This is a genomic window from Serratia sp. JSRIV006 (assembly GCF_019968685.1).
GTDB lineage: Bacteria > Pseudomonadota > Gammaproteobacteria > Enterobacterales > Enterobacteriaceae > Chania > Chania fonticola_B.
The window spans coordinates 4421698-5344443 of sequence record NZ_CP074137.1 but is presented as its reverse complement, the minus strand read 5'-3'; the positions used below and the strand labels follow the sequence as shown (position 1 = coordinate 5344443).

At 53.5% G+C, this 922746-nt stretch carries 821 protein-coding genes, 8 tRNA genes, 4 rRNA genes, 2 other RNA genes, 15 pseudogenes and 2 riboswitches (2 of these 852 cut by a window edge); of the genes and pseudogenes, 539 read left to right on the top strand and 311 right to left on the bottom strand.

The window, feature by feature from the left end; translation table 11 throughout:
- The 4 genes in view from dam to trpS are tightly spaced (at most 26 nt apart) and all read left to right on the top strand, a layout consistent with a single transcriptional unit that may run on beyond the window.
- Positions 1-565, top strand: the 3' portion of a protein-coding gene (dam, locus tag KGP16_RS24770) for an adenine-specific DNA-methyltransferase (protein WP_021807471.1). It extends 257 nt beyond the left edge of the window; only the last 565 of its 822 coding nucleotides appear in the window; its start codon lies beyond the left edge, outside the window; it ends in the stop codon at positions 563-565.
- Positions 566-591: 26 nt separating this feature from the next.
- The gene (rpe, locus tag KGP16_RS24765; RefSeq protein WP_024482734.1) at positions 592-1269 is read left to right on the top strand and encodes a ribulose-phosphate 3-epimerase; all 678 of its coding nucleotides are present in this window, start codon (positions 592-594) and stop codon (positions 1267-1269) included.
- Positions 1262-1960, top strand: a complete 699-nt coding sequence (locus KGP16_RS24760; RefSeq protein ID WP_223500497.1) for a phosphoglycolate phosphatase — start codon at positions 1262-1264, stop codon at positions 1958-1960. The genes rpe and KGP16_RS24760 overlap by 8 nt, the downstream gene beginning before the upstream one ends.
- Positions 1961-1962: 2 nt before the next feature.
- A complete protein-coding gene (trpS, locus tag KGP16_RS24755; protein WP_021181695.1) occupies positions 1963-2967 on the top strand; it encodes a tryptophan--tRNA ligase in 1005 nt (334 codons plus the stop codon).
- A 125-nt stretch (positions 2968-3092) separates the two neighbouring features.
- Here trpS and cysG read toward each other — a convergent pair whose 3' ends face one another.
- From cysG to nirB, 4 genes are all read right to left on the bottom strand, one after another.
- Positions 3093-4496 carry a siroheme synthase CysG gene (gene cysG, locus KGP16_RS24750; RefSeq protein ID WP_223500496.1) on the bottom strand — a complete coding sequence of 468 codons (1404 nt, stop codon included), beginning with the start codon at positions 4494-4496 and terminating at the stop codon, positions 3093-3095.
- A 53-nt stretch (positions 4497-4549) separates the two neighbouring features.
- A complete protein-coding gene (gene nirC, locus KGP16_RS24745; RefSeq protein WP_218520181.1) occupies positions 4550-5350 on the bottom strand; it encodes a nitrite transporter NirC in 801 nt (266 codons plus the stop codon).
- A 71-nt stretch (positions 5351-5421) separates the two neighbouring features.
- Positions 5422-5751 carry a nitrite reductase small subunit NirD gene (gene nirD / locus KGP16_RS24740; protein WP_115159411.1) on the bottom strand — a complete coding sequence of 110 codons (330 nt, stop codon included), beginning with the start codon at positions 5749-5751 and terminating at the stop codon, positions 5422-5424.
- Positions 5748-8297 carry a nitrite reductase large subunit NirB gene (gene nirB, locus KGP16_RS24735; protein ID WP_021807477.1) on the bottom strand — a complete coding sequence of 850 codons (2550 nt, stop codon included), beginning with the start codon at positions 8295-8297 and terminating at the stop codon, positions 5748-5750. Before nirB ends, nirD begins: the two co-directional genes overlap by 4 nt.
- Before the next feature lie 286 nt (positions 8298-8583).
- Between nirB and KGP16_RS24730 the strand changes: the two genes are divergently transcribed.
- Complete coding sequence (locus KGP16_RS24730; protein WP_223500495.1) at positions 8584-9867, top strand: cytosine deaminase; 1284 nt, start codon at positions 8584-8586, stop codon at positions 9865-9867.
- Between the two features lie 55 nt (positions 9868-9922).
- Here KGP16_RS24730 and tsgA read toward each other — a convergent pair whose 3' ends face one another.
- The 6 genes from tsgA to KGP16_RS24700 form a co-directional block, all read right to left on the bottom strand.
- Positions 9923-11107 carry an MFS transporter TsgA gene (gene tsgA / locus KGP16_RS24725; RefSeq protein WP_021181688.1) on the bottom strand — a complete coding sequence of 395 codons (1185 nt, stop codon included), beginning with the start codon at positions 11105-11107 and terminating at the stop codon, positions 9923-9925.
- 233 nt (positions 11108-11340) lie between these two features.
- A complete protein-coding gene (locus tag KGP16_RS24720; RefSeq protein WP_071681335.1) occupies positions 11341-12321 on the bottom strand; it encodes a LacI family DNA-binding transcriptional regulator in 981 nt (326 codons plus the stop codon).
- A gap of 89 nt (positions 12322-12410) precedes the next feature.
- Complete coding sequence (locus KGP16_RS24715; RefSeq protein WP_115159413.1) at positions 12411-13721, bottom strand: 6-phospho-beta-glucosidase; 1311 nt, start codon at positions 13719-13721, stop codon at positions 12411-12413.
- On the bottom strand, positions 13718-14056 hold the full coding sequence (locus KGP16_RS24710) for a PTS lactose/cellobiose transporter subunit IIA (protein WP_037411230.1): 339 nt from the start codon (positions 14054-14056) through the stop codon (positions 13718-13720). The genes KGP16_RS24715 and KGP16_RS24710 overlap by 4 nt, the downstream gene beginning before the upstream one ends.
- 25 nt (positions 14057-14081) lie before the next feature.
- On the bottom strand, positions 14082-15407 hold the full coding sequence (locus tag KGP16_RS24705; RefSeq protein ID WP_094981654.1) for a PTS sugar transporter subunit IIC: 1326 nt from the start codon (positions 15405-15407) through the stop codon (positions 14082-14084).
- Between the two features lie 16 nt (positions 15408-15423).
- Positions 15424-15729, bottom strand: coding sequence for a PTS sugar transporter subunit IIB (locus KGP16_RS24700; protein ID WP_037376515.1), 306 nt, complete (start codon positions 15727-15729; stop codon positions 15424-15426).
- Positions 15730-16040: 311 nt separating this feature from the next.
- On the opposite strand from KGP16_RS24700, the gene ppiA reads away from it, so the two are divergent.
- The 3 genes from ppiA to btsR all read left to right on the top strand — a co-directional run bounded on the left by ppiA (position 16041) and on the right by btsR (position 19188).
- A complete protein-coding gene (gene ppiA / locus KGP16_RS24695) occupies positions 16041-16610 on the top strand; it encodes a peptidylprolyl isomerase A (protein WP_021181682.1) in 570 nt (189 codons plus the stop codon).
- 167 nt (positions 16611-16777) lie between these two features.
- Positions 16778-18463, top strand: coding sequence for a sensor histidine kinase (locus KGP16_RS24690; protein WP_021807483.1), 1686 nt, complete (start codon positions 16778-16780; stop codon positions 18461-18463).
- A complete protein-coding gene (btsR, locus tag KGP16_RS24685; protein ID WP_021181680.1) occupies positions 18463-19188 on the top strand; it encodes a two-component system response regulator BtsR in 726 nt (241 codons plus the stop codon). The genes KGP16_RS24690 and btsR overlap by 1 nt, the downstream gene beginning before the upstream one ends.
- A gap of 498 nt (positions 19189-19686) precedes the next feature.
- Here btsR and KGP16_RS24680 read toward each other — a convergent pair whose 3' ends face one another.
- Positions 19687-20862 carry an IS4 family transposase gene (locus KGP16_RS24680; RefSeq protein WP_059199164.1) on the bottom strand — a complete coding sequence of 392 codons (1176 nt, stop codon included), beginning with the start codon at positions 20860-20862 and terminating at the stop codon, positions 19687-19689.
- A 205-nt stretch (positions 20863-21067) separates the two neighbouring features.
- Between KGP16_RS24680 and KGP16_RS24675 the strand changes: the two genes are divergently transcribed.
- From KGP16_RS24675 to KGP16_RS24665, 3 genes are read left to right on the top strand one after another with little or no spacing between them, the layout of a single operon-like run.
- A complete protein-coding gene (locus tag KGP16_RS24675; protein WP_223500494.1) occupies positions 21068-22594 on the top strand; it encodes a helicase HerA-like C-terminal domain-containing protein in 1527 nt (508 codons plus the stop codon).
- Positions 22595-22601: 7 nt separating this feature from the next.
- Positions 22602-24431: a hypothetical protein gene (locus KGP16_RS24670; protein WP_223500493.1), complete on the top strand. Its 1830-nt coding sequence runs from the start codon at positions 22602-22604 to the stop codon at positions 24429-24431.
- Entirely contained in the window at positions 24424-25056 is a 633-nt protein-coding gene (locus tag KGP16_RS24665) for an N-acetyltransferase (RefSeq protein ID WP_223500492.1), read from the top strand. The genes KGP16_RS24670 and KGP16_RS24665 overlap by 8 nt, the downstream gene beginning before the upstream one ends.
- A 314-nt stretch (positions 25057-25370) precedes the next feature.
- On the opposite strand, the gene KGP16_RS24660 is transcribed toward KGP16_RS24665, so the two are convergent.
- Together KGP16_RS24660 and KGP16_RS24655 are read right to left on the bottom strand one after the other, a co-directional pair.
- Positions 25371-25694 (bottom strand): DNA-binding transcriptional regulator, encoded by a 324-nt coding sequence (locus KGP16_RS24660; RefSeq protein ID WP_021181678.1) that lies wholly within the window; start codon positions 25692-25694, stop codon positions 25371-25373.
- Positions 25678-26037 (bottom strand): type II toxin-antitoxin system RelE/ParE family toxin, encoded by a 360-nt coding sequence (locus KGP16_RS24655; RefSeq protein ID WP_223500490.1) that lies wholly within the window; start codon positions 26035-26037, stop codon positions 25678-25680. The genes KGP16_RS24660 and KGP16_RS24655 overlap by 17 nt, the downstream gene beginning before the upstream one ends.
- Positions 26038-26253: 216 nt before the next feature.
- On the opposite strand from KGP16_RS24655, the gene KGP16_RS24650 reads away from it, so the two are divergent.
- Both KGP16_RS24650 and KGP16_RS24645 read left to right on the top strand, forming a co-directional pair.
- Positions 26254-26829 (top strand): aminodeoxychorismate synthase component II, encoded by a 576-nt coding sequence (locus tag KGP16_RS24650; protein WP_059199470.1) that lies wholly within the window; start codon positions 26254-26256, stop codon positions 26827-26829.
- A 94-nt stretch (positions 26830-26923) separates the two neighbouring features.
- Entirely contained in the window at positions 26924-28141 is a 1218-nt protein-coding gene (locus KGP16_RS24645) for an aspartate aminotransferase family protein (protein WP_024482717.1), read from the top strand.
- A 31-nt stretch (positions 28142-28172) separates the two neighbouring features.
- On the opposite strand, the gene KGP16_RS24640 is transcribed toward KGP16_RS24645, so the two are convergent.
- The gene (locus KGP16_RS24640; protein ID WP_223500489.1) at positions 28173-30248 is read right to left on the bottom strand and encodes a YccS/YhfK family putative transporter; all 2076 of its coding nucleotides are present in this window, start codon (positions 30246-30248) and stop codon (positions 28173-28175) included.
- A 56-nt stretch (positions 30249-30304) separates the two neighbouring features.
- A complete protein-coding gene (gene crp / locus KGP16_RS24635; RefSeq protein ID WP_005969523.1) occupies positions 30305-30937 on the bottom strand; it encodes a cAMP-activated global transcriptional regulator CRP in 633 nt (210 codons plus the stop codon).
- A gap of 381 nt (positions 30938-31318) precedes the next feature.
- Here crp and KGP16_RS24630 point away from each other — a divergent pair, with 381 nt between their 5' ends.
- Positions 31319-31726, top strand: coding sequence for an OsmC family protein (locus KGP16_RS24630; RefSeq protein ID WP_021181673.1), 408 nt, complete (start codon positions 31319-31321; stop codon positions 31724-31726).
- A 2-nt stretch (positions 31727-31728) separates the two neighbouring features.
- Here the strand turns inward: KGP16_RS24630 and KGP16_RS24625 are convergent, their stop codons facing one another.
- Complete coding sequence (locus KGP16_RS24625) at positions 31729-32637, bottom strand: LysR substrate-binding domain-containing protein (RefSeq protein ID WP_021808048.1); 909 nt, start codon at positions 32635-32637, stop codon at positions 31729-31731.
- A gap of 192 nt (positions 32638-32829) precedes the next feature.
- Between KGP16_RS24625 and KGP16_RS24620 the strand changes: the two genes are divergently transcribed.
- Positions 32830-34020 carry an MFS transporter gene (locus KGP16_RS24620; RefSeq protein WP_223500488.1) on the top strand — a complete coding sequence of 397 codons (1191 nt, stop codon included), beginning with the start codon at positions 32830-32832 and terminating at the stop codon, positions 34018-34020.
- A 5-nt stretch (positions 34021-34025) separates the two neighbouring features.
- Positions 34026-35204 carry an amidohydrolase gene (locus KGP16_RS24615; RefSeq protein ID WP_094981642.1) on the top strand — a complete coding sequence of 393 codons (1179 nt, stop codon included), beginning with the start codon at positions 34026-34028 and terminating at the stop codon, positions 35202-35204.
- Between the two features lie 36 nt (positions 35205-35240).
- Here KGP16_RS24615 and KGP16_RS24610 read toward each other — a convergent pair whose 3' ends face one another.
- The 3 genes from KGP16_RS24610 to KGP16_RS24600 all read right to left on the bottom strand — a co-directional run bounded on the left by KGP16_RS24610 (position 35241) and on the right by KGP16_RS24600 (position 37472).
- Positions 35241-36110 carry a phosphoribulokinase gene (locus tag KGP16_RS24610; protein WP_021808045.1) on the bottom strand — a complete coding sequence of 290 codons (870 nt, stop codon included), beginning with the start codon at positions 36108-36110 and terminating at the stop codon, positions 35241-35243.
- A 151-nt stretch (positions 36111-36261) separates the two neighbouring features.
- A complete protein-coding gene (locus KGP16_RS24605) occupies positions 36262-36495 on the bottom strand; it encodes a YheU family protein (RefSeq protein ID WP_021808044.1) in 234 nt (77 codons plus the stop codon).
- Positions 36492-37472 (bottom strand): hydrolase, encoded by a 981-nt coding sequence (locus tag KGP16_RS24600; RefSeq protein WP_021808043.1) that lies wholly within the window; start codon positions 37470-37472, stop codon positions 36492-36494. Before KGP16_RS24600 ends, KGP16_RS24605 begins: the two co-directional genes overlap by 4 nt.
- 117 nt (positions 37473-37589) lie before the next feature.
- On the opposite strand from KGP16_RS24600, the gene KGP16_RS24595 reads away from it, so the two are divergent.
- From KGP16_RS24595 to tauD, 6 genes are all read left to right on the top strand, one after another.
- Entirely contained in the window at positions 37590-38192 is a 603-nt protein-coding gene (locus KGP16_RS24595; RefSeq protein ID WP_021808042.1) for a LysE family translocator, read from the top strand.
- Between the two features lie 10 nt (positions 38193-38202).
- A complete protein-coding gene (locus tag KGP16_RS24590) occupies positions 38203-38985 on the top strand; it encodes a PhzF family phenazine biosynthesis protein (RefSeq protein ID WP_209555022.1) in 783 nt (260 codons plus the stop codon).
- Positions 38986-39129: 144 nt separating this feature from the next.
- Positions 39130-40125 (top strand): taurine ABC transporter substrate-binding protein, encoded by a 996-nt coding sequence (gene tauA, locus KGP16_RS24585; RefSeq protein ID WP_021181660.1) that lies wholly within the window; start codon positions 39130-39132, stop codon positions 40123-40125.
- Between the two features lie 10 nt (positions 40126-40135).
- Positions 40136-40903: a taurine ABC transporter ATP-binding subunit gene (gene tauB, locus KGP16_RS24580; protein WP_021808035.1), complete on the top strand. Its 768-nt coding sequence runs from the start codon at positions 40136-40138 to the stop codon at positions 40901-40903.
- The gene (tauC, locus tag KGP16_RS24575) at positions 40900-41733 is read left to right on the top strand and encodes a taurine ABC transporter permease TauC (protein WP_021181658.1); all 834 of its coding nucleotides are present in this window, start codon (positions 40900-40902) and stop codon (positions 41731-41733) included. Before tauB ends, tauC begins: the two co-directional genes overlap by 4 nt.
- Entirely contained in the window at positions 41730-42578 is an 849-nt protein-coding gene (tauD, locus tag KGP16_RS24570) for a taurine dioxygenase (protein WP_021808034.1), read from the top strand. Before tauC ends, tauD begins: the two co-directional genes overlap by 4 nt.
- Before the next feature lie 3 nt (positions 42579-42581).
- Here tauD and KGP16_RS24565 read toward each other — a convergent pair whose 3' ends face one another.
- Entirely contained in the window at positions 42582-43301 is a 720-nt protein-coding gene (locus KGP16_RS24565) for an NUDIX domain-containing protein (protein ID WP_021808033.1), read from the bottom strand.
- 192 nt (positions 43302-43493) lie between these two features.
- Between KGP16_RS24565 and prs the strand changes: the two genes are divergently transcribed.
- Positions 43494-44354 (top strand): ribose-phosphate diphosphokinase, encoded by an 861-nt coding sequence (gene prs / locus KGP16_RS24560; RefSeq protein ID WP_223500486.1) that lies wholly within the window; start codon positions 43494-43496, stop codon positions 44352-44354.
- Between the two features lie 10 nt (positions 44355-44364).
- Positions 44365-45855, top strand: coding sequence for a nicotinate phosphoribosyltransferase (locus tag KGP16_RS24555; protein ID WP_094981638.1), 1491 nt, complete (start codon positions 44365-44367; stop codon positions 45853-45855).
- Between the two features lie 37 nt (positions 45856-45892).
- On the opposite strand, the gene KGP16_RS24550 is transcribed toward KGP16_RS24555, so the two are convergent.
- Positions 45893-47812, bottom strand: a complete 1920-nt coding sequence (locus KGP16_RS24550; RefSeq protein ID WP_115159427.1) for an ABC transporter ATP-binding protein — start codon at positions 47810-47812, stop codon at positions 45893-45895.
- 134 nt (positions 47813-47946) lie between these two features.
- On the opposite strand from KGP16_RS24550, the gene kefG reads away from it, so the two are divergent.
- The 4 genes from kefG to slyD all read left to right on the top strand — a co-directional run bounded on the left by kefG (position 47947) and on the right by slyD (position 51212).
- Complete coding sequence (gene kefG, locus KGP16_RS24545) at positions 47947-48501, top strand: glutathione-regulated potassium-efflux system ancillary protein KefG (RefSeq protein ID WP_223501566.1); 555 nt, start codon at positions 47947-47949, stop codon at positions 48499-48501.
- Positions 48501-50312: a glutathione-regulated potassium-efflux system protein KefB gene (kefB, locus tag KGP16_RS24540; RefSeq protein WP_021808028.1), complete on the top strand. Its 1812-nt coding sequence runs from the start codon at positions 48501-48503 to the stop codon at positions 50310-50312. Before kefG ends, kefB begins: the two co-directional genes overlap by 1 nt.
- A 14-nt stretch (positions 50313-50326) precedes the next feature.
- Positions 50327-50530, top strand: a complete 204-nt coding sequence (locus KGP16_RS24535) for a YheV family putative zinc ribbon protein (protein WP_037376686.1) — start codon at positions 50327-50329, stop codon at positions 50528-50530.
- Between the two features lie 94 nt (positions 50531-50624).
- Positions 50625-51212 (top strand): peptidylprolyl isomerase, encoded by a 588-nt coding sequence (slyD, locus tag KGP16_RS24530; RefSeq protein WP_021181645.1) that lies wholly within the window; start codon positions 50625-50627, stop codon positions 51210-51212.
- Positions 51213-51257: 45 nt separating this feature from the next.
- Here the strand turns inward: slyD and KGP16_RS24525 are convergent, their stop codons facing one another.
- Entirely contained in the window at positions 51258-51485 is a 228-nt protein-coding gene (locus KGP16_RS24525; RefSeq protein WP_021808027.1) for a SlyX family protein, read from the bottom strand.
- Between the two features lie 317 nt (positions 51486-51802).
- On the opposite strand from KGP16_RS24525, the gene fkpA reads away from it, so the two are divergent.
- From fkpA to KGP16_RS24320, 41 genes are all read left to right on the top strand, one after another.
- Positions 51803-52681, top strand: a complete 879-nt coding sequence (fkpA, locus tag KGP16_RS24520) for an FKBP-type peptidyl-prolyl cis-trans isomerase (protein WP_223500483.1) — start codon at positions 51803-51805, stop codon at positions 52679-52681.
- Positions 52682-53007: 326 nt separating this feature from the next.
- Positions 53008-53730, top strand: a complete 723-nt coding sequence (locus KGP16_RS24515; protein WP_021181642.1) for a transcriptional regulator — start codon at positions 53008-53010, stop codon at positions 53728-53730.
- A complete protein-coding gene (tusD, locus tag KGP16_RS24510) occupies positions 53730-54119 on the top strand; it encodes a sulfurtransferase complex subunit TusD (protein ID WP_021808025.1) in 390 nt (129 codons plus the stop codon). The genes KGP16_RS24515 and tusD overlap by 1 nt, the downstream gene beginning before the upstream one ends.
- Before the next feature lie 9 nt (positions 54120-54128).
- On the top strand, positions 54129-54488 hold the full coding sequence (gene tusC / locus KGP16_RS24505) for a sulfurtransferase complex subunit TusC (protein WP_021808024.1): 360 nt from the start codon (positions 54129-54131) through the stop codon (positions 54486-54488).
- A gap of 9 nt (positions 54489-54497) precedes the next feature.
- Complete coding sequence (gene tusB, locus KGP16_RS24500; protein WP_021181639.1) at positions 54498-54785, top strand: sulfurtransferase complex subunit TusB; 288 nt, start codon at positions 54498-54500, stop codon at positions 54783-54785.
- 144 nt (positions 54786-54929) lie between these two features.
- The gene (gene rpsL, locus KGP16_RS24495) at positions 54930-55304 is read left to right on the top strand and encodes a 30S ribosomal protein S12 (RefSeq protein ID WP_021181638.1); all 375 of its coding nucleotides are present in this window, start codon (positions 54930-54932) and stop codon (positions 55302-55304) included.
- A gap of 91 nt (positions 55305-55395) precedes the next feature.
- Positions 55396-55866, top strand: coding sequence for a 30S ribosomal protein S7 (rpsG, locus tag KGP16_RS24490; RefSeq protein ID WP_021181637.1), 471 nt, complete (start codon positions 55396-55398; stop codon positions 55864-55866).
- A gap of 90 nt (positions 55867-55956) precedes the next feature.
- The gene (gene fusA / locus KGP16_RS24485; protein WP_021181636.1) at positions 55957-58071 is read left to right on the top strand and encodes an elongation factor G; all 2115 of its coding nucleotides are present in this window, start codon (positions 55957-55959) and stop codon (positions 58069-58071) included.
- Positions 58072-58142: 71 nt separating this feature from the next.
- Entirely contained in the window at positions 58143-59327 is a 1185-nt protein-coding gene (gene tuf / locus KGP16_RS24480) for an elongation factor Tu (protein WP_046808053.1), read from the top strand.
- Between the two features lie 133 nt (positions 59328-59460).
- Positions 59461-59655: a bacterioferritin-associated ferredoxin gene (gene bfd, locus KGP16_RS24475; protein ID WP_024485620.1), complete on the top strand. Its 195-nt coding sequence runs from the start codon at positions 59461-59463 to the stop codon at positions 59653-59655.
- A gap of 74 nt (positions 59656-59729) precedes the next feature.
- A complete protein-coding gene (bfr, locus tag KGP16_RS24470; RefSeq protein ID WP_021182231.1) occupies positions 59730-60209 on the top strand; it encodes a bacterioferritin in 480 nt (159 codons plus the stop codon).
- Between the two features lie 473 nt (positions 60210-60682).
- Positions 60683-60994 (top strand): 30S ribosomal protein S10, encoded by a 312-nt coding sequence (rpsJ, locus tag KGP16_RS24465; RefSeq protein WP_001181005.1) that lies wholly within the window; start codon positions 60683-60685, stop codon positions 60992-60994.
- Between the two features lie 31 nt (positions 60995-61025).
- The gene (rplC, locus tag KGP16_RS24460) at positions 61026-61655 is read left to right on the top strand and encodes a 50S ribosomal protein L3 (RefSeq protein WP_004956193.1); all 630 of its coding nucleotides are present in this window, start codon (positions 61026-61028) and stop codon (positions 61653-61655) included.
- Between the two features lie 10 nt (positions 61656-61665).
- A complete protein-coding gene (rplD, locus tag KGP16_RS24455) occupies positions 61666-62271 on the top strand; it encodes a 50S ribosomal protein L4 (protein ID WP_021182230.1) in 606 nt (201 codons plus the stop codon).
- A complete protein-coding gene (gene rplW / locus KGP16_RS24450) occupies positions 62268-62570 on the top strand; it encodes a 50S ribosomal protein L23 (RefSeq protein ID WP_021182229.1) in 303 nt (100 codons plus the stop codon). The genes rplD and rplW overlap by 4 nt, the downstream gene beginning before the upstream one ends.
- An 18-nt stretch (positions 62571-62588) precedes the next feature.
- Positions 62589-63413, top strand: a complete 825-nt coding sequence (gene rplB / locus KGP16_RS24445; protein ID WP_021182228.1) for a 50S ribosomal protein L2 — start codon at positions 62589-62591, stop codon at positions 63411-63413.
- Between the two features lie 14 nt (positions 63414-63427).
- Complete coding sequence (gene rpsS / locus KGP16_RS24440; RefSeq protein WP_004929772.1) at positions 63428-63706, top strand: 30S ribosomal protein S19; 279 nt, start codon at positions 63428-63430, stop codon at positions 63704-63706.
- Positions 63707-63720: 14 nt separating this feature from the next.
- Positions 63721-64053 carry a 50S ribosomal protein L22 gene (rplV, locus tag KGP16_RS24435; RefSeq protein WP_004391423.1) on the top strand — a complete coding sequence of 111 codons (333 nt, stop codon included), beginning with the start codon at positions 63721-63723 and terminating at the stop codon, positions 64051-64053.
- A 17-nt stretch (positions 64054-64070) separates the two neighbouring features.
- Complete coding sequence (gene rpsC / locus KGP16_RS24430) at positions 64071-64769, top strand: 30S ribosomal protein S3 (RefSeq protein ID WP_004956187.1); 699 nt, start codon at positions 64071-64073, stop codon at positions 64767-64769.
- Between the two features lie 12 nt (positions 64770-64781).
- A complete protein-coding gene (gene rplP / locus KGP16_RS24425) occupies positions 64782-65192 on the top strand; it encodes a 50S ribosomal protein L16 (RefSeq protein ID WP_004929764.1) in 411 nt (136 codons plus the stop codon).
- On the top strand, positions 65192-65383 hold the full coding sequence (rpmC, locus tag KGP16_RS24420) for a 50S ribosomal protein L29 (protein ID WP_002218942.1): 192 nt from the start codon (positions 65192-65194) through the stop codon (positions 65381-65383). Before rplP ends, rpmC begins: the two co-directional genes overlap by 1 nt.
- A gap of 1 nt (position 65384) precedes the next feature.
- Positions 65385-65639 (top strand): 30S ribosomal protein S17, encoded by a 255-nt coding sequence (rpsQ, locus tag KGP16_RS24415; protein WP_021182227.1) that lies wholly within the window; start codon positions 65385-65387, stop codon positions 65637-65639.
- Positions 65640-65805: 166 nt separating this feature from the next.
- The gene (gene rplN / locus KGP16_RS24410; protein WP_020837240.1) at positions 65806-66177 is read left to right on the top strand and encodes a 50S ribosomal protein L14; all 372 of its coding nucleotides are present in this window, start codon (positions 65806-65808) and stop codon (positions 66175-66177) included.
- 10 nt (positions 66178-66187) lie between these two features.
- Positions 66188-66502, top strand: coding sequence for a 50S ribosomal protein L24 (gene rplX, locus KGP16_RS24405; protein ID WP_021808126.1), 315 nt, complete (start codon positions 66188-66190; stop codon positions 66500-66502).
- Between the two features lie 14 nt (positions 66503-66516).
- The gene (gene rplE, locus KGP16_RS24400; RefSeq protein WP_021808125.1) at positions 66517-67056 is read left to right on the top strand and encodes a 50S ribosomal protein L5; all 540 of its coding nucleotides are present in this window, start codon (positions 66517-66519) and stop codon (positions 67054-67056) included.
- Between the two features lie 13 nt (positions 67057-67069).
- Complete coding sequence (gene rpsN / locus KGP16_RS24395; protein WP_021182224.1) at positions 67070-67375, top strand: 30S ribosomal protein S14; 306 nt, start codon at positions 67070-67072, stop codon at positions 67373-67375.
- A 30-nt stretch (positions 67376-67405) separates the two neighbouring features.
- Positions 67406-67798, top strand: coding sequence for a 30S ribosomal protein S8 (rpsH, locus tag KGP16_RS24390; protein WP_021182223.1), 393 nt, complete (start codon positions 67406-67408; stop codon positions 67796-67798).
- 14 nt (positions 67799-67812) lie between these two features.
- Positions 67813-68346, top strand: a complete 534-nt coding sequence (rplF, locus tag KGP16_RS24385; RefSeq protein ID WP_021182222.1) for a 50S ribosomal protein L6 — start codon at positions 67813-67815, stop codon at positions 68344-68346.
- Positions 68347-68355: 9 nt separating this feature from the next.
- Positions 68356-68709, top strand: a complete 354-nt coding sequence (gene rplR / locus KGP16_RS24380; RefSeq protein ID WP_021182221.1) for a 50S ribosomal protein L18 — start codon at positions 68356-68358, stop codon at positions 68707-68709.
- Between the two features lie 14 nt (positions 68710-68723).
- Positions 68724-69224 carry a 30S ribosomal protein S5 gene (gene rpsE / locus KGP16_RS24375; RefSeq protein WP_021182220.1) on the top strand — a complete coding sequence of 167 codons (501 nt, stop codon included), beginning with the start codon at positions 68724-68726 and terminating at the stop codon, positions 69222-69224.
- Between the two features lie 6 nt (positions 69225-69230).
- Positions 69231-69410, top strand: coding sequence for a 50S ribosomal protein L30 (rpmD, locus tag KGP16_RS24370; RefSeq protein WP_004956161.1), 180 nt, complete (start codon positions 69231-69233; stop codon positions 69408-69410).
- 3 nt (positions 69411-69413) lie between these two features.
- On the top strand, positions 69414-69848 hold the full coding sequence (gene rplO, locus KGP16_RS24365; protein ID WP_021182219.1) for a 50S ribosomal protein L15: 435 nt from the start codon (positions 69414-69416) through the stop codon (positions 69846-69848).
- Positions 69849-69856: 8 nt separating this feature from the next.
- Positions 69857-71188: a preprotein translocase subunit SecY gene (gene secY / locus KGP16_RS24360; RefSeq protein ID WP_021182218.1), complete on the top strand. Its 1332-nt coding sequence runs from the start codon at positions 69857-69859 to the stop codon at positions 71186-71188.
- Positions 71189-71221: 33 nt separating this feature from the next.
- Complete coding sequence (gene rpmJ, locus KGP16_RS24355) at positions 71222-71338, top strand: 50S ribosomal protein L36 (RefSeq protein WP_002227352.1); 117 nt, start codon at positions 71222-71224, stop codon at positions 71336-71338.
- 146 nt (positions 71339-71484) lie between these two features.
- A complete protein-coding gene (rpsM, locus tag KGP16_RS24350) occupies positions 71485-71841 on the top strand; it encodes a 30S ribosomal protein S13 (RefSeq protein WP_021182217.1) in 357 nt (118 codons plus the stop codon).
- A gap of 16 nt (positions 71842-71857) precedes the next feature.
- Positions 71858-72247: a 30S ribosomal protein S11 gene (gene rpsK / locus KGP16_RS24345; RefSeq protein ID WP_004929731.1), complete on the top strand. Its 390-nt coding sequence runs from the start codon at positions 71858-71860 to the stop codon at positions 72245-72247.
- A gap of 33 nt (positions 72248-72280) precedes the next feature.
- The gene (gene rpsD / locus KGP16_RS24340) at positions 72281-72901 is read left to right on the top strand and encodes a 30S ribosomal protein S4 (protein WP_021182216.1); all 621 of its coding nucleotides are present in this window, start codon (positions 72281-72283) and stop codon (positions 72899-72901) included.
- Positions 72902-72927: 26 nt separating this feature from the next.
- Positions 72928-73917, top strand: coding sequence for a DNA-directed RNA polymerase subunit alpha (gene rpoA / locus KGP16_RS24335; RefSeq protein WP_002919219.1), 990 nt, complete (start codon positions 72928-72930; stop codon positions 73915-73917).
- 40 nt (positions 73918-73957) lie between these two features.
- Positions 73958-74347, top strand: a complete 390-nt coding sequence (gene rplQ, locus KGP16_RS24330) for a 50S ribosomal protein L17 (RefSeq protein ID WP_004929726.1) — start codon at positions 73958-73960, stop codon at positions 74345-74347.
- 151 nt (positions 74348-74498) lie between these two features.
- Positions 74499-74930: a Zn(2+)-responsive transcriptional regulator gene (gene zntR, locus KGP16_RS24325; protein WP_037376737.1), complete on the top strand. Its 432-nt coding sequence runs from the start codon at positions 74499-74501 to the stop codon at positions 74928-74930.
- 80 nt (positions 74931-75010) lie between these two features.
- Positions 75011-75217, top strand: a complete 207-nt coding sequence (locus KGP16_RS24320) for an alternative ribosome-rescue factor A (protein ID WP_021808122.1) — start codon at positions 75011-75013, stop codon at positions 75215-75217.
- 51 nt (positions 75218-75268) lie between these two features.
- Here KGP16_RS24320 and mscL read toward each other — a convergent pair whose 3' ends face one another.
- The 5 genes from mscL to def form a co-directional block, all read right to left on the bottom strand.
- Positions 75269-75685 (bottom strand): large-conductance mechanosensitive channel protein MscL, encoded by a 417-nt coding sequence (gene mscL, locus KGP16_RS24315; protein ID WP_021808121.1) that lies wholly within the window; start codon positions 75683-75685, stop codon positions 75269-75271.
- 139 nt (positions 75686-75824) lie between these two features.
- A complete protein-coding gene (gene trkA / locus KGP16_RS24310) occupies positions 75825-77201 on the bottom strand; it encodes a Trk system potassium transporter TrkA (protein WP_021182211.1) in 1377 nt (458 codons plus the stop codon).
- Positions 77202-77271: 70 nt separating this feature from the next.
- Entirely contained in the window at positions 77272-78561 is a 1290-nt protein-coding gene (gene rsmB / locus KGP16_RS24305; protein ID WP_094983206.1) for a 16S rRNA (cytosine(967)-C(5))-methyltransferase RsmB, read from the bottom strand.
- Positions 78562-78633: 72 nt separating this feature from the next.
- Positions 78634-79578 (bottom strand): methionyl-tRNA formyltransferase, encoded by a 945-nt coding sequence (fmt, locus tag KGP16_RS24300; protein WP_071683074.1) that lies wholly within the window; start codon positions 79576-79578, stop codon positions 78634-78636.
- Between the two features lie 17 nt (positions 79579-79595).
- The gene (def, locus tag KGP16_RS24295) at positions 79596-80105 is read right to left on the bottom strand and encodes a peptide deformylase (protein WP_021182208.1); all 510 of its coding nucleotides are present in this window, start codon (positions 80103-80105) and stop codon (positions 79596-79598) included.
- 132 nt (positions 80106-80237) lie between these two features.
- On the opposite strand from def, the gene dprA reads away from it, so the two are divergent.
- The 5 genes from dprA to aroE are packed head-to-tail and all read left to right on the top strand — an operon-like array spanning position 80238 to position 83782.
- Positions 80238-81359 carry a DNA-protecting protein DprA gene (gene dprA / locus KGP16_RS24290; RefSeq protein WP_059199488.1) on the top strand — a complete coding sequence of 374 codons (1122 nt, stop codon included), beginning with the start codon at positions 80238-80240 and terminating at the stop codon, positions 81357-81359.
- Positions 81331-81804, top strand: a complete 474-nt coding sequence (locus tag KGP16_RS24285; RefSeq protein ID WP_021182206.1) for a DUF494 family protein — start codon at positions 81331-81333, stop codon at positions 81802-81804. Before dprA ends, KGP16_RS24285 begins: the two co-directional genes overlap by 29 nt.
- A gap of 25 nt (positions 81805-81829) precedes the next feature.
- Positions 81830-82375, top strand: a complete 546-nt coding sequence (locus KGP16_RS24280) for a type I DNA topoisomerase (RefSeq protein WP_021182205.1) — start codon at positions 81830-81832, stop codon at positions 82373-82375.
- A 7-nt stretch (positions 82376-82382) separates the two neighbouring features.
- The gene (tsaC, locus tag KGP16_RS24275) at positions 82383-82952 is read left to right on the top strand and encodes an L-threonylcarbamoyladenylate synthase type 1 TsaC (RefSeq protein ID WP_021808117.1); all 570 of its coding nucleotides are present in this window, start codon (positions 82383-82385) and stop codon (positions 82950-82952) included.
- Between the two features lie 11 nt (positions 82953-82963).
- Positions 82964-83782, top strand: coding sequence for a shikimate dehydrogenase (gene aroE / locus KGP16_RS24270; RefSeq protein WP_179249392.1), 819 nt, complete (start codon positions 82964-82966; stop codon positions 83780-83782).
- A 33-nt stretch (positions 83783-83815) separates the two neighbouring features.
- Here the strand turns inward: aroE and KGP16_RS24265 are convergent, their stop codons facing one another.
- Positions 83816-84358, bottom strand: a complete 543-nt coding sequence (locus KGP16_RS24265) for a gamma carbonic anhydrase family protein (protein ID WP_021808115.1) — start codon at positions 84356-84358, stop codon at positions 83816-83818.
- A gap of 516 nt (positions 84359-84874) precedes the next feature.
- On the opposite strand from KGP16_RS24265, the gene KGP16_RS24260 reads away from it, so the two are divergent.
- The 10 genes from KGP16_RS24260 (at position 84875) to aceK (ending at position 96584) form a co-directional block, all read left to right on the top strand.
- Positions 84875-86415 (top strand): 16S ribosomal RNA (locus KGP16_RS24260).
- A gap of 205 nt (positions 86416-86620) precedes the next feature.
- Positions 86621-86696: transfer RNA gene (locus tag KGP16_RS24255), tRNA-Glu, on the top strand.
- Positions 86697-86939: 243 nt separating this feature from the next.
- A 23S ribosomal RNA gene (locus KGP16_RS24250) occupies positions 86940-89847 on the top strand.
- A 104-nt stretch (positions 89848-89951) separates the two neighbouring features.
- Positions 89952-90067: ribosomal RNA gene (gene rrf / locus KGP16_RS24245) — 5S ribosomal RNA — on the top strand.
- A 13-nt stretch (positions 90068-90080) separates the two neighbouring features.
- Positions 90081-90156 (top strand) — tRNA-Thr (locus tag KGP16_RS24240).
- A gap of 52 nt (positions 90157-90208) precedes the next feature.
- A 5S ribosomal RNA gene (gene rrf, locus KGP16_RS24235) occupies positions 90209-90324 on the top strand.
- Together the 16S, 23S and 5S rRNA genes with 2 tRNA genes alongside form the textbook arrangement of a ribosomal RNA operon.
- Before the next feature lie 195 nt (positions 90325-90519).
- Positions 90520-91449, top strand: a complete 930-nt coding sequence (gene metA, locus KGP16_RS24230; RefSeq protein WP_059199050.1) for a homoserine O-succinyltransferase — start codon at positions 90520-90522, stop codon at positions 91447-91449.
- A 375-nt stretch (positions 91450-91824) separates the two neighbouring features.
- Complete coding sequence (aceB, locus tag KGP16_RS24225) at positions 91825-93423, top strand: malate synthase A (RefSeq protein WP_094982862.1); 1599 nt, start codon at positions 91825-91827, stop codon at positions 93421-93423.
- Positions 93424-93469: 46 nt separating this feature from the next.
- Positions 93470-94777 carry an isocitrate lyase gene (gene aceA / locus KGP16_RS24220; RefSeq protein WP_021180852.1) on the top strand — a complete coding sequence of 436 codons (1308 nt, stop codon included), beginning with the start codon at positions 93470-93472 and terminating at the stop codon, positions 94775-94777.
- 61 nt (positions 94778-94838) lie between these two features.
- Positions 94839-96584 carry a bifunctional isocitrate dehydrogenase kinase/phosphatase gene (gene aceK / locus KGP16_RS24215; protein ID WP_223501565.1) on the top strand — a complete coding sequence of 582 codons (1746 nt, stop codon included), beginning with the start codon at positions 94839-94841 and terminating at the stop codon, positions 96582-96584.
- Between the two features lie 33 nt (positions 96585-96617).
- On the opposite strand, the gene edd is transcribed toward aceK, so the two are convergent.
- The 3 genes from edd to iclR all read right to left on the bottom strand — a co-directional run bounded on the left by edd (position 96618) and on the right by iclR (position 100126).
- Positions 96618-98432 carry a phosphogluconate dehydratase gene (gene edd, locus KGP16_RS24210; RefSeq protein WP_223500481.1) on the bottom strand — a complete coding sequence of 605 codons (1815 nt, stop codon included), beginning with the start codon at positions 98430-98432 and terminating at the stop codon, positions 96618-96620.
- A gap of 65 nt (positions 98433-98497) precedes the next feature.
- Positions 98498-99037, bottom strand: a complete 540-nt coding sequence (gntK, locus tag KGP16_RS24205; protein WP_059199047.1) for a gluconokinase — start codon at positions 99035-99037, stop codon at positions 98498-98500.
- Between the two features lie 258 nt (positions 99038-99295).
- On the bottom strand, positions 99296-100126 hold the full coding sequence (gene iclR, locus KGP16_RS24200) for a glyoxylate bypass operon transcriptional repressor IclR (protein WP_024484007.1): 831 nt from the start codon (positions 100124-100126) through the stop codon (positions 99296-99298).
- 275 nt (positions 100127-100401) lie between these two features.
- Between iclR and metH the strand changes: the two genes are divergently transcribed.
- The gene (metH, locus tag KGP16_RS24195; RefSeq protein WP_223500480.1) at positions 100402-104082 is read left to right on the top strand and encodes a methionine synthase; all 3681 of its coding nucleotides are present in this window, start codon (positions 100402-100404) and stop codon (positions 104080-104082) included.
- Between the two features lie 37 nt (positions 104083-104119).
- Entirely contained in the window at positions 104120-104686 is a 567-nt protein-coding gene (locus KGP16_RS24190; protein WP_071681639.1) for a glycerol-3-phosphate responsive antiterminator, read from the top strand.
- A gap of 34 nt (positions 104687-104720) precedes the next feature.
- Here KGP16_RS24190 and KGP16_RS24185 read toward each other — a convergent pair whose 3' ends face one another.
- Positions 104721-106169 carry an FGGY-family carbohydrate kinase gene (locus tag KGP16_RS24185; protein ID WP_021180846.1) on the bottom strand — a complete coding sequence of 483 codons (1449 nt, stop codon included), beginning with the start codon at positions 106167-106169 and terminating at the stop codon, positions 104721-104723.
- A 20-nt stretch (positions 106170-106189) separates the two neighbouring features.
- Complete coding sequence (locus tag KGP16_RS24180) at positions 106190-107470, bottom strand: nitrate/nitrite transporter (RefSeq protein ID WP_071681657.1); 1281 nt, start codon at positions 107468-107470, stop codon at positions 106190-106192.
- Positions 107471-107934: 464 nt separating this feature from the next.
- Here KGP16_RS24180 and KGP16_RS24175 point away from each other — a divergent pair, with 464 nt between their 5' ends.
- The 5 genes from KGP16_RS24175 to KGP16_RS24155 all read left to right on the top strand — a co-directional run bounded on the left by KGP16_RS24175 (position 107935) and on the right by KGP16_RS24155 (position 113385).
- A complete protein-coding gene (locus tag KGP16_RS24175) occupies positions 107935-108720 on the top strand; it encodes an SDR family oxidoreductase (RefSeq protein ID WP_071681636.1) in 786 nt (261 codons plus the stop codon).
- 70 nt (positions 108721-108790) lie between these two features.
- Positions 108791-110245: an FAD-binding oxidoreductase gene (locus KGP16_RS24170; RefSeq protein WP_094982857.1), complete on the top strand. Its 1455-nt coding sequence runs from the start codon at positions 108791-108793 to the stop codon at positions 110243-110245.
- A 54-nt stretch (positions 110246-110299) separates the two neighbouring features.
- Positions 110300-111634, top strand: coding sequence for an MFS transporter (locus KGP16_RS24165; protein WP_223500478.1), 1335 nt, complete (start codon positions 110300-110302; stop codon positions 111632-111634).
- Between the two features lie 12 nt (positions 111635-111646).
- The gene (locus tag KGP16_RS24160; protein ID WP_223500477.1) at positions 111647-112450 is read left to right on the top strand and encodes a hypothetical protein; all 804 of its coding nucleotides are present in this window, start codon (positions 111647-111649) and stop codon (positions 112448-112450) included.
- A complete protein-coding gene (locus KGP16_RS24155; RefSeq protein WP_223500476.1) occupies positions 112447-113385 on the top strand; it encodes an electron transfer flavoprotein subunit alpha/FixB family protein in 939 nt (312 codons plus the stop codon). Before KGP16_RS24160 ends, KGP16_RS24155 begins: the two co-directional genes overlap by 4 nt.
- Here the strand turns inward: KGP16_RS24155 and KGP16_RS24150 are convergent.
- Positions 113382-113654, bottom strand: a complete 273-nt coding sequence (locus tag KGP16_RS24150) for a 4Fe-4S dicluster domain-containing protein (protein ID WP_059199039.1) — start codon at positions 113652-113654, stop codon at positions 113382-113384. The two genes, KGP16_RS24155 and KGP16_RS24150, sit on opposite strands and share 4 nt — an antisense overlap.
- Positions 113651-114904 carry an FAD-dependent oxidoreductase gene (locus KGP16_RS24145; RefSeq protein ID WP_223500475.1) on the bottom strand — a complete coding sequence of 418 codons (1254 nt, stop codon included), beginning with the start codon at positions 114902-114904 and terminating at the stop codon, positions 113651-113653. Before KGP16_RS24145 ends, KGP16_RS24150 begins: the two co-directional genes overlap by 4 nt.
- A gap of 320 nt (positions 114905-115224) precedes the next feature.
- On the opposite strand from KGP16_RS24145, the gene KGP16_RS24140 reads away from it, so the two are divergent.
- Entirely contained in the window at positions 115225-116874 is a 1650-nt protein-coding gene (locus KGP16_RS24140) for a Na/Pi cotransporter family protein (protein ID WP_094982851.1), read from the top strand.
- Positions 116875-116940: 66 nt separating this feature from the next.
- Here KGP16_RS24140 and panS read toward each other — a convergent pair whose 3' ends face one another.
- Together panS and lysC are read right to left on the bottom strand one after the other, a co-directional pair.
- The gene (gene panS / locus KGP16_RS24135) at positions 116941-117861 is read right to left on the bottom strand and encodes a ketopantoate/pantoate/pantothenate transporter PanS (protein WP_223500472.1); all 921 of its coding nucleotides are present in this window, start codon (positions 117859-117861) and stop codon (positions 116941-116943) included.
- Positions 117862-118120: 259 nt separating this feature from the next.
- Entirely contained in the window at positions 118121-119488 is a 1368-nt protein-coding gene (gene lysC / locus KGP16_RS24130) for a lysine-sensitive aspartokinase 3 (RefSeq protein ID WP_166733547.1), read from the bottom strand.
- A 110-nt stretch (positions 119489-119598) separates the two neighbouring features.
- Positions 119599-119792, bottom strand: a riboswitch (Lysine riboswitch).
- Positions 119793-120128: 336 nt separating this feature from the next.
- On the opposite strand from lysC, the gene pgi reads away from it, so the two are divergent.
- Complete coding sequence (gene pgi, locus KGP16_RS24125) at positions 120129-121775, top strand: glucose-6-phosphate isomerase (RefSeq protein WP_059199036.1); 1647 nt, start codon at positions 120129-120131, stop codon at positions 121773-121775.
- Between the two features lie 62 nt (positions 121776-121837).
- Here pgi and KGP16_RS24120 read toward each other — a convergent pair whose 3' ends face one another.
- On the bottom strand, positions 121838-123274 hold the full coding sequence (locus KGP16_RS24120; RefSeq protein ID WP_223498557.1) for a capsule assembly Wzi family protein: 1437 nt from the start codon (positions 123272-123274) through the stop codon (positions 121838-121840).
- A 224-nt stretch (positions 123275-123498) separates the two neighbouring features.
- On the opposite strand from KGP16_RS24120, the gene psiE reads away from it, so the two are divergent.
- Entirely contained in the window at positions 123499-123906 is a 408-nt protein-coding gene (gene psiE, locus KGP16_RS24115; protein WP_021180827.1) for a phosphate-starvation-inducible protein PsiE, read from the top strand.
- A gap of 88 nt (positions 123907-123994) precedes the next feature.
- On the opposite strand, the gene malG is transcribed toward psiE, so the two are convergent.
- The 3 genes from malG to malE form a co-directional block, all read right to left on the bottom strand.
- Positions 123995-124885 (bottom strand): maltose ABC transporter permease MalG, encoded by an 891-nt coding sequence (gene malG / locus KGP16_RS24110; RefSeq protein WP_223500470.1) that lies wholly within the window; start codon positions 124883-124885, stop codon positions 123995-123997.
- Positions 124886-124897: 12 nt separating this feature from the next.
- Positions 124898-126472, bottom strand: coding sequence for a maltose ABC transporter permease MalF (gene malF / locus KGP16_RS24105; protein ID WP_218520213.1), 1575 nt, complete (start codon positions 126470-126472; stop codon positions 124898-124900).
- A 93-nt stretch (positions 126473-126565) separates the two neighbouring features.
- Positions 126566-127762, bottom strand: coding sequence for a maltose/maltodextrin ABC transporter substrate-binding protein MalE (gene malE / locus KGP16_RS24100; protein ID WP_371822650.1), 1197 nt, complete (start codon positions 127760-127762; stop codon positions 126566-126568).
- Positions 127763-128116: 354 nt separating this feature from the next.
- On the opposite strand from malE, the gene KGP16_RS24095 reads away from it, so the two are divergent.
- The 6 genes from KGP16_RS24095 to ubiA all read left to right on the top strand — a co-directional run bounded on the left by KGP16_RS24095 (position 128117) and on the right by ubiA (position 134246).
- A complete protein-coding gene (locus tag KGP16_RS24095; protein WP_223500469.1) occupies positions 128117-129091 on the top strand; it encodes an alpha-amylase family glycosyl hydrolase in 975 nt (324 codons plus the stop codon).
- Positions 129084-130199, top strand: coding sequence for a maltose/maltodextrin ABC transporter ATP-binding protein MalK (gene malK / locus KGP16_RS24090; protein WP_059199032.1), 1116 nt, complete (start codon positions 129084-129086; stop codon positions 130197-130199). Before KGP16_RS24095 ends, malK begins: the two co-directional genes overlap by 8 nt.
- A 29-nt stretch (positions 130200-130228) precedes the next feature.
- Entirely contained in the window at positions 130229-131524 is a 1296-nt protein-coding gene (locus KGP16_RS24085; protein ID WP_141234374.1) for a maltoporin, read from the top strand.
- A gap of 112 nt (positions 131525-131636) precedes the next feature.
- Positions 131637-132539: a maltose operon protein MalM gene (malM, locus tag KGP16_RS24080; protein ID WP_094982846.1), complete on the top strand. Its 903-nt coding sequence runs from the start codon at positions 131637-131639 to the stop codon at positions 132537-132539.
- A 301-nt stretch (positions 132540-132840) separates the two neighbouring features.
- Positions 132841-133362 carry a chorismate lyase gene (gene ubiC, locus KGP16_RS24075; protein WP_223500467.1) on the top strand — a complete coding sequence of 174 codons (522 nt, stop codon included), beginning with the start codon at positions 132841-132843 and terminating at the stop codon, positions 133360-133362.
- A 17-nt stretch (positions 133363-133379) separates the two neighbouring features.
- Positions 133380-134246 (top strand): 4-hydroxybenzoate octaprenyltransferase, encoded by an 867-nt coding sequence (gene ubiA / locus KGP16_RS24070; protein WP_209523945.1) that lies wholly within the window; start codon positions 133380-133382, stop codon positions 134244-134246.
- Between the two features lie 69 nt (positions 134247-134315).
- Here ubiA and plsB read toward each other — a convergent pair whose 3' ends face one another.
- Positions 134316-136781 carry a glycerol-3-phosphate 1-O-acyltransferase PlsB gene (plsB, locus tag KGP16_RS24065; protein WP_209529597.1) on the bottom strand — a complete coding sequence of 822 codons (2466 nt, stop codon included), beginning with the start codon at positions 136779-136781 and terminating at the stop codon, positions 134316-134318.
- A gap of 322 nt (positions 136782-137103) precedes the next feature.
- On the opposite strand from plsB, the gene KGP16_RS24060 reads away from it, so the two are divergent.
- The 4 genes from KGP16_RS24060 to KGP16_RS24045 all read left to right on the top strand — a co-directional run bounded on the left by KGP16_RS24060 (position 137104) and on the right by KGP16_RS24045 (position 140172).
- Entirely contained in the window at positions 137104-137472 is a 369-nt protein-coding gene (locus tag KGP16_RS24060; protein ID WP_021180816.1) for a diacylglycerol kinase, read from the top strand.
- 123 nt (positions 137473-137595) lie between these two features.
- Positions 137596-138204: a transcriptional repressor LexA gene (lexA, locus tag KGP16_RS24055; RefSeq protein WP_021180815.1), complete on the top strand. Its 609-nt coding sequence runs from the start codon at positions 137596-137598 to the stop codon at positions 138202-138204.
- Positions 138205-138315: 111 nt separating this feature from the next.
- Entirely contained in the window at positions 138316-139656 is a 1341-nt protein-coding gene (gene dinF / locus KGP16_RS24050) for an MATE family efflux transporter DinF (RefSeq protein WP_223500465.1), read from the top strand.
- Between the two features lie 306 nt (positions 139657-139962).
- Positions 139963-140172 carry a CsbD family protein gene (locus tag KGP16_RS24045; protein ID WP_024483982.1) on the top strand — a complete coding sequence of 70 codons (210 nt, stop codon included), beginning with the start codon at positions 139963-139965 and terminating at the stop codon, positions 140170-140172.
- A 115-nt stretch (positions 140173-140287) separates the two neighbouring features.
- Here the strand turns inward: KGP16_RS24045 and zur are convergent, their stop codons facing one another.
- Positions 140288-140797, bottom strand: a complete 510-nt coding sequence (gene zur, locus KGP16_RS24040; RefSeq protein WP_024483981.1) for a zinc uptake transcriptional repressor Zur — start codon at positions 140795-140797, stop codon at positions 140288-140290.
- A gap of 220 nt (positions 140798-141017) precedes the next feature.
- On the opposite strand from zur, the gene KGP16_RS24035 reads away from it, so the two are divergent.
- The 3 genes from KGP16_RS24035 to pspG all read left to right on the top strand — a co-directional run bounded on the left by KGP16_RS24035 (position 141018) and on the right by pspG (position 143131).
- Positions 141018-141590, top strand: a complete 573-nt coding sequence (locus tag KGP16_RS24035) for a sugar O-acetyltransferase (RefSeq protein ID WP_059199028.1) — start codon at positions 141018-141020, stop codon at positions 141588-141590.
- Positions 141591-141743: 153 nt separating this feature from the next.
- Positions 141744-142754 (top strand): tRNA dihydrouridine(20/20a) synthase DusA, encoded by a 1011-nt coding sequence (dusA, locus tag KGP16_RS24030; RefSeq protein WP_024528008.1) that lies wholly within the window; start codon positions 141744-141746, stop codon positions 142752-142754.
- A 158-nt stretch (positions 142755-142912) separates the two neighbouring features.
- Positions 142913-143131: an envelope stress response protein PspG gene (gene pspG, locus KGP16_RS24025; protein ID WP_021180810.1), complete on the top strand. Its 219-nt coding sequence runs from the start codon at positions 142913-142915 to the stop codon at positions 143129-143131.
- Positions 143132-143426: 295 nt separating this feature from the next.
- Here pspG and KGP16_RS24020 read toward each other — a convergent pair whose 3' ends face one another.
- Positions 143427-144416 carry a quinone oxidoreductase gene (locus KGP16_RS24020; RefSeq protein WP_223500464.1) on the bottom strand — a complete coding sequence of 330 codons (990 nt, stop codon included), beginning with the start codon at positions 144414-144416 and terminating at the stop codon, positions 143427-143429.
- A 167-nt stretch (positions 144417-144583) separates the two neighbouring features.
- Here KGP16_RS24020 and dnaB point away from each other — a divergent pair, with 167 nt between their 5' ends.
- Together dnaB and alr are read left to right on the top strand one after the other, a co-directional pair.
- The gene (dnaB, locus tag KGP16_RS24015; RefSeq protein WP_024483977.1) at positions 144584-145996 is read left to right on the top strand and encodes a replicative DNA helicase; all 1413 of its coding nucleotides are present in this window, start codon (positions 144584-144586) and stop codon (positions 145994-145996) included.
- Positions 145997-146013: 17 nt separating this feature from the next.
- Positions 146014-147093 (top strand): alanine racemase, encoded by a 1080-nt coding sequence (alr, locus tag KGP16_RS24010; protein WP_094982842.1) that lies wholly within the window; start codon positions 146014-146016, stop codon positions 147091-147093.
- A 74-nt stretch (positions 147094-147167) separates the two neighbouring features.
- Here alr and KGP16_RS24005 read toward each other — a convergent pair whose 3' ends face one another.
- The gene (locus KGP16_RS24005) at positions 147168-147935 is read right to left on the bottom strand and encodes a transporter substrate-binding domain-containing protein (protein ID WP_021180806.1); all 768 of its coding nucleotides are present in this window, start codon (positions 147933-147935) and stop codon (positions 147168-147170) included.
- A gap of 224 nt (positions 147936-148159) precedes the next feature.
- Between KGP16_RS24005 and KGP16_RS24000 the strand changes: the two genes are divergently transcribed.
- The 4 genes from KGP16_RS24000 (at position 148160) to KGP16_RS23985 (ending at position 151286) form a co-directional block, all read left to right on the top strand.
- A complete protein-coding gene (locus tag KGP16_RS24000; RefSeq protein WP_161739182.1) occupies positions 148160-148627 on the top strand; it encodes an Lrp/AsnC family transcriptional regulator in 468 nt (155 codons plus the stop codon).
- 74 nt (positions 148628-148701) lie between these two features.
- Positions 148702-149895: an amino acid aminotransferase gene (locus KGP16_RS23995; RefSeq protein ID WP_179249245.1), complete on the top strand. Its 1194-nt coding sequence runs from the start codon at positions 148702-148704 to the stop codon at positions 149893-149895.
- A 245-nt stretch (positions 149896-150140) separates the two neighbouring features.
- A complete protein-coding gene (locus KGP16_RS23990; RefSeq protein ID WP_021180803.1) occupies positions 150141-150494 on the top strand; it encodes an MmcQ/YjbR family DNA-binding protein in 354 nt (117 codons plus the stop codon).
- A 372-nt stretch (positions 150495-150866) separates the two neighbouring features.
- Entirely contained in the window at positions 150867-151286 is a 420-nt protein-coding gene (locus KGP16_RS23985) for a DUF1090 domain-containing protein (RefSeq protein ID WP_059199022.1), read from the top strand.
- 218 nt (positions 151287-151504) lie between these two features.
- Here the strand turns inward: KGP16_RS23985 and uvrA are convergent, their stop codons facing one another.
- On the bottom strand, positions 151505-154333 hold the full coding sequence (uvrA, locus tag KGP16_RS23980) for an excinuclease ABC subunit UvrA (protein WP_223500463.1): 2829 nt from the start codon (positions 154331-154333) through the stop codon (positions 151505-151507).
- Positions 154334-154620: 287 nt separating this feature from the next.
- On the opposite strand from uvrA, the gene ssb1 reads away from it, so the two are divergent.
- On the top strand, positions 154621-155163 hold the full coding sequence (gene ssb1 / locus KGP16_RS23975) for a single-stranded DNA-binding protein SSB1 (RefSeq protein WP_024483970.1): 543 nt from the start codon (positions 154621-154623) through the stop codon (positions 155161-155163).
- A 58-nt stretch (positions 155164-155221) separates the two neighbouring features.
- Here ssb1 and KGP16_RS23970 read toward each other — a convergent pair whose 3' ends face one another.
- Both KGP16_RS23970 and KGP16_RS23965 read right to left on the bottom strand, forming a co-directional pair.
- Entirely contained in the window at positions 155222-155971 is a 750-nt protein-coding gene (locus tag KGP16_RS23970) for a 3-oxoacyl-ACP reductase family protein (protein ID WP_059199020.1), read from the bottom strand.
- A 196-nt stretch (positions 155972-156167) separates the two neighbouring features.
- Complete coding sequence (locus tag KGP16_RS23965; RefSeq protein WP_021180798.1) at positions 156168-156428, bottom strand: YdgH/BhsA/McbA-like domain containing protein; 261 nt, start codon at positions 156426-156428, stop codon at positions 156168-156170.
- 211 nt (positions 156429-156639) lie between these two features.
- Here KGP16_RS23965 and KGP16_RS23960 point away from each other — a divergent pair, with 211 nt between their 5' ends.
- The 5 genes from KGP16_RS23960 to KGP16_RS23940 all read left to right on the top strand — a co-directional run bounded on the left by KGP16_RS23960 (position 156640) and on the right by KGP16_RS23940 (position 161567).
- A complete protein-coding gene (locus KGP16_RS23960; RefSeq protein ID WP_314733075.1) occupies positions 156640-156864 on the top strand; it encodes a lipocalin-like domain-containing protein in 225 nt (74 codons plus the stop codon).
- Positions 156861-157529, top strand: a complete 669-nt coding sequence (locus KGP16_RS23955) for a glutathione S-transferase family protein (protein ID WP_059199019.1) — start codon at positions 156861-156863, stop codon at positions 157527-157529. Before KGP16_RS23960 ends, KGP16_RS23955 begins: the two co-directional genes overlap by 4 nt.
- A gap of 46 nt (positions 157530-157575) precedes the next feature.
- Entirely contained in the window at positions 157576-157983 is a 408-nt protein-coding gene (locus KGP16_RS23950) for a VOC family protein (protein WP_021180795.1), read from the top strand.
- Between the two features lie 388 nt (positions 157984-158371).
- Positions 158372-159733: an NCS2 family permease gene (locus tag KGP16_RS23945; protein ID WP_039995975.1), complete on the top strand. Its 1362-nt coding sequence runs from the start codon at positions 158372-158374 to the stop codon at positions 159731-159733.
- Positions 159734-159917: 184 nt separating this feature from the next.
- A complete protein-coding gene (locus KGP16_RS23940; RefSeq protein WP_021180793.1) occupies positions 159918-161567 on the top strand; it encodes a Na+/H+ antiporter in 1650 nt (549 codons plus the stop codon).
- Positions 161568-161603: 36 nt separating this feature from the next.
- Here the strand turns inward: KGP16_RS23940 and KGP16_RS23935 are convergent, their stop codons facing one another.
- Positions 161604-163331 (bottom strand): SulP family inorganic anion transporter, encoded by a 1728-nt coding sequence (locus tag KGP16_RS23935; protein ID WP_223498546.1) that lies wholly within the window; start codon positions 163329-163331, stop codon positions 161604-161606.
- Positions 163332-163583: 252 nt separating this feature from the next.
- Positions 163584-164468, bottom strand: coding sequence for a LysR family transcriptional regulator (locus KGP16_RS23930; RefSeq protein WP_094981540.1), 885 nt, complete (start codon positions 164466-164468; stop codon positions 163584-163586).
- Between the two features lie 134 nt (positions 164469-164602).
- Here KGP16_RS23930 and KGP16_RS23925 point away from each other — a divergent pair, with 134 nt between their 5' ends.
- Both KGP16_RS23925 and KGP16_RS23920 read left to right on the top strand, forming a co-directional pair.
- Positions 164603-165025 (top strand): CidA/LrgA family protein, encoded by a 423-nt coding sequence (locus tag KGP16_RS23925; protein ID WP_059199016.1) that lies wholly within the window; start codon positions 164603-164605, stop codon positions 165023-165025.
- Positions 165018-165707: an LrgB family protein gene (locus KGP16_RS23920; protein WP_021180789.1), complete on the top strand. Its 690-nt coding sequence runs from the start codon at positions 165018-165020 to the stop codon at positions 165705-165707. The genes KGP16_RS23925 and KGP16_RS23920 overlap by 8 nt, the downstream gene beginning before the upstream one ends.
- Before the next feature lie 30 nt (positions 165708-165737).
- Here KGP16_RS23920 and KGP16_RS23915 read toward each other — a convergent pair whose 3' ends face one another.
- A complete protein-coding gene (locus KGP16_RS23915) occupies positions 165738-166427 on the bottom strand; it encodes a CTP synthase (RefSeq protein ID WP_094981542.1) in 690 nt (229 codons plus the stop codon).
- Between the two features lie 131 nt (positions 166428-166558).
- On the bottom strand, positions 166559-167479 hold the full coding sequence (gene lpxP / locus KGP16_RS23910; protein ID WP_223500461.1) for a kdo(2)-lipid IV(A) palmitoleoyltransferase: 921 nt from the start codon (positions 167477-167479) through the stop codon (positions 166559-166561).
- A gap of 363 nt (positions 167480-167842) precedes the next feature.
- Here lpxP and KGP16_RS23905 point away from each other — a divergent pair, with 363 nt between their 5' ends.
- The gene (locus KGP16_RS23905) at positions 167843-171160 is read left to right on the top strand and encodes an autotransporter domain-containing protein (RefSeq protein WP_223500459.1); all 3318 of its coding nucleotides are present in this window, start codon (positions 167843-167845) and stop codon (positions 171158-171160) included.
- A 79-nt stretch (positions 171161-171239) separates the two neighbouring features.
- On the opposite strand, the gene fis is transcribed toward KGP16_RS23905, so the two are convergent.
- The 8 genes from fis to KGP16_RS23865 all read right to left on the bottom strand — a co-directional run bounded on the left by fis (position 171240) and on the right by KGP16_RS23865 (position 178306).
- Complete coding sequence (fis, locus tag KGP16_RS23900) at positions 171240-171536, bottom strand: DNA-binding transcriptional regulator Fis (protein ID WP_000462905.1); 297 nt, start codon at positions 171534-171536, stop codon at positions 171240-171242.
- Positions 171518-172522 carry a tRNA dihydrouridine synthase DusB gene (gene dusB / locus KGP16_RS23895; protein ID WP_059199012.1) on the bottom strand — a complete coding sequence of 335 codons (1005 nt, stop codon included), beginning with the start codon at positions 172520-172522 and terminating at the stop codon, positions 171518-171520. The genes fis and dusB overlap by 19 nt, the downstream gene beginning before the upstream one ends.
- Before the next feature lie 355 nt (positions 172523-172877).
- Positions 172878-173612: a carbonic anhydrase gene (locus KGP16_RS23890; RefSeq protein ID WP_059199011.1), complete on the bottom strand. Its 735-nt coding sequence runs from the start codon at positions 173610-173612 to the stop codon at positions 172878-172880.
- A gap of 192 nt (positions 173613-173804) precedes the next feature.
- Complete coding sequence (prmA, locus tag KGP16_RS23885) at positions 173805-174686, bottom strand: 50S ribosomal protein L11 methyltransferase (RefSeq protein WP_209524129.1); 882 nt, start codon at positions 174684-174686, stop codon at positions 173805-173807.
- Between the two features lie 10 nt (positions 174687-174696).
- Positions 174697-176142, bottom strand: a complete 1446-nt coding sequence (panF, locus tag KGP16_RS23880; RefSeq protein ID WP_094981536.1) for a sodium/pantothenate symporter — start codon at positions 176140-176142, stop codon at positions 174697-174699.
- Positions 176132-176374, bottom strand: coding sequence for a YhdT family protein (locus KGP16_RS23875; RefSeq protein WP_094981535.1), 243 nt, complete (start codon positions 176372-176374; stop codon positions 176132-176134). The genes panF and KGP16_RS23875 overlap by 11 nt, the downstream gene beginning before the upstream one ends.
- A 131-nt stretch (positions 176375-176505) precedes the next feature.
- Positions 176506-177465: a sugar kinase gene (locus KGP16_RS23870; RefSeq protein WP_094981534.1), complete on the bottom strand. Its 960-nt coding sequence runs from the start codon at positions 177463-177465 to the stop codon at positions 176506-176508.
- A gap of 10 nt (positions 177466-177475) precedes the next feature.
- Positions 177476-178306, bottom strand: coding sequence for a DeoR/GlpR family DNA-binding transcription regulator (locus KGP16_RS23865; RefSeq protein ID WP_223500458.1), 831 nt, complete (start codon positions 178304-178306; stop codon positions 177476-177478).
- A gap of 401 nt (positions 178307-178707) precedes the next feature.
- Here KGP16_RS23865 and KGP16_RS23860 point away from each other — a divergent pair, with 401 nt between their 5' ends.
- The 6 genes from KGP16_RS23860 (at position 178708) to gatZ (ending at position 185560) form a co-directional block, all read left to right on the top strand.
- Entirely contained in the window at positions 178708-179562 is an 855-nt protein-coding gene (locus KGP16_RS23860) for a tagatose bisphosphate family class II aldolase (RefSeq protein ID WP_021180778.1), read from the top strand.
- A gap of 68 nt (positions 179563-179630) precedes the next feature.
- A complete protein-coding gene (locus KGP16_RS23855) occupies positions 179631-180521 on the top strand; it encodes a substrate-binding domain-containing protein (protein ID WP_098929671.1) in 891 nt (296 codons plus the stop codon).
- Positions 180522-180708: 187 nt separating this feature from the next.
- On the top strand, positions 180709-182202 hold the full coding sequence (locus tag KGP16_RS23850; RefSeq protein WP_218520221.1) for a sugar ABC transporter ATP-binding protein: 1494 nt from the start codon (positions 180709-180711) through the stop codon (positions 182200-182202).
- Complete coding sequence (locus KGP16_RS23845) at positions 182202-183191, top strand: ABC transporter permease (RefSeq protein WP_059199005.1); 990 nt, start codon at positions 182202-182204, stop codon at positions 183189-183191. The genes KGP16_RS23850 and KGP16_RS23845 overlap by 1 nt, the downstream gene beginning before the upstream one ends.
- A 34-nt stretch (positions 183192-183225) precedes the next feature.
- Positions 183226-184185 carry a sugar kinase gene (locus tag KGP16_RS23840; protein WP_218520222.1) on the top strand — a complete coding sequence of 320 codons (960 nt, stop codon included), beginning with the start codon at positions 183226-183228 and terminating at the stop codon, positions 184183-184185.
- A gap of 85 nt (positions 184186-184270) precedes the next feature.
- On the top strand, positions 184271-185560 hold the full coding sequence (gene gatZ / locus KGP16_RS23835; RefSeq protein ID WP_218520223.1) for a tagatose-bisphosphate aldolase subunit GatZ: 1290 nt from the start codon (positions 184271-184273) through the stop codon (positions 185558-185560).
- An 84-nt stretch (positions 185561-185644) separates the two neighbouring features.
- On the opposite strand, the gene accC is transcribed toward gatZ, so the two are convergent.
- From accC to KGP16_RS23805, 6 genes are all read right to left on the bottom strand, one after another.
- Positions 185645-186994, bottom strand: coding sequence for an acetyl-CoA carboxylase biotin carboxylase subunit (accC, locus tag KGP16_RS23830; protein WP_021180772.1), 1350 nt, complete (start codon positions 186992-186994; stop codon positions 185645-185647).
- 11 nt (positions 186995-187005) lie between these two features.
- Positions 187006-187470: an acetyl-CoA carboxylase biotin carboxyl carrier protein gene (gene accB, locus KGP16_RS23825; protein ID WP_059199002.1), complete on the bottom strand. Its 465-nt coding sequence runs from the start codon at positions 187468-187470 to the stop codon at positions 187006-187008.
- 32 nt (positions 187471-187502) lie between these two features.
- Positions 187503-187955 carry a type II 3-dehydroquinate dehydratase gene (aroQ, locus tag KGP16_RS23820; RefSeq protein ID WP_021180770.1) on the bottom strand — a complete coding sequence of 151 codons (453 nt, stop codon included), beginning with the start codon at positions 187953-187955 and terminating at the stop codon, positions 187503-187505.
- A gap of 276 nt (positions 187956-188231) precedes the next feature.
- Entirely contained in the window at positions 188232-188840 is a 609-nt protein-coding gene (gene msrQ / locus KGP16_RS23815) for a protein-methionine-sulfoxide reductase heme-binding subunit MsrQ (protein WP_218520224.1), read from the bottom strand.
- Positions 188841-189842: a protein-methionine-sulfoxide reductase catalytic subunit MsrP gene (msrP, locus tag KGP16_RS23810; protein WP_218520225.1), complete on the bottom strand. Its 1002-nt coding sequence runs from the start codon at positions 189840-189842 to the stop codon at positions 188841-188843.
- A gap of 135 nt (positions 189843-189977) precedes the next feature.
- Entirely contained in the window at positions 189978-190958 is a 981-nt protein-coding gene (locus KGP16_RS23805; protein WP_059199000.1) for an MDR family oxidoreductase, read from the bottom strand.
- Between the two features lie 295 nt (positions 190959-191253).
- Between KGP16_RS23805 and csrD the strand changes: the two genes are divergently transcribed.
- The 9 genes from csrD (at position 191254) to tldD (ending at position 204991) form a co-directional block, all read left to right on the top strand.
- Positions 191254-193185 (top strand): RNase E specificity factor CsrD, encoded by a 1932-nt coding sequence (gene csrD / locus KGP16_RS23800; RefSeq protein WP_021807014.1) that lies wholly within the window; start codon positions 191254-191256, stop codon positions 193183-193185.
- A gap of 322 nt (positions 193186-193507) precedes the next feature.
- On the top strand, positions 193508-194551 hold the full coding sequence (gene mreB, locus KGP16_RS23795) for a rod shape-determining protein MreB (protein ID WP_021180765.1): 1044 nt from the start codon (positions 193508-193510) through the stop codon (positions 194549-194551).
- A 96-nt stretch (positions 194552-194647) separates the two neighbouring features.
- Positions 194648-195640, top strand: a complete 993-nt coding sequence (gene mreC, locus KGP16_RS23790; RefSeq protein WP_021180764.1) for a rod shape-determining protein MreC — start codon at positions 194648-194650, stop codon at positions 195638-195640.
- On the top strand, positions 195637-196125 hold the full coding sequence (mreD, locus tag KGP16_RS23785) for a rod shape-determining protein MreD (RefSeq protein WP_021180763.1): 489 nt from the start codon (positions 195637-195639) through the stop codon (positions 196123-196125). Before mreC ends, mreD begins: the two co-directional genes overlap by 4 nt.
- 10 nt (positions 196126-196135) lie before the next feature.
- Positions 196136-196720, top strand: coding sequence for a nucleoside triphosphate pyrophosphatase (locus KGP16_RS23780; RefSeq protein ID WP_021180762.1), 585 nt, complete (start codon positions 196136-196138; stop codon positions 196718-196720).
- An 85-nt stretch (positions 196721-196805) separates the two neighbouring features.
- Positions 196806-198275 (top strand): ribonuclease G, encoded by a 1470-nt coding sequence (gene rng / locus KGP16_RS23775; RefSeq protein WP_021807013.1) that lies wholly within the window; start codon positions 196806-196808, stop codon positions 198273-198275.
- Between the two features lie 602 nt (positions 198276-198877).
- Entirely contained in the window at positions 198878-202684 is a 3807-nt protein-coding gene (gene yhdP / locus KGP16_RS23770) for an AsmA2 domain-containing protein YhdP (RefSeq protein ID WP_223500457.1), read from the top strand.
- The gene (nit1, locus tag KGP16_RS23765; RefSeq protein WP_223500456.1) at positions 202681-203538 is read left to right on the top strand and encodes a deaminated glutathione amidase; all 858 of its coding nucleotides are present in this window, start codon (positions 202681-202683) and stop codon (positions 203536-203538) included. The genes yhdP and nit1 overlap by 4 nt, the downstream gene beginning before the upstream one ends.
- 7 nt (positions 203539-203545) lie before the next feature.
- On the top strand, positions 203546-204991 hold the full coding sequence (tldD, locus tag KGP16_RS23760; protein WP_223500455.1) for a metalloprotease TldD: 1446 nt from the start codon (positions 203546-203548) through the stop codon (positions 204989-204991).
- Positions 204992-205077: 86 nt separating this feature from the next.
- Here the strand turns inward: tldD and KGP16_RS23755 are convergent, their stop codons facing one another.
- The 9 genes from KGP16_RS23755 to KGP16_RS23715 form a co-directional block, all read right to left on the bottom strand.
- Positions 205078-205536 (bottom strand): GNAT family N-acetyltransferase, encoded by a 459-nt coding sequence (locus KGP16_RS23755; protein WP_223500454.1) that lies wholly within the window; start codon positions 205534-205536, stop codon positions 205078-205080.
- Positions 205537-205743: 207 nt separating this feature from the next.
- Positions 205744-206904, bottom strand: coding sequence for a sugar diacid recognition domain-containing protein (locus KGP16_RS23750; protein ID WP_172413920.1), 1161 nt, complete (start codon positions 206902-206904; stop codon positions 205744-205746).
- A 219-nt stretch (positions 206905-207123) separates the two neighbouring features.
- Positions 207124-208308 (bottom strand): thiolase family protein, encoded by a 1185-nt coding sequence (locus KGP16_RS23745; RefSeq protein WP_094981520.1) that lies wholly within the window; start codon positions 208306-208308, stop codon positions 207124-207126.
- Between the two features lie 10 nt (positions 208309-208318).
- On the bottom strand, positions 208319-209056 hold the full coding sequence (gene fabG, locus KGP16_RS23740; protein WP_223500453.1) for a 3-oxoacyl-ACP reductase FabG: 738 nt from the start codon (positions 209054-209056) through the stop codon (positions 208319-208321).
- A gap of 65 nt (positions 209057-209121) precedes the next feature.
- Positions 209122-210699, bottom strand: coding sequence for an acyl CoA:acetate/3-ketoacid CoA transferase (locus KGP16_RS23735; RefSeq protein ID WP_223498537.1), 1578 nt, complete (start codon positions 210697-210699; stop codon positions 209122-209124).
- A 51-nt stretch (positions 210700-210750) separates the two neighbouring features.
- The gene (locus KGP16_RS23730) at positions 210751-212106 is read right to left on the bottom strand and encodes an MFS transporter (protein ID WP_209529563.1); all 1356 of its coding nucleotides are present in this window, start codon (positions 212104-212106) and stop codon (positions 210751-210753) included.
- Between the two features lie 140 nt (positions 212107-212246).
- A complete protein-coding gene (locus KGP16_RS23725) occupies positions 212247-213788 on the bottom strand; it encodes a class I adenylate-forming enzyme family protein (RefSeq protein WP_223500452.1) in 1542 nt (513 codons plus the stop codon).
- Between the two features lie 808 nt (positions 213789-214596).
- The gene (locus tag KGP16_RS23720; RefSeq protein WP_223500451.1) at positions 214597-215151 is read right to left on the bottom strand and encodes a hypothetical protein; all 555 of its coding nucleotides are present in this window, start codon (positions 215149-215151) and stop codon (positions 214597-214599) included.
- Positions 215152-215153: 2 nt separating this feature from the next.
- A complete protein-coding gene (locus KGP16_RS23715; protein ID WP_223500449.1) occupies positions 215154-215735 on the bottom strand; it encodes a ComF family protein in 582 nt (193 codons plus the stop codon).
- A gap of 207 nt (positions 215736-215942) precedes the next feature.
- On the opposite strand from KGP16_RS23715, the gene KGP16_RS23710 reads away from it, so the two are divergent.
- Positions 215943-216236 (top strand): hypothetical protein, encoded by a 294-nt coding sequence (locus KGP16_RS23710; protein WP_223500448.1) that lies wholly within the window; start codon positions 215943-215945, stop codon positions 216234-216236.
- Between the two features lie 302 nt (positions 216237-216538).
- Here KGP16_RS23710 and KGP16_RS23705 read toward each other — a convergent pair whose 3' ends face one another.
- The 14 genes from KGP16_RS23705 to KGP16_RS23640 all read right to left on the bottom strand — a co-directional run bounded on the left by KGP16_RS23705 (position 216539) and on the right by KGP16_RS23640 (position 228232).
- Positions 216539-217498: a DUF523 and DUF1722 domain-containing protein gene (locus KGP16_RS23705; RefSeq protein ID WP_021806994.1), complete on the bottom strand. Its 960-nt coding sequence runs from the start codon at positions 217496-217498 to the stop codon at positions 216539-216541.
- 12 nt (positions 217499-217510) lie between these two features.
- A complete protein-coding gene (locus KGP16_RS23700; RefSeq protein WP_059198995.1) occupies positions 217511-218041 on the bottom strand; it encodes a DUF3833 domain-containing protein in 531 nt (176 codons plus the stop codon).
- Positions 218038-218565 carry a YajG family lipoprotein gene (locus tag KGP16_RS23695; protein WP_223500447.1) on the bottom strand — a complete coding sequence of 176 codons (528 nt, stop codon included), beginning with the start codon at positions 218563-218565 and terminating at the stop codon, positions 218038-218040. The genes KGP16_RS23700 and KGP16_RS23695 overlap by 4 nt, the downstream gene beginning before the upstream one ends.
- Entirely contained in the window at positions 218562-219047 is a 486-nt protein-coding gene (locus tag KGP16_RS23690; RefSeq protein WP_094981515.1) for a DUF2878 domain-containing protein, read from the bottom strand. The genes KGP16_RS23695 and KGP16_RS23690 overlap by 4 nt, the downstream gene beginning before the upstream one ends.
- Entirely contained in the window at positions 219044-220264 is a 1221-nt protein-coding gene (locus KGP16_RS23685; protein WP_223500446.1) for a cyclopropane-fatty-acyl-phospholipid synthase family protein, read from the bottom strand. Before KGP16_RS23685 ends, KGP16_RS23690 begins: the two co-directional genes overlap by 4 nt.
- 5 nt (positions 220265-220269) lie before the next feature.
- The gene (locus tag KGP16_RS23680; protein ID WP_223500445.1) at positions 220270-220983 is read right to left on the bottom strand and encodes a DUF1365 domain-containing protein; all 714 of its coding nucleotides are present in this window, start codon (positions 220981-220983) and stop codon (positions 220270-220272) included.
- A 1-nt stretch (position 220984) separates the two neighbouring features.
- Positions 220985-222244 (bottom strand): NAD(P)/FAD-dependent oxidoreductase, encoded by a 1260-nt coding sequence (locus tag KGP16_RS23675; RefSeq protein WP_071681512.1) that lies wholly within the window; start codon positions 222242-222244, stop codon positions 220985-220987.
- Entirely contained in the window at positions 222241-222960 is a 720-nt protein-coding gene (locus tag KGP16_RS23670) for an SDR family NAD(P)-dependent oxidoreductase (RefSeq protein WP_179248543.1), read from the bottom strand. The genes KGP16_RS23675 and KGP16_RS23670 overlap by 4 nt, the downstream gene beginning before the upstream one ends.
- Complete coding sequence (locus tag KGP16_RS23665) at positions 222957-223391, bottom strand: nuclear transport factor 2 family protein (RefSeq protein ID WP_094981511.1); 435 nt, start codon at positions 223389-223391, stop codon at positions 222957-222959. The genes KGP16_RS23670 and KGP16_RS23665 overlap by 4 nt, the downstream gene beginning before the upstream one ends.
- Positions 223392-223559: 168 nt before the next feature.
- Positions 223560-223970: a hydroxyisourate hydrolase gene (uraH, locus tag KGP16_RS23660; protein ID WP_037376255.1), complete on the bottom strand. Its 411-nt coding sequence runs from the start codon at positions 223968-223970 to the stop codon at positions 223560-223562.
- A 97-nt stretch (positions 223971-224067) separates the two neighbouring features.
- On the bottom strand, positions 224068-224796 hold the full coding sequence (locus tag KGP16_RS23655; protein WP_223500444.1) for a MerR family transcriptional regulator: 729 nt from the start codon (positions 224794-224796) through the stop codon (positions 224068-224070).
- Between the two features lie 102 nt (positions 224797-224898).
- On the bottom strand, positions 224899-225843 hold the full coding sequence (locus KGP16_RS23650) for a nucleoside hydrolase (protein WP_021806983.1): 945 nt from the start codon (positions 225841-225843) through the stop codon (positions 224899-224901).
- Between the two features lie 132 nt (positions 225844-225975).
- On the bottom strand, positions 225976-227319 hold the full coding sequence (locus tag KGP16_RS23645) for an APC family permease (RefSeq protein WP_223500443.1): 1344 nt from the start codon (positions 227317-227319) through the stop codon (positions 225976-225978).
- 10 nt (positions 227320-227329) lie between these two features.
- A complete protein-coding gene (locus tag KGP16_RS23640; RefSeq protein ID WP_094981509.1) occupies positions 227330-228232 on the bottom strand; it encodes an acetamidase/formamidase family protein in 903 nt (300 codons plus the stop codon).
- Between the two features lie 13 nt (positions 228233-228245).
- Between KGP16_RS23640 and KGP16_RS23635 the strand changes: the two genes are divergently transcribed.
- On the top strand, positions 228246-228536 hold the full coding sequence (locus tag KGP16_RS23635; RefSeq protein WP_141234336.1) for a hypothetical protein: 291 nt from the start codon (positions 228246-228248) through the stop codon (positions 228534-228536).
- 104 nt (positions 228537-228640) lie between these two features.
- Here KGP16_RS23635 and aaeR read toward each other — a convergent pair whose 3' ends face one another.
- Positions 228641-229552, bottom strand: a complete 912-nt coding sequence (gene aaeR / locus KGP16_RS23630; protein WP_024483740.1) for an HTH-type transcriptional activator AaeR — start codon at positions 229550-229552, stop codon at positions 228641-228643.
- A 327-nt stretch (positions 229553-229879) separates the two neighbouring features.
- Between aaeR and aaeX the strand changes: the two genes are divergently transcribed.
- The 5 genes from aaeX (at position 229880) to KGP16_RS23605 (ending at position 233962) form a co-directional block, all read left to right on the top strand.
- A complete protein-coding gene (gene aaeX, locus KGP16_RS23625) occupies positions 229880-230083 on the top strand; it encodes a p-hydroxybenzoic acid efflux pump operon protein AaeX (RefSeq protein WP_021180732.1) in 204 nt (67 codons plus the stop codon).
- A 7-nt stretch (positions 230084-230090) separates the two neighbouring features.
- Complete coding sequence (gene aaeA, locus KGP16_RS23620) at positions 230091-231026, top strand: p-hydroxybenzoic acid efflux pump subunit AaeA (RefSeq protein ID WP_021806979.1); 936 nt, start codon at positions 230091-230093, stop codon at positions 231024-231026.
- Positions 231026-233002, top strand: a complete 1977-nt coding sequence (gene aaeB / locus KGP16_RS23615) for a p-hydroxybenzoic acid efflux pump subunit AaeB (RefSeq protein WP_021806978.1) — start codon at positions 231026-231028, stop codon at positions 233000-233002. The genes aaeA and aaeB overlap by 1 nt, the downstream gene beginning before the upstream one ends.
- 206 nt (positions 233003-233208) lie before the next feature.
- Positions 233209-233658, top strand: a complete 450-nt coding sequence (locus KGP16_RS23610; protein WP_021806977.1) for a ribonuclease — start codon at positions 233209-233211, stop codon at positions 233656-233658.
- A 4-nt stretch (positions 233659-233662) separates the two neighbouring features.
- Positions 233663-233962: a barstar family protein gene (locus KGP16_RS23605; protein ID WP_021806976.1), complete on the top strand. Its 300-nt coding sequence runs from the start codon at positions 233663-233665 to the stop codon at positions 233960-233962.
- Between the two features lie 33 nt (positions 233963-233995).
- On the opposite strand, the gene yjgA is transcribed toward KGP16_RS23605, so the two are convergent.
- On the bottom strand, positions 233996-234544 hold the full coding sequence (gene yjgA, locus KGP16_RS23600) for a ribosome biogenesis factor YjgA (RefSeq protein WP_021180727.1): 549 nt from the start codon (positions 234542-234544) through the stop codon (positions 233996-233998).
- 201 nt (positions 234545-234745) lie between these two features.
- Between yjgA and pmbA the strand changes: the two genes are divergently transcribed.
- A complete protein-coding gene (gene pmbA, locus KGP16_RS23595; RefSeq protein WP_021806975.1) occupies positions 234746-236086 on the top strand; it encodes a metalloprotease PmbA in 1341 nt (446 codons plus the stop codon).
- 280 nt (positions 236087-236366) lie between these two features.
- Positions 236367-236753: a cytochrome b562 gene (gene cybC / locus KGP16_RS23590; RefSeq protein WP_094981506.1), complete on the top strand. Its 387-nt coding sequence runs from the start codon at positions 236367-236369 to the stop codon at positions 236751-236753.
- Positions 236754-236819: 66 nt separating this feature from the next.
- Here cybC and rnk read toward each other — a convergent pair whose 3' ends face one another.
- The gene (rnk, locus tag KGP16_RS23585; protein ID WP_021180723.1) at positions 236820-237230 is read right to left on the bottom strand and encodes a nucleoside diphosphate kinase regulator; all 411 of its coding nucleotides are present in this window, start codon (positions 237228-237230) and stop codon (positions 236820-236822) included.
- Positions 237231-237696: 466 nt separating this feature from the next.
- Between rnk and KGP16_RS23580 the strand changes: the two genes are divergently transcribed.
- The 10 genes from KGP16_RS23580 to KGP16_RS23535 all read left to right on the top strand — a co-directional run bounded on the left by KGP16_RS23580 (position 237697) and on the right by KGP16_RS23535 (position 246815).
- Positions 237697-237999 (top strand): glycine dehydrogenase, encoded by a 303-nt coding sequence (locus KGP16_RS23580; protein WP_370572534.1) that lies wholly within the window; start codon positions 237697-237699, stop codon positions 237997-237999.
- A gap of 37 nt (positions 238000-238036) precedes the next feature.
- Positions 238037-238402 (top strand): glycine-rich SFCGS family protein, encoded by a 366-nt coding sequence (locus tag KGP16_RS23575; RefSeq protein ID WP_021180720.1) that lies wholly within the window; start codon positions 238037-238039, stop codon positions 238400-238402.
- Entirely contained in the window at positions 238402-238698 is a 297-nt protein-coding gene (locus tag KGP16_RS23570) for a DUF4312 family protein (protein ID WP_021180719.1), read from the top strand. The genes KGP16_RS23575 and KGP16_RS23570 overlap by 1 nt, the downstream gene beginning before the upstream one ends.
- 86 nt (positions 238699-238784) lie before the next feature.
- The gene (locus KGP16_RS23565) at positions 238785-239561 is read left to right on the top strand and encodes a DUF4311 domain-containing protein (RefSeq protein WP_021180718.1); all 777 of its coding nucleotides are present in this window, start codon (positions 238785-238787) and stop codon (positions 239559-239561) included.
- 11 nt (positions 239562-239572) lie between these two features.
- Positions 239573-240223: a DUF4310 family protein gene (locus tag KGP16_RS23560; protein ID WP_037376237.1), complete on the top strand. Its 651-nt coding sequence runs from the start codon at positions 239573-239575 to the stop codon at positions 240221-240223.
- Between the two features lie 54 nt (positions 240224-240277).
- Entirely contained in the window at positions 240278-241417 is a 1140-nt protein-coding gene (locus KGP16_RS23555) for an amidohydrolase/deacetylase family metallohydrolase (protein WP_223500442.1), read from the top strand.
- Positions 241401-242519, top strand: a complete 1119-nt coding sequence (locus KGP16_RS23550; protein WP_223500441.1) for a DgaE family pyridoxal phosphate-dependent ammonia lyase — start codon at positions 241401-241403, stop codon at positions 242517-242519. Before KGP16_RS23555 ends, KGP16_RS23550 begins: the two co-directional genes overlap by 17 nt.
- Positions 242516-243256, top strand: coding sequence for a KDGP aldolase family protein (locus KGP16_RS23545; RefSeq protein WP_094981504.1), 741 nt, complete (start codon positions 242516-242518; stop codon positions 243254-243256). The genes KGP16_RS23550 and KGP16_RS23545 overlap by 4 nt, the downstream gene beginning before the upstream one ends.
- A 362-nt stretch (positions 243257-243618) precedes the next feature.
- Positions 243619-244848 carry a lactonase family protein gene (locus tag KGP16_RS23540; protein ID WP_223500440.1) on the top strand — a complete coding sequence of 410 codons (1230 nt, stop codon included), beginning with the start codon at positions 243619-243621 and terminating at the stop codon, positions 244846-244848.
- A gap of 50 nt (positions 244849-244898) precedes the next feature.
- Positions 244899-246815: a transcription antiterminator gene (locus KGP16_RS23535; protein WP_223500439.1), complete on the top strand. Its 1917-nt coding sequence runs from the start codon at positions 244899-244901 to the stop codon at positions 246813-246815.
- Positions 246816-246981: 166 nt separating this feature from the next.
- Here KGP16_RS23535 and KGP16_RS23530 read toward each other — a convergent pair whose 3' ends face one another.
- The gene (locus tag KGP16_RS23530; protein ID WP_223500438.1) at positions 246982-248109 is read right to left on the bottom strand and encodes an iron-containing alcohol dehydrogenase; all 1128 of its coding nucleotides are present in this window, start codon (positions 248107-248109) and stop codon (positions 246982-246984) included.
- 286 nt (positions 248110-248395) lie between these two features.
- Here KGP16_RS23530 and KGP16_RS23525 point away from each other — a divergent pair, with 286 nt between their 5' ends.
- The 4 genes from KGP16_RS23525 to KGP16_RS23510 all read left to right on the top strand — a co-directional run bounded on the left by KGP16_RS23525 (position 248396) and on the right by KGP16_RS23510 (position 252474).
- Positions 248396-249163 (top strand): response regulator transcription factor, encoded by a 768-nt coding sequence (locus KGP16_RS23525; protein ID WP_223500437.1) that lies wholly within the window; start codon positions 248396-248398, stop codon positions 249161-249163.
- A 99-nt stretch (positions 249164-249262) separates the two neighbouring features.
- Positions 249263-250564: an FAD-binding oxidoreductase gene (locus tag KGP16_RS23520; RefSeq protein WP_223500436.1), complete on the top strand. Its 1302-nt coding sequence runs from the start codon at positions 249263-249265 to the stop codon at positions 250562-250564.
- A 30-nt stretch (positions 250565-250594) separates the two neighbouring features.
- Positions 250595-250960 carry a cupin domain-containing protein gene (locus KGP16_RS23515; RefSeq protein WP_021806963.1) on the top strand — a complete coding sequence of 122 codons (366 nt, stop codon included), beginning with the start codon at positions 250595-250597 and terminating at the stop codon, positions 250958-250960.
- A 20-nt stretch (positions 250961-250980) separates the two neighbouring features.
- A complete protein-coding gene (locus KGP16_RS23510; RefSeq protein WP_021806962.1) occupies positions 250981-252474 on the top strand; it encodes an aldehyde dehydrogenase family protein in 1494 nt (497 codons plus the stop codon).
- A gap of 39 nt (positions 252475-252513) precedes the next feature.
- Here KGP16_RS23510 and npr read toward each other — a convergent pair whose 3' ends face one another.
- The 11 genes from npr to KGP16_RS23455 form a co-directional block, all read right to left on the bottom strand.
- On the bottom strand, positions 252514-252786 hold the full coding sequence (npr, locus tag KGP16_RS23505) for a PTS phosphocarrier protein NPr (protein ID WP_021180705.1): 273 nt from the start codon (positions 252784-252786) through the stop codon (positions 252514-252516).
- Entirely contained in the window at positions 252783-253640 is an 858-nt protein-coding gene (gene rapZ, locus KGP16_RS23500; RefSeq protein ID WP_021180704.1) for an RNase adapter RapZ, read from the bottom strand. Before rapZ ends, npr begins: the two co-directional genes overlap by 4 nt.
- A 129-nt stretch (positions 253641-253769) precedes the next feature.
- Positions 253770-254231 carry a PTS IIA-like nitrogen regulatory protein PtsN gene (gene ptsN / locus KGP16_RS23495; protein ID WP_024483720.1) on the bottom strand — a complete coding sequence of 154 codons (462 nt, stop codon included), beginning with the start codon at positions 254229-254231 and terminating at the stop codon, positions 253770-253772.
- Positions 254232-254449: 218 nt separating this feature from the next.
- On the bottom strand, positions 254450-254737 hold the full coding sequence (gene hpf, locus KGP16_RS23490; protein ID WP_021180702.1) for a ribosome hibernation promoting factor: 288 nt from the start codon (positions 254735-254737) through the stop codon (positions 254450-254452).
- A gap of 23 nt (positions 254738-254760) precedes the next feature.
- Positions 254761-256197 carry an RNA polymerase factor sigma-54 gene (rpoN, locus tag KGP16_RS23485; protein ID WP_021180701.1) on the bottom strand — a complete coding sequence of 479 codons (1437 nt, stop codon included), beginning with the start codon at positions 256195-256197 and terminating at the stop codon, positions 254761-254763.
- Between the two features lie 50 nt (positions 256198-256247).
- Positions 256248-256973, bottom strand: a complete 726-nt coding sequence (lptB, locus tag KGP16_RS23480; RefSeq protein ID WP_021806959.1) for an LPS export ABC transporter ATP-binding protein — start codon at positions 256971-256973, stop codon at positions 256248-256250.
- A 6-nt stretch (positions 256974-256979) separates the two neighbouring features.
- Entirely contained in the window at positions 256980-257519 is a 540-nt protein-coding gene (gene lptA, locus KGP16_RS23475) for a lipopolysaccharide ABC transporter substrate-binding protein LptA (protein WP_223500434.1), read from the bottom strand.
- Positions 257488-258066: an LPS export ABC transporter periplasmic protein LptC gene (gene lptC, locus KGP16_RS23470; RefSeq protein WP_021806958.1), complete on the bottom strand. Its 579-nt coding sequence runs from the start codon at positions 258064-258066 to the stop codon at positions 257488-257490. Before lptC ends, lptA begins: the two co-directional genes overlap by 32 nt.
- Positions 258063-258617: a 3-deoxy-manno-octulosonate-8-phosphatase KdsC gene (gene kdsC / locus KGP16_RS23465; protein WP_223500433.1), complete on the bottom strand. Its 555-nt coding sequence runs from the start codon at positions 258615-258617 to the stop codon at positions 258063-258065. The genes lptC and kdsC overlap by 4 nt, the downstream gene beginning before the upstream one ends.
- 17 nt (positions 258618-258634) lie before the next feature.
- Positions 258635-259621 carry an arabinose-5-phosphate isomerase KdsD gene (kdsD, locus tag KGP16_RS23460; RefSeq protein WP_021806957.1) on the bottom strand — a complete coding sequence of 329 codons (987 nt, stop codon included), beginning with the start codon at positions 259619-259621 and terminating at the stop codon, positions 258635-258637.
- 15 nt (positions 259622-259636) lie between these two features.
- A complete protein-coding gene (locus KGP16_RS23455) occupies positions 259637-260614 on the bottom strand; it encodes a calcium/sodium antiporter (RefSeq protein ID WP_021806956.1) in 978 nt (325 codons plus the stop codon).
- Positions 260615-260993: 379 nt separating this feature from the next.
- On the opposite strand from KGP16_RS23455, the gene mlaF reads away from it, so the two are divergent.
- The 14 genes from mlaF to KGP16_RS23385 all read left to right on the top strand — a co-directional run bounded on the left by mlaF (position 260994) and on the right by KGP16_RS23385 (position 275102).
- Entirely contained in the window at positions 260994-261809 is an 816-nt protein-coding gene (gene mlaF / locus KGP16_RS23450) for a phospholipid ABC transporter ATP-binding protein MlaF (protein ID WP_021180694.1), read from the top strand.
- Positions 261810-261813: 4 nt separating this feature from the next.
- Positions 261814-262596 (top strand): lipid asymmetry maintenance ABC transporter permease subunit MlaE, encoded by a 783-nt coding sequence (mlaE, locus tag KGP16_RS23445; protein ID WP_021806955.1) that lies wholly within the window; start codon positions 261814-261816, stop codon positions 262594-262596.
- A 4-nt stretch (positions 262597-262600) separates the two neighbouring features.
- Entirely contained in the window at positions 262601-263152 is a 552-nt protein-coding gene (gene mlaD / locus KGP16_RS23440; RefSeq protein WP_021806954.1) for an outer membrane lipid asymmetry maintenance protein MlaD, read from the top strand.
- A 14-nt stretch (positions 263153-263166) separates the two neighbouring features.
- Positions 263167-263796, top strand: a complete 630-nt coding sequence (mlaC, locus tag KGP16_RS23435; protein WP_065684741.1) for a phospholipid-binding protein MlaC — start codon at positions 263167-263169, stop codon at positions 263794-263796.
- Positions 263796-264098, top strand: coding sequence for a lipid asymmetry maintenance protein MlaB (gene mlaB / locus KGP16_RS23430; RefSeq protein WP_024530624.1), 303 nt, complete (start codon positions 263796-263798; stop codon positions 264096-264098). The genes mlaC and mlaB overlap by 1 nt, the downstream gene beginning before the upstream one ends.
- Before the next feature lie 155 nt (positions 264099-264253).
- Positions 264254-264508, top strand: coding sequence for a BolA family iron metabolism protein IbaG (gene ibaG, locus KGP16_RS23425; protein ID WP_021180689.1), 255 nt, complete (start codon positions 264254-264256; stop codon positions 264506-264508).
- Positions 264509-264561: 53 nt separating this feature from the next.
- Entirely contained in the window at positions 264562-265821 is a 1260-nt protein-coding gene (gene murA / locus KGP16_RS23420; RefSeq protein WP_021180688.1) for a UDP-N-acetylglucosamine 1-carboxyvinyltransferase, read from the top strand.
- 344 nt (positions 265822-266165) lie between these two features.
- On the top strand, positions 266166-266882 hold the full coding sequence (locus tag KGP16_RS23415; protein ID WP_223500432.1) for a DUF4123 domain-containing protein: 717 nt from the start codon (positions 266166-266168) through the stop codon (positions 266880-266882).
- Positions 266883-266903: 21 nt separating this feature from the next.
- Complete coding sequence (locus tag KGP16_RS23410; RefSeq protein WP_179250573.1) at positions 266904-268001, top strand: hypothetical protein; 1098 nt, start codon at positions 266904-266906, stop codon at positions 267999-268001.
- A gap of 12 nt (positions 268002-268013) precedes the next feature.
- A complete protein-coding gene (locus KGP16_RS23405; protein ID WP_223500431.1) occupies positions 268014-272084 on the top strand; it encodes an RHS repeat-associated core domain-containing protein in 4071 nt (1356 codons plus the stop codon).
- Positions 272085-272087: 3 nt separating this feature from the next.
- Positions 272088-272432: a hypothetical protein gene (locus KGP16_RS23400; protein WP_223500430.1), complete on the top strand. Its 345-nt coding sequence runs from the start codon at positions 272088-272090 to the stop codon at positions 272430-272432.
- A gap of 62 nt (positions 272433-272494) precedes the next feature.
- Positions 272495-273718: a tetratricopeptide repeat protein gene (locus KGP16_RS23395; protein ID WP_223500429.1), complete on the top strand. Its 1224-nt coding sequence runs from the start codon at positions 272495-272497 to the stop codon at positions 273716-273718.
- A 208-nt stretch (positions 273719-273926) separates the two neighbouring features.
- Positions 273927-274598, top strand: coding sequence for a hypothetical protein (locus KGP16_RS23390; RefSeq protein ID WP_223500428.1), 672 nt, complete (start codon positions 273927-273929; stop codon positions 274596-274598).
- Between the two features lie 105 nt (positions 274599-274703).
- On the top strand, positions 274704-275102 hold the full coding sequence (locus KGP16_RS23385; protein ID WP_223500427.1) for a hypothetical protein: 399 nt from the start codon (positions 274704-274706) through the stop codon (positions 275100-275102).
- Positions 275103-275208: 106 nt separating this feature from the next.
- On the opposite strand, the gene degS is transcribed toward KGP16_RS23385, so the two are convergent.
- The 3 genes from degS to zapG form a co-directional block, all read right to left on the bottom strand.
- On the bottom strand, positions 275209-276267 hold the full coding sequence (degS, locus tag KGP16_RS23380; protein ID WP_223500426.1) for an outer membrane-stress sensor serine endopeptidase DegS: 1059 nt from the start codon (positions 276265-276267) through the stop codon (positions 275209-275211).
- 89 nt (positions 276268-276356) lie between these two features.
- Positions 276357-277730: a serine endoprotease DegQ gene (degQ, locus tag KGP16_RS23375; RefSeq protein ID WP_223500424.1), complete on the bottom strand. Its 1374-nt coding sequence runs from the start codon at positions 277728-277730 to the stop codon at positions 276357-276359.
- A 199-nt stretch (positions 277731-277929) separates the two neighbouring features.
- Positions 277930-278328 (bottom strand): Z-ring associated protein ZapG, encoded by a 399-nt coding sequence (gene zapG / locus KGP16_RS23370; RefSeq protein WP_021180680.1) that lies wholly within the window; start codon positions 278326-278328, stop codon positions 277930-277932.
- Between the two features lie 230 nt (positions 278329-278558).
- On the opposite strand from zapG, the gene zapE reads away from it, so the two are divergent.
- From zapE to sspB, 5 genes are all read left to right on the top strand, one after another.
- Positions 278559-279689, top strand: a complete 1131-nt coding sequence (gene zapE / locus KGP16_RS23365) for a cell division protein ZapE (protein WP_021180679.1) — start codon at positions 278559-278561, stop codon at positions 279687-279689.
- Between the two features lie 297 nt (positions 279690-279986).
- Positions 279987-280415 (top strand): 50S ribosomal protein L13, encoded by a 429-nt coding sequence (rplM, locus tag KGP16_RS23360; protein WP_021180678.1) that lies wholly within the window; start codon positions 279987-279989, stop codon positions 280413-280415.
- A 15-nt stretch (positions 280416-280430) separates the two neighbouring features.
- Positions 280431-280823 (top strand): 30S ribosomal protein S9, encoded by a 393-nt coding sequence (rpsI, locus tag KGP16_RS23355; protein ID WP_021180677.1) that lies wholly within the window; start codon positions 280431-280433, stop codon positions 280821-280823.
- A 388-nt stretch (positions 280824-281211) separates the two neighbouring features.
- Entirely contained in the window at positions 281212-281853 is a 642-nt protein-coding gene (gene sspA, locus KGP16_RS23350) for a stringent starvation protein SspA (RefSeq protein WP_021180676.1), read from the top strand.
- Positions 281854-281858: 5 nt separating this feature from the next.
- Entirely contained in the window at positions 281859-282362 is a 504-nt protein-coding gene (gene sspB, locus KGP16_RS23345) for a ClpXP protease specificity-enhancing factor (protein WP_037376229.1), read from the top strand.
- A 135-nt stretch (positions 282363-282497) separates the two neighbouring features.
- Here sspB and KGP16_RS23340 read toward each other — a convergent pair whose 3' ends face one another.
- Complete coding sequence (locus KGP16_RS23340) at positions 282498-283916, bottom strand: glutamate synthase small subunit (protein WP_021806948.1); 1419 nt, start codon at positions 283914-283916, stop codon at positions 282498-282500.
- Between the two features lie 11 nt (positions 283917-283927).
- Positions 283928-288388, bottom strand: a complete 4461-nt coding sequence (gltB, locus tag KGP16_RS23335; RefSeq protein WP_021806947.1) for a glutamate synthase large subunit — start codon at positions 288386-288388, stop codon at positions 283928-283930.
- Between the two features lie 695 nt (positions 288389-289083).
- On the opposite strand from gltB, the gene KGP16_RS23330 reads away from it, so the two are divergent.
- The 4 genes from KGP16_RS23330 (at position 289084) to mtgA (ending at position 294083) form a co-directional block, all read left to right on the top strand.
- On the top strand, positions 289084-290010 hold the full coding sequence (locus KGP16_RS23330; RefSeq protein WP_209529542.1) for a TIGR01212 family radical SAM protein: 927 nt from the start codon (positions 289084-289086) through the stop codon (positions 290008-290010).
- Between the two features lie 114 nt (positions 290011-290124).
- Positions 290125-292464 (top strand): aerobic respiration two-component sensor histidine kinase ArcB, encoded by a 2340-nt coding sequence (gene arcB / locus KGP16_RS23325; RefSeq protein WP_021806945.1) that lies wholly within the window; start codon positions 290125-290127, stop codon positions 292462-292464.
- A 237-nt stretch (positions 292465-292701) separates the two neighbouring features.
- The gene (elbB, locus tag KGP16_RS23320; protein WP_021806944.1) at positions 292702-293355 is read left to right on the top strand and encodes an isoprenoid biosynthesis glyoxalase ElbB; all 654 of its coding nucleotides are present in this window, start codon (positions 292702-292704) and stop codon (positions 293353-293355) included.
- A complete protein-coding gene (gene mtgA, locus KGP16_RS23315) occupies positions 293352-294083 on the top strand; it encodes a monofunctional biosynthetic peptidoglycan transglycosylase (RefSeq protein WP_059198977.1) in 732 nt (243 codons plus the stop codon). Before elbB ends, mtgA begins: the two co-directional genes overlap by 4 nt.
- Positions 294084-294138: 55 nt before the next feature.
- Here mtgA and dolP read toward each other — a convergent pair whose 3' ends face one another.
- Genes dolP through KGP16_RS23295 form a run of 4 tightly spaced genes read right to left on the bottom strand, consistent with a single transcriptional unit; the run spans position 294139 to position 297729 of the window.
- Positions 294139-294714: a division/outer membrane stress-associated lipid-binding lipoprotein gene (gene dolP, locus KGP16_RS23310; RefSeq protein ID WP_021180667.1), complete on the bottom strand. Its 576-nt coding sequence runs from the start codon at positions 294712-294714 to the stop codon at positions 294139-294141.
- A gap of 10 nt (positions 294715-294724) precedes the next feature.
- Positions 294725-295315, bottom strand: a complete 591-nt coding sequence (gene diaA, locus KGP16_RS23305) for a DnaA initiator-associating protein DiaA (RefSeq protein ID WP_021806942.1) — start codon at positions 295313-295315, stop codon at positions 294725-294727.
- A gap of 51 nt (positions 295316-295366) precedes the next feature.
- On the bottom strand, positions 295367-295720 hold the full coding sequence (locus KGP16_RS23300; protein WP_172414006.1) for a YraN family protein: 354 nt from the start codon (positions 295718-295720) through the stop codon (positions 295367-295369).
- On the bottom strand, positions 295717-297729 hold the full coding sequence (locus tag KGP16_RS23295) for a penicillin-binding protein activator (protein ID WP_223500423.1): 2013 nt from the start codon (positions 297727-297729) through the stop codon (positions 295717-295719). Before KGP16_RS23295 ends, KGP16_RS23300 begins: the two co-directional genes overlap by 4 nt.
- A gap of 62 nt (positions 297730-297791) precedes the next feature.
- Here KGP16_RS23295 and rsmI point away from each other — a divergent pair, with 62 nt between their 5' ends.
- Together rsmI and rnpB are read left to right on the top strand one after the other, a co-directional pair.
- Complete coding sequence (rsmI, locus tag KGP16_RS23290) at positions 297792-298655, top strand: 16S rRNA (cytidine(1402)-2'-O)-methyltransferase (RefSeq protein ID WP_021180663.1); 864 nt, start codon at positions 297792-297794, stop codon at positions 298653-298655.
- A gap of 41 nt (positions 298656-298696) precedes the next feature.
- Positions 298697-299075: RNase P RNA component class A (rnpB, locus tag KGP16_RS23285), an RNA gene on the top strand.
- Positions 299076-299129: 54 nt separating this feature from the next.
- Here the strand turns inward: rnpB and KGP16_RS23280 are convergent.
- Positions 299130-299831 carry a pirin family protein gene (locus KGP16_RS23280; RefSeq protein WP_021806939.1) on the bottom strand — a complete coding sequence of 234 codons (702 nt, stop codon included), beginning with the start codon at positions 299829-299831 and terminating at the stop codon, positions 299130-299132.
- Between the two features lie 107 nt (positions 299832-299938).
- On the opposite strand from KGP16_RS23280, the gene KGP16_RS23275 reads away from it, so the two are divergent.
- A complete protein-coding gene (locus KGP16_RS23275; protein WP_021180661.1) occupies positions 299939-300844 on the top strand; it encodes a LysR family transcriptional regulator in 906 nt (301 codons plus the stop codon).
- 75 nt (positions 300845-300919) lie between these two features.
- On the opposite strand, the gene KGP16_RS23270 is transcribed toward KGP16_RS23275, so the two are convergent.
- The 11 genes from KGP16_RS23270 to KGP16_RS23220 form a co-directional block, all read right to left on the bottom strand.
- Positions 300920-301906, bottom strand: a complete 987-nt coding sequence (locus tag KGP16_RS23270; protein WP_223500422.1) for a glutathione S-transferase family protein — start codon at positions 301904-301906, stop codon at positions 300920-300922.
- A gap of 76 nt (positions 301907-301982) precedes the next feature.
- The gene (locus tag KGP16_RS23265; RefSeq protein ID WP_024528174.1) at positions 301983-302378 is read right to left on the bottom strand and encodes a DoxX family protein; all 396 of its coding nucleotides are present in this window, start codon (positions 302376-302378) and stop codon (positions 301983-301985) included.
- Between the two features lie 278 nt (positions 302379-302656).
- A complete protein-coding gene (locus KGP16_RS23260; protein ID WP_021180658.1) occupies positions 302657-302944 on the bottom strand; it encodes a YqjK-like family protein in 288 nt (95 codons plus the stop codon).
- Complete coding sequence (locus KGP16_RS23255) at positions 302922-303341, bottom strand: phage holin family protein (RefSeq protein WP_021180657.1); 420 nt, start codon at positions 303339-303341, stop codon at positions 302922-302924. The genes KGP16_RS23260 and KGP16_RS23255 overlap by 23 nt, the downstream gene beginning before the upstream one ends.
- Positions 303342-303343: 2 nt before the next feature.
- A complete protein-coding gene (locus tag KGP16_RS23250) occupies positions 303344-303649 on the bottom strand; it encodes a YqjD family protein (protein ID WP_021180656.1) in 306 nt (101 codons plus the stop codon).
- Between the two features lie 164 nt (positions 303650-303813).
- A complete protein-coding gene (locus tag KGP16_RS23245) occupies positions 303814-304185 on the bottom strand; it encodes a DUF1090 domain-containing protein (protein WP_021806937.1) in 372 nt (123 codons plus the stop codon).
- Between the two features lie 227 nt (positions 304186-304412).
- Positions 304413-304784 carry an EnvZ/OmpR regulon moderator MzrA gene (gene mzrA, locus KGP16_RS23240; RefSeq protein WP_037376329.1) on the bottom strand — a complete coding sequence of 124 codons (372 nt, stop codon included), beginning with the start codon at positions 304782-304784 and terminating at the stop codon, positions 304413-304415.
- The gene (locus tag KGP16_RS23235) at positions 304784-305458 is read right to left on the bottom strand and encodes a DedA family protein (RefSeq protein WP_021180653.1); all 675 of its coding nucleotides are present in this window, start codon (positions 305456-305458) and stop codon (positions 304784-304786) included. Before KGP16_RS23235 ends, mzrA begins: the two co-directional genes overlap by 1 nt.
- Before the next feature lie 130 nt (positions 305459-305588).
- Positions 305589-306038, bottom strand: a complete 450-nt coding sequence (locus tag KGP16_RS23230; RefSeq protein WP_094983177.1) for a hypothetical protein — start codon at positions 306036-306038, stop codon at positions 305589-305591.
- 187 nt (positions 306039-306225) lie between these two features.
- On the bottom strand, positions 306226-307002 hold the full coding sequence (gene exuR / locus KGP16_RS23225) for a transcriptional regulator ExuR (RefSeq protein WP_223500421.1): 777 nt from the start codon (positions 307000-307002) through the stop codon (positions 306226-306228).
- 117 nt (positions 307003-307119) lie between these two features.
- Entirely contained in the window at positions 307120-308418 is a 1299-nt protein-coding gene (locus KGP16_RS23220) for an MFS transporter (RefSeq protein ID WP_021180651.1), read from the bottom strand.
- 397 nt (positions 308419-308815) lie between these two features.
- Here KGP16_RS23220 and uxaC point away from each other — a divergent pair, with 397 nt between their 5' ends.
- The 3 genes from uxaC to KGP16_RS23205 all read left to right on the top strand — a co-directional run bounded on the left by uxaC (position 308816) and on the right by KGP16_RS23205 (position 312415).
- On the top strand, positions 308816-310228 hold the full coding sequence (gene uxaC / locus KGP16_RS23215) for a glucuronate isomerase (protein ID WP_223500420.1): 1413 nt from the start codon (positions 308816-308818) through the stop codon (positions 310226-310228).
- 20 nt (positions 310229-310248) lie between these two features.
- A complete protein-coding gene (locus KGP16_RS23210; RefSeq protein ID WP_223500419.1) occupies positions 310249-311739 on the top strand; it encodes a UxaA family hydrolase in 1491 nt (496 codons plus the stop codon).
- A 76-nt stretch (positions 311740-311815) separates the two neighbouring features.
- Positions 311816-312415 (top strand): YgjV family protein, encoded by a 600-nt coding sequence (locus KGP16_RS23205; RefSeq protein WP_059201904.1) that lies wholly within the window; start codon positions 311816-311818, stop codon positions 312413-312415.
- Positions 312416-312638: 223 nt separating this feature from the next.
- Here the strand turns inward: KGP16_RS23205 and sstT are convergent, their stop codons facing one another.
- From sstT to KGP16_RS23185, 4 genes are all read right to left on the bottom strand, one after another.
- Complete coding sequence (sstT, locus tag KGP16_RS23200; protein ID WP_218520252.1) at positions 312639-313874, bottom strand: serine/threonine transporter SstT; 1236 nt, start codon at positions 313872-313874, stop codon at positions 312639-312641.
- A gap of 293 nt (positions 313875-314167) precedes the next feature.
- Positions 314168-314905, bottom strand: coding sequence for a glutamine amidotransferase (locus KGP16_RS23195; protein WP_218520253.1), 738 nt, complete (start codon positions 314903-314905; stop codon positions 314168-314170).
- Between the two features lies 1 nt (position 314906).
- Entirely contained in the window at positions 314907-315887 is a 981-nt protein-coding gene (locus tag KGP16_RS23190) for a Gfo/Idh/MocA family protein (RefSeq protein WP_218520254.1), read from the bottom strand.
- An 89-nt stretch (positions 315888-315976) separates the two neighbouring features.
- Positions 315977-316483, bottom strand: a complete 507-nt coding sequence (locus tag KGP16_RS23185; RefSeq protein WP_021806929.1) for a M48 family metallopeptidase — start codon at positions 316481-316483, stop codon at positions 315977-315979.
- A gap of 149 nt (positions 316484-316632) precedes the next feature.
- Here KGP16_RS23185 and rlmG point away from each other — a divergent pair, with 149 nt between their 5' ends.
- Positions 316633-317772 (top strand): 23S rRNA (guanine(1835)-N(2))-methyltransferase RlmG, encoded by a 1140-nt coding sequence (rlmG, locus tag KGP16_RS23180; RefSeq protein WP_024483083.1) that lies wholly within the window; start codon positions 316633-316635, stop codon positions 317770-317772.
- Between the two features lie 42 nt (positions 317773-317814).
- Here the strand turns inward: rlmG and KGP16_RS23175 are convergent, their stop codons facing one another.
- Complete coding sequence (locus tag KGP16_RS23175; protein WP_223500418.1) at positions 317815-319836, bottom strand: NADPH-dependent 2,4-dienoyl-CoA reductase; 2022 nt, start codon at positions 319834-319836, stop codon at positions 317815-317817.
- 286 nt (positions 319837-320122) lie between these two features.
- On the opposite strand from KGP16_RS23175, the gene KGP16_RS23170 reads away from it, so the two are divergent.
- The 4 genes from KGP16_RS23170 (at position 320123) to KGP16_RS23155 (ending at position 326706) form a co-directional block, all read left to right on the top strand.
- Positions 320123-321742: an ABC-F family ATP-binding cassette domain-containing protein gene (locus KGP16_RS23170; RefSeq protein ID WP_223500417.1), complete on the top strand. Its 1620-nt coding sequence runs from the start codon at positions 320123-320125 to the stop codon at positions 321740-321742.
- 74 nt (positions 321743-321816) lie between these two features.
- Positions 321817-323523 (top strand): amidohydrolase, encoded by a 1707-nt coding sequence (locus KGP16_RS23165; RefSeq protein ID WP_209529611.1) that lies wholly within the window; start codon positions 321817-321819, stop codon positions 323521-323523.
- A 304-nt stretch (positions 323524-323827) separates the two neighbouring features.
- Positions 323828-325168, top strand: coding sequence for an APC family permease (locus KGP16_RS23160; RefSeq protein ID WP_021806924.1), 1341 nt, complete (start codon positions 323828-323830; stop codon positions 325166-325168).
- A gap of 383 nt (positions 325169-325551) precedes the next feature.
- Positions 325552-326706, top strand: a complete 1155-nt coding sequence (locus KGP16_RS23155; RefSeq protein ID WP_371822648.1) for an IS481 family transposase — start codon at positions 325552-325554, stop codon at positions 326704-326706.
- Positions 326707-326713: 7 nt separating this feature from the next.
- Here the strand turns inward: KGP16_RS23155 and KGP16_RS23150 are convergent, their stop codons facing one another.
- Entirely contained in the window at positions 326714-328243 is a 1530-nt protein-coding gene (locus tag KGP16_RS23150; RefSeq protein ID WP_223500416.1) for a PLP-dependent aminotransferase family protein, read from the bottom strand.
- Between the two features lie 120 nt (positions 328244-328363).
- Here KGP16_RS23150 and KGP16_RS23145 point away from each other — a divergent pair, with 120 nt between their 5' ends.
- Both KGP16_RS23145 and KGP16_RS23140 read left to right on the top strand, forming a co-directional pair.
- Positions 328364-329629: a 4-aminobutyrate--2-oxoglutarate transaminase gene (locus KGP16_RS23145; RefSeq protein ID WP_166733462.1), complete on the top strand. Its 1266-nt coding sequence runs from the start codon at positions 328364-328366 to the stop codon at positions 329627-329629.
- A gap of 12 nt (positions 329630-329641) precedes the next feature.
- Positions 329642-331096, top strand: a complete 1455-nt coding sequence (locus KGP16_RS23140) for an NAD-dependent succinate-semialdehyde dehydrogenase (protein ID WP_021180637.1) — start codon at positions 329642-329644, stop codon at positions 331094-331096.
- A 110-nt stretch (positions 331097-331206) separates the two neighbouring features.
- Here the strand turns inward: KGP16_RS23140 and yfcF are convergent, their stop codons facing one another.
- From yfcF to KGP16_RS23120, 4 genes are all read right to left on the bottom strand, one after another.
- On the bottom strand, positions 331207-331842 hold the full coding sequence (gene yfcF, locus KGP16_RS23135) for a glutathione transferase (RefSeq protein ID WP_218520259.1): 636 nt from the start codon (positions 331840-331842) through the stop codon (positions 331207-331209).
- Between the two features lie 168 nt (positions 331843-332010).
- Positions 332011-332292 (bottom strand): type II toxin-antitoxin system RelE/ParE family toxin, encoded by a 282-nt coding sequence (locus KGP16_RS23130; protein ID WP_021806920.1) that lies wholly within the window; start codon positions 332290-332292, stop codon positions 332011-332013.
- Complete coding sequence (locus KGP16_RS23125; RefSeq protein WP_021806919.1) at positions 332282-332533, bottom strand: type II toxin-antitoxin system Phd/YefM family antitoxin; 252 nt, start codon at positions 332531-332533, stop codon at positions 332282-332284. The genes KGP16_RS23130 and KGP16_RS23125 overlap by 11 nt, the downstream gene beginning before the upstream one ends.
- Before the next feature lie 64 nt (positions 332534-332597).
- Positions 332598-333251 (bottom strand): Qnr family pentapeptide repeat protein, encoded by a 654-nt coding sequence (locus tag KGP16_RS23120; protein WP_021806918.1) that lies wholly within the window; start codon positions 333249-333251, stop codon positions 332598-332600.
- A 193-nt stretch (positions 333252-333444) separates the two neighbouring features.
- Here KGP16_RS23120 and KGP16_RS23115 point away from each other — a divergent pair, with 193 nt between their 5' ends.
- The 11 genes from KGP16_RS23115 (at position 333445) to KGP16_RS23065 (ending at position 346240) form a co-directional block, all read left to right on the top strand.
- Complete coding sequence (locus tag KGP16_RS23115) at positions 333445-334089, top strand: thermostable hemolysin (protein ID WP_021806917.1); 645 nt, start codon at positions 333445-333447, stop codon at positions 334087-334089.
- A complete protein-coding gene (locus KGP16_RS23110; RefSeq protein WP_094983167.1) occupies positions 334086-335525 on the top strand; it encodes an AMP-dependent synthetase/ligase in 1440 nt (479 codons plus the stop codon). The genes KGP16_RS23115 and KGP16_RS23110 overlap by 4 nt, the downstream gene beginning before the upstream one ends.
- Positions 335522-336178 carry a TenA family transcriptional regulator gene (locus KGP16_RS23105; RefSeq protein WP_021180630.1) on the top strand — a complete coding sequence of 219 codons (657 nt, stop codon included), beginning with the start codon at positions 335522-335524 and terminating at the stop codon, positions 336176-336178. Before KGP16_RS23110 ends, KGP16_RS23105 begins: the two co-directional genes overlap by 4 nt.
- Positions 336175-336984: an SDR family oxidoreductase gene (locus KGP16_RS23100; RefSeq protein WP_223500414.1), complete on the top strand. Its 810-nt coding sequence runs from the start codon at positions 336175-336177 to the stop codon at positions 336982-336984. The genes KGP16_RS23105 and KGP16_RS23100 overlap by 4 nt, the downstream gene beginning before the upstream one ends.
- Positions 336981-337592, top strand: coding sequence for a hypothetical protein (locus KGP16_RS23095; RefSeq protein ID WP_021180628.1), 612 nt, complete (start codon positions 336981-336983; stop codon positions 337590-337592). Before KGP16_RS23100 ends, KGP16_RS23095 begins: the two co-directional genes overlap by 4 nt.
- A gap of 27 nt (positions 337593-337619) precedes the next feature.
- Entirely contained in the window at positions 337620-338309 is a 690-nt protein-coding gene (locus tag KGP16_RS23090; RefSeq protein ID WP_037376223.1) for a VIT family protein, read from the top strand.
- Positions 338310-338721: 412 nt separating this feature from the next.
- The gene (locus KGP16_RS23085; protein ID WP_209529758.1) at positions 338722-339804 is read left to right on the top strand and encodes a type I restriction endonuclease; all 1083 of its coding nucleotides are present in this window, start codon (positions 338722-338724) and stop codon (positions 339802-339804) included.
- Between the two features lie 198 nt (positions 339805-340002).
- Positions 340003-341460 (top strand): EmmdR/YeeO family multidrug/toxin efflux MATE transporter, encoded by a 1458-nt coding sequence (locus KGP16_RS23080; RefSeq protein WP_223500413.1) that lies wholly within the window; start codon positions 340003-340005, stop codon positions 341458-341460.
- A gap of 103 nt (positions 341461-341563) precedes the next feature.
- Entirely contained in the window at positions 341564-344329 is a 2766-nt protein-coding gene (locus tag KGP16_RS23075; protein WP_223500412.1) for a DUF2339 domain-containing protein, read from the top strand.
- A complete protein-coding gene (locus tag KGP16_RS23070) occupies positions 344326-345702 on the top strand; it encodes a DUF3999 family protein (protein WP_223500411.1) in 1377 nt (458 codons plus the stop codon). Before KGP16_RS23075 ends, KGP16_RS23070 begins: the two co-directional genes overlap by 4 nt.
- A 238-nt stretch (positions 345703-345940) precedes the next feature.
- Positions 345941-346240 (top strand): DUF1889 family protein, encoded by a 300-nt coding sequence (locus tag KGP16_RS23065; protein ID WP_217497037.1) that lies wholly within the window; start codon positions 345941-345943, stop codon positions 346238-346240.
- A 418-nt stretch (positions 346241-346658) separates the two neighbouring features.
- Here KGP16_RS23065 and KGP16_RS23060 read toward each other — a convergent pair.
- A tRNA-Ile gene (locus tag KGP16_RS23060) sits at positions 346659-346735 on the bottom strand.
- Between the two features lie 148 nt (positions 346736-346883).
- Here KGP16_RS23060 and mug point away from each other — a divergent pair.
- A complete protein-coding gene (mug, locus tag KGP16_RS23055; RefSeq protein WP_071682895.1) occupies positions 346884-347372 on the top strand; it encodes a G/U mismatch-specific DNA glycosylase in 489 nt (162 codons plus the stop codon).
- Between the two features lie 49 nt (positions 347373-347421).
- Here mug and rpoD read toward each other — a convergent pair whose 3' ends face one another.
- The 3 genes from rpoD to rpsU all read right to left on the bottom strand — a co-directional run bounded on the left by rpoD (position 347422) and on the right by rpsU (position 351519).
- On the bottom strand, positions 347422-349260 hold the full coding sequence (gene rpoD / locus KGP16_RS23050) for an RNA polymerase sigma factor RpoD (protein WP_021179483.1): 1839 nt from the start codon (positions 349258-349260) through the stop codon (positions 347422-347424).
- Between the two features lie 157 nt (positions 349261-349417).
- Complete coding sequence (gene dnaG / locus KGP16_RS23045; RefSeq protein ID WP_223500410.1) at positions 349418-351166, bottom strand: DNA primase; 1749 nt, start codon at positions 351164-351166, stop codon at positions 349418-349420.
- A 137-nt stretch (positions 351167-351303) separates the two neighbouring features.
- The gene (gene rpsU, locus KGP16_RS23040; protein ID WP_001144069.1) at positions 351304-351519 is read right to left on the bottom strand and encodes a 30S ribosomal protein S21; all 216 of its coding nucleotides are present in this window, start codon (positions 351517-351519) and stop codon (positions 351304-351306) included.
- A gap of 324 nt (positions 351520-351843) precedes the next feature.
- Between rpsU and tsaD the strand changes: the two genes are divergently transcribed.
- The gene (gene tsaD / locus KGP16_RS23035) at positions 351844-352857 is read left to right on the top strand and encodes a tRNA (adenosine(37)-N6)-threonylcarbamoyltransferase complex transferase subunit TsaD (protein ID WP_115159962.1); all 1014 of its coding nucleotides are present in this window, start codon (positions 351844-351846) and stop codon (positions 352855-352857) included.
- A gap of 31 nt (positions 352858-352888) precedes the next feature.
- Here the strand turns inward: tsaD and plsY are convergent, their stop codons facing one another.
- Positions 352889-353527 (bottom strand): glycerol-3-phosphate 1-O-acyltransferase PlsY, encoded by a 639-nt coding sequence (plsY, locus tag KGP16_RS23030; RefSeq protein ID WP_021179487.1) that lies wholly within the window; start codon positions 353525-353527, stop codon positions 352889-352891.
- A gap of 107 nt (positions 353528-353634) precedes the next feature.
- Here plsY and folB point away from each other — a divergent pair, with 107 nt between their 5' ends.
- Both folB and bacA read left to right on the top strand, forming a co-directional pair.
- Entirely contained in the window at positions 353635-353994 is a 360-nt protein-coding gene (folB, locus tag KGP16_RS23025) for a bifunctional dihydroneopterin aldolase/7,8-dihydroneopterin epimerase (RefSeq protein WP_021806879.1), read from the top strand.
- 140 nt (positions 353995-354134) lie between these two features.
- On the top strand, positions 354135-354962 hold the full coding sequence (gene bacA / locus KGP16_RS23020; protein WP_071682113.1) for an undecaprenyl-diphosphate phosphatase: 828 nt from the start codon (positions 354135-354137) through the stop codon (positions 354960-354962).
- Between the two features lie 165 nt (positions 354963-355127).
- Here the strand turns inward: bacA and KGP16_RS23015 are convergent, their stop codons facing one another.
- Complete coding sequence (locus KGP16_RS23015) at positions 355128-355277, bottom strand: type II toxin-antitoxin system CcdA family antitoxin (RefSeq protein WP_371822721.1); 150 nt, start codon at positions 355275-355277, stop codon at positions 355128-355130.
- 331 nt (positions 355278-355608) lie between these two features.
- On the opposite strand from KGP16_RS23015, the gene lldP reads away from it, so the two are divergent.
- Genes lldP through lldD form a run of 3 tightly spaced genes read left to right on the top strand, consistent with a single transcriptional unit; the run spans position 355609 to position 359200 of the window.
- Positions 355609-357264, top strand: a complete 1656-nt coding sequence (gene lldP, locus KGP16_RS23010; protein WP_218520275.1) for an L-lactate permease — start codon at positions 355609-355611, stop codon at positions 357262-357264.
- Entirely contained in the window at positions 357261-358043 is a 783-nt protein-coding gene (gene lldR / locus KGP16_RS23005; RefSeq protein ID WP_223500409.1) for a transcriptional regulator LldR, read from the top strand. The genes lldP and lldR overlap by 4 nt, the downstream gene beginning before the upstream one ends.
- A gap of 17 nt (positions 358044-358060) precedes the next feature.
- Entirely contained in the window at positions 358061-359200 is a 1140-nt protein-coding gene (gene lldD, locus KGP16_RS23000; RefSeq protein ID WP_021806874.1) for an FMN-dependent L-lactate dehydrogenase LldD, read from the top strand.
- A gap of 28 nt (positions 359201-359228) precedes the next feature.
- On the opposite strand, the gene KGP16_RS22995 is transcribed toward lldD, so the two are convergent.
- Complete coding sequence (locus tag KGP16_RS22995; protein ID WP_223500407.1) at positions 359229-360464, bottom strand: multifunctional CCA addition/repair protein; 1236 nt, start codon at positions 360462-360464, stop codon at positions 359229-359231.
- A gap of 108 nt (positions 360465-360572) precedes the next feature.
- Entirely contained in the window at positions 360573-361190 is a 618-nt protein-coding gene (locus KGP16_RS22990; protein WP_021179496.1) for a TIGR04211 family SH3 domain-containing protein, read from the bottom strand.
- A gap of 278 nt (positions 361191-361468) precedes the next feature.
- Between KGP16_RS22990 and KGP16_RS22985 the strand changes: the two genes are divergently transcribed.
- The 4 genes from KGP16_RS22985 (at position 361469) to yjeH (ending at position 368529) form a co-directional block, all read left to right on the top strand.
- Complete coding sequence (locus tag KGP16_RS22985) at positions 361469-362776, top strand: inorganic triphosphatase (protein WP_223500405.1); 1308 nt, start codon at positions 361469-361471, stop codon at positions 362774-362776.
- 47 nt (positions 362777-362823) lie between these two features.
- The gene (gene glnE, locus KGP16_RS22980) at positions 362824-365661 is read left to right on the top strand and encodes a bifunctional [glutamate--ammonia ligase]-adenylyl-L-tyrosine phosphorylase/[glutamate--ammonia-ligase] adenylyltransferase (protein ID WP_115159744.1); all 2838 of its coding nucleotides are present in this window, start codon (positions 362824-362826) and stop codon (positions 365659-365661) included.
- 114 nt (positions 365662-365775) lie between these two features.
- Positions 365776-367206 (top strand): bifunctional D-glycero-beta-D-manno-heptose-7-phosphate kinase/D-glycero-beta-D-manno-heptose 1-phosphate adenylyltransferase HldE, encoded by a 1431-nt coding sequence (hldE, locus tag KGP16_RS22975; protein WP_021179499.1) that lies wholly within the window; start codon positions 365776-365778, stop codon positions 367204-367206.
- 69 nt (positions 367207-367275) lie between these two features.
- Positions 367276-368529 carry an L-methionine/branched-chain amino acid transporter gene (gene yjeH, locus KGP16_RS22970; RefSeq protein ID WP_094983157.1) on the top strand — a complete coding sequence of 418 codons (1254 nt, stop codon included), beginning with the start codon at positions 367276-367278 and terminating at the stop codon, positions 368527-368529.
- A 30-nt stretch (positions 368530-368559) separates the two neighbouring features.
- Here the strand turns inward: yjeH and KGP16_RS22965 are convergent, their stop codons facing one another.
- The gene (locus KGP16_RS22965; protein ID WP_021806869.1) at positions 368560-368835 is read right to left on the bottom strand and encodes an accessory factor UbiK family protein; all 276 of its coding nucleotides are present in this window, start codon (positions 368833-368835) and stop codon (positions 368560-368562) included.
- A 147-nt stretch (positions 368836-368982) separates the two neighbouring features.
- Positions 368983-369144: riboswitch (FMN riboswitch) on the top strand.
- 111 nt (positions 369145-369255) lie between these two features.
- Here KGP16_RS22965 and ribB point away from each other — a divergent pair.
- On the top strand, positions 369256-369909 hold the full coding sequence (gene ribB / locus KGP16_RS22960; protein WP_021179502.1) for a 3,4-dihydroxy-2-butanone-4-phosphate synthase: 654 nt from the start codon (positions 369256-369258) through the stop codon (positions 369907-369909).
- A 58-nt stretch (positions 369910-369967) separates the two neighbouring features.
- Here the strand turns inward: ribB and zupT are convergent, their stop codons facing one another.
- Positions 369968-370735, bottom strand: coding sequence for a zinc transporter ZupT (gene zupT / locus KGP16_RS22955; RefSeq protein ID WP_021806868.1), 768 nt, complete (start codon positions 370733-370735; stop codon positions 369968-369970).
- Positions 370736-370943: 208 nt separating this feature from the next.
- On the opposite strand from zupT, the gene ygiD reads away from it, so the two are divergent.
- The gene (gene ygiD, locus KGP16_RS22950) at positions 370944-371726 is read left to right on the top strand and encodes a 4,5-DOPA dioxygenase extradiol (protein WP_059201847.1); all 783 of its coding nucleotides are present in this window, start codon (positions 370944-370946) and stop codon (positions 371724-371726) included.
- Between the two features lie 57 nt (positions 371727-371783).
- Here ygiD and KGP16_RS22945 read toward each other — a convergent pair whose 3' ends face one another.
- Positions 371784-372944, bottom strand: coding sequence for a glutathionylspermidine synthase family protein (locus KGP16_RS22945; RefSeq protein WP_223500403.1), 1161 nt, complete (start codon positions 372942-372944; stop codon positions 371784-371786).
- 3 nt (positions 372945-372947) lie between these two features.
- A complete protein-coding gene (locus KGP16_RS22940; protein WP_021179506.1) occupies positions 372948-373607 on the bottom strand; it encodes a DUF1190 family protein in 660 nt (219 codons plus the stop codon).
- A 339-nt stretch (positions 373608-373946) separates the two neighbouring features.
- Here KGP16_RS22940 and KGP16_RS22935 point away from each other — a divergent pair, with 339 nt between their 5' ends.
- The 4 genes from KGP16_RS22935 to dhaM are packed head-to-tail and all read left to right on the top strand — an operon-like array spanning position 373947 to position 378240.
- Positions 373947-375047, top strand: coding sequence for a glycerol dehydrogenase (locus KGP16_RS22935; protein WP_094983156.1), 1101 nt, complete (start codon positions 373947-373949; stop codon positions 375045-375047).
- A 50-nt stretch (positions 375048-375097) separates the two neighbouring features.
- On the top strand, positions 375098-376165 hold the full coding sequence (gene dhaK, locus KGP16_RS22930; protein ID WP_021806863.1) for a dihydroxyacetone kinase subunit DhaK: 1068 nt from the start codon (positions 375098-375100) through the stop codon (positions 376163-376165).
- 9 nt (positions 376166-376174) lie between these two features.
- On the top strand, positions 376175-376813 hold the full coding sequence (gene dhaL, locus KGP16_RS22925) for a dihydroxyacetone kinase subunit DhaL (protein WP_021179509.1): 639 nt from the start codon (positions 376175-376177) through the stop codon (positions 376811-376813).
- Positions 376810-378240 carry a dihydroxyacetone kinase phosphoryl donor subunit DhaM gene (gene dhaM / locus KGP16_RS22920; RefSeq protein ID WP_094983154.1) on the top strand — a complete coding sequence of 477 codons (1431 nt, stop codon included), beginning with the start codon at positions 376810-376812 and terminating at the stop codon, positions 378238-378240. The genes dhaL and dhaM overlap by 4 nt, the downstream gene beginning before the upstream one ends.
- Here dhaM and dhaR read toward each other — a convergent pair.
- Both dhaR and tolC read right to left on the bottom strand, forming a co-directional pair.
- A complete protein-coding gene (dhaR, locus tag KGP16_RS22915; protein ID WP_115159740.1) occupies positions 378237-380186 on the bottom strand; it encodes a dihydroxyacetone kinase operon transcriptional regulator DhaR in 1950 nt (649 codons plus the stop codon). The genes dhaM and dhaR overlap by 4 nt on opposite strands.
- Positions 380187-380347: 161 nt before the next feature.
- Complete coding sequence (gene tolC, locus KGP16_RS22910; RefSeq protein ID WP_037376203.1) at positions 380348-381769, bottom strand: outer membrane channel protein TolC; 1422 nt, start codon at positions 381767-381769, stop codon at positions 380348-380350.
- A 283-nt stretch (positions 381770-382052) separates the two neighbouring features.
- Here tolC and nudF point away from each other — a divergent pair, with 283 nt between their 5' ends.
- The 6 genes from nudF (at position 382053) to KGP16_RS22880 (ending at position 387513) form a co-directional block, all read left to right on the top strand.
- Positions 382053-382685, top strand: a complete 633-nt coding sequence (nudF, locus tag KGP16_RS22905) for an ADP-ribose diphosphatase (protein ID WP_021806860.1) — start codon at positions 382053-382055, stop codon at positions 382683-382685.
- Positions 382686-383111, top strand: a complete 426-nt coding sequence (locus tag KGP16_RS22900; RefSeq protein ID WP_021179514.1) for a DUF1249 family protein — start codon at positions 382686-382688, stop codon at positions 383109-383111.
- Positions 383112-383138: 27 nt separating this feature from the next.
- Positions 383139-383966, top strand: a complete 828-nt coding sequence (cpdA, locus tag KGP16_RS22895) for a 3',5'-cyclic-AMP phosphodiesterase (protein ID WP_021806859.1) — start codon at positions 383139-383141, stop codon at positions 383964-383966.
- A complete protein-coding gene (gene yqiA, locus KGP16_RS22890; protein ID WP_021806858.1) occupies positions 383966-384541 on the top strand; it encodes an esterase YqiA in 576 nt (191 codons plus the stop codon). Before cpdA ends, yqiA begins: the two co-directional genes overlap by 1 nt.
- Before the next feature lie 89 nt (positions 384542-384630).
- A complete protein-coding gene (parE, locus tag KGP16_RS22885; protein WP_021179517.1) occupies positions 384631-386526 on the top strand; it encodes a DNA topoisomerase IV subunit B in 1896 nt (631 codons plus the stop codon).
- A 90-nt stretch (positions 386527-386616) separates the two neighbouring features.
- Positions 386617-387513: a LysR family transcriptional regulator gene (locus KGP16_RS22880; RefSeq protein ID WP_024529150.1), complete on the top strand. Its 897-nt coding sequence runs from the start codon at positions 386617-386619 to the stop codon at positions 387511-387513.
- Between the two features lies 1 nt (position 387514).
- Here KGP16_RS22880 and KGP16_RS22875 read toward each other — a convergent pair whose 3' ends face one another.
- Together KGP16_RS22875 and KGP16_RS22870 are read right to left on the bottom strand one after the other, a co-directional pair.
- Positions 387515-387820: a putative quinol monooxygenase gene (locus KGP16_RS22875; RefSeq protein WP_021179519.1), complete on the bottom strand. Its 306-nt coding sequence runs from the start codon at positions 387818-387820 to the stop codon at positions 387515-387517.
- A gap of 45 nt (positions 387821-387865) precedes the next feature.
- Positions 387866-388447: an NAD(P)H-dependent oxidoreductase gene (locus KGP16_RS22870; protein WP_059201833.1), complete on the bottom strand. Its 582-nt coding sequence runs from the start codon at positions 388445-388447 to the stop codon at positions 387866-387868.
- A gap of 278 nt (positions 388448-388725) precedes the next feature.
- Here KGP16_RS22870 and parC point away from each other — a divergent pair, with 278 nt between their 5' ends.
- The 3 genes from parC (at position 388726) to ftsP (ending at position 393535) form a co-directional block, all read left to right on the top strand.
- Entirely contained in the window at positions 388726-390999 is a 2274-nt protein-coding gene (parC, locus tag KGP16_RS22865) for a DNA topoisomerase IV subunit A (RefSeq protein WP_094983151.1), read from the top strand.
- A 290-nt stretch (positions 391000-391289) separates the two neighbouring features.
- On the top strand, positions 391290-392021 hold the full coding sequence (locus KGP16_RS22860; protein WP_021806853.1) for a 1-acylglycerol-3-phosphate O-acyltransferase: 732 nt from the start codon (positions 391290-391292) through the stop codon (positions 392019-392021).
- A 98-nt stretch (positions 392022-392119) separates the two neighbouring features.
- A complete protein-coding gene (ftsP, locus tag KGP16_RS22855; RefSeq protein ID WP_021179523.1) occupies positions 392120-393535 on the top strand; it encodes a cell division protein FtsP in 1416 nt (471 codons plus the stop codon).
- Here the strand turns inward: ftsP and KGP16_RS22850 are convergent.
- On the bottom strand, positions 393532-394446 hold the full coding sequence (locus KGP16_RS22850; protein ID WP_021179524.1) for a LysR family transcriptional regulator: 915 nt from the start codon (positions 394444-394446) through the stop codon (positions 393532-393534). The two genes, ftsP and KGP16_RS22850, sit on opposite strands and share 4 nt — an antisense overlap.
- 133 nt (positions 394447-394579) lie before the next feature.
- On the opposite strand from KGP16_RS22850, the gene xapA reads away from it, so the two are divergent.
- Both xapA and KGP16_RS22840 read left to right on the top strand, forming a co-directional pair.
- Positions 394580-395401: a xanthosine phosphorylase gene (gene xapA, locus KGP16_RS22845; RefSeq protein WP_179248501.1), complete on the top strand. Its 822-nt coding sequence runs from the start codon at positions 394580-394582 to the stop codon at positions 395399-395401.
- 72 nt (positions 395402-395473) lie between these two features.
- On the top strand, positions 395474-396733 hold the full coding sequence (locus KGP16_RS22840; protein WP_065684661.1) for a nucleoside permease: 1260 nt from the start codon (positions 395474-395476) through the stop codon (positions 396731-396733).
- Between the two features lie 36 nt (positions 396734-396769).
- Here KGP16_RS22840 and KGP16_RS22835 read toward each other — a convergent pair whose 3' ends face one another.
- The 3 genes from KGP16_RS22835 to KGP16_RS22825 are packed head-to-tail and all read right to left on the bottom strand — an operon-like array spanning position 396770 to position 400118.
- Positions 396770-397699 carry a PfkB family carbohydrate kinase gene (locus KGP16_RS22835; RefSeq protein ID WP_021806849.1) on the bottom strand — a complete coding sequence of 310 codons (930 nt, stop codon included), beginning with the start codon at positions 397697-397699 and terminating at the stop codon, positions 396770-396772.
- Complete coding sequence (locus KGP16_RS22830) at positions 397696-399093, bottom strand: cytosine permease (RefSeq protein ID WP_021806848.1); 1398 nt, start codon at positions 399091-399093, stop codon at positions 397696-397698. Before KGP16_RS22830 ends, KGP16_RS22835 begins: the two co-directional genes overlap by 4 nt.
- Positions 399094-399101: 8 nt before the next feature.
- Entirely contained in the window at positions 399102-400118 is a 1017-nt protein-coding gene (locus KGP16_RS22825) for an ADP-ribosylglycohydrolase family protein (protein ID WP_179251952.1), read from the bottom strand.
- A gap of 215 nt (positions 400119-400333) precedes the next feature.
- On the opposite strand from KGP16_RS22825, the gene KGP16_RS22820 reads away from it, so the two are divergent.
- Together KGP16_RS22820 and KGP16_RS22815 are read left to right on the top strand one after the other, a co-directional pair.
- A complete protein-coding gene (locus tag KGP16_RS22820) occupies positions 400334-401068 on the top strand; it encodes a GntR family transcriptional regulator (RefSeq protein WP_021179530.1) in 735 nt (244 codons plus the stop codon).
- Between the two features lie 87 nt (positions 401069-401155).
- Positions 401156-403321, top strand: a complete 2166-nt coding sequence (locus KGP16_RS22815) for a YgiQ family radical SAM protein (RefSeq protein WP_021179531.1) — start codon at positions 401156-401158, stop codon at positions 403319-403321.
- A 131-nt stretch (positions 403322-403452) separates the two neighbouring features.
- Here the strand turns inward: KGP16_RS22815 and KGP16_RS22810 are convergent, their stop codons facing one another.
- The 4 genes from KGP16_RS22810 to yqhD form a co-directional block, all read right to left on the bottom strand.
- Positions 403453-404058, bottom strand: a complete 606-nt coding sequence (locus tag KGP16_RS22810) for a transglycosylase SLT domain-containing protein (protein ID WP_021806846.1) — start codon at positions 404056-404058, stop codon at positions 403453-403455.
- 139 nt (positions 404059-404197) lie between these two features.
- Positions 404198-405013, bottom strand: a complete 816-nt coding sequence (gene dkgA / locus KGP16_RS22805) for a 2,5-didehydrogluconate reductase DkgA (RefSeq protein ID WP_021806845.1) — start codon at positions 405011-405013, stop codon at positions 404198-404200.
- 87 nt (positions 405014-405100) lie between these two features.
- Complete coding sequence (locus tag KGP16_RS22800; protein WP_094983148.1) at positions 405101-406147, bottom strand: NAD(P)-dependent alcohol dehydrogenase; 1047 nt, start codon at positions 406145-406147, stop codon at positions 405101-405103.
- A gap of 156 nt (positions 406148-406303) precedes the next feature.
- Positions 406304-407467, bottom strand: a complete 1164-nt coding sequence (gene yqhD / locus KGP16_RS22795; protein WP_094983147.1) for an alcohol dehydrogenase — start codon at positions 407465-407467, stop codon at positions 406304-406306.
- Between the two features lie 221 nt (positions 407468-407688).
- On the opposite strand from yqhD, the gene KGP16_RS22790 reads away from it, so the two are divergent.
- Positions 407689-408573: an AraC family transcriptional regulator gene (locus KGP16_RS22790; protein WP_223501563.1), complete on the top strand. Its 885-nt coding sequence runs from the start codon at positions 407689-407691 to the stop codon at positions 408571-408573.
- Here the strand turns inward: KGP16_RS22790 and KGP16_RS22785 are convergent.
- Entirely contained in the window at positions 408570-409592 is a 1023-nt protein-coding gene (locus tag KGP16_RS22785; RefSeq protein WP_021806841.1) for an NAD(P)-dependent alcohol dehydrogenase, read from the bottom strand. The genes KGP16_RS22790 and KGP16_RS22785 overlap by 4 nt on opposite strands.
- 105 nt (positions 409593-409697) lie before the next feature.
- On the opposite strand from KGP16_RS22785, the pseudogene KGP16_RS22780 reads away from it, so the two are divergent.
- A pseudogene (locus tag KGP16_RS22780) lies at positions 409698-410602 on the top strand (LysR substrate-binding domain-containing protein).
- Here KGP16_RS22780 and KGP16_RS22775 read toward each other — a convergent pair.
- Complete coding sequence (locus KGP16_RS22775; RefSeq protein ID WP_223500401.1) at positions 410597-412177, bottom strand: MFS transporter; 1581 nt, start codon at positions 412175-412177, stop codon at positions 410597-410599. The pseudogene KGP16_RS22780 and the gene KGP16_RS22775 overlap by 6 nt on opposite strands.
- On the opposite strand from KGP16_RS22775, the gene KGP16_RS22770 reads away from it, so the two are divergent.
- Complete coding sequence (locus KGP16_RS22770; protein WP_021806838.1) at positions 412178-413071, top strand: LysR family transcriptional regulator; 894 nt, start codon at positions 412178-412180, stop codon at positions 413069-413071.
- 51 nt (positions 413072-413122) lie between these two features.
- On the opposite strand, the gene KGP16_RS22765 is transcribed toward KGP16_RS22770, so the two are convergent.
- Positions 413123-413779 carry a DedA family protein gene (locus KGP16_RS22765; protein WP_021806837.1) on the bottom strand — a complete coding sequence of 219 codons (657 nt, stop codon included), beginning with the start codon at positions 413777-413779 and terminating at the stop codon, positions 413123-413125.
- A 569-nt stretch (positions 413780-414348) separates the two neighbouring features.
- Here KGP16_RS22765 and exbB point away from each other — a divergent pair.
- The 3 genes from exbB (at position 414349) to cui (ending at position 416549) form a co-directional block, all read left to right on the top strand.
- Positions 414349-415341 carry a tol-pal system-associated acyl-CoA thioesterase gene (gene exbB, locus KGP16_RS22760; RefSeq protein WP_081050685.1) on the top strand — a complete coding sequence of 331 codons (993 nt, stop codon included), beginning with the start codon at positions 414349-414351 and terminating at the stop codon, positions 415339-415341.
- A 3-nt stretch (positions 415342-415344) separates the two neighbouring features.
- Entirely contained in the window at positions 415345-415767 is a 423-nt protein-coding gene (gene exbD, locus KGP16_RS22755; protein ID WP_021179543.1) for a TonB system transport protein ExbD, read from the top strand.
- A 257-nt stretch (positions 415768-416024) separates the two neighbouring features.
- Positions 416025-416549 (top strand): colicin immunity protein Cui, encoded by a 525-nt coding sequence (cui, locus tag KGP16_RS27735; protein ID WP_218520282.1) that lies wholly within the window; start codon positions 416025-416027, stop codon positions 416547-416549.
- A gap of 17 nt (positions 416550-416566) precedes the next feature.
- On the opposite strand, the gene KGP16_RS22745 is transcribed toward cui, so the two are convergent.
- Positions 416567-417412 carry a colicin-like pore-forming protein gene (locus KGP16_RS22745; protein WP_223500399.1) on the bottom strand — a complete coding sequence of 282 codons (846 nt, stop codon included), beginning with the start codon at positions 417410-417412 and terminating at the stop codon, positions 416567-416569.
- A gap of 501 nt (positions 417413-417913) precedes the next feature.
- Between KGP16_RS22745 and KGP16_RS22740 the strand changes: the two genes are divergently transcribed.
- Positions 417914-420103: a TonB-dependent siderophore receptor gene (locus KGP16_RS22740; protein WP_223500397.1), complete on the top strand. Its 2190-nt coding sequence runs from the start codon at positions 417914-417916 to the stop codon at positions 420101-420103.
- A 42-nt stretch (positions 420104-420145) separates the two neighbouring features.
- Here KGP16_RS22740 and KGP16_RS22735 read toward each other — a convergent pair whose 3' ends face one another.
- From KGP16_RS22735 to KGP16_RS22720, 4 genes are all read right to left on the bottom strand, one after another.
- A complete protein-coding gene (locus KGP16_RS22735) occupies positions 420146-420964 on the bottom strand; it encodes a shikimate 5-dehydrogenase (RefSeq protein ID WP_223500396.1) in 819 nt (272 codons plus the stop codon).
- Between the two features lie 119 nt (positions 420965-421083).
- Positions 421084-422610 carry a p-aminobenzoyl-glutamate transporter gene (gene abgT, locus KGP16_RS22730; protein ID WP_021806831.1) on the bottom strand — a complete coding sequence of 509 codons (1527 nt, stop codon included), beginning with the start codon at positions 422608-422610 and terminating at the stop codon, positions 421084-421086.
- Between the two features lie 91 nt (positions 422611-422701).
- The gene (locus KGP16_RS22725; protein WP_223500395.1) at positions 422702-424153 is read right to left on the bottom strand and encodes a M20 family metallopeptidase; all 1452 of its coding nucleotides are present in this window, start codon (positions 424151-424153) and stop codon (positions 422702-422704) included.
- Positions 424150-425466: a M20 family metallo-hydrolase gene (locus KGP16_RS22720; RefSeq protein WP_021806829.1), complete on the bottom strand. Its 1317-nt coding sequence runs from the start codon at positions 425464-425466 to the stop codon at positions 424150-424152. Before KGP16_RS22720 ends, KGP16_RS22725 begins: the two co-directional genes overlap by 4 nt.
- A gap of 272 nt (positions 425467-425738) precedes the next feature.
- On the opposite strand from KGP16_RS22720, the gene KGP16_RS22715 reads away from it, so the two are divergent.
- The gene (locus KGP16_RS22715) at positions 425739-426635 is read left to right on the top strand and encodes a LysR family transcriptional regulator (protein ID WP_021806828.1); all 897 of its coding nucleotides are present in this window, start codon (positions 425739-425741) and stop codon (positions 426633-426635) included.
- 18 nt (positions 426636-426653) lie between these two features.
- Here the strand turns inward: KGP16_RS22715 and KGP16_RS22710 are convergent, their stop codons facing one another.
- The gene (locus KGP16_RS22710; protein ID WP_037376198.1) at positions 426654-427130 is read right to left on the bottom strand and encodes a hypothetical protein; all 477 of its coding nucleotides are present in this window, start codon (positions 427128-427130) and stop codon (positions 426654-426656) included.
- Between the two features lie 4 nt (positions 427131-427134).
- Positions 427135-427950: a winged helix-turn-helix domain-containing protein gene (locus tag KGP16_RS22705; RefSeq protein ID WP_021806827.1), complete on the bottom strand. Its 816-nt coding sequence runs from the start codon at positions 427948-427950 to the stop codon at positions 427135-427137.
- A gap of 778 nt (positions 427951-428728) precedes the next feature.
- Between KGP16_RS22705 and KGP16_RS22700 the strand changes: the two genes are divergently transcribed.
- The 9 genes from KGP16_RS22700 to KGP16_RS22660 all read left to right on the top strand — a co-directional run bounded on the left by KGP16_RS22700 (position 428729) and on the right by KGP16_RS22660 (position 437579).
- Entirely contained in the window at positions 428729-429328 is a 600-nt protein-coding gene (locus KGP16_RS22700) for a LuxR C-terminal-related transcriptional regulator (RefSeq protein ID WP_021806826.1), read from the top strand.
- Between the two features lie 218 nt (positions 429329-429546).
- A complete protein-coding gene (locus KGP16_RS22695) occupies positions 429547-431721 on the top strand; it encodes a hypothetical protein (RefSeq protein WP_223500394.1) in 2175 nt (724 codons plus the stop codon).
- Positions 431691-432467, top strand: coding sequence for a DUF3142 domain-containing protein (locus KGP16_RS22690; protein WP_223500393.1), 777 nt, complete (start codon positions 431691-431693; stop codon positions 432465-432467). Before KGP16_RS22695 ends, KGP16_RS22690 begins: the two co-directional genes overlap by 31 nt.
- The gene (locus KGP16_RS22685; RefSeq protein WP_223500391.1) at positions 432460-432714 is read left to right on the top strand and encodes a type II toxin-antitoxin system Phd/YefM family antitoxin; all 255 of its coding nucleotides are present in this window, start codon (positions 432460-432462) and stop codon (positions 432712-432714) included. Before KGP16_RS22690 ends, KGP16_RS22685 begins: the two co-directional genes overlap by 8 nt.
- Positions 432715-433081: 367 nt before the next feature.
- Positions 433082-434128: a LacI family DNA-binding transcriptional regulator gene (locus tag KGP16_RS22680; RefSeq protein WP_179248398.1), complete on the top strand. Its 1047-nt coding sequence runs from the start codon at positions 433082-433084 to the stop codon at positions 434126-434128.
- Between the two features lie 123 nt (positions 434129-434251).
- The gene (locus KGP16_RS22675) at positions 434252-435559 is read left to right on the top strand and encodes an MFS transporter (protein WP_209529861.1); all 1308 of its coding nucleotides are present in this window, start codon (positions 434252-434254) and stop codon (positions 435557-435559) included.
- Between the two features lie 35 nt (positions 435560-435594).
- Entirely contained in the window at positions 435595-436359 is a 765-nt protein-coding gene (locus tag KGP16_RS22670) for an SDR family NAD(P)-dependent oxidoreductase (protein WP_021806802.1), read from the top strand.
- 91 nt (positions 436360-436450) lie between these two features.
- The gene (locus KGP16_RS22665) at positions 436451-436876 is read left to right on the top strand and encodes an RbsD/FucU domain-containing protein (protein WP_021806801.1); all 426 of its coding nucleotides are present in this window, start codon (positions 436451-436453) and stop codon (positions 436874-436876) included.
- 130 nt (positions 436877-437006) lie between these two features.
- Positions 437007-437579, top strand: a complete 573-nt coding sequence (locus tag KGP16_RS22660; protein WP_098929790.1) for a type 1 glutamine amidotransferase family protein — start codon at positions 437007-437009, stop codon at positions 437577-437579.
- A 32-nt stretch (positions 437580-437611) separates the two neighbouring features.
- On the opposite strand, the gene KGP16_RS22655 is transcribed toward KGP16_RS22660, so the two are convergent.
- Both KGP16_RS22655 and KGP16_RS22650 read right to left on the bottom strand, forming a co-directional pair.
- Positions 437612-438391: a helix-turn-helix transcriptional regulator gene (locus KGP16_RS22655; RefSeq protein WP_021806799.1), complete on the bottom strand. Its 780-nt coding sequence runs from the start codon at positions 438389-438391 to the stop codon at positions 437612-437614.
- 115 nt (positions 438392-438506) lie between these two features.
- Positions 438507-438827 (bottom strand): FaeA/PapI family transcriptional regulator, encoded by a 321-nt coding sequence (locus KGP16_RS22650; protein ID WP_024529112.1) that lies wholly within the window; start codon positions 438825-438827, stop codon positions 438507-438509.
- Positions 438828-439589: 762 nt separating this feature from the next.
- Between KGP16_RS22650 and KGP16_RS22645 the strand changes: the two genes are divergently transcribed.
- The 8 genes from KGP16_RS22645 to KGP16_RS22610 all read left to right on the top strand — a co-directional run bounded on the left by KGP16_RS22645 (position 439590) and on the right by KGP16_RS22610 (position 446747).
- Positions 439590-440129 carry a fimbrial protein gene (locus KGP16_RS22645; RefSeq protein ID WP_021179563.1) on the top strand — a complete coding sequence of 180 codons (540 nt, stop codon included), beginning with the start codon at positions 439590-439592 and terminating at the stop codon, positions 440127-440129.
- Between the two features lie 69 nt (positions 440130-440198).
- Entirely contained in the window at positions 440199-440735 is a 537-nt protein-coding gene (locus KGP16_RS22640; protein WP_223500390.1) for a fimbrial protein, read from the top strand.
- 122 nt (positions 440736-440857) lie between these two features.
- Positions 440858-443434: an outer membrane usher protein gene (locus KGP16_RS22635; protein WP_371822647.1), complete on the top strand. Its 2577-nt coding sequence runs from the start codon at positions 440858-440860 to the stop codon at positions 443432-443434.
- 8 nt (positions 443435-443442) lie between these two features.
- The gene (locus KGP16_RS22630) at positions 443443-444192 is read left to right on the top strand and encodes a fimbria/pilus periplasmic chaperone (RefSeq protein ID WP_021179566.1); all 750 of its coding nucleotides are present in this window, start codon (positions 443443-443445) and stop codon (positions 444190-444192) included.
- A gap of 64 nt (positions 444193-444256) precedes the next feature.
- Positions 444257-444793, top strand: a complete 537-nt coding sequence (locus tag KGP16_RS22625; protein ID WP_223500389.1) for a fimbrial protein — start codon at positions 444257-444259, stop codon at positions 444791-444793.
- A 13-nt stretch (positions 444794-444806) separates the two neighbouring features.
- Positions 444807-445295, top strand: a complete 489-nt coding sequence (locus KGP16_RS22620) for a fimbrial protein (RefSeq protein ID WP_021806797.1) — start codon at positions 444807-444809, stop codon at positions 445293-445295.
- A 14-nt stretch (positions 445296-445309) separates the two neighbouring features.
- Entirely contained in the window at positions 445310-445840 is a 531-nt protein-coding gene (locus KGP16_RS22615; RefSeq protein WP_094983130.1) for a fimbrial protein, read from the top strand.
- Between the two features lie 79 nt (positions 445841-445919).
- A complete protein-coding gene (locus tag KGP16_RS22610; protein WP_223500388.1) occupies positions 445920-446747 on the top strand; it encodes an adhesin in 828 nt (275 codons plus the stop codon).
- A 440-nt stretch (positions 446748-447187) separates the two neighbouring features.
- On the opposite strand, the gene KGP16_RS22605 is transcribed toward KGP16_RS22610, so the two are convergent.
- Both KGP16_RS22605 and KGP16_RS22600 read right to left on the bottom strand, forming a co-directional pair.
- Positions 447188-447475, bottom strand: coding sequence for a PapB/FocB family fimbrial expression transcriptional regulator (locus KGP16_RS22605; protein ID WP_051363740.1), 288 nt, complete (start codon positions 447473-447475; stop codon positions 447188-447190).
- A 139-nt stretch (positions 447476-447614) separates the two neighbouring features.
- On the bottom strand, positions 447615-448280 hold the full coding sequence (locus KGP16_RS22600; protein WP_223500387.1) for a DUF3313 domain-containing protein: 666 nt from the start codon (positions 448278-448280) through the stop codon (positions 447615-447617).
- A gap of 1339 nt (positions 448281-449619) precedes the next feature.
- Here KGP16_RS22600 and KGP16_RS22595 point away from each other — a divergent pair.
- The 8 genes from KGP16_RS22595 (at position 449620) to KGP16_RS22560 (ending at position 457690) form a co-directional block, all read left to right on the top strand.
- Positions 449620-450300 (top strand): hypothetical protein, encoded by a 681-nt coding sequence (locus tag KGP16_RS22595; protein ID WP_152525728.1) that lies wholly within the window; start codon positions 449620-449622, stop codon positions 450298-450300.
- Positions 450301-450410: 110 nt separating this feature from the next.
- Positions 450411-450716, top strand: coding sequence for a PapB/FocB family fimbrial expression transcriptional regulator (locus KGP16_RS22590; RefSeq protein WP_051363739.1), 306 nt, complete (start codon positions 450411-450413; stop codon positions 450714-450716).
- Positions 450717-451134: 418 nt separating this feature from the next.
- Positions 451135-451656, top strand: a complete 522-nt coding sequence (locus KGP16_RS22585; protein ID WP_037376178.1) for a hypothetical protein — start codon at positions 451135-451137, stop codon at positions 451654-451656.
- Between the two features lie 69 nt (positions 451657-451725).
- Positions 451726-454203 carry a PefC/AfrB family outer membrane usher protein gene (gene pefC / locus KGP16_RS22580; RefSeq protein WP_021806794.1) on the top strand — a complete coding sequence of 826 codons (2478 nt, stop codon included), beginning with the start codon at positions 451726-451728 and terminating at the stop codon, positions 454201-454203.
- A 28-nt stretch (positions 454204-454231) separates the two neighbouring features.
- On the top strand, positions 454232-454894 hold the full coding sequence (locus KGP16_RS22575) for a fimbrial chaperone (RefSeq protein ID WP_223501559.1): 663 nt from the start codon (positions 454232-454234) through the stop codon (positions 454892-454894).
- A 369-nt stretch (positions 454895-455263) separates the two neighbouring features.
- Positions 455264-455461: a hypothetical protein gene (locus KGP16_RS22570; protein WP_223500386.1), complete on the top strand. Its 198-nt coding sequence runs from the start codon at positions 455264-455266 to the stop codon at positions 455459-455461.
- Positions 455462-455657: 196 nt separating this feature from the next.
- On the top strand, positions 455658-456836 hold the full coding sequence (locus KGP16_RS22565; protein ID WP_223500385.1) for a hypothetical protein: 1179 nt from the start codon (positions 455658-455660) through the stop codon (positions 456834-456836).
- A gap of 158 nt (positions 456837-456994) precedes the next feature.
- Positions 456995-457690: a LuxR C-terminal-related transcriptional regulator gene (locus KGP16_RS22560; protein ID WP_037376175.1), complete on the top strand. Its 696-nt coding sequence runs from the start codon at positions 456995-456997 to the stop codon at positions 457688-457690.
- Positions 457691-457892: 202 nt separating this feature from the next.
- On the opposite strand, the gene KGP16_RS22555 is transcribed toward KGP16_RS22560, so the two are convergent.
- Entirely contained in the window at positions 457893-458840 is a 948-nt protein-coding gene (locus KGP16_RS22555) for a LysR family transcriptional regulator (RefSeq protein WP_021806789.1), read from the bottom strand.
- 308 nt (positions 458841-459148) lie between these two features.
- Between KGP16_RS22555 and KGP16_RS22550 the strand changes: the two are divergent.
- The 5 genes and pseudogenes from KGP16_RS22550 to KGP16_RS22530 all read left to right on the top strand — a co-directional run.
- Positions 459149-459506: pseudogene (locus KGP16_RS22550) on the top strand (transposase); the annotation flags it as partial.
- 888 nt (positions 459507-460394) lie between these two features.
- Positions 460395-461504 (top strand): macrolide transporter subunit MacA, encoded by a 1110-nt coding sequence (gene macA, locus KGP16_RS22545; protein ID WP_223500384.1) that lies wholly within the window; start codon positions 460395-460397, stop codon positions 461502-461504.
- Positions 461504-463450, top strand: a complete 1947-nt coding sequence (macB, locus tag KGP16_RS22540; protein ID WP_223500382.1) for a macrolide ABC transporter ATP-binding protein/permease MacB — start codon at positions 461504-461506, stop codon at positions 463448-463450. The genes macA and macB overlap by 1 nt, the downstream gene beginning before the upstream one ends.
- Positions 463451-463619: 169 nt before the next feature.
- Positions 463620-482981, top strand: a complete 19362-nt coding sequence (locus KGP16_RS22535) for a non-ribosomal peptide synthetase (protein ID WP_223500381.1) — start codon at positions 463620-463622, stop codon at positions 482979-482981.
- Between the two features lie 69 nt (positions 482982-483050).
- Complete coding sequence (locus tag KGP16_RS22530; RefSeq protein ID WP_223500379.1) at positions 483051-483710, top strand: 4'-phosphopantetheinyl transferase superfamily protein; 660 nt, start codon at positions 483051-483053, stop codon at positions 483708-483710.
- Positions 483711-483759: 49 nt separating this feature from the next.
- On the opposite strand, the gene KGP16_RS22525 is transcribed toward KGP16_RS22530, so the two are convergent.
- Positions 483760-485151 (bottom strand): Xaa-Pro peptidase family protein, encoded by a 1392-nt coding sequence (locus tag KGP16_RS22525; protein ID WP_223500377.1) that lies wholly within the window; start codon positions 485149-485151, stop codon positions 483760-483762.
- 420 nt (positions 485152-485571) lie between these two features.
- Between KGP16_RS22525 and KGP16_RS22520 the strand changes: the two genes are divergently transcribed.
- The 4 genes from KGP16_RS22520 to KGP16_RS22505 all read left to right on the top strand — a co-directional run bounded on the left by KGP16_RS22520 (position 485572) and on the right by KGP16_RS22505 (position 489328).
- Positions 485572-486375: a histidine phosphatase family protein gene (locus KGP16_RS22520; protein ID WP_223500375.1), complete on the top strand. Its 804-nt coding sequence runs from the start codon at positions 485572-485574 to the stop codon at positions 486373-486375.
- 531 nt (positions 486376-486906) lie between these two features.
- Positions 486907-487641 (top strand): nucleoside recognition domain-containing protein, encoded by a 735-nt coding sequence (locus KGP16_RS22515; RefSeq protein WP_155621780.1) that lies wholly within the window; start codon positions 486907-486909, stop codon positions 487639-487641.
- A gap of 16 nt (positions 487642-487657) precedes the next feature.
- The gene (locus KGP16_RS22510; RefSeq protein ID WP_115159346.1) at positions 487658-488119 is read left to right on the top strand and encodes a YjiG family protein; all 462 of its coding nucleotides are present in this window, start codon (positions 487658-487660) and stop codon (positions 488117-488119) included.
- A gap of 96 nt (positions 488120-488215) precedes the next feature.
- Positions 488216-489328: a M20 family metallopeptidase gene (locus tag KGP16_RS22505; RefSeq protein WP_223500374.1), complete on the top strand. Its 1113-nt coding sequence runs from the start codon at positions 488216-488218 to the stop codon at positions 489326-489328.
- Between the two features lie 281 nt (positions 489329-489609).
- On the opposite strand, the gene KGP16_RS22500 is transcribed toward KGP16_RS22505, so the two are convergent.
- The 18 genes from KGP16_RS22500 to KGP16_RS22415 all read right to left on the bottom strand — a co-directional run bounded on the left by KGP16_RS22500 (position 489610) and on the right by KGP16_RS22415 (position 499913).
- Entirely contained in the window at positions 489610-489885 is a 276-nt protein-coding gene (locus KGP16_RS22500; protein WP_024531262.1) for a type II toxin-antitoxin system RelE/ParE family toxin, read from the bottom strand.
- On the bottom strand, positions 489885-490166 hold the full coding sequence (locus KGP16_RS22495) for a CopG family ribbon-helix-helix protein (protein WP_024531263.1): 282 nt from the start codon (positions 490164-490166) through the stop codon (positions 489885-489887). Before KGP16_RS22495 ends, KGP16_RS22500 begins: the two co-directional genes overlap by 1 nt.
- A 106-nt stretch (positions 490167-490272) precedes the next feature.
- On the bottom strand, positions 490273-491130 hold the full coding sequence (locus tag KGP16_RS22490) for a DUF4942 domain-containing protein (protein WP_024531264.1): 858 nt from the start codon (positions 491128-491130) through the stop codon (positions 490273-490275).
- Positions 491131-491206: 76 nt separating this feature from the next.
- Complete coding sequence (locus tag KGP16_RS22485; protein ID WP_024531265.1) at positions 491207-491593, bottom strand: type IV toxin-antitoxin system YeeU family antitoxin; 387 nt, start codon at positions 491591-491593, stop codon at positions 491207-491209.
- A gap of 79 nt (positions 491594-491672) precedes the next feature.
- On the bottom strand, positions 491673-492008 hold the full coding sequence (locus tag KGP16_RS22480; protein WP_051372474.1) for a TA system toxin CbtA family protein: 336 nt from the start codon (positions 492006-492008) through the stop codon (positions 491673-491675).
- Positions 492009-492021: 13 nt separating this feature from the next.
- Positions 492022-492507 carry a hypothetical protein gene (locus KGP16_RS22475; protein WP_024531267.1) on the bottom strand — a complete coding sequence of 162 codons (486 nt, stop codon included), beginning with the start codon at positions 492505-492507 and terminating at the stop codon, positions 492022-492024.
- Between the two features lie 62 nt (positions 492508-492569).
- On the bottom strand, positions 492570-492887 hold the full coding sequence (locus tag KGP16_RS22470; protein WP_024531268.1) for a DUF5983 family protein: 318 nt from the start codon (positions 492885-492887) through the stop codon (positions 492570-492572).
- Positions 492887-493261, bottom strand: a complete 375-nt coding sequence (locus KGP16_RS22465; protein ID WP_024531269.1) for a hypothetical protein — start codon at positions 493259-493261, stop codon at positions 492887-492889. The genes KGP16_RS22470 and KGP16_RS22465 overlap by 1 nt, the downstream gene beginning before the upstream one ends.
- A gap of 34 nt (positions 493262-493295) precedes the next feature.
- Positions 493296-493781, bottom strand: a complete 486-nt coding sequence (gene radC / locus KGP16_RS22460; RefSeq protein ID WP_024531270.1) for a DNA repair protein RadC — start codon at positions 493779-493781, stop codon at positions 493296-493298.
- A 10-nt stretch (positions 493782-493791) separates the two neighbouring features.
- Positions 493792-494244: an antirestriction protein gene (locus tag KGP16_RS22455; RefSeq protein WP_371822646.1), complete on the bottom strand. Its 453-nt coding sequence runs from the start codon at positions 494242-494244 to the stop codon at positions 493792-493794.
- Positions 494245-494362: 118 nt separating this feature from the next.
- Positions 494363-494611, bottom strand: coding sequence for a hypothetical protein (locus KGP16_RS22450; RefSeq protein WP_024531272.1), 249 nt, complete (start codon positions 494609-494611; stop codon positions 494363-494365).
- Entirely contained in the window at positions 494611-495435 is an 825-nt protein-coding gene (locus KGP16_RS22445) for a DUF932 domain-containing protein (protein WP_024531273.1), read from the bottom strand. Before KGP16_RS22445 ends, KGP16_RS22450 begins: the two co-directional genes overlap by 1 nt.
- A 121-nt stretch (positions 495436-495556) precedes the next feature.
- Entirely contained in the window at positions 495557-496009 is a 453-nt protein-coding gene (locus tag KGP16_RS22440) for an IrmA family protein (RefSeq protein WP_024531274.1), read from the bottom strand.
- Positions 496006-496458 carry a YfjS/YafY family lipoprotein gene (locus tag KGP16_RS22435; protein WP_024531275.1) on the bottom strand — a complete coding sequence of 151 codons (453 nt, stop codon included), beginning with the start codon at positions 496456-496458 and terminating at the stop codon, positions 496006-496008. The genes KGP16_RS22440 and KGP16_RS22435 overlap by 4 nt, the downstream gene beginning before the upstream one ends.
- 38 nt (positions 496459-496496) lie before the next feature.
- Complete coding sequence (locus KGP16_RS22430; protein WP_080673423.1) at positions 496497-497066, bottom strand: hypothetical protein; 570 nt, start codon at positions 497064-497066, stop codon at positions 496497-496499.
- Positions 497066-497770, bottom strand: coding sequence for a transcriptional regulator (locus KGP16_RS22425; protein ID WP_071784493.1), 705 nt, complete (start codon positions 497768-497770; stop codon positions 497066-497068). Before KGP16_RS22425 ends, KGP16_RS22430 begins: the two co-directional genes overlap by 1 nt.
- Before the next feature lie 202 nt (positions 497771-497972).
- Positions 497973-498848, bottom strand: a complete 876-nt coding sequence (locus tag KGP16_RS22420) for a GTPase family protein (RefSeq protein WP_024531278.1) — start codon at positions 498846-498848, stop codon at positions 497973-497975.
- 108 nt (positions 498849-498956) lie between these two features.
- Positions 498957-499913 carry a hypothetical protein gene (locus KGP16_RS22415; RefSeq protein ID WP_051372476.1) on the bottom strand — a complete coding sequence of 319 codons (957 nt, stop codon included), beginning with the start codon at positions 499911-499913 and terminating at the stop codon, positions 498957-498959.
- A gap of 565 nt (positions 499914-500478) precedes the next feature.
- On the opposite strand from KGP16_RS22415, the gene KGP16_RS22410 reads away from it, so the two are divergent.
- The 11 genes and pseudogenes from KGP16_RS22410 to KGP16_RS22365 all read left to right on the top strand — a co-directional run bounded on the left by KGP16_RS22410 (position 500479) and on the right by KGP16_RS22365 (position 508462).
- Positions 500479-501057 (top strand): inovirus-type Gp2 protein, encoded by a 579-nt coding sequence (locus tag KGP16_RS22410; protein WP_029712164.1) that lies wholly within the window; start codon positions 500479-500481, stop codon positions 501055-501057.
- Positions 501058-501165: 108 nt separating this feature from the next.
- Positions 501166-501372: an AlpA family transcriptional regulator gene (locus KGP16_RS22405; RefSeq protein ID WP_024531281.1), complete on the top strand. Its 207-nt coding sequence runs from the start codon at positions 501166-501168 to the stop codon at positions 501370-501372.
- Positions 501373-501469: 97 nt separating this feature from the next.
- Complete coding sequence (locus tag KGP16_RS22400; protein ID WP_024531282.1) at positions 501470-502066, top strand: hypothetical protein; 597 nt, start codon at positions 501470-501472, stop codon at positions 502064-502066.
- A 237-nt stretch (positions 502067-502303) separates the two neighbouring features.
- Positions 502304-502753: an inovirus-type Gp2 protein gene (locus tag KGP16_RS22395; RefSeq protein ID WP_200866168.1), complete on the top strand. Its 450-nt coding sequence runs from the start codon at positions 502304-502306 to the stop codon at positions 502751-502753.
- Positions 502636-503790: an IS481 family transposase gene (locus KGP16_RS22390; RefSeq protein WP_371822645.1), complete on the top strand. Its 1155-nt coding sequence runs from the start codon at positions 502636-502638 to the stop codon at positions 503788-503790. Before KGP16_RS22395 ends, KGP16_RS22390 begins: the two co-directional genes overlap by 118 nt.
- Positions 503791-503843: 53 nt before the next feature.
- Positions 503844-504104, top strand: a pseudogene (locus tag KGP16_RS22385) (hypothetical protein); the annotation flags it as partial.
- 144 nt (positions 504105-504248) lie between these two features.
- The gene (locus tag KGP16_RS22380; RefSeq protein WP_024531417.1) at positions 504249-504794 is read left to right on the top strand and encodes an inovirus-type Gp2 protein; all 546 of its coding nucleotides are present in this window, start codon (positions 504249-504251) and stop codon (positions 504792-504794) included.
- 553 nt (positions 504795-505347) lie between these two features.
- Complete coding sequence (locus KGP16_RS22375) at positions 505348-505944, top strand: cytochrome b/b6 domain-containing protein (RefSeq protein ID WP_223498438.1); 597 nt, start codon at positions 505348-505350, stop codon at positions 505942-505944.
- Positions 505945-506364: 420 nt separating this feature from the next.
- Entirely contained in the window at positions 506365-506673 is a 309-nt protein-coding gene (locus KGP16_RS22370) for a hypothetical protein (RefSeq protein WP_152529993.1), read from the top strand.
- 246 nt (positions 506674-506919) lie between these two features.
- A complete protein-coding gene (locus KGP16_RS27610; protein ID WP_256444949.1) occupies positions 506920-507051 on the top strand; it encodes a hypothetical protein in 132 nt (43 codons plus the stop codon).
- A 517-nt stretch (positions 507052-507568) separates the two neighbouring features.
- Positions 507569-508462, top strand: a complete 894-nt coding sequence (locus KGP16_RS22365) for an alpha/beta hydrolase (protein WP_024531319.1) — start codon at positions 507569-507571, stop codon at positions 508460-508462.
- Between the two features lie 115 nt (positions 508463-508577).
- Here the strand turns inward: KGP16_RS22365 and KGP16_RS22360 are convergent, their stop codons facing one another.
- On the bottom strand, positions 508578-509063 hold the full coding sequence (locus tag KGP16_RS22360) for a hypothetical protein (RefSeq protein WP_024531320.1): 486 nt from the start codon (positions 509061-509063) through the stop codon (positions 508578-508580).
- Between the two features lie 1586 nt (positions 509064-510649).
- Here KGP16_RS22360 and KGP16_RS22355 point away from each other — a divergent pair.
- Positions 510650-511579, top strand: coding sequence for a carbapenem-hydrolyzing class A beta-lactamase SFC-1 (locus KGP16_RS22355; protein WP_024531321.1), 930 nt, complete (start codon positions 510650-510652; stop codon positions 511577-511579).
- Between the two features lie 179 nt (positions 511580-511758).
- Here KGP16_RS22355 and KGP16_RS22350 read toward each other — a convergent pair whose 3' ends face one another.
- Positions 511759-512367 carry a TetR family transcriptional regulator gene (locus KGP16_RS22350; RefSeq protein WP_024531322.1) on the bottom strand — a complete coding sequence of 203 codons (609 nt, stop codon included), beginning with the start codon at positions 512365-512367 and terminating at the stop codon, positions 511759-511761.
- Between the two features lie 131 nt (positions 512368-512498).
- Between KGP16_RS22350 and KGP16_RS22345 the strand changes: the two genes are divergently transcribed.
- The 10 genes from KGP16_RS22345 (at position 512499) to KGP16_RS22300 (ending at position 522469) form a co-directional block, all read left to right on the top strand.
- A complete protein-coding gene (locus KGP16_RS22345; protein ID WP_024531323.1) occupies positions 512499-513998 on the top strand; it encodes a SmvA family efflux MFS transporter in 1500 nt (499 codons plus the stop codon).
- Positions 513999-514407: 409 nt separating this feature from the next.
- Positions 514408-514617: a DUF1471 domain-containing protein gene (locus tag KGP16_RS22340; RefSeq protein WP_024531324.1), complete on the top strand. Its 210-nt coding sequence runs from the start codon at positions 514408-514410 to the stop codon at positions 514615-514617.
- Between the two features lie 202 nt (positions 514618-514819).
- On the top strand, positions 514820-515278 hold the full coding sequence (gene tnpA, locus KGP16_RS22335) for an IS200/IS605-like element IS1541C family transposase (RefSeq protein ID WP_024531425.1): 459 nt from the start codon (positions 514820-514822) through the stop codon (positions 515276-515278).
- Positions 515279-515711: 433 nt separating this feature from the next.
- Positions 515712-516281, top strand: coding sequence for a fimbrial protein (locus KGP16_RS22330; protein WP_223500372.1), 570 nt, complete (start codon positions 515712-515714; stop codon positions 516279-516281).
- Positions 516282-516352: 71 nt separating this feature from the next.
- A complete protein-coding gene (locus KGP16_RS22325) occupies positions 516353-516892 on the top strand; it encodes a fimbrial protein (protein WP_371822215.1) in 540 nt (179 codons plus the stop codon).
- 152 nt (positions 516893-517044) lie between these two features.
- Positions 517045-517689, top strand: a complete 645-nt coding sequence (locus KGP16_RS22320; protein ID WP_223501557.1) for a fimbria/pilus periplasmic chaperone — start codon at positions 517045-517047, stop codon at positions 517687-517689.
- A 131-nt stretch (positions 517690-517820) separates the two neighbouring features.
- Positions 517821-520406: a fimbrial biogenesis usher protein gene (locus tag KGP16_RS22315; protein WP_223500371.1), complete on the top strand. Its 2586-nt coding sequence runs from the start codon at positions 517821-517823 to the stop codon at positions 520404-520406.
- Between the two features lie 5 nt (positions 520407-520411).
- Positions 520412-520942, top strand: coding sequence for a fimbrial protein (locus KGP16_RS22310; protein ID WP_223501556.1), 531 nt, complete (start codon positions 520412-520414; stop codon positions 520940-520942).
- A 13-nt stretch (positions 520943-520955) separates the two neighbouring features.
- Positions 520956-521471 (top strand): fimbrial protein, encoded by a 516-nt coding sequence (locus KGP16_RS22305; protein WP_223500370.1) that lies wholly within the window; start codon positions 520956-520958, stop codon positions 521469-521471.
- 23 nt (positions 521472-521494) lie between these two features.
- Positions 521495-522469: a fimbrial protein gene (locus tag KGP16_RS22300; RefSeq protein WP_223500369.1), complete on the top strand. Its 975-nt coding sequence runs from the start codon at positions 521495-521497 to the stop codon at positions 522467-522469.
- A 103-nt stretch (positions 522470-522572) separates the two neighbouring features.
- Here KGP16_RS22300 and KGP16_RS22295 read toward each other — a convergent pair whose 3' ends face one another.
- On the bottom strand, positions 522573-523268 hold the full coding sequence (locus tag KGP16_RS22295; protein ID WP_223499797.1) for an IS6 family transposase: 696 nt from the start codon (positions 523266-523268) through the stop codon (positions 522573-522575).
- 107 nt (positions 523269-523375) lie between these two features.
- Between KGP16_RS22295 and KGP16_RS22290 the strand changes: the two genes are divergently transcribed.
- Complete coding sequence (locus KGP16_RS22290; RefSeq protein ID WP_223500368.1) at positions 523376-524185, top strand: fimbrial protein; 810 nt, start codon at positions 523376-523378, stop codon at positions 524183-524185.
- 257 nt (positions 524186-524442) lie between these two features.
- On the opposite strand, the pseudogene KGP16_RS22285 reads toward KGP16_RS22290, so the two are convergent.
- From KGP16_RS22285 to KGP16_RS22265, 5 genes and pseudogenes are all read right to left on the bottom strand, one after another.
- Positions 524443-524628, bottom strand: a pseudogene (locus tag KGP16_RS22285) (IS3 family transposase); the annotation flags it as partial.
- Between the two features lie 190 nt (positions 524629-524818).
- Positions 524819-525760, bottom strand: coding sequence for a hypothetical protein (locus KGP16_RS22280; protein WP_223500367.1), 942 nt, complete (start codon positions 525758-525760; stop codon positions 524819-524821).
- 169 nt (positions 525761-525929) lie between these two features.
- Positions 525930-526199, bottom strand: a pseudogene (locus tag KGP16_RS22275) (IS6 family transposase); the annotation flags it as partial.
- Between the two features lie 70 nt (positions 526200-526269).
- Positions 526270-528366 carry an autotransporter outer membrane beta-barrel domain-containing protein gene (locus KGP16_RS22270; protein ID WP_223500366.1) on the bottom strand — a complete coding sequence of 699 codons (2097 nt, stop codon included), beginning with the start codon at positions 528364-528366 and terminating at the stop codon, positions 526270-526272.
- The gene (locus tag KGP16_RS22265) at positions 528305-529297 is read right to left on the bottom strand and encodes a hypothetical protein (RefSeq protein ID WP_223500365.1); all 993 of its coding nucleotides are present in this window, start codon (positions 529295-529297) and stop codon (positions 528305-528307) included. Before KGP16_RS22265 ends, KGP16_RS22270 begins: the two co-directional genes overlap by 62 nt.
- A gap of 1003 nt (positions 529298-530300) precedes the next feature.
- Between KGP16_RS22265 and KGP16_RS22260 the strand changes: the two genes are divergently transcribed.
- From KGP16_RS22260 to KGP16_RS22235, 6 genes are all read left to right on the top strand, one after another.
- The gene (locus tag KGP16_RS22260) at positions 530301-530855 is read left to right on the top strand and encodes a fimbrial protein (RefSeq protein ID WP_223500364.1); all 555 of its coding nucleotides are present in this window, start codon (positions 530301-530303) and stop codon (positions 530853-530855) included.
- A 69-nt stretch (positions 530856-530924) separates the two neighbouring features.
- Positions 530925-531476, top strand: a complete 552-nt coding sequence (locus KGP16_RS22255; RefSeq protein WP_223500363.1) for a fimbrial protein — start codon at positions 530925-530927, stop codon at positions 531474-531476.
- A gap of 10 nt (positions 531477-531486) precedes the next feature.
- Positions 531487-531705: a hypothetical protein gene (locus tag KGP16_RS22250; protein WP_223500362.1), complete on the top strand. Its 219-nt coding sequence runs from the start codon at positions 531487-531489 to the stop codon at positions 531703-531705.
- A gap of 2 nt (positions 531706-531707) precedes the next feature.
- Positions 531708-532106, top strand: a complete 399-nt coding sequence (locus tag KGP16_RS22245) for a fimbrial protein (protein ID WP_245398411.1) — start codon at positions 531708-531710, stop codon at positions 532104-532106.
- 162 nt (positions 532107-532268) lie between these two features.
- The gene (locus KGP16_RS22240; protein ID WP_223500360.1) at positions 532269-533306 is read left to right on the top strand and encodes a fimbrial protein; all 1038 of its coding nucleotides are present in this window, start codon (positions 532269-532271) and stop codon (positions 533304-533306) included.
- A gap of 243 nt (positions 533307-533549) precedes the next feature.
- Positions 533550-534512: a fimbrial protein gene (locus KGP16_RS22235; RefSeq protein ID WP_223500358.1), complete on the top strand. Its 963-nt coding sequence runs from the start codon at positions 533550-533552 to the stop codon at positions 534510-534512.
- A gap of 215 nt (positions 534513-534727) precedes the next feature.
- Here KGP16_RS22235 and KGP16_RS22230 read toward each other — a convergent pair.
- Positions 534728-535836 (bottom strand): IS3 family transposase gene (locus KGP16_RS22230; RefSeq protein WP_223500356.1). Its coding sequence is split into 2 segments (ribosomal slippage): positions 534728-535587 and positions 535587-535836, totalling 1110 coding nucleotides; the frame shifts between segments, so codons are not numbered across the junction.
- A gap of 116 nt (positions 535837-535952) precedes the next feature.
- Complete coding sequence (locus KGP16_RS22225; RefSeq protein WP_223500354.1) at positions 535953-536843, bottom strand: helix-turn-helix domain-containing protein; 891 nt, start codon at positions 536841-536843, stop codon at positions 535953-535955.
- Between the two features lie 545 nt (positions 536844-537388).
- On the opposite strand from KGP16_RS22225, the gene tssB reads away from it, so the two are divergent.
- The 22 genes from tssB (at position 537389) to KGP16_RS22115 (ending at position 563830) form a co-directional block, all read left to right on the top strand.
- Entirely contained in the window at positions 537389-537874 is a 486-nt protein-coding gene (gene tssB / locus KGP16_RS22220; RefSeq protein ID WP_021806331.1) for a type VI secretion system contractile sheath small subunit, read from the top strand.
- Positions 537874-539355 (top strand): type VI secretion system contractile sheath large subunit, encoded by a 1482-nt coding sequence (gene tssC / locus KGP16_RS22215; protein ID WP_223500353.1) that lies wholly within the window; start codon positions 537874-537876, stop codon positions 539353-539355. Before tssB ends, tssC begins: the two co-directional genes overlap by 1 nt.
- Before the next feature lie 26 nt (positions 539356-539381).
- The gene (locus tag KGP16_RS22210) at positions 539382-539864 is read left to right on the top strand and encodes a hypothetical protein (protein ID WP_021806329.1); all 483 of its coding nucleotides are present in this window, start codon (positions 539382-539384) and stop codon (positions 539862-539864) included.
- Between the two features lie 43 nt (positions 539865-539907).
- Positions 539908-540318, top strand: coding sequence for a GPW/gp25 family protein (locus KGP16_RS22205; protein ID WP_223500352.1), 411 nt, complete (start codon positions 539908-539910; stop codon positions 540316-540318).
- Entirely contained in the window at positions 540315-542111 is a 1797-nt protein-coding gene (tssF, locus tag KGP16_RS22200) for a type VI secretion system baseplate subunit TssF (protein WP_223500351.1), read from the top strand. Before KGP16_RS22205 ends, tssF begins: the two co-directional genes overlap by 4 nt.
- Positions 542102-543037, top strand: coding sequence for a type VI secretion system baseplate subunit TssG (gene tssG / locus KGP16_RS22195; protein ID WP_223498381.1), 936 nt, complete (start codon positions 542102-542104; stop codon positions 543035-543037). Before tssF ends, tssG begins: the two co-directional genes overlap by 10 nt.
- A 3-nt stretch (positions 543038-543040) precedes the next feature.
- The gene (locus tag KGP16_RS22190) at positions 543041-544939 is read left to right on the top strand and encodes a type VI secretion system Vgr family protein (RefSeq protein WP_223498380.1); all 1899 of its coding nucleotides are present in this window, start codon (positions 543041-543043) and stop codon (positions 544937-544939) included.
- 9 nt (positions 544940-544948) lie between these two features.
- Positions 544949-545416 carry a hypothetical protein gene (locus KGP16_RS22185; RefSeq protein ID WP_223498379.1) on the top strand — a complete coding sequence of 156 codons (468 nt, stop codon included), beginning with the start codon at positions 544949-544951 and terminating at the stop codon, positions 545414-545416.
- Positions 545416-545715: a PAAR domain-containing protein gene (locus tag KGP16_RS22180; protein WP_200863884.1), complete on the top strand. Its 300-nt coding sequence runs from the start codon at positions 545416-545418 to the stop codon at positions 545713-545715. Before KGP16_RS22185 ends, KGP16_RS22180 begins: the two co-directional genes overlap by 1 nt.
- 3 nt (positions 545716-545718) lie before the next feature.
- A complete protein-coding gene (gene tssA, locus KGP16_RS22175; protein WP_223498378.1) occupies positions 545719-546798 on the top strand; it encodes a type VI secretion system protein TssA in 1080 nt (359 codons plus the stop codon).
- The gene (locus KGP16_RS22170; RefSeq protein WP_223498377.1) at positions 546795-547433 is read left to right on the top strand and encodes a type VI secretion lipoprotein TssJ; all 639 of its coding nucleotides are present in this window, start codon (positions 546795-546797) and stop codon (positions 547431-547433) included. The genes tssA and KGP16_RS22170 overlap by 4 nt, the downstream gene beginning before the upstream one ends.
- Positions 547434-547443: 10 nt before the next feature.
- The gene (gene tssK, locus KGP16_RS22165) at positions 547444-548817 is read left to right on the top strand and encodes a type VI secretion system baseplate subunit TssK (RefSeq protein ID WP_223498376.1); all 1374 of its coding nucleotides are present in this window, start codon (positions 547444-547446) and stop codon (positions 548815-548817) included.
- On the top strand, positions 548814-549428 hold the full coding sequence (locus tag KGP16_RS22160; protein ID WP_024530838.1) for a DotU family type IV/VI secretion system protein: 615 nt from the start codon (positions 548814-548816) through the stop codon (positions 549426-549428). The genes tssK and KGP16_RS22160 overlap by 4 nt, the downstream gene beginning before the upstream one ends.
- 6 nt (positions 549429-549434) lie before the next feature.
- On the top strand, positions 549435-552986 hold the full coding sequence (locus KGP16_RS22155) for a type VI secretion protein IcmF/TssM N-terminal domain-containing protein (RefSeq protein ID WP_051372440.1): 3552 nt from the start codon (positions 549435-549437) through the stop codon (positions 552984-552986).
- 684 nt (positions 552987-553670) lie between these two features.
- A complete protein-coding gene (locus KGP16_RS22150) occupies positions 553671-554411 on the top strand; it encodes a molecular chaperone (protein WP_029711893.1) in 741 nt (246 codons plus the stop codon).
- 448 nt (positions 554412-554859) lie between these two features.
- The gene (locus KGP16_RS22145; protein ID WP_024530842.1) at positions 554860-555336 is read left to right on the top strand and encodes a hypothetical protein; all 477 of its coding nucleotides are present in this window, start codon (positions 554860-554862) and stop codon (positions 555334-555336) included.
- A 63-nt stretch (positions 555337-555399) separates the two neighbouring features.
- A complete protein-coding gene (locus tag KGP16_RS22140; RefSeq protein ID WP_024530843.1) occupies positions 555400-555879 on the top strand; it encodes a hypothetical protein in 480 nt (159 codons plus the stop codon).
- Positions 555880-556158: 279 nt separating this feature from the next.
- Positions 556159-558684, top strand: a complete 2526-nt coding sequence (locus tag KGP16_RS22135; protein WP_029711895.1) for a fimbria/pilus outer membrane usher protein — start codon at positions 556159-556161, stop codon at positions 558682-558684.
- Positions 558685-559057: 373 nt separating this feature from the next.
- Positions 559058-559591, top strand: coding sequence for a fimbrial protein (locus tag KGP16_RS22130; protein ID WP_152529983.1), 534 nt, complete (start codon positions 559058-559060; stop codon positions 559589-559591).
- Between the two features lie 51 nt (positions 559592-559642).
- A complete protein-coding gene (locus KGP16_RS22125) occupies positions 559643-560305 on the top strand; it encodes a molecular chaperone (protein WP_223500350.1) in 663 nt (220 codons plus the stop codon).
- A 29-nt stretch (positions 560306-560334) separates the two neighbouring features.
- Complete coding sequence (locus KGP16_RS22120) at positions 560335-562767, top strand: fimbria/pilus outer membrane usher protein (RefSeq protein ID WP_029711898.1); 2433 nt, start codon at positions 560335-560337, stop codon at positions 562765-562767.
- Between the two features lie 112 nt (positions 562768-562879).
- Positions 562880-563830, top strand: a complete 951-nt coding sequence (locus KGP16_RS22115) for a fimbrial protein (protein ID WP_080673407.1) — start codon at positions 562880-562882, stop codon at positions 563828-563830.
- A gap of 281 nt (positions 563831-564111) precedes the next feature.
- Here the strand turns inward: KGP16_RS22115 and KGP16_RS22110 are convergent, their stop codons facing one another.
- The 5 genes from KGP16_RS22110 to KGP16_RS22090 form a co-directional block, all read right to left on the bottom strand.
- Positions 564112-564648: an NADPH-dependent FMN reductase gene (locus tag KGP16_RS22110; RefSeq protein ID WP_024530846.1), complete on the bottom strand. Its 537-nt coding sequence runs from the start codon at positions 564646-564648 to the stop codon at positions 564112-564114.
- Between the two features lie 268 nt (positions 564649-564916).
- Complete coding sequence (locus KGP16_RS22105; protein ID WP_223500349.1) at positions 564917-566164, bottom strand: pyridoxal phosphate-dependent aminotransferase; 1248 nt, start codon at positions 566162-566164, stop codon at positions 564917-564919.
- 1 nt (position 566165) lies between these two features.
- Positions 566166-567899 carry a pyridoxal-dependent decarboxylase gene (locus KGP16_RS22100; RefSeq protein ID WP_223500348.1) on the bottom strand — a complete coding sequence of 578 codons (1734 nt, stop codon included), beginning with the start codon at positions 567897-567899 and terminating at the stop codon, positions 566166-566168.
- A 118-nt stretch (positions 567900-568017) separates the two neighbouring features.
- A complete protein-coding gene (locus KGP16_RS22095; RefSeq protein ID WP_024530851.1) occupies positions 568018-568269 on the bottom strand; it encodes a hypothetical protein in 252 nt (83 codons plus the stop codon).
- Between the two features lie 32 nt (positions 568270-568301).
- Positions 568302-568892, bottom strand: coding sequence for a helix-turn-helix domain-containing protein (locus KGP16_RS22090; protein WP_024530852.1), 591 nt, complete (start codon positions 568890-568892; stop codon positions 568302-568304).
- Between the two features lie 648 nt (positions 568893-569540).
- Here KGP16_RS22090 and kefF point away from each other — a divergent pair.
- From kefF to KGP16_RS22070, 4 genes are all read left to right on the top strand, one after another.
- On the top strand, positions 569541-570098 hold the full coding sequence (kefF, locus tag KGP16_RS22085) for a glutathione-regulated potassium-efflux system oxidoreductase KefF (protein ID WP_024530853.1): 558 nt from the start codon (positions 569541-569543) through the stop codon (positions 570096-570098).
- Positions 570091-571917 (top strand): glutathione-regulated potassium-efflux system protein KefC, encoded by a 1827-nt coding sequence (kefC, locus tag KGP16_RS22080; RefSeq protein WP_029711900.1) that lies wholly within the window; start codon positions 570091-570093, stop codon positions 571915-571917. The genes kefF and kefC overlap by 8 nt, the downstream gene beginning before the upstream one ends.
- 48 nt (positions 571918-571965) lie before the next feature.
- Positions 571966-572589, top strand: coding sequence for a glutathione S-transferase family protein (locus KGP16_RS22075; protein ID WP_024530854.1), 624 nt, complete (start codon positions 571966-571968; stop codon positions 572587-572589).
- 284 nt (positions 572590-572873) lie between these two features.
- The gene (locus KGP16_RS22070; protein ID WP_024530855.1) at positions 572874-573398 is read left to right on the top strand and encodes a LuxR C-terminal-related transcriptional regulator; all 525 of its coding nucleotides are present in this window, start codon (positions 572874-572876) and stop codon (positions 573396-573398) included.
- A gap of 316 nt (positions 573399-573714) precedes the next feature.
- Here KGP16_RS22070 and KGP16_RS22065 read toward each other — a convergent pair whose 3' ends face one another.
- On the bottom strand, positions 573715-574350 hold the full coding sequence (locus tag KGP16_RS22065; RefSeq protein WP_024530856.1) for a TetR family transcriptional regulator: 636 nt from the start codon (positions 574348-574350) through the stop codon (positions 573715-573717).
- A 617-nt stretch (positions 574351-574967) separates the two neighbouring features.
- Here KGP16_RS22065 and KGP16_RS22060 point away from each other — a divergent pair.
- The 4 genes and pseudogenes from KGP16_RS22060 (at position 574968) to KGP16_RS22045 (ending at position 578173) form a co-directional block, all read left to right on the top strand.
- The gene (locus tag KGP16_RS22060) at positions 574968-575573 is read left to right on the top strand and encodes an isochorismatase family protein (RefSeq protein WP_223498360.1); all 606 of its coding nucleotides are present in this window, start codon (positions 574968-574970) and stop codon (positions 575571-575573) included.
- Between the two features lie 203 nt (positions 575574-575776).
- Entirely contained in the window at positions 575777-576307 is a 531-nt protein-coding gene (speG, locus tag KGP16_RS22055; RefSeq protein WP_029711902.1) for a spermidine N1-acetyltransferase, read from the top strand.
- A gap of 68 nt (positions 576308-576375) precedes the next feature.
- Positions 576376-577181: pseudogene (locus KGP16_RS22050) on the top strand (IS5 family transposase).
- A gap of 731 nt (positions 577182-577912) precedes the next feature.
- Positions 577913-578173 carry a fimbrial protein gene (locus KGP16_RS22045; protein WP_071784475.1) on the top strand — a complete coding sequence of 87 codons (261 nt, stop codon included), beginning with the start codon at positions 577913-577915 and terminating at the stop codon, positions 578171-578173.
- Between the two features lie 360 nt (positions 578174-578533).
- Here KGP16_RS22045 and KGP16_RS22040 read toward each other — a convergent pair.
- Together KGP16_RS22040 and KGP16_RS22035 are read right to left on the bottom strand one after the other, a co-directional pair.
- Positions 578534-578824, bottom strand: a pseudogene (locus tag KGP16_RS22040) (DDE-type integrase/transposase/recombinase); the annotation flags it as partial.
- Positions 578825-578870: 46 nt separating this feature from the next.
- Positions 578871-580369 (bottom strand): IS3 family transposase gene (locus KGP16_RS22035; RefSeq protein ID WP_371822720.1). Its coding sequence is split into 2 segments (ribosomal slippage): positions 578871-579937 and positions 579937-580369, totalling 1500 coding nucleotides; the frame shifts between segments, so codons are not numbered across the junction.
- 126 nt (positions 580370-580495) lie between these two features.
- Between KGP16_RS22035 and KGP16_RS22030 the strand changes: the two genes are divergently transcribed.
- Positions 580496-580936, top strand: a complete 441-nt coding sequence (locus tag KGP16_RS22030) for an IS91 family transposase (RefSeq protein ID WP_024530862.1) — start codon at positions 580496-580498, stop codon at positions 580934-580936.
- A 212-nt stretch (positions 580937-581148) separates the two neighbouring features.
- Here KGP16_RS22030 and KGP16_RS22025 read toward each other — a convergent pair whose 3' ends face one another.
- Positions 581149-581481, bottom strand: a complete 333-nt coding sequence (locus tag KGP16_RS22025; RefSeq protein WP_024530863.1) for a multidrug efflux SMR transporter — start codon at positions 581479-581481, stop codon at positions 581149-581151.
- Between the two features lie 333 nt (positions 581482-581814).
- Between KGP16_RS22025 and KGP16_RS22020 the strand changes: the two are divergent.
- Together KGP16_RS22020 and KGP16_RS22015 are read left to right on the top strand one after the other, a co-directional pair.
- Positions 581815-582089, top strand: a pseudogene (locus KGP16_RS22020) (IS1-like element transposase); the annotation flags it as partial.
- 688 nt (positions 582090-582777) lie between these two features.
- Positions 582778-583416: pseudogene (locus tag KGP16_RS22015) on the top strand (IS3 family transposase); the annotation flags it as partial.
- Between the two features lie 94 nt (positions 583417-583510).
- Here the strand turns inward: KGP16_RS22015 and KGP16_RS22010 are convergent.
- The 3 genes and pseudogenes from KGP16_RS22010 to KGP16_RS22000 all read right to left on the bottom strand — a co-directional run bounded on the left by KGP16_RS22010 (position 583511) and on the right by KGP16_RS22000 (position 586769).
- Positions 583511-583987 carry a hypothetical protein gene (locus KGP16_RS22010; RefSeq protein WP_024531409.1) on the bottom strand — a complete coding sequence of 159 codons (477 nt, stop codon included), beginning with the start codon at positions 583985-583987 and terminating at the stop codon, positions 583511-583513.
- Positions 583988-584417: 430 nt separating this feature from the next.
- Complete coding sequence (locus tag KGP16_RS22005; protein WP_024531408.1) at positions 584418-585167, bottom strand: molecular chaperone; 750 nt, start codon at positions 585165-585167, stop codon at positions 584418-584420.
- A 370-nt stretch (positions 585168-585537) separates the two neighbouring features.
- Positions 585538-586769 (bottom strand): annotated as a pseudogene (locus tag KGP16_RS22000) (IS91 family transposase).
- Between the two features lie 319 nt (positions 586770-587088).
- Here KGP16_RS22000 and KGP16_RS21995 point away from each other — a divergent pair.
- Positions 587089-587783: pseudogene (locus KGP16_RS21995) on the top strand (IS1 family transposase).
- A 241-nt stretch (positions 587784-588024) separates the two neighbouring features.
- Here the strand turns inward: KGP16_RS21995 and KGP16_RS21990 are convergent.
- From KGP16_RS21990 to KGP16_RS21970, 4 genes and pseudogenes are all read right to left on the bottom strand, one after another.
- The gene (locus KGP16_RS21990) at positions 588025-588786 is read right to left on the bottom strand and encodes a subclass B2 metallo-beta-lactamase SFH-1 (RefSeq protein WP_071766619.1); all 762 of its coding nucleotides are present in this window, start codon (positions 588784-588786) and stop codon (positions 588025-588027) included.
- An 892-nt stretch (positions 588787-589678) separates the two neighbouring features.
- A pseudogene (locus KGP16_RS21980) lies at positions 589679-590545 on the bottom strand (IS481 family transposase); the annotation flags it as partial.
- Positions 590546-590697: 152 nt separating this feature from the next.
- On the bottom strand, positions 590698-591951 hold the full coding sequence (locus KGP16_RS21975) for an integrase arm-type DNA-binding domain-containing protein (protein ID WP_024531366.1): 1254 nt from the start codon (positions 591949-591951) through the stop codon (positions 590698-590700).
- 196 nt (positions 591952-592147) lie between these two features.
- Positions 592148-592223 (bottom strand) — tRNA-Phe (locus KGP16_RS21970).
- Positions 592224-592617: 394 nt separating this feature from the next.
- Between KGP16_RS21970 and KGP16_RS21965 the strand changes: the two genes are divergently transcribed.
- From KGP16_RS21965 to KGP16_RS21940, 6 genes are all read left to right on the top strand, one after another.
- Positions 592618-593799: a NupC/NupG family nucleoside CNT transporter gene (locus KGP16_RS21965; RefSeq protein ID WP_223500344.1), complete on the top strand. Its 1182-nt coding sequence runs from the start codon at positions 592618-592620 to the stop codon at positions 593797-593799.
- Positions 593800-593867: 68 nt separating this feature from the next.
- Positions 593868-595811: a bifunctional 2',3'-cyclic-nucleotide 2'-phosphodiesterase/3'-nucleotidase gene (locus KGP16_RS21960; RefSeq protein WP_371822719.1), complete on the top strand. Its 1944-nt coding sequence runs from the start codon at positions 593868-593870 to the stop codon at positions 595809-595811.
- A 17-nt stretch (positions 595812-595828) separates the two neighbouring features.
- Positions 595829-597130, top strand: a complete 1302-nt coding sequence (locus KGP16_RS21955) for a pyrimidine-nucleoside phosphorylase (RefSeq protein ID WP_037375733.1) — start codon at positions 595829-595831, stop codon at positions 597128-597130.
- Positions 597131-597247: 117 nt separating this feature from the next.
- Positions 597248-598594 carry an OprD family outer membrane porin gene (locus tag KGP16_RS21950; protein WP_223500338.1) on the top strand — a complete coding sequence of 449 codons (1347 nt, stop codon included), beginning with the start codon at positions 597248-597250 and terminating at the stop codon, positions 598592-598594.
- Between the two features lie 484 nt (positions 598595-599078).
- The gene (speF, locus tag KGP16_RS21945) at positions 599079-601241 is read left to right on the top strand and encodes an ornithine decarboxylase SpeF (RefSeq protein WP_059202092.1); all 2163 of its coding nucleotides are present in this window, start codon (positions 599079-599081) and stop codon (positions 601239-601241) included.
- A 117-nt stretch (positions 601242-601358) separates the two neighbouring features.
- Complete coding sequence (locus KGP16_RS21940; protein WP_021806302.1) at positions 601359-602471, top strand: GGDEF domain-containing protein; 1113 nt, start codon at positions 601359-601361, stop codon at positions 602469-602471.
- Positions 602472-602519: 48 nt separating this feature from the next.
- Here KGP16_RS21940 and mltC read toward each other — a convergent pair whose 3' ends face one another.
- The 3 genes from mltC to mutY all read right to left on the bottom strand — a co-directional run bounded on the left by mltC (position 602520) and on the right by mutY (position 605031).
- On the bottom strand, positions 602520-603596 hold the full coding sequence (gene mltC / locus KGP16_RS21935; RefSeq protein WP_021806301.1) for a membrane-bound lytic murein transglycosylase MltC: 1077 nt from the start codon (positions 603594-603596) through the stop codon (positions 602520-602522).
- A gap of 65 nt (positions 603597-603661) precedes the next feature.
- A complete protein-coding gene (locus KGP16_RS21930) occupies positions 603662-603934 on the bottom strand; it encodes an oxidative damage protection protein (RefSeq protein ID WP_021179657.1) in 273 nt (90 codons plus the stop codon).
- On the bottom strand, positions 603931-605031 hold the full coding sequence (gene mutY, locus KGP16_RS21925) for an A/G-specific adenine glycosylase (protein WP_021806300.1): 1101 nt from the start codon (positions 605029-605031) through the stop codon (positions 603931-603933). The genes KGP16_RS21930 and mutY overlap by 4 nt, the downstream gene beginning before the upstream one ends.
- 180 nt (positions 605032-605211) lie before the next feature.
- Here mutY and trmB point away from each other — a divergent pair, with 180 nt between their 5' ends.
- The 4 genes from trmB (at position 605212) to KGP16_RS21905 (ending at position 608018) form a co-directional block, all read left to right on the top strand.
- On the top strand, positions 605212-605931 hold the full coding sequence (gene trmB, locus KGP16_RS21920; protein ID WP_021806299.1) for a tRNA (guanosine(46)-N7)-methyltransferase TrmB: 720 nt from the start codon (positions 605212-605214) through the stop codon (positions 605929-605931).
- Positions 605931-606257 carry a YggL family protein gene (locus KGP16_RS21915; protein ID WP_021806298.1) on the top strand — a complete coding sequence of 109 codons (327 nt, stop codon included), beginning with the start codon at positions 605931-605933 and terminating at the stop codon, positions 606255-606257. Before trmB ends, KGP16_RS21915 begins: the two co-directional genes overlap by 1 nt.
- 80 nt (positions 606258-606337) lie before the next feature.
- Positions 606338-607261 (top strand): glutaminase B, encoded by a 924-nt coding sequence (gene glsB, locus KGP16_RS21910; protein ID WP_094981501.1) that lies wholly within the window; start codon positions 606338-606340, stop codon positions 607259-607261.
- 40 nt (positions 607262-607301) lie between these two features.
- The gene (locus tag KGP16_RS21905) at positions 607302-608018 is read left to right on the top strand and encodes a DUF2884 domain-containing protein (protein ID WP_059201775.1); all 717 of its coding nucleotides are present in this window, start codon (positions 607302-607304) and stop codon (positions 608016-608018) included.
- Positions 608019-608192: 174 nt separating this feature from the next.
- Here KGP16_RS21905 and hemW read toward each other — a convergent pair whose 3' ends face one another.
- The 6 genes from hemW to KGP16_RS21875 all read right to left on the bottom strand — a co-directional run bounded on the left by hemW (position 608193) and on the right by KGP16_RS21875 (position 612416).
- Positions 608193-609344 (bottom strand): radical SAM family heme chaperone HemW, encoded by a 1152-nt coding sequence (gene hemW, locus KGP16_RS21900; RefSeq protein WP_021806295.1) that lies wholly within the window; start codon positions 609342-609344, stop codon positions 608193-608195.
- A complete protein-coding gene (rdgB, locus tag KGP16_RS21895) occupies positions 609334-609930 on the bottom strand; it encodes an RdgB/HAM1 family non-canonical purine NTP pyrophosphatase (protein ID WP_021806294.1) in 597 nt (198 codons plus the stop codon). The genes hemW and rdgB overlap by 11 nt, the downstream gene beginning before the upstream one ends.
- 16 nt (positions 609931-609946) lie before the next feature.
- Positions 609947-610237, bottom strand: coding sequence for a DUF167 family protein YggU (gene yggU / locus KGP16_RS21890; RefSeq protein ID WP_021179665.1), 291 nt, complete (start codon positions 610235-610237; stop codon positions 609947-609949).
- Positions 610234-610788, bottom strand: a complete 555-nt coding sequence (locus KGP16_RS21885; protein ID WP_021179666.1) for a YggT family protein — start codon at positions 610786-610788, stop codon at positions 610234-610236. Before KGP16_RS21885 ends, yggU begins: the two co-directional genes overlap by 4 nt.
- Positions 610789-610870: 82 nt before the next feature.
- A complete protein-coding gene (gene proC, locus KGP16_RS21880) occupies positions 610871-611692 on the bottom strand; it encodes a pyrroline-5-carboxylate reductase (protein ID WP_021806293.1) in 822 nt (273 codons plus the stop codon).
- A 10-nt stretch (positions 611693-611702) separates the two neighbouring features.
- On the bottom strand, positions 611703-612416 hold the full coding sequence (locus KGP16_RS21875; protein WP_059201772.1) for a YggS family pyridoxal phosphate-dependent enzyme: 714 nt from the start codon (positions 612414-612416) through the stop codon (positions 611703-611705).
- A gap of 20 nt (positions 612417-612436) precedes the next feature.
- Between KGP16_RS21875 and KGP16_RS21870 the strand changes: the two genes are divergently transcribed.
- From KGP16_RS21870 to KGP16_RS21850, 5 genes are all read left to right on the top strand, one after another.
- The gene (locus KGP16_RS21870; protein WP_223500337.1) at positions 612437-613429 is read left to right on the top strand and encodes a type IV pilus twitching motility protein PilT; all 993 of its coding nucleotides are present in this window, start codon (positions 612437-612439) and stop codon (positions 613427-613429) included.
- 177 nt (positions 613430-613606) lie between these two features.
- Positions 613607-614239 carry a response regulator transcription factor gene (locus KGP16_RS21865; protein ID WP_021806290.1) on the top strand — a complete coding sequence of 211 codons (633 nt, stop codon included), beginning with the start codon at positions 613607-613609 and terminating at the stop codon, positions 614237-614239.
- 73 nt (positions 614240-614312) lie between these two features.
- A complete protein-coding gene (locus KGP16_RS21860; RefSeq protein WP_223500336.1) occupies positions 614313-617747 on the top strand; it encodes an ATP-binding protein in 3435 nt (1144 codons plus the stop codon).
- Between the two features lie 122 nt (positions 617748-617869).
- On the top strand, positions 617870-618313 hold the full coding sequence (locus tag KGP16_RS21855; protein ID WP_021806288.1) for a DUF1090 domain-containing protein: 444 nt from the start codon (positions 617870-617872) through the stop codon (positions 618311-618313).
- Between the two features lie 83 nt (positions 618314-618396).
- Positions 618397-620565 (top strand): fimbria/pilus outer membrane usher protein, encoded by a 2169-nt coding sequence (locus KGP16_RS21850; RefSeq protein WP_223500335.1) that lies wholly within the window; start codon positions 618397-618399, stop codon positions 620563-620565.
- Here KGP16_RS21850 and ruvX read toward each other — a convergent pair.
- From ruvX to KGP16_RS21820, 6 genes are all read right to left on the bottom strand, one after another.
- The gene (gene ruvX / locus KGP16_RS21845) at positions 620528-620950 is read right to left on the bottom strand and encodes a Holliday junction resolvase RuvX (RefSeq protein WP_021179674.1); all 423 of its coding nucleotides are present in this window, start codon (positions 620948-620950) and stop codon (positions 620528-620530) included. The two genes, KGP16_RS21850 and ruvX, sit on opposite strands and share 38 nt — an antisense overlap.
- Positions 620950-621513: a YqgE/AlgH family protein gene (locus KGP16_RS21840; protein WP_021806286.1), complete on the bottom strand. Its 564-nt coding sequence runs from the start codon at positions 621511-621513 to the stop codon at positions 620950-620952. The genes ruvX and KGP16_RS21840 overlap by 1 nt, the downstream gene beginning before the upstream one ends.
- Positions 621514-621578: 65 nt before the next feature.
- Positions 621579-622529 (bottom strand): glutathione synthase, encoded by a 951-nt coding sequence (gene gshB, locus KGP16_RS21835; RefSeq protein ID WP_024484034.1) that lies wholly within the window; start codon positions 622527-622529, stop codon positions 621579-621581.
- A 32-nt stretch (positions 622530-622561) separates the two neighbouring features.
- Complete coding sequence (gene rsmE, locus KGP16_RS21830) at positions 622562-623293, bottom strand: 16S rRNA (uracil(1498)-N(3))-methyltransferase (protein ID WP_059201752.1); 732 nt, start codon at positions 623291-623293, stop codon at positions 622562-622564.
- Positions 623294-623361: 68 nt separating this feature from the next.
- Positions 623362-624060, bottom strand: coding sequence for a deoxyribonuclease I (gene endA, locus KGP16_RS21825; protein WP_223500334.1), 699 nt, complete (start codon positions 624058-624060; stop codon positions 623362-623364).
- A gap of 114 nt (positions 624061-624174) precedes the next feature.
- The gene (locus KGP16_RS21820; RefSeq protein WP_021806282.1) at positions 624175-624675 is read right to left on the bottom strand and encodes a SprT family zinc-dependent metalloprotease; all 501 of its coding nucleotides are present in this window, start codon (positions 624673-624675) and stop codon (positions 624175-624177) included.
- A gap of 146 nt (positions 624676-624821) precedes the next feature.
- On the opposite strand from KGP16_RS21820, the gene KGP16_RS21815 reads away from it, so the two are divergent.
- From KGP16_RS21815 to KGP16_RS21805, 3 genes are all read left to right on the top strand, one after another.
- Entirely contained in the window at positions 624822-626783 is a 1962-nt protein-coding gene (locus KGP16_RS21815; RefSeq protein ID WP_223500333.1) for a U32 family peptidase, read from the top strand.
- A gap of 354 nt (positions 626784-627137) precedes the next feature.
- Positions 627138-628784: a class I fumarate hydratase FumA gene (fumA, locus tag KGP16_RS21810; RefSeq protein ID WP_021806280.1), complete on the top strand. Its 1647-nt coding sequence runs from the start codon at positions 627138-627140 to the stop codon at positions 628782-628784.
- 159 nt (positions 628785-628943) lie between these two features.
- Positions 628944-629834 (top strand): helix-turn-helix domain-containing protein, encoded by an 891-nt coding sequence (locus tag KGP16_RS21805; protein ID WP_223500332.1) that lies wholly within the window; start codon positions 628944-628946, stop codon positions 629832-629834.
- A gap of 54 nt (positions 629835-629888) precedes the next feature.
- Here KGP16_RS21805 and KGP16_RS21800 read toward each other — a convergent pair whose 3' ends face one another.
- The 3 genes from KGP16_RS21800 to KGP16_RS21790 all read right to left on the bottom strand — a co-directional run bounded on the left by KGP16_RS21800 (position 629889) and on the right by KGP16_RS21790 (position 633100).
- Positions 629889-631283, bottom strand: coding sequence for a sugar porter family MFS transporter (locus KGP16_RS21800; protein WP_037375723.1), 1395 nt, complete (start codon positions 631281-631283; stop codon positions 629889-629891).
- Positions 631284-631544: 261 nt separating this feature from the next.
- Positions 631545-632519 (bottom strand): XdhC family protein, encoded by a 975-nt coding sequence (locus tag KGP16_RS21795; RefSeq protein ID WP_021806277.1) that lies wholly within the window; start codon positions 632517-632519, stop codon positions 631545-631547.
- A complete protein-coding gene (locus KGP16_RS21790) occupies positions 632519-633100 on the bottom strand; it encodes an NTP transferase domain-containing protein (RefSeq protein WP_021806276.1) in 582 nt (193 codons plus the stop codon). The genes KGP16_RS21795 and KGP16_RS21790 overlap by 1 nt, the downstream gene beginning before the upstream one ends.
- Positions 633101-633355: 255 nt before the next feature.
- Between KGP16_RS21790 and KGP16_RS21785 the strand changes: the two genes are divergently transcribed.
- From KGP16_RS21785 to KGP16_RS21775, 3 genes are read left to right on the top strand one after another with little or no spacing between them, the layout of a single operon-like run.
- Entirely contained in the window at positions 633356-636145 is a 2790-nt protein-coding gene (locus KGP16_RS21785; RefSeq protein ID WP_223500330.1) for a xanthine dehydrogenase family protein molybdopterin-binding subunit, read from the top strand.
- Complete coding sequence (locus KGP16_RS21780) at positions 636142-636693, top strand: (2Fe-2S)-binding protein (protein WP_021806274.1); 552 nt, start codon at positions 636142-636144, stop codon at positions 636691-636693. Before KGP16_RS21785 ends, KGP16_RS21780 begins: the two co-directional genes overlap by 4 nt.
- The gene (locus KGP16_RS21775; RefSeq protein ID WP_223500328.1) at positions 636693-637934 is read left to right on the top strand and encodes a cytochrome c; all 1242 of its coding nucleotides are present in this window, start codon (positions 636693-636695) and stop codon (positions 637932-637934) included. Before KGP16_RS21780 ends, KGP16_RS21775 begins: the two co-directional genes overlap by 1 nt.
- 55 nt (positions 637935-637989) lie before the next feature.
- Here KGP16_RS21775 and KGP16_RS21770 read toward each other — a convergent pair whose 3' ends face one another.
- Positions 637990-639369 (bottom strand): amino acid permease, encoded by a 1380-nt coding sequence (locus KGP16_RS21770; RefSeq protein ID WP_021806272.1) that lies wholly within the window; start codon positions 639367-639369, stop codon positions 637990-637992.
- Positions 639370-639974: 605 nt separating this feature from the next.
- On the opposite strand from KGP16_RS21770, the gene pdhR reads away from it, so the two are divergent.
- The 4 genes from pdhR to lpdA all read left to right on the top strand — a co-directional run bounded on the left by pdhR (position 639975) and on the right by lpdA (position 647114).
- Positions 639975-640739, top strand: coding sequence for a pyruvate dehydrogenase complex transcriptional repressor PdhR (gene pdhR / locus KGP16_RS21765; protein WP_021179689.1), 765 nt, complete (start codon positions 639975-639977; stop codon positions 640737-640739).
- Between the two features lie 165 nt (positions 640740-640904).
- A complete protein-coding gene (aceE, locus tag KGP16_RS21760) occupies positions 640905-643568 on the top strand; it encodes a pyruvate dehydrogenase (acetyl-transferring), homodimeric type (protein ID WP_021179690.1) in 2664 nt (887 codons plus the stop codon).
- A 13-nt stretch (positions 643569-643581) separates the two neighbouring features.
- Positions 643582-645456: a pyruvate dehydrogenase complex dihydrolipoyllysine-residue acetyltransferase gene (aceF, locus tag KGP16_RS21755; RefSeq protein WP_074029642.1), complete on the top strand. Its 1875-nt coding sequence runs from the start codon at positions 643582-643584 to the stop codon at positions 645454-645456.
- A gap of 233 nt (positions 645457-645689) precedes the next feature.
- The gene (lpdA, locus tag KGP16_RS21750; RefSeq protein WP_021806270.1) at positions 645690-647114 is read left to right on the top strand and encodes a dihydrolipoyl dehydrogenase; all 1425 of its coding nucleotides are present in this window, start codon (positions 645690-645692) and stop codon (positions 647112-647114) included.
- Positions 647115-647212: 98 nt separating this feature from the next.
- Here the strand turns inward: lpdA and KGP16_RS27605 are convergent, their stop codons facing one another.
- Entirely contained in the window at positions 647213-647335 is a 123-nt protein-coding gene (locus tag KGP16_RS27605) for a hypothetical protein (RefSeq protein WP_021179693.1), read from the bottom strand.
- Between the two features lie 687 nt (positions 647336-648022).
- Here KGP16_RS27605 and acnB point away from each other — a divergent pair.
- The 9 genes from acnB (at position 648023) to mdcH (ending at position 658000) form a co-directional block, all read left to right on the top strand.
- Positions 648023-650620, top strand: coding sequence for a bifunctional aconitate hydratase 2/2-methylisocitrate dehydratase (acnB, locus tag KGP16_RS21745; protein WP_223500326.1), 2598 nt, complete (start codon positions 648023-648025; stop codon positions 650618-650620).
- Between the two features lie 220 nt (positions 650621-650840).
- Positions 650841-652502 carry a malonate decarboxylase subunit alpha gene (mdcA, locus tag KGP16_RS21740; RefSeq protein ID WP_021179696.1) on the top strand — a complete coding sequence of 554 codons (1662 nt, stop codon included), beginning with the start codon at positions 650841-650843 and terminating at the stop codon, positions 652500-652502.
- Entirely contained in the window at positions 652502-653356 is an 855-nt protein-coding gene (locus tag KGP16_RS21735) for a triphosphoribosyl-dephospho-CoA synthase (RefSeq protein WP_021179697.1), read from the top strand. The genes mdcA and KGP16_RS21735 overlap by 1 nt, the downstream gene beginning before the upstream one ends.
- 21 nt (positions 653357-653377) lie before the next feature.
- On the top strand, positions 653378-653677 hold the full coding sequence (locus tag KGP16_RS21730) for a malonate decarboxylase subunit delta (protein ID WP_021806268.1): 300 nt from the start codon (positions 653378-653380) through the stop codon (positions 653675-653677).
- Entirely contained in the window at positions 653670-654506 is an 837-nt protein-coding gene (locus KGP16_RS21725; RefSeq protein ID WP_021806267.1) for a biotin-independent malonate decarboxylase subunit beta, read from the top strand. Before KGP16_RS21730 ends, KGP16_RS21725 begins: the two co-directional genes overlap by 8 nt.
- Complete coding sequence (mdcE, locus tag KGP16_RS21720) at positions 654503-655309, top strand: biotin-independent malonate decarboxylase subunit gamma (protein ID WP_021806266.1); 807 nt, start codon at positions 654503-654505, stop codon at positions 655307-655309. Before KGP16_RS21725 ends, mdcE begins: the two co-directional genes overlap by 4 nt.
- 166 nt (positions 655310-655475) lie before the next feature.
- Positions 655476-656435, top strand: coding sequence for an AEC family transporter (locus KGP16_RS21715; RefSeq protein ID WP_021179701.1), 960 nt, complete (start codon positions 655476-655478; stop codon positions 656433-656435).
- A gap of 12 nt (positions 656436-656447) precedes the next feature.
- A complete protein-coding gene (locus KGP16_RS21710; RefSeq protein WP_223500324.1) occupies positions 656448-657071 on the top strand; it encodes a malonate decarboxylase holo-ACP synthase in 624 nt (207 codons plus the stop codon).
- Positions 657071-658000 carry a malonate decarboxylase subunit epsilon gene (gene mdcH / locus KGP16_RS21705; protein ID WP_021806263.1) on the top strand — a complete coding sequence of 310 codons (930 nt, stop codon included), beginning with the start codon at positions 657071-657073 and terminating at the stop codon, positions 657998-658000. Before KGP16_RS21710 ends, mdcH begins: the two co-directional genes overlap by 1 nt.
- Here mdcH and KGP16_RS21700 read toward each other — a convergent pair.
- Positions 657997-658917 carry a LysR family transcriptional regulator gene (locus tag KGP16_RS21700; RefSeq protein ID WP_024484333.1) on the bottom strand — a complete coding sequence of 307 codons (921 nt, stop codon included), beginning with the start codon at positions 658915-658917 and terminating at the stop codon, positions 657997-657999. The genes mdcH and KGP16_RS21700 overlap by 4 nt on opposite strands.
- A gap of 208 nt (positions 658918-659125) precedes the next feature.
- On the opposite strand from KGP16_RS21700, the gene yacL reads away from it, so the two are divergent.
- From yacL to KGP16_RS21685, 3 genes and pseudogenes are all read left to right on the top strand, one after another.
- On the top strand, positions 659126-659488 hold the full coding sequence (gene yacL, locus KGP16_RS21695; protein WP_223500322.1) for a protein YacL: 363 nt from the start codon (positions 659126-659128) through the stop codon (positions 659486-659488).
- Positions 659489-659498: 10 nt separating this feature from the next.
- Positions 659499-659782 (top strand): annotated as a pseudogene (locus tag KGP16_RS21690) (DeoR/GlpR transcriptional regulator); the annotation flags it as partial.
- 159 nt (positions 659783-659941) lie between these two features.
- Positions 659942-661012, top strand: a complete 1071-nt coding sequence (locus KGP16_RS21685; protein ID WP_094981438.1) for a hypothetical protein — start codon at positions 659942-659944, stop codon at positions 661010-661012.
- On the opposite strand, the gene KGP16_RS21680 is transcribed toward KGP16_RS21685, so the two are convergent.
- The 6 genes from KGP16_RS21680 to KGP16_RS21655 are packed head-to-tail and all read right to left on the bottom strand — an operon-like array spanning position 661000 to position 666761.
- Entirely contained in the window at positions 661000-662436 is a 1437-nt protein-coding gene (locus KGP16_RS21680; RefSeq protein WP_223500321.1) for an amidase, read from the bottom strand. The genes KGP16_RS21685 and KGP16_RS21680 overlap by 13 nt on opposite strands.
- The gene (locus tag KGP16_RS21675; RefSeq protein ID WP_021179710.1) at positions 662429-662638 is read right to left on the bottom strand and encodes a hypothetical protein; all 210 of its coding nucleotides are present in this window, start codon (positions 662636-662638) and stop codon (positions 662429-662431) included. Before KGP16_RS21675 ends, KGP16_RS21680 begins: the two co-directional genes overlap by 8 nt.
- A 3-nt stretch (positions 662639-662641) precedes the next feature.
- Complete coding sequence (locus KGP16_RS21670; RefSeq protein WP_223500320.1) at positions 662642-664252, bottom strand: DUF4910 domain-containing protein; 1611 nt, start codon at positions 664250-664252, stop codon at positions 662642-662644.
- A 42-nt stretch (positions 664253-664294) separates the two neighbouring features.
- Positions 664295-665467, bottom strand: coding sequence for an MFS transporter (locus tag KGP16_RS21665; protein WP_094981441.1), 1173 nt, complete (start codon positions 665465-665467; stop codon positions 664295-664297).
- Positions 665467-665790, bottom strand: a complete 324-nt coding sequence (locus KGP16_RS21660) for a hypothetical protein (protein ID WP_021179713.1) — start codon at positions 665788-665790, stop codon at positions 665467-665469. Before KGP16_RS21660 ends, KGP16_RS21665 begins: the two co-directional genes overlap by 1 nt.
- Positions 665787-666761, bottom strand: a complete 975-nt coding sequence (locus KGP16_RS21655) for a hypothetical protein (protein WP_094981442.1) — start codon at positions 666759-666761, stop codon at positions 665787-665789. Before KGP16_RS21655 ends, KGP16_RS21660 begins: the two co-directional genes overlap by 4 nt.
- Positions 666762-667613: 852 nt before the next feature.
- On the opposite strand from KGP16_RS21655, the gene KGP16_RS21650 reads away from it, so the two are divergent.
- The 10 genes from KGP16_RS21650 to KGP16_RS21605 all read left to right on the top strand — a co-directional run bounded on the left by KGP16_RS21650 (position 667614) and on the right by KGP16_RS21605 (position 678464).
- Positions 667614-667823: a hypothetical protein gene (locus KGP16_RS21650; protein ID WP_094981443.1), complete on the top strand. Its 210-nt coding sequence runs from the start codon at positions 667614-667616 to the stop codon at positions 667821-667823.
- Positions 667824-667917: 94 nt separating this feature from the next.
- Positions 667918-669186: a hypothetical protein gene (locus KGP16_RS21645; RefSeq protein WP_094981444.1), complete on the top strand. Its 1269-nt coding sequence runs from the start codon at positions 667918-667920 to the stop codon at positions 669184-669186.
- Between the two features lie 60 nt (positions 669187-669246).
- Positions 669247-669930 carry a Thymidylate kinase-like protein gene (locus KGP16_RS21640; protein WP_021179717.1) on the top strand — a complete coding sequence of 228 codons (684 nt, stop codon included), beginning with the start codon at positions 669247-669249 and terminating at the stop codon, positions 669928-669930.
- Between the two features lie 23 nt (positions 669931-669953).
- Positions 669954-670886: a putative PEP-binding protein gene (locus KGP16_RS21635; protein ID WP_021179718.1), complete on the top strand. Its 933-nt coding sequence runs from the start codon at positions 669954-669956 to the stop codon at positions 670884-670886.
- A 23-nt stretch (positions 670887-670909) separates the two neighbouring features.
- Positions 670910-673072, top strand: coding sequence for an FAD/NAD(P)-binding protein (locus KGP16_RS21630; protein WP_223500319.1), 2163 nt, complete (start codon positions 670910-670912; stop codon positions 673070-673072).
- Positions 673056-674111 (top strand): hypothetical protein, encoded by a 1056-nt coding sequence (locus KGP16_RS21625; RefSeq protein ID WP_094981446.1) that lies wholly within the window; start codon positions 673056-673058, stop codon positions 674109-674111. The genes KGP16_RS21630 and KGP16_RS21625 overlap by 17 nt, the downstream gene beginning before the upstream one ends.
- Positions 674108-675208: an aminotransferase class I/II-fold pyridoxal phosphate-dependent enzyme gene (locus KGP16_RS21620; RefSeq protein ID WP_223500318.1), complete on the top strand. Its 1101-nt coding sequence runs from the start codon at positions 674108-674110 to the stop codon at positions 675206-675208. Before KGP16_RS21625 ends, KGP16_RS21620 begins: the two co-directional genes overlap by 4 nt.
- Complete coding sequence (locus tag KGP16_RS21615) at positions 675195-676412, top strand: nucleotidyltransferase family protein (protein WP_115159310.1); 1218 nt, start codon at positions 675195-675197, stop codon at positions 676410-676412. Before KGP16_RS21620 ends, KGP16_RS21615 begins: the two co-directional genes overlap by 14 nt.
- Positions 676405-677721, top strand: coding sequence for an LLM class flavin-dependent oxidoreductase (locus tag KGP16_RS21610; RefSeq protein WP_181817536.1), 1317 nt, complete (start codon positions 676405-676407; stop codon positions 677719-677721). The genes KGP16_RS21615 and KGP16_RS21610 overlap by 8 nt, the downstream gene beginning before the upstream one ends.
- 50 nt (positions 677722-677771) lie before the next feature.
- Entirely contained in the window at positions 677772-678464 is a 693-nt protein-coding gene (locus KGP16_RS21605; protein WP_094981449.1) for an O-methyltransferase, read from the top strand.
- A 75-nt stretch (positions 678465-678539) separates the two neighbouring features.
- On the opposite strand, the pseudogene KGP16_RS21600 reads toward KGP16_RS21605, so the two are convergent.
- From KGP16_RS21600 to KGP16_RS21570, 7 genes and pseudogenes are all read right to left on the bottom strand, one after another.
- A pseudogene (locus tag KGP16_RS21600) lies at positions 678540-678932 on the bottom strand (S-adenosylmethionine decarboxylase); the annotation flags it as partial.
- 31 nt (positions 678933-678963) lie between these two features.
- The gene (locus KGP16_RS21595; RefSeq protein ID WP_223499771.1) at positions 678964-680535 is read right to left on the bottom strand and encodes an IS66 family transposase; all 1572 of its coding nucleotides are present in this window, start codon (positions 680533-680535) and stop codon (positions 678964-678966) included.
- Positions 680536-680554: 19 nt separating this feature from the next.
- Positions 680555-680902 (bottom strand): IS66 family insertion sequence element accessory protein TnpB, encoded by a 348-nt coding sequence (tnpB, locus tag KGP16_RS21590; RefSeq protein WP_223499772.1) that lies wholly within the window; start codon positions 680900-680902, stop codon positions 680555-680557.
- Positions 680899-681516 carry an IS66-like element accessory protein TnpA gene (tnpA, locus tag KGP16_RS21585; protein WP_223500317.1) on the bottom strand — a complete coding sequence of 206 codons (618 nt, stop codon included), beginning with the start codon at positions 681514-681516 and terminating at the stop codon, positions 680899-680901. Before tnpA (KGP16_RS21585) ends, tnpB begins: the two co-directional genes overlap by 4 nt.
- Positions 681517-681584: 68 nt before the next feature.
- Positions 681585-681992: pseudogene (locus tag KGP16_RS21580) on the bottom strand (S-adenosylmethionine decarboxylase); the annotation flags it as partial.
- Positions 681993-682017: 25 nt separating this feature from the next.
- On the bottom strand, positions 682018-682881 hold the full coding sequence (speE, locus tag KGP16_RS21575) for a polyamine aminopropyltransferase (protein WP_021806257.1): 864 nt from the start codon (positions 682879-682881) through the stop codon (positions 682018-682020).
- A gap of 153 nt (positions 682882-683034) precedes the next feature.
- Entirely contained in the window at positions 683035-683382 is a 348-nt protein-coding gene (locus tag KGP16_RS21570) for a YacC family pilotin-like protein (protein ID WP_037375824.1), read from the bottom strand.
- A 171-nt stretch (positions 683383-683553) separates the two neighbouring features.
- On the opposite strand from KGP16_RS21570, the gene cueO reads away from it, so the two are divergent.
- Positions 683554-685170: a multicopper oxidase CueO gene (gene cueO / locus KGP16_RS21565; RefSeq protein WP_094981450.1), complete on the top strand. Its 1617-nt coding sequence runs from the start codon at positions 683554-683556 to the stop codon at positions 685168-685170.
- A gap of 120 nt (positions 685171-685290) precedes the next feature.
- On the top strand, positions 685291-685827 hold the full coding sequence (hpt, locus tag KGP16_RS21560; protein WP_071681992.1) for a hypoxanthine phosphoribosyltransferase: 537 nt from the start codon (positions 685291-685293) through the stop codon (positions 685825-685827).
- A 41-nt stretch (positions 685828-685868) separates the two neighbouring features.
- Here hpt and can read toward each other — a convergent pair whose 3' ends face one another.
- Positions 685869-686528, bottom strand: a complete 660-nt coding sequence (gene can / locus KGP16_RS21555; RefSeq protein WP_024484342.1) for a carbonate dehydratase — start codon at positions 686526-686528, stop codon at positions 685869-685871.
- A 199-nt stretch (positions 686529-686727) separates the two neighbouring features.
- Here can and KGP16_RS21550 point away from each other — a divergent pair, with 199 nt between their 5' ends.
- From KGP16_RS21550 to KGP16_RS21540, 3 genes are all read left to right on the top strand, one after another.
- Positions 686728-687651 (top strand): ABC transporter ATP-binding protein, encoded by a 924-nt coding sequence (locus KGP16_RS21550; RefSeq protein WP_021806255.1) that lies wholly within the window; start codon positions 686728-686730, stop codon positions 687649-687651.
- A complete protein-coding gene (locus KGP16_RS21545; RefSeq protein WP_021179732.1) occupies positions 687648-688418 on the top strand; it encodes an ABC transporter permease in 771 nt (256 codons plus the stop codon). Before KGP16_RS21550 ends, KGP16_RS21545 begins: the two co-directional genes overlap by 4 nt.
- 174 nt (positions 688419-688592) lie before the next feature.
- The gene (locus KGP16_RS21540) at positions 688593-689885 is read left to right on the top strand and encodes a polysaccharide deacetylase family protein (RefSeq protein WP_021806254.1); all 1293 of its coding nucleotides are present in this window, start codon (positions 688593-688595) and stop codon (positions 689883-689885) included.
- 32 nt (positions 689886-689917) lie between these two features.
- On the opposite strand, the gene panD is transcribed toward KGP16_RS21540, so the two are convergent.
- The 3 genes from panD to panB all read right to left on the bottom strand — a co-directional run bounded on the left by panD (position 689918) and on the right by panB (position 692142).
- Positions 689918-690298 (bottom strand): aspartate 1-decarboxylase, encoded by a 381-nt coding sequence (gene panD / locus KGP16_RS21535; protein ID WP_024484346.1) that lies wholly within the window; start codon positions 690296-690298, stop codon positions 689918-689920.
- Positions 690299-690434: 136 nt separating this feature from the next.
- Positions 690435-691289 (bottom strand): pantoate--beta-alanine ligase, encoded by an 855-nt coding sequence (panC, locus tag KGP16_RS21530; protein WP_024528321.1) that lies wholly within the window; start codon positions 691287-691289, stop codon positions 690435-690437.
- A gap of 58 nt (positions 691290-691347) precedes the next feature.
- Entirely contained in the window at positions 691348-692142 is a 795-nt protein-coding gene (gene panB / locus KGP16_RS21525) for a 3-methyl-2-oxobutanoate hydroxymethyltransferase (protein WP_021806252.1), read from the bottom strand.
- 162 nt (positions 692143-692304) lie between these two features.
- Here panB and qseB point away from each other — a divergent pair, with 162 nt between their 5' ends.
- Together qseB and qseC are read left to right on the top strand one after the other, a co-directional pair.
- A complete protein-coding gene (qseB, locus tag KGP16_RS21520; RefSeq protein ID WP_223500316.1) occupies positions 692305-692967 on the top strand; it encodes a quorum sensing response regulator transcription factor QseB in 663 nt (220 codons plus the stop codon).
- The gene (gene qseC, locus KGP16_RS21515; protein WP_223498327.1) at positions 692964-694349 is read left to right on the top strand and encodes a quorum sensing histidine kinase QseC; all 1386 of its coding nucleotides are present in this window, start codon (positions 692964-692966) and stop codon (positions 694347-694349) included. The genes qseB and qseC overlap by 4 nt, the downstream gene beginning before the upstream one ends.
- Here the strand turns inward: qseC and folK are convergent.
- The 6 genes from folK to thpR form a co-directional block, all read right to left on the bottom strand.
- Complete coding sequence (folK, locus tag KGP16_RS21510) at positions 694334-694828, bottom strand: 2-amino-4-hydroxy-6-hydroxymethyldihydropteridine diphosphokinase (RefSeq protein WP_021179739.1); 495 nt, start codon at positions 694826-694828, stop codon at positions 694334-694336. The genes qseC and folK overlap by 16 nt on opposite strands.
- On the bottom strand, positions 694828-696144 hold the full coding sequence (gene pcnB / locus KGP16_RS21505) for a polynucleotide adenylyltransferase PcnB (protein WP_021806249.1): 1317 nt from the start codon (positions 696142-696144) through the stop codon (positions 694828-694830). The genes folK and pcnB overlap by 1 nt, the downstream gene beginning before the upstream one ends.
- A gap of 293 nt (positions 696145-696437) precedes the next feature.
- Positions 696438-697349, bottom strand: coding sequence for a tRNA glutamyl-Q(34) synthetase GluQRS (gluQRS, locus tag KGP16_RS21500; RefSeq protein ID WP_209522785.1), 912 nt, complete (start codon positions 697347-697349; stop codon positions 696438-696440).
- Between the two features lie 73 nt (positions 697350-697422).
- Positions 697423-697878 (bottom strand): RNA polymerase-binding protein DksA, encoded by a 456-nt coding sequence (gene dksA / locus KGP16_RS21495; RefSeq protein ID WP_021179742.1) that lies wholly within the window; start codon positions 697876-697878, stop codon positions 697423-697425.
- A 207-nt stretch (positions 697879-698085) separates the two neighbouring features.
- The gene (sfsA, locus tag KGP16_RS21490; RefSeq protein ID WP_021806247.1) at positions 698086-698793 is read right to left on the bottom strand and encodes a DNA/RNA nuclease SfsA; all 708 of its coding nucleotides are present in this window, start codon (positions 698791-698793) and stop codon (positions 698086-698088) included.
- The gene (gene thpR, locus KGP16_RS21485) at positions 698790-699332 is read right to left on the bottom strand and encodes an RNA 2',3'-cyclic phosphodiesterase (protein ID WP_223500315.1); all 543 of its coding nucleotides are present in this window, start codon (positions 699330-699332) and stop codon (positions 698790-698792) included. The genes sfsA and thpR overlap by 4 nt, the downstream gene beginning before the upstream one ends.
- Before the next feature lie 67 nt (positions 699333-699399).
- On the opposite strand from thpR, the gene hrpB reads away from it, so the two are divergent.
- The 8 genes from hrpB (at position 699400) to KGP16_RS21445 (ending at position 711852) form a co-directional block, all read left to right on the top strand.
- A complete protein-coding gene (gene hrpB / locus KGP16_RS21480; RefSeq protein ID WP_223501554.1) occupies positions 699400-701850 on the top strand; it encodes an ATP-dependent helicase HrpB in 2451 nt (816 codons plus the stop codon).
- Between the two features lie 220 nt (positions 701851-702070).
- Complete coding sequence (mrcB, locus tag KGP16_RS21475; RefSeq protein ID WP_223500314.1) at positions 702071-704572, top strand: bifunctional glycosyl transferase/transpeptidase; 2502 nt, start codon at positions 702071-702073, stop codon at positions 704570-704572.
- Between the two features lie 256 nt (positions 704573-704828).
- Positions 704829-707030, top strand: a complete 2202-nt coding sequence (gene fhuA, locus KGP16_RS21470) for a ferrichrome porin FhuA (protein WP_223500312.1) — start codon at positions 704829-704831, stop codon at positions 707028-707030.
- A 47-nt stretch (positions 707031-707077) separates the two neighbouring features.
- Positions 707078-707875: a Fe3+-hydroxamate ABC transporter ATP-binding protein FhuC gene (gene fhuC, locus KGP16_RS21465; protein WP_223500310.1), complete on the top strand. Its 798-nt coding sequence runs from the start codon at positions 707078-707080 to the stop codon at positions 707873-707875.
- On the top strand, positions 707875-708780 hold the full coding sequence (gene fhuD, locus KGP16_RS21460) for a Fe(3+)-hydroxamate ABC transporter substrate-binding protein FhuD (protein WP_223500309.1): 906 nt from the start codon (positions 707875-707877) through the stop codon (positions 708778-708780). Before fhuC ends, fhuD begins: the two co-directional genes overlap by 1 nt.
- Positions 708777-710765 (top strand): Fe(3+)-hydroxamate ABC transporter permease FhuB, encoded by a 1989-nt coding sequence (gene fhuB, locus KGP16_RS21455; protein ID WP_223500307.1) that lies wholly within the window; start codon positions 708777-708779, stop codon positions 710763-710765. The genes fhuD and fhuB overlap by 4 nt, the downstream gene beginning before the upstream one ends.
- A gap of 305 nt (positions 710766-711070) precedes the next feature.
- Positions 711071-711223 (top strand): Hok/Gef family protein, encoded by a 153-nt coding sequence (locus tag KGP16_RS21450; protein WP_037375722.1) that lies wholly within the window; start codon positions 711071-711073, stop codon positions 711221-711223.
- A 476-nt stretch (positions 711224-711699) separates the two neighbouring features.
- A complete protein-coding gene (locus KGP16_RS21445) occupies positions 711700-711852 on the top strand; it encodes a Hok/Gef family protein (protein WP_024484362.1) in 153 nt (50 codons plus the stop codon).
- Between the two features lie 180 nt (positions 711853-712032).
- Here the strand turns inward: KGP16_RS21445 and tnpA (KGP16_RS21440) are convergent, their stop codons facing one another.
- Positions 712033-712491, bottom strand: a complete 459-nt coding sequence (gene tnpA, locus KGP16_RS21440) for an IS200/IS605-like element IS1541C family transposase (protein ID WP_032908551.1) — start codon at positions 712489-712491, stop codon at positions 712033-712035.
- 194 nt (positions 712492-712685) lie between these two features.
- Positions 712686-713840, bottom strand: a complete 1155-nt coding sequence (gene metK / locus KGP16_RS21435) for a methionine adenosyltransferase (protein ID WP_021806239.1) — start codon at positions 713838-713840, stop codon at positions 712686-712688.
- Here metK and KGP16_RS21430 point away from each other — a divergent pair.
- The 20 genes from KGP16_RS21430 to KGP16_RS21335 all read left to right on the top strand — a co-directional run bounded on the left by KGP16_RS21430 (position 713839) and on the right by KGP16_RS21335 (position 733500).
- Positions 713839-713985 (top strand): hypothetical protein, encoded by a 147-nt coding sequence (locus tag KGP16_RS21430; RefSeq protein ID WP_021179752.1) that lies wholly within the window; start codon positions 713839-713841, stop codon positions 713983-713985. The two genes, metK and KGP16_RS21430, sit on opposite strands and share 2 nt — an antisense overlap.
- Before the next feature lie 749 nt (positions 713986-714734).
- A complete protein-coding gene (gene speA / locus KGP16_RS21425; RefSeq protein WP_021806238.1) occupies positions 714735-716711 on the top strand; it encodes a biosynthetic arginine decarboxylase in 1977 nt (658 codons plus the stop codon).
- Between the two features lie 227 nt (positions 716712-716938).
- The gene (msrB, locus tag KGP16_RS21420) at positions 716939-717439 is read left to right on the top strand and encodes a peptide-methionine (R)-S-oxide reductase MsrB (RefSeq protein WP_223498321.1); all 501 of its coding nucleotides are present in this window, start codon (positions 716939-716941) and stop codon (positions 717437-717439) included.
- Positions 717440-717459: 20 nt separating this feature from the next.
- On the top strand, positions 717460-718182 hold the full coding sequence (gene msrA, locus KGP16_RS21415; RefSeq protein WP_223500306.1) for a peptide-methionine (S)-S-oxide reductase MsrA: 723 nt from the start codon (positions 717460-717462) through the stop codon (positions 718180-718182).
- 193 nt (positions 718183-718375) lie between these two features.
- Positions 718376-719296: an agmatinase gene (gene speB, locus KGP16_RS21410; protein ID WP_021179757.1), complete on the top strand. Its 921-nt coding sequence runs from the start codon at positions 718376-718378 to the stop codon at positions 719294-719296.
- Between the two features lie 111 nt (positions 719297-719407).
- A complete protein-coding gene (rluF, locus tag KGP16_RS21405; RefSeq protein ID WP_166733296.1) occupies positions 719408-720280 on the top strand; it encodes a 23S rRNA pseudouridine(2604) synthase RluF in 873 nt (290 codons plus the stop codon).
- A gap of 246 nt (positions 720281-720526) precedes the next feature.
- Complete coding sequence (locus KGP16_RS21400; RefSeq protein ID WP_021179759.1) at positions 720527-720844, top strand: non-heme iron oxygenase ferredoxin subunit; 318 nt, start codon at positions 720527-720529, stop codon at positions 720842-720844.
- Positions 720845-720846: 2 nt separating this feature from the next.
- Complete coding sequence (locus KGP16_RS21395) at positions 720847-721155, top strand: recombinase-like helix-turn-helix domain-containing protein (protein WP_021806235.1); 309 nt, start codon at positions 720847-720849, stop codon at positions 721153-721155.
- Between the two features lie 20 nt (positions 721156-721175).
- A complete protein-coding gene (locus tag KGP16_RS21390; RefSeq protein WP_021806234.1) occupies positions 721176-722219 on the top strand; it encodes an aromatic ring-hydroxylating dioxygenase subunit alpha in 1044 nt (347 codons plus the stop codon).
- Positions 722216-722971: an SDR family oxidoreductase gene (locus KGP16_RS21385; protein ID WP_223500305.1), complete on the top strand. Its 756-nt coding sequence runs from the start codon at positions 722216-722218 to the stop codon at positions 722969-722971. Before KGP16_RS21390 ends, KGP16_RS21385 begins: the two co-directional genes overlap by 4 nt.
- A 37-nt stretch (positions 722972-723008) precedes the next feature.
- Positions 723009-723803 (top strand): IclR family transcriptional regulator, encoded by a 795-nt coding sequence (locus KGP16_RS21380; protein ID WP_021806232.1) that lies wholly within the window; start codon positions 723009-723011, stop codon positions 723801-723803.
- Positions 723804-723941: 138 nt separating this feature from the next.
- On the top strand, positions 723942-724883 hold the full coding sequence (locus KGP16_RS21375) for a VOC family protein (protein WP_021806231.1): 942 nt from the start codon (positions 723942-723944) through the stop codon (positions 724881-724883).
- Positions 724880-726091: an NAD(P)/FAD-dependent oxidoreductase gene (locus tag KGP16_RS21370; protein WP_223500304.1), complete on the top strand. Its 1212-nt coding sequence runs from the start codon at positions 724880-724882 to the stop codon at positions 726089-726091. Before KGP16_RS21375 ends, KGP16_RS21370 begins: the two co-directional genes overlap by 4 nt.
- Before the next feature lie 24 nt (positions 726092-726115).
- Positions 726116-727378, top strand: coding sequence for an MFS transporter (locus KGP16_RS21365; protein WP_021806229.1), 1263 nt, complete (start codon positions 726116-726118; stop codon positions 727376-727378).
- Positions 727379-727398: 20 nt separating this feature from the next.
- A complete protein-coding gene (locus KGP16_RS21360) occupies positions 727399-727923 on the top strand; it encodes a cupin domain-containing protein (RefSeq protein ID WP_021806228.1) in 525 nt (174 codons plus the stop codon).
- On the top strand, positions 727923-728741 hold the full coding sequence (locus KGP16_RS21355; protein ID WP_223500303.1) for an alpha/beta fold hydrolase: 819 nt from the start codon (positions 727923-727925) through the stop codon (positions 728739-728741). Before KGP16_RS21360 ends, KGP16_RS21355 begins: the two co-directional genes overlap by 1 nt.
- A complete protein-coding gene (locus KGP16_RS21350) occupies positions 728738-729532 on the top strand; it encodes an SDR family oxidoreductase (RefSeq protein WP_223500302.1) in 795 nt (264 codons plus the stop codon). Before KGP16_RS21355 ends, KGP16_RS21350 begins: the two co-directional genes overlap by 4 nt.
- 13 nt (positions 729533-729545) lie before the next feature.
- Positions 729546-730340 (top strand): aspartate dehydrogenase, encoded by a 795-nt coding sequence (locus KGP16_RS21345; protein WP_223500301.1) that lies wholly within the window; start codon positions 729546-729548, stop codon positions 730338-730340.
- Positions 730341-730356: 16 nt separating this feature from the next.
- Positions 730357-731826: an aldehyde dehydrogenase gene (locus KGP16_RS21340; protein ID WP_218518929.1), complete on the top strand. Its 1470-nt coding sequence runs from the start codon at positions 730357-730359 to the stop codon at positions 731824-731826.
- A gap of 36 nt (positions 731827-731862) precedes the next feature.
- On the top strand, positions 731863-733500 hold the full coding sequence (locus KGP16_RS21335) for a thiamine pyrophosphate-binding protein (RefSeq protein ID WP_021179772.1): 1638 nt from the start codon (positions 731863-731865) through the stop codon (positions 733498-733500).
- A 56-nt stretch (positions 733501-733556) separates the two neighbouring features.
- Here the strand turns inward: KGP16_RS21335 and KGP16_RS21330 are convergent, their stop codons facing one another.
- Entirely contained in the window at positions 733557-734309 is a 753-nt protein-coding gene (locus tag KGP16_RS21330) for a M48 family metallopeptidase (RefSeq protein ID WP_021179773.1), read from the bottom strand.
- 225 nt (positions 734310-734534) lie between these two features.
- On the opposite strand from KGP16_RS21330, the gene tkt reads away from it, so the two are divergent.
- The 4 genes from tkt (at position 734535) to KGP16_RS21310 (ending at position 741164) form a co-directional block, all read left to right on the top strand.
- Positions 734535-736529 carry a transketolase gene (tkt, locus tag KGP16_RS21325; RefSeq protein ID WP_037375718.1) on the top strand — a complete coding sequence of 665 codons (1995 nt, stop codon included), beginning with the start codon at positions 734535-734537 and terminating at the stop codon, positions 736527-736529.
- A 275-nt stretch (positions 736530-736804) separates the two neighbouring features.
- Entirely contained in the window at positions 736805-737869 is a 1065-nt protein-coding gene (locus KGP16_RS21320; RefSeq protein WP_371822718.1) for an ABC transporter substrate-binding protein, read from the top strand.
- Positions 737870-738331: 462 nt separating this feature from the next.
- Positions 738332-740101: an iron ABC transporter permease gene (locus KGP16_RS21315; protein ID WP_074029700.1), complete on the top strand. Its 1770-nt coding sequence runs from the start codon at positions 738332-738334 to the stop codon at positions 740099-740101.
- Positions 740094-741164 (top strand): ABC transporter ATP-binding protein, encoded by a 1071-nt coding sequence (locus KGP16_RS21310; protein WP_115159292.1) that lies wholly within the window; start codon positions 740094-740096, stop codon positions 741162-741164. The genes KGP16_RS21315 and KGP16_RS21310 overlap by 8 nt, the downstream gene beginning before the upstream one ends.
- Before the next feature lie 69 nt (positions 741165-741233).
- On the opposite strand, the gene KGP16_RS21305 is transcribed toward KGP16_RS21310, so the two are convergent.
- Positions 741234-741521, bottom strand: coding sequence for a putative quinol monooxygenase (locus KGP16_RS21305; protein WP_021806219.1), 288 nt, complete (start codon positions 741519-741521; stop codon positions 741234-741236).
- 459 nt (positions 741522-741980) lie between these two features.
- Between KGP16_RS21305 and epd the strand changes: the two genes are divergently transcribed.
- From epd to fbaA, 3 genes are all read left to right on the top strand, one after another.
- The gene (gene epd, locus KGP16_RS21300) at positions 741981-742997 is read left to right on the top strand and encodes an erythrose-4-phosphate dehydrogenase (RefSeq protein ID WP_059201700.1); all 1017 of its coding nucleotides are present in this window, start codon (positions 741981-741983) and stop codon (positions 742995-742997) included.
- Positions 742998-743069: 72 nt separating this feature from the next.
- Complete coding sequence (pgk, locus tag KGP16_RS21295) at positions 743070-744233, top strand: phosphoglycerate kinase (protein ID WP_037375818.1); 1164 nt, start codon at positions 743070-743072, stop codon at positions 744231-744233.
- 155 nt (positions 744234-744388) lie between these two features.
- Positions 744389-745468, top strand: coding sequence for a class II fructose-bisphosphate aldolase (gene fbaA, locus KGP16_RS21290; RefSeq protein WP_223500300.1), 1080 nt, complete (start codon positions 744389-744391; stop codon positions 745466-745468).
- A gap of 92 nt (positions 745469-745560) precedes the next feature.
- On the opposite strand, the gene KGP16_RS21285 is transcribed toward fbaA, so the two are convergent.
- On the bottom strand, positions 745561-746229 hold the full coding sequence (locus tag KGP16_RS21285) for a DUF1345 domain-containing protein (protein ID WP_037375815.1): 669 nt from the start codon (positions 746227-746229) through the stop codon (positions 745561-745563).
- Positions 746230-746459: 230 nt separating this feature from the next.
- Here KGP16_RS21285 and mscS point away from each other — a divergent pair, with 230 nt between their 5' ends.
- Complete coding sequence (gene mscS / locus KGP16_RS21280) at positions 746460-747329, top strand: small-conductance mechanosensitive channel MscS (protein WP_223500299.1); 870 nt, start codon at positions 746460-746462, stop codon at positions 747327-747329.
- Positions 747330-747369: 40 nt separating this feature from the next.
- Here the strand turns inward: mscS and KGP16_RS21275 are convergent, their stop codons facing one another.
- Positions 747370-748569: an NAD(P)/FAD-dependent oxidoreductase gene (locus tag KGP16_RS21275; protein ID WP_209522761.1), complete on the bottom strand. Its 1200-nt coding sequence runs from the start codon at positions 748567-748569 to the stop codon at positions 747370-747372.
- A 230-nt stretch (positions 748570-748799) separates the two neighbouring features.
- Between KGP16_RS21275 and KGP16_RS21270 the strand changes: the two genes are divergently transcribed.
- On the top strand, positions 748800-749306 hold the full coding sequence (locus KGP16_RS21270) for an Rrf2 family transcriptional regulator (RefSeq protein ID WP_021806214.1): 507 nt from the start codon (positions 748800-748802) through the stop codon (positions 749304-749306).
- Between the two features lie 124 nt (positions 749307-749430).
- Positions 749431-750054: an arginine exporter ArgO gene (gene argO / locus KGP16_RS21265; RefSeq protein WP_021806213.1), complete on the top strand. Its 624-nt coding sequence runs from the start codon at positions 749431-749433 to the stop codon at positions 750052-750054.
- Positions 750055-750213: 159 nt separating this feature from the next.
- On the opposite strand, the gene cspA is transcribed toward argO, so the two are convergent.
- Positions 750214-750426 carry an RNA chaperone/antiterminator CspA gene (cspA, locus tag KGP16_RS21260; RefSeq protein WP_021806212.1) on the bottom strand — a complete coding sequence of 71 codons (213 nt, stop codon included), beginning with the start codon at positions 750424-750426 and terminating at the stop codon, positions 750214-750216.
- A gap of 1344 nt (positions 750427-751770) precedes the next feature.
- Between cspA and KGP16_RS21255 the strand changes: the two genes are divergently transcribed.
- Entirely contained in the window at positions 751771-752502 is a 732-nt protein-coding gene (locus KGP16_RS21255; RefSeq protein WP_021179787.1) for an oxidative stress defense protein, read from the top strand.
- Between the two features lie 37 nt (positions 752503-752539).
- Here the strand turns inward: KGP16_RS21255 and KGP16_RS21250 are convergent, their stop codons facing one another.
- The gene (locus KGP16_RS21250; RefSeq protein ID WP_021179788.1) at positions 752540-753433 is read right to left on the bottom strand and encodes a LysR family transcriptional regulator ArgP; all 894 of its coding nucleotides are present in this window, start codon (positions 753431-753433) and stop codon (positions 752540-752542) included.
- 216 nt (positions 753434-753649) lie between these two features.
- On the opposite strand from KGP16_RS21250, the gene rpiA reads away from it, so the two are divergent.
- Together rpiA and serA are read left to right on the top strand one after the other, a co-directional pair.
- A complete protein-coding gene (gene rpiA, locus KGP16_RS21245; protein WP_037375716.1) occupies positions 753650-754309 on the top strand; it encodes a ribose-5-phosphate isomerase RpiA in 660 nt (219 codons plus the stop codon).
- A 426-nt stretch (positions 754310-754735) separates the two neighbouring features.
- On the top strand, positions 754736-755974 hold the full coding sequence (serA, locus tag KGP16_RS21240; RefSeq protein ID WP_021179789.1) for a phosphoglycerate dehydrogenase: 1239 nt from the start codon (positions 754736-754738) through the stop codon (positions 755972-755974).
- A 47-nt stretch (positions 755975-756021) separates the two neighbouring features.
- Here the strand turns inward: serA and KGP16_RS21235 are convergent, their stop codons facing one another.
- The 3 genes from KGP16_RS21235 to zapA all read right to left on the bottom strand — a co-directional run bounded on the left by KGP16_RS21235 (position 756022) and on the right by zapA (position 757237).
- Complete coding sequence (locus KGP16_RS21235; RefSeq protein WP_021806210.1) at positions 756022-756630, bottom strand: 5-formyltetrahydrofolate cyclo-ligase; 609 nt, start codon at positions 756628-756630, stop codon at positions 756022-756024.
- A 52-nt stretch (positions 756631-756682) separates the two neighbouring features.
- Positions 756683-756866, bottom strand: a non-coding RNA gene (gene ssrS, locus KGP16_RS21230) — 6S RNA.
- A 41-nt stretch (positions 756867-756907) separates the two neighbouring features.
- Positions 756908-757237, bottom strand: coding sequence for a cell division protein ZapA (gene zapA, locus KGP16_RS21225; protein WP_021179791.1), 330 nt, complete (start codon positions 757235-757237; stop codon positions 756908-756910).
- Positions 757238-757532: 295 nt separating this feature from the next.
- Here zapA and KGP16_RS21220 point away from each other — a divergent pair, with 295 nt between their 5' ends.
- The 8 genes from KGP16_RS21220 to KGP16_RS21185 all read left to right on the top strand — a co-directional run bounded on the left by KGP16_RS21220 (position 757533) and on the right by KGP16_RS21185 (position 768036).
- Positions 757533-758111, top strand: coding sequence for a YecA family protein (locus KGP16_RS21220; protein ID WP_024486381.1), 579 nt, complete (start codon positions 757533-757535; stop codon positions 758109-758111).
- 90 nt (positions 758112-758201) lie between these two features.
- Positions 758202-759515 carry a Xaa-Pro aminopeptidase gene (pepP, locus tag KGP16_RS21215; protein WP_223500298.1) on the top strand — a complete coding sequence of 438 codons (1314 nt, stop codon included), beginning with the start codon at positions 758202-758204 and terminating at the stop codon, positions 759513-759515.
- A 1-nt stretch (position 759516) separates the two neighbouring features.
- Positions 759517-760695 carry a 2-octaprenyl-6-methoxyphenyl hydroxylase gene (gene ubiH, locus KGP16_RS21210; protein ID WP_059201696.1) on the top strand — a complete coding sequence of 393 codons (1179 nt, stop codon included), beginning with the start codon at positions 759517-759519 and terminating at the stop codon, positions 760693-760695.
- 228 nt (positions 760696-760923) lie between these two features.
- A complete protein-coding gene (gene ubiI / locus KGP16_RS21205; protein WP_059201695.1) occupies positions 760924-762126 on the top strand; it encodes an FAD-dependent 2-octaprenylphenol hydroxylase in 1203 nt (400 codons plus the stop codon).
- A 510-nt stretch (positions 762127-762636) separates the two neighbouring features.
- Complete coding sequence (gene gcvT, locus KGP16_RS21200; RefSeq protein WP_223500296.1) at positions 762637-763734, top strand: glycine cleavage system aminomethyltransferase GcvT; 1098 nt, start codon at positions 762637-762639, stop codon at positions 763732-763734.
- A 29-nt stretch (positions 763735-763763) separates the two neighbouring features.
- Entirely contained in the window at positions 763764-764150 is a 387-nt protein-coding gene (gene gcvH, locus KGP16_RS21195) for a glycine cleavage system protein GcvH (protein WP_021806203.1), read from the top strand.
- An 85-nt stretch (positions 764151-764235) separates the two neighbouring features.
- Entirely contained in the window at positions 764236-767115 is a 2880-nt protein-coding gene (gene gcvP, locus KGP16_RS21190; RefSeq protein WP_223500294.1) for an aminomethyl-transferring glycine dehydrogenase, read from the top strand.
- A gap of 174 nt (positions 767116-767289) precedes the next feature.
- On the top strand, positions 767290-768036 hold the full coding sequence (locus tag KGP16_RS21185; RefSeq protein WP_115159283.1) for an SDR family oxidoreductase: 747 nt from the start codon (positions 767290-767292) through the stop codon (positions 768034-768036).
- Positions 768037-768069: 33 nt separating this feature from the next.
- Here the strand turns inward: KGP16_RS21185 and KGP16_RS21180 are convergent, their stop codons facing one another.
- On the bottom strand, positions 768070-768678 hold the full coding sequence (locus KGP16_RS21180) for an HD family hydrolase (protein ID WP_094981477.1): 609 nt from the start codon (positions 768676-768678) through the stop codon (positions 768070-768072).
- Positions 768679-768914: 236 nt separating this feature from the next.
- Between KGP16_RS21180 and KGP16_RS21175 the strand changes: the two genes are divergently transcribed.
- Together KGP16_RS21175 and KGP16_RS21170 are read left to right on the top strand one after the other, a co-directional pair.
- Positions 768915-769589, top strand: coding sequence for a hemolysin III family protein (locus KGP16_RS21175; RefSeq protein ID WP_037375710.1), 675 nt, complete (start codon positions 768915-768917; stop codon positions 769587-769589).
- A 231-nt stretch (positions 769590-769820) separates the two neighbouring features.
- Positions 769821-770318: a DUF2165 family protein gene (locus KGP16_RS21170; RefSeq protein WP_021806198.1), complete on the top strand. Its 498-nt coding sequence runs from the start codon at positions 769821-769823 to the stop codon at positions 770316-770318.
- Between the two features lie 39 nt (positions 770319-770357).
- Here KGP16_RS21170 and ygfZ read toward each other — a convergent pair whose 3' ends face one another.
- A complete protein-coding gene (gene ygfZ / locus KGP16_RS21165) occupies positions 770358-771350 on the bottom strand; it encodes a tRNA-modifying protein YgfZ (protein WP_223501552.1) in 993 nt (330 codons plus the stop codon).
- Between the two features lie 300 nt (positions 771351-771650).
- Between ygfZ and sdhE the strand changes: the two genes are divergently transcribed.
- The 5 genes from sdhE to creD all read left to right on the top strand — a co-directional run bounded on the left by sdhE (position 771651) and on the right by creD (position 775922).
- Positions 771651-771917 (top strand): FAD assembly factor SdhE, encoded by a 267-nt coding sequence (gene sdhE / locus KGP16_RS21160; protein WP_021179805.1) that lies wholly within the window; start codon positions 771651-771653, stop codon positions 771915-771917.
- Positions 771898-772320, top strand: a complete 423-nt coding sequence (locus KGP16_RS21155) for a protein YgfX (RefSeq protein WP_071681918.1) — start codon at positions 771898-771900, stop codon at positions 772318-772320. The genes sdhE and KGP16_RS21155 overlap by 20 nt, the downstream gene beginning before the upstream one ends.
- Positions 772320-773015, top strand: a complete 696-nt coding sequence (creB, locus tag KGP16_RS21150) for a two-component system response regulator CreB (protein ID WP_021806195.1) — start codon at positions 772320-772322, stop codon at positions 773013-773015. The genes KGP16_RS21155 and creB overlap by 1 nt, the downstream gene beginning before the upstream one ends.
- Entirely contained in the window at positions 773012-774430 is a 1419-nt protein-coding gene (gene creC, locus KGP16_RS21145) for a two-component system sensor histidine kinase CreC (protein WP_021806194.1), read from the top strand. Before creB ends, creC begins: the two co-directional genes overlap by 4 nt.
- A gap of 103 nt (positions 774431-774533) precedes the next feature.
- Complete coding sequence (gene creD / locus KGP16_RS21140) at positions 774534-775922, top strand: cell envelope integrity protein CreD (RefSeq protein WP_223500291.1); 1389 nt, start codon at positions 774534-774536, stop codon at positions 775920-775922.
- Positions 775923-775957: 35 nt separating this feature from the next.
- Here the strand turns inward: creD and fldB are convergent, their stop codons facing one another.
- Complete coding sequence (gene fldB / locus KGP16_RS21135; protein WP_021179810.1) at positions 775958-776476, bottom strand: flavodoxin FldB; 519 nt, start codon at positions 776474-776476, stop codon at positions 775958-775960.
- Between the two features lie 93 nt (positions 776477-776569).
- Here fldB and xerD point away from each other — a divergent pair, with 93 nt between their 5' ends.
- The 7 genes from xerD to KGP16_RS21100 all read left to right on the top strand — a co-directional run bounded on the left by xerD (position 776570) and on the right by KGP16_RS21100 (position 784633).
- Positions 776570-777469: a site-specific tyrosine recombinase XerD gene (xerD, locus tag KGP16_RS21130; RefSeq protein ID WP_021179811.1), complete on the top strand. Its 900-nt coding sequence runs from the start codon at positions 776570-776572 to the stop codon at positions 777467-777469.
- Positions 777470-777496: 27 nt separating this feature from the next.
- Entirely contained in the window at positions 777497-778210 is a 714-nt protein-coding gene (gene dsbC, locus KGP16_RS21125; RefSeq protein WP_021806191.1) for a bifunctional protein-disulfide isomerase/oxidoreductase DsbC, read from the top strand.
- Positions 778211-778216: 6 nt separating this feature from the next.
- Positions 778217-779950, top strand: a complete 1734-nt coding sequence (gene recJ, locus KGP16_RS21120; RefSeq protein ID WP_115159279.1) for a single-stranded-DNA-specific exonuclease RecJ — start codon at positions 778217-778219, stop codon at positions 779948-779950.
- A gap of 196 nt (positions 779951-780146) precedes the next feature.
- A protein-coding gene (prfB, locus tag KGP16_RS21115) for a peptide chain release factor 2 (RefSeq protein ID WP_098929871.1) occupies positions 780147-781245 on the top strand; the annotation gives its coding sequence in 2 pieces (ribosomal slippage) (positions 780147-780221 and positions 780223-781245; 1098 coding nt in all).
- Between the two features lie 9 nt (positions 781246-781254).
- Positions 781255-782772, top strand: coding sequence for a lysine--tRNA ligase (gene lysS / locus KGP16_RS21110; RefSeq protein ID WP_021806189.1), 1518 nt, complete (start codon positions 781255-781257; stop codon positions 782770-782772).
- A 157-nt stretch (positions 782773-782929) separates the two neighbouring features.
- Positions 782930-783003: transfer RNA gene (locus KGP16_RS21105), tRNA-Gly, on the top strand.
- 229 nt (positions 783004-783232) lie between these two features.
- Positions 783233-784633, top strand: coding sequence for an HdeD family acid-resistance protein (locus tag KGP16_RS21100; protein WP_223500290.1), 1401 nt, complete (start codon positions 783233-783235; stop codon positions 784631-784633).
- Between the two features lie 3 nt (positions 784634-784636).
- On the opposite strand, the gene KGP16_RS21095 is transcribed toward KGP16_RS21100, so the two are convergent.
- The 4 genes from KGP16_RS21095 to KGP16_RS21080 all read right to left on the bottom strand — a co-directional run bounded on the left by KGP16_RS21095 (position 784637) and on the right by KGP16_RS21080 (position 786889).
- Positions 784637-785149: a DUF3828 domain-containing protein gene (locus tag KGP16_RS21095; RefSeq protein WP_223500288.1), complete on the bottom strand. Its 513-nt coding sequence runs from the start codon at positions 785147-785149 to the stop codon at positions 784637-784639.
- Positions 785150-785197: 48 nt separating this feature from the next.
- Positions 785198-786139, bottom strand: coding sequence for a hypothetical protein (locus KGP16_RS21090; protein WP_209528718.1), 942 nt, complete (start codon positions 786137-786139; stop codon positions 785198-785200).
- A 193-nt stretch (positions 786140-786332) separates the two neighbouring features.
- Complete coding sequence (locus KGP16_RS21085; RefSeq protein WP_059201684.1) at positions 786333-786668, bottom strand: low molecular weight protein tyrosine phosphatase family protein; 336 nt, start codon at positions 786666-786668, stop codon at positions 786333-786335.
- Between the two features lie 2 nt (positions 786669-786670).
- On the bottom strand, positions 786671-786889 hold the full coding sequence (locus tag KGP16_RS21080; RefSeq protein ID WP_021806176.1) for a hypothetical protein: 219 nt from the start codon (positions 786887-786889) through the stop codon (positions 786671-786673).
- Positions 786890-787071: 182 nt separating this feature from the next.
- Here KGP16_RS21080 and KGP16_RS21075 point away from each other — a divergent pair, with 182 nt between their 5' ends.
- Complete coding sequence (locus KGP16_RS21075) at positions 787072-787983, top strand: EamA family transporter (RefSeq protein ID WP_059201683.1); 912 nt, start codon at positions 787072-787074, stop codon at positions 787981-787983.
- A gap of 245 nt (positions 787984-788228) precedes the next feature.
- Positions 788229-788450, top strand: coding sequence for a hypothetical protein (locus KGP16_RS21070; protein ID WP_021179822.1), 222 nt, complete (start codon positions 788229-788231; stop codon positions 788448-788450).
- Positions 788451-788491: 41 nt separating this feature from the next.
- Here the strand turns inward: KGP16_RS21070 and KGP16_RS21065 are convergent, their stop codons facing one another.
- The 3 genes from KGP16_RS21065 to KGP16_RS21055 form a co-directional block, all read right to left on the bottom strand.
- The gene (locus tag KGP16_RS21065; protein WP_021806174.1) at positions 788492-788866 is read right to left on the bottom strand and encodes a lysozyme inhibitor LprI family protein; all 375 of its coding nucleotides are present in this window, start codon (positions 788864-788866) and stop codon (positions 788492-788494) included.
- Between the two features lie 119 nt (positions 788867-788985).
- On the bottom strand, positions 788986-792066 hold the full coding sequence (locus tag KGP16_RS21060; protein ID WP_223500286.1) for an efflux RND transporter permease subunit: 3081 nt from the start codon (positions 792064-792066) through the stop codon (positions 788986-788988).
- On the bottom strand, positions 792066-793151 hold the full coding sequence (locus KGP16_RS21055; protein WP_059201682.1) for an efflux RND transporter periplasmic adaptor subunit: 1086 nt from the start codon (positions 793149-793151) through the stop codon (positions 792066-792068). The genes KGP16_RS21060 and KGP16_RS21055 overlap by 1 nt, the downstream gene beginning before the upstream one ends.
- A 1360-nt stretch (positions 793152-794511) precedes the next feature.
- Here KGP16_RS21055 and KGP16_RS21045 point away from each other — a divergent pair.
- From KGP16_RS21045 to KGP16_RS20960, 18 genes are all read left to right on the top strand, one after another.
- On the top strand, positions 794512-795180 hold the full coding sequence (locus tag KGP16_RS21045) for a DsbA family protein (RefSeq protein WP_179248339.1): 669 nt from the start codon (positions 794512-794514) through the stop codon (positions 795178-795180).
- Positions 795180-796127 (top strand): ABC transporter, encoded by a 948-nt coding sequence (locus KGP16_RS21040; protein WP_115159255.1) that lies wholly within the window; start codon positions 795180-795182, stop codon positions 796125-796127. Before KGP16_RS21045 ends, KGP16_RS21040 begins: the two co-directional genes overlap by 1 nt.
- A 24-nt stretch (positions 796128-796151) precedes the next feature.
- A complete protein-coding gene (locus KGP16_RS21035; protein ID WP_223500284.1) occupies positions 796152-798299 on the top strand; it encodes a peptidase domain-containing ABC transporter in 2148 nt (715 codons plus the stop codon).
- Positions 798299-799474, top strand: a complete 1176-nt coding sequence (locus KGP16_RS21030; protein WP_166733267.1) for an efflux RND transporter periplasmic adaptor subunit — start codon at positions 798299-798301, stop codon at positions 799472-799474. The genes KGP16_RS21035 and KGP16_RS21030 overlap by 1 nt, the downstream gene beginning before the upstream one ends.
- A complete protein-coding gene (locus KGP16_RS21025) occupies positions 799467-801422 on the top strand; it encodes a MacB family efflux pump subunit (RefSeq protein WP_021806167.1) in 1956 nt (651 codons plus the stop codon). The genes KGP16_RS21030 and KGP16_RS21025 overlap by 8 nt, the downstream gene beginning before the upstream one ends.
- Positions 801419-802813 carry an efflux transporter outer membrane subunit gene (locus KGP16_RS21020; RefSeq protein WP_223500282.1) on the top strand — a complete coding sequence of 465 codons (1395 nt, stop codon included), beginning with the start codon at positions 801419-801421 and terminating at the stop codon, positions 802811-802813. Before KGP16_RS21025 ends, KGP16_RS21020 begins: the two co-directional genes overlap by 4 nt.
- 4 nt (positions 802814-802817) lie before the next feature.
- Positions 802818-804068 (top strand): beta-ketoacyl synthase, encoded by a 1251-nt coding sequence (locus tag KGP16_RS21015; protein WP_223500280.1) that lies wholly within the window; start codon positions 802818-802820, stop codon positions 804066-804068.
- Complete coding sequence (locus KGP16_RS21010) at positions 804065-804874, top strand: MaoC/PaaZ C-terminal domain-containing protein (protein WP_223500279.1); 810 nt, start codon at positions 804065-804067, stop codon at positions 804872-804874. Before KGP16_RS21015 ends, KGP16_RS21010 begins: the two co-directional genes overlap by 4 nt.
- 15 nt (positions 804875-804889) lie before the next feature.
- Positions 804890-805138 carry an acyl carrier protein gene (locus KGP16_RS21005; protein WP_209554722.1) on the top strand — a complete coding sequence of 83 codons (249 nt, stop codon included), beginning with the start codon at positions 804890-804892 and terminating at the stop codon, positions 805136-805138.
- Between the two features lie 4 nt (positions 805139-805142).
- On the top strand, positions 805143-805877 hold the full coding sequence (locus KGP16_RS21000) for an SDR family NAD(P)-dependent oxidoreductase (RefSeq protein ID WP_223498295.1): 735 nt from the start codon (positions 805143-805145) through the stop codon (positions 805875-805877).
- 592 nt (positions 805878-806469) lie between these two features.
- Positions 806470-807018 carry a tyrosine-type DNA invertase gene (locus KGP16_RS20995; RefSeq protein ID WP_021179836.1) on the top strand — a complete coding sequence of 183 codons (549 nt, stop codon included), beginning with the start codon at positions 806470-806472 and terminating at the stop codon, positions 807016-807018.
- 499 nt (positions 807019-807517) lie between these two features.
- Positions 807518-808042, top strand: coding sequence for a fimbrial protein (locus tag KGP16_RS20990; protein ID WP_021806160.1), 525 nt, complete (start codon positions 807518-807520; stop codon positions 808040-808042).
- Positions 808043-808141: 99 nt separating this feature from the next.
- Positions 808142-808816 (top strand): molecular chaperone, encoded by a 675-nt coding sequence (locus KGP16_RS20985; protein WP_021806159.1) that lies wholly within the window; start codon positions 808142-808144, stop codon positions 808814-808816.
- A 104-nt stretch (positions 808817-808920) separates the two neighbouring features.
- Positions 808921-811473: a fimbria/pilus outer membrane usher protein gene (locus tag KGP16_RS20980; RefSeq protein ID WP_223500278.1), complete on the top strand. Its 2553-nt coding sequence runs from the start codon at positions 808921-808923 to the stop codon at positions 811471-811473.
- The gene (locus KGP16_RS20975) at positions 811464-812609 is read left to right on the top strand and encodes a fimbrial protein (RefSeq protein WP_037375677.1); all 1146 of its coding nucleotides are present in this window, start codon (positions 811464-811466) and stop codon (positions 812607-812609) included. The genes KGP16_RS20980 and KGP16_RS20975 overlap by 10 nt, the downstream gene beginning before the upstream one ends.
- A 71-nt stretch (positions 812610-812680) precedes the next feature.
- Positions 812681-813220: a fimbrial protein gene (locus KGP16_RS20970; protein WP_021806156.1), complete on the top strand. Its 540-nt coding sequence runs from the start codon at positions 812681-812683 to the stop codon at positions 813218-813220.
- Between the two features lie 359 nt (positions 813221-813579).
- On the top strand, positions 813580-814173 hold the full coding sequence (locus KGP16_RS20965) for a response regulator transcription factor (protein WP_021179842.1): 594 nt from the start codon (positions 813580-813582) through the stop codon (positions 814171-814173).
- A gap of 66 nt (positions 814174-814239) precedes the next feature.
- Complete coding sequence (locus KGP16_RS20960; protein ID WP_021806155.1) at positions 814240-814905, top strand: response regulator transcription factor; 666 nt, start codon at positions 814240-814242, stop codon at positions 814903-814905.
- Between the two features lie 166 nt (positions 814906-815071).
- On the opposite strand, the gene KGP16_RS20955 is transcribed toward KGP16_RS20960, so the two are convergent.
- Positions 815072-815623: a tyrosine-type DNA invertase gene (locus tag KGP16_RS20955; RefSeq protein WP_021806154.1), complete on the bottom strand. Its 552-nt coding sequence runs from the start codon at positions 815621-815623 to the stop codon at positions 815072-815074.
- 506 nt (positions 815624-816129) lie between these two features.
- Here KGP16_RS20955 and KGP16_RS20950 point away from each other — a divergent pair.
- Entirely contained in the window at positions 816130-817782 is a 1653-nt protein-coding gene (locus tag KGP16_RS20950) for a multidrug ABC transporter permease/ATP-binding protein (RefSeq protein WP_223500277.1), read from the top strand.
- Positions 817783-818148: 366 nt separating this feature from the next.
- On the opposite strand, the gene KGP16_RS20945 is transcribed toward KGP16_RS20950, so the two are convergent.
- A complete protein-coding gene (locus tag KGP16_RS20945; protein ID WP_094981495.1) occupies positions 818149-819363 on the bottom strand; it encodes an MFS transporter in 1215 nt (404 codons plus the stop codon).
- A 696-nt stretch (positions 819364-820059) separates the two neighbouring features.
- On the opposite strand from KGP16_RS20945, the gene agaR reads away from it, so the two are divergent.
- Genes agaR through agaF form a run of 6 tightly spaced genes read left to right on the top strand, consistent with a single transcriptional unit; the run spans position 820060 to position 824740 of the window.
- Positions 820060-820836: a transcriptional repressor AgaR gene (gene agaR / locus KGP16_RS20940; RefSeq protein WP_037375671.1), complete on the top strand. Its 777-nt coding sequence runs from the start codon at positions 820060-820062 to the stop codon at positions 820834-820836.
- 20 nt (positions 820837-820856) lie between these two features.
- A complete protein-coding gene (locus tag KGP16_RS20935; RefSeq protein ID WP_094981496.1) occupies positions 820857-822140 on the top strand; it encodes a D-tagatose-bisphosphate aldolase, class II, non-catalytic subunit in 1284 nt (427 codons plus the stop codon).
- 1 nt (position 822141) lies between these two features.
- Complete coding sequence (gene agaV, locus KGP16_RS20930; RefSeq protein WP_021806150.1) at positions 822142-822618, top strand: PTS N-acetylgalactosamine transporter subunit IIB; 477 nt, start codon at positions 822142-822144, stop codon at positions 822616-822618.
- A 14-nt stretch (positions 822619-822632) separates the two neighbouring features.
- Positions 822633-823412 (top strand): PTS N-acetylgalactosamine transporter subunit IIC, encoded by a 780-nt coding sequence (gene agaW / locus KGP16_RS20925; protein ID WP_021179850.1) that lies wholly within the window; start codon positions 822633-822635, stop codon positions 823410-823412.
- A complete protein-coding gene (locus tag KGP16_RS20920; protein WP_024485029.1) occupies positions 823402-824295 on the top strand; it encodes a PTS system mannose/fructose/sorbose family transporter subunit IID in 894 nt (297 codons plus the stop codon). The genes agaW and KGP16_RS20920 overlap by 11 nt, the downstream gene beginning before the upstream one ends.
- A gap of 10 nt (positions 824296-824305) precedes the next feature.
- The gene (agaF, locus tag KGP16_RS20915) at positions 824306-824740 is read left to right on the top strand and encodes a PTS galactosamine/N-acetylgalactosamine transporter subunit IIA (protein WP_094981498.1); all 435 of its coding nucleotides are present in this window, start codon (positions 824306-824308) and stop codon (positions 824738-824740) included.
- A 464-nt stretch (positions 824741-825204) separates the two neighbouring features.
- On the opposite strand, the gene KGP16_RS20910 is transcribed toward agaF, so the two are convergent.
- The 3 genes from KGP16_RS20910 to KGP16_RS20900 form a co-directional block, all read right to left on the bottom strand.
- On the bottom strand, positions 825205-826938 hold the full coding sequence (locus KGP16_RS20910; protein WP_021806147.1) for an ABC transporter ATP-binding protein/permease: 1734 nt from the start codon (positions 826936-826938) through the stop codon (positions 825205-825207).
- 237 nt (positions 826939-827175) lie between these two features.
- Positions 827176-827814: a DsbA family protein gene (locus tag KGP16_RS20905; protein ID WP_218518952.1), complete on the bottom strand. Its 639-nt coding sequence runs from the start codon at positions 827812-827814 to the stop codon at positions 827176-827178.
- Positions 827815-827832: 18 nt separating this feature from the next.
- Positions 827833-828717 carry an MBL fold metallo-hydrolase gene (locus KGP16_RS20900; RefSeq protein ID WP_021806145.1) on the bottom strand — a complete coding sequence of 295 codons (885 nt, stop codon included), beginning with the start codon at positions 828715-828717 and terminating at the stop codon, positions 827833-827835.
- A 109-nt stretch (positions 828718-828826) separates the two neighbouring features.
- Between KGP16_RS20900 and KGP16_RS20895 the strand changes: the two genes are divergently transcribed.
- Positions 828827-829735: a LysR family transcriptional regulator gene (locus tag KGP16_RS20895; RefSeq protein ID WP_021179856.1), complete on the top strand. Its 909-nt coding sequence runs from the start codon at positions 828827-828829 to the stop codon at positions 829733-829735.
- On the opposite strand, the gene KGP16_RS20890 is transcribed toward KGP16_RS20895, so the two are convergent.
- A complete protein-coding gene (locus KGP16_RS20890) occupies positions 829732-830655 on the bottom strand; it encodes a LysR family transcriptional regulator (RefSeq protein ID WP_209522713.1) in 924 nt (307 codons plus the stop codon). The genes KGP16_RS20895 and KGP16_RS20890 overlap by 4 nt on opposite strands.
- Positions 830656-830777: 122 nt before the next feature.
- Here KGP16_RS20890 and lysA point away from each other — a divergent pair, with 122 nt between their 5' ends.
- Positions 830778-832034: a diaminopimelate decarboxylase gene (gene lysA / locus KGP16_RS20885; RefSeq protein ID WP_021806142.1), complete on the top strand. Its 1257-nt coding sequence runs from the start codon at positions 830778-830780 to the stop codon at positions 832032-832034.
- Here lysA and KGP16_RS20880 read toward each other — a convergent pair.
- Positions 832031-833038 carry a LacI family DNA-binding transcriptional regulator gene (locus KGP16_RS20880; protein WP_209522711.1) on the bottom strand — a complete coding sequence of 336 codons (1008 nt, stop codon included), beginning with the start codon at positions 833036-833038 and terminating at the stop codon, positions 832031-832033. The genes lysA and KGP16_RS20880 overlap by 4 nt on opposite strands.
- Positions 833039-833220: 182 nt before the next feature.
- On the opposite strand from KGP16_RS20880, the gene KGP16_RS20875 reads away from it, so the two are divergent.
- Positions 833221-833676: a GNAT family N-acetyltransferase gene (locus KGP16_RS20875; protein WP_021806140.1), complete on the top strand. Its 456-nt coding sequence runs from the start codon at positions 833221-833223 to the stop codon at positions 833674-833676.
- On the opposite strand, the gene galR is transcribed toward KGP16_RS20875, so the two are convergent.
- On the bottom strand, positions 833673-834692 hold the full coding sequence (gene galR / locus KGP16_RS20870; protein WP_021179861.1) for an HTH-type transcriptional regulator GalR: 1020 nt from the start codon (positions 834690-834692) through the stop codon (positions 833673-833675). The two genes, KGP16_RS20875 and galR, sit on opposite strands and share 4 nt — an antisense overlap.
- A gap of 471 nt (positions 834693-835163) precedes the next feature.
- On the opposite strand from galR, the gene aas reads away from it, so the two are divergent.
- Positions 835164-837320 carry a bifunctional acyl-ACP--phospholipid O-acyltransferase/long-chain-fatty-acid--ACP ligase gene (gene aas, locus KGP16_RS20865; RefSeq protein ID WP_223500276.1) on the top strand — a complete coding sequence of 719 codons (2157 nt, stop codon included), beginning with the start codon at positions 835164-835166 and terminating at the stop codon, positions 837318-837320.
- Positions 837317-838507 carry a lysophospholipid transporter LplT gene (gene lplT, locus KGP16_RS20860; RefSeq protein WP_161738716.1) on the top strand — a complete coding sequence of 397 codons (1191 nt, stop codon included), beginning with the start codon at positions 837317-837319 and terminating at the stop codon, positions 838505-838507. The genes aas and lplT overlap by 4 nt, the downstream gene beginning before the upstream one ends.
- 44 nt (positions 838508-838551) lie before the next feature.
- On the opposite strand, the gene KGP16_RS20855 is transcribed toward lplT, so the two are convergent.
- From KGP16_RS20855 to mutH, 3 genes are all read right to left on the bottom strand, one after another.
- Entirely contained in the window at positions 838552-839592 is a 1041-nt protein-coding gene (locus KGP16_RS20855) for an NADP(H)-dependent aldo-keto reductase (RefSeq protein ID WP_021179864.1), read from the bottom strand.
- Between the two features lie 197 nt (positions 839593-839789).
- On the bottom strand, positions 839790-840008 hold the full coding sequence (locus tag KGP16_RS20850) for a YgdI/YgdR family lipoprotein (protein ID WP_059201658.1): 219 nt from the start codon (positions 840006-840008) through the stop codon (positions 839790-839792).
- A 126-nt stretch (positions 840009-840134) separates the two neighbouring features.
- The gene (gene mutH, locus KGP16_RS20845) at positions 840135-840815 is read right to left on the bottom strand and encodes a DNA mismatch repair endonuclease MutH (protein WP_021806136.1); all 681 of its coding nucleotides are present in this window, start codon (positions 840813-840815) and stop codon (positions 840135-840137) included.
- A 696-nt stretch (positions 840816-841511) separates the two neighbouring features.
- Between mutH and rppH the strand changes: the two genes are divergently transcribed.
- From rppH to dinQ, 13 genes are all read left to right on the top strand, one after another.
- The gene (gene rppH, locus KGP16_RS20840; protein ID WP_021179868.1) at positions 841512-842039 is read left to right on the top strand and encodes an RNA pyrophosphohydrolase; all 528 of its coding nucleotides are present in this window, start codon (positions 841512-841514) and stop codon (positions 842037-842039) included.
- Positions 842040-842051: 12 nt separating this feature from the next.
- Entirely contained in the window at positions 842052-844301 is a 2250-nt protein-coding gene (ptsP, locus tag KGP16_RS20835; protein WP_094981685.1) for a phosphoenolpyruvate--protein phosphotransferase, read from the top strand.
- 195 nt (positions 844302-844496) lie between these two features.
- Positions 844497-845369 (top strand): prolipoprotein diacylglyceryl transferase, encoded by an 873-nt coding sequence (gene lgt, locus KGP16_RS20830; RefSeq protein WP_202672079.1) that lies wholly within the window; start codon positions 844497-844499, stop codon positions 845367-845369.
- Positions 845370-845375: 6 nt separating this feature from the next.
- The gene (gene thyA / locus KGP16_RS20825) at positions 845376-846170 is read left to right on the top strand and encodes a thymidylate synthase (RefSeq protein ID WP_021179872.1); all 795 of its coding nucleotides are present in this window, start codon (positions 845376-845378) and stop codon (positions 846168-846170) included.
- Between the two features lie 206 nt (positions 846171-846376).
- The gene (locus tag KGP16_RS20820; protein ID WP_094981700.1) at positions 846377-846880 is read left to right on the top strand and encodes a prepilin peptidase-dependent protein; all 504 of its coding nucleotides are present in this window, start codon (positions 846377-846379) and stop codon (positions 846878-846880) included.
- Positions 846868-847440: a prepilin peptidase-dependent protein gene (locus KGP16_RS20815; protein ID WP_223500275.1), complete on the top strand. Its 573-nt coding sequence runs from the start codon at positions 846868-846870 to the stop codon at positions 847438-847440. The genes KGP16_RS20820 and KGP16_RS20815 overlap by 13 nt, the downstream gene beginning before the upstream one ends.
- Before the next feature lie 2 nt (positions 847441-847442).
- Positions 847443-847889: a YgdB family protein gene (locus KGP16_RS20810; RefSeq protein WP_223500274.1), complete on the top strand. Its 447-nt coding sequence runs from the start codon at positions 847443-847445 to the stop codon at positions 847887-847889.
- Positions 847879-848232: a prepilin-type N-terminal cleavage/methylation domain-containing protein gene (locus KGP16_RS20805; protein WP_223500273.1), complete on the top strand. Its 354-nt coding sequence runs from the start codon at positions 847879-847881 to the stop codon at positions 848230-848232. The genes KGP16_RS20810 and KGP16_RS20805 overlap by 11 nt, the downstream gene beginning before the upstream one ends.
- A 258-nt stretch (positions 848233-848490) precedes the next feature.
- Positions 848491-851862 (top strand): exodeoxyribonuclease V subunit gamma, encoded by a 3372-nt coding sequence (gene recC / locus KGP16_RS20800; protein WP_223500271.1) that lies wholly within the window; start codon positions 848491-848493, stop codon positions 851860-851862.
- A gap of 292 nt (positions 851863-852154) precedes the next feature.
- Positions 852155-855046, top strand: a complete 2892-nt coding sequence (ptrA, locus tag KGP16_RS20795; protein ID WP_223500270.1) for a pitrilysin — start codon at positions 852155-852157, stop codon at positions 855044-855046.
- Entirely contained in the window at positions 855043-858591 is a 3549-nt protein-coding gene (gene recB / locus KGP16_RS20790; protein ID WP_223500269.1) for an exodeoxyribonuclease V subunit beta, read from the top strand. Before ptrA ends, recB begins: the two co-directional genes overlap by 4 nt.
- Positions 858588-860438 (top strand): exodeoxyribonuclease V subunit alpha, encoded by a 1851-nt coding sequence (gene recD, locus KGP16_RS20785; RefSeq protein WP_223500268.1) that lies wholly within the window; start codon positions 858588-858590, stop codon positions 860436-860438. Before recB ends, recD begins: the two co-directional genes overlap by 4 nt.
- Positions 860439-860843: 405 nt before the next feature.
- The gene (gene dinQ, locus KGP16_RS27730) at positions 860844-860942 is read left to right on the top strand and encodes a damage-inducible type I toxin DinQ (protein ID WP_371822644.1); all 99 of its coding nucleotides are present in this window, start codon (positions 860844-860846) and stop codon (positions 860940-860942) included.
- 74 nt (positions 860943-861016) lie between these two features.
- Here dinQ and argA read toward each other — a convergent pair whose 3' ends face one another.
- The gene (gene argA / locus KGP16_RS20780; RefSeq protein ID WP_021179881.1) at positions 861017-862342 is read right to left on the bottom strand and encodes an amino-acid N-acetyltransferase; all 1326 of its coding nucleotides are present in this window, start codon (positions 862340-862342) and stop codon (positions 861017-861019) included.
- 228 nt (positions 862343-862570) lie between these two features.
- Here argA and amiC point away from each other — a divergent pair, with 228 nt between their 5' ends.
- Entirely contained in the window at positions 862571-863821 is a 1251-nt protein-coding gene (gene amiC / locus KGP16_RS20775) for an N-acetylmuramoyl-L-alanine amidase AmiC (protein WP_021179882.1), read from the top strand.
- Positions 863822-863926: 105 nt separating this feature from the next.
- On the opposite strand, the gene KGP16_RS20770 is transcribed toward amiC, so the two are convergent.
- The 3 genes from KGP16_RS20770 to KGP16_RS20760 form a co-directional block, all read right to left on the bottom strand.
- Positions 863927-864003, bottom strand: a tRNA-Met gene (locus KGP16_RS20770).
- A 63-nt stretch (positions 864004-864066) separates the two neighbouring features.
- Positions 864067-864143, bottom strand: a tRNA-Met gene (locus KGP16_RS20765).
- Between the two features lie 65 nt (positions 864144-864208).
- A tRNA-Met gene (locus KGP16_RS20760) sits at positions 864209-864285 on the bottom strand.
- A 237-nt stretch (positions 864286-864522) separates the two neighbouring features.
- Between KGP16_RS20760 and mltA the strand changes: the two genes are divergently transcribed.
- Together mltA and tcdA are read left to right on the top strand one after the other, a co-directional pair.
- Positions 864523-865668, top strand: coding sequence for a murein transglycosylase A (gene mltA / locus KGP16_RS20755; RefSeq protein WP_021179883.1), 1146 nt, complete (start codon positions 864523-864525; stop codon positions 865666-865668).
- Between the two features lie 78 nt (positions 865669-865746).
- Positions 865747-866553, top strand: a complete 807-nt coding sequence (gene tcdA / locus KGP16_RS20750; RefSeq protein WP_021806123.1) for a tRNA cyclic N6-threonylcarbamoyladenosine(37) synthase TcdA — start codon at positions 865747-865749, stop codon at positions 866551-866553.
- Here tcdA and csdE read toward each other — a convergent pair.
- Both csdE and csdA read right to left on the bottom strand, forming a co-directional pair.
- Positions 866544-866978 carry a cysteine desulfurase sulfur acceptor subunit CsdE gene (gene csdE, locus KGP16_RS20745; RefSeq protein WP_021179885.1) on the bottom strand — a complete coding sequence of 145 codons (435 nt, stop codon included), beginning with the start codon at positions 866976-866978 and terminating at the stop codon, positions 866544-866546. The two genes, tcdA and csdE, sit on opposite strands and share 10 nt — an antisense overlap.
- A gap of 19 nt (positions 866979-866997) precedes the next feature.
- Positions 866998-868203 (bottom strand): cysteine desulfurase CsdA, encoded by a 1206-nt coding sequence (gene csdA, locus KGP16_RS20740; RefSeq protein ID WP_024529486.1) that lies wholly within the window; start codon positions 868201-868203, stop codon positions 866998-867000.
- Positions 868204-868396: 193 nt separating this feature from the next.
- On the opposite strand from csdA, the gene KGP16_RS20735 reads away from it, so the two are divergent.
- The 4 genes from KGP16_RS20735 (at position 868397) to rlmM (ending at position 871591) form a co-directional block, all read left to right on the top strand.
- Positions 868397-868621 carry a YgdI/YgdR family lipoprotein gene (locus tag KGP16_RS20735; protein ID WP_021806121.1) on the top strand — a complete coding sequence of 75 codons (225 nt, stop codon included), beginning with the start codon at positions 868397-868399 and terminating at the stop codon, positions 868619-868621.
- 508 nt (positions 868622-869129) lie between these two features.
- Positions 869130-870047, top strand: a complete 918-nt coding sequence (locus tag KGP16_RS20730) for a transcriptional regulator GcvA (RefSeq protein ID WP_021806120.1) — start codon at positions 869130-869132, stop codon at positions 870045-870047.
- A gap of 52 nt (positions 870048-870099) precedes the next feature.
- Positions 870100-870495: a DUF423 domain-containing protein gene (locus KGP16_RS20725; RefSeq protein WP_024484299.1), complete on the top strand. Its 396-nt coding sequence runs from the start codon at positions 870100-870102 to the stop codon at positions 870493-870495.
- Positions 870488-871591, top strand: a complete 1104-nt coding sequence (gene rlmM / locus KGP16_RS20720) for a 23S rRNA (cytidine(2498)-2'-O)-methyltransferase RlmM (RefSeq protein ID WP_021179890.1) — start codon at positions 870488-870490, stop codon at positions 871589-871591. The genes KGP16_RS20725 and rlmM overlap by 8 nt, the downstream gene beginning before the upstream one ends.
- 30 nt (positions 871592-871621) lie before the next feature.
- Here the strand turns inward: rlmM and xni are convergent, their stop codons facing one another.
- The 3 genes from xni to queF all read right to left on the bottom strand — a co-directional run bounded on the left by xni (position 871622) and on the right by queF (position 874832).
- Positions 871622-872380 (bottom strand): flap endonuclease Xni, encoded by a 759-nt coding sequence (gene xni / locus KGP16_RS20715; RefSeq protein WP_021806119.1) that lies wholly within the window; start codon positions 872378-872380, stop codon positions 871622-871624.
- Positions 872381-872438: 58 nt separating this feature from the next.
- Positions 872439-873803, bottom strand: a complete 1365-nt coding sequence (gene ppnN / locus KGP16_RS20710) for a nucleotide 5'-monophosphate nucleosidase PpnN (RefSeq protein ID WP_021179892.1) — start codon at positions 873801-873803, stop codon at positions 872439-872441.
- Between the two features lie 183 nt (positions 873804-873986).
- The gene (gene queF, locus KGP16_RS20705; protein WP_059201647.1) at positions 873987-874832 is read right to left on the bottom strand and encodes an NADPH-dependent 7-cyano-7-deazaguanine reductase QueF; all 846 of its coding nucleotides are present in this window, start codon (positions 874830-874832) and stop codon (positions 873987-873989) included.
- A 63-nt stretch (positions 874833-874895) separates the two neighbouring features.
- On the opposite strand from queF, the gene syd reads away from it, so the two are divergent.
- A complete protein-coding gene (syd, locus tag KGP16_RS20700; protein ID WP_021806117.1) occupies positions 874896-875444 on the top strand; it encodes a SecY-interacting protein in 549 nt (182 codons plus the stop codon).
- Between the two features lie 621 nt (positions 875445-876065).
- Here syd and KGP16_RS20695 read toward each other — a convergent pair.
- Positions 876066-877304, bottom strand: coding sequence for an MFS transporter (locus KGP16_RS20695; protein ID WP_021179895.1), 1239 nt, complete (start codon positions 877302-877304; stop codon positions 876066-876068).
- A 152-nt stretch (positions 877305-877456) separates the two neighbouring features.
- Between KGP16_RS20695 and KGP16_RS20690 the strand changes: the two genes are divergently transcribed.
- The 4 genes from KGP16_RS20690 (at position 877457) to pbpC (ending at position 886834) form a co-directional block, all read left to right on the top strand.
- Positions 877457-877783 (top strand): YqcC family protein, encoded by a 327-nt coding sequence (locus KGP16_RS20690; RefSeq protein WP_021179896.1) that lies wholly within the window; start codon positions 877457-877459, stop codon positions 877781-877783.
- Between the two features lie 122 nt (positions 877784-877905).
- The gene (locus tag KGP16_RS20685) at positions 877906-878349 is read left to right on the top strand and encodes a hypothetical protein (protein ID WP_021806116.1); all 444 of its coding nucleotides are present in this window, start codon (positions 877906-877908) and stop codon (positions 878347-878349) included.
- Positions 878350-878418: 69 nt separating this feature from the next.
- Entirely contained in the window at positions 878419-884415 is a 5997-nt protein-coding gene (locus tag KGP16_RS20680) for an alpha-2-macroglobulin (protein ID WP_223498283.1), read from the top strand.
- Positions 884416-884470: 55 nt separating this feature from the next.
- Positions 884471-886834: a penicillin-binding protein 1C gene (gene pbpC, locus KGP16_RS20675; RefSeq protein WP_179253219.1), complete on the top strand. Its 2364-nt coding sequence runs from the start codon at positions 884471-884473 to the stop codon at positions 886832-886834.
- Between the two features lie 173 nt (positions 886835-887007).
- On the opposite strand, the gene KGP16_RS20670 is transcribed toward pbpC, so the two are convergent.
- Entirely contained in the window at positions 887008-888327 is a 1320-nt protein-coding gene (locus KGP16_RS20670) for an alpha/beta fold hydrolase (RefSeq protein ID WP_094981695.1), read from the bottom strand.
- A gap of 287 nt (positions 888328-888614) precedes the next feature.
- Positions 888615-889649, bottom strand: a complete 1035-nt coding sequence (locus KGP16_RS20665; RefSeq protein WP_037375665.1) for a linear amide C-N hydrolase — start codon at positions 889647-889649, stop codon at positions 888615-888617.
- 264 nt (positions 889650-889913) lie between these two features.
- Here KGP16_RS20665 and truC point away from each other — a divergent pair, with 264 nt between their 5' ends.
- Together truC and KGP16_RS20655 are read left to right on the top strand one after the other, a co-directional pair.
- Positions 889914-890672, top strand: a complete 759-nt coding sequence (gene truC, locus KGP16_RS20660; RefSeq protein ID WP_059201640.1) for a tRNA pseudouridine(65) synthase TruC — start codon at positions 889914-889916, stop codon at positions 890670-890672.
- 33 nt (positions 890673-890705) lie between these two features.
- Positions 890706-891155, top strand: coding sequence for a flavodoxin (locus KGP16_RS20655; RefSeq protein WP_021806110.1), 450 nt, complete (start codon positions 890706-890708; stop codon positions 891153-891155).
- A gap of 648 nt (positions 891156-891803) precedes the next feature.
- On the opposite strand, the gene KGP16_RS20650 is transcribed toward KGP16_RS20655, so the two are convergent.
- The 4 genes from KGP16_RS20650 to map form a co-directional block, all read right to left on the bottom strand.
- A complete protein-coding gene (locus KGP16_RS20650; RefSeq protein ID WP_021179904.1) occupies positions 891804-892193 on the bottom strand; it encodes a DUF3461 family protein in 390 nt (129 codons plus the stop codon).
- 186 nt (positions 892194-892379) lie between these two features.
- Positions 892380-893204 carry a 2,3,4,5-tetrahydropyridine-2,6-dicarboxylate N-succinyltransferase gene (gene dapD / locus KGP16_RS20645; protein ID WP_021179905.1) on the bottom strand — a complete coding sequence of 275 codons (825 nt, stop codon included), beginning with the start codon at positions 893202-893204 and terminating at the stop codon, positions 892380-892382.
- 42 nt (positions 893205-893246) lie between these two features.
- On the bottom strand, positions 893247-895910 hold the full coding sequence (glnD, locus tag KGP16_RS20640) for a bifunctional uridylyltransferase/uridylyl-removing protein GlnD (RefSeq protein ID WP_223500267.1): 2664 nt from the start codon (positions 895908-895910) through the stop codon (positions 893247-893249).
- A gap of 60 nt (positions 895911-895970) precedes the next feature.
- Positions 895971-896765, bottom strand: a complete 795-nt coding sequence (gene map / locus KGP16_RS20635; protein ID WP_223500266.1) for a type I methionyl aminopeptidase — start codon at positions 896763-896765, stop codon at positions 895971-895973.
- Positions 896766-897125: 360 nt separating this feature from the next.
- Between map and rpsB the strand changes: the two genes are divergently transcribed.
- The 21 genes from rpsB to cadB all read left to right on the top strand — a co-directional run.
- Positions 897126-897851: a 30S ribosomal protein S2 gene (gene rpsB / locus KGP16_RS20630; protein ID WP_021179908.1), complete on the top strand. Its 726-nt coding sequence runs from the start codon at positions 897126-897128 to the stop codon at positions 897849-897851.
- Between the two features lie 117 nt (positions 897852-897968).
- Complete coding sequence (tsf, locus tag KGP16_RS20625) at positions 897969-898823, top strand: translation elongation factor Ts (RefSeq protein WP_021179909.1); 855 nt, start codon at positions 897969-897971, stop codon at positions 898821-898823.
- A 134-nt stretch (positions 898824-898957) separates the two neighbouring features.
- Positions 898958-899683, top strand: coding sequence for a UMP kinase (pyrH, locus tag KGP16_RS20620; protein WP_021179910.1), 726 nt, complete (start codon positions 898958-898960; stop codon positions 899681-899683).
- 126 nt (positions 899684-899809) lie between these two features.
- On the top strand, positions 899810-900367 hold the full coding sequence (gene frr / locus KGP16_RS20615; RefSeq protein WP_021179911.1) for a ribosome recycling factor: 558 nt from the start codon (positions 899810-899812) through the stop codon (positions 900365-900367).
- Between the two features lie 158 nt (positions 900368-900525).
- Positions 900526-901722: a 1-deoxy-D-xylulose-5-phosphate reductoisomerase gene (ispC, locus tag KGP16_RS20610; RefSeq protein WP_059201637.1), complete on the top strand. Its 1197-nt coding sequence runs from the start codon at positions 900526-900528 to the stop codon at positions 901720-901722.
- 370 nt (positions 901723-902092) lie between these two features.
- On the top strand, positions 902093-902851 hold the full coding sequence (ispU, locus tag KGP16_RS20605) for a (2E,6E)-farnesyl-diphosphate-specific ditrans,polycis-undecaprenyl-diphosphate synthase (RefSeq protein ID WP_021179913.1): 759 nt from the start codon (positions 902093-902095) through the stop codon (positions 902849-902851).
- Positions 902852-902860: 9 nt separating this feature from the next.
- Positions 902861-903709 carry a phosphatidate cytidylyltransferase gene (gene cdsA, locus KGP16_RS20600; protein WP_021179914.1) on the top strand — a complete coding sequence of 283 codons (849 nt, stop codon included), beginning with the start codon at positions 902861-902863 and terminating at the stop codon, positions 903707-903709.
- A gap of 32 nt (positions 903710-903741) precedes the next feature.
- The gene (rseP, locus tag KGP16_RS20595) at positions 903742-905097 is read left to right on the top strand and encodes a sigma E protease regulator RseP (protein ID WP_021179915.1); all 1356 of its coding nucleotides are present in this window, start codon (positions 903742-903744) and stop codon (positions 905095-905097) included.
- A 35-nt stretch (positions 905098-905132) separates the two neighbouring features.
- Positions 905133-907559: an outer membrane protein assembly factor BamA gene (bamA, locus tag KGP16_RS20590; protein WP_021179916.1), complete on the top strand. Its 2427-nt coding sequence runs from the start codon at positions 905133-905135 to the stop codon at positions 907557-907559.
- 163 nt (positions 907560-907722) lie between these two features.
- Entirely contained in the window at positions 907723-908220 is a 498-nt protein-coding gene (gene skp / locus KGP16_RS20585) for a molecular chaperone Skp (RefSeq protein WP_021179917.1), read from the top strand.
- Between the two features lie 4 nt (positions 908221-908224).
- Positions 908225-909247: a UDP-3-O-(3-hydroxymyristoyl)glucosamine N-acyltransferase gene (gene lpxD, locus KGP16_RS20580; RefSeq protein WP_021806107.1), complete on the top strand. Its 1023-nt coding sequence runs from the start codon at positions 908225-908227 to the stop codon at positions 909245-909247.
- Positions 909248-909408: 161 nt separating this feature from the next.
- Positions 909409-909864 carry a 3-hydroxyacyl-ACP dehydratase FabZ gene (fabZ, locus tag KGP16_RS20575; protein ID WP_021179919.1) on the top strand — a complete coding sequence of 152 codons (456 nt, stop codon included), beginning with the start codon at positions 909409-909411 and terminating at the stop codon, positions 909862-909864.
- A 3-nt stretch (positions 909865-909867) separates the two neighbouring features.
- Complete coding sequence (lpxA, locus tag KGP16_RS20570) at positions 909868-910656, top strand: acyl-ACP--UDP-N-acetylglucosamine O-acyltransferase (RefSeq protein ID WP_021179920.1); 789 nt, start codon at positions 909868-909870, stop codon at positions 910654-910656.
- 3 nt (positions 910657-910659) lie between these two features.
- Positions 910660-911808, top strand: coding sequence for a lipid-A-disaccharide synthase (gene lpxB, locus KGP16_RS20565; RefSeq protein ID WP_059201635.1), 1149 nt, complete (start codon positions 910660-910662; stop codon positions 911806-911808).
- The gene (rnhB, locus tag KGP16_RS20560; protein WP_021806105.1) at positions 911805-912410 is read left to right on the top strand and encodes a ribonuclease HII; all 606 of its coding nucleotides are present in this window, start codon (positions 911805-911807) and stop codon (positions 912408-912410) included. Before lpxB ends, rnhB begins: the two co-directional genes overlap by 4 nt.
- A gap of 139 nt (positions 912411-912549) precedes the next feature.
- Positions 912550-916038: a DNA polymerase III subunit alpha gene (dnaE, locus tag KGP16_RS20555; protein WP_071682796.1), complete on the top strand. Its 3489-nt coding sequence runs from the start codon at positions 912550-912552 to the stop codon at positions 916036-916038.
- A 12-nt stretch (positions 916039-916050) separates the two neighbouring features.
- The gene (gene accA, locus KGP16_RS20550; RefSeq protein ID WP_021806103.1) at positions 916051-917010 is read left to right on the top strand and encodes an acetyl-CoA carboxylase carboxyl transferase subunit alpha; all 960 of its coding nucleotides are present in this window, start codon (positions 916051-916053) and stop codon (positions 917008-917010) included.
- A 114-nt stretch (positions 917011-917124) separates the two neighbouring features.
- The gene (locus tag KGP16_RS20545) at positions 917125-919263 is read left to right on the top strand and encodes a lysine decarboxylase LdcC (protein WP_021806102.1); all 2139 of its coding nucleotides are present in this window, start codon (positions 917125-917127) and stop codon (positions 919261-919263) included.
- Between the two features lie 16 nt (positions 919264-919279).
- Positions 919280-919669, top strand: a complete 390-nt coding sequence (locus KGP16_RS20540; protein WP_059201632.1) for a VOC family protein — start codon at positions 919280-919282, stop codon at positions 919667-919669.
- Between the two features lie 89 nt (positions 919670-919758).
- Positions 919759-921309 (top strand): lysine decarboxylation/transport transcriptional activator CadC, encoded by a 1551-nt coding sequence (gene cadC, locus KGP16_RS20535; protein WP_223500265.1) that lies wholly within the window; start codon positions 919759-919761, stop codon positions 921307-921309.
- Positions 921310-921728: 419 nt separating this feature from the next.
- A protein-coding gene (gene cadB, locus KGP16_RS20530) for a cadaverine/lysine antiporter (RefSeq protein ID WP_223500263.1) crosses the window boundary here: on the top strand, positions 921729-922746 show its 5' portion. The gene runs 329 nt beyond the window's last position; only the first 1018 of its 1347 coding nucleotides appear in the window; it begins with the start codon at positions 921729-921731; its stop codon lies off the right edge, out of view.

Here is a 922746-nt window from a genome sequence, read left to right as displayed (position 1 = left end):
TAACTCAGAGCAGTTCTACCTGCTGCGCGAAGAGTTCAACACCACTGCCGATGAGTATCGGCGCGCGCTGCTGTTCCTGTATCTGAACCGCCACTGCTATAACGGCCTGTGCCGCTATAACCTGCGTGGTGAGTTCAATGTGCCTTTTGGGCGTTACAAGAAACCTTACTTCCCGGAAGAAGAGCTGTATTGGTTTGCTGAAAAATCACGCAATGCTACTTTTGTCTGCGAGCATTATCACGATACCATGGTGAAGGCGACCCAAGGTGCGGTGGTCTATTGCGATCCGCCTTATGCTCCTCTGTCGGCAACGGCGAATTTTACCGCTTATCACACCAACAGCTTTAGCCTGGCCGATCAGCAAGGGCTGGCGCGCATTGCGCATCAGCTGTCGGTTGAAAGCCAGGTGCCGGTGTTGATTTCCAACCATGACACCGAGCTGACGCGTGACTGGTATCAGCATGCTTCGCTGCATGTGGTGAAGGCTCGTCGCACCATCAGCCGCAATATTTTAGGCCGCAGTAAAGTGAACGAACTTCTGGCGCTGTATAAAAAAGCGGAATAACTCGACCCCTACGTTTGGAGAAGCGGATGAAAAAGTTTTTGATTGCCCCGTCCATTCTGTCTGCAGATTTTGCCCGCCTGGGTGAAGATACTGCCAAAGTGTTGGCCGCCGGTGCCGACGTGGTGCATTTTGACGTGATGGATAACCACTACGTGCCTAATCTGACGATCGGGCCAATGGTGTGCGAAGCCTTGCGCAATTACGGCATTACCGCACCGATTGACGTCCATCTGATGGTAAAACCGGTCGATCGCATCGTGCCGGACTTTGCCAAGGCAGGGGCAACCTACATCTCTTTCCATCCCGAAGCTTCTGAACACGTCGACCGTACCATCCAACTGATCAAAGAGAACGGCTGCAAGGCGGGCCTGGTGTTTAACCCAGCGACACCGTTGAGCTATCTCGATTATGTGATGGACAAGATCGACGTGATCCTGCTGATGTCGGTCAACCCTGGTTTTGGTGGTCAATCCTTTATCCACGGTACGTTAGACAAGCTGCGTCAGGTTCGCAAACTGATCGACGAAAGCGGCCGCGACATTCGCCTGGAAGTAGACGGTGGCGTGAAGGTAGACAATATTGCCGAGATCGCAGCGGCGGGCGCGGACATGTTCGTGGCAGGCTCGGCCATCTTTGGCAAGCCGGATTACCGCGCGGTGATTGATCAAATGCGCAGCGAGCTGGCCAAGGTGAGTCATGGCTGATTTTAGCGCTATCCGTGGTCTGGCCTTCGATCTCGACGGCACGCTGGTAGACAGTGCGCCGGGTTTGGCGGCGGCCATCGATATGGCGTTGGCGGAAATGGGTCTGCCGCAGGCCGGCGAGGCCCGTGTTGGCACCTGGATTGGTAACGGTGCCGATGTGCTGGTCCAGCGTGCGCTGCGCTGGGCAGAGGTGGAAGCCACGCCAGAGCTGTGCCTGCAAATGCGTCAACGTTTCGACCATTTCTATGGGCAAACCGTAGAAAGCGGCAGCCGCCTGTTTCCACAGGTAATAGAGACGCTGGCCCAGTTGGCCGAGCTTGGCTACCCGCTAGCGCTGGTCACCAACAAGCCGACGCCCTTTGTGGCCCCTTTGCTGACGTCGCTCGGCATTATCGACTTTTTCTCGCTGATCATCGGCGGTGACGACGTGGTGGAGAAAAAGCCACATCCTGCCCCGCTGTATCTGGTATTCGGCAAACTTGGCCTGCGGGCCGGTGAAGTACTGTTCGTCGGAGATTCGCGCAATGATATTCAGGCGGCGCAGGCGGCAGGTTGCCCGAGCGTCGGCCTGACTTACGGATATAACTACGGTGAAGCGATCGCCCTGAGCCATCCCGACCGCGTGTTGGAGCGCTTCGCCGATTTGTTGCCCGCACTTGGGCTGTCATCTTTAGAAGATCGGGAAATTTAACTATGAGTAAGCCCATCGTTTTCAGCGGCGCGCAGCCGTCCGGTGAACTGACTATCGGCAACTACATGGGGGCGCTGCGCCAGTGGGTGCAGCTGCAGGACGAGTTTGATTGCATCTACTGCATCGTCGATCTGCATGCCATCACCGTGCGTCAGGATGCACAACAGCTGCGTAAAGCCACCCTGGATACGCTGGCGCTGTACCTGGCCTGTGGTATCGATCCAGAGAAAAGTACCATCTTCGTGCAGTCCCATGTGCCGGAACATACGCAACTGAGCTGGGTGCTGAACTGCTACACCTATTTCGGTGAACTGAGCCGCATGACCCAGTTCAAAGACAAGTCGTCGCGCTATGCGGAAAACATCAACGCCGGTCTGTTCAGTTATCCGGTGCTGATGGCGGCAGACATTCTGCTGTACCAGACCAATCAGGTGCCGGTCGGTGAAGACCAGAAGCAGCATCTGGAACTGAGCCGTGACGTTGGCCAGCGCTTCAACGCGCTGTATGGCGACGTGTTCAAGGTGCCGGAGCCGTTTATTCCGAAATCTGGCGCGCGCGTGATGTCGCTGCAAGAGCCGACCAAGAAGATGTCCAAGTCTGACGATAACCGTAACAACGTGATCGGCCTGCTGGAAGATCCGAAGGCGGTGACCAAGAAGATCAAACGTGCGATGACCGATTCCCAGGATCCGCCGGTCATTCGTTACGACGTTGCCAATAAAGCGGGGGTGTCCAACCTGCTGGATATCCTTTCCGGCGTGACCGGCAAGAGCATTGCCCAACTGGAAGCCGAATTTGAGGGCCAGATGTATGGTCACCTGAAGGGCGCCGTAGCAGAGGCCGTGTCTGGTATGTTGGTCGAGCTACAAGAGCGTTATCACCGTTTCCGCAACGATGAGGCGCTGTTACAGCAGGTGATGCGTGATGGTGCGGCGAAAGCCCGTGCTCGTGCGCAGGAAACCTTGGCGAAGGTATATGAAGCCGTAGGTTTTGTACCGCATCCTTAATGGATGTAGACAGAGCCTCAGCCAGTAGGGGCGCCGCATGCGGCCCCCCTGGGATCGAACCTGTTTGGTAACGACAAACTTAGCAACATTACTACCTATCTGAAGCGGCCAAAGGGTCGCTTTTTTTATGCTATTTTGCTCAAATCTGCTGGTGTTTCCCGGCAGGCATTCCAGTTCAGCTTGCTGCGCAGGCTGACGACGCTGCCAACGATAATCAGGCTTGGGCTGGCAGCCTGTTTGGCTAGCTCACCCAGTTGCGCCAGCTCGCCTTCTATCACACGTTGGCGAGTTGAGGTGCCGTTTTCGACCAGAGCTACGGGCATTGAGGCAGCCATACCGTGAGCGATCAGCTGCTGCTGGATTTCTGCCGCCTGAGTTAGCCCCATATAGAACACCAGCGTCTGCTGTTTGGCGGCAAGCTGTGCCCAGTCTAATCCGCCGTCGGCCTTGGCGTGGCCCGTCACCAAACGCACGCTTTGCGCGTGATCGCGGTGGGTGAGGGGGATGCCGCTGTAAGCCGAACAACCCGAAGCCGCAGTGATCCCCGGTACTACCGAGAAGGGAATATTCGCTTCGGCCAGCGTTTCCAGTTCTTCGCCACCCCGGCCAAAGATGAAGGGGTCGCCCCCTTTTAGCCGGACGACACGCAGGCCTCGTCTGGCCTGCTCCACCAGGATCTGATTGATGCGTTCCTGAGGTACGCAATGGTATCCGGCACGCTTGCCTACAAAGATACGCTCGGCATCGCGGCGCACCAGGGCCATAATTTCTTCAGAGACCAGGCGATCGTAAACGACAACGTCAGCCTGTTGGATCTGCTGCAGACCTTTCAGCGTCAGCAGGCCAGCATCGCCGGGGCCTGCGCCTACCAGCACCACTTCGCCCTGTTCTTCAGGCCGATCGGCGAACAGCTTTTCAACCTGCTGGTTGGCCTGCGGGGTATCGCCGTTGGCCAGGGACTGCGCCAGCCTGTCGTGTACGAACAATCTTTCCCAGAAGCGGCGACGAGCGCCAATGCTGCCAAACTCCTGCTTCACCCGCTGGCGCAATGAACCCGCCAACTGAGCCAGTTGACCCAGGTGCTGCGGCAGAATGGCTTCCAGTTTTTCCCGTAGCAGACGTGCCAGCACCGGGGCTTTGCCCCCGGAAGAAACGGCCACCATAATCGGCGAACGATCGATAATCGAAGGCATGATAAAGCTGGCGCGTTTGGGGTCGTCCACCACGTTGCAGAACACCTGCCGTTGGTTGGCGCACTGATAGACCAGGGCGTTGACTTCCACCCGATCGGTGGCGGCAATCACTAACCATTTTTCTGCCAGCAAGTCGGCAGAAAACTCACTTTCTACCAGAGTCACCTGGCCCTGTTCGGCCCAGATCAGGAATTGCTCACTGAATTCGAGCGAGTTGACGGTTAACTGCGCACCGGCGTCCAGCAGCAGGCGAGCCTTACGTTCAGCGACTTCCCCGCCGCCGACCAGCAGGCAGGCTTTGTGTTGCAGTTGGCAGAAAATGGGTAAGTAATCCATCGGCAATCCTCGGAGAAGTGGCTAACGGGGGCGATTGCTCACCCCAAAAATCATTATGCGGTTTGGCGAGCGGCGGCAATCTCAGCCTGTGGACGTTGGGCACGTGGTGTGGCATACCAGTAACCGAGGCCCATAAACACGGCACCAGAGAACATGTTGCCCAGAGTCACCCACAGCAGGTTATGACCGATACCGCTAAGGGTATAGGCTTCGCTGTGGTGGCCGAACCAGGACAGGGCAAACAGCGTCATGTTAGCCACCGAGTGTTCGTAACCGGAAGCGATAAACGCCAGCAAACACCACCAGATGGCGATGAACTTGGCCGCGCCTTCAACGCGCAACGCCATCCAGATCGCCAGGCAAACCAGCCAGTTACACAGTACGCCTTTGAAGAACAGCACTTCTGCAGGGGCGGTGGTTTTGGCCAGCGCTACGGTATGCACCAGGCTGGTATCCATCGGCAGCAGGCTACCACCGCCGTAGTAATACATCAGCGCGACCAGCACCGAACCAAGCAGATTTCCTAGCCAGGTTTGTGGCAGTACGGCCCACATCTGGCGGTGCTTGATGGTACCGGCCTTGACGCCCAGCATCAGAAACATGGTGTGGCCAGTGAACAGCTCTGAACCGGCGATGATCACCAGCGTCAGTGCAATACCGAAGGTGGCACCCATGACCAACGGACGGATAGACGGATCCACCAGGTTGCCGAGGGTAAAAATCAGGATAATACCAAGGCCGACATAGGCCCCGGCCATAGCGGAACTGATCCAGAAGCCGAGCGGACTCTCTTTGGCCAGTTTGACGATGCGTGCCGCGTTGGCAGCACATTTGTTGATGGTGTCGGTGAACATAAATTTCCCTGGGAAGTAATAAAAATTGGTGCCGTGCCCCTTGGTTAACCTTAACCAAGGGGCATCGTGTTTTATTGCATTGCCACCTGAACCAGGCCGTCGACTACCCGGCTGGTGAAGCTGGCCACGGAGTGGCTCTCATCTTCCAGACAGAAACCGTCGCGCAGGCGGAAATGCTGTTTTTTCAGCGGGCTGGCGACCCACAATTCACCCTGATGCTCGGCAATCAGTCCGCGAGAGAGCACGCTGGCCTGGGCAAACGGGTCGATATTGCTGATGGCAAACAGCCGTTCGTCGGCATAGGGGCGGAATATCGCCACCTGCTGGGTACCGATCAGCGCACACACGCCGGTCGCGGGCAGAATATCGGCGATGGGGCAAACGGTGATCCACTGGCTCATGCGTTGTTCTCCTCGGTTTCCAGCAAGGTGACGGGAATGCGTTCATCCGGGCGAGCTGGGCGATGTTGCTCGCGCTCGGCCACGACCTGCACGTTAGGATCGCGCTGGCTGTTGTTAATAAAGTGAGCGAAACGCACCTGCGATGCAGGATTTTCGACAGTTGCTTTCCATTCGCAGATCACTGCTTCGCGCAGGCGGGCAATTTCGGTTTCCAGCTGTGCGTTGATGCCCAGCTTGTCGTCGATAATCACCTTGCGCAGATAATCGATGCCGCCTTCCAGGCTTTCCAGCCAGACCGAGGTACGCTGCAGCTTATCGCCGGTGCGGATGTAGAACATCATGAAACGGTCGAGGTAACGCATCAGCGTTTCGTTGTCGAGATCGGCGGCCAGCAAATCGGCATGGCGTGGTTTCATCCCGCCGTTGCCGCAGACGTACAGGTTCCAGCCGTTCTCGGTGGCAATAATGCCGACGTCTTTCCCCTGCGCCTCGGCACACTCGCGGGTACAGCCGGAAACGCCAAACTTCATCTTGTGCGGGGTACGGATGCCTTTGTAACGGTGTTCAAGCTGCACGCCGAAGCCAACGCTGTCACCCACGCCATAACGGCACCAGGTGCTGCCGACGCAGGTTTTTGCCATCCGCAGCGCTTTGGCGTAGGCGTGGCCGGTTTCGAAACCGGCGGCGATCAGCTTGCTCCAGATGGCGGGCAGATCGTCTTTCTGCGCACCGAACATGCCGATACGCATCGAGCCGGTCATCTTGGTGTACAGGTTGTATTCTTTGGCAATCTGGCCGACGGCGATCAGACCTTCCGGCGTGATTTCACCACCGGCAGAGCGTGGGATCACCGAGTAAGTGCCGTCTTTCTGGATGTTGCCCAGGAAGTTGTCGTTGGTGTCTTGCAGCGGCGTGTGCTGCGGTTTGAGCACATACTCGTTCCAGCAGGAGGCCAGCAGTGAACCGACGGTCGGTTTACACACTTCGCAGCCGTAACCCTTACCGTATTTCGCCAACAGCTCGTCGAAGGTCTTGATGCCTTCAACCCGGATCAGGTGGTACAGCTCCTGGCGGGAATAGGCAAAGTGTTCGCATAGGTGATGGTTAACCTCGATGCCCTGTTTGCTCAGTTCGGCATTCAGCACCTGGGTGATCAGTGGAATACAGCCGCCGCAGCCGGTACCGGCCTTGGTCTCGGACTTGATCGCCGCCACGGTATGGCAGCCCATATTCACCGCTTTGATGATATCGCCCTTGCTGACGTCGAAGCAGGAACAGATCTGTGCGGTTTCTGGCAGCGAATCTACGCCGATGGCAGGCTTGCTGCCGGCATGGGCTGGCAGGATCAGGCTGTCCGGGTTTTCCGGCAGTTCGATATTATTCAGTGCTAGCTGCAGCAGGTTGCCGTAGTCGCTGGTATCGCCGACCAACACCGCGCCGAGCAACGTTTTGTTGTCCGCGCTGACGACCAAACGCTTGTAAACCTCTTTGCTTTCATCCAGATAGACGTAGCTGCGGGCGCCTTCGGTACGCGCATGCGCATCGCCAATGCCCCCAACATCGACCCCCAGCAGCTTCAGTTTGGCGCTCATATCGGCACCCTGGAAGCTGTTTTCACGGCTCAGCAGATGGTCGGCGGTGACCTGAGCCATCTTGTAGCCCGGCGCGACCAAGCCGAAAGTGCGCTGCTGCCAGGAGGCGCATTCGCCAATGGCGTAAACGTCCGGATCGGAGGTCTGGCAGTTATCGTTAATCGCAATGCCGCCGCGTGGGGCGGTAGCCAGCCCGCATTGGTGAGCCAGTTTGTCCTGCGGGCGGATACCGGTGGAGAAGACGATAAAGTCGACTTCCAGCTCGCTGCCGTCGGCAAAGTGCATGGTTTTGCGTGCGCTTTTGCCGCCGTTGATAATTTCGGTGGTGTTCTTGCCGGTGTGGACTTTGACACCCATGCGCTCGATCTTGCGGCGCAGCTGGTCGCCGCCCATTGGATCGAGCTGTTCTGCCATCAACATCGGCGCGAACTCGATCACGTGGGTTTCCACGCCCAGGCTTTTCAGTGCGCCAGCCGCTTCCAGGCCGAGCAGGCCACCGCCTACTACCGCGCCACGTTTACTGCGGCGGGCGCAGGATTCGATAGCGTTGAGATCTTCAATGGTGCGGTAAACGAAGCAGTCCTGAGTCTCTGAACCTTTGATCGGCGGGATCCACGGGTAGGAGCCGGTCGCCATGATCAGCTTGTCGTAATACACCGTGCGGCCGGTATTGGAGTGGATCACTTTCTCTGCGCGGTTAATGGTGATCGCGCGCTCGCCTACCAGCACTTTGACGCCCTGTTTTTCGTAGAAGCCTTCGCGGACCAGCGAAAGCTCTTCGGCAGTGTGGTGGGAGAAATAGGAGGAGAGATGCACGCGGTCGTAGGCGATGCGCGGCTCTTCACAAAAGATGGTGATGTCGAACTGGTCTTTGTCTGCCTTTTCCAGCAGATCTTCGATAAAGCGGTGGCCGACCATGCCGTTGCCGATAACCGCGAGTTGGACTCTGCTCATTATTGCCTCAAAATTCTGATTTCCTGGATGTACCTTATTCCTCCCAGAAGGCAATTTATTGATACAGGTCAAGCTAGCCCCTATATACCTCTAAGGTGGTATATCTATGATTTTTATCGATATTTGATAAGTTGCGGTTTTTACTCAACTTTAGCTGAATCGAGCCAGTTAATGGAAAAAATACTCCTTGGGGAGTAGCGAAAGGGGAGAGGCACCAAGCGGCGATTTTGTCAGCTCGTCATTGCCCAGTATGATGAAAGAAATGGTGAGCCGAGCAGAGGAAAAAATGGCGAACAATCCGGTCAAGTTTATCGATAACCTGCGCCTGAGCGGGCATGAAGGGCTATGGCAACTGGCTATTGAGCAGGGGCGGATCGCGCATATCATTCCACAGCCTGAGGGGCTGGAGTGGCGCAGCGACGTGTTGGATGCCGAAGGCGGGCTGGCGCTGCCGCCGTTTATCGAGCCGCATATCCACCTGGATACCACGCAAACCGCCGGGCAGCCCGCATGGAACCAGTCCGGCACGCTGTTTGAAGGTATTGAGCGCTGGGCGGAGCGCAAAGCACTGCTCACCCATGAGGACGTGAAACAGCGCGCCTGGCAGACGCTGAAATGGCAAATCGCCAACGGCGTGCAGCATGTGCGCACCCATGTCGACGTCTCCGATCCTACGCTGACCGCGCTGCGCGCCATGCTGGAGGTCAAGCAGGAGGTCGCTCCTTGGATCACGCTGCAGATCGTGGCCTTCCCTCAGGAAGGGAGCATGTCATATCCCAATGGGGAAGCCCTGCTGGAGGAGGCGTTACGGCTCGGGGCGGATGTGGTCGGTGCTATCCCGCATTTTGAATTCACCCGCGAATACGGCGTAGAGTCGCTGCACAAGGCCTTTGCTCTGGCACAGAAATACGATCGGCTGGTGGACGTGCACTGCGACGAGATTGACGACGAGCAGTCCCGTTTTGTGGAGACCGTGGCCGCGCTGGCATTGAAGCTGGAGATGGGCGCCAAGGTCACCGCCAGCCACACCACCGCGATGCATTCCTACAATGGGGCCTATACCTCAAGGCTGTTCCGGCTGCTGAAAATGTCCGGTATCAACTTCGTGGCCAACCCGTTGGTGAATATTCACCTGCAAGGGCGTTTCGATACCTATCCTAAACGGCGTGGCATCACACGGGTGAAGGAGATGCTGGAGGCGGGCATCAACGTCTGCTTTGGTCATGACGACGTGTTTGACCCCTGGTATCCGCTGGGCACCGCCAATATGTTGCAGGTGCTGCATATGGGGCTCCACGTCTGCCAACTGATGGGTTATGGCCAGATCGATGACGGTTTGAATCTGATCACCACCCACAGCGCACGAACTTTGAACCTGACGGATTACGGTTTGCGTGCAGGCAATAGTGCCGATTTGGTGATCTTACCCGCAGACAGCGGTTTTGACGCAGTACGCCGCCAGACGCCGGTACGCTATTCGATCCGTGCGGGTGCGGTCATCGCGGCCACCCAGCCTGCGCAAACCACGCTGTATCTGGAGCAGGAAGAGCAGGTCGACTTCAGGCGTTAGACATAAAAAAAGGGTTCTGCGTTGGCAGAACCCTCATGGGGAAAACGAACAACAGTTAGTGCGTGGTATGCCCATGGTTGCGGTGCTTGGTCACAAAGCCGAGCAGCAGACACATCACAAACACGGCCAGATACAGGCCGTTGGCCGTAGTCAGTGCGGCATGGACCCCGCTGCTGGCAACGATCGGGCCGGTGACCACGAAGGTCAGCATGGTACCGATGGTGCCGCAGGTCAGGATAAAGTTGACCAGTTTCGGTGAGGAAACCTTGGTTTGCTGCGAACCGAGCGTGATCAGCGTGGTGTAGATCGCGCTGGAGACGAAGCCCAGAGCCATGATGTAGTAGCTCAGGTACTCAGGATTATCGGTGCTGATAAACAGGTACATGGCACCCGTTGCCAGAGCGGCCAGCACGGTGACGATGCGTTGCAGGTCAAAGAAGCGCAGCACGAAGCTGAACACCCACATACCGATCATGTAAGAAGTCCAGAAGTTGCTGACTACCTTGCCCGCCTGATCGATATTCATGCCGAAGGTTTTGGTGGCGTATTCCGGCACCCATTGGATAAAGCCCAACTGGCCAAGGATGTAGCACAGCGCGGCGATAGCCAGGAACAGCACGCCGATGCCCCATTTCTCTTTCACCACCGGCTCGCTGCTTTTCTCCCCTTTGTCACCCAGAACCGGGAACTCGGAACACAGCGTCAGCACGAAGATGGCCAGGTACAGCACTCCAATGCAGGCGTAAACCCAGTACCAGCCAATGCTGCGCGCCAGCAGCATTGCGGCGATGATTGGGAAGATCATCCCGGCCATGCTGAAGAAGGAGTCGGTAAACAGCAAGCGTGAACCACGTTGGCGGCCCGCATACATATGGGTGATCAGGAAGGTGCCGATCGACATGGTGATACCGCTGACCACACCGAGCACAAACATGCACAGCGAGAACAGGGTCAGGCTTTTGCCCACCATCAGCCCGGCGATGGCCAGCAGCATCAGGATAAAGCCAAAGATCAGCTGACGTTTCAGCGGAATGATTTCCATCAGCCAGGCATTGAGGAAGATTGAAATCAAAATACCCGCGTTAAGGAAGGTAAAGGTATTGCTCATGCTGGAAACCGGCAGATTGAAATACTCTGCGATGTTTCCCATCACCATCCCTGTGACGATCACTAATGCACCGGTCAGCGCATAAGAGAAGAAGCTGATCCAGGTTAGCCGGATGCGGTTGCTGTCATTCATGTATATAGGCCTGATTATCTTTGTTGTGGTTTATACCCGTGGGCTGTCAGGACGTAACCTGAGATCCCTGGGGTTTAAAGCTGGCATAAGGCCGCAGGTTTTTCCTGCTAAAAACTGGAAAAGATCCCGATCAGGCCACCAGGAGGCGGATCCTAGCATAGACAACGGGAGTTTATGTGACGAGCATCGATTTTTTGATGCAAGAGATGAAAGGTTTTTAGATTTTTATGTGATCAGCTACCGGGTGTGGCGATCGAATCGCGCTGGATGATGGTCGGCTCAAAGCTCACCGGTGCGGTCAGTGGATCTATCAGCAGACGAGCGGCATATTGCGCCATTTCGGTAATAGGGAAATGCACGCTGGTGAGCGCCGGGCGGACAAAAGGCGCTCGTTCGCCACTGTCATAACAGATCAATGAGATATCCTGCGGTACACGCAGATGCCGTTCATTAATCGCCAGCAAGGCACCAATCGCCATTTCTTCGTTGCAGCAGTAGATCGCCGTAGGCAGCGCTTTGCTGCGCAGCAACTGGTCAGCGCACTGGTAGCCGCTTTCCAGGTCATAGACCCCTTCCGGGCAGCCTAGCGGTTGCAGGTTGGCGGCCTGCATCGCATTGAGGAACCCTTGTAACCGCTGTTGGCTGGAGGCTCGTTGGGCTGGGCCACTGATACAGGCAATGCGCCGATGGCCGGCATCGATGAGCTGCTGGGTAGCAAGCTGGCTGGCATAAACGTGATCGAAGGTAACACAGCGATCTTCCAGGCCAGGGACCAGGCGATCCAGCAGCACAAAGGAGCGCTGTTCGGCCGCCAACTGACGCAGCCGATCGTCGCTGAGGCAGCGCACGTGGAGGATCACTCCGTCGCAACGCAGGCTGAACAGGCGTTGGATCGCCAGCAGTTCATTTTCCGCACTGTTGCGGCCTTGGGTTACCAGCAGTTGTTTACCGTTGGACTCGGCTTCGGTTTGGACGAAATCCATCAGGGCACCAAAGAAGCCCCCTCGGTATGAGGTGGTGACCAGGCCCAAGGTATTGCTTTGGCTGGATGCCAACGCCCTGGCCGCGGGGTTGGGGGTATAGCCCAGTTCGGCCACCGCCCGTTTGACCTTCTCGCGGGTGAGCGCTTTGACCTTGTTGTCGCCGTTGACCACGCGTGACACAGTCGCGCGGGATACGCCCGCTATCGCTGCGACATCTTCCAGTGTCACCATTTTACTGCTCCTGATTACGGGCTTATCCCCCCACTTGATCAGATTACAGGAGATAAGTGGGTCCGGCGAGCCGAACCCAATGTTGATGGTTATGCGTTAAACTGCGGCAAATAGGCTTTATTTACCTCCAGCACTTCTTCCAGCAGCGGCTGGGCAATTTGGGCGTTGGCGACCAGAGGATTGGTGACCAGTGCCAGCAGCCCACTGCGGCGATCGCCATGCACGGCGGCCTCTATCGTCAGGCGTTCATAGGCTTTAACCTGCTGGGTCAGCGCATGCATCGAATCCGGCAGTTGGCCAAACGTCAGCGGATGGGCACCCTGAGCATCGACGATACAGTTGGTTTCTATCACAGCATCGTCTGGCAAACCGCGAATAGCGCCACGGTTTGCGGTATTGACCACTAATTGCGTGCCGAGATTATTGTGAATGGCACGGATCAGCTCTAACGCCACTTCGGAATAGAAGGAACCACCACGGAAACTGAGCTGCTCGGGCTTGCTGTCGAGATGTGGGTCTGCATACAGCTCGAACAATTCCTTCTCTACTTTCATCACCTGTTCGGCACGGGTACCGCGTTCGGCTGCGGCGGAAATCTCCTCTGCCAGCATCTCTTTGGTCTGGTAGAAATAGCGGTGATAAGGGCAGGGGATCGCCCCTACGGCGCGCAGGAACTCTGGTGGCCAAGGCTCTTCCTTGATGTTGTTCATGGTCAGCGCGGCACCGTCACACAGCATGTCGAGTACCTTGTCGGTCACGTCCTTGCCGTTTTGCAGCACCTGGTGGACCCACACCATGTGGTTCAACCCCGCGAATTGCAGCTGTACCTCGGCGTAAGGGGCCTTCAGCATATTGGCGATCATGTGATGCATGCTGATCGGCACGTTACACAGGCCGATAATTTTCGCCTTGGTATAACGCGAAACGGCTTCGGTCACGATACCGGCCGGGTTGGTAAAGTTGATGATCCAGGCATCGGGTGCCAGCTGTTCTACCTTGCGGGCGATATTCAGCATCACCGGAATGGTGCGCAGCGCCTTGGCAAAGCCGCCAACGCCGGTAGTTTCCTGGCCGATCAGTTGGTATTTCAGGCCCAGGCGCTCGTCGGCTGCCCTGGCAGGCAACTGACCCACGCGGAACTGGGTGAGAACGAAACTGGCACCGCGAATGGCCTCGTCCAGATCGAAATGCACGCTGACCTTCACCTGCTCCAGGCCGTTACGGGCCAGCATACGCTGGGTTAATGCGGCAATGATCTCGACCTTCTCCCGGCCAGGCTCAACGTCCACCAACGCCAGTTCGGTCACCGGCAACTCTTCAATTCGCAGGATCAGGCCTTCCACCAGCTCCGGCGTGTAGCTGCTACCGCCGCCAATAATGGCGATTTTTAATGCGCTCATGAGCGGGCCTCCAATTGTACCTGACGGCGATAAAGTTCGATCATGTCGTCGGCCAGATCCTGAATGACCATGGCGTTCATCAAGTGATCCTGTGCGTGTACGGTGATCAGGGTGATGGCCAGTTTGCCGCAGCCTTCGTCCATGCCGATCAACTGGGTCTGAATGCGATGCGCCTGTTTCACCGCCTGCTTGGATTCGGCCATATGTTCGGCGGAACCGGTGAAATCACCGGCACGGGCCTGTTGCAAAGCCATCAGCGCGCTGCTGCGGGCGCTACCGGCAAATACCAGCAGCTCCATAATGGTGCTTTCAAAATCCTGGCTGACTTCAGCCATCAGTTCAGTCACGTTATCTCTCCTGTTACTGTGCGGTGGCGGCGTTGCTGGCTTCGCGTTCAGCCTCGGCCTGCTCGTGTTCCTGCGCCAGTAGTTGTTTTTCATACACCTTGAAGAACGGCAGCCAGATCGCCAGGTCAATCACCATCAGCACCAGCACCAATACGGCGGCACGGATATCCCAGGAGGCGGAGATCATCGCTCCCAGCGGTGCCGGGGCGGTCCAGGGGGCCATCGCCACCATTTTCTCCACCATGTCCCAGTGCAGGGCGAAATAAGCCAGAGTGGCGTTAACCATCGGCACCACAATCAACGGGATAAACAGCGTTGGGTTCATCACCACCGGCGAACCGAATAGCAGCGGTTCATTGATATTGAAAGCCGCCGGGACCACGCTCAGCTTGCCGATGGTGCGTAGATGAATGGAACGGCTGCGCAGATAAAGGAAGGCCAACACCAGCGTGGAGCCTGAGCCGCCGATACAGACATAGAATGACCAGAATGGCGCGGTTAGCGTTTGGGTCATGGCTGCACCGTTGGCGACCAGCGCGGCGTTAGTGGCCAGGTTAGCCATAAAGATCGGGTTCAGCAGGCCGGTCACGATGTTGTCGCCGTGAATACCGGCAAACCACAGCAGGTTGGCAATCAGCACCGCCAAAAGGATGGCTGGCAGCGTATCGCCGACGGAAATCAGCGGCTGGAACACCTGCATAATCGCAGCGGGCAGCAGCAGTTGGAATTCGCTCTGCATCAGGAGGCTGATGGGGTAGACCGTCAACAGAATGCCGACCACTGGGTACAGCAGTTCAAACGAGCGGGCAATGGCAGGGGGAACCTGCTCTGGCATGCGAATGGTGATGTTGTACTTTTTCAGCAGGCGGATCAGTTCGACCGACCAAATGGCGCAGATCAGAGCGGTGAATACCCCCTGGCCACCCAGAAAATCGAGGGACATCTTGTTGTCGACCTGTGGCGCGGAGGCCAGCAGGAATGCCATCAGCGACAGCAGCGCAGCGGTCAGCGCATCCATTTTGTAGTGCTTTGCCAGACTGTAGGCGGTACCAATAGAGACAAATACGCTCATCAACCCCATGGTCATAAAGAACGGCATGGTGATGGTGTCCCAGTGCTTCTTGGCGAACCCTAACCAGGCTTGCCCAAAGCTGGAGGTGGTGGTCGCGTCAAACGGCGGGTTGGCGACGATCAGCATGATACTGCCGACGATCAAAAATGGCATAGCGCTGATAAAACCGTCACGAATGGCAATAATATGGCGCTGGCTACCGATCCGGCCAGCCAGTGGCGCGATATGGCTTTCGACCACGCGCATTAGGGAAGCGTATAGGCTCATGGGGTTCTCCGCGGCGTCAGGCGATCAGGCTGAGGGCTTGGTCTAATACCTTGTCACCGCGCAGGGTGCCGTAATCCATCATGTCGATGACGGCAACCGGCAGGCCATGCGGCCCGGCAAGCTGGCTGAAGCGGGCCAGTTCGTACTTTACCTGTGGCCCCAACAGCACCACGCTGGCAGTTGGCAACTCAGCTTCGAAATCCGCAGCCGGTACCGCTACAATCTCCACGGCCAGTTCGCGCTTTTGCGCTTCGGTTTGCATACGTTTGACCAGCATGCTGGTGGACATCCCCGCGGCACAGCACAGCACTATCTTCTTCATCATTGCTCTCCAGTATTATTATGGTTATCAGCGCAAATGAGAGCGCTCTCATTTATTTAGCCTAGCTGGATTGCAGAACCAAACCGGGATTTGTGTCGCAAAAACCGATGAAGGGCGAAAATCGGCAAATAATGCGTGATCGGCTTGGCAAAAATCAGTACGGGGATCATACTGTCGGCAGGAAAAAACCGGGCGCACTCAGAAACGTCCGGCAATTGAGTAAATATAGGTAAATGGCTGGCGCTGCCGGGCGCAGCTCTTTAGAATCAAAGCGCTTTCCGTTGTTTGTATCTCAAAGAAAGGACCCGTTCATGTTCAAACGTACTTTAGTGACCTTCGTTGCGCTGTGTTCACTGACAGCCATGGCACCCGCCGCATTAGCCGCCGGTGAAACCCACGTCATGCTGACCACCTCGGCAGGGAATATCGAATTGGCGCTCGACAGTCAGAAGGCACCGGTCTCAACCAAGAACTTCATTGACTACGTGAACAGCGGTTACTACAACAACACCGTTTTCCACCGCGTGATCCCGGGTTTCATGGTTCAGGGTGGCGGTTTTACTGCGGATATGCAGCAGAAAACCACCAATGCACCGATCAAAAACGAAGCTGATAACGGCCTGCGTAACCTGCGTGGCACCATTTCCATGGCGCGTACCGCCGATAAAGACAGCGCCACCAGCCAGTTCTTCCTGAACGTGGCAGACAATGCGTTCCTCGATCATGGCCAGCGTGATTTTGGCTACGCGGTATTTGGCAAAATCGTTAAAGGTATGGACGTAGTAGATAAAATCTCCCAGGTACCCACTGGCAACGTCGGTCCTTACCAGAATGTCCCGAGTAAACCTATCGTGATCCTGTCGGCCAAAGTGCTGCCATAAATCACCCAAGCCGGTCTCTAGCTGGGGGCCGGCCTGCTTTTCCCTCCTGAATGTTTGCCTGCATCACTGTTTTTTTCGATCCCACGTGATTTAATTGCCCGCCTAAAACCAGACCGGATACCCGGCACTTTTTTGATCGCCCCCGTTGTTCAGGATGAGCCGTTTTTATGTACGAATTTAACCAGGTGTTACTGCTGTTACAGCAGATGTGCGTGTATCTCGTCATTGCCTATCTGCTGAGCAAGACGCCGCTGTTTATTCCGTTGATGCAGGTGACCATTCGCCTGCCGCACAAGTTGCTGTGCTACGTCATTTTCTCGGTGTTCTGCATTATGGGCACCTATTTTGGCCTGCATATTCAAGACTCCATCGCCAATACCCGCGCTATCGGCGCCGTGTTGGGCGGGCTGCTGGGTGGGCCCTCCGTCGGTTTCCTGGTTGGCCTAACGGGCGGCTTGCATCGTTATACACTGGGGGGCATGACAGACGTCGCCTGTGCGATCTCCACGGTGGCCGAAGGTCTGGTTGGCGGTATTGTGCACAGCATTGCCATGCGGCGCGGGCGTATCGATCTGCTGTTCAACCCGCTGTTTGTCGCCGGGATTGCGTTGGTGGCCGAAGTGCTGCAAATGGCGATTATCCTGATCGTCGCGCGTCCGTTCCCCGAAGCGGTGCTGCTGGTGGAACACATCGTCCTGCCAATGCTGATCGCCAATACCATCGGTGCCGCCATGTTCATGCAGATCCTGCTTGATCGGCGGGCGATGTTTGAGAAATACACCAGCGCCTTCTCCTCCAAGGCGTTGAAGATAGCCGAACGTACCGAGGGTATTCTGCGCCAGGGGTTTGACCAGGAAAACAGCATGAAGGTGGCGCGGGTGGTCTATCAGGAGCTGGGCATCGGCGCCGTGGCGATCACCGATCGTGACAAGCTGCTGGCCTTTATCGGCATTGGTGACGACCACCATCTGCCGGGCACGCCGATCTCCTCGGTCCACTCCCATCGCGCCATCGATAACAACGAGGTGGTGTATGCCGACGGCAATGAGCTGTCTTACTGTTGCTCCATCAACGGCAATTGCAAACTAGGTTCGACACTGGTGATCCCGCTGCGTGGTGAAAACCAGCGAGTGATTGGCACCATCAAACTGTATGAACCCAAGACCAAGCTGTTTAGCACCATTAATCGCACGCTGGGGGAAGGGATTGCCAGCCTGCTGTCGGCGCAAATCATGGCCGGGCAATATGAGCGCCATAAACAGCTGCTGGCCCAGTCGGAAATCAAACTGCTGCATGCGCAGGTGAACCCGCATTTCCTGTTCAACGCCCTGAATACGCTGGTGGCGGTGATCCGCCGCGATGGTGACCGGGCCTGCGAACTGGTGCAGTATCTGTCGACCTTTTTCCGTAAAAACCTCAAGCGCTCCGACGATGAGGTGAGCCTGGCGGACGAGATCGAACATGTGAACGCCTATCTGCAGATCGAAAAGGCCCGTTTTGCCGATCGGCTGGAGATCACCGTTTCGCTGCCGGAAGAGTTGCTGGCAGTGCGTTTACCTGCGTTCTCGCTGCAGCCGATTGTGGAAAATGCCATCAAGCACGGTACTTCCCATCTGTTGGGGATTGGCCGTGTCGATATTGGTGCTCGTCTGGAGGGCGATCACTTGCTGTTGCAGGTGACGGATAACGCCGGGCTGTTCCGTCAGCAGACTGGTGGCAGCGGGTTGGGGATGAACCTGGTCGATCGGCGTATCCGCGTGCGCTATGGTGAAGATTATGGCGTGCAGGTCACCTGCGAACCTGAAGCCTATACTTGCATCACCCTTAACGTTCCCTTGGCGAGGGCTGCTTGATGTTGAACGTACTGATTGTCGATGACGAGCCCTTTGCCCGCGATAACCTGCGCCACCTGCTGGAAGAGGAAGAGGGTATTACCATTATTGGTGAATGTGCCAATGCCATTGAGGCCATCAGCCAAATCCACCGCTTGCAACCGGACGTGGTGTTCCTGGACATCCAGATGCCGCGTATCAGCGGATTGGAAATGGTTGGCATGCTCGATCCGAACCGTATGCCCTACATCGTGTTTCTGACGGCCTATGACGAATACGCGGTGCAGGCCTTTGAGCAGCATGCGTTTGATTACCTGCTGAAACCGGCGGAGCCGAATCGGCTGAATAAAACCCTGCAGCGCCTGCATCAGCGCCGTGCTCCGCAGAATATTGCGGCGTTGGATGAAAGCGCGGGCTACCTGAAATACATTCCCTGCACCGGCCACAGCCGGATTTACCTGCTGCGTTTCGACGAGGTGATCGCTATCCGCTCACGCTCGACCGGAGTGTATGTGGTGCGCAATGACGGCATGGAGTGTTTTACCGAACTGACGCTACGCACGCTGGAAAGCCGCACGCCATTGGTGCGCTGCCACCGGCAATATCTGGTGAACCTTGAGCAGGTCAAAGAGATCCGTTTTGAAGAAAGTGGCACGGCGGAAATGATTATGTCGGTGGGGGAGCCGGTACCGGTCAGCCGCCGCTATCTCAAATCGCTGAAAGAAGAGCTGGGGTTACGCGGATAACGTTAAGCGACTCGGTTTGGCATCAGAGACTCTAATGTGCCACAGATTGACTCCTACGATAGATATCGGTTCCGCATCAGCTCCCTCTTACTAAAGGAAGGGCTGGTTGCACGTCCCGCGATACGGTTTGGCATGAGGGACCCTAATGTGCCACAGATTGACTCCTACGATTGATATCGGCTCCGCATCAGCTCCCTCTCCCTAAAGGAAGGACTGGTTGCACGTCCCGCTATACGGTTTGGCATGAGGGACCCTAACGTGCCACAGATTAACTCCTACGATTGATATCGGCTCTGCATCAGCTCCCTCTCACAAAAGGAAGGACTGGGTGCACGTCCCGCGATACGGTTTGGCATGAGGGACCCTAATGTGCCGCAGATTGACTCCTACGATTGATATCGGCTTGAAGAGTTTGTTGAGGTGACCTCTTTCACTTGCAAAAGAGCAGGGGCTAATAGCTCCCTCTCCCTGTGGGCTGAGTGATCCCCAGTAATATGGTCAGCATCCCATGACCATATTACTGTACTCATTCCCTAACTTTTTCAGCATATTAACTATATTCATCCGTCTCACTATTCCCGCTCTGTCTCTCAGGACCTCACCAGCAAGCCTCAGATACGACAGGATCCGTCTCCCTTTCTCACTATTTGCCTGATAATGCCTATGAAGTTGTTTCTTTTCCGCCATATACCCCGTCAGCCACATCACCAGGCTGGCCATCGCTGCCACTACACTCAGAACCGCCAGGCGACCCCAGCCCTGGCTGCGGCTTAGTCTCAGCCCATATCCGAAGCGCGGACTTTTTTCGTCGCGGAAGTTCTGCTCTATCTGCATCCGACGACTGTACAGGGTCATTATCTGATGAGGCTCCAGGCCTTCAACATTACTGAACAGCAACCACGGTTCCTGAGCGCTACTTCGATGCTCTTTCTCCGTTTTTGACCGTCTGCCTTTTCCGTGACGTCCCGCCGATGGGCGCTTTTGCAGATAAAAGCTACCGTAACAAGGCATCCTCGGCTTACGAGCAAGTACACCGTAACCGACTTTTATGGGAGTGCTCTCCGCCTGCAAGTCACTGATTTTCATCCAGCGGGTGCTTCCTTCCAACTGGAAGCAGACGAGCCCTCTGACCCTGCCCGTAAAACACCAGCCCAGTTGGCTTATGTGCCTGAACCAGTCAGTTCTGAAGCCCGCATCCGTGATTATTGTGACGGGTTTTCCGTCGGGAATGGCCGCGTGGAGACGGTCAAGGAAGGCGCACTGAACCTGGCTGTTTTGTGCCAGCCAGGCGGGCACCACTTCGCTCATCAGAGGGAGGGAACGGCCATTACAGACTAGGCTTGCTCGCAGCAGATGCCAGTTTTTGTCATGCCATCCGCTCCAGTCGACAGCAATAACGCAGAACGGCATCAGTGAGGTGATAGACCGCGTAAGCATCTGTTGAATAAGGGGAAGTTCGTGATGAATAGCGGTATTACCGAGGGCCCGATCGACACGTTTAATTTTATTTTTGACGTGAGCTCTGCCTGGAAGCGAACGGCCGAGACTGGTTAGCGTCAAGTCAGCGCCGTTGCAAAGTGCAATGGCCATAGAGATAAGTACATTGATCCGAAAGGAATGAATACCACGTAAAGACGCGGAGAAAAATTTCTGGCAAACTGTTTGTAAAGGCACGATGAGGTCTCTTCTGTTTTGTTAGCGCAACCAGTAGATCACACTTCATCGTGCCTTTCATTTTTTTGTGGGGATTCCTCAGCCCTGTGGGAGAGGGTTGGGGTGAGGGGCCCTTTTGTTTGTCCTTGACGGGTTTACGTCTCGCTTATAGCCTTGATGATATCAACGGGCGCATTCGCGCCGTACAGGGTTATAGGAACAGAAAATGAGCGAAGCACGGATTATTGCCAAAGCGATGAAAGACGGGAAACCGGCGCAGGAACTGGTCATTTTGCCTGCCCTGGCTAACCGCCACGGGTTGATCACCGGGGCGACCGGTACGGGCAAAACGGTCACCCTGCAAAAGATGGCGGAGCAATTCTCGCGCATTGGCATTCCGGTATTCCTGGCGGACGTTAAAGGCGATCTGTCGGGCATTGCGGCCGAAGGTATTCCCTCCGAGAAGTTGCAGGCGCGGTTGGCGGCAATTGGCGTTACCGGCTGGCAACCCCAAGCCTGTTCAATGATCCCTTGGGATATTTTTGGTGAAAAGGGCCATCCTATCCGCGCCACTATTTCCGATCTTGGCCCGCTGCTGCTAGGCCGCCTGTTGGATCTGAATGAGGTGCAGAGCGGCGTGTTGCAGTTGGTGTTCAAGATCGCCGATGACAACGCCTTACTGTTGCTGGATATGAAAGACCTGCGTGCGATGGTGCAGTACGTCGGGGATAACGCCAAACAGTTCCAAACCCAGTACGGCAACATCTCTTCGGCCTCGGTCGGGGCGATCCAGCGTGGTTTGCTGACGCTGGAACAGCAGGGTGCCAATCAGTTCTTTGGCGAGCCGATGTTGGATATCAACGATCTGATGAGAACCGATGCCAACGGGCACGGCATTATCAACCTGCTGGCGGCGGATAAGCTGATTAACCAGCCGAAGCTGTATGCGGTGTTTTTGCTGTGGCTACTGGCGGAGCTGTTTGAGCATTTGCCGGAAGTGGGCGATCCGGAACAGCCAAAGCTGGTGTTTTTCTTCGACGAAGCCCACCTACTGTTTAACGATGCGCCACCGGCATTGCTGACCAAAATTGAACAGGTGGTGCGCCTGATCCGTTCCAAAGGCGTGGGCATCTACTTTGTCACCCAGAATCCGTTGGATATCCCGGACAGTGTCCTGGGCCAGCTGGGTAACCGTGTCCAGCACGCGCTGCGGGCCTTTACACCACGCGATCAGAAAGCGGTGAAGGCGGCGGCACAAACCATGCGCGCCAATCCAGACTTTGATGCGGAAATGGCAATCACTGAGCTAGGCGTGGGCGAGGCACTAGTCTCCTTCCTGGATGAAAAAGGGCGGCCGAACGTGGTGGAGCGTGCGATGGTGATCGCTCCGGAATCGAAAATGGGCATGCTGGGGGCCGAAGGGATGAACAGCGCCATCAATAAATCCCCGCTCTACGGACGCTATGAGGATATGGTGGATCGTGAATCTGCCTATGAAAAACTGGCCGCAGGTGGTTTTGCCACTGTGGGTACGCCACAGCCTGGGCAACCGGCTCAGAAACCGGCCGCAGGGCAGGAAAGCGGCGGTGGCTTGATGGGCGGCTTGAACGAGATCCTGTTTGGTTCCACTGGTCCACGCGGCGGTAAACACGACGGCATCGTACAGACCGCCGCCAAGAGCATGGCGCGCGATCTGGGCCGCCAGATCCTGCGCGGCGTTTTAGGCTCGATCATGGGTGGCCGTAAGAAGTAGACCTGCGATGAAAGGAATGACCACCAGGCCTGATAATCCCGCGGAGGGGCTGTGCCAGGAACGCATCGATGCCTTTACTGACGATTCACAGCGCTTACGCCGCCGACAACGTTATGTGGAGCTTGGCCGGTTGTTGGTGGCGCTAGTTTTGCTGGCGCCGATCAGCGGTCTGTGGTCAGACCCAAAACAGGGTTTTTGGTGGGGGTTGTTGGGTGTGGGTGCCGGGATATTCGTTGCCTTGGTGATCTGGCACCGTCGGTTGGCGGCTCAATTACAGCACTGCCGCACTTTGGTGACTCTAAATCAGGAGAGCCTGGCTCGCGTTAGGCGGGACTTTTCGGTGCTGCTACCTTGCCCTGCCAACCTCGCCGACTCTTTCAGTGAGCAAGACCGGGATCTGAATCTGTATGGACATGCATCACTTGGACAACTCCTGTTCAACCTGTCCACCAGCTTAGGCGATAAGCGGCTGGCCGAGTGGCTGAGCCGGGGAAGTCCGATGCTCGAACAACATCAACAAGCGGTTCGGGAACTGGCTCCTCAGTTGGACTTACGCCAGCGGCTGTATGCTTACGCACGGGACCAGCAAAATATGGCTGGTCATCGGCTAGAGCAGTTCCGAGCCTGGGCAACGGATACTTCAGAACCTCTTGTAACGCCAATTAAGCAACGGATCGGTTGGCTTCTAAACGTTATATTCATTATCTGTCTGCTACTGGTGGTGAGCAAACTCGTGACCGTATGGATCCTCGCCTTGCCGCTCTTGTTGAATCTGGTGTTTCTTGGTTTTAACGCTCAACGGTTTAGGCACTGTTTCGAACAGGCAGATTTGCAATCCGAGGCATTGAACAGCTTGTCACGAATAGTCGAACTCATCGGTAGCGACGAGTTTCAGTCTCAACCTTTACAGCAGATCCGTGAGTCGTTATTGCAGTCGCCGCAACGGCCAGGGGCCGCTCTGCGCCAGTTGTCGGCCATAGTGCATCATTCGCGACTACGTTTTAATCCGGTGCCCTATATGTTCCTGCAGCTCTGCTTGTTGTGGGATTTTCATGTGGCTTTCAAACTACAGCAGTGGCGTAGACAGTTCGCTGTGCATGTGGCCGATTGGTTGGAAGCTATCTCGCATTTTGAAGCCATTAGCGCCTTAGCCAATTTGAGCTTCGAAAACCCGACCTGGGGCTTCCCCGTTTGTAGCAAGGAGCCTGGGATTTCTGCCCGCCAAGCTGTTCACCCGTTGCTACCACCTGGCATAGCGGTAGCCAATGATATTGTGTTGGCTCCCGCACAGGTGACTATTATTACCGGTTCTAATATGTCGGGTAAAACCACCTACATGCGCACGCTGGGTCTCAACCTTAAACTGGCCATGGCCGGGGGGCCTGTGGCCTGTGCTGAAATGCGTTTCCCTCCCTGCGAGTTATATACGGCTATCTCCAGCCGTGATTCGTTGGAGCAGGGGATATCGTACTTTATGAGTGAGGTCGTGCAGATCAAGCACGTGCTGGAAGGTGTCGAACAATGTCATCTACAGCCAGTATTTCTGCTGGATGAACTGCTTAAGGGAACGAATGAACGGGAGCGCAACCTCGCCATTGTTGCACTACTTAAAAAGCTCTGCACCCAACGAGCGATGGGGCTGATGACGACACATAATGTCGCCCTTGCGACGCATCCAGAGCTGCAATCGTTATGTAAAACCATCTATTTTGAGGAGGATATAGATGAACAACTGCCGGAAAAAGTGGTGTTCAACTACCGCCTCAAAGAGGGAGTCTCCACTCAGACCAATGCCCTAAAATTGCTAAGAATGCTGGGTGTAAGTCTATATGATTAAGTATCCCTGTGAGGACCTTCAGTATTGCACTGCGACCGCAGAATATGCTGAGCAGGTCGTTGGCTTGTTGGGCAACATCGATCTGCACACCCAACGTTATATATATGGTCCCAAGGGGCAGCGCAATGCTTACTTGAAGCATGCCTTTCGCTGTGACCTAGGATATTTCGGCTATTCAAGACATCGTCTAGCGCTCCTTGGAAACCGTTGCATCGGTATGGTTGCCGCTTTTGAACGGCGGGAGCACTGGCTGTTGGATATTTACACTCTGAGATCACTTTTTCATGTCTATCCTCTGTTTCAAGCTTTGAAGTGTCTATATCGGCTGTTGGTCTCCACCGCAGCCAGTCCTAAACCACACCGAGGTATTTACTTTCTTTACAATTTTTCCATCGACCAGACATTGGCCGGTCAAGGGGTAGGTTCTTGGTTATTGCAGCAGGAAATTATTCGGGCACGACAACGTGGTTGCCATTACATTGAATTGGATGTTGCTACGACTAATCACCGGGCCATCCGCTTCTATGAACACAATGGTTTCGTGGTCAGTCAACACATTACCAATCGACACTGTATAAAGGGATTTCATTTCGATGAGTATTGGCGCATGTCTCTTGGGCTATAGTCTGAAGCCTACTTACCGTTTGTGGGCCAGAAGCTAGTCGAGAGGTGCTCGGGGACCTCCAGCCTCGTAATCAACTATCGCAGAGAGTTCGAATGTGGCTATAGGTGTAACGGCGAAGTATCGCTGATTGAGTCCGCTGGGCTCACATTTCGCAGGCAGTGTCTGCGAAATGTTGCCTCAGAGAATTCATTCGACTTCGCAGTATTAACCAAAGGCTTTCCGTTGTCTTGGTCGGCTGATGCGAACCATTGCCGGTTAAAACCCTGCTGGGTGTGAGCTTGGATGACTGAATGTTACATTTGCGTTATCAGGTATTAAATCAACACCTTAAGCCCATGTTTCAGGACCACGGTAAGTAACTTCAACGACAGGCCACTGGGGCGTTTTGCGCCGCTTTCCCATTTTTGTACTGTAGAAACGCTGGTGTTTAGATAACGGGCAAAGACTGGCTGGCTGACATTGAGTTTTTCCCGCAATGCTTTGATTTCAAGTGGTTGAAGATCTTTGACGCTGCTGATGCAGGCTTGATCGAAGCTACGCATCGTCTCCTGCGGGATGGCATCGACGCTGAATAACCCAGAAGCTGCACTATGGATGGCTTCAAACGCAGGACTTTTGAATTTACTTTTTGCGGTCATGACAAATCTCCACCAGCTCTTTATTTGTAATCAATGCCATAATCTTTTCATCTGCAAGTACCGCATAGTACTTTGCTAACTCTCGAAATCCAGCAAGTTCACGTTTATCGATGTTGGCCATATCCTGTTTAGCATACAGGAACGTGTAAAACCAATGCACTCCGCCTTTGGCTAATATTATGGCGCGATCACGATTCTCCCTTAGGCGCTTCTTGTATACTCCGCCTCCGAGGTCATCGGCCTTCCCTTCTATCACTGCGTCAATAGCCCGGCATAATTCCCTATCTTTGATGCCATGAGATTCGGCCGTTTTGGCAAACCATTTGGTTTTAAATACGCGCATTAGGTTGACATCCTGTTACCTTAACTATAGCACTTAGTGCTACATTACTCTCTTTTTGGGCTGATTCAACGTTTTCCAATCAGCAAAACTGGCCGTCTTTATGGGTTACTGTTCGAATGTGGCTATAGGTGTAACGGCGAAGGTTAGTTAAACTCGGCTATCTAGCTATTTGATACGGGCGACCGTAACGATCCTTCATACTAAGTTCATTTAAACATGCTGCTGCTGATCGATAACTACGACTCTTTTACCTACAACCTCTATCAGTACTTCTGCGAACTGGGTGCAGAAGTGCTGGTGAAGCGTAACGATGAACTGCAACTGGCCGATATTGAGCGGCTGGCACCGCAACATCTGGTGATCTCCCCTGGCCCCTGTACGCCGAACGAGGCGGGCATCTCGCTGGCTGCCATTCGCCATTTTGCTGGTAAGCTGCCGATCCTTGGGGTCTGCCTAGGTCACCAGGCGTTGGGCCAGGCGTTTGGCGCCGACGTGGTTCGCGCTCGAGAGGTGATGCATGGCAAAACCTCTGCTATCCGCCATCAAAATCTCGGCGTGTTCAAGGGATTGAATAATCCACTGACCGTCACCCGCTACCATTCACTGATCCTGGACGCGGCGACGTTGCCGGAGTGCTTTGAGGTGACCGCCTGGAGCGAACGTGACGGGGAACGGGATGAGATCATGGGGATCCGCCACCGGACGCTGGCGTTGGAAGGCGTACAGTTCCATCCTGAGAGCATTCTCAGCGAACAGGGGCACCAACTGCTGGGTAATTTCCTTGGAAGTTAGCCGTTAGTGGTTTTTTAAGCTTGCCCTTGATTGGTTTTTTATGCATATTTTGTGATTATATTTTCACTTGATAGTTAGCCGCCTGGAGCCAGTAATGACCGAAAAAACCGCAGTTACCCGCAGCACCTTTGATCAGGTTATCCTGCCTGTTTATGCACCTGCCCAGTTTGTGCCGGTGAAGGGCAAGGGGAGCCGCGTATGGGACCAGCAGGGGAAAGAGTATATCGACTTCTCTGGCGGCATCGCGGTGACTGCGTTGGGGCACTGCCATCCGGCACTGGTTGAGGCTCTAAAGCAGCAGGGCGAAACCTTGTGGCATACCAGCAACGTATTCACCAATGAGCCCGCGCTGCGCCTGGCCAGTAAATTGATCGCTGCCACCTTCGCCGACCGGGTGTTTTTCGCCAACTCGGGTGCGGAGGCTAACGAAGCGGCTTTCAAGCTCGCTCGTCATTACGCCATCACCCGTCATAGCCCGTATAAAACCAAGATTATCGCGTTTAATAACGCTTTCCATGGCCGTACGCTGTTCACCGTTTCCGTGGGCGGGCAGCCAAAATATTCCGACGGCTTTGGGCCGAAACCGGCCGATATCGTGCATGTACCTTTCAACGATCTGGCCGCGGTGAAAGCGGTGATGGACGATCACACCTGTGCGGTAGTGATGGAGCCTATTCAGGGTGAAGGGGGCATTACCGCCGCCGATCCTGTCTTCCTCAAGGGCGTACGTGAACTTTGCGACCAACATCAGGCGCTGCTGGTGTTTGATGAAGTGCAAAGCGGTATGGGCCGTAGCGGCAAGCTGTTTACCTATATGCATTACGGCATTACGCCAGACATCCTCACCACCGCTAAAGCGCTGGGCGGCGGTTTCCCGGTGAGCGCGATGCTGACCACCGAAGAGATCGCCTCGGTGATGCAGGTTGGCACCCACGGCACCACCTACGGCGGCAACCCACTGGCCTGTGCAGTGGCAGAGGCAGCGTTGGACGTGATCAACACGCCAGAGGTGCTAAGCGGGATTGAGCAGCGTCGTGGGCTGTTTGTTCAGGCTTTGCAGGAGATCGGTAAGAAATACGATGTGTTCAGCGATATTCGTGGCATGGGGCTGTTGATTGGCGCGGAACTGAAGGCGGGCTATCACGGCAAAGCGCGTGATTTCCTCACTGCCGCTGCTGCACGTGGTTTGATGATCCTCAATGCCGGGCCAAATGTGATCCGTTTTGCCCCTTCGTTGGTGGTTGAGCTGAAAGATATCGACGAGGGCATGGCGCTGTTCGAATTGGCCGTACAGGATGTGATTAACGGCTAATCAAGTTTGCGGGGCTGCGGTCCCGCTAACCTCAGCTTTCCCGCAGTTTGCGCTTCAGCCAGATCCCATGATGTGGGCGCTGGCGCCATGCCAATGACGAAATGGTATGCATCACGGTCAGGTGAGAAAGGATCCGCCTCAAGTGGCGTTCCATCTCGGTGATCGGCATATCTGGATGCAGGTCCGGTGGCTGCATGATGCTGTTGCTGGTACTCGGGCCGTCATATTCCAACCGCTGCTGACAGCTCTGTAAGGCGATCTCACAGGTTTGCAGATACTCCTGAGCCAGCTTTGGCGTCAGCATATAGTGCTCGCGCGCCAGAATGGTCATCGCATTCAGGTGTTCAACAATAAACTGGTTATGGGTGATCCACAGCCGCATATCAGCCAGATAGTTCGATTCAAACCCCGGTTCCTGCATCGCCTGATTGAGCGAGGTAAACAGGGCGTTATGCGCCTGATTGACCTGCATGCGTGTGTAGGCCAGTTCGCTGGGGTCGGGTTCCTGTTCTTCCAGCAATAAACGCAGTGCAGTCTGATCGTGCTCCAGAGCCTGATGGGCGTTTTTACGCAGCATGCCGCTCTGCCACTGCGGCCATAGCCAGATTGTGCCACCAAACACCAGTACGCAGCCGATAAGGGTATCGATCAGGCGGGGGACCAGGAAATGGGTACCGTTCAGCGCCAGGAGCTGCAAGGTGTAGACGGCGGTCACGGTGAAGCCCATCACCGCCAGCCCGTAGTTTTTCCGCAGGATCAGATAGGCCGCCAGGGTGATGGCCAACATGATGCTCAGCGTCACGTTCTCCGGCATCTGTAGTTGCAACAGTCCAGCGGCAATCACCAGCCCGGCCAACGTGCCGAGGGCACGGTGCTGGATCCTCACCCGCGTGGCGTTATAGCCGTTTTGGCTGACCAGCATGATGGTCAGCAAGATCCAGTAGGGTTTTGGCAGATTGAACAGCATGCCAAGGCTGCTGCCTGCCGCCAGAATGACCCCCAGTCTGGCGGCGTTACGCAAGGCGTTGGATTTGAACGATAGATAGCTCACCACTGCAGGCCAGAACGGCAGGCGTGACTGATTGGCCATCAGATTACGGCGGTAAAGTGGGTGCTGAGTGCGCAGCAGGCGTGCGATGCGACTGAAGTGGTAATAGCAGAACTGGCCAACCGGATTATCGGCGTGCTGTGAGGCCACTTTTTCCAGCGCCGCCAGCTCATTCTTCATGCTGAAACGCGAAGAGTGCCGATGATAGAGAATATCGTCGGCCACCACCCGCAGGCGCGTGGCGATCACCTGGGCGTTGCGGCGGATGATCGCTTCGGCCTGGCTTTGCTCCACCAGCTTTTGCACTTCTTCCGGCAGATGCAGGCTGACGGTGATGTGCTCTTGCAAATCGAGCGCCACCTGAAACGTACGCCGCAGGCGCTTTTGCTCCAGGTTATTGGCATGGGGCAGGAAATTAAGCTGTTGGTATAGCAGACTGATCAGATCCATGACTTTCTGCTGGCGTTGCAACAGCGGCGGCAGGGCAGTTTCAGGATCGGTATGCTGCGTCAGTAATGAGTATTTGGCTTCAAAATAGTCGGCCAGCTGCATATACAGCTGGCTTAGAGATTCGCGCATCGGCTGCTCTTTCCACAGCTTGAACCAGGCCCAGGTAAACAGCCCGTACCAGGCGGTGCCGACGATATACAGCAAAGGGGCATGCCAGATTGGCACGGTGCCTACCATGCTGAGGGAAAAGATGGCGGCGACCAATGCGGCTGGTAGCAGGCGTGCGTGCAGCGGGCTGATCTCACCGCTGACGCCGAGCAACAGCGCCATTGCCAGCATCAGCAAGGGTAACGGCAGATCCCACAGCAGGGCTTGTTGCAGCAGAAGGCTGCTGAGTGCGAACAGGGAGCCGCCTACGACCAGGCGTTTGAAAAAGCGTTTGTGCGGCGTATCCAGCCCGGCAATGTTGCAGCAGGCGGGCACCAACGAGAACAGCATGCCGAGTTGCAGGTTGCCAATCAGTAAACCAAACGCCACCGGCAGGCACAACACCAGCGTTTGCCGCAGTGCGTAGTTGACTTCCGGGTGGTAGATCAGGCGGCGCCACATGGTTGGCTATTCAGCAGGTAAAGAAACGGCGCATTGCTGCACCGTTTCCCTGGGGATTAACGCGTACCGTACACGACAATGGTTTTGCCGTGCGCGGAGATCAGGTTTTGATCTTCGAGCATTTTCAAAATACGACCGACGGTTTCACGTGAGCAACCGACGATTTGGCCAATTTCCTGGCGGGTGATTTTGATCTGCATGCCGTCTGGGTGAGTCATGGCATCAGGCTGTTTTGCCAGGTTCAGCAAGGTCTGTGCAATGCGGCCGGTTACGTCAAGGAAGGCGAGGTTACCCACTTTCTCTGAGGTGACTTGCAGGCGGTTAGCCATCTGTGCGGACAGGCGCATCAGGATATCCGGGTTAACCTGGATCAACTGGCGGAATTTCTTGTAGGAAATTTCAGCCACTTCACAGGCGGTTTTGGCCCGTACCCAGGCGCTACGCTCCTGGCCTTCTTCAAATAATCCTAGCTCGCCGATGAAATCCCCCTGGTTAAGGTAGGACAGGATCATCTCTTTGCCTTCTTCATCTTTAATCAGCACCGCGACGGAGCCTTTGACGATGTAGTAAAGCGTTTCGGCCTTTTCACCTTGGTGAATAAGCGTACTCTTCGATGGATATTTGTGGATATGGCAATGAGACAGGAACCATTCGAGAGTCGGGTCTGTTTGCGGTTTGCCGAGAACCATTCGCTGTTATCCTCTGTTGTTATCGCTGCCTTGTATCACAGGGGTCAGAGTTCCCTGTAAAACGTGCTTATAGCCCGGTGTTTTAATTGTGGCTATCAACAGGTTTTGAGGCGTGTTATAGAAATACGCTTGTGCTCTAGCATATTAACTTGCAGGGAGAGCTGCAAGCTACATTCTGTTAACAAACCAATATAGGGGCCTTTCCTTGGACATATCCCTGAAATCGGTGACCTGGAAAGAGTTATTGCGGCTCTGTTTGTAGCACAGAGTGAGGCGGGTGTCTTGTGTTGTCTCGCTTCAGCATGATTAGCGTCAGGTTACGTTGCCAGAATGTATGCGAAAGCGTACCCTGTTTTTAAGAAATTAACCGGAGTGTGTAACATGCAGGCAAGAGTTAAGTGGGTAGAAGGGCTGACATTCCTGGGTGAGTCTGCGTCTGGTCACCAGGTTTTGATGGATGGCAACGCTGGCGATAAAGCGCCAAGCCCGATGGAAATGGTGTTGATGTCCGTCGGCGGCTGTAGCGCCATCGACGTAGTGTCGATCCTGCAAAAAGGGCGTAACGATGTGCGTGACTGTGAGGTAAAACTGACCTCCGAGCGTCGTGAAGAAGCACCGCGTCTGTTTACCCATATCAATCTGCATTTTATCGTCACCGGCAAAGGGCTGACCGATAAGATCGTCGAGCGTGCGGTGGATCTTTCCGCCGAGAAATACTGCTCCGTCTCCTTGATGCTGGGTAAAGCCGCCAGCATTACCCACAGCTTCGAAATCCGCGAAGTGGCCTGATCCTACCAAGGGTAGCGCAGGCAGTGGGCACGCAATAAATCAAGAAATCGCCGTGCCGTCACGGTTAGCGGCGATTTCTGTGAATACAGCACGCAATATTGCGCTTGTGGCAACGTGTCGATAGGCAATGCCACCAGCCGACGCTGCAAATAGAACGGTGCACTCATCGCCCGCGCCACGATAGTCAAATAATCCGCCTCCAGCACCATATTCAAGCCACAGGTCACAGAGTCCGAGCGAATGGGCGAACGACTCAATTGCTGATAGAAGGTGCCTAACACCGCACGCAACTGCTGGTAGTAACCCATATCGGTTTCCGGTAATAACCACTTGGCCTCACGCAATTCGTCCAACGAGGTGGCCTGCGCCAGTGGGTGCCCCTGGCGTGCGATAATGCAAAAAGAGGCGTTGAACAGCGGTTCACGCACCAGATCCTCCAGCGGAAGTTCCGGGCTGACGGTACCCACGGCAAAATCCAGGCGGCCTTCGCGCAATGCTGGCAGTAGCGTAGAAAGCTGCGCCTCGCGGATCAGCAGATTGGCCTGTGGAAACGGCTGTTTGAAGGCCTCGACCAGTTCCGGTAATACCGTCAGGGCGAGTAGCGAAGAGCAACCAATGGCGACGTTACCTTGCGAATGCTGATTCAACTGCTGGATCTCGTCGGCGGCGCGCTGCAATTCCTCCAGGATCAACTGCATTCGCAGGGCGAAGGCGCGGCCGGTTTCGGTCAGCGTCATTCCCTGACTGCTGCGATTGATCAACTGGGTTTCCAGGATCTGTTCCAGTTCACGGATGGTGCGGCTCACCGCCGGTTGAGATTGCTCAAGCGCGCGTGCCGCCCCGCGAATACTGCCGCTGCGGATCACCTGCTGGAAGACTTTCAACTGTTGTAACTTCGGTAAATAGCGCATTCCCCACCCTATCAATAAAAAGCATCACCCCTTACAAAATTGTATCTTATGCCGCTCGGCAAAAGGCGATAATTTCAGCATGTTGCTGTAAGTGACTGTTATTAAAACTATAAAGTGACCTGGATCACATTATTAAACTACGCCCGTCACGCTGGTGGGCAGCCTGGGTGATAACTTAAAGGAATATCGGCGATGAAAAATCGTTCGCTAATGATTTTTTTGCTGTTTGTGGGCTATGTCGTGGTGTACATCGATAAAACCGTGATGGGTTTTGCGCTGTTACCTATCGAACGCGAGTTCAATCTACAGCCGGAACAGCTGGGCTACATTACCGGGATGTTTTTCCTGGCGTATTCCCTGTTCCAGATACCGGCGGGCTGGCTCAATGACCGCTTTGGCTTTAAGAAAGTGCTGTGCAGTTCGTTACTGCTGCTGGGGGGATTCGCCCTGTGCTTCGGCATTCTGGGGTTCGGCCTGGGCCTGCTGGTGACGTTCCGCTTCCTGTCCGGCATTGGCCACTCCGGCTATCCGTGTTCCTGCGCCAAGGCGGTGGTGGCGAATTTCCCACTGGAACAGCGCACCTTCGCGCAGTCCATTCTGCTGTCCTCCGCCGGGTTGGCGATGACCGTCGGGCCGCTGGTCGCGGTCTATTGCCTGGATCACATCGGCTGGCGTGGGTCGTTCTCTGCGCTTGGCCTGTTAGCATTCTTGATTGCCGCCTGCATCTTGTGGCTGGTGCCAAATCCGCCACAGGTGGCGCCCGCCAAAGCTGGGGCAGCCGCAGCCAATTATAAGGCCCTGCTGAAAAACCCAATTGTGTTGCTGCTGTTTGTGGCGATCTTCTGTATCAATATCCCGTCGTATGGCCTGATGGCCTGGCTGCCGAAATTCCTGGTACAGCAGCGCGGAATGCCGCTTGACGTCTCCAGCATGGTGGTGGCCGCCGGCGGTCTGGGGATCTGGATCTCCTCACTCGGCACCGGCTGGCTGGTCGGGCGCTACCTGCAAGGGCATGAGCCGTGGGTGATCTTCTTCAGTTCCCTGATCAGCGCCTTGTGCATCTGGCTGGTGTTTACCAGCGAATCGGCTCTGACGGCCAGCCTGTTCTTGTTCCTGGGTTATATCTTCCTGATGGCCTCGTTCGTCACGGTGTTTACCTTGCCTATGAAGCGCTTGCCGACGGAAGTGATGGGGGCAGCGATGGGGCTGATTAACACCGGCGGCACCTTGGGTGGCTTTGTGGCCCCTATTGCCATGGGGTATCTGATCACCATCAGCCACAACTACATGACGACGTTTATCTTTTTGGCACTGGCTATGGTGGTTTCCGGGCTGGTGATCCTGCCATTGGCGGGTAGAGCACGCCAACCGGCACTGAATTAAGGAGTATGAACATGAACATTGAACAGCTGATTGACGGTGTGGAACAACAGGTATTGCAGTGGCGGCGTCATATCCATGCGAATCCGGAGTTGTCATTTCAAGAGGCGCAGACGGCAGATTACATAGCCGGACAACTAGCCAGCCTTGGTCCGTTGAAGATCACCCGTCCTACGCCGAATAGCGTGGTTGCCGAATTGCAGGGCGCAGCGCCGGGGCCGTGCTATGCCTTGCGCGCCGATATTGACGCCTTGCCGATCCAGGAGGAAAGCGACGAGCCTTTCTGCTCGACCCGGCCAGGGGTGATGCATGCCTGCGGCCATGATGCCCACAGCGCGATGTTGCTGGGCGCGGCCAGCGTGTTGTGCCAGTTGCAGGCCCAGCTGCAAGGCTCGGTGCGTTTTATCTTCCAGCATGCCGAAGAAGTGCCACCGGGCGGAGCCCAACAGCTGGTAGACCTGGGTGTTCTGGATGGCGTGAAGATGATCTTCGGCCTGCATGTCATGCCCAACTTCCCGACCGGTGAGGTGGGCTTGAAGCAGGGCGTGTTCAGTGGCTCCAGCGATAACTTCGACATCGTGCTGCAGGGTAAGGGTGGACATGGCTCGATGCCGCATCTGTGTATCGATCCGGTGCCGATTGGTGCGGAGATCGTTAGCGCATTACAGCAGATCGTGGCACGTAAACTTGATCCGTTAAATGCCCCGGTGTTGACGGTGGCAACCTTCCAGGCAGGAGACAGCTATAACGTCATTCCAGACACTGCCCGGTTGGCAGGAACGTTACGTACTCATAATCAGGAAGTCCGTGATCGGGTGCCGCTGTTGGTAGAGCAAACCGTTGCTGGGATCAGCCAGGCGCACGGTGCCAGCTATAAGGTTGACTGGACGCGTGGCTATACCATCGGTAATAACCACCCTGATGCCTGCGTTATTGCGCGCGAGGTGGTGGCCGAAGCCGTGGGGCCACAGGCGTTGCGGGAATTGACCAGCGCGATGTTTGGCAGCGAAGATTTCTCCTCCTATCAGGAGAAAGTGCCGGGGTGCTTCCTGTTTATCGGCAGCGGTAACGAGGCGATCGGTGCCACCTACGGCGTGCATAATCCCCGTTTTAAACTGGACGAGGCGGCGATGCAGATTGGGGTGAAACTGCACGTCGGTTTTATCCGCCATCTGTTGATGCGTTAACAACGGTGGGCGCGGAGATTAGCCGCGCCCGATAACTTATTCGATCTTCTTGCCTTCCATCAACCGCTGCACCAGCGGTGCCATAATCAGTTCCATTGCCAGCCCCATCTTGCCACCCGGTACCACCAGCGTATTGATATGCGAGATAAACGATCCTTGCAGCATTGCCAGCAGGTAGGGGAAATCGATCTGATCCAGGCCCCGGAAGTGGATCACCACCAAGCTTTCGTCGAGTGAGGGGATTGCCTTGGCGGCAAACGGGTTGGAGGTATCTACCGTCGGGACGCGTTGGAAGTTGATATGGGTGCGCGAGAACTGTGGCGTGATGTAGCTGATGTAATCCTCCATCGAACGGACTACCGAGTCCATCACCGCCTCACGGGAATGGCCACGCTCGCCGGTATCGCGGATCAGCTTCTGGATCCACTCCAGGTTGACGATCGGCACCACGCCGACCAGCAGATCGACATGTTTGGCTACGTCGATCTGATCGGCCACTACGCCGCCGTGCAGCCCTTCGTAGAACAGGACATCCGTGGGGGCGGGCAGTGGCTCCCAAGGCGTGAACGTGCCAGGAACCTGGTTGTAAGGCACCGCCTCGTCGTAGGTATGCAGATATTTACGTGAGCGGCCGGTGCCGTTCTTGCCGTATTCGATAAAGCTTTGCTCAAGCAGGCCAAAGTCGTTGGCTTCCGGGCCGAAGTAGCTGATATGGCGCCCCATATCGCGGGCTTTACGAATTGCCGCATCCATTTCCGGCCGGGTGTAACGGTGGAAGCTGTCGCCTTCCAGCTGGGCGGCGCGCAGGTTTAGCTGCTGAAAAATCTTGCGGAACGCCAGGCTGGTGGTGGTGGTGCCGGCTCCGCTGGAACCGGTCACCGCGATAACGGGATGTTTGGCAGACATGGTCGAGGGTCACTCCGTATTAAATGCGCAGGCTCAGAATGAGATTTTTAGTATGGCTGATACCCTTTCGCCCAAGGCGAAATTGTGCGCGTTGGTTTGCAATACTGCATTGTTACCTGATTTTTTCCCTCAGTCATAGCGCGCAATAAGACTAAATTTCCTCCTGCCCGGCGCGGATCTGCCCGCGAGGCATGATGTTGACGGTTTCATGTAGTTCTGACCACACCAGCACCACTTCGCCGCTTTTCAACTGGCGGCGCACGTCGTCGACCTTCTGTTCCAGCGAACGTTCGTGCTCGCCGTAGTCGGTTCCTTCGCGTAATACAAAGGATTCGATCAGGCTGTTGAGAGTCTCTTGTTCAATTTCTTGCCAGGGAATAATCACTTGGTGGGTTCCAAAAAAGAAGAAAGCCAGGCCGGGATTCGTTGCTCCAGCCACATTTGTGGTTTTTTCAAGGTGCCGCCGACAAAACCGACGTGGCCACCGCACTCCGTCAGCTGATATTCGATATTAGGCGGCAGGCTGGCGAGATCGGGTATCACCGCATCGGTCATAAACGGATCGTCTTTAGCGTGAATGATCAGCAGTGGCGTGGTGATCTGCGGCAACAGCGGTAGGGCGCTGCAACGGCGATAGTAATCGACCGCGTCGCTGAAGCCGTGAATGCGCGAGGTGATCACATCATCAAACTCACGAATGCGCCGCAGCTTGTTCAGTTGCGACAGATCCAACGGCAAGGTGCCTGGATAGTGCAGCAGCTTGCGGGTGGCATTTTGCTTGAGTTGGCCCAATAGGTAGCGCTGATAAACGCGGGAGAATCCCTGCTCCATGCGGATTGAGCATGGCTCCAGCATCAGCGGGGCAGAAACGACCACTGCCGCTTGTAGCAGGCTGTCATTGCCCTGCTGGGCCAGATAATAGGCCAGCATATTGCCGCCAAGGGAAATCCCAACCGCTGCCGTTGGCACTTCGCCAAAGCTGTCACGCAACCAGCGCAGGAAGAAGCGGGCATCTTCCGTTTCGCCGGAATGATAGATGCGTTGCTTACGGTTAGGCACGCCGCTGCAACCACGGAAATGCATCACCACGCCCAACCAACCTTGCTCGCGCCAGGCATTAAGCAGCCCATGTGCGTAAGGGCTGTAGAAATTACCCTCTAACCCATGGAACAGCACCACGCGCGGTTTATCGCGCGCCAGTTGCGGATCTTCACTCCAGGCCAGATCGACGAAATCGCCGTCCGGCAACTCCAGCCGCTGCCAATGGGGTTGTAGCCGTATGCGGCGGCGCACCAGCCGTGGCAGCAGGGTTTGCAGGTGTGGATTACTGGCCCCGGTCAGGGGGCGAAAGGATTCATACATAATGAATAAAATTCTTGTTGGCGGCTATTGTGTGATCCGAACCGCACTGTTAGCTTCAAACACATGTATTAGCAATCATACTGCAAAAATGTCATTTGGGTGAGGAGCACCCGCTTCATGGAACTGAGTTTATTTCTTTCGATGCTAGGCTTCCTGTGGGTGGCCGCGATCACCCCTGGCCCCAATAATATGTTGCTCACCACCTCAGGGGCCAATTTCGGCTTTATGCGTTCATTATGGCTGATGATCGGCATCATGCTGGGTATGCAAAGTATCTTGGTGCTGGTGGCATTTGGCGTTGGTGGGTTGATCCTGATTTATCCTTCATTGCACCTGATCCTGAAAATCCTCGGTAGCCTTTATCTGTTGTGGCTGGCGTGGAAAGTGGCGACGGCGGCCTATGAAAAGCTGGAAACCGACGCGCCGCCACCAAAGCCGGTGCGCCTGTACCAAGGCTGGCTGTTGCAATTCCTCAACCCCAAGGCCTGGCTGATGGCGCTTGGGGCAGTGGCGAGCTTTAGCCTGGCGGGAGATAAATACAACCACTCGATTCTGGCCATCGCCTTCGGTATCTTTGCCGTCAACATCGTTGCCGGGATCATCTGGTTGGGTTTTGGTACGGTGATTGGCCGCCTGCTGCGCAGCAAGAAAGCCTGGATAATCTTTAACGTGTCGATGGGGTTGTTAACCGCCGCCTGTGTATTACTGATTTGGCATTGAGGGAACGCTGATGAACGAAAACTATTTCCATGTGGATGCCTTTATCGGCGAGGGACTGCGGGGCAACCCGGCCGGTGTCTGCCTGCTGCCACAACCGCTGGAGGCAGCGCAGATGCAGGCCATCGCCAATGAACTGAACCTGCCGGAAACCAGCTTTGTCTGGCAGGATGGCGACATGTATGCGATCCGCTGGTTCACGCCGACGCGGGAAGTGGATCTGTGCGGGCATGCTACTTTGGCTACGGCGCACGTGTTGTTAAACGTGGTCAACCCGGGGTTGAGCGATATCCGTTTCCGTTCCGCCAGCGGTGAACTGTATGTCAAACGTGATGCGGCCGACGGTGAACGGCTGATCCTGGATTTCCCTTCTCGCCCACCACAGAAAATTGCTGAACCGCCACAGTTGGCTGCTTTGCTCGGTGTGCAACCGCAGGAAGTGTGGCGAGCCCAGTCGCTGATGGCGGTATTGGCCGATGAATCGCAGGTCAGGGCGGTGCAGCCTGCGATCGCCGAGCTGATCGACCATCTCGGTTGCGGCGTGATCGTCACGGCTCCGGGTGATGAGGTGGATTTTGTCTCGCGCTATTTCTCAATGGATCGCAGCGAAGATCCGGTCACCGGCTCCGCCCATTGCATACTGATGCCTTACTGGACGGCGCGCCTTGGCCGCCACGTATTGCATGCTAAGCAGCTGTCATCACGCGGCGGCGAGTTGTTCTGCGAGCAGCAAGGAGAACGTACGTTGCTGGGTGGCTACGCGCGCATCTTCTTGCGTGGTTCTCTTTCAGGTTAAAGTCTGGCCTAGCACGTCGGGGATGAGTAGGTAGTGTAGATATCGCCATAAGTAATAAAGAAGATTTTTTTATTCTTTTATTGCCGAGCGTCGCTCAGATAAAACTGTTGGTCACAGCACAGAATTTTATCAACGGAGCGGATCATGGCGAGCAAACTTTTCTCATTACGCAGTGCAGTATTGTTGGCTTTATCGCTCGGTGCGGCCAGTGCCCAGGCAGTGGACGTCACCGTGGCGTACCAGACCTCCGCCGAACCCGCCAAGGTGGCGCAGGCGGAAAACAGCTTTGCCAAACAGTCTGGCGCGACCGTTGACTGGCGCAAGTTCGACAGCGGCTCCAGCGTGTTGCGTGCGCTGGCCTCTGGCGACGTGCAGATTGGCAATATCGGCTCCAGCCCACTGGCCGTGGCCGCCAGCCAGAAGCTCCCTATCGAAGTGTTCCTGATCGCCTCGCAGTTGGGTAGTTCCGAAGCGCTGGTGGTGAAAAAGGACATTAAATCTCCCCAGGATCTGATCGGTAAGCGCATTGCGGTACCGTTCATTTCCACCACTCACTACAGCCTGCTGGCCTCTCTGAAACACTGGGGCATCAAACCTGACCAGGTGCAAATTCTCAACCTGCAACCGCCAGCCATTGCGGCGGCCTGGCAGCGTGGGGATATCGACGGGGCTTACGTATGGGCTCCGGTGGTCAATGAACTCGCCAAACAAGGCAAGGTGCTGACCGATTCCGAGCAGGTTGGCCAGTGGGGCTCACCAACGCTGGACGTGTGGGTAGTGCGTAAAGACTTTGCCAAGCAGCATCCGGAAGTTGTCACCGCGTTTGCTGCCAGCGCCCTGCAAGCACAGAAGGCCTACCTGGCACAGCCGGAGCAGTGGCTGAAAGACCCAAGTAACCTGAGTACGCTAGCTCGCCTGAGTGGAGTGCCGGCAGAGCAGGTACCGGAACTGGTGAAGGGTAACCGTTACCTGCCGGTCGCCGATCAGATCACTCAACTGGGCCAGCCGGTAGATAAAGCTATTCGCGATACCGCCGAGTTCCTTAAGCAACAAGGCAAGATCCCGCAGGTGGACAGTGATTACAGCGCCTATGTGACCGACCGTTTTGTCAAACAGCTGCAGGCTGCGCCGCAGTCGTAAGGGATCCGCCATGCTAAACGTTAACCATCTTTCGGCCGATTATCAGGGGCGTGTGGCGCTGCGCGATGTATCTTTCCAGATAGCCAGAGGGCAACTGGTGGTGGTGTTAGGGCCTTCTGGCTGCGGCAAGACCACGCTGCTGAATTTGATCGCCGGGTTTATTGAGCCAACGGCAGGCAGCATTACGCTGGATGATGTCCCCGTCAAAGGCCCGGGTGCCGAGCGGGGCGTGGTCTTCCAGCATGAAGGCTTACTGCCGTGGCGCAACGTGGTGGATAACGTGGAGTTTGGCTTGCAACTGGCCGGTGTGGCCAAACTGCAGCGCCGCAAGGTGGCGCAGCAGATGTTGCAACGCGTTGGGCTGGCCGGCTATGAGCAACACTTCATCTGGCAACTGTCCGGTGGGATGCGTCAGCGGGTGGGTATTGCTCGCGCCTTGGCAGCCGACCCTCGGCTGTTGCTGCTGGATGAGCCTTTCGGGGCACTGGACGCATTCACTCGCGAACAGATGCAGGAACTGCTGTTAAATATTTGGCGTGATACCGGCAAGCAGGTGCTGTTGATCACCCATGACATCGAAGAAGCGGTATTCCTGGCCAGCGAGCTGTTACTGCTTTCTCCTGGTCCTGGGCAGGTGGTGGAGCGTTTATCGCTGAATTTTGGCCAGCGCTATGCCGCCGGAGAGGCTTGCCGCGCCATCAAGTCCGATCCTGAGTTTATCGCCCTGCGTGAATACGTGCTGGGCCGGGTGTTCCAACAGCGCGAGGCCTTGCTATGAGCCTGCATTCTGTTCTTAAAGCCGCAGTACCGACAGCGGTGCGCCAATCTCGTTTCACGCTGCCGCGCAGCCTCAAGCTGAGCACGGCAACCTTGCTGGTGGTGTTGGCGGTTTGGTGGGCAGTAACTACCTTGCAGCTGATCAGCCCGTTATTTCTGCCCGCACCGCAGCAGGTATTGCATCAGTTGGTGGTCATTGCCAGCCCACAAGGCTTTATGGATGCCACGCTATGGCAACACCTAGCCGCGAGTCTTGGGCGGATCCTGGTGGCATTACTGGCTGCTGTGGTCATCGGCGTCCCGGTGGGCATTGCGATGGGGCTGAGTGAGACCGTGCGCGGCCTGCTTGATCCCCTGATTGAAATTTATCGTCCGGTGCCGCCGCTGGCCTATCTGCCGCTGATGGTGATCTGGTTTGGCATCGGTGAAACCTCGAAAATCCTGCTGATCTACCTGGCGATTTTTGCCCCGGTGACGCTTTCGACCGTGGCAGGTGTACGCAGCGTAGCGCAGGTGCGCATTCGTGCTGCACAAGCTTTGGGGGCCAACCGCTGGCAACTGCTGCGCTTTGTGGTGTTGCCCAGCGCGCTTCCGGAAATTCTGACCGGCATCCGTATTGGCCTGGGCGTCGGCTGGTCTACGCTGGTGGCCGCTGAACTGATTGCTGCCACGCGCGGTCTGGGATTTATGGTGCAGTCCGCCGGTGAGTTTTTGGCGACCGACGTGGTCATCGCCGGTATCAGCGTGATTGCGATAATTGCATTTGGTCTGGAGCTGGGGCTGCGTGCCTTACAGCGCCGTTTGACCCCCTGGCATGGAGTACAGCAATGAACGAACGTTTAGCAATTACCCCGTTGGGGCCTTATATCGGCGCGCTGGTGGAAAACGTCAATCTGGCGCGGCCATTGGGCGACGGCCAGTTTGAACAGCTTTACCATGCTTTGCTCAAGCATCAGGTGCTGTTCCTGCGCGATCAGCCCATTACGCCATTACAACAGCGCGAGCTGGCAGGGCGTTTCGGCGATCTGCATATTCACCCGGTGTATCCGCATGCTCCCGATGTGGAGGAGATCATCGTGCTGGATACCCATGACGATAATCCGCCGGATAACGACAACTGGCATACCGACGTCACCTTTATCGAAAACCCGCCGCAGGGGGCGATTTTAGCCGCCAAGCAGCTGCCGACGACCGGTGGCGACACGCTGTGGGCCAGCGGGATTGCCGCGTATGAGGCGTTGTCCTCACCGCTGAAAAAGTTGTTGGTCGGGTTGCAGGCAGAGCATGACTTCACCAAGTCGTTCCCCGAATATAAACATCGTGGCAGCGAGGAAGAGCATCAGCGCTGGCAGTTGGCCGTGCAGAAAAACCCACCGTTATTGCATCCGGTGATCCGCACCCATCCGGTGACCGGCAAGCAGGCGCTGTTCGTTAATGAAGGATTTACTACGCGGATTGTCGATCTGGCGGCGAAGGAGAGTGATGCTCTGCTGAACTTCCTGTTTGCGCATATCACCAAGCCGGAGTTTCAGGTGCGCTGGCGCTGGCAGGCCAATGATATTGCCATCTGGGATAACCGGGTGACGCAGCATTACGCCAATGCGGATTACCTGCCGCAGCGGCGCATTATGCACCGTGCGACCATTTTGGGGGATAAGCCGTTCTATCGCGCCTGAGGATCACTCCACCATCAGGTTTCTGGAAAAGTTTCTCATATCTACCCCCGCTTTCCTGCGGTACAGGCGTGCCTTGCGTGCGCCTGTTGCCACTCTCTCGCCGGTTTCCTCAAACATTTCCGAAGCGTCAAAACGCCGCATCAGGCTTTTGCGCTGCACCGTATGCGACAAAATGATCTCAATCACTTCCTGCAATTGGGAAAGCGTGAACTCCGCTGGCAGGCAATAGACCGGCAGCATGGAGTAAGCCGTTTTTTGCCGTAGCCGCTGAAGTGCCGCTTCCACGATCGTTTGATGGTCGAAAGCTAACTGCTGTGTTTGCAGGTTGTCCAATGGCACCCAGGCGACGTCATTCACGTCGGCGATATGCGGCTGGCAATCGGCATGGGCGATCAGAGCAAAGTAGACCGTGGTCAGGCTCCAGCCACGCGGATCCCTTTCCGGGCCAGAAAAACTGGCCAACTGCGCCAGATAGGGCGGTACCACACCGGTTTTTTCCCTCAGTTTACGTTCGGCCGTCGCTTGCGTTGAGGTGTCGCGCTGCAAATCGATAAACCCTCCGGGCAATCCCCATTGATTGAGGAAAGGGTGATTAGCGCGCTTGGCCAACAGCACGCACAGTTTCCCGCCGTGCACGGTAAACAGCACGCTGTCGACGGTGACAAGCGGTGAGGGGAAGAGGCGCGGATCGTAGTTTTTCAGGTACTCGGCTTGGGTGGTCATGCTGGCGCTCGGCTAAAAAGGTCTTTGGGACAATATAACAATAGCTGCCGGCTAATGATAATTATTAAAAGCTCAAATAAACAAATGGTTAAGCGAATTTGCTGCGATTAAGACATTTTTTTGCTTGCCAATAAGTGTCTCTTGGACAATTATATAATTGTCCTAGGGACACTAATTGATGGAGGGAAGAATATGAGCGCACAACTGCAGTTTTTTTTGAACGACATTGAAGTGAAGTTGACAACCGGACAGTTTCCCGATGGGGCGGTGTATGCCCGGTTTGCACAGCCTGAAACAACGGGGACTTCGCAGATGCGTATTCGTGCCAGCGCAATGCGCAGCATGGATGACTTCATGCTGTTGGCACAGTTGACGCAGGCGGTACGCCACCAGTTTCTGATCAAAGAAAGCCTGCTTGAGTTGCCTTATCTGCCCTACGCCCGCCAGGATCGCCATATGGCCTCCGGCGATAGCTTTGCGCTCAAGGTTTTCGGCCAATTACTCAACACCTTGGCGTTTGACCGTGTGACGGTGCTGGATCCACACAGTGAAGTAGCTGCCGCTGTGATCGACAACATGCACATCATCACTCAGCAACAGTGCATGCAGCACAGCAGCAGACTGACCAGTTTACTGACCCAGCAGCAGCTGTTCCTGGTGGCACCGGATGCCGGAGCGCTGAAAAAAATTCACGCGGTAGCGGCCCACTTTGGCATCGCGCAATACGGCATCCTGACCAAACACCGGAACGTGTTCAGTGGCGAACTGACGGGCTTTGAACTGCTGGCTGGTGATGTGCAGGGCAAAGATGTGCTGATTGTGGATGACCTGTGCGACGGTGGCGGCACCTTTATCGGCTCGGCCCAGGTGTTACGCCAGGCGGGGGCACGTACGGTCAGCCTATATGTCACCCACGGGGTATTTTCCAAAGGTACCGCGGCTTTGCTGAATCAAGGCATTGATAACATCTATACCACCACTTCCTATGCTGCGGCGGAACTCGCTGAGCAACGTGTTGAACTGATTGATATTGCGCGTATCTACGCTCACTAAGGAACCGACTATGTTAACCAATCCTATTCTGGCGATTGATGGCTACAAAGTGTCACACCGTGAGCAATATCCGCTGGGTACTACGCGGATCTACTCCAACTTCACGCCGCGCAGCGATCGGTTCTTTGCTTCCCCGTTGCCGGACGGCCAACTGGTGTTCTTCGGTTTACAGGGCTTTTTACAGTGGTTCATGGTGGATCTCTTCAACCAGCAGTTTTTTGCCCAACCGGAAGAGCAGGTAGTGGGGGAATATAAAACGCTGATGGATAGCTACATTGGTCAGGATCGGGTCTGCGTGGAGCATATTCGCGCCCTGCATCGGTTGGGTTATCTACCGCTGCATATCAAAGGGTTGGACGAAGGCAGCAAGGTGAGGATGAAGGTACCAGTGCTGACCATTACCAATACGCGTGAGGAGTTCTTCTGGCTGGTCAACTACCTGGAAACGGTGATCTCGGCCGAACTGTGGAAGGCTTCCACCAATGCCACCCTTGCCCATCATTATCGCAAGATCTGCCAGATGTGGGCGGATAAAACCTGCGATGACCTGGCGCATCTGGATTTCCAATGCCACGATTTTTCCTTCCGCGGCATGTCAGGGATGCATGATGTCGCGCAGGCCGGTACCGGGCATTTGCTCAGCTTCAAGGGCACCGACAACATTCCGGCGGTGCTGTACGCACAGAGGTATTATCCAACCGCAGAAGATTACTTCGTGGCTGGCAGCATCCCCGCCACCGAACATAGCGTGATGTGCATGGGAGAGCAGGCAACGGAGATCGAAACGTTCCGCCGTTTGATTGAAGATCTCTACCCAAATGGATTGGTTTCCATCGTGTCGGATACCTGGGATTACTGGCAGGTGCTAACGGAGTTTACCCGTGAGTTGCACAGCAAAATCATGGCGCGCGATGGCAGGGTAGTCTTCCGCCCAGACAGTGGCGATCCGGTGGCTATTCTTTGTGGAACCGGCAACGACAGCGATCGCAGTGCGCAACGCAGCGCCGAAGAGAAAGGCTCGGTGGAAGTGTTGTGGGAAATCTTTGGTGGCACGGTTAACAGCAAGGGCTACAAAGTGTTGGATCCCCATGTCGGGTTGATTTATGGCGACTCCATTACTCTGGAACGCGCCCAGGAAATCCTGCAACGCCTGGAAGCGAAAGGTTTTGCCAGCTCTAACGTAGTGTTTGGCGTGGGTTCCTTTACTTATCAGTATAATACCCGCGATACCTTTGGTTTCGCGATGAAGGCCACCTACGGTGAGGTGAACGGGGTGGGGCGTCCCATCTTCAAACAACCGAAGACCGACAGCGGCCTGAAACAATCTGCACGCGGTTTGTTGCGGGTGATCCGCGATGGGGAAGGAGAATATCAACTGCTGGATAATCAGGACTGGCAGCAGGAGCAGCAGGGTGAACTGAAAACGCGCTTCCTGGATGGCAAACTCTATAACCGGGACTCACTGGAACAGATCCGCCAGCGCATTGCCTGCTACAGATAAAGGTTGCCCCCTCTCAGTAGAAAAGGGGCAACTATGATTAACTCTCCGACTCAAACGCCTGGGTCAGATTTTCCAGCTGTTCCTGGGCATCCAGCCAGGTCATTTCCGTTTCTTCCAGAGCGGACTTGGCCTGGCTTTGCTTTTGCAGGCAGGCGGTCAGATCGGCTTTACGGCTGATGTCGTACAGCGCCGAGTCTGCCAGCTGTTCTTCCACCGCGGCCAATTCGGCACCCAGCTTATCCATCTGTTGTTCCAGCTTGGCGATCTGCTTACGCAGTGGTTGGGTTTGCGTACGGAATTCGGCTTCACGGCGCTTTTGGTCTTTACGCGCCTGGGCGCTGTTGCCGTTATCCTGCTTTGGTGCGGCATCCTGCTGTGCCTGCTGCTTTTGCAGATCGCTAAGCCACTGCTGGTAATCGTCCAGATCGCCCTCGAACTGCTCCACCTGGCCATCGTGCACCAGATACAGATCGTCGGTGGTAGAACGCAAAAGGTGACGGTCGTGCGAAACCACCACCAACGCCCCCTCGAAATCGATCAGCGCTTCAGTCAACGCCTGGCGCATATCCAGATCCAGGTGGTTGGTCGGTTCATCGAGCAGCAGCAGGTTAGGGCGCTGCCAGACGATCAGCGCCAGCACCAGCCGTGCCTTTTCACCGCCGGAGAAACGTTCGGTGATTTCGGTGACCTTATCGCCCTGGAAGCCGAAGCCGCCAAGGTAATCGCGTAACTGCTGTTCTAATACGCGAGGGGCGATGCGGCTCAGATGCTGCAGTGGCGACTCATCGGCGCGCAGGAACTCCAACTGATGCTGGGCGAAGTAACCCAGTTTGATGCCCTTTGCCAGCCCGATCTCTCCGCTGAGCGGCTCCAGTGTGCCGGCCAGCATTTTGATCAGCGTTGATTTACCGGCACCGTTACGCCCCAACAGGCCAATACGTGAGCCGGGTACCAGGTTGAGCTTGATTGACTGCAAGATCACTTTGTCGCCATAGCCTGCGCTGACTTTTTCCATCCGCAGCAATGGATTCGGCAGGCTTTCGGGTTGGCGGAAGCTAAACGTGAACGGGTTATCGACGTGCGCAGGGGCAATCAGCTCCATCCGCTCCAGCATCTTGATGCGGCTCTGTGCCTGTTTGGCCTTGGTGGCCTGAGCACGGAAACGGTCAATGTAGCTTTGCAGATGCGCCACTTTCTCCTGTTGGCTCTGATACAGCGATTGCTGCTGTGCCAGTTTGGTGACGCGCTGGCGCTCGAAGGAGGAATAGTTGCCGGTATATTCGTTGATGGTCTCATTTTCGATGTGCAGGATCTTGTCGACGATAGGGTCGAGGAAATCACGGTCATGCGAAATCAGCACCAGGGTACCCTGATAGCTTTTCAGCCAGCGTTCCAGCCAGATCACTGCATCCAGATCCAGGTGGTTGGTGGGTTCGTCCAGCAACAGCAGATCGGAACGGCAAACCAAAGCCTGAGCCAGGTTGAGGCGCATACGCCATCCGCCGGAGAAGGCACGCACCGGACTTTGCAGCTGTTCGTTGGAAAAGCCTAAACCGTGTAACAGGCTGGCGGCACGGGAACGGATGGTCCAGGCATCCAGAGCATCGAGCTTGCCGTGCAGCGTGGCGATGGCGTGGCCGTCGTTGTTATCGTTTGCCACCTGTAATTCGGCTTCCAACTGGCGGAATTCCCGATCGCCATCGATAACATACTCAATGGCAGGCACTTCCAGTGCCGGTGTTTCCTGATTCACCCAGGCCAGCGCCCAGTTGTTTGGAAAGGTGTAGCTACCACCGTCTGCGGCGATCTCACCTTTCAACAGGGCCAGCAGCGTGGATTTCCCACAGCCGTTCTTACCCACCAGGCCGACCTTCTGACCTGGATTAACCGTCGCCGTGGCGTTGTCCAACAGGACGCGGGTGCCGCGTCGGATTTGTAGCGAGGAGAAAACAATCATAAAGCGCCGTTTGTTCAGAGTATGTTAAATTGAATTGAGTTTACGTTAACAGGACGCGTAGCAGTCCTATTATTAGTCTTTGCGTTGCATGGTAACGGAAATCCGCCACCCTGACGACGCTTTGGAGGGGAATGATGTCACAGCCGCCGAAGGTTTTGCTGCTGTATGCCCATCCGGAATCCCAGGACTCGGTAGCGAACCGGGTTTTGTTACAACCGGCACAGCAGTTGGAACATGTTACCGTGCACGATTTATACGCGCACTATCCGGATTTCTTTATTGATATCCATCACGAACAACAACTGCTCCGCGACCATCAGGTTATCGTTTTCCAACACCCCTTATATACCTATAGCTGCCCGGCTTTGCTGAAAGAATGGCTGGATCGTGTGCTGTCCCGCGGGTTTGCCAGTGGTATCGGCGGTAATGCGCTGGCGGGCAAATACTGGCGTTCGGTGATCACCACTGGGGAACCGGAAGGTGCCTATCGCACTGGCGGTTACAATCGTTATGCGATCGAGGATATTCTGCGCCCTTTTGAGCTGACCGCGGCCATGTGCCATATGCACTGGCTGACGCCGATGATCGTTTACTGGGCGCGCCGTCAGAAACCGGAAGTGCTGAACAGTCACGCCAGCGCTTATGGCGACTGGCTGCGTAACCCGTTGCCGCACACCGGGAGGCACTGATGGAAGGTTCCTCGCTATTAACCGCCATATTGCTGTTCCTGTTTGCTGCGGTGTTGACGGTGCCGATCGCCCGCCGTCTTGGGATCGGAGCTGTTTTAGGCTATCTGATCGCCGGTATTGCCATTGGCCCGTGGGGATTGGGATTCATCCGGGATGTGGATGAAATTCTGCACTTCTCCGAGTTGGGCGTGGTGTTCCTGATGTTTATCATCGGGCTGGAACTGAACCCGGCCAAACTGTGGGAACTGCGTCGCTCGATCTTTGGTGTCGGTGCCGGGCAGGTATTGGTCACGGCGGCCGTGCTCGGTGCGCTGCTTTACTTCAGCCATTTTGCCTGGCAGGCGGCGGTGATAGGTGGCATTGGTCTAGCCATGTCATCGACAGCCATGGCGCTGCAACTGATGCGTGAAAAAGGCATGAACCGCAACGAAGGGGGGCAGTTAGGCTTCTCGGTGCTGCTGTTTCAGGATATGGCGGTGATCCCGGCGCTGGCGTTGATCCCGATCCTGTCCGGGGGAGCGGGTACCAGCGACGATTGGGCGAAAATCGCCATGAAGGTCGCGGCCTTCGGCGGCATGCTGATCGGGGGGCGCTTCCTGTTACGCCCGTTATTCCGTTATATCGCCTCATCTGGGGTGCGTGAAATATTTACCGCCGCCGCGCTGTTGGTGGTGCTGGGGGCTGCGCTGTTTATGGATGCCCTTGGCCTGTCGATGGCATTGGGGACCTTTATCGCCGGGGTGCTGCTGGCAGAGAGCGAATATCGCCATGAACTGGAAATCGCCATAGAGCCTTTCAAAGGGCTGCTGCTCGGGTTGTTCTTCATCTCGGTAGGCATGGCGCTGAATATGGGGGTGTTGTATACCCATCTGCTGGAAGTACTGCTGGGCGTGGTGATCCTGGTGGCGGTGAAATCGGGTGTGTTGTACTCGCTGGCGCGTATCTTTGGCCTGCGGCGCTCGGTACGTCTGCAATTTTCCGGGGTGCTGAGCCAAGGCGGTGAGTTTGCCTTCGTGCTGTTCTCGGCGGCTTCGACGCAGCATATTTTCGACGACGATCAACTGGCCTTGCTGCTGGTCGTGGTGACGCTCTCAATGATGACCACGCCGCTGCTGATGCAGATTATCGATCGCATTCTGGCCCGCCGCTATAACGCCAAAGATGAGGATGAAGAGGCGCCCTACGTGGCAGATGACGATCCACAGGTCATTATCGTCGGTTTCGGCCGCTTCGGGCAGGTGATTGGCCGCTTACTGATGGCTAATAAGAAGCGTATCACCGTGCTTGAGCGGGACGTTAGCGCGGTTGGCGTATTGCGCCGATACGGTTACAAGGTTTACTACGGAGATGCCACGGAACTGGAGTTGCTGCGGGCAGCCGGTGCGGCAAAGGCCAAATCTATCGTCATTACCTGTAATGAGCCGGAAGATACCATGGCCATCGTCCATCTGTGCCAGCAGCACTTCCCCAACCTGTCCATTTTGGCGCGGGCGCGGGGGCGTGTGGAGGCGCACGAGTTGTTGCAGGCTGGCGTAAAACAGTTTAGTCGTGAAACCTTCTCCAGCGCCCTGGAGCTAGGGCGCAAGGCGTTAACGGAGTTGGGGATGCACCCGCATCAGGCTTATCGCGCTCAGCAGCATTTTCGCCGTCTGGATATGCGCATGCTGCGTGAATTGATGCCACCGCATCTGGGGGACGTGGCTCAGATTTCCCGCGTGAAAGAAGCCCGGCGCGAGCTGGAAGAACTTTTCCACCGCGAAATGCAAAAAGAAAAACGGCAGTTCGACGGCTGGGATGATGAATACGAATAATTCGGAGCACAATGATGTCTGCAACTCGTAAAAGATTTATCGCCGGGGCGGTTTGCCCAAGCTGTAACGCTATGGATACGCTGGCGGTTTGGCGTGAAGACCAGGTTGAAGTAGTGGAGTGTGTCAAGTGTGGCCACCATCAGCGCCAGACCGAGCAACAGGTGGAAAAACACGTTCGCCCGCAGGAGCAGGTGATCGGTATTTTTCACCCAGAGTAGCGTTATCTGCCGTGATTTTTTATGCTGAAGGGTACAGCGCTGGAGATTTCCGCTACAATCTCCACCGATTTAGTTTCCAACGGTAGGAGATATCATGAAAGTAACAAAAGACTTGGTGGTCAGCCTGGCTTACCAAGTACGTACAGAAGACGGTGTTTTGGTTGATGAGTCTCCGGTGAGTGCACCGTTGGACTATCTGCACGGGCATGGCTCTCTGATCGCAGGTCTGGAAAAAGCACTCGAAGGTCACGAAGCGGGCGATCGTTTCGACGTTCATGTCGCCGCTAACGAAGCTTACGGCAACTACGATGAAAACCTGGTGCAGCGCGTTCCTAAAGACGTCTTTATGGGCGTTGATGAACTGCAGGTAGGCATGCGCTTCCTGGCTGATACCGATCAGGGCCCGGTTCCGGTTGAAATCACCGAAGTTGATGGTGACCACGTAGTGGTTGATGGTAACCACATGCTGGCTGGCCAAGACCTGAACTTCCACGTAGAAGTTGTGGCGCTGCGTGAAGCGACTGAAGAAGAACTGGCCCACGGCCACGTTCACGGTGAGCACGATCATCACCATGAACACGGTGACGGCTGCTGTGGCGGTCATGGCCACGATCACGACCACGATCATGACCACGGCAAGAAAGGCGGCTGTGGTGGCAACGGTGGTTGCGGCTGCCACTAATCCTGGTGCTGTAACTGCAACAAAAGGTCGCTTCGGCGGCCTTTTTTAGTAATGCGGGGGAGGTGTCTCTTCCGACTGCGAGGCGATCATCGAAGGTTGGCTGGCGCGCAGTTTGTCGGTCAGCAGCCGCAGATGTTCTTGTATCTTCAGCATTTCAAGCTGATGCTGTACCACGGTTTGATTGAGTTCCTCAATCGTCACTTCCTGAAAGGCCTGGCGGCTTTCCATCTCTTCCAACCGCTGCAGCAGGCTGTCGTAGTTTTGCTCGTGCATGATGTTACCTCTGGCACTGTTAAATCCGGGATTCTGGCACTATGTTATCAGTAGCGCTCGGCTTTGTGCCTGCCAATTTCGGCAAGCGGTTTATCACTGCTGCAAGGCGGGCAATTCAACTCGCAAGGCCGTCAAATAAAGGTGTTAATTATCAATGCGATAATTATTTTTCTTGAACTTTGCTACCAATATGAGGTCACATCTTGACTCGATTGGTTACCTGTGTGACTGTTTTGTTTTGTTTCAGGCAGCTATAGTAGCCCGGTTAACTTACTTAATGATGGTTTGAGGCACCGCTTCAGACACTGGAGAAATGGATGAAATCTTTGTTTAAAGTCACGCTTCTGGCAACCACTATGGCGCTTGCTCTGAATGCGACCCAAGTTATGGCAGCCGATGCAGCCAAACCTGCTGATGCAGCTACCGTTACCACTACCGGTGAGGTTGCGCCTGCTGCTGAAGCGGCTAAACCTGCAGAAGCACCAAGCATCGGTAAGTTCAAGAATGACGATGAGCAGGTTGCTTACGCACTGGGTGTTCAACTCGGCCGCTACATGGAAAACTCGCTGGATGAACAGGAAAAGCTGGGCATCAAGCTGGACAAAGACGTGATGCTCGGGGCTGTTAAGGACGCGTTTGCCAAGCAGAGCAAGCTGAATGACTCTGACATCGAAAAAACCCTGCAAGGTTTTGAAGTGCGCGTGAAGGCTTCTGCTCAGGCGAAGATGGAGCAGGACGCGAAAGAAAACGAAGCGAAAGGCGTTAAATACGCTGAAACCTTCGCCAAAGAAAAAGGCGCGAAGAAAACCGAATCTGGTCTGCTGTACAAAGTAGAGAAAGAAGGGACCGGTGAAGCACCGAAAGACAGCGATACCGTAGTGGTAAACTACAAAGGTACCCTGACCGACGGCACCGTGTTTGACAACTCCTACGATCGCGGCGAGCCATTGTCATTCCGTCTGGACGGCGTGATCCCTGGCTGGACTGAAGGCCTGAAGCACATCAAGAAAGGCGGCAAGATCAAACTGGTTATCCCACCGGCACTGGCCTACGGTAAAAATGGCGTTCCAGGGATCCCTGCCAACTCCACGTTGGTGTTTGATGTTGAACTGTTGGATGTGAAACCAGCAGCCAAGGCTGACGACAAAACAGAAAAAGCGGCTGATGAAGCTGCTGTAGACGCTAAAGCCAAGTAAGTCTAAGATTTTCCCAACCGCCGCGAATGTCCTTCGCGGCGGTTTTCATTTCTGCGCTACCAAGAATGCAAAATATCCTGCAACTTTACTCCCTGTCTTTACTGATCGCTTGACGCCTGCCGGGCATCGGGCTTAACGTCAATATCACGCGCAAATGTAAGAACCAGCATCTGACCGTTTTGCTAGACTCTGGGTCTGAACTTATGAATCATGCGCCTGCCCCTTAGGGCGTGTACCTAAAACTGCTCCCGGCAGCGATTGTCTCCTGCACGAGCCGTTTTAGTTGCGTCCCCTGGCACAGGCGATCTATGTAGGTGGTATCTTCGATGTCAAATTCGCTTTTATCCAGCGAAGCCAGCGAACTTGATTTGCTGAATGAGCGTCCGTTTAGTCAGACGGACCATGAAATCCTGAAGTCGTATGAAGCCGTGGTCGATGGGCTGGCGATGCTGATTGGTGGGCACTGCGAAATCGTGCTGCACTCCCTGGAGGATCTGAAATGCTCCGCCGTGCGTATTGCCAATGGTGAACACACCGGGCGTAAAATCGGTTCGCCGATCACCGATCTGGCACTGCGTATGCTGCATGATATGGCGGGCGATGACAGCAGCGTCTCCAAAGCCTATTTCACCCGGGCCAAAAGTGGCGTGTTGATGAAGTCGGTAACGATTGCCATCCGCAATCGCGAACAGCGGGTGATCGGCCTGCTGTGTATCAACATGAATCTCGATGTGCCGTTCTCGCAGATTATCCAGACCTTTATGCCGCCGGAAACGCAGGAGGTGGCTTCCTCGGTCAACTTCGCCTCCTCGGTTGACGATCTGGTGGCGCAGACGTTGGAGTTCACCATCGAAGAGGTGAATGCCGATCGCAACGTGTCCAATAACGCCAAAAATCGCCAGATCGTACTCAACCTGTACGAGAAAGGCATTTTTGATATCAAAGACGCGATCAATCAGGTTGCCGATCGCCTGAATATCTCCAAGCATACCGTCTACCTGTATATCCGCCAGTTCAAGAGTGGCGATTTGCTGGGCAATGAGCGCTGATGCTTAACTACTGCCTATTGGTCACCGGCCCGGCTTATGGTACTCAGCAAGCGAGCAGCGCCTGGCAATTCGCCCAGGCCCTGTTGGCGGCAGGCCACCGCATTACCAGCGTTTTTTTCTATCGTGAAGGGGTGCTGAATGCCAACCAACTGACCTCTCCAGCCAGCGATGAATTCGATCTGGTGCGGGCGTGGGTGGCTCTGGCGCAGCAACATGGCGTGGAGCTTAATGTCTGTGTGGCGGCAGCTTTGCGCCGTGGCGTGACCGATGAGCAAGAAGCCGCACAGTTGGCGTTGGTGGCTGCCAACCTGCAGCCGGGGTTTACCCTCAGCGGTTTGGGCTCATTGGCCGAAGCGGCGCTGAGCAACGATCGCCTGATACAGTTTTAAGTGAGCAGAATGAAGCGAGTTGCGTTTGTATTTACCCAAGGGCCACATGGCAGTGCGGCTGGCAGGGAAGGGCTGGATGCGGTACTGGCGACGTCGGCACTGAGCGAGGATATCGGCGTATTTTTTGTCGGCGATGGTGTGTTGCAACTGCTGCCGGGCCAACAACCCGAAAAGATCCTGGCCCGCAATTACATCGCCACTTTTGGCGTATTGCCGCTGTATGACGTTGAAAACTGCTATCTCTGCGCAACGGCCATCCAGGAGCGCGGCCTGCAACAGGTCACCGACTGGGTGCTGAAGGCCGAAACTCTGCCGCCAGATACTCTGCGCCAGAAACTGGCCACTTACGATGTGGTCATGACTTTCTAGGATACTTTGATGCTGTATACCCTCAGCCATTCCCCAACCCGTTGCGACCTGCCTGCGTTGTTAAGGCTCACCAGAGAAGGTGATGCTCTGTTGTTGTTGCAAGACGGCGTACTGGCCGGCCTGTCCGGTAGCGCCAGCCTTGATTTATTGCTCAATGCCCCCATATCCCTTTATGCGCTGCAGGACGATCTGGAAGCCAGAGGCCTGTCTGTTCATTTTTCACCCAAAATCACGCTAATCGGTTATACTGACTTCGTTGTGTTAACCGAGAAACACCACAGCCAAATGGCATGGTAATGCGGGTGATGTTGTATATTTCTTGACACCTCTACCAGTCAGCCATAAAATTCTGCGTCCTCGTACTGTGCCAAAAGTGCATACGGGGGATTTATCACATGTTTACGAAGCAAAAAACGAAGCAAAACCCAGGAGCTTTTTTTAATGACTACGATTAATCAGCTGGTTCGCAAACCACGCTCTGTGAAGGCTGCTAAAAGCAACGTTCCAGCGCTGGAAGCCTGCCCGCAGAAACGTGGTGTATGTACTCGCGTATATACCACCACCCCGAAAAAACCAAACTCCGCACTGCGTAAAGTTTGCCGTGTGCGTTTGACTAACGGTTTCGAAGTGAGTTCTTACATCGGTGGCGAAGGCCACAACCTGCAGGAACACTCCGTAATCCTGATCCGTGGCGGTCGTGTTAAAGACTTGCCAGGTGTGCGTTACCACACCGTTCGTGGTGCACTTGACTGCTCCGGCGTTAAAGACCGTAAGCAAGCTCGTTCCAAGTACGGCGTGAAGAAGCCAAAGGCTTAATGGTTCTCCGTTAAGTAAGGCCAAACATTTTAATGTCAAAATAAACTCGTAGAGTTTTGGACAATCCTGAAATTTTCAACGGAGTATTTCCATGCCACGTCGTCGCGTAATAGGCCAACGTAAAATCCTGCCAGATCCTAAGTTCGGATCCGAGCTGTTGGCTAAATTTGTAAACATTCTGATGGTAGATGGTAAGAAATCTACTGCAGAAGCAATCGTCTATACCGCGCTGGAGACCCTGGCTCAGCGTTCTGGTAAAGGTCACCTGGAAGCTTTCGAAGTCGCTCTCGACAACGTGCGCCCGACTGTAGAAGTTAAGTCTCGCCGCGTTGGTGGTTCTACTTACCAGGTACCAGTTGAAGTTCGTCCGGTTCGTCGTAATGCCCTGGCAATGCGTTGGATCGTTGATGCAGCTCGTAAACGTGGTGATAAATCCATGGCTCTGCGCCTGGCGAACGAACTGTCTGATGCAGCAGAGAACAAAGGTTCTGCTGTTAAGAAGCGTGAAGACGTTCACCGTATGGCAGAAGCCAACAAGGCGTTCGCCCACTACCGCTGGTAATCCACGCAGTAGTTATGCTAACCAAGTGGGCGCTTCAAGAAGCCAACCCGCTTGGTTTCACCGAACCGCCTAAGGCAATAGAGGAATCAAATGGCTCGTACAACACCCATTGAGCGCTACCGTAATATCGGTATCAGTGCTCACATCGACGCCGGTAAGACCACAACTACCGAACGTATCCTGTTCTACACCGGTGTAAACCACAAAATCGGTGAAGTTCATGACGGCGCCGCCACCATGGACTGGATGGAACAAGAGCAGGAGCGTGGTATTACCATTACTTCTGCAGCGACAACTGCTTTCTGGTCTGGTATGGCCAAGCAGTTTGAGCCGCACCGTGTAAACATCATCGACACCCCAGGGCACGTTGACTTCACCATCGAAGTAGAACGTTCCATGCGTGTGCTTGATGGCGCGGTAATGGTTTACTGTGCTGTTGGTGGTGTTCAGCCACAGTCTGAGACCGTATGGCGTCAGGCTAACAAATATAAAGTGCCACGCATCGCGTTCGTTAACAAAATGGACCGTATGGGTGCCAACTTCTTGAAAGTTGTTGGTCAGCTTAAATCTCGTCTGGGCGCAAACCCGGTTCCATTGCAGCTGGCAATTGGCGCAGAAGAGAAATTCACCGGTGTTGTTGACCTGGTGAAAATGAAAGCCATCAACTGGAACGAAGCTGATGCAGGCGTGACCTTCGAATACGAAGAGATCCCAGCTGACATGCAAGAACTGGCTGCTGAATGGCACCAGAATCTGGTTGAGTCTGCAGCAGAAGCCTCAGATGAGCTGATGGACAAATACCTGGGCGGCGAAGAGCTGACCGAGGAAGAAATCAAGAAAGCTCTGCGTCAGCGCGTGCTGAACAACGAAGTGATTCTGGTAACCTGTGGTTCTGCCTTTAAAAACAAAGGCGTACAGGCAATGCTGGATGCGGTTATCGAATACCTGCCAGCGCCAAATGACGTTGAAGCTATCAACGGTATTCTGGACGACGGTAAAGATACCCCGGCTGTGCGTCATTCTGACGACTCAGAGCCGTTCTCTGCACTGGCGTTCAAAATCGCTACCGATCCATTCGTGGGTAACCTGACGTTCTTCCGTGTGTACTCTGGCGTTGTTAACTCCGGTGACACAGTTCTGAACTCCGTTAAGGCCGCGCGTGAGCGTCTGGGCCGTATCGTTCAGATGCACGCTAACAAGCGTGAAGAGATTAAAGAAGTTCGTGCAGGCGACATCGCTGCAGCAATCGGTCTGAAAGACGTAACTACCGGTGATACGCTGTGTGATCCTGCTAGCCCGATCATTCTTGAGCGTATGGAGTTCCCTGAGCCGGTAATCTCCGTAGCGGTAGAACCAAAAACCAAAGCTGACCAGGAAAAAATGGGTCTGGCTCTGGGCCGTCTGGCGAAGGAAGACCCATCATTCCGCGTATGGACTGACGAAGAATCAGGTCAGACCATCATCGCAGGTATGGGTGAACTTCACCTGGATATCCTGGTTGACCGTATGCGTCGTGAATTTAACGTTGAAGCGAACGTGGGTAAACCACAGGTTGCTTACCGTGAAGCGATTCGCGCGAAAGTTACTGACATCGAAGGTAAACACGCCAAGCAGTCTGGTGGTCGTGGTCAGTATGGTCATGTTGTTATCGACATGTACCCACTGGAGCCGGGCTCAAATCCGAAAGGTTACGAGTTCATCAATGACATTAAAGGCGGTGTGATCCCAACGGAATACATCCCTGCCATTGATAAAGGCCTCCAGGAGCAACTTAAGTCTGGTCCACTGGCCGGTTATCCGGTAGTTGATCTCGGTGTGCGTCTGCATTTCGGTTCTTTCCACGATGTTGACTCCTCCGAATTGGCGTTTAAACTGGCCGCGTCTATCGCCTTTAAAGATGGCTTTAAGAAAGCAAAACCTGTTTTGCTTGAGCCTATCATGAAGGTTGAAGTTGAAACGCCGGAAGAGAACACTGGTGACGTCATCGGTGACCTTAGCCGTCGTCGTGGTCAACTGAAAGGTCAGGAATCCAACGCTACTGGCGTTCAGATTCACGCTGAAGTTCCGTTGTCCGAGATGTTTGGATACGCAACTCAACTGCGTTCTCTGACCAAAGGCCGTGCTTCTTACTCCATGGAGTTCCTGAAGTACGATGATGCGCCGAACAACGTCGCTCAGGCCGTTATTGAAGCCCGTGGTAAATAAGCTTTCGGGTTTAACACATTGATCAGTGCTCCCTCCATGAGGGGGGAGCAAAAGAGTTAAGGAATATAGCCGTGTCTAAAGAAAAATTTGAACGTTCCAAACCGCACGTTAACGTTGGTACTATCGGCCACGTTGACCACGGTAAAACTACCCTGACCGCTGCAATCACTACCGTTCTGGCTAAAACCTACGGTGGTTCTGCACGTGCTTTCGACCAGATCGATAACGCGCCAGAAGAAAAAGCTCGTGGTATCACCATCAACACTTCTCACGTTGAATATGACACCCCGACTCGTCACTACGCGCACGTTGACTGCCCAGGACACGCCGACTACGTGAAAAACATGATCACCGGTGCTGCTCAGATGGACGGCGCTATCCTGGTTGTAGCTGCGACTGACGGCCCTATGCCTCAGACTCGTGAGCACATCCTGCTGGGTCGTCAGGTTGGCGTTCCTTACATCATCGTATTCATGAACAAATGCGACATGGTTGATGATGAAGAGCTGCTGGAACTGGTAGAAATGGAAGTTCGTGAACTTCTGTCTGCTTATGACTTCCCTGGTGATGACCTGCCGGTTGTTCGTGGTTCAGCGCTGAAAGCACTGGAAGGCGAAGCTGAGTGGGAAGCTAAAATCATCGAGCTGGCCGGTCACCTGGATTCTTACATCCCAGAACCAGAGCGTGCTATCGACCAGCCGTTCCTGCTGCCAATCGAAGACGTCTTCTCCATCTCCGGTCGTGGTACCGTAGTTACCGGTCGTGTTGAGCGCGGTATCGTTAAAGTTGGCGAAGAAGTTGAAATCGTTGGTATCAAAGACACCGTTAAGTCTACCTGTACCGGCGTTGAAATGTTCCGCAAACTGCTGGACGAAGGCCGTGCTGGTGAGAACGTTGGTGTTCTGCTGCGTGGTATCAAGCGTGAAGACATCGAACGTGGTCAGGTACTGGCTAAACCAGGTTCCATCAAGCCACACACTCAGTTCGATTCAGAAGTGTATATCCTGAGCAAAGAAGAAGGTGGTCGTCATACTCCATTCTTCAAAGGCTACCGTCCACAGTTCTACTTCCGTACAACTGACGTGACCGGTACCATCGAACTGCCAGAAGGCGTAGAGATGGTAATGCCAGGCGATAACGTGAACATGGTTGTTACCCTGATCCACCCAATCGCTATGGACCAAGGCTTGCGTTTCGCAATCCGTGAAGGCGGCCGTACTGTAGGTGCGGGCGTTGTTGCTAAAGTTATCGCTTAATCGCGAATAATTTATAAGCACTAAAAGAGGGCACTTCGGTGCCCTTTTTTTATACAATTTTTTACCAATCTTAATTGAAATAAAAACGATTCTTATTTAGACTTACTGCATTGGTTAAGAAGTGAGTCTCTCTATGTACGTATGTTTGTGTAATGCTGTGTCCGACAAAGCGATCCGCAAAGCGGTGCGTCAGCACAATCCCCATACCATGAAGCAACTGCGTGAGCTGGTGCCGATTGGAACCGACTGCGGTAAATGCATTCGTCAGGCAAGGCAAATTATGGTGGAGGAACGGGCAACCCTGATTCATATGCACGAAGTCGCCTAATAAATAGTAGGGTTATTTTTTGACTCTTGGCCCGCAGCTTCTACACTTTTAGAACTGCCCAGGAGGATTTACCTATGAAAGGCGATAAAAAGATCATTGCTCACCTCAACAAGCTGCTCGGTAACGAGCTGGTTGCCATCAATCAATACTTCCTGCACGCGCGTATGTTCAAAAATTGGGGCCTGATGCGTCTCAATGAGAAGGAATATCACGAGTCGATCGATGAGATGAAACATGCCGATCGCTACATCGAGCGTATTCTGTTCCTTGAAGGGCTACCGAACCTGCAAGATCTTGGCAAGCTGAATATCGGCGAAGATGTCGAAGAGATGCTGAGGTCCGATTTGGCTCTGGAACTGGATGGTGCCAAGAACCTACGGGAAGGTATCGCCTATGCCGACTCTATCCATGATTACGTTAGCCGCGATCTGATGAAAGAGGTGTTGGCCGATGAGGAAGGGCATATCGACTGGTTGGAGACTGAGCTGAGCCTGATCGAGCGGCTTGGCATCCAAAACTATTGCCAGGCGCAAGTGCTGGAACGTAAAGACTGACATCACGGCCCCTCACCCTAGCCCTCTCCCACAGGGAGAGGGGACAGCCCGTGCCACAACTTAACTACGATATTCATCCTTTACATTCCACTATCACATACCAGCTTTAACCCCATACCAATCCTCACATTCCCCTGTTACAGATTATCTTCTGAACTTGCTAACAGCGCCGATCGGCTCCCTCTCACTAAAGGAGAGGGTTGGGGTGAGGGGTAAAACGCATTAAATACCGCTCATTCTGAGCATATTTCCATCCGTGGCTTGCAACCTGGCCTGGTTTGCGTATAATGCGCGGGCTTACCTAATCTTGGTAAGCCTGATTTTAGCGAATCAGTCGATTGGCAAGAACGTTTTGCCCTTCGAACAATACTCCCGATATGGGGGTTATATGTTGACGATTACACTCCCCCATCAATCGAAATGGGTGTGAGGAGTAATTATTTACGTTTATAAATAATTGGAGCTCTGGTCTCATGCAGAACCAAAGAATCCGTATCCGCCTGAAAGCGTTTGATCATCGTCTGATCGATCAATCAACTGCGGAAATCGTCGAGACTGCCAAGCGCACTGGTGCGCAAGTCCGTGGTCCGATCCCGCTGCCAACTCGCAAAGAGCGCTTTACCGTTCTGATCTCCCCGCACGTCAACAAAGACGCGCGTGATCAGTACGAGATCCGCACTCACAAGCGTCTGGTTGACATCGTTGAGCCAACTGAGAAAACCGTTGATGCTCTGATGCGTCTGGATCTGGCTGCCGGTGTAGACGTGCAGATCAGCCTGGGTTAATCAGGTCATTGACGATTGAGAGGTTGAAACAATGATTGGTTTAGTCGGTAAAAAAGTGGGCATGACTCGTATCTTCACTGAAGATGGCGTTTCTATCCCAGTAACCGTGATTGAAATTGAAGCGAACCGCGTGACTCAGGTTAAAGACCTGGACAACGACGGATACCGTGCCATTCAGGTCACTACCGGTAGCAAAAAAGCTAACCGTGTGACCAAACCGGAAGCGGGTCATTTCGCTAAAGCTGGCGTCGAAGCTGGCCGTGGTCTGTGGGAATTCCGCCTTGAAGAAGGTCAAGAGTTCGCTGCAGGTCAAGAAATCAGCGTAGAAATCTTCGCTGACGTTAAAAAAGTCGATGTTACCGGTACTTCCAAAGGTAAAGGTTTTGCTGGCACTGTAAAGCGCTGGAACTTCCGTACTCAGGATGCAACCCACGGTAACTCCTTGTCTCACCGCGTTCCGGGTTCTATCGGTCAGAACCAGACTCCGGGCAAAGTGTTCAAAGGCAAGAAAATGGCTGGCCACCTGGGTGACGAGCGTGTAACCGTTCAAAGCCTGGACGTAGTACGTGTTGACGCTGAGCGCAACCTGCTGCTGGTTAAGGGTGCTGTACCGGGCGCAACCGGTGGCAACCTGATCGTTAAACCAGCTGTGAAGGCGTAAGGGGATAGCAATGGAATTAGTATTGAAAGACGCGCAAAGCGCGCTGACTGTTTCCGAAACTACCTTCGGTCGTGATTTCAACGAAGCGCTGGTACACCAGGTTGTTGTTGCTTATGCAGCAGGTGCCCGTCAAGGTACCCGTGCTCAGAAGACCCGTGCTGAAGTGACTGGTTCCGGTAAAAAACCGTGGCGCCAGAAAGGTACTGGCCGTGCGCGTTCAGGCACTGTAAAGAGCCCGATCTGGCGTTCTGGTGGTGTAACCTTCGCTGCGAAGCCACAAGACCACAGTCAGAAAGTAAACAAAAAGATGTACCGCGGCGCGCTGAAAAGCATCCTGTCCGAACTGGTACGTCAAGATCGTCTGATCGTTGTCGAGAAGTTCTCTGTAGAAGCGCCTAAAACTAAGCTGCTGGCACAGAAACTGAAAGATATGGCCCTGGAAGATGTGCTGATCGTGACCGGTGAACTGGATGAGAATCTGTTCCTGGCAGCTCGTAACCTGTACAAGGTTGACGTGCGCGATGTAGCAGGTATCGACCCAGTTAGCCTGATCGCCTTCGACAAAGTGGTTATGACTGCTGATGCTGTGAAGCAAGTTGAGGAGATGCTGGCATGATCCGTGAAGAACGTTTGCTGAAAGTGCTGCGTGCACCGCACGTATCTGAAAAAGCATCCGCTGCGATGGAAAAAAGCAACACCATCGTACTCAAAGTTGCCAAAGACGCGACCAAAGCAGAAATCAAAGCTGCAGTGCAGAAACTGTTTGAAGTCGAAGTCGAAGACGTTAACACCCTGGTAGTAAAAGGGAAAGTGAAGCGTCAAGGTCAGCGTGTTGGTCGTCGTAGCGACTGGAAAAAAGCTTACGTCACCCTGAAGGAAGGCCAGAACTTGGACTTCATCGGCGGCGCAGAGTAAGTCGGAGGAGTAAGAACAATGGCAATTGTTAAATGTAAACCTACATCTCCGGGTCGTCGCCACGTTGTTAAAGTGGTTAACCCTGAGCTGCACAAGGGTAAACCTTATGCCCCGCTGCTTGAGAAACTGAGCAAAAGCGGTGGTCGTAACAACAATGGCCGTATCACCACCCGTCATATCGGTGGTGGCCACAAGCAACATTATCGTCTGGTTGACTTCAAACGCAACAAAGATGGTATCCCTGCTGTGGTTGAGCGTCTGGAGTACGATCCGAACCGTTCCGCGAACATCGCGCTGGTTCTGTACAAGGACGGCGAACGCCGTTACATCCTGGCGCCGAAAGGCCTGAAAGCTGGTGACCAGATCCAATCTGGTGTTGATGCTGCAATCAAAGCGGGTAACACCCTGCCTATGCGCAACATCCCAGTAGGTTCAACGGTTCATAACGTAGAAATGAAACCAGGTAAAGGCGGCCAGCTGGCTCGTTCTGCTGGTGCCTACGTTCAGATCGTCGCACGTGATGGTTCCTACGTAACTCTGCGTCTGCGCTCTGGCGAAATGCGTAAAGTTCCAGTTGATTGCCGCGCCACCCTGGGTGAAGTCGGTAACGCTGAACATATGCTTCGCGTTCTGGGTAAAGCAGGTGCTGCACGTTGGCGTGGTATTCGTCCTACCGTTCGCGGTACGGCGATGAACCCAGTCGATCACCCGCACGGTGGTGGTGAAGGTCGTAACTTTGGTAAGCACCCGGTAACTCCGTGGGGCGTTCAGACCAAAGGTAAGAAGACCCGTAGCAACAAGCGTACTGACAAGTTCATCGTACGTCGCCGTAGTAAAAAATAATTAGAGGATAAGCCATGCCACGTTCTCTCAAGAAAGGTCCTTTTATTGACCTGCACTTGCTGAAGAAGGTAGAGAAAGCGGTGGAAAGCGGTGACAAGAAGCCTTTGCGCACTTGGTCCCGTCGTTCAACGATCTTTCCTAACATGATCGGTTTGACCATCGCTGTCCATAATGGTCGTCAGCACGTACCAGTATTTGTTTCCGATGAAATGGTCGGTCACAAACTGGGTGAATTCGCGCCGACTCGTACTTATCGCGGCCATGCGGCTGATAAAAAAGCTAAAAAGCGCTAAGGTAGGAGGAAGAGATGGAAACTATCGCTAAACATCGCCACGCTCGTTCTTCTGCTCAGAAGGTTCGCCTTGTTGCAGACCTGATCCGCGGTAAGAAAGTGTCGCAAGCTCTGGAAACTCTGGCCTACACCAACAAGAAAGCTGCTGGTCTGGTCAAGAAAGTGCTGGAGTCTGCCATTGCTAACGCAGAACACAACGATGGCGCTGACATCGATGATCTGAAAGTCACGAAAATCTTCGTAGACGAAGGCCCAAGCATGAAGCGCATTATGCCTCGTGCAAAAGGTCGTGCAGATCGCATCCTGAAGCGCACCAGCCACATTACTGTGGTTGTGTCCGATCGCTGAGACTCTGGAGACTAGCAATGGGTCAGAAAGTACATCCTAATGGTATTCGCCTGGGTATTGTCAAACCTTGGAACTCTACTTGGTATGCGAATACCAAAGAATTCGCTGACAACCTGGACAGCGACTTTAAAGTTCGCCAATTCTTGACTAAAGAACTGGCGAAAGCTTCCGTTTCTCGCATCGTTATCGAGCGTCCAGCGAAGAGCATCCGTGTGACTATTCACACCGCTCGTCCTGGCATCGTTATCGGCAAGAAAGGTGAAGATGTCGAAAAACTGCGTAAGGTCGTAGCGGATATCGCTGGCGTTCCTGCGCAAATTAACATCGCCGAAGTCCGTAAACCGGAACTGGACGCAAAATTGGTTGCTGACAGCATCACTTCACAGCTGGAACGTCGCGTTATGTTCCGTCGTGCTATGAAGCGTGCTGTACAGAACGCAATGCGTCTTGGCGCTAAAGGTATCAAAGTTGAAGTAAGCGGCCGTCTTGGCGGTGCTGAAATCGCGCGTACCGAATGGTACCGTGAAGGTCGTGTTCCGTTGCATACACTGCGTGCGGATATCGATTACAACACATCTGAAGCGCACACCACTTATGGTGTAATCGGCGTTAAGGTATGGATCTTCAAAGGTGAGATCCTGGGTGGTATGGCTGCAGTTGAACAACCGGAACCGGCTGCTCAACCTAAAAAGCAGCAGCGTAAAGGCCGCAAGTAAGGAGAGTCGCTGATGTTACAACCAAAGCGTACAAAATTCCGTAAGGTGCACAAGGGCCGCAACCGTGGTCTGGCGCAAGGTACGGATGTTAGCTTCGGCACTTTCGGTCTGAAAGCTGTTGGCCGTGGCCGTCTGACTGCTCGTCAAATCGAAGCAGCTCGTCGTGCAATGACTCGTGCAGTGAAGCGTCAAGGTAAGATTTGGATCCGTGTATTCCCGGACAAACCAATCACCGAGAAGCCTCTTGAAGTGCGTATGGGTAAAGGTAAGGGTAACGTGGAGTATTGGGTTGCCCTGATCCAACCTGGCAAAGTCCTGTACGAAATGGACGGCGTTCCAGAAGAAGTCGCCCGTGAAGCGTTCAAGCTGGCAGCAGCTAAACTGCCGATCAAAACCACCTTTGTAACTAAGACGGTGATGTAATGAAAGCACAAGAGCTGCGTGAAAAAAGTGTTGAAGAGCTGAACACTGAGCTGCTCAACCTGCTGCGTGAGCAATTCAACTTACGCATGCAGGCGGCGAGTGGCCAACTGCAACAAACTCACCTGTTGAAACAAGTGCGTCGTAATGTCGCACGCGTTAAGACTTTACTGACTGAAAAGGCGGGTGCGTAAAATGACTGATATTATCCGTACTCTGCAAGGTCGTGTTGTTAGTGACAAAATGGAGAAATCCATGGTTGTTGCTATCGAACGTACGGTGAAGCACCCGATCTACGGGAAATTCATCAAGCGTACGACTAAGCTGCATGTACATGATGAGAACAACGAATGTGGTATCGGTGACGTGGTAGAAATCCGCGAATGCCGTCCACTGTCCAAGACTAAGTCATGGACGTTGGTTCGCATTGTAGATAAAGCGATTCTGTAATAGAGTAGCTGACTCTAACTTAATAAACGGCTCAGAAAGTGAGCCGTTTATTTTTTCTACCCATACTCTGGAAGCGGTGTTATAATGCTGCGCCCTCGGTTATGGGGCTTTTCAACGACCTAGTAATAGGTCCTAAAGTTGTAGTTGACATTAGCGGAGCACTAACATGATCCAAGAACAGACTATGCTGAACGTGGCCGACAACTCCGGTGCACGTCGCGTAATGTGTATCAAGGTTCTAGGTGGCTCGCACCGTCGCTACGCAGGCATCGGCGACGTCATCAAAATTACCATCAAGGAAGCAATTCCGCGCGGTAAGGTGAAGAAAGGCGATGTGCTGAAGGCGGTAGTGGTGCGCACCAAGAAGGGTGTACGTCGCCCGGACGGTTCTGTCATTCGCTTCGATGGTAATGCATGCGTTATTTTAAACAATAACAGCGAGCAACCTATCGGTACGCGTATTTTTGGGCCGGTAACTCGTGAACTGCGTAATGAGAAGTTCATGAAAATTATCTCTCTGGCACCAGAAGTACTCTAAGGAGCGAACCATGGCAGCGAAAATCCGTCGTGATGACGAAGTTATCGTGCTTACCGGGAAAGACAAAGGTAAACGCGGTAAAGTAAAAAATGTCCTGTCTGCTGGTAAGGTCATTGTTGAAGGTATCAACCTGGTTAAGAAACATCAGAAGCCGGTCCCGGCCCTGAACCAACCAGGTGGCATTGTTGAAAAAGAAGCTGCTATTCAGGTTTCCAACATTGCGCTGTTCAACTCGGCTACCGGTAAGGCTGACCGTGTAGGCTTTAGATTCGAAGACGGCAAAAAAGTCCGTTTCTTCAAATCAAATAGCGAAACTATCAAGTAATTTGGAGTATGACGATGGCGAAACTGCATGATTACTACAAAGACGAGGTAGTCAAACAACTGATGTCTCAGTTTGATTACAACTCTGTCATGCAAGTCCCTCGGGTCGAGAAGATCACCCTGAATATGGGTGTTGGTGAAGCGATCGCTGACAAGAAACTGCTGGATAATGCAGCAGCTGACTTGGCAGCAATCTCCGGTCAAAAGCCGTTCATCACCAAAGCACGCAAATCTGTTGCAGGCTTCAAAATCCGCCAGGGCTATCCGATCGGCTGTAAAGTAACTCTGCGTGGCGAACGCATGTGGGAGTTCTTTGAGCGTCTGATTTCCATTGCTGTTCCACGTATCCGTGACTTCCGTGGCTTGTCCGCTAAGTCATTCGATGGCCGTGGTAACTACAGCATGGGTGTGCGTGAGCAAATCATCTTCCCAGAAATCGACTACGACAAAGTCGATCGCGTTCGTGGTTTGGATATTACCATTACCACTTCTGCGAAATCTGATGATGAAGGCCGCGCGCTGTTGGCTGCTTTTAACTTCCCGTTCCGCAAGTAAGGCAGGGTTACTAATGGCTAAGCAATCAATGAAAGCACGCGAAGTCGTTCGCGTGAAACTGGCTGACAAGTACCGCGCTAAACGCGAGGAATTGAAAGCTATCATTTCTGGTGTGAACTCTTCTGACGAAGATCGTTGGGATGCTGTTCTCAAGCTCCAGTCTCTGCCGCGTGATTCCAGCCCGTCTCGTCAGCGTAAACGCTGCCGTCAAACTGGCCGTCCACATGGTTATGTGGGCAAATTCGGGTTGAGCCGTATCAAGCTACGTGAAGCCGCTATGCGCGGTGAAGTACCAGGCTTGAAAAAGGCTAGCTGGTAATTACCAATTGAATCACGGGAGTAAAGACAGATGAGCATGCAAGATCCGATCGCGGATATGCTGACCCGTATCCGTAACGGTCAAGCCGCGAACAAAGTTGCGGTCACCATGCCTTCCTCCAAGCTGAAAGTGGCAATTGCCAACGTGCTGAAGGAAGAAGGTTTTATTGAAGATTTCAAAATTGAAGGCGACACCAAGCCTGTTCTGGAACTGGTACTGAAGTACTTCCAGGGCAAGGCAGTGGTAGAAAGCATTCAGCGTATCAGTCGTCCAGGTCTGCGCATCTACAAGAAAAAAGATGCACTGCCAAAAGTTATGGCCGGTCTGGGTATCGCTGTTATTTCTACCTCTAAAGGTGTTATGACCGATCGTGCAGCTCGCCAAGCTGGTCTTGGTGGCGAGATTATCTGCTACGTAGCTTAATTCGGGAGGAAAGAATGTCTCGTGTTGCAAAAGCACCCGTCGTCATTCCTGCCGGCGTAGAGGTAAAACTCAACGGTCAGGTTATTTCGGTTAAGGGTAAGAACGGCGAGCTGACTCGTACAGTCCATGACGCCGTTGAAGTGAAGCAAGAAGCTAACGCACTGACTTTCGCCCCGCGCGAAGGTTTTGCTAACGCATGGGCCCAAGCGGGTACCACGCGCGCTCTGCTGAACGCAATGGTTGTCGGTGTTACCGAAGGTTTCACCAAGAAGCTTCAACTGGTAGGTGTTGGTTATCGTGCTGCTGTTAAAGGCAACGTGGTGAATTTAGCCCTGGGCTTCTCTCACCCAATCGATCACCAGCTGCCAGCAGGTATTACTGCTGAATGCCCAAGCCAAACTGAAATCGTGCTGAAAGGCGCTGATAAGCAGGTTATTGGCCAGGTTGCTGCAGATCTGCGTGCCTACCGCCGTCCTGAGCCTTATAAAGGCAAGGGTGTCCGTTACGCCGACGAAGTCGTGCGTACCAAAGAGGCTAAGAAGAAGTAAGGTAACACTATGGATAAGAAATCTGCTCGTATCCGTCGTGCGACCCGCGCACGCCGTAAGCTCAAAGAACTGGGTGCAACCCGCCTGGTGGTACATCGTACCCCGCGTCACATTTACGCACAGGTCATTGCTCCTAATGGTTCTGAAGTTCTGGTAGCCGCTTCTACTTTAGAAAAAGCTATCACTGAGCAATTGAAGTACTCCGGTAACAAAGACGCAGCAGCAGCCGTAGGTAAAGCTCTGGCTGAGCGCGCGTTGGAAAAAGGGATTGCGAAAGTATCCTTTGACCGTTCCGGTTTCCAATATCATGGTCGAGTCCAGGCACTGGCAGATGCTGCCCGTGAAGCTGGCCTTCAGTTCTAAGGAAGAGGTTTAAGATGGCTCACATCGAAAAACAAGCTGGCGAACTGCAGGAAAAGCTGATCGCGGTAAACCGCGTATCTAAAACCGTAAAAGGTGGCCGTATTTTCAGCTTTACCGCACTGACAGTAGTTGGTGATGGTAACGGTCGCGTTGGTTTTGGCTACGGCAAAGCACGCGAAGTTCCAGCAGCGATCCAGAAAGCGATGGAAAAAGCCCGTCGCAACATGATGAATGTCGCGCTGAACGGCGGCACCCTGCAGCACCCTGTTAAAGGTGCTCATACGGGTTCCCGTGTGTTCATGCAGCCAGCTCATGAAGGTACCGGTATCATCGCGGGTGGTGCAATGCGCGCCGTTCTCGAAGTTGCTGGGGTGCACAACGTACTGGCTAAAGCTTATGGTTCCACCAACCCGATCAACGTGGTTCGTGCAACTATCGACGCTTTGGCTAATATGAAGTCTCCTGAAATGGTCGCTGCCAAGCGTGGTAAATCCGTTGCAGACATTCTGGGGTAATTGACCATGGCTAAGACTATCAAAGTTACACAAGTTCGCAGCTCCATTGGCCGTCTGCCGAAGCATAAAGCTACACTGCTCGGTCTGGGTCTGCGTCGTATTGGTCACACCGTAGAGCGCGAGGATACTCCTGCTGTACGCGGTATGATCAACCTGGTTTCCTACATGGTTAAGGTTGAGGAGTAACAGATGCGTTTAAATACTCTGTCTCCGGCTGAAGGTGCCAAGCATGCGCCTAAGCGTGTAGGTCGTGGTATTGGTTCTGGCCTGGGTAAAACCGCCGGTCGTGGTCACAAAGGTCAGAACTCACGTTCTGGCGGTGGCGTACGTCGTGGGTTTGAAGGTGGTCAGATGCCTTTATATCGTCGTTTGCCGAAATTCGGCTTCACCTCTCGCAAAGCTATGATCACGGCAGAAGTTCGTCTGTCTGAACTGGCTCTTGTTGAAGGCGACGTAATCGACCTGAACACGCTGAAAGCCGCTAACGTTGTTGGTACCCAGATCGAGTTCGCGAAAGTTATGCTTTCTGGCGAAATCACTCGTCCGGTTACCCTGCGTGGTCTGCGTGTCACCAAAGGCGCTCGTGTTGCTATCGAGGCTGCTGGCGGTAAAATTGAGGAATAAGTAAGCTGATGGCTAAGCAACCAGGATTAGATTTTCAAAGTGCTAAAGGCGGACTCGGCGAGCTGAAGCGCAGACTTTTGTTTGTTATCGGCGCGCTGATTGTTTTCCGCATTGGCTCTTTCATTCCGATTCCTGGTATCGATGCCACTGTGCTTGCCAAACTGCTCGAACAGCAGAGAGGCACCATCATTGAAATGTTTAACATGTTCTCTGGTGGTGCTCTCAGCCGTGCTTCTATTTTTGCTCTGGGGATCATGCCGTACATTTCGGCCTCGATCATTATCCAGTTACTGACGGTGGTTCACCCAGCGTTGGCGGAAATCAAGAAAGAAGGGGAGGCTGGCCGTCGCAAGATTAGCCAGTACACCCGCTACGGTACGCTGGTGTTGGCCATATTCCAGTCGATCGGTATTGCTACCGGTCTGCCGAATATGCCTGGTATGCAGGGCCTGGTGTTAAACCCAGGCTTTGCATTCTACTTTACTGCGGTTGTGAGTCTGGTTACCGGGACAATGTTCCTGATGTGGCTGGGTGAGCAGATTACTGAACGTGGTATCGGTAACGGTATCTCAATCATTATCTTCGCGGGTATTGTGGCGGGTCTTCCGCCGGCAGTTGGCCATACTATTGAGCAAGCTCGGCAAGGCGACCTGCACTTCCTCTTGTTGCTGTTGGTTGCAGTATTAGTGTTTGCAGTAACCTTCTTCGTTGTTTTCATTGAACGTGGTCAACGTCGTATCGTCGTTAACTATGCGAAACGTCAACAGGGTCGTCGTGTTTACGCAGCACAGAGCACACACTTACCGTTGAAAGTGAATATGGCAGGGGTAATCCCGGCAATCTTCGCTTCCAGCATTATTCTGTTCCCTGCCACGATTGCATCATGGTTTGGGGGTGGTACCGGTTGGAACTGGCTGACAACGATTTCGCTGTATTTGCAGCCTGGACAACCGCTTTATGTGTTACTCTATGCGTCTGCAATCATCTTCTTCTGTTTCTTCTACACGGCGTTGGTTTTCAACCCGCGTGAAACAGCAGATAACCTGAAGAAGTCCGGTGCCTTCGTACCAGGAATTCGTCCGGGAGAGCAAACGGCGAAATATATCGATAAAGTGATGACGCGTTTAACCCTGGTGGGCGCGATGTACATTACTTTCATCTGCCTGATCCCGGAGTTCATGCGTGATGCAATGAAAGTACCATTCTACTTTGGTGGTACCTCGCTACTGATCGTGGTTGTCGTCATCATGGACTTTATGGCTCAAGTGCAAACTCTGATGATGTCAAGTCAGTACGAGTCTGCATTGAAGAAAGCAAACCTGAAAGGCTATAACCGCTAATCTGGTGCGTTTGAGAAGTTACGGAGAGTAAAAATGAAAGTTCGTGCTTCCGTCAAGAAATTATGTCGTAACTGCAAAATCGTTAAGCGTAACGGTGTCGTTCGTGTGATTTGCAGCGCCGAGCCGAAGCATAAACAGCGTCAAGGCTGATTATCTCGCATATTTTTCTTGCAAAGTTGGGTTGAGCTGGCTAGATTAGCCAGCCAATCTTTTGTATGTAGCTGCAACATTATTTGAGTATCCTGAAAACGGGCTTTTCAGAATGGTGTTGCCGTAAAAATTAGTAGGAGTGCATAGTGGCCCGTATAGCAGGCATTAACATTCCTGATCATAAACATACCGTTATCGCGTTAACGTCGATCTTCGGAATCGGCAAAACTCGTTCACAGTCTATCTGTGCTGAGACGGGTATTGCTGAAAATGTTAAGATCAGTGAGCTGTCTGAAGAGCAAATTGAACAACTGCGTGAAGCAGTTGCCAAATTCACTGTTGAAGGTGATTTGCGTCGTGAAGTTACCCTGAGCATCAAGCGTCTGATGGATCTTGGTACATACCGTGGTTTACGCCATCGTCGTGGTCTGCCAGTTCGCGGTCAGCGTACTAAGACCAACGCACGTACCCGTAAGGGTCCGCGTAAACCGATCAAGAAATAATCGGGGTGATTGAATAATGGCAAAGGCACCTGTTCGTACACGTAAGCGTGTAAGAAAACAAGTCTCTGACGGCGTGGCTCATATCCATGCTTCTTTCAACAACACCATTGTGACTATTACCGATCGTCAGGGTAATGCTTTGGGTTGGGCAACAGCCGGTGGTTCCGGTTTCCGTGGTTCTCGTAAGTCAACTCCGTTTGCAGCTCAGGTTGCAGCCGAGCGTTGTGCTGACGCAGTTAAAGAATACGGTATCAAGAACCTGGAAGTTATGGTTAAAGGACCTGGTCCTGGTCGTGAGTCTACTATCCGCGCTCTGAACGCGGCTGGTTTCCGCATCACTAATATTACCGATGTGACTCCGATTCCTCATAACGGTTGTCGTCCACCGAAAAAGCGTCGCGTGTAACGCCCCTGCTTTTCGGATTGTTGGAGAAAGAAAATGGCAAGATATTTGGGTCCTAAGCTCAAGCTTAGCCGCCGCGAGGGCACAGACCTGTTCCTGAAGTCTGGCGTTCGCGCGATAGATTCAAAGTGCAAAATTGAACAGCCACCTGGTCAACACGGTGCGCGTAAACCGCGTCTGTCTGACTATGGTGTACAGTTACGTGAAAAGCAAAAAGTTCGCCGTATGTACGGTGTTCTGGAGCGTCAGTTCCGTAACTATTACAAAGCAGCAACCCGCCTGAAAGGCAACACCGGTGAAAACCTGTTGACCCTTCTGGAAGGTCGTCTGGACAACGTAGTTTACCGTATGGGCTTCGGCGCCACTCGTGCAGAATCACGTCAGCTGGTTAGCCATAAAGCCGTTATGGTAAATGGTCGCGTTGTTAACATCGCTTCTTATCAGGTATCTCCGAATGACGTAGTCAGCATCCGCGAGAAAGCTAAAAAGCAGTCTCGTGTTAAGGCTTCTCTGGAGCTGGCTGAGCAGCGTGAAAAGCCGACTTGGCTGGAAGTTGATGCTGCGAAGATGGAAGGTGTGTTCAAACGTATTCCTGAACGTACCGATCTGTCCGCCGACATTAACGAACACCTGATCGTCGAGCTTTACTCCAAGTAAGGCTTGAGTTTCAAAGAGAGGACACAATGCAGGGTTCTGTGACAGAGTTTCTAAAACCGCGCCTGGTAGATATCGAGCAAGTCAGTTCGACGCACGCCAAGGTGACCCTTGAGCCGTTAGAGCGTGGCTTTGGCCATACTCTTGGCAACGCACTGCGCCGTATTCTGCTTTCATCTATGCCGGGTTGCGCGGTGACCGAGGTTGAGATTGATGGTGTACTACATGAGTACAGCACCAAAGAAGGCGTACAGGAAGATATCCTGGAGATCTTGCTCAACCTGAAAGGGCTGGCGGTGAGAGTTCAAGGGAAAGATGAAGTTATTCTTACCCTGAATAAATCTGGCATTGGCCCTGTGACCGCTGCCGACATTACCCATGATGGTGATGTCGAAATCGTCAAGCCGCAGCACGTTATCTGCCACCTGACCGATGAGAACGCTGCTATCAGCATGCGTATCAAAGTTCAGCGCGGTCGTGGTTATGTGCCGGCTTCTGCCCGAATTCATTCGGAAGAAGATGAGCGCCCGATTGGTCGTCTGTTGGTTGACGCCTGCTATAGCCCTGTAGAGCGTATTGCCTACAATGTTGAAGCAGCGCGTGTAGAACAGCGTACTGACCTGGACAAGCTGGTCATCGAGATGGAAACCAATGGTACGATCGATCCTGAAGAGGCGATCCGCCGTGCGGCCACCATTCTGGCTGAACAACTGGAAGCTTTCGTTGACCTACGTGATGTACGTCAGCCGGAAGTGAAAGAAGAGAAACCAGAGTTCGATCCGATCCTGCTGCGCCCTGTTGACGATCTGGAATTGACTGTCCGCTCTGCTAACTGCCTTAAGGCAGAAGCTATCCACTACATCGGTGATCTGGTACAGCGTACCGAGGTTGAGCTGTTGAAAACGCCTAACCTGGGTAAAAAATCTCTTACTGAGATTAAAGACGTGCTGGCTTCCCGTGGACTTTCTCTGGGCATGCGCCTGGAAAATTGGCCACCGGCTAGCATTGCTGACGAGTAACCGGATCACAGGTTAAGGTTTTACTGAGAAGGATAAGGTCATGCGCCATCGTAAGAGTGGTCGTCAACTGAACCGTAACAGCAGCCATCGCCAGGCTATGTTCCGTAACATGGCCGGCTCTTTGGTTCGTCATGAGATCATCAAGACGACCCTGCCAAAAGCGAAAGAGCTGCGTCGCGTTGTTGAGCCGCTGATTACTCTTGCCAAGACCGACAGCGTTGCTAATCGTCGTCTGGCATTCGCCCGTACTCGTGATAACGAGATCGTGGCAAAACTGTTTAACGAGCTAGGCCCGCGTTTTGCGAGCCGTGCCGGTGGTTACACTCGCATTCTGAAGTGTGGCTTCCGCGCAGGCGACAACGCGCCGATGGCATACATCGAGCTGGTTGATCGTGCTGAGTCTCAAGCAGAAGTAGCAACTGCAGAGTAATCTGTGGAAGCGTAAAAAAACCGGGCTTGCCCGGTTTTTTTACATCTGTAGCTCGCCAAACGTGCTCTTCCCTCCCGGCAATGCTTAAGATCCCTCCCCATATTCGCTATGCTCAGGCTATCAGTGATAAGTGCAACACGGAGAAGTCATGATGTTCAAGATTGGGCAATTAGCCAAGCTGGCTGGCGTAACGCCAGATACTGTGCGCTATTACGAGAAGCAAGGCATGATGGATCATCATGTTCGTACCGAGGGCGGTTACCGGCTGTATAGCGATCAGGACTTACAGCGTCTGCGTTTTATCCGCTACGCAAAACAGCTGGGCTTTACGCTGGAAACTATTGCCGAGTTGCTGTCTATCCGTGTAGATCCAGAGCATCACACCTGCGAAGAGTCGAAGTCCATCGTTGATGCGCGCCTGCATGAGGTTGAAAGCAAACTGACCGAGTTAACCAGAATGCGTGAGTCGCTGAAAAGGCTCAGCGATGCCTGCTGTGGTAGCGAACACACCAGCAATTATTGTTCGATCCTGGAGGCTTTGGAGCAGGGAGCCAGCGAAGAGAAAGCTAAAAGTGCGGTTTAACGGCGTATGGGGCTTTAATTTTTATCTGGCCAGCAGTATTATCGGCGCGTTTATTATCACCAACCAACAGGAAGACCATGATGACTCAATATCGTCATACCAAAGGCAAGATCCAGGACAATGCTATTGAGGCGTTGCTACATGACCCTCTTTTCCGCCAACGGGTAGAGAAGAACAGTAAAGGGAAAGGCAGCTACCGGCGTAAAGACAAACATGCAAAAGGCGGTAACTGGGAGGCCAGTGGTAAATTGCCCAACGACAATTTACCACTGGCCTTCTGGTTTTAACCCACAAAAAAGCCATCTCGTAAGATGGCTTTTAGCGTTATAAGCGGTGAATTACAGCTTCGGCTGCTGTTGCTGACTCAGCAGATCGCGGATTTCTGTCAGCAGCTTCTCTTCTGCGGTTGGCGCAGGCGGTGCGGCTGGCTCTTCAACTTCTTTACGGCGCATTTTGTTCATCAATTTGATGGCCATAAAGATCGCAAAGGCGACGATCACGAAATCAAAGATATTCTGCAGGAAGGAGCCATAGTTCATCACTACCGCTGGGACATTGTCTTTGGCTTCACGCAGTACCAGATGGAACTGTTTGAAATCAACGCCACCGATCAACAGCCCCAAAGGTGGCATGATGATGTCGGCAACCAGAGAAGACACGATTTTACCGAATGCCGCGCCAATGATCACACCTACTGCCAGATCGACCACGTTGCCACGCATGGCAAATTCGCGGAACTCTTTTAACATACCCATCAGAACACCCCTCAAAAAATTAGTAACGCAATTTTAACAAAGCAATTCCCCTTTGACACAATCAGTATAGGAAAATTTTTTGTTTTTCCTAATCCTCGACTTGGGATGTGTCAAAAAATCATTCGCATGATTTAAGTATCTATAAGAAGAACGGGCTTGGTTGGAACAGGCGTTCAACGTCTGGCACAAATTTCTTATCGGTAATAAACATGATCACGTGGTCGCCTTGCTGGATCCTGCTGTTGCCGTTGGCAATGATCACATCATCGCCGCGCACGATCGCGCCAATGGTGGTACCTGGCGGCAGCTTAATCTCTTCGACCATACGGCCTACCACCTTGGAGGTGCTTTCATCGCCATGGGCAATCGCTTCAATGGCTTCGGCAACGCCGCGGCGCAATGAGGAGACGCTGACAATATCGGCTTTACGTACGTGCCCCAGCAGCGCGGAGATGGTGGCCTGCTGTGGCGAAATTGCGATATCAATCACGCTGCCCTGGACCAGATCGACATAGGCACGGCGCTGGATCAATACCATCACCTTTTTGGCCCCCATGCGCTTGGCCAGCATGGCAGACATGATATTGGCTTCGTCATCGTTGGTGATGGCAATAAATACGTCCACCTGCTCGACATGCTCTTCGGCCAGCAGTTCCTGATCGGAGGCATCACCGTAAAATACGATGGTATCGTGCAGTTGCTCTGCCAGTTCGGCGGCACGTTGCTGGTTTTTCTCAATCAGCTTCACGTTGTACGATTTTTCCAACCGATGCGCCAGTCCGGCACCTACGTTACCACCGCCGACGATCATGATGCGTTTGTAGGGCTTTTCGAGCCGTTGTAGTTCACTCATTACCGCGCGGATATGCTGTGATGCGGCAACGAAGAACACCTCATCGCCGGCTTCGATTATGGTCGAGCCTTGCGGGCGTATCGGGCGGTCATGGCGGAAAATAGCCGCCACGCGAGTATCGATATGTGGCATATGCTCGCGCATAGCAGACAGCGCATTCCCCACCAGTGGGCCGCCATAATAGGCCTTCACTGCGGCGATGCTGACTTTGCCATCGGCAAAGTTCACCACCTGCAAAGCGCCAGGGTATTCGATCAGCTTGTAGATGTAATCGATAACCAACTGCTCGGGTGAGATCAGGTGGTCGATGGGCACCGCTTCTGGATGGAATAGCTTCTCGGACTCACGGATATAATCTGGCGCCCGGATCCGTGCAATACGGTTCGGGGTATTAAACAGCGTATAAGCGATCTGACAGGCGACCATATTGGTTTCGTCAGAGTTGGTGACGGCAACCAGCATATCGGCATCTTCGGCACCGGCTTCGCGTAATACGCGCGGATGGGAACCGTGCCCCTGGACGACGCGCAGGTCAAACTTGTCCTGCAACTGGCGTAGGCGCCCGGTATCGGTATCGACCACGGTGATATCGTTATTTTCACCCACCAGGTTTTCAGCCAGTGTTCCGCCTACTTGTCCTGCGCCAAGAATAATTATTTTCATCGATTTCTCTGCTCGATCTGCGACGGCCGTAGCCGATAGTTGAGAACGCCCGCGGGCGCTCCCTGAACAGTTATATTTTAATCAGCTTAGCGTAAAAGAAACCATCGCCATCCTCAGGATGAGGAAGATTCTGTTTACCTGGTGATTGTACATCGCCGGTTTCAACCAGCTTGGCATCGCCGTGACGTTGCAGGAACGCGGCTATCTGCTCGCTATTTTCCTGCGGCAGAATAGAGCAGGTGGCATAGACCATCACGCCGCCGGGTTTCAGGCGTGGCCAGATGGCTTCCAAAATCTCACTCTGTAAGGCGGCCAGCTCGGCGATATCGCTGTCACGACGCAGCCATTTGATATCCGGGTGGCGGCGAATAACGCCGGTGGCGGAGCAAGGGGCATCCAACAGGATACGATCGAACTGTTGGTCACCGCACCATTCCTGCGGGGTGCGGCCATCACCCTGGCGAACTTCTGCATGCTGGCGCAGGCGCTGCAGGTTTTCTTTCACCCGGCTTAAACGCTGTTCGTCAATATCCACGGCGAGCACGTGAGCTTTAGGAGCGGCTTCCAGAATATGGGTCGTTTTGCCGCCGGGGGCTGCGCAAAGATCGAGGATCTGTTCGCCGTTTTGCGGATCCAGCAGATCAACGCAACCTTGAGCGGAGGCGTCTTGTACCGTTACCCAGCCCTCGGAGAAGCCGGGCAAGTCCGTTACTGGGCACGGGGCCAACAAGCGCACTGCGTCGCGATACTCCGCATGAGGCTCGGCAGCAATGCCGGCCTGCTGCATAAGCTGCAGATAATCTTCACGGGTATGGTGCAGACGATTAACGCGCAGCCACATTGGCGGCTTCTGATTATTGGCATCAACGATCTGTTCCCACTGTGCCGGATAAGCCAGTTTGATGCGTTTAAGCAACCAGCTAGGGTGCAGATAGCGGCTTTCGTTATTGGCTGCACGTGCCAGCAGTTCTTCTTGCTGGCGTTGGAACTGGCGCAGTACACCGTTAATCAATCCTTTCAGCTGTGGGCGCTTCAAGGCGACCGCGCCTTCAACCGTTTCGGCTAACACTGCGTGCGGTGGAATACGGGTATACAGCAACTGATACAGGCCAACCATCAGCAAATAGTGCAGTGGGCGCTGTTTACCGGTCATAGGCTTTGCCATTAACTGCTGGATGCACCATTCGAGCTGCGGCAGCACCCGCAGCGTACCAAAGCAGAGCTCCTGCAATAGCCCACGGTCTTTATCAGAAATGTTTTTTTGTAATGCGGGCAAAATGGTGCTGAGCGACTGCCCTTGATCCAGTACCTGGCCGATGGCCTTGGCAGCAATGCTTCGGAGATTGTAATTGTTTTTCATAGGCTAAGGCGGATTACGATCGGCATTAAGAAACGAACAGCCCGGCAACAATGGCCGGGCAATGGGAGTGGCTTATAACCGGTTGCCCGGCGTGAACCATTCGCGGCGAGAATTCAGTAAATCTTGTGCCGACATCGGTTTTTTACCGGCAGGCTGGAGCTGCGTGAGGTTGAGAATACCTTGCGCGGTAGCCACCTGAATGCCGTGCTTGTCGGCGTGCACGATAGTACCCGGTTCTGCGTTGGCGGTTTCCGCCAGCACGGTTGCCTGCCAGACTTTCACCGGTTGATCGTCGATGGTGAAATAGCTGATTGGCCAAGGGTTGAAAGCACGAATACAGCGTTCCAACTGTTCGGCAGAAAGGCTCCAATCCAGGCGTGCCTCTTCCTTGCTCAGCTTTTCTGCGTAGGTCACCAGCGCTTCGTCTTGAACTTCTCGCTGCACCGTACCCGCCGCCAATTGCTGCAAGGTAATCAACAGCCCTTGTGGCCCCAGTTCTGCCAGCTTGTTGTACAGGCTGGCACTGGTATCCGTGGCTTCGATCGAGCAAGCGATCTTGTGCATCATGTCGCCGGTATCGAGACCCACGTCCATTTGCATGATGGTTACGCCAGTTTCGCTATCGCCAGCCCACAAAGCGCGTTGGATCGGTGCCGCACCGCGCCAGCGTGGCAGCAGAGAACCATGAACGTTGATACAGCCCAGGCGAGGCATATCCAGCACGGCTTTCGGCAGGATCAGGCCATAGGCTACCACCACCATCACGTCCGCATTCAGGTCGGCAACCAGATGCTGATTCTCTTGCGGGCGCAGTGACTTAGGCTGGAAAACGGGGATTTGATGCTGTTCGGCCAGCACCTTGACCGGGCTTGGCGTCAGTTTGTTACCGCGGCCTGCGGGGCGATCGGGCTGGGTGAAGACGCCGACCACCTGGTGCCCAGATGACAACAGCGCGTCTAGGTGACGCGCTGCAAAGTCTGGAGTTCCGGCAAAAATAATCCGTAAAGAGTCAGACACGTTGATTTCCTGATCGGTTAGGCGCGAGCTTCAAGCTTGGCCATTTTTTCCAGTTTCTGACGGATACGTTGGCGTTTCAACGGCGACAGGTAATCGACAAACAGTTTGCCAACCAGATGATCCATTTCGTGCTGGATACAGATTGCCAGCAGGTCATCGGCCTCAAGCTCAAAAGGTTGTCCTTCACGATTGAGGGCGCGGATCTTCACTTTCTCTGCGCGTGGCACCAAGGCGCGTTGCTCAGGGATGGAAAGACAGCCTTCTTCGATACCGGTTTCACCGCTTTTTTCCAGCAGTTCCGGGTTGATCAACACCAGGCGTTGATCGCGGTTTTCAGAAACGTCGATGACGATAATGCGCTGATGAATATCGACCTGTGTCGCAGCCAGGCCAATGCCTTCCTCTGCGTACATGGTTTCAAACATATCATCCACGATGCGCTGGATATCTGCATTGACTTCTTTTACCGGGGCCGCAATTTTGCGTAGCCGCTCGTCTGGGAAATGTAATACCTGCAAGACTGACATATATCTTAAGATCTGTATCCGAGTGATGAACAGTGATTAGCTTCTATTCTAGACATTTCTTGGCCTGATTGACAGCATCCCAGACCAATTGCACGAATTGGTAATCCCCTAATTGCAGCGAGGGAATGCTCCATGCGGCCAGAAGAAATCGCTCTACGTATGCATGCGGTGACAAAGATCGACGCCCCGCAGGCCAGCCAGATTATCGATCGCCTGATTGCCGAAGGCGGCGATCCTTATCGGTTGCTTAAGCCCCTGGGGCTGAATGACCAGCAGCAAAGGCAGTTTCGGCGGGGGCATGGGCAATATCTCAAGGCAACGCTCAACTGGCTGGAGCAGCCGGGCAATCAGATGGTGCGATACGGTGAGCCAGCGTATCCCGAACTCTTGGCGCATATCGATGACGCGCCGTTATTACTGATGGTGCAGGGAGATATAGAGGTTTTGCAACAGCCGCAAATCGCTATGGTGGGTAGCCGTCAGTTCAGCCACTATGGCGAGCAGTGGGGCAGTTACTTTGCCAGCGGGTTGGTGCATTGCGGTTTCGCCATCACCAGCGGCTTGGCGATTGGCATTGACGGGATCTGTCACCGTGCCACTTTGGAGGCTGAAGGGGTCACCATTGCGGTATTGGGTAGCGGTCTGGCAAATATCTACCCACGCCGCCATCGCCGGCTGGCGGAGCAAATCATTGAGCAGGGTGGCGCGGTGATTTCCGAGCATCTGGCTACCGATTTGCCGCTGGCGGCTCATTTCCCGCGTCGTAACCGTATTATTAGTGGATTAAGCGCGGGTGTGGTGGTCATAGAGGCTTCATTGCGTAGCGGGTCGCTGATCACCGCGCGCTATGCGTTAGAACAGGGGCGCGAAGTGTTTGCCCTGCCGGGAGCATTGGGTAACCCGATGAGCGAGGGAACTCATTGGCTGATCCAGCAGGGGGCCAGCCTGGTCACCGGCCCAAAAGATATCGCAGAACAGCTGGGAAGTGGTCTGCAATGGCTGTCCGTGAGCGAAAATACAACTATTTCTGCATCAGAGGCCGAAGTTGAATTGCCATTTGCCGATGTGTTGGCTAACGTAGGAGATGAGGTGACACCTGTTGACGTCGTCGCTGAACGTGCCGGCCAACCTGTGCCAGAGGTAGTAATCAAATTACTCGATCTGGAGTTAGCAGGTTGGATCGCAGCTGTACCCGGCGGCTATGTCCGAATAAGGAGGGCATGCCATGTTCGACGTACTCATGTATTTGTTTGAGACCTATATCCACAATGAGCCAGAGATGCACGTTGATCAGGATACCTTGACCGACGATCTTACCGAAGCAGGATTTGATCGTGATGATATCTTCAACGCGTTGAATTGGCTCGAAAAGCTTGCAGACCTCCAGGAAGGCGAGAATGCCCCTTATTTTATGGATGCCGATCCGCTGGCTATGCGGATCTACACCGAAGAAGAGAGCGTGCGTTTAGATGCCGGTTGCCGTGGTTTTCTCCTGTTCCTAGAACAGATCCAGGTATTGAACCTCGAAACCCGTGAAATGGTTATCGATCGTGTTATGGCTTTGGATAATACGGAATTTGATCTCGAAGATCTGAAATGGGTAGTGCTGATGGTGTTGTTCAATATCCCCGGATATGAGAGCGCCTATCAGCAGATGGAAGAACTGTTATTTGAAGTAAACGAAGGTTACCTGCACTGAGTAGGTAACAGGCATAGAAGACGTTATGACAAAACCAGCGATTTTTGCCGCGAGGCAAAATGAACCCTGTCCGGAATGCGGGGCCGAGTTGGTGATCCGCAGTGGTCGCCACGGCCCCTTCCTCGGCTGTTCTCAATATCCGCAGTGCGAGTATATCCGGCCTTTGAAAGCGCAGGCGGATGGCCATATCGTCAAAGTGCTGGAGGGCCAGCAATGCCCGAAATGCCAGGCAACGCTGGTGTTGCGCCAGGGACGTTATGGCATGTTTATCGGTTGCAGCCATTATCCCGACTGCGATCATACTGAAGTGATCGACAAACCGGATGAAACCAGCATCGCCTGCCCTCAGTGTGGCCAAGGCCAACTGCTGCAGCGCAAATCTCGCTATGGCAAGGTGTTCCATTCCTGCGATCGCTATCCGGAATGTCAGTTTGTACTCAATTTTAAACCCGTCGCCGGTGAGTGTGCTTACTGCCACTATCCATTACTGATGGAAAAGCGCACGGCAAAAGGCCCAACGCTTTGCTGCGCCAGTAAACTGTGCGGAAAACCCGTCGCTATCTCAGAATAATCAAGCTATGAACCCAGAACAAACTTCCGCATTCGCGCCTATTATTGCCGCGCTGGAAAACCAGCAAGTAATCGCTTATCCAACAGAAGCGGTATTCGGTCTGGGGTGTGACCCAGATAGCGAACAGGCCGTCAGACAGCTGTTGGCCTTGAAACAACGTCCGTGGGAAAAAGGCTTGATCCTGATCGCTGCCGATTATGCTCAGCTAGCGCCGTATATTGATGATGGCGCATTGAACGAGCAGCAGCGTGCCACGATCTTTGCCAGTTGGCCTGGCCCGGTAACCTGGGTGATCCCGGCAAAACCGCAAACGCCAGCCCTGCTGACAGGCCGCTTTAGTTCGTTGGCCGTGCGCGTTAGCGATCATCCTTTGGTGCAACAGCTGTGCCGCCAGTTCGGTAAGCCGCTGGTGTCAACCAGTGCCAACTTAAGCGGTGAGGAGCCGTGCCGCACCGTAGCCGAAGTGATACAGCAGTTTGGTGACGCTTTCCCGGTGCTGGCAGGTAACGTGGGTGGCCGGTTAAACCCTTCTGAAATCAGAGATGCTTTGACCGGTGAGCAGATCCGTCAGGGCTAGAGGCTAGATCTATGGAGAAGTTCGCGGTATTCGGTAACCCGATTGCTCATAGCAAGTCCCCACGCATCCACGCGCTGTTTGCGCAGCAAACCGGGATCGAACACCCCTACGGCACGGTACTGGCTCCGTTGGACGGATTTGTACCTACCTTGCAACGGTTTATTGCTGCTGGTGGTCAAGGGGCCAACGTCACCGTCCCTTTTAAAGAATGTGCCTATGAGGCAGCAAGCGAACTTAGCGAAAGGGCGGCAATGGCCGGTGCGGTGAATACGCTAAAGGTATTGCCCGATGGAAAGCTGCTGGGGGATAACACCGACGGTATCGGTTTGCTGTCTGATCTTGAACGCCAACGGTTGATTCTGCCAAGTGACCGCGTGTTGCTGGTTGGAGCCGGTGGTGCTGCGCGCGGCGTGATCCTGCCATTGCTCTCTTTTGGTTGTGAAGTGGTGTTGACCAACCGCACCTTCAGCCGTGCCGAGGAGTTGGCAGCGGCGTTCCGGCATCTGGGGGAGATCGCTGCCTTGCCGCTGGATCGGCTGGATCAACAGCATTTTGATTTAGTGATCAACGCGACTGCTTCAGGATTCAAGGGGGAGATCCCGGCACTGCCTGACAGTATTATCCACAGCACGACCCGGTGCTATGACATGTTCTACCAACAGGGCAGCACCCCATTCCTGGCCTGGGCTCAGCAGTTGGGGGCGCAACATTATGCGGACGGTTTAGGCATGCTGGTGGGGCAGGCTGCCCATGCTTTCTTTTTATGGCATGGCGTGATGCCGGAGATCGAACCGGTATTGCAGCAATTACGTCAGGAAATGGCGGTGTGAGGGGGCCCCGCTCTGGCAAGCAGGGCGGGGCAGTTAGATATCTTCACTGAGATATTCGTCTTTCCAACGTACATAGTTATTGGCCGAATAGCGTAGCCCTTCCAGTTCCGCCGGGGTCAAGGCTCTAACCCGGCGTGCAGGGCTGCCTACATATAAGTAGCCACTCTCCAGATGCTTGCCGGGTGCGACCAGGCTACCTGCACCAATCATCACATCATCTTCTATTACGGCACCGTCGAGCAGAATGGAGCCCATCCCCACCAAAACGCGATTACCGATGGTACAACCATGCAGCATGGCTTTATGCCCAACGGTGACATCCTCGCCGATCAGTAAAGGGTAACCCGCCGGATTATAATCGGATTGATGGGTGACATGCAGAATGCTGCCATCCTGGATATTACTGCGTGCGCCGATCTTTACCGCGTTGACATCACCGCGGATGGCAACCAAGGGCCAAACGCTGACGTCATCAGCCAGATCAACGTTGCCGATCACTACGCTGGAAGGATCGATCATGACGCGTTGGCCAATTTGAGGGGAGTAATGCAGATAAGGACGCACTGAATTGGACATGGGATTGCCTCGTATAAGGATCTTATTACCGGCAATACTAGACTTTGACGATGGAATTACAACCAGTTAACACGGGGGATCGTCGGTAAAACGACCTTGATCGGGCAAGATCCGTGCGAAAGGGCGGAAAAGTGCGCAGTCGGTAAGAAAAGATCTAAAAAGGGGTTGTGGAAAAAAATGGGATCCCTATAATGCGCCTCCATCGACACGGAACATGTGAACAACTTCACAGAGTCTCCAGGGGTCGCAGAGAAAAAACCTGAAATTAAGGTTGACTCTGAAAGAGGAAAGCGTAGTATACGCCTCCTCGAGTTAGCAAGCGAAAGCGCGTAACTCACTGCTCTTTAACAATTTATCAGACAATCTGTGTGGGCACTCACAAGACGATATCCAGCTACTTCGGTAGCAAAAAAATATCAAGTCTTGAAGAGTGACCAAGCAGTCATTCATGCGAATGAATGATTACGAAAGTTAATTTTCGAGCATCGCTTCACGAGTTGAAGCAAATCAAGCTTTTAATTGAAGAGTTTGATCATGGCTCAGATTGAACGCTGGCGGCAGGCCTAACACATGCAAGTCGAGCGGTAGCACAGGGAGCTTGCTCCTGGGTGACGAGCGGCGGACGGGTGAGTAATGTCTGGGAAACTGCCCGATGGAGGGGGATAACTACTGGAAACGGTAGCTAATACCGCATAACGTCTTCGGACCAAAGTGGGGGACCTTCGGGCCTCACACCATCGGATGTGCCCAGATGGGATTAGCTAGTAGGTGAGGTAATGGCTCACCTAGGCGACGATCCCTAGCTGGTCTGAGAGGATGACCAGCCACACTGGAACTGAGACACGGTCCAGACTCCTACGGGAGGCAGCAGTGGGGAATATTGCACAATGGGCGCAAGCCTGATGCAGCCATGCCGCGTGTGTGAAGAAGGCCTTCGGGTTGTAAAGCACTTTCAGCGAGGAGGAAGGGTTCAGTGTTAATAGCACTGTTCATTGACGTTACTCGCAGAAGAAGCACCGGCTAACTCCGTGCCAGCAGCCGCGGTAATACGGAGGGTGCAAGCGTTAATCGGAATTACTGGGCGTAAAGCGCACGCAGGCGGTTTGTTAAGTCAGATGTGAAATCCCCGAGCTTAACTTGGGAACTGCATTTGAAACTGGCAAGCTAGAGTCTTGTAGAGGGGGGTAGAATTCCAGGTGTAGCGGTGAAATGCGTAGAGATCTGGAGGAATACCGGTGGCGAAGGCGGCCCCCTGGACAAAGACTGACGCTCAGGTGCGAAAGCGTGGGGAGCAAACAGGATTAGATACCCTGGTAGTCCACGCTGTAAACGATGTCGACTTGGAGGTTGTGCCCTTGAGGCGTGGCTTCCGGAGCTAACGCGTTAAGTCGACCGCCTGGGGAGTACGGCCGCAAGGTTAAAACTCAAATGAATTGACGGGGGCCCGCACAAGCGGTGGAGCATGTGGTTTAATTCGATGCAACGCGAAGAACCTTACCTACTCTTGACATCCACAGAACTTTCCAGAGATGGATTGGTGCCTTCGGGAACTGTGAGACAGGTGCTGCATGGCTGTCGTCAGCTCGTGTTGTGAAATGTTGGGTTAAGTCCCGCAACGAGCGCAACCCTTATCCTTTGTTGCCAGCGCGTCATGGCGGGAACTCAAAGGAGACTGCCGGTGATAAACCGGAGGAAGGTGGGGATGACGTCAAGTCATCATGGCCCTTACGAGTAGGGCTACACACGTGCTACAATGGCATATACAAAGAGAAGCGAACTCGCGAGAGCAAGCGGACCTCATAAAGTATGTCGTAGTCCGGATCGGAGTCTGCAACTCGACTCCGTGAAGTCGGAATCGCTAGTAATCGTAGATCAGAATGCTACGGTGAATACGTTCCCGGGCCTTGTACACACCGCCCGTCACACCATGGGAGTGGGTTGCAAAAGAAGTAGGTAGCTTAACCTTCGGGAGGGCGCTTACCACTTTGTGATTCATGACTGGGGTGAAGTCGTAACAAGGTAACCGTAGGGGAACCTGCGGTTGGATCACCTCCTTACCTAAAGATATGCAGTTGAGTGCAGTGTCCACACAGATTGTCTGATGAAAAGTAATGAGCAAACAAAACCTTGTGGTATAGGTAAGTGCCGGGAAGTTTGTGACTGTCTAGTGCAGTGACAAATAACAATGGCGCTCGATTTTTCACGAAAAATCTCACCTTTACCCGAAATTATCGAATCAGTGATTCGATAAGCAAATTTCGGGTCCCCATCGTCTAGAGGCCTAGGACACTGCCCTTTCACGGCTGTAACAGGGGTTCGAATCCCCTTGGGGACGCCATACGATAATGAGTGAAAGACATTATCACCGGTCATTCGTGACTGATTATCTTAAAGATGACTCTTGCGAGTCGTGTTTAAGATATTGCTCTTTAACAATCTGGAACAAGCTGAAAATTGAAACATGACAGCTGAAACTTATCCCTCCGTAGATGTACTGGGGTAAGGATTAACCTGTCATAGAGTCTCTCAAATAAACAGCACGACAGTGTTCTCTGTTTACAGAAACACCTTCGGGTTGTGAGGTTAAGTGACTAAGCGTACACGGTGGATGCCTAGGCAGTCAGAGGCGATGAAGGGCGTGCTAATCTGCGAAAAGTGTCGGTAAGGTGATATGAACCGTTATAACCGGCAATACCCGAATGGGGAAACCCAGTGTGTTTCGACACACTATCGTATGGTGAATACATAGCCATACGAGGCGAACCGGGGGAACTGAAACATCTAAGTACCCCGAGGAAAAGAAATCAACCGAGATTCCCCTAGTAGCGGCGAGCGAACGGGGAACAGCCCAGAACCTGAATCAGTTCTTGTGTTAGTGGAAGCGTCTGGAAAGTCGCGCAGCAAAGGGTGATAGCCCCGTACACTAAAATGCATTAACTGTGAGTTCGATGAGTAGGGCGGGACACGTGACATCCTGTCTGAATATGGGGGGACCATCCTCCAAGGCTAAATACTCCTGACTGACCGATAGTGAACCAGTACCGTGAGGGAAAGGCGAAAAGAACCCCGGCGAGGGGAGTGAAATAGAACCTGAAACCGTGTACGTACAAGCAGTGGGAGCACCTTCGTGGTGTGACTGCGTACCTTTTGTATAATGGGTCAGCGACTTATATTTTGTAGCAAGGTTAACCGTATAGGGGAGCCGTAGGGAAACCGAGTCTTAACTGGGCGAATAGTTGCAAGGTATAGACCCGAAACCCGGTGATCTAGCCATGGGCAGGTTGAAGGTTGGGTAACACTAACTGGAGGACCGAACCGACTAATGTTGAAAAATTAGCGGATGACTTGTGGCTGGGGGTGAAAGGCCAATCAAACCGGGAGATAGCTGGTTCTCCCCGAAAGCTATTTAGGTAGCGCCTCGTGAACTCATCTTCGGGGGTAGAGCACTGTTTCGGCTAGGGGGCCATCCCGGCTTACCAAACCGATGCAAACTCCGAATACCGAAGAATGTTATCACGGGAGACACACGGCGGGTGCTAACGTCCGTCGTGAAGAGGGAAACAACCCAGACCGCCAGCTAAGGTCCCAAAGTCATGGTTAAGTGGGAAACGATGTGGGAAGGCATAGACAGCCAGGATGTTGGCTTAGAAGCAGCCATCATTTAAAGAAAGCGTAATAGCTCACTGGTCGAGTCGGCCTGCGCGGAAGATGTAACGGGGCTAAACCATGCACCGAAGCTGCGGCAGCGACGCTCAGGCGTTGTTGGGTAGGGGAGCGTTCTGTAAGCCGTTGAAGGTGAACTGTGAGGTTTGCTGGAGGTATCAGAAGTGCGAATGCTGACATAAGTAACGATAAAGCGGGTGAAAAACCCGCTCGCCGGAAGACCAAGGGTTCCTGTCCAACGTTAATCGGGGCAGGGTGAGTCGACCCCTAAGGCGAGGCCGAAAGGCGTAGTCGATGGGAAACAGGTTAATATTCCTGTACTCGGTGTTACTGCGAAGGGGGGACGGAGAAGGCTAGGCTAGCCGGGCGACGGTTGTCCCGGTTTAAGCGTGTAGGGGGGTGTTCCTGGTAAATCCGGAACGCTACCAACCCTGAGGCGTGATGACGATGCACTACGGTGCAGAAGTAGTTGATGCCCTGCTTCCAGGAAAAGCCTCTAAGCATCAGGTAACATCAAATCGTACCCCAAACCGACACAGGTGGTCAGGTAGAGAATACCAAGGCGCTTGAGAGAACTCGGGTGAAGGAACTAGGCAAAATGGTGCCGTAACTTCGGGAGAAGGCACGCTGGCGCGTAGGTGAAGAGACTTGCTCTCGGAGCTGAAGCCAGTCGCAGATACCAGCTGGCTGCAACTGTTTAATAAAAACACAGCACTGTGCAAACACGAAAGTGGACGTATACGGTGTGACGCCTGCCCGGTGCTGGAAGGTTAATTGATGGGGTCAGCCGCAAGGCGAAGCTCTTGATCGAAGCCCCAGTAAACGGCGGCCGTAACTATAACGGTCCTAAGGTAGCGAAATTCCTTGTCGGGTAAGTTCCGACCTGCACGAATGGCGTAATGATGGCCAGGCTGTCTCCACCCGAGACTCAGTGAAATTGAACTCGCTGTGAAGATGCAGTGTACCCGCGGCAAGACGGAAAGACCCCGTGAACCTTTACTATAGCTTGACACTGAACATTGAGCCTTGATGTGTAGGATAGGTGGGAGGCTTTGAAGTGTGGACGCCAGTCTGCATGGAGCCAACCTTGAAATACCACCCTTTAATGTTTGATGTTCTAACTCGGCCCCGTAATCCGGGGTGAGGACAGTGTCTGGTGGGTAGTTTGACTGGGGCGGTCTCCTCCCAAAGAGTAACGGAGGAGCACGAAGGTTAGCTAATCACGGTCGGACATCGTGAGGTTAGTGCAAAGGCATAAGCTAGCTTGACTGCGAGAGTGACGGCTCGAGCAGGTACGAAAGTAGGTCTTAGTGATCCGGTGGTTCTGAATGGAAGGGCCATCGCTCAACGGATAAAAGGTACTCCGGGGATAACAGGCTGATACCGCCCAAGAGTTCATATCGACGGCGGTGTTTGGCACCTCGATGTCGGCTCATCACATCCTGGGGCTGAAGTAGGTCCCAAGGGTATGGCTGTTCGCCATTTAAAGTGGTACGCGAGCTGGGTTTAGAACGTCGTGAGACAGTTCGGTCCCTATCTGCCGTGGGCGTTGGAAGATTGAGAGGGGTTGCTCCTAGTACGAGAGGACCGGAGTGAACGCACCACTGGTGTTCGGGTTGTCATGCCAATGGCACTGCCCGGTAGCTAAGTGCGGAAAAGATAAGCGCTGAAAGCATCTAAGCGCGAAACTTGCCTCGAGATGAGTCTTCCCTGGGCCTTTAAGGCCCCTGAAGGAACGTTTAAGACTAAGACGTTGATAGGCTGGGTGTGTAAGTGCAGCGATGCATTGAGCTAACCAGTACTAATGATCCGTGAGGCTTAACCTTACAACACCAAAGGTGTTTTAGAGTAGACGACAATTTTCAGCGAAGTTCCGAGATTGGTTTCGATGGCGACACGAGAGTGAAGCAGTTGGAATGAAACGAATTTGCCTGGCGGCAATAGCGCGGTGGTCCCACCTGACCCCATGCCGAACTCAGAAGTGAAACGCCGTAGCGCCGATGGTAGTGTGGGGTCTCCCCATGCGAGAGTAGGACACTGCCAGGCATCAAATTAGCGTGCTGATATGGCTCAGTTGGTAGAGCGCACCCTTGGTAAGGGTGAGGTCCCCAGTTCGACTCTGGGTATCAGCACCACTTTATTTAAGTGGTTTAGAAGTTCGGCAGAAAAAAGAATCAAAAGAATTTGCTTGGCGGCAATAGCGCGGTGGTCCCACCTGACCCCATGCCGAACTCAGAAGTGAAACGCCGTAGCGCCGATGGTAGTGTGGGGTCTCCCCATGCGAGAGTAGGACACTGCCAAGCATCAATTAAGCCAAGAGGCCATCCGCAAGGATGGCCTTTTTGCTTTTGTGCGGTTTGAAATTCCCCATACTGGCTGACAGCCTGGCGATGAAACATTTTCACCTTCCCGTTGAATCCTCGACATGACGCTAAAAAAGCGCTATCTTCGGGCATCTAGAAGTCTAAACGTATAAACGGATGTGTGAGGGTTAAGCAATGCCGATTCGTGTTCCTGATGAGTTACCTGCGGTCAATTTCTTGCGTAATGAGAACGTGTTTGTCATGACATCCTCACGCGCAAAAACACAGGAAATCAGGCCGTTAAAGGTACTTATCCTCAACCTGATGCCGAAAAAGATCGAAACGGAAAACCAGTTTCTGCGTTTGCTTTCCAACTCGCCATTGCAGATCGATATTCAGCTACTGCGCATCGATAGCCGTGAGTCGAAGAATACGCCCACGGAGCACCTGAATAATTTCTACTGTAACTTTGAAGATATCCAGAATGAGAACTTTGACGGGCTGATCGTCACCGGCGCTCCGCTGGGCCTGGTGGACTTCTGTGATGTTGCCTATTGGCCGCAGATCGAGCGAGTGATCGAGTGGGCCAAGGATCATGTGACTTCAACCCTGTTTGTCTGCTGGGCAGTGCAGGCCGCGCTAAACATCCTGTACGGCATTCCAAAGAAGACGCGTGAGGTGAAGCTCTCCGGAGTGTACCAGCATCGTACGCTGCACCAACATGCCTTGCTGACCCGAGGTTTTGATGAAACCTTCCTGGCTCCTCACTCCCGCTATGCTGATTTCCCAACCGAGATCCTGCGGCAGTACACCGATCTGGATATCCTGGCTGAATCAGAACTGGCTGGCGCCTATCTGTTCGCTACCAAGGATAAGCGCATGGCCTTTGTCACCGGGCATCCGGAATATGACGCCCTGACGCTAGCGGGTGAGTATTGTCGTGATAACGATGCAGGCCTCAACCCGAGCGTACCGCTAAATTATTTCCCCGATGACAACCCCGAATTGCCCCCCGCAGCTTCATGGCGAAGCCATGGTCACCTGCTGTTTTCCAACTGGTTGAACTACTACGTTTACCAGATCACGCCGTTCGATCTGCGTCATATGAATCCTACCCTCGAGTAACATTTTTCTCTGCACCGGGTGGCTGAATCGAGGCCGCCCTGGTTTACCCTGCCGTTTTTCCTGCCAAACCTGCAACGTTTCAGCATCGATAACTTATTTAAAAACAATGTATTACCGGCATTCCTTTATCGTAATGGAACCGGTTTCCTGGTTAGCTATAAATGATAAATAATCTAATCAATTGATAATAAAAGGTTAATAAAATATTTATTAAAAAAATGGAAATCGTTTTTGATTTTTAATTTTTGTTGGTTATTCTAGGATCCTGCGGGATGACATCTGACCAGTTGGCGGTCTTTTTTTCACCCGATTTCCGACAACAATGCTTCGCCTGGCCTGCAATGGCGGCGTGGAATGATGGAAAGGATCAAGACAATGACGCAACAGATGGTAGGCACAGAATTAGCGTTTACACAGGCTTTCGGCTCTGCAGAGCGGCAGATACTGACGGATGACGCGGTCGAGTTCCTGGCTGAACTGGTGGGGAAATTTACGCCGCAACGCAACAAACTGTTGGCGGCACGCGCCAGCTGGCAAGAGAAAATCGATCGTGGCGAGCTGCCTGGATTTATTTCGGAAACGGATTCCATTCGGCAGGGTGACTGGCAGATCCGCGGCGTTCCCGCTGACTTGCGCGACCGTCGGGTTGAGATTACCGGTCCGGTTGAACGCAAAATGGTGATCAATGCCCTCAATGCCAACGTCAAAGTGTTTATGGCCGACTTTGAAGACTCACTGGCACCCAGCTGGGACAAGGTTATCGACGGGCAGATCAACCTGCATGATGCGGTCAACGGCACCATCTCTTACACCAATGAAGCCGGCAAGATTTACCAGCTCAAACCCAACCCGGCGGTGTTGATTGCCCGCGTACGTGGCCTGCATTTGCCGGAAAAACACGTGCAGTGGCAGGGGGAAGCGATCCCTGGCGGGTTGTTCGATTTTGCACTCTATTTCTTCCATAACTATCGCCAACTGCTGGCAAAAGGCAGCGGCCCGTATTTCTACCTGCCGAAAACCCAGTCCTGGCAGGAGGCTGCCTGGTGGAGTGAAGTCTTTAGCTTTACCGAGGATCGCTTCGGGTTGCCGCGCGGCACCATCAAGGCCACGGTATTGATTGAAACCTTGCCTGCGGTATTCCAGATGGACGAGATCCTGTATCACCTGCGCGATCATATCGTCGGGCTGAACTGTGGCCGTTGGGACTACATCTTCAGCTATATCAAAACGCTGAAGAACCATGGCGATCGGGTGCTACCGGACCGTCAGTCCGTCACTATGACCCAGCCTTTCCTCAGTGCTTATTCTCGCTTGCTCATCAAGACCTGCCACCGCCGCGGTGCTTTTGCGATGGGGGGGATGGCGGCGTTTATCCCCAGCAAAGACGCCGAGCAAAACGCGGTGGTGTTGGGCAAGGTGCGTGCGGATAAAGAACTGGAAGCGACCAATGGCCATGACGGGACTTGGGTGGCACATCCAGGTTTGGCCGATACGGTGATGGAAGTGTTCAACCGCATCCTGGGGGAGCGGCAGAATCAACTAGAGGTGCTGCGTGAGAATGATGCACCTATCACGGCGGCGCAACTGCTGGAACCGTGTGACGGTGAGCGTACCGAAACTGGCATGCGCGCCAATATCCGCGTAGCGGTGCAATACATTGAAGCCTGGATCTCCGGCAATGGCTGCGTACCGATTTATGGCCTGATGGAAGATGCCGCTACTGCCGAGATTTCACGTACCTCAATTTGGCAGTGGATCCATCACGAGAAAAGCCTCAGCAATGGCCAACAGGTAACCAAGGCCCTGTTCCGCCAGATGCTGCAGGAAGAGATGCAGGTCGTTCGTAAAGAACTGGGTGAAGCGCGTTATCACGCAGGCCGCTTCGAAGAGGCGGCACAGCTGATGGAGCGTATCACCACGCAAGATGAATTAATCGATTTCCTGACCTTACCCGGCTACGAATTACTGGCCTGAAACCGTTCCTGACCTTTAACCCTACAGTATTGAAAAGGATAAAAATATGACGACCTCTCGTACCCAACAGATCCAACAGCTGGAACAGGAATGGAAATCAGCACGCTGGGAGGGCATCACCCGCCCTTACAGCGCCGAAGACGTGATCAACCTGCGTGGCTCGGTCAATCCGGTTTGCACGTTGGCGCAAAACGGTGCAGCGAAACTCTGGGAACTGCTGCATGGCAAATCCCGCAAAGGGTACGTGAACAGCCTTGGGGCGCTGACCGGTGGCCAGGCGCTGCAACAGGCGAAAGCCGGTGTCGAAGCGATCTATCTGTCCGGTTGGCAGGTAGCGGCTGATGCCAATACCGCTGCTGCCATGTATCCCGATCAATCACTGTATCCGGTCGACTCGGTCCCGACGGTGGTTGAGCGCATCAATAATACCTTCCGTCGGGCGGATCAGATCCAGTGGGCAAACCAGATTGAACCCGGCAGCAAAGGCTATACCGATTACTTCCTGCCGATCGTGGCGGATGCTGAAGCCGGATTTGGCGGCGTGCTGAATGCCTTTGAACTGATGAAGGCGATGATCGAAGCCGGTGCGGCCGGGGTACATTTTGAAGACCAACTGGCGGCAGTGAAGAAGTGTGGCCATATGGGCGGCAAGGTCTTGGTACCGACCCAGGAAGCTATCCAGAAGCTGGTTGCGGCGCGCTTGGCGGCTGACGTTCTCGGTGTGCCAACCCTGTTGATTGCCCGTACCGATGCCGATGCGGCGGATTTGCTGACCTCCGACTGCGATCCGTATGACAGTGCCTTTGTGTCTGGCGAACGCACCGCCGAAGGTTTCTACCGCACCCATGCTGGTATTGAGCAGGCCATCAGCCGTGGCTTGGCTTATGCCCCTTATGCCGATCTGGTGTGGTGCGAAACCTCAACGCCGGATCTTGAAGCAGCTCAACGCTTTGCCGATGCGATCCATGCCAAGTTCCCGGGCAAGCTGTTGGCCTATAACTGCTCACCGTCGTTCAACTGGAAGAAGAACCTGGACGATCAGACTATCGCCCGCTTCCAGGATGCACTGTCCGCCATGGGCTACAAATACCAGTTCATCACGCTGGCCGGTATCCACAGCATGTGGTTCAACATGTTCGATCTGGCACATGCTTATGCGCGTGGCGAAGGCATGAAGCACTATGTTGAAAAAGTGCAGCAGCCGGAATTTGCCGCAGTCGAGCGTGGCTACACCTTTGCTTCGCATCAGCAGGAGGTGGGGACCGGCTACTTCGATAAGGTAACCACCATTATTCAGGGGGGCGCTTCCTCGGTAACGGCACTGACCGGTTCCACCGAAGAACAGCAGTTCTGATCCCCAAGGGGCCTGGCATGGCGCCAGGCTCTGGTTTCATTCCTGAATGGCAGAGGCAAAGATGGCGGAAAAACTGGAGCTGTTGATTGCACAGACGATCCTGCAGGGCTTTGATGCGCAATATGGCCGCTTTCTTGAAGTCACGGCCGGAGCACAGCAGCGTTTTGAGCAGGCAGACTGGCCCGCCGTACAACAGGCGATGAAACGACGTATCCATCTTTACGATCATCACGTCGGTCTGGTGGTAGAGCAACTGAAATGCATCACCGGGCAGAAATATTACGATGCGGATTTCCCTAATAGGGTGAAGGCGGTTTATACCGAACTGTTGCCCGACTACCCGCGTTTTGAGATTGCCGAAAGCTTCTTTAATTCGGTTTACTGTCGGCTGTTCAAACATCGGGATTTAACCCCGGACAAGCTGTTCGTTTTCAGCTCGCAGCCCGAACGGCGCTTTCGTGATATTCCCAGGCCGTTGGCACGTGATTTTACTCCCAATGGTGATTTGGCTGCCATGCTGCATAGCCTGTTGATCGACTTGCCGCTGCGCCTGCCGTGGGAAGACCTGCCACGCGATATTCGCTATATCACCCAAGCCTTACTACAGACCTTCAGCTCCCAACAGCTAGCTAGAGCGACGTTCCAAATCGGCAATGAGCTGTTCTACCGTAACAAGGCGGCCTGGTTGGTCGGTAAGCTGCGCGTGGCCGACGGGGTTTACCCGTTTCTGTTGCCGATCCACCACAGCGAGTCCGGCGCGTTGTTCATTGATACCTGCCTGACCAGCAAGGCCGAAGCCAGCATCGTGTTTGGCTTCGCCCGTTCCTACTTTATGGTGTATGCCCCATTACCAGCGGCGATGGTCGAATGGTTGCGGGAGATCCTGCCGGGTAAAACCACCGCCGAACTGTATATGGCGATCGGCTGCCAGAAGCATGGTAAAACCGAATGCTACCGTGAATACCTGAATTTTATGGCGCAGTCGCAGGAGCAATTCATTATTGCGCCGGGCGTGAAAGGCATGGTGATGCTGGTGTTTACGCTGCCGTCCTTCGATCGGGTATTCAAAGTGATCAAAGACGAATTTGCGCCGCAGAAAGAGGTCACACAGGCACAGGTGATGGCCTGCTACCAACTGGTAAAAGAGCACGATCGCGTCGGGCGGATGGCCGATACCCAGGAATATGAGAATTTTGTGGTGGATAAGGCGCGTATCAGCCCGCAACTGTTGGCGGAGTTGCAGCGTGAAGTGCCGGAAAAGCTGGAAGATCTCGGCGATCGGGTGGTCATCAAGCATCTGTATATGGAGCGGCGGATGACGCCGTTAAATCTGTATCTTGAGCAGGCAGACGAACGGCAAATGCATGACGCCATTGAAGAATATGGTAATGCGATCAAACAGCTGGCTGCGGCCAATATCTTCCCAGGCGATATGCTGTTCAAAAACTTCGGCGTGACGCGCCATGGGCGCGTGGTGTTTTACGACTACGACGAGATTTGCTACATGACCGAGGTGAACTTCCGTAATATCCCGCCGCCGCGCTACCCGGAAGATGAACTGGCCAGCGAACCCTGGTACAGCATTTCACCTAACGATGTTTTCCCCGAAGAGTTCCGCCATTTCCTGTGTGGCGACCGGCGCATCCGCAAGGTCTTTGAGGAGATGCACAGCGATCTGTTTGAAGCGGACTACTGGCGAGGGTTGCAGCAGCGTATCAAGGAGGGGCACGTCGAGGATGTGTTTGCCTACCGTAAAAAGCGGCGTTTCAGCCAGAGGCTACCTTCGGGGTACGCGCAGGCTGGCTGATAGCAGGCCCAGCAGGCTGGGCCATGGTCAGGATTAAAACGTGATGCAGCAGGCGCCCTGTTCGGCCCCGGAAAGCTGGCTGCGTAACGCGCTGAACAGCTCACGGCCACAGCCGTTCCTTTCACCGCTCAGATCGGGTTGATAGGGAATGCGCTGGGCCAGCTCTGCTTCCGCAACCAGCAGTTGCAGCTCGCCGGTGTGTCCATTCACCCGGATCATATCGCCGCTTTGTACTTTGGCCAGCATACCGCCGGTGTACGCCTCCGGGGTGACATGGATCGCCGAAGGAACCTTGCCGGAAGCGCCGGACAGGCGGCCATCGGTCACCAACGCCACCTTGAAGCCGCGATCCATCAATACCCCAAGCGGTGGCATCAGCTTATGCAGTTCAGGCATGCCATTGGCCTGTGGCCCCTGGAAACGCACGACCACCACGCAGTCCCGATCCAGTTTGCCTGCTTCGAAGGCGGGGACGATATCGTGCTGGCTTTCGAATACGACCGCCGGGGCTTCGATAATCTGATTTTCGGCAGGCACCGCAGACGTCTTCATCACCGCACGGCCCAGATTACCGGCCAGCACCTTGGTGCCGCCATGGTGCTCGAACGGTTTGGCTATGCTGGCAATCACGTTAGCGTCCAGCGAACTTGCTGCCCCGTTGCGCCAGGCCAACTGGCCATTGTCCAGCCAAGGCTCCTGAGTGTAGCGCTCCAGGCCGAAACCGGCGACGGTATGCACATCCTGATGCAACAGGCCGTTGTTCAACAGCTCACGCACGACCAATTGCACACCGCCCGCCGCCTGGAACTGGTTGATATCCGCCGGGCCGTTGGGGTAGATGCGGCATAGCAGTGGCACTGCATCGGAAAGCTCAGAGAAGTCGTCCCAGTTGATGATGATGCCCGCTGCGCGAGCCATGGCTACCATATGCATCGTCAGGTTGGTGGAGCCCCCGGTGGCCAGGAGCGATACGATGCCGTTAACCACCACTTTTTCATCCACCAATTGGCCTATCGGCAGGTAATTACCGGCGGTTTCTGTCAGGCGGGTGACTTGGCGAGCGGCGGCATCATTGAGCGCATCGCGCAGTGGCGTGTCTGGATGAATGAAAGAGGCGCCGGGTAGATGCAGGCCCATCACTTCCATCACCATCTGGTTGGTGTTGGCCGTGCCGTAGAAGGTGCAGGTACCAACGCCATGATAAGAGGCGGCCTCGGCTTCCAGCAGCGCGTGGCGATCGGCTTTGCCCTCGGCATACAGCTGGCGCACACGTACTTTCTCTTTATTAGGTAGGCCGCTGCTCATCGGCCCGGCAGGCACAAATACGGCAGGCAAATGGCCGAAGGACAAGGCGGACATTACCAGCCCTGGCACAATCTTGTCACAGATACCCAGAAACAATGCGCCGTCGAACATGTTATGGGAAAGGCCGATGGCTGCGGACATGGCTATCACATCGCGGCTCATCAACGATAGCTCCATGCCGTCCTGCCCCTGCGTCACGCCGTCGCACATGGCTGGCACACCACCTGCGACCTGGCCAACGGCGCCAACGCTGTGTAACGCCTGCTTTAGCCGTTGTGGATAGTTTTCATAAGGTTGGTGGGCAGAGAGCATATCGTTGTAGGCGGTGATGATGGCGATATCGCTGCGCACCATGTTTTTCAGGGCGGCTTTATCGTCGGGCTGGCAGGCGGCAAAACCGTGGGCCAGGTTGCCACAGGCTAGCTGCGAGCGGTGTACCGTCTGCGTGCGGGCTGCGCTAATACGTGCCAGATAGGCAGCTCGGCTCTCTTTTGAACGTTCAATAATGCGTTGTGTTACACGTGCCAGGGTGCTGTTAATCATATCATCCTCACAATGCAGCCCTAATGCGCGCGGCGAGGGCCAGTTATGTCGTTCAGAACATCTCGTTATGCACAGGCTTCTTGTGGTTGGAAACTCTGGATATGCCGCACAGTGTCGGCAATCACCGCATCCAGTGACTGATCGATATCGATGGCCTGGACGTCAATTTCATCTTGGCCCGGCTGCTCCAGCGTGGCGAACTGGGTCACCAGCATTTGGGGTTTGAAGAAATGCCCCTTGCGGGCAGCCAGCCGAGCCTCGATCACCGGGAAGTCGCCGTGCAGATAGATGAATGACAGATTGTCATTACCGGCACGCAGCCGATCGCGATAATGTTTTTTCAGTGCAGAGCAGACGATGATCGAGACCGCATTGGTACGCTGCATAGCGAAAGCCGCGTCGTTCAGGGCGGCCAACCATGGTGCGCGATCGTCGTCATTGAGCGGTTCGCCTGAGGCCATTTTCTGGATATTGCAGCGCGGATGGAGAAAGTCACCGTCCAGGAAGTTGGCGGATAGCCGTTGGGCCACGGCATTGGCGACGGCAGACTTACCGCTGCCGGATACGCCCATAATGACGTAAACACGATTCTGATTATTGATCATGGTTTGGTTCCCCCACCTGCGAGTCATAGTCTGCTGCGGCTATATTATTTTACGAATGATTGTTACCGGTAACATGTTATCGGTAACATTGTCAGGGGAAGCGCCAAAGGTTGCAATCGGCTTTCGGTGGCAAGATCGCTAATTGTGATCGAATTCATACTTTTCGCGGGAGGCGAAACAAAGTCTCTACAGCGCGATACAGAAAAATAACAGCGGGAATTTGCTCAGGGCTTAGGGCGCAATGCTGCGCCCGTCTAATCACCGTACGCCGCCGTACTCCAGGCTGATTTCTTTTGCCGCATGGATCACTAGCGCACCCAGTTCGGTAACGCGATCGTCGGTAATGCGTGATACCGGGCCGGAGATGGAGATGGCGGCAAAGGCTTCGCGGTGTTCATCAAAGATGCAGGCGGCCAGACAGCGTAGGCCCAGGGCATGCTCTTCATCGTCGAACGAGAACCCCTGCTTGCGGATCACCGCCAACCCTTCTTTCAGGTTATGTGGCGTGAGCGTGTGTGGGGTATAGGTGTGCATGCCTTTTTTATGCAGCAACCGGGTTACCTCATCGTCCTGCATGCTGGCCAGAAAGGCTTTGCCAGCGCCAGAGGCGTGCATCGGCAGCTTGCCGCCAATCGGGGCTGACATGCGCATCAACGCGGTGCATTGTACCTGATCGATAATCACCGCCTGATCCTCGGCTTTGTCCATCACCGCCAGATTGACCGTTTCCCCCGACTCTTCCATCAGGCGGCGCAGCGTTGGGTGCACCATCGCCAGCAGGTTACGGCTTTGCAGGAAGCTGCTGCCCACCACAAACGCATGTGCTCCCATGGTCCACAGGCCAAGATCGCCCACCTGACGGACAAACCCCTGCTGTTGCATGGTCGTCAGCAGGCGATGGGTAGTGGAGTTGGGCAACCCGGCTTGCTGGGCCAGATCGGTTAGCGCTACGTTGCCCTGCGCTTCGGCAATATATTCCAATAGTTTCAGGCCACGGGTCAATGACTGGACCTGGCCGGTCGCCGTGCTGGTAGCGGGTGCGGCGGCGCGGGGTTTTTTACCGCGTTTGGCGGGAACGGGAGTGGCCATGATTCACCTTGTGCTTTCCGTATGATGGAATTCATTTTCGTTTTTTGAGTATGAATTGCAAGTTGCTTCTCCGCTCATCGGATCTGTTGTTCGGCGAACCTGAAAAACTCTCAATACCCGCTCGCATCTTTGCCGCCATAACCTGTGCTAGGATGTCAGACCCTCCATCTTTCAAGTTGCAGGATGCATGACGGGCGCAGCGTGCCGCGCCGCTACAACATTGGGATGTGGGGTAATAAGTCGTCGGGCGGATAATCGGGTGTGAAGGGGCTACAGTGACAAATCGAGTGGAACAACTGCGTCAGCAGCTATCGCAGCGTATTTTAGTGTTGGACGGCGGTATGGGCACCATGATCCAGAGCTATCGGCTGGAGGAGGCAGACTACCGCGGTGAGCGTTTTGCCGATTGGCAAAGCGATCTGAAAGGCAATAACGACCTACTGGTGTTAAGCAAGCCGGAGGTGATCACTGCGATCCACAACGGTTACCTGGAGGCGGGGGCCGACATCCTCGAAACCAACACCTTCAACTCGACCACTATCGCGATGGCCGACTACCATATGGAGTCGCTGTCCGCCGAAATTAACTACCAGGCCGCCTTGCTGGCGCGCGCTTGTGCTGATGAATGGACGGCACGCACCCCGGAAAAACCGCGCTACGTTGCTGGCGTACTGGGCCCAACCAACCGTACTGCCTCCATTTCCCCTGACGTTAACGATCCGGCCTTCCGTAATGTCTCTTTTGACCAATTGGTAGAGGCCTATCGCGAATCAACCCGCGCGCTGGTGGAAGGGGGCGTCGATCTGATCATGATCGAAACCATCTTCGATACCCTGAATGCCAAAGCGGCGGCCTTTGCGGTCGAAACCGAATTTGAAGCGCTGGGCGTGACCTTACCGATCATGATTTCCGGCACCATCACCGACGCCTCTGGCCGCACTCTTTCCGGCCAGACTACAGAAGCGTTTTACAACTCGCTACGTCACGTTAAGCCGCTGACCTTTGGCCTGAACTGTGCGCTCGGCCCGGATGAGTTACGCCAATACGTGGCGGAGTTGTCTCGCATCTCTGAAAGCTATGTTACTGCTCACCCAAACGCCGGTTTACCCAATGCCTTTGGTGAATACGATCTCGATGCCGAAGAGATGGCCAAACAGGTGGGCGAATGGGCGCACGCCGGTTTCCTCAATATCATCGGTGGCTGCTGTGGCACCACTCCGGCGCATATCGCCGCAATGGCTAAAGCGGTCGAGGGCGTACCGCCACGGCAGTTGCCAGAGTTACCGGTAGCTTGCCGCCTGTCCGGCCTGGAACCGCTGAATATTGATGCCAAATCGCTGTTCGTCAACGTGGGTGAGCGTACCAACGTGACCGGCTCGGCCCGATTCAAACGGTTGATTAAAGAAGAAAAGTATAACGAGGCGCTGGCCGTGGCCCGCCAACAGGTGGAGAGCGGCGCCCAGATCATCGACATCAACATGGATGAAGGGATGCTTGACGCCGAAGCGGCGATGGTGCGTTTCCTCAGCCTGATCGCCGGTGAGCCGGATATCGCCCGTGTTCCGATCATGATCGACTCCTCCAAATGGAGCGTGATCGAAAAGGGCCTGAAATGCATTCAGGGTAAAGGCATCGTCAACTCGATCTCGATGAAAGAGGGCGAAGAAGCCTTTATCCACCATGCCAAACTGGTGCGCCGCTACGGTGCCGCCGTGGTGGTGATGGCCTTCGATGAAGTTGGTCAGGCAGATACTCGCCAACGCAAATTTGAGATTTGCCGCCGTGCTTACCAGATCCTGACCGAGCGCGTGGGTTTCCCGCCGGAAGATATCATTTTTGACCCGAACATTTTTGCCGTCGCGACCGGTATCGAAGAGCATAACAACTATGCCGTCGACTTTATTGAAGCCTGTGCCGACATCAAAACCCACCTGCCGCATGCGATGATTTCCGGCGGTGTGTCCAACGTCTCCTTCTCGTTCCGTGGCAACGATCCGGTGCGTGAAGCGATCCACGCGGTGTTCCTGTATCACGCCATTCGCAACGGCATGGATATGGGGATCGTCAACGCCGGGCAGTTGGCGATCTATGACGATCTCAGCACTGAACTGCGTGAAGCAGTTGAGGATGTGGTGCTCAATCGCCGTCAGGACGGCACCGAGCGTCTGCTGGAACTGGCGGAAAAATACCGGGGCAGCAAAGACAATGAAGTGGCGGTGCAGCAGGCCGAATGGCGCGGCTGGCCGGTAGTGAAGCGCCTGGAGTATTCGCTGGTTAAAGGTATTACCGAATTTATCGAGTTAGACACCGAAGAAGCGCGCCAGCAGGCGGATCGCCCGATCGAAGTGATCGAAGGGCCGCTGATGGCTGGCATGAACGTGGTTGGTGACCTGTTTGGCGAGGGCAAAATGTTCCTGCCGCAGGTAGTGAAATCGGCCCGCGTGATGAAGCAGGCGGTGGCCTATCTCGAACCTTACATTGAGGCCAGCAAACAGAAAGGCACCACCGCCGGGAAAATTCTGCTGGCGACGGTGAAGGGCGACGTGCACGACATCGGCAAAAACATCGTCGGCGTGGTGCTGCAATGTAACAACTACGAAATTATCGATCTGGGCGTGATGGTGCCGACGGACAAGATCCTGAAAACCGCCCGCGAACAGAACGTGGATATTATCGGTCTGTCTGGCCTGATCACCCCGTCACTGGACGAAATGGTCAACGTGGCAAAAGAGATGGAACGCCAAGGCTTTACCCTACCGCTGCTGATCGGTGGGGCAACCACCTCCAAGGCTCATACCGCAGTGAAGATTGAGCAGAACTACAGCGGCCCGACTACCTACGTGCAGAACGCCTCGCGTACCGTTGGTGTGGTTGCGGCGCTGCTGTCAGACACTCAGCGGGACGAGTTTGTCGCCCGTACCCGCAAAGAGTACGAAACTGTGCGTATCCAGCACGGGCGTAAAAAACCGCGTACGCCGCCGGTCAGCCTGCAACAGGCACGGGATAACGCCTTGGTGCTGGACTGGGAAAACTACCAGCCTCCGGTGCCGAACAAACTTGGTGTGTTCCCGGTTGAGGCCAGCATTGACACGCTGCGTCACTATATCGACTGGACGCCGTTCTTTATGACCTGGTCACTGGCGGGCAAGTATCCGCGCATTCTGGAGGATGAAGTGGTAGGGGAAGAGGCCAAGCGCCTGTTCCAGGATGCCAACGAAATGCTGGATATGCTGGCCGCTAACGGTAGCCTCAACCCGCGTGGCGTCTATGGTCTGTTCCCGGCCAACCGCGTCGGGGATGATGTGGAAGTCTACCGGGATGAAAGCCGTGAAGAGGTGCTGGTGGTCAGCCGTCATCTGCGTCAGCAAACGGAAAAGACCGATTTCCCTAACTACTGTCTGGCCGACTTTGTGGCCCCGAAAAGCAGCGGCAAAGCCGACTATTTTGGCGCATTCGCAGTCACGGGCGGCTTGGAAGAGGATGCTTTGGCGGCGGCTTATGATGCCAAGCATGACGACTACAACAAGATCATGGTCAAAGCGTTATCCGATCGTCTGGCAGAGGCCTTTGCCGAATATCTCCACGAGCAGGTGCGCAAGCTGCACTGGGGCTTTGCCGCCGATGAAAACCTGAGTAACGAAGAGCTGATCCGTGAGAATTATCAAGGTATTCGCCCGGCCCCCGGCTATCCTGCTTGTCCAGAACATACCGAAAAAGCGGAGATCTGGCAGTTGCTGGACGTTAACCGCCATACCGGCATGGAACTGACCGAATCCTTCGCCATGTGGCCTGGGGCAGCGGTATCCGGCTGGTATTTCAGCCATCCGCAAAGCAAGTACTTTGCCGTGGCCCAGATCCAGCGCGATCAGGTCGAAGACTACGCGCAGCGTAAGGGGATGAAGATCGGTGACGTAGAGCGCTGGCTGGCCCCGAATCTGGGATACGATGCAGATTAATTTTCAGCCAGCAGGCTGAAAGAGACAGGGGAACAACGTGTCTATCGAAGAACTGTTAAAGCTGCACCCGGTGATCGCAGCGGTAAAAGATAATGAGAGCCTGCAGATCGCGGTCAAGTCGAACTGCCAGATCATCTCGGTGCTGTACGGCAATATCTGTAATATTGGGCGCATCGTGCAGCAGGTGAAGGAGGCTGGCAAATACGCTTTTGTGCATGTTGATTTGCTGGAAGGCAGCTCCAACAAGGAGATCGTGATTAATTTCCTGAAAATCGTCACGGCGGCGGATGGCATTATCAGCACCAAGGCCTCGATGGTGAAGGCGGCGCGTCAGCAAGGCTTCTACACCATTCACCGGCTGTTTATCATGGACTCGATTTCCTTCCACAATATCGACAAGCAGGTGGCGCAATCGACGCCGGACTGCATCGAAATCTTGCCGGGTTGCATGCCTAAGGTGCTCGGTTGGGTGGCAGAAAAGATCGACTTGCCGATTATTGCCGGTGGCTTGGTGTGTGATGAGGATGATGCGCAAACCGCGCTGAATGCCGGGGCCATCGCTGTTGCCACCACCAATCACGACGTATGGAAGTTGAAATTGTAATGATAAGGGCACCGAAGGCCGGTGCCCCTGCCAGTTAGTCGACCAACGGACTGAGTGCCTGTAGCAGCGGGTCCAGATGTTGGTTTACCCGTTGATACACCTGCTGATTCAACTGATTGTAGAACCGATGATTAGCCATATTCGGTGTAAAACTGTCCCCCATTCGTACCAGCTTCTGCGCGGCCTGTTCGTAATCGGTAAAGACGTTCACCGCCATCCCGGCGTTGATGGCACAGCCCACCGCTGCCGAACCTTTCATCACGTTACGGCTGGTGGGGATGCCAAACACGTCGGCAAAGATCTGCATAAACAGATCGCTGTTGGCCCCGCCGCCGGAAATAATCAGGTGCTTGAACGGGGTTTTCAGCTCCAGCGCCATCTTGTCCATATGGTTTTTCATGGTGAAGGCGATGCCCTCCAGCACCGAACGGTACATATGGGCACGGGTATGGCGGCCATCGAAGCCAATCATGGCCCCTTTACGGAATTCCGCTTCTGACGGTGGTGCCCAGTCGTGTACGGTGATCAGGCCTTCACAACCCGCAGGAACGCGCTCTGCTTCCTGATTCAGTAACTCCTCAATGCTGGTTCCGGCGTCATGGGCATCCGACAGTGCGGCCGCGCCAAACTGATCGCGGAACCAACTGATGGTCCACATGCCACGGCGCACGCCCATGCACTCATACAGGTAACGCCCTGGGATAGAAGCCTGGAACGGCCAGAAGTTTTGCGCGTCCTTCACGTTGGCATGGCCGTGTACCATGGCACCGATATAGGTACCGAGGGAAATCAGCGCGACGCCTTCATCCAGTGAACCGGCACCCAGTGCTTCCACCGCTTTGTCATGTGCGGTAGCCACCACCGGAATACCTGCGGGGATGCCAAGCTGCTGCGCTACCTGCTGGGTGATATGGCCGAGGATTTCACCGGGTTTCACCACGTCCAGTACCATGTCGCGCGTCAGGTTGCAGCTTTGCCAGGCGGCGGGATCGGTGCTCCAATCGAGGCTGTCGTTGTCCATCGGCCACCAACCGATGTAGTTGGCACAGGTGTCTTTGAACTCACCGGTCAGGCGATGGGTGATGTAACCCGAGGTGGTCGTCACATAACGTACGCCCTGATAGGCATCGATATATTCGTAAGGTTTGTTCAGGCGCTTATCCATCCAGTTGATTACCGGATAGGCCAGCTCACCATTGTCCTTCAGCAGCACCCGGCAACAGCGGACGATGCAAATGCCCATCGCCAGAATGTCCTGCGGCTTGCCACCACGTTCGCCAAAACGCTGCATGGCGCGGCGGAAAGCCACCTTAAGTGAATCCCATAGATCGTCGTCCGGGTGTTCTGCCAGCAGCGGGGCTGGGATATCCATCTTGCGTAACTGCTGTTTCCCTTCGCAAATGGCGTTGCCGTCCAGATCAAAAATCACCACTTTGGCGCTCTGGGTGCCCACGTCCACACCCATCAGGTACTTGCTCTTCATGTCGCAACTCCTTGAGATAATTATTCGGTGACCGGCTGTGTTGTTGTGTTTTTGGCGCCGGCGCGCTTGATGTTGTTAAACAGCAGGAAGGTGAACACCACGACCAGGCAGGTTGCCCCTAACCCCATCAGCCACATATTGTGATAAGCCTCGGCGGCGGGCAGCGTGTCCTGCCAATGGCCGATAACCGGGTAAACAAACACGTCGGGCAGGAAGCCGATCACCGAGCAGATCCCCACGGTGGTGCCCATAATGTATTTTGGCGTTCTGGCTTCGCCGATACAGGCAAAGTACAGCCCACGTGACGCGTAGCAGGTGAAGGCCAGCAACAGGATCAGGCCAATCCCCACGGCGACCGAGGTCGGGTTCTGGTTGGTGATCAGCAAGACGGCCAGGGTGGCCAGGCTGACTAACGCCAGTAACTGAATAGCTCGCGTGGGTGATTTCAGCCGGGTGTAAGTGGTGATGATCCCACCGAGTGGCCCGCACATGGCCCGGAAGATTTTGTTGATCACAATCCCCATATAGCTGGCGGCGACCAGGGTCATACCGTACATTTCGGTCAGGTAGTTGGTGGAGTAGCTGAGGATGGCGTAGATGGTATAGACGCCAAAGATAATCATGCTGCAATACCAGGTGGTGCTGATTTTGAGCACCGAGAGAATATCCCCCAGGCTGAATTTATGCGGTTTTTCGCTCTCGTCACTGGTGACAAAGCCGTCTGTAACAAAGAACCAGCAGAGAATGCCCAACAGGATATATACGCCGCTGTAGATCAGGATCACCGCCTTCAGGCTGTTGGGGTTTTCCGGCGCGAACAGCGAGAAGATCCACATGGTGAATACGGCCAGGGCCATCACACCCACGCCGCGTAGCCCCTCCATCCAACCCATGATTTTGCCCTGCTCTTCATGGTTGCCGAGCAGCGAGGCCGCCTTGATCGAAACCGACCACAACAGCAGGATAGTGGTGATCGCGAAGGCGACCTGGATCAGGATCATCACCCAGAACGGTGGATAGACTGCCATCAGCAACCCCAGCAGGCCAGTGGCGATCATCGCGAAAGTCATCATCTTTCTATGAGAGAACTTATCGGCAACGATCCCGCTAGGGGCATACAGAATAATCGCGGTGATGCCGAAAGTACTCATAATCAAGCCGATCTCGGTATTGGAGAACCCCATAAACTTGGCCATCGGGATTTGGTAAATATAACGCAGATAGGCGAGATCGAAACTTACTCCGCCGCTGATACTTATTATTGCCAGCGTTAACCAACGGTGGGAATTGTTTTTTTCCATGGTGAAGTTCCGCATAAATACACCCATTAATGGTTAATGTTTGGAGTGACTCCCTTCTTTTAACCGTTATTGGGTACATCGCGTTAAACAAAAAAAGAGAAAAGCAAGCTTCCCGCAGTGCAGGAAGTTACTTTTCTCTTCGTCTCTTTCAGTAACTGCGGTAATAAATAGCACGGCAACCTATAATTCATCTGTGAGAGTTATCACAAAACCGAAGTAGGGAACATTAGACGGGATCTGATTGCATAGTAATTCACCGAGTTAGTGCGAAATAAATAAGTTTTAATATCAATCCGACCTGGCAAGAAATGAAACTGTGATAGGCATCACGGAATAGCCTTGACCCTATGTGTTACTTTTTTTGCCAGTTACTAGAGATGAAGAGAAAAGTAACTTCTCTGCCAAGCGCAGGGAGGTTGCTTTTCTCTTTTTTTTGCGTTTTTTCCAGACCAAGGGGCAAAATCATGTCAATAAACGCGTTAAATGAGTTCTCGTTAGATTTCTTCTCGCTAAAAGGCAAAACCGCCATCGTCACCGGTGGCAACAGCGGTCTGGGGCAGGCATTTGCCATGGCGTTGGCCAAAGCCGGTGCCAACCTGTTCATCCCAAGCTTTATCATGGATAAGGGCGAAACCCGCGAAATGATTGAGCGGCAAGGGGTGAAGGTTGAGTTTATGCAGGTGGACATTACTGAGAAAGGCGCGCCTGCCAGAGTGATTGCCCAGTGTCTGGAGACCTTCGGTTCGGTGGATATCTTGGTGAACAACGCCGGTATCTGTAAGCTGAATAAGGTACTGGATTTCGGCCGCGAAGACTGGGATCCGATGATCGATATTAACCTGACCGCAGCCTTTGAATTGAGCTATGAAGCAGCAAAAATCATGATCCCGAAAAAACAGGGGAAAATCATTAATATCTGTTCCCTGTTCTCTTATTTGGGCGGCCAATGGTCACCGGCGTACTCGGCCACTAAACATGCGTTGGCCGGTTTTACCAAGGCCTATTGCGATGAATTAGGGCAATACAATATTCAGGTTAATGGTATTGCGCCAGGCTATTATGCGACAGATATTACGATCGAAACGCGTAAAAACCCAGAAACCAATAAGCGCGTTCTTGACCATATTCCGGCTAATCGTTGGGGTGAAACGCAGGATCTGATGGGCGCGATGGTATTTTTAGCCAGTCGAGCCTCTGATTATGTTAATGGTCATTTGTTGGTTGTCGATGGCGGTTATTTGGTTCGCTAAATTAATGGGTGGTTCCTTTTAATTTTACTTAAGCCGATTTTATCTATTCTTAATTTAGGAAGGGTTATTTATGTCTCTGTCCCGTGAAGAAATTGTCGTCCAGTTAAAAGAACTTGTTGGCCCAGAGCGGGTGATTACCGACGAAAAAGTGCTGCAGAAAAACAGCGTAGACCGTTTCCGCAAATATGCCGATATTCATGGCGTGTTTACCCAGCCGCTGCCTGCCGCCGTGGTGAAATTGGCCGACACCCAGCAGGTGTCCGATGTGCTGGCGTTCATGAATAAGCACGGCATTACTGGCGTACCGCGCACCGGGGCTTCGGCCACCGAGGGCGGGTTGGAAACGGTAGTGAAGAATTCCGTGGTGCTGGATGGCTCGGGAATGAATAAGGTCATCAACATTGATATCCGTAATATGCAGGCCACGGCGCAGTGCGGCGTACCGCTGGAAGTGCTGGAAAATCAATTGCGTGCCCAGGGTTATACGACCGGCCACTCTCCGCAATCCAAGCCGTTGGCCCAGATGGGAGGCCTGGTGGCAACACGTAGTATCGGTCAGTTCTCTACGCTGTACGGCGCGATTGAAGACATGGTGGTTGGGCTGGAAGCGGTGTTCCCGAACGGCAACATCACCCGCATTAAAAACGTACCGCGCCGTGCCGCTGGCCCGGATATCCGCCACGTGATTATCGGTAACGAAGGGGCGCTGTGTTTTATCACCGAAGTGACGGTGAAAATCTTCAAATACATGCCGGAAAACAACCTGTTCTACGGTTACATCCTCGATAACATGGCAACCGGTTTCGACATCCTGCGGGAAGTGATGGTCGAAGGCTATCGCCCTTCCATTGCCCGCTTGTATGACGCGGAAGACGGGACCCAGCATTTTACCCACTTTGCCGAAGGCAAATGCGTGCTGATCTTTATGGCCGAAGGAGCCAAAGGGATCGCGCAGGCGACCGGCGCGGGGATTGATGAGATCGTTAAACGCTATCCGGAATGTAAAAAGGTCGACAGCAAGCTGATTGAAACCTGGTTCAACAATCTGAACTGGGGCCCGGAAAAAGTGGCGGCAGAACGTGTACAGATCATGAAGACCAACAATATGGGCTTCACCACCGAGGTTTCCGGCGACTGGGGCTGCATCAATGCGATTTACGAGAATGTGATCCGCCGCATCCGCGATGAGTTCCCACATGCCGGTGATATCACTATGCTGGGCGGCCACTCGTCACACAGCTATATCAACGGCACCAATATGTACTTTGTGTACGACTACAACGTGGTGGACTGCAAGCCGGAAGAAGAGATCGACAAGTATCACAATCCACTGAATAAAATCATCGTGGAGGAGACCATCAAGCAGGGTGGTTCGATGGTGCATCACCATGGTATAGGTAAGCACCGTGTGCACTGGACCAAGGATGAACACGGCAGTGCCTACTATATCCTCAAGGCGCTGAAAGAGGTGTACGACCCGAATGGCATCATGAATACCGGCACCATTTATCCGATTGAAAAATAATGTTCCTGTCTGGCCCGGCTTGCCGGGCCTTTTGCGCTGGAATAGGGGGTAACGATGACAACACGGCTGCCTCGGCAAGTGCGCATGGATGATATTCCGCTCAACGCTTTTCACTACAAAATGGCGGGGCTGACCTTTGGCGCTCACCTCACCGATGGCTATGTACTGGGCGTGATAGGCTTTGCGCTGGCCCAGCTCAAGCCGCAGATGGGGTTGACGCCGTTTTGGGAAGGAATGATTGGCAGCTCGGCGCTGATTGGCCTGTTCCTGGGCAGCCTGGTATTGGGTTGGGTTTCCGACCATATTGGCCGTCAGAAAATTTTCAGCTTCAGTTTTGTCATCATTACGTTGGCTTCCGTGATGCAATTTTTCGCCACTACGCCGGAACAGCTGTTCTGGCTACGGGTATTGGTCGGGATCGGGCTAGGGGGCGATTACGCCGTAGGCCATACCATGCTGGCCGAGTTTGCTCCGCGTAAACATCGCGGCATCCTGCTGGGATCCTTTAGCGTGATCTGGACGTTAGGCTACGTCGCCGCTGGCTTTGCTGGCCATTTCCTTGCCGATCTGGGGCCGGAGTCCTGGCGCTGGCTGTTGGCTTCCAGCGCCGTGCCTGCGTTGATGATTATGCTTTTACGCATCGGTACGCCAGAGTCGCCACGCTGGCTGATGCGCAAAGGGAGGATCGCCGAGGCTCATCTGGTAGTGCTGCGCTGTTTTGGCCCGCAGGTGATCCTCAATGACGAAATCCCGGTAGAAACCGCACGCCATATGCACACCTTATTTTCACCGCGTTACTGGCGGCGTACCGCGTTCAACAGCCTGTTCTTTGTCTGCCTGGTGATCCCTTATTTCGCCATTTATACCTTCCTCCCCTCGATCCTGACCACCCTGGGGCAGAACCAAAGCTTTGCGACCGATTTGCTGCTTAATGGCTTGCTGATGGTGGGGGCGGTGATGGGAATTGCCCTTACCCAATGGTTGCCGCGCCGTCGCTTCCTGATCGGCGCGTTCTGGATCCTGGCTGTCAGCCTGGGGGCATTGGCCTTTGTGCCTCCGGGTCAGGGAGCCATGTTAATGCTGTTTGCTCTGTTTACGCTGACGATTTCGGCGGTCAGTAACCTGGTCGGGGTATTCCCGGCGGAAAGCTTCCCGACCGATATTCGTTCACTGGGGGTCGGTTTTGCCACCTCGATGAGCCGGCTTGGCTCGGCCATCGGCACCGCTTTGCTACCGGTGTCGATGCTTTCACTGGGTCTGCAAGGCACCATGCTGATCCTGACTGGCGTATTGGTGCTGGGGGCGGTGGTCTCGATCATGTGGGCGCCGGAAACCAAGGATATGACGCTGGTGGGCGCCTCCTCGGTAAAGCCGTTAATCGCCCACTGACAGGAGAAACGGATGAATCTGCTGTTGGCGATTAAGGTCGCACCGGATCTGGGCATGTTGGCAAAAAGCGATTGGCAACCCGATGGGCGGTTGCAGATTGATACCCGCTTTGCCCGACGTCTGTTAAGCGGCTATGACGAAAGCGCGGCGGAAATGGTGCTGATGCTGCGTGATGCGAGGGAACTTAACCTGAGCGTCGTGACGGTGGCCGATGCTATGGCCGAACCGGCGCTGAAGCAACTGATGGCGCTGGAATATCAGCAGGCGGTACGCATTGAACCTCCTGCGGAGTGGGATCTGCGTTTTAACCCTGCAACGGTTGCCGCCCTGATCGCGGCCTATCAGCAGCATATGGGATCCCAACAGGTGATCGTCATGGGCGCGCAAAGCCTGGAAGGGCAAAATAGCCAAACGCCTTTGCTGTTGGCAGAGCGCCTTGGCTGGCCTTGTATCACCGGCGTTTGCCAATTAGCTGCGGCAGAAGAAGTGGGGGCCTTAAGGGTTACCCGGCAAACCGCTTACGGGCAGGAGGTGATGACGGTGATGCCTCCTTTGGTGCTGGTGGTGGGGAACTCGCAACAGGCGAGTGCATTACGTGTTCCTACGTTGCAGCAGAAGCTGGCGGCGGGTAAACGGCAGATCCAACGTCTGTCACCTGCCGAGCTGGCGATGACCGAACAGCTTGCCGGTGATGTGCGGCTGTGTGGTTTAAGCTATCTGGAGCATCGTCGCGCCGGGATAGTGATTGAGGGGGACAGCGTGGAGCAGAAAGTGCAGCGGTTGTGCCGGGATTATCTCGGTGAAAGGTGGCCATGATGAATATTGCACTGATATTGGATGCAGATGCCCCTAACTTTGCTACGCAGGCCAGTCAGATTAATCAGTTCTTGCGGCTGAGCGAGCTTACTGCAGAGAGCCTGGAGCTGTGGTTATTCAGCAACGGGGTACCGCAGAGTCTGCCACGCCTGGACGGTGAGGTAGTAGAAATACGTTGGGTTAGCGCTCCCCGGCTGGCAGAGACGCGATTAGCGGTATTGGAGCAGATGCGGCAAGCTTTCACACCCCGATTACTGCTGTTTGCTGGAGATGAAGGCGGCGAGTTGGCCACGCGACTGGCCTGCCGGAGTGGTGGTTCTGCCTGCTGTGCGGTAGAACGGGCGCACATTAACGGCAGCGAATGCCGGGTAACCAAAGCTATCTATGGCAATCATCTCACCGCCAAGCTGGTGATGATGCGGGAGCCTTGGTGCCTGAGCGTGGCCCGCAGCGGTGCGGTAAGCATGGAAATAGTGCCAGGCCCGGTGATAGCCAAACGCTTTGAGCCAACCAATATTCCTGATGCCGAGTGGATACTGGCCTCGGCGTGTTCACCACAACCCGCAGCGTCACCGCTGAGCCAGGCGCGCTACGTGCTGGCCATCGGGGAAGGGGTTGGCAGTGCCGGGCAGGTTGCCCATATGCAGCAGTTAGCTATCCGCATAGGTGCGGAGCTGGCAGCCAGCAGACCAGTAGTAATGAACGCCTGGTGCGAGATGGATCGCTTACTGGGCATGTCCGGTGCCATCATTGCCCCTGAGGTGTGTATTGCTGCCGGGATTTCCGGTGCTCCGGCGTTCGCCATCGGTATTCGCCATAGCAAGCTGATTGTGGCGATCAACCAGGATCCACAGGCGGCTATTTTTGCCCAGGCAGACGTAGGGATTGTGGGGGACATGCACGAGGTGCTAGAGGCTCTGGCCCACGCCCTTTAACCGAAGCGGAACTCAATCCCGTTGCCTGCCTGCGGATAGCGCCAACGGGTAATGGTTTCTTCCCCACACAGCAGGCGGCAGGTGCCGCATTCCAGGCAACCCTGAACGTCGAAACGCAGGCTGCCGTCCGGCTGGAACTGGTACAGCCCGGCGGGGCAGGCGATCACCAAACGCATCAGCATCGTCCGATCCTGTGCATCGGCCAGGATGATGTGTGGATTGGCGTGATCCCCCTGATAATGGTTGTGGCTGAGATCGGGCTGGTTCATAGGCTGCGCATTCCATTGACGGTATCTTTCAGTAATTGCTTCAGACCGATGCGGCGCGCGTGGCGCCATAGTAGCTTGCGCAACGGCGTAGGGGCATTTCCATTGACCTCAAACATCTCTTGCAGCACGTCGGCAGCCAACTGCGGGTAACGGCTAAACCAATGGGGCGACTGCAACATCATCTCCGGCAGACGCCGATACTGCTGGATCAGCGCCCAGAGCGAACTTTGCTGTAACCGCAGGGGGTAATGCTGCAACTCTTGCCCGGCAATCAAGGTTTCCGCTGCCGCCTGTGCCGATAGCATCGCCAGATCCATACCCCGCACGGTATGCCCGGTATTAATACATAACCTCGCGGCATCGCCGACCAGCAGATAGCCAGGACCAAACAGCGGTGGCATGCTTTCCACCCCGCCTTCGGGGATCAGATGGGCGCTGTATTCCCTTAACTCGGTATTTTTCAGCAATGGCCGCACGGCAGGGTGTTGTTTGAACTGTTGCAACATCTGCGGCAGGGCGATTTTACTCTCAGTGAGGCTGGAAAGATTACATACTACGCCGAGCGACAGGCTATCGCGGTTGGTGTACAGGAAACCACCGCCGACTTTCCCCTGCGTGGGCTGGCCAGCGAACAGCCAGGCGCAACCTTGGTTATCCTCCAGTGCGAAACGATCTTCCAACCGCTCGCGCGGCAGTGCCAACACCTCTTTCACGCCGATCGCCATCGTTGCTGCTGGTGGCTTTGGCTGCAATCCGGCATGCTCACCAAGCAGCGTATTGGCCCCTTCTGCCAGGATCACCGTATTGGCGTATAACGCTTCACCCGCCGCCATAACGCCGACCACCCGGCCTTGCTGCACGATCAGCTCATCGACCAAGGCACCGGTCAGGCATTGTGCCCCGGCGGCTTCCGCCTGTGCCATCAGCCAGGGATCGAAACGGGCGCGCAGTAGGCTGTAGGAACAGGGCAAGGCATGGCGATAATCTAGCGTCACCGCGCTATTGCCGCTCACCATTGAGAGCCTTTCCTGGGTGATATGGCGTTCCAGAGGGGCGGTAGCGGCAAAATTTGGCAGCAGATTGGCCAAAACATGGGTGTATAACCTGCCACCGCTAACGTTTTTACTGCCCGCCTGAGTACCCCGTTCCAGTAACAAAGTATTGATGCCCGCGCGTGCCAACAACAGCGCCGCGGTGCAGCCCGCAACGCCGCCGCCAACGATAATGGCTGCAAAACCAGGATGTTCCATCAGCTCTGTTTACCAAGGGGTGAAGTGTGACGATTAGAATAACACTCGTGTGCCAGAGTTCATTGATATTGCACAGTTTTTGCGCGCTCGTGGCCGATTTTCGCCCGAGAGCAGCCAAATTAGGCTACAATTGGAAACTGTTATATTCCGGGTAGTTGCATGATTTCACTGTCGCATTGATTGATAATGCATGGTGCGCTCTCCCTCTAGAGTATTCCTTCTTGATAGCAATAAGCGATTTGCCGCTGTCCTGCTTAACTGGCGTCTGGCAGGCGGGATAGCCTGTGGTGCCTGCCGGGCGTCAATGGAGCGAGCCTTCCGTGTTGACCCTTCTTAATCTGCTTTCCGCCATTGCCATGCTGGTGTGGGGAACCCATATCGTCCGGACCGGCATCATGCGGGTCTATGGCGCCAATTTGCGCCAGGTTCTGAGCAGCAGCATAGAGAAAAAGCCGCTGGCCTTTGTGGCAGGTATCGGTGTAACCGCGTTGGTGCAAAGCAGCAATGCGACGGCGTTGCTGGTTTCTTCTTTTGTGGCGCAAGGGCTGGTGGGGCTTGGGCCTGCGCTGGTGATTATGCTGGGGGCCGATGTTGGCACGGCGATCATGGCGCGGGTGCTGACGTTCAATCTCTCCTGGCTTTCGCCGCTGCTGATTTTTGTCGGCGTGATTTTATTCCTCAGCCGTAAGCAAACCCGCGTAGGCCAGATGGGGCGCGTCGCCATTGGTCTTGGCCTGATTGTATTGGCGCTGGAACTGATTGTGGCCGCCGCTACGCCGATCACTCAGGGCTATGGCGTCAAAGTGATCTTCTCGTCGCTGACCGGCGATGTGATGCTCGATGCGCTGATCGGTGCCCTGTTTGCCATTATCAGCTATTCCAGCCTGGCTGCCGTGTTGTTGACCGCGACGTTGACCGCCTCGGGAGTGATTTCTCTACAGGTGGCGCTGTGCCTGGTGATTGGTGCCAACCTGGGCAGCGGCCTGTTGGTGATGTTAAACACCAGCGGCCAGAATGCCGCAGGCCGTCGCGTGGCGTTGGGGAGCCTGTTGTTCAAACTGTTGGGCAGTGCGCTGGTGCTGCCGTTTGTTTCCCTGATTGCGCACGGTATTGAGCGGTTGCCTGGTAATACAGAAGAGTTGGTGATCTATTTCCACATGTTCTACAACCTGGTGCGTTGTCTGCTACAGGTGCCGTTGTCAGGGCCGATGGCGCGCCTGTGCGAAACGTGGATTGTCGATGCTCCGACAGAGGATCCCCGTTTGCGGCCACGCCACCTCGACGTCAGCGCGCTGGATACGCCAAGTTTGGCACTGGCCAATGCGGCGCGGGAAACCCTGCGGATGGGGGATGTGATAGAGCATATGATGATCCTGCACCATGAGGTATTGCATGGTAAGCGCATCCAGGCCAAAGAAGTTCGTCGTCTGGACGATGACGTTCACGTGCTATACACCGCGATCAAACTTTACCTGGCGCAGATCCAGAAGGAAGACCTGGGAGAGGCGGATTCGCGCCGCTGGGCGGAGATCATCGAAATGGCCCTCAACCTGGAGCAGGCTGGCGACATCATCGAACGTATGGCTAGTGATGTGGCGGATCAATCGCATGGCGCGCGCAGTTCGTTCTCCGCCGAAGGTCTGGCTGAACTGGACCAATTGCATGAAAAGTTGACTGACAATCTGCGCCTTAGCCTATCGGTATTCCTCTCTGGGGATATCACCAGCGCCAAGCGGTTACGCCGTTCCAAACACCGTTTCCGTATTCTGGATCGTCGCTATGCCCATGCGCACGTCGATCGCCTGCATCAGCAAAACGTGCAAAGTATTGAAACCAGTTCGCTGCACCTGGCCCTGTTGGGGGATATGAAGCGGCTTAACTCGCTGTTCTGCGCGGTTGCTTATAACGCGCTGGATCAAGATGAGAAAGATGACGACCGTGATTGGGAGGAAAGCCCTAGAACGCCGTAATGAATGAAGAACAATACCTGCGTAGGGGCGCTGCACATGCCGCGCCCCTTATGAACCTATTTGCTGTTAATCCACTTTCTTGATCGGGCGGCCAGACCAATAGCCTGCCAGCAGTGAACCGGACAGATTGTGCCAAACCGAGAACAGCGCACCCGGCAGTGCGGCCAGCGGTGAGAAGTAAATCTTGCCCAGCGTTGCCGCCAGACCGGAGTTTTGCATACCGACTTCAATAGCCAGCGTACGGCAGGTAGATTCGTCGAAGCCGAGCATTTTTCCTCCCCAGTAGCCCCCGAGCAGCCCGATCCCGTTGTGCAGGATCACCGCAATAATCACCACAAACCCGACCGAAGCAATATGGCTCTGGCTACCCGCGACCACCGCACTGATGATAGCCACAATACACACCATCGACAGGGCTGGCAGATAGGGCTCAATCCGCTTGACGGTTTTGGTAAAGCTGTGGTGGACGATCAGGCCCAGCCCAATAGGGATCACCACGATCTGCAGAATGCTGAATAACATCCCCATGATATCCACGCTGATCTCGGCATCGACATACAGGCGTGTCAGCAACGGGGTGGCAAAGACACCAACCAGAGTCGAAACGGCGGAAATAGTCACCGACAGGGCAACATCGCCTTTAGCCAGATAGATCATCACGTTGGAGGCAGTGCCGCTGGCTACGCTGCCAACGAGTACCATACCGGCGGAGAGATCCGGCGGCATACGGAACAGCATCGCCAGCAGCCAGGCGGCCAGCGGCATAATCAGGTAATGCAGGAAGATCCCCGCCGCTACCGGGCCGGGGCGCGACAGCACGCGCTTGAAGTCATCCAGGCGCAGGGTGACGCCCATGGCAAACATGATCAGCATCAGCAGCGTACTGACGTAAGGGCTGATACCGGTAAAGGTCGACGGGGTGTAATAGGCCGCAATAGACAGCAGCACGGCCCATAATGGGAATAAGCGTGTGATTTTTGCCAGCATGAGAGAGGTTATCCTTTGCCAATATTGAACGGGTGTGGTGGTGTGTGTTGTGGTGGGCTCAGTTTGCTGAGCCTCTGTAGATTCAGTTAAGGCCAATCAATTTCCCTTCACCCCAGCCCTCTCCCGATATGGCGTCCAGGGATGCCTGTTGAACTGTGGTGGGGAGAGGGGGCGAGTCCGGAGCTACAGGTAGGTGCAGATAGTAACCTGTGGCACGTTCAGTCCCCTCTCCCTGTGGGAGAGGGTTAGGGTGAGGGGCTTACTCAAACAGATTGTGATGCAGCGTTTGTACCACGCGCTCCGCATCATCACCCGGTACCAGGAAGCACAGGTTATAGCTGCTGGCTCCGTAACAGATCATGCGGATATTGAACGGATCCAGCACGCCGAACACCTCTTTACCGACGCCGCAAGCTTGGGAGAGCTTGTTGCCGATCAGGGCGACCAGCGCCAGATTTTCTTCCACTTCTACCCGGCACAGCGAGGACAATTCGGTAAGTAGGGAGGTGGTTAACAGACTGCCGCCGGTGGTGGTGGAACCGGTGGTATCCATGGTTAATGCCACGCTGACTTCGGAAGTGGTGATCAGATCGACCGAGATATTATGCCGGGCCAGAATGTTGAACACTTCGGCCAGGAAGCCGCGTGCATGCAACATGTTCAGGCTGTGCAGCGTCAGTAGGGTTTGCTTGCGACGTAAGGCCAGCGCGCGGAACAGCGGCGGGTTTTCCGTGGTATTGCACACCAGCGTGCCACCCGCAGCAGGATCTTTGCTTGAGCCGACGAAGACCGGGATGTTGCTGCGCACGGCAGGTAGCAGAGTGGCCGGGTGCAGCACTTTGGCACCGAAGGTGGCCATTTCCGCCGCCTCTTCAAAGGCAATTTTATCGATACGTTTGGCGGCAGGCACCACGCGTGGGTCGGTGGTATAAATACCCGGAACATCAGTCCAGATATCCACGCGGCTGACGTTTAACGCTTCACCCAGCAGGGCCGCAGTAAAGTCACTGCCGCCACGGCCCAGCGTAGTGGTGCGGCCTTTGGGTTCGCAGCCGATAAAGCCCTGAGTGATCACCAACGCATGTTGCAAGCGGGGCTTCAACAGGGTTTGAGCCAACTCGGTCAGCGCAGCGCTATCCGGTACGGCGCGGCCGAAATGGTCGTCGGTACGCATCACTTTACGCACATCGAACCATTCTGCCTGAACCTTACGGTCGCGCAGAATTTCCACAAACAGCAGGGTAGACATCAGCTCGCCATGGCTGACCAGTTCATCGGTCAGTGCGGCAGAGGTGGCCAGCGCAGCGGCCTCCGACAGCGTGGTGATATTTTCCAGCATACGGTCGATTTCTTCGCGGATCACCATCGGGTTCTCGAGGCGATCGAGAATGGCGTATTGAATGCGGCGGATTTCGGCCAGCTGTTCGTTGCGCTTGTCGGCGTCGCAACCCTCGGCCAGGGCTACCAACAGGTTGGTGATGCCGGCAGAGGCGGACAAAACCACCAAGCGAACTTCAGGATTAGAAAGTACCACGTCGGCGCTGCGGTTCATCGCCTCGAAATCGGCCACGCTGGTGCCGCCGAATTTGGCTACTACGGTTGCGTTTTGGGGTGCTGCTTGAGTCATGTAAAACCTCGTGTCAGGGACGCCATTCAAATTGGCATTTAATTTCCATAAGCCTTGGCACAAGGGAAGAGCGGTAAACAGGGAGCAGGCGTAGAGGTTGAGGCTACGATACACCCAGAAGCGCCCCACCTTGCTGACTGCTCACACAGAGCAGCCCATGGTGACAACTCAGGGGATTCAGCCCCTGTAGCCGACGTGATGATTGCCGTAAGCATCTCGCCTCGGCGTCGCTCCCCCTCCAGTGCCGTCATCGGATAATGGCTCCTCTGACACTCTACCTGGGCGACGCGCCTCTTCTGGCTTGCACAGTGGATGTGCAAGTAGGTGATTAGGAATAACGGGTTTATTGGCTACTGTCAACGGGTAGACGCTGAGGGATTTTCATCTGCGCTCTGGAAGAAGCAGAGCGACCGAATATTGCGGACTGCGCATGAAGAGAAAAGCGTGATGAGAAGGACGTTTCAGCGTCGTGATAACAGGCTGTTAGGTGAAATATCAGCAGATTGTTGTGGAAAGGTAAAAATGGAGTGCGGCGGCCTGAGAGTTAACGCCTATCGCAAGAAAAGAGATCATAATCACAGTCGAACAGGCTACAATCGGTCCATTACCTCCTATTCATTCTCAAGCATAAGAGCGCGCTATGAAAAATATCAATCCTAGTCAAACCGCTGCTTGGCAAGCCCTGCAGCAACATTTCGAACAAATCAAAGACGTCCAGATCCGTGACCTGTTTGCTCAGGATAGTGAGCGTTTCTCCAAGTTCTCTGCCACTTTCAACGATCAGATGCTGGTGGATTACTCCAAAAACCGCATCACCGCAGAAACCCTGGAGAAGCTGCAGGCACTGGCGAAAGAAACCGATCTGCAAAGTGCGATCAAATCGATGTTCTCCGGTGAGAAAATCAACCGTACTGAAGATCGCGCCGTGCTGCATGTTGCCCTGCGTAACCGCAGTAACACGCCAATCATTGTTGATGGCAAGGACGTGATGCCGGAAGTCAATGCGGTGCTGGCGAAGATGAAACAGTTCTGCGACCGTGTCATCGGTGGTGACTGGAAAGGTTATACCGGTAAACCGATTACCGACGTGGTCAACATCGGCATCGGCGGCTCAGACCTCGGCCCTTATATGGCAACCGAAGCGCTACGCCCGTATAAAAACCACCTGAACATGCACTTTGTTTCCAACGTAGACGGCACCCATATTGCCGAAACGCTAAAACCGTTGGATCCGGCGACGACCCTGTTCCTGGTGGCGTCTAAAACCTTCACGACCCAGGAAACCATGACTAACGCCCTCAGCGCGCGCGACTGGTTCCTGAGCACTGCTGGCGATCAGCAGCACGTCGCGAAACACTTCGCCGCGCTGTCTACCAATGGTAAAGCGGTAGCCGAGTTTGGTATCGACACTGACAATATGTTCGAATTCTGGGACTGGGTGGGTGGCCGTTACTCTCTGTGGTCGGCAATCGGCCTGTCTATCGCGCTGTCTCTGGGCTTTGAAAACTTCGAGCAGCTGCTGAGCGGCGCGCATGAGATGGACAAACACTTTGCCCAGACGCCTGCTGAGCAAAACCTGCCGGTGCTGTTGGCGCTGATCGGTATCTGGTACAACAATTTCTTCGGCGCAGAAACCGAAGCGATCCTGCCGTACGACCAGTATATGCACCGTTTTGCCGCTTATTTCCAACAGGGCAACATGGAGTCAAACGGCAAATACGTTGACCGTAACGGCAACCCGGTAGATTACCAGACCGGCCCGATTATCTGGGGTGAACCAGGCACCAACGGCCAACATGCGTTCTATCAACTGATCCATCAGGGGACCAAACTGGTGCCTTGTGACTTTATCGCTCCGGCCATCAGCCATAATCCACTGAGCGACCACCACGCGAAACTGCTGTCGAACTTCTTCGCACAGACGGAAGCGCTGGCGTTTGGCAAGTCACTGGACGTGGTTGAGGAAGAGTTCGCCGCACAGGGTAAAACGCCGGAAGAGGTCAAGCACGTTGCTCCATTCAAAGTGTTTGAAGGCAACCGTCCAACCAACTCCATCCTGCTGCGCGAAATCACTCCGTTCAGCCTGGGTAGCCTGATTGCCCTGTACGAGCACAAGATCTTCACCCAAGGCGCGATCCTCAACATCTTCACCTTCGACCAATGGGGCGTAGAGCTGGGTAAACAGCTGGCTAACCGTATTCTGCCGGAACTGGCGGGTAAAGAAGCGGTGACCAGCCACGACACCTCAACCAACGGCTTGATCAATCGCTTTAAAGCCTGGCGTTAAGTTGCTCTGAATTGCAGCCAATAAAAAACCCGCCGCGGCGGGTTTTTTGACATCTGCAGGGATTACAGATTGATCGGTACTGCCAGGCTGACACCGGCACCCACGTCATCGGCGGTGCTGTTGTTGTTATCGGTGTACCACAGGCTGGTATCAAATTTCACTTGTGAAGCGAAGTTATAACCCCAACCCAACTGAATGCCTTTCAGCGTGTCAGATTTCGGGAATGCCTGGTTAATGCTCTGGTTCAGCGGGTTCACCTTGGCATACACCAGGCGAGTGCTCCAGCGCTGGCCATCGTCCAGCACCAGCTCGACACGGCCGGACAGCATTTGCCCGTCACCGCCCATAGCGTGACCCAGCGGGTAACCCTGCTGGTAGTAGCCGTCTTTATAGGTATGATGTGTATAAACATAACCCTTACGGCTCATATCGGCGCGAGTATCAGCCCCTTCGATATACCAGTTGATAACGGTTGGGCCCCACTCTGGGTGACCTTCCAGGCCGAGCAGGTAGGTGTTTTGTGATGGCAGGTAGCCGGCCTCATCTTCCCCCACCAACTGGCCATACAGGCTGACCGGCATACCGATCAATGGCTGCATTTTCAGCTTGAAGTCGAAACCGGCAAGCTGGTTGCCCGGATCGTTACCTTGGCCGGAGTCGTCGTTATCGCGGCCAGCAAAGGCGTCCCAGAATGAGCTGAAGGACTGCGGACGACCATCGCCACCCCACTGCATAATGCGTGAGGCACCCAGTTCCAGGAAGTCGGTTGGCATCATGGTCAGACGGCCACCGATCAGTTTGGTGTTAGGTACTGCGGTATATTGTGACAGTTGACCTGCGGTGATCTGATATTGCCAACGACCAATCCAGGACAGCCAAGGCGTTTCAAACGGGGATTGATCGGCACGTTGCAGCATAAAGCCAGCCACCGGGCGTGCCGCGTCGGAACGGATCAGGCTGCCGTCATAGCCAGGGCCCCACCATTGAGAGACTTCACCGAATGACAGCCACTGGTTCCACACTTTGATGGCACCGTATGAGCCGTTCAGGTTGAATTTGGAACCATCAGAGACGCGCTGATCGCCTTCCACGGCACCTTGCAGGCGCACGTCCCAGAACTCACCGTTGGCACCGGCGCCGATGGTCAGGCTGCTGTCGGCATAGTGACTTTGGCCGAAGCCCTGCGGCGTGCCCGGTTTGTCGGTAGAGGTATAACCGGTGACGGTAATATTGGCTTTTAAGTCACCCACCCGGCGTTGTACGCGGTCAATGACGGTTTTTTCTGTGTTGGTCACCGGCTTGGCTTGCGCCAGCACCGAGTTGATCTCTTCCTGACTTAGCGGCCAGGTAGACAGGCTGACGTTAATCACACCGCGATCGGATAACCAGGCGAGGTCATTGCGCAGATCGTTATCAGGAGTCACCAGTCCGCCGGCGTAGCTGGCAAACGAACAGGTGAAAAGGCCTGCCGCGACCAGTGCGTGGAGTTTAGCTCGCATGAAAGTTCCTTTCTAGATTACGGGAATTTGGAGGCATAATGCCTGAGACTACGCCCATGATAGAGGACATTTCAATTTGCTACAAATATATACAAGCGTAATCAATTCACACAACTAATTGAAAATAGGGAAATTCGCCTGAAGATAAACCCTCAGGGCAACTTTAGGAAAAAGCCCATTAGGCATTTTCTGCACTAATAACTGGCCGAACGACGGGAGAAGTCATGGCAAAAACATCACGATCATTGATGATCGCCAAAGGGTTACAGCGGGTACTGAACGTGGGGTTGCTGCTATTGGCGGCGATTCTGGTAGTTTTTTTGGTCAAAGAAACCTTTCATTTGGCGAAAGTATTATTCGTCAGCAACGAGGAGTCTTCTTCGTATCAGCTGATTGAAGGGATTGTGATTTATTTCCTCTACTTCGAATTTATCGCCTTGATTGTTAAATACTTTGAGTCGGGTTATCACTTCCCGCTACGCTACTTTATCTATATTGGCATTACCGCGATTATTCGTTTGATCATCGTTGATCATGAAAACCCTTTCGACACGCTGGTTTATTCCGGCGCCATATTATTACTGGTAGTGACCTTGTATCTGGCCAACACCGATCGGCTGAAGCGGGAGTAAAAATAAAAATGGCGGCCCAGCGAAGGCCGCCAAAGACACAGTTCATAGAGAGAAGCAAAGTACATCAAACGTATTGCAGTGGCATAAATTAACCTTTCACCCCTCCCGCCGTCAGGCCACCGACCAACCAGCGCTGTGCCAGCAGGAATACGGCGGTGATCGGAATGGCGGACAGCACAGCGGCGGCGGCAAAGTCACCCCACAGGTAGTTCTGCGGATTGAGGTATTGCTGCATGCCGACGGCCAGCGTGTAGCTGTTCACGTCACGTAACAACAGTGAAGCCACAGGCACCTCGGTGATCGCCGCGATAAACGACAGAATAAACACCACCGCCAGGATCGGAACTGAAAGGGGCAGCAGCACCAGGCGGAACGCTTGCCAAGGTGTGGCACCGTCCAGGGCGGCGGCTTCTTCCAACGAGTTATCGATGGTTTCGAAGTAGCCTTTAATGGTCCAGACGTGCAGCGCAATACCGCCCATATAGGCGAATATCACACCGCCATGGGTATTGAGGCCGATAAACGGAATGTACTGCCCCAGGCGATCGAACAGGGCGTACAGCGCAACCAAAGACAGCACCGCCGGGAACATCTGGAAGATCAGCATGCTTTTCAGCAGGGTGCTTTTGCCACGAAAACGCATGCGGGCAAAGGCGTAGGCACAGGTGGTAGAGAGCGTCACTATTCCCACGGCGGTGATCGCCGCGACTTTAATCGAGTTCCACAGCCATAACAGCACTGGGAAAGGCGGTGGGGTGATACTGCCATCCGCCTGGGTGACGCTCATCCCCAGCGCCAGCCGCCAGTGGTCCCAGGAGATCTGATCCGGGATCAGACTGCCGGTGGCAAAGTTACCGGAGCGTAGCGAAATCGCCACTACCATCAGCAACGGGAACATGATCAGGGCAATAAAGCTCAGCATCAGAATATGGGTGATCCACAGGCGTACGCGCTGGGATTTGGGTTGCACCATGGCCATTGTCGTTCTCTCTTAGTCAAAGTTCATCTTGCTGGCTTTCAGGTTCAGGATCGCCAGTGCGCCAACCAACAGGAAAATCAGCGTGGCAATGGCCGCCGCCAGCCCGAAGTCCTGACCCCCACCGCCTTCAAACGCGATGCGATAGGTGTAGCTCACCAACAGATCGGTATAGCCGGCCGGTGTGGTGGTGCCGATCATGTCTGGCCCGCCGCGGGTCAGCAGTTGGATCAGCACGAAGTTGTTAAAGTTGAAGGCAAAGCTGGCAATCATCAGCGGAGTCAACGGCTTGATCAGCAATGGCAGGGTGATACGGAAGAAATTCTGCATCGGGCTGGCGCCGTCCATTGCCGAGGCTTCATACAGATCGTCGGGAATGGCTTTCAGCAGGCCCATGCACAGGATCATCATGTACGGATAACCCAGCCAGGTATTGACGACCAGGATCATGCTTTTGGCGGTGAGCGGATCGGTAAACCAGGCCGGTTTAATGCCGAACAGCGCGTTGAGCATCAGGTTGATTTCACCGAAGCTCTGGTTAAATAACCCTTTGAAAATCAGAATGGAAATAAACGAAGGCACTGCGTAAGGCAGGATCAGCAACACCCGATACACCGCTTTGCCTTTCAGCGCTTCCCACTGCACCACGCAGGCCAGCACCATGCCTACGGCCACGGTGAGGATCACGGTCATCACCGAGAAAATAATGGTCCAGACAAAGATGGAGATAAACGGCTTCTGGATGCCTTCATCGTTGAGCACCCGTAAGAAGTTTTTCCAGCCGATGGTGACGGTATAACCCGGGCTGAGGGTGTCGGTGGCCCAATTACCCTCGGCATTGATGGCCTGATAGAAACCGATATCCGGGTTAGGGCGATACTGTACCTGGGTCTGGTTATCGGTCAGCGTGCCGTCTTTGCCTAGTGTGTATAACGGGCTGGTGCCGGAGAACTGGCGCAAGGAACTCATGCGCAGCTCGCCACCTTCCGGCAGGATGGCGACAAGCTGGCTCAGCGTCTGGCGATTCTGGGTGATCACGCGCAGCGTAGCACGCTCACCGGCAGGCTCTGTGCTTTCGACCGCCAATTTCAATGTTTGTGGCTCGGTGGCGTTGAGGCTGAACGGTTCGGAAATCAGTAACTGACCGCTGTCCGGATGAGTTAATTGCAGACGCCACTGTTGGTTTTCTGCCGGATACAGCCCAAAGGTGAAGGTTTTACCGGTCTGGAACTGGCGTTGCATCAATACCGACTGAGCGCGTTCAAAGGTCAGTTGGTTGGTGCTGCTGTAGTTGGTAAAGGCGATAGCGATGGTACAAATCAGCGGGAACAGGACGAACAGCCCCATCCCGGCGACGCCTGGATAGACATAGCGCCAGGCATAGGCACGACGGTTGGCAAACACGTAGAGCCCGGCACTGACCAGCACCAGCGTCAGGATGGCGAACAGATATTCTCCCTGTGCATACATCACCACAATCAGATAGCAGGTCACCAGGCTGAACAGGCCGACAATCAGCCATTTCAGTAGGTCACTCTGCCACCACTTCGATTTTTTTCGCGCGGGTGTTCCGGCGTGAGCAAGTTGCATAGGGCTTTCCTTTCAGGTGTTACCGCGAGAGACCAACGGCCTCTCACACAGCAGGGCAAAGGCGGGCATCACAGCCCGCCAATGGCCAGGGTCTTACTTGGTGATACGGGTATGAGCATCTTCCAGTGCGGCTTTCACCGTCTGGCGGCCAGTGATGGCGTTGATCACGGCGCTACGCATCGCATACCAGAAGGTACTCATCTGCGGGATGTTTGGCATGATTTCGCCGTTTTGCGAGTTCTGCATGGTGGCGGCAATCTTCGGATCTTTGGCCAACTGTTCCTGGAACGATTTCAGCGCCACGGCACCCAACGGTTTGTCTTTGTTAACGTCAGCCAGGCCCTGATCGGTGATCAGGTAGTTTTCCAGGAACTCGGTCGCCAGCTCTTTGTTCGGGCTGGCGGCGTTGATGCCCGCGGTCAGCACGCCAACGAACGGCTTGGACGGCTTGCCCTGGAAGGTTGGCAGCAGCGTGACGCCATAGTTGATTTTGCTTTGCTCGATGTTGGTCCAGGCCCAAGGCCCGTTGATGGTCATCGCCGTCTGGCCCTTGTTGAAAGCGGCTTCGGCAATCGAGTAGTCGGTATCGGCGTTGATGTGCTTGTTCTTCACCAGATCGACGATGAACTGCAGGCCAGCCTGTGAACCGGCGTTGGCTACGCCCACGTCTTTGATGTTGTATTTGCCATCTTCAAACTTGAAGGCATAACCGCCATTGGCGGCAATGACTGGCCAGGTGAAGTAGGGTTCTTGCAGGTTCCACATGATGGCGCTTTTGCCTTTGGCGCGCAGCTCTTTATCCAGCGCCGGGATCTCTTCCCAGGTTTTTGGCGCTTCTTTGATCAGGTCTTTGTTATAAATCAGCGACAGGGCTTCCACCGCGATCGGGTAACCGATCAGCTTGCCGTCAAAGCGTACCGCATCCCAGGTGAACGGATAGATTTTTTCCTGGAAGGCTTTGGAAGGGTGGATTTCTGCCAACAGGCCCGATTGCGCGTAGCCCCCGAAACGGTCGTGAGCCCAGAAGATGATGTCCGGACCGTCACCGGTAGCGGCAACCTGCGGGAACTTCTCTTCCAGTTTGTCCGGATGTTCAATGGTCACTTTGATACCGGTGTCTTTCTCAAACTTTTTACCCACCTCGGCCAGGCCGTTATAGCCTTTATCGCCGTTGATCCAGATAACCAGTTTGCCTTCTTCTATTTTGGCGAAAGCGGAGGAGGAGAGCACCAGCGTTGTTAATGCTGAAAGCGCAAGCCGGCGTACGGTTGTTGTCATTATGCGATTCATAAATCCAATCCTTCTGTGGGGACTGCGGTAAGGAGAGCGGTTACGCGCTAATAGTGGGTCACAACCCGCTGTGTTCTCATCCTCCCCCCGTCTACGCCCCATGCCTGAGTAGTGTGATCCAGCTAGCAAACCGCCCTATTCTGTGGTGTCGGACACGAAAAGACAGGGCTATTTTTGCAAGGAAGATCACAGATTTGCCTTATGCCGGGAACTTTCGCCGCGCATCGTCGTTCTCTCATCCTCCCATCTCCTCCCCCATGAAAAATTCTGTTACGGATGATTACCCCTTCTTGCCGTTACCCCACTATTGGCAACATTGATTTTTACCGCCTAACGCTGCAGGAACCCGGACCTATGTCACCAGTGCGTACCGCCACTCACCCCACGCTGTACCGGATCCATCCGGTCAGTTTCCGCGATGGAAACGGCGATGGTGTGGGCGACATGCACGGCATGATGGCGGCGCTGCCCTATCTGAAAGCACTGGCGGTGGACGGGCTGTTATTGCCGCAGGCGTTATCGCCAGAGGCTGGAGCGGAAGTCGCCGGGCACGGGCTGGTACTTTGGCACAGTGAAGGCTCTCAGCGTATCTGCCGCAGTGCCGCTCCCGAACAGCACTATGTCCGCAGCGCGTTGGCGCTGGAAGTGGTGCCGTTCAGCTGCGAAAAGCTGGTGGAGGTGTTGCATACCCATCGTCACCAACTGGGCGAAAAAGTCTGGAGCACCGGCGAAATCGATCAGCCGCGAGTGGTCAGCCATTGGGGGCAAGGCGATCTGCGTTCTGCACAGGCTTTCCTGACCCTGTTGGCATTACTGCCCGCACCTATCTGCTTGTATCAGGGCGAAGAGCTGGGCTTGCCACACGCGGCGGATCTGCAAGAACCGCAGGGGGCACAAACCCCGATGCCTTGGCATGAAGCGCCGGAGCAGGTCACCGCAGGAGAGATCCATTGGTATCAACAGGTGGCGATAGAACACCGTGCGCTGGCCATCAGCCGCCAGCAACACGACCACCATTCAACCTTACGTTACTGCCAGGCTCTGTTGGCCCTGCGTCAGCACCCGGTGATCCAATGTGGTGTTCTGAACCAGATCAGCCAGGAAAATGGCGTTATTCGCTTACTTATTACCCATCAGGATCAATGCCTTGAAGCGCTGATCAACCTACAGCCTTATACTCAGCCGGCCGCACCGGCTGAGGCGACCAAGCCTATGGCATGGCAGTACGGTGCGCAGCAAGAGGGTCATCAATGGGTCTTGGCGGGCTTCGGTTCCGCCATCTTTACACGAAATGTTAACTGCGAAAGCAGGGGAGTTACGCATGGCTAGCGTCACACTGCGCAGCGTTTATAAGGCCTTCGGCGAGGTCGTGATTTCCAAAGACGTCAATCTGACTATCGATGACGGCGAGTTTGTGGTGTTTGTCGGGCCATCCGGCTGCGGTAAATCAACGCTGCTGCGCATGATCGCCGGGCTTGAGGATATTACCTCTGGCGATCTGTTCATCGGTGAAAAACGGATGAATGAGGTACCGCCTTCTGAGCGCGGTATCGGCATGGTGTTCCAGTCTTACGCGCTGTACCCACATCTGTCCGTGGCCGACAACATGTCGTTTGGCCTGAAGTTGGCTGGTGCTAAAAAAGCGGAAATCAATCAGCGGGTTAATCAGGTGTCTGAAGTGCTGCAATTAGCGCATTTGCTGGACCGACGCCCAAAAGCCCTGTCCGGTGGACAGCGTCAGCGTGTGGCGATTGGCCGTACGCTGGTGGCTGAGCCGGATGTGTTCCTGCTGGACGAACCGCTTTCCAACCTGGATGCCGCACTGCGGGTGCAGATGCGCATTGAGATCTCACGTCTGCACAAGCGGCTGCAGCGCACCATGATTTACGTCACTCACGATCAGGTCGAAGCGATGACGCTGGCCGACAAAATCGTGGTGCTGGACGCCGGGCGTGTAGCCCAGATCGGTAAGCCGCTGGAACTCTATCACTACCCGGCCAACCGCTTTGTCGCGGGCTTTATCGGCTCGCCAAAAATGAATTTCCTGCCGGTGAAAGTGACCGGTGTGGAAGCGCTGCGGGTACAGATCGAACTGCCGATGCCCAATCGCCAATTGGTATGGCTGCCGGTTGAGGGGGAGGGCATTGAGGTTGGGGCCAACCTGTCGTTGGGGATCCGCCCAGAACATCTGTTACCGAGTTCCGAGTCTGAAGTGACATTGATGGGTGAAGTACAGGTGGTGGAGCAGCTCGGCAACGAGACGCAAATCCATATCCAAATTCCGGCAATTCGTCAAAACCTGGTTTACCGCCAGAACGACGTGGTGCTGGTAGAAGAAGGTGCAACATTCGCCATCGGCCTGCCGCCACACCGTTGCCACCTGTTCCGCGAGGACGGGACGGCGTGTAAACGGCTGCATCAGGAACCGGGTGTTTAAAGCATCAAGGTCTGTATAACAGGAGAATAATGATGACTACTCTGCGCAAACTTCCTCTGACTCTGGCTGTCGCCGCCGGTGTCTTATCCTCATCAGCGATGGCGGTGGATTTCCACGGCTACGCACGTTCCGGTATCGGTTGGACCGGGAGCGGCGGTGAGCAACAGTGTTTCCAGACCACCGGTGCCAGCAGTAAGTACCGTCTGGGTAACGAATGTGAAACCTATGCGGAACTGAAACTGGGCCAGGAAGTGTGGAAAGAGGGCGACAAGAGCTTCTACTTCGACACCAACGTGGCCTATTCCGTGTCGCAACAGTCTGATTGGGAATCGACCAATCCGGCCTTCCGTGAAGTGAACGTGCAGGGTAAAAACCTGATCGACGCGTTGCCAGGTGCCAACATGTGGGCCGGTAAGCGCTTCTATCAACGTCATGACGTCCATATGATCGACTTCTACTACTGGGACATCTCAGGTCCTGGTGCCGGTCTGGAAAATATCGACCTGGGCTTCGGCAAGCTGTCTGCTGCCGTGACCCGTAACACCGAATCCGGTGGTTCCTTAGGTTATATCGACAATCAACGTGACGAGCGTCCAACCGTCAACGATACCTACGACCTGCGTTTGGCTGGCCTTGAGCTGAATCCTGGCGGTACGTTGGAACTGGGTGTGGATTATGGCCGTGCCAATGAGCAAGACGGTTACCACCTGGTCGACGGGGCAAGCAAAGACGGTTGGATGTTTACCGCGGAACATACCCAGAGCATCCTGGGCGGCTTCAACAAATTCACGGTACAGTACGCCACCGATTCCATGACTGCGCAGAACAACGGCCGCAGCCAAGGTTCTTCCATTGATAACAACGGCAAGATGATCCGCGTGCTGGATCACGGTGCCATCGACTTCAACGATGATTGGGCAATGATGTATGTTGCCATGTATCAGGACGTTAACCGCGACAATGACAACGGCACCACCTGGTACACCGTGGGCGTGCGCCCAATGTACAAATGGACGCCAATCATGAGCACCTTGATGGAAGTTGGCTACGACAACGTGAAGTCGCAACGTACTGGCGATCGCAACGGCCAATACAAAGTCACCCTGGCACAACAGTGGCAAGCGGGTAACAGCATCTGGTCACGTCCGGCGATCCGTGTCTTCGCGACCTACGCCAACTGGGATGAGAAGTGGGGCTACGCAAACAACGATTCCGGTGCGGGCTACAACGCAGGTACGGCTTATAACGATACCAGCATGCATACCTTCAGCCGTGGTAAAGACAGCGAAGTCACCTTCGGTGCCCAGATGGAAATCTGGTGGTAATACTGGCTTGACGGGAGGGCGCCTGTACGCCCTCCCTCTTACCGTTTAACCGGCAGTATTGCGCTTGCCTGCCCGCTGCCGGGATACACGCTCAAAGCGAGAGGGTATAACAATGAAAAAAAATCTACTGTCACTCTGCCTGTCTCTGGCGTTGACCGTCGGCGCACCGCTGGCGACCTATGCCGATACTCCGGCCAACGTTTCTGTCGCACCGGCCATCAGTGCCACTACCCTGCAAAGTTTGCCTTGGCAGCCGTTGGTACCGCCGGTGACCCAGGATGTCCAACTTAATAATGTCAGCCCACAGATCAACCAAGGCCAGATCCAGGGAGCCGTTGCTGCATTTGCGCTGCCGGCCGATCGGGGATCGCTGGAAATCCAACTGAGCAGTCTGGCCAATAAAAACTCAATCTATGCTCCAAGCGTATTGGTGCTGGATGAACATATGCGCCCGGCGGCCTATTATCCGAGCAGCTATTTCGCTTACCAGCCACCGGGCGTGATGTCTGCCGATCGGTTGGAGGGCACATTGAAACTGACCCCTGCGCTGGGGCAAAAACAGATCTATCTGTTGGTGTACACCACCCAGCAGGATCTGGCTAAAACCACCATCCTGACCAACCCGGCCAAAGCCTACGCCCAAGGGGTGGGTAACGCGGTACCGGACATCCCGGATCCGATCGCCAGCCACAGCACTGGCGGCACGTTGAAGCTGAAGGTGACGGCAGAACAAGGGGCCAGCAACATCATGATTGGCATGCTGCAATCGGCTCCGGCAACGCCACCGGTCGTGGTGGGTGCCACCGCTCCGGCAGTTGCGGCTCCAGCACCGGTTGCCAGCGCACCGGCAGAACCGATGCTCAATGACACCGAGGCTTACTTCAATAACGGCATCAAACAGGCGGTCAAGGCGGGCGATATCGATAAGGCGCTGAAACTGATGAATGAGGCCGAAAAACTGGGTTCCACCACCGCTCGTGAAACGTTTATTGGCAGCGTGAAAGGCAAGGGGTAATCCCCCACGCTACCGATGCTGGCTTGATGATTGGTGCGTTTCGGCGCACCTTTTTTCATCTGCCCACCCGCGTTTCCCCACTGATACCGAGCAGAGGGGGACAGCGTGGCGCCAACAGTACGAACTCTCTCGCGTTATGACATCTTCCACTACGACAGCCTGCCGTTTTACCCCCTGATAATGGGGGATGCGTTACGTCACGAATCTGCCTGCCGCTTTTGCGTTTCTGCGTTACAATGGATTTCTGTTAACAGTTTGTATGGCTTGGCGCGGCACGCAGCCTCCGGCCTGGAGTAGCATAATGTCTGACATTAGGGAGCCTATCCTGCCGCCTATTGAGTGGCTGTCTGAACATTCCTCAATACCTGCCGCCGTTAGCGATTGGCTGATGGAGTTAGGTTCCATGACCCGCCGTTTTGAGCGCCATTGTGGCCGTGTGCAGGTAGAACCACAGCGTGAATGCTTCATCACTCGTGACCAGCTTGCCGAAGAGGCGGTTCATCTGCCACACAGCGAGCGCTATTGGCTGCGAGAGATCGTCTTACTGGGTGACGGCGAGCCTTGGCTGCTGGGGCGTACGGTGATCCCACAGGAAACGCTGACCGGGCCGGATCTGGCGCTGGTCGACCTGGGGACGTTGCCACTGGGCCGTTATCTGTTCAGCAGTGAAAGCCTGACTCGTGATTTTATCCATGTTGGCCAGCAGAAGGATCTGTGGGCGCGGCGTTCTCGCCTCCGTCTGGCGGGAAAACCATTGTTACTGACGGAACTGTTTCTACCGGCCTCTCCACTGTATGCGGTGGAAAAGGGCACTCCGGCATAATTAGGGGAGAAAGAACTTTGGAAGGGAGCGTGATTCAAAGCAAATGGCAGGCCTATTGCCATCTGATGCGCATCGATAAGCCGATTGGCACGCTATTGTTGCTGTGGCCCACCCTGTGGGCATTGTGGTTGGCAGGGGGGGGAGTTCCTTCGCCGTCGGTATTGCTGGTATTTGTGCTTGGCGTTTTCCTGATGCGTGCTGCGGGTTGCGTGGTGAATGACTATGCCGATCGCGCTTTCGATGGGCATGTGAAACGCACCGCAGGCCGCCCAATGCCGAGCGGCCGCGTCAGCGAAAAAGAGGCCAAGATCCTGTTTGTCTCGCTGGTGCTGGTTTCCTTTGCGCTGGTGCTGACGTTGAATGCGATGACCATCTGGCTGTCGCTGGCGGCTCTGGCGCTGGCCTGGGTTTACCCGTTTATGAAGCGGGTGACCAATTTGCCTCAGGTGGTGCTGGGGGCGGCGTTTGGCTGGTCGATCCCGATGGCCTATGCCGCTGTCAGCGAGTCGCTGCCACTGAGCTGCTGGTTGCTGTTTCTGGCCAATATCTGCTGGACGGTGGCTTACGATACCTTGTATGCCATGGTCGATCGTGATGACGATGTGAAGATTGGGATCAAATCCACCGCGGTGCTGTTTGGCCGCCATGACAAGCTGATCGTAGGGCTGTTGCAGTTTGCTACGCTGTTACTGATGTTGTGGGTAGGTTATCTGATGCAGTTAGGGGGCGCGTTTTACTGGTCGCTGTTGCTGGCCGGGGCGTTGTTTATCCATCAGCAAAAGCAGGTGGCTGGCCGCGATCGCGATGCCTGCTTCCGTGCCTTCCTGAATAACAACTACGTCGGCTTGGTGTTGTTCATCGGTATTGCGCTTAGCTACGTATGATTTGCCCAACGCAAAAAGTAAAAAGGCATCCATTATCGGATGCCTTTTTCGTGGTAACTGGCCTGTAAGTTACTCGTCTTCTTTTACGACTTCAGCTGTCAGCGCTGGGGTATTGGTTTCTTCCGGCATGCTGACGCTTTCGATGGTCAGCTTGATTTCCGGGGTGATCAGATCGCTCAACATGGTGTAAACCTCCATGGTGTGCTCGCGGATCGCATCGCCAATATCATTGATAAAGCCTTCTTCACGCAGCGTCGCCACCAAGGTGGAGAACACCGCCTTATCGAAGAATTCCGGCGCGTTGATGCCGTGCAGCACCGACAAACGCTGGGCCATAATGCGGCTCTCTTTCTCCAGGGCACCCCGGTTGATACTTGGGTTGGCGCTGAGGATCGACATGGTGATGGCATAGCGTTGCAGGGTTTCACGCACCCCGGCGGCCAACAGCTGCAACGGACGGATGCGCGCAGGGTTCAGCACCAGCTCATCGCCTTTGCTACAAATCAGCTGCTGGCGTATCAACTCTTCGATCAGCGGTTGCAGCACGTCGGCTAGCTGTTCTTTGTCGTAACGCAGGAACAGCTCGGCCTTCAGCATCGGATAGATCAGGCTGACCTGACGCAACAGCTCAACGCGCGACACGCGGCGGTGATGCATCACGATAGAGGCGATCAACGAAGGCAGTACCAACATATGATGGATATTGTTGCGATAGTACGTCATCAGCACCGCCTGCTCGCGCGGCAGAATGATGATGTCGCCGATGTTGTCCTTCTCCACTTCAAACTTGTTCATGTTTAAAGCGTGATCCAGCAACTGGTCTGGCGTTTGCGCGGGTACGGTGGCGTCCGGTGCATACGGCACGTTACGCATTAACTGTAAGTAGCATTCCAACTGCTCAAGCAACTGCTCACGGGTCAGCGAACGTTGGCGTGAGGCCAACAGCGCGGTGGAACACAGGTTCATGGCGTTGGCGGCGGCAGCGTTGTTGATACGCACCATGATCTGAGCCGCCAGATCGTTGACCGCAGGCGTCAGCCAGCTTGGGCGCTGTGCTTCGATCGGGTCGATAGACTCACGCCAATGCGGGACGTTTTGGTTCAGGTACGTAGTCAACGGCAGCGGTTCACCAAAGTTTACGTAGCCCTGGCCGAGGTTGCGTAGCTTGCGCAAGCCACGCACCATTTGCAGCAGACTCTCTTTCTCTTTGGTCGCGCCACGCAGCTCTTTGGCGTAAGTACCTACTTCCATCACGTGCTCGTAACCGATATAAATCGGCACAAGGGTGATCGGACGTGTACCGCCACGCAGCATGGCCTGGATGGTCATCGACAGGGTGCCGGTTTTCGGTTCCAGCAGGCGGCCGGTACGGGAACGCCCGCCTTCAACAAAGTATTCTACCGAGTAACCACGGGTGAACAGCTCACCGAGGTATTCACGAAACACGGTTGAATAGAGTTTGTTGCCCTTGAAGGTGCGGCGAATAAAGAATGCGCCCAGGCGACGGAAGATCGGCCCGGCAGGCCAGAAGTTCAGGTTAATACCCGCTGCGATATGCGGTGGCACCAGCCCTTGATGGTAGAGCACATAGGACAGCAGCAGATAGTCCATATGGCTACGGTGACACGGCACATAGACGATCTCGTGGCCATCCTGCGCCAGCTGACGCACACGCTCGGCGTTGGTGACGTTGATACCCTGATACAGCCGGTTCCAGGTCCAGCTCAACACGCGGTCGGACAGGCGCACCGTTTCATAGGAGAAATCGGCGGCAATCTCTTCCATCAGCGCAATTGCGTTCTGCTGGGCCTTTTCGTGGGAGATCTTTTTGCTGCGCGCTTCATCTTCGATCGCTTTTTCAATCGCCTTGGAGGCCAGCAGCTTGTTGAACAGATCCTGACGGGCTGGCAGGCTTGGCCCAACGGCGGCCAGGCGCTGGCGTGCAAAGTGCATACGTGCGACACGGGCCAGTTTTTGCGCGATGGTCTTATCGGTGCCGTGCTCTGTCGCCATCCGGCGTAGCGACACGGTGTTGGAGAAACGGACAAAGCTGTCACGCCCCAGCCACAGTACAGCGAAGAACTTCTGTACGCCGTTTAGCAGGCGCAGGTGCGGCGTGCCGTGGCCTTCGCGCCCTGGGGAGCGGCCAAACATCACCGATACCGGCAACATCTGAATATCGAGATCCGGGTTGCTGCGGTGCAGATCCAGATAATCGTGAAACAGTTTTACCGATTCTTCTTTGGGGGTGTAATAGCGGAATACGCGTGGGCCATCGTGGATAAACACGTAGCTTGGCAGCACGGTGCCATCGATTTCCAACGGGTTAAGGGGATCGGGCAGATCTTGCGCCAGACACTGGGTGCGCAAGGTGAGTAAATCCGCCTTGGAATTATAAGGTAAAACATACAAAATCGGTCGTGAGGGATCCAACCCTAACTCCGTGACCGGATCTGTTGGGATAACCTTACTTCTTACCAACATTTTTAGTGGTAAGTTCAATATCTTATAATAGATTTTACGCCAACCTGACATGACAACGTGAAGCCTCTTGTTAGCAATTCGCCGCAAGCATACCAGAAACCGGGTAGCAGATCTGTGGCGTTGGGAAATCCACGGCCATTCACGGCAATGGAAGTACATAGTTGAATTATACCTGATGGATATCAAATTGGCCGCTCTAGCGCACTCATGCGCGCGCGGCATTGGTACGACATAGCTAGGTGATTAAGGTATTCCAACCTTGCTGTATACTGCGCTGCGATAAAAATGTGATTGGGCTGGCAAATCTGTCTGGAACGTTGCGGCTGCAACACGACGGGTACATGATCCATCTTGGAGAAAGGCGTTCTTAACTATGGCAAATCAAGCAACTGGCCTGACGCGTATCATTAAAGCGGCAGGCTATTCCTATAAAGGTTTAACCGCTGCCTGGCAGAACGAAGCCGCATTCCGTCAGGAACTGGTGGCGACGGTGGTGGCTATCATCGTGGCGGTTTGGCTGGATGTGGGAGCGATAGCGCGCATCTTGTTGATCGGCTCGGTGCTGCTGGTGATGATTGTCGAAATCCTCAACAGTGCGATTGAGGCCGTTGTCGATCGCGTGGGGACGGAATATCACGAGCTTTCCGGGCGGGCCAAAGATATGGGCTCGGCGGCGGTATCGCTGGCAATCATTCTGGCGCTGTTCGTTTGGGCTTCGGTACTTTGGCAGCATTTGGCGTGAAAACCAGCGGGTATCGTTGCGATCACGCTCGCTACCTGCTGATTTTTATTTATTCTTCGGTTCCCAATCCAGACTTAGCTGTATATACTCACAGCAAGACTGTATAAACAAACAGGGGGCGGAATGAAAGCACTAACTACCAGACAGCAAGAGGTCTACGACCTGATTCGCGATCATATTTCGCAAACGGGCATGCCACCGACGCGTGCCGAGATCGCAATGCGCCTGGGGTTCCGCTCACCAAATGCTGCAGAAGAGCACTTGAAAGCACTGGCTCGCAAAGGCGTTATCGAGATCATCTCCGGTGCATCACGCGGTATCCGCTTGCTGATGGAAGATGAAGAGGGGTTACCTCTGGTGGGCCGTGTGGCTGCCGGTGAACCTCTGTTGGCTCAGCAGCACATTGAAGGGCACTATAAGGTGGACCCTTCACTGTTCAAGCCTAATGCCGATTTCCTGCTGCGCGTTAGCGGCATGTCGATGCGCGACATCGGCATCCTGGATGGCGATCTGCTGGCAGTGCATAAGACTCAAGACGTACGCAACGGCCAGGTCGTCGTCGCCCGCATTGAAGACGAGGTCACGGTCAAACGCCTGAAGAAACACGGTAACGTTGTCGAACTGCTGCCAGAAAACAGCGAATTCCAACCGATCGTGGTCGATCTGCGCCAGCAGAACTTCACCATCGAAGGCCTGGCGGTGGGTGTGATCCGCAACGGCGACTGGATCTAACCGTTTTACCTCGTATTACAGCCCTTTAAAACGGCAAACCTCGCCCCAACTCTGGGGCGATGTCATTTCTAAGCTACGCTAAAATCCATGCTTGTACGGGAACATATCGCCATGCGCCTGCTTTCTGCCTTCACCAGTGACACCGACAAAGCTCTGTGGCGTCTGGCGTTGCCGATGATCTTCTCCAATATTACCGTCCCCTTGCTTGGCCTGGTGGATACCGCCGTTATCGGTCATCTCGATAGCCCTAGCTACCTTGGCGGGGTCGCGGTGGGATCAATGGCCACCAGCTTCCTGTTTATGTTGTTGTTGTTCCTGCGTATGAGCACCACCGGGCTGACGGCGCAGGCGCTGGGTGCGCAAGATCCCTACCGGCTGGCTCGCGCATTTATGCAGCCGTTATTGTTGGCGCTGGTGGCCGGGCTGGCGATTGTGCTGTTGCGAGCCCCGTTGATCACCTTGGCGCTGAACATTGTGGGGGGCGATCGGGAAGTATTGGTTCAGGCCAGGCTATTTTTGGAGATCCGCTGGCTGAGTGCCCCGGCGGCGTTGGCCAATATGGTGTTGCTCGGTTGGTTGCTGGGAGTTCAATACGTGAGGGCGCCGGTGATCCTGTTGATTGTCGGTAACCTGCTGAACATCGTGCTGGATATCTGGCTGGTAATGGGGCTGGGTTGGAACGTGCAGGGGGCCGCAACTGCCACGGTGATTGCGGAGTACGCCACGCTGTTGCTGGGTTTGTGGTTAGCATGGCGGGTACTACGCATGCGGGGGATTTCGCTGACAATGCTGCGAACCGCGTGGCGTGGGGATATGCGCCGCCTGTTGGCACTTAACCGCGACATCATGCTGCGTTCGTTATTACTGCAACTGTGTTTCGCTTCGTTGACCATTCTGGGAGCCCGCATGGGCGGAGAGGTGGTGGCGGTGAATGCGGTGCTGATGAATCTACTGACCTTTACCGCCTATGCTCTGGATGGTTTTGCCTACGCGGTGGAAGCCCATTCCGGCCACGCCTATGGTGCGCGGGACGGGCGGCAACTGCGTAAAGTATGGCGTGCCGCCTGTCGGCAGGCTTGCCTGGTTGCCTGTGGTTTTGCCGTTATTTATCTGTTCGCCGGGCAGCAGATTGTGGCGGGCTTAACCTCGCTGCCGGAGTTGCGTGCGCTGGCAAATCATTATCTGCCCTGGCAGGTGGTGCTGCCTCTGGTGGGGGTTTGGTGCTATCTGCTGGATGGCATGTTTATCGGCGCCACCCGTGGCGCAGAAATGCGTAACAGCATGGCGGTAGCCGCAGTGGGCTACGGGCTGACGTTGTTCACCCTGCCGGAATTGGGCAACCACGGTTTATGGCTGGCTCTGGCGGTATTCCTGGCACTGCGCGGGGCTGCTTTGGGCTGGGTTTGGCACCGTCATAGCGTGCAAGGCACCTGGTTTTCATCCCCTAACTAGCGATACATAGGCCAGACTAGTTGATGATTCTGGATGGGTATTCACATTTGGTTACATGTGTTGAGGGCTGTTTTGCTTCGCTTGCTTACTGTTTTAACGGTGTTTTTTGCTATTAAGACTTTTCCTAACCCTATTTCATGCTGCTTTTCGGGTGCTTTTCGTGATGGGTGACTATAGTTAATCACGTGGCTGGCGAATTAAGCCCGCGCTTAATTGGCAACGGACGCATTAGATAACCTTAAATTTGACTCAGTTAAGTCCAGCCAGATTTATCTAAAACTGACAACCAAGAGTAACGGAGAGATTATGAACAAAGATCAAGCCGACGGTAACTGGAAGCAGTTTAAAGGTAAAGTGAAGGAAAAATGGGGCAAGCTGACCGATGACGATATCACCGTGATCGAAGGGAAACGCGAACAGCTGGTCGGTAAAATCCAGGAACGCTATGGCTACCAGAAAGAGGCAGCCGAAAAAGAAGTCAAAGCCTGGGAAGAACACAGCAAGTATCGTTGGTAGCGCGATGAGCCGCTGAGTATTGCGGCGCTACGACACCATCCGGCCTGGCAGATTTCCCCCCTGCCACGGCCACGGGAACAAGGATGTACCCGCTCCCTCCTGCAACCCAATCCGCTTATTTTTTCTTCACCACAATGCTGTGGTCATGATCGCAATCGTGTTGGTTTTCACAATTTTCTACCACCACACAGGCAGAACACAGACCGTGGGCTTCCACTACGCTGTGGCGCAGCACAAACCCTGATTCTTGAGCCAGTTTCTGCAAGGTTTCTTCCACCCCTTCGGTAGTACGCTCCGTGACCTGTCCGCAGCGATCGCAGATAAACAGGGCGGAGGTATGCATCGGCTGTTCGAAGTGGTGGCACAGCACATAGCTGTTTGCCGATTCAACGCGGTGGATAAATCCCTGTTCCAGCAAGAAATCCAGTGCACGATAGACCGTAGGTGGTTTGGCCTGCGGCTCTGCCACACGCAGTAAATCCAGCAAATCGTAAGCGCTGATGGCGCCGGGTTGCTCAGCCATCAGGCGTAACACTTCCAGCCGTTGCGGGGTCAGTCGCACGTTGCGTTGCTGACAGAGTTGTTCAGCCTGCGCGAGCAGCTTTTCCTGGTTGGTTGAGTTCATGGCAATTATCCGGCTATGCAAAGAAGCCGATTTTATCATGTTTCAACGCAATCGCCGAGGGTTGCCCCGCTTTCCCTGGATAACGCAGCAAATCGGGCGATTTTGCGCAGCAAGACTAGGCACAATGAGATGTGGATCACGATTTGCCGCTTTATGTCATAGGCTCCACTCGGGCACGGCGGTATAACCCGTAAGGTGTCAAACCTTTCAGGAGCCTGGGATGTCAGAAAGAGAGAAATTGCTGCGTGGTGAGGTATATAACAGCCGTGATGATGAGCTGATTGCCATGTACCATCGGGCGAGGAGCCTGACTAAACAGCTCGCAGCGTTGGACTCACCTCAGTCTGAAGAGAAACAGCGTCTGTTGCGTGAGTTGTTTGCAGCATGGGGTGATGACAGCTGGATTGAATTACCGTTCTGGTGCGACTATGGCCAGCATATCAGCATTGGCAGGAATTGCTTTATCAACGTCAATGCGGTGTTTCTTGACTGCAACACCATCACCATTGGTGATAACACGCTGATTGGCCCAAACGCGCAAATCTACACGCCAAGCCACCCGCTCAAGGCCAGCGAGCGGTTTACCGGCAATGCCGATTTTCCGTTCCATACCTCAGCCAAGCCGGTGGTGATTGGCAGTAACGTCTGGATTGGCGGCAACGTGGTGATCCTGCCTGGCGTCACCATTGGTGATGGCACTACCATCGGCGCAGGCAGCGTGGTGACCGAGGATATTCCGGCTAACGTGTTGGCGCTTGGGCAGCCGTGTCGCGTGATCCGACAATTGGAATAGGGCCGAGAGAAAACGTTACCGCTCTGAGATCCTAATCAGAATGAACGACGGTTTCCCCAAGACCGTCGATTGCCGTTATAATAGCCATTTGCGGCATCGGCACAACGCGCTGATTGTCGAGTCCCGGACTTATCAGGTAGCCAGTAACTCAGCATGACGAAAGATATTAATAATACCCAATACGCCGCCAATCGTTTTTCCATTGCCCCTATGCTGGACTGGACCGATCGCCATTGCCGTTACTTCCATCGCCTGCTGAGTAAGGAAACGCTGCTGTACACCGAAATGGTGACCACCGGCGCGATCATCCACGGTAAAGGTGACTACCTGGCATACAGCGAGGAAGAGCACCCCGTGGCTTTGCAGCTAGGGGGCAGCGATCCGGCAGCACTGGCGCACTGTGCCAAACTGGCGGAACAGCGTGGCTATGACGAGATCAACCTTAATGTCGGTTGCCCGTCGGATCGGGTACAAAACGGCATGTTTGGTGCTTGTCTGATGGGGCAGGCGACCTTGGTGGCCGACTGTATCAAGGCGATGCGCGACGTGGTGTCGATCCCGGTGACGGTAAAAACCCGTATTGGCATTGATGATCAGGACAGCTATGAGTTCCTGTGCGATTTTATCTCTACCGTTGCCGGGCGTGGGGAATGCGATATGTTCACCATTCATGCCCGTAAAGCCTGGCTTTCCGGCCTGAGCCCGAAAGAAAACCGTGAAGTCCCTCCGTTGGACTATCCGCGTGTTTATCAGTTGAAACGTGACTTCCCGGCGTTGACCATTGCGATCAACGGCGGCGTGAAAACGCTGGAAGAAGCCCAACAGCACCTGCAGCATCTGGACGGTGTGATGATGGGGCGCGAGGCGTACCAAAATCCTGGCATTCTGGCGCGGGTGGACAGCGAGATTTTCGGCCGCCAGAGCGAGGTGATGGACAGCGTGGCGATTATCGAATCGCTGTATCCGTACATCGAGCGCGAGCTAGCGAACGGAACCTATCTGGGTCACATCACTCGCCATATTCTTGGCCTGTTCCAGGGCATTCCTGGCGCGCGGCAGTGGCGCCGCCATCTGAGTGAAAATGCCCATAAGCCAGGGGCCGATGTGCGCACCGTCGAACAGGCTTTGGCATTGGTGCGCTCACCTCGCACTGAAATGGCATAATCGGCAAAAAATTTGACTAAAAGTTGGTTTTTTTGACCAATGGCGCCACCGGTTGTGGCGCTATTTTTATATAATTTCAATAAGTTATCATTGACTTCAAGTTGGCACGTTTCTTGTAAAGAACAAGACAGACCTATTGTTTTGCCAAGGAGCAACCCATGTTAGAACTGTTCTTTCTGATCGGCTTTGTCGCCATGCTGCTGGTAACGGGTATTTCACTGCTGGGCGTGATGGCTGCGTTATTTGTGGCCGCGGCTTTTATGCTGCTGGGCGGGCTGTTTGCCATGGTGTTTAAACTGCTGCCGTGGCTGATCCTGGCGGTGGTTGGCGTGTGGATATACCGTTCTATGCAGAAACCACAGATACGGCGCTATTAATATTTTTTGCCGAAATATCAGTCAGTCACGCTGAAACTCACTAGGCAGATTGCTTGCCAGTGTGGCGGGGATCACAGCTTGATGTTTTAAATGCGAATGCGGCACATTAATCATATTTTTTACTTATCGAGGCTGCTAGGATGGCTCCGCAGCAGTGATGCTAATCATTTTCATCACCGCGAGAGCTGACAAGAGTGTTGCTTGAAGCAACCCCCATCTCTGGCGGACTCTGCTCTACCCCTACAAAGCGCTGTAAACTAGAAAGGGCCCCTTATGAGGCCCTTTCTTTTTGCTGCTACAGGACAGGGATCAGCAGGCTGGAACCGCTGGTCTGGCGGCTTTCCAGGATCTGGTGTGCCCGCTGGGCATCTGCCAACGCAAACTTTTGTGTTTCCTTCACGTCAACGTTGATCGCACCACTGCCTATCAGCGAAAACAGCTCGTTACTGGCAAACTGCAATTCCTGGCGGTTGGTGATGTAACCGTTGAGTGAAGGGCGGGTGACGTACAGCGAGCCTTTCTGATTGAGTAACGCCAGATCGACGCCGGTAACCGGGCCGGAGGCATTACCAAAGCTCACCATCAGCCCGCGGCGCTTCAGGCTGTTCAAAGAGTCCTGCCAGGTACTTTGCCCTACGGAGTCATAGACCACGTTAACCTTTTCGCCGTTGGTCAGTTCAGCTACGCGCTGGGCAATGTTTTCCTGGCGATAATTGATGGTAGCCCAGGCTCCGGCACGCAAGGCAAGCTCTGCTTTTTCATCTGAACCCACGCTGCCGATCAGTTTGGCACCCAACGCTTTGGCCCACTGACAGGCAATCAGCCCGACGCCCCCTGCGGCGGCATGGAACAGGAACACCTCTCCTGGCTTGATCTCATAGGTTTGTCGCAGCAGATAATGTACGGTCAACCCTTTGAGGAACGAGGCAGCACCCTGTTCGAAAGTGAGGTTATCCGGCAGGATAGCTATCTTTTCCAGCGGGACGTTGTGAACTTCGCTATAGGCACCCAGTGCGGACTGGGCATAAACCACGCGATCGCCCGGTTTGACCGCGCTGACACCTGCCCCGACCTTGATGACTATCCCAGCCGCTTCGGTACCTAACCCGCTAGGGAAGTTTGCCGGTGGGTACAGGCCGCTACGTACGTAGGTATCGATATAGTTGATACCGATCGCCTTGTTCTCGACCTGAACCTCCCCCGCAGCGGGATCGACAGGAGTAAAATCAACATACTGCAGCACTTCTGGGCCGCCGGTGGCGGAGAATTGGATGCGTTTTGACATGTTGCTACCTCGTTTAAATGGCTGTTTTCACCCTACGCTTATCAGCCCACACTATCTAGCTCGTTGCGCAGTGATTAATCCTTTTTTGCGCAGGGAATCATGACTGAAAATCACGTATACTCTTGCGTCAGCTACCCCCATTCGCAACTGAATAAAGAATAGGCTTCATGGCAGGCAAAAAACCAACCAACAAGACAAACACGTACGAACCCAGAGACCGCCAGATGGAAGGGCTGAAGATGCCGCCACATTCGCTGGAGGCGGAGCAGTCCGTGTTGGGCGGTTTGATGCTGGATAACGAACGCTGGGATAACGTGGCGGAGCGCGTGGTCGCCAACGACTTCTTCAGCCGTCCACACCGCCTGATCTTTACCGAAATGCAGCGTCTGCTGGAGATGAGCCGGCCCATCGACCTGATCACGCTGTCCGAATCGTTGGAACAGAGGGGCGATCTGGAAACGGTGGGCGGTTTTGCCTATCTGGCAGAATTATCGAAAAACACCCCAAGTGCGGCCAACATTGGTGCATATGCCGACATCGTACGTGAACGTGCGGTAGTTCGTGAAATGATCTCCGTCGCCAACGAAATCGCCGATGCGGGTTACGATCCGCAAGGGCGCAGTAGCGAAGATCTGCTCGATCTGGCGGAATCCCGGGTATTCCAGATCGCGGAAAACCGTGCCAGCAAAGATGAAGGCCCCAAAGGTATCGAACGTATTCTGGAAGATACCGTCGCCCGCATTGAACAGCTCTATCAGCAGCCGCACGACGGTGTTACCGGCGTAGACACCGGCTATCACGATCTCAACAAGAAAACCGCCGGTCTGCAAAAGTCTGACCTGATCATCGTCGCGGCCCGTCCGGCAATGGGTAAAACCACCTTCGCGATGAACCTGTGCGAACATGCCGCGATGACGCAGGATAAACCGGTGCTGATCTTCAGCCTGGAGATGCCCTGCAACCAGATTATGATGCGTATGCTGGCCTCGCTGTCGCGCGTGGATCAGACCCGTATCCGTACCGGCCAACTGGATGACGAGGATTGGGCGCGGATCTCGAGCACCATGGGGATCCTGCTGGAGAAGCGCAATATGTATATTGACGACTCCTCTGGCCTGACGCCTACCGAAGTGCGCTCCCGCGCGCGGCGTATTTTCCGTGAACATGACGGGATCAGCCTGATCATGATCGACTACCTGCAGTTGATGCGCGTGCCGTCACTCTCCGACAACCGTACCTTGGAGATTGCTGAAATTTCCCGCTCGCTCAAAGCGTTGGCGAAAGAGCTGCAGGTGCCGGTGGTGGCACTGTCGCAGTTGAACCGTAGCCTGGAACAGCGCGCCGATAAGCGCCCGGTTAACTCCGACCTGCGTGAATCTGGCTCCATCGAGCAGGATGCCGACCTGATTATGTTCATCTACCGTGATGAGGTTTATCACGAGAACAGCGATCTGAAAGGGATTGCCGAAATTATTCTGGGTAAGCAGCGTAACGGCCCGATTGGTACCGTACGCCTGACTTTTAACGGCCAGTGGTCACGCTTCGATAACTATGCGGGGCCACAATATGATGACGAATAATCAGCTAAGGAATTGAAATGAAAGCGGCAACTGCTGTTATCGACCGCCGCGCCCTGCGACACAACCTGCAACAGATCCGTCGCCTGGCGCCGCAAAGCCGCCTGATTGCCGTGGTGAAAGCCAACGCCTATGGACATGGCCTGTTGGAAACGGCTCATACCTTGCAAGATGCCGACTGTTACGGCGTAGCGCGTATCGGCGAAGCATTGATGCTGCGTGCCGGTGGCATCGTTAAACCGATCCTGCTGCTGGAAGGTTTTTTCTGTGCTGAAGATTTGCCCGCGCTGGTGGCGAATAATATCGAAACCGCCGTTCACAGCATCGAACAGCTTGAAGCGCTGGAGCAGGTTGAACTGGCGCACCCGGTATCGGTATGGATGAAGCTCGATAGCGGTATGCATCGTCTGGGCGTGCGTCCGGAACAGGCAGAGGCGTTCTACCAGCGTTTGAGCGCCTGTCGCAACGTGGTTCAGCCTGTCAATATCATGAGCCACTTCAGCCGCGCCGACGAGCCCTTGGTGGATGCTACCGAAAAGCAAATCAGCTGCTTTGAGCATTTCGCCAACGATAAGCCGGGCCTGAAGTCGATCGCGGCTTCCGGTGGGATCTTGCTGTGGCCACAGGCTCATCGTGACTGGGTACGCCCGGGGATTATCCTGTATGGCGTATCCCCGTTGGAGAAGCCCTACGCCGATCATTTTGGGCTGCAACCAGCCATGACGCTGAAATCCAGCCTGATCGCGGTGCGTGAGCATCGAGCTGGTGAACCGGTGGGCTACGGCGGGCTATGGGTGAGTGAACGAGATACCCGCCTGGGCGTAGTGGCGATGGGCTATGGCGACGGTTATCCACGCAGTGCGCCTTCTGGCACGCCGGTATGGCTGAACGGACGTGAAGTACCGATCGTCGGCCGCGTCTCCATGGATATGATTTCCGTCGATCTGGGGCCGGATGCCAGCGATAAGGTGGGTGACGAAGTGGTGCTGTGGGGTAATGAACTGCCGGTTGAACGGGTGGCTGCCTTTAGCGGCATCAGCGCTTATGAACTGATCACCAAGCTTACCCAGCGCGTCACGATGGAATATATAGGCGAGTAACTTCCCCAAGTCTCACACTACTGCGTAAGGGCGCCGCATGTGCGCCCGCTTAACGTATTAGGTGAGGAGGAGCTTTACTTCTTCACTGCCAGCCACTGGCCGATAATCTTCTGATACTCCCCGCTGGCCTTGCTCAAGTGCAGCCACTGATCGACATACAGCTTCCAACTCATATCATCACGCGGCAACATATAGGCCTTCTCACCGTACTGCATCGGCTTATCCGGGTTCACCGCACACAGCTTGGGATAACGTTTCTGCTGGTACAGGGCTTCGGAGGCATCGGTGATCATCACGTCGGCCTTGCGATCCACCAACTGCTGGAAAATGCCCATATTATCGTGGGACAGCGTCAGGTTGGCCTTGGGCAGATGAGCACGGACAAAGGCTTCGTTAGTGCCACCGGCAGGCTCGATCAGCCGCACCGCAGGTTTGTTAATCTGCTCAATGGTGCGGTATTTTTTCACGTCGGTACAACGTACCAGCGGGATCTTGCCGTCGGTATCAAGCCGCTCGGCAAAAAACACCTGCTTCTGGCGTTCCAGCGTCACTGAGATCCCCCCCATGGCGATATCACATTTCCCGGCCACGAAGTCAGGCGTCAGGGTTTTCCAGGTGGTTTTTACCCATTTCACTTTGGCCCCCAGACTGTTGGCCAGCGACTCGGCCATAGCGATATCAATGCCTTCGTAGCTGCCATCCTCTTTCAGGAAGGTGTAGGGCTTGTAATCGCCGGTGGTACAGACCGTCAGCGTTTTTTGCTGCAATACCTTGTCCAGATTGGATTGTGCGCTGGCGCTCCCGGTGGCGACCAGCAAGGCGAGAGGCAATAGTTTTTTCATCAAATTTCCTTTTCATGTCGACAAATACATTTGTGGTTTTATGCGCGGTTTTGCCGTTAATTGTTGTTGGTTTGCGTAATTTGGCCGTTTTTTATGCCATTTCTGAGCAAGGAAGCTGGCTTTGCTGCTATGTCTCTCACAACCCGCCAGCACCGATGGTTGCAAGACTAAAAAAGCTGCTAGTCTGTAGCGTCAACATTTATTAACACATTTTACAGGTGGCTATGTACAACATTGACGATTTTGATATGAAAATCCTGACGCTGTTACAGGCCAATGGCCGTCTGACCAATCAGGAACTGAGCGAACTGGTCGGGCTTTCGGCCTCGCAATGCTCGCGCCGCCGTATCAGCCTGGAGCAGGCCCAGTTGATCAAAGGGTATCACGCCAGGTTGGCACCGGAGGCGATGGGATTAGGACTGGTGGGGCTGATAGAGGTAAGCCTGCTGACCCATACCCAAGAGCAGATCGACAGTTTCCATCAGATGCTGGCAGAAGTGGACGCAATTGTTGACGTTTATAAAACTACCGGCGATGCCGACTACCTGCTGAAAGTGGCGGTAGCAGACCTGCCAGCGTTAAGTGAGTTTATCAGCCAGAAGCTTTCCCGCCATAAAAGCGTCGGGCATATCAAAACGGCGGTGGTGCTGGAACGGATCAAAGAAAACGGTTTGCTTCCGGTGACCAGATAAAGCTAAAACCCAACGCCGATTTGTGGCTATATTAGGGACTGTGCCCGAACAACCAAAATCAGGAGAACCAACCCGTGTTCCAGAATGTTGAAGCCTATGCAGGTGACCCGATCCTGTCGCTGATGGAAAAATTCAAAAAAGATCCCCGTGCGCACAAGGTGAACCTGAGTATTGGCCTTTACTACAATGAGCAAGGCATCATCCCACAGATGAAGGCCGTTGCCGCTGCTGAAGCCCAACTTAACAGCGTTGAACAGGGGGCCTCGGTCTACCTGCCGATGGAAGGCCTACAGCCTTACCGTAGCGCAATCCAGCAACTGTTATTTGGTGCTGAACACCCCATGCTGCAACAAGGGCGCATTGCCACCGTTCAAACCGTGGGCGGTTCTGGTGCGTTGAAAGTGGGGGCTGACTTCCTGAAAAGCTATTTCCCGGACTCTCAGGTTTGGGTCAGCGATCCGACTTGGGAAAACCACGTGGCCATCTTTGGTGGCGCCGGTTTCAAAGTGAATACTTACCCCTATTTCGACGGTGAAAAACTGGGGGTGAAATTTGATGCCATGCTGAGCACGCTGCAACAGCTGCCGGCCAAGAGCATTGCCCTGCTGCATCCTTGCTGTCATAACCCGACCGGTTCCGATCTCACCAATGCCCAGTGGGATCAGGTGGTTAAAGTGATCGCCGAACGTGAACTGATCCCGTTCCTCGACATCGCCTATCAAGGCTTTGGCGGCGGAATGGATCAGGATGCCTACGCCATTCGCGCCATTGCGGCTGCCGGTTTGCCGTGCCTGGTGAGCAACTCATTCTCGAAAATCTTCTCACTGTACGGTGAGCGCGTGGGTGGGCTTTCTGTGGTGTGTGAAAGCAGCGAAGCCGCCGAGCGTGTGCTGGGGCAGCTGAAAGCGACCGTGCGCCGTAACTACTCCAGCCCACCGAACTTCGGTGCTCAGGTGGTGGCAAAAGTGCTGAACGATGCGCAGTTGAAAGCGCAATGGTTGGCCGAAGTGGAGTCCATGCGCAACCGTATTCTGGAGATGCGTAAAGCGCTGGTCGAAACGCTCAAGGGCGCGTTGCCACAGCGTAACTTCGATTACCTGCTCGAGCAGCGCGGCATGTTCAGCTACACCGGCTTCAGCGCGGCTCAGGTTGACCGGCTGCGTGAAGAGTTCGGTGTCTATCTGATCCACAGCGGTCGTATGTGTGTGGCGGGCCTGAACCACAATAACGTTCGTCAAGTGGCCGAGGCCTTTGCCGCGGTGCAGTAACGACCTGAATGCATTGATTTTAGGGGCGATAGCGATATCGCCCCTTATTGTTTCTGCGTGTTGGCGGTTGCCGCCAACTGGATAAAGAATATACTGTCTGAGAGCGCTAAGACTTTTCGCAAGCGCCATCAAGCCTTGCTTTCAGCGACCAGGCGCGGTTCTCTATCTGACTGGCAGGGTATCTGGCTGGTAACAGCATACTCACAGTGGTTCGCGCCGCATTGTGTCTTTCGGGAAATAACCCAATGAATAACTCAGCACTGCTGGAATACTGCATGGCGAAACCTGGCGCACACCAAAGCGATCAAAACCAATGGCAGGCCAGCCAGATCAAGGTGGGTGATGTCATGTTCGCTATGGTGTGTGAAGTGCAGGGTCGCCCAGCGTTGGCGATCAAAAGCAGCCCGGAGCTGGCAGAAAGCCTACGTGAGCAGCATCCGGAAATCGTCCCCTGCGAACATTTGAATAAAGCCCATTGGAACGCGGTATTTCTGGACGGCAACTTGCCCAATTCGCAGTTTTATCATTTGATCGACAGCTCATATCGTTTGGTGCTGGAAGGGTTGCCCGATCAGGTGCGCCAAGAGCTGCGCATTTGAATTTATAGGTGGCCAGGCCTGTTGGCTCAAGAGTGGCGACAGGCCAGAGGACGACGCCCCCGATACCTATGGGGAAATTTTATTTTGTAGGCCAATATCGTTTACTGCGTTATTTAGTTCTGAGAAACAGGATTGGCAAGGTTTTTTTTGGTTTAATTCCACTAATTAGATTATTTTCTATTAATTGGCGCATATTTAAATTTTGATAAAAATAGGGTTATAATTTATTTTAAATACACGGAACTGTTAATTAAGAGAGTTCTCATTGGAATTTAAATTATGACTGTGTTATTAATGCGTCTATATCAATCTGCTTAAAGGCAAATAAGGATAAGGGATCCGTAGGGGAACCTACTAAAAGGAAATTTAATTATGAAACTGCATCATTCAATATTTCTCGTACTGCCACTGCTCGTTTATTCCTCATTATCATTGGCGGCGCCAAATTGTGCAATAAAAGAACAAAAACTGCGAGAGCAGCTCGAGTACGCGACGCGTTATGGCAATGTCCATCGTGTTGAGGGGCTGAATCGGGCCTTGGCCAATGTGCAGACCTACTGCCACGGTGGTTACAAAGGCCGTTATAATAGATACGATTATGCACCTGCCACTCAGCCGTTCGAATTCGATCGCCAGTATGAAATTGCCAAGAAGCAACGTAAGGTAGAGAAAAGAAAACAAGAGCTATATGAAGCACAGCTCAAAGGCAAACCGAGCAAAATTGCTAAGCGACAGAGAAAATTAGCTGAGGCCGAATTTGAACTGAAGCAGGTGGAGTCATGGGGAAGGTAGCCTTGCCGATATGAGTATATTTTAGCTGCAGATAAATAATGCTGAATTTGGGTGGTGAGAGTTATTTCACCACTGCGCGGCACTTACATATCCGTGTGATAGTTAAAACCCCAAATCCGCTCCTGCCATTCTAAGGTGGAAACTTATTGCTGTCCCTAGGTTGCGCCGTAATAACGGCCAACATGCCGAGCTTGGTGTTCGGAATGTTGGCCACGGTGTTATCTCTGCAACATCGGTTTCAGGAACCGCGCGGTATGAGACTCTTTACAGTTGGCCACGGTTTCCGGCGTGCCGGACACCAGGATCTCACCGCCGCCGCTGCCGCCTTCTGGCCCCAGATCGACGATCCAGTCCGCCGTCTTGATGACGTCCAGGTTGTGTTCAATCACCACGATGGTGTTGCCCTGATCGCGTAACTGATGCAGTACCGCCAGCAACTGCTGGATATCGGCGAAGTGTAGGCCGGTAGTAGGCTCATCGAGGATATACAGCGTCTGACCAGTACCCCGTTTCGACAGCTCACGCGCCAGTTTCACACGCTGCGCTTCACCACCGGAAAGGGTGGTGGCCGACTGCCCGAGGCGGATATAGGAAAGCCCAACCTCCATCAACGTTTGCAGCTTACGCGCCAAGGCGGGCACGGCATCGAAGAAGTCACGGGCTTCCTCAATGGTCATTTCCAGCACTTCATGGATGTTTTTACCCTTGTACTTCACTTCCAACGTTTCGCGGTTATAGCGTTTGCCTTTGCACTGATCGCAAGGCACGTAGATATCCGGCAGGAAGTGCATCTCTACCTTGATCACGCCGTCGCCCTGGCAGGCTTCGCAGCGGCCGCCCTTGACGTTAAAGCTGAAACGGCCCGGCGTGTAGCCACGGGTACGGGATTCAGGTACTCCGGCAAACAGCTCGCGCACCGGGGTGAAGATCCCGGTATAGGTGGCCGGGTTAGAGCGTGGCGTACGGCCAATTGGGCTCTGATCGATATCGATCACCTTGTCGAAATGTTCCAGGCCGGTCACTTCGCGGTAAGGAGCCGCTTCGGCAATGGTTGCACCGTTGAGCTGGCGTTGGGCGATCGGGAACAGCGTATCGTTGATCAGCGTTGACTTGCCGGAACCGGAAACGCCGGTAATGCAGGTAAACAGCCCGACAGGCAGCGTAAGCGTCACGTCCTTCAGGTTGTTGCCGCGTGCGCCGCTGAGTTTCAGCACTTTGCTCGGATCCGCGGGCACGCGTTCGGCCGGAATGGCGATTGAGCGCTTGCCGCTAAGGAACTGACCGGTCAGTGAATCCGGTTGGGCCATGATGTCATCGACGGTGCCTTCCGCTACCACCTGGCCGCCGTGAACACCAGCACCAGGGCCGATATCGATCACGTGGTCGGCTGCGCGGATTGCATCTTCATCGTGTTCTACCACGATCACCGTGTTACCCAGGTTACGCAGGTGGATCAGGGTTTCCAGCAAGCGTTCGTTATCGCGCTGGTGCAGGCCAATGGATGGCTCATCCAGCACGTACATCACGCCTACCAGACCAGCACCGATCTGGCTTGCCAGGCGAATACGCTGGGCTTCACCGCCGGACAGCGTTTCCGCAGAGCGTGACAGTGAAAGGTAGTTCAGCCCGACGTTAACCAGGAACTTGAGACGATCGCCGATCTCTTTCAACACCTTCTCGGCGATCTGGGCACGTTGACCGCTCAGCTTCATATTCTGGAAGAAGGTCATGGCATGGCCGATGCTGAGCTCGGAGATCTCCGGCAGCGTAGTATCTTCCACGAACACGTTACGGGCTTCTTCACGCAGGCGGGTGCCACGGCACGAGGCGCAAGGGCGGTTGCTGATAAATTTGGCCAGCTCTTCACGCACCGCGCTGGATTCGGTTTCTTTGTAGCGGCGCTCCATATTATGCAGCACGCCTTCAAACGGATGGCGGCGCACGGTGGTGTCACCGCGATCGTTGATGTATTTGAATTCGACCGACTCTTTGCCCGAACCGCTCAGTACCGCTTTCTGCACGTTGGCATCCAGGCTGCTGAACGGGGCTTCCACATCAAAGCTATAGTGCTCCGCCAGCGAGCGCAGCATCTGGAAATAATAGAAATTACGGCGGTCCCAACCGCGGATAGCGCCACCGGCCAGAGAAAGCTCGGGGTTCTGAACCACACGCTCAGGATCGAAGAACTGCTGCACGCCCAGTCCGTCACAAGTAGGGCAGGCGCCGGCCGGGTTGTTGAACGAGAACAGCCGGGGTTCCAGCTCGCGCATGCTGTAGCCGCAGATGGGGCAGGCAAAGTTGGCGGAGAACAGCAGTTCATCGGCCTTTTCGTCATCCATATCGGCGACGACGGCGGTACCGCCGGACAGTTCCAATGCGGTTTCAAACGATTCGGCCAAACGCTGTGCCAGATCGTCACGCACTTTGAAACGGTCCACCACTACTTCAATGGTGTGTTTCTTTTGCAGTTCCAGCTTTGGCGGATCGGAGAGATCGCACACTTCACCGTCGATACGCGCGCGGATATAGCCCTGGGTTGCCAGGTTTTCCAGCGTCTTGGTGTGTTCACCCTTACGATCTTTAACTACCGGTGCCAACAGCATCAGGCGTTTGCCTTCCGGCTGGTTGAGCACGTTATCCACCATCTGGCTGACGGTTTGTGCCGCCAGCGGAACGTGGTGATCCGGACAACGCGGTTCGCCGACGCGGGCAAACAGCAGGCGCAGGTAATCGTGGATCTCGGTGATGGTCCCGACCGTGGAGCGCGGGTTATGCGAGGTCGATTTCTGCTCGATGGAGATCGCCGGGGATAGACCTTCAATATGGTCGACGTCCGGTTTTTCCATCAGCGAAAGAAACTGGCGAGCGTAGGCAGAGAGCGACTCAACGTAGCGCCGCTGCCCCTCGGCATACAGGGTATCAAAAGCCAGTGAGGACTTGCCTGAACCTGATAAACCGGTGACGACGATCAGCTTGTCGCGCGGGATAATCAGGTTGATGTTTTTGAGATTGTGGGTTCGAGCACCACGAACTTCGATATTGTCCATTTACACTTCCCGTCTTGATGATACACCGCGCCTGTCTGCGTTCTTTTGTGGGCGATTATGTGATCTATTGCGCAAAAAAACGGCTCGGCCAGTACGAAACGCATAATTATGGCACAAAAAAACCTGAATGAATATCCAGTATACGAATGCAACAAGGTCGATCGCCGGGACATTTTTGGAAGGCACTTCGCAGGTATAATCTAAGCAGGTGGCATGCTACAATTTGTGGTTTAGACTATCCAAAATGTGGTCTGAATCCACTTAAATGACTCATCGGGAGATCGAACATGGCCAGCAGAGGCGTAAACAAAGTAATTTTGGTCGGGAATCTGGGTCAAGACCCTGAGGTCCGTTACATGCCTAATGGCGGCGCAGTTGCCAACATTACCCTGGCGACCTCCGAGAGCTGGCGTGACAAGGCTACTGGCGAGCAGAAAGAAAAAACGGAATGGCACCGCGTGGTGTTGTTCGGCAAGCTGGCAGAAGTGGCGGGTGAATACCTGCGTAAAGGTTCCCAGGTTTACATCGAGGGTGCATTGCAGACCCGTAAATGGACCGATCAGGCGGGCGTAGAAAAATACACCACCGAAATCGTGGTCAACGTGGGTGGCACCATGCAGATGTTGGGCGGCCGCCAAGGTGGTGGTGCTCCAGCAGGCGGCGGCGCTCCAGCGGGTGGCCAGCAGGGCGGTTGGGGTCAACCTCAGCAGCCACAGGGTGGCAACCAGTTCAGCGGTGGTCAACAGCAGCAGGCTCGCCCAGCGCAAAACAGCGCACCAGCGGCCAGCAACGAACCACCAATGGACTTTGACGACGATATTCCGTTCTGATTGTCCTCAGGTTCAAAACGAAAAGCCCCTTTTTGGGGCTTTTTTGCTTTAGAGGGCATTACGCTGAGAAGCCACCGTCAATCGCCAGGCTGGCACCGGTGATATATCCCGCCTCCGGCCCCGCCAGATAAGCCACAAAGCTGGCAATCTCTTCATCCTTACCATAACGGCCAACGGCCATCATCGGTTTCAACTGTTCGGCAAAATCGCCATCTGCCGGGTTCATATCGGTATCTACCGGGCCGGGCTGGACGTTATTGACGGTAATGCCGCGTGAACCCAGATCGCGAGCCATGCCCTTGGTTAAGCCGACCAGCGCCGACTTGCTCATGGCGTAGATCGCTCCACCGGCAAACGGCATACGCTCGGCGTTGGTGCTGCCGATATTGATAATGCGACCATTATCATTCATATGGCGGGCGGCCTCCTGGCTGGCAACAAATACGCTGCGGACGTTAACGGCCAGCGTGCGATCCAGATCTGCTAACGACAATTCCTCCAGGTTACCCATTGCCAGCACGCCCGCGTTATTCACCAGAATATCCAGCTTGCCGAAGCTGTTTACCGTCTGGCGTATAGCCTGTTGCAGAGCCTCTGCGTCGGCACTGTCTGCACGGATGGCAATGGCTTGACCGCCAGCCGCCGTAATGGCTTCAACCACCTCATCGGCTTTATCGGGGGAGGAAACGTAGGTGAATGCGACGGTAGCGCCTTCACGTGCCAGGCGTTTAACGATGGCGGCACCGATACCGCGTGAACCACCTTGGACAAAAGCTACTCGGCCAGACAGAAGTTGGGTTACCGACATGATATCTCTCCAAAAGTTGTAATGGTTATAAATAGCAACTGCAGTATCTGGGAAAACGCAGGCAGGGGATTGCCAAAATGGGCCATGTGCCGGTTGGCTGGCGGGGATGGGTTACATTATAGAGTAGTCTGGTTGTTCCGGTTTGTATTACCGGTTAAAACGCGAAAAGCCCCTTGCGGGGCTCATAATCTGACGATTAGTTAAAAATTTCTGCTGTGCCGTAAAGCTTGTTCTGGCCACCGGCGGAAACGATACGGTAAGAGTTGGCACCGGATGCGGCCGCTTTGCTTGCCAGTTCGGCTTCCAGAGCGCTCAGGTTGCTGGCACCGCTTACGGAAACCACACCGATTTTCTGTGAGTCGGCAGTTGGCTGGCTGGTGACCTGGTCAGCGGCAATGCTGGCGAAAGAAGCGGAAGTTAACAGTACAGCGGTAGCAAAAATTTTGATGCTTTTCATAATTCAATCCTCAGGGGTTTTGTTAGGTGAGAGGCCGTTGTCTCTCGATGTGTTGAATGATAGGCCACTTGGCGGTAATGGAAAATCGGAGAGTTTTGAGTATCTACATCAAATAAATTGAATTATACGTAGGGTTGGCGATAGTTGAAATCACAACTACCTTTTAACCTGGGCGTCAAGGGAGCGAATGTGATGACAACGAATCAGTTTATTGGCAGTTGGCCACTATCGGATTGATGAAGATAAACAGTGCGTCATTCATCGGGTCGAGGGGTGTTCGTTCCCCAACTGGCTGGGTAGCCAGCAGATCCGCTTCTACAGTTTCACTGGCGAGACACTCACATTACGCACCGTGCCGTTGCAACTGGACAACAGCGTGCAAATTGGCGAATTGGTGTGGCAACGGCTCCAGGCCGCTGAGGGAGAAAAATCATGATTATCGTGCATCATCTGAACAACTCGCGTTCGCAGCGCATTTTATGGTTTCTGGAGGAGCTCGGTGTTCCCTATCAGGTTCTGCGTTATCAACGCGATAAAACCACCATGCTGGCACCGCCCGAATTGAAAAAGATCCACCCGTTGGGCAAATCGCCGGTAGTGGTAGACGGCGATCTGACACTGGCCGAGTCGGGCGCCATTATTGAATACCTGCAGGAAGCCTATGACGCACAAGGGTTATTCACGCCCACGGATTTTCACGCTCGCCAGGAGTATCGCTATTGGCTGCACTATGCAGAAGGGTCGTTGATGCCGCTGCTGGTAATGAAACTGGTGTTTAGCCGTTTAGGACACCCGCCGATCCCATGGGTGATACGCCCGATTGCCGGGGCGATCGGTAAAGGGGTACAGAGAGAGTATCTGGATAAGCAGATTGTCACGCATCGCGATTATCTGGAGCAACACCTGAATAAAAGTACCTGGTTTGTAGGCAATGAATTCAGCGCTGCGGATATCCAGATGAGTTTCCCTGTGGAGGCGCTAGCTGGGCGAGGCGGGCTGGAGGGGTGCCCGAAACTGCAAGACTACCTGCAACGCATTCACGCGCGTCCTGCATATCAACGGGCTCTGGAACAGGGGGGGCCGTTTAGCGTGCTGGGGTGAAGGCTTGAACTATACTCGATAGGGTCACTTTCATAGGAGGTAGCCCATGGCTACGCAAATTTTTGTTAACCTGCCCGTCAGCAATTTGCCCGCTTCTATCGAGTTCTTCCGCCAACTGGGGTTTATCTTCAACCCGCAGTTTACCGATGACACTGCCGCCTGCATGGTCGTGAGTGAGAGTATTTACGTGATGTTGCTGACTCACGAGAAATTCCAACTGTTTACCCCCAATCCCGTCAGCGATGCCAACAAAGCGACGGAAGTGCTGATTTGCCTGTCGCAACCCAGCCGTGCTGCGGTAGACGCGTTGGTACGCAAAGCCATTGCCGCCGGTGGCAATACCTATAATCAGCCACAGGATTACGGCACTATGTATGGCCATGGCTTCCAGGATTTGGACGGTCATATCTGGGAGTTGATGTACATGGATGAGCAGGCGATGCAATCGCAATAATCTTTTCCGCCCCAAGCTGTCGGGGCGATCTCTCCTCTTCAAGTCGTAATGTGATAAACCTCACATCTTCAACAATGAGCGATCCCAATACGTTTTCGCATAAATTGTCGCGATCTTTAGTTGATCAGACGGCATAGAAGGCTAGATAATCGTTTGCCTTGAAAATCCCACCCGGTAGCGTTTGGGATTTTTGGGGATAAGACCATCATAAATCACCCGCTGCATGCGATGAGAGTTAAACGTTTGCCTTTTACACGGTGTCTGTTGCCGCGTTCCTGAAGGGTAAGGAAGCGAACGTGACGGAAACGGTTTCGTAATGACCATGCATCAGTGGGATAACAAGCCACTTCATCCAGGCTGGCAGCAATGAAAAACAGGGGACAGCAACATGTCGAATTCTCAAGCAAATAACGCCGTGACACCCAAAGGCGGGCTTGATGCGTACTTTAAACTTACAGCACGGGGTACCAACGTGCGTCAGGAAGTGGTGGCAGGGCTAACCACCTTCCTGGCGATGGTCTACTCGGTGATCGTGGTTCCCAGCATGCTGGGTAAAGCCGGTTTCCCACCGACTGCGGTATTCGTTGCCACCTGCCTGGTTGCCGGTTTGGGGTCGTTGCTGATGGGCTTGTGGGCCAACCTGCCGATGGCGATTGGTTGTGCCATTTCACTGACGGCGTTCACCGCCTTTAGCCTGGTGCTGGGTCAGCAGATCAGCATTCCCGTGGCGCTGGGCGCGGTATTCCTGATGGGGATCCTGTTTACCATCATCTCGATTACCGGTATCCGCTCCTGGATCCTGCGTAACCTGCCAATGGGAGTGGCGCACGGCACCGGTATTGGTATCGGCCTGTTCCTGCTGTTGATCGCGGCTAACGGTGTCGGCCTGGTGGTGAAAAATCCGCTGGATGGTTTGCCTGTAGCGCTGGGAGCATTTACCTCGTTTCCGGTGGTGATGACGTTAATCGGCTTGGCGGTGATCTTCGGCCTGGAAAAACTGCGTGTACCTGGCGGCATCTTGCTGGTCATTATTGCCATTTCGGTTATCGGCCTGATTTTCGACCCGGCGGTGAAATACCAAGGGTTGTTCGCCATGCCTAGCCTGGCGGGGCCGGATGGCAAATCGCTGATCTTCAGCCTGGATATCATGGGGGCGTTACAACCGGTGGTGTTGCCAAGCGTGTTGGCATTGGTAATGACTGCGGTGTTTGACGCCACTGGCACCATCCGTGCGGTCGCCGGGCAGGCCAATCTGCTGGATAAAGATGGCCAGATCATTAACGGTGGCAAAGCGCTGACCTCTGATTCCCTGAGCAGCATTTTCTCCGGGCTGGTTGGGGCTGCACCTGCCGCGGTTTATATCGAATCTGCCGCAGGTACGGCGGCGGGCGGTAAAACCGGCCTGACGGCCACCGTAGTTGGGCTGTTATTCCTGCTGATCCTGTTCCTGTCGCCGCTGTCCTATCTGGTGCCAGTGTACGCCACCGCTCCTGCGCTGATGTACGTTGGCCTGCTGATGTTGAGCAACGTCACCAAGCTGGATTTCGACGACTTTGTCGACGCCATGGCCGGTTTGCTGTGCGCGGTGTTTATCGTGCTGACCTGTAACATTGTGACGGGCATCATGCTGGGCTTCAGCTCGCTGGTGATTGGCCGCGTGTTCTCTGGTGAATGGCGTAGGCTGAATATCGGTACCGTGTTAATCGCGGTGGCGCTGGTGGCATTCTATGCGGGTGGTTGGGCAATTTAAGCCTTTCTTCTACGGGGCCATCCTCCGGCCCCGTCGTTCATTTCCTTAAGACTATTCTTCCCCTTTTCTGCGACGTGTTTTGAAAGGCACAACAAGCTTTATAACTGAGAAAAAAAGTGATCTACTATTCGGACACTGTTACCCGCGCGCTTTGGTGATCTGAACTTAAGAGTCTAAGGAAAGCATGGAAATATTTTTTACAATCCTCATTTTGATCCTGGTGGTCTCCCTGTCTGGGGTGGTAACACGCATGTTGCCGTTCCAGATCCCGTTACCCTTGATGCAAATTGCCATTGGGGCCTTGCTGGCCTGGCCGCATTTCGGGTTGCACGTTGATTTTGACCCCGAACTGTTTTTAGTGCTGTTTATTCCACCGTTGCTGTTTGCCGACGGATGGAAAACGCCTACCCGTGAATTCTTGCACCACGGGCGTGAAATCCTGGGGTTGGCCCTGGTGTTGGTGTTGATCACCGTTGTCGGCGTGGGTTATCTCATTTACCTGATGGTACCAGGGATCCCGCTGGTCGCCGCGTTTGCGCTGGCGGCAGTATTGTCTCCTACCGATGCCGTGGCTCTGGGCGGTATCGTCGGTAAAGGGCGTATCCCAAGAAGTATCATGAGTGTGCTGGAAGGTGAGGCGTTGATGAATGACGCTTCTGGCCTGGTATCGTTAAAATTTGCCATCGCGGTGGCAATGGGGACCATGGTGTTTACCGTCGGTGGCGCCACTATGGAGTTCCTGAAGGTGGCAATCGGTGGCCTGCTGGCCGGTGTGGCGGTGACGTGGACCTACAGTAAATCGCTGCGCGTGATGAGCCGTTGGAGCGGAGACGATCCGGCCACGCAGATTGTGCTGCTGTTGCTGTTACCCTTTGCCTCCTATTTGATTGCCGAACATATCGGCGTGTCCGGCATCCTGGCTGCCGTCGCGGCGGGGATGACCATCAGCCAGTCTGGCGTGATCCGTAACGCACCGCTGGCCATGCGTTTGCGCGCTAACAGCGTCTGGGCGATGCTGGAGTTCGTGTTCAACGGCATGGTGTTCATCATGTTGGGGCTGCAACTGCCGGGGATCTTGGAAACCTCGATTGTGCAGGCTGAACTGGATCCGACTATCGAGACCTGGTATCTGTTCACCGACGTGGCGATTATCTACGCCGCGCTGCTGGTGCTGCGTTTCAGCTGGCTGTGGGTAATGAAAAAGGCCAGTAATCGCTTTATGAAAAAGCGCCCTCTACAGTTTGGCGATTACAGCATACGTGAGCTGTGGGTTGCTTCTTTCGCTGGCGTGCGTGGGGCGATTACGCTGGCTGGTGTGCTCTCTATCCCGCTGTTACTTAGCGATGGCACCGCCTTCCCGGCGCGCTATCAGCTGGTGTTTATCGCCGCCGGGGTGATCTTGCTGTCACTGATCGTTGGCGTACTGGCGTTGCCGTTATTGCTGCGCGGGGTGCATGTCGCAGACAAGAGTGCCAGCAAGACCGAAGAGCGCATGGCGATTGCCATGGCTGCCGAGGTGGCGATTGAGAGCATCAACAAGATGGAAGAGCGGCTGGTGGCCGACACCGAGGAAAACCTCGATCCGCAGGTGCTCAAAGAGGTCAGTTCCAGGGTGACCGGAATGTTGCGGCGGCGTATTGCCAGTAAAGACGATATCGAAAATGCGCTGGCGTTGGAAAATCTCGAGCGGCGTTTCCGTTTGACCGCCTTGCGGGCGGAGCGTGGTGAGCTTTATCATCTACGCGCTACGCAAAAAATCAGCAACGAGACGCTGCAAAAACTGCTGCACGATCTCGATCTGCTGGAAGCCTTACTGGTTGAGCGAGAAGGCTAACCACATCTTTACGGGGGCCGCTATGCGGCCCCTATCTTATTCAGCCAAGGCTTCGGCATCTCGATCCCCTTGCGCTTTACTCTCCTTGCTTTGGATCAGCTTCAACGCCAGATACAGATCGGGAACCAGGATCAGTTTATTCTCCTTGCTGCCGGAGCGATCCAGGCGAAACCAGCGTGTCAGCTCGGTACGGCGGCCTGCGAGCACCAGGCCGATCCCCCGTAGTTGCAAATCCCGCTTCAATTCCTCGATAGCGGCTAACACGCTAATATCCGCATGGGTGAAGCTGGCCACCGCGTCAATAACCACCCAACGTGGATGGCCCGGAGCCCCATTTACCAGAGTGGTGATCCGCCGCTTGAAGTAGGCAACGTTAAAATAGGTCAACGGCGAATTAAAGCGGTACATAATGACGCCATCGACAGGCTGGACGCCGTTGCTCTTACCCAGCGAATGGATCATACCGTCTGCATTGACCCCCAGTAGCTGTTCGGTTGGCCGGAAAACCGTCTGTAGAAACTGCAACAGACCCAGCAGCACCGCCAGCCCAATGCCGGGAATGATCCCTACCAGCAGCACGCTCAAGAAAGTAAACAGCGCCAGATAGAACGCGGGGCGGTTGCGTTTGCGCAACCGGAAAATGCTGCGCATATCCAGCAGTGACCAAGAGGCGTAAATCAGCACCACGCCGAGCACCGGGATGGGGATAAACTGCAGCGGCTCGCTAAAAAATGCCACTACCAAAGCGATCGCCAGCGCGGCAATCACCGAGACCAACTGACTTTTTCCGCCGTTGGCATCATTAACGGCGGTACGAGAGTTGGCACCGCTGATGGCAAACCCCTGCGAAAGCCCGGAGACGATATTCACCAGCCCCAGTGCGCGAAACTCGCTGTCGGCGTCAACCTCGTAGCCATTCTTTGCCGCAAAGCTCCTGGTGGTCAGCATCATGCTGACAAAGCTGACTACGGCAAGGTTGAGCGCCGGGATCACCAGATCGCGCAGCAGCCCGGGTTTAAAATCAGGCCATGACACCATGGGCAAACCGCCACCGGTATAGCCCCCAACCGTTTCAATGCCAAAATGCGGCAAATTAGCCGCCCAGGTCAACGCCGTTGTCAGCACTACGGCGAACAGCGGTGCAGGCCAGTTAGGCCGGGTGTAGTGGACGCCAAGCAGGATCAGCAGCGTCAGCAGTGACATAAGCACCGTGGGCCAATGGCTGTTGAGTAAGTTAACCGGCAGTGCGTAAATACGTTCAATCAGCTCGCTGGAGGACGAGGCAAACCCGAATATCTTGCTGATCTGATTGACGATAATCGTAAGCGCCACGCCGTTGAGCAATCCATTGAGGATCGGGCGTGACAGCAGGTCTGCAATGGCTCCCAGCTTGAAGCGGCTGGCAATCAGGCACCAGGTTCCCATCATCAGGGTCATTACGATGGTCAATTGCCAGTGCAGCTCGGTATGGCCAGCCGCTAGAGGAGTGACTACTGCGGCGATGACCGCGCAGGTGGCTGCATCAGGCCCGACGATCAGCTGACGCGATGAGCCAAAAATGGCGTAGGCGATCATCGGTAGAATACAGGAGTAAAGCCCGACGATGGCGCTCACGCCAGCCAGCTCGGCGTAGGCAATCGCCACCGGTAATGCCACTGCTGCCACCGAGAGGCCAGCGCGGATATCAGGTTTCAACCAGCTACGATCGTAAGCGAGCAGGTTCATCAGGCCAGGCGCGATACTCTGGAGGGATTTCCGCTGCATATCATTTCCATCCGGCTGAATAAAGGGGCATGCTGTCTCTTTCGTTGGCCGGAAGAGTAAATCAGCGGTTTTTTTGTGATTTTGGGTGAGCATTAGCCGAAGTATAGCAGGGGATTATGACGTGAATTTGCTACCGTTATGCAATGAGAGGGACTTTACGGGCCACAGATTGATCACGCTACTTGATAGGCGCTCTGAATCGGCTCCCTCGCCCTTTGGGAGAGGGTTGGGGTGAGGGGAAACAGAAGACTATCAAGGCTGAGGCCAGTACTCCCGGCAGCAGGCAATCCAGGCCTGGGCGCTGTGGGAAAGATAGCTGCCCTGGCGCCAGATCAGCCCCACTTGCCACTCCATACGTGGCTCCAGCGGCAGCCAGATCAGGTTTTCTTTATCCAGCCATTGGCAGACTGGCTCCGGTAAGGTGGCAATTCCCACTCCGGCCTGCACCATCGCTGCCAGAAAATCCCACTGGCCGCTGCGTACGGCAATCTTGGGTTCGAAGCCCGCCTGCTGAAAGGCTGCCATCAGCATTTTATACAGCGTGAAGTCTTCGTTATAAATCAGGATTGGCCACTCGGCCAGCTCATTGATCGCGATGCTGGTGCGGTTGAGCCAGTGTGCCGTCTTTGGCACAACTACGCACATCGGGTGGCTTAGCAGGGGCAAAAAGGTCAACGGCTGGTCAGAGACTGCGGGCAGTATCGTCATCGCCAGATCCAATTCTCCGGTTAACACCGCCTGTTCGACCGAAAGGCCGCCCAGTTCGGAGATCTTCAGTTCGATCCCCGGATAGGTCTGGCGGAACTGACGGATCAAACCGGCGATCTGCCTGCCGACCATCGGTGGAATACCCAGCCGCAGCACCCCCTTTTTCACCGAGCTGATGTCCTCCAGTTCGGCCTCCAACTGGCGGAACTCATCGAGGATCGCCAGGCCGCGCTGATAAACCGCCTGCCCGCTGTCGGTGAGGTGCAGCTTGCGCCCTTCACGTACCAGCAGTGTGCACTCCAACTCATCTTCCAGATGGCGCAACATCTTGCTGATGGTGGGTTGGGTAACAAACAGCTTCTCGGCCGCGCGGGTGAAACTTTGCTGGCGGACCACTTCCACAAAATAACGCAGGGTGCGGACATCCACTTTGGGCTCTCCTGAAGGCGGTGCCGCCGGGAAACTATTCCCTTACGGCATGATGTTGATAATTTTAATTCATTTCAGGCAGGGTTTCCCGGCTGCGTATACTGTAAGCCTTGATTTTTTCTGAGGTTGCTTTCATGTCTCTGGCGTTACGCCGTGCTGCGCCTGCTTTGCTGACTCGCTTACAGGTGCCGATCCAGGTAGTGCTATATGCCTTGTTATTCCTGCTTGCCGATCGGCTGGTGCAACTGTTTCATCTGCCTTTGCCCGCCAATATCGTGGGGATGTTGATGATGTTGGCGCTGATCCTGCTGCGCATTTTGCCGCTCAACTGGGTAAAAGCGGGATCGCGTTGGTTACTGGCCGAAATGCTGCTGTTTTTTGTGCCAGCGGTGGTGGCGGTGGTGAACTATGCCCAACTGTTGATGGTGGAAGGCTGGAAGATTTTTCTGGTGATTGCCATCAGCACCATGCTGACGCTGGGAGCGACCGGGTTGGTGGTGGATCGCGTTTATCGCTTCGAGATCTGGCTGCAACGGCGGAAAATGCGTAATGAATGACGTGATCCTCAGCATCACCTGCCTGGTGGTGACATTGGTACTCTACTTTGCCAATAAACGGCTCTATCGCCGTCGCCGTAGCCTGCTGTTGATGCCATTGGTGCTAACGCCGATGGTATTGGTGCTATTGCTGGTGGTGACGCATATCTCGTATCAGAGCTATATCGGTGAAACGCACTGGCTGCTGTGGCTGCTTGGCCCAGCAACCATCGCTTTTGCCGTGCCGGTATATGAAAACCTGCATATTATCCGCCGCCATTGGCTTTCTCTCAGCGCCGGGGTGCTTACCGCAGTGGTGGTAGCCGTTTACAGCTCGGTGTGGCTGGCCCGTTGGTTGACGTTACCGGATGAAGTGCAGCGCAGCCTGGCGGTGCGTTCTATCACTACGCCGTTCGCGCTGGAAGCGGCGAAGCAGATGGGGGGGCAACCCGATTTGGTGGCACTGTTTGTGGTGATTACCGGCGTGTTTGGCATGGCGGTAGGCGATATTCTGTTCCTGCGCCTGTCGGTGCGCAGCGGTCTGGCGAAAGGGGCGGGGTTTGGTGCTTCTTCCCACGGTGCCGGTACCGCCAGAGCCTATGAGATAGGCCAGCAGGAAGGGGTGGTGTCTAGCCTGGTGATGATGTTGGCGGGGATTATCACGGTGATCGGGGCACCCTTGATTGGCCGGTTAATGTGGTAATCAGGGGGCTGGGTTAGCCCCCGGCAAGGCTTATCGAGCGGCCTGGATCAGGGCCACAATCAGTGGGGAAAGATCCCCACGTAACGCTGCACGTTCTGACTGGAATAGGGTAGCGGCATAAAAACGGTGCCCTGGCAGTTCCACCGAGCGCACATCGCCTTCAATGTCATGCCCACTAATGATCAGTGGGTGTTGCTCCAAATCCGCCACAAATTCAGGGTTAACACCAAAGTTACAGTGATAGCCTTCGTGAGTCTCCAGCTTGCCATAGGCGCGGGCGATCAGCGTGTTTGGCTGAAACAGGATGGTGCCGGTTTTCTCAACCAGTGAACAGCTCAGCGGTGCGATCACCAAGCGGCCCCCGCTATCGGTCTCCGCGTGGCCAGCATCGTGCCAACCCATCACATTGCGTGCATATTCCACCACCGCATATTGAAACCCACCGCAAGACCCTAGAAAGGGGATGTTCTGCTCGCGAGCATGGCGGATCGTCATAAAGACGCCGCCATCGTTGCGATAGGGGCTGCCAGGGACCACCCAGATAGCATCATAATCCTGCAGGACAGAGACATCGGTCAAAGATTCTGTGGGGAGCCACTGGGATTGGATATCAATATCGAGGTGTGAGGCGGTAAGTTGGAGAGCGACGGGGATGGCCTGGTGGGCAACGGCTTCGCTGCGGTAATCACCAATCAGAGCAAGACGAACCTGCGTTTTCATCATTTCTTTTCCTGAGCGGGTAAAAAAGGATGTTACAGCAGAGTTAAAAACGGGTCTGTGAATTTTTCAAAAGAGAGCACAAAATGCGCGAGGGGGATGGGGTACCAGAAGTGGCACCCCTGAAAGCGAGTTTAATACAGTGAAGGCGAACCCGTAGGGCGCGTTTTGAAGCGGCGATGCAGCCACAGATATTGCTCTGGAGCGCGCATGATCTCTTTTTCTACCACTTTATTCATGTAGGCGGCGGCGGCCACTTCATCGTCGATTGGGTAGTCTTCTAACGCCGGTTGGATCAATAGATCGTAACCACAGCCTTTCGGGCGACGGATCAATACTACCGGTACCAGGGCCGGTTTAGCCATGCGGGCCAGCATAAATGTCCCGCTGGTGGTGGCGGCCTGATCGACGGCAAACAGCGGGGCAAACACGCTGCCACGTGGGCCGTAATCCTGATCGGGAGCGAACCATACGGCTTCGCCGCGCTTCAGGGCTTGCACCATGCCGCGCAAATCCTTGCGATCCAGCATGGCTTTGTTCGAGCGCATGCGGCCTTTGGTCTGTGCCCATTCCATCGCCTTGTTGTTGTGTGGGCGATACATGGCCATCATCGGCTGACACAGGCCCATCGCCCGGCCGCCCAACTCCAGCGACATGAAATGCACGCCAATCACCAGCACCCCACGGCCATTTTGCTGGGCTTGTTTCAGGTGGTTGATGCCGCTCACGTTGAACCAGCGTTTCACGCGTTTATCTGACCAGAACCAGGCCATGCCGGTTTCCAGCAGGCCCATGCCGAGGGATTCGAAATTACCGATAATTTGACGTTCGCGCTGTGCTTCGTCCATCTCCGGGAAGCACAGTTCAAGATTGCGGCGGGTGATCGACACGCGGCGTTTCAGGAAGTGCATAGAGGTGCGGCCCATCCAGCCACCGAGCTTGTGCAGCAGGGGATAGGGTAGTTGAACCAGCAGGAACAGTACCGCCAGACCAAACCAGGTAAGCCAGTAGCGAGGGTGCAGTAATGCACGTTTAAAAGTTTGTGGACGCTTCATATCAACTCTGTATGCGAAATGGGGTAGAAACCTGTAGCGCATAAAGAAGCGACTCAATAGCGATACCATACTCTGACACCCAGTCATGACGATCGTTTAGCCGTTGACTAAACCTTTACATTCGAAGGGCGGTTCGCACTGCTATCAGACTTCGGAAGGACGGCTGCTCGCCAGCGAAGGGGGCTCTCGTACTCACGATTATACCACACAAAACGTGGGCGTGAGAGTGGGGGGGTGATACGTCCACAAAGGGTTATCCGGGGGCTATTTGGGTATTTCTTGTTAGTTATGTTGATTCTTTGTTTAAACGAGGTATGTCCTTCTATACTGGAAGGAAATATTTCCTTTCATTTGTACACAAGGATGGTTAATTTGAAAAAGCTTTTGATCACCGCGGCGTTAACCAGTTTTTTCGCCAGTCACCCTAGCTACGCCGCAGACAGTTACCTGGTTTATAACACGAATAATGTTGCCGTCTTCCAGGTACGTTTCTTTGATGTGGGTGATGGCCCTTTTATGCCGGACTATCCACAGCCAATTGAGTCCACCTGGGATCTGAATTACCAGCAGAAAGCAAAAATACTGGATGCCATGCGGTATTGGGCTGAAGTCATTACCCCCAGACCCGATCAATTGCCTGCCATCATCAACGTAGGTACTTTTGATGAGGTGAACGCTGCAGGCTCCAGCGAATCGGTCACCGATGGTGTAATCACCATTACCCAATTGCAGGGGGCTTTGAACGGTATTGATACCGGCGAGTTAACCTTCGGTTCTCATGGCCAATTTATCATGGGAAAAATGGATTTTGACCATATTCCCTATGTCCCTGCGCAATTACCTCGCTCCGGAAAAACGGATCTGGTCAGCGTTGCCGTTCATGAACTGGCTCATGGGCTGGGTATTTCTAATATGGCCACCGATTGGGCTGGGGAAGGGACATTTACCCCAGCTTTTGACACCGATATGCCTTTCGGTTCCTGGACTGCACATCTGCGCGATGACAATGGAAATCCGGCACGCCCCGGTCAGGTCATACTTTGTGAAGGGTGCAATAACGCCTGGGATCCGCAAGGTTTTGATGTGCGCCTTGATAAGGGGTATTTCGCAGGTAAACACGTGGATGAAGTGCTGGCGGGGGCCATGCCTGGTATTCCGGTGAGAATGTTGGCTGACGATGGCTCGGTTGACGATAACTATATGAGCCACATTGAGCTGAAAAACAGCATGATGAGCCATCAGAATTACCGCAACTACACCACGTTTATGGAAGCCGAGTTGGCGTTATTGCAGGACATGGATTATCAGATCGATCGGCGTAATTTCTTCGGCTTTTCGCTCTACGGTGATGGGCAGACGCTGGTTAATCGACACGGTTACTTTTTACGTAACAAGCAGGGCGATGGCTACATCACGGGGAAGTATAATACCGCGACATTGGGCGTTGGCTTACATGTTTACGGCAGTAACAATCACATCTCCCAGCAAGCGGATCTGTTAACGCAGGGCGCCGGTGGGGCAGGTATTCGTATCGATGGGCAAAACAACACGCTGAACGTTGAGCCTGGCACTCGCGTCTACGCCGACGGGATGAATGGCCGCGGCGTGATGTTTGCTTATGGTAAGAACCATAATCTAATTCAGCGAGGCGATGTTCAAGCGCTAGGCGCTAATGGCGTTGCCCTCAGTTTTGATTTTGGCAACAACCTGCTGGGCAACGATGTGGATTACCGGGGCTCCTGGATACATTATGTTGGCGGGGAGGCTGCAACATTATTGCCAGAGCTACAGGGGGCGCTGGTCAATAATGCGGATATTAGCGGCCGGGTTGCCGCTAAAGGTGCGGCGATGTATATCTCGCAAAACGCGTTGGTCAACCATATCAATCTGTTAAATGGTGCCCAGTTGGAAGGGAATATCTACTCGGATTATAACCAGTTGGATGATCATGGCCAGCAGCGCCTGACCCAGTTTACCTTTGGGCGCCTGGCCAATTTGCAAGGGCAGGCCACCGATCAGGCAGACCCCAGTTTCCGGTTCAACTATCGGGGAAATATTGAAGGTATCGACAATCTGGCGCTGAGCACTCGCGGGGGGATAACTTCGCTTAATGGCCACCACCAGATTTACAGCATGTCTATCGCACCAGGCTCCACGCTGGCTGGCAACAGCGATTATACCTTGAACCCGGCGGGCCGCTTTGTGAATGACGGTATCCTCGCGCCAGGTAATTCGCTAGGGCAAATCGAGGTCACGGGTCTCTATCAACAGGGCGAGAATGGGCAGTTGCTGTTAGAGGTCGATGGCCGTGGTGGACACGATACCTTGCAGGTAAATGGCCATGCTGAATTTAATGGTCAACTGACGTTCGCACCGCAGCCAGACTGGTATGCAACAGACTGGCGGCTGGATTCGGGCGAGATGCTGAAAGCCACCTCGCATAGCGGAGAATTCCGCACGGTGAACGGCTTACTCAGTTCGCCTACGCTGACCTTGCAGGCAACGCCGCAGGGTGAGGATCGTTGGCAACTTGCGATGCTGCGCGCTGACAACGCCTACAGTCAGTATGCGCAGGACAACAATGCTCGGCAGGTCGGCCAGGCGTTGGACCATATCGTTTCGGGCGCGGGTGCAGACATCCAGCCGCTGTACCGTACGCTGGACTTTTCTGCCGCCGACGGTGGGAGCATCAGCAGCGCTTTGCCGCAGCTTTCGCCCGCAGCCTTCAGTGCGATGTTCGCCAGCTCTCTTAATCGCGAACAACAGATTACGCGGATTGTCAGCGGATCTCATCCCTCTACGCCAGAGCAGCAGGTTGCAGGCGAATGGCATAGTTTTGCCATACCCTTTGGTGGCGGTTTCTGGCAGCAGCGCCAGGGGAGTCAGGTTGGCTATGATGCCAGCAGCTACGGCATAGTCTTTGGTGCAGACAAGCGCAGCGAACAGAATAGCGACTGGGTTTATGGCTTCCATGGTGCGGTCAGTGGACAATCGGTAACGGTCAAATCACCGGAGAACGCCAGCGGTAAAACCACGGCTTTCGATCTGGGTATCCAGGCTCGTTATGCCGCCGATCGGCAAGCGGGGATGTATTTATTCGGCAATGGCCGGTTTGGCATTGAAGATAGCCGTTTGGATCGCAGCATCAGCGTCGAGACTTATCAAGCGAGCCAACATGCCAGTTGGACCGGCCTGGCGGGTTCTGTTGCTGCTGGTGGCGGTTATCGTTGGGCGTTGAATGACCAATGGAGCGCTGGCCCTGTGGCCGCACTGAATTACACAACCCTGCATCGCCCAAGCGTGACGGAAACGGGCAATGACAGTAGCCGCCTGGCGCTAGGTTCGAGCACTTATGATTCTCTGCGCTCCAGCATTGGGGTCAACAGCAGTTGGGATCTTCCGCTCTCTTCGGGCGCGGCTATTGCTGCCGATCTGCAACTTACCTGGGATCATGAGTTGTTGGATGGCGATGTGTCGCAAGAAGCCTCTTTCGCCAACTATCGGGCGGCAAGCTTCAGCAACCAGAATCAGGTGACTGGGCGTGACTCCATGGGGGTGAAAGCCGGGGTTCGTTACCAAATCAATAGGGATGTGGAGCTGGGCTTGGGGGTAGAGAGCGATCTGTTCCGTTCTGGCTATGACTCGGTAGCAGGTAACCTGTCGGCCACCTGGCGTTTCTGACAGGCCGGTATGATAAAAGAAAAAGGCGCTTACCGAATGAGGTAAAAGCGCCTTTTTTCAACATCTTAACTGATTGTTATCAGTTCATGCCGTATTTTTTCAATTTCTTACGCAGTGTACCGCGGTTGATCCCCATCATCAGGGCAGCGCGGGTCTGGTTGCCACGGGTGTACTGCATCACCATGTCCAACAGTGGCTGTTCAACTTCAGCCAGTACCAGCTCATACAGATCGTTAACGTCTTGACCGTTCAGTTGAGCAAAATAGTTCTTCAGTGCTTGCTTAACCGAGTCACGCAGAGGCTTTTGAGTCACTTGGTCCTGTGAGTTCACGGTTGAAACGGTCAGTACGTCAGAATTTACGCGTTGTTCGAACATAGTTCTGTCAGCTCTTTTTTTACGCTAAGATTTTCGAAATATGCCTCCAACGCCTCCAGCTGTTCGCTGGCATCCTCTATGGCGTTGAATGTGCGCCGAAACTGGTCATTAGGGGCATGCTCCTGTAAGTACCAAGAGACGTGCTTTCGAGCAATCCGGAATCCCTTGCCTTGGCCGTAAAAGCCGTGCAATTCCCGAATATGCCCTATTAACAAGCGCTTCACTTCGCCAAGTGGCATCGGTGGCAGCAGCTCCCCAGTGTCCAGATAATGCTGGATTTCCCGGAAGATCCAGGGTCTCCCCTGAGCAGCACGGCCTATCATCAGGGCATCAGCCCCAGTGTAGTCGAGCACTGCTCTGGCTTTATGCGGGTCAGTAATGTCGCCATTCGCGATAATCGGAATGGAAACATTCTGCTTAACTGCCCGAATGCTGTCGTACTCCGCGTTGCCGTTGAACAGGCAGGCACGGGTTCGGCCATGAATCGTCAGGGCCTGTATACCACAATCTTCGGCCAGTTGGGCAATTTCTACACAGTTACGGTTCTCTGGTTCCCAGCCGGTTCGGATCTTAAGTGTTACCGGCACATCCACCGCGTTAACCACCGCGAGGAGGATCTGTCTAACCAGATCCGGGTACTGCAGTAACGCAGACCCTGCAAGCTTCCGGTTCACTTTCTTGGCTGGGCACCCCATATTGATGTCGATGATCTGTGCACCGCTGGCCACATTAATGCGCGCCGCGGCGGCCATATCATCAGGATCACATCCGGCTATTTGCACGGAACGGATCCCTGGTTCATCGCTATGTACCATACGTAGACGTGACTTATCCGTGCGCCACACCTCCGGGTTGGAGGAGAGCATTTCGGATACAGCCATCCCAGCACCCATTGCATGACATAAGGTTCTGAATGGGCGATCTGTGATGCCGGCCATCGGGGCCGCAATCAGGCAATTTGTTAACTGGTGGTGTCCAATGCGCATAGACAAAGACTGACCATACTGTGTCCGCAAGGGCGCGTATATTACGCATTTTTTCATTCAGATGAAAGGCCAAACTTTAACCAATCGACAGTTATTGGGCAATAAAAGTGCGCTTATCCTCCATTGGTAAAAATATTATGTTTATTTAACAATTGGTTGTGTGATTTTGCTTGATTTTTGTGCGCTAAAATATTCCACTAACGACAGGATTTTATCTTTACGCGCCGGTAATAACAGATCGTAACATCAGGTTATTTGTAACATTGTCAGCTTAATACTTTGACAAATCGGCAAGAATGATGCTGGAAATTACCGCCACCCCAGTGAGGGCAGCGGTAGTTGTCGCAGGCAAGAATCAATCGACGATGACGCGGCCGTTGAGCGGCTGTACCGGACGATTGTTGTTATGGTGCACTACCGAGTGGAATTGACTAATCTGTTCGGCAGAAGCGCTTACAGGCTGATCTAGCACCAACCAACTGACCCCTTCGGAGCAGGGGGGCGTCGTCAGTGAACCGCTGAAGCGGTAGAAGTTAAACTGTTTCGGCAGCAGCGCTTTGATATCCAACGGCTTGTTCAGCACGGCGGTCTGATCGACGGCGGTAGGCATTTGTTGCCAGGCCTGCGCCAGTTGCGGATTGGCTTTACCTTGCTGGAACATCAGGGCCAGCACCGCCAGGGCACCGTCTTTGTCCTTGTAGACAAAGTGCGCTTCCAGTGGGAACTGCTTGCCGTCGATCTCGTTTTCGCTAGGGGCGTGGAAATGGAACTGCTGCAGCGTGAAGGTGTCGTTATCCAGCCGTAGGGTGTTACCTTCGCTGACGTTGACTTGAATGGTGTGCCCGTTGTTGACGATTTGCTGTTTGCCCGGCTGGAAAGCCAGCTCAAGTTTGCCGTGCTGGGTTTTCAGCGCGCCCTGGATGTTGACCGGGGACTGGTTTTTACCGGTTTCACACAGTGAAAAATCGGGTGAAAGCTTGCCCCAATGCGCCGGGTCTTCCTGGCCTTCATAGCCCCAATGAGCATGCTCTGCGGCACCGATAGAGAAGCTGGCGGCCAACAGGGCGGCAAGCAACATTTTTCCTTTCATTTCCTAATCCTTGTCCAATGAAAATACCAATTATCCTGGGTGGGCGGCTCATATGCTGCGGGCTACCTTCACTCCGAGCAGGAGAATACCCCCAGCAAGTGCCGGGATAAACTGGCGGATCCTTAGGAAAAGAACAAAACCACCGGAACTGATTAAATTTCCGATGGTTTTTGGCAGGCGGGGAAAATGTAACTAGTTGCGTTGGCCGGTGATGCGGCACCACTCTTCGCGCTCGGCCACCGGGTCGAGAGTGAATTTATCCTGATAGGCTTCGGCTACGCTGGCGGCTTGAGTCGCCAGTACGCCTGACAGGCCCAGATAGCCGCCGGATTTTGGCAGGTCGCTGATTAACGGTGCCAGTTCGCGCAGCGGGCCAGCGAGAATGTTTGCCACCACCACATCGGCCAGCAGGTCGGCTGGCTGGTCTTTTGGCAGATACAGCTCCAGACGCTCTGAAACGCCGTTACGCTGCGCGTTGTCGCGGCTGGCCTGAATGGCCTGGGGATCGATGTCGATACCAATGGCGCGGGCGGCACCGAGTTTTAACGCGGCAATCGCCAGGATGCCTGAGCCACAGCCGAAGTCGATGACGGTTTTACCGGCCAGATCCAATCCATCCAGCCATTGCAGGCAAAGCGCGGTGGTCGGGTGTGTGCCGGTACCAAACGCCAGGCCTGGGTCTAACATGACGTTCACCGCGTCTGGATCGGGCACGTCACGCCAGCTTGGGCAAATCCACAGGCGCTCGCCAAAACGCATCGGGTGGAAGTTATCCATCCACTCACGTTCCCAGTCTTTATCTTCCAACTGTTCGATTTTGTGGCGGAAACCGTTGCCCAGCAACGGGTGCTGTTCCAGTATGGCGACCACTTCGGTCATATCGGTTTCGGCATCATACAGGCCGATCACATCGGTATCGCCCCACAGCAGGGTTTCGCCTGGCAGAGGTTCAAATACCGGGTTGTCGTGGGTGTCCTGAAAGGTGACCGACACCGCGCCGCTTTCAACCAACGCATCGCTCAGGTCTTCTGCCTGGCTGCCGGTGGTGTTCAGTTTTAGTTGGATCCAAGGCATAACAATTCTCTCAAGAAGATAAGGACGACGCCAACTGGCGTTTTTCGCCGTAGACGTTACCGAGATAAAACGCCAACAGGCTGAGTAACAGCGAAGGCACAATAGGATGCAATCCGGCCAGTTGCAGGCCGAAGCTGGCTAATAGCGTATAGCATAACGCACCGGTGACCATTGAGCTAAGGGCACCTTGCGCGTTGGCACGTTCCCAGTACAGGCCCAACACCAACGGCCACAGGAATACGGCCTCCAGGCCGCCGAATGCCAGCAGATTCAGCCAGATGATCATTTCTGGCGGACGCCATGCGGCCAGCAGCACCAGCAATCCGAGGATCAGCGTAGTCAGGCTGGAGAAGCGTTTGATCATCTTCTCATTGTTCATCTGCAGAGGACGTACGCCCAGATAGAGGTCTTTGATGATCGTGGCTGAGGATTGCAGCAGTTGCGCATTAATGGTCGACATGATCGCTGCCATCGGTGCGGCCAGGAAGATCCCTGCGGCGTACGGTGGCAGCACGGTGATCATCAACGTTGGGATCACCTGATCGGGGATCTTCAGATCTGGCAGTACCGCACGGCCCAGGGCGCCAGCAAGGTGCATACCAAACATCAGAATTGCCACCACGATGGTGCCGAGGATAATGCCACGGTGCACGGCTTTGCTGTCTTTATACGAGATACAGCGCACGGCGGTGTGCGGCAGGCCAATTACGCCAAAGCACACCAGGATCCAGAACGAAGCCATAAACGGCAGGCTGAGGATCTGATCGCCGCCTTGCGGTGAGACCAACGCCGGATCGATCTGTTGCAGCTTATCAACCGCGCTGTGCAAGCCGCCCGCCGCGTGGATCACCGCAACCAGCAGTAATATCGTGCCTATCAGCATCACCAGCCCCTGCATGGCATCGTTCAGTACGCTGGCACGAAAGCCGCCAAACGCGGTGTACAGCGCAATGCTGATACCAAATATCAGCAGGCCGGTGTCGTAAGGAATGCCCGCCGCAGTCTCGAGCAGACGTGCGCCGCCGATAAACTGGACCGTCATCGCCCCAAGGAAGGCGACCAACAGACTTAGACTGGCTAGCCACACCAGCAAACGGCTCTTATAGCGAGCGAACAGCATATCGTTAAGGGTGATGGCATTGTAGCGCCGCGCCAGAATGGCAAACTTTTTCCCCAGCACGCCAAGTGAAAGCCAGACGGCGGGCAGTTGGATCATCGCCAGCAGCACCCAGCCAAGGCCGTATTTATAGGCGGCACCCGGTCCACCAATAAACGAACTGGCGCTGATATAGGTGGCGGTCAGCGTCATGGCCAGCACAAAGCCACCCATCGAACGGTTGCCGAGGAAATATTCACTCAGGAAGTTACCGCTTTGGCGACGGGTATAGGCATACACCGAAAGGCCAAACACCAGCAACAGATAGGCAACCAGCGGCAGAATGACCTCAGTTTGCATCGCTATCCTCCAGGGGGATATCGCGGAAGATGCCGCGTACCATCAGCCAGCACAGGCCTATAAACAGCAGCGGTACCAGCAGGCAGGCCATTTCGAACCAGTGTGGCAGCCCGGTGATCCCGGCGTTGCTGTCTGGCAGATAGGCCGCCAGCGACCAGGCCAGCAGGTAAAGCAGCGTCAGGCCCAGTGCCCAGCGTGCTTCGCGGTTAGCTTGAATAAAGCGTTGTTCCATCCGTGCCTCCAAGGGGTTTACGGTTATGGATTGGCAAAGGAGGGGATTTTACGACAAGGGACGGTTTTGCCAAGCCGTTATGTGGGCAATCGGGATAAAAAACCGGCCAAAGGCTGGCCGGTTGATGGGATTTACGCCTGTTGTGCAATAAAGTGCTCGATCTGCGCCAGGCTGGATAACCCTTCCATCGGCCCCTTATGGGAAACCGCCAGGGCACCGCTGGCATTGGCATACTGCAACGCTTTTTCTGCGCTAAAGCCGGACAGGAACAGGCTGACAAAGGTAGCGCCAAAGCAGTCGCCCGCTCCGGTCGGATCGACCATCTTGCTACTATAGCCTGGAGTGTGTAGCTCCCGCGTCTGGCCGTTCTGTTGCTGGTAATGGCTGGCCCCTTTCTGGCCTCGCTTGATCACGATATGGCTCACGCCGCTGGCCAACAGTTCCTGCACGATATCCGCTTCCTGCTGATTTTTGCTGCTGGCAAAGTGGTGCACTTCTCCCTCGCTCGGCAGGAAGATATCGGTATATTCGAGGATGTAATCGAAGGCCTGGCTCATCTCCGGGATATTGAGCATCTCTTTGCGAATATTGGGATCGAACGACACCGTCCCCTTATTGGCCTTGACGATCTGGATCGCCCGGCGCATGGCATCGATGATGCGGAATGAGAACAGCGAAGAACCCATAATGTGGAAATGTTGGCACTGGTTCAGCAAGCCCAGATCGATATGGTCGGCGGTAAAGAAGCCGCAGGCGCTGTTGGGGATATTGAAGATAAAATCGCGATCCAGCGGGTTGCGATAGCTGACAAATGCCGTGCCGGTCGGGGCCTTGTCGATCACGCTGATGCCGTCGGTGATCACGCCTTCCAGACGCAGGCGCTCGATATTCAAACGGCCAAAATCGTCGTTGCCCACGCAGCCAAACAGCGTGGAGCCAAAGCCAAGCCGCGCCACCTGAGCGGCATAGATAGCCGGTGCCCCGCTGGGGAACGGCCCAAGAAACTCGCCTGGCTGAGTGAATCCCTGATTATAATTTTTTGAAAGGAATTCAACCAGTAACTCACCCATCGTGCAGATGCTAACTGACATAAGTGCCCCTTTATTCCCCGATCGTTTCCCGGTTGGCCCAGGTAAAACATTCGTTATTGGTGTAGCGGATGCTGAAGTCGGATTCGAATAATTGCTGCTGATAATGTTCATTCACGCCACGGTTGGTCACCAGATTATCCACCTGGCTGAGGTGGCCGATAGTCCCGATCGCACTGGCCTGAATGGGCAAATGGGTAATGATGGCGGTTTTATTCTGCGCCTTGTCCAGGCAGCGCTGGTAGTGGGACGCCAACAGCGGCTGGTCGATATTCAGGATGCCGGAGCTGTCCGTAATGCTGGCCTCGAGAATGCAGTGGTTGATGGTGAACTGTTGGATCACATTATCCAGCGCTTTACCGCTGAGCGCGGTATGTGAGCGGATCAACTCCCCACCTGCGACGATAATTTCACCGTCCAAAAACTGATCGGCCAGGATCGCATGCTGTAGGTCATTGACGATCAGCCGCAGCTTTTTCAGGCTGCTCAGGAACGGGATGATTTTGCGGCAGATGTCGCCGTGGCCGAGAAACAGCGTATCGCGATCGGCAATCATCCTGGCGCAGTGGCGGGCGATTTCCAACTGGTTAGCCAGCGTGAGCGGGGGCAGGGCGAGCCCTGGGTCGATCGGCGCCGCCAACGGCTGTGTTGGGGTTGCAATGGCTCCGCCAAAGGATCGCTTGAGGTAGCCTTGTTGTTCAAGGTAGCTGAGATCGCCACGGATCGTCACGCCGGAAACCCCCAACTGGGCAGAAAGATCTTCGACCTTGATCTCCCCCTGCAGGCCGACGATTTCAGCAATTTTCAATCTGCGTTTCAGCAGGTTAGATGACTTTCTGGGCACATTTGCCCCCATCGTTAAACGGTAATAGGGGCTACTATATCCTTCATACTTTCTAATTGAAAGTAATACCCACGCAGGCTTTCGTTATTTTGAAAGTCTGCGATGGGTGAACGAACAAGCATATATTTTTACTATTATTCATATTGTTAGATGCTATTTTCGGGTGGGGTATACTCGTGGCATGGCGATCTTAAGCGCGCAAATACCGGAACATGCCTTATGTTTCATAATTACCATCTTGTTAAGTTACGTTTTGAAAGTTATTTGATAATCTTCGATCCCTGTCACGCTTTTTTGCGCATTTTATCTCTATATTCGGTTTCACTTGGAAAGTTTGTATAACTAAATTTTCATTTTGTAATTACCGACTGCGGTATCAGATGCGGGATCGAGGAGAATCGATGTACATCATTTCAAGCAAAAACATGCTGCAGAAAGCGCAGCAGCAAGGGTACGCGGTGCCGGCATTCAACATCCACAACCTGGAAACCTTGCAGGTGGTGGTCGAAACCGCTGCACAGTATCGTTCGCCGGTGATCCTGGCGGGAACGACCGGCACTTACCGCTACGGCGGGCTGGAAAACATCATCATGATCGTCAAGGCGCTGGCGCACGAGTATCAGATCCCGCTGGCGCTGCATTTGGATCATCACGAAGAACCCGCCGATATCTTCCATAAGATCAACGCCGGGATCCGTTCCGTAATGATCGACGGCTCTCACTTTCCTTTTGAAGAAAACGTGGCACTGGTCAAACAAATCGTAGAGTACAGCCACCGCTACGACGCTAGCGTTGAGGCAGAGTTAGGCCGCCTGGGGGGCCAGGAAGACGATCTGATCGTGGAGGGGAAAGACGCTATCTACACCTCTCCAGAGGCGGCGGTGGAGTTTGTTGCCCGTACCGGGATCGATTCGCTGGCGGTGGCTATCGGTACCGCGCATGGCCTGTACCAGTCCGAACCCAAGCTGGATTTTGCCCGCCTGGAACAGATACGCGATCGCGTTGAAGTGCCGCTGGTGTTGCACGGGGCTTCCGGCCTGAGCGATAGCGATATCCGCCGCTGTATCAGTTTAGGCATCTGCAAGGTCAACGTGGCGACCGAGCTGAAAATCGCTTTCTCGGATGCCCTGAAAGCGTATTTCCACCAGCATCCTGATGCCAATGACCCGCGCCATTATATGCAGCCAGCGAAAAGCGCCATGCAACGGGTGGTGGAAAAAGTGATTGGCGTATGTGGTTGTGAAGGTCAGCTGTAAATATTAATAAGTTCCCTACAAAACAGTAAGAAAAACCAAGCAGCAATAATAAAAACTGAGGATAGATCATGCATAAATTAAAGGTATTAGGCTCCGTGCTGGCCATCGGTCTGGCCGTATTTTCGCAGGCAACGTTAGCCAAGGAATATAAAATTGGCGCATCGCTGCTGACGCAACAGCATCCATTCTATATTGATCTGGCCGACGCAATGAAAGCGGAAGCCAAGAAAGACGACGTGGTGCTGAATATTTCCATTGCCAATCAGGACCTGAATAAACAACTCTCCGACGTAGAAGACTTTATTACCAAGAAGGTCGACGCCATTATTATTTCCCCGGTGGATTCCAAAGGCGTACAGGCGGCGATTATCAAAGCGGAGAAAGCCGGTATTCCGGTGATTACCGTTGATGTGGCCGCCGAGGGCGTGCCGGTGGTCACTCACGTGGCTACCGACAACTACGCCGGTGGTGTCGAAGCGGGCAAGCTGATGGGCAAACTGCTCAACGGTAAAGGCAAGGTAGCGATTATCGATTACCCAGCGCTGCAATCGGTAGTGGCACGTGTGGACGGCTTCAAGAAAGGGCTGGCCGATACGCCTGACGTGAAGATTGTGGCGATCCAAACCGGCATCACCCGGGCGGAAGCGTTAACCGTGGCGCAGAACATGATGCAGGCACACCCGGATCTGAACGGCCTGTTTGGTTTTGGTGATGATGCCGCGCTGGCTGCGGTGATCGCCGCCAAATCCGCGCGTAACGACAATATCAAGATCATCGGTTTCGACGGGATGAAAGAGGCTCGCGACGCCGTCGACAGCGACAAGACCTTCGTGGCAGTTATCCGCCAATACCCAGACCAAATGGGAGCCAAGGCAATTGATGCCGCCGTCGACCATTTGAATGGTAAACCTGTAGCGAAAATGATCCCGGTCGCACCTGGTGTTTACACCGGTAAATAGCCCCTCACCCCAGCCCTCTCCCACAGGGAGAGGGCGCTGTCCGGAGTATGCAGTTAGCCCATACAGCTTCGGAAAGTAGGGAGTAATAAGAAAGGCAGGGTATTACGCAGAGAAATCAGCGAACTCGATCGGTCCCCTCTCCCTGTGGGAGAGGGTTAGGGTGAGGGCTATTTGGGTGGAGGAAATCATGACGGATACGGTGCTGGCGGTAACGGATATAGCCAAAAGTTTCGGCCATGTTCATGCATTAAAAAATGTCAGCCTGAAAATACGCAAAGGTAAAGTCCATACGCTGCTCGGCGAAAATGGCGCCGGTAAATCCACGTTAATGAAAATATTGGCAGGCATTTATCCGCCGACCAAAGGAGAAATACGACTCAAAGGGCAGAGCGTCACTATTGCCAACCCCCAGCATTCCAGAAAGTTGGGTATCGCGATTATTTTTCAGGAGCTGAGCCTGAGCAATAATATGAGCGTAGCAGAGAATATCTATGCCAATAATGAGCCAACCCGTTTTGGTTTTATTAACGATGGTCAGATGGTGAATGATTGCCAGCGCCTGCTGGCGGACTTGGCCATTCCGCTCGATCCGCAGCAAATTGTCGGCACCATGTCGATGGCCCAGCGCCAACTGGTAGAGATTGCCAAGGCGCTGAGTTACCCGGCGGATGTCGTGATCATGGATGAACCCACGTCGTCCCTGAGCGATAACGAGGCGGACATCCTGTTTGGCATTATCGACAAGCTGAAACAGCGCGGCTGCGCGGTGATTTATATCTCGCACCGCATGGATGAGATCATGCGGGTATCTGACGATATCTCGGTGCTGCGTGACGGCGAGTTCATCGCCACCCATGATAAACACCAAACCGATATTCACCGGCTGATTGCCCAGATGGTTGGCCGCGAAATGACCAATATCTACCCGCCACGCATCGGCGAACCTCCTTCAGCGGAGCAAGTGCCGGTGCTGGAAGTCAGGCAATTTTCGCAGGACAAACTGTTTCACGATATCCATTTCTCACTGCGTGCAGGTGAAGTGCTGGGCTTTTTTGGGCTGGTGGGATCGGGGCGTTCAGACGTGATGAAGGCAATTTTTGGCCTGACTGGCTATCAAGGTGAAATTCGCATCGATGAGGCGGTAGTCACTATTCGCAATCCAAAGCAGGCGATAGAGCATGGCATCGCCTTCGTGACGGAAAACCGCAAGGAGGAGGGGTTGGTGCTGATGCATGACGTGAGCATGAACACCCATCACGTGGCCTTTCAGTATGCGGGCTCCAGCCTGATCAACCATAAGCACGAAGAGGTGAAAACCCAGCAGGCAATCCGGCGGATGAACATCAAGGTCAGCTCGCCACATCAACTGGTCAGCACCCTGAGCGGGGGCAATCAGCAAAAGATCGTGCTGTCGAAATGGTTGGAAAAGGTGCCACGCATCTTAATTCTCGACGAGCCAACGCGCGGCGTGGATGTTGGCGCCAAGTTCGAGATTTATAACGTCATACGCCAGCTTGCTGCACAGGGCACTGCCATTATCTTGATCTCTTCCGAACTGCCGGAAGTCATGGCGCTCAGCGATCGGCTGGTGGTGATGCGCGCCAAGCAGATCGCCGACGTTTTTGCCACCGATGGACTCACGCAAACCCAGGTCATGACCGCAGCAACAGGAGTGAAATAATGAGCGATAAAGTGCTGGCCGCCGAGGGCCATTCGGCGTTCAACGGGCCAGGGAAACTGGCAAAAGCCGCCAAACAGTACGGCGGCATACTGGCGGGCCTGGTGGCCTTGGTGATCCTGTTCAGCGTGATCAACGACAGCTTCCTGAGCGTAAATAATATTACCAATATTATTTTGCAGGTCTCGATCATTGCCATCACCGCCTATGGCATGACTTACGTGCTGTTGCTGGGGGATATCGATCTTTCGGTGGGGTCAACCATTGCACTGGTGGGGACCTTTGCCGCACTCGGCCTGTCGTTTGGCATCCCGTTTATTCTGGTGATCCCGCTGTCGATTATGGCCGCGCTGGTGTTGGGCCTGGTTAACGGTAGCCTGACTGCGATGGCCGGTATCCCGTCGTTTATCGTTACCGTCGCGACGATGGGCATTTTCCGGGGCATCGCCTATATCGTCACCGACGGCACGCCGATCATGATCAAAAACGAGGCGTTTCTGGCGCTGGGTAACGGCGAGTTCCTCTATATCCCGATCCCCATCTGGATCCTGTTGGTGTTGCTGATCGTCAACCACTTCATCCTGTCGAAAACCACCTTTGGCCGCAAAATTTATATCACCGGCGGCAATAAAGAGGCCGCGATCTATTCGGGGATTAACGTTTCTGCGCTGAAAATAAAGGTCTTTATGATCACCGCCGTGATGGCGGGCATCAGCGGCATGATCCTGGCTTCACGGCTGTATTCCGGCCAGCCTAACGCCGCGCTGAGCTATGAGCTGGATGCCATTGCCGCCGCCGTGTTGGGGGGCACCAGCCTGAATGGCGGCTACGGCACGGTGATCGGCACCATGATCGGCGCGCTGACCATCGGGGTCATCAACAACGGTATGAATTTAATGAACGTGCCTTATTTCTATCAAATGGTGGTGAAGGGGCTGGTGATCCTTATCGCGGTGTATGTCGACGTCAGAAACAAGAAGAAACGTGGCTAACGATCACAGGCAGATTTGTATAAGGAACGGGACAATGAGAAAAATTTATACCATCGGCGAGATCCTGGTTGAGATCATGGCCGATAAGGTTGGCCAATCTTTTACCCATCCAGGCTTATGGAATGGTCCTTTCCCCAGTGGTGCCCCGGCGATTTTTATCGACCAGGTGACCAAGCTGGGCGGGCAGTGCGGCATTATCAGCTGCGTGGGTAACGACGGCTTCGGCACGCTGAATATCGAACGCCTAAAGGCTGACGGAGTGGATACGCGAGGCATCCGTGTGTTGCCGCATGAGACGACCGGCAGCGCCTTTGTTACCTACCACTCCAACGGCGATCGCGATTTTATTTTCAATATCAAGAACGCAGCCTGTGGGAAATTATCGGCCGAGCATGTGAATGCTGAACTGCTGCAGGACTGCCAGCACTTCCACATCATGGGTTCATCGCTGTTTTCCTTCCATATGGTGGATGCGGTGAAGAAGGCGGCGGGGATCGTCAAAGCGAACGGCGGCACCTTGTCTTTCGATCCGAATATCCGCAAGGAAATGCTCAATATCCCCGAGATGCGTGATGCGCTGCATTACGTGCTGGAGCTGACCGATATCTATATGCCGAGTGAAGGCGAAGTGATGCTGCTGTCCTCCCAAACCACGCTGGATGAGGCGATTGCTCGCTACCTGAAGGACGGCATTAAAGAAGTGGTGGTGAAACGCGGCAGTAAAGGGGCGAGCTATTATTCCGCGGATGAAACCCTGCATGTCGACAGCTATGCCGTAGACGAGGTTGATCCGACCGGGGCGGGCGACTGCTTTGGCGGCGCTTACATTGCTTGCCGGTTTCAGGGGCACAGCGTTTCCCAGGCGCTGCGCTATGCCAATGCCTGCGGCGCGCTGGCGGTGACCCGGCGTGGACCAATGGAAGGAACCTCTACCTTCGCTGAAATCGACGCTTTCTTGCAGCAGCAACGGACCGTGCCGGTCGGCGCGCTGTAAGTAACATTCCAACGTCCTGAATATTCAGTTCAGGACATTGCTTACCCTGTGACTTGAAAGGCGACGGGTAAATGAGGCCAAAAGTATGAAATCTATTATTAAGCAGCATAAAAGCGGCAAGCATATTGGCATCTGTTCGGTTTGCTCGGCACATCCGTTGGTGATCGAGGCCACGTTGCGTTTTGACCTGGCTAGCCAGCGTAAGGTATTGATTGAGGCCACCTCCAACCAGGTGAACCAATTCGGCGGTTACACCGGAATGAAACCGGCGGATTTCCGCGAGTTTGTGTATGCCATTGCCGCCAAGGTGGGGTTCCCACAATCACGGTTGATATTGGGGGGTGACCATCTTGGGCCTAACTGTTGGCAGGATGAACCGGCTGGGCTGGCGATGGAGAAAGCCGAACGCCTGATTGCCGATTACGTTCAGGCCGGGTTCAGTAAAATTCATCTGGATGCTTCCATGTCCTGCGCGGACGATCCGGTTCCTCTGCCGCCAACGGTGGTGGCAGAGCGTGCGGCACGGCTATGTGCGGTGGCTGAAGCTGTGGCCACTCCTGAGCAGCGGCAGGCGCTGAGCTACGTGATAGGTACGGAAGTGCCGGTTCCCGGTGGCGAAAGCCACGCTATCGCTCAGGTACACGTCACGCGGCCACAGGATGCCGCCGAGACCATCGAGACGCATCGGCAGGCGTTTGCTCGCTTAGGTTTGGATCAGGCCATGGGAAGGGTGGTGGGGCTGGTGGTACAGCCGGGAGTCGAGTTCGACCATTCCACGGTGATCCACTACCAGCCGGAACAGGCGCGCCAGCTTTCCGCCATGATTGAGTCAACGCCGTTGGTGTTTGAGGCCCATTCTACGGATTATCAAACCCCGAAAGCGTTCCGCCAGTTGGTGCGCGATCACTTTGCGATCCTGAAAGTCGGCCCGGCGCTGACCTTTGCCCTGCGTGAGGCGATCTTCAGCCTGGCGCTGATCGAGAAGGAGCTGATCGCCGCAGAACAGCAGAGCCACGTGCTGGCGGTGATCGACAGCGTGATGCAGGATGAGCCCAAGTATTGGAAGAAGTATTACGATCCGCGTCATTCGAAGGCGATGATCGATCTGCACTACAGCCTGTCCGATCGGATCCGCTATTACTGGCCTGAAGCGCGCATCAGCGCGGCCATCGACAAGCTGGTGGCAAACCTGAGCGGGGTAACCATTCCGTTGGGTATGCTGAGCCAGTATTTTCCGCTGCAATTTCCACGCCTGATGGCTGGCGAGTGTGCTGGTGACCCACATAGCCTGATGATCGACAAGATCCAGGAAGTATTGCGTGCGTATGCCTATGGGTGTAATGAGCGGCAGGAAGAGGCGCTAAACGTGCTTTGAGGCAGAGACCCCAGCCCCAATAAAAAAACACCGCAGAAGTTCTCATGCGGTGTTTTTTATTAGCCCGATATCGTTAACCGATAATCAGGTTTCCTGCAGACCCAGCTTCTTCTCCAGATAGTGGATGTTGGTGCCACCATGCTGGAAGTTTTCGTCGGTCATGATCTTCTGCTGCAGTTCAACGTTGGTTTTGATGCCATCGATGATCAGCTCAGCCAGGGCGTTCTTCATGCGGGCAATTGCCACGTCACGGTTTTCACCGTAGGTGATCAGCTTGCCAATCATGGAGTCATAGTACGGCGGCACGGTATAGCCAGCGTAGATATGAGATTCCCAACGCACGCCGAAACCACCAGGAGCGTGGAAGCGGGTGATCTTGCCTGGGCTTGGCAGGAAGGTGTTCGGGTCTTCGGCGTTGATACGGCATTCCACCGCATGACCTTGTACCTTCACTTCGTCCTGTTTGATCGACAGCGGTTGACCGGCAGCGATACGCAGCTGCTCTTTGATCAGATCCACGCCGGTGATCATTTCGGTAACCGGGTGTTCCACCTGGATACGGGTGTTCATTTCAATGAAATAGAACTCGCCGTTCTCATACAGGAACTCAAAGGTACCCGCACCGCGATAGCCGATTTCCACACAGGCTTTTGAGCAGCGCTCGCCGATGTAGCGGCGCAGCTCTGGGGTGATCCCCGGTGCTGGTGCCTCTTCGACCACTTTCTGGTGGCGGCGCTGCATGGAGCAGTCACGTTCAGCCAGATAGATGGCGTTGCCCTGACCGTCTGCCAACACCTGAATTTCGATGTGGCGTGGGTTTTCCAGGTACTTCTCCATATACACCATGTCGTTGTTGAAAGCCGCTTTGGCTTCCGCTTTGGTCATGGAGATGGATTGCTCGAGATCTTTGTCGCCGCGCACAACGCGCATGCCGCGACCGCCGCCGCCACCGGAAGCCTTGATGATCACCGGATAACCTATGCGCTTGGCGAAGGCACGGTTTTTGTCCATGTCATCGGTCAGCGGGCCGTCGGAGCCTGGTACGCAAGGTACGCCGGCTTTTTTCATCGCGCTGATGGCAGAAACCTTGTCACCCATCAGGCGAATGGTTTCGGCGCGTGGGCCGATGAAGATAAAGCCAGAGCGCTCTACCTGCTCGGCAAAGTCGGCGTTCTCGGACAAGAAGCCATAACCCGGGTGGATCGCCACGGCGCCGGTAATTTCGGCGGCGGAGATGATGGCCGGGATGTTCAGATAGCTTTTAACTGACGGTGCAGGGCCGATACAAACGGTCTCATCCGCCAGCAGAACGTGTTTCAGATCGCGGTCGGCACTTGAGTGAACGGCAACGGTTTTGATGCCCAGTTCTTTACAAGCGCGCAGGATACGTAGCGCGATCTCGCCACGGTTGGCGATAACAATTTTATCTAGCATGGTGCGCCTCGTTATTCGATGACGACCAGTGGCTCGTCAAATTCAACCGGTTGGCCGTTTTCTACCAGGATCGCTTTAACCACACCGGATTTGTCAGCTTCAATCTGGTTCATCATTTTCATGGCTTCAACGATGCACAGAGTATCACCAGCATTCACTTTCTGGCCCACTTCCACGAAGGCTTTCGCGTCCGGGCTTGGGGTGCGGTAGAAGGTCCCTACCATTGGTGAACGAACGGTATGGCCACTCATGGCCGCTGGTGCTGCTGGGGTTTCTGCTGCAGCAGGGGCAACGGCGTTGGCCAGAGCAGGTTGCTGCTGCTGGGCTGGCATTGCGTACTGTTGCATCATTGGGTAAGCCTGCACCGGTGCGGCACGGCTGATGCGAACCGACTCTTCGCCTTCAGAGATTTCCAGTTCAGAAATGCCTGATTCTTCAACCAGTTCGATCAGTTTCTTGATTTTACGAATATCCATGAGTGTGATTCCGTACTCTTTTTGTGTAGCAATTAGTGGGTTTTTGACAAACGGCGAACCGCTGCCTGTAAAGCAAATGTGTAGCCATCCGCGCCGAGGCCACAGATCACGCCTACCGCGATATCAGACAGGTAGGAGTGATGACGGAAAGGCTCACGAGCGTACACGTTGGACAGGTGGATCTCGATAAACGGGATCTGTACTGCCAACAGTGCATCGCGCAACGCCACGCTGGTGTGCGTGAATGCGGCAGCGTTAATCAGGATAAAATCCGTATTGCCGCGTGCCTGATGAATGCGTTCGATGAGCGCATGCTCGGCGTTGGACTGCAGGTGACTCAGGGTGATATCTAGCGCGAGCGCCTGGTTTTCCAATCCGTTAACAATCTCTGCCAGCGTAGCGCTGCCGTACTTTTCCGGCTCACGCGCCCCCAGCAGATTGAGATTGGGGCCGTTCAGAAGCAAAATGTGAAACTTATCCGCCATTGTGCTGGTATCTCCGGCAATAAAACCATCATCGTAGAAAATAACCCGATGTCACCGATTTGTCACCTGTTACGCGCAGATTTTACAGCTGCGACAGGGACAAGGTCGGGCATTATAACGATATCGTGGCAATTCGCAGCTAAATACTGGTCTTATCAGCGAAGATATTCAACCCTAAATCAGCAAACACCAAGTGCCGCTATTGGATTATGAGGGGTAGAACACAGAAAAGTTCCGCTCCCCGACCTGGGATTTTTACCGTCAATCTTGCCGGTTTTAGCGCGGTTTACGCCACCACGAGCGGAATTTCTTGTAACGCAGAGCTAACAGCAGCAGCGCCAGCGACGCATAAATAAAAGGCTGCGGTGACAACGTTTTTACCGACCAAAGGTAGTGGATCGGTGCCAGGATCGCCACCAGATAGACGAAGTTGTGCAACTTCTGCCAGTTGGCCCCCAATTTACGCTGCGCCCATAGCGTTGAGGTGGCCGCCAGAGCCAGCAAAATCAACCAGCAGAGGATACCTAGCGTCAGATAGGGGCGGGTTACCAGTTCGCGCCCCAGCAAGCCAATATTGCTCAGCCCCAGTTCCAGCGTCGAGTAGCTTACCAGATGCAAGGTTCCCCAGGCAAAACACCACAAACCCAGCAGGCGTCGGCAACGGATCAGCAACGGCTGGCGTGCGTAGCGGGCCAATGGAGTGACGAGCAGGGTGGCCAGCAGCAATTTCAACGTCATCCTGCCGGTAAAATGCTGGATATCCTTGGCCGGATCGGCGCTCAACCAGCCCTGTTCGACGGACAACACCAGCCACAGAAAGGGCAGGAATGCCGCCAGGTAGATGGCAACTTTTAGCCAGGTGATCTGCTTGGGGGTTAAGCGCACTCAGAAGTTCTCCCGTAAATCGAGGCCGCGATAGAGCGAAGCCACCTGATCGGCATAACCGTTAAACAGCAGCGTCGGCTGGCGTTTCACATCCAGAATGCCGCCGGAACCGATAAAGCGTTCGGTGGCCTGCGACCAGCGCGGATGATCGACATGGGGATTCACGTTGGCGTAAAAACCATATTCGTTGGGCGCAGACAGATTCCAGGTGGTTGGCGGTTGTTCGCGGGTCAGGGTGATCTGTACGATAGACTTGATGCCTTTGAAGCCGTACTTCCATGGGGTGATCAGGCGCACCGGAGCACCGTTTTGCGGTGGCAGCATCTTGCCATACACGCCCACGGTCAACAGAGCCAGTGGATGCATGGCTTCATCAAGGCGCAAACCTTCGACATAGGGATACTTGAGGCCACCACCAATAAAGCGATCTTTCTGGCCTGGCATCTGCTCTGGATCGTACAGCGTTTGAAAAGCCACGTAACGCGCATTGCTGTTGGGTTCCGCCAGATTAAGCAGTTTGCCCAGCTCAAAGCCGATCCACGGCACCACCATCGACCAGGCTTCGACGCAGCGCATGCGATAAATGCGTTGCTCCAGCGGGAAACGCTTGAGTAAATCGTCGATGTCCAGCGTTATAGGCTTGCCGACTTCGCCGTCGATTTTCACCTTCCAGTCCGTCGTTTTCAGGGAGCCTGCGTTGGCCGCGGGATCGGCCTTATCCAGGCCAAATTCGTAGAAATTATTGTACCCCATGACTTTTTCTTCCGGTGTCAGCTCCAGCTTGGCTTGCCAGGCTTCGGGCTTGCTGAAGTCTAGCGGTTTGCCTGCTGGAGCCGGGGGCCGATCGTTACCTTTGAACCAGGAAAGCAAGTCGGCCTGTGCCTGGATGGGCAAAGCCAGTGAGGCTGCCGTGATCCCTAGCGCCTGGAGCACCTTGCGCCGCTGATAGAACACGCTTTCCGGCGTGACATCGGCTTCGGTCAGTTTTCGCTGTTGTTTCATTTTTTATCTCCGCAAGTGATGGTGTAAGCATGGCGTGAAAGCCAACTTTCTGCGAGAGGGGGGATGTAAAGAGAGGTAAACGAGAGGTAATTTCTTGTGGGGAAAAAGCGGGCGCCGGATGCGGCGCCCCACAGATTATGAACGGATTTTTACCAGGGTGCGGCCAGTGATCTGATTGTTCATCAGCGCGGTAGCCGCGGCAGGCACGTCTTCCAGCTGAATTTCCTGGGTGGCTTGATCATAGAAACTTTCTGGCAGAATACCGGCCAGACGTTCCCAGGCGGTTTGGCGACGATGCAGCGGCGTCAGCACCGAATCAACGCCTTGCAGACGCACGTTACGCAAGATAAACGGCATCACGGTAGTCGGCAACTGATAGCCTCCCGCCAGGCCGCAGGCGGCAACGGTGCCGTTATAATTCATCTGCGCCAGCACGCGAGCCAGCAATTTGTCGCCGACGGTGTCGATGGCGCCGGCCCACAGCTGTTTCTCCAGCGGGCGCGGTGTTTCAATATATTCGCTACGGGGCAGCACGGTTTTGGCACCGAGGGATTTCAGATAGTCGGTATTGCTGTCGCGCCCGCTGATGGCGGTGACGCTATAGCCCAGTGCGGACAGTAGGGCGACCGCCGTGCTCCCCACGCCGCCGCTGGCTCCGGTGACCAGCACGTCGCCGTCCTCCGGTTTCACTCCGCCTTCTTCCAGTGCCATCACGCACAGCATGGCGGTAAAGCCGGCGGTGCCGAGGATCATCGCTTTGCGTTCACACAGCCCTTTTGGCAGTGGTACCAGCCATTCGCCGCTAACGCGGGCCTGTTCGCCCAACCCGCCCCAGTGATTTTCGCCAACGCCCCAGCCGGTGAGTACTACGCTCTGGCCTGGTTTAAAACGCGGATCTTTGCTGCTGTGTACCAGGCCTGCAAAATCGATACCAGGCACCATTGGGAAGTGACGAATGATTTTCCCCGTGCCGGTGATCGCCAGGGCATCCTTATAGTTGAGGCTGGACCAGTTGACGTCGACCGTCACATCCCCTTCTGGCAACTGCTCACTATCAATATTCTTGACTTGTGCCAGGGTTTTTTCGCCATCTTGTTCCAATAATAATACGCGCATGCATCGCTCCCCGCTTTTTCATATATTATATGAATGTATGGTTCAGTATTGTCTGACTATATGCATAATAAAAAAGCCTGTCCTGATAAAGGACAAAAAAAGAGTGTTTAATGGTTTTCTTCGTCGGTCAGGCTTGATAGCTTTGTATGAGCTAACCTGATGCTTGGCAAAGAAATTGAAGTCGCTTCATGATTTTTAATATCAGGGTATTGCGTTGTTTTCAATCGAGCAGGAACGGGGCCTTGGAACTTCAAAAGGTGGCTCTTCATTTTATCATCGCGCAGAAGGCACAGGGATGAGATTTACAACCAAACTCTCTGCACTAATCACCCTGCTCGTCGCATTGGCTATGTTTTTGATGCTGATGGGGTGTTCATACAGTTTCTTTTACGTGACTCAGGAGCGCCTAGAGCGCCGTTTTGAAGCCCTGGCCACCTCCATCGATCAGGCAATGCTGCTGCAACCGCTGCAGGCTCAGGATAACTGGCTGCCCCTGGTGATGCGGCCGCTAGGCATCGTGGCGATTAATGTCGATACCGAAACCAGCAACCTTTTCTCCTACAGCCTACCGACCATCAAAGCCCCCTGGGCATCGCTGGCTGGCTACCGCCAAACCTCGTTGACCATGATGCATCACCCCGGCACCCGGGTAAGTGTCACCTACCTCGATCCGTTCGCCAGCGACGTGCGTTCATTGCAGTCCACGGCGGCGGTCACGCTGTCGATCGTCATCATGGTGGTGATACTGCTGTTCAGTTTACGCTGGCTGCGTGAACAGGCGGTAGGTGAAGATCGCCTGGAACGCCGGGCGCGGCGCATTCTCAACGGCGAACGTGAACAGGTACTGAAGGGAGACGTTCGCGAATGGCCCGCCAGCGTCAGCGGTGCGTTGGATCGGCTGCTGGCCGATCTGGCCGAAGCGCGTGAGGAGCGCAGCCGGGTAGATACCCTGATCCGTGCTTTTGCCGCTCAGGATGCGAAAACCGGCCTCAATAACCGGTTGTTCTTTGATAACCAGCTCACCACTCAGTTGGAAGATGTCGGGTCACACGGCATCGTCATGATGGTGCGCCTGCCAGATTTCGATACCCTGCGTGAAATTCACGGCAATGCCGCGGTGCAGGAGCTGATGTATTCGTTGGTCAACCTGCTGTCCACCTTTGTCATGCGTTACCCTGCCGCTTTACTGGCCCGTTATTTCCACAGTGATTTTACCGTTCTGCTGCCACACCGCACGCTGAAAGAAGCGGACGGCATCGCGGCGCAACTGGTCAACGCGATCGACTCCTTGCCCTCAACGGCGCTGATTGACCGTGAGGCTTTCCTGCATATCGGTATTGTGGCCTATCGCAGCGGGCAGACCCCGGAAGAGATCATCGATTACGCCGAACAGGCAACCCGTCATGCCGTACTGCAAGGCGAAAACGGCTGGTACGTCTATGACAGCAATGTGCCGGAGAAAGGGCGCGGCAGCGTTAAATGGCGCACTCTGCTGGAACAGGTGCTGGCGCGCGGTGGCCCTCGTTTATATCAAAAACCGGCGGTGACGGTGGAAGGCGATGTGCATCACCGCGAAATCATGAGCCGGATTTATGATGGCGCACAGGAACTGTTGCCCGCCGAATATATGCCGCTGGTCAATCAGCTTGGCTTGGCGGAAAGCTATGACCGCCAGCAGATGAATCGGATTATTCCTTTATTGGCGCTGTGGCCGGAAGAGACGCTGGCGTTTCCACTATGCGTTGATTCATTATTGCAGCGCAGTTTCCAACGTTGGCTGCGCGATACCCTGTTACAGTGTGAAAAAAGTCACCGCAGGCGAATTCTGATTGAACTTGCAGAGGCAGATGTGTGTCAACATATCGACCGTTTGCGTCCGGTGCTGCGATTGCTGACCGGATTGGGCTGTCGTCTGGCGGTTTCTCAGGCCGGGTTGACGGTGGTGAGTACCTCTTATATCAAGTCGTTACCGGTGGAGATCGTCAAGCTTCACCCAGGGTTGGTAAGGAGTATTGACCGGCGGGATGAGAACCAGCTGTTCGTTCAGAGCTTGACCGGTGCCTGCGAAGGCACTCAAGCGAAGGTTTTTGCCGCCAGCGTGCGTACGCGCAACGAATGGCAGACGCTGAAAGAGCGCGGGATCCTTGGTGGGCAGGGGGACTTTTTCGCTTCGCCAGAGCCGATCGATATAGCTCGCAAAAAATATTCGCGTCGATATCGTGTTTAACCTGATGACCGGGCAAAAATTAACGTAGAATGGCCCGTCTTTTCCTGTGGGCGTCAGTAGGTGCTTACCACCGGTGACAATCAGGAAAAATGTTAGATTTTATGAGCTGTGTTACTGCCGTTTGGTACGTTGATTTGGTGGCTAGCTGAGCCTTTGTTGAGGGATATCAGGCCCCATTCGCTTTCCGTGCATTCGGTCACAAATAACGCAGACTAATTTTCACCGAAGTAGGACGTTTTTGCGCCTTGTCGCTGCTTCGTGTGGTTGGTAAAGTAGGCGGATTTTATTTTCCGCCCCCAGCTTGCAGGATTATCCTTTCGTTATGTTTAAGAAATTTCGTGGCATGTTTTCTAATGACTTGTCCATCGACTTGGGTACCGCCAATACCCTGATTTATGTTAAAGGACAAGGCATTGTACTGAATGAACCGTCGGTGGTTGCCATTCGTCAGGATCGTGCCGGCTCACCCAAGAGCGTTGCGGCCGTAGGTCATGATGCCAAGCAAATGCTGGGGCGTACGCCTGGCAATATCGCGGCTATTCGCCCAATGAAAGACGGCGTGATCGCCGACTTCTTTGTCACCGAAAAAATGCTGCAGCATTTCATCAAGCAGGTTCACAGCAACAGCTTTATGCGCCCAAGCCCGCGCGTACTGGTTTGCGTACCTGTTGGTGCCACCCAGGTTGAACGCCGTGCGATCCGTGAGTCCGCTCAGGGCGCAGGCGCGCGTGAAGTCTTCCTGATTGAAGAGCCTATGGCTGCGGCGATCGGTGCGGGTCTGCCAGTATCGGAAGCCACTGGCTCCATGGTGGTTGATATCGGTGGTGGTACTACTGAAGTGGCGGTGATCTCGCTTAACGGCGTGGTGTACTCCTCTTCCGTGCGTATCGGCGGTGACCGCTTTGACGAAGCCATCATTAATTATGTGCGCCGTAACTACGGTTCACTGATCGGTGAAGCTACCGCAGAACGTATCAAGCACGGTATCGGCTCGGCCTATCCGGATGACGAAGTGCGTGAAATTGAAGTGCGTGGCCGTAACCTGGCAGAAGGTGTGCCGCGTGGCTTCACCATGAACTCCAATGAAATTCTCGAAGCTTTGCAGGAACCTCTGACCGGTATCGTCAGCGCGGTCATGGTTGCGCTGGAACAGTGCCCGCCGGAACTGGCTTCCGATATCTCCGAACGCGGTATGGTGCTGACCGGTGGTGGCGCATTGCTGCGTAACCTGGATCGCCTGCTGATGGAAGAGACCGGTATCCCGGTAGTGGTGGCTGAAGATCCTCTCACCTGTGTGGCTCGCGGTGGTGGCAAGGCGTTGGAAATGATCGACATGCATGGCGGCGATTTGTTCAGCGAAGAATAGTGAGCAGCCCCAGAATGGAGGGATCGTAGCGGATGACGGCATTAACCTGGCATCTGGTGCGTTCCCCTTTCTGTTGTCGAGGAACGTGCATAATTTATGAAGCCGATTTTTAGCAGGGGGCCTTCCCTGCAACTACGACTTTTCCTGGCAGTGATCGTGGCGATTGCGCTGATCGTTGCCGACAGCCGGCTCGGTACGTTCGTTAAAATACGAAACTACATGGACACCGCCGTCAGCCCTTTTTACTTCTTGGCTAACGGGCCGCGTAAAGTTTTGGACAGCGTATCGGAAACGCTGGCTACCCGCCAACAGCTAGAGCTGGAAAACCGTGCTCTGCGGCAGGAACTGTTACTCAAAAACAGCGATAATCTTCTTCTTGGCCAATTCAAACAGGAAAATGCCCGTTTGCGTGAGCTGCTAGGCTCGCCGTTGCGCCAGGACGAACACAAAATGGTCACTCAGGTGATCTCCACCGGTTCAGATCCCTATAGCGATCAGGTAGTGATTGATAAAGGGTCGGACAACGGGGTTTATGAAGGCCAGCCGGTTATCAGTGATAAAGGCGTGGTCGGGCAGGTGGTGGCGGTGGCTAAAATGACCAGCCGCGTCCTGCTGATCTGTGATGCTTCCCATGCGTTGCCGATCCAGGTATTGCGCAATGATATCCGGGTGATTGCCGCAGGCAGTGGCTGTACGGATGACCTGCAGCTGGAACATCTGCCGGGCAATACCGATATCCGCGTCGGGGATGTGCTGGTCACCTCCGGTTTGGGCGGGCGCTTCCCGGAAGGGTATCCGGTCGCTGTGGTGTCCTCGGTAAAAGTGGATAACCAACGCGCCTATACCGTGATCCAGGCGCGGCCAACCGCTGGTCTGCAACGCTTGCGCTATCTGTTGTTACTATGGGGTGCCGATCGCAACGGCACCATGCCGCTGCCGCCGGAGGAAGTTCACCGCGTTGCCAATGAACGCCTGATGCAGATGATGCCGCAGGTATTGCCACCGGCTGATGCCATGGGCCCACCGGCTCCGCTGCCGGCTCCCGCTACCGGTACCGTTCAGCCGCCACCGGTGGGGGCAACCCGATGAATCGCTATCGCAGCAACGGGCGCTGGATTATCTGGCTGTCATTCCTGGTAGCATTAGTGCTGCAAATCATGCCGTGGCCGGACCAAATCTACATGTTCCGGCCATCCTGGCTGCTGCTGATCCTCACTTACTGGGTGATGGCGTTACCCCATCGGGTTAACGTCGGCACCGGCTTTATCCTGGGGTTGATCATGGATCTGATCCTGGGTTCCACGCTCGGCGTGCGTGCGCTGGCCATGGGCATCATCGCCTATCTCGTCGCGTTCAAATTCCAATTATTCCGCAATATGGCCCTGTGGCAGCAAGCGCTGATCGTCGTGCTGCTATCATTGGCCATGGACGTGGTGGTGTTCTGGGCGGAGTTTTTAGTGATCAACGTCTCTTTCCGCCCCGAGGTGTTCTGGAGTAGTGTGGTCAACGGCGTGCTTTGGCCGTGGTTATTCCTGCTGATGCGCAAGATCCGCCGTCAGTTTGCCGTACAATGAGGTTATAACGATGTTTTCGCTCTATCTTGCTTCCGGTTCTCCCCGTCGCCATGAACTGCTGACTCTGCTCGGCGTACCGTTTGAAGTGATTCTGACGCATACTGAAGAGCAGCGGCAGGAAGGGGAAGCGGCGGAAAATTACGTTCGCCGTCTGGCGCAGGATAAGGCCAGGGCAGGTGTAACTCTGGCGCAACAGGATTGGCCCGTGCTGGGTGCAGATACTATCGTGGTGTTGAACGGCCAGGTGTTGGAAAAACCGCGGGATGAAGAGCATGCGGCGCAGATGCTGGCAGCCTTGTCCGGGAAACAGCATCAGGTGATGACCGCCGTGGCGATTGCCGATAAACAGGGCGTTTTATGCCAACTGGTGGTCACCGACGTGACGTTCCGCAATCTGTCACCACAGGATATCTGCGACTATATCGCCACAGGCGAACCGATGGATAAAGCGGGCGCTTACGGAATTCAAGGTAAGGGTGGTTGTTTCGTCAGAACGATAACCGGAAGTTATCACGCGGTGATGGGGTTGCCGCTGGTCGAAACACATGAGCTGCTCAGTCATTTTGTCGCATTACGAGAGGTAAGAGCCGGCTGATGCCACCACTAGATTTCCCGTCGCCGCCATAGCGTGAGCACAGGAAAGATAAGGGCAGGCGCTACACCGGCTCTGAGGAGAAAGCATGACAGCTGAGCTACTGGTAAATATTACGCCGTCGGAAACGCGGGTTGCCTATATTGACGGCGGCATTCTGCAAGAGATCCATATAGAGCGCGAAGCCAAGCGTGGCATCGTGGGCAATATCTACAAAGGGCGTGTCAGCCGCGTGTTACCCGGCATGCAGGCGGCCTTTGTCGATATTGGCCTGGATAAAGCGGCCTTCCTGCACGCCTCCGATATCATGCCGCACACCGAGTGTGTTGCCGGTGATGAACAAAAGAATTTCTCCGTGCGTGATATCGCCGAACTGGTGCGGCAGGGGCAGGATCTGATGGTTCAGGTGGTGAAAGATCCGCTTGGCACCAAAGGTGCACGCCTCACTACCGATATCACTCTACCTTCGCGCTACCTGGTCTTTATGCCGGGCGCAGCACACGTGGGGGTTTCCCAACGCATTGAAAGTGAAGCCGAACGCGAGCGTCTCAAGCGTGCCGTGGCGGGATATTGCGACGATCTGGGCGGCTTTATCATCCGCACTGCGGCTGAAGGGGTAGGTGAAGAAGAGCTGGCGCAGGATGCTGCCTTCCTCAAGCGTTTGTGGACCAAAGTCATGGAGCGCAAAAAGCGCAACCAGACCAAATACAAACTGTATGGCGAACTTGCGTTGGCGCACCGTATCCTGCGCGACTTTGCCGGGGCGGCGCTGGATCGTATCCGCGTCGACTCGCGCCTGACGCATGACCAATTGGTGGAATTTACCGGCGAGTACATCCCGGATATCACCAATAAGCTGGAGCTGTATACCGGCAGCCAGCCGATCTTCGATCTGTACGACGTCGAGAACGAGATCCAGCGGGCGCTTGAACGCAAGGTTGAATTGAAGTCCGGCGGTTACCTGATCATCGATCAAACCGAAGCCATGACCACCGTGGATATCAACACCGGGGCCTTTGTCGGCCACCGCAATCTTGATGAAACCATCTTCAATACCAACATCGAAGCGACGCAGGCCATTGCCCGCCAGCTGCGGTTGCGCAACCTGGGCGGCATCATCATCATTGATTTCATCGATATGAACAATGATGAACACCGCCGTCGGGTATTGCACTCGTTGGAGCTGGCACTGAGTAAAGATCGGGTAAAAACCACAATCAATGGTTTCTCTCAACTAGGCTTAGTGGAGATGACGCGTAAACGCACGCGTGAAAGTATTGAGCATGTGCTGTGTAACGACTGCCCGACCTGCCAAGGGCGCGGAACGGTGAAAACGGTGGAAACCGTCTGCTATGAGATTATGCGTGAGATCGTGCGCGTACATCATGCTTACGATTCCGATCGTTTCCTGGTCTATGCCTCTGCGGCCGTGGGTGAAGCGCTGAAAAGTGAAGAGTCACACGCGCTGGCGGAAGTGGAAATCTTCGTTGGCAAACAGGTCAAGGTGCAGATCGAACCTTTATACAGCCAGGAACAGTTTGACGTTGTGATGATGTAGTACCCCTCACCCCAACCCTCTCCCATGGGGAGAGGGAGCTGTTAGTTCCTGCTCTTTTGGAGGTAAAGAAGTGATTTGGGCACCGTGATCGCCCCCTCATGCAGGTGGAATAGCCGGTGCTTATGAAGGGTCACAACCCTCTTTCGCGGGGAGAGGGAGCTGTTAGTTCCTGCTCTTTTGGAGGTAAAGAAGTGATTTGGGCACCGTGATCGCCCCCTCATGCAGGTGGAATAGCCGGTGCTTATGAAGGATCACAACCCTCTTTCGCGGGGAGAGGGAGCTGTTAGTTCCTGCTCTTTTGGAGGTAAAGAAGTGATTTGGGCACCGTGATCGCCCCCTCATGCAGGTGGAATAGCCGGTGCTTATGAAGGATCACAACCCTCTTTCGCGGGGAGAGGGAGCTGTTAGTTCCTGCTCTTTTGGAGGTAAAGAAGTCATCTAGGCAACCGTGATCGGCTCCGCATCCAAGGTGGATCATCCGGTGCTCATGAAGGATCACAATACTTTCAGCCTAACTCGATCGGTCCCCTCTCCCTGTGGGAGAGGGTTAGGGTGAGGGGCACAAGCGTTAGGTTATATATTTGGTCATTAAGGAGAAATGCGTGAGGCGACTGCCCGGGATCCTGTTAGCCACAGGCGCCATTTTGATTGTTGTTGTGGCGTTGCTGATCAGCGGGTTGCGTCTGGTGCTGCCTGAGCTTAACCACTATCGCCCGCAATTGCTGGAGAAGGTGCAGGCGATCGCCGGGGTGCCCGTCGAGGCCGACTTTATCCAGGGCAGTTGGGAAACCTTTGGCCCCACGCTGGAGGCCCGCAACATCCGTTTGGCCCTGCCAACAAGCAAAATCCAGATCGAGCGCGTCACGCTGGCGCTGGACGTGTGGCAATCCCTGCTGCATTGGCGCTGGCAGTTCCGCGATCTCACCTTCTATCAGTTGCAGCTTGATCTTGACGCGACGCTCGGGGGGGAAGGTAGCAATGGCCTTACCCCGAACGGAGTCAGCGATCTGTTCCTGTATCAGTTGGATCACTTTGATCTGCGCAACAGCCGCCTCTCGTTCCTTACCCCATCAGGCTCGCGTGCTGAATTTCATATCCCGCAAATGACCTGGCTCAACAGCTATAACCGCCATCGCGCGGAAGGTCAAATCAGCCTGACCAGCCTGAATGGCCAGCACGGTGCGGTACAGTTACGCCTGGATCTGCGGGATGAGCAGGGGTTGCTCAATACCGGCACCATCTATATGCAGGCCGATGAAATCGACATGAAGCCCTGGTTCAGCCGCTGGCTGAAAACCAATACCGGTCTCGAAAGTGCCGATTTCAGCCTGGCCGCCTGGCTCAATATCAAAAATGGCGCAATCTACAGCGGTAATGCCCTGCTTAATAAAGGCACCGCCAGTTGGTTGGCGGGTGGCGATCAACACCGGTTGGACGTCGATAATCTGGCGCTGGCACTGAGCCGTGAGGGCAACGGCTGGCAGGTGCATGCACCTGCCCTGAACCTGAAAACCGATGGCCAAGCCTGGGCACCCGGAACCCTTACTGCGCTGTGGTTGCCGGAAAATACCCAATTTATCGGGCCAAACCAGAGTGAAGAACTCCGTATCCGTGCCACCGGCATCCAGTTGGAACGTTTGGAAGCGTTGCTGCCTACCTTCTCGTTCCTCAGCCCGGAAGTGCTGGAGCACTGGAAAGACTTACAACCTCGCGGCATGCTTAGGGCGCTGGCGTTGGATATCCCGCTGCAACAGCCGGAAAAAACCCGTTTTCAGGCGTGGTGGCAGGATCTGAGCTGGCAACACTGGAAACTGTTGCCGGGCGTCGATCACTTTTCCGGCGCGTTAACCGGGGGCGTGGAAAACGGCCGTCTGACGCTGGGGCTGAATAACAGCACGCTGCCTTATGGCGATATGTTCCGGGCACCGTTGGAGATCGGCCGTGCAAGCGGGGCGTTGACCTGGCAAAACAACGCTCAAGGCTGGCAATTGGCAAGCCAAAGTCTGGATGTACAGGCCAAATCCCTGTGGATTAACGGTGATTTCCGCTATCAGCAACCGGCCAACGGCGAGCCTTGGCTGGATATTCTGGCTGGCATCCGTTTGTATGATGCCGCCGATGCCTGGCGTTATTTCCCTGAACCGCTGATGGGTAAACATTTGGTGGATTATCTCAGCGAGGCGATCCAGGGTGGGCAGGTTGATAATGCTTCCCTGATTTATGCGGGCGATCCGCAGCACTTCCCGTATGAGAAGAACGAAGGGCAGTTTCAGGTGTTTGTCCCACTACGCCACGCTACCTTCCAGTTCCAGCCGGAATGGCCAGCGCTGGACGATCTGGCGATCGACCTCGATTTTGCCAACAATGGCCTGTGGATGAATGCGCCGCAAACCAAACTGGGCACTGCGACGGGCAGAAATATTAGCGCCGTCATTCCGGACTATAGCAAACAACGCCTGTTGATTGATGCCGACGTTGCGGGTACCGGGCAAGCTATCCACGACTATTTCATGCAGACCCCACTGGATGACTCTGTCGGGGCGGCGTTAGATGAGCTGCAGGTGGGTGGCAATGTAAGTGGGCGCTTACATCTGAATATTCCGTTGGACGGTGAGCTGGTTAACGCCAGCGGTGAAGTGACGCTGAATAACAACTCGTTGTTGGTCAAGCCGCTGGAGAGCCAGCTAGAGAGAGTAAGCGGCAAGTTCCGTTTCGACAACGGCAACCTGCAGAGCGATACCCTGACGGCCAACTGGTTTGGGCAGCCGCTGACGGTCAACTTCGATACGCTGGAAGGCAAACAGGATTATAAGGTTAACGTTGGGCTGAAAGGCGATTGGCAACCGGCCAAGGTTGAAGGCCTGCCGCCAGAGTTTGCCAAAAAGCTGGCAGGCAGCGCCGCCTGGCAGGGTAAAGTGGCCATCAACCTGCCGCATAAAGGCGAGCCGAACTATGAGATTGGTGTGAATGCCGATCTGAAAAAAGTAAGCAGTCACTTACCTTCTCCCCTGAATAAAGCCGCAGGGGAAGCGTTACCCGTTAACGTAAAAGTGAACGGCGGTCTGCAAGGATTTATGCTCAATGGCAGTGCGGGCAAGCAAAACCACTTCAACAGCGAATGGCTGTTGGCCAAACAGCAGGTGACGCTGGCACGTGGCGCTTGGCAAACCGGCGGTTCCGCTACCCCAACGTTACCCAAAGATAAATCCCTGGTGCTCAATCTGCCCGCGTTGGATGGCGAGCAGTGGCTGGGGCTATTGGCACCGGCGATGAAGCAAAGCAGCGGTGCAGGCAAGGTGGGCAGCTTTGTGTTCCCAACCAGCGTAACGCTCGAAACCCCACAGCTGACGCTGGGCGGACAGGCGTGGCATAACCTTCAGCTGGCGGTCGTGCAGCAGTTGGCGGGAACGACCGTCACCGCCAAGGGTAAAGAGATTGATGGTAGCCTGTCGATGCCGGATAAGGGCGTGTGGCGTGCGGATCTCGGCTATCTTTACTACAACCCGCAGTTTGCCAGCGGCGACGGCAGTGCTGGTGGAACCAACCCGTTGGACTCGAAGGAGCGGATCTCGTTCCAGGATTGGCCTTCGCTGATGTTGCGTTGTAAATCCTGCTGGGTGATGGGGCAGAATCTTGGCACGGTGGAGGCCGATCTCAAACGTGAGGGGGATTCTCTGGTGCTAAGCCATGGCCTGGTAGATACCGGCTATGGCCGTATGAGCGCCACCGGCCTGTGGAAACAGAACGCTCAGGAAGAGCGCAGTGCGTTAAAGGGCAAACTGCTGGGCAGCAAAATCGATCGCACCGCCAGTTTCTTCGGCGTGATCATTCCATTAAAAGACGCGCCTTACGATATCGATTTTGATCTGCACTGGCATGGGCAGCCATGGAAACCGCAGATCAACACGCTCAATGGCACCATGAAGGTCGATCTGGGCAAAGGCGAGATTGACAACGTCGGCGGTGGCCGGGCTGGGCAGTTGTTACGCCTGGTCAGCTTTGATGCCCTGCTGCGCAAATTACAGTTCGACTTCCGTGATACCTTCGGTAATGGATTTTACTTTGACTCCATACGCGGCACTATCTGGGCGAAAGATGGCATAATGCATACAGATAACTTTTTGGTGGATGGGCTGGCGGCGGATATCGCCATGAGCGGCCAGATCGACCTGGTGAAACGCCAGATTGATATGCAGGCCGTGATAGCGCCAGAGATCTCGGCGACGGTCGGAGTGGCGACCGCGTTTGTGATCAACCCGATTGTGGGGGCGGCGGTGTTTGCGGCCTCGAAAGTGCTGGGGCCGTTGTGGAGCAAGATCTCGTTTATCCGCTATGACATTACCGGCAGCCTGGACCACCCAAGTATTCATGAGGTGTTGCGTAAGCCAAAAGAGGATAAATCGCCATGAAAAATGCTAACGTTGCGTTATTACAGCTGTGTAGCGGTGAGCAGATACGGGACAACCTGGCCCAGATTGAGCAGCAGATCAAGCAGCTTAATCCCGGGATAAAGCTGGTGATGACTCCGGAGAACGCCTTACTGTTTGCCAACTCGGCCGCCTACCGTGAACATGCGGAAACGGAAGGTCACGGGCCGCTGCAGCAGGCGGTGCGCGATATGGCTCGCCGTTATGGGGTATGGTTGCTGGTTGGCTCTATGCCATTGATCAGCCGCGAAGATCCGACGCGCATCACCACCAGCAGCCTGCTGTTTGACGATCAGGGTGAAATCCGTGGTCGTTACGACAAACTGCACATGTTCGACGTAGATATCAATGATATCCACGCCCATTACCGCGAGTCAGATACCTATCAGCATGGCCAGCAATTAACGGTGATTGATACGCCGGTTGGCCGCTTGGGGATGACGATATGCTACGACCTGCGCTTCCCTGGCCTGTATCAGGCGCTGCGTGCGAAAGGTGCGGAGCTGATCTCGGTACCCGCCGCATTTACCCGCGTGACCGGTGAGGCACACTGGGAAATTTTGCTGCGTGCCCGCGCTATCGAGAACCAGTGTGTGATCCTGGCTCCCGCGCAGGTAGGCCGCCACGGGGCAACTCGCCGTACCTGGGGACATTCCATGGTGGTAGACAGCTGGGGCAATGTGCTGGCAGAAAACCCCGACGCCGTGTCCGCGCTGAAAGTGCGCGTAAATACCGGCAAGTTGCATACGGTACGCAAGCAGATGCCGGTAATGCAACATAACCGATTCCAGCCGACGCTGATTGCGCCGGTTGAAAACTCCGCCAATAAAGAGTGAAAAAATTATGAGCCTGTCGTTTGTCAGTGAGCAGTTACTCGCTGTGAATAAGCTGAGTCATCAAGACCTGTTCTCCGTATTGGGTCAACTGGCCGAACGCCGCCTCGATTACGCCGACCTCTATTTTCAGTCCAGCTACCACGAAGCCTGGGTGATTGAGGATGGCATCATCAAAGATGGCTCGTACAATATCGACCAGGGCGTTGGCGTGCGCGCGGTCAGCGGTGAAAAGACCGGCTTTGCCTATGCGGACCAAATCACCCTGAACGCCCTGAACCAAAGTGCACAGGCTGCTCGCAGCATTGTGCGTGACAGCGGCAATGGCAAAGTCCATACGCTGGGTGAGATCGGCTACCAGGCGCTGTATCCTTTGCTCGATCCGCTGCAAAGCCTGCCGCGGGAAGAGAAGATCGCGCTGTTGCACCGGGTAGACAAGGTCGCGCGTGCTGAAGACAAGCGCGTGCAGGAAGTGACGGCCAGCATTACCGGCGTGTATGAGCAGATACTGGTTGCGGCAACGGACGGCACCCTGGCGGCGGACGTTCGCCCGCTGGTGCGTTTCTCCGTCAGCGTGCTGGTGGAAGAAAACGGCAAACGTGAGCGCGGAGCCAGCGGTGGCGGTGGCCGTTTTGGCTATGACTACTTCCTGGAAGTGGTGGACGGTGAAGTGCGTGCCGATGCTTTTGCCAAAGAAGCGGTGCGTATGGCGCTGGTCAACCTCTCTGCCGTGGCTGCCCCTGCGGGCACCATGCCTGTGGTACTGGGCGCGGGTTGGCCGGGCGTGTTGCTGCATGAAGCGGTCGGTCACGGGCTGGAAGGCGACTTCAACCGCCGTGGTACCTCGGTATTCAGCGGCCAGATGGGCCAGCTTGTGGCTTCTGAACTGTGCACCGTGGTGGATGATGGCACCTTGCAAGGCCGCCGTGGTTCACTGGCGATCGATGACGAAGGCGTACCGGGCCAATACAACGTGCTGATTGAGAACGGCATCCTGAAAGGCTACATGCAGGATAAACTCAACGCACGGCTGATGGGCGTTGCGCCTACCGGCAACGGCCGCCGCGAGTCTTATGCTCACCTGCCGATGCCGCGTATGACCAACACCTACATGCTGGCGGGCAATTCAACGCCAGAAGATATTATCGCCAGCGTGGAGTATGGCCTGTATGCGCCAAACTTCGGCGGTGGTCAGGTTGATATCACCTCCGGGAAATTTGTCTTCTCCACCTCTGAAGCCTATCTGATCGAAAATGGCCGCGTCACCAAACCGGTGAAGGGTGCCACGTTGATTGGTTCAGGTATTGAGGCGATGCAGCAGATTTCGATGGTGGGTAACGATCTGGCGCTGGATAAGGGCGTAGGCGTGTGCGGTAAAGAAGGGCAGAGCCTGCCGGTAGGCGTTGGTCAGCCTACGCTGAAGCTGGATTCACTTACCGTGGGCGGCACGGCGTAATAAGCGCGGTTTAATGTATCAAGCCCTGACCCTTGGTGGGTTGGGGCCAAAGCTAATTTGTGAAACCGGATAAGACCCGGCTTGGCTTACGCCTCCGTATACTCCATATCCTTATGGGGTATGCCATCATCAAGGTATTCGCCGGATACCGTTTTGAAACCGAATCCTTCATAGAATTTGACGAGGTGAGATTGTGCCGAGAGCTTTATCGCCTTGCCTGGTGCATCGCCGAGGATTAAGGACATCGTTTTTTCCATCAGCCTGACCCCCAGCTTCTGACCCCTGACGGAATCATCAACAATCACTCGCGTGATTTTGGCCGCATCCGGAGAATCATCCACGTGCAGCACTCTCGCGTAGGCGATAAGCTTACCGCCGCTGTATCCGGCAACGTGAAGGGTGCTATTAAGCAAATCCTGTCCATCAATATCCTGAAACGGGCACGTCTGCTCGACGACAAACACCGCCATGCGCAGCGCCAGAATATCATGCAACTGCTGCGCACTGAGGACGTTGCCTTTCAATGCCTGCCAGCTTATTTCCATCTTTAACCCTTACTTTTTTTGTTAACCATGAAATGACGGCCCTGGGCTGATGACGGCCAGAATGGTGATAACAGCTAGTCATTCAGTCATAATATCACTCCATAACTTAATGAATATACTGAATTTTACTATGCGATTAGCTGGATGAATCAGGAAGTTTTCTGACAAAGAGGGTGAGTCTGGATCGTAGCAACCTCTCCAGACACATCATTGGGGATCGTTGGTGACAGCCGTCGCATTAGACAGCGGGGTCCCCTGATGATAGTAAAGTGCAATCATCAGTTGGCTAAGTTCCTTGAAATTAAAGGGATCCAACGACGTCGCTTCTTTTATCTGGTTAAGCCGGTAGGTGAGCGTGTTGCGATGTACCCCAAGTTCCCGCGCAGCGTTTGCCAGTTCGGCATTGTGTGCGATATAGGTACTTAACGTGTTGAGCAGCATTTGACCCGTGCTCAGCATCAGTAATTTATCGATTCTCTGTTTGAAATAAAGGGTAAATGAGCTGCTGCTGGCTTCATTCAACAACCCGCTGAAGGCAAATTGCTGGCCGTTAATGACCCGCGGTTGTGGTAACGACTCCCGAGCATGTTCTATCATCTCTTTGATCATAAATACCGATTGGCGGAAAATCCCAGCAGAGCCAGACTCTACCCCAATGCCAATAGTGTAATGGCTCAGCTGAGTTTCCATAAAGGCGTTCATAGCTTTAACCGTGGCTTCGGTCTGTTCGATCGCGGTAATAATTAACAGGATCTCATCATTGCTGAGCAATATTACCCGTTGGGATTTTAAAATATGTGAGAGTTTATTGAGGATGTGATCGATGGTTTGCCCCAATAAATGCCCGCCGGTTTCAATATTGATCAATACCGGCAACAGGGGTTGTGACAGGTCGATCTCTTGCTGTACCAACTGGTGAAGTATTTCCTTACCTTTGTCAGTATCGCCCACTTCAAGATACTGTTTTAGCAACAGATCTCTGATGCGGTATTGCCAGTTCATTTCCCGGATAGCTAAAGACTGTTTGATCAACAGCTCCGCCGCCAGAATCGCCAGCTCGGCATAACGCGCAATCGCGGCAGGATTGCCACTGATACCTATCACCATAACTACCTGATCATCCACGATAATCGGATGATTGATACCGGGTTGCACATTTCGGTACCTGGCCGCCTGCTGAGCATTTTCTATCGTCATCCGCTGGCGGCTCTTTATCACCTCAAATGCCACTTCATGCCGTTCACCGATCCTATGTGGTTCGCCCGAAGCGATAATTACGCCCTGATGGTCAATAACATTAACATTATAATGGATAATACTCATCGCTCGTTTCACAATGGTATTAGCCAGCTCTAAGGTGATCAGCATACTCATACCTTTATGATATAAAACCTCTATTGTAGTGAGGGGGGATAAATATAATATCGAATGTTTCTTGCCAATTTCACGGTAAGCTTATTGACCCATCAACCGATCTACGTAGTAAACTTAATACAATTCAGGTAACTCAATGCGTAAGCCGATGTTTGCCATCCGACCCTCTCTTTGTCAGAGGGCCGGAAATATCTATTGCGCTAACTTAAGAGACTACCTTTCCCGCTCAAACAGCATTGAGATCCCTTGCCCTCCACCGATACACATGGTGGCTAAACCGCTATTGACGCCACGGCGCTCCATCTCATACATCAGTTTTACAGCGATGATGGCACCGCTGGCCCCAACAGGATGCCCCAGCGCAATGGCTCCCCCGTTGACGTTCACTTTCGCCGGATCCAACTCCAGATCGTTAATCACCGCCAATGATTGGGCGGCAAAGGCCTCATTAAGCTCGATAAGGTCGATATCGTGCACCGACATATTCAACTTTTGCATCAGTTTACGAGTTGCCGGTGCCGGGCCAAAGCCCATGATTTCTGCCTCACAACCTGCCACTGCCCAGCCTCGGATCACCATCCGGATGGGTAGCCCCAGTTTTTCCGCGTTGGCACGGGTAGTGACAACCAGTGCGGCGGCCCCATCATTGATACCTGATGACGTTGCTGCTGTGACCGTGCCGTCTTTTTTAAACGCCGGCTTCAACTGCGCATACTTTTCTTTCGGCGTATCCCTTGGGTGTTCATCGATGGCAAACAGACGGCTGTTCTTGCCTTCACGAACCTCCAGCGGCAGGATTTGCGAGGTAAAATGCCCCTCTTTGATGGCTGCCAAGGCTTTTTGCTGACTGCACCAGGCAAACTCGTCCATCGCCTCACGGCTGATGTTAAAACGTTCCGCGACGAACTCGGCGGTCATACCGTTGTGATAAGGTCCTTCCGGCCAGGTCAAGATAGAGACAATGCCATCTTCCAATTCTCCGTGCCCAAGACGATAACCATAACGAGCCTTGCGAATATAGTGGGGCAGTTGGGTCATATTCTCTGTCCCACAGGCGACGGTGATCTCGGCGTTACCGGTTTGCAGTTCCAGCATGCAATCGACAATCGCTTGCAGACCCGAACCGCACTGGCGGTTCACCGAATAGGACGTTGTTTCGTTCGGTAACCCCGCGCGCAGCTGACAAATACGGGCGATAAAACCACTCTCCGCGATTTGCCCTACGTTCCCTACCACCACTTCATCAATTTGTGCGGGTTGCAGCCCGGCACGGGCCACGGCCTCACGGATCACCGCTGCGCCCAAATCATGCTGGTGCGTATCTTTAAAGCTACCGCCCATGGTACCGATCGCCGTGCGTACGCCGCTGACGACGACAATGTCATTTGCATTTTTCATTCTATTCTCCTTACAGCACCATGCCGCCGCCGACGTTGATCACTTCGCCATTGATATAGCGTGCCTCGTCGGAAGCCAGGAAGGCGACGCAATGGCCGACATCAACCGGATCGCCAGCGAAACCTGCGGGAATTTTGCCGATCATGATGTCCCAGACTTTTTCCGGCACCCCACGAGTCATATCGGTTTCGATAAATCCTGGGCAGATGGCGTTAACGGTAACCCCTTTTTTTGCCAGCTCCCGGCAGGCCGTTTTGGTCAGGCCGATCACCCCGGCTTTTGAAGCGGCATAGTTGGCTTGCCCAACATTGCCTAACCAGCTGGCCGACGAGATATTGATGATCCGCCCGCTGGCACGCTCGCGCATCCGCACGGCGGCTTCTTGCATGCAGTGGAAGGTTCCTTTCAGGTTGATATCTATCACCAGATCCCAATTCTCTTCCGTTAGCTTGTGTAACATGGCATCACGGTTAATCCCGGCGTTATTGACCAGAATATCTATCGGCCCCAGCTGCTGCTCAGCCGCAATAAATAACTGGTTAACCTCTTCGCGGTTGGCAATATTACAGGCGATGAAAATGGCTTTATGGCCCGCGCTCACCAATTCGGCGGCAGTTTTATTGCCACCTTCCTGGTCGACATCACAAATGACTATCGCGGCCCCTTTCTCAGCCAATACCTGGGCAATGCCTCGCCCAAGACCACGGCTGGCCCCGGTGACGATAGCTACTTTATTCGTTAAACACATAGGGTACTCCTTATTATTTTAATTCCTGACCACGCTGAATTAGCGCAGAGATAACAAATATGTTTTTACTGCCTGGCCAGCATTTCCTTCAGGCCAAAAGGGGCGTCACAAAATAGTGCCGCGTCCATTTGTTTTAATGAGGGGGAAATAAGTGGCATAAATTCCATTTGTTGCAGGATGTCCCGCTCAAGATCGACGCCGGGGGCGATTTCTATCAGCATCGGGCCCTGCGCCGTCAGTTCAAATACTGCTCGTTCAGTCACCAAATGCATTTTTTGTTTTTTCTGGCGGGCTATTTCGCCGTTATAGGAAATCTGGTTAATCGACCGTACCAGTTTTTTAACCGAGCCTTCCTGCAGGATGGTTAATTGCCCTTGCTGGAATGCCACCTCCAACCCCTTGGCGGTAAAGGTGGAGCAAAACACCACGTGGTGTGCATTTTGGGTTATATCGATAAACCCTCCCGCCCCGGTACAGCGGTCCCCCATGCGGGTGGCGTTGATATGCCCGTTGGCGTCCATCTCGCCTGCACCCATATAAGTAATATCCACACCGGCCCCGTTGTAATACAGCATCTGTTCCTGATGGTTAATCATGGCGGTCAGGTTTTTACCGATGCCAAAATCAACGCCACCGGCCTGTACGCCGCCGTAGATACCTGATTCAACGGTGATGGTGACCGCTTCGCTCACCCCCTCTTCATGGATGATGGTGCCAATAACATCGTTGGGAATACCGGTGCCCAGATTGATCACACAGTCCGGGGATAGGAATTGGCAAGCGCGGCGGCCAATCACCTTGCGGATGTTCAGCGGCAGCGTTTCCACTTCGCTGGCAGGAGTCACCAGGTTGCCGCAATAGGCCGGGTCATAGAACCAGGAGGAGGTCTGACGGTGGTCTTGCTCGGGGTCTTCACATACCACAATGGCATCAATAAAATTCCCCGGCACCACGATCTGTTTTGGGTGCAGACTCCCTTTTTCCGCCAGATTTTTCACCTGGGCTATCACCTTGCCACCAAAGCGTTTCGCCGCCAGTACCGCCTGCAGGATCTCCAGCTTCATGGCCTCTTCCTCACAGGTGAGGTTGCCAGCGGTATCCGCCGTAGTGCCACGAATGATCACCGTATCCAGCGGGAGTGCCGGATAGAACAGATATTCCTCCTCGCGCAGGCTGACCACTTCCACCAAATCTGGCAGGGAGCGGGTCAACGCATTCATTTTGCCGCCTTCCAGGCGGGGATCGATAAAGGTACCCAGCCCGACTTTGGACAGATACCCGGCCTGACCTGCCGCCATGGCTGTATACAGATGGACAATCTGCCCCTGCGGTAAACAGAAGGCTTCAACCTCGTTGGCGGCAATCTTTTCCATCCACTTGGGTGCCAGCCCCCAGTGCGAACCAATAATGCGTTTTACCATCCCTGGGGGAGTAAAATGCTGATTGCCGCGCTCACGATTCGACTGCCCCGCAGAGTGAATATAGGTCAGCCCGTGCGGTGCCCCTGTTGCAAGAAAGCGATTTTCCAGGGCCTTCAAGATCGACTCCGCGGCCCCGATCAATGTCATGCCGATGGTGCACAGGGTCGAGCCGTTATTCACTAACTCTGCGGCCTGCTGAGCCGAAATGACTTTATTTCTCATATTGCTACCTTACGTCTGTGCGGCGGTGCACCATGGCACCGCGTTTAGGCTTTATTTCTCAATCACGCTATTCATTGCTGCCGGGGGGCATTGATTGGCCGGTTTATCTTTACTGCCTGCGGGTTGTTTCACCCTCGCAGCCCCGATGATGGCAAGGGTCTGCAGCACGATGGCAAACCACAGGCCTGCACTAGGTGACCCCGTTCTATCCTCCAGGAGACCGAACACATATGGCCCGAAGAACCCGCCGGTGATGCCAAGGCAAGCCAGTAATCCCAGCCCACCAGCGAGCATAGGGCCGCTCATCAGCGTGGCCGGGTAGGTAAAGATGATGGATTGCACGACGAAGAACATCGAGGCACCGATACAGAAGCCGATCAGCCCTAATACTGGGCCACCCAGCACGCCAATCAGGAAACCGACGGCCATCGACATAAAGCCGGACACCAGCATGATGCGTGAACGAGAGGCGGTATTGGCATATTTGGGCAGGAAGAAGCCACCCAAGGCTGCCGCGATCCACGGAATGGCAGTTAACAGGCCGAGCATCAAGGTGCTCATTTTGCCGTAGCTGTTAATAATGCTTGGCAGGAAATAGGTCAGGCTGTAGACCGAAATCTGATGGGTGAAATAAATCGCCACGATCAGCATGAAAGTTTTATTGGTAAACGCCGTTTTAAAGGAAAACTTCTGGTTCTTATCCACCCCAACCGGTTGCTCCGCGGCCAGCTTGTTTTCAATATACTCAATGTCGGTTTTGGTCAGCCATTTGGCATCGCGGGGCTTATTGGGTAGTACGGCATACACATAAAACGCCAGCAGCACTGCCGGGAGCCCTTCTATGATAAACATCCATTGCCAGCCGTGCAGTCCACCCAGGCCATCCAGCATCAGCAATGCGCCGCCCAATGGCGCCCCGACAATATTGGCGATACAGACACCGAGCAGGAACATGCCGACGGCTCTGGCGCGATCTTCACGGCCAAACCAGTAGGTAAGGTACAGGATGATACCGGGGTACAATCCGGCTTCTGCCGCCCCTAGTAACAGGCGCATGACATAGAAAGAGGTGGGACCGGTGACGAAGGCCATACCGGCGGAAATCACCCCCCAGGTGAACATGATGCGGGTGATCCAGAAGCGGGCCCCGACCCGCGCCATGATCAGATTGCTGGGGATCTCCATGGTGGAATAAGTCAGAAAGAACAGACCTGCTCCCAACCCATAGGCGGTAGCGGAAAGCCCAAGATCGATGGACATCGAGGCTCGGGCAATGCCGATATTGGTTCTGTCAATAAAGCTGATGATATAAACAATGATCAGTAACGGCATCAGGTGTTTATATATTTTTGCATTCGTTATTGCCGCCTGGCTTTTCGATGCAATATCTAACGGTCGATTTGACATAATAAGGACTCCTCCTCATGATGAGGCGATTAAACAGGGCAGAGCTGTTCTGTATTGTTAGAGGTACAGGTGCTCTATTATTTTAATGATTGCGCTTTAGGTTTCCTGACGTTGGCGCGTTTATTGGGTAACGCTTGTTTTTATATTGGTGGTGTCAATTTTTGTCGTAAAGCTAATTTGTCTATTTTGCCATTGGCATTTTTCGGTAATTCTGCTGTAAAGACGATCTTTGAGGGTATTTTAAATTTGGCAATTTTATTGGAGAGCCAATGAGTGATATTATCGCTCACCAAGGGTTTATTCCGGTGCGCCACAATAAAAGCGACAGCTTCTTCTCCGTAGATTTCGCTGCTGCTGGGAACTATGGCAATTTCCTTGACGCCAGGGTAATTCGAGATCAGGTTTTCCACTTCAATGCAGTATATTTTTTCACCACCGCGGTTGATCATGTCCTTGCTGCGATCTTTGATATACAGGTAGTTATCCTGATCGAGGCAGGCGATATCGCCGGTGTAAAACCAGCCGTCGTGGAAGAACTGCTGATTGGCCGCCGGGTTCTTCCAGTACTGGCTCATGACCACTGGCCCTTTCAGCCATAGATGACCAATCTGACCGGCAGTAAGCACCTGGTGATTATCGCCGCGAATTTGGCAGCTTAGGCCGGGAATGGGTAAGCCAGAACTGCCTATCTTATCGCTGCTGCGCACATCGACCGGAAAAATGCTGGCTGGTGAAGAGGTTTCTGTCAGCCCATAGATCGGCCTGATTTCCGTGGCTGGGAACAACTGCGCGAGCCTTTCGATAATGCCCACGTTCAAATGCCCGGCACCACAAGCGATCATCCGCAAGCTGGTGTAGTTGCCCACCTGTGGATACTTTTCCGCTTCTTGCAACAGTAGGATAAACACCGTTGGCGAACCATGCAGGAAGGTAATGTTATGGCTGCTGACGGTTTTCAAAATCTCTTCTGCATTGAATCTTTGCTGCAAATGCAACGTACCGCCAAGGTGAATAAACAGGCAGAGTAAAGCTGACAGGCCGGTAATATGGCAGATAGGGATCGGCAAGATGGCGCTGTCTTGCTCGGTTAACTTGAGAGCCTGTTGGTAAGCCGTGATAGCCGCAATAAAGTTACCGTGAGTGAGCGCTGCTCCTTTCGGTGAGCCAGTGGTGCCGGAAGTATAAATAATTGCGGCAATGTCATCCGCTACGATGGCGGCAGGCTCTACGGGTTGGATCACCTTTTGGTCATCTGCATTACTGAGCATCAGTTGCCAATCGGCCAGCGACACCACATGGCTTTGCTTCACGGGTTCCAGCGTCGCCATCCACGGCTGGCTGTTGGGATCGTAAAAAACCGCCTTGGCATTAACACTGGACAGGATGATATGGCTGTCTTGCGATTTTAACTTGGTGCTTAACGGCACCACGATAATCCCCAGCGCCATTGCTGCATAAAACAGCGAGCAGAATTCAGGCCGGTTACCCAAGGCCAAGACGATCACATCGCCTTTGACGAGGTTAAAACTTTCTTTCAGGCAGGCGGAAGATAAATTAACGTTATGATTTAACTGATTATAACTGTATTTATGGCCTTCAAAGAACAGGGCGGTATGCTCAGCCCGGCGGTTAACGCTCTGCTGTAAACTCTGATAGAGGTGTGTGATTTTTGCCTGCTGCATAGGTTGCCCCTTCACCGACATTTACTGATGGTGGTGAGTATAGGGAAAGGCAACGGTGCAAGAATGCGCAAAATTTCACATCTTTCTTCGGCCAACAGGGCTGACGCTTTGTATAAAATGCCAACCCTGGGAGGACAAAAAAATCGATGTTATGACGTGCTGGTTAGCAAATGTTATCGAAAATGATAAAAATTATGATGAAAAAGGTGAGTAAGGGGTTTTGCTTTTATGCAGATGCATAAAAAGAAGGGGGAGGGGATGACGCTCGGGCTAATCAGATACGTCGCCTCGTCAGCCAGAGTTACGGGAGAAAGAGGAAGGGCAAAGTCGGTTGGCGGGCGTTGGCCAACCGACTCTGAAGCTGGATTCTCTTACTGTGGATAGCACGACGTAATAAGCGCGGTTTAATGTATCAAGCCCTGACCCTTGGTGGGTTGGGGCCAAAGCTAATAGCCTAATGTGATCGTCAACTAAGAGCGAGGAGCGGACATCGGCTTGATGTCAGAAATGAAATTTTGTCGTTGAACCTCGCCATATTGAACTCTGCAATAAAGGAAGAAAAAACTCCGCTGGCGCAAAATCTGATTGGGAGAAACTGACGCGTTCTACCTTGGTGTTGGCTCACCGATTCGCACGCACCAACTATATGTGGTATCGATATGGGTAATAAAGTTACAATATATAGAATTTTCAGGTGTAACGGCGGGACTACTGGCGCGATTCGATCTTATGGGCGTTTTGCCGAGTCCCTAGAGAAAGGCGTAAAAAAACCGCCTGGCGGCGGTTTAGTGTGAATGGAAGTCTATGATTACAGCAAAGCCATCTGATTGTTTTTTAAACGTGCCAGCTTGCCGCTTAAACTAATTTTGTCTTCTGCCTTTTCCAGGTCGGTCGTTTTCATCATTTTTATCAGCGTATCAATGTCGTCAGGTGTTTTCACTTTAACAAAGTCCCGCATTTTGTTGATGAACACCACCGAATACTTATTTCGCAGAAGCAGCTCTACTACGTTGTTTAGCGTACCAGGACTCTTGCAGTCCCAAACCATCAGACCACAGTCAGCCTTCTCGGCCATCTGGATATCTTTAGCTGTGTAAAACTCACGTGTTCCGCGCTTGTAATCTGTTTTGACAACATTCACGGGCCACGCGCCTAAGTTGTTTCGCGGCTTTGCCGAACTGCTGAAAACTGTGGTGGTTTCACAATTCAACGCCATGAGCGCTCGCTGAACTGATGAATCTACGCCGTTAGCGTCACCAACAACCACACGATATTTTTTGTCTACAATCTTCTTCAACCGCTCAATGATGAGCGGATCAAGTTCTTTGATGGTTATAGAGCCAGCAACGAAAATCGTCGTCATGGTTATCTCCAAGTAAGAGTCGCAACGTAAATATTATTGATTTTATTATAGCCGCGTAGCGCCGCACAAGCAGCCTCCATTGATGCTCCCGTATGGTATAGGTCATCAATCACTAAAACGTTCCAGCATCCTTGATTGGTAATAATAGGGTTTACGGAAAAGCTGTTCCCAATGGCTTCAACTTTTTCCTCTTTGGTATGCAGATTCTTAAGTGAAACACCGCCAGGAGCTTTCAACAGGAGATTGTCAATGCAGGGGACACCGGCTAAGTTTGCCAGTGCTTGAGCAATCTCTGTAACAGGCTGTCGTGCACGGACATTAGAAGCGGCCATAGGAAGGATGAACCCAACATTTTCAAACAGTGGATATGCTTCATCATAAAGGCATTGAGCCAACGGCTGAACCTGACTCCAATCAGATCTGTACTTAAGCAGAAAGAGGGCTTCGCCCACTTCAGTACGAGTAGTGTCGTAAATGTTATGGCCCCACTCGTTTTGCCCTGTCACCACGCTGAACTTACTGTGCTTGTCCAGTACCACACCACGATTCCAGTTACCCGCAATGTCTTTGATATTCACTTCCATCGGTGTTTCCCTCACTCGTTACAAGATATGAATGAAGATACGCTCGTTAAATACCTTCTTAAAGGGCACGTTTTGATAATTGTGCTGAAACGCAGGGGGGGGGCTTTTGGCGTTTTACCGAATAGAAAAAATTGACGTTGAAAAAAGATATGTTAAGACAGACAAGGGTTCACTTTGAGCCCGTCTGTTTTGAAATCAGGAGGCCGTATGGCTAACAATAAAAGAATACTGAATGGTTCGAATCGTTCACGCGCAGCTAAAGAAATCAAAGCCCTTCAACGCGCAGAAAAAGCTGGGATAACAATCCCGCAGATTGCCCAAGCGATGCAGCCAGCTGTGATGGAGCCTAATACAACCAATGGATTACGTGAAGCTTGCGGAAGAATCGATCAGATGCTGGATATCGCAGCGGGTAAAACAGTAATTACCGATGCGGTAGACTCACTTCTCAAGCCTTCTCCGGGTGGTGCGCCCGCAACGGGAGAGCTAAAACCTGCATAAGCTTACGGGCTTACAAAAAAAGCTACTTTAGCCGCTGTGTCGTTTGCAGCGGCATTTTTGTCTTTTTTTCATAAGGCCAAGCCTGCAATCTTCCTATGGTTTATCAGGTTCGGCAGAATAGGCTTTTAGTCGAATGTTCACTATTGAAGCAAAGTCCAATAGCTAGTGTCCGCTCCTGGCTCGGAGCAGACTATCAAAACTAGATTAGCGTTAGTGGGGGGGTAACCTGGTTAGATCCCCCTTGAGCATGCTCATATCTATGGCCGAAAAACGCGAGCAGTTCGGCCACAAATCATACGCACTTAATTAACCATTAGCCGCAAAGCCAAATTATGCGGATAGGGGTCAAAGTATTTTTGCGTCAGCAGGTAGCTGTCTGGGTATTCGCCCAGGTAATGCTTCAGCAGCGTCAAAGGCGCGAGTATTGGCAGCAGCCCCTCGCGATAATGGAGGATCACGTCATTCAGCTCGCCGCGCTGACGTGAGTTCAGCTGGTTACGAAAGTACCCCTGAATGTGCATCAGCACGTTGGTGTGGTTCTTGCGCGAGGCGGGTTTTTTCAAGATCGTCATCAGTTTTTCGCGATAAGCCACGAAGAATGCATCCAGGTCTTCCCACTCATGCAACGAAGCGACAAAGGGGCCAATTTCGCGGTAGCCCGCTTGGTGGTGCGCCAGCAACTGCAATTTATACCGGCTGTGGAAGTCCAGCAGCGCATGGCGGGTGAGGCCGTTGGCCTTCAGGGTGTTCAACTCGTGCAGGGCGAAGATGCGCTCGACAAAGTTTTCCCGCAGCACCGGGTCGTGCAGGCGGCCATCTTCTTCCACCGGTAACCACGGGTATTTCTCCAACAGCGCTCTGGTAAAGATGCCTACGCCCTCTTTACGCCCGCGATTGCCCTTTTCATCGTACAACCGTACGCGTTCCATACCGCAGCTCGGCGATTTGGCGCAGACGATAAAGCCCGACAGTTCGTCAAGACGTGAGAGATAGGAATCCGTGAATGCGGTCATTTTCTCCGTCACATCGTCGTGCGGCGCTTGGCTGAAGTGCATCCGGAAATCCCCTTCGGCGGTCTGAACCAGGCGTAGTGCCGGACGAGGAGAGGGCAGTCCGATGGCCATCTCCGGGCAGACGGGTTTGAAGGTCACCCACTGCGCCAGCCCGTCCATGACAAAGCCCATGCGTTTATGTCCGCCGTCAAACCGAACGGTCGCGCCGGTTAAACATCCGCTGATCCCAATGACGGGTTGCTTATTCATATCGCGATCCTCTTACTGTTCTTTTCGGGTGAAGAAAAGCGTTACCTGGCCGACGGTGATGCCGAACTTTTTCATCTCTGTTTTATTAAAAAGATGCGTGTCATCTTGCAGATACATCCAGTCATCAAAGTGAAGTAGCCAGGTACTGCCATTGGCTTTCACGTTCATGCTGTAACGCCAGTTAAAGGCGTTGCCTTCTGCCACGCCGCTGGCCACACCTTCAATATCGCCTGCGGTGCCTTCGTAGCGATTGGTGCCGACGCGCCGGATATGCCACACCCGTTGCTGCTTCTCGCCATCGTCATAGACAAAGTGTTCATTTAGCGTCAGCGTGTCGCCGATGACGTTGCCGCTGATTTCCACGTGGAAGCGGCGCAGCTGTTTTCCGCTGCGGTCCTGTACCATACCCCATGCCTCGGTTTTCCCCTGGAAGTAGTGGAAGATATCGAGCGGCGGTTGTTGATGCCGGTAGTCGCTGATGTCTGTGCTACAACCCACCAGAAGCATCATCAGCGCCAGGCCAAGTGTCAGAATGCGTTTCATTTTTCACCTCCGAGCAACTGCTGACGCAGTTCGGGATATTGCGTACGTAGATCGAGCCAGATGGCCAGAAAGTTTGTACTGAAGGCGGCAGACTGGCTGGGGCCGAGCGGGATAAAGCTTTTTTCTACCGCCGAGGCGCGATACCAGAACTGCCCCTGCTTACCCTTGAGAACAAAGGTAAGCTGCGAGCCCGGCGTGACGTCCGGCCAGAGTGACTGCAGCATGCGCAGCCAGGCTTCGCTCTGTGGTTCTCGCTCCAGGATCCCCTGAGCCTGCCACTGGTCACGGGTGGCTTCGACCAACTGGTCACGATCGATGTCGCGTTTGTAGGTAATAATCAGCGCCTGATCCTGTTCCGGCCCGTGATACCGACCGTCCGGCGTGCTCAGTTGGGAGGTATAAACGGTAAACGGCCCCCATGTCAGGCTGGCATCACCCACTTTGCGCCAGCTTAACCAGTCGGCGGCATGGGCGACGGGCGCGATGGCCGCCAACCACAGCAGCATCAGTAAAGAGGTTTTCATTGTTGCCTCCCCGTCAGAATATGGAACAACAGCATCAGAACCAGCCAACCCAGAGCCATCCAACTGACGACGATAAAGGTCGGCTCCCGGAAAGTCATGGCACCCAGACGTTCGCCAATCACATATGCTACGGGACCGCCAACGGTTGCCAACAGAGCCAGGATCCATCGCGGCAGCGTGGTCGTGAGGATCAAGTGGGTCCAGACGGTAGCAAACATCAGCCACAGCGCCATCATCCACAGGGGCAGCAGTGCGTCACTGTTAAAGCCGATCTGCCCCGTCAGCACCCAGAGGGCATCCAGACCGCAGCCCGCCGCGGCCAGCAGTAGGGCATAAACACGGTGTGCAGGCGACAGCATCAGACAGGCCAGGATCGCCAGGGCGAGCCACAGGAACAGGCCGCGTTCGCGAAACAACACTACCAGCGTCCAGTAGAGATCGAACGCGAGAGCCATCAGCACGACCTGCACAGAGCGGTTCATACGCGCTCTGCGGTCAGTTGCACCACGCTGATGGTGCGTGCGTTAAAACCGGCTTCGCAGTAGCCAAAGTAGTAGAGCCACATACGGCGGAACCTTTCATCGAAACCGAGCTTTTCAATGTCCTGCCAGGCGTGCAGAAAACGCTGCCGCCAGTGAGCCAGCGTGCGGGCGTAGTCTGGCCCCATATCGAACAGATTACGGACGACAAAATCGGTGTGACGCGTCATCAGTTCACTCATTGCCGTGATGCTCGGTAGGAACCCGCCGGGGAAGATGTAACGCTGGATAAAATCGACGCTTTTGCTGTAGTCGCGGTAGCGCTGATCCTGAATGGTGATGGCCTGAATCGCCATTTTGCCGCCCGGGCGCAGGCGCGCCTGACAGGTGCGGAAGAAATCCGGCAGGTAGCGTTTACCCACGGCTTCAATCATCTCAACCGATACCAGTTTGTCGAATTGCCCGGTCAGGTCGCGGTAGTCGCACAGCAGAACCTGAACTCTGTCCTGTAATCCCGCGCGGGCAATACGCTCTGTAGCCCAGATGTACTGCTCTCGCGACAGCGTCGTGGTAGTGACGCGGCAGCCGTAGTGACGGGCGGCGTATTCCGCCATTGCCCCCCAGCCGGTGCCGATTTCCAGCAGGTGATCGCTTGCGGTCAACGCCAGTTGTTCGCACAGGCGCGCCATTTTTGCCTGCTGGGCTTGAGAGAGAGCCTGGTCGTCGGCGGTGAACAGCGCGCTGGAGTAGAGCAGATCTTCATCGAGAAAGTGCGCATAGAATTCGTTACCCAGATCGTAATGGGCGGAGATGTTTTCCCGCGCCTGTTTGCGGTAGTTACGCCGCGTCCAGTGGCGAAGCCGCTCCATAGGATTGCCCAGCAGGCGAAAGCCACTTTCCAGCCTTCCCAGTACCTTGCCGTTGAGGGCCAGGATCTGCAAAAGCGGGGTTAACTGATGCGTCTCCCACTCACCCTCCATCCAGGATTCGGCCGCGGCGAGGCTGCCGCCGGTGAGCAGACGCCAGTAAACACCCGACGCGAGGATCTGCACTTCAGCACGCAGCGCAGAGGACTCATCGCCAAAATGGAGGGTCTGCTGTCCTTCACGCACGGTGAGCAAGCCCTCGCGGATACCGCTCAGCAAACGAAAGAGTAGCCAGCGCGCGATACGGGCGTTACGAGGGATATCGGATTCAAGCGCAAAGGCAGGATCGGTCATGAGCGCTAACTCCTTCTGACGGGATGGTTGTACAACGGCACGCGTTTAAGCCACAGCCGTAACGCTTGCCAGTAAATTGCCAGGACGGTTTTCAGGGTCATCATCGGTATGCGCAGCAATATCGATCTCAGGGTCGCGCGCGTTAGGTGCTCACGGCGAAGCGCGAGCGTGGCGTCGAACACCTTCGACTCCTGATGATTTTCGATATGCATATGCAGCGTTTTACCGGGGGCGTTGAAGCGCCAGTGATAGACCATATCCATCGGATTAAACGGGGAGACATGGAAGGCTTTCTGCTGCGGGCGAGCCGCCTGGCCATCCACCGCATAGTAATGGCGCTCGTTCCACGGAGTGTTGCGCACTTCGGCCAGAACCCAGCGCAGCATGCCCGTACTGTCATAGCAGTAGTAGAGATTGATCGGATTAAAATGGAAGCCGAAATAACGAAGCTGGGTCAGGAGCATGACGCGGCCATCGGGACGTTCCCCGGTCAGGGTTTGCAGCCGGTCGAGGGCGTTCTCTTTAAGCGGTGTGCCGAGTGGGTAATCCGCATCATGGAAGGCGGCCGCGGCAAATCGATTACGGCGGATACCCGCCGACGGCAGCGCATCCAGCTCGTCCAGATCGATCCAGGCCATAAACACGTTATAGCGAAAATGGTGTGATTTCGGCTGGAAGCGACGATGGCGTAACACACCCTGGTAAAGGCAACTGTTCATCTTACAGGTCCTCCCCTGCAGCGATCCCTTTCACCACGTCCAACGCGCTGCGTACCCCATCCTCGTGAAAACCGTTGTACCAGTAAGCTCCGCAGAACCAGCTCCGTTGGTGGCCGTTAATCTCGCCGCGGCGCGACTGGGCGCGCCAGCTTTGCGGGTTAAACATCGGGTGCTCGTAGACAAAGCGTTTCCAGACGTAGCGATCGTCTACCGGCGTTTCCGGGTTCAGGGTGACGCAGAACAAGGGGCTACCCTCAGGTAATCCTTGTAAGATATTCATGTTGTAGGTGACGCAGGCGCTGGCCTGGTCCCGTTCGCTCAGGCGATAGTTCCAGCTTGCCCAGGCACGCTCGCGCACCGGTAGCCAGCGTGGATCGCTGTGCAAAACCACCTCGTTATGCTGCCAGCCAATATCGCCCAGAACCTCGCTTTCTGCAGGAGTAGGATGAGCAAGCATCGCCAGCGCCTGTGAGGAATGGCAGGCGAAGATCACCTGGTCGAACGAGTGATTCGACTGCGCAAGCTGGATTTCAACGCCGCCGTTGTGGCGGATGACCTGCTGCACCGGAGCGTTGAGGTGCAGGGTCAGGCGGTCCCCCAACTGGGCCAAAATGGCGCGGACGTACTCGCGAGAACCGCCGGGCACCACATACCACTGCGGACGGTGGGTAACGTCCAGCAGGCCGTGATGCTCAAAGAAGCGCAAAAACAGCGGAAGCGGGAAGCGGCGCATCTCCTGCAGTGACGAGGACCAGATGGCGGCCCCCATCGGCAGGATATAATGACGCGCGAAAAACGCGCTGAAGCCGTGCTGTTCGAGAAAAGTCTCCAGCGTGGCGTTTTCGTTAACGTCGCCTGCCAACGCCTCTTTTGCCAGGCGGTTGAAGCGAACAATATCTCGCAGCAGCCCCCAGAACGCCGGATTAACCAGGTTACGACGCTGTGCAAACAGCGAGGTGAGGGTGTGGCCGTTATACTCAAGCCCGCTTTGCGGATTATGCACGGAGAAGCTCATCTGCGTTTTTTGCCCGCTGATGCCCAGCTCGCTGAGCAGGCCCATAAAGCGCGGATAGGTACGGTCATTGTAGACGATAAACCCGGTATCGATGGCATACGTCCCCTGCGGCGTGCTGACATCCACCGTGGCGGTATGACCACCCACAGTGGGTTCCGCTTCGAAAAGCGTGACCTGATGATGCCCGGCCAGCCGCCAGGCACAGGTGAGTCCTGCAATACCGCTGCCGATAATGGCGATGTTCATGAGCGAACCATCCTGCGCAACAGCCTGCGCTGAAGAAAATTGGGGAGCCCTGAAAGCAGCTTCATGACCAGGCTGAATCCGGTGGGAAAGGCGATGTGTTTTTTCCCTTTCGCCAGCCCGCGACGGATCGCCTTCACGGCATCGTCGACGCTCACCTGGCCGGGCATGGCAAAATCATTTTTACGGGTAAGCGGCGTGTCTACAAAGCCCGGTGAGACAACCGTGACGGCAATGCCTTTGGGCTCCCAGTCAAGGCGCAGACTATTGGCAAACCAGGTGAGGGCGGCTTTTGACGCGCCATACGCCTCTGCTCGTGGGAACGGCAGCCAGTGCGCCATCGAGCTGACCAGCGCCACGCGACTTCCTGGAAGGAGCTGGGTCTGAAGTGCGGCCAGACAGTTCACTGGCCCCTGGAAGTTGGTACTCATCACACGTTCCACCAGAGCGGCATCCACCACACCCTGATCCAGGTATTCGCAGGTTCCCGCACAAAGAACGGTCAGGTCGGCAGTGCAATCTGCAAGCGCCAGACGGCAGGCCTCCCTGTCCGTCATATCGAACACGCGTAACGTGATATTCGGGCTGTACTGTTGCAGTGCTTCCAGCCTGGCCCTGTCTCGCCCGCAGGCAATGACTTGGCAGCCGTCATCGGCCCAGGACTTCGCGAGCCCGGCACCAATGCCGGAGCTTGCGCCGGTGATGAGGACGGTCATCATGAGCGGATTCTCCTTTTTACACTTCGCACCGCCCAGCCAAGAAGGGGAAGATGTTCGTAGATCATCTCCCCGGCATCGTAGTAATCGCGCTGGCGAATAATCAGGTTGTCCTGCACATCGACAATTGAGCATCCTGCGAGGACTAGTGTTTCTCCCCCTGCAATCCGTGGGTGAGACCAATGCATTGCCCAAGTTACGGCAAAACGATGGCCTTCGCAGAGGGGGGAGTCGATGGTAAAGCGGCAATGCTTTACGTTGGCCAATAGATGAGTGAAGTAACGCTGGATCGCCAAAAGACCCTGATGCTCACCAAACGGGTCGCTCAGACTGGCATCAGCATGATAGATCTCCGCCAACGCAGATGGCGGCTGGTTATCCAGCTTGCTGTAGTAATCAACAAACCGGTTGATGATGGATGGCATAGAGCTCATGAGTCTCACCTGAGAGTGAACAACCTAGCGTTATTGCATAGTTAAAACTTACACAATTATTGTAGTTTGTCCAACTTTGGCGAGGTGATAATTATTTTCTCATTCGCTTCAACGTATTAAGTTTGCCAGCTCATGCTGTTAACTGTGCAACATGAGCTGGCTTTATCTTCAACTTCCTCTGTAGGTAGAGTATCCATACTGGCTTAACAGCAAGGGGATGTGCAGTTTTTCATTGGTCTTGGTGACGGTGAACATCACCGGGATCTCCGGGAAGAACGACGTTTGCTGCTGTTGGTGGAAATAGTCACCGGTTTTGAAGGTCACTTTGTAAATTCCCGGCAGCATATCCTGGTCCTGTGGATAGAGAGATTTGATACGCCCGTCTTCGTCCGTTTTACCGCTAGCCAGCGTGACCCAGCTGTTTTGCTGCTCTTTTTCAAGCGTGACGGTGACATTCGGCGAGGGGATCCCTGTCTGCTGGTTCAGAATATGGACGCTCAGCGTGCCAGCAGGGGCACTGAATGCGGCAGGAGCCATTGCCAGAGAGGTTAGCAGAATAAGACCGGTAGCTTTTTTCATCATGATTTCCTGTAGGGGTTAAACAAACAGGAAAAAGGTAGCATCCCGGTGAAAAATAAATATTCAACCTTTTGTGATAATTAACGCAAGCACAACGTCAAAGAGTAATGACCTCAAGAGACATCACCTGTTGTTGCCACAGTTCAATCTGTTGTTTGCGGATGGGGGTGAGTTTACCTGTCATGACCAGCAACCATTTTCGTTCAGGAAATAGCTCTGGAGCCAGACTGGCAGGCGGAACGGGAAGGACATCAATGTGCTGCCCTTGACCCGTACGCTTGAGGGCTTCCAGCCAGATTTCACACGGGTCTGACAGGTACCAGCCGGTGATCAGATAGTTATCCCCTGCCGCTTTTTTGTCCCTTTCGAGGCAAAATGAGGTATAGGAAATGATAATGCCATCCAGGATCTCGCGCAGGGTCATCATCGCCGGAATATTGGCAGAGAATTTACCGCGCAGCGGGCGCAGCAATTCCGTGACCAACTCCGGGCGAGGATATTCGCGGCCAGAAACGTAAATCTGCTGGCGCAGCGATTCGATTTTTCCCTCTTTGAGCAACTGCAGCATTTTTTCTTGCAGAGTAAGCCAGTTGTTTGTCGGACCTTCTGCCGGGCGCGCGAGCAGGGGTTTTACCTGGCTGATGGTTACCCCTTTTTTTACCCAGTCGAGAATTTTGAGCGCCTGCTGGACATCATCATCGCTGTACTGGCGATGTCCACCATCGGTGCGCATCGGTTTAAGCAGGCCGTAACGACGCTGCCAGGCGCGCAATGTGGTTGCGTTTATTCCGCAAAGCCGGGCAAATTCGCCGATAGAGTAAGCCATGAGAGACATCCGATAACAAAGAACACTTTCAATATACTACGCATAATGCCGGCTTGAATGAAGTGTCGGGCGTTTGCACGACACTTTACTCCCAACCGTGCCTCAAACCTCAACTTCACCAATTCTTTCCAACGCATCCACAATCAGATCCCAAAAGGCGGTTTCATCAAGCTTCACTGCCACCTGAGTATGGCAATCCGCCGGGGCCGGGAAGCGGAAGTCCGCGACCGTCATCCCCAGCGTCAGGGTACCGGTCAGCTCAATATCGATGGGCACCTTACGCACCGTCATCACGTTGGGGTTGATCACATAGGCGACCGCGCAGGGATCGTGTACCGGTGGCGAAGTGAAACCCTGCGCCTGCTTATACATATGACCGAAGAACTCGAGCAGTTCGACGACAAATTTCGCAGGGCCGGTGCCAATAGCGGCGATGCGCGCGCTAACTTCTGGCGTGGCCAGCGCCTGATGCGTCAGATCCAACCCAACCATGGTTAACGGCCAGGGTTCGTTGAACACGATATGCGCGGCTTCCGGATCGATTTTGATATTGAATTCAGCCACTGCGCTCCAGTTACCTACGTGGTAACCGCCGCCCATCAGCACCACTTCCTTCACGCGTGTGGCAATGCGGGGCTCTTTGCGCACCGCCATGGCGATGTTGGTCAGGCCTGCGGTGGGCACCAGCGTTACGGTGCCTGGTGGGTGTGCCATGATGGTATCAATGATCAGGTCGACGGCATGGATATCGGCCAATTGCAGAGTGGGTTCCGGTAAAACGGGACCATCGAGTCCCGATTCGCCGTGGATGTCGGGGGCGACTTCAATTTGCCGTACCAGCGGCCGCGAGCAGCCAGCGGCAAAGGGCACGCCGGTGATGTTGGCAATGCGCGCCACGGCCAGCGCATTGCGCGTGACCTTCTCCAGCGTCTGGTTGCCGACGACGGTGGTGACGGCCAGCAGTTCAATATCTGGGTTGCCCCATGCCAGCAGCATCGCGATCGCATCGTCATGCCCCGGGTCGCAGTCCAGTATGATTTTCTTCATGATTTTTCCTGATGCAGGGGAATTTTTTCGAGCATAACCTAGAGGTGGGCAGAGGGGTATGACCAGCGGGCCGTTTTGTTAACGTCATCAAAGGATTGAATAAATCTGCCCCGGAAGGGGCAGATTGCTGGCTTAGTCTTCCAGCTTCAGCACCGGCTCTCTCTTCAGCACTACGCGCAGCACAAAGTAATACACGATGCCGATCGCCAGCCAGCTAAGGCCGAGGATTTTGGCTTCGATATCCATCTCGTACAGTACAAAGGCGATGATCGACAGGCCGATCAGTGGGAACAGCAGGTGTTTTACCCAGGCCTTGGACTTCTGGCGGATGATGTAGTGGTTAATCACCGACAGGTGCAAGATCAAAAAGCCCATCAGCGCCCCGAAGTTGACCAACCGGCTCAGGTTGTCGATGCTGCCGTTGAAGTACAGCCCGGAACCGAGGGAGATCACCGCGACCAGCAGGGTGCTGACGTAAGGGGTTTTAAAGCGTGGATGTACCTTGGCCAGGATCTTCGGCAATTGGCGGTCTCGCCCCATGGCGAACAGAATGCGGGAGATGGCGGCCTGCGCGACTAACGCATTGGCAATCCCCCAGGAGAGCGCCGTCGCCCAGATGGTCGCCTGCTTTAACCAGGAACCGCCCGCCAGATTGGCGGTATCGTAGAACGCGGTATCCAGGTTAGTGAAGTTTTGGCCCGCAGCCAGATCGGCGGCAATCCAGGTTTGCAGAATAAACAGCGACCCTACCAACAGCAGTGCATACAACGAGGCTTTCCCCACGGCATCGGCCCCGCCTTTACTCTCTTCGGACAGCGTCGAAATACCGTCAAAGCCCAGGAATGACAGCACCGCGATAGATACCGCACCCATCACCAGCGGCAGGCTGAATTTCTCGGCGTTGTAGAGCGGGTTCAGCGTCAGGCCACCGGAACCTTCGCCGGAATACAGTGCCGTCAGACCCATTACCACAAAGATGGTCAGGATCACGATCTCCGCCACCAGGATGTAGCGGTTGGCATTGGCGGTGAACTGGATCCCCACCAGGTTGATCGCACTGTTGATCACGATAAAGGTCACGATCCACACCCAGGCGGGTACTTCTGGCAGGATCGGGCCGAGCGCCGCCGCGCTGACGATATACAGCAACGACGGCACCAGGATGTAATCGAGCAGGATCAGCCAACCGGCAAAGAAGCCGACGGTTTCATGGATGCCGCGCTGGGCATAGGCATAGACCGAGCCGGAAACCGGGAAAGCGCGGGACATTGACCAGTAGCTCATGGCGGTGAAGAACATCGCCACCATGCCGATCAGATAGGCCAGCGCCACCATGCCCTGTGCGCCTTCCCACACGTAGCCAAACACGCCAAACGGCGCGATCGGCACCATAAAGATCATGCCGTAAATCACCAGATCTTTCAGGGTGAGGGTACGGTGCAGTTCCTGCTTATAACCAAATTGTTCTACAGACATGGCGCTATCCCTAATCCAACTGGAGGTTTAACTGCTCGGCAACGCTGCGTGGCAGCGCGAAACGGCAGGTTTTCAGCGGATCGACCACCTGACAGATTTGCAGATCGCCAGTGATGCTCAGCAGATTGATGGCGTCGGCCAGCGAGACCTGGCTATAGTCCGCCACGAAGTGTGCCATATTGCGGGTTGCCAATTCGGCCGCTTCGTCCAGCGTTTTGGCGGATGCCAGGGTATAGAGCGTATCAATGGTGCTCATCATCGGGGTGGGCAGCGCGCGGTTTTTGACTACGCTCAGGTTCACCACCACTTCGCCGGGAATTTCCAGCCCGCATACCGAGACTTCACCATCGCCCATTGCGGCATGCAGATCGCCGAGCGCAAACAGCGCGCCGGGAACGTTAACCGGCAGCCACAGCGTGCAGCCTTCGGTGATGATTTTGCAGTCCATGTTGCCGCCGTGGGCATCTGGAGTGCCGCAGGGGATCGGATCTTCGGCTGGGGCGACGCCAATGACGCCGATCATTGGTTTTAACGGCCAACGCACGCCGCCAGGCAGCAGGGCGAAGCCGTCTTCCAACGGCACGGTGCGGATCTGTGGCTGTTGCAGCTCATCGCCAATGACGCCCAGGCCTGGAGCGGTGACCATGACTGCCTGATGGCTGGTTGGGGTAATACGTTTAATCTCTACCCGTAACACATCGCCGGGGTTCGCATCCTGCACGTAAACCGGCCCGGTAGCCGGGTTGATGCGGCTCCAGTCCAGTTCGGTGAAGGCGGCCTGTTCGGAGGCGATTTGATCTTCGAAGCAGTCACAGGTTTCAAAACAAACGTCGCTGCCGCTGGCAACTGTGGCCACAGGGGTGTTATCGCGCGACATGGCATATACCACGTGCGTACGTGAGATCTTTTCCATGGTGATTCCTATAATGAATAATGAAGCCTGGTTTTTATTATTTATGGCGATAATGATAATTGGGCGCACCAGCGCCAATTCATCAATAAATCACACCCGCAGGGGCGTAAGCAAGCATGCGAAAGCGGTAGCAGAATGGGCATTTTGGTTGGATTGGCAGGATATGCTTCAAACAATTATCGCGGTGGTTTATTACCCGCAACTATGGCGGAAATTTCCGCATAACCGATCGGTTAAGCCGAATGAATACAGCAGAGTTCTCAGTAGAGAATGGGAATCAAATGAAGGTAAATACTTTCGATAATTAGCATTAATAAAATGATTAACCGTTTTTATAGCAGTAAACGCTATATATCAGCTAGAGCAAACTTATTACCCTGGAGTGAACTCCAGGGATAAAGGGGAGCCTCAGCGATAGCCCTGATACACTTCCGCCACGCGTTTAAAGTATTCCGTCAGATAATTAATACACACCTGCACCTTGAGCGGCAGCTTGTCCTTCTCGGTGTACAGTGCGTAAACCGGACGGGGTTCTGAATGGTAGCGCTTGAACAGGATCTCAATCTCGCCGCGTTTGATCTCTTCGATGACCCACATCAGTGGCGCATAGGCAATCCCGGCCCCGGCCTTGAGCCAACGGATCATGGTTTGTGAATCGTTGGTCACGAAGCGCCCCTGCGGGGAAATACGCGTACTGATGCCTTCGGGAGCCATCAATTCAAACTCACTGTCGGGCCGTACGCTGTATTCCAACCAGGAAAAATTCACCATATCCGCCGGTTTTTGCGGTGTCCCATGTTGAGTCAGGTAGCTTTTGGCGGCGCAGACCACCATCGGCATCGAGCCCAGACGTTTGGAAAACAGGCTGGAATCCTGCAGTTCGCCGGTGCGGATCACTACGTCCAGGCCGTCGGCAATCAGATCCGGGGCCGGAATGCCGGTGACCAGATTAACCGTCAAACCAGGATACTCTTGCAGCATATCGGCGGTCATGGTCGCCAGGACGTTTTGCGCCATAGTGGACGAACTGCCGATGCGCAGCGTGCCTATGGGCGTATTGTTCAGCGCATAAAGCTGCTCATGGACCTCGGCGGCTTCCTGCAACATGCGGCGGCAGCCCTGATAGTAGATTTTACCCGCTTCGGTCAGGCCGATACTGCGCGTGCTGCGGTTAAGCAGCTTCACCTGTAGATCATTTTCCAGTTTGGACACTGTCTGGCTGATGGATGAAACGCTCATGTCGAGCTGGCGTGCTGCCGCGGTAAATGACCCACATTCAACGACTTTGGCAAACACGGACATCCGTTTTAGTCTTTCCATTGTTCACTCTGGCTTAAAAGTGATTTAGATCACAGATTATAGATGAGTTGATAGTAAGCAGGCTAATATAACGCGTCGGGTGTAAAGATCTTCTGAACGCTTGAGCGTGGTCAGCTATGCCGCGGTTTACTGCCGTGGCCGCAAGATCCCTCCGGTTATCCATACATTCCCTCTCGCGGAAGCCTGCTGTTAGCTTAACCCTTTTTCAGGTTTATGGCCTGGTCAACTACCAGATCATAACGTTTGGCGTCCGTGCGCTAGAATGTAAATGGAATGTGAAATCAGCAGGGAAAACCCCCGGTGTAGTAAACAATTAAGGATAAAGTGATGAGTTTGCTTCCGGTTATGGTCATTTTTGGACTGTCGTTCCCACCGGTATTTTTTGAGCTGTTAGCGTCGTTGGCCTTGTTCTTCGTCATACGCCGCCTGTTGCAGCCGACCGGGATTTACGATTTTGTCTGGCATCCGGCGTTGTTCAATACCGCGCTGTATTGCTGTTTGTTTTATCTGATTTCGTGTCTTTTCGTTTGAGGCTGCTGTGAAAACTCTGTCATTAAAAATACTCCGCATCGCCATCACTTTGCTGCTGGTTCTGTTGGCGGCCATTGCCGTGTTCAAGGCGTGGGCGTTTTACACCGAATCGCCTTGGACGCGTGATGCCAAATTCACCGCCGACGTGGTGGCGATTGCTCCAGATGTCAGCGGTTTGCTGACCGACGTGCCGATCACCGACAACCAGTTGGTGAAACAGGGCCAGATCCTGATGGTGATCGACCAGCCACGTTACCAACAGGCACTGGCCGAAGCCAACGCCGATGTGGCCTATTATCAGACGCTGGCGGCCGAGAAGAAGCGTGAAGCGGGCCGCCGTGTGCGCTTGGGGATCCAGGCGATGTCACAAGAAGAGATCGACCAATCCAATAACGTGCTGCAAACCGTGCAGCATCAGTTGGCCAAGGCGATCGCCGTGCGCGATCTGGCGCAGTTGGATCTGGAACGGACCACGGTGCGTGCGCCAGCAGACGGTTGGGTCACCAACCTGAACGTCCACGCAGGGGAATTTATCACCCGTGGTTCTACAGCGGTGGCGCTGGTGAAGAAAAACAGTTTCTATGTCATCGCCTATCTGGAAGAAACCAAGCTTGAAGGGTTGAGCAAAGGCGATCGTGCCGAGATCACCCCGCTGGGCAGCAACCGCATTATGCACGGCACCGTCGATAGCCTGGCCGCGGCGGTGAATAACAGCAGCAGTACCCCAAACAGCAAGGGGCTGGCGTCGATCGACAGCAATCTGGAGTGGGTGCGTCTGGCACAGCGCGTGCCGGTGAAAATCATCCTCGATGAGAAAGATCAGCAACACTCTTACCCGGCGGGTACCACCGCGACCGTGGTCATAACCGGCAAGAACGATCGTAGCATCGACAGCGGCTCGCCGTTTATCCGGCTGATGCATCGGTTGCGTGAGTTCGGCTAATGAACAGCCCAACCTTTCTGCGGCTGCGGTTTGCCTGCAAGCTCAGCTTTGCGATCGTCTTCGCCCTGTTTGTCGGTTTTCACCTCAATCTGGAAACCCCGCGCTGGTCGGTGCTGACAGCGGCCATTGTGGCTGCCGGCCCGGCCTTTGCCGCCGGGGGGGAACCTTTCTCTGGCGCGATCCGCTATCGTGGCTGGCTGCGTATTATCGGCACCTTTATCGGCTGCTTTGTCGGCTTGCTGATTATCGTTACCTGTGCCCGTGCGCCGGTGGTGATGCTGATGCTTTGCTGCGTCTGGCTGGGAGTCTGTACTTGGATCTCCTCGCTGGTGAAGGTCGAAAACTCTTATGCCTGGGGGCTGGCGGGCTACACGGCGCTGATTATCATCGTCACCTCCGCAGCCACTACAAACACCACAACCTCACTGTTGGACGCGCCACAGTTCGCCGTAGAGCGCTGTAGCGAGATCGTGCTCGGTATTCTCAGTGCGGTACTGGCCGACCTGCTGTTTTCCCCGCGTTCGATCAAACAGGATATCGATCGTGCGGTGGATCAACTGCTGGTGGGGCAGTACAAGCTGATGCAAATGTGTATCAGCGATGCCGGCAAGGAAGATATCGACCGCGCCTGGAGCGATCTGGTTAAAAGCACCACCGCCATCAACGGGATGCGCAGCAACCTGATGTTGGAATCATCGCGTTGGCAGCGGGTTAACAGCCGCTTGCATGCGTTACATACGCTTTCGCTGACGTTGATTACCCAGGCCTGTGAAACCTACCTGATTTTGCTCAATCACCCGGATGCGGTGAAGGAAAATATCCGCGAGCTGCTGATGGTTCCAGCGGAAACCGCGCAGGAAGTGCATAAACGCCTGAAGCTGGTGCGCCAGGTGCTGGCAACCAACCGTAGCGATGAACATCTGCAAACGGTCACCGGCTGGGTGGGCGCAGCGACGCGCTATTTGCTGGTGGCAAAAGGCGTGCATACCAACAGCGGCATCAACGCGGTAGAAAACGAGATACTGGCCGGGGAAGTGGTGGTGAAGAGGCCGTCGGCGGAAGGCCACCATGCCATGATCAACGGGCTGCGAGCCTGGGCGGCGACCTCAATAGGCTGCCTGTTCTGGCTGTGGACCGGCTGGACGTCCGGCAGCGGCTGTATGGTGATGATCGCCGTCGTGACCGCATTGGCGATGCGTACGCCAAATCCAAAAATGATGGCGCTCGACTTCCTGCTGGGCGTGCTGGTGGCGTTGCCGCTCGGTGCGCTGTTTTATATGTTTATTCTGCCGGAAACCCAGCAAAGCATGTTCTTGTTGTGTCTGAGCCTGGGCATCATGTCCTTTGTCATAGGGATCGAAGTGCAGAAACGCCGTTTGGGATCGCTAGGCACCCTGGCGAGTACTATTAACATCATCGTGTTAAGCAATCCGATGAGTTTCCATGTCTCCTCGTTTATCGACAGCGCCATCGGCCAGATTATCGGCTGCTTTGTGGCGATGATCGTGCTGTTCCTGATCCGTGATACCTCACGTGAGCGCACCGGCCGCACGTTGATGAATCAGTTGGTCAGCAGCGCCGTTTCGGCGTTGACCACCAAGGCGGCGCGCCGTAAGGAAAACCATCTGCCTGCGCTCTATCAGCGCCTGAACCAGCTGCTGATGATGTTTCCGAACGATATTGCCAAATACCGGCTGGCGCTCAACCTGATTATTGCCCACCAGCGGATGCAGATGACCGAGATCCCGGAGCGGGAAGAGCTTTCGGTGTTCCACAAGCAGATCCGCAGCACCGCCGACCACGTGGTCACCGCCAAGAACGATGTGAAGCGGGCTTACTACTACGATCGGTTACTCAAAGAGATGAATGAATATCAACAAAAGCTGGTGGATAACCTCGCTCCGCTTAGCGTCACCGGGCCGGTAAAACGCCTGGCCGATATGCTGCATCGCTACCGTCACGCGCTGATTGATTGATATTTTCACTTTCCCGTCAAAGGCTATACTGCATGGTTTACGTCTCCCGACTACGGGGGCTAAAATGCATGCAGGAAGGCCTCACAAACCATAATAATTCCGTATCAATTGCGGTTTTTGCTCGAGCGTCAGGCCTTTTGGATGCGAAATGGTTACATCTTGGTCATCTTTGATTCATTAATTTTTGCTATATATGCAGGGACAGTATGAATAAACGTACGCTTATTGCGATGCTGATTGCTTTGCTGGTGGCGGGGTTTAGTGCGCTGCAGGGGGATGGCGATCGGGCTCTGACCAATGATTCGACCCCGGCGGCAGAGAGCATTGAACAACTGACGCAGCAGCAGCGAGTGGTCAGCTATGTGCAACAGCACCAGCGTCTGCCTGATTACTACATCACCAAAAAGCAGGCTCGTGAGCAGGGTTGGGATGCGCGTGACGGTAATCTGTGCAAGGTATTGCCGGGCAAGGCCATTGGCGGCGACCGTTTTTCCAACCGTGAAGGGCAATTACCGACCGCCAACAACCGGGTATGGCGCGAAGCGGATATCAACTACCAATGCGGCCGACGCGGTGCCGATCGGCTGTTGTATTCCAGTGACGGTCTGATTTATGTCACACGCGACCATTATAAGAACTTCATGCGGATGGAGTGAGCCGATGGGGAAAATAGAGTTCGATTTTAACCAGATAGCGGACTTGCCAGCGTTCTATCGCCACTTTGCCGAGCGGTTTGCACTGGGTGAAGGATTTGGCGCCAACCTGGACGCGCTGTGGGACGTGGTGACCGGCGACATCAGCCTGCCGGTCGAGATTGAATTTCTCAATCTCAACGCCCGCAGCAAACGCCGCTTTGGTGCCATTATTCTGTTGTTTGAAGAAGCGGAGGAGGAGCTGGAGGGCAACCTGCGGTTCAATATCCGTGAAACGAGCAGCGCAGCGACGCATCAGCGGGGATGAACGGGGTCCATCCCGCAGCGATGCCGCTGACGATCACTGTTGTGCCTCTGCCAGCTCTCGCAAGTACTGGAAGATTTGGCGGAATGATTTTGGCGGCTTGTTAGCGGCCTGCTCTTTCTGCGCATTACGTATCAGGGCACGCAACTGTTGGCGATCGGCTTGTGGATACAGATCCAGCACGGACGGGATCGCGTCATCACCTTCAGCTACCAGACGATCGCGCAGCGCTTCCAGCTTGTGGAACAGCGAAACCTGTTGGTTATGGCGGTTCTTCAACTTGTCGAGCGCGGTCTGGATCGGTTCGACATCGCGAGCACGCAGCATTTTACCGATCAGTTGGATCTGGCGGCGGCGGCCTTCTTTCTTGATCTTTTGCGCCAGTTCGATGGCGGCACGCAGATCTTCATCCAGCGGGATGCGTTCCAAGGCGTTTTTACCCAGTTCAACCAGTTCGGTTCCCAGGTCTTTCAGCGCTTCGGCATCACGTTTAATTTCACTTTTACTGACCCAGATAATCTCGTCATCGTCCTCGTTTTCGTTCTCCGGGACTTCGTCGAGCCAGTCTTCAGGCTGTTTGTTCATGGTAGGCTCCGTTAAAAAGAGGCTAATCCTAACAGGTTGCCGGCTTTATGCGAAATTCCACGCGGTTCCTGTTAGACTCAAAAGTACATCGGGCTGTGGCCAGCGGGCGCAGCCTGAAATTATTTTGGCGCGTTATTGCGCGCAAAACCATGCCGACACGGCACTTTTCTCAACGATTTTCTGATTAACTATGGCCGATTGATGAAAGTAGTCACCCAAGTTGCAGAGCAGCGCAAAGCGCTGGAAAACGCCGTTTCACAGGCGCTGGAGCTGGCACGCGCCGGTTCCGATGCGGCAGAAGTTGCCGTGAGCAAAACCACCGGTATCAGCGTCAGCACCCGCTTCGGTGAGGTGGAGAACGTCGAATTCAACAGCGACGGCGCGTTAGGTATTACCGTCTATTATCAAAACCGCAAAGGCAGTGCCTCTTCCACCGATCTTAATCCAGATGCCATTGCCCGTACCGTTCAGGCGGCGCTGGATATTGCTCGTTACACTTCACCAGATCCCCATGCTGGCCCGGCGGAAAAAGATCTGCTGGCGTTTGACGCGCCGGATCTGGACCTGTTCCACCCCACCGAGCTGGATGCTGAACGTGGTATCGAGCTGGCAGCCCGTGCCGAACAGGCTTCGCTGGCGGCCGACAAGCGGATTACCAATACCGAAGGCGGCAGCTTCAACAGCCATTACGGTATCAAGGTCTTCGGCAACAGCCACGGCATGCTGCAAAGCTATTGCTCCAGTCGTCACTCGCTCTCCAGCTGTGTGATCGCCGAACATGATGGCGATATGGAGCGGGATTATGCCTACACCATTGGTCGGGCTATGGGCGATATGGCCAGCCCTGAGTGGGTTGGCCAGGAATGCGCCCGCCGCACGCTGGCGCGTCTTTCCCCACGCAAGCTGTCAACCATGAAAGCGCCGGTGCTGTTCGCCTCAGAAGTGGCTACCGGTCTGTTTGGCCACCTGGTTGGGGCTATCAGCGGCAGCAGCGTTTATCGCAAATCCACCTTCCTGCTGGATTCGTTGGGTAAACAGATCCTGCCGGAGTGGATGACCATTGAAGAACATCCGCACTTGTTGAAAGGGCTGGCCTCTACGCCGTTCGACAGTGAAGGCGTACGCACCCAGCGCCGCGACATCGTCAAAGACGGCGTGCTGGAAACCTGGCTGCTGACCAGCTACGCCGCGCGTAAACTGGGGCTGCATAGTACCGGTCATGCGGGCGGGATCCATAACTGGCGCATTGCCGGTCAGGGCGATGACTTTGCGGGCATGCTCAAACAGTTGGGCACCGGTCTGGTGGTCACTGAGCTGATGGGGCAGGGCGTCAGCGGGATTACCGGCGATTACTCACGCGGAGCTTCTGGCTTCTGGGTTGAAAACGGTGAGATCCAGTATCCGGTCAGCGAGATCACTATTGCCGGCAACCTGAAAGATATGCTGCGCAATATCGTCAGCATCGGCAGCGATATTGAGCTGCGCAGCAATATCCAGTGCGGTTCCGTGCTGCTGCCGGAAATGAAGATCGCAGGGCAGTAATCCCCCCTCACCCCAACCCTCTCCCACAGGGAGAGGGAGCTGTCCAGAGTATGTGGTTGGTCCTTACTGCTTCGGAAAGTCGGGAGTAAGAACAAAGAAAGCAAGGTATTACGCAGAGCAATCAATGAACTCGATCGGTCCTCTTTCCTTGTGGGAGAGGGCTGAGACGCTCCTCCCCACTTCTCCGCTTCAACCTTCCTTACAAATATCAGGTATCGGTTTTACCGTTCCATGCCTATGTTTATAACGGGTTAACTAAAACAATAACGGGAAGGTGAGCATGAAGAAGACATTGAAAGTGTTGGCAGCACTGACGCTGCTGGGAGCCAGTTCATGGGTGATGGCAGCCGAACTGGCTGATGACATGGATACCCTGGCCGCCAATTACAAAATTGTATTGAAAACCGACTCCACCGATACCTTCAAGCAGAGCCTGCAGAATATGCGTGCTGCGGCTACGGATGCCCAGAAAGGCACACCGCCGAAGTTGGAAAACAAAGCGCCAGACAGCCCGGAGATGAAGGAGTTTCGTCAAGGGCTGGCGACGCTGATCGGGCAGATCGATCAGTCAATGGCGCTGGCGAATCAGGGCAAACTGGAGGACGCGCGTAAAGTGGCGCAGGGCTTCAAGCAAACCCGCGATGCCAATCACAAGAAATTCCGTTAAGCGTACTGCGGCAATCAACGTAGCGTTGACAAAAAGGGCGGCTGAATGGCCGCCCGGAAACCTGACTTAGCGGTGATACTCGCCCGCAGCCTCAGGTTGATACAGCAATTCCAACACTTCAATGCGGGCTTCTTCGCCGTTTGGCAATTGCCAATTGATCTGTTTACCCACGTGCATTCCCAGCAGTGCTGCACCCAGAGGTGCCATCACCGACAGCTGTTCAGCGCTGTCTTTGAGAGAAGCAGGGTAAACCAGCGTGCGCACATGTTCTTCTGAAGTATGCAGATCGCGAAAACGTACGCGGCTGTTCATGGTGACGACGTGTGCAGGGATCTGCGATGCCGGCACAATGTCAGCGCGATCCAGTTCAGCGTTCAGCGCGGCGGCGACGTCAGTATTGGCAAAGGCTGGCTGTGCCAGTAGCGCATCCAGGCGTTCCGCATCCAGCTCATTAATGGTAATGGTTGGTTTGGTCATTCCACTCTCCAGTCCAATCAAAGGGCGCCCTTTCTGCGCCATAAATTCGGAAAACAACACAAAAGCAACACCCCCGCACCTTTGGGCGCGGGGGTGTGAAAAATGTCGGTTTGTCCTACTGATAGTAGGCTGTTAGGGCCGGAAAAGAAAGAGATCTCGATCACGAAGTTTTTTGCGCCGCGCTGCCAACTGGCAACTCTGCGTTGCAAACTCTTTTTGCAATCTCATTTACTTAGCGTAAAAACCCCCGATTTTGCGAAATGGATCCCTTGGCGTCACTTAATTTCCAGTTCGAACTGGAAAAAAACGCGCTACACAAGCAATGCACCAAGGGTTAGGGTAAAGACATCAAAGAAAGCGGGTAAAGGTAAAGCGCTTTACCGTTAACGGATAAATAGCTGGATCCAGAGGTGACTGCAAAGTGAATGACGGAACTGCTTCGGTAAGTAACAGGGAACAGACTGACATCAGTGAGGCCGCAGCGATTACTACTCAACTGTTGGCCGATATTACCGCCATGTTGGGTGAAGAGAATATTTACACCAATGCGGTGCAACAACAAATGTTGGAATCCCATATCCGCGCGATGGTGTTGCGCTCAATAACAGGTGAGCCCTTGCCGGAAGTTGATAAATCACTGTTTGATGAAATTTCTGCCGGATCGATGCAACTGGCAGAGCGAGTGGTAAATAAGTTTGCCACGTTACCGATTGAAGAGGCGTATCTGCTTTCGGTTCATTTTGAAGTGGCTAAAGATAACGACCAATAACGTTTAATTGATTAAAATTATTCAGGAGAAAAACCCCATGGGACAAATTACCGTAGTGATCGGCGATCGGCTGGGTAAAGGCCAGAAAGTGGGCCAAGGCGTTGAAAATGCAGGTGCCAAGGTGATTGTGATCCCTGGCATGGCTGCGGATATGAAGCTGGGTGACGTGATGAAAGCAGAGAATGCGCAACTGGGCATTTCCTTCTGCGGCAGCGGTGGCGCTGGAGCGATCACCGCACAAACCAAATATGGTTATAAATCCAGATATGGTATGCGTTCTATCGAAGAAGGCGTGACGGCAATTAACGAAGGCTGCAATGTATTAGGCTTTGGCTTTATGGATAAAGAAGAATTAGGCCAGCGGCTAGTGGAAGCTTATGTCAAAAAATACGGCAATCCGTAATGAAAGAAACTTATACTACCTCGGTTAACGTGGAGGGCAAAGGCGATAGTAAAGCTAAAGCCTTTGCCGGTGCATTAGCCAATGTACAGGGCGTGATTTTAAAATCCACCAATAATGTTCTGCTGCGTATCGAACCGCAGGATGTCAAAATAGTAAAGGCGGAAGAGAGAACCACCAAAGAAAAATTTCTTTTCTTCTTCCTGGCGCGTGAAAGAAAAAGCTATGCCGTTTCATTAGAAATAACCGTGAACGTGACGATCATCAATACCGAAAAGGTGGTCTTCACCCAGAAATAAAAACGTTATATCCGTCGTGTTTCAAGCTGTAGCCGCTATGGCTGCGTCTTGGGATCCACTGGGCATGACATAAGAAGGATATTCTGATGTTTTTAATCATCTTATTTAAGTCGATTATTATCGGCGGGCTGGTTGGCGTCGGTGTAGGGGCCGGTGCTGCACGTATGTTCCACGCACCGACGACGCAGGGTATGGGAGCGTTCCGTACCTTGGGTGAGCTGAACTCCTGCGAAGGCGATCCGGCTTCTCATTTCTCATTTGGTCTGGGCTTCTTCTTCAACGCCTGGGCGTCTTCAGTGGCGGCGGGTGCCTTCACGCAGGACGTTGACCATCGCATCATTCCTAACTGGGGCGCAGCAGCCCTGATGATCAAAAACCGCAACGTCGCGGAAACCATGCACGATCCAAAAAAGATGGCCATCGCTTGCGGCATTATCGGCATTTTGGTCGTGGCCTTCCTTAACACCACCGCTTCGGCAGTGCCAGCAGCCTTGCAGGTCACGGCCATCAAAGTGTTGGTTCCAGCGGCCAACCTGCTGGTGAACACCGTCATGCCGGTGATCTTCTGGCTGGCGGCGATCGAAGCGGGCAAACGTTCTGGCTTCTGGGGCACCATCTTCGGTGGTCTGGCACAGCTGATCATGGGTAACGCCGTACCGGGTCTGGTGCTGGGTATCCTGATTGGCAAGGGCGTTGAAGAAAGCGGCTGGAACAAAGTCACCAAAATCATGATGGTGGCGATTGTGCTGCTGTTCGTGCTGAGCGGCTTCTTCCGCGGCTTTGATATGAAAGTTCTCGAATCCTTCAGCCTGGGCGTGCCTGGCTGGCTGGATGCCATTCATAACACCCTGAGCGGAAAATAAGGAGCTGAATGATGGAAGCACAAGCAGACAAAGGCTTCTGGTATGCCGACTGGTCGTTCCCGATTTTTGTTGGCCTGCTCTCGTCCGGCGTGTTTGCCGGGACACACATGTATTACCTGTATGGCATAGGCGCGTTTAACGAAGTGGCCTTCGTTTCCATGCTGCGTGCCGGGATGGACACCGGAGTTTACGGTGCGGTGGCGGCGTTCGGTGCCAGCTTCCTGTTTGCCCGCATTATCGAAGGTTCTCTGGTGGGGATCCTGGATATTGGCGGGGCGATCCAGACCGGGGTTGGCCTGGGTGTTCCTGCGCTGTTGCTGGGGGCGGGGATTGTCTTCCCGGTAGCCAACTTTGCCGCCTCGCTGGTTACTGGCCTGGTCATTGGCCTGGCGATTGGTTACCTGATTATCCTGGCGCGTAAATTTACCATCAGCCAGAGCGACTCCACCTACGGGGCGGACGTGATGATGGGGGCAGGTAACTCTTCCGGGCGTTTCCTTGGGCCGTTGATCATCCTGTCTGCCATGGCCGCTTCGATCCCGATCGGCCTGGGTTCCCTGCTGGGTGCGCTGCTGTTCTACATCTGGGGCAAGCCGATCACCGGCGGCGCGATCCTGGGGGCCATGATCTTGGGGGCATTCTTCCCGGTAGCCATTTCTTAATCAAGTCCCAAGCCCTGGGTCAACCGCCCAGGGTTTGGCAAGGAGTAGCGAAGTATGTATGACCTAATCATCCGGCGCGCCAGGCTGGTGGACGACACCCTGGCCGATGTGGCTATTGAGGCGGGCAAGATTGCCGTCGTCGGGCAGTTGGCGGCTGATGCCCGTGCCCACAAACAACTGGATCTGGCGGGGAACTACCGCCTGAGCGCTGGCTGGATCGACTCTCACGTACACTGTTATCCCTCTTCACCGATTTATCATGACGACCCGGACCTAGTGGGCGTGAGCAGCGGCGTCACCTCGGTGGTGGATGCTGGCAGCACCGGCACTGACGATATCGATGAATTCTATGCCCTGACGCGCAGCGCCAAAACCAACGTCTTTGCCTTCCTCAATATCTCGCGTATCGGTCTGCTAAGGCACAATGAACTGGCTGATATGGCGGATATCAATAAGCAGCAGGTCAAACAGGCCATCGACGGCAAGCCGGGGTTTGTCATTGGTATCAAGGCGCGCATGAGCAGCAGCGTCGTGGGCCAGAACGGCACCAAACCGTTGGTGTTGGCCAAAGAGATCCAGCAGGAAAACCAGCAACTGCCGCTGATGGTACACATCGGCAATAACCCGCCGGATCTGGACGAGATCGCCGATCTGCTGACCCAGGGCGACATCATCACTCACTGCTACAACGGTAAACCGAACCGCATTCTGACCCCGGCAGGTACGCTGCGCGAGTCGATCCAACGTGCGTTAAAACGTGGCGTGCTGCTTGATGTGGGCCACGGTTCGGCCAGCTTCAGCTTTGAGGTTGCCCGTCAGGCCATCGCGCTGGGGATCTTCCCACACACCATCAGTTCCGATATCTACTGTCGCAACCGTCTGGCTGGCCCCGTGCACAGCCTGGCGACGGTGATGTCCAAATTCTTTACCGTTGGGCTTTCTCTGGCGCAGGTCATTGGCTGCGTAACGGAAAATGCCGCTGCGGCGTTGCGCCTGACTAGCAAGGGGCAGCTGAAACCCGGCTTTGATGCCGACCTGACCATTTTTGATCTCCGCCAGGGGCCGCAGGTGTTTGCCGACTCCGAAGGGGAGTCCGTGAATGGCGAACAACTGTTGGTGCCGCTGGCCGCCGTGGTAGCCGGGGAAGTCCTATTAACCGAACAAGGGAAAGCCGCTCATGTCTTCACTCTATGAAAAATATAATTTAAAGCAGGTGATCAACACTTCTGGTCGCATGACCGCACTTGGCGTTTCTACGCCACGCCAGGAGGTGGTTGATGTGGTGAATTATGGCCTCAACCATTACTTTGAAATCAAAGATCTGGTCAACAAGACCGGAGCCTATATTGCTGGCCTGCTGAATGTGGAAGACGCGGTGATTGTTTCCTGCGCTTCTGCCGGTATTGCCCAGTCGGTGGCGGCGGTGATCGTCAAGGACAACGCCAACCTGTTGGTCAACCTGCATTCCGCTACGGTGAACGAGCCGCGTGAGATCGTGTTGCCGCGTGGCCATAACGTCAACTTTGGTGCGCCGGTGGATACCATGGTCGCCCTTGGCGGCGGTAAGGTGGTGGAAGCAGGTTATGCCAACGAATGTTCCCCTGAACAGATTGAAGCCTGCATCACCCCGCAGACCGCGGCCATCCTGTACGTCAAGTCTCACCACTGCGTGCAGAAAAGCATTCTCTCCGTCGAACAGGCAGCCGTGGTGGCACGTAAGCATAACCTGCCGCTGATCGTCGATGCTGCTGCCGAAGAAGATCTGATGTGTTACTACCAGATGGGGGCCGATCTGGTGATCTACAGCGGTGCCAAGGCTATTGAAGGGCCAACCAGCGGGCTGGTGATCGGCAAGAAGCAATACGTAGAGTGGGTGAAGCAGCAGTCAGGCGGTATTGGCCGGGCGATGAAGGTGGGTAAAGAGGGCATCCTCGGCCTGACGCAGGCGATTGAAAGCTACCTGACGTCGGAGAAAACCACCGGTGCGCAAATGGTAGAGCGCATGACGCCGTTTATCAGCCAACTGAATACCCTGAATGGCATCAGTGCCAAAACCGTCTGGGACAGCGCAGGGCGCGATATTGCCCGCGTTGAAATCACCTTTGATGAAGCGGTGTTGGGGATGTCGACTGTGGAAATCGTCCAGCGGCTGAAAACCGGTGATATCGCCATCTATTTCCGTGGCTACAAGGCCAACGAAGGCAAGATTGAGGTGGATGTCCGCAGCGTGAACGAGCAGCAGCTGATGACCGTCTTTACCTGTATTAAAAATTTGTTTACGGAGAACCAAGCATGAAGCTGAAGCCTAATTACTATAAAGACCGCGTTTGCCTCAACGTACTGGCTGGCTCAAAAGCCAACGCGCAGGACATCTATAATGCGGCGCAGGGGCACGTGCTGGTGGGCGTTCTTTCCAAAAACTATCCAGACGTTGAGAGTGCCGTGGCGGATATGTCGCGTTATGCACGCCTGATCGAGAACGCGCTTTCCGTGGGCCTGGGAGCTGGCGATCCCAAGCAGTCGAATATGGTCAGCCTGATCGCCGAGCATGTCCAACCCCAGCATGTGAACCAGGTATTCACCGGCGTCGGTGCCAGCCGTGCATTGCTGAAGCAAAACCAAACCGTGGTGAACGGCCTGGTCTCCCCAACCGGTCGCGTGGGCTGGGTGAAGATTTCCACCGGGCCACTGAGTGCTCAGGCAGCGGATGGCATAGTGCCGGTAGAGACCGCGATTGCGTTGTTGAAAGACATGGGCGGCAGCTCGATTAAGTATTTCCCGATGGGCGGCCTGAAGCATCAGGACGAATATGAGTACGTGGCGAAAGCCTGTGCCGAGCATGACTTTATGCTGGAGCCGACCGGGGGTATCGATCTGGAAAACTTCGAACCGATCCTGGAGATTGCGTTGAAAGCCGGTGTGAAGCAGGTGATCCCGCATATCTACAGTTCCATTATTGATTCCACCAGTGGTGATACTCGCCCGCAAGATGTCAAAACGCTGCTGGAGATCACCAAGCGGCTGGTGGGGTAAATCCGCGGCCCCTCACCCCAACCCTCTCCCACAGGGAGAGGGAGCTGTCCGGAGCTGTTATCAGGTGCAGGAGTGAGTCTGTAGCTTGTTTAACTCTCTTGAGGCGGGGGACGGTGTTGTAGTTAGGTGTGGCGGTTGGATACTGAGGTTAAGTTGTGGCACGTTCTGTCCCCTCATCTTTCGGGAGAGGGAGCTGGTACGGAGTTGTGGTTAGGTGTGGTGTAAAGCAGTTGCATGTTCGATTTGATGTGGCGGTTGGATACTGGAGTTAAGTTGTGGCACGTACGGTCCCCTCTCCCTTCGGGAGAGGGTTAGGGTGAGGGGCATCTTTTTGTCCCTATCTATCGGTCAAAAGGATAACTATGCGAAACTGGCAGGCTTCGAAATTACGAATCGCTCCGCTGTGGAGCGCGCTGTCCCTGGCGTTGTTGGCTATCGCCAGCCCGGCGTTACATGCTGAGGATGCAATGAAACCCACGTCGTCTCATTTTGCCTATATTGGTACTTATAACCCGAACGGTGAGGGAGTTTATCGCATGCAGGTGGATGCGAAAACCGGGGCGCTGAGTGCCAAGACATTGGTCAGCAGCCTGCCTAATCCGGCCCAACTGGTCACCGATGCCAAAGGACAGACGCTGTACGTTGCCAGCGAGGTGGCAGATTTTAATGGCACCCAGCACGGGGGCATTGTCGCCTATCGCATCAATCCTCAGGACGGCAGCCTGAAGCCGCTTAATCAGGTGGATTCACAAGGCGCGGGGCCGGTTTACCTTTCTCTGACGCCGGATGGCCGTCATCTGCTGGTGGCTAACTATGTCAGCGGCAGCGTTGCGGTGTTCCCGATCGACAGCGAAGGCAAGTTGGGAGCCGCCAGTTCTGTGCAACAAGATATTGGCCCTGCGGGCGCGGCCAAACCCGCCGCCGCGGTGGAAGGCAGCTTTGCCATCAGCGATCACAATGGCCCGCATGCGCATATGATCGCCAGCGATCCGAGCGGCAAGTTCGTGTTCTCTACCGATCTGGGCCTGGATCGTATCTACCAGTGGCGTTTCGATGCCGCCAGCGGCAAGCTGACGCCAAACGATCCGCCGTGGATCGCCGCCTCTTCCGCCGGAGCTGGCCCGCGCCACTTCATATTTCATCCAAATGGTAAAATTGTCCTACTAATCAACGAGGAAGCATCTACACTAACCAGCTACCGCTTTGATAGCCAAAATGGGACGCTGAAACAGTTACATGCAGTTTCAACCCTGCCTGCCGATTATAAGGGGACCAGCTTTGCCGCTGGCATGGCCTTGGCTGCGGATGGTAAAAATCTGTATGTCGCCAATCGTCTGCACAACAGCATTGCGCAGTTCAGCGTAAGCGGCGAGGGCGAACTGAAACCGGTGGCAGAGACCTGGACGCGAGGCGACTATCCGCGCACTATCACCTTGGATCCGAGTGGCCGTTATCTGTATGCCATGAATCAGCGTAGCGATAACGTAACCCGCTTTAGCGTAGACCAGCTCAGCGGCAAGCTCAGTTTTGTTGAAGGCTACACCCCGGTGGGCAGCCCTTCACAAATGGTGTTCTTGCCAGCTGCGAAGTAACCAGTTGCCCGCTTGACCCCTCAGGCGGGCACGTTCATAACGGAAAGAGAATGGTGAGATTTCCCTACCCACGTTTGGCATCGCTGTTCGATGCTTTGCAGTCTGAAACCTTGCCGCAGGACGAGCTGGCAAAGCGTTTTGCCGTGTCTACCCGCACGGTACGCGCCGATATCACCGCGCTGAACGATATCCTGGCCAGTTTTGGTGCGCAGTTTGTCCACAGCCGCGGGGCCGGATATCGCCTGCAGGTTGATGATGAGGCCCGGTTTAGCGCACTCCAGCATCGGGAACGTAAACAGCACGCCACGCCGCGCAGCGCGCAGGAGCGGGTGCATTATCTGTTGATTCGCTTTTTGACCTCAGCCTTCTCGATGAAGCTGGAAGATCTGGCCGATGAATGGTTTGTCAGCCGAGGTACGCTGCAAAACGACATGGCTGAGGTGAGAGAGCGCCTGGCGCATTACCAGTTAACCATCGAGACCAAGCCGCGCTATGGTATGAAGCTGTTTGGTGCGGAAATGGCAATCCGCTCCTGCCTGACCGATCTGCTGTTTCAACTGCATCTGGCGGATGCGGAAAATCCATTGCTGAACAATGACATCCTTCATCAGCCGCAGGTATTGACCTTTGCCGGGTTGCTGCACCCACTGCTGTCGCAATATGCCATTCGTCTGACCGATGAGGGTGAGCAATACCTGATCTTCTACTGTGCCGTGGCGCTGCGGCGCATTACGGACGGCTATCCGTTGCAGGATTTTGACGTGGAAGACGGTGATGATGCGGTGCGCAAAGCGTCAACCTGGCTGGCGGGTGAACTGAGCAAGGCCACGGGTAAAGAGATTGCGGCGGCGGAAGAGGCCTATTTGCGGGTCAACATTGCTGCCAGAAGAGTGCAGGAAGTACAGCCGACCAAAATCAACGCCGATGACGAAGAGGCGCTGGTGGATTACATCCTGTCCTACATCAACTCGCACTATAACTACAACTTGCAGAACGACAAGCAGCTGCGGGCCGATCTGCTCACCCATATCAAAACCATGATCACCCGGGTGAAATACCAGATCAATATCCCGAACCCGCTGTTGGCCAATATCAAGCAGCATTATCCGATGGCCTATGATGTGACGCTGGCGGCGGTCTCGAGCTGGGGTAAACACACGCCTTATACCCTGAGCGAGAACGAAATCGGCTACCTGGTGCTGCATATTGGCGTCGGCCTGGAGCGGCACTACAACATTGGTTATGAGCGCCATCCGCAGGTAATGCTGGTGTGCGATACCGGTAACTCTACGGTGCGGATGATCCAGGCGCAGATTGCGCGCAAGTACCCGCAACTGGTGGTGACGCGCATCGTTTCGCTGCGTGATTACGAAATTCTCGCCAGTATCGACGAAGATTTTATCATTTCCAATGCGCGCATCAGCGAGAAGAACAAGCCGGTCGTCGTGATGTCGCCGTTCCCAACGGAGTATCAGCTAGAACAGTTGGGCAAGCTGGTGCTGGTCGATCGCACCAAGCCGTATATGTTGGAAAAATTCTTTGATGCCAACCACTTTATGATCGTCAACGAGCCGCTAACGCAGGAGCAGCTGTTTAGCAAAGTTTGCGCTCAGTTGGAGCAGGAAGGCTATGTGGGCAGTGATTTTTACCCTTCGGTCGTTGAGCGGGAGGCCATCGTTTCTACCTTGCTGGGGGAGGGGATTGCTCTGCCGCACTCTTTGGGGCTGTTGGCGAAAAAGACCGTGGTGGTCACGCTGCTGGCACCGCAGGGTATCCCGTGGGGAGAAGGTGAGGTGGCACACGTCATTTTCTTGCTGGCGATCAGCAAAAGCGATTACGAAGAAGCGATGGCGATCTACGATCTGTTCGTCACCTTTGTGCGCGAACGTTCGATGACCCGCCTGCTGGGCAGTGACAATTTCGACAGCTTCAAAGCGGTGGCGTTGGACTGCCTGAGCCGCATTTAACGGCTTCCCCCTCTGAATGCAGAGGGGGCACCGTATTAATCGTCTTTCTTCTTGCCGAATATCTTCATCAGCGCGCCGACGATCAGCCCCAGGGCGATACCGCCTAAAATCCAGTCAACCAAACTCATTGTTGTGCTCCCGCGATCCTATAGTGCTGATTATATTATCATTCAATCAAGAACGCCCCATCGATCATTAATCTCCGTTGCTCGGTAGTGTAGCTGAGCCAGGAATTCTTGCTGTTGGACTTCTCCAGTACGATGGCCAGTTCCGCCTGGCTAAGGAATAGCTCGTCCTGCCAGAACGGGGCGATGGCGTGGCGCGTGATAAAGTCGATCAAAAAGCGCGCCGGACTGTCCTGTTCTTCAGGGAATAGCCGCAGGGCCAGTTCGATCATTAATGCACGTTGTTGCGGCTGATCGCTTTCTCCCAGCAATTCAAGGAACGGCAGCAGCAGGCGGCCGCACACCTGGCCGTGGTGGTAATCACGCAATGCCCCAATCTCGCCCGCGATGCCGTGGATCACACCCAGGCCCGCCATACTCAACGTCAGACCACCCAGGTAGGAAGCCTGCATAATCGCTTCGCGGGCCTCATCGCTCTGTTTCAGCACCGGCCAGGCGCACAGGAAATGATGGATGCCACTCAACGACAACTCGCGCGACAGGCTGCTGGCCGTCTTGGAAAGGTAGGCTTCAAACAGATGGGTGAAGGCATCGATAGCGCAATAGGCCAGTACATGGTCTGGCGCTCCTTTCAGCAGCTCAGGATCGAGGATCGCCACCTGTGGCACAAAGTTACTATGCCGCAAAGAGGCTTTCACCTTGGTGACCTGAGTATCGGTGATCACTGCGTTTTGGGTTACTTCGCTACCGGTGCCTGCGGTGGTGGGTATGGCTATCAACGGCAGCGTTGCGCCACTGATTTTGCTGTCACCCACTTTTTCCATGTAACGCAGGGTTGGCAGCGGGTGTTCGATCAGGGCAGCGAACGCCTTGGCGGCATCCAGCACGCTACCTCCGCCGATGGCTACCACTCTTTGCACCTGGCCTCGCCATCGCGCTACCCATTGGTCGATTTCTTGCGGGGAGGCCTCATGGGCGACAATTTCTTTGCCTACCAGCAACGGCGTCAGCGCTGGGGCCAGTTCAGCATAGAGGGTCCCGTTAAGGAACGATCGGCAGGTGAACAGCAGCGTGGTCTGCGGCTCTGCCTGGAGCAGTGGGATCAGGTGCTGGATGCTGCCCTTGCCAAACCAGGCCTGCCGGTTGGCGATCATCAGACTAGTGGTCATGCTCTCTCCTTGGCGCATTTGGGCATTGAAACCACAGCATAGTTCAGCCTACCTGGGCAAACCAACGCTTTTCCTCCGTATAACACGAAATTGTTAAGATATTAACCAAATCGGATTGTGTGGGTAATCGTTGTAAGGGCCCAACTTGTGATTTGATTAACATGTAAACAGTAATGCCCTTGCATTCTGGCCAATTGAATGCTTTTTATAGCCTATTGGCCCAATATCGGTCGCTGATTCGTTGGGAAAGGTTGATTGTTAATTTATTAATGATTGTGGGGGCGAAATGAGTATTCAGGTCGAAAGATTATCGGCGGTGATCGACGCAGTCGCTACCCGCCAATTCTATGCCAGCCTGCTGGGTTATCTGGAGGGCTTTTTCGCCTTTGATAATGCCATCGTCTATGCCTTCGAATATGGTCAGGCACCGCGCTGCCTGATGAAAACCGAGAAAGAAAACAGCGATGCGGTAAACCAGATTTACCAGCAGGGTGCTTACCTTGAAGATCCCTTTTACCAGGCGCTGAACGGCGGCGGCCATGGCGATGTGTTTACGCTGCGGCAACTGGCCCCCTGTGGTTTTTACCAGACGGATTACTACCGTAACTTTTACCGTAAAACCGGCTGGCACGACGAGGCTGGCGTGTTGCTGCAACTGACGCCGGAACGCGGACTAGGCATATTTTTTGGCTCGGCCCGGCAAACGGTCGGCGTGCGTTATCCCCAACTGGCTGACCTGCGTGGCGCGTTGACGCTGGTAAAAAGCGTGGCACGGCTGCATGGGGAAGTAGTGGTCGCGGCTAATGTGCCCACTCCCTCCGCCCCGCTGGTAGATAGCGCAGCTCAGGCGCGCTATGCGTTAAGCCCGCGTGAACGTGAGATCGTCGATCTGATCCTGAGCGGCAACGGATCGCAGCAGATCGCCGAACGGCTGTTTATCAGCCTGGGCACGGTAAAAAATCATCGCAAGAATATTTACGGCAAGCTGAATATTGGCTCTCAGGCCGAGTTGTTCAGCCTGTTCTTGAGTATCCCCCTGCGCCGTACGGCATAATGTTAAAAAAGTGTTGCGAATATCCCTAAAGGGACATAGCCGCCCGTCCACGCTCTGCTGATAATCCAGGCTGAGGCAATGGGTAAAGGGAGTGCAGCAATGAATAATCAAATTGAATCGTTAACCTACTACGCGGCGACCAAGAAATACGATCTGCGCTTCCCCACGCTGGAAGAGGATCTGGATGTTGATGTGGTGATCATCGGCGGTGGCTTCTCCGGCATTAACACAGCGCTGGAACTGGCGGAAAAAGGCATCACCAATATCGCTATTCTGGAGGGCCGCCATCTGGGCTACGGCGGGACGGGTCGCAACGGTGGTCAGGTGATGGCCGGGATCGGCCACGATCTGGAGAAGATCAAACGCCACGTTGGTCCGGCAGGGTTAGAAACCATCTTCAAGATCAGCAACCTCGGTGCCGGGATTATCCGCGAGCGGATTAAAAAGTACGCCATCGACGCCGATTTCTGCTTTGGCTATGGCTACCTCGGTAGCAATGCCAGGCAGGAAAAGACCCTGCGTTCCTGGCTCAAAGAATTCAAAGCGGTCTCACCGGATGAAGAGATCGAGCTTTATACCGGCTCCGAAGTGAAACAGGTGGTGGGGTCTGATGCTTATACCTGTGCGCTGAAACACATGGGCGGTGGCCACGTTCATTCTCTCAACCTGTTATTGGGAGAGGCGCAGGCGCTGAGTGGTTACGGGGTGAAAATCTTTGAAAACAGCAACGTGCTGAATGTGGAATACGGTCCGCGTATTACCGTGCGCACCGCCATGGGATCGGTACGCGCCAACAAGATGCTGTGGGCCTGCAACGGCTTTCTCAACGGCCTGGATCCCTTTATCTACAAAAAGACCATCAATACCTACGCCTTCCAGTTGGCGACAGAACCGCTGTCTGACGAGCTGATCCGCCAGATCAGCCCGATCCGCGGGGCTTACAGCGATATCCGGCCGGTGATCGACTATTACCGCGTCACTAACGAGAACCGCCTGTTGTTCGGCAGCGCTACCCGGCTGGTCGAATATATTCCTTCAGACCTGAAGGCCTGGAACCGTAACCTGATGCTGAAAGTTTTCCCGTATCTGAAGGACGTGAAGATCGACCTGGCCTGGGGCGGGCCGCTGTGTTGCAGCGCCAACCTGTTCCCGCAGATCGGCACCCTACCGCAGCACGATAACGTGTTTTACGTGCAGGGCTATTCCGGCTTTGGGGTGACACCGAGCCATATCGTTTGCAAGGTGTTGGCGGAAGGAATGAGTGAGGGATCCGATCGCTATGACCTGATGAGTTCGATCCCGCACGTGGATATTTTTGGTAAAGACAAGCTGCGCCGTGTGATGACCACCGCGGGCAAGGTTTGGCACCAGACTTCCGGCTACTGGAAGGGGCGTCGTTAATTCTGACCACTAATCTAACAGGAAAAAATCATGAAACCATTACTGCTTAAGCAAGCGCTACCAGAACTGCAACAAATTGGCAGCGTCAGCAACCTGGGGGCCACGGTGGTCGCCGGTGAACCCAACGTCGGCGTGGCGATGATTTTTGGCGCGCCAACGGACAACCTCAACTGCGGTGTCTTCAGCTGTACCCGTGGCACCTTCGTGATGGAATACCCGTTTGCGGAACATGCCACGGTATGGGAAGGCACGGCAACGCTGACCAATGAGAACACCGGCGAGTCGGTAAAGTATCAGGCCGGAGATTCCTGGTTTGTTGAGAAGGGCACCCCGGTGCGCTGGGAAATCACCTCCGATCGTTTTGTGAAGCACTATCTGGCGATTGTCGAAGGCTAACCCGCAAGGAGGGCGATACGATGACGGATATCACACTGTTGCCACAGGTCACGGCCTTTCTGGACCGCCAGCAGGGCCATTACATTCACGGCCAAGCGGTGGCTGGAGCAGGCGTAGAAAGGTTTGCGGTGGTTAACCCGGCAACCGGGCTGGCCATCGCGCAGGTGAATGAAGGCGGCCAGGCTGAAGTTGACGCGGCGATGCAGGCGGCCTTTGACGCTTTCCACGGTAGCTGGGCACAGGTTTCCCCTTTGGAGCGGGGCAACTGCCTGACGCGCCTGGCCGATCTGCTGCAAACCCATCGTGAGGAACTGGCGCAGCTGGAAAGCCTGTGTTCCGGCAAAACCATTCAGCTGTCTCGCGGGCTGGAAATCGATATGGCCTCGCAGTTCCTGCGCTACTTTGCCGGTTGGTCGAGCAAAATCAGCGGGGAAACGTTGAACGTTTCATTGCCTTCCTTCCAGGGGGAGCAATACAGCGCATTCACCCGGCGTGAGCCGTTGGGCGTGGTGGTCGGCATCATTCCGTGGAACTTCTCGATCATGATCGCCATCTGGAAGCTGGCTGCGGCGCTCACCTGTGGCTGTACGGTAGTGCTCAAGCCGAGTGAGTATACGCCGCTAACCATGCTGCGGGTGGCGGAATTGGCAACGGAGGCGGGCATCCCGGCTGGTGCACTCAACGTGATCAACGGCTCAGGCGCACGCCTTGGCCCTATGCTTATCGCCCATCCGCGCTGTGCCAAAGTGACCTTCACCGGCTCGGTGCCTACCGGGATCGCGGTGGGGAAAGCGGCGATGGAGCAAGGGATTGTGCGTACCACGCTGGAGCTGGGGGGTAAGAATGCCGCCGCGTTTCTGGCGGACGTCTCGGTCGACAAGATGGTCGACGGGATTATCGAGGCGGGCTACCTGAACCAAGGTCAAATCTGTGCCGCAGCAGAGCGTTTCTACCTGCCTGCCAGCCATATCGATGAGGTACTGGCAAAGCTGACGCAGCGCTTGGCGGCCATGAAGGTGGGCTCACCGCTGGATGAGAGTACCGAAGTGGGGCCATTGGCCAACGAGGCACATTACCGCAAGGTACTGGCGCTGTTTGACAAGGCACGGGCTGATGGCAGCCAGATCGTCTGCGGCGGTCAGGCGTTGGCAGGTCCAGGCTTCTTTGTTGCGCCGACGGCGATCCGCGCTAATGGGCCGCATGATGCGTTAATGCGTGAGGAGACCTTTGGCCCGGTGGGCACTTTCCTGGCCTATGAGGATGAAGAGCAGATGATCGCCATGATCAACGATTCGCCTTATGGCCTGGCCGCCAGCCTGTGGACCAACGATCTCAGCAAGGCGATGCGCATGATCCCGCGGATTGAAGTGGGCACCTTGTGGATCAATATGCACACCTTCCTCGATCCGGCGTTGCCATTCGGTGGGGTGAAATCGTCGGGGATGGGCAGAGAGTTCGGCAGCGCGTTTATCGAGCATTATACCGAGTTGAAATCGGTGATGGTCAGATACTGATTGCCGTTGTTTTTTAGGGGCGGAGGATCTCCGCTCCCGTTAATCTTCGTCGAAGCCGGAATTAAACAGCTCAATCACCGCTGCCAGTGCCTGTTCTTCCTGCGGCCCGGTGGCTTCAATTTCGATCTGGCGGCCCTGGGCTGAATCCAGCATCAGCAGCGCGATCACGCTGCTGGCTTCCGCTTCGGTGCCGCTGTCATTACGCAGCAGCACTTCGGCGTCAAAACTCTGCACCAGCTCAAACAGCTTCATAGCCGGGCGGGCGTGCATGCCCAGCTTGTTCTTGATCTCAACCGTCTGCTTGACCGTCATTGTTGTTTACGCTTTTCCAGTGTGCGGTGACGGGATTGCACGTTCTTGCCGCGTGAACGGAAATAATCCGCCAACTGTTCAGCCACGTACACCGAACGGTGCTTACCGCCGGTACAGCCAATGGCGACGGTCAGATAGCTGCGATTGTTGGTCTCCAGCATCGGCAGCCACTGTTCCAGATAGCTACGAGTCTGGTAGATGAAGTTGTGCACTTCGGTGTGGCGATCGAGGAACGAGGCCACGGGCTTGTCCAGGCCGGTCATCGGGCGCAGTTTAGGGTCCCAGTGCGGGTTTGGCAGGAAGCGTACGTCAAACACGTAATCGGCATCGATAGGAATGCCGTGCTTGAAGCCGAAGGATTCGAACACCATCGTCAGCTCGCGTTCGCGTTTGCCCAACAGACGGGTACGCAGCATTTCCGCCAACTCGTGCACCGACATTTCCGAGGTATCGATAATCAGATCGGCACGGGAACGCAGTGGCTCAAGCAGATCGCTTTCTTCATCGATCGCGCTTTCCAGCGACAGGTTCTTGGCAGAGAGAGGATGCAGGCGACGGGTGTCGCTGTAGCGGCGGATCAGGGTGTTGCGATCGGCATCAAGGAACAGCAGCTGCGGCGTGAAGCTCTCCGGCAGCTGGGTCATTGCATATTCAAACACTTCCGGCGATTCCGGCATGTTACGGACGTCGATGCTTACCGCAGCGGAGCTATTACGTTCGGCCAGCGTCTGGGCCAGCTGTGGCAACAACACCACGGGCAGGTTATCAACGCAGTAAAAACCCATGTCTTCCAACGCCCGCAAGGCGACGGATTTCCCCGAACCGGAACGGCCGCTGACAATCATCAGCACCATGTGGTAACTCCCCTGGCATCTCAATGGCGCTCATCGCCACCGTTAGGATCTATTATCCGGGCCACGGCCCGGATATATCGTAAGTAAAACAGTAGCGTTTTCATGGCGGAAAGTCACGCCAGCCGCTGGTTACTCGGTGATGATCTGATACAGCTCTTCGTCGCTCAGCGCTGCGCGCAGGCGGCGGCACACGGTTTTGTCGGCCAGCCGTTTGGCAACCAGCGACAGCGTATGCAAGTGAGTTTTACATTGATCGGCCGGTACCAGCAAGGCGAACAGCAGATCGACCGGTTGATTATCAATGGCATCAAAGGCGATAGGTTGCTCAAGGCGGATAAACACGCCAACGGCCCGCAAAGTGTCCTCTTCCAGTTTGCCGTGTGGGATCGCGATACCGTTGCCGATACCGGTACTGCCCATACGTTCCCGGGTGAGTACTGCGTCAAACACCACCTGCGAAGGTAGGTTGAGCTGCTTGGCCGCCAGCTCGCTGATAATTTCCAAAGCCCGTTTCTTGCTGGTGCAGTGTACCGAGCTTCTGGTGCACTCGATGTTTAACACCGAGCTTAATTGCATTATTTCGTTGTTCATCTCATCTTCACTTAAAACCGCGTCCTGTCGCTTTATTGCAAGCCTGCTTTACCATTGGAAAGCAGGCTTGCGCTGATAACCTTCATGAAACGGTTTTTCGCCTGTTTAACCCTGATGGCTTATCGGCGCATACCTATACAGGTGCTGCGCCGAGGGTTGCCGTGTAGCCAATACGACTACGATGTGGGCCATTACGCATCGCATAACGGCCCAGAATGTCAGTGTTGCTTTAGTTTGTCTTTATGTTTGTTCAATTGACGCGCCAGTTTGTCGATCAGGCAGTCAATTGCGGCATACATATCTTCTTTTTCCGAGGTGGCGTGCAACTCGCCCCCATTCACATGCACCGTTGCTTCCGCAATCTGCTGCACTTTTTCCACACTGAGTACGACATATACCTGGTTAATGCGGTCAAAATACTGCTCGAGTTTGGCAAACTTGGTGTTGACGAACTCACGCATTGGTTCGGTGACTTCGACGTGGTGTCCGGTAATGTTGAGCTGCATAATGTCTTCCTTCTCTATAGAGGTCAAACCAACTGTTTACGCTGGTTGGACGGCGGGATGGACAAAGACTCTCGGTACTTGGCAACGGTGCGCCGCGCCACCATGATCCCCTGATCGGAAAGCATGGTGGTCAGCTTGCTGTCGCTAAGCGGTTTGGCAGGGTTTTCCGCCGCGATCAATTTCTTCACTAACGCCCGGATCGCCGTAGAGGAGGCTTCGCCACCGCTGTCGGTATTCACATGGCTGGAGAAGAAATACTTCAATTCGAAAATACCACGCGGGCTATGCAGGAATTTCTGCGTCGTCACGCGTGAGATTGTCGATTCATGCATTTCCACGGCCTGGGCGATATCCGCCAGCACCATGGGCTTCATAAATTCTGCACCCTGTTCAAAGAACGCCTCCTGCTGTTCGACAATACAGCGGGTCACCTTGAGCAGCGTGTCGTTCCGGCTTTCCAGGCTCTTGATCAGCCACTTCGCTTCCTGCAAATTGCTGCGGATATACTGGCCGTCGGCATCGTTGCGCACCGTGTTGCCCAGTGCCGCATATTGCTGGTTGATTTTCAGCCGTGGGATGCTGTCTGCATTAAGCTCTACCACCCACTTGTCCTGCACCTTGCGCACCAGCACGTCCGGGATCACATACTCGGATTCACCGGTATTGATCGACTGCCCAGGGCGCGGATCGAGCGAGTGGATCAACACCATCGCTTCTTTCAGTGTATCTTCTTTTAAGCGAGTTGTTCGCATCAGGCTGCGAAAGTCGTGGTTGGCCAGCAAATCCAGATGCTCGCTGACGATCAGACGTGCTTCAGCCAGATAGGGCGTGTCTTTGGCATACTGGGAAAGCTGGATCAGCAGGCAGTCACGCAGATCGCGCGCCGCGACGCCGACCGGATCAAAACGCTGTACGCGCTTCAATACCGCTTCGACCTCGTCCATCGTCACGTTATCGTCACCCATACTCTCCAGAATGTCTTCCAGCGGTACGGTGAGATAGCCGGTGTCATCGACAGCGTCGACGATCGAGGTGGCGATGGCGGCATCGGTGTCAGAGAACGGCGTCAGATCCACTTGCCACATCAGGTAGTCCTGCAGCGTTTGCGTGGTTTCGCCCTGATAGACCGGCAGTTCGTCATCGCCATAGTCGGTACCGGTGCCGGACGGGGTGCCCGCGGTATAGATCTCATCCCAGGTGGCATCCAGAGGCAGCTCTTCGGGCATGTCCTTCTGTTCCAGCGCTTCGCGGGTGTCTAGCCCTTCGGTCTCGACGCTTTCTTTGGTGTCGATCTCTTCGTGCTGATCTTCGGTCTGTTCAAGCAGCGGGTTGCTCTCTAGTGCCAGTTGGATCTCCTGCTGGAGCTCAAGCGTGGACAGCTGCAACAGGCGGATCGCCTGCTGAAGTTGGGGGGTCATGGCCAGTTGCTGGCTGAGCCTGAGTTGCAAACCTTGCTTCATAATCTTCTGCTACTTCCGTTAACGGCGGCCTGCTGGCCTGCCGCTGGAACCTACAGGCGGAACTCTTCGCCCAGATAAACGCGTTTCACCTGCTCATCGGCCAGGATGGCGTCCGGCGTGCCGTGGGCAATCAGCTTGCCCTGGCTGACGATATAGGCACGTTCGCACACGTCCAGCGTCTCGCGCACGTTATGATCGGTGATCAGCACGCCAAGGCCGCTGTCGCGCAGGTGCTCGATGATTTTCTTGATATCGATAACGGAAATCGGGTCAACCCCGGCGAAAGGTTCATCCAGCAGGATAAATTTCGGGTTGGCGGCCAACGCACGGGCAATCTCCACGCGGCGGCGTTCACCACCGGAAAGCGATTGGCCCAGGTTGTCACGCAGGTGGGAGATATGAAACTCTTCCAGCAGCTCGATAGCCCGATCGTTGCGTTGCTCACTGGTGAGATCGTTGCGGATCTCCAGCACCGCCATCAGGTTGTCGTAAACACTCAGGCGGCGGAAGATAGAGGCTTCCTGCGGCAGGTAACCGATACCGCGGCGTGCGCGGGCGTGCAGCGGCAGGATACTGATATCTTCGTCATCGATCACGATGCGCCCGGCGTCGCGCTGAACGATGCCGACCACCATGTAGAAAGTGGTGGTCTTACCGGCACCGTTTGGCCCCAGCAGGCCGACGATCTCGCCAGATTTCACTTTCAGGCTCACGTCTTCAACGACTTTGCGGCCTTTGTAGGCTTTCGCCAGGTTTTCTGCGATGAGTGTTGCCATAAGTAATTAGTTACTCTTCTTTTGACCGTTTTTGTCTTGCAACTGTGATGGCACCAGAACCGTGGTCACGCGTTTGCCTTTATCGCTGAACGCCTGCATCTGCTGTTGTGGCACCAGATAGGTAATACGGTCGCCCTTCACGTTGCTATCGAGCTGTTCCAGATAGGCGTTGCCAGTGAGGGTGATCAGCTGCGGCGCGACGTCGTAACGAACTTTCTGCGCATGGCCTTTCACCGGCTTGCCGTTGTCCTGCATCTGGTAGAAGGTTACCGGATTGCCGAACGCTTCAATATAGGTTTTATTCTGATCGCCACCCGGGCGCGTGACCACGACCTTATCGGCCTTGATCTCGATGGTGCCCTGCTTGATCACCACGTTGTCGGTAAAGGTGCTGACGTTGCTCTGCATATCCAGCGACTGTTTCAGCGAGTCGATACTTACCGGTTGGTCAGAGTCGGATTTCAACGCCAATGTGGGGGAGCTGGCGGTCAAAACGAGGCTGACGATCAACAGATTACGGAGTTGGCTTTTGGTTCTGAATTTCATAGTTGGTCTTGACCTTATCAATCAGCTCAGCGGTTTTGTTCCGCAGATTACCACGCATTTTCATGCCGTTAGAGGTGAAATTCGTGCCGAACAGGGTGACTTCATCATCGGAAGAAACGTCCTGGGTGACCAGATTAATCTGGGCATTATCGGTTTTAATTTTTTCCAGCTGTGAGGTGGTTGTCAAACTGTTCACCTCTACGTGGCCGTACAGATACAGCATGCGGTTTTTGGTCAGCTTGGCGCGATCGGCGCGTATTGACCAGGTGGCCACGGCATGCTCATCAAACAGCGTCATCACCGGCTGGGTGAACCAGCTTAACTCATCAGCGGTGTAATATTTAACCTCTTCTGCCACCAGCTTATAGCTTAGCTGCCCGGCCGGATTGTATACCACGGTCACGGTATGCTGGCTCTGATAGGTCGGGTCTTGGTTGTTGACCGGTACCGAATTGTCGTCATCGCTGAAATCGGCCATGTTCCAGCCAATCAGCGCCAGCGCGATCACGGTCAGCAAGAGGGTGATCCAAAGTTTGGTTTTACTCATATTGACAGCCCTTTGGCGTCCTCCAGCTTGTTTTGCGCCAGCAGGATCAGGTCGCACAGCTCGCGCACCGCACCACGACCACCGTTGATACGGGTGACATAATGGGCGCGAGGTAACAATAATGGATGCGCATCGGCCACCGAGACGGCCAGACCGACTTCGGCCATGACCGGCCAGTCGATCAGATCGTCGCCGATGTAGGCGATTTCATCTGGCATCAGGGACAGTTTATCCAACAGTTCACGGAAGGCCAAAAGCTTATCGGACTGCCCTTGATACAGATGGGTGATATCCAACGTTTTTGCCCGGTCTTCCAGCAGTTTGGCCGAACGCCCGGTGATGATGGCCACCTCGATACCCGAGGTTTTCAGGCAGCGGATGCCGTAGCCGTCACGGACGTTGAAGGCTTTCAGCTCTTCACCGTTATTGCCCATGTAGATCAGGCCATCTGACAGCACGCCGTCGACATCACAAATCAACAGGCGGATTTTCCCGGCGCGGACCATGACTTCTTCAGCTACCGGCCCGTAACAGGTTTCAACCAGACTCATGCAGTTCGTTCCTTTCATTAAACGACGCCAGCGCGCAGCATGTCATGCATATGTACCACACCCAGCAATTGGTCGCCATCGGCAACCAGCACGGCGGTGATATGGCGTTGCTGCATCAGATTGAGCGCATCGACCGCCAGCAGGTTCGGGCGCACCCGGATACCGCCCAGCGTCATGACGTCGGTGATGTTGGCATTATTCAGATCGATGCCCATATCGAACACCCGGCGTAAGTCACCGTCGGTAAAAATACCGGCGATCTTCATCAGATCGTCGCAGATCACCGTCATGCCCAGGTTTTTACGGGTGATTTCCAGCAGCGCGTCGCGCAGCGAGGCATCGGGGCTGACGTGCGGAATTTCATCGCCGCTGTGCATGATATCACTAACGCGCAGCAGCAGGCGGCGGCCCAAAGCTCCACCTGGGTGGGACAGGGCGAAATCTTCCGGGGTGAAACCCCGGGCCTTCAGCAGCGCTACGGCTAATGCATCGCCCATGACCAATGTGGCGGTGGTGCTGGTGGTGGGGGCCAAACCCAGAGGGCAAGCCTCCTGCGGTACCTTGATGCACAGATGTACGTCTGCCGCCTTGCCCATCGAGCTTTCCGGGTTGTTGGTCATGCAAATCAGTGGGATCTGCTGGCGTTTCAACACCGGGATCAGCGCCAGAATTTCGTTCGACTCACCGGAGTTGGAAATCGCCAGCACGATGTCCTGTGTCGACACCATGCCCAGATCGCCGTGGCTAGCCTCCGCGGGATGCACGAAGAACGCTGGGGTTCCGGTACTGGCCAGCGTGGCGGCAATTTTGCAGCCGATATGGCCGGATTTTCCCATGCCCATGACCACGACTTTACCGCAGCATCCGGCGATCGCTTCACATGCCCGGGTAAAATCGGCATTGATGTACTGATCGAGCTGGGCCAGGCCATCACGCTCAATCTGAAGCACTTCTTTGCCGGCCTGCTGAAAGTCAAAGCCCGGTTGCAACTGGTTAGATGACATACTCATTCTCAACGGTTAGCCGAACGTACTGAAAGGGTTAAAGAACAGCACTGCAAGATACGCAATAAAGCCACATAATAACAGAGCTCCTGCCAGATGACCGATACGATGTTTGCGGCCAATACACAGGGCAGCAAGCAGGATACCGGCCGCCAGCATGACCCAGTAATCGCGCTGGAAGGCTGCGGGATCGATACTGCCCGGCGATAGCAGGGCAGGGACGCCCAGCACGATCACCGTGTTAAAAATCGTCGAGCCGATGATATTCCCTACCGCCATATCATCTTCGCCTTTTAGTGCTCCGGCGATCGAGGTGGCCAGTTCGGGCAGGCTGGTGCCGATGGCGATAATCGTCAGGCCAACCACCAGTTCACTCAGGCCAAAGTAGTGGGCAATCACCGAAGCGTTATCGATGATCATCCTTGATGACAGCGGCAGAATAATGAAGGCCAGCACCAGCCAGAGAATGGCCACGGTGTTGCTGCTGTCCTGCGGCAGTTCGGCGAGTTGCTCCACCGTCAGGCTGTCGTTGCCTTCACGTTGCGCCAGCCTGGCGATTTTCAGCATCAGCAGAATAAAACCGGTGGCGGCCAACAGCAGCAGTACGCCATCGAAGCGGCTCAGGGTGTTATCCATCAGCACATAGCCGCACAACAGGATAACCCCCAGCATCAGCGGCAGTTCACGCCGTAACACTTCGGAGCGAACCGACAGCGGATGGATCAGGGCCGCCACCCCCAGGATCAGTAAAATATTGGTGATGTTGGAGCCAATCACGTTGCCCACCGCCAGGTTGGTCTGCCCATTAAGGGCGGCGGTGACCGATACGATCAATTCTGGCAGTGACGTGCCGATACCGACTATCGTCATGCCGATAATCAACGGGGGAACCCCCAGCGAACGGCTAATCACCGCCGCACCATAAACTAATCTATCCGCCCCATACACCAGTAAAAATAAACCAACGATCAACAGCACTATCGCGAGAAACATTCAGGGTCCTATATTGGGGTATCATCCCGGTTCGTTGGTTAAAGACCATCATCGGCCAGCTTGCTTACCCTACGTTGTGCAAAACAACGAATTTCCCGGTAAAAGATCGAACCATAAGACTGCGACTAATCCTGATGAACTGGCTTTGAAGGGGCGCCGCATGCTGCGCCCTCAGAAACATTCTCAGTTTGTCATCAGTCAGACTTTATTTTTTTGCGTTATTTCCTAATTTTGACCGTCTGGAGCCTAAAAGTAAAACCTATGGCATCATTGGTAGCGCATTGTGGGCAAGTTTCGGTAAAAATAGGACGTATTGCCCCTATTGCTTTACCATCACGGATGATTTGGCAAAAAAATAGCCTGTACAGGATCAATAAACATGCACCAGAAGGCAGATAATCTGGTCGAAGTGCGCGGCATGAGCTTCTCTCGCGGCGATCGGCTGATATTCGAAGACATCAACCTGACGGTTCCCCGTGGCAAAGTGACGGCCATCATGGGGCCGTCCGGCATTGGTAAAACCACGCTGTTACGCCTGATAGGTGGCCAGTTGACCCCAGACTGCGGTGAGATCTGGTTTGATGGGGACAACATCCCGGCGCTGTCGCGCCATCAGCTGTATGAGTCACGCAAAAAGATGAGCATGCTGTTTCAGTCGGGAGCGCTGTTCACCGATCTGACGGTATTTGAGAACGTGGCCTACCCGCTGCGTGAGCACAGCCGCCTGCCGGAGCCAATCCTGCGCAGCACGGTGCTGATGAAACTGGAAGCCGTAGGGCTACGTGGCGCTGCAGATCTGATGCCGAACGAGCTTTCCGGCGGGATGGCTCGGCGAGCTGCCCTGGCGCGAGCTATTGCGCTGGATCCGACATTGATCATGTTCGACGAACCCTTCGTTGGCCAGGATCCGATCACCATGGGCGTGCTGGTCAAGCTGATCGATGAGCTGAATAACGCGCTCGGGATCACCTGCATCGTGGTATCCCATGATGTGCCAGAAGTCTTGAGTATCGCGGATTACGCCTATATTGTGGCGGATCACCATGTGATTGCCGAAGGCTCGGCAACGCAATTACAGAACAATCCTGATGCGCGAGTGCGTCAGTTTCTGGATGGTATTGCCGATGGGCCGGTACCGTTCCGTTACCCGGCCGGTGATTATCAGACAGAGCTTTTAGGGGAAGGGAGTAAATAACCTCATGTTTTTAAAGGCGTTAGCGTCGTTAGGACGCCGTGGCATCAACACCAGCGCAGCCTTTGGACGCGCCGGGCTGATGCTGTTCCACGCGCTGATCGGGCGCCCGGAGCCGCGTAAACAATGGCCGCTACTGCTCAAACAGCTACACAGCGTGGGCGTTCAGTCGCTGCTGATCATCATGGTTTCCGGCTTGTTTATCGGCATGGTGTTGGGGTTGCAAGGTTACATCGTCCTCACCACCTACAGTGCCGAGGCCAGCCTGGGCATGATGGTGGCGTTGTCATTGCTGCGTGAGCTGGGGCCGGTAGTGACCGCTCTGCTGTTCGCTGGCCGCGCCGGTTCGGCTCTGACGGCCGAAATCGGTCTGATGAAGGCCACTGAGCAGCTTTCCAGCCTGGAAATGATGGCTATCGATCCGCTGCGGCGTATTGTTGCCCCACGTTTCTGGGCCGGTCTTATCAGCATGCCGCTGCTGACGATTATTTTCGTGGCCATCGGCATCTGGGGCGGCGCGATTGTTGGCGTGGACTGGAAGGGGATCGACAGTGGTTTCTTCTGGTCGGCGATGCAAGGGGCCGTTGAATGGCGTCAGGATTTACTTAACTGCCTGATCAAGAGCGTGGTGTTTGCCATTACCGTTAGCTGGATTGCGATCTTCAATGGTTACGATGCCGTACCGACCTCTGAAGGGATTAGTCAGGCAACGACAAGGACCGTGGTACATTCGTCACTGGCTGTGTTGGGATTGGATTTCGTGCTGACTGCACTGATGTTTGGGAATTGATGTGATGCAAACGAAGAAGAGTGAAATCTGGGTTGGGGCGTTTATGCTGATTGCGCTGTGCGCCATCATCTTCCTCTGCCTCCAGGTGGCCAATATTAAATCGATCGGTAATGAACCGACTTACCGTATCTACGCCACCTTCGATAATATCGGTGGTTTGAAAGCGCGTTCACCGGTGAAGATTGGTGGAGTGATGATTGGTCGGGTTGCAGCTATCTCGCTCGACCCGAAGACCTACACGCCACGCGTGGCGTTGGATATCCAGCAACAATACAACCAGATCCCGGACACCAGTTCGCTGGCGATCCGCACCTCCGGCCTGCTGGGTGAACAGTATCTGGCGCTGAATGTCGGTTTTGAAGATCCCGAGATGGGCACGACTATCCTTAAGGATGGTGGGACCATTCAGGACACCAAATCAGCCATGGTGCTGGAAGACTTGATCGGCCAGTTCCTCTATAAGAGCGGTGGTCAGGATAGCCCGAACTCACCAGACGCTGCAGCAGCACCTACATCAGTTCCGGATGCCGCTGCGCATTCCGCTACAAGTCATTAATCGAGGAAACCTGCATGTTTAAACGTTTTTTAATGGTTGCCCTGCTGGTGGTTGCACCGCTGGCTAATGCGGTCGATCAGACTAACCCATACAGCCTGATGCAAGACGCTGCGCAGAAAACCTTCACCCGCCTGAAAAGTGAGCAGCCAAAAATCAAGCAGGATCCCAACTACCTGCGCACCATCGTGCATGAAGAGCTGATGCCGTTCGTGCAGGTGAAATATGCCGGTGCGTTGGTACTGGGCCGTTACTACAAAGACGCTACGCCAGCCCAGCGTGAAGCTTATTTCAACGCCTTCCAGGCCTATCTGGAGCAGGCGTATGGTCAGGCGTTAGCCATGTACCAGGGCCAGACCTATCAGATCGAACCGGAACAGCCCCTGGGCAATGCCGATATCATCGCGATCCGCGTGACCATCATCGATAAAGGTGGCCGCCCGCCGGTGCGTCTGGATTTCCAATGGCGCAAGAACAGCAAAACCGGTTACTGGCAGGCATATGACATGATTGCCGAAGGCGTCAGCATGATCACCACCAAGCAGAATGAGTGGGCATCGACTCTGCGCCTCAAAGGCGTAGACGGCTTGACCCAGCAGCTGCAAGCGGCCGCCAAACAGCCGATCACCCTGGATCAGAAAAACTGATGGCCGCAGCGCTGAGCTGGGTATCACAACAGCAAACGCTGGTACTGAGCGGCGAGCTGGATCGTGAGACGTTATTGCCGCTGTGGCAGCAACGTGAGACGCTGTTGGCAGATAAAACCGTGATTGATGTGGCTCAACTGCAGCGCGTGGACTCTTCCGGTCTGGCCCTGCTGCTGCATTTACGTGAGCAACGGAGCCAGCAGGGAATTGAGATAAAAATTTCCGGCATTACCGATCGGTTGCAAACGCTGATCACGCTCTACAATTTGTCAGCAATAATGCCTGTCGAAACCGCTAGTTAGCCACATTTTCGGCGGGTTGACCGGAAAAAATTAGTTAAAGGCCCCTGTTGCTCAGGGGCTTTTTCTTTGGTTTAAGAAAGCGGCGGATTCCACTAAGATAGACGCCAAGAAGTCGCCACGGGTGACAATGATCCTTCGATGCAGAATTGGATACTATGGAAAATAGCGAAATTAAAGACGTGCTGATGAAGGCGCTGGCACTGGAAGAAGCGCATGTGACCGGCGATGGCAGCCATTTTCAGGTGATCGCCGTGGGTGAACTGTTCGCCACCATGAGCCGCGTCAAGAAACAGCAAGCCGTCTATGCGCCGCTGATGGAATACATCGCGGACAACCGCATTCATGCTTTGTCGATCAAGGCATATACCCCAGAAGAGTGGCAGCGGGATCGCAAACTCAACGGATTTTAAGGCTGTTTGCCCAGCGGGCAGGCAGCTCAGAACAGATAACAGAGAGTAGTTAAATGGATAAATTTCGTGTGCATGGTCGGACCCGTCTTAGCGGTGAAGTGACCATTTCCGGGGCGAAAAACGCCGCCCTGCCGATCCTGTTTGCCGCCTTGCTGGCGGAAGAGCCTGTCGAACTGCAAAACGTCCCGAAGCTGAAGGACATTGACACCACCATCAAACTGCTCAGCCAGTTGGGTACCAAGATCGAGCGTAATGGCTCGGTCTATGTTGATGCCAGCGGCGTGAACGAGTTTTGTGCTCCTTACGATCTGGTGAAAACCATGCGTGCCTCCATTTGGGCATTGGGGCCGCTGGTAGCGCGCTTTGGCCGTGGCCAGGTATCACTGCCAGGTGGTTGTGCCATTGGCGCACGTCCGGTTGACCTGCACATTACCGGCCTGGAGCAGCTGGGTGCGGAAATCAAACTGGAAGAGGGCTACGTCAAGGCCTCTGTGGAAGGGCGCCTGAAGGGCGCACATATCGTGATGGATAAGGTCAGCGTAGGCGCGACCGTCACCATCATGAGTGCTGCAACCCTGGCGACCGGTACCACTATCATCGAGAACGCGGCACGTGAGCCGGAAATCGTCGATACCGCCAACTTCCTCAACACGCTGGGTGCTAAAATCAGCGGCGCCGGCACGGACAGGATCACCATCGAAGGCGTTGAACGCCTGGGTGGCGGGGTTTACCGTGTGCTGCCAGACCGTATCGAAACCGGTACCTTCCTGGTTGCCGCTGCCGTTTCCGGTGGCAAGGTGCTGTGCCGCAATACCCGTCCAGATACGCTGGATGCGGTGTTGGCCAAACTGCGTGAAGCAGGGGCCGATATCGAAGTGGGTGAAGACTGGATCAGCCTGGACATGCATGGCAAACGCCCGAAAGCGGTAACCCTGCGTACGGCTCCACACCCTGGTTTCCCAACCGATATGCAGGCGCAGTTCAGCCTGTTGAACCTGGTAGCGGAAGGGACCGGCGTGATCACCGAGACGATCTTCGAAAACCGCTTTATGCACGTCCCTGAGCTGATCCGTATGGGCGCACACGCGGAAATCGAGAGCAACACCGTGATTTGCCACGGCGTAGAGCAGCTTTCTGGTGCACAGGTGATGGCGACCGATCTGCGAGCCTCTGCCAGCCTGGTATTGGCCGGTTGTATTGCCGAAGGCGTAACGGTGGTGGATCGTATTTATCACATCGACCGTGGCTACGAGCGCATTGAAGACAAACTGCGTGCGCTGGGTGCCAATATCGAACGTGTGAAAGGCGAGTAATCGCAATAGCTAATCACCTATGCCCCTGCTGTGGGGCGTAGGTGCTTCAACATCTTAGTGCCTCTCTCCAATCTTTTCTTGATTGCCCGATCTAAACCATTAATCAGGTTTATGATTAAAGTTTTATTATAAAAAATTGTAATGTTTACAACGACATTTTTGCTAATAAGTGTCTGGAAACATTGATATCGGCTCTTATCCTCATTACTCTACGCTCGCGACAAATACTCCAGTCATGCTAATGGTATTCCCGCTAAACGCGCCAGATCGGTCGTGTTTTACTCGGGAAAGATGCGGCATTGCTATGCCACACTCATTATTTGCGTCGTCAAGGAAGAACAGACATGCAACAGACCTTAACGGGCTGGCTGAGGAACACGACTAGCACGCCGTTATACGCCGTTCTGGCCAATACCAACGGTGCTGAAGGCATCAAAGCCTATTACCGTGAGGACGGCAGCCGCACGCCTTTCGGGCTTTATGCCAACACGCAATATGCCAACTGGTTTGAAGTGATGCCGGTGCTGGTGCAAATCAATGAAGGTAGCCCATTTCTGCGCTGGGTGGCAGAGACGCCCCTGCGCAACTGGGGGTGGCTGGCGCGTTCGCCGCTGTCTCAGACTACCATTACGGACCATCTTCGTGGCCTGACCCAAGTGATCATGCCTTCGGGTAAAGAGGTGTTTTTCCGTTATTGGGATGGCCGGTTTCTCCCCACCTACTTTGATTATTACGGCGATCACTGGGGCGAGATCCTGCCGGTCTTTTCCGCTTATTGGGTTAATGGCCAAGCTTTCACCTGCCCGGTAATACCTGATGCGCCGTTACAGGCGTTCCCTTGGTGGCGAGTCCCTCAAGGTGTAGTGGATGCACAGCTGGATAAGGACGTATTGCCTCTGGTGCTTAATATCTGCCAGATCCTGCGGCGGGACTACGCCGATATGGTTGCCCGCTGGCCTGAGGCGATACTGGAGAAAAAAATACGCCGCCTGCTTACCCCGCAGCGACGTCACGATCCCCAGATCTTGGCCGAGATCCTGCGTACCCTCGCACACGCTTAATTATCATGGAGAGCCAATATCATGAGTAATCTTCAGGAAGAGCTTCGCATTCATGAAGATCAGATGCGCAGATTGAAGGGGCTACCGCGGCTCCGACCACCGAAGCAGTCCTTAGCCGATAAAGATGAGGATGTTAAGAATATCCTGTCGGAGTTTAGGCTGGTGATGGCGAACTACAAGAAGGCCAATGCAGACTGGTGGTATGGCTCGCTGCTGAACATGAAACAGCAATTCATGCTTGGTGATATGGAGCGTGAGTCCGCTCCTCTGGAGGACAAAGCGGTAGATATCGCTATGAGTTGCAGCATTCAACCCAAGAGCATTACCGTCACCCACGGTTTTCGCTCCACCCGTTACGTTCCCATCTCCAATTCGAGCTTTATCGTGGTTAAACGCCCGGTCATCAAGCATCACATGGCAGCTCGGCCTATGGTTCTTCCTGGCAATTGGGTCAAACCAAAAGATATACCGGTCGGCATAGAAGGTAAGTTTGATGACCAGGGTATGGCCAAGGTGGAGCTACCCACTTGCGAGGCGGGCTATAACTACCGCATGCTGATTAATACCGATATTAGCCAGGAAGACGTGGATGCGTTGCATGACTCTTATCAAAGGGTGATTGATAGATACGCAACCTGGCTGAGTGAAAAATGGAACGGGCAGCAAAGGGCTGCCTGGGAGGTTTATATCGCGACGGGTCTCGATCTGACACAGGCAGCCAATGCCTTTCTCAAAGGGATGCTGTCGCAGATCAAGCTGTTGTATGACACGGTCCAAGAGATCTGGAAGTGGATCAACAACGTAGATAAATATGCCGACAAACTGGCCAAGTTTATCAAAGAAGATGGCGTTAAGGAGCTCAAAGCCCTGGTAAAAGAGGGCGGTCAGGCGTTGGAGAAAGGCCTGACGCTGCTCAGCGATGAAATCCTCGTTTTCATCCTGGCAGCTGTGCTTAAAAGCTATTTTCAGCTCCTCACTCCACAACAAATCGTTGATTTTGTCGCCGATGCGTTTGGCAGCCTGGTGACAATGATTGTGCTGTATCTGGTGCTACCTGGAGGCGTGGGTAAGCTGGTATTGGATGGATTGGATACTCTCAGCGTAGCCGTACAGGGATAAGGAACGTTACCGATGGCAAAGACACCCAAAATCACTCATCCTGCTAAAAATGCCCATGAGGTGCCAACAGGCAAAGGCATAATTTCCGATGTGAAAGAGATCATCGGTATGGCCAACGCACCTGAAGGGCACCCCGTGCTGGCAAAATCTCGGGCGGACGTTCCAATCAATCCCGAGGCGCAGGTTTCGGTGAGTCAGAAAGAACTGGGCCATATCGAAAATAATATTTCGGTGGGGGGTGGGCCAGTGCCGGTTAACAAAGTCGATATTGTTAGCTCCGCACCCAACCACAATGCGAGCGCGGTGACCCCCAATGGCAAGCCCTCTCAACCCGCCGAAGTGGCAGAGTTCCATGGCGATCCGGTGTCGTTGTTCTCCGGTGAGGAATTGCTGACCCTGACGGATTTCACCCTGCCCGGCGTTCTCCCCTTTGCCTGGCGGCGGCTCTATCGTACCAGCGCCGTAGAACAACGTGCTGGGATGGGGCCGGGCTGGACCCATAGCGCCAGCCCTTATCTATTCTTTGATCGTGATGGCCAGAGCCAGGAAGAGATCGTTTGGTTCTTCGACGATGAAAGCCGCGGCACCCGTTTCCTGCTGCCCACGCAGAAGGATCCGGTAGTCACCAACCGCGCAGGCGGCGGGGTGATTAGCTTGAAAATGGATGAGTTCAGCAACGAATACTGCGTCCAGTTTGCCGGGGGACAGGGCACCTACCATTTCCTACGCGACGGCGACATGGCCTGGTTGCGCTGCATTCGCGATCGCCACGACAACTCCGTTGACGTTAGTTACGACAGCGAAGGCCGTCTGGCTGCGATCGGGCACGACGATGCTCGGCTTTGTTTCAGCTATGACGACCCCGCGTACCCGAAAGGGATCAGCCAAGTGCTGTTACAGGCGCGCAATCCTGGCAGTACCAGCGCAGAGACTCACTGGCAACGCGGCGTGGTGGTGGCACACTACTGTTACAACGAACACCAGCAGCTGATTAGTGCCACCAACGCCGCTGGCGACACCGAGCATTACCGCTACCGCGACGATCATGTGATCCTCTGTCGTACACTGGCTGGCGGGGCTGAATTTCATTGGGAGTGGCAGGGGGAAGGTAAAGACGTTCGCTGCCTGCGTCAGTACGGCAACTTTGGTCAATTGGATACGCGTTACCATTGGGACGAGGCCAGCCACAGTGTCACGCTGACCCATCAGGATGGCAGCCAGCAACGTTACCGACACTCGGCACAGGCGCTACTGTTGCTGGAGAAAAACGCCGACGGAGCTGAAACCCACTATGAGTACAACGATGACGGTGCCTGCATTCGGGTCACCGATGCGCTGGGCTATCACACCGACTCGGTGTACGGTAATGACGGCGCGTTACAGTGTGTTATCACGCCGGATGGTCAAGTCACCAGCTATGACTGGCTGTTTGACCAGCTCTTTAGCCGGACGCAGGGGGTCGGTGACGAGGCGCAGATCTGGCGTTATACCTATTACCCTGATGGAGCATTAAAGAGCGAAACTGGCCCTGCGGGCACCACTACCTATTACAGCTACACGCCTCGTGGGCAAGTCAGCCAGATCCGCTTTCCTGATGGCAGCGAACAGCACCTGCAATGGGATACGTTGGGCCGTCTGCTCAGTGATACCTCGCCACAGGGCAGCCGCCAGTTACGCTATCAGGGGCTACAGACTCAGCCCAGTGAAGTGAAAGAGAACGACCAGATCACCCGCTACCAGTGGGATGAACTAGACCGGCTGATAAAAATCACCCATCCGGATGGTAGCACCCGGCAATATCAGTACAATGCCTATGGCAAAGTGACGCAACTCACCGATGAGGCCGGGCGCGTCACGCAATATCACTATGCAGCCCCCCTGCATCTGCTGACAGAGAAACGTCTGCCGGACGGCGGTAGCCTGCGTTATCGTTACGATAACGTACATCTGCAAGTCAGCGAGATAGAGAACCAACACGGCGAGAAGTACCGCCTTGGCTACACCGGCAGCGGACTGCTGAGTGAAGAGGTTGGTTTCGATAACAGTAAGACTACCTATCACTATGACGCCTGCGGTCGCCTGAGCGAAAAGCACGAATACGGCAACGACCACCAAAGCCCGCCATTCATCACGCAATACCAGCGCGACCCGCTGGGCCGACTGACGCGTAAAATCCTGCCCGATGGCAAAGAGGAAGAATACCGTTACGACGAGGCGGGCCGACTGAGTGAGGTATTGGATGATGAAAACCCGCTAGCCTGGCAATATGACGCCGCCGGACGCCTGGAAGCTGAACATCAGTCCTGGGCGACGATGCGTTACCGTTACGATGAAGACACGGGACGTCTGAACGGCATCAAACAGCCCAACGGGCAGTGGCAGGAATTTCATTACCAGCATGGCAAGCTGCAAGCCTCCAGCTTGGAAGGCCAGCCGCTGACGGCCTACGGTTACGACCATCACCAGCGGCTGCAACAGCTGCGGCAAGGTAACCGACTGGTCAATCGCTTCCAGTATGACCTACTGGGCCGACTGAGTCTGCACAGCCTGCGTGAGCCGGGCATAATACCGGAAGAGGATCGGCTTCACTGGCAGCAACAGTATGCCTATCAGGCGGACGGTGAACTGGCCAGCATTGAGGGCAACGATGCGCGGCAGTATCACTACAATACCACCGGGGCATTAACCTCGGTCAGCTACCTGAACCCGCAGTCAATCATTCCCCCTGCACGGCAGCCGGTCCATCGTTTGCCACAATTTCAACCCGCTGCCGCTGCAAAGGAACAGCACCATGCTAACCCGAACGAGAGCTTCCGTTGGGACCAGCGTGGCAACCCTGTCAGCGATCTCCAACAGCATAGCGTACCGGGCAACCGGCTGGCGTTTTATGCCGATCGCCATTTTGAGTATGACCGTTTTGGTAACCTGACTGCGGAGCGGCGGGGTAAAGCACAGCGGTTGGTAACCCGCTATGAATATGATTGCCGCCATCGATTGATCCGTCATGAAACCCCAGACGGCAGCGTGAGCACCTATAGCTACGATGCCTTTAACCGTCGTCTGAGCAAAACCGTTAACGGCAAGCTGCTGGAGTTTGTCTGGCGTGGCAATCAACTGGTGGCAGAAACCGATGGTAAGGGCTATTGGCAGAGCTATCTGTATGAGCCGGGTAGCTATCGCCCGATGGCGCTGGTGGTAGGAGAACCTTCACGGGATCCAAAGGACAAGCCCCCAGCCATTTACTGGTATCAGAACGACCATCTGGGTACCCCTCACGAACTGACCGACTGGAATGGCAATTCGGTCTGGAAAGGCCGTTTCAGCGCTTTTGGGCAGATAAGGGAAGAATGGCAGGCAGAGGATGCGTCTGCGATTAATCAGCCACTGCGGTTCCAGGGGCAGTATGCGGATAAGGAGAGCGGGCTTTATTACAACCTGAACCGGTATTATGATCCGGGAGTTGGGCGATATCTGACGGCGGATCCGATTAAGCTGGCGGGTGGGTTGAATGCCTACCAATATGTTTACGGGAATCCAGCAAACTGGATAGATCCTACTGGTCTGACAGGAATGCCTAGAGCGCCGGGACAAATTTATAAAGATCCGGTAACGGGGGTAAATACTGTTCATATGGGTAATGGCCCGATAGGTCAATCAGATCTGGACAGGCTGGCTTTTGATACAGCAAAGGGGAAAAATATTTTTCATGAGGCGGAAGCTGCGATCGGGTTAGAAAAGGCTTACGGAGGAGTATTAGAGCGTATTCCCAGCACTGTTGATGCGAATGGTAAAACAATCCCTGATGCTGATTTTATTTTTGCAAGTGGGCCAATGCAAGGTAAAAAAATTGACTTTTTGTGGACGTTAGATAATCCAGGGTCTGTTCAAAAAATGAACGAAATGTTTCAGAAACCTAAGTTCTTAAGGATGAATGAAGGGCAACTTTTAGGCCATCTGGAAAAGGCTGATATAGTTCCGTTGGATTATAGAAATCTTACGCCAAATAATCAACAGATTGTAAATCAATGGATTTTAAAGTTGGAGCCAATCCAAAAGAGTCAAATTTTAATTATGAAGGATTAAATTATGAGTACCTTTTTTTATATAAGTGAAAGTCTAAATATTGGAATTCATTCAGGGGCATCCTATTGTATTCTAGAAGGGACAAGGAGTTTATTTGACTCTAACCATGAAGAATGTTTACGTGAAATATATGAAGGTTATGATGTTGGTATGGGGGGAGTAACTCTCGAAGAATTAGACGAGTCTTGTTACAACTATTTTTATCAAAAATGTAAAGCTGCTATGAATAGTTTCCCTGACAGCGAACATGCAGGTGGCATGGCACCCAATCTTATTGCTGGAATCATGGCTAAGTGGGTAGAGTTGCTAGAAATACTCCGAAAAGATCCACGTTACAAGGCTGGTTAAAAATTTCAGGGTGTAGAGGTTTTAAACCATCAAGTTCTGAAATTATAATTGTGAGGGATAACATGTTTTTGACTGTACGTCAGTTTTTTATTCTGGGGATTATCTTCCTATGGTGGTCTACCAGTGCTTTGGCAAGTTATGAAGAAGGGCGAAAAGCTTATGGCAATGGCAACTACGCTGAAGCATTAAAACAATTTCAGCCTTTGGCGCAACAAGGTGATGCGTATGCACAGCACAGTTTGGGCACTATGTATAGCAACGGTTATGGCGTAGAAAAAGACGATGTACAGGCGATAGAATGGTATCGCAAAGCGGCAGAACAAGGTTTTTCTTATGCCCAATTTAACCTGGGAGTAATGTATGATTATGGTGCGGGCATTGCAGAGGATCTTGCGCAGGCAGTGGTTTGGTACCGCAAAGCGGCAGACCAGGGTTTGGCTGATGCCCAATATAGCCTCGGCGTAATGTACGCTACTGGCAGAGGTATCGCAAAGGATCATGTTCAGGCGATGGCTTGGTTCCATAAAGCAGCTAATCAAAAATTTGATAAAGCTCAATATGCCTTAGGTTACAAATATGCCAATGGTGACGGCGTGGAGAAAGATGAAGCTACGGCTGTATTCTGGCTTCGTAAGGCAGCCAATCAAGGTTATATTTCAGCAAAAAAAGCGCTTGAAGAAATAAAAGCGAAGGAGGATATGTCGATTACTCCATCCCTGCCTAAACCTACTGAGGTAAAGGCGGCCATTCAGCGAGCAGTGGATTTCATCGACATTGAGACCTTCGATGCGAAACTGTTGATTATAAGTAAACTGCGCTCTGCCGATGTGCTTAAGGTCCCAGGATGTATCTATGAAAGCAAGCGAAAAGTGAATTGCATTATACAACTGGATTTTGGCATGGATAATGTGATGTATATGCAACTTCCATTAGAGTATCGATATAGCCACTGGGAGGCTCCTATTTTGGAAAAGGTTGGGCAGGAAAATATTACCAATCCTTCTGTGCCATCCCCAACAGTTGAGCAGGCACAACAGGCGCTTGAGCAATTTGCTAAAAATAAGACGGATGAAACAAGCGAACTTATAACCTCTGGCCTAATAAAACTTGTTTCAATCAAACAGGATTGTAAATTGAACGAGGATTATGGAATGGTGAATTGCAGTACGCAAGTGTCAAAGCGTGATAAAAATAATCAGCAAGAAGAAATTCTTGATTTGGACTTAGATTTTCACCTAAAAGATAGTGAATGGCAATATGGCCCATCGGAGAACACAGAGAGATAGTGTTAAAATTGACAAACACCATGTGAATGCGCTTTGGTAATATGGTGTCTAGGCGATTTTACTTAATTTATGTTAGTTTAATTATTGCAAGAAACACTATTTATGGTATTTTTCAAGTTCGAAATTTACGTTTGTAATATTGAAAGGTAAGCAATAATTCATGACATGAATTTTATTGTTGTAATTATCAATTAGGATGATACAAAGTATGAAAATTTTCCGCCACACTCTTGCACTTTGCTCTCTGATGGTCGTGCCATTTATGGCGAGTGCAATCCCCTCCCTGCCTCAGCCTCAAGATGTTAAAACCGCCATCGAGCGTGCACTGGATTCGATCGAATTAGTGGAACCCACGTCTGGCAATCGAGAGGAAAGAAATCAATTTCTGATACAAAGATCATCCATCAAATCGATACGCTCTTCGGATGTGTTAAGCGTTCCTGGCTGTGTAATCGAAAGTGAGCAGAGCGTAAGTTGCATCATCGAAATGGACCGTGGCATGGGAAAGATAGGTTATATCAATGTGCCACTGGAGCACCAAAGCAAACGGTGGGAAGCGCCTTTTATGGCAAAGATTTTTGATAAAGAAGTAACGATGCCGGCTGTTCCGTCCCCAACTCTGGAGCAGGCCCAAAAAGCGATAATTCAATCTGCTGAAAATAGCGACGATGAAGGCGCCAAGCTGGTACAAACTGGCTTGCTTAAGCTCATCTCCATTCAGCCCAACTGTGAACTCGACCCTTATAATGGAAACATTATTTGCAAAGGTAAAATATCAAAGCAAGCAACAAAACAGCAGAAAGTGGAGATTATTGACGTAGACAGAATGCATTTTCACTTAAAAGGCAGTGCTTGGGTTTATGGTCGGGTACCGAGTTAAATATCTAGTTAATTTTATTTTGAGCGACTAATCCATTGATTTTTCGCTCAAGATGATTAGTTGGCTCTGATTTTTAAATGAAAATAAACATTAGGTGACTAAACAATGGATTGTGAACATAAAGCCATATCTATCAATCGCTCTGGCATCATGCAAACGGCAGATATTTATTATAGCAGAGGAAAAGACTGGTCTTTAAAAGTAGTCTTTAACGACCAAACCGAGTATGAAGTAATCAGTGGCGATGTGTTTTCTTGTTTTTGTGAAATAAGAAATCATTTTTCTGATGTTGTGTTTATGTGCAAAGGTGCTAAACGTAATGTCTATCCTTCCAGTATGTGCAGAGATATGTCTGGTGGGTTGATTGCCTATGAATTCCATGAGGGCAAGCACGCGACATCTGAGGATATAGTTCCTATTTTCCATTTTGACGATGAAGATTTAGTGTCCCCGGCAGAGCAAAAGCAGCATTTTTTATCTTGGGCACAATCTGAGCGATGCTGAGCTATATATCATAACTGCGTTTAATACCGCTTCACCTGTTGCGTCATTAGACGCAGCCGTTAAGAACGAGTAATAGACCACCGTCTTGCTCGGGTGTTCCCTGCTGTTAGTTATTATCCTCCGGGAATTCCCCCACTGCCATATGCAGCGTAATGCGTTGCCCATCGCGCAACACCACTACCGGGATTTCCGTCCCTGGGCGGATCTCCGCCACCTGATCCATCGTCTCCAATACCGACACCGCCGGTTTGTTATCGACGTTAATGATGATGTCATTAATATGGAATCCCGCATTGGCGGCCGGGCCGTTAGGGGTAATTTCGGTCACGATGATCCCCTGCAGGCGATCGATGCCGGTCGCCGAGGTGCGCACCGGGATAATCTCTTTGCCCTGAATACCAAAGTAGCCGCGGATCACCCGGCCATCACGGATCAGCTTATCCATGATCTTGGTCGCCAGTTCTACCGGGATGGCAAAGCCTAGCCCCTCTGGCGTTTCGCCATCGGTGATCTTGTCGTAGGTCAGCGTGTTGATGCCCATCAGCTCACCCAGGGAGTTAACCAGCGCACCGCCGGAGTTACCCCGGTTGATGGAAGCATCGGTTTGCAGGAAGGTTTGGCGCCCGGTGGTACTCAGGCTGATACGCCCGGTAGCGCTGATAATACCCTGGGTAACGGTTTGCCCAAGGTTGTACGGGTTACCGATCGCCAGCGCCACATCACCGATGCGTGCGGGGCGTGCGGTATTGATTGGGATCACTGGCAAGTTGCCCGGATCGATTTTCAGCACGGCCAGGTCGGTCAGGCTATCGGAGCCGACCAATAACGCCTCATAGCGGCGGCCATCTTGCAGTACGGCGGTGATCTGCTGGGCGTCTTTGATCACGTGGCGGTTGGTAATGATGTAGCCGCGATCGTTCATGATCACACCGGAACCCAGGGAGAGCACGTTGGTCGCGCCGCTGATGTTGCGGTTGTAGATGTTGACGACGGCAGGAGCAGCCCGGCGCACGCCGGTGTTATAGCTGGCCGGCGTTTGATCGCTGGTATTCTCAGATTTGCTGGCGAATATGTTATTGGTAGAACGCAATACGGGCAGGGCAGCCAGCAGTATACCGGCAACGACCAAACCAATAACAATAGAACGCAAGAGCTTAGCAAACATAGAGTTTTAGTTAGTGTTGAGGAAGATGAACGGAGGATAGCACGAGTTAACCGGGCGCAGTATGCTGACGCGCCCGGTTTCGCAACAAATTAACGCAGCAACAGATAAATGTTTTCGTCGCCACGTACGATGTTCAACGCCATCACCGCCGGTTTAGCTTCTAGCAGTTTACGCAGTGCGTTGATGTTTTCAACGCGCTGACGGTTGACGCCGATGATCACATCCCCTTTCTGCAGGCCAAACTGCGCCGCCGGAGTGCCTTTATCCACCTTGTCGATCTTCACGCCTTTATCACCGTTTGGCAGCGCACCGTTGGTGAGGGAGGCACCTTGCAGCGCAGGCGACAGCGTTTCGGCATTGGTTGATACGCTTTCGCTGTTATCCAGGGTGACGGCAACGTCCATGGGTTTGCCTTCACGCAGCAGGCCTATTTTAACGGTAGTGCCCGGTGCGGTGGTACCCACTTTGGCACGCAGCTCGGCAAAGCTACTGATCGGCTTGCCATCCAGGGAGACCAGAATATCGCCGGCTTTGATCCCGGCTTTGGCTGCGGCGGATTTTGGCATTACTTCACTGATAAAGGCTCCGCGTTGGGCATCCGTATTGAATGCTTTCGCCATATCGGCGGTCATTTCACTGCCTTTGATGCCCAGCAGGCCGCGCTTCACTTCACCAAACTCAATCAGCTGCTTGCTCAGGCTCTGTGCCATGTTACTTGGAATGGCGAAGCCGATACCGATGTTGCCGCCGCCCGGTGCCAGGATCGCGGTGTTGATACCGATCAGCTCACCGTTCAGGTTCACCAGCGCGCCGCCGGAGTTGCCACGGTTGATGGAGGCATCGGTCTGGATGAAGTTTTCCAACCCTTCCAGGCTCAGGCCGCTACGGCCCAGTGCGGAGATGATGCCGGAGGTTGCCGTCTGACCAAGGCCGAACGGGTTACCGACGGCTACGGCGAAGTCACCAACACGCAGCTTGTCGGAATCGGCGATTTTTACCGCCGTCAGGTTTTTGACATCGCTGACCTGCAGCAGGGCAATGTCAGACTGTTCGTCGCGGCCAATCAGCTTGGCGTCATATTCGCGGCCATCATTGAGCTGCACGCTGATCTTGTCGGCGTTGTTGATGACGTGGTTGTTGGTAAGGATGTAGCCCTTCGCCGCGTCGATAATCACACCGGAACCCAGCCCTTCAAACGGGCGAGTGCTTTCTTTCGGTGTAGGGATGTTCGGGCCAAAGAAGAATTTAAACTGCTCTGGCAGCTGTGGCTGGCGTTGTACCTGGGTGCCTTCTACACGCACGCTAACCACGGCGGGCAGCACTTTTTCCAGCATGGGGGCCAGGCTCGGCAGCGATTCACCCGCAACGGCGGTCGGCATGGCTGCGTTGGCTGCCGGGACGGAGGCAAATGCCAGGCTAATGCTCATTGCTAATGCACTAAGAATTAAAGATCTTTTCATCATTGGTTATAGCTCTCTCAAAATCTGCCGGTGAAATTTTTTACGATACTGCCATAGCAATACCATTTGTGTAGTCTAGGACAATGAATTTACGCGAAAAGTTCACTTAATCGTCAAGAGTAAGCATGGTCAGGGCGGGGAATTAGGGACGAACAAAGTGAACAACCCGTGGGATCGCCCCACGGGTCAGTATAACGGGGAATCAGTTACCGCGTGGAGCGCCGCGCAGCAGGCCGGAGGCCCCTTCGGAGTAATCACGTGGCATTTCCACTGGCGCCTGATCGTTATCCGCTTCCGCTTCGGTCAGACGATAGCGGAACGGGTTGTCCTGCATCGGCAGATCCGGCAGCAGGTTGTTGGAGCTTTTCGCCATATGCTGATACAGCTGACGATAGTCGCGCGCCATGTTATCCAGCAGTTCAGCACTGCGGGCAAAATGGCCAACCAGCTCCTGACGGTACTCTTCAAGCTCGGTTTTGCTTTTATCCAGTTCGTTTTGCAGCACCTGTTGCTGACGTAATTTACTGTTACCAAAACGCATCGCTACCGCACCGATCACGATACCGACCACCAAACCAATCAGCGCATACTCCCAGGTCATGATGACTCCTATTTTGACTTCGTTGTTCCGCAGGGATTTTTCACTTAATAATATCCACTATAACCGTTAACCTTGTCCGAGTGGAATCCTGATAAGCCAATACCTGCAGTTTGCAGGGGTTTTCTTGGGGTACAACGCCGATAAATGTGGCGATCAGGGTGCGAAGCGGCTGCCATCCGCCGCGAAAATTGGATAAATAAATTCTCAGCGTTGTTAGGGATTGCGAATACATGCAGGCACAGTCACCGTTATCACGCTACCAGCAGGCGCTGGATGCGGGGGAATATCAGGCCGATGCGGTTCAGCGCCAGGCCGTCACGCAGTTGGATCAGATCTATCAGGCGTTGCAGCAGCTCCCGGCTCCTGCCGCCGCTAACGCTGGCAAGCGTCGTAACCTGCTTAGCCGTTGGTTAGGTAAGAGTGAGGAAACCACCACGCAGCGGCCGGTGCAGGGGCTGTATATGTGGGGCGGCGTTGGCCGGGGTAAAACCTGGCTGATGGACCTGTTTTTCCACAGCCTGCCCGGCGATCGCAAACTGCGGCTGCACTTTCACCGCTTTATGCTGCGGGTGCACGAAGAGCTGACGGAGCTGCAAGGGCAGGAAAACCCGCTGGAGATCGTCGCAGACGGCTTCAAGGCGCAAACGGACGTGCTGTGTTTTGACGAGTTCTTTGTCTCCGACATTACCGACGCCATGCTGCTGGCAACGCTGTTGCAGGCGCTGTTCGCTCGCGGTATTACGCTGGTGGCTACCTCTAACATTATTCCGGACAATCTGTATCGTAACGGGCTGCAACGCGCACGCTTCCTACCGGCGATCGATTTGATCAACGAGTATTGCGACGTGATGAACGTGGATGCGGGCATCGATTATCGCTTGCGTACCCTGACGCAGGCCCATCTGTATCTGACCCCGCTCAACCAGCAAACGCAGGACACGATGGACCACATCTTCCTCAAGCTGGCGGGCCACGCCGGGGAAGAAGCTCCGGTGCTGCAAATCAATCACCGGCCAATGCCCACCTTGCGCGCGGTGGAAGGGGTATTGGCGATCGATTTTCATACCCTGTGTGAAGAGCCGCGTAGCCAACTGGATTACATCGCGTTGTCACGCCTCTATCACAGCGTGATGCTGTATAATGTGCGCATTATGGGGCCGCTGAAGGAAAACACCGCCCGCCGCTTCCTGGCGCTGGTGGACGAATTCTACGAGCGCCATGTCAAACTGGTGATCGCCGCCGAAGCCTCGATGTTCGAGATCTACCAGGGTGAACAACTGAAGTTCGAGTTTCAGCGTTGCCTGTCCCGCCTGCAGGAGATGCAGAGCGAGGAGTATCTGAAGCTGCCTCATCTGCCGTAAACAGGCGTTCGGGCCTGGCTTTCAGGCCCAGTTTCGCCCCCGATTATCGTTGCCAAATCGGTCCCCTGCGCTAAATCCGTTTTCCCGGTAAAAACAGGTCGACCTTTGTGAGCGACTTCTCTATAATCTTGCGACCCCACGTTACAACAAAGTTTTTTTCCCAAAACTTTGTATAGTGCCGGCAATGGCTATTCGAAGGGGTAGGTTTGCTGGACTTGTATGGTCGTGTGAGCCTCAACTGTTTTCGAGCGTTGGGTGAACACCTACGTGTAACTAAATTATTGGGTAAGCTTTCTAATGAAAACTTTTACAGCTAAACCAGAAACCGTAAAACGTGACTGGTATGTTGTTGATGCAGACGGTAAAACTTTAGGCCGTCTCGCTACTGAACTGGCTCGTCGTCTGCGCGGCAAGCATAAAGCGGAATACACCCCGCACGTTGATACCGGTGACTACATCATCGTTCTGAACGCAGAAAAAGTTGCTGTAACCGGCAACAAGCGTACAGACAAGGTGTATTACCACCACACCGGCCACATCGGTGGTATCAAGCAAGCGACCTTTGAAGAGATGATTGCCCGCCGTCCTGAGCGCGTGATTGAAATCGCGGTTAAAGGCATGCTGCCAAAGGGTCCGTTGGGTCGTGCAATGTTCCGTAAACTGAAAGTTTACGCGGGCACCGAGCACACTCACGCGGCACAGCAACCGCAAGTTCTTGACATCTAATCGGGATTATAGGCAATGGCTGAAAATCAATACTACGGCACTGGTCGCCGCAAAAGCTCCGCCGCTCGCGTTTTTATCAAGCCGGGCAGTGGTAACATCGTTATTAACCAGCGTAGCCTGGAACAGTACTTCGGTCGCGAAACTGCCCGCATGGTAGTTCGTCAACCGCTGGAACTGACCGACATGGTTGGCAAATTCGATTTGTACATCACCGTTAAAGGTGGTGGCATCTCTGGTCAAGCTGGCGCTATCCGTCACGGTATCACCCGTGCACTGATGGAGTACGACGAGACTCTGCGTGGTGAATTGCGTAAAGCTGGCTTCGTCACTCGTGACGCGCGTAAAGTTGAGCGTAAGAAAGTCGGTCTGCGTAAAGCACGTCGCCGTCCGCAGTTCTCCAAGCGTTAATTTTTTCTGCTTCGGCAGGACGATTTACGCGAAAAACCCGCCTCTTCGGCGGGTTTTTTTATGCCTGCAATCAGATTAAACTTTATTAAAATCAGTGGGCTAGGTGATAAATCAACGCATAGCCACCACAAAACAGTCAAAATCTGGTAAACTATCACCCACTTTTGCGCCTGTTCGCCGTGCAGTGCTGTCAGTCTACCTCCGAGGCCGTTTTCCAGACCTAAGGTTTATCTGTGAGCTGCGGGCTTGCGGTCACGATTATTCAGGATAGCAGCCTGAGATACCCAATCAATTTCACGTCGTAGCCAGGCGGCAACAACGCAATGGCTCGTGGAGTGATGGATATTTTGGCTATTCGCCGTATTTTCTAGATAACTTGGAGGTTTTCATGGCTGTCGCTGCCAACAAACGTTCGGTAATGACGCTGTTCTCTGGCCCGACCGACATCTTTAGCCATCAAGTACGTATCGTACTGGCGGAAAAGGGCGTCAGCGTCGAGATCGAGCAGGTAGAACCCGATAATCTGCCGCAGGATCTGATCGACCTCAACCCATACCAAACGGTACCGACGTTGGTCGATCGCGAGCTGACGCTGTATGAATCCCGTATCATCATGGAATACCTTGATGAGCGTTTCCCTCACCCGCCGTTGATGCCGGTGTATCCGGTGGCACGCGGTGAAAGCCGTCTGATGATGCTGCGTATCGAGAGAAACTGGTACACGCTGATGTACAAAATCGAGCAGAGCAGCGGCCAGGAAGCTGAATCAGCACGCCGCCAACTGCGCGAAGAACTGCTGGCGATTGCGCCAATCTTCGGCCAGACCCCGTATTTCATGAGCGAAGAGTTCAGCCTGGTAGACTGCTACCTGGCCCCGCTACTGTGGCGTTTGCCGCAGCTGGGTATCGAACTGAGCGGTGCTGGCTCCAAAGAACTGAAAGGTTACATGACCCGCGTCTTCGAGCGTGATGCATTCCTGGCCTCTCTGACCGAAGCCGAGCGCGAAATGCGCCTGCAGACTCGGGGCTAAGCATCATGGATATGTCTCAGATGACCCCGCGCCGTCCTTATCTTTTGCGGGCATTCTATGACTGGCTGTTGGATAACCAACTGACTCCGCATCTGGTCGTGGACGTGATGCGCCCAGACGTGCAGGTTCCGATGGAATTTGCACGCGATGGTCAGATTGTGCTGAACATTGCTCCGCGTGCCGTAGGTAACCTGCAATTGGGCGACGACGAAGTGACCTTCAACGCGCGCTTTGGTGGCGTTCCTCGTCAGGTGCTGGTGCCAATGGCGGCCGTGCTGGCGATTTATGCGCGGGAGAACGGGGCTGGTACCCTGTTTGAACCGGAAGCCAAGTATGAAGATGAAGGGGCTTTCGAAGGGCTGGAAGAGGTGTCTAGCCCTACGGGTAGCCTGATGTCAGTGGTTGATAGCGATCGTCAGGATAGCTTGGAAGACGATAACGGCCCTGATGATGAACCGCCTCAGCCGCCACGCGGTGGTGGACGTCCGGCGTTGCGTGTCGTGAAGTAAGCTACGGCAGGCAGGGAAAAAGGTGCAACTCAGGTTGCGCCTTTTTTATTGTCTGTCGATCGGCAAGTTGGGAATCTGGAAGGTAAAAGCAAAGGGCCGGCAAGCCGACCCTTTGGGAGAACGTAGAGGTTTAAATCACACTTCCAGATAACACATGATGCCTTCGGCAGCTTTGCGCCCTTCGGCAATCGCGGTAACCACCAGATCGGAACCGCGAACCGCATCGCCACCAGCGAAGATTTTCGGATTGCTGGTCTGGAAGGCGTTATCGACCGATTCCGGTGCGACGATGCGGCCCTGCTTGTCCAACTGCACATCGTGCGCGGCCAACCAGTCCATCTGGTGTGGGCGGAAGCCAAAGGCCATCACCACCGCATCGGCGTCGATCACGTGCTCGGATCCAGGTACCTGTTCGGCAACCTGGCGGCCATTGGCATCCGGGGCACCCAACTGAGTGCGCACCATCTTGACGCCAGCAACGCGCCCCGCGCTGTTAAGCTCAATGCTCAACGGCTGTAGGTTGAACTGGAACTCGACCCCTTCCTCACGCGCATTCTTCACTTCGCGTTTGGAACCCGGCATGTTCGCTTCATCCCGGCGATAGGCACAGATGACCTGAGTCGCGCCCTGACGAATGGAGGTGCGTACGCAGTCCATGGCGGTGTCACCACCGCCCAGCACGACCACACGCTTGCCTTCCATGCTGACATACGGCTCGTGTTGTTCTGGTTGGTAGCCCATCAGCTGCTTGGTGTTGGCGATCAGGAACGGCAGCGCATCGTACACGCCAGGTGCATCTTCGTTCTCCAATCCACCACGCATTGATTGGTAGGTACCTACGCCGAGGAACACCGCATCGTATTCGCTCAATAGCGCATCCATGGTGATGTCTTTGCCGACCTCGGTATTGAGTTGGAACTCGATACCCATCTCGCTGAAGATGCCACGGCGTTTTACCATCACCTCTTTTTCCAGCTTAAAGGCCGGGATGCCGAAGGTCAGCAAACCTCCGATCTCTGGATGACGATCGTAAACCACCGCTTTGACGCCGTTACGGGTCAATACGTCCGCACAGGCCAGGCCCGCTGGGCCAGCGCCAATAACGGCTACCCGCTTACCGGTTGGGTGCACGTGGGACATATCCGGCTTCCAGCCCATCTCGATGGCTTTATCGCTGATGTAACGCTCGATATTGCCGATGGTCACCGCGCCAAACTCGTCGTTCAGGGTACAGGAACCTTCGCACAGGCGATCTTGCGGACAAACGCGGCCACACACTTCCGGCAGGCTGTTGGTCTGGTGTGCCAGATCCGCCGCCTCCATGATGCGACCTTCATTCGCCAGCTTCAGCCAGTTCGGAATATAGTTGTGAACCGGGCATTTCCATTCGCAATAGGGGTTGCCGCAGGACAGACAACGGTCGGCTTGCGATTTCGCCTGGGTTTCCGAAAAGGGTTCATAGATCTCTACAAACTCAATTTTGCGGATCTTCAGCGGTTTTTTTGGCGGATCAACGCGCTGCAGGTCGATAAATTGATAAACGTTCTGACTCATTCAATGACCCCTTACTGCGCCTGAACCCGCAGCTCGGCTGCGGAACGACTACGGTGACCCAACAATGCTTTGACATCACTGGACTTCGGTTTGACCAGCGCAAACTTCGGCGCCCAAACCGGCCAGTTAGCCAAGATCTCTTCTGCCCGTGATGAACCGGTCAACTGCACGTGTTCGGTGATCAAACCGCGCAGGTGCTCTTCATGGATCGCCAGTTGATCGACGTCCAGCACTTCCACCAGTTCCGGGTTGACGCGTTTGCGGAACTCGCCATCTTCATCCAGTACATAGGCGAAGCCGCCGGTCATACCCGCACCAAAGTTGATGCCGGTCTTGCCCAAGACGCAGACGATGCCACCGGTCATGTATTCACAGCCGTTATCGCCAATGCCTTCAACCACGGTAATTGCCCCGGAGTTACGCACGGCGAAACGCTCCCCGGCACGGCCTGCAGCGAATAGCTTGCCACCGGTTGCGCCGTACAAGCAGGTGTTGCCGATGATGCTGGCTTCGTGGCTGCGGAAGGCAGAGCCCACCGGAGGACGCACGGCGATACGGCCACCGGCCATCCCTTTACCGACATAGTCGTTAGCATCGCCGGTCAGGGTCAGCTCAACGCCGCCGGCATTCCACACGCCGAAGCTCTGGCCTGCGGTTCCGGAGAAATGCGCCTTGATCGGATCGGCGGCCATCCCTTGGTCGCCATGCAGGGTGGCAATGGCTCCTGACAAGGTCGCGCCGACGGAACGATCGGTGTTACGGATATCGAAATAGAAGGTCTTGCTGTGCTTGGCCTCAATATGCGGTTGCGCCTGTGCCATCAGCTCCTTGTTCAGCACGCCCTGATCGAACGGCGGGTTGCTGCTTTCGGTGCAGTGCAGGGCTTTACCCGCGTGCGGTGTGGCAGTTTTCAGCAATGGAGACAGGTCCAGCTTGTTCTGCTTGGCGGAGATCCCGTCGAGCTCGGTCAGGAACTCGGTGCGGCCAATCAGATCGACCAGTTGGCTGACGCCGAGCGTAGCCATGATCTCGCGGGTTTCCCGAGCGATAAACTGGAAGTAGTTGGTCACGCGCTCTGGCAGGCCGTGATAGTGATCGCGGCGCAGTTTTTCATCTTGAGTTGCTACGCCGGTCGCGCAGTTGTTCAAGTGGCAGATACGCAGGTATTTACAGCCCAGCGCCACCATCGGGCCGGTGCCGAAGCCAAAGCTCTCTGCACCCAGAATGGCTGCTTTGACAATGTCCACGCCGGTTTTCAGGCCACCATCCACCTGCAGGCGGATCTTGTGGCGCAGGCCGTTGGCCACCAGTGCCTGCTGGGTTTCTACCAGGCCAAGCTCCCATGGGCAGCCAGCATATTTAACTGAAGATAACGGGCTTGCACCGGTGCCACCGTCGTAACCGGCAATGGTGATCAGATCGGCATAGGCTTTCGCTACGCCGGTGGCAATGGTGCCCACGCCCGGCTCGGAAACCAGCTTCACCGAAATCATTGCCTTCGGGTTCACCTGTTTCAGATCGAAAATCAGCTGTGCCAAATCTTCAATCGAATAGATATCGTGATGCGGCGGAGGTGAGATCAGGGTCACGCCCGGCACCGAATAACGCAGTTTGGCGATATACGGTGTGACCTTATCGCCAGGCAACTGACCGCCTTCACCCGGCTTGGCACCTTGGGCGACCTTAATCTGGATCACGTCGGCGTTCACCAGATAGGCTGGCGTCACGCCGAAGCGGCCAGAGGCCACCTGCTTGATCCGGGACACCTTGTTGGTGCCGTAGCGCGCCGGATCTTCACCGCCTTCACCGGAGTTGGAGAAACCGCCCAGGCTGTTCATGGCAATCGCCAGCGACTCATGAGCCTCCGGGCTGAGTGCCCCGATGGACATGGCGGCGGTATCGAAGCGTTTGAACAGTGATTCGGCGGGCTCAACCTGATCGACCGGGATCGGCGCGCCTTTCGGGGTGATCGCCAGCAGGTCGCGCAATGTAGCAATCGGGCGCTCGTTCACCAGCTTGGCATAAGCCTGGTAATCGCTGTATTCACCGCTGTGCACCGCTTTTTGCAGCGAGTTCACCACGTCTGGGTTATACGCATGGTACTCGCCGTTGTGGACGAACTTCAGCAGGCCACCTTGATCCAGCGGCTTGCGTTTCAGCCAGGCGCGTTTGGACAGGTTTTGCAGATCCTGCTGGAAGTCGCTGAAGCTGGCACCGCCGATGCGGCTGACCACGCCCTGGAAGCAGAGATCGGACAGGTCACGGTGCAGGCCAACGGCTTCAAACAGTTTGGAACAGCGGTAAGAGGCGATAGTCGAGATGCCCATTTTGGACATGATCTTGTACAGCCCTTTATTGATGCCGTTACGGTAGTTCAGCATCACGTCGCGGTATTTCTTGTCGATCGCCTGGCTGTCGACCAGCTTGGCCAGCGTTTCGTAGGCCAGATACGGGTAGATGGCGGTGGCACCAAAGCCCAGCAACACGGCGAAGTGATGCGGGTCGCGGGCGCTGGCGGTTTCAACGATGATGTTGGCATCACAGCGCAGGTTTTTGTCCACCAGGCGGGTCTGGATTGCCCCCACCGCCATTGGCGCCGGCACCGGCAGGCGCTGGTTGCTGATGGCACGATCGGACAGTACCAGCAACACTGCGCCGTCACGGACTTTACGTTCCGCTTCGTTGCACAGGGCATGGATGGTCTGTTCCAGATCCTGCTCCGCCGGATCGAAGGTCAGATCGAGCGTGTCGGCACGATAATATTCGCCTTCTAGCGTAGTGAGCTGCTTGAAGTCTGAATACAGCAGGATCGGCGATTTGAAGCTCAGACGATGCGCCTGGCCTTCGGCTTCGCAGAATACGTTCATCTCGCGGCCGATGCTGGTGGCCAGAGACATCACGTGGGCTTCACGCAGCGGATCGATCGGCGGGTTGGTGACCTGAGCGAACTGCTGGCGGAAGTAGTCATAAATGATGCGTGGACGGCTGGAAAGCACGGCGAATGGGGTATCGTCACCCATCGAACCGGTGGCTTCCTGGCCGATCTCGCCCAGTACGCGGATCACCTGGTCCAGCTCTTCGCTGCTGTAGCCGAACTGCTTCTGGTAGGTTTCCAGCGTGGCGTCATCCAGCTCGCGGCTGCCCACCTGATCTTCCGGCAGGTCTTCGAACGGCACCAGACGCTTAACGTTCTTCTCCATCCACTCTTTATACGGGTGGCGGCTTTTCAGATCGTTGTCGGTTTCGGCTGAGTGCAGGATCTTGCCGCTGCGGGTGTCGATCACCATCAGCTCGCCTGGCCCGACGCGGCCTTTTTCGATGACTTCATCCGGCTGGTAATCCCAGATGCCGACTTCTGAGGCACAGGTGATCAGCTTGTCTTTGGTGATGACGTAGCGCGCCGGACGCAGACCGTTACGGTCCAGGTTACAGGCGGCGTAGCGGCCATCGGACATCACGATGCCCGCCGGGCCGTCCCACGGCTCCATGTGCATCGAGTTGAAGTCAAAGAAAGCGCGCAGATCGGTGTCCATATCCGGGTTGTTCTGCCAGGCCGGTGGCACCAGCAAACGCATGGCACGGATCAGATCCATACCGCCTGCCAGCAACAGTTCCAGCATATTATCCAGTGAGCTGGAGTCGGAGCCGGTTTCGTTAACGAAAGGTGCGGCGGCCTGCAAATCCGGGATCAACGGGGTCTGGAACTTGTAGGTACGAGCACGTGCCCACTGGCGGTTACCGGTGATGGTGTTGATCTCACCGTTGTGCGCCAGATAGCGGAACGGCTGTGCCAAAGGCCAGCGCGGCACGGTATTGGTTGAGAAGCGCTGGTGGAACAGGCAGATGGCCGATTCCAGCCGCAGGTCGGCCAGATCCAGATAGAAGCGTGGCAGATCGGCTGGCATGCACAGACCTTTGTAGATCGTCACCAGGTTGGAGAAACTGCACACATAGAAGCTGTCATCCTGGACGCGCTTCTCGATACGGCGACGGGCTACAAACAGGCGGCGCTCCATATCGCGTGGACGCCAGCCCGCAGGGGCGTTCACGAAAATCTGTTCAATACGCGGCAGGGAAGAGAGGGCGATCTCACCCAGAACGTCCGGGTTGGTAGGAACTTCGCGCCAGCCGACGATCGACAGCGTTTCGTTCTGCAGCTCTTCTTCAACAATGCGGCGGCTGGCACGGGCTTCCTCTTCGTTCTGGCTAAGGAACATCATGCCAACGGCGTAGTTCTTGGCTAAACGCCAGCCGCGCTCTTCCGCCACCATGCGGAAAAAGCGATCGGGCTTTTGCAATAACAGGCCGCAACCGTCGCCAGTCTTGCCGTCAGCAAGAATTGCACCACGGTGTTGCATGCGGGCCAGTGCGTGAATAGCGGTCCTCACCACTTTGTGGCTAGGTTCGCCTTCTATGTGGGCGATCAGGCCGAAACCACAGTTGTCCCTCTCATGGGATTTATCGTACAGCATATCAGTGAACCTCCCCAGGCTCTGTGTGACTCTTACAACCCACTGCGAAGGGCCTGCTCAATTTCAGGCAGAAGTCCAATCAGCAAGGTTAATATCGCCAATCTGCTTTTCCGCCCTCCATCAATGGCCTCTCGTGACGGTTCTCACAAGTGGTAAATGACTTGTTTTAAGAGGGAGTCTTAAATTACTGCATAATTATGACGAGACGTTTGCCCGTCCAGAAAGCTTCCAGCGGACCTCCAACTTAGCGAGAAAGAATACGCAGGTCAAATATGGGCTTAACAGGGATTTTGATGGCTTGCATGAGGTTTATGATGATGAAAAATAAGTTTTTTCAGACGGTTTTGGCTCGATGGAAAGGCAGGGGGAGTGCCGCAAAAATGTGAGCTGTCTCACTATAGTGCAATGCCTGAATCTCTGCACCATGCTAGTGCTGGCGGCAATGCCAGAGTTTTATTCTGGTAAATTTATATTTATTGTTGTTTATAACTATTTTTCACCGCTTTGTCATAAAGCTGTTAACAGTGCGCTGAGGATTAGAAACTTTCATCGAGATAAAAATGATTTTATTTGCACTAATAATGAATAGTTATGCCTACGGCGGCCTTTGGGGAAAAGCGTTGATCCCTGTCATCGCGGGAAAAGCCGTTTCTTATTAGCATAACGGCCTTCAAACACAGAGAGACACCAAGATTATGCAGTTGCCGCAATTAGTCAATATGTTTGGTAGCGATCTTCAGCGCCGTTATGGGGAGAAGATCCACAAACTCACGCTGCACGGTGGGTTTAGCTGCCCGAACCGCGACGGCACGCTGGGGCGCGGTGGCTGCACTTTCTGCAACGTGGCCTCTTTTGCCGATGAACAGATGCAGCAGCAAAGCATTGCGGAGCAACTGGCCATTCAGGCGCAGAAGGTTAACCGGGCCAAGCGCTATCTGGCCTATTTCCAGGCCTATACCAGCACTTATGCCGAAGTCGAACTGTTGGCCAACATGTATCGGCAGGCGCTGACGCAGGCCGAGATGGTGGGTATCTGTGTCGGCACCCGGCCAGACTGTGTGCCGGAAGCGGCGCTCGATCTGCTGGCAGGCTACCGTGAGCAGGGCTTCGAGGTGTGGCTGGAGCTGGGGCTGCAAACGGCGCACGATAAAACACTAAAGCGCATCAACCGTGGCCACAATTTCTCCTGTTACCAGCAGACCAGCCGCCTGGCGCGGGAGCGCGGCCTGAAGGTATGCAGCCACCTGATCGTTGGCCTGCCCGGTGAGACTTATCAACATCATCTGGCTACGCTGCAAGCGGTGGCTGAGAGCGGGGTAGACGGCATCAAGCTGCACCCGCTGCATATTGTCACCGGTAGTACCATGGCGCGAGCCTGGCAGGCGGGGCGTTTACCCGAGCTGTCGCTGGAAGATTACGCATTCAGCGCCGGGGAAATGATCCGCCATACGCCGAAGGAGATTATCTACCACCGCATCTCGGCCAGCGCCCGTCGGCCCACCCTGTTGGCACCATTATGGTGCGAAAACCGTTGGAACGGCATGCAGGCCGTCGGCGGCTATCTTCAGCGGCATGGTGGTCAGGGTTCGGCTTTGGCAGTAGGCCAGCAATACCAGCCTTAAAACCCTGTTCTCAGGTTGCGAATTGCAACCATTCCCACAGTTCACAGTAAGGTTTCTTATCTTAACCGCATTTTACGGTATGATTTGAGAGATTATGTCTGTTGGGAATGGCTCATGAAGCAAATCCGGGTGTTAGCCCAGTACTACGTTGATTTGATGGTAAAACTGGGGCTGGTGCGCTTTTCACTGTTGCTGGCTTCAGCGCTGGTGATACTGGCGATGGTGGTGCAGATGGCGGTCACCATGCTGTTGCGTGGTGAAGTGGAAAGCATCGACGTGGTGCGCTCCATCTTCTTCGGTCTACTGATCACGCCGTGGGCGGTTTATTTCCTTTCGGTGGTGGTAGAGCAACTGGAAGAGTCGCGCCAGCGCCTGGCTCGGCTGGTGGATAAGCTTGAGGAGATGCGCAATCGCGATCTCGCGCTGAACCAGCAGATGCAAGAGAACATCAGCCAGCTCAATCAGGAAATTGCCGACCGTATCAAGGCGGAGCAAGATCGCCAACAGGTGATGGATAAGCTGACCGAAGAGATGGAGCAGCGCGAACAGGCGCAGGTGGAGTTGGGCCAACAATCAGCATTGCTACGCTCTTTCCTCGATGCCTCCCCCGATCTGGTTTACTACCGCAACGAAGAAAAAGAGTTTTCCGGCTGCAACCGGGCGATGGAACTGCTGACCGGCAAGAGTGAAAAACAGCTGATCGGCCTGACCCCCTTTGATGTCTACAGCAAAGAGATCGCCGAAAAAGTCATCGAAACCGATGAGAAAGTATTCCGCCATAACGTCTCCCTGACCTATGAACAATGGTTGGTGTACCCAGACGGTCGCAAGGCCTGTTTTGAATTGCGCAAGGTGCCGTTTTACGACCGCGTGGGCAAACGTCACGGGCTGATGGGCTTTGGCCGCGATATAACCGAGCGTAAGCGCTATCAGGACGCGCTGGAGAACGCCAGCAGGGAGAAGACTACCTTTATCTCAACGATCAGCCACGAGCTTCGTACGCCGCTTAATGGCATCGTCGGCCTGAGCCGTATTCTGCTCGATACCGAACTGAACGATGAGCAACTGAAGTATTTGAAAACCATCCACGTCAGTGCCATCACCCTGGGTAATATTTTCAACGACATCATCGAGATGGATAAACTCGAGCGGCGTAAGGTCCAGTTGGACAATCAGCCGGTCGACTTTACCGGCTTCCTGGCGGATCTGGAGAACCTCTCCGGCCTGCTGGTACAGCCGAAAGGGCTGCAGTTCGTGATGGAGCCCGAGTTACCGCTACCGGAGAAAATCATCACGGACGGCACACGCCTGCGTCAGATCCTGTGGAACCTGATCGGCAACGCGGTGAAATTCACCCAGCAAGGCCAGATCGTGGTGCGCGTCAGGCGCGAAGAGCAGGAACAGATCGTGTTTGAGGTTGAAGACTCAGGCATGGGGATCCCGCAGGATGAGCAAGACAAGATTTTCGCCATGTATTATCAGGTCAAAGACCAGAACGGCGGGCGTCCGGCGACCGGCACCGGGATCGGTCTGGCGGTCTCCAAACGGCTGGCGCAGAGTATGGGCGGAGATATCACGGTAAACAGCGCACAAGGGCACGGTTCTTGCTTCACCTTGACCATCAAGGCGCCAGCGGTGGACGAAGTGGTCAATGAGGTCCAGGCGGTGGAAGAAATGCCGCTACCGGCGTTGCATATCCTGCTGGTGGAAGATATCGAACTGAACGTGATCGTGGCCCGTTCGGTGTTGGAGAAGCTGGGTAACAGCGTTGCGGTAGCCATGAACGGCAGCGATGCGTTAGCCATGTTCGACCCGGACGAGTTCGATCTGGCTCTGTTGGATATTCAATTGCCGGACATGAGCGGGCTGGATATCGCCCGTGAGCTGCGCGAGCGTTATGCGGGCCGCTCGCTGCCGCCGTTGATTGCGTTGACAGCTAATGTCCTGAAAGACAAGAAAGAGTATCTTGAAGCGGGCATGGACGATGTGCTGAGTAAGCCGTTGTCGGTACCGGCCTTGACCAAGATGATCAAACATTACTGGGATCATCAACCCCAACATACCACAAAGAAAACGGAGCAAAAGTCGATGCAGATTAATGAATCGTTGTTGGATACCGCAATGCTGGAGCAGTACATGGATCTGGTGGGGCCGCAGCTGATCCATCAGAGCCTGGCGATGTTTGAACAGGTTATGCCGGGGTATCTGGCGGTGCTGGATTCCAACATGACCGCGAAGGACGAGAAAGGGATCACCGAAGAAGGGCACAAAATCAAGGGTGCCGCTGGCTCCGTCGGGCTAAAACATCTGCAACAGCTGGCCCAGCAGATCCAGACGCCAACGTTACCAGCCTGGCAAGACAACGTGCAAGAGTGGGTCGATGAGCTGAAGCAGGAGTGGCGCAATGACGTGGCGGTGCTGCGAGCTTGGGTAGAGAACGCTGAAAAAAAATGACCCCAGCCGAGGCCGGGGTGCGCGAATATTGCGCCAACACCAGGGAAATCATTAACCTGCGTATTGGTTTTTAGCGTTCTGGTAGAGCAGGTGGTACGAAATTCGTATACATCATACAGCGAACAACATAGCAAATGTAAGCGCTCTTGTTAGAAGAATCATTAAAATATGTGATGTAGTTAGTATTTGTCGCCTCTGGGCCTGCCTTTGCCGGCGGTCCTGGCTGGGAGAATGTCGATGAAACAGGTCGCTGTAGTGCTGAGTGGTTGTGGTGTTTATGACGGGGCAGAAATCCATGAGGCGGTGCTCACCTTGCTGGCTCTGGATCGTGCCGGTGCGCAAGCGGTCTGCTTTGCACCGGATAAGGCACAACTACATGTTATTAATCATTTATCCGGCGAAGAAATGCCAGAGAGTCGCAACGTTTTGCTGGAGTCGGCGCGCATCGCTCGTGGCAAAATTCAGGCGCTTTCACAGGCCGATGCCGAGCAGTTGGATGCCCTGATTGTGCCCGGTGGATTTGGTGCGGCGAAGAATTTGAGCAGCTTTGCCACGCAAGGGGCGGAATGTTCAGTGGACCCCGATTTGTCTAAGCTTATTCTGGAAATGCATAAGAGAAACAAACCAATGGGTTTGATGTGCATTGCGCCCACGCTGTTGCCGAAAGTGCTCGATCAACCGTTGCGATTGACCATTGGTAACGATCCCGACCTGGGGGAAGTGATTGATGCCATGGGCGGTGAGCCGGTGATCTGCCCGGTAGATGACATCGTAGTTGATATTGAAAACAAGGTTGTCACGACCCCGGCCTACATGTTGGCCCAGTCGATCGGCGAGGCAGCGCAGGGAATTGATAAGCTGGTGTCACGAGTGCTGGATCTGGTGGAATGATAAGGTTTTCTCGTAAATCGTGGATTGTTCGCCTGTGGTTTTGGTTTAAACGAGGCGTTCTTGCGGTTATTGGCCTGTGGCTGGTGGGGATCATTCTATTCGCTTTTCTGCCGGTGCCGTTTTCTGCGGTGATGGTGGAGCGGCAGCTCGGTGCCTGGCTGAGTGGGGATTTCGGCTATGTGGCGCATTCCGACTGGGTAGCGATGGACGATATTGCCCCCTCGATGGCGCTGGCGGTGATGGCGGCAGAGGATCAGAAATTCCCCGATCACTGGGGGTTTGACGTGGCGGCTATTGAAAAGGCGATCAGCCATAATGAAAAACGGCCAACGCGCATCCGTGGTGCTTCTACCCTTTCCCAGCAAACGGCAAAGAACCTGTTTTTGTGGGATGGGCGCAGCTGGCTGCGCAAGGGGCTGGAGGTTGGGCTAACGGCAGGTATTGAGCTGGTATGGACCAAACGGCGTATTTTGACGGTGTACTTGAATATCGTCGAGTTTGGTGACGGTATCTTTGGCGTGGAAGCGGCGGCTCAGCACTTTTTCCACAAGCCGGCAAGCCGTCTGACGGCCTCGGAAGCGGCCCTGCTGGCGGCGGTGCTGCCTAATCCACATCGTTTCAAGGCCGGTGCCCCTTCGGGGTACGTGATCCAGCGCCAACAGTGGATTATGCGTCAGATGCGCCAGTTGGGTGGCGAAGGATTTCTCAAGGCGAACGATCTGAAGTGATCGTGATACAGGGTCTATGGGGTATCTGGATCACCCCAAGACCCGACTCACGAGATTATTTAACGTAGGTAAACGCCGTTGTCACGTGCTTCACGCCGCTAACCTGGCTGGCGATCTGCGCCGCAGACTGGCCTTCCTGCTGTGTCACCAAACCTAGCAAGAACACTTCGCCATTTTCGGTAGTGACCTTCACGTTTGAAGATTTGACGGTATCGCTGGTCAGGATCTGCGAACGCACCTTGGTGGTGATCCAGGTATCGGAAGAGGCGGTGCCCAGGCTGACCGGCGTGCCCTGGCGAATTTCGTTATACACCTCAGCGGCACCATCGACGCCAAGTGCGATCTGTTTCGCCCGGCTGGCGAGCTCGGTGGTAGGAGCCTGGCCGGTCAGCAGCACTTTGCCCTGATAGGCGGTGGCTACGACACGGGCTTCTTTCTTCAGTTGCTGATCTTTGCTGATGGCATTTTCGACCCGGGCTTCCAACGTGCCGTCATCGACCTGTGTGCCTACGGTGCGTGGATCGGTCGCCGTTTTGGTGGCAACCGCGGCGCTGCCAACGACAACGCCCGCGACGCAACCCTGCAACAGTAGGGCGCTGAACAGCACTGCAAATGTGGCTCTTAGCTTCATCTCAGTTCCTTTAATCGTCCTGGTGGGGGAACAATGTGTTATCAATCAGGTCGCATAGGCAATTGACGGTAAGCATATGCATCTCCTGAATGCGTGCACTGCGGTGAGAGGGGATACGTATCTCCACATCCTGCTGGCCGAGTAAACCCGCCAACTCTCCGCCATCGTAGCCGGTAAGCGCAACAATGGTCATATCACGCGTTACCGCAGCTTCGACCGCTTTTACAATATCACGGCTATTGCCGCGGGTGGAAATCGCCAGCAGTACGTCACCGGTGTGGCCGAGTGCCCGCACCTGTTTGGCATACATTTCATCATGCAGACGATCGTTGCCGATGGCGGTCAGCACCACGTTATCGGCGTTTAGCGCGATCGCGGGCAGGCTGGGGCGTTCGGTTTCAAAGCGGTTGATCATGCAGGCGGCAAAATGCTGAGCGTTAGCCGCCGAAGTGCCGTTGCCACAGCACAGGATCTTGTTGCCGTTCAATAACGATTGAACCAGGGTCATCGCGGCACGGGATATCGCGTCAGGTAAGGCTTCCGCCGCCGCAATCTGGGTTTGGATACTCTCGGTAAAACAGACTTTGATTCTATCCAGCACGTTGTTTTAATCCACTAGGTCAAAGGGCCGGTATACACCGGTCAACAGGGTTTAATCCGCATTGAAGGCATTGGGTATCCATTCTAACTGGCTACCGGTAATGGCTAAAACATCAAAACGGCAAGATGATGTGTCAAAACTGGCTCCTCGCCCTGCCAGCCAAACGGCGGCGGCATGCAGCAATCGCCGTTGCTTGCGGTAAGTCACGCTGGCCGCTGCGTCACCAAAGGCGGCGTTGCGGCGGTAGCGGACTTCGACGAATACCCAGGTTTGACCATCACGCATGATGAGATCGAGCTCACCCCCACGTACCACCACGTTGGCGGCGGTGAAGGTAAGCCCCGCGCGCTCCAGGTATTGGCGGGCCTGGAACTCATAGCCCGCCCCCTTGGCGCGTTGACTCAGGAGACCGGAACGACCGAGCCCTGGCGGTATTGCAGCCAAGTCAGTTTCCTGGTGATCACACAGTTAGGTGAAGATGTCAGCACACCGGTGGTGCCTGAAATCTGGAATCCTGGCAACTGGCGCATTTGAGCAAAGTGGTTGGCCAATGTCCAGGCATCCATCCCCATGGCGTAGAGGCGCACCAGGGAATAGTCGTTACGGAATTTGGCGGTGGCTTGCTGCTGCAACTGTGGATTGGCCCCTGCCAGCAGAGGAATATCACTGAATTGCAGGCCTTCCATTTCCAGACGGAAGTCCGGGCCAGCACCGGCCTGATAGCTGCGTGAACTGGCAAACATGGCAGGTTTGCTACGAGAGCTGGTGGTCATGTCGATCATCGGCTTGATCAGCGTCAGCTGGTCCTGCGTGGCGACAATATACACCGAGTCCACGCCACCGCCGGTAGAGGCCGGGATATCGCTTGGTGGCGCTGGAATAGTCAGACCAGCGATAGTCACCGACTGCTGCGCCGGAGCCTGTGAGGCCACCGGGGTGCCGCTCATGCGAATGCCGCCGCTGTTGACCATCTGGCGTAGCTCACCGGCAGAACCGATCCCTTGCTGCAGCACGGTCTGGCCGCCGAGTTTCTGCCACTCTTCGGTGAAGGCTTTGGCAATGCGATCGCCAAACGAGCCGCGTGGCAGCAGCAGTAACGGCTGGCGTTTTTGCTGTTCCCAGATATGGCGGGCGGCGTCACGGGCTTCATCTTCCGGTGACAGGGCGAAGTAACAGATATTCGGGCTGTCCTTCGGTTGCTCAGGCTGGTTGAGTGCCAACACGTTCAACGTCGTCGAGGTAGTGGCGAGTTGATCGACTTCGGCCTTCAATAGCGGGCCCACGACCAGGGTAGCGCCATCCTGCTGGGCTTGAGCCAACAACGCTGGCAGAGGCTGACTGGTGGTGTCGTAGACCTTCACCTGCCCGCCGGTTGCCGGGGCTGGAGTGACGGGTACCGGAGCAGGAGTAGCGGGTTGTACTGCGGCTACCTGAGTTGTATCCGCCGCAGGGGCTGAAGTGCTTACGGCACCGTTGGCATTGTCTGGCGTTGCTGCCGCGGTCTGGTCAGGGTTATTGGTCGGCTGCATTGCCTGAACGGGCGCAGTGAGTGCGATGCCACTTTGCGCAGCGTTAAAGCCCTGCTGGATCGCATCGGCAAACACCTTGGCCTGGCCGTTCAGCGGCAGCAGCAGGGCGATATGCGACGTTGAAGCCTGGGTGAAATTCAGCACCTGATTCAACTGCGTTGGCAGGCTTTTCGCCGCCGGATTTTGCGGATAGCGGTTCTGCCAGTCTTTGATCCCGGCCTTCAGCAGATCGGGATCCTGACGGTTGTCCTGATAGACTCGTAACAGATCCAGCCAACCTTGCAGCACGTTTTCGTTGGCGTTAATCACCAGGCTGTTCATGTCGGCCGGCTTCAGGCCAAGCAGCGTTTGCCAGGTTTTATCCAGGTTTTCCTGATGAGCCTGGCCGCTTAGTAACGGCTCCTGGGCAATATAGGCGCGGATCAGCGGCAGTGAGGCTTGGCCCTGATTTGCCGCGATCTGCGCCTGATACAGGCGAACCAGCTGATTTGGTGACAGCGCGCTGCTGTCGATGTTATTCAGCGCATCGCGGGCTGCGCTCAAATTCTTGTTGGCCACCTGCAGTTCTGCGCTCAATAGCTGGCGCTCAAGCTGTTGTGTAGCCGTCAGGTTTTGCGGCAAGGTGCTCAGTTGCTCGTTGGCCTGCGGCAGCTTGCCTTCGCGAGTTAATGCGCGAATCGCAAGTAATTGCCAGTCAGCCTTGTTATCATCGCTGCTTTGCTGCAACTGTTGCAGATAGTAATCAGAGTTGGCACTGGCTTCGTCCTGGATATTTGAGGGCGGAGTTTGTGGAACCTGACTTGGACAACCAGCTAACAGCAAGGCTGCCAGTACAACAGGTACTAATCGCCCTGCTTTGGTACGAAGGAATGTTGAGGAAAGCATACTGTATCCAGTGATGTTTTTTTCAAGATGCTCAATATTAAATCGGCAATCCGGATGAAACAATGAATCAACACCAACAATCAGCTATTTCTGCATCGACACTGTACGTGGTGCCCACCCCCATCGGTAACCTGGGGGATATGACTCATCGGGCCATAGAGGTACTGAAAAGCGTCGATCTGATTGCGGCGGAAGATACGCGCCATACCGGGTTGCTGCTGCAACACTTTGCTATTAGCGCGCGGTTGTTTGCGCTGCACGACCATAACGAACAGCAGAAGGCGGACCAACTGCTGGCAAAACTGCAGGAAGGCCAAAGCATAGCACTGGTGAGTGACGCAGGCACGCCACTGATTAACGATCCGGGTTATCACCTGGTGCGCCGTTGCCGCGAAGCGGGGATCCGCGTCGTGCCGCTGCCGGGTGCTTGTGCTGCCACCACCGCGCTGTGTGCCGCCGGTGTGGCTTCCGATCGTTTCTGCTACGAAGGCTTCCTGCCAGCCAAAACCAAAGGCCGTAAGGATACCCTGCTGGCGCTGGCAGAGGAACCGCGAACGCTGATTTTCTACGAATCAACCCACCGTTTGCTGGAAAGTTTGCAGGACATGGTCACCGTGTGGGGGCCACAGCGCTACGTGGTGCTGGCGCGTGAACTGACCAAAACCTGGGAATCGATTCACGGTGCCCCGGTGGGGGAACTGCTGGCCTGGGTGCTGGAAGATGAGATGCGCCGCCGGGGGGAGATGGTGCTGATTGTGGAAGGGCACAAGGCGCAGGAGGACGATTTGCCGCTCGAAGCGCTGCGTACCCTGGCTCTGCTGCAAAAAGAGCTGCCGTTGAAAAAGGCGGCGGCGTTAACTGCAGAGATCCACGGCGTGAAGAAAAATGCGCTGTATAAACATGCGCTAGAGCAGCAGGAACAGTAAAGCGGTTGACCTGCTGGCGCAGCAACGCTACTATCCGCGCCGGAGTTGACTAGACAGTCGCCGCTTCATTGCCGTCCTCTTCGGGGGAGACAGATGGAGGGGAGGAAAGTCCGGGCTCCATAGGGCAGGGTGCCAGGTAACGCCTGGGAGGCGCAAGCCTACGACTAGTGCAACAGAGAGCAAACCGCCGATGGCCCGCGCAAGCGGGATCAGGTAAGGGTGAAAGGGTGCGGTAAGAGCGCACCGCGCGGCTGGCAACAGTCCGTGGCACGGTAAACTCCACCCGGAGCAAGGCCAAATAGGGGTTCACATGGTACGGCCCGTACTGAACCCGGGTAGGCTGCTTGAGCCAGTGAGCGATTGCTGGCCTAGAGGAATGACTGTCCACGACAGAACCCGGCTTACCGGTCAGCTCCCTCTATACAGATAACCCCGCGTGACGAGAGTCGCGCGGGGTTTTTCTTTATCTGTATCCTACACCGGCAAATCAATCAGCAGCGCACGTAGCGGCGCTTCGGCCTGGATGGTGAGGCGGTTTTCCTCGCGGATAAACGCACCGTCTCCACAGGTCAGGCGCTGGCTCTGGTGATGGTCGCCATTGACCTCAACGGTACCGTGGATCGATTGCAGGTAGGCTCGTGGCCCATGCAGAGTAAGCGTCTGCCGTGCTCCCGCCGGTAAGTTCAAATGATGTATCCAGACCTGTTGGCGCAGTTGCAGGCTGCCTTGGGCACCATCTGGTGAGGCCAGTAGCGTATAGGGCTGATCTGGCAGGCTCAAACGCTGCACACGTTCGTTACTGCGCTCCGGACAGGCATCCAGCCACAGCTGCATCCGGGTCAGTGGCGTGCTGCTGCTGACGTTCTGTTCGCTATAGCTAAGCCCCGGTTGCGTAGCCAGCAATAACGCCTCTCCTGCACCCGCGCGTACGGTATTGCCGTCGCTGTCCCGGTATTCGGCTTCACCTTGCAGGATCAGATTCAGGATATCTACGTTGGGATAGGTGCGTGGCTGGAAGGCGGCACCCGGTGCTAATACCTCTTGGTTCAGTACCCGCAGCGACGCATAGCCCATCAGCTTGGGATCGAAGTAGTGGCCAAAGGAAAAGGTATAACGAGCCTGCAGCCAACCAAAGTCAGCTTGCCCGCATTGTTGTGCTGTTCTGCATGTGATCATGGCAATCGGCTCTCTAAATTCAATCTCTTGATGGTAAGCATCTGGACGGCGGATTGTTAGCCAGTTAATCTGGTCGGTATATTCAAATTTCCTGATAGAGAGTTTCGATGGCCAGAGATCGGGCGTTAACGCTTGAAGCGCTTAGGGTTATGGATGCGATCGACCGCCGTGGCAGCTTTGCCGCCGCCGCCGATGAACTGGGGCGAGTGCCTTCGGCGCTCAGCTACACCATGCAAAAATTGGAAGAAGAACTGGATGTGGTGCTGTTTGACCGATCTGGGCATCGCACCAAATTTACCAACGTTGGTCGCATGCTGCTTGAGCGTGGCCGCGTACTGCTCGAGGCGGCGGACAAGCTGACGACCGATGCAGAAGCATTGGCGCGGGGGTGGGAAACCCACCTCACCATCGTCAGCGAAGCGCTATCTCCTGCCTATAAGCTGTTCCCTTTGGTCGATAAGCTGGCGCTGAAAGCCAATACTCAGGTTTCGATCTTTACCGAAGTGTTGGCTGGGGCATGGGAGCGGCTGGAGCAAGGGCGGGCCGATATCGTTATTGCGCCGGATATGCACTTTCGCGCCTCTTCTGAAATCAACACCCGCAAGCTGTATAAGGTGATGAGCGTGTACGTTGCCGCACCGGAACATCCGATCCACCTGGAGCCGGAGCCGCTGTCGGAGCTGACGCGGGTGAAATACCGTGGCATTGCGGTGGCGGATACCGCGCGGGAGCGGCCAGTGTTGACGGTGCAATTGCTGGATAAACAGCAGCGCCTGACGGTGAGCACCATCGAAGATAAGCGCCGCGCTTTGCTGGCCGGACTGGGAGTGGCCACCATGCCTTATCAGATGGTGGAGAAGGATATCGAGCAGGGGCGTTTACGTGTGGTGGGGCCGGAATATAGCCGTGAGGCAGACATTATCATGGCCTGGCGGCGCGACAGTATGGGCGAGGCTAAATCCTGGTTCCTACGCGAAATCCCGCGTCTGTTTGCACGCGAGGAGAATCAGTAACTTCTTCGCATTTTCGCCTTGTGTGAGTCAGGGGAACTGCGATTGCCGGCTCCCCTGACTCGCAGCAATCTGCAATCAACCAAAACGTACATCGCGCCCGTGGGGTTCATCCAGATCCTGTGCAGGGCCGATCGAAATGATCCCGTGCGGATTGATGGTGGCATGGCTGCGATAATAGTGGTTGCGGATATGCGCCATATCGACCGTTTCGGCAATCCCTGGCATCTGGTAGATATCGCGCAGGAAGCCGTACAGGTTGAGATAGTCGCTGATGCGGCGCTGGTCGCATTTGAAATGAGTGACGTAGACCGGATCGAAACGGATCAGTGTAGTCCACAGGCGGAGATCGGCCTCGGTAAGTCGATCGCCGGTCAGATAACGGTGCTGGCCGAGGATCTGCTCCAACTGCTCCAAAGAGGCAAACACGCCGTTCACCGCTTCGTCATAGGCCTCCTGGCTGGTAGCAAAACCGGCCTTGTACACCCCGTTGTTCACCGAATCGTAAATCCAGTCGTTGAGCGAATCGATCTTTTCACGCAGCTCTGCCGGATAGTAATCTCCAGCTCGTGCGCCGACGGCGTCGAAAGCGCTGTTGAACATGCGGATGATATCGGCAGACTCATTGCTGACGATGGTCTGCTGCTGTTTATCCCACAGCACTGGCACGGTAACGCGGCCGCTGTACTGCGGATCGGCCCGTAGATAGAGCTGGTAAAGAAAATCGGAGTGATACAGCGCATCGCCGGTTGCTGCAGGGAAATCCTGGCCGAAGGTCCAGCCGTTTTCCAACATCAGCGGATGCACCACGGAAATCGGGATGGTTTGCTCCAGCCCTTTTAGCTTGCGCATCAGCAGGGTACGGTGTGCCCAAGGGCAAGCCAGGGAAACGTACAGATGGTAGCGATCTTGCTCGGCTTTAAAACCTGCCTTGCCATGTTCTCCCGCAGCGCCGTCCGGCGTGACCCAATTGCGAAACTGAGAGGTTGAACGTTTGAAACGGCCCCCGGTGGATTTGGTGTCATACCAGGTGTCTTGCCAAACGCCATCAACGAGTTGTCCCATGAGATCCTCCAATGTGTCTGAGAGAAAAAGTCAAAAGGCCCGGCGTTGAGCCGAGCCTTTCGTCGATACTATAAGCTTACCACTTTTTGTTCAAAATGCGGTCAATGCTGAAGCCACCAGGGCCTGCAACCGCCAGCACGATGAAGCCACCGGCAATGGTCAGGTTTTTCATAAACATCAGCTGGTTCACGCCTTCGGCAAAGTTGGTGTGGAACAGCAGAGCGGTCAGAATGGTGAAACCGGCCGTGAACAGCGCCACGGTACGGGTCAGGAAGCCGAACAGGATTGCCAGGCCACCGCCGAACTCCAGCAGGATGGTCAGTGGCAGCAAGAAGCCAGGTACGCCCATCGACTGCATGTATTGTTGGGTGCCAGCATAGGCATCACCCATTTTGCCGTAACCTGCAACGATAAACAGGATTGGCATCAGAATACGAGCAACCAGCAAACCTGCATCTTCTAATTTCTTCATCATTAACTCCAAAAAGTGTTGTTGCTTGCCAATCTTGGCATTGGTACCGCCAGGGGGCCTGTAGCCGCCATGTCCGGTTGATGGAGTGAATGTTAGACGGGAATGCTGCGGGTTGTTAGCAAGTAAAACTGTCGTAATTTTTCAAAAAATCTGAATATTAAAAAATCGATAAAAGTAGTTATAAATCATTTAATTAACGATTGTTAAGGCATGCTTGGATAAAATCCACGTAAATAAAAGGGATTACCAACGGGATAATTGAACCTGTTACGGCGCGGTTATTTTTTGGGAAGGGTGTTACGGATCAGACGAACGGTGCCCCAGACGCTGAGCGCCCGCCGTGACCAGCGGATCAATTTGCTAGGATGGCGTATGCCGTACAGCGCAATCACGCTGGAGCCAATAGCCATATATTTACGCAGCCCATATAAGGTCTGCCAGCTGCGATCAAAGGATTCGGTCTTTTGCAGCCACTGGCTTTTGTTGGCGGCCAGATCCAGACGTTGTTGCTGGATCTGCCGGATGAGTTGCTCTTTTCTGCGTTCACGGTACTGGCGGCGATTCATGTTTCTCCTCCAGTTCAGCACGGTCGAGTTCCAATTGCTGACGTGTTGCCCCTAACAGTGTCGAACGGCGAGCCTTGGACAGTGTCCAGACAAGCCCCACAACGGCCAGGAACAGCAGAACGGCGGTAGTGGTGCCCAACGCCATCAGGCGATAAGCGGGGTCGATGGCCCAGAAGATGAGGATTAACAGGCTCATCAGGCCGAATGCGGTAAACAGCAGGGTAAGCCCCGCCATCATCAGCAACTGAATGAGGTTGGCTTTCTCCTCTTCCAGCTCGATAACGGCCAGACGCACCCGGGTTTCCACCATGCCGACCATAATGGTGACAATCCGTTGGGCGATATCCAGGACCCCTTTACCGGGGCCCTGAGCGCGCGTTTGCGGCTGCTCTGCCATAATCAGCGGCGCGCGAGCAGAACGCCTAACACCACGCCAACCGCGGCGCCGATACCGATACCGGTCCACGGGTTTTCACGCACGTAATCATCGGCCTGGCCAGCCATCTGCTTGGTTTGGTGAGCCAGTTTGTCACCAGCATCGCTCAGACGGGCACGGGTTTCTTTCAGTGCGCCTTCTGCTTTGGAGCGCAGTTTGTCCAGTTCAGCTTTAGGTTTATCGGTGGAAGAGTTCAGCACTTCTTCCAGCGTATCGGCCAGGGACTTCAGTTCAGCGCGTAAATTTTCTGCATGTGAATCATGTGCCATTTCGATAACTCCTTAACATTAACTTCGACAGACTTTTAACATAGCGGATTTATTCACTTAAGCAAAGGGCTTATCCCCGGTGGATATCACTAACCAATGTCATTATAGGCTGGTAAAATCCCGCCAGATGGGGCTCTTAGCGATAAATCCGCTAATATAAAAAATTATTCGGCCTGCGCGGCTTTCAGCTCAGCCTGAGCTTCTGCCAGCTTTCTCTGTTTGTTGGCGATTTTATCTGCCTTGCCGGTTTCCTGAGCCTCTTTCAGCTCCTGCTCACGCTCGGCCACTTTCTCCTGCTTATCAGCAATCTTCTTCTGGCGATCGGCTTGTAAACCGGACTCGGTGCAGTGGGTTTGTACTTCGCTCAGGGCTTTTTGCAGGCCTGCCACGCGGTGGCTGTTGCCGTGTTTAGTGGCATAATCGATCTGGGTCTGGATCTCCTGGGCTTTGCTGGCACAAGTCTCGGCCGCTGCCTGTGAAAGCGCAGAAAAAGTGAACAGGGGAATAGCCAGTAACAAAGTGTGGCGCAATTTCATGATTTCAATTCCTTAATGCTGGGAGATAACAAGGATGCTCCCGGTTTCCTGCTGCCCAAGGGGCAGTGCGATAGGCGGCCTACGCGACCGACCCATGCAGACAAACAGCATAGTCATAAATTGCGTAGAACCCCAAAAGTTGAGACTGCCGGTATTTCTCATTCGGCTCAATGTGAAGGGGCGCTGTATGCCGCGCCCGCTAAGGCAATCCCTGCAATGTGAAGGGATTATCCCAGATCAAGTGGCGTACGTGCAAATTTACGCACCCAGCGGCCGGGGAAAGGAGACTCGTTCAGGGCAATGGTATAACCGGGGGGCAGGATGTTTTCCAGGGCTTCGCGGGCCAGCAACTGTTGCTCAGGGGAATCCAGACGGATCACAAGGCCATCGCCCTCAGGCGTAATGCTTTTGATGCGGATACCGCGTTCATCCAGGCGCTGATAGACGTAAAAACCATCTGGCAACGATAGACCCTGCTGAGCCGCATGAATACGCAGCTCGTTTTCCGTACGTAAAATGTATGGCGCCAGCACGGCGGCCAATGCCAGCAATAGCAATGAAAGCAGCAGTGCGTATTGCCAGCGGGGGCGTTTGGCTATCACGCGTCTTTCCCTGCACGGTCGGCGCGCTTTTTACGCCACAGTACCACCAGAGAACCGACTAGCCCGGCGACCAATAGCACCAGTGGCAGCATCATCAGGCCGAACATCAACTGGTCTTCATACTTGCGGAACATCGGGGTTTTCCCGAGGGCAAAACCGACCGATACCAGGATCAGAACCCACAGCAGGCCGCTCATCCAGTTAAAGAACTGGAAGCGTGCGTTGCTCAAACCAGACAACCCGGCAATGGTAGGCAACAGCGTACGGACGAAAGCCAGGAAACGGCCAACCAGCAGGGCCGACAGGCCATGACGGTGGAACAACTGGTGGGCACGCTGATGGTAATGGGCCGGTAGATGAGCTAGCCAACCCTGTACCGTAGGCGTATTGCCTAGCCATCGGCCTTGTATGTAGCTAACCCAGCACCCCAGGCTGGCTGCGGTGGTCAGGATAAGAATGGTCACCGGGAAATTCATGGTGCCTTTGGCGACCAGGACGCCGACCAGGATCAGCAGGCTATCACCCGGCAGGAAGGCGGCGGGCAGCAGGCCATTTTCCAGAAATAAAATCATAAACAGCAAGACGTACAGCGTCCAGACCAACGAGGGGTTGGCCAGCGTTTCAAAGTCTTGCTGCCATAAGGCATCCAATAGTTGCTTAATGATATCCATCCGGTGTTCCTAAAAACGTCATTGTTATTTTCGTTCAGCGGCTGGGGGCGGTAAGCTCGCGGAGGCCCTGGCTGCTGAAGATGATGAACGGTGTTGCTTTATTCTTTGGTTCTAATGGGGCGACACCGGATCATGAGTGATACGTTAGCGAGCCACGGTAAAGTATGTTGCTTTCTTTCCAACCCCCGAGCCTGCTTTGCTGCTGCGGGAAGTTCAGCGTCCAATTGACCTGCCGCAACCGGTTAGGGGCTGGGTTATCTGCCTGCGGTTGAGGCCACAGGCGGTAGCCCAGATCCGTTGCTAAAGTATAGGCCGGAACCGACTGGGACGGGGCCTGCAACGAGCTGGGGTAGGAATGCATCCGGGGCAAAGACAGCAGTAGTTTGCTGAGGGGCTTGCGGCGGAGTTCACTGTGCGGACGGTAATCCTGATCGTAGGGGGAAACCACATGCTCATCAAGTAATGCCTGAGCATTTAACGCGGAGGCTAAGGCTGTGGTTTGTGCTGCATAGAGCTTTGGGCCGGAGACCGAACCGGTCCAGCAGGAAAGAGCAATAAGCATGGCAAACAACCAGCGCATGTATTCGCGTTCCACCCCAAAGTCAGTCGATAAAAAAGTGGGCTAACTCTACCAAAATAGCACGATTGGCAACAGGGAAATCTACGCGGTCGCTGGGGAAATATCGCGCAGTGGGCGGCTGTACCGGGATCGATTCAGCCGTTTTTACAATACCTGACATTCGGTACGATTTCTTGACGCCAAAATCCTATTTGGTGGGGGTGGCCATGTTATCCAAATGGATCACCGGATTCTCGGCAAACAGGTAGCGATCGGCGTTGTATTCGAAATCGTCGGTGGTGGCATTGAACAGCATCTGCTTGGTATTTTCCAGATGTTGCCACATGGCCAGTTTGGCACCGTGAGGATCTTTACGTATCAGCGCTTTAAGGATCTCATCGTGATCGTCGCACCAGCTGGCAATGGAACGCTCATCGATGTGTTCGTGCAGTTTGATCCAGTAAGGGTTGCTGACACGCTGAGCCCACATTTTTTCCACTATGGTGGCCATGGCGGTATTCTGGGTCGCCAGCGCGACCTGCACATGGAATTTGAGATCCCACTGCGAATCGCGGAAGCGATCCTCTTTGCGCGCTTGCTCCTGGATCTCCATCAGTTGGACGATATCCTGCTTGGTCACCTGGGTGGCGGCGAACTCGGCGATGTTACTTTCGATCAACTGGCGGGCCTGTAGCAGTTCAAAAGGCCCAGACGTAGCGAATTCGAGGCTTTCGCCCGGTACCACCAGGTGCTTCTGCTGGTTGGAGATCACATGGATGCCCGAGCCTTTGTGCACTTCTACGTAACCTTCTACCTCCAGCATGATGATCGCCTCACGCACCACGGTGCGGCTAACGTTCATCTCTTCTGCGATATAACGCTCGGCTGGCAGTTTCTCACCGACAGGGTAGACCCCGCCCTCAATGCGCCGTTTTAGTTCGGCGGCCAATTGCTGATAAAGGCGTCTGGTTTCAGTGAATTCCATAGTGAATACTCGGTGGTAGAAGGGCGTGATGCCATAGGACCTGTTATACCACTTATCCGTTGTGGCTGCTAGCGAGTCAGATGCGAAAAGCCCGGCACAAAGGCCGGGCTGTGGGGGTTAACTGCTGGCATTTGCCGTTTGTAATCGCTCCTGTTCCAGCTCGGAAACCGGCTTGTTTTGCAGCACGGTCCAGATCACGATGGCGGCCAGAATATCGAACACCGACAGGGCGGCGAACAGCGGACTGAAGCCTATGGTGTCAGCCAATGCGCCGACCACCAGAGCGAACATGGTGCTCGCCGTCCATGCAGCCATACCTGTCAGCCCGTTGGCGGTAGCGACTTCGTTGCGGCCAAAGACGTCCGACGACAGGGTGATCAGCGCGCCGGACAGTGCCTGGTGGGCAAAGCCCCCGATGCACAGTAAGGCGATGGCGACATAAGGGCTGGTGAACAAGCCGATCATGCCTGGGCCAATCATTAGTACAGCGCCCAGGGTGACCACCAGTTTGCGTGAGACGATCAGGTTGACGCCGAAATGCTTTTGGAAGAATGGCGGCAGATAGCCACCCAGGATGCAGCCGAAATCGGCGAACAGCATCGGCATCCAGGCGAACATGGCAATTTCTTTCAGGTTAAAGCCGTAAGCCTTGAACATGAACAGCGGGATCCAGGCGTTGAAGGTCCCCCAGGCGGGCTCTGCCAGGAAACGCGGTAACGCAATACCCCAGAACTGGCGGTTACGCAGGATCTGCCAGGCGGACATCTTCTTGGCATTGCTGGTCTGGTGGTGCGCTTCCTGACCATCCAGAATGTAGCTACGTTCTTCGGAACTGAGTTTCTTCTGGTCTTTCGGGTGTTTATAGAAGATCAGCCAGCAGATGGCCCAGATCAGGCTCAGGACACCGGTAATGATAAACGCCATTTCCCAGCTATGTGCCACAATCGCCCAGACCACCAAGGGGGGAGCAAGCATCGCGCCCACCGAGGAGCCGACGTTAAAGTAACCCACCGCAATGGAGCGCTCTTTGGCCGGGAACCATTCGCTACTGGCTTTCAGCCCGGCAGGGATCATCGCCGCTTCGGCCATACCAACCGCACCACGGGCCATCGCCAGACCGACCCAACTGTTGGCCAGCGCGGTGCCCATACAGAAGATGGCCCACAGGATGGCAAACATCGCATAGCCGATTTTAGTGCCTAGCACGTCGAGGATATAGCCTGCAACGGGCTGCATCAGGGTATAGCAGGCTGAATAGGCGGCAACAATATAGGAATACTGTTGGGTCGTGATCCCCAGTGAACCTTCCAGCGAGGGGGCGGCGACGGACATCGCATTGCGGGTCAGATAACCGAGCACGGTGCCGATAGTCACCAGGCCGATCATATACCAGCGTAAGCCTTTAATTTTACGCATCCCAAATCTCTCCCAGTCTTAATATTTCGGCCACCGGCAAGCCCGCGGCGGTCATGGTGGTGATTCCCTTTCATCTGGTTGCCGGTATTCCGCTTACCGACGCCGCCCTGCGCGTTGTCATCGAACCGTGGTTATAAACCAGTAGCAGGGTGGCGAGAAGATAACTTGTCATACAGATTTAAAAGTTGAGTGATATCACAAAAACCATTATTTTTTTAAGTGATAATGCTTGGCATCATATGGCATTGATTTAATGGTGTCCGTCTGGATAGGTGTTTAGAGGCCGTAATAATGGCCATCCAAGGTGAAAATCCGCTAGACTCCGCATTAAATTGGTGTGATAACTTTTCGCGAGTTGACAGCAAGGTTAGCCAGGACAAAAGGTGAGGAACCCACTATGGCCACGTTTTTGAGCGATGATTTCTTGTTAGACAGTGAATTTGCCCGCCGCCTATATCATGACTATGCGGCGGATCAGCCTATTTTCGACTATCACTGCCATTTGCCACCGCAACAGATTGCCGATAATTATCGTTTTAAAAACATGTACGATATCTGGCTGAAGGGCGACCACTATAAGTGGCGCGCGATGCGTACCAACGGCGTGGCTGAACGCCTGTGTACCGGCGATGCTTCTGACCGGGAAAAATTTGATGCCTGGGCGGCAACGGTGCCACATACCATTGGCAACCCGCTGTATCACTGGACACACCTGGAACTGCGCCGTCCGTTTGGCATCACCGGTAAGCTACTCTCCCCGACTACCGCAGATGAAATCTGGCAGCGTGGTAATGAACTGCTTTCGCAGGAAGCTTTCAGCGCTCGCGGCATCATGAAACAGATGAAGGTGAAAATGGTGGGCACCACCGACGATCCGATCGACGATCTGCGCCACCATCAAGCCATCGCCGCCGACAGCAGCTTCGATATCAAAGTATTGCCAAGCTGGCGCCCAGACAAGGCCTTCAATATTGAAGCCGCCGGGTTTAATGACTATATGCGACAGCTGGAAGCCGCCGCAGACACGTCCATCAGCCGCTTCAGCGATTTGTGCGATGCGTTGAAAAAACGCCTGGATCACTTTGCCGCTCACGGTTGCAAGGTTTCGGATCACGCGTTAGACGTGGTGATGTACGGCGAGGCCGATGAGGCAACCCTAGACAAGATCCTGGCCCAGCGCCTCAGCGGAGAGTTGCCAACGCCACAGCAGGTTGCCCAGTTCAAGACCGCCGTCCTGCTGTTCCTGGCTGCTGAATATCAGCGCCGCGAATGGGTGCAGCAATACCACATCGGCGCATTGCGTAATAACAATAGCCGGATGTTCACTACTATCGGCCCGGATATTGGCTTCGATTCCATTAACGATCAGCCGGTAGCCGAATCACTGTCGCGCCTGCTGGATGCTCAAGCCAAGCAGGGGGCGTTGCCGAAGACCATTCTTTACTGCCTGAACCCACGGGATAACGAAGTGATCGGCACCATGGTCGGCAACTTCCAGGGGGAAGGTACGCCGGGCAAGATCCAGTTTGGTTCAGGCTGGTGGTTTAACGATCAGAAAGACGGCATGCAGCGCCAGATGACGCAGTTGGCGCAGCTTGGGCTACTTAGCCGCTTTGTGGGCATGCTGACCGACAGCCGCAGCTTCCTTTCCTACACGCGTCACGAATACTTCCGCCGTATCCTGTGCCAGATGATTGGCCGCTGGGTGGAAGATGGCGAAGCACCGGCGGATATTGCGTTGCTGGGTGAGATGGTGAAAAACATCTGCTTCGATAATGCCAAACACTATTTTGCTATCGAATTAGCGTAGTTACAGCTCGAGGTTGGTTTATGCAAAGCATCATAAAAATCCATGCAAAAGATAATGTGGCGGTTGCACTGTGTGATTTGGCGGCTGGTGACCAGCCTGTCTGGGAAGGGCAGGCGATCACACTGGCGCAAGACGTTGCTCGGGGGCACAAGTTTGCCCTTGAACCGATCGCTGCCGGTGAGATGATCGTCAAGTATGGCTTGCCGATCGGTTATGCGCTGGAGGCCATTGCTGCGGGCGAACATATTCATTCGCAAAATGCCAAAACCAACCTGAGCGATCTCGATAGCTACCAGTATCAACCGGAGTTCCAGACCTTACCGGCGCAGGCGGCAGATCGTGACGTACAGATTTACCGCCGCAGCAACGGTGAGGTAGGGATCCGCAACGAACTGTGGATCATCCCGACCGTGGGCTGTGTAAACGGCATCGCCCGTCAGATCCTGCAGCGTTTTCTGAAGGAAACCGGGGAAGCAGAAGGGATCGACGGCGTGCATCTGTTCAGCCACCCCTTCGGCTGCTCACAGCTCGGGCAGGATCATGAAAATACCCGTACCATGCTGCAAAATATGGTGCGTCACCCTAATGCGGGTGCGGTTCTGGTGATTGGCCTGGGCTGTGAGAACAACCAGGTGGATGCCTTCCGCAGTACCCTGGGTGAGTTTGATGAGCAGCGCGTACGCTTTATGGTCTGCCAGCAACAGGATGATGAAGTTGCCGACGGATTGGCACATTTGCATGCGTTATACCAGATTATGCGCGACGATCGTCGCCAGCTGGGAAAACTCAGCGAGCTGAAGTTTGGCCTGGAATGTGGGGGATCGGACGGTTTATCGGGGATCACGGCTAACCCGTTATTGGGCTGCTTCTCGGATTATGTGATTGCCAACGGCGGCACCACGGTGCTGACCGAAGTACCGGAAATGTTTGGTGCCGAGCGCATTCTGATGAGCCGCTGCCGTGATGAAGAGACCTTTGAAAAAACCGTCAGCATGGTCAACGACTTCAAACAGTATTTTATTGCCCACAACCAACCGATTTACGAGAACCCTTCGCCGGGCAACAAGGCGGGTGGCATCACCACGTTAGAAGAGAAATCTCTGGGCTGTACCCAAAAAGCCGGGCAGAGCCAGGTGGTGGACGTGTTGAAATACGGTGAACGCCTGCGTCTGCCGGGGCTGAACCTGCTGAGTGCGCCGGGCAATGATGCGGTCGCTACCAGCGCGCTGGCGGGAGCCGGGTGCCATATGGTGCTGTTCAGCACCGGGCGGGGGACACCTTACGGTGGCTTTGTGCCAACGGTAAAGCTGGCGACCAACTCGGAGCTGGCGGCGAAGAAACCGCACTGGATCGATTTTGACGCAGGCCGCCTGATCCACGGCTTGCCGATGTCGCAGATGCTGGAGCAGTTTGTCGATCTGATCGTGGACATTGCCGATGGGGCACCGGCGCGTAATGAAGTGAATGATTTCCGCGAGTTGGCGATCTTTAAAAGCGGTGTCACGTTGTAAAGCCTAGCCGGCGGGAGTAGCATAAAACGGCGTTTTGTTTTAAACGCCTTGCTACTACCGCCCCAGGATCTCCCTAATGACGTTTTATTGGTTTGCGCAGTCTGTTGGCGTGCTGGCTTTTTTGGTCGGTATCACCAGCTTTTTTAATCGCGATGACCAGCGTTTCAAACTGCAACTGTCGGGCTACAGCCTGATTATCGGCATTCACTTTATCCTGATGGGAGCGAATGCCGCAGGGAGTAGCGCACTGCTTAGCGCCTGCCGCAACCTGGTTTCGATGAAGACTCGCAGCCTATGGGTGATGTGGATCTTTATCTCCCTTACGCTGATCATTGGTTTATCCCGCTTCCACCACTGGATCGAACTGCTACCGATTTGCGGCACGACCGTCAGCACCTGGGCCTTGTTCCGCACCCGGGGTTTGACCACCCGCTGCGTAATGTGGTGCTCAACGGCCTGTTGGGTCACCCACAACATCTGGCTTGGCTCGATCGGGGGTTCGCTGATTGAAGGCAGTTTCCTGCTGATGAACGGTTTCAACATTATCCGCTTCCGCCGCCTGCAATTGCGCGGCATCGATCCTTTTGCGGTCGAAAAAAAGGCGTCTGATGAAGAGTGCCAGACCCCTCACCCTAACCCTCTCCCACAGGGAGAGGGAACCGATCGAGTTCGTTGATTGCTTTGAGTACTACCTTGCCTTTCTTGTTCTTACTCCTGGAGTTGAAATAGTAGGGGCTATCAGTTCCCTTTCGCACAAGGGGACCGATCGAGTGGATTTGAAATTGTAGTGACTCATTGGATGAGGGGGGATCGAGTTTGCTGAGATTGCCTTTCTACTTGCAAAAGAGCAGGGACTAACAGCTCCCTCTCCCTGTGGGAGAGGGTTGGGGTGAGGGGACTTAGCGAATTTTCAGCGGATCTTCATTGGCCAAACGCTGGTCTTCTGCCTGACAGGCTGCTGCGGTAAACAGCACGTCGGTGGAGGAGTTGAGCGCGGTTTCAGCCGAGTCCTGCAGTACGCCGATGATAAAGCCGACGGCAACGACCTGCATTGCAATTTCATTGGGAATACCGAACATGTTGCAAGCCAGCGGGATCAACAGCAGTGAACCACCGGCCACGCCGGAAGCCCCACAGGCGCAGATCGCCGCAACCACGCTCAGCAGCAGTGCAGTCGGCACATCTACAGGAATGCCCAGCGTATGAACCGCCGCCAGCGTCAACACGGTGATGGTGATCGCGGCACCGGCCATGTTGATGGTCGCCCCTAACGGAATAGAAACCGAATAGGTATCTTCGTTCAGATTCAGCTTTCTGCTCAGTTCCATATTCACCGGAATGTTGGCTGCGGAGCTGCGGGTAAAGAAGGCGGTAACGCCGCTTTCGCGCAGGCAGGTGAACACCAGTGGATAAGGATTACGGCGGATCTTCCAGTAAACGATCAGCGGGTTCAGCACCAACGCCACCAGCAGCATACAGCCGATCAGCACGAACAGTAGTTGAGCATAGCCCCACAGTGCGCTGAAGCCGGTATCGGCCAGGGTCGATGCCACCAGGCCAAAGATACCCAGCGGCGCAAAGCGGATCACCGCACGAACCACCATAGTCACGGCATGGGACATATCGGTGATTAACGATTTGGTGTTATCAGAGGCATGGCGCAGCGCCAGCCCCAGACCCACGGCCCAGGCCAGGATGCCGATATAGTTGGCGTTGATCAGCGCATGGAATGGGTTCGCCACCACGCTCATCAGCAAGCCTTTGAGCACTTCAACGATGCCACCCGGCGGATTGATGTCGGTGGTGCCCACGGCCAGCGCCAGCGTTGAGGGGAAAATAAAGCTGATCACCACGGCGGTCAGCGCGGCGGCAAAGGTACCCAGCAGGTAGAGGAACAGGATGGGGCGGATATTGGTTTTTTGGCCCTGCTTATGGTTGGCAATGGAGGCCATGACCAACACCAGTACCAGCAGCGGTGCCACCGCCTTCAGCGCGCCAACGAACAGCGAGCCGAGCAGGCCAACGGCTGCCGCTGCGGCTGGCGAAACCAGTGCCACCACAATGCCCGCTGCCAGGCCGATCAATATTTGTTTAACCAGGCTGCCCTGAGTGATGCGTCGTAATAGTTTATTCATGATGCGCTTGCGTTTCCGCTCCCTGAGAATGTGATGTACAGATTGCTGCGCCTCGGCTGAAACGTGGCCGGGCAACTTATCGTCATATCTGTAACTAAGTATGTTTGCCATGCCAGTATTCAGTAAACGGGGGATCTTGGAAAGGGGAGAAGATGAAATTACCTGCATGGATCAATGATTGATAACATGCTGTTTACATTTGTGTGATCGTCATAACATTTGGCGTTTATGGCTATTTGCCAAATAATCGCGGGGCGTCTAGCGCCCCGGATAACAGATTATGGTGACTAACCTCAACCGACCCCGGCCAATGGCTGCTGGGCCCCGAGGCTGGCGACAAAGTCCTGCAGCAACAACTGGCTGAACGGGGTATCGCTAACCTGTTGTTGTTTAAGCTGATAAATTTGCTGTTTGGCCGGTTCCAACTCGCTGAGCCAGCTCAAGTAGCGCTGCATGATCGCCCCGTTAAACTCCGGGTGGAACTGGGTGGTCAGAGCGTTATCGCCGTAACGCAGGATTTGGCAGGCGTCCTGTTGCGAGCGGGCCAGCACTTCAGCCCCTGGCGGCGGCGTTAGTACGCTTTGCGCATGGATCAGGTTCACGTTGAAGCGCGCAGGCAGGGTGGCAAGACGCTTATCTGAGCGGGCAGCGGGTAATAACTCGATCTCGAGAGTGCCAACCTCCATGCCCTGCGGGTGGTAGCCCACCTCGCCGCCCAGCGCATAAGCCAGAAGCTGGTGGCCGTAGCACACGCCAAAGATCGGCAGATTGATTTGCATTGCCTGGCGCAACCATTCTGCCGCCCGTTCGCTCCAGGGAAGCCGTTCGGTCACCATCGCGGCTGAACCGGTGATCACCACGCCGCAGTAATCTTCCGGAGGCAATGGCGTCTCACCGGCGAGAACGTGCACGATATGTACTCGATCTGCGGCGATATTCCCCTGTCGCATGAACATCTGCTCAAAGTTGGCCTGCTCCTGCTGGATCATCTGCGGTGCATCACCGGTTTGCATCAACAACAGCGGTTTCATCTCATTCTCCGTCAGCGGGGAACACTACGCCGGTCTGGCGGCGGATCTCCGTCAGCAGGCTGGCGACGATCAGGGAATTTTCCAGGCCCTCATGCTCGACCTGCCGTTTTTCCACCAGTTCGGCAAACACTTGCGCTTCATACAGCATGGTATTGATGTGTTGTGGCTGGGTCAGCACCTGGCTATTTTCACCGCGCGGCGTCAGCACCACGCCTTGGGCTTCGGAGATTTTTTCGATCACCAGCGTACCTTCTTCGCCCTGGATCTCACTCGGAATGTCAGAGTTGCTGACCTTGGAATGGCTGATCACCACGTCAAAGTCACCATAGTTCAGGCACACGCTGCCGTGGGCATCGACCCCGGTATCGAGCAATGTTGCGCTAGCCAATACCGACTGCGGTGCACCAAACAGCGCCACGGTGCTGGCCACGCAGTAATAGCCAATGTCCATGATCGAGCCGTTGGAAAAGTGTGGATTGAAGGTGTTTGGATTTTCACCGGCCAGGTAACGGGGATAGCGAGAGGAGTATTGGCAATAGTTGATAAATGCCTTACGCAGTTTGCCAATCTTCGGCAATGCCTGTTGCAGGATAAGAAAATTGGGCAAGTGGGCGCTTTTGAACGCTTCAAACAGCACTACCTGATGTTCCCGTGCGCAGGCCACCAGCTGTTCCACTTCGCGCAGATTTGACGCCAGCGGCTTCTCGCAAATCACGTGTTTTTTATGGCTGAGGAATAGCATAGATTGTTGGCAGTGCAGAGAGTTGGGGCTGGCAATATACACTGCATCAATCACGTCGGATTGCGCCAGCGCTTCCAGTGAGTCAAAGAAGTGTTCGACCGGGTAGTTGGCGCCAAAGGCCTGCGCTTGTTCGAGCTTACGCGAATAGATGGCGGTCAGCCTCATCTTGCCGCTTTCGTGAGCCGCATCGATAAAACGTTCGGTGATCCAGTTGGTGCCGACAACAGCAAAGCGAATCATGGGTGACTCCAGTTTCCACAGGAAGATAGCTCAGGGGACCAGATTATCACGCCGCAAAGATTAGGCGAATATTTGCTTAAAAAGGCTGATTATTCATAGAGTTCACCAAACAAGGAAAGATGGGTCAGATACAGACGGGTATCAAACTCCAACTGGTGATAGCTGGGTTCCATATGGCAGCAAAGGCTGTAAAACGCCTTGTTGTGGTCTTTCTCTTTCAGGTGCGCTAATTCGTGGACCACGATCATGCGCAGGAAAGGTTCCGGGGCATTTTTAAACACCGTCGCCACGCGGATCTCGGCTTTGGCTTTCAGCTTGCCACCTTGCACCCGGGAAATGGCGGTATGCAGCCCCAAAGCGTGCTTCATCACCTGGATTTTGCTGTCGTAGGCCACCTTGCTCAGCGGTTGAGCATTACGCAGATACTGATTTTTCAGATCGACGGTAAACTGATAAAGCGATTTGTCGGTGGTGCAGCCATGAACCTGCGGATAGCGTTGCAACAAAACCTCGCCCAGACGCTGTTGCTGGATGAGTTGTTGCACCTGCATTTGCAGATGATCGGGGTAGCCTTGCAGGTAGCTCAGTTCAGACATGTTATTCAGTATTCAGTGGTAAACCGGGGTGAGCATTGTATGACGTTTTCTTGCTCAAATCCCTTAAAGGGTAATTAATCCCAAAAAACATTTTACTGCCGAGCGTTTTTAGGGGATAAACAGCCCAAATTTATCATTCAGGAGGGGCAATGAGCCAACTCGATCTGGGAACACAGCAACTTGAGCTGGAGCGTTATCCCCAACAGGAAGAAGCCACCCAGCTGCAGGCGTGGGAAGCGGCGGACGAATATCTGCTGCAACAGTTGGAAAATGTCGACATCGGCGAACGCCCGGTACTGATTTTCAACGACAACTTTGGCACGTTAGCCTGTGCTCTGCATGGCTATAAGCCTTACAGCATCAGCGATTCTTACATGAGCCAGTTGGCGACGCGCCATAACCTCAAGCTCAATGAGCTCGATGTTGAACAGGTCACCTTGCAAGACAGCCTGGCCGAACTGCCTGCCAACCCGGCGGTGGTATTGATCCGTATCCCGAAAGCGCTGGCGCTGCTGGAGCAGCAATTACGTGCCCTGCGTGACGTGGTGGCACCCGATACGCTGATCGTGGCCGGTGCCAAAGCGCGTGACGTGCATACCTCGACCATGCAAGTGTTTGAGCGGGTGCTTGGCCCAACCCGCACCAGCCTGGCCTGGAAAAAGGCCCGCCTGATTTATTGCCAGGTCGCTGACATCGTGCCACCGGCAGCGCCGGAAACCACCGACTGGCTGCTCGATGGCACGGACTGGCTGATCCACAACCATGCCAACGTGTTCTCACGCGGTAGCCTGGATATTGGCGCACGCCTGTTCCTGGAAAATCTGCCGAAGGATTTGCAGGGCCATATTGTCGATCTCGGCTGTGGCAACGGCATTATCGGGATGCGAGCTTTGGTGCAAAACCCGCAAGCGCAGATGACCTTCGTCGATGAGTCTTACATGGCGGTGGCGTCCAGTGAACTGAACGTGGCACACAACCTGCCGCAAGAGATGGATCGCTGTCAGTTTGAAGTGAACAACTCGCTGGCGGGCATTGAGCGTGAAAGCCTGCAGGCGGTACTGTGCAATCCACCGTTCCATCAGCAGCATGCGATCACCGATCACACCGCCTGGCAGATGTTCTGCGACGCCAAGCGCTGCCTGCAAGTAGGTGGTGAGCTGTGGATCGTGGGCAACCGCCATCTGGATTACTACCAGAAGCTGAGGCGTTTATTCGGCAACTGCACCACCGTGGCCTCCAACCAGAAGTTCTTGATCCTCAAAGCGGTCAAGTCTGGCGCGCGCTATTGATGTAGGGGCGCAGCATTATACTGCGCCCGTCTAATCAATGGGTTACAGAGCCATTGCCAACCGCGTGCCCTGATCGATAGCGCGGCGGGCATCCAGCTCGGCGGCCACGTCGGCACCGCCAATCAGATGCACCGTTTTCCCCATCTCCAGCAGCGGTTGCTGCAATTCACGGCGCGGTTCCTGCCCAGCACAAATCACCACCGTATCCACCGGCAAGCAGCTTTCCTGCTCGGCGCGCAGGATATGCAGCCCTTCATCGTCAATGCGTTGATAGCTCACGCTATTGAGCATTTTCACGCCACGTACCGCCAGGCTGGTGCGATGGATCCAACCGGTGGTTTTACCCAGCCCTTCACCTACCTTGCTGGTTTTGCGTTGCAACAGGAATATCTGGCGTGGTGAGGCTGGCACTTCCGGCCCTTGAGGGCTGAGGCCCCCGCGCTGCTCGAGCTGCGAATCGATCCCCCATTCGCGGTTAAACGCTGCCGGATCCAGGCTACTGGAGGTGCCGTGCTGGCTAAGGTATTCGGCGACGTCGAAGCCAATTCCCCCGGCCCCGATGATGGCGACCCGTTGCCCAACCGGCTTTTTATCGCGTAAAACATCGAGATAGTTCACCACCTTGGCGTGCTCGATGCCCGCAATGGCTGGCATACGCGGCACGATGCCACAGGCCAGGATCACCTCATCGAAATCCGCCAGATCCTGCGGTTGCACCTGCTGCCCCAGCTTCAGCTCCACTTCATTGAGCGCCAACTGACGGCGGAAATAGCGCAACGTCTGGTGAAACTCCTCCTTGCCGGGGATTTGCTTGGCGATATTGAATTGGCCACCGATCTGCTCGGCGGCGTCAAACAGGGTTACCTGATGCCCACGGCTGGCGGCGGTGGTGGCAAACGCCAACCCGGCTGGCCCGGCCCCCACCACGGCCAATTTTTTAGGCGTTGCCGTGGCGATCAATGGCATTTCGGTTTCGCGACAGGCGCGAGGGTTGACCAGGCAGGAAGTGAGCTTGTGATCGAAAATCTGATCCAGACAGGCCTGATTGCAGCCGATGCAGGTGTTGATTTCGTCCGCACGGCCTTCTGCGGCTTTCTGCACGAACGCCGCATCCGCCAGGAACGGGCGTGCCATGGACACCATGTCGGCACAACCATCGGCCAACACCTGTTCCGCCACCGCAGGATCGTTGATGCGGTTGGTGGTGATCAGCGGGATCTTCACTTTGCCCATCAGCTTGCGCGTCACCCAACTGAACCCGGCGCGCGGCACCATGGTGGCGATGGTGGGAATACGCGCTTCGTGCCAGCCGATGCCGGTGTTGATCAGCGTTGCGCCAGCCTGTTCAATCGCCACGGCAAGCTGTTCGATCTCCTGCCAGTTGGAGCCATCCTCCACCAGATCGAGCATCGACAGGCGGTAGATCAGAATAAATTCCGGCCCGGTTGCCTCGCGCACGGCCCGCACGATTTCCACGGCGAAACGCATGCGGTTGCTGAAACTGCCGCCCCATTGGTCGATGCGCTGGTTGGTACGAGACACCAGGAACTGGTTAATCAGATAACCTTCAGACCCCATGACTTCCACGCCGTCATAGCCAGCCTGCTGAGCCAAAGCCGCGCAGTTGGCGAAGTCGGTAATAGTCTGTTCGACCTCTTGATGGGTGAGCGCTGCTGGGCTGAATGGGTTAATCGGTGCTTGCAGCGCAGAAGGAGCTACCGGCTGTGGCTGATAGCTATAGCGCCCGGTATGCAGGATTTGCAGGGCAATCTTGCCCCCAGCCTGATGGACTGCCTCAGTCACGATCCGGTGATGGGCAACCTGCTGTGGCTGGTTCAGAACCGATGCTCCACGATACACCACGCCTTTCTCATTAGGGGCAATACCGCCGGTCACGATCAGGGCGACACCGGCAGCGGCCCGCTCGGCATAGAATGCCGCCATACGCTCGGGGCCCTCAGGCAGTTCTTCCAGGCCGGTGTGCATCGAGCCCATCAACACCCGATTTTTCAGGGTAGTGAAGCCGAGATCCAGCGGCGCAAGCAGGTTGGGGTAAGCACGCATTGCAGTCTCCACAATATTTATCGTTATAGTTTTGGACGACCACTCAAGTGGTCGGATGAGATAAATCTAGCCGTTGTTGGCGCACTTGGGAAACGCGGATGTGCTGAATGTGATAGACCTCATGTTTGCAATCGGTATAAAAGATCGGCTAACATCGGCTCGCTTTATCCCTTTTCTCTCTGCGGAGCCATTACCGAAAATGAACAACCACACCTGCTGATATCTGGCCCTATACCGAGCACGCCCGTGCCGTATGGGGATGTTTTGATTTCATACAGGAGTGTTTATGGCTCATTTTGCGCAGTCCCCTTATTTCGTTTTACATCAATTAACCTGTCAGTTTGCCAATGGCGAAACGCTGTTTGGCCCGCTTAATCTGGCCGTTGAACAGCAGCACTGTGGCCTGGTGGGGCGTAACGGCGTGGGAAAAACTCGCCTGCTACGTCTGATTGCCGGGCTGGATCAACCCGCCTCAGGCCATATTGAAACGCAGGCAACCTTTGCCTATGTGGCGCAGCAGCCGCACTTCACCGAACAGACAACCCTGGCTACGCTGCTGGGCTACGGCGAGGTGTTTGCCGCCCAGGCCCGTCTTGAGCAAGGTTGCCCACGGCTGGACGATATCGATCGTCTTGAGGGCCAGTGGGATCTGGGGGATCGCCTGAGCACGGTTTTTGCGGCGGCTAGATTGCCTGATTTTGACCCGCAACGGCCAGCCGGAGCGCTGAGTGGCGGCGAGCGTATGCGTGCGGCTTTGTGTGGTGCGTTAATGTCGGGGGCCGATTTCCTGTTGCTGGACGAACCGACCAATCACCTCGATAGCACGGGCCGCGAATGGCTGTATCAGCAATTGGCGCAGTGGCGTGGTGGCCTGTTGATTGCCAGCCACGATCGGCAACTGCTGGCACGGATGCAGCGGATCGTCGAACTGACTCCCGAAGCACTGCGCAGCTACGGCGGCAATTATCACGAATACCATCGGCTGCGGGAGCAAGAGCAACAGGCGGCGCGTGCCCAACTGGAACATGCGGCGTTGGAAAGACGGCGCGTCCGCGCCCGCCAGCAGAAAGAACATGACAATTACCAGCGCCACTCCGCCCGTACGCTGAGAACCGTGGACTCGCTGAATATCGCCTCTTTTGAAAAAGCGGCCCTCAAAGGGGCTGCGCGCGACACGATGGGTACCTTGCGTAAACAGCATCAGGGGCAAAAGAACACACTGGATGAAGCGGTGCGCGAGGCGAGGGAACGGGTTGAAGAGGATAACCCGGTGATGCTGACTTTACCGGGCAGCACGGTGGCTGCAGGTAAGCAGGTGCTGGTACTGGAACAGTTACAGCTGCCGTTTGTCAGCTTACCGCCGCTCGACTGGCGGATGGATGGCCCGATGCGCGTCGCCATCACCGGCCCGAACGGTTGTGGCAAATCCACGCTGTTGAAGGTGATCCTGGGGCAACTGGCTGCCAGCGCTGGTTACTGCCATTGCTCGGTATCGCTGGCCTATCTCGATCAAAACCTGTCCCAGCTCGATCTGACGCGTTCGGTGGTCGATCATCTGGGTTTACAGGATACCCCGCTGGCCGAAGGAGTATTGCGTAGCCAACTGGCGCAGCTGCAACTGAATGCCGACCGGGTCACGCTGCCGTTGGCGGCATTGAGTGGTGGAGAGCGGTTGAAAGCGGCGCTGGCCTGTGTGCTGTGGCGGCATGAGCCTGCGCAACTCCTGCTGCTGGATGAACCGACCAACCATTTGGATCTGGCCTCATCGCAGGCAATTGAAGCGGCCTTGGCGGAGTTTCCTGGTGCGATGCTGGTGGTGTCGCACGATGAGGACTTCTTACAGGCGCTGCGATTGACCCATCGCTTGTCTTGGTCGGCAGCGGGTTGGTGCTTTCAAGCAATGTAACCCCGCCTGAGGGGCCAAGCTGGGGAGTTTTTGGTATACTTAAGGTCATTTTGTGAGGTTTCGAGACAATGACTATGACTCCAGTGGCAACAGCAGCCGAGGTAATTTATTACAACGGCACTATCTTCACCGCAGATGCGGAAAATCGTGTTTGTAGTGCGTTGGCGATAGGGCAGGGATACATTCTTGCGGTAGGGACTGATGAGCAGGTGCTTGCGCTGGCGACACCCACCACCGAACGCATCGATCTGCACGGTAAAATGATGATGCCGGGCCTGATCGACAGCCATATGCACCCATTCTGGGGGGGCAAACAGCTTAAGGGATGCAGCCTGCACTATGCGGCGCTGACGGTAGAGCAGACCTTGCAGCATATACAGGACCATCTGGATAAATATCCGGCTGGCGATGACGAATGGCTGACGGTGCGCGCCTGGCAGCGTCAGGCGATGATCCCGGTGGGGGCGGACATGAGTCGTGCTCTGCTGGACTCTCTGAACACCCGCCGCCCGGTAGCGTTGTTCGCTAACGATTGCCACACGCTGGCAGCTAACAGCCGTGCGCTGGAGATGTTGGGCATTGATGAAAATACGCCAGTGCCGCCAGATGGCAAGATCGCCCGCGATGCCGATGGTCAACTGACCGGGATCCTGGAAGATGCTCCGGCCATGCGCGCCTTCGACAGCATTCCTTCCGGCACGGCGGAACAGAACGTGCAGGTGGCGGCTCATGTGCAGCAGGTACTGCATGAGCAGGGCGTAACCACGGTGATGGACACCCGCGTGTTTGCGGAGCAACTGGAGGCTTTCGCCGTACTGCGCGATAGCGGTGAGCTGACCTTACGCGTGTTGGGGGCCAAAGAAGTCACGCCAGACAGCGTGCAAGGGCCGGAAGACGCTGCCCGTGCGGTGCAGGAAGTTGTCGCCTTTGCCGAACAGTGGAGCAGCCAGCCTTGGACGCCGCAGGCCGGGATCTCTGTTGACCATCTCAAGCTGTTCGTTGACGGCGTGTTGCAGCCACCGACCATGACGGCGGCGCTGCTGGAGCCTTACCGTGAACATCATGGGGAAGCCAAGAGTGAGCGTTATGGCGATCTCTACTTCACCACGCCGGTGCTGAACGCGCTGATCGTCGAGTGTGGCCGCGCTGGCCTGCATCCGCATACCCACACGGTAGGCGATGGCGCAATCGAGCAGGTGCTGGATGCGGTTGAGCTGATGCGAGCGGCCTGCCCGGGCAAGGATATCCGCCCAGGGTTGGCCCATAACGAACTGGTTGCGCCGCATCAGTATGCGCGTTTTGCCTCTTTGGCGGCAACGGCAGTGCTTTCGTTCCAGTGGGCCGGTTTACCGGGCGTACTGATCGATGAAGAGCGCGAGATGCTGGGTGAAGCCCGTTTCCCTCACCTGGAGCCCGCGGCACGCTTCCTGGATGCCGGTGCGCGGCTGGCCTATGGCAGCGACTGGCCAATCGATCGCCTGGATGAGTGGTATAACCTGCAGGTGGGGATGACCCGCCGGGCCTGGGATAGCGAAGGTAATCCTGCCGGGCCACGCCTGGACAACGATCGCGATCTGACCCTGATCGAAACGCTGCGCGCAGCCACCATCGATGCGGCCTACATGATCGCCAAAGAGCAGTATATTGGCTCGCTGGAAGTGGGCAAATTTGCTGATGCGATCGTCCTGCACCATAATCTGTTTGAGCAACCGGCAGAGAAACTGTACCAAACCCGCATCGAGCGGACGTTGGTGGGTGGGAAGATCAGCTATCAATCCTGATAGCAATGTGAATTAAGCGGTCATTTTTACCTGGAGGCGTTGCATGCAGCGCCTCGACAAATTCGGCAACATTGCCATGAAGGGTAATTTTTACCGCTTTTCCTCATCCTGCAAACAATAAATCAACGGGTTATGCCCCAGTTCTTTACCTATTGCCACCTGGTTTTCTGAAAGCGGATTGTTAGCTTCCCCGGCAGCCTAACTTGTGCCAGAATCCGTCCCCTTGTTTTTACCGCAGCGAATCAAATAGCCTATTGGGATTGGCCCTGAATAGCGCTGAGCTGCGCCAGGAGATGATACGGTAATGCCGCAAAACATTCGGTTGCAACGAGTTCTTAAAACCCCCGCCCTGGTTGCGTTTGGCCTTGCCTATATGGTGCCACTGGGCGTGTTTACCACCTACGGTCAGGTTACCGTGTTAAGCCAGGGCCACTTACCCATCGCTTATCTGGTTACCATCGTGACCATCCTGTTTACCGCCCTGAGCTATTGCCGGATGACCAACGCCATGCCGTTGGCAGGTTCGGCCTATTCCTACGTACAGCGCAGTTTTGGTGGTAAAACCGGTTTCCTGGTAGGTTGGGCGCAGATCCTCGATTATCTGTTCCTGCCAATGCTTAACTATCTGGTTTTAGGTATCTTCTTGCACGAGGCATTCCCGTCGATCCCTGCTTACGTGTTTATTCTTGGCTCCATTGCCAGCGTCAGCGCGCTGAATATTCTGGGCGTGCGCCTGCTTAGCTCGGTGAACTTCACGCTGATTGCCTTGCAGATGGTGTTCATCGTGCTGTTTATTGTACTGGCATTTAGCGAGGCCGATCTCAGCCCGGCGTCATTGATGAAACCGCTGTTGGTGGATGCTGGTGACTTCTCTGGTCTGATCGCCGGGGCTGCGGTGCTGTGCCTGGCCTTCCTGGGTTTTGACGCTATTGCCACCATGGCCGAAGAGGCCGCCGACGCCAAACGTACTCTGCCGCGCGCGATCCTGATTACCGTGATCTGTGCCGGTGGCATCTTTGTTGCCGTCTCCTACGCCGCGCATCTGGCCTATCCTGACTGGCAATCGCTGATCCCGCATCAGGACACCGCCAGCCTGATTATTTCGGAGCACGTGGGTGGCAAGTGGATGTACAACTTCTTTATGGCCACTTACCTCACTGGGGTGTATGCCTCCTCCATGTCTGCGCAAACCGGCGTCTCACGTATTTTCTACGCCATGGGGCGTGAAGGCGTATTGCCGCGCAAGGTGTTCTACCATCTGCACCCTCGTTTCCGCACCCCGTGGCGCGCGATCGTGTTTGTTGCCATCATCTCGCTGCTGGCGCTGTGGATGGATTTGAGCATGGTAGTGTCGATGATCAGCTTTGGCGCACTGGGGGCATTTACCTTCGTTAACCTCAGCGTGATCAAACACTTCCTGATTAACCAAAAACGCCGTGGGCTGAACGCGATGTTCAAATACGGTCTGCTGCCGCTGATTGGCTTCGGTATGTCGGTGTGGCTGTGGGTCAACCTGGATCCCGAAGCGCTGAAAGTGGGCTTCACCTGGCTGTTTGCCGGCTTTATTTATCTGCTGTGGCTGACCAAGGGGATGCGTCAGGATCCCCCATCCACCCAGGATGATATCAACCACCTGCTGGATTGATGGATTGCCCCTCACCCCAACCCTCTCCCACAGGGAGAGGGAGCTGTTAGTCCCTGCTCTTTTGGAAGTAAGGCGGTAATCTCAGCCAACTCGATCGTCCCCTCATCCAAGGTGCATCACCGAATTTTCAGGTTTACTCGACCAATGTCCCACAGGGAGAGGGAGCTGTTAGTCCCTGCTCTTTTGGCAGTAAATAGGCAATCTCAGCAAACGCGAATGTCCCTTCAACCAAGGCGAATCAGCCGGTGCTCATGAAGGATCACGATACTTTCAGCCCACTCGATCGGTTCCCTCTCCCTGTGGGAGTGTACAGACCGGGGACATCATGAACACTTGTTCGGGGACATGGTAGACACTTACAACATAGGTATGAGTACTTCTGAGTGGAGTTGCTTATGCCGTGGGATGAGAGATCTGCCATGTCATTACGTACCGAGTTTGTGCTTTTCGCCTCGCAAGAAGGCGCTAATATCCGTGCGCTATGCCGTCAGTTCGGCATAGCGCCTGCTACCGCATACAAGTGGTTACATCGCTGGCACTCTGATGGGCGCGCCGGTCTGAACGAACGTTCTCGAGCGCCACACCATTCCCCCAGCAGAACCTCTGACACCGTTGTCCAACATCTCCGCGCTGCACACCTGGCCCATCCGATGTGGGGCGCACGCAAGCTCAAGCGGTGGCTCGAGATGCAGGGGCATACGTTACCGGCCGCCAGCACCGTGCATAACCTCATGCGCCGCCATGACCTGCTACCGGGCGGTCCGTCACCGGCGCCCACCGTCGGACGCTTTGAACATGACGCCCCGAACCGACTCTGGCAGATGGACTTTAAAGGCCACTTCCCCTTCGCCGAAGGGCGTTGTCATCCGCTGACCTTGCTGGATGACCATTCGCGCTTCTCGCTCTGTCTGGCGCACTGCCCGGACGAGCGACGTGTCACCGTGCAGTCACAGTTGATAGCGGTGTTCGAACGTTATGGCTTGCCGGAGAGAATGACCATGGATAATGGTGCCCCCTGGGGCGACACGACGGGCAGTTGGACCGCGCTGGAACTGTGGCTGATGCGTCAGGGTATCCGGGTGGGTCACTCTCGGCCTTATCATCCTCAGACTCAGGGTAAGCTGGAGCGCTTCCACCGCAGCCTGAAGGCAGAGCTCCTGCAGGGACGGTGGTTTACCCATGCCGCGCAGTTGCAGGAGGTGTTCGACGCCTGGCGAGATACCTACAACCTGGAACGCCCACACGAAGCCCTGTCAATGGCGGTGCCAGCGTCCCGTTATCAGCCTTCATCGCGACAGTACAATGGCAATCCGGCGGCAGCCGAGTATGACGAGGGGGTCCTGGTCAGGAAAGTGGATGTCAGTGGAAAACTAAGCCTGAAAGGGATGGGTCTGAAAGTGGGCAAGGCCTTTATCGGTGAATATGTCGGGCTGAAGGAAAGTGAGAGAGAGGGCTACTACGAGATATGGTGGTACAGCACGAAAGTGGGGATGATCGACCTGAGAAATAGGTCGATCATCATGGGTAAAGGATGTTAAAAAGTGTTCACCATGTCCTTGAACACCTGTCTACCATGTCCCCGGTCTGTACAGGGAGAGGGTTAGGGTGAGGGGAACCTATACACTCCAACAACACGTCAAACGCCGCCGCCATCTGCTCTTCGGGCACGCAGGCAAAGCCCATCAACAGCCCGCGTCGCGCATTTGGTAGCATGTAATATCGTGACAACGCTCTTACCAGCACTCCACGTTCATTGGCTGCCGCAGCGATGGCGACATCGTCGGCATCATTTGGCAGGTTGAGCACCAGATGCAGCCCAGCGTTGCTGTTGAACTCGCTCAACGCCTGCTTACCCAGATGCTGTTCAATCAACGCGGTAAGGAACCCGCGCCGTTTGGCATACAATAACCGCATGCGGCGGATATGTGCCGTATAGTGGCCTTCCTGAATAAACTGCGCCAGCGCCGCCTGGATGATCAAATGGCCACCACGATAAAGCTCGGCGTGAGCCGTTTTTAACTCGTCCATCAATGGCTTGGGAAGCACTACATAACCTAGCCGCAGGGCCGGATAGAGCGTTTTGCTGAAGGTGCCAATGTAGATCACCGGCGCATCGGCTTCCAACCCCTGCAGGGCCGGGATCGGTTGGCCGGAGAAGCGGAATTCGCTGTCATAATCATCTTCCACGATCCAGCCGCCAGCCGCACGGGCCAAGGCTAGCAGCCGTTGCCGACGTGCCAGGCTCATCACCGATCCCAACGGGTATTGATGCGAAGGAGTGACAAAAATCAGCCGTGGCAAGGCCGCCGGTTGTTCTGGTGGCACCATCCCGGCTTCATCCACCGCCCAAGGGCAGATATTGACGCCGTTCATGCGCAGGATATTGCGGATCCCCCAATAACCGGGTTCCTCGATCCAGGCGTCATCTCCTGGATTACACAGCATGCGAGTGACCAGATCGATCGCCTGATGAATGCCTTCGGTGATCAGGATCTGTTCTGGTGAACAGCGCACCGAACGTGACACCCGCAGATAGTCCACCAGCGCATGCCGCAGCTCCGGGCTGCCGCCCTGGTTGCTGTAAGTCAAACGCTGTGAGGTTGGGCGGCGGCTGATGCGTGCCTGGAGTTTGCTGAAGATGTGATGCGGGAATGCATTCACGTCGGGGACGCCGGGGAGAAAGGCTCCCCACTGTTTAGGGCTGGCGCTGGCGTGTTGCAGTAGCGTGGTGCCACGTTGTGACAGCTCGGCACGCCGTGGCTCACCGTCACCGCCAATCGGCTGGCTGGCGGTGGATAAACAGCTGTCGGGTACCGTTTCTGCGACGAAGGTTCCACTTCCCTGGCGCGAAAACACATATCCTTCCGCCAGCAATTGTTCATAAACGGTTAAAACCGTATTACGTGAGAGACCCAGCTCTTGTGCCAGATCGCGTGACGCCAGCAGGCGGCTGGAAGGGGGCAGGCTGCCGTCCAGAATACTGGTACGAATGGCATTGTATAACCGCTTGTGCAGTTTATCATCGGGCTGCTCGCCGAGGCGTTGCAGCAGCAGGTCACCACTCAATGAGCGCAATTGGATCCCTCAATTAATCGTAACTGGCACTCGATTATAGGGCCACATCAGGTGTAAATAAACGCAATGTTTCACGTTTGTGAACAAAACCGATAACTGGTCCCGCCCGGAGAGAACAGCATGAAAAACGCAGAACTGAATCAACGTCGTCTGGCCGCTACCCCAAGAGGGATTGGCGTGATGTGTGGTTTTTACGCCGAGCGTGCAGAAAATGCCACCCTGTGGGATGTAGAAGGCAATGAGGTGATCGACTTTGCCTCAGGCATTGCGGTGCTCAATACCGGCCACCGTCATCCCAAGGTGATCGCCGCCATTGAAAAGCAACTGCAGGCGTTTACCCATACGGCATACCAGATCGTGCCTTATGAGAGCTATATTTCGCTGGCAGAGCGTATCAACCAACGTGCTCCAATCGAAGGCACCTGTAAAACCGCCTTCTTCACCACCGGTGCAGAAGCGGTAGAAAATGCGGTGAAGATCGCCCGCGCATACACCGGGCGTCCAGGCCTGATCACCTTCGGCGGCGGATTCCATGGCCGTACCTATATGACCATGGCGCTGACGGGCAAAGTGGCCCCTTACAAGTTGGGCTTTGGCCCGTTCCCTGGCTCCGTGTACCATGGCCAGTATCCGAATGCGCTGTATGGCGTCAGCACCGAAGATGCCATGAACAGCCTGGAGCGCATCTTTAAAGCCGATATCGATCCCAAGCAGGTTGCCGCGATAGTGCTGGAGCCGGTGCAGGGGGAAGGGGGCTTTAACGTGGCTCCGGCAGAATTCATGCAGGCGCTGCGTACGCTGTGTGACCAACACGGTATCCTGCTGATCGCCGATGAAGTGCAAACCGGCTTTGCCCGTACCGGCAAGCTGTTTGCAATGGACCACTATGCGGTGAAACCGGACCTGATCACCATGGCGAAGAGCCTGGCTGGCGGTATGCCGTTGTCTGCCGTGGCGGGCCGTGCTGACGTGATGGATGCCCCCGCACCTGGTGGCCTTGGCGGTACCTACGCCGGTAACCCATTAGCCGTTGCTGCCGCTCTGGCGGTCTTGGACGTGATTGAAGAAGAACAGCTGTGCCAACGCTCCCAGCGTTTGGGGCAACATTTGGTGGAAGTGCTGCAACAGGCACGCAGCCACTGCCCGGCGATTGTGGATATTCGCGCGCTGGGTTCCATGGTGGCAGTAGAATTCAACGACCCGGCAACCGGTAAACCGTCGCCGGAGTTTACCCGTCAGGTACAGCAAAAAGCCCAGGAAGAAGGACTGTTGCTACTCAGCTGTGGGGTGAACGGTAACGTGATCCGTTTCCTGTACCCGCTGACCATTCCTGATGCCCAGTTTAACCAGGCGCTGGCAATCCTTTCCCGCGCGCTGGCCCAATAAGGAGCAATATCCATGAAACTGCAAAATCCCGATCTGCTGCGTAGCCAATGCCTGATTAACGGCGAGTGGTGCGATGCCCGCAGCGGCAAACGTGAAGCCGTGATCAACCCGGCCAACGGTGTGGAGCTGACAACGGTGCCTCTGGTGAGCGCAGAGGAAACCCAGCAGGCAATTAACGCCGCACAGCAGGCACAAATCGGCTGGAAGCAACAGACCGCCAAGCAGCGTTCCGTATTGCTGCTGGCCTGGGCTGATAAAATCATGGCGGCACAGGAAGATCTGGCGCAGCTGATGACCGCTGAGCAGGGTAAATCGCTGGCGGAAGCGCGTGGCGAAGTGGCCTATGCCGCCTCATTTATTACCTGGTTCGCCGAAGAGGCCAAGCGTGTCGACGGTGCCGTATTACAGGCCCCACAGGCTTCGCAACGTCTGGTGGTGGTGAAACAGCCGATCGGTGTCTGCGCGGCGATCACGCCGTGGAACTTCCCGGCAGCGATGATCACCCGTAAGGCGGCTCCTGCGCTGGCCGCAGGCTGCACCATGATCGTCAAACCGGCTGAGCAAACGCCGCTGACCGCATTGGCACTGGCCAAACTGGCGCAGGATGCCGGTATTCCCGCAGGCGTATTGCAAGTGGTAACCGGCGAAGCCGCACAGGTGGGTAAAGTGCTGTGTGACAGCCCGGTAGTGCGCAAGCTGAGTTTTACCGGCTCGACCGAGGTTGGGCGCATCCTGATGGCCCAATGTGCGCCAACCATTAAAAAGCTTTCGCTGGAACTGGGCGGCAACGCTCCGGTGATCGTGTTTGACGATGCCAATCTGGACGCGGCCGTTGCCGGTATTATGGCCTCCAAGTTCCGCAACAGCGGGCAGACCTGCGTTTGCGCCAACCGTATTTACGTTCAGGACGGCATCTACGATCGCCTGGTGGATAAGCTGGTGGCCGCGGTTGAGCAACTGAAAGTCGGTGATGGCACACAAGAAGGGACGACGCAGGGGCCGCTGATCGATGAGGCCGCAATAGAGAAAGTGCAGAGCCACATTGATGACGCACTGATCAAAGGGGCACAGATCGCCACCGGCGGGCAGCCGCATGCGTTGGGCCGTACTTTCTTCCAGCCGACGGTGGTTACCGGTGTGACCCAGCAGATGCGCTTTGCCAAAGAAGAAACCTTTGGCCCGGTTGCGCCGCTGTTCCGTTTCCATGACGAAGCGGAAGCTATCGCGATGGCCAACGATACCGAATTTGGCCTGGCCGCTTACCTGTTTACGCAAAACGCCGCTCGTCAATGGCGGGTGCCAGAGGCGTTGGAATACGGCATGGTGGGTATCAATACCGGTTTGATCTCCAACGAGGTAGCGCCTTTCGGCGGTATCAAACAGTCTGGGCTGGGGCGCGAAGGCTCTCGCTACGGTATTGAAGAATATCTGGAACTGAAATATCTGTGCATTGACGTGAGCTGTTAACCCTCAAGACTTGAACGCTCCCCGGTGGCCTACGCTGGGGAGCGCTTCCTCCGAGCAAGAAGTGATGTTTCTCACCGTTGAGAACGGCGGCGTCGTGGCCGCCGGTTTTTTTAGCTCCGCATTTTCTCTGGTAATGCCAACCACGCCTGCACCGATGGGCGCTGCCACTGTTTTTGTGCATAGTGGCGCAGCGGTTCCGGTACCTGATCGCCATGCATCACCAGCCGGTTGAGCATCAGGGCCAGGTCGGTATCGGCGATGCACCATTCCTGAAACAGATGATCCTGGCCATGGCTCAGTAACTTTTCCGCCGCAGTCAGCAGTTTGTTGGTTGCCCGTTGGGCATCTGCACTCAATGGGGCAAATTTGACCGCGCTGAAAATCACCTCGGTTGGGCGTTCGGCCCGCAGCGGTAAAAGATCGCTACGTAACCATGCCTGGATCTCACGGGCTTTGGCGCGCTGTTTGATATCACGCGGATAGAGCGGATGGGCTGGGTGGAGTTCTTCCAAATATTCCTCAATGGCGGAAGACTCGGAAAGCTGGAAGCTGCCCATCACCAACGTCGGCACCCGCAGCGTTAACGACAGGCTGCCGTAGGCCTGGCTTTGCTGTTCTCCCAGTGAGAGATCTACCGGCTTGACGGTAAACGGCATGCCTTTCTCCGTGAGCGCCACAAAGGTCGACATGGCATAGGGGCTGAAAAAGTTGCTATCAGTGTAGAGAACAGTGGCCGATGAGTTCATACGGATCCTTGGGGATGGGAAAGGTATTTGGGATCATTGGCGAACGGCGCAATAAAATCAAGGCGATGGCCAATGATTAAGCGTAATGGCGTATTAGGCCTAGTAATACCTTAATTGGCTTTCAAGCCGGTTTTGTTGATTTGTGAAGGGGATACTCAGTGATTAATTCTATCGCTTATCGGCAGCAAAATAGACTTCCTCCCCAGCTCGTTTTCCAACGGCGATCACCAATAGAACAATTTCATTATCACGTACTTCATAAACCAACCGATAGCCTGATGAGCGCAGTTTGATTTTGTAACGGTTCGGGCGGCCACTTAGGCGGGATGCCGGCACATGCGGGTTTTCTAAACGCTCGGCCAGCTTCTTTTTCAGTTGTTCCCGAACGGGATAACCCAGCTTTTCCCATTCCTTCAGTGCGCGCTTTTCAAATTTGAGCTTATAAGTCATTAAGATCTACGCTCACAAACTCCGCATCTTCCATGCGTTCATCTGCAATACGGTTTAATTCTGCATCTTCGGCAAGCTCCCGATAGTATGCATACAGCTCAGGGGGCACGCAGTAGAAAGCCGGTTCGTTACGATTCAGGATGGCAACCGCTTCACCTTCTCCGTCTGCAACGGTTCCCATCGGGTTCTTTTTCAGGTCGGTGATGCTGGCAGCGATAGTGGTTAAAATTTGAAAGGCCATGGTGATCTCCTGTTTGGAATATCGACAATAGCACCTTTAAAAGTGCTATTCAATGACCTATTCGTCAATCATCACTGACCAGGATTATCCCCAGCCGATCGATTAGCCCAACGACCTGCTGACTATCCAGCTGTACCCCCTCCAGATCAACCTGGCGGATATCCATCTCCCCCAGCTCTGCGCCGGTCAGATTGCAGTGGTTGAAGGTGGCGGCCCGCCAGTCAAACTGGTTGAACTCGCCGCCGGACAGATCGGAGCCAATAAAGCTGGCACCCAGCACGTTAGCGCCACTCCAGCGGTTTTCCCACAGCTCACATTTCTCCAGCACCACCTTGGAGAAATTGCTGTAGCTCAGATTGCTTTTGATGATAAAGGCGCTGCAAAAATAGCTGCGCTGCGAAATCATGTTCATGAAGCTGGCGCCACGAAAATCGGCCCCCTGTGCCTTGCATTCGCGGATCTCCAAGCCGAGGGCCTGGGCATTTCTGAAATCGGCCAGCGAGAGATCGCAGCTTTTAAAGCTGGCATCTTTCAACACCGCGCGGCTGAAGTTGCAGCCGAGTTGGGTCTCTTCGTCATAGAAAACGCAGCCGATAAACTGGGTATCGGTCAAATCGGCGCCGGAAAAATCGCAGTTCAGAAACTTGCCATTGGTGATGGTTTCACCGCGGAATTGATCATGGGCAATTTTGACGGATTGCAGCAGTAAAGGTTGCATATAATTACCTGTTTTTTTATACAGCTCATGGTGATACTACCTGAGGAAGACAGGGAAGGGAAATAGCGTGTAAGACAGTCATGTTGCTTGATGGCCACGGGCTTTTTAAATAGCGGTCTGTGCTCTCATTGCCTTAACTCTTTCTTAAGCTTATATCGCTACACTGCTCATTATCAGTCAGAGGGGCGCGATTATGAGTATACATATCCAGGCACCGTACCAGCTGTCGTTTGCTGAGGATCATGACCATAGGGCCTTATTGCAGGCTTATATACAGCACGAATACGGTCGGCAGTTTAATGCGCTCATTCCTCACTTTCTGCCTTACCTGTTAGGTATGTACCGCGCTGACGGCGTTCTGGTTGGTGCCTGCGGTCTGAATCGTGCTGATAATGCGCCGCTGTACCTTGAGCGTTATCTGGATGCGCCGATTGAAGAGGTGGTCGCCACTCAGACGGGAACAATCTTGCCACGTAACCGCCTGGTTGAAATAGGAAACTTTGCCTGCTCTGAATCTGGAAATGCCCGGATCATGTTTGCGGCAATTTGTCGGCTACTCTGCGAAAACCAACTCGACTATGTGGCATTTACCGGGACCAAAAAGTTGAGAAATATCTTCCACCGGTTGCACCTGACCCCTCTGGAACTGGCCCCTGCATTGCCGGATCGAATGGGTGAGGATGCTCAGGCCTGGGGAGAATATTATCAGGGGCAGCCCTGCGTCATGGTTGGCGATCTTAAACAAGGCCGCCAAATTCTGAGTGAAACCAGCTTATTGCTTTCATTGTTTGGCCCCATGCCGGATATATTTCCCGTGCAAATGAGCGTGCAGCTATGATCCTTTTTGAGCGTATTGAACACATTGCGGTGACAGATGGCTCTCGCCCTGCGTTATGTGATAGTCAGCACAGCATCAGTTACGCTGATTTATTGCGGCAAACCACCTCTCTGGCTGAGCAACTCAGTAATGAGAAAATATCGCGGCTGGCCCTGTTTTTGAATAATGGCCTGGAGTGGGCCATGATCGATCTGGCTTGCCTGTTAGCCAATATTGTCATTATACCGGTGCCCGTTTTTTTCAGTGCTGAACAGCAAGACTGGTTGCTGGAAAGTAGCGGTGCCGATGCCTTGATTGGGCCTGCCCGGCAAGGGTGGATAACGATCCCTTTCCTTGATTACCCTTTGCAACGTCGGCAGCCACTCTCTGTTGCTGAATTACCCGCTAATACGGCCAAAATCACCTATACATCAGGGACAACCGGGCATCCCAAAGGGGTATGTCTGAGTCAGGAGCATTTGATGCAGGTCAGCCTGGCGCTTGCCGAGCGGGTTGCTGCGGCAAACATACAGCAGCATCTGACCTTGCTGCCACTGTCGACCTTGCTTGAAAACATTACCGGGCTCTATGTTCCGTTGCTCAGTGGCGTATGCAGCCGTATCCCCTCGCTGGCTGAAGTGGGACTGACAGGATCTAGCCAGTTCTCCGCTCAGATCCTGGCCCAAGCCATTGCACAATGGCGGCCGCACAGCCTGGTATTGGTGCCTGAATTGCTGCGTCTATTCGTCATGTTATGCACCCAGAACCCAGGGCTTGCGGAGAGCCTGCGTTTTGTCGCCGTCGGCGGGGGAAAAGTTGCTGCGGATATAGTGGTTAAATCGCACCAGTTGGGTTTGCCGGTTTTTGAAGGGTATGGCTTATCAGAATGCGGCTCGGTTGTTGCTCTCAATGCGCCGGGGCGCGCTTTGCCTGGCTCGGTGGGTGAACCACTACCGCACTGCCAGATAGCCATCGCACCGGATGGGGAGATCTTGATTTCTGGCGCGACAATGCTGGGATATCTGGGGGAACCCGCTGCAAAACCCCCGGTGGCAACCGGCGATCTCGGTCATTTTGATGCCCAAGGCTTCCTTCATATCACTGGCCGCAAAAAGAATATTCAGATCACCGCCTTTGGCCGCAATTTTTCACCGGAATGGATTGAGGCGGAAGCGCAGCTTTTTCCGGCAATATCCCGCATGGTCATCTTTGGTGATGGATTACCCGTAAATGTTGCGCTGATCCAAGTGACACCCGGTTATGAAAGTAGCCTTGCCGATCAGCTATGCCAACTTAATGGGAGGCTACCTGATTATGCACGGATCCATCATTATTTTTTGGCACAGTTAACGGTTGAAAACGGTTTATTAACCACTAATGGACGTCCGAAAAGACAGCAGATTCTGTCCACCTATCATACACGTATTCATCAGTTAATCGCGGGAGATACCCTATGAGTTTTTATCAATTATTACAGCGAGAGACGGCGGTGGACAGAGAGAAGCTCCTTTCCGCCCCGGTCATAGAGGCTTGCCGCTGCGGAAATATTAATGCTGAAATGTATATCGCCTTTTTGACACAGGCTTTTTATCACGTCAGCCATACCGTGCCTTTATTGATGACTGCGGGGGGCCGGATGAACTCAGAGTATGAATGGGTTCGCGGAGCCATTGCCGAATATATTGATGAAGAGTATGGCCATCAGGAATGGATATTAAATGATATCAGGACGTGCGGCGGAGATGCCGAGGCGGTTCGTCATGGTCAGCCGGTATTGGCAATCGAGTTGATGATTGCATTCCTCTACGACCACGTCTCTCGCCTCAACCCGATGGGTATTTTCGGTATGGTACATGTCCTTGAGGGCACCAGCGTCGCCATTGCCACCACCGTTGCCGAGCAGCTCAAGCAGGGCCTGGGATTACCGGAGAAAGCCATGAGCTATCTCAGCTCGCATGGTGAACTGGACAAAGAACATCTGGCCTTTTTTGCATCATTAATGGACCAGGTGGAAAAAAGTGAAGATCGTGCCGCGATTATCCATACTGCCAAAGTGGTCTACCAACTTTATGGCGACATGCTGCGTGGGCTGATGGAGCCAGCGCAATGAGGCTCAACAACAGCCGTATTTTGCTGACCGGTGCCAGCGGTGGTATTGGCCAGGCACTGGCTCATGCTTTGGCAAAGCAGGGGGCTTGTCTGATATTACATGGGCGTAATGAAACGGCGCTCACCACGCTGGTTAATACATTGCCTCACCCGGAAAATCATCAGGTTTGGATCGCCGATCTTGGCGATTTTACGCAATTGACAAAGCAAGTTGAGCTACTTTTCCAACAGCAGAATATTGATATCCTGATCAATAATGCCGGCGCCAATCATTTTGCCTGGCTTGAGGATCAAAGCGAACAACAAATAATACAGCAGTTAGCCATAAATATTCAGGCTCCAATATTACTGACCCGGGCTTTGCTACCTTATATAGACCGACCCGGCATCATTATGAATATCGGTTCCAGCTTTGGCAGTATTGGTTATGCTGGCTATAGCGTGTATTGCGCTAGCAAGTTTGCTCTGCGTGGCTTCAGTGAAGCTCTCGGCAGGGAACTTGCCGGCTCATCGATAAACGTGCTCTATTTTGCCCCCCGGGCGACACAAACCACGCTTAACTCTGCGGCTGTTAATGCCATGAATGCTGAATTAGGCACCAAAAGTGACAGCGCAGAAAGGGTCGCTGATGAGGTGATTGTTGCGCTGAACAAACAGATAAAACGACGATGGCTGGGATGGCCAGAGCGGTTCTTTGTCAAACTGAATGCACTGTTCCCCGCAGTGGTCGATAAAGCGCTGGCTAAACAGCGGCATATTATTGCCCGCCATGCCAAAGCTGCCCTTGAGAAGAAGGACTCACGATGAAAAAGTTATTGTTGGTGTTGACGCTCTTTGGTAGTACAACCGCTATTGCCCAGAGTGATTTGGCCGATATTCAGAACCAATGGGCGGTTTGCCAGTATCAGGTGGCGGCGAAACAGAAAGAAAGCTGTCTGGAGCAACTTAGCGCCGTTGCGGATAAAGCCAGTTCAGCTAACGGTTCACGCGCAGATCTGCTGATCTGGTCTGCGATCGTCAAGAGTAGTTGGGCCGGTGAGAAGGGGGGGCTGGGGGCTTTGGAACTGGCCAAACAGGCGAAAATGAAGCTGGAACTGGCAATAAAGTTGGATGCCAAGGCGCTGGACGGCTCCGCCTATACCAGTCTAGGCGCCCTCTATTATCAGGTTCCTGGCTGGCCGATTGGTTTTGGTGATGACAAGCAGGCTGAGCTGTTGTTGAAACAGGCTTTACAGATTAATCCAACGGGTATCGATCCCAACTATTTCTACGGTGACTTTCTGATAGATCAAGGGCATAAGGCACAGGGCAAGCTCTACTTACAGAAAGCACTGGCGGCTCCGGCCCGTCCAGGCAGAGAATTAGCCGATAAAGGCCGCCATCAGGACATTCAACAACGACTCGATAAACTTTGAGACTACGGGTCCATAAAGGGAAACAAAATGCACCGGGAACGACACAGCATGGAAAAAATAGGCTGGCTGCGGGCTGCCGTTCTCGGGGCTAATGACGGGATAGTGTCTACCGCCAGTCTGCTGTTGGGCGTAGCGTCGGCTAACGTCACTCAGCAAAGTTTGCTCTTGACCGGGGTGGCGGGTTTGGTGGCTGGTGCGATGTCGATGGCCACCGGTGAGTATGTTTCAGTGTCTTCCCAGGCTGATACTGAAAAGGCCGCGCTGGCTGAAGAGCAAGCTGAGCTGAATAGCGATTTTCAGGGAGAACACCGCGAGTTAACCTCGATTTATGTCCATCGGGGGCTTGATTTGGCTCTGGCTAAACAAGTGGCAGAAAAACTGATGCACCATGATGCGCTAGGCGCCCATGCGCGTGATGAACTGGGGATCTCAGAAATCACCACCGCGCGTCCTTTACAGGCCGCGTGGGCTTCAGCGTTGAGTTTTGCTGCCGGGGCAATATTACCGCTATGTGTAGCGGCCATCGCGACAACGGAATGGGCCATCCCCGCCATTGCCTGCTCAGCATTGATCTCACTGGCAGTACTTGGGGGCGTTTCGGCCAAAGTGGGCGGTGCACCCATCGGCCCTGGAGTGATGCGTATTACTTTCTGGAGTGCACTGGCCATGGGGATGTCCTCGGGGATCGGGGCGTTATTTGGTTTGGTTACGGGATAAGTGTTAAACCAATAGCAGGATGTTTTCTCTGAGTCGCAGTCACTCATAAGTACGGCCTTTCTCAAAGGTATAATCCCTGTTGATGGTGTTCATAAAAGGGATCTGTATGCCAAGGTCACGTAGAGTTCCATTTAATTGTGATTGAATATAATACCAATTATCTATTATTACTATATTAATAGTATCAAAACTTAATTATTATAAATTGAAGTGACTTAACTGATAACTTACAGAGCAGTTTTTAATAGAGTTTATGCATTATTCATAGTCTAATTGATTTAATTGGTTTAGTATCTTTTTGAAATTAAGTGATCGCTGTCTTGTTCTGAAAATAAAAAAGGACAACAGCGGTTTTTTTATATAAATTAGATAACGTGAAGAAACTATAACTATTTGACACGGAGGGTTTTTTATGGAGCTTTTAGACGAGCTACAAAGTCTTTCAGCTAAGATCAAACAACAGGCTGCAGTTATTCAAACTGAAGAGGCTACAAAAAGCGCTTTCGTGATGCCATTCATTAATAAAGTGCTTGGTTATGATGTTTTTGACCCAACGGAGGTTACCCCGGAGTTTATCTGTGATGTTGGGATAAAAAAAGGTGAAAAAATAGACTACGCCATTTTGAAAAACAATGAGATTCAGATACTTGTTGAATGTAAAAAGATTGGTGAGCCGCTGAACGTTAACCATGCTTCGCAATTATTTAGGTATTTCCATGTGACTAATGCGAGGATATCCATTTTAACTAACGGGCAGATATATAAATTTTTCACCGATCTTGATGCTCCTAACAAAATGGATGAAAAGCCATTTCTTGAACTAGACTTGTTGGATATTGATGAAAATGTGGTGCCGGAGATAGCCAAGCTAACCAAGTCAACATTTGATGTAGAGTCAATAGTCAATGCGGCTGGTGAATTAAAGTATGTAAGTCAAATTAAGAAAATAATTTCAACTCAGTTTAACAATCCTGAAGAAGATTTTGTAAAATTCTTTGCGTCTAGAGTCTATGATGGAATTTTAACACTAAAAGTACGTGAACTCTTTACCTCTTTGACAAAAAAAGCGTCCAGTCAGTGGTTAAATGACCAGGTAAATGAAAGGCTTAAGTCTGCAATCAGTGGGGCTCAGCAGCAGCCTTTAGCAATCGAACCTAAGGAGGAGATTGTTGAGCAAGCGTTAGTACCTATTGAAGATGATGATGGTATTGTAACCACTGAAATTGAGATTGAGGGTTTTCATATCGTTAAATCTATAATTCGTACTGTTGTTGAGCCAAGTCGAATTACTTATCGCGATACTAAAAGTTATTTTGGTGTGTTGCTTGATGATAATAATAGAAAACCTATTTGTAGACTTCATTTTAATCGGAGTCAGCTGTATGTCGGTTTGTTTGATTCTGATAAGAAAGAAACTCGTTATCCTATAGAAGTATTGGATGATATCTACCAACATGCAGAACAACTTAAAATCACAGCGGAAGGTTATAATTAATTAGTGAAGAGTGGCTATGTTCAACATGGCCACTTATTTATAGTATGCATGAAAAATTATTTTTATTAATTTCTTGGGATTTGACCTAATCAACGCATTGTTGCTGTTTTATACCGATAGTGAAAAAATGCCTTGCAGAATAAGCGCTGATAAATCATCATTTGAAACGACGTTTCACTTCCTTGCTACAGGCCAATCTTGAACTTACACGGGCTACTGCCCCAGCACGTTGCCAAGACGCATTGGTATGCCAAGCGAAAAAGCTATCGGGTGCTTTTTTGGCGGGAGATCACGCCACTGGCAGTTCCGATCTTTCTAGAGAACACCTGCGTACTGCTGATGGGGGTGCTCAGCACCTTCCTGGTGAGCTGGCTCGGCAAAGAGTCGATGGCGGGTGTTGGCCTGGCAGACAGTTTCAACATGGTCATCATGGCCTTTTTCGCGGCGGTGGATCTGGGTACCACGGTGGTGGTGGCCTTTAGCCTTGGCACTCGCGATCGTAAACGAGCGCGGGCGGCGGCACGCCAGTCGCTGGTATTAATGACCGTGCTGGCGGTGCTGCTGGCGGTTGGGATCCATTTGGCCGGGCAACAGATCATTAACGTGATCGCCGGTGAAGCCACGCCCGAAGTCAAATCGCTGGCGCTCTCTTATTTGCAAACCACCGTCTGGAGCTACCCGGCAGCCGCCATTGCCCTGATTGGTAGTGGTGCCCTGCGTGGGGCGGGCAACACCAAGATCCCGCTGCTGATCAATGGCGGCATGAATATCCTCAACATCCTCATCAGCAGTACGCTGATTTATGGGGTATTTAGTTGGCAAGGGCTGGGTTTTGTTGGCGCGGGGCTGGGGCTGACCATTGTCCGCTATATTGGCGCGATCGCCATTATTGCGGTTCTGGCGGTGGGCTTTAATCCGGCGCTGCGTATTACGCTCAAAAGCTATTTTACGCCGCTCAACAGCAGCATCCTGCGTGAGGTGCTGGGGATTGGCATTCCCGCCAGTATCGAATCGGTGCTGTTCAACGCTGGCAAACTGCTGACACAAATGTTTGTCGCCGGGATGGGGACCAACGTCATCGCCGGTAACTTTATCGCTTTCTCTATCGCGGCCCTGATTAACCTGCCGGGGAATGCCTTGGGATCTGCTTCGACCATTATCGTCGGCAAGCGTCTGGGGAAAGGGCAAATTGCTCAGGCCGAACGGCAGATGAAGCACGTCTTTTGGCTGGCAACGATTGGCCTGACGGTGATTGCCTGGGGAACCGCTCCCTTTGCGGGGCTGTTTGCCTCATTTTATACCCAGGAAGATGATGTTAAAGAGGTGGTCAAAATCCTGATTTGGCTCAATGCCGCGTTTATGCCGATCTGGGCCGCGTCCTGGGTGTTACCCGCTGGGCTGAAGGGCGCGCGTGATGTCCGATTTGCGATGTGGGTGACGATGTTGGGTATGTGGGGCTGCCGAGTAGTCGCCGGTTATATCCTGGGCATCGTGCTGGGCATGGGCGTAGTGGGCGTCTGGCTGGGGATGTTCTTGGACTGGGCCGTTCGCGGAGTTTTCTTCTATTGGCGTATGGTCAGCGGGCGCTGGCTATGGAAATATCCACGGCTCAGAAAAAACCAGCCTGAATCAGCCGAAGAACAGTCGCCAAGCTAACGGTATTTTATTGGACTGAGCCGGGTTGGCAGTATCAATCCATTGTCGGCGGTTATGTTTTGGTGTAAGACTGATGCCACGATAAATGATCTAAAGGTGCACCATGGATGGATTGATATTTATCGCTGGTTTGGCGTTGTTCCTGTGCCTAGTGGTATTACCTATTTCTGTGGTGGTATCGCTCGGCCGTGGCAACCGCAACCAGCGGGAAATTGCCCAACTGACACTGACCATCACCCAGTTGCAAAAACAGGTGGATGATCTCCGCTTCGAGGAAACCGGGAGATCACGGCCGCCGCCAACTCCCCAGGTGCCACCTGTGGCTGCGAAGACAACGCATGACTTTGCTGCGCAGGCTGCCCAACAGTCTGCCGTGCAGCCAACTGCTGAAATAGCCGTGCCTCCACCGGTTAAATCCGCCTGGGAGCCCGCAGTTCCAAAACCAGCCGCATCAGTAACAACCATTCCTCGCCCGCCTATTGCTGATAAACCTGCCATTGATAAACCACAGCAACCGAAAAACGACCTGCTCAGCGGGCTGGTGGGCTGGTTTATGCAAGGTAATCCGCTGGCGAAGCTGGGTGTCTTGCTGCTGTTCTTCGGTTTGGCCTACCTGATGAAATACACCGTTGAACGTGACATGCTGCCTATTGAGTTCAGGTTAATGGGCGCGGCGGTAGCTAGCGGCGTTTTACTGTGGTTTGGCTGGCGTCTGCGTGTTAAACAGACGATGTATGCCCTGATCCTGCAAGGGGGCGCGGTTGGCGCGCTCTATATCACCGTATTTGGTGCCTTCCGGCTTTATCAACTGTTGCCACATATGCTGGCATTTGGCCTGATGCTGGTGATCTGCGCCGCCAGCGTGGGCTTGGCCGTATTGCAGCGTGCCCTCAGCCTGGCGATGCTTGCCAGCATTGGCGGCTATCTTTCACCTTTGCTGTTGTCCGCCGGTGGCGGCAGTTATATCGCGCTATTCTCCTATTATCTGCTGCTCTCGCTGGGCATTCTGGCGATCAGCGTCTGGCAGCCATGGCGGCCACTTAACCTGCTGGGCTTTGTTTTTTCCTTTGGCGTCGCTGGGCTGTGGGGAGTAAACAACTACCTGCCGGAATACTACCTGGGCTGCCAGCTGTTCCTGATTGCCAATATCGTGACTTTTGGCGTGCTATGCCTGGCGTTGACTCTACGTGCACAGTTGCCTGGCGAGAAGATTATCGATGGCGCGCTGCTGTTTGGCCCACCGTTAATCGGTTTCGGCATGCAGTATCTGATCGTTCGCCAGTGGGAGTTTGGCCCGGCGTTCTCGGCGCTGGGCTTCGGTTTGGCTTACCTGTTACTGGCCTGGGCCGCATTGAAGCGCTACCCATCCCTGGGCCGCATGTTGGCGGTTTCCGGTTTGGCACTAGGCGGGGTGTTCACTACGCTGGCTATCCCATTGGCACTGTCTGCTGAGTGGACATCCATGGCTTGGGCGCTGGAAGGGCTGGGCATTCTGTGGCTTGGTCGTGAGCAAAAGCAAATCCGCATGAGCCTCAGCGGTTCTGGCCTGCTGGTGCTGGCCTTGGCTTCCGCCCTGGTGGCTCTTGGCGCTGGAATGACGACGCTCTCCTTCACGCTGGTGTTCGCCGTACTGGCATTAACTTGGCTAGCGGTGGCATTCCTCTGGCGCGATCTGGAGAGCGAGGCTGCATTCAGGCTGGTTGTCAGCCGCTCCTTCCTGGCTGGCGGCATCCTGCTCTGGCTGGTTTGCCTGCTCGGTTTTGCCGGGCGATTGCCGCTTGATTATGGCTACGGGGCTTTCCTGGCGTTGCTCTTGTTGACGCTATCCGTAGTGCTGTGGCGTTGGGTGGCACAAAGGCTGGCCTGGCTCGAACTACGTTATAGCATTTGGCTACTGTGGCCGGGTATGTTGGCCATGCTGTTGTTCCAATTGGTCGACTTTGATTCTTTATTGTCCTTCGGCTGGCCGAATCTGGTCTGGTTACTGGCCTTGCCGGTGGCGTACTGGCTGCTGAAGCGCGAAGCGGGCTCCCTGCCGTTACTGCGCCTGCAGCAAGGATTACACCTGTCTCTGTTCTGGATGGTGGTGTTTGCGCTGGGTTATGAAGTCTTTTGGCGCACGATGCGCTTGCCGTGGGGCATGGATGAATGGCAATTGGGCCTGCAAATGGGCTTCCTCTCCCTGATCATCTTGGCTACACATGGTGCGCTGCGCAAAGGATGCTGGCCGTTTGCCGAACATCGTCAGCTGTATGGTGCGATTGCCTTGGCCCCATTGGCGGCGTTGGCTTTGCTGCTGTTGCTGGTAGGCAACGTGTTCGATGGGGTCAGTCTAGGCTGGCGTTATTTACCACTGTTGAACCCGTTGGAAGAGGGGGCTGGTTTTGCACTCTTGGCACTGGTGACTCTGGGGCTGTTTGTCCGGCGGGAATACCCGCAGTTTGCTGCATTGCTGAAACAGGCGCTACCGCTGTTTACCCTCGCGATGCTGTTCTGGTGGGGCAATGGGGCGGTCCTGCGTGCGCTGGCCTATTACGCCGATATTGCCTGGCGGGTTGATACGCTCTGGGGCTCCCGCCTGGTGCAGACCACCTTCGCTTTGCTGTGGATGCTGATAGCGCTGATCGTCATGGTGTTGTCAACTCGCCGTGGGCAGCGTGAGGTCTGGTTTGGCGGTGCGGCGTTGCTCGGTATCGTCATTGTTAAGCTGATGCTGGTTGATAGCGCCCGGGGTGGGGGATTGGCGCGTGCCATCTCGTTTATCGGCGTGGCGATACTGGTGTTGATCGTGGGATATTTTTCCCCATTGCCACCCAAAGCGGTGCGCGGTAAGGAACCCAATGTGGCAAGCGAACGAGGGAATGTATGAAAGTAAAACTGAATAACTGGTTGCTGCTGGGGTCGCTTTGTCTGGCCGGTGCGGCCAATGCGGAGCCGGTGGCTGAAAAACCGCAAGATTTCGCCTATGGCATCTCGCTAACCACTGAAGGCAGCGCGCCATTTTTCCGTATTGAACTGCCTGAGGCAGTGTATACCGAGAGCGTTTGGCCGGATCTGCGCGATGTGCGGGTGTTCAACAATCAGGGGCAGGCCGTCCCCTTTGCATTGGCCGCGAACGTCACTACTCAGGACAATAGCCAGACTTTCCCTCTGCGCCTGTTCCCGATGAAGGGTAAAAGGGTCACTAATCAGGAACAACAGGTGATTTCGTTAAAATCCGCAGGTGGTGTTGAAGTTACCTTGCCTGTGGATAGCGACCAGCCAATGGGGAACACCTATCTGCTGGAGATCCCGCAGCATGAGGGCAACTATCCCCGTCTGACCCAGTTAAAACTGGCCTGGGAGCGTCTGCCCGAGAATTGGCAGACCCGCGTTAGCCTGTTTTCTAGCCGCGATTTAAAAGACTGGTCGAGCAGCGCTGAGGATGTGCCCTTGATGGATCTGGTTTCTGGCAGCGATCGGTTGCTGTTGGATACCATCGATCTTGATGACTATGCCAGACCTCGTTATCTGCTATTGGTGTTCAACGATGCCAAAACGGCCCCTGATTTGAAGATCCAGTCAGTGCAGGGGATTGCGGCGTCCAGACACACCGAACAGCAAAGGATCGGCCTGACCTTCAACCAAAAAGCCATTTCGGCCAGTGAGGCGGAATATAGCTGGCCGAATCCTCAACCCTTGAACAATATCAGCATTCGGCCGACGCAGAGCAATACGGTACTGCCACTCGAGATCGATTACCGCAGCGCAGCCAGTGACAGTTGGCACCCTCTGACCAAGCAGGTGGTGTTCTCGGTGAATGGCCGCACCGCTGAGGCAATCCCGCTGAACGGCTTGCTGGTGCAGGGTATCCGCTTAAAAGGCATCAACCAGCAATGGGGCGATTCACTGCCAGAAGTCTCGGCACAGCGCGATAGTCAAACCTTGATATTCAATGCCCAGGGAACCACGCCATTCCTGCTGGCGTGGGGAAATAAAGCGGCCCAGCCTCAGGCGATCCCTTTAGATAGCCTGATCCCGGCAGAGCTGCGTAAAACGATAGATGCCGATGCGTTGCCAGAAGCTGGGTTGCAATCCCAAGTGACCCTGGGCGGCACCGAACGCTTGAGCGCGGTAGATGCCGCAGAAGAGGCCAGTATGTGGAAGAAAGGCCTGCTCTGGCTGCTGCTGGTTGTGGGGGCGGGGGGATTGGTGTTGCTGGCGCTGAAGTTGTGGAAAGAGGTTCAGCAGAAGCCGCAATAGGGCGGGCAGGTGGGATAGAAAACAAGGGGTGATGCTGAATGTGTTGCCCTTTGGTGGTTGATTCAGTTGGTAGATGTCATCTCTGAAGGGATCTATACCGACGACAACAAGTAATCCTCCCTCAATTGTTTGACCGCGCGAAAAATGAAAGAAAGTTAATGATCCCTATGACATCACGGCTTGTTTGGGTTCATATTATAAACTTGTTTATTACGTGGTTAATTTTAAGGATAAGAGTATGTCAACAGTAATAGATAAAGCACTGGACTTCATTGGCGGTATGAACACATCAGTACCCACACCGCATCCCATGGATGAAAGTACCGCTAAGGGAATACTTAAGTATTTGAGAGAATTAGGTGTGCCGGCTAGTGCAGCCGATGTCACTGCACGAGGTATTAAAGAGGGGTGGGATACCGGGTTCACGAAAAAAGTGGCCGGGTGGGCTGATAAAATTCAGTCTGGTGGTCGTGTTGTTATTAAAAATCCTGAATACTTTTCTTCGTACATGCAAGAAGAACTCCGGGCACTAGTTTGAGTTAACCGTTAGCAAATGGGTTAAGTACTCTAGGCGCTTTCACTATCAATGTGGGAGCGTTCCATCTATCAATCACACATTACGAGTGGTATTCGTTATACCAGTTTAAAGAATCCATAATTTCTCTCATTAGGCTATCGGGAAGAATAGATTCATCATCACTGTTAGCCAGTTCGAGTATTTTCCTCGGAGTAAGCCCCACATCGGCTAATAGCGGCCATCTGGTCTGCACATTCTGGACCGTTACAGCATCAGGAACATCATGAAGATTAAAAGGTATGCCCATAATGGCACGTCTGAGCATGCAATTTTTTGTTTCTTTAATGACCAATCCCCCCGGTAAAACTCGCTTATACTTCGTTGCGGTATCCTGAAAAAACAAAGGACTCACGTTTTTAGCGTAAGTCCTTGTTATATTTGGTGGCCCCTACTGGACTTGAACCAGTGACCAAGCGATTATGAGTCGCCTGCTCTAACCAACTGAGCTAAGGGGCCAGGCGGCGTGATTATACGGTAATCATGGGATGCAGGTCTACACCCATAAAACCATATGATGTTTTTATGCACAGTTCTAGCCTGTTGTAATTGCAGGCAGATTTTGCGATAACCGCGGTTAATTCCTTTTAACGGACTGGTGATACTCATGGAACTCTTGGCGCCAAACCTACAGGTGGTGTTCTGCGGCATCAATCCTGGCCTTTCCTCTGCCCATCAGGGCTATCCTTTTGCCAATGGCAGTAACCGTTTCTGGAAGGTGATCCATCAGGCGGGCTTCACCGATCGCCAGTTGGCCCCGGAACAATGGCTACAACTGCAAGAAAACGGTTGTGGGATCACCGCTCTGGTCGCGCGCCCAACGGTGGCGGCCAGTGAACTTTCACGCGATGAACTGCGCGGTGGCGGTGAGGTGCTCAAAGAAAAAATTCTGCGTTACCAACCTCGTGCTTTGGCGATCCTGGGCAAACAGGCGTTCAGCAGTGCGTTTGGCGTGCGTAATGCCGCTTGGGGGCGTCAGGAGATGATGCTGGGTAAAACTGAGGTGTGGGTATTGCCTAATCCCAGTGGATTGAATCGTGCCACGCTGGAGCAGCTTACCGAGAGTTACCGCGAGCTATTCCTGGCGTTAAAATAAGGCATAAAAAAACCCCGGCGAGCCGGGGTTCTTACGAGGTTGTTAAACCTTAGTCATCCAGGAAGCTACGCAGCACTTCTGAACGGCTTGGGTGGCGCAGTTTACGCAACGCTTTGGCTTCGATCTGACGAATACGCTCACGGGTAACGTCGAACTGTTTGCCCACTTCTTCCAGCGTGTGGTCAGTGTTCATATCGATACCGAAACGCATACGCAGCACCTTCGCTTCACGTGCGGTCAGGCCAGCCAGGACGTCATGTGTGGCAGAACGCAGGCTTTCAGAAGTGGCAGAATCCAGTGGCAGCTCGAGGGTGGTATCCTCGATGAAATCGCCCAGATGTGAATCTTCATCATCACCAATCGGCGTTTCCATGGAGATCGGCTCTTTGGCGATCTTCAGTACCTTACGGATTTTGTCTTCTGGCATCAGCATACGCTCGGCCAGCTCTTCCGGCGTTGGCTCACGGCCCATCTCTTGCAGCATCTGGCGCGAAATACGGTTGAGCTTGTTGATCGTCTCAATCATATGCACCGGAATACGGATGGTACGTGCCTGGTCGGCGATAGAGCGGGTGATAGCCTGACGGATCCACCAGGTGGCGTAAGTCGAGAACTTGTAGCCACGACGGTATTCAAACTTGTCTACCGCTTTCATCAAGCCGATGTTGCCTTCCTGGATCAGATCCAGGAACTGCAGGCCACGGTTGGTGTATTTTTTGGCGATCGAGATAACCAGACGCAAGTTGGCTTCAACCATCTCTTTCTTCGCGCGGCGGGCTTTCGCTTCACCGATCGACATACGACGGTTGATGTCTTTCACCTGCTCGATGGTCAGGCCGGTTTCTTCTTCGATCTGACGCAGTTTTTGCAGGCTGCGTTGAACATCTTCATTAACGTCTTTCAGCTTCTCTGACCATGGTTTACCCATTGCCAGTGCCGCTGCGAACCAGGTGTCGCTGGTTTCGTTGCCGGCGAACAGGGTGACGAAGTTTTTCTTCGGCATTTTGCACTGCTCAACGCACAGCTTCATGATGATACGTTCTTGCGTACGAACGCGATCCATCATGGTACGCATGCTGTTGACCAGGAAGTCGAACTGTTTTGGCACCAGGCGGAACTGCTTGAACACTTCAGACAGCTTCAGGATCTCTTCTGCTGCGCTGGCGTGGCTGCGGCCGTTCTTTTTGATAACCAGACGAGTGGCTTCGTACTGATCGCGCAGATCGGTAAACTTCTGGCGCGCCAGTTCAGGATCGATGCTGTTGTCGTCTTCAGCTTCGTCTTCTTCATCTTCGTCTTTGTCGTCGTCGTCCTGCTCTTCGGTGGTTAATTCAGAACCGATGTGAGTAGCGGTAGGGGCGATGTCTTCTTCCGCGTTAGGATCGACGAAGCCGGTGATCAGATCGGACAGGCGTGCTTCGCCAGCCTCGACACGATCGTACTGCTCCAGCAGATAGGTGATGGCTTCAGGGTACTCAGCAACCGAGCACTGCACCTGGTTGATGCCGTCTTCGATACGCTTGGCGATGTCGATTTCGCCTTCACGCGTCAGCAATTCAACGGTACCCATTTCACGCATGTACATGCGCACTGGGTCAGTGGTACGCCCGATTTCAGATTCTACGCTGGACAGCACCTGAGCGGCAGCTTCTTCCGCATCTTCGTCTGTGCTGTTGGTATTTTCAGCCAGCAGCAGGTCATCGGCGTCCGGTGCTTCTTCCATCACCTGGATGCCCATGTCGTTAATCATCTGGATGATGTCTTCGATCTGATCGGAGTCGACGATATCTTCCGGCAGATGGTCATTGACCTCAGCATAGGTCAGATAGCCTTGCTCCTTACCACGTTGGACAAGAAGTTTAAGCTGTGACTGCGGGTTTTGCTCCATAAGACGGTATCCACACTTCAGAGTATTTGGGTTGGTGTCGGTCGGCGAAACCGCCAACAATAGCATTTGGGGCGTTTTTGTTGTTGCCGCGGCCCACTGTGGCGGCATATTGCAGGGCTCTGCCCTCGCATTTATCGGCACTTAAGCCGTTTGGTATTCAGTTTTTCTTCGCCAATGCCAGTTGTAATGACCAGAGTTCCTTGCGTTCGTCTGCATTCAGGCCATGCGTTCTGTCACGTGCAATCAAATCTTCCTGACGTTTCTCCAGCACCGAGTCATAGAGATTCGTCAGAGTATCTAAAAAGTGTTGCTCAACTTGTTCCTCAACGATCATATGGTTCCATGTCGCCAAGGTTTCAAGCTGCTGGCTCAATTTGTTATCTCGGTACAGCTCCAGCAACTGGCCGGTAGTCAGACCCGGCTGCGCTAAACAGGTCTGCACCAGTTCAACAAATAGCGGTAAACCCGCCTGTTTAGTCTGCTCGAGCCCTTCCAGAGAAGGGATAAGTGTAGCCAAACGCGGATTTTGCACCAGTAATCCTATCAGTATACGCATGGTTGTGCGTTTTAGCTGGGGCGCCTGATAAGTATTCGCATTTTCCGCCTGTTTGGGCATCAGCTTGTCGAGCTGGCTATCGTCCAGCAGGCCCAGTTTGCTGCCTAGCTGTTGGCGCAGGTAGAGACGTAATGTCTCGCCCGGCACCTGAGTGATCAGCGGTAGCGCTAAGGTACTCAGTTTGGCACGGCCATCCGGGCTGCTCAGGTCGACCTGTGGCATCAACGTTTCGAACAGGAAAGTGGAAAGCGGCTGCGCCAGCTCCATTCGCTGTTCGAAGGCGTCTTTGCCTTCTTTACGGACCAGGGTGTCCGGGTCTTCACCGTCTGGCAAAAACATAAACCGTAACTGGCGCCCGTCGTTCAGATAGGGCAGTGCGGTTTCTAACGCGCGCCAGGCGGCTTCACGGCCAGCCCTGTCGCCGTCGTAACAGCAGACAACGTTATCGGTAGCGCGGAACAGCAGCTGAATATGTTCAGCCGTTGTCGAGGTTCCGAGTGAGGCAACGGCATAATCAATGCCATATTGCGCTAACGCCACCACGTCCATATAGCCTTCGACCACCAGCAAACGTTGCGGGTTGGCGTGGCTCTGCTGTGCTTCATACAGGCCGTACAACTGACGGCCCTTGTGGAATACTTCGGTTTCCGGCGAGTTCAGGTACTTGGGCATACCGTCGCCCAGTACGCGTCCACCAAAAGCGATTACCCGCCCGCGTTTGTCGCGGATGGGGAACATCACACGCTCGCGGAAGCGATCGTAAGTGCGCCCTTGATCGTTAGTCACCAACATTCCGGCATCGTTCAGTGCTGCCCGGCTGTCGGTATCACGCCCGAAACGTTTTAACGCATTATCCCAACCGGCAGGTGCAAAGCCGATGGCAAAATGGCGGATAACGTCGTCACTCAATCCGCGCTGTTGCAGGTAGTTGCGCGCCTGCGTCCCGTTGGATTGATGCAGTGACTGTTGATAGAACGCGCTGAGCTGTTCCATCAGTTGATATAGGCTTTGACGCTGATGGCGTTCGATTGGCGTCGGTCCGGTGCCTGCCTCGTAAGGCACTTCCAGCCCGTGCATGGTGGCCAGTTCCTCGATGGTTTCGACAAACTCGAGTCTGTCGTAATTCATCAGGAAGTCGACGGCGTTACCGTGCGCTCCACAACCAAAACAGTGATAAAACTGTTTGTCGCCATTAACGGTGAATGAAGGCGTTTTTTCGTGGTGGAACGGACAGCACGCGTGATAGTTTTTGCCCTGCTTTTTAAGCTTTACCCGGGCGTCGATCAGATCGACGATGTCGGTGCGAGCCAGCAAGTCATTGATAAATACACGCGGAATTCGTCCAGCCATAAGCCCCTGTTACGATTGCCTATAAACGAGAACAAGCCGCGCATTCCTTTCGGAAAGCACGGCCTTCGTATGCAACTACTCGGTCTGCGTGTTCTTGAAAAAGAAAAAAATCACGCGGTGGGGTTACCCCCGAAGGATTAATACAGACGAGTGCGGCGTGCGTTTTCGCGAGCCAGTTTCTTCGCGTGGCGTTTTACTGCAGAAGCTTTAGCGCGTTTACGTTCGGTAGTCGGTTTTTCATAGAACTCACGACGACGAACTTCAGCCAAAACACCCGCTTTTTCGCAGGAACGCTTGAAACGACGCAGTGCAACGTCAAATGGCTCGTTTTCACGTACTTTAATTACCGGCATGTGCCTCTCACCTCAATAGAATTCGGTTTGCTGCTGGCCAAGCGCCAGCCTTTTCAAAATGGTGCGGAATTTTACTTCAATGGATGCTGCTTTGTAAAGCACCATAGCAAATTGAAACACGCCGCGTTCCGGCAAACTCGCGCAATTATGCATCGGCCGCCGATTATAGACTAATCAGAAAAAATTGCTCGTTTTTAATCACCCGGCGGGCAACCTTGTGAATCATCGACATAGCGCACCATCGCGGCCAGGGTGCTGCAGGCTGGCGGTAAATGGCGTTGATTGTGATAAACTGGCGGCCGCACGTGAATGATGGGAAATGTAATGCGCGTATTGGGTATAGAAACGTCCTGCGATGAAACCGGTATTGCAGTGTATGACGATCAAGCCGGTTTGTTAGCCAACCAACTCTACAGCCAGGTGAAACTGCATGCCGATTACGGCGGCGTGGTGCCAGAACTGGCTTCCCGCGATCACGTGCGCAAGACAGTGCCGCTGATCCAGGCCGCACTGAAAGAGGCGAACCTGAAGCCTACCGATATCGATGGCGTGGCGTATACCGCCGGGCCGGGTCTGGTGGGGGCCTTGTTGGTTGGGGCAACCATTGGCCGCGCGTTGGCGTTTGCCTGGGGCGTGCCTGCGGTGCCGGTGCATCATATGGAAGGCCACTTGCTGGCACCGATGCTGGAAGACAACCCTCCGGAGTTTCCGTTTGTGGCACTGCTGGTGTCTGGCGGCCATACCCAACTGATCAGCGTGACCGGGATCGGTGAATATACTTTGCTGGGGGAGTCGGTTGACGACGCCGCTGGCGAAGCGTTCGACAAAACGGCCAAGCTGTTAGGGCTGGATTATCCCGGCGGGCCGATGCTGTCGAAAATGGCGCAGCAGGGCACTGAAGGGCGTTTTACCTTCCCACGCCCAATGACCGATCGCCCAGGGCTGGATTTCAGTTTCTCCGGCCTGAAGACCTTTGCCGCCAATACCATCCGCTCTAACGGCAACGACGATCAAACCCGTGCCGATATTGCCCGTGCTTTTGAAGATGCGGTGGTGGATACGCTGGCGATCAAATGCAAACGCGCGCTGGAGCAGACCGGGTTTAAACGCCTGGTGATGGCCGGTGGCGTCAGCGCCAACCGCACGTTGCGCAGCAAGCTGGCAGAGCTCATGAAAAAACGCGGTGGTGAAGTGTTCTATGCCCGCCCGGAATTCTGCACCGACAATGGGGCCATGATCGCTTATGCCGGGATGGTTCGAATGAAGAACGGGGGTAACCCGGAGTTGGGCGTTACCGTACGCCCACGTTGGCCGCTGGCAGAGCTGCCTGCGGTGTAAAAGCCAAGGGCCGGAATTTCCGGCCTTTCAATCATTCTTCTTTGTGTTCTTCCTGTTCTAAAACACCGTCTTTCTTCTTGCGGAACTTACCCCAGATCTTCCCTTCCTGGCCGCGCCATAGGCGCTGGATATTGTCGTGATGACGCATCAGGATCAGGCAGGAGAGCATCGCCACCGGGAAGGTAAACTGCGGTTTGAACCACCAGACGTAGAACGGTGCAATCAGTGCGCTGACGATCGCCCCGAGCGAGGAATAGCCGCTCAGTAGCACGGTCAACAGCCAGGTCCCGGTCATCAGGCCGGTGAGATCCCAGCCGATCGGCGCAATGGCACCGAACGCCGTCGCCACGCCCTTGCCTCCACGGAAGTGGAAGAACACCGGGTAGATATGCCCAAGACAGGCGGCGATTGCCGTCAGGCCCAGATACAGCGGTGGGACGTTGAACGCATAGGCCAACCAGACTGGCAGCATCCCTTTTAGTATATCGAACACCAACACCGTAGCCGCCGCCAGGCGGCCGCCGATACGCAGGACGTTGGTCGCCCCTGGATTTCCCGATCCATGTTCACGCGGATCCGGTAGCCTGGCGATCCGGCAAACCAGGATCGCGCTGGAAATTGAGCCACACAGATACGCGAAGATAATCATGCCAAGCGCGGTAGCACTCATAACGCGGTTCCGTCTAATAATGGTCGTTTTACTCGCAACATCTATGGATAATACGCATATTCCGTCGGAAGTGGTATCCGGCAAGGCCAAAAACTGAGAATGACGTGATGGATATCGTATTTATTGAAGAGCTTACCGTGATCACCACCATTGGCGTTTATGATTGGGAACAAACCATTGCGCAAAAGCTGGTGTTCGATATCGAAATGGCGTGGGACAACCGCCAGGCAGCCGCCAGCGATGATGTGAATGATTGCCTGAGCTATGCCGATATCAGCGATGCGGTCATCCAGCATGTGCAGCCCAATCGTTTTGCGCTGGTGGAGCGTGTCGCAGAGGAGGTATCCGAAATTTTGCTACGGCGCTTTAAATCTCCCTGGGTCCGTATTAAGGTCAGCAAGCCGGGTGCAGTCGCGCACGCCAGCCGGGTTGGGGTGATCATCGAACGCGGTCAGCGCCCAGCCTGACAAGTTGTCACCAATATGCAACTAAAGACCGATATGCTGGTCTGTAACTAGAATTGTTTAAGCGGCAAGGTATTGAACACTGCCGCTTTTTTGTGCTCGTACCTTTAATAGCGTTAAATTTGAAATGGGGTAGTGGTCTGATGGCGGACATGCATTCATTGTTTGTGGCATTCGTGCTTGGGGTAGTCGAAGGGCTGACAGAGTTCCTGCCGGTTTCCTCTACCGGGCACATGATTATCGTTGGTGAGTTACTGGGTTTTACCGGCGATAAGGCGAAAACCTTCGAAGTTATTATCCAACTGGGTTCGATCCTGGCGGTGGTAGTGGTGTTCTGGCGCCGTCTGTTTGGCCTGATCGGCATTCACTTTGGTGGCAAACCTGTTCCTCATGAAGGACAGACGGCAGGGCAATTGAAGTTGGGCCATATCCTGCTGGCGATGATCCCGGCGGTAGCGCTGGGGTTGCTGCTCCACGATATGATCAAATCGCTATTTGAACCGAAAAACGTGATGTATGCGTTAGTGGTCGGGGGCCTGTTGCTGTTGGCCGCCGAATGGCTGAAACCGAAAAAACCAAGCGCGGTCGGGCTGGATGATATTACCTATCGGCAGGCCTTTTTGATCGGTTGCTTCCAGTGTCTGGCGCTGTGGCCTGGTTTTTCCCGTTCCGGCTCTACCATTTCGGGGGGCATGCTGGTGGGCGTGAGCCGTTTTGCGGCCTCGGAGTTCTCCTTTATTCTGGCAGTGCCAATGATGATCGGGGCCAGCGGCCTGGATCTGTACAAGAGCCTGCACTTCCTGACGCTCAGTGACCTGCCGATGTTTGCCGTCGGTTTCGCTACCGCGTTTGTGGTAGCGCTAATCGCCATCAAGACCTTCCTGCAGTTGATCAAGCGTATCTCGTTTGTGCCTTTCGCCATCTACCGCTTTATCGTCGCGGCGGCGGTCTACATGGTGTTTATTAATTAATTCTGGCACCAGCTCGAACGTTTTCTCTTCTCCAATAGTGGGCTCTTGGCCCACTATGTTCATATTACTTGTGTTGGCGCATTCGATTGGTCGCTACCAGTGGCTTCAAATTCCATCAATGAGGAAATCTATTGCCGTTTTTGCAGTAGACGGTGAATTGCATTGTTAAAACGTTCTGTACTCATCGCTGAAACAGCCGTGTTCATCATGAAAACGATTTAATGCCTCGAGAGTTCCCTTGTTTTCTTCCTGCCATTTTTTCGTTGCGTGATTATGTAGTTTGGCAGCAAAGCTGGCGTTAAGGTTAATACCCATATTATTAATAAGTCTATTATTTACTGTCATGTATGTACTCCTGCTGTTGTCTGCACCACATCATACACATATTTAAAAAGGCGATAGCGCGAGGGGTCCCCAAATAATGGTGCTGCTTAATCTTGCTCATTTAGCACCCCTTCTCCCCACTTTTGGTCCGACCAATGCCGGAAAAATGTGAACCTCTGGCACATAAACGGCAAAAACCCAAACAGACACATTGCATGTTTTTAACAGTAAGTTAACTATCGGTTATCAATCATATGACTTCGCCCTGTTAGTACGACCCATTAAGCGGAGGAGTATGTAAATAATCGCGGGAGTTATCTACATGGAAGTCTGGCAACAAGTTTATGATCCCATTGGTAATATCTGGCTATCAAGTGCGGTCGCGGCGCTGCCCATTGCGTTTTTTTTCTTGGCGTTGATTAAACTGAAGCTCAAGGGGCATATTGCAGCAACGTTAACCGTTGGTATAGCTTTGCTGGTGGCGTTATTCCTCTACCGGATGCCCATCGATCGAGCGCTCGCTGCGGTGGTTTATGGTTTTTTCTATGGGCTGTGGCCGATAGCCTGGATCATTATTGCCGCAGTATTTGTCTACCAGATTTCGGTGAAAACCGGGCAGTTTGACATCATCCGCTCTTCCATTCTCTCTATCACCCCCGACCAACGTTTACAGATGCTGATCGTTGGCTTCTGTTTTGGTGCCTTTTTGGAAGGTGCCGCCGGGTTTGGCGCACCGGTAGCCATTACCGCCGCCTTGTTGGTTGGGCTGGGATTCAATCCGTTGTATGCCGCAGGGCTTTGCCTGATCGTCAACACTGCACCGGTGGCTTTCGGCGCTATGGGCATCCCGATTATCGTTGCGGGCCAGGTGACCGGGTTGGACAGCTTTGCAATTGGGCAGATGGTCGGGCGCCAATTGCCGTTCCTGACGATTATCGTGCTGTTCTGGATCATGGCGATTATGGACGGTTGGCGCGGCATTAAAGAAACCTGGCCTGCGGTGGTCGTGGCGGGGGGCAGCTTTGCCTTGGCGCAGTATCTCAGCTCTAACTTTCTTGGGCCAGAGTTGCCAGACATCATCTCCTCGCTGGTTTCACTGGTATGCCTGACGCTGTTTCTGCGGGTTTGGCAGCCAAAACGCCTGTTCCGATTTGATAATGCCGAGGGGGCCGTCGCCGACCAAACGCTGGTGCAGCAGCACTATGGTTTAGGGCAGGTTATTCGCGCCTGGATGCCGTTTATTTTCCTGACCGCTACGGTCACCCTGTGGAGCATCCCGCCGTTTAAAGCATTGTTCGCGCAAGGTGGTGCGCTGTACGAGTGGGTGTTCTCTATTCCGGTGCCTTTTCTGGATAAGTTGGTGGCCAAAATGCCGCCGGTGGTGGCAAATATCACGCCTTATGTCGCCGTTTTCAAACTTGACTGGTTCTCTGCCACCGGCACCGCCATTATGGTTGCTGCGATCGCCTCTGTGATTTATTTGCGCATGAAGCCCAAAGACGCGCTCACCACGCTGGCTGAAACGCTAAAGGCGTTGATGTTGCCCATTTATTCCATTGGCATGGTGTTAGCCTTTGCCTTTATTTCCAACTATTCCGGCCTGTCGGCAACCTTGGCGTTGGCATTGGCACATACCGGCAGCGCGTTCACCTTTTTCTCACCGTTCCTTGGCTGGTTGGGCGTGTTCCTGACCGGCTCAGACACTTCGTCCAACGCGTTGTTTGCCGCTCTGCAGGCCACCACCGCCCAGCAGATTGGCGTTTCGGATGTGCTGTTGGTTGCGGCTAACACCACCGGCGGAGTCACAGGCAAAATGATTTCACCACAGTCTATCGCGATTGCCTGTGCCGCCGTGGGGTTGGTGGGGAAAGAGTCTGATCTGTTCCGCTTTACGGTAAAACACAGCCTGATCTTCACCTGTATGGTGGGGGTTATTACTACGCTTCAGGCTTACTGGCTGACCTGGATGATCCCATGACTGTAAATCTTCAACCTACTGATCCACTCCGCTCGGCCGATCGTTTGGTTGAGCGTATCAAGGTGATGATCCGTGAACGCCAACTGGAAATGGGGATGCGCTTGCCCGCCGAGCGCCAGTTGGCCAACGAGTTGGGCGTCTCGCGTTCCTCTTTACGTGAGGCGATTCAAAAGCTGATTGGTGAAAAAGCGCTCATCAGCCGACGTGGCGGCGGAACCTATATCTGCGACGAGCTTTCCCCCTGGTCGGAGCAATGCATCGTGGAACCGCTAAGAACCTTGGTTGCCGACGATCCTGACTATCGTTATGACATTCTGGAAGCTCGCCACGCCATTGAGGCCAGCACCGCCTGGCACGCGGCAATGCGCGCCACCGCCGCAGACAAAGAGAAGCTACAGGCTTGCTTTGACGCCATGTTGGCGCTTCAAGAGAGCGATCATCCTGAACTTGCCGCTCAGGCGGATGTGCGCTTCCATTTGGCGATTGCCGAGGCTTCACACAACGTGGTGTTGCTGCAAACCATGCGCGGCTTTTTCGATTTAATGCGTTCCTCCGTCATGCATAGCCGCCAGCGTATGTACACCCAGCCAACGATCTTCACCCGTCTGACTGAACAGCACGAGGAACTGCTGCTGGCGATCCTGGCAGGCGATCCTGAACGGGCGGGTAAAGCGGCCAAATCTCACCTGGGATTCGTGCATTCCACCATTAAAAATCTGCATGAAGATGAGGCCAGGCAGGCGCGTATAACCCGCCTTCCTGATGACAATTCACCGTAACAAAGGGAGATCGTTTGATGATTATCTCAGCAGCCACGGATTATCGCGCTGCGGCACAACGTAAACTGCCGCCGTTTCTGTTTCACTACATTGATGGCGGCGCTTATGCCGAACACACTTTACGGCGTAACGTGGAAGATCTGGCTCAGGTCGCATTGAGGCAGCGTGTTCTTAAGAACATGTCGGCGCTCAGCCTGGAAACCAAACTGTTTAACGAAACTTTGGCCATGCCTGTTGTCCTTGGCCCGGTAGGGTTATGTGGCATGTATGCCCGCCGTGGGGAGGTGCAGGCCGCGCGCGCCGCAGAACAACAAGGCATTCCGTTTACGCTTTCCACCGTATCGGTGTGCCCAATCGAAGAGGTGGCGCCGGCCATCAAGCGGCCCATGTGGTTCCAGCTGTATGTGTTGAAGGATCGTGGATTTATGCGTAATGCCTTGGAGCGGGCGAAAGCCGCGGGCTGTACCACCTTGGTCTTCACCGTGGATATGCCGACACCAGGCGCCCGTTACCGCGATGCACATTCGGCAATGAGTGGCCCCTATGCCGCCCAGCGGCGCTATTGGCAAGCCGTTACCCATCCTGCCTGGGCGTGGGATGTTGGCCTGAATGGGCGCCCGCACGATCTGGGCAATATTTCCGCTTACCTCGGAAAGCCCACCGGACTAGCAGATTATATCGGGTGGCTGGGGGCCAACTTTGACCCTTCGATTTCATGGAGTGATTTGGAATGGATCCGTGATTTCTGGCAGGGACCGATGGTGATAAAGGGCATTCTCGACGCCGACGATGCGCGTGATGCCGTGCGTTTTGGTGCTGACGGGATTGTGGTTTCCAACCACGGTGGTCGCCAACTGGATGGGGTACTTTCTTCTGCTCGTGCGTTGCCGATGATTGCCGATGCGGTGAAAGGGGATATCACCATCCTGGCAGACAGCGGGATACGTAGCGGATTAGACGTGGTGCGCATGATCGCGCTTGGGGCGGACAGTGTGTTGCTTGGGCGTGCTTATCTCTATGCGCTGGCGACAGCAGGCCAGGCTGGGGTGGAAAATCTGCTCGCATTGATCAAAAAAGAGATGTGCGTAGCGATGACGCTCACGGGGGCGAAAAGTATCGCTGAAATCAGCCGTGATTCGTTGGTGCTGGAGGGGTAGGTAGGGGCGCATACCGCGCCCGTTTTACCTAAGGCTGAGGTTCTTGCTGTTTCTTCCAGTCCGCCAACGCCTGCTGACGGCGGCGTTTGACCTCGTCGCGGATCGCCAGCCCTTGCAGGCCACTTTCCACCACCTCTTTGACCGAAACCGCGTTGGCGACCTGATAGGCCTGGCGCAGGTAATCGCCCTGCGGATAAGGGTTGTTTTCAAAACCGGTACGCCCGCGGGCATCGGCTTCGCTGGTGAGGATCATCTGCTCCAGCCGCTGCGGTTTACGCCACACGTCGATGGCATCAAACAGTTTTAACAGCGTTTCTGGCCGCAGTTTATTGGCCGTGTGGATCAGGTCGTGGTACTCCGCTACCAGCTTCGCCAGCTCACGTACTGGATTAGGAACACGCAGCCGTTGGCAAAGCTTCTCTACCAGCCTGACGCCCGCAGGGCCATGGCCATAGTGGTGTGGCCAGAGTTCTTGCGGCGTGATGCCTTTCCCGAGATCGTGGCACAGCGCCGCGAAGCGGATATCTACCTCGGGGCTGAGCTGGGTGGCAATCGCCAGCGTCATCAGTGTGTGTACGCCAGTATCAATTTCCGGGTGCCATTTCTCTGGGGCTGGCACGCCAAACAGGGCGTCGATTTCCGGGAACAGCACTTTCAACGCTCCGCAGTCGCGAAGCACCTGGAAATACACCTGCGGGCTCTGGCTCTGTAATGCCTTCTCGGTCTCTTTCCACACGCGCTCCGCCGTCAGGGAGGCCAGTTCACCGCTTTCGGCCATCTGTTGCATCAGCGCGCTGGTTTCAGGGGCGACGGTAAAACCCAGGGAGGCAAAGCGGGCGGCAAAACGCGCCACGCGTAACACTCGCAGCGGATCTTCGCCAAAAGCGTCGGAGACATGGCGTAACAGGCGGGCGTCGAGATCGGCCTTGCCGTTATAGGGGTCAACCAGTACTCCATCATCACCCCGCGCCATGGCGTTGATGGTGAGATCGCGCCGCAGCAGATCCTCTTCCAGCGTCACGTCCGGGGCGGCGTAGCAGGTAAATCCGGTGTAACCCTGGCCGGATTTGCGCTCGGTGCGGGCCAGCGCATACTCCTCATGAGTTTGCGGGTTGAGGAATACCGGGAAGTCTTTACCCACCTGCTGATAGCCAAGAGCCAATAGGTCGGCAGGCGTTGCGCCGACCACCACCCAGTCGTGATCCACTACCGGTAAGTTAAGCAGGGTGTCACGGACGGCACCGCCGACCAGGTAAATTTTCACGGTTTAACTCCTATCAATAGCTCGTTTGATCAGATTACATCAATTGGGCAACGGATGCGTCAGGCAATAAAAAAGCGCCCGAAGGCGCTTAAACTGGCGGAACCGCAATCAGTTCATCCAGCGGTTATTCTTGCGGCGTGGGATCAGGTGCGGCAACAGCAGGCCGAGCAGCAAACCAACGCCGGCAACGCCGCCGCCGTACATGAACCATTGCAGAATAATGGTGCGCTGTTTGTCATCAAGTTGCAGATTCACCGCGTTCACCTTCTTCTGCGCCACAACCAGCTGATTTTTCAGATCCTGGTTTTCCTGCTGCAGGCCGCTGATGGTGCTATCGCTGGCGGCCACTTTCTGCTGCATTTCGGCGGTGCGCTGGTTCCAGCTATTATCAATATTGGCCAGCTTGTCGGTCAGGGTTTTCACCTGCTGTTCCAGCTCTGGCACCTGGGTGCGCAGGCTTGGCGTCTGGCTCAGCTGATCCAGCGGGATCCAGACGCTGCGTCCTTTGGAATCGCGGATCTGGCCGTAGCTGGTGCTGTCATTGACGCTCAACAGCGTGACTTCTTCACCGGCATTCAAGGTGCCGACGATACGGTATTGGTTACCTGGGCCGCTATGGACATAAGTATTTAATTCATCGGAGATATAGCGTTTATCTTCGGCATGTGCGCCCCAAGTGATGCTAAAACTCAGCACGGCAAGGCAAATCAGGCGTAATTTCTGCATTATGTCATCGTTTCTGCGTGGATTTATGGAACGATAGTAGAGCGTTCAGTCTGACGGCGCAACGCCAAAACCGGAATGGGAACTATCTTACTATGCTAAATCCCGTCAGTTGCGCAGCATTCTATAACGTAACAGGTTTTTTCTGCAGTTGGCAGAGTCAAGTCAGGGGGAATCGCGGTAAGATACTCTCACTGTGCGTCGTCGGGCTGAGTGCGGCCGGCAGACTCCGCCGCCGTGAAGACTCACGCGAATGCCTAACCTATTGGTGTAAAAGAACTATGAGCGTTGAAATAGAACTGAAGTTTATTGTTTCCCCCGCAGCGATTGCCAGCCTACCGGAGCGGATTGCCGCCTGGCCTAATCAGCATTCTGCGCCGCAGAAGCTGACCAATATCTACTATGAAACCGCCGACAACTTCCTGCGCAACCATGATATGGGCCTGCGTATTCGCGGTTTTGACGATAGCTATGAAATGACCATCAAAACCGCCGGTTCGGTTGTGGGGGGGCTGCACCAGCGGCCGGAATTTAACGTCGCCATCGCCAAACCCGCGCTGGCGCTGAAAAAATTCCCGGCGGATATCTGGCCGGAGGGCTGCAAGCTGGCCCCGTTGCAAAAGGCGTTGCAGCCGCTGTTCCGTACTGACTTTGTGCGTGAAAAGTGGGTGGTCACTTTCGGCGCAAGCGAGATTGAGATTGGCCTCGACCAGGGTGAAGTGCGCGCGGGTGACCTCGCTGAACCGTTATGCGAGCTGGAACTGGAGCTGAAAAGCGGTGAGACTGCTGATTTGCTGGCATTGGCAGCCGCATTGGCGGAACAGGGTGGTTTACGCCAGGGTAGCCTCAGTAAAGCGGCTCGGGGCTATCATCTGGCGCAGGGCAATGCCGAACGTGAGTTACGCCCATTAAGCGTGATGAAGCCTGCACCTAAGTCCACGGTAGAACAAGGCATGGTTGCCGCTTTCGAGCTGGCGCTGAGCCATTGGCAGTATCACGAAGAGCTGTGGCTGCGTGGCGACAAGCAGGCACGCCGTGCGGTAATGGAAGCCATCGGTCTGATCCGCCAGGCGCTGGTGATCTTTGGCGGCTTGGTTCCGCGCAAGGCAAGCACCGATCTGCGCGCTCGGCTGACGGCTTTGGAGCCTTTGCTGGTGGATAAAACCACCCAGCCGCAGGAGCTGTGCTACGGCACGGAGTATCTGCAATGTAAGTTGGCACTCACATCGTGGTTGATCACCGGCGCATGGCGGCCGTTTATCGATGCCAAATCGCAGGCTAAGCTGGATGGTTCATTCAAGCGTTTTAGCGATATCATGCTGGGCCGTAGCGCCGCAGAGCTGAAAGAAGCCTTTACGCGCACCCTGAATGAAGATGAATATCAAGAGCAACTGCCACGCCTGACGCGCCAGGTGCTGGCGTTTATCCTGCTTTCTGGTGCCTATCCAGATAGCGAAACCGGGCCGTATATCGACAGTTGGCGCGAACTGCAATCAGCCATTGCCGAGCGTCGTCAGGGTTGGTACGAAGCCAGCCGCAAACAGGCATTATCCCATGCGCCATTCTGGTTAAACGGCGCGGTTCGTTAACTCCAGCGGGCCTGCCGGGCTGCAGGCCATAGAACGGGTCATTCACTATGTTGCCACTCTCTGCTGCGTTACAGCTTCAGGCACAGAACATCGTGCAGCGATTTCAGGAAACTCAGGGCGCGGAGTTAATGCTCAGCGCCGCAGAACAAAGCGTTCTGGCGTCGAGTGATTTTGTCAGCGACATGTTGCTCGGCCATCCTGAATGGTTGGTAACGTTACGCCAGCAGCCGCCGGTGGCCGATGAGTGGCAGCACTATGCCGCCTGGTTGCAGGATGAGCTTGAAGAGGTGCAGGACGAAGCGCAGCTAATGCGCGTGCTGCGCCTGTTTCGCCGTGAGAGCCTGGTGCGTATTGCCTGGGCGCAGGCTCAGCAGCTATGTACCACGCAAGAAACGCTACAACAGCTGAGTGCTCTGGCAGAAACGCTGATCGTCAGCGCTCGTGACTGGCTCTATCAAACCTGTTGCCGCGAGTGGGGCACGCCTTGCAATGCCGATGGCGTGCCGCAGCCTTTGCTGATCCTGGGGATGGGCAAACTCGGCGGTGGTGAACTGAACTTCTCCTCTGATATCGATCTGATCTTTGCCTATCCGGAAAACGGCCACACCCAAGGCGGGCGGCGTGAGCTGGATAACGCCCAATTCTTTACCCGCCTGGGGCAACGGCTGATCAAAGCGTTGGATCAGCAAACCATCGACGGCTTTGTCTACCGCGTCGATATGCGTCTGCGGCCGTTTGGCGATAGCGGCCCGCTGGTGATGAGCTTTGCCGCGCTGGAAGATTATTATCAGGAGCAGGGGCGCGATTGGGAACGCTACGCGATGGTCAAGGCGCGCCTGATGGGGGGGCATGAAGATGCCTACAGCCAGGAGCTGCGTAAGACATTGCGGCCATTCGTGTTCCGTCGCTATATCGATTTCAGCGTGATCCAGTCGCTGCGTAATATGAAGGGCATGATTGCCCGCGAAGTGCGGCGGCGGGGGCTGAAGGACAACATCAAGCTGGGTGCCGGTGGCATCCGCGAAATCGAATTTATCACCCAGGTCTTCCAACTGATCCGTGGTGGGCGTGAGCCCAGTTTGCAGGGGCGATCACTGCTGCCGACGTTGCAGGCGGTGGGTGAACTGGGGTTGTTGACCGCGCAGCAGGTCGCAGAGCTGAGTGACGGCTATCTGTTCCTGCGGCGGCTGGAGAATCTGTTGCAGGCGATTGCCGACCAGCAGACCCAGACCCTGCCGCAGGACGAGCTGGATCAGGCGCGACTGGCCTGGGGAATGGACCAGCCGGACTGGCCGTCGTTGATGATGGTGCTGGACGAGCACATGCGCCAGGTCCGTACGGTATTTGATGACCTGATTGGCGACGATAGCCCAGACGTAGGCGAAGATCCCAACTACCAGCATTACCACAGCCTGTGGCAGGATGCGTTGGATGAGAGCGAGCTAGAGCCACTGACGCCCCATCTGGACGAAGAGGCGCGGCGGCAGATGCTGCGTTCCATCGCCGACTTCCGCCACGACGTGGACAAACGCACCATTGGCCCGCGTGGCCGTGACGTGCTGGATCAACTGATGCCACGCTTGCTGGCCGAAGTGTGTTCGCGCGTGGACGCTGCCACGGCTCTGACGCGCCTGACCCAGCTGTTGCTAAGCATCGTGACCCGCACCACCTACCTCGAGCTGCTGGTGGAATACCATGCCGCTCTCAGCCACCTGATCCGCCTTTGTGCCGCATCCCCGATGGTGGCCAGCCAACTGGCGCGTTACCCACTGTTGCTCGACGAGCTGTTGGATCCGGCCACGCTGTACCAACCGGTGGCTCCGGATGCCTATCGTAGCGAACTGCGCCAATACCGCCTGCGGGTGCCGGAAGACGATGAAGAACAGCAGTTGGAAGCGTTGCGGCAGTTCAAGCAGGCACAACACTTGCGCATTGCCGCTGCGGATATCGCCGAGGTGCTGCCGGTGATGAAAGTGAGCGATCACTTAACCTATCTGGCCGAGGCGATCATTGATGCGGTGGTGCAGCAGGCGTGGAAAGACATGGTCGCGCGCTACGGTCAGCCGACTCATCTACATGAGCGGGAGGGGTTAGGGTTCGCGGTGATCGGCTACGGTAAGCTGGGGGGCTGGGAACTGGGCTATAGCTCGGATCTAGATCTGGTGTTCCTGCTGGATTGTCCACCAGACGTCATGACGGATGGCGATCGCTGCATCGATGGCCGTCAGTTCTATCTGCGCCTGGCGCAGCGGGTGATGCATTTGTTCAGCACCCGCACCTCTTCCGGCATTCTCTATGAGGTGGATGCCCGTCTGCGTCCTTCCGGAGCTGCCGGGATGCTGGTCAGCACCGTCGAAGCCTTTGCCGATTATCAGCGTAACGAAGCCTGGACCTGGGAGCATCAGGCTCTGGTGCGGGCGCGCATCGTGTATGGCGATCCGGCGCTGCATCAGCAGTTCGATGCGATCCGCCGCGAAATTTTGTGCAAACCGCGTGAAGTGAACAAGCTGCAGCAGGAGGTGCGTGAAATGCGCGAGAAAATGCGCAACCATCTGGGCAGCAAACAGCGCGATCTGTTTGATATCAAAGCGGACGAAGGCGGGATCACCGATATCGAATTTATTGCCCAATACCTGGTCTTAGGTTATGCCGCGGGTGAACCACGCCTGACGCGTTGGTCGGATAACGTGCGTATCTTTGAGCTGATGGCTAATTACGACATCATGCCGGAAGACGAGGCCCAGGCGTTGACCCAGGCTTATGTCACCATGCGTGATGAGATCCACCATCTGGCGTTACAGGAACACTCCAGCAAAGTCAGCAGCGAGCTGTTTGCTGCCGAGCGTGAGCAGGTGCGCGCCAGTTGGAGCAAATGGCTGGGCTGAGGGAGACGTATTGTTTGCCTAAGCATTGAGCTGGTAGGCAGTTTTTACGGGTATTGCGGGCTATTATGCTAATATCTGCCGAATTTATTTTTATGACTTGTTTGGAGTTATCGGATGAAAGTTACACTACCTGATTTTCGCCGCGCCGGTGTGTTGGTGGTTGGTGACGTCATGTTGGATCGCTATTGGTATGGGCCGACCAGCCGTATTTCACCGGAAGCGCCGGTGCCGGTGGTCAAGGTTGAAACCATCGAAGAGCGTCCCGGTGGTGCGGCTAACGTCGCGATGAACATCGCCTCGTTAGGGGCCAATTCGCGCCTGGTGGGTCTGACGGGGATCGACGACGCGGCGCGTGCGCTGAGCGCCAAGCTCAACGAAGTTAACGTGCGCTGTGACTTTGTCTCGGTCCCTACGCACCCGACCATCACCAAGCTGCGCGTACTTTCCCGTAACCAACAGCTGATCCGCCTGGACTTCGAGGAAGGTTTCTCCAACGTCGATCCGCAGCCGATCATGGAGCGTATCCAGCAGGCATTGCCGCAGATTGGCGCACTGGTACTGTCGGATTACGCCAAGGGCGCGCTGAGCAAGGTGCAAGGCATGATCGCATTGGCGCGTGCGGCGAAGGTTCCGGTACTGATCGACCCGAAAGGCACCGATTTTGAACGTTACCGTGGCGCCACGCTGCTGACCCCAAACCTGTCCGAATTTGAAGCCGTGGTCGGTCATTGTCAAAGTGAAGAAGAGCTGGTGACGCGTGGGATGAAGCTGGTGGCGGACTTTGAACTGTCTGCACTGCTGATCACCCGTTCCGAGCAGGGGATGACGTTGCTGCAACCGGGCCGTGAGCCGTTGCATCTGCCAACCCAGGCGCAGGAAGTGTTCGACGTGACCGGTGCCGGTGATACGGTGATCGGTGTGCTGGCCACCGCCCTGGCGGCGGGTAATACTCTGGAAGAGTCCTGCTTCTTGGCTAACGCCGCCGCCGGTGTGGTGGTGGGTAAGTTGGGCACCTCGACCGTCTCGCCAGTCGAGCTGGAAAACGCCATTCGTGGCCGCGCCGAAACCGGCTTTGGTGTAATGACAGAAGCCGAGCTGAAAAAAGCAGTAGCACAGGCGCGCCAACGCGGCGAGAAAGTGGTGATGACCAACGGCATCTTCGACATTCTGCACGCAGGCCATGTCTCGTACCTGGCGAATGCGCGCAAATTGGGCGATCGCCTGATCGTGGCGGTGAACAGCGATGCGTCAACCAAACGCCTGAAAGGGGAAACCCGCCCGGTTAACCTGTTGGAAAACCGTATGGTGGTGTTGGGCGCGCTGGGAGCCGTGGATTGGGTAGTGCCGTTTGAAGAAGATACGCCGCAACGCCTGATCGCCGAAGTTCTGCCAGATCTACTGGTGAAGGGCGGTGACTACCAGCCGCATGAGATTGCTGGCAGTGCTGAAGTCTGGGCCAACGGTGGCGATGTGCGGGTACTGAACTTTGAAGATGGGTTATCCACCACCAACATCATCAAGGCCATCAAGGATGGGCGCGGTTAATATTTTTTGACTGTAGGGGCGCTGAGCACTGCGCCCGAAAAAGACGACGGGTAAACAGGGTGGTTTGCAGTGAGTGGACTTAAGCAGGAGCTGAGTTTAGCGCAGGGCGTTGGGCTATTGTCCACTTCACTGCTGGGTACAGGGGTCTTTGCCGTTCCGGCATTGGCGGCGCAGGTGGCGGGGGGCGACAGCCTGTGGGCCTGGCCAATACTGATTGTGCTGGTATTCCCGATCGCCATCGCTTTTGCGGCGTTGGGCCGCCATTTCCCCAGTGCCGGTGGTGCCGCACATTTTGTCGGCCTGGCTTTTGGGCCACGCATGGCAAAGGTAACCGCTTGGCTGTTCCTCTCTGTGATCCCCGTTGGCTTGCCTGCCGCATTACAAATCGCCGCAGGATTCTGGCAGGCCACCTTTGGTTGGGATGCCAACGGCCTGTTGCTGGTGCAAATTGTCACGCTAGTGGTGATTTGGCTGCTTGGCACACGCAGCGCCGGTTCCAGTGCCAATATTCAGACCTTGATTGCCCTTCTGGTGATAGCTCTGGTGGGGGCTATCTGGTGGCAAGGCGGCATTACCCCATCCCAAATCCCATGGCCTGCGGTCAGCGATATTTCTCCTCCTAATATGTTTAACGCGTTGGCGGTGATGTTCTGGTGCTTTGTCGGGCTGGAGGCTTTTGCTCATCTGGCGACCGAGTTTCGCCATCCAGAGCGGGACTTTCCGCGTGCGTTAATGCTCGGGCTGTTGGTGGCGGGGGCGGTCTATTGGGGCTGTACCGTAGCGGTGCTGCACTTCCATGCTTACGGCGAACATCAGGCGGCGGCCGCTTCGTTGCCGGGGATTGTGGTGCAACTGTTTGGCGAGCATGCGCTGTGGATTGCCTGCATCATCGGCTATCTGGCCTGTTTTGCCAGCGTGAATATCTACACCCAGAGCTTTGCCCGCCTGGTCTGGTCACAGGCCCAGGAAAAGCCTGCTAGCGGCTTAGCCAAACTCTCTGCGGGTCAGGTGCCGGTCAATGCATTGAGCGCAGTGGTAGGTTGCTGCCTGCTGTTCACTTTGCTGATCTATACCCTGAAGCTGCCGCTGGATACGTTGCTGGTGTATGCCAATGGCATTTTCGTGCTGATTTATCTGCTGTGTATGTTGGCGGGTTGGCGGATCTTGCAGGGGCGTTCGCGGCTGATGGCGATCGTCGGATCCGCTTTGTGCTTGTTGTTACTAGTGATTATCGGCTGGAAAAGCCTGTATGCGCTGGCGATGTTGGTGCTGATTTGGCTGGTGCTGCCGCGTAAAACGCCGGCGGTGGTCTCCAAGCAATAAGGGCGCATTGATGCGCCCCTTACAATAAACTTATTCGTCTGCTGGCTTGGCTACCGGTGCGGTATCCAGCTTGCCTTCCAATTCAGTCAGGCGCTGTTCCAGCAATGCCAGCTTCTCGCGGGTGCGCAGCAGGACTTGAGTCTGCACGTCAAATTCTTCGCGGTTAACCAGATCCAGACGGGTCAACTGCGCTTGCAGTACCTGGCGGATTTTTTTCTCAACGTCTTCCCCGAATTCACGTACGCCTTTAGGCATCGACTCTTGGACCTGGCGTGCGATCTGTTCAATTTTTTTCGGGTCAATCATGGCGTTTCCCTTTCTGATATTTGGTGGCAGATGCCTAGTGTAATGCGAGTTGCTCGCCGGATAAACCATTACCGTGTTTGCTGCGCGATCCCTCATTACGTGACCGGATGGCTTGAAACGCTAAAGCGATGGGGTTATAGTCGAGATGCTTATTCTCAGGGCGGGGTGCAAGTCCCCACCGGCGGTAAATCACCATTCACGGTGAAAGCCCGCGAGCGCTCAGCCTATCTCTCAGGAGTGGGTTAGAGGTCAGCAGATCCGGTGTAATTCCGGGGCCGACGGTTATAGTCCGGATGGGAGAGAGTAACGACACCTGTCGGGCGTATGCCCCGCTTGCGTTATTTTTTTGGCTATTGGCATAGCCACTCCTCAAGATCGCCCTGGTTCTGGTAATCCATAATTTTAATGAGGTTTTTTACCATGAATCAGACTCTACTTTCAGATTTCGGCACGCCGGAAGAACGCGTTGAACGCGCTCTTGATGCACTGCGCAACGGGCGCGGTGTGATGGTGCTTGATGATGAAAACCGTGAAAACGAAGGTGACATGATCTTCGCCGCAGAAACCATGACCGTTGAACAGATGGCGCTGACCATTCGCCACGGTAGCGGCATTGTTTGCCTGTGTATCACTGAAGATCGTCGCCAGCAGCTTGAGCTGCCGATGATGGTCACCAACAACTCCAGCCAGTTCCAGACTGCCTTTACCGTGACGATTGAAGCGGCGCAGGGCGTGACCACTGGCGTATCGGCTAGCGATCGCCTGACGACCATCCGTGCGGCCATTGCAGACGGTGCCAAGCCGAGCGATTTGAACCGCCCAGGCCACGTGTTCCCGCTGCGTGCTCAGCCTGGTGGCGTATTGAACCGCCGTGGCCACACCGAAGCGACCATCGATCTGGTCTCAATGGCCGGTTTCAAACCCGCTGGCGTGCTGTGCGAGCTGACTAACGATGACGGCAGCATGGCGCATGCGCCAGAAGTGATCACCTTTGCCAAGCAGCATGACATGGTGGTGCTGACTATCGAAGATCTGGTGGCCTATCGCCAGTCGCACGAAAAGAAAGCCAGCTGAGTCGCTGACTGAAATGAAAAAGCCGCTGATGAAGCGGCTTTTTTGTGCTTAAAATTCTTTATCCGATGCCGCCGCTTTGCAACAGCGTCAGGCTAAATCCCATCACCGCCATGCCGCACAGCACGCCATAGCTTGGATTATTATGTGGATCGATCTCTTTGGCCAACGGCATTAATTCATCTACCGACAGCGCCACCATAATCCCGGCCACCGCAGCCATAATCGACGCCATCACCACCGGTGAAACCATCGGGCCGAGCACCAGGAAGGCCAGTACGCCCCCCAGAATTTCTGCCATGCCGGAAATACCAGACCACAGCAGCGCCTTGGTTTTGGAGCCGGTTGCCGCATACACCGGCCCGGCGACCGCCAATCCTTCTGGAATATTGTGGATGGCGACCGCGAGCGCAATGCCCATCCCCAGTTCCAGATCGGCGCTGGCGGTGACAAAGGTAGCAATCCCTTCCGGGAAGTTGTGCAGGCTGATGCCGAGCGTCAGCAGCATTGCGGTGCGTTTCAGGTTATGGGGCTTGATGGGCTTTTGCACCAGGTCTTGCGGATGCTGGTGTGGCAGCATGCGATCCAGCGCAAAGTAGCCTAACAGCCCGAGCATAAACATGCCGTAGCCAAGCATGGGCGACATGCCGACGGTGTGCAGCGCAGCGGGCAGCATTTCCATCAATGAAATTAACAGCATAATCCCTGCGGCAAAGCCGAGCGCAAACGCCAGCAGGCGGTTGGAGGGCTTCTGGCCAATAATGCCGAGCAGGGCACCGACAAAGGTAGCGCCCCCGGCTAACAAGGTCAGGATCAGCGGTACAGACATGCATTCTCCTTGTATGCTAATGAAAATATACCCATTTCCGATACTAACAGAGCCAAGGCATAAATCGAGTGGATTTGGCTGATGGTTTCAATCGCTCCAGCCATTCAAATTTCTTGACGATCACCATCAGGGTTATCCGGCTGCCTTGGTTGGGTAAACAGCGTAATGTAGTCAGCAGAACACTTGTCACGCTAACCAAGGATATTTTATGACCACCTCTCGTATGCCTGCACTCTTTCTTGGCCACGGAAGCCCGATGAACGTGCTGGAAGATAACCGCTATACCCAGGCCTGGCGTGCGTTGGGTGAGCAATTGCCACGGCCAAAGGCGATCGTTGCTGTGTCTGCCCACTGGTACACTCGTGGGACGGCAGTGACGGCGATGGAACATCCAAAAACCATTCACGACTTTGGCGGCTTCCCGCAGGCGCTGTTTGATACGCAGTATCCGGCACCGGGTTCACCGGAGCTGGCGGCAGAGCTGCAAAGCCTGTTGGCCCCGGCGCAGGTGATGGCCGATACCAGTGAGTGGGGGTTGGATCACGGTAGCTGGGGCGTGCTGATCAAGATGTATCCGCAAGCCGATATCCCGGTGGTGCAGCTGAGCATCGATGGGACTCAGCCAGCGGAATACCATTTTGAGCTGGGCCGTAAGCTGGCGGCGCTGCGCGATCGGGGGATCATGATCGTGGCCAGCGGCAACGTGGTGCATAACCTGCGCATGGTGAAATGGCAGGGTGACACCAGCCCGTATCCTTGGGCGGAGTCATTCAACCAGTACGTACGTGATAACCTGGACTATCAGGGCGAACATCACCCGCTGGTGAATTTTATGCAGCATGAAGGCGCAGCGTTGTCGAACCCGACACCAGAGCATTATCTGCCGTTGCTGTATGTATTGGGCGGCTGGGATGGTAAAGAGCCGATCTCAGTACCAATCGATGGGATTGAAATGGCCGCGCTGAGCATGCTTTCGGTGCAGGTTGGTTGAATAAAAAAGGCGCGAAAAATTCGCGCCTATACGATCGAATAGGTTCGACCCTACGGATTAACCAAGAATAATATGCGGATAGAAGCGCGACAGATCCTGGGTGATCAACTCGCGATCTTCACGCAGGCCAATACCGCAAGGCTGATCGTTGACCAGCCAGCTGCCGATCAGCGTATAGCTGCCTTCAAACTGTGGCAACGGATGGAACTGCTGCACAATCATGCCTTCTTCGCCATATGGCCCATCTACGCGCGCCACTTCCTGACCGTTCTGGACGATCTGGATGTTGGCACCCTCGCGTGAGAACAGCGGCTTGGTGACGTAATGATCCATCTGCGGGTGATCGTCCTCGGCAAAGTAGGCTGGCAGCAGGTTTGGATGATCCGGGAACATTTCCCACAACAGCGGCAGCAGAGCCTTGTTGGAGATAATGCTCTTCCAGGCTGGTTCCAGCCAGCGTACGCCAGCGTCTTCCAGCTTGGTGGAGAACATCTCGCGCAGCATAAATTCCCACGGATAGAGCTTGAACAGGTTACCGATCACCTGATTTTGCAGATCGGTGAACTGGCCTTTCTCGCCCAGGCCAATCTCTTCCATATACAGGAATTCGGTCGGCAGGCCCGTTTCCAGCGCGCAATCTTGCAGATATTGCACCGTACCGCGATCTTCCTCGCTGTCTTGGCAGCAGGCCAGATGCAGCAGGCCAAAGCCGTGGTTGGCTTGCAGATCGGCGAAACGCTCAATCAGTTTTTCTTGCAGGCTGTTGTACTGGTCCGCGGCGGGATCCAGCTTGCCGGCATTGATCTGATCTTCCAGCCACAACCATTGGAAAAATGCTGCCTCATACAGTGAGGTTGGCGTATCGGCGTTATTTTCCAACAGTTTGGGCGGATTGATGCCGTCATAGGCCAGATCGAGGCGTGAATACAGCGAAGGCTGATTAGTGCGCCAGGAGCTGCGAACAAATTCCCAGGTGTGCTTGGGGATGCAGAATTTGGTCATCAGTTGATCGCTGTTGACCACCTTATCTACCACCTTCAGGCACATCTGGTGCAGCTCGGCGGTGGCATCTTCAATCTCTTCGATCTGCGCCAATGTGAATTGGTAATAGGCATCTTCACACCAGTAAGGTTCGCCGTACATGGTGTGAAAGGCGAAACCAAATTCGGTGGCTTTTTCGCGCCAATCTGGGCGCTCGCTAATCGCAACGCGTTTCATGCATTAACCACCCATGCTGCGTGAGCTGCTGGAAGTGGCGCTGCTGCGCTGCATGCTGGTCTGTTTGGCCACGGATTCACCGAAACCGCCACGGGTAACGGTATTGGTCACCGCTGGTTTAGGTGCCATGGCGGTTTTAGGTACCGTCATGGAGCGGCCGCCTGCGGTTGCCGGACCATAGCTTTTACCGCTAGCGTCAACAAACTTGCCGTTTGCCGGGCTGGCGGCGTTTTTAGAGGTAAACAGCGGCTGTTGAGCGTAGCCCCCGCCACCCATCATACGGCCCATCATGTAGCCCGCCATCAGCGGCATCCACATGCTGCCGCTGCTTTGTGATTCTGCGGCCATGCCAGCCTGTGCTGGAGCCTGAGTACATTGCGCTTCACCGAATTCGGCGACGCAGTCTTCACGAGTGGCGTATTTAGGCGCGGTTTTTTCCGCTTCCTTCAGCGCGTTGTTATACGCGGTGGTGCACTGCTCGCTCATCGACGGGTTGGAGGTTGAACAATCGTCGGCATTTTTATACAGGGAAACCGTCTCATCCGCCTGTTCGCAGCCGGCCAGCATAAACACTGCGCTGATCGCCAAAGCTACGGGAGCAACACGGTAGCTGCGCCAGGATTTGCGGAAGGTGTCTTTGTTGATGTTTTTGGTCCGTTTCATCGATATCTATCCCATCATGCGGGCTGTATTCGCCCTTGCCCAGTAGTGGTCGATAGGATAGGGGAAAGATGCTCAAAATTAAAGCTGAAACACCCGCAGGATCCACTCTTTACGCACTTATACGTTACGGTGTGCGCCAGTTCGCTTTACGGAGCATAACTGCAGCAAAAGCGTTACATAATGGAACGTTTTGTCCGAAGCTACGTTCCATTATGTAACGTTTTTTTCCTTACTCGCCAAGCAGTCGGCAGGTCGTATAGTCAGCAATAGAATAATACGTCGATATCATCCTCTGAAATCTGAACGTTACTGGGTTAACGTCCCTACAAGGAGTCAGTTATGTTGAGAATCATTCAATCCCCAAGCAAATACATCCAAGGTGCCAATGCGTCGGCCTCCGTGGGCGAATATGCCAAAGCCCTTGCCGATCATTACTTTGTGATCGCCGACGATTTCGTCATGAAACTGGCGGGCGATACTGTGATGGGCAGTCTGCATCAGCACGGAGTGAAGTATCACGCTGGTACGTTTAATGGCGAATGCTGCCGCAAGGAAATTGACCGCCTTGGTCAGGAACTGAAAAGCCACGGCTGCAAAGGCGTGATCGGTATCGGTGGTGGTAAAACGCTGGATACCGCCAAGGCGATCGCCTATTACCAGCATGTGCCGGTGGTGTTGATGCCGACCATTGCTTCGACGGATGCGCCTACCAGCGCGTTGTCGGTGATCTACAGCGAAAGCGGCGAGTTTGAAGAATACCTGATATACCCCGCCAACCCGAATATGGTGGTGATGGACAGCGCGATTATCGCCAAAGCGCCGGTACGCCTGCTGGTGGCGGGTATGGGTGACGCGCTCTCCACCTATTTTGAAGCTCAGGCCTGTTTCGATGCCCAGGCCACCAGCATGGCGGGCGGCAAGTCTACGCTGGCGGCGCTCAATCTGGCACGTCTATGCTATGAAACGCTATTGGCTGAAGGGGTTAAGGCCAAGCTGGCGGCGGAGTCTGGTGTGGTTACCGAAGCGGTGGAGCGCATCATTGAAGCTAACACCTATTTGAGCGGTATCGGTTTTGAAAGCAGCGGCCTGGCGGCGGCGCACGCCATACACAACGGTTTTACCGTGCTGGAAGAGTGCCATCATCTGTATCACGGGGAAAAAGTGGCGTTCGGCACCCTGTCTCAACTGGTGCTGCAAAACAGCCCAATGGCGCAGATTGAAACGGTGTTGAACTTCTGCCAGCAGGTCGGGCTGCCGATTACCCTGGCCCAAATGGGCATCACCGGTGAACTGACAGAAAAAATCGGCAAGGTGGCAGAGGCCAGCTGTGCCAAGGGTGAAACCATCCACAACATGCCGTTTAGCGTGACGCCGGAAAGCGTACAGGCGGCCATCCTGACGGCGGATAAACTGGGCAGCGCCTGGTTGCAACGCGTATAAATCATCGGGCGCGGTTAGCGCGCCCGCTGTTTCCTACAGAGGAATTAACCGTGAAAAAGCTAATCAATCAGGTCGATTCGGTACTCAATGAACAACTACTCGGCATGGCTGCCGCTCACCCGGAACTGCGGGTGCATCAGGATCCGGTGTTTGTGACCCGCACGGCGGGGCCGATCCCAGACAAAGTGGCGATCCTGTCAGGCGGTGGTAGCGGCCATGAGCCGATGCACTGTGGCTTCGTGGGCGAGGGAATGCTGGATGGTGCCTGCCCAGGGGAGATTTTCACCTCGCCGACGCCGGATAAAATGTACGACTGCGGCCAGGCCATCGACGGCGGTGCCGGGGTATTGCTGATTATCAAGAACTACACCGGTGACATCCTCAACTTTGAAACGGCGACCGAATTGCTGCATGACAGTGGCGTGCCAGTGGCAACGGTGCTGGTGGATGATGACGTGGCGGTGAAAGACAGCCTGTTTACCGCGGGCCGACGTGGGGTTGCCAACACGGTGCTGATGGAAAAACTGCTCGGCGCGGCAGCAGTACGGGGCTTTGATCTGGACGCTCTGGTCACGCTGGGGCACAAAATCAACAACCAAGGCCACTCGCTAGGGATTGCTCTGGGCGCTTGCACCGTGCCTGCGGCAGGTAAACCGTCGTTTACTTTGGCGGATAACGAGATGGAGTTTGGCGTTGGCATCCACGGCGAACCGGGGATCGAACGGCGGACGTTCACCACCCTCGATCAAACGGTAGATGACATGTTCCATACCCTGATCGATCACGGTGATTATCAGCGCTCGATCCGCGTTTGGGATCGTCAGCAGGGGGAGTGGCGTGAAGAGAGCCAGAGCAAACGAGCTTTGACGCAGGGCGATCGGGTGATTGCGCTGGTCAATAACCTTGGGGCGACGCCGCTTTCCGAACTGTATGGGGTTTACCACCGTTTGGCGCAGCGTTGCGCCGCAGCCGGGATCGTGATCGAGCGTAACCTGGTGGGATCATACTGCACCGCATTGGATATGCAGGGGGTTTCCATCACCTTGCTGCAAGTGGATGACGAGTTGTTATCGCTGTGGGATGCGCCGGTGAACACGCCAGCGCTGCGTTGGGGCTGAGGAGGGATCATGACATTAAGCAAACAGCAGGTCGTTGAGTGGTTGATGCGTTGTGGTGAGGTCTTTACCCGCGAACGCGATTTCTTGACTCAGTTGGATAGCGATATTGGTGATGGCGACCACGGCCTGAATATGAACCGTGGCTTTAGCAAGGTGGTAGAAAAGCTGCCTTCGGTGGCGGATAAGGACATCGGCTTTATTCTCAAGAACACCGGTATGACGCTACTTTCCAGCGTTGGCGGTGCCAGTGGTCCACTATTCGGCACCTTCTTCATCCGTGCGGCTCAGGCGGCCAATGCCAAGCAGAGCCTGGATCTGGCGGAATTGAAGCAGGTGATCCAGGAAGGCGCGGAAGGCGTAGCGATGCGCGGCAAGGCAGAACCGGGCGATAAAACCATGTGTGATGTCTGGGGGCCGGTCGTTGCAAGCCTGGGCGAGTCGCTACAGCAGCAGCTCAGCGTGACCCAGGCGCTACAACAGGCCGCCGTTCGGGCGGAGCAGGCCGCACAGGCCACCATTGTGATGCAGGCCCGTAAAGGGCGCGCCAGCTATTTGGGCGAACGCAGCATCGGCCACCAGGATCCGGGCGCAACCTCCGTCATGCTGATGATACAAACACTGGCCCAGGTGGTCGAGGAGGCAGGATGATCAACATCGTTGTGGTTTCGCACAGTGCACAGCTGGCGCAGGGTGTTGAGCAACTCGCCCGCCAGATGATGCGCGGCGAGGGGTGCAAACTGGTGCTGGCGGCGGGGGTCGATGATGAGCTCCACCCGATCGGCACCGATGCGGTGAAAGTGATGGAAGCGATCGAATCCGTGGCGGACGGAGCGGGGATCGTGGTGCTGATGGATCTCGGTAGCGCATTATTGAGTGCGGAAACCGCGCTTGAGCTGCTCGACCCAGAGGTGGCGGCCAAGGTGGTGCTGTGTGCGGCACCGTTGGTGGAAGGCACGCTGGCCGCGGTCGTAGCGGCTAACGCGGGCGGTAGCCTGGAGCAGGTACTGGCAGAGGCACAAGGAGCCTTGCAGGTCAAGCAGGCACAGCTTGGTGAGGAGATACCCGCCAGCAAGCCACTGAATTTGCCGCTGAGCCAGGGGAAAAGCCTGAGTTGGACGGTACAGAATCCGCACGGGTTGCACGCTCGCCCGGCGGCGCGTCTGGCAGAGGCTCTGGCTCCTTTTGCAGCGGAACTGGTGCTGGAAAAGCATGGCCAATGCGCCAACCCGCGCAGCCTGAATCAACTAGCTTTGTTGCAGGTTCGCCACGGTGACACTATCCGCCTGATTGCCGATGGCGCGCAGGCCGATGAGGCCCTGGCAGCTTTCAAGGCGTTGGCAGAGCAGCACTTTGGCGAAACCGTATCTGAGCAGCAATTGCCTTCACTGCACGGTATTCCCGTGGAGGAAAGCGTCAGCAGTGGTCCGATATTCCAGGTGTCGAGCTTCTGGCCGCAAACGGAAGAACGCCAGCTAGGGGCCGATGACGTGCTCAATGAACAGCAGCGCCTGCGTATCGCATTACAGCAGACGTTAGACGATCTGAACAAGCTGGCGGATCGCACCGGCAATCTGATCGGCAAACCGCAGGCGGCGATCTTCGGTGCGCACAGCATGCTGCTAGACGATCCCGACCTGCAACAGGCCGCCTTTACCCGTATCGCCCAACAGCAATGCAGCGCGGAACAGGCGTGGCGGCAGGAACTGGAGCAGATTGCCGACGATTATCGGGCGCTAGATGATGAGTATTTGCAGGCGCGGGAACTGGACGTACGTGACATGCTGCGCCGTACGCTGAGCCATCTGGCACGGCAGCCTATCCCGGCGATCGTGCTCAATGAGCCTGCGATCCTGGTGATGGATGAGCTGATGCCTTCCGACGTCGTGATGCTCGATCGGCGCATGGTACTCGGTATTTGCCTGAGCGGCGGCAACGCCTTGTCGCATACCGCGATCCTGGCCAAGGCGATGGGGATCCCGATGGTGGTCGGCATGAGCGAATGTATGAGCAAGACCCGCAACGGCCAGAAAGCGATGCTGGATGCGGCACGTGGCACCTTACAACTCAGCCATTAACCCCGCAGCTTGAACTGGCTGATATCGATATTCAACTGTTTGACTTTACGCCACAGCGTGGTGCGGCTGATACCCAGCAGCTGCGCCATCTCGTTAAGCTGCCCGTGGCTGACGTTGGCCACGCGGATAATCGCCTGCACCTCCATTTCCGCCAGCGTCAGCAGCGGCATGGCTGGTTGAGTGTCGCTTTCCACTAGCGGCTGATGACTGAGCAAGTGAGAGGGCAGATCGGCCAGTTGAATATGATGGCCGTGGCAAATCATCGCGGCGCGCTCTATCACTCCTTTCAGTTCCAGATCGTTACCCGGCCACAGGTACAGGCCAAGCTGGGTCATTACCTCGTCGTCTACCCGGAAGCGGCACTGGAAGTGTTGCTCCAGAGCGCGCAGATGGTGCTGAACCAGCAAAGGGATGTCACTGAGGCGCTGGCGTAGCGGCGGAATTTGGATCTCGAAGGCCTGCAGGCTATAGAACAACTGGCGACGAAAACGATTCTGTTGCACCAGCAGTGCCAGGTTGGCGGCGCTGGTAGCGATCACCCGCACGTTCACCGGGATCACGCGGCTGGAATTCATACGCATTACCACGCCGGTTTTTAGCACCTGCAACAGGGCGGACTGCATGGCCAGCGGCAGGTATTCGACCTGTTCAAGATGCAGCGTACCGCCGTTGGCCAGTTCGAACTTGCTGAGCTGGCCCGCCTGTTCTTCGTTGGCATCACTGCCGAGTAACTCCTTCAACCCTTGTGCCTCGGGCAGCAACTGGCAGTTCAAGGCGATATAAGGCCCGGCGGCACGTTCGCTGGCATTGTGGATGGCCTGGCTGAGCAGCTCTTTCCCCACCCCTTCTTCACCGCACAGCAAAATCGGGTGATGGCCCTTCGCCGCCTGCTGGCCATAGCGGATCAGGCGGCGCATTTCCTGTGTGCCTGAAGGCATCTGTTCGAAGGTGTGGCTGACCCGGCCGATCTGGCTACTGACGTATTGATGCAGCCTTTCCAAGGGATGCAGCAAGGCGATGAAGCTACAGTGCTCACCGTCCAATATCGGTTTGAGGGTGAGCAGCGCGGCGATAAACTGGCCCTGGCTTTCAAAGGTGACTTCCACATGCTGTAACGGCTGGCGTTGGCTGATGGCGCGGTTAAGCAAGGCCGGTAACGTCAGCAACTGTGCCAGTGGTTTGCCTTGGCTCTGCTGTTCATGAAGCTTGAGCATAGTGGCGGCGCGCGGGTTGATATATTGCAGATAACCCCGGTGATCCCAGGCCATAACGCCGTCGTCTACGCTGTCCAGTAGCCCGTTGAGCTGATTGAGATGGCGATTGGATTCGGCCAGCAAGCCGTCGGCGTTCAGGGCATTGCCGATCTCTCGGGCGATCGCCAGGATCAGGGAAAGATCGCCCGCATTGCAATCGGCCAACTGGCAACCCAAAGCCAACATACCACGCTGGCGGCCGCTATTGTCATGTACCGGTGCGGCGCAGAATGACCAGCCATGCAGCGCCTGGCGCACGTGTTCATCGCTATGGATCTGTACCGGATGGCCCTCGGATGCGGCCAGGGAAGGGGCATTGGTGCCGATATCGCCTTCTGCCCAATAAGCACCGGGCGCAAAACCCAGTTCGAGCAGCTGTTCGCCGGTCGCCTTGTCGCCGCATTGCCACAGCGTGCAGCCGCTTTCGTCGAGGATCAGCAACACGCATTGGCGCTGCTCCATATATTCCCAGGCATCTTCCAACGCCGCCTGGCCGAGCGTAATGAAATCATCCTTACGCCGGCAGATAGAGTCGAAGGTAGTGCCCAGGGCGCGATGTGGGGCTTTCCACACGGCGGGTTGCATCAGATGGCTGCAGCGTAGCCAGGAGGCATAAATGGCCGGGGAGGGGCGCAGCTGTGGCGGTAACGCGCCTTCGGTGATCAACCGTTGCCAGAGTGAAGCGTTGTCCATCAGATCCCGTTCAGCAGATAAACCCCAATAGGGAGCCAATCATAACATTAACCTGTTTAGAGAGGCTGTGAGGTGAGGGGCAGATGCGGGATTATTGGATAAAAAAACGGAGCGCGGCAAATGCCGGGCCCCGCTATTCGGTAGCTCAAAGCTGGAGCAGGTTATCTGCTAGCCGTTGGCCGAGTGGTGCTGGAACCGTCAACATAGGCATCTTGCGCCGCTGTTGGGGGGGCTACCACATCTGGCGCGGTGGAGATTGGCTTGCCTAGTGTTCCGTTAAGCATCATCAGATCGTTTTCGTTCAGCGTGCCGAGCGCCGATTTGATGTTCAGCTGGTTGATCAGGTAAGAATAACGCGCATTGGAAAGCTGTTGCTTGGCGTTATACAGCGTGGTTGTCGCATCCAACACGTCAACGATGGTACGGGTACCTACTTCGTAACCGGCTTCGGTCGCATCCAGAGAACTCTGGGCAGAAACCACCGCTTGTTTATAAGCGCTGATGCTGCTGATGGACGCAGAAACGTTGTTGAAGGAGGAACGCACGGTTTGCACCACGCTGCGGTGGGCGCTTTCCAACTGCTCACTGGCACCGACGAAGTTGTACTGCGCCTGTTCTACCCGCGAGTTGGTTACGCCGCCGTTGTACAGCGGCACGCTAACGCTGATGCCGACCTGGTTCTGGCCATTAATCGAGTCGTTGCCACTGGTCCCTGTGTTAGCTCTGGAACCGCTGTATTTGGAATTGGTGATCCCGGTAGAAGCATTTAAATCAACCGTTGGCATATAGCCGGTTTGTGCCGATTTGATCTGCTCACGGGCCAGATCCTGGTTCAGGCGGGCAGACAGCAGGCTCAGGTTGCGGCTTTCCGCTTCTTTCAACAGGCTGTTGACGGCATCCGGGCGCTTGGTGCTGAACTTGTTGGTATCCAGCGAGGCCAGTTCCGGGTAGAAGGTGCCGGTAATTTGGCGTAACGATTCTACCGCGTTATCCAGGTTGTTACGGGCAGTCACTTCGTTGGCCAGCACGGTATCGTAGTTGGCACGGGCGTTCTGCACGTCGGTAATGGCAACCAGGCCCACGTTAAAACGTTGGGTGGTCTGATCCAGGGTACGGTAGACCGCTTGTTTATTCGCCTGGGTATAGGACAGGGCGTCGATCGCCTGCAGAACGTTGAAATAGGCGGTGGCCGTATCCAGGATCAATTTCTGGGATGACGTCTGGAAAGTGACATCGGTAATACCGGCGGTCTTTTCCTGCAGCGTCAGCGCGCGCCATTTGGACATATCAAAGATAGTCTGGGTCAGCGCGAGCGAGCCTTGGGTGGTATTGCTGTTAAGCCCATTGGCATCGCGGAAGCCGTTGTTATAGGTATAACCAGCAGATAAGCCAAGCTGCGGCAGCAACGGGCTGCGTGCTTCGTTGATTTTTTCAAACGCCGCATCACGATCGGCAGCGGTTTTACGCAGATCCGGGTTACTTTCCCTGGCCTGTTTGTAAACCTGCAACAGGTTCTCTGCCTGGCTCATGGTGCTGAAGCCAGCGAGGCTCAGACCAATAAGAAGGGGGAGCAGTTTCTTCATTTGCATTCCTTGTTGTGCAGCAATATTGCTATGTTAGCGCTGACGATAGACGAATAGTTGCCAATTCTAGCAGAGTCTGCCGAGCGCTGAGGGTGGCTTAATGTGCCATCTCACAGAACTTTTACCTTGGTGTACGCTACGTTTACTGACACTGGGCTATTTGCATCGGCGCTACCTGATATCATGGTTCACAATCTAACACAAAGCGGGTGAAGATAATCCCGCCGTTTCTGTCATCAAATCCCTTTATTTTGCCGGCATAATCACACAGGAGAATTCGTAGATGAACCGCTCGCAACCTTCACCCGTTACTTTCGACAAAAATGATGTAGAAATTATTGCACGAGAGACGCGATACCGTGGTTTTTTTTCACTCGACTTATATCGCTTTCGCCATCGTTTGTTCAACGGTGAGATGAGCGGTGAGGTCACGCGCGAAGTTTTTGAGCGCGGCCATGCGGCGGTGTTGCTACCCTATGATCCAATCAGAGACGAAGTGGTGCTGGTTGAACAACTGCGGATCCCGGCCATCGATAGCTCAGCTTCTCCCTGGCTGCTGGAAATGGTTGCGGGTATGATCGAAACGGGAGAAAGCGTTGAGGACGTGTGCCGCCGCGAAGCGTTGGAAGAGGCTGGCGTGGTGGTCGGGCGCTGCAAGCCGGTGCTGAGCTATCTGGCCAGCCCTGGTGGCACCAGCGAACGTCTGTCTATTATGGTCGGTGAGGTTGACGCCCTGACGGCCGAAGGGATCCACGGATTGCCCGAAGAGCATGAAGATATCCGTGTCCACGTGGTCAGCCGCGAACAGGCTTACCGCTGGGTTGAAGAAGGCGCGATTGATAATGCCGCATCAGTGATTGCATTGCAGTGGCTGGCGTTGCACCATGAATCGCTTAAAGCAGAATGGGCCAACTAAATGCAAAAGCGCTATACCCCTGACTTCCCCGAAATGATGAGATTGTGTGAAACCAACTTCGCGCAATTGCGGCGTTTGATGCCGCGCAACGACGAAGTTGATGAAACCGTCACTTATCAGGTGAATGGCGCCCATTATCGTCTGACTATTGTTGAATCTACCCGTTACACCACGCTGGTGCAGATTGAACAGACTGCGCCTGCGGTCAGCTACTGGAGCCTGCCCGCGATGACGGTGCGGCTGTACCACGACGCGATGGTTGCGGAAGTGTGTTCCAGTCAGCAGATCTATCGGTTTAAAGCGCGTTATGATTATCCGAACAAAAAGTTGCATCAACGCGACGAAAAGCATCAAATTAACCAGTTTCTTGCTGATTGGTTGCGCTACTGTTTAGCGCATGGAGCAATGGCGGTTCCGGCTTGTTAGGTCGACGGAGATAACAAAGGACACCATTTGGAAAGCCTGTTTAGACTGCCCGTGGCGAGTGGGGCCAAGGTCAGGATCTTACAAATAACAGATACCCACCTGTTTGCTGGCAAGAGTGAGACCTTGCTCGGCATCAATACCTATGCCAGCTATCACGCGGTGCTGGATGCGGTGATCGCGCAGCAGCGTGAGTGCGACCTGATCGTGGCAACTGGCGATCTGGCGCAGGATCACTCCCAGGCGGCATACCGGCACTTTGCCGATGGCATCACCCGTTTACCCGCGCCCTGTGTCTGGCTGCCGGGGAACCACGATTTTCAGCCTGCGATGGTAGATGCGCTGGCCGCAGCCGGTATCTCACCTTCCAAGCAGGTGCTGCTGGGGGACAACTGGCAGGTGTTATTGCTGGATAGCCAGGTGTTTGGCGTGCCGCACGGCGAGCTGAGTGAATACCAGCTGGAGTGGATGGAACGTTGTCTGGAAGCTCATCCAGAGCGCTACACGCTGCTGTTACTGCATCACCATCCGTTGCCTTCCGGCTGCACCTGGCTGGATCAACACAGTCTGCGTAACCCGCATACGCTGGCGGCCGTGCTGTGGCGCTATCCGAAAGTGAATACCCTGCTGTGCGGGCATATCCACCAGGAATTGGATCTGGGCTGGCACGGGCGTCGGCTGTTGGCTACGCCGTCCACCTGCGTACAATTCAAGCCGCACTGCACCAATTTTACCATCGACGACGTTTCCCCAGGTTGGCGCTATCTTGACCTGTTGCCGGATGGCCGGGTGGAAACCCAGGTATTCCGGCTGGAAAACGATGACTTCCGCCCCGACATGGATTCGGACGGCTACTGATGCCTTCAACCTTACTTTACCTGCACGGTTTCAACAGCTCGCCGCTTTCGGCCAAGGCCACGGCTTTCAAAGCCTGGCTGGCGGAACATCATCCCCATATCGACATGCTGGTACCGCAGTTGCCGCCTTACCCGGCGGAGGCGGCGGAAATGCTGGAAGATTTGGTGATGGCGCGGGCAGGCCAGACGATGGGCGTGGTAGGCTCCTCGTTGGGCGGTTATTATGCCACCTGGTTATCGCAGTGTTTTGCGTTGCCAGCGGTAGTGGTAAACCCTGCGGTGAAGCCGTATGAGCTGCTGATCGACTATCTGGGAAGCAACGAGAACCCCTACACCGGGCAGCAATATGTGTTAGAGTCACGCCACGTTTATGATCTGAAAGTGATGCAGGTCGATCCCTTGGAGTCGCCGGATTTAATCTGGTTGCTACAGCAAACGGGCGATGAAATTCTCGATTACGGTCAGGCAGTGGCTTATTACACCGCCTGCCGGCAAACGGTGGAGTCGGGCGGAAACCACGCTTTCGTCGGTTTCGAGCACTACTTCCCCCAGATTGTGGATTTTTTAGGGCTATGACGCCGCAGCAACTTCAGCTATCACAGATATACTGAACAGGCAGCGGGCGATTTCGGCACCTTCCCTCAACCACGAAAAAATAATCAACGATGACTCAATCCAGCTATAACGCTGATGCCATTGAAGTACTCAGCGGTCTAGAACCAGTGCGCCGTCGTCCCGGTATGTATACCGACACGACGCGTCCGAACCACCTCGGTCAAGAGGTGATAGATAACAGCGTCGATGAAGCGTTGGCGGGCCATGCCAAGCGTATCGACGTGATCCTGCACGCCGATCAGTCACTGGAAGTGATCGACGACGGCCGCGGCATGCCGGTGGATATCCACCCTGAAGAAGGCGTACCGGCGGTTGAGTTGATCATGTGTCGTCTGCACGCGGGCGGTAAATTCTCCAACAAGAACTACCAGTTCTCCGGCGGCCTGCACGGCGTGGGGATTTCGGTGGTTAACGCCCTGTCCAAACGGGTGGAAGTCAACGTCAAGCGCGACGGTAACGTCTATAGCATCGCTTTTGAGAACGGCGACAAGGTGCAGGATTTGGCGGTGACCGGTAGCTGCGGCAAACGCAACACCGGCACCAGCATTCACTTCTGGCCTGATGAGCAGTTCTTCGACAGCCCGCGCTTCTCGGTTTCCCGCCTGTCGCACCTGCTGAAAGCCAAAGCGGTGCTGTGCCCCGGCGTTGAAATCTACTTTATCGACAAGCTGAACAATACCGAGCAGCGCTGGTGCTACCAGGATGGCCTGACTGATTACCTGATGGAAGCGGTGAACGGCCTGATCACCCTGCCGGAAAAGGCGTTTGTTGGCAATTTTGCCGGTGATACCGAAGCGGTGGACTGGGCGCTGCTGTGGCTGCCGGAGGGCGGGGAACTGCTGACGGAGAGCTACGTCAACCTGATCCCCACCATGCAGGGCGGCACGCACGTCAACGGCCTGCGCCAAGGGCTGCTGGATGCGATGCGCGAGTTCTGTGAATTCCGCAATATCCTGCCGCGCGGCGTGAAGCTGTCTGCGGAAGATATCTGGGATCGCTGTGCCTACGTGTTGTCGGTGAAAATGCAGGATCCGCAATTCGCGGGCCAGACCAAAGAGCGGCTCTCTTCCCGTCAGTGCGCGGCGTTTGTTTCCGGCGTGGTGAAAGATGCCTTCAGCCTGTGGCTGAATCAGAACGTTCAGGCGGCCGAGCAACTGGCCGAACTGGCGATCTCCAGCGCTCAACGTCGCCTGCGTGCGGCGAAGAAGGTGGTGCGTAAGAAGCTGACCAGCGGGCCTGCGTTACCGGGCAAGCTGGCGGACTGCACCTCGCAGGACCTGAGCATGACCGAACTGTTCCTGGTGGAAGGGGACTCGGCGGGCGGCTCGGCCAAGCAGGCGCGCGATCGCGAATATCAGGCGATCATGCCGCTGAAGGGCAAGATCCTCAATACCTGGGAAGTTTCCTCAGACGAAGTGCTGGCTTCGCAGGAAGTGCATGATATCTCGGTAGCGATCGGCATCGATCCCGACAGCGAAGATCTCAGCCAACTGCGCTACGGCAAAATCTGTATCCTGGCGGATGCGGACTCCGACGGCCTGCACATCGCCACGCTGCTGTGTGCGCTGTTTGTTCGCCACTTCCGTTCGCTGGTAAAGGGTGGCCATGTGCACGTTGCGATGCCACCGCTATACCGTATCGACCTGGGTAAAGAAGTCTATTACGCCCTCGACGAGGAAGAGAAAGCCGGCGTGCTTGAGCAGTTGAAGCGTAAGAAGGGCAAGCCGAACGTACAGCGCTTTAAAGGGTTGGGTGAAATGAACCCGCTGCAACTGCGTGAAACGACGCTCGATCCAAACACTCGCCGTCTGGTGCAGTTGACCATCGATGACGAGAATACCGATCAAACCATGGCCATTATGGACATGCTGTTGGCGAAGAAGCGTTCGGAAGACCGCCGCAACTGGCTGCAAGACAAGGGCGATACCGCCGAGCTTTCAGTCTGATGCCTGTGGGGCCGCAACCGCGGCCCCAAGTTTTTACATTGTGCCATCCCTGGCGCACTGCGTGCTGCGCCCGATAACCCAGGGCGGAATATGAAAATCACCCTCGAAGAACTCTTGGCCTATACCTCCGTAATCGACAGCGGCTCTATCACCGCCGCCGCCGAGCAGCTTGGCCAAACCACCTCTGGCATCAGCCGGGCGCTGAGTCGTCTGGAAAAAAAACTCGATACCACCTTACTGCGCCGCACCACACGTCGTCTGGAGTTGACCGAAGAGGGGCAGAGCTTTTTGGCCCATGCGCGGGAAATTATCAACTCGGTGGAACATGCCGAAGAGCAGATGGCGCTGCGCCGTCTGAACCCGGCGGGCAGGCTGCGCGTCAACGCTGCCGCGCCCTTTATGGAACATGTGATCGTGCCGTTGGTCGCCGGTTTCCGCCAACGTTTCCCACAGATTGAGCTGGAGCTGAACACCGATAACCTGATTATCGATCTGTTGGAGAAGCGCACCGATATCGCCATTCGTATTGGCGCATTGCGAGACTCCACCATTCACGCGCGCCTGCTGGGGGCCAGCCGGTTACGCATCCTTGCCAGCCCGGACTATATTGCCCGCTTTGGAGCACCGCAGAGTGTCGAAGAGCTTAACCACCATAGCCTGCTGGGCTTTACGCAGCCCGAGTCGCTCAATCTGTGGCCGTTGCGCCATCGGCAGGCGGAGCGCTTTGCCATTACCCCAACGCTATCGGCCTCCAGCGGCGAAACGCTGCGGCAACTGGCGCTACGCGGGGAAGGGATTGCCCAATTGGCCGATTTTATGACGCGGGAAGATCAGCGGGAAGGGCGTCTGGTTCAGCTGCTGGCGGCCGAAACGTTGGATGTCCGCCAGCCGATTAACGCGGTGTATTATCGCAATGCCCAGTTGGCCGCACGGATCACCTGTTTTCTGGACTATGTCAGCGCGCATATCACCGATGCACAGATGTGAGTCAGGCGTTATCCAGCACGTAAATGGTTGTGTCCAGCACGCTGTCCTTGATGGTTTCACGGTGCTTGAGCATGTGATCCATCTGCAGGTGCTGTTCCAGATGCGCCTGGCTCTGCCACTTCTCCAGCATAAAGATGGAATCCGGCGAACGCTTCTGCCACGGTGCCTGGGTGTCGGCGTCGATCATTGGCTGATAGCCGCCACAGCCTTCTTCCGCCAACACCGCTGGTAACAGCTTTTCAATCGCTTGTAATACGCTTTCACGATGACCCGGTCTGGTTCTGATTTCTGCAATTACGGTGATCATAATGGCCTCACTGGTTAACGGTATGATTTATAAAACCCATCACAGTTAAGCAAACACTTCGCCCAGATGTGCGCGCAAACGTGCGATATCGCTGGCGATATCCGGTTGTTTAATCACATCGTTACAGATAAAGGTCGGCAGTGCTTCCATTCCGAGGAACTGGTTGGCCTTGTGGAAGTGCAGATAAACGCCGTCTACGCCCACGCCGTGGAAGAACTGGTCAGGGTCGGTAAAGGCTTCCAACGGGGCATTCCAGGTCAGGCTCAGCATGTAGGTCTTGCCTTGGATCAGCCCGCCAGAACCGTATTTTTTGCTGGCATCGGAACGGGTGCGGCCGTCGCTGGCATACAGGCTGCCGTGGCCAGCGGTGAACACTTCGTCGAGGTATTTTTTCAGGATCCAGGGCTCGCCCATCCACCAGCCTGGCATCTGGTAAATCACCGTGTCGGCCCACAGGTATTTCTGCACTTCGGCGTCGATATCATAGCCGTCATCGACTACGGTGACCTGTACATCGTGCTTGGCATCGCGCAGGAAACTTTCCGCTACGTCGCTCAGGGTCTGGTTCAACTCACCGTTGGAGTGGCCGAATTGCTTCTTGGCGTTAATAATCAGGATGTTGCTCATGGATACTGGGTTCCTGTCAGAATGTAGAATGTGATGGCCGTAAGGCATATCGTTGAAACGGAGTGTAATCCTTCTTGCAGCAGGGAAAAATGCGATCTAGCGCACAACAGTGTTGACTGTGAGTCAAGAAAGGCAGCCACTGATGGCAAAATTTCGCATAAACCGGGGAGATCGCCAGCATCAATGGCCGATCCACGCAGCATCTGTGACAGCCACCCCGCAGATGAGTTACTATCGCGGGCAGAATCGACCCTTTGTCGTCTGAGGATATCTGAGTAATGAGCGAACTGACTCATGACGGTGTTGAGCGTCTACCGCTGCACACATTCACTGAAAACGCCTATCTGAACTATTCCATGTACGTCATCATGGATCGGGCGCTGCCGTATATCGGCGATGGTTTAAAGCCGGTACAGCGCCGCATTATCTATGCCATGTCGGAGCTGGGGCTTAGCAACAACGCCAAATTCAAAAAATCTGCCCGTACCGTCGGTGACGTATTGGGTAAATATCATCCGCATGGCGATAGCGCCTGTTATGAAGCTATGGTGCTGATGGCGCAACCCTTCTCTTACCGCTACCCGCTGGTAGATGGCCAAGGGAACTGGGGGGCACCGGATGACCCTAAATCTTTCGCCGCGATGCGTTATACCGAATCGCGCCTGTCGAAATACGCCGAAGTGCTGCTGGGCGAGCTGGGCCAGGGCACCACGGATTGGGTGCCCAACTTCGACGGCACCATGCAAGAACCGAAGATGCTGCCTGCACGCCTGCCGAACATCCTGCTCAACGGGACAACCGGTATCGCGGTAGGGATGGCAACGGATATTCCACCGCATAACGTGCGTGAAATTGCCGCCGCGGCAGTAGCCCTGATCGACAAACCAGGCTCATCGCTCGACGATTTGCTGGAGTTTGTGCAGGGGCCGGACTTCCCGACGGAAGCGGAAATTATTACCCCGCGTGAAGAGATCCGCAAAATTTACCAGAATGGCCGTGGCTCGGTACGCATGCGTGCCATCTGGAAGAAAGAAGACGGCAGCGCGGTGATCACCGCCTTGCCGCACCAGGTTTCCGGTGCCAAAGTGCTGGAGCAAATCGCCAGCCAGATGCGCGCCAAAAAGCTGCCGATGGTGGAAGACCTGCGCGATGAATCCGACCACGAAAACCCGACCCGTCTGGTGATTGTGCCGCGCTCGAACCGTATCGATCTGGATCAGGTGATGAACCACCTGTTTGCCACCACCGATCTGGAGCGCAGCTACCGCATCAACATGAACATGATCGGTCTGGACAACCGCCCGCAGGTCAAAGGGCTGGTGGAGATCCTTGCCGAATGGCTGGTCTTCCGCCGGGATACGGTGCGCCGCCGCCTGAATTACCGCCTGGAAAAAGTGCTCAAACGGCTGCACATCCTGGAAGGTTTGCTGGTTGCGTTCCTCAATATCGATGAAGTGATCCATATCATTCGCAGCGAAGATGAGCCGAAGCCGGTGTTGATGCAGCGGTTTGGCCTCTCCGATACCCAGGCCGAAGCGATCCTCGAGCTGAAGCTGCGCCATTTGGCCAAGCTGGAAGAAGTGAAGATCCGTGGCGAGCAGGATGAGCTGGCAAAAGAGCGCGATCATCTGCAGGCGCTGCTGGCTTCCGAGCGCAAGCTGAACAACCTGATCAAGAAAGAGATCCAGGCCGATGCGCAGGCTTATGGCGACGATCGTCGTTCACCGCTGACCGAACGTGAAGAAGCCAAGGCCATGAGCGAGCACGATTTTGTGCCTTCAGAGCCGGTGACGATTGTGCTGTCGCAAATGGGCTGGGTGCGTAGCGCCAAGGGCCACGATATCGATCCGAGCGGCCTGAGTTACAAGGCTGGGGATAGCTTCCTTGCCGCCGCACGCGGCAAGACTAACCAGCCGGTGGTGTTCATCGACTCAACTGGCCGCAGCTATGCGCTCGATCCGCTGACCTTGCCTTCGGCACGTGGCCAGGGTGAACCGTTAACCGGTAAGCTGACGCCACCGCCAGGTGCCACCATCGAGCAGGTGCTGATGGCTGCGGACGATCAGAAACTGCTGATGGCTTCCGATGCTGGCTACGGCTTCGTGTGTACCTTTAACGATCTGGTTGCACGTAACCGCGCCGGTAAGGTGATGATCACCCTGCCGGACAACGCCAAGGCACTGCCGCCGATGGAAATTCACGGCAGCGACGATATGCTGCTGTCTATCAGCACCGCTGGCCGCATGCTGATGTTCCCGGTCGCCGATCTGCCACAGCTGTCGAAGGGTAAGGGCAACAAGATTATCTCGATACCGTCGGCGCAGGCTGCCAGTGGGGAAGATAAACTGGCCTGGCTGTTCGTACTGCCGCCGCAGACCTCGATCACCCTGCACGTAGGCAAGCGCAAGCTGAAACTGCGCCCGGAAGATCTGCAGAAATTCCGCGCCGAGCGTGGCCGTAAGGGCACGTTGTTGCCACGTGGCCTGCAGCGTATCGATCGGGTTGAGGTGGATATGCCAGAGCGCGAATCGTTGGGTGATAGCGAAGAGTAAAGCGGTGATATACCCTGCTTGGGCGCAATAAACTGCGCCCAAGCGATCGCAGGTATTCTTACGTAGGGGCGCTGCATGCTGCGCCCGTACCCGTTCAGGGCTTTTTTATCCTGATCTTTTTTTTAAGTGAGTTAATTTTTCCGGCTATAAATTTATTGTGCCGATCGCTGGCTGGCGGGAAAATAGAGAACTTAGAAGCGCCGCGCGTTCTTCAGCCTGCGCTCCTCATACAAAAAGAAATCTTCCCTGCCGTTCAGCGGCCGGGTTGGCAGTGTGCTAATGAGGTTGTTATGTTATTGATATTACGTGCGATCATTGTCACGGTCTATTGCCTGTTGGTGAGTTTTTTCGGTTCGCTTTACTGCTTGTTCAGCCCGCGTAACCCCCGCCATGTAGCGACCTTTGGCCATCTGTTCGGCCGCCTGTCGACAGTGTTCGGCATCAAGGTTGAACTCCGTAAGCCTACTGGCGCGGACAACAACGGCAAATGTATTTACATTGCCAACCATCAGAACAACTACGACATGGTGACGGTTTCTAATGCGGTACAGCCACGCACCGTGACCGTGGGCAAAAAAAGCCTGGTGTGGATCCCGTTTTTCGGCCAGCTTTACTGGTTGACCGGTAACCTGCTGATCGACCGGGATAACCGCGCTAAAGCCCATGGCACCATTGCTCAGGTAGTAGATGCCTTCAAGAAACAGGACATCTCGATCTGGATGTTCCCGGAAGGAACCCGCAGCCGTGGCCGTGGTTTACTGCCGTTTAAAACCGGTGCGTTCCACGCGGCGATCGCTGCCGGTGTGCCGATTGTGCCGATCTGTGTTTCTTCTACCGACAAGATCAAGCTGAACCGTTGGAACAACGGCCATGTGATTGTGGAGATGCTGGAACCTGTCGATACCAGTCATTACAGTAAAGAACAGGTGCGTGAGCTGGCGGCCCATTGCCGCGAGCTGATGAAGGCGAAGATTGACCAGTTGGATGCGGAAGTCGCCAAGCTAGACGCCGCCAAAAAATAATAGAACGCAGTTAGCTATTTTCATACGGCCTCATGCCGTTTATGCCCCGCTTTAGCGGGGCTTTGCACACGGTTCAGCTTTGTTTTCATGGAGAAGATATGTCACTCAGTCGACGTCAGTTTATTCAGGCATCGGGCTTGGCGCTATGCGCAGGAACCGTGCCGCTGAGGGCCGAAGCGAGCGGGATGCCAACTCCGTTACCGATCCCGCCACTGCTGGAATCCCGCCGTGGCCAGCCGCTGTTTTTAACCCTGCAACGTGCCCATTGGGCCTTTATGGACAACCGCAAAGCGTCCGTCTGGGGCGTCAACGGTATGTATCTGGGGCCGACGGTGCGTGTCTACAACGGTGACGACGTCAAACTGATCTACAGCAACCGCCTGCCCGAGCCGGTATCGATGACCATCAGCGGGTTACAGGTGCCAGGTACCCTGATGGGCGGTGCGCCGCGCATGATGTCGCCCAACGTTGACTGGTCGCCGGTTATCCCTATTCGTCAGGCGGCGGCCACCTGTTGGTATCACGCCAACACGCCGAACCGTATGGCACCACACGTTTACAACGGCCTGGCTGGCCTATGGCTGGTCGAGGATGAAATCAGTAAGAACCTGCCGCTGCCGAACCATTACGGCGTCGATGATTTCCCGCTGATCATTCAGGACAAGCGCCTGGATAACTTCGGTACGCCGGAATACGATCCTCCGGCGCAGGGGGGCTTTATTGGCGATACGCTGTTGGTCAACGGCGTGCAGAACCCGTTTATCGAAGTCTCACGTGGCTGGGTTCGCCTGCGCCTGCTGAACGCCTCGAACTCACGGCGCTATTCGTTGCAGTTGAGCGACGGGCGGCCGATCAACGTGATCGCCAGCGATCAGGGATTCCTGCCTGCACCGGTTGCGGTACAACAACTTTCTCTGGCTCCAGGTGAGCGCCGCGAAGTGCTGATCGACATGTCGCAGGGGGCCGAAGTGACCCTCACCGCCGGTGAAGCAGCAGGGATCATGGATCGTTTGCGCGGTCTGTTTGAACCTTCCAGCATGCTGGTTTCCACCCAGGTACTGACGTTGAAACCGACGGGCCTGTTGCCGTTGGTCACCGACAATCTGCCAATGCGCCTGCTGGCGGATCAACTGCTGGATGGTAACGTCAGCCGCTCGCGTGAATTCCGTCTGGGAGACAAGATGGCTGGCATCAACGGGGCCATCTGGGATATGAACCGCATCGACGTACAAACGATGCAGGGCACCTGGGAGCGTTGGACCATTCATGCCGATACACCGCAGGCGTTCCACATTCAGGGCGTGCAGTTCCTGGTGAAACGCGTCAATGGCGCGCAGCCGATGGCGGAAGATCGCGGCTGGAAGGATACCGTCTGGGTCGACGGTGACGTGGAGCTGCTGGTGTACTTCAACCAGGTTTCCTCGGAGCACTTCCCGTTCCTGTTCTACAGCCAGACGTTGGAAATGGCCGATCGCGGTTCGACCGGCCAGTTTGTGGTCCAGGCTTCCGCTTAAACAGCCCCGGGCGTTCGCAGCATTTTCAGGAACGCCTTCACCACCGGAGTGGCACTTTCGGCGTGGTAGATCGCATACAGATCCGCCGAAGGGGCCGCCTGCAACGGGCAGAAACGCACGCCGGGCCACGGTATGCGCCCGTAGCTATCCGGCAGTAACGTAATGCCAAAGCCTTCCGCCACCAGCGCCATCAAGGTTTGCGGTTCATTGACCTGATGGACGATGTCTGGCGCAAAGCCATGTTGCAGACACAGGTTGTGCAGATACAGCCCCAGGCTGGCCTCGTTGGGCGGCAGCACGATAAATTTGTCATGCTTCAGGGCGGGGAGTTGGATTTCCTCCCCCGTTGCCAGTGGATGCCCCTCCGGCAGCACCACCGAGATCTTCTCCCGCGCCAATAATTGACAGGCCAGCCCCGGCAGGGCCTGTTGTTTTGCCTCACGCCAGACCCCGATATCGATATGTCGCTTCTGCAATGAGACGATCTGCTGGCTAGGCGTTTGCTCATTCAACGTCCAGGTGACCTTCTCTTCCTGCCCGGTAAAGCGTTTCAGTGCCGGGATCAAACCGCCCCAGACCGAAGTGCCTACCATGCCAATCACCATATGGCCGGCCTCGCCACGGCCCAGTTGCTGTACCTGATTGAGTGCATTGCCCGCCTGATCCAGCAACGTTTCGACGTTATGGAACAGCGTGCGTCCAGCCTGCGTCAGCGCCATGGAGCGGGTGGTGCGTTTGAACAGTTCCACCCCCAACTGGTTTTCCAGCTCTTTGATATGTTTGCTGAGCGGCGGTTGGGACATGTTCAGCCGCTGTGCGGCCTGGGTAAAGTTCATCTCCTCTGCCACTACGCGGAAATAGTGCAGCAGGCGAAAATTGATCCGGCTAGGGTCGGGTAGTGGCTTTTTCATGGTTGTTCGGGCCTCCCGATGCGGGGTATTTATAGGTAAACGGAATAAATCAGCGGGCAACAATGTATTGGTCGCCACCCGCCGTCGCTCTCTACTATGGGAATTAAATTATCCCCCTACAGAAGAGAATACTATGTTTAATCAAGACGATGCTTTTTCTTGTGCCGATGTGCTGCGGACCAGACTACCAGGCTTTCAACCCCGCGCCGCACTGATTCTGGGATCGGGACTGGGGGCGCTGGCAGACGTAATGACCGACGCCGTAACCATCGACTATACCGAATTACCAGGTTTCCCGGTGAGCGGCGTAGTGGGCCACGCAGGGCAATTAGTGGCGGGCTGGCTGGAAGGCGTGCCGGTACTGTGCATGAAAGGGCGCGGGCATTTCTATGAGGGCCGTGGCATGCAGGTGATGACCACTGCCGTGCGCACCTTCAAACTGCTGGGCTGTGAATTCCTGTTGGCGACCAATGCTGCTGGCTCACTGCGTAAATCGGTCGCCCCGGGTAGCCTGGTGGCGCTGACCGACCACATCAACTTTATGCCGGAATCCCCGCTGGTGGGGGCCAACGACGAGCGTTTTGGCCCACGCTTCTTCAGCCTGGCTAACGCCTACGATCGTGACCTGCGTGAGCAGCTGGCGGCGGTAGCGGCCAAGGCCGGTATCCCATTGGCTGAAGGGGTGTTTGCCGCCTACACCGGCCCGAACTTCGAAACCCCGGCCGAGATCCGCATGATGCAGACGCTGGGCTGCGACGTGGTGGGGATGTCGATCGTGCCAGAAGTGCTTTCGGCCCGGCACTGCGGCCTGAAGGTGTTGGTGGTCTCGGCGATGACCAACTATGCCGAAGGGTTATCCGATACGCCGCTTTCCCATGAGCAGACGCTGAGCTGCGCTGCGCTGGCGGCAGACGACTTTATGCGCCTGATCCGTGAGTTCTTCAAAACGCTGTAATTCTTATTTCCATCCGACTACCCCGCGGCAAGCCCTACCTTGCCGCGTAAATCACAACAATAGGTGATGGTAATGGCAATAAAAACACGATTGAAGGTGATGATTTTTCTACAGTTCTTTATCTGGGGCGCCTGGTTGGTGACGTTGGGATCCTACATGATCAACACCCTGCACTTCAGCGGGGCGCAGGTAGGCATGGTGTACAGTTCGAAAGGGATCGCCGCGCTGATCATGCCAAGCCTGGCAGGGATCATTGCCGATCGCTGGATCAAGGCCAACCGTCTGTATGGCCTTTGTCATCTGCTGGGGGCGGTGGCGTTGTACTACGCCGCACAGGTCGATCAGCCGATGGTGATGTTCTGGGTCATGCTGTTCAACGCGATGGTCTATATGCCCACCATGGCGCTTTCCAACGCCATTTCTTACTTCTGTCTGGAAAAGCACGGTTTTGATACGGTCAAGGATTTCCCGCCGGTGCGGGTTTATGGCACCGTGGGCTTTATTCTGGCGATGTGGTTGATCAGCTTTAGCCGCATTGAATTGAGCAATATGCAACTGTATCTGGCTTCCGCGGTGTCGCTGCTATTGGCCGTCTACTCCCTGACGCTGCCAAATTGCCCGACCAACAAGGTGAAACGCTCGCAAAGTTGGGTCAGTATGTTGGGGCTGGATGCGTTCGTGCTGTTCAAGCAAAAGCGCATGGCGGTGTTCTTCCTGTTTGCCATGTTGCTGGGGGCGGCGCTGCAAATCACCAATACCTTCGGCAACCCGTTCCTGCACGATTTCTCTCTTAACCCGCTGTATCAGGACAGCCTCAGCGTGCGCTATCCTTCGGTGCTGCTCTCCCTGTCGCAAATCTCTGAGGTGTTTTTCATCCTCACCATCCCGTTCTTCCTGCGTAGATACGGCATCAAGCAGGTGATGCTGATCAGCATGGCGGCCTGGACGCTGCGTTTCCTGTTCCTGGCCTATGGTACGCCTGCCGGGTTCGGCTTCCTGCTGCTCCTGCTTTCAATGATCGTTTACGGCTGCGCGTTTGATTTCTTCAATATTTCCGGTGCCATCTTTGTGGAGAAAGAGACCGACCACCGCATTCGTGCCAGCGCTCAGGGGCTGTTTATGACCATGGTTAACGGTGCAGGGGCTTACGTTGGTGCCATTGCCAGCGGCGAGGTCGTGGACTTCTTCACCCATAACGGGGTGAAAGATTGGCAGAGTATCTGGCTGGTGTTTGCCGCCTATACGTTGGTGCTGGGGGTGATTTTTGCCCTGTCTTTCAACTACCAGCATCGGCCGGAAGAGATGAGCGGCGAGCTGCAGAAGGCACATTAAGGTAAAACACAGGGGCTGAGTTCAGCTCCTGTGATATCAGGCAGGAAAACGCTGTTGCAGCTGTTGCCAGTCTGGTGCTCCGGCGGCACCACGGCTGGCCACCACGCAGGCGGCCACGCGGTTGGCAAGATCGACCGCTTGCACCAGCGGCAGGCCAGCGGAAAGCCCGGCTAGCACACCCGCGCAGTGGGCATCCCCCGCACCGATGGTATCGACGACGTCAACCGGGTAAACGGGCACATGCTGCGGCTCATTGCGGCCATCACAGACCCAGGCACCGTCACGATCCAACCGGCAAATCAGGGTAATGTTATGCGCTGTGGCATAACGTTGCGCAGCGCTGACAGCATCACCTTCCCCACACAAGATCGCAACTTCGTCGCGGTTGAGGGTGAGCAAGGTGTGGCTGTCGCTAAGCATGGCGAAAAACTCTTCACCCAGTTGGCCGACACGCGGGCCGGGATCCAGTAACCGCCACTGATCGAACGGCAGTCGGGTAAGCCAGTCGCGCAGTGCTTCACCAGGTTCCCCCACCAGTTCATAGCCGTTGGCATAGACCACCGTTTCCGGCGTTAGCGGCAGGGTAGCCAGCTGCGCCTTATTCCAATGGGCTTCACAACCGGTCACGGTAACAAAAGTACGTTCACCGTTGGGTTCCACCAATGCCAGACACCACCCATTATCCAACTGGCCATGGCGTAACAGCACCGGCAAATCCAGCTCCTGCATGGCGGCTTCGATGGCCGCTCCCCAGTCTCCGTTGCCCACCGGCATACCGTTAATCACGGGGACATCCAGGCGGCGTAGTGCCCGCGCTACGTTGAAGGCACAACCGCCAATCTGACGCTCTTGCGGCTGCGCTTCGATATCTTCACCGCTGACCGGCAGCTTTGGCAGCGTGAGGACCACGTCTCCCACGGCTCCGCCTACCACCAGAATAGGTTTTACTGCGACAAATTCACTCATTGATGTCCTTTGTTGCTTGCCAGATAGAGGCCATAGGCAACCAGGCTGACCAGGAAGGAAACGAACAGCCCCAGGCTGGAATCAGCGAACAGGCCTTTTGCCAATGGGCCATCGATAAAGCCGGTTTTGGTCACCAGCAGCCCGCACAAGGCGCCGAGGAACCAGCAGAATAGTGGCACCTTACGCACGCCGCGGTTCTGGCCGTTCAGGCCGTACAGGGCATTACCGTCGTAACCATGATGACGGCGCACTTTAGCATAATCGAGAATGAAAATGGCTTCCCAGGCGGCAAGGAATACCCCGCAGAACACCAGGAAAGAGATAAATGGCCCCATAAAGTCGCCAGAGATAAACAGCACATAGATGGCGATGCCAAGGATGACCACGGCGTCAATGGAGACGGCCAGAGACTGTTTCACCTTCACGCCTAGCGTTAGCAGGTTAAGGCTGGCGGAGTAGAGACTGAGCACGGCAATAGTGACGATACCGGCGGTCGCAGCCAGCAGATAAGGGATAGCCATCCACTTTGGCAGCACCGAACCGATTAACGCAATCGGGTTGGCGGCGCTGGCCAGATCCGGCAGCTGTACCGAAAGCAGAATGCCGGTGAACATCAGCAGGATCAGAGGCAGGCAGGCACCGCCCACCACGGCGGCAAAGATGCTTTTATCTGAAGATTCTGGGCTTTGATAACGGCTGTAATCGGCCCCGGCAATGGCCCAACTGATCCCGGTACCGGCGGCGATCACCGAAACGGCGGGCAGGAAGCCGGTCAACCAACTGCCGGAAGGCAGTGACAGCACTTTGCCCCATTCGGTGGTGAAGACGATATATAGCACCACAATCAGCGTCATGGTGCCGAATATCCGGCTGAACCAGCTCTGCATCCAGACTACCGTGTTCTGGCCCAGCAGGCTGACTACGATGGTCAAGCCACCAAACAGCAACAGGCTGAAAGCGGTAAGGGAGTGGCTTTCACTCAGGCCTATGGCCTGGAACAGCGCGGCCAGGGTGAGCGTGCCGGTGATGACGTTCACTGCTTCCCAACCCATCAGGTTGATCCAGCTGAAGGTGGTGGGCGCGATGTTGCCCTTCAGGCCAAAAATCACCCGCGATAAGGTCAAAGTAGAGGTGCGGCCACGTTTCCCGGCGAAGCTGGTGTAGCCTACCAAAGCAAAACTGGCTACGCCGACCAATGCGGCCAGGATTGACTGGATAAAGGACAGGCCGAACGCGACAATAATTGCCCCGTACACCACGCCGAGAATACCGATGTTGGCGGCAGACCATATCCAGAACAGCTCGAGCGGTTTACCGGTCTGCTCTGCATCCGGCACGCGATCGATCCCCGTGCTTTCTACTTTCCATGTCTCACTGCGGTTGATTTCACTCATGGTGCGATTTATTCCTGTTTGCGCAGCCTGAGGAGAGCGGCCGCGTAGGGCTCAAAATCTATTTGATTGGCGCTATTGATCGTGGCAATCCACTCCGCCGGGAAGGCGGCTATGCCGCGTAAGGCTCCGCAGATCGCCGTTGCCATGGCGCCAATGGTATCGGTATCTCCACCCAGATTGGCGGCCAGGATCGCACAACGTTGCGGATCGGTGTCTGCCAGTTCAACCAGCGCCAATGCCATTGGGATCGACTCGATAGTGTCCATCCCGGCACCGACGGTATGGTAAAGCTCCGCCAATGCTTCGCTATCCGGCAGATGGCCCAGGTTAGCGGTGAACTCCAGCGCCCAAACCAGACGGCGACTGAGCGAAGGGCTGAAGGTGGTGATATGTTGCTGTTGCACCTGCTCCACATGTGCGGGCAGTTCTTGCTTGATGGTGGCCCAATCCGCGCCTTCGACAGCCCGGCTAACGGCCCAGGCAATGGCAAAAGCGCCAGCCACGGCGATATCCGACTTGTGGGTCGGGCTGCAAGACAGCCTTACCGCTGTGATAAAGGCTGGCAAATCGCTACTTGGCAGCAGGCAACCTAACGGAGCTATACGCATGGCCGCTCCATTGGTCACGCCGTTAGCGGCGATCTCTGCCACCGGTGTACCGGCGCGGAACGCCAACAGCGCGGCTTTGGAGCTGGGGCCGAGGATATTTTTCTCAAAGGCTCCGATCCGTTCTGCCCACAGCATGATGTGGTGAGCAATACGTTCCGGCTCGACCCGGCCCTCGGCGGCCAAGAGCGCATCCATCAAGGCCACGGCCTGCTGGGTGTCGTCCGTGTATTCCCCGGCGATAAAGCCGTTTGCTGCAATATTTTCTGCCGGGCCAGGCAGGAAGCTGGTGATCCAACCAAAATAATCACTAACCTGTTGTAAAGGCCACAGTTCTGACGGCATCCCCATCGCATCGCCTACGGCTTGCCCATAGAGCGCCCCGAGTATGGCGTGGTGAGGATTTTTTATATTTTTCATTTATATGGGTGTTCCCTGGTGTTGGTGCTAACCGATGTAAAACATCAGTGTTGCTAATGTTAGTCGTAAAATGGATCCAATTAAAGTCCAATAGTCGAAAAATGTGACTCCAATCTAAGTCCAATGCAAGTGCGCATGGTGTAATTACCCTGAATGTGACAAATATGGTAAAAACGAGGCGGTTGAGGAATGCGAACAAATCAGAGGTGGGTCCGATGAATGATTTTATTGCCTGGCTGCGTCAGCAGCTTTCACAGGCAGCGGCGGCACCACGTTACATCCAACTGGCGAATTCCCTGGAAATTGCCATCAAGCAGCGTGTGCTGGGCGTCGGCGATTTTTTACCGCCGGAACGCGTGTTGGCTGAAGCATTGGATTTGTCACGCGTTACGGTCAGTAAGGCGATGAGGTTGCTGGAGGAACAAGCGCTGGTCTCACGCCAACAGGGCATTGGTACTCGAGTGGCCATGCACATCGGTTATTCCCTCAATCAGGATAGCGGCTTTACCGCGCAGGTTTTGCGCAGTGGCAGCAGCGTCAGCAACCAATGGCTGTTGCGTTCCTGCATAAAGGCACCCAGTGAGGTAGCCAAGGCGCTGGAGTTGGCAAGCGACAGTATCGTGGTCAAGCTACGCCGCCTGCGGTTGATGGATGGCAATCCGGTATCGTTGGAGACCACCTATATCCCGACCCGTTTTTTGCCCGATCCCGAAGAGCTGGAACACTCGCTGTATGCACTATGGAAGTCGCGAGGGATTGTGCCAGAGGGCAGGCATTTTTTATTGAAAGCGGTTGCCAGCAATGATGAAAACGCCAGCTTGCTCAATGTGCAAAGCGGCACGCCGCTGTTACGCATTGTCCAGATCAGCCGCAACGTTCAGGGCGAAGTGCTGGAGTTCAGCGAAACGCTGTGCCGCAGCGATGTGTACGAGTTTGAGGTCAAAAGCTGAGTAATCTGAGAAATAACCATGCTCTTTTGGCGGCGAGTGCGTATAATCGCCGCCCGGCGATAAATTAACCTGCACAAGAGCACCCGAATGAGCACTACCAGCCTGATCCAACCCGAACGTGAATTGTTCTCCTATGAGCCTTATTGGGCCGAATGTTTTGGCCCCGCGCCGTTTTTACCGATGTCGCGTGAGGAGATGGACCAATTAGGCTGGGATAGCTGCGATGTGATTGTGATCAGCGGGGATGCTTACGTCGATCACCCAAGCTTTGGCATGGCGATTGTGGGCCGCATGCTGGAGGCTCAGGGCTTCCGCGTGGGGATCATTGCCCAGCCGGACTGGAGCAACAAAGAAGACTTTATGCGTTTGGGCAAACCGAACCTGTTCTTTGGTGTGACCGCCGGCAATATGGATTCGATGATCAACCGCTATACCGCCGATCGTAAGCTGCGTCATGACGATGCCTACACCGCCGGTAACGTGGGTGGCAAACGCCCGGATCGCGCGACGCTGGTCTATAGCCAACGCTGTAGAGAAGCCTATAAAGATGTTCCGGTCATCCTGGGCGGTATCGAAGCCAGCCTGCGCCGTATTGCCCATTATGATTACTGGTCGGATACCGTGCGCCGTTCGGTGCTGGTGGATTCCAAGGCCGATATGCTGATCTACGGCAACGGCGAACGCCCGCTGGTGGAGTTGGCGCATCGCCTGGCGGCGGGTGAAAAAATTCAGGACATCCACGATATCCGTAACACCGCCGTGATGCGTAAAGGGGCCATGCCGGGCTGGAGCGGGGTGGATTCTACTCGCTTGGACAAACCGGGCCGCATCGAGCCAATCCCTAATCCTTACGGTGAAGATTTGCCCTGTGCCGATGGCAGCACGCCAGAGCCAGAGGCCAAACCCGTCACCGTGCGTGCCGCCAAACCCAAACCGTGGGAAAAAACCTATGTGTTGCTGCCTTCCTTTGAGAAGGTAAAGGCGGACAAGGTGCTGTATGCCCATACTTCGCGCATCCTGCACCATGAAACCAACCCGGGCTGCGCGCGTGCGTTGATGCAAAAACACGGCGACCGCTACGTGTGGATCAACCCACCGGCGATCCCGCTCACCACGCCGGAAATGGACAGCGTGTTTGCCCTGCCGTACCAGCGTGTGCCGCACCCATCCTATGGCGAAGAGCGTATCCCGGCCTACGATATGATCCGTTTCTCGGTGAACATTATGCGTGGCTGCTACGGCGGCTGTTCGTTCTGTTCAATCACCGAGCATGAAGGGCGCATTATCCAGAGCCGTTCGGAAGACTCGATCGTGCGTGAAATCGAAGAGATCCGCGACAAGGTGCCGGGCTTTACCGGGGTGATCTCCGATCTGGGTGGTCCAACGGCCAACATGTATATGTTGCGCTGTACCAACCCGCGTGCCGAGCAAACCTGCCGTCGCGCCTCCTGTGTGTATCCGGAAATCTGTACCTATATGGATACCAACCATGAGCCGACCATCAAACTTTACCGCCGCGCCCGTGAGCTGGAAGGGATCAAGAAGATCCTGATCGCCTCCGGGGTGCGTTACGATCTGGCGGTTGAAGATCCGCGCTATATCAAGGAACTGGCGACCCATCACGTGGGCGGCTATCTGAAGATCGCGCCGGAGCATACCGAAACCGGGCCATTGTCCAAGATGATGAAGCCGGGGATGGGCAGCTACGATCGCTTCAAGCAGCTGTTCGACCAGTATTCCAAACAGGCAGGTAAAGAGCAGTATCTGATCCCTTATTTCATCTCCTCGCATCCGGGTACCCGCGATGAGGACATGGTGAATCTGGCCCTGTGGCTGAAGAAAAACCGTTTCCGTCTCGATCAGGTACAGAACTTCTACCCGTCGCCAATGGCGAACTCCACCACCATGTATTACAGCGGCAAGAACCCGTTGGGTAAGGTGGGGTATAAGAGCGAAGACGTGTTTATTCCGAAGGGCGATCGCCAGCGCCGCCTGCATAAGGCATTGTTACGCTATCACGATCCGCTCAACTGGCCGCTGATCCGCACCGCGTTGGAAGAGATGGGGATGAAGCACCTGATTGGTGGCCGTCGCGAATGCCTGGTGCCAGCACCGAGCATTGACGAGCAGCGCGAGGCCAAGCGCTTACAGCGGCATACCCGCCCGGCGTTGACCAAGCACACGGACATTACCCGCCAGCGCACGCCGTCCAACAAGCCACCGCGCAAGCCTATCCGCAACGGTAAGGCCTGATAGAGCAGGGAGCCCAAGTGGCTCCCTTTCTTTTATCCCCTCTAGGGGATATTCCATAAATTATCCCTTGGTGAGGATATTATTTTGTTATCCCTTTCAGGAAAGACGCTATGGAGCTAGCTATTGCCAGGCTACAAACTGTTATACGCCGCCTCGACCTTCAGCATATAGCGCGGTGCCTGCGGTGAGGGATGGTACTGGCGCACATGCCAGTGAAAGGCCTCGGGTGACAGGTTGTTGATCATTCTGATGGCTTTTTTGCGATCGCTGGAGAAGGTACGTAGCAAGGCTCCTGCGCCGTTGGCATAGGCCACTTCAGTGGCATAGCGGCGGGTCACCGGATCGTCAATCCACTTCAGTTGCTGCTGTTGCAGCGCACCGATATAGGCTGCCCCCAGATCGATATTGGTTTCTGGATCCAACAGATCGTCATCATCCGGGCAGCCGCGTTTGCCTTTAAAGCGGTAGGCATCACAACCGGCGGTATTCGCCTTGAGCTGCATCAGGCCGATGGCGTTGGAAGGGCTGACAGCCTTGGGGTTAAAGCCGGACTCTACCTGAATAATGGCGGCGATCAGCTTTTCATCGACATCATACTCGTCGGCCGCGTCTTCGATTTCATCGTCATAGGCGTGAGGATCGTGGCTAGTACGCTGATGCTTACTGGAACAGCCCGCCAGCACCAACAGCATTAACACCATGGTCAGGCGCGGCAAAGATGAGAAAGAGAAGGTCATGAAACTCCAAGCTGCTGTGATCGGATCGCTGCGCCATATCATAGCGCCAGTGACCGATAAGATCTTGGGTTAAAAGCCAATTAACGCGAGAGGCTGCCAATAATAAAGCAACGGGGCCGACAGTGCGACCCCGTGATGTTTACAGAGAGTCTGGATCCGGCCCCAGGCGGTTACCGATATCCAGCTTGGTGATTTCGCCCAGTTCGTCCTTATCCAGTTTGAAATCAAACACCTCAAAGTTTTCACGAATGCGCGCGGGCGTAACCGATTTCGGGATCACGATCAGGCCGCTGTCCAGATGCCAGCGCACGACGATCTGTGCCGGCGTCTTGTTGTACTTCTCCGCCAGCTTCTTGATCAGAGGTTGATCGAAGACGCCTTCACCCCCTTGCGCCAATGGGCTCCAGGATTCGGTGGCTATGTGATGAGTCGCGTTCCAGGCGCGCAGCTGGCGCTGTTGCAGCAGCGGGTGCAGTTCGATCTGGTTGATCACCGGCGCGACGCTGGTTTCATCCAGCAGGCGTTGCAGGTGTGGCGTGTGGAAGTTACAGACGCCGATGCTTTTCACCAGCCCTTGCTCACGCAGTTTGATCAAGCCGCGCCAGGCTTCGACATACCGATCCTGTGCCGGTTTCGGCCAGTGGATCAGGTAGAGATCGACGTAATCCAGCTTCAGCTTTTTCAGGCTGGTTTCCAGTGCTGCCTGCGGATCGCCCTGATCGTCGTTCCACAGCTTGGTGGTGATAAACAGCTCTTCACGTGGGATCGCGGTGGCTTGCAGCGCGGCACCCACCCCTTCCTCGTTTTTGTAAATCGCGGCGGTGTCGATGGAGCGATAGCCGACTTCCAGCGCCTTGGTGACGGCCTGCGTAGTTTCTTCAATGCTGGCTTGCCATACGCCGAGTCCCAACTGCGGCATCAGATTACCATCGTGGAGTTTGATGATGGGTTGCATGCGCTATCTCCTTATGACTGCTTTCAGGCCAAAGCCTGCTTACATGAATTTTAGTTCGCCACCTCAGCGCTTGCCGAGTTTGCGAGCTCAAGCGTGCATATCCAGTACGATACGATAACGGGCCTTGCCCGCTTCAAGATGCGCGATGGCATCGTTGACCTTGCTCAATGGGAAATGCTCCACCTGCGGCTCAATGCCATGCCGGGCGCAGAACGCCAGCATATCGGCCAGGCGTGAAGGGGCACCGGTAGGTGAAGCGGAAAGTTCAGCCTGTTTGCTGATAAACGAGAATACCTGAACCGGCACCGGGTCGGGGATCGCCCCAACGAAGTGCAGGCGGCCTTTCGGGGCCAAGGTGCCGATAAAGGCATCCCAATCTAAAGAGGCGCTGGCGGTGACCAGAATAAAGTCGAGCTGATTGGCGATGGCCTGTAATGCGGCGCCGTCATTGCTGGCCACCACGCGGTGTGCACCCAACGAAAGCGCTTCGTCACGTTTGCTGTTGGACGAGGTGAAGGCGGTAACTTCACAGCCCCAGGCATGCATAAAGCGGATCGCCATGTGGCCCAGGCCGCCGATACCGACCACGCCAACGCGCTGTGTCGGGCGGACATCGTACTGCAATAGCGGGTTGAACACCGTGATCCCGCCGCAGAACAGCGGCCCGGCGCTGGTCACGTCAACGCCTTCCGGCAGTGGGATCGCCCAGGCCCAGTGGCTGCGGATGCGATCGGCAAAACCGCCGTGGCGACCAATGATGGTAGGTTGTACCTCGTTGCACAGATGCTGATCGCCAGACATACAGGGGTGGCAGTGCATACAACTGCCGCGGTTCCAGCCAACGCCCACCACCTGGCCAATCTTCAGCCCTTTGTTCTGCGCATGGGCACCGAGCTTGGTGACTTTGCCCACCACCTCATGGCCGGGCACGAACGGATAGTGGGTCATGCCCCATTCATTATTGAGCATGGAGAGGTCGGAGTGGCAGACGCCACAGTAGTCGATAGCAACTTCAATTTCTTCGTCGCCTAATGCACCGGCGTCGAAGGTAAAGGGTTCAAGCGGCTGTCCCTGGCCGGGCGCGGCCCAGGCACGAATGCTATTGTCAGATACGGAGCTGGATTGGTTCGCCATAAAATTCTCCCATGAGTTAACGAGACGATGTTATGCGATGCGATCGAAAGCGCGGACAAGGCGCACAACCGTGCCCGATGATCGGTCGGGCACGGTAAGTAGAAACTAAAGCCTAGCAGGAAACTGTGATGTTGCGATGAAATCGTGCGCCAGCAATTAGCGTGCCGCTTGATAAATGCGTTGGCTGACTTCCAGCGTAATGTCCCCATGCTCGCCCAGAGCGGTCATGCCGTGCTGGTGCAACTTGTCGAGCAGCGCAGGGATGGAGCTACCGTCGAGTTGATAATCAGACAAGCGGGTTGGCACGCCCATTTGCTCAAAGAAGGCACGGGTGGCGGCAATCGCGCCGTCGATACGGCTTTCTTCGGAACCCTCACGCAGACCCCAGACGCGATCGGCGTACTGCAGCAGTTTTTCGCGCTTCTGGGCTTTTTTCTCTACCAGCAAGGCAGGCAGGACGACGGCCAGGGTTTGCGCATGATCCAGACCGTGCATGGCGGTCAGCTCATGGCCGAGCATATGCGTTGCCCAGTCTTGCGGCACACCGGCACCGATCAGGCCGTTCAGCGCCATGGTGGCACTCCACATCACGTTGGCACGTACCGCATAGTTTTCCGGTTCGGCCAGCGCACGTGGGCCATCTTCCAGCAGCGTTAACAGCAGGCCTTCGGCAAAGCGATCCTGCACCTTGGCATCGACCGGGTAAGTCAGGTATTGCTCAATGGTGTGGACAAAGGCGTCCACTACGCCGTTGGCGATCTGGCGCGGTGGTAACGAATAAGTCACCACCGGATCGAGCACGGCGAACAGAGGCTGCACCAGCGGGGAGAAGAAGTGCTGTTTGTCGCCGCTGCTCTTACGGGTGATCACCGCGCCGCTGTTGGACTCGGAGCCGGTCGCTGGCAAGGTCAGTACGCAACCCATCGGTACTGCGCTGACGATCTCGCTGCCCACGGTTTTCAGGATATGCCAAGGATCGCGATCGGCCTGGTAGTCGGCCGCTGCCGCGATGAATTTGGTGCCATCAACCACTGAACCGCCGCCGACCGCCAGCAGGAAGTCGATCTTTTCTGCCCGCACGACTTCCACCGCTTTCATCAGGGTTTCATAGGTCGGGTTAGGCTCGATACCGGAGAACTCCTGCACGTTGCGGCCAGCCAGCGCGGCATAGACCTGATCCAGCACGCCGTTGTTCTTCACGCTGCCACCGCCGTAGGTGATCAGGATGCGGGCGTCTGCCGGGATTTGTTTGCCTAATTCGGCAATCTGGTTTTTACCGAACAGGATTTTGGTTGGGGTATGGAGGATGAAGTTTTGCATTATCGTATTCTCTTTTCGGATCAGGGAAGCGCCAACGGCGCAAAATAACTGGGGTCTATTGTCGGCAACCTGGCACGATCGCACAATGCACATTCCTGTCGGTGTCTTGCCTATTCCTACACTACACTGTAGAAAATGCATGTTTATGGTTATTATCCGTGTCGAATTATTCAGACGACCAGAGGGGCTTGCTGATGGAGAACGTTGAACTACGTAGCCGTATGGCGCGCCAGGCGATGCGCTTTGCCACTGCCAAAGGCTATAGCCCAACGCCCGTACCCATGGTGAAGGTGCTGTATTCCGACGAATATTACCCGCGTCAGCCGGTGATGTATGAGCCAGGCATTGTCATCATCTTTCAGGGTCATAAGGTGGGCTACTGTGGCAGCAAGGTGTTTCAGTACGATCCGCGCAATTACCTGCTGATGACGGTGTCGCTGCCGTTTGAGTGTGAAACCTTTGCCAGCCCGGAACAGCCGCTGGTGGGGCTGGCGGTCAATATCGACACCCAGATGCTTCAGGATCTGCTGATCGATATCGGTGATGACGATTACCTGATGCAGCCTAGGGGTGAAAGCTGCGGCGTTAACCTCTCGGTGCTTAGCGATGAAATGCTGTGCGCCACCGAACGTCTGTTGGACGTGATGGAGAAACCGTTGGATGCGCGGGTGCTGGGGCCACAAATCGTGCGTGAGCTGCTTTATTACGTGCTGCGTGGCAGCTGCGGTGCTTCGTTGCAGGAGCTGGTTAACCGGCATACCCATTTCAGCCAGATCGCCAAGGCGTTACGGCGGATTGAGAACCAGTATGCCGAGAACCTCAACGTCGAACAGTTGGCGTATGAAGTGAACATGAGCGTGTCGGCGTTTCACCATAACTTTAAGGCGGTGACCAACACCTCGCCGCTGCAATATGTGAAGTCGTATCGTCTGCACAAGGCGCGTTTGCTGATGCTGCATGACGGTCTTAAGGCCAGCACGGCGGCGATCCGCGTGGGTTACGAGAGCGCTTCGCAGTTCAGCCGCGAGTTTAAGCGGCTGTTTGGCATTACGCCGAGCGATGAAATCGCCCGGCTGCGGGACAATAGCGCCATCATGCAGGGTTAGCGCGTCAGGACGATTTTTCCGAACGGACCGCGATCTAGGTGATCGAGCGCCGCGTGTAGCTGATCGAAACGGTAACGCTGGTCGATGACGGGCTTGATGCCGTTGGCGTCGACGGCGCGAACCAGATCTTCCAATGCGCGGCGATGGCCGACGGCAATCCCCTGGATCTGTGGCGACTTCAGCAACAGCAGGCCTGCGGGGATGGCGATCTCCGCGCCTTCCAGCATGCCGATCACGGAAATACGCCCGTGGATCGCCACCGCACGTAGGGAGTTGAGCAGATTGCTGCCACCCACGGTTTCGACAATATGATCGATACCGCGATCCTGCGTCAGTTGATAGATCGACTCCACCCAATCCCCTTGCAGGCGATGAATGCCGTGATCGGCCCCTAACGCCTTGGCACGTAGCAGTTTCTCTTCGCTGCCGGAGGTGATAAAGACCTGCGCTCCGTGGGCTTTGGCAATCTGTAGCGCGAACAGGGCAACACCACCGGTGCCTTGCACCAATACCGATTCACCAGCACGCAAATGGCCGCGTTCTGCTAAGGCGAACCAGGCCGTCAGCCCGGCGCAGGGCAGGGTACTGGCTTGGGCATCGTCTAGTGTGGTAGGTGACGCGCTCAGCCAGCTCTCATCAACCACCACGTATTCCGCCAGCATCCCTTGATAAGTACCGCCTGATGCACGATAAGGCGGAGTGCGGGCATCACCGTCAGGTTTTCCGTCGATCCAGTCTGGGCTAAAGGTAGAGATCACCCGATCGCCAGGGCGAAAACGCGTGCTGCCGCTTCCCACCGCGTCTACCACGCCAGCCATATCCGAGGCAGGGGTAAACGGCAGCGGCAGATCCAACGGCATGGTGCCTTCTATCACCATCTTATCGCGGTAGTTCAGCGCCACGGCGTTCACTTTTACCCGTACCTGATGTGGGCCCGGCTGTGGAATAGCGCTTTCGGTTAATTGCAGATGCTCACGCCCTACGGCGTTCATCGTCCAACGTTGCATGGTATCGGCCATGTGGTGCTCCTGATGGGTTGAGGATATTCACAGATAATAACGTTGATTTAAAATCACCAGTGGCGATAATTTTTCCCAATATTGTTTCCTAAAAGGCTACAAAAAATGAGCGACCGATTAAGCGGTATCTCGGTATTGGTCAGCGTGGTGGAGGCGGGCAGCTTTGCGCTGGCGGCCAACAGGCTGCATCTTTCCCGTTCGGCGGTGGGTAAAACTATCGCCCGGCTGGAACAACGGCTGGGCGTGCGGTTGTTTCACCGCACCACCCGCAGCCTGAATCTGACTGACGATGGCGCGCTGTTCTATGAGCGTTGTTTACGGGCGTTGGAGGAGATCCGCGTCGCAGAGAACCTGCTGGAAAGCGGTAAGCGGCAGGTCAGTGGTCGGTTGCGGGTCTCGATGCCAGTGCTGATTGGCCGCCTGTGTATCGCGCCGGTGCTTACCGCGTTGGCGCGTGAGCATCCAGGATTGGAACTCGATCTGTCATTCAGCGATCGGGTGGTGGATGTGGCGAGGAAGGATTCGATCTGGCGGTGCGTAACGGCCCATTGCCAGACAGTGCCGGGCTGGTGGCTAGAAGGCTAGGGGATAACCGTATGACCCTATGCGCCTCGCCGGATTATCTGGCTCGCTGTGGTGCCCCAGACAGCATTGAGGAACTGCCCCAGCACGATGCCATCGCTTATCGCTACGCCGCAATGATACGTAGCTGGTTGATCCCGCAGGCAGACGGAACAATGCGAGAAGTGATGCCTAAACCCCGTTTGTTGATGGACGATCTGCAGGCGATTGCCGACGCGGCGGTGGCCGGGTTTGGCATTGCCTGGCTGCCATGCTGGCTAATCCGTGATGCCTTGCTGGAAGGCCGATTGCAGCAGGTATTGGGGGAGGTACCGGGGAAAGACTTTGAGGTGCATGCCGTCTGGCCGCTTACGCCGCATTTACCCTTGAAAGTGCGGCTGGCGGTGGATGCGCTGGTCAGCCACCTGCCCGCGAGGATGGCGCTATAGCCGCGCCTTTCGGCTCAGCAAAAAGAATGCCGCGCCAGCTGAAATAATAGTAAAGAGCGTGAGTATCAACATTAGGGCGCTAAAGCCTTCCTGGTATGCGGCCATTACCAGAGCAGGGTCTAGGTTTTGAGAGAGGCTCATATCCCCCATAACCAGGCGTTGGACAAGCTCGCTATTATTACTCTGCGGTTGCAGACGAAGGAGGCTGCTGTTGACCAGGGTTATGAGCATGGCAATGGAGATCGCAAGAGCCATGCCTTCACCTGCTACACGGGTCGTGTTAAAAACTCCAGCCGCCATGCCCGCTTGTTCTTTGGGCACCACACTTACCGCTAGCCCATCCATCAGTCCCCAGGGAAAACTTGTTCCTATACCGATGATCAGCATGGACAAGATTAGCTGCAGATGATCGCCAATGGGGACGCGACTGAGGATGTACAGCCCTGAGGCTGCCAGCAGAAAACCGACGCCAGAGAGGGTTCCAGCAGTGATCCAACGGGTTAACCAAGCGGCCAGTAATGGCACCACCAGCATTGGCGTCGAAAGTGCCAGCATGACCAGGCCACTTTGGATGGGGGAAACGCCTTCAACGCCGATCAGCCTGAATGGCAGCAGCACTATCAGAACGATGTAGCAATAGCAGGTTCCTAAAGGAAGTATCTGGACACCGATGAAACGTGGGTGCCTGAGCAGGCTGAGTTCGAGCATCGGCTCCTTTGAGCGTAGCTCAATAACCACGAACGCTATCAGGCAAGTCAGCGCGCTGATAAGTATGCCCACGATCAACGATGAACCCCATCCCGCTTGTGGGGCGAGGATGATCCCGGTGGTGAAAAGTACGAGCATCGCTGAAAAACTCGCCAAACCGGGGAGATCCAGCTTTTGAGCCTGCTGATTCTTACTTTCGTGCATCTGTGAAACGGAGGTGATGAGCGCCGTTGCAGCGAGTATTGCGGTGGTAATGAAGATCGAGCGCCAGCCGAACTGTTCAATCAGCGCACCAGCAATCATTGGGCCAAATGCCAAGCCTAGGCCAAAGGTCGTTCCCAGCAGGCTAAAGGCTCGGGTTCTATCGTATCCTTCAAACTCTTGCGCCAAAGCGGCCGAACCGCTAGCGAGCGCTGCTGCAGCGGCTATCCCTTGAACTGCCCGCAATATATCCAGCCAGACAATGCTGGTAGCACTGGCCAGAAGTAAGCTTACGATGAGGAATAGCAGAAGGCCCCAGGTGAATAAGCGTTTACGTCCGTAAATGTCTGAAAGTGTTCCGGCGGCCATAAGTAGGCTACCGAAACTCAACATGAATGCGTTGGTTACCCAGGCTTGGGCAGATGGGCCGGCGTTGAAAACCTTGCTGATGGTTGGGGTAGCGACGGCACCCCCGGTGAAGCTCAGCGGTAATACCAGAGCGGCTAGGCAAATAGCGCCTAGAACGTAGTAACGGCCTTTGGAATTGTTACCCATTGCGTAATCCCTCATTTTTATAGCAATCTGGGAAACTAAATCTATAGAGGTCGTAATGTTGAATAAATGGGTTAAAACTCCTCTTATAATGAACAAAAAGGTCTTAATCATATGGAGAGTCTCACCGGCATCCTCTCGTTCGTGAAAACCGCAGAATCGTTGAGCTTCGTCTCTGCCGCACGTGCCATAGGCATTTCCGCGACGGCGGTTGGAAAGAATGTTGCGAGGCTGGAGGCCTCTCTGAACGTTCGCTTGTTTCAGCGTAGTACCCGTAAGGTTAGCCTCACTGTTGAAGGCGAAATGTTCTACGAACGATGCCGGAAAATCCTTGATGACTTACAGGACGCTGAGGCTATGCTGTCGCATGCGGTTCAAGCTCCCCGAGGTCGCTTGCGGGTCAGTCTGCCCACTATCGGGTACCGCTTTCTGTTACCAATAATGCCTGACTTTCGCAAAGCCTACCCGGAAGTTGAGTTAGAGTTGGATTTCAACGATCAACTTGTTGATCTCATCGATGATGGGTTTGATGTGGTGATACGAAGCGGTGACCTTGTGGACTCGCGGCTGATGTCGCGTAGGCTTGGGCCTTTCCGTTTTGTTCTTTGTGCCGCCCCTGCTTATCTGCAACGTAAAGGGCGACCTGAGAAATTGCCCGATCTGGAGTTGCACGATTGCCTTCGTTACCGTTTTGTCACGACAGGTAAAATCATGGACTGGACATTAACGGCAGACCCCGAAATAACCCGGTTGCGCCTAAATTCTTCCCTGACGTTGAATAACATGGAGGCAATGCTGATGGCGACCATTGACGGGTATGGCATTGCTTACATGCCTGATTTTTTAGTCAAGGAGGCGTTGGCCATGGGCGATCTTGAGACGTTGCTTGATGCTCACACCAAGGAGCAAGGGCTCTTTTGGGCGCTCTGGCCTTCAAGTCGGCATCTATCACCAAAGATCCGCGTATTTGTAGATTTTATCTGCGCCCAACTTTATAAGCAGGTGTAAGAGGCATCTTGATATTGGTTACCGTGGCGGTGGGCAAAACCGCCACCCGATTCAGGAAGCGCGTTTTTTACGCCAAACGACCAGCATCACGCCCAGCAGCCCAACGACCAACAGCACCATCGGCAGGATCATCAGCCCGGCCATCACCTGATCTTCGTGGCGTTTCACCAGTGGGATTTGGCTAAAGGCATAGCCTAGCGTGACTACCGAGCCTACCCACAGCAAGCCGCTGAGCCAGTTAAAGATTTGAAAACGGGCGCTATTGAGGCCCGAGATACCGGCCATGGTAGGCAACAGGGTGCGTACAAACGCCAGGAAACGGCCAATCAGCAAAGCGACCAAGCCGTGGCGGTTAAACAGCATGTGCGCACGCTGGTGGTATTGCGCTGGTAGCTGTAGCAACCAGCCTTTCACCACCGAGGTATGGCCAAGCCATCGCCCTTGCAGATAGCTGAGCCAACAGCCAAGGCTGGCGGCGACCGTCAGAATAATCAGCGTGGGGATAAAGTTCATCACGCCTTTGGCGATCAAGGCACCGGCCAACAGCAGTAAGCTATCTCCGGGCAGGAAGGAAGCGGGCAACAAACCGTTTTCCAAAAACAAGGTGGTAAAAAGGACGGCATAAACCACCCAAATCACGCTGGGATCGGCAAGTGCAGTAAAGTCTTGCGTCCACAGTGCGTGAACAATTTCTCTTAATACATCCATTCTTTATCCTGGGGTGCCTGGGCTGACTTTCTATAGGCTACCGTGCTGTTATAGCCATGCTCACCGGTAAATATAGGCCACACACGGCGGTGAGGCCCTTGAGCACCATATAGTGTACCGCTATTAGCTTAAGCGGACATTAAACAGAGCATAGAAAATGTGGTAAAGGCCGTAAAACTCGGAAAAAGTACAGGCGACCGTCGGTATGGCCAAGTAAAAACGCCGTAAAACCTTGTACCTTGCTGTGTGATTTTATCTAGCCCTTACGTAGGGGAATGCATGCCTCGCTTGCAGACGTTTTCCCGCAGTGATGGCTGAGCTATTCACACCGTTTGAGGCCTGTTGGGGTAAAAAGCAGCATTTTGAGTGATGATTTTGTTAGCATTATGGGGGGGCAATGTTATGCCAAACGACGCGCAAACCCTGATAGTGACTGGGGTTGTATCATTTTTTGCTCGTCGATGCGTAATTCTTCAAATAATAATGATAACTACTATCAATCCCTGATTGGTTTGATATGATCGCACGCTGAATTCTTCCTTCAATGTTGAAATGGGTGGAGGCACAGCGTGAAAACGGCTGGCAAAATGACAAATCAAAGTGCTCAGGGCGCAGGCCGTGGGCAATGGGGCGCATTGGGGCGCAGTGTGATCGCCTCACTGGTATTGGTGGTGGGGTTGGCGGGCAACGCTCAGGCGGCACCGGCCACTGCACCAGCAGTCGCTGAAAGCGTTGGCGCGGCAACGACACCGGCCACACCAACAGCGGTAACCCCAGTGGCGGGTACCCCGGAAAATATCACCCCGGTTAATCCTGAACCGACCATCCAACCGCCTGAAACGCGCGGCATGGACCTTTCCGTCTGGGGCATGTATCAGCACGCCGACATCGTGGTGAAAATCGTGATGATTGGCTTGGTGCTGGCGTCAATTGTCACCTGGACCATTCTGTTTGCCAAAGGCAGCGAGCTGTTTCGTTCCAAGCGCCGTCTGCGCCGTGAGCAGTTGGCGCTGGCCGACGTGCGTTCGCTGGACGATGCCTCCGAACTGGCGCAAGATTTCTCACAAGAGAGCATCACTGCGGTGCTGCTGCAAGACGCGCAGAACGAACTGGAACTGTCGGCGGCCTCTAACGACAATAACGGTATTAAAGAGCGTACCGGTTTCCGTCTGGAACGCCGTGTAGCGGCCTACGGGCGTCAGTTGGGGCGCGGCAATGGCTTCCTGGCCACCATCGGCGCCATTTCACCGTTTGTCGGCCTGTTTGGTACCGTATGGGGCATCATGAACAGCTTTATCGGCATTGCCCATTCGCAAACCACTAACCTGGCGGTCGTTGCCCCGGGGATTGCGGAAGCCTTGCTGGCCACTGCGCTCGGTCTGGTTGCAGCAATCCCTGCGGTAGTGATCTACAACATCTTTGCTCGTGTCATCGGCGGCCACCGTGCTCAGGTGGGCGATGTGGCGGCACAGGTGCTGCTGCTGTTGGGCCGCGATCTGGATCTGGCGGCCTCGGCCGATGCCAAACGTTCGCAGCATGCGCACCAACTGCGGGTGGGGTGAGTTATGGCGATGCGCTTAAATGAAGATCTGGACGACAGCGGCGAACTGCATGAAATCAACGTGACGCCGTTTATCGACGTCATGCTGGTGCTGTTGATCATCTTTATGGTGGCTGCGCCGCTGGCAACGGTAGATATTCGTGTCGATCTGCCAGCTTCTTCCGCTAAACCGCAGCCGCGTCCGGAAAAACCGGTGTTCCTGTCGGTGAAGGCAGACAAGCAGCTGTACGTGGGCGATGAGCCGGTGACGGCGGAACAGCTGACGGCGGTGCTGGATCAACGTACGCAGGCGAATAAAGAAACCACCATCTTTTTCCAGGCGGACAAGACCGTAGATTATGAAACGCTGATGAGCGTGATGGATACGCTACGCAAAGCCGGCTACCTGAAAGTGGGGCTGGTGGGAATGGAAGGTGTGGCCAAGTAACGCTTAACACCGCTGTTAAAAACATCTGAAGGGGCTGTTTAGCCCCTTTGTCTTATCTAGATACCAACCTGAAAATTCCTACGCTACTCAGTGATTGCGCTTCAATAGCCTGAATGGTGCCTGTGGTATTCCGGCATTGAACATTTCTTGCAGAAATTCTGGCATGTTACAATTGATAATGATACTCTTTATCAATTGAGTGTATTCAAGAATGGTATAGAGAATAATTAGTATTAATTGCAAAATTTGGGGGCGTGATGCGGGAAGGGGAAAGCGGTATCGCTGAGCGAAAACTGTTTATGACATTAGCTGTTGGGCTATGTCCCTTGTTTTTACTTTTCTGTTACTTTAAATTAAACCCAACTGCCCAACTATTTGAACTTGGCGTTGAGATAACTAAAATTCACCCGATAAATATATCCTCTGATAATATTTTATTAAGTTCAGTCTTAGGATTGTATTGCAAGTTAGCGTTATTTTTTGCCTTTTACTTTGTCATTAAATACAGAAGTCATCTAAGGCTTAAGCTTAGTGGTGTCGGTTTGTATTCGATAATAGTCAGATTTTTTCTCTTCTCTATCGTTTACGCTATATATATTTATATGTTTATTTTTTGCTCACTTGATGTATCACATGGAAACAGACTGCTTAAATTCTTATCTTCTAATGATTATTTTCTTTTTGTCTATTACGTGATTACTTTTACTGGGATATATTTATTTACTTCACTTTTCCTATGGTTTTTGGTGAGGTTCCCATCAGAGTACGCAACCCGACGATAAGAGTGCCGGGCTTTATATCAATTTAATAACTCTATGATTTTATTGTTCAGTGTTTCGGCAAGTGACGCGTCAATAAAAGATGACGCAATGCTAATTACCAGGATGGCGGCTATTACTGGTAATACAGACATTGAAAATAAAGAGAGTATTCCAGTCACTATTGCCAAGGCAACACTAGACGCTACCCCACTCAACACCATGCCCTCAACCTCTAACATCAGTGGCTTCCAATTCCCAGATTCGTAGCCCTCTATACTTTTTTCGCGTATTTTCTCAGCCTTAATCACCAGATCTGCGACTTTAAAGAATCGGCCAAAATTACTGAGCTTGTTTGCCATGTCGTTAACATTCGTATACCTCCAGGCATGAATAATAGCATCTCTGTCTCCTTTGTTGATTTTCATACCAGGGGTTGACATAATTTTATTTAAAGATGCCATTGCATCATTAAAGTTTCTTATTCTCTTTCCTTGGAAATTTTTAATGTTATTGGCAATTTCATCAGCAGCAAGTTGGTAATTTTTACCCAAACGTTTACTGATCCCTTCTGCTGAGCTGGAAACAATGGTAGAAATGTTTAGCAAAAACGCTTTTTCTGCTTTGGCCTTTGCCTCCTTTTGTTTTTTAAGTGCCTCTTTAAATGTGCCCTTATTCATTCCACCAAATTGAGCAAATCGAGTCATGTATACTTTTTTGGCTAAAGGCATATTACCTTTGCTCAATGCACTTCTGAGCTCTTTATAATCTTTTCCATTCTTTATATAGGGACAGTTTTTCTGTCCGCAGCGCAGGCAAATATTATTGTCTAATAACTCCTTGGTTTGGTCAGATACTGAGTTATCTCCTGCAGGCCAAACAATCATTAGATCGCCAGAGTCAATACCTGTTGTAGGCCAACCCCCAAGCGCCACCGTCCCATGCTAGTCCCGGTTCTGGAGCTACTCCATTATTCCAACTGTAGGGATCGTAGCCAACAATTTCATCAATCATATGAGTTCCTCTTCTTGTTCACAATTAGGTTGAGCTCTGTATATGTGTTTATATACAGTATTGAGAATGATATTCGTTTCCAGTGAGCAACTCAGTGAATGATAATGATTCTCAGTTGTGCCGTAACTGACACAAAACTGACAAGTGTTGGCTTTGCCAGCTATCCTCGCTGCTCCCTGATGTGCCGCCTGTTGCATAACCCTCGATAGCCATATTTGCCATTCTTCCGCTTAAAAAATAACCCGCCAGAAGTATGGAGAAATTGTGAATTTACGCTTTCCTGCGTTTAAGTGGTAATAATTATCATTACAATTCGCAATTACAAAAATGGTTACAATTATTATTATCTACTTTAAATAAAAGGGATTATTACGATGGTTATACCTAACAACAGCAGACTGCGACCTTGTGCGATCTTGTTGGCGGGGCTTTTCAGTAGCGGTGGGATGGCGGCAGAGGAGGTGCCAGCAGAAGACAGCGAGACCATGGTGGTGCGTGCCACCGCGGCGGAAGAACTGAAACAACAGCCCGGGGTTTCGATTATCACCGCCGAGGATATACGCAAAACGCCACCGGTCAACGACCTCTCCGACATTATCCGCAGAATGCCAGGCGTCAACCTTACCGGCAACAGCGCTAGCGGTAGCCGAGGTAATAATCGGCAGATTGATATAAGGGGAATGGGGCCGGAAAACACCTTGATCCTGATCGACGGTGTCCCGGCAACCTCACGTGATTCAGTGCGTTATAGTTGGCGTGGCGAAAGGGATACTCGTGGCGATACCAACTGGGTACCCGCAGAAATGGTTGAACGCATTGAGGTGTTACGTGGCCCGGCGGCAGCCCGCTATGGTTCGGGTGCAGCTGGCGGAGTAGTTAATATCATTACCAAACGCCCAACCAAAGATTGGCATGGCACGCTTTCGCTGTTTACCAACCAGCCTGAAAACAGCAAGGAAGGGGCGACCAACCGCGCCAACTTCAGTTTAAGCGGCCCGCTGGTCAGTGACGTGCTGACCATGCGCCTGTTCGGTAACCTCAATAAAACCGATGCCGATGCCTATGACATCAACACCCAGCAGAACGGTTCCTATGCCGCAGGGCGTGAAGGCGTCAGAAACAAAGATATCAATGCCTCACTCTCCTGGAGAATAGACCCGCAGCAGATCCTCGACTTTGACTATGCCTACAGCCGCCAAGGCAATATCTACGCGGGCGATACCCAATACAGCAATGGCAATCTCAGCCCAGGCGGTCTGGTGGCTTCGCTGTACGGCCAGGAAACTAACCGCCTGTATCGTCAGAGCTACGGCATTACCCATAATGGCATCTGGGACTGGGGCCAATCCCGGCTGAACTTTAACTATGAGAAAACCAACAATACCCGTCTGGCGGAGGGCACAACTGGCCGCATCGAGGGGATGATCAACGACGATACTTACAACACCAGCCGGCTGGAGAATTATCGCACCGGCGGTGAGCTGAATATCCCGCTGGATCTGCTGTTTGAGCAGAACGTCACGCTGGGTGCCGAGTGGAACCGTGAAAAGCTCAACGATCCGGCATCCATGCAGATGACCGACTCCAGTGGCATCATCATCGGCGGCGTCTCTGGCGATCCCTCCGAGCGCAGCGCTAAAAATAGCGCCGACATCAGTTCACTTTATTTTGAGGATAACATCGAGCCGCTGGCGGGAACCTTTGTGATCCCTGGGCTGCGCTTCGACTATCACAATAAATATGGCGCTAACTGGAGCCCAAGCCTGAACATTTCGCAGGAGCTTGGCGAGTATTTCAAACTGAAGGCCGGTATTGCCCGAGCCTTTAAAGCGCCAAACCTATACCAGTCCAGCGAAGGCTATCTGTTATCCACCCGTGGTAACGGGTGCCCGAAGGACATAGTTTCAGGCAGCTGCTATCTGCTGGGGAATAACGATCTGGATCCGGAAACCAGCGTTAACAAAGAGATCGGCCTGGAATTTACCTGGGCAGGTTACGATGCAGGCATCACCTATTTCCGCAACGACTATAAAAACAAGATCGTGGCGGGCACCGAGATTGTTGGCTATGCCTCTAACGGTTACAACATCTTGCGTTGGGAAAACGGCGGTAAAGCGCTGGTCGAAGGGTTGGAGGGTAACCTGGTGGTGCCATTGGTTGAGGACATGCTCACCTGGCGCACCAACGCGACCTATATGATCACCTCCGAAAACAAGGATACCGGTAATCCTCTGTCGGTGATCCCCAAGTATACGGTGAATACCCTGCTGGATTATCAGGTCACCGATAAGCTCTCCACCAACCTGAATTGGACGATGTATGGTCGGCAAAAGCCGCGCGAATATGCGGAGATCCGTAACGAAGCCGGCACGCTTTCCACTCAGGAAGTCGGGGCTTATTCGGTGGTGGGCATTGGCGTCAATTACGATCTGATGAAGGATCTGAGCCTGAAAACCGGCGTCACCAACCTGTTCGACAAGCAGATCTACCGTGAAAATGAAGGGGCTTCGACCTACAACGAACCGGGCCGGGCCTATTACGCGGGCCTGACCCTGTCGTTCTAATCGCTGCTGGTATGACGTATCCCCTCTGGTGAGGGGATACCATTAGCCACGAGCATGTGCCGCAGCGCGAGAGATTTGCTCATCGGAAGGACGCACGCCGGTGTACAACACAAACTGCTCCAAAGCCTGTAAAGCGATCACTTCTGCACCGGTCACCACCTGCAAACCCTGCTCCCGTGCATAGCGGATCAGCGGGGTTTCTGCTGGCAGTGCAACCACGTCGAAAGCGATCTTGGCAGCCTGAATGGTGGCTGGTTCAAAGGCCAACTGCTTGGCTTCGCTACCGCCCGCCATGCCGATCGGCGTGACGTTAATCACCATCTCAACCTGTAAATCGCCCACTTCTGGCAGCCACTGATAACCATACTGCGCTGCCAGCGCCTGGCCCGCCTGTGGGTTGCGCGCAATGATATGGCCGTTCTTGAACCCTGCATCGCGCAGGGCGGCGGTCACCGCTTTGGCCATACCGCCGCTACCACGCAGGGCAAACGAGGTGGCCGGGGGGATCTGGTATTTCGCCAGCAGTTTGGCGATGGCGATATAGTCGGTGTTATAGGCCCGCAGGAAGCCGTCGTCGTTGACGATGGTATTGACTGACTCAATGGCCGTGGCCGATGCATCCAGCTCATCAAGGAACGGAATACAGCTCTCCTTGAACGGCATGGAAACCGCACAGCCGCGAATACCCAAAGCGCGCACGCCGCCGACCGCTGCCTGAATATCTTTGGTGGTGAACGCCTTGTAGATGAAGTTCAGATCCAGTTCCTGATACAGATAGTTGTGGAAACGGGTGCCGAAATTGCCTGGCCGACCGGCCAGTGACATACACAGCTGCGTATCTTTGTTGATTTCACGACTCATAGCAGGCCCTTAGCGCATTGAAATAAGTGTCCCCACCGGCTGGCAAGCATCCGGCGGGGATAATCGGTTCAGCTTACGCCAAAAGACGGGGTATTGAGCACAATTTTTTCGGCATTGGTTTACCCCATTTTCGGGTAGACCCCAGGCCCGATAGGCAGCCCCAGCATGTACCACACCACCAGCAGCAGGGTCCAGACGGCGAAGAACACCAGCGGATAGGGCATGATCAGCACGTAGTAGGTGCCGAGTTTGGCGTCTTTCAGGTAGCGTTGCAGAAAGCCAAGGAATAGCGGCAGGAATGGCGACATCGGTGCCAGCGGCAGCACGGATGAGTCTGCGATGCGGAAAATCATCTGGGCGAAGGCCGGGTGAAAGCCCAACAGCATAAACATCGGCACGAAGATCGGGGCCAGGATCGACCAGATGGCGGAGCCGCTGGCAATAAACATGCACAGGAAGGCAGACAGGAACATCAGGCCGAGGAACGCAGGAGCACCGCTCATTCCGGCCGCCTCCAGCAGATCCGTCAGGCCGATGGCCATAAACTTGCCCATGTTGCTCCAGTTGAAGAACGCTACAAACTGCGACAGCGGGAACACCATGACGATAAAGCCCGCCATGTTCTTCATCGGCTCCACCAGCTGGTTGGGGATATCGTCCGGGCGGCGGATGGTCTTGGTGACGACGCCGTAAGTGATGGCGACGGTGAAGAAGAACAGGATGATGATCGGCACAATGCCTTTAATAAAGGGCGAGGGGATCACCGAGCCGGTTTGCGGATCGCGCAGCGGGGCACCCTCCGGCACCACCAGCGCTGCCATCACGGCGATAAATACCAGCGCGGCGATCCCGCTCATCATCAGGCCACGGTTTTGTAATGGAGTGAGCACCTCTAGCTTGTCTTCGGCGGTGCCTTGCCATTTTGGTAGCCGTGGCTCGATAAACTTATCCGTTAGCAACGCGCCGGTAATGGTCAGGACGATCACCGAGGTGGCCATAAAGTACCAGTTGTCGATCACGCTGACGTGGATTGCGCCGTCAACCGCTTTGGCCGCTTCGGTACTGATGCCGGAAAGCAGCACATCGGTGGTGACAATCAGCAGGTTGGCGGTAAACCCCGAGCCGACACCGGCGATCGCCGCCAGTAGCCCGGCAATGGGATTACGCCCGACGGCCAGGAAGATCAACGCCCCCAGCGGCGGCATTACCACCAGTGCGGCATCGGAGGAAATATGGCTGAAGAAGGCGATAAACAGCACCATATAGCTGGCGTAGCCGGCGCTGACGTGTGAGGCCATTTTGTACATCAGCGCCTGCAACAGGCCGACCTTTTCCGCCAGACCGGCACCGATCACCAGCGCCAGGATCGCCCCCAATGGCGCAAATCCGCTGAAGTTGTGGATGATGTTGGGGAGGATCCATTGTATTCCCTCCACGCTCAGCAGATTTTTTACCTGGATCATCTCCCCGGTAGCCGGGTTTTTCACCACCAGACCCAACCAGGAAATGAGCGCGGTGGCGAGCATTAACACCACGATTAAATAAACGAATAACAGGAAGGGATTGGGGATTTTATTACCGATACGTTCTACCCAGTAAAAAATACGCCCGGGGCTTTTATTGGCGGATGATGCTATCTCACTCATGATATTACCCTCTTGTCCGTCATCAGATTTTTATAGTTTTATGGGTCGCTATGGAGTCCTGGCTCGGAACGGGAGCCAGAACGGTCGGGATTTACTTCAATGGGGAAGGTTTCACCCCCGCAGGGATGGGGCATTGATAAGGCTGTTCGGCACGTTGCTGGCGGAACTCCTCGCGGCAGGCGTTCAGCAAAGCGTTATCGCTCAGTAAGGCGACGGCGGTAGCGGCCATCACTTTACCTGCCAGACACATGCCCTTATGGGCTATTGAAGTGCGGCCCTGGGCGACCAACTGCCAGGTATGCAGCGGCGTGCCCAGAGCAAAGCAGGGGCTGAAGCACTGAGCCGTTGGCGTGACCCAACTAACGTCGCCGACGTCGGTAGAGCCGTACAGGATTTCTTGTGACTCTACGTAGGGAGCGACCTCGTCCATCAACACCTTATCGCCCAACTGCTTTACCCATTCCTGCCCAGCGACCCCACCAGTGCGTGAAATATTCAGTTTGGCATTGCGCAGGTCGTCCTTGCTGAGCGTTTGGCGGATCTCCGTGGCAAACCGCCGCTCTTCGTCGCTGTAATCCGGTAAGCCGAAATCGCACACGTATTGATACATCGCCTTTTCCAAGCGGCGATTGGGGATGTAGTTGGAGCAGGCTTTTTCAAAGTGCACCGTCATCTGTGTGTCGGTCATCAGCGCTGCACCTTTGGCAACGTTGACCAGGCGCTGGTAAATATCCTGCACCTGATCGAGTTGTGGAGCTCGCACCAGGTAAAGCACTTCGGCATCGGCCTGCACCACGTTGGGGGAGCTGCCGCCGGTATTGGTGACCGCATAATGCAGCCGGGCTTCCTGCACGATATGTTCACGCAAGAAGTTGGCTCCGGTGTTCATCAGCGTCACGGCATCCAGCGCGCTGCGGCCGAGATGCGGCGAGTTGGCCGCGTGAGCGGCGACGCCCTTGAAGCGGAACGCGGCCTGAATATTGGCCAGGCTGCTGGTATTGAACATGCCGCTGAAGCCTTCCGGGTGCCAGGTGAGGGCGGCATCCACATCGGCGAACAGCCCTTCACGCACCATAAAGGTTTTACCAGAGCCGCCTTCTTCTCCTGGACAGCCGTAAAAGCGTATCGTGCCGGTTAACTGTTGTTGTTCCATCCAGGCTTTAACCGCAAAGGCCCCGGCCAGTGCTGCGGTGCCGAGCAGGTTATGCCCACAGCCGTGACCATTGCCGTTTTCCACCAGCGGAGACGGGGTGGCACAGCCCGTCTGCTGGCTCAGACCGGCCAATGCATCGTATTCACCCAATAAGGCGATCACCGGATGGCCGCTACCGAAGCTGGCGATAAACGCCGTTTCAATGCCGCCAACGCCGCGTTCAACCGCAAAACCCTCTTGTTCCAAGGCGTTTGCCAGTAGTTCGGCGGAGTGGGTTTCGGTAAAGCGAGTTTCTGGGTGATCCCAGATCTCATCGCTTAAGGCACTGAAGTGGGCCTGATGGCTATCGATGTAATGATGAATAAAAGAGACCAGTTCCGGCTGTTTCATACTGCGCTCCCAAAAGTCGGTAGGTTCAGTGCCAGGGTAGCCAGCGTTTTTACCGCCACGGTGAGTACCTGCTCGTCAAAATCGAATTTCTCGTTGTGATGCCCGGCGCTGAGTTCGCAACCGAAAATCACATAGGATGCTTGCCCACCGTGAGATTTCACCCGTTCCATCATGTAGGTGGCATCCTCTGAGCCCGCAGCCTGCTCGCGGCGATCGACTACTGAAGCAAGCTCGCCGATGCTGAGTGCCTGGCGGTGGATGTAATCCACCCAAGGTTGCGTCGGCTGGCTGCTTTGCGCCGCGCCCATCAGGGCGATGTCGTATTCCACCCCCTGCATGGTGGCGGCTCCTTGGATGACGTTGAGCGCCTGCTGGTAGACAAACTCGTTGATCTCATTGGTGGCGCCGCGAGTCTCTACCTTCATAAAGGCGGAGTCTGCGATCACGTTACGGCCGGTGCCCGCTTGCAACACGCCAACGTTTATACGTGAGCTGCCTTCGCTGTGACGAGGGATGGCATACAGCCCAATGCTGGCTTGCGCCGCTGCCAGCAGGGCATTGCGGCCATCCTCCGGTTTGGCACCGGCATGGGATGCCACGCCACGGAAAGTGACGTCCAGCTTGGTGGTAGCCATAAAGCTGTCGCTGCCGCACACCAGTTCCCCGGCCGGTACGCCGGTGCCGATATGCACGGCGGTAAAGAAATCGACGTCATCGACCACGCCAGCTGCCACCATCGATTTGGCCCCGCGGGTACCTTCCTCGGCCGGTTGGAATATCAGCTTGATGCGGCCATGCAGTTGTGGCTCCAGGCTCTTGAATACCCGCGCCAACCCCAGGCCGATGGTGGTATGCCCATCGTGCCCGCAGGCGTGCATCATGCCGCTATTGCAGGAGGCGAAACCTTCACGGAACGGCAGATGGTCGGGATGCAGTAGTTCATTGAGATCGAGTGCGTCCATATCGACGCGAAAGGCGATGGTGGGGCCAGGGCGGCCGGTATCCAGCGTGGCGACAATGCCGGTAAAACCACCGGAAAAGAAGGGGAGCCACTTCGCCAGGGCACCTTGTTCGATGGCTCGTTGTTCTTGCGCCGCCAGGATTTGTGACGAGGGTAGCCCCATGCGGGCTTCGGCGTTAATCACCTCGCGGCCGAGTTGCAACTGATAACCTAATCGATCCAACTCTTCCGCCACCAGCGAAGCGGTACGGAATTCAAGCCAGCCAGATTCGGCATGGTGGTGGAAGTCACGGCGCCAGGCTTGCAGCTGCGGATACAGTTCGGTCACTAACGTTGAAAGCGGAGTGTTCATAGCAGTTTTCCATTAGTTATCACGCCTTGAATAAAATTCAGGCAGATGTGGTGCACTGACGAGGATCAGGCAATTAAATTAAAATTGAATATTTATGTAATTAGTTGCTAAAAAGCCGTGAAAGGCGCCTATTGAGCGCAATACTGCGTGTAAATAAGCGAAATGATGATTGGGTTATTTATTTTGTTTTTTTCGAATGTACACAATGGTATCGGGTTAAATAAGATGCCAATATCTTGCTACTGATAAACAACGGTTATCGCAAATCGCCTATGCCAGCCTCGATAAAATTGCACCAGTTACGCGCCTTTGTGGAAGTCAGCCGCCAGGGCAGTATCCGCGCCGCCAGCCGTACCTGTAACCTTTCCCAGCCTGCGTTGACCAAGTCGATTCAGGAGTTGGAAGAGGTGCTCGGCGCCAAGCTGTTTGTCCGCCGCAGCAAAGGGGTGGTATTAACCGACTGCGGCGATAACTTTTTTCAGCATGCCAGCCTGATCCTCGAAGAGCTGCGGGTAGCGCAGGAAGATATTCAGCAGCGGTTGGGGCTAGCGGGCGGCTCGGTCAATATCGGCGTTGGTGGCAGCGTTGCTCGCACGGTAATGCCGAAAGTGATCACCCAGTTTCACCGCGAATATCCCAATGTGAAGGTGCGCATCGTGGAGGGGCAACTGGTCTCGATGATCCCGGAGCTACGCCAGGGGGAGTTGGATTTTACCATTAATACCTACTACCCCAGCAGCATGGACAATGAGTTGAGCTTTGAGCGGCTGATGGAAAGAGAATACAAGGTGGTGGTACGCAAAGGGCACCCTTGTGAGAACGCCCGCACGCTCAAAGAGCTGCAACATTGCGATTGGACTATGCCAACCCCTAATGGCAGCTACTACCGCCTGCTACATGAACTGTTTGGTGATATGGGGATGGCTCCGGCGATCAGCGTCACCTGCGAAACCTTTATGGCCTGTACCAGCCTGGTGGCGCAGAGTGACTTTGTCAGCATTCTGTCGGTTGATGTGATTTCCGATCCTATCCTGGGCCGCCATCTGGTCGCGTTGGAATTGGACGAAGCCTTACCAAAAGCGACCTTTTACCTGATCCAACGCAAGGATACGACGCTCACGCCGATGGGCGCCTACCTGGCCCGCCTGTTCAGGCAGCATTGCCGGTAGCAGCTTCTCCGGGGGGCGTTAGCGGCGAATGCAGACGATCAGAGGATTAGTAAACCCTTTGATAATAATGGCATCTCTATCTAAATCCCTGATCTTTGAGTAAAACCCGATGCCAGGGGTTTGCGGTAACACTCTGTTTTGCCAAAGGTCTGCTGGCGTATTATCCGTAGGGTGGCTCTCTGTACGGGTAAAGACGATTTCGTTCACGTTTTCCAGCTCCGACGGGGCGACGGTAAAGTAGACGGTCCTTCTCAGGATATAGTCATGGCCCTTATTCTTGATTGAGCCGGAAAATTTCAAAATCCCGTCATAGGCCGACCTAAAAATGACGTCGACATGGGTGTTGACCTCAACTGCGTCAGCTTCATTGATTCTGAGGTGCGCGAACAGCTGAGCATCACAATGGAACGGCTTGCGGGACTGCACCTGATAAATATAAAAAAGGGTTGAACATAAACTAATAATCAACAGCAGGGCTACGACGATTTTTTTCATGTTATTACTCTACTGTTTTGTAATTTAGACAATTTTTATAGCTGGTTGCGTCAATTTTACTGCAGGCAGCGAGCAGCCGGACTCTGAAACGGTCGTTATTAGGGTGTGCTTCTGCATAAAAAACATCCAGATCTTCCCGCGAACAGTCTATGCCTTCCGCTGCTATCTCCTGGACGATTTTAGCCGTAAACTCTTTATTTGGCTTGTCGTCATTTAAGTTATAGATACTGCATTTTTCATGAGTCACCACGAAGTTCACGCTCTCTTTTTTGCTGTGTCTCAGCATGGTCGTGCCCGTTACCGTGGTCAGTAACAGTAAAAGAGCAAGTATGTAGATTATCATCTTGTGTTTTTTTAACGATAAATAGATAGATTGATGCTCTCCTTCCTCGGTCATTGTCGGTGGTAGGGTTTCTGAAGAGGTATTGGACTCCTCAGTGACAGGAACCCCGGTTACCGGTGCTTCTTCTGTTATTCCCTGCTCCGATTTTTGTATCGGATGGATTTCTGCATCCATTCTAAAACCGACGCGGGGAACGGTGGAAATGATATCCTTACTCACGCCGAGATTAGTGAAAGCTTTGCGTAACTCACTAATATGGTTGTTCAGGCTGGCATTCGACGGTGAAAAGCCATAGTCCGCCCAGACGTTTTTTAGCAGATCATCGCGAGCAAGGTTGACCCTATTGTTGTTAATCAACTCACTGAGTAATCGGGTTGCTGGCTTTGATAATTCAACAGATTGCTGAATGTCATTTTTAACCGTCAATATTCTATTGTCAGGATCAAAGATAATATTAAGGTTTATTATATATTTCATGGCGATAACCGAGCATCCTTGGTGTTAGTGTTGAACTGCGTCCAGTAATAAGAATAGTCTTAATGGCTTGACTGTGCGTAGGAATTTAGTGGTAACCCGCTACCGTAGTCAACCCTGATTTGAACTATTTTTTCAGCAATAATAACTAGTTGAATTCAAGACAGTATTACCTACTCGCTTATCGGTTTTTTTTTGCCCCAAACAGCATTAAATATATTAAAATCGATAATTTTAAGTCATTAAATCTAATTTTTATGTATTAAGTAGGTTATTTTGCTTGTTCGTTATCTGTTCATTAAGATTTATCGCAACGCCAAACCACTGGCAAAAGCGTTTAAAGAGTGTACGTAACGGTGAAATCGGTAACGAGCCAAATGCCACGAGTAAAGTGACGGTATCCTTCAATGGTAACGTAGCTGCCGTCGCAGGCCCTTGGATATTGCGGGCTAGCCTCGTCATTGAGGGTGCTAGCGGTCCCATTAAGCTGACTGAGCCAACCACCATCCAAAAGCTGCCAAAAGGCATAATCCCCTGAACTTCAGTGTCTATCTGCAGGGTGATGGTGCGTTTGCCACTGTTACCAAAGGTTAATTCAAGGCGGTTGCCAGCTTCACTTTAGCTGGCCAGTAATTAGCTACGTCATTATAGGAATAACCTATTTTAGGCATGCGGAGGTATCCGCACCCCTTGTTTGAGGGCAATAGCGTCAAGGATTATTTGCCATATAAACGAAACCCATATTATCGCGTGTTTTCTTGCCGATTCATAAGGAACTAAAATGACACCACATATTGTTATCACTATTCAGGATAGCAACCGTTATTTTGCTCTGGGCATTCAACATATTTTGCAGGACTATTTTCTAGCTAAAGGCTGTACATGGAGTTTTGTGCCGGTTGCGTCTGGGATCACGATCGACCTGATGGTTTGTGTCAACCCCTTTGGCTGGTCATCGCGGTTCAATGCTCGCCGGGAAAATCCGGTGAATCGACGGCTTGGGACGATTATCATAAATGATACGGCCGCTGAGAATGTAATACGTCAGCATGAGCCCGCACGATTAGGTCGCAAGGAACGGCCTGATGCCGTGGTGCGTTTGGTCGAGGAGATGTTTGAGCAGGCAAGTCAGTCGTCTTTGACAGACAATACGGTAAGTGTGTGTCGGCATTTGCATTTGACCCCGCGCGAGCGCGACGTTCTGCAAGGGATCTCACAGGAATTAACACCTGACGAGATCGCGAGTAAACTTTCGCTTAGCGTCAAGACCGTCAGCACCCATAAACTCACGGCGATGCGCAAGCTCGGTTTCAAGCGTAATGGCGAATTATATTACTGGCTGCGGCAAGGTGGCCTGTGGCAGGGAAATAGCCTGCAATAAACCAAATACAGGCGCTGGTATGGCAACCTCCGTAGCCAGCGGTTGGAGAGCGGAGCCTTTTGTTGAGCCCTATGGCACCAAGGTGATTATCGGGTTCGATAATTCCTAATTATGCCGACTTGTTTGCGCCGTATTGTTTTTTCTCAATGCTTACGACACTATCTCAGGCAAAATTCTCTCGGGATGAGAGTGACCACTGGAGATAAGTAAGAATAACGATGAAAAAACTTATAATAGCCGCGGTAGTCTCAACCATCGCTGGTACCAGCCAGTTCGCACTGGCCTCTTCCGATGAAACTGGCTGCCGCTGGAGCGATTATTGCGCAATGAGTGGTGTGCCCTACCTGGCCGCCGATAATGACACCCGCGTCAATCTGCTGATGCTGGCAGCGGGAATGCGCAATCTACCCGTAGCACTATCGTCGTTGCCGCAGGATATTAGCCGCAGCAGAGGATACACGTTTGGCGTGTTCCCTGGGGAAACCGCGCCTGCAACCGATCAGCCCACCGCACCAGGCCAAACGGCACCACAGGACGATCCTCTTGATGCGCTAGCATTAAGCCTGGGCATTAAACCGTCGGGGTTGACCGGTTTTTCAGCCGAATATGAAGGCCGCTGGATCTCTAATAATCCGCTGTCACTCAGCCAATTTTTCCAGACCCTGCTGGCAGACCAACAGCTAGATCATGCCGAACGCGATTTACTGGCGTTGCGCCGGGCCAAAATTTATCGGGGTGAAGCGCAGCCGGAGCAATTTTTACCGTTGATGGCAAACTATGCCGCAGGTTCCCATGCGGCGGCGTTCAGAGATTATCTCACCAGTGCGGAACAATTTTATCAGGGGCAGTTTACCGATGCGGATACCGGTTTCCAACGGCTTAAAGAGTCAGATCAGCCATGGGTAGCAGAAACCGCCGCTTATATGCTGTTCCGCGTGGCCTTGAACCAGATCACTGAAAATGCCACGGATCAGTACGGCATGTTCGATCCGCAGCGGGCCGATAAAGAGGCGGGCGCCCTGGCATTGCAACGTGCGCAGGCCTATCTGGCCGCTTATCCCAAAGGCGAATATGTGGCTTCCGTGCAGGGACTGCAGCGCCGGGTGAATTGGTATCTGTCCGACTGGCCGCGTTTGGCACAGCTGTATGAAAGCGAGATCACCGCCGCCACCGATATCAATACGCTTGGCGCGATGATTGATGAAGGGGACCAAATTCTGCTGAGCCGCAACATTCCGTATGACAGTGCAGAGCCACCTTTTGTCAGCAGTGCCGATGCCCCGTTGTTGACCTTCACCCAAACCATGAAGTGGCTGCGCAAATACAATCTCGATAACCCGTCGATGCCGAAAGTGACCGATGAGATGCTGCAGGGGTACAAACCGATGTTTGTTGCCGCCAATCAGTTGCCGCTCTGGGAATATATGCATAATGCCTGGCTGTTCTATCAGCAAAAGGATTATGCCGCGGTCACCAAGGCGATCCAGCCAGCGGCACAGCTGGCAGCAAACGATCTCATCGCGTTCAGCCAGCAACTCCTTTACGGCGATGCCCTGGTGATGCAGGAAAACTGGCAGGGTGCAGAAGCCCATTGGCGTCATCTGCTTGGTATGAAACTTGCCCCTTATCAGCAACAGTATCTGCAACTGATGTTGGCCACCGCCTTGGTGCAGGAAAATAAAACCGCGGCTATTTTTGCCCCAGACAGCCCAATCAATAATCTGCGTTACCGCTCAGTGGTGCTCAAAAGCCTGGCCAATAAAGCGTTGTTGCAACAGCAGGCCGCTGGTGCGCCTAACGATGAAGAAAAGACCATCGCACTGCATACGCTGTTGTTCAAGGATTTGATGGTGGGCGACTATCAGGGGTTTATTGACGACAGCCAACTGAAAAAACACATCAAACAGAAGCCTGAGCCGCAGGTATTTGGTGATGTCGCACTCAGCGTTTTCGATTGGGATGGCAGCCGGACCGAACCTGGCTATTTCTGTTCATCTTTAGACGCTAACGTTGCCGTGTTGGCGAAGAACAAGAGCGATCCACATGCCATGAACTGCGTGGCTGAGTTCTTGCGTACCACCTTTGCCGATATCAGCACCGAAGCGGAAATGGGGGGCAATGAACAGTTGGATGACTTGGCTGGGGCCGAACTGAGTAAAGATAAAGCGCATGGCAGATTAAAATATTATCAGCAAGTGATCGCCGATCCCAAGGCCGAACCGGAAGATAAAACCTATGCGCTGTACCGGGCGGTGATGTGTTTCTCTCCTTCCGGCTACAACAGCTGCGATCGGCAGGAGATCTCGCAAAAAACTCGCCAACGCTGGTTTAACCTGTTGAAGAGCCAGTATAAAGGTAACCAATGGGAACAAAAGCTCAAATACTATTGGTGATGCGTTTTTTGCTGCTGCTGTGGTTGCCGATCTTTGCAACCGCCGCAGCGGCGGATAACGCAGCTGGCCGATATGTGAATGCGCATGATTACCGCGCATTCTGGCTTTGGTCCGGCGTTTGGCCGCAGCCTGCGTTGCAGCAGGCCGATCTGCTCTATCTCCATCAGGGTGAAATCGTGAACGGCCGCCAGGGCGCTCGTTTTCTGAAGTTGGGGTTGCCGTTGAGCAAGCTCCAGGCACCCGCCATCTGGATCACCGTACGTGTCGCAACCCTGGATATGTCTGACGAGGTATTGGCCTCGGCGGTGCGCATGCCTGCCCGTTGGGCTGCGGCAGGCAATCGGGTGGTAGGGCTACAGATCGACTTTGATGCGGCAACCTATCAACTGGATAAGTACTCGGAGTTTCTCGACAAGCTGCGCGGTCGGTTACCCAAAGAATATGCTTTGGGAGTGACTGGCCTGCTCGATTGGGCAAAGACCGGCAACGTCAGCCAGTTGAATGCGTTGCCAATCGATGAGTTAGTGATCCAAACCTATCAGGGGCGGCGCACGGTCACGGAATATGAACGCTATCTCCCCGCGCTGCTTAAGCTGCAAATTCCCTTCAAAATCGGTCTGGTGCAGCAGGGTGACTGGAACTCCGAGTGGCAACGGCGGCTGGCCACATCGCCTTATTATCGCGGTGAGGTGGTTTTTTTGTTGAATACCATTAGGAAAACGTCCTTAGGAGATAACAATGATTAACTTTACGGCCAGTCAGGCCAAAACCCAGTTTAAACAAATGATGGCTACAGCCCAGCGTGAACCAGTTTGTATCACCCAAAACGGTAAACCCTCCGTAGTGGTCATGCCTGTTGAGGACTACAATACGTTTGCAGAGTTTAAGCTACAAAACCTGTGCGCCAAGCTTGAGCACTCTATTAATCAAGCCAAACTAGGACGGTTACATGATGGGGAGTTGGTATTTGACGAACTGATAAACGATATATGATGGGTTAGTAGCCTACTTCAATCGACCATTATATGTGAGGCGCTGCATGCCGTACCCATCCAAATCCCGTACCAGCCTTTAACCCCACCACTAAACACTGACTAAACAGCCGGGGATTTTACCCGTGTTTAGTAATGCCATGGCGCTGGGCTTGATAGCTTTCACAAAAGCATCACGCAACTGCGGCACGGCCAGTAAAGTCGCTTGATTGAGTGATATCTCCGCTATAAATTGATCTGCATCGTTTCACTAAAACGATACAGATAATGCCAGGTCACATATTTAATATGTTGATTATACAGTTATTTAATGGCATTCCGTGCGTAAGTTAACCAATTAACGTTAGCACCGGAGGGGGAGCGAAAACATGGCCAACATTCGTGATGTCGCGCATCTCGCCGGTGTTTCCGTGAGCAGCGTTTCCAACGTGTTAAATGGGCGCAGCAATCAAATGCGCCCGGAAACCCGACTGCGTATCGAACAGGCGATGCGCGAATTGAACTATCAGCCCAACAGAGTGGCGCAGCAGTTGAAAACCGGGCATGCCCGGATGATCGGTCTGCTGGTTCCCTCGATCGTCAATCCCAGCTTTTCTGCCCTGGCTCGCGAGGTTGACCTGGCGGCTAAAGAACACCGCTATCGGGTGTTGTTGGGCAACACCTATCGGCAAGAAGATGAAGAGCGCACCTTTATCGAAGATATGTTCGCCCATGGGGTGCGCGGCATTATCGTTGCGGCGAGTGATATCCGTAAGACCCATTTTGCACAGGCTGCCGAAATGGGAATGATGATCGTCAACTACGATAACCGCATGGCGGGGAGCTTTACCGCTGATGCCCGGTTATTCGACAGCGTCTCAATGGACAACGTAGAGGCCGGGCGATTGGCGGCTCAACACCTGATCGAACGCGGTTGCCGCAATATCGTCTTTGCCACCGAGGCCAGCCTGACCATGAGCCGCAGCCATAAGATTGAAGGATTTCTCACCGTGGTGCGTAATCATCGGCTGCCCGCTCAGCAACGGCTAATAGAAGGCAAAGCTAGCGGAGAGTATGGCGATACCGAGATGGCCGAACTGGGTTTTACCCTGGCCGCTCAGGTACTTGCTCTTTCTCCGCGCCCAGATGGCGTAGTGGCTATCAACGATGCTCTGGGGATCGGCCTGCTGGCAGGGCTGCGGGAGGCTGGAGTGGCGGTGCCTGGTGAGATATCGGTAGTGGGTATCGACAATATTCCGCTCTCGGGGCTGGTGTGGCCAGCGCTGACCTCCGTCATGCCACCGCTTGCCGAGATGGCTCAGGTGATGGTCGAGCGCTTATTGCAACGCGTAGGGGATCCTACATTAGTCCCTGAAGAGTTTATTTTCCCGCCGACGTTAGTCAGCCGCCAGTCGGTAATAACCATTACGCCATAACGCGAATAGCGTAACGAGAACGATGAAATAGCATTACTTATTATCAGGTAAATATACCTGTATCCATCAGGCATGCCTGTAGCAGATTATTATTCCGATTAACAACATTGGAAGTATTCTATTATGCAAAAAAGAACGCCTCAGGAAATTGAACGCAGTGCCATCAGGAAAATGACGCTGAATATTGTCCCATTAATGATCTTATTATACTTTCTGGCTTTTTTGGATCGTAATAATATGGCCTATGCGGCAATTGCTCTGGAAGATAGCCTGGGGTTAACCGCCTCGGCCTTTGGCTTTGCCTCTGGGATATTCTTTATCGGCTATTTTATGTTTGAGATCCCCAGTAATGCGGGAACCATCAAGTTCGGCCCACGTATCTGGTTTGCCAGGATCCTTATCACCTGGGGGATATTTGCCGTGCTGATGGGGTTTGTCCGCACGCCGATGGAGCTGTATATCTGTAGGTTTATGCTGGGAGTCTGTGAGGCGGGATTTTTCCCCTCGGTCGTCTATTACTTCACGGTATTTTTCCCGGAGAAGTACCGTACCAAGATCCTCGGCATGTTTATCATCGTACAGCCGTTGTCGAACGCTATTGGCTCACCGATTTCCGGGCTGATCCTTAACATCGAACATGGCTGGTTTGGCCTGGAACCCTGGCAGTGGCTGTTTATCCTCGAAGGTGTTCCGCCGGTGATTATTGGCCTGCTTATTCCTTTTATTATCAAGAACTCACCGAAGGATGTGGGCTATCTCGATGTGGAAGAGAAAGCCTGGCTAATGGACAATGCCACCCGCAGCAAATCGGGTTCCAAGGTCAAGCTGTCTGATTTCGTGCAGGGGATAAAAAATAAAAAGTATCTGTTATACGCCATGTTGAATTTTGGCATGGTGTGTGGGATCTACGGCTTCGGGATGTGGCTGCCCTCCATCATCACAGCTATCTCCGGGGATGATATTTTCCACGTGAGCCTGATTGCCTTTATTCCCTACGGATTGGCCGCCTTGCTGGTTTATCCGTGGAGCCTGTGGGCCAGTAAAAGCAAAAAAATCGGCGTGTTTGCCGGCATCAGCATGATTGTCGCCGCCTTTGGCCTGATAGGTGCCGTGGTATTCTTTAACTACAACGTATTTGTCGCGCTGATGTTCCTGAGTGTTGCTGCGATAGGTATCTATACCTCGGTTCCTTCATTCCTTTCCATGCCCGCCAATATTTCAACCGGGGCGGCGGCAGCGGCCGGACTTGCGGTGGTGAGCTGTATCGGCAATATCGGAGGTTTTGTCGCGCCTTACGTGGTCGGGTTATTAAAGGACGTCACTAACAGTAATACTCCGGGGCTGGTTTTCCTGTCGCTGTGTTTATTGGTTACCGGATTGATCTGCATTTTTTACTGCGCCAAACAGCGTGAAGGCGTTATTCGCTCATAACTGGTTTTATCTACAAATAATCGAGAGGCAATAAAATGGGAAATCTAACGGGTAAGAAAGTGTTTATTACCGGGGCCGAGCAGGGGATTGGCAAAGCTACCGCAGAGCAGTTGATTAACGCCGGGTGTGACATCTACATCCACTATTTCAGCGGTGAAGAGGGGCCAAAGGAACTGGCTGACTTAGCCCATTCGCGCGGTCAACGCGCCGCCTATGGTTATGCAGATTTAACCGATACCGCAGATACCCAGCGATGCGTCTCTGCCGCCGCCGAGTTTTTGGGGGGGATAGACATACTGATCAATAACGTGGGCGGCATTATCGCCCGTAAATGGTTAGGCGAGATCGACCGTCAATTCTGGCAGACGGTGATTGATGTCAATATGACGACCATGCTGAACGTCACGCAAAGCGCGCTACCTTACTTAAAAAGCGCCAAGGACGGAGCCAGCATCGTCAATCTGGCCTCACTGGCTGGTCGTTCCGGCGGGCATTCTGGTTCACTGGTTTACTCCATGGCCAAAGGGGCGGTATTAACCTGGACCCGCTCCCTGGCGGCGGAACTGGGAGAACATGGCATCAGGGTCAACGCCGTAGCGCCGGGGCTTATTCTTGGCACTCGCTTCCATAACCTGCATACCAGTAAAGAATCTGCCGATGAAACCATCCACGGCATTCCCCTTGGCCGCGCGGGGAGCCCGGAGGACGTTGCTCGGGTGATTAAATTCCTCGCCTCGGAATATGACGGCTTCGTCTCTGGCGCCACAATTGATATTAACGGCGGCATTTACCGTATGTGAGCCTACCCAGCCGCTGATAAACCGCATCAGATTCATTACATAGGGGCGCTGCACATGCTGCGCCCACCTGTCTTCCCTACTGGAAAGCACTATGATCAAGGCCGACATTATTCATCCGCAACTGTTGTGCGCCCTGGCGCTGTGCGGGCATAAAACCCAGATCCTCATCGCCGATGGTAACTATTCGTTCGTCACCAACTCGTCGAAAGAGGCCACCATTGTCTATCTGAACCTGGCCCCAGGAATGATCGCCAGCAGCGTGATATTAGATAAAGTGCTCAAGCACATTAACGTGGAACACGCCTCAATGATGGCCTGGCCGCAGGACTTCACTAACACCATCGCTACCGAATATCAGCAACTGCTGCCTGACGGTTGTCCCATCGATTACCTCAACCGCGAGGCTTTCTATCATGCGGCAAAATCACAGGAGACATTACTGGTGATCGCTAGCGGTGAGATGCGGCGCTTTGCCAACCTGCTGCTGACGGTGGCACCGGTTTCTCTGGCTGATTGAATGCGGGTTATCTTTGCGGGAGGGGCCTCTGTTGGCTACTGACAGAAACTGTCAACAGTGCAGGTTACTCTTGGTTTTTGTGGGTAGGAAAATCCTGAAAATTGCCCCTGATACTGACAAGGACACTCCGATGATACGTGCTATTACCCTCCTGACTGAAAACTTTTCCGATTGGGAAACCGCGTTGATCAATTCGACGGGGCGTGGGTACTACGGTTTTGACTGCCGTTTTGCCACTCCTGGCGCAGCCCAGGTCATCTCTTCAGGTGGCATGCTGGTTACCCCCCATCTGGCAATAGAAGCCATTCAGCCTGATGAAGTCGATCTGCTGATTGTCTGCGGGGGCACTATCTGGCAAACCGCACAGGCACCGGATATCACCGCCTTGGTTGCTGCGGCTTATCAAAGTCACGCTATCGTCGCGGGGATTTGCGATGGCACTCGCGTTTTAGCGCAGGCGGGCGTGCTTGATGAGGTACGCCATACTTCCAATTCGGCAGAAAACCTGTTGAGCCTGAACTATGGCGGTGCGCAACACTATCAGGATGTGCCTTATGCCATCGCCGATCGCCGCGTTATCACGGCACCAGGTACCGCACCGGTCAGCTTTATGGCCGCAATCTTGCGTACTCTGGGTCTGGGGGATGAAAACCTCAATGCCTATCTTGCGATGCATGCTGCGGAGCACCGCAAGCCAGGCTAGTCCACTGTTATAAATAGCCTCCGAGAACCCCCTCACGTTGAGACCGGCTCTCTCTGGACGAGGGGGTCTGGTTGTTTGTGCGCAGACAAGGCCGCATAAGGGCGGTCTTTTCTCTGCCGTACCACTAACTGTGCCGGAGAGATGAGAGTGGTTTCTGCGGGCACCTTTGGTTGCAGTGGCAAACGTGGCAGATTGATTGACGACCGTTCGTTCAGATAGTGTCCTCCCCCCTGCAGCAGCCATTGATACAGCTCCTGATTGCATCTGAAATTGAGCTTGCGCATGGCGTTCTGCTTATGGGCATTGGCGGTTTTATTGCTGATTTGCAAATAGTTGCCGGTATCCTGCCCGTTCATTCCCATGTGTATACAGCGCAACACCTCCTCTTCCCGCGACGTCAAAGGAGTCATACATGTGCAATCGTGGCTTGATGCTATTAGCGATGCGAAGGGCGAAAACAGCACGCTATCCAACCGCTCGTATAATGAGGATAACGGCTGGTGGCGGTACAGCGCCCTGGTATGGCATTGTTCGCAATGCACTCTTGGCTTGAGCTGGTTTTTGTTGCGCCCCTGCTCAGTGATAAAGAATACCATCGGATGATTTTTCCGCTGATGCAAGCGGTAATGCCATGGGTAGCTAGTGACCAGATCGCCCAGGAAAATGATGTCGATATCGCTGCCAACCTGTGTTTCCTCAAGCAGACGGATGTCCTGCTGATGGGCCTGAAAATAGGCTTGCAGCCCCAAGCCCAGACCATAGGTAAAATAACGGTCAGCATCGATTATCATGATGGACAGAGGTTGTTTCATGGCATGAGTTCCTTTCAACCGGCGTGTCTGCCTTACGTGAAACACCATGGCAGACACGGGATAGATAAATGTCAGTAGAAAAAAATCAAACACAAGTCAGAAGGGGGAGGCGTATTTAGCCTTCCGCCGCAACGGGCTGCGCTTCCCTTTTTTCATGATGTTTAGGTGATGGCGAGGGTTCAGCAATATACCAGCGTAAACTGTTATTGACAGCGCCAGAGGTAACATAAGCTTTTTTGTTTTCAACTAATCGCAGCAGATAGTAACGAGCAAGGTATATTGTTGTCTCGGAGTATTCTGCGATTTCCCGTGTCTTGGGCCATTGAACCTGCGGGGGAACGCCTGTGTGATGAATGTCGCGCTTGCAAAGGGTTTGTAGGGCAATAAAAACATTATTTAGCTGCTTTTCCCTTTCTTTATTGGTGCGATAAGACATGTCACTACCTCCTTTTAATGCGTCTTGATGGGTGCTATTCGGAATGGAATAATCCTATGCTGCTGTCTTTTGTTGCTAACTTTTCTAGGTGATCACAGGGGAATACTGTCAGAATCATAACCCCCATTTCTTCCTTATGAGGCGTCAGTTTACCATTCTAAGCTATCATGGACTATTGTTTCGTGAAAACCAAATTTACGATCAATGAGTTCGCAAATATCGCGTTTTGCAGCATAAAATACTAAGTAATTCGTTTTTGCGACCGTAGTCGTCGCAATAAGAATATTCTTGCATATAAATAAGGTTTTTATGGCGAAATTGCTCCATTTGGAAAACAACACTTTCAAAAATTATAGGTATTTGCAATAATTTTTTGGCGACAGGAGATGAGGTTGTCCGATGGAGAAGGTGCGAGAATTGTCTTATCATAAATGCCCGGATCAATGAAAAAATTGGTGCGTGGCTGCTTTATGGTTGAAGTTCTATCTATTCAGGGCTGTCGCATAAAGTTGTATTTTAATAATTCGCTTTATTCATCGGATGAAGCGCCGGGAGAGCCTTGTCTTTTCTGGTGATATGCCCCTTCGCAAATAAAGGGGAAGGAAAGGGATGCCTTCTTTTATACCAAATGAAAGGATGCTGCCGGGTATATCCATTACCGCCAAATAAAACAGCGTTGTTCTGATAGGCACCGTTTTAATTGTGTCGGGGTAGGTATGTCTGGATTTCTCGTTAAATTAACGTTTTAAGGATAAAGAAAACATGAAACTGACTAACATTGCGCTGGCTACGGTTCTGTCTCTGGGTATGGTCTCTCTGGCAAATGCTGATGCGGGTTCGGGCAAGGTAAATTTCGAAGGTAAAATCATTGATGCACCTTGCTCTATCGCTCCAGAAAGTATTGACCAGACCAAGAGCTTTGGCCAGGTGGCTAATGTGGAGCTGGTGAATGGTGGTAAATCTACTAACGTGGTGAACTTTGATATCAAACTGCAAGGTTGCGATATCTCTAGCAAGAACAAAGTACAGGTCACCTTCGCTGGTCCAAATGGCGGCGCAACTGGCACCACCAACACCCTGCTGGCCATCACTGGCGCGGCAAAAGGTGCAAGCATCGCGATGTTTGATGGTTCTAACCAACCGATCACCCTGGGTACTGCAACTACCGTGCAGAACCTGATTGCGGGTAACAACACTCTGAGCTTCACCGCCTTCCTACAGGGGCATGCCGGTACTACGTTGACCGATATCGTAGAAGGTGACTTCACCTCTACCACCAACTTTACCATGGCATACAACTAATAGTGGATGTTACTGCATGCGGTTTCCGCATGCAGTTTTTGCTGTCCTTGCTGATTACGGGAGCCAGGGATGTCGGTGAATAGTTTTGCGGCTACCTCGTTGTTTTTACTGGTGGGAGCTGTCACGGCGCTGCCGGTTTGGGGGGAAGGAAGCCAACTCAGCATGAACGGGGCGATAGTGGCTACCGCCTGCGATATTGACACCACCAGCCGAGACCAGACCGTTGATATGGGCACGCTGCCCTTTGATCGGATTATTAATGACAGTCAGGCATTGTCGCGGCCATTCAGTATCCGGCTGGTGAACTGCACGCTTAAGCACAGCAACAATAATATTCTGGGCAAGCAGCACTTTCGCGTCACGTTTGACGGTCGCAATGAAGATGGGCGTTTCGGCGTAGAGGGGCAGGCACGCGGCGTAGCGCTGGTGGTGAACGATGCGTTGGGGAATGAGGCCGTTCCAGGTAAGGCGTTGCCGCCGCAGACGCCGGTGTTGCAGGGCAAAGAAATGCTGCTGCATTACACCGCACGTATGGTCGCCAACAACCAGCCGTTGCAGACGGGCACCTATAGCGCTCAGGTGCGCTACCAGCTGGAATATCACTGAGCTGCAGGCTGACATGATAACGGATAGTCAGCACGCCTAGACAGATTTACTTCTCCGGCAGGGCATTCCCTTTAATAACAACCATAACGCCCGGGAAAGTTTTAACGCATAAAGGTCAATGGATGATGAGCACCCCACTTGTAGGAGTACAGGTTCCGCGCACCCGCTTGTTGCCGCTGTTGATTGCGCTGGCACTGGTGAATGGCCAGGTTTCTGCCGCTAAACCCATCGAATTCAATACCGACGTGCTCGACGTTCAGGAGCGCGGCAATATCGATTTGGGACGTTTTTCCCGCAGTGGTTACGTGATGCCGGGTGAATACAGCCTGCTGATTAACGTCAACCAGCAAGAACTGCCTGAACAGACGATCCCATTTTATCCCACGGACAAAGATCCAAACGTGACCGAAGCCTGTTTGTCTGCCGCTCTGGTGGAACAAATGGGGCTGAAAGAGGAATTTACCCGCGATCTGGCCTGGTGGCACAACGGGCAATGCTTGGTGATCGGTAGCCTCGAGGGGATGACGGCGCGCCCCGAGCTGGGCAGCAACACACTCTATCTCAGCGTTCCGCAGGCTTACCTGGAATACAGTTCTCCCGATTGGGATCCTCCCGCACGTTGGGATAACGGTATTCCCGGGCTGCTGCTGGATTACAACCTCAATGCTCAGAGTCAACGTCAGGATCAAAACGACGGTGTCGAGAAAGGCTATAACCTGAGCGGCAACGGGGTGGTGGGCGCCAATGCGGGAAGCTGGCGGCTGCGTGCCAGTTGGCAGACGCAAATTGACCATCAAACCGGCTCTGGGCAGTCCAGCCAGCGCAACTTTGAGTGGACACAGTATACCGCCTACCGGGCGATCGCGCGGCTCCGTGCCAAATTGACGGTGGGTGAAGACTTCCTCAATTCCGACATTTTCGACAGCTTCCGCTACACCGGGCTAAGCCTGGTAAGCGACGACGCGATGCTGCCACCGAACCTGCGCGGCTATGCGCCAGAGGTGAGTGGCGTGGCACGCACCAACGCCCGTGTGGTGGTCAGCCAGCAGGGGCGAGTGTTGTATGAATCTCTGGTGCCCGCTGGCCCGTTCCGTATTCAGGATCTGAGCAACGCGGTATCGGGACTGATGGACGTGCGGATCGAAGAGCAGGATGGAAGCGTCCAGGCGTTCACTATCAGCACGGCCAGCATCCCTTATCTGACCCGCCCGGGAATGGTGCGCTACAAGCTGGCGAGCGGGCGGCCAACAGACTGGCGGCACCGTACGCAAGGGCCGCTATTCGGTAGCGGTGAATTCTCTTGGGGCGTCAGCAATGGTTGGTCACTGTTCGGCGGTGGCGTGGTGGCCGGTGATGAGTACAACGCGTTGGCGGTGGGGATTGGCCGCGACCTGATGGCGTTTGGTGCACTGTCGTTTGACGTGACTCAGTCGCGGGCGAGTTTGCCGCAGGGGGACACGCTAAGCGGGGGATCCTATCGTCTGCGCTATTCGAAGAACTTTGACCAGATTGGTGGCCAGGTGACCTTTGCCGGCTATCGTTTCTCGGAACGTAACTTTATGTCGATGGGGGAATTCCTGGAGGTACGTAACCTCGGAACCCGCAGCCAGAGCGGCAAAGAGATGTACACGGTGTCCTACAGCCAGCAATTCCGCGAGATAGGGCTGACGGCCAACCTGAACTATGACCATCAGACCTATTGGGATCGGGACGCCAACGATCGCTACAGCCTGTCGCTGATGCGCTACATGGATATTGGCCGCTTCAAGAACCTCAGCCTGTCGATGACTGGCTACCGTAACCAGTACAACGGGCAGAATGACGACGGGGTGTTCCTGTCACTGTCGCTGCCTTGGGGTAACAGCGGTTCGATGAGCTACAGCGGCACGCTGGATCGCAATGACAACACCCACCGGGTCAGCTACTCAGACCGGGTCGGGGATCGTGGCAGCTATCAGGTGAGCACCGGCTTTACTCGCAAAGGGCCATTGGCCAGTGGTTTCTATAGTCACGAGGCGGATTGGGCGCAGATTAACGCCACCGCCAGTGCTCAATCCGGGAGCTACAGCACGGTGGGGTTGGCATTGCAGGGCGGGGTAACAGCAACTGCAGAAGGTGCAGCAATGCATAGGGTCGCTATTCCGGGCGGCACCCGTTTGCTGGTCGACACCGATGGTGTAGCCAATATCCCGATCCGTAACTACGGTGCCCCAGTGCGCACCAACCGCTACGGCAAAGCCGTGGTGGCTGACATGAACAGCTATTACCGCAACCGGGTGAATATCGATTTGGATAAGTTGCCGGATAACGCCGAAGCGATGAAGTCGGTGGTGCAGGCCACGCTGACGGAAGGCGCGATAGGCTATCGCCGGTTTGACGTGATAGCGGGTGAGAAGGCCATGGCGGTGATCCGTCTGGCAGATGGCACGATGCCGCCGTTTGGGGCAACGGTGCAGAACCTGAAAAAACGCGATGTGGGGATCGTCAGCGACGCCGGCAGCGTATACCTGAGTGGTATTGAGCGCGGTGAAACGATGACGGTTCACTGGGATGAACAGGCGCAGTGTGAACTGACATTACCGGCGGTATTGCCAGCGAACGGCATGGCTGAGCTCTTGCTGCCTTGCCGGGCGATAACCGCGAAAAAAGACACCACAGACCTGGCCGCAATACAGAAAAAGGCTGAGACAATACAATGAGATACGAAATGACGAAAACCAATACGGGGATGGCGCTGGTCGCCGCAACCTTACTGTGCGCGCTGACCACGCAGGCCCAGGCGGCGATCGCGCTAGATCGTACCCGGATCATCTTTCCTGGCGGCGATAAGTCGGTGAGCCTGAACGTCAACAATGACAACCCGCAATTGCCCTATCTGGCTCAGGGCTGGATAGAGGATACCAAGGGCAACAAGGTGACCAGCCCGTTAACGGTACTGCCGCCGGTACAGCGCATCGAACCGGGTGCCAAGAGCCAGGTGAAGGTACAGGCGTTACCGGTGTTGAGCCAACTGCCACAGGATCGGGAAACGCTGTTCTACTTCAACCTGCGTGAAATCCCGCCGAAGAGTGACAAGGCTAACACCTTGCAACTGGCGTTGCAGACGCGCATCAAACTGTTCTATCGGCCAAAAGCGCTGGTGAAAACGGTCACCGAGATGGCGACGCCGTGGCAGGACCAACTGACGTTGACTAAGCAGGGCGACAAGTATGTGGTGAACAACCCGACGCCGTACTACGTGACGCTGGTGGATGCGGGCAGCAGAAAGGGCGTCAGCGCAACGGGTTTTGAGCCGCTGATGCTGGAGCCGAAAAGTAGTGCTCCTTTAGGTATTAGCGCGTCGGTATTAGGGGGATCGCCAGTGCTGACCTACGTCAACGATTATGGCGGCCGCCCAGTGCTGACGTTCCGTTGCGGCGGATCGGACTGTCAGGTGGAACCGGCGAAGAAGAGTTAATTGAAACCGGTCGTGCCAGGTTACAGGGAGAGGGCGCGGGGTCAGGTCTGCAAGGAGAGAACGTATGCAACAATATTATCCTGTTCCTGGCAAACATCGCCGGGGGAGCATGAGATCGAGGGCCTCAGGCTATTGCCTTGCCGGGGTGCTATTCAGTGCCTTGCTGACCACTGTTCCGGTCAGCGCAATGCCGGTGAATATCAGGGGAACCGTTATACTGCCACCGCCCTGTACGATTAATAATAATCAAACCATTTGGGTGGACTTTGGCGATGAGGTGATGACCACCCGGATTGATGGCGTCAATTATAAGCAGACTATTGCCTATAGCCTGAGTTGTGACATCCAGAAATCCAACGATCTCAAAATGAGGATTCAAGGCGGCACGGCGGGCTTTGGGACCGGATTATTGAGCACCAATAAAGGTGATTTGGGTATCGCTTTGTACTATGGGACGCAACGGTTAAATATCAATACCTGGTTTAACTACACCTATCCCAATCAACCGGTGCTGTATGCGGTGCCGGTCAAGCGTAGCGGGGCCACCTTGACGGGGGGCGAGTTTACCGCCTCCGCCACGTTATTAATTGATTACCAGTAAGGGAGCACAAGACATGCGAATTCTACTGTTATCCCTACTGACCGCGGGTATAAGTGGCTTGTTATCTACCGCATTTGCCGCAGGGGGCGATATGAGGTTTCGAGGAACGCTGCTCGAACCACCGCCTTGTAGCATTAATAGCGGTAATAATATCATCGTTGATTTTGGCCTGAAGGTGGGTGTCAAAAAAGTGGATGGCGTTAACTATATGCAGAACATTAATTATGATCTGGTTTGTGAGCCAAATACCCATGGTTGGGCGTTAAAATTGAAGCTTACGGGGAACCCCGTTTCTTTTGATAACGCCGCGGTGCGAACCAATATTAACGGGCTGGGGATTAAAATCCTGCGAGACGGTCAACCCTTTGTTATTGGCAGTGAAATAACCATCACGCCGACCAGTAAACCCCAGCTTAAAGCCGTACCGGTGCAGCAGGTGGGCATAACCCTAACGGAAGGCGCGTTTGAAGCAATGGCAACGCTGCAGGCTGATTATCAATAACAGGGAGATATATCATGCGATTTTCGGCACTGTTACTATCCCTGACTGTAGGGTTTTGCGGTTTATCCAGCGTATCACTGGCGGTTGATAACGTACGCTTTAGAGGCGCTTTGGTGGCTGACCCTTGCACATTGCGAGTCACGGATGAAAATATCAATATCGATTTTGGTTCCATCGTTGAGAAATACCTTTATATCAACACCCGTACGCTAGGGGTGCCGTTGGTATTACATCTCGATGATTGCGATCTTAGCCTGGGAAATATGGTGAAGCTGACCTTTTCCGGTACGGAAAATAGCAGATTGAACGGTCTGTTGGCGATATCCGGGGCGAGCCAGACCAGCGGTATTGGCATAGGTATTGAAACGCAGCAGGGAAATAAGGTCGCGATCAATACCGGTCGCTATAACCAAGGGCTGATCGCGGGCAATAATACCATTAGCCTGCGGACCTATGTGCAGGGTGAACCCGATGCGATTAGCCAAAAAACCATTAACCCTGGCGACTTTACCGCCAGCGCGACGTTTTTATTGGAATACGAGTAGCCCGTAATACGGCTTACCCTGAAATCGATGGCGCGACTAATAAGTCCGCGGTAGATAAGGGATGATCACAGGGGTAGTTATGCAAGCCATTAAAGCGATACTTTTTGCTGTCACGTTGCTGACAACGTATAGCGCCAATAGCGCGATTTATTCTTATATTACCCGTAGTGAGGGGACACCCGAGAACGCCAAATATTGGTGGACTATTGAATACTGGGATACCGTTGATGCCACACCAAATCCGTGTTACGGGTGGGGGCAATGTACGGTATTTATTGGCCACCGGCACAGTGATGCTGGAGAGGCCGGTCCTGGTGTTTCAGATGGTGGCGAATACCTTGACGGTATCCAGAATTTGCGCACGGTAGGCGACGTAGGGGCGGCTTTTCAGCGTAAGTATTCGCTACCACGCAGTGGAACTCAGAATCACGTTGGCCCAGCGGTGACGCAGGAATGTGTAGGGATGTACTATAAAACGACAGCTGGAACCTCCAGTGCCGGTGGCAGCACCATGATGCCCAGCAGCCTATGCGGGATTGTACCGCCGCCGGTGGGTAAATGTGAATTTACTGAAACCAGCGTTGAACTGATCCACGGCCAGGTTCAATTGAGGGACATTGAAGGACATCAAGCCCGGCAGACTGGTTATGTCCGTTGCACGCAAGAAATGGACGTGATGGTTTACCTTGCAGGGTCGGCCGGAAACGGTATGGTCAATCTCAGAAGCGACGGTAGCCTGCAAACCCGCTTGACGATTGATGGAGTGAGTGGCTCAACCGGGGTCAGGATACATGCTTTGGCGTCGACCAAGATGCCGCTGGAGTTCGTCTCTACGCTGACTAAGGTGGGAGCCGTGGAAGCCGGTGATTTCTTCGGATCGGCCACCGCAATACTGACTATGCCTTAGTGACTGATATCGGGCGCGGCATGCGGCTGCTTCAACCGGCCCCATGCTGAGCCCAGCGAGTGGAAAAAGGCCAGTATCAGACGATGGCTACCATAAACAGCGATTCTTATGAGCAAGTGATGCTGACAGGTATTAATGAATGAGTAAAAAATAATTATATGTGCCTTTGCCCCGCTTTAGTCATCCAGATAGTGGATACAAAAAAGAATACACTCCTCTTATATATGACGATACGCAATCATATCCTCTGGTGGATTAAACGAGTGAGCTACTCCAGTTATGCGATAACGATAGGTTGTGATGTTTTTTATGTAAAACTTTCTCCGCTTGGCAAGCCGTAAGTGTTTGTTTGAGTATTGTTTTTATGGTTTGTTGTAAGGTGTTATGTTTTATTTATGGCAGTATAATATTTTGACGATTAAGTTGGGCGACTCTCATTCCTACTGCTGAGTACTAGCATTCAGTAATCCGGATGAGTACATCAGGGCAATGGTTCGATTCACTGTTTGCATATGGTGGTATTTCACCGAAAAATAACTTTGTGACACACTATGTTTCTCACAGGCTTTTTGGCGAGGGAGGCCATTGACTAACACATCCTCAAGAGCGTTCCTCATACTTTCACTCCGTAGAGTACAAACAGTTGCCAGAAGCAGGAAATATTCCTGGGCTACTTTCCCTGGGACCAGCGTACTGGGTAATTGGCGGTTGTTTTTTAATGCGTCCATTTGTCTTCCTTTAATAGTTGTGGAATAAATATCTTTATTAACTGTCGACTAAGTTATGAGTACTAAAACTAGTAGTGCAGTATCTTTTGACTCAGGGAGCGTCACTCCTGTTCCTCAGACGACAAAGTTAAAGAAATATTTACTGATTACTCTTTCCATAAAGAGATAGATCATTTACCAGTTCATCAATCGCTTCTTTCGCCTCTCCTACGGTCAGTTGTTTATGAGAGTTGCTGATGGTTGCTGATTGGCTCCGACGTACAGCCGTAATAAGCGGAATATGCGTTAGTGAATCACTCACTTCAATTTCGAAATAGAATGTGACATCCAGTGTCCGGTAGCCAGTAAGATACTGCGTTCCAGCTATCAGTACGGAGACTGGCATGATCTCCCACACATTCAGCCCCTGCTTTTGCAAATCCACAGCCGTTATCGCTGGGCGAAGCGTTAAGGTCCGAGCGCCAGGTCTATCAACAACGGGAACGCTGCTCTTGAGCGTTTGATGGAGTTTGGTATTGGTATAATCCAGAATAGCCTGAATTTTTTCTCTTTTTGCCTGTTCTAAAATAGGAATGTCGGGCCAGAAAGTAACTGGGGCAATATAGACAGAATCATAATCGCTCGTTTTATAACTCGATGAGGTCCAACGAAGAACAGGAACGCCAGACGCTGACCGTTCTGGTTGCAGATGACTGTAATCGTTTAGAAAATCGGAATATCGATTTGGTTCAGTGTATTTACCCGCGCATCCAGATAATGCTACAGCTAAAAGAAAGCAAAGAACAAATTGAAGTGTATTTTTCATTACTTGGATGTCTACCTTGATAGTTATACGACGGTCATAAAAAGAATCAGTTCACTGCCATTTACAGTGTTTTAAGATTTATGCTAAATGTGTTTCATTAGCATGGTTATTATTTTCTCGTTAAGATTTTATCTACCTCACATCTTTTTACCATGAGTAAGGTGAAGTTCATTAACATTAGCATCCATCCCCAACGAATTTTTCGATATCTCACAACAGACAGCCATTTAACACCTCTTCCAATTTTAATTATTGTCTATTAAGAAAATATACCTCCATTTTGTTTATGAGTTGAAAGTATTACATCTAAAATAAAACTTCAATGCACTGCATTGAAATAAATTTCGATTAAGTTAAAAAATCGATTTAATACAGTGGTTTGCTATATATATTGTTTTTTATATAAATAAATACAAAAATATCCTTCCCACAACTGAACTGTGTAATACCGATATTTGTTCACGTTATGCGCAATGAAGGAGTGGCAAGTTTTTATCCTGGCGACAACAGAATGGCACACTACGGCGATGTTGAAGGTACTTGATTTTTTGCTAGCTGTGTTCTCGGCGGAACACGGGATGTTAACCAAAATCCGATTGACCTAGAGAAAGAGACGGACATCATACTATCTATAGGGTGAGCTTTCTTGCCTACTCTGCTTAATGGCTACACACCGGTAAGAGGTAAACCGCCAGGTGTTATTTCCTCTCAACCGGTGTATCCATGTACGCCGCAAGGCACTAGTCATGGGCTAGGCGCGGTAGGAGATATCCGTTGTTGCCATTAACAGTGCTTATCTGGAGTAAATGATACAGGCGGGAATCAATGAGGCGAACAAAAACATCCTCACCTACGTTTACTTTGGTTCGGACATTCTGATCATGGCCGTAAACTTTTCACTGGTTCATCATTAGTAAGAAAGATTCTGAATTTTGTAAAGATATCGCACGATTCAACCTGTCTAATGTTACCGGTAAAGTCAATTTAATTGACATCTTTTCCCAAGTGGATACTTATCTTCTGTTTTTTTGACCAATAAAACAACTCTATGTATTGATTGGTTTTTACAATTAATTTATATTTCAATTTAATTGTAATTGATTTTTTTAACTATATGAGTTTGTGGATATTTATAATTAAATTGTAAATCCAAGATCAATGATAATTATCTAAAAGCAAGCTAATGCTTTTAATTGTCAATATTTCTATATATTAGTGAAATTAATCAACAGGATTAAAAAATTTTGTTTTTGAGATTATTTGTCGGGCGCTATTATTGCCCACATCAAAAGCAGGGGGTATCCTGTATCAGCATGTATAGATAAGCCTGTTTTATGGGTTGGGAAATAAATTTATAAATATTATTGTGTACTCAAGGAATACGGTTACTGGCGTCGCGCTTGAATACTTGTGTCAGCCAAAATCAGGCTGTGATGTTTATGTTGAAAGAACATGCAGTATCGACATTTTATTTGAAACCCTATCTGCCACTCGACCGGACTTACTCATTATTGATGGCGCACCGAGGCGTCATTTCAACCTTATTCGTGAGTTACGTGCGAACTGGCCAGCATTGTCATTAATGGCGACGCAACACTATTTTTTATTTTCAGACAGAATGATGCAGGAGTATTTTGGGCTTCTATTTCTGAAGGAGTATGATGCCTTGTTGGCTGGTTTTCCCAATATATCTGCTACAGAACACGTCGGCAAAGAATTTGCGGGGCCGGAATGGGCAGGGTGTCAGAGATCATCACTTGCAGAAATTCCGCGAGAGGTAGTTCTTACAGAGATTAATCAGTGGTTGCGTCAGCGACTTGCCGGTGTGGTTACCTCCCCAAAGGCTAGGGCTGTTGCGATAGACTTGCTGTCCCAAGGATATACGCCAGCAGAGGCTGGAAAGTTGCTCGGACGAAGCCATAAAGTCATCTACCACCATCGCCAAGTGATAGAGAAAGCGCTGAGGCTGAAGAATCCGGCAATGGAGCTAATACCTTCGTTGACCTTCAGTGATGCCTGAAACATCATCACTTATCAACTGGAGGGTTTTTCATAATAAGTTATAGTGCAAGTTGCTTTGTCGACAGCTAATAAAAATATTTGTGTTTAATAATTACTAAAGGCAGATAAATGTGTGCATTATACAATAACCGCCAGTTACCCAGTACGTTAGTCCCAGGGGAAGTGGCGGAGAGATATTTTCTGCTGCTGGCAGCCGTTTGTACCCTACGGGGGAAAAATATGCGAAACGCCCTTAAGGATGTGTTAGTCAATGGCCTGTCTCGCCAGGAGGCCTGTGAGAAACATAGTGTTTCGCAGAGTTATTTCTCGGTGAAATACCACCATATGCAAACAGTGAGTCGGACTATTGCCCTAATGTATACGCCTGAGTCTATGACTCAAGCCGAATCGCAGGAGGAGAGCAAGAGTATCTGAATAGTAAAGCTGATAGGGAAACTAAAAATGGAGTGAAAGGAGAGAATAAAGATACGGCTTAGTTAAGATTACGGATGCTCTACCAATCTGTGCCCCTCAATTTCCTGAAGGTTAGAATAATTATATCTTGAGCGCTTTTGTCTGTGGTTCTTGGTGTTAATGAGAATATATTGTTATCTCCTTGGTTTGTATTTAATGTCAATAGAGTTTTGATACCGGGGTGCTGTGATTTCGCCATTGCCAAAAATGGCGAAAGTAACACCTCGTGTTATCACGTAGTAATCATAGGGCACCTTGTAATTAAATTTAACTTTATATCTCAAGTGGAATTAACTGATTTATATCATTAGGTGTCTCTAAGTCGAAGTAGTGCACGAAACCTTTTAATCATTATTTATTAACTAGTAAAGGAAACAACATGGGAAAATTATTGGCCATCTCTGCTCTTGTTTTGGCAGTTACGTCTGGTGCAGCTGTGGCTGCTAATGGCGAAGTGCAGTTCCTGGGGGTAGTCACCGACACCACCTGTGACATCTTGCCGATTGTTGGTGGCGGTACTGTAAACAACTTGGTCCAACTGGGTACTGTGAGTACAAACGGCACGGGCGCCGCCGTCCCGTTTGCTTTGAAGGCCGATATGACCCAGGTCGGTTGCCAGAGTCTGACTGCTTCCAGCACAGCAACCATCGGCTGGAATGGTGCATTTGATACCAACGGCCTGAAAGCCCAGTCTGGTGCAGCTGTGAATGCTTGGGCTGCTATTGATACTGTTAACGCGAGTGTCACGCCAGCTCAAAGTATCAAGAGTTCCAATCTATCCGCTGATTTCTCTGGGGACGTACTGATCACGACGGGCGCAATGTTCGAAGCAACCTTGCACGGTGGTGACACTGCGGGTGACTACAGATCTGTTGCAGCTTTTGTTGTGGCTTACAACTAACAAGCCTGTTGGCCAGCTGGCAGCTACTGCTGGCCAACCGCTCTCTCTTTTCTCTGAAGGCAGCTTAACGTGAACACCAGACTACAATATCCTGCACTGCCATTGTCTGCGTTGAGCATCTTCTCTTCTCTGGGATATGCCGACGAAATCAACACAGCATTTATGCAAGGTATGACAGAAGTCCCCTCCATCTTAAGGGGCGAGGTCAGATATCCGGCAGGGCAGTATTATGTCGACGTGATGTTGAATGGCTCCCGCACCGGCCGTTTGGCTTTGAGCGTGGGCAGCGATGATGAAAAAAACAATCATCTGTGCCTTACTCCTGAGTGGCTGAAAAGCGCCAGTATCTTCTTCCTGCCCGAAGCCTATGCGAAGACTTTTGATAAGGTCCGTGGCTGCTACGTCCTGAGTCGTAAGGAAAACACTCACGTTGATTTTGACCTTGGTGCTCAGACGCTTGATTTTGGCATTCCCCAGGCCTGGCTGCTGGAGAAGAACGATGCCGCCCACTGGGACTACGGCATCAACGGTCTGCGTATCACCTACAGCGGCAACTTTAACAAGAACATTCAGAGCGTTAATACGGATTACAGTACTAATGAAAGTCTTAATGCCTTCGGCAGTCTGAAAACCAGCCTGAACCTCGGGCGTTGGATATTATCCGGGAATATTAACGCCACGCGAAATACCTGGGGCACTCAGGTCAACTCGAGCGACCTGACCCTATCAACGGCTATCAGTCAGATTAAGGGGGATCTGATGTTGGGTCGTTCGCAAACTCGCACAGAACTGTTCTCTGACTTCAGTTTTTACGGGGCCGCCATTCGTTCCAATAGTAACATGCGCGCCTGGCAAACCCGCGGATATGCTCCGCTTATTACTGGGGTAGCAGTAAATACCTCACGTATCACGGTTAGCCAGGGCGGATACACCATTTATTCCCGAGTCGTGCCGCCGGGCCCATGGAGGCTGGATGACATCACCTCCATCAGTAACGGTAACCTGATAGTGACCGTAGAGAATAATAGTGGCCAGAAAACGGTCACTGAATACCCTGTGGCAACCCTGCCGTCGCTGCTGCGTTCAGGGGATTACAATTATAACGTTGCCGTGGGACAGCGTAATGACAGCAACCGGATTGAGGATGCGTTCTCCTCCGGCAATGGCGCCTTTGCACTGACCAGTTTCGACTGGGGCCTGCCAGCAGGAACGGTCAACATGGCCACTCTTGTGCACGGCGGTTATCAAGCGGCCGGCCTCGGCTTTACCAAGCCTCTTGGGAAGTGGGGGGCTCTGTCTGCCAATCTGAACAGCTCGCGAGCGAAGTACGATGACGGTTCAGAACGTCAGGGGGTGAGTACCACCCTGAAGTACGCGAAAAGTTTCAGCAACAATACTGATATCCAATTGCTTACATATCGCTACCAAAGTCCAGGATATACCGAGTTTGCCAACTGGGAACCGCGGGAGCAGTACCGACGTAAAATCTATCTTACGGACAATCAGGATAGTCCGTACCGCTATGTCTATTTTGATGGGCGAGAGAAAGCGCGTTACGAGGCCCGAGTGAACCAGCGGGTCGACAATGTCTGGCTGAGCGGATCCTTCTGGCAGCAAACCTACTGGAATCGTGACCGGGATGCATTTGGTACAGGTCTATCAGCAAGCACCACTGTACTGGATGGGATCTCGCTCTTCATAAATGCCAACTGGTCACGCAATGCCTGGTCCACACAGGACGACTATTCGGCTTCGCTGGGGGTGAGTATTCCGTTCTCATTCAGGGGGATCCGACATTACGCCAGTAATACGATGGGTTACAACCGTTACAATGGGGCCTCGTTTAACACCAGCGCCTCGGCGACGGTGAACAATCGCCTCAACTACAGTGTGAGCGCTGGAACTGACGAGAAGCATAACAACACGGCAAGTGCTTCTGCGAGCTACGCCTTCGAGCGCATGCAGACCAACCTGGCCGTGTCACAGAACCGCAGTACCACCACTCTGTCTGGCAATTTGTCAGGGTCGGCTATTGCTACTGCCGAGAACGGTCTGTTGCTGACGAAAGAATCAACGGAGACCGTGGCTGTTCTGAAAATTAAAGATACCCCTGGAGTGACCTTTGGTGGCACATCCCTGCCAACCAATAGTAACGGTAGTACGGTGATGTTCCTATCGGCCTATAGCCCGACCACTATCAGTATTAACCCAGAAAACGTACCGGACAGCGCTGAGCTGCTAAACACGTCATACAACGTGGTGCCGACAGAGCGAGCCATTATCTATCGTGAATTTGATTACCAGAAAGTACAGCGTTACATCCTGCGTGTACGTGACGCGCAGGGGAACATTATGACTGGTGGCAGTGCCACCACGGAACAGGGGGTAGACGCTGGTTTCATCACTAACAATGGTGTGTTGCTGATGAACCTCTTATCTGCTCCGAAAACTATCTCCGTAGGTCGGACTGACGGAAAAACATGTCGTTTTGACGCCACCGGTCTGAAGGGCGGGGCAATTACAGTTCAGGAAACTCGTTGTGAATAGAAAAAGTGTATTACTGAGTATCACCCTTATGGTGGTACTGGTTACCGCTGCGGTCACCCCGGCGATGGCGGCATTTGTCCTTAACGGGACCCGATTTATTTATGAAGAAAGCAAGAAGAACATCTCACTGGAGGTAACCAACAACGCAAAGGGCACCTGGGGGGGGCAGGTGTGGATAGATAACACCACCCAGAACGGAGCGGACGTTTTTATGGTGCCTTCTCCACCGGTGTTTAAGGTGGATGCAGGGAAAAAGCAGGTGGTCCGCTTGATGAATGTCAACCCAGCCCTTCCAGCAGACCGAGAGTCACTGTTCTGGCTGAATGTCCAGGAATTGCCACCGAAACCGAAACAGGTGGATGGGAGTACCATTGCGATAGCCATGAATACGCGAGTGAAGTTGATATACCGGCCAAATGCCCTGACTGAAGGGCGTAAAGATGCCGAGAAGAAGCTGATCAAGCAGCGACGGGATAATGAGGTTTGGTTGAAGAACCCGACACCGTACTGGTTTGCGGTGACGGGCCTGAAACTGAACGGTAAAGAAGTAACGATACCGAAAGCAAAGCGCCAGGCACTGGCCCAACTGCCGCCGTTCAGTGAGGTGGACACCGGACTGCGTGGTGACGGGCAACTGACCGTACAGGCAATCAATGACTGGGGGGGTGGGCAGGATTATGACGTCCAGTAACACAGAGCAGAGAATAATATCATGAAGCGCAGGCTAGTATATTTCATGTTGCCAGCAGCGCTGCTGTTGTGTACCACCATGTTACCGGGGGCTAATGCCGTAAGCAACACGGATACTATTACTGTGACCGCAAGCTTCACGGCTCCACCATGCACGGTAGATATAGATGGCGCAGACAGCAAGACGGTCTCCCTCGGCGTGTTACATCTGGGAACCCAGGTTACAACTCCATTTAACCTGAACATCACCTGCAGCTATACCCGAATATCATCTGTCTATGCGGAAGTAGTGACCGGGATGGTGAACACTACCAACCCCACAGCAATAAACATGGTTAACGACGGTGACCTAGGTAATGCAGGAAGCCCAGTGCTTTTGAACTTATCTACGGCGGATAAACCTGACGGGATACTTTACGGCATTGACGGAGTCACCGACGTTATGCGGCAGTTCTGTTCAGGGACGGACACGCGTATCTGCACAGTGATACCCGCTACCACCGTCAATATCGGTACTAAACCCGGTAACGTGGTTGCTGCCATCCGGTTTACCATGGTCAACCCGTGATCAGATTGGGGTAACTGACACCGTTAGCCTGGTAGAGAAAATTATCGTCAGTTGATGAGGAACAACAGTGACCCTCAGCGAAAGGTATCGGATGTGTTGATTGGGTCATCCGTACCTCACAGGGTGAAGGTCCTGAGGTGTTTTACGACTCATATATCATTGACGAAAATAGAAAAGGAAGTTAAAGGAAAATAACATGTTCAGATTTGGCCTGATGACAGGCAGCGTTAAAAACTATTTGATGTACTACATTTTTCATAGCTTTCATGGGTGTGTCACGAATAACAAGCAGAACATAGGACGAAATAAAAGCCTCTCCACAGATACGTACTGTCATTTTAGCGTTGTGCTCTTCTTATTGGGGATAAGCCCAATGGGAATTGCATCAAGCCCTTGGACTTATCAGTGTTCAATTGAGAGTAATATGTCAACATATACATCATCATGGTATAATACGGTAGACCCAACACATTTTGATTTCCGGTTATTGGCTAGCACTCGGGAAATGACCGCTATTGATAATCATGGGCTTGAAAATAACGCACTGATCAGAAATGTAGAAGTTCTGAAAAATAGTCTTTATGACCTGATTCAGGTTCAGTTCATCAATGCCAGTGCAACAGCAACTGTCTATGGTTCAGCACTTTATGGAGATGAGCATACTTTCACTGGGTACGGGGTTCAGCCCCCTGAATCAACCAATTCTAATTTGATAAATTATATTCTTAACTGTAGCGGATACACCCATTGCATCACTATTCTGACACCGGTGAACGGCGTGTTGAGTTTTCAGATAAACAATAAACTGTCTTTCAGTTCGGCATTTTCAACTCCTCAACTTTCTATTTCTCTGAATCTGCCTGAAGGACCAAAAAATGAATACCAATCGCATAGCATGACTTTTACGGATACGCTGCTGGCGATTGGATATGGTATCTCCAGCCCGGTCGGGATCAATCTAGGGTCTGGAAGCTACTATTCAGCTCCCTCCCAGGTGTATCCCTTCAGAATTACCTGCAACAGAGAGGCGACTCCACTTACCGTAACACTCAATGACGGTAGCCCAGTCATCAGCTTTGGCACCGTATTGCTTCGACAGGATACAGTCGTCCGGCCACTCACCTGGAAAACATCGGGAAGCGGGCAGGCTGATATTTGGACTTTAACCTACGATAGCCCAACAAAAACCGGCGATACACTGTTACTGGGGGATGTCATGATCACTATCAAGGATGAATTGGGGAATATCATCCCCCTTGGAACACCAGTAACTATTAGGGGAACAAGTGGTGAACACACTTTGAGTCTGGATCCCAAAACTGACATGACGGGACTGCAGAGCACGAATCTTTCTGTAACTCTTACAGCCAACTGACAGACACCATAAATCAACATGCTTTACGGGATACTGTCCGAGTTTACCGTCTCTGTAGAACGGTGATGCAGCCAGCCTTTAATGCACGATTACCGATGGAGCCTGCGTTCTTGATAAGGGCTGAGGGTGATGTGAAGCCCATAATAAGTGAGCGAGAAATGGAAAATATTGTTCTGCTGTGTGAATGCGGTTTTACCCGCACAGCGTTGGAGGTGCTGTTGAAACCCCAAGCCCAGGTTTTCGGTGCTGCTGACGTTGAGCAGTGCCGGTTGTATATGTCGCGTTCTCTGGATGGTGAAGTAGACCTGGTTATCTTGTCAGTCAGCAATTACAGAATTGATGCCCTGCTGCGCCTGGCAACCTCGATACGTCGCTACCATCCCTCTTGCCAGGTACTGATGGATCCCGGTTCGGCCAGTATTCCGCTGCTGCGTTTTTATCTCAACTGTTTGAATAGCCATGCCGGGCTAATTGATTTAACCCAGACACTTCTGGTGCTACAGAGTTTCATTGGGCAGGTGATGCGCGGCGAGAAGGTGTTATCAACCAGAGAGATTATCTGTGGGGAACGACTGAGCGGGCGCGAGCGCAATGTTCTGCAGTGCTTGATGGAAGAACTTAATGCGCAAGATATTGCCAAGACTTTGGCGCTCAACGTCAAGACCATCAGTCATTACAAGCGCTCCGGGTTAAGCAAGTTGGGCGCTCGTAATATTCAGGACCTGTTGATACCTGCAGCTGACAGTTACCCCGACGTCAGTGCCACGATACAGTTACAGAATATTACTGATACTCTGACATATCAGAAGGCGACTACAGATTACCCGGTTAATAGGAATAATGAGTGCTCCTAACAGGACTAGGTGTAGATGTGGCAAGTAACAGCGGCAAATCGGGCATGTTCGGCAACAAGAGTGCTATGCAAATCGCGTCAGTTACTGTAAGTAAAAAGACCCTAGCCATCTACACCGCCCTGGCGGAGATAATGCCATTTCTGAGCTAATTCAGCAGTTTATTCTCCCCCAGAACTTGCGTTAATTTGCAGCAGCATACTAACTACTCACGGTTTACATCTTGCTCGATTTGCCGCCGAAGGGTTTCGAGTACGCTATCTAGTACATATTGAACACGCCATGGCTGGAACTCACGTTTACGAAAGATAGCTATCAGATCCAGCCGCCACTCATACTTGTGGTTAAAACAGGGAAGTAAAATTCCTTGTTGAACATATTGTTGAAGGTTCCCTTTTGGTGCCAAAACTATTCCCAAATTATTTCGTGCAAGTTCAAGAGCTATTTGTGAATTATCGCAGATATAATTCCCCGTAGCTCTGAACTCACGAAGCTCATCAAACTCATGATGATAAAAACGCCAGATATTGGCATCATCAATCATCATTGAGTCGATAAGAATACAGGAGTGATTCACCAACTCTTCGGGGCTGTTTATTGGATGCCTGTTTAAATACTCCTGTGTTGCATATGCGGTGACGGCATATTTCGTTAAATAACTGGCAACTAAACTTTCATCTTTTGGTAGCGTGTTTGTGATCAATATATCGCAATCGGCTGGAAACTCGGCACCTTCGAAGAACTCATGGCGATTGAGATTGTATGTCTTCAAATGAATGTGAATGTCATCAATGTTCTTTATTTCATGAATAACACTTTTGGAAAGATAGGAAATAATCCCCGTTGGCCCATAGATAGTCACTCGCCCACGTTTTTCATGCTTATAATCAGAAATAAAATTAGCTAGATCTTCATGTTTTTCCAAGGTCGCGTTAATATAAGGAACAAGGGTTTCGCCAAACTGAGTAAGAGCTAGGTATCGGGTAGTACGTTCAAAGACTTTTAAACCGATACGGGCTTCGAAGTCAGAGAGGTGCTTGCTGACATTTGCCTGAGCGATCCCTAGCAATGTAGCTGCATCTCCAATACTACGAGTTTCGGCGATGACAGAAATTATTTTTAAATCTCTAAGTTTAAACTGTAGTTCTTTCATTACTTTCTGCCATTCTGCAAGGTTTAATTTAATATTATGTAGCCATTTTCACTTAACTGGCAAGTTATAAATTACTTAGCTAATCTCGTGATACTGGTTAAAGTGATGGGGATTATTCATCACACTTATCGCGTCTGGCTTCTAAAAAAGGTTGGGCAGCATGATTTTAGTTATAAGAAGGCATAAGGTGTTCCCTATAAATTTGATACTGAGAAAAAACTTAATCTATGGAGCATTTCAGTGAATTAAAAGCCATTACTAGGCATTGAGCCCGTTTTATTTATTGATTTGGTTCTTCCGACGAACAGATCATCAGTATTCTCGGCGAGGCTGAAGCCGGGGTTTCGGCCCGTGGACTCTGCCGTAAGCATGAAATCTCCGACGTTAGTTCCTAAACATGGCGCAAAAAGTTTGGCGGTGTGGATGTGTCGGAAGTTAAGCGTATGAAAAATATCGAATAAGAGAACTTCGTCTGAAGAAACTACTTGCCGAAGCCATGCTGGATAAGGAGGCGCTTCAGATGGTTCTCAGGCAAAAAGCACTGACGACAGACCAGAAGCGGGAAGCTGTAGTAGTGATGTGTAACACGACGAGCTTATCACAACACCGTGCAGGCAGGCTTGTTTGTCGCTGTCAATATGCCGTTATGAGGAACAGCGCCTGGCAGTTTGATGTTCGTTTATCCTGACGTATCACTGAACTGGTACTCTGGTTTGAGATAATGCAGGTCGTAATGAGGTTCGGTGACGCCGGTGATCTCTGGCATCGCGAGAGTAATAGGCGAGGAAGATAAGTCTGTCATTGGGACAGACTTTGTCTGGAGTTGCCGCAGGAACGTTAGCTTGCTCCCACTGAACATCCCACCAAACCTCCTTTTTTGTTTCTCAAGCAAGAGTCGGTGCCGGATAATTTGAAAAACGGGATTCAGCTCACTCTTATTCACCCTGTAAAGGGGCTTTCATCTCAACTCAAATGCTTGGTTGAGGTCTGCATCGCGTTGGCATCAATGGTGCCAATAGATAACCCTATTAATAATTATCCTGAATACATCAATTGATAACCAATCATATTGTCTTATGTTTAAGTAAGATGCTTCTTGTTTTGTTTTAAGTAATAACTTAGATATTAAGAATATACGACTGTGAATACAGGATTATTTGCCTGTTTGAGAGAAAATTCCATTTGAACTATCAGAAAGATTAATCAATAATGGTTGCCATTCAAAATTTCAATCAGTTCTATTATCACTCATGTCAATTTAAACGTATCGGCCCACTACCGGTTCGGCACACGATAGGGGGATCAGCGGCTTTGCTATCGGTCCTGCGCCATTGTGTTTTGATAAAAGCCATTCCCGAAGGGGGGGTAAATGGTTTTATTTATAGCTTAAGCATTATAAAACAGAGGTAAGTTATAAGTAATATCAATAATAGGCTCGCTGCACATATTGGCCTTGCTGGAGGGGTATGTATTCACGTGATGGTTTATTTCGATGGCGGCTTTGCGGCTAGAAATTGGCAGGAATAGACGAAATAGTTAGGGAAAAATATCCATATGTTAAAAGGACGAACAAAACGTAAGCTGCTAGGGGGAGGCGCTTTAGTGGCGATTGCCATAGTGGCTTATTGGCATTTCAGCCAACCGCTACCTGCGGAGTTTAAAACGGTTAAGGTTACCCAGCGTGATTTTCAACAGAACGTTTTGGCGACCGGCCAACTGGATGCGGTACGCAAGGTTGATGTGGGAGCTCAGGTCAGCGGACAGCTAGAGAGCCTGAAGGTCGAGATTGGCGATAAGGTGCAAAAAGGCCAACTGCTCGGCGTGATCGATCCCCAACAGGCACGAAACAGCATTCGTGAAGGCGAGGCCACGCTACAGCAACTGCAAGCCCAACTGCAACAGGCACAGGCGGAGCAGCAACTGGCAGAGGTCACCTTGCAGCGTAACCGCGAACTGGCCAAGGTGCAGGCGGTATCGCGCCAGGATCTGGATAAATTGACCACCGAGCTGGCGGTGAAAAAGGCGCAGGTGGCAAACACCCGGGCGCAGATCGCCAAGAATCAGGCCAGCCTGGATACCGCCAAGATCAATCTGGCCTATACCCGCATTGAAGCGCCGATGGACGGTGATGTGGTGCAGATCACCACCTTTCAGGGCCAAACGGTGATTGCCGCGCAGCAGGCACCCAATATTCTGACGCTGGCAGATATGAGCACCATGCTGGTGAAGGCCCAGGTTTCCGAGGCGGACGTCATCCACCTCAAGCCGGGGCTGAAAGCCTGGTTTACCGTGCTGGGCGATCCGAACAAACGCTTTGAGGGCGTGCTGAAAGACATCCAACCTACCCCAGAGAAGGTCAATAACGCTATTTTCTATTACGCGCGTTTCGAAGTGCCAAATCCGCAGGGATTGCTGCGCCTGCAAATGACCGCGCAGGTGCATATCCAACTGGCTGGCGCCAGCGATGCGCTGGTTATTCCGCTGGTAGCGTTAGGGGAGCAGATCGCCGATAACCGTTACCAAGTGGCGGTGCTGCAACAGGGCCAGAAACAGCTGCGGGAGGTAACGATCGGCATGCGTAACAACCTGGATGTGCAAATTGTCAGTGGATTGACAGCCGGTGAAGAGGTGATTGTCAGCCTCGGCGGCGTGGAGGACAGCTGATGGCCGCACTGTTGGAACTGAGTGATATCCGGCGTAGTTATCAATCCGGCGATCAGACCCTGGAGGTATTGAAAAGCGTCAGCCTGCGGATAGAGGCCGGTGAGATGGTGGCGATCATCGGGGCTTCCGGCTCCGGTAAATCGACGCTGATGAACATTCTCGGCTGTCTGGACAAACCCAACAGCGGCATTTACCGCGTGGCCGGGCAGGACGTGGCCACGCTAAATGGCGATGCATTAGCCCAACTGCGGCGCGAGCATTTCGGCTTTATCTTCCAGCGTTATCATCTGCTGCCACATCTGAGTGCGGCGCATAACGTGGAGGTGCCTGCCGTTTACGCTGGGATGAATAACTCGGCACGGCATGCCAGGGCGGCGGCCTTGCTGCAACTCCTTGGGTTAGGGGAACGAATTGCCTATCGGCCAAGCCAGCTGTCCGGTGGGCAGCAGCAGCGTGTCAGCATTGCGCGGGCATTAATGAACGGTGGCCAGGTGATCCTGGCGGATGAGCCAACCGGTGCGCTCGATAGCCACTCGGGTAAAGAGGTAATGACGATCCTCAAGCAGCTATGCGAGCAGGGGCATACCGTGATCATCGTTACCCACGATCCGGCGGTAGCGCAGCAGGCCGAGCGGATTATCGAAATCCACGATGGCGAAATCATTGGTGATTCTCGGCCACAGGGGCAGGGCAAGGCACAGGCCAAATCGTTGGAACTGGCCACGCCAGCCCCGTCCTGGCAGCAGATGGCCGACCGTTTCCGGGAGGCGTTGTCGATGGCCTGGTGGGCGATGGCGGCCAACAAGATGCGCACCTTGTTGACCATGCTGGGGATCATCATCGGCATTGCCTCGGTGATCTCGATCCTGGTGATAGGCGATGCAGTCCAACAGCAGGTATTGGCCGAGATCAAATCCATCGGTACCAACACCGTGGACGTCTATCCCGGTAAGGATTTTGGTGACGATGATCCAACCCTCCGCCAGGCGTTGAAATATGACGATCTGAGCGCATTGCATGCACAACCTTATATCAGCGCGCTTTCTCCCATGACTCGCAGCAGCATGCGTCTGCGCTTTGGCAATATCGATGTGGCGGCTAATGTGGCGGGCGTCAGCGAGCAGTTTTTCCGGGTGTACGGTATGGAGTTTTCTCAGGGGGCGGCAATTGATGTCCGGCAGGTAGAGTCCCAGACGCAGACGGTGGTGATCGATACCAACACCCAGCGCCGTCTGTTCCCGCAACAAAAAAACGTGCTGGGTGAGGTGATCCTGATAGGCAATATGCCTGCGACCGTGGTGGGGGTGGCGAAGGAAAAGCAAACCATGTTTGGCAGCAGCAAGATGCTCCGCGTCTGGGTGCCTTATACCACGATGGCCAATCGCCTGATGGGCAACGACTACTTCGATTCGATCACCGTGCGTATCCGCGATGGCTATAACAGCCAGGAGGCGGAACAGCAACTGACGCGTCTGTTGACGCTGCGCCACGGCAAGAAAGACTTCTTTACCTACAACATGGATAGCCTGGTGCAAACGGCGGAGAAAACCACCCGTACGCTGCAACTGTTCCTGATCCTGGTGGCGGTGATTTCGTTGGTGGTGGGTGGGATTGGCGTGATGAATATCATGCTGGTCTCGGTCACCGAAAGAACGCGTGAAATCGGCATCCGCATGGCCGTAGGCGCTCGTTCCGGCGACGTCCTGCAACAGTTCCTGATTGAGTCGGTGCTGGTCTGCCTGGTGGGGGGGATTTTAGGGATCGCGCTGTCGTTCACCATCGGCTTACTGGTGCAGTTGGCGATGCCGGGCTGGCAGATCAACTTCCCGCCGGTGGCTCTGCTGAGTGCGTTCCTGTGTTCCACCGGTATTGGTGTCGTGTTCGGTTATCTGCCTGCGCGCAGCGCTGCGCGGCTCGATCCCATTGACGCATTGGCACGGGAATAATCAGCCAAACCCTAATTTCACCCTGATCCGCGAGCACTGCCGAACCCTCGGCACAATAACGTTCAGGTGATACCTATTGCTGTGAGTCGATACTCACGGTGTTGGCCGTGCTATGACTCAAACCAGCCAAAATATTTATAAATAGAATATCTCAAGGAGTAAAATAATTATGGCGAATAATATGGAAATAACGCTCACCCCTTATCAGACAATTTTTTATTATGAGTGGCTACAAGATCCCGAGCGCAGTGATTACAATATTGTGATCGACAATACTATTGTCGGCGAAATAGACAAAAAAAAGTATAACGATAGTTTTGAACAACTGCTCAACGAGCATTTTATTACCCGTCATAACATTGAAGACGGACCTGATGGAGCCTTTTGGGTACCGAGAGAGCCCGTTTTCAATTTAGTCACCTATCACGACACCGCGTTAACTGATGAAGAAATTTATGCGTTAGTCTCTGCCCCCTTTGACTTAAGAAATGGCCCGCTGGTACGGATACATTTGATTTCTCTTGGGGCAGAACGCTACCGTACCTTGTTTATTTTTCACCATATTGTTGTCGATGGCATCAGTACCGAAGAGGTCTGGGACAAGTGGCGTAAACGCTATAATGGCATCGACTATCAGCTGCCATCGCTGCAGGATCAAGGGGTTATGCACCAGCAGCTTTGCCATAATTTCGCCACGCTTCTGCAAGAAAAAGGCGAACAAATGCGTGAGTTCTGGCGCGAGCGTCTGTGCGATCTTGAAGGCGTTGATTTACGCTTTTTACAAACGGGCCGCCAGCTTGCAACCGCGACAACCCGGCGTCAGATCGACGAGTTACTGTTTGGTTTTGATGAAGATATCAGCCGACGTGTAAAGCTGTTACTGCGCAAGTATAAGTTGACCACCTACCTGTTCGGGCAAATGGTCATGGCCCTGCTGTTGCACAAAATGTCAGGGCAAAAAGCCGTTGCGCTCGCTTTCCCGGTAGCGATCTCTGAAGGTAAGGAGCTGTTGTATGGCGCACATATCAATACCTTGGCTATCGATTATCGCTTTGCGGATGATGCGTCGATCCGTAGCGTTATTGCCAGTGTTCATCGTTATTACAAATCATTAAAACAGACAAAAGCCAAATATTTACCTGTCCATGAGATCCTGGCTTGCGGTGATGCCACCGGCGTACTGGATGTTGCTTTTGCCCAAACGTTCCTGCGTGATCATCAGACCCATTTTAGTGGCATCGTCGATGAGTCGGCCAATCACGACTTTCATATTGACCTGGTGAATCAACTGCTGTTTGAACAGGAGACGTTAGCGAATGGTATCAACTATCGCGTCAGGTTTGATCGCAACGTCCTTGATGTCGCATTGGTTGAGAATTTTATTGAGCTCTATAAAGATCTGTTTATTAACATGCTTGATAGGCTGCTTGCGGGTGAAGTAGACACACCAATAAATTCCATCACGCTTATTGCGCAGCCGCCACACCACACCCAGCACGTATGCGCTGGCGCTAAAGTCCCTCAACATTCGATTGTCGAACAATTTGAGCGTATGGCCGCGACTTACCCAGCCCGCAACGCCGTTGTCTATGGCAATCAAACGCTGTCCTATCAACAGCTTAATCAACAGGCCAACCGTCTGGCTGATTACCTGAGGTGTGAACTGCGGATCAAGAGCGGCGATTTCGTCGCCCTGTGCCTTGAAAAGTCGGCAGCAATGCCCGTATGTATTCTTGCCGTACTCAAAACGGGGGCTGCCTATGTTCCGCTTAACCCTGGCGAGGCCGGGAACAGATTAAGTTTTATTCTGCAGGACACACAAGCTAAAGCCATCTTGGGCGATAGCGCCAGCGTGAACTATCTCAATGAGATTGCAGAGCTGCCGCAGGTGCCAATTATTGCCGTTGATAACCCGCAGTTTCAGCGCGATCTGGTTGCTAAGCAGCAGCCAGAGAACCTTGATATCGCCATATATTTGGACCAGTTAGCCTATATTATTTATACCAGCGGCACGACAGGTAAGCCAAAAGGCGTCATGATTGAACACGCGGGATTAATCAATCTGGCGCTGGTTCAGGGCGAAGCGTTTGGTTTGGCACCTGGCGAGGAGTCGGTAAAGCAATGTCTTTGGTATGCCGCCTATGTTTTTGATGCCCATGTCTCTGAGCTCTTTACGGCGATTGCCAATGGCCATGTGATACATATTTTGCCGGAAAATAAGCGCAAGGATTTTGACGCGTTAGCGGAATATATTGCCGATGCTCGCATTGATATTGCCACTATTCCCCCGGCATTATTGGATAAACACTCCCTTTTAGCGCTCTCTACTCTGGTTGTTGCTGGTGAACCTTGTAATCGTGAGATCATGCAACGTTATCGTGCGCAGGGAACAACGGTTATCAATGCCTATGGCCCGACGGAAAGCAGCGTCTGTGCGACGTTGCACTATTACGAAAATGGCGATAGCAACCTCAATATCGGTCTGCCGCTACTGAATCTTGATGTGCATGTTTTAGATCAACACCTGACACCAGTCCCCGTCGGTGTGATCGGCGAGCTTTATATCAGTGGTGTTGGCCTGGCTCGGGGTTATCTGAATGATACGCAGCAGACCGAGCGCGCCTTTATCACCAATCCCTTCCAGAGCGACGAGCAAAAGCAGCGCAATGAAGCGGCACGGCTGTATAAAACCGGCGATCTTGTCCGCCGCTTGGCCGACGGTCACATTGAGTATGTCGGCAGGCGAGACTCCCAGCTGAAGATCCGCGGTTTCAGAATTGAATTAAGCGAAATTGAAATGCAACTGGTGCAAATTCCGCAGATTATCCAATCGGCGGTCATTGCACATAAGCTCCCGACGGGAGCGCTGTCGTTAGTTGCCTACTATGTTGCGGATGTTGCCGTGGGCAAAGAGCAGATTATTGGGCACCTGGCGGATGCTTTGCCTGACTATATGATCCCGATGGCCTATGTTCACTTAACGGCGTTCCCGATGACGGTTAACGGTAAATTAAACCGTAAGGCATTACCGCTGCCCGATCTGAGCGGGCAGGATGACTATGTCGCTCCTGCCGATGAGATGGAAAGGGCGCTATGCCAGATCTATGGTGAGATATTAGGTCAGGAGCCGGGTCATGTCGGAGTAAATGACGATTTCTTTAGGCTGGGCGGCGACAGTATCAGCGCCATTCAGATGGTGAGAATGATCCGTCAAAGGCTAAAAGGGACGGCCAGCGTAAAAGATATTTTCGACTGCAAAACCGTTCGTTTACTCGCCCGGACTATTGTGATGGACGGCGATGAATGTCATATCAAACATCTCTCCGAGTCGGGGATGTTGAGCGGCCCTGCACAGTTGCTGCCGATCCAGCAGTGGTTCTTCGATCGGGTCAAACTGGGCACTTTTTCTGCTTATCAGCACTGGAACCAATCCTTTGTCCTGGATGTCCCCCAGCTGGATATTGGCATACTCAACAAGAGCCTGGCGCTGTTATTTGCCTATCATGATGCCCTGAGACTGGTCTTTACGCATGACGGTAACGGGGGGTACAGCCAGCACTATCAATCAGAAGTCGGCGAAATACCGCTGTCGGTTATTGATGAACCCATGGGTGCCGAGCAACAAATCGCGCTATTTGATCGGTGGCAAAGTGAGTTTGATATCTTTGGCGGCAAGCTGTGCCATATTGGCTATATCACAAGCGAAAATGCGCCACGGGCGAAGCTGCACTTTGCTTTCCATCACCTGATTATGGATGCGGTGAGTTGGCATATCATCAAACAGGATCTGGAAAGGATTTATCGCGCGCTGGAAGGAAACGCGGCGGGTATTAGCGATCCCGTTGAGATTTTGGGTGATAAACCCACCAGTTATCGTCAGTGGGCTGCCCAGGTACAGGATTATGCCAACCATCAGGGAGCCAATGAGGAAACGCTTTATTGGCGTACTGTTATTGGCGGCCTAGGTGACTATCGCCAACGGATAGCGCCGCTTTTCACCTCGCCATCGTTGAGCCAACGCGAGTTATCGTTAAACAAAACCTTAACGCAGCATCTGCTGGGTGGGGTACATCATGTGTTCAATACCCAGGTTAACGATCTTCTGTTAGCCAGCTTCGTTGAGATCCTCAATGAGTTTACCGGGCTGCATACCCAGTACCTGACGTTGGAAGGCCATGGCCGAGAAGCGCTCGATACCAGCGTTGATATCAACCGTACGGTAGGCTGGCTGACCACTATGTACCCGGTCCGCTTGACCAGCGAGGGGGACTGGCGTCAACGGATCGTGACCGTCAAAGAGACCGTTGGCGGGATCCCGCGCCGGGGCGTTGGATTTGCGCCGTTGATGGGGTATGACGCCGACAAGCTGCCACCGGTTAGCTTTAACTATTTAGGGCGCTTTGATGAGGTGCAGCAGGAGGGATGGTGCTTCAGCCCGACAAACAGCGGACAAACCGTTGCGCATGAGAATGGCGAAGCGCATCTGCTCAGCGTCAACTGTGGTGTAGTTGGGGGGGAACTGAGAATACGCTTCTCCGGTTACCTGGCTGACGAAGTATTGCAACACCTGGCGAGCCGTTACCAGGGGGCGATTGCAGGCGTTATTGAGCGCTTGCTGGCGGAAAGCCGCACTTATCTGACTGCACGAGATATCGACGGGGTAATACCTCAAGCAACACTTGATGCTCTGCAGCGTGATACCGAGCTGGAGTCGGTCTATCTGGCCAATAGTTTGCAGGAAGGCTTTATTTACCACGCGCTATCGCAGGGTGAAGTCGACGATGCCTACCATACCCAGATGTTCTGGGACTATGACAATGCGCTGGATATCGCCTGTCTGAAGCAGGCATGGTTGCAGGCGCAGCAGCATTATCCAACGCTCCGCCTGCGGTTTAATTGGGATGAAGAGTTGGTACAGATTGTTGATGCCCATGCTGCACTGAACTGGCATTTCTTTGATCTCAGTGAAAAAAGCGAGCACCAACAGCAAGCCTTCTTCTCTGATTTATCTGCTCAGGATCGAGCTCGGCCTTACGATTTGTCGATCAGCGGGATCTTCCGTGTCTATGTGGTCAAAAATGCGGATGAACGTTACCGCTGCATTTTCAGCTGCCACCACGCCATCATGGATGGCTGGAGTAACCCGCTACTGATTGAAGCGGTGCATAAATTCTATCTGGCGTTATTGCGTGGTGAAACATTACCGCAGGCATGTGACCACGGTTTCCATCAGGTTCAGCGTTATATACAGTCGCACAAAAGCGAGCATTTACCGTACTGGCGGGACTATCTGGCAGCGCAGGATGAACCCGAAGATTTAAATATCTTGCTGTGCGGGCAGGCGAAGCACGTTCAGTTAAATGAATATAAGCACATTAAAACGTCGAAAACACAGCAGCTGATGTTTGATGAACCTGGTTACCAACAGCTGAAATCGTTCACCGCCGAGAACGCGATAACCCTTAATGCGCTATTGCAATATTGCTGGCACAAAGTACTCAGTATTTATTCTGGCAATGCGGCCAGCATCGTTGGCACGGTGGTTTCAGGCCGTAACCTGCCCGTGGATGGTATTGATCAAACGGTAGGATTATTGATCAACACACTGCCGCTGATCGTCGATCATCAGGCTTCTGTGTCGGTCCTCACGGCGATTCAAAACCTGCAGGACGCGATCAACGAGGCAAATACCCGCAGCCATGTCAATCTGGCTCAGCTACAACCGGCAGGAAAACGCCTGTTTAACTCTTTGTTTGTCTATGAAAACTACCCGATGCCCAGTGGGGACATCGATAGCGATTTACGGCTACGTTTCGCCAGTGCTAACGAGAAACAAGATTATCCGTTGGTGGTGACCGTGCTGGAACAGCAGCACCTGGCGTTGAGCCTGCATTATGCCGGTGAACTGTTTGACGATGTGCTGATCGAACAGTTGCTGAACACCATGAGGACGCTGGTAGAAAATATTGTTCAGGGTGCCTCTCAGTCTCAAAGCGAGTTGCCTTATCTGCAGGCGGCGCAGTATCAAACGATGATCCACCAGTGGAATGATACCCGCAGGCCCTACGAGCATGATAAAACTCTCGCCGCGCTGTTTGAAGCACGCGTGGCCGCCTCACCAGACAGCGTCGCCGTAGAATTTAACGACGTGGTGTTAACGTACGCACAGTTAAACCAACAGGCGAACCAGCTAGCGCATTATTTGCAGCAATGTTGCCAACTGCGCGCCAACGATCTCGTGGGTCTCTATCTTGAGCGCAGTGAGCAGTTGGTCATTGGCATTCTGGCCATACTGAAAGCGGGCGCGGCCTATGTGCCGATGGATCCGGACTCCCCCGATGAGCGCAATGGCTATATTATCGCGGATGCCAAGGTAAAAGCGGTGCTTTGCCAACGGCAGGCTTTGCAAAGGGTAGACCTGATGGCACCCGGCGCCATGCTTATCCCTCTTGACGCACCAGAAACCACCGCGCGTTTGGCGCGCTGTGCAACAGATAACCCATGCAGCAATACCGGCCCCCACGATCTGGCGTACGTCATTTATACCAGTGGCACGACGGGATATCCTAAAGGGACGCTGATAGAGCAACGCTGTGTGAATCGGCTGGTGATTAATGCCAATTATGTTGAGATCGGTGAACAGGATCGCATTCTTGGTATTTCAGGCTATCAGTTTGATGCCTCCATTTATGACATCTTTGGGGCGTTGTTAAATGGTGCCGCGTTGGTGATTGCCGATAAGCCAAATATCCTGGACTTGGACCGTCTCTCTCAGCTTATTGTCGATCGTCAGATCAGCAATTTCTTTGCCACGACCGCCTTCTTTAATACGTTGGTGGATGCTGAACTGCCTGGTTTGCAGCAGTTGAACTACCTGCTGTTCGGCGGTGAGCAGGTGTCCGTTAACCATGTTAATCGTTTTAGAACGCTTTACCCTCAGGTCAAGTTGGTGCATGTTTACGGGCCTACGGAAACGACAACCTACGCCACGGCCTATTTGACCAACACGGCGTCGCAGACGTTTGATTACACTGTTCCCATCGGTCGACCAATTAGTAATACCCAGCTGTATATACTCGACGAACAGCTGCGCCCCGTCCCACAGGGGGCGATCGGTGAGCTGTATATCGGTGGCGCTGGCGTTGGGCGCGGCTATCTGAATAATCCGCAGGCGACAGCGGACGCGTTTATTGCCAATCCGTTCCGCAGTGACGCTGAACGCAACCGTGGTGAAAACGCCCGCCTTTATAAAACCGGGGATCAAGGCCGTTACCTGCCGGACGGTAACATCGAATACCTGGGCCGCAATGACTTCCAGGTTAAGATCCGTGGCTTCCGTATTGAGCTGGGGGAAATCGAAGCCCGGCTGATCGACCATCCTGCCATCCAGCAGGCACTGGTCCTGGCGAGCACTAACCCGGCGGGGCATACCTATCTGACGGCGTACTACGTCGCACAGGATCCCTTGGAGCAAGATGTGTTGCGCGCCCATCTGCAACAGGTTCTGCCGGACTACATGGTACCGTCGGTCTTGGTTCACCTGCTATCGCTACCGATGACCGTCAACGGCAAGGTCGATCGCGCCGCCTTGCCTGTCCCCACGTTTGAGGCGCAGGCAGACCGCGTGGCACCAGAGACGGCGACCGAGCAGCAACTGGCCGAGGTCTTCGCCGAGCTGCTCGCCATCCCGCAGGACAGCCTCAGCGTGCTGGACGACTTCTATCGCCTGGGGGGCAACAGCATTCTGGCGATCAAGCTGGTGGGCCGTTTGACCCGCGCGTTAGAAAAAAGCGTGCATGTCTCTGATCTGTTCCGCCTGAGATCCATCCGGGCACTGGCGGCATTTATTGACGGCGAAGCGCAAGGCTGCCAGGTCATCCAGGCACCGTCGATCGCCCGGCCTGAGGAACAGCGGCTGTCGTTTGCCCAGGAGCGCCTGTGGTTTATCGACCGTTATGAAGAAGGCAGCAACGCCTACAACGTCCCGCTTACGCTCAAGCTGCAGGCCGGAACCGATCCGCAGAAAGTGGCCCAGGCCCTGATGAAGGTGGTTGAGCGTCACGAAGTGCTGCGCACCCTGATCCTGTGCGATGACGACGGGCAGGGGTATCAACATATTCTGCCAGCCGAGACATTCTCACTGAGCATATCGCACGAAACATGCGACAGCGTGCAAGCGCTGCATGCACGACTGCACGAGCATCAACACCGGGTGTTTGACCTGGCGCAGGAGTGCCCGATTGCGGCCAGCAGTTATACGCTGGCGGGAGCCCACTACTTCAGCATCGTTATTCATCACATCGCGTTTGACGGCTGGTCGGTGGATCTGCTGTTAAAAGAGTTACTGCACTATTACCGCGTGTTCACCGGAGAGGCCAGCAATGAACTCCCGGCACCGCCGGTGCAGTACCGGGAATTTGCGCTGTGGCAACGCCAACACCTGCAAGGTGCCACGCTGGACAGGCAACTGGCCTACTGGCATGGGCAACTGGCGGACCATGAACCGCTCAACCTGCCGACGGACCATGTGCGTCCACTGCAGTTGGATTATCGCGGCGACGATATCACCTTCCAACTGGATGCGGCGACCAGTGCCGAACTGCGGGCGTTGGCCGCCTCGTTGAACGTCAGCCTGTATACGGTCTTGCTGAGCGGCTATTACCTGCTGCTGGGGGTTTACAGTAACCAGCAGGATATCGTGCTGGGTACGCCGATAGCGGGCAGGCATTACCCTGGGGTGGAAGACACCATGGGGCTGTTCGTTAATACGCTGGTCCTGAGACGGCAGATAGACGTCAGCCAAACGGTCAGAGAATTTATTGGCGAAACGGGGCAGCAGGTCAGTGAAGCGCATACCCATCAGGATCTGCCTTTTGAAAAACTGGTTGAAGTGCTGAAAACGGAAAAGGACAGTTCAAGGCACCCGATATTCCAGGTGATGTTCAGTCTCCAATCGTTTGGCGCCACAGGACGTACCGAAGGAGAAAGCCTGTTTGAGCAGTATGACGCGCAAGAAGGGGCGTATCGGGCGGCGAAGTTCGATTTGACCGTGATGATGGACGACAGTGAAGAGGCGATCGGCGGCGTCTTCAACTATGCGACGGCCCTGTTCAACGGGCAAACGATGCGGAACTACATCGCCACCTACCAGCATATCCTGCGCCAACTGGGTACGCTGTGCAGTCAGGGGCGTTCCCTTGCGGAGCTTCAGTACCTGGATACGGCACAATACGAGCAAATCATCTGCCAGGGGAACCGCACCGAATGCGACTACCCACGGGAGATGACGATCCACGAAATGTTCGAGGCGCAGGTAGAGAGAACCCCAGAGAATATCGCACTGGTGTTTGAGGGGGTGAGCCTGACCTATCGGCAGTTGAATGAACGCGCCAACCGGTTGGCGGCTTACTTGAGAGCGCAGTTTGTTTTACAACCGGACGATCTGATCGGGCTTTGCCTGGAAAGATCGGAGCGCATGATCGTGAGTATCCTGGCGGTGTTGAAGGCTGGTGCTGCCTATGTACCGCTTAGCCCCGATATGCCCGCGGAGAGAATGCTCTGGACGATAGAAAATATCCACTCCCGCGTTATGCTGACGGAGTTGGGAGCGCAAGAGACGCTGGCCACACTGATTGATCCACAAAAGACGGCGCTGCTGTGCGTGGACGATCCTGAGTTGTTAGCGCAGGTTGCCAGCCACCAGGTGGTTAATGTGGCAACCCGAACCAGACCTGACAATCTGATTTATGTCATCTATACCAGCGGGACGACGGGAACCCCTAAAGGAGTGATGATTGAGCATCATTGTGTCGCCAATCTGGTTGAGGCGCAGCGGAGTATCTTTGGCACGGAGATCTGTCAGGTCGGAGAGCCGACAAAAAGTTACCTCTTCTATTCAAATTATACCTTTGATGCGCATGTCCTGGATGTGTTCAGCCCGCTGCTGACCGGCCATTGCTTACATGTCTTGTCTAAAGAGATACGTTTGAATTTCGCTGCGCTTGCTGCATACATCAAACAACATGCCATTGATATCGGCTTTGTGCCTCCTGCGCTGCTAAATAACAATGAAACATTGGCGCTTTCCACGCTAATCCTGGGTGGAGAGGTAGCCAGTAGCAGCGTGATAGAACGCTATAGCGCTCAGGGGGTCAAAATAGTTAACTGCTATGGCCCAACGGAAACCACGGTCTTTGTCACCAGGAACGTTTACCAAGCGGGCGATAGCAATACCCTCATTGGCCAGCCGATAGGCAATGCTGGCGCTTATATTCTGGACAGTTGTCTACGGCCGCTCCCTGCGGGTGCCGTGGGTGAGCTCTATATCAGTGGAGACTGCGTAGGCCGTGGCTATTTAAATAACCCAGAGGCGACTCATCAGGCGTTTATCGTCAATCCATTGCAAAGCGAAGAAGATAAAGCGCGAGGACGTCACGATCGGCTGTATAAAACGGGGGATTTAGTCCGTTACCTGAACGACGGTAAGATTGACTATATTGGGCGTAATGATGCACAGGTGAAGATCCGTGGCTTCAGGATCGAATTGGCCGAAATCGAAAGCTGTCTGACCCACTATCCACAGATTGAACAGGTTGTGGTCCTGGCGCTGGAGCATGACTCGGGGCAAAAGTACCTGGTGGCCTATTATGTTGCGCCAGACGCATTGCCAGCAGATGTGCTGTCTGAGCATCTGCAACAGCGTTTACCTGCCTACATGATCCCCACAGCGTTTGTTCATCTAACGGCATTGCCCATGAACATGAACAATAAGTTGGATCGCAAAGCCTTACCTCTGCCGATATTAACGGATGAGGTGAACTACGTGGCCCCAGCCAACGAGAGTGAAATGCTGATCTGCCGCGTATTTGCGGAGGTATTACAGCTGAAGGATTATGCGGTGGGGGTCACCGATGATTTCTTCCGTTTAGGCGGGGACAGTATCAGCAGTATCCAACTGGCGAACAAACTCAAAAAGTTATCTGGCCACCATCTCACGGTGAAAGACATCTTTGCCCACAGAACGCCCAAGGCATTGAGCACTTACCTGCTGCAACGTCAGGGTGACAGTTTGCCGGTTATCCAGTCAGAGGCGGGTATGCTGGCGGATGAGCTCCCCTTGGCGCCGATCCAGCGCTGGTTCTTCCAGGCCGTAGAGTCAGGGAAGTTGCCTGATGCTGGGCATTGGAACCAGGCATTTATGGTTAAAGTGCCAACGTTAAACGTTGAGTTACTGCGTTTGAGCGTGGCTAAACTGGTTGAATACCATGATATTTTGCGGGCCGTTTACCCGAAAGATGCCGCTGTCGGTCACTATCGTCAAGCGATAGAGACGCTGCCATTTGATGCGATCAATCAACAGGATTTCACAGCCGATCAGCTCGATGCGCAGTTGACGGCCTGGCAGAACCGTTTTTGCCTGGCAGAAGGGCCACTGTTCCATATCGGTTATATTGCAGGCTACGCTGATGAGACTGCGCGTATCCATGTGGCGGTACACCATCTCAATATTGATGCGGTCAGCTGGCGGATTATCAACCAAGACTTACGCACGCTTTACCAGTTCTTTGCTGCACAAGGCGATAACCTGGATGTGACGGTTGATGCGCAAACTATCCTGGGCCAGAAAGGCACCAGTTACCGCCAATGGGTCAACTCACTGCAAAACTACCCAGCCGTTGTCGTGAACAACCATAGGGATGAGAAGCATTACTGGGATAACCTGACCACGGAGTTGGACGGCTGGCACCAGCGTTTGGACTCTCATCGCGTGGGGACGCTCAATCGTACGATGATAAGCCTGTCGCAAGAGCACACCGGTTGTCTGCTGCGAGACCTTCATCATGTTTATCACACCGAGATGAACGATATTCTGCTGACCGTACTGGCGGATGCGTTGTCGCAGGTGGTTGGTGGTGACAACCAGTATGTCCTGCTGGAAGGACATGGCAGAGAGGCGATGTTTGACGATGTGGATATCAACAATACCGTCGGTTGGTTTACCTGCATGTATCCGGTCAATCTGCGCGTTGAGCATCGGGACCTTGTACGCAATTTACCGCTGATAAAAGACAGGCTGCGAACTCCTCCTCACCATGGCTTAGGCTATGGCGTGCTGGTTGGCTATGATGCGCAGGCATTGCCTGCAGTGACCTTCAACTACCTTGGCCAGTTCGATGGTGATGAACGGGATGGCGAGTGGGCATTTGTTCAGGAATCTACGGGGCTGGCATTATCAGCGAATAACCGCACAACGGACTTCTTAGCGCTGAACGGCGGTGTGCTCAATGGCCAATTACAGTTCCTGGTCGAGGGTGATCTCAGCCCGGAACAGCTCGAACTGTTTGCCACGACTTATCAACAACGGTTAATCCAGTTGATCGACGAGCTTAAGCGGTCATCTCGCTCTTATCTCACAGAGTCTGATGTTAAGGGTGTGGTCTCCGGTGAATTGTTGGCGCGCCTGCAGCAGGATGAAGAGGTGGCGGCGATTTATCCGGCTAACAGCCTGCAACAAGGATTTATTTATCATTACGTCCTGCAAGGCGATATCGACAACGCCTATCGTACGCAAATGGTCTGGCACTATCGCAATGCGTTGGATGTCGAGCTGTTAAAACGGGCGTGGCAATGCAGTCAGGCGAAATATCCGGCGCTGCGGCTAAGATTCTCCTGGCAGGAAGAGTTTGTGCAGATCGTCGATAAGCAAGGCACCTTTGGTTGGCAGTTTATCGATATCAGTAAGCAGGACGAACGTGCGCAAGCAAGCATCGTGGCTGAACTCATCAAGCAGGATCAGCAGACCCATTTCGATTTGTCTGCTAAAGGGCTATTCCGTCTCTATCTCGTTAAGTGCGCGGCCGATCACTACATTTGTCTGTTTAATAACCACCACGCGATTCTGGACGGCTGGAGTCTGCCGATCTTGCTCAATGACGTGCACCAAAATTATCTGGCTCTGCAACAGGGAAGCGCGCCGGAGCAAGCCGAAGATCAAAGCTATCTGGAGGCTCAGGCATTGCTACAGACGGTTAGCCAGGAAACCGAGCAGTTCTGGCAAAACTATCTGGGTGGCTTAGAGGTGCAAGAGAATCTCACCGGTCTGCTAAAGCCGGAGATGAAACACGTCAATTTAAGTGAATATAAACACCTGCAAGATCCCCAGACGGTATCGACCGCATTGGCTGGTGAGCTTTACCACGGGCTGAAGGCGCTCTCGCGGCAGCATGGCGTGACGCTGAATGCGCTGATGCAGTATTGCTGGCACCAGCAGCTCAGTCTTTATAGCCATGCGGACGTGACGATTGTGGGCATGACGGTGTCTGGCCGTAACCTGCCGGTGGAGGAGATTGAACGCTCTGTTGGTTTATATATCAATACGTTGCCTGTAGTTCTGGCGCATACCGATGAGGCGATCATCGAGAATGTCAAACGCCTGCAGGCCCATATAAATGACATCAATAGCTACAGCAATATCAGCCTGATCACACTGCAAAAGGCGGGGGTACGGCTGTTCAACTCGCTCTTCGTGTTTGAAAACTATCCGGTGCCAGCCGATAACGGCGAGAGCCTGTTCAAACTCGAGTTTGAGGACAGTGATGAAAAACTGGATTACCCGCTGGGCATCATGGTGTATGAACAGGATGGGCGCATTGAGTTCAAGATCAACTATGCGGGCGAGTTGTTCAGCCGTTCGGCGATTGAAGGCGTGCTGCAAGGAATACGACTCACCGTACAGCAGTTGATCGCGGACCCGGCCATTGTTCCCCAGGCGTTATCGTTGCTGACGCAGGACAACTATACGCAGCTGGTAGCAAACCAGCCGCGGGTACAGGTTGCCGTGGAGCGAAATAAACTGGTCGGTCAGATGTTTGAAGAGCAGGCCGCCAGAACGCCGGATGCTTTGGCATTGGTATATCAGGATACGCGGTTGACGTATTGCGAGTTAAATCAGCGGGTGAACCAGTTGGCGGCTTATCTGCAGGCGAACTTTGCGATACAGCCTGACAGCGCGATTGCCCTCTATTTTGATAAGTCGACCCATATGGTCATTGCCATGCTGGCCGTGCTCAAGGCCGGGGCGGCCTATGTTCCGATTAGCCCTCAGGCACCGTTGGAGCGCTTGAGCCTGCTGGTTGACGACGTTAAACCGGTGCTGATCCTGACGCAGCAGCATCATGGCTCACGCATCGCTGGCTGTGGTTTCCCTCTGCTGGATATAGATAACCCGCAACTGGCCAACAGGCTGGCGCAGTTCGACGACAGCAATGTACCGTCACGTACGCAGCCAGACGATTTGGCGTATATCATCTATACCAGCGGAACCACTGGCCGGCCAAAAGGGGTGATGATTGAGCATCACTCGTTAATCAACCTGGCGCAAGGGCAGTCGGACCTGCTAGGTATGCCTACGGGCTATGAGCAGGCTGCCAGGCTAAACACGCTGTGGTATTCGGAATATGTTTTCGATGCCCATGCGCTGGATGTCTTCTGTGCCTTGTTGAATGGCCATTGCCTGCATATTCTGCCAGAACAGCAACGTCTCGACTTTATCGCGCTTTCTGCCTATATCAGGGATCACGCCATCGAGTTCGCCTTTATTCCTCCGGCGTTACTGGCGCAAAATGAACTGCTGGAACTGTCCACGCTGGTCGTTGGCGGGGAGTGTATCGACGGGGCGATGATTGACCGCTACTGTGAGGCCGGAGTCCGTTTGATCAACGGTTACGGGCCTAGCGAAACCACCGTTTGGGCGACGGCGCGGCTCTATCAACCTGGCGATGCCAATACCAATATCGGCAAGGCGATCAACAACGTTTGCGTTTATCTGCTGGATCGCCACCTGCGCCCCGTCCCACAAGGTGCGATTGGCGAGCTGTATATCGGTGGCGCTGGCGTTGGGCGCGGCTATCTGAATAATCCGCAGGCGACAGCGGACGCGTTTATTGCCAATCCGTTCCGCAGTGATGCCGAACGTAGCCGTGGTGAAAACGCCCGCCTTTATAAAACCGGGGACCGGGGTCGTTACCTGCCGGACGGGAACATCGAATACCTGGGCCGCAATGACTTCCAGGTTAAAATCCGTGGCTTCCGTATTGAACCGGGGGAGATCGAAGCCCGGCTGATCGACCATCCTGCCATCCAGCAGGCGCTGGTCCTGGCGAGCACTAACCCGGCGGGGCATACCCATCTGACGGCGTACTACGTCGCGCAGGAGCCCTTGGAACGGGAGACATTGTGCGACCATCTGCAACAGGTTCTGCCGGACTACATGGTGCCGTCGGCCTTTGTTCACCTGCTATCGCTACCGATGACCGTCAACGGCAAGGTCGATCGCGCGGCCTTGCCGGTCCCCACGTTTGAGGCGCAGGCAGACCGGGTGGCACCAGAGACGGCGACCGAGCAGCAACTGGCCGAGGTCTTCGCCGAGCTGCTCGCCATCCCGCAGGACAGCCTCAGCGTGCTGGACGACTTCTATCGCCTGGGGGGCAACAGCATTCTGGCGATCAAGCTGGTGGGCCGTTTGACCCGCGCGTTAGAAAAAAGCGTGCATGTCTCTGACCTGTTCCGCCTGAGATCCATCCGGGCGCTGGCGGCATTCATTGATAATACCGCGCAGGGCTGCCAGGTCATCCAGGCACCGTCGATCGCCCGGCCTGAGGAGCAGCGGCTGTCGTTTGCCCAGGAGCGCCTGTGGTTTATCGACCGTTATGAAGAAGGCAGCAACGCCTACAACATCCCGCTGACGCTCAAGCTGCAGGCCGGAACCGATCCGCAGAAAGTGGCCCAGGCCCTGATGAAGGTGGTTGAGCGTCACGAAGTGCTGCGCACCCTGATCCTGTGTGACGACGACGGGCAGGGGTATCAACAAATCCTGCCAGCCGAGACATTCTCACTGAGCATACCGCACGAAACTTGCGACAGCGTGCAAGCGCTGCATGCACACCTGCACGAGCATCAACACCGGGTGTTTGACCTGGCGCAGGAGTGCCCGATTGCGGCCAGCAGTTATACGCTGGCGGGAGCCCACTACTTCAGCATCGTTATTCACCACATCGCGTTTGACGGCTGGTCGGTAGATCTGCTGTTAAAAGAGTTACTGCACTATTACCGCGTGTTCACCGGAGAGGCCAGCAATGAACTCCCGGCACCGCCGGTGCAGTACCGGGAATTTGCGCTGTGGCAACGCCAACACCTGCAAGGAGCCACGCTGGACAGGCAACTGGCCTACTGGCATGGGCAACTGGCGGACCATGAACCGCTCAACCTGCCGACGGACCATGTGCGTCCACTGCAGTTGGATTACCGCGGCGACGATATCACCTTCCAGCTGGATGCGGCGACCAGTGCCGAACTGCGGGCGTTGGCCGCCTCGTTGAACGTCAGCCTGTATACGGTCTTGCTGAGCGGCTATTACCTGCTGCTGGGGGTTTACAGTAACCAGCAGGATATCGTGTTGGGGACGCCGATAGCGGGCAGGCATTACCCTGGGGTGGAAGATACCATGGGGCTGTTCGTCAATACGCTGGTCCTGAGAAGGCAGATAGACGTCAGCCAAACGGTCAGAGAATTTATTGGCGAAACGGGGCAGCAGGTCAGTGAAGCGCATACCCATCAGGACCTGCCTTTTGAAAAACTGGTGGAAGTGCTGAAAACGGAAAAGGACAGTTCAAGGCACCCGATCTTCCAGGTGATGTTCAGTCTCCAATCGTTTGGTGCAGCGGGACGTACCGAAGGAGAAAGCCTGTTTGAGCAGTATGACGCGCAAGAAGGGGCGTATCGGGCAGCGAAGTTCGATTTGACCGTGATGATGGACGACAGTGAAGAGGCGATAGGTGGCGTCTTCAACTATGCGACGGCCCTGTTCAACGGGCAAACGATGGAGAACTACATTGCGACCTATCGGCATATCCTGCGCCAACTGGGTACGCTGTGCAGTCAGGGGCGTTCCCTTGCGGAGCTTCAGTACCTGGATACGGCACAATACGAGCAAATCATCTACCAGGGGAACCGCACCGAATGCGACTACCCACGGGATATGACGATCCACGAAATGTTCGAGGCGCAGGTAGCGAGAACCCCAGAGAATATCGCACTGGTATCTGAGGACGTGAGCCTGACCTATCGGCAGTTGAATGAACGGGCTAACCGCTTGTCGGTTTACTTGAGAGAACGCTTTGCTGTCCGCACTGGCGATTTGGTGGCGCTGTGTCTAAACCGCTCTGAGCATATGCAGGTCGCGATACTGGCCATTCTCAAGGCGGGGGCCGCTTACGTACCACTGGATCCGCTGGCACCGGATGACCGGGTGAGCTACATGCTGGACAACGCCGGTATCGATATCATCTTGACGGCAAACCCTGGCGACGAGAAAGCCACAGCGCTAGCGGCAACCGGCAGAACCGTTATTGATGTCGCCGATCGGGAAACGTCAGCTGATATTGCCCGCTACCCAGGTGAAAACCAGCCTTCATCGGTGCGGTCTAGTGATTTGGCTTACATCATCTATACCAGCGGCACCACGGGCAATCCTAAAGGCGTCATGCTAGAGCATCACAGTGTGATCAACCGTATTGTCTGGATGCACAAACAATATCCGATCACGGCGCAGGATCGTATCTTGCAAAAGACCAACTACACCTTCGATGTTTCAGTGTGGGAGTTGTTCTGGGCTAACTGGTTCGGGGCCTGTACCGTTTTTGCCTCGCAGGAGGCCTATAAAGATAATGTTTATCTGGCAGAACTGATTGAACAGCAGCAGGTAACGACGCTCCATTTCGTCCCTTCAATGCTGTCGGCATTCCTTGAAACCCTGGAAGGGCAGAGTGCGTTGCAGGCAAAACTGGGCAGCCTTAACTACCTGTTTTGCAGCGGAGAGGCGTTAAACGTGGGGGAAGTCAGAAAATGCCAGCGTTTACTGCCGCATTGCCAGATCCACAATCTCTATGGCCCAACGGAAGCGACGGTGGATGTGCTGTTCTACGACTGTAACGCACGCACCATCAAGGATGTGTTAATCGGTAAGCCGATCGACAATACTTCCGCCTATGTGCTGAATGCACAATTGCAACCCATTCCACCGGGGGCAATTGGCGAGTTATTCATTGGTGGCGTCGGTGTCGCTAGAGGATACGTGAATAATAAGCTATTGACGGATAAGGCTTTCCTGGGCAATCCATTCCAGAGCAGTGAGGAGAAGCTACGGGGTTACAATGGCCGGATGTATAAAACTGGCGACGTGGTGCGTTATTTAGCCGATGGCAACATCCAATATCTGGGCCGCAATGATTTCCAGGTTAAAGTGCGCGGTTACCGTATTGAGCTGGGCGAAATCGAAACGCGCCTGGCCAGTTATCCGGACGTTAATCATGCGGTGGTGATCGCCAGTGAGCGTGGTAGCAATGATAAATATCTGGTGGCCTATTATGTTGCCGCGCAGGAAATTTCCACCGAAAAACTATGCGCTCATCTGCGGGAAACCCTGCCAGATTATATGGTGCCTAGCGTATTCGTTCATTTGACGGCGCTGCCGGTGACCTCAAACGGTAAATTGAACAGAAGATTGTTACCTCAACCGCAAATAACCCATTCCGTGTCCTACGTTGCGCCGGAAAACAAGGTTGAAAAAACATTGTGCGAGTTGCTTGCTGATACGTTGCAAGTGTCATTTGAGGCAATCAGCATGGAGGATAACTTCTTTGCACTGGGCGGCAACAGCATCCTGGCGATGAGGCTGAACAACCGGATTAATCAGGTGCTGAGGGTGAAAATTCGTCTGCTTGATATTATCAATGCACGCACCTTAGGCGAGTTATCGCAAGTAATTACACAGGCTCAAGGGAAGTCCTTTGAGGTGATCGTGCCATTTAATACGGTAACGCAAAAGCCGCAGATGTTTATGGTTCACCCTGGGATGGGGAACTGTTCTGTCTATCAATCCTTGGCCAATAGGTTGAGTGAGCGCTACTGCTGTTATGGGGTTGACTCATACAACTTCTATCATGAGCAGAAGATCGAGCGGCTCGATGAGTTGGCACGTTATTATCTGGAGCATATCGATCGCATTCTTGATGTCAGCCAACCGGTCACTTTATTAGGCTGGTCGTTGGGCGGGAAGATTGCACTGGAGATCGCGGCCTATTTAGAAGCGCGTGGGGTTAAGGCGATCACTGTCTATCTGCTGGATACCTGGTTGTTAAGTGAAGATCATTATCAGCGCAATGAATCATCCTTTAACCTGGACTCTATGATGGCGCGGTTACAAATCCCACATTATTTAAGACATAATGTCGAATCGGTCGTCGTCAGCGATAAGCTGTTGAATATACAGCCACTCTCTACCGTATTAAAACATACGCAGATCGTGTTGTTTAAGGCGACAGAGGAGATAGATAATGAGGGGTATCAACAATACCGGTTTAACAACGTTGATACTGGTGTTGAAGACATCGCCCAGCTACAGCTGTTTGAAATAGCAGCCTGTCACTTTACCTTGCTGGAAAAGGAGGATGAGTTGATTAGCCACATCCGCTAATTGCTTTCTTGGCGCTGGGCAGGGGTTTTATTACCTGCCCAGCATGCTATTGATGAAGGGCTAAAGAACATGACCAATTATATCTACTGCTCTCGTATTGACGAGCTAAGCAGCGAACTGCTTTATTCGCAGCGGGATTATCTTGATAAAGACCAACGGATCCTATTCGATCGGTTTAGATTTGATGACGATAAACGTCGGTCATTATTAGGGAGAATGCTGCTACGTTATGCATTAAAAAAACATGTTGGGTATCAGGGAAGTCACTTTCCCAAACTGCACTATAACCGCTATGGCAAACCTGCCGTGATGGGATTGAAAGGGGCTTTTAATCTTTCCCATGCGGGGGCCTGGGCCGTGTGTGCTTATACCACGCAGGGGAGTATCGGCGTTGATGTGGAAAAAAGAGTCCCGATTGACATACATGACTACCAGGATGTGCTCACTCCTGAGGAGTTTACACAACTCGCTCAGGGGGGAAACGTTGATTTCTTTCGTCTGTGGTCGTTGAAAGAAGCCATCATAAAAGCGGACGGCCGGGGTTTTTCTTTATCCCCGACCACGTTTACCTTACCTCACCCTTTTGCCAATGGCTTAACCGTCGATGTTGCTGAAAAACGTTGGTACTTACATTCACAGGACATTGGGGAGGAATACGTATTATCTAGCGCCTCAACATCCTATGAAACCGCACTGTTCTCGTTAGCCTTTGACACGCTGTTGGCCTGATTTAATCGCAGCCGTTCTCTGCCAAAGTCATACGCGATTGGCTTATCGCTCAACTCTGGCAGACAAAAGCGCTGTCCTTGTCCAGCAAATAAGGGCGCAAATAGGCAACCGTGCTGCACATCGGCAAGATATCTGCTGACAGCGTTATCCCCAACGTTTCGACCAGGTATTTTCTACGCTGCTGCATCCGCTGCCATAGCTGGGGATACTGGCGTTGGAGCTCCAACTTCAGCTGTTCATCCGCCAGTAGCACGGTGCTCTCGGCAGATACGCCACCAAAGTTGGGTACTGAAGGGATAATATCAATCTGCAGGATCATGCCGCTCAACAGCTTTTGCCGAGAGCCATGATAAATGGGCGAAGACATCCACTCTTCTTCAGCGGTCAGGTGCCCTGGGCACAGCGACCAACCGTACTTTGAGCGCGGTAAGACCGCTTCCACGTGATCAAACAGCTCGCCGCCACGCATGCCAACGCTAATCACTTCAAGCCAGTGGGCATAGGCAGAGAAGTAGGGCTTGGCGACCGCATCCAGATAGTTTTTCGCTTCTGTTGATAACTCACCATTAGCATTTACCGCATAACCCGCCCGGCTGGAGGCACCGCCGCGATAGCCCACGGTTAGCGAGATCGTATCACCGTACTTCACGGTGTTGTCGGTTGGGAACAGGTTACCTTTAATAAAGCGTGGGCCGCTGGAAGCAATGGTGACGATACTCGGGTGCTGGCCAAAGCGCACCAGGCAATCCCCTAACGCTTGTTCTGTTACGCCCGGGGCCAGCTTATTCATGGCATCCAGCATGCAATCGGAGGCTAATGCGGCCCCATATTCGTAGTGAGCCACCTCGTTGGCATTATTGACCGTTCTTACCCCGTGCTCGCCGATAAACAAGTCGGTCTCATTGGATAAACAGGCTTCATCACCGACAATGTTGCGGATGGTATCGACAATAAATGAGGGGAGGTCATAGATTTTCTTGTCGATCTCTGGCCCGTTGGTAAACATCTTCCAGCCAACCAGGCCGGTGCGGGCATTTTCCCGAATGCCGGCTTCAATCAGCAGTTCCTTAATCGACTTATCGCTTCTACCGGGTTGATTCGGCAGTGAAAATTGAGAAAGATGCACCGCCTTGGCCTGAATTCGCGCTTTGCTGACCTTATTGAGATTTTCGTTTCCCAGCACCAGCGTCATTTCGCCATCGGCGTTGATAATCAATAAGGCCTCTTCAAAACGGGTGACAAAGCCGACCAGATATTCAAAATTGCCACCGTGCTCGACATCACAGTAAATCACCAGTTGATCAAGCCCACGCTGCTTCATCCTGCTGAGGATGTTGCTCTTTCTTTGTTGGATGGTGGCGTCTGTTAGAGCAACGGGTACGCCAGAACAGTCCTTTTGCGGCTCTGGGATGGTTTTTAAGCTTACTTGCTGGTTTTTCATCTGATCCTCTTTTGCCGAGTGGGAGTTCGTACAGCCTGTTGATCAGGCCATAACATTGAAAATAGAGTTGAGACTTATCTCGCAGTGTTAAACAGCTAAAAATCAGCTTAACGTTAATTTGATCACAGTTTCTACTTTTAACGATTTGATTTCTTGCATTCATTTATCAAACTGATAGCGTATTGGACTGTAAATTAGGATTGTTACTGTTTAACAGGCAAAACCTAAACCTCTGGTGGTGTTGGCTATTAGCTAGCACGCCACCAGAGGTTTAGGTTTTTTTTTGCCTGAAAATCAGTTGATACAACAAGCAGGTAGCAGAGGGCATTCCGGTAACGGATAAAGAAGGCAATGATGAAATATGAATAACTAACGAAAGAGTTATGGATGGAGATAGGGGACATCTACGGAAGGCTAACAATGATACAAACCAACACCATTGAGGAAATAACCATGAAACGGTTTTCACTATTACTTGCTCTATTGTCTTCACTTATTTTTAGTCCGCTGTTGGCTTACGCTGAAACAGCAGGTGATAATACAGTCACCATTTATGTCACCCGCCATGGGAAAACCATGTTTAATACCGTACATCGGGTTCAGGGGTGGGCAGATACCCCATTGACTACCGCAGGCGTGACGGTTGCTGAACAACTTGGCAAGGGGCTGAAAGAGGTTGAATTCAAAAAGGTGTATGCCAGCGATCTGGGGCGAGCTCGTCAAACTGCACGTATTATTTTAGCCGCAAAAGGGCAGCCGTTGGACATCGTCGAAAGTGAGAAACTGCGTGAGTTCTGCTTTGGTATTTACGAAGGCGATCTCGATGCCAATATGTGGGGAGCCATCGCCACCAAGCTTGGCTATGAGTCGGAAAAAGTGCTATTCGGTGATTTTGCCAATGGAAAGTTGCCATTTGACAAGATGTTCGGCGGTGTTGCTCTGGTCGATACCAGCGGTGAAGCTGAAACGTTTGCCACCGTCAAAGCACGTATGCAATCAGAGCTAAAAGCTATCGCTGAAGAAACGGCAGCTCAAGGGGGCGGTAACATACTCCTGGTTTCACATGGAGCCGCTATTCTGGCAATGGTAGCGGATATGAGCTCTACACCCATTGTTGCGCCACTCTCTAATGCTAGTGTTACGCAGATTACTTATAAAAACGGTGAGTTTACCGTGGGTAAACTGGGTGATATGAGCTATGTAGAAAAAGGTGCAAAGCTCTGATTGGGCGATGAGCTAAAGGAAATTAAATAGAATGCTCTGTATCCATAGACAATCATGCCGCCTGTTTTTATCAAGGCAGGGTCTATGGATATACACGACGGTACCTAGATTAGCAGTGAAAACGCTCTGTCACGTAGTGGCAACCTAATTTGAGGCGTGTGTCTCAAAGTAAATATAATTCTGCTAATTTAATTAAATATTAAAATTCAAGTGACAAAAAAGCACAACCCTGTTGGGCAGAATAATGCATCAGTTGGCAATGTTATGAGCATACTAAATCAGACTATGGTGTGAACACACTTGGTAATACATGAACATATTTTGTCATAACTTCATTAATAAATCGTTATTTTGAACAGAATAAAATGCCAACAACGTCATGCTTTATAAGTTAAATTTATCTTTGCACCGGATTTATTGATCGCCATCAGGATACTCATGTACAAAAAATACGCACAGTAGACCATTCATAAGCCGATGCTGTTATAACTAGCACTGGGTTATTCTGTGACACTCTGATAAGGAAATAGCATGAGCGGACAGCAACAAAATATCACCTCATCTGCAACAGAAACGGCTCCCGTTCGCTGGGGAGCCTACGTGGCGCTACTTTTTGCCATGGTATTCTTTTCCGGGCTTCTCGGCGGTAAAGAATGGTATGGCGTGTTTGATTTCACGACATTGAACGGGTCTTTCGGACGGGTCGTCAGTGGTGTGACTCAAAGCAACGAGGCATTAAACGTCTCCAACAGTACCTTTCGTGGTACCGGCGGTAACGGTGCCATGGACGGTTTTCTCTTCGCCTTCGGCTTGATACCTGCTGTCATGTTTGCCCTTGGCATGATCAATGTACTGGAGCACTACGGTGCGCTGAATGCAGCACGTAAACTGTTAACCCCACTGTTGCGCCCGTTGCTGGGGCTGCGTGGTAATACCGGTTTGGCACTGATTGGCAGCCTGCAGAGCACGGATGTTGGCGCCTCACTAACGCGCAAACTGGCTGATGAGGCACAGATTACAGAGAATGAAAAAGACGTTTTCACCATGTTTCAGTTCTCTGCAGGTGCCATGATCACCAATTTTTTCTCCTCTGGTGCCATTCTGTTCACTTTGGTTGCCGCTGACGGCACCCTGGCTGTTCCCGCCTCAATCGGCCTTTGCATCCTCGTGATGTTTTTTATGAAAATCGTTGGCGCGAATATTTTACGTTTGTTGCTGAAAATGCGTCGTCAAGATAACGCATCTTCTGAAATCCACAAGGCATAGGGAGATCACCATGAGCATGACGACTGAATCCAAACCCATGATCACCGATGTTTTTGTTGCCGGGGCACGTAAAGGTTGGGCCATTGCCACAACCAGTACGTTGCCCAATGTTCTGATGGCCTTTGTGGTGATCAAGGCGCTCACCATCACTGGCGCACTGGACGGACTGGCTTTCATTTTTGCTCCCCTGATGCAGCTGTTCGGCTTGCCGGGCGAGGCGGCAGCGGTCCTGATTGGCGGCTGGATGTCAATGGGCGGTGGGATCGGCGTAGCCGTTAGCCTGTTCGATAGCGGGATCCTGACGGGAGAACATCTGGCTATCCTGGCACCGGCCATCTATCTGATGGGGTCCCAGATCCAGTATGCCGGACGTATCCTTGGGGTCATTGGCACCAACGCCAAACTGATCCCGTTGATGATAGCCATCTCGGTACTGAATGCATTCGGAGCCATGCTGCTGATGCACATTTTTATCTAGTAGCAGTGCGACCTGAAGGGCGAGTGCGAGATCGTACTCTCCTGCGATTTAATTTCAGTGCACGCACAGCCTGCACAAAAGAACAGGGGAAACACCATGCAATTAGACGACTATCTGGCAGAATTGGCCTCCTTGGTTAATGTGGACTGCGGTACCAATACGTTGGAAGGAGTTGCCACCGTTGCTGCCAATATGCATGAGAAATATCAGCAGCTCGGCTGGCACAGCGAAATTGTCGATCTTGGCGATAAAGTGGGGCCCGGCGTTTTTGCTGCCAACAAACCCAATAGTCCACACTTTGATGTGCTACTGGTAGGTCACCTGGATACGGTTTTCCCAGTAGGTACCGTAGCGATGCGCCCTATGAGCATTAAGGAGGATCGCGCCTATGGCCCCGGTGTGGCGGATATGAAGAGCGGGCTCCTTAATATTCTTTGGGCAATGAGGGAACTGTCTGCAGAGGCGAAAGAGCGTCTCTCTATCGCGATTGCCATGAACCCTGATGAGGAGACGGGTTCGGTTTATTCACATGAATGGATTGGCGCACTGGCGAAACGCAGCCGCTGCGTGTTGGTGTGCGAGGCCGCCCGTGCGGATGGCTCACTGGTCAAGGCCCGCAAGGGAATGGCTCGCTACGAGCTGGAATTTCACGGTGTCGCCACCCACGCTGGTAACGATCCTGAGAATGGGCGTTCCGCAATCAATGAAATGGCCCACTGGATACTTCATCTTAACCAGTTAGCCAATGCGCAACTGGGGACGACCCTGAACGTTGGAGTGGTGAGTGGAGGTTCTGCGGCCAATGTAGTTGCGGACTACGCGCAAGCGATAATTGATGTCCGCTTCTGGCAGAACGACGAATTTGAGCGTGTTGACCGGCTAATGCGAACCACGACGCCTCACTGCTTTACTGCCGATGTTCGCCTCAATGTGACATTACAGGCTCATGTGCCCGCCATGTCACCCTCAGAAAAAACCGAACAACTGATGGCGAAGGTGGAGTCTGCGGGGAGGTTGGAGAATATTGACGTTCGCTGGCAGGCCGTCGGTGGTGGTTCTGATGCCAACCATACCGCCGCGCTTGGTATCCCCTCACTGGATGGTTTTGGTCCAATTGGCGCTGGCTTCCATAGCTCGGCAGAATATCTGGAGTTGTCCAGCATCGAACCCCGAGTGCGTCTTTTGCGCCGAGTGATAGAAACGCTGTAACCTCTGTCAGAAAGCAAAAAACCCGCCATAGGCGGGTTCTTCTAAATCATGGTGCCGGACTCGGAATCGACATTGCCGATTAATTTATTGATATTTAAGTTTGTTTTTCGATTTGATTATTTTTGTGCCCTCATTTGTACCCTCAGTCCCTTTTGATTGTTTTTGGGGACCAAATCGGGGATAGATAATATCCCAAGTGAAGTGGAAAAAACCGTATAGGCATCGTGTTCGATTCTTTATTTCTATTCCTGTTTTTCGAGCGGCAGGTGCTATCTGCTATCTTACCGATTTTCCCGCGTATGCCAAACACGTAACATGTAGAGCGCGTTAACTTTAAGTTCGTAGTGCATTTCATAGTTACCGACGATCAGACGACGCACTTCCCGTGGTTCATACCTTGCCAGCGCGGGTCCCATCCGTGAATGCGTCAGCAGGTTAGCGGGGGCAAGCACCAGTGATTGAAGCACCTGTGCTGCTGCTTCTGGATTGACATTGGCAATAAATTCGCGCAACCGCTCTAAATCCTGCAACGCATGATCTGACCAGACAACCTGCATTACTTTTGACCTGACTGCGGGACAGGAAGTGGCGTGTCATTGTTAAGGCTATTCACCCATTTCAATACATCGGCTTGTTCCACCACTCTACCCGCATCCACATCAGCCAGCCCCTGCAAGATCATGTAATGGCGGCTCTCTTCTTGCTCAATTATCGCAGCCAAGGCCTGTTTGACGATCCAGCCACGAGAACGATCATAGTTTGCAGCCAGTTCGTCGATCTTCTCTGCCATTTCAACAGGTATATGGGCAGTGATAACGCGTGTTACAGATTGTCCCATGAGTGTTTCCTTGCGATTAAAATTAAATCATAGTCAATCGGAGAGTAACAGGCAACGCTAAAATCAGAAAGCCGCTGTTAACTCCCCCAATCCTGCTTACCATGACCTATACGCGTTCCGGTAATACGTCGGGATAATGTTTGGCGATGATATCGTTCATTTTGTCCATCAACGCCGGTTTCTTGAATGTCAGGTGTGCCGATCCCTTCATGAAATACTTTATCGAAAAGTACTCATCTTCATAACCCTTCGCCATCTGTGGCGCAGCACGAATATGTTCATACAGCCGAGCGGTAACATCTGTCCTGTTGTCCGGGATCGCCTTGCCCTCCAGCAGGAACAACATCCGTTCCAGATCCGCCAATTGGTCACGCCGGTAACTGTGATTTAGCGTAAATCCCCATTGGTTGTAACTCACCAAACCGTTGACGATCACCTTCTTGCCAAATTTACACGGGTGATTCGACTTGTAGTCCCATGAGAGCGATTTGAAGACGTTGATCACTCCCCGCTCAAACACCTCACCCTTGTCCCGATGCAACTGCTTGAATGTGCTGTAGATACTCTCGTCGCTAATGGCAGGAATATTGTCGCCCTCCAGGTTTCTGTACCACTGGTCACGCGCCTGGGCATCCATAATGGCGAGCATTCCGGAGCGTTTCATCAGATCTCGCCATATACTTCGATCAAGATGGCGCGTGATCACGGGCATGGCTGTTTCTGCTCTCTCCATCAGCCAGCAACCGCAGCGGAAGTCTTGTTTCATAGCCCAGTCCCTTGCCACTCCACCGCCAATGCTGTTGGTAATGGTCGAGATATCTTCAAGCTGATGGATTAGGGCCTCTATCTGTGCCAAAGCGGCATTACGCCCGGTGACAATGCGTTCAATACTGGTGGAACAAATCACGTCAGTATGGCCGGTCAATACATCAGGTTCGGTAATCGGATTCAATGCTGTTGACATCGTTAGGGTTCCTTAAAAACAAAATACCCACGATAGGGTGGGCAGAGAGAGGATATGGTGTTCCAGGTGCGGAGGGTCATTCGTTACCGGGGGACTGAGTCGCGTGATAAATTGCTATGTAGACATGGCCAAAGCTGCCCAAGGTGTCTGCTTCACAGCTAAAACCGGCGTGTTGGAGCGTGACACTCTGCTGACGACGTTGATCGAGCTCACCAGAGCGCAAACAGGCTTCCAGTTGCTCAATCAACACCGGAAACGCCTCATCCAGCGCCTTGAGGTCGTCGGGTGAAAATGTACCAAGCAGACCAGCACGATCAGCCAGAAAATGCAGACGATCACCCTGTTGCACCAGTCGGGCACCCAGGCGTGGCGTAATAGCAGATTGCAGGCCCCAGGTCGTTGACGGCGTGCTGTTGTCGTCGGTGAGGGGGGCGGTATGGTTATCGGTAATGGGTTCTTTCATCGCTGGACATCCTTGCAAAGCATAACGCCAGCGGGCGAGGCTGGCGTTGGGGGGGGAGTGTGAGGTCAGTGGGTAACCGTCAGGTGAGACGTCGAATGATGGGACTGCGTAATCCCAGCGCACTGCGGGCACGGAGCATATCCCCGCCGTTCAGCGTCGGGTCTTGTGCCATCAGGCTGAAACCGGGGCGATCAATTCGGACCAGATCGAATTTCTCCACCAGTTCATTGACGGTTTCCCTTACGGTAATGCCATGTTCAATCTGCTGGATAATCGCCTGGTCGTCGTGATACGGCGTATCGTTTAGTTCCAAGCCATAGCAGTGACCCAACAGCCAGGTGAGCAACTGCTGGTATTCGGCCAAGGCCTGACGGGCATTGGCGGCAATCGGTGTGGCGGTGTTGATCATCGTCATGGTGAATTTAACCTCAACAAAGGGGAGAAACCGGGAGTTGGCAGTGGTGGGGCAGCCAATGAGCGACTTTCCGCCACTGTTTTAGAGGGACATCGGATTCAATCGTCCAGACATTCGGGCATTGGGTGCTGGCCAGCAACAGCGCAGCCATCACCAGCCACTGGTAGGGATAGCCTCGAGTATCACAGCGGATCAGTGCATAGGGTGTTTGGCGCTGGTAAAGAATGAACGGATCGCCTGCCTGATGGGTGGTAATACGCTCACCGTTAAAACCGATCATCCCCAATCCCATCAGGTTGTTGTCGAACTGGTATCGGCGGTTGCCAGTGTGTTCACAGATAACCGGCGCGGTGGTTAAACCCAGCGTATCGGGTTGCCAATGCAGCTTCAGAGATGCAGTGGTGATCGCTTGGCATAAGGCTTGCCAGTCTTGTGATGAAACGTTGCTGTGCTGGAGATAATGAAAAACGCCAGGCACGGGCGCGGTGCTCGTGTTCATGAGTCAATGTCCTTGTAAAATAAATGGATAGTGCGAAGGTAAAGAGTTAGACGAGGGGGGTATTACCAGTCGAACGTGGCGAAGTTGGGCAACACCTCACCTAGGGCATCAATATGCAGGTAGCTCAGTTTGTGGCGTTTCATCAGTGTTGTGACCAGACGGCGGCAGGTTTTGGAGAGCCCGAGCCGTTTGAGTTGCAATACCGGGTGGGTCCACGCATCTAGACGCAGCAGATAGCCGGTGCCCGAAAAGGCAATCCATTCGCCGTCGCTGAACTCATCCTGACAATGCGAGATCCGGTACAGCAGCATATTGTCGTCTTCGGTGAGATGCGCCGTACTGCATTGCAGACCGAAGCGTAAAAGCAGCGTCGTTACCATTAGGTCGCCTCCTTTATTACACCCGGTAGTGGATAACGGCGTTGATGATGTGCCAATACCTTTTCACGCCATGCCTGGCAAACCTCTGGGGCCATCGACAAATAACGTTTTGGGCAGGAAAAGTAGTAGGGATGTACTGACTCATCCATTGCCTTGTAGCCCCAACTGCCACCAGAGCCCTGCATCAGGGTGCAATGAATGACTGTTTGGGCGACTTTTGCCGTATCCTTCGGTGTACTCTGGACAACCGACCACAGAACATTGCCCCGCAGCGCATGCGCCAGCGTCACGTGTTGATAGTGTTCGGTGTCGTCGGTTTGGATCAGTGCCGCGATCAGCTCACGGCGAGAGCGGTGTGAGAATAACCAGCCCATAAAGCATGCTCCTTGAAAATGAGGGTGATTGCTATCAGCCAGGTAACCAGCCGCGCTCGGTGAAGGAGACGATATCCAGACCACCGACAATCAAATGGTCCAATACCTTCACATCAACCAGTGCCAGCGCGTTGACCAGCCTTTCGGTGATCTGCCGATCAGCCTGGCTGGGCTCTGACTCACCAGAGGGGTGATTATGCGAAAGAATGACAGCAGCCGCGTTATGGCGAAGTACCGCCTTCACCACTTCACGGGGATGGACCTCCGTGCTTCGAATGCTGCCGGTGAATAACGTTTCGCTCGCCAGCAACCGGTGCTGATTGTCGAGATACAACACGATAAACACTTCTCGTTCTTGTCCGGCGAGTTGTAAACGTAGCCAGTCGCGCGCGGTGCTGGTGGAGGTGAACAGTGCCCCTGGTTCACGCAGGTGCTTTTCCAGCAACGACAGAGCACGCTTCACCGTGCGCTGCGCCGTTAACGGCAGGGCGGTTGATGCCAATAATGTTGAGGAGTTCATGTCGGTGCTCTCAATCAATCAGGGCGAAAATGGCACGGCTGTCAGGATGGTGCAACGCGTATTCCCGCAGGCGGTAGAAATGGTCGGTCATCGCCTCGCTTTCGGTGCGGCAGGCGTGGTGGCTGTAGGCCATCAGGCAGGCAGTAATACCCGCAGCCTCCGCGCTCATGTCAGCACCGTTGCCGTTCATTTTATTGAACAATGACCATTTTTTATCGTCATCAGCCTCGGGGGCGATAAAGGCCCCGCCGTTACCGAGTGTGTAAAAATCCCAGGAGCCGCCGTGGTAGTCGGCACACAGGCGGTCCATCCAGCTAAAGACGTGCGGTTCCAGGATCATCCATTGCGGTATGCTGCCAAAATGCTGGTGCCAAAAATGGGGGCGTTGGTTCTCTGGCACGACAGTGGCGCTTAACGTTGTTGATTGAGAGGGGGATGCAGACAGCTCAACATGCATATTCATGGAAATTTCCTTTTGAATTAAACAAATAACAAAACAGGCTCGACCAGAAAAACCGGGGAGCCTGTCTGGGCGATGAGTGATAAAAGTCAGTGAGTACTTACGGGGGACTGTGGTCGGGTTATTGCGGCAGAGTGAAGATCAACCGCAATTCGGTGCAGGATTGGGCATAGCCATCGATGTCGACGCAGGCAGGCCAATGACCTTCTTCCTCTGCCAACCGGCACAGGCTGCGCTCACCGGGTCGGTAGCAAAGATGGCTGCACCAGGCGCACAGATCGTCATCGGATATCGAACGGCTCACGGGGTCGTTGTCCAGTGGCACCGAATGCCAGTCAGCCTGCTGTGCGTCAGCGGGAACCCGTTGCATCAGGCCACCGCCTGTTTTAATCGTTCAGCCATGACCCACAATGCGCGGTTTAGCTTGATGTCGCCATCAATGCCATTCACCGCACGGGTACGGGTTGAGCGGCCTTTGGTGTTGAGGCCAGGCAAACCGCCTTTGGTGGTGTTCTCCTGAATTCTCTGAAAAATTGTCCATAAATCCTCTTTCTTGTCTTCCCAGCGACGCGGGGTGAGCAATTGGCTTGCGGTGACGGGGTGATGTTCTTCACCGTAACGGTAGGTTAGCGCGGCGTGTGCCAGCGCATGCTGATGTTCTGGTGCCAGTGTTAACGCCAGCATGCTCTCGCGGCTCTCTTCTATCTGGTCAAATATCCCCAGCACCTCATAGGCCCCTTCAATCACTTTCTCTACAATCTCAGCCCCTTTGTGTGGCACACGAATTTCACCAAAACTCTGACCGCAGACCAAACCGTTCGAACAGATTTGGCGAAACCAGCCTGGCAGCATCTGGTAGCTGCTGGAGCCATCGTGGCTGTTGAGCAACACAATCTCCTGCACTTCTTTCTGGGTGATTTGTCCCGAACGGCGCAGTCGCACCAGATGTTTGGTGTGCTCACGTTTATCTAAATCCCGCACGCGGGTCTGGCAGGCGAAAAACGGCTCAAAGCCTTCTTCACGCAACCGGTCCAGCAAGGTGATGGTGGGGATGTAGGCGTACTTTTCGCTGCGGGAGGCGTGTTTATCATCACCCAACACGCTGGGGACGTAATGCGCCAGTTCATCACGGGTTAGTGGGCGGTCGCGGCGTACAAGATTGACCGCACCAAAGCGGCTGGCTAATCGGGTCATGGTTAGTTCCTTATTCAGAGATTAAAAACGAAAAGGCCATGCTTCCCGAAGGAGGCATGGCCTGATTTTTAGCGAGGGGATTGTGTTAAGTTAAGGTTTGGTAGATGCAAAGCTAAGCCAGTTATGATGCCTTATTCCCAGCAACCGATACCGGTAGTGGCTGGTAATATTGTGGATCGAATATAGACAGCGGCAGGTCAACCTGATAGCCATTATGCTCTTCTGTTGCCTTCATTATTTCGACTGAACTGACGTTTTCCACGCATTCGTTTTCCAGTGATGCTTCCTGATCGCGCGTGGCATCGCTGTCACCAAACGCGGCTACCTCCATATTCCCCATCGCCAGTGTGTTGCCACTTTTGTCTTTCAGACGCAGGGAAAGGGTCAGCGGGCCGAAGCCCTCGCCGCTGCCGCCGTTATCCAGACGGAACTGGTAGACGCAAACATTGCCTGGCACCCAGACCGTATCCGTGTTGCGGATACTGATATAGCGTTGTTCATTGGCCTGCGCCTGTGCCAGCAAACTCAGAGTCAGGACTGCAACTGAGGTCATGCCTTTCAGCTTCTTATTCATGGATTTTTCTCCTGATTCTCCGGCAGATAGAGTTTTCCCATTTCCTTGCCATCATGCGAATACACTACCGATTTTTCGCCAGTGTAGCTGTCGGTCTCAATCCGGAAACTCAGGGTGATATTATCTGCCAAGCACAAGGCAGCCATCAGAGGCTGCACCGTTTTCTGCTGCATATCAGCAATGTAGTAATAATTACCTGACTTACAGTCCTCCGGTGACTGACGGGTTTTCAACACTGTGTATTGCGGTGTGCCAAAGGCATCCTTTTTCACCCACTCCTGAGCAATATCGGATTGATGCGATACAACCTTGCTGAATGGTGGTGGAGTGAGGTCCTTAAATCTGGCTATCGCTTTCACGCCAGCATCTTCTTTACTGTCGCAGCCAGAGATACTCATGGCACCGATAACCGCCAGAATAGCAAGCATATGCGGGTACAATTTCTTCATGGTGCTCATTCCTTGTTTTCAGTCTTGTTTCCGTTGCGTCAGCAATTGCCAGTGCGGCGACACAGTTCAGCCAGACTCTGTTGGGCTACCCATTGCTGCAGTTTTTGCTCTGATGCAGAACGCTTCGCAGCCAAAGCAGCCTGTTGCTTTTTGTTGACGCAGTTTTCTGGAATTGCGGCAAGCACCTGAGTGTTGTGCGGTTCATTCGCCAGTTCCAACTGATACTGAGTGTCGATGATGGTGAAATAGCACCCTTTCCCCTGATCCTCGCCCTGATAGACGGAGGTCAGATCCGAGTAGTAGCCGCTGGCAGGTTTTACATTCAGCTTGCGAACAGTATGCGTTTTCTTGTCGGCGAGAAAATAGGCACCGCCGCCACGTTGGCGAAGCAGGAATTGTTTTGTCCACGGATAGTTATCGATCACCGTGGCCTGATAGAGCATGTTATGCAGGGTGTTGTTGTCCATGCCATCGTCAGATTTCCAGCCATCCGCTTGCATATAAGACCAGGCTTTGACTGTACCCACGGTGTTTTCAGCGGCAGCCGAGAAGACAGCGCCGGTACAGAGACTTAGAGCAAATGCTGTTGTAGCCAGTAATTTCATCATCATGATTCCTTTTGAGGTAAAAGACTGTCGCCGGTGCTGGCGAGCAGTGAGTGAAAAACACGAAAGTGAGGCAGAGCCCTGAGAAAACCCGGGTCAGCGAGTACGTTGCGAATCTGAATTTCCGGCACAAACAGTGCCGGATGGAAGGTAACAGCATAGATATCGTTTAACGGAAACACCGCCACGCGATGCTGATGCTCACCTGTCAGGTACCAGTACCCGTTACAGAGTACGAGGCGGTAAGGCGCAAGCCCTAAGCAACGACAGCCCTCAGCTAGCAGCGTCACTCGACGGTGCTCTGATATAGCTCTGACAAGCCTCGTAAAGATACCTGGCCGGGATGGTGACAATGGCACCGACTCTGACCATATAAGGCATGGAGACTCACCAGGCCCACTCAACAGTGAGCTGACCATATGGTTATCCATATCAGGAAACAAAGCCTCCACTCCCGACTGGCGAGCAAAAGTCATTACCGCCAGTTCACGTTGATGACTGCCAGAGAGCAGGCGACAAGTACCGTCGCGATATTCCAGATCCAGATACATCAGCCGCTCACGAAAATCCCGGCGGAGGGTACGGACCGACACGCCAAACTCTGCTGCCAGAAGGCGCATATCCAGCGTTTCGCCTGCTACCAGACGACTGATAATGAGAGACAACCGGACCGCCAGCCGCTCATGGCGACGCTCAGTCTGGGACATGAGAGGTATTCTCCATCCTGTTAATTGGCTGAAAATTAAGTGATTAGTGTAACGAAGGGGGAGGACAGGGTATGGACACAGGAAGGCGTATTTTTTCAGTACAACGAATACAGTTGTGATGCGCCCTTAAGCGTTACCAGAGGATTAACCGCTTATTAATTGAGCGCCAATCGGACAGGGAGTGTCCGTCATGCGAGGTTTGTCAGAAGAAAATCCAGTCCCAGACGGTACGGGCGAGTGCCACCACCGCTTCCCGCACAGTACGAATAACAATTCGAACAGGAGCAGGCAGAAAAGACGACGACTCCACAGTACCAAACACCTCACTCACTGCACTCCCAAAGCCCTCACGTGCCTGCTTTTTTACCGATTCACTGCATAACTTCCCCTGCAGTTGCATCGCCAGTGGGCTGGTAGCACGGTCCGGCAGGCAACCCATCATGGTTTCGACCATTGACGGCAAATTCCATTCTGTCCTGGCGGAAACGGCGCACACCGGATGATGCGGTGAAAATAGCTGGCGAATGGACTCCAACCTTGCCTCAATATTCACCAACTGATGCGGTGATGGCGCATTGCCGGTGACATACCATTCATGGCTTGGCTCTATTTTGTCGGCCTGGTTAACGACAAACAGTATTCGCTGTTGGTAACCCGTCATCACTCGTCGGTAGAAGTGTTCATCCACTGAAAAAGCACGATCATCAGCTTTTATAACCCACAGGATGAGATCCAGCTCAGGGAGAATATTGCGATATAGAGATTCATATTCTTTATCCCGTTGCTTACTCTCGCCTACACCGGGTAGATCTACAAGTATCAGGCTGTGGTCACTGCTGCTCAAACGCAATCGCAGCAATTCACGTGTGCAGGCGTCGACATCGCTGACGGGCGTGACCTCCCCCTGGAACAGCGCATTGCAGAGCGACGATTTTCCCGCACCTGTTTTACCCATGATGCCGATGACCGGTTCGTAGTGAGTGAGCTTTTGAATATGGTCAAGAATATGTTTTCCAATGGCATAAGGGAGCGATGCCAGCGGCTTTTCGATGGCCTGAAAACCTTCTGATTTTTTCATGAAACGACCTCAGACAGAAAAACAAAACACCCAATACAATGACGTATTGGGTACGGTTCACAAAGGTAATATCTGTCTGAGATTTTTTTAAATCGAGGGGCGGGATAATCACATGGCGTTATATTTCTCCGTAATAAGCATTTCCAGCACGTCACTCAGTCTCAGGTTATATTCTTGGGCGATGTTATCGAGCATCTCCTTGACCTCTTTCCTGATGTAGGTGTTGATGGCTTTTTTATCGTCCTTCCGATACTTTTCTTTTTGTTTTTGCTGATGCCATGAGTGGTTTATTCGTGACTTGAACAGTTCCCGAGTGTCTTCCGGAGCCTGCCATAAATCCCAGGCGGCGAGGGCGGACAGATAATAGTCACGGGAGGAGGATGGGGTAAAAAACTGCGTGACAGGTAGGATTTTCCCAGGTGTCTCAGCCTGTTTTTCTTTTATTCTCGACCAGAACCAGCGGCACATGTCTTCATCATCGGCATTAAGCCAAGTAAAGCGCTGAGGCCTGCGGCAATTATCTAACCACTGTTGTTTCAGTATTTCCAGATGCGCCATTTTACCTCCCTGTTGATTCAGACTATGAGCACCATCGAAATAGTCTCTGAGGGTGCGAAGTCGTTCCTGATGTGTGGCCGGGGACTCCCCCAGTCCGAGAGCTTTATAGGTGTTTATCTTCGTGTTGCCATTATTCCAAGTCGGCTTCCTTACTAAAGTGTGATTTGGAGCGGGATGAAGGAAAGGGGCATAATTGTTAGTGTCAAGATAAATCACTGCCCAGAGATAGAAGGTTGCCTGTTCGTTGTTTTTCAGCCATGAAAATGCTTCATCAGGCAGAATGGCGTAGCCCGCCATAATTTCGATTTCATTGACTTCTTGATTATGTGAAACCTCAAATGTGTATTTTTTTTCCAGGAACGCATTCACGTTTCGCAGGCAATTCTCAGCATTGCCCGGATCGTATGTGGGAAACTCACCAGGGTACTTATTCGCCAGGTACTGTGCGTAAAAACGACAGACCCGCCCGTCCTTGCTTCTGACTTTTGCCTTCTCTTCCGCCATCATTTTTCCCTCAGTGTTCGTATTCAGGTTCCTTATCTTACACATAAAAAGGTGTGCCCTGCATGGTCACTAAGTGATTAATTGCTAATTGATTGATGAGAAATTGGTATTAATATCTTTGTTTATCGTGATTAACAACTGATTAGTTAATGATTTTTAGCTGTTTTTATCCTGTTGCTAATCGTCAAAAACCAGGCAGGGTAAGGGTTACGCCCTGATTATGTTATCGGAAGGGGGATTGTGACGTTGTTGTTCCGGGTAGGGGAAAGGAATGAGCTGAGCCTGCACTTACCGTTGTGGGGTGTCCAGCGGCCTCTGTGGTCGGCATGCTGACCGGATGGGAAACAGGGAACGTCAGTGGTTTTTTTGCGATGGCAGAAACGACCGAGAACGGTTAGTGGCAAAGGTATGGAATTAAGGTTAATTAATATTATTAAAAGAAGTACATATACCTATTGAATCCCGTATACGTAAAAGATTATAAGCATGTACTGGATAAACCTATCGACTTATCCAAGTAAAAATTACAGGACTACCTCTTCCTTTGAACCAATACCAAGGAGGAAAAATGAAAAGACCCTATAACGCCAACCCAAAGTATGAAATGGATAGTCTATTGCTAACTGATATCAATACGCATATGGAAGCCATGTTCCAGCGTTTTGCAAAATTACTACCTTTCAGGATCGACTTTGCCTATAAAAAGAGTTCAGCAAGCTTTGGTCATGCTTGCAGACACTCAATGTATAACGAAGTCCTAATATTGATTAAAGAGTTCGAAAAATCTCTTCCGATTGTGGGCTATTACTGGGTGATAGAGTACACGAAGAGAAAAGGAGTGCACGTCCATTTTGTTTGCTATCTGAATGGGCAGTTTCAGAACTGTCATTATCCTATATCCCGAGCGATGGGGGACATGTGGAAACAAGTAACAGATAATGATGGGTATCATCACCTTTGCGTCCCTAAAGATATTTACGAAGTCAAAATTGGCAAGATAATCCGACATTTTGATACGGACGAGATCGATGATTTACGTTATGTCATTAGCTATCTGGCTAAATATGAGCAAAAGGAAAATGGCATCATCGCGGGTAAAAGCGTGATACCGGTAAAAAGTAACCGAGGTAGACCACGCATACGCTGAACAACCTTCACTAACTTTTTACAGATTCACCGGTTGGTATGTCGGAGCTGGCATGAGTAATCATCAACCACGACTCCGGCTTACCTTTAACTACCGGAGAATCACGATATGAACATTAAACCCTCTCTGCTTGAAGACCAGTTTGTCGACATGGCATTTATCACAACCCTGACCGGACTCACCGATAAGTGGTTTTATAAACTGATTAAAGATGGTCTCTTCCCGAAGCCAATTAAGCTGGGTCGTAGTTCCCGCTGGTTAAAGAGTGAAGTGGAAGCCTGGCTTCAGGACCGCATTAACCAATCCCGCAAATAAACCTCTCCCCTAACTAAACCCGCAGCATGAAAATAATTATCCGGCTACCCCGGAGGTTTTCTGCTGCCTGTCATTCCAGTTAGAAGGAATATGCACCATGAAAGACAATAAATCCCGTTACGAAGAACTCCACAGATATTACCAGACCTGGCTGACGGATTTTACGAAGCTGACAGTCAGGTCGGGCATGTGTCACCAGAATATATACCACCATCATACCCTGACGGTTGGCCGTCTAACGTTCCCGGGGAAAGCGCCAGCTATTGCGATTGTTCCGCAGTGCCTGCACCGAATCATTTACGGTAAAACAGCGGTAGCACCACTATCCCTGGAGGATGATCTGAGTGTCAGTCTGTGTACACAGGAGCACCTGCTGGCTCATCACCCCATGCTGGAGGGGGTTCTGCTTTCTGAATGCGTGCGTTTAAAACAACGCTCGCTGGCAAATGAGCTTATCAGCCTATTCAGGCAATTCAGCGGAACAGAGTTGCGTCTGAAGCTTGTCTGGCTGTGCTGGTACGATTTGATGCTGGGGAATGGTTTTGCTGACTGGACTGAAAATTTGAAGATTAAAACTGAAGAAGAAGTGAATCACTGGATTAACGAACGGCAGTCTGAGCACTACGCGTTAACCGGCATCGTGGATGAGTACATCACTTTTGCCTACCGCACTGCCCTCGATCCGCTGACTTGAGTTTCATGCCTTGTTCTGCTCAGGGAGTAAAATTAATATAATTAATAGTCACTCCCTTTTTACAACCATCCCAGTAACTCCTTGCAGACCACCCTGTCAATCGCCCCTGCTCAAGGGGTTACCTCCATCTCTCCTGCTGGTCTCAACCAGCTACCAAGAGTTAATCATATGAAAACTAAACTAACCTAGACGCCAGACTGGTTTCTGTCGTCTCTCCTGAACTGGCATACAGACAGCATGATAAATCGGTATGCCTGCCTGCTGGCTATCCGTATAGATCTGTTCTATCGGCACCACACAACCCAATATCACCAACAGGATCACTGCCAACTGGAAAAGGATATCCACTTGCTGATGGACAAAATGATGAGCCTGCGAGCCGTAGTGGGATACTTCTGGGTCATCGAGTGGACTGAGGATCATCACTTCCATGGTCATGTGGTCTTCTGGCTGGATGGTAATCGAACCCAAACTCCCTACCCCTGGGCAGAGTGTACAGACCGGGGACATCATGAACACTTGTTCGGGGACATGGTAGACACTTACAACATAGGTATGAGTACTTCTGAGTGGAGCTGCTTATGCCGTGGAATGAGAGATCTGCCATGTCATTACGTACCGAGTTTGTGCTTTTCGCCTCGCAAGAAGGCGCTAATATCCGAGCGCTATGCCGCCAGTTCGGCATAGCGCCTGCCACGGGGTATAAGTGGTTACACCGCTGGCTCTCTGACGGTCCACACGGACTGAACGAACGTTCCAGGGTGCCACACCATTCGCCTTCCAGAACACCCGACATTGTCGTCGAACACCTGCGCACTGCTCATCTGGCCCATCCGATGTGTGGGGCGCGCAAGCTCAAGCGATGGCTAGAGATGCAGGGGCATACGCTACCTGCCGCCAGCACCGTGCATAATCTGATGCGCCGTCATGACTTGCTGCCAGGCGGTCCATCACCGGCGCCCACCGTTGGGCGCTTTGAACATGACGCACCGAACCGGCTCTGGCAGATGGACTTTAAAGGCCACTTCTCCTTCGCTGAAGGACGCTGCCATCCGCTGACCTTGCTGGATGACCATTCACGCTTCTCGCTCTGTCTGGCGCACTGCTCGGACGAACGACGCGTCACCGTGCAGTCCCAGTTGATAGCGGTATTCGAACGTTATGGCTTGCCGGAGAGAATGACCATGGATAATGGGGCCCCCTGGGGGGACACGACGGGCAGTTGGACCGCTCTGGAACTGTGGCTGATGCGTCAGGGTATCCGGGTGGGTCACTCGCGGCCTTACCATCCTCAGACTCAGGGTAAGCTGGAGCGCTTCCACCGCAGCCTGAAGGCAGAGCTCCTGCAGGGACGGTGGTTCACCGATGCCGCACAGTTGCAGGAGGTGTTCGACGCCTGGCGAGATACCTACAACCTGGAACGGCCACATGAAGCGCTGTCAATGGCGGTACCAGCCTCCCGTTATCAGCCTTCATCGCGACAGTACAATGGCAATCCGGCGGCAGCCGAGTATGACGAGGGGGTCTTGGTCAGGAAAGTGGATATCAGTGGGAAACTGAGCCTGAAAGGGATGGGTCGGAAAGTGGGCAAGGCCTTTATCGGTGAATATGTCGGACTGAAGGAAAGTGAGAGAGAGGGATACTACGAGGTATGGTGGTACAGCACGAAAGTGGGGATGATCGACCTGAGAAATAGGTCGATCATCATGGGTAAAGGATGTTAAAAAGTGTTCACCATGTCCTTGAACACCTGTCTACCATGTCCCCGGTCTGTACAGCAGAGAAAGCGGGTGAGTTCTGGAGCGTTATTACCGATGGCGATGGCTGGCATCATCGCTGTGAATTTAAAGAGCATTACAGGGCCAATATCAATATCCCGGTGCACTACAACGATCCAGACAGCATCACTAACATCCGGCTTGTACTGGAATATCTGACTAAAACTCAGCAGAAAGAGGGATTGTTACTTCACGGCTGTAACGAGGTGCCTGAACGCCCGCTAACGGGTCGTCCACGGCTTCCGCCAGCGATCAGCTAAATATGCTAAAGGCCTGCAGTGGCGTGACTACGCCACTGATATCCGCTGTCAGCGTAGCTGCTTCAGGAAGCCTGGGGCATATCGACGTGCTCACGATTTAATTACGTAGCACTCCCTTCTTTTGACCCCGACCAGAGATATCCCATGGAACGACTTAATGAAAAACTGACAGATGTGCAGTTGATCCATCGTGAACTACAGTCAGCCATTGACCATTATCCACGACTGGCGGCTTTTCGGTTTAGCTTGCGACAACCCGAAGTTGACGCATTGCGACTTCCTGAAGAGGCTGTCGTGCAATTTATTCATGCGCTTCAGCAGATGACCCATCAATACATCGAGATACGGCAATCAGAAGGCAAAGCAGTACCACCCACTATGCTCAGGATATTATGGGGGATGGGTTCCTCACGCGATATTCAGGTCATGCTGATGCTCAATCTCAGTACGTTCTGTTGCAGGCAACAGCAGGAAGGCGAGGAAACGGTCCTGGCTCTCATTCGCCAGGCATGGGCTGCTACCCACGGTGATACACCGTTTACAACGGAGCCGCAGGTTTTCTTTCCATCAGAACCGTGTTTTTTGGCCTGTCGCACAATACCGGCCAAATTTACTGCGCAACACGAAGTACTGAGAAGTATCGCCAGGCAACTTCCTGCGCCTGTTGCCTTCTACCGGAGCAACGTGTAACGCAGACCAACAGTAATCGGTTTATCTGAATTGTCATGATCAACGGTCGCAGACCCGGTAATGCAACAGAGGGTGAGGTGTACTGGCAATTGCGGACACTGTCATTTGTTCTTTTTTTAAGAATAAATTCGATAATCGTTCTTGGCGAAGTCTGACGGTGAGAGATTATCCTACCGGGAATAACGACGTGCGGGGAAGGTTATCTGCGTGAGTTGTGCTTATCCACGTTACACGCTCATTGCTCTACCGTGTCGTTAATATCTATGATGAGAGGTGTAGCGACCTGCAACGCTGTAGTGGAATGAAAGTAACGCTAAATGAAAAATGGGTATCTGGGGGCCGTGGGCGGTCAGGGTATTTCCCCTGACAAGGGGGGCGGTGTTGACACACAGGCCTAGTCGTTCTTCGAATTGAGCAGAAATGTTGTAACGATCAGACCATACCCGCCCCCGATTTTGATGCAATTGACGCCATAGACCCGTACCCATTGTTTTAAATCAGGCTATGATTTAACAACAACGGCACGAGAGCCGGTAAAATACAAGGGAGCATCATGCAACAAGCACCGACATCGCGACGGACATTCTGGCATTTCCTTTCACTTTATCAACCGCTGTCTTTGCGGTGCCTGCATATACTGATAGCCTTTTTGATCGTGGGTCAAATACTCAACAGTAATGGTATGGAATTGACAGCAACAGAGCAGCTGGCCAGCGCGACGATACCACGTTTCTTTACCCTGATGCATACCAGTATTGGCCTTACGTTACTTGCGCTCAGTGTCGTACTGATTGGGTATTGTTTGAGACGACGCGGTTTACGTTATTTTTATCCTTACCTGTGGGGCGATATTGCCCAGCTCCAGCAGGATATCCATACCTTGTTGAAACGCCAATTGCCCGAAGCCAACCCCAAGGGATTGGCGACCAGTGTACAAGGATTAGGTCTGGGCGCGCTCAGTCTGGTGGTGCTTTCCGGAGCAAGCTGGTTTGTACTGTGGCAAATGGGCTCCCCGTTAGCTTCCATCGTCAAGGATTGGCATCAGACATTAACCGGACTGATTGAGGTTTATTTGATTGCGCATGGTGGGATGGGGTTACTCCACTTTGCCGTGTGGTATTGGCAGCGTCGGCCACGCGAGCTCTTTTAATGCCCGGAATGGTGGTTCATTTGATGTATTTAAACGCCACCGAGAAGGCTGTATTAACTTGAGTCTCATCAGGAATCATATCAGCACAGACCAATACCTATTCTCCGGTGTTGGTCGCATGCCCTCAGCCTCATTGGTGACAGTGTTACGGGGGGAACCAAGTCGTAAGCTGAAGTAAACAGTAAGAATGCCATGTGTAATCCGTTTAATGGAGATTGCCATAGGCAACCGGCCCCATTACCCTTGACACCCATTTCACTCCACAGTGGAGAAACAAAGGATCCCGACAGAGTTCGGGATCCGAACTGTTACGTACGTAGTTTTACACAGTGTGTAAAAGATACGTACGTAGGGCCGTCAAGCAAGAGTGAGCCTCGTCTGCGTTGGCCGTCAGCGTTGGTTGCGGCGGACAGGGATAATGTGGAACCACAATTGCGCGCATTGCCGGAGCCATTGGGGCAGCAAGTTCTGGATGACGTGGCGGAGCGCGTTGGTACCGGTGAGATAAAAAATGTGATTGCCTACCTGCTAGCTACGTTGAAGCGAGCGAGAAACGGGCAATTTAATTCGACAGCAAGTGTGGCAAAGCGTGCGCAACAACCGCACTCACCACAGAGTCACACTGGTACAGAGCCTGCTCAGCGTGTTGTTCAGCAGGAGCGTAAACGAGCATCCGTGGAACAGATTGCACAAGTGATGGCGGAGATCCGGGCTGATTACAGGCAGTGATTGCGGGGCGTACTGTGTTTCGTATTTGTCGGTTAAAAAACATACACCGTTGCGGGGCGCAACACTTTTTGGAACAAGCTGTGATGGTTTCTAGTGAGCTCTCTATTTATCGAAGTTTCGGTAGCCGAAGCAATACGGATTGCTTATGACCGACGCTGAAAATAGGGTTTAAATCCTGTCCAACCCTATCGGTAATCCCCCATTTTTAACAGAGGCAATATCGAATCGTTGCATTTCGGTTAACTGGTGTCGGAGCACCTGTTTGGTGAGCGGCACAACCTGAAAGAAGACGAGGTTATCAACCAGGCGCAGCAGATGCTGGGCCTGGGCCGCGTGGTAGCCACCCGTCGAGATGAATCAGAACCACCGGAGAGTTGATGGCCTGGTAGCACGATGTAGCACTGTTGTTTTATCTACCCGAGCGGGAAACCTTTTGCCACACGGGATAGGTGTTTTTCCGCTCATTTTTATCTGATGAAGGAGAAGGCACCATCGTACCTCCTGGTTCCCGGAGGGCCTGGAGTTTGAAACCTGTGATTTTCTGGGTTCCATCTTTATGGGTAGGGTTCCAAACGGACTTACCAGTATTTTAGTTCTTGTGGGCTTTAGCCTGAAGAAAATTACCGGTCACGACTATGGCATTGACTTTTTCCTAGTGTAAGACCAGAAGATCCGCCGGTCAGAACAACTTTTACGGGTGTTTTACGGCTAATACGACTGAGGTTGTTAACATTCTGATCGGCAAGGAATACCTTTCCCCCCCTTCCTATCAAAAAATTAACATTCAATCATGGTTGAATATTAATGGCTATGTGTTTTATCATCACCGATTCTTGAACCATGAAAGTGAAAATTACACGAGAGATTTGGTAACCTGCTGAAATGGAGCTCCACAATGTCCCAATTGCAACTTAACGCTATATTAGAACAAAATGAAAAGAATCTTCCGCCGGAAAACGCCACACCCGACGAGTTGCGTAGTTGGTGGGAAACAGCGATGGCGCAGATACCTGTCGCAGATGTTGCTTCAATCGAGCGTCTGAGTTTGGCTGGTTTTAGCGCAGAGTTTCTACGGCCCCATGGGAAATATACCGATAACCTGATCATTTATGCGCATGGTGGCGGTTTTGTCATCGGTTCAAGCAGCACCCATCGTGTGATCACCAGCTATCTGGCCCAGATAAGCCACAGTGCGGTCTTGGTACCCGATTATCGTCTGGCACCTGAAAATGCTGCGCCGGCGGCGCATGACGATATCTTTACTGCATATTGCTGGGCATTAGAGCAAGGCTATCCAGCGCGAAAAATCGCCTTGGCCGGTGACTCTGCTGGTGGCAATTTAGCGCTGGCTGCAGCGGTTCGCGCGAAGGCTGAGGGCTTACCTATGCCCGGTGCCTTATTCCTGATCTCACCAGGGCTGGATTTAGCATGTGAAGGCATCTCCCACCAAGAGGTAACGGATGATCCGTTCTTGACTCCTCAACTGCTCGAATTCTTATTCCAATCCTATGTTGGGATTGGGGGCGATCTCAAATCATCACATGTAACTCCGTTCTATGCGGATTTCGCTGGCTTACCTCCAACGCTGGTTCACGTGGGGAGCTGGGAAATGCTAAGGGATGATTCGGTGACAGTCGTCGAACGGATGCGCGAAGCAGGTGTCGATGCAACTTTGCAAATATTCGATGGTATGCCTCATGTATGGCAACTGTTCGCTCCCATCCTGGAGGAGGGCATGGCTTCATTGGAGCAAGGTGCTTATTTTATCCAAAAACACTTACATGAATAAAAATACGTATTGATAAAGTAAAGGGTGATAACCAGGAAGTTACCACCCTTTACAGGCAGGGAAATTATAGGTATGGAAATAGCCTTTATAACCTCAAAATATAATAAGAAAAGGATTACCTGCTAAATACCGAAACGATGAAAGCGCCTGTGTAGACATCTGCGGCTGCAAAGCTACCGGCAGCATTTGCAGAAAATACGTTTATTATAGTTTCTCTGTTGGTATGGGATGTGAGGGTTGTTGTATGATTGGTACTGGTAAGTGCAGAAGTCACTGCTCCTCCTGAGGTTCCTATTCTAAAGGGGAGAAGGCTTCCTGTAGTCGCCCCGAGCAGTTGATAATTATTACCGATGACGGGCTTGATAGTGATAGTACCAATGTAACCTGCACCAGTGGTAAGAATTTCGAGATTTCCGATCTGCGTACCCCTGGTTACCTTTTTTAAACCACTAAGTGGAGTGAAGGATGTGGTTAGCGTTGACAATGCAGCAATAGGTACAGAAATATCCAGGTTAGATGCCTTTCCTATTTGAGATGCGTTCACTGAACTTATGGGGAGTAAAAAAACGGCAATAAGTAATGCTATTTTATGCATGGACATCAAGTTTTCCTTTGATTGAGTATGGTATGAGGTAATATATATATGCATAAGAAAAATTGAAGCATAGAAATTGCTCTTTTTTAATCAATTTATATAATTGACATTTTGTGTGGTGAGTTGTTGAATGATTATGGCGTTAGAGATGCGTTAGCTAAATACATGATTGCCATGCTGCGCTCTAGTATTATTAATGTTGGCGGTAGTGTTGGAATTAAAGTGAGCTATTGTGCGTACGGAGTTCTTCAGTGATTTTGATAATCTAAGGATATATAGTGGAAGAAAGATATAGCGTACTCCTTGTGGGGTGGAATCCGCGAGTTGTAGATTATAGCAAGTGGCCGGGCCTTACCGCTGAGAAACTATTCGCAGTTTTTGATGCGGATAAAGAAAGACTTGAATCTCTTGGCTATGAGGTCGAACTGGGCCTAATCGATAGTGCTCGGACTGCTGAAGCTACACTCTTAAGCCTTCTCATGGAAAGGCGTCGTCACTGTGTTCTGATTGGTGCTGGTGTTCGTACTGTTGAAGAATACCTTCCGCTCTTCGAACGACTTGTCAATGCAGTACATACACATGCCCCAGCAGCGAGAATATGTTTTAACGGCGGACCGTTCGATTCTGTCGATGCTGTTTTAAGACAGATACCAACTGCTCCGTTAACTCCGTTACCTTAGGGGACTTAAATAACTTAAGCCAGCGGGTGTGTGATTATCGATTTGATATGAATGATTAACGTTAGCTTGTGGAGCTTGAAATGAAGGCCACTATTATCAGTTCATTCTCTCCATTATCTATACCGAGTGGTAGTGTTTATGCTAAAAGCCTGATAGCTCCTGGTAATGAACAGGTTATGTCGAGTACCAATTTGACTGTCTAATCATTAGTACAATTGGCTTATCTTGATGTAATAGAACAAAGGAAAGATGCAAGGTTCATATCTGAACTAAGATTTCTCACTGGTTGTTGAAAACTAGATCAATGTTGGCTGGTTATATCGGTAAAGGTTAAGTATCCCAAAACCCTCTAAAGGCTTTGGGGTATTTTTTTTGATTTAAGATACCAAGATTATCTTCAATGTTTTCGATGGGTGCACTTTTAATTGTTAAGGGGGGCTTCTTTAACCGCTATTCCTAAATAAATCTTTAGCAAAGTAAAAAATCACAAAACCATAACTTATCTTTACACTTCCAGTAAAAAAAATACTCATTTTCAGGTATAAATATCCCACTTGGTATGCCGAAGATACCAAGGTACCCCTTTTGGTTTTTATTTTCCAGTGCAGGCAGTTATTGCCTGCTTTTTTTACGTTAAACAAGCATATTCCTATTGCGAAATGCAATTATGGAGAAAGAGCAAGTTATGATTTTTTGAAATTCAGGATAAGCATTGTGATACACAACAAACATAGCTGAAGGGCATATTCTGGTTTGGAGATCTCAAAATCTTGATCTCGCGGATATATGAGTATTCCCTTCGATGTGATGTGCAACAATAATGTGCAACATTGTTATGCCGTTGAAAAATACGGTTTAAAAACGAAATATACTTTGGTCAAAAAATCAACAATCATGAAATGGAAAGGTTTTATGTCACGCACCGGTCGACTGTCTGTATTTTTCTCTGCCATATTTCCCCTGTTGACTCTGACTAATATGGCGGAGGCGGCGTCCCAACCCCCACAAGTAACAGTGGATAAATTGAAAAGATTGGAAAATGATTTTGGAGGGCGAATTGGGGTTTATGCTATTGATACTGGCTCAAATAAAACTTTTGGTTATAGAGCTAACGAGCGTTTTCCTCTCTGTAGTTCATTTAAAGGCTTCCTTGCTGCGGCAGTATTATCGAAAAGCCAGCAGCAAGAGGGCTTACTGAACCAGCGAATTCGCTATGACAATCGAGTTATGGAGCCTCATTCTCCTGTGACTGAAAAACAGATTACGACCGGCATGACAGTTGCCGAGTTGTCTGCTGCCACTCTGCAGTACAGTGATAATGGAGCCGCCAACCTGTTGCTCGAAAAGCTTATTGGTGGCCCTGAAGGAATGACGTCGTTTATGCGTTCCATTGGTGACAATGTATTTCGTCTGGACCGATGGGAACTGGAGTTGAATTCCGCCATTCCTGGTGATGATAGAGATACATCAACACCCAAAGCTGTTGCAGAAAGTATGCAAAAGCTGGCATTTGGAAATGTGCTTGGATTAACGGAGCGCCACCAACTGATGGATTGGTTTAAAGGGAATACAACAGGAGGAGCAAGAATACGTGCAAGCGTACCTGCAAACTGGGTGGTTGGAGACAAAACGGGTACTTGTGGTGTCTATGGTACAGCCAACGATTATGCAGTGATCTGGCCTGTAGGGCATGCGCCAATTGTTCTGGCTGTCTATACATCAAAACCAGACAAAAATTCCAAACACAGCGATGCTGTTATAGCAGATGCATCGCGCATTGTTCTTGAAAGCTTTAATATTGACGCATTACGTATGGCTACAGGAAAGTCTATCGGCTTCTAAAAATCAGGTGCCGGGTCTTCTTTCGGCACCTGCAAGTGCTGTTTCAGCTGAGTTAAAGCCGCAGTCAAGTGGCTTTAACTCATTTGTTTGCAGTCACTAGAAATTTTAATCAGCGTTGCTTGATAAACTGAGCCGATTTAAACAATAAACATGGCGTTACTTTGAGGCTCACTAGATCATTACACCATCAAATTGTGCGGTGGGGGGCACAGCAACTCCAGCTCAATCGCGAAAGACAAATGACGCATAACTTCTGCTTCGGGAAAACCTGAGCTATCAAATGACAGTAAGCCGTCCAATCCACACACCAGCCCGATCAAACGCCAGGCGATATCATCAGCGTTGGCGCTAGAGCGAAAGATTTTCTCATTTCTGCCTTCAACAATTACGTTGGCTGTCGCCTGGTGCCAATCTGATATTGCAGTAGCATAAGCCTCACCCATCACAGGATCACGCTCAGCCAGCAGCATCATCTCATTCCACAGATGCGTTTCCCGCATACCTTCCTCATCCAACGGATATCCTAACACCCTTTGTAGCCGTTCAACGGCTGGGTAGCTCTTACTGATCGCGGCAAATGAAGATAACGATTGCCGGGTTAATTGCAAAAAAGCCTCAGCGCGTAGGTGTGTTGCGGAGGAAAAATGATGATTCACCTGACCGACGGCTATTCCTGCTTCCGCTGCAATACGCCTGACGGTGGTAGCCACAATCCCTTCCGCCAAAGTTACACGCATGGCAGCCTCCAAAATGTCAGCATGACGTTCTTCACGTTTGAGGTAGCTCATTTGGTTTCGCTTTTCTTTTACCGATGTTATTAGCAATACAGCATAGAATTAGTTGGACGTTTGTTCAATTTATTTGTATTCTAATTAAAATGAACGCACGTTCAAGTTTTTGCTCTATTCGGTATAACAATATGTCTCAGAAATGGTTAATACTTTACGTTATTATTTTAATGTACCTTCCAGTATCTATCGACGCGACTGTCCTGCATGTGGCCGCGCCGCGCCTCGGTGTCGCTCTGTCAGCAACCGGGGATCAGCTGCTATGGATCATTGATATCTATTCACTGGTGATGGCTGGTTTGCTACTCCCAATGGGGGCACTTGGCGATCGTATCGGCTTTAAACGCCTGGCACTGCTCGGTTCCAGCCTTTTTGCTCTCGCTTCGCTGGCTGCGGCACTGGCGCCTTCTGTTGCTGCGCTGGTTGCGGCTCGTGCTTTCCTCGCGGTTGGGGCCGCAATGATCCTGCCTGCCACGCTCTCAGCTTTGCGCCATACCTTTACCCTAGAGCGGGAGCGAAATTTCGCTTTGGGGATTTGGAGTGCGGTTGGGACCGCAGGGGCCGCAATGGGCCCACTGGTTGGTGGATGGTTGATGGAGTATTTCTATTGGGGATCCGTATTTTTGATCAATCTGCCAATTGTGGCGATCGTACTGGTTGCCACTATGTTTGTGATGCCCAAACAGCCTTTGCGGCCGGAAAAAACATGGCAGATCAAGCAGGCGTTGGTGCTTATCTCGGCCATTCTATTGCTTGTTTACGCGGCTAAAAGTGGCATTCGGGGTACATCCGCTGCGTATGTGACCCTGATGATCGCGATCATGGGCAGCAGCCTGCTCATTTTCTTCGTGCGCCACCAACTGCGTGCTGCGGCACCTATGATTGATGTTCGGTTGATCACCCAGCGTGTGATTGCTGTTGGCATTGTCATGGCATTGACAGCAATGATTGCTCTGGTCGGTTTCGAGCTATTACTGACGCAGGAATTACAGTTCGTGCTCGGTAAAACGCCTCTTGAAGCTGGATTATTCCTTTTGCCTCTGATGATCGCCAGTGGTGTTTGCGGCCCGATTGCTGGCAGGTTGGTCACTGCATTTGGTCTTCGAGTGGTCGCTACTTTGGGGATTTTCCTCAGTGCCGTGAGTTTTTTCATTCTGGCCGTTACCGATTTTACGCACCAAATCTATTTGGCGTGGACTGGCATGGTGCTATTGGGATTCAGCGTTGAAGCCTCAATGCTAGCTTCAACGGCGGCTATCATGACCTCTGTACCGAAGGAGAAGGCAGGGGCTGCCGGTGCACTGGAAGGTATGGCCTATGAATTAGGAGCAGGGCTCGGGGTGGCGGTCTTTGGTCTGCTGCTGTCAGGTACTTATGCTGCCACTATCATGTTGCCTGGCGAGTTACCAGTGGAACTGGCAGCACAAGCGCGAGCGTCGATCAGTGAAACCGTTCAGGTTGCACAAGATATGGATAACAATATTGGTGAGCAACTCATGAAGGCTGCGAAAGTTGCTTTCTCTAGCTCACACAGCCTGGTTCTTGGTTCTGCAGGCGCTATGTTGCTTCTGCTGTCCGGTATCATCTGGCGCATTATGCCCCGAAAGGTTTCTGCTGTTGAAACGGCGTAAGGCTGAGAGTCAGCATCAACAGGTTCACCCTCGTAACTGGCCATGGATGGCCCCCATTTGAACGGCTTCTGCGCTCGAGGTTTATATTCAACGGCGCAAAAGTGGAAGCAGGTTGTCTTCGTGAGCATTAATCTGGCATTGGGTTCCACACGAGCAGCTATCAGCTTGTTAAAGCACCAGTAAACCTGAAGCGAACATTACCATATGATTTACAAGCTTTATAAGATGGGAGCCTAAAGTCATATGGCATGATTCCTATTGATTTCGACTGTTTTTTTCACCACACAACAAATAATCAGTCTTGACTGTTTGTTTGTTGTGTGGTGGAATAGGTGGGAATTTAATCAAACCTAATGGGGCACCTGTCTCAAAAAGTTTGAATCTTTATAACGCTTGCTTTGGAAAAGTTATGAAATTAATTAAAAATCTTGTTATGGCATCAGCATTGTCGCTGGTTTCTTTTGGCAGCTATGCGCAAAGTATTACTGCAACCGCTTCAACTTTGGATGAAGCTACAGCAAAAATCGCGGCCATGGCCAAAAAAGAAGGAGCCTCTTACAAAATTACTGGGGCTTTCAACGGCAACTTTGTGTACATGACTGCCAAACTTGTTAAGTAAATAGAGACCAAAGGTTGGTTATGATGATAAAGCCTTGGCCGTTAGGCCTGGGCCTTTTTGTGCACAGAAAACCTCCAGCTAGGCTGGAGGTTCCGTAAAGCTTTCAGCTTTGAGCCAGTTATAAAAACCCCTTTTGATTTGTTAAAACAGTTTGCGGTCTGGCAACTGCAAAGGTTCAACAAGAAATCAAAAGGGGGTCCCTATGAGGGACGAAAAGAGCTTAGCGCACACGCGATGGAACTGTAAATATCACATAGTATTTGCGCCGAAGTACCGAAGAAAGGTGTTCTACGGGGAAAAGCGTAAAGCGATTGGCAGTATCTTAAGAAAGCTGTGCGAATGGAAAAACGTGAATATTCTGGAAGCGGAATGTTGTGTGGATCACATCCATATGCTTCTGGAAATCCCGCCCAAGATGAGTGTGTCGGGCTTTATGGGATACCTGAAGGGAAAGAGTAGCCTGATGCTTTATGAGCAGTTTGGCGATTTGAAGTTCAAATACCGTAACAGGGAGTTCTGGTGCCGAGGGTATTACGTTGATACGGTTGGTAAAAATACAGCCAGGATACAAGAATACATAAAGCACCAACTGGAAGAGGATAAAATGGGTGAGCAGTTGTCGATCCCCTATCCGGGTAGCCCGTTTACGGGCAGTAAGTAATCCATAAATGCAAATGTCAGATCGCAATGCGCCTGTTAGGGCGCGGCTGGCAACAGAGCCTTATAGGCGCATATGAAAAACCTCCGGCTATGCCGGAGGATATTTATTATAATGTGTGGCGATCAGATAGGCCGCCCATGTGGCCCGGGTGGTAACTTTATCTGAGAGTCCCCACGTGACATTAACTGATGAGGCAACGCTGCTGGCGCTGTTATGGACGTCGAGTGCTGCACGCTGTATTTTTTCTGCTAAAAAAATCCTTTTCTTATCAACGGTTATCACATTCTTGTGCATTTTTTAATTAATCACTCTTGATTGATTAAAAATAAGGGGTGTATAATGCGCCTGCATGTGAGGTTTAGGACTTTTCTCTCCTCATACTGCACTCGATATGCGCGCCCTTTTTAATAATCTCTAAGTATGGTTAAACAGCATGAAACGTAAATTAATTGGCTCTCTTATTGCAGCCTCCTCAATGGCATTTCCGATGATCTCTTCCGCTGCAACAACAGTTAATGGTGGAACCATCAAATTTACAGGTGAAGTCGTTAACGCCGCCTGCGCAGTTGATGCCGGCTCATCCGATATGACAGTTCGTCTTGGGCAAGTCCGCACGGCCATGCTTAATCAGGCAGGAGCAAAAAGTGGTCACCAGTCTTTTACTATCGTCCTGAAAGACTGCGACACTACCGTATCAACTAAAGCATCTGTGGCTTTCCAAGGAGTTGCGAGTGGTTCAACTGGGGGAGCGATACCAACACCTTTTGATAACGTTTTGGGGTTGAGTGGCGGTGCCGCAGGGCAGGCGACAAATGTAGGTATTCAGCTTTTCTCTGACAATGACACAACGCCATTGAAAGTCGATGGCACTCAGTTCTCCACGCCGAAAACACTGAGTGATGGTGAAAACAGGCTTTCTTTCATGGCTGCATACTATGCAACCGGCGTAGCTACTGCGGGCTCGGCTAACGCAGAAGCAAACTTTAAGGTTCAGTACCAATAATTCTCACTGCAAGGAAGCACTCAAGGTCAGGATGACCTGTTTTGCGTAGCCCGCCCAGGAGAAAAGCTATGTTGAAAATGCAATCGGCGTTTTTTTTGATGCTGCTGCCTCCTGTTGTCTTCGCTGGTAATCAATGGAACGTGACAGTCGCAGGTGGAAACATGCGATTTCAGGGAGAGATTATTGCTGAGGCCTGCCGTGTTGAAGCGGGGAGTCATAACATGACCGTGATTATGGGACAGGTTAGCAGCAACCGGTTTCACGCTGTAGGAGAGGACGCGGGACCTACCCCCTTTGAAATTAATCTGTTGGACTGCAGCACCGCGGTAAGCCAACGGGTTAGCGTGGCTTTTCATGGTATAGCCGATGGCAAAAACCCGGAGCTCCTGTCAGTCGGCGAGGGGAATGGTGTGGCATCGGGCGTTGGAGTGGCCATTTTTGATGAAAAGAACCAGTTAATCCCGGTCAATGGCCCCGTGCGTTCTTGGACCACATTACCCAATGACGGCCCTTTATCTGTGCATTTTGTCGCTAAATACCGCGCTACCGGGCATACCGTAACGGGTGGTGCAGCCAATGCCGAGGCCTGGTTTTCCCTGACCTATGAATAACGCGTGGTTTTTGCAATACATCACACGTTCACCGAAAAGACAAAATCACTATACCGGAGTTGTAGTAAACCATGTTTACCAAAATGAGTCCCCAACATATGCCAGTATCACTGGCTCGCCTTTTGCTGACCGCTATTGTCGGTACGGCCATCATGCTTTGCGCCACTCATGCAGATGCCGGTGTGGCTCTTGGCACCACACGCGTAATATACCCATCTGACCAAAAGCAAGTGCAATTGGCTGTCACTAACAACGATGAAAAAAGCACCTATCTGATACAGTCATGGGTGGAGAATAGAGACGGAAAAAAAGATGGGCGTTTTGTAATTACGCCGCCGCTGTTTGCCATGCAGGGAAAAAAAGAAAATACCCTGCGTATTATCGATGCAACCAATAACAAGCTTCCTCAGGACCGCGAAAGTCTCTTCTGGATTAATGTGAAGGCTATTCCCTCTGTCAGTAAGGTCGAGAAGAGTGAGAACACCTTGCAACTGGCTATTACCAGTCGTATCAAACTCTATTATCGTCCTGTCGGACTGACGTTGAAACCGGAGATTGCGGCAGAGAAGCTGCGCTTCAGTCGTCAGGGGACGGAGTTGAAACTCATTAATCCCACGCCGTATTTTCTGACGGTCACCGAGTTGAACGCCGGTACCCGAATCCTGGAGAATGCGCTCGTGCCTCCGATGGGAGAAGCCACGGTAAAAATGCCCACAGACGCCGGAACGGCCATCACCTATAAAACCATCAACGACTACGGTGCAGTGACTCCCCAGATGAAAGGGGTGATGCAGTAATACGGTGCCTGTCACATCGGTGGCGCATGCCACCGAGTGATGAAATATCAAGTTCCCCTTGAGCGATGTCTGTTGTCGCAGGGGGTCTTTTACTGAAGTAGGGAGCAGGCCGTTTCGGCTCACAGACCGTTATGTTTTCAGAAAGAATCTCTGTACGTCGTTACGTGCTGGCGCCACTTGCTGCGTTGATGGTACCGGTGTTTCCGATCAGCGCCGAGTTATATTTCAACCCCCGTTTTCTGTCTGACGACCCGGCGGCAGTGGCTGACCTCTCGCGGTTTGAAGGTGGTCAGGAACTGCCACCCGGCACTTACCGGGTTGATATTTATCTTAATAATGCCTTCGTTGCTACCCGAGATGTTGCATTTCAGGCACAGGAGGGGCAACAGGACTTGATGGCGTGTCTTACCGCCAAGCAGTTGCTTGGCTTCGGCGTCAATACTCGTACCATCCCCGGCGTGTCAGTGCTGGCTGCTGATGCCTGTATCCCATTCAAGGAGGTGATGCCTGATGCCACACAACAATTTGATACCAGCCAACAACGACTGTATCTGACTGTGCCACAAATCTATATGGGTAATACAGCGCGAGGCTATATCTCACCCGAGTATTGGGATAGCGGTATAACTGGTGCACGTCTGAACTACAGTCTTACCGGTAACCAAGCCCGCAGTCGTCACGGAGGCAATAGTCAGTATGCCTATATGAACCTCAATGGTGGGGTGAATATGGGGTCCTGGCGCCTACGAGATAATAGCACCTGGAGCTACAGCAGTGGCGGGGGGGCGACTGCACAAAAAAACACCTGGCAGCACATTAATACTTATGCCGAACGTGACATCGTTCCCTTGCGCTCACGCCTGACGCTGGGTGACAGTACCACCGCTGGCGATATTTTTGACGGTGTCCAGTTCAGAGGCATCCGTGTAGCCACCGATGACAATATGCTTCCAGACAGCCAGAAGGGGTTTGCGCCGGTTATTCGTGGTATTGCCAGGGGGACGGCCAAGGTATCGGTCCGCCAGAATGGCTATGAGATTTACCAGACAACGGTCCCGCCCGGCCCCTTCGAGATTAACGACCTGTATGCAGCAGGTAACAGTGGCGACTTGCAAGTGACTATCCGTGAGGCTGACGGCAGTACGCGCAGCTTCAATGTGCCTTATTCCTCCGTTCCAGCATTGTTGAGAGAGGGGCATTCTCGCTTTGAGTTGACGGTGGCGGAATACCGTAGTGGGAGTAGGCAGCAGCAATCACCGACGTTTGTTCAAGGGTCGCTAATGCGCGGTCTTCCCGATGGGTGGACCCTGTATGGTGGGGCGCAATTGTCTGACAAATTCCACGCATTCAACGCGGGTGTTGGCAAGAATATGGGATATTTTGGGGCCATGTCCCTTGATATCACTGATGCCAATGCCACGCTGCCGGATGACAGTGAGCATCGGGGGCAGTCAGTACGTTTCCTTTACAACAAGTCGCTGAGCGATACGGGGACCAACCTCCAGTTGCTCGGCTATCGCTATTCGACGCAGGGTTACTTTACGCTGGCTGACACTGCCTGGGAGAAAATGAGTGGTTATACCATCCAGACGCAGGACGGCCCGCTGCAAATCGAACCGAAATACACGGATTATTACAATCTTGCTTACAGTAAGCGTGGCAGGCTTCAAGTGAACGTTTCGCAACAAATTGGCCGAGAAACCTCATTGTATCTGAGTGCAAGTCGGCAGTCCTACTGGCGTACACGCAAAGCGGATGAGCAGCTTCAGGCGGGACTCAGCTCTGTCACGGGGGGCGTCAACTGGAGTATGAATTACAGCCTGACGAAAAATGCCTGGCAGGATGAGCGTGACCATCTGGTGTCATTCAACATGAGCATTCCATTCAGTTACTGGATGGGCTCCAACAGCAAATCGGTCTTGCGAAACTCGCGGGCCAGTTACAGCACATCGAATGACCTTGATGGAAAGATGACCCAACTTGCCGGTGTCAGCGGTACGCTGACCGAAGACAACAACCTGAATTACAGCGTACAGACCGGTTATTCAGGGGGGGGCAATCAGGGCAGCGGTTCAACAGGGTATGCCGCGCTGAACTACACCGGCCGCCTGGCGAATGCGAATGTCGGCTACAGCCAGAGCGACAGTTATAGCCAGCTCTATTATGGTGTGAGCGGCGGTGTTTTGGCCCACGAGAATGGCGTTACCCTCAGCCAACCGCTCAATGACACGGTGGTATTGGTCAAAGTACCTGGTGCAGGTAATGTGAAAGTGGACGGTCAGAAAGGCGTGCGAACAGACTGGCGTGGCTACGCTGTTATCCCGTATGCCATGAATTACCGTGAAAACCGTATTGCACTGGACACGAACACCCTGGCGAGCAACGTTGATTTGGAAGACGCCGTCACGACGGTCATTCCTTCGCAGGGGGCTATTGTTCGTGCTGATTTTCAGGCCAACGTGGGCCTAAAAGTGCTTATGACACTCAATAAAAATGGCAAACCGGTTCCGTTTGGGGCTATCGCAACCGCGTCGGGCAACCAATCCGGCAGTATTGTGGCTGACGGGGGGCAGGTTTATCTCACCGGCCTGCCATTGACGGGGCAGGTATTTGCCAAATGGGGGGATAGCCCCGAAGCGCAATGCAAGGCGGACTACCGGTTGCCACCGGAGAGTGCGCAGCGTGCGCTGAACGAAATCAGTGCGGAGTGCGAGTGAACAAGATGATGAACGGACGACTTTACTCCCTGTGCCTGTGTGGGGTGCTGTTCAGTGGTATCAGCCATACTGTTGACGCAAGCAAGATAACGATTACCGGCAACATACGCGATAACGCCTGTGCGGTTGCAGCTTCTTCCACCACAGTGAATGTGGACCTGTTGGTGAATGCAGCCAAGCAACTCAGTTCGGCCGGAGCGACTACGCCAGCGGTACCCTTCAGTATTGAATTGTCGCCCTGTGGTCCAATGGCGACGAATGTGAAAGTCGGGTTTACCGACACTAGCCGTATACCCGACACCCCCCTGCTGGCGCTGGATAACACGTCATCGGCAGCTGGAATGGGGGTACAACTGCTGGACAGCACCAGGACTGGCATAAAACTGAATGCCGACTCAACTAATCTCCAGTGGATCCCGTTAACAGGGGGGCAGCCCAATACGTTGAACTTTTATGCAAGACTGATGGCAACAGGGGCGACGGTGAGTGCTGGCACAGTGAGTGCCACCGCCGGTTTTACCCTTGAGTTTCAGTAAATGGAGCCTGGAAATGAAATATAAAAGTGCCGGGCTCTTGCTTGGCCTGTCTCTGATGTTGCCGTGGCTGGTACACGCTGCTGCTGATGTCACAATCACGGTTAACGGCAGTGTTGTTGCCAGGCCTTGTCAAACGCCTCCGGGCGATACCACGGTGGATTTTGGCGATGTCTATACCACGTCGCTGAATACCGCTAGGAGCACTACTGCATGGCAAGACATCACGTTGATTCTGAGCGGATGTCCCGTGGGAACATCAACCGTCAAGGCTACGTTCACTGGGCCGGCAGCGAGTAACGCGAACTATTACGCCAACAGCAGCATTACCGGCAGCGCTGGCGGTATTGAGCTGGAATTACAGGACAGTGCAAATGGTCTTTTGAATAACGGGGCGTCGAGGGATATACCGGTGGATTTTACAACCGGTACAGCGGAGCTGCCAGTCAAGGTGCGGGTGCGTTCGGAGAGTGGACAGCCCACCGAAGGCAATATTGAGGCAGTGATTAACGTGACTTACACCTACCAGTGAACGCAGGGACAAGAAAGAATAAGATGAAAAAAATCATGAAAGTGAAAGAACTGATGAAATTTGGTTTATTGCTGGCGCTTCTGGGTGGTTCCTCTCAAGCTATGGCTTTTTATTGTGCTGTATCGGGAGGTGGTTCTATAACAAACACTGGCGACCAGAATGTCGAGGTTTATCTAACCCCTGAAGTTCAGCAGAATCAAAACTTAATTATTGACTTATCTAGTATGATATCATGTAAATTTGGCACGGCTAATGAAAACCCAGTCCCTGGTGCCAGGGAGGAGGACTATTTATACATTGCAGGTGCTTCATATTCAGGTGGGGTGCTTGATGGTTTTAAGGGAAATATATACTACTATAGTGAGAATTACTCAGTGCCGGGTACTACTCAATCCACTGCCCGCGGTGTTTTCCCGAGAAAAAATGGATTAATTCCGATGGATGTAAAGTTATACCTTTCGCCGTTATCAAATAATAATGTAGCATCAGGCGTACTTATTGCAGAAAAGGCGCATATCGCTACATTAATAATGCAGCAAAGGAATAATGTTGATAACGGGGGGGAGCGACAAACATGGTTTATATATGCAAAAAATTCGGTCGTAATGCCAGTCGGTGGCTGCGATGTTTCTGCGCGCGATGTAAGCGTTACTCTTCCCGCGTATGATGCAACCTCAAATCAAACGTTCTCAGTGCCACTGTCGGTCAATTGCCCCAGTGGTAACAAGAATTTGTCGTATTTTTTATCGGGTACGACAGCCGATACCGCAGGGAAAATATTCAGTAATACGTCAACCTCTTCTCCTGCCAGCGGTATAGGGATACAGATGTTGGACCAAAACAATAATGCGATTACGGTCAATAATGCCGTACTCCTGGGAACAGTCGGTAATACGCCGGTCAATCTGAATCTCAAAGCTACCTATGCACAAACCGGTGCTCAGGTTACTGCAGGCAATGTCCAGTCCGTTATTGGGGTGACATTTACCTATCCGTGAATGAGCTCTGTTGCATTAGATAGGATGCTGTTTTTATGATCTCATCTGCAGGTTCTGTCGCATTAACGGGCACAGGCCAGCCAAAGTGGGTGTTGCCGATTATTTAGGCAGCCAACAGATAAAATTGTTCCGCAGGTGACAATACCTCACTTTCCGGATGCTGATATTGTCCTTTGCGTATCATGTGGATCAATTCGATGCCCGCCAAAAGCCCCTGTGCCCGTCGAAACGATTTGAATCCCAGCATCGGTCTTATCCGGCGTTTGATATTGCGGTGATCTTGCTCAACCAGATTGTTTAGGTACTTACTTTGCCTCACTGTAATCGTTTCCTCATCGGGTTTGTCGGCGTTGAGCGTGGCCAAAGCCGCTGTGTTGGCCCCACTTTTATCGATAGTGACCCCCTCGGGTTCGCCGTGATGACGTATGGCCTTGCGGAAGAAGCGCAATGCGGCGGCGGCATCACGTTTGGCAGTGAGCAGAAAGTCGATTGTCTGGCCTGATGTGTCAACAGCCCGGTACAGATACTTCCACTGCCCGTTCATTTTGATGTAAGTTTCATCCATTCGCCATCGACGACCCACCGAACGTTTATGCCGGCGGAATGCCTTGTCCAACAACGGCACCAGACGGATAACCCAGCGATGCAGTGTGGAATGGTCAACAGCAATGCCGCGTTCAGCCATCATTTCCTCGAGATTGCGCAAGCTAAGGGCATAAGCCAGATACCAACGCACACATTGCGCGATGATATCGATGGGATAATGCAAGCGTTTAAAGGCATTTCTGATCAGAGACATTAATAGGCAACATTACAAAAAAACAGCATATTACCTGACGCCGCCTTAACGCGACAGAGCCGTGTTAACGGTGGCCGTTTGTTGATCAAGGAGCGGCCGATTTAAATTTGAACTTAGTACCCTCTATTGGACAAACGTACAATATAATTGTCGACCTATCGCAGTATGTAGAATGTTATAATGAGAGTGGGAATGGTCATCCTACTGACTTTTTTTTAGTCGAGGGTGGGTCATCGGTAAATATATTAAGTCGTTTCAGTTCGTTTTTAAAACTTGGTGGTAATTCCCCAATTGTTTTTCCGCTAGCTAATGATAGCTTACCTTATGGGTTTCCTGCTATTGATCATCAACCTCGAGTTCGATTGCCTCTTTCTCTTTTATTCTCTCCTGTGGGGGCGGCAGGTGGGCAAAACATTACAAGTGGCACGAAAATTGCCACGTTATATATGAGGAAGTATCATGGTGCACCGGGGACGGATGAGCTGTGGTTCACTTGGAGTCTTTATGCTGCCAATGATGTATCCATTCCGACAGGTGGTTGTAATGTTTCATCTCGTAACATCAATATAAATCTTCCAGAGTATTCTTTAAATTCCTCGCCACAAAATGTCGGTCTGTCAATTAGCTGTCCCAGTCAGATAATGAACATTAATTACTCTCTTGGAGTTAATAATTGGGATAGTGCTGGTAATGTCTTCAATAATATAGCTACCAGATCACCTGCTCATGGGGTGGGCATTCTGATGCTGGATAATAACAATAATCCAATCGTGCCGAATCAAGAGGTTAATGTGGGTAATGTAAGTGGAACACCGATTAATATCGGCCTCAAAACAAGCTATAAAGTCATTCCCGGACAGCAGGTTACTGCAGGCAGTGTTCAGTCTCTTATTGAAGTAAATTTCACTTACCAGTGAATATTTGACTCTAATGGAATGGACGGTGCGCTGGGCAAAGTTGCACTGATCTTGAGGGTGAATCGGCTTTGTTGAATAAATCGAACTTCTGACTGCAATCAGGATCAGATCACCACACTCTTGATCCTGTAGCGGTATGGGTATGTGCACATCAAGATGTAAGTGCAGTGCATCAAGGAGTAAGGTGGTATTGAGACTATAATTTCACAGCGACAATGTCCATCATGAATGATCTGCGCCCCAGATCTTGGACAACCTTATGCAGCTTGCCTTAGTCGGTATTCTATCGGACTAAGACCTCCAAGTTTTTCCTTTATCCTCAATTGGTTATAATAAGCAATGTATCCGATGATGTCTCGCCTCAAGTCGTTCACATTTTTATATTCATTGAGGTAATAACATTCAGATTTCAATGTTCCAAAAAAACTGTCTATAGCCGTATTTCTGCCATCCCTTCCTAGTTACGTAAACTCAGTGAGTAAGCCAGAGACTAGCGAACACATTGCGTGAAAATACAATGGGATAATGCAGGCGACAGAAGGTGTTTCGAATCAGAGGTATGGGTAGGTAACATCACAAAAATGGCATATTACCTAACCATGCCTAAATGAAGCAGCGCCGTACTAATCGGAATTAGTACCGATATTTTTTAGAGAACTCACCCGTGGTATACTTTCCACGCGATATATTAACAGCACCAGAAACTCTTATCTCTGGCCGAAAGAAAGAGTTTATGATGTTGTTAAGCTGTTGAGTGTCACTAGTCGTGAGAATTAATGTTCTATCCTCATCAGAAAGAAGTCTGCTCGCACTGATTATATTATAGGCCAGGCCATAAATTGATGCGTCTCTACCATGGAACATAACATCGAAGATGCTAAGACTTTGCCTTCCACTCTGTAGTATTTGCTTTCCATTACTACTTATACCCTCAATGTGTACATTTACCCATTCCATGAGTAATTGATCTAATAACGTCATTGATGCATATTTCAAAGACTCGTGATTGAATTTTATTTTGTAATATAAATTTCCGAATCGACTACATGATTTCCAGATCGGCTCTCCAGCTTCTAAAGAAAAGAAAACGTAATCCTCATTTTTTAATGAATCAATATCAGACTCAGAGTTACTTAAGTATTTTACATTATCCTTTAAAAGTCGAGTTCGTGATTTTAAACATATATTTTCATGGCTATCCTCAATTCTATTTTTAGTCGCATGTACAAGATAAAAATCCTGCCGCATAAAAAAGTCCAAGAATGATTTTTCCCCTTTACTAAGTTGCTTTGTTTTCATGAAGCTGTCTGCAAAGTTGTATCGCGATATCATCTGAAAATCGAGCTGTTCATAATGCTTTATTCTTTCAGCATCTTTTTGGTATTTTTTGACAAAGTCAGAGATGGAGTCGGCCCAAAGAGGATCGCTATATCTATGAATTTTCTTTCGGTCATCTTGAAAATACTTGCCAGAACGCATGGTTGTGTAGGCCGATTTTGCAGACTGTAACCGTTTCTTTTCCAAAAAATTAATGAAAAAACGGGTTATTATTTCACTTGCTTGGTTCTCTGTCATTAATTAATCGCTAAATTTGTGGTGAAAAGTATGCATGAAGTTACATATTTCTCCGTTAGAAGTCAATAATCAGTCTTGAGTGATTATTACTGTGCGCGTTAACGGGCTATATCCTCGTAGTCAATGAAGAGGCTCCGTCGCATTAGTGACATGACGCTGGAAAAGTTGTATCGATAGTAACCACCTCGGGTTTGCCTCGATGGTCAATAGCCTTGCAAAAGAAGCGCCGCAATGCAGCTGCAGCGCCCCATTTGGTGGTCAGCAAAAAGTCGATGGTTTGAGCAGCAGCATGGAATGACCAACAACAATACCGCGCTCTACCATCATCTTTCCCTGGTTGCGTAAACTCAGTGAGTAAGCCAGATAACAGTGAGTATATTACGCGATGATATCGGTGGGGTTAATGTAACCGTTTAAAAGTTTTTAGTATCAGGGGCATGATCAGGTAGCATCGCAAAAAAAAGCATGCTACCTGACGATGTCTTAATGCGGTAGCACCATATTAAACCTTAAAATGAATAACTTAATTTTGCGCCCATCGCCTGGTTATTATAACCAGGGGCCCAATCTAGGCTGTAATCAGCAGTCAGCATCACGTTGTTTTTGCTGACCAAGTTTGCCCCCAAGGATAATGAGCTGGCATTTGCGGCACTGGACGGCAACTTTGTTCCGAACCGCGTCTCACCAGCGACATCCGCAGAAAATTGTGCATTAATCTGTTCGCGAGAATTATGGTACTCATGTAGCCAACTGAGTTGAACGTAAGGTGATAAATGACCATAGTCAGTACTCAGTTGTTGCTCTACCCTCATTCCTAAAGAACTCTTGAGGGATGTAGTATTCAATGCATCGACTTTTAAACCAGCCCCATTTCCCTGGGATTCTCTGTAATCATTCTGTCGCAACGTGCTATAGCTCAGGCCAAGCATAGGGGTAAAGATTGTTCCTGCTCGAAGCGTTATTGGGTACCCCGCTTTCACTGTAGCCAAATACTGCATACCGTCAAAGTTAGCTTGGGCATTACCCGCAAAGCCAGTAAAAGCTATTGCTCTTTGTGAATCATATTTATGCTTCAGTGCACCAAGTGACATATCAAGAAGCCAGTCTTCACTGCTGTAGCTCGCATAGCCCAGTAAGCCATGTGAATTCAACTTCACAGTGCTGCCATCATTATTGTCCCTTAAATTGCTTCTGGTATTTGCATAACTGTATAGCGTTCCTACGCGCAAATTATCACCCAACAATCTGTCTGCACCAATGTGCAAACCACCATAGGTTGCACGATAGCCTGAAACCAAATCCCGCTCACCTTGTTTGCTGATACCGCCAAACGGTTGCATCCAGAGTCCCTGGGGAACACTGCCATCTTTCATTGGCTCAGTACTGGCAACCCGGCGCTGTACTGCATTAAGCATGGCTCCACTGATAAGATTTGCCCCGCCAACCGCAGCGGCAGTATTCGCCGTAGGTTCTAACTGTGCCCCTGCTTGGTTGACGGTATTGGAACTTTCCGTAGCGGCCAAGGCTAATCCCGCATTATGTAGTTCCATCAAGGCATAATCTACTCCGGTGACATAAGAGAATAGCCCCTCAAATACAGATGGTGTATTAGAATTATTTGTTGCTATATTCAGACCTGGATCAACAATAATAGGTTTATCGATGATTGGCTCACCAATGATTGTCTGATCCCCTTCTGACGCTTCAACCAAAGTGAGAACCAAGGTATTAACTCCTTGCTCATGTCTCTGCTCGTTAGTCCCTTCAATTTTTATTTCACCATCATATCCCTGAGCCAATGCACTTACATTCTGGCCCAATTCAAGCTGATCAGCACGCAGCACTAAAAAACGCTGGTTTTGGGTAAACTGATAATCTTTAGAAATAAGTTCGAGCTTTGCACCATCTTGTAACTCAGCCTTGCCACTTACATGAAGCGCCCCGTGTGTCACATTATCAGAAACACCAAATTTTAATGTTGCATCTTTTTGTAACTGATAGTCACCCACCAGGTTAATTTTTTTATTAATCTCAGTTGATGTGTGGCTGGCACTGACTATGGGCTTCCCCTGCCCATCAATATCTTCACTTAAAATACCAGAAACTAAGGTCACCGGCTTGTCAATAGTTTTATCATGGAGAGTAATAATGAGATTATCCTTCCCTCCTGATTGTGTTTTTTCCGCGCGGACATCCCCCTGCCATGCTGCGGCATTCGCTTCAATCTCCCCAAGATTTAAACTTTGAGCCTGTAAAACCAAAAAGCGTTGTCCACCAACAAAAACGTAGGTGCGTGGTTTAAGTTCAAATTTAGCACCGTCTTTAACAGTGGCGTCGCCAGTAACCTGTAAACTGCCGTATGCATTTTTATCCGTCACACCAATATACAGACTTGCATCTTTTTCCTGTATATAATCGCCGTCCACTGTAATTGCCTGGTCAAGCAGCAACGTGCTACCGCTCCGGTTCACCATTGCTTGGCCTTCACCAACGCTAACGTTGGTGTTTATTTGTTGGTAGCTATAATAGCCTTGTTTGCCTGGTTCAAAAACGATATCTGAATTTATCGCCGTGATCTGCCCAAGTTGCCCCGCTATTCCTGTCAAAACCCCCCGGTTTTTCTTTACTCCCTCCTTTGATAATGATTGGCCCCGACCCTGTATGTTCGATACCCCCGACGATTTCGCCATTATTCTGAATACTGATTGTTGGCGTTCCCGCTTTACCGACATTGTAGATTGCATAAGTGATGCCAGAGATGACACCATCATTAATTATCTCCGGTAGTTTGGCACTGTCGTTATAAATTCCGATATCACCTTGGATAATTCCGCTATTGCTGAAACTGTCAATCTTAGCAATTCCATTCATACCATTAAGATAAATGGAAAATTCATCACTAATAATTGAACCACTATTGATTAATGATGAGATAGTACCTTGAGTATGAATAGCAATCTCTGAGCCAATAATACTTCCTGCATTATTTAGCGTTCCAATAGCGCCATCATTGCGGATCCCCGTCGGCCCATCAATAACACCTGATAACTGATTGTCAAAATTTGAAATCGTGCCAGTCTTGCTCAATGTCACTGCACGTGATGGATCTCTTCCTAGCAATGTTCCAATATGCCCCCTATTAATAAAGTTTTCTATAACACCCCCATTTCTCACTGAAGTACCAGCATAAGAGGAAATAACCCCATTGGTATTGTTGATAAAATTTAAAATATACCCTGAATTATTTACACCAAAGTCAACATCAGGGATTATACTTCCATTATTTTCAAAGTTATCCAAATAATCATTTTTGTTTATACTTTGCATTGTTTGAATGATTTCATTGGGTAAGATATTGATGTCTTGAATAGTTGGTGTGGTATCAGCCAAAACACTTCTTGAAGAAAAAATAAAAAGTGATATCGCCATGCTTAATACATTAAGCTGAAATGGGGTATTATTGCTGGAGATTTTTATTTCATTATTACTGCAAGGTGATTTTTTAATGTCATCAGAAAGGTAATTGCCTTTAAACATGGTGATTCCTCTTGAATTTAATAATATCGAGCGCTGGTGCTGATACATCCACTAACAACGGATGCCAAGTTAAAATGTTTTATTTACACAAATAATAGGTGCTCATGCTGCAGCCAAAAATCTGCCGCTATGTTTTGCGCATAGCATAATGAAATATGGCATGCTGAGCGATGTTATTAATGAAATTGTTTGAATGATTTTAGAGTGAATCCCCCGGAAGAACGTTGTGAAAATACAATTAAAAAATCGTTATTTTAGCTAAGAAATCTATCAGGTAGGTTGCTATGCTCTTATCGAATAAACGCAGTCTAAAATCGGGTTGCATACCGTGAGTAATGAGAAGAGTGAAGTCAAAGCATTTTATTAACACCTTTGGTATGCACTAATGTTGATCATACTCAGGACGCTTTTTATTTACCAGAATGGACGAAATTATACAGCACACCAATTTAATCAGTCAAGGCTGTTTTATTACTTTATGGCTGATTCTCAGAAAACTACATTCCATTGATGTTAACTAATTGAGTGAAAGGGTTATTTCGCATTAAGGCGCTGTTAGATAGCATGCAATTAAATGCATTACCTGCATATGATACTGAAGCCTGACTCAGTGGTTACAACCAACGAGAAACCTAAAAGATTCGATGCGGTGTCGCTGATGCTGTTCTGTGCATTTGAGCAGGTATGGCTTCCTGATTGGCTGCTATAGGAATCAGCATAAGCAGTTCCGGTAAGTGAGTTCAGTAACTATATATAACATCCTAAAAAATAGCTGATTACTAAACTGCACTTTAACGTAACTCATCTGTGCAAAGGCTTGCTACGGATTATTTACACCTCCTTTAATTAATCAGTCTTGACTGATTTATAATATGTACTATAAGGCACGAGCAACTATGCCTACGCGTTCCGTCTTATGGCCACTCTATGTGAGAGTTTTGGTTGGATGTTAAATTCGGTATGTTCTTAATTTTATTGTTTTAATCAATGTTATGGTGAAAAAATGCAACTGAACAAAATCATGATGGCAGCTGTACTGAGTCTGTCTGCCGTTTCTGTCGCCCATGCCAACCAGGGGCAAGGTGACATCCTGTTCACTGGCTCCATTGTTGATGCGCCTTGCTCGATAGCAGCGGACTCCATCGACCAGACTGTTTCGCTAGGGGCTATTTCCAATGCTGCGTTGAGCGCTAACACTAACACCGGTGAATCAACGCCGATGCCGTTTACCATTCAGCTGGAGAACTGCATCGTTACAACTGGCACTACCCCAGCCAGTGCCAGCAAGGTTCAGGTTACGTTCCAGGGGGCCTCATCCGCCTATGACGCAGATAGCCTGGCACTGGTCGGTGGTAATGCGGCTGGCGCTTACATCCTCCTTAAGCAGGCCGACGGAAAAAAGGTAAAGGTTGGTACGGCGACCACCTTGCAGCAGTTTACTGACGGCGCATCTCCGGCTCTGACCTTTACGGCGAGCCTGAAAGGCAATGGTGGTACTGCAGTCATTACGCCGGGTAGTTTTAGCGTCCCCGTCCAATTTCAACTTGCCTACCAGTAAATCTCAATATTTGTTTGACCCGTCCCGTGGCCTGCCGCCACGGGCTATTTCACCAATTGGAGTCAGCTGATGACGTGGATTCAGTGGGGACAGAATCGGGTGGCGCCTTTCCTGTTGATAAGTTTGACCGTCGGTTTCGTGAGTGAGGCCTCCGCCCGTGATGCCGGCCATGGGCGTGTCAGCATGAAAGGGGCTATCGTCGAGCGCCCCTGCGCCATTGATGTGGGGGATCGTGACCAGACGCTGGTAATGGACACAATTCCTGTTAGCCAGATTGTGCGTGACGGGCGAGGCCCTCAGAAGGCCTTTTCCATTCGTCTGGTGGATTGTGTGCTGTCACGGCTTGACCCACATAAACCCGACTGGCAGGGCTTTACCGTGACCTTTGACGGGGAAGGTGACTGGGGGCATTTTGCGGTGTCCGGTGAGGCGAAGGGGGTTGCGGTGGCAATAGCCGACGAGGTGGGCAACCAGGCCCAGCCGGGGCGGATGATGCCCCCGGCCGCTATCATCCCCAGCGAGATGCTCTTGCGTTATACCGTGAATCTGGTTGGCAATCGGGAAACGTTACGTGCTGGGGACTACCACTCGGCAATACGTTTCAGAATGGATTATTACTAAGAGTTTCTCTATGGTGCATTTTTTTCCCCGTACCCTTTCTGCCATGCTTTGTCAAGCGGGGCTCGGCTCCACCCTATTGCTGGGGTCGGTGGTGTTCGCCCATGCCGATGATATTCAGTTCAACAGCGACATCCTGGATTTGAAGGACCGCAGCAATATTGACCTGAGCCAGTTCGCGCAAAAAGGCTTTATGCGCCGTGCAAAATCCGGGCAGGTGATGAAGATCTGACAGTGGATTTTGGTACCTTGGTGGACAAGTATCTGTATACCAATACACGGACGCTGGGCAAGACGTTCTCGCTGCACCTGGAGGACTGTGATACCAGTGCGTCGAGCTGGGTTAAGCTGACGTTCAATGGGACGGAAAACGCAAATCTACCGGGTTTGTTGGCGGTTGATACTGGAAGTGGTGCGAGCGGGATTGGTGTGGGGATAGAGACGGCGGGTGCGAGTGCGGTGCAGTTGCCCCTCAATGTGCAGGGGCCAGAAAACCTGCTGTCGACTGTGAGTACGACGACGGTGCTGAACTTTAAGGCCTATGTGCAGGGTGAACCGCAGGCACTAGCGAACAAGACGATAGGGCGCGGGGCATTCAGTGCGACGGCGACCTTTGTGCTCGAGTATGAGTAGCGGCTGAAGCAAGCAACGTGGTGATTTATTCCCGTTGAGGGTAAAGGCTAGATATCCAGTATAAATAACAGGGAATACCCGTTACGGATGGCTAGCCCAAAGGCAAATAAGCCAATGTCATTACGATTATTATTCCGTTTATCAAATGGTTAAAAAAGAATTATGCGTACGCTAACTCTCGTGGAAACCTTATGCACGGCTGCCATCCTTGGTTGTGCTTATCCAGCACAGGCATTCATTTGTAAAACACCTTCTATGCCAAGTTGGCTGTTTCTTAACAGTGGTGGGACCATAGACGCTCTTGTGGATATTGTTCCTGGTAGTGATGGCAACTCGGTAACATACGGGCCTATCGAACTTTCTTGCAGGTATGGATACGATCTCCCAATTTCAGGAAGGCGTTGCACCAATGACTTGGACAACGATATGTATGTGGATCCTAATGGACTAACGATTCCATTTGTGAATTCCGTTTCGGGTCTCAAAGGGGGATTGCTGCTGAATGGTACAAAAATACCTATTCCAATACCATCGACCACCAAGATTTTAAGTGCTCCTTGTTATGTACCCGTCGGTGGCTCCAAACCCGGGGCAGATACAACAGGTCCGGCAGTGACCCCCAATATGACTTTCTACATCGAGAGGTCTGCGAGGCCTGTTTCGCTTCAGATTAATAGTGGGGATATTATCGGTAGATTCAGCACAAAGACATATGTTGCCGAAGGTGGAACTTTATCTAGTCCCTCCCCCCTGACTCTAAACCTTATTGCAAGAAATTCGATAAACCTTTGGCCCAACACCTGCACCATCAATGGTGGTGGTCCCCTAGATATCGATTTCGGCAGCGTGATTGATTCCAAAATTTCCACCGTTCCTACAGCCCTCGGTCAATACACAAAACCGATAACATTTACCTATAGTTGCTCTGATCAAACGGTGACACAGGCCATTGGCATTACTCTGCAGGCCCCAGATACTGCGTCGTTCAATAACAATTTAATCGGTACTAGCAACGGCGCACTGGGAATTGCCCTGGTCAAGGGGACCAGTGTTGTACCGGTGAACAGCACGTACAACTCGCAAATGGTGAATGGTTCCGGGAGTGATAATATCACCTTCAATCTGGTGAGAAGCTCAGGACAGTTGCCCGCGACAGGGGATTTTAATGCTTCAGCCGTCCTGCAAATCGGCCTGCCTTGATTTATTACAAACCAGTGATGATATGAATACCCGCCTATGTTAACAGCCAAAAGTGCGTTGAGTAAAAAATATTTTCAAAGTAATTGATGTAGGTGACGGCAGCTTTTGTTCTGGAGTGGGAATCGGACTGAAATAAAGGGTGACTTTAATCGCTGCTCAGCATGTGTGAGTGGTTTGAAGGCACGGTGATTAAATTATGTAATTATCATAAGATACAGGCGATTATTAGAGGCTCAGTAAAGTATGAAGTGTTTTATTAAATTAATGATGTTTTTTGCTTTAAGTATACAGCCAATGTTAGCATGGGCAATGGAGTGTCGAGTTAATGAGGGGCAGATTTTTCGTGTCGGAACTAATAACACTACGAATGCGAGTGTGCAGTTAAATCCAAATTTTGGTAATGTATACAGTTATGGCGATCTTAAGCTGCAGTGCAGGTATGAAATCGGTAGTATAACAAATAGAGCGGATTTCATTTATACCAGCGCTGATGCTTTTTCTTTACCTTTTTCGCAGGGAATAAAAGGAGGGCTTTTCATCAATGGAGCTCAAATAGACATGCCTGTTTCTGGGGATATTTTCGTAGTGAAATTAAACGATGATGGAAACTGGTATAATGTTAATGTAACACCTTTTATAAAGCCCGCAGAATATCCGTTATCACTAAACATTGGCAATAACACAAATATTGGTACATTGAAGCTTTATCAGAGGTCAGGCTTGAGTAATGGGCAGCAAGACCCTAATAGAAATCCTTTAACTATTAATCTTATATCCAGCACTAATATTACTCTATGGCCCAACACCTGCACCATCAATGGTGGTGGTCCCCTAGATATCGATTTCGGCAGCGTGATTGATTCCAAAATTTCCACCGTTCCTACAGCCCTCGGTCAATACACAAAACCGATAACATTTACCTATAGTTGCTCTGATCAAACGGTGACACAGGTCATTGGCATTACTTTGCAGGCCCCAGATACTGCGTCGTTCAATAACAATTTAATCGGTACTAGCAACGGCGCACTGGGAATTGCCCTGGTCAAGGGGACCAGTGTTGTACCGGTGAACAGCACGTACAACTCGCAAATGGTGAATGGTTCCGGGAGTGATCATATCACCTTCAATCTGGTGAGAAGCTTAGGACAGTTGCCCGCGACAGGGGATTTTAATGCTTCAGCCGTCCTGCAAATCGGGCTGCCTTGATTTATAGCGCAGGGCTCGTGGAGCTTAACTATTTAGTAACATTATCACCGGGGGTGAATAAGTCATCTCTAAACCTGGTAATCAGGTCATGACACTGGAGGAGAGATGCAGAATACAGTAGGCAATAATGTTACATAAATGCTTAACTCTCTTGACCAAAGTTGCCACATAGCGTTTTAGAGCCGAGAGCTGCGGCATTGTAGTCCCTCCAGTTTTTAGTACCACCGCCAATGAGGATCTCCGTTCAGTTTTTGCCTCGCATAGATTACTGGTGGCACATTGCCAAGTGAGCTATGCGGGCGTTCCTCGTTATATTCTGTACGCCAGTTTTCTGTTAACTCTCGCACTTCCGAAAGCGTTCGGAACAGATACATATCAAGTATCTCTGTTCGCAATGTTTTGTTAAATCGCTCGATAAATCCGTTCTGCATCGGTTTGCCTGGCTGAATAAAATCAAGTATCACTCCGTGGCATTCTGCCCATTCGGCTAACGCTGCTGCTGTGAGTTCTGGCCCGTTATCACTTCGTATAAAAGCGGGGTAACCTCTTTCTGCACTGAGTCGTTCCAATATACGAACAACACGATGAGCCGGTATATTCAAGTCAGCTTCTATGGCCAGCGCTTCTCGATTAAAATCATCGACTACGTTGAATAATCTAAACCGCCGCCCGTCCAGCAACGCATCACTCATAAAATCAACCGACCAGCAGTGGTTCATTTTAAGCGGAGTAACCAAAGGCTGTGGATGCCGGTTAGGTAAGCGTTTTTTTCCTTTGCGCCTGAGGTTGAGTTTTAACAGGCGATAGAGTCGATAAACCCGTTTTGCATTCCATGACCGTCCTGCCTGGCGTAACTTATTGAACATCAGGCCGAAGCCATAGGCCGGATATTGATGTGCCAATTTTTGTAATGCCTCGATCACCGGCATATCCCGTGCCGTGTTCGGGCAGTAATGCAACAGGCTTCGACTCATCCCCATAATTCGGCACCCGCGTCGTTCGCTGGTCTGATGTTCCTTCATGACGTAACGCACCAGCTCACGCTTTTCAGGCACCGTTAAAGTTTTTTTGCTACAACATCCTTAAGAATTTCATGGTCTAAGCTCAGGGATGCATACATCTGTTTTAGCCGCCGATTTTCCTCTTCCAGCTCTTTCATGCGTTTGATATCAGAGGATTCCATACCGCCATATTTGGATTTCCAGTTGTAGTAGCTGGCTTCCGATACACCGTTTTCGCGGCACACATCCTTCACATGCCGGCCACCTTCAACTTCTTTCAGTACTCGCAGGATCTGGGTTTCAGTGAAACGCGCTTTCTTCATGATGAGCCTCCGTTGGTTGCGTTTTAACCAGAGAACTCCATTAAACTGTAAGACTAAATTCAGGGGGCACTACAGAATCATGGTCAGCATTCTCAATACACGTAATGGAGGGCTGTTTATACAGGCAACGATGACTTTGAAATGTGCTGGTTATGAATGATCGGAATCAGATACTCGTATTCCAAATGTAATATTTTATCGCTGTCGAATGAATAATGAAACTGTGTTAGATCGTATCCTTCACGGCGCACCAAGTTAAATAGAGGGAAGAGTTTAGTATAAATACTGACGATTTGTTCATGTAAATCGACGGGTTTTCCCGAATAACGGAATCGGCAAAACTTCCCACTGATTTCCGGGAGTTCACGTAGAATATGCCCATTTGCGTACTTTCTATCGATAGCGACAATATAGTCAACCTTGACTTGTTCACCGGCAGGTATAAAACGAGTCAATGCATAAGTTTTTTCAGGGCGCAGTTTAAATTGGTTATAAAATCGTTCTTTTATTTTATCACCAATATCAGCATGTGAGTTATCTAGCTTCTCAACAGGTAAATGGTAAGAATAATATTGTCCCGATAGTGAGTACTCTTCTGGGGCGATATTCACATAATCAATCGAAATGTCTTTAGGAGGAACCAATGACAGAAGAGGTTCTAGGTGATTGAAGTGATATTGCCGCGCATTACGATAAGCACCGGGAGTTTCGCCAAAATGTTTTTTGAAGCAACGTGCAAACGTTTGTTGTGTGTCAAACTGGTATTCTAACGCAATTTTCAGGATGCTTTTCTGTGTGTAGCGTAAGGAGAGGGCCGCAAGATAGAGACGGCGAGCTCGGATGTATGCGGCTATAGAACGATGAGTTTGTTGGCGGAACATGCGTTGTAAATGCCACTTTGAATAGCCGGATCTTTCAGTAATGATATCCAAAGAAAGTGGGTTACAAAGGTTTTTGTCGATCCATACCAATAACTCCGAAATATGTTTTTCCTGCGCCAGCATCATTTATTCTCAATTCATTACTCATTTATCTGACAGGAAGTTACTCTGCCAGTATGTCTCTGTCGGTTTGTTTCGCACAATAAATTAGAGGTGAAAGGAGAAGGGATTCACCATTTCTTAATTGAAACACTTATTAATATCAAATTTTTATCCATAATTATTAAACAAATGTATAGGCAGCAATGCTATTAGCTCTGGGAGATAGTACAACAACACAAAAAAATAATCAACCACGCTTGATTATTTTTTTGTGTTGTTGTAAAGTGGCTGACATATTCAGTGTTTCGTACCATTACAATCGACAAGATTTGCATGAGGTGTTTTTTGTCAACTAAATTTACAGCCATTTCTCCATGTTTACATCGCTTGACAGTCTGTGGTGACCCAAGTACTGCAAAATTGATCTTCTCGTGAGTATTTTAATCAACTCAACCTTTTGATCTTTAATCGCTAATTGTAAACATAGAGGTCGTCAGCCGTTGAGGTTTGACGAAGTCATTGGCAATAGCGTCGACATTTCAACCTGTCACTTATTTGTAGAACCACATATGAGCAGCACACAGCACAAATTAAATAAAGATAAGTCCCCTCGGGTACAGATTACATACGACGTAGAAATAGGCGATGAACAAAAGATTAAAGAGTTACCTTTGGTGATCGGTGTACTCGGTGATTTTACGCAGCCTGACAATACGTTGCGTGAACGTAAGTTCCTTAATATCAATAAGGATAATTTCAGCGAGATCATGTCGTCAATGAGGCCAGAGGGTGAGTTTCTTGTCGACAGCGTGTTGCCGGGCAAAGAGGGGAAACTGTCGGTTTCTCTGGTCTTTAACCATATTGACGATTTCTCGCCAGATCATATTGCTGGGCAAATTGAGCCACTACGAAAACTTGTCGAGCTGCGGGAGATTTTGTGCGATCTACGTAACCGTGCAGCTGGTAATGAAATGTTGAAAGAACATCTGCTCACGTTGCTACAGCAACCCAAGCTTATCTCATCAGTATCAAGTCAAACAAAGGATGGTGAGTGATGGCTATCGAATCCAAATTGTTCCAGGGCATGCCTGCTGTGGTTAACGAGGGTTATTTGAACCAAGTCATTGATAACACTCAGGCGATCCGGCGAGAATCTGATCGGTATCGTATGCAAACGCAGCTCCGTCATTTCCTGACGGAAGTCGTTTCTGGTGCAATTGTGGTTTCTAGTGATCTTATTGGGAGTATTGAAGGTCGCATTGCTGCAATTGATGAACTTCTGTCCAGACAAATCAGTCTCATCATTCATGCACCGGAGTTTCAGCGTAAAGAGTCATCCTGGCGCGGGCTGCATAAACTCGTACAGGCAAGCGCTACCGAGAATACTCAGATTCGATTGTTGCAATGTACCAAGCGTGATTTAAGCAAAGATTTTAAGTCCGCTTCTGATTTTGACCAATCGACCTTGTTTAAATGTGTGTATGAAAGTGAATATGGCACATTTGGTGGCGTGCCTTTTGCTGCATTTATCGGCGATTTTCAATTCGATAATACCCCCCAGGATATTGAGCTGCTGGAGCACATTTCCCATGTTGCTGCTGCGGCGCATGCCCCTTTTCTGAGCGCTATTGCGCCCGGAATGCTGTCGATGAACAATTTCTCTGAAATGCAGGCACCACGCAATCTGGCAAAGCTTTTCGAAACCAGTGATTACGCCCGCTGGCGTTCTTTTCGGCAAAAAGAGGATAGCCGTTACATCGGCTTGACACTTCCCCAAGTCCTCGGGCGGATGCCTTACGGGGCAAGAACAGTGAGTGTCGACACCTTCAATTTTACTGAGTACCTGCGTGAAGATGCGGTGGGTTCTGACTACCTGTGGGTTAACTCTGCCTATGAATTGGCGGGGCGTATCGTACAATCCTTTGAAGAGTACGGCTGGTGTGCCTCTATTCGAGGCGTGGAGGGGGGAGGGCTGGTTGACGCGCTGCCGGCGTACCATTACATCGCGGAAAACGGCGAGCGTTTGATGCAGTGCCCAACACAAATCGCCATCTCTGACCGCAGAGAGAAAGAGTTATCTGACCTTGGTTTCATTCCTTTGGTGCATTGTAAAGGGACGGATTATGCAGCGTTCTTTGCGGTGCAATCGGTCAACAAACCGCGTGAATATAATTCTGAACAGGCAAATATCAACGCCCATCTTTCTACACAGCTACAATATATTCTGGCGACATCGCGTTTTGCTCATTACCTGAAATCTATCGTGCGGGACAAAGTAGGCAGTTTTATGTCGCGTAATGAATGTGAGGAGTATTTGCAGAAATGGCTCATGCAGTACGTTGTCGCTTCAGATAATGCAGGACCGGAAACCAAAGCCCGACATCCGTTACGCGAGGCCAGTGTTGAAGTTGTTGAAGTACCAGGGTTTCCTGGTACTTACCGTGCCATTGCTTATCTAAAACCCCACTTCCAGCTTGAAGGTTTAAGTATGTCTTTGCGATTAGTCGCAAACTTACCTGCAACAGTCAGTATTTAACATCATTAATGTATTGGATATTCATAATGGCAAAGTTGAAAGACTGTCAGTTTATTGAAATTAAAATTGACAATAAAGTGGTCTCTGGTTCTTCTGAAGAAAAAAAATACAAGAACTGGATGGAGGCTTATTCTCCGGAAGGGCTTTCCACCTATTCGGGTAAAGATGGTGCCCACTTTGAATCTGTCCATGCTTCTATTCTGGTGACAAAGGATAGCAGCAACTTGTATGAAAAATACTTACAACGTGGCTATAAAAAAATCACAATAACCATTGTTCATCGTGGTTCAGATCATTTTGATCAGGATTATGAAATACAACGTACAGTTTATAATGACTGTAATATTAATTACATACGCTTTGAAATGCGTGAAAAACTCTTTATGAACATTGCTTTCGATTTTGAGGGGATGGTTGAGGTGACCTTTAACGTGCCTAATGCGATGGATACCAGTCTGGATAAAATCGGCCCAATTAAATATGACATTCCAGAAAAATCCCTTAAATAATAACGTGAATGCAGTGCAGATCCATTTTTTTTGAGAGTGTAAAATGCCGTCACTATTGCTTCGCCTGAGCGATAACAACCCGGATAGGGAGGAGGACTCGTTCCTTGAGGAAAATAACCATTGGTTGTTAAATGAACTGGGGATGCTTTTTTCTTCATGCTCACGCTTAGCGTTTCTTGAGGATATTTCTTTGGTTAACTGTTCTGTCTTAAATTATGGCATTAACGCCTCTGTGACGCAGTTGACTGAATTTGAACAACAGAAACGGGTTATTGAGCAGAGAATAAAAAATGTATTACATCGCTTTGAACCCAGGCTTACTCATGTTGCGGTCAAGGCAGGTTCTCGTCAGGCGGCCAAGGTTATGTTTGACATACAGGCGCAGTATCGGGAAGAACCCATGTTGTTTCAACTGGTATGGGATGAGTGTGCCAGTAGGATTTCACTCGTATGAATAAGCTGCTCTCGTACTACCAGAAGGAGCTGGTTTTTTTGAAGCAGCATGGCAAAGTCTTTGCCCAGCGTTTCCCTAAAATTGCCAGACGGTTAGGCATGGTTGACGGAGGATCGGAAGATCCTCATGTTGAAAGGCTCATCGAATCTTTTGCCTTATTAACCGCGCGGATCCACCAACGATTAGATGACGATATGCCTGAAGTGGCTCAAGCGCTTCTCACTACACTGGCTCCTCAGTTTCTCAGGCCTATCCCGTCTACGTGTATTGTGGCTGTTGAGCCAGATCGGTTGAAAAGTGGCATAACTGAAAAGACGACGATTCCCGCTGGAACGTCGCTGTTTTCACGTCACATTAGCGAGGCAGTCTGCCAGTTTCAAACCGTTTACGCCGTAACGCTACAACCTCTTGCGATCAACAATGCACGGTTTTTTTTCGATAAAAACAGCTTGAATTGGTGTCTGCATCTGCGATTTGATGTTTGGTCTGGAGCCACTGTCAATGGGGACAATCTACGCGTATTTCTACATGGCCCCAGTAATGCCGTGAATATGATCTATACCCTGCTCTGTTCAGCCATAAAAACGCTGAGCCTGCATTATGGTGAGCAGCATTATTCTCTCAAACCCAATGCGGTGAATCCGGTGGGATTTCAGGCTCAAGAAGGCGTGTTGGCCAAAGACCCACGAATAGCATCTATTTACGCCTTGCTACAGGAGTATTTCTGTTTCCCACAAAAGTTTCATTTTTTGGATTTACAGCTACCCAAACAGTTCAGGGCTTCGGCCAATACGACGTTTGAACTGGACGTCGTGTTCAACCGCACTCATCTGGCGCCTCATCTGGAAAAGCTGGCTGGACTCATTGATGAGAACTTCTTCAGACTGCACTGTACGCCAGCGGTGAACCTGTTTGCACAATGTGCTGAGCCTATCATGCTTAATGAAGGTACGGCAGAATACCCGGTGATCCCGGATATTCGCAGGCAGGATCAGATTGATATCTGGGCCATCAACGATGTGATTGCTCAAACTAAGCAGCATGACAATATCGTCATGCGCCCAATACTTCCGTTGTTTGGTATCCAGCATACGCGCCAGGCGGAGGGCTCCGGTATTTACTGGCAAAGTTTTCAGCGTCAAACCGTGACAGCGAACGGAACGGATAACAAGGTGTTTATTGCTTTTGCCAATACCACCGCCGAAGTTGTTACATCAGATGCAGATATCGTTACGATCAGCCTTTCATGCACCAATCACTCACTCCCTAGCCAGATGAAAAATGGCCACCCAGAAGGCGATTTTGACGCAGATATGCCACTTGCCGGGATAAAAATCCTCGCGTTGAACCGGCCAACCCGTCCCATTATGCCGCCTGCTAGCAATGCGGTGCAGTGGCGCCTGATTTCACAACTCTCAATCAATCATATGTCACTTGGCAGCACGGATGGGGCGAATATTTTACGCGAAACTTTAATGCTCTATAACGTCCAGGAGCTTCCGCAGATCACCCGTATGATTGACATGCTGCTGCGCATTGAGGTACAGCCGGTGACTGCGCGCCTGAATGGCAATGATCCGCATTCGCTGGCTAGGGGCATCGAACTGACACTTGTTTTCCATCAGGACATGCTCCACGAGCCGGAATATTATCTACTGTGCTGTTTTCTAGACCATTTCCTCGGCCTCTACGCGCCCGTCAACAGCTTCAGTCGCGTGACCACTATCATCGAAAATGAGCCGTATACTCGCCACACTTATCCGATCCGGGTAGGGAGACTATCGTGGATTTAACGCGCATCACCAGCAAATTCAGTTTCTATCAGCAGATCAGAGTGTTGCTGCGCAAACTGCGTGATGGCAAAACGCCCATGCTTGAGATTCTGGACAGGAAGTTGTCGCTGACATCGACGCTTTCACTGAAAAAAACCGACGGCCAGGTGGCGAGTATCGCACGTCAATTATCGGAGGAGCGACTCTGCGTCACCTTGTGGCAACATGGACTGACGGGGGGGCAGGGGGCGTTACCAACGGCCTACACTGAGTGGATGATAGAGCGCCATTACCGCTATGGTGACGACAGTGCCAAAGCCTTTCTGAATATGTTTGATCATAGACTTTATTGTCTCGATTACCTGGCATGGCAAAAGAACCATTTCTATGCGCAGGCCGAATTTGAGGCCAGGCCCCTTGTGCAACAGATTGCACAGGCTTGTACGGGGCCACTGACGACAGCATCAGAACGATACACGCACCTTTTTTCCTCACCGGTAAGGACCGTCGTTAACCTGGAGGCTTGGCTCGGTCATTACTTCAACGTCCCTGTGCAAATTCGCCCATTTGCCGGCAAATGGTTACCGCTCAGTGAAATAGAGCGCTGTCGTTTAGGCCACGTGGATCAGAAACTGGAAAACGCTCCAATGATTGGTTCTGTGCGTTGGGATATCCAGTCTCATTTCAACGTGATATTAGGGCCAATAGAGCAGACTGCGGCGCAACATTTCGTTCCACAAGGAAAATACTATCAGGAAATCTGGCAACGTATCCGTGAATACGTTGGCCCGGTGCTGGACTTCTCTATTTATCTCGAAATAAGTCATAGCAAAGCGGTTCCTCTTGGCACAGGTCAACTCGGATTCAGTGCCTCCATTAGCCAGAGTGAGGCAATGTCGGTACGTCAGGTTTGTCTGCCGGTTTGTCACTCTTTAATAGGAAACTGAAAGATGAGTGTAAAAACACAATTTAGAGAAATGCAACACTGCCACTTTCTGCACTGGAAAGGTGCCGTTGCTGATGACTTGCTCCTGCTCTCTTTAACGGGTAAGGAGTCAATTTCTGCCCCTTTTCACTACCAGTTGCGCTCTTTGACCGAACTGGATGAAAAAGAAATAGCGGCTCTGCACGGGAAATCCGTGTCCTGCCAAATTGGCACAGAGGGAAATCAATGGCCTCGACGACATGTGCACGGTGTTATCACGCAGATCAATTGTCATCGAGACAGAGATAATCAGAGGCTGTGTACGTTAACGTTGGAACCTGCTTTCGCGCTGTTGCGCCTGGGCAGGTCGATGCGTATCTGGCAGAATATTTCAGTGCCGGATATCGTCAGCTCACTGCTCAGCGAGCATCACATCACCGCAGTAGATATACAATTGCGGAGCATGTACTCGAAGCGCGAATACTGTATGCAGTATCGGGAATCCGACTTCGATTTTATCTGCCGCCTTTTGGAAGAGGAGGGTATTTATTACTTTTTCACACATAGTGAAGCACAACATCAATTGGTTCTAGCTGACCATCCGTCTGGGCACCCCACAAGCTCCTCCACGCTGTGTTGGCATCACCATGGCAAAATACTGACAGCGGGGAATATTGACCGCTGGTCCTCGTGTTCCTCACTTATTCCCGATGCCGTAATGCTGACGGGGTATAACGCGCAACAAGCCGCCCGTATTTCACACAAGTTAACATCCAGGAGCGAATACCCTCGCGCTCATCACGTGACCCGCACAGACATTACGCCGCAGGGTGAACGCGACCAGGTTATTGGCATGACAAAAAAAATTATCGAGGCCTATGAAACCAACACCCGTTTTTTCGAGGCACAGGTAAATGCACATTGGCTCAGTTGCGGAGAAGTCTTCGAATTTACGGAGCACCCGACGGATAATGGCCGTTTTCGTATTCACGAACTGACTATCGATGCTACCAATAATTTTGAGCAAAAGACCAGTCACTGCAACAGCACGATCCACGCATTGCATGACAGTGTCGTTTGGCGGCCGATTTGCACCCATCAGTCAAGAGAGATTGCAGGCGTTTTGACAGCCAGAGTGGTGGGCCCTACCTCCGAAGAGATACACACCGACGAATATGGCCGTATCAAAATCCAATTCCCATGGGATAACGAAAACCAGCATAACCACACCAGCTCTTGTTGGGTCCGCGTCTCCCAGCCTTGGACAGGTAATCGATTTGGTGGGCAATTTTTACCGCGCATTGGCAGTGAGGTACTCGTCAGCTTTATTCAGGGTAATCCTGATTTTCCACTGGTCATTGGCACCGTTTACAACGGTGAGAATAACCCCCCCTTCCCCCTTCCGGGAGAAAAAAATGAGTCTGGGTTCGTATCGCGAAGCTCCAGCAAGGGCGGTATGGAGGAAGGGCATCGTCTGAGCTTTAACGATACGAAAGGCGAAGAGAAACTGACTATGACTGCCCAAAAAGACTTACAGCTGACGGTAAAAAATGACTGGACTAGCCTGGTGAGCCGTAAAGTGATTTGCAAAATCGGCGCCGATCGTGACACCGAGATTGTGGAAGGTAATGAGACTTTAATACTGAAAAAAGGTCATTTGCAGCAGCAGGTGTACGGTAATTACGCCCTCACAACCACGGGCTGCAGCATCAACACCAAAAAAGCCTGTGTTATCGAATCAAATCAATCGATTACGCTGAAAGTGGGTTCTTCCCAGATCGCCCTGACGCCAGTAGGCATCACTCTCAGTGGCAATATCATCAAAATCGACGGGGCTGCAATAACGGAGCTAAAAGGTGCGATGGCCCAGATTATGGGCAAAGGTATGGTGCGGATCCAAGGTGGGATCATCAACATTGGTTAAAGAATGACAATGTCAGAACATCTTATTTACCCCTCTGCCTGGGGCTCTGAAGCGTTACAGCTTGTCAACACTGGGCGGTGGGAACAGGCCCTTCAACTGTGGACAGAGCAGGTTGCCCCAGCCAGGTTATGTGTCTGGTTAGCCGAGATAGTTGCGCTAGAACAAGCGAGTGATGGCCAGTTGCTTGATCAAATACGCCGTTGGCCTGTCCAGAAAAGTGATGCGCTGCGATGGCGGATCTTTCATCTGGCGGAGGCTCAGGGTTTTGATACACCGGCAGGTGCACTTGGTCTTTCGTTGTTTTGGAGCGAGGGGAGTATGAGTCCGGAAGGACTTGAGCCGATTTTTCCCGTCCCTCAGCTTAGTCGGCAGATGTGCCATTGCATGTTACTTATGTGGGTTATTCAAAGCATAGATAACCCAGATGAAGGTGCACGTAATTTGTTAACACAATGGATTAATCAGGAAAATAAATAATGGCACAGCCCGCAGCCCGTATTTCAGATATGCATGTATGTCCCAAGGTATCCCCCGGTTTGCCTCCGATCCCACACATTGGTGGGCCCATCATCGCACCTGGTGTATCAACGGTACTGATTGAGGGACAGCCTGCTGCGACAGTCGGTAGCCTGGCTGTTTGTACCGGCCCTCAAGACAGCATCGTGGCGGGGAGCACAAAGGTGCTCATTGGTAACAAGCCAGCAGCTCGTCTGGGAGATGCTTGTGCCCATGGCGGCATAATTACCACCGGTTCAACTCATGTGCTACTGGGATAAACGATGTTATCAATTGAACTCGACATGACCGCGTTACTCTTGCCAATCACCCCGGAAAACCCTAAGGGTAACTGCCTTGAATATGAACCGATCTATGACGACATCCGTCAAGCGCGGGAAAGTGACCCAGACTATTTATACGACGGCGAATGGACGGCTTCAGTGCCACGCCGTGCTGACTGGGAAAAGGTGCATAAGCTTTGTTCACTGGCTCTGGTGCGTGAGAGCAAAGATCTCCAACTGGGCTGCTGGTTGGTTGAAGCGCAGACCCATTTACAAGGCATTGAGGGTATTGCGGTCGGACTGCGTTTTCTTAGCGAGTTTATGACACGTTTCTGGTTGCACTGTTGGCCAGAACTCGATGAGGAGGGCGCATCCATCCGTTACGCAAAGCTCAGCAGGCTTGACCGCGACATTAGTCAGTTTCTGTATACCTTTCCGCTTCTGCAGCATGAGTCATCTTCGCTGGCACACTGGCGCAAAGTGCTGGCATTTGAACAAAAGGTGTCTTTCAAGCCACACTCGCAAGATGAGTTGATCATGGCGGAAGGGGATTTCACGCTCGCGAGCTTTGAACTGCAAAGTGGCTCATTTTCTGTGAGCAACCTCAGGCCGCAGACAGAGCGATTGACAGGGATACTTGGACAACTCAACGAATTGGATGAGTGCTATGTATCACTCACCCAAGAGGAAAACCATACCCTCTTTAGTCAAACCCGTCAGACCTTAATCGATATGCTGAATTTTCTGCATCGTATGATGCAACAGTACATGCCTGTCGGCAGCGATGTGAGCCACGTGGATGCTATAGCGCCGAGCGAAAGCCCGAGCATTGATGTCATTACCCAATATAGGTTGCCCACTGACAAGCAAGGAATGTCGCGGAATATTGCCATCAGCCAGATGTTGGATATTGCAAACTTCTTCCGACAAACCGAACCCTCAAGCCCTGTCCCCTTCCTGATGGAGCGTGCTGCCCGTTGGGCAAATATGACACTGACGGAATGGTTGGATGAAATGCTCACCGACAGTAACAGCCTGCGTGATATTAACTATGTATTAAAAGGACAAGAGAATTCATGACTGTCCTAACTTCTTTATTGATGGTTACTCTGGTTTTTTTCCTGAGCGCTTGTGCTGATCCGCGTTCAGGACCGACGGAGCCTCAAACGATAACGCAAGCTGCAGCACCTTTTTCGGCAGGAGCAATCACACTGAATGTGACAGCTGAACCTGGGCTTAATACCTGGAACTGGATGGCCAACAGTTGCACATTACTAGTGATCCAGGCTCAGAACGCAAGTTCACTCAACTCGTTGCTCTCAAACCCGACACAGCTTAAAAACCTATTTGGTGGTGCTGTTGCTATGGACGATCTGTTAAAGGTTGACCGCTATGTCGCGATGCCAGGCCAGCAGACGACGTTGCATATTGACCGCAGTGCGAATACCCGCCAAGTTGCGATCGTGGCGGGTTATTACCCCTTCCCCAGAAAACAACACACGGCATTGTTGGCAATTCCTATCACCGCAGCCCGTCAGGGATGGTGGATGCCAGCGAGAGAGCCAACGCTTGCACCGCTGACAATAGGCATCACGCTGGGTAGCCACAGTATCACCCGCCTCAACGGCGCTGAATATAGCCCTGCAGTTCTGACATCGGTGGCTGACCTGTACAAATTGAACCACGCTGCAGCTCTCACTGAGTCAGCAAAGTAACAGAGGTAACATGTATTCTGAAGAGCAACAGGTTTATTGGTATTCAGGGCTTTACCTTCAGCCTCAGCATTTCCAGTCTATCGATTTACACCACAGCCATATGCTGGCGCGGCAGCGACAGCTTTCTCAGCCATGGAACACAGGGATTGTCAGTGTGGATATCCACCATGAAACTCTGGCAGATTTTGTACTGAAAATCGATAATCTACGTGCCATTCTGCCCTCGGGGCATTACCTGGAATACCCAGGTAACTGCCGGGTTGAACCCTACTCGTTTCGTGATACCTGGAAGGTGCGTGAAAAACCTTTCATGCTATGGCTAGCTCTGCGCCGTTTTGATCCCACGCAAGCTAATGTAGCTAATGATATGGCCTCTCATGCCCACAGCCGTTGGATAATCAGTAATAACGATGAGGTGATGAAAGATGTTTATCACCACGGGCCTGACAGCAAGATATCGCGGCTTGTTTACCATGTTCGCATTCTCTGCGAAGATGAAAAAACTAATGCGGGGGATTGTGAGTTTCTACCTCTGTTGCGCTTATGCCAAGACAATGACCGCGTGATACTGGATCCTGCATTCAGTCCGCCGGTTGTCACGCTGGGTGGCTTCCCAACACTCAAAAGAATGCTTGAGGGACTGTTCGCGGAGTTGGCCAGCAGAGCACACCGGCTCGAGGAGTACAAACAGGCGGAAAGACGAAGTGCAGGGGGACGTTCGGACAATCTGGTGCCGTTGTTGGTGATGCATTCATTAAACCGGGTACTCCCCCTGTACAACCACTATTGTAAAACACCAGCCTTACATCCATGGCACATGTATGGTTTGTTGACGCAATTAGTCGGTGAGCTTTCTTCTTTTAATGATATCTGTTCTTTTACGGGGGAGCCGACATTGCTGCCTTATGATCACTCCCGCTTAATGGACTGTTTCAACAGTGCGAAGAAGACGTTGATCACCCAGTTGAACGGTTTGGTACTGGAAAATAATACTTACATTTCCTTACACCCCGATGTTCAAGGTATTTTTCATGCCGATATTACAGCGCTGCTTACCCGTCCTTCTCAGTCGGTGCTACTGCTGTTGAATTCAAACACGCAGGGAACCTCTTCTTCATGGATCACTGATACCTCGGCCTTCAAAATTGCTCCCCGCCATAATATCGGCGGATTGATCCAGCATGCGTTGCCAGGGATCACGGTCACTATGATGACTACGCCACCTCGTGGCGTTCCGAACCCAAAAAATGTGATTTATTTTCAGCTTAATCAGAATGAATTGCTGTGGAACAGCGTCGAGCAATATCAGAATATTGCCTTTTACTGGGCTGAGGCACCGGATGATTTGCAGGTACAACTCGTGTTTATGGCACCGTCATCATGAGAGTACTGGATTGTTATCTCCCCGTTTTCACCTTGGTTACACGGTTTGAACATCAGACAGAAGACTTCTCTGATTATGACGATTTCCATCAGCAATGCATCAGGGTACTCGAGCAGGCCGTACAAGATGCAGGGCAGTTGAAACTTTCGGGCAGAGAAAGGGATGACGCGCTGTTTGCTGTGGTGGTTTGGCTCGATGAACGTATTTTATGTTCTGCACACCCCGAAAGCTCACGTTGGCGTACCAGCTTAATGCAACTCCGATACTTCCAGACTACCGTCGGCGGCAATGAATTCTTCAACCGATTGAATAAATTGGAAGACGTGCACCAACAGGTAAGGAATGTCTATCTGTTTTGTCTGCAACGAGGTTTTCACGGGAAATATGGTACACAGGATGCAGACGAACTTGCTACCGTGATTGAACAGCAAAGACAACGTTGTCTGCCCAAAAGCTGGCAGGCATGGCCTAACAATGAAGCGATCACACCAATCACTATCCCCCAACGTCGATCCCCCCTATTGGAAAGACATCGCATGGCGTGGGCGTTACTGACTATTACGTTGTTTTATGGCTTCCTTTTACTCGTTCAGACCCTTTATTTTTTATAAGATCACATGTTTAAAAAATTATTTGCTTTCGCAGGCTGGCTGCTGCTTTTATGCTTGATCCTGCTATTTTGTTTCATTGCGGGAATAGCGTTCAATTGGAAAACCACGACGATTTTTATCGTCTGGCTCAGTGTTCTCTTGGTTGCATTGATCTCATGGTCGTCTCTACTGTGGGTATCGTTAGTGATTAAAGAGAAAAAAATTCACCGTTACTTCCAGGCGTTCCGCCTGACGCACAGAGAAAAGGTCCTGTTCAAAAACTGGCGGTCCGGTGCGAGGACGGTCAGGCTCCTTCAGCGTAAAAACCGGTCGATCCCTTGGTATATCATGATGGGCGATCGGTGTGGTAAATCGTCACTCTTGACAGGAGCCAGCCTGCCGATGCTTTCAAGTCGCATGGAGGATCATGGTGTGGCCCCCACACAGACTTTTCGGTGGTGGTTTTTCCAACGCGTCTGTTTTCTTGACCTTTCCAGTCGTTTTTTAAGCGGCAAGGGCGAACTTGACCGGAGCTGGCTCCAGTTGGTCCGCTGGATCTCCAGGTTTTCTCCGCCGGCAGGGGTGGTGATCGGTATTTCTATCAGCGACCTGATGAATAACGACGCTAACGCGTTACAGTTTAAAGCACGCCAAATCCGTATTCAACTTGAGCCGCTAATCAGCAGGTTCAAGTATCAGCTTCCACTCTATATCACGATCAACCAGTGCGATAAGTATCCCGCCTTCAGCCACTGGGCCGGGCTGCTTTCCAAGAGCCAGCAACAGCAGGCTCTCGGGTATTACTGGCCTTTGCCACCTGACATAGACAGTAAAGATCTCACTACCTTACACCCCTTGTTTACTGCACTGAAAGAAGGGCTTGATCTTGCCCGTATTAGTATGGGAGGTGCACAGATGACGGTAGATAATCCGTGTGCACTGCTTGAGTTCCCTGAAAATTTTGCTCAATTACAGGCTCCATTATGGGGATTTCTGACATCCCTCTGTGAGCCTGACGCCTACTTTACCCAGGCAACGCTCGCAGGAGTGTGGTTCACCATCAGCGAAGAGCAGACTCAGAATCAACGTCAGCGCCCGTCGTATTTCGTTCAGGAACTGATTACCCATCATTTCGCCGCTTTTAGCCTTTCTCGCGAAGTTGTCTGGCAGCAAAGTAAAATGCGCAGAATGGCATTCACCTGCCTGCTGCTGTCGGGATGGGCAGGCGCATTGTGCTACAGTGCGATTAAAAGTGCTGCGCTTATGCACCATGATAGCTCGTTACTCGCACCACCCACCCTGATGGAACTGCTGCTGCGCAATGAAAGCCGCCATGATTCACCGTTAATCTATTGGCCATTCTCTCTGGTGCTTAATGAGCAGCATCAACAGGTTGAACAACAATGGGTGACAAAAGTATCGCCCCGCCTGTCAAACATACCGCAAATGATGGCCCGTTATCATCAGACGTTCATGACAGCTTCAACTGTGACCCAGCGCCAGATGGCTTTGGAGCTGGCACAAACTATCATCACCTTGCAAAGTATGGCAGAGGGCGCAACGCTTGAGGAGTTAGGGAAAAGGAACACCACAATAAGTGAATTGCAGTTAGTCTCAGCGGATCACTCTTTATCGCAGCAGGAGAAATGGGCACTCCAGCGCTGGATGATACAGCAGCCTTCGGGTGCAGAACATATCGCCATGCTACGGCGCTTGCTGTCGACATTGCTCAGCCATGAACCCACCTTGAATTGGCTACTAGCACCGGAAACCTCGTTACCGGCTGTTCAGACCACAGATTTTTGGCCGCAACATATTCCAGCCGGGAACTGGACACCAGAAGATGGTGTACGCATCAAGCATACGCCACGCCTATTGGCGCCCGAAGCATCATTACCTGCTCTCCAGCTCAAGGATATTTGGCAACAAAATACTATGCTCTCGTCACTGTCCGGGGTCTGGACTCGTGAAGGCGACGTGCGTATCAGGCAGTGGGTAGCACTGCTCGATCGTGCGAGCCATTTAAAACAACCCGATCCCCTTTTACTGCGTTTTGTTGAAACGCTCCCGGCCAAGCGTCAGGATGCTTGGAGGCAACTGTTGTTAGGCGCCTCACAGACGTTGCAAAACATCAAACCCCACTCTCAATCTCAGAGTCAACTTATCGCCTTTAGCCAAGGGGGGAGTCCTGCCATGCGGTTTGCACAGCGTATTCGCGATGAATTGGCCGATATTCCGACAGAAGAGGCTCAGCCTTGGCTGAACGAGCTGCGTCGGTTGGGGAGGCTACAATCCATGTCATCTGCTGGAGAGTCTCTTCTGAGATTACAAGAGACGGATACAAGAATGAGAAATGCTTTGGCGAGGTGGTTTCATGGCGCGGAAAACTTTATGCCGGCTCCCCCTTTGAACGAGCAGATCCATGCTTGGGAGATGTGGCAGGGGGCGCTGAGTGCGGCGGCTCATAAGGCTCTTAGCGCCGCCCCGTTGAGCCCAGACCTCACCAACGGCCTGTTTACGCCTGAGTCTGAGTTTAAAAACAGCAATCCATTGATTACGCTCTTCACAAACTACGAAAGCTTACGCCAAATTTTGAATCCGCAACCTCAACAGCTTGGTATCGATGCGGTCTGGGCGCTGTATAAAAGCGATGCCAGCATGCTGCTTGCTCACGCTGTAGCCCGTTCCAGTTGTTGGTTAAATACTGCATGGCAAAGCAATGTTGTCTGGCCGATGCGAAAGAACGCCAGTTCGCAAGACTACGCTTCTCGACGCCTGTTTGCCTGGCAATATATTACCGACTTTATGCAAGGACCGGCAAAAGGAGTGTTCATTGTCACAGATAAAGGGCCTCAATTGGGTGAATTTAAGGGGCAAACACTGAGCGTTACGCCTGAATTCCTGAATTTGGTGCGTCATGTACTCAGCCCTGACGACATATTGAACCGTCAAGACCGCCAAAGCACGCATAATGATGATCGCTTGGCTGCGCTCACCGAAGAGGTTATGCAGCTCAAACAACAGCAAACCGCTTTAGAGAATGAAGTACATAGTATTGATATTGTGAGTGAACCTGTAACCGTACCAGAGGGAACCAGAGTGTTTCCAACAGGCACACGGCTAACTCTGTGGTGCAAAGAGGGGGCAACCAGGTTTGACAGCATGAACTTTGCTGAGCAGATGCAGTTTACCTGGCAGCCAGGTCAATGCAACAGGGTCGATCTAGATGTCCGATTCCCGGATTTTGGCGTGCAATATCGTTATGATGGTGCTAGTGCCTGGCCTGATTTTCTTGAACAATTTAAACAGGGGGAAGTCCTGTTTGCTACTCAGGATTTTGATAAAAACGCTCATATGCTGGCTGAACAGGGTATCAAACATGTGTTGGTCCGTTTCAAGCTTTCTGAGCAGCAACCCTTGCAGCAATCATGGAAACAGTGGCTGGAGATAGAACATTTGATTGACGAGCTGATGCAGCAAAAACAGAAAGTTAGCGAACAGGTTCAGAGACAAAAATCTGGGGATGCCTTCTTGGGCAAACTCTCCCTACTTCCAGATAATGCGGCAATTTGCCGATGACTTGTTTATAAGGGGGAATTAAGACCGTTAAATTTTAATGTGAACAATGAATGATTGCAGGCATCCAAGCTTGTTGCTTTGAAGAAGGACAGCATGTAGCAGCAGAATTTTGTTAACAATATGAATTCGCCGTTTGGTTACGTTGATACTGATTCCAAAAATTGTTTCTGTATCCGAGTGTAACGCTCATTCAATCAATGAGAAGCCTAGCTTACTAAAGCTACTTCAAGATGCGGACCGGTGGCAACTGAGCCCCTAATCTAAAACGGATCGTTCATTGAGGTGGGTCAATATGCATTATAAGGGAGAATAACCAATGATTTATCACAAATTGCTTGTAATCCTGCGCGTTGCCAACGTGGTGTGATGTTGCTTGCTTAAAGGCTTCTGAGTTAGTCTAGTAACCCGCCAGATCACAAATGAGCGTGATTTGGTCATTTTTACACATTTTTTTTACTTTAGTGTTACAAAGTAGAGTGCTAATGTATCTATTAGTAACGGAGCAGCTATCTAGTGTAACCTGGAGAGAAAATTAAGGAACCCCAAGTAATCAATCAGAGAATTCAATACTAGTAAAAACTTCTAAAGGATGGCGAGAAGCTTTCCTGCTCTGGGCTTATTTTAATCTTAAACTTGGTTAACAATTCATTATTAAGTAAAGACACTTAGCGAGAGGTTCGTCACGTGAGATTTACACAGCCTAGTTTGTTTTATACGACTTTATTATCACTGTTTGCGGTGTCCAATGGGGCAAGTGCTGCCAGCCAGACTTATTCTGTCACCTTGAGTAGTTCCCGCGTGATATATAATGAAAGTCAAAGTGGTGGCACAACGCTCACCGTCAAAAATGAACATGAATTCCCGGTGCTGATACAACCATCGGTAGTCACAGAAGACAAACAGAAATCGGCCCCATTTATTATCACTCCGCCATTGTTCCGGCTCAATGGTAAGCAGGATAATACGCTGCGAATTGTCTATACCGGTAAGGCTCAGGCTGTAGAGCGTGAACATTTATATTGGTTATGTGTCAAAGCTGTTCCACCTGTTGCAGATGAGGAAAATAGCGGTACTGCCAATAATAGTACTGTAAGTTCCAATATTCAGATTTCGGTCAATAATTGTATTAAATTGTTGTATCGACCTAAGGCTTTAGGAGGGCAGACCCAAGATAACCTGGCAAAAGGGCTTAATTGGGAATGGCGAGAAGGGAAGTTACAGCTTAAAAACACCTCACCTTACTATATCAATTTATCATCGATTAAAATTGATGGGGTTATTGTGCCTGATTTGAGCTATGTCGCCCCTTTTGCATCAGCGCAATTTTCTGTACCAAAGGGAGCAAAAGTGGGAGGCAAAGTCACATGGCAGTCGATAAATGATTTCGGTGGCCAAAGCACTCCAGTACAGGCTTTGGTGCCTTAACCGGAAACGACAACAGAGAAAATGAGTAGAGGGATTGCCTTAAGAGCATGGATGACTCATCAGGAATAACCAAGCCAGCCCCTGCAGCTTAAATAGGGGGCTGATAACTCAGGAGAAAAGGTAAATGCTGAATAGGAATGAAATAATGAAAAAATACAGAGAAAAGAGCCCTGGTAGAACTCCTAAACCAAGCATCAATGGTCATAAAAACACCCGATGGTTTATTCAGCCTAAATACCTGCTGGGTTGGTCGCCCACGGGGCCGCCTTAACTGGTGATCGCGTGTACTCATTACCATTCTTTCTACAGGTTTTAAATCCGGCCCACCATTGCCGTGGTGAGCCGGGGGAGAGTCAGTAGCTAAATGGTTACCTCTGGCAAAGTCAAATTTATCGATAAATTCTATTTGCCATAACTATTCTTTTATCAGTATATCAAAGGAACGCTAATGTTGAAATCTAAAGTTGCATTACTTATTGCTGGTCTTTCGTTTTCTATTGCTTCAATGGCTAATACACAGATTGGCACGAATAGCAACCTGTCAATCCAAGTACCCATTGCTTCTCCTTCGACGCTGCAAACTGTCTTTGAAGCAACTGATGGTTTGCTCGCAGGGTCCGTTGCCAGTGGCACTCTTTTAGGTAACATTCAGTTACTGACCACCGGTGCAGGCAATATTAATTCGGTGACCATCAAGCCGAGCAATGCCGCTTCAAACTTCACGTTAAGTGGTGCAACATCGGGTACAAACTTGCCTATTACTATCGGTGCCGCTTCTGAAATCAATTCGGTCATTAAGGATGGCAGCACTTCAGCAACGCTTGTAACTCCGGCACAAGAACAGAGTCTCTCTGTTTATGCTGCTGGCACACCAGTTGCAGATGTGTTTAGTGGCAACTTTACCGTTTCGGTATATAGCAACTAATCCGTGATTGAAAAATAATCGAAGGGTGGGTTGCGATCGCAATCCACCCTTGAGGTAAAGAATATGAGAAAAAGTAACGCTTTGTTGCTTGCGATGCTGATGTTTCCACTATCCAGTATTGCCGCTCCTATTGGCGGAGCAGTTCCTTTAAATATAAAGGTCCCTGTCGCAGTGGCATCTTACGCCATTGTTCAATATGTTCCTGGTACTGTGCACTCTGGTACAGCACTGTCGATTGGGGATGTGTTAGGTCAGGTGCAAGTCTCTACCAGTGCGAGTACACCTATACAGAAGATTACCATTACGCAGGCAGGTAATCACAGTAACTATTATCTGCAAAACCCAGCAAGTCCAACCAAGAAGTTGCTTTTCACAATAGGAACTACGCCGACGCTCAACCGCCCACTTACCGGCGTAGTGACCTCGGCGAATGTGACTTCTGCTGTGAGCGATTTAACTCTGCCATTGAAAGTCGCTTCAGCTATGAATGCTACCGCCGGAATATATAGCGGGTCATTCGTTGTTTCTATCTATGGTGAGTAACTCACTGCTTCGGTTTATGGTGCACTAGTGCATCGACCAATAAGCATTGGGATAATTACATTCCATGACATCAGGGAATTCAATCTACACCAACTCATATTCTGTCACCTTGAAATGTTACCCCTGATTATTTTATTGAGGGAGAGAATAAAAACGGAGTCAACGCCTGGAGTATTCATCACGTGATTGAGGCCGGGTGATGGATAGCATCTCGAAAAGATAGTGGTACCAAATGTCCATAATATTGCGTATGGGTTTTCCTTATGGTTTGGAGGAAGCGTGAGTGAATACTGGTTAGGGCAATCCTACACCCGATCCTGCCTTACTCTATTAGTGTTACTCACCGGTATTTATAGTGGGCCTACGCTGTCAGAAAAAACCTACCGTTTTGATCCTGCTTTGATTGGTAATCATCAAACTGATAGTGTAGATATTGCGTTATTCAGCGAGGATGGTGCTCAGTTACCCGGTTCCTATCGGGTTGATATCTTTCTTAATCGCAAACGAGTGGACTCACGTGAAATCGTATTTGCAGCTAAGGATGACAAGAAAGAATTATCCCCCTGCCTGAGCAGGGAGGTGCTGCTTAAATATGGCGTACTGGTTGACGAATACCCAGAAATAATGACAGAAAAAAGCGAGGCTTCTTCGTGTGCGGATCTCCAAGCCATCGAAGGTGCTATTGTCCAGTTTGACTTTGCCCGTCAGCAATTGCAACTCAGTATCCCACAAGTGGCATTACGTAAAACGACGGTGGGACTGGTTCCTAAAGAGCTGTGGGATGAAGGGATCACTGCTTTGCGGATGAACTACATGCTCTCTGGGCGTCGTATGATGCCGCGAGAAGGGCAGCAAAGCACCAATCACTACGCCAACCTTCAGCCGGTGCTTAATATAGGGGGCTGGCGTGTGCATAACTTTACCACCTGGCAGCAGAGCAGCAATCAGCCGGGAGCATGGCAAGTCGGCCAAACCAATGCCAAAAAGGGGCTATATAATTTTGATAGCCAAGTGACATTGGGGGAGTTTTATACCTCGCCGAATTTGTTTGACAGCGTTCCCATTTTAGGAGGGCAGATTATGTCGGATGACGCCATGCGGCCTTACAGTGAGCGCGGGTATGCGCCGGTTATCCGTGGCATAGCGCGCACTAACGCGCGTGTTCAAGTCGAGCAGAACGGGACCATCATCTATACCGGTTCGGTATCGCCAGGGGCTTTTGCCTTGAATGACCTGACCCCAGTGAACAATGGTGGGGTTTTGAATGTCACCGTGTATGAAGAGGACGGTAGTGTACAAAACATGGTAGTGCCTTTTGCTTCACTACCGATATTTCTACGCCAGAATACGTTGCAATATGCGATCAGTGCAGGGCGCTACAAGCCTATACCTACTAATGATGCCGAAACGCCAGAGTTCGGACAAGTGACCGCGATTTATGGTTTGCCATGGAATGTAACCGCTTATGGGGGAGTACAAAGTAGTCGGGATTATCTGGCAACAACGGTTGGGGTAGGATCCCTGTTGTGGCATTTGGGAGCCTTATCTGTAGATGTGACCGAGTCCCGGGTCACTTGGCTTGATGGGCAGCGCGAGCGAGGAAAATATTGGCGATTACGCTACAGTCACTCATTGGTAGCCACGGGAACCACGTTTTCACTCAGTAGGCAGCAGTATGATTCTATGGGTTTTTGGACATTACCAGAAGCCCTGAGCCGCAGGGAGGCTGAGGGCGGCGTCGTGCAGGAACGGCAGCGTGATCAACTCAGTATTCAGGCCAGTCAGCAGTTGGCTGGCTTGGGGAGTGTCTCGCTTACCTGGCTCAAAGAAGGCTATTGGCAATCTGAGCTGAACAGGGAGTCGCTTGGGCTGTATTATGGTTCCTCGTGGCAAGATATATCCTGGGGCGTCAGCGGTACCTTGAATCGTTATCCGAACGGCAGTATGAAAGATAAAACCGAACGGTTATTCAGCCTGAATATTGGTATTTCGTTATCGCGTTGGTTGAGTAATACCTCGCTCAATTACAGTCTGAATAATTCATCACGCGGCTCTGCCAACCATTATATGAGCCTTAGCGGTTTAACCCTCGATCGACAACTGAACTGGGGTATACAACAAAGTATTAGCGAAAATAGCCAACAAAGTAACAGCAGCAGTGTCAATCTGCGCTACCGGGGAGGATATGGTGAGGTGAGTGGCCGTTATGGATACAGCGCCAATAACCGAAGTCTGGATTATGGCATGGCGGGGAGTGTGTTGGTACATGAGGCCGGGGTGACGCTGGCACAAAGGCTGGGGACGACTGTAGCTTTGGTCGAAGCGCCAGGCGCAGCTGGGGTTGCGGCTCAATCTAGAGCCGGAGTGAAGACTGACTTTCGCGGATACACCGTTTTTCCTTCCTTGCAGCCATACAGTGAAAACCGGATCTCACTGGATCCGACGACGGTGTCTGACGATGCGGCGTTGGAGTCGTTCGATATGCGGGTGGTGCCAACTGAAGGTGCTGTGGTACGGGCGAAATTCGCTACCCGAAGCGGTGCTCGTGCGTTACTGACTTTAAAGCGGCTAAATGGCAAAGCGATCCCTTTGGGGGCGATAGCTAGCCTGGACTCGGATAAGACAGAGGGAAATGCCGGCATGGTTGGAGCTGAAGGACAGGTGTATCTCACCGGCATCCCAGAACAAGGTAGCCTGCAGGTACAGTGGGGGAAAAGTGATCATCAGCGTTGTTTGGTGGATTATGAGTTGCCAAAGGAGAAGAACCCGGCGGGAATGTATGAGATGCAAGGTGTCTGCAAGTAGAAAAAGAAGAAAACCAAGTCGTAATGGTTTTCTCCACAGGACTGATGGGAGAATGAATGGATTGTTCAGGTATAAATAATTAACATTAAAAATGTTATTTTCAGCTCAAAGCATAAATAAGAAAGATACTAAAATTACCCAGAATAAAAAAGAAAGAAAAAGGCATATGCCATTCCATATCTTGAGAGGTGTTTCATAAGATGCTCTGTCATTTTTAGCCCTTCACTTTTCTTGAGTATAAGTAATAAATTAGAGAAGTAAAATAAGATTGAATGTTCTTTTTTGTGCATTTTGCGGCATTGACATTTCGACTGATGCGGGCTTTAATTGTGTAAACGTTAATGAATTCAATGTACAAAAAAAAGGTGAGGAAATGAAAAAATTAAAAATATCAGGACTGTTTGTTGGTGCGTTATTATCCAGCCAAGCAGCTTTTGCGGTTGATGGTACAATACAGATCACCGGTACGGTAGTAGCAAGTACTTGCCAATTACTTTTAAATAATGTTGGTATGTCCAACACAGGTTCAGCATCATTAATTTTTGACCCGATTGGTAGTGAATCTTTCTCAGCTGCAGGAGCGTTAGCGGGAGATACAAAAACGTTGGCATTTTCAGTGATTAACTGCGGCCCTACGGTACCTAAGAACCTTAAGGTAGATTATCTATCTATAGGTGGTGGTGCTGCCCCTGATGGTACTACTACTGTGCCAAATACATCAACGGCAACACCAGTAACAAATGCCAACATTGCTGTTTTAAATGGAACCACAATCGTTAAGTCCGGTGACTCATTGCCATTTACTCCTAATTCCCCCGTTATGTTATCTGCCCAGTATACCGCTACGGCTATGCCTATTGTTGCGGGTAACTATGCAGGAACAATTCAGTTGACAATGACCTATTAAAACATAAATATGCGAACACATATTTTTTCATTTTTCTTGAGCCTTTTTTTTATGGTTTCATCGCTTTTGCCAAGTACGGCTGAAGCAACAGTGATTATTAATGGTTCACGGGTGATTATGGATGGTAATAAAAATGAGGTGGCAGTTACCTTCCATAACCCTGACGATACAGCTTATTTAGTGCAATCATGGGTTGAAAAGACTCCTGGTGATGGCCAGAAAACGCCTTTCTTTGTAACGCCGCCGTTATCACGAATCGATCCCGGTAAGATAAATACATTGCGTATTATTCTCACTGAAACGTCGTTGCCTGATAACCGGGAATCACTGTTCTGGTTGAATATTAAGGCGATTCCATCGCTACCCTCTTCTGGAGAGAAGGCACCAGATCAACTGGTATTTATAGTGAAAAACGTCCTTAAAGTAATATATCGACCTGCATCACTCTGGGGGGAGGGAACTGAAAATAACCCTGAAAAATTAGAATGGATTTATAAAAATAAATTTGTAGAGATTAAAAACCCCACGCCTTTTGTCGTGACTTTTAATAATATTACTTTTGATGGTGTAACGGTGGGGGATATTAATTATATTTTGCCGTTTTCGTCTTCCAAAATAAAACTTAAGAAAAACAAAAAACCTAGCAAGGTTTCTTTTACGGTTGTGAATGATTATGGTGGCGAAAGTATTACTTACACTCATAAAATAATTTAAAACCCTCAGGCTGTGTAGCGTGCTAGATAATGAAAAGATTAATCTGTAGCGTTTCTCTAGTGCTTTATTTTGTTCCTGTCTGTCATGCTGGTTATTCGTTTAAACCTTCAATGTTGGATAATGTTTATAATGCAGCTAATGTTGATCTTTCTTTATTTAGTGACAACGTTCTCTTGCCTGGTGAGTATAAGGTGGATTTGTACGTTAATGGGAAATACTTAGGCAGAGAAACATTTTTATTTATTTTGAATGAAAAGAATCTCATCCCGTGCATAACCAAGCAGCACCTTAATCGTTTTGGTGTTAAAGAAAAAGAGATTGATACTGCAAAAATGCTGAATCAATCCTGCGTTGATATTCGTTCTCTACAGGGCGCAGGGGCAATGTTTGATCAGAACAGGTTACAACTTTCGGTATCTCTTCCTCAGAAATATCTTTCTCGCACCGGCAGAGATGTTTCACCTGCGTCTTACAATCAGGGAGTCAACGCCCTGCTGTTAAATTACAACATCAGTGGGGTAGAAAATATTTCTCATCAGTTGAACAATGCCGGAGGGAATACTTTATTTGCCAATCTCCGTCCCGGTATTAATGCAGGTCCCTGGCGGCTGCGAAACTACACGACATGGCGTCAGGATGATAAGGGTGACGAATGGAATACGGTCTATAACTATGTTCAGCGCGACATTATACCACTTAAATCACGACTGCTGTTTGGGGATGGGGTGTCAGGATCAGACGTTTTTGATGGTATTTCGTTTCGAGGCGTGCAGATGACCTCTGATGAGGGGATGCAGCCAGCAGGGTTGCAAGGGTATGCCCCCGTTGTGCGCGGAATAGCACGAAGCAATGCCGAAGTCGTGATCCGTCAAAACGGTTTTATTATTTATCAGGACGTCGTCCCGCCAGGTGCTTTCGAGATCACCGATCTTCATTCAACAGGATCCGGTGGTGATCTTAATGTCACCGTTAAAGAAAGTGATGGTAGTGAACAGCATTTCATTGTCCCCTTTGCGTCATTACCGGTGCTGATGCGTGAAGGCATGTTTAAATATAACCTGACCTCTGGGCGATACCGTTCATATGATTCTGCTGCTGAGAAGTTCTATTTTAACGAAGTGTCAGGTAGTTATGGCGTACCAGGTGGGCTGACGGTTTATGGTGGCATTCAGACAGCTTCTCCTTACACGGCAATATCAGCAGGGGTGGGCAGCAATCTGGGGCTGGCTGGAGCAGTTTCGGCAGATGTGACCATGGCAAAATCAAAAACAGGCGGTGGCGACACGGTAAACGGCCAGTCGTTGCGGATAAGATACAGTAAAAGCCTTCCCGAGACAGGGACAGCGTTTTCAGCGGCCGGCTATCGCTACTCAAGCAGTGACTACTATACACTGTCAGAACTGTTTGATACTTATATGAATGATAGAGCGTGGCCCAGCATGCAGAAACGCCGCAGCCGCGCAGACCTGACGCTGAGTCAGCAGTTATGGAAAGGTGCTGGCTCCTTGAGCCTGAGTATGGTGAATGAGGACTATTGGAATAGTCATGATGTGTATCGCGGTTTTCAGTTCGCCTATTACAACGGCTTTAAAACGGCTAACTTCTCTCTTAATTACAGCCGCACATTAAATCAGTACGGCGTTGTAGATGACTCATTCTCGCTTAACGTCTTTCTGCCGCTGGCAATTACTGCGGGATCTGTCGGTTATAATATGATCCGTAAAGATAGAACGTTGACTCAGAGCATTGCTTTGAATGGTACAGCGTTGGAAGAAAAGAACCTTAGTTGGAGCATACAGCACGATCTGCGTCGCGCCTATACGACCAGCGCAAATTACGATGGCCCTTATGCCATGATGAACCTGGGCTTTTCGGATGATGACTATCAAAGACGTGTAAATTACTCTATGTCCGGCGGGGTTGTGGCTCATGCGGGGGGAATAACCGCAGGCAAGACATTGGGAGAAACGGTAGCACTGGTTGATACTAATGGTGTCAGTGGTATCAGAGTGAATAACTTTACGGCAATTAAAACGGATTTACTGGGCTATGCGATTGTTCCCTACGTAACACCTTACCGTGAGAACAATATCTACCTTGATGTTCTTTCCGCTGGTCAACATGATGTTACAGACTCGGTACAACAGGTGATCCCTGCGCGTGCCGCGGTTGTTAAGGCACGTTACAAAGTGCAAGGAGGAAAGCGGGCACTCTTCACCCTTTCCACTATCAATGGGGTGGTGCCATTTGGGGCACAGGTTACTCGGGTAGCGGAAGAGATGGCGATCAGCGACACGGTTGGAGAGCAGGGGCAGGTATATCTGGCCGGTTTAGCTGAGGCAGGCAAGCTGCAAGTGAAGTGGGGGGCTAAGGTGAAGAAGGTTTGCTATGTGGATTATTTACTCTCTGAAGCACAGCTCAAGGCTGGTATTTATTTTCTGTCATCAGAATGCCGCAGTTAGTATCTGGGCATGGTGACAGGGATAAGGTTCTCTCCCTTTAGGGCTATTTCACTGATTGTGCCAATAATGCCTACTTGGATAGGCGCTGATTCTCAAATTATAAGGGGATACGGTGATTTCATTTTTCAGATTACTTTCTTTTTTCTCTCTGCTGGTAATGTCAGGTTTTTCTTATGCCATACAGTGTTCTTGGAATGGTGGGAGCTATAATACCATTCCAAATAGGTACACATTTAATCTGTCGGTAAATGTTAATAGCCCGCAATCCTATAATACAGGGGGTAACAATTTATTAAATCTATCAAGTTTTAATAATGTTATTTCCTGTAAGGCAAGCTCGGGAAACGATGCTTTGAGTCTTGTTGGCGTGGGTAGCATGGTAGGTAGTGTTTGCTCTGGGAATCCAGCAAACTGTGGCATCAGTGGGTGGGTAATTGGCAGTAGTGGTTCTCCGGTAACGGTAACCGGGGGGCTAGGTATGAATGTACCTGTTTATACGTATAATACTAGTGCACAAGGAATTCCGTTAAACTTTGGCCTCTATATGACGCAAGGGAAATTATTAAATATTGTCTCAGGACAGTCGCTTGGCCAATTTAATTTTGGGGTATCTAACTCCGGAGGTGGGATATCAACTTTTACTATTAATGCGATAGCAGGAAATTCGGTAAGTTTAAATCTGAATACATGTTCTGTACCCACGTTAACTACCGTGACACTACCTACGACAGGGATAAGCCTGAATGCCGGTGCGTTTGGTACGCCGGTGCAGGTTAATCTCCCTATTGATTGTTCTAATGTCATAGGCACACTTGCACTTAAATTATCGTGGGCAGGAGGGAGCAATATTATACCTAATACAGCTAGTGCCAGTCCGGCAGGAGGCGTGGGGATAATATTAACTACAAATACAAATACTCAATTAACCAATGGCCAGACATTTTCTCTGAAAAACACCAGTTCGAATAATATATCTTTTAATGCGAGATATTACTCTGCTGGCGCTCAGGCTACCAGTGGTGCTGTTCAGGGGACGGTGAATATTGATATTGTTTATAGATAATATTTACCATTAATAATAAATGTATACCCTTCATATTTCAAACTGCTTGGGTGCTGGCTACGAACCGTCGCCCCAGTCACATAATGGACTATGCTCCTGGGGTCTCCACTGCTTGCCGCCTACAGGTAACTCAAATTATTTTGGATATAGATGCTCCCATTTATTAAATGTAGATGTTTAAAAAACAACATTTCTTACGTTGATGCCGGCTAAATGAGAGCATCCAATCTACTTATGGTCACTAATTTTCAAAAATATATAGAGCAAGCTGGTATCTCTACTTAGTGAGTTATTACATTGTTAAACTCATTAATGAGGATGATTAACTTTCCATTTAGTTCACTATCACTTAATGACTGTCTTTCCTGATCGAAGTTTTGATGAAAGCTCGGAATGGCCAGGGAACCTACAAGCTCAGCGCCAAAAAAGGGTGCTGAGCGGGAAGCGATTTCTAATACACTAGCTCCACCACGTGTGCCAGGTGATGTCGAAAGAAAAACAACCGGCTTTTGCTGGAATACCTTGGTTTCAATGCGAGAACACCAATCAAATAAATTCTTATATGCTGCACTATATGAACCATTATGTTCTGCAAAAGAAATCATTACCCCGGTTGAGGATTTTATTTTGTCAATAAATGCTCTGGCGATTGCCGGTTGGCCCAACTCTCTCTCAATATCCTCGCTAAATAGAGGTAAAGCGAAATCGTTCAGATCCACAATCTCAACGTCTTGCTCAAGAAAAGTTGCTGCATAAATCACAAGTTTTCTATTGATAGACTTGGAACTAGTGCTGGCAGCAAAAGCAAGTATAGTCATTTGTAATGCCCTTAATTAAAAAAGATTTCAATTATCACCTTTTAATATAGGTGTCCTTAAACACATTATATTTAATATAATATGTTGGCTGTGCTGAATTAATCAGCCCATTCTGAGTGTCGGCCTGCGGATCTACATAGTTAGCTATCTTCCTAACGACTTTCTGTATGTATGTTATGTAGCCTGAATTATTTTACACATAGATAATTTTTTCACTGCGCTTAATGTGATTTTAAGCAGGATCTTAACTGACAATAAAGACAACGCGTTATTTTATATCAGCGGCTGCACACAGAATATGCCACTTGCTCAACCGCTGGAGTGCTTCGTCAAGCACCTCTTCGGACTGTACCAACGCAATACGTACTTGGCCTGAACCTCCAGGCCCGAAGCCACTACCGGGAGCGACCAGCACACCAGTGGCATTTAGTAAGGCCTCTACAAATTCCATGTCATTTCCTACGAAACCAGGTGGTAATGGAGCCCAAAGAAAGAAAGTGCTTTGCGACGGTGGTATCTGCCAACCTAGTGATGCTGCAGTATCTACAAATCTACGCATACGTGATGCATAGATGGCGCTGTTACGTGCAGCGATATTTTCCAATTCATCAAGCATCTCTGCCGCTACGCATTGCAGTGGCAAGAAGGTGCCAAAGTCGATGTTAAATTTGGCTGTACGGATTTTTTCTATCAATTTTGGTGCCCCGGCGGCGAAACCGATGCGCCAACCCGCAAGGCCACAGGATTTACTCAGGCTATGAAGCTCCAGCACGCGCGACAGCGCTCCTGAAGCCGGTAATGCCGCACCACTGAGTAAGCTGTTAGGTGTTTGATCGAATCTAATCTCCGCATAGGCTCGATCGATGACAACCCAAAGTCCATGGCGCTCAGCGAAATCCAAGACGCTTTTCAGTTTGCTCGATGATAATTCCACTCCAGTGGGATTGTTCGGCGAACAGATCACTATCACACGTGCATCCTGTAACTGCTCTGAACGAATCGACTCCAGCGCTGGTTGGCCTAATTCGTCGCAGGTAAATAATTCCACGTGTGCGCCTATCAGGCGGGCACAACTTTGATAGACGGTATATGACGGCTCTGGCATAAGCACCGTCTCTCCTGGCTTTAAACAGGCAAGCAGGCTGTAAAATATCCCTTCTTTTGAACCGAGAAGATTGACTACATTGCGGTCTGGATCGAGTAAAACTGGTGCATCAGTTGGTAAAAACCTACGCTGGTAGTAGGCTGTGAAGCGCTCGCGCAAATAGCGGCATATATCGTAACGGAACTCGCCATAGCCGTGCAGATCGTTACGGCTGACAAAGTGTTGCAGGCGCTCGCGCCATTGTAATTCCGGTGCAATGTCGGGGTTGCCAATCGACAGGTCCAATAGTGGAACTCCGACGAAGTCAGATGCATTCTGTTTCGAACGGTAGCCTTCTACCATGGCTTTGAGTAGGGTGAAAGCGTCGGGGGGCATAGTATTGTTCAAGGGAGGCATGGTTACTGTTCTCATATCAGCGGATCGGTTTTTCGAACGATGTTCTGGCAACGTTGCGAGGCTGTGCGCGTAAACGAGTCTGGAAGTCATGGAATTGCGCGGCAATCAATGCCACGGTTTCGTCCCATACTTGATCACTATGTTGTTGCATCGGATAAAGAAGAAAGCCGCAGATAATAGTTTTAGGATCATTGTTAACGGGATAACCCGGTACGATACTAAAGTGCGGTAGGTCGTAACCCGCATTGACACGATCCCAGCATTCCTGCATAAAAAGCATTGCAAGATCTTGGTAGGAAGAAGCCAAAGCGATTAGCTCTGAATCAAATGGAGCCTCAAAAACTACTTCCCATCCTAGGCTCGAATGGTTAAGTACACGGAACAGACCGTGGCGTTCGAGAGCATCTGCCAGTGAGTTACGAGCCTCGTGCAGACTGGCAAGATAAGTGGCGTAGCCATGACGGCCAAGCTGATTAAGATTGACCCATGCTGCCAGAATACCTTGGTTTGGCCGCGAATTTTCAAAGGTGTAGCGGTAGGCTCGAAACTGACCATAATGAAAATCTTTGTTGCTATAGTGATAGTTTCCGTCGCCGAGCTCGTCCATGAAGCGGTGGTCTCGGGCCACAAAGAAGCTACTCGCGTAGGGACACAGGCCATTCTTGTGGAAATCCACACCGAGTGAATCAAAATTACTTAGACTGTGCATACGTTGTAGCACTTCGGTAATACGTGCTCTGGTTCGTATATCAGGAACTAATTTACACAATTGCTCATGATTGGCATCAAGGAGGCTCAGATATAGCCAGCCAATTACACTGTCCAGATGCAGATAGGGACGTTCCTGCAAATTATGTTTTCGTGCGAACGCCTCGACGATTTCGTGTACTTCACGAGTGTCTTCACAGTTGAAGTTGATTGTGGTTCCACCAGAACACACGATCGCTGCGACCCTGCGCCCGTTAGCATGCTGCTCGTGAAGTAGGTGTTGTAAGGCATGGCCGCACATGCGTCCATTAGCGTTACTGGGGATACGCAGGCAGTTGTTTGAACCTAGCCCGAGTAGGCTGGCAGCATGCTCTACACAGTAATGTGCTCCTTCACTGCATAGAATAATCAGGTCATGTGGCAAACCACTAAGTAGCGATTCTGGCGCAATACGACTCAGTGCTGACTTAATTGCGTACATAATAGTGAATTTACCACCGTTGCAGGCTATTCCCATAGCCTGTGTCCAGCCAGCCCAGCGTCCTATACGCCGCGCTATTTGTTGTTCGATCAATAATGCTTCGCCACAAAATGCGTCCATCAGGCTGTTTGTATTGTAGGCTGTAGCGAGCCAAGCAGCTGCGGTAGCTTCCACACTGGGGGCTGGAAGCATGTTAAATAAAGCGTGTTTTGACTGCGGGCGGATAGCACCTCGAAAGTAGCGTGCTACTTCGTTAAGTAATTTGGCGTCGTCAAGAGGGACCTCATTTTCTTCATGCGCGAGTACATCAAAATAAGAGAAGGGTCGTGCGGGGTACTTTGGACCAAGATTGATGAGTGCATTGGGGGCAAAATTTAGTTCGGGTAGCATTATTTGGTCTGAACGAGCAAATTGCTGCACATGCAGGTCTAATTTCCGTGTATAGTCAATCAGAGACTGCAAGCGCTTTGGTTCATCTGGTGTAGACTGCTGGCTTAGATTTTTTAGCATATTCAGAGTAATTTCATTTTTTATTATGGAGTTAATGTGTTTCTGTCGCATTAAGGTTTCTTCGGTAACAAGGCAATTAAAATAGAGTTAGAATAATTAGGTGAATACATGTGCGCTGAAATCTGATTTACTTAATACGCTTTTCCAGGCTAAATTTATTTTGACATACTTAATTTTCATGGTTCCTGAAGTTGCCGCAATCGTAATAATCTATGAGTTTTCCGGTGTCTTTAACACTGATTAAAAATCTCTCTAGGTTTAGAAGGTCATGTAATACTGATGGGTCATTTGTGGAGTTAATTAACTTTCCGCATGTTTTTATCTGGTAATGTATACCGAAGGAATGATGAAGCAATGCATTCTCAACCATTCTAAGCCTTCTTATTTCAATCAAAAGCTCATCAATCTCGTTATATCTCATGGTTTTCATATTCCTTAAAAGAGTGCGTATCATTAGAATTTTTTTGGCAGTTTATTCAAACTTAATAGTTTTCCTCTTTTAGTCTTTATATACCCACCTCTTTCTAGCTCTCTAATAACTTTAGATATCGAGCTTCTGGATATTTTATTCCTTTCTTTTATATAACCGAATATAGAAATATTGTATTTTTCATTTCCCTCAAGAGAGTTAATGTCCTCTAGACATTTTTTTATGCAATCGTAAACTGAACTACATATAACGCTTTCATCTCTAATTTGGTATATGTCAATTAATTTTGCACAAATATTTGTCATAACTTCCGGTGGAACGTTTTGGTAAAAAAGATCGAAATCAACAGTTTTTAATACACTTTCAGATAGTGGCTTTATATACAAGTTTGTTTTGTTAAAGATAGCCTCATGAATACCAAAAACAAAAGGGGCTTCTATCTCACTGATGATTATGTCATCAGTCATTCTTTTCAAAAGGACGCTACCGCTTAAGAGCAGTATTGCACTTTTCTTTCCATCTCTAATATAATGAGTGGGTATTTTACCCTGGATTATATGGAGCTCATTCACTAAGAGTTTTTGGAAAACCATCGCCAAGTTTTTTGATAACATTTTCCAAGCCTGCCCGCAATTTGTACTCAAAAAAATGTAAATCTATTATCACCTACAAAAATCAATCAGTCAAGGATGATTGATTGATTTTTTGCTGCTGTAAAACTGCAAGCATTGGTTGAAAAGCTCTACTAAGGGTCATGTTGTTTTTATTTAAGGTTATGAAAACAAAGAGTTATAGTTTGAAATCCTAATTTTAATAGCTGATTATTGGAAGGGGTATTGTATTTGCAACGCAATTTCAGGATGTAAGCGATGCTGGGAATTTTAATCGGACAATCTCATTTCAGGCTTCAGTTCGTACGTAGGTTTGCTGGCGTTACCGGTTGCGTTGATTGTATTTAATTCATTGTTTTTATTGTATTAAAAGTGCTTTTTTTGATGTTCATTGAAGAATGAGAAGTGGTTATGATTTGCAAAAGTATGTTGACATTCAGTATTATTATAGTTTATAATCAGTCTTGATTGATTGATTGATTGATTTAGGGTTTTGAATAGTGGTGCTTTACTACTCAGCCTGATTTGATTTCATTATTTATATTATAATTGAATATTCACGCGATTGAGGCTTGTTTATTTTTTTGGGAATATAAATCTATATAGTGGACACATGGGTGAAATATCCTGCTGTTGTGAGAGGGAGTAAAAGTGATACTAATTATTTATGCGCATCCTTACCCTCGGTATTCTCGAGCCAATGAGAATCTTCTAGAGGCTGTCAAAGATATTGATGATGTGGAAATTCGTAGTTTATATGACATTTATCCAGACTTCAATATTGATATCAAAGCTGAGCAGCATGCTTTGGCGTCAGCCGATATTATCGTATTACAACATCCTATGCAGTGGTATAGTTTACCACCGCTGCTTAAGCTTTGGATCGATAAAGTATTAGAGTACGGTTGGGCTTATGGCCATGGTGGCAACGCACTGTTAAATAAGTGGTTGCTTTGGGCTGTCACTAGTGGTGGTGCTCGAGAGCATTTCGCCATCGGCGAATATCCACATTTTGATGCGTTGGCACAACCGCTTCAGGCTACGGCTATTTATTGCGGCATGAAATGGCTTCCACCTTTTTCAGTACATAATACATATTGTTCTGATGATAATGCCCTTGCTAAGAATAGCGAAGCCTACAGGAATTTATTGTTGAATTACCAGTCATCTTATACTGGGGATGCTCATCGGGAAGAAAATTATGGATAATCACACGATGATGACCGAGGGCTTGATCTACTTGGGGGCTGCGGTACTTTTTGTGCCTATTGCGGTTCGTTTCGGATTAGGTTCTGTTTTGGGCTATCTGATAGCAGGATGTATTATTGGCCCATGGGGGTTCGGGTTTGTTTCGCATGCTGAGTCCATCCTTACCTTCGCCGAAATTGGCGTTGTGCTTATGCTGTTTATTATCGGTCTGGAATTAGACCCACAGCGTTTATGGAAATTACGAGCATCCGTTTTTGGTGGTGGTAGCCTGCAGATGCTTTGCTGTGGTGCTTCACTTAGTGTTTTCTGTTATTTGCTTGGTCTTGACTGGAATGTTGCGCTTCTGATCGGTCTTACCTTAGGCCTGTCTTCTACAGCTATTGCGATGCAAGCAATGGGGGAACGTAATTTGACACCTTTGCCGGTTGGTCGTAGTGCTTTTTCGGTACTTTTATTCCAGGATATCGCAGCTATTCCACTGGTTGCCATGATCCCTCTTTTGGTGAGTAGTCCTGGGGAAACAACGCTGAGTGCTTTTATTTTGTCTGCGGCAAAGGTGGTCGGGGCTCTGACTCTTGCATTGTTACTTGGGCGTTATGTCACTCGTCCGTTGCTGCGATTTGTCGCACGTTCAGGTATGCGTGAGGTTTTCAGCGCCGTCGCACTGTTTTTGGTTTTCGGTTTTGGCATTCTTCTGGAAATGTCCGGCTTGTCGATGGCAATGGGAGCATTCCTGGCTGGTGTGCTGTTGGCTAGCTCAGAATATCGCCATGCACTTGAAAGTGATATCCAGCCGTTCAAAGGTCTTTTGTTGGGGCTTTTCTTTATCGGTGTCGGGATGTCGATCGATTTTGGGATTTTGTTTCAAGATCCTTCATTGATCGCTTTGTTGCTTATTGGCTTTATGCTGTTGAAAGCGATGATGCTTTTGCTGATATCGCCTGTGCTTAAGGTGGCTAAGCGTCAGCGCGGACTCTTTACCATTTTACTGGGACAGGGGAGTGAATTTGCGTTTGTGATATTTGGTACAGCGCAATTGGCGGGGGTATTATCTCTAGAATGGGGAAAATCATTGACTCTCGTGATTGCTCTATCTATGGTTATCACTCCACTATTATTAATTCTATATACACGGCTAGAGAGTCGCGTCAAAAAAGACGATCGACCTGATGATGTGATCGATGAAGAAAATGCCAGTGTGATTATTGCAGGATTTGGCCGCTTTGGTCAGATCGCGGGGCGTTTTTTGTTAGCTAATGGTGTACGTGCAATCATACTGGATCACGATCCTGACCACATTGAAACCTTGCGTAAGTTTGATATTAAAGTCTTTTATGGTGACACAACACGTCTTGAACTGTTAGAAGCAGCAGGTGCTGTACAAGCCAAAATATTGATCAATGCGATTGATGATGTCGGTGCGAACTTACAATTGACAGAGTTGGTTAAAGATAATTACCCACATATGAAAGTTATCGCTCGGGCACGTGATGCTGACCATTGGTATCAGTTACGCAAGTTGGGGGTAGAAAATCCAGAGCGTGAAACTTTTGAAAGTTCGATGCTTCTTGGTAGAAAAGCGCTAGAGCTCATGGGCCTAGATCCTTATGAAGCCCGAGAGAGGGCAGATATATTCCGTCGTTATAATCTTAAAATGTTAGAAGAAACACTTGATAACTATGAAGATAATGAACTGCGAATAACAACGTTTAAAAGAACAAAGGACTTACTTTCTGCAGCGCTAGAACAGGATCACGCTGGCCTCGTCAGCGCACAACGAACTGGTTGGAAAGGAACGGTAGAAAGTAAGTCATCATAGTCTGACTCTTTAGTATTTAGTCATCACTGATTATAGAAGGATGAAATAATGAAGTTATATTACTCTCCTGGAGCTTGTTCACTTGCTGTTCATATTATGCTCGAGTGGATGAATAAGCCTTACGAGCTTATTTTGGCTAATAAAAATGATCCTGCCTTTAAAGCTGCTAACCCGATGCTTGCGGTACCTACTTTGGCAGAAACTTCCATCGGGACTTTAAATCAATGCGGAGCTATTTTACGCTACTTGGCAAGCTTTCCAGAGGGCCAGGTTTTTGCCGCCAATCCTAATGATCCTGCAGATATCTATGAGTTCGATCGTTGGGAGTGTTTTTTTACAGGAGATGTGCACCCCAGTTTCTATCCATTTTTTTCACCCCAGCGTTATATCATGGATAGTGATGATGATGCATATGAAAAAGTTATATCAGCCTCAGTGCTTTTAGTCGAACGTACATTTCAGATCCTGAATACACATCTGGAAAATCATGAGTTTATCGTAGGTGGGCACCTGAGTATCATAGATGCTTATGCAACGCCAATGCTTCGATGGGCTAAGCATGGAATGCCAGAAAAATTTAAAACATACTCTAGTATCGAGAGACACTATAATATGATGTGCTCGGACAGAAAGATCATTATGGCAATGCAACAGCAGGGTATTGAAGCATAAGTTAATTACACAACAATTAAGCTATGGTAAACCCCATTCTTTAATTTTAATAAGGGAAGTGACCTTGTTTTTACAGCATATAACACTTCCTTATTTTATATAAATTGAAATATAATCTTTTTTTTCGGAAATGTAATTATCTATCATGCGAGGTTTTATAATACTATTATTCACTAAATACACATTAAGTCATGCGTTGCTATATTCTTTTTCAATTTGGTTGTTATTTCTGATTTTTATTTCAAATGTAAATTTATCAACCTTACTATATTAAGGAGTGGAAGGTGTATACTTTATTGGTTAGTGACGATTATTATTACGCATATGGCTTTAAAAAGAAACGTAACATGAAGAATTTGAAACATGTAAGCTTCCAAAATTACAAACTTAATGAGTCTAATACTAAAGATTTATCTAACTTGATTTTACACGTCACCTCTGTAGAACAATTAACTTATTTAAAGAGCATGCGTTGTGGCATAACTACCGTTTTATATAATGATAAATTTAAGAATGTTATTAATTTAATTCCAGTTCTAGGGAGCTTCATTATTATTAGTGATAGATATTATTCGGGGGTAAATGATCCTGAAGATAAGCATAACGCAATTTTTTATAGTAATAAATTAACGTGGCGAGAGGTTTCAATAATGCAACTTTACTGCAATGGTTTCAGCACGAATGATATTTCTATGGTTACACGGAGAAATGCTAAAACGATCAGTTCTATGAAGTATTCGATATGTAAAAAGCTTGGTATTGATAGAAGTAAAAAATTCAAAGACTTTATCTCAAAACTATCCTGGTAATAGAGTTTTTTGGGAGTAATACTCTGAGATGCATTTGAAAAAATGGAAAACCATGATTTCTATCATGGGCTTGGATTTTTGTTAATTCAATAGGCTCCTAATGATTGGATAAAGACTTTAGAATGAGGTGAAGCAATCTATAATGCCAACACCTCATCCTTCACTGTAGCACAATAAACGCCTTTGTCATATATCAACAGGATTGCGTTTGCAGCACCGATCGTCGTGATGCGTTTTCAGAAAGCCATTTTCTCGATTGTGCTTATATTTCATCCTCGATTGACATTCAATATTATATTGTTAAGGTTAACTGGCTTTATTTCTTAAGAATACCATTACAATTTGATTCCTTTAAATTAAAAATTGCAAATCGTAAAATTCTTTCTAGACTATTAATAATTTCATCACTTACATCTTCATACGACCACTTACAAGTATCATAAATTCCTTCAAAAAGAGCACTGAGATAAAAACTACATAGAACCAAGTCAAGATCTTCTGGTAGTTCTCCCGATGCTACTGCTCTCTTTAAACTTATTTTTATTTTGTTTAAAATAAATCTGTCGATAAACTTTTTCCAGCGTAATATCGGTGCGTTTTCATCTGTATTTTCAGTTTTAAAATATATTATTTCAATGATATTTTTAATGGAACCAGGTTGTGTTATTTTTTTTAGGTAAATCACTGCTGAGGATAATAAGTATTCCAGTACATCTGATTTTATGTCATGTTTTAATGGTTGTTCATCTTTAATTGCTCTTTTTATAACAGATAGACATATTTCAACTTTGTTTGTATAGTGCCCATAAATAGCTCCTCGTGAAAATCCGGAATCTAAGGAAATATGATTTATCGTACTCTCACCTACACCAAACGTAATAAAAACACGTTCTGCAGAGTTTAAAATTGCATCTCTGGTTTTTTGGGATTCTTCTGGGGTTTTTCTGGCCAATATCATTTCCTCGTATAGAGTTTAATATTATGCTGTTAGGTGCAGCTAATCACCAATATGATAATGATTTAGCTGTAGATACTCAAGGCCATCTCTATGTTGTTAACAACATGTTTCATTTTAACAAAAATATGAATATTTGTCAGTAAACGACTCTGGCTACATGAAGCACGGAATTTTGAACTGCTGTAGCAGTTGGCAAGTAGAGCTTTTCTTACCATGTCAAGGGAAAAGGGTCCATCGAGTGTGTAACTTCTTGCGGATGTGTGGTCTGACTATGATTATCTTTTACGCCATATCATGCCTGCTATGGTACGAAGCTTCATCTGGCAGTTTTCGCAAGGCTGCTAAGAGCATCAAGTTGTTGGACTCATTTCGTGATAGTGAGGCATGCATCTCGATTTTATTTTTTAATCAGTCGTGATTGACTAATTATGACTGTTGCTTTAGAGTGGGTGAGCATGAGTTACATACAAGCCTGTTATGGCTGTGGGGATTCACGTTACGCTTTTTAAATGTAAATGCTTTAAAGATTGTAGTATTCATTCTTGGGGGAGTGTTTATACCTAAATATTGTATGGTAAACGCGCCTAAAAAATTATAATGGATTGAGATATATGATGAATATTGAAAGGTTTGATGCTGAAAACTCTGCTCTTCTGCTCATCGATCACCAGATTGGCACTATGGGTTGGGCCAAATCGATGCCTTTTGAAATTCTGAAGCGTAACGCGTTGATGCTGGCTAAAACTGCTCATATATTGAAGCTGCCGGTAGTGCTCACTTCAAGTATGGAGGAACATGCACAAGGCCGATTGCTTAAAGAATTGGAAAGCATTTTGCCTATCGAATTTGAAAACAGGATCAAAAGATTAGGTGTCGTTAACGCTATGGAAGAAGCCAGCTTCGCTGCGGCAGTTAAGGCCACTGGACGTAAGAAGATCATTATTGCTGGGGTTACCAACGATGTTTGTACTGTCTACCCGGCCATTAGCCTAGTTAGAAATGGCTTCGACGTACAGGTAGTTGCTGATGCTGGTGCTTCACCAACAAAATCAGCAGATGATATCGCTCTACGTAGGATGGAGAAAAATGGCGTTACCTTGACAACAACTAATCAGTTAATCGCAGAGCTCGCTGGCAGTTGGAGCACCCAAGAAGGTGGCCAACTCGTCAAGTTGATCATGGAAGCATTAGAAGGGCAAATATACTATCATTACTAAATAGCATTGATGCTCTTATATGGCAGAGTTAATAAGGCTTATAAGAACTAATAACTGTGTACAGGACTAATTTAACAATGAACTTTTATAGTCGGGCACTAAGTGATTAGCACGATATTATTACAATGAATTATAATTTAGTCGTTTTCTACTAAATGATGTTTTGAACCAAAAAATGTTTCATCAGTACTAAGGATTATTTGATGACTAATATAACCACAATAAAGTTGCGACCGCTCGAACGTGAGGACTTGATTTTTGTGCACCAGATGGACAACAACGCAAGTGTGATGCGCTATTGGTTTGAGGAGCCTTACGAGGCGTTTGTTGAGCTTTCAGATTTGTATGATAAGCATATTCATGACCAAACTGAGCGCCGTTTTATTATTGAAAACGACAGCGTAAAAGTGGGGCTTGTTGAACTGGTTGAGATTAATCATATTCATCGCAGAGCAGAATTTCAGATTATCATAGATCCTGTTCATCAAGGTAATGGCTATGCTAAGAATGCAGCTATTTTGGCAATGGACTATGGCTTTTCTGTGCTTAATTTGAATAAATTACATCTGATCGTGGACAGTGAAAACCAGAAAGCTATTCATATTTATACTAAGCTAGGTTTTGAGGTCGAAGGTAAATTAATTGATGAGTATTTCGCCAATGGTAAATATCGCAGTGTATTGAGAATGTGTATTTTTCAAAATAGATATTTTGATGTTTTCAAGTCAAATTGAATGCCTTTTGAGCCTATCCCAAAAGGAATTATCGTATAATGCGTTACGATAATTTCTGAGGGCGAAGTATGGCAGGTAACAAGTGGCAGATTAGCGATGAACTCTGGGAAAAGATGGCTCCACTGCTCCCGGAGGACAAAACCAGCCATCCGCAGGGGACGCATCGCAAGCGCGTCGATAATCGTGCCGCAATGAACGCCATTTTCTTTGTGCTCAGAACAGGTTGTCAGTGAAATGCGCTGAATGCGACAGGGATTTGCTCGTCAAGCTCAGCCCACAGTCGCTTCCAGGAGTGGCGCGATGCCGGAGTTTTCGAGCGGTTCTGGCAGAACGGATTACTTACCTGCGAGAAACTAGATGCCATTGACTGGTCTTGGTTGTCGATGGATGGCTGCATGACAAAATCGCCACTTGCAGGCTCAAAAAAACAGGTCGCAACCCCACAGACAGGGGAAAACAGGGCGTAAAACGGAGTCTGATGACCGATGCGAACGGGTTACCTCTCTCACTGGTTGTCTCAGGGGCAAATACCCACGACATAAAGCTGGTTGAAGATACGCTTGACGCGTTACAGACGGGCAGACCGGGGCACAGGCTCCCTCTGTGCATGGACAAAGGCTATGAAGCCGAATGGCTGGTAAATTGTATGAAAGCGCGTCGTTATGAACCTCACATCCAGTCGAGGAAAGAGGAATCAGAGGCGCTTAAAAACACGGACTTCAAGGCTCATCGCTGGGTAGTTGAAAGAACACATAGCTGGATGAATCGCTTCCGTCGCGTCTTGACACGCTGGGAGAAGAAGGTCGAGAACTACGAAGCGATGCTGCATTTTGCATGTAGCATTATTGTATGGAATAAAATCCTATTGGGATAGGATCTAAGGGTTATGGCGTGAGAATTATTAACTTCGCTTACCTTTTTATTGCATTGTTATGTGCTATGGTTTCTAACCAAGCTTTTGCTAATACTTTTTATAGCTACAATTGTACTAATACTCAATTGACAACCTCTCTACCCGCCAAGCTCGTCTATCAACCGGTATTAAATGTATTATTTGGTCAGGCTTTATCACGTTCGCGGAATTATGTACCGGGACTACAGGGGGGGAACACATATCATCAAGCAACTCTGAATACCTGCTCTTTAAATGGGTTAAGTGGAGTCTCTGTTAGTGTAACGGGCCCTCCAACAGTGACGGCAACAAGTACAGGAAATATCTGTTCACGACAAGCTGACGAAGGCAGTGCAAATAAAATGGTTGTCAATATATTAATTACTCGGGGCGCTGCATGTAACGTTTCAGTCACATTCTCAGTTGCTTTTACTATGACATCCACTAGCGGAAACAGTGGCACTCTTTCGAGTACCTTGGTTAGTGGACAACCCACTGGCTGGGTCTATTACAATACAGACACAAACAAAATAGGTATATCACCCTCTGCTACATATAATGTAACGCCATACACTTGCACATTGACCACATCAAATATTGCTGTTGCACTGCCTAGTACATCACTTTCATCTTAGACTACACCGGGTCTGTCATCAACGCTAACACCTTTTGCGATAACCTTAACAGGTTGTTCTGCGACAACAAGTGGTGCGGTGGCAAACGCAAGCTGGGTGTTTAATACGGTTACAGGATACCCAAACGTGATAGCCAATACGGGAGCCGCAAATAATGTTGGTGTGCAAATTTTAGATTCCACACAAACCCCCATTACTAACGGTGGAAAAAGTGTTATTGCAACGTTGACCTCAGCTTCAGTTTATAATGCTAACTATTATGCGAGTTATTACTCACTGGGTAACCCAACAACTGGAACAGTTGTTGGTAATGCGAAATTTAGCATAACATATAATTAATTTTCGTTTTTATTATTGCTGGTAACTGAGTTTTGATGCGTGCTGGATATAATTTTAGTTTTTGCAATCATATTTTTTTTGAGTCTGAAAAGTAGTTTAAAAATAGCTTTAATACAATATTTTTCACAAGGTAAAAAGATGTTTTTTATGAATATACCTATCAATTTTGTTGTTGGATATTATTTTTTGTACCCGGTTATTGATTGAATAAATAACTCTAGTGCACTTAAGTTAATTAAGGAAATGTCATGAAAAGAAACCTGTTTATAATGAGCCCATCGGCTCTGTTACTTATAGCTGTAACAAGGGTTCTGTCGCATTAACGGGCACAGGCCAGCCAAAGTGGGTGTTGCCGATTATTTAGGCAGCCAACAGATAAAATTGTTCCGCAGGTGACAATACCTCACTTTCCGGATGCTGATATTGTCCTTTGCGTATCATGTGGATCAATTCGATGCCCGCCAAAAGCCCCTGTGCCCGTCGAAACGATTTGAATCCCAGCATCGGTCTTATCCGGCGTTTGATATTGCGGTGATCTTGCTCAACCAGATTGTTTAGGTACTTACTTTGCCTCACTGTAATCGTTTCCTCATCGGGTTTGTCGGCGTTGAGCGTGGCCAAAGCCGCTGTGTTGGCCCCACTTTTATCGATAGCGGCGTTTTTCAAGGTAGTTGTCGCTTAATGTAATAAAATTACGTTATGCCGTCTCTTTTTCCGGGTTAAGGTAAACTTCCGGAATATAGTCCCAGTTGCGTAGCTGCTTACTCCAGCGTTCTGGATGTTGTTGGTGGGCTAGCCGGTAAACAGACTTTCTGGCTGCCAGTATTTTCATATCGAGACCCCGATGGCGTTCATCCGGCGTAACGTATTTGATCCCGCTGTGCTTATGCTCAAGGTTGTACCAGTTTACGAAACGACTTACCCAGGCCCGTGCGTCATCTATTGTGTGAAAGCCGTTCTCTGGCCACCAGGGGCAATATTTGAGTGTGCGGAACAATGATTCTGAATACGGATTATCATTGCTGACCCGGGGGCGAGAGTAAGAACTCAGTACGCCAAGGGCATACATTTTTGCCAGCAACGTAAAGCTGCGCATTGGGCTTCCGTTGTCGGAATGCAGCACCAGGTTACGGGATGAACATTTTTCATTCCACACCGCTCGTTGTAGCAGTTCTGCTGCATGTTCCCCGGTTTCACTGCTGAATACCTCTGCGGCAATAATTTTACGGCTATAAATATCCATGATCATATAGAGATAAAAGTGCAGACCTCTGACCCAGGACGGTAAATGACTGATATCCCAACTCCAGACCTGGTTCGGTGCAACCGCCTTAAGCACATCAGGCCGTTTATACTGGCATTCCCGGGACCTCCTCGTCAGTTGACTGGCTGATTTTAATACGCGATAAAAGGTTGATTCAGAAGCAATATAAACACCTTTATCCGCCAGCATCGGTACGATCACATTTGGAGGCAAAGTGGCAAATTCCGGAGAGTTGCATAACTCCAGAATTTGCAACCTTTCTGTTTCCGATAATTTATTTCGGGGGACACGGTCTGTTACACCGGGCCTTCTGTCTGCACTGATCACTCCACCATCACCATCAATCCAGCGCTGCAGCGTTCGGATCGAAATCCCGATACACTGACAGGCCTGGATCTTACGGGCGCCGTGATCGACAGCTTCACGGACAAGAGAAATAATTTTCTGCCGCTCCGGAAGAGGTGTCAGCCTTCCTCGCTGTTGTCCCAGAGGGCATTGAACTTTTCCCGCAGCATCAGGAGCGCAGCCGCTTCTGCCAGCTCTTTATCTTTGCGGGTCAGCTCCTTCTCAAGTTCACGCAACCGGCTTCTGATATCGCGTAACTCTTTATCTGCGCGGCGATTTTCCGTCAGCTTCATTTCATGAGCTTTGATCGAAATAACCCGCCACTCTTTTACCTGCTCAACAAAAAGCCCCTGACGGCGACAATAATCGGCAAGTTCCATTTCAGACAATGAAGCTGTTTCAAGAACAACCGAAAAGCGACGCTCAGGAGTCCATTCATCACCATCCACAGAGGAAATCCTTTCATTTTTTGGCAATAAGCCTTGTGCCACCAGTTCAAGTCGCCATTTTGCAACAACGGAAGAACTCAGAGCCAGTTTTTGTGCAATGTGTCTGACGGACCAGCTATAAGGAGGCTGGAGCCACATCACTCCCTTTTCTTTCACATCAATCGGTACTGCATGCGCAGGCATAGTCATTCTCCTTCAGAAAGTAAGCGACAACTATGCTGACACAGGGGGGGAATCAGCGTTCACTTTCACCGGAATACGCAGGTGGCGGCTTCCCAGCTCCGACATTACCGCGGCGGCAGCGTGGTCTATCAGTATTACGATCACCGTACGCAGCAATATAAACGCCAAAAAATCAGCCAGGAAGAAATGCTGCAGCGCTATATCAGCCATATTCCGGCACGGCATTTTAAGATGGTGCGGTACTACGGCTTTTTGGCCAACCGCAAACGGGGCCAACTGCTGCCGAAGGTTTACGAAGCGCTGTCGATGACGGTGCGGGATAAGCCCAAACGGCCCGGGTTCGCAGTGCTGATGAAAGGCTTCCTGGGCACAGATCCGTACCAATGCATCCTGTGCGGCGATCGGATGCGATTTGCCGGCGCCGAGGCTGGCAGGCATGCGACAGAATTACTGTCGGCCAGGCTGCAGCGGATGGAGAAAAAACGATGGCTTCAGGCACCGGCCCTGGATAAGTACGCCTAAAAAACAGGTTTGGGATTAAAGATACAGCAAAACAGGCATTTTTACGCATAACCCTTTGTGATACCGCACCATCACGGGAGCTGCGCGCTACGGTTCATGGTCAGGGATCCTCAAAAAACGTGATCCAGATTCCTAACCATCAAGATCAGTCGATTGATATCCCTAACCATGGAGATATTTCTCTTTTAAATATAATTATGCACTCAATGACATTAATGGCCTGCAGTTTTAGAAAAAACCTGCACAACGATGACACCAAGAATTATTAAACCCATTCCTATTAGAGCCGAAAAATCAAGGCGCTGGCCATAAATATAGAATGATGCAATACTGACAAAGACAATACCCAAACCTGCCCACGTCGCATAAGCAATACCAACAGGGATAGTTTGCACTACAATGCTCAACATCCAAAAAGCTATCGAATAGCCAACAATAACCAACATTAATGGTATGGGTTTACTGAGGCCTGACATTGCTTTCATTGACGTTGTTGCAACGACTTCTGCACCTATTGCAATAGCGAGTAACAAATAAGCTTTCATATTAAAATACCATAGTTTATATGTCTATTACACACTTCAATACTCTTAATACTCATACCACTTTAGGATAACCAATATGATATTTTACAATAGAGTCCGAGTGCGTTGTTTTGTGACTTTTAAATTAAAAAATAAATACCTAGCAATAAAAATAATTAATTTTTATTGTCATGTGTTATTCATACCATTTCAAAGAACACCTCCTGAAAATATGTGCATTCTTAGAGCATATCCCAATAGAATTTTGTTCCAGACAATAATGCCGCAGGAAAGATGGGTGACGCCTCCAATTGGTTGAGTCTGATGTATAATGCGGGCTTTTGAGATTCTCTCATGGCCAGCGTTAAGGTTCATTGTCCCCATTGTCAGTTCACTCAGGTTTACCGCCATGGTCAGAACCCTAAAGGCTATGATAGATTTCGCTGTCGTGACTGCCACCGCGCGTTTCAGCTCACTTACATTTATGAAGCCAGTAAGCCGAGCGTTAAAGAGTAGATCACTGACATGGCCTTCAACAGTACCGGCGTTCACGATACCACTAGGACGTTGAAAATTGGCATTAACACCGTCATCCGGACTTTAAAAAACTCGCGCCAAAGCTAATAACACCACGCTGTCTGTTTTTCTGCTCTGGTGGCAAGACCTTACAATTGTCATGGCCACACCATGGAAACCGCCCATTATGATTTGACGACCAAATAGCCTGTGATGCTCGATGACGGCATTGGACTGCCATTGGCCCGCACTTATCTTGAAATGCATTATACATTGATCGGTTTAACATATCAATCAGTCTTGATTGATTTACCCCATGGGTGGTGGCAATTGATTTTGCATTATCGATCGCCGCAAGCTATTTATGGTTAGAAAAAAGTAAGCGGCTCACCTGAGCCGTATTGACGTTTACGGCACATCAGGCGGCGTTCAGCAAATAAAATAAAAGAGCCAACGAAAAACTCGTCAGCTCAGTGAGTTAACAAGTTACTTTCTGGTTTTGCGACGACAGATAATTGATGACATGAACGGCATATCGGCCTGCTGATGAACCTGATCCAAAAAGTGGCTCTATGAAGCCGACTCTCTTTTAAGGTTCGGCAGGCGCGAAACTCATCGTGGCGCGAGCATGAATACTCACTAGACGCCGAATAGATTTACAGCAAGACCGTCATAAATCAAAATCTGTGTTGCAAAAACGGGGGGTGACCATAGATTTTTGGACATCGATGCCTCCATTGGCGTAAAAATCAGCCATGGAGACCGTGTAAGAAAGAGTTAATTCCCGGAGTGACCGGCAGGATGCCAAACCGTGATCGATTCAGACGCCATTTTGCAATCTACCGACTCTACTGTGAGCAAGGGCTGTCGCTACGCCTCAAACGACCACGTCGCAATAAATCTGCCCAGCTGCGGCAGCCGCAGCTTCAGGGCTTATATCCAAACCACTTCTGGGGCATGGATTTTGTTTCTGATGCGTTGTTTGACGGGCGACGACTGCGCCTGTTGACGGTTATCGACCTTTACACCCGCGAATGCCTGGGGATCTGTGTGGGACAGAATCTGCGTTCGACAGAAGTGGCAGAGATGCTGAACAGCATAGCGCTCAGGCGTCCTTTACCGCAGTTGCTGAAAACCGATAATGGTTCTGAATTTGCAGGGAAAATGCTGGACAAGTGGGTGTATGAAAGAGGGATCAGGATCGACTTCTCACGCCCGGGAACACCGACGGACAACGCTACGGTGGAGTCCTTTAATGGCAGATTGCGGCAGGAATGTTTGAACGAGAACTGGTTCATGTCTGTGGAGGATGCACGGTGCAAAATCGAGGGCTGGCGCATACACTATAACCAGAGCCGTCCCCATTCTGCCCTGGGCTGGATGACACCTTCTGAATTTGCCGAGAAATCTGCCGGTTGCCAGAATATGCAGCCAGAATGAAGCCGGTTATTCCTGATTATGAATGGATCACATACGGGGAGCGGGTCAGGTGGATTGCAATAGCAATCCACCCTTTATTTAGTTTAATAAAAAATTACAAGCTGTATACTGAAACGGTAAAGTTTCCACTAAACACATCTGCCACTGGAGTTCCAGTTGCATAAACCGTTAAAAACTGCTCTTGTGATGGCTTGAGTAACGTTGTTGTCGTGTTACCATTACCAATAGCCGCCGTAACTTCATCTGCCATTGAACCGATATTGATAGGTAAAGGAGTATTGGTTACTGCGCCAGTCAAGGTGAAGGTAGAATCCGGGGTGTTCGGACTGATGGTCACCGAGTTGATATTACCTGCACCGGTGGTCAACAACTGGATGTTACCTATAATAGTACCAAAAGCAACATCACCAGAAACCAAACCACTGACTGGTTCAAATGTAGAGGTCAGTGTCGATGGAGAGGCCACAGGAACTTCGATAGTCAACGAGTTGCTCGTGCCAATCTGGTTAGCCATTGAAGCAATAGAAAATGAAAGACCAGCAATAAATAATGCAACTTTTGATTTAAACATTAGCTTTCCTTTGATATTCTGAAATAAAAAATTGATGGTAAATATAAATCTATAGATATATTTAACTTTACCATGGTGAAGTTCTAGCTAGCATTTACCACCTGTCTTACCACTATAATGGGTGAGTGGGTTTTAAAAGCAGTAGAAATAACATTCGTGGACGTACCTTAGAAAAGATTAAGGTGGTCCAGTAGGTGCCCAACCAAAAAGATGCGTATGTTTAATAAATGGCATGCCGTATTTGCAGGTATTTATGTTTGGTTTAATGACTCTGAAAGTTTTTTGTTTTCTGTACACTTCCATTATTCGGCTCATTTTGAACATTTCTCTTTCCTCATGATAAATTATCTGTGCATATTTTTAGTTAAAGGAGGTTGATTTATCATTATCGATAGTACCCAGGACTCTCCAGAGAGTTCCGTAGCATATTCTATCTGTTATCGCTAGGTATTAACGCTTGTACAGGGGCGCTTTGGCCGCCGAAATCATTTATCGATTGCCATGTGACTTTCCCGCCAACTTTTACGCCCTTTGGTACGGAAAATTGCGCAGAGGCAAAAGGAGAGACGTAGCTCACATCAGGCACAGCAAACCCGTCAATAATAATTGACGATAAGTTAATATAGTAGGGTGAGGTATTTTTAAGCTGCAATTTTCCCTGTCGCCATTCCCAATTAAGCCCTTTAGCTAAGTTCCCTTGGTCTTGAGTTCCTAAGGCTTTGGGTCGATACAACAATTTAATACAATTATTGACAGAGATCTGAATATTGGAGCCTACGGCATTATTATTGCCTGTGCCACTATCGTCCTCCGCAACAGGTGGGATTGCTTTGACACATAACCAATATAAATGTTCTCGATCTGCTGCATGTGCCTTTCCTGTATAGACAATCCGCAGAGTATTATCCTGTTTGCCATCAAGTCGGAACAATGGCGGAGTGATGATAAATGGTGCCGACATCTGCTTGTCTTCTGTGACTACCGATGGTTGTATCAGGACTGGAAAATCATGCTCATTCTTTACAGTAATTGTTGTTCCACTACTCTGGGTTTCTTTATATATCACTCGGGAGCTATTTAGGGTGACAGGATAAGTCTGGCTTGCAGCACTTACTCCGTTGGACACGAAAAAAAGTGACAATAAAATAGTAGATAACAAACTGGGCTGTATAAACCGCATGTGAATACCTTCTCTCTGAGTTTAGTTATTCATAATGGATTGTCAACCAACCTCGCTTTGGTAGTAGGCCCCGAACAGAACTTTGTCCAATTCTTTTTAGCCCTAAAAACATTAATTTAATTAATGCGTAAGCTGAGGGGTAAGACTAAATTTTAGTATAAGATATCACTCATTGTTGTAACATTAAACATAAAAAAATGTGTAAAAATAAATAATAATGGCATTGGTTCATGGTTAGGAATTTGGAAAGGCGTTTTAAAAACTTCCTGACCATAAATTGCAGCGTGATACATGCCCGTTTAGCGTGGCATAACAAGATGTTATTGATAAAAATACCGGTTTTGATGTGTTTTAATCTAAAAACCATTTTTCAGGCGCACTTATCGAACACCGTGGTCTGAAGCCAGCGTTTTTTTGCCATCTTCTGCAGCCTGTCAGAGAGTATTTTGGTGGCGTGATCGCCCGCCACGGCGCCGGCAAAACGCAGTCGGCCCTTGCACAGGATGCACTGGTACGGGTCGGTACCCAGAAAGGCTTTCATCAGCACCGCGAACCCTGGCTTCTGTGGTTTCTCGCGCGGCGTCATCTCCAACGCGTCGTAAACCTTTGGCAACAGCGTGCCGCGTTTACGGTTGGCCAGAAAGCCGTAGTAACGCACCATTTTAAAGTGTCGGGACGGGATGTGGCTGACATAACGCCACAGCATCTCCTCCTGGCTCAGTTTCTGGCGTTTGTGCTGCTGCGTGTTGTGGTCGTAGTACTGGTGAACGACCGAGCCGCCACGGTAATGACGGAGCTGCGACGCCGCCACCGGCGGGCGTTTCAGATAGCGGCCCAGGTATTTCACGCTGCGCCAGGCACCGCGGGTCTTTTTGGCGAAGTGAACCTTCCAGTGGCGCTGATATTGCGCCTGCAGGTAGCGCTGCCACTGTTTCTCATCGCGGATATGGCCGAGACCTGGCAGCGCGGCGGGGCTAACGCGGTCATGGCTGGCGCGCAGCAAACGGATGACGGCGCCGCGCCAGATTTCTTCGACCTGCTGTTTTTTGAAGAACAGGTCACGCCAGACCCCGTGGTTGACATCGAGGCCGCCACGGGTAATTGAGACGTGGATATGCGGATGCTGATTGAGCTGGCGTCCGTAGGTGTGTAGCGCACAGAAGATGCCGACTTCGACGCCCAGCTTGCGCGCGTGTCTGAGCATGGCGCGGGTGGCGCAGCGAAAAAGGTCGTTGAGCAGCGGCCAGTTGTTATTGAAGAACGGCCACAGCAAGTGCGGCATGGTGAAGGTGATATGTTGCCAGTCGCAGTCGGGGAGAACATGTTGCTGCTCAGCAATCCACTGCTCGGTGCCTTTGAGGGCGCAACTGCTGCAGGCCTTGGACTTGCAGCTCTTGCAGCTCTTGCAGAAGAAGCGGGCATGGGTACAGTCGGATGAGGCGCAACAGTAACGACGAACGCCCATGAGGCAGGTACCGCAGGCGAGCATGCGCTCGACGGCGAGTTTGGTCCAGTCGCTGAGGGTGTCGCCATGTTTATCCAGGTACTTGCTCCAGCCGTGGTCATGCTGAACAGCAGCTTTGCGGGTCGCGGAATATACATTGTGCAGAGTATAGAGGGCAGACGTGCTCATTTTATGCGGGTATCAGCGCGGGGGGCGATCTGCCGACACTGACGTTGATGTGAGGCTAGGTCTTAAAAACGGTTGAGGCAGCAACGCTGCCGTGCTCGCACCGAAGGTGCGCTACGTTCACCCGCCATCTCCAGACAGCTTTTGTATCTTAAGTTAACGATGCCCGCAGGCGCCGGTATTCCATCGGGCTCTGTCGCATTAAAGCGACAGAGCCTTGCTATTAATTTAGTTGGTAATGCCTCTAATTAGTTGAATCTGATGTATAATGCGGGCTTTTGAGATTCTCTCATGGCCAGCGTTAAGGTTCATTGTCCCCATTGTCAGTTCACTCAGGTTTACCGCCATGGTCAGAACCCTAAAGGCTATGACAGATTTCGCTGTCGTGACTGCCACCGCGCGTTTCAGCTCACTTACATTTATGAAGCCAGTAAGCCGAGCGTTAAAGAGTAGATCACTGACATGGCCTTCAACAGTACCGGCGTTCACGATACCACTAGGACGTTGAAAATTGGCATTAACACCGTCATCCGGACTTTAAAAAACTCGCGCCAAAGCGAATAACGTCTTCGCCTGTTGCCCATGCCGATGTGGCGCTTATCTGCGAACTTGATGAGCAATGGAGCTTCGTTGGCAGTAAAGCCCGGCCGCACTGGCTCTGGTACGCGTACAACACCAAAACAGGCGGTGTACTGGCCTACACTTTCGGTCCTCGAACCGATGAAACCTGCCGGGAGCTACTGGCACTGCTTACACCATTCAACATCGGCATGATCACCAGCGACGACTGGGGCAGCTATGGCCTGGAGGTGCCGAAGGATAAGCATCTGACCGGCAAAATATTCACCCAACGCATTGAGCGTAATAACCTGACGCTCCGCACTCGCATTAAGCGATTGGCCCGTAAAACAATCTGCTTCTCACGCTCAGTTGAGATCCACGAAAAAGTGATCGGAGCGTTTATCGAAAAATACATGTTCTACTAATTGGATGCACTACCGAGTTTTACCCATTGTAGCCGCTGCTGAATTTCCCTGTTCATAGTGAGTCATTATAGTGAAATGATGTCTATGAATCACACATTTTAGATTAAAAACACAGCAAAACCGGAATTTTTACGTATAACCCTTCGCGATGCTGCACCATCAGGGGATACGGCGCGCTACCGTTCATGGTCAGTCGCTCTCAAAAGAAACGATCCTAACTCCTGACCATGAACCTCTTCGTTTACTTAGGCGCCTTCTCAAGCAGTGTAAGGTAGTGATCGATCAGGCCTACGTCATGTATCGGAGTATCATGCCCTGCAATGATCGAGTCGACTTTAAGCTCCCCCTGCTCGATAAGTCCTTTAAGTTTTTCCAAGGTTTTTGGGTACTCAGTTCTGTTGGCAAAACTCATATTACCCAGATTTTCTTTGAGAATGCAGTTCCCATACAAAACGCGCTCTGCTGGGAAGTACACAAAGATACCATCCTTAGTATGTGCTTCGCCTAAATACATGGCGCGGATGCTGCCATTTTGCAAGTTAAAGTCTCCAGGAAAAACAGTATCCGGCAGACTTTTCTCCAGATTTGGGTATTTATTATTACCTTGTCGAGTGAAGTTTACAATACTTCCCCACTGGCTTTTCTGCAGGTCGTAGGTCATCTGTGTGGCCACGATCTTTGCCCCAAGCGTTTTCCAATAAGCATTTCCACCCGCTCGATCAGTATGGTAATTGGTATTAATGACTTCGTTTATGGGGAGGGGGCTGACCTTCCGTATTTCTTTATAAAGAGTTTCAGCAGTCTCAGGAGTCCATGTCGCACCAATGATGGTTATACCATCGGTGCCGATGTAAACCATTGAGTTTTCCTGTACATACTCCTTATCTTCTACAATATAGAGCGGACCTTTGAAATGGGTAAGCGTTAAGTTTTTTTCAGAAGCCATACTTTCGCAAGCAATCAAGAGAAAAGTTACAGCCGTAAATAAATATTTAATATTCAAGATGATTTTCCTTTGTCATTACAGTGCTCCCATCATCAGCAGTGTTAACGATGGGGGATTAGATCTCTGCTTATTCTAGGCCTAGGCCAAACAGAGCAGCAATAAATTGTTAATTAATACTATCAATGAGGAGTCCACAGAGCTCGAAAAACGGTTACAAGAGAGCCCAAAAATCTGAAGTGACAAAACTTTTGAGAACTCCAATGTGAGCTTTAAAGGTGCCCTCATGGCTACATCTGAGAAGATAAAGAACTCTGGAGTTCTAGCCCCCCTAAAAAAGAGTTATCAAAGAAACTTTAGGTTTTAAATTTTCATAAACTGACATGATTTTACCTATACTTTCAAAACTGGATGTATTTCTTAGGAATATAGTTGAACGTATGCATCTTCCTATCCAGAGAAACATCTTGATTATAGTTTTTCGCTTAATAACGTCAATCAATAAAAAATTGACTGAGCCACAATTAAAACTTTCAGGAAGTCACATGGGGTGTTGGTGGGTTCATGGGTGGCGCGACCCCGGTAAGTGTCAATGAAGTTGTCACCCCAGGTTGATTTATGCAGCCTGTTTTTCCCGCTCTGGATTGAGGGTGATACTCCCTTGCCATTCCCAGTTCCGCGTCGACCCTGACCAACGTGTCGGGTTCGTTGCTATTGCTGCTTGATAGACCTTATCTCGTTGGGACAACAACACCTTGTCCTCACCCGTATGCCTCTGTAACGGTCGCGGTAGGACGAAGGTTACCCCTCGCCCCCCGCACAGATCCGGACGTGCGCTGCTAACGCATCCGGCTCTTACCTCGGGTGTTTGGCGTAAAAGCGTTGTAGAGGCCGGCGCGTGTCAAGGTAGTTGTCGCCTCAGTTAATTCATGCGGCCAACGTTTCACGTGCAAAATGGCGTTTGCTCAGCAAGTTCGAAGTAATGCTCCATCGGAGTTTTACCGTTGTGAGCGCTATGAGGACGTTCCCAGTTATAGTAATGCTGCCATTCTGCCAGTTGCTCCTTCTGGTCATCTACGGAAAGATCTACGGCGTAAAACTCAGCTTTGTCTGTCTTTTGGGAACGTTCAACTTTGCCATTAAGATGAGGCGAAGCTGGTTTATTTGGACGAAATTTGATGCCGTATTCTTTCAATTTTTCTTGCACCTTAACGGCAAAAAACTCTCTTCCCCGGTCGGTCTGAAAGCACTGTATCGGGAAAGGCATTTCTTCAATAACACATTCAATAAAATCCAGTGTGTTTGCAGCTGTGCGATGAGAGTAGAGCCTAAGGACTCTGTAGCGAGTGCAATCATCAACGGATGTGTACTGATATAAGCCGGGGCCAATTTTACAGGTATCCATCTGGACCCTGTCACCGGGAACAGGGCGTTCGTAGCGAATAAAATCAGCTTTACGCCGAAATTTAACAACAGGTGTAACCTGATTCTGGCAAAGAACTTTGTGAATCGTTGCCATTGCCAGTGAGATTGAATGAAGTCGTTTTAACTCGCTCTGAATCCGCCTTGCCCCCAGATTTCGCAGAGAACGTAACTCCAGGATCAGAGCAACTTCGCTTGCGCCAGTTTTCGTTGATGGTGAGCGCTTAGGGCGACAGCTATGGCTTTCCAGACCTGCGATGCCCTGAGCAAGATATCTGCGCCACCATTTACGCAATGTGGGCCGAGAAATGCCACAGCGACGGCATACGAACCCCGCATCACCGGACGTTTCATAGAGTTTTACCCACTGCAGTCGCTGTTGAATTTCCCTGTTCATAGTGAGGCATTATAGTGAAACTATGTCTATGAATCACACATGTTACTTATGGGAAGGCATGGCCCACTTGTTTGCATCTTCCCTAGCTGTGTCTCAATCCAGGCCGAGTTAGAGTCTGATAGTACTCCTCACGCAGACGAAATCATGACCAATCACTGCCCAAGCTTAGCAAAATCAAACGGACTCACTCCCTTCTCTCTGTTAGCATCCAGATAATCTGCCCACCATTGCAACATCAGTTTGCGTTCATCCAGATGTTCAGCTTTGTGGATGTAGGCTGCACGAACGCCGTTACGTTCCTGGTGACTCATTTGGCGCTCTACTGCATCCCTCGACCATAAGCCAGACTCAATCAGTGAACTACACGCCATGGTTCTGAAGCCGTGACCGCAAACATCCACTTTCGTATCGTACCCCATAAGTCGTAGTGCATTATTCACGGTATTTTCACTCATGGGCTTCCAGGGATTGTGATCGCCAGTAAAGATCAACTCGTATCCCCTGCTGATATCGTGTATCTGACGCAGAAGCTCCAGCGCCTGTTTTGACAATGGCACAAGGTGCTCGGTACCCATTTTTGAGCCACGGTGCGAAAATTTGACACCTGCAATCGGTTTGCGCTCTGGTGGGATTGTCCACATAGATTTTTCAAAGTCGATCTCTGACCAGCGAGCAAAACGCAATTCGCTGGAGCGTATAAAGATCAGAAGAGTGAGCGTTGTTGCCAGCCGTGTCAGAGGCTGTCCTTTGTACGCATCCAGACGAGCCAATAACTCAGGTGTACGGTTAAGTGCCAGGGCAGGGCGGTGCTGACGTTTAACCGTGGTCAGTGCGCCAGCCATATCTACTGCAGGGTTGTAATCAATTATCCCGGATTGTGCTGCATATCGCATAACGGCAGAAATACGTTGTTGCAATCGGGCGGCGATTTCGTAGATCTCTTTCGCTTCAGCGGCTTTGACCGGGATCAGCAGGTCTGGCGTTTTAAGCGTGGTAATATCCCGTGATCCAATATAGGGGAACACATGGGACTCGAAACTCTTCAGAATTTTAGCGCTGTGCGACTCAGACCATTTTTTGTTGCTCTTGTGCCATTGTAGCGTCACCGCTTCGAAGGTTGATGCAGTATCAGGTACTGATTTCTTAACCCGCTTTTGTTCGCAGGGATCAATGCCATCCGCTATCAATTTTTTGGCCACATCACGTCTATCTCGTGCCTCAGATAATGACACGTTAGGGTAGACGCCAAGTGCCAGCGTTTTTTCTTTAGCCAGAAATCGATAACGTAGCCGCCAGTATCTGGAGCCGTTGGGGTGAACGAGCAAAAACATATTACCGCTGTCAGCAAGCTTATAGGGCTTATCTTGCGGTTTAGCTGCGCGGATTTTTGCGTCAGTGAGTGCCATAGACAGGTCTCCTGATGGAGGGGGAAGGGTATAAACATTATCGAATCAGACTATACCCTCGATTGTACCCGCACAAGGGACTTGATACCGGGTAAGTTAGGTGGAGTCTGGTTGAATGAAAGTATGAAGGAAGTACTGATTCTGGCGGGGTATATAAACAAAAACGGACCTCCGTGGAGGTCCGTTGATATGAATTTGGTGCCCGGACTCGGAATCGAACCAAGGACACGGGGATTTTCAATCCCCTGCTCTACCGACTGAGCTATCCGGGCAACGGGGCGCATTAAACCGTATTTGGCCCTGTGTCGTCAATGGGTTTCTGTCACAAAGCCGAGCGATTGCTCTAATTTCAAGCAAGGGCAGGGTTACCTTCCTGCGCCAGCATTCTTCCTTCTCCCCCCAAGCGCCGAAGCCAGCGATCAAAAAACTCCCCCCAGCAATGTTCATCTCTGTCTATTCCATAACCGATTCAATGTTAGTGATAAGTACAACATGTTACATATATGTATTTTAAGGCTATTGTGATTTTCAAATGTGATCTGTGTAACTTTAATAACATATTGTCTGTGTTATGTTTCGATAATAACATCATCAGTTCCCGGCATGTGCCAGGGTACAAGGCTGGTCAACAGAACGTAAAGGTTCGCAGATAATTTTGGGGAAAAGATGAAATATATCATAGGGATAGTGTGTGTCGTTACTATCTGTATTTTGGCACTTTTAGTGAGCAACGATCGCAAAAACATCCGCTATCGTCCGATTTTCGTCATGCTGGCCTGCCAGTTTTTGATGACCGCACTGCTGCTGAAGACCGACGTAGGTAATAAAGTGATTGGCGTGATTGCCGAGGTATTTGGCAATTTACTCTCCTACGCCAACGAAGGGGTGAACTTCGTCTTTGGTGGTTTGGTGAACCATGGCGAGATCTCTTTCTTTCTGTCCGTTTTGCTGCCTATCGTGTTTATCTCCGCGCTGATCGGCATCCTGCAACACTGGCGCATTCTGGGCTTTATCATCAAGTACATCGGCCTGGCGCTGAGCAAGGTCAACGGCATGGGACGCTTGGAGTCCTATAACGCGGTGGCTTCGGCGATCCTCGGCCAGTCTGAAGTGTTCATCTCGGTAAAAAAACAGCTCGGCCTGCTGCCGGAGCACCGCCTGTATACGCTGTGTACCTCGGCCATGTCGACGGTATCAATGGCGATTGTGGGCGCTTACATGGTGATGCTTGATCCGCGCTACGTGGTGACTGCCTTGGTGCTGAACCTGTTTGGTGGCTTTATCATGGCGTCGCTGATCAACCCTTATCAGGTCAAGCCTGAGGAAGACATTCTGGATGTCATTGAAGGGGAGAAGCAGAGTTTCTTCGAAGTCTTGAGTGAATACATCCTCGATGGTTTCAAGGTGGCGATTATCGTTGGCGCGATGCTGATCGGCTTTATTGCGCTGATCACCATGGCTAACGCGTTATTCACCGCTGCATTTGGCATTTCCTTCCAAGGCGTATTGGGTTACGTGTTCTCTCCACTGGCTTTCCTGGTGGGCGTACCGTGGCACGAAGCGGTGCAGGCCGGTGGCCTGATGGCAACCAAGATCGTCAGCAACGAATTTGTTGCCATGCTCAACCTGTCGCAGGGTGACTATAACTTCTCTGAACGTACCATGGCGATTATCTCGGTGTTCCTGGTGTCGTTCGCCAACTTCTCCTCTATCGGCATTATCGTCGGTGCCATCAAGGCGTTGGATTCCAAGCAAGGTAACGCCGCAGCCCGCTTTGGCCTGAAGCTGCTTTACGGCTCCACGCTGGTCAGCTTCCTGAACGCCGCCGTCGTAGGTTTCTTCTTTTAATTAGCTCAAGGCCACATCGAGAGGTTGTGGTCTGCTACCGCTATAACAATAAGGAATATGTGATGAAAATGACTTCTCCCCTCAAGCTATCGTTATTGGCCCTGTTGGTTGCAGGCGCTGCGCATGCCGCAACGGTGGATCTCCGTATCATGGAAACCACCGACGTTCACGGCAACATGATGGATTATGACTATTACAAAGATAAAGCCACCGCTCAGTACGGCTTGGTGAGAGCGGCCACGTTGATTGATGCTGCCCGTGCGGAAGCGACCAACAGCGTGCTGGTCGATAACGGCGATATCATCCAGGGCAGCCCGATGGCGGACTATGCTGCAGCCAACCTGAAAAAGGGCGATGTACATCCGGTTTATCAGGCGATGAACACTCTGGATTATGCGGTCGGCAGCTTGGGCAACCACGAGTTCAACTACGGGCTGGATTACCTGAAAATGGCGATTAGCGGGGCCAAATTCCCGTACATCAACGCCAACGTCTATGACGCCAAGACCAACAAGCCTTATTTCAAACAGTACCTGATCGTAGAAACGCCGGTAAAAGATACCGAGGGTAAAGAGCATAAGCTGCGCATCGGTTATATCGGCTTTGTACCACCACAGGTAGTGCTGTGGGACAAGGACAAGCTGTCGGGTAAGGTGATTGCCAAAGATATTACCGAAACCGCCAAGGAGCTGGTGCCACAGATGCGTAAGGAAGGGGCGGATATCGTGATTGCTATCGCCCACTCTGGCATCTCTGCCGATCCTTACAAGGCGCTGGCAGAAAATTCGGTCTACTACCTCACGCAGGTTCCAGGCATCGATGCCATTACCTTTGGCCACTCTCACGGTATTTTCCCAAGCAAGGATTTCGCCGCTATTCCTGGGGTAGATCTTGAAAAGGGGACGGTCAACGGCGTACCTGCCGTGATGCCGGGCCACTGGGCGGATAACCTGGGGGTGATCGATCTGGTGCTGGAAGGGGAAACCAATAAGTGGAAGGTGGTCTCCAGCCGTGCAGAGGCTCGCCCAATCTTTGATAAGAAGAATGACAAATCGCTGGTGGATGCCAAGGCCTCGTTGGTGAAAACGCTTGAGCAGGCACATAACGACACCCGTGAGTTCGTTAACAAGCCGATTGGCACCATTGCCGAAGATACCAATACCTATCTGTCGTTAGTGCAGGACTCCTCGGCCATCCAGATCATCCGTGCGGCGCAGAAAGCCTACGTTGAGCACTTTATTCAGGGCGATCCAGATCTGGCTGATATCCCGGTACTGTCTGCTGCGGCACCGTTCAAGGCGGGTGGCAGGAAGAACGACCCGGCGGCCTTCGTTGATATGCGTAAAGGGCCTCTGAGTTTCCGTAACGCGGCCGATCTTTACCAGTATTCCAACACGCTGGCGGCAGTGAAAGTGAAAGGCAGCGATCTGAAAGAGTGGCTGGAGTGCTCTGCGGGCATGTACAACCAGATCGACGTGAAAAGCGATAAGCCACAGTCACTGCTTAACTGGAACGGCTTCCGGGCCTACAACTTCGATATGTTTGACGATCTGAGCTATCAGATCGACGTGACCCAGCCTGCGCGTTATGACGTGGATTGCAACGTGATCAATCCTCAGGCCCAGCGTATCAAGTCGCTGACCTATAAAGGTAAGCCGGTGGTGGCAGATGCGCCATTCCTGGTTGCCGTGAACAATTACCGGGCATTTACCGGCAAGTTCGCCGGTACGGGTGAAAAAAATATCGTTATCTCCTCGCCAGATGAAGTGCGCACTATCGTGGCTAATTACATCTCCGAGCAGACCAAACAGCATGGCGCATATAAGCCAGAGGTAAAAAACAACTGGCGGATCGCGCAAATTACTGCGGATAAGCCGTTGGATATCCGCATCGAGACTTCACCAAGCCAGAATGCGGCTGATTACATTAAACAGTCCGCACAGCATCCAATGACGCTGGTAGGAAAAGACGATATCGGCTTTGCCGTTTACAAGATCGATTTACAGAAATAAAGATCCGGGGAATGACAATGAGAATGGTTGATATCATCGCCAAAAAGCGCGATGGAAAAGAGCTGACTACGCAAGAGATTGAGTTTTTTGTTAACGGCTACACCCGGGGAGATATTCCTGATTACCAGGCCAGTGCGCTGGCTATGGCGATCTTCTTCCAGGATATGAACGACCGTGAGCGTGCCGATCTGACCATGTCGATGGTGAACTCCGGTGACGTGATCGATCTTTCGGCGATCGAAGGCGTCAAGGTAGACAAACACTCCACCGGCGGCGTGGGTGATACCACTACGTTGGTGCTGGCACCGTTGGTAGCGGCGCTGGATATCCCGGTGGCGAAGATGTCGGGCCGTGGCCTGGGGCACACCGGTGGCACTATCGATAAGCTGGAAGCGGTGGCCGGTTTCCACGTGGAAATCTCCAGCCAACAGTTTATCGAGCTGGTGAACCGCGACAAGGTGGCGGTGATTGGCCAGACCGGTAACCTGACCCCTGCGGATAAGAAGCTGTATGCGCTGCGTGATGTGACCGGTACGGTGAACTCTATTCCGCTGATTGCCGGTTCGATCATGAGCAAAAAGATCGCTGCGGGTGCAGACGCCATCGTACTGGACGTGAAAACCGGTGCCGGTGCATTTATGAAAACCACCGAAGATGCCGTTGAGCTGGCCACGGCGATGGTGCGCATTGGTAATCACGTGGGCCGTAATACCATGGCGGTGATCTCCGATATGTCGCAGCCCTTGGGCTACGCCATCGGTAATGCGTTGGAAGTGAAGGAAGCCATCGATACGCTGCGTGGTGAAGGACCGGAAGATCTGACCGAGTTGGTCATGCAGTTGGGTAGCCAAATGGTAGTGCTGGCGAAAAAGGCCGACACGTTACCGGCTGCGCGCGCCATGCTGCAAGAGGTGATCGATAACGGCAAGGCGCTGGCCAAGTTCCGTGACTTCCTGGCCAACCAGGGCGGCGATGCTTCAATGGTGGATCATCCAGAGAAGCTGCCGCAGGCTAAATACCTGATTGAGGTACCGGCCAAGCAGGCGGGTGTGGTCGCCAACATTGTGGCCGACGAAATCGGTGTGGCAGCCATGTTGCTCGGTGCCGGTCGTGCCACCAAGGAAGATGACATCGATCTGGCCGTGGGCCTGATGATGCATAAAAAAGTCGGCGATCGGGTCGCCATCGGTGACTCACTGGTGACGATCCATGCCAACCGCCCGGATGTGGAGAACGTCATGGCGAAAATCTATGACAGCATCACCCTTGCCGATAAGGCGCAAGCGCCAAAACTGATCCATACCATTATTACAGAATAATACTATTAGCCGTGTGTCATCCTGGTTGCAGGGTGACACATTTTTTTTCATTATCTAGAAATAATTTGATCGAATTAAAATAATTCTGGGTGAGCAAATAGAAAACGGAATTTTTCTATGTATCAAAGTAATAAATTTAAAATAAAAAAACCACTGGCACTGTTTGCACTGATGTTCTCTTTACCCCTCTGCGCAGAGGAAATCAAGGTTAGCGATCGTCTCTTCTCACGTTTTATTAATGATAGCCACGCAGACCTTTCTTTCCGTAACGTGTTTAAAAACTTAAGCTCCGAGGATTATGGGGAGCGCTCCATTCAAACGGCCTGGGGGCAGGGGATCACTCTTGATTATCAGTCCGGTTATTTTGCGGATATGTTGGGAGTAGACGCTTCTTATTATGGCGTGATTAAACTGGCCGCCAGCGATGATTTCTGGGGCCGTAGCGTGTTGTATAACGACAATGGTCAGGCCAAAGGTTTCAACAAGATTGGGCAGCTCTATCTGAAAGGGCGTTTGGGTGATGATGATACCTATCTTCACCTTTATTCCGGTTGGCAGCAGATTAAAAAATGGGGCGCACTCAATAACTCCACACGTGCCATTCCAAGTACCTATCTGGGCTTGCGTGGCGAAGCGGCAACCGGGCCAGTGCGGGTACGCGGTGCCTACGTAACTCGCTATAGCGACAGGGACTCTCCGGATAAGATCCATTTCCTCACTGCGGATAAAAAGGAGATCAGCAGCATTGCGACCGGTGAATTGAGCTATAGCGATCACGGCTATAGTGCGCTCTATTTCCTGGGGGAAAGCCATAACTATATGCAACGCCACGGGGTAGAACTGGGTTGGCAACCGGCGTCCTGGGCGGAAAATCGCCTCAAGTTTGCCAGCCAGGTGTATTACAACCATGGTTTGCAAGACTGGACTCGCATGTCCACCCGTCACAAGACGTTCGATGATGATGCCTACCATTATGCGATGTACGCCGAATGGCGCGCCGAACGTTGGAAGCATAAGGTTGGGGCTTCATACACCCGGGCCTCACTCGACAATGGCAACGGGCTAGGGCGCTTTGAGTGGCATCTGGCCAAACACAGCCGCGGTACCTTTAACTCAATGGCCGACAGTTGGGGTAATGACTATGTGGGCGATAAGGAAAAGATGCTGGCCTGGACCTTCGGCTATGCCGTTACGCCAGAGGTTGAGCTGGGGATGGTCACCAACTATGGCTGGGGGATGAAGTACCGTGGCCATAGCATCGAGCGTGGTGAAACCCTGGTTTACTCCCGCTGGACGCCGTCACAGCCGGCATTGAAAAATCTGGCAGTGCAGCTGTCCGGTGGCCCATCCTGGAACTACCAGAGCCAGAGCAACCAGCCGAAGCTGACCTCGGATGGCAAGCCGATGCGCGCTCAGAACCACTCTATCGAACTGCAGGTGGATTACAAGTTCAACCTGTTCTAGTTTAAGCCTGCCTGGCCGTGTGGTTTTCCACACGGCATCAATAAATAATTATGCATTAATAGTAACTATTAACCGGCTTGAACCCTCGAAAAAAACGTGTAATCATTGCGCGAATTTCCCACTTCATCACAGAGGAGTACAGGCATGACGGCTTTAACCACCTCGGCGCAGCTGCGCTCCAGAAGTCTGATGACGCCCTCACTCCGTGTTTCCTTAACGCCATTTATGCGAACACCGCTGCCCCTTATGCGGTAAAGCTAGCCAATGCTCGCTGTTAGGCATGATTAAAAATAGAGCTGCGGCTCTGATTTTACTGATGTCTATCGGACGCTGCCGATCCCAGTCCCCGATAGTTGTCTGATGCCTACCCGCATCGGCCGGTCATGGTTGCGCCTTGGCTCATCACTTTGCCGGGATAACCAGGGTTATCTCATTATGTGCCCAGTGGCACACCCTCATCCTTAACCGTTTGAGACTCAGCATGATGAAAGAATTGAAGATAGCAACCAGCGCCAGCCTGGTAGCCAGCATTGAAACCCTGCGCGAAATTGTGCGTGTGGGGCAGACTGACTATACCGATGTGGCGGCGGCCGTGGTCTCTGTTAGCGATGTGGATGCCGGTATTCTGGCAACGCTTAAAGCGACCGGCTTTGAGATCCCGACGTTTGTTGCCGTTGAGGGGGATGAACAGCTTTCCCCGGATCACCTGCCGTTGATTACTGGGGTATTTGCCTTGGCTGCCGCGACCAAAGCGTTTTACATGGCGCAGTTGGAGGCCGCCGCCGATGCCTACGAGCAGGCGCTGTTACCGCCGTTCTTCAAAACGCTGAAAACCTACGTGGAGATGGATAACTCAACCTTTGCCTGCCCGGGCCATCAGGGCGGCGAGTTTTTCCGCAAGCACCCGGCAGGGCGCAAGTTTTTCGAGTTTTACGGTGAAACCATTTTCCGTTCGGACATGTGCAACGCCGATGTGAAGCTGGGCGATTTGCTGATCCACGAAGGCTCGGCCAAGGATGCGCAAAAACACGCGGCGAAAGTGTTCAACGCCGATAAAACCTACTTCGTGCTGAACGGCACTTCGGCCTCCAATAAAGTGGTGACCAACGCGCTGCTGACGCGTGGCGATCTGGTGCTGTTCGATCGCAATAACCATAAATCCAATCACCACGGCGCGTTGATCCAGGCCGGAGCGACTCCGGTGTATCTGGAAACCGCGCGTAACCCGTTTGGTTTTATCGGAGGCATCGATTCTAAATGCTTTGATGAGGCTTACCTGCGCGAGCAGATCCGCCATGTTGCCCCGGAAAAAGCCGCTGCGGCACGGCCTTTCCGCCTGGCGATCATTCAGCTCGGCACCTATGACGGCACCATTTACAACGCCCGTCAGGTGATCGATACCATCGGCCATCTGTGCGATTACATCCTGTTTGATTCGGCCTGGGTGGGGTATGAAGGTTTTATCCCGATGCTGAAGGAGTGCTCGCCGCTGCTGTTGGAACTGGATGAGCACGATCCGGGTATTTTCGTCACGCAATCGGTGCATAAGCAGCAGGCCGGGTTCTCGCAGACTTCGCAGATCCATAAGAAAGACGATCACATCAAAGGCCAGAAACGCCACTGCAACCATAAGCATCTCAACAATGCGTTTATGCTGCATGCTTCAACCAGCCCGTTTTATCCGCTGTTTGCCGCGCTGGACGTCAACGCCAAGATGCATGCCGGTGCCGCTGGCCGCCGCATGTGGATGGAGTGCGTCAAGCTGGGGATCGACACGCGTAAACAACTGCTGGCACGCTGTTCGCAGCTGCGGCCCTTTATTCCGCCGCAGGTGGCAGGCAAGGACTGGCAGGACTACGATACCGACCTGATCGCCAACGATGCACGCTTCTTCAACTTTGTACCGGGCGAGCAATGGCACGGTTTTGCAGGCTATGCTCAGGGGCAGTATCTGGTCGATCCCTGCAAGTTGCTGCTGACCACGCCGGGGATTGATGCGGCCACCGGTCAATACACCGAGTTCGGTATCCCGGCGACCATTCTGGCCAACTTCCTGCGTGAGAACGGCATCGTGCCAGAGAAGTGCGATCTCAACTCGATCCTGTTCCTGCTCACCCCGGCGGAGAACCCGGCGAAAATGGAGCATCTGGTGGATATGCTGGTGCAGTTCGAGCGTTACGTCGAGGCAGATGCGCCACTGAGTGAGGTCTTGCCGACGGTCTATCGCAAGAATCAGCAGCGTTATGCAGGCTACACCATTCGTCAGCTGTGCCAGGAGATGCACGATCTGTACGTCAGCTTCGACGTGAAGCAGTTACAAAAAGAGATGTTCCGTCAGGATCATTTCCCGCCGGTGATGATGAATCCGCAGGATGCCAACGTCGAGTTTATCCGCGACAACGTTGAGCTGGTGCCGATCGCTCAGGCTGCCGGGCGCATCGCGGCAGAGGGGGCCTTACCTTATCCACCGGGCGTGCTGTGCGTGGTGCCAGGCGAAGTGTGGGGCGGCGCGGTACAGCGTTACTTCCTGGCGCTGGAGGAGGGCATCAACCGCTTGCCAGGCTTCTCACCGGAGCTGCAGGGCGTGTATATCGAGAAGAAAGATCACGGCTGGAAACGGATTTTTGGCTATATGATCAAGCCGTAAAACCTCATCGTACTAGCCGCATTGTATGGGTGCGGCATGCTGCGCCCGTCTATCTTGCATGACAAAGGCGGATGTCACCACTACATTGAGTAGAGTGGTATGACAATGAGTCCAATAATGAAAGATCGAAAATACGCCGCCTGGGTCGCTAAAGAAAAAAGAAAGTCCACGTTTCACAGTTTTGACTGGTTTTTGCTGGTTAACGCCTTGTTCTCTTTCTACTTGTTCCTACAGCGTCTGGGGTCAGGGCTTTACGAGTCGTTAAGCCATTTGCTACGTTCAGCTCCGGCGATCACCGGCGTGATGCTGGTCGCCTTCGTCACCTATATGGTGTTGAGGGTGTTACGGCCATACGGTGAGAAAGCTCGCTGGTGGGGGCTGATAGTCAGTGTGACGGTTTTGTCGCTATGCTGGTGTGCTACCTTTCATCACCTGATCGTCATGGGCAATGTGACCATAGTCTACCCCTTGCTGATTGGCTTGGTGTTTGCCTCACTGATCCCCTTTTACCTCTCTCCCTTGCTGCTGTGCCTGTTTACGGTACCGATACTGGCGATGTCCATCAGCGAGAATATTTTCCTGCGCGGTGCAGCCTCACTGGCGAACGTGTTCTCTTATTTACTGATGCTGTTTTTGATCTACTCGGCCAAACGTATGTTGGAGAAATGGTTTATGTTGGCTATCGAGCGGGAAAGGGAGAACAAGCAGCTGATCGAGCGTCTGGGTAAACAGGCCAACCGCGATCCGCTGACTGGGCTGGCCAATCGGCGTTATTTCAGCAACTACTTTGACGAGGTGTTTTCTCGGGAGGTGGAGAGTCGGGAGCCTTTCGCCATCATCCTGCTGGACGTGGATTTGTTTAAAAAATATAACGACCATTATGGCCATCAAATGGGGGATGAGTGTCTGATCCGTCTGGCCGAGTGCTTTGAAAATAGCGTGCGTCGTTCACAGGATCTGGTGGCACGTTACGGTGGTGAGGAATTCATTATTCTACTGCCAAAATCCGATCGTGCCGAGGCGATAGCGGTGGCCGAAAGGATCAAGACCTTGGTTGCGGCGATCGCGATCCCTCACGAAGGTTCCGATGTTGGGCAATGGGTCACGGTGAGTCAGGGGATTGCATTATGGCGCGCCGGAGTGGGGCGTGAGCAATTGGTCGAGATAGCCGATAAGGCTCTGTATCAAACCAAGGCTAATGGGCGCAACGGCTATACGTTGGCTGAGTAGGAGGCAGGGGGAATGGCTTTCCCCCTGTCCTGCCTTTCTTATCAGCGATTACTTCCGCCGATAGTTTTTCTGTGCGTTATTCACTTTCACCAGATAACGGCGTGATTCACCCGCAGGATGCTTGGTGGTCAGAGTCTGATAAATATCACCAGGCTGCATGCTGTTGATGATGGTTACCGCTTTGGCCTTGTCACTATTGAACACCCGCAGCACGCTGCCAGCTCCTCCGTTGTATGCGGTGATCACCGCATAACGGCGTGAGGTCGGGTTCTGAATGCCGCCCAGGTAGTTATTCTGCAAGATGGCCAGATAGGCGGTACCGGTATCGATGTTGTTCTCCGGATCAAACAGGTAGCTGCGGCTTGGCGTGCCCCATTTACCTTTGCTCTGGAACACGTCTTTACCGGCGGTATGCTGCACCACCTGCATCAGGCCCAGCGCGTCGGAACCGCTTACCGCATACGGGTTAAAGCTGGATTCGGTCTGCATAATCGCCAGGATCAGCGACTCTTCGACGCCGTATTTCTCAGACGCTTGACGAACCATCGGCAGATATTTGTGTGCACGTTTATCCAGGTGGTTAGGCACCAGTTGCATAGTCACCGAGTAGATCACGTGCAGGCCTGAGGTACGCCTCTTTAGCTTGTTTTGCAGCAGGTAGTCGGCGAAGTGCGCCGCCCGCCATTCCCAGCGGATGGGTTGGCCCTTGTTATCCAGCACCTGGCCGTACAGGAACGGCTCTTTGCTGATCTGGATATCATTGGCGTCGGAATAGAGGTCGATCGAGCCCGGATCATCACCCATCAATAGGGTGCTGATCACCGCCTGGCGCAGATGAGCCGCCGGATCGGTGGTGGCGATGGTTTCGATAGTGATGGTGCCCGAATCAAAGTTGATGTGGCTACGGGTCTGATATTGGTCGGTATATTTGACGTAGTCTTTTGGCCCGGCGATCAGAACTTCGCTCAGCCCCCAGATGTTCTCGATATTGTGGGCAAATTGGCCCATCAAAATATCAAAGGCGTTGGTGTCTTTGACATAGGCTTCACTGACCACGTCGTTTTTTTTGCCGGAACAGGAGATCAGCAAAGGCGCTATCACTAGCAAAGCTAACATTTTCTTCATCTTGTTAAAGCCGTATACGCGAAGAATTAAACAGGGGGAAAGGGCCAGAGCTGGCCCGGAAAATCTTATTCGCTCGGTGGCGTATAGCCTTCGATGTGGACCTCATGCCCTTCGAACAGGAAGCGGATCATCTCTTGTTCCAGCAGTTTGCGGTCATCCACGTTCATCATGTTGAGCTTTTTCTCGTTGATCAGCATGGTCTGCTTCTTCATCCATTCTCCCCAGGCTTCCTTGGAGATTTCGTTGTAGATGCGCTTGCCGACTTCCCCTGGATAGAGCTGGAAGTCTTGCCCATCGGCGTCACGCTGCAGGAAGGTACAAAAAATGGTTCTGCTCATGCTAATTCCTCGTCAATGGCGCTGTTGCCAAATAAACCGGGTTGGGTCGGGGACTGTTTGGCCAACTGCTGTAGCAGGCGCTCAACCGGCGCGGCCAGCCCGACCGAAGGGGGCTGCGTTAAGTTATACCAGAGACCGGCACCCTCATCCATGGCGCTACCCGCTTTGTCGATGTTCAGCCACATAGGCACAATATCCAGATGGAAATGGCTGAAGGTGTGGCGGAAGGCGGTCATTTGCTCTAAACGGCTACCTTGCAGGCCGTGTTGTTGCAGCCAGAGTTCAAGATCGATCCGCGCGCTAAACTGTGGGAAGCAGAATAGCCCGCCCCACAGGCCAGTTCCTGGGCGCTGTTCCAGCCAGACGCCATCGCCCTGTTGCAGCATCAGGAAGTAGGCGGTTTTTTCCGGCAGGGTTTGCTTGGGCTTTTTGCCTGGGTAGTTGGCCCAGCTGCTGTTGCCGTTGGCGATGCAGCCGACATTGAGTGGGCATAGCTCACATTTTGGTTTGCTACGGGTGCAGACCATCGCTCCCAGATCCATCATCGCCTGATTGAACTGGCCAACCCCTTTTGCCGGTGTGACCTCTTCGCTGATTTCCCACAGGCGATTTTCCACCTCTTTCTTACCCGGCCAGCCAGCTATGGCATAGCAACGGGCCAGTACACGCTTGACGTTGCCGTCGAGGATCGGGTAGTGCTGCCCCTGGGACAGAGAGAGAATGGCACCGGCGGTTGAACGGCCTACACCAGGCAGCGCGACAATTTCTTCAAAGGTTGTCGGGAACTCACCGCCGTGCTGTGCGACAATGGTCTGCGCCGCTTTATGCAGGTTTCTGGCGCGGGCATAATAACCAAGCCCGGTCCACAGATGCAGGACTTCATCCTGCGGCGCTTCGGCCAGGGCACGCACGTTCGGAAAGCGTGCCATAAAGCGCTGAAAATAAGGAATAACGGTGGCAACCTGAGTTTGTTGCAGCATCACCTCAGAGAGCCATACTTGATAAGGCGTTTTATCGAGTTGCCACGGCAGCGTTTTGCGGCCATAGCGTTGGTACCAGTCAAGCACTACGTGCGAGAACTGTTGTGCTTGCATCATGAGCGAGTTCGCTATCCGGCAGATAAATAATGATGCGCGATTGCAGCATAGAGTGATGGTGCTGTAAACCGGAACTTTCCGCAGTAGCACATCCGGTATGATGATGAACGCTTGCTAAAGCAAGGTATCTTTGCATAATGCGCGTTCCCCTAATTGGCAGCCAAATAGACAGAAAGCACTATGATTAATGACGTCATCTCCCCAGAATTTGATGAGAACGGCCGCGCGATGCGCCGTATCCGCAGTTTTGTTCGCCGCCAGGGGCGGTTGACCAAAGGCCAGCAGCAGGCGCTGGACAACTATTGGCCGGTGATGGGCGTGGAATATCAGGCTGAACCTGTCGATATCGCCGCGCTGTTTGGCCGTGAAGCGCCAACCGTGCTGGAGATTGGTTTTGGCATGGGGGCATCCCTGGTCACCATGGCGGGCAACAACCCGCAGCAGAACTTCCTGGGGATCGAGGTTCACTCGCCGGGCGTGGGTGCCTGCCTGGCCGATGCCCATGAGGCGGAGTTGGCCAACCTGCGGGTGATGTGCCACGATGCGGTAGAAGTCTTGCAGAATATGATCCCGGACGCTTCACTGGATATGGTGCAGCTGTTCTTCCCGGATCCATGGCACAAGGCGCGCCACAACAAACGCCGCATCGTACAGACGCCGTTTGTTGAGCTGGTGCAGCGCAAATTAAAAGTCGGTGGCGTATTCCATATGGCCACCGACTGGCAACCCTATGCGGAACACATGCTGGAAGTCATGAGCAGCAGCGCAGGCTACCGTAATCTCTCCGAGAGTAATGATTACGTACCGCGCCCGGACTCGCGTCCGCTGACAAAATTTGAATTACGTGGCCAGCGTCTGGGACATGGCGTTTGGGATTTGATGTTTGAGAGGATGGAATAATGGCTAAGAACCGTAGTCGTCGTTTACGTAAAAAGTTGCATATCGAAGAGTTTCAGGAACTAGGCTTCTCTGTAGCCTGGCGTTTTGCTGAAGGGACCGCCGTTGAAGATATCGACAGCACCCTGGACGCGTTTATCGAGGAAGTGATCGAGCCGAACGGCCTGGCGTTTGACGGCAGTGGCTATCTGCAGTGGGAAGGTTTGATCTGCCTGCAGACGATTGGTCATTGCACCGACGAACACCGTGAGCTGATCAAAAACTGGCTGGAAGCACGCAAGCTGAACGATGTGAAAACCAGCGATCTGTTCGACATCTGGTGGGATTGATCCCGTCCGATTAGCATTGCCGAAGGTGCCTTAATGGCACCTTTGTTTTATCTGGTGTCCTTTCTGGAGTAGTGAGCGCGGTGGTAACAACATTAGATAACGCGTTGCTGGAAGAGATCCTGCAACAGGTTCGCCCGTTGATTGGGCAAGGCAAGGTTGCAGACTATATTCCTGCGTTGGCAGAAGTCGCCGCCGATCGGCTGGCGATCGCCGTCTGTACTGTTGACGGTGAGCTGTTTCAGGCCGGCGACGCGGCGGAGCGCTTTTCGATCCAGTCGATCTCCAAGGTATTGAGCCTGACGCTGGCGCTAACGCGTTATCAGGAAGGTGAAATCTGGCAGCGGGTGGGGAAAGAGCCCTCTGGCCTGCCGTTTAATTCGTTGCTGCAGTTGGAGATGGAACAGGGCAAACCGCGCAACCCGTTTATCAACCCAGGAGCGCTGGTGGTATGCGATATGCTGCAAACCCGGCTTAGTGCTCCCAAGCAGCGGATGTTGGAAGTGGTGCGCCAACTGGCAGGTGTTGATGACCTATCCTATGACATCCGCGTGGCGCGCTCCGAATTTGAGCATTCCGACCGCAATGCCGCCATCGCCTATCTGATGAAGTCGTTCGGTAACTTCGACAATGACGTACTGACCGTGCTGCAAACCTATTTTCACTACTGCGCGTTACGGATGAGCTGCGTTGAGTTGGCACGCAGCTTTGTCTACCTGGCTAACCAGGGCCGGACGCTTGATGGCGAAGAAGTGATCAGCCCGTTGCAGGCCCGGCAGATTAACGCCTTGATGATGACCAGCGGTATGTATGACGGCGCAGGTGAATTCGCCTATCGGGTTGGCATGCCGGGCAAGTCTGGCGTGGGCGGCGGTATCATCGCCATCGTCCCTGATGAACTGTCGATTGTCGTCTGGTCGCCGGAGCTGGATGCATCCGGTAACTCATTGGCGGGAACTGCGGCACTAGAACTGTTGTCTCAACGCATTAGCCGTTCGATTTTTTAACTCCATCGCACATGCGGTTGGAAGGGAGTCAGGAGAAACTATGTTAAAGAGAACCGGATTGGCCTTGCTGTTATTAACGGCTTCACAGGCGCATGCCGAGTATCAGTGCAGCGTCAGGCCACAGGACGACGTGATTATCAGCCCGCAGACCGTGCAGGTGGTAGGTGCCAGCGGTAACCTGCAAATTACCGCCGACGGCGATGTCACTCGTGATGGCAAAGCATTGAACCTGAACGATAACCAGCGCCAGAAGGCGTTCAGCTACCAGAGCGCATTGCGTAAAGATTTACCCTGGATCGATCAGGGTGCGCAGCAGCATCTGGAGAAGGCGCGGGTAGCGCTGGATAAAGTCATAGTTCAGCAGTTGGGCACAGACAGTAACGTACGCAACCGCCTGACCACGCTCAACGATCAGTTGAAGCAGCAGATGAACCGCATCATTGAACACCGCAGCGACGGCCTCACGTTCCACCACAAGGCGATCGCTCAGGTGGAGCAGGATGGCCGCAATATCGTGCAGCAGAGCATGGGCGGCGTATTGCAGGACAGCCTGAACGAAATGGGTGTCAAGCAGGTTGCCAACAGCAATGGCAACCCGTTGCAGGCGATCATGGGCAATCTGGGTGGGCTACAGCAGGCCATCAAGAACGAATGGAACAATCAGGAGCAGGACTTCCAGAACTTCGGTCGCGACGTGTGTAAGCGCGTAACGGCACTGGAAACCCAGCGTAAGGATCTGGTTAAGGCGTTGAACTAAGGTTTTACGTTAACAGGTTCCGTTGTTTTAAGAATTGCACTCTTAACTCGACGGAACCTTTTTTGTTGCCAGGGCAGTGTTGCTGAGTTTTTAGGGCTTGAACCGCATTGATGATCTCAATGGGCGCAGCTCACATGCTGCGCCCATACAGGTGAGCCTGCAATTCTACCTAAGTTATTCTTCCGGCAAGAACAGTTCCAACAGCGAATTAAGGAACAGTTTGCCATGCTCGGTGATCTGCCAATACTCTGGCGTCTCTAGCAGATAGCCTTTAGCCAGTGCTTCGTCCAATGGCGCGCGGATCACACTCTCATCCAGCCCGGTATATTGGGCGAACTCGGCGCGTGGCGCAGCTTCCAGCAGGCGGAAACGGTTCATAAAGAACTCGAATGGCCGATCGTGCGCCTCGACTTCATGCAGCTTGTCCCGATAGTCACCCCGCATAAAGCCGCGTGGATGCTTGGTTTTGGCGGTGCGCAGAATGCGGCCATCGGCAAAGGTCAGCTTGCCGTGTGCGCCACAACCAATCCCCAGATAGTCGCCAAAGCGCCAGTAGTTGAGGTTGTGCTGACACTGATAACCCGGTTTGGCGTAGGCCGAGGTTTCGTACTGCTGATATCCGGCGGCGCTCAACAGCTCATGACCTTGTTCAAAGATATTCCACAGCGCGTCATCGTCCGGCAATACCGGCGGGCGTGAGCTGAAGAGGGTATTTGGCTCGATGGTGAGTTGATACCACGACAGATGCGGCGGATTGAGGGCGATAGCCTGGCGTAGATCGTCCAGCGCTTCTTCCAGTGACTGATCCGGCAGGCCATGCATCAAATCCAGATTGAAACTGCGCAGGCCCAGGCCGGTTGCCAGATGCGCCGCGCGTTTGGCCTCATCCGGGCCATGAATGCGCCCCAGACGGGTTAGCTTCTCGGCGCTGAAGCTTTGTACGCCAATCGAGATGCGGTTCACCCCGGCGCGCTGGTAGCCACTGAAGCGATCGGCCTCCACGGTGCCTGGGTTGGCTTCCATGGTGATCTCGGCGTCATCCGCGACATGAATGCGCGCCCGCACGCCATCCAGCAGTGCCTGCATGGCTTCGGCACTCAATAGGCTCGGCGTACCGCCACCGATAAAGATAGTGCTGATTGCACGACCGCTGGCGAGCGGCAAATCAGCATCCAGATCCGCCAGTAGATGATCGACATATTCCTGGTGCGGCACTTCGCCTTTCAAGGCATGCGAGTTGAAATCACAGTATGGGCACTTTTGTACGCACCAGGGAATATGGATGTACAGGCTGAGCGGTGGCAGTTGTACGCTGTTAGCTGGCATTACGCATCGCTTCCAACATCAACTTCAACGCCTTGCCACGGTGGGAAATGGCAATTTTCTCTTCCCGCGTCAGCTCTGCTGCGGTGCAGCCCAACTCTGGCACATAGAAGATCGGATCGTAACCGAAGCCGCCAACGCCGGCCGCTTCAAAAGTGATTTCACCGTTCCAGCAACCGTGGAATACCAGCGGAGTTGGATCTTCTGCATGGCGCATATACACCAGCACGCAATGGAATTGAGCACCGCGCTTGCCCGCAGGCACGTCTTTCAGCGTCACCAGCAGCTTGTCCAGATTCTGCTGGTCGCTGGCCTCTAAACCGGCGTAGCGGGCAGAATAAATACCCGGAGCGCCGCCCAAGGCATCGACTGCCAGGCCTGAGTCGTCGGCAATCGCTGGCAGACCGGTGATCTGCGCGGCATGGCGGGCCTTGAGAATGGCGTTTTCAATAAACGTCAGGCCGGTTTCTTCGGCGGAATCTACGCCAAGCTCGGTTTGCGCTACCACGTCAAAGCCGAAATCGGCCAGCAGTTCGGCGAGTTCACGCACTTTGCCGGGGTTGCCGGTGGCAAGAACGATTTTTTGCATAATAGATACCTTGAAATTATTCGATGAGCGCCGCGATGGCCTCAGGGATCTGTTGCGGGTTGAGGATGCGCAATTGCTTGTGCCGCCCCAGCTCGCCTTTCTCGATGATCACGTTGCTTTTCGCCACCTTGAACTGCTTGGCGATAAACTTGATGAGATGGGCATTGGCCTGGCCATCAACCGGCGGTGCGGTGATGGCGACTTTTATCTCGTCGCCATGCAGGCCAATAATCTGATCGCGGCTGGCTTTGGGCTGAATATATAGCCTGACTACCAGCCCGTCCAGCAGCGGGGTAACTGCACTCACAGCAGGAACCAGAGCTCGCCGAACAGATCCATCCCCAGGTAGTTGATCAGATACAGGATCAGGATCACCACCATCGCGGAGAAATCAATGCCGCCCATTGCCGGGATCACGCGGCGGATAGGGGCCATCAATGGCTCGGTAAGCTGGAACATTACATAATCAATCGGGCTGCGGCCCTGGCTGATCCAACTCATCAAGGCGCGAATGATCATCACCCAGAAGATCAGGTAGCCGACGGATTTGATCAGAGAAATCAGACCAAACAGCAAATTGTACAGGCTGAGTGACAGGGTACCGCTCTGGATCAGCAGCAGTAGCGGATATTTAATGGTCATCAGCAGGAACGCCAACAGCAATGACGCGCTATCTACCGGCCCCATCGAAGGAACGATGCGGCGCAGTGGGCCGACGATCGGCTGGGTGATTTTCACCACAAACTGCGAAAACGGGTTATAAAAGTCAGTGCGCGTCAGTTGCATCCAGATGCGCAACAGCAGCACCATCACGTAAATATCAACGACGGTTTTGACCAGAAAAGTCAGCGTTAGCATGTAAGTTACCCTTCTCCTTAACTTCTGGGTTATCCCCTTGGTTTTCAGACCACCGTGGCGGCCTGAAACTCATCGGGCATAGTTAAAATGATTTTTCCATTTCCTGCGCACGGGAAACGGCGGCCTGCATGGCTTTGGCAACGGTCTCTGGCAACTGATGTTCGTTGAACACCCGTATTGCCTCGGCGGTGGTGCCCCCTTTGGAGGTCACCTGCTCACGCAGCGTAGCCAGTGAAATTTCCGGGTTGGCGGCGGCCAATGCCGCAGCACCGATAGCGGCCTGCTGCACCAGATCGCGAGCGGCCTGGCTGCTGAATCCCATACGTTCGGCTTCCTGCTGCATGGCATCCATAAACAGGAAGAAATAGGCTGGTGCGCTGCCTGCGGCGGCGATCACGCCATTGATGCCGTTTTCGTCATCGACCCAGCAGACTTTACCCACCGAGCTCATCAGATCGCTGGTGTAATCACGATCCTGTTGGCTAACCTGCTCGGGAGCATACAGCCCGCTCATTCCTTTACCGACCAGTGAAGGGGTATTGGGCATGATGCGCACGATATTCAAGCCTTCGCCGAGCATTTGATAGAAACGGCTCACCAGAATACCGGCGGCGATCGACAGCACCAGTTTACCGGAGAAATCGACCTGTTCCTGTAAAGGTAAGCAAACCTGCGCCATCATTTGCGGTTTCACCGCCAGGACCACGACGTCGGCCTGTTGTGCACAGGTGATGTTGTCTGCGCTGCTGTGGATGCCATATTCGGCGGCCAGGGCGTCACGGTTTTTTGCTGACGGCGCACAAACGCTGATGGCGGCTGCCGGATAGCCACCGGCGACCAGGCCAGCAATGATAGCGCGAGCCATATTACCGGCACCAATAAAGGTAATTTTGCGATGTTGCATCCAATCCTCGTTATACGGTGGTGTGCGAGTAGTCGCGGGCACCAAAAATGGCGGTGCCGATACGAACCATCGTGCTGCCAGCGGCGATCGCTGCCTGCATATCATCTGTCATGCCCATCGACAACGTATCCACCTGCGGATAGCGCTGCTTGAGCTCCTGGAAAGCGTCGTTCATCTGGCCGAATGTCGCCAACTGGCGCTGATAGTCGTGTTCCGGGGCCGGGATGGCCATCAGCCCACGCAAGCACAGGTTAGGCAATGCGGCGACCGCCTCGGCCAGCGCTGGCAGCTCACTCAATACAATGCCAGATTTACTCTGCTCGTCACTGATATTTATCTGGATCAACACGTTTAACGGCGGCATTTCTGCGGGGCGCTGATCGCTCAGGCGCAGGGCAATACGCAAGCGGTCAACGGTGTGGCACCAGGCAAAGTGCTCTGCCACCAGCCTGCTTTTATTGGATTGCAGCGGGCCGATAAAGTGCCATTCCAATCCTGCCCCTTCCGGCAACTGGGCAAAATACTGGATCTTGTCTACCCCTTCCTGCACGTAATTCTCGCCAAACGCGTGCTGGCCTGCGGCGATGGCTTGTGCGATCGCCTCCGCAGGTTTGGTTTTGCTGACTGCAAGCAATGTCACTTCTTCTGGAATGCGTGCGCAGTCTTGAGCGGCCGCTGCAATACGGCTCCTGACATCCTGCAGATTCTGTTGGATAGTGCTCATGATTAACCCGGGAGATTGATATGGATATCGATGAATTTGTGGCTCTTAGTGTAAAGCATAATGCCTCCGATCTGCACCTTTGTACCGGCCATCTGCCAATGTTACGTATCGATGGCGAGCTCCAGGCCGTGGAACGTGGGGAAATCCTCACCCAACAGCAGATGTCGGCATGGTGCCAAACGCAGTTATCGCAAACGATGTGGCAGCAACTCCAGCAGGTGGGGCAGCTCGATCTGGCGCTAGCTCTGGCTGATGGTACCCGGCTACGTGCCAATTTCTTTTTGCAAAATGCCGGGGTCTCCGTGGCGTTACGCCGGATCGCCAGCCAGTGCCCAACGTTGGCCGAACTGACTACTCCGGAAATTATTCCGGCGCTGCTGCAACGCGAAGATGGCTTGATACTTGTCACCGGTGCTACCGGCAGCGGCAAGTCGACCACCTTGGCGGCGATGATCGACTTTATTAATCGGCATCAGCGCCGCCATATCCTCACGCTGGAAGATCCGATCGAGTTTATCCATCGTAGCCAGCGTTCCCTAATCCAGCAGCGCGAGTTAGGGCGGGATACCCACAGTTTTGACGATGCTCTGCGGGCCGCACTGCGTGAAGATCCAGACGTGATCCTGCTGGGGGAGCTGCGTGATACCACCACCGTTCGGCTGGCGTTGACCGCGGCAGAAACTGGCCATCTAGTTCTAGCTACTTTGCATACCCGCAGCGCACCACAGGCGGTGGAAAGGCTGGTGGATGTCTTCCCGGCGGAAGAGAAAACCTATGTTCGGGCCCAGTTGGCCAGTAGCCTGCAGGCGGTGATCGCGCAAAAGCTGCTGAGCAAGCCCGGGGGAGGGCGTGTTGCCATTTACGAGATCCTCACGGCCACGGCAGCGGTGAGCAGCATGATCCGCGAAGGTAAAACCCATCAGTTGGTCAGCGTATTGCAAACCGGTGCGCAGTCAGGCATGCAAACTTTTGAACAGGGTTTGCAACAGCGTGTTGCGCAGGGAATATTATAATGCCACAATCGATTAGCTATTTCCCCCTTATACCTTATATTTAATTGCAATCAATAGCACAGAGGTTGCGTGCAAGAGCGAAGTATATTGGTAACTCAAGAGCGAATTGTGTTGCAGTATAAGCAACTCTCTATGGGTTTTTATTTTTAGGACTAGTATTAGGATAAGGATATTCTTATGGGTTCCTGGTTGATTGTTGACGATCATCCCGCAATTTGTTTCGCTGTGAAAGCAATTTTATCTTCATTAGGTAATAACTCGATCCAGACCGCAACTAACGGTCTGGATGCCATGGCGCGAATAAGGGAAAATACGCCGCAGCTGGTGATACTTGATATCATGCTGAACAAAATGGATGGGCTGCAGATCCTACAGCATATTCGCCAGGTGGACAGCGCTATTAAAGTGGTGGTCTATACTAGCCTGCCCACGGGGAGCTATGCAGAAAGAGCGTTGCGTGCCGGGGCTAGCGGGTTTTTCAACAAGGATCAGGATATCAGTCAATTGGCACCATTGTGCCAACTGGTGCTGCAAGGCTATGCCTGTTTTCCACAGATTACTCTGATGCCTTTGCTAAATTCACCGCAAAAAAGTGAGAATGATCTTACTCGCCTTTCCGATCGTGAATTGACCGTGTTGCGGTATTTGTCAGAGGGTCTTAGCAATAAGGAAATAGCCGATCGTCTGATTTTGAGCAATAAAACCATCAGCACTTATAAGACACGTCTGATGGAAAAACTAAAAGTTAGCAGTACAGAAGATTTGGTGGCTTTTTTTCATCATCAGAGCGAACGACCTGACGATGAATAAATTGCTCTTGATACTTTTGTTTTTTTGCTGTGGTGTTTCCGCTGGGGAAGTTCCCGCGTTTCGTGAAACTAATTTGCTTAGCCGTAGCCAGGTTCAATTATCCGAGCCCGAGCTGACCAGTGATGATTGGCAATGGTTGCGCCGTAAACGTGTGCTGGTTTTCGGCATTGCGGCCCCCAATTATTCTCCTTTTGATATCATCAGTGGCACCCGGGATTATGGTGGTATCAATGCTGATTACCTGGGGATCGTCGGCTATAACCTTAACGTACAGATAAAGGTGCGTTACTACGAAGATGCCTCAGCCTTACGGAGGAGTCTGGATAAGGGAGAAGTCGATCTGATCGGCAATGTCGCTGCAAAAAGCGTAGCCGATCCCGACATGCTGCTTTCTACACCTTATGTCTCTGCCTCACCGGCATTGGTGGTGCGCACCGATAGCCTGCTGCAACAGAATCCCCCCAAGCGCATTGCTATCGAACGCCTATACAGCGGTAATCAGAGCTTGATAGCACGCTTTCCGGCAGATTATCAGGTCTTTGACATACCGCGCCGTGCGCTGGAGGCGTTGTCGTTCAAGAAGCTGGACGCTTTTATTGGTGATGCCACGGTGGCTCGCTATTTAATCAATCAGGGCAACCTGAACAATCTGCGTTTGCAATTGCTGCCACAACAGGACATCAAAGGCTTCTCCTTTGGCATGGCCAAGGGGAATGTGCGTTTACAGCGAATATTGAACGCTGTTTTAGCGAGCATTCCGGAAAGCACCCATGCAGAGATCCAAAGCCGCTGGAATGGCGGGATCCCCATGTCACAAAGCGATGAACACCTGCTGCTGACCTCACTGGAAAGAAAGTGGGTGGAAGAACATCCCAGGGTGCGCTTGGCCGTTAATGGCGATTTTGCCCCTCTGGGCTTCTTCGACGTTCAGGGGGAGTTCCGTGGTCTGACAGCCGATGTGATGGAGGCTATCTCTAGCCGTATAGGGCTCAAGTTTGACATTATCCGCGCGCAATCACTGCAAGACTCCCTGGATGCAGTGAAAACCGGCAGGGCTGACATTGTCGCTGGCGTGACGCTAGATGCAATCTGGCCTAACGGGTTGCTGACCACTCGTTCTTATTTATTCAACTCTTGGGTATTGCTGGGGATCCAGGAGCAGATTAGCCAAGATCCTCCGCAGTTGATTGCCCTGGTCGCAGGGCACCCTCTGCAGGTTATCTTGCGGGAACAGTACCCCGAGAGCCGGATCATTACCGTGCCTTCACCCCAAGCCGGTATTGAGGCGTTAAAAGCAGGAAAGGCTGAAGCACTCGTGTTGCCGATGATTAGCGCCGATTATTTCCTGGCTCGGGAGCCCACATCGGGGCTTAGTATTCTGAGTGCTCTGGATATTGAACCGGCGCGTTTTGTGATTGGTGTCTCTGGTAATGAATATCCCCTGGCAACGATCCTCGACAAGGCATTGCTGAATATCCCCCCAGAGGATATCCATGCGATGACCAGCAATTGGTATAACAACACCTATCTGCTTGAAGGTACCCCGGGTGATGGAGAATTGCTTGCCCACTGTTATTCCACAGCGTGGTTACTGATCGTTCTGTTGCTGGCAATGCTGGTGATAGTCTTGGTTATCAGCCGGTTGCGCAGTAAGCGCCGCCTGGTGCAGCGTTGCCAGGCGATCATCGATAGCGTGCCCTTGCCGATTTACATCACCAATCTGAAAGACCAGATAGTGATGGCGAACACGCCGTTTTTTAATGCCATCAATGCTCCCGCAGAGAAAGTCGTCGGTAGCTCACTGGAAAATTACCCACTGCAACTGCCTGTTACGCTGGATATTGGCCGGGGTGGTGAGCAGGAACAGGTTTTATCAGTTATGCAGTTGGGGGGCCAGTCGCGTACTTTGCAGCAGTGGGGCCAATTGTTAATTACTGAGGATCAGCGTGCTGAAGGAAAAATCGGCGGGTGGTTTGACGTGACCGAACGCGATCGCCTGATTGCGCAGTTACAGCAGGCGAAAGAGCGCGCAGACAGTGCCAACCGGGCTAAAACCACCTTCCTGGCCACCATGAGCCATGAGATCCGTACCCCGCTCAATGCCATTATCGGCATGTTGGAACTGTTGCTGAACCGCCCGCAACGGGAGGAAGCTTTAGATCGAGAACTGCTGAGTGTTGCACATGAGTCCGCCCATTCTCTGCTGGCCTTGATTGGTGACATTCTTGATATCTCACGCATTGAGGCGGACCGTTTGATCCTGCATCCACAGCGTGCCGATATCCGTCGCCTGATTGAAGCCGTGGCGATGTTATTTGACGGTGTGGCACGCCAAAAAGGGTTAGCGTTCAGGTTGGATATTGACGCGGGGATCACTGGCGATGTGTTAGTAGATCCTATGCGTTTCAAGCAGGTGCTATCCAATCTGGTGAGTAACGCCATCAAGTTTACCGAGCAAGGGCAGGTCACACTCAGCGTCGTGGTCGATCAGATTAGCGAAGAACGAGCGGATCTGCGGCTACGTGTCTCTGATACTGGCAAGGGAATTGATGCTGTTACTCAAGCGCGTCTTTTCCAACCCTTTACTCAGGGCAATGGGGAGGCTGGCGGGACGGGGCTAGGGCTGTATATTTGCCGCAAGCTGGTAGAGATGATGGGAGGGACCATCGCATTGAACAGTGAGGTGGGTATTGGCAGCGAGGTCACCGTGCTGCTTTCGGTGCCGAGATTGCTGAAATTCCCCCCTCAAACACCTCTGGAGGAACCCGCCCCGATGGCATCATCCCAGCTGCGGGTACTGATCGTTGAAGATCATCCGGCGGGCAGAATGTTGTTGACCCAACAGTTGCAGTTTCTTGGCCATCAGCCCAGTGCGGTGGGGGATGGGGAGCAGGCGCTGCAGCTGTTGGAGCAGGACAGCTTCAACCTGATTATCACCGACTGCCAGATGCCTGAACGCGATGGTTACAGCCTGAGCCGCCAAATCAGGCACCTCGAGCGTGAACAGCAGTCCGTTCCTACGGTGATCTGGGGGCTGACGGCCAATGCGCAAGAAAGTGCACGGGAGGCCTGTCTGCAGGCGGGAATGGATGACTGCCTGTTTAAGCCGGTTAACCTGAGCATATTAAAAGCGAAATTGTCTACGTTGCCACTGGCTGATGTGGGGAACAGTGAAGAGGAGCCTGCGTTTGTCGTGGAAGATTTACCAGCGGAATTGCGCCAGCCAAAGGTATTGCAAGAGTTCATCCAAACCCTGCTGGATTGCTTGCATGAGGACTGTACGCAACTTGCCATGGACATGAAGCAACAACCGATGGACCTGATAAGCATACGGGCGTTGGCCCATAAATTGGCTGGTGCGGCGCGGTTGGTGAATGCTGAAAAACTGAATCAAGCTTGTCAGTCATTGCATGACAACCCCGTTCAGGCCACCGCAACGGCGGTGCTGGGGGAAGCGCAACGGCTGCTCAGTAGCTTAAAGAAGGTACAACGGACTACAGGAGAATAGTCCCTTCCTACAGAGTGATTAAGCCTTCTGCAGATATTAAGGTAAGGGCGATCATTTTATTCTTTGTTGCACAGGAAGGGGGGCTTTTGGGCTCCTCATGTGTAATAACGTTTAAGGATAAAATGATGAAAAACACCACTAAATTAGCGATTCTGCCACTGGTTCTGGTTCTGGGCGCCAGCTTCTCTACCATGGCTAATGCGGCTTACGACTGTAACGCCAAGCGTGCTGCGATCGAATATCAGATCCAGCAGGCAGAGAAGTACGGTAACTACAACCGCGTAGCGGGTCTGAAGCGTGCTCTGAGCGAAGTTAATGCCCATTGCACCAACGGTAGCGTGCTGCAGGATGCGCAGAAGAAAGTTACCAAGCTGGAACAGAAACTGGCCGACAAGCAGCAAGACGTCCAGGAAATCAAAGCCGACCTGCGCGAAGCTCAGGCTAAAGGTGACGCCAAGAAAGTGGCCAAGTACCAGAAAAAACTGCAAGAAAAGCAGGCTGACGTAAAAGAAATCAAGCAAGAGCTGAAGCAGGCTCGTGCTGAACTGGCCGCTGCACAGAAATAAACAGTCATGATTTGGTAATTAAGGGGCGCAGATGCGCCTCTTTTTGTGTCGGATAAATATTGTGGTTTGCACTCAGGGAACGAATGAAACCCACTTTTCATATTGCCATTATGTCGTTAGGCCTGTTGGTTAACGGTGCCAGGGCTGAAATAAATAACGTCTATCTCATTATTAACGATAACTTTAAGGGCGAGGTGGCCGTTAACCTGGGGCTGGATGAGCAGCCGTGTATTAATGCCCCCTTGCTACGTGAGTGGGGGATACGTGATGCCGCGATAGTGATGGAAACGACCCCTGAGGGCTGTATTCTGCCCGACGCATTGAGTGCCCGAAAAATTGGGGTGTTCTATGAGCCGATAGCACAATTACTGACGGTAGATATCCCGGCAGGCATGCTGGGTGACAGCAAGCTGGCAGGCCGCTGGAATGACGGTATTAATGCGGCATTTGTTAACTATCAGTTCAATTACGGCCATTATGCGGGCGAAAACTATCACGATACGCAGCGGCACGAAAGCCTGTATGCCGATATTACCACCGGGGTAAACGTGGGCCCTTGGCGGCTGCGTTATCAGCCCGTCTATCAGAAAGAGATCTGGGGCAACCCGACCTGGCACACCGAAAGGGCGCTAGCCTATCGGGATCTCAAAGCCTGGCGCGCCACGCTGACTTTGGGCGACAGCGTGACGCCATCAGTTTTATTCGATAACGTCCGATTCCGTGGCATCAGCCTGGTATCGGATAGCCGAATGCTACCGGATGGCCTGCGGCAGTTTTCCCCCTGGATACGTGGCTTCGCACGGAGTAATGCGGAAGTGAGGGTGCGCCAGAACGGTGAAGTTATCTATCAGACATTTGTTTCCCCGGGAGCATTCGTGTTGAAAGATGTCTATCCGCCCGCGCTTGAGGGGGATCTTACCGTCACGATACGCGAAAGCGACAGTACCGAAACCGAACGAAAGATCCCCTACTCCTCCATGCCCAACCTGGTTTACGCCGGCCAGTGGCGCTATGACGCCTCGGTGGGTAAATACCAACCCTATTACGGTATGGAAGAGGAGCAGCCAGGCTTTGCTCAGGCCTCGCTCAGTTATGGGCTCCCGAGGAAGGTTACGCTGTATGGTGGTTTCCAGGGGGCAGATATTTATCGCAGCGTGGCGGTCGGGATTGGCAAGAGTCTTAACCACTGGGGAGCGATTTCGGCGGATTACACGTTTTCATCTGCCCGTCAGCCAAGACGTTCAGCGCCGGACACCGGCGGCATGGCGCGTATGCGTTACGCCAAGGCTTTCCCGGCCTGGGAGTCTTCCCTCAGCCTGATGGCGCAATATTATCCGCGGCAGCGCTATCGTACGTTTGGCACGGCGATAGAGCAGCAGAGCACCTATTGGTGGGACTGGGAAGACGGCATTTTTGTCGGTGACTTTGACGAGGAAAAAAAGTATCGCCTGGAAGCGCGCTATAACCAGTATCTGTCCGATTCAGACAGCCTTTACCTGACGTTGGCTCGAGAGGCCACGCGGGGTAATCAAAGAGGTGAAACCAGCGTCGAGATGGGCTTCAGCGCCAGCCTGGGTAAGGTAGACGTTGCGCTGTATGCGGAATATAACCGCCCTTCGTATGGCAAAGAGCAGGCACAGTTGGGGCTCTCTGTCTCGCTGCCGTTGAACGCGATCGGCGCACCACGTATGAAGCTGAATTATGATCATACGTTGGCTAACGATCGGACCGACAGCCGGCGGATAGGCGTCAGTGGTACACTGCTTGACGACTATAGCCTGAGCTACAACGCCAGCACTAGCCAAAGTCAACGCAATGGCAGTAGCCAGGATCTGAGCGCCAATTATCAATATAACGCAGGTGACCTGCGGGTAGGTCATTCGCAAGGGGCAGGCTATCGCCAGCAGAATCTGGAGCTTGCTGGCAGCCTGATGGCGCATCAGGAAGGACTCACGCTTGGGCAGACGTTAGGCGAAACCGTGGCCATCGTCAGTGTGCCTGGGACGCCGGGGATTGGCATCGATAATCAGTATGGCGTCACCACCGACTGGCGGGGCTATGCGCTGATAGGCAATCTGACGCCGTACCGTATCAACAGTCTGACGCTGGACAGCCTTGAACTACCGGATACGCTTGAATTGCCTGAATCTGATCAGGAAGTGGTGCCTACCGCTGGTGCGATCATGTTCAGCCGCTTTGCTCCAGCACGGAAAATCAGCCCGGATGCTGCTCAAACCAGCTCTCCAGAATAACCACGGCGGAGGCAGAATCGACGCTGCCTTTATCCAATGCGCGGAATCCCCCATGGTCAAACAGATTGGCCCGTGCCTCCACGGTGCTCAGGCGCTCATCATGCAGGGCAATCTGCACACCAAAGCGGCCATGCAGCCGGTTGGCAAATTTACGCGCTCGTTCGGTCAGCGGCTGTTCGGTGCCATCCATATTCAACGGTAAGCCAACCACCACCAGGTCTGGCTGCCACTCTTTCAGCAGGCGCTCGATCTTCTGCCAGTCAGGTACGCCGTCCTGGGCTTTAAAGGCCGCCAGCGCTCGAGCGGTGCCAGTAATTTCCTGGCCGATCGCTGCGCCGATGCTTTTGGTCCCGAAGTCGAAGGCGATAATGGTGCGGTTAGTCATCAGGCGTGTCCTGCGTGGCTGGCAATGCTGCGAATATCGATGCCAAGGCGGTTGGCGGCTTCGCGCCAGCGGTTGGCGATCGGCGTGTGGAACAGAATGTCGGTATCGGCCTCGGCGGTCAGCCAGGCATTTTCCAGCAGTTCCTGTTCCAACTGGCCCTTTTCCCAGCCCGCATAGCCAAGCGCCACCAGCACATCGGTGGGCTGATCTGGCGTGCCAAGCGTTTCCAGCACGTCTTTCGAGGTGGTGATCATGGTGGCCGGTGAGATCTGAATGCTGGAGCCAAAGCCTTTGCGTGGGGTATGCAGAATAAAGCCGCGATCGTCAGCCAGCGGGCCGCCAGCGAACACTGGTTTGTCCAGGCTGATCGCCAGATCGCGTGGTGAAGGCTTGATATCGAGTTTTTCCAGCACCGTCTCCACGGTGAAATGTTCCACGGGCTTGTTGATCACTAATCCCATGGCTCCGTCGTCATTATGTTCGCAAACGTATATCACCGAACGTTTGAAGCGCGGATCTTGCATTGCGGGCATGGCAATCAGGAAATGGTGCTGTAAATTCATGGCGTTAATTCAATTCGGAAGTAAAATGCATGCCCTCTCCCAATGAGAGAGGGCGCGTCGTCGGCCTACTTCGCGGCCAGACGTTTTTCAATGGCGTCCATCAGCATGCCGGTGACGGAAACCGGGAATGCGGCTTCGATCTCACGGGCGCAGGTTGGGCTGGTGACGTTGATCTCGGTGAGGCGATCGCCAATCACGTCCAGGCCAACAAAGATCAGCCCTTTCTCTTTTAGCGTTGGGGCAACCGCGCGGGCAATTTTCCAGTCGCTTTCGCTCAGAGGGCGCGCTTCACCACGGCCACCTGCGGCCAGGTTACCACGGGTTTCGCCTTGGGCAGGGATACGCGCCAAGCAGTAAGGCACCGGTTCGCCATCCACCACCAGGATGCGTTTGTCCCCATCCTTGATGGCTGGCAGGAAGTTTTGCGCCATGCAGAAGCGGCTGCCGTGCTCGGTCAGGGTTTCGATAATCACCGACAGGTTGGGGTCGTCCTGCTTCACGCGGAAGATCGAGGCCCCGCCCATGCCGTCCAGCGGCTTGAGGATGATATCGCCATGCTGCTGGTGGAATTTGCGGATATGGGCAGCGCTGCGGCTGACCAAGGTGTCTGGCGTCAGCTCCGGGAACCAGGCGGTGAACAGCTTTTCGTTACAGTCACGCAGGCTCTGTGGCTTGTTGACCACCAGCGTGCCTTTCACTTCGGCACGTTCCAGGATGTAGGTCGCATAGATGTATTCAGTGTCGAACGGCGGATCTTTACGCATCAGGATCACGTCCAGATCCTGCAACGCCAGATCCTGCTCGCTGCCAAAGCTGAACCAGCTCTCTTTGTCTTCTTTCACGTTCAGCAGGCGCGTGCGGGCACGGCCATCACCGGCATGCAGATAGAGATCGTTCATCTCCATATAATGCAGTTCCCAGCCGCGGCGCTGCGCTTCGAGCAGCATGGCAAAGCTGGTGTCTTTTTTGATATTGATGGATGCGATAGGGTCCATCACGATGCCGAGCTTGATCATCTCTTCTCCTTACGAACCTGTGAGACAGGTTCTTAACCCAGGTCGCCGAAACGGACCTGCAAAGCGGTAATTGCGGTGAGCGCGGTGGTTTCTGTACGCAAAACGCGTGGCCCCAGCAGGATATCAGTAAATCCATAGTCTGTGGTCATGGCAATTTCTTCGGCGGATAATCCGCCCTCCGGCCCAATGAGCAGACGTACGCTCACTACCGGCAACGGCAGGGTATTGATACTTTGGCTGGCGCGTGGATGCAGGTTCAGCTTGAGGCTATCGTCCTGCTCGGCGCACCAGTGTTCCAGAGACATCGCTGGGCGGATTTCCGGAATGCGGTTGCGGCCGCATTGTTCGCAGGCCGCGATGGCGATTTTTTGCCACTGCTGGAGTTTTTTCTCCAGGCGCTCACCGTCGAGTTTAACGCCGCAGCGCTCGGAAAATAGCGGAGTGATCACGTTCACCCCCAACTCAATGGATTTCTGGATGGTGAATTCCATCTTTTCGCCTCGGGAGATCACCTGGCCAAGATGTAAGTTGAGCGGTGATTCGCGATCTTCCCGTTGCCCGGCGTTGATCTGAACCAGCACGTTCTTTTTATCCACCCGGGTGATTTCTGCCTCAAACACCTGGTTGCTGCCATCGAACAGTTGCAGTGCCTGCCCGGCGCTCATCCGCAGCACGCGGCCGACATGATTGGCGGCATCCTCGCTCAATGCAATTTCTGCACTGGCGCTCAAGGGCTCTGGATGGTAAATGCGGGGTTTACGCATAATGATTGTCAGATCCTGGCTCAATGATACGGCGCTGCCGGAGGGCAGCGCGAAAGCACTATAGTAGGTCAGCCTTTTTGCTGCTGACAAGCCTGTTGAATATAAGGGTTGTGATTCCCTTGTACCATGGCGATGCGTGCTTCACGTCGACATTCCCAGGCGCTGACCGGATACAGGCGGTTCCAGGCTTCAAACAGCTGGGTTTGCTGGCGTGAAAGCGGCAACTGGTAGCGATCGCGCATGTAGAAGTAGGTGCGGGCAATGGCACCTCGCGCACGGGCAGGTGGCTCGGCCTGCTTGTTCTTGAAGTCTACCTTCATTTGACACTGTCCGTATTGCCCTTCGCCACCCCGCCACTGGCTGTACATAAAGTTATTGCGGTCACCATTTACTTCACCGATGGCGGGTTGCAGGTTGTGCAAGTCGATCTCTATCTGGCGATAAACCGGATCCTTGTTGCAGTTTTTACGCCCACCCTGTTGCCAGCACTGCAACTGATGGCCGAACTGCCAGGCCGGAACCACATGTTCCCACTCGATACGCTCGGCGCGTTGGGCATTTTTACGCACCTGATAGCCGCAGCTATCAAGATCGGGAACACCTTTCTTACCTTGCCAGTCGATCTTGCAGCCACAATAAAAGCTGCCTGGGGCATCCTGGTTGATTTTGGCGGCGGCAGCCTTGGCTTGGGTAAAGTTATTAATCCCCTTGGCTAGCGTGCCGCTAGAGACCGTTAATACGACTAAAAATAAAATTTTGCGATGCATATTCCAAAACAGCTCAAAATTGGAAAGGCAGGCAGGGTAGCGGAAGTCACCGACAGGTGCAAATAGAGATAATGGATTGTTTTAACTTATAAATATAATTAATAACCGCATTGATTAACCGGAAAATGTCAGCTTTTCACCACACTGGCGGCAGCGGTATTCGCTCTCACCGCGCATCACCCGATTATGGCGGCGCAGGGTCAGCTGATGCTGCTGGCAATCGCAGCGGTAGGGAAAGGTTTTGCTCTGTACCGAGCGGGTCTCAAACTGGTGGGTACGGCTGGCAGGAACCTGCAATACGTTTTCCATCATCCAGCGCCATTCCCGGCCATGCGGCGGCACGCGGCCAAACTGGCGGAAGACCAGCAGATGAGCCAACTCATGGGGGACCACTTCGTCGATGAACGGCTGTTGGTTTTCCATCAGCAGCACCGGGTTGAGGCGGATTTCCCAGGCTTGCAGCCAGGCGGTGCCCGCGCTGGTGCCGCGTTGCTGATAAAGGATCTTGGGCTCTGGGAACTCGACGGCAAAATGCTGCCGCGCCAGCTGCAATTTGTCTCGCAGGCAGCGCATTACCGCCTGTTGCAGCGCAATGGGGATTCTTACTCTGTTCATAGTGGCGCTAGCTTAAGCAATGGCGTGTCGGCTGGCAACGGGGGCAGTAGGGAAAAGTATATGGTCTACCGTTATGCAAAGCTTGTATGTACGATGTTTGTGTCTAAAATAGCGGCGATTTCACACTTACCCTAACGGCGATACTCATGCTTTTATCTAACCAGATTGAATTACTCAGTCCCGCCCGCGATGCAGGTATTGCCCGTGAGGCTATTTTGCACGGGGCTGATGCGGTCTATATCGGTGGCCCAGGCTTCGGCGCCCGTCACAATGCTGGCAACAGCTTGAGCGATATCGCCGGGCTGGTTGAATTTGCCCGCCGTTACCGGGCCAAAGTGTTCATCGCCCTCAACACCATTTTGCATGACGACGAGCTGGAGCCGGCACGCCGCCTGATCCATCAACTGTATGACGCCGGAGTTGATGCGCTTATCGTGCAAGATATGGGGATCCTGGAACTGGATATTCCGCCAATTGAGCTGCATGCCAGCACCCAGACCGACATTCGTAGCGTAGAGAAGGCTCGTTTCCTCTCCGATGCCGGTTTCTCCCAGTTGGTATTGGCGCGTGAGCTGAATCTCAGTCAGATAAAAGCTATCAGTGACAACGTCGACGCTGCCGTCGAATTTTTCATCCATGGTGCGTTGTGCGTGGCCTTCTCCGGCCAGTGTTACATTTCCCATGCTCAGACCGGACGCAGTGCCAACCGTGGCGATTGTTCGCAGGCGTGCCGGCTTCCCTACACCCTGAAAGATGATCAGGGGCGAGTAGTAGCGTATGAAAAGCATCTGCTGTCGATGAAAGATAACGATCAAAGCCGCAACCTGACGGCGCTGATCGACGCCGGTGTTCGCTCATTCAAGATTGAAGGGCGTTATAAGGACATGAGCTATGTGAAAAACATCACCGCGTACTATCGTCAGCATCTGGATGCCATTCTCAACGAGCGTTCCGATCTGACGCCGGCATCGTCAGGCCGCACGGAACACTTCTTTATTCCGTCGCCGGATAAAACCTTCCACCGTGGCAGTACCGATTACTTCGTTAACCAACGCCAGATGGATATTGGTGCCTTTGACTCACCCAAGTTCATTGGCCTGCCTATAGGAGAAGTGCTAAAGGTGGGTAAAGATCATCTGGACGTGGAAGTAAAAGAATCGCTGACCAATGGCGATGGACTTAACGTGCTGATCAAGCGCGATATCGTCGGCTTCCGTGCCAATAAGACAGAGAAAATTGCCGAAGGGCGCTACCGGGTTTGGCCTAACGAAATGCCGGCAGATCTGCATAAGCTGCGTCCACAGCATCCGCTTAATCGCAACCTCGATCACAACTGGCAACAGGCGTTGCTAAAAACCTCGGCGGAACGCCGCATCGCCGTCGATATTCTGCTGACACAAAGCAGCGACGGAGTGACGCTGACCCTGATCAGCGAAGAGGGCATCAGCGTCAGCCATACGCTGCAGGGCGAATTCGGCGCCGCCAACCAGCCGGAAAAAGCGCTTGTCACACTGCGTGACGGATTGAGCAAACTGGGGCAAACCCTTTATTACCCGCGTGACGTTCATCTTGATCTGCCGGTGGTTTGCTTCATACCCAACAGCCAGGTCAACCAACTGCGCCGCGATGCGGTGGACGCACTGGACGCAGCACGCCTGGCGCAAAACGAACGCGGTGGCCGCAAACCGGTTTCCGTGCCGCCGCCGGTTTATCCGGAAATGCACCTGACGTTTCTTGCCAATGTTTATAACCACAAGGCGCGTGAGTTTTACCAGCGTTATGGTGTCACGTTGATTGATGCCGCCTACGAGGCACACCAAGAAAAAGGGGATGTGCCGGTGATGATCACTAAGCACTGCCTGCGCTTCGCCTTCAACCTCTGCCCTAAACAGGCCAAGGGTGTACAGGGTGTGAAGGGGCGGGCATCGCCGATGCAGTTGGTGCATCAGGGTGAGGCGTTGACGTTGAAGTTTGACTGCAAGCCGTGTGAGATGCATGTGATTGGGAAGATCAAAAATCATATTTTGCGGATGCCGGTGCCGGGGAGTGTGGCAGGGGGGATCTCGGTAGAGGAGCTAATGGCGACGTTACCAGGGAAGAAAAAATAGCCTAGGTGATGAATGAAAACGGCTTGGTGTGGAAACGGGGCCGTAAGGAAATCGTTGCAATGTTATTTTCCTACAATGATAAGCCGATCGACTCACATTGATTGTAATCATTGTGTTAACTGCGGGATAATAATCCGTGCATGATGAGTCTGTACCCGCAGTTCTCACCGGATGAGGTCAGAAAAACAACGCCAGCGTTAAGTCCCTACGTTAATAGAGGTTATTTTGCGATTTGGCGCAATAACTGACTACCTAAAAATACGTAAGGTGTGGGGAGTTTTTTTGACGCAGCGCGCCCCGAGCACGCTGGGTAAGTGTGAATTTAACGCAGCTGATGTTGCAAGTGAGAGATCAATGTCGAATAAACCGTTCCATTATCAAGATCCGTTCCCGCTGAAGAAAGACGATACCGAATACTATCTGCTAAGCCGTGACCACGTTTCCGTCGGCGAATTTGCCGGCCAGGAAGTCCTCAAAGTTGACCCGCAAGCCCTGACTCTGCTCGCCCAGCACGCCTTCCACGACGCCTCGTTCATGTTGCGCCCTGCGCATCAGCAGCAGGTGGCGGATATCCTCAATGACCCCGATGCCAGTGAGAACGACAAGTACGTTGCGCTGCAATTTTTGCGTAACTCAGAAATCGCCGCCAAGGGTATTTTGCCAACCTGCCAGGATACCGGCACGGCGATCATCATGGGTAAAAAAGGCCAGCGCGTCTGGACCGGAGGCGGGGACGAAGAAGCCTTGTCGCGTGGGGTATACAACACCTTTATCGAAGACAACCTGCGCTATTCGCAAAACGCCGCGCTGGATATGTATCGGGAGGTCAATACCGGCAGCAACTTACCTGCGCAGATCGATCTCTACAGCGTGGATGGTGACGAGTATAAATTCCTGTGCATCGCCAAGGGCGGTGGTTCGGCTAACAAAACCTATCTGTATCAGGAAACCAAAGCGCTGCTGTCCCCAGGTAAGTTGAAAGACTATCTGGTCGACAAGATGCGTACTCTGGGCACCGCGGCCTGTCCACCATACCACGTGGCCTTTGTGATTGGCGGCACTTCGGCGGAAGCTACGCTGAAGACCGTGAAGCTGGCTTCAACCAAATATTATGATGAGCTGCCAACCGAAGGCAACGAACACGGCCAGGCGTTCCGCGATGTGGCGCTGGAAGAGGAACTGCTGAAAGAAGCCCAGAATTTGGGGCTGGGTGCACAGTTTGGCGGCAAATACTTTGCCCACGATGTGCGCGTAGTGCGTTTGCCACGCCATGGCGCTTCTTGCCCGGTGGGGATGGGGGTTTCCTGCTCCGCCGACCGTAATATCAAAGGTAAGATCAACCGTGAGGGGATCTGGCTGGAGAAACTGGAACATAACCCAGGTAAATTTATCCCACAGGAACTGCGCCGCGCGGGTGAAGGGGAAGCGATCAAGGTGGACCTGAACCGCCCGATGGCCGAAATCCTCAAGCAGCTGTCACAGTATCCGGTCTCTACCCGCCTTTCCCTGAGCGGCACCATCATCGTTGGGCGTGATATTGCCCATGCCAAGCTGAAAGAGCGCCTGGATCGTGGAGAAGGTTTGCCGCAGTACGTGAAAGATCACCCGATCTATTACGCGGGCCCGGCCAAAACGCCAGAAGGTTATGCTTCGGGTTCTCTGGGGCCAACCACGGCAGGGCGCATGGACTCCTATGTCGATCTGCTGCAGTCACACGGCGGCAGCATGATCATGCTGGCCAAAGGTAACCGCAGCCAGCAGGTGACGGATGCCTGCCATAAGCACGGCGGATTCTATCTTGGCAGCATTGGTGGCCCGGCTGCGGTGCTGGCACAGCAGAGTATCAAGAGCCTGGAGTGCGTGGAATATCCTGAACTGGGTATGGAAGCGATCTGGAAAATCGAAGTGGAAGATTTCCCGGCCTTTATTCTGGTGGATGACAAAGGGAATGATTTCTTCCAGAAGATCCAGGAATCTCAATGTACGCGCTGTGTGAAGTAATCTGATTGATAGCCGCCCCTGGTGGGCGGCTTTTCTGTGAGTAACAAGCTGCGATGTTTGTTATGAATTCGTCAGCCTTTGTAAAATAGTGTCGTCGCTTTGGACGCTCTAAATAAATCTGTATACCATTGCCGTGGACAATTTTGGCTAGGAAAAGTAATGGTGACGCAGGAAACGCATATCAAAGAGTTACTGGTCTGGATAGAAAACAACCTACGCAATCCACTATCACTGGACATTGTTTGCGAAAAATCCGGCTACTCGAAATGGTATCTGCAGCGCATGTTCCGCCAACAGACCAACCTGCCACTTGCTGCTTATATCCGCGCCCGTCGCCTCTTTCTGGCGGCCTTCTCATTACGCTTTACGCAGAAAAGCATTCTGGATATTTCGTTGGAGTATCAGTTCGATTCCCAACAGACATTCTCACGCTGTTTCAAAAAACATTTCTCTGTCACACCTAGTGCCTACCGTAAAGCCCAGAATTGTGACTTCAGCCATCTGGTGCAATCGCTGTCGCTAAATCAACCTAGCGATATCTCTATTGATTATGTTGAGGTTAAACCAGACAGCTACTCGCTGGTCGGCCAGTATTATTCTTATCACATCGAGATTGAACAGTTGGGCAAATCCCACGCTGCAATTCGTGATGAAATAAAGGATCGTTTTTGTGATGAGTTTAGATTAAATCCAGACAAACTTTATGCGCTGACCAATTTTACGCCGGATGGTGAGCGGGTGAAGGTCGACTATTTTGTTGCGGTTGATAAAGCTATCGCCCAGGGTAAATCGTTGCTGGAACTCCCGGAAATCAGTGGCGGTTATTGCCGCTTTCGCTATGTTGGCAAGCCGGTAGCCCTTCATGAGTATATCGCCAGCGTTTATACCAAACTTCTGCCGCAGTTTAATCTGGTACGCCGTGAAGGATACGATATCGCGCAGCATAGCTACTCGCTCGATAGCGATGAAGAACTGTACCTGGAATATGAGTATCTAATCCCGATTGTGCCAGACAAAGCCTTTGCAGAGAAAACCAGCCCAAGCTCCTGATTGCCGTTGCGGATGTAAATACCGCCCGAAACGGGCGGTAATCAAAGGCCTCGATCAGTGTGAACCAATCTCCCGTAGCGGTTTCCCAGTCATCAAATTTCGCTCGATATGTTCCAGAGAGATATTTTTGGTTTCAGGTATCAGGGCAATAGTAATGAAGATAAATATCAGGTTCAGTCCGGCATAGATCCAGAAGGTATTTGCGCTGCCCAGGTTGTTGAGCATCGTCAGGAAGGTGGCCCCCACGATCATGTTGGCGATCCAGTTTACCGTCGTTGAGCAGGTGATACCGAAATCACGGCCTTTAAGCGGTTGGATCTCTGAACACAATACCCAAATCAGCGGGCCGGCACTCATGGCAAAACCGACAATAAACATCAGCAACATCAGTATCGCGAAGTATTGAGCCGCAGGCGTATCCATGCCGATATTCATCATGGTACCCAATGTCCCCATGCCGATGGCCATCACCAGGAAGCCCAGCTTCAGCGTAGGTTTACGGCCCCAACGGTCCACCAGGCCGATGGCTATAAAGGTTGCCAGCACGTTGACTAAACCGACGATCACCGTTCCCCACATTTGTTGCGCAGTACTGGCAAAACCGGCCAGATCGAAAATTTTCGGCGCGTAATACATAATGACATTCATGCCGGTAAACTGCTGCATGACCTGAAGTAATACGCCAAGATAGACTGCGCGGCGGAAATTCTTGTTGTCTTTGAATAGTGCCCAGCCGCTTTGCTTTATTTTCAGGCTTTCACGGATCTCATCGAGTTCGGCCTTCGCCTGATCAGTAGTATCTCGCAGCATTTCCAGCACTTTCCTGGCTTCTGCATCACGGCCACGTGATGCTAACCAGCGGGGGCTGCGGGGCAGGAAGAACACGCCAACGAACAGCAACAAAGCCGGAAGGGTGATAATACCCAGCATCCAGCGCCATGAACCGCTGTAGCTGAAAGCCGTATCGGACAGATAAGCCCCCAGGATCCCTATCGTAATCATTAACTGGTACATGGAAATCATGCTACCGCGAATGCGCTCAGGCGCGATTTCAGAAAGGTACAGCGGAGCAGTGAAGGATGCGATGCCCACTGCCAGGCCGAGCAGAACGCGGGAAACCAGCAGCACCTCGTTGTTAGGGGCGAAAGCAGAGCAAAGCGAGCCAATGACAAACAGCACGGCGCCAATCATCAGGCTGTATTTGCGCCCCAGCCGGTAAGAGAGCCAGCCACTGCCGACAGCGCCAACCGCTGCGCCGAACATCATTGAGCTCACCACCCATTCTTGTTGCTGGGAAGTGATTTGGAACTCATGAGCAATAAAAGGTAATGCTCCGGCGATCACGCCGATATCCAGTCCAAACAATAAGCCTGCCAGTGCTGCCAGAAAACAGACAAAGAAGGTCATTTGGGCATTCGATCTGCCTTTACTTGTTGATGATGTACTCATAACGGCCTCGGTTAACCAAAGAGATGATTCGTTAGTAGGCTATGTTATTGGTCTGGGTGATGATTTAACGTGCTATCGATCACACTTGGTGTAATCGATTACACTTGAATTCGTTTATTGGTTCACATTTAACATCATGAATATGACATGTTAAACCATGGTTTAAGGTTGTCTGTTGGGCTTTTTATGTCTATTTGTGTAATCGCTTTCATTTTTGGGCGGCTAATGATTTGTCATAGCCGGAGGGATCGCGCCAGGTACTCAAATGGGTTGGCGGAGCTGGTTCTTCTGCTGCACGATATCGGCCATCACAGCCAGTGCGATCTCCGCCGGGGTTTTACTGCCGAGCGGCAGGCCGATCGGCGCATGGATGCGGCCGAGTTCCTGCGGGCTGAATTCGGCGATCTGTTGCAGTCGCTGGCGGCGGCGATCGCTGTTCCGTTGGGAACCCATCGCGCCGATGTAAAACGCCGGGGTGTAGATCGCCTCCATCAGGGTTAAATCATCCATACGCGGATCGTGGGTCAGCGCCACAATCGCGGTGTTGGCGTGGCAACCGCCTGCCTCAATGAATTTGGCCGGGAACTGGCGCAGCAAGGTGATATGCGGTTTGAGCTGCGTGGCGAAGTTTTCCAACGCTTCCGGGCGGTTTTCGCATACCAACACTTCAAAGCCGAGTGCGCTGGCAAAGTCGGCGCAATACAGCGCCACGCTGGAAAGCCCGGCAATCAGCAACCGAGGAGCGGCGGCGATGTGCAACTGGATCTCCTGTTGGTTGCGCACGACCTGGGTTGCGCTGGCAAAGCTGGTGGTTTCCAGTGCGCTACAGGCATTGGGCAAGGTCAGGTGTTTGATCAGGGCATGATGGCCAGCCAATGCCTCGGCGATATTGCGCAAGTAGCTAATGCTGGCAGGGCCTGCGGGCAGATGCTCGATCAATACGTCCAGCACGCCACCGCAGGGCAGCGCCACGCTGGGGGTTAGCCCGCCAGCGCCGTAGCGGATCACCTGGCTGGCGGCTTGATATTCTCCCTCCGCCAGACGGCGCAAAAAGTCCTCTTCCACGCAGCCACCGGATAACGATCCACAATAGTGTCCGTCGCGGGTCGCCACCATCAACGCGCCAGGTGAACGTGGTGATGAGCCATAAGTGTTCAATACGGTACACAGCCATACCGGCTGCTGTTCCAGCCAGTTGATGGCTTGGCTGACTACGGTGATATCAAGATGCTGCATTAATTAACGGACTCGTTGGCCACTAGCTGAGAAGGGAGATCGATATCTTGCACGATGCTCGGTTTATCGAGATGGAGCAGGTAGACCTGCCCGTGACTGCTTAGCAGTTCCCGCGCACCATTATCGCCACGTAACGCACACAGTTGTTTGCGCAAAATGGCGGTGAAACCCACCGGGTGCCCGGGCTGTTGTTGGAAACAGGGGCGTACGATGTCGTGTTGGCTAAGGGCTGCGGCAACCTGTACAAAGATCTGCGTTGAAACAAAAGGCATATCCGCCAAATGGATCAGCCAGCCGTCCCAGTCTGCCGTTGCGGCTACTCCGGCAGCAATTGACTCACCCAGACCACCGCTGGCCAGTAAGGTGCAGGGAACCTGATGCGCGGCACACACCTGTTGCACCGGCAGGTTTTCTGGCCGGGTGACGACCTGCACCGGTAAGCCGGAGGCTAGCGCCTGTTGCAGCGTATGTTCAAACACCGTTTTACCCTGCAATAGGGCATTCAGTTTGTTGCCACTGCCACCGGCCTGAATAAAACGCTCACCCCGCCCGGCGGCGGTAATTACGATACCTGTCGTCATCTTTTCTGCCCGCGTTTGCGCAAATCAGCCACACTATAGAGGCATTATATATTTCCAAGTGTTTCATTTTATGAAAACAAAATGTTAATGCTCACATAATTTTGGTTATAAGCTTATGATTATAACGTCTTCGGCAAGGTTACCCGCGGTTGCGCAACAAAACCGATAAAAAACGACTTACCTCCATCCTTCGGGGTACGGCGCTAATGCCTGCATCTGGATACCAGGGGTAAATAAGAACGTAAAGGATATTTTATGAGCAATTTCAACCCGTCACGACGCCGCTTTATCAAAGGTGCCGTGATAGCGGGGGTGTCTGTCTACCTCGCGCCTCTTTACAGCCGCGCCTATGCCGCGTTGTTTGAGCAAAAGATCCTGCAATCGCCCAACTGGGATGCGCAGACTAAACGCATTCGCTACCGTATAGATGGTCGCTCCAAGGTCATGGGCCAGAAAGTGTTTGCCCGTGATATTCGTGCCGTTGATATGCCGCATTGGCCGCAGCAGCAGGCTCATGCCTTTATTCTGCGCGCCACTAAAGCCGATCGTCTGTTTACTGGCATCGATCTCTCCTTGCTGGGTGACGATCTGCAACCGGATCGGATAGTAACGGCGGAAGATCTTGAGCGTGACGGTTTGGCCTTCCCGGCGTTTTATGGCGATGACATGCTGCTGCCTACAGGGAAAACCCCAGCCTATCTCGGCCATGCGGTGGCAATCCTGATTTATCATGATTTTGCTCGTTTCCGCTTTGCCAAAGACAAGCTGAAATTCCACGACGAAGTGATCCAGTATGGTACTGAAACCGGCCCGTTACAGCGCGATCCTTGGGGCAGCTTCCGCTACGTGCGCGTCGGGGGCGAACAGCCATTCGATGACGATCGCTTCTCCAGCCTGAAAGACACCCCTATCTTCCCGCTGTCAATGCGCAGACATTTGCCGGTGTGGCCGGAAGGGCGTGAGGGCGGCAAGCTGGATCAGGAAGGCATGTATTACGCCGGGATGATTGCCGATCAGCTGCAAACCCCACCCCAGGACTGGTTGGTAATGTCACGCCGCTATACCACACAATCTGTTGATACTTCGGCCTTGGAGCCAGACAACGCCAACGGCTGGTTTGATACCGCCAGCCAGACCTTGCATCTGGTGATCCCGACCCAGTCCCCACAGGAGGTGGCGGACGAAATGCCACGCATGTTGGCCAAACGTCATCAGCCGGTCAAACAGCTGATCCTGCACCCTTGTTACACCGTGGGCTACGGCTCAAAAGATCACTATAACTTCCCGTATTACGGTGCGGTTGCCGCGCTGTACGGTGACGGGCTACCGGTACGGCTGGCTAATGACCGCTACGAGCAGTTCCAGACCTCGATCAAGCGCCATGCCTTCGATATGGATTACCGCATTGCGGTAGACAAGCAGACGGGCATATTGCAGGCCTTCCAAGGGGCGATGACCGCCGACGGTGGTGGGCGCTGTAACTTTACGCCATCGGTGGTGATGGTTGGCGCGACGGCGGCACAGTCGATTTACTACTTCCCGAAAAGCGATCTTTCCTCTGTCGGGTTGGCCTCTCGTGCCATTGATGCGGGTTCCGCACGCGGTTACGGCACATTGCAAAGCATGGCCGCTACCGAGATGATGATGGATGAATTGGCACAAGAGCTGAAGCTCGATCCGATCGAATTTCGTTTGCGCAACGTGCTTAAGTCCGGCATGAAAAATACCCAGGGGGCGATCCCGGCAGGAGCCATTCGCGCCGATGAAGTGCTGGTAAAAGCCTCGCAGCATGAGATGTGGCGCAAACGCGCCGAACGCAAGGCCGAGTTTGAGAGCCAATATCCCGGTAAGCGTTATGGCGTGGGTTTTGGGTGCGTGCAGAAAGACTTTGGCACTGGAGCCGAAACTTCCTTTGCTCGCGTGGAGTTCAGCGAGGACGGGCGTATCTCGCTGTATCACAGCGGGGCAGAAATGGGCACCGGCATGTCAACGTCGCAGTCGGTGCTATGTGCACAATGGCTGGGTAAACCGGCGGATGAGGCTCATTTCTCGGTGACCGATTGGTCCCTGTTGCCGATGGTGACCAGCGGCGATCCCTACACGATGTCGCAGGATGAGCAGGACAAGCTGCAAACCAATCCGAACTGGACGCCAAGCTACTGCTCACCTTCCAGCTCCAGCAACTCCGCTTACTATTTCTCGCACAGCACGCGCGAAGCGGCCCGGTTGGTGTTTGAACAGGGGCTGTGGCCTGCCGCGCTATCTATCTGGCAGTCTGGCATTGGTGGCGGCCAGGCGGCACCGCTGGTGGTGCGTAAAGAAGATGCTCGCTGGGTCGAGGGGGGGCTGACAGCGGCCGGTATGCAGATATTGCCGTTTGAGCTGTTGGCGAAGAAAGCCTATCAGATGGGCAACCTGACTGGGGCAGTGGTGCACGTCTTCAACCGCTGGCAGTGGGCTGAAGCGGACTTCAAGCTGAATAATCGCAGCGAGCGCCTGCCTGTCGACGGTTTGTCGCTACGCATTGGCAACGGCGAATTCAGCACTCTGGCACGTGAGCAGGTTTATTACCCGCCAACCCAACGTAATAACGCAGCTGTGACCTATTACAGCGCCGTGGGTACGCTGGTAGAAGTGGCGGTAGATATCGCTACCGGCAAGGTTGAACTGCTAAATCATCATTCGATTATGGAGTGTGGCAACCTGATCGTGCCTGAGCTGGTTTCCGGCCAGCTACAGGGCGGTTTGGCGATGGGGATCGGCCATGCGCTGCATGAGTATTTACCGCTGTACGAAGATGGGCCGGGTAACGGCACCTGGAACTTTAACCGTTACCATTTGCCGCGTGCCAGCGATGTGGCTGTCTGGAAACAGACCGGTGACATCCTTCCTGCGCTCTCGGAAACCGATCCGCCGAAAGGGATGGCGGAAGTGGTCATGATCCCTGTGGTTGCAGCATTGGTTAACGCCATTGCCCACGCCACCGGTCATCGGTTCCGTGATTTGCCTGTTCGTGCCGAAAATATTCTTGAGGTGTTACCATGAGCATTAAAACCCAACCCATTACCCTGACCATTAACGGCAAACAATATGGTCCCATCGAGGTACCTGAAGGGCTGATGATGATCGATTTTCTGCATGAATATCTCGATCTGACCGGCTCACGTCTCGGCTGCGGGCAGGGTATCTGCCACGCCTGCGTGGCGATCCTCGACCATCCAAGCGGCACCAGCGAAGAAATCCGTACCTGTATCACCGGCGCTCACTTTTTCAATGGCAAACAGGTACGCACCATCGAAGGCGTTGCGCAGGTGGATAATCAGGGCGAAGTGGTTGAACTCTCGCCGATCCAGCAGTCGTTCCTCGATCACTACAGCTTCCAGTGTGGCTATTGCACGCCGGGCTTTGTCAATGCGGCCACCATCTTTGTCGAGAAGCTCAAGCGTGAGCCAATTCCGCGCGATCGGTTGGAAGGCGCGATTGAGCAGGCGTTGGAAAACCATATCTGCCGTTGCACCGGCTATGTCCGTTATTACGAGGCGGTGCGTGACGTGGTGTTGAAAACTCCAGGCCTGCTGAAGGAGACGGCGTAATGAAAAAACGTCTCGCATTGTTGATTGTGCTGATAGCGGCGATTGTCATCGCCGTGCTGTGGTGGCGAGAAAACCGCAGCTACGACGGCCCAGTCCAGCAGGTTACCGCCAGCAGTGAACAAATTGCCCGTGGGCGTTATCTGACGCAGGCTGCCGACTGTGCTGCCTGCCATACTGCCGCTGGTGGGGCACCGCTGGCGGGAGGCTATCCGCTGGATACTCCATTCGGCACCATTTATGGTAGCAACCTGACGCCTTCTGCCGATCAGGGTATTGGCCGCTGGACCAAGGATGACTTCTTCCTGGCGTTGACGCAGGGGGTGGCTCCGGGTGGCCGCCATCTGTATCCGGCGATGCCCTATACCTCCTACAAAGGCATTTCGCGCGAAGATGCGGATGCTATTTATGCCTATCTGATGTCGCGCCCGGCGGTGGACGTAGCCATTCCAGCCAACGATATGCCGTTCCCGTTCAACCAGCGGATGGCGCTGATCGGTTGGAATTTGCTGTTCCGCAACAGCGATCCGTTACCAGCCAGCTCGCAGGGGAGCTCCGCCGAATGGCAGCGGGGGCGTTACCTGTCTGACGTGCTTGGCCACTGTGGCGAATGCCATACGCCACGGGGCATGCTGGGGCAGATGGAAGTGAACAAGCCAATGCAGGGTGGCGATCTGGGACGGTTTATCGCGCCGGATATCACGCCGCAGGCTTTGGCTCAGCGCGGTTGGACGCCAGAGGATCTGAGCCGTTTCCTCAGCACCGGGTTAGCGCCGCAGGGCTCGGCGTTTAGCGAAATGCACATGGTGGTCGATCTCAGCACTCGTCATCTGACGCCGGAAGATCATCGGGCGTTGGTGACCTACCTGATGGGCGACAAGCCACCGCAGCCTGTTGCCGTTAAAATCGGGCAGGGCAGTGATGCCGGGCGTATCACCTATCTCGACCAGTGTTCCGCCTGCCATGAGCGTGATGGTGCAGGTATACCGCATGTTGCGGTAGCGATGCGTGATAACGCCACGCTGCGCCAACCGGACGGCAAGAACCTGATCGTGTCGGTGCTGGATGGGCTACCAGCACAGCAGTTCCCCGGTAACGAAAGTATGCAGAGCATGCCGGGCTTTGCCGAGCGTCTGGACGATGCGCAAATTGCCGAGCTGGTGAATTACCTGCGTGTCACCTGGGGCGGGCTGCCGGCGGATATCACCGCCGAGCAGGTGAAGGCACTGCGTAAAGCCCATTAATGATGAAGAAAAACAATAGGCCCGCGTGCGGGCCTATTGATCGTCAACAATGATATCAGTGGGTATTGGTGGCGCTTACAGCACGTTGGCCACGCTGCTTGATGAAGTAACCGATGCCGAGAATGACGAGCCATACCGGGATCAGCAGCACGGAAATCTGGATCCCTGGTGTCAGGTACATGATCACCAGAATACCGGCCAAAAAGGCCAGGCACAGATAGTTGCTGAACGGATACCAGAAGGCCTTGAACTTCGGCTCGACGCCTTCATGGTTTTTCGCCTTGCGGAATTTCAGGTGTGCCAGGCTGATCATCGCCCAGTTGATCACCAGGGCAGACACCACCAGCGCCATCAGTAATTCAAAGGCACGGCCTGGGATCAGGTAGTTGATCAACACGCACAGTGCGGTTGCCAACGCTGAGAAACCGATGGCAACTACCGGCACACCGCGGCTATCCACTTTCAGCAGGGCTTTCGGGCCATTACCTTGTTTGGCCAAGCCGTACAGCATGCGGCTGTTGCAATAGACGCAGCTGTTGTAGACCGACAGCGCAGCCGTCAGGACCACGATATTAAGCACCGTTGCGACCATATTGCTGTTCAGCGCATGGAAGATCAGCACGAACGGGCTGCCGCCTTCGACTACTTTTCCCCACGGATAGAGTGACAGCAGAATAGTCAGCGAGCCGATATAGAACAGCAGGATGCGGTAGATCACCTGGTTGGTGGCTTTCGGGATGCTTTTTTCCGGGTTATCGGCTTCGGCGGCGGTAATACCCACCAGTTCCAATCCACCGAAGGAGAACATGATCACCGCCATCGCCATGAGCAGCCCCATGGTGCCATTCGGGAAGAAACCGCCCTGCGCCCACAGGTTGGTGACGCTGGCTTCCGGGCCGCCCAGGCCGCTGAACAGCAGGTAGGCACCAAAGGCGATCATGCCAATGATAGCGACCACTTTGATGATGGCGAACCAGAACTCCATTTCACCATAGACCTTCACACTCGACAGGTTGATGGCGTTGATGGCCAGGAAGAACACGGCAGCGGAGATCCAGGTTGGGATACCCGGCCACCAGTACTGCACGTAAATACCTACCGCGGTCAGTTCTGCCATGGCAACCAGCACGTACAGCACCCAGTAGTTCCAGCCGGAGGCGAAACCGGCGAAGTTCCCCCAGTATTTATAGGCGAAGTGGCTAAACGATCCGGCCACCGGCTCCTCTACCACCATTTCACCCAGTTGACGCATGATCAGGAAGGCAATAAAACCGCCAATTGCATAACCAAGGATGACCGACGGGCCGGCCATTTTTATTGTTTGAGCGATACCGAGGAACAGGCCGGTACCTATTGCGCCACCTAAGGCGATCAGCTGGATATGGCGGTTTTTCAGGCCGCGCTTCAGCTGGTCGCCATGCTGTTGACCATCCATCAATGAAACCCTCTGTGCGACATAATGCTCATTACCGTAAAGTAATGATTACGATGTGTGTTGTTTTTTGTTTACGACGTTATAGCTATAAATTCCACGGCGTCGCTACCGTTTGGCAGAGAATAATGGTACGTGCGAAAGTTTGCACCTGCTTTGTTGTTTGAATGATTAAGATTGCAGCAGTTTAGGCAACAAAATGCGGGTTGTGTGACGAGCGGGGGGATTGCGTGCACGAAATAAGCAATAACTCACAGAATTGGCAAAAATAATCACCATTGTTGTTGTTTTTTTGTTAACGATGCGGGGCTCGGTAAACGGTTGTAAAGCGAAAATAACCCTTAATCTCCTTGCCATATAACCCGGGCATTGTTCTAACCAGAGGTTTCACAAAAGTTAAATTCGGCGGCTACCTCGTAAATGGTATTACCAACGCTGAGTTGCCGGTTTGCAAAGGCTTATGGATTGAAGTGTTAAAATGTGCGGCATTCATGATTTCGATCAAGGCCCATATGGACAGCAGGTGAATACTTTGTTACTTTACCGTCACGTTTTTGAAATTGGTATTACCAATTGACTCCGGGCACTTCGCAGAGAAGAAATCACCCATGGCCTACAGCAAAATCCGCCAACCCAAGTTGTCAGATGTTATCGAGCAGCAGCTCGAATACCTGATCCTCGAGGGTACGCTACGTCCAGGCGAAAAGCTGCCTCCAGAGCGCGAGTTGGCGAAACAGTTTGATGTTTCCCGTCCTTCTCTGAGAGAGGCAATTCAGCGTCTGGAAGCTAAAGGGCTGCTCCTGCGTCGCCAGGGAGGCGGCACCTTTGTACAAACTAATCTGTGGCAGAGCTTCAGCGATCCGCTGGCTGAGCTGCTGGCCGATCATCCTGAATCACAATTCGATCTGCTCGAAACCCGTCATGCTCTCGAAGGTATCGCTGCCTATTATGCGGCGTTGCGTGGGACTGACGAAGATCTGGCGCGCATCCGCGACTGCCATCATGTGATCCAGCAAGCTCAGGACAGTGGCGATCTAGACGCCGAAGCCGACGCGGTCATGCAATACCAAATTGCCGTGACCGAGGCTGCCCACAACGTTGTGTTACTCCATCTGCTGCGCTGTATGGGCCCGATGCTGGAACAGAACGTTCGTCAGAACTTTGAATTGCTCTACTCGCGCCGTGAGATGTTGGCAACAGTGAGTAGCCATCGCGCCGGGATCTTTGAGGCGATTGTGGCACGCGAACCTGAAAAGGCCCGTGAAGCCTCGCACCGCCATTTGGCGTTTATCGAGGAAATTTTGCTGGATCTCAGCAGAGAACACACCCGGCGTGATCGATCGCTGCGGCGTCTCCAGCAACGCAAGGATTAAGAGTGGTTCTCTTCAAGGCACACCAGCTTGTAGAGATAAAGCTCGGAGTGCTTAATTAAGTACTTAAGCGGCAACCAAACTGATGAGCCTGTCTTCGTGCGTTTTATGACAGAACGCACGAAGACAGGCTCCAAACAAACCATTAGACAGATAAGGAATACCACCATGTCAGAACGTTTAAACAATGACGTGGATCCGATCGAAACCCGCGACTGGCTGCAGGCGATCGAATCGGTCATCCGTGAAGAGGGTGTTGAACGCGCTCAGTTCCTGATTGATCAGGTGCTGGGAGAAGCCCGTAAGGGCGGTGTTAGCGTTGCAGCGGGTGCTGCGGCTAACAACTACGTCAACACCATCGCGGTAGAAGACGAACCGGCATACCCGGGCAACCTGGATCTGGAGCGTCGTATTCGTTCTGCCATCCGTTGGAACGCCGTGATGACCGTGTTGCGTGCTTCCAAGAAAGATCTGGATCTGGGCGGCCACATGGCTTCCTTCCAATCTTCTGCGACCTTCTATGAAGTCTGCTTTAACCACTTCTTCCGTGCTCGCAACGAGAAAGACGGCGGCGATCTGGTTTACTTCCAGGGCCACATCTCTCCGGGCGTTTATGCACGTGCCTTCCTTGAAGGCCGCCTGACCGAAGATCAAATGAACAACTTCCGTCAGGAAGTGCACGGTAAAGGCCTGTCCTCTTACCCGCATCCAAAACTGATGCCTGAATTCTGGCAGTTCCCGACCGTCTCCATGGGTCTGGGCCCAATCAGCGCCATCTATCAGGCCAAGTTCCTCAAGTATCTGGAACACCGTGGTCTGAAAGACACCTCCGGCCAGACCGTTTATGCCTTCCTGGGCGACGGCGAGATGGACGAACCAGAATCCAAAGGTGCGATCACCATCGCAACCCGTGAGAAGCTGGACAACCTGGTCTTCGTCATCAACTGCAACCTGCAGCGTCTGGATGGCCCGGTTACCGGTAACGGCAAGATCATCAACGAGCTGGAAGGTATCTTCGCAGGTGCTGGCTGGCAGGTGCTGAAAGTGATCTGGGGCGGTCGTTGGGATGAACTGCTGCGTAAAGACACCAGCGGCAAGCTGATCCAACTGATGAACGAAACCCTGGACGGCGACTACCAGACCTTCAAATCCAAAGACGGTGCTTACGTGCGTGAGCACTTCTTCGGCCGCTTCCCGGAAACCGCCGCGCTGGTCAAAGATATGACCGACGACGAAATCTGGGCGCTGAACCGTGGTGGTCACGATCCGAAGAAAGTCTTTGCTGCACTGAAAAAAGCGCAGGATACCCAAGGCAAACCAACCGTGATCCTGGCCCATACCATCAAAGGTTACGGCATGGGTGAAACCGCGGAAGGTAAAAATATCGCTCACCAGGTGAAGAAAATGAACATGGAAGGGGTTCACCACTTCCGCGATCGTTTCAACGTGCCAGTGGCCGATGCTGACATCGAAAAACTGCCATACATCACCTTCGAGAAAGACTCCGAAGAGTACAAGTATCTGCACGAACGCCGTCAGGCGCTGCAAGGCTATGTACCAACTCGTCTGCCTAACTTCACCGAGAAGCTGGAAATGCCAGCTCTGGAAGATTTCAGCTCACTGCTGGAAGAGCAGAACAAAGAGATTTCTACCACCATCGCCTTTGTGCGTGCCTTGAACGTGATGTTGAAGAACAAGTCGATCAAAGATCGCCTGGTGCCAATCATCGCCGACGAAGCTCGTACCTTCGGTATGGAAGGTCTGTTCCGTCAGATCGGTATCTACAGCCCGAACGGCCAGCAGTACACCCCGCAGGACCGTGAGCAGGTGGCGTACTACAAAGAAGACGAGAAAGGCCAGATCCTGCAGGAAGGTATCAACGAACTGGGCGCAGCCTCTTCCTGGTTGGCCGCAGCGACTTCCTACAGCACCAACGATCTGCCAATGATCCCGTTCTACATCTACTACTCCATGTTCGGTTTCCAACGTATCGGCGACCTGTGCTGGGCAGCGGGTGACCAACAGGCGCGTGGCTTCCTGATCGGCGGGACTTCAGGGCGTACTACCCTGAACGGTGAAGGTCTGCAGCACGAAGATGGCCACAGCCATATTCAGTCTCTGACCATCCCTAACTGTATCTCCTACGATCCGGCTTACGCGTATGAAGTGGCAGTGATCATGCATGACGGCCTGGTGCGTATGTACGGTGACGCGCAAGAAAACGTCTACTACTACCTGACCACGCTGAACGAAAACTACCACATGCCAGCCATGCCACAGGGCGCAGAAGAGGGTATCCGTAAAGGTATCTACAAGCTGGAAACTCTGGAAGGTAGCAAAGGTAAAGTACAGCTGTTGGGCTCCGGTGCGATCCTGCGTCATGTGCGTGAAGCTGCGCAGATCCTGGCGAAAGACTACGGCGTGGGTTCTGACACCTACAGCGTAACTTCCTTCACCGAACTGGCGCGTGATGGTCAGGACTGTGAGCGTTGGAACATGCTGCACCCAACCGAAACCCCACGTGTGCCTTACATCGCTCAGGTGATGAATGAGGCGCCAGCGGTAGCGTCTACCGACTACATGAAGCTGTTCGCAGAGCAGGTTCGTACTTTCGTACCAGCCAGCGATTATCGCGTACTGGGTACTGACGGCTTCGGTCGTTCAGACAGCCGCGAAAACCTGCGTCACCACTTCGAAGTTGATGCTTCCTACGTGGTGGTTGCTGCTCTGGGTGAACTGGCTAAACGCGGTGACATTGAAGCTTCTGTGGTCGCTGATGCGATTAAGAAATTCGACATCAACCCAGAAAAAGTTAACCCGCGTCTGGCATAAGAGGTACTGAACAATGTCTATCGAAATCAAAGTGCCGGACATCGGTGCAGATGAAGTTGAAATCACCGAGATCCTGGTGAAGGTTGGCGATAAGGTTGAAGTTGAACAATCGCTGATCACCGTGGAAGGCGACAAAGCCTCCATGGAAGTGCCTTCGCCGCAGGCTGGCGTGGTCAAAGAGATCAAAGTGGCCGTCGGTGATAAAACCGAGACTGGCAAACTGCTGATGATCTTTGAAGCAGAAGGTGCGGCCGCTGCCGCACCAGCCGCCAAGGCAGAAGAAAAACCGGCCGCGGCTCCTGCTGCTGCCGCAGCCAAAGACGTTGAAGTACCGGACATCGGGGCTGATGAAGTTGAAGTCACCGAGATCCTGGTGAAGGTTGGCGATACCGTGACTGCCGAGCAGTCTCTGATCACCGTAGAAGGCGACAAGGCCTCTATGGAAGTGCCTGCACCGTTCGCTGGTACCGTGAAAGAGATCAAAATCAACACCGGTGACAAAGTGAAAACCGGTTCCCTGATTATGGTCTTCGAAGTGGCTGGCGCGGCTTCTGCTGCCCCTGCTGCTGCGGCTACCCAGGCGGCTCCGGCTGCTGCCCCTGCGGCAAGCGCGGCGAAAAACGTCGAAGTGCCAGACATTGGCGGCGACGAAGTAGAAGTGACCGAAGTGATGGTGAAAGTGGGCGATAAAGTTGCCGCTGAGCAGTCACTGATCACCGTTGAAGGTGACAAGGCTTCTATGGAAGTTCCGGCTCCGTTCGCGGGCACCGTGAAAGAAATCAAAATCGCTACCGGCGACAAAGTGAAAACCGGTTCTCTGATCATGGTGTTCGAAGTGGAAGGCGCTGCACCAGCACCTGCCGCTGCTCCGGCCCAGAAAGCAGAAGCTGCTCCGGCTCCGGCCAAGCAGGAAGCCAAAGCGGCTGCACCTGCCGCCGCCGGTAAAGGCGAGTTCGCTGAAAACGACGCCTACGTTCACGCGACCCCAGTCATCCGCCGCTTGGCGCGTGAGTTCGGTGTTAATCTGGCAAAAGTGAAGGGCACAGGTCGTAAAGGCCGTATCCTGCGCGAAGACGTTCAGGCTTACGTGAAAGACGCGGTCAAACGCGCCGAAGCCGCTCCTGCCGCTACCGGTGGTGGCCTGCCAGGTATGTTGCCTTGGCCGAAAGTGGACTTCAGCAAGTTTGGTGAGATCGAAGAAGTTGAACTGGGCCGCATCCAGAAAATCTCTGGTGCCAACCTGAGCCGCAACTGGGTGATGATCCCGCACGTGACTCACTTCGACAAAACCGATATCACCGATCTGGAAGCGTTCCGCAAGCAGCAGAACGACGAAGCTGCCAAGCGTAAGCTGGACGTGAAGTTCACCCCGGTGGTGTTCATCATGAAAGCCGTTGCCGCTGCCCTGGAGCAGATGCCACGCTTCAACAGCTCACTGTCCGAAGATGGCCAGAAGCTGACGCTGAAGAAATACATCAACATCGGCGTGGCGGTAGATACGCCAAATGGCCTGGTGGTTCCGGTATTCAAGGATGTGAACAAGAAGAGCATCACTGAGCTGTCCCGTGAACTGATGGCGATCTCCAAAAAAGCGCGTGACGGTAAGTTGACCGCAGGCGAAATGCAGGGCGGTTGCTTCACCATCTCCAGCCTGGGCGGTATTGGGACTACTCACTTCGCGCCGATTGTTAACGCGCCGGAAGTGGCTATCCTGGGTGTCTCCAAGTCTGCGATGGAGCCGGTCTGGAACGGTAAAGAGTTCACGCCGCGCCTGATGATGCCAATGTCGCTCTCCTTCGACCACCGTGTGATTGACGGTGCTGACGGTGCGCGCTTTATCACCATCATCAACAACATGCTGGCCGACATTCGCCGTCTGGTGATGTAATGAAAAAAGGGCGCAGCATGCTGCGCCCTTAGTAATTCAGTAGCAGTTTTGTCGGGTTTTGCATGACTCGACAGAATTGTTGGGACACGGGTCACTCGAACACGCTTTGCAGATTATTAACAATTCTGTAAACTGCTCGCGGTGTATGCGTCCCGGTGGATGAAGGGCGTTATGAGATCGACTAGCAATAAAAATGACGTCTGACCCGCCGGACAAACAATTAAGAGGTCATGATGAGTACTGAAATTAAAACTCAGGTCGTGGTACTTGGGGCGGGCCCTGCGGGTTACTCTGCTGCTTTTCGTTGCGCTGACTTAGGTCTGGAAACCATTCTGGTTGAGCGTTACTCCACTCTGGGCGGTGTTTGCCTGAACGTGGGCTGTATTCCTTCCAAAGCACTGTTGCACGTTGCCAAAGTGATCGAAGAAGCCAAAGCGTTGGCCGAACACGGCATCGTTTTCGGCGAGCCGAAAACCGACATCGACAAAGTGCGCGTCTGGAAAGAGAAAGTCATCAATCAGCTGACCGGTGGTCTGGCTGGCATGGCTAAAGGCCGCAAAGTGAAAGTGGTCAACGGCCTGGGTAAATTCACCGGCGCCAACACGCTAGTGGTTGAAGGCGAGAATGGTGCTACCACCATCAACTTCGACAATGCCATCATCGCCGCAGGCTCCCGTCCGATCCAACTGCCATTTATTCCTCATGAAGATCCACGCGTGTGGGATTCCACCGATGCACTGGCGCTGAAAACCGTTCCAGAGCGCATGCTGGTGATGGGCGGCGGTATCATCGGCCTGGAAATGGGCACCGTATACCATGCTCTGGGTTCACAGATCGACGTGGTTGAAATGTTCGACCAGGTGATCCCGGCTGCAGATAAAGACGTGGTGAAAGTCTTTACCAAGCGTATCAGCAAGCAGTTCAACCTGATGCTGGAAACCAAAGTGACCGCGGTAGAAGCCAAAGAAGACGGCATCTATGTCACGATGGAAGGTAAAAAAGCCCCTGCAGAACCACAGCGTTACGACGCGGTGCTGGTAGCGATCGGCCGTGTGCCGAACGGTAAACTGCTGGACGCTGGCCAAGCCGGTGTAGAAGTTGACGACCGTGGCTTTATCCACGTCGACAAACAGCTGCGTACCAACGTGCCGCACATCTTCGCGATTGGTGACATCGTCGGTCAACCGATGCTGGCGCACAAAGGCGTGCATGAAGGCCACGTAGCTGCTGAAGTTATCGCTGGTATGAAGCACTACTTCGACCCGAAAGTGATCCCATCGATCGCTTACACCGAGCCAGAAGTGGCATGGGTAGGGATGACCGAGAAAGAAGCCAAAGAGAAAGGCATCAGCTACGAAACGTCCACCTTCCCGTGGGCAGCTTCAGGCCGTGCTATCGCTTCTGACTGTGCAGACGGTATGACCAAACTGATCTTCGACAAAGAAACGCACCGTATCATTGGTGGCGCGATTGTCGGCACCAACGGCGGCGAGCTGTTGGGTGAAATCGGTCTGGCGATCGAGATGGGTTGTGACGCAGAAGATATCGCGTTGACTATCCATGCTCACCCAACCCTGCACGAATCCGTAGGTCTGGCAGCAGAGATCTACGAAGGCAGCATCACCGATCTGCCAAACCCGAAAGCCAAGAAGAAGTAATTTCAGCGGTTGGTAAGGTTGATAAGCGGCTCCTGTAAAGGGGCCGTTTTTTTGGAATAAATGCCAATAAAAGGCCGCTCAAAAGAGCGGCCAGTAGCTTACTTGTTCTGGAATACGACGTTGAAGATCAGTTGGTTGCTGGAAACTGACCAGCCGCCTTTGCTGACGCCAAACACCGAACCCAGTACAATGAGCAGGATAATGAGTGTTCTCCCTTTCATTGCGCGTTCCTTGTGGAACCACGACCACCGCGACTTCACCGGGAAAGCCCCAGTGGAACAAGCGCTCGATAGCGCCTGTATCGCAGTAGTTGCAGCACTGTTCTCAAGCCCGATGACCGGCTGCTAAACCGGCAGAACAGACCCAAAATCAGAGTACATAAAACAGCGTTTTTTTGCATCAGATCGGTTGATTTTTTAACCAAATTTACGCACAATGGCCTTGCTCGATAGCGCTTGTATCGTTCTTAACGATGTAAGAAATCCGTTCGGTGCCTGCTAACACTGCACGGATACAAAAGAACCGTCTTTATGGCGGTTTTTTTGTGCCCAACGCCCGCCAATTTCTCCCAACTCTATCGATAACCATTGTAAAAGTATGGACGTTATGTTGTGCTCATTGGGCTGAGATTGCTGTTGTGCCGTATCGAACCCGAGCCCGTCCCGCCTGCTTTGCAGCCGATTACGCTGCGGTCAACGATTCAGCAAAGATTTAATGTTGCTTTTATGTGAACGAATTAACAACCGATTCAAATCCTGATATGCTGGCTGGGCGGAACCGGGCACTGTACCTTACTTACAGTCCAGGATATCGACAGCAGTGCCCCGTCAAATATCGCCGTGCGCTAAACCCGGTTTGAATATAAAACGCCAGGCACAATAAATGACAATGAGAGCGAGGAGAAAGTCGTGCTAGAAGAATACCGTAAGCACGTGGCCGAGCGTGCTGCAGAGGGCATCGTCCCTAAGCCATTAGATGCGACACAAATGGCAGCGCTGGTTGAATCATTAAAAAATCCGCCAAAAGGCGAAGAAGAATTTCTGTTAGACCTGCTGATTAACCGTGTACCACCGGGCGTCGACGAAGCCGCCTATGTCAAAGCAGGTTTTCTGGCAGCCGTTGCCAAAGGCGAAGCCACTTCCCCCCTGGTTACCCCCGAAAAAGCCATTGAACTGCTAGGCACCATGCAGGGCGGTTACAACATTCATCCGCTGATCGAGGCGTTGGATAACGAAAAGCTGGCACCGATTGCTGCCAAGGCGCTTTCCCATACGCTGCTGATGTTTGATAACTTCTACGACGTAGAAGAGAAAGCCAAAGCCGGTAACCCACACGCCAAACAAATCATGCAGTCCTGGGCCGATGCCGAATGGTATCTGTCACGCTCACCGTTGGCGGAAAAGATCACCGTGACCGTGTTCAAAGTGACTGGCGAAACCAATACCGACGATCTGTCACCCGCTCCAGATGCCTGGTCACGTCCAGATATCCCACTGCATGCGCTGGCGATGCTCAAAAGCGAACGTGAAGGTATTTTCCCGGATCAACCGGGTAGCGTTGGCCCAATCAAGCAGATTGAAGAGCTGAACAAGAAAGGTTTCCCGCTGGCCTACGTCGGTGACGTGGTCGGTACGGGGTCTTCCCGTAAATCTGCCACCAACTCGGTGCTGTGGTTTATGGGTGACGACATCCCCTACGTGCCGAACAAGCGTGGCGGCGGTGTGGTGCTGGGCGGCAAGATTGCGCCAATCTTCTTTAACACCATGGAAGATGCAGGCGCGTTGCCGATCGAAGTGGACGTCTCCAACCTGAACATGGGCGATGTGATCGACATCTTCCCGTATAAAGGCGAAGTGCGTAACCATGAGACCGGCGAACTGGTTGCCAGCTTCGAGCTGAAAACCGATGTGTTGCTGGATGAAGTGCGTGCCGGTGGCCGCATCCCACTGATTATCGGCCGTGGCCTGACCACCAAGGCGCGTGAAGCGCTGGGCCTACCGCACAGCGAAGTGTTCCGTATTGCCAAGCCGGTAGCGGCTAGCAGCAAGGGCTTCTCGCTGGCGCAGAAAATGGTGGGCCGTGCCTGTGGCGTTGCTGGTGTTCGCCCTGGCGAATACTGCGAACCTAAGATGACCTCGGTAGGTTCACAAGATACCACTGGCCCAATGACCCGTGACGAGCTGAAAGATCTGGCTTGCCTGGGCTTCTCTGCCGATCTGGTGATGCAGTCGTTCTGTCACACTGCCGCGTACCCGAAACCGGTAGACGTCACGACTCACCATACGCTGCCAGACTTCATCATGAACCGTGGCGGCGTTTCGCTGCGCCCTGGTGATGGTGTGATCCACTCCTGGCTGAACCGTATGTTGCTGCCGGATACCGTTGGTACCGGTGGCGATTCCCACACCCGCTTCCCGATCGGCATTTCCTTCCCGGCCGGTTCTGGTCTGGTAGCCTTTGCTGCCGCGACCGGCGTGATGCCGCTGGATATGCCTGAGTCGGTGCTGGTGCGCTTTAAAGGCAAAATGCAGCCTGGTATTACCTTGCGTGATTTGGTGCATGCTATCCCTTACTACGCGATCCAGCAGGGCCTGTTGACCGTAGAGAAGAAGGGTAAGAAGAACATTTTCTCTGGCCGCATTCTGGAGATCGAAGGTCTGCCGGAACTGAAGGTCGAACAGGCGTTTGAGCTGACCGATGCCTCTGCAGAACGTTCCGCTGCCGGTTGTACCATCAAGCTGGACAAGGCACCGATTGCCGAATATCTGAGCTCCAACATCGTGCTGCTGAAGTGGATGATCTCCGAAGGTTATGGCGATCGCCGTACCCTGGAGCGCCGTATTCAGGGGATGGAAAAATGGCTGGCGGATCCGCAGTTGCTGGAAGGCGATGCGGATGCGGAATATGCCGCAGTGATCGAAATCGATCTGGCTGATATCAAGGAGCCAATCCTGTGTGCGCCGAACGATCCGGACGACGCGCGCCTGCTGTCCGACGTGGCCAACAGCAAGATCGACGAAGTGTTTATCGGTTCTTGCATGACCAACATCGGCCACTTCCGTGCGGCAGGTAAACTGTTGGATCAGCATAAAGGCCAACTGCCAACCCGTCTGTGGGTGGCTCCGCCAACCAAGATGGACGCAGCGCAATTGACTGAAGAAGGCTACTACAGCGTCTTTGGCAAGAGCGGGGCGCGTATCGAGATCCCTGGCTGTTCACTGTGCATGGGTAACCAGGCACGCGTAGCGGACGGTGCGACCGTGGTTTCCACCTCAACCCGTAACTTCCCGAACCGTCTGGGTACTGGAGCCAACGTTTATCTGGCTTCCGCAGAGCTGGCGGCAGTGGCATCACTGCTGGGCCGTCTGCCAACGCCTGATGAGTATCAGACCTATATGGCACAGGTCGACAAGACGGCGTCGGATACCTATCGCTACCTGAACTTCGACCAGTTGACCCAGTACACGGAAAAAGCCGACGGTGTGATCTTCCAAACCGCGGTGTAATTCGGTACTGAGTTAGCATCATCACGGGGAGCCTTTGGGTTCCCCGTTTTTTTGTGATCGACCCCGGCTTTTATTGATATTAACTGATTGATTAATCTTGATTTGATGAAATTATTACTCTCAGGCTAATAAACCATCCCCCTGCTTGATTGATGGCGCTCTCCTAGACTCTTACTCTAACCGTACTGAACAGAACCAAGTAAACCCAGGAGGTTGAGGTATGTCGCTTCATCAAAGCCCCACGCGCGTTTGGGATACCCGGCGGCAGGAAAAAAAACGCCGTATCGCGAGTGTGCAAGAGCAGTCGCAGGGCAAAGTGATCCCCACCGCCGATCTGACCAGCGTGCTGGAAAAACTGCTGGTTTCTGGCGATCGGGTGGTGCTGGAAGGCAATAACCAGAAACAGGCCGATTTTCTCTCCCGTATGCTCGCCGAGGTCAACCCCGCCAAGGTCCACGATCTGCATATGATCATGCCAAGCGTTGGCCGCGCCGAGCATCTGGATATTTTTGAAAAGGGCATCGCCCGCAAGCTCGATTTTGCTTTCTCTGGTACCCAGAGCCTGCGCATTTCCCAACTGTTGGAAGATGGGCAGCTCGAAATCGGTGCCATCCACACCTATATAGAACTCTATTCCCGCCTGTATGTGGATCTGGTGCCGAACGTGGCGCTAGTGGCCGGGTTCAAGGCCGATCGTCACGGCAATCTGTACACCGGGCCAAGTACCGAAGATACCCCGGCACTGGTGGAGGCCACTGCGTTTAAAGACGGCATCGTCATCGCTCAGGTCAATGAACTGGTTGATGATGAAACTGACCTGCCGAGAGTTGATATCCCCGGCTCCTGGATCGATTTTGTCGTGGTGGCAGACAAGCCGTTCTTTATTGAGCCGCTGTTTACCCGCGATCCGCGCCTGATCAAACCGGTGCACGTGTTGATGGGGATGATGGCAATCAAAGGCATCTACGCCAAACATCAGGTGCAATCGCTGAACCACGGTATCGGTTTCAACACCGCCGCCATTGAACTGCTGCTACCTACCTATGGCGAGCAACTGGGTCTGAAGGGCAAAATCTGTAAACACTGGACCCTGAACCCGCATCCAACCCTGATCCCGGCAATTGAAAGCGGCTGGGTGGAGACCGTGCACTGTTTTGGCGGTGAGCTGGGGATGGAGAATTATATCGCCGCCCGCCCGGATATTTTCTTTACCGGTAGCGACGGTTCCATGCGCTCCAACCGTGCGTTCTGCCAGATGGCCGGTCAGTACGCCGTAGATATGTTTATCGGTTCAACCTTACAGATCGACGGTATGGCCCACTCTTCTACCGTGACACGTGGTCGCCTATCCGGTTTTGGCGGCGCACCGAACATGGGGCACGATCCACACGGTCGTCGCCACGCTACGCCTGCCTGGCTGGATATGATCGAAGAGCCGGATCCGTTGGCTCGTGGCCGCAAGCTGGTGGTGCAAATGGTGGAAACCTTCCAGGCGGGGGCCAAACCGACCTTCGTAGAAAAACTCGATGCCGTCGATGTGGCGCAAGAGTCTGGCATGCCGCTGGCACCGGTGATGATTTACGGCGATGACGTCACCCATGTGCTGACCGAAGAGGGCATCGCTTATCTGTATCGTGCACGCTCGCTGGAAGAGCGCCGCGCCATGGTGGCAGCGGTGGCCGGTATCACCGATATCGGGCTGGGTGTGGACGCCAAACGCGTGGCCGAGCTGCGCCGTGAAGGCAAAGTGGTGTTCCCGGAAGACCTCGACATTCGTCGCACCGATGCAACGCGTTCTTTGCTGGCCGCAGGCAGCGTAGCGGATCTGGTCGAGTGGTCCGGCGGCCTGTATAACCCGCCAGCGAAATTCCGGAGCTGGTAATGAAACTTTCCCCCTGTTTAATCGCCTCTGATGCGGATCGGGTTGCCGCACGATTGGCGGAGCTTGCCACGCAGGCGCTAGTGGATGAGGCGCGCCTCAGCCCGAAACCGGGGCTGGTGGATGCCCGGGGCTCCGGTGCGCATCAGGATTTGACGTTGGCGTTGATGGTGCGTTCCGCCCACAGCCTGACGCCTGTCTTCCATCGGCTGGCGATTGCCGGTTGGCAGCGTCCAGCCGATAGCGCGTTACGCCAGGAAGTTGGCCGGATTGGTCGGGAAGGTGAACAGCGGATGATGGCAGCCACTGCCGGTGTTAACACGCACCGCGGGGCGATCTGGGCGATGGGCCTGCTGGTGACGGCGGTAGCCATGCAAGGGGGAAACGCAACGCCATCCAGCAGTTGCACATTAGCCGCCCAGTTGGCGCAGTTGCCGGATCACGCCAGCCCGAAGGTGTTCAGCAAAGGCTTGCGAGCCACTCAACGTTATCAGGTACCTGGCGCGCGGGAGGAGGCCCAGCAAGGTTTCCCGCATGTGATGCAACGTGCGCTACCGCAGCTGTGGTACAGCAGGAACCAGGGGGCCAGTGAGCCTGCCGCGCAGATTGATGCCTTGATGGCCATCATGACCACCCTGAGCGATACCTGCGTGCTGTCGCGCGGTGGGTTAACGGCGCTAAAAGCGATGCAGCAAGGGGCAGCCGAGGTACTGCATGCCGGAGGGTATCAACATCCGGCAGGGCAGGCGGCGTTGGCCAAATTGGAGCAACGGCTATTGGCGAGCAACGCTTCACCCGGCGGCGCGGCCGATTTACTGGCTGCGGCTCTGTTCCTCGATCGGGCTACGGCCCGCTGAATAATCAATCCAGAGGATGTTATGGAACATATCGATTTGAGTTATCCGGCCAGCATTACGCTGCCGGGTAAGGCACTAACCGGCGTCGTGGGCTCCGGTGACATGGAGGCTCTGTTTGAGCCTGCGGCTGACGGCACGCTGACGGTGGCAATCAAAACCTCCGTAGACGGTAGCCGGCAGCGCTGGCAGCACCTGTTTGAACGCCTGGCCTCGTTGCGCGATTTACCTGCCGGGCGGTTAGAGATTAACGACTTCGGCGCTACGCCGGGAGTGGCTCGGCTGCGTATTGAACAGGTATTTGAGGAGGCCGCCCATGCGTGATGATCTCAGCTTTATCGAACTCAGCGCCCGGGAGCGCGCCCGCAATTTGCTGGACAGTGGCAGTTTCCGTGAGCTGTTGGGGCCATTTGAGCGTATTACTTCTCCCTGGCTAGAGCCGCAGGGCATAGTCACCCAGGCCGATGACGGCATGGTGGTTGCTAAAGGCACCATTGACGGTAAACCGGCAGTGGTGGTGGCGGTAGAAGGGGCGTTCCAGGGCGGCAGCATGGGGGAGGTTTCCGGTGCCAAGATGGCCGCGGCCCTGGAACTGGCAGCAGAAGATAACCGCAACGGCATTGCGACTCAGGCAGTCTTGCTGCTGGAAACCGGTGGCGTGCGTTTGCAGGAGGCCAACCTGGGGCTGGCAGCGATCGCGGATATTCATGCGGCGATTGTCGATCTGCGCCGCTACACCCCGGTGGTGGGTATTATTGCCGGTACCGTGGGCTGCTTTGGCGGGATGTCGATAGCGGCGGCTTTATGCAGCTATCTAATCGTCACCCGTGAAGCGCGCCTGGGCTTAAACGGCCCACAGGTCATTGAACAGGAAGCCGGTATTGAAGAGTACGATTCCCGCGATCGGCCTTTTATCTGGAGCATGACCGGTGGCGACGTGCGCTATCGCAGCGGCTTTGTCGATGAAGAAGTCCCGGATGCGCTGCATGCGGTCAAGGCGGCGATGAAAGGTTGTCTGCAACGCGGCGTGCCTGTTCAGCACCGCTCAGACAATTATCACTACTACTTGCCGAAACTGTCGCAGTTCGACACCCGCCAGCAGGCGGATTCGGCGGTCATTGCTCAACTGTTTGCTGCGGAGGATCGGGTATGAGTACGTCATCATCAAGCCGTGGAGAATATTGGTTCTCTTTGCTGACGGCGGGGGCCGAGCAGCGTCAGGGGCAGTGCGCCTCGATCCGGGTTGCGGACGCTGAACTAGAGGGACAACCGGTGCGTTTTATCGCCGTGGTGCCGGATGCAAATAACCATTACCCACGCGCTGCACGCGGCGAAGTAGGATTGCTGGAAGGTTGGACGTTAGCCCAGGTAGTCAGTGAAGCAGTCGCGGCTGACGTGGGTAAAGTACAAAAGCGCGCCATCGTGGCGGTGATCGATGTGCCGAGCCAGGCCTACGGGCGCCGGGAAGAGGCCTTTGGTATTCACCAAGCCTTGGCCGGTGCAGCTGGGGCTTATGCCAAGGCTCGGCTGGCAGGCCATCCGGTGATTGGTTTGATCGTCGGGAAAGCCATGTCTGGCGCGTTTCTGGCGCACGGCTATCAGGCCAACCGCTTGATCGCCTTCAACGATGCAGGCGTGATGATCCATGCGATGGGCAAAGAGTCTGCGGCGCGCATCACGTTACGTTCCGTAGAGGCGCTGGAGAAACTGGCAGCAACCATTCCACCGATGGCTTATGACATCGAGCATTACAGCTCGCTGGGCCTGCTGGAACAGTTACTGGATATCCGTGACCCGCTGCAGGCCAGTGAGCAGGAACTTAATCTGGTACGCCACGCACTGATCCAGGCGATCGCCAAAACTCGCCGTGAAGGGGTTGGATTAACTAACCGCCTGGGAGCAGACAACCGCCATAGCTCTTCGCTGGTGCGTGAACGTATGCGCGCAGAGTGGTAATGCCACGCTAGCCATTTTTACGTCAGAGTTCAGGAACAAAATACTACCCGCCGGGAGGGCGCATATGATGCGTTCCGACCCGGCATAAAGCTTCACCTGCATATAACAATATAACTAATACCATCGCACCTGATCTGACTGATTTTTTCTTTTTAACAGGTGATTTATGACATACGTAATTATTCATGCCTTGGCGCCGATTTTTGTCATTATGCTGCTGGGCTTTTTTGCCGGTAAGGCAAAAATGGTCGATAACCAGAACGTTTCATTACTCAACATCTTCGTGATGGATTTTGCACTGCCAGCGGCCCTGTTCGGTGCCACCGTACAAACGCCTTGGGCGGGGATCGTCGAGCAATCGCCGCTGATCGTGGTGTTGGTGCTGGCGATGTGGATCACCTATGCGGCGATCTATTTTACCTGCACCGGGATCTTCCATAAGTCTCCGCAGGATGCCGCGGTGCTGACGCTCACCGTGGCATTGCCCAACTATGCCGCGCTTGGCCTGCCGATCCTCGGTAGCGTGCTGGGGGAAACGCCGGGAACCTCGCTGTCCGTGGCGGTGGCTATCGCCTGTGGTTCGGTACTGATGACGCCGTTCTGCCTGCTGATCCTAGAGCGTGAAAAGGCCCGTGCGGCCGGCGGGGTTCAGGGTTCCAGCCTGGGCATGTTGCCGGTGCTGATGTGGCGCTCGGTGAAAAAACCGATCGTCTGGGGGCCGCTGCTTGGGGTGGTGCTGTCGGCGGTAGGCGTGCATATGCCTGAAATGGTGCTGGCCGCGATCAAACCGCTTGGCCTGTCGGCCACGGCGACGGCTCTGTTCCTGACCGGGGTGATCCTGTCTGCCCGTAAGTTGCAGATCAACGGCCCGGTGCTGCTGTCGAGCGTGACCAAACTGTTAATCCAACCGTTTATTGCCTGGGGGCTGGTGCTGGCCTTGGGCCTGCACGGCAGTGTAGCCATTACCGCTATTTTGATGATCGCCCTTTCTGCCGGTTTCTTCGGTATCGTCTTTGGTAACCGTTTTGGCGTGCAGTCGCCGGATGCCGAAGCCACGTTACTGATCAGTTCCGTGTTGTGTATCATTACCTTACCGCTGTTTATCACCCTGACCTCAGGGATGTAACTGGAGAAGCCGATGATTCGCCCGCATGACCTGATTTGGATTAGTGACCGTGCTGCCCTCAGTGCCGATCAGGCGTTGCCGGAGTGGGTTGGCCAGCAGTGGCGCACTTCATTACCGTTGGTAGTACGGCGCGATGTTCAGGATAGCGGGCGGATCCCGGTGGGGATCCGGGGGATGAAACGCAGCCAGCGCGCCGCAGCTTGGGTTAGCGCAGAGGCTATCCGGCGCGTAGTGACGCCGGAGTCTTTGGTGAGTGAGCCGCTGGCATTGTTGCACTCGAGCTTTGTTTCCCAGCCTCCAGTGCAGGCGCTCATAATGCTGGCTCAGCGGTCTTGGCCGTGGGTCTGGGGCGTGACCGGCAGCTGCGGTTACGCGCTGGCGACCGAAATCCCGGTGATGCATGCCGACAGCGATCTGGATCTGTTGGTTCGCTGCCCGCAGCCTGCCAGCCTTGATGAGTTGCAGCGACTGGCGCAATGGTTGCAGACGCTGCCTTGCCGCGCCGATGCTCAAATAGAAACACCGCTCGGTGGCTTTGCCCTGAGCGAATGGCTGCGGGATGGGCGAGCGATGCTGAAAACCGCTGAGGGGCCGTTGTTGACGACGGATCCATGGGCCAGCTCTCAGGAGGCTTGATGAAGATTTTATTTACCTTTCCCGGTCAGGGGCCGCAGGTGCCTCAAATGCTGCACCAACTGCCGGCCAATGAAACAACCCAGCGGTTGTTAAGCGAGGCCTGCGCTGTTCTTGACCAGGATGTACTGGCGTTGGACAGCGCCGAAGCCTTACAGAAAACCCGGGCAGTGCAGCTGTGCCTGCTGATAGCCGGTGTGGCTTACGCGCGGGAATTACAGCAACACGGGGTCGAGGCTGATTTTGTCAGTGGGCTATCCATCGGCGCTTTTCCGGCCGCGGTGATCGCCGGGGCCTTGGCATTTCCCGATGCCGTCCGGCTGGTGGCGTTGCGCGGCCAGCTAATGGAGGAGGCTTACCCTGCGGGATATGGCCTGGCGGCGATTGTCGGTTTGCCGTTGCGGCAGGTGGAAAGGCTGATAGCAGAGGTCAATAGCGCTGAATTACCGGCCTATCTGGCCAATATCAATGCCGAAGACCAATTGGTTATCGCGGGTAGCGAAGCCGCTATGGCGCAGGTCATGGCGTTGGCAAAAACCGCCGGTGCGGCGAAAACCCAGCGTTTGGCGGTGAGTGTCCCTTCCCACTGTGCCCTGTTGGCACAACCGGCGGAAAAGCTGGCGCAGGCTATGAAGCAGGTAACCATCAATCGGCCGCAGGTTGCGTATCTCAGCGGCAGTACCGGGCGCGTGTTATGGCAACCGGAGCGAATTGCTGACGATCTGGCCTTCAATATGGCCCGCACCGTGCGCTGGCATGAGGCGATGGTGGCGGCCTACGAACGGGAAGTCCGTCTGGCGATCGAAATGCCGCCGGGCGCGGTATTAACCGGCTTGACCAAAAAAGTGATGGAGCAGGGGGAAGCGCTGTCCCGCTGCCAACTGGGCCTGAACGCGGTCTGCGGCATTGTCGCCAAATATCGGCGCGATTAAACCGGCCCTTCACCGCGAGCGTACATGCGGCCTTCCGCCGTCAATGCCAGCAGGTTCGGATCCTGCTGCTGGTTACGATTGAACACCAGCGCGATGGTTTGGCGCATCTGGTACTGTTCGCACAGCGGCAGTAATTTCAACGTGTGTTCATACATCTTCTTCATCCGCCCAGGCACCAGCGTGTAGCCCACCCCGGCCTGCACCAGGCTGAGCATTGAGAAAATATCATTCACCCGGGTGACGATTTCCGGTTCAAAACCGGCAATCTGAAACGCTTCGCTAAAGCCGTGGTAGGTGGCGAAGCCTTCGGTCAGGGAGACAAACTTCTGGCTGCGAAAGTCTTGCAAGTCTGCCGTGCCATCGCTGTTTAGCGCCGAGGCTGCCGGTGCGGCAAGATAGATATCATCCTCAAACAGCGGCAGGATCTCAAAGCGCAGCGGATCGATTTGGCTGTCGGAAACCGAAATCAGGATGGCATCCAGCAATTGGTTCTCCAACTGGGCCAGCAGATCCTCATTCGATCCCATCGTCAGGCTGATCTCCATGGCCGGGCGGCGCACCTTCAGCCCCATGATCAACCGTGGAATGGTTTCCAGCGTCAGTGAGTAGAGCGTGCCGATACGCATGCGTTGCTGGCCAAACCCCGCCTTCAACCGAGTTTCTTCGATACCTTTGTAGGTGAGATCCACGATATCGCGTGCGTATTCTGCCAGCGTAAGTGCTGCGGGCAGGGGCAGCAGGTTGCGCCCTTTATGAATAAACAGCGGGCAGCGAAAGCCCTCTTCCAGGGTATGTAACGCACGATGCACGCTAACGCTGCTCAAGCCAAGCTGTTCTGCGGCTCGGCCGATGTTTTCCTTCTCCATAAACGCCAGAAAGATTTCCAATTTTTTCAGGGTGATTTCGCTGTCGATCATCGGCTCAGGCTTGGGTAAGGGCTAAGAAGTGTCATGATAACAACAATTGCCCGTCCATAGCAGGCACCAAGAGCCTTCCCGCTTCCCAAGTGGAGGGCGGACCGTTATATTGCGCCACGAATTATTGAACAACTTTGCGAGCGCTCACTGAGTTAGCTGCGAATTTAAGGTTAAACTCAGTCTTATACACCGCTCAGGAGGGCATGCTATGGATTACGAATTTCTGCGTGACGTAACCGGTCAGGTGGTAGTCAGATTTTCGATGGGGCATGAGGCCATCGGCCATTGGATTAACGAAGAGCTCAACGGTGATTTTAACCTGCTGGACCGTATCGAAGCCGGTGCGGCAGGGGTCAAGGGCAGTGAGCGTCAATGGCAGTTGGAAGGCCACGAATACACGTTGCTGATGGACGGTGAAGAGGTGATGATCCGCGCCAACCAGTTGGAGTTCGAAGGCGACGAAATGGAAGAGGGGATGAACTACTACGACGAAGAGAGCCTCTCTTTATGTGGCATCGAAGACTTTCTGACGGTGCTGAAAGCCTACCGCTCGTTTATGCTCAACTACTGATTATCCAGACGGGCGCAGGATGCTGCGTGGGATCTACCCGGATATTGCGTTTGTCAGCTGTAACTCGTGGAGCATTGAGAAAGGTATTACCACGCCCACCGAAGAGAAGGCGGGCCTGAAGCAGGATCTGATGGCTAATGCCCGCCAGCGGGTGCTGCTGGCAGATAGCAGTAAATACGATGTCTCTGTGTGACCCCGCTTGCCAGCCTGACGGATATTGTCACCGACAAGGCCTTGCCAGAGACGGCTCAGCGGCAACTAGCCGATCTACCTTGTGGTTTGCATTTGGCGTAACGTGGTTTGATTCAGGACCCTCGCCAATTCCCATGTTGGTCCATGCACTTTCAAGCCGTAGTGCTAAGCTGTAAAGAGGTTATCGTGCGGCGCCGGTTAGCCGAACGCGGCGGTTGAGCACGACCTTATTTTGGCATTTGACACTCAGCATGGAACGTTATGGATATCAATAGAGCTCAGGTTGAACAACTATTTAGTGAAACGATAGATGAGGAAACACTGAGGGCGACGGCTGGAGATATTGCTCTGCCACAGCGTCTTTCCTGGCTTTATGTTATGGCTAATGTACGGGAAGATCCGCTTGAGGATCGATACCTGGATGCGCTAGATGCTTACGATACAGCGTCAAGAGATCGGGTAGCTCCATGTATTGACCCCCTGTATGCCGAAAGCGCTCGCCGACTTGCCTATTTTGGTATTCGGGTTGATCGGCAGGGGCTGGCAGCAGATATTATTTCGTTGACGAGGCATATTGCGATGGGGCTGGAGTGGCACGATCTGAATTTCGATCCCGCACAGCCGCATTTTATGCGCCATGAGTTTCTTCAGCCTTGCCTGACGGGGGCAACCTCGCTAGCGAAGGTTTGTGATGTACTGGCCGTCGCATGCATTCGTTGCAGTAAAAACCAAGCGATTGTCAGTATTGATGGAATGCAGGTGGAGGTGCAAGTCGGTGATGATAGCTTTGCCGATTTGCAGTGGGAAGGTGACACTCGTAGTGCCGCGCTCAGCCTTCGAGCGAACGATCTGCGCCATTTGACCGCCAATGAGGCTCTTGAGCTGAGTCATGAACTTGGGCACTGCCGTCATCATTTGGTCGCGGAACATCCTGCCGGTGATTATGGCCTGCCTTTCTGGGATACGGAATTGCCCGCTTTCCGTGAAGAATGGACATTATGTTCACGGCTTACTCCTAATCTCAGTACTCGAGCTTGGGCTCTTGAGGCGATCAAACAGTCAGTGTTTGCTCTTTTCCCCCTGCTGGTCCCCGTGATGGGGAGTAAGGCCGCTCTTCATCAAGCGGTGAAACAAAACCCTGTCTATTGCCATACGCGAAAAGAGGCTGACTGGCTATTATGCAAATCGCCGCTATTTGTGTGGAGTGGTGTCCCCTACGTACAGTATTTCCTTAGCCTTGTGCGATTTTTATTGGAGACCGGTCCATACGATGACGTGTTGGCTCAGGGCCTAATGCGTTGCGAAACGCGATTCTCGCTTCATGCTGGATGATAAGTGGCCGCATCGTTGATCAAGCTGCTTTCCGCCAGTATCGGCATGGTGAGTAATGTTTCCAATGCACTGCCGGTAGCAAGCAGGGTTCTATCATCAAACAACGGGCCAACCAGTTGCATTCCCAAGGGCAAACCGCAAGAGGCCAGGCCAATGGGGAGATTTAACGCAGGGTTACCGGTAACGTTAAACGGAATGGTTTGCGTGGGTACCACGTTGGCTGGTGGTGGCCAATCGGTGCCAAACTCGCTGAAGGCAGGTGCCGGCCGTAGCGTACTGGGGAATATCAGCAACTGATAATGTGGGAATATGCGGGTGTTCAGCCATCCTGTCAGTTCGCTGCGTAAGCGTTGTGCATCCAATAGCTCTGCTGCTGAAATTGTCGCGCCAGGTAGCACGCGTTGATAGGTGAACCGCCCGAAATCCTCCGGCCTTTCGCGCAGACTTTGCTGGTGAATAGCAAAGGATTCGGCAGTCATGATGATCCTGCCGCAGGCGTTGAATAAGTGGTAATCCTTAAATTGAATTTCTTCAACGGTGGCACCGGCATCGCGCAGTAACGCCACGCTATTATCCATTGCTGCGAGTAATTCCGGGTGTGTATATGGGCTGTCCGTCAATAGGTGGCGCGGCCAAGCGACGCGGAAATTACGCCAGTTGATCGCGGGTGGATTAACAAAATCAAAGGTGACATTACAACCTGTAGGGTCATGGGGATCTTGACCTGCGATGACTTGCATGACGTATGCGCAGTCGGCAGCATAGCGTGTTAGTGGGCCACAGTGATCGAGCGACCATGAGAGAGGAAATACCCCATATCTGGATACCAGGCCAAAGGTCGGTTTGAAACCGGTAACGCCACACATGCAGGCTGGGCCTCGGATGGAACCACTAGTATCTGAACCTATGGCTACTGGAACCAGTCCTGCAGCAATCGCTGCGCCAGCCCCTGATGATGAGGCTCCGGTGAAATGTGCAGGGTTCCACGGATTACGTGCTGGGGGAAAGGGGAGCTCAAGACTGGGGCCGCCAAGGGCAAATTCGTGTGTGGCCAGTTTGCCGAGATAGACCCCGCTACCTGCTTTCAGTTTCTTCTCTATTGTACAGCTGTGTGGCGCAATGTGGTGCTGCATGATTTTCGAGTGACAGGTCGTTGCTACACCAGCAACATCGAAAATATCTTTCAGTGCGTAAGGGATCCCGTGTAGTGGTCCCCGGTCATGCCCGTTAGCCAATTCGTCGTCGGCACGCAGTGCGTCGCGGCGTGCCCGCGTCGGGTCTACCTGAATAAATGCTTTTATATGCGGGTTAAAACGCGCAATGCGTTCCAGAAAATAGTCAGTTAATTGCACCGCACTGATTTGACTATTGCGCAGGCGCCGGGCCAACTCGGCCAGGGGCAAAGTGTGCAGAAATTCACTCATGGCACGCCTTATAACAATCAACGGTTTTCAACGCATCGAAGCCGTTTGCGGGTTCCGCCTCGGCATGTTTCACTACGGCGAGCAGGGCGACGGCCTCGCGGATTTCGTGCGTACAGCGTATGGCACCCGCACGATACGGTATTGGTACCGCGATCCCTAACAGCGTCATGTAACGTTCGAACAGGATTTCAGCGTCTTCCATCGGTTATCTCTCCTCATCGATGCCAGCTTGCTTGGCGTTAGTAGTGAACCAGGAAGATGCAAGCAGTGCGTTGCGAAAACTCTCATCTACGTTTGCTGGCAAAATAAACCCCAGTTCTTTATTGGTGGCCTCGACAATTTGCGGCCAGGAACGGCCATCTGCATTCAAGACGCAATGATGAAGCGCGGCGAGATAACGCTTATCTTGCGCCAGGTGTCTTTCTAATGGATACCTTAGTGCAGGGGGGAGAGCTTGAATCAATCCGCGTAAATTCAATGGGCCAGGCCAATGACCATAGAGGCCATCATCTATAGGCCGTGTGGCCGGTGGTTTAGGGGCAATATATTCCGGCCGCTGTTGCTGCAGTTTCAGCAACAGCGGTACCACGATGGCCAGAGTACGTTTCATTTCTACTGGTGATACCTTGTCCGAAGTATCGCCAGCAGTGTGGTTGAAGCGATCGCCGATATGACAGATTTGGATTGCTGGGCTATTGCGACTGTGATCGCTGTGATTCATAAACAGCGCATGGTCGGAAAATCCGTGGAAAGGAATACTGAGCCATTTCCCGCCACTATCCGCAGTCTGTAAAAAAGCCTCGGCGGCACACTCTTCAGCAAGTAAGCCCAAAGATGAGGACAGGCGCTGAGGAGGGTGTTCGATACAAAGTGGTGAGCAGCACAGAGTTTGATTTTCTCCGACCATATCGAGATTGATTACCGCGAGTGGTGCAGGGCGGTGACGATAATGATGTTGCAATGCAGCCACACCCAGGAACTCAGGCCCCCAGATGAATCGAAGAGTGTAACGAAGAGGTGGCGAGGCATCGTTTTTTTGTAGTTGGCTGATGAGTGCTGCCGTTTCCAACAGGGCACTGATCCCTGATGCGTTGTCGTTGGCACCCGCTCGCGAATGGCAAAGGTGGGCGGTTAGCCATATTTCATGCGTGGTATCGCACCCAGGCAGGCAAGCCGTCACCACTGGCATGGCGGCGGTGTGATCCAGGCAGATTTCTGCTTGCGCGCAGCAATGGCGGCGGGCCGCTGTTTCCAAATGCCTCATTTCTTCTGGCGTAGCGCTAAAAGCAAACAGGGAGCTGCCCGGAGGTAGTTCAATTCGGCCACGGAAACTAACGTTTGTTTGCCGATCGTGGCAGGCAGGGGCATCGGTGATAAAACCAGCAGCCCCCGCCTGAGCCAGGAGCAATGGCCAATCTTGTTGGCGATATTGCTCGCTGGGAATGACCAGGACCTTGCCTTGCCATTCGCTTTCTTCGGGCGTCGCCAGTGTGAAGTGCTGCTGGTTTACGGCACAGGAATATGTGGCAATGGCAAACGCGTGCTGTTGATGGTCAATCAACAAATTATCGGCTGCCGGTACGTGCAACCAGGCTTGTAGTGGGGTCCAAGCCAGTGGAGCAGTAAAGTGCCACCAATGTTGTTTGCCATCAGCAGGAAAATGTAGCGTTTCTACCTGTCGCAAGTCCCGTTGCTGTGCCGCCTCCGCGACCCATTTTGCCGCTTGTTCAATGCCTAGTGACGCTTGATAACGGTCAAACTTTCCAAGAGCATCAATGGGTTGCATAAGGCGTGAGGTGCTGCTGTGTTGCAGCACCCAGGCCACCTGTTGGGCAGTGAACATACGCATCCCCCAATATCAGTAGTTATCTGAAAGCTTTTCTTTCATTTTCAACATATTGGATGCTGATAGCAGGATAGAGCCGATCAGGAACAATCCTCCCATGATGCGCAGCACTTCGTTGGTCGTTATCGTATTTCCCCAGGCTCCATAAGCGGCCAGAGAGAAAGGGATAAACATTTTGAAAATACTGCCAGTAATGCCATTGATTTTGCCCAGATCTTTCGCTGGAGCCACCACCAGTCTGTAAGTACGGACACAGACGATATAGATGGAGAACAAAAAGGATTCGCAGAACAGCAGGATGCCTAGCGTTACGATATTGAGATGTATGCTGATCAGTACATAGGCCAGACCAATGAGTGGGATGGAATAGACCAGTACCTGGATCACGCCAACGCGTTTTTCAACCCGATCGGAACACCAGGAACCCATGATTGCGCCGATACCCCCCGCGGCAAATAATAGGCCGACTTGAAAATCAGAAAGGTTGAGCTGCGATTTGGCGTAATACATCACGGCAATTTCAGAAACGACGACAATCGCGTTGGCAAACGATGTCCACCAAGACAGGATCCATAAATTACGTAATCCATACAGCGCCTTGAAACCGTAAATGATATCGGGAATAAAGGGTTTGTTTTCCGCTGGCGGGGTGCGGCGAAAACTGAACACGCTCAGTAATAAGGCAATAAACAGCAAGGCATAGGATAAACTCAGTGTTTGCGTGTAAGTGAGTAATAACAACATACCGCCGATAATGGCTGGACCAGCACTGTCGAAGACATTGGTCACCATGTTATTGTATTTGTTATATATAATGAGTCGATTTTCTGGTAACGCTACTTTTGATTGGACGATCAGAGAATTGTTGGCAAAATAGGTCATTCCCATGAGCATGAATACCAATAAAAATAGCAGATGTTGCGAGCTGACACCATTCAATGCCAACAGCATGACCACGACTATTTGCCCTAGGGTTCCGCCGATAAAACCTTTTCGGCTACCAATACGATCGACGAGGGTACCAATAATAAAGCCCAGGACCAGAAAGGGAAGATATTCAAACAACCGTACATGGCTCATCAGATCGTTTGACTGTGTTAATTGGAACGCCCAAAGCGGCAGCACGAAGTAGATAATTTTCTCAGCGATGGCTTTGAGGGCGGTAATGAGTAAAAGTAGCGTCATTATGCCGGCTCCATCCGATAAAAATGACGGATAAATGCTTGATCCTCCAGATAGATCGGCAAGGGTGTGGTACAGAGCAGTTCAGTGAGTTCCCTGCTGAGCGGCGTGGCTGGCACATGCTTGCTACATGACAGTAAAAAGGAAAAAAAGCGTTCCTGCCCTTCCAGCATCAGAATACGTCCGCGAGTGACCAAGGCGCGCTGTGGATGGCTGAGTTCGTCCTTAATGCCTTCCTGCAACGTCATTTTTTTCCAAAGGTTGCGCAGATCAACCAAAGGCTCCCCACTGATGGCTACGCCCATACTGACCAGTTTAAACATCATTGATTGGCACATAGGCGCTTCTCCAAGTCATCTTCATGTTGATAGCAGGCAAAGATTTCATCTTGCATGTCATAGTAGAGGAAGCAGAGGTAAGCCATATCGTCCACTATCTCCTGCTGTTGCTGATGAGATAATAAGGGGATCAAATTGAAATAGTGCTGAGTGAAATCAGCATGTTCTCCTTGCATATTGATGCGGGCATGGCTGAGATGACTATCACGGATTTTGTGAAACTCTGGAGTATCGGGAATGCACTCAGAGAACGCCATCAGATCATCATCATCGCCTTCATAGAAGAACAGGCTGGCGAAGAATGAATGAGGTCTGCGAAGTGCCATATCCTTCAGAAAATCCATATAGGCCAAAGTAGAAGGCAGGGGAGATGAAGCATACAGTTGCTTCTCCTGCCAAGGCGTATCGCTAAATGCCTTGGCCATAATACGTTCGTGAAACAATTCTTCCTTTACAAATTCTTGTGCTAACTGCTGGAGTGCAGCTGGCAGTGGATCGGCTAGGAAACCAATCAGAGAAGAGACGGCTAGTCGGGTGACGTGAAAGTATTCCAATGTCCAACCGAGCAAGAGGATGCGATGTTTTTCGGGTTCCAACATGGCTTGTGCCAGTGGTGTTTCACCCCGTTGGAGTAGCCATTGATTATTGACCAAGTTGTATAAACGGTTGTAGAACTCACTGCCAGAACAACCTGTATCATTGGTCGTGATATCTTGTTCAGGGAGTTCAAAAGCCAGGTTGTTTTCGAGTAGGTACTCATAGAACTGAGCGTTTTCTTGATTGCAAGCCTGAGTTAGTTGAACAGGTCCTGTTATCAATTTATTCAGTTGAGTAACTGCATTGCGATACTTTTCATCATCGTCGAAAATAAGCTCATGAGTTTGCAAGAAAACTGACAGCTGAAGGACTCGATCCCTTTTGTTTTCTTTTATATGAACATAGTCAGGTAAAGAAATCATCGAAGATACCTTTGAATGGAGTTAGGATTAATGGAAGCAAGGTTGTAAGGTTCAATGGTGCATGCGCATGCACCATTGAACCTACCACGATTACAGAGCTGCGTTGGCGCGGCGTACTTTCTTCAATTTTTTCGCTTTCATGTAAATTTCTCCATTAAAGTGATTATCTATTTTCGGGATTGCTGCGCAATCTTTCAGGATAAAAAATTGGCAACGGATAGAGTCTTATCACAGTGTCATGTTCTGTCAATGAAAAGTTGCGAAATTGTTTTGATAAACTTAAGTGTTAAAGTTAAATAAAAACAAAGTATTGCGCATTGATTTTTTATAACATATTGATTTTAAGATATAAAAAATAATTACCTTAAAGTTTGGATATGATTTTTCAGGTTAATAATTTAAGTTTGAAATTATTCAAATATCCAAACTTAACATTATCTTAACTATTTTTATACTTTTTTGGAATATAAAGTTTATTTTTTATTCATTACATAATTAAAAAATAATGCGGGAATTTACCTATATAACGAGAGTTAATGCTTTTTATTCAATAGCTTGCCTGTCTTAATACGACGGTTTTTGTTCTCATTTTGCATTCTTGATTGTATCTAATTGAAAAATAATTATTTTATATTTCGTCCATTTTATTGTGCGTGTTTTATCCTTTTATAACAGGTGTTTATCTTTTTTGTTTTTAAGTGGGGTAAGCCTTTGTGAAGCGATTTTTATTATGGAGGGTGGTTTGACAAAAATTCCAAGTGCTTTAAAACTGGCTTGGTTGCATGTCGTTTTATTTGAGTTTTTCACATGTAATATACTTAGCGAATATCAATTTTTATTGAGGATGTAAGTATGAAAAATGCACTTAAACAAAACCCAAGCAGTAACTTCAATTTGAAGAATGAAATCATTAACCTAATCAGCAATAGCGCTGATGTAAAGTATGCTGACATTTCTGTTAGTGAACTGGAATCAATGCGTGCTGAGCGTGCATTTATTCCCGCTTCACGTCATGGTATTGAAACCATTTGTGGTGCGAGCTGCGAGACTGGCGCGCAATAACCACTTTAGGGCCACATACCCTATGTGGCCTTATCTCAATGAACGGTGAGATTTTATAATTTATAAAAATCAGGATGAATCCTAAGGTGAAGCTATGTCTGCAAAGTCAACGTTAAATTCTGTGGGCCCTGAAATTGCCGTCGTGACCGCGCATGGCCGTCAGTTACTTTCCAGTCGCCCTGATGAGCGCCTGATTGATGTTTTAGGCAGAAATAACGTGCCCTGGTCTGCGGTCTCTATTTATCAGCGCCGTGACGGCGAAGAGGCTATGCATTTATGTTCCGGGTTGGAAAAAACCATGGCAGAGTTTGATGCTGACCAGCTTCTGCTTTATTTTAACCGTAATGTAAACCCCTTCAAATTCTCCCCAGAGAAATTCCAAATTGTTAACAGTACCGATCAGAACTCAGAGTCAACAGAGTATATCTATCAGAATCTGAAAAATAGCGATGCCAGCGCGCAGAGCTACCTCAAAAAACTATCACCTGATGAGTGCCGCGATATTATCGCTGCACGGGTGGCAGAAACCATCAAACAGCATTTGCCTCAAGGGGCCGATCTGGTTGTGGGGGTTAGCGGTGGTGGCGACAGTAACTCACTATTGCACGGCCTGAGCCTGATTCGTGACTACGTCAATGTCCACCCGGTGATCATTATGGGTATCCCTGATTGGGATAAAGGTGTGCCACGTGCCGTGGAGCTGTGCCGTAACTATCAGTTGGACTTGAAAATTATCAAAGAGGACGAGGTCAAATCTCTGCTCGGTATTCCAGCAGACGGCGAAAGTCTGATCGACCGTTTTGAGCGCACCTTTGCGGGGGATGACTTCGAGTTTCTTGGCACGTTATTGATTCGCCTCTCATTGACACGTTATGCCCGCGAACTGGGCACCCGCTTCATTAGCACGGGGCTTAATCTGGAAGATGTCTTGTGCGAGAACCTGTTCCGTATTTCAACAGGCTTGAAACCTGCTTCCAGCCCGGCACGCAAGATCGGTGATATGACGTTGGTCATGCCATTATGGATGTGCCCGAAACGTATTATCGATGGTTGTTTCCCTAAATACTCTTTAGACAACTATGAGGCACGTTATCCGTGTTTCTCTCTGGGCCGTAATCTCTATTACAGCGTGATTTATACCCTGCAATCCAGCTATCCGGGTTTCCCTGAGCAGATGGCGCGCGGATTGTCGGAACTGGCCGCCAAGGATCCGGTTGAATACCAGCTTGACGAACAACTGGGGTTTTATGTCGAGCGTATGGTGCCGTTGGCATTGCGCCATAAATTCCAGAAAATGCTCAAGGATTCATGTGGGCAAAGCCTGGATGAACAATCTGAGGAAATATTACGTTCTGTCGAGTAATGCAATGGCCCCCTGCCGCCTTGCAGTAGGGGAGTTTCGTCTCTTTGTACAGGATCCGCCATGCTGATCAATCTTCTCGGATGTGACGGGGCAGGAAAATCAACGCAGTTAAAATGGCTGATCCCCTGGTTGGAGAAAACGACAGGATTGCCGGTGCGTACACTAGCCAAACGTGATGCCCTGCAAGCTGAAAAGTACCCTGAAGCTCGGTATTTTGGGTGTAGCTACCGTACCTTGATGTATGAAATATTGCCTGAAATGCGTGGTGAGAGCCGGGCACTTTTTCTGTTTAACCTTTTCGCCATCCAGCTTTGCCACCAGCCGCCAGCCGCGGATGAAATCGTGTTGCTTGATGGTGGTTGGCAAAAACACGTCGCGACGGAAATGGCTCTGGGGTTGAGCGAGACTTGGCTATCGCAGCTGATTGCTCCTTTCCCGTCCCCCGATCTTACGTTGTTTCTCGATGTTGAACCTAACGTGATTATCGCTTGGCGGCGTGACAACGGTGATACGCACGCGCCTTACGAGTGTGGTAACCAACTTGAATGCAGTGATGAACGTTTCCTCGAACAGATGAACAAGGTTTATTCCATTTTGTCACGCCATGCTCGCGAACAGGATTGGACCAGGGTTGATGGCCGTCAGCCCCCTGAACAGGTTTTCCAAGCCCTATGTGCCGGGGTGGAGCGTTATTTAGCCGCTCCATCGGCGGGTGCCGCCTTTCTACCGGTTAAAAATAGCTAATTTTATTGAGTGAGGACAATGTCATGGAGATTGAAGTCTCTTTAAGTGGCGAGCTGATTGATCCACGTATTTATCAGGAGGTCTCTGCGATTGGGTTGCTGCGTGGCGAGTATATTTTCCGTCGCGCGGGCAAGTATCTTACCGCCCCGGATGGGCGCCAATTGATGATTGATTATATCGAGAACGTGTTAAAGGTGTTTCCAGACAAGGACGTTTGGTATCGCTTTATTGATGCGCCAGCCAATGAAATCAACATGCTGGAAGGATATGACGAATATGTGTTGGAAGAGTTTCCAACCATTGGTTTGCGCGGTATGCGCAGGGCGATGGAATTGACCAATACTTTCGAAATTGAATTCGATGTCATTACCCAGTTGGCAAAACAACACCCGAATTTGCATATCATCTTTCCCTACGTTTGTGAGATGGCTGAAATAGAGTTCGGCATGGATTATGCCCGCCGCTTTGCTTTCCCTAACAAAATTTCCTGCATGATGGAAACACCAGCGGCGTTTTGGCACGCATCGGACATCGAGAAACTTGGCATTGAACATTTTCTGGTGGGGATGAACGATCTCAGCAGTCTGACCATTGGTGCCAGCCGGGGTAGCGGCTACGATCGCCACAACCATCCTGCTCTGATTGGTATGCTGAAATCGCTACGCCAAACGTTGAGTCATGGTCGTATCAGCATCGCCGGCTATATGAAACCGGAGTTCCTCGACATAGCCAAACAGACCGGCATGGATGCTATTACCGTGCATTATTCTTCGTTCCCGGCATTCTTTGGCGAGAAATTCAAAGACTATCAAGACATGGATTTCATGCTCAACTTTAAGAAAGGGGATAACCGTAAACGCCTGCGTCTTTGGGCTCAATCTCTGCTCGATGTTGCCAACGATAACGATGCCATGACTATCCAAGGTCTGCATTGGCACAAAAAACCGAAAAGCTGAATAGCGCAGGCAGGAGATAACCGGTGAATAACTATGTGGTGGCGATAGTGGGTGGTGGCCCGAGATCGGTTTATGCCCTGGAACGCTTATTGGCTTTGCTACGCAGAGAACCGGTTTCAGGCTCATTGCACATCCATGTGTTTGAGTCGCATGGCAGGGCAGGCGCTGGCGTCGCACATAGTGATGAGCAGCCATCGAGCAGTTATCTCAACCGGTGCGTTGATCAAATAGCCTTTGCGGCGGATGAGTCCGTCCAGGCTGCCTCGGTACTGCTGCCTCTGCCGCTAAGATTGACTTTTCATCAATGGTGTCAACAACGTTATCAGCAAACGGGAGATGAGCGTTTCAATCTTGCCGCACATGATGTGCCACACCGATATCTGCATGGCTTGGCATTACGCGATCATTTTAATCTTTACGCCGAACTGCTCAATCAATTACCCGGAGTCGAGGTTATCGCGCATCATGACGAAGTGACTTATGTACGCCGTCACTATTCCGGTTTCAAAATGTCGTTTGCCAGCAACCAGGACGCCTTGCTGGCCGATCATGTTTTATTCGTTACTGGCCATACTCCTTGCCGTCCTAGGCCAGGGACGGATGAAGCACGCTACGCACGCAACAGTCGGTATATTTCCTATCCCTATCCACTGGAACAGCGATTCAGCCTGCAAACTGTCGATGCTGGCAGTCGAATAGGGCTGCTTGGTATGGGGCTGACGGCTATTGATATCTGTTTGTACCTGACCGAAGGACGCGGCGGCCGCTTTGTTGCTGGCGATGATGGTGAGCTGCGTTATCTACACAGTGGTAATGAACCCGCCCAGATCCAGGCAATTAGCCCAAGTGGAAAAATGTATTCTGTCCGCCCGGTTAATGCCAAAGTCTTGCCGGAACACTTTCATCAGCCCCAGTTTTTTAGTGAGTCCGCGATTACGCTACTGCGCAAGAACCATGGGCGCAGCGCTACCTTGTCTGACGGTTCTTGCCAGCGGCAACTCGATTTCCGGCGTGATGTATTTCCACTGGTGGTGCTGGAGATGGCGTTGGTTTATTACCGCACTTTATTAGGCGAAGATTGGGGCCAGAGGTTGATCGAGGCCGTGACCCCTGCATATCTATCATTCCTGTCCACCGTCCCCCATCAAGTTGAACGGGATATTGAGCGGTTACTACAACCCGCCCAGCAGTTATTTGACCAGGCAGTTGTAGAGTTTCAGAGGTTTTGCGCCAGGCAAGACAGCGACGATCCTGCACTGATGCGCCTGGCCACGGCTTTTTACCGGACATTGACTGACCAGGAGCTGCCTGCTGAGCAGGTAGTGACGGCATTCCGTGCGTTACCGCCGCAACAGGTGAAATGGGGGCACTCGCCCTACCTGGCTGAACATCGGTTTGACTGGCTGTGTATTTTCGAACCTTTCACCGGCCAGCCAACAGGGAGCGTGTCGCAACGGCAGCACCAGGTACTACGCTGGTTAGAGTTAGATCTGGCGGCGGCACGTCAAGGTAACCGATTTAATCCATTGAAGGCTGCCTGTGATGGTGTTTGGCGTGATTTACGCGCCGTATTTTCTGCTGTCACCGATTTTGGTGGCTTAACACCCGCCTCTCAACGCGAATTTTCGACGTTATGGATGTCTTATTACAACCGTTTGTCAAATGGTGCGGGTGTTGAAGCGATGCAGAAAATGGCGGCCCTTATTCGCCAGGGGCTAGTCGTGCTGGCCCCAGTTGGTGTACACATTAGTTCTGCGCGTTCCGGAAAGGGTTTCATACTGCATGGCCGTGGGCAACGGCTGAAGATCGATCATTTAGCTTGTGCTCGTCTGCACCCGTTTGACGCTCGTTATCAGCAGAGTCCACTCTATCCTTCAATGTTGCGCGAAGGACTGATCCAACTATGGGAAAACCGTGATCCGGGGGGAGAGCGGTTTATTCCGGGGGGGTTGATGCTGACTGAAGCATTCCATCCACGAACCCTGGATAACACTATTGAAACCCGTCTGACATTTCTTGGTGCTCCTGTCGAAGGGGTCTGTTTCTTTCAGAACGTTGCGGCTCGTCCTCGAGCCAACAGCGCGGTGCTAAATGTGGCCCATCGGTGGGCAGCTCAAATACTGCAGGCGTTGAGAGAGTCGGTGAAGCAAGCTGAGGGGACGCCTTGGTATGACGTTACCAATTGAAAACAGTGTAAATAGCTTGCGTCAATTTCGCAAACGTATTGCGGCACGTATGGCTTATCAACAGCGGCAAAAGCAGCCACGCCATCAAGTGATCTTCGCTGTCGACGGTATTTATTCCGAGTTGGCACAGGGTTGCTGGCGTTATGCCCATCAGGAACCATGGCAGGCGATATTTCCTTCAACCTCGGCAAGCTGCTGGTTGAGTAGTTTGACGGGGCAGAGCATAGAACAGCATGGTGTTCCCGGCGTCGTGTTTCGGCCTGATCCGGCGCAGGCAACGTTGATCAACATCTGTGATTATCAGGGGGATGCCATCACGCCTCCCACGGCTAATCTGTTTACCGATTGTTACCGCTATGGGTTCACCCCACAGGCGATAGCCGGCGATCTGTTGCCCATCCAGGGAAGCTGGACGCGAGCGCTGCTGACGGGCGTTGCACATGTTGATAATCATGCTTTTTATACGGACCAGCCGTTGGTGCCGCCAGCACAGATGATCGCGCGCCTGGAAGGCGCGGTCGGGCAGAGACTGAACGGTGCGGCACCGACCCTGTTATGGTGTTTTATCGACGTCGATCAATATATTCACCTTAACGGTTATGACGACCGGGTAGAGGCATTCCTCTGTGGGTTAGCATCCTTGGCTGAGCGTTTGGTGGCGCAGGGGTGTGATGTGATTGCCTATGCCGATCATGGCTTGGTGCCGACACAGCATGATTCTGACATTGCCCGGTCGATAGAGCAGATTTGTGGTGAATTTGGCGCAACGATGGGGGGCGCTGGACGCACACGCTGGTTTTATGTTGAGCAGGAACATGAAGCTGCGATGCAGCAACGTTTGGCCAGCGCTATTGGCGATATCGCCTTGGTGATGCCGCGAACATCCCTGTTTTCAACTTCAGGTTCATCGCGTATGGGTAACCTGTTATTGATTGCGCAACAGAACCGTTTTATCTCCCCCCCCTCCTACCGCTATGAACATGGCTCACTGCAGGCTCAGGAAATGTCAGTCCCCTATGCGGTATGGGAGGACTTATGATTGCCAGAGCCATTGATTCCTATCAGAGCATGGTCGCGCTGGACGATACGCCAACAATACTGAATCTCTCCTGGACCCAGGATGAACGGCCATTTATCCAGCCGGATATCAGTGCTGTCATCCAACAGACTTTGCACTTGGAAACTGAGACAGGGCTACCCGAGATCTACCGCTATGCCGTCACCGATCCTTGGGGAGATATGACGTTACGCCAGGCGGTAAAACATTTTTTTTCTCTGGCACATGATGATTTTTCTCTGTCTTGTGGTGCGGGGGTCATTTCGTTATTGGCCGCGTTGGCATATTTATCGCAAGGGCGACGTGTGGCGATTATCGGTGATGTTTACCCGGATTATCCCTGGTATCTGCGTCAGGCAGGACGGGAGCCTTATCACATGGCGCCAGGAAGCGAGCAGGATATTGGTTCCGCAATGTGTGCCGTTGGGGCTGATATGTTGTTTCTGGAGCGTCCGGGGCTGCTGAATGATGACTATGGCGATCTCGTGAAACTGCGGCAACTGTGCCAGAGATTGGCGCAGCGCGGTATGTTGCTGTTGATCGATGAATCTAATGCCAATTATTGTTCGCCGACTTATAGCGCGGTGACTCTGCTTGGTGAGATGCCCAATCTTATTGTACTGCGCGGGATGTCAAAAGGCTGGGGGCTTGGGGGATTACGCGTGGGGTTATGCCTGTGCGCCAGTGAGCTGCAGGCCCGGGTGCGCCAGACGTTGCCACCGTTGCTCAATGCTTCATTGTCGCTGCGTATCGCCGCCAACATTTTGGCGCTAGGTGATTCCACCGCCGAGTTGCGAGCACAGATTACCCGCCATAAACGGCAAGTTCTCGAACTATTTGATGCTCAGCCCTTGGTCGCGGCCAGTAGCGCCCTGCCTTACTGGTTTCTTGGGCCGGAAATGGGGGAAGCGTTGGAAGCAAGAGGCGTCAAAGGAAAGCATCATCTCTGCTGGCGGGGAGGAGATGCAGCGATCACTTTGCTACGTCTGAGCGTCCCATTATTACCAGCAAGAATGGCTCGTTTACAACATTGCATGACATCTTATTCCGATAGCGAGGGAACCGATGGATACCGATAAGCTATTAACGATTTTTTTATTTGATCGCTCTCAAGCGGAGGTGCTGAGCAATACGCTGTCACAAGAACAGTGGCAACTATGCTTGGAGGCAGCGGTACGGCACAAAATTCTGCCGCTGGTGGCCGATTATTATCACAATGTCAGCGATCAACCATTGACGCCAGCACTATCGGAGATCCTTGCGGCGCATCGGCGCGAACGGAATAGCTGGCTAGAGGCAATCCGAGCTTTGCAGTTTGACAGCAATGAACCTCGTGCCATGTTGATGAAAGGATTTGGTCACGAGCTACTGTACCCGGAACGCATCGAGCGTTTTGCCAAGGATCTGGACATTGTCGTCCGGGATTTCCCGGCGTTTTGCCGTTTTGCCACGCAGCTCTTTCGCCGCGGTTTTTCTCTCCCTTTTATGGCTCGTTTCTATCAGCACCCCGATACTGCGCAATGGTGTGGTATTGCTCGTTTCATTTTCGAACAAGGCCTGGAGGATGGTGGAGTGGAATTACACATTGGGCAGTTTGCGGTTGACCAATACCACCTGATTGATTGGGATGAACTGGAACCTTATGCGGTGCAACAGCAATTTTCCGGGATACCATTGTGTGTGCCAGATGTGAACACGATGCTGAAAGTTTTCTTTATGGAATTGGCAACACGTCCTGAGTGCATGCTACGCGATCTGTATGACGGTCATTGCCTGTTTATGGGGGCTGGCATAGCTCCGCAGGCACTGTTTGATGAGCTTGCGAAAGCACGGTTGTTGCCGCAGGTGGAAAAACTGCTGGCAGGGTTTCACCGCTACCAGCAATCCCCTCCACTGCTGTTGCAGCATCTGGCGCGAAATATTCACGGCGATAGTGGAGCGACATCGCTCTTGTGGCAGCAACGTGCTCGCGAGGCCATTGATCGGGCCTGTGAAGAGGGGAGTTGGCAACTCAATGTCCTCAGTTTGCTGGATCGTCCCTGGGCCATACGCTGCGCATTACGTTGGGGCATGACTGTCAATGCGATACTGATTGATCAACGTTGCGCAGCGATCGGCCTGACACGTTACAAAAAATTCCTGATGCTAACCTCGCCAGCAGGCACGTTTCTGCTCGGTGTTTGTGGCCTGTTCAGTGATGAGGAAGTTGAACAATTACAGGCTTATCTGACAAGGGAGGCATTGCGCCCTGGCGTAATATTAGAGGAGAAGCAGGATGATTGAGCACCATACGATGATGAAACTGGGGGCTTTCTGGTATCCCACCGGCTACCATATTGCAGCTTGGCGACATGCCAGTGTTCAGGCTAATGCAGGTATCAATTTTCAGCACTGCGCCGAGTTTGCCCGTATGGCGGAAAGTGCGGCATTTGATTTCATTTTTCTTGCCGATAGTCTGGCTGTAAAAGGGGATGACTGGGCAGAATTGAGCCGTGGGGCACATCGCTACGTGGGGCAGTTTGAACCGTTAACCTTGCTGTCAGCATTGAGTGCGTGCACGGAACGTATCGGTTTGATTGCGTCGGCAACGACCACCTATCACCATCCTTATAATCTAGCTCGTCAATTTGCCTCTTTGGCCCATCTTAGCCAGGGACGAGCGGGGTGGAATCTGGTGACTTCTCAAAACCCATTTGAAGCCGATAATTTTGGTCTGGATAGTCATCCAGAACATGATCGTCGTTACCTGCGTGCAGAAGAGTTTGTTGATGTTGTGGCCGGATTGTGGCGCAGCTGGGACCATGATGCCTTTTGTTTCGACAAACAAAGCGGGGTGTTTTTTGACGTGGCAAAAATGCGCCCACTGAATCACCAGGGGGATTTTTTCCAGGTTAAGGGACCTTTAAACGTACCTGCTTGCCCTGGTGGTGCTCCAGTGATCGTACAGGCTGGCGCATCCGAGGCCGGGCGTAGCTTGGCGGCGCGTACCAGTGAGGTCATATTTTCGGCACAGCATGAATTACAAACCGCTAGAATGTTTTACCAGGATGTTAAACAAAGGGCACAACAAGCTGGGCGCGCCCAGCTACCTTTGGTGATGACGGGGATGTTCCCCTTCGTCGGCCGTAGCCAGCAGGAAGCGCAGGACAAGTTTGAGCAACTCCAGGCGTTGATTGATGATCGGGTCGGGTTGGCATTATTGCAGGTTCAATTGGGGGGCATCGATCTTTCCGGTCACGATCTCGATGGGCCATTACCGGTTATTCCACCCAGTAATGCCAGCCAAAGCCGACGTGAGTTACTGGTATCACTGGCTGCGCGGGAGAATTATTCTATACGGCAACTGTACCGGCATGTGGCAGGCGCACGTGGTCATTGGCAACTGATTGGCACGCCACGGCAGATTGTCGATGAAATGGAGGAGTGGTTTAGTACTGGCGCGAGCGATGGATTTAATGTGATGGCACCGTGGTTGCCAGGGGGAATGAGCGATTTTATCAACCTGGTGGTACCAGAGTTGCGTCGGCGTGGGCTGTTTCGCCAGCATTATACTGGGCGCACCTTGCGAGACCATCTGGGGTTAAGCGGCTAGTATTTTCCTTTGCGTTATACTGTTACCGGAATGTTTACTGGAGAAACAGGATGCAGCAAAAATGGCAGCAAGTAGATGAATACCTTAAGCGACAGTTACTAAACGAGGATCCAAATCTGGCGCAAACGCTTCTGGCCAACGCGGCGCAAGGATTGCCGCCGCACGATGTTTCTCCCCTACAGGGGCAGTTCTTGCTGTTGATGGTGCAGATCAGCGCGGCGCAGCGGGTGCTGGAGATAGGGACCTTGGGTGGATTCAGCACTCAGCTCATGGCACAGGCGTTACCCCCTGATGGTTGCTTGATCTCGTTGGAGAAAGAAGAGAGAAATGCCGCTGTTGCTCGTGAAAATATTGCGCGTGCTGGCTTGTCCGGCAAGGTGACGATCAAGGTTGGCGAGGCGGCAGAGCTGTTGCCTGAGTTACAAGAACAAGCTCCGTTCGACCTGGTTTTCATCGATGCTGATAAACAGAATGCGCTGTTATATCTGCAATGGTCCATCAGGCTTGGCCGGACGGGCAGTGTGATCATCATGGACAATGTGATCCGCGGTGGTGCGATTATTGATACTGAACGTGATGTTCATGCTGACGGGATCTGCCAGACGCTTGAAGTGGTGAAACAATTTCCAGAATTGACAGCAACCGCGTTACAAACGGTGGGCGAAAAGGGCTGGGATGGGTTTGCGTTGTTGCGGGTGGATAAATCGTCACCGAAGAAGCAAAACTCCATGGATTTGCCCTGATTTGCTTCACAAGGCTAATAAGGTATCTTTAGCAAGGTCCGCCGTAAACCTTGCCCAATTTACGGCGGGGGGCAGTCACAGGTGCGGAATATTGCGCCCGTAGTAGATCTCCTGCATCTCTTTCCACAGCAGATCGGTGATCCTTTTCCGCTCCGCCTCGCTCAGTTCGTCCGGCCTGGCGTTGAACAGATAGTGCTTCAGATCGAAATCCTTCAGCAGCATCTTGGTGTGGAAGATGTTCTCCTGATACACATTGACATCCATCATGTGGTACAGCGCCTTCATATCCTCGGACATAAAGTTCTGGATCGAATTGATCTCATGATCGATGTAATGCTTTACGCCGGCGACATCGCGGGTGAAACCGCGTACGCGATAGTCCATGGTGACGATATCGGATTCCAACTGGTGGATCAGATAGTTCAGCGCTTTGAGCGGTGAAATTACGCCGCAGGTAGAGACTTCAATAGTAAGCGTCTCATCCAGACCGTATTGACGTTTATTCAGATGTGAGGTCGGTTTTCCACGGCAGTAGGTCGCGCAGCCGGTTTACCGGCCAGTCCTGGATATGCGTGAGCACATGACGCAACCAAGCTTCCGGCTCTACGCCGTTCAGCCGGCAGGCGCCGATAAGGGAGTACAGTACGGCAGCACGCTCTCCGCCCGCGTCTGAACCCGCGAACAGCCAGTTTTTCCGGCCCAGGGCAACGCCGCGCAGCGCGTTCTCCGCGATGTTGTTGTCTATCTCCGCCCAGCCGTTGCTGCAGTACAGGTTTAACGCGTCCCACTGCTTCAGCAGGTACGCGAATGCCTTTGCCGTATCCGAGTGGCGCGACAGCACCGTCATCTGCACCTGTATCCAGTCGTACAGCGACTGCATCAGCGGGATAGTCTGCTCCTTACGTACTGCCAGCCGTTCTTCTGCCGGGCTGCCGCGTATCTCCGCCTCGATGGCGTACAGCTCACCGATGCGCCTCAGCGCTTCGGTGGTGATATCTGTCGGCGTGCGGGCGTGAACGTCGTGGATTTTTCGGCGGGCATGGGCCATGCAGGCCGCTTCCGTGATGCGGCCGTCTTCGTACAGCGCGTTATAGCCGCCGTACGCGTCCGCCTGCAGGATGCCGCCGTACCCGGCAAGGTGACGTTGCGGATGCACGCCCTTACGGTCCGGCGAGTACGCGAACCACACCGCGGGCGGCAGCTGTGAACCGGCATTGCGGTCATCACGCACGTAGACCCACAGCCGGGCCGTGCGCGTCTTGCCGCTGCCCGGCTCCTGCACTGGCACAGGGATATCGTCGGTGTGCACCTTACCCGGCATCAGAACGTACTGACGCAGCAGGTCGTACAGCGGCTCAAGCAGCTCGCTGACCGCACCGGACCAGCGCCCCAGCGTGGCACGGCTCAGCTCCACGCCCTGCCGGCGGTATATTTCCGACTGGCGGTAGTGCGGCGTATGTTCCGCGAACTTCGCCGTGACGATGCGGGCCAGCAGGCCGGGGCCTGCGTAGCTGCGCTCGATGGGTTTTGACGGCGCGGGGGCCTGTGCGATGTGGTCACAGCTGCAGCAGGCCAGCTTCGGCCGCTGCGTTTCGATAACCTTGAAGGCGCTGCTGATGAGCTCCAGCTGCTCCGACACGTCGCAGCCCAGCGAAGTGAGCTCGCCGCCGCATTCCGGGCAGGCGGTTTCTGCCGGCGGCAGCGTGCGGGTTTCGCGGGGAAGCGAGGCGGGCAGCGGCTTGCGGGCGGAAGACTGGCGCAGCGGCTGCGGGAGTACCGGGTCGTGCTGCTCACCCAGCACCTCCGCCATCTCCTCCTGCAGGGCGCCGATGCGCTCCTCCGCCTCACTGACCTGGCGCGCTGTTTTCTCACGCAGCTTTTCGGAGCTTTTGCCGAACTGCATACGCTGAAGCTTAGCGACCAGCGCCTTCAGCCGGCTGATTTCGCTGGCGTACGCCGCCACCCGCTGCGAGAGCAGGCGGTTATACTCCGCCATTTTGCGGATGGTCGTTTGCTGCTCCTGCAGCAGCGCCCTGAGCCGGGCGTTTTCATCGGGGTATGAGGTGTCCATGAACCCACTTTAGCGCAGGTTACACCCGCAGGCCAGGGCGTTCCGTCCGCTGCGGATGCCGCCAGTTAATGCCTTCCAGCAGCATCGACAGCTGCGCCGGCGTCAGGTGCACCTTACCGTCGCGGGTCACCGGCCACACGAAGCGCCCCCGCTCCAGCCGTTTGGTGAACAGGCACAGGCCGTCCCGGTCCGCCCACAGCACCTTTATCATGTCGCCGCGACGGCCGCGGAAGATGAACAGATGCCCGCTGAACGGGTCATCCCGCAGCGCGTTCTGCACCTTCGACGCCAGCCCGTTGAAGCTGCAGCGCATATCCGTCACGCCGGCAACCAGCCAGATGCGCGCCCCTGCGGGAAAGTTAATCATGCCTCACCCTCCCTGAGTTCGCTGACCAGTACGCGCAACAGCTCCGGCGTCAGCGGCCCGGTCAGGCTCAGGCTTCCGCCCGGTAGCGTCAGCTTGCAACTGATGACCGGTGGAAGGTCCGTTGATACGGTCCCGGTCCGCCCTGGCGGAGGCGAAAGAGGCTCCACGGTGACGGGGATGAGTGTGGCTCTGCTGGCAGGATCCAGCAGCCCCTGGCGATGCAGATTACGCCAGTTAAACACCAGATTGTCGTTAACTCCATGCTGCCGCGCCAGCTCTGCCACACAGGCCCCCGGCTGCAGGCTCAGCTCCGCCATACGGATCCTGAACTCCAGAGGCCAGTCCGGACGACGTTTTTTGACGGGAAGGTTGGTTTCGAGGTTGAAGGCGTAAAGCTCATCCTCAAGGCGTTCCGGCGTATACCCTTCCGGCAGTGGCCAGTTAATGCCGGTGCGTCGAAAACGCGTAAACATTTTATGAACGGCAGAAGAGCTGACATTGAGTTGTTCAGCGATTTCACGGTAGGTCAGTGCGTCGTTAAATCGCAGGCTGAGTGCAGTGGTGATCCAGGTTCTTCTGGAGTAAGGCGTATTTTTGTCCACGGTAGTGTCCATGTTCGCGAAAGTGTCCATGGTAGGAAACACGGGCGAAAATGAAAGACGGTCTGGATGAGACGCTTACCTTCAATATCGGCCCGGAAGGTACACAGGCCGCCTTCTGGATGGCTTTCCGGATAGGTGTGAACGCAGATATGGCTTTTATCCAGATGTGCTACCACCGTCTTTGGCAGCGGCCCTGGGTGTTCAGAGGTATCCACGTCTTTCGGATCGACCGGCTCTTCGCTCATCAGAATGGTGACGCTGGCGCCTTGCGGATCGTAGTCCTGGCGGGCGACGTTGAGAATATTGGCGCCAATGATCGAGCAGGTTTCACTGAGGATCTCGGTCAGGCGGTTGGCATTGTACTGTTCGTCAATGTAGGCGATATAGCCGTCGCGGTCGTCTGCGGTTTTGGCATAACAAATATCGTAAATACAAAAACTCAGGCTCTTGGTCAGGTTATTGAAGCCGTGCAGTTTGATCTTTTGCAATTAGATTTAGCCCCTATCTTCTCGCTTAACGTGAAACGTTCAGTGCATTGAGCAAATACTGCGGCAGGGCAAAGCTGCCAGCGTGAATTGCCGGATTGTAGTAGCGGCAGTCTAAGCCACTTTGATGAAAGCGTTGTTGCAGCGTGGTGACATCCAGCTGGCGCAAAGCCGGATTCTGGCTGGCCCAGGCAAAGGTCATGATGCCGCCGTAATAGGTTGGGATCGCCGCCTGATAGAAGCTGACGTCGTTAAAATACTGGCTGAGCTTGGTGTGGCTGTTGACCGCTTCGTCCTGCTGCAGGAAGCAGACGCCGTTCTGAGCTACGAAGATGCCACCCTCGTTGAGGCAGCGTGCGCAACCTTCATAGAACGCCGAGGTAAACAGGCTTTCACCGGGGCCGATCGGATCGGTACAGTCAGAAATAATCACGTCGAATTTTTCGTCGCTCTGGCTGACGAAATTGACGCCATCGTCGATCACCAGCTTGAAGCGGGGATCGTCATAGGCACCGGCGTTGTGATTCGGTAAGTATTGGCGGCAGAACTCCACCACGCCCGCGTCGATCTCAACCATGGTGATCTGTTCAACGCCCTGATGGCGGCAGACTTCACGCAGCATAGCCCCGTCGCCACCGCCGATAATCAGCACTTTCCTGGCCTGGCCATGGGCCAGCAGCGGCACGTGGGTCATCATTTCGTGATAGATAAACTCATCGCGTTCGGTAGTCTGTACCACGCCATCGAGAGCCATCACGCGGCCCAGCACCGGGTTTTCAAATATCACCAGATCCTGATGCTCGGTTTTCTCACGGTAAAGTACCTGCTCTACTGAGAAGTACTGGCCAAAGTTGGCATGCAGCGTTTCATACCAAATCTCTTTCTGGGTCATGTGCGGGTTACTCCGTAATAACAACCATGAAAAATGAGCGCAACATCATAAACCCTACGTGTGGCAAATTACAGCATTGTCGGCAGGGCAACAGATAGGCGATGGCAAACCCTGCCAGCTATCGTTGGCAAGGCTGAGAGAAAGCAGGGGAAGTTAGTTGGCGTAGGCCAGCAGGCTCAAGGAGTCGCGCGCCAGAGATTTGCACTTGTTGGGGGTAGGAATAGCAATGCCGCTGAGATCGCGGTAGCTGTCTTCACCCAGGGATTTCATATTAAAGCTATTATAGTTAGTCAAATCCCAACGGTTTTGCTGGGCGAAGTACACGATGGCGCGTTTGATTTGTGCGTTAGGCAAATCATTGTAGCCACAATCGTTTTTCAGATAGACAAACACCGCGGTCAGATCGGCAAGATCTTCCGCTTCGGATTCATTTAGCGCCAGGCTGGCATTGGAAAAGCCCAGCATAGTCAGCAATAGCATTAACAACGTTGTTTTTTTCATCATGAAATAGACCTGTTCAATATCTGCTGACGTTACCACACTTGGCTGTAAAGGCACCAAATTAATTATGTGGGCTTAACACTCCTTAATAGTAGCTCTTGACCTTCCACTAAGGGGAGGGTTTAGGCTGCGGATCTTAAGCTTTCGATCACTGAGAAAAGGGAACCAGCGATGTTACGCCGTGATTTTATCAAACTGACCGCCGCAATAGGTGCCGCAAGCGCCTTGCCATTATGGAGCCGTGCCGCCTGGGCGGCCGATCGTCCAGCCTTGCCGATCCCACCGATTTTGACGCCAGATGCGCAAGGAAAGATCGCTTTGGCGCTGCAAACCGGTGAGATGAACTGGCTGCCTAACGTGGCTACCCGCACCTGGGGGATTAACGGTGCGTTGCTTGGCCCAGCGGTCCGTTTGCAACGGGGTAAGCCGGTGACGGTAGATATCAGTAATAAACTGCCAGAGGCCAGCACGGTGCACTGGCACGGTTTAGAGATCCCCGGTAATGTCGACGGTGGTCCACAAGCCTTGATCCAACCTGGTACTACCCGCACGGTGAGTTTCACTGCCGATCAGCCAGCGTCTACCTGCTGGTTCCATCCCCATACGCATGGCAAAACCGGCGAGCAGGTAATGAAGGGGCTGGGGGGACTGGTGCTGTTGGAAGATGAAGAAAGCAGCCAGCTACCCTTGCCGAAGACCTGGGGAACCGACGATATTCCCGTGATCCTGCAAGATAAGCGCCTGGGCAAAGACGGTCAAATCGAATATCAATTGGACATCATGAGCGCGGCCGTGGGCTGGTTTGGTGACCGCATGTTCACCAACGGTGCCAGCTATCCGCAACATATCGCGCCACGCGGCTGGCTGCGTCTGCGTTTCCTGAACGGCTGTAACGCCCGCTCGCTTAACCTGTCCACCAGCGACAATCGCCCATTATACGTGATTGCCAGTGACGGTGGCTTCCTGGGCGAACCGGTGAAACTGACCGAACTGCCGATGCTGATGGGCGAGCGCTTTGAAGTGCTGGTTGATGCCTCCGATGGCAAGCCGTTCGATATCGTTACCCTGCCGGTGAAGCAAATGGGTATGACGCTGGCTCCGTTCGATCAGCCGCTGCCGGTATTGCATATTCAGCCATCGCTGGCGCAGGGCGTGAAATCCATGCCGGACAGCCTGGTGAAATTGCCTGCGCTGCCATCGCTGGCCGGGGTGCAGGAACGCTGGTTGCAACTGATGATGGATCCTAAGCTGGATATGCTGGGGATGCAGGCTCTGATGGATCGCTATGGTCATCAGGCAATGGCCGGGATGAGCATGGATCACGGCAATGCCGCTGGCAACATGGCTGGTATGGATCATAGTAAGATGCAAGGCATGGATCAGGGCAACATGGCGGGAATGGACCATAGCAAGATGGATCATGGCAGCAAGCCGTTTGATTTCAGCCATGCCAATACCATCAACGGTAAAGCCTATGATATGCACAAGCCGGCGTTTGAAGCCAAGCGCGGTAAATACGAGAAATGGACCATTTCCGGCGAGGGCGACGTGATGATGCACCCGTTCCATATCCATGGCACCCAGTTCCGCATTCTGTCGGAAAACGGCAAGCCACCGGCGGCCCACCGGGCAGGCTGGAAAGATACGGTGCTGGTAGAAGGTTGGCGCAGCGAAGTGCTGGTGCGCTTCAATCATCTGGCTAGTGCCGATCAGGCTTATATGGCCCACTGCCACCTGCTGGAACATGAAGATACAGGGATGATGCTAGGCTTTACCGTAGCTGAATAAGTTATCCCAGGCTGCGGCAAACAACGCCGCAGCCTGTAAAGTGGTGACGCACTCGCGTCGCCACCGCCCGCCAGCTATGCTAAACTCTGCGCCCTTCTTCCGGCAACTGACCTGAAAACTATGAAACACACTGTAGAAGTAATGATTTCCGAGCAGGAAGTTAAGACCCGTATTGCTGAACTTGGCCGCCAGATCACCGAAGACTACCGCGATAGCGGCAGTGACATGGTGCTGGTCGGGTTGCTGCGTGGCTCTTTCATGTTTATGGCCGATCTGTGCCGCACCATTGAGGTGCCGCATGAGGTCGATTTTATGACCGCTTCCAGCTACGGCAGCGGCATGTCTACCACCCGTGACGTGAAAATCCTCAAAGATCTGGATGAAGACATCCGTGGTAAAGACGTATTGATCGTCGAAGACATCATCGATTCCGGCAACACTCTGAACAAGGTACGTGAGATCCTGGCGCTGCGTGGGCCGAAGTCTTTGGCGATTTGTACGCTGCTGGACAAGCCTGAGCGCCGTGAGGTTGAAGTGCCGGTGGAATATGTCGGCTTCCCGATCCCGGACGAGTTCGTGGTGGGTTATGGCATCGATTACGCCCAGCGTTATCGCCATCTGCCTTACATCGGCAAAGTGGTGATGCTGGACGAATAATCCGGCCGGGGTTCAGCAGGGCGCTGAACCCCGATCAGGCGCTAGAACAGGCCTTTCTCCTGTTTGAGTGTGGCTATCGCTTTGCGGTAGCCCATCTCCAGGCTCTCACGGCTGGTGGCGGTGACTTCCAGATCGTGCAGACGACCGTCCTGGATCCCGTACACCCACCCGTGGATCATCACTTTCTGGCCGCGTTTCCAGGCAGACTGCATGATGGTTGAGTGGCCCAGGTTATACACCTGCTCAATGACGTTGATCTCGCACAGCACATCCAGACGTTGTTCCGGTTCCAACTCGCCGAGCAGGGAACTGTGCTTGTACCACAGATCGCGAATGTGCAGCAGCCAGTTGTTGATCAACCCCAGTTCCGGGTTCTCTACAGCCGCTTCTACCCCACCGCAGCCCAGGTGACCACAGATAATGATATGTTCAACCTCCAGCACGTCGACGGCATACTGCACCACTGACAGGCAGTTCAAATCGGTATGGATCACCAGATTGGCGACGTTACGGTGAACGAACAGCTCACCCGGCTCCAGGCCGGTCAGGCGTTCGGCAGGCACGCGGCTATCGGAGCAGCCGATCCACAAGAATCGCGGTTTTTGCGCTTGGGCCAAACGTTCAAAGAAGCCGGGATCTTCCTTGTTGATATTAGCGGACCAGGCTTGGTTGTTGGCGATAAGCCTTTCGATTTCTTGCATGGCGGTTATTGGCCTGTTATGAACGAATTGCGTTGATGTAATATATGGCAAGCGTCACAATTTGGAAATCGGAACAGTTAAGCAATTTTCTGCCCTCTGGAATTCGCACGGATTCAACTCGGTAATCGGGCCGCTGATGATAAACTCCCTCTTAGACAAGTTCGGCAGCCAACTCCATCAAAAGGTACTCTCATAACTTATGAATTATGCACTGGAAATAGCGCAGCTGACCAAAACCTATGCGGGTGGCGTCAAGGCATTGCGCGGTATCAATCTGAACGTGGAGGCGGGGGACTTTTATGCCCTGCTCGGGCCGAACGGCGCCGGGAAATCCACCACCATCGGCATTATCAGTTCACTGGTCAACAAGACGGCGGGCACGGTGCGAGTGTTTGGTTACGATATCGATAAGGATATCGTTAATGCCAAGCGCCAGCTCGGGCTGGTGCCGCAGGAATTCAACTTTAACCCGTTTGAAACCGTGCTGCAGATTGTGGTCAACCAGGCGGGATATTATGGCGTGGAACGCCGCGAGGCGATGGCGCGGGCAGAAAAGTACCTCAATCAGCTCGATCTCTGGGGTAAACGTAACGAGCGGGCGCGTATGCTGTCTGGCGGGATGAAACGCCGCCTGATGATTGCCCGTGCGCTGATGCATCAGCCCAAACTGCTGATCCTCGACGAACCGACAGCCGGGGTGGATATCGAGTTGCGTCGCTCGATGTGGGGCTTCCTCAAAGAGCTGAACGCCCAGGGCACCACCATTATCCTGACCACACACTATCTGGAGGAAGCAGAAATGCTGTGCCGCAATATCGGCATCATCCAGAACGGTGAGCTGGTAGAAAACACCTCGATGAAGGGGCTGTTGGCCAAGCTGAAGTCCGAAACCTTTATCCTCGATCTGGCGGCGAAAAGCCCATTGCCCCATCTTGAGGGTTACAACAGCCGTTTGACGGACACCTCCACGCTGGAAGTGGAAGTGATGCGTGAGCAAGGTCTGAACGGTCTGTTCACCCAACTGAGCGCGCAGGGGATCCAGGTCCTGAGTATGCGTAATAAGGCCAACCGGCTGGAAGAGCTGTTCGTCAACCTGGTGAACGGCAATGGAGAACAAGCATGATGCATTTGTATTGGGTGGCCTTGAAAAGCATCTGGGCCAAAGAGATCAACCGCTTCGCCCGCATCTGGATCCAGACGCTGGTACCGCCAGTGATCACCATGACCCTGTATTTCATCATCTTTGGCAACCTGATTGGGTCGCGTATTGGTGAGATGCACGGTTTTGATTATATGCAGTTTATCGTGCCGGGCCTGATCATGATGGCGGTGATTACCAACTCCTACGCCAATGTGGCGGCATCATTCTTTAGTGCCAAGTTCCAGCGCAATATTGAAGAGCTGCTGGTGGCACCGGTACCGACGCACGTGGTGATTGCCGGTTATGTTGGCGGTGGCGTGGCGCGTGGTATCTGTGTGGGGATCCTGGTGACGGTGATCTCGCTGTTCTTCGTTCCGCTGGTGGTCCATTCCTGGTGGGTGATCGCGGTGACGCTGTTGTTGACGGCGATCCTGTTCTCGCTAGGCGGTTTGCTTAATGCCGTCTTTGCCAACACCTTTGACGATATCAGCCTGATCCCGACCTTTGTGCTGACGCCGCTGACCTATCTGGGCGGGGTATTTTACTCGCTGACGCTGTTACCGCCGTTTTGGCAGGCGGTCTCCAAACTGAATCCGATCGTCTACATGATCAGTGGTTTCCGCTTCGGTTTCCTGGGCATTTCCGACGTGCCGTTAGCGCTGACCATGCTGGTGCTGGTGGCGTTCATTGTGGTGTTCTACGGGCTGGCCTGGTATCTGATTGAGCGTGGCCGCGGCTTGCGTTCCTGATGTCATTTCCCTCCTCCGTTGCCGGGGGAGGGAGTTTATTGATTTAGCACATACATCATCTAAATCTATAGAATTAAGGCAATAAGCCCTTTCTCCCGGCGATTTAAATCGTGCTATGCTGGCGCTCCACTTTTTCTTCATTTTTTCATGACGCACTCGTAAGCAGAACAAACCATGCAGCCTCAACATAAGATAGCAGCAGGGCTACTCGGCATTGTTATGTCGTTGTTGGCACCGGCGGCGTTGGCGGATTTACTGTCAGAAGACAGCGCTGTTCAAGCCCAATACATGGAAGTGCAGCGTAACAGCGAGGTTTATTCGTTGATCGGTGAGCATGTGATCCCGGTCGGTGAAGTGAAAAAAGGGCAATTGATCCAGATGTTCCCGGCGGATGCGGAATATTACGAGCTTAAGTTTGGCTACGGCACCGGCTTTATTGATAAAAACGACGTTCGCGCCATCAGCAAAACCCGTAAGGTGAAGGACGACCTGGGGGATCTGAACAAACCGCTGACCAATCAGAATCTGATCACCCAGCGCGCAATTAACGTCTACACGGCGGCGGATAACAAAAGTGAAATTTTTGGCGTACTGGAAGAGAACCTGCGCTATCCGATTATCGGCAAGCTGAAAGATCGGCTGAATAATACCTGGTACGAGGTCAATATCGGCGATCGTCTGGGATTTGTCAGTGAGTTGGACTGCGAAGTCGACAACGGCATTCCGGTGCTGACCTATCACCACCTGCTGAAAAATGAAGAGAACAAACGTTTCCGTAATACCTCAACCACCACCTCGGACGTGGCCTTCAGCAACCAGATGACCTATTTGAAGCAGACGGGTTATGACACCATCTCGATGTATCAGCTGGAAGCCTACCTGAATAATCAAATCAACCTGCCGGGCAAAGTGGTGGTGCTGACCTTTGATGACGGGTTGAAGTCGGTTTATCGCTATGCGTATCCGGTACTGAAGGATTACGGTTTCCGCGCTACGGCGTTTATCATTTCTTCACGTATTAAACGTCATCCGCAGAAATGGAACCCGGATTCGCTGCAGTTTATGAGCATTTCAGAGCTGAAAGCGATCCAGGATGTGTTTGATATCCAGTCACACACCCATTTCCTACATCGTACCGATGGCAACCGTCGGCCGATCCTGCTCAGCCGTTCACTGCACAATATCGAATTCGACTTTGAGCGTTCAAGACGGGCGTTAGAGCAGTTTAATCCGCATGTGCTGTACCTTTCCTATCCCTTTGGTGGTTATAACCAAAAGGCGATCCAGGCGGCAAAAGATGCCGGGCTGCATTTAGCCGTGACCACGGTGCAGGGGAAAGTGAAACCGGGTGATAATCCTTATACTTTAAAACGGCTGTATATCCTGCGTACCGACTCCATCCCCACCATGGCGGAGCGGATAGCCAACAAGTCAGGTGCGTTACCGGGCGTGACGGTAACAGAATAGAGAGAAGACGGGCGCTTAAAGCGCCCGATTTTTTAGGCAACCTGAACGGGGACGGCTTTCGCCTTGCGTTGCAAGTGGTTGTCACCTTCGAAGTAGGCGACTTTGGGGTGGTGTTGGCGGGCATCGGCATCGCTCATCTGCACGTAAGAACAGATGATCAGTTTGTCACCCACGCAGGCACAGCGGGCGGCCGCACCGTTGACCGAAATAATGCGCGAACCGCGTTCGGCGGCGATGGCATAGGTGGAGAAACGTTGGCCGTTATCCACGTTGTAAATATCGATCGCTTCATATTCCAGGATCCCGGCGGCTTCCAGAAAATCCTGGTCAATGGCGCAGGAGCCTTCGTAGTGCAAGTCAGCCTGAGTCACTTTCACCCGATGCAGCTTGCCTTGCAACATAGTACGTATCATAGCGTTACCTAACTGAATATCGGCCTTTTCAGGCGGCTGAAGAAGAACTGCTTCCTTGCACTATTTTTCGTCACCGAAAACCCGGCCAGTCTACCGCCAACCGGGTAAAAACGGCAACGACTGTACAATAAAGGGCTTACTGCGTCAGATCGACCTGCTGATTATCGATCAGGCGGGCTTTACCCAACCAGGCGGCCATCAGCACCACGGCCCGGCGGCTTTCTACGCCCAGCGGTTGCAGCGTGTCTGCATCGCGAATAAACAGCTCGTCTGGGGTGAAACCTGCCTCGCGCAGCTTCTCGGCTGTCTGTGCCAGCAGCTCTTCGACGTGGCGTTCACCGTTGCCTAGCTGCTCCGCCAGGGCGTTCATGATTTTGCTCAACTGCGGCGCGACCTTGCGTTCTTCTGCGGTGAGATAACCGTTGCGAGAGCTTAGCGCCAGCCCGTCTTTGGCCCGCACCGTCGGCACACCAACGATATCAATGTCATAGCCCATATCCGCCACCATCTTGCGGATCAACGCCAACTGCTGATAATCCTTCTCGCCAAAGCAGGCCAGGTCCGGCTGGATCAGATTGAACAGTTTGCTGACGATGGTGGAGACTCCGCGGAAGTGGCCCGGGCGGCTGGCGCCTTCCAACATGGTGGAGATCACCGGTACATCAACGCTGGTGTGTTCTTCCAGCCCTTTGGGGTAAATTTCGGCCGGGGCAGGGGCGAAGATCAACTCGACATTACGCCGATTGAGCTTTTCACAGTCTTCCTGCAAGGTGCGCGGATAGCGCTCCAGATCGTCTGCGCGTTCGAACTGCAGCGGGTTAACGAAAATGCTCACTACCACCACGTCGGCACGGGCGCGGGCTTCTTCCACCAGCGTCATATGGCCTTCATGCAGATTGCCCATGGTGGGCACCAGCGCAACGCGTTTGCCCTCTTGCCGCCAGCGGCGGATCTGTTGGCGCAGTAGTGGCAGGGTTTCGATAATTACCATTCTATAACTCCTCGGTGTTGAGGGATAAGCTAGTTAGCTATCAATCGTGGCCGGTCACTCAGTTGAACGAGTGCGCTTCGTCGGGATAAATACCTTGCTCAACTTCCCGAATATACAGCTGCACGGCGCCGCGAATATCGCCGCCCTGTGCCAGAAAGTTTTTGGCAAATTTAGGGGTATGGCCGCCGGTGATCCCCAAGGCGTCATGCATTACCAGGATCTGGCCATCGGTAGCATTGCCGGCACCAATACCGATCACCGGGATCGACAAGGCTTCAGTAACCTGGCGGGCCAGTTCGGTCGGTACGCACTCCAGCACCAGCAACTGCATACCGGCCAGCTCCAGATTCTGGGCGTCGATCAGCAGTTGCTTGGCCGCCAACTCGTCGCGCCCCTGTACCTTGTAGCCGCCAAATACATTGACGGATTGTGGCGTGAGGCCAAGATGGCCGCAGACGGGGACGGCGCGCTCCGTGAGCATTTTCACCGTTTCGCAGAGCCAACTGCCGCCTTCTATTTTGACCATGTTGGCCCCGGCGCGCATCACCTCGGCCGCGCTTTGGCAGGCAAGCTCAGGCGTGGCGTAACTCATGAAAGGCAGGTCGGCCAACAGCAGGCTGGCTGGTGCCCCACGGCGTACCGCGCGGGTATGGTAAGCCACGTCGGCCACGGTTACCGGCAGCGTTGAGTCATGCCCTTGCAGCGTCATCCCCAGCGAGTCGCCGACCAGCAATACTTTAATACCTTGTTCTTCAAACAGCTGGGCAAAGCTGGCATCGTAGGCGGTAATAGTCGCAAACTTGCGCTGCTCCTGCTTCCACTGGCGTAAATGGCTCAGGGTGGTAGGTTTCATCACAACGTCTCCTGCAGTAACCGCGCGGCCTGGATTTGTAGCACGGTGGTAAAAAGTGTTGTCATTCTACTGTAACCCTTCAGGGGTGGGTAGCTCCGATGCTGATGGTTAAGATGTTCTTAAGAAGCTTATGATGTAATGGTCTGTCCAAAGGGAGAGCGCATGAGAATTCTGTTGATTGAAGACGACAAACTGATCGGTGATGGCATCAAGGCTGGCTTGACCAAGCTAGGGTTTACCCTCGACTGGTTCACCGATGGCATCATCGGAAAGAACGCTCTGGATAGCGCTCCTTATGATGCGGTGATCCTCGATCTCAGCTTGCCGGGGTTGGACGGGTTGGATTTGCTGCGCCAGTGGCGTCAGGCCGGACAAGATGTGCCGGTGCTGATCCTGACAGCGCGTGACGCACTGGAACAGCGTGTCAGCGGCTTGCAAAGCGGAGCCGACGATTACCTGTGCAAGCCTTTTGCCCTGACGGAGGTTGCCGCGCGTTTACAGGCGTTGATCCGTCGCCGCCATGGGCAACTGACGCCCCAACTGGTCCATGGCAACCTGGTGTTTGATGCCGCATCGCGCAGCGTGAGCTGCAACGGTGAACCCGTAACGCTGACCCCACGCGAACTGGCGGTGCTGGAATTGTTTCTGCACAACAAGGGGCGCGTGCTGGCACGGCCGCTGATCCAGGAAAAACTGTATAACTGGGATGATGACGTGAGCAGTAACGCGGTTGAGGTCCATATCCATCATCTGCGGCGCAAGCTGGGTAACGACTTTATCCGCACCGTACATGGCGTGGGCTACACGCTGGGGGATGAGCCGTGAAGTCATTGAGTTTGCGGTTGCGGCTGATCCTGATCTTCAGCCTGCTGGCATTGCTGACCTGGTGCTCTGCCAGCGTGGTGGCGTGGATGATGACGCGCCACAATATCAACGAAGTGTTCGACACCCAACAGATGCTGTTTGCCAAACGGCTGGCGACCGCCGATCTGGGGGATTTGCTGGCTAATCAGCAAGCGCGCAGCCTGCCAAAAACCAAGAAGATGCTGAACCACGGTAAACGCGGAGAGCAGGACGATGATGCGTTGGCGTTCGCCATCTTTTCCCACGATGGGCGCATGCTGCTCAACGACGGTGAAAATGGTGAGGATTTCCTGTTTGACGGCGATCGGCAAGGGTTTGTCGATGGTCAACGCAAAGGAGATAGCGACAGCTGGCGCTTGCTATGGCTCACCAGCCCGGATGGCCGTTACCGTATTGTGGTCGGCCAGGAATGGGATTATCGGCAGGATATGGCGTTGGGGTTGGTGATGGGGCAGTTGCTGCCCTGGCTGGTGACGTTGCCGATCCTGATGTTGTTGATTGCCCTGATGGTAGGCCGCGAGCTAAGACCGTTACGTGAGGTGGCCGCCAGCCTGCGTAAACGAGCCCCAGACGACGCTACGCCGCTGAGTGCACACCAGGTACCCAGTGAGGTGCGTCCGCTGGTAGAGGCGCTGAATACGCTGTTTACGCGCATTAATAGCCTGCTGGTGCGTGAGCGGCGGTTTACTTCGGATGCCGCCCATGAGTTGCGTAGCCCATTGGCGGCATTGCGGGTGCAGACCGAGGTGGTGCAACTGGCGGGCGACGATGTCCCCATGCGTGAACATGCGGTGAACAACCTGACGGTGGGTATCGATCGAGCCACGCGCCTGGTGGATCAACTGCTCACCTTGTCCCGGCTGGACTCGCTCGCCGATTTGCACGATCTGGCCTTGGTCGACTGGTGCCAACTGGTGCCGATGACCCTGGCGGAGCTGGATCGACAGGCGCATACCTCCGGGATCACGCTGCGTTACCAGCAGCAGGGCGAACCTCCTGCACTATCGGGCCAGCCGCTGCTGTTATCGCTGTTGGTGCGCAATCTGGTGGACAATGCGGTACGTTACACTCCGGCCGGTGGCACGGTAACGGTCACGCTCAGCCAGCGGCAACTGACGGTGGAAGACGACGGCCCTGGCGTCACGGCTGAGCATCTGGAAAGACTGGGGGAGCGATTTTATCGCCCACCGGGGCAAGAACAGACGGGAAGCGGGCTGGGCTTGTCTATTGTGCAGCGGATTGCCAGCCTGCATGGGCTACGTGTTAGCTTTGCCAATCGGCAGGAGGGTGGGTTTATCGCGACGTTAACCTTGTCTGGGGGCGGTATTCAAGCCTTGGGCTGATGCCACAGCGTCATGCCGTTTTTTGGCACACGTTGCAGACACTCCGCCAGGGTTTCACCGTCTGGGAAAACCAGGTCCGGAGCGATATCCGCCAACGGGTAGAGCATAAATTCACGTTGTTTCAGGCCGTAATGGGGCACGGTGAGACGCTCGGTGTCGATCACCAGATCGCCGTACAGCATCATATCCAGATCCAGCGTACGAGGGCCCCAGCGCTCATCTTTGCGCACTCGGCCCTGATTACGTTCTATCGCCTGGGTGTGATCGAGCAGCTGTTCCGGTGGCAACTGAGTATCCAGTGCCACCACCGCGTTGAGATAATCCGGCTGGTTCTGTGGCCCCAGCGGTTTGGTGCGGTACAGCGGTGAGCAAACGATCAGGCGGGTGCGTGGAATATGCTCCAACGCCTCCAGCGCGGTATTCACCTGTTGCAAAGGTTGCGCCAGATTGCTACCCAGCGCGATATAAACGCGGATCATTATGCTCCTTCGTTATTCGGAGTCCTGCGGCGTGGGCGGCGCTGACGAGCCCGACGCGGTGCCGGATCTTCGCCTAGCGTGCTCAACATGTTTTTCTGGCGGGCCGCGGTGGCCACCTGGAACTCATCCCACCATTCGGCAAGACGCAGCATCTCCGGGTTGTTTTCCACTTCGGCACGCAGTGCCAGCAAATCATACGCCGCACGGAATTTAGGGTGTTCCATCAGCTTGTGCGCACGCTTGCCCTGGCGACGGGACAGGCGTAACTGCAGTTGCCAGATGTCACGTACCAGTGTAGTGATTCGTTTGGGGATTGCCAGTGAACGGCACTCTTCGTCCAGCACATCGTTCATGGCCAGGGCAAAGGCATCGTAATAGGCCAGACCGCTTTCCTGCGCCAGTTTCTGTGCGTGCTCCAGCAGCGGGTACCACAGCATGGCGGCAAACAGGAACGCCGGGTTGACGCGCTTGTCGTTTTGCAGGCGGTGATCGGTATTTTTCAATACCTGCTCCAGAATGCGCTCCATCGGCGTGTCGTGATTTGGTGTGAAGTTGCGCGCAATCAACGGGAACAGCGGCTGGAACAATTGATATTCACACAGCTTCAGGTAGGTCTGGTAGCCGTAACCCGTTTGCAGCAGCTTCAGCGCCTCTTCAAACAGGCGAGCCGGTGGGATTTCGTGCAGCAGGGAGGCCAGGCGTGGGATAGGCTCAGCGGTTTCTTCGCTGATGGTCATATCCAGCTTGGCGGCAAAGCGCACCGCGCGCAGCATCCGCACCGGATCTTCGCGGTAGCGGGTTTCCGGATCGCCGATCAGGCGTATCACGCCCTGTTGCAGATCGCGCAGGCCCCCAACGTAATCACGCAGAGCAAAGTCGGCTACGCCGTAATACAGGCTGTTGATGGTAAAATCGCGGCGCTGGGCATCGTCTTCGATGGTTCCGAAGATGTTATCGCGCAACAGCATGCCGTTCTGGGCCTGCTGGGAAGAGTTCTTGTCAGATTCCTGACTCTGCTCGTGGTGGCCACGGAAGGTGGCGACTTCGATGATTTCCGGCCCGAACATCACGTGCGCCAGCCTGAAACGGCGGCCTACCAGGCGGCAGTTGCGGAACAACTTGCGCACCTGCTCTGGGGTGGCGTTGGTGGTAATGTCGAAATCTTTCGGCTTTTTGCCGAGCAACAGATCGCGTACACCGCCGCCGACCAGATAGGCTTCATAGCCGGATTTATTCAGGCGATACAGCACCTTCAGCGCATTTTCGCTGATATCTTTGCGCGAGATCGCATGTTGATCGCGGGGGATAACGGTCATTGAGCGCGTTCCCTCTGCGGCTACAAATGGCGGGCGTTTACGCGGCGCTGGACGGCGGGCAGGTGTCTCCCTGCCGCTCTCGGTAGAGCGCGGTGGCGTTGTGGCTAACGGTTCTGCAGGCGCGCTTTCTTCGCGGACTTGGTTTTTATCGCTGGCCGGCGCATCTTCGCGGGTCAACTTGTCATCGCGGATTAGTACCTTACGGCAGAAATTGGCTACTCGGGTAAAAATGGTACACCTCGATAGTGACGGATAAAAATGGCGCTAACAAAAAAATAGCGGCTAATCATAGCTTACCCCAGCTGTTTTGAGAATGCCGTTGTGTTTTCACACGGCGGGATCGCTGGCTGACGCGGCACATTTGCCAACTGCCAATGCTCAACCGCCCAGCTCAATAATAATGGCAGATCAAGATCTTGCCAGTTTTCCGGCAGCGGTTGACGCAGAAATTTCAGGGCAGCAACCAGGACCGGCCGCGGATCGCCAGTGGGCAGGGCGGGGGCATGATTTTGCTTCGACAGTTTAATGCCGTTGTTCCCCAGCGCCAGCGGCAAATGCACATAGGCGGGAACCGGTGCCTGCAATTGCTGATACAGCGCAATCTGGCGCACCGTGGGTTCGATCAGATCGGCACCGCGGACGATTTCGGTCACGCCTTGAAAATGATCGTCGATCACCACCGCCAGATTGTAGGCAAACAGGCCATCGCGGCGGCGGATGATGAAATCTTCCTGTGCCAGCGCCGGATCGGCCCGTAGCTCGCCCTGCAACCGATCGTGGAAGGCATATACCGGGTTTGATTGACGTAAGCGGATTGCGGCACCCTGCGGGCCAAGCCGTAACTGGCGGCAATGGCCATCGTACAAACCGCCAATCTGCTGGATGCGGCTGCGGGTACAGGTGCAGTAATAGCTGAGATCCTGGCGTTGCAGCCAATCAAGAGTTGCGCGGTAAGCTTCAGAGCGTTGGGATTGATAGATGACCTGGCCGTCCCAGTGGAGACCATAGTGTTCAAGTGCGAATAAGATACGCCCGGCAGCTCCGGCGACTTCGCGCGGAGGGTCGATATCTTCAATACGTACCAGCCATTGCCCGCGTTGAGCACGAGCCTGGAGGTAGCTTCCCAGAGCGGCAATCAGCGAACCGAAATGCAGATCCCCGGAAGGCGATGGGGCAAAGCGCCCCACATAGTGACTTGCTAGCATATCTGAAGGGATTGCTTCCCTTAACTCTGTGCGGCGCGCGCTATTGGCACGCGCCGCAGGAGGTAACAACTGCTTAGCCGGCCATCTGCTTTTCGCGGATTTCGGCCAACGTCTTGCAGTCGATGCACAAATCGGCAGTCGGACGCGCTTCAAGGCGACGAATGCCAATCTCCACGCCGCAAGACTCGCAGAAGCCGAAATCATCGTCTTCTACTTTCTTCAGCGTTTTCTCGATCTTTTTGATCAGTTTGCGCTCGCGGTCACGGTTACGCAGTTCGAGGCTGAATTCTTCTTCCTGAGTGGCACGGTCTGCCGGATCGGGGAAGTTGGCTGCCTCTTCTTGCATATGCGACACGGTACGGTCGACTTCGTCCCTGAGTTGGTTGCGCCATGCTTCAAGGATGCGCCTGAAATGCGTCAACTGGGCGTCGTTCATGTACTCTTCGCCCGGTTTCTCTTGATACGGCTCCACCCCAGCGATGGCGAGAATGCTCAAGGACGAGGTTTTACGGGTTTGCCCTTCTTGCATATTGCTTCTCCTACATACACACGCACTATACCCTTTAATGCTAGTAGGGTATGTCGAATCCCCAATACGGGGGAAAAACAGGCCGCTATAAATAACAGAAGGGAAGAGGGATGGCAATTATTCCTGTCGCCTGCTTGACAATGGTGTGAAGGAAGGCGTATTTGGCGAAGCAATATCCGGTTGTCGATTTATTTGTGCCCGGCACCGCTAGCCAATAAAAAACGGTAACTTAGCGCTTAGCGAGATACCGTCAGGTGATAATTTTGCCCCGTAACAAACAACTTCCACTCCCAACTGCTGAACCTGCGCTAGTAGCACCGCATAATGCTCATCTATATGATTTGCTGGGGTGACCCGATCGATGCCGCTGTGTAACACGGCAAAGAACAGCACCGCCCGCTGCCCTTGTTCAACCACGTTTTGCAACTCACGCAGATGCTTCTGCCCTCTCAGCGTTACGGCATCGGGGAAGTAGCCCTGTTGATGTTGCAATAGCGTGACTGACTTCACTTCAATATAGCAGTCAACCCGATTTTCTGCCTGTAATAACAAATCGATACGGCTGTTTTCGCCGCCATATTTCACTTCGCCGGTGATTTTACTGTAACCGGATAATTCACTGATTATATTCTGTTCAATGGCTTCACGAACCAGAGTGTTGGCCCGCAGGGTGTTGACGCAGATCCAGTCGCCAGCCTGGGTATGCGTCAGCTCCCAACTGTGGGCATATTTGCGTTTGGCATTGTCCGAAGTGGAGTACCAAACGGTGTCTCCTGGCGTCGCACAACCGGTCATGGCGCCGGTGTTGGCGCAGTGCAGGGTAAAGGTTTCACCTTCGGGGGTGATCACATCGGCCAGAAAACGTTTGTAGCGCTTGATGAGCGTGGCCGGTTTTAGCGGTGGGTCAAAAATCATGATTTATCCTGTGTGCCGAGTGGCCACTGCGCTAATTCGTGATAGCGGGTGCGGCCTTGTTCAAACGACGATTGGTAGAGTGAGAAATGGCTGGCGTTGAACAGCCAACCCGGCGTGCCAGGAGGAATAGCGACCGGCTGGGTCGCGGCGCGTAATAACGTGATATGGGGATGAAACGGCATCGGGCTTTGATAACAGCCGCTGCGAGCCGCTTGCGAACGCAGCAATTCCGCCAACTGTAACAGCGCGCGTGGGGGGCGTTTGCTGCCCAACCATACCACTCCGGGGCGCGGCCAGTGGCCAAGATCGTCCAGATTGAGGCTAAAACCCGCCTGTGTGATACGCCCGGCCTGCGTTTTTAGTGCCTGTTCTTTCTGTGCGCTAACTTCGCCGAGAAAGGCCAGCGTCAGATGCAGATTGGCTGCGGCCACCGGGCGGCCATCTTCGGGTTTGAATGCTTCAGCCCGCCAGCGGATCACCTGCTGCTGCAAGGTATCGGGTAGCGACAAGGCGAAGAACAAGCGGCGCGAGCTGGACATGGAACCCCGGTAAATGAATGAAATGCTGAGCCTAATGCTACAATGTGCGCTGTCCATTAACTACCCCATGGAGAGTTTTGTGTCCTCACTGCCCGTCAGCGCGGTTCTTGATGAGCTGCTTGCCGCACTGCAATCTGCCCCGCAGGTGTTGTTGCATGCCCCCACCGGTGCCGGGAAATCCACCTGGCTGCCGTTGCAGATCCTGGCAAACGCCGGGCTGCCGGGGCGTATCATCATGCTGGAGCCACGGCGGCTGGCGGCAAAAAACGTCGCGTATCGCTTGGCGCAACAGTTGGGTGAAGAACCAGGCCAGACCGTGGGCTATCGCATGCGTGCCGAGAGCAAAAGCGGGCCACAGACGCGGCTGGAGGTGGTGACCGAGGGCATTCTAACCCGCATGTTGCAGCAGGACGCCGAACTGCAGGGCGTCTCGCTGATTATTCTTGATGAATTCCACGAGCGTAGTTTACAGGCCGATTTGGCCTTGGCCCTGCTGCTGGATGTGCAACAGGGCCTGCGTGACGATCTGAAACTGCTGATCATGTCGGCGACGCTGGATAATGCGCGGCTGTCGCAACTGCTGCCGCAAGCGCCGGTGGTGGTGTCGGAAGGGCGTAGCTACCCGGTTGAACGGCAGTACCAACCTTTGCCAAGCCATCAACGGTTGGAGGATGGCGTTGCCTCGGCGGTGAAGCGTCTGTTGGCTGAGCAATCAGGTTCGCTGTTGTTATTCTTACCCGGCGTGGCGGAGATTAATCGCGTGCAGGAACGGCTCATTGGCGAAGTGCCAGCGGATACCGATCTCTGCCCGCTGTATGGCGCATTGCCGTTGGCACAGCAGCAAAAGGCGATCCAACCGGCGCAGCACGGGCGGCGCAAAGTGGTGTTGGCGACCAATATTGCGGAAACCAGCTTGACCATTGAAGGCATCCGCCTGGTCGTCGACAGCGGGCTGGAGCGCGTAGCGCGTTATGACGTCCGTAATGGCCTGACGCGATTGGTTACCCAACGCATCAGCCAGGCTTCGATGATCCAACGCGCCGGGCGTGCTGGGCGTTTGGAACCTGGAATTTGCTGGCATCTGTTTGCCAAAGAGCAGGCGGAGCGCGCTGCAGAACATGCTGAACCGGAGATCCTGCAAAGCGATCTGGCCAGCTTCTGGCTGGAGCTGTTGCAATGGGGCTGTGTGGATGTGGATCAACTTACCTGGCTCGATCGGCCACCGTTGGCCGCATTAGCCGCCGCTCGCCGTTTATTGCATACACTGGCAGCTATCGATGACGGCGAGAAGCTCACAACCATTGGTCGCCAAATGGCCGGGTTGGGGTGTGAACCCAGACTGGCTGCCATGCTATGCGCTGGCGCCAAGATGGGACCCGATGGATTAGCCACGGCGGCGATGTTGTCCGCTTTGCTGGAGGAACCGCCACGCAGCGGGCAGATGGATATCGGCTATTGGCTGAGCCGTCCGCAGCCGCATTGGCAACGCCGGGCGGCGCAACTGAGTAAGCGCTTACCGCAGAAAAGTGGGCAGATTGATGCCGATCTGGCCGCTCCTCTGTTAGCGCAGGCTTTTGCCGATCGTATCGCCCAACGGCGTGGGCAGGATGGACGCTATCTGTTGGCCAATGGTTTGGGCGCAGCGATGGCTCAGGATGAAGCGCTCTCCAGGGCTCCCTGGTTGATTATTCCCAGCCTGTTGCAAGGCCATAACAGCCCGGATGCCCGTATCCTGCTGGCGTTACCGATTGAAATTGATGCGTTGGTCGCTCGGTTGCCCGAGATTGTCAGCAGCCAGACCGCCGTCGAGTGGGATGAAGAAAAGGGCACCCTGCGGGCCTGGAAGCGCCAACAGATTGGCCGCTTAACGCTGCGGGCTCAGCCGCTGGCCAAACCGGCGGAAGAGGAACTGCAACAGGCACTGATAAATTGGGTCCGCGCCCAGGGATTGGCGGTACTTAATTGGGACACCGCTGCCGAACAATTGCGCCTGCGTTTACACTGTGCCCAACGTTGGTTGCCAGAGGCCGACTGGCCGCCGGTAGATGACGATACGTTGCTCGACACCCTGGACAGCTGGTTGCTACCGTCATTGAGCGGCGTACGCGATCTGCGTGGATTAAAGCAGGTCAATATCGCTGAAGCCTTGGCCCGCCGGTTAAACTGGCAGCAAAAGCAACGGCTGGATAATGCCCTGCCAACTCATTATGCTGTGCCGACCGGTAGCCGCTTGCCGATCCGCTACGATGCCGATAAACCGCCGGTATTGGCAGTGCGTTTACAGGAGATGTTTGGTGAACAGCGTAGCCCAACGTTGGCTGAGGGTCGCATCCCGGTGGTGCTTGAGTTACTCTCTCCGGCGCACCGGCCATTGCAGATCACCGGCGATCTGGCCGCCTTCTGGCAAGGGGCGTACCGCGAGGTGCAAAAGGAAATGAAGGGGCGCTATCCCAAGCACGTATGGCCAGACGATCCGGCCAATACCGCCCCCACCAGGCGCACCAAGAAATACCAGTAACGAATTCAGATGTTTCTTCTGTTCAGCCCAGCAACATAGGCACAGATTAAGCGACAAAATAACGGACCCGTCGTCTTTCAAGCTGCAGCGTTGTTACCTGCACTATCTCACCCCAGTCACTTACCCAAAAGTAAGCTCCTGGGGATGAGATGGTTTGTCGCCTAGCCGCAGCTTGAAATCCATAGGGTATAAATTGCAGCAAGCGTGGAGAAGAACCGCAATGGCTGGGGATGACCGCGAGCCCATCGGGCGCAAAGGCAAACAACCAAAACGTAATCAGCCGCGTAAAGCGGCGCGTCGTCAACGTGACGACGATTATGAAGAAGACGAGTATCAGGATGAGTATGACGATGATGAGTACGATGACGACGAAGAGGAACAACGCATGCCGCCCAAGGTAAAAGCGAAGTCGCCGCGTAAAAAGCGCCGTTGGCTCGGCCTGCTGATAAAACTGTTCCTGGTGATTGCGGTGCTGCTGGCGATCTACGGGGTTTATCTGGATTCCCAGATCCGTAGCCGCATCGATGGCAAAGTCTGGCAGTTACCGGCGGCGGTGTATGGCCGCATGGTTAACCTTGAGCCGGGCATGCCGTATAGCAAAAAGGAAATGGTCGCCCTGCTGGAAGGGATGCAATATCGCCAGGTCAGCCGTATGACCCGGCCAGGGGAGTTTACCGTGCAGGCCAACAGCATCGAGATGCTGCGCCGCCCGTTTGACTTCCCGGATGGCAAAGAAGGCCAGATCCACGCCCGCCTCGATTTCCAAAACAATAGTCTGGCGAAAATCGTCAACATGGAGAATCAGCGTAACTTTGGCTTCTTCCGCCTCGATCCGCGCCTGATCACCATGCTGCAATCGCCGAATGGCGAGCAACGCCTGTTTGTTCCGCGTTCTGGTTTCCCAGACTTGCTGGTCGACACGCTAATCGCTACCGAAGATCGTCATTTTTACGAGCATGATGGTATCAGCTTCTACTCCATTGGCCGTGCGGTGGTGGCCAACCTGACCGCCGGGCGTGCGGTGCAGGGCGGCAGTACCTTGACTCAGCAACTGGTAAAAAACCTGTTCCTGACCAACGAGCGTTCGCTGTGGCGTAAGCTTAACGAAGCCTACATGGCCTTGCTGATGGATTACCGTTATAGCAAAGACCGTATTCTGGAGCTGTATCTGAACGAGGTGTATCTCGGCCAGAGCGGTAGCGATCAGATCCGCGGCTTCCCGTTGGCCAGCCTGTACTACTTTGGTCGCCCGGTCGATGAACTGAGTCTGGATCAACAGGCGCTACTGGTGGGCATGGTAAAAGGGGCCTCGCTGTATAACCCTTGGCGTAACCCAAAGTTGGCGCTGGAGCGCCGTAACCTGGTGCTCAAGCTGTTACAGAACCAGGGAGTGATCGACGCTGAGCTGTATAACATGCTGAGCGCTCGTCCGCTGGGCGTACAGCCGAAAGGTGGGGTGATCTCACCGCAGCCTGCGTTTATGCAGCTGGTGCGTCAGGAGTTGCAGGCCAAGCTGGGTGACAAGGTTAACGATCTTTCCGGCGTGAAGATCTTCACTACGCTGGATCCGGTTTCACAGGATGCGGCCGAGAAAGCAGTGGAAGACGGTATCCCGGCGCTGCGTGCGGCGCGTCATCTGAACGATCTGGAAGCGGCGATGGTGATTGTCGATCGCTTTACCGGAGAGGTTCGTGCCATGGTGGGGGGGGCCGATCCTCAGTTTGCCGGCTTCAACCGTGCGCTGCAGGCGCGCCGTCTGGTAGGGTCACTGGCCAAGCCGCCAACCTATCTGACCGCGCTGTCGGAACCGGATAAGTATCGGCTCAATACCTGGCTGGCGGATCAGCCGTTGTCGATCAAACTGCCGAACGGCAGCTCGTGGCAGCCGAATAACTACGATCGCCAGTTCCGCGGTCGGGTGATGCTGGTGGATGCGTTGGCCAACTCGCTCAACGTGCCAACGGTCAATCTGGGCATGTCGGTGGGGTTGGATCAAATTAGCGCTACCCTGCAAAAGTTGGGTATTCCTAAATCGGCGATCACTCCGATGCCTTCCATGTTGCTGGGGGCCATCGGCCTGACGCCGATGGAAGTGGCACAGGAATACCAGACCATTGCCAGCGGGGGTAACCGTGCGCCGCTGTCTGCCGTGCGTTCGGTGATTGCGGAAGACGGTACAGCGTTGTATCAGAGCTTCCCGCAGGCGGAACGTATGGTGCCAGCGCAGGCGGCTTACCTGACGCTGTATGCGATGCAGCAGGGTGTGGCACGCGGGACTTCCCGTTCGCTGTCGGTCAAGTTCCCTAATTACAACCTGGCCGCTAAAACCGGTACCACTAACGATCTGCGTGACAGTTGGTTTGCCGGTATCGACGGTAAGGAAGTGGCGATTGCCTGGGTAGGGCGTGACAATAACGGCCCGGCCAAGCTGACCGGTGCCAACGGTGCCTTGACGCTGTATCGCCGCTATCTGGAAAACCAGACGCCGCTGGTGCTGAAGCTGCAACAGCCGGAAGGCATTAGCCAGATGGGTATTGATTCGGCCGGTAACTTTATCTGTGGTGGCAGCAGTTGGCGCACCATCCCGGTTTGGACTGAAAACCCACAGGGGCTATGCCAGGCAAGCCAGGCCGAGCAGCAACAAACTCAACAACAGCAAGCCGGCGAACAGAAAGATGCCGACGGCGTTGCTGGCTGGATAAAAGATATGTTTGGCAAATAAACCCCAGCCGTTATGTTAAGCATTTTTACCATTTGATTTTACTGTGTTATCAAGCCCGTAGCGTTCTGTTACGGGCTTTCCTTTCTCTGTTGTTGGTTTTATTTCCACGCTGTTAATACGGTTACCATGCCAATCCCATAGCCTTTTTACGGCCGAAATACGCTTGCAGTTCCATTAGCCTTCTGCATAAAATGCCGCGCTTATAATAATTATTATCGTTCACATTCGTTATCAAACCACATCAGAGAAACCAGACATGCCGACCCAGCGTCATTCCTCATTACCGGCCAAATCAGGCTTGTTCCCCGTAAGCATTTTGGCTGCCACGATCGCGGCTACGCTAAGCTTGCCTGCAGTTGCTGCTCAGACGACGGCTGTTGCGGATGCCGATACTATTACGGTGGTAGGGGGCGGCAACGGTGGTGCTTCACAGGAAAACGCCTGGGGCCCAGTTGGCACCATCGTGGCGAAACGCAGCGCGACCGGCACCAAAACGGATACGCCGCTGGTGAAGACCCCTCAATCGGTGTCTGTGGTTACGCGTGAACAAATGGACGTTATGCAGCCTTCCTCGGTGAAAGAAGCGTTAGGCTTCACCCCAGGTGTAATGGTAGGCAGCCGTGGTAGTTCCAACGTCTATGATGCGGTTTATATTCGTGGTTTTGGCTCGGTCAACCAGAATATCTATCTGGACGGTTTGAAGCTGCAAGGCGACTATTTTAACGAAGCCGTAATCGATCCTTATTTCCTGGAGCGGGCCGAAGTGCTGCGCGGGCCTTCTTCCGTGCTTTACGGTAAAAGCAGCCCTGGTGGGATTATTTCGCTGATCAGCAAGCGCCCAACCACGGAACCGCTGAAAGAAATCCAATTTAAAATGGGGACAGATAACCTGTTCCAGACTGGCTTTGATTTCAGCAATGCGTTGGATGATGACGGCAAGTATTCCTTCCGCCTGACCGGGTTGGCCAAAGACGCAGATGCTCAGCAGGAGATGGCCAAGGAAAAACGCTATACCATTGCGCCTTCATTCAGTTGGCAGCCTGATGAGCATACCAACCTGACGCTGTATTCTTACCTGCAAAACGATCCTAACCTTGGCTACTACGGCTGGTTGCCGATGCAGGGAACGGTGGTCAACGCGCCTTATGGCAAACTGCCAACCAGCTTCAACGAAGGTGAAAAGAGTAACTTCTATTCGCGCCAGACGCGGATGTTTGGTTACAGCTTCTCTCATGATTTCGATGACACCTGGACCGTACGCCAGAACCTGCGCTATATGCAGCTGCACACCAACCAGAACAATATCTATGGCACCGGTGTAAACGCCGATAACACCACTCTGAACCGTAACTATATCGCTTCGGATGAACGCCTGAATAACTTCAGCGTCGATACTCAGGGCCAGGCCAGGTTTGCCACTGGCCGCGTGGATCATACGCTGCTGGCTGGCGTAGACTTTATGCGTATGAGCAATGATATTCAGGGCGGTTGGGGAGTGGCCAGTCCACTGGATCTGGCCAACCCGCAGTTTGGGAATTATACCAAGGGTGCGTTAAATCCAACCAGTAAGGTCAATGGCCAACGGCAGACGGGGATTTACCTGCAGGAACAGGCCGAGTGGAACCAATGGATCCTGACGGCCGGTACGCGTTACGACTGGGCTAAGAGCACCGTCGAAGATCGCACCGAAACGGCAACGGTGCCTTATAGCGAGCAGAAAGACCACCAGTCAACCAATCGTATTGGCCTGAACTATCTGTTCGACAACGGCATCTCGCCGTATGTCAGCTATGCACAATCCTTCGAGCCGAACGTAGGCGCAGGTTATGACGGCAAAGCCTTCGTGCCTTCCAAAGGCGAACAGTATGAAGCTGGCGTGAAGTACATGCCAAAAGATCGCCCCGTCTCTGCCACCATTGCCATCTACCAACTGACCAAGTCAAATAACCTGGTCACGGATGTTGAGCATGCCGATAAAGGTTGGTTCCAACAGCAAACCGGGGAGATCCGCTCTCGCGGCGTAGAGTTGGAAGGCAAAGCGGCGCTGACGGCTAACGTCAACCTGCTGGCGTCCTATACCTATACCGATGCTGAATACACCGAAGACACCACCAACCAGGGCAATACGCCAGCGATCATTCCTAAGCATATGGCCTCGCTGTGGGGAGATTATACCTTCCATGAAACCGCATTGAGTGGTTTGACGCTGGGCGCGGGTGTGCGTTATACCGGCTCAACCTATGGTGACGAAGCCAACACCTTCAAAGTGCCGGACTACACCGTGTGGAATACCGTGATCAAGTATGATTTGGCGCGCTTCAACCTGCCAGGTTCTTCCGTAGCGCTTAACGTTAACAACCTGTTTGATAAAGAGTATGTCTCTAGCTGTTTCGCCACCTATGGCTGTTTCTGGGGGGCAGAACGTCAAGTGGTCGCCACGGCAACCTTCAGTTTCTAATCGGCTAACGGGAGCGGCCTTTGGTCGCTCCCTGCCAAGCAGGGCCTATGCAGGATAAACACCTTAATCGCGATGCTACGTTCCAGCTCGACCGTGTTAGCTTTGCCGTGCCAGGGCGGGTGTTGTTACAGCCGCTATCATTGGCCTTTCCTCAAGGCAAAGTGTGTGGATTGATTGGGCATAATGGCTCCGGCAAATCCACGTTGCTGAAAATCCTCGGTCGTCACCAAAATCCTACCTCCGGCCAGGTGCTGCTTAACGGGCAACCGCTGGGCCAATGGGACAGCAAAGCTTTTGCTCGTCAAGTGGCCTACCTGCCGCAGCAATTGCCAGCAGCGGAAGGGATGACGGTGCGCGAACTGGTCGCCATCGGGCGCTACCCGTGGCACGGCGCGTTAGGCCGTTTCAAGGTCGGCGATCGCGAGCTGGTAGAAGAGGCGATCGGGCTGGTGGGGCTCAAATCCTTTGCCAACCGCCTGGTAGACAGCCTCTCCGGCGGTGAACGTCAACGGGCCTGGCTGGCGATGATGGTCGCGCAGGATAGCCGTTGTCTATTGCTGGATGAACCGACCTCGGCGTTGGATATTGCCCATCAGGTTGAAGTGCTGGCGTTGATCCAACGCCTGAGCCACGAGCGCGGCTTGACGGTGATTGCAGTGCTGCATGACATCAACATGGCGGCTCGTTATTGCGACCATCTGGTGGCGTTACGCGGCGGCGAAATGATTGCCCAAGGGTCATCGCTCGAACTGATGCAAGGGCCGGTGCTGGAACAGATCTACGGCATCCCGATGGGCATATTGCCGCATCCAAGTGGCGGTGCACCAGTGAGCTTCGTTTATTAATGTCTATCTCTGCCGATTTTCATCATGACCCGCTGCGCCGGCGTTTATTAACGGCGATGGCGTTATCGCCTCTGTTGTTTTCTTTACCGTCGCGTGCGACAGGTTTACCCGATATCACCCGTATCGCGGCATTGGAGTGGCTACCGGTCGAGCTACTGATCGCACTGGGCGTGATGCCGCAGGCGGTGGCCGATATCCACAACTACAACCTGTGGGTACAAGATCCTCGGTTGCCGGACTCGGTGATCGACGTCGGTCAACGTACCGAACCTAATCTGGAGCTGTTGCAACAGCTCAAACCTTCTCTGATCCTGCTTTCCAAAGGCTATGGCCCTACGCCACAAAAACTGCAGCCTATCGGCCCGACGATGGAGTTTGGCTTTAACGACGGCAGCGGTAGACCGCTCACCGTGGGCAAAAACTCGTTGCTGCAATTGGCACAGCGGATAGGTCTGGAAACGCGGGCTACCCAGCATCTGCAACAGTTTGATGCGTTTATGCGGGAGGCGCGTAACCGCCTGGCGGGGTATCGGCAACAGCCGCTGCTGCTGTTTTCTTTGCTCGATCCTCGGCACGTATTGGTGATCGGCCAGAAGAGCCTGTTTCAGGAAGTGATGGATCAGCTAGGCATCGAGAATGCCTGGCAGGGGGAAACCAACTTCTGGGGGACCTCGGTGGTGGGGATCGAACGTCTGGCGGCAATAAAAAATGCGCGAGCGATTTATCTCGATCACGATAATCAAGCCATGATGGATAAGGTCAGCAAGACGCCGTTGTGGCAGGCCTTACCGTTTATCCGCCAGGGCCAACTGCGGCAGGTGCCTGCGGTGTGGTTCTACGGCGCCACGCTGTCGGCCATGCGTTTTTGCCGCTTGCTGGAGCAGGCGCAGGAGACTCGCTCATGAGTACACGCCTGCGTATCTTGCCGATAGCGCTGATCCTGTTATTGCTGGCCGCGGCGGGTAGCCTGACGCTCTTCAACCTGTTGCATCAACTGACGTGGAGCCAGTGGTCGCAGGCGTTGGTACAGCCAGATATCGACAATGTCGACCAGATGTTGTTCCACTACAGCCTGTTGCCACGCCTGTCAGTGTCGTTGCTGGTGGGGGCCGGACTGGGATTGGTCGGCGTACTGTTTCAGCAGGTATTACGCAATCCTTTGGCGGAACCTGCCACGCTCGGCGTGGCTGCCGGAGCTCAGTTAGGCTTGACGATTGCCACGCTGTGGATGCTGCCTGGGGGCGAATTGACCCAACAGCTGGCGGCGATGGTCGGAGCCATTGCGGTCGGCGGGCTGGTGTTCGGCGTTGCCTGGGGCAAACGGATGTCGCCCGTGACGTTGATTCTGGCCGGTCTGGTACTTGGCCTGTACTGCGGGGCAGTCAATAGCTTGCTGGCGTTGTTCAATTACGATCGGTTGCAAGGCCTGTTCCTGTGGAGCACCGGAGCGCTAAATCAGCAGGATTGGGGGACGGTGCAGTTTATCCTGCCGCGCTTGCTGCTGGTTGCCGTACTGGCCGCGTTATTGATCCGCCCATTAACGCTGTTAGGGCTGGACGACGGTGTGGCACGTAATCTGGGCCTGGGCCTGGCAATGTCGCGCTTTGCCGCGTTGGCGGTGGCGATTGTGTTCAGCGCCATGTTGGTCAATGCGGTCGGCGTGATCGGTTTTATCGGCCTATTTGCCCCGTTGATGGCCAAGATGCTGGGAGCTCGCCGTTTGGTCCACCGCATGATGTTGGCTCCACTATTGGGGGCATTGCTGCTGTGGTTGACCGATCAGGTGATGATCTGGCTGACGTTGGTATGGCGTGAAATCCCGACCGGTGCGGCGACGGCACTGATTGGTGCGCCGTTGCTGCTTTGGTTGTTACCACGCTTACGCAGCAGCGCAACCCCTCCGCCGATGGACTTAGGCGACAAAGTGCCTGTCGAACGTGGCAACTTGCCGATATGGATCCTGCTGGGGAGCGTTTTACTATTGGCCGGGATTGCGGTGGCGCTGATGTTTGGGCAAAACCCCCACGGCTGGCACTGGAGCGTAGGCGGTGAATTACAGGCGCTGATGCCTTGGCGCTGGCCACGAGTGGTTTCTGCCCTGGCGGCCGGGATGATGCTGGCGGTAGCCGGAACGCTGATCCAGAAACTGACCGGTAACCCGATGTCCAGCCCGGAAGTGCTGGGGATCAGTTCCGGCGCGGCTTTCGGCGTGGTGATGATGCTGTTTATCGTCCCTGGTGATGCTTTTATGTGGCTGTTACCCGCCGGGAGTCTGGGGGCGGCGGCTACGCTGTTGATCATCATGATTGCGGCTGGGCGCGGCGGATTCTCTACCGAACGCATGCTGTTGGCGGGGATCGCCCTCAGCACCGCCTTTAGCACGACCATTTTCCTGCTGTTGGCCAGTGGCGATCCCCGTATGGGGGGGCTGTTGGTGTGGCTTTCCGGTTCTACCTACTCGGTGGATGCTCCGCAGGCAATACGTACGGCGGCGATTGCTGGCGTGTTGATAGTGTTGGCCCCACTGTGCAGACGTTGGCTGACAATTCTGCCGTTGGGCGGCGCTACAGCACGTTCCGTAGGGATTGCTCTGACGCCGACCAGGATGAGCATTTTGCTGCTGGCGGCAACGCTGACGGCGATGGCGACGCTAACCGTCGGGCCGCTGAGTTTTATTGGCCTGATGGCACCGCATATGGCCCGTATGTTGGGATTCCGCCGGGCGCTGCCCCAGATGGTGATTGCTGTGCTGCTAGGCGGCCTGCTGATGGTGTTTGCGGACTGGTGTGGCCGGATGGTGATGTTCCCTTACCAAATCCCTGCTGGGCTGCTGGCGACCTTTATTGGCGCACCGTACTTTGTCTATCTGCTGCGTAAGCAAACTTCGTAGATTATCTCGGTTACCACCTTTGCCACCAAGGGCTCAGCATTGCTGGGCCCTTGGTTTTTTCAGGCCGTTACAATGCATTGCGTGGCACTGCGCAAAGTTGAAAGTTAGGGGTAAAACGGCCGCCAGTCGGGCTGGTGAGATGAATATACTGCGGGTGGGTGCTCTGGATCTTTGTATCTGGAGCCTGAGCGAAAGGTACAAAGAGAAAAGCCCCAGGTCGATAATATCAACCCGAGGCCAACTCTAACGCTCGACAACGTTAGGTTAGCTTCTTACTCGCCGCGAGGCAAGGATAAGGAGGCATGATGCCAAACAGAGGAGATATCGTAAAACTGGTCGTTATCTGTACCACGGTAATCTTGTTGGTATGGATAACGCGCAGCAAGCTTTGTGAGCTGCGTATTCGATCGGGCAACACGGAGGTTGCGGCCATTTTGGCCTACGGATCCGAACGGTAAAGCAACCCAACGGCGGGGGCGAGCTCCCGCCCGTTGGTTGTAAGCGTACAGATCTACGAGCACCCATCTCATACAAACTCAAGCGACGGACTTACGGTTCGTCGTTTCAGACTGCTGACACACTTCATCCTTCTCTCTACAAGAGGCGCGGCATTGTGACCGTTCAGGTAAGTTCATGCCTGCCCTCTTACACATTCAGCAATATTGCCACTGTCATTTAGCGCTTTTTTTCAGGCCGTTACAATGCATTGCGTGGCACTGCGCAAAGTTGAAAGTTAGGGGGAAAACGGCCGCCAGTCAGGCTGGTGAGATGAATATACTGCGGGTGGGTGCTCTGGATCTTTGTATCTGGAGCCTGAGCGAAAGGTACAAAGAGAAAAGCCCCAGGTCGATAATATCAACCCGAGGCCAACTCTAACGCCCAACAACGTTAGGTTAGCTTCTTACTCGCCGTGAGGCAAGGATAAGGAGGCATAATGCCAAACAGAGGAGATATCGTAAAACTGGTCGTTATCTGTACCACCGTAATCTTGTTGGTATGGATAACGCGCAGCAAGCTTTGTGAGCTGCGCATTCGATCGGGCAACACGGAGGTTGCGGCCATTTTGGCCTACGAATCCGAACGGTAAGGCAACCCAACGGCGGGGGCGAGCTCCCGCCCGTTGGTTGTAAGCGTACAGATCTACGAGCACCCATCTACAAATAAATATCCTCCGGCATAGCCGGAGGTTTTTCATATGCGCCTATAAGGCTCTCTTGCCAGCCGCGCCCTAACAGGCGCATTGCGATCTGACATTTGCATTTATGGGTTACTTACGGCCCGTAAACGGGCTACCTGGATACGGGATCGACAACTGCTCACCCATCTTATCCTCTTCCAACTGGTGCTTTATGTATTCTTGTATCCTGGCTGTGTTTTTCCCCACCGTATCAACGTAATACCCTCGGCACCAGAACTCCCTGTTACGGTATTTGAACTTCAAATCGCCAAACTGCTCATAAAGCATCAGGCTGCTCTTTCCCTTCAAGTATCCCATAAAGCCCGATACACTCATTTTGGGCGGGATTTCCAGAAGCATATGGATGTGATCCACACAGCATTCTGCTTCCAGAATATTCACGTTTTTCCATTCGCACAGCTTTCTTAAGATACTCCCTATCGCTTTGCGCTTTTCCCCGTAGAACACCTTTCTTCGGTACTTCGGCGCAAAAACTATGTGATATTTACAGTTCCATCGCGTGTGCGCTAAGCTCTTTTCGTCCCCCATAGGGACCCCCTTTTGATTTCTTGTTGAACGTTTGCAGTTGCCAGACCGCAAACTGTTTTAACAAATCAAAAGGGGTTTTTATAACTGGCTCAAAGCTGAAAGCTTTACGGAACCTCCAGCCTAGCTGGAGGTTTTCTGTGTACAACGAAAACGGCGAGCCTCAGGCTCGCCGTTGTTACGTCTAACGCTCAGGCTTACTTCAAACCAGCCGCTTCACGCAGCTGGGCTGCCTTATCGGTCGCTTCCCATGGGAAGTGTTCGCGGCCAAAGTGGCCGTAAGCTGCGGTTTCACGGTAAATCGGTTGCAGCAGGTCCATCATTTGGATCAGGCCATATGGGCGCAGATCGAAGAACTCACGCACCAGCAGGGTCAGTTGCTCGGTCGAGATCTTCTCGGTGCCGAAGGTTTCCACCATGATGGAGGTTGGTTCTGCCACGCCGATAGCGTAGGACACCTGGATCTCACAGCGATCTGCCAGACCCGCGGCCACGATGTTTTTTGCCACGTAGCGTGCAGCATAGGCCGCAGAACGGTCAACCTTGGAAGGATCCTTGCCGGAGAATGCGCCGCCACCGTGACGGGCCATGCCGCCGTAGGTATCAACGATGATTTTACGACCGGTCAGACCGCAGTCACCCATTGGGCCACCGATAACAAAACGACCGGTTGGGTTGATGTGGTATTTGGTGCCTGCGGTCAGCCACTCGGCTGGCAGTACCGGCTTGATGATCTCTTCCATCACCGCTTCTTGCAGATCTTTCAGCGCGATATCATCGGAATGCTGGGTGGACAGCACCACGGCATCGATGCCGACGATTTTGCCATCGTCATACTGGAACGTGACCTGGCTTTTGGCGTCTGGGCGCAGCCAAGGCAGGGTACCATTTTTACGCACTTCGGCCTGGCGTTGAACCAGACGGTGGGCGTAAGTGATTGGCGCAGGCATCAACACGTCGGTTTCATTCGAGGCATAACCGAACATCAGGCCCTGATCGCCAGCCCCTTGCTCCAGCGGATCGCTGCGGTCAACACCCTGGTTGATATCTGGTGATTGTTTACCGATGGCGCTCAGTACGGCACAGGAGTTGGCATCAAAGCCCATATCGGAATGGACATAGCCAATTTCACGCACGGTTTTACGGGTGATCTCTTCGATATCGACCCAGGCGCTGGTGGTGATCTCGCCGCCAACCAGCACCATGCCGGTTTTCACGTAGGTTTCGCAGGCTACGCGGGCTTTTGGATCCTGTTCCAGGATGGCATCAAGAACGGCATCCGAGATTTGATCGGCAATTTTATCCGGATGTCCTTCGGAAACAGATTCGGACGTGAAGAGGTGTTTAGCCATGGTGTTCTTTACCTTGCAAAAGACGGGTTGGAAATTACTGCACAGCGCTGGAGATCCGGGCATCAAAGCGAAGGGTCTTCCGCTGATGGCGAGATGCATCCTGCAACGCCCCTCAGGCAAAGCCGTTAAGCAGTTTATCGGTTAATCAGTATAGATGGATTAACATCTGGACGTCTATTTTAGGTCAGCCTTTAGCCGGATTGCCAGCAATTTTTTGCCCTAACGCTCTTTTGGGCAAACCGCTTGCCGCCATTTTCATCGCTTGAAACAGTTTCTGGCGAATTTTCATTTTGCATTTTGCCCGGGGGTCCGGTATAAACTGCGCGCGCGGTTCATTTGGTGCACAGCGTGTTGCAGAAAATTGAAACTTTCTGTAAACCCGGCAACGCCGCGCCATGATCTACCGTAGGTACCCAATGATGGGGCCGCCGCTTCATTGAACGTTCACGTTCTTATACTATATAGAGGCTTTGTCGTTCATCGCGAGCGGCATGCGTGGAGGTGGTTGGATTAATGATCCGTTGTCTACTGGTTGTTGGTTCTCAACAGCAGTGCCGTTCTGGCGCGCATTCTTGTGCTATTTCCCGTCTTGTCTCTACACCATCTACCCGATGTTACACACATCTGGGCGCTACTCAGGGTTCTCGGGCCGGTTAACGGCTGTCTGAAGCACTGAACAAGGGTAGCCTACAGCTCTCCTGTGGGATGATTCTTTACCCGATTCACGAGGTTTGAACAGGGTGTCTTACAATAAATCTATTGGGTATAAACCGATCGCTGACCACGAACGGCAGGTGAATTCACTGCTAAAATGGGGTGTTTCCGGGTTGTTCTCGCGGGTTGTAGCTGCGATAGTGGCTGACTATATCGTCAGTATGCAAGGTGAGGCGAGTAATGTCTGAAGATATGCCGATCCAACGCCCGTCAGTAGCGGGTGATAATTTATCTTTACGCTCCATGCAGGAGGTTGCCATGAATGATCGTAATGCCAGCAAGATGCTGCGCACTTATAACGTCGCCTACTGGGGCAACAATTACTTTGACGTCAATGAGCTGGGCCACATCAGCGTGTGCCCGGACCCAGACGTCCCGCATGCGCGCGTCGATCTCGCCGAGTTGGTGAAAGAGCGCCAAAAAGATGGCCAGCGCCTGCCCGCCTTGTTCTGCTTCCCGCAGATCTTGCAGCATCGCCTGCGTTCCATTAACGCCGCGTTCAAACGTGCGCGTGAATCCTTCGGCTATGAAGGTGGTTACTTCCTGGTTTACCCGATCAAGGTTAACCAGCACCGCCGCGTGATTGAATCACTGGTCAACTCCGGTGAACCACTGGGGCTGGAAGCGGGTTCCAAAGCGGAACTGATGGCGGTACTGGCCCATGCCGGTATGACCCGCTCGGTGATCGTCTGTAACGGCTACAAAGACCGTGAATATGTTCGTCTGGCGCTGATCGGTGAAAAGCTGGGGCACAAAGTGTACCTGGTGATCGAGAAGATGTCGGAAATCCAGATGGTGCTGGAAGAAGCTGAGCGCCTGAATGTCGTACCACGCCTGGGCGTGCGTGCCCGCCTGGCCTCACAAGGGGCAGGTAAATGGCAGTCGAGCGGTGGTGAGAAATCCAAGTTCGGTCTGGCCGCCATTCAGGTATTGAAGCTGGTGGAGACCCTGCGTGAAGCGGGCCGCCTGGATAGCCTGCAATTGCTGCATTTCCACCTGGGTTCTCAGTTGGCCAATATTCGCGATATCGCCACTGGCGTACGTGAGTCTGCGCGTTTCTATGTCGAGCTGCATAAGCTGGGCGTAAACATTCAATGTTTCGACGTAGGTGGCGGCCTGGGTGTGGATTATGAAGGCACCCGTTCGCAGTCCGACTGTTCGGTCAACTATGGCCTGAATGAATATGCCAACAACGTGATTTGGGGGATCGGTGATGCCTGTAATGAGCATGGCCTGCCGCATCCAACGGTGATCACTGAGTCTGGCCGTGCCGTAACTGCCCACCATACGGTGCTGGTTTCCAACGTTATTGGCGTTGAGCGCAACGAATTCTGTGAGCCGGTTCCTCCGGTCGAAGATGCGCCGCGCGCTCTGGAAAGCATGTGGGAAACCTGGCAGGAAATGAACGAGCCGGAAAACCGTCGTTCGCTGCGTGAATGGTTGCACGATAGCCAGATGGATCTGCACGATGTGCATACCCAGTATGCCCATGGTATGTTGGATCTGACCAAGCGTGCCTATGCCGAGCAGCTGTATCTGAATATCTGCAACAAGATCCAGCAGCAGCTCGATCCGAGCAATCGCGCGCACCGGCCAATCATTGATGAATTGCAGGAGCGGATGGCGGACAAGTTCTACGTCAACTTCTCACTGTTCCAGTCGATGCCGGATGCCTGGGGTATCGACCAACTGTTCCCGGTCTTGCCGTTGGAAGGCTTGGACAAGCCGCCGGAAGGCCGTGCGGTATTGCTGGATATCACCTGTGACTCCGATGGCACCATCGATCACTATATTGATGGTGACGGCGTAGCCACTACCATGCCGATGCCGCCGTACGATCCGGAAAACCCGCCTCTGCTGGGGTTCTTTATGGTTGGTGCCTATCAGGAAATCCTGGGCAATATGCACAACCTGTTTGGCGATACGGCGTCGGTGGATGTGTTTGTGTTCCCTGATGGCAGCGTAGAAACCGAGCTGTCTGATGAAGGCGATAGCGTAGCCGACATGCTGGAATACGTGCAGCTCGATCCGATCGCGCTGCTGGCTAAATTCCGCGATCAGGTGAAAGAAACCGATCTTGACGCGGAGTTGCAGGCGCAATTTGTCGAAGAGTTCGAGGCTGGTCTGTATGGCTATACTTATCTCGAAGATGAGTAAGTTATGCCGATAGGCTGACATACTTCCTATCCAGGGGCGCGGCAGAGGCTGCGCTCCTTCATTTTTCCCTCTTAGCCCTTACCCCGCCAAATTAGAAATTCCATTTAAACTTTCAACGTATTAATGCAGCGTTCCCAGTTATCACAAATTTGTGAACTCTCCGTGAGGATTTGGTCACGACTTTCTCTGTAGTTTGTCATTGTCGGTGAATAGCACCAGAGGTAACGATGATGATCAACAGACGGTATTTTATTCTGGGCGGCGGGGCACTCTCTGTGGCCTATGCCGTGGGCGTGCTGCCTGCCCTTTTTTCTCGTTCGGCGATGGCGGAGACGTTTGCCGTCAACTATACCGCAGAGCAATGGCGGCAACGGCTCTCTGCCAGCCAATATGCGGTTTTGCGCGAGGAAGGCACAGAGCCCCCTTACAGCAGCTCGCTTAACGATGAGCATCGCGAGGGGCAGTTTGCCTGTGCGGGTTGCCAGCAGGCGCTGTTTTCTTCCCACACCAAGTTTGACAGCCACACCGGCTGGCCCAGTTTCTGGCAACCCCTCGAACAGGCGGTGGCGACGCGTAAGGATCGAACGCTGGGCATGGTCCGCGAAGAGGTGCATTGCAGTCGCTGTGGTGGGCATTTGGGGCACGTATTTGATGATGGCCCGCAACCCACCGGTTTGCGCTACTGCATGAATGGCATCGCCATGCGGTTCACGCCAAGCTCTGCCTAACCAGAATAGTGAGGAATAACATGAGAAACGTAGACAAAACGCTACCATCGCTGGGTAAATACGGCATATGGGGCGCGATAGTGGTTGCCGCCGGATTCTGTTTGCAGAGCGTGGCTTGGCCACTTGGTGATGCCGAGGCGGCGGTAGCGATCCCTGCGCCGGTAATAGACGAAGCGCCGACGACATCGCGCTCGGAAACCGCGATCTTTGCCGGTGGTTGTTTCTGGGGCGTACAAGGGGTGTTCCAACATGTTAAAGGCGTGACCAATGCCATATCCGGTTATACCGGAGGTGCGGCACAAACGGCTAATTATGAGGCCGTCAGTGGAGGGGATACCGGCCATGCAGAGTCGGTGCAGGTCACCTTTGATCCACAGCAGATTACCTATGGCCAACTGCTGCAAATCTATTTTTCGGTAGTACATAACCCAACCGAGCTCGATCGCCAAGGGCCGGACAGTGGCACGCAATATCGCTCAGCCGTTTTCCCACTGACGGCGTCACAACAGCAGGTTGCCAAGGCTTATATTGCACAGCTGGATGCCAGTAAACGCTTTGCCAAACCGCTGGTGACCCGCATTGAGGACAATGGTCATTTTTATCCTGCCGAGGCTTACCACCAAAACTATCTCACCCTTAACCCGGATCAGCCCTATATCGTGGTGAATGATTTGCCGAAGGTAAAACAATTACAGCAGTTGTTCCCGGTGCAATATCGCACAGAGCCGCTATTGGTTAACTGATGACAGGTTGTCTCTTCTATACTTGGTAATGACGAGTACCTTGAAGAGTGAACCAATTGCGGCGATAATCTACCCATTGAAACAGACATCGAATAAATCCCTTTCTCGTCGGGCTAACGACGCGGGAGGGATTTTTTTTTGCTACCGCCCAAGCGTCCGGCTACGGGCGAACCGTTGAAAAATGAGGGTAAATATGAGTACCTTAGGCCATCAGCCCGATAATTCCTTAGTGTCCAACGCCTTTGGTTTCCTGCGCTTTCCGCTGAACTTTATGCCTTACGATAGCGATGCAGAGTGGGTGATCACCGGTGTTCCTTTTGATATGGCTACCTCCGGCCGCGCCGGTGGGCGTCATGGCCCTGCGGCGATCCGCCAGGTTTCTACCAATCTGGCATGGGAAGGGGCGCGCTGGCCTTGGAACTTTGATCTGCGCGATCGTCTGAACGTGGTCGATTGTGGTGACGTGGTATTCAACTTTGGTGATGCCCAGGATATGAGCGACAAACTGCAGGCGCACGCAGAAAAACTGCTGGCAGCCGGCAAACGCATGCTCTCTTTCGGTGGTGACCACTTCGTTACGCTGCCGCTGCTGCGCGCGCATGCCAAGCATTTTGGCAAAATGGCGTTGGTGCATTTCGATGCCCATACCGACACCTATGCCAACGGCAGCAAGTTTGACCACGGCACCATGTTCTTCCATGCGCCGAACGAAGGCCTGATCGATCCCAACCATTCCGTGCAAATCGGTATCCGTACCGAGTTCGACCGTGACAACGGCTTCACGGTACTGGATGCTGCGCAGGTTAACGATCGTGGCGTGGACGATCTGCTGGCGCAGATCAAACAGATCGTTGGCGATATGCCGGTTTATCTCACCTTCGATATCGACTGCCTGGATCCGGCTTTCGCACCTGGCACCGGCACCCCGGTGATCGGCGGCCTGACCTCCGATCGCGCCCTGAAACTGGTGCGTGGTATGCAGTCACTGAACATTGTCGGCATGGATGTGGTAGAAGTGGCTCCGGCTTACGACCAGTCTGAGATCACCGCACTGGCAGCGGCAACGCTGGGCCTGGAAATGTTGTATCTACAGGCGTCCAAAAAGCAGGCATAGTCAGATTGCTGGATGGGGAGGGGCGCTGTATGCTGCGCCCCGAATCTCCCGCACCCCATCATGAAAATATTGCCGTGAAGATAAAGTGTATTTCGCGTTTACGGAGGAACCGTGCTGACTAAACCATCTATACGCCTCAACAAATATATTAGCGAGAGCGGTATCTGCTCGCGTCGCGATGCCGATCGTTACATCGAACAGGGCAATGTTTTTATCAACGGTAAGCGCGTGGCGCTCGGCGATCGGGTATTCGCTGGCGACGTGGTCAAGGTTAACGGGCAGCTGATTGAACCCCGTAACGAAGACAACCTGATTTTTATTGCGCTGAACAAGCCGGTGGGGATCGTCAGTACCACCGAAGACGGTGAGAAAGACAATATTGTCGATTTCGTCAACCACAGCACCCGTGTCTTCCCGATTGGACGCTTGGATAAAGATTCGCAGGGGCTGATCTTCCTCACCAACCATGGCGATCTGGTGAACAAGATCCTGCGTGCCGGTAACGACCACGAGAAAGAATATCTGGTCACGGTTAACAAACCGGTGACCGACGATTTTATCCGTGGTTTGGGTGCCGGAGTGCCGATGCTGGGCACGGTGACCAAGAAATGTAAGGTGAAGAAAGAAGCCCCCTTTGTATTCCGTATCGTGCTGGTGCAGGGGCTTAACCGCCAAATCCGCCGCATGTGTGAACATTTTGGATATGAGGTGACCAAGCTGGAGCGCACCCGCATCATGAACGTGGGCCTGTCTGGGCTGCCGTTAGGGGAATGGCGCGATCTGACGGACGACGAACTGGTTGAGTTGTTTAAGTTGATCGAGGACTCGTCCTCAGAGGCCAAACCCGCCAAGAAAGCGGCCAAGCCCAAGCCGGCGGTAAAAAAACCGGTGAGCGGCGGGCAGAAAGCCGCGGATAAAGCGGGCAGTCAAGCTCCAGCGCGTAAGCGTTTTGCTCAGCCAGGGCGCAAGAAGAAAGGGCGCTAAGTCGGCGTTTTCTGCCAATCACTACGGATTAAACGGCCTCAGTCTTGATGACTGGGGCCGTTTTGCTTTGTTTTCACCCCTGGTGCATTTTTTCGTGATCCACTCCGCAGTTGTAACTTTAAAATAACCAATCATTAACATTCTTCCCTTTGCTGGCTTGACGAAAGATTCGCCATATCTATAGTGACTGTATTAAATAAGAAACTGAGTTTCATATATGAAACAATCAGATAGAGGACAGAAGCAATGAGCTGGAAGAACGTGTGCGAAGTGTCTCAAGTTAAAGAAGATTTTCCTTTCTCCGCCAATATTGAGGGAAAAGAGGTCGGCGTCTATTTGATCGACGGTCAATATTACGCGCTGGAAGACGTCTGTCCGCATGCCTATGCCTTGCTCAGCCAAGGGTTTGTCGATGACGGAAAAGTGGAGTGTCCACTGCACGAAGCGGTGTTCGATGTGCGTAGCGGCCAATGCCTGCGCGAACCCGGTGGCCGTGATCTGCAAACCTACCCTACCCGGGTGATCGACAATCAAATCCAAATCACCTTTATCGCGGAGGAATAAGCATGCAGCACATTACCGATTTCAACCCTTGGCTGCCGGATACCCAACAGGTTATCCCGGCGCGTGAGGGCGGCAACGGCCAAATCCATCAACCCGGCCAGTTTCAGAATGTGATCTGGCAAACCCGGGCGCGCGTGCCAGACGGGTTTGAAACCGCGCTGGTAGCCGCGCTGGAAGAGATCTTCGAGCAAGGGGCGGAGGAGCTGGAGCAGATCGTCAGCGCGCTCAATCAGCGTCGCCTGTTCGATCGCAGTGGTCAGCCATGGAATGAAGCCACGTTCCGCGAATTCCTACACGTCAACGGTTTCTGAGCCGCACAGGGAGAAGGACAATGACAGCAAACACAGCATCCTCCGCGCAGACGGTACAAGACTATCTGGATCAGGGCCTGCGCGGTATGTGGTACCCGGTATTGGCCAGTTGGGAAGTGGGTAACAACCCGGTGGGCATCACCCGTCTTGAACAACAGATTGTGGTGTGGCGCGATAAACAAGGGGCGATCCACGCACTGGAAGATCGTTGCCCGCATCGTGGCGCGCGCCTGTCGATGGGCTGGAACCTTGGCGATCGTATTGCCTGCTGGTATCACGGCGTTGAAGTGGGTGGCGATGGCGAGGTTAAAGATGTGCCAGCGGTAGACCGCTGCCCGCTGGTAGGGCAAAAATGCCTGAAATCCTACCCGGCGAAAGAGGCTTACGGTGCGGTGTTCCTGTATTTCGGCGTCACCGCCGACGAACAGCCTGCCGAACTGAGCTTCCCGCAGGAACTGGCGGATGAGGCCAATTACAGTAACTTCCTGTGTACCGCCAGCTGGGACTGTAACTATCAATACGCATTGGAAAACGTGATGGATCCGATGCATGGCACCTACCTGCACTCTTCATCACATTCGATGGCGGAAGGGGATCGCAAGGCCGATATGGCGCTGGAACCTACCGACAGCGGTTTCATCTTTAAAAAGAACGGCCAGATTGGCGTGAACTTCGACTGGGTCGAATTTGGCAGCAGCGGTGCCTATTGGATGCGCCTGTCGATCCCTTACAAAAAGCGTTTTGGGCCGGGCGGCCACTTCTGGATCATCGGCATGGTGGTGCCGGAAGATAAAGATCACTGCCGGGTATTCTTCTGGCGTATCCGCAAAGTGAAAGACTGGCAGCGTGACGCATGGCGTTTTATGTACCGCAACCGTCTGGAAGAACTGCACTGGGACGTACTGGAGCAGGATCGCATCGTGCTGGAGAACATGGCACCGAACGCGCGCGGTCGTGAATACCTGTATCAGCATGACGTGGGCCTCTCCCGCCTGCGCCGTATGATGCAGAAAGAGGCACAAAAGCAGCTGGCAACGCTCAGCGAGCTGGAGGCGGCACAGTGAGCGGCTTGCTGGCAGGAAAGCGTATCGTAGTCACCGGAGCGGCGCGTGGGCTGGGGCGCAGCTTTGCCGCCGCAGTGGCTCAGGCCGGGGCCAGCGTGGTGATGTGCGATATCCTGGCGGAGGAGTTGCAGGACAGCGCCGCTAGCCTGCGTGAGCAGGGGGCACAGGTTGAAGCTCAGGTTATCGATCTGGCTTCACCGCAATCCATCACTGCGGCGTTCAGTGCGATTGCCAAGGGCGGCGCGATCGACGGGCTGGTGAACAACGCCGCGATGGCAACCGGTGTCGGTGGCAAAACCATGATGGAATACGACATTGAGCTGTGGGACAAGGTCATGCAGGTCAACGTGCGGGGGACCTGGTTGGTGAGTCAGGCGGCGGTGCCATTATTAGCCCAAACGCCGCATGCCAAAATCGTCAACGTTGCCTCGGATACCGCCTTGTGGGGCGCGCCCAAACTGATGGCCTATGTGGCGAGCAAAGGGGCGATCATCTCGATGACCCGCTCCATGGCACGTGAGCTGGGGCCGCAGGGCATCTGCGTCAACTCCATTGCACCGGGCCTGACGCGCGTTGAAGCCACTGAGTATGTCCCTGCCGAACGGCATCAGCTTTACGAGCAGGGCCGGGCACTGGCAGGCGCACAGCATCCGGACGATGTGACCGGTAGCGTGCTCTATCTGCTGTCGCCGCTGGCGGATTTTGTCACCGGCCAACTGATACCGGTCAACGGTGGTTTTGTGTTTAACTGACCGCCTGACGGACAGGCAAACATTTTAGGAGCAGCACATGGCAGACGATCAAGCGTGTAAATATCTGATCCCGGGGCTGGATCGCGGGTTACAACTGCTGCTGGCCTTCGGCGAGCAGCATAAGGAAATGACCTTTGCAGAATTACATCGCCTGGTCGATATGCCAAAGGCAACTGCCTATCGCGTGGTGCAAACGCTGGAGCATCTGGGCTTTTTGGAGCGCAATCCGCGCACCAACACCTTTGCGTTGGGGATCAAAGTGCTGCGTCTGGGCTTTGAATATATCGCCTCGTTGGATGTGGCCCAGGCTGGTCAACCGGTGATCGAGCAATTGCGCGATCGCAGTCAATGCAGCAGCCATCTGGCGATCCGCGATGGGCATGATGTGATCTATATCGCCCGCGTCAGCGCGGCTGGCTCGCAGATCAACCAGGTCAGCGTGGGTACCCGTTTACCGGTGCACCGTACCTCGCTTGGCCGGATGCTGCTGACCAGCACCAGCCGGGAAGAGTTTGAACGCCTGTTCCCGCATGAAGCCTTGCCCGATGCGGCTCCAGGGACACCGGCCAATCGCGAAGCGCTGTGGCAGATGGTGCAGCAGGATAAGGCCCGTGGCTATGTGATTGGCGAATCCTTCTACCGCCACGGCATTTCCTCGATCGTCTATCCGATCTTTAACCGCGAGCAGCGGGTAGAGGCGGTGGTCAGCATTATGGTGCCGTCCGATGAGATCCCAAAGGCCGATCGCGAGCGGTTGCGCATGGAAGTCCGGGACGCTGCGGTGAAAATTTCCGGCCTGTTGGGCGCGCCACCGCAGGCTAACGTCGGCTAACTAGCCAAACGCTTTGTTGTCTGGGCGAAGCTATTCGCCCACTACCAATCACTCAGGCAGGGATAAGACTCATGAGCTTCATGGGCCGGGGTCGATCATGTCTGAAAAACGCATTCAGCGAGAACGTGAGGCACAATAATGAGCATAACCGGAATCGAAAAGCTGGAATTTGGCGTTGAAGATCTGCCAACGTGCGAAAAGTTTATGCAGGACTTCGGTCTGCAACCAACGCTACAGCATTGGGGCGAACCGCGCCGTGAATTTACCACGTTGAGCGGGGCTAGCGTGGTGCTGTATCCGCAAGACAGCGAGGTCTTACCGGCCGCGTTTGAGGCAGGTTCGACCTTGCGCCGTATGACCTGGGCAGTTGAAAGCCCTGCGGCGCTGGCTGCGTTGCAACCCCTGTTGGCGCAGATGCCTGGCTTTCGCCACGTCGGCGAAGAGTTGGAATGCCGCGATCCCAACGGTATGACGCTGCGTTTTGCCGTTACTGCGCAGCAACCGGTGGAGCTGCCCGTTTCGCCGATCAACCAATGGGGCGATGTACGCCGCATCGACCAGCCTAGCCCGGTTTATGCCAAAGCCGAGCCGGTCAATATCGGTCACGTAGTGTTCTTCGTTGAGGATTTGGCTGCTACCGAACGCTTCTACTGCGATCTGCTCGGTTTCCAGGTTTCCGACCGCTATATCGATCGCGCCGTCTTCCTGCGCACCCAGGCACGCGGTGGCCATCACAACCTGTTCCTGCTGAAACTGCCTAACCGCCCACGGGGCCTGAACCATGTCGCCTTCACCGTACGCGATATCCATGAAGTGATCGGCGGCGGCATCGCGATGAATAAAGAGCAGTGGAGCACCTTTATAGGCCCAGGCCGCCACCCGATCTCCTCGGCTTATTTTTGGTACGTCAACAGCCCGACCGGCGGTGCCTTTGAGTATTACACCAATGATGACTACCTGACGGAAAACTGGCAGCCGCGTGAGCTGGAGCATTCGCTGGTCTCGTTTACCGAATGGGCGGTCGAAGGCGGGATCGATCACGATACCCGCCGCCAACATAAGAAGCCGGGGGCGGTATGAGTCAACCAACCCGTGCAGGCATTGTCATTATCGGCGGCGGCCAGGCTGGTGGTTGGGCAGCGAAAACGCTGCGCGATCGCGGTTATAGCGGCAGGTTGTCGGTGATCAGTGACGAGCCTTATGATTTTTACGAACGCCCACCGCTCTCCAAGGCGGCGCTGTTGGATGGCAATGCGCCACTCAGCCGCCTGTTCAGTGAAGAGGTGGTGGCCGGGATGAATATCGATTGGCACCGCCCGCTACGTGCCGAAGCCATCGACGGACAGCAGCAAATCGTCACGCTCAGCGACGGCAGCCAGCTGCAGTTTGATCAACTGCTGATTGCGACCGGTGGCCGACCACGCCTGCCGGATGCCAACTGGGCCAAGCACCCGCGAGTGATGACCCTGCGTTCCTGGGATGATGCGGCACGCCTGCGCCAGGGCCTACAGCAATGCCAAAAGCTGGCGATTGTGGGTGGTGGTTGGATCGGGCTGGAGATTGCCGCTTCGGCCCGCAAGCTGGGTGTTGACGTGACGGTGTTTGAGCGCCAAGCCGCGCTGTGTATGCGTAGCGTAGGGGCTAGCGTTTCCCAGGCATTGTTGGAACTGCATCAACAGCAAGGCGTCACCGTGCATTGCGACTGCGGCGAAATCACGCTTGAAGATCGCGAGGGTGAAGCCTGGATTGGCAGCGCCAGCAGTGCTGCGCAGCCCTTCGACCTGGTGGTCGTTGGCATTGGCGTTGAACTGAATCTGGAACTGGCCCACAGCGCCGGGCTGAAGCTTGAGGGCGGGATCGTCGTAGATGGGCAAGGGCGTACCAGCCACCCGGCCATTTTTGCTGCAGGCGATGTTGCGCGCCATCCCACTCTCGGCCTGTGTCTGCAATCCTGGGCCTACGCACAGAATCAGGCGATCAGCACCGCTTGCGCGATGTTGGATGCGTTTGCCGCACCTTACGATGATGTTGCCTGGCTGTGGTCGGATCAATACGACGCCAATATCCAAATCCTGGGCGTCCCTACCGGCGGCGTTCACCAGATAGTGCGCCGTACGCCGCAGTCACAACTGTTCTTCACCCTGAATGCCGATCGGCAACTGGTGCAACTGGTGGCGTTTAACGACGCGCGCACCATCAAGCTGGGTAAACGCTGGCTGGCCAGCGGCCGGGTACTGGATCCGCAGCAACTGGCGGATGTGGAATTTTCTCTGATGGCGTTGAAATAACGCCCGACCCAAAGGGAGCGTTTTATGACTACGCAAGATATTGACGCCCGCAGCGGTCGGGTGGGGGATGCTGTTGCCGAAAATTCACCAACCAGCGTGCGTTGGTCGGTGCCGGCAGCCCTGTTTGCCTGCGTATTGCTGGCGTTTTTCGACAAGATCAGCATTGCTGCGCTGTTTTCTGACCACGAGTTTCAGCAGGCGATGGGCATCGGCTTTGATCCCACCCGGCTCGGGCTGCTGATGAGCGCCTTTTTGTTCTCCTACGGCTTCTCTTCGATGCTGTTGAGCGGCATTGGCGATCGGCTCAATCCGGTCAAGGTGCTGATTGGCATGATGGTGACCTGGGGCGTACTGATGGTGCTGATGGGGATGACGCGCTCTTATCACACCATGATGACGCTGCGTATCCTGCTGGGCATCGCCGAAGGGCCGCTGTTGCCAATGGCCTATGCCATCGTGCGCCAGGCTTTTCCGCAACGTCTCCAGGCGCGAGCCACCATGCTGTGGCTGCTGGGAACCCCGATTGGCGCAGCACTGGGCTTCCCGGTCACGCTGTTCATTCTCAGCCGCTTTAACTGGGAAACCACCTTCTTCTTTATGGCGTTTCTGACCGTGCCGGTGATGTTGCTGGTGCTGTTTGGTATGCGTCACCTTAACGTGGCACGTCCGGCGGCCAGCACCACCAGTAAACCGGCCGTTGCCGAGCGTAAGCAGCTGCGCCGCGAACTGTTCAGCACCCCGCATTTTTGGATGATTTGCCTGTTTAACATCGCGTTTCTCACCTACCTGTGGGGCATGAACGGCTGGCTGCCGAGCTATCTGATCGAAGGCAAAGGCATTCATCTGGAGCACGCCGGATACCTGTCGTCACTGCCGTTTATTGCCATGTTGCTTGGCGAGGTGGTGGGGGCCTGGCTGTCGGACAAGATGGATCGCCGCGCGTTGGCCTGTTTCATCTCGCTGTGCGGTGCCGGGATCGGTTTGGGTGTCGTTCTGTATATGCAGGGCACCTACAGCGTGATCGCCGCCATGTCCTTCAGCACCTTTATGTGGGGAGCCGGCGCGCCAAACATCTTCGCGCTGTTGGCCAAGGCCACCAGCAGCCGGGTGAGCGCTACCGCTGGTGGGGTGTTTAACGGATTGGGTAATTTTGCCGGCGCATTGGCACCGGTGCTGATGGGGGCTCTGATCGCCGCCACCGGCAATATGGATAACGGTTTGCTGTTCCTGGTGGTGATGGCCTTTGTTGGCTGCGCCATTCTGCTGCCGTTACTGAATAAGTATTGATGCAACGAAGGAGAGACAACATGTCCCAGGTTGAGAATAAAGCCGGCATCAAGCCGCAGGATCTGACGATGGAAAACTGGGTGGAATCGCGTATCGCCCGTTTTGAAGGCCGTAAATATGACTGGAACGCGCTGAAGTTCCAGGCCGATTACGATCCGAAGTACCGCCGTGCGCAGATGCGCTATATCGGCACCGGTGCCACCGGCGTCGTCAGCGACACCAACACCATTCCTGCGGGGAACTTTACCTTCTCCACCATGGTGCTGCCGTCGAAATGTGAAGGGCCATTGCACCTGCATGACGACGTTGAAGAAGTGTTCTTTATGCTCAAGGGCAAAATCACGCTGATGATCCAGGACGGCGAAGAGTATTACGAAACCATCCTGAAAGAGCGCGATCTGATTTCTGTCCCGGCGGGGGTTTATCGCGGCCTGTTCAATCACGGCGAAGAGGAAGCGCTGATGTGCGTGATGCTCGGTACTGCCAAGCCGGAAACCCCGACTTACCCGGCCGATCATCCGTTGTCGAAAGTGAAGCGCAACTGATGAACGGCTTACCGGAACGCCAGCAGGCGGATTGTGGAGGCCAGCGGCTAAGTTGGCGTGAAGCCGGGCATGGCCGGGCAGTAGTGCTGCTGCATGGCATCAGTTCCGGTTCTGCTTCGTGGGTGAAGCAGTTCAGCGATCGCGCCCTGACCGACAGCCACCGCCTGATTGCCTGGGATGCTCCGGGTTATGGCGGTAGCGCAGCGCTGGCACAGGCACAGCCAGATGCTGCCGCTTATGCCAACGCGCTGGTGGAGCTGATCGCCGAGTTGCAGTTGCAACAGCCGCTGATTGTGGGGCATTCGCTCGGTGCGTTGATCGGCAGTGCCTTTGCCGCTGCCAACCCGGATGGGCTGAGTGGACTGGTACTGGCCGATCCGGCTCAGGGTTATGCCACTGCGCCGCTGGAAAAACGCCAGCAGGTGTTTGGCCAACGCAAACAGATGATCGAAACGCTTGGCCCACAGGGCTACGGTGAACAGCGTGCGGCAGCATTGCTGCGTGACGATGCGGAACCACAGGATATTGCCTGGGTACGCAGCGGTATGCAGCAACTTGATCCGGCTGGTTTTCTCAGCGCCGCCTGGATGCTGGCCAATGACGATATCAACCGCTACCTGGTGCGCTATCGCGGCCCGTTACAGGTGTGGTGTGGCAGTGTTGATCGCATCACGCCGCCGGAAGGAGCCGCAACGTTGGCGCAACAGCATGATGCGACAATGCGTCTGATTGATGCAGCGGGGCATGCCAGCTATCTCGATGCGCCAGCGCGGTTTAACCGCTATTTGCAGGACTTTACGGGGGCAATCCAACCATGAATTTTCAGATTGAACGGCGAGTGGCGGTGGTCACCGGAGGATCCTCGGGGATCGGTTTTGAAACGCTGCGTCTGTTGCTGGCCGAAGGAGCGAAAGTCGCTTTCTGTGGCCGCAATCAGGACAAACTGGCCAGCGCCGAGGCCAGCCTGCGTGAAGAGTTCCCGCAGGCGGAGATCCTGGCGTTACGCTGCGACGTGCTCGACGCCGAGCAGGTTACCAAGTTTGCCGAGCAGGTCAGCACGCATTTTGGCGCAGTGGACATGTTGATCAACAACGCCGGGCAGGGGTTTGTGGCGCATTTTGATCAAACACCGCGCGAAGCCTGGTTGCATGAGGCAGAGCTGAAACTGTTCGGGGTGATCAACCCGGTGCAGGCCTTTTTACCGGCGTTGGAGCGCTCGGATATCGCCTCCATTACCTGCGTTAACTCACTGCTGGCTCTACAGCCGGAAGAGCACATGATTGCCACCTCGGCAGCCCGTGCCGCGTTGCTCAACATGACGCTGACCTTATCGAAAGAGCTGGTGAGCAAAGGGGTTCGCGTCAATTCCATCCTGCTGGGCATGGTGGAGTCGGGCCAATGGCGGCGGCGCTTTGCCGAACGCCAGGATCAACAACAAAGCTGGGAACAGTGGACGGCGGCGATTGCCGAGCGGCGTGGCATCCCAATGGGGCGTTTGGGTAAACCGCAGGAACCGGCACGGGCGCTGCTGTTTTTAGCCTCCCCCCTGGCCTCATTTACCACCGGTGCGGCGCTGGACGTTTCCGGCGGTTTCAATCGCCATCTCTGACGGGACTGAAAAGATGAAGAAGATCATGATGATTGGCTATGGCGCGATGGCAAAAGAGGTGCTGGCGCGCCTGCCGGAGGGCGTGGCAGTCGGTTGGATCGTGGCACGGGAAACGCATCATGCCGAGATCGACGCAGCGTTTGCCGGACAGGTGCAGGCGCTGGCCCATCCTGACCAGTGTACCGAGCAACCAGATTTGGTGCTGGAGTGTGCCAGCCAGCAGGCGGTCGCCGAGTTTGGTGAGGCTATCGTTAAGCGTGGCTGGCGGCTGGCGGTGATCTCTACTGGCGCCCTGGCCGATGCCGCATTGCAACTGCGTTTGCAGCAGGCCTGCTCACGCTACCACGGGCGGCTGATCGTGCTGTCTGGGGCGGTGGCGGGTATGGATGGTCTGGCTTCGGCGCGAGAAGGCGGGTTGGACAGCGTGACCTACCAGTCCAGCAAAAGCCCGGCCAGTTGGCGCGGCAGCCCGGCGGAAAAGCTGATTAATCTGGATGCCGTCAGCGAAGCGCAGGTGTTCTTTGAAGGATCGGCACGTGAAGCCGCAAGCCTGTTCCCGGCCAACGCCAACGTAGCGGCCACTATTGCGCTGCATGGCTTGGGGATGGACGCCACGCGGGTACGCTTACAGGTAGATCCTCATACTCAACGTAATACTCACCGCCTACAGGTGTGTGGTCAGTTTGGCGAGCTCCAGATTGAGCTGTGCGGCACCCCGCTGGCCAGCAACCCGAAAACGTCAACGCTGGCGGCACTGAGTGCGGTACAAGCCTGCCGCAGTTTGGTGGACGGCGGTTTTATTGCCTGAATGGCAGGAGCAAAGCATGGAAACGTTAAAGATTTTTCTTGCCGGCCGCTGGTGCGAAGGGCGCGGCGAAGAGATGAGTTCAGTTTTCCCGGCGGATGGCAGCGTGAATGCTCGCCTGCGAGCGGCCAACGTCGAGGATGTGAATGAGGCGGTTGCGGCGGCAGAAAAAGCCTGGCGCGAGCCGAGCTGGCGTGGATTGGTGCCGCATCAGCGCGCGGCGATCCTGCATCGCGTCAGCGATTTGATTACTGAACAAGTGGAAGCCCTGGCGCAGTTGCAAACCCGTGACAATGGCAAACCGCTGGCGGAAACCCGTGGTCTGGTCATGAGTGCGGCGGCCACGGCTCGCTATTTTGCTGCCGCCTGCGAGGTGTTGGAGGGAGAGCTTCCCACCCAGCGTAACCGTGATGCGATGACGCTAAGCCAGTATCAGCCGTTGGGCGTGATAGCGGCGATCACGCCGTGGAACTCACCGATTGCCAGTGAAATGCAGAAGGTGGCTCCGGCGCTGGCGGCAGGGAATGCGGTGGTACTGAAACCGGCAGAGGCTACGCCGTTAATGGCGCTGAAACTGGCCGAACTGTTTGAACAGGCAGGCTTGCCTGCTGGCTTGCTCAGCGTATTGCCGGGCAAGGGCTCGGTGATTGGTGAAGCCTTGGCTCGCCATCCGTTGGTGAAAAAGATCTCCTTCACCGGCGGGACCTCCACTGGCCGTCATTTGGCGCATATTGCCGCAGAAAAACTGATCCCTACATCGTTAGAGTTGGGGGGCAAGTCGCCCACCATCGTGCTGGAAGATGCGGATCTGGAACAGGCGGCGCGTGGTATTTGTTATGGCATTTTCAGCTCGGCCGGGCAGGCGTGTATCGCCGGTTCACGGCTGTTTGTGCACCGCTCGCTGTATCATCCGCTGTTGACCCGTTTATGCGAGCTGACCGCCGGACTGCGTATTGGTAACCCGCTGCAAGCCGGTGTGCACCTCGGCCCGCTGATCAGCGACAAGCATCGCCAGAGCGTGGCGGACTACGTGGCCTTGGCCCAGCAGGAAGGGGGCCGGGTGCTCATTGGTGGTGAAGTTCCTGCCGATCCGCAGTTGGCCCAGGGCAGCTATTACCTGCCGACCATTATTGAAGGGCTGAGTAACAGTGCCCGCACCTGCCAGGAAGAGATCTTTGGCCCGGTGCTGGTGGTGATGCCGTTTGATGATGAACAGCAGTTGATCGAACAGGCCAACGACTCGATCTATGGCCTGGCTGCCGGGATCTGGAGCCGTGATTTTGCCCGCTCGATGGCGCTGGCAGAACAGCTGGAAACCGGCACCGTCTGGATTAATACCTACAAGACATTCTCGATTTCCACACCGTTTGGTGGCTTTAAACAAAGCGGCCTGGGGCGCGAAAAGGGCCTGCATGGCATCCAGGCCTATATGCAGCAAAAGAGTTTGTATCTCTCCCTCAGCAATCAGCCTAACCGCTGGAGCGACTGACGTACCCTACGATCAAAGACAAGAAGAAGGCAGATGATGAGCGAAAAAATTACGGTTGGTGAGGCGATAGCCCGAACGTTGGAACAGTACGAGGTGGCGGCAATGTACGGCATCATCTCGATCCACAATCTGCCGATTGCCGATGCCGTTGGGCAGCGTGGCGCGATCCGTTTTGTACCGGCGCGCGGTGAGGCAGGTGCTGTAACCATGGCCGATGCCCACGGGCGCTTTTCTGGCTTGGGGGTGGCGCTGACAAGTACCGGTGCCGGAGCGGGTAACGCCGTCGGTGCGATGATTGAAGCGCTGAATGCCAATACGCCGCTGTTGCATATCACCGGGCAGGTAGAGAAAGCCTACCTGGATGCGGATGCCGGGTTTATCCATGAAACCAAGGATCAACTGGGCTTCCTGCGCGCCTGTTCTAAACAGGCTTACCGGGTGAACTCGCCGGAGCAGGCGGTCGCGGTGATCCAGCGCGCCATTCTGGATGCGCAGACTGTGCCTTGTGGCCCGGTGGCGGTAGAGATCCCGATCGATATTCAGAACAGCCTGGTTCCCGCCAGCCTGGTAGGGAAGGTGGTGCTGCCTCCTGCTCTGCCTGCTGCGGACGAAGCTGCGGTTGAACGTCTTTACCAACAGGTGAAGCGTGCCAAGCGTCCATTGCTGTGGGTTGGTGGTGGTGCGCTGGCCTGTCGTGAGGCGGTGAAACAGTTGGCGGATGCCGGTGTGGTAGTGATCTCCAGCACCCATGGGCGTGGGATTTTACCGGATAGCCATCCGCGCAGCCTGCGGGCCTTCCACAACTCACCAAGCGTTGAGGCGATCCTGACGCAGTGTGATTTGACGCTGGTGGCCGGTTCCCGCCTGCGTAGTAACGAAACTCGTACCTGGTCACTCCCTCTGCCGCGTCCGCTGGTACAGATTGATATCGATCCGGCAGCAGCCAACCGCAATTATCTGGCGGATGAACAGGTTTATGGCGACTGTTCCGCCTTGCTGAGTGCGCTGGCAGCACGCCTGGCCCCCGGCGAGAAGGTGAATGCCGAGTGGGATGCCGAGATTGGTCGTGCGGTTGAGTTGGCCGAAACGGCGCTGCGCCAGCAGTCTGGTGAGTACGCCAAATTGAATGATGCCATCGCCGCCGCGCTGCCGCAGGATGGCCTACTGGTACGTGATATCACCGTTTCTGGCAGCGTATGGGGTAGCCGCCTGTTCCGGGCCATCTCGCCTTTATGCAATATTCACTCGCTGGCAGGAGCGATCGGCATGGGGTTACCGATGGCGATCGGCACGGCCATTGCCAACCCGCAGCGTAAGGTGGTTGGCTTGGTCGGGGATGGCGGTTTGGCGCTGGGTCTGGGAGAACTGGCAACCATGGCGCAGGAGCAGGCCAATATCACCTTGCTGATCATGAACGACGGCGGTTATGGCGTGATGCGTGGCATTCAGGACAAGTATTTCTCTGGACGCCAGTATTATAACGAACTGCATACCCCGGCGTTCTGCCAGGTAGCGGAAGCGATGGGGCTGAAAGCCTGGAAAGTGAGTGATGCCGCGCAGTTTGGTGGCGTGCTGGCGGAGGCGATTAATTACCCTGGGCCATCGGTGGTAGAGGTTGATATGAAAAGCGTTGGGCCGTTGACCTTCGCTGGCCCACCGCAGAAGCTGTACTGATTGCTTACTCGGTTCCCTCTCTCCAGAGGCGTACTCCCAAGAGAGGGAACATAGCGTTACTTACCAGCGGCGATGCGATCGCGAATGTGCTTGGCACGGGCTTCGGAAGTTGGGTGGCTGTCAAACATGCTGCTTTCATGACCACCGTCTAATTTCGCCAGTTTATCGAAACTGGTAGCCAGACCTTCTGGATTGATGCCGCGTTTCTTCAGCAGATCGAATGAGTAATCATCCGCTTCACTTTCCTGTTTTTGTGAGAACTGGGCATTGACCAGTTTTTCGCCCAGATCGGCCAACTGCGACTGAGACAGTGAGGCTGCTACGCCGCCAGCTGAAGATGCTGCGGTACGTAATGCCACTGTCCCATAAGCGACCTGCATGGCTTTACGAGTGTGGCCCAGCGCAACGTGGCCCATTTCATGGCCCAGTACGCCTTCGACTTCGTTATCATCCATCATGTCCATCAGGCCGCTGTAGACGCGGATACAGCCGTTGGCCATCGCCCAGGCATTGACGTCTTTGGTCACGTAAACCTTGTAGTTTGCAGGGGTACCGTTGATGTTATCCCCCAACGCGGCGGCAATCTTGTTCAGGCGCTTGGTATAGTCGCTGCTTGCTGGCGCGATTTGCTCCTTGCTATCCATCTCTGCACAGGATTTATCACTGAGTGCCTTGACGTCGCTATCGCTCAGCGTCGCCGCCTGGTAGGCCTGGGCGCCGGATTGTAGTAGGGTATCGGTATTAAGGTTTTGACAGCCGCTCAATAAAGCAGTAATGCTCAGTGCAATCAAAGAAGTACGGATTTTCATCGTTCTATCGTCCTGTGATAGTTAAGGGGGGATCTGCTGCCATTATTCTGCGCATAGCCTAGTGTACGGCAGGCTTGGCCGAAATAGCTATATTCCGAAATGTGTCCCGAACGTGCGCATTAGTGATGAACTCGCTCTCATTCGGTATTAGGGATTGCTGTTTCAATGCCGAGTCTGAGAAAATAGAAATCTTGATCGCTTTTTTAATCCGACCTGGAGTAAAACATGTCCTCTCGTAAAGAGCTTGCCAACGCCATCCGCGCACTCAGTATGGACGCCGTTCAAAAAGCAAATTCCGGCCACCCGGGCGCCCCTATGGGCATGGCTGATATCGCCGAAGTCCTGTGGCGTGACTACCTGAACCACAACCCTACCAACCCGCACTGGGCTGACCGTGACCGCTTCGTGCTGTCCAACGGCCATGGCTCAATGCTGATTTATAGCCTGTTGCACCTCACCGGCTACGATCTGCCGATGAGCGAGCTGGAAAACTTCCGTCAGCTGCATTCCAAAACTCCGGGTCACCCAGAATATGGTTATACCCCAGGCGTAGAAACCACCACCGGCCCACTGGGCCAGGGGATCGCCAACGCGATCGGTTTCGCCATTGCCGAACGTACGCTGGCCGCGCAGTTCAACCGCCCGGGCCACGAGATTGTTGACCACCACACCTATGCCTTTATGGGCGATGGTTGCATGATGGAAGGCATCTCTCACGAAGTCTGTTCCCTGGCGGGTACCATGAAGCTGGGTAAACTGACGGCGTTCTATGATGACAACGGTATCTCCATCGACGGCCACGTTGAAGGCTGGTTCACCGACGATACCGCCAAGCGTTTCGAAGCCTATGGCTGGCACGTGGTGCGTGGCGTTGACGGCCACAACAGCGACTCTATCAAAGCCGCGATCGAAGAAGCCCATAAGGTCACCGACAAACCTTCCCTGCTGATGTGCAAAACCGTGATTGGCTTCGGTTCACCACACAAAGCGGGCACCCATGATTCCCACGGTGCACCACTGGGTGCAGCCGAAGTTGCGGCTACCCGTGAAGCTCTGGGCTGGAAATACGCCGCCTTCGAAATCCCGCAGGACATTTATGCCCAGTGGGATGCCAAAGAAGCTGGTAAGGCTAAAGAAGCCGCCTGGAACGAGAAACTGGCCGCTTATACCAAAGCCTTCCCGGAACTGGCCGCAGAGTTCAAACGCCGCACCAGCGGTGAACTGCCAGCCAACTGGAAAGCGGAAGCGAAGAAATTCGTTGAGCAGTTGCAGGCTAACCCAGCCAACATCGCCAGCCGTAAGGCATCACAGAACTCACTGGAAGCCTTCGGCAAACTGCTGCCTGAATTCCTCGGTGGTTCTGCGGATCTGGCACCAAGCAACCTGACCATGTGGTCCGGCTCCAAGTCTCTGGGTGACGATCTGGCAGGTAACTACATCCATTATGGCGTGCGCGAATTCGGCATGACCGCCATCACCAACGGTATCGCGCTGCACGGTGGTTTCCTGCCGTACTCTGCAACCTTCCTGATGTTCGTGGAATACGCCCGTAACGCGGTGCGTATGGCTGCGCTGATGAAAATCCGCAACGTGTTCGTTTACACCCACGACTCTATCGGTCTGGGTGAAGATGGCCCGACGCACCAGCCGGTTGAGCAGTTGGCCAGCCTGCGTGTGACCCCGAACATGAGCACCTGGCGTCCTTGTGACCAGGTTGAATCGGCTATCGCCTGGCAGTACGGCATCGAACGCAATGATGGCCCGACTACGCTGGTGTTCTCCCGTCAGAACCTGACCCAGCAGCCACGTACCGCCGAGCAGTTGGCGAACGTTTATCGCGGTGGTTATGTGCTGAAAGACTGTGCAGGTACTCCGGACGTGATCCTGATTGCCACCGGTTCTGAAGTGGGCATCACCGTTGAAGCTGCCGACAAACTGACCGCCGAAGGGCGTAAAGTGCGTGTGGTCTCCATGCCGTCTACCGACGCCTTCGACAAGCAGGACGCGGCCTACCGTGAATCTGTGCTGCCAGCGGCAGTTTCTGCTCGCGTAGCGGTGGAAGCGGGTATCGCGGATTACTGGTACAAGTATGTTGGCTTGAACGGCGCCATCGTGGGCATGACCACCTTTGGTGAGTCTGCTCCGGCAGAGCAATTGTTCAAAGAGTTCGGCTTCACCGTTGACAATGTGGTAGCCAAGGCTAACGCGCTGTTGAAATAACGACTGAGCTTTAACTGTACGAGGGGCGATTATTCGCCCCTTATTTTTTGACGCCCCGCCAACCACCTCTCTCCATCAACACTCATGCAACATTAAGAAATCCTTAATGATTGGATAATCATGGCTGTTGCTGTCCAAAAATCGCCCACCATCACAAAACAGCAACATAGCGAATTAACGGCGTTGCTTAACCACCGCCATTCGCTATATGTTAATTTTTGGTTTTGTAAATGTAACCAGGAGTTAATGGTATGTTTTTAAAGATTGGCGTATCCATGGCGACAGCGGCCGTCTTAATCTCTGCTCCGGCCTTCGCGCAGTTCCCGGCAGGCTACCCCGCCGATTATCAAAAGATTGTCGATGCGGCGAAAAAAGAAGGCAAGGTGGTGGTGTATTCCACTACGGATACCAAAGCCGCTGGGCCACTGATCCAGGGGTTTGAAGCGCTGTATCCTGGCATCAAAGTCGAATACAACGATATGAACAGCACCGAGCTGTATAACCGCTATATCAGCGAACAGGCGGCCGGGGGCACCAGTGGTGACGTGGTGTGGAGTTCCTCGATGGATACCGCGCTGAAGCTGGCCACCGACTATGCGCTGGAATATGCCTCGCCAGAACTGGGGCAACTGCCTAAATGGGCCGTGTGGAAAGATAAGGCCTATGGCACGACTTATGAGCCGGTGGTGTTTATCTACAACAAGCGGCTGATCCCACAGGGTGAGGTGCCTGACTCCCATGCTGCGCTGGCCAAGCTGATTGCCAGCCAGCCGGATAAATTCAAAAAGAAAGTCACCACCTATGACATCGAAAAGTCGGGCCTGGGCTTTATGCTTTCGGTGCAAGACTTTAAGGCCGATCCAAACTATTTCGCTACCTTGGCCGATATCGCCAAGGGCGGGTTGGCCGTGCAGTCTTCCACCGGCACCATGATGGAAAGGGTCTCCTCAGGCGAAAACCTGATTGGCTTTAACATCCTGGGGTCCTATGCCGAGGCGCGAGCCAAAACCGATCCTTCACTCGGGATCTCGTATCCCAAAGACTACACGCTGGTGTTGTCACGCGTGACCTTTATCAGCCAGGAAGCGGCCAACAGCAATGCGGCCAAACTGTGGGTGAACTACGTGCTGTCTGAGCAAGGGCAGAACATCCTGGCCAACCAGGCGGATATCCCCTCTATTCGTAACGATATTGAAGGCAAGAACGACATCGATGGTATGACGCAGATGTTGGGCAAGGCGTTGAAACCGATCCCGGTGGACGAAAGCCTGCTGGAATATCTGGAACCCACCAAACGCCTGGACTACATCAAACAATGGCGCACTGCCGCCGCGAAGTGATGATGGGAGGGGGCCCCTCACCCCAACCCTCTCCCACAGGGAGAGGGAGCTAGTACGGAGTTGTGGGTCAGGTGCAGAAGTTAATCTGTGACAGGGTTAATGCTTGGGGTGGGTGCCGTGATTGAGTTGTGGCACATTCAATCCCCTCTCCATGCGGGAGAGAAGTTAATCTGTAACAGGATTAATGCTTGGGCGGGTGCCGTGATTAAGTTGTGGCATATTCAGTCCCCTCTCCATGTGGGAGAGAAGTTAATCTGTACCAGGATTAATGCTTGGGGCGGGTGCCGTGATTGAGTTGTGGCACATTCAGTCCCCTCTCCCTGTGGGAGAGGGTTAGGGTGAGGGGAAATGCACAGCACACTCTCCTGCGTTATCCTTCAGCATGAAGCCTGTATTGCTTAAACAGGGAATTCTACCCCGGTGCATCTCAGGATGCAGGGGATATCACCATCGGGACAGTCTATGAAAGCATTGCGCAACAAGTGGCAGAGTCTGCCGCGCGGCTTGGTGGTGCTGATAACCGCGCTGGTTATCTACGTACCACTGTCGTTTATCGTGATCCAAAGCTTCCTTTCCGCGCCGTTTTTCTCGCCTTCCAAGGTGTTCAGCCTTGAGGCATTCCGCTTTATCTTTACCGACCCGGATTTCTACAAAGCGCTGAAAAGTGGGTTTATTCTGGCATTTGGTCTGGTGGTCATCTCCATTCCGTTAGGCGGTGTGCTGGCGTTCTTGATGGTAAGAACCGATCTGCCGGGCCGCCGCTTTATTGAACCGCTGATCCTGGTACCGATCTTCGTCTCGCCGATGGTGTTGGGCTTTGGCTACGTGGTGGCCGCCGGGCCGGTCGGTTTCTTCTCGCTGTGGGCGGAATCCTTGCTGGGTTTTGTGCCCTGGAATATCTATGCGATGGGCAGCATCGTGGTGATCGCCGGACTCACGCACGTTCCCCACGCTTATCTCTATATTTCATCGGCACTGCGCAGCGTCGGATCGGATGTCGAAGAGGCAGCCCGCACCGCCGGGGCTTCTCCGCTACAGGTGATGACTGCCGTCAGCTTGCCTATGGTACGCCCGTCGATCCTGTATGCCAGCGTGTTACTGTTCTTCCTGGGGCTGGAAGTGTTTGGGCTGATGCTGGTGCTGGGCGATCCGGAAGGTAACCTGGTGCTGGCGACTTACCTGTATCAACTGACCAACAAGCTGGGCACGCCGTCTTACCATCTGATGGCGGCGGTGGCGGTGGTGTTGATCTGCATCACCATTCCGCTGGTGATGCTGCAACGGCGTCTGATGCGTACCGCCAACCGCTTTGTCACGGTCAAGGGAAAAGCCTCACAGGCCCGTGCATTGCCCTTGGGTAAATGGCGCTGGGTCGCCGGTGGCGTGGTGGTCTTGTGGCTTACCGTGACCATCGGTGTTCCGCTGGTGGGCGTGGTGCTGCGTGCCTTTATCTCCAACTGGGGCGTCGGGGTTTCCATTTGGGATGAGCTGTCGCTCAACACCTTCCGCACCATTTGGCAGCAGCCCAACCTGCTGCGGGCGATTGTCAACTCGATGGCGATCGGGGTGTTCGGTGGTGCGCTGGCGGTGGTGTGTTATCTGTTTATCGGCATTGCGATGCACCGTAAACCTGACGGCGTGACCCGTTTTCTGGATTACAGCGTACTGGTGCCGCGAGCCGTGCCTGGCTTACTGGCAGGCCTGGCCTTCCTGTGGGTGTTCTTGTTCCTGCCGATGTGGCTGGATAAATCGCTAAAAGCCGGTTGGCTCTCCGCACTGCCGATCGCCGAATGGTTACGTGAAAACCTGGTGGTGTGGCTACGCTCCCTGCGCAGCACCATCTTTAGCGTCTGGCTGGCTTACACCGTGGTATGGATGGCTTATGGCCTGCGGCTGATCTCATCGACGCTGTTGCAGGTTGCTCCCGAGTTGGAGGAGGCTGCGCGCAGCACCGGAGCCTCTCGCGGGCAGATCACGCGCCATGTGACGATCCCGCTCTCCCGCTATGGCCTGATTGGTTCCTGGTTGTTGATGTTCCTGATCTTCGAACGTGAATATTCCACCGGGGTCTATCTGCTGTCACCGGGTACGGAAACCATAGGTTCCATGCTGGTTTCCCTGTGGGCGGCGGGGGCGATCGATATTGTCGCCGCGCTCTCTTTTATTAACATCCTTCTGGTCGTGTTAGGACTAGGGATTGCCCTGCGATTTGGAGTGAAAATCCATGATTGAGCTTTCGGTAGATAACCTGCACCTGACCTACGGCGATAATCCGGTATTGAAGGGCGTTTCCATGCAACTCAAACGGGGGGAGGTCGTTTCACTGCTCGGGCCGTCAGGCAGTGGCAAAACCACCTTGCTGCGCGCGGTGGCCGGATTGGAAAAACCCACCCAGGGGAAAATCGTCATTGGCAACAATACCGTCTATGACGGTACGGCACGCAGCGAGATCCCGGCGGAAGAACGCAATCTGGGCCTGGTGTTTCAATCCTATGCGTTATGGCCCCACAAAACCGTGTTTGATAACGTGGCCTATCCGCTGAAATTACGCAAAACGCCTGCGGGGGAAATAACTCAGCGTGTGCAGGCGGTACTTGAGCAACTCGGTTTGGGGCAGTTGGGTAAGCGCCATCCCCATCAGCTCTCCGGTGGTCAGCAGCAGCGCGTGGCGATTGGCCGTGCGCTGGTCTATAACCCACCGGTGATCTTGCTGGATGAGCCGCTATCTAACCTGGACGCCAAGCTGCGCGAGGAAGCACGGGTGTTCCTGCGTGAGCTGATCATCAAGCTGGGCCTTTCTGCGCTGATGGTAACCCACGATCAGAACGAAGCGATGGCGATCTCCGATCGGATCCTGCTGCTCAATAACGGCAAGATTGAACAGCAGGGCACGCCACAGGAAATGTACGGCTCACCAGCCACGCTGTTTACCGCCGAATTTATGGGTAGCAACAACCGGCTGTTTGGCAAGGTGACGGAGATCCGTGAAGGCAACGCGCGGATCGAAGGTAAAGACTGGGCGCTGTGGGGCAAGGCCGGGGCTGGGTTAACCACCGGGCAGGAAGCAACGGCGGTGATCCGCGTTGAGCGCGTACGCTTGGGGGAAGATCCGCAAGGCAATCAGATCGCGTTACCCCTGCTGACCAGCATGTACCTAGGCGATCGTTGGGAATATTTGTTCCGCACGGTAGCAGAGGACTTTGTGGTTCGCGCCTATGGCACAGAAGGCCGTGGCCAAGAGATGTGTACGCTGTCTCTGCCCGCCGAACATCTGTGGATTTTCCCCAAGGGCTGATTAACTGAAATGGTTTGCCATTGATAGAGTGTGAAGGGGCGCGCCGAACAGCGCCCCTAATCATTACAATTACAGCTGAGTCAGTTTTTTCACTTCAAGACTGACCAGTTTCCCTTCCAATTCGGCCAGGAAGGCATCGTGGTAAGACATTGCCATGTGCTCTTTCAGCGCTTGCTCAGAAGTCCAGCGTTCGATAAATACGAAAGCGCCCGGATGGCCCTGCTCTTCATGCAAATCATATTGGATACAGCCCGGCTCGGAACGGCTCGGGGCGACCATGGCGCGTACCGCTTTGTCTACCGCAGCACGGTGTTCCGGCATGGCTTTGATCAGGGCGACTACTTTGATTTCACTCATTTTGGTTCCTTGTAAATAACATTAACCACAAAAGAAAGAGAGTTAGACCCATCAGCATTTGCTTCACCTAACAAACGCAGGGTCTATTATGGTGGTCTTGGCGTTAGCGGCAAGTCATTTGCGCATTCGAACTCAATTCGGCTAGCGGGGGCTGAGGGTAAAAATGTGCGCTAGATCATTTTATTTTCGCAAAGTCCCCTCGACATGACAGGCAGCGCATTGCACCTGTTCCTTTTGGTAAAACTTTGGTTTATGCTCGGCTGAAGCGTTTCAGTTATCACTGTTGTTAGTGGAAATGCAGAGTGAGCGGTTGCGATGAGCAACGGGGGTTTGACGAATAATGCAAAGCAGCGATTCACAGCAGGCAGTACGCTAAAGTACTCTAGGCGAGATAATCAGTCTGCGCGATCCTTGAAGTGGAACACCACCGTCAGGGAGCGCCCTTTTTCAGGGAGTAGCATGACCATCCGCATAGCGATAAACGGCTTTGGCCGTATTGGCCGCAGCGTTTTACGCGCACTGTACGAATCGGGACGACGCGCCGAAATTTCCGTCGTCGCCATCAACGAACTGGCACATGCCGAGGGGATGGCCCACCTGCTGAAATATGACTCCAGCCACGGCCGCTTTGCCTGGGATGTGCGCCAGGAATGTGACGTGTTGAGCGTGGGGGATGACAGCATTCGTTTGTTGCATCAGCCAGCGCTGGACCAGTTGCCCTGGGGCGAACTGGGCGTGGATGTGGTGCTGGATTGCAGCGGTGTGTACGGCAGCAGGGCAGATGGCGAAGCTCATCTGGCGGCAGGGGCAAAAAAGGTGCTGTTTGCCCATCCGGGCGGTAACGATCTGGATGCGACCATCGTGTTTGGGGTTAACCACCAAACGCTGCGTGGCGAGCATCGCATCGTGTCCAACGCCTCCTGTACCACCAACTGCATTATTCCGATTATCAAGCTGTTGGACGATGCCTACAGCATTGAGTCCGGCACGGTAACCACCATCCACTCCTCGATGAACGATCAGCCGGTGATAGACGCCTATCATCAGGATTTGCGGCGTACCCGCGCGGCGAGCCAGTCGATTATTCCGGTCGACACCAAGCTGGCAGCGGGCATTACGCGCATCTTCCCGCAGTTTTGCGATCGTTTTGAAGCGATCTCCGTGCGGGTGCCGACGATCAACGTAACGGCCATCGATCTTAGCGTCAGCGTAAGCTCGAAGGTGTTGGTCACAGAGGTAAACCAGCTGTTGCAAAAGGCGGCACAGGGATCATTTCGTGGTATAGTTGACTATACAGAACTACCATTAGTCTCGATTGATTTTAACCATGACCCGCACAGCGCCATCGTTGATGGGACGCAAACCCGGGTCAGCGGACAGCACCTGATCAAGACCTTGGTCTGGTGTGATAACGAATGGGGCTTTGCCAACCGGATGTTGGATACAACACGGGCAATGGCCGCAAGCGGTTTCTAGTAAGGCGCTATCAACGTGGTGTTGATGCGTCGCTCAGGCAACTTTATAGAGAATCAACAAAGAGGGTTCACCATGTCTGTAATTAAGATGACCGATCTGGATCTGGCGGGTAAACGCGTTCTGATCCGTTCCGATCTGAACGTACCAGTGAAAGACGGTAAAGTGACTTCCGATGCGCGTATCCGTGCCTCCCTGCCGACTATCGAAGCTGCGCTGAAACAAGGCGCCCGCGTGATGGTAACTTCCCACCTGGGTCGTCCTACCGAAGGCGAGTACAACGAAGAATTCTCCCTGCTGCCAGTGGTCAACTACCTGAAAGAGCATCTGAAATCCCCAGTCCGTCTGGCGAAAGATTATCTGGAAGGCGTTGACGTTGCAGAAGGTGAACTGGTTGTTCTGGAAAACGTTCGCTTCAACAAAGGCGAGAAGAAAGACGACGAAGTGCTGTCCAAGAAATATGCTGCGCTGTGCGACGTGTATGTGATGGACGCCTTTGGTACCGCACACCGTGCACAGGCTTCTACACATGGCGTGGGCAAATTTGCTCCGGTTGCCTGTGCAGGCCCGCTGCTGTCTGCGGAACTGGAAGCCCTGGGCAAAGCGCTGGGTAACCCGGCTCGCCCAATGGTGGCTATCGTTGGTGGTTCTAAAGTGTCTACCAAACTGACCGTGCTGGATTCTCTGTCCAAGATCGCCGATCAGCTGATCGTGGGTGGCGGCATCGCTAACACCTTCGTGGCGGCGCAAGGGAATAACGTGGGGCAGTCCCTGTACGAACCGGATCTGATCCCGAACGCGCAAAAACTGTTGGAAACCTGCGATATTCCGGTGCCAACCGACGTACGCGTAGCAACCGAGTTCTCTGAAACCGCAGTGGCCACTGTGAAGCAGGCCAACGAGATCCAGGACAACGAGCAAATTCTGGATATGGGCGACGTCTCTGCCGAGCGTCTGGCCGTGATCCTGAAGAACGCCAAAACCATTCTGTGGAATGGCCCGGTTGGCGTATTCGAGTTCCCTAACTTCCGTCGTGGCACCGAAATCGTTGCACGCGCTATCGCAGATAGCGAAGCCTTCTCCATTGCAGGCGGCGGCGACACTCTGGCAGCTATCGATCTGTTCGGTATCGCTGACAAAATTTCCTACATCTCTACCGGCGGCGGCGCCTTCCTGGAGTTCGTTGAAGGGAAACCTCTGCCTGCAGTAGTGATGCTGGAAGAGCGCGCTAAGCAGTAATTCAGATAACGGGGGGCGCAAGCCGCCCGTTTGTTTATGCTCCCCAGCTTGGCTGTGGGAGTAAAAAATCGCTATTTATCCATCGCTACCACTAGCTTGCAGGTTGTAGCTTGCAAGACGACGGGTATACGGCCAACGAAACAGGACAACGTCTAATGTCTAAAATTTTTGATTTCGTAAAACCAGGTGTCATCACAGGTGATGACGTGCAGAAAGTCTTCGCAGTTGCCAAAGAGAACAACTTTGCACTGCCAGCGGTAAACTGCGTGGGTACCGACTCCATCAACGCAGTACTGGAAACAGCAGCCAAGGTGCGTGCTCCAGTAATCGTTCAGTTCTCTAACGGCGGTGCTGGCTTTATCGCGGGTAAAGGCATCAAAACTGACGTGCCACAAGGTGCTGCGATCCTGGGCGCAATCTCTGGCGCACATCACGTGCATCAGATGGCTGAGCATTACGGCGTGCCAGTGATCCTGCACACTGACCACTGCGCGAAGAAACTGCTGCCATGGTTAGACGGCCTGTTGGGCGCGGGTGAGAAGCACTTCGCGGCGACCGGTAAGCCACTGTTCTCTTCACACATGATCGACCTGTCTGAAGAGTCACTGGAAGAAAACATCGAAATTTGCAGTAAGTACCTGACCCGCATGGCGAAGATCGGTATGACCCTGGAAATCGAACTGGGCTGCACCGGCGGTGAAGAAGATGGCGTAGACAACAGCCACATGGACGCTTCTTCCCTGTACACTCAGCCACAAGACGTTGATTACGCGTACGAAAAACTGAACGCTATCAGCCCGCGCTTCACCATCGCTGCCTCTTTCGGCAACGTACACGGTGTTTACAAGCCAGGCAACGTGAAACTGACCCCAACCATTCTGCGTGATTCTCAGGACTATGTTTCCAAGAAACACAACCTGCCGCACAATGCGTTGAACTTCGTGTTCCACGGTGGTTCAGGTTCTACCGCAGCAGAAATCAAAGAAGCGGTCAGCTACGGCGTAGTGAAAATGAACATCGATACCGACACCCAGTGGGCAACTTGGGAAGGTATCCTGAACTATTACAAAAAGAACGAAGGCTATCTGCAGGGCCAACTGGGTAACCCAGAAGGTGCCGACAAGCCGAACAAGAAATACTACGATCCACGCGTATGGACTCGTGCTGCCCAGACTTCCATGATCACCCGTCTGGAACTGGCATTCAAAGAACTGAACGCGGTAGACGTGCTGTAATAGCGTCCCTCCGTTCATGTTGCTAAAAGGCTCCCGAGGGAGCCTTTTCTTTTTTTGTGCAAAGCTATCCAGGCACCCATTAACCCAGTCAGCTACCCCAATAATCCCGCCCCGACGTTAATCGACAGCCCCAGGATCAAGATATTGAAGACAAAAGCGATCACCGATTGCAACAGGGTGATTTTACGCACGTCTGCGGTGCCCACTGCCACGTCGGCGGTTTGGGTAGCCACGGCAATGGTGAAGGAGAAATAGGCGAAGTCCCAATAGTTTGGCTCCGTCAGCTTGCCGGGGAACAATAGCGGTAACACCTCCGTATCGGCCCGCTGGTGGTAAAACAGGTGGGCGTAGTGCATGGTGAAGGCCGTGGGTAACAGCAGCCAGGAAACTACCAGTGTGGAGCCGGTCAGGGCCAGATGCAGCGTTTTCAACGTGCCGCTGACGTGTTTGGCGGTGCTCAATTCAAACAGGATGGCCAGAATGCTCACCACGCAGCCTAAAGTGACCAGCGCCAATACCTGGCTGGCACTCTCGTCCTGCTTGCGTGCCAATTGCCGGGTACGTTGTGGCGTGCAGCCCAGCATCAGGTGCCAAAGGCACAGTAAATAGATCCATGCCATCACGTTCCAACCAATGATCAACCGTTGCAGCCAGAAGAGATGAGCCGGAAGCAGCCCGACGCACAGAAGCCCCACGCCTAACGAAATCAATAATCTGGGGCGCACTTGCCAATAGTGTTTAAGCGAGGTGGAAATGGCGATCACGATAAGCTCTCCTTGTCCCGTAAATTCATTTCTATCATAGTTGAAATCAGGTTAACCCGAGATTTATTCAGGTTATACCCGGTAAAACTGATGGAAAATTTTACCCGTAGTGGTTGGCACTGCGGCAAAATGTTGGTTACCCTTAGCTGTGGTTGGTTTATTGGCCCTGTTTTGCCAGTATATTTTGCTCATTTTCCCCGCACGGGGATGTCAAGTAGGACGTCAGAATGGAAGAACTTAACGTAGTAGAAGGCATTAACAATGCCAGCAGTTGGCTAGTCAACCATCAGGATATGCTGATCCAGTATGCGGTGAATATTGTTGCCGCGATCGTGATTTTCATTATTGGTTCAGTGGTGGCTCGCGTAGTGAGTAATGCGCTCAGCCGCGTGATGAAGCTGCGTGGCATCGATGCCACCGTGGCAGATTTCCTGGCTGCGATGGCGCGTTACAGCATCCTGGCGTTTACCTTTATTGCGGTGCTGGGGCGTATTGGTGTCCAGACCACCTCAGTGATTGCCGTGCTGGGTGCCGCTGGCTTGGCTGTGGGGCTGGCACTACAAGGTTCACTTTCCAACTTTGCGGCCGGTGTGCTGCTGGTAGCCTTCCGCCCTCTGCGGGCTGGTGAGTTTGTCGATTTAGGTGGCGTTTCTGGTACGGTAGATCAGGTGCAGATCTTCTCCACCACGCTGCGTACTTCAGATAACAAAACCATTGTGGTGCCGAACGGTAAAATCATCGCGGGCAATATCATCAACTATTCCCGTGAGCCAAACCGCCGCGTGGATATCGTGGTCGGTGTGGCCTATGACGCCGATATCGATCTGGTGAAGAAAGTGTTGGGCGACGTGATCGCGGCAGATAAGCGCATCATGCACGATAAAGGCGTGACGGTTCGCCTCAGTGAAATGGCACCTTCTTCACTGAACTTTGTGACTCGCTCCTGGACCACCAATGCCGAGTACTGGAACGTGTACTTTGATCTGATGGAAAACTTCAAGCGTCAGTTGGATGCTCACCAGATCGGTATTCCATTCCCGCAAATGGACGTGCATGTCCGCCATGTAGCGAAAGCGGCAGAGCAGCCGGAGTCATGATCTGACGTTCCCTCACCTTGTGTGAGGGAACGGATTTCAATCAAACAAACGGGGCTAACGGATCGGCGGCGGCAAAGGCTACTTCACGTTCTGCCTGTGGGGGATAGATCAACTCGTTGGTAATGGAGACTTTGATTTTCTTTGCCTCTTCTTGGGTGAATTTCACCACCTGATCCCAACCTTCGCTGTAAACCGCGCCCCATGCTCCAAGATCCAGACAGGTAACGTAATTCACCTGGCGGTAGGGCAAGGGGTCAATACCGATCAGATCGGCGGCGACGTTATGGCCGACAAAGCGCCCTAACATAATGGCGTGCTGGCAGGTCATCAGGGCGTGATTGCCTTGATCGTCAGTACTGGCAAAGGCGACATCGCCGGTAGCATAAACTGCGTTCTGCCCAATCACTCTTAAATGCTGATCGACGTGCAGCCTGCCTTGCGGATCGCGCTCACCTGGGATTTGCCGGGTTAACGGGCTGGCCTGTACGCCCACGGTTAAAATCACGGTGCTGGAGGCGATATGTTCGCCGTTTTTCAGCGTCAGCCCGCTCTCATCAATGGCCTTAATCTCGCTATTCAGCCGCCACTCGACGCCTAACTCTAGCGAGGCTTGGCTAATCACGTCGCGCAGTTGCTCGCTGTAACGGCCTCCCGCCACCGGGCTGCGATCGACAACAATCACACGAATTGCAGCAGAGTCACCGAGGATCGCCCGTAAGCGTGCAGGCATTTCGGTGGCCACCTCAATACCGGTAAAGCCGCCGCCACAAACGATGACGGTATTACGTGCGGCGCTGTCAGGCTGATCGGCCAACGCAGCAAGATGCCGCTCCAGGCGGGCTGCGTTCTCCATTTTATCGACGTCGAAGGCGTACTGCTGTGCTCCAGGCAAGGTATGAGCGATGTGGCTACCGGTCGCCATGATCAGGCGATCGTAACGTACGGCAGTCAGTTGGTTCTGTTCGTTGTGGTACCAAACCTGCTGGCTGGCGCTATCAATCTCACTGGCAACCCCGGCGACAAATTTTACCCCGGTTACTGCGAATAATGGCAGCAGCGGAGCGGCGTAGTTCTCCACCTCGGACTCATAGAAACGGGGGCGAATACGCAGCTCTGCCTGAGGGGACAGCACGGTGATCTCGATATCGTGACGACCATAGAGATCGGTTAATCGTGCAGCGCTCAATGCCGCCCACATCCCTGCAAAACCGGCACCCAGGATAAGAATTTGTTGTTTCATGCAGTCACTCCGCTGTTGTTTCATCTGTAAATTGGCTCAATCTTTAACTGCGACTATATTGATCGTAGTTTGTATCATCAAGCCTTTTACACTCAATCGTTAGCAGGTTTTATTTAATTATATGAATTTTATTGTTTTTTAATTTTTTCCGGTGTGGGCGGGATGCTGGCGTTGCATCATTGAGGAGAAGAAATTACTATTTAACTCAGAGTTAATCATGCGGAGAAAACATGGCGTTCTACAGTTCCGGGGTGGAGTATGGCATCCATAGCCTGATGTGTATGGTCGATAGCAAAGGCGAAGGGCGTGAGATGAGCGTGCGCGAAATCGCCGAATTGCAGGGCGTGCCTTATGATTACCTGGCCAAGATATTCACCAAGTTTTCCAAGGCTAAGTTGGTTGAAAGCAGCGAGGGTAAGGGCGGCGGCTTTCGGCTGGCCAAACCGGCCGATCAGATCACCGTACTGGATATCGTGGCGGCTATCGACGGTGAAAAGGCCATCTTCGACTGCAAAGAAATCCGCCAACGCTTGGCCGTCTTTGATGAACCTGCGCCCGACTGGGCCTGTGAAGGCATCTGCGGCGTGCGCCAGGTGATGAATATTGCCCAGCAACGTATGGAAGAGGCGCTATCGCAACATACCGTGCTGGATCTGGTGCGGCGGATGCTGAGAAAGGCACCGGATGTCTTCCCGATCCAGATTGAAGAGTGGATAGATCATCGCCGTAACGATTGAGCATTAGTATTACTGATGCCTGATTAGAAATATCCATTTCCCCTAATAATTTTCTCTTCGTATGATGCGCGTGTTGAACAGCACACGCCGCTTTCCCGGCGCTGATATTTCCAGAAGGAACACCATGTTAGCCATCTATCTGCAAGGCTTTGCCTTGAGCGCCGCGATGATCCTGCCGCTTGGCCCACAAAATGTGTTTGTGATGAATCAGGGGATCCGTCGCCATTATCATCTGATGACCGCCTCGCTGTGCGCGTTGAGCGATATCATTCTGATTTGCGCCGGTATTTTTGGCGGTAGCGCCTTGCTCAGTAGTTCACCTATGCTATTGGCGCTGGTGACCTGGGGCGGCGTTGCTTTCCTGCTGTGGTACGGCTGGGGGGCTTTCCGCACCGCGTTTAGCCAACATATGGAGCTGGCAGCGGCGCAAGAGATGAAGCAAAACCGCTGGCGCATTGTGGTAACCATGTTGGCTGTCACCTGGCTGAACCCACATGTGTACCTCGATACCTTTGTGGTGCTCGGCAGCCTGGGAGGGCAACTGACGCCAGATATTCGTTCCTGGTTTGCCCTTGGCGCGGTCAGCGCTTCGATCGTCTGGTTCTTTGCCTTGGCATTGCTGGCCTCATGGCTGGCGCCGTGGCTGAAAACCCTGACGGCACAACGGATTATCAACGTTCTGGTCGGGCTGGTGATGTGGGTCATTGCGCTACAATTAGCCTGGCATGGGCTAACCTCTAATTGGTAGGAATCGACCATACCAACCCTAGTAGTATTTGAGTCATATTCTTGATTTTTCTATACGAAAAAGCCCGCTTTACGAGAGCGGGCTTTTTATCGCTATGGCTTAACTGCTCAGGCTATTTGCCCTCATCGCTATTGCAAGCTCTAGCAAACTGATCGGTCTTTAAAGCGCAAAAACGTTACCAGCTGAAGGGCCTTTAGCACCATTCTCAATAGAGAATTCTACTTTTTGCCCTTCATCTAACGTTTTAAAATCGTTACTTTGGATCGCAGAAAAATGCACGAAGACATCTTTGCTGCCATCAGCAGGAGTAATAAAACCAAAACCTTTACCTGCATCAAACCATTTTACTAAACCAGTCATTTTATCAGACATAGATACTTCCTTTAATTTTGAGCCACTCAATGTGGCGAACATGGCCTGTTTTGCAGAGATTTACTTATTGGGCACTTAGGAGGAGGCTCATGAAGAAGGATATCTATGGATAGCACTTGGACTGAGGACTGCTTTACTAAAACTGCTTTCATAAGGTCTGTGTTCCAAACCGATGAGCCATAATAGTCACGTGCTGATTAATTTTGCAAGCATTAACTTCACTAACTTTTTTCACACGTGTACCGCGCCTTATCTTTTCGATGGCTGTATGTACGGAACACGAAGCTTGGCTGAACCATGAAAGCTAAAAGCCCCGACCGTTGCAGTCAGGGCTTTTAGGGTACTACAAACTTAAGATTTAACATGAATCAACTTACATAACTTGATACTACTGATTTTGGTACTACTCTAAATGCACTTGTTTATCACAGATAATATTGGGTGATAAAAGATAGCTATATCATCCTCCCTATACTGACTGATGTATAACGCCTACTAATCCGAAGAAATATGAAAGATTGAGCAGGTTAAACCAGTACATCTCCCCTCGCGATATAAAGTACTTGATGCGTGGCCTTACTTTCGTTGCGATAACATTCTTTCAACAACACGCAACATCAAAAAACTATAAATCAGAGCCTTACACCATCGCGTTAACATACATACTTTGCGATTATAGAGACTGACTACATGGCCTTAAAACGTTATCGCGTGAGCCTGCCACTCTACCCAACTGCGATTATCCCATATAAAAATATTTCGTGGCCTTTATCGCAAAAAAAACTAAAACCCTATTAAAAATACATACTGCTTGCTCTCTATATTAACAGCGAGCTGTTTTATGTGCCGCTGTTGATGCCTAATTTACGGGTTTTAGATACTGTGTCAATACTGTTTTTAACAACATGTTTTTATTATCAGTAAATCCAAGTTAAAACAGGCTCAGTATGAAGGTGTGACAAACTCTGATGCTGTTAATACCGGGTTAAAAGGTGTGTTTCTCGCCTGATTTCCTGATCGGTTCTCTCACAATGAAAACCTCAAGAATTCCGCTCCCACCTTTTTTGGCTGAACTCCGTAATACTTTCTCATCATGCCAATGACGTTTTAGCTTTCGATGGGGGTTATTTATGCAATTTAAGTGAGTTGCGTAATCGGTGGATGGGGGCGTTGCTTCGTCTGTCGCAGATCGTACGTACCTTTCCTACCAGAAAACGCAATTTCCAGGATACGATTTTTCAATTTTTTGCAGGACAACGCTACCCTTTGTCACTAATCCGAATTCCAAGGGCGGCAGGATGTGTTAGCTTTGAAGGTAAGCATTTAGTCATTCAAGGAGACACTGTGAAGCTTAAAGCATTGGCCATGGCCGCAATGATTGGATTAGGCACGTTACCTCTGGCGCTGCAGGCAGCAGAAGTACCTGAAGGGCCGCATGTGGTCACTTCCGGTACGGCCAGCGTTGACGCCACCCCGGATATTGCCACACTGGCGATCGAAGTCAGCGTTTCTGCCAAAGATGCTGCCCAGGCGAAAAAACAGGTTGATGAGCGCGTAGCGCAGTATTTTGACTTCCTGCAAAAAAACGGCATTGAAAAGAAAGATATCAATGCGGCCAACCTGCGGACCCAGCCAGAATATGACTATCTGAAAACCGGTGAATCGCAGCTGAAGGGCTACCAGGCTGTGCGCCAGGTGCAGGTAACCTTGCGCCAGTTGGATAAACTCAACGAGCTGTTGGACGGTGCGCTGAAATCGGGTTTGAACGAAATTCGTGCGGTTGAGCTTGGGGTGGCCAAGCCAGAGGTTTATCGCGAGCAGGCACGTCAGAAAGCGATTGAAAACGCCACTCAGCAAGCTGCCTCGTTAGCGCAGGGCTTTAAGGCCAAGCTGGGGCCGGTGTACAGCATTCGCTATCACGTTGCCAACTACCAGCCGATGCCGGTCGCGCGCATGTTCAAGGCCGCTGCTGCGGCACCGGAAAGCGATGCCGCTCAGACTTACGAACAGCAAAGTATTCACTTTGACGATCAGGTGGACGTGGTATTCGAGCTGAAAACCAACGCCGCACAGTAAGCAATCTCTTGCCGGGGCGCGGTGTTATGCCGCGCCTTTAATCCTGCCTTAATACCTGATGCCCGTGAGACAGCAGCGCATCGGTGACCTTACGCATCATGCGGCTTTCCGGTGCAAAGCGGTGCCAGAACAGCATACGGCGCTGGAACAGGCCCGGTGTCAGGTCGATCAGTTCTCCGCTAGCCAGCTCTCTCTCAATCTGCAGATGCGGGATCATACAGCAGGTGGTGCCTTGCCGTGCCAACTGAACAAACGCCTCTGACGAGTTAACGATATGGCAGGGAACGCTGCCCGGCGAGAGATCGAAGTTCTGCTGTAAAAACGCCTGATGCATATCATCGAGATGATCGAATGCCACCGCCGGTGCCTTCAGCAGGGCGGAGCGGGTCACGCCGTTGGGGAAATAGCGATCGGCAAAGGCTTTTGAGGCGACGAACAGATAGTCCAACGCGCCCAACCGATCGACCAGGCAGCTCGGCAGCGGCTGCGGCTGGATACTCACCGCGCCCACTACTTCCCCCCGGCGCAGACGTTCCTGCGTGCGGGTTTCGTCTTCCACCTGCAAATTCAGGCGCACCGGGGAATCGGCCAGTACCGGTTTTAGTGCCGGTAACAGCCACGTTGCCAGGCTGTCGGCGTTGACCGCCAGTGACAGCAACAGCGGCGTATCGACCCCATTGTCATTCCCTAACCACTCCTCTTCCAGCAGCTCGACCTGATGCAGCAAGGCCAGCAGTTTTTGACCCTGCTCGGTTGGGCGCGGTGGCACGGTGCGTACCAGTAGCGGTTGGCCGAACAGGTTTTCCAACTGTTTGATGCGCTGGGATACCGCCGATTGGGTGATACAAAGTTTTTGTGCCGCGCGCTCAAAGCCACGCTCACGGATCACCGCGTCCAGCGCTTGCAGCGTTCTATAGTCTGGGCGTTTCATCGGAGAGAAGATCCCTTTTAGTAAATTGATTCAGGCACTATGCCACATTTTTGCACTTTCTCAGGTGAAAAAATCCCGCTGCTCTTTTCAGCGGGGGCGTCGTAGGGAGGGGCAGAAATGTGCGTCAAGTTAAATAAGTGTGTTTTAGCCTAAGTTGCCGTCAGTGATTTACCCTATAATACGCACACGTTTTCGTACATAGGCAATGAGCACATCATGACTCAGGATGAACTGAAAAAAGCGGTAGGTTGGGCAGCATTGGAATACGTGAAGCCTGGCACTATCGTGGGCGTGGGCACCGGCTCTACCGCGGCTCACTTTATTGATGCGTTGGGTTCGATCAAACACCAGATCGAAGGCGCGGTATCCAGCTCAGACGCGTCGACCGCCAAGCTGAAAAGCCTGGGGATCCACGTTTTCGATAGCAATGAAGTGGATTCGTTGGATATCTACGTGGACGGTGCCGATGAAATCAACGGCCACATGCAGATGATTAAAGGCGGTGGCGCGGCTCTGACCCGTGAGAAGATCATTGCTGCCATTGCTCGTCAGTTTATCTGCATTGTCGACTCCACCAAGCAGGTTGATGTGCTGGGTAAATTCCCGCTGCCGGTAGAAGTGATCCCGATGGCCCGTTCCTACGTAGCGCGTGAGTTGGTCAAGCTGGGCGGCCTGCCGGAATATCGCCAGAACGTGTTAACCGATAACGGCAACGTGATCCTGGACGTGCACAACCTGGAAATCCTTGACGCTATCGCGCTGGAAAATAAGATCAACAGCATCGCCGGTGTGGTTACCGTGGGTCTGTTTGCCAACCGTGGCGCGGACGTTGCACTGGTCGGCACGCCGGATGGCGTAAAAAAAGTGGTCAGATAATCTGGCCATGAAAGCGGCGAGCCTGCTGACATAGCCTCAGCCGGTTCGCCGCTTTTTACGGGGTAACGGCCCGCCACGCATAATTCTTGTCTTAAAATATCTTTTCTCAAAATCGACGAATTTGGTGACATATGTCACATTCCGTGAATAACCTCCGTTAAGCTTCTGCCTAAATCTTTCCCGATGGCATTTTCCACCAGAAAGCACCGACATCGCTGAGCCTTGTGCTAACGGGCAGGCAATCGTTTGTATTGCCGGGCGCGTTATTTTTGTTATGTTGGAGGGACGTGCTGTTGATTTTGGGTTGCTGCCGGTCTGGCGGTAATGTGAAAGCTATACCCTCTGGATTTCAAGCTGTCGTTTGGAATATGACGGGTATAAAGGGGAAAACAGCCGCTTCTGAAGTCTGATTATAGGGTCGGGTAAATGGCAAAAGTATCATTGGAGAAAGACAGGATTAAGTTCCTGTTGGTAGAAGGGGTTCATCAGAGCACCGTAGATAACCTGCGTGCTGCCGGATATAGCAACATCGAATATCATAAAGGTGCGTTAGACACCGAAGCGCTGAAGGCATCGATCCGTGATGCACACTTCGTGGGTATCCGATCGCGTACGCATCTGTCCGAGGAAGTTTTCGCGGCCGCAGAGAAGCTGGTCGCGGTGGGCTGTTTCTGTATCGGCACCAACCAGGTTGATTTGAAAGCAGCGACCAAACGCGGCATTCCGGTGTTTAACGCGCCTTTCTCCAATACTCGATCCGTGGCCGAAATGGTGCTGGGTGAGCTGCTGTTGATGCTGCGCGGGATCCCAATGGCCAACGCCAAGGCACACCGTGGCCAGTGGCAGAAACTGGCCGTGGGCTCGTATGAAGCGCGGGGCAAGAAGTTGGGGATCATCGGCTACGGCCATATCGGGACTCAGCTTGGCATCCTGGCGGAAGGCCTGGGGATGAAGGTGTTCTTCTACGACATCGAGAACAAGCTGCCGTTGGGTAATGCCCAACAGGTGCGTCATCTTTCCGATCTGCTCAATATGAGCGACGTGGTTACGCTGCACGTGCCGGAAACGCTGTCGACCAAGAACATGATCGGCACTGAAGAGCTGGCGCTGATGAAGCCAGGTGCGATCCTGATCAACGCCTCACGTGGCACCGTGGTAGATATCCCGGCACTGTGTAACGCCTTGGCGAGCAACCATCTGGCTGGTGCGGCAATCGACGTGTTCCCGGAAGAGCCGGCAACCAACAGCGATCCGTTTAATTCTCCACTGTGCGAGTTCGATAACGTGCTGTTGACGCCGCATATCGGCGGTTCAACCCAGGAAGCGCAGGAGAACATCGGTGATGAAGTGGCTGGCAAGCTCGCGAAGTATTCCGATAACGGCTCAACGCTGTCTGCGGTCAACTTCCCAGAAGTATCGCTGCCAGCTCATGGACCGAACGCCAGCCGTTTGCTGCATATTCATGAAAACCGTCCAGGCATCCTGACGCAGATTAACCAGATCTTCGCTGAAGAAGGGGTGAACATCGCGGCCCAGTATCTGCAGACCAGCTCGGAAATCGGCTACGTGGTTATCGATATCGAAGCGGAAACCGAACGTGCTGATGCCGCGTTGCAACGTATGAAAGCGATCGAAGGGACTATCCGCGCCCGCTTACTGCTCTAGTCGGTAACCGACGGAAAACATCAAGGCCGGAGCAATCCGGCCTTTTGCTATGCGGAGACTGGCCAGGCCCAGGTTTGTGACGGGGTGATAATCTCTGGCAGGGGAATATCCCATTGTTCCACCGGCAAGGCGCTAACCCGTTGGCAATCGTGCGCAATCCCCATCGGATAGGGGCCAATGTGTTGCCAGTTCTGCAAGGTGCGATCGTAAAACCCGCCGCCCATCCCCAGACGTTGCCCTGCCGAATCGAAGGCGACCAGCGGCGTCAATACTACATCCAATTGTGACACCGGCAAGACGTTGCGGACATCGAGCGCTGGCTCGAGGATTTTGAAGCGGTTACTCACCAGAGGTGTTTGCGCGGTGTAATGCAGGAATAACAGGTTACCGGGGCTGAACGGATGTAACACCGGCAGATAAACCTGTTTACCCAGTTGCCACAGTCGCTCGATCAGCGGGCCTGTATTTAGTTCGCCATCAAAAGAGAGAAACGCCGCAATGCTTCTGGCCGCCTGAATGCGGGGATGTTGCGCAATATTGCAGGCCATTTGCTGGGCAAAATCATGCTGCTGAGCGGGCGTTAAGGCACGACGTCGTTGGCGTATTTCGTTACGGATGAGTTGGCGTTGCTGAGCGAACTGAGGTTGCAAAGACATAGTGTGAGATTCGCCAAAAGTGGTGAGTTAACACACTGAAAACGCAGGTGAAGGGATCTCCGAGATGCCGTCGCAGGCTGTAACCCTTGAACCCATGGTTCAAGGTGAACGTGCTGTCACAATCTTAAGGCTTCTCGGACGGGCCGAGCATGCACACCGATCATGGATCATCACATTCTGTTGGTACTAAATATCGGCTCAGGGGACTGGCCCGCTGGCAAACATCTCAGAGAAATTTTTCACTCATTGCCGGAGCCTTCAACTCCAGCAACTTAAGTTATTCGAATTGTGCATCCTGACGTTCAGAGATGCGACCCTGTTCAAGCAGTGCTTGTTCAATGGTCTGTTGCAGCATACGAATTCGTTGTTCCATATTGGCCGCATAGTCACGCGTTTTCAAGCGTTCTTGAGCAAGTTCGTGACAGACGTTCAATGCCGCGATAAATACGAGTTGCTCTGTATTTGTGACTCTAGTGCGAACTTTAAGATCTTGCAACCGTTGGTTAAGATCTTCTGCTGCCATGTTCAACGCATCTTGTTGTTCTGGCGGGCAATTGACTCTTAACGAGCGGCCAAAAATTTGAATATCTACCGGTTGTGCAGACATGCCACCTTCCTGCCTAAATTTCGCGCCAGCACCGGTCAGCCATTGCCGGGCTGCCGAAGCGGGCGTCACTATATATACCTGGGTACCAAGATTCAACACTTTTTCAGTACCTGGTTGTAATCTACCGCGCCTAACCTTACCAGACAAAAAACGGTTGCAAAATGCGTATTTACCGTACGTTTGCCCGGACTGCGCTGATTATAACTAGCCACTGAGGTGTTGCCTCAACTGGTATACCAACGGACCTTGGTGGTAGCATAACACGAACTTATCCTGCCAACGATGACGAATGCGCATGTCTATACAGAATACATTTCCAAGTTACCAATCTTTGACCGTGGCTCTTAACCAGCAGGCGGTTGCTTTGACCGCAGCCGAGATGCACGGTTTGATCAGTGGCCTGCTGTGCGGTGGCAACCGTGACGCCAGCTGGCAGACGCTGGTGTTTGATCTGACCAACGAAGGCATTGCCTTCCCGCAGGCGTTGAGCCAACCGTTACAGCAGCTGCATGAAATCACTCGTGATACGCTGGAAGATGACGAGTTCATGTTCCAACTGATGATGCCGGAAGGCGAAACCGTCAGCGTGTTTGACCGTGCGGATGCCTTGGCGGGGTGGGTAAACCACTTCCTGTTGGGGCTGGGCATGATGCAACCGAAGCTGGCGCAGGTGAAAGATGAAGTGGGCGAGGCGATCGACGATCTGCGTAATATCGCTCAACTGGGTTATGACGAAGGCGAAGACCAGGAAGAACTGGAACAGTCGCTGGAAGAAGTGGTGGAGTACGTGCGCGTTGCTGCGCTGCTTTGCCATACTGAATTTACCCGCCAGAAACCGACGGCCCCGGAAAATAAACGGCCGACGTTGCACTGACCGGCGGATCCCGCGTCCGTTGGCCGAGAGCGCTGATAACCCCTACTGACTGCGTTCAGCAGGTGGCATAAACCGATTTCAGGAGATGTGATGACCCAGCAGGAATTCCATAAACGCCGTCAGGCTTTGTTGGCACAGATGGCTCCGGCCAGCGCGGCAGTGATATTCGCCGCACCGGAAGCGACGCGTAGTGCAGACTCTGAATATCCTTATCGTCAGAACAGTGATTTCTGGTATCTGACCGGTTTCAACGAGCCGGAAGCGGTGTTGATCCTGGTGAAGAGTGATGAAACTCATAACCACAGCGTGCTGTTCAACCGCGTACGCGATCTGACGGCAGAAATCTGGTTTGGCCGCCGTTTGGGCCAAGACGCGGCTCCGGCCAAGTTGGGGGTAGACCGCGCGCTGGCCTTCGACGAAATCAACGATCAACTGCACCTGCTGCTCAACGGCCTGGACGTGGTGTATCACGCCCAGGGGCAATATGCCTATGCCGATGAAATTCTGTTTGGCGCGCTGGATAAACTGCGTAAAGGCTTCCGTCAGAACCTGGAAGCCCCTGCAACCCTGACGGATTACCGTCCTTGGCTGCATGACATGCGCCTGTTCAAATCGGCAGAAGAAGTTGCTGTTATGCGCCGCGCCGGTGAGATCAGCGCCATGGCGCATACCCGTGCGATGGAAAAGTGCCGCCCGGGTATGTTCGAATATCAGCTCGAAGGGGAGATCCTGCACGAATTTAACCGATTGGGTGCCCGCTTCCCGTCTTACAACACCATCGTCGGCAGCGGAGAGAATGGCTGCATCCTGCATTACACCGAAAACGAGTGTGAAATGCGTGACGGCGATTTGGTGCTGATTGATGCCGGTTGTGAATATCGCGGTTATGCCGGCGATATTACCCGCACCTTCCCGGTTAACGGCAAGTTCAGCAAGCCGCAGCGTGAGATATATGACATCGTGCTGGCGTCGATCAACAAGGCGCTGGAAATGTTTAAACCGGGTATCAGCATTCGCGAAGTGAACGATCAGGTCGTTCGCATCATGATCGCCGGGTTGGTTGAGCTGGGCGTGATGAAGGGCGATGTGGAACAGCTGTTTGCCGAGCAGGCACACCGCCAGTTCTTTATGCACGGCCTGAGCCATTGGTTGGGGCTGGATGTGCATGACGTGGGCCACTATGGCTCAGCGAGCCGCGATCGCGTGCTCGAGCCAGGTATGGTGTTGACGGTAGAACCTGGCCTGTATATCGCACCGGATGCCGATGTGCCGCAGGAGTATCGCGGTATCGGTATCCGCATTGAAGATGACATCCTGATCACCCAAGACGGCAATGAGAACTTGACCGCCAGCGTGGTGAAGGATGCCGACGCAATTGAGGCTTTGATGGCGGCGGCCAGATAACATGAGCGTAATCATTGTGGGCGGTGGGATGGCTGGCGCTACGTTGGCACTGGCGATTTCATCACTGACTCAGGGCAAGGTGGCCGTCGAGCTGGTGGAGGCTACTCGGCCGGACGATCGCGCGCATCCTGGCTTTGATGCACGGGCTATCGCTCTGGCGCAGGGAACCTGCCAACAGCTGGCGCGTATCGGCGTTTGGGCTGCCTTGCGGGACTGTGCCACGGCAATCACTCACGTCCACGTTAGCGATCGCGGGCATGCCGGTTTTGTGAACCTGCACGCGCGGGACTATCAGGTGGAGGCATTGGGGCAGGTGATTGAACTGCACGATGCCGGGCAGCGGTTGTTTGCGTTGCTGGCGAAAGCCCCTGGGGTCACTCTGCATTGCCCGGCCAAAGTGGTCGATGTGCTGCGCACCGCCGATCGTGCTGAAGTGCAGTTGGATAATGGGCAGCGCCTGACGGGCCAGTTGCTGGTGGCGGCAGACGGTTCACGTTCGGCGCTGGCGCAGGCCTGCAATATCCAGTGGCAGCAGAGTGATTACCCGCAGTTTGCCACCATTGCCAACGTTTCAACGGCCGAGGCTCCGCAAGGGCGGGCGTTTGAACGTTTCACCCGCTACGGGCCGTTGGCGCTGTTGCCGATGTCTGGCGGGCGTAGCTCGCTGGTGTGGTGCCACGCACGGGAAACTCGTCAGCAGGTCGATAGCTGGAGTGATGAGCGTTTTCTCAGTGAGCTGCAACAGGCCTTCGGCTGGCGGCTGGGTAAGATGCTGAAGGCGGGCAAGCGCCACAGCTACCCTCTTAGCCTGCTAAGGGCAAATCAGCACGTGAGCCACCGCTTGGCGCTGGTTGGCAACGCGGCGCAAACGCTGCATCCAATCGCTGGGCAAGGGTTCAACCTGGGTTTGCGAGATGTGATGTCGCTGGCGGAAACCCTGGCAGAAGCCGCGCAGGCTGGCACCGATCTGGGGGCCTATGCGCTATTGAGCCAGTATCAGCAACGTCGGCAACAGGATCAGCAGGCGACCATCGGCGTCACCGACGGTTTGATACGCCTGTTTGCCAATAGCTACGCACCGCTGGTTGCCGGGCGTAATCTGGGGCTGATGGCAATGGAGCAGTTACCGGCCATGCGCGATGCCTTTGCCAAACGCACGTTAGGTTGGGTTGAACGCTAATTTTTCCCTTAGCTATGTTGCTGAAGTCGGCCAGAATGTTGACTGTTGTCACCGTACCAACTCCCCCTCCTTTGGGAGAGGGTTGGGCCGAAGTTGGGATGAACACTAATTTTTGCCCTACCTGCCTTGCTGATGTGGGGCAATATTTTGATAAAAGTCACCAAATCAGCTCCCTCTCCCTGTGGGAGAGGGTTGGGGTGAGGGGCAAATTTAAGGAACTCAAGCAGCATGCAATCATTTGATGTGATTATCGCCGGTGGCGGTATGGTGGGATTGGCACTGGCCTGCGGTTTGCAGGGCAGCGGCCTGCGCGTAGCGGTGCTGGAACAACGGCAGCCGGAATTATCGCCGCTGCCAGAGCAACCCGCGTTGCGTGTATCTGCCATTAACGCCGCCAGCGAGCGCTTGCTGCAAAGCATTGGCGTGTGGGATGAGATCCGCAACCTGCGCGCCAGCCCGTATAACGCGATGGAAGTCTGGGATCGTGACAGCTTCGGCAAGATCGCGTTTCGCGGCGACGAATGTGGTTTCAGCCACCTCGGCCATATCATTGAAAACGAGGTGATCCAGCAGGCTCTGTGGCATAAGGCGGCCACCTTGGCCGACGTAACGCTGCTCGCTCCGGCCGCGCTGAAACAGGTGGCATGGGGGGAAAACGACGCCTTCGTCACGTTGGAAGATGGCCGCATGTTAACCGCCCGGTTGGTGATCGGTGCCGATGGAGCCAACTCCTGGCTGCGCCAACACGCCGATATCCCGCTGACCTTCTGGGACTACCGCCACAGCGCGCTGGTGGCCACCATTCGCACCGAAGAGCCCCATCTGGCTACGGCGCGTCAGGTATTTCATGGCGAAGGGATCCTGGCCTTCCTGCCGTTTAGCGATCCACATTTGAGTTCGATCGTCTGGTCGGTTGCGCCAGAAGAAGCTGAACGGCTGCAACAGCTGGAACCTGAAGCCTTTAACCGCGAACTGGCGATGACCTTCGATATGCGTTTGGGCAACTGCCAGCTTGAAAGCGAGCGGCTGACCTTCCCGCTTACCGGGCGATACGCTCGCAGCTTTGCCGCCCATCGTCTGGCGCTGGTGGGGGATGCGGCACATACCGTGCATCCGCTGGCTGGGCAGGGCGTAAACCTGGGCTTTATGGACGCCGCCGAGCTGATATCCGAGCTGAAACGCTTGCAACGTCAGGGCAAGGATATCGGTCAACACCTGTATCTGCGCCGTTATGAGCGCCGCCGCAAGCACGGTGCCGCAGTGATGCTGGCGAGTATGCAAGGGTTCCGCGAACTGTTTGCAGGCCATAACCCGGCGAAAAAACTGCTGCGTGACGTGGGCTTAAGGCTGGCCGACAGCCTGCCGGGCGTGAAGCCGAAGCTGGTGCGTCAGGCCATGGGGCTTAACGATCTGCCGGACTGGCTCGCCTAGTCAGCTTGGGTCTGACAAACCTCACTATGGGGCGCGGCATACTGCGCCCGCTAATCTGCATGTTTACCCGTCATCGATTTCTCTTATACCTCTCTTCGTTTGAGAAATTCTAATTTCAGGCAGAATTTATCATTACTTTTTCTAATTCCATGGCCGGTTATCAAAAACCGAAATTCTCTATCCCAGCCTCTGTTTGTTATATAACTTCGGATTTTTGCCGCTTTAATTGTTAATTTTGTGCCTCAAAGCGCATTTTTCCAGTGAAAAACTCTGCAAACTAACGCGGCATTTTACCGACCCTGAATCCGGTCGAGCCTATTTTAACTTATGGTTAATAGGGGCGTTCGGTGTTAACGTCAGGGCAAAGGTATCGTTTGCGTCGTTGACCATTGGCGAGGCAATTTGTGTTGAGCAGCCAGCGTGTTTCGCGCAATCAGGCCCGCGAGCTACACCCGCCTTATTGCGTAATAACACCCTGTCTTCGGCTACTTGAGTGGAAAGAGGGAAAAGATGGCAAAGCAAACCCCACTGTACGACCAGCACGTGGCGTGCGGTGCGCGCATGGTTGATTTTCATGGCTGGATGATGCCGCTGCACTATGGCTCCCAGATTGATGAACACCACGCCGTGCGTCAGGATGCCGGCATGTTCGATGTCTCCCATATGACCATCGTGGATCTGCACGGTGCTCGTACCCGTGAATTCCTGCGTTACCTGCTGGCGAACGATGTCGCCAAACTCAATCAATCGGGTAAAGCGCTGTATACCGGCATGCTGAATGCGTCCGGCGGCGTGATCGACGATCTGATCGTCTATTTCTTTACCGAAGACTATTTCCGCCTGGTGGTGAACTCCGCCACCCGCGAAAAGGATCTGGCCTGGATCGAACAGCATGCGGCTCCGTTCAACGTTGAGCTGACGGTGCGTGACGATCTGGCGCTGGTTGCGGTGCAAGGCCCACAAGCCAAAGAGCGCGCCGCCACCTTGTTTACCCCAGAACAGAAGCAGGCTGTGGAAGGCATGAAGCCGTTCTTCGGCGTGCAGGCGGGGGATCTGTTTATTGCTACCACCGGCTATACCGGCGAAGCGGGCTATGAAATTGCCCTGCCGAAAGAGCAGGTGGTGGATTTCTGGCAGAAACTGCTGGCAGCCGGGGTGAAACCTGCCGGCCTGGGCGCCCGCGATACTCTGCGCCTGGAAGCCGGTATGAACCTCTACGGCCAGGAAATGGACGAAGGCGTTTCACCGTTAGCCGCCAATATGGGCTGGACCGTTGCCTGGGAACCGCAGGATCGTCAGTTTATCGGCCGTGAAGCGTTGGAACAGCAGCGTGAAAAAGGCACCGAACAACTGGTCGGCTTGATCATGACGGAAAAAGGCGTATTACGTAATGAGCTGCCGGTACATTTCACCGATGCGAACGGTCAACCCCAGGTTGGGGTGATCACCAGCGGTTCTTTCTCACCGACCCTGGGCTTCAGCATTGCGCTGGCAAGGGTTCCGGCCGGTATCGGTGAGCAGGCTATCGTACAGATCCGCAACCGTGAAATGCCAGTGAAAGTCTGTAAGCCAGGTTTTGTACGTGCCGGTAAGTCACTGATCAATTAGTTTTTATTCTTCGAAGGAGTAGCAGGCCAATGAGCAATGTGCCAACAGAATTGAAATACGCCACCTCCCATGAGTGGGTGCGTGACGCAGGCAACGGCGAATACGTTGTTGGTATCACCGAACACGCGCAGGAACTGCTGGGCGATATGGTGTTTGTCGATCTGCCGGAAGTCGGCACCACGGTTTCCGCGGGTGATGACTGTGCCGTTGCGGAGTCGGTCAAGGCCGCTTCCGATATTTATGCGCCCATCAGCGGTGAGATCATCGCGGTTAACGGCGAACTAGAAAGCTCCCCGGAGCTGGTCAACAGCGAGCCATACGGCGAAGGTTGGCTGTTCCGCATCAAGGCGTCCGATGCGGCAGAGCTAGACAAGCTGCTAGATGCGGGTGCTTACCAGGCCTCCATCGACGAATAATCACTATCACGCCCCACCACCCTGTGGGGCGTTTTGCAGTTCAGGCTATATCCCGTACCCCGCAAGCATTCAGGAATTTGTAGCAATGACTCAGACACTCAGCCAACTTGAACACAGCGAAGCGTTCATCGAGCGCCACATCGGCTCTTCCGCAGAGCAACAGCAGCAGATGCTGGAAGCCGTGGGCGCTCGCTCACTCAGCGCGCTGATCCAACAGATTGTGCCAGCCGATATCCAACTGCCAGGGCCTCCGCCGGTAGGCGATGCGGCCACGGAACATCAGGCGTTGGCCGAACTGAAGGCGATTGCCTCACAGAATCAGCGCTACAAATCCTATATCGGTATGGGCTACAGCGCGGTGCTGACGCCGCCGGTGATCCTGCGCAACATGCTGGAAAACCCAGGCTGGTATACCGCTTATACCCCTTATCAGCCGGAAGTGTCGCAAGGCCGCCTTGAGGCGCTGCTCAACTTCCAGACGCTGACCCTCGATCTGACCGGGCTTGATCTGGCCTCTGCCTCCTTGCTGGATGAAGCTACCGCTGCCGCAGAAGCGATGGCGTTGGCCAAACGTGCCAGCAAACTGAAAGACGCCAACCGCTTCTTTGTGGCTGACGATGTGCACCCACAAACGCTGGACGTGGTACGTACCCGTGCCGAAACCTTTGGTTTTGACGTGATCGTTGATAAACCGGCGAAGGTGTTGGAGCTGCAAGGCGTGTTTGGCGTACTGCTGCAACAGGTTGGCACCACCGGTGAGCTGCACGATTACAGCGCCCTGTTGGCAGAGCTGAAAACGCGCAAAATCATCACCAGCATGGCTGCCGATATCATGGCGCTGGTGCTGCTGGCAGCACCGGGCAAGCAAGGTGCCGACGTGGTATTCGGTTCTGCGCAACGCTTCGGCGTACCAATGGGCTACGGTGGCCCACACGCGGCGTTCTTTGCCTGCCGTGACGAATTCAAACGCTCGATGCCAGGCCGTATTATCGGGGTATCACGCGATGCTGCCGGCAATACTGCGCTGCGCATGGCGATGCAAACCCGTGAGCAACATATCCGCCGCGAAAAGGCCAACTCGAATATCTGTACCTCGCAGGTGCTGCTGGCCAATATCGCCAGCCTGTATGCGGTGTACCATGGGCCACAAGGCCTGCAACGTATCGCCGGGCGTATCCATCGCCTGACCGATATCCTGGCCGCTGGCTTGCAACAAGCGGGTCTGACACTGCGCCATAAAACCTGGTTCGACACGTTGACCGTAGAAGTGAAAGACAAGGCGGCGGTGTTGGAACGCGCGCTGGGCTTCGGCATCAACCTGCGTACCGATATCCACGGGGCAGTCGGCATCACGCTGGATGAAGCCACTTCCCGTGAAGATGTGCAGACGCTGTTTGCCCTGTTGCTCGGCGATAACCACGGTTTGGATATCGATGCGCTGGATGCTGCCGTGAGCAAAAACAGCCAGTCGATCCCTGCGGCCATGCTGCGTAAAGATCCGATCCTCACGCATCCGGTGTTTAATCGCTATCACAGCGAAACCGAGATGATGCGTTATATGCACCGTCTGGAGCGTAAAGATCTGGCGTTGAACCAGGCAATGATCCCGCTGGGCTCCTGCACCATGAAGTTGAACGCCGCTGCGGAGATGATCCCGATCACCTGGCCTGAATTCTCTGAACTGCACCCGTTCTGCCCACCAGAGCAGGCAGCAGGTTATCAAGTGATGATTGGGCAGCTTTCCCAATGGTTGGTGCAACTGACCGGTTACGATGCGGTGTGCATGCAGCCCAACTCGGGCGCTCAGGGTGAGTATGCCGGTTTGCTGGCGATCCGCCGTTACCATGAAAGCCGCAACGAGGCTGGGCGTAATATCTGCCTGATCCCAAGCTCGGCACACGGTACCAACCCGGCTTCTGCCCAGATGGCGGGCATGGGCGTGGTGGTTGTGGCCTGTGACAAGAACGGCAACATCGATCTTCACGATCTGCGGGTGAAAGCCGAGCAGGCCGGGGAAGCCCTGTCCTGCATCATGGTGACCTACCCGTCAACCCATGGCGTGTATGAAGAAACCATCCGCGAAGTGTGCCAGATTGTGCATCAGTTTGGCGGCCAGGTTTACCTGGACGGTGCCAACATGAACGCGCAGGTGGGGATCACCACGCCGGGCTATATCGGTGCGGACGTATCGCACCTCAACCTGCATAAAACCTTCTGTATCCCTCACGGCGGTGGCGGTCCAGGCATGGGACCTATCGGCGTGAAGTCTCACCTGGCGCCGTTTGTTCCAGGCCACAGCGTAGTGCAGATTGATGGCGTGACCACCCAGCAGGGCGCGGTTTCTGCTGCACCGTTCGGCAGCGCCTCTATCTTGCCGATAAGCTGGATGTATATCCGCATGATGGGTGCGGAAGGGCTGAAGCAGGCCAGCCAGGTGGCAATCCTGAATGCCAACTACATCGCAACCCGCCTGAAAGACGCTTATCCGGTGCTGTATACCGGCCGCGATCACCGCGTGGCGCACGAATGTATTCTGGATATTCGCCCGCTGAAAGAAGAGACGGGTATTAGCGAAATGGATATCGCCAAGCGTCTGATCGACTACGGTTTCCATGCGCCGACCATGTCGTTCCCGGTGGCAGGCACGCTGATGGTTGAACCGACCGAGTCGGAAAACAAAGTGGAACTGGATCGCTTTATCGATGCGATGCTGGCTATCCGCAGCGAGATTGACCGCGTGCAGCAAGGCGAATGGCCACTGGAAGACAACCCATTGGTTAACGCACCGCACGTGCAGGCGGAACTGGTTAACGACTGGCAGCATGCTTACAGCCGCGAGCTGGCGGTATTCCCGATAGCTGGCGTGCGTGAGAATAAATACTGGCCGAGCGTGAAGCGCCTGGATGATGTCTACGGCGATCGTAATCTGTTCTGCTCTTGCGTACCGATGAGCGACTACGAATAACACTATCTTGCCAAAATGATGCTCGAGGGACACGGCATGAAGCCGTGTCCCTTTTTTATTGCAGCACCGCAGCAATTGCGCTTCACTGATTAATCTACCGTCGAGCAGCAAGTTGCCTGACTTGCTTGCGTAAATACCCGCTATCGTTTCTGATCTCAATAGCAAGGAACAATAATGACAAAAGTAGTGTTAGTGACCGGTGCCAGCCGGGGCATAGGCCGCGCGACGGCATTATTATTGGCCCAGCAGGGCTATGCGGTGGGCGTCAATTATCTGCGTGATAGTGCTGCTGCTGAGTTAGTGGTGGCGCAGATCCGCCAACAGGGTGGCAAGGCGATGGCTCTGCAAGCAGATATCGCCGAGGAAACTGAGGTGGTGGCGATGTTTGCCGAACTGGAAGCCACGTTGGGGCCAATTGATGCACTGGTCAATAACGCAGGTATTCTGTTCCAACAGGCGAGCATTGAGCAACTCACCGCCGAGCGGATCAATAAGGTGCTGACGACCAACGTCACCGGGTATTTTCTCTGCTGCCGCGAAGCGGTAAAACGTATGGCGTTACGCCATGGTGGGCAGGGAGGAGCGATCGTCAACGTGTCTTCCGCTGCGTCGCGTCTGGGGGCTCCGTGGGAATATATCGACTATGCGGCTTCAAAAGGGGCGGTGGATACGTTAACTACCGGTCTGGCGTTGGAAGTGGCGGCACAGGGGATACGCGTCAACTGCGTAAGGCCAGGTTGTATTTACACCGAGATGCATGCCAGCGGAGGAGAGCCGGGGCGGGTAGATCGGGTGAAGTCAGCGTTGCCAATGCAACGGGGTGGTCAGCCAGAGGAAGTGGCGCAAGCTGTTGTCTGGCTGCTTTCCGATGCGGCGTCCTACGTCACTGGCACTTTTATCGAAGCCGCTGGCGGGCGTTGAATCAGCAAGGGCGCCATCGGCGCCCCTCATCGATTACTTCAGCCAGCCTTTACGCTGTGCATCCTGCAAATGCTGCTCCAAATGTTGCCACAGCTCGGGATGGATATCGGCAATCATCGTATTACGGTCCAATACCTGTTGCAGGCTGATATCATTCTCTACCCAGCTCTGACCGCCGTTGTGCAGGTTCATCAGCATTGGCATGCAGCGATCCAGCACCAACGCGAAGCGGGCATCGGCGCTTTCGCCTGCTTCATACTCCTGCCACAGCGCGGTGAAAACCCCACGTTGTGGTTCCGGCAATATCCCGAATAACCGTTTTGCCGCCGCCACTTCCTGGTCGTGGATCGCCGCTCGTGCTGCCAGATCGTAAACCATGACGTCACCGGCATCGATCTCGACGATATCGTGTAGCAGGGCCATCTGGATCACGCGCTGAATATCCACCTCATCGCTGGCATAAGGGGCCAGACTCAAGGCCGCAATGGCAAAGTGCCAACTGTGCTCGGCCGAGTTTTCCTGACGCTGGGTACCCATCACCTTGGTACGGCGTTGCACGCTTTTAAGTTTGTCGATTTCCATCAGAAACTGGATGGTTTGAGTCATGGAGCCAAAGTCTAACGCGGGTACAGCGGATGACATGGTACGAACCTCGAGGTGAATGATGGGATACCCGCCGTCTTCCAGCCGTAACTGAAATCCATAGGGTGCAAAGCATATCGATTGTAGCCCAGCAGGCTGAGGATTTCGATGTTAGCGTGGTGTTACAAGCGCTCACAGTTTTATTTTAGCGTACACGTGTACACTGGAATCGTTCTCAGTTAATCTCATTTGCAGTTAATTCGCACAATATGCGTTGTTTTGAGGGGTTGCGCTTTATGGGGAAAAAGGACGAAGTGAAAGTCGGGGCAGACCAGTTGCCCGCCACGGCTTATCCATGGGCAGAGGAAATTGCCAACAGCATCAGCCACGGTATCGGCTTGGTGTTTGGGATTGTCGGCCTGGTGCTGCTGTTGGTTCAGGCGGTAAACGACGGCGCTGGGGTAACGGCCATCACCAGCTATAGCCTGTATGGCGGCAGTATGATCCTGCTGTTCCTGGCTTCCACGCTGTACCATGCTATTCCACATCAGAGAGCCAAGCACTGGCTGAAAAAATTTGACCACTGTGCCATCTACCTGCTGATCGCCGGAACCTATACGCCGTTCCTGCTGGTGGGGCTGGACTCACCGTTGGCGCGGGGGCTGATGGTGGTGATCTGGGGGCTGGCGCTGTTCGGCGTGATTTTCAAACTGGCATTTGCGCACCGTTTCGAGGTGTTGTCGCTGGTGACCTATCTGACCATGGGCTGGCTATCATTGATCGTGATCTACCAGTTGGCAATGCGCCTGGAAGTCGGAGGGGTAACTTTGCTGGCGGTAGGGGGCGTGGTGTACACGCTAGGGGTGATTTTCTATGCCTCGAAACGCTTCCGTTTTGGCCATGCGATCTGGCACGGTTTTGTGCTCGGCGGCAGTGTGTGCCACTTCATGGCGATCTACCTTTACGTATAACCCGCTCATCTGTTGTCGATATATTGCCAAAGCGTTTCTTTTGGGTTAAAAAGAAGCGCTTGTTTCTTTCGGGTATCCAGCAAGCCTTAGCTTTATTTCTGAGCCCGCCAAACCCCTCGCTTTCAAGTCGCAGGGGGTTGGCTGCGCTTGCTGCTGGCTGACCTGCATCTTGAGATCTATGGGGTATTTGCACCTTCCGGTGCCTTTAATCATTACCCAGGACTCTTCAATATGATCGTTCGTTTATCCAAAGCCCTGCTGGTTTGTGCTATCGCGCTATTTGCCTCACTGGTAGCCTTTGGCAATATCACCGATTACGACACCAACTTTGCCTTCGTACGCCATGTTTTTATGATGGATACGATCTTCCCTGATGCCACTATCACCTATCGCTCCATCCAGTCGCCATGGCTGCATCAGGTGGGGTATATCGGCATTATTGCGTTGGAAACCCTCACCGCGATTTTGTGCTGGATTGGGGGGATCCGTCTGCTGCGCGGCCTGAAACTGCCTGCGGCCAGCTTTAACCGGGCCAAGACCTTTGCCATTGCTGGGTTGACGTTAGGCTTCCTCACCTGGCAGGTGGCCTTTATGTCGGTTGGTGGCGAGTGGTTTGGCATGTGGATGTCAAAACAGTGGAACGGTGTGCCCGATGCCTTCCGCTTCTTTGTCACTATTTTGCTGGTGCTGATTTATCTGGTGCCGCGTGATGGGGAATTGGACGAATAACTCGTCTGGCCGCAGGCGTGATGCCTGCGGCCAAACCACTTACTTTTCTTCCGCCAGTGAGTAAGGCAGAGGCTTGATGGCGAGCTGGCTGCTGGCGTCATCGCGTACGCGCAGCACGCTGTCCGCTTCCAGATCGTTATTCATCACCACCTGCACCCACAGCGTTCCGTCAGCCAGCGAGATTGCCGCCAGCACGGTGCCGGTGCGGCGCCAGTTGTCACCCAGCTTCAACTCCAGATCGTCACCTGCTTGTGGAACCTGGCTACCTTTACCTTCCAGCCAGTACAGGGCGCGCTTGTTGGCTCCCCGGAACTTGGCGCGAGCCACCATTTCCTGCCCGGTGTAGCAGCCTTTGCTGAAGCTGATCCCGTCCAGCGCCTGAAGATTGGTCGCCTGAGGGATCAACTGCGCACTGTTTGCTGCATCAATCACCGGATAACCGGCCTCAATATCCAGTGCCAGCCATTGGCGGCTGTTGTTCAGCTCAGCCTGACCTTCCAGCTTTGAAGCTAGCAGAGCGGCGGTTTCTGCCGTGGTAATCAGCACAAAACGTTCTGCTGGCAGCGCAAAGTGCAGCAAGGTGGTATCGCCATCTTGCACCACTTGGTGTTCTGCATCTGGCAGGGTGCTAAACACCTTCGCCAATGCGGCCCGCGCCTCAAGGCCAGCGAGGCCCAGCAGCACCGCATTGCTGTCTGCCGCGATGGTGATTTTGGAGAATACCGCGTATTTCTTTATTTCCGCCAGTTGGCTTTCCAGCACGCTGCGACGCTCAAGATAGGCAAAGCCTTCACCGCGGTGGAATAAACGCAGGTTGCTCCACATTTTGCCTTTGGCATCGCAATGGCCGCACAGCACGTGTTGATCGGCCGCCAGTTTGTCGATATCGGCCGTTACCTGGCCCTGAAGATATTTTACCGTGTCTGGCCCGCTCAACTGCACCATGGCCCAATCTTCCAGTGAGATCAGCGTCAGTGGCAGATGGGAAGAGGCGGAAGGTTGACGGGGTGGAAAAGGAATATTGAACGCCATAATCGGTTCCTGCTGCATGTTTAGCATACCTGTTGGGGTTGCTACCATGGTAAAAGAGGTGGCTGGCTTTGCAAACAGTTATTACCAGGCAGCGCTTTTTTTGACATTTTACGTTTTGTTGGGTGAACGCCCTTCCCGGCGAGTATGTCAAATTGTTACTCTAGGCGCTTACGGCCAACGAAACCCAATTGCACCCAAATCGTTGGCTGACGGAATTAAATTGCGCGCGCGTTGCCATACCAAGTGTCGGTTGCCCAAGAGCATGGCAAGCCATGCCGAAAAGAGGTTAGTCATAACAACATGGATATTAATAATAAAGCACGTATTCACTGGGCCTGCCGCCGCGGCATGCGCGAGTTGGATATCTCGATCATGCCGTTTTTCGAACATGAATACGATACGCTGAGTGATGCAGACAAGGCCGTATTCATCCGCTTGCTCGAATGTGACGACCCCGATTTGTTCAACTGGCTGATGAATCATGGCGCTCCGCAGGATCAAGATCTGCAGAGAATGGTGTCCCTGATCCAAATGCGAAATAAAGCCCGTGGCCCTGTGGCGATGTGATGTCCGCGTTTCCTGGCGTACCCAGTTAGTCTCGTTGCTGACTCACGGCCTGCTGATTTTACTGATCCTGATCGCCCCGTGGCCGGAAGGCTATGGCCCGATCTGGTTGGTGCTGTTGACGTTGGTGGTGTTTGAGTGCATTCGCAGCCAAAAGCGCATTGCATCCAGGCAGGGAGAACTGCGGTTGCTGGCTGAACGCCGGATTGAGTGGCATGGCCGAGAATGGCTGATGGTGAACAAGCCCTGGATGCCTGGGTTCGGTATTTTGCTGTCGCTTCAGCAGATCGACGGCAAGAAACGCCATCGGCTGTGGTTGGCTTCGGATTCCATGAGCAAAGCGGATTGGCGCCAACTGCGTCAACGGTTGTTGTTTGAACAATCCGCTACCGATGAGGACGTATAATGAAACCGCTGCTTTGGCTGGTAGAAGACGAGCCCAGCATTGCGGATACGCTGATTTATACCCTGGAGAGCGAAGGCTTTCAGGTGCGTTGGTTTGAACGTGGCGAGCCTGCTTTGCAGGCTCTGCAACAGGGCTTACCGGCGTTGGTGATCCTCGACGTCGGCCTGCCCGATATCAACGGTTTTGAGCTTTGCCGTCGGCTGCTGGCGCAGGCGGCGGATTTACCGGTCCTGTTTCTTACCGCGCGCAGCGGTGAACTCGATCGCCTGATCGGGCTGGAAATCGGTGCCGATGACTATGTAGCCAAACCCTTCTCCCCACGTGAGGTCAGCGCCCGCGTGCGCACGATCCTGCGGCGTTTACACAAGCAGCAGCGCTTGCAACAGCCTGCCCTTTATCATTTTGGTGCCTTTAGCCTGGATGAAGAGGGAGCCACGATCTGCTACCACCAACAGCCGCTGCCGCTGACCCGCTATGAATTCTTGTTGCTGAAAACCCTGTTACAAGCGCCTGGCCGGGTGTTCTCCCGCCAGCAGTTGATGGACATCGTTTGGGCCCAGGCGGAAGAGAGCCTGGATCGTACCGTCGATACCCATATCAAAACGCTGCGTGCCAAACTGCGGGCGATCGATGCCGCAGAACCCCCGATCCATACCCATCGTGGCTTAGGCTATAGCGTGAGCCGCCAGCCATGAGGATTGGCCTGCGCCTGCTGTTGGGCTATTTCCTGATTGTGGCGGTGGCGGGCTATTTCGTGCTGAGCATTTTCGTGCAGGAGGTCAAGCCTGGCGTACGGCGTGCCACCGAAGGCACGCTGGTGGATACCGCCAACCTGCTGGCACAGGTGGCGCGGCTGGATATGAGACATGGGGATGCGGCAAAAGGTCAGTTGGCACAGGCTATCGCCCAGCTAAATCAGCGGCCGATCGGGGCCAATATCGCCGGGATCCGCAAGGATAGGAACGAATATCGTGTCTATCTTACCGATGGGCGCGGCAAGGTGATTTTCGATTCCTCAGGCCAGGCGTTGGGGCAGGATTACTCCCGCTGGAACGATGTTTATCTGACATTACGTGGTCAATACGGTGCGCGCAGCACCCGGACGATTGCCGATGACGAGAGCAGTTCGGTGATGTACGTGGCCGCACCGGTGGTGGAGCAAGGGCAGATTATCGGCGTGTTGAGTGTCGGCAAACCCAACAGCACCATGGCACCGGTGATCCGCCGCAGCGAGCGGCGTATTTTGCTGGCGGGCGCAGTGCTGCTAGGGATTGCGCTAGCGATCGGGCTGGGCTTCGTCTGGTGGATTAACCGTTCGATCAACCGCCTGGTGCGTTATGCCGACGGAGTGGCGCACGGCGAGGCGGTGCCATTACCACGCATGGGCAGCGTTGAGCTGACCCAACTGGCGCAAGCGCTGGAAAGCATGCGCATGAAGTTGGAAGGCAAGGCTTATATTGAACAATATGTGCATACCCTGACACACGAGTTGAAAAGCCCGCTGGCGGCGATCCGTGGCGCGGCGGAACTCTTGCAGGAATCACCGCCTCCCGCGACGGCGAAACGCTTTTTGACCAACATCGAACAGCAGAGTGCCCGCATTCAGCAATTGGTCGATAAGTTGCTGGTGCAGGCGCAGTTAGAAAGCCGGCCCGGTTTGGAACTGGCTGCGGTAGCGATGGTGCCGTTAGTCCGGCAGATTGTCGCGGGTAAAGAAGCACAGGCGGCGCAGCGTGGCGTCACGATTGAATTGGGGGCGTTAGCGGAAGCATCGCTGACTGGAGATGCCTTTTTGCTGGGGCAGGCGCTGAGCAATCTGTTGGATAATGCCCTGGATTTCACCCCTGCCGGTGGCTCGGTCAGTATCAATGGCGAGCGGTTGGAGCATCATTACCAGCTCACCCTTTGCGATACTGGCAGCGGCATACCCGACTATGCGCTGGATAAGGTATTTGAACGCTTCTATTCGCTGGCACGGGAAGATAAACCCAAGAGCAGCGGCCTGGGCCTGAACTTCGTGCAGGAAGTGGCGCGCCTGCATCGTGGTACCATCCGTTTGCAAAACCTGCAACCCACAGGCGCGAAGGCCATCCTCACTTTACCACTCTGAATATAACTTATTGCCCGCACTTCACCTTCCCTTCACATAACCACATTCTGATTTCACTTGCCGACTTTATCGTAGCGACATTACCTACAAGGAGTCTGCCACGATGTTTAAATCGGTACTGTTTTGGAAAATAACCACCCTGCTGGGATTGATGATCCTGATGATGATCCCGGTGGGTATGCTCATGGATGTGGTACAGGAACGTAGCGGCTATCGCCAGAGCGTAGTGGGGCAAGTGAGTGAAAGCACCAGCCGGGCGCAGCGTATTCTTGGGCCAGTGATCGTGATCCCGTACACCTTCCGGGAAGAGAAGAAGAACGAAAAAGGCGAAATCAAGATAGAGACCACTCGCTATCAACGCTTTGTTTTGCCCGAATCTTTGGTGGTCAATGGCAAGCCCAACGTTGAGATCCGTAAGCTGGGTATCTACCAGACTCAGGTGTATCAGGGGCCACTGGATTTCCAGGTGAAATTCGGCCAACCCGATCTGGAGGATTTGCAGCATAGCAACATTACGATCGGCCAACCCTTCCTGATGCTGTCATTGAGCGATTCTCGTGGTATCAAAAGCATCTCTGCCCTCAACGGCATTCAACAGCAGGCCAAGTTTGAGCCGGGTACTTTGGTCAGTGGGCTTTCTCAGGGGATCCATGCACCGCTGGCCCTGGCCTCGTTGCAGAAAGAAGGGCTGACGGCGGATTTCACCCTCAACCTGGCAGGGACCAGCAGCTTGTCCCTGGTGCCGGTAGGGCGCAGTTCCGAGCTGCTATTACAAAGTAACTGGCCGCATCCGAACTTCTTGGGCAACTTCCTGCCGGATGAGCGCAAGGTGACCGATAGAGGCTTCTCTGCCCGCTGGCGCAGCACCTGGTTTGCCAACAATATCAATAGCTCATTCATGTATGATAACGGCATCATGGAAGAGGAAAAGCTGCCGACCTTCACGACGAGCCTGATCGAACCGGTCGATCACTATCAACTGACCGAGCGGGCGGTGAAGTATGCGGTGCTGTTCCTGGGGTTGACGTTTATGGCGTTCTTCCTGTTCGAAACCCTGACCGGGCTGCGGGTGCACCCGATCCAGTATCTGTTGGTGGGGGCGGCGCTGGTGCTGTTCTATCTGATCCTGCTGGCTTTCTCGGAACATCTGGGGTTCGACGTGGCGTACCTGCTGGCAAGCGTGGCCTGTAGTGGACTGATTGCCTTCTACCTCAGCGCCGTGCTGCGCGGGATGCGTCGTGGCATGCTATTCGCCGCCAGTCTGCTCCTGCTGTATGGCATTCTGTATATGCTGTTGCAGTCGGAAGATAACGCACTGGTATTAGGTTCGGTGCTGCTGTTCGGGGTTCTGGCGGGCATTATGCTGCTGACGCGTAAGCTGGACTGGTATCAGGTGGCCGATCCGACTCGCTTGAAGGGTAATATTGCCGAGCCAGAAACCGCTGAGACGCCAGCCAGTAATGGCGAGAGCCGCTTCAGTTTGTGGAAATAAAGACGTTGTTGGGCGCGATATCGCGCCCAATTTCGTTACAGCAGCGGTTCCATCTCCAGCAGGATCTGTTCACACCACTGTTGCAGACGCTCTTCGCTCAGGTCGTATTGGTTCACCTCATCCAGCGCCAGGCCAACAAAGTGTTTGCCGTCGGCGCTGAGCGGTTTGGGGCTGGTAAATTCAAACCCGTCGATCGGCCAGAAACCGATAAACTGCACGCCCTGTGGGGCAAGCTGGTCGTGCAACATCCCCAGCGCATCCAGAAACCATTCGCCATAACCCAACTGATCGCCCATTCCGTACATGGCGACGATCTTGCCTTTCAGGTCTAGTTCAGTCAGTTGCGGCCAGATCGCTTCCCAATCCTCTTGCAGCTCACCAAAATCCCAGGTTGGAATACCCAGGATCAGGATGGAATAGTCTTCCATCAGCTTGGGAGAAACGTCTTTCAGGTTGTGCAGGTCGACCAGGTCTTCACCCAGAATCTCACGGATTTTTTCTGCTGCCATCTCGGTGTAGCAGGTGCTGGAGCCGTAAAACAGACCAATCTTCATGTTTAAACCATTTATAATGCCGTAGGTAGAATTGCAACGAGTATACCTTAAGGCATAATGCCTGTGGCAGAAACGTAACCAAGAGAGGACCGCGTGCAACAGCAAGACAGTGCGCTGATTGAGCAATTCCTGGATGCGTTGTGGATCGAACGCAATCTGGCAGAGAATACGCTGGCCTCTTATCGGCTCGATTTACAGGCGCTGGCCGGTTGGCTGGCTCTCAACAACCGCAGCCTGTTACAGGCCGAAGCGTTGGACTTACAGGCCTTCCTCGCCGAACGGGTGGAGGGAGGATACAAAGCGACCAGTTCAGCCCGGTTGTTAAGCGCGATGCGCCGCCTGTTCCAATATCTCAACCGTGAAAAAATGCGGGCAGATGACCCCACCGCGTTGCTGGCCTCGCCCAAATTACCGCAGCGGTTACCCAAGGATCTGAGCGAAGCGCAGGTTGAGGCCTTGCTACAGGCACCTTGCGTCGATCAACCGTTGGAGCTGCGTGACAAGGCTATGCTCGAAGTATTGTATGCCACCGGGTTGCGTGTGTCGGAACTGGTGGGGTTGACCATCAGCGATGTCAGCCTGCGCCAGGGGGTGGTGCGGGTGATCGGTAAAGGCAACAAAGAGCGCCTGGTGCCGTTGGGTGAAGAAGCGGTGTACTGGATTGAAAATTATCTGGAACACGGCAGGCCCTGGATGCTGAACGGCCAGACGCTGGATGTGCTATTCCCCAGCAACCGCAGCCAACAAATGACTCGCCAGACGTTCTGGCATCGGATTAAACACTATGCGATCCTAGCGGGTATCGACAGCGAACGGCTGTCTCCGCATGTGCTGCGCCACGCTTTCGCCACCCATTTACTGAACCATGGGGCCGATCTTCGTGTCGTACAGATGTTATTGGGGCATAGCGACCTCTCAACCACACAAATTTATACTCATGTAGCCACTGAAAGATTGAAACAGCTACATCAACAGCATCACCCGCGCGCCTGATGCGCAGGGATCGAAAGGATTGGAAGAATGAAAAAAGGTTTAATGCTGCTCTCCCTGCTGGTGGCTTCGGTTACCGGCGCGGCCCATGCTGACGATGCAGCCATTCAGAAAGCACTAGGTAGCCTGGGCATTAAGCAGGCAGACGTGCAACCCTCGCCGGTCGCCGGTTTGAAAACCGTATTGACCGAAGGCGGCACGCTGTATGTGACGGAAGATGGCAAGCACGTGTTGCAAGGGCCGCTGTTTGACGTCAGCGGCGGCGAGCCGGTTAACGTGACTAACCAACTGTTGATGACCCGTCTGGAAGCGCTGAAAGATCAGATGATCGTCTACAAAGCGCCGAAAGAGAAACACGTGATCACCGTGTTCACCGATATCACCTGTGGCTATTGCCACAAGCTGCACGAGCAGATGAAAGAGTACAACGATCTGGGGATCACCGTGCGCTATCTGGCGTTCCCGCGTCAGGGGCTGGAATCTCAGGCAGAGAAAGATATGCGTTCCATCTGGTGTACCGCAGACCGGGCTAAGGCTTTCGATGCTGCCATGAAGGGCGACGCGGTGTCTCCGGCAACCTGCAAAACCGATATCAGCCAGCATTATGCGCTGGGCGTTCAGTTTGGTATCAACGGCACCCCGGCTATCGTGCTGAAAAACGGCATGGTTGTCCCTGGCTACCAAGGGCCGAAAGAGATGGCCGCGATGTTGGATGCGCATGCAGCCTCCGCAGCCACGAAATAAGTCACGGTGAGTATTAAAACCCAATTACGCCGCCGCGAGGCGGCAGATGCCAGCCATTTACCCGCCAGCCTGCCTCCCCTGTTACGTCGCTTATACGCGTTGCGCGGAGTTAAGGGCGAGCAGGAGCTGGAGCGTAGCGTCAAGGGCATGTTGCCTTGGCAACAGTTGAGCGGTATCGATGCTGCGGTAGCGATATTGCAGCAGGCACTGGCCGACGGCCGCCGCATCATGGTGGTGGGCGACTTTGACGCCGACGGCGCCACCAGTACCGCACTGACGGTGCTGGCCTTGCGTAGCATGGGCTGTAGCTCTATCGAATATCTGGTGCCCAACCGTTTTGAAGATGGCTATGGCCTTAGCCCCGAAGTAGTGGAACAGGCGGCGGCTCGGGGTGCCGAGCTGATCGTCACGGTCGATAACGGTATCTCCTCGCATGCGGGCGTTGACGTTGCGCACGGCTTGGGAATACAGGTGCTGGTCACCGATCACCATCTGCCGGGGGATACTTTGCCTGCGGCAGAGGCGATCGTTAACCCGAACCTGCGTGACTGTGATTTTCCCTCCAAATCTTTGGCTGGTGTAGGCGTTGCCTTCTATCTGATGTTGGCTTTGCGGGCCAAGCTGCGTGACAGCGGCTGGTTCGAACAGCGTGCGCTGGCTATGCCTAATCTAGCCGAATTGCTGGATCTGGTGGCGTTGGGCACGGTGGCGGACGTGGTGCCGCTGGATGCCAACAACCGTATTCTGGTGTATCAGGGGCTGAACCGCATCCGGGCTGGCAAGTGTCGGCCAGGTATTCGCGCTCTGCTGGAAGTGGCTAACCGCGATGCGCGGCAATTGGCGGCCAGCGATCTCGGTTTTGCTCTTGGGCCACGGCTGAACGCGGCAGGGCGGCTGGACGATATGTCGATCGGCGTCGCCATGCTGTTGAGCGACGATATTGCCCAGGCGCGTATGCTGGCCAACGATCTCGACGCGCTCAACCAGACCCGGCGTGAGATAGAGCAGGGGATGCAGGTGGAAGCGCTGGAGCTGTGCGATCAGTTGGAACGCACCACCACCGCATTGCCTTACGGGTTGGCGATGTATCACCCAGAGTGGCATCAGGGCGTGGTGGGCATTCTGGCTTCTCGCATCAAAGAGCGTTTCCATCGCCCGGTGATCGCCTTTGCCCCTGCGGGCGACGGCATTTTGAAAGGCTCTGGCCGCTCGGTGGCCGGGTTGCATATGCGTGATGCGCTGGAGCGGCTCGATACCCTGAATCCTGGGCTGATGATGAAGTTCGGTGGCCATGCGATGGCGGCGGGCTTGTCGCTGGAAGAGGCCAAGTTTGACGAGTTCCGCCAGCGTTTTGGCGAGCTGGTCGGCGAATGGCTCGATCCAGCCATGCTGGAAGGCGTGATCTGGTCGGACGGCGAGTTGATGATGCAAGAACTGACCCTGACCACCGCGGAGCTTCTGCGTGAGGGCGGGCCTTGGGGGCAGGCGTTTCCTGAGCCAACCTTTGACGGCAAGTTCCGTATCCTGCAACAGCGGTTGGTGGGCGAAAAACACCTGAAGCTGATGATCGAACCGCTCGGTGGCGGCCCATTGTTGGACGGCATCGCCTTCAATATCGATACTACGCAGTGGCCGGACAGCAGCATCAAAGAAGTGGAACTGGCGTACAAACTGGATGTGAACGAGTTCCGTGGCAACCGTAACGTGCAGTTGCTCATTCAGCACCTCTGGCCGCGTTAACCGGCTAGCCCCTCACCCTAACCCTCTCCCAAAGGGAGAGGGGACTTGACGTGCCACATGTTGATTCTTGCATCTGAACGTTGATCCCCCACAAAAACTGACCAACTCGCTATAAACTGGCCGCTGGATCCGCTAGAATTACCGGTTCCAATGGCATTTCGCCATCGACGACATCAACGTAAGAACACAAAAAATCATGTTTGAAATTAATCCGGTAAAAAACCGCATTCAGGATGTGTCCGAGCGGACAGCCGTTCTCAGGGGGTATCTTTGACTATGATGCCAAGAAAGAACGCCTAGAAGAAGTTAACGCCGAGCTGGAACAGCCGGACGTTTGGAACGAACCTGAACGCGCACAGGCATTAGGCAAAGAGCGCTCGTCGCTGGAAGCCATTGTCGAAACCATCGATCAGCTGGAACAGGGCTGTGAAGACGTCACTGGCCTGCTGGAACTGGCGGTTGAGGCGGAAGACGAAGACACCTTCAACGAGACCGTGGTTGAGCTCGATCAACTGAGCGCCAAGCTGGAACAATTAGAATTCCGTCGTATGTTCTCTGGTGAATACGACAGCGCGGACTGCTATCTGGATATCCAGGCAGGCTCCGGCGGCACCGAAGCGCAGGACTGGGCCAGCATGCTGCTGCGCATGTACCTGCGTTGGGCGGAATCCAAAGGCTTTAAAACGGAAGTGATTGAAGAGTCCGACGGCGACGTCGCGGGCCTGAAGTCGGCAACTATCAAGATTATCGGCGACTACGCGTTTGGCTGGTTACGTACTGAAACCGGCGTGCATCGCCTGGTACGCAAGAGCCCATTCGATTCCGGTGGCCGTCGCCATACTTCCTTCAGTTCCGTATTTATCTATCCGGAAGTGGATGACGATATCGATATCGAAATCAACCCGGCCGATCTGCGCATTGACGTTTACCGCGCCTCCGGTGCTGGTGGTCAGCACGTTAACAAAACCGAGTCGGCGGTGCGTATTACCCACTTGCCAACCAATATTGTGGTGCAGTGCCAGAACGATCGCTCTCAGCATAAGAACAAGGATCAGGCATTCAAACAGCTGCGCGCCAAGCTGTATGAATACGAGATGCAAAAGAAAAATGCTGACAAGCAAATGCTGGAAGACAACAAGTCCGATATCGGCTGGGGCAGCCAAATCCGTTCTTACGTGCTGGATGACTCCCGCATCAAGGATTTGCGCACCAACGTCGAAACACGTAATACGCAGGCCGTACTGGATGGCGACCTGGATAAATTCATTGAGGCAAGTTTGAAAGCCGGGTTATGAGGAACAGAAATGTCTGAGCAACAAGCACAAGGCGCCGAACAGGCGTTGGATCTCAACAACGAGCTGCAGTCACGCCGTGAAAAATTGGCCGCGCTGCGCGAGAACGGCATTGCGTTCCCGAACGACTTCCGTCGTGATACCACCTCCGACAAACTGCATGCCGAATACGGCAGCAAAGAAAACGAAGAGCTGGAATCACTGGGTATCGAAGTGACCGTAGCTGGCCGTATGATGACCCGCCGTATCATGGGTAAAGCCTCCTTCGTGACGCTGCAGGACGTGGGTGGCCGCATTCAGCTCTACGTCGCACGCGACGATCTGCCTGAAGGTGTTTACAACGAGCAGTTCAAGAAATGGGACCTGGGCGATATCCTCGGCGCACGCGGTAAGCTGTTCAAGACCAAAACTGGCGAACTGTCTATCCACTGTACCGAGCTGCGTCTGCTGACCAAAGCACTGCGTCCGCTGCCAGACAAGTTCCACGGCCTGGCCGATCAGGAAACCCGTTATCGCCAGCGTTATCTGGATCTGATCGCCAACGAAGAATCCCGCAACACCTTCAAGATCCGTTCGCAGGTGATGGCGGCGATCCGTAACTTCATGGTGGGTCGAGGCTTTATGGAAGTCGAAACCCCGATGATGCAGGTGATCCCTGGCGGCGCGTCTGCTCGTCCGTTCGTCACGCACCACAACGCGTTGGACATCGACATGTACCTGCGTATCGCGCCAGAGCTGTATCTGAAGCGCCTGGTGGTAGGTGGCTTCGAGCGCGTGTTCGAGATCAACCGTAACTTCCGTAACGAAGGCGTTTCCCCGCGTCATAACCCAGAGTTCACCATGATGGAACTCTATATGGCGTATGCGGATTACAAAGACCTGATTGAGCTGACCGAGTCGCTGTTCCGTACGCTGGCGCAGGACGTGTTGGGTGACGTCAAGGTGCCTTATGGTGATGAGGTGTTCGACTTCGGCAAGCCGTTTGAAAAGCTGACCATGCGTGAAGCGATCAAGAAATACCGCCCGGAAACCAACCTCGACGATCTGAACGAGATGGCTAGCGCGGTAGCGATTGCCGAATCCATCGGCATCAAGGTAGAGAAGAGCTGGGGTCTGGGTCGCGTAGTTACCGAGATCTTCGAAGAGACCGCAGAAAGCCATCTGATCCAGCCAACCTTCATCACCGAGTACCCGGCAGAGGTTTCTCCGCTGGCACGCCGTAACGACGAGAACCCGGAAATCACCGATCGTTTCGAATTCTTTATCGGCGGGCGTGAAATCGGTAACGGCTTCTCAGAGCTGAACGACGCAGAAGATCAGGCGCAGCGTTTTGCCGATCAGGTTAGCGCGAAAGATGCTGGTGACGACGAAGCGATGTTCTACGACGAAGACTACGTCACCGCGCTGGAACATGGCCTGCCGCCAACCGCGGGTCTGGGCATCGGTATCGACCGTATGGTGATGCTGTTGACCAACAGCCACACCATCCGCGACGTGATCCTGTTCCCGGCCATGCGCCCGAGCAAGTAACGTTAGCTGAGTGATTAAGCCGGTGCAGGCGACTGTGCCGGTTTTTTTTCGCCTGAAGAGAGCGGGGTGTTGCTAACCGCTTAAAACATCGGCAGTTATGCGTTATCTTCTCTTGCCCGGCGCGCATAACCGGTTATAATGCCAGTCGCACACCTAAGCGGGTGTAGTTCAATGGTAGAACGGCAGCTTCCCAAGCTGCATACGAGGGTTCGATTCCCTTCACCCGCTCCAATCTCAAGTCTCCCTGAACACCACTAAAATCAACTATTCTCTGATTTAATAACGTTTTATCATTTCCCATATCAACTTGGTTCAACCCGTGTTTCCCCAATCAAACCACTATCTTCTATAGAAATGTGTTTAGTTACACCTATGCAGTTTGAAACTATACTCATGCCATCTTGGAAAACCACTTCTGCGTAGATCTGACAAACCGCCTTACAATGAGAGGGGATAAGGCATGGTTCGGTTGGTAATGATTTTACTTGGGGTAGATTATTTACGTAACCGCTGGCGAGGGTTGATGATTGCCGGTTGGTTAGGCGTGTTAGCGGGCTTAATCGTTTTCATCGATGCGTTGGATAACGCGATTTATTTCCCTTTGCATCCCTTTGCTTTCCTGTTGCTGATCGAGGGACTGGCAACGCTGATGGTCGCGCATACCGGCATCGGCGGACAACGTACCTTGCGTTATGTGAAAGGAGGCGCATTTTCCCTGGCCGCGATATTGATCTTGAGTGGACAACACCATGGCCATTTTATTTTATCGATGATTTTTGGCACGTTGTTTTTGGCCGATGGGTTATTGCAAATTGTCTCCGCTGGGGTCGTGCGCTATAAAAACTGGAAGTTGGTAGTGGCTGGCGGTGTATTGGAAGTGATGTTAGCTATTTTCTTCTTTCAGCCCTACCCGACCCATTATGTCGGCACCGTGCCTTATTGTTTAGGTCTTGGGTTGATGTTTGGTGGGTGGAATATGGTTATGCTGGCGATGCGCGTCAAAAAGCTGGAGGTCAACCCCGCGGTTTTGGGTAATAAGGCCGCTGAGGAAGCCAGTAGTGCAGTAACCACGCCTTTGGTGACTGAATGGGAAGGCCCTCCGGCTGATGATGAACCTGCACTGACCATACATGTCTGGACTCCTGTGGGATCCTCGAAGAGTAAAACGGTGCCTCATCCTGTGATTGATCGTTATATTGCTGCGGTGGATAAAAATGGGGTGATTTCCACCGGCCATGCTGCACTTGAATCTCCGGAAGGTATATATATCAGTTTGTATCCAGCGGTCGATATTGATCGGTCGCCAGATCAATTTACCCGCTTGCTGCGGGCAACCGCAGACAATAATGTTGAAGGGAAATTCCAACCGGATTATGTGACAGAGTCAGGGGCATGGTGTCCTTCAACCCAGCGTGTGCGGATCAGGAACTACGATGCTGAACGTCTGAAACGGTTCTGGGAAGTTTATCGTGAAGACAATACGTATAATCTCACGCATCGTAACTGCTCAAGCAGTGTGGCGCGGGGTCTTGAAGCAGCGCTGGAAGGCGTAGTGAGTAAGATATGGGGACAACGTGGCCACTGGTGGGTGTTGAGTAAAATTCTCACGACGCCGGAATTATGGGTGGCGGTACAAATACGTAAACGCGCAAAAACGATGGCCTGGACACCAGGGCTGATGCTTGACTATGCACGTGCATTGAGCATGTTGGCGGATCCCCGGCCGGCCGGTTGGATAACCACCATACGACGAGCCCTGGAGAAAATGTTATCTTTGCGCAAGCAATGGCGTGATGAAAAAGCGCAGGGCACGATAGCGTCAAATGTTCGCAGTGAGCCCTCAAATGACAAAGGCAAGTAGCGATTATGGTAATGTTTCCCCTTTTATACGCAGGGCTTTATTATTTGCATCAATAGCATTACGAACACTGTGCTGATTGGCATCAAAAATATCGTCAATAAACCACTGCTCATTCTCAGCCACTAAATCAAACGTGGTGGTAGTCGTGAGACTGTTATCACTAAAAGCGCGAAAAGTGACTGCGGCATGCGATTTTTTATTATCGTTCGAGAGAATATTGATATCCGTCACCACCAGGTTCTGATAATCCTGACACTGGCAGATCGGGTCGGCGTCAAGATAGCCTATATCGCCCGGTAAGGTTAGCGCCTGATCCTCTTCCAACACCGCGAGGAATTGCTTTGAAGCAATCCGTTTCGGGCCCGTTTCGCCGATGAATGCGGTTGCAACATCATCATGGCCATAGGTGGCATAGATCCGTGCTATAAAGTTACTGGGATTTTCAATGGCCGATGCGGGCTGCGTAAGTGCAGCAAACGAAAGCAGAGAGAAACAGAGCAAAGCAAAAATGCGCATGGTTACAATTCCTTAATCGTTCTCTATCCCTTAAATCAACGGTCCATACTACGGTGTGCTCACCTTGATGGCAACGCTTGGTCGTTCTTGTTCAGCCCTGTACGAAACCAAGGTATACGCTGGAAAACTATTCCTAAAGAAAGGGATGCGCTCAAAGATCACCACGGTGAACGCGATGATTAATATCATAGCCAAGAACAAAACCACCAGAGACAACACAAACCAGAAGCCACTCACTTCAATCGTTGTAAGCCCTATAGATGCACTATACAAAGCCCCGAAAATGAGGATAAGTGATATAGTGATCCCAACGAAATTTGCCAGCCTTCTTCGTCGGCTTTTCTTCTGAAACTCAAACGTCGAGGGGTTAACATTGAAGTCATAGAAAACCTCCTCAGAAATCACCAGTTCGGGCCGTTGTAGAGAGGCAATCTGCATCAGTATTGCACGTGTAATCTCCCAGTGATGCTTGAATTTCTTTATTTCATGCACCGGGATTAAATTTTCTTTCGTTTCACCGGATTGGGTTTGGGTGTAGATAATCAGGTTTTTAGTATTATTTTTATAGCCCGTATTACGAAAGCCAATCGTGGCCTTGGTGCCGTCTTCTAACGAACCTGTGACTTCTGGCCATAGTAGCTGATAATGACTTACACCGCCTGAAAGATCGTTGTATCGCGTATAGAAAACACCTTGAGAGGTGACGTTAAAGTACACCTCTCCATGCTTTAATTTTAAGTTGTCGCTAATTCTTTTAAAGAATAAATAATTCAGGGGGAGAAGGATCAATAAAAATAAAACACCAAGTAGAAAGGTGTCACCCTCGATAAAAAATAGGGTTGGCGTAGCCAGAGATGCAATGAAAACAAGTGTGAAAACGGGAGAAAGCAATAAGTAGAGCGTCTTTGTCGCTATTCTACGCTCGATGGCAGACACATCATCACATCGCTTGGAGGGGCTGGCGAAAAACGCGGTATGTTCGGTAATCATACTTTTATATCCCTATAATCAATCACATAATCCTGAATTAGTGTCTTACTGTACCCTAGCTAGTTAGCCGGAAGGCTTAAAACCCAAGAACTCAAGCCTGGTAGATTACCAGACTCAGGGACTATTTTCTGCTTACGATAAACCGCTCGCTGCAAGGGAGAACACCGCTTTCGAGGACATGTGCCCGACAAGATTATTTCAGGATGAAAGGCGATAGGAACGGCTCGGCAGATTGTTCGAGCAGGGTGATAAGCTCAGGATCCATATATTGATAGTCATCGGGGATATCGAGAACGTGCAGCGGTTTGTGTTCCAACAGGCGCTGATACTCGGCAACCAACCGGCTCTTGTGCTTTTGCTCCATGACAAAAATCATATCTGCCCAGCGCAATAACGCCGGCGTTACCGTTTTTTTGGCATTACGGCTGGTCCCGGCCGACCTGGTGGTCAGGCCGGGAGTCCGTTGCCATATGCGTTCTGCGGTAGGGCTGCGCCATTGGTTACGGCTACAGACAAACAGCACATTCATGGTTAATCAATCTCATCAAGTGAGTTACGCCGGGCTACGGCGCGGGATACTTGTGGGTATTCAATGCCTAGTTGCCTCGCCCGGGTCACTTTATGTGAGCGGGTATAGAGCATTTTCCACTTTTTCTCTTTGGTGAACTTGGGTTGAAAATCCCCCATCTCACGGTGTTTGTTGCGTTTGTTATTTACCAGGCGCCAGGCCCGGCCACGTATGTCAGTCATGTTAATGCCTCATCGGTGTTATCGGGGTTCAGCAGCCGCGATAATACGAGAGGTGGTGCAGCAGCATCTTATGCCGCCCGGTAATGCTAACATTTCGGCTATAAACAATAAATCGTCTTTATTCTGTGGCCACTGCTCTGACGAGGTCGCAACCTCTCTACGGGAAATAAAAGGAATGCATGATGTCAGTAAAGGATAAGTTGTTGGCACTGTTTGTGGTGGTGGCCTGGGGGCTGAACTTTGTGGTCATCAAAGTTGGTCTGTATGGCATGCCACCGTTTTTACTGGCGGGCCTGCGTTTTGCGCTTGTCATGTTCCCGGCAATCCTGTTTGTCAAACCACCGAAAATCCCGCTCCGCTGGATGCTGGCGTACGGCATCACCATCAGCTTTGGTCAGTTCGCTTTCCTGTTTATGGCGATCAAGCTTGGCATGCCTGCGGGCTTGGCATCACTGGTGTTGCAGGCCCAGGCTTTCTTTACCATTTTGCTCGGCGCACTGTTGCTGGCAGAAAAGCTGAAATGGAACCATATTGCCGGGATTATGATTGCCACCGTTGGCATGTTTATGCTGGCTAGCGCGGGCATGGCTGGGCAAACGACGGCGGGTATCACGTTGACCACCATGATGTTGACGCTGGCCGCAGCGCTATCTTGGGGACTGGGGAATATCACTAACAAGGTGATTATGCGCGATCGTAATGTGCCGATCATGTCACTGGTGGTGTGGAGTACACCCGTACCGGTGGTGCTGTTCTTCATATGCTCATGGTTGTTTGAGGGGCAAGCGCTGTTGATTGACAGCCTGGTGCATATTCAAGGTGAAACCATTCTGGCGCTGCTCTATCTGGCGTTTGTTGCCACCATTATGGGTTATGGCATCTGGGGTAACCTGCTGAGCCGTTACGAAACCTGGCGCGTTGCGCCGTTAACGCTGCTGGTGCCGGTTATCGGTATTGTCTCAGCTGCATGGTTATTAGGCGAAAGGCTATCATTGCAACAAATGATCGGTGCATTGGTGATCATCGTGGGCTTGTTGGTCAATGTGTTTGGCGGGTTGCTCAAGCCTGCCATCAGAAAATATCAACAGCGCTAGTGGTGTGAAGGGGGAGAATGCTGAACTCCCTCATCTACTCTTTTTTTCATGCTGTGCCGTCATCCATTGAAGGCAGCGCGATAAACCATGAGCCACTCTGCTATTGCAGGCCCTAATCTAATAGCTTCACTCCCCCACACATTTTGCGACTATTCCGGATCCATCGCGATAGGCATCGGTGGTACAGTGGCCCGATTTTCATTCATTTTGATGTTTTTTTGGCTGTTGAACGCCGAGGTGTGAGTATGAGTAAGTTTATTGCAGCGGGCCTGCTGGCCGTTTTACTGTCCGGGTGTGCTACCGAGTCGCCTTGCGTACCGGTCTATGACGACCAAGGCCGTCTGGTTCATACTAATACCTGTATGAAAGGCACCACCCAGGATAACTGGGAAACCGCCGGGGCGATTGCAGGCGGGGCGGCAGCGGTCGCTGGCCTGACATTGGGTATTATCGCGTTAACCAAATAGTGATTTTTTAGTCGGGGCGCAGCATAGGCGCCCCGATCCTATTACTGCTGTTGAGCCAGTTTTTTGCTGTCACAGCCGGTACTTTTACATTCCCGCTCTACGCTTTTCAGAAAATCGATACGGCTTTGCATGGTCTTGTTTGAGCAGGCGACATTGATCATGGAATCGTCGCTACATTGACTGTCCCGATTTTTAAGCCATTCGATCTGCGACTGCTTCAGCGTCTGCTTTTGCGGTTGGGTCAGCAACCCCATCACCTTCTTGTATTGCACATTGATCTCTTGATCCAGTTGCACCATCTCCAATGCCGCGCAGTAGGTCACGTCATAAGGGGTGCGCGGGCTGTCACAACCACCGGCCAACGTAGTGGCAGAGACCAACAGCAGCGAACATCCCAAGATTGTTTCTTTAATCACTTTGCACTTCTCCGTGTTTGGTTTTGAACTGGCTACACAGTAAACCAATGCCGCATTTTGCAATAGCCCGATTGAAGACAAAAATTCAACCGGGCGTATGCGGTGCTCTTACTTAAGTCTCAAGCCTCGGTTTGCGGTGTGACCTTTTGCTTATCGGAGTTCATACAGCTGTAGATCACCGGCAGCACCAACAGCGTCAGCACGGTAGCAAAGCCCAGGCCGAACATGATCACCACCGCCATGCTTTGGAAGAAGGCATCGCTAAGCAGTGGGGCCAGGCCGAGTACGGTGGTAAAGGCCGTCAGCAGGATAGGGCGCAAGCGTGAGGTAGAGGCGTCGATGATGGCTTCCAGGATTGGTTTTTCCTGCCGTTGTAACCCGATCTCCTCTACCAGCACAATGCCGTTACGGATCAACATCCCGCTCAAACTCAACAGGCCAATCAGCGCCATGAAGCCAAACGGGATACCGGTTAGCAGGAAGCCCACGGTTACCCCAATCAACGCTAGCGGAATGGTCAGCCAGATGGCGACGGCATTTTTTAGTGAGCTGAACATCAGCACGGTGATGATGAACATGATCACAAAGGCTACCGGCAGGCTGGTGAACAACCCTGCCTGGGCTTCCTTGGTACTTTCATAGTCGCCGCCCCAATTCAGTTCATAGCCGAGCGGTAATGGGATGGCATCAATATCCGGTTTGATGCGTTGTAACAGTTCGGCAGAGGTTTCACCGCTCTGGGAGCTAGGATCGGCCTGAACCGTCAGGGTGCGTTTGCGATCCCGGCGCATGATCAGAGGATCTTCCCACTCGGTAGTAAAGCCGTTGACCACGTTGTCGATGGGAATAAACGCCTGCCGTGCCTGGCTCCAGATCATCACGTCGTTCAACCGTTCGGCATTCAACCGCTCCGAGTCCGGCGTTCTTAACACAATCGGCATTAACCGTGTGCCATCACGATATAGGCCAACGGCGATCCCGCCAAAACTCATGCGCAGTGCACTGTCGATTTCGCGTTTATCCACCCCTAATTCACGGCCAAGATAATCCGAAAACTGCGGGCGAATGACCTTGCTGCGCTGTTGCCAATCGTGCATCACGCCGTCGGCATTGGGGTCGGCGCTGGCGATAGTTTCTGCCTTGGCCGCCAGCGTTCGCAGCACGTTAGGATCCGGGCCGATAAAGCGTGCTTCGATGGAACTGTTATTCGAAGGCCCGAACATGATGCGCTTGGCCTGGGCGTTCACCTGAGGGAAATTGTTGCGTACGTAGCCCTCTATTTGGCCGATCATACCGGGGATCTGGTTGAGCTGTTTGGCTCGTACCATGATCTGTGCATAGTTGGAATATTGCCGCTGTGCGTTGTAGGTGAGCATAAAGCGCATCGCACCCTGGCCGATGGTGACCATGGTATCGCTGACGCCTTCTTGCGCCTGGATATGCTGCTCGATCTCGGCGGCTATCTTTTCGGTGTAGGCGATATCGGTGCCATAGGGCAGCCAGAGATCGACGAAGAAGATCGGCGTATTGGACGGTGGGAAGAAGCTTTGGCGCACGTTACCAAAACCGATCACCGAGACAACCATCAACGCGGCCAGCACCCCCAGCGTAATGGTGCGCTGGCGCAGCAGTTTGCCCAACAGATTGCGATAGACGCGGAACAGCCAACCGTCATAAGGCGACTTGACCGGCTCATCGGGTTTTGGCTCGGCCATTTTCTGTTTTTCAAACGCCCATTTGGTGAATACCGGCGTCAGGGTCAAGGCGGTGAACCAGCTCAGCATCAGAGAGATCAGCAGCACCTGGAACAGTGACTTACAGTATTCCCCGGTGGCATCGTTGGATAAGCCGATCGGTGCAAACGCCAGAATGGCAATCACCGTCGCCCCCAGTAGCGGGAACATGGTGCGTTTGACCACGTTATTAATGGCCTGCAGGGTTTTCTCACCCTGTTGCCGCCCAACCAGCACGCCCTCGACGATCACAATGGCGTTATCCACCAACATACTTAAGGCGATCACCAACGCCCCGAGCGAAACGCGCTGCAGCTCAATGTTGAACAGCTTCATGATCAGCAGGGTGCCAAGCACGTTCAGCGCCAGCGAGGCGGCGATCACCAGCCCGCTGCGCACCCCCATAAAGATCAGCAGGGTGCCGACCACGATCAGCAGCGCCAGCAAAAAGTTCATGATAAAGCCGTTCACCGCGCCTTCTACTTCATGGGACTGATCGTAGAAAACGCTGATATCCATCCCGGCGGGGCGTTCGGCTTGCAGTTGGGCCAACCGGGCCTTGACCGCTTCGCCCACCACAATCACGTTCACATTCGGGGCAAAGGATACGCCGATGGAGAGCGCAGGCCGCCCGTTGGCACGGTAGATATTATTGGGGGAGTGGGTTACGCCCTGGCTGATAGTGGCGATATCGCGCAGGTAAACGCTGCGCGGGCTACCCGGCTCGCTAATCAGCAGGTTACCCAACTCTTGCACGCTGGCAAATTCCCCGGTGGGATGCAGCCTGATCGACTCGCTGCCCACCAACAGATCTCCGGCGTTGGACACCACGTTCTGCCGGCTCAGCAGATCGTAAAGCCGCTGTGGGATAATATTGGCGGCGGTCATCTGGGCGCGGGAGATCTCAATCTGCACCTCTTCCGGGATCACCCCGACAATCCCCACCTTGCCCACGCCTGGCACCACCACTAACTCACGGCGTAGCAGCTCGGCAAAGTTGCGCAGCTCCTGATTGCTAAAGCCGTCGCCATACAGCGAGAAGAAGAAGCCGTACACATCGCCAAAATCATCGTTCACTATCGGTGGGCTGGCACCGGGGGGCAACCGTATCGCGGCATCGCCAATGCGCCGGCGCAGCACATCCCAGATTTGCGGCAATTCGGCGGCTCCGTATTCGGCACGGATATTAATGGTGATCTGCGACAGCCCCACGCTGGAGATGGAGGTCACGTTGTCGATATATGGCAACTGCTGAATGGCATTTTCCAGCGGCAGGGTGACTTCTTCCTCCACCTGCTGGGCCGAAGCGCCGTCATAGCGGGTGACCACCACCGCAGTCTTGATGGTAAAGGCCGGATCCTCCAGCCTGCCGATGTTGAGAAACGCCAGCACGCCGCCAATGCCTAGCAGCAGGATAGCCAACCAGATTCGGGTGCCGTTGTTGATAAAGTTCTCTGTCAGTTTCATTACAGACCTCGCTCACGGACCCAGGCGCGCACTTCCTGATTGGGGCGCAGTTCGCGAGTACCGGCGGCGACGATCCGTTCACCATCGGCCAGACCGGATACGATCTGTATTCCGTTCGCGGTCAGTTGTCCGGTTTCAACCTGACGAGATTCCACAAACAGTTTGCCATCACGTTCCTTGATCACCCACACGTGGGGCTGATTGCGTGGGCTGTTATCTGGGTTAAATATTGCTTCTACGGGCACAATGACATTGGTCTTCTGCGAAGCCCCGGCCAGATTACCGAGATTGATTTTCACGCTGCCGCTCATTCCCGAGAGCATTGGCAGATCTTTTGGGCGCGGCATGGTCAGGGTCATTTGATAGGTCAATGAGCCCGCGGTGGTATTGGTGGTGTGTTCTTTATAGCGGGCGGTAAACTCGCGGCCCGGCAAGTTGTTCAACAGAACAATAGGTTGGTACTGTGCATTGTTTTCATCAATCACAATGAACAGATTTTCGGGGATGCTGAAGACCACATCCAGCGAATCCAGCGAGTTCAGGGTCGCTATCGGTTGGCCTGCCGGGATCACTTGATAGTTACGGGCAGTGAGCGTGGCAATCACACCGGTAAAGGGGGCACGGATTTGCATATCGCTCACTTCTTCCCTGGCCAACTTCAAGGCGGCTTGGGCCGAATCACGCGCTGCGCGATGAACATCCAGTTCGGCACGGGGAATAACATTGCGGGCACTCAGGGTGGCGAAACGATTGAATTGCGCCTGCGCCAAATCGAACGTGGCCTGCCGATCACGTAGCCGCAGGCGCGCGTCATTACTGTTTAGCTCGGCAATCACTTGCCCCTGGTTGACTCGTTCCCCTTCGCGTACCAGCAATTGTTGCAGTTGCCCCGGGCGCTTAAAAGCCAGGTCGGTACGGTCACCCGCGATAATCCTGGCTGGGAAGATGCGTACTCCTTGCTGGGCACTGTTGCTAACTTCAAAGATATTCACCGGACGGACGCTTTCGAGTTCTTTAGGCGTCTCTCTGTCACAGGCAGTAAGAAAAAGTGTGCAAAGCACAACGGCAACCAGTTTTATATTCACGATGCAATCTCTTAGGATCGGATTTTAGGGGGAGCGATGAGTTAACTCGTTGACCATATGCATCACGTCTTACCGCTCGTCTAGGCCAGCTCCGGCCTTGGTTCACGCTGCTGCGGGAACTTAATCTTGCTACTGTGACCGTAGGACACAACCCTCTGGGATTTCACGCACTCCTGACGCGATTCCCGGTACCCGCTAGCGGGCGTGCGCAACCCATGTTGTTTCCTTCAGTTTCAACCACTCGTAGACTCTTCAAGCTTAGTATGCCGTTTGCCAACGTGAGTAAATTATCTTCAGTTCATGCCGTTGGCCCGGTTTCGGTTATGGCTAATCAATCAACGCTAATGATTTCCCGGCTAAGATGATCGGTAACAGATAATCAGCATCCGCGGTAGCAGGATGCCGAGGATGGTACGGATTAAGATGATTCTTGGTTATGATCTAAATCATTTTCCGCAATTATGTTGGTGGCTATGATAAAAGTCCCAGTCCCGCACACCTTGTGCTATCAATGATGCAAGTTGTTCTGCTTTCTCCCTCCGATTATCGCCTCGTAATACCGTTTAGATTTTCTTTAATATCTTGCGTTCTTGATGTGGGGTTATTTTCACGTTCAGGGAATTGTCCTTTATTAATTTCTTTTATTTGGTACGGTATATCTAGTGGTGTATTTTTTATTGTGTTTAATCTTGTTCTTTAACGGGAAATATCCTGTATTAGCGGCATTATGATTTGGTTGCAATAGGTCAATTGCCACAAAAATTATTATTGATCTGCTTTAAACGTCGGGCTATCCTTGGGCTAGAGTTCTTTTGATAGAGCGAAATAATTCAGCTTAACGTAATTTCCTGCGCTTTAATAAAGGTATGGTTAATCGTGCCTTTATATCAAGCGTAGGATTGCTCTATCACTGATGATAGGCGTTACTCGGGCTGTTTTTGTTTCACTTTTATAAAAAGGACGATGTTGTGAAAAAAGTTAATACACTTGAAGCAGATACAATTGTTGGCGGTAAATGTAAAAGAGTCTGTGCTGTTGAGTATGTGGGTGGCGCTGGTGGTGCTTGCTATGTAGTCAGAACTTGTCTGGATAAGAATGGCCGAATTGTGAGTCAGACTAGCTCCTCTGTTGATTCTGCCAACTGCCCGGCAGGCCGGCCGTAAGCTCTTCCTGAGTTTCAGGATATAAATTTGGGCTGATGCGATAGGATTTTCGCATCGGCCTGTTTGAAAAGTGGTGCTTATTGATGGACAGGGATGTGATGGCTGCTGGCTCGCCAACGGCGCTACGTGCTAAATAAAAATGGCTATCCCTCCGTTATAAGATCTCATTGGTGTGCCTTTTTTAGGAGATATGGTTTATGTTCAAAAAACCCCTACTGCTTCTCATTTATACCTTGGCGATCATCGTTATTTCCTCGTTGATCACGACGGCCTATTTCCACTATTTTGTATTGAATCAGGGCATCGAACAGCAAGCTCTGGTTGCTGTCAGCGATGACGAGATCAAGAATAGCCCGATCAAAGAGGGTAATACCCTCGTCGAGATATTCTCTTACGGCTGCCACTACTGTGCCATAAACGAAGAGAATATTGCCAAGCTGGAAGCGCGTATGCCAGCAGGGACAAAACTGATCCGTCTGCATCTCAATAATGCGCAGAGCAATGGCCTGGCAAGTTACGCCCCATTATTTGCCACCCTGACGGTGATGGGTATTGAAGCTCAGCATCGTGAAAGTGCCTATAACGCCGTCATCAAACAGCAAAGCGATCTGAGTCAACCCCAAAATCTTGATAGCTGGTTGATGGAGAATGATATCGATCTCGCGGCTTATCACGCAGCCAGTCAAACTCCGCAGGTCGCAGAGTTGCTGAGCTATATGACCATGGTATCCGATCACTACAAAATCAACGCGACCCCAACCTTTATCGTCAGCAAGAAGTGGCTGGCACTGCAGGATCGCGATTTCCCGGAATTTGCCGATCACCTGCTGTCGTTGCTGCAGCATGATAAACCGCTGGAGCAATAATGCGCTTCTTTGCCGTGTGGGTTTATCTGGCCTGGAGAGATGCCCTCGCAAAAATCGCGCGGGGTTTTTTACCGTTGCGCAGAACACAGCACAAGACCGTTTGCTGGTTGCTGCGGCATGGCGATTATCGTTGGTTTCTTGGGCTGGCGGCGCTTAGCCGCTGGCTGCGGTTGAATAATCGGGGGGAGCGCAGGCGTGCGTTTGTGGCCGCAGCCAATAAGCAATGCCTGATTAAGGATGACCGCAAGGTGGATTTTGCCAAGATCAGCCAGCGTCGTCGTTTGTTGGATCTGGCCGCTGCCTATGCCGGTAACGCTCACCTCCTGGCCCAGTTGGAACACTGTCAGGTACAGCTCAACGCAGTTGTCGAACCCTTGCACCGAGCAGGGCAACCGGTGGTTCTTGCACCGCTGCATATGGTTTCTGACGTGTTGGCTGGCATGGTAGGAGCTGGGGTGTTTCCGGGGCAGGCAACGGTGGTGGTTTCTGCCAGTGCGGAGGTCTATCAGGAAAGAATGCGACAGCAAGCGGGAATTCACCTGTCTTACTGCTCGATCCATGATGATAACCGGGCGATTGCCGGCAATTTGACTAGCGCGATTATGGCGGCGGCCGATCATCAACGCAATATCATGATTTTCCCGGATATCTCGCCGGATTACACCGTCAATACCAATGAGGCGAAAACGGCGAAGCTCAGTTGCCGCCTGTTTGATCGCCCGGCCAACCTGCACAGCGGCGTTATTCGTATCGCCAGAGCCTTGTCTGCACAGGTGGTCTCTTATTACCTGTATTACGATCAGGGAATAAAGATCCACATCTATCCGCCGATACCGGCCTGCAATCTGAAAGCCAAACTGCCGGAACTGATTGAAACGTCGATCGTCAGGCACCCTGAAGATTGGCTGTTATGGCACTCACATTCGTTATTTTTTATCAATGAATAACCTGGAAATTGAAGAAGTCAGATCATGGAAAAGATAATCCCGGCGCTGGTGTTTCAAGGCGAAACGAATGAATGTGGGCTGGCCTGCATCGCCATGATGGCGGAAACGCAGGGCATCAGTGCGCCATTGGAGAGCTTGCGGGAGCGCTATCCCGCCTCGCAGCATGGCACCTCGCTGGCCACACTGTGCGACATTATGGCGGAACTGGCGATGCCCGCCTATCCCGTTGCTTTCGAGCACGGTGAACTGGCGGAAATACCGCTGCCTGCCATTTTACATTATGGGGCGAGCCATTATGTGGTGTTGGCCTACCGTAAAGGTAATCATGTCTGCGTGATGAACCCGGGCATTGGTCAGCAACTGTTGCCGATTGATGCGTTAAAAATGGAAATCAGCGGTTATGCGTTGGTGCTGGACAGTGAAGCCCAGCCTGACTCTCAGGCGCTGGCCAATGTTCAGCCCAGTAAGCGCTTCAGTGCGTCCGACACCATGAGCCTGAAAGAAACCGCGCGTATCCCCGGTATTTACCGGCTGATGATACTGGCGTTTCTGATCTCTTTAACCCTGTTTATTATGCCGACGATGGTCAGCAGCGCCATCAATCAGGTTTTTTCCAGCGCAGGTGAAACCGACTTCCCTTATTTCTACTTCCTGCTGGCATTTGTCGTGTCGACCACACTGGCCTTCGGCGTGCGTTGGATCACCGAGCGCTTTATCAAACGCTTTGTGGTGATCAACAGCGTGGCGGGATTCTCGCGCCTGCTCAGCAATTCACTGAACTTCTTTGATAAACGCGCGCCGGGCGAAGTCTTCAGCCGTTTTTCCAACTGGCAGATGGCGTCAGGGACTAAAATCGAGCTGGATAACGGCCTGCGTACCGACTGGATCATTGGCGCTATCGCACTGGCGGTGATGTGCTACATGAGCCCGCTGCTGGCTATGGTGTCTGGTGTGGGGGTCACTCTGATGGGATTGGTCAGCGTCTGGGCCATCTATCGTGACCGTTTTTACACCCAGCAGTTGCAGGTAAAAACCGCCGAGCAGAGCGACTTTATCCTGGAGAGTATTCAAGGGTTCTCCACCATCAAGTCCGCCGGATTGGACAGCCAGCGCAAAGGGATGTTCGCCAAGTTTACACTGTCGTTGTTTACCTGTCGCCAGCAGCAGAAGATGTATGAGCAGGTCAAAAGCAGCCTGTATCAGTTGATCGGCAGCCTGGAGATGGTGTTCTTTATGTTGCTGGCGCTGCCGTTGCTGAAAAACGGCACTATCACGCTGGGTGAGTTCTTTGCCTACAGTTTTGTGCGTGAAATCTTCACCTCTTATATCACCAAGATTTTCTACTCCGTTCTGCAAAAGAACCAGTTGCACGTGATCGATACCCGCGCCAGAGACTTGTTCCCATCGCGGCCTGAACAGGATAGGGCGGAGGATGCGGTACCCACACCGATCCCTAAATTCACTTCGCAGTTACGTTATAAAAATATCGCCTTTGCCTATGACGCCCAGCAGCCGGTATTGCAAGACCTTTCTCTGTCGCTAAAACCTGGGAAAAGCATTGCCATTGTGGGTGAGTCGGGGGCGGGGAAAAGTACCTTGCTGAAGGTGATGACCGGCCTGATGACACCCCAGCAGGGGCAGGTGATTGTTGATGGCCAACTGCTCGATTATCAGCAGGTGCACGCGTTGTTCTTCCTGCAAAGCCAGGAGGACATCTTGTTCAATGCCTCGGTGCTGCAAAATATCACCCTGTTTGATGAGGGGTTTGATGAGCGCAAACATCGGCAGATCGAGCGCTCCCTTACAGGTCTGAATCTGAGCTCGGTGATAGAAAAACTTCCGGGGGGCTTGAATGCCCTGATCCGTGAAAGCCATGCAGGGCTTTCGCTGGGGCAGCGCCAACGTCTGCTGCTGGCGCGGGCTATGTACAGCGATCGTCCGGTGCTGGTGCTCGATGAGCCTACGGCCAACCTGGATGAGGAAACGGCGCACCAGGTGATGACCACCTTGCTGACGCATTGTCGCGAGCAGCATAAAACGCTGATCACCGTGACGCACAGCGAAAGCGTATTGCCGATGTTTGATCGGGTGTACCGCGTGAGCAACGGCCATGTGGTGAGCGTTGCTACGGAGCTTGAAGCGTCAACAGCGTTAACCACGGCGGTGAGTTAATGAAGTTGAAAATGTTTGGCATGGATAAACGCAGGCTAGTGTCGATTGCCTTGCTGTGTCAGGTGGTGTTGATCGGCACGATCGCCTGGTTCATCGTTGGGCCTACGCACAATAATACCTATGACATCGAAGAGATCGCCCGTGGCGATATCGAGAAAACCGTGTTGGCCACCGGTATCCTCAAACCGGCGTTGCAGGTCAGCGTCGGTGCGCAGGTTAACGGACAATTGCAAAAGCTGTATGTGAAGCAGGGCGATCGCGTCACCCGAGGACAACTGCTGGCGGAAATCGATCCGACCTTGCAACAGAATGAGTTGCGTAAATCGGAGGCTGCCTTGCAAAGCGCTCAGGCGCAGAAACAGGTCACCCAGGCAACGCTCAAGCAGTATCAGCAGGAATTGAAGCGTCAAATGAGGCTGGATCGTGATGGTTCAGGCGTGAAAAGCGATCTGGAGAAGGCGCAGGCGCAGTTCCAAACCCAGCTTGCCCAGTTGAAGGTCAACGACGCGCAGATCGTTCAGGCGCAGATGGAGCAGCAAACCGCGAAAGCCAATCTGGACTTTACCCGCATCGTCGCGCCGATCGATGGCGAAGTGTTGGGGATCGTCACCAAAGAAGGGCAGACCATCGTGTCGTCACAAACCGTGCCGACCATTCTGGTGCTGGCGGATGTCGACACCATGACGGTACACACCCGTATTTCGGAGACTGATATCCTGAAGGTGCGAGTCGGGCAACCACTGTGGTTCTACGTTGTTGCCGATCCCAAACAGCGTTACGAAAGCGTGATGGGCTCGATCCAGGAAGCCCCGAACGAAGCCTTGCAGGAAGGTAACTCGTCAGGCTCTGCCAATCAGCAGGCTTCGGCGGTCTATTACAGCGGCGTGTTTGCCATTGCCAACAGCAAACGTCTGTTGCGCACCTCGATGACCGCTCAGGTCTTTATTATCACCGAACAGGTGAAGAATGCCCTGCGCGTGCCGGTGGCCGCCTTCGGTGAACAGCAGGGTAAAGATCGTTATCAGGTACAGGTGATGAATGGCAAACAGCTTGAAACACGCTGGATCCGCATCGGCCTGAACGATCGCCAGTTTGCCGAAGTGAAAGAGGGGCTGAAAGAGGGAGACCGCGTAGTACTGGCGCAGCGTGCCGTCGGGAGTGCTAGCAATGGTTAAGTTATCCACTCCCTTGATCGTACTGAGCGGCATTTCCCGCCATTTTGTCTCCGGGTTGCAGACCGTGGCGGTGCTGAAAAATATCTCTCTCTCCATTCAGCGTGGCGAAATGGTGGCGATCATTGGCGCGTCCGGCTCGGGGAAATCCACGCTGATGAATATCATCGGCTGCCTGGATAAGCCTACGCAGGGGGAGATGCAGATCAAGGGGATCTCCACCCAGCTTGCCAGCAGTGAGCAGTTGGCTCAGCTACGCAGTCAGTACATCGGGTTTATTTTCCAGCGTTATCACCTGATGCCCTACCTGAGCGCCGCCGAAAACGTCGCCATTCCCGCCCTGTATACCGCGATGCCTGCGGCAGAACGCCAGACGCGGGCCGAATACCTGCTCACCCGGCTTGGATTGCAGCACCGAATGGATTACAAACCGGCGCAACTCTCCGGTGGGCAACAGCAGCGTGTCAGTATTGCCCGGGCGTTGATGAACGGGGCGGAAATCATTCTGGCCGATGAACCGACCGGTGCGCTCGACCGTGCCAGTGGTCAGGAACTGATGGGGATCCTGCATTCCCTGCACCGTTCGGGGCATACCATCATTATCGTCACCCACGATCGGGACGTGGCCAATCAGGCGCAGCGCATTATCGAAATCAGCGACGGCGAGATCGTGGCCGACCAGCGTAATGAGGCGGTAGCCCTGCAGGAAACCAAACCTGCGCTGCCAGTTGCCGCGGCTACCGGGCGCAACCCGTTCTGGCCGAGCGTGCAAGAGGCGGTCAAGATGGCCTGGCGTGCGTTGCTGGGGCATCGAGCAAGGGCCTTTTTGTCGATGTTGGGCATCATTATCGGCGTCTCTTCCGTGGTGTCGTCAATGGCGGTGGGTGAGGGCGCACGTCAAAATATACTCAATGAAATTAGCCAATTAGGTAGCAGTACCTTAGATGTCCGCCCCGGACTGGGGTGGGATAAACCGCGCCCGGACCTCGCCCGCTCGCTGACGGTGGCTGATGTTGAGCTGTTGGAGCACCAGCCTTATGTCGACAGCGTATCGCCGGTGGTCAGCAAAACCGTGGCCGCGGTGCGCGGTGGCAAAGAGGCGATGGCTTCGATTTCCGGTATCAGCAACGCCTATTTTCGTGTGCAGGGCCTGAATTTCCTTTCCGGCAACGGCTTTACCCGGCGCGATCTGGATGAGCGTGAGCCGGTGGTGATCATCGATCCGCAATTACGCGACACGCTGTTTGAGCCGGATGAAGTGGCTGAGGGCGGGATCGTCCAGCTTGCAGGTACCCCTTACCGGGTGATCGGCGTTGCTGAACCTAAAGGCGGCAAATACAGCGGCATGATGTTGGGTGCCTGGATGCCTTATACCGCAGTGCTGGAGCGCATGTCCGGCGATATGCCGATCGAGTCGATTATGCTGCGTGTGCACGAAGGGTCCTCGCTTATCGAAGCACAGGGGCGCGTCGAACGGCTGTTGGAACAGGCGCATGGCCGGCGCGATTTTTTCACCCAAACCAATGACCAGATGACCAAGGCCATCCGTAAAGCCTCGGATTCGATGACGCTGCTGATCACCGCCATTGCCGGGATTTCACTGCTGGTGGGCGGGGTTGGCGTGATGAACATCATGCTGGTTTCGGTTACCGAACGTACCCATGAGATCGGCATACGCCTTTCGGTCGGTGCGCGGCCAGTGGACATCATGCGCCAGTTCCTGATTGAGGCGATGGTGATCTGCTCGCTGGGTGGGTTGATTGGCATTATTGGCTCCGGGCTGGCCGGGGTGATTTTCTCCCTGGTGACACAGGAGTTCACCATGATTTTTACCTGGCCGCCGTTGGTGCTGGCCTGTGGGTTCTCGGCGTTGATCGGCTTGGGTTTTGGTTTTTTCCCGGCGCGCAATGCGGCGCGTCTGCATCCAACGGAGGCGTTGGCGCGCGAATGACGAACAACAAACTTTCTCTGGTGATGCTATTGCCACTGCTGTTGAGCGGTTGTGGCTCCTTGACGAAAAGCGATTATCAGCGGCCAATGCTGTCAGTACCTGCCGAGTGGCGGATGCAACAGAGCGGAAGCGATTTTCTGCAACACACCGAGCATTGGTGGGATAACTTCGACGATCCGCAGCTCTCCGTGCTGATTGGGCGGGTGCTGACCAGCAACAACGATCTGGCCATTGCCGGGCTGCAACTCCAGCAGGCGAGGCTGGCGGCCGGGCTGAAGAATACCAACCTGACGCCAACCGCGACGGCAAACGGCGGGGTCAGTAATAGCAAGAACCTGCGTCAGAATACGAACTCCACAGAGTCTTACAACAGTGGTCTGGAGCTAAGTTATGAATTGGATTTGTGGGGCAAACTGGCACGAACCAGAGAGCAGGCGCAGTGGCAGGCTGAGGCCAAGGAACAGGATCGGCAAAACACCGCGCTGACGCTCATCGGCAACACGGCGCAGTATTATTGGCAGATCGCCAACCTTAATCAGCAAATCAAGCAACAGCAAGCGGGGCTGGAAATCGGCCAACAGACGCTGGCGATGGTGCAATCGCGTTATGACGCCGGTGCCGCCGGGCAGATCGACCTGCAACAGGCACAGCAATCGCTGATCAATCGTGAGAATAACTACCGCACGCTGCAACAGCAGCGGGAAGAGAATCGCAACGCGCTGGCGATCCTGTTCAACCGTTCACCCACCGATCGCCAGGCCGAACGCCGCTCCCTTGATATCAATCAGGAAGTGCCGGTAGCGAGCGCTTTGCCGGTAGAAGCGATTGCCCGTCGGCCTGATGTGCAGGCGGCAGAAAAGACTTTGCGTGCTGCGCTGGCAGGGTCGGATGTGGAGCGTTTGAACTTCTACCCTTCGCTTTCGCTGAGTGCTTCACTCAATGCGGGCAGCACGATTTTCCAGCAGTGGTTCAGCAACCCGAGCAGAAGCTTGGGGAGCAGCGTTGCTTTACCCTTCCTGAACTGGAATACCGTGCAACTGACCATCGAAATAGCCGATTTAGACGTCAAGCAGGCGGCGATCGCTTTCCGCAGCCAGGTCTACAACGCGTTGGCGGACGTGGACAACGCCATGTCGCAACGGCTCAGCTATCAACAGCAAAAAATCAATCAGCAACGCAACCTGCGGCTTGGTCATCAGCGTTTGGCGCTGGCCAACAGCCAGTATCAGGCCGGTGCGGCCTCCCTCCAGACCTTGCTGGATGCCGAGGATGCGTTATTGACCATTGAAAGCAATTTGTCAGATCTGCAGTACAACTACCTCAACGCCACCATGAAGCTGTGGCTGGCGTTGGGCGGCGGTGTGGAAAAAGACGGTGATATAACAGGATGAGATCATGAATAGAGATGCTTTGCCACGTCGCGTGGTGGTTACGGGGTTCGGTGCGGTCACGCCATTGGGGATGAATACCGAGCAAAGCTGGGCGGCGATGATGGATTATCAACAAGGCTACCGCTATTACGATAAATCTGCCGTGGGGATCCAGTCACGTTTCTTGGGGGTGATCGACGACGAACCAGACTTGAAAGGGGTGCCTGCCGCGATCCGCCGCCGTTTGCCACGCTTTGCCCGGTTAGCCTTGGGGGCGGCCCGCGAAGCAATGGAGATGGCTTTCCATGGGGAGAGCCCGGCAGCCTATTACGATTTGCTGGAGTGCGGCACTATCATCGGCAGCGGCTGGGCGGGCCAGGATGAAATTCAAAACAATCATGAGGACTTTTTGCGGGCAGGACTGGGTTCACCCTTTGGCTGCTTCCTGTCCATGCCGAATGTCGCGACGGCCGCCTGTAGCCTGTTCTGGGGGCTGCGTGGTTATCAAAATAGTCCGATTGCGGCTTGTGCGACCGGGACGATTGCCATTGGCGATGCGTTTGAGGTGATCCGCAGTGGCCGTGCCTCGATGATGCTGGCCGGGGCAGGAGAGTCGTTAAGCAGCGACACTGCCGTCTGGAATATCGATGTGCTGCGTGCTTTGACGAGTGAGCAGGATGATATCAGCAAGGCCTGCTGCCCGTTCAGCCTCGATCGCAATGGCTTTGTGCTATCCGAAGGTGCTGCCGTGTTGTGCCTGGAAGAACGCGAAGCCGCACTGGCTCGCGGGGCAACCATCCTGGGGGAAATCAAGGGCTACGGCAATTACTCTGATGCCTTCGACTTTACCGCTCCCGCGGAAGACAAGCTTGCCCGGGTGAAAACCATCCAGCATGCCTTGCACCAGGCCGGGGTGACGGCGGAGGAGATTGACTATATCAATGCACACGGCACCTCTACGCCCCTCAACGATCTGAATGAAACCCAGGCGATCAAGCTGGCCTTTGGCGACGCGGCCTACAGCACGCCGCTTTCCAGCACCAAGTCTTACTCCGGGCATCTGATTGCGGCGGCAGGCAGCTTTGAATCCATCATCTGCCTGCAAGCGTTGCAGCATCAGCTGATGCCCGCCACCTGTCATCTGAAAAATGCTGACCCGGAGTGCGATCTGGACTACATCAGCGAAGGGCACCGCCCGGCCCGGTTAAAGAACATCTTGAATCTGAGCTTCGGCTTCGGCGGCGCTAACGCGGCGTTGGTTATCGGGCAGGCATGAGCATGATCTTCAACTACACCCTGCGCGATGCCGAGGAATGGGCTGCTTTTTCCGGCGACTACAACCCGATCCACTTTGATCTGCAACACGTACGCAAAATGGGGGCCGATCAACTGAGCGTCCACGGGATGCGTGCGATGCTGGATATGAAACGTCATCTGAGTGCGGTGCTGCTTGCGGATCCGCTGGAGCATGCCTTTTATGTGTTCAGCACCCGTATGCGCCGACCGGTGTTGTGCCAGACGCCGTATCACTTGCAGATAGCGGGCAATGGCAAGCAGATCACCGGTGAGTTGCGGGATTGTGCCACGCAGGAAAGTTGCTTCAGCAGCAAGCTGGTTCCGGCTAGGTCACTAGACTTGGTGGCTTCCGATCACGAGCATGCGCTGACCGTTAACGAGGTGATGGCACTCTGCCAGCCGTTCCCAGGGCAGGCATCGGATACCACTCAGGCATGGAGTTTCTTTGACGCCCTGCTGTTCCAACTGCTGGTGAAATCCCCGGAAACCGTGGCGATGTTGGCGACGACGCTTCCGGAACTGCAGGCCACCACGCTGATTGAGGTGTTTGCCCAGAGCCCAGTGGTACAGACGCATCATGAGACCCACTTCAGCGCCCGATTATTCAACCCGGAAACGCTATTTGCACCCGAAGATCGGCTGTACTACCGCATTCAGCCGATGCTGGTGATCGGGAATAAAAGCAGCGGATTGGTGTTACGCACGGTGATTGAGGCCAGAACGGAGTGGCATCCGCTGCTGGCGACTTCCGTCACCTTAAAAACATGGCCAATGGCCGATCATTAACATAAGGATATAACCATGGAAAACTACCAACAGGTTTACGACACCGTCACGGAAATGATTTGTGATGCCAAAGATCTCGGGATGGCCGATCTGGCGCCAGAGATGCCCCTGCGCCAGTTGAAGCTGGACAGCCTGGACTATGTGGAGCTGATGGTGCTGGCGAAGCGCGAGTTCGGAGCCACGCTCACCGCAGAAATGTTCATCAATCAGCCGACTATGACGCTGGGTGAACTCTGTCAACACCTGGCCGATGCACAAAAGTAATCTCATGACTAAACGATGGGTGTTAGTGACCGGTGGGAGCCGGGGAATTGGCCGCGCATTGGTGGAAGAGTTGGCCAAGCAATGGAACGTGGTGTTCACATGCCGTAACGGCAAGGCGGCCAGCGCGGCGGTGATTGAAGCCTGCGCGGGGTTGCCTGGCTGGGTGGAAAGCTGCGTGTGTGACGGCAGTGACGAGCAGGCGGTGAACCTTGTAGCTCCGCAGTTGCTGGCACGCCTCGGTGCACCTTTTGCGGTGATCCATAACGCCGGGATCACGCTGGATGATTTGCATATCCAGCAAACCGGCGAGCGCTGGCGGCAGGTGATCGACACCAACCTCAACGGCATCTTTTATTGGAACCGCCACCTGCTGCCCGCCATGATGGCGCAGGGGGAAGGGGCTATGGTGCTGATGTCCTCGGTGACGGGCATCAAGGGCAACTCCGGGCAAACGGCCTACGGGGCCAGTAAGGCGGCGATGATCGGCCTGGGGAAATCTCTGTCGCTGGAAGTGGCGCGCTTTGGTATCCGAGTGAACTGCCTGTTGCCCGGGATTATCGAAAGCGAGATGACACAGGCCATTCCGCCGGAGGCGCTGAAGGCGCTGCGCAAGCAAATTCCTTTACGCCGCCTGGGCAAAGCCAGCGAGGTAGCGCGTACCACCGCGTTTCTCATCGGTGATGATAGCCGTTATATGACGGGGCAAATTTTGGTGCTAGACGGTGGTTTGACCGTCTGAGCGCGTTAATACATCCTGTATCAAGTCGGGGCACTGTCTATCGGTGCCCCTTTTTATTGCCGTACGTTCCTGCGAATTTATTTTTCTCCGTTTGATTTTCAACCCAATCATTATGCGTATTTTCCGATAAAGCTGCCTTTTTATATAGGTAGTAACTATGTTTATCATTTGTTTTATATGCTTTTATTTTGGGATTATTCTCTGGTGAGGCCACTGTCGAACACCACTGTTTTTTACTGATCATTAGGTTGCCGGGGTTAACTGTTATTGATTTTTTCATCAAGGGTTTTTTATGTTGTATTTATTGCTTTTATCCTGTTGTTATTATGTTGCGCAATTTAATCTTGCTGTTTTATTAACCTATAGCTGAGCTGAACTACTGATTTTAATCTAAATGTTAGCTAATTTGCGTTAGATCATGGGTAATTATCATTGTTCAATGACCTGGCTGTTTCGTAATTATTTATCGGCTATACTCCGCGTAGGATCCAGGATGTTATCCGAAGGCAGGGGCCAATGCTCCTGAGCGTTGTTGTGGAAATAAAAGGGAGGAAAAATCCACATAATTTTGGTGAAAAGTCAAAGAGGTACTATGACCAGTCGTAAACATTTAACGCCTTCCGAAGTGGAAAAACTGCTAGAGGCAACGCTGAAAGGCAAGAACCCAGAGAGAGATTACTGTTTGATTTATATGTGTTTTATTCATGGTTGCCGCGTGAGTGAAATCAATAGTTGGCGGCTGTCAGATATCGATCTTGAAGGTGGCAATATTTATATTCATCGATTGAAAAACGGCTTCTCAACGGTTCATCCTTTGTATGTGCGCGAGCGTAAGTGTTTACAGCGTTGGATGGCCAAGAGAAAACATTATCGTGGTGCGGATAGCGAGTGGTTGTTTCTTTCTAACCGGGGATCTCGGTTATCACGCCAACGTATTTATTGGCTCATTCGTAATTACAGTGAGGCGGCCAATCTAGAGGTCAATGCACATCCCCATATGCTGCGCCATGGCTGCGGTTTTGCCTTGGCGGACCGGGGAATTGATACGCGTTTGATTCAGGATTTTCTTGGCCATAGGAATATTCAGAATACGGTGTTATATACGGCAAGCAATGCCAGGCGGTTCAAGGAAGTATGGTGATTTGAGTAAGGAAAATATGTCTAATGAGTCACTTTGAACTAAATTGCAACATACTCTAAGGATACTCAAAAATAATGTCAACACTAACTATTCAATAATTCATCTTGATTAATAAAGTCATTAAATAACAATGAGTTAAATAATTTTCCCCATAATAAACCCTCATCCAGCCTTAAGTGTTTTCTTACTTGACCACCTAAAAAAATCCAAGATCGAAACTTTCCTGTTTTATAACTAGCTCATAATTCTTTTATTCCTATAATTTTCAGAGCATTAAACTATTCGTTGTTTTTTTTAAGGCCATCCTTGGCACGTTAAACCAAAGGAGTCACTTTAGTTCAAAATGAATCGTTTGGCTGGAAAGGTATTACTGCCCCATTGCTATTTGCGCAGGCGTGTTTCAGTCGATGAACTAAATAAAAAGGAATGACATAGGGTTATGTCAAAAATAAACAAATGCGCGTATTTGAAGTGCATTATTTAAAAGGAAAAGTAGTCTATGAACAAGAATCTGCTCGCCGTGGCTGTACTGGCCGCCTCCGCGTTTTCCACCGCGGCGTTCGCTGCAGACGGCAAAGTAAACTTCGCTGGTGAAATCATCGATCAAGCTTGTACTGTGCATTCTGATTCAGAAAACCAGACCGTTACTCTGGGTAAAGTATTTGTCGGCGCATTCAAGGGTGGCGCTGGCGTCACTGCTGCCTCTAAGGATTTCTCCCTGATCCTGCAAGACTGCCCAGATACGGTTAAAGCGGCGACAGTGCGTTTTGATGGTATCCAGGTTGCGGGTAACGATGCCGTTCTGGCGCTGACCGATGAGCCAGGTGTTGCCACTGGCGTTGGTGTTCAGATTGCTGACAACAACAACAAAGTGATTAACCTGCACACGGATTCAAGCGTTTACCCGCTGAGCAGCACCGAAGATAACGTGCTCGGGTTTGTTGCACGTTACTACGCGACTTCAGCCACCGTCACTGCGGGTAAGGCTAACGCAGTAAGCAACTTTACCATTATCTATCAGTAAGTTTTATCCGCTCGGCTGATACGGGCGGTATAAGGCTGGTCAGGGGGGCGAAAGCCATCCCCTGGCCTTTCTCTCAATGGCCGAAGTGGTGAATAAGCAATGAAAGTCTGGCGGAGCACAATAGTCGCAGCGCTGTTACTAACCTTTGGTGCGCAGGTACAGGCGGGCATTATTGTCGGCGGAACGCGCCTGGTTTATGACGGTGGTAAAAAAGAAGCCTCTCTGGGGATTAATAACCCGGATAAGGTGCCCTATCTCATTCAGTCCTGGGTTGACACGCATGAAGGGGACACGTCCAAGGCGCCATTTATCATTACCCCTCCTTTATTCCGTTTGGATGGTGAGCAGAATAATATTCTACGCGTAGTGCGTGCTGGCGGGAATTTACCGACCGATAAAGAATCTCTCTATTGGCTGAACATCAAATCTATTCCTTCGGCTAAGAAACAGGAAAACAGTTTACAAATTGCGGTCAAGACGCGCATCAAGCTGATTTATCGCCCACAGGGGTTACCCGGTACGTTAGAGGACGCCGCCAAGACATTGACCTGGCAGCGTAGCGGTAACGCGGTTCAGGTGACCAATGCATCACCCTATTTTATCACGCTATTCTCAGTCAAGGTTAATGGTAGTCCGCTGAAAAATGTCAGCATGGTTGCACCGAAGTCCAGTGCGCGCTTTGAACTACCCGACGGTAGTCTTGGTGGGGCATTGAGCTGGGAAGTTATTAACGATTACGGCGGTATTACTAAACCGTTTATCGGGGTTCTATAAGGCATTCACCAGATTAAATACAGCTAATCCCTGCACAGGTAGTACAGGGAAGGGACGCGGCTTGCCGGAATTTACTGGCACGGCTGATAAATGGAGTTAAATGGATGAAAAACCCGAAGCGTATAGGCTCGCGCGGATTTGACCGTACCCCGCTGACCTGGTTGATCTCATGTCAGGTTGCCATGTTAATGGGAATGTCCGGTAGCGCACAGGCCCGCGATTACTTTAACCCGGCACTGCTGGAGCTTGATAATCCGTCTCAGCGAGGGGCTGATCTGACGGTTTTTGAAGATGGCCGTACTCAGGCCCCAGGTACGTACCGGGTTGATATCTATCTGAATGGGGCGATGATCGATACCCAGGATCTTGATTTCTCCCTGCAGCGAAGCCCGGCAGGTGAGGATAGCCTGCAGCCTTGCCTAAGCAGCGATATGCTTGAGGCAATGGGCGTGAAGATCGCTTCCTTCCCCGCTATCCCGGCCTCTGGGCAGTGCGTTAATCTGGCGCAGATCATTCCCCAGGCATCGGCCTCGTTCCGTTTTAATCAACAGCGGTTGGACATCAGTATCCCCCAGGCGGCATTGAACTCGACTGTTCGTGGCTATGTTCCGCCAGACCAGTGGGATCAGGGAATACCGGCGCTGTTGGTCAACTATAACTTTAGCGGTGCCAACAGTTGGGCACGTAGCAGTAAGAGCTCGGACAGCAATAGCTATTATCTCAACCTGCGTTCAGGGATCAACCTCGGCGCCTGGCGTCTGCGTAACTACTCAACCTGGAATCGTGACTCTGAGGGTGAAAGCCACTGGGATTCCATCAATACCTATTTACAGCGCGATATCGTGGCGCTGAAGAGCCAGTTGATACTGGGCGATAGCTCCTCCCAAAGTGAGGTGTTTGACAGCGTGCCTTTCCGTGGCGGTCAGTTAGCTTCGGATGATGACATGCTGCCAGAGAGTTTGAGGGGTTATGCACCGACGGTGCGAGGCATTGCCCGCAGTAACGCTCAGGTCACGGTTCGCCAGAACGGCTATGTCATTTATCAGAGCTATGTGCCACCTGGGGCCTTTGAAATCAGCGATCTCTATCCGACGGCGGGCAGCGGCGATCTGCAAGTGAGCATTAAAGAGAGCGATGGCAGCGAGCAAAGGTTAGTGGTGCCGTTTGCTTCCGTCCCGGTGTTACAGCGGCAAGGGCGTTTCAAATACAGCCTGACCAGCGGCCAATATCGTTCATCCAACAGTAACGTGGATGATACGTTGTTTACTCAAGGCACGGCGATCTACGGCTTGCCGAGTGGGGCCACCCTCTACGGCGGCGTGCAGGCCGCCAGCAAATATCAGGCACTGGCTCTCGGCTGGGGGCAAAACATGGGGGTTATCGGCGCGTTTTCTGCCGATGTTACCCAGGCTTGGTCTAAACCTGAATTTTCTGCCAAAGAGCGCGGCCAGTCGTGGCGTATGCGTTACGGCAAGAACTTTGTCGAAACGGGTACCAGCTTCACCTTGGCCAGCTATCGTTACTCTACGGCGGGGTTCTATACGCTGCAGGAAACGTTAAATACCTATACCGGCGGCAAAACATCACAAAGTCAGAATCACAAGAAGAGCCGTGCTGAACTGTCGATGAGCCAGACGCTATGGGAAGGTGCCGGTTCACTGTCGCTCAGTCTGTACAACGAAGATTATTGGAACGATCGGCGCCGTAACCAGTCGGTGAGCGTCGGGTATAACAATAGCTGGAACAGTATCAGCTATGGCCTGAACTACACCTTCAGCAGAGATGGTTATGACAGCAGCGGCGAACGCGTCAACTACGACGACCATATTCTCGCCTTAAATATCAGCATGCCATTGGGTGGAAGGCTGTCTGACAGCTATGCAAGCTACAACCTGAATACCAGCCGTAAAGGCACCACCAGTAACTCAGTCGGCCTGAACGGTACCGCATTACCCAGTAATAACCTGAGCTATAACGTCAGCCAGGGCTACACCAGCCAGGGAGTCGGAGCTTACGGCAATAGCAGCCTTGGCTATCGTGGCGGCTTGGGCAGAGTCAACGTGGGGTATGGCTATAACCGTTCCGATCAACGCCTCAACTACGGTGTGCAGGGTGGGATCCTCTTGCACGAAGACGGTTTGACACTCTCGCAACAGATGAATGAGACAGCGGTGCTGGTGAAAGCACCGGGAGCCAAGGGTGTCAATATAGCCAACCAATCAGGAGTGACGACCGACTGGCGTGGCTATGCCGTGGTGCCTTATGCCACGGTTTATCGCAAAAACAATATTGCGATAAATACCACTACTCTGCCAGATGATGTCGATATGACGATAACCAGTCAGACGGTGATCCCAACCCGTGGTGCCATCGTGCGCGCCGAGTTCAAACCTAATGTCGGTCAGCGGGTATTGATGACCCTGTTGAGGCAGGGGGCGCCAGTACCGTTCGGTGCCACCGTAACCGATAGCAATGGGGGTGACAACGGCAGCATCGTCGGTGACGGTGGTCAGGTATTCCTCTCTGGGATGGCCGGTAGCGGCAAGTTGCAGGTCAAGTGGGGCAACGCCGCGTCACAGCAATGCCAAGTGTCTTACAGTGTGCCGGAGCAACAAGATAGCGCCGGGATCCGTTTGATGAATGGCCAATGTTTATAAAGGCTTTAATGATGAATAAATGGAAATCGTTAGTGCATTATTCAGCCATCGGGGGAGTTATCGCCTTGGGATTGGGGAGCCTGCCATCGGCGCAGGCAGCCATCGGGCAGTGCGAACCTGCAGGCTCCACTATGGGTTATCACTTTACGTTTAATCAGTTGTTCGACCATCCGGATAAGAACACGGCTGGCAAGACGTTTTATGAGGTGAATAAGGCCGAAAATGTGTGGCAGAACGAGGGGGACGGGTATCGGGTCAACTGCGACTGCGGTAGCGAAACTCGGATGAAAGAGTCGTTTATTATGGCTGTCCCAAGGGGGGCGCCTCTGCCGGATGGGGATGGTAGCAGGCAGTTCTATTCGTTGAGCGGTAGCGAGGATTTTTCTGCTGCTATGGATGTGTATATTGCCGGTGCCGTCAATAAATATTTCCCTGTGCCTTTCCCAGGTAACGGATGGCGGGGGAATGGTTTTTTTAACCGGCCTCAGGATTGTAAGGGCGTACTCTATGATAGTGGTGCACAAGGATTAGTTCATCTCTATTTCAGGCAGGCGGTTATTGGCACGTCGACAATAACGCATTCTCCCCTGTTGGATGTCTATATTAATTCGGATCCCAATGTAGGCCGGGGGAGCAGACCAACGGCTTCAGTGAGCATGAGCGGTAAGATCACCGTGCCGCAAAAATGCGAACTTAAAAATCCAATGATTACCGTGCCCTTTGGCAGCATTATGTCCACCGATTTTAAAGTTAAAGGCCAAAAGCCAAGTACCGTCCAGATACATGAAGAAACCCTGTATCTGGAGTGTACCAACCTGTCGACGCGCGCAAAAATCAGCTTGCTGTTTGAGGGCGAGGTGAATCCTCATGATCCTACTGCCCTGAAGACCACTACCACTAATGGTTCGGTGACGTCGAATAATGATGATATTGCGATCAGAATTGAGGAAAAACGTGGCGGGAACACTCAGGTTATTTCGCCTGGAGATCGGCTATCAATGGAAATGAATGGCTTGGGTAATATCAATAGCGATAGTCAGACGACATTGAATTTCTACCCTATTAGCACGACCGGCAAAGCACCGAAAGTTGGAGACTTTGAGGCAACCGCGACTATTACGGTAAAAATGGAATAATCTCGTTTGCATCGGCAATCTCGAACTTTCTGCGAAAGTAAGTTTAACTAAAATGGAGAAGGATAGTTATTATGGATATGAAAGCAATTTTTAAAACGACTGCATTGTGCCTGGCTCTCGGTGGTATGGGGATCAGTTACTCGGCTCTGGCGGTCGATGCACGTATAAAGATCACCGGTACGGTTAAAGCTTCGCCATGTACGGTCGATGCAGTGGGGGGCGATGTAAACGTGAATTTGGGGGAGATCAAGGCACATACTCTGACTGCGGGTGCGGGGAGCGATTGGCAGAGTTTTAGTCTGGATCTGAGTGACTGCCCAGTTTCAACCACTAACGTTACTGCGGCATTCACCGGTACGGCAGCGGAGGAAAGCACGGATTTGTATAAGAACGAGGCGGCCAATCCTGCCGGTGCCGTGCAGATTGAAATGGTTGATGGCAGTTCATCAGCTAATCGCCGGTTGGGCAGCGGCAGTGATATGACCGTGGCTGTCGATCACTCCACCAATAAAGCGAGTTTCCCGCTGAAGGCGCGCGCTTTTAGCACTAACGGTGGTGCAACCCCAGGCAGTATTGAGGGCGTTGTGCAGGTGGCACTCACCTATCAGTAATCACCAGTAATACCCTCTAGCCATAAGAAAACCTGGCCCCACTTTTTTATGGTAGCTTTACCTGTGTCTGTTGGGTTAATTGCCTGGGGCTTATTAATTGTTGGTAGCTGACTTTATTTTCAATGTGTTGTTTGATCAATAAAAACAAGAAAAGATAGCCCTCATAAATATGAGAGGGAATGACATTTTTGCACACCAATTTATCAAGGAAGTAAAAAAGGGTATTTAGCAGAAATGGGAGGTTTAATATGACAGTGGTTCATACTTATCAGAGAGGGAGTGCGCATTCCCCCAGCCCTTATGGGCTAAAAGGGGACGGTGTGATTGTAATGGAATCTTGCCCCATCACGGCACTCGGAATGCGTAATATTTTGGCCCAGTCCTGTGGACTGACGGACGAGGTACAGCGGGTCAGTAATCTGGAGCAAATCCCAGGATTGATGCGCCACCGTCCGGCCCGGCTGTTGATTATGGAACTGTGTGGTGAAGAAGAGTCGGTTCTGGATGGTTTAAGGCTGATTGCGCAGTGCCTGGAGCATTGGCCAACCACGGCGATGATCGTGTGTACCGCTCTTGACGATCCTCGGGTGCTGCAATTGCTGACCGCATCAGGTATCAAAGGGCTGGTGCTCAAACAGGAGCCTGGCGTTGCGCTGGCGCAATGCGTAAAGCAGGTCTTATCGGGCTGTCGCAGCTATAGCCATAAGGTGCGTCAATTGCTGAGCAGTCAGTCTGCCATTGGCAAAGCCTTGACGTCCCGTGAACTGGATGTGTTGACGCACCTGTTTTCCGGTAAAAGCGTGACCACCGCGGCGTTGATGATGCACCGTGATGTCCGCACCGTCAGCACCCATAAGCGCAATGCGATGCACAAGTTGGGCTTTCAGAATGACGGTGAACTTTATTTGCAAGGCAAGTGGATGGCAAAGACCGGCCCGGTGTTTGCCCGCTAACCCTTGATACCGCTATGCACTTGTTCTCTGAATGGGATCAACGAGATATTTATACAGGAGTCGTCTATGCAACCGTTGTCACAAAAGCCGCTTGGCTTGGCGTTAATGGATCGCAGCCCACTCACACTTACTGGGCTGTCTTGCTTTCTTGGCACGCTTAACGTCGCCAATGAGATTATCGTGCAGGAAACCAGCATGGCTGCGGTTGCCGAAAGGTTGCTGTACCAACCCGTCGATATTCTCATCACCGAACTTAATGGCCTGAATGAAACCATCGCGCAGTGCCGGGAAGTTCTACTTAATTTGTGTGCGCAGCAGCCTGAGTTACGTGTCATTGTTTACACCCGCAGCCAGACAGGGGAGGATCTGTGCAAGCTGCTTGATGTGGCCAATATCAGCGTGGTATCCCGTGGGGATGAATTGCCGCTGGTCGGGGAGTTTTTTCACCGGGTATTTAACGGTGAGCGCGTATTGAGCCCGTTGATTGGCTCTTATCTGGCGCGTAGCGATCCTGAAGATGTTTCAAGCCTGCATCATCTGACCCGCTGCGAAAATGATGTTCTGTCGTTCTTGTTCAACGGGATGAGCCTGCGGGAAATTGCTGAACTGCAACAACGCAGCATCAAGACCATCAGCGCGCACAAATGTAATGCCATGCGCAAACTACAGGTTAAAAACGACAGCGAGCTGTTCTCGCTGAGAAAAAACATTAGCCAGCAGTTTGCCGATTGATGGCTAGAAATCGTTGCCCCGCCTTGCTGTCATCAAGTATGGCGGGGCATACCGCCCATCGTGATCGTCTCTGATATATAACGTAAGAATATTGGCTGTTGCACGGCTAACGACATCTGCGAAGTAAAAAATGTGGTACCAGTTTGAATCGGTGGCCTGCGTTGGGTTAAATATGTATTACCCGGAAGCGTTCAACATTGCTGGCAGTATAAATAACGGTGTTCTGAATGTTGCGATGGCCCAGGTAATCTTGAATGAGCCTGGTGTCGATCCCTCTGTCTGCCAGGGCATAGCCGCAGGAGTGGCGGAGCATATGGGGATGGACCTGGACGTCGATACCGGCTAATTGACCGTAGGACTTTATTAATCGGTAAAGTTGTTGGCGTGAAATTTGCCCACCGTGGCGAGAAAGAAACAGCCAAGGGCTATCAGGTTCCAGGTAGCTTGGGCGTTTTGCCAGCCAACGGCTCAGTGCGATACGCTCACGGATTTGAATAGGATGTTGGACTGAAAAACCGTTCTTTAGGCGCGATACGTGTAAGCGGTTGGTGGCCAGGTCAATATCCTCCAGCCGCAGCCCCCGTAGTTCACTGACGCGTAACCCATGAATAAAGCACATCAACAGCATACAGCGATCGCGGCAACCGTTGGCACCGTCCGGGACGGCGGAGATCATTCTCTCAATTTCAATATGGCTGAGATATTTGCGTTTTGTCATTCTCTATCCCTAAGTTAAATAAAGCAAATATGACGGGTGTTTATTCATTTAAACATTGAATACCCTGATCAGCAAACAAAATAGCAGTGTTACTGCGGCATTAATCCTGCGGCATTATCTTATTACTAGGTTTGCAGCGGGGTTAATGGTTATTTATTAAGAAAAAATCAACTCACTTGATCATCAGGAAACCCGGGTTGATGGATTTAAAAATCGTGTATTTATAAATGTCCACCAATCTAACAGGTTAGTTGTTTATCTAAATAGACTTGAACATCTTTGGGTTTATACCTATTTTTGAGATTTTTATTATTGTGTTAATAATGTTTTTAGCTAGACAAACAGCTGCTTGCTCTATATTGGCTTTAGTTATCGCCCCGCGTTTGGCCTGCACGGGCAGGCCAGGGCCAGCATCTGCCCGCCCAACAAAATGAGAATTGTTATTGATATCACGCTTTCGCCCACTACAATGCCCGCCAGTGCATGATTTTTGAATAGGGTTTCTGATGGAGTTGTTACGGGTGGTGTTCCAGCAGTATCGCTGGCCGTTTCTGGCGGTAATGGCGTTAACCATGGCCAGTGCGGCGTTGGGGATTGGCATCATTGCATTTATTAACGTGCAACTGATGGGAGCGGCGGGTAACCCGCTAGTGGTGTTGCCGCAGTTTCTCGGCCTGTTGGCCCTGCTGATGGCTGTTACGCTCGGTTCTCAGTTGGCGTTGACCACTTTGGGGCACTATTTTGTTTATCGGCTGCGTGGCCAACTGGTAAAGCGCATATTGGATACCCATATTGAACGGTTAGAGCAGTTGGGCAGTGCCTCACTGTTGGCTAGCCTGTCGAGCGATATTCGCAATATCACCATTGCTTTTGTCCGCCTACCGGAGTTGGTTCAGGGGGTGATCCTGACCCTGGGATCGGCTGCCTATCTGGGCTGGCTGTCGCCTGCCATGCTGGGTGTGACCGCGATATGGGTGACGATCACCATTTTGGGAAGTTGGTATCTGGTCTCGCGGGTTTATAGCCACCTGAGCAGCGTGCGCGAAGCGGAAGAGCGGCTCTATCTGCATTATCAAGCGGCGATCGACGGGCGCAAAGAATTGGCGCTGAACCGCGATCGGGCAAAAATGTTATTCCAGCAGGCTTACCAGCCCGATGCCAGTGACTACCGTTACCATATTATCCGCGCAGATACCTTCCACCTTAGCGCCGTGAACTGGTCGAATATCATGATGCTGGGCGCCATCGGCCTGGTGTTCTATATGGCGAACAGCTTGGGTTGGGCGAACACCACGATAGCGGCGACCTATTCCCTGACCTTACTGTTCCTGCGTACCCCCTTATTACAGGCGGTTGGGGCATTTCCGACGCTGATTGCGGCCGAAGTGGCCTTCAATAAAGTGAAGGCGCTCAAACTGGCAGACTATGATCCGGCATTTCCGGCTCCACAGGCTCGTACGTGGCAAACGCTGGAACTGCGCGACGTGGCATTCCACTATGCGGCGGGCGAACAGCAATCAGGGTTTGCGGTTGGGCCGATCAATTTGACGTTACGGCGGGGCGAACTGGTATTCCTGATTGGCGGCAACGGCAGCGGTAAATCGACGCTGGCCATGCTGCTCACTGGGCTGTATGTGCCCGTTAGTGGGCAGATCCTGCTGGATGGCCAACCGATTACGGTCGCCGATCGTGAAGATTATCGCCGCCTGTTCTCTGCCATCTTTACGGATTTCTACCAGTTTCACCATCTGTTGGGGCCGCAAGGGGAACAGCCGGACGCCGAACTGGTGGAAACCTGGTTGCAGCGCCTGAAAATGAAAAGCAAATTGGAGTTCGACGGTACGCGCGTCACCAATCCGCAACTGTCACAAGGGCAGCGCAAGCGCCTGGCCCTGTTGCTGGCGGTGGCTGAAAAGCGGGATATTTTACTGCTGGATGAGTGGGCGGCGGATCAGGATCCCCAGTTCCGCCGTACTTTCTACCGCGAATTACTGCCTCAGCTGCGCGAAATGGGAAAAACCGTGTTTGCCATCAGCCATGACGACCATTACTTTGAACATGCGGATCGCCTGCTGCAAATGCGAGATGGCCATCTGAGCGAACTGATTGGGGATAAGCGCCATCAGGCGAGCCGGGACTCCGTCAGCCAGCTTGATTGAATTGCTTAATTTGCCGGGGCGCTAATATTCGCCCCGACATAGCGAGTCGGTTGAGGAATATCTGTCGCCTCATAGGTTTAGGCTAGTTGAGTGATTGTTTATATCGATAATCAAAATCGCCGCCAATGATTTACTCTGTGTCTTGGGGAAAACGGTACATGACAGTGCGCTTGTGGTACCGATTTTAATTGGCAACAGGGTAGTCAGGGGAGCAGGAACGCGCCGATGCATAATCACTCACTCATTCCCACCACAGAGGTCCCACTAGCGGAAACGCTAAAATTTCCGCCATCCTGGCAGCTCAATGAGCGGCAACAGCGCTTTATTGAAGATCTTTGGCTGGAGGAAGATCATGCCGTGCCCGGTTCAGCCGATAATCTTGCGACGCCCGGCCAAGATGCCGAACAGCATCTGCAGCAGCGTTAACCCTAGCAAAATCGTCAACGGCACCGTCCAGCCTTGCGTCAAATCATGCACCAGGCCAAACAAGGTCGGCCCCAGTGCGGCCAGCAGATAGCCGATAGACTGTGCCATCCCTGACAGCACCGTTGCCTGATGATGGTGCTGGCTGCGTAGACCAAAGAAGGACAGCGCCAGCACCAATGAACTCCCCGCCCCCAGCCCGGCAAAGATCAACCAGATAAGCGAGTGGGCAGGCAGCAACAGCAATCCGCCTACGCCAATAAAGATCAACAGCGAACTGACCAGTGCGATCCCCCGCTGGTCGCGCGCGCGTGGCAGTGCAAACACCATCACAAAGTTGGCGGCGATCGCCACGATCTGATAAACAAACAGCTCGAAGCCCGCCTGCTGCGGTGAGGTGCCGTGGCTGGCGGCAAAGGCGCTGAACCAACCGATAATGGTATAGAAGGTGATGGATTGCAGCCCCATGAACAAGGCCACCTGCCAACCCAGGGCGCTGCTCCAGGGGGAACGAAAGGTTTCTGCGGCCACCGGCGTGCCGGTTCGGGTAACCGGAGTGGGCTTGCGCTTCAGTTGGGGTAGCCAGATCGCCAGCGCGATAAACGCCGGCAGGCTCCAGCACAGCAATGAAAAACGCCAGCCGTTATCGTTGAATGCCGCTAACGGCACCGCCATGCCGGAGGCGATAGCGGCCACCAGTGACATCACGGCTGCATAGGTACTGATCATCACTGCCGCCCGATGAGGAAAATCGCGTTTTACCAGCGTGGGTAATACCACGTTGGCAAAGGCGATGGCCGCGCCTATCAGCACCGTCCCCAACCACAGCATGCCATCCCAAGGTTGTGAACGCAGCACGATCCCGGCGACCAGCAGCGCCAGCGCCAGCCCAAGGGTGCGCTCAATTCCGATGCGCTTGGCCAGCGACGGCGTTAATGGCGATAACACCGCAAACAGGATCAGCGGCAGGGAGTTGAGTAACCCGGCAGCGGTGGCAGAAAGCATCAGTTGGCGCTGGATCTGTTCCAGTAACGGGCCTACGCTGGTTAAAGGAGCGCGCAGGTTAGCCGCCACCAGCATGATGCCGGCCAGCAATAAGAAACGCGTCAAACGGCTGCGTTTAACAACACAATTTGCGGATGGTTCGGGTTGGGGCATGAGATCCTCGCATCAGGCATGCAGCCAATCATTACTGCATGACGAGATGCGTTGATTGACGTTAACGCTTACGTACAGGCAGGGCTGCCAGTATCTACGCGCCAGTTTAGGAAAGATATCCCCGCCTGACAAGAGGTTAAGGAAGCGCCGCTTGGCACCCACCAGGTGACTTTGATCAACGCGAGGGAAACTATTGCTGGCAGCATTGCCCGCTATAACGGATAGTAACGGCAGTAAACTTATTGTGAGGAATCGCTATGTCTTCTTTCTACAGCCCCCGCCGTATTGTGCTTTACACCATCGCCGTGATCGTGATTTTGGTGATTGTCGGTCTGGTGACCCACCTGGGTGTCGGTTGGCTAAACTGAGCCAATTAACAGTTTTGTGATGTTGATCACCTAAGGAAAGAAAAGCCTTTTCGCTGCTGCCCGCCAAAGCCGCTTTCACTGTGCTATTTTTCACATACTCTTAACCTGCCGCCCTATCGGCCTGCGGCAGATTTCACTTTTCTCGCGCCCGCCGAGGAAATAGTTTCATTTCATTTCGATTCGAAAGCTTTTTACTCCCATTTACTGCTAAAACTGCCCTGTAACCCCGATCACAATTTCATTGCTTTCGCTTTGTTGTAATACCGCCGCAGTAGAGCGAAAGCCATCATCTCCCGGCCAAAACCGGAAACCTGAGGACCTATTGCTCATGCCAGTGAACACCGCTAAACGACGTGAACACATTATCGATTTGCTCTGCGAGCACGGAAGCGTGCGGGTGGAACAGCTCAGCAAACAGTTTGCCGTTTCCACGGTGACGATCCGCAACGATCTGCGCTTTCTGGAACGTAAAGGCTGTGCGCTGCGTGCCTATGGCGGGGCGATGCTCAACCAGCAGTTTGCCTTCGACCGCCCGCTACATGACAAGGGGCGCTTGAACCGCGATGTGAAATCACAGATTGCCTGCCGAGCAGCAAGCTACGTGCGTGACGGTGATGCGCTGATCCTGGACTCCGGTTCCACCACGGCCCAGATCGTGCCCTGGTTGAAACCGCGCCGCGATCTGGTGGTGATGACCAATGCGCTGAACATTGCCTATGAGCTGTCAGGTTACGACGGGGTGGAAGTGATGGTGTTGGGGGGAAGCGTCCGGCAGAACTCCTATTCGCTCTATGGCCCGGCTGCCGAGCAGCAATTGCGCCAGTACCGCTTCGACAAACTGTTTCTGGGCGTCGACGGTTTCGATCTGGTTGCGGGGATCACTACGCCTCACCCCGGTGAGGCACACCTCAATCGTGTGATGTGCGAGGTGGCGCGCGAAATAATCGCGGTAGCGGATGCCAGCAAGTTTGGTCGCAAGAGCTTTTGCATGATCCGCGAAGTCGGGCAAATTCATCGGCTGATCACAGATAGCCGTCTTCCACAAGATTATCAGCAGGCGCTCAGCGATTTAGGCGTAGATGTGGTGATAGCCGATCGCGAGTAGGGCGCCCTCATGGGGGATTCATGCAGCAGTGGTTACAACTGGTAGCACAGCACAAGGCCGGCCAGCCGGTGGGGATATTTTCCGTTTGCTCCGCGCATCCTTGGGTATTGCAGGCCGCCTTGCGGCAGGCAAAGGCACGTGGCACGCCGGTATTGATCGAAGCGACGTCAAACCAGGTTAACCAGTTTGGCGGCTACACCGGCCAGACCGCCGCACAGTTTCGTGATGCGCTGTGGCAGATGGCGGATGACATCGGGTTACCAAGGAGCGCTATTTGGCTGGGGGGCGATCATCTTGGCCCCAACGCCTGGCAAGACCGCCCGGCACAAGAGGCGATGGCGCTATCCGAAACCCTGATTGACGACTATGTGCGCGCCGGATTTCGCAAGATCCACCTCGACTGCTCCATGTCCTGCGCTGACGATCCCACCCCGTTGGGTGATGAAGTGGTGGCGCAGCGTGCGGCGCGTCTGTGTGCGGTGGCAGAACGAGCCTGGCAGCAAGCGGGTGGTGAAGCTCCGGTATATGTGATCGGAACCGAAGTACCGGTGCCGGGCGGTGCGCAGGAAACGCTGCAAGGCATCCAGGTGACTACGCCACAGGCAGTCTCCGCCACGTTAGAAGCGCACCGTCATGCCTGGCAGCAGGCAGAGCTGAGCAGCGCCTGGTCACGAGTGATCGCCTTGGTAGTGCAACCCGGCGTCGAGTTCGACCATCACAGCGTCGAACATTACCAACCGCAGGCGGCGCAGGAATTGAGCCGCTTTATCGAACGCCAACCGGGTTTGCTGTATGAGGCCCATTCGACCGACTACCAGGCACCGAAGGCTTATTCGCAACTGGTGCGTGACCATTTCGCCATTCTGAAAGTCGGCCCGGCGCTCACCTTTGCGCTGCGTGAGGCGCTGTTTGCCCTCGATCGGATCGAACGTGAATGGTTGGGGGAGCATTGTTCAGCCCAGCTGTGCGCCACGCTTGAGCAGGTGATGCGTGAACAGCCGCAGCAGTGGAGCCGCTATTATCACGGCAGCCCGCATCAACAGTATCTGGACCGGCACTACAGCCTGAGCGATCGCGTGCGCTATTACTGGCCGCAGCCACAGGTTCAGCAGGCAGTGAATGCGCTGATGGACAATCTACGGAGCAACCCAATCCCGCTGGCCTTGCTCAGCCAGTATTTACCCGATCAGGCACGGGCCTTGAATGCCGGTGAGCTGAGCCAGGATCCGCAAGATTGGGTGATCCACAAAATTACCCAGGTGCTCGACGACTACCACTCAGCCTGTTACCCGGAGGTGCGCTGATATGCCCAATATTCTGATGACCCGTATCGATAACCGCCTGGTGCATGGCCAGGTCGGGGTGACCTGGACCAACACGCTGGGAGCCAATCTGGTGGTAGTAGCCAACGATGACGCCGCTGCCGATCCGGTACAGCAAAACCTGATGGACATGGTGGTGGCGGATGGCGTGCAGACTCGGTACTTCACCCTGCAAAAAACCATCGACGTGATCCATAAGGCGGCGGATCGGCAAAAGATTTTTCTGGTGTGTAAAACGCCGCAGGACGTATTGACGCTGGTGCGAGGCGGGGTACCCATCACCTTCGTCAACGTTGGCAATATGCACTTCGCCGCAGGAAAACGGCAAATCCACAAAACGGTCTCGGTGGATGACGATGACATTGCCGCCTTTCGTGAGCTGGCGGCGTTGGGCGTAGCCTGCGAGGTGCGCCGGGTGCCGGATGAAGCCGGTGAAGCGATAGGCAAACTGCTCGCTTGAGCGCAGGGGGAAGCATGTTAACTGACGCGTTATTGATTGCATTGCTGGCGGGGTTGGCCGGGGTCGACCTGTTCGACGGCCTGACCCACTTCCACCGCCCGGTAGTGATGGGGCCGCTGGTTGGCCTGATCCTCGGGGATGTCACCACCGGCTTGCTGGTGGGCGGGACGCTGGAACTAGTATGGATGGGCATGGTGCCACTGGCCGGTGCGCAACCGCCTAACGTGGTGATCGGCGGGGTAGTCGGCACGGCGTTTGCCATCCTCACCAAGGCCGATCCCAAGGTGGCCATTGGCGTGGCGGTGCCGTTCGCCATTGCGGTACAGGGCTGCATCACGCTGCTGTTCACCGCGTTTTCACCCATGATGCACCGCTGCGATCGCATGGTGCAGGAACTGAACTGGCGCGGCGTTGAGCGGGTGAACTACCTCGGCATCAGCATCCTGTTTGTTTTCTACTTTGTGGTGGCGTTTTTGCCGATCTACTTCGGTGCCGATGCGGCCAGCGCCATGGTGCAGAAAGCGCCGACCTGGCTGCTGGATGGGCTGGCGGTGGCGGGTGGCATGATGCCGGCGATCGGCTTCTCACTGCTGATGAAAGTGATGATGAAGAAAACCTACGTGGCGTATTTCATCCTCGGCTTTATTTCGGTGACGTTCCTTAAGCTGCCGATCCTGGCGGTGGCGCTGGGGGCATTGGCGATCGCGCTGATCGATTTCTTTAACAGTCAACGGGCAGATGCGGATGTGACCAGAAAGCCTGTTCAACCGGAGGACGCCGAAGATGGCATTTGATGATTCTGACGATCTGCTGGCGCAAAAGGCAGCAAAACGCCTGGAACAGGCATTGGCCACCAGCCAGGTAGAGCAGGATGACTATGTTGATAGCCAGCCAGCAGAAGCGCTGACGCGTAGCGATATTAACCGCATGGCCTGGCGCTCGCTGCTGCTGCAGGCATCGTTCAACTATGAACGTATGCAGGCCGGTGGTTGGCTGTACACCCTGATCCCTGGCTTGCGCAAGATCCACCGCAATCCTCAGGATCTGGCGAATTCGATGAAGATGCATATGGAGTTTATCAACGTGCATCCCTTCGACGTCACCTTCCTTTCGGGACTGGTGCTGGCGATGGAGCAAAACAAGGAGAAAGTCTCCACCATTCGAGCGGTGAAGGTGGCGCTGATGGGGCCGCTTGGAGGCATTGGCGATGCGCTATTCTGGCTGACGCTGTTGCCGATTTGTGCGGGCATCGGGGCATCTCTGGCGCTGGAAGGCAGCCTGTTCGGGCCGATAGTGTTCCTGCTGTTGTTCAACGTGTTCCACTTCGGGCTGCGCTTTGGGCTGGCGCACTATGGCTATCAGGCGGGCACCAGTGCGCTGACGCTGTTGAAAACCCATACCAAACGAATATCCCATGCGGCGTCAATCGTGGGCATGACGGTCATCGGCGCGCTGGTGGCCTCTTATGTACATCTTTCCACGCCGCTGATCATGCATGCCGGTAAGGCCACCGTGGCGTTGCAAACGGACGTGCTCGATAAGTTGATGCCCAACCTGTTACCGCTGTGTTTCACGTTGCTGGTGTTCTTCCTGATGAAGCGCGGTTTCTCACCGGTGAAACTGATCGGTGTGACGGTGGTGATTGGCGTAGTGGGTAAATTTATCGGTTTACTGTGAGGAAGAGAACATGCCAGGAATTGTCATTACCGGCCACGGCGGTTTCGCCAGTGGCCTGCTACAGGCGGTAGAGCAGGTGGTAGGGGAACAGCCTGCCTGTATCGCGGTGGACTTCCCGGTCCATATGGGGACGGCGGAGCTGAAAGTCGCATTGAGTGCGGCGCTGCAAGCGGTAGAACAAGCGGACGGCGTGGTTTTCCTTACTGATATGCTGGGGGGATCGCCTTTCCGTAGTGCCTGCGAGTTGGCCGATGCGCATGGCAACTGTGAGGTGTTGACCGGGGTGAATATGCAGTTGGCTGCCGAAATGATGCTGGAGCGCGAAGGGCTGAGCCTGATCGAGTTCCGTGACATGGCGCTGGCCTGCGGCAAACGCGGTTTGACCAGCCTGTGGCATGAGCGGCGTAAGGTGAAATGCGCCAACGCCGAGGCTGATGGGATTTGACCCTCACCCCAACCCTCTCCCACAGGGAGAGGGAGTTGATAGCCTCTGCTCTTTTGGAAGTATAGAGATCATATCAGCAACCTCGAGCCCCCTTGATCCAGGGTGAGTCACTACAATTTCAAACACACTCGATCGGTTCCCTCTGCCTGTGGGAGTTGATAGCCCCTGCTCTTTTGGAAGTATAGAGATCATATCAGCAACCTCGAGCACTCCTTATCCAAGGTGGATCAGTCGATGCTTATGAAGGGTCACGATACTTTCCGTTAAACTCGATCGGTTCCCTCTGCCTGTGGGAGTTGATAGCCCCTGCTCTTTTGGCAGTATAGAGATCATATCAGCAACCTCGAGCACTCCTTATCCAAGGTGGATCAGTCGATGCTTATGAAGGGTCACGATACTTTCAGTTAAACTCGATCGGTTCCCTCTCCCTGTGGGAGAGGGTTAGGGTGAGGGGTATGTTGAGGCTAACTCGGTATCGGCAACGGGCTAAGCGCCATCTGGGCCGGGCCATGTTCGTCGCGGCTGAAACGCCAGCAGGTCTGATGATATTTCGCCACGCTGTTGCGGTGTGCCACGCTGACCAGCGTGACCTCCGGCAGTTCGTCAACCAGCAGGCAATACATCAATTGCTCGGTTTCATCATCCAACGCGCTGGTGGCCTCATCCAGGAACAGTACATCCGGGCGGGTAAGGATCGCGCGGGCAAACGCCAACCGCTGCTGCTCGCCCGGTGAAAGCCGATGGCTCCAGTTGGCGCTGGTATCCAGCCAGCGTTGCAGGTGCTTCAGCCGGCAGTTTTCCAGGACTTTCAACAACTGCTCATCGCTGTAGTCTTTATCCTGGTGTGGATAGCTTAGCGCCTCACGCAGCGTACCGATCGGGATATAGCTGCGCTGCGGCAGGAACAGCGTAGTGAGATGTTTATCCAGGCCGATCTCACCAGAACCGTAAGGCCAAATCCCGGCAATCGCACGTAGCAGCGTAGATTTACCACAGCCAGAAGGGCCGACGACCAGCACGCGCTCGCCGCGTTGCAGCGTCATGGTTGCCGCACTTAACAGCGGCTGTCCATCGGGCAACGTCAGGCCAACATCGCGCAGCATTAGCGGTGAGTGGTCTTCCTGTTGCAGGCTGATGCCGCGGGTCAGGTTATGGACCTCGTCCACCGCCGCGTTAAAGCCAGCCAGACGGTTAACGCAGGCTTTCCAGGTGGCCAGATTGGAAAACGCGTCGATAAACCACGACAGCGAGCCTTGCACCTGGCCAAACGCGGAGGAGATCTGCATCAGCCCGCCCATCTGGATCGCACCGGAGAAATAGCGTGGTGCCGCCACCAGCAGCGGAAAGACAATGGCAAACTGGCCGTAGAAGTTGCTGGCGATATTTAGCCGCCGGGTGATACGCATGATCGACCACCAGTTGCTGCGGATGGCTTCAAAGCGGTTACTTAGCTGCTGCTTCTCACGTGGTTCACCGTGATACAGCGCGATGGCATCGTTATTTTCACGGATACGGATCAGCCCGAAACGGAAGTTCGCTTCATAGCGTTCCTGATTAAAGCCGAGCATAACCAGCGGCTTGCCTACCCACCAGATCAGCAACGATCCCAGCGCCGCGTACAGCAGGGCAAACCACACCATATAACCGGGCAGGGTAATGGTATGTTGGGCGATCACAAAGGTCATCGGCCCGCTGATATGCCAGAGAATGGTAATAAACGAACAAAGCGTCACCAGGCTGGAAAGCAGACCGAGCGACAAAGATAAGGTGTACTGGGTCAGGACGTTGAGATCGTCGGAGATACGTTGGTCGGGGTTATCGATAATCTGCTGCTGTTCGGTATGGTAATAGGCCTGATGCGCCAGCCACTTGCCCATAAATTTTTCCGTCATCCAGCGCCGCCAGCGCATCTGTAGGCCCTGGGTCAGATAGATCTTGTAGACCGCCAGCACGATGAAAGCCAACGCCAGATAGGTAAAGCGCCACAGTTGGGCTTTGAATACCGGGTAGTTTTTATTCTGCAGGGCATCATAGAACACTTGGTTCCACTGGTTGATCAGCACGCTGATATAGACCAGCCCCAGGGATAGGCCAACGATGGCGATCAGCATCGCCCAGGCGCGCCATTTTTCTTCCGAAACCCAAAAGGGTTTGATCAACTGCCAGACGGCCCGTTTTTGTGTGGTGCTCGTGTTCATGAAAATCCAGAAGGTATCGTTTTCTTCTAGCATGGGCACGAGGCTGGTAACAAACAAACCGCCACATGTAAGCAGTTTTGACGTGGCTCATTATTTGCAATACAGCGGAGATAAAACGAGCGCAAGAAACGTTGAGTAGCGTAAGGCGAGGGCGTCTTTGGCGCGGCGGCAAATCACAACACATAATGAAATTGTTACAACTATGTTCGGGGCGAACATGTGCTCGCCCCGACAGATTTATTTCACGGCATCTTTCAGCAAGGCTTTCCAGCCTTCAACATTCCCCAAATACTCCTGCACGGGGATCTGGGATAGCCGCCCTTGAGTATCCTCCAGGGCAAAGGTCGGGAAGCCATGCCCTCGGACTTTGGCAAGCAGTGCGCGGCTGTCGGCGATATGCTGTGTCGTTGGCGCGCCGCTGTTCAAACGCATCTCGGCAATAAAGGCAGCAGGATCCAGGCCCAGCTCACTCGCCAGCGCTTCCAACACCGGCGTATCGGCAATACGTCGTCCTTCCCGGTAGTGAGCTTCCTGAATGCGGTGCAGCATATCCAGGCCCCGTCCAGCGAGCTGTTCAGCGGCCAGGATCGCAACGATCGGTGGCTCAGAGTCCATCACCGCCGTGGTGTCACGCAGCAGTCCGTTGAAGTAACCGTCGCCGAAGGGCTGGCCGGTTAGCTCGGCAATCCGTTTATCATGGGGCATCACGTAATTGCGCCATTCCTCGTTGATGGTTCGGCGGGCATTGCCGGTCATCATGCCACCGGCGTGCAGGGCAACGGTCAGGCCCGGAATAGCCTGGGCAGCCTTGGCCAGCGGTGCTGCACCGTAACACCAGCCGCACAGCGGATCGAAAATGTAATGCAGGGTCGTCATGTTTTTGCTCCTACCGCTTTACTGCGGCCACTTCATTTCGCCTTTCAGCACTTTGGCGCTCAGTTCCAGGCTAGAACCATCTTGCAGCTTTGGATAGTGCTGCTGCATGGCCGCGATCAGTTCCGCGGAATTCTTGGTTTTTGGCAACTCACTTTCCAGCGTGGTCAGGTAATTGTGGGTAAAGGTCACCGACTCCAGCGTTTGCGCCGCTCCCGGCAGGAAGTGCCCCGGAACCACTACCTGCGGTTTCAGCGCCTTGATGCTTTCCAGCGTTTGCTGCCAATGAGCGCGTGACTCGATGGTCTGATTATCCGCAATCCACGGATGAATATTGTCACCGGCTACCGGCACACCACCCACCACGGCTTTCAACGATGGGATCCACACAAAGGTGCGGTCTGGCGTTGGGCCATTGAGGCCTTTCACTTCGACCTGCTGGCCATCGATGCTAAAGCTGCTGCCCTGCAACGGCTGCGGCACGATCACGGTTTTCGGTGCATTCTCCTTCAGGATGGGGCCCCAATAGGCGAGTTTACCTGCCTGGGTCGCATTGATCGCTTTGATCGTTTCCGGTGAAGCAATGATAGTTGCTTCTGGGAAGGCGGCTTTGATCACGTCCAGGCCGAAATAGAAATCCGGATCCGAATGGCTGATGTAGACCGTGGTCAGCTTCTTACCGGTGGCCTTGATCTTTTTCACCAGTTCCTGCGCGTCGTTACGCTGGAATTGGGCATCGATCAGCGCCACTTCGTGTGGGCCGCTGACAATCTCGGAGGAGACCGGGAATACGCTCTTTTCGCCAGGGTTATACACTTCCAGGGTCAACGTATTAGCTGCATTGGCGAAGGTGCTGAATGAAACGAAGCCGGTTACGGCCAGGGTCAGTAATGATTTCTTAAACATGTGCAGGTGCCTTTTAGGTATTTGTTGTCGTTGGCCAGATGATAGGTTGCATAGAACGAGAGAAAAACCGGATAATAAGCAATTATTAATTGCGTAAATCGAGCGAATCATGGATCGCATTACCGCTGCAGAGGTTTTTGTCACTATCGTCGAACGCGGCAGCATGATTGCGGCTGCGGATACCCTGGCGATGTCGCGGGCTATGGTGACGCGCTATCTGGCGCAGATGGAACAATGGGCTGGCGCACGGCTGTTGCACCGTACTACGCGTAGGCTCAGCCTGACCGATGCCGGGGAGCGCACCTTGGAACGTTGCCGCCAAATGCTGGCGGTAGCGAAAGATATCGATCTGGTCGAAAATGAGCAGAGTGATGATTTACGCGGCCTGTTACGCATCAGTTGCTCGCAATCGCTCGGCCAAACGGCGCTGGTGGGGGCGGTGGCGCAGTACCTGAAACGTCATCCTCAGGTTGCTGTGGACCTGCAAATGGATAACCGGGCGGTCAATCTGGTGGAAGAACGGATCGATCTGGCGCTACGCATCACCAATGAGTTGGATCCTAATCTGATTGCTCGGCCGCTTTCCAACTGCGCTTCGGTGATCTGCGCGTCTCCAGCCTATCTGGCCGCTCATGGCACCCCGCGTCACCCGCAAGATTTAGCTCTGCACAACTGCCTGACCTACTCCTACTTTGGTAAAAGCCTGTGGCACTTTGATGAGCAGGGTGTGAAGTCGGCGGTGGCAGTCAGCGGTAACCTCAGCGCCAACGAGTCGGTGGTGCTGTTGGCAGGAACGCTGCAAGGAGCGGGGATTTCCATGCAGCCTTACTATTCCGCTGCGCCACTGTTGGCAAAGGGGGAGTTGGTGGAACTGTTACCGGGGTATCTGTCACAAACGATGGGGATCTACGGCATTTACACTTCGCGCCGCCAAATGCCCGCCACGTTGCGCACCATGCTGGACTTCCTGGTGGAATGGTTTGCCACCGATCCTGGCTGGCGTGCCACGCTGCGTTAGCGTTGGATCACGGAAGCCAGGCGGGCGGGCAACTGTTGCGCCTGCTGCTGCAAGTGCTGCACAAAGGCCGTGACCAGCGCGGAAGAGGGGCGGTGCAGCGGGCGGATCAGGCTCACGGTAAATGGCACCTCGACGCTGAAGGGCCGCACATGAACGCCATTATTGGCGTAATCCAACGCGGTCAGTGGGTTGACGATCGAGATGCCGACTCCGGCCTTGACCATCGCACAGACCGAGGCGGCGCTGTGGGTCTCCATCACCATCCGGCGCTCGATGCCTTGCTCATGGAACAATGCATCCAGCAGTTGCCGATAGCTGTCGGTGCTCGACAGACTGATAAAGTTTTCTGCGTTGAAGTCCTGCGGCGTCAGCGTGCTTTTCGCAAGCATTGGGTGCCCGGCAGGCAGCACACACACTTCATTCATCGTCAGCAGCGTCATGCGCTCGGTGCCAGCGGGCGTCAGGGTATTCTCCGTCAGGCCCAGATCGTGGCGCTGTGCCGAAAGCCATTCTTCCAGCAATGGTGACTCCTGTGGGATCACACTGAAGCTCACTTCCGGGTAACGATCGACAAAAGGTTTGCACACGGCAGGCAGCAGCGATTGGGAAAACACCGGCAGACAGGCAATGGAAAGCTGCGCCTGCTGGAATTGCCGGATACCTGCCGCTGCATTCTTGATGCGATCCAGGCCGTAATAAGAACGCTGCACTTCTTCAAACAGCCGCAAACCTTGCACTGTGGGGTAAAGACGGCCACGTACGCGGTCAAACAGTTGCAGCTGGATCAGCTTCTCGAAGCGGGCCAGTTCGCGGCTGACGGTCGGTTGTGAAGTTTGCAGCAGCGCCGCCGCCTCGGTCAGATTTCCGGTGGTCATCACCGCGTGAAAAATTTCAATCTGGCGTAGGGTAATGGCGTACATGGCGAAACTCCACGGAGAGGGAAAGCCATATCATAAATGAATAGACTATGGCGAAATAGATATTTTTCACACAGAGGCTGCTGCGGCATGATGGTGGAAAATTTGATTATGGGAACCGAACCATGCCACGCGCCTTGAACGACACCTCTACCGCCCTGAACGCCGCCAATCTGCTGGCGCTGCCCCCACGCTTTGGTTGCCCGGTCTGGGCCTATGATGCAGATATCATCAGCCAGCGTATCAGCCAGTTGCAGCACTTTGACGTGATCCGTTTTGCCCAGAAAGCCTGCTCGAATATTCATATTCTGCGCCTGATGCGCGAGCAGGGCGTCAAGGTGGATTCGGTGTCGCTGGGGGAAATCGAGCGCGCGTTAAAAGCCGGTTTTGAGCCGGGTGGCGAGGATATCGTATTTACCGCAGATGTGCTGGATCACGCCACGCTGGCGCGCGTCAGCGAATTGAAAATCCCGGTCAACGCTGGTTCTATCGATATGCTGGAACAGCTTGGTCAGGTGTCTGCCGGGCATCCGGTGTGGCTACGTATCAATCCTGGTTTTGGCCACGGCCATAGCCAGAAAACCAATACCGGCGGTGAAAACAGCAAGCACGGTATCTGGTATGCCGATCTGCCGCAGGCGGTCGCCAAGGTGCAGCAATACGGACTGAAACTGATCGGGCTGCATATGCACATCGGTTCCGGGGTGGATTACCAGCACCTGGAGCGCGTGTGTGATGCCATGGTGCAGCAGGTGATTGCCCTGGGGCAGGACATTACGGCGATTTCCGCCGGTGGCGGCCTTTCTATCCCTTATCAGCAAGGGGAAGAGGCGATTAATACCGAACACTATTACGGCCTGTGGAACCGTGCACGTGAGCGAGTTGCCGCACATCTGGGCCATCCGGTGAAGTTGGAAATCGAGCCGGGGCGTTTCCTGATGGCGGAAGCGGGCGTGCTGGTGGCCGAAGTGCGTTCGGTAAAACAGATGGGCAGCCGCCACTTTGTCTTGGTAGACGCTGGGTTCAACGATCTGATGCGTCCGGCGATGTATGGCAGCTATCACCATATCTCCCTACTGCCTGCCGACGGCCGCAATACTGATCATCAACCGCTGCAAGACACCGTGATTGCCGGGCCGCTGTGTGAGTCAGGTGATGTGTTTACCCAGCAGGCGGGTGGCGGTATTGAAACCCGTCCGTTGCCGCAGGTGCGGGTCGGGGATTATCTGGTGTTCCATGACACCGGGGCCTATGGCTCGTCGATGTCCTCCAACTACAACAGTCGTCCGCTGCTGCCGGAAGTACTGTTTGAAAACGGTGAGCCTCGGCTGATCCGTCGCCGTCAGACGATTGAAGAATTGATCGGGCTGGAGTTAATTTAAGCGTAGGGGCCAGGTACCACGGACTCACGCAGTTTTAACTCACCGACAAACGGCGTTAGCGGTTGTAGCGCTTCGCCGTTGATCAGACGCAGGGCTTGGGCGATCGCCGCTTCGATCATCGCATCGATCGGCAGGTAGACGGTGGACAACGCCGGTTGCAGATAGGCGGCGCTTGGTTCATCGTCGAAACCAAACAGCGAAACGTCCTCAGGCAGGCGTTTGCCAGCCTGGTGCAGGGCCTTCATCGCACCGATGGCCATATCATCGTTGCTGGCAAACAGCGCGCTGAAGGAGTTGCCGCTAGCCAGCAGTGCCTTACAACTGAGGTATCCGCCGGGTACGCTGCTATCACCGTTGGTGATCAAGGCATCATTGAACGCAACCTGGTGGCGTTCCAACGCCTGACGATAACCCGCCAAGCGGGATTGGGCGGTGGGGGTATCAATAGGCCCGGTGATGCAGGCGATCTCACGGTGCCCTTGACGGATCAGGTAATCCACCACGTTGAAGGCGGCCTGTTGCTGTTCGAAGAACACGCAGCGCTCACGGGCCTTCGGCAGATCGCGGTTAATGATCATCACCGGAACCGGCAGGTCTTCCAGCAGCTCCATCAGGGCGCTTTCGCTCATAAAGCGGGTGTAAAGGATAATCGCGTCGCAGCGGCGATCCGCCAGCAGCCGTACCGCCTGCAATTCATCTTCTGGCGTGTCGTGGCCGTCGGTGACGATCAGGTGCTTGCCGCTGGCCTCGACCAGTTTGGCAGCCTGGCGCAGCAAACGGCCAAAGTAGGGGCCGTCAAAATTGGACACTACCAGCCCAATACTGTTGGAGCTTTTATTGGCCAGCGATTGGGCGAGAAAGTTCGGCCGGTAGCCCAATTCATCCATTGCCTTGAACACCGCATCACGCGTGCTTTTCTTCACCTGGCCGGTGCCATTTAAAACGCGGGAAACCGTGGCTTTGGACACCCCCGCGCGCATGGAAACATCCAACATGGTGATCATCAATGGCTACCCTCTTTCAACGTCCGCTGCGGTAAATAGTGCTGAGTCTAGCATAGGGTGAGATCGGCTCGAACATGTTCGACCCCTACAAATTCAGCAACCTATGTTGTTGGGGCACCCATGCATTGATTGGCGTACACTGACGGTGCAGGCGTTTAAGGCATTTTTCCGAGGGGATTAGCGTGTTTCGTATTGTGCATCTGGCGGACTATCCGCAGCATCAGCAACAGGTTATCGACTGGCAGTGGCAGGCGTTTGGCAGCGAAAACAGCCGGGAATTCTTTGCCAGTGTGGTGGCCAGCAGCCTGCGGCATGAAGGTTTGCCGATCACCTTTATCGCCCTGTTGGATGACCAGCCGGTGGGCACCGTGGGGCTGTGGCGCTGTGATTTGATCAGCCGCCAGGATTTAACGCCGTGGCTGGCCGCGCTTTACGTTGAAGAGAGCCAGCGCGGCAGCGGGCTGGGGTTGCAGCTCCAGCAATATGTGCAGGAGTACAGCCGCCAAGCCGGGTTCAAGGAGCTGTATCTGTATGCCGAATTTAGCGGTTATTACGAACGCCATGGCTGGCAGCACATCGGCGAGGCGCTGGAGTACCCGGATCGCCCCGTGCGCCTCTACCACCGCCGGCTAGATTAGCTCTGATCGAAAGCGTTATTGATGCTGGCGACCGAATGGCGGCGGACCAGCGTCGGGCTGAACATATTGGTGATCTCCGGTAGCGGCTGGTTGTTGGCCAACGCTAATGCCAGCTCTGCTGCTTGCGTTGCCATCGCCACCACCGGGTAGCGGATAGTGGTCAGGCGTGGGCGCAGATAGCGGGAAATCAGCACGTCGTCAAAACCAATCAGCGAAATCTGGCCAGGAACGTCCACGCTGTTATCACTGAGCACCGAAAGCGCCCCGGCGGCCATCGGATCGTTATAGCAGGTGATGGCGGTAAATTGCTTACCACGGCCCAGCAACTCGGTCATGGCCTGCTCGCCGCCAATCTCATCCGGCTTGCCGTAGGCAACCAGCTTCTCATCCACCGCAATACCGTGTTCTTCCAATGCATCCAGGTAGCCCTGCAATCGATCGGCAGCATCTGAAATCTGATGGTTGGAGCAGATGAAGGCGATCCGCTGGTGGCCCTGCTGGATCAGATGGCGGGTAGCCAGCCAGGCACCGTAACGATCGTCTAGCGCTACGCAGCGGGGCTCAAACCCAGGCAGCGTTCGGTTGATCAGCACCATGCCTGGGATTTGGCGCATCCAGACGGTCAGCTCATCGTCGGTCAGCTTCTTGGCATGCACCACCAAGGCCGCACAGCGATGGCGCACCAGTTGCTCAATGGCCTGGCGCTCTTTTTCGGCATTGTGGTAACCGTTACCAATCAGCAGAAAATTATGCGTGGCGTAGGCCACCTGCTCCACGGCTTTTACCATGGCACCAAAGAAGGGATCGGAAACGTCAGAGACAATCAGGCCCAGGGTTTCGGTGGATTGCTGTGCCAGCGCACGGGCATTGGCGTTGGGGTGATACTGCAATCCTTCCATGGCGGCCAGCACGGCGGTTCGTGAACTTTCGCTGGCTTTTGGGGAGTTATTTATTACGCGGGACACCGTGGCGACGGAAACACCCGCCAGCCTGGCAACATCCTTAATCGTGGCCATATCTGCAACACTTCCTGGGTAATCGCTTACATTCCTCAGTTTTGCGGAAAAAATCGCGCGCCGCAAGGGCTGGTATCGCTAACTTGTGGTGAGCGTTGCATTTATGGCTTTTAAATTCACCTTTTCACCCCAAGCGGATCCAGGGTTAACGGGCGCAACGTGCGGTGCCCCAACGATCCGGGTTGGTTGAGGTTTTTCAATAGTTTCAAAACAATGTCTATCAAAGGAAAAACTACATCGCTGGTTACACTTTGCGTCGGACTGTTGCGATTGGCCGCTGGCGAGAGTTTGGCGTGGCGGGGTAAATTGACTGTCCCAGAGGTATTGATTGGTGAGCAATCGGCATACTCTGTATGTTGAAGCCATTTTCAATTGCACCAACCTACGCGGATGCGTAGGTTTTTTTTTGCCTGCCGTATAGTATTCTTCCTCAGACAATTTTTAAGGCCATCAACCCCGAGGGAGAGTGGGATGATATATACCGTGTTACGTGCACTGTTTCGCCTGTTGTTTCGTGTTCGTGTCGAAGGCGACGCCAAGCATTTTGAGCAGCAGAAACTGCTGATCACCCCGAATCACGTTTCTTTCATGGATGGCGCGCTGCTGGCGTTGTTCTTACCGATCAAACCGGTGTTTGCCGTTTACTCCAGCATTTCCGAACGTTGGTTTATGCGCTGGTTGAAGCCTTATATCGATTTTGTGCCACTGGATCCCACCAAACCGATGGCCATCAAGCATCTGGTGCGCATGGTTGAACAGGGCAGGCCGATCGTGGTATTCCCGGAAGGGCGCATTACGGTGACCGGTTCATTGATGAAGGTCTACGACGGGGCGGCCTTTATCGCCGCCAAATCTGGCGCCACCATCGTGCCGGTACGTATCGATGGCCCGGAGTTCAGCGTGTTTGGCCGTATGGCCGGGGTGTATAAACTCCGCGCCTTCCCACAGACCACCATCAGCATTCTGCCACCAACCACTTTACCGATGCCAGACGCGCCAAAAGCCAGTCAACGCCGGCAGTTGGCCGGTGACAGGCTGCATCAGATCATGATGCAGGCGCGCATGGATACCCTCAAACCGCAAACCCTGTTCGGCGCGCTGTTGGCCGCACAGCATCGTTATGGGCGCTTCAAGCCCTGCATCGAAGACATAGGTTTCAAGGAAGACAGCTATCATACGCTGCTTAAAAAATCGCTGGGCGTCAGCCGCATCCTGGAGCGCTTTACCGCGCCGAAAGAGCATGTTGGCCTGCTGTTGCCCAATGCCACTATTACCGCTGCCGCCATCTTTGGCGCTTCATTGCGGGGCCGTATTCCGGCGATGCTCAATTACACCGCCGGTGTGAACGGGCTGAAAAGCGCGATGACCGCGGCCACCATTAAAACCATCGTCACCTCGCGCCAGTTCCTGGAAAAGGGCAAGTTGACTCACCTGCCAGAGCAGGTGCCGGAAGCCAATTGGGTTTATCTGGAAGATTTGAAAGATACCGTCACCCGCGACGATAAGCTGTGGATCCTGCGTCACCTGTTCCAGCCACAAAAGGCCATGGTGCCGCAGCAGCCAGAAGATGCGGCGCTGATCCTGTTTACCTCCGGCTCGGAAGGCCATCCGAAGGGCGTGGTGCATTCCCATGCCAGCCTGTTGGCGAACGTGGAGCAGATCCGAACCATTGCGGATTTCACCCCGCGCGATCGCTTTATGTCCTCGCTGCCGCTGTTCCACTCTTTCGGCCTGACGGTTGGGTTGATCACCCCGTTGATGACTGGTAGCCGGGTATTCCTCTACCCAAGCCCACTGCATTATCGCGTGGTGCCGGAATTGGTCTATGACCGTAACTGCACCGTGCTGTTTGGGACAGCGACCTTCCTCAACAACTACGCCCGTTTCGCCCATCCTTACGATTTTGCCCGCCTGCGCTATGTGGTGGCCGGTGCCGAGAAGCTGGCCGAAAGCACCAAACAGATTTATCAGGACAAATACGGCATCCGCATTTTAGAAGGCTACGGCGTCACTGAGTGTGCTCCGGTAGTGTCGATCAACGTGCCTCTGGCGGCCAAAGTTGGCACCGTAGGCCGCATTATGCCGCAGATGGAAGCACGTTTGATTAAGATGGCCGGGATCGATAACGGTGGCCGTCTGCAATTGAAAGGCCCGAACATCATGAAGGGCTACCTGCGGGTTGAACGCCCAGGCGAACTGGAAACTCCGGCAGCCGAGGACGAAAACGGCGTGTTGCAAGCTGGCTGGTACGATACCGGTGATATTGTCAGCTTCGACGAACAGGGCTATTGCACCATTCGTGGCCGCGTGAAGCGCTTTGCCAAACTGGCGGGGGAAATGATCTCGCTGGAGAGCGTGGAACAGTTGGCCGTGCGCCTGTCGCCGGAAGGGCTGCATGCGGCCACGGTGAAAAGCGACAGCAGCAAAGGCGAAGCGCTGGTGTTGTTCACCAACGACGCCAGCATTACCCGTGATAGCTTGCTGCGGGTGGCTCGTGAGCAGGGCACCCCGGAGCTGGCGGTGCCGCGTGATATTCGCCTGGTGAAGGCGTTGCCGTTACTGGGCAGCGGCAAACCGGATTTCGTTACTTTGCGCCAAATGGCTGAACAGCCGGAGAAGGCATCATGAATGCAACTGATTCCCCACTGCTGTCACGTTCGATGATCGCGGTGATCTGTGCCCAGTTTCTCTCGGCCTTCGGCGATAACGCATTGCTGTTTGCTACCCTGGCGCTGATCAAACAGCAAATGTACCCCGATTGGAGCCAACCGATACTGCAAATGGCCTTCGTGGCCACCTATATCATCCTGGCTCCGTTTGTGGGCCAAATCGCCGACAGCTTCTCCAAAGGCCGGGTGATGATGGTCGCTAACGGTTTGAAGCTGGCCGGTGCGCTGGTGATCTGCTTTGGGCTGAACCCGTTCCTGGGCTATACCCTGGTCGGCATCGGGGCGGCGGCTTATTCACCGGCGAAGTACGGCATCCTGGGTGAGATCACCAGCGGCGATAAGCTGGTGAAGGCCAATGGGCTGATGGAAGCTTCCACCATTGCCGCCATCCTGGTGGGCTCGGTAGCCGGTGGCCTGCTGGCAGACTGGCATATTGTAGCTGCACTGGCGGTGTGTGCCGTGGTTTACGGCGCGGCGGTCGTTGCCAACCTGTACATCCCGCGCTTGCCTGTTGCCCATAAGGTGGCCTCCTGGCACCCACGCGTCATGGGGAGCACTTTCTTCAACGCTTGCGTGGTGCTGTGGCGCGATGGGCAAACCCGTTTCTCACTGATTGGTACCAGCCTGTTCTGGGGCGCTGGGGTTACCCTGCGCTTCCTGCTGGTGCTGTGGGTGCCGGTGGCGCTGGGCATTAGCGATAACGCCACGCCAACCATGCTCAACGCGATGGTGGCAATAGGTATCGTGGTCGGGGCCGGGGCGGCAGCACGCTTTGTGACGCTGGAAACGGTTAAGCGTTGTATGCCTGCCGGGATCCTGATCGGCATCGCCGTAGCCTTCTTTGCCGTGCAAACCAGCATGCTGAATGCTTATGGCGTGCTGCTGGTGATTGGTGTGCTGGGTGGTTTCTTTGTGGTGCCGCTGAATGCGCTGTTGCAAGAGCGGGGCAAACGCTCCGTTGGGGCGGGGAATGCTATTGCGGTACAGAACCTGGGTGAAAATACCGCCATGCTGCTGATGCTTGGCCTCTACTCTTTGGTGGTCAAATTAGGTGTGCCGGTGATCGGCGTCGGGATCGGTTTTGGCGTCGTGTTCGGCCTTGCCATCACCGTCCTGTGGATATCTCAATTCCGCTCCAAAGCCTAACGGTTTGATACATAGGGGCACAGCATGCTGTGCCCCTATAGTCTTTATGGTGCTGGAATGGTGAAGCGGCTGTGGATCTCTTCCAGAGCCTGCAACACTTCCTCGTTCAACACCACGTCAAAACTGTCGATATTTATCTTCAACTGCTCCAGCGTGGTGGCACCCAGCAAGGTGCTGGCAACGAACGGCTGCTGGCGCACGAATGCCAATGCCATCTGTGAAGGGTCCAGACCGTGCTTTTTCGCCAGCGCCACGTATTCGGCGATCGCCGCCTGGCTCTGGGCTGAAGAGTAGCGGGTAAAGCGGCTGAACAGTGTGTTGCGTGCCCCGGCCGGTTTGGCACCGTTGAGGTATTTGCCGGACAGCGTACCGAAGGCCAGGCTGGAATAGGCTAACAGTTCGATACCCTCATGTTGGCTGATCTCCGCCAGACCAATCTCAAAGCTGCGGTTTAACAGGCTGTAGGGGTTCTGGATCGAGACGATACGCGGTAGTTCGTGTTTTTCTGCCAGTTGCAGGTAGCGCATCACGCCCCAAGGGGTTTCGTTAGAGACGCCGATATAGCGAATTTTGCCGGCCCGGACCTGCTCGGTTAACGCTTCCAGAGTTTCCAACAGCGGGATGGTGGCCTTCTCATCGGTGTACTGATAATTGAGCTTGCCGAAACAGTTGGTGGTGCGCTGCGGCCAGTGTAGCTGGTACAGATCCAGATAATCGGTGTTTAACCGTTTCAGGCTGGCATCCAGGGCAGCGCGGATATTTTTGCGATCTAACGCCTGCTGTGGGCGGATCCCAGCGTCATTACCCCGGATCGGCCCGGAGACCTTGCTTGCCAGCACGATTTTATCGCGGTTGCCGCGCGCTTTGATCCAACTGCCAATGTATTGCTCTGTCAGCCCCTGGGTTTCCGGGCGCGGTGGCACTGGATACATCTCTGCGGTATCAATCAGGTTGATGCCAGCGGCTAATGCATAATCCAGCTGTGCGTGGGCATCGGCTTCGCTGTTTTGTTCGCCAAAGGTCATGGTGCCCAGTCCCAGCACGCTCACTTCTAAAGAACTGTGGGGAATACGGTGGTATTGCATTAACGGCCTTCCTTCAATGTTAGCGCTTACGGGCGTGATGCCCGGTAAAACAGCAGCCAGAGATCCAACGGCGTAACACGCCTTACTTGACTATAACCAAGCTAAGAAGATGGTGAAAGTGGAATATAACAGCCGAGGGCAGGGCTAATCCCCTGATTGATAATCCGTCAGGGGTCAGGAAGATGCGGGGGCTGGGATTAACGCTCGATAACCTGCGAGACCTGATCGCCGTTAATCTGACGCTGCTTGCCTTGCTCGTCCTGATAGCTGATCAGGCCGGTATCCTTATCGATTTTAGGCTTACCCTGCGTGAGGATCATATTGCCATCTTTGGTGGCCATCACATAGTCGCTGGAACAGCCTGCTAATCCGGCGACCATCATCAGGGCGGAAATAGCCATTACCCACTTTTTCATGCCGAACACCTTATATACCTAGAATAATTGTCCTAATAGAGTAGCAAACTCTGCCAAAGATGGCTTTCGGACGTATCCCATCTGTGTAAGGAGAAATGACGGTGAAATCAGGATGCGCAGGGCTAATCAAAGCGTAAAGTGCCTGGCCAGCAGCGCCCGGGTGAAGTTTTTCTTCAGATAGAAGCCGCGCGGCAAGGTGAGGATCGGTTGGCCCTGTTCGCCGGTGGCTTCGGTCAGTGCCTTGTTGTTGGCCGCTTTTGGCCGCAGCTGTAGCACTTCGCCATGGCGGGCAGTGATCCGCTCAACCTGGCCGAGCACGATAAGATCCATCAGCTCTTCCCAATCCCGGCGCAGCATCTCGGTTTCTTCCTGATTGGGCTGCCACAGCAGCGGGGAACCTACGCGGCGCTGTGCCAATGGGATTTGTCGTTCACCCTCCACCGGGATCCACAGCACGCGTGCCAGTTTGTGGCGTACGTGGCTGCTTTCCCAAGTGACGCCGCTATTGCCTGTCAGCGGGGCTACGCAGACGAAAGTGGTTTCCAGCGGGTTACCGGCGGCGTCGACCGGGATGGTTTTCAACTCAATGCCCAGCTCTGGGAAATCCTGTTCAGGCTTGCTGCCCGCCATGGCACCCAGATAGAGCTCCAGCAGCATGCCGACCCAACCTTTATCCCGTTTGAGATCCTTGGGAATGCTGACCTGCGCACGAGCTGCCAGTTCACCAAGGTTAAAGCCAGCCAGCGCCTGGGCACGGGCTAATAATTGCTGCTCGTTTTCTGGCGGCAGCGGGGATAAACACGCCATAAATCAGACCTATGCATTATGGTTAAAAAATGTACCGAATTTACTCACAGCCTTAAAAGGGAAAAGCAGGCTGGGGAAAACAACAATAGTAGCATGATTTTGCATGACTTTTTGGCTACCCCATCGCGGTAGAAAAATTTCATCGCGGGGTTGTGCACCTGTAGCCACCGACAATAAACAGGATCTTACACCTATTTATCCACAGATTTCTGGGATAACCCAACTTTTTGCCGATCACTGGTTTGATTTACAGCCTTGACGCGGGGCATTTTTTACGAATTTGGCGGTTTTATAGGTCACTGGGTATAATAATCTGTGGATAAAATCCGCATTGGTGGATCTTTCGCCAGAGAAAGATCCAAAGCGTGCATAGATCACATTTTTACCCTGTTCATAACTGTGTTTAAGTCATTATTGCATTGTATTTAAAGGAATAATAAAAAATTAAAAATATGGCGAATTTTAAGTTCAATTGAGTTTTCCCGGCTTATCCCTAGAGTTCTTCACACACCTATCCACAGAAAAAGTGAATAAAACCGCCCTCCAACCTCGTTACATGTTTATAACTTTGCCATTATCTGTGAGTTATCCCAATGTTATCCGAGCGACGGCGCTGCAAAGCAGTGGTTTACCGCCTGTGGCTTGTGTGAAACAATCAGGTTATCAATACGAATTTATGCTTATCGAGGTAGTCCGGTGATCGATGATGATGGCTACCGCCCGAATGTTGGTATCGTAATCTGTAATCGTCAGGGGCAGGTCCTATGGGCCCGCCGTTACGGTCAGCACTCCTGGCAGTTTCCCCAAGGGGGAATAAACCCTGGCGAAACGCCTGAGCAGGCGATGTACCGTGAGCTGTTCGAAGAAGTGGGGCTGAGTAAAAAGGATGTGCGTATCCTGGCCTCAACCCGCAACTGGTTGCGCTATAAATTGCCAAAACGTTTGGTGCGTTGGGACACAAAGCCGGTTTGTATCGGCCAAAAGCAGAAATGGTTTCTGCTGCAGTTAATGTGCAATGACGCGGATATCAACATGCAGCGCAGCAGTACGCCGGAGTTTGACGGCTGGCGCTGGGTGAGCTTCTGGTATCCGGTGCGCCAGGTGGTGTCGTTTAAACGCGACGTGTACCGCCGGGTTATGAAAGAGTTTGCCGCAACCGTCATGCCTATGCAGGAACTGGCAGCGCAGCGGCAGCCTCCTGCTTATCGCCGAAAGAGAGGTTAAGTCAAACCGACTATGCTCACGCGCTTGCGAGAAATTGTTGAGAAAGTGGCCGCGGCGGCCAGTCTGACAGATGCGCTGGATCTTTTGGTCAATGAAACCTGTCTGGCGATGGACACCGAAGTTTGCTCCATCTATCTGGCAGACAACGACCGCCGCTGTTATTACCTGATGGCGACGCGCGGGTTGAAAAAGCCCCGTGGGCGAACTATCGCCCTGGCCTTTGACGAAGGCATCGTCGGCCTGGTCGGGCGGCGGGCAGAGCCGATCAACCTGGCGGATGCCCAAAGCCATCCCAGCTTCAAATATATTCCGCAGGTCAAAGAGGATCGTTTCCGATCCTTCCTTGGCGTGCCGATCATTCATCGCCGCCAGTTGCTTGGCGTGTTGGTGGTGCAGCAACGTGAACTGCGCCAGTTTGACGAAAGCGAAGAATCCTTCATGGTTACCCTGGCCACCCAAATGGCCGGGATCCTCTCGTTATCACAGCTAAACGCCATTTTTGGCCAGTATCGCCAGACCCGCATTCGGGCGCTGGCTGCGGCTCCTGGCGTGGCAGTGGCGGAGGGGTGGTTAGATAGCAGCCAACCTTCACTTGATCAGGTGTATAAAGCCTCCACGCTGGATACCGTCAGCGAGCGTGAACGCCTGACACAGGCGTTGGAAGAGGCTGGGGCAGAGTTCCGCCGCTTCAGTAAGCGTTTTAGCGCCAGCTCGCAAAAAGAGAGCGCGGCGATCTTCGATCTCTATTCCCACCTGCTCAACGATGCTCGTCTCAAACGTGAACTGTACGCGGAGATCGATGCCGGTTCGGTAGCCGAGTGGGCGGTAAAACAGGTGATTGAAGCCTTCGCTGCCCAGTTTGCGACCTTGCAAGATACCTATATGCGCGAGCGTGCCAGCGACCTGCGTGCGCTTGGCCAACGTCTGCTCTTCCACCTCGACGATACCACCCAAGGGGCCAGCCAATGGCCAGCCCGATTTGTGCTGGTCGCCGATGAGCTGACGGCAACCCTGTTGGCCGAAGTGCCGCAGGATCGCCTGGCTGGCGTGGTAGTGCGGGACGGTGCCGCCAACTCCCATGCCGCGATCCTGGTGCGGGCCATGGGCGTGCCAACGGTGATGGGGGCGGACATCCAGCCTGCGCTGTTGGCCCAGCGAATGCTGATTGTTGATGGCTATCGCGGCGAGCTGCTGGTCGATCCGGAACCGGTGCTGGTGAAGGAATACCAACGTCTGATCAGCGAAGAGCAGGAGCTCAGCAAGCTGGCAGAAGACGACGTTGAACAGCCCGCAGAGCTGAAAAGCGGTGAGCGGATCCAGGTGATGCTGAACGCCGGCCTTAGCCCGGAACATGAACAACTGCTGGGTGCGCGCGTGGACGGCGTTGGCCTGTACCGCACCGAGATCCCGTTCATGCTGCAAAGCGGCTTCCCGTCGGAAGAGGAGCAGGTGGCGCAATATCAGGGCATGCTGCAACTCTTCTATCCGCACAAGCCGGTGACGCTGCGTACGCTGGATATCGGCGCTGATAAACAGTTGCCCTACATGCCGATCAGCGAGGAAAACCCGTGCCTCGGTTGGCGGGGGATCCGTATTACGCTGGATCAGCCAGAAATCTTCCTGATCCAGGTGCGCGCCATGCTGCGTGCCAATGCGGGAACCGGCAATCTGGGGATCCTGTTGCCGATGATCACCAGCCTGGAAGAGATCGACGAGGCCAAGCGCCTGATCGATCGCGCCGGGCGAGAAGTGGAAGAGATGCTGGGGTACGACATTCCCAAGCCGCGGATTGGCGTCATGCTGGAAGTGCCGTCGATGATCTTCCTGATCCCTTATCTGGCGACACGCGTCGATTTTGTCTCGGTAGGAACCAACGATTTAACCCAGTATCTGCTGGCGGTGGATCGTAATAATACCCGCGTTGCTTCGTTGTACGACAGCCTGCATCCAGCCATGTTGCAGGTGCTGAAATTGATCATCGATCAGGGGACTGCGGCCGGGCTGCATGTCAGCCTGTGCGGTGAACTGGCGGGAGACCCGATGGGTGCTCTGCTGCTGGTGGGTATGGGTTACCGCAATTTGAGCATGAACGGGCGCAGCGTCGCACGGATCAAATATCTGTTGCGCCATATCGAACTTGAAGACGCGCAAGGATTGGCCAAGCGGGTATTGAGTGCCCAGATGACCACCGAGGTTCGCCACCAGGTAGCGGCGTTTATGGAACGGCGTGGCATGGGGGGGCTGATCCGCGGTGGCCGTTGATTAGGCGTTGTCCAGCCCGTTAAGCGTTGACCTATTTTTTTACAGAACTTTTCCCTGCCGGCAAGCCCGGACGTGGTTAAGCCTATGTTATGATGCGCCATCTCAATGCGGTGCTCCCGTTGCACGGGCTTTGCACCGCGTTTGGCACCTGCCGCCCCCGCTTGGGGATGAATAACAGACATATTGTGGTGATAGATGAGCACTAGCTATCTGGCGTTTCCAAAATTTGATCCGGTGATTTTCTCTATCGGCCCGGTCTCTTTGCACTGGTACGGTTTGATGTACCTGGTTGGCTTTGTTTTTGCCATGTGGTTGGCGGTACGCCGCGCGAACAAGCCCGGCAGCGGTTGGACCAAAGACGAAGTGGAAAACATGCTGTATGCCGGTTTCCTTGGGGTCTTTATCGGTGGCCGTGTCGGTTACGTGCTGTTCTACAACCTGCCGCTGTTCCTGGATAACCCGCTCTACCTGTTCAAAGTCTGGGATGGCGGAATGTCATTCCACGGCGGCCTGATTGGCGTGATCGCGGTGATGCTGTGGTTTGCCCGCCGCACCAAGCGTAACTTCTTCCAGGTTTCTGATTTTATTGCCCCACTGATCCCGTTTGGTCTGGGCGCTGGCCGCCTGGGTAACTTTATCAACGGTGAGCTGTGGGGGCGTGTCACTACCGATACACCTTGGGCGATGCTGTTCCCAAGCTCGCGTCCGGAAGATATCGCTATCGCTGCCGCCAATCCTCAACTGCTACCGCTGCTCAACGAATATGGCGTGTTGCCACGTCATCCGTCGCAGCTGTATGAAATGGTGCTGGAAGGCATCGTGCTGTTTATCATTCTGAACCTGTTCATCCGCAAACCTCGTCCGATGGGGGCCGTTTCGGGCCTGTTCCTGATTGGCTATGGCACGTTCCGTATTATCGTCGAGGCGTTCCGCCAGCCGGATGCCCAGCTTGGCCTGTTTGACGGGGTGATCAGCATGGGGCAAATCCTGTCCGTGCCGATGGTGCTCGCCGGTATTATTATGATGATCTGGGCGTATCGTCGTCGTCCACAGCAACAACAGTCGTGAGGAAAAATGAAACAGTATCTGGATTTGATGAACAAAGTGCTCGCCGAGGGCACCCCTAAAGCCGACCGTACCGGCACTGGCACGTTGTCGATTTTCGGCCACCAGATGCGTTTCAACCTGCAGGAAGGTTTCCCGTTGGTGACCACCAAGAAATGCCACCTGCGGTCGATCATTCATGAGCTGCTGTGGTTCCTGAACGGCGATACCAACGTGGCGTATCTGCGCGAAAACAACGTCAGCATCTGGGACGAATGGGCTGATGAAAACGGCGATCTTGGCCCGGTCTATGGCAAGCAATGGCGTGCCTGGGGCGCGGCAGATGGTCGCGAGATTGACCAGCTAAGCACCGTGTTGCAACAGCTGAAACAGGATCCGGATTCTCGCCGTATTATTGTTTCTGCGTGGAACGTGGGTGAGCTGGATAAGATGGCTCTGGCACCGTGCCATGCCTTCTTCCAGTTCTATGTGGCGGACGGCAAACTCTCTTGCCAGCTGTATCAGCGCTCGTGCGACGTGTTCCTCGGCCTGCCGTTCAATATTGCCAGCTATGCGTTGCTGGTGCATATGATGGCGCAACAGTGCGATCTGGAAGTGGGCGATTTTGTCTGGACCGGTGGTGATACCCATCTTTACAGCAACCACATGGAGCAGACGCAGCTGCAATTAACCCGCGAGCCGCGTGCGTTGCCGAAGCTGGTGATCAAACGCAAGCCAGCCTCGCTGTTTGATTATCGTTTTGAAGACTTTGAGATTGAAGGCTACGATCCGCACCCGCCGATCAAGGCTCCTGTCGCTATCTGATTTGCTGAGGGCCGTATCCGGCCCTCTTTCTTACGCCTACTGAAAGTAGGCGCGCCGCATGCTGCGCTCGTGCTGCATTGCCAAAAATGCGAAGCCGTACTCAACTTCCCCCAGCTTGTTACCTGCTAACTAAAAATTCTGCGTATCATTTGCCAGCCTGAGAAAAGGTGCCTTTCATCGTGCCTCTGGCTGATTACACTCGCCGTATGAACCGATATAAAAATAGCCCCGAACACCAGCAAGGCCTGACGCTGATCGAACTGATGATCGTGATGGTGCTGGCGGGGATGCTGACCTCTTGGGGGGTTAGCCAGTGGCATCATTATCAACAGGCGCTACGGCTTGAGCAGACCGCCCAGCAACTGCTGGCATTCTTAACGCGCTTACAGGCCGATGCCAACTGGCATAACCGCAACGCGTTATTGTGGTTTCGGCCTGGGAAAATCTGGTGCATAGGCAGCGGCCCGCAGGTGGCACCTTGTAGTGCATTGGCGGACCGGGTCTTTACCCCAGAACACCTGGATGTGGAGTTACAAGGTTATACCCAAAAGGAGATGGGATTTTATGGGGTGCGCAACAATGCGCAGGCCGGGCATATCCTGCTGGGCAATCCGGCTGGCCGCATACGTCTGGTGCTGTCTGCCAAAGGTCGGCTGCGGCTGTGCAGCGAAGAAACTGCTATCCGGAGCCTGCCCTTATGCGAACCTTAGAACAAGGCTTTACCCTGCCGGAGGTGCTGCTGGCGATGACATTCGGCAGCCTGATTGCATTGGCGGCGGCGAAAACCTTACCGATACTGCGTCAGCAGACGGTTGATGTAGGCCGTCATTATCGGTTGGAGCTGGTGTTACGCCAGCTGGCTTTCGGGATTGAAAAGGATCTGCGCCGCAGCGGATTTTGTGCCGGGCAGTGTCAGGGGCGCTCGTTGCTGATTGGCCATGCAGCGGGGGAAGCGCCGGGCAGCTGTGTGATCGTAGCCTACGATCTTAACCGCAATGGCAACTGGGACAGCGGTGGCGATGCCGAGTATTTTGGTTACCGCCTGCGGGCTGGCGGGCTGGAGGGGCAAAGCGGCGTGACCCAGTGCCAGGGCAGCGGCTGGGAACGCTTGCTGGATCAGGAAGAGGTACGGATTGAGTCTTTTTCTGTCAGCCAGATCGCAGGGCGCGATGGCAAGTCCTTGATGTTGTTTACCCTAAGGGGCCGCTCAACGGTGCGGGCAAATATAGAACGCCGCCTGGAGTGGGCGGTTAGCATGGAGGCACCCTAGAGATGGATATGCAGCAGGGGGGCAGCACGTTGGCTGCGGTGATGTTGTTGCTGGTGATGGGGCTGATGCTGCTCACCGCCCAGCAGCGGCAATTGGACAGTGCGCTACTGCTGGCCGTCGATCAGCAGCGCTATCTGCGGGCTTACAACCAGGCGGCTTCGGCCCTAAGCTGGGGGCTGACGCAACCGTGGCCACGGGAGTCTCTGCAGGCGAGCCACTGGTCCTGTCAGCAGATTAGCAGCGAGGCTTTGCAAGCCTGCGCCCGGCTATCGGCCCGTACCGGTCTGGTAATGGTGCGTGGGGCTGGAGATGTTGCGGGAGCGGAGCCCTTGTGGCTATACCAACTGGCTACACAGCAAGGCGGGGCTGGTGGCCACCTGCTGAAAGCGCAAAAAGGCGGCTGGCTGGATTTCTGTCCGGAAAAGCGGGAAAGCGACTGTGCTGAATAAACCAGCTGGCCGGCGAAGTCAGCGGGGCTTCAGCCTGCCCGAAGTGTTGATCGCGGCATTGTTGTTCGCCGTCTCGCTGCTAGGGCTGTTACACTATCAGCAGGTGCTGTTGCAGGCATTTCAACGGCAGTGGCAATATCGACAGGCCTTGTCGCTGGCGCACCAACAGCTGGAAATATTCAGTGCCGGTGCCGAAATAAGCCATGCCATATCGCTACCGCCTAATTGGCACTACCAAGTCGAAACCCGCCAAGCGCAAGGCTCATGCCTGCGGCGTACGGTGAAGATACAAACGCCGCTGCACCAACAGATTGAACTCAGCCGCTGGTATTGTGGGCAGTAGAACGGGGTGTTGTGCCACCTCAGACTCTTTTGGTCGAGATGTTCTCGATCGGTTCCCTCTCTCTTTGGTAGAGGGTTGGGATGAGGGGGAATTCTGTCACTAAAATTACGACCAGTAGCACGAGTGTTGTTAGACTTGCCCCGGACTCTTTTTGCCGAGGTGTTCTCGATCGGTTCCCTCTCCCTGTGGGAGAGGGTTAGGGTGAGGGGCCGTTGACTCAGTAGTCGGTAATGCCCTTTTTCGCTTCCAAGGAGCCTCATGTTTACGGTTTATCATTCCAATCAACTGGACTTGCTGAAAACGCTGACCAGCGCGCTGATAGCCAGAGAGCCTTTGGCCGATCCGTTTCAACAGGAAGTGGTGCTGGTGCAAAGCCCCGGCATGGCGCAATGGTTGCAGATGCAGCTGGCCGAGCAGTTTGGCATTGCCGCGAATATCGTTTTCCCGCTCCCGGCGACCTTTATCTGGGACATGTTCACCAAGGTATTACCCGGCATACCCAAAGAGAGCGCCTTTAGCAAAGATGCCATGACCTGGAAGCTGATGTGGCTGCTGCCAGGCATGCTGACCCGGCCCGAGTTTGCTCCTCTACAGCATTACCTGACCGATGACGCCGACAAGCGCAAGATCCACCAGCTCGCCGGGCGTGTTGCCGATCTGTTTGACCAATATCTGGTTTATCGCCCGCAGTGGCTGGAGAGTTGGCAGCGTGGGGAAACGGTAGAAGGGCTTGCAGATGCACAAAGCTGGCAAGCCCCCCTGTGGCATCGGCTAGTGGAATATACCCACGAGCTGGGTCAGCCTGAATGGCACCGTGCCAACTTATATCGCCGGTTTATTAGTACCCTGGAGAATGCCACTCAATGCCCAGCAGGGTTGCCGCCCCGGGTGTTTATCTGTGGGATTTCTGCCTTGCCGCCAATCTACCTGGAAGCGCTGCAGGCTTTGGGTAAACATATTGATATCCATCTGATGTTTACCAACCCCTGCCGCTATTACTGGGGCGACATTCAGGACTACGCCTTTCTGGCCCGTTTGCAGAGCCGCAAACGCCGCCACTATCATCAGGCACGTGAGCAAGGCCTGTTCCGTCAGCCGGAACAGGCTGCCCAACTATTTGATGCCGAGGGAGAACAACAGTTGAGTAATCCGCTGTTGGCTTCGTGGGGCAAATTGGGGCGCGATCATCTGTATTTACTGTCGCAGATGGAGGCGGTGCAGGAAGTCGATGCCTTTGTCGAGATCCCGGCAGATAGTTTGCTGCATGCCATTCAGCACGACATGCTGGAACTGGAAGATCACGCACTGATCGGCACCACGCCGGAAACTCTGGAGCGCAGTGACAATAAACGCCAGCTCGATCCGCAGGATCGCTCCATCAGTCTGCATGCCTGCCACAGCCCGCAGCGCGAAGTCGAGGTGCTGCACGATCGGTTGCTGACCATGCTGGCAGAAGATCCCCAACTTACCGCGCGCGACATCATCGTGATGGTGGCGGATATCGACAGTTACACCCCGTATATTCAGGCGGTGTTTGGCAATGCCCCCGCCGGGCGCTATCTGCCGTTTGCCATTTCCGACCGCAAGGCCAGGCAGGCGCATCCTGCGCTACAAGCCTTTATTTCCCTGCTGGATCTGCCGCAAAGCCGTTTTACCTCAGAGCAGGTACTGGCGCTGTTGGACGTGCCCGCGCTAGCGGCACGTTTCTCGATTCAGGAAGAAGGCTTAAGCCTGTTACGCCACTGGACTGGCGAATCCGGGGTACGTTGGGGGCTGGATGATGACAATGTGCGTGAGCTGGATCTGCCTGCAACCGGGCAGCATACCTGGCGGTTTGGCCTGACGCGGATGCTGCTGGGCTACGCCATGGACAGCAACGCCGGAGATTGGCAGGGCGTATTACCTTACGATGAGTCGAGTGGATTAGTAGCCGAACTGGCCGGGCAACTGGCCGATCTGCTGGCACAACTCAGCCGTTGGCGGCAAATCCTCAGTGAAGAGCGGCCGTTAGCCGAATGGTTGCCGCTGTGCCGCCAACTGCTCAATAGCTTCTTTGAGACGGACAGTGAAACGGAAGAGGCGTTGGCGCTGATCGAAGAGCAGTGGCAGAAAGTGGCCAGCTTTGGCCTGGCGGCGCGTTATCCCGATGCCGTGCCGTTGACGTTGCTGCGCGATGAACTGGCCGCACGGCTCGATCAGCAGCGTATCAGCCAGCGTTTCCTGGCTGGCCAGATCAACTTCTGTACCTTGATGCCCATGCGTTCCATTCCGTTCAAGGTGGTCTGCCTGCTGGGCATGAACGACGGTGTCTACCCCCGCACCTTGCCGCCGCTGGGGTTTGACCTGATGGCGCAGCAGATTAAGCGCGGCGATCGCAGCCGCCGTGACGATGACCGCTACCTGTTCCTGGAGGCGATCCTCTCTGCCCAGCAGCAGCTGTATATCAGCTTTATTGGCCGTTCCATTCAGGATAACAGCGAGCGCTATCCTTCCGTATTGGTCACTGAACTGTTGGAATATCTGCAGCAAAGCTATTGCCTGCCCGGCGATGAAGGGCTGGATGCAGACGGCAGCGCACGCAGGGTCGGTGAGCACTTGCTTAAACGCCATGCCCGCATGCCGTTTGCTGCGGAAAACTTCCTGCCGGGGAGCGAAGATCAAAGCTATGCGGCGGAATGGTTGGCAGCTGCCGATGGCCGTGGCGCTGCACATCCAGAATTTAATCAACCGCTGGCGGAGGAAGAGAAAACCCAGGTTTCTCTTGATGAACTGCTCCGTTTTTACCGCCATCCGATCCGTGCCTTCTTCCAGCTACGTCTTGGCGTTAACTTTATTCTGGAAGAGACCGATCTGCCGGAAGACGAGCCTTTTACGCTGGATAACCTCAGCCGCTATCAGTTCAACAGCCAATTGCTGAACACGCTGATCGAGGGGGAGGACGCAGGCAAGTTATACCAACGGGTGCGTGCATCGGGGGGATTACCTTACGGGGCTTTCGGTGAGATTTACTGGCAAAAGCAGCAGGAGGAAATGGCGGAGCTGGCCGAGCGGGTGCGTGAACAGCGCCAGGAGAATGGCAGCCTGGAGCTGGATATCGACGTGGCGGGCATGCGTATCACCGGCTGGCTGCATCAGGTACAGCAGGATGGCTTGCTGCGCTGGCGACCGGCAACGCTTTCTGCCGTAGACGGCATCTTGCTTTGGCTGGAGCACCTGGTGTATTGCTGCGTTGGCGGTAGCGGGGAAAGCCGTATGTTTGGCAGCAAGAATTCCGCCTGGCGCTTCGCTGCGCTCGCAAGCGAGGATGCCCACGCGCAGTTGGCGGAGCTGGTGGCGGGCTACCGCCGTGGCCTGTCGCAGCCGCTGATGCTGCTCAATAAAAGCGGCTGGGCCTGGTTGAGCCAATGTTATCAGGCACAAACGCAGCAGATAGACTGGGATGAAGAAGTCCAGATCAAGGCGCGTGCCAAGCTGCTGCAAGCCTGGCAGGGCGATCAGCGGATCCCGGGGGAAGGGGCAGATCCCTATACCCAGCGCGTTTTCCGCCAAATGGATAACGTTCGCCTTGAACAAATTCTCAAAGAAACAAAGCGTTACCTGCTACCCGTGGCCCGTAATAATCTTGGGTAATACCCCTCACGGTGGCACAGGTCGCAGTGGGGTGATAAAAATTTTACGCTTTTATACTCAACCATTGAGGTTAAGTCTGGTCTTACATAACGTATAGGCATATACGTTGTAGAGTGGCGTACGCTGCGCCCCCAACGATGTGGGCTATAGTGAGTTGAGTGTTTAAAACCGTAATGCGTTGAGTTAGAAATTGAATTTCATTGGGCATCGCTTTCGGTTGTGTCATTTTGCACCGTGCTGTCACCGTCAGGGAGTTGGCGAGACAGCCAGAGAACAGGGGTTTATTTTGGATATGCGCAGACTGTTGACCCGCATTACCGGGTTGATGTTATTGGTTATGTTTTGGGCGCCGTTAAGCTGGGCCGCGCAAGGCTGGCAACCGCTGGCGGAAAAGATCAACAAAAGCGATCACGATCCGCGTGAATACCAGGCTATCAAGCTGGATAACGGCATGACCGTACTGCTGGTGTCCGACGCGTTAGCACCAAAGTCACTGGCTGCTCTGGCGCTGCCGGTAGGCTCGCTGGAAGATCCCAACAGCCAACTTGGCCTGGCTCACTACCTGGAACATATGGTACTGATGGGCTCCAAGCGCTATCCAGAACCCGAGAACCTCTCCGAGTTTTTGAAAAAGCACGGTGGTAGCCACAATGCCAGCACCGCGTCTTACCGCACTGCGTACTATCTGGAAGTGGAAAATGACGCTTTAGAACCCGCTGTCGATCGGATGGCCGATGCCATTGCCGAACCTATTTTGGATCCCGGCAATGCGGACCGCGAACGCAACGCGGTGAATGCTGAGTTAACGATGGCGCGCTCTCGTGACGGTATGCGCATGGCGCAGGTTGGGGCAGAAACCCTCAATCCGGCTCACCCTAGCGCACGTTTTTCTGGCGGCAACCTCGAGACGTTGCAGGACAAGCCAGGCAGCAAGCTGCATGAAGAACTGGTTAGTTTTTATAAGCGTTACTATTCTGCCAACCTGATGAAGGGCGTGCTGTACAGCAACCAATCCTTGCCTGAACTGAGAGCGCTGGCGGTCAAAACCTTCGGCCGCATTCCTAATCACGATGCGAAAGTGCCACCGATCACCGTTCCGGCGGTCACCTCGGAGCAGCAGGGCATCATTATTCATTATGTACCGGCGCAGCCGCGCAAGCAGCTGAAGGTCGAATTCCGTATCGATAACAACAGCGCCGAGTTCCGCAGTAAAACCGATACCTATATCAGCTACCTGATTGGCAACCGCAGCACCAATACGCTTTCTGACTGGCTACAGAAGCAGGGGCTGGCAGATGCCATCAATGCGGGTGCCGACCCGATGATCGATCGCAACGGTGGCGTGTTCTCAATCAGCGTTTCCTTGACCGACAAGGGGCTGGCGGAGCGTGACAAAGTGGTGGCAGCGATCTTCAGCTATCTGAAAATGCTGCGTGGTGAAGGGATCAAGCAAAGTTATTTTGACGAGATCGCCCATGTGCTGAATCTGGATTTCCGCTATCCGTCGATTACCCGCGACATGAATTACATCGAATGGCTGGTGGACACCATGCTGCGCGTGCCGGTAGAGCATACGCTGGATGCGCCGTACCTGGCCGATCGCTACGATCCTGAAGCCATTGCTGAACGCCTGGGGCAAATGACGCCACAAAATGCGCGTATCTGGTTTATCAGCCCGAATGAGCCACACAACAAAACGGCTTACTTTGTCGAGGCACCTTATCAGGTCGAGAAAATCAGCGCGGAACGCTTCGCGAAATGGCAGCAGTTGGGTAAAAATATCGCACTTTCTCTGCCGGGGCTGAACCCTTATATTCCGGATGAGTTTACCCTGAACAAGCCCTCACATGAGTTTATCAAACCGGAAATGGTGGTGAACCAGCCAGGGCTGCGGGTGCTGTATATGCCAAGCCGCTATTTTGCCGATGAACCCAAGGCCGATGTCACGGTAGCGTTGCGTAACGCCAAAACCATGGATTCCGCGCGTAATCAGGTGCTGTTCTCGTTGATGGATTATCTGGCGGGGATCTCGCTAGATGAGTTAAGTTATCAGGCTTCTGTGGGGGGGATTAGCTTCTCTACCTCGCCTAATAATGGCCTGATGTTTAGCGCCAATGGCTTTACCCAGCGTCTTCCACAACTGTTGACCTCGCTGATTGAAGGCTACTCCAGCTTTACCCCAACGCAAGAGCAGTTGGAACAGGCGAAATCCTGGTATCTGGAACAGTTGGATTCCGCAGAGAAGGGCAAAGCCTTTGAGCTGGCGATCCAGCCGGTACAGATGCTGTCCCGCGTGCCTTACTCCGAGCGTAGCGAACGCCGCGAAGTGCTGAAAACCATTACGTTGCAAGACGTGCTGGCTTACCGTGACAGCCTGATGGCCGGGGCCACGCCGGAGTTACTGGTAGTGGGCAATATGAGCAAGCAACAGGTGGACACGTTGGCTTCTTCACTGAAGCAGAGCCTGGGTTGTACTGGTCTGGAATGGTGGCACGGCGAAAATGTCGTGATTGCCAAAAACCAGTTTGCCAACCTGCAGCGCCCTGGCAGCAGCACCGATTCGGCGCTGGCGGCGGTGTATGTCCCAACGGGGTATGACGAAGTGACCAGCATGGCGTATAGCTCATTGCTGGGGCAGATCATCCAGCCGTGGTTCTACAGCCAATTGCGTACGCAAGAGCAGCTCGGCTATGCGGTGTTCTCCTTTGCGATGCCGGTTGGCCGCCAGTGGGGCATTGGTTTCCTGCTGCAAAGCAACAGTAAGCAGCCAGCCTATCTCTACCAGCGCTATCAAGATTTCTACCCGAAAACGGAAAAGCGCCTGCGTGAGTTGAGTGATGCCGATTTTGCCCAATACAAACAGGCCATGATCAATGAGCTGCAACAGCGTCCACAGACCTTAGGTGAAGAAGCGGGCCGCTTTAGCAGCGATTTCGATCGCGGTAATTTCGCCTTCGATACCCGTGAAAAGCTGATCGCTCAGGTACAGACTCTGACGCCTGCCAAGCTGGCGGATTATTTCCATCAGGCGGTGATTAAGCCACAGGGTCTGGCACTGTTGTCTCAGGTGAGTGGCAGCAGCCAGCAGAAAGCCGATTTTGCGGCGCCGGGTGAGGGTTGGGTGACCTATCCTAACGCCTCGTCCCTGCAAAAAACGCTGCCTCGTAAAGTGGCGACGCCATGACGAAAGGCGTTCCTCAGCGGCTTGATCCACTGACGTTGCCGCTGTTTGGTGAACGGCTGATCGAAGCCTCGGCAGGGACAGGGAAGACCTTCACTATCGGTGCTTTGTATCTGCGCCTGCTGCTTGGCTTAGGCCAGGCAGCAGCGTTTCCACGGCCGCTCACGGTAGAAGAGATCCTGGTAGTTACCTTTACCGAAGCGGCGACGGAGGAACTCCGGGGCCGCATTCGCAGTAATATCCACGCATTACGCATTGCCTGCGTACGCGGGCATAGCTCAGACCCGCTGTTTGCCGCGCTGATGGCGGAGATTGGCGATCTGTCAGAGGCCGCAGCGCAATTGCTGGCTGCCGAGCGCCAGATGGACGAAGCGGCGATCTACACTATCCACGGTTTTTGTCAGCGAATGCTCACTCACAACGCATTCGAGTCGGGCATTTTGTTTGAACAAACGCTGGTGCAGGACGAACTGCCGTTGCGCCGCCAGGCCTGCGCCGATTTTTGGCGGCGTCACTGTTATCCATTGCCACTGGGCGTTGCCCGGGCGGTCAGTCAGGAGTGGAGCGGCCCAGAGGCTTTGTTGAGCGATCTCTCGGGCTATCTGCATGGCGAAGCTCCCACTCTGCGTCAGCCGCCGAAAGATGACGAAACGGTGCTGATGCGCCATGAACAGATCGTTGCGCGGATCGATGCCCTCAAGGCGCAATGGCAGGCGGCGGCCGATCTGGAAGCACTCATCAGTCAGTCTGGCGTCGACAAACGCAGCTACAGCAGCAAACATTTACCCAACTGGCTGAATAAGGTGGGGGAATGGGCGGGGCAGGAAACCGAAGATTACCAGTTGCCCAAAGAGCTGGAGAAGTTCCGCCAATCGGTGCTGCTGGAGAAAACCAAAAAAGGTGAGGCTCCGCGGCATCCGCTGTTTGTGGCGATTGATGAGCTGTTTGCCGAACCCTTGACCCTGCGTGACCTGATCATGGCACGGGCGCTGAGCGAAATACGCCTTTCCATTCAACAGGAAAAACGCCAGCGTGCCGAACTGGGGTTTGACGATCTGCTCAGCAGGCTGGATGCGGCACTGCAAAGCGCCGGTGGTGAACAACTGGCGCTGGCGATCCGTCAGCGTTATCCGGTGGCGATGATCGATGAGTTTCAGGATACCGACCCACAGCAGTACCGGATCTTCCAGAAACTGTATGTTGGCCGGGAAGAGTGTGGCCTGCTGCTGATCGGAGATCCCAAACAAGCGATTTACGCCTTCCGTGGTGCAGACATTTTTACCTATATGAAGGCTCGTTCAGAGGTAAGTGCCCACTATACCTTAGAGACCAACTGGCGCTCATCACCGGCGATGGTTGGCAGCGTTAACCGCCTGTTTGCTCAGGTGGAAAAGCCGTTCCTGTTTGGCCAAATCCCGTTTATCGAGGTGGCTGCCGCAGCGAAGAATCAGGAACTGGTCTTCGAGTGGCAGAATAAGCCGCAACCGGCTATGCAATTTTGGCTGCAACCTGGGGATGGGGCCGGAGTAAGTGATTACCAACAATTAATGGCGCGCTTGTGTGCAGCCCAGATCCGCGACTGGCTGAGTGCCGGGCAGGCCGGAGAAGCCTGGCTGGTCAAAGGGGAACAACGCCGCCACGTTCAGGCATCGGATATTACCATTCTGGTGCGAAGCCGCGCCGAAGCAGCGTTGGTTCGTGATGCACTGAGCGCGCTGGCCATTCCCTCGGTTTACCTTTCCAACCGTGACAGCGTATTTGATACGCCAGAAGCCAAAGATTTACTGTGGTTGCTACAGGCGGTACTGGCACCCGAACAGGAGCGAACCCTGCGCTGCGCTTTGGCCACCGGGCTATTGGGGCTGGATGCCTTGACGCTGGATGGACTAAACCATAACGAGTCCGCATGGGATGATTTGGTCAACGAGTTTGATGGATATCGTAGCCATTGGTTGCGCCGCGGCGTGTTACCAATGCTGCGTGAGGTGATGGCCAAGCGGCATCTGGCAGAAAACCTGTTGGCCAGCCCTGGGGGTGAGCGCCGTTTGACCGATGTCATGCATTTGGGGGAACTGTTGCAGGAAGCCACGGCGCAACTGGATGGTGAACACGCGCTGGTGCGTTGGTTGGCACAACAGATCGCTCAGCCGAATCGCCAGTCGGACAATCAGCAACTGCGGCTGGAAAGCGACCGTCATTTGGTGCAGGTGATCACCATCCACAAGTCGAAAGGGTTGGAGTTCGATCTGGTATGGCTGCCTTTTGTGGGGAATTTCCGCCAGCAGCAACAGGTGCTGTATCACGATCGCCAGACCTTTAAAGCCCTGCTGGATCTGAATGCCAACGAAGAAAGCGTGGCCTGGGCGGAGGAGGAACGGTTGGCAGAGGATTTGCGCCTGCTATACGTGGCGCTGACCCGTTCGGTGTATCACTGCAGCATCGGTATTGCGCCGTTGTTCCTCGGTACGCGCAAGAAGCAGGGCGATACGGATTTGCACCGCAGCGCGCTGGGATATCTGGTGCAGGCCGGGCAGGCGGGCGATGCGGCCTATCTGCAAAACTGCCTGCAACAGCTGGCAACTCAGGGCATCGCGCTGTCGCTGGTGGATGCACCGGGTGAACAAAGCTGGCAGCCACAGATGGCCGCCGCCGCAGAACTGACGGCCAGGCAGTTTCCACGCAGGATGCAGGATTTCTGGCGGGTTACCAGCTATACCGGCTTGCAACAGCATGGCGCAAGCCGGATGCAGGAGCTGTTGCCGCGCCTGGACGTTGATGCCGTTGGTGAGGGCGATACGGCTACACCACCCGCATTGACTCCCCATACTTTCCCGCGCGGCGCGGCACCTGGAACCTTCCTGCACAGCCTGTTTGAGGAGTTGGACTTTACCCAACCGCTAGATGAACAGTGGCTGTTGGCGCAGTTACAACAGCAAGGGCTGGAGGAGCATTGGTTGCCGGTATTATCCGGCTGGATGCAGGTGTTGCTGAATGCGCCACTTAATAGCAGCGGCGTCGCGCTATCCGCCTTACCGGCGGGAGCCAGGCAGGCAGAATTACAGTTCTATCTGCCGATCGGTGGCTTGCTGCAAGCGCAGCAGTTGGATGAACTGGTAAAACGCTACGATCCCCTTTCTGCTGGCTGCCCGGCGCTGGATTTCCAACAGGTTCAGGGCATGCTGAAAGGCTTTATCGATCTGGTGTTCTGCTGGCAGGGCAAATATTACCTGCTGGATTACAAATCCAACTGGCTGGGCGAAGACAGCAGCGCCTATACCCAAGAGGCGATGGCGCGGGCGATGGCGGAACACCGCTACGATCTGCAATACCAACTCTATACCTTGGCGCTGCACCGCTATCTGGGGCATCGTCTGGCGGATTACGATTACCAGCGCCATTTTGGCGGGGTAATTTATCTGTTTTTACGCGGGGTAGATGCCGAGCATGAGGGCAACGGTATTTTTGCCTGTCGTCCGGAGTTCGCTCTGGTTGAAGGAATGGATCGCCTGTTTAGCGGTGAAACGGTCGACGTTGAGGATGGGCAATGATTGAGATTTTGCATCAGGCGTTGGCTCTGGGCGCCTTGCGACCGCTGGACGTTCAATTTGCCCAGGTGGTCGCCAACGATGATGAGCCGGATATTCTGCTGGCCGCCGCCTGCCTGAGCTCGGAGGCCGGTGCGGGCCACGTTTGTCTGTTGCTCGAACAATTATTGCCGGAAAATCTGTTTGGTGGCCGCCAGCCAGAGTTGGCCTTGGCTGCCTGGCAGGCCTGCGGGCAACCGGACGCGGCGAGTTGGCAACAGCGTCTGGCGGTCTCGCCAGCGATTAGCGATGGCAGTACGGCAACGCCGATGGTACTGCAACAGCAGCGGCTGTATCTGCAACGCATGTGGCAGAGCGAAGGTGACGTCGCCACTTTTATCAGCAGCGACAGCGTGCCACAGGAACTTGAAGAAGCGCAGCTGCGCACCATCCTCGATCGGTTATTTGGCGCAGCCACGGACGAACCTGATTGGCAAAAAATTGCCGCAGCGGTAGCGGCCACGCGCCGCATCGCGATTATTTCCGGCGGCCCCGGTACTGGTAAAACCACAACCGTCGCCAAGCTGTTGGCGGCGCTGGTGCAGTTGGCGGCCGGGGAGCGTTTGCGTATCCAGCTTGCTGCGCCTACCGGTAAAGCAGCGGCTCGTCTAACTGAATCCTTGGGAAGCGCTAGCCGTCAGTTGGACTTAACCCCGGAGCAACGTGCCTTGTTTCCTACGGAAGCGGCGACGTTACACCGCTTGCTGGGGGCTCAGCCAAACAGCCAGCGCATGCGCTATCACCGGGGGAACCCGCTGCATCTTGATGTGCTGATCGTAGACGAGGCTTCGATGGTGGACTTGCCCATGATGGCAAGGTTGATTGCCGCCTTGCCCCCCAAGGCGCGGGTCATCTTCCTTGGCGATCGCGATCAACTGGCCTCGGTGGAGGCTGGAGCCGTGCTGGGGGATATCTGCCGGTTTGCCGAGCAGGGATATAGCGAAACCCGTGCGGCACAGTTGTCGCGCCTGACCGGTTGCCCCTTGCAAGGGCAGCCAGCGCAGGCCGAGGCAGCGGTGCGCGATAGCCTGTGCCTGCTGCGCAAGAGTTACCGGTTTGATGCCAAATCCGGCATTGGCCAGTTGGCTTTGGCGGTGAATGCTGGCGATAGCAAGCGCGCCCTGGCGGCGTTGAATGGCAGCTATGCCGACGTGGCGGGTTATCCGCTGGCAGAAACCGAAGATTATCAACGGCTGTTGGATAACTGCGTTGCTGGTTATCGCGACTATCTGCGGCTGGTAGCAGAAGGGGCGGGGGCCGTAACGATCCTGGATGCCTTTGGCCGTTTCCAGTTGCTCTGCGCACTGCGCGAAGGGCCATTTGGCGTTGCCGGGTTGAATGAGCGTATCGAAAGTGGGTTGCAGCGTGCCGGTTTGATTCGGCGTAATCCTGGCCCCGCCGGTCGCTGGTATTTAGGGCGGCCGGTGATGATTGGCCGTAATGATAGCGCGCTGGGGCTGTTTAACGGCGATATAGGCATTGCCTTGCCCGGTGAGGGCGGCGATCTGCGCGTGCATTTCCAATTACCGGACGGCAGCATTAAATCGGTACAGCCTAGCCGCTTACCGGCGCATGAAACCGCCTATGCGATGACGGTGCATAAATCACAGGGTTCGGAGTTCGACCACACGGCGCTGGTGCTGCCGAATCATTTTCTGCCGGTACTGACCCGCGAATTGGTTTATACCGCCATTACCCGCGCGCGCCAGCGGCTTTCGCTGTATGCGGTAGACAAGGTGTTGGTGAGCGCTATCCGCACCCCCACCCAACGCCGCAGCGGCTTGGCAGACCGTTTGCAGATTGGGAAATAATAACGGTGGGCGTTTGCCATACAGACGTAAAAAAACCTGACTGGTGAGGTCAGGTTTTTTTAGTGTTCCAGCACGGAGCGGTAACTCTGGCCAGAGCGAGGTGCTCCCTTACTAACGTGCTCAGTATATAAACAGCGGCGGATAAAGGCAAATCATAGAGAAGCATTTTTGGACAAGTTCCAAGCCTCGCCCGAGAAAATTTAATGTTGTATAGTCATTGAGTTAGTTATGGAGATGCTTCGTTTCAGCCTTCTGTATGGCGGTATAACGTCTTGAAGTCCTGGCTGAATTGCGGGTGGTGCCGGGTTCAGTGCTCTGGCCGGAGCGAGGTGCTTCCTTACTAACAATGGAAGGAGCCGTTGTGACAGGCAAATGGAAGGGTAAGCAGCGGCGATCTCGCTCCATATGATGGAGAGACGGATGAAAACTTTGATCGATAAAGTTCTCATCGTTCTGAAAGCGCTCGTCGCGCTGCTAGAACTGATCCGCCTGTTGATCGACTGATAGCGGAAACGTAGCTAAGGCCAGGGTTAACCATATCCTGGCCTTTAACATTTACTCAGCTTGTCCCACTACGTTCAAAGATCGGCCAACAGGATCTTCGAGCGGCGTTGGTAGTTATATAAAGCCTGCTTCTGCATCGGCAGCACGTCGACGTCCGCCGGAGTGAAGCCGCGCTCCTGGAACCAGTGGATGCTGCGTGTGGTCAGCACAAACAGCTTCTGTAGCCCCATCTGGCGCGCCTGGCTTTCTACCCGCTGCAGCAGCATCTCGCCCCGCGACGAGCTGCGGTAATCCGGATGCACCGCCACGCAGGCCATCTCACCAATCTTTTCTTCCGGGAACGGATAGAGCGCCGCGCAGGCGATGGTCAGGTTATCGCGTTCGATAATCGTGAACTTGTCGATCTCCATCTCCAACTGTTCGCGCGAACGGCGGACTAAAATCCCCTGTTGCTCCAATGGGCGGATCAGCTCAAGTATCCCACCGATATCATTGATGGTCGCCCGGCGTACCTGCTCGGCGCTCTCCATAACGATTTGGGTACCGATACCGTCGCGTGAAAACAGCTCCTGTACCAGTGCACCATCCTCCTGATAGCTGATCAGGTGGCTGCGGCGTACCCCGCTGCGGCAGGCCTTTACCGCGCCGCGCAGGAAGCGTACGGTGCCGGAATGGTAGTCACCTGCCTCTTCCAACTGCTCGATACGTTTTTGTGCATCGTTGGGGAACAGTTCGGAAAGAATATTGCCTTCTGCATCTGTCACCCCTTGTGATGAACAGAAGCCGATCATTTTCTCGGCCTTCAGCTTGATTGCCAACTGGGTGGCGACTTCTTCCGAGGTCAGGTTAAAGCTTTCGCCAGTCACCGATACCGCCACCGGGCCAATCAGCACGATGGCCTTACTATCGAGTTGGCGATGAATGGCTTCTTCATCAATACGGCGGATACGGCCGCTGTGGCAATAATCGACGCCGTCATCCACGCCCAGCGGTTGGGCGATAATAAAGTTGCCGCTCACTACGTTGATGTGCGCCCCTTGCAATGGGGTGTTATTCAGGCTCATGGAAAGCCGTGCGGTAATATCCAGCTGTAACAAGCCGGCGGCCTGCTTGACCAGCTCTAGCGTATGGGCGTCGGTCACCCGGGTATGCTTATGGTAAATCGGCTCGTAGTTATGCTGTGCCAGATTGGCGTCAATCTGCGGCCGCGCACCGTAGACCACCACCAGACGAATGCCCAGGCTATGTAACAGCCCGATATCATTGACGATACTGGAAAAGTTTTCATGTTCAATAGCTTCGCCACCCAGCATGACGACAAAGGTCTTGCCACGGTGAGTATTGATATAGGGAACTGAGTGACGGAATCCTTGCACCAGCTCTGTACTACGTTCCTTCACGGCAAGACCTCATTTGCATATTTATACGGTATTTTTGTATTTTTATTCTTTTATTGCGCCAAAGGCAAGCAGGAAATGACAGTGATTTTTCTGACAAATGCGCTAACTGATTAATAAATTGAAAGATCATAAAAAGATTTTCTGATGACAGCGGTGAATGGATTGGGTAAAGTTTTTGCCATTGTTTTTTTTTGCTGTTTTTTTAATCGTTATTTTTACCGGAGCCGCATGCCTAACTCTAATCACAATCCGGGTCGCCGTCGTTTGTTGCAGGGGGTTGCTGCAACCTGGTTGCTGAGTGTGAGTCGCGTTGGTTTCGCCGCTGCTTCTCATGTGATTGCCGTTCGTGTCTGGCCTTCCTCGACCTATACCCGAGTCACGCTGGAATCCAATGTCCCGCTAAAATACAAACAGTTTGCCCTGACCAATCCAGAACGCATCGTGGTGGATGTGGAAGGGGTACAGCTGAATAGCGTGCTTAAAGGCATCGCCGGACAGGTGCGCAAAGAAGATCCCTATCTGAAACAGGCGCGGGTCGGCCAGTTTGACAAGAATACCGTCAGGCTGGTGCTGGAACTCAAGCAAAGCGTCAGCCCAAATATGTTTACCCTGACTCCCGTCTCGGAATATCGTAACCGCCTGGTAATGGATCTTTATCCTACCAAGGGGGGCAGCGGTGAAGAGTATGATCCGCTGTTGGCGTTACTGGAAGATTACAACAAGGGCGATCTGGAGCGGACGTTACCGGCAGAAGCACCACAGGCCGGTAAGGCAGGGCGCGATCGGCCGATTGTGATCATGCTCGATCCTGGGCACGGCGGGGAAGATCCGGGAGCCATTGGCAAAAATAAAACCCGTGAAAAAGATATCGTGCTGCAGATTGCCCGTCGTCTCAGTGCGCTGATCAAACGCGAACCCAACATGAAAGTGTTTATGACGCGTAATGAAGACGTGTTTATCCCATTAAAGGTACGTGTAGCCAAAGCGCGTAAGCAGCGGGCCGATCTGTTTGTCTCGATCCACGCCGATGCCTTCAGCAACCGTGCGGCACGCGGTTCCTCGGTGTTTGCGCTTTCTACCAAAGGGGCAACCAGCAACGCCGCCAAGTTTCTGGCGCAAACCCAGAACGCCGCCGACGATATCGGCGGAGTCAGCAAGAGTGGCGATCGCTACCTGGATCACACCATGTTCGATCTCTTGCAGACCGCCACCGTCAATGACAGCCTGAAATTCGGTAAGGAAGTGCTGAATCGGATGGGTAAAATTAACCGTCTGCATAAGAATCGTGTCGATCAGGCTGGCTTTGCCGTATTGAAGGCCCCGGATATTCCGTCGATCCTGGTGGAAACGGCGTTTATCAGCAATCTGGAAGAAGAGCGCAAGCTGCGCACCAGCCATTTTCAGCAGCAGGTGGCGCAATCTATTCTGGCCGGGATCAAAGCCTATTTCGCCAACGGTGGCGCATTGGCACGGCGTTAAACCAGGCGTAGCCCAAGGAGGGGCGGCGTAGTTAATTGGGAAGGTAGGGGGAAATTCAGATACAAAAAAACACCCGTTAAGGTGCTTGTCTGATGTTATCAAGATTGGTTGCGGGGGCCAGATTTGAACTGACGACCTTCGGGTTATGAGCCCGACGAGCTACCGGGCTGCTCCACCCCGCGTCCGTCTTGATACTGATATTATCGAACCAACCCTTCATGTGATACCGCTATTGCCGTATCGGTTGGTTGCGGGGGCCGGATTTGAACCGACGACCTTCGGGTTATGAGCCCGACGAGCTACCAGGCTGCTCCACCCCGCGTCCGTATAATACCTTTTCTTTCATCGAATCCAACACATTTTTGATACCGTTATCACAGTATCGGTTGGTTGCGGGGGCCAGATTTGAACTGACGACCTTCGGGTTATGAGCCCGACGAGCTACCAGGCTGCTCCACCCCGCGTCCGATGGAAGCGCACTATACTCTCCAGGCATTTTGTTGCAAACCCTTTTTGCATATAATTCACCGAAAGCCATTTTTATGCTGCATTAGCCCCCAATTTGCGTTTTTTTTCATCATAATCATCTGGCTGGGAATTTTTAGCGGTAGCGATTCCTTTATCTATGGCCGTTTGTTATCGTTCAGCCAGTTTACCCGTATCCATTGGGTATGGAACATATCAGTCTGAGAGAGTGTGCAATGAAAGGACGTTGGGGCAAATACCTGCTCGGTGGGTTAGTGATTGCGGTACTGGCCGGTTGTTCGTCAAAACCGACCGACCGGGGGCAGCAGTATAAAGATGGTCATCTGGATCAGTCGCTGGAGTTGGTGAATCGCCCCAATGCCAGAGGCGCCCCGATCAACGGCCAGGATTACGCCAACCAGCTGATGGAGATTAAATACGCTTCGCCGTCGCTGTTTAACCGCAATAACGCCACCTATCAGGCGGTGCAAAACTGGATGGCGGCGGGGGCGGATACGCGCCAACTGAACCAGTTCGGCCTCAGCGCCTATCAGATGGAAGGCGTCGATAGCTATGGCAACGTCCAGTTCACCGGCTATTACACCCCGGTGCTGCAGGCGCGTTATACCCAACAGGGCGAATTCCGCTACCCGCTGTACAGCATGCCAGCCAAAGGCAAGCGCCGCCTGCCGGATCGTGCCGGTATCTACTCAGGGGCGCTGGACAGCCGTTACATCATCGCTTACACCAACTCCCTGATGGATAACTTCATGATGGAAGTGCAGGGCAGCGGCTATGTCGATTTCGGCAATGGCCAGCCACTGGTGTTCTTTGGTTATAGCGGCAAGAACGGCCATGCTTACCGCAGTATCGGCAAGGTGCTGATCGATCGCGGTGAAGTGGCCAAGGCCGACATGTCAATGCAGGCCATCCGCCAGTGGGCGGATACCCACAGCGAAGCCGAGGTGCGCGAACTGCTGGAGCAAAACCCGTCGTTCGTGTTCTTCCACCCGGTGCCTTTTGCTCCGGTGAAAGGGGCCAGCGCGGTGCCGCTGATTGCCAAAGCCTCCGTGGCCTCCGATCGCTCCCTGATCCCGGCCGGTACCACGTTGCTGGCAGAAGTCCCGCTACTGGACAACAAGGGCAAGTTCACGGGAAAATATGAAATGCGCCTGATGGTCGCTCTCGACGTGGGTGGCGCCATCAAGGGCCAGCACTTTGACATGTACCAGGGGATTGGCCCAGAAGCCGGTCACTCGGCAGGGTTCTATAATCACTATGGCCGGGTCTGGGTATTGAAAGGCGGTAATCCTGGGGCACAGCTGTTTAGCGCCAATCAACCGTTGACCGCCTCGAGTGGTTCCCAGTTGGTTACCCGCTAAGAACGATGGCATATAGCTTGACCCGCAGGGCCGGATCTTCCGGCCCTGCCTATTTGCAACCAAGGTAAGTAAAGCAAAATGAGTACAGCCTATTCAGAGGCCTATCTACAGCGTTTTGGCGGCACGGCACGCCTGTACGGCCAGCCGGCATTGGCCCTGTTTGCCCAGGCGCACGTTTGTGTGATCGGCATTGGCGGGGTCGGTTCATGGGCGGCTGAAGCGCTGGCACGCACCGGCATTGGAGCGATCACCCTGATCGACATGGATGACGTCTGCGTCACCAACACCAATCGGCAGATCCATGCTTTGCGCCAGCATGTTGGCCAATCGAAAACCGAAGTGATGGCGGAACGGATCCTGGCGATCAACCCGGAATGCCGGGTGACCTGCGTAGATGATTTTATTACCCCGGACAACGTCGCCGAGCTGTTGAACCATAATTTCAGCTATGTGATTGATGCGATCGACAGCGTGCGGCCCAAAGCGGCGTTGTTGGCCTATTGCCGACGCTACAAGATCCCGGTGGTGACTACCGGCGGTGCTGGTGGGCAGATCGATCCTACGCAGATCGCCGTGGCCGATCTGGCCAAAACCATCCAGGATCCGCTGGCCGCCAAGCTGCGTGAAAGGTTGAAGAACGACTTTAACGTGGTGAAAAACAGCAAAGGCAAGCTGGGGATCGACTGCGTCTTCTCCACCGAGCCGCTGGTATATCCGCAGCCGGATGGTTCAGTATGCGCCTCACGCAGTACCGCAGAAGGGCCGAAAAGAATGGATTGCAGCGCGGGTTTTGGCGCGGCGACCATGGTCACCGCGACCTTTGGCTTTATTGCCGTCTCCCACGCGTTGAAGAAGATGGTGGCAAAGGCGGCACGTCAGGCATAGCTGGCAGCGATGGCGTGTACCCTGGCCGCCAAGGCTGCCAGGCCGCTGGCTCGGGTGGCGCTGAGCTGGGCACGCAGCGCCAAGCTGTCAAACAGGGCCAAAGGATCGATAGCTAAGACCTGCTGAGGCGTTTTGCCTTCGACTGCGGTCAGCAGGATCGCCAGCAGGCCGCGCACAATGCGTCCTTCGCTGTCGCCATAAAAATGCAGTGTTCCATCTGCCAACCGCTGGTGCCCCAACCAGACCCGGTTTTCGCAACCGCTCAGTTCCATCTCCGTTTGCCGTAGATCGGCCGCCAGCGATGGCAAGCGTTTCGCCAGCATGATCAGTTGGCGGTAACGGTCTTCCCACTGTTTTAGCGGGCTGAAGGTTGTTATCAGCGTCTCGGCGGTGATTTCACGGCCAAAAGGGTGAGGGGCAAGCATCGGTTCTCCGTTGTGCATCTTATTCCGCCAGTAGTTCGATGGCGTTAGTTAACGCCAGCACCAGAGCATCGACGTCTTGCGGCGTATTATAAGGCGCAAATGACGCACGTAATGTTCCGCTGACCCCTAATGCGGCGATCAAAGGTTGGGCGCAGTGTTGGCCCGCGCGTACCGCGATGTTCTGTTCGGCTAACAGGGTGACGATATCGCTGTGGTGGATCCCGGCGATATCAAAGGCCAGCAGGCTGGAGCCGGAACTGCGGAAGCTGCGAAATCCGGGTAACTGCTGCAAACGCTGTTCGGCATTTTGCGCCAGGGCGCGGCTGTATTGCTCGGCGGCGGCCATATCCTGCGTTTCCAGCCAGCTCAACGCGGCACCCAACCCCAGCACTCCGGCAATATTTGGCGTACCGGCTTCAAAACAGTGCGGTGGTTTTTGTGGCGTAAAGCCGCTGAAAGAAGCCTGCGTCAGCATTTTCCCCCCGCCTTGCCATGGCCCCATTTGAGCCAGCAGCGCGGTTTTGCCATACAACGCACCAATGCCAGTTGGGCCATAGAGTTTATGCGCTGAGAAGGCGTAGAAATCGATATCGAGCCGCTGAACGTCGGCAGGGCAATGCACAATGCCCTGTGCGCCGTCGATCATCACTACCGCGTTCACCGCATGGGCCAACTCAATAGCCAGCGCGATATCCGGGCAGCCTCCCGTGACGTTGGACATTTGCCCCAAGGCCAGAATGCGGGTTTTCTCGCACAACAGCGTAGGGAGCAGCGTCAAATCTGGCAGGCGATCGGGGCCAAGCGGCAGCTTCACCACTTCGGCACCGGTCTGTTCTGCCACCATCAACCACGGGATCAGGTTGGCATGATGCTCCGCCTCGCTAACCAGGATCTGATCTCCCGGCTGCAGGCGTGGGCGAGCATAGCTCTGCGCGACTAAATTGATGGCTTCCGTGGTGCCGCGGGTCCAAACGATGTCGTCCGCACAAGGGGCATTAATCAAGGTGGCAACCTGCTGGCGTGCCTGCTCAAAGCGCTGGGTCAAATCCTGTGCCGCACGATGTTGGCTGCGGTGTACGGTGGCGGCATCTGCGCTGTAAAACTGCTGCGTGGCGTCGATCACCGCCTGCGGTTTTAGCGCGGTAGCGGCACTGTCCAGATAAATTCCTGCCTGTTGAAGGGCCGGGAACTGGCTGCGGAACAAGGTAGGCTCAAAAGGCTTCATCGGCTGATTATCAGTGGCTTTGTCAGCCATTGATCCTGTCCTATTTTGCCGTCAGAGACAAGTTATCCCGAACAATTGTCGCTGTTTCCTGGAAATCTGACGAAAGTTTGTTATGCTGAATATTGGCGTTCGAATGAGTCCCTTAAATAACAGAAATGATTTTTACAGCATTTTTATCTACAAGGAGTCACAAATGAACAAGACAGCCGCAGTTATCTCTGCCCTGATGCTCACGTTTACCCTGGCAGCCTGCTCAAGTAACTACGTCATGCATACCAGCGATGGGCGCACCATTGTCGCCGATGGAAAACCCAAGGTGGATGACGATACCGGGATGATCAGCTACAAAGATGCCAACGGCGTTGAGCAGCAGATTAACCGTGCCGATGTGAAGGAGATGGTTGAAGGTAATCAGTAACTTCCAGGCAAAAAAAAGCACCGCGAAGTTGGCGGTGCTGCATAAAATCACTATGGACAGACAGGGTAAATGTACAGGAAGTGAAAAACAGTAGCCTAGCTACCATGTCCGAATTGGCGGACAAATTGCAAACACAACATCACAACCACAAGCCAAAAGTTCATCGGCGTCTTCGACACCCAATCCCTTTTCGTTCCGGCCCAGGAAGTGTCGCCACTATAGGTATTTACTGGCGCATGCTCAACGGACAATTTATAATGGCTCGGATTAAAAAAACTAATGGCAATAGTCCACGCGGATGGGCTAGTGGCGTTATGTATCATGCAGCCTGATCTCGTTTGCGAAACCCGGCGGTCATTTGTTACATAAATGTAACTAAAGCCGATGAATTGCAAATTGGCCGCTCTGGCGTGTCCCTGCGCTCGCGGCATTTTTCGGCACAGCTAGGTAGCGGTAAGGACGCGTTCAGCCGACAACGCCGCAGTTTGCCATACAAAAGGGTCAATGAATGTCTAAACGTCTCCCTCCTCTTAATGCTCTGCGGGTTTTTGACGCGGCAGCCCGCCATTTGAGCTTTACCAAGGCGGCAGAGGAGCTGTTTGTTACCCAGGCCGCAGTCAGCCATCAGATCAAGTCTCTGGAGGATTTCCTGGGGCTGAAACTGTTTCGACGACGCAACCGTTCTCTGTTGCTGACGGAAGAGGGGCAGAGTTATTACCTGGATATCAAAGAGATTTTCTCTTCGATCAATGAGGCAACACGCAAGCTTCAGGCACGCAGTGCCAAGGGGGCTCTGACCGTCAGCCTGCCGCCCAGTTTCGCCATTCAGTGGCTGGTGCCACGTCTTTCCAGCTTTAACTCAGCTTATCCGGGGATCGATGTGCGCATCCAGGCCATTGACCGCGAAGAAGAAAAGCTGGCGGATGACGTTGACGTGGCGATCTTTTATGGCCGTGGCAACTGGCCGGGAGTACGCGCCGAGCGTCTGTACGCGGAGTATCTGCTGCCGGTTTGTTCTCCCAGCCTGTTAATGGGCGATCATGCACTGAAAGTGCCGGGCGATCTGGCTTATCATACGCTTCTGCATGATACTTCACGCCGCGACTGGCTGGCATATACCCGCCAACTGGGGTTACAGCATATCAACGTGCAGCAAGGGCCAATCTTTAGCCATAGTGCCATGGTGGTACAGGCGGCCGTTCATGGCCAGGGGATTGCGCTGGTGAATAACGTGATGGCGCAAACCGAGATCGAAGCCGGTCGGCTGGTCTGCCCGTTTAACGATGTGTTGGTAAGTAAAAACGCTTTTTATCTGGTATGTCATGACAGCCAGGCAGAACTGGGTAAAATAGCCGCCTTTCGCCAATGGATCTTGGCGCGTGCGGCCAGCGAACAGGAGAAGTTCCGCTTTCGCTATGAACAATAAAGCCGGCTGCGGTGACGTTGTGGCTGGTGGATCTCGATTAAGGTGAATAATGATGAGTAGCCGTTCTATGCTGATTTTTGCTGCTATCAGTGGTTTTGTCTATGTTGCTCTGGGCGCGTTTGGTGCGCACGTATTGAGTAGTGCGCTCGGGGTCAATGAAATGGCCTGGATCCGCACCGGGCTTGATTACCAGGGGTTCCATACTCTGGCGATCCTGGGGCTGGCCGTTGCCATGCAGCGTCGGGTCAGCCTGTGGTTTTACTGGAGCGGAGCGCTGTTGGCGCTCGGCACCGTGTTGTTCAGCGGCAGCCTGTACTGTCTGGCGCTGTCTCACCAAAAGGTTTGGGTTTATGTCACGCCAGTGGGCGGGACCTGCTTCCTGATCGGTTGGGCATTGATGTTGATTGGCGCTTTGCGTCTGAGGAAAAAGGCCGAGCGCCATGAATAAGATCGCGTTGTACTGCCGCCAAGGCTTTGAGAAAGAGTGCGCGGCGGAAATTACCGACAAGGCCGCCCAGTTGGAAGTGTTTGGTTTTGCCAGGGTTAAAGACAACAGCGGCTATGTGCTGTTTGAATGCTATCAGCCGGACGATGCCGATCGCCTGGCGAAAGAAATCCCGTTCCGTGAGCTGATCTTTGCCCGCCAGATGCTGGTGGTGGGAGAACTGCTGCGTGATTTGCCACCGGAAGATCGGGTTTCACCGATTGTCGGCATGCTGATGGGCGTGGTCGATCGCGGCGGTGAATTACGGGTAGAAGTACCGGATACCAACGAAAGCAAAGAGCTGCTGAAGTTCTGCCGCAAGCTGACTGTGCCGCTGCGCGGCGCATTGCGTGAGCAGAAAGTGCTGATGGCGCGTGAGAATCCCTCTCGCCCGGTGGTACACGTGTTCTTTATCGCGCCGGGCTGTTGCTACGTGGGATATTCCTATAGCAACAACAACTCCCCGTTCTATATGGGGATCCCACGCCTGAAGTTCCCGTCCGATGCGCCAAGCCGCTCTACGCTGAAGCTGGAAGAGGCTTTCCACGTTTTCATCCCGGCAGACGAATGGGACGAGCGTTTAGGCAGTGGGATGTTTGCGGTCGATCTGGGGGCTTGCCCTGGCGGCTGGACCTATCAGTTGGTCAAACGCAGCATGATGGTGCATTCGGTGGACAACGGCCCGATGGCCCCGAGTCTGATGGATACCGGGCAGGTGACCCACCATCGTGTCGACGGCTTCCGCTTTGAGCCGACCACCAGCAAAAACTACTGGGTAGTGTGCGATATGGTGGAGAAGCCGGCAAAAGTGACCAGCCTGATGATCCAATGGTTGCTCAAAGGCTGGTGCCGTGAGGCGATCTTTAACCTGAAGCTGCCGATGAAGAAGCGCTACGAAGAGGTGGCGCAGAACCTGCAAAGCATCCACGAAGCCTTGGCCAACGAGGGGATTAGCGCAGAGATCCACGCCAAGCAGCTGTACCACGATCGTGAAGAGATCACCGTACACGTGCGCCGCATGTGGTCGGCCATTCCCGGCCGCCGCGACGAGCGCGAGTAAGGCGTAAGGGCGTTGCTGTTGGCAGCGCCCTTAATTTATTGGCAAACGTAACTGTTGCAGATTGCCGTCCAGCGTCAGATCGGTACGCAAAGTGGCGACCTGCTTGCTGATATAGGCCAGCTCGCGGTGCTCTAACAGCTTGCTGTGCCACTTCTCCGGCACCTGTTCCAGGTGTTGATACAGACCATCCAGACTCCCCATCTGTTGCAGTAGCAATACCGCCGTTTTTGGCCCGATACCGGCAACGCCTGGGATCTTGCTGCTACCAATGCCTGCCAGCCCCCAATAATCCGTGAGCTGTTGCGGTAACACTCCAAACTCTTGCTGCACAAACGGCATATCCAACCAGCGTTTCTGGAAGTAGTCACGGATCTGTACGCTGGGTGCCAGCAGCTGGCAGTAGCCTTTGTCGGTAGAGACAATCGTCACCTGGTGCCCGCCTGCGGCAATTTTGGCCGTCAGCGTCGCAGCCAGATCGTCCGCCTCATTGCCAGCCGAATGCCAACTGGCCACCCCAAGCTCGGCAAACGCTTCGCGCAGCTGCGGCATTTCCTGATGCAGGTTTTCCGGCATCGGCGAACGCCCGGCTTTGTAATCGGGCAGAATTTGATGTCGCCAGCTCTCGCTACGGTCGTCTTCGTCGAACACCGCCACGGCGTGGGTGGGCTGGCTGTGTTGAATCAACTGCTGTAGCGCATGCTTGCAAGCGTTGACACAAGGGGAGCCTTGCACCGCATGAATGCGGCGAATTAGGTTCAGAGCATCGACAATCAGTAAATGTATAGGCATAGGCAAGGCAACAACGTCAGAAAATTAGGGCGGCTATGACGCCGCCCAGAGGTGAGGATCAGGCTACAATCTCGTAGCAAGGCACGTAGGCGGTTCCCGGCAGTTTCATGCGGTGCTGGGCGACAAAGCCCTGCAACAGGTTATCCATCTGCTTCATCATCAACGGATCGCCATGCAGCTTGTAAGGGCCGAACTGTTCGATGGCATGGATGCCGTTCTCCTTCACGTTACCCGCTACGATCCCTGAGAATGCACGGCGCAGGGCTGCAGCCAACTGTTCCGCCGGTTGATTCGGGTACAGGTTGAGGTTGGCCATGTTTTCATGGCTTGGCTCGAAGGGGAGCTGCAGGTCCGGTGCAATGCGCATCGACCAGTTAAAGCTGTAGGCATCACCGGTATTGCGGCGGTTTTCTTTCACCAGCGGCATGGCCTTTTTCATCTGACGGGCCACTTCGGCCGGATCGTCGATGATGATGGTGTAGTGACGGCGGGCCTTCTCGCCCAGCGTATTCATGATGAATTCGTCCAGCACGCGGAAATAATCGGCGCTCTCTTTCGGCCCGGTGAGGATCAGCGGCAGTACCTGCTCGCTATTTTCCGGGTTCATCAGAATGCCCAACAGATACAGCAGTTCTTCCGCTGTACCGACCCCGCCAGGGAAAATGATGATGCCGTGCGCGATCCGCACAAAGGCTTCCAGACGTTTTTCGATATCTGGCATGATCACCAGCTCGTTAACCAGTGGATTCGGCGGCTCGGCGGCAATAATGGAGGGCTCGGTCATGCCGATAAAGCGGCTGTTGTGGTAGCGCTGCTGCGCATGGCCGACGGCGGCCCCTTTCATTGGCGCTTCCATCGCCCCTGGCCCACAGCCGGTACAGATATTCAGCTCGCGCAGGCCCAGCTGGCTACCGACCTTACGGGCATAAAGATATTCGTTTTCATTGATCGAGTGGCCACCCCAGCATACCACCATATTCGGGTCTTCGTCGAGGTGAAGCGTGCGGGCATTACGCAGGATGGAGAACACCAGATTGGTGATATGAATGGAGTCTTCCGAATTCAGGTGTTGGAAACGCCCGGCGCTGTCAATTTGGCCGTGGACAAACAGGATATCGCGCAGCACCGCAAACAGGTTGGCCTGCAATGAACGAATAATGCGGCCATCAACAAAAGCCTCTTCTGGCGGGTTCACCAGCTCCAGTTTTACGCCGCGTTCACGGCGCAGTACGTTGATATCAAAGTTTTCATAACGCGATAGCAACTGTTTGCTGTTGTCGGTCTGGCTGCCGGAGTTTAACACCGCCAGGGAGCAGTTGCGGAACAAACGGTACAGGTCGCTGCTGGCGGTACGCTTCAGCATGTCTACTTCCAGCTGCGACAACAAATCCATAGCGCCAAGTGGGCTGATATGTGTAATCAAGGTAACTCCTTTGCGCCCATAAATAGGGCGATAATAATCCTTACCTGTCTCTGTGCACTGCGGTAAGAATTTTGTATTGCCTACTGGAATGCCTGAGCAAAAAGCGGGCACTCTTGATTTAACCTTACCGCCGTCTCCGGATTTTTACCAATACAAACCGCCTGTTAGCTCAGTTGTTGAGCATTATTGACGGGCCAGACGGCCATGCGCCGGTTCGAACGCCACATTGCTGCGCCAAGGGTTGATATCCAGACCACCGCGCCGGGTGTAGCGGGCATAAACGCTCAATTGTTGCGGCTGGCAGAAACGCAGCAGATCGTTAAAGATCCGCTCAACGCACTGTTCATGGAATTCGTTGTGATGACGGAACGAAACCAGATAGCGTAGCAGGGCTTCACGGTTGATCTGCGGACCGCGATAGCGGATTTGCACCGAGCCCCAATCGGGCTGGTTGGTGATCAGGCAGTTGGATTTCAGCAGATGGCTGACCAGCGTTTCCTCGACGATTTGGCTACCGGCTGCGCCTTCCAGGTAACCCGTGTCGAACTCGTAGTTATCAATGCTGATGTCTTGCTGGTCGAGGCATTCACCCTCCAACCGGGCGATAGGGCTGCCTTCAAGCCGATCGACGCTGAACAGGCTCACGCTGACATCCCCTTGTGCGCAGGCGGCGAGATCGCGTTGTAGCGTAGAGCGTACCGCTTCCCAGTCTGGGAAGTGGGTTTGGTTAAAGCTGTTGAGATAGAGCTTGAAGCTTTTGGACTCGATCAGGTTGACGCTGTTGGCATTCAGGCTGATTTCTCCCACCGCGACCTGCGGCAGCCCCTTGGCATTGAGCCAGGACAGTTCATACAGCGTCCAGATATCGGCACCGTGGAACGGCAGGTTATCGGGATAAAGCCCCAGCGGCTCCCGGTTCATGCTGCGAGGAACCGCTTGTAACAGTGAGGCATCGTAGCAGTCACGGTATGCGGTTGGCTTGCCCAGCGTCAGTGCCGCCAGAGCCTGATGATCTTGATAGGAGGACATGAGCTGTCACCTTGGTCTTAGATAGGTACAATAGGCACCAGTTTACCGTATGCGAGAAAAAATATGGACCATGATGTATCGCACGCCCTGTGTGAATTTACCCAGCGCTATGTCGACAAATGGCAGCAGCAGTATGGCCATGCCCCGGCTAGCCAGGAACTGTACGGCGTGGCTTCCCCCTGTATTGTCGAAAATCGCGATGATACGGTGCTGTGGCTGCCACAGCCTTTTACGCCAGCGGCCAGCCTGGAAAAGGTGGAGCAGGCGCTGGAACTGCAACTACAGCCGGATATCCACACCTTCTATACCCAACAGTATGCCGGGGATATGAATGCGGAGTTTGGCGAGCATCCGTTGACGCTATTGCAGGTCTGGAGTGAAGACGACTTTATTCGTCTGCAGGAGAATCTGATTGGGCATCTGGTGACGCAAAAACGCCTTAAGCTATCGCCTACGTTGTTCCTGGCGACCACAGAATCGGAAATGACGGTGGTGTCGCTGTGTAATGTCAGCGGCAACGTGCTGCTTGAGCAATTTGGCAGCAAAAAACGCACGCTATTAGCCGCCAGTTTGGGGGATTTTCTCAATGCTTTACGCCCCAGAGTTAATTAATCGGCTAATTTGCCTTTAGTGCGTGTGCGAGATCTCTTACAAAAGCTGTGAGAGATCGCTTTTAATTTTTCGATTTAGTTAGCCATTTTTTAATTATTAGTTATATATATCAGTTTGTTATGTATTTTTGCCGATGTAGGTTAAGTCAAGTTTACCGTAATCCGTCCTACATGCCCTTGTTAACGGGAAGGAAATAAGCGATCTTATGTCTACCGGAAGGAAGCCGGATGGAGCAGGAAAGCGTCAGGATGATGCAGCTTCAGGAAGAAGAAAGGGATGCACTCAGGAAGAGTGGAAAGGATTGGTATCAGGATGATACACAGGATGTTTCAGGATTGAAACCAAGGACACCTCCAGGACGGAGATAGAGAGCCAGCACAGGATTGTTGGTGGGTCAGGAAGGCCGAGGAACCGCGTCAGGATGATGTTAGAGGATTTTGCGAAGGATTGTTTTGGTCAGGATGGCCGAAAGGAAAAGTTTTCAGGGATTGAGCAGGGAGCACACTTGTAGCGGGATTAGCTATAAAACGAACCGGGGGCACTGTTAACGCAGTGCCCCCAACTTTTTGTCTGGAGCAAAGGCCAGACAGCAAATCCTGCCTGACTTCCCCCCCTTAAGGTTTACCCGATTGCCCCCAACGTATCGCCTGTGCTTTGTTTCTTCGGTAGCAGGAACAGCGTGGCGAAAATATCCAACAGGTAAATAGCGGCCAGCAGGCTGATCGCGGCGGTAAAGGAAACCTGAGTGACCAGCGCACCGATCACCAATGGCCCCAACCCACCGACGCCGCGGCCCAGGTTGAACAGGATATTCTGCGCCGTGGCGCGAGCCTGTACCGGGTAGGTGTCAGAAATCAGCGCGCCGTAGCCGCCAATCATCCCGTTAACGAATACTCCCATCAGTGCACCCGCAAACAGCATCAGCGTGGGATCGGTGAGTTGCGCATAGCTTATGACCATCACCACAGCGCCAACCTGATAAATGACAAAGATGATCCAACGGGGAAAGCGGTCGGCCAATACGCCGAACAGCCAGATACCGAAGGTCATACCGATCACCGTGACTCCCGTCCAGACGCCGGATTTGGTCAGCGAGAAGCCAAAGTTTTTGGCCAGATAGGTCGGCATCCAGATCATCAGCCCGTAATAGCCAAAGTTCTGCACCGAGCAGAGGATAAAGATCCCCAGGCTGGCCTTGCCGGTGGCGCGATCCTTAAATAGCAGCTTTAATCGTTGAGTAAAGGAGAGCTGCTGTTCGCTGGTTTTTTGCTGTGTAAACGCTTTGGGTTCGCCCATGGTTCGGCGAATAAGGAAGGAAACCAGCGCCGGCAGCAGGCCTACCAGGAACATGCCACGCCAGCCGATATAAGGCAGCAACAGCGGAGTGAGGAAGGCCGCGGCAAGTACACCGAGCTGCCAACCCATGCCCACATAAGCCGAGGCACGGTTACGCTTCTCAGCGGGCCAGGCTTCGGCGATCAACGCCATGCCAATACCGAATTCGCCACCCAGCCCAATCCCGGCAAGGGTGCGATAGGCCAGCAAGTCCCAGTAGCCGACGGCAACGGCGCACAGGCCGGTAAACAGCGAAAACATCAGGATAGTGATGGTCAGCACGCGGATGCGGCCAAAACGGTCGCTGAGATGGCCGAAGATCACGCCGCCAATCACTGCGCCGATCAATGTCCAGGTCACCAGCGAACCGGCTTGTGATGAGGTGAGACCCAGCTCAGTGGTGATCACCGGCAGCATAAAGCCGAGTATCAACAGATCGAAGCCGTCCATAGCATAACCGGTAACCGAAGCCAGCATGGCTTTACCGGGCGTAGCGTGATTTTTATTGAGTGATGTTGCGGGCATGTCTTTTATCATGTGTGATTTTTGGGTGCGCGTATTGTGCCGTGCCAGGCATGGCGCCACCAGATAAAATTGGGTGCTTTGGGCTTAAATGTTATGCTTTGCGGCTTGCAGCCGTAGGCTGATTAACATGCTTAAATTGTTCGGGAATGTCGATGAGTATATCCAACCAGGTTCGCCACAATTTACAGGCGATTGAACAGTCCATGCGCGATCTGACGCTGTGGCAGTTGACGCCGCCAGAAGCCGAGGCTTTTGCCAGCACGGAACCCTTTTGCATCGACAGCATGCAGGCCGAAGAGTGGTTGCAGTGGATACTGTTGCCAAGGATGCATGCGCTGCTCGATGCTAATGCGCCACTGCCAACGCGTTTTGCCATCACCCCCTATTTTGAAGAAGCGTTAAAGGATAAACAGCCGAACTGCCTGCCGCTGCTGTTGCTGTTACAACAGCTGGATTCACTGCTCAATATCGAGCTGTAATCGCGCTGCATTCTACACCTGCAATCTGCAATTCGCCGGTATGGCTAAAATAGAGTTTCCACCGCCGTGTGCAACTAGTAGATAATGTGCACATTACCGCGAGTCACCAAGGAGGGTTTCTCATGTTGAGACAAAATATATTCGGTTGGTCGGGGATTGCGCTAGGCGGCCTGGCGCTGTTATTGGCGATGGTGCATTTCTATGCCGGGCCATTTGCCCCTCAGCAGACGTTGGAAAGCCTTGTTGCGGGTAAAGCGGTGGCTATCAAAGAATCACTGCTGGCCTCATTGGCTGGCCAGCAAATCCCTGAAAAGGTCTCGCGGCCTCATTATGATGTGGATCGGATTTTGAAGATCGTCACTGCCGTATTGGCTGTGGGGGCCGTGATCCTGGGCGCCATTGCTGGTGTGTGTAAGGAAAATCCGCGCGCGGTTTCCGCTGCGGTATTGCTCGGTATTGGCACGCTGGCTTTTCAAATTGCCATGTTTGCTTTTGGCGTGATCATGACCATTCTTCTTATTGTGTTGGTATTGTCACTGATTTCTGGAATGGGTGTAGGCTGTTAGCTGCTTAGGCTCCGTCGTCGGAAACCTTGTCTCTGGGTGTCTTTCAAGGATTATAAAGGTGCTGCAATCATGGATTTGCTGAAGTTTATCCTCCGTTTGCCTTTTACGTTGATAAAAGGCCTGTTCCGCCTGTTGGCCCTGGTTTTTGGCCTGTTGGGGCGGCTGTTCAAGCCGGTGGTGGGCAACCTGAACTGGAATGCACCTGCCTGGTGGGCAGCGGTATCCGGCGGGGTGAGGCGCGGCTTCCTGCGGCTGGAAGGTGGGGTAGACAAATATCCCAAAGCCATTAGCCTGTCGTTGCTGGTGCTGTTGTGCGCCGCGGGTGGCGCCTTCTACGGATGGCACTGGTGGCTGAATCGGCCACAGCCGATTGAACCGGCACCGATGGTGTACCAGGAAACCAGCGTGCGGGTATCCGATCCTGAGCCGGTTAACTTTGCCGTGCAGAAATCTGCGCCGCAGCAGGTCACCCTCACCTTTAGAAACTCCGTGGCACCGTTGACCGATGCTGGCAAGGTCGTGGAAAAAGGCATCTCCATCAGCCCGGCCCTTGAAGGGCAGTGGAAGTGGAATAACGCCTGGACCCTGGTCTTCACGCCGAAAAACCTATTGCCGATGGGCAGCAAATATGAGGTTAAGCTCGAGCCTGCCGTGTTGCTGGCCCCGCAGATTAAACTCGCCAACACCCACTACAGCTTTAGTGCCCCGGCTTTTGACTATCAACTTGGGCAAGCTGAGTATTATCAAGACCCACAAGATCCGCAAAAGCGCAGCGCTATCTTCAACGTCAAATTCAATGCGCCAGTGGACGTGGCCAGCTTTGAAAAGCAGATCGCCATGGGGTTGATCGAAGCCAACGCCAAATCTGAAAAGAAACTTAATTTCTCCCTGGTTTACGATGCCAAGAAGCTGAACGCCTGGGTGCATTCTGAACCGCTGAAAGCGCTGGATCACGGTGGTAAAGTGCATCTGGTACTGGGCAAGGGCATCAAGTCGGTGGTGTCTGCCAATGAGATCGCTCAATCGAAAGACAGCTGGGTGTCGGTGCCAACTCTGTATAGCCTCACTGTGAAGGACGCTAGCGCCCAGGTGGTCGATAGCGATGGCAGCAAAGGCCAGCGTGCGCTGATCGTCGCCTTCAGCGATGCGATCAAAGACAAAGATGCCGGGCGCGCGGTCAAGGCCTGGCTGTTGCCGCAGCATAATCCTAACGATTCCGAAGCCAGTAACGAACCGGACGATTTTTATCAGTGGGGCGGGACCGAGAGCATCGAAAACAGCGTGATGGCCCAGTCTACGCCGCTGACGCTGACCCTGAATGAAGCGGAAGAGACCTATCAACCGCAGTTCAGCTTCAAGTTTGACGCACCGGCTCACCGCTTTATGCTGCTGGAGATCACTAACCTGATGACCTCTTCGGGCGGCTATAAAATGCCGGAGAAGGTCTACCGTATCGTCGAAGTACCAGACTTCCCGAAAACCTTGCAGTTTATGTCACAGGGTTCTCTGCTGTCGGTGAATGGTGACAAGCAAATCAGCGTGGCGGCGCGTAACGTGCCCGGCCTGCGTCTGGATATCAAGCGGGTGATCCCAAGCCAGCTGCAGCATATCGTCTCATTCAAAAGCAGCGAATACACTTCGGCCCAGTTCAACCAGCTTAACGATGAATATTTTACCGAACACTTTAACTATCAAACGGTCATCAACAACGATCAGCCGGGTGAAGTAAGCTATAAGGGCATAGATCTCTCACGTTACCTGTCCACCAGCACGGATTCCCATCGCGGCGTGTTCCTGCTGACGCTGTCGGAATGGCAGCCGGAAAAGAAAAAGACGCAGGCCGCAGAGGATGAAGGCGATCAGGGCGAGCAAGAAGGGGATGATTCACCTAGCGTGGGAGATTCGCGCTTTGTTGTCGTCACCGATCTGGGCATCATTGCCAAACGCTCGCAGGATAAAACGCGTGATGTGTTTGTCCAATCTATCCACAGCGGTGCACCAGTCGGTAACGCCAAGGTTTCGGTGATCGCCAAAAACGGCGTGACGCTGCTCAGCCAGGTGACCGATGCCAATGGGCACGTGCGTTTCCCATCGTTGGACGTGTATACCAACGAACGTCAGCCGGTGATGTTCTTGGTCGAAAAAGAGGGCGATGTGTCCTTCTTGCCGACCACCCGCTACAACGACCGCGGGCTGGATTTCTCCCGCTTTGATATTGAAGGCGAAGAAACTCCGATCGATCCACGCACCCTGAGCAGTTATCTGTTCTCCGATCGTGGCGTGTACCGTCCGGGCGATACCTTCAATATTGGTCTGATTACCCGTGCTGCCGATTGGGGCGTAGCCCTGGCTGGCGTACCGGTACGTGCCGAGATCCGCGATCCGCGCGACAAATTGATGACAACGGTGCCGCTGACTCTCGGTGGCAGTGGTTTCAATGAATTGAGTTACACCACCGACGAGAATGCGCCAACGGGCGAATGGAACGTCTACCTGTATCTGATTGGCAAGAATAACGACACTTCCACCTTGCTCGGCCATACCGCCGTCAACGTAAAAGAGTTTGAGCCAGACCAACTGAAGGTGAAGCTGGAGTTGACGCCGAACCGCCAGCAAGGGTGGGTGAAACCTTCTGAGCTGCAGGCGAACATCGATGTGCAGAACCTGTTTGGCACGCCTGCCCAGGATCGCCGAGTTACCTCGAAGCTGACGCTACGGCCAATGTATCCAAGCTTCGATCGCTTTCCGGATTACGCCTTCTTTGAGAACCGCCAGAATAGCGACGGTTTTGAAACCGAGCTGGAAGACCGTACCACCAACGAGCAGGGCGTGGCGAATATCCCACTGGATCTGAAGTCCTATGCGGATGCCACCTATCAGCTACAACTGCTGTCAGAAGCCTTTGTAGCGGGTGGCGGGCGTTCCGTTGCCGCCACCGCTCGGGTGCTGGTATCGCCGTATGACTATCTGGTAGGCGTGAAGCCAGACGGTGATTTAGGCTATATCAACCGGGGTTCGGCGCGAAATCTGAACGTGATTGCCGTCGATCCTTCCCTGAAACAGATTGCACTCGCCGATCTGAAGCAGGTGTTGATCGAGCAGAAATACATCTCGGTGCTGACCAAGCAGGATTCTGGCGTTTATAAATACCAATCGAAGATGAAAGAGGTGCAGTTGTCCGAGCAGCCGTTGGCGCTGAGCGAGCAGGGCACCGATCTGACCTTGGCAACCGACACCCCGGGTGACTTTGTTCTGGTGATCGAAGATGCACAGGGCAAGGTGCTCAACCGTATCGCCTATAGCGTGGCGGGCAATGCCAACCTCAGCCGTTCGCTGGATCGCAATGCCGAACTGAAGCTGAAACTGAACCAGGCGGAATATCAGCCGGGTGAAGAAATTGAAGTGGCGATCAACGCGCCTTATACCGGCAGCGGTTTGATCACCATCGAAAAAGACCGTGTCTATGCCTGGCAGTGGTTCCACACCGATACCACCAGCTCGGTGCAGAAAATCCGGGTTCCGGCCGGGATGGAAGGCAACGGGTATATCAACGTGCAGTTTGTGCGCGACGTGAACTCCAGCGAGATCTTTATGAGCCCGCTGAGCTATGGCGTCATGCCGTTTAAAATCAGCACCAAAGCCCGGCAAAACGGCCTGGAAATAGTGACGCCTGAGGTGATTAAGCCGGGTGATAACCTGACGATTACGGTGAAAACCGATGGTCCACAGCAGGTGGCACTGTTTGCCGTAGATGAAGGGATCTTGCAGGTAGCGCGTTACCGCCTGAAAGATCCGCTGGAGTACTTCTTCCGTAAGCGTGAGCTGAGTGTGGAAAGCTCGCAGATCCTCGATCTGATCCTGCCGGAATTCAGCAAGCTGATGGCGCTTTCTGCGGCACCGGGCGGTGATGCGGGTGAAGGGCTGGATCTCAACCTGAATCCTTTCAAGCGCAAGCGCGACAAGCCGGTGGCCTACTGGTCTGGCATTACCGAAGTGAACGGCGAGAAGCAGTTTACCTATCCGGTGCCGGATTACTTCAACGGCAAGATCCGCGTGATGGCCATTTCGGTTACGCCAAGCAAAATCGGCAAGGCCCAAACCTCCGCGACGGTACGTGACAACTTCATCATGACGCCGAATGTGCCTTATATGGTGGCACCGGGGGATGAGTTTGATGTCAGCGTAGGGGTTAGCAATAACCTCGAAGGGTTGAACGGAAAGCCTGTGGCGATCGCCGTGCAATTGACGCCGCCACCGCAGTTGGAAGTGGTGAGTAAGGCCGAGCAAAGCCTGTCATTGGCGGAGAAGCGTGAAGGTGTGATCACCTTCCGCCTGCGTGCCAAGGCGGCACTGGGTGATGCTCCGTTGGTGTTTGATGCGCGTTACGGTGATAAAACCAGCCGCCGTACCGTTAGCACCTCGGTACGCCCGGCAATGCCTTTCCGCACCCAGACGGTGATGGGCCGGATGAGCGGTAGCAGCCAGAATATTGATAATCTGCGGCAGATGTTTGATGCCTATGCGCAGCGTAGCGCGGCGGTATCTCACTCCCCGTTGGTGCTGACCAACGGCCTGGCGCAGTATCTGGCGGATTATCCGTACTACTGTTCTGAGCAGATCGTCAGCCGTTCCATTCCGCTGATCATGCAAAGCCAGCATCCGGAAATGAAAAGCAGCCTGAGCCAGGCCGAAGTCAGCAAACAGCTGAAAAACCTGCTCGGCGTACTGCGTTCCCGCCAGAACGACAGCGGGGCCATTGGTGCCTGGCGTTCATCGCCGGAAACCGATCCTTTCGTCACGCCATACGTGGTGCAATACCTGCTGGAAGCCAAAGCGGCGGGTTATGCTTTGCCGGTGGGAATGCTGGAAGATGCCAACGGTGCGCTGCGTGAACTGGCAGCCAACCGTTATGATGATATGTACCATCTGCGTCTGCGTACCTGGGCAGTCTACCTGCTGACCTTGCAGGGCGAAATTACCACCAACTCGCTGGCCTCGGTGCAGGATACGTTGCAGAAACTGTATCCAGACAGCTGGAAAACCGATCTGAGTGCCCTGTATCTGGCATCGTCTTACCGTCTGCTGAAAATGGACGATGAGGCGAATGCCTTGCTGCAACCTAGCTGGAAGCAACTGAGCAAAGCCTATGACAAAGGCTGGTGGACGCAGAATTACTTCGATCCGCTGGTGCAGGACGCAACGCGTCTGTACCTGATCGCTCGCCACTTCCCGGAGAAGGTGTCTTCCATCCCTCCGCAGGTGCTGGAGAACATGGTCAAGGCGTTGAAAGAAGAGCGCTACACCACCTATTCTTCGGCGATGAGTATCCTGGCGCTGGAAAGCTACTCGGCTCAGGTGGCGGCGCAGGCCAATACTAGCGATTCGCTGACGATTGCGCAGAGCGGCAAGCAAGGTAACGTCGATCCGCAGGTGATTTCAGAGATGATAGGGCTGTTTGCCAAAGGCCAGTTTACGGCCGAGGCCAAGGCTATCCGTTTTACCAACAGCGCCGACGCTCCGGCCTGGTATGTGGTCACTCAGGCCGGTTACGATCTGGCTGCTCCACAGAAAGCCATTGCTCGCGGTTTGGAAATTACCCGTGATTACACCGATGAACAGGGCAAACCGGTCACTCAGGTAACGTTAGGACAGAAGATCAACGTTCATCTGAAAATCCGCGCCAATTCGAAAGAAGGGCAGAGCAACCTGGCGATTGTCGATCTGCTGCCTGGCGGATTTGAAGTGGTGCAGCAAACGGCACCAGAGCCAGAATCGACCGGCGAAGACGGTGAAGCCAGCGAGAATACGGATGCAGGGTGGCAGTCACCACTGGCTGCCTCGGGCTCCACTTGGGCACCTGATTACAGTGATATCCGCGAAGACCGGGTGATTATCTATGGTAGCGCCAGCACCGATGTGCAGGAGTTTGTCTACCAGATTAAAGCGACCAACACCGGTAGCTTTGCGATCCCTCCGGCTTATGGCGAAGCCATGTACGATCGTGAAGTGCAGGCCATGTCGGCCAGCAGCGGTAAACTGGTGGTTGTACCGGCGGAAAGTCAATAAGCCATCGCGATGCCCCGCAGCGTTGAGCTGCGGGGTTCGTGGGTATCGAGACTCCATGAAAATCCTTCCTGTATCTGCTGTGGCAAAACGCTGGCTGCAAAATATCCTGATGGCGGTATTTCTGCTGGCGCTGGGCCTGGTAGGTGCCCGGCTGTGGCCGCATCCTCCTCTTTCGCAGGGCGTGCCCTTCTCTACGGTTTACTACGATCGCCACGGGACGCTGATGCGCCTCACGTTGGCCAATGACGACCGTTATCGCCTGTGGACGCCGTTGGAAAAGATCTCGCCGTTGGCGGTGCAGGGTATTTTGCTGCATGAAGATCGCTGGTTCTATTACAACCCCGGATTTAACCCCGTCAGTCTGCTGCGTGGCTTTTGGCGCAGCTACGTAGCCGGCGGCAAAATGCAGGGCGGTTCGACCATCACCATGCAGCTGGCGCGCATGCATTGGCATCTGAATACCCGTACACCCGGCGGTAAACTGATGCAGGTTCTGCGGGCCGTGCAGTTGGAACTCAGCTACTCCAAGCACGATATTCTGGAAGCCTATCTCAATTACGCCCCCTATGGCCGCAATATTGAAAGCATCGGTGCGGCCAGCCTGATCTATTTTGCCAAGGCACCGCAGGATCTGACCTTGCCGGAGGCGCTGACGCTCTCGGTGTTACCGCAGTCACCCAGCTATCGTATCGATCCTAAAACCGGCGTGTTGGGGCAAGCCCTGACGCAGGCCCGTAACCGCCTGTTTCAACGCTGGCAGGGCGTGTATAGCACCGACAGTAGTCAGCGTGCCTTGTTTCAACTCCCTTTGGCACTGCGCCAACCAGAACGGATGCCGTACATTGCTCCACACTTTATCGAACAGTTGCGTCAACAGACCCAGCAGTTAGTGCAGTTGGATACCCGTGTGGATACCACGTTGGATGCCGGGCTCCAGCGGCTGATCGAAAGGCAGGTGAACGCGTTTATCGTCCGTAACCAGAGCCGGGGGATCCATAATGCCTCGGTGCTGTTGGTGGATAGCCGTGATATGGGGATAAGGGCGCTGGTAGGCTCTGCCGATTATTACAACCGCGAGATCCAGGGGCAGGTGAACGGGACCAATGCCAAGCGCTCCCCTGGTTCGACCCTCAAGCCCTTTATTTATGCTTTGGGGATGGAGCAGGGCGTACTGCATCCGATGACCATCCTGAAGGACGTGCCTTCATCCTTTGGCGCCTATGCGCCAGAAAACTTTGACCGACGTTTCCTGGGGCCGGTAACGGCGACGGATGCGTTGAATTTCAGCCGTAATATTCCAGCGGTGTACGTAGCTTCACAACTACGGCAACCGACGTTTTACCAGTTTTTAAGCCTGTCCGGCATCGCCAACCTGGCCAGTGAAAACCATTATGGATTGTCGCTGGTGTTGGGGGGCGGTGAAATCACTGCTCAGGAACTGGCGAAGCTGTATGCGCTGTTGGCTAACCGGGGCGCATTGCGCCCATTACGGATGCAAAAGAGTGATGCCTATCCGCCACCAATCCGTTTGCTCAGCGAAGAAGCCAGCTTTACTACGCTGGATATGCTGCGCCAGCACCGCCGGCCTGGTGATACTTTGGCACAACGCTCGTCATCCCTGCCGGTCTATTGGAAAACAGGGACCTCCTGGGGCTTCCGCGATGCCTGGAGCGTCGGGATCTTCGGGCCTTACGTGCTGGTGGTATGGGAAGGGAATTTCGACAGCAGAGGCAACAACGTGTTTGTGGGGGCCGATGCGGCAGCCCCGTTATTTTTCAATATTATCGACAGCATTAACGCCAGCTATCCGGCCTTGCAGGAGCCGAAACACTCCTTCCCGAAACAGTTGAAGCGGGTGGATATTTGCTTGGCTAGCGGCAACCTGCCGACGCAGTGGTGCCAGCAAAAAGGCAAAACCTGGTTTATCCCCGGCAAGTCGCCGATCAAGGTCGATACCGTCTATCGCCCGGTGGTGTTGGATATTCACAGCGGTGAGGTGGCCTGCCCGCCGTATGATGAAACACAAACCCGCACCGAAGTGTTTGAGTTCTGGCCTTCCGATCTGGCTAACGTGTTTGCGCAGGCTGGATTACCCAAGCGAGCTCCGCCGGTAAACCATTGCAAGGATAATGCGGTGGCGATGGGGGGCAGCCCGCCGCGCATTACCTCGCCGCTGAAAAATACTACCTATACCTTGCGGCAATCGCAGCAGGGGCGTGACAAAATCTCCTTCAATGCGGTGACGGATGCGGACAGTAAAATGGTGTATTGGTTTGTCGATGATATTTATCTTGGCAGCAGCGGCAGTAAAACCGCCATCGATTGGCGGCCGGTCAACAATGGCCAGTATCGCATCCGGGCGGTGGACGATCATGGCCGGGCCGATAGCCGCCTGATCACCATTGAGCTGGTGAACTAAGATGCCTCTCCTCTCACCCTAACCCTCTCCCACAGGGAGAGGGACAGAACGAGCGTGTTTGAAATGGTAGTGACTTACCTTGGATAAAGAAGGTTATTGAGTTTGCTTCTACTTCCAAAACAGCTTTAGAGTTTGCTTGAGATTTTCTCTTTACTGCCAAAAGAGCAGGGCCATCAGCTCGCTATCCTTGCGAAAGAGGGTTGGGATGAGGGGGCGTAAATGCCCGCTTTCTGCGCCATCGTCTGCAAATGACCAAAAACATTACCAACGCGTAAGCCGTTATGCTCATACTCGTTGGTGATCCACGGCGTCAAATTACCCACCTGTTGCGCCGTCGCCAGCGAGAGCTGCAAATCGACATACATATCGCTGAAATAAATGGCGGCGAATACCGGTACCCGATTGTCGAGCAGGCGATCGCTGTTATACAGCGGTGACCACACGCGGCGATCGGCCAGCAACTTAACGGGTTCATTGAAGGGGCGCAGAGCGGCGATCTCGGTGAACATCCAGGGATAGATCATTTCCCCGGTCAGGTAAAGCGGGCGCCGATCTTCGGCGAAAGCATCGAAGTTGCCCCGTTGCCGCTGGGCGGCCCAATTGGTGGCCTTATCCTGTGCGTAGATACTTTCATGCAGCGCGGCAAACAGCGGATTCTCCGCGTAGCTGGTCAACGCCATTACCTGTGACAAAAAGGTGTCGCTGAATTCACCGTCCGGGTTGAAGGCTTCGTCAAACAGCCAAAGTAGCCGCTCGTAACCTTCACTCATGCCAAGATCGATCCCCAGGCTTTGCAGGCGGCGTATGGTCAGCCGGTCGCCATCGGGCAACAACACCTCTTCCTGCTCTAGTTTGTCGGCAATCTGACCGATAAGCGGCTCCAGATGTGGGTAACGCTGATAGAAGATGCGATTTTTGGCGATCACCTGCGGATAGGTATGAGCGTAGACTTCATCGGCATCGGGCTGCAGGCTTGCCAGGCCGCCGGTCATAAAGCAGCAGTGGAGACCTTCCGGCGCCTGAGAAAGATAGGTCAGCGTGATAAAGCCGCCATAGCTTTGCCCCAGCGTGCTCCACGGGCGATCGCCAAAGCAGTTTTTACGCAGATATTCGGCATCGCTCACTATCGAGTCGGCGCGGAAGCAGGCCAGGTAATCTGCCGCCTGGTGGGCGGTTAGCCCGGCCAGACTCTTACCTTCAATGCGGCTGCTGCGCCCGGTGCCACGCTGATCGAGCAGGATCACCCGATAGCTTTTGAGGGCTTCGGCGATCCAACTGCTGCGTGCCGTAGGGCGTGGGCTTTTCCCTCCGGGACCACCTTGTAAAAACAGCAGACAAGGGAGTTGTTCATCACGGCGTAACGGGTCAACCAACTCACGGGCAAAGATCTCAATGGTGCGGGTATCCTTGTTATTGAACCAATTCAGCGGGACCTGGACCAGGTGTTCACGCACCCAGATCGCTGGCAACAAATATTCTCGTTCAACGCTCATGTTTTTCTCTCCCTATTATGGTGTTCTCTTTTTTCTGCCGGTTATTTTAATGCCATATCGGTGTTTACGCGGAGCGTTCAGATCTACTCTATTTTATCGATAAGCAACAATAGTCCGGAGTTTGAAGAGTGAACATCAGCGTAACAGGAGGAATGAACTTAGCAAATGCATGAGTGATTAAATTTTAGTCAAAATGTGCAAGAGTGTGACTGAATAAGTATTCTTGACTGATGAATATAAAGGGAGTGCTGGTGGCAGTGGGAGCCACCAGTCAACATCGAGCGGGCTCAGCCGTTATCTATGACGTCGGCAGCAAGGAACTCAAAGGGAGGGCTGGTTTTAAACTCAGCGGAAACTTCACCGGTAAAATCTGCCATCTCATCTTTACCCAGCGTCAGCTTTTTAACCGGAGCGCCGGCAGCAAAGTTGACCCGTTTCAGGTCTACCCAAAAAGTACTGCTGCCCAGTGCCGATTCAAAGTAGTACAGCTTGTTCTTTTGATCGGCCAGGGTGCGCCAACGAGTGGAAGAAATATTGGGTTCTTCAGGGGTCGTGATGCCAAAGGGCACAGAAACATTGCGCATAACGCTCAGCACGCTAGAGGCTGCCAGCCTGGCCTGATGATATTTCGGGATAGCGTTGATATAAAACTGTGCGCGTACAAAACGGTCGGCAGCACGGTTTGTGCCAGGCAGCATGACGTTACCCCCAATCCCTTGCCAGTATTTGGTGATGGCCAACTGCTGATCGAAGGTAGGGGAATTGGTCAGGACCTGATAGTCGCGGCTATGGTGAATCACTAATTTGCCGTTAATGTATTCGAAAATGGCACTGTCCCCACTGGCATCGGACAACGACAAATGAAGGGAGGCCAAACGTTCCTGGCCAGGCACACCGCCGGTCACAACGATAAAAGGGGCCTTTTCCAATGAGTTAACCGCTTCTTGCACCGTGGCGAAGTTATCCAACGCATACTGTGCCCATGCTGCCAATGATAAGGTTGGCTGCTGGCCATCGAATGCCGGGTATTGAGATTCCACCAACCACAGCATATTGGCCACCAGACCTTTTTCATTCATACCATCGGTGGTTGCAACACCATAGGCGGAAGTCACGACGCTGCCGTATTTAGATGTCCATTTGATCGAGTTGCTGCCTGCATTACCACTGCGCTCCATTCCTTGTGGGAAAATCCACAGGTCAGAGTGCAGCTGTTCTCTCCAGTCCATAGTGCGGCCGGTGATCACCAGATTATCTTCGCCGTGGTAGACCGCACGAGTACAGGCCATTGCCAACTGTGGTGAAAACAGAATGCCGCACATGGACAATAAAAGGGGGGTTATCAAAAGCGTTATATTCCAACTCACCGTTATCTCTCCTTGCTACTTTTTGTACAGTGTAGGCACTACTGACCCGTGGGGCAAAAACGAGAGCGCCAAACGGGATTTTCGTTTCGTTATTATTTATGTTTGACGATAGAATCAATCAATTACCTATCTCCTTGCCCCTGCAAACCGGCCAGCAGGCTGCCGCTTGCAGGGGCAAGGAGATAAAATGCATGATTAATCTATGGAAAAAATCACTCTATGAAGGTGTTGTACCAGGACGAACATCTGATCGCCGTTAACAAACCCTCAGGTTGGCTGGTGCATCGTAGCTGGCTGGATCGTCACGAGACGAGGTTTGTCATGCAAACCGTGCGCGATCAGATTGGCCAGCACGTATTTACCGTACACCGTCTGGATCGTCCTACTTCCGGCGTATTGCTGATGGCGTTGTCCAGCGATGTGGCTCGGTTATTATCGCAACAGTTTGAACTGCATCAGGTACAGAAAACCTATCACGCAGTGGTGCGGGGCTATGTTTTAGAGGGCGGCACCGTTGATTATGCGCTGACGGAAGAGTTGGATAAGTTGGCGGATAAACATGCCAACCCGGATAAAGCTCCAAAACCGGCGGTAAGTCATTATCAGCCCTTGGCAACGGTGGAGATGCCGGTGGCGATTGGCCGCTATGACACCTCGCGCTATAGCCTGGTTGAGCTGAAACCAGAGACCGGGCGTAAGCATCAGCTGCGTCGTCATATGGTGCACCTGCGCCATCCGATTATTGGTGATACCGCTCACGGCGATCTGCGGCAAAACCGCGGGATGGCCGAACATTTTGGTTGTTCACGCCTGATGCTGCACGCCAGCCATCTTCAACTCACTCATCCGGTCAGCGGCCAACCGCTGCATATTTCCGCGCCCTGGGAAGCGGATTGGCAAGGTGTCATGTCACAATTTGGCTGGCATAACGTGCTGCCAGAACTTGAGTTTCCGCAGGCTAACGGTCAGGATAGCTAATCATTTTTTAACGGTCATAAGGGAGCAGCAACGATGGCTCAGGTCGGCATTTTCGTTGGAACGGTCTACGGTAACTCTTTGTTAGTGGCGGAAGAGGCAGAAAATATCCTGCAACAACAGGGCCATGAGGTCAAAGTGTTTGAGGAAGGGACGCTGGCAGAGTGGCAGTTTTACCGCCAGCATTATGCGCTGGTCGTGACTTCCACCACCGGGCAAGGGGACTTGCCTGACAGTATTGCCCCCCTGTTCCAGGCTATTCGCGACCAGGTGGGCTATCAGCCGGAGCTGCGTTATGGCTTGATTGCTCTGGGCGATAGCAGCTATGACAACTTCTGCGGTGCCGGGCGTACCTTTGATGCTTTGCTGCAGGAGCAGGGAGCGACGCGCGTAGGTGAAGTGCTGGAGATCGATGCGATCGAGCAACCTGAACCGGAAGTGGTTTCCTGCCCGTGGGTAGAGCAGTGGGGCGCACTGCTGAAATAACCTCTTGATGCCTGGTGGCGAGCGGCCAGGCATGATTTTATTCCTGCTATCTCCTGTGGTGAAGCTTAAGCAAAAAAAAACCTAATCCCTTACGCACTCAAGGCCGCAGCCAGCAAGCGTTAAAGAATTAGGTTTTGCCTGCCGGAGCAGTAACTACCCTATCGATTACCGATTTACCCTATCACACGGAAAACCGGCAAAATGTGACTCCCCTCACCCTAACCCTCTCCCACAGGGAGAGGGGACTGAACGTGCCACAATTTACCACCTGTACCTGCCTGCGACTCCGGGCTCGCTCCCTCTCCCAATCTCTGTGTTTATGCGATCCCTGGACTCTACAGTGGGAGAGGGCAGGGGAGAGGGGACTGAACGTGCCACAATTTACCACCTGTACCTGCCTGCGACTCCGGGCTCGCTCCCTCTCCCAATCTCTGTGTTTATGCGATCCCTGGACTCTACAGTGGGAGAGGCAGGGGAGAGGGGACTGAACGTGCCACAACTTACCACCTGTACTTGCCTGCGACTCCGGGCTCGCTCCCTCTCCCAATCTCTGTGTTTATGCGATCCCTGGACTCTACAGCGGGAGAGGGCAGGGGTGAGGGGCGACCAATCGTCCTAAACTGACAAATACTAGACCGAGGGTGGCAGTTATTTACCGCGCGTCAGCTTTTCCAGATCGGATTCGATCTCGGCAATCTTGTTGGTGACCACGTTTTGCAGGTGCTGCAGGTCATCAAGGATCTTGCGTTTCAGATCCACTTCCACCTGATCGCGCTGGCAGAGTTGATCCAGTTCATCGATCACGTAGCGCAGGTTGGGGTTGATCTCATGGATCTCTTTGTAACCCTGGCCGGCATTGTCTGCCACCACGGTTTTGCGCTGGCGTGGATACTTGAACTTCACGCTCTTGGCAAAGAACTCGCCCTTATCTTTGCGGAAGTAAATCTTGAGGATGTCGTTATTGGCCTCCTGACGCAGGCTATAGCGATCGATATCTTCCGGTTGATTGATACCCAAGCTTTTCAGGTTGTCATACATAATAGCGCCACCTTTTAATCAACTATATTTGCCTGATTAGCCAATATGCAGTGTAGTGAGCTGCAAACCGACACACATCAGGAATATTTCACTGCCAGAGAGTATGGCCAAAACGCCCGACACAGACTGTGACGGCCCGCGTATTGAAGGCAAAAAAATGGCGGGTGCTGCACCCGCCGTTCAAGCTTAGTCGATAGTGCGCAATAACTCATTAATCCCGACTTTGCCACGGGTCTTGGCGTCCACTTTCTTGACGATCACAGCGCAATACAGGCTGTAGGAACCATCTTTGGAAGGCAGGTTGCCGGATACGACCACGGAGCCAGCAGGTACGCGGCCATAGTGCACTTCACCGGTTTCACGATCGTAGATACGGGTGCTTTGGCCCAGATAAACGCCCATTGAGATCACGGAACCTTCTTCCACGATCACGCCTTCAACCACTTCTGAACGCGCACCGATAAAGCAGTTGTCTTCGATGATGGTTGGGTTGGCCTGCAACGGCTCCAGCACGCCACCGATGCCGACGCCGCCGGACAGGTGAACGTTTTTGCCGATCTGTGCACAAGAGCCTACGGTGGCCCAGGTATCTACCATGGTGCCTTCGTCGACGTAGGCACCGATGTTGACGTAAGAAGGCATCAGCACGGTGTTACGAGCGATAAATGCCCCCTGACGCACGGTAGCCGGTGGCACTACGCGGAAGCCTTCCTTCTGGAAGCGAGCTTCATCGTAGTCAGCGAATTTCATCGGCACTTTGTCGTAATAGCGGGTTTCTGCACCGTCCATTACCTTGTTGTCGTTGATACGGAAAGACAGCAGGACGGCTTTTTTCAGCCACTGATGGGTAACCCATTGCCCCTCGATCTTCTCGGCAACGCGCAGGGCGCCGCTGTCCAGCAGGGCGATCACCTGGTTTACCGCTTCACGCGTTACGGTGTCTACGTTGGCCGGGGTAATATCCGCGCGGCGTTCGAAGGCGCTTTCAATAACGTTCTGTAATTGCTGCATGCTGTTCTCTGTCCTGATTTTATTTACGAAAGGTTACTTTTATCACATTTTATCGGTTGGATTGAGTGCCTCTGTCAACCGTTGTTCTAATTTTCTGCGTGTTTGCGGATCCAGCGCCCGGCGATCGGCATCGGCCAAAATAAACAAATCCTCGACCCGTTCGCCGATGGTGGAGATACGTGCGCCGTGCAGCGACAGGCCCAGATCGGCGAAAACCTCACCCACGCGTGCCAGCAGGCCGGGCTGATCGAGGGCAATTAGCTCCAGATAGCTGCGGCGATCGGTATGAGTTGGCAGGAAGCTGACCTCTGTCGGTACGCTGAAATGGCGTAGTTTGGACGACGGACGCCGAGCGCGCGGCGGTAGATAATCTCGCTGGGTGATAGCTTGCTCCAGCGCATGGCGGATCGCGGCATGACGATCCTGGGCCAGCGGGCTGCCATCCGGCTCCAGCACGATAAAGGTGTCCATGGCCATGCCGTCGCGGTTGGTGAAAATCTGGGCGTCATGCACGCTGAGATTGCGCCGATCCAGCTCACCGGCAACGGCGGCGAACAGGTAAGGGCGGTCCGGGCTCCAGATAAAGATCTCGGTGCCGCCACGCGTGGCCTGGTGGCTGACCAGCACCAGTGGCTTGGTTGAGTCATGGGCCAGCAGGTGGCGGGCGTGCCAGGCGAGCTGATTCGGCGAGTGACGCAGGAAATAGTCGGCGCGGCAGCGGCTCCAGATATGGTGCAGCGCTTCTTCATCGATATTATCCATACGCAACAATGCCAGCGCCTGTAAACGATGGTGGCGCACCCGCTCGCGCAGATCCGGGCTGTTCTGCATACCACGGCGCAGTTGCTTCTCGGCGGCGAAATACAGCTCGCGCAACAGGCTCTGTTTCCAACTGTTCCACAAGGTCTCGTTGGTGGCACAGATATCGGCGACCGTCAGGCAAACCAGGTAGCGTAGACGGGTTTCGCTTTGCACTTCGCTACTAAACTGCTGGATCACGGTCGGGTCCTGAATGTCACGTCGTTGCGCGGTAACCGACATCAGCAGGTGGCAGCGTACCAGCCAGGCAACCAGCTGTGCTTCGCGTGAGTTCAAGCCATGCAATGCAGCAAACTCCAGGGCGTCTTGGGCGCCTAAAATGGAGTGATCGCCCCCGCGCCCTTTGGCGATATCGTGGAACAGCGCCGCTAGCAACAGCAATTCTGGGTGAGGCAGGCGAGGATAAAGCTCCACGCACAGCGGATGGCGTGAGCGAGTTTCCTCATCGGAGAAGCTTTCCAGCTTTTGCAGCACACGCACGGTATGTTCATCGACGGTATAGGCATGGAACAGGTCAAACTGCATCTGGCCGACGATGCTGCCCCATTGCGGCATATAGGCCCACAGCACGCTGTGGCGATGCATTGGCACCAACGCCCGTGAGACCGCGCCTGGGTGTCGCAGAATGGCCATAAACAGCTCTCTGGCCTCGGGAATGTTGCACAGTGGCTGTTTCAGGTGGCGGCGCGCATGGCGCAACTGGCGTACGGTGGTGGAGTAGATGCCTTTGATTTCGCGGTTGCGTACCATCAGGTAGAACATGCGCATGATGGCTTCTGGCTGGCGGATAAACAGCGTTTCGTCGCGCAAATCGATCAGATCGCCACGCAGCTGAAAATCATCGTTCAGCGGGCGGGGTTTCTCCGTAGCGTCCAATGCCAGGATCGCTTCATCGAACAGCTGTAGCAGCATGTGGTTCAGCTCGCCGACGCGGCGCGTCATGCGATAGAAATCCTTCATCATGCGCTCTACCGGTTCATTGCCTTCCCCCTCGTAGCGCAACAGCTGGGCCACGCTGAGCTGGCGATCGAACAGCAGGCGGTTGTCATAACGCGGCAGCGCCAGGTGCAGGGCAAAACGAATACGCCACAGGAAGCTTTGGCATTCGTTCAATTCGTTGCGCTCGGCCTGAGTCAGGAAGCCAAAACCGACCATCTCATCGAGCGAGGTGGCGCCGAAATGGCGGCGGGCCACCCACATCAGCGTATGAATATCACGCAGGCCACCGGGGCTGCTCTTGATATCCGGCTCCAGGTTGTAGCTGGTGCCGTGATAGCGTTGGTGGCGTTGCTGCTGTTCGATCAGCTTGGCGTCAAAGAATTTGGGCGAAGGCCAGAAGCCGTCGCTGAAAATGTGCTTTTGCAATTGCAGGAACAGGGCGACGTCGCCGCAGATCATGCGGGATTCGATCAGGTTGGTGGCAACGGTCAGGTCCGCCAAGCCTTCCAGCAGGCACTCTTCGAGCGTGCGCACGCTGTGGCCGACTTCCAGTTTGAGATCCCACAGCAGGGTAATGAATTCACCGACGCGAGCGGCCTGTTCATCGTTCAGGCGAGTCTGGCTGAGTACCAGCACGTCGATATCAGACAGCGGGTGCAGTTCACCACGGCCATAGCCGCCGACGGCCAGCAGCGCCGTTTCGGGGATAGTGTCAAAGCCGTAAAACAGCCACAGCCGCCGCAATAGCCGATCGATAAACTTGCTGCGCGCCGCCACCAGGCTTTCGGCACTGGCACCAGCATTGAAGGCCGCTGCCAGCCACTGCTGAAACTGCTCAAGCCGCTGTTTGAGGGCCAGGCAATTGATCTCTTCATCGGCATAGGTGCTGGGAGCGTCCGGCTTCTTGGGTACGGCCGGGGTTTCTAGCTCACGATAATTTTCAGACATGTTTCGCCGCCCATAAAAAAAGCCGGCATAGGCCGGCTTGTCACAAGAACCCTGCGGTTCTTACATCTCGTGCGTAATGATGTTGGGGATGGTGTCATCCTTGCGCAACGTCATTATCTCGCAGCCGTTATCAGTCACCACAATAGTATGCTCATACTGTGCCGACAAGCTGCGATCTTTGGTTTTCACCGTCCAGCCGTCTTTCATGGTGCGGATGCGGTAATCACCGGCGTTGACCATAGGCTCAATGGTGAAGGCCATACCGACCTGCAGCACCACGCCGCCGTCATCGGCATCGTAATGCAGTACCTGCGGCTCTTCGTGGAAACCTTCGCCGATGCCGTGGCCGCAATATTCGCGCACGACGGAGAACTTCTCTGCTTCAACAAACTGCTGGATGGCTTTACCCAGAGTGCGCAGGCGGATACCCGGTTTGACCATCTTCAAGGCCAGATACAGGCTTTCCTGGGTGATGCGGCACAGGCGCTCGCCCAGAATGGTGGGTTTACCGACGATGAACATCTTGGAGGTGTCGCCGTGGAAGCCGTCTTTGATTACGGTCACGTCGATATTGACGATATCCCCGTCTTTCAGCACCTTGTCGTCACTTGGGATGCCGTGGCACACCACTTCGTTCACCGAGATACAGACCGATTTTGGGAAGCCGTGGTAGCCCAGGCAGGCCGAGATCGCCTGCTGTTCATTGGTGATATGCTCGTGGCAGATCCTGTCCAGCTCGCCGGTGGTGACGCCGGGTTTAACGTGGGGCTCGATGATTTCCAGCACTTCTGCGGCCAGGCGGCCCGCAACGCGCATCTTTTGAATGTCATCAGGTGTTTTAATTGAAATTGCCATGAAAGTTAGTCCGCAGGTGTCGTTATGGTCGACAAGGTAGAAAGATAAGGCATTGAGTTATGGTATCAGCCCGGCTTGAGGCTGCCAAATTTCATTTGTGAAGGGCCAGGTCAACTGCAACAAAAGTTGGTGTCTGGGGCGGGTTTATGGTATAAAGCGCGCCGGCAGATCCGCATTCGGCCTTGAGTGCCAATGAGGAAATGACCGAAGTAGTTTTAACTGCACTCACATTGTGTAAATAACACACACGTATCGACACATCCGCCGGGGTGCCTTGAGATGGCTCACGTCATTGTCCGGGTCGGCGTTATGGGATACGTGGAGGCATAACCCCAATCAACTCTAATAGAGGTTTTAATCATGGCAACTGTTTCCATGCGCGACATGCTCCAGGCTGGTGTACACTTTGGTCACCAGACCCGTTACTGGAACCCGAAAATGAAGCCTTTCATCTTCGGCGCACGTAACAAGGTTCACATCATCAACCTGGAAAAAACCGTACCAATGGCCAACCTGGCTTTGGCTGAACTGACCAAGATCTCTTCCCGTAAAGGTAAGATCCTGTTCGTTGGTACCAAGCGCGCAGCAAGCGAAGCGGTAAAAGAATATGCTAACGGCTGCGATCAGTTCTTCGTGAACCATCGCTGGTTGGGCGGCATGCTGACTAACTGGAAAACCGTTCGTCAGTCAATCAAACGTTTGAAAGATCTGGAAATCCAGTCCCAAGACGGCACCTTCGACAAGCTGACCAAGAAAGAAGCGCTGATGCGCACTCGTGAACTGGCCAAGCTGGAAAACTCCCTGGGTGGTATCAAGGACATGGGGGGTCTGCCAGACGCTCTGTTTGTTATCGATGCCGATCACGAACACATCGCGATCAAAGAAGCCAACAACCTGGGTATCCCGGTATTCTCTATCGTTGATACCAACTCCGATCCAGACGGCGTTGACTTCATCATCCCTGGTAACGACGACGCAATCCGTGCAATCAAATTGTACCTGACCGCCGTTTCTGCCGCCATCCGTGAAGGTCGTTCTCAAGATCTGGCCGTTCAGGCGGAAGAAAGCTTCGTAGAAGCTGAATAATAAGGTCAAGCCCTTATTAACCAGGTATTGAATATGTTGGTTAGGGGGGCCTTTAAGGGCCCCCTTTGCTTATCTGAATGAGAACTATCTCCGAGCGAGATAACCGAGGAAAAAGAAATGGCTGATATTACCGCTGCCCTGGTAAAAGAACTGCGTGAGCGTACCAGCGCAGGTATGATGGATTGCAAAAAAGCGCTGATCGAATCTAACGGCGACATCGAGCTGGCAATCGAAAACATGCGTAAATCTGGCGCGATCAAAGCGGCGAAAAAAGCAGGCAACGTAGCTGCTGACGGCGTGATCAAAACCAAAATCGAAGGCAACTTCGGCATGATCGTGGAAGTTAACTGCCAGACCGACTTCGTTGCTAAAGACGGCGGTTTCCAGGCTTTCGCTGACAAAGTGTTGGATGCGGCTTTTGCTGGCAAAATCACTGACGTTGACGTGCTGAAAGCGCAGTTCGAAGAAGAGCGCGTTGCGCTGGTGGCAAAAATCGGTGAGAACATCAACATTCGCCGCATTGCTGCCCTGGAAGGCGACGTGTTGGGTAGCTACCTGCACGGTGCTCGCATCGGTGTTCTGGTTGCCGCTACCAAAGGCGCGGATGAAGAGCTGGTTAAGCAGCTGGCAATGCACGTTGCCGCTAGCAAGCCTGAATTCGTCAAGCCTGAAGATGTGTCTGCTGAAGTGGTAGAGAAAGAGTACCAAGTTCAGTTGGACATCGCCATGCAGTCTGGCAAGCCGAAAGAAATCGCAGAGAAGATGGTTGAAGGCCGCATGAAGAAATTCACCGGCGAAGTCTCTCTGACCGGTCAGCCTTTCGTGATCGAACCAAGCAAGAGCGTTGCTCAGGTGCTGAAAGAGCACAACACTGACGTAACCAATTTCATCCGCTTTGAAGTGGGTGAAGGCATCGAGAAAGTTGAAGCTGACTTTGCTGCTGAAGTTGCAGCAATGAGCAAACAGTCTTAATGCTGTTAATGGAGCCGCCGCGAGGCGGCTCCATTTTATCCAGCCAGAGAAACGCCGATGATGGGCCCCGCGTGCCCAGGCTAATCGGTTGAAAACCCCAATACTATTACTACTGCTTCTTAGGACAGAACACCATGGCAACCAATGCAAAACCCGTTTATCAGCGTATCCTGCTCAAACTGAGTGGTGAAGCCCTGCAAGGTGCAGAAGGCTTTGGGATCGACGCTAGCGTTTTGGATCGCATGGCTCAGGAAGTAAAAGAGCTGGTCGAGCTGGGCATCCAGGTCGGTGTAGTTATTGGCGGTGGCAATCTTTTCCGTGGTGCAGGTCTGGCACAAGCTGGCATGAACCGCGTAGTGGGCGACCACATGGGAATGCTGGCTACCGTGATGAACGGCCTGGCTATGCGTGATGCACTGCACCGTGCCTATGTGAACGCCCGCCTGATGTCTGCCATTCCGTTGAATGGCGTATGTGACAACTACAGCTGGGCAGAGGCGATCAGCCTGCTGCGTAACAACCGCGTGGTGATTTTCTCCGCCGGTACGGGTAACCCGTTCTTTACCACGGATTCTGCGGCCTGCCTGCGCGGCATCGAAATTGAAGCCGATGTGGTATTGAAAGCGACTAAAGTGGATGGTGTATACTCCGCTGACCCGGTGAAAAACCCGGACGCAACGCTGTACGAACAGATCACCTACCAGGACGTGTTGGAGCGTGAGTTAAAAGTGATGGATCTGGCGGCGTTTACGCTGGCCCGCGATCATGGCTTGCCGATCCGCGTATTCAACATGAACAAGCCGGGCGCACTGCGTCGCGTGGTGATGGGTGAGAACGAAGGTACTCTGATCACCAAATAACGGCTGTTTGGCCAAATTTCGCAGGAGTGGGTAACGCCAGGCGTTGTGTGCTTCTGATAAGTAAAATTCACGGGCTATACTTTTCAGTACAGCCTGCCAAGTAACCAGCTTCCAAGGGTTCGCAACGTGATTAATGAAATCAGAAAAGATGCTGATTCACGCATGGAAAAAAGCGTCGAAGCATTTAAAAACCAAATCAGCAAGATCCGTACTGGCCGTGCTTCTCCAAGCATCCTGGACGGCATCATGGTGGAATACTACGGTACAGCAACGCCGCTGCGCCAACTGGCCAACGTCACGGTAGAAGATTCCCGTACGCTGGCGATCAACCTGTTTGACCGTTCTCTGGGGTCGGCGGTAGAAAAAGCCATTATGTCTTCCGATCTGGGCCTGAACCCAAGCTCGGCTGGCACCGTGATCCGCGTTCCGCTTCCTCCGTTGACGGAAGAGCGCCGTAAGGATCTGATCAAGGTCGTACGTGGTGAAGCCGAGCAGGGCCGTGTGGCCGTGCGTAACGTGCGCCGCGATGCCAACGATAAAGTGAAGGCACTGCTGAAAGACAAAGAAATCAGCGAAGATGAAGATCGCCGTTCACAAGACGATATCCAGAAAATGACCGATGCCTACATCAAACTGCTTGATGCGGCATTGGCCGATAAAGAAAAAGAACTGATGGATTTCTAATCTCCATCGCCTTGAAATAAAGCGTCGCCTTGGCGGCGCTTTATTTTTTGTGGTGCAGATCTCGTTTTATCGTACGCACAGAGCGTAAACCAGCCGTGATGCAAGTTACACTGTGGTGTACCTCCGATCTCATCACGCAGTAGATTCAGAGCGATCTCATGAAGCAACTGACAATTCTGGGTTCCACCGGTTCCGTGGGCACCAGCACCCTGGCCGTGGTCAGGGAAAATCCCGACCTTTTCGCGATCAAGGCACTGGTAGCTGGCCGTAATGTAGCGGTCATGGCGCAGCAGTGCATAGAGTTCCGCCCGAGTTATGCGGCAATGGCCGATGAGCAGGCCGCCAATGAGTTACGCGCCGTGCTGGCAGAAAACGGTGTGAAAACCGACGTGTTGGCGGGTGAAAAGGCAGCCTGCGAGCTGGCCGCATTAGACGACGTCGATCAGGTGACGGCCGCTATCGTCGGGGCCGCTGGGCTGTTGCCCACCCTGGCCGCTATTCGTGCCGGTAAGCAGGTGCTGCTGGCGAACAAAGAGTCTCTGGTCACCTGTGGCCGCCTGTTTATGGACGCGGTGCAAAAGAGCCAGGCACAGTTGCTGCCACTGGACAGCGAGCACAACGCCATCTTCCAGAGCCTGCCAGAAAGCATCCAACGCCAACTGGGGTATAGCTCGCTGGAAGCCCACGGCGTTTCGCGCATCGTGCTGACCGGTTCCGGTGGCCCGTTCCGTACTACGCCGATGGAACAGTTCGCCACTATGACGCCGGATCAGGCCTGTGCGCATCCCAACTGGTCTATGGGGCGCAAAATCTCGGTAGATTCCGCCACCATGATGAACAAGGGGCTGGAGTATATCGAGGCTCGCTGGCTGTTCAACGCCTCGGCAGAGCAGATGGAAGTGATCCTCCATCCGCAGTCGGTGATCCACTCCATGGTGCGCTATGCCGATGGTAGCGTGCTGGCCCAACTGGGTACGCCGGATATGCGCACGCCTATTGCCCATGCCATGGCTTACCCGCAGAGGGTCCACTCCGGGGTGGCTGCACTCGATTTCTGCCGTATCGGGGCGCTGACCTTCTCCGAGCCGGAGCGTGAGCGCTATCCTTGCCTGTATTTGGCGATCGAAGCCTTCGATGCGGGCCAGGCGGCGACCACCGCGCTCAACGCGGCCAATGAAATTGCCGTAGCGGCATTTTTGCAGCAACAAATTCGTTTCACTGATATTTCAGCCGTGAACCAAAAGGTTGTTGAATGTATGGCGCTGGCGGAGCCAACCAGTATTGAGATGGTGTTGGAGATCGATCGTCAGGCGCGTGAGGTGGCTCGAGGTCTGGTTCGTAACCTGCGGGTTTAATCACTTGGGCGGGGTGTACCGAGGGCAAATTCGGCTCTGCTACATTGTCTGAATTTGCTGGTAAACTCGCCAGGCCGCCGTGTGGCCGTTTGTTCAGGCTTCACGGAGGTGTTATAGTCTGCGCCATAATCACCGGTTATACCGTTGAATAATGGCCGGATTGGCAGCTCTTTTTACCTGACAAACGCGGCCAATAGGGCAGTGCCAAGCCAGAAGACGGGGAAAACTTACGCCAATCTTTGCCGGGAGCCCCTTGGGGCACCAGGCAGGCAGACTGAAAAGCTGTGTCAGGCACACGGCTTTTTTTGCGCGTAAGGTCCGATATTCCGGCAAGGCTGTGGTGTTTCTACCGAGGAAATAAGTACGAGTTATGTCGTCCGCAAACCAACAAGAAGCTAATCTTTCTGCTCATGGGCCACGTCATGTCGCGATCATTATGGACGGCAATGGGCGTTGGGCTAAACGCCAGGGCAAGTTACGTGTCTTCGGTCATAAAGCAGGGGTGAAATCGGTACGCCGCGCGGTCAGTTTTGCCGCCAGTCACCATTTAGATGCACTCACGCTTTATGCCTTCAGCAGCGAAAACTGGAACCGTCCGGCGCAGGAAGTCTCCGCGCTGATGGAGCTTTTTGTCCGCGCACTGGACAGCGAAGTAAAAAGCCTGCATAAACATAATGTCAGGTTGCGTGTGATCGGCGATGTCAGCCGGTTCAGCGCACGTTTGCAAGAGCGTATCCGCCGCTCGGAGCAACTGACAGAAAATAACGATGGCCTGACGCTTAACGTTGCCGCCAATTACGGTGGCCGTTGGGATATTATTCAGGGAGTGAAGGATCTGGCTGAGCAAGTGCAGCAGGGTACGCTGTGCGTGGACCAGATCAGCGAGGAGTTACTGGGTGAGCGCGTCTGCATGAGCGATTTGTCTCCGGTGGATCTGGTGATCCGTACCGGTGGCGAACATCGCATCAGTAACTTTTTGTTGTGGCAAATTGCGTACGCCGAGCTTTACTTTACTGATGTACTCTGGCCAGATTTTGATGAACTTGTCTTTGAAGGTGCGCTGAATGCATTTGCACAACGCGAGCGTCGCTTCGGAGGAACAACACCTATCGACGCCAATGCGTCCTAGGGGGAACTTTTGCTGAAGTCTCGCATCATAACGGCTCTGATTTTAATTCCGATTGTTATCGCAGCGCTGTTCTTACTGCCGCCGATGGGCTTTGCCCTGGTAACACTCGCTGTGTGCATGTTAGCCGCCTGGGAATGGGGGCAGTTGGCTGGCTTTGCTGCCCGCCCCCAACGTATCTGGCTGGCGATATTGTGCGGTTTCCTATTGGCGCTGATGATGCTCAGCGTGCCTGCCTACCATCAGTCTGTTCACCAATTGCAGATCGCTGGCCCGTTATGGTTGTCGCTGGGATGGTGGCTGGTGGCTCTGCTGCTGGTGCTGTTCTATCCAGGCTCGGCGGCGCTGTGGCGTAATTCGCGCACCTTGCGGCTGGTCTTTGGCCTGTTGACCATCGTGCCGTTTTTCTGGGGCATGCTGGCACTGCGTCAGTTCGGCTATGAAGAGAATCATTTTACCGGTGCCTGGTGGTTGCTGTACGTTATGCTGCTGGTCTGGGGCGCAGATTCCGGCGCCTACATGTTCGGCAAGCTGTTTGGCAAACACAAGCTGGCACCGAAGGTCTCCCCAGGCAAAACCTGGGAAGGGCTGGTCGGTGGGCTGGTCACGTCTGCCGTGATTTCGTGGCTGTTTGGCCGCTATGCGCCGCTGAACGTGGTGCCTATGACCCTATTGGTCTGTTCGGTAATTGCGGCCCTGGCTTCGGTATTGGGCGATCTGACGGAAAGCATGTTCAAACGTGAAGCCGGTATCAAGGACAGTGGTCATCTGATCCCGGGGCACGGCGGCATTCTGGATCGTATCGATAGCCTGACCGCAGCGGTACCGGTATTTGCCTGCTTGATGCTGTTAGTGTTTTAATCCGTCATCGGCGGGGGGAGTAAAGGGATTCTATGGTCAGCGTACTCTGGAACTTGGTCGCGTTTATTATCGCTCTGGGTATATTGATCACCGTGCATGAGTTCGGGCACTTTTGGGTGGCCCGCCGCTGTGGCGTCCGCGTGGAGCGCTTCTCTATCGGCTTTGGCCGTGCGCTATGGCGCCGCACCGATCGCCAGGGCACCGAATATGTCGTCGCCATGATCCCCCTTGGCGGCTATGTCAAAATGCTCGATGAGCGCGTCGAAACGGTAGCTCCCGAGCTGCGTCATGAGGCGTTCAATAATAAAACCGTCTGGCAGCGCGCGGCGATTGTCAGCGCGGGCCCCATTGCCAATTTCCTGTTTGCCATTCTTGCCTATTGGGTCGTCTTTATCATCGGCGTGCCGAGTTACCGCCCGGTCATCGGTGAAATTACTCCGCAATCCATTGCCGCTCATGCCGAAATTTCTCCGGGAATGGAACTTAAGTCCGTTGACGGTATCGAAACGCCTGATTGGGAATCTGTTCGTCTGGCGTTGGTGACCAAAATCGGTGATGCGCAAACCGAGGTAGAAATTGCTCCGTTTGGTACCTCACAAAAGGTGAGCAAGACCCTGGATTTGCGCCACTGGAGCTTTGAGCCGGACAAAGAAGATCCCGTGCGTTCTCTAGGCATGATCCCGCGTGGCCCGCAGATTGAATCCGTGCTGGCGGAAGTCCAGACCGGGTCGGCTGCGCAAAAGGCAGGTTTACAAGCGGGGGACAGGATCGTTAAAGTCGATGGTCAGCCACTTGGTCGTTGGGTTACGTTGGTTAAACGTATCCACAATGCTCCAGGGCTTCCGCTGGTTTTAGAGATAGAAAGAAACGGCGCCCCCTTGTCTTTAACGCTGATACCAGATACAAAGCCGGTGGGAAAAGACAAAGCGGTGGGGTTTGCCGGGATTATACCTAAAGTTATCCCTCTGCCGGATGAGTACAAGACCATCCGTCAATATGGGCCGTTCTCTGCGCTGTATCAGGCGGGGGACAAAACCTGGCAGCTGATGCACCTTACGGTCAGCATGATAGGTAAATTAATTACCGGTGATGTAAAGCTGAACAACCTGAGTGGCCCGATTTCCATTGCACAGGGAGCAGGGGCATCAGCAGAGGTGGGTTTTGTGTATTATATGATGTTCCTGGCGTTGATTAGCGTCAACTTAGGGATCATCAACCTCTTCCCATTACCGGTATTAGATGGTGGGCATCTCCTCTTCCTGGCGATAGAAAAGCTGAAGGGGGGGCCAGTTTCTGAGCGAGTACAGGACTACAGCTACCGCATTGGTTCGATCTTGTTGGTACTGCTGATGGGTCTTGCACTTTTCAATGATTTTTCTCGTCTTTAGGGGCGGGGACAGGTTAGGAAGAACGCATAACAACGATGGCGATGAAAAAGTTGCTCATAGCGTCGCTGCTGTTTGGCAGCGCCACCGTATACGGTGCAGACGGGTTCGTAGTGAAGGATATTCATTTCGAAGGCCTGCAACGAGTCGCCGTCGGTGCGGCGTTACTCAACATGCCGGTTCGCGTAGGCGATACCGTCTCTGATGATGATATCGGTAATACCATCCGTGCGTTGTTTGCCACTGGCAACTTCGAGGACGTTCGCGTCCTGCGCGATGGTGATACGCTGATTGTTCAGGTTAAGGAACGCCCTACCATTGCCAGCATCACTTTCTCCGGTAACAAATCGGTGAAAGATGACATGCTCAAGCAAAACCTGGAGGCCTCTGGCGTCCGGGTTGGTGAAGCACTCGACCGCACCACCTTATCCAGCATTGAAAAAGGGTTGGAAGACTTCTACTACAGCGTCGGTAAATACAGTGCCTCGGTGAAAGCCGTTGTCACGCCGTTGCCGCGCAACCGTGTTGACCTGAAACTGGTGTTCACGGAAGGGGTTTCCGCCAAGATTCAACAAATCAACATTGTCGGCAACCATGCCTTCACCAACGATGAGCTGATCGCGCACTTCCAGTTGCGTGATGATGTGCCGTGGTGGAACGTAGTGGCCGATCGCAAATACCAGAAGCAAAAGCTGGCGGGGGACCTTGAAAGCCTGCGCAGCTTCTATCTGGATCGCGGCTATGCCCGTTTCAATATCGATTCGACGCAGGTCAGCCTGACGCCAGATAAAAAAGGCATCTATATCACCGTTAACATCACCGAAGGCGATCAGTACAAGCTTTCCGGCGTGGTGGTCAATGGCAACCTGGCCGGTCATTCGGCCGAGGTGGCCCAGTTGACCAAGATTGAGCCAGGTGAGCTGTTTAACGGCACCAAAGTGACCAAAATGGAAGATAACATCAAGAAGATGTTTGGCCGTTATGGTTACGCCTATCCTCGCGTACAGACTCAGCCTGAAATCAACGATGCGGATAAGACCGTGAAGCTGAACGTCAACATCGACGCGGGTAACCGTTTCTATGTGCGTCGCATCAAGTTCGAAGGCAACGACACCAGTAAAGATTCCGTTCTGCGCCGCGAAATGCGCCAGATGGAAGGGGCGTGGCTGGGTAACGATCAGGTCGAGCAGGGTAAAGAGCGTCTGAACCGACTGGGTTACTTCGAGACGGTCGACGTTGAAACCCAGCGTGTACCGGGTTCCCCCGATCAGGTTGATATCACCTATAAGGTGAAAGAACGTAACACCGGGACGCTGAACTTTGGTGTGGGTTACGGTACCGAAAGTGGCGTCAGCTTCCAGGCAGGTGTACAGCAGGATAACTGGCTGGGCACGGGCTACTCTGTTGGCATCAGCGGTACCAAGAACGACTATCAGACCTATACCGAGCTGTCGGTGACCAACCCGTACTTCACCGTTGACGGTGTGAGTCTGGGCGGCCGTATCTTCTATAACGACTTTAAAGCGAATAATGCCGATCTGTCTGACTATACCAACAGCAGTTATGGTGTTGACGGCACGCTGGGCTTCCCAATCAACGAGAACAACTCGCTGCGAGCTGGCCTGGGTTACGTCCATAACTCCCTGTCAGAAATGCAGCCGCAGATTGCCATGTGGCGCTATCTGAACTCGATGGGCGATTATCCTGACTTTAAGGATCGCGCCAGCTTTACAGCCGATGACTTCACGCTGAACCTGGGCTGGACCTATAATAATCTGGACCGTGGCTATTTCCCTACCCAGGGTAACCGCACTACGTTCAACACCAAGGTGACCGTGCCGGGTTCCGACAACTCATACTACAAGATGACGTTGGACACCGCGCAGTATATGCCGCTTAACGATGACAAGACCTGGGTGTTGCTGGGTCGTGGCCGTGTGGGCTATGCCGATGGATTGGGCGGTAAAGAAATGCCGTTCTATGAAAACTTCTATGCGGGTGGTTCAAGTACCGTACGTGGCTTCCAGTCCAACACCATTGGTCCAAAAGCCGTGTACTACAACTCCAACTCGTATCAGTGTCAGTTTAAAGTCGGTAGCACAACGGATCGTCAGGATATCTGTAATTCGAACGATGCGGTGGGCGGGAACGCCATGGCCGTGGCAAGTATGGAGTTGATCACGCCTACGCCGTTCCTTAGCGAGAAATACGCCAACTCGGTACGTACTTCACTGTTTATCGATGCCGGTACCGTGTGGGATACCCACTGGGAAAACACCGATCAGACGCTGATGTACGGGGTGCCAGACTACAGCAAAGCGAGCAACATTCGCGTGTCTGCCGGTCTTGCGCTGCAGTGGATGTCTCCACTGGGGCCGTTGGTCTTCTCCTATGCGGATCCGATCAAGAAATACGACGGCGACAGGTCGGAGCAGTTCCAGTTTAACATCGGTAAAACCTGGTAATAACCGGTTTCACCCGTGGGCATAGCGGTACAAGAATCGCAAATGCCAGGCTTAAACCCGCTCATAGCGAGAGAAATCTCATTGTGTAATGTGATAAGTCTGGCAGATTGTGTACTTTCAAAAGTGTCATGTGACACAAATGGGTGATGGTAAGGAGTTTATAGTGAAAAAGTGGTTATGTGCCGCAGGCCTCGGTTTAGCAATGGCTGCTTCTGCAGGCGTTCAGGCAGCTGACAAAATTGCTGTTGTTAACGTTTCTAGCATTTTCCAACAGCTGCCAGCTCGTGAAACCGTAGCCAAGCAATTGGAAAGCGAATTCAAAGGCCGTGCAAGCGAACTCCAGAACATGGAACGCGATCTGCAAACCAAAATGCAGAAACTGCAGCGTGATGGTTCTACCATGAAAGCCAGCGATCGCACCAAGATGGAAAAAGACGTGATGGCTCAGCGTGAGCAGTTCTCTCAGAAAGCGCAGGCTTTCGAGCAGGACAATCGTCGTCGCCAGATGGAAGAGCGTAACAAGATCCTGAGCCGTATTCAGGATGCTGTGAAAGCTGTTGCCAGCAAAGAAGGCTATGACGTCGTGATCGACGCCAACGCAGTGGCTTACGCAGGAACTTCTAAAGATATTACTGCAGACGTGCTGAAACAGGTTAAATAACGCCATGCCTTCAATTCGACTGGCTGATTTAGCGCAGCAGTTGGATGCACAATTGCACGGTGATGGCGATCTCGTCATCACCGGCATTGCTTCTATGCATTCCGCACAGCCTGGCCAAATCACGTTTTTGTCAAACAGCCGCTACCAAGAGCAGTTGTCTTCCTGCCAGGCGAGTGCCGTGGTACTCACCGAAGCAGACCTACCACACTGCCGTAGCGCAGCGCTGGTGGTGAAAAACCCTTACCTGACCTATGCGCGTATGGCGCAGTTGATGGACACCACGCCAGCACCCGCAGCAGATATCGCGCCAAGCGCGGTGATCTCTCCGCAGGCCAAGCTGGGACAGAACGTTGCTATTGGGGCGAACGCGGTTATCGAATCCGGTGTTGAACTGGGTGATAACGTGGTCATCGGCCCGGGTTGCTTTATCGGCAAGCAGGCACGCATCGGCGCAGGTACGCGTCTGTGGGCCAACGTGACGATTTATCATGAAGTGGAAATCGGCCAGCACTGCCTGATCCAATCGGGAACGGTGATTGGTGCGGACGGTTTCGGCTACGCCAACGAGCGTGGCAACTGGATCAAGATCCCGCAGCTTGGCACGGTGATTATTGGCGATCGCGTTGAGATTGGGGCCTGTACCACCATCGATCGCGGCGCGTTGGATAACACCCAGATTGGGAATGGTGTTATCATAGATAACCAGTGTCAGATTGCACACAACGTGGTGATTGGCGAGAATACCGCCGTCGCGGGCGGTGTGATCATGGCGGGTAGCCTGAAAATCGGGCGCTATTGCCAAATTGGCGGCGCCAGTGTGATCAATGGTCACATGGAGATTGCTGACCAGGTAGTTGTCACCGGGATGGGAATGGTTATGCGACCAATCACCGAACCTGGGGTATACTCCTCTGGCATTCCGTTACAACCCAACAAAGTTTGGCGTAAAACCGCGGCGTTGGTGATGAATATCGATGAGATTAGCAAGCGCTTGAAAGCTGTCGAACGAAAAGTCGGAAAAGACTAATCACCACGGCCCGGGATGCTGGGTATAAAACGAAACGCGTTGGCAATGATGCCAAAAGCGCAAAGAGTTGTTAATTTGCGGCCTGCCTGATGATCTCCTTTTTGGGGTCAACGCAGGCCGTGTTGTTGATGCCATCAGTTTTTAGAGACAGGAAGAGTATTTTGACTACTGACACTCATACTCTAGATATTGCAGAAATTCTGGAACTGCTTCCTCACCGTTATCCATTCTTGCTGGTTGACCGTGTATTGGATTTCGAAGAGCATAAATATCTGCGTGCAGTGAAGAACGTATCCGTTAATGAGCCGTTTTTCCAGGGGCATTTCCCTGGTAAACCGATTTTTCCAGGCGTGCTGATTTTGGAAGCTATGGCTCAGGCCACGGGTATCCTGGCATTTAAGAGCGTGGGTAAACTGGAACCGGGCGAGCTGTACTATTTCGCCGGTATTGACGAGGCTCGCTTCAAGCGCCCTGTGGTGCCTGGCGATCAGATGATTATGGAAGTCACTTTCGAAAAAACCCGTCGTGGTTTAACCCGCTTTAAAGGCGTGGCGACCGTCGACGGAAAAATTGTCTGCGAAGCAACCATGATGTGTGCCCGCAGCCGGGAGGCATAATCCGTGATTGATAAAACCGCCTTTATCCATCCAAGTGCGATCGTTGAAGAAGGCGCCGTCATCGGCGCTGGTGCGCATATAGGTCCCTTCTGCTACGTCGGCTCCCAGGTGGAAATCGGCGCGGGTACGGTCCTCAAATCGCATGTGGTGGTGAACGGTATCACCAAGATTGGCCGCGATAACGAGATCTATCAGTTTGCCTCTATCGGTGAAGTGAATCAGGATCTGAAATACGCTGGTGAACCGACTCGGGTTGAAGTCGGCGATCGTAACCGCATTCGTGAGAGCGTCACCATTCATCGCGGTACTGCGCAGGGAACGGGCCTGACCAAAGTCGGTAATGACAACCTGCTGATGGTCAACGTGCACGTTGCTCATGACTGCGTGGTGGGTAATTCCTGCGTGTTGGCCAACAACGCCACGCTGGCTGGTCACGTGGAGATCGACGATTTCGCCATCATTGGCGGCATGACCGCGATCCACCAATTCTGTGTGATTGGTGCCCATGTGATGGTCGGTGGTTGCTCCGGTGTCGCTCAGGACGTACCGCCTTTTGTCATCGCGCAGGGTAACCACGCAACGCCATTTGGTATTAACGCCGTAGGCCTGAAACGCCGTGGTTTTGATAAGGATGAAATGCAGGCGATCCGCAACGCCTACAAAATCCTCTATCGCAGCGAGAAGACCTTCGACGAGGCTAAAGCAGAGATCGAAACCCTGGCGCAACAGCAGCCCGTGGTGCAGCAGTTCCTCGATTTCTTTGCGCGTTCTACCCGTGGGATTATTCGCTGAGTTATGCCAAATCGTCCATTGACTATCGGATTGGTCGCCGGGGAAACTTCCGGTGATATTCTGGGTGCCGGTTTAATTCGTGCGCTTAAGACGCACTATCCAAGCGCCCGCTTTGTCGGTGTCGCTGGCCCGCTGATGCAGGCCGAAGGGTGTGAAACCTGGTACGAAATGGAAGAGCTGGCGGTGATGGGCGTGGTAGAGGTGCTTGAGCGTCTGCCACGCCTGTTGAAGATCCGCAAGGATCTGACCCGCCGGTTCAGTGAGCTGAAGCCTGACGTGTTTGTCGGTATTGATGCGCCAGACTTCAACCTCACGCTGGAAGGCCGCCTGAAACAGCGCGGTATCCGCACTATTCACTATGTCAGCCCGTCCGTATGGGCCTGGCGTCAGAAACGCGTTTTCAAAATTGGTAAAGCGACCGACCTGGTGTTGGCGTTCCTCCCTTTCGAAAAAGCGTTTTACGATCGTTTCAACGTCCCTTGCCGCTTTATCGGTCATACCATGGCCGATGCGATGCCATTGCAGGCGGATAAGCTGGCCGCACGCGCTACGCTGGGCATTGCCCCGGGCGCTCGCTGTTTGGCATTGCTACCCGGCAGCCGTAATGCCGAAGTGGAAATGCTCAGTGGTGACTTCCTGCGTACCGCACAACTGCTACGCGAGCATTATCCCGATCTGGAAGTGGTGGTGCCTTTGGTCAATGCCAAGCGCCGTGAGCAGTTTGAGCGCATCAAGGCCGAGGTTGCGCCGGAGCTCAAGGTTCACCTGCTGGATGGCAAAGGGCGTGAGGCAATGGTGGCCAGCGATGCGGCACTGTTGGCTTCCGGCACCGCAGCGCTGGAATGCATGTTGGCAAAATGCCCGATGGTGGTGGGCTACCGCATGAAGCCATTTACCTTCTGGCTGGCGGAGCGGTTGGTGAAAACCCCGTATGTCTCATTGCCTAACCTGCTGGCGGGGCGTGAAATCGTCACCGAACTGCTGCAACACGATTGTGTACCGGATAAGCTGGCCGCGGCGTTATTGCCGCTGCTGGAAGACAGCCCGCAGACGGAGCTGTTAAAACAGACCTTCCTTGAACTGCATCAGAGCATTCGCTGTGGTGCCGATGAACAGGCCGCTCAGGCTGTATTGGAGCTGGCGAAAGCATGATGGAACCCTTTGTTTACCCTGCCGCCCGGCTGTTTGCCGGTGTGGATGAAGTGGGGCGCGGGCCTTTGGTGGGCGCCGTTGTGACCGCTGCGGTGATCCTCGATCCTGCACGGCCGATTGTTGGCCTGGCGGATTCCAAAAAGCTCAGTGAGAAGCGCCGCCTGGCGTTATACGACGAGATCCTGGAAAAGGCGCTGTCCTGGAGCCTGGGGCGGGCTGAACCGGTCGAGATCGACCAACTGAATATCCTGCATGCCACCATGCTGGCGATGCAGCGTGCGGTGGCGGGTTTGCATATCGCACCGGACATGGTGTTGATTGACGGCAACCGTTGCCCCAAATTGCCGATGCGTTCGTTAGCGGTGGTGAAAGGGGATAGCCGGGTAGCGGAAATCAGTGCTGCATCGATTCTGGCGAAGGTGACCCGCGATCGCGAGATGACCGAGCTGGATGCGATTTTCCCGGATTACGGTTTTGCCCAACACAAGGGCTATCCGACTGCGTTCCATCTGGAAAAGCTGGCTGCTCTGGGTGCTACCGAGCATCATCGCCGCAGTTTTGCCCCGGTCAGACGAGTGCTGGAATCTGGCTCGTTCGCATAGTTCACACGATGCTTAAAATTACGCCCCCTCTCCTTTTGGGAGAGGGTCGGGGTGAGGGGAAATGGCTACGGTGATCTTCCCCATACCCTAATGTAACCCTGGTCCAGCTTGCTGGACCCCAACACGTTGGTATCTGGATATGGCCGAACCTCGTTTTATTCATCTGCGCGTCCACAGTGACTACTCCATGATTGATGGATTGGCCAAGATCGGCCCGTTGGTGAAAAGAGCTGCCGCGTTAGCCATGCCAGCCTTGGCCGTCACTGACTTCACCAATATGTGTGGTCTGGTGAAGTTTTATGGCAGTGCGCACGGTGCCGGGATCAAACCGATCATCGGTGCGGATTTCCATGTGCAAAGCGAGGAGCTGGGCGATGAGCTGGCACAGCTTACCGTGCTGGCAGCCGATAACGTTGGCTATCAAAACCTCACCCTATTAATCTCCAGGGCGTATCAGCGCGGCTATGGCCCGGCCGGTCCGGTGATCGATCGCGACTGGCTGATAGAACACCGCAGCGGGTTGATCCTGCTTTCCGGTGCACGCATGGGCGACGTCGGCAAGTTTCTGCTGCGTGGCAACCAGGCCCTGGTCGATCAATGCCTGGAGTTTTACCAGCAGCATTTCCCGGACAGCTATTATCTCGAACTGATCCGCACTGGCCGTGCGGATGAAGAAAACTATCTGCACGCCGCCGTAGCCCTGGCAACCGAACGCGGGTTGCCGGTAGTTGCCACCAACGACGTCCGTTTCCTGGTGGAAGATGATTTTGATGCCCATGAGATCCGCGTAGCGATCCATGATGGCTTCACGCTCGACGATCCCAAACGCCCGAAAAACTACAGCCCGCAGCAGTACATGCGCAGCGAAGAAGAGATGTGCGAGCTGTTTGCCGACATCCCGGAAGCGTTGCTAAACAGTGTGGAAATTGCCAAGCGCTGTAACGTCACCATCCGTCTGGGCGAATATTTCCTGCCACAGTTCCCCACCGGCGATATGACCACCGAAGATTTCCTGGTGCTCAAGTCCAAAGAGGGGTTGGAAGAACGTCTGGAGTTCCTGTTCCCAGATCCGGAGGTCCGTGCCGAGCGCCGTCCTGAATACGATGAGCGTCTGGATCTGGAACTGAAAGTGATCAACCAGATGGGATTCCCGGGTTACTTCCTGATCGTCATGGAATTCATCCAGTGGTCGAAAGATAACGACGTGCCGGTAGGCCCGGGGCGTGGTTCCGGTGCCGGTTCGCTGGTGGCCTATGCGCTGAAAATCACCGATCTCGACCCGTTGGAGTTTGACCTTCTGTTCGAACGCTTCCTGAACCCGGAACGTGTCTCGATGCCCGACTTCGACGTCGACTTCTGCATGGAAAAGCGTGACCTGGTCATTGAGCACGTGGCGGACATGTATGGCCGTGAGGCGGTATCGCAGATCATCACCTTCGGTACCATGGCGGCGAAAGCGGTGATCCGCGACGTGGGGCGCGTGCTGGGGCATCCTTATGGCTTCGTTGACCGTATCTCCAAGCTGGTGCCGCCCGATCCGGGCATGACGCTGGAAAAAGCCTTTGCCGCAGAGCCGCAACTGCCAGAAATCTATGAGGCAGACGAAGAGGTCAAAGCGCTGATCGACATGGCGCGCAAGCTGGAAGGCGTGACGCGTAACGCCGGTAAGCACGCCGGGGGCGTGGTGATTGCGCCAACCAAGATCACCGACTTTGCCCCGCTTTATTGCGATGCCGAAGGTAACCACCCGGTCACCCAGTTTGACAAGAACGACGTGGAATACGCCGGGCTGGTGAAGTTCGACTTCCTCGGTCTGCGTACCCTGACCATCATCGACTGGGCGTTGGAGATGATTAACGCCCGTCGCGCCAAGACCGGGTTGGAACCGATAGATATCGCGGCCATTCCGCTCGATGACAAGAAAAGCTTCGACATGCTGCAACGCTCGGAAACCACTGCGGTATTCCAGCTTGAATCGCGCGGCATGAAGGATTTGATCAAACGTCTGAAGCCTGACTGCTTCGAAGACATGATCGCACTGGTAGCGCTGTTCCGCCCCGGCCCGTTGCAGTCCGGCATGGTAGATAACTTTATCGACCGTAAGCACGGGCGCGAAGAGATCTCCTATCCTGATATCCAGTGGCAGCATGAATCGTTGAAGCCAGTGCTGGAGCCGACCTATGGCATCATCCTGTACCAGGAACAGGTAATGCAGATCGCTCAGGTATTGGCTGGCTATACGCTGGGCGGTGCGGACATGCTGCGTCGCGCCATGGGTAAAAAGAACCCGGTCGAGATGGCCAAGCAGCGCGGCGGTTTTGAAGATGGTGCGAAATCGCGCGGCATTGACGGCGAACTGTCGGTAAAAATCTTCGATCTGGTAGAGAAGTTCGCGGGTTACGGCTTTAACAAATCGCACTCCGCTGCCTATGCGTTGGTGTCTTACCAGACGCTGTGGCTGAAGGCCCACTATCCGGCCGAATTTATGGCCGCGGTTATGACCGCCGATATGGATAACACCGATAAGGTGGTGGGGCTGGTGGATGAGTGCTGGCGCATGGGCCTGAAAATCCTGCCGCCGGACATCAACAGCGGGCAGTATCACTTCCACGTTAATGATGAGGGTGAGATCGTCTATGGCATCGGCGCCATCAAGGGCGTGGGGGAAGGGCCGATCGAAGCAATTATCGAAGCGCGTAATTCCGGCGAGCAGGGGTATTTCAAAGATCTGTTCGACCTGTGCGCCCGCTCCGATATTAAGAAGCTCAATCGCCGTATTCTGGAAAAGCTGATCATGTCTGGGGCGTTCGATCGCCTGGGGCCACACCGCGCCGCGTTGATGAACTCCCTGGGGGATGCGCTTAAAGCGGCCGATCAGCACGCCAAAGCCGAAGCCATCGGCCAGGCGGATATGTTTGGCGTGCTGGCGGAAGCGCCGGAACAGGTGGAGCAATCCTACGCCAACGTTCCCCCTTGGCAGGAACAGGTGGTGCTGGATGGTGAACGGGAAACGCTGGGGCTGTATCTTACCGGCCACCCGATCACGCAGTACCTCAAAGAAATCGAGCGCTATGCCGGTGGCCAGCGCCTGAAAGATATGCATCCGACGGATCGCGGCAAGATGACTACTGCCGTCGGGTTGGTGATTGCTTCCAAGATCATGATGACCAAACGCGGCAACCGCATCGGCATTTGTACGCTGGATGACCGTTCTGGGCGTCTGGACATCATGTTATTCACCGATGCCTTGGAAAAATACCAGCATTTGTTGGAAAAAGACCGTATCCTGATCGCGACTGGACAGGTCAGCTTTGATGACTTTAACGGCGGGCTTAAAATGACCGCTCGTGAATTAATGGACATCAGTGAAGCACGTGAAAAATACGCTCGCGGGCTTGCTATCTCGCTGACGGACAGGCAAATTGATGACCAGCTTTTGAACCGTCTCCGTCAGTCTTTGGAACCCCATCGCTCGGGGACGATTCCAGTGCATCTCTACTATCAACGGGAAGATGCACGGGCAAGATTGCGCTTTGGTGCAACTTGGCGCGTGACGCCGACCGACCGCTTGTTGATAGATTTGCGGACCTTGGTAGGTAATGAGCAGGTGGAACTGGAATTTGACTAAAATAGGAATGCTATGAGTCTGAATTTTCTTGATTTTGAACAGCCGATTGCAGAGCTGGAAGCGAAAATTGACTCGCTGACCGCAGTCAGCCGTCAAGACGAAAAATTAGATATTAATCTGGACGAAGAGGTTCAGCGCCTGCGTGAGAAGAGCGTTGAGCTGACGCGCAAGATTTTTTCCGATCTTGGGGCCTGGCAGATTGCCCAATTGGCACGCCACCCGCGCCGTCCTTATACCCTGGATTATATCAAACACATCTTTACCGACTTTGAAGAGCTGGCAGGCGATCGCGCCTATGCCGATGACAAAGCCATTGTCGGTGGTATTGCGCGCCTCGATGGCCGCCCGGTGATGATCATTGGTCATCAGAAAGGGCGTGAAACCAAAGAGAAAATCCGCCGCAACTTCGGTATGCCGGCACCGGAAGGCTATCGCAAAGCGCTGCGCCTGATGGAAATGGCCTCCCGCTTCAAGATGCCGCTGATCACCTTCATCGACACCCCAGGTGCTTATCCTGGCGTGGGCGCGGAAGAGCGTGGTCAATCTGAGGCGATTGCCCGCAACCTGCGTGAAATGTCTCGCCTGAATATCCCGGTGATCTGCACCGTGATCGGCGAAGGCGGCTCCGGCGGGGCATTGGCGATCGGCGTGGGCGATAAAGTGAATATGCTGCAGTACAGCACCTATTCGGTGATCTCGCCGGAGGGCTGTGCCTCGATCCTGTGGAAAAGTGCCGATAAGGCACCGATTGCCGCAGAAGCGATGGGCATAACTGCACCACGTCTGAAAGAGCTGAAGCTGATCGATTCTGTGATCCCAGAGCCTTTGGGCTCCGCTCACCGCGACGTACCGGCAATGGCGGCTTCGCTGAAAGCCCAACTGTTGGCGGACCTGGCGGATCTGGATGGCCTGAACAACGAAGAGTTGCTCAACCGTCGCTATCAACGGCTGATGAACTACGGTTACTGCTGAGTTTGTTCGCCTGATGACTAACCGCCTTTCGGGGCGGTTTTTTTATGCGCGTAAGACAGCCTCGGCTTTTTATGTTGTTATAAGCTATTGGTAGTTAACTGAAGGATAGCTGCGATGAATATCATTGCGATCATGAGCCCGATGGGCGTGTATTACAAAGACGAGCCTATCCGCGAACTGCACGTGGCGCTGGCCTCAATGGGTTTCCAACTGGTGTTCCCGAAGAACAGCGGTGACCTGCTCAAGCTGATCGAACACAATGCGCGTATCTGTGGGGTGATCTTCGACTGGGATGAATACAGCCTGGAGCTGTGCAGCGAAATCAATGAGCTGAATGAATACCTGCCGCTGTATGCGTTTATCAACACTCACTCCACCTTTGACGTCCACCTGCACGAAATGCGTATGGTGCTCTATTTCTTCGAGTATGGTCTGAACGCTGCCGACGATATCGCCCAGCGCATTCGCCAGTATACCGATGAATATATGGATACCATCACTCCTCCGCTGACCAAGGCGCTGTTCACCTATGTGAAGGAGGGGAAATATACCTTCTGTACGCCGGGCCATATGGCGGGCACCGCGTTCCAGAAAAGCCCGGTGGGCTGCCTGTTCTACGATTTCTTTGGTGCCAACACCCTGAAGGCGGATATTTCCATCTCGGTGACGGAGCTCGGCTCGCTGCTGGATCACACTGGCCCGCATCTGGAGGCGGAGGAGTACATTGCCCGCACGTTCAACGCGGAGCAAAGCTATCTGGTGACCAACGGCACCTCTACCGCCAACAAGATTGTCGGCATGTATTCGGCACCTGCCGGAAGTACGGTACTGATTGACCGTAACTGCCATAAGTCGCTGTGTCACCTGCTGATGATGTGTGACATCGTGCCGATTTATCTGCGCCCGTTGCGAAATGCGTACGGTATTTTAGGCGGCATTCCCCAGCGCGAATTTACCCGCGACAGCATTGCCAAGCGGGTGGAAGACACAGCCAACGCCAGCTGGCCGGTGCATGCGGTGATCACCAACTCCACCTATGATGGCCTGCTGTATAACACCGATTACATCAAGCAAACGCTGGACGTGGCGTCGATCCACTTCGATTCGGCCTGGGTGCCTTACACCAATTTCCACCCGATTTATGACGGCAAAAGCGGCATGAGTGGCGATCGCATCCCAGGCAAGGTGATCTATGAAACTCAATCGACCCACAAGCTGCTGGCGGCGTTCTCTCAGGCTTCGATGATCCACATTAAAGGGGATTATGATGAGAACACCTTTAACGAAGCTTACATGATGCACACCACCACTTCGCCGCATTATGGCATTGTGGCTTCAATGGAAACCGCTGCGGCGATGCTGCGTGGCAATCCAGGGCGGCGCATGATTAACCGTTCGGTGGAGCGAGCCCTGCATTTTCGTCGTGAAGTGCAACGCCTGCGCGCTGAGAGTGATACCTGGTTCTTCGATATCTGGCAGCCGGAAGAGATTGACGAAGCACAGTGCTGGCCGCTGAATCCGGACGATAACTGGCATGGCTTTGGCCAGACCGACAGCGATCATATGTATCTGGATCCGATCAAGGTCACCATTTTGACGCCGGGGATGAACGAACTGGGTGAGCTGGAGGAAAGTGGGATCCCTGCCGCGCTGGTAGCGAAATACCTGGATGAGCGTGGGATCGTGGTGGAGAAAACCGGCCCGTACAACTTGCTGTTCCTGTTTAGCATTGGTATCGACAAGACCAAGGCGATGAGCCTGCTGCGCAGCCTGACGGATTTCAAACGAGCTTACGATCTTAACCTGCGGGTGAAGAACATGCTGCCGGATCTGTATGCGGAAGATCCGGACTTCTACCGCCATATGCGCATTCAGGATCTGGCCGCCGGGATCCACCAACTGATCCGCCAGCACGATTTACCGGGCCTGATGTTGCGTGCGTTTGACGTATTGCCAGAAATGAAGCTGACGCCTTATGAGATGTTCCAGCAGCAGGTACGCGGCAATGTGGAAACCTGCGAGATCGATCAGTTGATCGGCAAGGTGGCGGCGAACATGATCCTGCCTTATCCGCCGGGCGTACCGGTCGTGATGCCGGGGGAGATGATCACCGAAGAGAGCCGCGCGGTGCTCGATTTCCTGCTGATGCTGTGCTCGATCGGTGAACACTATCCAGGTTTTGAAACCGATATCCACGGCGCTAAACTGACCGAGGATGGGCGCTATCTGGTGAAGGTGCTGAAAACTAAATAACTTACGGAGTCCATCCATGTTGGCATTACGACAGGTTCACCATATAGCGGTGATTGGTTCTGATTACGCCGCCAGTAAGCGCTTTTACTGCGATATCCTGGGGTTCACCCTGTTAGCGGAATATTACCGTGAAGAACGCGACTCCTGGAAAGCCGATCTGGCGCTGAATGGCCAATACGTCATTGAACTGTTTTCTTTCCCATCCCCTCCAGCCAGGCCGAGCCGCCCGGAAGCCTGTGGCCTGCGTCACCTGGCATTCAGCGTAGAGGATATCGAGGCATCGATCGCGCATTTACAGGCGGCAGGGGTCGTTTGCGAGCCGGTTCGGGTCGATCCCTATACCCAATCCCGCTTTACCTTTTTCAGCGATCCTGACGGATTACCGCTCGAATTATATGAACTATGAATGCTTAATCTGCTGAGAACGGCCCAAGTTATGGGTCGTTATGCTATCATCGCGCCCTTGCCCTCAGTGTCCACAGAGTTATTTCCGCCATGCAAGAGCCTGTTTTCCGCGTCGGGGAGTGGCTGATCACCCCGGCCGACAACCGCATAAGCCGTGATGGGCGTCAACGGACGCTGGAACCGCGCCTGATCGATATGTTGCAGTACTTTGCTCAGCACCCGGACGTGGTGCTCAGCCGCGACGAGCTGATTGATAACATCTGGAAGCGCAATATCGTCACCAACCATGTGGTGACCCAATGCATTTCCGAACTGCGCAAATATCTGAAAGACGGCGATCCAGACAGCCCCGAATACATCATCACCGTCCCCAAACGCGGTTATAAACTAACGGCACCGGTCATGTGGTGTGAAGAGGGGGAGGACGCGCCGCCGTTGCTACCCCAGGTGGCCGTGGTAATGCATGAGCCGGAAGATGGCAGCGAGGAAGAGGCTCCCGCCTATATACCACCGCGCCCGGCCACCAAGCCAAAGACCCTGTTACCTAGTGCGGCAGGTCGTTTTTATCAACGCTCACCCTTTTGGGTGTGGCTGGCTTTCCTGGCGGCGCTGTCTGCCTGCGTCGCCTTTGTTGGCATTGCGACCCTGTCTCAGCGCATACCGGTGTCCACTATGCCGGTGTTGCTCAACCCACGTGATATCGATATTCGTATACAGGGTGGCAACAGCTGCAGCAACTGGACGCCACAGCTCTCTTACGTAGTTGGCGTGAGTGAGCTGGTTACCGATGCGCTGAATACCTATTCCACGTTCCTGGTACACGATCAGACTAACTATAACTTTGCCGGGCCGAGCAGCTCTGGCAAGTCGCTGTATATCGAGTTCGTTAACCAACGCCATTACCGTGCCCAGCAATGCTTCCTGTCGGTGCGGCTGGTGGATAATGCCGACAGCTCGATCATGCTGGATAAGCGCTACTTTATTACCACCGATAATCAGCTAAAAATTCAGCAGGATTTCCTTGCCAGCCTGTCGGCGGCGCTGAAACAGCCTTGGCCGCAGCAACTGGCGCAGCGTTTGGCGCAGCTGCTGCCGCAAAATGGCCCGGCGCTGCAGCGTTTCTATCAGGCACATCAGTTGCTGGTACAGGGAGATGCGGACTCACTGACCCGCGCCAGCAGCCAATTGGAGGCAATAATCAAAGCCTCGCCGGACTTTGAGTATGCCGTTGCCGAAAAAGTGCTGGTGGATTTGTTGCGTAACTCCTACCAACCCCTTGATGCGGCCGAACTCGCACAGCTACGAACGGATATTACCCGGCTGGGGACGTTACCAGCATTGGTAAATTCACCCATCTTGCAGCAGATAGTTACCGTCGATGCCTTGTCGCAGGGAAAAACCGATGAGGCTTATCGCGCCATTAATAAAGCTATCGATCTACAGATGTCATGGTTGAACTATGTATTACTAGGCAAAGTCTACGAAATGCAGGGCCATAACCATCAGGCTGCGGATTCTTATATTACGGCTTTCAACCTTCGCCCCGGTGAAAACACGCTGCATTGGATCCGTAATGGCGTATTCCAGACCTCAGTCACCGCCGTTGTTCCTTATTTGGACAATTACGACACCCAAAAATAGCCCCATTACCGACCCGTGGCATAAATATAGCGACACCAAAAGCTTGATACCGGAGGGAGTCATACAGGTTAGCCGACCGTTGAGCGCAGGGATGCGCGATTGCGAGCCCCCAGGGACGGGTTTACGGCGTGTCGGCGTTCTGTATGGCTCCCTCCGGTTACATCACTGATTACAGCTATTTTATAAATTTATATTATTGTTTTTAAACGATGTTTATCTTTTCTTTAGCTCATCCTGCCATCTTGACAGGTGTGTCAAAAACCTCCGCTTATCATTTGTCGCACCCTGAGCGTAATTTCACCTTATCTTTAGGACTTTATTTTGGCCGATCGTTAGCATCCTGATTATCAAGTCTGTTCATTAATCTCGCCTCTTAATGCTCAGCACTTACCAGCATCGATAATCAGGAGAAACTGACCATGGCTTCATCCAAGAAAATAGGGCTTATTGCCTGCACCTGCGTCGTCGCCGGTAATATGATGGGGAGCGGGATTGCCTTATTACCGGCAAACCTGGCAAGTCTGGGATCTATCGCCATCTGGGGATGGATAATTTCTATCATCGGCGCGATGTCATTGGCTTATGTTTACGCCCGCCTGGCGACCAAAAACCCGCAGCAGGGTGGGCCAATTGCCTATGCGGGGGAAATCTCCCCGGCGTTCGGTTTCCAGACTGGCGTACTTTACTACCATGCCAACTGGATCGGTAACCTGGCAATCGGCATTACCGCCGTTTCTTATCTCTCTACTTTCTTCCCCGCGTTGAATAATCCGGTACCGGCCGGGATTGCCTGTATCGCCATCGTCTGGATATTCACCTTTGTCAATCTGCTGGGGGGCACCTGGGTCAGCCGCTTGACCACGCTGGGCTTGGTACTGGTCTTGATCCCGGTAGTGGTCACCGCCGTGGCCGGTTGGCACTGGTTTGATGTTGCCACCTATCAAGCCAACTGGAATACCTCGGGTACCACCGACAGCCATGCAGTGGTGAAAAGTATCCTGCTCTGCCTGTGGGCGTTTATCGGCGTTGAATCCGCCGCCGTCAGCACCGGGATGGTGAAAAACCCCAAACGTACCGTACCGCTGGCTACCATGCTGGGTACCGGCCTGGCTGGGATTATCTACATTGCCGCCACTCAGGTGATGAGCGGGATGTTCCCAGCGGCGCAAATGGCCGCCAGCGGTGCGCCATTCGCCATCAGCGCTTCCGCCATTATGGGTAACTGGGCCGCTCCGATGGTATCCGCCTTCACCGCCTTTGCCTGCCTGACCTCGTTGGGTTCCTGGATGATGCTGGTAGGCCAGGCCGGGGTGCGTGCGGCCAACGACGGCAACTTCCCGAAAGTGTATGGCGAACTGGATAAAAACGGCATTCCGAAGAAGGGCCTGCTGTTGGCAAGCTGCAAAATGACCGCGCTGATGGTGTTGATCACCGTGA

What these genes read in the sequence shown, in the direction of transcription:
- rplX (WP_021808126.1), top strand. Translation starts at nt 66,188, where the DNA reads ATGGCAGCGAAAATCCGTCGTGATGACGAAGTTATCGTGCTTACCGGG.
- rpsD (WP_021182216.1), top strand. Translation starts at nt 72,281, where the DNA reads ATGGCAAGATATTTGGGTCCTAAGCTCAAGCTTAGCCGCCGCGAGGGC.
- amiC (WP_021179882.1), top strand. Translation starts at nt 862,571, where the DNA reads ATGCCTAACTCTAATCACAATCCGGGTCGCCGTCGTTTGTTGCAGGGG.
- KGP16_RS23675 (WP_071681512.1), bottom strand. Translation starts at nt 222,244, where the DNA reads ATGAACATCGCCATTATCGGCAGCGGTATTGCAGGACTCACCTGTGCC.
- lysA (WP_021806142.1), top strand. Translation starts at nt 830,778, where the DNA reads ATGCCACGCGCCTTGAACGACACCTCTACCGCCCTGAACGCCGCCAAT.
- KGP16_RS23945 (WP_039995975.1), top strand. Translation starts at nt 158,372, where the DNA reads ATGTCGAATTCTCAAGCAAATAACGCCGTGACACCCAAAGGCGGGCTT.
- KGP16_RS23085 (WP_209529758.1), top strand. Translation starts at nt 338,722, where the DNA reads ATGGAGCTTTTAGACGAGCTACAAAGTCTTTCAGCTAAGATCAAACAA.
- rapZ (WP_021180704.1), bottom strand. Translation starts at nt 253,640, where the DNA reads ATGGTGCTGATGATTGTCAGCGGCCGTTCCGGTTCGGGGAAATCCGTC.
- epd (WP_059201700.1), top strand. Translation starts at nt 741,981, where the DNA reads ATGACCATCCGCATAGCGATAAACGGCTTTGGCCGTATTGGCCGCAGC.
- KGP16_RS20540 (WP_059201632.1), top strand. Translation starts at nt 919,280, where the DNA reads ATGTTGGCATTACGACAGGTTCACCATATAGCGGTGATTGGTTCTGAT.
- KGP16_RS24670 (WP_223500493.1), top strand. Translation starts at nt 22,602, where the DNA reads ATGAAAGGAATGACCACCAGGCCTGATAATCCCGCGGAGGGGCTGTGC.
- KGP16_RS21620 (WP_223500318.1), top strand. Translation starts at nt 674,108, where the DNA reads ATGATTGCCAGAGCCATTGATTCCTATCAGAGCATGGTCGCGCTGGAC.
- bfr (WP_021182231.1), top strand. Translation starts at nt 59,730, where the DNA reads ATGAAAGGCGATAAAAAGATCATTGCTCACCTCAACAAGCTGCTCGGT.
- speE (WP_021806257.1), bottom strand. Translation starts at nt 682,881, where the DNA reads ATGACCCAGAAAGAGATTTGGTATGAAACGCTGCATGCCAACTTTGGC.
- cspA (WP_021806212.1), bottom strand. Translation starts at nt 750,426, where the DNA reads ATGTCTGATAAAATGACTGGTTTAGTAAAATGGTTTGATGCAGGTAAA.
- tusB (WP_021181639.1), top strand. Translation starts at nt 54,498, where the DNA reads ATGCTGTATACCCTCAGCCATTCCCCAACCCGTTGCGACCTGCCTGCG.
- truC (WP_059201640.1), top strand. Translation starts at nt 889,914, where the DNA reads ATGAAGGTGTTGTACCAGGACGAACATCTGATCGCCGTTAACAAACCC.
- KGP16_RS22870 (WP_059201833.1), bottom strand. Translation starts at nt 388,447, where the DNA reads ATGAGCAACATCCTGATTATTAACGCCAAGAAGCAATTCGGCCACTCC.
- dinQ (WP_371822644.1), top strand. Translation starts at nt 860,844, where the DNA reads ATGATGGAGAGACGGATGAAAACTTTGATCGATAAAGTTCTCATCGTT.
- KGP16_RS20850 (WP_059201658.1), bottom strand. Translation starts at nt 840,008, where the DNA reads ATGAAAAAGTGGGTAATGGCTATTTCCGCCCTGATGATGGTCGCCGGA.
- tauA (WP_021181660.1), top strand. Translation starts at nt 39,130, where the DNA reads ATGGCGAGCAAACTTTTCTCATTACGCAGTGCAGTATTGTTGGCTTTA.
- KGP16_RS22125 (WP_223500350.1), top strand. Translation starts at nt 559,643, where the DNA reads ATGGTTTCATCGCTTTTGCCAAGTACGGCTGAAGCAACAGTGATTATT.
- tsaD (WP_115159962.1), top strand. Translation starts at nt 351,844, where the DNA reads ATGCGCGTATTGGGTATAGAAACGTCCTGCGATGAAACCGGTATTGCA.
- KGP16_RS22655 (WP_021806799.1), bottom strand. Translation starts at nt 438,391, where the DNA reads ATGAAACAACCTCTGTCCATCATGATAATCGATGCTGACCGTTATTTT.
- pmbA (WP_021806975.1), top strand. Translation starts at nt 234,746, where the DNA reads ATGAAAGTAGTCACCCAAGTTGCAGAGCAGCGCAAAGCGCTGGAAAAC.
- bacA (WP_071682113.1), top strand. Translation starts at nt 354,135, where the DNA reads ATGGCGGACATGCATTCATTGTTTGTGGCATTCGTGCTTGGGGTAGTC.
- KGP16_RS22310 (WP_223501556.1), top strand. Translation starts at nt 520,412, where the DNA reads ATGATGAACGGACGACTTTACTCCCTGTGCCTGTGTGGGGTGCTGTTC.
- xapA (WP_179248501.1), top strand. Translation starts at nt 394,580, where the DNA reads ATGTTTAATCAAGACGATGCTTTTTCTTGTGCCGATGTGCTGCGGACC.
- KGP16_RS21310 (WP_115159292.1), top strand. Translation starts at nt 740,094, where the DNA reads ATGATTGAGCTTTCGGTAGATAACCTGCACCTGACCTACGGCGATAAT.
- KGP16_RS24535 (WP_037376686.1), top strand. Translation starts at nt 50,327, where the DNA reads ATGTCTGCAACTCGTAAAAGATTTATCGCCGGGGCGGTTTGCCCAAGC.
- qseB (WP_223500316.1), top strand. Translation starts at nt 692,305, where the DNA reads ATGAGAATTCTGTTGATTGAAGACGACAAACTGATCGGTGATGGCATC.
- KGP16_RS21320 (WP_371822718.1), top strand. Translation starts at nt 736,805, where the DNA reads ATGGCGACAGCGGCCGTCTTAATCTCTGCTCCGGCCTTCGCGCAGTTC.
- KGP16_RS21885 (WP_021179666.1), bottom strand. Translation starts at nt 610,788, where the DNA reads ATGCTAACGCTGACTTTTCTGGTCAAAACCGTCGTTGATATTTACGTG.
- arcB (WP_021806945.1), top strand. Translation starts at nt 290,125, where the DNA reads ATGAAGCAAATCCGGGTGTTAGCCCAGTACTACGTTGATTTGATGGTA.
- tldD (WP_223500455.1), top strand. Translation starts at nt 203,546, where the DNA reads ATGAGCCTGTCGTTTGTCAGTGAGCAGTTACTCGCTGTGAATAAGCTG.
- KGP16_RS22205 (WP_223500352.1), top strand. Translation starts at nt 539,908, where the DNA reads ATGCCGTCACTATTGCTTCGCCTGAGCGATAACAACCCGGATAGGGAG.
- KGP16_RS22350 (WP_024531322.1), bottom strand. Translation starts at nt 512,367, where the DNA reads ATGAGCTACCTCAAACGTGAAGAACGTCATGCTGACATTTTGGAGGCT.
- rpmJ (WP_002227352.1), top strand. Translation starts at nt 71,222, where the DNA reads ATGAAAGTTCGTGCTTCCGTCAAGAAATTATGTCGTAACTGCAAAATC.
- nirC (WP_218520181.1), bottom strand. Translation starts at nt 5,350, where the DNA reads ATGTTCACCGACACCATCAACAAATGTGCTGCCAACGCGGCACGCATC.
- KGP16_RS22560 (WP_037376175.1), top strand. Translation starts at nt 456,995, where the DNA reads ATGGAAAATATTGTTCTGCTGTGTGAATGCGGTTTTACCCGCACAGCG.
- KGP16_RS22445 (WP_024531273.1), bottom strand. Translation starts at nt 495,435, where the DNA reads ATGACCCGATTAGCCAGCCGCTTTGGTGCGGTCAATCTTGTACGCCGC.
- KGP16_RS22170 (WP_223498377.1), top strand. Translation starts at nt 546,795, where the DNA reads ATGACTGTCCTAACTTCTTTATTGATGGTTACTCTGGTTTTTTTCCTG.
- KGP16_RS22380 (WP_024531417.1), top strand. Translation starts at nt 504,249, where the DNA reads ATGGAACGACTTAATGAAAAACTGACAGATGTGCAGTTGATCCATCGT.
- KGP16_RS21735 (WP_021179697.1), top strand. Translation starts at nt 652,502, where the DNA reads ATGAAACTTTCCCCCTGTTTAATCGCCTCTGATGCGGATCGGGTTGCC.
- mdcE (WP_021806266.1), top strand. Translation starts at nt 654,503, where the DNA reads ATGAGTACGTCATCATCAAGCCGTGGAGAATATTGGTTCTCTTTGCTG.
- KGP16_RS21795 (WP_021806277.1), bottom strand. Translation starts at nt 632,519, where the DNA reads ATGCAGCATCTTGATATCACCGTAGTCAGCCAAGCCATCAACTGGCTG.
- KGP16_RS23700 (WP_059198995.1), bottom strand. Translation starts at nt 218,041, where the DNA reads ATGAAACGCATTCTGACACTTGGCCTGGCGCTGATGATGCTTCTGGTG.
- KGP16_RS21730 (WP_021806268.1), top strand. Translation starts at nt 653,378, where the DNA reads ATGGAACATATCGATTTGAGTTATCCGGCCAGCATTACGCTGCCGGGT.
- KGP16_RS21595 (WP_223499771.1), bottom strand. Translation starts at nt 680,535, where the DNA reads ATGGACACCTCATACCCCGATGAAAACGCCCGGCTCAGGGCGCTGCTG.
- rpmC (WP_002218942.1), top strand. Translation starts at nt 65,192, where the DNA reads ATGAAAGCACAAGAGCTGCGTGAAAAAAGTGTTGAAGAGCTGAACACT.
- KGP16_RS23015 (WP_371822721.1), bottom strand. Translation starts at nt 355,277, where the DNA reads ATGGGTATTAACCTTAACGCCAGCTTTGCTGCCAAACTACATAATCAC.
- KGP16_RS22210 (WP_021806329.1), top strand. Translation starts at nt 539,382, where the DNA reads ATGGCAAAGTTGAAAGACTGTCAGTTTATTGAAATTAAAATTGACAAT.
- KGP16_RS20670 (WP_094981695.1), bottom strand. Translation starts at nt 888,327, where the DNA reads ATGAGCGTTGAACGAGAATATTTGTTGCCAGCGATCTGGGTGCGTGAA.
- KGP16_RS24675 (WP_223500494.1), top strand. Translation starts at nt 21,068, where the DNA reads ATGAGCGAAGCACGGATTATTGCCAAAGCGATGAAAGACGGGAAACCG.
- dusA (WP_024528008.1), top strand. Translation starts at nt 141,744, where the DNA reads ATGACGAAAGATATTAATAATACCCAATACGCCGCCAATCGTTTTTCC.
- KGP16_RS24660 (WP_021181678.1), bottom strand. Translation starts at nt 25,694, where the DNA reads ATGACCGCAAAAAGTAAATTCAAAAGTCCTGCGTTTGAAGCCATCCAT.
- mscS (WP_223500299.1), top strand. Translation starts at nt 746,460, where the DNA reads ATGGAAGAACTTAACGTAGTAGAAGGCATTAACAATGCCAGCAGTTGG.
- KGP16_RS23645 (WP_223500443.1), bottom strand. Translation starts at nt 227,319, where the DNA reads ATGTCTGTAGAACAATTTGGTTATAAGCAGGAACTGCACCGTACCCTC.
- kdsC (WP_223500433.1), bottom strand. Translation starts at nt 258,617, where the DNA reads ATGAGTCTGGTTGAAACCTGTTACGGGCCGGTAGCTGAAGAAGTCATG.
- KGP16_RS21445 (WP_024484362.1), top strand. Translation starts at nt 711,700, where the DNA reads ATGCCAAACAGAGGAGATATCGTAAAACTGGTCGTTATCTGTACCACC.
- KGP16_RS24170 (WP_094982857.1), top strand. Translation starts at nt 108,791, where the DNA reads ATGTCTCTGTCCCGTGAAGAAATTGTCGTCCAGTTAAAAGAACTTGTT.
- KGP16_RS23640 (WP_094981509.1), bottom strand. Translation starts at nt 228,232, where the DNA reads ATGGAAAAGATCTCACGTACGCACGTGGTATATGCCATGTCGCGCGAT.
- KGP16_RS20970 (WP_021806156.1), top strand. Translation starts at nt 812,681, where the DNA reads ATGGATATGAAAGCAATTTTTAAAACGACTGCATTGTGCCTGGCTCTC.
- KGP16_RS20965 (WP_021179842.1), top strand. Translation starts at nt 813,580, where the DNA reads ATGCGTAATATTTTGGCCCAGTCCTGTGGACTGACGGACGAGGTACAG.
- agaR (WP_037375671.1), top strand. Translation starts at nt 820,060, where the DNA reads ATGCCAGTGAACACCGCTAAACGACGTGAACACATTATCGATTTGCTC.
- speF (WP_059202092.1), top strand. Translation starts at nt 599,079, where the DNA reads ATGAAAGAATTGAAGATAGCAACCAGCGCCAGCCTGGTAGCCAGCATT.
- KGP16_RS24280 (WP_021182205.1), top strand. Translation starts at nt 81,830, where the DNA reads ATGACAAAACCAGCGATTTTTGCCGCGAGGCAAAATGAACCCTGTCCG.
- rpsQ (WP_021182227.1), top strand. Translation starts at nt 65,385, where the DNA reads ATGACTGATATTATCCGTACTCTGCAAGGTCGTGTTGTTAGTGACAAA.
- KGP16_RS21185 (WP_115159283.1), top strand. Translation starts at nt 767,290, where the DNA reads ATGACAAAAGTAGTGTTAGTGACCGGTGCCAGCCGGGGCATAGGCCGC.
- KGP16_RS22965 (WP_021806869.1), bottom strand. Translation starts at nt 368,835, where the DNA reads ATGATTGACCCGAAAAAAATTGAACAGATCGCACGCCAGGTCCAAGAG.
- nit1 (WP_223500456.1), top strand. Translation starts at nt 202,681, where the DNA reads ATGAAAAATGCTAACGTTGCGTTATTACAGCTGTGTAGCGGTGAGCAG.
- KGP16_RS23145 (WP_166733462.1), top strand. Translation starts at nt 328,364, where the DNA reads ATGAAAAACGCAGAACTGAATCAACGTCGTCTGGCCGCTACCCCAAGA.
- KGP16_RS22530 (WP_223500379.1), top strand. Translation starts at nt 483,051, where the DNA reads ATGACCAATTATATCTACTGCTCTCGTATTGACGAGCTAAGCAGCGAA.
- KGP16_RS24150 (WP_059199039.1), bottom strand. Translation starts at nt 113,654, where the DNA reads ATGAACCAGCCCGATCTCAGCCACAACCATTATCAGGGGGATCACGCC.
- KGP16_RS21040 (WP_115159255.1), top strand. Translation starts at nt 795,180, where the DNA reads ATGCGCTTCTTTGCCGTGTGGGTTTATCTGGCCTGGAGAGATGCCCTC.
- KGP16_RS21855 (WP_021806288.1), top strand. Translation starts at nt 617,870, where the DNA reads ATGATGAAAAACACCACTAAATTAGCGATTCTGCCACTGGTTCTGGTT.
- prs (WP_223500486.1), top strand. Translation starts at nt 43,494, where the DNA reads ATGAGCGCACAACTGCAGTTTTTTTTGAACGACATTGAAGTGAAGTTG.
- KGP16_RS21875 (WP_059201772.1), bottom strand. Translation starts at nt 612,416, where the DNA reads ATGAGCACTATCCAACAGAATCTGCAGGATGTCAGGAGCCGTATTGCA.
- KGP16_RS23065 (WP_217497037.1), top strand. Translation starts at nt 345,941, where the DNA reads ATGTCAACAGTAATAGATAAAGCACTGGACTTCATTGGCGGTATGAAC.
- ispU (WP_021179913.1), top strand. Translation starts at nt 902,093, where the DNA reads ATGTCGTCCGCAAACCAACAAGAAGCTAATCTTTCTGCTCATGGGCCA.
- iclR (WP_024484007.1), bottom strand. Translation starts at nt 100,126, where the DNA reads ATGGCCACTCCCGTTCCCGCCAAACGCGGTAAAAAACCCCGCGCCGCC.
- KGP16_RS22620 (WP_021806797.1), top strand. Translation starts at nt 444,807, where the DNA reads ATGCGAATTCTACTGTTATCCCTACTGACCGCGGGTATAAGTGGCTTG.
- rplE (WP_021808125.1), top strand. Translation starts at nt 66,517, where the DNA reads ATGGCGAAACTGCATGATTACTACAAAGACGAGGTAGTCAAACAACTG.
- KGP16_RS23170 (WP_223500417.1), top strand. Translation starts at nt 320,123, where the DNA reads ATGGCTCATTTTGCGCAGTCCCCTTATTTCGTTTTACATCAATTAACC.
- KGP16_RS20980 (WP_223500278.1), top strand. Translation starts at nt 808,921, where the DNA reads ATGAAAAACCCGAAGCGTATAGGCTCGCGCGGATTTGACCGTACCCCG.
- ygfZ (WP_223501552.1), bottom strand. Translation starts at nt 771,350, where the DNA reads ATGGCGTTCAATATTCCTTTTCCACCCCGTCAACCTTCCGCCTCTTCC.
- tssF (WP_223500351.1), top strand. Translation starts at nt 540,315, where the DNA reads ATGAATAAGCTGCTCTCGTACTACCAGAAGGAGCTGGTTTTTTTGAAG.
- KGP16_RS22695 (WP_223500394.1), top strand. Translation starts at nt 429,547, where the DNA reads ATGAAAAAACTTATAATAGCCGCGGTAGTCTCAACCATCGCTGGTACC.
- lpxD (WP_021806107.1), top strand. Translation starts at nt 908,225, where the DNA reads ATGCCTTCAATTCGACTGGCTGATTTAGCGCAGCAGTTGGATGCACAA.
- aaeR (WP_024483740.1), bottom strand. Translation starts at nt 229,552, where the DNA reads ATGGAAAGACTAAAACGGATGTCCGTGTTTGCCAAAGTCGTTGAATGT.
- psiE (WP_021180827.1), top strand. Translation starts at nt 123,499, where the DNA reads ATGGCAAAAACATCACGATCATTGATGATCGCCAAAGGGTTACAGCGG.
- KGP16_RS22840 (WP_065684661.1), top strand. Translation starts at nt 395,474, where the DNA reads ATGGCAATAAAAACACGATTGAAGGTGATGATTTTTCTACAGTTCTTT.
- KGP16_RS20735 (WP_021806121.1), top strand. Translation starts at nt 868,397, where the DNA reads ATGAACAAGACAGCCGCAGTTATCTCTGCCCTGATGCTCACGTTTACC.
- KGP16_RS23560 (WP_037376237.1), top strand. Translation starts at nt 239,573, where the DNA reads ATGGAAGCACAAGCAGACAAAGGCTTCTGGTATGCCGACTGGTCGTTC.
- KGP16_RS23950 (WP_021180795.1), top strand. Translation starts at nt 157,576, where the DNA reads ATGGCTACGCAAATTTTTGTTAACCTGCCCGTCAGCAATTTGCCCGCT.
- KGP16_RS24710 (WP_037411230.1), bottom strand. Translation starts at nt 14,056, where the DNA reads ATGGCTGAAGTCAGCCAGGATTTTGAAAGCACCATTATGGAGCTGCTG.
- KGP16_RS23385 (WP_223500427.1), top strand. Translation starts at nt 274,704, where the DNA reads ATGGATTGTGAACATAAAGCCATATCTATCAATCGCTCTGGCATCATG.
- KGP16_RS23175 (WP_223500418.1), bottom strand. Translation starts at nt 319,836, where the DNA reads ATGCGTGCTTACCCCAACCTGCTTGCGCCGCTGGATCTCGGCTTCACT.
- KGP16_RS23220 (WP_021180651.1), bottom strand. Translation starts at nt 308,418, where the DNA reads ATGCGTAAAATTAAAGGCTTACGCTGGTATATGATCGGCCTGGTGACT.
- gcvH (WP_021806203.1), top strand. Translation starts at nt 763,764, where the DNA reads ATGAGCAATGTGCCAACAGAATTGAAATACGCCACCTCCCATGAGTGG.
- speA (WP_021806238.1), top strand. Translation starts at nt 714,735, where the DNA reads ATGTCTGAAGATATGCCGATCCAACGCCCGTCAGTAGCGGGTGATAAT.
- KGP16_RS21850 (WP_223500335.1), top strand. Translation starts at nt 618,397, where the DNA reads ATGAAACCCACTTTTCATATTGCCATTATGTCGTTAGGCCTGTTGGTT.
- rplB (WP_021182228.1), top strand. Translation starts at nt 62,589, where the DNA reads ATGGCAATTGTTAAATGTAAACCTACATCTCCGGGTCGTCGCCACGTT.
- KGP16_RS21390 (WP_021806234.1), top strand. Translation starts at nt 721,176, where the DNA reads ATGACAGCAAACACAGCATCCTCCGCGCAGACGGTACAAGACTATCTG.
- KGP16_RS21235 (WP_021806210.1), bottom strand. Translation starts at nt 756,630, where the DNA reads ATGTCTTTGCAACCTCAGTTCGCTCAGCAACGCCAACTCATCCGTAAC.
- KGP16_RS23970 (WP_059199020.1), bottom strand. Translation starts at nt 155,971, where the DNA reads ATGTCGGTAACCCAACTTCTGTCTGGCCGAGTAGCTTTTGTCCAAGGT.
- KGP16_RS23090 (WP_037376223.1), top strand. Translation starts at nt 337,620, where the DNA reads ATGCACCGGGAACGACACAGCATGGAAAAAATAGGCTGGCTGCGGGCT.
- KGP16_RS23140 (WP_021180637.1), top strand. Translation starts at nt 329,642, where the DNA reads ATGAAACTGCAAAATCCCGATCTGCTGCGTAGCCAATGCCTGATTAAC.
- KGP16_RS21375 (WP_021806231.1), top strand. Translation starts at nt 723,942, where the DNA reads ATGAGCATAACCGGAATCGAAAAGCTGGAATTTGGCGTTGAAGATCTG.
- tauD (WP_021808034.1), top strand. Translation starts at nt 41,730, where the DNA reads ATGAACGAACGTTTAGCAATTACCCCGTTGGGGCCTTATATCGGCGCG.
- KGP16_RS22130 (WP_152529983.1), top strand. Translation starts at nt 559,058, where the DNA reads ATGAAAAAATTAAAAATATCAGGACTGTTTGTTGGTGCGTTATTATCC.
- KGP16_RS22145 (WP_024530842.1), top strand. Translation starts at nt 554,860, where the DNA reads ATGTTGAAATCTAAAGTTGCATTACTTATTGCTGGTCTTTCGTTTTCT.
- KGP16_RS21635 (WP_021179718.1), top strand. Translation starts at nt 669,954, where the DNA reads ATGGAGATTGAAGTCTCTTTAAGTGGCGAGCTGATTGATCCACGTATT.
- sstT (WP_218520252.1), bottom strand. Translation starts at nt 313,874, where the DNA reads ATGAATAAACTATTACGACGCATCACTCAGGGCAGCCTGGTTAAACAA.
- csdA (WP_024529486.1), bottom strand. Translation starts at nt 868,203, where the DNA reads ATGAAGCCTTTTGAGCCTACCTTGTTCCGCAGCCAGTTCCCGGCCCTT.
- KGP16_RS23105 (WP_021180630.1), top strand. Translation starts at nt 335,522, where the DNA reads ATGAGTTTTTATCAATTATTACAGCGAGAGACGGCGGTGGACAGAGAG.
- KGP16_RS22515 (WP_155621780.1), top strand. Translation starts at nt 486,907, where the DNA reads ATGAGCGGACAGCAACAAAATATCACCTCATCTGCAACAGAAACGGCT.
- KGP16_RS21965 (WP_223500344.1), top strand. Translation starts at nt 592,618, where the DNA reads ATGAAATATATCATAGGGATAGTGTGTGTCGTTACTATCTGTATTTTG.
- KGP16_RS20900 (WP_021806145.1), bottom strand. Translation starts at nt 828,717, where the DNA reads ATGTTTAAGAAATCATTACTGACCCTGGCCGTAACCGGCTTCGTTTCA.
- KGP16_RS24095 (WP_223500469.1), top strand. Translation starts at nt 128,117, where the DNA reads ATGTCACCAGTGCGTACCGCCACTCACCCCACGCTGTACCGGATCCAT.
- tssK (WP_223498376.1), top strand. Translation starts at nt 547,444, where the DNA reads ATGTATTCTGAAGAGCAACAGGTTTATTGGTATTCAGGGCTTTACCTT.
- KGP16_RS23725 (WP_223500452.1), bottom strand. Translation starts at nt 213,788, where the DNA reads ATGCAGCAGGCAAAAATCACACACCTCTATCAGAGTTTACAGCAGAGC.
- fhuB (WP_223500307.1), top strand. Translation starts at nt 708,777, where the DNA reads ATGAGTACACGCCTGCGTATCTTGCCGATAGCGCTGATCCTGTTATTG.
- hemW (WP_021806295.1), bottom strand. Translation starts at nt 609,344, where the DNA reads ATGCCAGCTAACAGCGTACAACTGCCACCGCTCAGCCTGTACATCCAT.
- degS (WP_223500426.1), bottom strand. Translation starts at nt 276,267, where the DNA reads ATGTTTGCTAAGCTCTTGCGTTCTATTGTTATTGGTTTGGTCGTTGCC.
- murA (WP_021180688.1), top strand. Translation starts at nt 264,562, where the DNA reads ATGGATAAATTTCGTGTGCATGGTCGGACCCGTCTTAGCGGTGAAGTG.
- dhaL (WP_021179509.1), top strand. Translation starts at nt 376,175, where the DNA reads ATGACATTAAGCAAACAGCAGGTCGTTGAGTGGTTGATGCGTTGTGGT.
- msrA (WP_223500306.1), top strand. Translation starts at nt 717,460, where the DNA reads ATGAGAAACGTAGACAAAACGCTACCATCGCTGGGTAAATACGGCATA.
- bfd (WP_024485620.1), top strand. Translation starts at nt 59,461, where the DNA reads ATGTACGTATGTTTGTGTAATGCTGTGTCCGACAAAGCGATCCGCAAA.
- dnaE (WP_071682796.1), top strand. Translation starts at nt 912,550, where the DNA reads ATGGCCGAACCTCGTTTTATTCATCTGCGCGTCCACAGTGACTACTCC.
- KGP16_RS22375 (WP_223498438.1), top strand. Translation starts at nt 505,348, where the DNA reads ATGCAACAAGCACCGACATCGCGACGGACATTCTGGCATTTCCTTTCA.
- exuR (WP_223500421.1), bottom strand. Translation starts at nt 307,002, where the DNA reads ATGGAATTCACTGAAACCAGACGCCTTTATCAGCAATTGGCCGCCGAA.
- hrpB (WP_223501554.1), top strand. Translation starts at nt 699,400, where the DNA reads ATGGAGAGTTTTGTGTCCTCACTGCCCGTCAGCGCGGTTCTTGATGAG.
- gshB (WP_024484034.1), bottom strand. Translation starts at nt 622,529, where the DNA reads ATGATCAAGCTCGGCATCGTGATGGACCCTATCGCATCCATCAATATC.
- KGP16_RS21725 (WP_021806267.1), top strand. Translation starts at nt 653,670, where the DNA reads ATGCGTGATGATCTCAGCTTTATCGAACTCAGCGCCCGGGAGCGCGCC.
- KGP16_RS22740 (WP_223500397.1), top strand. Translation starts at nt 417,914, where the DNA reads ATGGTTATACCTAACAACAGCAGACTGCGACCTTGTGCGATCTTGTTG.
- KGP16_RS24145 (WP_223500475.1), bottom strand. Translation starts at nt 114,904, where the DNA reads ATGGAACATCCTGGTTTTGCAGCCATTATCGTTGGCGGCGGCGTTGCG.
- rpsL (WP_021181638.1), top strand. Translation starts at nt 54,930, where the DNA reads ATGACTACGATTAATCAGCTGGTTCGCAAACCACGCTCTGTGAAGGCT.
- KGP16_RS21180 (WP_094981477.1), bottom strand. Translation starts at nt 768,678, where the DNA reads ATGTCATCCGCTGTACCCGCGTTAGACTTTGGCTCCATGACTCAAACC.
- lpxP (WP_223500461.1), bottom strand. Translation starts at nt 167,479, where the DNA reads ATGAAGCGTCCACAAACTTTTAAACGTGCATTACTGCACCCTCGCTAC.
- fumA (WP_021806280.1), top strand. Translation starts at nt 627,138, where the DNA reads ATGTCGAATAAACCGTTCCATTATCAAGATCCGTTCCCGCTGAAGAAA.
- KGP16_RS20655 (WP_021806110.1), top strand. Translation starts at nt 890,706, where the DNA reads ATGGCTCAGGTCGGCATTTTCGTTGGAACGGTCTACGGTAACTCTTTG.
- KGP16_RS20690 (WP_021179896.1), top strand. Translation starts at nt 877,457, where the DNA reads ATGAGTATATCCAACCAGGTTCGCCACAATTTACAGGCGATTGAACAG.
- KGP16_RS23850 (WP_218520221.1), top strand. Translation starts at nt 180,709, where the DNA reads ATGACGGATACGGTGCTGGCGGTAACGGATATAGCCAAAAGTTTCGGC.
- mdcA (WP_021179696.1), top strand. Translation starts at nt 650,841, where the DNA reads ATGTCGCTTCATCAAAGCCCCACGCGCGTTTGGGATACCCGGCGGCAG.
- KGP16_RS22715 (WP_021806828.1), top strand. Translation starts at nt 425,739, where the DNA reads ATGCCAGCCTCGATAAAATTGCACCAGTTACGCGCCTTTGTGGAAGTC.
- KGP16_RS23965 (WP_021180798.1), bottom strand. Translation starts at nt 156,428, where the DNA reads ATGAAAAGCATCAAAATTTTTGCTACCGCTGTACTGTTAACTTCCGCT.
- recC (WP_223500271.1), top strand. Translation starts at nt 848,491, where the DNA reads ATGTTTACGGTTTATCATTCCAATCAACTGGACTTGCTGAAAACGCTG.
- KGP16_RS21380 (WP_021806232.1), top strand. Translation starts at nt 723,009, where the DNA reads ATGGCAGACGATCAAGCGTGTAAATATCTGATCCCGGGGCTGGATCGC.
- rlmM (WP_021179890.1), top strand. Translation starts at nt 870,488, where the DNA reads ATGAATAAGATCGCGTTGTACTGCCGCCAAGGCTTTGAGAAAGAGTGC.
- KGP16_RS23610 (WP_021806977.1), top strand. Translation starts at nt 233,209, where the DNA reads ATGAATAAACGTACGCTTATTGCGATGCTGATTGCTTTGCTGGTGGCG.
- KGP16_RS23920 (WP_021180789.1), top strand. Translation starts at nt 165,018, where the DNA reads ATGAATGACGTGATCCTCAGCATCACCTGCCTGGTGGTGACATTGGTA.
- mreB (WP_021180765.1), top strand. Translation starts at nt 193,508, where the DNA reads ATGTTTAAGAAATTTCGTGGCATGTTTTCTAATGACTTGTCCATCGAC.
- KGP16_RS22180 (WP_200863884.1), top strand. Translation starts at nt 545,416, where the DNA reads ATGGCACAGCCCGCAGCCCGTATTTCAGATATGCATGTATGTCCCAAG.
- syd (WP_021806117.1), top strand. Translation starts at nt 874,896, where the DNA reads ATGGACCATGATGTATCGCACGCCCTGTGTGAATTTACCCAGCGCTAT.
- plsY (WP_021179487.1), bottom strand. Translation starts at nt 353,527, where the DNA reads ATGAGTGCTACCGCGCTTGGCATGATTATCTTCGCGTATCTGTGTGGC.
- KGP16_RS23755 (WP_223500454.1), bottom strand. Translation starts at nt 205,536, where the DNA reads ATGGAAATAAGCTGGCAGGCATTGAAAGGCAACGTCCTCAGTGCGCAG.
- KGP16_RS23115 (WP_021806917.1), top strand. Translation starts at nt 333,445, where the DNA reads ATGAGTATACATATCCAGGCACCGTACCAGCTGTCGTTTGCTGAGGAT.
- KGP16_RS23695 (WP_223500447.1), bottom strand. Translation starts at nt 218,565, where the DNA reads ATGAAAACCTCTTTACTGATGCTGCTGTGGTTGGCGGCCATCGCGCCC.
- aaeX (WP_021180732.1), top strand. Translation starts at nt 229,880, where the DNA reads ATGAGTTTGCTTCCGGTTATGGTCATTTTTGGACTGTCGTTCCCACCG.
- rpsJ (WP_001181005.1), top strand. Translation starts at nt 60,683, where the DNA reads ATGCAGAACCAAAGAATCCGTATCCGCCTGAAAGCGTTTGATCATCGT.
- speB (WP_021179757.1), top strand. Translation starts at nt 718,376, where the DNA reads ATGAGTACCTTAGGCCATCAGCCCGATAATTCCTTAGTGTCCAACGCC.
- lplT (WP_161738716.1), top strand. Translation starts at nt 837,317, where the DNA reads ATGAATGCAACTGATTCCCCACTGCTGTCACGTTCGATGATCGCGGTG.
- KGP16_RS22770 (WP_021806838.1), top strand. Translation starts at nt 412,178, where the DNA reads ATGGAGAGTCTCACCGGCATCCTCTCGTTCGTGAAAACCGCAGAATCG.
- cueO (WP_094981450.1), top strand. Translation starts at nt 683,554, where the DNA reads ATGTTACGCCGTGATTTTATCAAACTGACCGCCGCAATAGGTGCCGCA.
- KGP16_RS21085 (WP_059201684.1), bottom strand. Translation starts at nt 786,668, where the DNA reads ATGAATGTGCTGTTTGTCTGTAGCCGTAACCAATGGCGCAGCCCTACC.
- yqhD (WP_094983147.1), bottom strand. Translation starts at nt 407,467, where the DNA reads ATGCAAAACTTCATCCTCCATACCCCAACCAAAATCCTGTTCGGTAAA.
- KGP16_RS23260 (WP_021180658.1), bottom strand. Translation starts at nt 302,944, where the DNA reads ATGAATCGCCGCCAGTACCGTGAACGCAGAAAAGAGCAACTCATCCGG.
- argO (WP_021806213.1), top strand. Translation starts at nt 749,431, where the DNA reads ATGTTAGCCATCTATCTGCAAGGCTTTGCCTTGAGCGCCGCGATGATC.
- KGP16_RS21940 (WP_021806302.1), top strand. Translation starts at nt 601,359, where the DNA reads ATGAAAGATCGAAAATACGCCGCCTGGGTCGCTAAAGAAAAAAGAAAG.
- glnE (WP_115159744.1), top strand. Translation starts at nt 362,824, where the DNA reads ATGTTGCCACTCTCTGCTGCGTTACAGCTTCAGGCACAGAACATCGTG.
- KGP16_RS21840 (WP_021806286.1), bottom strand. Translation starts at nt 621,513, where the DNA reads ATGAATTTACAGCACCATTTCCTGATTGCCATGCCCGCAATGCAAGAT.
- rplW (WP_021182229.1), top strand. Translation starts at nt 62,268, where the DNA reads ATGATCCGTGAAGAACGTTTGCTGAAAGTGCTGCGTGCACCGCACGTA.
- rpiA (WP_037375716.1), top strand. Translation starts at nt 753,650, where the DNA reads ATGACTCAGGATGAACTGAAAAAAGCGGTAGGTTGGGCAGCATTGGAA.
- cui (WP_218520282.1), top strand. Translation starts at nt 416,025, where the DNA reads ATGCGGGAAGGGGAAAGCGGTATCGCTGAGCGAAAACTGTTTATGACA.
- ribB (WP_021179502.1), top strand. Translation starts at nt 369,256, where the DNA reads ATGAATCAGACTCTACTTTCAGATTTCGGCACGCCGGAAGAACGCGTT.
- KGP16_RS21665 (WP_094981441.1), bottom strand. Translation starts at nt 665,467, where the DNA reads ATGACGCTACTTTTACTCATTACCGCCCTCAAAGCCATCGCTGAGAAA.
- KGP16_RS23545 (WP_094981504.1), top strand. Translation starts at nt 242,516, where the DNA reads ATGAAGCTGAAGCCTAATTACTATAAAGACCGCGTTTGCCTCAACGTA.
- KGP16_RS23870 (WP_094981534.1), bottom strand. Translation starts at nt 177,465, where the DNA reads ATGTCAGTTAGCATCTGCACGATGGGTGAGTTACTGGTTGAATTCCTT.
- KGP16_RS23570 (WP_021180719.1), top strand. Translation starts at nt 238,402, where the DNA reads ATGAAAGAAACTTATACTACCTCGGTTAACGTGGAGGGCAAAGGCGAT.
- KGP16_RS23190 (WP_218520254.1), bottom strand. Translation starts at nt 315,887, where the DNA reads ATGATTCGCTTTGCTGTTGTCGGCACCAACTGGATCACCGAACGTTTT.
- proC (WP_021806293.1), bottom strand. Translation starts at nt 611,692, where the DNA reads ATGCAACATCGCAAAATTACCTTTATTGGTGCCGGTAATATGGCTCGC.
- KGP16_RS22250 (WP_223500362.1), top strand. Translation starts at nt 531,487, where the DNA reads ATGGTGCATTTTTTTCCCCGTACCCTTTCTGCCATGCTTTGTCAAGCG.
- KGP16_RS20820 (WP_094981700.1), top strand. Translation starts at nt 846,377, where the DNA reads ATGAACCGATATAAAAATAGCCCCGAACACCAGCAAGGCCTGACGCTG.
- KGP16_RS21025 (WP_021806167.1), top strand. Translation starts at nt 799,467, where the DNA reads ATGGTTAAGTTATCCACTCCCTTGATCGTACTGAGCGGCATTTCCCGC.
- KGP16_RS23165 (WP_209529611.1), top strand. Translation starts at nt 321,817, where the DNA reads ATGACTCCAGTGGCAACAGCAGCCGAGGTAATTTATTACAACGGCACT.
- KGP16_RS21715 (WP_021179701.1), top strand. Translation starts at nt 655,476, where the DNA reads ATGACATACGTAATTATTCATGCCTTGGCGCCGATTTTTGTCATTATG.
- aas (WP_223500276.1), top strand. Translation starts at nt 835,164, where the DNA reads ATGATATATACCGTGTTACGTGCACTGTTTCGCCTGTTGTTTCGTGTT.
- KGP16_RS21820 (WP_021806282.1), bottom strand. Translation starts at nt 624,675, where the DNA reads ATGAACAGAGTAAGAATCCCCATTGCGCTGCAACAGGCGGTAATGCGC.
- KGP16_RS24000 (WP_161739182.1), top strand. Translation starts at nt 148,160, where the DNA reads ATGTACAACATTGACGATTTTGATATGAAAATCCTGACGCTGTTACAG.
- tnpB (WP_223499772.1), bottom strand. Translation starts at nt 680,902, where the DNA reads ATGATTAACTTTCCCGCAGGGGCGCGCATCTGGCTGGTTGCCGGCGTG.
- rng (WP_021807013.1), top strand. Translation starts at nt 196,806, where the DNA reads ATGACAGCTGAGCTACTGGTAAATATTACGCCGTCGGAAACGCGGGTT.
- ssb1 (WP_024483970.1), top strand. Translation starts at nt 154,621, where the DNA reads ATGGCCAGCAGAGGCGTAAACAAAGTAATTTTGGTCGGGAATCTGGGT.
- fis (WP_000462905.1), bottom strand. Translation starts at nt 171,536, where the DNA reads ATGTTCGAACAACGCGTAAATTCTGACGTACTGACCGTTTCAACCGTG.
- lptA (WP_223500434.1), bottom strand. Translation starts at nt 257,519, where the DNA reads ATGAAATTCAGAACCAAAAGCCAACTCCGTAATCTGTTGATCGTCAGC.
- KGP16_RS23395 (WP_223500429.1), top strand. Translation starts at nt 272,495, where the DNA reads ATGTTTTTGACTGTACGTCAGTTTTTTATTCTGGGGATTATCTTCCTA.
- KGP16_RS21710 (WP_223500324.1), top strand. Translation starts at nt 656,448, where the DNA reads ATGATTCGCCCGCATGACCTGATTTGGATTAGTGACCGTGCTGCCCTC.
- KGP16_RS23400 (WP_223500430.1), top strand. Translation starts at nt 272,088, where the DNA reads ATGAGTACCTTTTTTTATATAAGTGAAAGTCTAAATATTGGAATTCAT.
- KGP16_RS22900 (WP_021179514.1), top strand. Translation starts at nt 382,686, where the DNA reads ATGCAAAAGCGCTATACCCCTGACTTCCCCGAAATGATGAGATTGTGT.
- KGP16_RS22670 (WP_021806802.1), top strand. Translation starts at nt 435,595, where the DNA reads ATGGGAAATCTAACGGGTAAGAAAGTGTTTATTACCGGGGCCGAGCAG.
- KGP16_RS22120 (WP_029711898.1), top strand. Translation starts at nt 560,335, where the DNA reads ATGAAAAGATTAATCTGTAGCGTTTCTCTAGTGCTTTATTTTGTTCCT.
- KGP16_RS22685 (WP_223500391.1), top strand. Translation starts at nt 432,460, where the DNA reads ATGATTAACTTTACGGCCAGTCAGGCCAAAACCCAGTTTAAACAAATG.
- KGP16_RS22945 (WP_223500403.1), bottom strand. Translation starts at nt 372,944, where the DNA reads ATGAAACGCGTTGCGATTAGCGAGCGCCCAGATTGGCGCGAAAAAGCC.
- gatZ (WP_218520223.1), top strand. Translation starts at nt 184,271, where the DNA reads ATGAAATCTATTATTAAGCAGCATAAAAGCGGCAAGCATATTGGCATC.
- KGP16_RS22140 (WP_024530843.1), top strand. Translation starts at nt 555,400, where the DNA reads ATGAGAAAAAGTAACGCTTTGTTGCTTGCGATGCTGATGTTTCCACTA.
- map (WP_223500266.1), bottom strand. Translation starts at nt 896,765, where the DNA reads ATGGCAATTTCAATTAAAACACCTGATGACATTCAAAAGATGCGCGTT.
- KGP16_RS20725 (WP_024484299.1), top strand. Translation starts at nt 870,100, where the DNA reads ATGAGTAGCCGTTCTATGCTGATTTTTGCTGCTATCAGTGGTTTTGTC.
- zapE (WP_021180679.1), top strand. Translation starts at nt 278,559, where the DNA reads ATGCAGGCACAGTCACCGTTATCACGCTACCAGCAGGCGCTGGATGCG.
- KGP16_RS23120 (WP_021806918.1), bottom strand. Translation starts at nt 333,251, where the DNA reads ATGCAACCTTTACTGCTGCAATCCGTCAAAATTGCCCATGATCAATTC.
- KGP16_RS21655 (WP_094981442.1), bottom strand. Translation starts at nt 666,761, where the DNA reads ATGATTTCTTTACCTGACTATGTTCATATAAAAGAAAACAAAAGGGAT.
- KGP16_RS22305 (WP_223500370.1), top strand. Translation starts at nt 520,956, where the DNA reads ATGAAATATAAAAGTGCCGGGCTCTTGCTTGGCCTGTCTCTGATGTTG.
- KGP16_RS20680 (WP_223498283.1), top strand. Translation starts at nt 878,419, where the DNA reads ATGGATTTGCTGAAGTTTATCCTCCGTTTGCCTTTTACGTTGATAAAA.
- KGP16_RS23455 (WP_021806956.1), bottom strand. Translation starts at nt 260,614, where the DNA reads ATGTTTCTCGCGATAGTGCTGTTGATCGTTGGTTTATTTTTACTGGTG.
- mlaB (WP_024530624.1), top strand. Translation starts at nt 263,796, where the DNA reads ATGGCCGCAGCGCTGAGCTGGGTATCACAACAGCAAACGCTGGTACTG.
- KGP16_RS22565 (WP_223500385.1), top strand. Translation starts at nt 455,658, where the DNA reads ATGTTCAGATTTGGCCTGATGACAGGCAGCGTTAAAAACTATTTGATG.
- KGP16_RS22985 (WP_223500405.1), top strand. Translation starts at nt 361,469, where the DNA reads ATGAGCGTTGAAATAGAACTGAAGTTTATTGTTTCCCCCGCAGCGATT.
- KGP16_RS23565 (WP_021180718.1), top strand. Translation starts at nt 238,785, where the DNA reads ATGTTTTTAATCATCTTATTTAAGTCGATTATTATCGGCGGGCTGGTT.
- KGP16_RS22810 (WP_021806846.1), bottom strand. Translation starts at nt 404,058, where the DNA reads ATGACCTTCTCTTTCTCATCTTTGCCGCGCCTGACCATGGTGTTAATG.
- KGP16_RS21000 (WP_223498295.1), top strand. Translation starts at nt 805,143, where the DNA reads ATGACTAAACGATGGGTGTTAGTGACCGGTGGGAGCCGGGGAATTGGC.
- KGP16_RS22185 (WP_223498379.1), top strand. Translation starts at nt 544,949, where the DNA reads ATGTCAGAACATCTTATTTACCCCTCTGCCTGGGGCTCTGAAGCGTTA.
- KGP16_RS22280 (WP_223500367.1), bottom strand. Translation starts at nt 525,760, where the DNA reads ATGACAGAGAACCAAGCAAGTGAAATAATAACCCGTTTTTTCATTAAT.
- zntR (WP_037376737.1), top strand. Translation starts at nt 74,499, where the DNA reads ATGTTCAAGATTGGGCAATTAGCCAAGCTGGCTGGCGTAACGCCAGAT.
- KGP16_RS27605 (WP_021179693.1), bottom strand. Translation starts at nt 647,335, where the DNA reads ATGAAAGGGAGAACACTCATTATCCTGCTCATTGTACTGGGTTCGGTG.
- KGP16_RS22640 (WP_223500390.1), top strand. Translation starts at nt 440,199, where the DNA reads ATGTCGGTGAATAGTTTTGCGGCTACCTCGTTGTTTTTACTGGTGGGA.
- KGP16_RS23890 (WP_059199011.1), bottom strand. Translation starts at nt 173,612, where the DNA reads ATGAAAGGAAAAATGTTGCTTGCCGCCCTGTTGGCCGCCAGCTTCTCT.
- KGP16_RS23415 (WP_223500432.1), top strand. Translation starts at nt 266,166, where the DNA reads ATGCAACAGACCTTAACGGGCTGGCTGAGGAACACGACTAGCACGCCG.
- KGP16_RS20810 (WP_223500274.1), top strand. Translation starts at nt 847,443, where the DNA reads ATGGATATGCAGCAGGGGGGCAGCACGTTGGCTGCGGTGATGTTGTTG.
- rseP (WP_021179915.1), top strand. Translation starts at nt 903,742, where the DNA reads ATGGTCAGCGTACTCTGGAACTTGGTCGCGTTTATTATCGCTCTGGGT.
- KGP16_RS21950 (WP_223500338.1), top strand. Translation starts at nt 597,248, where the DNA reads ATGTATCAAAGTAATAAATTTAAAATAAAAAAACCACTGGCACTGTTT.
- KGP16_RS22005 (WP_024531408.1), bottom strand. Translation starts at nt 585,167, where the DNA reads ATGCGGTTTATACAGCCCAGTTTGTTATCTACTATTTTATTGTCACTT.
- KGP16_RS24640 (WP_223500489.1), bottom strand. Translation starts at nt 30,248, where the DNA reads ATGTGGCGCCGCCTGATCTACCACCCGGAAGTCAACTACGCACTGCGG.
- KGP16_RS20950 (WP_223500277.1), top strand. Translation starts at nt 816,130, where the DNA reads ATGGAGTTGTTACGGGTGGTGTTCCAGCAGTATCGCTGGCCGTTTCTG.
- bamA (WP_021179916.1), top strand. Translation starts at nt 905,133, where the DNA reads ATGGCGATGAAAAAGTTGCTCATAGCGTCGCTGCTGTTTGGCAGCGCC.
- KGP16_RS24620 (WP_223500488.1), top strand. Translation starts at nt 32,830, where the DNA reads ATGAAAAATCGTTCGCTAATGATTTTTTTGCTGTTTGTGGGCTATGTC.
- KGP16_RS21250 (WP_021179788.1), bottom strand. Translation starts at nt 753,433, where the DNA reads ATGAAACGCCCAGACTATAGAACGCTGCAAGCGCTGGACGCGGTGATC.
- KGP16_RS22415 (WP_051372476.1), bottom strand. Translation starts at nt 499,913, where the DNA reads ATGATGGCGGAAGAGAAGGCAAAAGTCAGAAGCAAGGACGGGCGGGTC.
- malM (WP_094982846.1), top strand. Translation starts at nt 131,637, where the DNA reads ATGAAAAAAAATCTACTGTCACTCTGCCTGTCTCTGGCGTTGACCGTC.
- KGP16_RS22450 (WP_024531272.1), bottom strand. Translation starts at nt 494,611, where the DNA reads ATGCAACGGGTTCCCGCTGACGCACAGCAGGCTGACTGGCATTCGGTG.
- malF (WP_218520213.1), bottom strand. Translation starts at nt 126,472, where the DNA reads ATGCAACTTGCTCACGCCGGAACACCCGCGCGAAAAAAATCGAAGTGG.
- KGP16_RS23185 (WP_021806929.1), bottom strand. Translation starts at nt 316,483, where the DNA reads ATGTCTGAACTGAGCTACCTGCAAGGCTACCCCGATCATCTGCAAATG.
- lpxB (WP_059201635.1), top strand. Translation starts at nt 910,660, where the DNA reads ATGCCAAATCGTCCATTGACTATCGGATTGGTCGCCGGGGAAACTTCC.
- KGP16_RS22535 (WP_223500381.1), top strand. Translation starts at nt 463,620, where the DNA reads ATGGCGAATAATATGGAAATAACGCTCACCCCTTATCAGACAATTTTT.
- KGP16_RS24590 (WP_209555022.1), top strand. Translation starts at nt 38,203, where the DNA reads ATGAACGAAAACTATTTCCATGTGGATGCCTTTATCGGCGAGGGACTG.
- KGP16_RS21905 (WP_059201775.1), top strand. Translation starts at nt 607,302, where the DNA reads ATGTTAAAGAGAACCGGATTGGCCTTGCTGTTATTAACGGCTTCACAG.
- KGP16_RS23650 (WP_021806983.1), bottom strand. Translation starts at nt 225,843, where the DNA reads ATGAAGAAAATCATACTGGACTGCGACCCGGGGCATGACGATGCGATC.
- panC (WP_024528321.1), bottom strand. Translation starts at nt 691,289, where the DNA reads ATGGTAATTATCGAAACCCTGCCACTACTGCGCCAACAGATCCGCCGC.
- KGP16_RS23195 (WP_218520253.1), bottom strand. Translation starts at nt 314,905, where the DNA reads ATGAAACCGCTGTTGTTGATGCAAACCGGTGATGCACCGCAGATGATC.
- tusC (WP_021808024.1), top strand. Translation starts at nt 54,129, where the DNA reads ATGAAGCGAGTTGCGTTTGTATTTACCCAAGGGCCACATGGCAGTGCG.
- alr (WP_094982842.1), top strand. Translation starts at nt 146,014, where the DNA reads ATGAAAGCGGCAACTGCTGTTATCGACCGCCGCGCCCTGCGACACAAC.
- KGP16_RS22625 (WP_223500389.1), top strand. Translation starts at nt 444,257, where the DNA reads ATGCAACAATATTATCCTGTTCCTGGCAAACATCGCCGGGGGAGCATG.
- KGP16_RS23875 (WP_094981535.1), bottom strand. Translation starts at nt 176,374, where the DNA reads ATGGAACAACGCTTTATTCAAGCTAACCGCGAAGCACGCTGGGCACTG.
- KGP16_RS22260 (WP_223500364.1), top strand. Translation starts at nt 530,301, where the DNA reads ATGCAACTGAACAAAATCATGATGGCAGCTGTACTGAGTCTGTCTGCC.
- KGP16_RS22675 (WP_209529861.1), top strand. Translation starts at nt 434,252, where the DNA reads ATGCAAAAAAGAACGCCTCAGGAAATTGAACGCAGTGCCATCAGGAAA.
- KGP16_RS23280 (WP_021806939.1), bottom strand. Translation starts at nt 299,831, where the DNA reads ATGATCACATGCAGAACAGCACAACAATGCGGGCAAGCTGACTTTGGT.
- pdhR (WP_021179689.1), top strand. Translation starts at nt 639,975, where the DNA reads ATGGCCTACAGCAAAATCCGCCAACCCAAGTTGTCAGATGTTATCGAG.
- KGP16_RS23635 (WP_141234336.1), top strand. Translation starts at nt 228,246, where the DNA reads ATGAATAATGAAGCCTGGTTTTTATTATTTATGGCGATAATGATAATT.
- mug (WP_071682895.1), top strand. Translation starts at nt 346,884, where the DNA reads ATGGAACTCTTGGCGCCAAACCTACAGGTGGTGTTCTGCGGCATCAAT.
- KGP16_RS20545 (WP_021806102.1), top strand. Translation starts at nt 917,125, where the DNA reads ATGAATATCATTGCGATCATGAGCCCGATGGGCGTGTATTACAAAGAC.
- KGP16_RS22665 (WP_021806801.1), top strand. Translation starts at nt 436,451, where the DNA reads ATGATCAAGGCCGACATTATTCATCCGCAACTGTTGTGCGCCCTGGCG.
- KGP16_RS24060 (WP_021180816.1), top strand. Translation starts at nt 137,104, where the DNA reads ATGGCAAATCAAGCAACTGGCCTGACGCGTATCATTAAAGCGGCAGGC.
- rplF (WP_021182222.1), top strand. Translation starts at nt 67,813, where the DNA reads ATGTCTCGTGTTGCAAAAGCACCCGTCGTCATTCCTGCCGGCGTAGAG.
- rdgB (WP_021806294.1), bottom strand. Translation starts at nt 609,930, where the DNA reads ATGCAAAAAATCGTTCTTGCCACCGGCAACCCCGGCAAAGTGCGTGAA.
- mlaD (WP_021806954.1), top strand. Translation starts at nt 262,601, where the DNA reads ATGCAAACGAAGAAGAGTGAAATCTGGGTTGGGGCGTTTATGCTGATT.
- KGP16_RS23095 (WP_021180628.1), top strand. Translation starts at nt 336,981, where the DNA reads ATGAAAAAGTTATTGTTGGTGTTGACGCTCTTTGGTAGTACAACCGCT.
- KGP16_RS22365 (WP_024531319.1), top strand. Translation starts at nt 507,569, where the DNA reads ATGTCCCAATTGCAACTTAACGCTATATTAGAACAAAATGAAAAGAAT.
- KGP16_RS24045 (WP_024483982.1), top strand. Translation starts at nt 139,963, where the DNA reads ATGAACAAAGATCAAGCCGACGGTAACTGGAAGCAGTTTAAAGGTAAA.
- KGP16_RS24155 (WP_223500476.1), top strand. Translation starts at nt 112,447, where the DNA reads ATGATGAATATTGCACTGATATTGGATGCAGATGCCCCTAACTTTGCT.
- tnpA (WP_024531425.1), top strand. Translation starts at nt 514,820, where the DNA reads ATGAGGGACGAAAAGAGCTTAGCGCACACGCGATGGAACTGTAAATAT.
- tauB (WP_021808035.1), top strand. Translation starts at nt 40,136, where the DNA reads ATGCTAAACGTTAACCATCTTTCGGCCGATTATCAGGGGCGTGTGGCG.
- KGP16_RS21030 (WP_166733267.1), top strand. Translation starts at nt 798,299, where the DNA reads ATGAAGTTGAAAATGTTTGGCATGGATAAACGCAGGCTAGTGTCGATT.
- KGP16_RS21680 (WP_223500321.1), bottom strand. Translation starts at nt 662,436, where the DNA reads ATGAGTGAATTTCTGCACACTTTGCCCCTGGCCGAGTTGGCCCGGCGC.
- KGP16_RS20920 (WP_024485029.1), top strand. Translation starts at nt 823,402, where the DNA reads ATGGCATTTGATGATTCTGACGATCTGCTGGCGCAAAAGGCAGCAAAA.
- KGP16_RS22555 (WP_021806789.1), bottom strand. Translation starts at nt 458,840, where the DNA reads ATGAAAGAACTACAGTTTAAACTTAGAGATTTAAAAATAATTTCTGTC.
- uxaC (WP_223500420.1), top strand. Translation starts at nt 308,816, where the DNA reads ATGGCCACGTTTTTGAGCGATGATTTCTTGTTAGACAGTGAATTTGCC.
- slyD (WP_021181645.1), top strand. Translation starts at nt 50,625, where the DNA reads ATGAAAGTAACAAAAGACTTGGTGGTCAGCCTGGCTTACCAAGTACGT.
- gluQRS (WP_209522785.1), bottom strand. Translation starts at nt 697,349, where the DNA reads ATGCTAGCAAGTCACTATGTGGGGCGCTTTGCCCCATCGCCTTCCGGG.
- def (WP_021182208.1), bottom strand. Translation starts at nt 80,105, where the DNA reads ATGTCAGTCTTGCAGGTATTACATTTCCCAGACGAGCGGCTACGCAAA.
- dnaG (WP_223500410.1), bottom strand. Translation starts at nt 351,166, where the DNA reads ATGGCTGGACGAATTCCGCGTGTATTTATCAATGACTTGCTGGCTCGC.
- agaF (WP_094981498.1), top strand. Translation starts at nt 824,306, where the DNA reads ATGCCAGGAATTGTCATTACCGGCCACGGCGGTTTCGCCAGTGGCCTG.
- KGP16_RS21785 (WP_223500330.1), top strand. Translation starts at nt 633,356, where the DNA reads ATGAGCAATTTCAACCCGTCACGACGCCGCTTTATCAAAGGTGCCGTG.
- rpoD (WP_021179483.1), bottom strand. Translation starts at nt 349,260, where the DNA reads ATGGAGCAAAACCCGCAGTCACAGCTTAAACTTCTTGTCCAACGTGGT.
- rpsG (WP_021181637.1), top strand. Translation starts at nt 55,396, where the DNA reads ATGCCACGTCGTCGCGTAATAGGCCAACGTAAAATCCTGCCAGATCCT.
- yjgA (WP_021180727.1), bottom strand. Translation starts at nt 234,544, where the DNA reads ATGAACAAACAGCCTGAAGACTGGCTCGACGAAGTCCCGGAGAACGAA.
- KGP16_RS23915 (WP_094981542.1), bottom strand. Translation starts at nt 166,427, where the DNA reads ATGAAAACGCAGGTTCGTCTTGCTCTGATTGGTGATTACCGCAGCGAA.
- KGP16_RS23100 (WP_223500414.1), top strand. Translation starts at nt 336,175, where the DNA reads ATGAGGCTCAACAACAGCCGTATTTTGCTGACCGGTGCCAGCGGTGGT.
- KGP16_RS21340 (WP_218518929.1), top strand. Translation starts at nt 730,357, where the DNA reads ATGGAAACGTTAAAGATTTTTCTTGCCGGCCGCTGGTGCGAAGGGCGC.
- recD (WP_223500268.1), top strand. Translation starts at nt 858,588, where the DNA reads ATGATTGAGATTTTGCATCAGGCGTTGGCTCTGGGCGCCTTGCGACCG.
- KGP16_RS24690 (WP_021807483.1), top strand. Translation starts at nt 16,778, where the DNA reads ATGTACGAATTTAACCAGGTGTTACTGCTGTTACAGCAGATGTGCGTG.
- KGP16_RS22495 (WP_024531263.1), bottom strand. Translation starts at nt 490,166, where the DNA reads ATGGGACAATCTGTAACACGCGTTATCACTGCCCATATACCTGTTGAA.
- aceA (WP_021180852.1), top strand. Translation starts at nt 93,470, where the DNA reads ATGACGACCTCTCGTACCCAACAGATCCAACAGCTGGAACAGGAATGG.
- rnk (WP_021180723.1), bottom strand. Translation starts at nt 237,230, where the DNA reads ATGACCAAACCAACCATTACCATTAATGAGCTGGATGCGGAACGCCTG.
- rpmD (WP_004956161.1), top strand. Translation starts at nt 69,231, where the DNA reads ATGGCTAAGACTATCAAAGTTACACAAGTTCGCAGCTCCATTGGCCGT.
- KGP16_RS22105 (WP_223500349.1), bottom strand. Translation starts at nt 566,164, where the DNA reads ATGAGAACAGTAACCATGCCTCCCTTGAACAATACTATGCCCCCCGAC.
- KGP16_RS24715 (WP_115159413.1), bottom strand. Translation starts at nt 13,721, where the DNA reads ATGAGCGCATTAAAAATCGCCATTATTGGCGGCGGTAGCAGCTACACG.
- KGP16_RS23605 (WP_021806976.1), top strand. Translation starts at nt 233,663, where the DNA reads ATGGGGAAAATAGAGTTCGATTTTAACCAGATAGCGGACTTGCCAGCG.
- gntK (WP_059199047.1), bottom strand. Translation starts at nt 99,037, where the DNA reads ATGATCAATAATCAGAATCGTGTTTACGTCATTATGGGCGTATCCGGC.
- KGP16_RS23515 (WP_021806963.1), top strand. Translation starts at nt 250,595, where the DNA reads ATGAAACCATTACTGCTTAAGCAAGCGCTACCAGAACTGCAACAAATT.
- KGP16_RS24760 (WP_223500497.1), top strand. Translation starts at nt 1,262, where the DNA reads ATGGCTGATTTTAGCGCTATCCGTGGTCTGGCCTTCGATCTCGACGGC.
- sspB (WP_037376229.1), top strand. Translation starts at nt 281,859, where the DNA reads ATGGATATGTCTCAGATGACCCCGCGCCGTCCTTATCTTTTGCGGGCA.
- KGP16_RS23715 (WP_223500449.1), bottom strand. Translation starts at nt 215,735, where the DNA reads ATGGAAGTGAATATCAAAGACATTGCGGGTAACTGGAATCGTGGTGTG.
- KGP16_RS24180 (WP_071681657.1), bottom strand. Translation starts at nt 107,470, where the DNA reads ATGGAAAAAAACAATTCCCACCGTTGGTTAACGCTGGCAATAATAAGT.
- KGP16_RS21610 (WP_181817536.1), top strand. Translation starts at nt 676,405, where the DNA reads ATGATTGAGCACCATACGATGATGAAACTGGGGGCTTTCTGGTATCCC.
- KGP16_RS21955 (WP_037375733.1), top strand. Translation starts at nt 595,829, where the DNA reads ATGAGAATGGTTGATATCATCGCCAAAAAGCGCGATGGAAAAGAGCTG.
- can (WP_024484342.1), bottom strand. Translation starts at nt 686,528, where the DNA reads ATGCAAGAAATCGAAAGGCTTATCGCCAACAACCAAGCCTGGTCCGCT.
- KGP16_RS22815 (WP_021179531.1), top strand. Translation starts at nt 401,156, where the DNA reads ATGAGCACTACCAGCCTGATCCAACCCGAACGTGAATTGTTCTCCTAT.
- aceE (WP_021179690.1), top strand. Translation starts at nt 640,905, where the DNA reads ATGTCAGAACGTTTAAACAATGACGTGGATCCGATCGAAACCCGCGAC.
- KGP16_RS23905 (WP_223500459.1), top strand. Translation starts at nt 167,843, where the DNA reads ATGGTTAATTTGAAAAAGCTTTTGATCACCGCGGCGTTAACCAGTTTT.
- creC (WP_021806194.1), top strand. Translation starts at nt 773,012, where the DNA reads ATGAGGATTGGCCTGCGCCTGCTGTTGGGCTATTTCCTGATTGTGGCG.
- KGP16_RS23255 (WP_021180657.1), bottom strand. Translation starts at nt 303,341, where the DNA reads ATGGCAGAGCAGCCGCAAACGCGCGCTCAGGGCCCCGGTAAAGGGGTC.
- KGP16_RS22410 (WP_029712164.1), top strand. Translation starts at nt 500,479, where the DNA reads ATGAAAAGACCCTATAACGCCAACCCAAAGTATGAAATGGATAGTCTA.
- lysC (WP_166733547.1), bottom strand. Translation starts at nt 119,488, where the DNA reads ATGACTCAAGCAGCACCCCAAAACGCAACCGTAGTAGCCAAATTCGGC.
- KGP16_RS23655 (WP_223500444.1), bottom strand. Translation starts at nt 224,796, where the DNA reads ATGGCTTACTCTATCGGCGAATTTGCCCGGCTTTGCGGAATAAACGCA.
- KGP16_RS21090 (WP_209528718.1), bottom strand. Translation starts at nt 786,139, where the DNA reads ATGATTACCGAACATACCGCGTTTTTCGCCAGCCCCTCCAAGCGATGT.
- KGP16_RS22505 (WP_223500374.1), top strand. Translation starts at nt 488,216, where the DNA reads ATGCAATTAGACGACTATCTGGCAGAATTGGCCTCCTTGGTTAATGTG.
- rpsN (WP_021182224.1), top strand. Translation starts at nt 67,070, where the DNA reads ATGGCTAAGCAATCAATGAAAGCACGCGAAGTCGTTCGCGTGAAACTG.
- KGP16_RS22690 (WP_223500393.1), top strand. Translation starts at nt 431,691, where the DNA reads ATGGGAACAAAAGCTCAAATACTATTGGTGATGCGTTTTTTGCTGCTG.
- KGP16_RS21315 (WP_074029700.1), top strand. Translation starts at nt 738,332, where the DNA reads ATGAAAGCATTGCGCAACAAGTGGCAGAGTCTGCCGCGCGGCTTGGTG.
- KGP16_RS22395 (WP_200866168.1), top strand. Translation starts at nt 502,304, where the DNA reads ATGATAAATCGGTATGCCTGCCTGCTGGCTATCCGTATAGATCTGTTC.
- KGP16_RS21865 (WP_021806290.1), top strand. Translation starts at nt 613,607, where the DNA reads ATGGGTTCCTGGTTGATTGTTGACGATCATCCCGCAATTTGTTTCGCT.
- KGP16_RS23575 (WP_021180720.1), top strand. Translation starts at nt 238,037, where the DNA reads ATGGGACAAATTACCGTAGTGATCGGCGATCGGCTGGGTAAAGGCCAG.
- KGP16_RS23390 (WP_223500428.1), top strand. Translation starts at nt 273,927, where the DNA reads ATGAAAATTTTCCGCCACACTCTTGCACTTTGCTCTCTGATGGTCGTG.
- lgt (WP_202672079.1), top strand. Translation starts at nt 844,497, where the DNA reads ATGAGCACTAGCTATCTGGCGTTTCCAAAATTTGATCCGGTGATTTTC.
- KGP16_RS24555 (WP_094981638.1), top strand. Translation starts at nt 44,365, where the DNA reads ATGTTAACCAATCCTATTCTGGCGATTGATGGCTACAAAGTGTCACAC.
- KGP16_RS22360 (WP_024531320.1), bottom strand. Translation starts at nt 509,063, where the DNA reads ATGTCCATGCATAAAATAGCATTACTTATTGCCGTTTTTTTACTCCCC.
- KGP16_RS20665 (WP_037375665.1), bottom strand. Translation starts at nt 889,649, where the DNA reads ATGTGCGGCATTCTGTTTTCACCACAGTTGGCAATGGCCTGTACTCGT.
- KGP16_RS22820 (WP_021179530.1), top strand. Translation starts at nt 400,334, where the DNA reads ATGAATGATTTTATTGCCTGGCTGCGTCAGCAGCTTTCACAGGCAGCG.
- KGP16_RS23555 (WP_223500442.1), top strand. Translation starts at nt 240,278, where the DNA reads ATGTATGACCTAATCATCCGGCGCGCCAGGCTGGTGGACGACACCCTG.
- malE (WP_371822650.1), bottom strand. Translation starts at nt 127,762, where the DNA reads ATGAATCGCATAATGACAACAACCGTACGCCGGCTTGCGCTTTCAGCA.
- prmA (WP_209524129.1), bottom strand. Translation starts at nt 174,686, where the DNA reads ATGCCTTGGATCCAACTAAAACTGAACACCACCGGCAGCCAGGCAGAA.
- KGP16_RS23070 (WP_223500411.1), top strand. Translation starts at nt 344,326, where the DNA reads ATGAAAGTAAAACTGAATAACTGGTTGCTGCTGGGGTCGCTTTGTCTG.
- queF (WP_059201647.1), bottom strand. Translation starts at nt 874,832, where the DNA reads ATGTCCTCCTATCAAGATCATCAGGCTCTGGCGGCACTGACGCTGGGC.
- KGP16_RS21395 (WP_021806235.1), top strand. Translation starts at nt 720,847, where the DNA reads ATGCAGCACATTACCGATTTCAACCCTTGGCTGCCGGATACCCAACAG.
- KGP16_RS23235 (WP_021180653.1), bottom strand. Translation starts at nt 305,458, where the DNA reads ATGGATATCATTAAGCAACTATTGGATGCCTTATGGCAGCAAGACTTT.
- speG (WP_029711902.1), top strand. Translation starts at nt 575,777, where the DNA reads ATGACTAATATAACCACAATAAAGTTGCGACCGCTCGAACGTGAGGAC.
- rsmB (WP_094983206.1), bottom strand. Translation starts at nt 78,561, where the DNA reads ATGAAAAACAATTACAATCTCCGAAGCATTGCTGCCAAGGCCATCGGC.
- pbpC (WP_179253219.1), top strand. Translation starts at nt 884,471, where the DNA reads ATGAAAATCCTTCCTGTATCTGCTGTGGCAAAACGCTGGCTGCAAAAT.
- KGP16_RS23205 (WP_059201904.1), top strand. Translation starts at nt 311,816, where the DNA reads ATGACGTTTTATTGGTTTGCGCAGTCTGTTGGCGTGCTGGCTTTTTTG.
- KGP16_RS20895 (WP_021179856.1), top strand. Translation starts at nt 828,827, where the DNA reads ATGGATCGCATTACCGCTGCAGAGGTTTTTGTCACTATCGTCGAACGC.
- mdcH (WP_021806263.1), top strand. Translation starts at nt 657,071, where the DNA reads ATGAAGATTTTATTTACCTTTCCCGGTCAGGGGCCGCAGGTGCCTCAA.
- KGP16_RS21080 (WP_021806176.1), bottom strand. Translation starts at nt 786,889, where the DNA reads ATGACTGACATACGTGGCCGGGCCTGGCGCCTGGTAAATAACAAACGC.
- KGP16_RS22590 (WP_051363739.1), top strand. Translation starts at nt 450,411, where the DNA reads ATGTGTGCATTATACAATAACCGCCAGTTACCCAGTACGTTAGTCCCA.
- KGP16_RS22320 (WP_223501557.1), top strand. Translation starts at nt 517,045, where the DNA reads ATGCTTTGCGCCACTCATGCAGATGCCGGTGTGGCTCTTGGCACCACA.
- fldB (WP_021179810.1), bottom strand. Translation starts at nt 776,476, where the DNA reads ATGAAGATTGGTCTGTTTTACGGCTCCAGCACCTGCTACACCGAGATG.
- KGP16_RS24600 (WP_021808043.1), bottom strand. Translation starts at nt 37,472, where the DNA reads ATGTATGAATCCTTTCGCCCCCTGACCGGGGCCAGTAATCCACACCTG.
- tolC (WP_037376203.1), bottom strand. Translation starts at nt 381,769, where the DNA reads ATGAAGAAACTGCTCCCCCTTCTTATTGGTCTGAGCCTCGCTGGCTTC.
- ptsN (WP_024483720.1), bottom strand. Translation starts at nt 254,231, where the DNA reads ATGAACAACGAAATAATGCAATTAAGCTCGGTGTTAAACATCGAGTGC.
- macB (WP_223500382.1), top strand. Translation starts at nt 461,504, where the DNA reads ATGGCCGCACTGTTGGAACTGAGTGATATCCGGCGTAGTTATCAATCC.
- KGP16_RS21540 (WP_021806254.1), top strand. Translation starts at nt 688,593, where the DNA reads ATGCAGCCTCAACATAAGATAGCAGCAGGGCTACTCGGCATTGTTATG.
- KGP16_RS24185 (WP_021180846.1), bottom strand. Translation starts at nt 106,169, where the DNA reads ATGAAGAGCAAGTACCTGATGGGTGTGGACGTGGGCACCCAGAGCGCC.
- KGP16_RS22850 (WP_021179524.1), bottom strand. Translation starts at nt 394,446, where the DNA reads ATGAAAAAGCCACTACCCGACCCTAGCCGGATCAATTTTCGCCTGCTG.
- KGP16_RS22345 (WP_024531323.1), top strand. Translation starts at nt 512,499, where the DNA reads ATGTCTCAGAAATGGTTAATACTTTACGTTATTATTTTAATGTACCTT.
- mrcB (WP_223500314.1), top strand. Translation starts at nt 702,071, where the DNA reads ATGGCTGGGGATGACCGCGAGCCCATCGGGCGCAAAGGCAAACAACCA.
- tauC (WP_021181658.1), top strand. Translation starts at nt 40,900, where the DNA reads ATGAGCCTGCATTCTGTTCTTAAAGCCGCAGTACCGACAGCGGTGCGC.
- mlaE (WP_021806955.1), top strand. Translation starts at nt 261,814, where the DNA reads ATGTTTTTAAAGGCGTTAGCGTCGTTAGGACGCCGTGGCATCAACACC.
- KGP16_RS21355 (WP_223500303.1), top strand. Translation starts at nt 727,923, where the DNA reads ATGAACGGCTTACCGGAACGCCAGCAGGCGGATTGTGGAGGCCAGCGG.
- nirB (WP_021807477.1), bottom strand. Translation starts at nt 8,297, where the DNA reads ATGAGCAGAGTCCAACTCGCGGTTATCGGCAACGGCATGGTCGGCCAC.
- sspA (WP_021180676.1), top strand. Translation starts at nt 281,212, where the DNA reads ATGGCTGTCGCTGCCAACAAACGTTCGGTAATGACGCTGTTCTCTGGC.
- KGP16_RS22025 (WP_024530863.1), bottom strand. Translation starts at nt 581,481, where the DNA reads ATGAAAGCTTATTTGTTACTCGCTATTGCAATAGGTGCAGAAGTCGTT.
- KGP16_RS21035 (WP_223500284.1), top strand. Translation starts at nt 796,152, where the DNA reads ATGGAAAAGATAATCCCGGCGCTGGTGTTTCAAGGCGAAACGAATGAA.
- KGP16_RS24120 (WP_223498557.1), bottom strand. Translation starts at nt 123,274, where the DNA reads ATGCGAGCTAAACTCCACGCACTGGTCGCGGCAGGCCTTTTCACCTGT.
- KGP16_RS22090 (WP_024530852.1), bottom strand. Translation starts at nt 568,892, where the DNA reads ATGTTATCAAAAAACTTGGCGATGGTTTTCCAAAAACTCTTAGTGAAT.
- KGP16_RS23780 (WP_021180762.1), top strand. Translation starts at nt 196,136, where the DNA reads ATGTTTTCGCTCTATCTTGCTTCCGGTTCTCCCCGTCGCCATGAACTG.
- fabG (WP_223500453.1), bottom strand. Translation starts at nt 209,056, where the DNA reads ATGTGTTTAACGAATAAAGTAGCTATCGTCACCGGGGCCAGCCGTGGT.
- zur (WP_024483981.1), bottom strand. Translation starts at nt 140,797, where the DNA reads ATGAACTCAACCAACCAGGAAAAGCTGCTCGCGCAGGCTGAACAACTC.
- KGP16_RS21170 (WP_021806198.1), top strand. Translation starts at nt 769,821, where the DNA reads ATGATCGTTCGTTTATCCAAAGCCCTGCTGGTTTGTGCTATCGCGCTA.
- zapA (WP_021179791.1), bottom strand. Translation starts at nt 757,237, where the DNA reads ATGTCTGCACAACCGGTAGATATTCAAATTTTTGGCCGCTCGTTAAGA.
- KGP16_RS22315 (WP_223500371.1), top strand. Translation starts at nt 517,821, where the DNA reads ATGTTTTCAGAAAGAATCTCTGTACGTCGTTACGTGCTGGCGCCACTT.
- lysS (WP_021806189.1), top strand. Translation starts at nt 781,255, where the DNA reads ATGTCTGAGCAACAAGCACAAGGCGCCGAACAGGCGTTGGATCTCAAC.
- KGP16_RS23730 (WP_209529563.1), bottom strand. Translation starts at nt 212,106, where the DNA reads ATGTCAAATCGACCGTTAGATATTGCATCGAAAAGCCAGGCGGCAATA.
- tnpA (WP_223500317.1), bottom strand. Translation starts at nt 681,516, where the DNA reads ATGGACACTACCGTGGACAAAAATACGCCTTACTCCAGAAGAACCTGG.
- KGP16_RS23845 (WP_059199005.1), top strand. Translation starts at nt 182,202, where the DNA reads ATGAGCGATAAAGTGCTGGCCGCCGAGGGCCATTCGGCGTTCAACGGG.
- lldP (WP_218520275.1), top strand. Translation starts at nt 355,609, where the DNA reads ATGGAAGTCTGGCAACAAGTTTATGATCCCATTGGTAATATCTGGCTA.
- KGP16_RS23940 (WP_021180793.1), top strand. Translation starts at nt 159,918, where the DNA reads ATGGAAATATTTTTTACAATCCTCATTTTGATCCTGGTGGTCTCCCTG.
- exbD (WP_021179543.1), top strand. Translation starts at nt 415,345, where the DNA reads ATGGCGATGCGCTTAAATGAAGATCTGGACGACAGCGGCGAACTGCAT.
- KGP16_RS23275 (WP_021180661.1), top strand. Translation starts at nt 299,939, where the DNA reads ATGGCCAGAGATCGGGCGTTAACGCTTGAAGCGCTTAGGGTTATGGAT.
- KGP16_RS22835 (WP_021806849.1), bottom strand. Translation starts at nt 397,699, where the DNA reads ATGAGTGAATTTGTCGCAGTAAAACCTATTCTGGTGGTAGGCGGAGCC.
- KGP16_RS24730 (WP_223500495.1), top strand. Translation starts at nt 8,584, where the DNA reads ATGGCGAACAATCCGGTCAAGTTTATCGATAACCTGCGCCTGAGCGGG.
- KGP16_RS22190 (WP_223498380.1), top strand. Translation starts at nt 543,041, where the DNA reads ATGAGTGTAAAAACACAATTTAGAGAAATGCAACACTGCCACTTTCTG.
- KGP16_RS24665 (WP_223500492.1), top strand. Translation starts at nt 24,424, where the DNA reads ATGATTAAGTATCCCTGTGAGGACCTTCAGTATTGCACTGCGACCGCA.
- yacL (WP_223500322.1), top strand. Translation starts at nt 659,126, where the DNA reads ATGGATTACGAATTTCTGCGTGACGTAACCGGTCAGGTGGTAGTCAGA.
- KGP16_RS21305 (WP_021806219.1), bottom strand. Translation starts at nt 741,521, where the DNA reads ATGAGTGAAATCAAAGTAGTCGCCCTGATCAAAGCCATGCCGGAACAC.
- dksA (WP_021179742.1), bottom strand. Translation starts at nt 697,878, where the DNA reads ATGCAAGAAGGGCAAACCCGTAAAACCTCGTCCTTGAGCATTCTCGCC.
- kefG (WP_223501566.1), top strand. Translation starts at nt 47,947, where the DNA reads ATGTCACAGCCGCCGAAGGTTTTGCTGCTGTATGCCCATCCGGAATCC.
- panF (WP_094981536.1), bottom strand. Translation starts at nt 176,142, where the DNA reads ATGCAAACTGAGGTCATTCTGCCGCTGGTTGCCTATCTGTTGCTGGTG.
- KGP16_RS23410 (WP_179250573.1), top strand. Translation starts at nt 266,904, where the DNA reads ATGAGTAATCTTCAGGAAGAGCTTCGCATTCATGAAGATCAGATGCGC.
- parC (WP_094983151.1), top strand. Translation starts at nt 388,726, where the DNA reads ATGAGCGAACTGACTCATGACGGTGTTGAGCGTCTACCGCTGCACACA.
- fhuC (WP_223500310.1), top strand. Translation starts at nt 707,078, where the DNA reads ATGCAGGATAAACACCTTAATCGCGATGCTACGTTCCAGCTCGACCGT.
- yqiA (WP_021806858.1), top strand. Translation starts at nt 383,966, where the DNA reads ATGCCTTCAACCTTACTTTACCTGCACGGTTTCAACAGCTCGCCGCTT.
- KGP16_RS24655 (WP_223500490.1), bottom strand. Translation starts at nt 26,037, where the DNA reads ATGCGCGTATTTAAAACCAAATGGTTTGCCAAAACGGCCGAATCTCAT.
- KGP16_RS20685 (WP_021806116.1), top strand. Translation starts at nt 877,906, where the DNA reads ATGTTGAGACAAAATATATTCGGTTGGTCGGGGATTGCGCTAGGCGGC.
- KGP16_RS21070 (WP_021179822.1), top strand. Translation starts at nt 788,229, where the DNA reads ATGAGTAAGTTTATTGCAGCGGGCCTGCTGGCCGTTTTACTGTCCGGG.
- dsbC (WP_021806191.1), top strand. Translation starts at nt 777,497, where the DNA reads ATGAAAAAAGGTTTAATGCTGCTCTCCCTGCTGGTGGCTTCGGTTACC.
- aroQ (WP_021180770.1), bottom strand. Translation starts at nt 187,955, where the DNA reads ATGGCGGATAAGTTTCACATTTTGCTTCTGAACGGCCCCAATCTCAAT.
- mlaC (WP_065684741.1), top strand. Translation starts at nt 263,167, where the DNA reads ATGTTTAAACGTTTTTTAATGGTTGCCCTGCTGGTGGTTGCACCGCTG.
- hldE (WP_021179499.1), top strand. Translation starts at nt 365,776, where the DNA reads ATGAAAGTTACACTACCTGATTTTCGCCGCGCCGGTGTGTTGGTGGTT.
- rnhB (WP_021806105.1), top strand. Translation starts at nt 911,805, where the DNA reads ATGATGGAACCCTTTGTTTACCCTGCCGCCCGGCTGTTTGCCGGTGTG.
- sfsA (WP_021806247.1), bottom strand. Translation starts at nt 698,793, where the DNA reads ATGATTTTTGACCCACCGCTAAAACCGGCCACGCTCATCAAGCGCTAC.
- panB (WP_021806252.1), bottom strand. Translation starts at nt 692,142, where the DNA reads ATGAAACCTACCACCCTGAGCCATTTACGCCAGTGGAAGCAGGAGCAG.
- KGP16_RS20945 (WP_094981495.1), bottom strand. Translation starts at nt 819,363, where the DNA reads ATGCCCCAACCCGAACCATCCGCAAATTGTGTTGTTAAACGCAGCCGT.
- rplC (WP_004956193.1), top strand. Translation starts at nt 61,026, where the DNA reads ATGATTGGTTTAGTCGGTAAAAAAGTGGGCATGACTCGTATCTTCACT.
- dapD (WP_021179905.1), bottom strand. Translation starts at nt 893,204, where the DNA reads ATGCAGCAATTACAGAACGTTATTGAAAGCGCCTTCGAACGCCGCGCG.
- lldR (WP_223500409.1), top strand. Translation starts at nt 357,261, where the DNA reads ATGACTGTAAATCTTCAACCTACTGATCCACTCCGCTCGGCCGATCGT.
- KGP16_RS22660 (WP_098929790.1), top strand. Translation starts at nt 437,007, where the DNA reads ATGATACGTGCTATTACCCTCCTGACTGAAAACTTTTCCGATTGGGAA.
- KGP16_RS21645 (WP_094981444.1), top strand. Translation starts at nt 667,918, where the DNA reads ATGTCTGCAAAGTCAACGTTAAATTCTGTGGGCCCTGAAATTGCCGTC.
- KGP16_RS22425 (WP_071784493.1), bottom strand. Translation starts at nt 497,770, where the DNA reads ATGTCCCAGACTGAGCGTCGCCATGAGCGGCTGGCGGTCCGGTTGTCT.
- KGP16_RS22470 (WP_024531268.1), bottom strand. Translation starts at nt 492,887, where the DNA reads ATGGTAACGACGCTGCTTTTACGCTTCGGTCTGCAATGCAGTACGGCG.
- KGP16_RS20995 (WP_021179836.1), top strand. Translation starts at nt 806,470, where the DNA reads ATGACCAGTCGTAAACATTTAACGCCTTCCGAAGTGGAAAAACTGCTA.
- KGP16_RS22525 (WP_223500377.1), bottom strand. Translation starts at nt 485,151, where the DNA reads ATGAAAAACCAGCAAGTAAGCTTAAAAACCATCCCAGAGCCGCAAAAG.
- KGP16_RS23860 (WP_021180778.1), top strand. Translation starts at nt 178,708, where the DNA reads ATGTACATCATTTCAAGCAAAAACATGCTGCAGAAAGCGCAGCAGCAA.
- KGP16_RS22430 (WP_080673423.1), bottom strand. Translation starts at nt 497,066, where the DNA reads ATGATGAAATTACTGGCTACAACAGCATTTGCTCTAAGTCTCTGTACC.
- KGP16_RS21335 (WP_021179772.1), top strand. Translation starts at nt 731,863, where the DNA reads ATGAGCGAAAAAATTACGGTTGGTGAGGCGATAGCCCGAACGTTGGAA.
- KGP16_RS22440 (WP_024531274.1), bottom strand. Translation starts at nt 496,009, where the DNA reads ATGAATAAGAAGCTGAAAGGCATGACCTCAGTTGCAGTCCTGACTCTG.
- KGP16_RS20650 (WP_021179904.1), bottom strand. Translation starts at nt 892,193, where the DNA reads ATGTATGACAACCTGAAAAGCTTGGGTATCAATCAACCGGAAGATATC.
- cybC (WP_094981506.1), top strand. Translation starts at nt 236,367, where the DNA reads ATGAAGAAGACATTGAAAGTGTTGGCAGCACTGACGCTGCTGGGAGCC.
- mutY (WP_021806300.1), bottom strand. Translation starts at nt 605,031, where the DNA reads ATGATGCAAGCACAACAGTTCTCGCACGTAGTGCTTGACTGGTACCAA.
- KGP16_RS24630 (WP_021181673.1), top strand. Translation starts at nt 31,319, where the DNA reads ATGCAGGCAAGAGTTAAGTGGGTAGAAGGGCTGACATTCCTGGGTGAG.
- rplO (WP_021182219.1), top strand. Translation starts at nt 69,414, where the DNA reads ATGCGTTTAAATACTCTGTCTCCGGCTGAAGGTGCCAAGCATGCGCCT.
- KGP16_RS24515 (WP_021181642.1), top strand. Translation starts at nt 53,008, where the DNA reads ATGTCAAATTCGCTTTTATCCAGCGAAGCCAGCGAACTTGATTTGCTG.
- KGP16_RS23535 (WP_223500439.1), top strand. Translation starts at nt 244,899, where the DNA reads ATGGTGAGATTTCCCTACCCACGTTTGGCATCGCTGTTCGATGCTTTG.
- KGP16_RS24085 (WP_141234374.1), top strand. Translation starts at nt 130,229, where the DNA reads ATGATGACTACTCTGCGCAAACTTCCTCTGACTCTGGCTGTCGCCGCC.
- KGP16_RS22100 (WP_223500348.1), bottom strand. Translation starts at nt 567,899, where the DNA reads ATGCGACAGAAACACATTAACTCCATAATAAAAAATGAAATTACTCTG.
- aaeB (WP_021806978.1), top strand. Translation starts at nt 231,026, where the DNA reads ATGAACAGCCCAACCTTTCTGCGGCTGCGGTTTGCCTGCAAGCTCAGC.
- secY (WP_021182218.1), top strand. Translation starts at nt 69,857, where the DNA reads ATGGCTAAGCAACCAGGATTAGATTTTCAAAGTGCTAAAGGCGGACTC.
- KGP16_RS22705 (WP_021806827.1), bottom strand. Translation starts at nt 427,950, where the DNA reads ATGAAATATATAATAAACCTTAATATTATCTTTGATCCTGACAATAGA.
- rplN (WP_020837240.1), top strand. Translation starts at nt 65,806, where the DNA reads ATGATCCAAGAACAGACTATGCTGAACGTGGCCGACAACTCCGGTGCA.
- KGP16_RS20695 (WP_021179895.1), bottom strand. Translation starts at nt 877,304, where the DNA reads ATGCCCGCAACATCACTCAATAAAAATCACGCTACGCCCGGTAAAGCC.
- KGP16_RS22990 (WP_021179496.1), bottom strand. Translation starts at nt 361,190, where the DNA reads ATGCAGAAATTACGCCTGATTTGCCTTGCCGTGCTGAGTTTTAGCATC.
- KGP16_RS22605 (WP_051363740.1), bottom strand. Translation starts at nt 447,475, where the DNA reads ATGGACGCATTAAAAAACAACCGCCAATTACCCAGTACGCTGGTCCCA.
- rpsC (WP_004956187.1), top strand. Translation starts at nt 64,071, where the DNA reads ATGGGTCAGAAAGTACATCCTAATGGTATTCGCCTGGGTATTGTCAAA.
- tsgA (WP_021181688.1), bottom strand. Translation starts at nt 11,107, where the DNA reads ATGAATGACAGCAACCGCATCCGGCTAACCTGGATCAGCTTCTTCTCT.
- dusB (WP_059199012.1), bottom strand. Translation starts at nt 172,522, where the DNA reads ATGCGCATTGGACACCACCAGTTAACAAATTGCCTGATTGCGGCCCCG.
- accA (WP_021806103.1), top strand. Translation starts at nt 916,051, where the DNA reads ATGAGTCTGAATTTTCTTGATTTTGAACAGCCGATTGCAGAGCTGGAA.
- mreD (WP_021180763.1), top strand. Translation starts at nt 195,637, where the DNA reads ATGAATCGCTATCGCAGCAACGGGCGCTGGATTATCTGGCTGTCATTC.
- KGP16_RS24020 (WP_223500464.1), bottom strand. Translation starts at nt 144,416, where the DNA reads ATGTCAAAACGCATCCAATTCTCCGCCACCGGCGGCCCAGAAGTGCTG.
- glnD (WP_223500267.1), bottom strand. Translation starts at nt 895,910, where the DNA reads ATGTCTGAAAATTATCGTGAGCTAGAAACCCCGGCCGTACCCAAGAAG.
- KGP16_RS22830 (WP_021806848.1), bottom strand. Translation starts at nt 399,093, where the DNA reads ATGAGTGAAATCAACCGCAGTGAGACATGGAAAGTAGAAAGCACGGGG.
- lldD (WP_021806874.1), top strand. Translation starts at nt 358,061, where the DNA reads ATGATTATCTCAGCAGCCACGGATTATCGCGCTGCGGCACAACGTAAA.
- panD (WP_024484346.1), bottom strand. Translation starts at nt 690,298, where the DNA reads ATGATACGTACTATGTTGCAAGGCAAGCTGCATCGGGTGAAAGTGACT.
- KGP16_RS22235 (WP_223500358.1), top strand. Translation starts at nt 533,550, where the DNA reads ATGAAGTGTTTTATTAAATTAATGATGTTTTTTGCTTTAAGTATACAG.
- gcvT (WP_223500296.1), top strand. Translation starts at nt 762,637, where the DNA reads ATGGCAAAGCAAACCCCACTGTACGACCAGCACGTGGCGTGCGGTGCG.
- uraH (WP_037376255.1), bottom strand. Translation starts at nt 223,970, where the DNA reads ATGAAAAAAGCTACCGGTCTTATTCTGCTAACCTCTCTGGCAATGGCT.
- KGP16_RS21005 (WP_209554722.1), top strand. Translation starts at nt 804,890, where the DNA reads ATGGAAAACTACCAACAGGTTTACGACACCGTCACGGAAATGATTTGT.
- mreC (WP_021180764.1), top strand. Translation starts at nt 194,648, where the DNA reads ATGAAGCCGATTTTTAGCAGGGGGCCTTCCCTGCAACTACGACTTTTC.
- KGP16_RS22010 (WP_024531409.1), bottom strand. Translation starts at nt 583,987, where the DNA reads ATGTTTAAATCAAAAGTTGCATTATTTATTGCTGGTCTTTCATTTTCT.
- KGP16_RS21685 (WP_094981438.1), top strand. Translation starts at nt 659,942, where the DNA reads ATGGATATCAATAGAGCTCAGGTTGAACAACTATTTAGTGAAACGATA.
- gltB (WP_021806947.1), bottom strand. Translation starts at nt 288,388, where the DNA reads ATGCTGTACGATAAATCCCATGAGAGGGACAACTGTGGTTTCGGCCTG.
- pcnB (WP_021806249.1), bottom strand. Translation starts at nt 696,144, where the DNA reads ATGACCGTTATCCCCCGCGATCAACATGCGATCTCGCGCAAAGATATC.
- KGP16_RS22480 (WP_051372474.1), bottom strand. Translation starts at nt 492,008, where the DNA reads ATGACGATGATCAACACCGCCACACCGATTGCCGCCAATGCCCGTCAG.
- KGP16_RS22735 (WP_223500396.1), bottom strand. Translation starts at nt 420,964, where the DNA reads ATGAGTCGTGAAATCAACAAAGATACGCAGCTGTGTATGTCACTGGCC.
- ppiA (WP_021181682.1), top strand. Translation starts at nt 16,041, where the DNA reads ATGTTCAAACGTACTTTAGTGACCTTCGTTGCGCTGTGTTCACTGACA.
- KGP16_RS21060 (WP_223500286.1), bottom strand. Translation starts at nt 792,066, where the DNA reads ATGAAACTGACAGAGAACTTTATCAACAACGGCACCCGAATCTGGTTG.
- KGP16_RS20975 (WP_037375677.1), top strand. Translation starts at nt 811,464, where the DNA reads ATGTTTATAAAGGCTTTAATGATGAATAAATGGAAATCGTTAGTGCAT.
- mscL (WP_021808121.1), bottom strand. Translation starts at nt 75,685, where the DNA reads ATGGGTATGTTAAAAGAGTTCCGCGAATTTGCCATGCGTGGCAACGTG.
- trmB (WP_021806299.1), top strand. Translation starts at nt 605,212, where the DNA reads ATGATTAATGACGTCATCTCCCCAGAATTTGATGAGAACGGCCGCGCG.
- KGP16_RS23735 (WP_223498537.1), bottom strand. Translation starts at nt 210,699, where the DNA reads ATGAGAAATAAAGTCATTTCGGCTCAGCAGGCCGCAGAGTTAGTGAAT.
- KGP16_RS22340 (WP_024531324.1), top strand. Translation starts at nt 514,408, where the DNA reads ATGAAATTAATTAAAAATCTTGTTATGGCATCAGCATTGTCGCTGGTT.
- KGP16_RS21770 (WP_021806272.1), bottom strand. Translation starts at nt 639,369, where the DNA reads ATGGATGGTCAACAGCATGGCGACCAGCTGAAGCGCGGCCTGAAAAAC.
- parE (WP_021179517.1), top strand. Translation starts at nt 384,631, where the DNA reads ATGACTCAATCCAGCTATAACGCTGATGCCATTGAAGTACTCAGCGGT.
- KGP16_RS21450 (WP_037375722.1), top strand. Translation starts at nt 711,071, where the DNA reads ATGCCAAACAGAGGAGATATCGTAAAACTGGTCGTTATCTGTACCACG.
- lptB (WP_021806959.1), bottom strand. Translation starts at nt 256,973, where the DNA reads ATGGCAACACTCATCGCAGAAAACCTGGCGAAAGCCTACAAAGGCCGC.
- aroE (WP_179249392.1), top strand. Translation starts at nt 82,964, where the DNA reads ATGGAGAAGTTCGCGGTATTCGGTAACCCGATTGCTCATAGCAAGTCC.
- KGP16_RS23210 (WP_223500419.1), top strand. Translation starts at nt 310,249, where the DNA reads ATGCAAAGCATCATAAAAATCCATGCAAAAGATAATGTGGCGGTTGCA.
- KGP16_RS22225 (WP_223500354.1), bottom strand. Translation starts at nt 536,843, where the DNA reads ATGATGCTGGCGCAGGAAAAACATATTTCGGAGTTATTGGTATGGATC.
- KGP16_RS23705 (WP_021806994.1), bottom strand. Translation starts at nt 217,498, where the DNA reads ATGAATAAGCAACCCGTCATTGGGATCAGCGGATGTTTAACCGGCGCG.
- KGP16_RS23680 (WP_223500445.1), bottom strand. Translation starts at nt 220,983, where the DNA reads ATGAACAGTTGCCTTTACCAGGGTGTGTTACGCCATCGTCGCTTCCAG.
- creB (WP_021806195.1), top strand. Translation starts at nt 772,320, where the DNA reads ATGAAACCGCTGCTTTGGCTGGTAGAAGACGAGCCCAGCATTGCGGAT.
- rpsU (WP_001144069.1), bottom strand. Translation starts at nt 351,519, where the DNA reads ATGCCGGTAATTAAAGTACGTGAAAACGAGCCATTTGACGTTGCACTG.
- KGP16_RS21345 (WP_223500301.1), top strand. Translation starts at nt 729,546, where the DNA reads ATGAAGAAGATCATGATGATTGGCTATGGCGCGATGGCAAAAGAGGTG.
- fbaA (WP_223500300.1), top strand. Translation starts at nt 744,389, where the DNA reads ATGTCTAAAATTTTTGATTTCGTAAAACCAGGTGTCATCACAGGTGAT.
- KGP16_RS21275 (WP_209522761.1), bottom strand. Translation starts at nt 748,569, where the DNA reads ATGAAACAACAAATTCTTATCCTGGGTGCCGGTTTTGCAGGGATGTGG.
- KGP16_RS23670 (WP_179248543.1), bottom strand. Translation starts at nt 222,960, where the DNA reads ATGATGACCGTCCTCATCACCGGCGCAAGCTCCGGCATTGGTGCCGGG.
- KGP16_RS24525 (WP_021808027.1), bottom strand. Translation starts at nt 51,485, where the DNA reads ATGCACGAGCAAAACTACGACAGCCTGCTGCAGCGGTTGGAAGAGATG.
- KGP16_RS22745 (WP_223500399.1), bottom strand. Translation starts at nt 417,412, where the DNA reads ATGATTGTTTGGCCTGCAGGAGATAACTCAGTATCTGACCAAACCAAG.
- KGP16_RS23745 (WP_094981520.1), bottom strand. Translation starts at nt 208,308, where the DNA reads ATGAAAAATGCAAATGACATTGTCGTCGTCAGCGGCGTACGCACGGCG.
- tsaC (WP_021808117.1), top strand. Translation starts at nt 82,383, where the DNA reads ATGAACCCAGAACAAACTTCCGCATTCGCGCCTATTATTGCCGCGCTG.
- ftsP (WP_021179523.1), top strand. Translation starts at nt 392,120, where the DNA reads ATGTCACTCAGTCGACGTCAGTTTATTCAGGCATCGGGCTTGGCGCTA.
- KGP16_RS22510 (WP_115159346.1), top strand. Translation starts at nt 487,658, where the DNA reads ATGACGACTGAATCCAAACCCATGATCACCGATGTTTTTGTTGCCGGG.
- rplP (WP_004929764.1), top strand. Translation starts at nt 64,782, where the DNA reads ATGTTACAACCAAAGCGTACAAAATTCCGTAAGGTGCACAAGGGCCGC.
- rplM (WP_021180678.1), top strand. Translation starts at nt 279,987, where the DNA reads ATGAAAACTTTTACAGCTAAACCAGAAACCGTAAAACGTGACTGGTAT.
- KGP16_RS23245 (WP_021806937.1), bottom strand. Translation starts at nt 304,185, where the DNA reads ATGAAATTGCGCCACACTTTGTTACTGGCTATTCCCCTGTTCACTTTT.
- KGP16_RS22500 (WP_024531262.1), bottom strand. Translation starts at nt 489,885, where the DNA reads ATGCAGGTTGTCTGGTCAGATCATGCGTTGCAGGATTTAGAGCGGTTG.
- KGP16_RS23250 (WP_021180656.1), bottom strand. Translation starts at nt 303,649, where the DNA reads ATGGCACATGATTCACATGCAGAAAATTTACGCGCTGAACTGAAGTCC.
- rpsH (WP_021182223.1), top strand. Translation starts at nt 67,406, where the DNA reads ATGAGCATGCAAGATCCGATCGCGGATATGCTGACCCGTATCCGTAAC.
- KGP16_RS20990 (WP_021806160.1), top strand. Translation starts at nt 807,518, where the DNA reads ATGAACAAGAATCTGCTCGCCGTGGCTGTACTGGCCGCCTCCGCGTTT.
- rplR (WP_021182221.1), top strand. Translation starts at nt 68,356, where the DNA reads ATGGATAAGAAATCTGCTCGTATCCGTCGTGCGACCCGCGCACGCCGT.
- ptrA (WP_223500270.1), top strand. Translation starts at nt 852,155, where the DNA reads ATGCGCAGACTGTTGACCCGCATTACCGGGTTGATGTTATTGGTTATG.
- rpsE (WP_021182220.1), top strand. Translation starts at nt 68,724, where the DNA reads ATGGCTCACATCGAAAAACAAGCTGGCGAACTGCAGGAAAAGCTGATC.
- tcdA (WP_021806123.1), top strand. Translation starts at nt 865,747, where the DNA reads ATGAGTACAGCCTATTCAGAGGCCTATCTACAGCGTTTTGGCGGCACG.
- folB (WP_021806879.1), top strand. Translation starts at nt 353,635, where the DNA reads ATGGATATCGTATTTATTGAAGAGCTTACCGTGATCACCACCATTGGC.
- KGP16_RS22490 (WP_024531264.1), bottom strand. Translation starts at nt 491,130, where the DNA reads ATGTCAACAGCATTGAATCCGATTACCGAACCTGATGTATTGACCGGC.
- KGP16_RS21545 (WP_021179732.1), top strand. Translation starts at nt 687,648, where the DNA reads ATGATGCATTTGTATTGGGTGGCCTTGAAAAGCATCTGGGCCAAAGAG.
- tnpA (WP_032908551.1), bottom strand. Translation starts at nt 712,491, where the DNA reads ATGGGGGACGAAAAGAGCTTAGCGCACACGCGATGGAACTGTAAATAT.
- KGP16_RS22255 (WP_223500363.1), top strand. Translation starts at nt 530,925, where the DNA reads ATGACGTGGATTCAGTGGGGACAGAATCGGGTGGCGCCTTTCCTGTTG.
- msrP (WP_218520225.1), bottom strand. Translation starts at nt 189,842, where the DNA reads ATGAAACAACAGCGAAAACTGACCGAAGCCGATGTCACGCCGGAAAGC.
- KGP16_RS21550 (WP_021806255.1), top strand. Translation starts at nt 686,728, where the DNA reads ATGAATTATGCACTGGAAATAGCGCAGCTGACCAAAACCTATGCGGGT.
- tkt (WP_037375718.1), top strand. Translation starts at nt 734,535, where the DNA reads ATGTCCTCTCGTAAAGAGCTTGCCAACGCCATCCGCGCACTCAGTATG.
- rpe (WP_024482734.1), top strand. Translation starts at nt 592, where the DNA reads ATGAAAAAGTTTTTGATTGCCCCGTCCATTCTGTCTGCAGATTTTGCC.
- csrD (WP_021807014.1), top strand. Translation starts at nt 191,254, where the DNA reads ATGAGATTTACAACCAAACTCTCTGCACTAATCACCCTGCTCGTCGCA.
- KGP16_RS23685 (WP_223500446.1), bottom strand. Translation starts at nt 220,264, where the DNA reads ATGACCGATCCTGCCTTTGCGCTTGAATCCGATATCCCTCGTAACGCC.
- KGP16_RS21975 (WP_024531366.1), bottom strand. Translation starts at nt 591,951, where the DNA reads ATGGCACTCACTGACGCAAAAATCCGCGCAGCTAAACCGCAAGATAAG.
- folK (WP_021179739.1), bottom strand. Translation starts at nt 694,828, where the DNA reads ATGATCCGCGTTTATATCGCGCTGGGTAGCAATCTGGCGCAACCTTTG.
- dnaB (WP_024483977.1), top strand. Translation starts at nt 144,584, where the DNA reads ATGGCAGGCAAAAAACCAACCAACAAGACAAACACGTACGAACCCAGA.
- metK (WP_021806239.1), bottom strand. Translation starts at nt 713,840, where the DNA reads ATGGCTAAACACCTCTTCACGTCCGAATCTGTTTCCGAAGGACATCCG.
- KGP16_RS20890 (WP_209522713.1), bottom strand. Translation starts at nt 830,655, where the DNA reads ATGTACGCCATTACCCTACGCCAGATTGAAATTTTTCACGCGGTGATG.
- msrB (WP_223498321.1), top strand. Translation starts at nt 716,939, where the DNA reads ATGATGATCAACAGACGGTATTTTATTCTGGGCGGCGGGGCACTCTCT.
- KGP16_RS22095 (WP_024530851.1), bottom strand. Translation starts at nt 568,269, where the DNA reads ATGAGATATAACGAGATTGATGAGCTTTTGATTGAAATAAGAAGGCTT.
- KGP16_RS24615 (WP_094981642.1), top strand. Translation starts at nt 34,026, where the DNA reads ATGAACATGAACATTGAACAGCTGATTGACGGTGTGGAACAACAGGTA.
- ispC (WP_059201637.1), top strand. Translation starts at nt 900,526, where the DNA reads ATGAAGCAACTGACAATTCTGGGTTCCACCGGTTCCGTGGGCACCAGC.
- KGP16_RS23550 (WP_223500441.1), top strand. Translation starts at nt 241,401, where the DNA reads ATGTCTTCACTCTATGAAAAATATAATTTAAAGCAGGTGATCAACACT.
- fusA (WP_021181636.1), top strand. Translation starts at nt 55,957, where the DNA reads ATGGCTCGTACAACACCCATTGAGCGCTACCGTAATATCGGTATCAGT.
- KGP16_RS23955 (WP_059199019.1), top strand. Translation starts at nt 156,861, where the DNA reads ATGATTATCGTGCATCATCTGAACAACTCGCGTTCGCAGCGCATTTTA.
- KGP16_RS21625 (WP_094981446.1), top strand. Translation starts at nt 673,056, where the DNA reads ATGACGTTACCAATTGAAAACAGTGTAAATAGCTTGCGTCAATTTCGC.
- KGP16_RS24175 (WP_071681636.1), top strand. Translation starts at nt 107,935, where the DNA reads ATGTCAATAAACGCGTTAAATGAGTTCTCGTTAGATTTCTTCTCGCTA.
- KGP16_RS22465 (WP_024531269.1), bottom strand. Translation starts at nt 493,261, where the DNA reads ATGGGCTGGTTATTCTCACACCGCTCTCGCCGTGAGCTGATCGCGGCA.
- KGP16_RS23665 (WP_094981511.1), bottom strand. Translation starts at nt 223,391, where the DNA reads ATGAGCTCTATGCCATCCATCATCAACCGGTTTGTTGATTACTACAGC.
- degQ (WP_223500424.1), bottom strand. Translation starts at nt 277,730, where the DNA reads ATGATGAAAAGATCTTTAATTCTTAGTGCATTAGCAATGAGCATTAGC.
- metA (WP_059199050.1), top strand. Translation starts at nt 90,520, where the DNA reads ATGCCGATTCGTGTTCCTGATGAGTTACCTGCGGTCAATTTCTTGCGT.
- KGP16_RS23520 (WP_223500436.1), top strand. Translation starts at nt 249,263, where the DNA reads ATGAATAATCAAATTGAATCGTTAACCTACTACGCGGCGACCAAGAAA.
- KGP16_RS23540 (WP_223500440.1), top strand. Translation starts at nt 243,619, where the DNA reads ATGCGAAACTGGCAGGCTTCGAAATTACGAATCGCTCCGCTGTGGAGC.
- KGP16_RS22300 (WP_223500369.1), top strand. Translation starts at nt 521,495, where the DNA reads ATGAAAAAAATCATGAAAGTGAAAGAACTGATGAAATTTGGTTTATTG.
- KGP16_RS23125 (WP_021806919.1), bottom strand. Translation starts at nt 332,533, where the DNA reads ATGGCCTTTCAAATTTTAACCACTATCGCTGCCAGCATCACCGACCTG.
- rpsK (WP_004929731.1), top strand. Translation starts at nt 71,858, where the DNA reads ATGGCAAAGGCACCTGTTCGTACACGTAAGCGTGTAAGAAAACAAGTC.
- crp (WP_005969523.1), bottom strand. Translation starts at nt 30,937, where the DNA reads ATGGTTCTCGGCAAACCGCAAACAGACCCGACTCTCGAATGGTTCCTG.
- KGP16_RS20935 (WP_094981496.1), top strand. Translation starts at nt 820,857, where the DNA reads ATGCAGCAGTGGTTACAACTGGTAGCACAGCACAAGGCCGGCCAGCCG.
- kefB (WP_021808028.1), top strand. Translation starts at nt 48,501, where the DNA reads ATGGAAGGTTCCTCGCTATTAACCGCCATATTGCTGTTCCTGTTTGCT.
- rplV (WP_004391423.1), top strand. Translation starts at nt 63,721, where the DNA reads ATGGAAACTATCGCTAAACATCGCCACGCTCGTTCTTCTGCTCAGAAG.
- cadC (WP_223500265.1), top strand. Translation starts at nt 919,759, where the DNA reads ATGCAAGAGCCTGTTTTCCGCGTCGGGGAGTGGCTGATCACCCCGGCC.
- dprA (WP_059199488.1), top strand. Translation starts at nt 80,238, where the DNA reads ATGCGGCCAGAAGAAATCGCTCTACGTATGCATGCGGTGACAAAGATC.
- ubiH (WP_059201696.1), top strand. Translation starts at nt 759,517, where the DNA reads ATGAGCGTAATCATTGTGGGCGGTGGGATGGCTGGCGCTACGTTGGCA.
- mtgA (WP_059198977.1), top strand. Translation starts at nt 293,352, where the DNA reads ATGATAAGGTTTTCTCGTAAATCGTGGATTGTTCGCCTGTGGTTTTGG.
- trpS (WP_021181695.1), top strand. Translation starts at nt 1,963, where the DNA reads ATGAGTAAGCCCATCGTTTTCAGCGGCGCGCAGCCGTCCGGTGAACTG.
- KGP16_RS23805 (WP_059199000.1), bottom strand. Translation starts at nt 190,958, where the DNA reads ATGCGCGTATTATTATTGGAACAAGATGGCGAAAAAACCCTGGCACAA.
- KGP16_RS22935 (WP_094983156.1), top strand. Translation starts at nt 373,947, where the DNA reads ATGTTGAGAATCATTCAATCCCCAAGCAAATACATCCAAGGTGCCAAT.
- mltA (WP_021179883.1), top strand. Translation starts at nt 864,523, where the DNA reads ATGAAAGGACGTTGGGGCAAATACCTGCTCGGTGGGTTAGTGATTGCG.
- KGP16_RS22610 (WP_223500388.1), top strand. Translation starts at nt 445,920, where the DNA reads ATGCAAGCCATTAAAGCGATACTTTTTGCTGTCACGTTGCTGACAACG.
- KGP16_RS23720 (WP_223500451.1), bottom strand. Translation starts at nt 215,151, where the DNA reads ATGACGACGATTTTCGTTGCTGGCTCTATAACCATCAAAGAACTTGAT.
- recB (WP_223500269.1), top strand. Translation starts at nt 855,043, where the DNA reads ATGACGAAAGGCGTTCCTCAGCGGCTTGATCCACTGACGTTGCCGCTG.
- KGP16_RS22575 (WP_223501559.1), top strand. Translation starts at nt 454,232, where the DNA reads ATGGTGGTACTGGTTACCGCTGCGGTCACCCCGGCGATGGCGGCATTT.
- rpsS (WP_004929772.1), top strand. Translation starts at nt 63,428, where the DNA reads ATGCCACGTTCTCTCAAGAAAGGTCCTTTTATTGACCTGCACTTGCTG.
- KGP16_RS21430 (WP_021179752.1), top strand. Translation starts at nt 713,839, where the DNA reads ATGGTGTTCTTTACCTTGCAAAAGACGGGTTGGAAATTACTGCACAGC.
- rpsB (WP_021179908.1), top strand. Translation starts at nt 897,126, where the DNA reads ATGGCAACTGTTTCCATGCGCGACATGCTCCAGGCTGGTGTACACTTT.
- KGP16_RS21010 (WP_223500279.1), top strand. Translation starts at nt 804,065, where the DNA reads ATGAGCATGATCTTCAACTACACCCTGCGCGATGCCGAGGAATGGGCT.
- KGP16_RS21365 (WP_021806229.1), top strand. Translation starts at nt 726,116, where the DNA reads ATGACTACGCAAGATATTGACGCCCGCAGCGGTCGGGTGGGGGATGCT.
- KGP16_RS21220 (WP_024486381.1), top strand. Translation starts at nt 757,533, where the DNA reads ATGTCTATACAGAATACATTTCCAAGTTACCAATCTTTGACCGTGGCT.
- tssC (WP_223500353.1), top strand. Translation starts at nt 537,874, where the DNA reads ATGGCTATCGAATCCAAATTGTTCCAGGGCATGCCTGCTGTGGTTAAC.
- lptC (WP_021806958.1), bottom strand. Translation starts at nt 258,066, where the DNA reads ATGAGTAAAACCAAACTTTGGATCACCCTCTTGCTGACCGTGATCGCG.
- KGP16_RS22330 (WP_223500372.1), top strand. Translation starts at nt 515,712, where the DNA reads ATGAAACGTAAATTAATTGGCTCTCTTATTGCAGCCTCCTCAATGGCA.
- pyrH (WP_021179910.1), top strand. Translation starts at nt 898,958, where the DNA reads ATGGCAACCAATGCAAAACCCGTTTATCAGCGTATCCTGCTCAAACTG.
- KGP16_RS20985 (WP_021806159.1), top strand. Translation starts at nt 808,142, where the DNA reads ATGAAAGTCTGGCGGAGCACAATAGTCGCAGCGCTGTTACTAACCTTT.
- fhuA (WP_223500312.1), top strand. Translation starts at nt 704,829, where the DNA reads ATGCCGACCCAGCGTCATTCCTCATTACCGGCCAAATCAGGCTTGTTC.
- KGP16_RS21270 (WP_021806214.1), top strand. Translation starts at nt 748,800, where the DNA reads ATGGCGTTCTACAGTTCCGGGGTGGAGTATGGCATCCATAGCCTGATG.
- KGP16_RS21570 (WP_037375824.1), bottom strand. Translation starts at nt 683,382, where the DNA reads ATGAAAAAAACAACGTTGTTAATGCTATTGCTGACTATGCTGGGCTTT.
- xni (WP_021806119.1), bottom strand. Translation starts at nt 872,380, where the DNA reads ATGCCTATACATTTACTGATTGTCGATGCTCTGAACCTAATTCGCCGC.
- KGP16_RS23270 (WP_223500422.1), bottom strand. Translation starts at nt 301,906, where the DNA reads ATGGGACAACTCGTTGATGGCGTTTGGCAAGACACCTGGTATGACACC.
- KGP16_RS23855 (WP_098929671.1), top strand. Translation starts at nt 179,631, where the DNA reads ATGCATAAATTAAAGGTATTAGGCTCCGTGCTGGCCATCGGTCTGGCC.
- KGP16_RS21800 (WP_037375723.1), bottom strand. Translation starts at nt 631,283, where the DNA reads ATGAGTACATCATCAACAAGTAAAGGCAGATCGAATGCCCAAATGACC.
- KGP16_RS22155 (WP_051372440.1), top strand. Translation starts at nt 549,435, where the DNA reads ATGTTTAAAAAATTATTTGCTTTCGCAGGCTGGCTGCTGCTTTTATGC.
- rpsI (WP_021180677.1), top strand. Translation starts at nt 280,431, where the DNA reads ATGGCTGAAAATCAATACTACGGCACTGGTCGCCGCAAAAGCTCCGCC.
- KGP16_RS22710 (WP_037376198.1), bottom strand. Translation starts at nt 427,130, where the DNA reads ATGAAAAAAATCGTCGTAGCCCTGCTGTTGATTATTAGTTTATGTTCA.
- KGP16_RS22725 (WP_223500395.1), bottom strand. Translation starts at nt 424,153, where the DNA reads ATGAAACAGCCGGAACTGGTCTCTTTTATTCATCATTACATCGATAGC.
- KGP16_RS24610 (WP_021808045.1), bottom strand. Translation starts at nt 36,110, where the DNA reads ATGTCTGCCAAACATCCCGTTATCGCGGTGACCGGTTCCAGCGGAGCC.
- serA (WP_021179789.1), top strand. Translation starts at nt 754,736, where the DNA reads ATGGCAAAAGTATCATTGGAGAAAGACAGGATTAAGTTCCTGTTGGTA.
- dhaM (WP_094983154.1), top strand. Translation starts at nt 376,810, where the DNA reads ATGATCAACATCGTTGTGGTTTCGCACAGTGCACAGCTGGCGCAGGGT.
- KGP16_RS23075 (WP_223500412.1), top strand. Translation starts at nt 341,564, where the DNA reads ATGGATGGATTGATATTTATCGCTGGTTTGGCGTTGTTCCTGTGCCTA.
- KGP16_RS22585 (WP_037376178.1), top strand. Translation starts at nt 451,135, where the DNA reads ATGGGAAAATTATTGGCCATCTCTGCTCTTGTTTTGGCAGTTACGTCT.
- aceF (WP_074029642.1), top strand. Translation starts at nt 643,582, where the DNA reads ATGTCTATCGAAATCAAAGTGCCGGACATCGGTGCAGATGAAGTTGAA.
- KGP16_RS24265 (WP_021808115.1), bottom strand. Translation starts at nt 84,358, where the DNA reads ATGTCCAATTCAGTGCGTCCTTATCTGCATTACTCCCCTCAAATTGGC.
- mlaF (WP_021180694.1), top strand. Translation starts at nt 260,994, where the DNA reads ATGCACCAGAAGGCAGATAATCTGGTCGAAGTGCGCGGCATGAGCTTC.
- KGP16_RS22420 (WP_024531278.1), bottom strand. Translation starts at nt 498,848, where the DNA reads ATGAAAAAATCAGAAGGTTTTCAGGCCATCGAAAAGCCGCTGGCATCG.
- KGP16_RS22520 (WP_223500375.1), top strand. Translation starts at nt 485,572, where the DNA reads ATGATACAAACCAACACCATTGAGGAAATAACCATGAAACGGTTTTCA.
- KGP16_RS22800 (WP_094983148.1), bottom strand. Translation starts at nt 406,147, where the DNA reads ATGGCGAACCAATCCAGCTCCGTATCTGACAATAGCATTCGTGCCTGG.
- zupT (WP_021806868.1), bottom strand. Translation starts at nt 370,735, where the DNA reads ATGTCTGTACCGCTGATCCTGACCTTGTTAGCCGGGGGCGCTACCTTT.
- KGP16_RS22860 (WP_021806853.1), top strand. Translation starts at nt 391,290, where the DNA reads ATGTTATTGATATTACGTGCGATCATTGTCACGGTCTATTGCCTGTTG.
- KGP16_RS22940 (WP_021179506.1), bottom strand. Translation starts at nt 373,607, where the DNA reads ATGAAACGGACCAAAAACATCAACAAAGACACCTTCCGCAAATCCTGG.
- btsR (WP_021181680.1), top strand. Translation starts at nt 18,463, where the DNA reads ATGTTGAACGTACTGATTGTCGATGACGAGCCCTTTGCCCGCGATAAC.
- rplD (WP_021182230.1), top strand. Translation starts at nt 61,666, where the DNA reads ATGGAATTAGTATTGAAAGACGCGCAAAGCGCGCTGACTGTTTCCGAA.
- KGP16_RS22265 (WP_223500365.1), bottom strand. Translation starts at nt 529,297, where the DNA reads ATGTTTAAAGGCAATTACCTTTCTGATGACATTAAAAAATCACCTTGC.
- panS (WP_223500472.1), bottom strand. Translation starts at nt 117,861, where the DNA reads ATGCTGGCAAAAATCACACGCTTATTCCCATTATGGGCCGTGCTGCTG.
- tsf (WP_021179909.1), top strand. Translation starts at nt 897,969, where the DNA reads ATGGCTGATATTACCGCTGCCCTGGTAAAAGAACTGCGTGAGCGTACC.
- KGP16_RS23340 (WP_021806948.1), bottom strand. Translation starts at nt 283,916, where the DNA reads ATGAGTCAGAACGTTTATCAATTTATCGACCTGCAGCGCGTTGATCCG.
- pgi (WP_059199036.1), top strand. Translation starts at nt 120,129, where the DNA reads ATGAAAAATATCAATCCTAGTCAAACCGCTGCTTGGCAAGCCCTGCAG.
- KGP16_RS22455 (WP_371822646.1), bottom strand. Translation starts at nt 494,244, where the DNA reads ATGAATATGCATGTTGAGCTGTCTGCATCCCCCTCTCAATCAACAACG.
- KGP16_RS21330 (WP_021179773.1), bottom strand. Translation starts at nt 734,309, where the DNA reads ATGAAAATCCGTACTTCTTTGATTGCACTGAGCATTACTGCTTTATTG.
- KGP16_RS21960 (WP_371822719.1), top strand. Translation starts at nt 593,868, where the DNA reads ATGACTTCTCCCCTCAAGCTATCGTTATTGGCCCTGTTGGTTGCAGGC.
- KGP16_RS21930 (WP_021179657.1), bottom strand. Translation starts at nt 603,934, where the DNA reads ATGAGCAGAACCATTTTTTGTACCTTCCTGCAGCGTGACGCCGATGGG.
- KGP16_RS23710 (WP_223500448.1), top strand. Translation starts at nt 215,943, where the DNA reads ATGGCTAACAATAAAAGAATACTGAATGGTTCGAATCGTTCACGCGCA.
- edd (WP_223500481.1), bottom strand. Translation starts at nt 98,432, where the DNA reads ATGATTAACAGCACCCTGGCACGTGTAACACAACGCATTATTGAACGT.
- KGP16_RS24285 (WP_021182206.1), top strand. Translation starts at nt 81,331, where the DNA reads ATGTTCGACGTACTCATGTATTTGTTTGAGACCTATATCCACAATGAG.
- KGP16_RS21350 (WP_223500302.1), top strand. Translation starts at nt 728,738, where the DNA reads ATGAATTTTCAGATTGAACGGCGAGTGGCGGTGGTCACCGGAGGATCC.
- KGP16_RS22785 (WP_021806841.1), bottom strand. Translation starts at nt 409,592, where the DNA reads ATGGCCGATACCATGCAACGTTGGACGATGAACGCCGTAGGGCGTGAG.
- trkA (WP_021182211.1), bottom strand. Translation starts at nt 77,201, where the DNA reads ATGAAAATAATTATTCTTGGCGCAGGACAAGTAGGCGGAACACTGGCT.
- KGP16_RS23160 (WP_021806924.1), top strand. Translation starts at nt 323,828, where the DNA reads ATGCCGCAAAACATTCGGTTGCAACGAGTTCTTAAAACCCCCGCCCTG.
- KGP16_RS24595 (WP_021808042.1), top strand. Translation starts at nt 37,590, where the DNA reads ATGGAACTGAGTTTATTTCTTTCGATGCTAGGCTTCCTGTGGGTGGCC.
- KGP16_RS22765 (WP_021806837.1), bottom strand. Translation starts at nt 413,779, where the DNA reads ATGGATGTATTAAGAGAAATTGTTCACGCACTGTGGACGCAAGACTTT.
- ubiI (WP_059201695.1), top strand. Translation starts at nt 760,924, where the DNA reads ATGCAATCATTTGATGTGATTATCGCCGGTGGCGGTATGGTGGGATTG.
- KGP16_RS22075 (WP_024530854.1), top strand. Translation starts at nt 571,966, where the DNA reads ATGAAGTTATATTACTCTCCTGGAGCTTGTTCACTTGCTGTTCATATT.
- fkpA (WP_223500483.1), top strand. Translation starts at nt 51,803, where the DNA reads ATGAAATCTTTGTTTAAAGTCACGCTTCTGGCAACCACTATGGCGCTT.
- KGP16_RS22475 (WP_024531267.1), bottom strand. Translation starts at nt 492,507, where the DNA reads ATGAACACGAGCACCGCGCCCGTGCCTGGCGTTTTTCATTATCTCCAG.
- dolP (WP_021180667.1), bottom strand. Translation starts at nt 294,714, where the DNA reads ATGAAGCTAAGAGCCACATTTGCAGTGCTGTTCAGCGCCCTACTGTTG.
- KGP16_RS22645 (WP_021179563.1), top strand. Translation starts at nt 439,590, where the DNA reads ATGAAACTGACTAACATTGCGCTGGCTACGGTTCTGTCTCTGGGTATG.
- KGP16_RS24160 (WP_223500477.1), top strand. Translation starts at nt 111,647, where the DNA reads ATGAATCTGCTGTTGGCGATTAAGGTCGCACCGGATCTGGGCATGTTG.
- creD (WP_223500291.1), top strand. Translation starts at nt 774,534, where the DNA reads ATGTTTAAATCGGTACTGTTTTGGAAAATAACCACCCTGCTGGGATTG.
- fhuD (WP_223500309.1), top strand. Translation starts at nt 707,875, where the DNA reads ATGTCTATCTCTGCCGATTTTCATCATGACCCGCTGCGCCGGCGTTTA.
- KGP16_RS23265 (WP_024528174.1), bottom strand. Translation starts at nt 302,378, where the DNA reads ATGAAGAAATTAGAAGATGCAGGTTTGCTGGTTGCTCGTATTCTGATG.
- KGP16_RS22825 (WP_179251952.1), bottom strand. Translation starts at nt 400,118, where the DNA reads ATGAAAAATATAAAAAATCCTCACCACGCCATACTCGGGGCGCTCTAT.
- KGP16_RS24720 (WP_071681335.1), bottom strand. Translation starts at nt 12,321, where the DNA reads ATGGTGACACTGGAAGATGTCGCAGCGATAGCGGGCGTATCCCGCGCG.
- KGP16_RS22295 (WP_223499797.1), bottom strand. Translation starts at nt 523,268, where the DNA reads ATGTCTCTGATCAGAAATGCCTTTAAACGCTTGCATTATCCCATCGAT.
- KGP16_RS22700 (WP_021806826.1), top strand. Translation starts at nt 428,729, where the DNA reads ATGACACCACATATTGTTATCACTATTCAGGATAGCAACCGTTATTTT.
- KGP16_RS24165 (WP_223500478.1), top strand. Translation starts at nt 110,300, where the DNA reads ATGACAACACGGCTGCCTCGGCAAGTGCGCATGGATGATATTCCGCTC.
- ygiD (WP_059201847.1), top strand. Translation starts at nt 370,944, where the DNA reads ATGACCACCTCTCGTATGCCTGCACTCTTTCTTGGCCACGGAAGCCCG.
- agaV (WP_021806150.1), top strand. Translation starts at nt 822,142, where the DNA reads ATGCCCAATATTCTGATGACCCGTATCGATAACCGCCTGGTGCATGGC.
- KGP16_RS23230 (WP_094983177.1), bottom strand. Translation starts at nt 306,038, where the DNA reads ATGCGCTGGTTGTTTGCCATGCTTATTGCTCTTTCCTGCTGGACCGGT.
- malG (WP_223500470.1), bottom strand. Translation starts at nt 124,885, where the DNA reads ATGGCCATGGTGCAACCCAAATCCCAGCGCGTACGCCTGTGGATCACC.
- ubiC (WP_223500467.1), top strand. Translation starts at nt 132,841, where the DNA reads ATGTCTGACATTAGGGAGCCTATCCTGCCGCCTATTGAGTGGCTGTCT.
- KGP16_RS21605 (WP_094981449.1), top strand. Translation starts at nt 677,772, where the DNA reads ATGCAGCAAAAATGGCAGCAAGTAGATGAATACCTTAAGCGACAGTTA.
- KGP16_RS22400 (WP_024531282.1), top strand. Translation starts at nt 501,470, where the DNA reads ATGAAAGACAATAAATCCCGTTACGAAGAACTCCACAGATATTACCAG.
- mltC (WP_021806301.1), bottom strand. Translation starts at nt 603,596, where the DNA reads ATGAAGAAAATGTTAGCTTTGCTAGTGATAGCGCCTTTGCTGATCTCC.
- pgk (WP_037375818.1), top strand. Translation starts at nt 743,070, where the DNA reads ATGTCTGTAATTAAGATGACCGATCTGGATCTGGCGGGTAAACGCGTT.
- plsB (WP_209529597.1), bottom strand. Translation starts at nt 136,781, where the DNA reads ATGTCAGGTTGGCGTAAAATCTATTATAAGATATTGAACTTACCACTA.
- KGP16_RS23405 (WP_223500431.1), top strand. Translation starts at nt 268,014, where the DNA reads ATGGCAAAGACACCCAAAATCACTCATCCTGCTAAAAATGCCCATGAG.
- KGP16_RS23690 (WP_094981515.1), bottom strand. Translation starts at nt 219,047, where the DNA reads ATGAACCGCTCTGTGCAGGTCGTGCTGATGGCTCTCGCGTTCGATCTC.
- KGP16_RS22875 (WP_021179519.1), bottom strand. Translation starts at nt 387,820, where the DNA reads ATGATCACCGTAATTGCAGAAATCAGAACCAGACCGGGTCATCGTGAA.
- KGP16_RS22790 (WP_223501563.1), top strand. Translation starts at nt 407,689, where the DNA reads ATGGCGCGCCAGGCGATGCGCTTTGCCACTGCCAAAGGCTATAGCCCA.
- KGP16_RS23330 (WP_209529542.1), top strand. Translation starts at nt 289,084, where the DNA reads ATGCAGTTGCCGCAATTAGTCAATATGTTTGGTAGCGATCTTCAGCGC.
- yfcF (WP_218520259.1), bottom strand. Translation starts at nt 331,842, where the DNA reads ATGAACTCATCGGCCACTGTTCTCTACACTGATAGCAACTTTTTCAGC.
- accB (WP_059199002.1), bottom strand. Translation starts at nt 187,470, where the DNA reads ATGGATATTCGTAAAATCAAGAAACTGATCGAACTGGTTGAAGAATCA.
- KGP16_RS20815 (WP_223500275.1), top strand. Translation starts at nt 846,868, where the DNA reads ATGCGAACCTTAGAACAAGGCTTTACCCTGCCGGAGGTGCTGCTGGCG.
- KGP16_RS22240 (WP_223500360.1), top strand. Translation starts at nt 532,269, where the DNA reads ATGCGTACGCTAACTCTCGTGGAAACCTTATGCACGGCTGCCATCCTT.
- KGP16_RS21700 (WP_024484333.1), bottom strand. Translation starts at nt 658,917, where the DNA reads ATGATCGACAGCGAAATCACCCTGAAAAAATTGGAAATCTTTCTGGCG.
- KGP16_RS20730 (WP_021806120.1), top strand. Translation starts at nt 869,130, where the DNA reads ATGTCTAAACGTCTCCCTCCTCTTAATGCTCTGCGGGTTTTTGACGCG.
- KGP16_RS24625 (WP_021808048.1), bottom strand. Translation starts at nt 32,637, where the DNA reads ATGCGCTATTTACCGAAGTTACAACAGTTGAAAGTCTTCCAGCAGGTG.
- dkgA (WP_021806845.1), bottom strand. Translation starts at nt 405,013, where the DNA reads ATGCAACCCATCATCAAACTCCACGATGGTAATCTGATGCCGCAGTTG.
- uvrA (WP_223500463.1), bottom strand. Translation starts at nt 154,333, where the DNA reads ATGGACAATATCGAAGTTCGTGGTGCTCGAACCCACAATCTCAAAAAC.
- macA (WP_223500384.1), top strand. Translation starts at nt 460,395, where the DNA reads ATGTTAAAAGGACGAACAAAACGTAAGCTGCTAGGGGGAGGCGCTTTA.
- KGP16_RS20905 (WP_218518952.1), bottom strand. Translation starts at nt 827,814, where the DNA reads ATGACGACCCTGCATTACATTTTCGATCCGCTGTGCGGCTGGTGTTAC.
- KGP16_RS21095 (WP_223500288.1), bottom strand. Translation starts at nt 785,149, where the DNA reads ATGCGCATTTTTGCTTTGCTCTGTTTCTCTCTGCTTTCGTTTGCTGCA.
- rsmE (WP_059201752.1), bottom strand. Translation starts at nt 623,293, where the DNA reads ATGCGTAAACCCCGCATTTACCATCCAGAGCCCTTGAGCGCCAGTGCA.
- thyA (WP_021179872.1), top strand. Translation starts at nt 845,376, where the DNA reads ATGAAACAGTATCTGGATTTGATGAACAAAGTGCTCGCCGAGGGCACC.
- KGP16_RS22775 (WP_223500401.1), bottom strand. Translation starts at nt 412,177, where the DNA reads ATGATTAAGACCTTTTTGTTCATTATAAGAGGAGTTTTAACCCATTTA.
- KGP16_RS21915 (WP_021806298.1), top strand. Translation starts at nt 605,931, where the DNA reads ATGGCTAAGAACCGTAGTCGTCGTTTACGTAAAAAGTTGCATATCGAA.
- KGP16_RS23525 (WP_223500437.1), top strand. Translation starts at nt 248,396, where the DNA reads ATGAGTATTCAGGTCGAAAGATTATCGGCGGTGATCGACGCAGTCGCT.
- KGP16_RS22355 (WP_024531321.1), top strand. Translation starts at nt 510,650, where the DNA reads ATGTCACGCACCGGTCGACTGTCTGTATTTTTCTCTGCCATATTTCCC.
- KGP16_RS23110 (WP_094983167.1), top strand. Translation starts at nt 334,086, where the DNA reads ATGATCCTTTTTGAGCGTATTGAACACATTGCGGTGACAGATGGCTCT.
- KGP16_RS24550 (WP_115159427.1), bottom strand. Translation starts at nt 47,812, where the DNA reads ATGATTGTTTTCTCCTCGCTACAAATCCGACGCGGCACCCGCGTCCTG.
- KGP16_RS21045 (WP_179248339.1), top strand. Translation starts at nt 794,512, where the DNA reads ATGTTCAAAAAACCCCTACTGCTTCTCATTTATACCTTGGCGATCATC.
- KGP16_RS22635 (WP_371822647.1), top strand. Translation starts at nt 440,858, where the DNA reads ATGATGAGCACCCCACTTGTAGGAGTACAGGTTCCGCGCACCCGCTTG.
- dinF (WP_223500465.1), top strand. Translation starts at nt 138,316, where the DNA reads ATGCGCCTGCTTTCTGCCTTCACCAGTGACACCGACAAAGCTCTGTGG.
- gcvP (WP_223500294.1), top strand. Translation starts at nt 764,236, where the DNA reads ATGACTCAGACACTCAGCCAACTTGAACACAGCGAAGCGTTCATCGAG.
- hpf (WP_021180702.1), bottom strand. Translation starts at nt 254,737, where the DNA reads ATGCAGCTCAACATTACCGGACACCACGTCGAAGTCACCGAACCAATG.
- KGP16_RS21650 (WP_094981443.1), top strand. Translation starts at nt 667,614, where the DNA reads ATGAAAAATGCACTTAAACAAAACCCAAGCAGTAACTTCAATTTGAAG.
- KGP16_RS23295 (WP_223500423.1), bottom strand. Translation starts at nt 297,729, where the DNA reads ATGCTTTCCTCAACATTCCTTCGTACCAAAGCAGGGCGATTAGTACCT.
- dhaR (WP_115159740.1), bottom strand. Translation starts at nt 380,186, where the DNA reads ATGGACAACGCTTCACTCTGGCAACGGTTGATCACCGAAGGCGCGTTA.
- KGP16_RS21015 (WP_223500280.1), top strand. Translation starts at nt 802,818, where the DNA reads ATGAATAGAGATGCTTTGCCACGTCGCGTGGTGGTTACGGGGTTCGGT.
- KGP16_RS24645 (WP_024482717.1), top strand. Translation starts at nt 26,924, where the DNA reads ATGACCGAAAAAACCGCAGTTACCCGCAGCACCTTTGATCAGGTTATC.
- KGP16_RS21020 (WP_223500282.1), top strand. Translation starts at nt 801,419, where the DNA reads ATGACGAACAACAAACTTTCTCTGGTGATGCTATTGCCACTGCTGTTG.
- KGP16_RS22680 (WP_179248398.1), top strand. Translation starts at nt 433,082, where the DNA reads ATGGCCAACATTCGTGATGTCGCGCATCTCGCCGGTGTTTCCGTGAGC.
- KGP16_RS21675 (WP_021179710.1), bottom strand. Translation starts at nt 662,638, where the DNA reads ATGGAAGACGCTGAAATCCTGTTCGAACGTTACATGACGCTGTTAGGG.
- ibaG (WP_021180689.1), top strand. Translation starts at nt 264,254, where the DNA reads ATGGAAAATAGCGAAATTAAAGACGTGCTGATGAAGGCGCTGGCACTG.
- KGP16_RS21815 (WP_223500333.1), top strand. Translation starts at nt 624,822, where the DNA reads ATGCTTTTATCTAACCAGATTGAATTACTCAGTCCCGCCCGCGATGCA.
- KGP16_RS22485 (WP_024531265.1), bottom strand. Translation starts at nt 491,593, where the DNA reads ATGAAAGAACCCATTACCGATAACCATACCGCCCCCCTCACCGACGAC.
- accC (WP_021180772.1), bottom strand. Translation starts at nt 186,994, where the DNA reads ATGCTAGATAAAATTGTTATCGCCAACCGTGGCGAGATCGCGCTACGT.
- pspG (WP_021180810.1), top strand. Translation starts at nt 142,913, where the DNA reads ATGTTAGAACTGTTCTTTCTGATCGGCTTTGTCGCCATGCTGCTGGTA.
- aceB (WP_094982862.1), top strand. Translation starts at nt 91,825, where the DNA reads ATGACGCAACAGATGGTAGGCACAGAATTAGCGTTTACACAGGCTTTC.
- KGP16_RS24005 (WP_021180806.1), bottom strand. Translation starts at nt 147,935, where the DNA reads ATGAAAAAACTATTGCCTCTCGCCTTGCTGGTCGCCACCGGGAGCGCC.
- KGP16_RS24705 (WP_094981654.1), bottom strand. Translation starts at nt 15,407, where the DNA reads ATGAGCCTATACGCTTCCCTAATGCGCGTGGTCGAAAGCCATATCGCG.
- cysG (WP_223500496.1), bottom strand. Translation starts at nt 4,496, where the DNA reads ATGGATTACTTACCCATTTTCTGCCAACTGCAACACAAAGCCTGCCTG.
- KGP16_RS22160 (WP_024530838.1), top strand. Translation starts at nt 548,814, where the DNA reads ATGAGAGTACTGGATTGTTATCTCCCCGTTTTCACCTTGGTTACACGG.
- KGP16_RS23130 (WP_021806920.1), bottom strand. Translation starts at nt 332,292, where the DNA reads ATGACTTATAAGCTCAAATTTGAAAAGCGCGCACTGAAGGAATGGGAA.
- KGP16_RS23510 (WP_021806962.1), top strand. Translation starts at nt 250,981, where the DNA reads ATGACGGATATCACACTGTTGCCACAGGTCACGGCCTTTCTGGACCGC.
- lexA (WP_021180815.1), top strand. Translation starts at nt 137,596, where the DNA reads ATGAAAGCACTAACTACCAGACAGCAAGAGGTCTACGACCTGATTCGC.
- csdE (WP_021179885.1), bottom strand. Translation starts at nt 866,978, where the DNA reads ATGCTTGCCCCTCACCCTTTTGGCCGTGAAATCACCGCCGAGACGCTG.
- radC (WP_024531270.1), bottom strand. Translation starts at nt 493,781, where the DNA reads ATGAACTCCTCAACATTATTGGCATCAACCGCCCTGCCGTTAACGGCG.
- KGP16_RS22110 (WP_024530846.1), bottom strand. Translation starts at nt 564,648, where the DNA reads ATGACTATACTTGCTTTTGCTGCCAGCACTAGTTCCAAGTCTATCAAT.
- tssB (WP_021806331.1), top strand. Translation starts at nt 537,389, where the DNA reads ATGAGCAGCACACAGCACAAATTAAATAAAGATAAGTCCCCTCGGGTA.
- KGP16_RS21775 (WP_223500328.1), top strand. Translation starts at nt 636,693, where the DNA reads ATGAAAAAACGTCTCGCATTGTTGATTGTGCTGATAGCGGCGATTGTC.
- KGP16_RS23990 (WP_021180803.1), top strand. Translation starts at nt 150,141, where the DNA reads ATGAATAACTCAGCACTGCTGGAATACTGCATGGCGAAACCTGGCGCA.
- ptsP (WP_094981685.1), top strand. Translation starts at nt 842,052, where the DNA reads ATGCTCACGCGCTTGCGAGAAATTGTTGAGAAAGTGGCCGCGGCGGCC.
- ruvX (WP_021179674.1), bottom strand. Translation starts at nt 620,950, where the DNA reads ATGACTAACCGCACCATTATCGCCTTCGACTTCGGGACCAAAAGCATC.
- KGP16_RS24035 (WP_059199028.1), top strand. Translation starts at nt 141,018, where the DNA reads ATGTCAGAAAGAGAGAAATTGCTGCGTGGTGAGGTATATAACAGCCGT.
- KGP16_RS24320 (WP_021808122.1), top strand. Translation starts at nt 75,011, where the DNA reads ATGACTCAATATCGTCATACCAAAGGCAAGATCCAGGACAATGCTATT.
- KGP16_RS21780 (WP_021806274.1), top strand. Translation starts at nt 636,142, where the DNA reads ATGAGCATTAAAACCCAACCCATTACCCTGACCATTAACGGCAAACAA.
- KGP16_RS21075 (WP_059201683.1), top strand. Translation starts at nt 787,072, where the DNA reads ATGTCAGTAAAGGATAAGTTGTTGGCACTGTTTGTGGTGGTGGCCTGG.
- KGP16_RS23530 (WP_223500438.1), bottom strand. Translation starts at nt 248,109, where the DNA reads ATGACCACTAGTCTGATGATCGCCAACCGGCAGGCCTGGTTTGGCAAG.
- KGP16_RS21360 (WP_021806228.1), top strand. Translation starts at nt 727,399, where the DNA reads ATGTCCCAGGTTGAGAATAAAGCCGGCATCAAGCCGCAGGATCTGACG.
- KGP16_RS24700 (WP_037376515.1), bottom strand. Translation starts at nt 15,729, where the DNA reads ATGAAGAAGATAGTGCTGTGCTGTGCCGCGGGGATGTCCACCAGCATG.
- KGP16_RS22060 (WP_223498360.1), top strand. Translation starts at nt 574,968, where the DNA reads ATGATGAATATTGAAAGGTTTGATGCTGAAAACTCTGCTCTTCTGCTC.
- sdhE (WP_021179805.1), top strand. Translation starts at nt 771,651, where the DNA reads ATGGATATTAATAATAAAGCACGTATTCACTGGGCCTGCCGCCGCGGC.
- KGP16_RS24650 (WP_059199470.1), top strand. Translation starts at nt 26,254, where the DNA reads ATGCTGCTGCTGATCGATAACTACGACTCTTTTACCTACAACCTCTAT.
- KGP16_RS22880 (WP_024529150.1), top strand. Translation starts at nt 386,617, where the DNA reads ATGAAAATCACCCTCGAAGAACTCTTGGCCTATACCTCCGTAATCGAC.
- KGP16_RS23750 (WP_172413920.1), bottom strand. Translation starts at nt 206,904, where the DNA reads ATGCTGATCACCTTAGAGCTGGCTAATACCATTGTGAAACGAGCGATG.
- KGP16_RS20880 (WP_209522711.1), bottom strand. Translation starts at nt 833,038, where the DNA reads ATGATCACCATGTTGGATGTTTCCATGCGCGCGGGGGTGTCCAAAGCC.
- KGP16_RS20960 (WP_021806155.1), top strand. Translation starts at nt 814,240, where the DNA reads ATGCAACCGTTGTCACAAAAGCCGCTTGGCTTGGCGTTAATGGATCGC.
- KGP16_RS22615 (WP_094983130.1), top strand. Translation starts at nt 445,310, where the DNA reads ATGCGATTTTCGGCACTGTTACTATCCCTGACTGTAGGGTTTTGCGGT.
- KGP16_RS22630 (WP_021179566.1), top strand. Translation starts at nt 443,443, where the DNA reads ATGACGAAAACCAATACGGGGATGGCGCTGGTCGCCGCAACCTTACTG.
- KGP16_RS21660 (WP_021179713.1), bottom strand. Translation starts at nt 665,790, where the DNA reads ATGATGTTTAAACTGGTCAGTATGGGCGTAGCCATCAGTGGGGAGCCT.
- hpt (WP_071681992.1), top strand. Translation starts at nt 685,291, where the DNA reads ATGAAACACACTGTAGAAGTAATGATTTCCGAGCAGGAAGTTAAGACC.
- KGP16_RS20910 (WP_021806147.1), bottom strand. Translation starts at nt 826,938, where the DNA reads ATGAACACGAGCACCACACAAAAACGGGCCGTCTGGCAGTTGATCAAA.
- nirD (WP_115159411.1), bottom strand. Translation starts at nt 5,751, where the DNA reads ATGAGCCAGTGGATCACCGTTTGCCCCATCGCCGATATTCTGCCCGCG.
- endA (WP_223500334.1), bottom strand. Translation starts at nt 624,060, where the DNA reads ATGCATCGCAAAATTTTATTTTTAGTCGTATTAACGGTCTCTAGCGGC.
- KGP16_RS23840 (WP_218520222.1), top strand. Translation starts at nt 183,226, where the DNA reads ATGAGAAAAATTTATACCATCGGCGAGATCCTGGTTGAGATCATGGCC.
- KGP16_RS21805 (WP_223500332.1), top strand. Translation starts at nt 628,944, where the DNA reads ATGGTGACGCAGGAAACGCATATCAAAGAGTTACTGGTCTGGATAGAA.
- malK (WP_059199032.1), top strand. Translation starts at nt 129,084, where the DNA reads ATGGCTAGCGTCACACTGCGCAGCGTTTATAAGGCCTTCGGCGAGGTC.
- aceK (WP_223501565.1), top strand. Translation starts at nt 94,839, where the DNA reads ATGGCGGAAAAACTGGAGCTGTTGATTGCACAGACGATCCTGCAGGGC.
- nudF (WP_021806860.1), top strand. Translation starts at nt 382,053, where the DNA reads ATGAACCGCTCGCAACCTTCACCCGTTACTTTCGACAAAAATGATGTA.
- KGP16_RS21370 (WP_223500304.1), top strand. Translation starts at nt 724,880, where the DNA reads ATGAGTCAACCAACCCGTGCAGGCATTGTCATTATCGGCGGCGGCCAG.
- KGP16_RS21870 (WP_223500337.1), top strand. Translation starts at nt 612,437, where the DNA reads ATGGATATCGATGAATTTGTGGCTCTTAGTGTAAAGCATAATGCCTCC.
- pepP (WP_223500298.1), top strand. Translation starts at nt 758,202, where the DNA reads ATGACCCAGCAGGAATTCCATAAACGCCGTCAGGCTTTGTTGGCACAG.
- rplQ (WP_004929726.1), top strand. Translation starts at nt 73,958, where the DNA reads ATGCGCCATCGTAAGAGTGGTCGTCAACTGAACCGTAACAGCAGCCAT.
- galR (WP_021179861.1), bottom strand. Translation starts at nt 834,692, where the DNA reads ATGGCCACGATTAAGGATGTTGCCAGGCTGGCGGGTGTTTCCGTCGCC.
- KGP16_RS21615 (WP_115159310.1), top strand. Translation starts at nt 675,195, where the DNA reads ATGGATACCGATAAGCTATTAACGATTTTTTTATTTGATCGCTCTCAA.
- KGP16_RS21175 (WP_037375710.1), top strand. Translation starts at nt 768,915, where the DNA reads ATGGGGAAAAAGGACGAAGTGAAAGTCGGGGCAGACCAGTTGCCCGCC.
- KGP16_RS22405 (WP_024531281.1), top strand. Translation starts at nt 501,166, where the DNA reads ATGAACATTAAACCCTCTCTGCTTGAAGACCAGTTTGTCGACATGGCA.
- KGP16_RS22435 (WP_024531275.1), bottom strand. Translation starts at nt 496,458, where the DNA reads ATGAAGAAATTGTACCCGCATATGCTTGCTATTCTGGCGGTTATCGGT.
- KGP16_RS20855 (WP_021179864.1), bottom strand. Translation starts at nt 839,592, where the DNA reads ATGCAATACCACCGTATTCCCCACAGTTCTTTAGAAGTGAGCGTGCTG.
- tusD (WP_021808025.1), top strand. Translation starts at nt 53,730, where the DNA reads ATGCTTAACTACTGCCTATTGGTCACCGGCCCGGCTTATGGTACTCAG.
- rpoA (WP_002919219.1), top strand. Translation starts at nt 72,928, where the DNA reads ATGCAGGGTTCTGTGACAGAGTTTCTAAAACCGCGCCTGGTAGATATC.
- KGP16_RS20955 (WP_021806154.1), bottom strand. Translation starts at nt 815,623, where the DNA reads ATGACAAAACGCAAATATCTCAGCCATATTGAAATTGAGAGAATGATC.
- rpoN (WP_021180701.1), bottom strand. Translation starts at nt 256,197, where the DNA reads ATGAAGCAAGGTTTGCAACTCAGGCTCAGCCAGCAACTGGCCATGACC.
- rlmG (WP_024483083.1), top strand. Translation starts at nt 316,633, where the DNA reads ATGAGCCAACTCGATCTGGGAACACAGCAACTTGAGCTGGAGCGTTAT.
- elbB (WP_021806944.1), top strand. Translation starts at nt 292,702, where the DNA reads ATGAAACAGGTCGCTGTAGTGCTGAGTGGTTGTGGTGTTTATGACGGG.
- mutH (WP_021806136.1), bottom strand. Translation starts at nt 840,815, where the DNA reads ATGGCGTGTTTATCCCCGCTGCCGCCAGAAAACGAGCAGCAATTATTA.
- KGP16_RS21640 (WP_021179717.1), top strand. Translation starts at nt 669,247, where the DNA reads ATGCTGATCAATCTTCTCGGATGTGACGGGGCAGGAAAATCAACGCAG.
- KGP16_RS23935 (WP_223498546.1), bottom strand. Translation starts at nt 163,331, where the DNA reads ATGCAGCGGAAATCCCTCCAGAGTATCGCGCCTGGCCTGATGAACCTG.
- KGP16_RS22720 (WP_021806829.1), bottom strand. Translation starts at nt 425,466, where the DNA reads ATGAACACTCCGCTTTCAACGTTAGTGACCGAACTGTATCCGCAGCTG.
- KGP16_RS21790 (WP_021806276.1), bottom strand. Translation starts at nt 633,100, where the DNA reads ATGACGACAGGTATCGTAATTACCGCCGCCGGGCGGGGTGAGCGTTTT.
- agaW (WP_021179850.1), top strand. Translation starts at nt 822,633, where the DNA reads ATGTTAACTGACGCGTTATTGATTGCATTGCTGGCGGGGTTGGCCGGG.
- rsmI (WP_021180663.1), top strand. Translation starts at nt 297,792, where the DNA reads ATGAATCAACACCAACAATCAGCTATTTCTGCATCGACACTGTACGTG.
- tssA (WP_223498378.1), top strand. Translation starts at nt 545,719, where the DNA reads ATGTTATCAATTGAACTCGACATGACCGCGTTACTCTTGCCAATCACC.
- KGP16_RS21100 (WP_223500290.1), top strand. Translation starts at nt 783,233, where the DNA reads ATGGTTCGGTTGGTAATGATTTTACTTGGGGTAGATTATTTACGTAAC.
- npr (WP_021180705.1), bottom strand. Translation starts at nt 252,786, where the DNA reads ATGACGGTCAAGCAGACGGTTGAGATCAAGAACAAGCTGGGCATGCAC.
- KGP16_RS21400 (WP_021179759.1), top strand. Translation starts at nt 720,527, where the DNA reads ATGAGCTGGAAGAACGTGTGCGAAGTGTCTCAAGTTAAAGAAGATTTT.
- kdsD (WP_021806957.1), bottom strand. Translation starts at nt 259,621, where the DNA reads ATGTCATCTAACCAGTTGCAACCGGGCTTTGACTTTCAGCAGGCCGGC.
- thpR (WP_223500315.1), bottom strand. Translation starts at nt 699,332, where the DNA reads ATGTCCAGCTCGCGCCGCTTGTTCTTCGCCTTGTCGCTACCCGATACC.
- abgT (WP_021806831.1), bottom strand. Translation starts at nt 422,610, where the DNA reads ATGAGTGAGATAGCATCATCCGCCAATAAAAGCCCCGGGCGTATTTTT.
- lpdA (WP_021806270.1), top strand. Translation starts at nt 645,690, where the DNA reads ATGAGTACTGAAATTAAAACTCAGGTCGTGGTACTTGGGGCGGGCCCT.
- kefC (WP_029711900.1), top strand. Translation starts at nt 570,091, where the DNA reads ATGGATAATCACACGATGATGACCGAGGGCTTGATCTACTTGGGGGCT.
- KGP16_RS23925 (WP_059199016.1), top strand. Translation starts at nt 164,603, where the DNA reads ATGTCTCTGGCGTTACGCCGTGCTGCGCCTGCTTTGCTGACTCGCTTA.
- KGP16_RS23985 (WP_059199022.1), top strand. Translation starts at nt 150,867, where the DNA reads ATGAAACTGCATCATTCAATATTTCTCGTACTGCCACTGCTCGTTTAT.
- zapG (WP_021180680.1), bottom strand. Translation starts at nt 278,328, where the DNA reads ATGACCTGGGAGTATGCGCTGATTGGTTTGGTGGTCGGTATCGTGATC.
- KGP16_RS22650 (WP_024529112.1), bottom strand. Translation starts at nt 438,827, where the DNA reads ATGTCTTATCGCACCAATAAAGAAAGGGAAAAGCAGCTAAATAATGTT.
- KGP16_RS22600 (WP_223500387.1), bottom strand. Translation starts at nt 448,280, where the DNA reads ATGAAAAATACACTTCAATTTGTTCTTTGCTTTCTTTTAGCTGTAGCA.
- KGP16_RS24565 (WP_021808033.1), bottom strand. Translation starts at nt 43,301, where the DNA reads ATGACCACCCAAGCCGAGTACCTGAAAAACTACGATCCGCGCCTCTTC.